The sequence below is a fragment of the Haloarcula regularis genome (genome assembly GCF_029338315.1).
Lineage (GTDB): Archaea > Halobacteriota > Halobacteria > Halobacteriales > Haloarculaceae > Haloarcula > Haloarcula regularis.
The window spans coordinates 1,566,021-2,469,588 of sequence record NZ_CP119794.1 but is presented as its reverse complement, the minus strand read 5'-3'; the positions used below and the strand labels follow the sequence as shown (position 1 = coordinate 2,469,588).

Sequence of the window (903,568 nt, the reverse complement as noted above, 5' to 3'; positions counted from 1 at the left end):
CGTGCGCTCCGCGAGGGGCCCCGCCAGGGAGAGGCTGCCGTCGCCGCCTGTCGGGACCGAACCCACGGCGGGCTACTCGACGACGACGGCGCCGCGCATCCCCAGCGCCTTGTGGGGGAGACAGGAGTACAGGTACGATCCCGACGACTCGAAGGTGTGCTCGAAGTGGACGCCCGGTTCCGGGAGGACGTCGCCGGATTCGATGTCCGCGTCCTCGAAGGCGACGTTGTGGCCGCCGCCGTTGCCGGTCCACTCCCAGCGGACGGTAGTACCGGTCTCGATCTTCAGCACCGGTGGGGTGAACGCGAAGTGGCCGCCGTTGCCCTCGGCACCGGTGGTCACGGTGGTCGTCTCGGCGTCGGTCCGGTCGGTGACGGTCCCGTCGAAGTTCCCGACGCTCGCCAGCCACTCGTCGACCGCCGGGTAGCCAGTCGTCGGCGGTTCGCGGACGACGACCGCCCCTCGCATCCCCTCGTCCCGGCGGGGTTCGGAGACGTAGGGGTAGACGCCGGTCTCGTCGAAGATGTAGTCGTAGCTGGTGCCAGACTGGGCGTTCGTCCGGCCGCTGTCGAAGGGCCCGTCGAGCGCGACGACGTTGTGCTGGCCGCCGTGGCCGGTCCACTCCCAGCGGACTCGCGTCATCGGGGTGACTTCCACGACGGCGGGGTAGAAGGCGTAGTCGTCGCCGAAGGGTTCGCCGACGGCGACCGTCGGCTGGTCCCCGGGGCCGTACCGCGCCCGGTCGCCGTCGTAGCCGGTGGCGTCGGCCAGCCAGGTCTCGAGGTCCGAGGGCGGTGTCGTCGTCGAGTCGGGGGTCGCCGAGTCGGTCTGGTCCGGACCATCGTCCGAGGCAGACGCCGTCCCGTCGGTCGAGAGACAACCGGCGGTGGCGCCGAGTCCGGCGAGGGCGGTGCAAGCGAGGAACTGTCTGCGGGTGGAGGGCGCTCGCATCGTCTCGAATGTCCGGTGCCAGGATAACAAAGGGTCCCGGTGATTTCCAGAATCTGGAAAGCAAGCGGGTGTTCTACGTCGTCCGGCCGCCGACTGTCGACAGCGCCCCGACCGGTGGTTTGAAACCGACCGCCGGCGAACTTCACCGACGCCCTGCCCACCACCCGAACGGAGGTCCCCCGCAGTGTCAGACGACGCGTCGATAGACCCACAAGCGGTGTTCGAAGCCCTCGCCGACCCGGACTGCCGGGCCATCCTCACGGCGCTTGACGAGCCCCGGCCAGCCAAAGCCGTCGCGGCGGCCTGTGACCTGCCACAGACGAGCACGTACCGGAAGCTCGAGCAGCTGAGCGAGGCCGCACTCGTCGACGAGCGGACGGCGATCCGGGCCGACGGCCACCACGAGACCACCTACGTTCGGGACTGTTCGGGGGTCTTTGTCGCCGTCGACGGCGACGACCCGTTCGCGGTCGACGTCGTCCGGGACGACGAGTCGCCGGACGAACGGCTGGCGCGACTCTGGTCGCGCATCAGCGAGGAACTATGACCACCACCATCACACCACTCGTCGTCGTACTCAAGACGGTAACGCTCCTGCTGGGCGGCCTGGTCACCTACTTCGCCGCCACCGCGGCGGCCAAGACGTCGACGCGGTCGTTGCGGTGGCTGGCCGTCGGATTCGGGACGGTCACCGCCGGGTCGCTGTCGGCGGGCATCGCAGACCAGCTGCTCGGTGTGGACACGGGAACGGCGCTGGTCGCCGAGAGCGCGCTCACGGCCGTCGGGTTCGCGATACTCACGTACTCGCTGTACGTGGCGAGCCGGTCGTCGGTTTCCGCCGGTCGATAGCGGTCTGGCCGGGTGCACGCGAACGAACAGTCCGTGGTCGCCGGCCGGAGCCGACGGCCGTCTCGGAACGCAGCCGTTACCTGCCTGACCCGCCAACCGACGGGCATGGTCGACCGCATCATGAAGGTCAACGCGTACACGACGTTCGACCTGCTCGACGGCCTGGTCGAGGGCCACGGCTTCGAGGAGGAGGCGCTCGCGGTGCTCAACGTCACCGCGCCACGGACGGACCCGGACCACGTCGAGCTCCAAGTGGAGATGGACAACACCGACATCGAACACGTCGAACCCCACGCCGACACGGTGACGCTCTCGGCGGCCCAGGCCCGCGAACTCGCGGCGGAACTCGAGACGTACGCCGGGAAGGTCGAGGCCGCACAGTCCGAGTGAAAGGCGACAGGTCACCGACCGAACCATTCATTGGCGTGGCCACACATACCACAGTCGATGGCCACCCACACGCCCGGGAATCCGGCGGCGCGGGAGCTGGGCTACTGTCCGTGCTGTGGGTACCGGACGCTGCCGGAAGGGGCGCCCGGGTCCTACGAGGTCTGTCCGGTCTGTCACTGGATGGACGACCCGATACAGTTCGGCGACGAGGACTACGTGAGCGACACCAACCACGTCTCGCTTGCGACGGCACGCGAGAACTTCGAGCAGTACGGCGGGTGTACCCCCGACGAGGCAGACAGCTGTGCCGACCCCGATGGACTGGACCGGGACCCCAACTGGCCCTACGACGTCTAGGCGAGCGAGATGTCCAGATACAGCATGACGATAGCGCCAAACAGGAGTCCCAGCGTCGCCACCCGCTCGTGGCCGTGGCGGTGGGTCTCCGGGACGATCTCGTCGGAGATGACAAAGAGCATCGCCCGCCGCAAAGCCCATCGCGTAGGGCAGCAGCGGGGCGACGAGCGTGACGGCGACGGCCCCGAGGACGGCCAGCGGGATCTCGACGACGCCGGCCCGGAGCCCCGCGACGACGGCGTAGAGCCGCCGGTCCAAGCCGGCGTTGATGGCGGCCACCGAGACGGCGAGTCCCTCGGGGACGTTCTGGATGCCGATAGCGAGCATCAAGGAGAGCGCGCCACCGAGCTGCGAGGGATCGCCGGCGGCCGCCCCGAACCCGACGCCGACGGCCAGCCCCTCCGGCATGTTGTGCAGCGTGATGGCGAGGATGAAGAGGACGACGCCGGCCAGTCGTTCGTCGGCGGCGGCGAGCGTCTCCGAGGGATTCGCCGCGTCGGGGCGCTTGCGACCCGAGAGCAGGTAGTGGGCGTGCGGGAGGAAGCGGTCGGCCTGGTCGAGAAAGAGCGCGCCCAGCGCCACGCCCAGAAGCGTCGGCACCGGGTTCCCGTCGGAGTACACCTCGATACCGGGCAGGATGAGGCTCGTGAACGCCGCCGCGAGCATCACGCCCGCGGCGAACCCGAGCGCTCCGTCGAGCGCGCGCTCGGAGGGGTCCCGCCAGACGAGCACCAGTGAGGCACCCAGGAGGTTCAGCGCGGCGATGAACACCCCCCCGACGAGTCCCAGGACCAGCGGGTCAGAGCCAGCGACAGCGGTGAACCCCTCGGCGAGTCCCGACTGCATCGTCGGAGTCTGCGGCGGCCCGCGGTTTGTAACTATCGCCCCGGCGTCGGAACGCTTTTTTCCGCAGTCCGCCGAGAGCAGCCCGATGGAGCGTCACGCCCGCGGTGTCGCCCTGGTGGCCGGCAGCCTCCTCGTCCTCGGACTGACGCTGGGCGCCGGGGCCGTGACGGCGCCGGACCGCAACGTCGCCGCCACCGGCGGCGCGGAGACCCTCGTCGGGTCACAGGGCGGCGGCTTCGGGTGGCACGAGCGGGGGAGCGTCTATCTCGTCAGGGACGGGCGGATAACCTGGCGCGAGGACAGCGCCGACAGCTACTTCGACGTGACGATGCTCCCCGACGGCACCGTCCTGGCGGGGTTCATGCAATGGGGCTACGACACCGGCTGTGAGCCCTACTGGCCGCCCTGTACCAAGACCGGGTTCCGCATCATCGACCCCGACGCCGCGGGCGGGCCGGCCGTCGTCGGCGAGTACGCCATCCCGGTCCGGACCGGAGAGAACAGCGAGATCCACGACGTCGAGCGCCTGGACTCCGGGGAGTACCTGCTCTCGGACATGGAACACGAGCGGGTCTTCACCGTCCGGGGCGTCGAGTCCGGCGACCCCGAGATAACCTGGCAGTGGAACGCCTCGTCGTTCTACGACGCGCCGCCGGACCCGACCCGCCGTGACTGGCTCCACATCAACGACGTCGACGCCGTCAACGAGACCCACTACCTCGTCTCGGTCCGCAACGCCAACCAGATACTGCTCGTCGAGCGCGGCGCGGGCGTCGTGGAGGTCGTCAACGCGGACCGGGGCGGGAACGACGGCGCCTGCCGGGACCGCGGCGAGCAACTGGCCGACTTCGACGGCGACGGCGACATCCGGTGTGGGAACCCCGAGATTCTCGACCACCAGCACAACCCCCAGTGGCTCGGCGACGGGGCGGTCCTCGTGGCCGACTCGGACAACCACCGCGTGGTCGAGCTCCACCGGACCGACGACGGACGCTGGGAACCGTCCTGGACGCTGACCCGGGCGGGCGGCATCGACCTCTACTGGCCTCGCGACGCCGATCGGCTGGACAACGGCAACACGCTGGTCACGGACACGCTGAACGAGCGCGTCTTCGAGGTGACGCCGGACGGCGCAGTCGTCTGGAGCACGGGGACGCCGGCCGACTCGCCGATTCCCTACGAGGCCGAGCGCCTGCCCGAGGGCGAGCGCGTCGGCGGTGTACAGTATCGGACCGCCGCCGCCGACATCGGCAACCTCACGAGCGCGTTCGACCCGGCCGTCGGGGGCGTGCCCGGTCTCTCGCTCGCGCTGGTCGGTCTCCGGGCCGTCGCCCCGTGGACGCCGTTCTGGTTCGGCGAGCTCCACCTGGCGCTGTCCGTACTGTCGCTGCTCGGCGCCGTCGCCGGGGCCGTCGTGTGGTACCGCGGCTAGAACGGCGACGGTGCCCCGACCAGGCGACGCATCTCCATCGCGGCGGCGAAGTCGGCCCGGGAGACGACCCGGGTCCCGTCGATACTGTCGACGAGCGCCGCGCTCGCCTTCGAGCCGTCGAGCGCGACCAGCGCGTCGAACGCGCTCATGTCGGCGGCGAATCGCGGGAGGTCCGTCTCCATCAGGTCGGCGACAGTGTCGGCCTCGCGCTCGGCCTTCGAGAGCGTCCGGAAGTCGTCGATGGTGACGACGCCGACGGCTTCGCCGTCCCGGACGACCGTGAACTCCGTCGAGCGGTGAGCGAACATCCGATCGACCAGGTCCTCGACGGTGGCGTCGGCCTCGACGGTCGCGGACGCGGGCCGGGCGACGTCGCTGACGGTGAGCCCCTCGAGCAGGTCCGAGAGCGCTACCGTCCGGGACTCGCCGGTGGCCGCGCCGTAGACGAACAGCGCGAGCAGGAGCAGCATCGGCGAGAACGAGAGGACGCCGACGACGGCAAAGAGGACGGCAAAGCCCGTCCCGATGCGGGCGGCCAGTCGGGTCGCGGCGGCGTAGGGGCGGTTGCGAGCGAGCAGCGCCCGGAGGACCCGCCCGCCGTCCATCGGAAACGCCGGGAGCATGTTGAACACCGCGAGAAAGAGGTTCGTGACCGCCAGCCAGCCGACGACGAACGTCGTCACCTGCGCGCTGGCGGGGAGCGCGAACAGCGCGGCGTAACAGGCCAGGCCCACCAGAATCGAGGTGACCGGGCCGGCGACGGCGATCCAGAGCTCGCGGTTCCACTCGCGGGGCATCGTCTTCAGACTCGCGAGGCCGCCAAGGATCCACAGCGTGATGGACTCGACCTCGAGGTCGTAGCGCATCGCCATCCACGAGTGGCCCAGCTCGTGGACGGCGACGCTGGCAAAGAGGCCGACTGCGGCCGCGCCGCCGATGAGCCACGGCGTCTGGCCGGCCATCAGGCGAGCCACGTCCAGGTCGACGCCGGCCAGCGAGCCGACGATGCCGGCGTACACTTCTATCTGTGCACCGCTCCCGATGATCCACGCGAGCACCGGTAGGAAGACGAGCAGCGAGACGTTCACCCGGATGGGGATGCCCCAGACCGTCGTGAGGTGGTAGTTTCGCACACCGCTCTCAACGCCCGGCGGGCAGTAAATGGTTCGGCCGATCCGCGGACCTCGCCTGCTGTTCGGCATCGCAACCGCCCTCTGCCCCCACAACACTTTCCGGGAGTCCGACACATGGGCCCCCATGGCCGACCGACTCAGCAGCCGGATGGGGTCCGGAACCGACGCGGTCAGGGAGTTCACGCGTCGGGCGTTCGTCACCGGCACCGCCGTGACGATGCCGCTCATCGTGACCCTCATCGTCCTGGGCTTTGTCGTCGACTTCGTCTCGAAACAGCTCGACCCCGTCGTCGGGTTCATCACGTCGACGGTCGGGTTCGCCTCGGCGTCCGAGCTGACCCTGAAAGCTCGCCGCCGTCCTCTCGCTGGTCCTGCTCGTCTTTGTCATCGGCGTCGCGACCGAGTACCGCTCCGACGCTTCCGACCTGGGGCTGGTCTTCGAGGCGCTCGTCGCCCGCATCCCCGGCATCGGGTCGCTGTACCGGAGCCTGGACGAGATGAGCGAACTGCTGCTCGACAGCGATACCGACAGCTTCCGGGAGGTGAAGCTGGTCGAGTTCCCCGTCGAGGGCTCGTACTCCATCGCCTTCCTCACCGCCGAGACGCCCGACGTCGTGACCGAGGCGGCGGCCGAAGACGACATGGTCACACTGTTTCTCCCCCTGGCCCCGAATCCGGTGATGGGCGGGTACGTGCTCCACGTCATCGAAGATCGCGTGCGCGACATCGACATCACCGTCGAGGAGGGCATCCAGTCCATCGTCTCCAGCGGCGTGGCCACTGGCACGGAGCGCCAGCGCGACCTCCCCGAGGACATGTCGGTCCGCATCGACCGACGGCTGGACGCCGCCGACATCGTCGCCCACGTCGAGGACATCGAGCAGTACGCGGCCGACGCCTCGGCCAAACTGGAGGAGACGGCCCGCGAGACCATGCCCTCGACGGACGCCATCACCGACAGCGACGACGAGCGGGCGCGCGAGGAGTGAGCCCGTCGAACAAAAAGAGTGAGGGTCCGAGCGGCCCCACCCCCGGTATGGTCGACTGGGACGTCTATCTGGTCACACAGGAGTCGCTGTCCGCCGGGCGCTCGACGCGGGCGGTCGTCGAGGCCGCCGTCGAGGGCGGCGTCGGCGTCGTCCAGTTGCGCGAGAAGGGGCGGCCGGCGCGCGAGCGCTACGAGCTGGGTCGGGACCTGCGCGAGCTGACCCGCGCGGCCGGTGTCACCTTCGTCGTCAACGACCGGGTCGACATCGCGCAGGCGGTCGACGCCGACGGCGTCCACCTCGGGGACTCGGACCTGCCGGTGCCGGTCGCTCGCGAGTGCTGGGCCCGGACGCGGTCATCGGTCGGTCCGTCGCGACGGTGGCGGACGCCGAGGCGGCCGCGGCCGCGGGCGCGGACTACCTCGGTGTCGGCGCGGTCTATCGGACCGGGTCGAAAGCCGACCTGGACGACGACGAGCACGGCGTCGGCCCGTCGCGGGTCGCGGCCATCGCCGACGCCGTCGACCTGCCGCTGGTGGGCATCGGCGGCATCACGCCCGCGAACGCGGCCGAGGTCGCCGCGGCGGGGGCCGACGGCGTCGCCGTCATCAGCGCCATCACCGCGGCCGACGACCCGGCGGCGGCGACGCGGGCCCTCCGGGAAGCCGTCGAGCGGGGCCACACGGGCGCCTAACCGGTCAGTTTCTCTCGCAGGCGCGCATCGTCGACGTGGTATTTGAACGCGGGCCGGCCGTCGACGAGAACGTAGGGCACTCGCTCGCCGTATTCATCCCGGAGGTCGGGGTCGGTGTCGACGTCAACCAGGTCGAGGTCCAGCCCGACCCCCTCGTCGGCGGCGACCCGGCGGATGGTGTCGACGGCGTCCGCACAGAGGTGACAGTCCTCGCGCGTGTAGACGGTGACCGAGACGTCGCTCATCGCCGTCGCTTGGGGCGCGGGGGACAAATGCACTACTGGTTTGGCGGAGCCCTTGAGTGGCCTCGCGCGCTAGCGGTGGCAATGACCGGCTGGACGGCCGACGAGATGCCGAGACTGGACGACGCGACGGTCGTGGTGACCGGCGCGAACAGCGGAATCGGGTTCGAGGGGACCGCGGCGTTCGCCCGGCAGGGCGCGACGGTCGTGATGGCCTGTCGCAGCGCCGAGCGCGGCGAGCGGGCGGCCTCGGAGATACGCGAGGAGGTGCCCGACGCCGGCCTCGCGGTCCGCGAGTGCGACCTCGCCGACCTCGCGAGCGTCGAGGCCTTCGCCGAGGGCGTCCGCGAGGAGTTCGACGCCGTCGACGTCCTCTGTAACAACGCCGGCGTGATGGCCATCCCCCGCCGAGAGACGTCGGACGGCTTCGAGATGCAGCTGGGCGTGAACCACTTCGGCCACTTCGCGCTGACCGGGCACCTGTGGCCGGCACTCCGGGCCGGTGCGGGCGAGGCGCGCGTCGTCACGCAGTCCAGTGGGGCCCACGAGGCGGGGACGATGAACTTCGAGGACCTCCACCGGGAGCGGTCATACGGGAAGTGGAGTGCCTACGGCCAGAGCAAGCTGGCGAACCTCCTCTTTACCTACGAGCTCGACCGCCGGCTCGCGGCGGCGGGCGTCGACGACGTGACCGCCGTCGCGTGTCACCCTGGCTACGCGGCCACGAACCTCCAGTATCGCGGCCCCCGCGAGATGGGGTCGCGGGTCAGGCTGGCCGCCATGAAAGTCGCCAACGCGGTGTTCGGCCAGTCGGCGGCGAAAGGGGCGCTCCCGATGCTGTTCGCGGCGACGGCCGACCGCGTGACCGGCGGGGAGTACGTCGGCCCCGACGGCTTCCTCGACATGCGCGGCCATCCCGAGTTTCAGCGCTCGAACGACGCGTCCTACGACCGCGAGACGGCGCGGCGACTCTGGGACGTCTCCGAGACCGAGACCGGGGTCAGCTTCGACCTGAGCGCGTAACGCCACTTTTTCCGGCCCCCAGGGCGAATCGGCGGCCGATGCAACCGGTCGAAATCGCAGTTCGACTGCTGGCAGGGGTCGCGCTCATCCTCGCGAACGGCTTTTTCGTCGCCATCGAGTTCGCGCTGACCCGTGCCCGGCAGTTCACCGAGAGCGAGTTCGTCGGCGACGGCAATCCGGCCCTCGAGCGGGCCTGGAACATGACCGACGACCTGGAGATCTATCTGACGAGCTCGTCAGGTCGGCATCACCGCCTCCTCCATCGCCGTCGGTATCGTCGCCGAACCCGCGCTCGCGGCGATATTCGAGCCCTACTTCGCCGGGTCCCGTCTCGCCGGCATCGGCGTCGGGGCGGCCATCGCGTTCATCATCATCAACCTGGTCCACCTGACCCACGGGGAGCAGACCCCGACCTACCTCGGCGTCGAGCGCGCGAAGTTCGTCTGTCGCCACGGCGCGACGCCGCTGTACTACTTCGCGATGCTCATCTCGCCGCTCATCACCGTGGGCGACAGCGTTGCGAAGTGGACCCTCTCCCTGTTCGGCGTCGAGATGTCCGGCGCGTGGCTCGAGACCGAGGAAGAGGTCATCGAGACGCGGGGCGACCTGCGCCGGAAACTCGGCTCGGTCCTGGAGGAGGGCGACCTCACCGAGGAGCGCCGCGAGGAGGTTCTGGCGGCGCTGCACGTCGGCGACCAGCAGGTCCGCGACGTGATGGTCCCCATCGAGGACGTCGTCGGCCTCTCGCCGGCCACCGACGAGGCGACCAACGCCCGGCGGGTCGCCGAGACGCCCCACACCCGCTACCCGCTCTTTGGCGACTCCGTCGATGAGTTCCTGGGCATCGTCTACGTCCCCGAGCTCGTCCGGGAGCAGAGCGAGGAGGACGCGGGCGGGACCCTGCTCGACGGCGTCGACCTCGAGTCGGTGGCGGCCCCGCCGATGACGATGACCGCGGACACGAGCGTCAGCGACGCCATCGACCGGTTCCAGGCCGAGAGCCAGGAACTGGCGCTCGTCATGGAGGACGGCGAGGTGCTGGGCCTGGTCACGGTCACCGACGCGCTAGAAGCCGTCGTCGGCGACATCCGGGACCCGATGGACGAACAGGCCGGCGTGGCCTAGCGCGGGCCGCGGGTTTAGCGTGGCGGCGTGTAGAAGTTCACCGTCTTCAGTGGCTCGTCACCGTCGTTCTCGATGCCGTGGCGCTCGCGGGCCTCGATCCGCAGCAGGTCACCGTCCTCGACGCGCTGGGTGTCGCCGTCGACGGTGACCAGTCCGGTCCCCCGAACGACGAAGAGCCACTGGTCGCTCTCGGCGTGGTAGTTGTCGGGGCCGCCGACGGTCCGGCCTGGGTCGACGGTCATCTCGGCGGCCTGTGCCTCGTCGGTCTCCATGACGACCTCGAAGTACCGGTCGAACTCGAGGTGGGCACGCTCCATGCCCACGTCTCGGCCGGCGCGGACGAGTCACTTTCGGCCACCGGGGGTCCGCGACGGCGCCGACGCCGTCACGCGGACGGCCGACGGTCGTCTGACGAGGATATATGCCCGCTGGGCTGTGAGTGGATAGCCGATGGACGAGACGTTCCTCGACCTCGAGACGGTCGACATCGAACTCGACGAGGCAGTGCTCGAAGCCCTGGACGAGAAGGCGTTCGCGGACCACCGCGACAACCGGCAGGCCGCCGTCCGCGACCTGCTCGACGAGTGGCTCAAGCGCCAGGACGACGACTGAGACGACGGGTCACGTCTTCTGTGGGCGTGGAGCGACCGCACTGGATTACTGCGAGGACGCACAGACCGTGCCGACGTCCACGCTCCCCTGTGGCCCGATGCCGACGTCGATGCGCATCGCCGCCGTCTCCGGTCGGCAGTTGACCTGGGCCCAGGACCGCAACGTGGGTGGGTCGTCGCTCGTCCAGACCAGCAGCCACACCGCAGACCCGGGCGCTGTCCCCTCGAGTGTCGTCCCGAGGCCGGTGTCGGGCGCCACCTCGAACCCCTGGCTCCCGGTGGCGTCGACGAACCGGACGTCGGTCACGTCGCCGAACCGGTCGGGCGAGCGCCCCGTCAGCGCGTCCTGTGACCGCGTGACGTTGGTCCCGTTGGCGAACGTGAGCACGACGTCGCCGGCCCCGTCGTCGGGGACGATCGAGACCTGGACGGCGTAGGGCCGGTCGTGGGCGTTCTGTATCGACACCTCGACCTGCTGGGTGGGCGGCGTCGGCTGGCCGCCGAAGCCGAGACAGCCGGCGGTCAGACAGAGGGCGGCGACGAGGAGGACGGGACGCATGGCCGCCGGTTTGCGCGGGGCGGACAAAAGACTGTGCGCGACCGCCACCGTTTTGCCCGACGACGCGGACCGCACGCTACGGTGACCGCGACCCTCCGCGACGACGGCTGGCTCCGGCAGAGCGGGCGGGCCGGCGCCCTGCTGTCGGTGCTGGGCGCCGTCGTCTGGCTCACCGGCCTCCCATTTCTCTTCCCGAGTCTCGGGCCGACGGCCTACCTCTTCGCGACCAGGCCCGCGGCCCCGGCGAGTGCGGCCCGGCGCGTCGTCGGTGGGCACGCGGTGGGCGTCGGCGCCGGCCTCCTCGCCGCCCACGCTGTCGCCGGCGGCGTGGCCGTCACGGCTTCGATGGCGCCCGGGGCGCCCGGGACGCTCAGACTGGCCGCGAGCGGCGTCGTCGCCGTCGTGCTGACGACGGCGGGGATGCGCGCGACCGACACCGGGCACGCCCCCGCGTGTGCGACGACGCTCATCGTGGGCCTCGGCATCCTGCCGTCGCTGCGCGAGGGCGTCATCATCCTGCTCGCGGTCGGGGTCCTGACCGTCGAGCAGTCGCTGCTCGTGTGGGTACTCGGCGACGGCGAGTGAGGGGTCAGTCGTCGTCGCTCGCGACGGCGCCCTCGCTGGCCCCGGCCGCGAGCTCGTCGCCGACGCCACGCTGGGTCGCGCGCACGTAGTCGGTGAAGTTCTCGAAGAGCCGCTTTGCCTCACAGGCCGCCCGGTAGTTCTCGGCGGTGATGTCCGCGAGGACGCGCTCGATGCGCTCGTCTGCCAGCTGGTCCTTGCTCGCGGCGATGTCGCGGGCCGTCTCGGGGTCGTACTCGGGGTGGAACTGCACGGCGAAGACGCCGCCTTTGCGAAAGCCGTGGACGCCGTAGTCGTTCTCGGCGAACTGGGTCGCCCCCGGCGGCAGCTCGGCGACGGTGTCGGAGTGGGTGGTGAAGACGGTGAACTCGTCGTCGACGCCGGCGAGCAGTTGGTTGTCGCCGTCGTGTTCGACGGTCCGGTAGCCGATCTCGTAGCCGTCCATCGGCTCGACGCGCCCGCCCAGCGCGTGGGCGAGCAGCTGGTGGCCGAAACACACGCCCAGGAACGGCAGCCCGCGGTCGACGGCGTCGCGGACCCACGACTCGAGGGCCGCGATCCACGGTTCGTCCCAGTAGACCGACGCGCGCGAGCCCGTCACCAGACACGCGTCGAACGCGAAGGTGTCGGGCAGTTCGCGCTCGGTGACGTCGAATTCCACGAGATCGGCGTCGAGCTCGCGCCGGAAGTTCCGGCGGTTGGCCGCGCCGTCGTGGGCCGCGTTCAGCAGGGCGATGCGGAGGGTCATCGTCTCACCCCTGTAGCCGGACGACCAAAAATCTGCACATCGGTGGCAGTACCTGCCGGTCCCGGGTACGGGACGAGCGCGCGACAGACAGTCAGGAAACGACAACCAGAAAGCCCCCTTTCAGTCCCACCCACTGCAACAGAGGAGACGGCCGACACGCGGCCGTCGGCCCGTCACTCCCTCTCCGTGTGCTCGTCCAGGAAGGAGACGAGCCGGTCGGTGACGACGGTGGCGTGTTCGACATAACAGCAGTGCCGTCCCTCGACGGCCTCGCTCGTCCCGCGGGGCAGGTCCGCACCCAGGCTCTCGGCAGCACTCGCCGGCACCACCGGGTCCGCGACGCCGTAGTACACCTCGGTCGGGAGGGTGACCTCGTACAGCGGGGGCGCGTCGAACCCGGCCATCGCGTCGGCCTGGGCCGCGAATGCGTCCCCGGGCGCGTCGAACCCGGCCATCGCGTCGGCCTGGGCCGCGAATGCGTCCCCGGTCGCGTCGTCCTCGCGTCGCCACGCGGTGATTCGGTCGAGCAGGTCGGGGTCGGCGGTCCGGAACGCCTCCGAGAATGCCCCCTCGAGCGAGGCCTCGGGGCCGGTCTCGAGGGCGAGGTCGGCGAGCGCGTCGGCGTCGATTGCGTCGCCGCTGGCGGCCGTACAGTACAGCGTCAGCGTCCGGGCGCGGTTGTAGCGGTGGGCATACTGGAGCGCCACCATCCCGCCAAGGCCGGCGCCCACCAGGTGGACCGAGCCGACGCCGTGGTCGGCGAGGACGGCCTCCAGGTCAGCCGCGAGCGTCCGGACGCTGTAGGGGCCCGGCGGGGCGTCCGACTCGCCGGTCCCGCGCAGGTCCCAGACGAGCGTCTCGAAGCCCAGCAGCGCGTCGTAGTGCCAGCCCCACAGCCAGGCCCCGTAGCCCACGTCGCCCACGAAGGCGACACAGGGACCGTCGCCCTCGGCTTCGTAGTGCAGTGTCACGCCCCGGTTGGTCGCAGTCGGCATCGCCGTCCCCTACTCGCGGGACGGGCCTTTCTCTTTCGATGGCTACGCCTTTGGGCCTGGCCGGCGAAGCGCCGCCAGGTTCGTGTCTGGCGCAGCATCCCTCATCGGCGCGGTGGCCATCGTCGCCGCCATCGGCGTCGGCGCCCAGCTGCTCGCCGACCGCCTCCAGGTCCCCAGCGTCGCCTTCCTGTTGCTCGGAGGCGTCCTCGTCGGCCCCCAGGTCCTCGGCCTGGTCAGCCCGGCGGTGTTCGGCGAGAGCGGGTTGCAGGCCATCGTCGGCCTCAGCGTCGGCATCATCGTCTTCGAGGGGGCGTTCCACCTCACCACCGAGCGGGTACGGGAGGCCTCGAGCGAGGCGCTCGGGCTGGTCACCGTCGGCGCCCTGGTCTCGCTCGTCGGGACCGCGCTGGCCGTCCGGCTCGTCTTCGGGACGACCTGGCCCGTGGCCGTCCTCGTCGGGGCCCTGCTCATCGCGACGGGGCCGACGGTCATCACGCCCATCATGAACGTCGTCCCGGTGCGCGAGCGGGTCGCGGCCGCCTTAGAGACCGAGGGCATCGTCAACGACGTCCACGCCGCGATTCTGGCGGTCGCGACCTTCGAGTTCGTCGTCGCCGAGGCCACCTCGCCGGTGGTGGTCGTCGAGGCGTTCGTCGCGCGCCTGGTCGTCGGCCTCCTGGTCGGGGTCGCCGTCGGCGGCGGTATCGCGCTCTTCCTCCGGCGGGTCTCCTTCTCGGAGGACAGCGCCCCGCAAAACGCCCGGCTGGTCGTCCTCGCCGGCGCGCTGGCCGCCTACGCACTCGGCAGCAGCCTGCTCTCGGAGGCCGGCATCGCCGCGGCCGCCGTCGCCGGCCTGGTGCTCGGCAACGCCGACATCCCCCACGAGGACGTCGTCTCGGAGTTCAAGGGCGGGGTGACGCTGTTCGTCCTCTCTTTCGTCTTCGTCGTGCTGGCGGCGCTGCTCTCGCTTTCCGACCTCCGTGCGCTCGGCCTGGGCGGTCTCGTCGTCGTCGTCGTCGTCGTCGCGCTCGTGCGCCCGCTGGGCGCGTTCCTCTCGACGCTCGGCGGCGCGATGACGGTCCGCGAGCGGATGTTCGTCGGCATGGTCGGGCCACGCGGCATTATCCCGGCGAGCGTGGCGACGCTGTTTGCCATCGAGTTGCGCCCGACGAACCCGACGGCCGCGACGACGCTGGTCGGGACCGTCTTCCTCGTCATCTTCGCGACGGTCGTCTTCCAGGGCGGCCTGGCAAGACACATTGCACAGGCGCTCGACATCCTCCCCATGCAGACGCTCATCGTCGGCGCCGGCCGCGTCGGGACCGAGCTCGCCGACCGGTTCGAGGCCCGCGGCGAGGAGGTCGTCCTGGTCGACAGCGACGCCGGGACGGTCGAGCGCATCCGCGAGGAGGGGCACCGGGTCGTCCACGGCGACGGCACCGAGGCGGCGGTGCTGGAACGTGCCGGCACCGACCGGACGAGCGTGGTCGTGGCCGCGACGGCCGACGACGACGTGAACCTGCTCGTCTCGCAACTCGCGACGACCCGCTTCGACGTCGACACCGTCGTCGCCCGAGCGAACCAGCCGGACAACGTCGCAGCGTTCGAGGACATCGGCGTCGAGACCATCTCGGCGGGCTTCGCCGTCGCCGACGCGATGGACGACGCCATCGAGCGGCCAGCGCTATCCCACTGGCTGGCCGACGCCGCACAGACCGGGGACGTCCTCGAGGTGGAACTCGCCAACGGCGCACTCGCCGGCCGCCCGCTATCAGCGGTGACCCACGACCTGCCGGAGGGCTGTCTGGTCGCGATGGTGAGCCGGGACGGGAGCGACCGGGTGCCGGACGGCGACTTCGTCCTCGAGAAGGGGGACCACCTGACGCTCGTCTGTGAGACCAACGAGGCGATGCGGGCCGCGCGGACGGTCTGTCAGGACTGAGTGGAGCGAGAGCCTCCCGGTGCACAGAAAATGGAGAAAGAACTACAAGTTCCTGAATTGATACGCTAACTATGGACGAACCGAGCGACTTCGACGATATCCTCGTCCCGACCGACGGCAGTAAACCTGCCCGCAACGCGGCTAAACAGGCAATCAAGTTCGCACAGCGCAACGGCGCGACGCTGCACGTGTTGTACGCGATGGACATGGGTGACGCCGACTACGTCGCCGTGCCGAGCGACATCGAAGAGACGCGGAAGCGACTGGAATCGAAGGGACAGGAGTTCGTCGCCGAGGTCGAAGCACTCGCCGCGGACGCCGACGTCCCGTGCGTCACGGCTGTCGTGGCCAACACGCCCATCGAGGCCATCAAGGAATACGTCGACGAACAGCACATCGACCTCGTTGTTATGGGCAAGCGGGGGCGCTCCGACCCCGACAAGCCACTCGTGGGCTCGATCACGAACAGGGTCGTCGGCTCGCTCGAGATTCCCGTGTTCACCACGTAATCGGTCCGCCGACGGCGCGTTAGACGTTCGCGACCGAGCGCAGGACCTCGGGCGCGTCCTCGAGCGCGTCGTCCAGCGCGTCGGCGTCGGGGCCGCCGCCCTGGGCGAAGTCGGGCGGGCCGCCACCGCCCCCGCCGACCCGGCGAGCGAGCTCGCCGACCACCTCGCCGGCGTCGACGTCGACGCCCTCGGGCACCGAGACGACGAACTGCGCGCCGTCCAGTCCCGACCCGAGCACCGCGATCTTGCCCTGTTCGGTGACGGCGTTGGCCTGGGCGCGCAGTTCGTCCATGTCGGCGTCGATGCGCTGGACGACCGCCGTCGCGTCGCCCACCTCGAACTCCTCGACGTCTCCGCCGCCGCTGGCGCGGGCCTCGGCGAGTTGCTCCTTGAGCGTCTCGATCTCCTTGCCGCGGGCCTTCCACTCGTCGAAGAAGCGTTCGGCCGTCTCCGGGACCTCCTGCGGGGCGACGTCGAGCACGTCGGCGGCCTCGTACAGCGCGTCCTCGGTCGACTGCGTGGCCTCGAGGGCCGCGTTGCCGGCCGCGAAGGTGATGCGGATGACGCCGTCCTGCACTCGCTCCGTGCCCAGCACTTTGATCGTCCCGATGTCGCCGGTCCGGGCGACGTGGGTCCCCCCACAGGCCTGGATGTCGTCGGCGACCTGGATGAGGCGGATCTGCTCGCCGGCGGGGATGCCGCCCTGATACAGGTCGAAGCCGTGTTTCTCCTCGGCCTCGTTGCGGTCGGGCCACTGCTGGCTGACCGAGACGTTGTCCTGGACGAGGTCGTTGGCCAGGCGCTCGATCTCCTTGACCTGCTCGCGGGTCACCGAGGCGTAGTGGCTGACGTCGATGCGCGAGGAGTCGACGCCCTTCTGGGCGCCGGCCTGGCGGACGTGCTCGCCCAGCACCTGCCGGGCGCTGTGGATGACGATGTGGGTCGCCGTGTGGTGTTGCATCAGGCTCTTGCGGCGCTGGGCGTCCAGTTGCCCGCGCACGAACTCGCCCTTGCCGGGATCGGCGTCGCAGGTGTGGACGATGACGCCGTCGTAGCGCTGGACGTCGGTCACCTCGCCGGTGACGTCGTCCGTCGAGAGCGTCCCGTGGTCCGGGGGCTGGCCACCGCCCTCGGGGTAGAACATCGTCTGGTCTAAGACGACGTCGAAGTCGCCGTCCTCGCGGTCGAACACCTCCAAGACGACGGCCTCGAACTCGGTGCGTTGCTGGTCGTCGTAGTAGAGGCGGTCGGTCTCGGGGAGTTCGACGATGCGATCGGCGTAGGGGACCCCCTGCTCCTCGCCGGGGAAGTCGCCGCCGCCGTGGCGCTCGGCGACCACCGAGTAGAAGTTGTCGGGGACGTCCACCGCGACGCCCTTCTCGGCGGCGATGTCCTCGACCATGTCGGGCTGGATGCCGTGCGAGTCGTACAGTTCGACCAGTTCCGCCAGCGGGATCGCCTCGCCTCTCTGGGCGTACTCGTCGGCCAGCTGGCGGACGCGGCGACCCCCGCGGTCGAGCGTCTCGCGGTACTTCTCGACCTCGGTGCGGACGATGTCGCGGACGGTGTCGCGGTTCTCGTAGCCCAGGCGGTCGGCCTGCATGTCGACGAGTTCGTCCAGCGGCGCGTCGACGCCGACGCCGTCGACCAGGCGCTTGGTGCGCCGCAGCACCATCCGCGCGAGGTAGCCGGTCCCGACGTTCGAGGGGACGATACCGTCGCCGAGCATGTACGCCAGCGTGCGACAGTGGTCGGCGATGGCGTAGATGTCCTCGAGCGGTTCCATCAGGGCGACGAGTTCGTCGGTGTCGATGCCGACCTCGGCGGCGATGGTGTCCCGTTCCTGCTCGATGTCCTCGGCCTCGTCGATGTCCATCCGGCCCGCGAGTTTCGCGGCCTGGTGGACGACGGCCGCCTCCTCGTCGGTGAGTTCGACGCCGGCGTTGTCCTTGAGGAAGGCGATCATGTCGGGATAGACGGCCTCGTAGACCGTCGGGGTGCCCTGGGACATCCAGGTCCACCGCTCCAGGCCGTAGCCGGTGTCGACGATGTAGGTGTCCATCTCCGAGTACCGGTTGCCGTCTTTCATCTCGTACTCGCCGTCGGGGTCCTGCTCTAAGGACATGAAGACGAGCGTCGCCAGTTCCGCGCCGCGGTAGATGACCTCGAAGGCGGGCCCGGCGTTGCCGCCGCCGACCCACGGGTCCTCGATGAGGGTCAGTTCGTCGACATCGGCGCCCAGGTCCTCGAACAGTTCGACGCAGTACTGCACCGTCTCGTCCTTCCAGTACACCTCGCCCTGGTAGGCGTACTGCTCGGGGTCCTCTAGGTCCTCGCGGGCGTTGAACGCGTGGTGGGCCATCATCTCGAATGCCATCGTGTGCCGGCCGGTCTTCCCGACGTTGTCGATGTCCTGCATCCGGATGCACGGCTGGGAGATACACAGCGGGTTCGCCGGCGGCGGCGTCGTCCCGGAGGTGACCAGGGGCTGAAAGTCGTAGATCGAGGCCTGTGTCAGCAGGACGTCGTCGCGCCAGCGGTTCGCCGCGACGGGGTAGGGGTCGATGCGGGTGTGGTCGTGCTCCTCGAAGAAAGAGAGGAACACCTCGCGCATCTCCGTGAGACTGTACGTCTCGTCGAACCCGGGGTTGTCGATGAATCCGTACTCCTCGCAGGGTGGTTCGCCGCAGGTGTCCCGCTCGACGCGCGCCCAAAACATATCCCCGCAGGAGGCACACTCCTGGCGGGTGAATCCGGCCTCGTCGAAGTAGTCGAGGCGGTAGGCTTCCTCGAGGTCGCTCATTGGCGTACTCTTGGCCCACGTTCGCCTAAAACTGTTCCGAAGGGGGCCTCGCGCCGCACTCGAGGGGGCCTCGATGGTCGGCAACACCCCGGAGCGACGGTGCGGGTCGGCGTGAACCGTCTCAGGTGCCCGCCACCAGCCGCGCCCGGACGCTGTCGCGGACCAGTCCGACGTAGGCCGCGACCGCGTCGGTGCGGTCGACGCCTCGCAGACTGACGGCCGGGTTCACGTCCAGGACCAGCAGTCGGTCGCCCGAGACGGCCAGGTCGACCTCGAAAACAGACAGCCCGAAGATGGACTGGACGCGGTCGACCAGCGCGTCGATCCGTGAGTCCGCCGTCGCCGCACGGTAGCGGTCGCTGGTGTCGACGGCCCACCGGTCGGCACCGAGCGTGTACACCTTCAGCACCCGGTCGTAGCGGACGTACCGCTCGACGAACTGCCGGCCCGCGAAGGCGACCGGCCCGTCGCGGACGACGCTGAACTCGTGGGCGTTGCCGACCCACTCCCAGCGGGGCTTGACGACGACGGGCGGGTCGAACGGCACCTCGGCGGCAGTCGCGTACGCGAACGCGGGGACGGGAACGTCGTGGGCCCGCAGGGCGGCGGCGCGCAGGGGCCGGTCGCTCGTCAACCACGCGCCGACCGGGGGATTCAGCGTCGGCGTCCCCGCGTCGGCCGCGCGAGCCAGGTCCCGGAGCGACGGGCGCCGACGCTTGGCCATGTGATAGAGGTCGTAGCCCCGCTCGACCAGGTCCGGGTGCTCGGTATCGGGGTCCAGCAGCTCGACGGCCGTCCACGGCTCGAGCTGGCGGAGCACCGCCTGTTTGACCGGATTGCCGCCGGTCGACCAGTACGAGAGGCCGACGACGGGTGGCATAGTTGTTTTTCTAGTAACACTTCCGGAGGGCTTGAATGTATCTGTCGCGTCCTGGCGTCCGGTCGAACGGCGTCGGGTCGTGTCTCCACGCCCGGCCGCTCGGAGCGCCCGGGACCGTGTGAGCAGTTCGCCCAGAAGATACATAGCCTCCACCACCCGGAACCTACGTAGATGACGGATGGATCGGTCGGGTTCGCCAGTCGCCGGGTGAACCCGGGGTTCCGCGACGAGGACGTGACGGAGTGGTTACAGACCGGCCAGGTACCGACCGAATCGGCCGAACGACCCGACCTCCGCGCGGTTCCGCGGGCGCGCGGGACCCCGACGACGCTCGCTCGGCTGGCACGCCCGCAGGCGAGTCGTCCGACCCGCCTCGCCGTCGTGTCGGACGTCCACCTCTCGACGACGAACGAGGGGTCCTGGAAGCTCTTCCACCGGTCCGAGACGCGCCTCCGCCAGGCGGTCGACGACGTCGGGACGCGGGGGGTCGACGGCGTCGTCGTCGCCGGGGACCTGACCGAGGACGGCCATCCCGAGGACGTCGCGCGCGCCGCCGAGCTCCTCTCCGACCTCTCCGTGCCCGTCCTGCCGGTCCCGGGCAACCACGACGCGCCGACGGACCCCGGCGCCGACGCGTCGTTCTCCGAAGGCGCTCTGGGAACCCTGCTGCCGGGCGGGTTCCCGTACCGCGGCCGGGTCGGGGGCGTCGACGTGCTCTGTCTCGACAGCACGCGGGCCGCGAGCGGCGAGAAGGCGACGCTCGCCGACGACCAGCTCGCGTGGCTGGCGGAGACGGTGTCGGCCTGTGACGACCCCATTGTGGTCTCACATCACAACCTCCCGGGCCTGCTGTCGGCGACGGGCGGGGACTCCTGGCGCTCGTCGTTCCCCCTGCGTAACGCCGACCGGTTCGGCAGCGTCCTCCGGGACAGCGCGGTGGGGCTCCACGTCTCGGGACACCTCCACATCCCGGCGCTGGCCGCGACGGGCGGCGTCCGGGAACTGATCGCGCCGGCGCTGTGCTCGTTCCCGGGCGGTTACCTGCTCGTGGACGTCGGCCCCGAGGGGACGACGGTCAGGTACGTCCCGGTGGTCGGCCTCCCGGGCCTGACGGAGGGCTGGGAGGCCGCCCGGGCGTACAAACCCCGGAGTCGGATGGTGGCACGGATGGCGCTCGGCCAGGTGACTGCCCTGCCGCTGGTCGACGAGCGCGGGACGGCGACGTAACAGGACAGCTGGGCGATGCGGGGGCCCACAACCAGCCGTTCGGTCGCAGAGGACCGCTCGCTATCCCGTCCCGGCCTACAGCAGGACCGACGACTCGCCCGAAAGAGTCTGTGGCACGACGATTCCCTTCTCGGTGGTCGCGCCGGAGGCCGTCGTGATGCGGATGGTCGCGGTCTCGCCCTCGGGGAGCGGTTGACCGAAGGCGTCGCTGTCCTCCAGCCCACTCACTTCCGCCGTGTCCCCGAGGTCGAGCGTTATCTTGAAGCGGTCCTCGGGGTCGTTCAGCACGGGTATGGAGCCGTCGTTGTCCTGTATCTTCGTAATCTTGTACCGGCCGTCCGGGTTCCCGGAGGCCCCGTCGGAGGCGAGCTGGTAGTACGACCCCGACGGCCCGACCCACTGGACGGTCGCCGTATTGAGGTCGACGTTCCCCGACCCGGGGCCGGCCTTGACGATGATGTGGACGACGCCGACCTCACTGGTATCCGTGAAGTGGTCGCCCGACGTGCTGACGACCTGGACTCTGTTCGTCGTCGAGTCGCTGGCCCCCTGGCCGGTCGCCTGCGCCGAACTCTGGAGGAACCCGGCGGTGTTGATGAGCACGCCGGCGGCGATGGCCGCGACGAGCACCATCGCGATGAACACGATGAGCGTCCCGATGCCGACCTGCCCGCGGTCGTCGCGCCCGCCGGAGAGGTGCTCGCGATACATTTCAGTTGTTGATATCTTGGTTGCACTTCGTATGTAAAACTCACCCCCCCGAGTATCACCGGTGAAAACGCTGGATTCCGTCGGTTTCTCACTCCTCGGGCGCGAGCGAGGCGAGCATCGCCTCGAGCTGGATGCGCTCGTTGGCGCCGCGCGTGATGCGGTAGTCCGTCTCGCCGACGCGTTCGAGCACTCGCACGGCCGCCCGGTCGTCGATGTCGAACTCCCAGATAGAACGGTGCAGCTGATCGATGATGTCGCCGCCGGCGATGCCCTCCTCGGTCAGCAGGCGGTCCAGCGTCGCCCGCGCCGCGGTGAAGTCGCCGTCCAGCGCCGACTGGACCATGTCGCGGATCTCCTCCGGTCGCGCGGTGGAGGTGATGGCGTACACCGCCTGTTCGTCGACCACGTCGCCGCTGACCGAAGCGGCCTGGAGGCCGTTGATGGCCTTGCGCATGTCGCCGCCGGCCGCGTAGACCAGGGCGTCCAGTCCGTCGTCGGTGAGTTCGATGCCCTCCGCGGCGGCGATGTGGCGGATCTCGCTCTCGACGGCCTCGTCCGACAGCGGCGAAAAGCGGAAGACCGCACAGCGGGACTGGATCGGGTCGATGATCTGACTGGAGTAGTTACACGAGAGGATGAAGCGGACGTTGTTCGAGAACTGCTCCATCGTGCGGCGGAGTGCAGATTGTGCATCTGACGTAAGAGCGTCTGCCTCGTCAAGGAATATGATCCGGTACTCGTGGCCGCCGAAGCTCGTGCGAGCGAAGTTCTTGATTCGGTCGCGGACCACGTCGATGCCGCGCTCGTCGGAGGCGTTCAGCTCGAGGAAGTGCTCGCGCCAGTCCTCGCCGTACAGCTCGCGGGCGATGGCGGTCGCGCAGGTCGTCTTGCCCGTGCCAGCAGGGCCCGAGAAGAGCATGTGGCTCAGGTCGTTGCGGTCGACGTAGCTCTTGAGTCGCCCGACGATGTTCTCGTGGCCCATCACGTCGTCGAGGGTCTGTGGGCGGTACTTCTCGATCCAGACTTCCTCCCGTCCCGCCCGCGACTCGCTGTCGGCCTCGCTCATATCCGGGTCGAGGCGTGGGCGATTCATAAACCCCCCGAGAGGCGACAGACTCAGGTGCGACGGTGGGCAAGCCCGGGTATGCACGTCACGGTCGAAGTGGCCGGCGAGGCCACCCACGAGGTCGAGGTCCCGGCGGACGCCACCTACGCCGACCTGCTGGCCCCGGTCGACCTCTCGCCCCACGAGGTGTCGGTGCTCGTCGAGGACCGCCCGGTGCCCACCGACCAGCCCGTCGAGACCGACCACGTCAGGGTGGTGCGGCTCATCAAGGGCGGCTGAGGGCTCGGATGCACGTCCGCGAGGCGACCGGCGACGAGCTGCCCGCCGTGATGAACGTCCTCGACGGCGCGATGCTCGCGGTCGACGTCGAGACGGTCCGGGCCGGTATCGCGACGGACGGGGCGCTGGTCGCTGTCGCCGACGACGACCGGATCCTCGGCGCGCTCGTGCTCGAGGGGGAGCGGATCGCGGCGGTCGCCGTCCGACGGCGCCGGCGAGGACAGGGCGTTGGGAGCGCGCTCGTCGAGGCCGCCGCGGCCCGGCGCGAGCGGCTCGTCGCCGAGTTCGACGCCGGCCTGCGCGAGTTCTACGCGGGGCTGGGGTTCGACATCGAGAGACTGGACGACCCCCGACGCGTGCGCGGCGTCCGCTAGTTCCGCCGGCCGGTGAGCGCCTCGACCTCGAGTTCGTACAGCCGCACGTCGACGTCGTCGAGGGGCTCGTCGAAGATGCGGATGGGCGCGTACCGCTCGTTTATCTCGACGGCCTCGTGGGCCGGGTCGTCGCGCGGGACCTCGTGTATCGGGCCGCGGGCGACGACGCTCCAGCCGGTGGTCTCCTCGGGGTCGTCGGTCGGTTCGGTCGCGTAGACCACGTACGTCGCCGTCGCCGTCGCGTCGAGGAAGGGGGCCTTCTCGCTGCTCGAGTCCACGCCGAGGCGGAAGTACAGCGACCCGTCCTCGTAGTGGTGGAAGACGGGGAAGGCGTAGGCCTCGTCGCCGTCGGCCAGCGAGAGGACGCCGTGTTGTCGCTCCGCGAGGCGCTCCTCGACCGTCGACGCATCCATCCCGGCGGTGTAGGCGAACTCGACGTCGGGGTCCATACCCGACCTACGGCCGCTCGGGGCTTAAACGAGGGGTTCGACCAGTTCGCGGCCGCCGGCGAGCAGTTCCTCGACGCGGTCGGTGCTCCCCGCTTCGGCGTAGACCCGGAGCTTCGGTTCGGTGCCCGAGGGGCGGACCAGCACCCAGGTCCCGTCCTCGAGGCGGAGCTTGAACCCGTCGATGGTGTTGACGCCGTCGACGGGTTCGCCGGCCACCGAGTCGGGGATCTGCTCCTCGAGCGCGGCGAGTACGGGGCCCTTGCGGTCGTCCGGACAGTCGACGCTGATGCGGCCCTGGTGGATCTCGCCGTGGTCGTCCAGCAGACGGTCGACGCGGGCGTCCAGCGACGCCTCGTTCTCCGCGGCGGCCGCCAGCAGGGAGAGGAGGACGCCGTCCTTGTTCCGAACGTGGTCGGTCAGGCCGAACCCGCCCGACTCTTCGCCGCCAAAGAGCGCGTCGTGCTCGGCCAGGGCCTGTGCGACCCACTTGAACCCGACCGCCGTCTCGTAGACGGCCTCGTCGTGGGCCTCGGCGACCCGGTCGACGATGCTGGAGGTCGAGACGGTCCGGACGACGGGGCCCGAACGGCTCTCCAGCAGGAAGTCGTACATCGCGGCGAGAAAGAGGTTCGGGTCCAGAAAGCCCCGGCCGGGCGTGACGACGCCGATGCGGTCGGCGTCGCCGTCGTTGACGAACCCGACGTCGGCCTCGCCGTCGGCGACCAGGTCGATGAGTGCCTCGACGTTCTCGGCCTCGGGCTCGGGCGCCCCGCCGCCGAACTCGGGGTCGAGGTCGTCCCGCAGCGTCACCGTCTCCGCGCCGGCCCGGCGCAGCAGTTCGTCGGTGACCCCGCGGCCGCTGCCGTGCATCGCGTCGTGGGCGACGGTCAGCCCCTCGAGGTCGGCGTCGGCGTACGCGAGCGCGTGGTCCATGTACGGCTCGATGAGGTCCGTCTCGGTGACCGCGCCGTGCTCGTCGTCGGGCAGCGACTCGGGGGCAGCGAGGTTCGCCTCGATGCGTTCGGTGACCTCGGGCAGCGTCGGCGCGCCGTCGCCGGTGAGGAACTTCACGCCGTTGTACTCGGGCGGGTTGTGACTCGCCGTTATCTGGAGCGCGGCGGCGTACCCCTCGGTGCGGGCCGTCCAGGCGACGACGGGCGTGGGCGTGTCCCGCTTGGGGAGCGTGACGTCGAAGCCGTTCGCCGTCAGGACGTCCGCGAGCGCCTCGGCGAACCCTCGAGAGGTATCGCGCGCGTCGTAGCCCACGAGGACCGGGTCCGTCTCGCCCTCGTCCCGAAGGTACGACGCGGCGGCCTGGCCGACCATCCGGACGCGGGGTTCGGTGAAGACGTCGAGCGTCGCGCGCCAGCCGTCGGTGCCGAACTCGATGGCAGCGGCGTCGTCTGCGTCTGTGTCGCGTGTCATGTACCGGTAGCAACACCCGGTGGGTGGAAAAAACCTCGCGCTTACGCCTCGACGAGGCGTTCCTTCTCGTCGCGGGAGAGCTGTTTTATCTCGTACTCCCGGGACATGGCCGCGGAGCGACTGTCGTAGGACTCGACGTGGACGAGTTCGACCGGCGTCCGGCCGCGCGTGTACTTCGCCCCCTCGCCGGCGTCGTGTTCGGCGACGCGGCGGTCGACGTCGGTGGTGTAGCCGGTGTAGAACGTGTCGTCACTGCACCGCAGGACGTAGACGTGGTGTGGGCTCCGCGTGGTGGTCATCGCGCTGTACGGGCGGCCCGGAGGGCCTCACACTTGGTGAGCGCGCTGTCTCGACACCTCAGCGATGCCAGCGTTCGCCGAGCAGTTGGGGCACGCCCTGATGGAGCCGGTCTCGTCGGCGAAGACGCGGGCGAACTGGTCCGAGACGTGTGCGCCGCAGTGGTTACATTCAGGCATCGTAGTCGTCGGCCGTTAGCGTGCCGACATCTGTACATAGCCCTGGGGGCAGGAGACCGGTGTACCCACTTGGTTAGTATCCCGTCACGTGGTCATCGGGCATCGTCGAGCCGTCGTGCGATGAGCCCCGCCTGCACCCCGGCGGTGAACCCGGCGTCGACGTTGACCACAGACAGGGCCGTACAGGACTGGAGCATGCCCGAGAGCGCCGCCTCGCCCTCGCCGGCGTGGCCGTACCCGGTCGACACCGGGAGGCCGACGACCGGCACGTCGACGAGGCCGGCGACGACCGTCGGGAGTGCTCCCTCGCGGCCCGCCGCCACGACGAGGACGTCCTGGTCGCGCAACCGGTCGACGGCGTCGATGGTGCGGGCGATGCTCGCCACGCCGACGTCGTCGATGCGGCTGACGCTGGCGCCCATCTCGTGGGCGACCATCGCCGCCTCGCCGGCCGGGACGGCGTCGGACGTGCCCGCGGTCACGATACCGACCGCCGCCGACAGGTCGGGGCGCTCGAAGTCGGGCGTGGTCGCCACCAGCCAGTTCGAGCGCTCGTTCCAGCGGACCGACGCGTCGGGGGCCGCCTCCGCCAACCGGTCGCGGACGGCCCCCACGTCGTCTTCGTCGACCCGGGTGGCGATGGCCCGGCCGGTCGTCTCGACGGCCGTCGCCGCCAGCGTCGCTATCTCGGCCGGGTCCTTCCCGTCGCCGAGTATCGCCTCCGGGACGCCCGACCGGTCCGTGCGTGCTGCGTCGAACCGGCCCGCACCGTTGGTCGCGTAGCCCGCGAGTTCCACTTCGGCCTCGGCCGGCGAGAGGTCGCCCGCCGCGACCGCTTCCAGTAGGTCGCGCATGTCCCCCTCTCCGGGCGGCGGCTACTCCTATCCGTCGGTCCGTCCCGAGCGCGCGCGAGCGGCAGCAGGCGCGCCGCAGACCCCCGTTTCCGGTCGAAACGGCGAATGTGACCGTACTATGCAGGACAGAATGCTTGATTTATAACCGGTCTTCGGGCAGAAACCGGCTCAGACTGCCGCAAATAGCGACGAGACGGGTCCTCTGGGGGAAAGTATATAAGTCATCCATACGGATGGGACTCCTGTATGGCAGACCTAATCGTCAAAGCCGCCGTGAAGGAAGCGCTCGATGACATGAACGTCTCCTCTGACTTCTACGATGCCCTCGACGCAGAGGTCGGGGAGCTGCTCGACGACGCGGCCCGTCGGGCCAGCGAGAACGACCGCAAGACAGTCCAGCCGCGCGACCTGTAGGACTGTCAGTACCCGTTTCTGATTTTTTCACGCACCGACCAGCCGCGGCGCCGCTCAGCGGTCGTGGACCGTGACGCCGTCGGCGGTCCCGACGTGGACCTCGTCCGCCAGGTCGACGAACAGGCCGTGTTCGACGACACCCGGGGTGTCGGCGAGCGTCCCCCCGAGGTCGGCCGGGGCGTCGATCGTCCCGAAGTCACAGTCCAGCACGAGGTTGCCGTTGTCGGTGACGACGGGGCCGTCCTTGCGCTCGGCCGCCCGCAGCGTCGGGTCGCCGCCGAGGCCGCGGACGACGTCGGCGACGGTCGTCCGGGCCGCCGGTAGTACCTCGACCGGGACCGGGTGAGAGAGGTCGTCGGCCAGTTTCGTCGGGTCCGCGACCACCAGGAAGCGGTCGGCGCTCGCGTCGACCACTTTCTCGCGGGCGTGGGCGGCGCCGCCGCCCTTGACCAGGTCGCCGCCGGCCACCTCGTCGGCGCCGTCGATGGCGAGGTCGACCGACGCCTCGTCTAAGTCCACCAGCGGAATGCCGCAGTCACGCGCCAGTTCACGCGCCTGGAACGAGGTGGGGACGCCGGCGACGTCGAGGCCGGCGTCGACCGCCCGCCCGATGGCCCGGATGGCGTGGGCCGCGGTGCTCCCGGTGCCCAGGCCGACGACCATCCCGTCCTCGACCGCCTCGGCCGCCGACTCGCCGGCCGCCCGCTTCGCCACCTCGGAGCCGCCCTGTTTCATGTCCGGGGGGTCGGGAGACGTGGACAAAACGTTTGTTCTCCGCCGTGCTCTCTGTCGGTATGGTCGCGTGTACGTACTGCGGGTGTCCCGTCGAGGACCACGACCCCCTTTTCCTCTCGACGACGCCCGGCGGGGAACCCACGGCACAGTACTGCAACTACGGCTGCCTGGCAGCCCACGTCGACGAGGCCGACCTGGCGACCGGGACGGCCTGTCAGTGGTCGCCGACCGAGTAGCCGCGCTGCCGGAGCCAGAGTCTTCTTTTCGCCCCCGCTCGACGGAGCGGATATGACACTGTTCGGGACGAGCGGTATCCGTGGGCCAGTCGGCGAGACTGTGACGGCGGACCTGGCGCTGTCGGTCGGTCGCGCGCTGGGCGTCGAGAGCGAGCGCGTCGTCGTCGGGCGGGACCCACGCGAGAGCGGCGAGTTCCTGCAGGCCGCGCTGGTCGCCGGCCTCCGCGAGAGCGGCACCGACGTCGTCGACCTGGGCCTGGCGGCGACGCCCACCGTCGCGCGTGCGGTCGGGTGGCGCGACGCCGACGCCGGCGTCTCCATCACCGCGAGTCACAACCCGCCCGAGGACAACGGCATCAAGCTGTGGCAACCGAGCGGACAGGCTTTCGACGCCCCGCTGCGCGAGGAGATCGAGGAGCGCATCGCCGAGGACGTGTTCGACCCCGCCGACTGGGACGGCACCGGCCACTACGAGACGTGGGACGCACGCGAGCGCCACGTCGAGGCGGTCCGTGAGGCGCTCGACCGCGACGCGCTCGACAGCCACGTCGTCGTCGACGTGGGCAACGGCGCCGGCGGCGTCACGCTGGACGTGCTGGAAGGGCTGGGCTGTACGGTCGAGACGCTGAACGCCCAGCCGGACGGCGCGTTCCCGGGCCGTCCCTCCGAGCCGAAGGCCGAGAACTGCCGGTCGCTCGCGACGCTGGTCGCCGAGTCCGACGCGGACCTCGGCGTCGCCCACGACGGCGACGCCGACCGGATGCGGGCGGTGGCTGGCGACGGCACCTATCTCTCGGGGGACGTCCTGCTGGCCATCTTCGCCCGGGCGGCCGCCGACCCCGGCGAGCGGGTCGCCGTCCCGGTCGACACCAGTCTCGCCGTCGCCGACTACCTCGCCGAGACGGACGTCGACGTCGAGTACACGCCGGTCGGGGACGTCTACGTCGCCGAGGCCGCGAGCGGCGAGGGCGTCGCCTTCGGCGGCGAACCCAGCGGGTCGTGGATCTGGCCGGACCGGACGCTGTGTCCCGACGGCCCGCTGGCGGCCGGCACCGTCGCCGCGCTGGACGCCGAGCGCTCGCTGGCCGACCGGGCGGCCGACGTGCCCGACTACCCCATCCGCCGGGACAGCGTCGAGGTGGCGGCGAAAGGCACCGTGATGGACGCCGTTCGCGAGACGGTCCTCTCGACCTACGACGACGTGACCACGCTCGACGGCGTCCGTGTCGACCTTGGCGACGCCTGGTTCCTGCTCCGGGCCAGCGGCACCCAGCCGCTCGTACGGGTCACCGCCGAGGCCCGCGAATCGGGTCGGGCCGACGACGTCTTCGAACGGGCCCGGGCGCTCGTCGCCGACGCCCGAGCGTGAGGCTGTCGGCGACGAGCGTCGACGCGTGACCGAACCCGGTCACGGTCTCAGAGAGACAGGGACACCGTTTCCCCCCGAAAATCGCCTATCCGCGGCGCGTCGACCGCGCCTCGCGAACGTCCGCTCCGTCTCGAATCTTGTCTTCACACTGCGGGCAGACCCGTGGCTTCTCGACACCGTTGGGTGTGAAGACACGAGCATAGGCAGCCGTTACAAAATTACCGCAGTTCTGGCATTCCGGCATACAGGCTGTTTTGATGGCCCATACCCTCTTAATAATTAGTGATTAGCCCGCGTTGACAGGTCGCTCATAGGGAGTGTCGTCGTACTCCATAGAGTCTCGCTCGGGGGAATCGAACACCTCGGCCGGTCGGACGGCTCGTTCGTACCGACCGGCTACGATGGACCCTATCAGAACTCGCTGGTGATGGTGCCGTCCTCGGCGAGTTCGACCACGCCGTCGAACAGGTCGCGGAACCGGTCGACCGTCTCGGCGTCGTGGACGCCCTGGGCCAGGTGGAACATCCCGACGGCGTCGTACGCGTCGAGCAGGTCGAGGATGTCACCGACCGCCGACAGGGCCCGGTCCTCGTCGGCGTAGTAGATGAGTTCGGTCACGGAATCGAAGGTGATGCGAAGTTTGCCCTCGTGGGCGTCGAGGAACGCCTCCGTCTCCTCGACGATGCCCTCGAGGTCGTCCGGGGCCGAGACGTACTTCACGCCGGCCGACTGCCGGCGGGTGTAGCCACGCTCGACCGAGAGCGTATCGAGGATGGTCGCCTTCGACTCGTCGACCTCGTAGTACTCGAGTTTCTGTTTGACCTCGCGGGCGGTCGTCCGCGTCGAGATGACCAACATCGCGTCGGTGTCGGTCGACAGGAAGTCGGTGTCCAGTCGGTCCGTCGCGCCGGTCGACGGGTGCAAGAGGAGAATCCCGGTCCCGCCCTCGACAGTGTCGGGGGTGTTGTCGATGGCCAGCGTATACTCCATATGTCCGGGAACGCGTGGCGACAGACATTAAGTATACGGGTCCGGTGGCTCAGAAGACGCTGTCGGCCGTCGCGGCGCCGACGACGCTGAAGATAGCACCCACGGAGACGGCCTTCACCGTCGTCAGCGCGACGTCGGCCCGCGTGGGGTCGGCCAGGACCCCACCCTCGACGAGGAAGGCGTTCGGGGCGGTAAACACCAGCGCCAGGAGCGCCACCGATCCGAACGAGACCACCATCAGCGAGATGAAGCGGATGGGGACCCCGCCGACCTCGGCCTCCGCCTCGACGTCGCGGTCCTCGTCGGCCTCGTAGAGGGCGCCGTAGCCGATGGCGAAGACGATGCCCGCGACGAGCGCGGCGTGGGCGGACTGCATGTTCGCCGCGAGCACCCACACCTCCTCGGTGACGACGAAGGGACCGGCCAGCAGGAACCCGCCCACGACCTGCTGGGCGGTGCTGGAGACGCGGTAGCGGCCTGGTCTCGACACGCCACCGGCTTGACGGCGCGCACGCATAACGCTCCCGGCCCGGCCGCCCGAGTCGAAGGGTGTTTGGCCGCGCCGGACCCAGCCCGTGTATGAGCGTCAGCGACGAGTTCGACGAGTGGGCCGCCCGCGGCAAGGACCGCGGGATGGAGGACCGCCACTGGCACACGGCCAAGCACGTCCTGGCCCGGATGCCCGTCGAGGCCGGCGACACCGTCCTCGACCTGGGCTGTGGCAGCGGCTACGCCGGGCGCGCACTCAAAGAGACCAAGGACGCCGCGCGGGCCTACGGCATCGACGCCGCGCCCGCGATGGCTGCAAACGCCCGATCGTACACCGACGACCCCGACGTGGGCTTCCTGGTGGGCGATTTCGAACGCCTCCCCTTTGCCGACGACAGCGTCGATCACTGCTTCTCGATGGAGGCCTTTTATTACGCGAGCGACCCCCACGCCGTCCTCCGCGAGGTGGCGCGGGTCCTGGGGCCCGGCGGCACGTTCCACTGCGCGGTCAACTACTTCGAGGAGAGCGTCCACACCCACCACTGGGACGAACTGGTCGAGGTGCCCATGACCCGCTGGAGCGGGGCCGAGTACCGCCAGGCCTTCCGCGAGGCGGGCCTCGCGGTGGCCGTCCAGGACAACGTGCCGGACCGCGAGATCGAGATCCCGCCGGCCGACGCCTTCCCCACCGAGGAGTGGGAGACGCGCGCGGCGATGGTCGAGCGCTACCGCGAGCACGGCACCCTCGTCACCGTCGGCGTGAACCGATAGGTCGGGCGGACGACGTCGCCCAAAGACGCGGCGCGTCTTTCGAACCACCCCGGGTGCAGCCAGCGCGAGACCGACGGTCTCGGGGGCAGTCGGGCGCTTCACACCCGATGACAGCCGCGGCGTTCCGGCTCTGGAGGGGATCCATTGCTACGGGAAACTCCGTCATCCTGTCGTCAGACCCGTTCGACGAGGGTCGCGACGCCCTGGCCGAAACCGATGCACATCGTACAGAGACCGTACCGGCCCCCGCAGTCCGCGAGCTGGGAGGGCAGTTTCCCCAGCAGGGCCGCGCCGGTCGCCCCCAGCGGGTGGCCGTGGGCGATGGCGCCGCCCCAGACGTTCGTCTTTCTCCAGGCCGCGCCCGTCTCCTCGAGCCAGGCGGCGACGACGGGCGCGAACGCCTCGTTGACCTCGAAGCGGTCGACAGCGGCGATATCGAGCCCCGTTCGCTCCAGCACTGTTCGGTCGCCGGGATAGGGCCGGTGAGCATCGTCGTCGGGTCGACGCCGACGACGGTGGCGTCGACAATGCGGGCGAGCGGGTCCCAGCCGTGCGCCTCGCACGCGGCTTCGGAGGCGACCAGCGTCGCTGCGGCGCCGTCGACGATTCCCGAGGCGTTCCCGGCGTGGACGACGCCGTCGCCCTCGTCGCGGAAGACCAGCGGCAGGTCACCCAGCGTCTCGACGTCGGTGTCCGGTCGGGGATGTCCGTCCTCGGAGACAGTGACCGGGTCGCCGTCCAGCGTCGTCTCGACGGGGACGACCTGGTCGGCGTGCTTGCCCGCGTCGGCGGCCTCGCCCCAGCGGCGCTGTGAGTCGACGGCGAGCTCGTCGAGTTCGGTCCGGGAAAAGCCCCACTGCTCGGCGATACGCTCGGCGCCCTCGCCCTGCGTGGTCAGCTCGTCGAAGTGCTCGAAGTAGGTGTCCGTGACGCCGCCGGGGTCGGCGTAGCTGTGAGTGTCGCCCGGCGTGTCGCTGCCCATCGGGACGCGGGTCATGTGCTCGACGCCGCCGGCGACCAGCAGGTCGGCCATTCCGCCCCGAATCTGCCCGGCGGCGAAGTTCACGGCCTGCTGGCCCGAGCCACACATCCGGTTGAGCTGGACGCCGGGCACCGTCTCGCCCCACCCGGCTACCATCGGGGCGATGCGGCCGATGTTCAGTCCCTGTTCGCCGACGGGGACCACACAGCCGTAGACGACGTCCTCGACGTCGGGCCCGTCGAAGCCGTTGCGCGCTTCCAGGGCACGGAGCGGTTCGGCCGCCAGGTCCTGGGGATGGGTATCGCGGAACGCGCCGTCGCGAGCGCCGAAGGGCGTGCGAACCGCGTCGACGATGTACGCCTCCTGCATGCCCGCGGGTACTCGGCGGCGACGCATCACTGTTGGGCAGGAGTCGAAAGTATTCTCACAGTGGACGCGAGACGCCCCACCGTGTCGCTGCTCACCATCTTCGCGACGGCCATCCTCCCCATCGTGGCGGTCTCTGCGGTGGGGTTCGCGCTGGGCCGGTACGAGGACGTGGAGGTGGACGCGCTGAACACGGTGACGGTGTACGTCCTCGCGCCCGCGCTTGTCGTCCACAGCCTGACGACGTCGACGGTGACCGGCGGGACCATCCTCCGGGTGGTGGTCGCCGTCGTGGCGTTCACGGCCGCGATGCTCGCCGTCGCCGAGGTCGTGGGCCGCTCGTTCGGCCAGTCCGAGCCGTTGCTGGGGGCGTTCGTCCTCGTCGCCATCTTCGCGAACACCGGCAACTACGGCATCCCGCTGGCGGACTTCGTCTTCGGCGCGCAGGGCCGGAGTCTCGCGGTGCTCGTGACGGCGCTCCAGGTGGTCTTGCTCTACACGCTCGGCATCTACATCGCCGCCCGGGGCGCCGACAGCGACCCCGTCTCGGACATGAAGCAGGTCTTCGGCGTGCCGCTGGTGTACGCGGTCGTGCTCTCGCTCGCGGTCCGCTGGCTCGGCGTCGCGCCGCCGGCCGACTCGACGCTCATGGAGACCCTGGAGATACTGGGCAACGCCTCGATTCCGATCATGCTGCTCATCCTCGGCATCCAGCTGTCGAACGTCGACATGGGCGGGACGCTCCGCCCCGTCGGCGTCGCGAGCGCCCTGAAGCTGGTGCTTGCCCCGGTCGTCGCCATCGCGGCCGTGCTCCTCCTCGGGTTCCAGGACCCCACCGTCGCCCGGGTGGTCGTCCTCCTGCTGGCGACGCCGACCGGCGTGACGCCCATCATCCTGGTCGGGGCGTTCAGCGGCGCGCAGGACGGGTTCGCCCCCGGCGAGTTCGTCAGCGCGACGGTGCTCGTGACCACCGTCCTGAGCGTGCTGACGGTGACGGTTCTCGTCGCCGTCCTGCAGTCCGGCGCCGTAATCTAGTCGAGCGACTGGACCAGGCGCCAGCAGTCCCGCCGGACCGCCGCGGCCGTCTCGTAGCGGGTGAGCTTGTCCGTCGCCGTCGCCTTCGCGACGACGTGGTCCACGGCATCGGGCAGGCGCGGGTTCACGGCCGTCGGGTTCGGCACTTCGTCGTGCAGGACGCTCTCACGGACCGTCTCGTAATCGCCGGTGACGGGCGGCCGGCCGGTCAGCAGGCGGAAACAGACCGTCCCGAGCGCGTAGACGTCCGAGGCGGCGTCGACGGCGCCGTACTCCCGCGAGAAGTACTCCGGCGCGGCGTAGCGAGGGTCCAAGTACGACGACGGTTCGAAGACGTCACGCACGGGGCCCATCAGGCCGACGTTGTCGAGCCTCGGCGCCGGGAGGCCGTCGAAGGAACGCTCGGGGTAGACCACCGATTTGGGGTCCAAGCCGCCGTGGACGACGCCGTTGCGGTGGCAGTGCGCGACGGCGCCCGCGAGGTGGGCCGCCTCGCGGAGGCCCCGTTCCGGACTCGGACGGCCGCGGTCGGCCAGCGACCCGTCGAGGAACGGGGTGGCGACCCACGGGCGCGGGTAGTCGCCCCAGTCGTGGACCGCCGCGACCCCGTCGTGGTCGACGACGGCGTCCCACTGGGCCAGCGACTCGGCGACGCGTGCCGCGAACTCGCGGCGGTCGTCGGCGTCGTCGGGCAGGTCGAACAGGCGCAGGGCGACCCCGAGCACGTCGCCCTCCAGCCTCGCCCGGGTCCGCAGGACCGAGCCGTACCGGACCGCCTGCTCGGGTTCGACGACCGAGAGGTCCTCGAACGCGCTCAGCATGTCGATGGCGCGGAAGGCCCGCGAGTTCTCGGCGCGCTCGATGCGGTCGCGGCGGTCGACGGCCGCCGGGTCCCCGCGGTGTTCGCGTTCGGCCGCCCGGTCGGCGTCGGCCTCGCGGCCGGGGTCTGTCGTGCCCTCGCGTTCGACGACCGCGGGGCCGGTGGGACGCGGGGCGTCCGTCTCGACGACGCGGCGGACCGCGCCGGCGACGTCGGTGCCGCCGTCGGCGCGTTCGGCGACGGCCCACCCGTCGGCCTCGGCGATGGCCGCTCTGATCGAGCGGTCGACGTCGCGCGCGTCCAGAGCGGCCCGGACCGCGTCGGTGTGATCGTCGGCCAGCGTCGCCAGCGTTCGGACCAGCGGTTCACGGTCGGTGGCCGCCGGCAGGCGCTCGAGCAGCCGGCCGGCCAGCGGGCCGACCAGGTCGGGGTCGGCGTCGGCGAGCAGCGCGAGCGCCCGGGCGGCCTGCCGGTCGCTGTCGCCGTCCAGGGCGTCGAGCAAGGGGGCACCGAACACCGAGAGGAGTCCCTCGTCGTCGGCGTCGGTCGCGTCGGTGCCGGCGTGCATGGCAGCAGCATGCACGCCGACCCCCAAGAACGTACGTCAGACGGCCGTCACACGATGGATTCGAAGGTCCCGCTGGCGTCAGTCGTCGGCCACCACGGCCTCGCCCGCCTCGCGCGGGTCGGCGTCGCGCCAGGTCCCTCGGAGGAACCACGCCGCGGCGATGGCGGCCGCCAGCACGTTCGAGACGCCGAAGGCCAGCCAGATTCCCTGCTCGGAAAGCGAGGCCGCAAAGAGGTCGACGACCGCCGGGCCGAACCACGCCGGCACGGCGACGGGCCGGGAGGCGACCCACGCCACGGGGAGGCGGATGACCCCGAGCATCAATACGGCCAGCGCCGCCGCGGTCAGGGTCTTGCCGGCGCCCCGGAAACCCCCGGAGTAGGCCCGGACGATGCCGATGAAGCCGAACGTCGGCGCGACCCACTGGAGGAAGTCGGCCCCGATGCGGACCACGTCGGGGTCGTCGCTGAACACGCTGACGACCGTCGGTGCGGCGAATATCGTCACGAGCCCCAGCGCGGTCAGGAGGGCGAACGACACCTTCGCGGCGAAGTGGTTGGCCGTCGCGGCCCGGTCGGGCCGGCCCGCGCCGAGGTTCTGGCCGGTCATCGTCTCGACGCCGCGGTCCATCGCGATGGCGGGCATGAAGACCAGCGAGAACACGCGGATGCCGACGCCAAAGGCCGCCACGACGGTCACCGAGAACGTCCCGACGATAAAGAGCATGGCGTTGACCGACAGCGCCCGGCCGGTCCCCTCGAGCGAGGCGGGCACACCCAGGCGGAGCAGCTTGGTCAGGTACTCGCCGTCGGGGACCATGTCTCGGGGCCGGATGCGGACGCCGCGGTCGCCCCGGAGCATGATAGTCATCCCGACGACCAGCGCCAGGCCCCGCGAGAAGACGGTCGCGATGGCCGCGCCGACGACGCCGAGTTCGGGGAACGGCCCCACGCCGAAGATGAGGAACGGGTCCAGCACGATGTTCAGGATCACCGTGCCGAGCATCACCAGCATCGGCGTCACCGTGTCGCCCGCCCCGCGCATCAGCGAGATGAACACGAAGAAGCCGAACATCGCCGTCAGACCCAGCGAGACGACCTGCAGGTAGCCGGTCGCCCCGGGGAGCACCTGGTCGGAGGCCCCCAGCAGCGCGAGGAAGTCCCCGACGAAGAAGTAGCCGGCGACGCCCAGCAGCACCGACGCGACGAGGGCGAACGTGACCGTCTGGGAGGCGGCGTACTCCGCCTGGCGGTGTTCGTCCGCGCCGGTGTGCTGGGCGACCAGAACGCTCCCGGCCACCGACAGGCCCATCCCCAGCGAGATGAGCAGGAAGATCATCGGGAAGGCAAAGGAGATGGCCGCCAGCGCCGTCGTCGAGTACTGGCCCAGCCAGAACGTATCGGCGAGGTTGTACGCGACCTGCAGGAGGTTCGTCACGACGATGGGCAGCGACAGGAAAAGCAGCGGCCGGCCGATGTCGCCGCTCGTGAGGTCCAGGTCCTCCTGGCCCCGGAAGAGGTCGCCCAGCGCCGCCAGCCGTTCCAGGAGACTCACAGGTCGGCCTCCAGCCCGTCGGCCAGGAGGTGCGTCTCGACGTACTCCGCGAGCATCCGCCTGGTACACTCGACCGGCCGTCCGGCCGTGACCCGTTCCGTCGCCGCCCCAGTCAGCATCGTGACGAGGAACTTCGCGGTGTCCTCGGGGTCGACCGCCGGGTCGACGACGCCCTCCTCGATGCCGGCCGCCAGCAGCGCCTCGAACTCACCGGCGAGGTAGTCGTCGAACCGGGTGAGTCGCTCGCGGAACCCGGGTTCGTAGGGTGCCTGGGCGCGGATCTCGAGGATGGCCGTCTCGAAGGCCTCGCGGTCGTCCTCGGGTTTGTCCAGCACCGTCTCGACCAGGGCGACCATGCGGTCGGCCGGGGACGCCCCCGCCGGGTCGCTCGTGCGCTCGACGAACCGGTCGTGGAGGTACTCGAGGAAGGCACACAGCAGGTCGTGCTTGCTGTCGTAGTGGTAGTGGAGGGCCGCCTTGCTCTTTGCGGACTCGTCGGCGATGTCCTGCATCGTCAGGTCGGCGTACCCGTGGGTACACAGCGCCCGGTAGGTGGCCTGCATGATGTCGGCTGCGGGGTCGCCGTCGCTCATTGCTAGAACTGACTGACTGGTCAGTCAAGAGGCTGGCGGTTCGCGACGGCGGCGGTGGCTGGAGACGACGAAAAGCGGGCTACTCCTCGATGTCGAGCTCGAACTGCTCGTTCTCGGCGGCGGCGTTGAGCACGACCGAGGTGTTCGACTCCTTGATCTCGGGGTCGGTCAGGAGCTTCTTGATCTGGGCGTTCATCCCGTCTGTGTCGGTGAACTTCCCGACGGCGATGATGTCGTAGTCGCCGGTGACCTCGTAGACCGAGATCATCTGCTTGTGTTCCTTGAGCCGGTCGGTGACCGAGGGCAGCGCCGACCCCTCGACTTTCAGCTGGATGATGGCGGTGACGTCGTAGCCCAGCGCGTCGTAGTCGAGCTTCGGCGTGTAGCCGTTGATGACTCGTCCTCGAGGTCCGAGAGGTGGTTCGACACCGTCGTTACCGAGACGTTCAGGTCCTCTCCGAGGCTTCGAAGGCTCGCCCGCCCGTCGCCGAGCAGGGCATTCACTAACTTCCGGTCGAGATTTTCGTACGTCATTACATCGAGACACGCCCCCCAGGGATTAGAATTTTACGAATGTCCAGATGCAGTCGGGAACGCCGGAATGTTTGCGCAAAACAGCAGGGTTTTAGTAGTGGCGGCGTTCCTATCCGGTGTCCCAACATGACAAGCGAACTCTCGGACGAGGCCCAGGACGTCCTCGACGAAATCGAGGAGAAGAACGTCGACTTCCTGCGGCTACAGTTCACGGACATCCTTGGAACAATCAAGAACGTCTCGATCACCGCCGACCAGGCAGAGAAGGCGTTCACCGAAGGCATCTACTTCGACGGGTCGTCAATCGACGGCTTCGTCCGGATTCAGGAGTCCGACATGCGCCTGGACCCGGACCCGTCGACGTTCTCTATCCTCCCGTGGCGCGAGAACGTCGAGGGCGGTTCCAGCGCTCGACTCATCTGTGACGTCATCGACACGTCGACCGGCGAGCCGTTCTCGGGCGACCCGCGTGGGGTCCTCAAGGACGCCATCGACCGCGCCGCCGACATGGGCTACGAGGTAAACGCCGCACCCGAGCCCGAGTTCTTCCTGTTCGAGGAGGACGAGGACGGCCGCGCCACCACCAAGACCAACGACGCCGGTGGCTACTTCGACCTCGCTCCGAAGGACCTCGCGAGCGACGTTCGCCGTGACATCATCTACGGGCTCGAGGACATGGGCTTCGACATCGAGGCCTCCCACCACGAGGTCGCCGAAGGGCAACACGAGATCAACTTCACCTACGACGACGCCCTGTCGACGGCCGACAACGTCGCCACCTTCCGGTCGGTCGTCCGCGCCATCGCGGCCGAACACGACCTGCACGCGACGTTCATGCCCAAGCCCATCCCGCGCATCAACGGCTCCGGCATGCATACCCACATCTCGCTTTTCACCGAGGACGGCGAGAACGCGTTCCACGACGACGACGACGAGTTCAACCTCAGCGAGACGGCAAAGAGCTTCGTCGCCGGTATCCTCGACCACGCGCCCGCCATCACGGCCGTCACCAACCCGACCGTGAACTCCTACAAGCGCCTGGTCCCGGGCTACGAGGCACCCGTCTACGTCGCCTGGTCCGACCGGAACCGCTCGGCGCTCATCCGCAAGCCGGCCGCACGCGTCCCGGCCGCCTCGCGTATCGAGGCCCGCTTCCCCGACCCGTCGTGTAACCCGTACCTCGCCTTCGCCGCGCTCATCCACGCCGGTCTGGACGGCGTCGAGCGCGACCTCGAGTGCGACGACCCGGTCCGCGAGAACATCTACGAGTTCGACGAGGCAAAGCGCGAGGAGTACGGCATCACCACGCTGCCCGAGAACCTCGGCGAAGCCGTCGACGAACTCGAGAACGACGAAGTCATCAGCGACGCACTCGGTGAGCACGTCTTCGAGAACTTCGTCGAGGCCAAACGCCAGGAACACAAGGAGTACCTCGTCGACGTCTCGCAGTGGGAAGCTCGACCAGTACCTCGAGAAGTTCTGAGCGGCGACCACCCGACATTTTTCGCGACGCGCGCACCGGCCAGCGGCAGCGCCGGTAGGTCACCGCGGCACGCAACGCCGGGTCCGACGCCGGCGGGTCGAACGGGGCGGCGACCACGCCCGGGGCCCCGAGCGGACGGCGGTGACGCCGCGTGTCAGTCCCGCCAGTCGCGGACCCGGTCGGCGACCCGACCGGGGACGCCCGCGGCGGAGAACGTGACCCCGACGACGACCATCACGACGTACAGGCCAAGCGTCGAGAGCCAGACCACCAGCATCGCCAGGACGGCCCACGCTCCCTGCAGGTAGTAGAACGCGCCCAGCGTCATCAGCGTCCCGTACAACAGGACGACGTAGGGGCCCCAGCCTCGGACGTGACCTCGGCGCATCCGTCGGCGGACGTACTGCTTCAGGTCCGCCTCGACGTCCTCGCGGTGGAGAGTGCGGTCGTCGACCTCCTCGCGGAACGACTCGAACTCCTCGCGAAGCGCCGCGAGCTCCTCCTCTGACAGGTCGTCGGGCGACCGCTCCAGCCCGGGCTCGCCGCCTGGGGACGGCGTGTCGCCGGCGCGTGCATCGGCGTCCTCGCTCATCGCTTTGCTGGACTCTCGAAGCGGTTCGTGTTGTAATTGCCGGTCCCGGACACCTGCGAGCACGGCGTTGAGTGCCGCGCCGACCAGCAGGATCTGCCCGCCGAAGTAGAACCACGTCACGAGCAGGAGGACGCCGCCGACGACCCCGTACAGCTGGAAAGCGTCTGCCTGGGCGGCGTAGACGCCGAAGGCGGTGCCAAGCACCGTCCAGCCCACGGCGGCCAGCAGCGCCCCGGGGGCCGCCTCCCGGACGGTCATCTCCTCGTCGGGGAAGACGTAGTACAGCGGGAAAAAGGCCACCGCGAGGACGGGCACCAGGAGGAGGCCGCCGAAGGCAAGCTGGAGGCCAAAGAGGGCCCCGAGCGACGCGACGGCGCCGAGTCCGGCGAGCGCCAGCCCGATCCCCAGCAGCGCCGCCAGCGCGTCGCGCAACTGGTCGACAAACGAGTGGCTCTGGACGCTCCCGTAGATGCGGGCGAAGGCCAGATCGAGCCCCCGGAACATCTTCAGCGCCCCCCACAGCAGCACTGCGAGTCCGACGACCGTCGCCCCGCCCGCCCCACGCCGCTCGTCAGTGCACTCTCGAGCAACCCCTGTGCTGCCGGCGTGAGCGCGGAAGCCACCGCGCCGACGACCCGCGCGGCGAACGCCTCGCCGCCCACCAGCGACCCGACGACGAGCCCCAGCAACAGCAGCGGAATCACCGAGACGAACATGTAGTACGCGATGCTGGCGGCGAGGAAGGATATCTGCTCGGTCCGGACGGTGTCGACGAGGTCACGAGAGACGGCGAGCGCCCGTGCGGTGTTCACGGCGGGATGTCGGACGGCTGTTATATATACGTCCGTGTCGCGGGACCAACGCCGGCCTCCCGAGACGGGGCGCGCCGCGCTCGGAGCCGTCGCGGTGGTCCTGCTCCCGCGGGCCCCGAGTCCGGACGTCCGATGAACGGGTCCGGGTGCGACCGTTCGAGAGCGTGTATTCGACTACCAAAACCCGTCAACAGACCATGTTCGAACACTTAATATTCTATTAGGAGACTATTTGACCAGTATTATACGTCACGATGCACGATTGTCTGGTATGTCAGTACAGGACGTCGAACACGTCACCAAGGCCTGTGCCTACATCACCAGGAACGGGTCGGAGTTGCTGGTGTTCGAGGGACCGGGCCACGACGGGTTGCAGATCCCGAAAGGCACCGTCGAACCGGGCGAGTCGCCCCGCGAGGCGGTGTTCAGGGAGATCGCCGAGGAGAGCGGGCTGGCGACAATCGAGGCGCCGCGACACCTCGTCACCGACGTCTGGACCAGACGGGAGTCCCCGCCCAAGCGGTACGTGCGCAACTTCTACCACGCGCCGGTCCACGAGTCCCGGGACACCTGGACCCACGTCGTCACCGGGACCGGCGCGGAGCGAGGCGCGACCTTCGAGTTCTCGTGGGTCGACCTCCCGGCGACCGGCCCCTTCGCACTCGACCTGGACGATTACCTGCACGCCCTGCCCGGCGTCGAGACGGGGCCGGTCGCGAACGTCGCGGCCGACTAACCGCTCGTCGTTCCGCGTCGCGACCGATTAGTCCCGCGTCGTCTCGCGCCGCGACCGACGAGTCCCTCCCCGTCCCACGTCGCGGCCGGTCACGCGGGACGATACGCCGCCAGACGTCCACATCCGGGGTCGCACACAGGGTTTATGCACGGTCCCGCCAACCTCGGGGATATGGAGACGGAAGCGGCCATCCGCGAGGGGTCGATACAGGTGACGGTGCTGTTGCTGGTCGCCGCCGGCATCCTGCTGGCGCTGGGCGTCGCCGGTGTCGGGGCGTCGCTCCTGCTGGTCGGCGGGCTGGTCGTTCTGGCCGTCGGGCTCTTCGTGGCCCGGCCCGCGGAGCCCCCGGTGGGGCGGGTCGCCGGCGTCAACGTCGGCCACCTGCTGCAGTCGCTGTGGCTCGCCGTCGTCGTCGCGGCCCTCCCGCTCGTGGTCGAGCCGTCGGCCACGCCGGCCGAGGTGCAGGCGCTGGGTGGCCTGCTCGGCCTCGCGGGGATGGCGAACTACTTCCTCCGGCCGCTGTACCTGTTCGCCTACGACCTCGTCGAGACGCTCCGCGGCGGGACGCGCAAACGGGCGAACGGGCGCTGAGTCACTCGGCGGTCGCGTCGCGGATCTCGACGACGTCGGCGTCGGTCTTGAACGTCGTCCCGCCGTAGTGGGTCCGGGAGGCGTCGAAGCCGGCGTCGCGCAGTTTCTCGATGAATGTGTCCATCGCCGCCGCGCCGCGGCCCCACCGCTTACAGAGGCGATGCTGGTCGTAGTGGGTCGGGGTGTCGAGTTCGGCCGCGAGCGTCGCGAGCAGGTCGGCGGCCTCGTCGGCGGTCCCCATGTCCTCGCTCAGGTGCTCGCTGACCGCCTCGGCGAACGCGGGCTCGCAGGTCCGGGCCAGCCAGATGGGACCCGCCGTCTGGAGGTGCTCGCCGCAGTTCGGACACTCGTCGGGTGCGTCGGCGATGAGGCCAAACTCGTGGTCGCGCCAGAGGCAGCGCTGGCAGTGATAGATGTAGCCCAGGTCGTCGATGCAGTCGTTGGCGACGCGCGCACCGTGGTCGAACTCGAGGTACGTGCGGGCGTAGTGTTTCGTCGCGTGGCTCAGGACGGGACGGGCAGCGATGTCGTAGCGCGCGGCGGTCCGGACCATCGCCGACAGGAGGACGCGCATCCCCATCTCGGCGTGGAACTCGGTGTTGCGCGGGACCGCGCCGTAGGAACGGACGCCGCTCTCGAAGTGCGCCCCACACAGCGGCGCGGTGTCGGTGGCGGTGACACAGAGCAGGCGTTTCGTGCCCTGGACGGCGGCGTCAGCGAAGGGGATGGGTGTTCCGAAGGGGTCGACATCGACCACGTCGAAGGCCTCTGAGTGCATGAGGACGTTGGCGTTCTCGCGCGTGACGGCGGCGGCGAGGTCGTTGCGCTCCAGGTTGCGCTCACAGAGCGCCGTCGCCGCGTCGTCGATGTCACAGAGCGTCGTCTCCCAGCCGTCGGCGGCCGCCCGGACGCCGCGGATGCCGCTCGCGGCAGTGGCGTCCAGATACGATTCGGCCCCGTCGTCTCGCTCCCGGTAGGCTCGAAGAGCCGCGACCGTCAGGTCCCGGTTCAGTTCCTGGACTGGGTTGAAGAAGACGTCGGCGCCCTTGCCCGCGTCGGGCTGTTCGGGCACCTCGACCGTGACCTGTCCCTCGCTGACGCGCATACCTGCATCTGCAGACACGCGGCGTTAAGTCGTTCGACCGGCGCCGGGCGAGTAGCCGGGCCGCTCGACGAACGTACTCACGTTCGGACCCGTGCTGTCACCGGGACCGTATCTTCAAGCGGCCTCGCGTCGTAGTAAGCACAGATCCGAGCCGAATTCATGTCAGACCGGACCCCACTTCGAGCGAAGTACGCGACGAGTCGCGAACTCATGGACGTCATCAGATACGCCGCCGAGACGCTGAGCGTCGAGTTCGACCGGTGGGACGAGCGCCACGTGACCGGCCCGAGCCTCTACGTGTTGATCGTCGCGGACATCGACTTCGGGAACTACACCGACCCGCTGGGGATGAACACGTGGCCGGTCGAGGAGTGCGAGGTCGTCCAGCGAGAGTCCGAGGCGTTCCTCGAGGTCGCACGCGACGTGGCGTTCAGCCGCGACGGGGCCATCGTCGTCGCCGGCGACGGGACGATACAGGAGCAGATGGTCCGGGTCCGGAACCTCAGTGACTCCGAGCGCGAGCGTGCCGGCGAAGTCAGCCCTGCCGACTGGATGGGGACCAAACACCTGAGCGCACTGGAGGCCTCGACCCGAAAGCAGGTGCTGTGGGCCATCACGCTGAGCGAGGAGAACGGGCGGGTCACGACGTTTCTGAACGGGCAGTATCAGGATTACGAACACGACAAACTCGGCGGGCGGTGGCGGATCGACTGATACCGGACGTCGATCGGCGAATTCCCGACCTGGCAGCCACAGTCCGGGCTACCGCTCGCCGGCGGTCCGGTCCCGTGGCAACCGGACCGTCGCCGTCGTCCCGTCGCTCGTGTCGAAAGAGAGCGTCCCTCCCAGGGCGGTGGTCGCCCAGCGGACCAGCCACAGGCCGATGCCGCTGCCGTGGTCCAGGTCGGTCTCGCGGCCACGGTCGAGTACCGCGAGTTCGTGGTCCGGCACCCCCGGCCCGTCGTCGCTGACAGTGAGGACGACGTCGTCGCTGTCGGCCGTCGCGGCGACAGCCACCGTCGGGTCGTCGACGTGTGCCAGGGCGTTCTCGACGAGGTTCTCGACCACCACCTCCAGCAGGTCCGGCTGGGTCGTCAGCGAGAGCGTCTCGGGCACCGACACCGTGACCTCGCCCACATACTCGTCGGTCAGTCCATCGACAGCGGCGGTGACCGACCGGCGGAGGTCGACCGACATCGGCGCCGCGTCGTCGGCCCCCACCTCCGAGAGGGTCCGTGCCTTCGTGCCTGACTCGACGAGGCGGTCCACGGCGGCCTCGATGGTCTCGGCGTGGGCGGCGTGGTCGCCGGTCAGGTCCTCGGCGAGCAACGCCGCCCGCGCCTGGATGACCACGCCCTCGTTGCGGACGTTGTGCCTGAGAAAGCGGTTGAGTACCTCCAGGCGTCGTTCGCGACGGATCTCGTCGGTGACGTCCTGGAAGACGACGGTGTAGCCCAGCTGGGTCCCGCCCTCGTCGCGCAGTTCCGTCTGCTGGATCTTGAACTCGCGTGGCGACCCGCCGTTCTCGACTGTCACCTGGTCCGGTTCGCCGTCGGCGCTGACGGCGTCACCGACGAGCAGGTCACCGAGCGGCCGGGTCAGCACCGCCTGCTTGTCCATCGCGAGCATCCCCTCGGCGGCGGGGTTGAGGTTGACCACCCGCCCGTCGACGTCGACGATGGCCACCGGCGTCGCGATGTCGTCGATGGCCGCCCGCTCGCCCGCCCGGCGGGTCGCCGGGTGGAACTCGAACATGTCGCTGCGGACGAACGCGTAGGTGTCCAGCGCGATGTGTGGCAGGAAAAACAGCGTCGTCAGGTTCGCCACCGGACCGACGCCGCCCGCCCACGCCAGCAGCGCGAAGCCCGGCGGGATCGGACTCAGGCCGACGGCGACGGCCTCGCGCCGGTAGAGCGGCCCGTAACTGACGACGGTGTCGAAGACGAGCAGCGTCCCGAAACTGACGAACAGCATCGCCACGAGGACGGCGACCTGTCCGAGCGGGAGGATCGTGTACTCGGCGGCCGCGCCACCGAGCGACTCAACGACGCGAAAGCCCTCCCAGACCAGGCCGTGCAGCGAATTCGTCACGATCAGCGCCGACGTCGCCAGCGGGAGCGCCATCCCGGCCCGGAAGCCCCACCCTTCGAGCAGGCCCGTCCGGCCCGTATAGCCCAGCGCGAACGCCAGGAAGAAAACGCCGATCCAGGTCAGACAGAGCCAGACGACCGTCTCCACGGCCAGGCGAATCGCCGGGTCGAACACCAGCGCGCCGATGCCGGCCGCGACACACCACACCGTGATGGTCGCGATGGTCGCGACGAACCAGTCCGCGCCGGGCTTGCCGCGGTGGTCGCGCAACTGGGCGAGCAGGTAGAGCGAACCCACCCCCGACCCGAACGAACCGAGTGCGAACCAGGGGACGCCGGCGGCCATGATGGTTCGTTAGCGCCCACTGTGTTTACGCTTCCGGCGCTGCGGACTCGTAGAATATCGGTACCCGAACCCGTCGAAACCCTCGGATGTCGACAGGGCTGGCGTGCTGAATAGTGCGGATGCGCAGCGACCCGGTCCCGTTCACTGGGCACATCGAGTTGCTTCATCTCCCGTTCGAGTGCCCACGACCGGTCAGGCTTCGATGCTATCTTTGCTGGCAGACAGCTCGCGTTTCCGCTCGTAACTGATGTCGTATCTGACCATGGACCCGGATCGTTCGGTGGAGAGGACGCCCTCCTCACAGAGCTTTTTCAACAAGGGTTCGAGCGTCGAGTACGTGATTCGAACCTCCCACTGCTGAGCCAGTGCCCGGCGAATGAATCGTTTGTTCACAGGTCCTTCAGCTGAGAGGTAATCGACGATGTCTGCTTCAATCTGGTACTGTGGCATCTACCTCCCACTGGCTTCCGCGGGATAATAAACGTACTCTGATACGAATTCGAGTAAATGGTTAGATGAGGACGTAGAGCGGCTGATAATCGGATTAAAGAATATTATGACTCCATAGACAATTAGTGAGATCCTGTCAATATATCCCACATACAGGCACCGAAACTCACCCTGTACTGTTCGCCTCCGAGATTGTGGATGTGACCAGCCCGGAACGCTCCCGGTCTCACGTCGTTTGAGGACCGACCGCCGGGCGCGAGTCAGAGGTGAGAGCGTGGGTTTCTGGCGCGTTGCCGACTATCTCGCTAGCCGACCCGCCGAATCAGGAGCCGACGCTGTTTTGTCGGGGGTGTCCGTAGCCGACGTGTGACCGGGGTCGACGAGTGGACGGCACTGCTCGCCGAGGCGGGGGAACTCACCCCCGAGGCAGTGTCACGTCTCGTCGATACCCACGGCGACCGGGGCCAGCGCGCCATCGAGGCCGTCGGCGAAGGACGGGTGAAAGGCTACCGTGACTTCACCGTCGTCGTCGGCCACGACGACGAGTACATCGTCGAGGACGGCGGCTGCCAGTGTGCCGACAGCGAGTACAACTTAGACGCCGACGACCCCGACCAGCTGTGCTGGCACGCCATCGCCGTCTACGTCGCCGAGGCCATCGACGCCGTCGACGAGCACGACATGTGGTACTCTGACGTCAGAGATTTCCTATAGTACCTTTTTGCTTCGGGGGGTGTCCTCGCTCGCTGCGCTCGCTGCGGGCACCCTCACTCGCAAAAATCTACGCTAAAGGCCGGAATCGCCGTCGGCGATTCCGGTGAAACGCCTCGCTACGCTGGGCGTATGCGACTCGCTCGGGCCTGCCCTTCTCTGCCGGCGCGCGACAGAGCGCGCGCCTGGCCACCGCATCGCCACCGCCACCGCATCGCTACGGCACTGCTACTGGTCGACGCAGTAGTCCACGAAGTTCCGGAGGATACGGAGGCCCGTCTCGCCCGACTTCTCGGGGTGGAACTGGGTGCCGAAGACGTTGCCAGCCTCGTTGGCGACGATGGAGGCGAAGTCGACGCCGTAGTCGGTGGTGGCGACGACCGCGTCCTCGTCGTCGGGGACGGCGTAGTACGAGTGGACGAAGTAGGCGTACTCCCCGTCGACGCCCTCGACGAGCGGGTGGTCGCGCTGGACGTCGAGTTCGTTCCAGCCCATGTGCGGGACCGTCTGGTCGCGCGAGAAGCGGACGTTCTTCCCGGGGACGAGATCGAGGCCCTCGGCATCGCCCTGGCCGGCGTGGTCGGCCTCCTCGCTCGTGGTCAGGAGCATCTGCATCCCGAGACAGATGCCGAAGAGCGGCGTGCCCGCCTCGGCCTGTTCGACCAGCGTCTCGCGGAACGGGCCGGCGTTCTCCATCCCCTCGGAGAAGGCCCCGACGCCGGGGAGGACGATGCCGTCGGCCCGCGCGAACTCCGCCGGATCCTCGGAGAGCGTCACCTCGGCACCGGCACGCTCCAGCCCGCGCGTGACGCTCCGGAGGTTCCCGAGTCCGTAGTCGACGACGACCACCTCCGCGGCCGTCTGTCTGGCGTTCATGCGAGGGGATACGAAAACGGAGGCTAAGTGGCTTCCCCTTCGGACAGATTTCGCGAGGAGTGGCGGTGCGGTTGGCCGGGAGTCGCCTCCGTGCGACGACCCGGGGAAGGGCAGGCCTGCAGTGAGCGTACCGCGCCGGAGGCGCGGTTTCACGGGAGCGAGCGAAGCGAGGTCCCGCCTTTTTCTCCAGGTTTTTGCAAGGAGCCCTCCCGCAGCGCCGCGAGGCGGCGCGAGGAAGGACGACGCAGCAAAGTGGTCTAGTAGTGGTCGAGCCGCCGCTGCCCGCTCTCGTCGTCGGTGAAGTCCGCCGCTTTCGCGAGCGCGGCGGCGAAGGTGTCCTTCTGACCGGGGTCGTACAGCGTCGCCGCCGGGTGGACACAGACGAGGACGCGTCGCGGCGACCCGGCGATGGCGACGTCGTGGACCGTGCCCGCCTCGCCGGTCACCGCCACGTCCCGGCCAAGCAAATGCTGGGCGGGGACCTTCCCCAGCGTGATGACGACCTCGGGGTCGACGCGGTCGATTTCGGTCTCCAGGTACTCGCGGCAGTTCGCGAGTTCCTGCGTTTTCGGGTCGCGGTTGTCCGGCGGGCGACAGCGCACGCAGTTGGTGATGCGCACGTCGCCGCGGTCCAGGCCCACGTCCCGCAGCGTCTCGTCGAGGACGTCGCCGCTGCGGCCGACGAACGGTTCGCCCTGTTCGTCCTCGTTCGCGCCGGGTGCCTCCCCGACGAACAGGAGGTCCGCGTCCGCGGGGCCGACGCCGTTGACGATCTGTGAGCGCGACTCGCAGAGTTCGTCACAGCGCGTACAGTCGACGACGTCGAGGCCGTCCATCTGGGTCATACCGGCCGTTGGCGGGCCGTGGTATCAAACGCGGCGGTCCCGGCGAACGCCAGTCACTCGGCGTCAACGAGTCCCCGCGCGGCCAGTCGCGCGACTCGAAGGGGCTCGGGCCGGCCGCCCTCGGGCGTGAACGCGCGGACGACGTCGGCGGCTTCGTCGTCGGGGAGGCCGACCGCCCGGACGTACACCGTCTCGTCGTTGACCGTGACGGGGTGGCGCTCGGGCTGGGCGCGGTAGGTCGAGAGACGGTCGGCGACGGTCTCGGGGTCGTCGAAGGCCTCCTCGATGGCCGACTCGAGGCCTGGCGAGTCTTCGAAGGTGACCGAGAGAACCGGCAGGTCGGTTTCCTCGTGGATGCGACGGAGGTCGAGGACGTTGAACCACGCCGGGGCGATGCCCGACAGCAGGAGGTAGCGGACGTCCTCGCGGTCCAGTCGGTCGACCATCGAACAGACGGCTGTGGTCGCGTCACTCCCGCCGACGGTGCAGGTGTCGAAGACGAACCCGTCGACGACGCGGCTGGCACGTACGACGACGCCCGCGAGGTGGCTGGTCGTGTCCCGGTAGGACTCCGCGATACCGAGCGCACGGACCCCCGCTTTCACGTGTTGCGGTCTTCTTTGATGTCCTTCAGGCGGTCGAGAAGTTCGTCGTTCGATGCGGTGAACTCGTACTCGACGTCACCCTCGTGGGTGTTCTCCGCGGCGTCGAGTCCGTCCTCGTCGTCGAAGTCGGTGTCGTACTCCTGGTTTTCCTGTTCCGACTCGTCGTAGCTCCCAAACCCCATGATACGTGTGAGTCTATGTCGTTGACGCCCAAAAAGGAATCGCCCGAATATCACGATTGATTCGGAGGGATTGCGCGCCGTCGCTCGGCGGCAAGCCCCTTCAGCGAGATTCCGGAGCGTCGACGTTGCGATTGCCGGCGTAGGCGTCGGCTCCCTCGGTCGGGGTCGCCCACCGGACGGCGTTGTCGAGCACCCGCTGGACGTCGTCGCGGTGGTAGATGGGATAGGTCTCGTGGCCGGGTCGGAAGTAGAAGATCCGCCCGCGGCCCCGCCGGAAGCAACACCCGCTGCGGAACACCTCGCCGCCCTCGAACCAGGAGGTAAAGACCAGCCGGTCAGGTTCGGGATGCCGAAGGGTTCGCCGTAGGTCTCGACCTCGTCGAAGACCAGCGCGTCGCTCAGGCCGTCGGCGATCGGGTGGCCGGGGTCGACGACCCACAGCCGCTCGCGCTCGTCGGCCTCGCGCCAGGTGAGGTCACAGGGCGTCCCCAGGAGCCGTTTGAACGGCTTCGAGGCGTGGGCCGAGTGGAGCACGATGAGGCCCATCCCGTCGTGGACGCGCTCGGCGACCCGCTCGACCACCTCGTCGTCGACCTCGTGGTGGGCGGCGTGGCCCCACCAGACCAGGACGTCGGTGTCCTCGAGGACGGCTTCGGTGAGCCCGTGCTCGGGTTCTTCGAGGGTGGCCGTCCGGGTGTCGTGACCCCGACCGGCCAGCGCGTCGGCGATAGTCGTGTGGATGCCGTCGGGGTACACCTCGGCGACGGCATCGTCTTCCTGCTCGTGGACGAACTCGTTCCAGACGGTGACGGAGACCATGGTCGAGGTGCGAGGGGGGTCAGCCTAAATCTGGCGCCGGGGGATACACTGAAACGGTCGCCCGCCCACGCACCCGACATGGAAGTCCACAACGTCACCGCCGACGCCGAGACGTTCACGTGCAACGCCTACCTCGCGCTTGGCGAACAGACCGTGCTCGTCGACGCGGGCGCGATGGAAGGCGTCGTCGACGTAATTGGCGAACACACCGACGCGCTCGACGCCGTCGTTTTGACCCACCAGCACGGCGACCACGTCCAGCAGCTCGACGCCGTCCTCGACGCCTTCGACGCCGACCTGTACGCCTACAGGCCGCACCCGCGCCGGACCCACGAACTCGCGGACGGCGATACGGTCACGGTCGGCGACGAGGACTGCGAGGTGGTCTACACGCCCGGCCACGCCGACGACCACGTCTCGCTGGTCTCCGAGCGGTCGCTGTTCTCGGGCGACGTGGTCGTCCACGACGACGGCGCGTTCGAAGGGGGGTCGTTCGGCCGCACCGACCGCCCCGGCCAGTCACGCGAGCGACTCATCGAGAGCATCCGCGAGCTGCTCGAGACGATGCCCGAGGGAGTCGAGCACATGTACGCCGGCCACGGCGGCGTCTTCCACGGCGACGTCCGCGCCATCGTCGAGCGGGCGCTCGAACGGGCCGAGCGACGCGAGCCGAAGTACCCCGACGAGTGACCGGCGCCGCCGCTGGTCGGTCGGCGAGACGGCAGAACCCGAACGGCGCGGTTACGCGTTGCGAACTTCCTTGGCCTTCGGGCGGAGCTTGCCGTAGCCGCACTTGCGGCACTGCTCGGCGCGCTGGGGGTTGCGGGCGTTACAGCGCATGCAGATCTGTTTGTTCAGGAGTCGGTCTGACGCAGCCTCGAAACTAGCCATGCCTGCGGGTTGCCCGTGCGTGCGTTTAAGTTTTGAGTTTCCGCTCGCCAAAGGTCCTGTTTCGTTACGAGATTGTGGGGTTGACAACCAGAAAGCCCCCGCCCGCTCCGGTCGAGGGGCTCGCTGCGGTCCTCGGCCGCAGGCCTGCGGTCCTTACGTCGCCCGTCTTCCCGGAGCGGGCGGCCCCTTTCAGTCCCGCCCGTGGCCGGGTGGTCAGCCGGCCGGGGCTTTCTGGCTATTCACAGTCATATTCGCGTAACCACGTACGACTCGCCGCACCCGCGGTGTTTTCAGGGTGCGAGTTCTCGGGGGAGACATGTACGACCGTGTGGCCGACCTGCCCCTGACCGTCGAGGCCTGTCGCGTCGACGTCCAGGAGCGGGCGACCTCCAGTGGCTTCGACCGGGCCTCGACCACCATCTCCCTCTCGGGTGCGGGCGAGACGGGCCGTGGTGAGGACGTCACCTACACGAACGAGGCCCACTTCGCGCTGGCGGGGCACGCCGACGACATCGACCTGGCCGGCGAGTACACCGTCGCGTCGTTCTCCGACCACCTCGACGAGGTAGCCCTGTGGCCCGACCCGCCCGAAGAGGACCGCTTTCGCCACTACCGGCGGTGGGGCTTCGAGAGCGCGGCCCTGGATCTGGCGCTGCAGCAGGCTGACACCTCCCTGGGGGCGGCGCTGGGCCGGACCTACGACCCCGTGACCTTCGTCGCCTCCACGCGCCTCTCGGACCCCGAGAGCGACGACCCGCCGTCCGCCGACCGCCTCGCGACGCTGCAGTCCATCCACGCGGACGTGGCGTTCAAGCTCGACCCGACGCCCGACTGGGACGACATCCTCATCGCGGAACTGGCCGAGTACGACGTCCGCGTCGTCGACATGAAGGGGCTCTACGAGGACGAGCGGGTGGCCAGCGACCCGGACCCGGTGTTCTACCGGCGGGTCGTCGACGGCTTCCCGTCGGCGCTCGTCGAGGACCCGAACCTGACGGCGGACATCCGCCCCATCTTCGAGGGCCACGAGGACCGGGTGACGTGGGACGTCCCGATAACGGGCGTCGAGAGCATCGAGGACCTGCCGTTCGAACCCGAGTGGCTGAACATGAAGCCCTCGCGCTGTGGGACCGTCGAGTCGGTGTTAGAGACCATCGCCTACTGTGAGCGCGAGGGGATCGACCTCTACGGCGGCGGCCAGTTCGAGCTCGACGTGGGCCGCGACCACATCCAGGCGCTGGCGTCGCTGTGCTATCCAGACTCGCCAAACGACGTCGCGCCCGGGGGCTACAACGATCCGGACCCCGCGCCGGACCTGCCGGGGAGTCCGCTCGCCCCACCGGCCGACCCGCGGGGCATCGGCGTCGGCTTCGGTGGCCCTGAGTAGTGAAGGCACATCTACAAGAACTCGCGAGTGGTAACAAACACCATGCGGTGTCAGAACTGCGGCGAGTTCATCGAAGACGCCTTCGAGGCGTACGCCCGGGAGGCCTGTCCGAACTGTGACGCGCCGCTCAACGAGAAAATCCCGATGCGCTGATCACTCCTCCGCGAGGTAGTCGTCCTGGACCGCGACGACGGCCGTCGAGTCCGCACAGTCCGCGTAGCGCCGCAGCGGTTCCTCGTTCAGCTCGAGGAAAGTGTGGCCCCAGGAGAACTTCGAGAGGATGTCCTCGGCCTGCCCGCGTTCCCCGAGGATACAGAGCGCGCCGGCGAAGGCCTCGACGGTGTTCAGCTGGAAGGGCGTCCCGTAGTTGACCGGGTTGGCCGCGACCAGGAAGGGCAGCGAGCGGTGGACCCCCTGGAGGTCGAAGGCCTCGCGCTCGGCGGTCTCCCAGGAGCAGTCCAGCGCGACCAGTCGGTCGTGTCGAGCGCCGTCGCCGGGGTCGGCGCGGTCGGCCGGCGACAGCGCCCGGTCCGCGAAGGGATTGAGGACGACACCCGGGGGCGTCGACCGCGTCGCGCGGTGCAACTGTGCCAGATCGAACCGGGCCAGTTTTCGGGCGCTGCACTTCTTCGGGTCGTCGTCGCCCTCGTAGCGGACGTGAAAGCTCCACACCCGGGCTAGCACACCGGCGGGCAAAAGCGCCTCGGCACGGTCCAGCGGGGGGACCTGACACCCACGCTTAAGTACCACGCCGGCAACAGTCCGGTGTGCTCGAAGAGGGGGCCAGGGCGCCGCGGTTCGAACTGCCAGCGCTGGTAGACGGGTCGTTCAGCCAGGTGGCACTCGAGGAGTACCTCGGCGAGGACGTGGTGGTCCTGGCGTTCATCCCCGGCGTCTTCAACCCGGCCTGTGACGACCAGTCCAGCGGCCTCGAGGAGCTTGACCTGTTCACCGTACAGAAGGACGTCACCGTCCTGGGCATCAGCCCCGACTCGGTCTACAGCCACCGGGCCTTCGCCGACGCCTACGACCTGACGATGCCGTTGCTCGCCGACACCGACCGGGAGGTGGCCCGCCAGTACGGCCTCGACGTCGTCGACGACCTGGGGCAACATCTCCTCGAGCGTGCCGTCGTCGTCGTCGACCACGACGGGGTCGTCGCGTACACGTGGTCGACGAGCGATCCGAGTCGCCGCCCGGACCTCGCGGGCGTGAAAGACGCCATCGGCGAGACGGGCGGCGACGACGTCGCCTTCGCCCGCTACCGGGTCGGCCACGCCCACTACACCGAGGGGCGGCGCGCGTTCACCGCCGCGATGGGGTCGTTCAACGAGTCCGAGTGGCTGCTCGCCCAGGGCGACTTCCAGCAGGCCCGCGACGAGTTCGCGGCCGCCGAGGACCACTTCGATACGGCGGCCCGGTTCGTCGACGACCCGGACCTCGGGACCCTCTACGACGGCGTCAGGACCAAGTCAGACGCGCTGTACCAGGCCGCTGACTGGCTCGCGCAGGCGGCAAACCAGTACTCCAGTGGCAACGGCATGGCCGGGCGGACGCTCCGCGAGGACGCGGAACGCCGCCTCGAGTCGGCCCGCGACTACCACGATCCCCCGGACCCCGACCAGTGGCCGCCGGACGGCACGGACCCAAAGCGGGGTCGACGGAAGACGTGCTCCCGGACGCCGAGGACGGCGCGCCGGCGACCCTGAACGTCGACATCGACGCCGAGGTCGATGGGGCGACGGCGTCCGCGGACGAACGCGGCGAGACGGACAGCGGCGCAGCCGACGAGGCGAACGACGAGGGGGCCGAGCGGCGGGCGGGCGCCCAGACGGACGCCGACACCATCGACGACGAGGAACTGGCGGCGATACACGCGGAAGTGGAAGCCAGCGAACCGACCGAGGACGGCGACGCGAACGACGACCGGTCGCGGGACCGGCCCGACACCGAGCGGGGCGATCCGTGACTCGGAGGCCGCGATGACGCCGGTCGACCGCGCCCGGGCGTACTACCGGGCGATAGACGCCGACGACTACGGGGCGCTCGCGGACCTGCTGACTCCCGAGTTCGTCCACGACCGCCCCGATCGGACCATCGAGAGCCGGGACCGGTTCGTCCGGTTCATGCGCGACGAGCGCCCACAGACCGACACGACCCACCCGCTCGACGGCGTCTACGTCCCGGCCGAGGACGGGACCGACGTCGTGGTCCGGGGCCGGCTCGTCGGTGCCGACGGCGAGACACTCGTGTGCTTCGTCGACGTCTTCGCGTTCGACGGCGACCGCATCGCCCGCATCGAGACCTACACCGCGTGACGACCAGCGCGGTAGGCACCGTCTGCCGAAGAGTAATATACCCCCGCGAGAGACTCGAGGGTACGATGCCACGCCGAGCGGGCACCGGTGCCCGAGGTGGCGGTTTCGACGCCGCACCGAAGGCCGACACTACCGATTTAGGCGGCATCTATTTATTCGGGACGGGGGCCTCGTTGGAGTGCATGACGAACCCGTCGACCACCCTCCGAGACGGCGAGACAGCGCGCGAGTCCGGACAGTACCGGTACCGGACCGGCGCGAAGGCGCTGGTGACGTCCGCGGCCAAAGTCCTGCTGGTCCGGGAACGCCACGCGGACGGCCAGCCGTTCTGGACGCTCCCCGGCGGCGGCGTCCACTCCCACGAGGCCCCGAGGACGGACTGGTCCGGGAACTCCGCGAGGAGTTACACTGCCGGGCCCACGTCGGGACCCCGCGCGCCCAGTTCTGTTACGTCCACGAGAGCCTGGCGTCGACGGTGTCGCTGTACACCGTCTTCGACTGCGCGCTGCTGTCGGACCCGACGCCCGCCCGAGGTGAGGGTATCGACGACGTCGGGTGGTTCGGGCCGGGGACGCTGCCGGCCACGACGCTCCCCCAGGTCAAACACATCTGTCGGCGGGTCGCCGACCTCCCGGCCCACCGGGCCGTCGCGGACGACTGAGGCTACTCCTTCTCGCCCGCGCCGACGGCGCTCTCGCCGACCGGTTCCTGGCCCTCGATACGCTCCTGCCCGTTCATGTACGGCCGGAGCGCCTCGGGGACGGTGACGGTGCCGTCCTCGTTCTGGTAGTACTCCAGAATCGCCACGAGCACCCGCGGGACCGCCAGCCCGGAGCCGTTGAGCGTGTGGAGGTATTTCGCGGACTCGTGGCGCTCGGGCCGGTAGCGCAGGCCGGCCCGCCGGGCCTGGAAGTCCTCGAAGTTCGAGACCGACGAGACCTCAAGCCAGCGGCCGCCCCGCTCCGGGCCCTCGGCCATGTCGTCGCCAGGTGCCCACACCTCGATGTCGTACTTCTTGGCCTGGGTGAAGCCCATGTCGCCGGTGCACATGTCCAGCACGCGGTAGGGCAGCTCCAGGCGGTCGAGCACCGCGGCGGCCTCCGCAAGCAGCGCCTCGAGGCGGTCGTAACTGTCCTCGGGGCGCACGAAGTTGACGAGTTCGACCTTGTGGAACTGGTGGACGCGGACGTAGCCCCGCGTCTCGGTGCCGTGTTCACCAGCCTCGCGCCGGAAGTTCGGCGAGAACGCCTGGTGTTTGATCGGCAGGTCGTCGTCCAGCATGATCTCGTCGCGGTACATGTTGGTGACCGGCACCTCCGCGGTCGGCAACAGCCACAGGTCGTCGTCGTCGTAGTCGTCGTCCTGGCGGGCGCCAACGCGGTAGGCGTCCTCGTCGAACTTGGGGAGTTGGCCGGTCCCCTCCATCGACGCGGAGTTGACGGGGATCGGCGGCAGGACGTCGGTGTAGCCCTGCTCGCGGTGGACGTCGAGCATGAACTGGACGAGCGCGTGTTCCAGCAGCGCGCCCTCGCCCTTGACGAACTGGTAGCCGCCACCAGTGACCTTCGCGCCGCGCTCGAAGTCCAGGATGTCCAGGTCCTCGCCGAGATCGTAGTGGGGAATCACCTCGTCGGGCAACTCGCGCAGGTCCTCGAAGCCCTCGCGGTAGCGTTCGACGTTGTCGCTCTCGTCCTCGCCGGTGGGGACCGACTCGTGTGGGATGTTCGGGAGCTCCAGTAAGGCCTGCTCCAGCTCGGCCTCCAGTTTGTCGGCCCGGTCCTCGAGGTCCTGGAGGTCGGCCTTGAGCTCCTGGGAGCGCTCGATGGCCTCCTGGGCGGCCGCCTCGTCGCCCGCCTGTTTGAGCTGGCCGATCTTCTTGGAGACCTCGTTGCGCTCCTGGCGCAACCCGTCGCCTCTGGTCTTCAGCTCGCGCCACTCCTCGTCGACCGCCAGAATCTCGTCGAGGTCGACGCCGGTCACGCCCTTGCGCTCGATGGCGTCCCGGACCGTCTCGGGGTGCTCCCGGACGAACTGTCTCGATAACATGGGCGTCGGTTCTCGATGGCGGAAATTAGGCGTGTCGGTCCTGGTGTGCGTGGTAGAGCGCGGTGTCGTCCAGCGTCGAGGGCGTCGCGGCGAACGGCCAGAGACACAGAAGTGTCGAGCCGAGCGGGTAGCACAACGGTTTTGCGCCCACCGGACCCGACCCGTAGTATGGCAATCGGCGACGTCTACGAGGCGACGGTCGGCGACTGTACCGACATCTACTACGTGGATACGGGGATGTACGACGTCCCCGAGTACGGGTCGGTGTACGTGCTTGACACCGAGCGGCCCGCGCTTGTCGACACCGGCATCGGGACGAACTACGAGCGCGTCCTCGAGACGATGGCCGAAGTGGGTATCGCGCCCGAAGAACTGGAAGTCATCGCCGTCACGCACGTCCACCTGGACCACGCGGGCGGTGCGGGCTTCCTCGCCGAGGCGTGCCCGAACGCGACGGTGTACGTCCACGAGATCGGCGCGCGCCACCTCGTCGACCCGAGCCTGCTCTGGGAGGGAACAAAGGGGGCGGTCGGCGACCAGTTCGAGTTCTACACCGAGCCAGAGCCGGTGCCCGAGGACCGCATCGTCGAGCTCACCGACGGCGACACCGTCTCCCTCGGCGACCGGGACCTCGAGGCGCGCCACGCGCCGGGGCACGCCCCGCACCAGGTCGTCTTCCACGACGCGGCTATCGACGCCGTGTTCACCGGCGACGCCGCCGGCATCTACACGCCCTCGTCCGACGAGCTCCACGTCACGAGCCCCCCAGTCAACTTCGACCTGGACCAGGCGCTCGCGGATATCGAGCTGATCCGGGACCTCGACCCCGAGACGCTGCTGTACGCCCACTTCGGGCCGGCACCGACCGCCGACCGGCTCGAGACGTACGCGGACGTCCTGACCGAGTGGGTCGCGGCTATCGAGGAGAAACGCGCGAAACTGGGCGACGACGACGCCGTCATCGACCATTTCGTCGACCCGGTCGAGACGCCGGCGGTCTGGGGCGAACGGAAGGCGAAGGCCGAGACGGCGATGAACGTCCGGGGCGTGCTGGTGGCGCTGGACCGCGAGGAGTAGCTATTTCTCGACGGGCAGCATCGCCACCCGCTCGCGGACGGCGTCGGCCAGCGTCCCCTCGGTCGCTGCGAGTTCGGTGTCGGTCACGTCGAAAAAGTCGCGAACGAGCGTCTCATCGTAGTCGCCGAGCGTCTCGGCCGGGGAGAGCATGGCGCGGAGGGCGGACGCAGCGGCCGTCTCGTCGGTCGCGTCGTCGCCCACCACGACCGCCACCACCGGGCACCTGCCTTCGCTGACGCCCATCCGGAGCGCGCGGTCGATCTGCCGGCGACCCGCCGCATAGAGCAGGATCTCCACGCCGAAGTCGTCGGCGATGGTATCGTCGCGCTCGCGGGCACGCTCGGCGAGCTCGACCGCCCGGTCGAGGTGGGCCCGGTCGACTACGTAACGGGCGTCGAACGCCTGCACCGTCACGTCGTGGCGGTCGCCGACGTCGGTCAGCGCAGCGACGAACTCGCCCACGTCGTCGATCTCGCCGACGCCCTCGACCACCTCCATCAGAAATCACCCAGGCTCGACTGGTCCTCGGCGGTCTCGTCGGCGTCGTCGGGGTCGTCGGCCCGCCCGGTGTCGACCACGGTCACGTCGGGGTCGGGTTCGACGTCCTCCATCGACGGGTCGCGGTGGCCGGCGTTCTCGAGGACGTTCTCGGCGGTCTGTCGCCGCCCACGGAGCGCCGCCAGCACGACCGGTTTCTCCGCGTCGCGGAGCGTCGCGCGGTCGTGGATGCCGGCCTCGAAGAGCCGGCGAGCGCGCTTTCGGCCGACCCCGCGGACGCCCGCCAGGTCGACCAGTTCCTCGCGGACGCCGTGCTCGACGCGGATGCGGGCCTCGCTGATGGCGCGGGCGGCGTCCAGGTCGACCTCGCTCGCGAGCGATTCGGCGGCCCCGAGGAGCCACTGGGCGGTCTCGACTTTCCCGCGGATGTCCCCCGGGCCGATCCCGTAGCGCTCGGTGATCGTCTCCTCGTCGACCTCGCTCGCCCAGTCCTCGAGCAGGCGAGCGGTCTTCAGCGCCGCGAGCCAGTCCTCGAAGCGCTCGTCCTCGAACTCCGAGGGCGTCGGCCCCAGCAGTTCGTCCTCGCGCTCGTACAGCTCCATCTCGTACTCCTCGCGGTCGCCCGACCGGAGGTAGAGTTCGTACATGTCCGGCGTACGCGAGACCAGATGGTAGAGGCCGAGCGCCGATATCTCGCCGGGGTCGGCGTCCGCCGACTCGGCCTGCTCCGCTGCGAGTTCGCTGGCGGTCGTGAACCCGCTCTCGGGGTCCGCCGGCTCGCTGCTCGTCGCCCCCGCCGATCGCTTCCAGTCGCGCAGGCCGTCGATGATCTCGGCGGCGCTCATCGGGTCGAGGTACAGCGAGGAGACGGTGTGGCCAAGCGACGTCGCATCCAGTTCGTCGGCTTCGATTTCGAGGAATCCGTTCCGTTCGAGATAGGTCAGCACGTCGTCGGTCACCCGTTCGAGGCGGCCGCTCTCGTCGGTCTGGCTGGCGTAGAGCGTCTCCTCGAGGAACTCAAGCAGGCCCTGGCGGGAGCGGGCGAACCCGGAGGCGACGGTCGCGAGGATGTGGGTCCGCAGGGCGGGTTCGGCGGCGAGTTTCGACCGGACGGGTTCGGGGTCGGCCCAGACGTAACGCTCGAACAGCTCGTCGAGTTCGTCGTGGCTGTTGGCGATGAGCACGGCCTCGCCGTAGGGGTCCAGGCCCGGTCGGCCGGCACGGCCCATCATCTGGTGGACTTCGAGCACCGACAGCGGTTGCATCCCGCCGGCGGTGCCGTCGTAGCGCCGCCAGTCACGGACGACGACGCGGCGTGAGGGCGTGTTGACGCCCGCGGCCAGCGTCGGCGTCGCACAGACCACCTTCACGAGGCGGTCGCGGAACGCCTTCTCGACCAGTTTGCGGTGCCCGCGGGCGAGGCCTGCGTGGTGGAAGGCTGCGCCCTGCGCGACTGCGTCGGCGAGGTCGTCGCTGGTCTCGGTGTCGCTCACGTCGCGGATCTCGTCAGCCACCTCGGCGAGTTGCGCCTGCTCCTCGGCCGAGAGGTGCGGGCTGACCGTACTGCCGAGGCGGCCCGCGGCGGCCTCGGCGTTGCGCCGGGAGTTGACGAACACGAGCGTCGACCCGCCGGCCTCGACCAGATCGCCGTCCTCGTCGTACTCGTCCTGTAGCGTGTCGCGGACGATAGCCGCGGTGGGCTTCTCGTTGTTCTGCACCGCGAGGCGTCGCTGGCTGCCGTCCTCCAGGTGGAGCGCCTGCCCGTAGTGGACACCCTTCTGGAGGTCGATGGGGCGCCAGTCCGAGTCGACTAGTTCGGCGTCGAGCCACTCGGCCAGTTCGCCGGCGTTGCCGATGGTCGCCGACAGCGCCACGGTCTGTAAGTCGGGGTTCAGCCGGCGGAGTTTCGCGAGGGTGACCTCGAGCGTCGGCCCGCGGTTGCCGTCGTCGACGAGGTGGACCTCGTCGCTGACGACGCAGGTGAGGTCCTCGATCCACGGCGCGTCGTTTCGCACGAGGGAATCGACCTTCTCGCTGGTGGCGACGACGATGTCCTTGTCGCCCAGCCACCCGCCGTCGGACTCGTAGTTGCCCGTCGAGACGCCCACGTCCAGCCCGTACTGCTCGAACTGCTCGAACTCGGCCTGCTTCTCGCTGGCCAGCGCCCGGAGCGGGACGATGTACAGCGCCGTCCCGCCGCGAGCGACCGACGAGAGCATCGCCAGTTCGGCGACCAGGGTCTTCCCGCTGGCCGTCGGGATGGCGGCGACGATGTTCTCGCCCTCGGTGACACCCGCCTCGACGGCCTCGGCCTGTGGTGGGTACAGCTCCTCGATCCCGTCCGCACGAAGGTGCTCGGGCAACCAGTCGGGCACACCCGGCAGGTCCGCGACGTCCATTACCACCCGCTAGGGCCGTCCTGCGATTTAAACTGTCGCACTCCGGAGTGGAAGTGATTAATCACGTGGCCTCAGATGTGAACAGCCGGAAAGTCCCCGCACTCACGACTCGGGGGGCTCGCTGCGCACCTCTCTCCGGGTTGCGGTGCTTACGTCGGCCGCCGTGTCGACGAACCCCGACGACGTAAGCACTGGAGCGAGCGAACGCAGTGAGCGAGAGAAGCGCGTCGTTCGAAAGGCCGGAGGTCTTTCGTGATCACGAAAATCGGAGATGTTCGGACGACAGCGAGTCGCGGGAGTCGGCACGGCGGGGGCGTTCTGATTCTCCAAGTCCACGACGGCAGAGCGTATCGCGGTCACAGAGCAGCTGAGGGGAACGCCTTTGGCCGTCACCGCCCAACGCCCGCCATGCGCATCGAGTACGACTGGGACACCTGCATCGGGATGTTCCAGTGTGTCGCCGAGTGGGACGCCTTCGAGAAGGACGAGGACGCCGGGAAGGCGGTGCTGACCGACAGCGAGGAGCGAGCGGAAGGCGTCTTCGTCCGCGAGGTGCCCGAGGGGGCCGAACTGGACGCGAAGTTCGCCGCGCGGGCCTGCCCGGTCGACGCCATCGCCGTCTACGACGACGACGGCGAGCAGGTCGTCTGAGCGGGGAGCGAAACCGACACCACGCTGGGGCCCACAGGGGGAGTCGATGGTCCGGCGTTCGCTGCGGCGGCTGGTTCGCGGGGTGCCAGCACTGCTGTCCAGCGCGGGCCTGGTCGACCGGCAGAAGGCCACCGAGGCGACGGACCTCGCGGCGCCGGTGATGGTCACCGGCGGCCTCCGCATCCTCCTGCGACTGGCGGACTTCCTGATGGTCGGGGTCGCGCTGGGCGACGCGGCCATCGCCGGCCTGGAACTCGGCTTTCAGTACTACTTCGTCGGCTTCGGCCTCTCGCTGGCGGTCTCCTCGGGCACCATCAGCGTCGTCTCCCGGCTCCAGGGGGCCGGCGAGGCCACCCGGGCCGACCTCGCGGTCAAGCAGTCGCTGTGGCTGGCGCTGGCCCTCTCGGCGCCGCTGACGGTCGTCTCCTGGCTGTACCCCGAACTCCTGGTCGGCGTGCTGACCGACGACGGAGCGACCGTCGAGTTCGGGGCGACCTACCTCGCCATCGTGATGCTGTCGATGGCCCCGCGGTTCTGGAGCATGGTCGCCGCCCGGGCGCTTGCGGGCAGCGCCGACACCCGCACGCCGATGTACGTCCGCCTGCTGAGCCTGCCGACCAACGTCGCGCTCAACGCCGTGCTCATCTTCGGGCTGGGCCCGTTCCCCAGGCTGGGCATCGCCGGCGCGGCGTGGGGGACCGCCATCGCGAACACGCTCGCGGCGGCCATCTTCTTCGCGCTGCTCGCCTCGGGGCGCTACGCCGTCCGCCTGCCGCTGGGCGGGCCGCAGTTCGACGCCGGCCTCCTGCGGGAGATCGTCCGCGTCGCGCTGCCGCTGACGGGGATGCGCCTGCTCCAGACGTTCGCGCGCTTCCCGTTCCTGTTCGTGCTGGGCGTGCTGGGGACGCCGACGCTCGCGGCCTACGCCATCGGCCGGCGGGTGATGTTGCTGGCGCTGATGCCCGCGTGGGGCTACGCGACGGCCGCCTCGACGCTGGTCGGGCAGCACCTCGGGTCGGGCGACCCCGAGGCGGCGACGGACTACGGCTGGCAGACGCTCCGGGTCGCGCTGGCGGTCCAGCTCGCCGTCGGCGCCGTGCTCGTCGTGCTGGCCCGCCCCATCGTCGGCCTGTTCGGCACCGCCTACCCCGAGCTCGCCGCGCAGTTCGTCCGCGTGTTCGGCCTGCTGGTGGCGGGCTTCTCGGTCTCGCGGACGATGCGCGGGAGCCTCCGGGGCGCCGGCGACACCCGCTGGCCGCTCTACGGGACGATTCTGGGGTCCTACGGCTACCGCCTCCCGGTCGCGGCGCTGGCGCTTCCGACGTCGTTCGTCGTGACCCTCCCGGTGGTCGGCGTCTCGGTGTCGCCCGGCCTCGGCCTGGGCCTGCCGGCCATCTTCGCGGCGCTCGTGGGCGATTTCTACCTGAAGGCCGCGGTCAACACCGGCCGCTTCTGGACGGGCAAGTGGCGCGACGTGGCCCACCGCGCCGGCGTCGGCGCGAGCGGCGACTGACGGGGGTGGCAAGCCGAGCGCCGTTTCTCAAGGTTTAATGCCCGGCCCTCGATACGCAATCACATGAGCAAGGCAACGAAGATCGTCCTCGGTACCGTCGGCGCGTCGGCCCTCCTTGCGGTTCTCATCGTCGCTGGCATGGCCCTGCTGTCGGCGTAGATGTTCACCGACCGCTCGCTGTCGGGCGAGGTGGCCGGCGTCCGCGAGGCCCACGCGTCCGACGCGCTCGTGTTCGACTGCGCACGGGACTTCGAGACGCTCGACCCGGCCGTCGCGGAGGACCTCCTCTTGTTGACCGACAGCGTCGACCCAACCACCTACGACCCGTCCTGGCTGCCGCCGGACGCCCCAGACGAGCTCCAGCGGTTCGCCGGCAGCGACTTCACTGTGGGGATGCCCGGCGACGGCGGTGTCGCCTGGACCCGCCAGACCGACCCGCCCTGTGTGTTCGTCAAGCCCCGGCTCGCGGGATCGCCCGAGGACTTCGTCGAGTTCCTGCTGGCGGAGGCGCTGGTCGAGGTCGGCCTGGACGTCCCCGAGCACTTCCTTGGCTTCTTCCGGGACGTGTACCCCGAATTCGCCGACGTCGCCCGGACGCGACTGGGGCCTGCGGACACCTACCAGCTGGCCGCCGCACTGTACGACGCGTACGTCGGCCTGCGGATCCGTCCCGTCTTCGCCGACTGGGACGGCGAGTTCCCGGGACTGTTCGGCGCCTGGGTCGACGCCGGCGAGCGCCTCGAACCGCGCCTGGGCGACCTGTCCGGGGAAGTGGCCCGCGGGCAGACGAGCTTCGCCTCGGCGGCCGAACTGGCCTGTAGCGCCGTCAAGCACGATCTGGACCTCCCGGCACCGTTCGCGGCGCTGGACACCGCGGCCTACCGCGACCACGGGGCCGACTACGCGCTCCAGTGGACCGAGACGACCTTCGAGAAACTAGCTTAGAGCCGGTCGAGCACGGCGTCGGCGTCGTAGTTGAGCGTCAGCTCCCGCGAGCGGCCCCGGCCGTCGACGTTGGTGTACTCGGCGTCGATGATGCCCAGCTGGTCGAGCTTGTTGATGATCTCGGAGTAGCGGGTGTAGCCCAGTCCCGTCTCGTCGTTGAACACGTCGTAGATGTCGCCGGCCCGCTTGCCGTCGTGGTCGGCGATGACCTCGACCAGGGACGCCTCCGAGTCCGAGAGCTCGCGGAGGCGCCGGGAGAGGTGGACGTACTTCGACTTGTCGTAGGCCGCCTCGACGTCCTCGCGTTCGACGGTGCGCGAGGCGCGCATCTCGGCGTTCATCCCCGCCCGGCGCAGGAGATCGATGCCGACCCGGAGGTCACCGCCCTGTTCCTCGGTGAGTTCGGCGACCCGGTCGAGCACCTGCGGGCCGACCGCCCCCTCGTGGAAGCCCCGGTCGACGCGCTCGTCGAGGATGTCGACGATCTCGGCCTGGCCGTACTTGTTGAAGTAGACCTCCTCGGGCCGAAAGACCGACTGGACTCTCGTATCGAGGGCCTCGATGACGTCTAAGTCAAGGTCCGAGGAGACACAGATGACGCCGATGCGCGCCCCGCTGTGGGCCTCGTGGGCGCGCAACAGCGAGTAGAGCGTGTCGCTGGCCTCGTTCTCGTAGAAGAGGTAGTTCACGTCGTCTAAGGCGACCACGAGCACCTGGTCGCGCTCGACCAGGCGGTCGGTGATCTGGGAGAACAGTTTCTTGAAGGAGATACCCGAGGAGGGGGGGTTCGTACTCGAATATCTCGGCGAACAGCCGGGAGAAGACGGCATAGCGGGTGGACTCGACCTGGCAGTTGACCCGGACTGCCTGCACGTCGGTCTGGGCGGTCAGTTCGTCAAAGAGGATCTGGGTCGCCGTCGTCTTCCCGGTGCCGGGCGGGCCGCGAGCGATGACGTTCAGGGGTCGCGAGCCACGGACCGCCGGCCGGAGCGCGTACTTCAGCGTCTCCATCTGGGTCTCCCGGTGTTTGAACGTCTCCGGGAGCCAGTCGATCTCGAAGACGGTCTCGTCCCGGAAGACGGACTCGTCCCAGCCGAGCATCCCCTCCTCGGGGTCGTCGCTCATCACGTGCACCGACCTTCGCTGCGTACTTAACCATTTGCCACCCCGACGGTGAAAGTGAAACTGGTTGTCGGCGGCGGTCGGGCCGGCGAGGGGTCGCCGTCGGGCGTCGGTAGATGCGTGAAGTGACATGGTTCGGTCAGAGAGCGCACGGAGCGACCCAGGCGTGCGGAATGGCCGGCGATTGCCGCCGTTAACTATCAACATAGTAATAGACACCGTCGAGGTCGAACGGCGTCCAGAACGCCACTGGCTGCCGTACAGTCGTGTATTGGGTAACGGCCGACATTATTGACAATATAGTAATTATTTCTCCCGTAATATTATGGGTTATCTTTATGGAAAATTATTTACTTCACTGTTATCTTGTATATTCTATCATGTCACAGGGTGGCGGGACCGTACAGATCGACGACGAACGGCGACAGCGCGTCGACGGGGCAGCGCTCGTCGACGACATCGGCATCGACCGGCAGGAGATCGAGTTCCGGAAGGACTTTACCGGGTTCGGCGCCGACGATGCCCGCCGCCTGGCGGCGATGGACGACCTGTTCGACGATATCGCGGACGACCTCGTCGAGCGGTTCTACGACAACATCCAGGCACACAGCGAGGCAACGGCGGTGCTGGGGCGGTCCACCAAGTCCGTCGAGATGCTCAAAGGGTCCCAGGAGCGGTATCTCAAGGCGCTCGGCCGGGGCGAGTACGGCCGGGAGTACTTCGAGCGCCGGGCCCGCATCGGCAAGATTCACGACGTGCTCGACCTGGGGCCGCGGTTCTATCTGGGCGCGTTCTCGATCTACTACGAGGGCATCATCCAGGGGATCTGTGACGAGGTGGCAGCGGAGACAGACGACGTCGACGAAGCAGTCGAGACGGTCGCAAAGCGTACCACGTCGGTGCTCAAGCTGCTCTTGCTGGACCAGCAGGTGGCGATGGACACCTACATCCACTCGTTCAGTGAGGACCTCGAACAGGAGCTGGACCGGCAGCGAGCGGTCGCCGAGGAGGTGGGCGAGGCGGTCGACGAGATCGACGAGACGACCGACGACGTCGCCGCAGCCTCCCAGGAGATCAGTGCCACGGCCAACGAACAGACCGAGGCCATGGACACCGTCGCCAGCGAGGTCGCGAACATGAGCGCGACGATCGAGGAGATCGCCTCGACCGCCGACGAGGTCGAGTCGACCAGCAGCCGGGCCGCGACGCTCGCCGACGACGGGACCGAGTCCGCGAAGGCGGCGCTGGACTCGATGGACGCCGTGTCCGATTCGGCGGCGGCCGTCAGTTCGGACGTGGACACGTTGCAGCACCGCGTCGACGAGATCGACGACATCGTCGAGATTATCAACGACATCGCCGAACAGACGAACATCCTGGCGTTGAACGCCTCCATCGAGGCCGCACGCGCAGGTGACGCCGGCGACGGCTTCGCCGTCGTCGCCGACGAAGTGAAGTCCCTGGCCGGCGAGTCCCAGGAGTACGCGACCGACATCGAGGCGCTGATCGACGACATCCAGACCGACACCGACGAGACGGTCGAGAGCCTGGACCGGATGGTCGAACAGGTGGACGCGTCGACCGACCAGGTAGAGCAGGCAATGGAGAATCTCATGGACGTCGCGGACGCGGTCAGGGAGACGTCGGAGGGCATCGCCGAAGTCGCGAACGCGATGGACGACCAGGCCGCGAGCACCGAGGAGGTCGCCAGTCAGGTCGACGAAGCCGTCGACCAGGCCGAGACGGTCGCCAGTCAGGTCGAGGACATCGCGGAAGCCAACGGGGAGGTCGCGAGGAACCTCTCGGATCTGCAGGCGTCCATGCAGCGACTGTCGAAAACCGACTGAGACCGGTGTGAAACGGGCATCAGGGAGCACGATTCAGATGGAACCCTCGATTCCGAGAGTCGACGACCGCCCCGGCGACCGGACAGCGACGGCACCGATTCGTGTCCTGCACGTGGACGACGACCCCCAGATACTGGACCTCACCGCCACTGTCTCCACCGCGAGGACGACGACTTCGAGGTGGTTGGCGAGACGAACGCACAGGAGGGGCTCGACCGCCTCGAACGCGATTCGGTCGACTGTGTCGTCAGCGACTACGACATGCCGGGGACGGACGGGCTCGAGTTCCTCGAGCTCGTCCGCGACGAGTACCCGGAGATGCCGTTCATCCTGTATACGGGCAAGGGCAGCGAGACGATCGCCAGCGAAGCCATCTCCGCGGGCGTGACCGACTACCTCCAGAAGGGTCGGGGGGTAGACCAGTACACCGTGCTGGCCAACCGCATCACCAACGCGGTCGAACGGCGCCGCTCCCTGGCGGCACTCCAGAAGAGCGAGGCACACCTCGCCCGCGCCCAGCAGATCGCTGGCCTGGGCAGCTGGACCTGGGACATCGAGACCGACGTGCTGTACTGGTCCGACCAGATATACCGAATCGCCGGCGTCGGACCGGACACGTGGGAGCCGACGTACGAGAGATTCCTCGAGCTGGTCCACCCCGACGACCGTGACGCCGTGACCGCTGCGGTCGACCGGACGCTCGCCGGCGACTCGCCGTACGACATCGAACACCGTATCGTCCGGCCGGACGGCGAGGTGCGGACGGTCCAGGAACGGGGCGAGCTGGTTCGAGAGGAGGACGGCGAGCCGGTCGCGATGAACGGGACCGTTCAGGACGTTACCGACCGGGTGGCAGACCAGCGTGACCTGAAGGCGTTCCGCGAGGCCGTCGAGCACGCCGGCCACTCCATCTACTGGACGGACCCCGACGGCCGCATCGAGTACGTCAATCCGGCGTTCGAGGAGTCGACGGGATACACGGCAGCCGAGGCCAGGGGGAAGAACCCGCGCATCCTGAAATCAGGCGCACACGACGAGACGTTCTACGCGGACCTGTGGGAGACCATCCTCGACGGGGAGACCTGGGAGGGGCGGGTCGTCAACGAGCGCAAGTCCGGCGAGCGATACGTTGTCGACCAGACCATTGCACCGGTCACCGACAGCTCCGGCGACATCAAGCGGTTCGTCGCCGTCAACACGGATGCGACGAACCTCGCGGCGCCCGACTAGTCGAACTTATCCAGCAGGGCCGCATAAACCCGTCCCGTCCGCGCCGCCGTCACCGTCGGCCAGCTTCTCGACGATGAGTTCCGGCGTCGAGCGGGCGAGCTTCCCTTTCACCGGCGAGCGGTTCACCCGCAGCTCCCCGTCCGCCAGGCCGATGGCCTCGATGCCGTCGATGCTCACGTCGATGGCGGCGGCCTCGCGGATGTCCCGGGCGAGGTGCGAGACGAAGACGGCGGTCGCCTGGCTGTCGCTGAGCGCCTCTAAGATGCCGGCCATGATCTTCGCGCTCGCGCCGGGTTCGGTGATGGACTCGAGTTCGTCGACCAGCACCATGACCCGGCGGTCGGCGCTCGCGGCGTCACTGCCGGCCCCGTTCGCGGGCGACTGGCCGTCGACCTCGCGCACCAGGTCGCCGAACTCCCGCAGGGTCGCCTCGAACGCGCCGGCGTCCAGCGTCCCCTGGGTCTTGGCGTGGTAGTGGAGTTCGCCGATGCGGCCGACGCGGGCGGACTCGGCCGGGACGGGCAGCCCCATGTGGGCCAGCGTCGTCACGAGCGCTACCAGGTCCAGCGTCGAGGTCTTCCCGCCGCTGTTGACCCCCGAGAGCACCGTCACGCCCGAGACGGCGTAGTCGACGGGGTCGACCTCGTCGAAGGGCACGTCCAGCAGGGGCGAGCGCCCGCCGCGGATGTCGAAGCCCGATTCCTCGGTCACCTCGGGCATCGTACACTCGAAGTCGGCGGTGAAGCGCGCGACGGCCAGTTCCACGTCGTGTTCCAGCGCGGCGTCGACCAGGGCGTCGGCGTCGTCGCGCATTTCGGCGAGGTCGTCCGCCACTCCTGTTTCCGGCGGGTCGCCCGGCGGTCCCGCGCGGCGGTCAGTTCCTCGCGCAGCCGGGTGACGACGCGCTCCTCGTGCTCGACGGGGTAGGCCGGCTCGTCCGGGAACGCCCGGCGGGCCATGTCCTCGGTGTCGATCAGTTGGAGGGCGTCGACGAGGTGGTCGCGGGCCTGCTCGATGGCGGCGGCGTACTCGTCGGCCAGTTCGCGCTGGAGCAGTGAGTCGACGCCCGCGCCCCGCTCGACCAGCGAGAGCAGGTCGGTGCCCTCGATGGTGACGTCGCGCTCCTCGATGGCCTCGCGCAGGTGATCGTTGGCGACGCTCTCGGCCGTCGAGACGGCGGCGTCCAGATCGTCGACGGCGGTGGCGAGGCGGTCGAGCTCGTCGTCGCCCCGGACGCTGCCGTCGGGGTCGAGTTGCTCGAGCGCCGATTCGAGGGCGTCGAGGTCACACGGGGCCTCGAGGTCGGCGACGCGGTGGACTTCGGCCGCCGCACGCACGCGGTCGCGGTTGCGGGCGAAGAAGGTCAGCACACGCTCGGGGACGACCGACTCCGGGTTCTCCAGTGCGTTCGGGTCGACGCGGACGTCCCCCTCGACGTCGACGCCGGCAAAGGACTCGTCCAGCGCGACGACCGTCGCGTACGAGCGGGCCAGTTCGGCCAGCTGGCGGGCGTCGTCGACCACCTCGACGCTCACCTCGGGAATCGCCTGCTGGGCCTCGGCGTAGCGCTCGGCGTCGCTCGTGGCCAGACAGCGGTCACGAACCCGGACGTCGCCCGGTTCGACGAGCGGTTCGACGTCCTCGAGGGCCGCGAGCACCTCGGGGTCGGGCTCGCGGGCCATCGCCCGCTCGCTGAACTGCCGTACTTCCTCGATGCGGCTGCGGACGCCGCTGGGATACAGCGTCTCCAGGCGACTCGCGGCGTAGTCGGTGACCGTGCGGTCCTGCACCAGTCCCAGCGCGTCCTGGAAAATCGTCCGGGCCCGCGGCGTCGCGGCGAACCCGCCGGGGTCGTCGTGGTCGGCCCGGATGGCCCCGCGAGCGATGCGCGCGGCCCGCCCCTCGCTGATGCCCGGGGCCCGGGCGAGGGTCGCGACGTCGCCCTCTCGCAGCGCTCGCTCGGGGTCGTCCAGTTCGCGGAGCGCCTCGGCCGTCTTCGCCCCCACGCCCGGCACCGATTCGAACTCCATCTGCCCGACCGTTCGCCGCCAGCGAGATAAAACCCGTCGCCTAGCAGGAAGAAGAGTCTGAGAGTGTACCGCTACAGCTTTCGAGAACTGGCAGCCAGAAAGCCCCCTCCCGTTCGACGGCTACGACTCGCTGCGCGCTTCGCTCACTTCGTTCGCTGTAGTGCTTGCTTCGTCTCGCTCGTCGAACGGTCGGCCCCTTTCAGTCCCACTCGTTGCGTGGTGGGCAGCCGACACAGGGCGGGACTGAAAGGGGGCGAGACGCTGGGCGACGGCGGGCGACGTAAGCACCGCAACCCGGAGAGAGAGGAGCGCAGCGAGCGCCCAGAGCCCAGCGTGTCGGGGCTTTCTGGCTGTTTGCCTCGGTGACAACTGCAGAGAACACGACGGACGCAGAACGCGAAGGCGTTTTCACGGTCCAGCGAGAACGCTGACCAATGACTGCTGTCTCGGAGAAACTCGCTGCTGCCCGGGAGGACCTCGCCGCGCGGGACGGCGTGCTGGTCGCGTTCTCCGGCGGCGTCGACTCGAGTGTCGTCGCTGCGATCGCCCACGACGCCCTCGGCGACGACGCCGTCGCCTGCACCGCGAAGTCCGAGACGCTTCCCGAAGCCGAACTCGAGGACGCCACCCGCGTCGCCGAGGAGATCGGCATCCGCCACGAAATCGTGGAGTTCTCCGAGCTCGACAGCCAGGAGTTCGTCGAGAACGACGACATGCGCTGTTACCACTGCCGGTCGCTGCGTCTCGGCGCGATGTACGACCGGGCGATGGAGCTGGGCATCGACGTCGTCTGTGACGGGACCAACGCCTCCGACGTCGGCGAGGGCCACCGCCCCGGCCTGCGAGCGGTGGAGGAACTGGACGCCTACTCGCCGCTGCTGGAACACGACGTCGAGAAATCCGAAGTTCGAGAGATCGCCCGCGAGTACGACCTCTCGGTGGCCGACAAGCCCTCGATGGCCTGTCTCTCCTCGCGCATCCCGACGGGGCTTGAGGTCACCGAGGAGCGCCTCTCGCGGGTCGAGAAGGCCGAGCGCCTCCTGCGGACCTGGGGCTTCGAGCAGTTCCGGGTGCGCGACCACGACGGCCTGGCCCGCATCGAGGTGGGCGAGAAAGAACTGGAGACGGCGCTGGACCCCGACTTCGTCCGCGCCGCGCGGGACCACATCGAGGACTGCGGGTTCGACCACGTGACGCTGGACCTGCATGGCTACCAGACCGGGAGCGTCAGCCCGGAAGGCGAGGACGAAGATGACGACGAACCAGTGGTCGCGGACGTCTTCGACACCGAGTACCCGAGCGCCGAGTGACGGCGGGTGGCGCCGGCGCTGGCCGGCTACCAGTCGACCGTGTCGCGCCAGTCGGTCTGTTCCTCGGCGACGAGCGTCGGGTCGTCGCCGTCGAGCCGAATCTCGGAGACGGCGCAGTTGTCGTGTGAGTGAGCAGTGAGCGCCGCCGCCCGGTCGCGCTCGGTCAGGTCGGCCAGGAGCACCTTGATGACGCCGCCGTGGGTGACGACCAGCGTCGTCTCGCCGGGGTCGGTCGCCGTCCGCACCGAGTCCCAGGCCGACCCGACGCGTTCACAGAAGTCCGCGACCGACTCGCCGTGGGCGGGGTCGGCCGAGAGCGACGAGACGCTGTCGTCAGGGTCGTGCTCGGGGTACCGTTCGAACAGTTCCTCGACCAGGAAGCCCTGGTAGACCCCGAACCCGCGCTCGCGCAGGGCGGCGTCGAAGGAAGGTGTGGGCAGGTCGCCGGCCGCCGCGTCGCGCAGGTTGGCCGTCGTCCGTCGGGTTCGCTCGCTGTCCGAGGCGAAAATCCGGTCGATGTCGTAGGTGGCGTCGACCCACGCACCCATCGCACTGGCCTCGCGCCGGCCGCGGTCGGTGAGGCCGGTGGCGGCCCACCCCTGGATGCGCCCCTCGCGGTTCCAGGGCGTCTCGCCGTGCCGGGTCAGCAACACCCGTCTCATGGTTCGCTTGCGGTTCGGGCCCGCCGGTGGGCGACGAACAGGCTCACCTCGAAGAGCGCGATGAGCACCGCGGCGACGGCGGTGGCGGCGGTGGGCTCGAGGCTCACCTGGTTCACCAGGCGGAACAGCGTCGGGTCGGGGCTGGCCAGGTAGCCGACGACGATACCCACCGCCCAGACGGGGAGGCGGGCGCGCCTGAAGGTCCGCCAGGCCCGGACGCTGCCGTAGTAGTTCTTGTTCAGGTACGCCAGCAGCTCGAAGGCGACGATGATGCCCCCGCCCAGCAGCATCGGCGTCGCGTTCCCCAGCCCGATCGACGCCAGCGTGTCGGTAACTGCGGGCGGCAGTTGCGTGTAGTAGCCGGTCGGCACCGGGGCGGGGCTGAGGACGTAGCCGACGAGGAGCGCGGCGAGCCAGACGAACGGCCGGCGGGCCGCGGCCTCCTGGGCCGTCGGGACGGGCGAGGCGTCGCCGGTCCAGCGCAGCAGGAGGAGCGTCCCCTCGAACAGCGCGATCATCGTCACCGCGACCATCAGCGGCGCCATCCCCGTCGGGTCGGGGCTGAAGACGAACGCGATGGCGGCGAAGGCACCCCAGAAGTATAGCCGGCGGTCCTGGAGCCACTGGCGGGTCGTCACGCCCATCATGATAGCCAGCATCACGAACAGCGGAATCTGGAAGATGAGCGCGAAGAAGCCCAGCATCAGGATGATGAGGTTGAAGGTGTCGCCCAGGCCGAACGCGAGGTCGGCGGCCCGGTCGGAGTAGGTGATGAAGTAGTCGAACATCGCCCGCAGCACGGCGAAGTACGCGAAGCCGACGCCGATGGCCGCGAGCACGAGGCTCGTCGGCACCGCGGCGAGGTAGTAACGGCGCTCGCGGGGATAGAGCCCCGGGCGCATGAACAGGTACGTCTGGTAGACGAAGACGGGGAGCGCGGCGATGAGGCCCACGAGCGAGGCGACCTTCAGGCGCGCGAGGATGAGCGCGAGCGGACTGTAGACGTGCGGACAGTCGGGGCCGGCCGCCGAGACGGTGTCCGTGCCGCCGACGGCGAACGAGCCACAGGCCTCCGCCGGGCCGTCGAGGAAGGAGAACCACAGGAACTGGATGAGCTCGTCCGAGGCCGGCAGGGCGATGATGGTGACCGCGGCCATCACGCCGACGACGGCGAACAGCCGGAGCGCCATCTCCTCGACGTGGTCGGCCAGTGGCATCTCCTCGTCGTCCGGCGCGCCCTGGTCGACGATGTCGTCGACGTCGTAGTCGGGCTCCGGCGGGGGAGACGGGGCACCGCCGGCGTCGCCGACGCCCGTCGGCTGTGGAATCCCCCAGTCGGTCGGGATATCGGCCGGAATCGCGGCGGTTATCTTGCCCGGGTCGCGCTCGAACAGCGGCGGCCGCTGCTCGACGGGCAACCCGTGGGGGCCCGAGACGGTCCGGAACTCCGTCGCGGCGTCGTCGGTGTCCGCCGCATCGGCGGCGTCATCATCCGGTTCGGAGCCGGCGTCCGTGGTCTCGTCGGCGGCGTCGGCATCTGCCTCGTCAGCCCCGGACCCGGCTCCATCGTCACCATCGGTGTCCGCCTCGTCGGCGGTCGAGACGTCCTCGTCCGAGAGTACCGGGTCCCGGGGACCGTACTCCTCGGGCCGGCGGACCGGCTCGGACAGGCCGTAGTCCTCGTCGTAGTCCCCGGGACGCTCGGACGACTGGTCGTCGCCCCCCGACGCTGGCTGGGGCGACGGCTCCTCGGCCCCGCCATCCGAGGGGGTCGCCGAACCATCACCCCCGTGGTCCTCGTGTGGTGGGCTCGCGTCGTCGTCCGCGTTCCCGTCGGGCATCTGTCCCGGGATTGGCGGTTCGTCGTTGTAAACTTTCTTTTCGCAGTCGTCCCGCGGGTGCCCGGAACGGGCACGGGACGGCGGTCCCATCGAGCGTCGGTCCGGCCGGCCGACGACCCCGCTCGCGGGCGTCTCGCGAACGCTGTCGGGCGGTCGTCGATGTCTACTGGATGAACAAATTGATAACGCCGAATAGACTACCTTCAGAGAACATGGCGAGCGCGCTCGACGAGGACACCGTCAGGACGGTCCAGAACGGCCGTGCGACGCTGGGCGATGCTCCGCAGCGCACAGACGCACCTCCAGAAGGTGTTTATCGTCTTCGTCGTCGGCATGATCGGGACCATCATGGCCCTGCAGTACGGCGTCTGGGACCGCCTCCGGGCCGACCTCCTGTACTCCCAGATGGACCTGACGACCCGGGAGGCGACCAGCATCGTCGCCGTCACGCCGTTCGACGTCATCCTGTTGCAGGTGAAGATCGGTGCCGTCATCGGCATCCTCATGTCGCTCCCGCTGCTGATCTACTTTGGCCGCGACGGCCTCCGCGAGCGGGGGTGGTGGCCCGCCGACAGGATACCGCTCTGGAAGGGGGTGACCTTCTCGGTCGTCAGTCTCGCCCTCTTCTTCGGCGGCGTCGCCTACGCCTACGAGCTGTTCTTCCCCCTGATGTTCGACTTCCTGGCCGGCGACGCGTTCAAGGCCGGGTTCACCCCCCAGTACTCCATCGTCAAGTGGTTCCAGTTCGTCTTCATGCTGGCCGTCTCCTTCGGCCTGGCGGCCCAGCTCCCGCTGGTGATGACCGTCCTCTCCTATACCGAGATCGTCCCCTACGAGACCTTCCGCGACAAGTGGCGCCTCTCGGTGCTGGGCATCTTCGCCTTCGGTGCCCTGTTCTCGCCGCCGGACCCGTTCACGCAGATCATGTGGGCGGCCCCGCTGTGTGGCCTCTACGCCATCAGCCTCGCGCTGGCGAAGCTGGCGATGCTCGTCCGCCGCTCCAGCGACCTGGTGAGCACGCGGAGCGTGGCGCGCCAGCACTGGAACACCGTGCTCGGTGGCGCCGTCGTCTCCGGCGGCGTGGTCTACTACCTGCTCGCGACTCCCGCCTTCCAGTACGTCCGGGCGGCCGAAGCGGTCGCCGCGCAGTACTCCTCGCGGCTCACGGGCAACGTCCAGCCCCCGCAGCTGCTCGGCCTCTCGGTCGAGGGGACTGCGGTCCTGCTTGCTGCGCTCGTCGGCCTGGTCGGGGCCGTCGTGGTCCTCTATTACCACGTCCTCGGTGCGCTGGCGGCCAACGCCGGCAGGGGGCCCGTCGGCGACCCGGCGGCCATCGACATCGACGAGCTGAACGCGTCCGCGGTGGAGGTCGCGCCCCCCGAGGTCTTCGAGGAGATGACCGAGGAGGAGGCGCTGGCCCACGCCGACAAAGCGCTCTCGGAGGACGACCGGGACAAGGCCCAGATGATACTCGACCGCTGGGACATGGCCCACGAGGACGACGACGCCGAGACTGGCGAGGGCGAGGGAACGACGGCCGACGAGGACAGCGACCCGCTCACCTCGACGACCGCCGGCGTGTTCAACGCCTTCACCGAGGACGAGACCACCGAGGACGACATCGGCGGCTACTACTACGACATCCGCTTCATCCTGGACTCGCTCGCATCCAAGGCGTTCTGGATCCTGGGCATCTTCGGCGCTGTCCTGGCCGGGGCCTTCCTCTTTCTCTACCAGGGCGGCATCGGCGAGATACAGCGAACCTTCGTCAGCCGGCTCCCCCCGGAGATGGCCCAGGAGGTCAACATCGTCACGCTCCACCCCGTCGAGCACCTCGTCTTCATCGTGAAGTTCTCGACCATCCTGGGGGCCGTCTCCGTGATCCCGCTCGTCCTCTATTTCGCCTGGCCGGCGATGCGCGAGCGGGGGGTGGTCGTCGGGAACCGCAACGTCCTGCTCGTCTGGGGCGGGACGGTCTTTGCCGCGCTCATCGGGGGGAGCCTCCTGGGCTTCCTCTACGTCGCCCCGATGACCATCTCGGCAATCGCCTACGACCAGCTGCAGGCCAACATGGTCATCTCCTACCGCGTGAGCGACTTCGGGTGGCTCGTCTTCTTCCTCACCATCGGCATCGGCCTGCTGGCGGAGATTCCGGTGACGATGTTCCTGTTCCACCGGGGCGGCATCATCCCCTTCGACTTGATGTACCGGCGGTGGCGCGAAGTGGTCATCGGCATCGTCACCATCTCCGCCATCGTCTCGCCCAACGGCATCTTCACGATGTTCATCGTGGGCGTCCCCACCGCGCTGGCGTACCTGCTCGGCCTGGGCATCCTGTGGGTGTACACGCTCGGGGGCCGGCGGACGCCCAAGCGTCGGAGCGAACCCGCCGACTGACGGCGCCCGTCGGCGGGACGCGGTCCGGGAGGGCCGACCCGCCGGCCAGCCACCGACCGCACAGCCCCCAAGAACCAGACACCAGACGGATACGACTGGATTCGAGGCCGAGAGCCGCGGGAACGCTGGACTATTATATTACCCGAAGAATACCTACGTGATATGCCAAAGATCAGCGTCGAGGTCCCCGCGGAACTGCTCGACGACCTCGACGACCACGTCGGGGCGGACGGGAAGTTCGTCAACCGGAGCGAGGCGATACGCGCGTCCATCAGGAAGACGCTCGACCACTCGACGACATCGACCAGCGACAGGGGCGACTCGACGATGAGCGGTGACTGGGAGGGCGGGTTCCGGGTCGGCCTCGTCGCGCTCTTTGTCACCTCGCTTGTCGTCGCCCAGGTGACCGCCTCGAAGCTGCTCGCCTTCGGCCTCCCCTTCTCCCTTCCCGTCGCGGGCGAGACGCTCGTGCTGCCGGGCGCGGCGCTGGCCTACGCGCTGACCTTCTTCGCCTCCGACTGCTACGCCGAACTCTACGGCCGTCGGGCGGCGACGGTGGTCGTCAACGTCGGCTTCCTGATGAACTTCGTCCTGCTGGCGCTGGTCTGGAGCACCATCCTCGCACCCGGCCTGCCGGCGGACGCCCAGCCGGTCGACCCCGCGGCGTTCCGGAACGTGCTGTCGGCCAGCACCGGCATCGTCGTCGCCAGCCTCGCGGCCTACCTCGTCAGCCAGAACTGGGACGTCTTCGTCTTTCACCGCATCCGCGAGTACACCGACGGCGACCACCTCTGGCTGCGCAACGTCGGCTCCACCGCGTCGAGCCAGCTGCTCGATACGGTCATCTTCATCGGCATCGGCTTCGTCGTCTTCCAGGGCGTCCCGCTGGGCGCGGCGCTGTCGCTCGTCGTCGGCCAGTACCTCCTGAAACTGCTCATCGCCCTGCTCGATACGCCGCTGGTCTACGCCGTCGTCCGACTCGCCCGCGGCAGGCAGGAAGAGCCCGCCGCACCAGCGGTCCAGTAACTCACTCGACGGGTTCTGCGAACGCGTACCGCGGTTTCACGTCGTCGACGCACACCTCGAGCGTCTCGCCCTCCGCGGCGTCGCTGACGAAGACGGTGAAGTTATCCACCTTCGCGATGCCGTCGCCCTCCGCGCCGACGTCCTCGATTGTCACCTCGACGACGTCGCCCTCGCGGACGGGCGCTGTCAGGCGGTTCTTCGCGACGAGGTACAGCTCCGAGGAGGAGTCCCGCGAGGCGTCGGGGCGGACCTCGCGGACGTACTCGAACTCCGGTTCGATGTCGGCGATGAGGTCCCCGAGGTCCTGGCCGTCGAAGACCTTCGCACAGAAGTCGCCCTCCGCGGCGAGCAGGTCGGTCGCGACCTCGAGGGCCTGGCGGACGAGGTGGACCGACCTGGCGTGGTCGAGGTCGTACTCGCCGGTCATGTTCGGCGCCATGTCCGACAGCACCACGTCGACGGGGCCGCCGAGCGTGTCGTCGGCCTCGGCGCCCAGTATCTCGCGAATCTCGGCCTTGGTGCTGTCCTCTGTCATGTCGCCACGGACGTAGTGGACCGCGGGCTCGGGGCCCTCGAGCGCCTCGATTCGCTGTCGGTCGACGCCCACGACGGTCCCCCGCTCGCCGACGCCTTCGGCGGCGACCTGGAGCCAGCCGCCCGGGGCGGCCCCCAGGTCGACGACGGTCCGCCCCTCGCCGAGCAGCCCGGCGGTCTCGTCGAGCTGCTTGAGCTTGTACGCCGACCGGGCGCGATACCCTTCCTGCTTGGCCCGGTTGTAGTAGTCGTCTTTCCCACTCATTTCCCCCGAATAGTCCGCCGACGTGGTTATGGGTGTTGTTTTGCCGGGCGCGACCAGTACCGCGTGTTCCTGGGCTCCGACGCGGTTCTCGATCGCGTCTCCACCAACGTCCGCGCGCGGCTCCCGGCTCGCTCGACCCCTCGCTCGTCGCTCGCTCTCTGCGCGGTTCTCGCTCGCGTCGCTCCCTCGAACCGCGCGTGCGCGCGATTTCAATGAGGGACTTTTTAACGGATGGGGCGTAGCCCGGCCCAAGATGTTCAACGCCATCGTGAGCGCGGACACGCTCCAGGCGGCTCTCGACTCGGTGAGCGTGCTGGTGGACGAGTGCAAGATCCACCTGGAAGAAGACGGGATGGAGATCCGGGCGGTCGACCCCGCCAACGTGGGCATGGTGGACCTGCGTCTCGAGGCGGCGGCCTTCGAGTCCTACGAGACCGACGGCGGCCTCATCGGCGTCAACCTCTCGCGGCTCGAGGACATCGCCAGCATGGCCGACGCCGGCCAGGTCGTCCACCTCGAACTCGACGAGAAGACGCGCAAGCTCCACATCGCCATCGACGGCCTGGAGTACACGCTGGCGCTCATCGACCCGGACTCCATCCGCCAGGAGCCGGACCTGCCGGACCTAGACCTGGCGGCCCACATCGTCATCGAGGGCCGCGACATCGACCGGGCGGTCAAGGCCGCCGACATGGTCTCGGACCACATCGCGCTGGGCGTCGACACCGCCGCAGAACTGTTCTACGTCGACGCCGAGGGCGACACCGACGACGTCCACCTCGAGCTCACGAAAGACGACCTCATCGACCTCACGCCGGGAGACGCCCACTCTCTGTTCTCGCTGGATTACCTCAAGAACATGAACAAGGCCATCCCGAAGGACGCGGAGGTCGAGATGGAGCTGGGCGAGGAATTCCCCGTCAAGATGCACTTCAACTTCGCCGAGGGCCAGGGCCGAGTCACCTACATGCTCGCCCCACGCATCCAGAGCGAGTAATCGGTCACCGATGGGAGAGACGCCACCAGCCGGGACGGGCGATCCAGACGTCTGTCGAATCGACGCCCGGCAGGTCGCCTACGAGACGGCCGGCGACCCGACCGGACGGCCCGTCCTCTTCTGTCACGGGACGCCGGGGTCGCGCCTGCTGGGTCGCCTGCTCGCAGCCCCTGCCGCGGCCCGCGGACTCCGTCTCGTCGCGCCCGACCGACCGGGAATCGGTGCCTCCGACCCGGCGGACGGCGGTATCGAGGCCTGGACGGACGATGTGGAGGCGCTGTTCTCACGGCTCGGCGTCGAGAGTGCCGGGGTCCTCGGGTTCTCCGGCGGCGCGCCGTACGCGCTCGCATGCCACCGACTGTCGGCCGTCGACCACGTGACGCTGGCCGGTGGCGTCGGGCCACCCGGCGTCGGCGACGTGGGGCGGGCACAACGCGTGCTGGGCCAACTCGCCGGGACCGTGCCCTGGGTGCTCGGCCCGCTACTCCGCCTGCAACGGCTGGTTCTCGACCGCCGCGACCCGGCGGCAGCCCTGGACGTCGTCGCGGAGCGTGCGCCCGACCACCCGACGCTTACCGACGCGGACGTCGCCAGGCTAGTCAAGGCGGACCTGCTGGCAGCCACGGCCCAGGGCCCGGCGACGCTGGTCGAGTCGCTGGCGACGCTCGGGCGGCCGTGGCCGTTCGACCTCGGCGACGTCGACGTGCCGGTCACCGTCGTTCAGGGCCGGCGCGACGGGAACGTCCCGCCGGAGACCGGGCCGGCGCTCGTCGAGCACCTCCCCGACGCCACGCACCGGCCTGTCGACGCGGACCACCTCGGGTCGCTGCTGGCGAGCGTCGAATACCTCCGTGCCAGTCCGACGCACGTCTGACGTAGCGTTTTGTGGGTCGGTGCCGAACCCGGTCTTATGGAGAACCTCGGGGACGCCTACGGTGGCCGTCGGTGGGAGGGACGCGACCTCCGGAGAGTCCTCGCCGGCGTCTGCCTCTCCGTCGTGGGCGCCCTGGCGGTCGTCCTCGCGATTCTCATCGCCACCACGCCGCTCGCCGACGTCTTCGGGGCGACGGACATCCGCGCCGCCGAGAAACTCGCCGGGACGGTCGGCGGCCTCGGGATCCCCGCGATGTTCCTCGGCGTCGTCGCCGTCCTGCCGTCGAGTCGCCGCGAGCAGGTCGGTGTCATCGCCGGGGCGGGCCTCTGTCTTGGCGGCATGGCCCTCTTTCAGGTAGCGTACCCCTACGACTGGACGACCGGCCCGCGGACGCTCGCCTTCGAGACGACGCTGCTGTACTTCCTGGGGGCCTGCGTGGCGTTCTGGTTCGTCTTCGCCGCCATGGCGAGCTTCCGCCGGCGCAACGACCCCCAGGGGACGGTCAGGATCGAACTCACCCACAAGGGCGAGTCCAAGACCGTCCAGGTCTCGCCGGAGGAGTACCGGCGCTACACGAACGCGGTCCGCAGCGACGGCGGCGAGACCGAGCGGGTCATCGAGGAACTGCAGTCACGCTTCGAGGACTAGTCGTCTGCCTGGGCCGGGCCCCTGGACTTGTTGTTCCCATCGCCAGCGTTCGCCGCACCGTCGCCCTCGGTTTCGGTCACGGTCGTCGTTCCGTCGTCGTCGGACTCGGACTCGTCGACCCCAGCGGGGACGCGGTCGACCCGACCTCCTCGACCTCGACGTCCTTCCCGGCGACCCCGCTCTCACTGATGACCGGCAGGAGGTTGTAGCCGTTGGGTCCCGTCTTGACGACGTTGATGTCGAAGACGAACGTGACGGGCTCTTCGGCCGTGACCTCGAAGGGCTTGGTTATCTGCAGCTTGTTGCTCGGCACCTTCACGGGGACCGTCTCGCCGTCGACGACGCCCTCGACGGCCGCGACGGACAGTTCGATCTTGGCGTATCGTCCGGTCTCGAGTTCGCCGTCCAGGACGCCGATGGCCTTCTCGCCGACCACCTCGGTCAGGTCCACGGTCGGACTGTCGAGTTCGAAGGTCTCGAAGCCCCCTTCGCCGTCGTCCTCGCTCTCGTTCGCGTCGTCAGACTCGGCGGCCGCGCCGTCGGACTCCTCCGTGTCGGTTTCCGTCTCGGTCGCCGTTTCGGCGTCTGTCTCTGGTGTCTCCGTGCTCGTCGACTCGCTGTCGGCGGCCTCGGCGTCCTCGTCTCCATCTCCGTTTCCATCCTCGTCGGACTTCGCTTTGAACACGCGGGCGCTGTCGAAGGTCACGTCCAGCGAGTCGAAATCGCCGATGTCGGCCGGCCGGTCGCTGATGAGCAGGCGGAACGCGCCCGTCGACGCGGCGGCCCCGCCGTCGGACTCGGTGCTCGCCGTGCCGTCGCCAGAGCCGTCGTCGCTCGCGGCCCCGTCACCGCTCGAACCGCCACAGCCGGCGACGAGCGTCGAGCCGATCACCGCCGCCGTACCGAGGAACTTGCGTCTGTCCATATGTGTATCATGAACGGTAAATTCCATATACGTACCAGTTCGTTTTCTGTTTTGCTGTCACTTGAACTGTCTAAACGCTGGACCTGAACGGTTTTACGGCTGAGGGACGACCACCATACAATGGCAAACTCGAACGCGAAGGGGGACCGCCGCGAGCGCGAACTGGTCAACGCGCTCGACGAGGCGGGCTTCGCGGTGATGCGCGCGCCGGCGAGCGGCAGCGCCACCGAACGGGAACTCCCGGACGTGCTGACCGGCGACGGCGAGAACTTCTACGCCATCGAGGCGAAGTCCAGCGCCGGCGACCCCATCTATCTCACCGGCGAGGAGGTCGAGGCGCTCCTCTTTTTCGCGCGGAACTTCGGCGCCAAACCGCGCATCGGGGTGCGCTTCGACCGGGAGGACTGGTTTTTCTTCCACCCCGGCGACCTCTACACCACCGACGGCGGCAACTACCGGGTCAAGAAAGAGACGGCGATAGCCGAGGGGACGGACTTCGCGGAGTTCGTCGGCCACTCCGAGAAGGTGACCCTAGACGAGGTGGGCGACGACGGCCCCGACCAGGCCGTGCTTGACGTCCTCTCGGCGTTCGAGCGGGACGACCTCTCGAAGGAGGAGGCGGCGAAGATGTTAGAGTAGGGAGAGCGAGGGGCGCGACCGAAGGGAGCGGCCCTCGAAAACGCGCAACGGGGAGCGCCAGCGACCCGTGAGCAGTAGCGGGACGCCGAGCGAAGCGAGGGGTCTCGCAAGGCGTGACCGTCGACGGTTACTCGACGAGCACCGCGTCGTCGGCCCGGCGGAGGCGGGAGTGGGGGAACGCGTAGCGCCGGGGTCGTCACGGCGCGCGGCGTCGGCCAGGTAGACGGCCTCGACGACGACGTCGTCGGTCGGATAGCCGTCGTTGGTCTCGAACTCGGCGACGGTCTTGTCTGCGGCCGCGACGACGTACTCGTCGGCGCGCTCGGCCGAGAGGCCGACGACGACCAGGCGGTTGCCGGTCTCCCGGTCGAGGACGACGTCGCCGGGCGTGAGTCGGCAGGCCCGACAGAGGTGCGGTTCGGCGGCGTCCGCCGGGACGAAGGTGACGGTACCACAGGCGTCACAGCGGGCCCGCTGCTTGCCCGGTGGCGCGACGCGGCGGGCCGTAATCTCGATGGCGACGCGACGCAGGTGCTTGCAGTGCTCGCCGCGAATCCGATGGTCCGGACAGGTACAGGTTCGCGCGGTCAGATCGACCAGGTAGGTGTGGCCACTGTCGGTGCTGACGGCGTAGGTGCCGTCCTCGCGTTGCCGGACGGCCATGCGTTCGACCCAGGCGCGGGCCGCACGGGCGTCCATGTCGCGGAGGTCCGGTGCGAGTGCAGTCGGCCCCCGGTCGTCGGTGGGTTCGATGAGTGTCATACGGGGCGGACACGGCTGTGTTCGTCGGTGTGTCCAGTTGAAACGTAGGTAGTCGAGGGACCTAAATCTCTCGGCGCTCCGCAGTCTGGAGGCTCGGAACTGGCGCTTCGACACCCTTTTTGCCGGGCCGGTGAAACCGCGCCGTATGGATATCGAGCGGGAGACTGTGTTGCAGATCGTGGTCGCGACGATCGGCGTGGCCGTCTTCGTCGCCGCCGCGGTCTACGTGGCCTCGACCTACACGGTCGACGGGACCCTCACGGCCCAGGGCGGCGTCGCTATCGTCGGCGCCATCGGCGTGTTTCTGCTTGTCATGCTGGCGGCCGGCCTGTGGCTCGAACGCCAGGACTTCTAGGCGTCCGCTTCCGCGTCGCCGTCGTCGTCTTGCTCCCGCCAGTCGACCAGTTCGTCCTCGTCGCTGTCGTCCAGTTTCTTCTCGTAGTAGGCCATCGGGTGCGAGATGGTCGCACAGAGGTCGTCCTTGTTGACACAGTCGCCATACGACTGCATCGTCGAACAGGCCGGCGTCGAGTACTCCGTCGGGCTCGTGTCCCCGCGGATGTGGTCGACCTGGTAGCGGGTCGCCTCCTCGCCGAACCCGGGGTTGACCTGGAAGAGGTCGACGATCTCGTCGGTGGTCATCCCGATGCCCGTGAGGAACGCCGCGATGGCAAAGCGCGAGTGGTGTTCGAGGTGGGCACCCTTCTGGACCTGATCCAGCAGGTGCTGCATACAGGGCGGGAACAGTTCGGGCACGACGGTGTCTATCTCGCGGGTCAGGTCGAGGTCCGCCAGCACCTCCCGGAGGTACTCGACCTCCGCGTCGAGCTCGGTGGCGATCGCGTCGGGCACGTCGAAGGGCAACCCATCCTCGACGCGGTGGCGGATGGCCTGCTTCAAGAGGACGTGGAGGTCCTCGGCGGGGACGCGGACCTGGCCGGCCGAAAGCGGCCGGTTGACCAAGCGCCAGCGGTCCCCGCGCTGGTCGGCCGCCAGGTCCAGGTACGTGCCGACGTCGACGCGGTAGCCCGACCCGGCCTCGTGGACCGCCCCCGCGAGGTCGAACTCGGCCAGCAGGTCCGCGAGCGAGACCCGCTCGGCCCTGGTGGACTTGAACTCCGTCGTCGCCCCGACCTCCGCACTGAAGCGCTCGCGGGCCGTCTCGGCCTCCGCCCGGGCGTACTTGCGGGTACAGACGTGCTCGTCGACGAGCGAGACCAGGACCCGCGCGACGGGATAGGAGAGCAGTTCGACCCGCGTACGCCGGTGGGGGTCACCTACCGTCCCGTCCGTGATGGCGTGTTCGACCCGCTCCACGGCCCGCTGGGTGACCGCCTCGTCGGTCGCGACGACCTCCCCCAGGTCGACGGCGGCGGCCTCGACGGCGTCGCGTGCGGCCTGGAGGAACGGGTAGCGTGCGTGGAGCGGCTGCATCGACTCGGTGTTGCGTGCGACGGTGAATAAATTGCCGTCCGCGGTCGTCAGTCGTCGTCCACGGCGAGCCCCGACAGCGGTCATCGGCCGGTGAAGTACGTCGCGGCCTGGGTCCCGGGTCCGAGTTCGGCGAACGATGCGTCGTCGCATCGACCGCATCCGACCGGCTGCTCGACGTCCGCGTACGCGGTTCCACAGCCCAGACACACGAAGAACCGGAGGCCGAGCATGCGTCGACTATGGGGCCACGACGCAAATCCGCATCGGACCGGACGACGGCCTCTACCGCTCGCGGTTCTCTGCGGTTACCGGACGCCGTTCCGGTAGGGGCCCCTCGCTTCGCTCGGCGTCCCGCTACTGCTCGCGGGTCGCTGCGGTCGCCGTTCCGGTTCGAGGTCTTCGCGCCGCTCAGACCGCGCTACTGCTCGCGGTTCCCTGCGCTCCCCGCTCGCAGTGGTGGCGGCCTCCTTCCAGTCGGCCGCCCTATGTCCCATGCTGCCAGGAATCCATATACTCGGCCTGCGTCTCCGTCAGCGAATCGAACGCAACCCCCTCCGCGTCCAGTTTGATCTCCGCGACCTCCTTGTCCAACCGATCAGGAACCTCGTGGACGCCGGCGTCGTACGCGTCGCCGTTCTCGACCAGTTCGCGCACACAGACGGCCTGGATGCCAAAGGACTGGTCCATCACCTCGACCGGGTGGCCCAGCGCAATGGGGGTCGCGAGGTTGACCAGCCGACCCTCCGCCAGCACGTTCAGGCGGCGGCCGTCGTCCAGCTCGTAGGCCTGGACGCCCTCGCGGGCCTCGTAGGTGTCGACGGCCAGGTCCGAGAGGGCGTCGAGGTCGACCTCCACGTCGAAGTGGCCGGCGTTGGCCAGCAGGACCCCGTCCTGCATGGCCTCGAAGTGCTCGCGGACGATGACGTCGCGGTTGCCCGTCGTCGTGATGAACACGTCGCCCTCGGCGGCGGCCTCGGCCATCGGCATGACGTCGTAGCCCTCCATGTGGGCCTCCAGGGCGCGCCGGGGTTCGACCTCGGTGACGACCACGTCGGCGTTCTGCCCGCTGGCCTTCTTCGCGACGCCCTTGCCACAGTGGCCGTAGCCGGCGACCACGACGGTCTTGCCGGCCCACGAGAGGTTCGTCGTCATGGCGATGCTCGCCAGCGAGGACTCGCCGGTCCCGTGGACGTTGTCGAACAGCCGCTTCATCGGCGTGTCGTTGACGGCGAAGACGGGGTACTCGAGCTGGCCGTCCTCGTCCATCGCGCGCAGGCGGTGGACGCCCGTGGTGGTCTCCTCGGCCCCGCCGACGATGGTGTCGATGAGCTCGGGGTAGTCCTCGTGAATCGCGGCGACCAGGTCCATCCCGTCGTCGACGGTGATGGTCGGCTCGTGGCCGATGACGGCCTCGATGGCGTCGTAGTACCCCTCGTCGTCGACACCGCGTTCGGCGTAGGAGGTGACACCGTCGACGGCGTCGAGCGCTGCGCTCACGTCGTCGTGGGTCGAGAGGGGGTTACAGCCGGTGATAGCGACCTCCGCTCCGCCGGCCGCCAGCAGTTCCGCGAGAACCGCCGTCTTGGCCTCGACGTGCATCGCCATCCCGATAATCTCGCCGGCGAAGGGCTGGTTCGCCTCGAAGTCCTCGCGCAGCGCGCCACAGATGGGCATGTGCTGGGCCGCCCAGTCCATCTTCCGGCGACCGGACTCGCGGGCAGACGTGACGTCTGCCAGTCGCTCCGAAATGGGTGAAGTCATACCGGGAGGGAGGGACAGAACGCCTAAAACGCTACCGAAGCGGTCTCAGCGGCCGTTGCCGTTGCCGTTCGCGTGGTCCGGCGGGCCGCTCTCGCCGTCGTCATCGTCGTCCTCGGTCGCCTCCTCGTCGTCTTCGGTTTCGGTCTCCTCGTCGTCGGTCTCGGTCTCCTCGTCGTCGGTCTCGGTCTCGTCTTCCTCGTCGTCGGCCTCGACGGTCTCTTCGTCTTCAGCGTCGGGTCCCTTGTCCTCGGGCGGACCCTGGGTCGGTGCCTTGTCGTTGCCGCGGTCCTCGGGCGGACCCTGCTCGCCCTGTGCGTTCGCCTTGTCCTCGGGCGGGCCCGCGTGGTCGGGCGCGTTGCCGGGGTTGTTCTGGGTCGCAAACGTCGCGACGTGGAACCCGATACCACCGTCGATGCCCGACTTCGCGAGCAGGTCCTGGACGAACCCGGAGACGCTCATCCCGAAGGACCGGTCCGTCTCGGTGGTCAGCGTCGCCGTCGTGGTCGCCCCCCCGCTGTCGGTGGTCGCGGTCACCTCGACATCGACGTCGAAATTGGGTTCGGGCAGGTCGACCGTGCCGTCCTCGCCGGTCGTGTAGTCACCCTCGCCGATGTAGATGTTGCCGTCGGTCGCTTCGACGGTGACATCTGCACCCTCGACGGGCTCGCCGTCGTCGGTGACAGTCACCGTCGCGCCGTCGTTCCCGGCCTGGGCGACGGAGACGGCGACGCCATCGTTACCGGCAGTCGTTGCGTCGTTGCCTGCCGTCGTGTCGTTTCCCGCGGCCGCCATCGCCGTGGCCGCGCCGGGCCCGAACGCGAACAGGAGCAATCCGACGGTCGACAGCAGTGCAAACAGTTTGGTATCCATCTCGTCTCTATCGTCGGTGGTACTGGGATTAAACCCCCAATCCCGTTCAGTCAGTTCACCAACAGTCCACGCCGAGAGAGACCGGTCCAGAACCGAAAAGAGCGTTCAACGGCCCTGAACGTTTATTTCTCACTCGGCCGCGCGCTCGACGAGGGCCGTCGCGTGCTCGCTGGCCCGTTCCCGGACGGCCGGTTCGTCGAAGACTTGAACCTCGCTATCACGCATGAGAACGGCACCGTCACACACCGTGTGGCGGACGTCCCCGCCGCGAGCGGCGTACGCGAGGTGCGAGACGAGGTCGTGAGCGGGCGTGAGATGCGGGGCCTGGAGGTCCAGAACCGCGAGGTCGGCGTTCCGGCCGGGTTCGAGTCGACCGCTGTCGAAGCCCAGCAGGTCAGCGCCGTTTGCCGTCGCCATCTCGACCACGGTGGCGGCGTCGACGGCGCTCGCGTCGTCGGCGGCGAGTTTCCCGATCATCGCGGCGTCGCGCATCTCGTCGAACAGGTCGAGGTCGTTGTTCGAGGCCGGGCCGTCGGTGCCGAGGCCGACGGTGACGCCGGCGTCGAGCAGGTCCTGGACCGGCGCCATCCCGCTGGCCAGCTTCATGTTCGATGCCGGGCAGTGGACGACGCCCGTGGCGGTGTCGGCGAGCAGGTCGATTTCGGTCTCGTCGACGTGGACGCAGTGGGCGAGGAAGGTATCGGGACCCAGCAGGCCGACGTCGTCAGCGTACTCGAGGGGGCGGACGCCGTGCTCGTCGACGAGGGGGTCGACCTCGTCGGTCGTCTCGTTGGCGTGGAGGTGGATGGCCATGCCCTCCTCGACCGCCTCGGGGACGTACTCGCGGAGGTAGTCCCCGCCGACGGTCGTGAGACTGTGGGGCTGGAAGGTGGTCCTGATGCGCCCGTCGGCCGCGCCGTCGAGGCGCCGCGCGGTCGCGAGACTCTCCTGCATGTCGGCGTGGGCCCCCGCGTCGTCCTTGGCGACCGTGACCGCCGTGAAACCCAGAACGGCACGCATCCCGGCCTGTTCGACGGCCTCGGCGATCTCGTCGACGTGGAAGTACATATCCGAGAGGGCCGTCGTCCCCGAGCGGATCATCTCGACCAGCCCCAGCGCCGCCCCGACGCGGACGTCCTCGGGGGTCAGTTCGGCCTCGACGGGCCAGATGTCCTCCTGGAGCCAGGCGTCGAGTGGCTTGTCGTCGGCGTAGCCCCGCAGGAGCGTCATCGCGACGTGGGTGTGAGCGTTGACCAGTCCCGGCACCACGAGGCCGCCGGTGGCGTCGAGCTCGTCGTCCCCCGCGAGTGTCCCGGGGTCGTCGATGGCGGCGATGTCGCCGCTGTCCTGGTCGAGCAGGAGGTCCGCGCGCTCGACGGACAGGTCCGGTCGGAGCACCTGTCCGCCGCTGACGAGGAGGTCTGTCATGTGCCGGGGTTGGTGGGCCGCTCTTAGTTCGGCCGGGTCCGCAGTCGGGAGTGCGACTGACGCGCACGTGTCATACTATCAGAAATATATTCGCGAGGAGTACGTAGGTGACGATGAACCCCCTCTCTATTGTTCTCGCGCTCGTCGTGGCGCTCGCGGGCTGTATCGGATTCTCCGCGCCCGCCGCCGAGACGCCAACCGTCGAGCCTCCGGCCCAGCCACCGACCGGGACCGACACACAGACGCCACGCCCGTCCGACACCGCGACGCCGGATGGGGCGAGGACGCCCGACGCGTTCGCGCTCGAGGTTGCCGTCGAGAGCGACGGCCCGTTCCACCTCACCGTCCACGCCGTCGCCCCGGAAAACACCGGTCTCCGCGTCTACTACGCGGACGACAGCAGCCGAACCTTCGCCGGGACGACGACGCCGGACGCGTTGCCGGCGGATACGCTCGACGGCGCGACCGGCGTCGAGCCGACGAGTCAGAGCGCGACGGTGTCGATCGGGAGCCCCGACGGGACCGGCGGCGTGGCCTTCTCGCACCCCGGCGGCACGTCGACGGTCCTCTATTCGGTGTCCGATGCCGACGGGGACCTGCTCGCGGCACGACTGGTCGAGTGCGACCCCGGGACGGTCAGCCGCCTGGACCTGGTCCTCGCCGACGGCCAGGTGGTGGCCTCGGGATACCAGTGTCTGCCCTGACGCGAGGGGAAAGACAGTTGCCCCGCGGGGTTCCACTCATCGTATGCGCATCGCCGTCCCCAACAAGGGCCGCTTGCACGACCCCGCCGAGAGCCTGCTCGAACGGGCCGGCCTCCACATCGTCGACGGGGCCGACCGACAGCTGTACGCCGACACCGTCGACCCGGACGTGACGGTGCTGTACGCCCGCGCCGCCGATATCCCGGAGTACGTCTCCGACGGGGCTGCCGACGTTGGCATCACCGGCCTCGACCAGGTCACCGAGGCCGACACCGGCAACCTCGAGGAACTCCTCGACCTCGAGTTCGGGAGCTGTCGCCTGGTGCTGGCCGCTCCGGAGGACGGTGACATCGAGACCGTCTACGATCTAGACGGGGGCACCGTCGCCACGGAGTTCCCGAACATCGCCCGGAACTACTTCGCCGAGCTCGACGTCGACGTCGACATCGCCGAAGTGTCGGGCGCGACGGAACTGACCCCGCACGTCGACATCGCCGACGGCATCATCGACATCACCTCGACCGGCACGACGCTGCGGATGAATCGCCTGGCCATCATCGACGAGGTGCTGCAGTCGTCGGTCCGCCTGTTCGCCCGCGAGGACGTCGCCGACGACGAGAAGGTCCAGCAGGTCCGGATGGCGCTGCACTCCGTGCTGTCGGCGGAGGGGAAACGGTACCTGATGATGAACGTCCCCGAGTCGTCGCTGGACGACGTAAAGGAGGTCCTGCCGGGGATGGGCGGCCCGACGGTGATGGACATCGCCGGCAAGGACGACGTGGCCGTCCACGCCGTGGTCGACGACAGCGACGTCTTCGAGACCATCAACGACCTCAAGCGGGTCGGCGCGAGCGACGTGCTGGTGACCGAGATCGAGCGCCTGGTGGAATAAGACCAGGTTGTTTTCGCGGTCCCTGGGACTGCACTGGAACGGGCGGCTGGTTTCGGACGAACGGGAGAAAACACGTGCCCGACAGCCGCCCAGGACAGTACCGTCGCCCTGCGTGAGGGCTTCGGGAGGGTCGACACTCACCCCTCGAGTCGCCACAGCAGCGCGGCGAACCCGACGCCGACGACCGGCAGGGCTGCGAGTGCGAGGAAGGTCCCCTGGACGTCGACGACGGTCAGGAGGTAGCCGGCGAGGGCGGCACCGGCGGCGCCGACGCCGAAGTTCGCTAGGTAGGTGTAGCCATAGGAGAGCCCGCGGTCGCCGGGCGGGCTGTACTCGGCGATAGTCGCCTGGTAGAGGGGCTGGACGGCAAAGAGGAGAAAGCCCAGCGCGACGCTCACCGCGAGGAGTGGCACGACCCCGGCTTGGGCGGCCGGGACGAACAGCGCCGAGACGACGGCGAGACCGCCAAAGAGCACGAGGAGGCCGACCTCGACCGGGATGCGGTCGGTGAGTTTCCCGCCGACGTACTGCCCGCCGATGCCGACGGTGAGCAGGCCGGCATAGAGGTAGGAAGCGAGATCGAACTTCTCGGCCAGCGGGCTCCCGGGCTCGAAGACCCGGACGTAGTCGGTGACCGGCGGGAGGAACCCGCCCAGGACGTCCGGCAAGAACGTGAGGATGCCCCGGTAGAACAGGCCGTTGCTCATCACGACCAGGAGGGCGACGGTGAAGCCGGCAGTGAACAGCGCCCGCGAGTTGGCCAGGAATCCGGCGAGGCCCGCCGGGGCGTCGTCGGGCGTGCCGCCGTCGGCGCTCACCGCGGCCGTCGCGTCGAACTCGACGGTCGTCGCGTACAGGACGGCCAGCCCCGCCGGGAGGACCAGCAGCGCCGTGACGAGTCGCCAGTCGAACGCGAGCAACAGGACGGCGGTCAGGAGCGGGCCCAGCGCGATGCCGGCGTTGCCGGCCATCCCGTGGTAGGCGAACCCGGAGCCGCGGTCCTGCACGCCCGTCGAGATGAGCGCGAGCCCCGACGGGTGGTAGACGCTGGCCGAGACCCCCCACAGGGCGAGCGCGAGCGCGATGGTCGGGATGCCCGGCGCGACGCTCAGCAGGAGGAAGGATCCGCCCATCCCGGCGAGACAGCCTGTGACGAGGCGGTTCGGTCCGAGGCGGTCTGCGAGGACGCCGCCGGGGAGCGCCCCGATGCCAAAGAGGGCGTAGCCGACGGCGACCACCGTCCCCAGGAGCGCCGTCGTCACGGGGAACTCGGTAAGCCAGACCACGACGAGGATGGGAATCGAGAGCTCGTAGGTGTGGACGAGCGCGTGGGCGACGCCGGTGAAGGTGACGATGGCGCGGTCGTTGCCGTTCATCTCAGATCAGCCCGAAGATGTTGTTGAGGGCAAAGCCCAGCACGGCGGCGAAGGCGAAGTGGAGCGCGACCAGCGGCGCCGTCGAACGCGTCGAGAGCCGGTAGACGGCGCTGACGGCGATGCCGTCGGCGACGATCGTGAGGACGACGACGACGAGGACGCCCAGGCTCGGCGAGACGACGCCGGCCTCGACCCCGAAGCGCTGCAGCAACAGGGAGACCACCGCGGGCAGGACGGCCGCCTTCGCGGCCAGCTGGCTGGGCACGTCGCCGATGAAGAACGTCGCCGCCAGGTGCAACGTCACCGCGTAGAACAGCCAGGTGATCAGCAGCGTCACGACGACGGCCAGCACCCCGCCACCGGTCAGACTCGGCGTCCCACCCTGGAGCATACCCGAGGTTCGGCGGGGGAGCGTTTGTGCGTTTTGTTCTGTCGACGGCGACCGACCGGGCACGGAGCAGTCGCTGGCCCGTCGCTGACGCCGGGGCGACCCGGGTCAGTCGAGCAGGCCCAGTTCCTCGAGGCGAGAGACGATCTTGTCGACGGCCTCCTTGGCGTCGTCGGGCTTCTTGCCGCCGGTGATGACGAGTTTTCCCGAGCCAAAGAGCAGCGCGACGACGTCGGGGTCGTCGAGGCGGTAGACCAGCCCGGGGAACTGCTCGGGCTCGTACTCGATGTTCTCCAGTCCCAGCCCGATCGCGATAGCGTTCAGGTTGAGGTTCCGACCGAGGTCCGCCGACGTGACGATGTTCTGGACGACGATCTCGGGGTCGTCGTCGACCTCGATGTTGAGGTCGCGCAGCTTGTCGAAGACGATGCGCAGACTCTGGTGGACGTCGTCGGTGGACTTCGCGCCGGTACAGACGATCTTGCCGGACCGGAAGATCAGCGCCGCGGATTTCGGGTCCTGTGTCCGATAGACGAGGCCGGGGAACTGTTCGGGGTCGTAGTCGGCACCCTCGAGGTCCATCGCCACGCTCTGAAGGTCGAGTTCCTGCCCGATTCCAGTCGAGGCGACGACGTTTTCGATGTTGATGGTCTCCTTGGGGTCAACCATATCTCGATTTAAATCACGTATTTAAGGTTTATAAAGGTTCATGGCGTGGACTGACACGTCGGCGGCCACACCAGTCATACCGCTGAGAGGAACCGTTTATATTCGCCCCCGACGGCACGGACCGGCACGCTGATAGCCGTCCGGACGGACAGTAGCGGCGTGTACGTGCTCGAACTCGGTGGGCAGGACGACGCGTTCGCACGGCGGGAGGCGGCGAGTGCGGCAAGCGCCGTCACACCGCTCGCGCCCGGCCTGGCGACGGCCCGCGGGGTCACCGACCGCGTCGCGTCGCTCGCCTACACGCATCGAGCCTGCGAGCTCGTGGGGACCGGCGACCCGGACGTCGAGAGCGCACAGACGGTGCTCGAGGCGGCGAGCGGCGACCGCTCGGGGACCGTCGCGGTGCGTGCCGTCGACGTCAGGGGGAGCACCGGCGTCGACACGCAGGCGGCCGAGCGGGCGCTGGGCGGGGTCCTCACCGACCGCGGGTTCGCCGTCGACCTGGAGACGCCCGACCACACACTCTACGCCTACTTCGCGGACCCCGCCGGTGACGAGGAGTCGGCCGCAGGCGAGGCCTGCTGTGCGCTGGGCTGGCTGGCCGTCGAGAGCCGCCGGGACTTCGGGAAGCGCCAGCCCACCGACCGGCCGTTCTTCCAGCCCGGGAGCATGGATCCGCTGGAGGCGCGTGCGCTGGTCAACCTCGCGGGCGCCCGGCCCGGCGCGACGGTGCTGGACCCGATGTGTGGCACCGGCGGCATCCTGCTCGAGGCGGGCCTCGTCGGCGCCCGGGTCGTCGGGAGCGACGCACAGGAAAAGATGGTGCGCGGGACCCGCGAGAACCTCCGCCACGGCCTCTTAGGTGTCGACGAGCCGGCCCGTTCGGGCCCGCGACCCGGGCGCTGGGACCTCCTCCGGGCCGACGCCGCGCGCCTGCCTCTCGTCGACGACGCCGTCGACGCCGTCGTCTTCGACGCGCCCTACGGCCGGCAGTCCCGCATCGAGGGCGATCTCGACCCCCTCGTTTCCGGTGCACTCGCCGAGGCGCGACGGGTCGCTGACCGCTGTGTCCTGGTCGCCGACCGCGAGTGGACGGCGGCCGCCGAGGCCGCCGGGTGGACGCTCACCCAGCTGTTCGAACGCCGCGTCCACCGGTCGCTGGTCCGTCACGTCCACCTGCTCGAGTGACCGTTCGTCCAGGTCCGGTGGACGTTCGTCCACGGTATGTGATATCGTAACAAGAGTTAAGAAGATTCGCGAACGAATATCGCCAAGGATGCCAACCTGGTCAGACCCAGCGCCATGTGACGACGACGAGCGACTCTTCGAGTGTCCCGACTGCGGGAAGCGCCTCTGTAGCGAACTCTCCGCAGTGACCTGCCAGAAGTGCGGGGCCGAGATGCAGAACCTGAGCGTCCCCCGCCCGGAATAGTCAGTCGGACAGCAGCGAGCGAATCCGTTCTGCGTCGCCGTCCATCCGGTCGAGCAGTGCCGCCACCCGTTCGGTCGTCGCCGCGTCGCCCGTGACGAGTACCATCCCCTCGTCGGGTTGCCCGTAGACGACGGCGCCGCCCGCGGGGACGGCGAGAATCGCCGGGAGCGCCGCCAGGTCCTCCTCGCCGTCGACGTGGACGAGCGTGGTCCCGTCGGTCTCGAGCGCGGTGACCAGCGCCGAGAGCAGGCCCCGCGTGAGCGTCGCCGGCGGGTTCTCGACGTCGACGCGGCGGTCGAACCCGGCGACAGCGGCCCGGACCGCCTCGTCTACCTCGGTGCGTTTGGTGCGCTCGTCGACGAAGGCGACGTCCGGGACCCGACCCGCCTCGAGCAGGTGGTAAGTGACGATGTCGCCGACGGCCACGAGCGGGTCGCCCGCGTCGGCCAGAAGCGTCTCAGCGTCGGTGTAGATCGAGCCGAACGGCTCTTTGAGTTCGCCTCGCAGGTCGTCCGGGAGTTCGAGGACGACGTCGGCCACGCTCAGCGGACCTTCAGCGCGTACTGGCCCGGTTCCGTGACCTCCATCTCGCGGGCGATCTCGGACTCGTCCGGGTGGGCGATGACGACATAGCCCGCCCAATCCTCGGTCAGCGACGTGCCGCCACAGGCCTCACACTGGCTCTCGACCTCGGCGCCCTGGACGCGGTGACAGTCGCGACAGACGAGTCGGTCCGCCATCAGGTATCACCGGCTTCCGCCGGGCTCTCGCGTTTCTCGCGGTCCTCCTGGAGCCAGCCGTGCTTGCCCAGCCCGACCTGCTTTGCCGTCAGGCCGATCTTGGAGTCCCGCGGGTTGCGCTCGTCGATGCTCTTGGTGACGATGCGGGCCCGGACGGCGTCGCCGACGCCCAGGGTCCGGTTGGACTCCCGCGAGGCCAGTTGCTGATTCTCCTCGTCGTACGCGAGGTACTCGTCGGATATCTGTGAGACGTGCAACAGCCCGTCGACGGGGCCGATGCCGACGAAGGCGCCGAAGTTGACGACCTCGACGACCTCGCCGTCGACGACCTCCTGCATCTGGGGGTCGAAGGTCAGGGCGTCGAACTCGGCCTCGTAGTAGACGCCGGGCTTGTTCGGCAGCACCGCTCCGTCGCCGATGTCGACGACGTCGATGACGGTGACGACGCTGCCGACGTCCTCGTCCATCCGTCCCTCGAGCTTGTCCTGCAGGAGCCGTTTGACCAGCTCCGGGCCGACGTCCGCCAGGTGTCGTGGCGGGACTTCTACCGTGTCGCGTAAGCGTACCCGTTTGTACATGTTATGGTTGAGTGATACTCAGTTTGTTCCGGCCCCTTAAACTAATTACTGGAACGCCCGCGTCGAGCAGGCGCCGTCTGAGGGGCTTGTCGTTCGTGACCGCGTGTGTCGCCGCGTCCCGCGTCGCCAGTTCCACCACCGCGTCGTCCGCGTAGTCCGCCTCGGTCTCGACCACGGAGACACGGTCGAGCAGGTCCCGACCGACCGACGCCGCCGTCGCCTCCATGCCGGCGCCGGCGGCCAGTGTCTCGAGTTCCGCGGCGACCGCATCGGGGACGACGTACTCGCCGTCGGCGGCGAGTCGGTCGAGTTCCTCGAAGATCCTGACGTCACATTCGACCGGCATCATCAGCGCGTTGGTGTCCAGCACTATCATCCCCGCAGCGTGCCGACGCCGATGAGCCGCCAGCGCGCGCCGACACGACGGTTGATGGCGATCTTCGCGCCCGCTTCGGCACAGACGGGGCGCTTCAGCGAGAGTTCACACTCGCCCTCGCGGGCGCTGGTGACCGCGCCGACCGTCGTTGCGGTACCGATGGTCAACATTAGCGGTTCGCCGGTCGAGATCTCCTCGACCTCGCCGCCGTCGTCGCCGACGATACGCTCGAGCAGGTCCACGTCCATCGTGAACTGCTCGTGGGTCGGCGGCAGCGTCCCCGGCGGGCCGGCGACCTGTCCCGCGAGTGCGTCGCCTTTCGTGATGGAGGGGTCCAGGCCGGTGCCCACGCCGAGCAGGCCGCCGGGCGTGACTTTGTCGACGAACTCGCCGCCAGACTGGAGCGACCGCACTGTCGTTGTGACCGGGCGCCACTCGGACTGGCCGCCCTCCTCGACCTCGCGGCCGGGGCGGAGTTCGATCTCGTCGTCGGCCTCCAGTTGCCCGCGGACGAGCGAGCCACCGAGGACGCCGCCCATGAGGTCCTCCCAGGTGGTGCCGGGCCGGTTGATGTCGAACGACCGAGCGACCATCATCCGGGCGTCGGCGTCCGGGTCGCGCTCTGGGGTGGGGATCTCGCGCTCGATAGCGTCGATGAGCAGGTCGATGTTGGCCTCCTGGCCGGCGCTGATGGGGACGATGGGGGCATCCTCGGCGACGGTGCCCGCGACGAACTCCTTGATCTGCTCGTAGTTCTGTTTCGCCCGCTCGGCGTCGACGAGGTCGACCTTGTTCTGGGCGATGACGATGTTGTCGATGCCGATGATGTCGAGCGCGCTGAGGTGCTCCTCGGTCTGGGCCTGCGGGACGGGTTCGGTCGCGGAGATGACCAGGACCGCACCGTCCATGATGGCCGCCCCGGAGAGCATCGTCGCCATCAGCGTCTCGTGTCCGGGGGCGTCGACGAACGACACCGTCCGGAGGTGCTCGGTGTCGACGTCGTGGTCCTCGCAGTGTTCCTCGACGGTGAACGCCTCCGGTTCCTCGGCCTCGGGACAGCGACGGAAGGTGGCGTCGGCGTAGCCGAGCCGGATAGAGATCCCGCGCTTCATCTCCTCGGAGTGCTGGTCGGTCCACTCGCCGGACAGGGCCTGGACGAGTGTCGTCTTGCCGTGGTCGACGTGGCCGACGAGTCCGATGTTCACCTCCGGTTGGTTGTTCGATGTCATTTCGGGAGTAATCTTGGTTGAGTTTCGCCACGTGCGCCTGATAAACCTACTGTTTGCGCCCGGAGAGCGGGGCTCTGGCCCGCGTCTGCGTGTGCCCGAACCTGTGCAGAAATCGACGGGCTCAGCCCCGCAGAAGGTTCATCACCTCGTCGGTGACGGCGCTCTCGACGGCGACCAGGAAGCGTTCGCCCGGCGTCAGCTCGGTTTCGGGGCCGCCGATGCGCTGGCCCTCGGCGTCGACGATGATGAGCGAGCCCCGTGGGAACCGGACCTCCGCGAGGGTCTTGCCGGCCGCGGGGGCGTCCGGTGCCACCTCGACCTCCAGGATCTCGACCTTGCCACCGACCTCCTCGATGCTGCGGACGCCGCCGCCGACCACTTCGTTGACCGCGACTCGCGCGGTGAGACTCGCCGTCGAGACGGTGCCGTCGACGTACTGCGGGTACAGTTCGTCGGGGTCGCCGTCGATGCGCATCACCGTGTGAAGGTCGGCCATGCGCTGGGCGGCCATGCAGATGGCGAAGTTCGTCGACTCGGAGTCGGTCAGCGCCGCGATGGCGTCACACCGGTCGGGCTGGGCCTGGCGCAACACGGCGGGTCGCGAGGCGTCGCCCTCGATGATGCTCGCGACGTACTCGGCGGCGACCCGCTCGCTCTGGTCGGGGTCGCGCTCGATGAGGACCACGTCGTGGCCCCGGTCGTCTAGCAGTTCCGCCGTCCGCAGTCCGACGTCGCCGCCGCCGGCGACGATGACGCGTAGTGATTCTGTCATGGGTTAGTCCTCCGTGGAGATGGTGACCTCGGGTTCGCTGATCTCGGGCTCGCCCGTCTCGGGTGGCTCGGGCATCCGGTCGCGCTCGCGCCGCGAGAGCGCGACGTAGACGACGGCGCCGAACGCGAGCCAACCGAGCGCCAGCAGCCACGTCGTCAGGTCGATGAACGCGCCCAGAAGCAGGTTCAACACGATGCCCAGGATGGGTGTCGCCGGGTAGTAGGGCACCTCGAAGGGCCGTCGCAGGTCGGGTTGCTGGCGGCGCAGGCGGATGACGCTCAGGTTGACGATGGTGAAGCCAAGCAGCGAGAACAGGCTGGCGAGGTTGCCGACGACGCGGATGGGTACGACGGCGACGGCGACGAGCATCACCACCGCCGAGACGACGATGGCCACGAACGGCGTCCCGAAGCGGTGGTGCAGCCGGCCCAGCCGACGGGGGAGCTGGGCCTCCCGACCCATCGCGAAGGCGACGCGGCTGGAACCGATGACGACGGCGTTGAGCGCGCTGATCGTCGAGAACACCGCACCGAAGGCGATGAGCGCCGCGCCGGTGCCGATGACCGGGAACGTCGGCATGAACCCCTCTGCGGCCTGGGCGATGGCAGTCTCGCCGGCCCCGGAGAGCCCCTCGGCGCCCAGCGTCCCCAGCGCGACGAAGACGACCAGCAGGTAGACGACGACCGTCGTCACGACCGAGAGGATGATGGCCCGCGGGATGTTGCGCTCGGGGTCCTCCACCTCCTCGGTTACCGTCGCGATGAGGTCGTAGCCCTGGAACGCGATGAACGTCAGTCCCATCGCCGGCAGGATGGTCAGGGGGTCCCCGCGCCGGAAGAACGGCTGGAACTCGCCGAGGTCGACGAACTGCAGGCCGAAGGCGACGAAGACGACGAGGATGAGTATCTTCACCAGCGTGATGACCGTCTCTGCGCTCCCGCTGGCGGCCGTCGAGACGGCGTTGAGCGTCACGAAGACGACGACCACCGTCGCCGCCCAGAAGAGGACGCCGCCGGGCAGGTCCACGCCGAAGATGTGGCCGAACTCGATGAAGTTCGACGAGAAGCCCAGCGCGTAGAGCGCTCCCGCTATCATGTAGGTGAACCACCGCGTCCACCCCATCACGAAGGCCACGGGCGCCGAGAACACCTCCCGGACGTACGCGTAGCCGCCGCCGTTGCGGGGAATCGCCGAGGCGAGTTCCGCGTAGGACAGCGCCGTGAACGTGGTGACGCCGCCGTTGAGCGCGAACACGGCGATGGCCGCTGGCCCGGCCGTCTCGACGGCCAGCCCCGTCAGCACGAAGATGCCCGCGCCGATCATCGCGCCGATGCCGACCATCGTCGCGTCGAGCAGGGTCAGGGTCGCGGCCGGCGACCGGTCGCCCGCGTGACTCACGAGCCGGCCTCCCGTCCCGGACGGCGGGCACTACCTGTCACGTGTGCACACCTGTCGAGGGCTTCTCGGACCATCGACATAAATTTCCCCCGGGCGCGCCGCTTTTGTCCCTGCCGCCCCTGGTCGTCCCCGTGCGAGAGTTCGGGTTCGAACTGGCGCTGTGTGCCCACTTAGAGCGTGCGGGCCACCTCGTGAGCCGCCAGCTGGGCGGGCACGTCCACGGCCGGCGCGTCCTCGACACCGTCGTCGTCGAACCCGGCCCCGGGTTCGCCGAGCGGGCGGCCATCACCCCCGAGCGCATCCCGACGGCGGCCATCGAGAGCGACGTGGGCCCCGGCCGGGCCCGCTACTGGAAGTCGGCCTTCGACTGCCACCCCGACCGGGCCGAGCGGGCCGTCGAACTCGCCGTCGAGCGTGGCTTCTTCGAGCGCGAGCGCCGCGGCGGCCGGACCTACGTCCGCCAGACGACGCGCTACCCGGACTGGGTCGGTTCCATCACGGCCGTCGAGAACAAGCCCGACCTCGACCGGCCGGGCGACCTGGAGGTACAGCTGCGGACCGACGTCTCGCTCGGCCTCGTCGACGAAGTCGTGCTGGCGACGGCCGACTACGTCACGGGCGCGCACCTCAACCGCATCCCCGAGGCGGTCGGCGTCTGGCGGTTCGACCCCGACAGTGGCGAGCACGAGGTCGTCCGCGAGGCGACGCCGCTATCGACCGACGACGGCGGCGTGGAACTGCTCGAAGAGCGCCCGCTCCGGACCGACATCAGGGTCGTCTCGGCGGCCGAGAAGGCCCGCGCCCGTCGCCGACTCGCCGAGCGCGCCTACGCGAAAGGGTGGCGGAGTTTCGACTACCCCGAGTGCGCGCAGTGTTCACCCGACGACGACGGCCTGCCCCACTGTGCCTGGAAGGGGCGGCCGGTGCGAGCGAGCGAGGAGTGTGGCCCGGACTGCGGGGGCTACGACCCCGGCGAGGGCCCAGCTGTCGACGGCGACGCCCTGCGCGCCGAGCGCACGCCCTGGGACCCCGACCCGGCGGGCCGGCGGCGCCGACAGAGCGGCCTGGACCGGTTTCGCTGAGTCAGCGGTCGCTGTCGGGCGGCCGGGCCGCCTCGTCGCGTGCCGGCGGGTCGTGCTCGCTGCGGGGTGGTCCGGCCGCTCCATCGCCCCCGCGCCGGGACGGCCCGTCGTCCCCCGAGTCCTCGACCAGGTCCGCGTGCGTGGTCCGGTCGCGGTAGGCAGCGGCCGACGCGAGCGCGACGACCACGCCGACGCCGGCGACGAGCGGCCAGTTGACCACGCCGGCGAAGAGCCACAGGCCGACGGCCGCGAGGGCGCTGCTGACCAGTGCCGCCCCCACCGTCTCGGCGACGCCGCGCGGGTCCATGTCCCCACTGGCCGCCCCGTCCTACAAAGTCCAGGTCGCCGGTCAGTTGCGAGAGTTCGATGGTGACCAGTCAACCGCCCTTCAGCCCCATCCGAAGCCGGATGGCCAGCCGTCGTGGGCGGGAATGAAAGGGGCCGTCCGCTCCGGTCGAGGGCTTTCTGACTCGACCCGAGTGGGGCTGAAGTGAACACGAGCGAGTCGACCACAACAAATTAATCCCCTACCGAGAACCGCTCGCCGTCGAGGGCGATGTCGTCGGCGAACGCGCGGTCGGCGGGGACGTAGTGGGCGGTGTGGACGATGCGGTAGTCGTCGGGGTCGATAGCCGCGGCGAAGTCCCGCGAGCCCCGCAGGGTCATGTGCTTGGTCCCGAAGGTCCGGGGGACGCCCGCGTCGTCGTGGTGGGCGCCGCCGGCGGGGTGGTACTCGCAGGCCTCGGGGTGGATGAGCCCCTCGACGAGTGCGAGGTCGGCGCCGGTCAGCGCCTCGCGGGACCGGTCGGGGATCTCGAAGCAGGTGTCCCCGGAGAGAGCGAGGACGGCGCCGGTCTCCGGTTCCGCGATGCGGAGGCCGTAACACAGGAGCGGCGGGTGCTCGACGGGGACGAGTGTCACCTCGAACCCGGCGGCGGTGAAGGACTCGTAGGGAGTCTGGGGGTAGACCGATATTTTGTCCAGGTAGTCGTAGCGACTCCGAACCCCCTCGGCGACACTCTCGCCGGTGACGGGGTCGGTCTCGTCGGCGGCGTAGACCGGCAGGTCGTCGAACAGACGGTAGGCGTTGCCCAGGCCGTCGAGGTGGTCGAAGTGGATGTGCGTGACGATGGCCGCGTCGGGGAGGGCGACGTCTTCGCGGAGGAACTGCTGGCGGAAGTCGGGGCTGACGTCGACGAGCAGCGACTCGCCGGTGGTCGCGTGCTCGACGTAGACCGAGAACCGCGACCGTTCGATGGCGTCTGGATCGAGGCCGCGCGCTCGCGCTTGCTCGCGCAGTTCCGGGTCGGGGTCGCGCGCCCGCTCGCAGGTGTCACAGTCACACGCGACCGTCGGCGTGCCCGTCGTATCGCCAGTGCCCAGTAGCGTGACCTCCATTGCCGTCCGCTCCGGGCGGGACGGGTGTAAGTCCCGCGCTTCCGCGTCACTCCTCGGAGACGATGTCGGCGGGGTCGAGACCCTGCATGCGGGCGGCCCTGGCGAGGATCTCGCTGGCGCGCTCGTCGGCGACGTCGTCGACGAGGCAGTCGATGAAGCCGGCGAGGAGCGATGGTTTGATGCGCAGGTCGACGAACTCGACCGTGCCGTCGGCGACGACGAGGTCGAGGTCCCACTCGCCCGCGTCGGGGTCGGTCATCCGCACGTCGACCCAGTCGTCGGCCGGGTCCTCCGGGGCAGTGAATACGTCTTCGTCCATACACCGGAGAAGTGACAGCGGGTAATAAGTACTCGCTACGTCGAGGGAGGGCACTTATCACCACCGGCCGAGAGCCACTCGATATGACTTTCGTCGTGCCGTTCGACGGGACAGCGGAGAGCGAGGCGGCGCTCGAGCGCGCCAGCGAGATCGGGGGCGCGATGGGCGAACCCGTCGTCGCCGTGACCGTCGTGCCCACCAGCGACGCCGCGTACGCCCGGGGGAAAGGGTGGCTCGAGGCCACCGAGGCGTTCGGCCTGGACACCATCGTCGAGCGGGTCTCGGCACAGGTCAGGGACATCGCACCCGACGCACGGTTCGAGTGCCTCGAGTCGAGCAGGGAGGCCACCAGCAACAGCATCGCCAAGCCGATACGGCGGTTCGCCAAGACCAGCGACGCCTCGATGGTGTTCATCGGCTCTGACAACACCGGCCGACTGACGACGACGCTGGGGAGCGTCGGCAACCGGATAAGTACGGACCGGGCCTACGACGTGGTCATCGTTCGCACCCACCCGCCCGGCCGCTGAGCGGGCCGGTCAGTGGTCGTGACCGTGGCTGTGGCCGCCGTCCGAGGCGGCGTCGGCCTCGTCGGAGAAGTCGCCGCCGGCGACCAGGGCGTCGTGGTCGCCGTCGATCATGTCCATGTTCTTGAGGTTGTCCCGCTCCTCGAAGTCGACGATGGCGTCCTCTAGGTCCTGCTGGGTGAGCGTCGTGCGCTCCTCGGTCAGCGCCTCGAGGACGGCCTCGCGCAGTACCAGGCGGAGGTCGCTGCCGGTCAGCCCCTCGGTCATGTCCGCGAGCTTCGTCGGTTCGAAGTCGAGGATGTCCATCTCGCGGGTGACGATTCGCAGGATGTCCGCGCGCATGTCCCGGTCGGGCTTTGGGAAGTTGACGATCTCGTCGAAGCGCCGCCAGGCCGCGGCGTCGAGCTGGTCGGGGTGGTTGGTCGCGCCGATGAGCAGCACCTCGTCCTGGATGAGCGAGATCTCGTCGATGCTCTTCAGCAGGGTGTTGACGGCGCGCTTGATGGCGGCGTGTTCGTCGGACGAGCGGGTCTTCGCGACGAAGTCGAACTCGTCCATGAAGAGGATACACGGCGAGAGCCGTTTGGCCACCTCGAAGACCTTCTCGACGTTCTTTGCGGTCTCGCCGAGGTACTGGCTCGTGATCATCGAGAGTTTGACCTCGACGAACGGGAGGTCGAGATCGTGGGCGAGCGCGCGGGCGACGCTCGTCTTGCCGGTGCCCGGCGGGCCGACAAAGAGGAGTTTGCCGATCTCGCGCAGGCCGATGCGGGCGAGGTAGTCGCGATGTTCGATGGCCTTGACGATCTTCTGTATCTCGCCTTCCTGGTCCCCCGTGAGGACGAGGTCGTTGAGCGTCATCTCGACTTCCTCGGGGCACGCACGTCCACGAGGTCCAGCATCGACTCGTCGTCCTCGTCGTCGGTGTCGAACGCCTCCTCGAGCATCGCGTCGATGAACGCGCGGTCGGCACGCGAGGGGCGGTTGTGGGCGCGGGCGGTCTCGTAGTCGACGCCCTCGATTTCATCCCCGTAGGCCGCGGCCAGCACGGGGTTCCGCTCGAGGCGGTCGGCGTCGACCCGGTCGAGGAACCACTGTTCGGCCATCTCGCGGTCGGTAAAGGAGATGCTCCCCGAGAAGTCGTCGCGGTCGGTGAACATCAGCCCAGAGATAGCGTCCCAGGGGCGTTCGACGCCGGTGGCCTCGCTCGCGGTCGTCGTGGTCGCCGAGAGGGGGCGCTCGATGGTCCCGTCGCTCCAGAACGCCGCCCGGTAGGCCGCCGGCAGGTCGTCGGGGTCGAGCTCCCGTCGCTCGGTGTAGAGTGTCGTCGTCAGGAGGAACTCGACGACGTCCAGTTCCGGATTGCTCATTCCCACAGACCTTGCAATCCGGGGGCAATAAGTGACTCGAAGAGACGCGACAGCGGGGCCCTCGTACTACGGACACCCGCGACCCGAGTGAAACTATATATGATTGATGTGTATATAATGGTCTATGGTATCGGATGGCGTCCTCACACGGTGGTATCGCAATCGCATCGGCACACCGACGACAGACGACGAGGTGTACGGGTACTGGCTGTTCGTGGTCGGGTTGGTCCTCGGGACGGTCGGGGTCGCGCTGTTCTACGCCGCCGCCCCACGCTCGGGACTGCGCGAAGTCGGCTACGTCCTCGGGGCGCTCGGATTCGCGTCGCTGTTCGTCGGGCCGACGCTCCGACTCCCGCTCTCACGACGCGCGCTGTTTGTCTCGTACGCTGGCGCAGTCGTCTGTTTGGTCGCGACGATATGGTTCACGACGATCTATCCGGCGGCGTGGAACGGACCGGAGGGCAACCCGGCGGTCACGCTGTACGTCGTCGGTCTGGCGCTGGCGGCCATCGGGGCGGTGCTGGCACCGCTGTTGACCGGGCGACAGGAAGAGTACGAGCGGGTCCACGAGGAAGCGGCCGCTGCGACCGAAGCGGCCGAGCAGTCGAACGAGCGGGCCCAACGGGCAAGCGAGCAGGCCGAGCAGTCGAACGAGCGTGCCGAGCAGGCGACCGAGCAGGCCGAGCGGACGGCCAGCGAGCGTGACGCGCTGGCCGAGGAACTGGCGGCGAGTGAATCCGAACGCGAATCGCTCTCGACGGCGCTCGACGCCACCGAGGCCGAGTTGGATGTCGCACAGGCGACTCTCGCCGCGGCGATGGACAGCAAGGGAACCTTCGAGATGTACGCCGACAAGGCCGGCAAGTATCGCTGGCGACTCCGCCACCGGAACGGCAACGTCATCGCCGACAGCGCGCAGGGGTACGCCTCGCGACAGAAAGCCATGCAAGGGCTCCGAAGCGTCCAGACGAACGCCGCCGGGGGCGCTGTCGTGTTCCTGGAGTCGGCCACCGAGGAGGACACAGCCGAGGACGTGCCCGAAGTCCCGGCCCCCGAGAGTCAGGGACGTTCGAACTGTTCGAGGACAACGCCGGCGAGTTCCGCTGGCGGCTCCGTCACGACAACGGAAACGTCATGGCCGACAGCGGAGAGGGATACGTCTCGAAGTCCAACGTCCGTCGGGCGCTGAAGAGCGTCCGGGCGCACGTGCCCGGAGCGGCCTACCTCAAGGTCGACCCCGTCGCCTTCGAGGTGTACGTGGACAGGGCCGGGCAGTACCGGTGGCGGCTCCTCCACAGGAACGGCGAGATTCTGGGCGACAGCGGCGAGGGGTACGCGACTCGGGCGAAAGCCCGACGGGCAGCTGAACTGGTCCGGTCCACCGCTCCGACCGCCGAAGTGGGCGAGGCGTTCGAGGTGTACGAGGACAACGCTGGCGAGTTCCGCTGGCGCCTGTTCGACGGCGAGGAGATTATCGCCGACAGCGGCGAGGGGTACACCGAACGCAACAAGGCGGTCCGCGCGGTCGAGCGCGTCCAGTCGTACGCGGCAGACGCCGACCTGCTGACGATCGGGAACGCCATCTTCGAGATATACGAGGACCGCGCCGAAGAGTGGCGCTGGCGACTCCGCCACCGCAACGGCGAGATTATCGCCGACAGCGGCGAGGGGTACCCCAAGCGAAGCAGAGCGGTCGCGGCCATCGAGCGGGTCAAGCGCCACGCGCCGGGTGCGGACCACCAGGAAGTGTAGGCCGGTCGCGCCCCGTTCGGCGAACGCTTATGCTTCGGAGCGACGAAGTCACAGTTATATGACAGTCGATTCCCTCGAGGCGGCCGGCATCACGGAGATGGACGACACGGACATCGAGGACTTCCTCTCGAGTCAGCGCTTCGGCGTGCTGGGCCTCCCGACGGGGGAGGCCCCGTACCTGGTGCCGATATCGTTCGGCTACGCGGACGGCGTGCTCTACTTCACCTTCATCGGCGGTCCGAAGAGCGAGAAGCGGGTCCTGATGACAGACGCCGAGCTGGCCACGTTCCTCGTCCTGGACGTCGCCTCGATGTTCAGCTGGGAGAGCGTGGCCCTGACCGGGCGGCCCGAACGCGTCCCGGAGTCCGAGTGGGAGGACCTGGCCGACGTCCTCGACGGAGTCTGGCGCCCGGAGGTGTTCGCGGCCGCCCTGGAGTCCGAGGAGATCGCCATCTTCCGGTTCGACGTCGAGGAGCGAAGCGGCATCAGGCACACGGGCCTCCCGGAGGGGTTCCGGAACGTCTGACCCGCGACAACGCCTCGCGCGCTGTCGGGAGTTTGTGAGGGTTTAACAGCGGCGGTGCCCTTGCAACAGGCATGCCAACACCCGTCATCGTCGGGGCGGTCCGGACACCGCAGGGGAAAGAGGACGGCGCGTTCGCCGACGTCCGCAGCGAGGACCTCTCGATACCGCTCGTGAACCAGTTGCTCACAGACACCGGCGTCGAACCGGCCGCGGTCGACGACCTGCTGTGGGGGTGTGCCCAGCAGCGTGGCGAACAGGGCAACAACCTGGCCCGTGTCGTCGCCCTGCTGTCCGAGCTGGGCGAGGACGTCCCCGGCGCGACCGTCAACCGCTGGTGTGCCTCCTCCGCGGAGGCGCTGATGCGGGCGGCCGACGCCGTCGCGGCCGGGCAGCGCGAGGTGCTCATCGCCGGCGGCGTCGAATCGATGTCCCGCGTGAAGATGGGTGAGAACACCCACAACGTCCACCCGGGTATCGCCGAGCACTACAACATCGGCGAGCTCAGCATGGGGATGACCGCCGAGAAGGTCGCCGACCAGAAGGGAGTCGACCGACAGCGCCAGGACGAGTACGCGCTGCGCAGTCACGAACGGGCGGCCGACGCGACGGACTCGGGCCGGTTCGCCGAGGAGATCGTCCCCATCGAGACCGACGCGGGCACCGTCGCCGAGGACGAGGGCATCCGCCGCGACACCACGCTCGAGAAACTCGCCTCGCTCCCGACCGTCTTCAAATCGGACGGGACGGTCACCCCCGGGAACGCCTCGCAGGTCTCCGACGGCGCGGCCGGACTGCTGGTCACGACCCGCGAGTTCGCCGAGGAACGCGACCTCGACGTCCTCGCGGAGGTCGGCGCCCACGAGGTCGTCGGCGTCGACCCGACGGTGATGGGCATCGGGCCGGTGCCCGCGGTGCGCAAACTGGGCGAGCGCGTCGGCCGCGACCCGTCGGAGTACGACCTGGTCGAACTGAACGAGGCCTTCGCCTCGCAGTGTCTCTACTGCAAGGACGAGCTAGGTTTCGACGACGAGGTCTTCAACGTCAACGGTGGCGCCATCGCCATCGGGCACCCGCTGGGGGCCTCCGGGGCCCGCCTGCCGGTGACGCTCGTCCACGAGATGAACCGCCGCGACGCCGAACTGGGCCTCGCCACCGAATGTGTCGGCTTCGGACAGGGCGCGGCTGTCGAGTTCCACCGGCCCTAGTATCCCGCGAGCGCAGCGAGCGGGATCACCGGCCCGAGCGAAGCGACGGGCCGGCCTTTTTCGCCCACGTTCGGTAGAGCGAAGCTCTACCGCAGCCCATCAGAAATCTCCGATTTCTGAGGACGTTTTTCGAGGAGTGGTCGCCGCAGGCGACCCGACGATGAAAAAGGTGGCAGGGCACGGCTATCGAGTTCCACGCATCCTGACCCGACGGGGGGACATCCTTCCAGGGCGGTTCGGGGGCCTTACTCGCCGCGTCGATACCAGAGCGACACCCGTCCGGCGGTGTCCGCCCCTGCCTGCCGGCGGCGCGGGCCCGGCAACGTCCGGCCCCGACTCCCATTACCCCGCTCATAACAATGACTACGGAGCGTCTATCGGTGAGTAATGAGCACCAACTGGCGCACCGCCGCCGGCGACGGGCCCGTCGCCGGCGGGGACCCCCTCCCCCAGGACGACTTCGCCGACGAGGTCCTCGTCGCCGAGGCCGAACCGACGGCGAACGGCCCGCCTCGGGTGCTCCTCTACCCGAAAGCGGCGCCGGCACACCGAGTGGCCGACCAGTGGGTGGCCGTCGACGCGGCCACGCTCGTCGACGTCGAGGCCGTAAGGTGACCCAGTTCCGGGTAACGGGGTGGTAACAATACAGCCGTTGAGCGACGGACCCTACATGGGCGCGGACCACTGGTACACGGTCGAGGGCGGACCGACGGCGGACCCGTCGGACGGCGTTTTGCCGGCAGTGGTCCGGACGCGCTCGGACGGGACCGACCGGTACATCTGTTACGACGACAGCCGCGGGGCGGCCGCGGACACGGCGTGGCTCTCGGTGGACGCCGACACGGCAGTCTCGCTGCTGGAGTGGCGCTGAGCCGTCGTATCCGTCCGCCACTTCGACCGCGCGGTGCCGGAGTGTCGAACTGGCCGAGGGGGAGTCGCTCTCAGTACGTGTCGACGTCGGTCCCGACCGAACAGACGTACTCGCCGGTCGCGACCTGCGGGAGGCGCCGCGAGCGCCAGAAGATGCCCGCCGAGTCGGCGGTAATTTCGGCTTTCGTCTCGCCGAAGACGTCGGTCACCTCGAACAGCGCCTGCCCGCGCGAGACCCGCTCGCCGAGGTCGACCTGGAAGTCCACGAGCCCGCCGACCGGCGAGCCGTACTGTTCGAAGCCGCTGGCGCGGGTCTGTGGCCGGGGCCGGCACTGCCCGTCGAGGAAGCCGTAGTAGCGCAGGACGTTGAACATCCCATCGACGCCGGCCCGGATGGAGTCCTCGTCCCAGCCGACGGCCCCGCCCAGTTCCGGGTCGATAGTGGGGACGCCGTCGTCCGGGGCCGTCCGGGCCAGCTGGCCGTCGGGGCCCTTCTGGTCTAAGATGTAGCCGCAACCGAACACGCGGGCGAGCTCGAGACACTCCTCGTGGAGGTGGTGGCGCGAGCCACAGCGGACCCGACACTCGTCTATCATCCGTGAGGTCGACCCCTGGTGGAGGTCGACGACCAGGTCGGCACTCACCGCCGCGTCGTAGGTGGCCGCGGCGATGCGTTCGCTCGAGGTGCCGTTTTCGTCGCCCGGGTAGGCCCGGTTCATCTTCGTGTCGTCGATGGGGTTGCGGTGCTCCGCGACCTGGAAGGCGTGGTAGTTGACGACGCCACAGACGAGAATCGTCCCCGAGACGTCGGCGGGGTCGAGTCGCGGGAGCAGTCGCCGGACGACGCCGACGCCGTTCAACTCGTCGCCGTCGCTCGCGGCCTGCACGTAGAGTCGCTTCCCGTCGGCGGCGCCGTTGACCACGGCGACCGGGAGACCTACGGGACTCCCGTCCCGCGTCTCCCCGACCGTCAGGCGCCCCGTGTCCACTTCGCCAGGCGCAGCACTGGCGGTGCCGAACGTTTCCATTGCGCCCACTTTCGTGACGGGCGTTTTTACTGGTTCGGATTTCGCTCATCCGGCCCGACGCGGACCGACGGCGTCATTTGGGTCGCGGCCGTACCGGCGCTCGTGTCAGACTCCGACGGACAGCGACAGAGCGGCAAGGCCGCCATGGTCGCGGCGCTGAACGTCCCCCGGAACGCGAAAGTCGGCTTCGCGGGCGCGCTGGTAGTGACCGCCGCGATATTCGGGCTCTTCGTCCTGCCGGGGACCCAGCGGCCGGCGTATCTCTACCTCGCGCTGGCGTTCGTCCTCGCGGCGTCGCTCGGGGGACTGTTGACGGTACTGTTGACCGTCGTCTCGGCGGTCAGACTCGCCCGGGCCGACGCCCCCTGACTACTGGCCGGCCAGGTCGGTCAGGCGCTCGGACCCCGAGCGGGTCCCCTTCGCGATGAGGACGTCTCCCGCCCGCAGCGGCGTCTCCGGCCCCGGCGAGACGACCCAGTCGGCGTCCTCGCGGCCGGTCCGGGCGCTCTCGCCGGCCCGCCGGATGGCGATGATGCGCATCCCCGTCGCCGTCTTCACTTCGGCGTCGCCGATGGTGGTGCCCGCGAGGGCGCTGTCGGCGGTGACCGTCGTCCGCACGATTATCTCGTCGGACTCCTGGACGGCCTCGGCGACGACCGGGTGGGTCGAGAGGCCCCGCATCACGCCCTCGCTTATCTCCTGGGCGGCGTCGGAGATGACCTCCGTCGACCGGGCCAGGTGGACCAGCCCCCGCAGCGAGACGGGGTCGTCGATGTCGGCGGCCGCCCGGAGCACCCACACCTCGAAGCGGGACTGCAGGGCGTCGACCTCCGCCTCCAGTTCCATGACCTCCTCGGCGACCTCCTGGCTGTCGAACAGCACCGCGCCGTAGGCCAGGTCGACGGCGAGCTCGCCCATGTCCTTCATGACGACGATGGAGTCGACGGCCCGCTCTAAGTCCTGTAGGCCCGCCGCCGGCGGGTCGGGCGGGTCGTAGTCGTCGCCGGTCGCCTCGCGGTAGATATCGGTCACGCCGCTTTCCGGCCCTCGAAAGAGCACCACGTCGTCGGCCTCGATGGCCGTCTCGCGGTCGGGGTTGAACAGCCACGTCCCCTGGCGCCGGATGGCGATGACGCGCACGCCCGTGTTCGTCTCTAAGTTCAGCGCACCCAGCGTCTCGCCGGCCAGCGGCGAGTCGGGGGCGACGGTCGCCCGGACCAGCGTCTCGACGGCCTCCGGCAGCGCCGCCCGCATGGACTCGGGCAGGCCGATGTCCTCTAAGACCACCTTCGCGATGTCGCCGGCGGCGTCGCTGATCTTCTCCGCGGCGCCGACCATCCCCAGCACCGGGGCCAGCGCCTCAGCGTCGTCGGTCGACCGACACGCCATCAGCATGCTCATCCGGGCGCGCATCTGGAGGACGTCCATCTTCGACTCCAGTTCCAGCACCTCGGCGGCCACGTCGTCGCTCCCGAGCAGCACCGCCGAGTACGAGAGGTCGATGAGCAGCTCCGCGGTGTCTTTCATCTCGGCCAGCACCGCCTTGACGCTGACCGGTTCGTACTCGACGGATACCGTCGGGTCCATGGCCGTCGGTTCGGCGCCGCCGAGGAAAAACGTTCCTCACCGCACGGGGTCGGGCCGGCTGTGACCCCGTCACGGACAGCCGGCGAAACCTTGACGTTCGGCAGTATCTGGCCACGAGAGGTGGACATTGTCGCAACAGCCCCCGACGCCACACGTGTGAGTGTGTGAGACGAAGGCGATGAAAGAAAATGTTTTTCCCGGCAGGTATGGTACCGTTCGGGTATGTCCGACGACCTCAAAAAAGGGCTCGAGGGAGTCCTCGTCGCCGAATCCGATCTGAGCATGATCGACGGCGACGTGGGCAAGCCGTCTACCGCGGGTACACCATCGAGGACCTCGCGAAGGGCGCCAGTTACGAAGAGGTGCTGTATCTGCTCTGGCACGGCCATCTCCCGGACGAGGCCGAACTGGCTGACTTCGAGGAGGCGATGGTGAGCGAGCGGGCCGTCGACGACGGACTGGTGGCGACGGTCCGCGAACTGGCCGAGTCCGGCGAGGAGCCGATGGCCGCGCTCCGGACGGCCGTCTCGATGCTCTCGGCGTACGACCCCGCACCCGAGGACGCCGAACCGACGGACGAGGCCGTCAACCTCGCGAAGGGGCGCCGCATCACGGCCAAGATCCCGACCATCCTCGCCGCCTTCGCCCGCATCAGGAACGACGAGGAGCCGGTCGAGCCCCGAGCGGACCTCGGTCACGCCGCGAACTTCCTCTACATGCTCAACGGCGAGGAACCCGACGACGTGCTGGCCGACGTCTTCGACCAGGCGCTCGTCCTCCACGCCGACCACGGCCTCAACGCCTCGACGTTCTCGGCGATGGTCACGGCCTCGACACTATCGGACGTCCACAGCTCCGTCACCTCAGCCATCGGCACACTGAAAGGCCCCCTCCACGGCGGCGCCAACCAGGACGTCATGGAGATGCTCAAAGAGGTCGACGACGCCGACCAGGACCCCCTCGAGTGGGTCCAGGCGGCGCTGGACGAGGGACGGCGCGTCTCCGGCTTCGGCCACCGCGTCTACAACGTCAAGGACCCGCGCGCGAAGATTCTCGGCGAGCGCTCGAAAGAGCTGGGCGAGGCCGCCGGGTCGCTGAAATGGTACGAGATGTCCACCACCATCGAGGACTACCTCATGGAGGAGAAGGGGCTGGCCCCCAACGTCGACTTCTACTCGGCCTCGACGTACTACCAGATGGGCATCCCCATCGACATCTACACCCCCATCTTCGCGATGTCCCGCGTCGGCGGCTGGGTCGCCCACGTGCTGGAGTACATCGAGGACAACCGCCTCATCCGCCCGCGTGCCCGTTATACCGGCCCCGACACGGACGAGACGACGTTCGTCCCGCTCGAGGAACGGTAAGCAGGAGTCGTCACCGGCCCGAGCGAAGCGACGGGCCGGGTTTTTCGCCCACGTTTTTCGAGGCGTGGTGTGCGAAGCGAAGCGAGCACACCCAACGACGAAAAAGGTGGAGGGCGAGCGGCTGATCCGCCCGCGTGCCCGTTATACCGGCCCCGACACGGACGAGACGACGTTCGTCCCGCTCGAGGAACGGTAGCCCGACGGTGTCGTACCCGCGGCACGTGACCGAACGCGAGTGCAACGAGCGTTCGGCTTTTTGGTCCAGATTTTTCGAGGCGGGTTCCCGCAGCGAGCCGACGGCTCGCGAGGAAACCCAACGACGAAAAAGGTGGAGGGCGAGCGGCTGATCCGCCCGCGTGCCCGTTATACCGGCCCCGACACGGACGAGACGACGTTCGTCCCGCTCGAGGAACGGTAGACGTCGAATCGGAGGGGTTCAGTCCCGCTACCCGAACAGGTCGGTAAAGCGGTCGACGCCCTCGTCGGTGCCCGCGATGACGAGTTGGTCCGTCGAGTCGATGTGGACGTCGGGCCCGAGGTCCGTCAGCACGTCGCCGTTGCGCTCGACGGCGATGACCGTACACCCCGTCCGCGAGCGGATGTCGGCCTCGCCCAGCGTCGTCTCGCCCAGTCGCTGCGGCGAGACGCGGACGATCTCGACCTGCTGGTCCATCGAGATGACGTCTTCCTCCTCTAAGATGGTCGAGGCGAGCATCCGTCCGCTGACCGTCGCCAGCGAGAGGACGTAGTCGGCGCCGGCGCGGTACATCTTCTTGACGTTGTTGGTCTCCTCGGCGCGGGCGATGACCTCCACGTCGGGGTCCAGGTCCCGGACGACGAGCGTCGCGAACTCCGTCTCGGTGTCCTGAGAGATAGCGAGGATGACCGTTCGGGCCTCGTCGATGCGGGCGGCCTGGAGCACCTCCGGTTCGGTGGCGTCGCCGACCACGTCGACGCCGGGCTTGTCCTCCCGGTCGAGGACGGTGTGGGGGACCCCGGTGGTGGTCAGCGCCGCGGTGACGGTCTGTCCTACCTCGCCGTAGCCGACGACGACGGTCTTGCCCCGCTTGAAGTCGTGGACCGACGACATCGTCATCTCCTTGAGCCGTTCGAGCTGTGACTCGGTCCCCGACGCCAGCAACACGGTGCTCCCGTCGAGTTCGGCGTCCGGCGAGGGTGGACTGACGAACTGCCCGCGGAACCAGGCGCCGATGACGTTGACGCCCGTTCGCTCGCGGATGCCGCTGTCCTCGAGCGTCGTCCCCACCAGGTCGCTCCCGCGGTGGATCGGGAGTTCGGCGATGTCGAAGTCCTCGCCCACCTCGATGGAGTCGCCCAGCGTCGTCGAGACGCCCGTCGTGACCTTGCTGGCGAGGCTCTCGCCGAGGATGCGACGGGGAGAGACGACGGCGTCGGCCCCCGCCAGGTCGTGGTACTTCGCGCGACTGGGCTCCTCGACGACGCTGACGGTCTGGACCGATTCGTCGACCTCGCGGGCCGTGAGGATGATGCTCGTGTTGACCTGGTCGGAGGCGTCGGCGACCAGCGAGCGCGCCGAGGAGAGGCAGGCCCCCCGGAGCCCATCGACCGACTGGGGGTCGGCGTGGATGACGTGGTACCCCTCGGCGTACAGCTCGTTCGCCCGGTCGCGGTCGGCCTCGACGATGACGTACGGGACGTCCCAGGTCTCGAGTTCGGTGACCAGCGTCTCCCCGCGGGGGGTAAATCGGCAGATGACGACGTGGTCCGACAGGTCCCTCGACACGCGTCGGCGCGGAGGTCGCCATCGCCTCCTCGAACAGCGGGAACAGCAACACCGGCAGCGCCAGGAAGATGAGCACGACGCCGGTGACGTCCATCACGATGACAAGCAGGCGCATCCCCGTGCTCTCCCAGGGCGAATCGGAGCCAAAGCCCGTGGTGGTGAACGTTTCGACGACGACCTGTAGCGAGTGGAGGAAGTCCCGGGGGTCCGACTCCCAGGCCGTCATCCCGTAGTCGTAGGCGACGGCGTAGGCGACGATGACGACCGCCAGCCCTGCGACGTAGTAGGCGGTCCGCCGCATCCAGGTGTCCATCTACCGGTACGTGGCCCAGTGGCGATAAAACAGTTCTGCCGCCGTCCCGCGATGTCGGTGCCCGTTCCCGCAGATCTAACACCTCCCGACGAGTAGGGCCGGGCATGCTCTCGTTCGAGGACGTGCTGGCGGCCCAGGACCGGGTGAGCCAGACGGCGCGCCACACACCGCTGGACTACTCGCACACCTTCTCTGCGATGACCGGCGCGGACGTCCACCTCAAGCTCGAGCTGTTCCAGCGCACGGGGTCGTTCAAGATCCGCGGGGCGACCAACCGCATCGCGACCCTCTCACCGGCGGAACGCGAGAACGGTGTCGTCACCGCCAGCGCGGGCAACCACGCCCAGGGGGTCGCCCTGGCCGCGACGCGCATCGGCGTCGACTCGAAGATCGTCATGCCCGAGCACGCGCCGGTCTCGAAGGTCAAGGCCACCCGCAGTTACGGCGGCGAGGTCGTTCTCGCGGGCCGGGACTACGACGCCGCGGCCGAGCGCGCCCACGAGATCGAGCGCGAGGAGGGCCGGACCTACATCCACGCCTTCGACGACGAGCAGGTCATGGCCGGCCAGGGGACCATCGGCCTCGAGATATACGACGACCTGCCCGAGATCGAGACGGTGGTCGTCCCCATCGGCGGCGGGGGCCTCATCAGCGGCGTCGCCACCGCGCTGAAGGGCAAGCGCGAGGACATCCGCGTCGTCGGCGTCCAGGCCGAGGGCGCCTCCAGCGTCGCCGAGTCGCTGCGCAAGGGGCGCCGGGTCCAGCGCAACGCCGTCGAGACCATCGCCGACGGCATCGCCACCCGGACCGTCGGCGAGAAGACCTTCGAGATCATCCAGGACCGCGTCGACGAGGTGGTGACCGTCACCGACCCCGAGATAGCGGTGGCGCTGACGACGCTGCTCGAGCGTTCGAAGACCCTCGCCGAGGGCGCCGGTGCCGTCGCGCTCGCCGCGGTCCTCGAGGAGACGTTCGACTACGACGACGGCGAGACCGTCGTCCCGGCGCTGTGTGGGGGCAACATCGACCTGAACATGCTGACCAACGTCGTCATGCGGGGCCTGGTCGAGACCGGGCGCTATCTCAAGCTGCGGACGGTCCTCAAGGACCGGCCCGGCGCGCTCGAGGAACTGGTCGAAATTATCTCGGCCCAGCGGGCCAACATCTACGCCATCGAGCACGACCGGACCAGTCGCGACGTGGCGATGAACGACGCCGAGGTGGAACTTGACCTCGAAACCCGGGGCCCCGAGCACGTCGAGACGCTGCTCTCGGCGCTTCGCGAGCACGGCTACGAGGTCGACGTGCTGGTCTGAGCCCGGCCCACTCGGGATTTATTAGCCAGGCGGTCCCCGCTCCGGTATGAGAGAGATCGTCAGTACCGACGAGGCGCCCGCCGCCGTCGGCGCGTACAGCCAGGCGACGACCACCGACGACCTCGTGTTCACCGCCGGCCAGATTCCGCTGACTCCCGACGGTGACCTGCTGGACGGGGCCGCCGTCGACGTCCAGACCGAACAGGCCCTGGAGAACGTCGCCGCCATCCTCGCCGAGGCGGACACCGACATGGACAGCGTCCTGAAGGTGACCGTGTTCCTGGCCGACATCGACGACTTCGACGCGATGAACGACACCTACGAGACGTTCTTCGACGACGAGCCGCCCGCCCGCTCGGCCGTCGCCGTCAAGGACCTCCCGAAGGGCGTCGCCGTCGAGATCGAGGCCGTGGCCGCCCGGTAGATGCGGCCGCGAACGAAATCCAGCCTGCTGTGGGGCGCCGTCGGCGGCCTCGCCTTCCTCGTCTTGCTCCAGGGCTACGAACTGCTCGCAGCGCGACCGCTCGCCCTCGGCGTGAAGTTCGGCGTCGCCGCACTGGTCGCGGCCGGCGCGACGGGCCTGACCTACCTGACGCAGGCCCGCCTGCCCGGAAACGAAAGTCCTTAACCACCCGCCGTCTGATGCTCGAGTGCGAGCCAGGATGGCCGAACGGTAAGGCGCACGCCTGGAAAGCGTGTTCCCTTTCGGGATTCTGGGTTCAAATCCCAGTCCTGGCGCTTCTCCCGCGAACAACGCCGACGAGCACCTTGTGTGCTCGTCACCCGCGAGCGGTGTGAACCACCGCAGTGGACTTTGAATCCCAGGAAATCGCAGCGCGAACGGAGTGAGCGATCGTCTTCCTCCGGTTCAAATTCCGGTCCCGACGGATCACCTTTTTTCTCGTCGGGTTGCCTCACGAGCCGTCGGCTCGCTGGGGGGACCCGCCTCGAAAACCGCGGTCGTGCCGATCGAAGCACGGCTCGGAAGACGAGCCCCGCGAGTCTTCCGGCGGCGAAAGCGACGAAATCGCCGCGCAGCGGCGATTCCGTGAAACCACTCGCTTCGCTTGCGGGAGAGACACGACAGCGAATATCCGTACTCAGACGACAGCAGATGGCATTTTTTGACTGTGTCGATGGATTACCGTCGGATCAATTGTCAAAAGCAAGAAGTATGAATCTGAAAGCTGGCGTGCACATGAACTGCAGCGGGTGAGACTCAGAAATGATGACAGTCAACACACTGAATAGTCTGTGTTCGTGTCGCTCTTATCATGGTCAGCGAGCAGCAGCTCGAGTCGTGGGCGACGGCCGCCGACGAGACCCCGGACGAGGTCGTAGACGAGGTGCCGGCAATCGCAGCCGAGACAGACCGGGCGGACGCGAGCGAGCGTAACCAGGCAATGCTCGCGCTCGCGCGCGTCGCACTCGCGCACCCGGACGCAGTCGCGGACGTCCGTCCGGCAGTGGTCGATCGCCTCTCGGACGCCCACGAAGTCGTCCGCCACAACGCGGCTCTGACGCTCGAACGCGTCGCGAGCGACCACCCCGACCGTCTGCTCGGAGCCCTCCACCCGATCGCGGGCCGACTCGGCGACACGGAGAGCGACGTCCGCAACAAGGCCGGTGACGTGTTGGAAGCCGTCGCCGAGACGCATCCGGAGGCGGTGGCGGACGCCGTCGAGACCGTATTGGCGGATCTGGCCGTTGACCTCGACGACGAGCCCGAGGCCCGGAACACCGCGACCGCGGGGTTCGTCGTCGCCGCGAAGGTGACACCGGGTGTCGTCGCCACCCACTGTGACGCCCTCGTCGGGCGGTTCGACGACGACCACGTCGGGCCTCGGTATCACGCGACGCTGGCGCTCAAGAGGGTCGCGACCCGTGATCCCGACGCTGTGAGCGAGCACGCGGCCGCGTTCGCGGGCCAGCTCGACGACGAGGACGAGGACGTCAGGGAACTGGCTGCCCACGCGCTCTCCGCTATCGCGGACGCGGACCCCGGGGCGGTTGCACCAGTGGCCGACGCGTTCGATCAGGCAGTCACGGACGACCACGACGAGACGCGGTACTACACCATCGATGCCCTGCGCGCGGTCGTCGCGGACCACCCAGATGCGGTCGCGTCTCACGCCGACGAACTCGTCGAGGCACTGGCGCTGGGGCCAGACTACGTCAGCGAAGTTGCCGCCGACACGCTGACCGACCTCGTCGGGGCCGACCGAGAGGCAGTCACGACAGCCCTGACGGACGCGGGTGTTGCCGTCGACGGAGACCCTGGAAGCACTGTCGCGTCGATCCGGCGGGGGGATACGACCGTCCCGGCCCACGAAGACGACGCTGATGGCGATAGCGCCCTGGAGGATGTCCTCGATGGCAGCCGGACGAGCATCGAATCGGTCATCGGCGCGGTCGGGGAAGTCATCGACGACGATCCGTCGGTCGGCGACGTGTCGGCGACGGCGGACTACGTCGCCGACGAGGCGGTCACCCTCGAAGACGGACGTGACGGCTGTGTCTACACCCGCGAGATCGGCATCAAGACCTGGAAGTGTCCTCACGAACGGAGAGAGGGGAGCGAGTTCTGTACGTTCCACGCACCCATAAGCGAAAAGGACGACGAGGTGGTCACGGAGGCGCTGCTGGAGACGCTGACGAGCGAGGGTCGTCGCAAGAAGGAACTCGTGGGAGCCAGATTCGGCGACGTGGACCTCTCGTTTGCCATTCTCGGGACGGGGGACAACTTCCCGATCGACCTGCGACACGCCCACGTCGAGGGGGACCTCTCGTGCCGGCGGTTGACCGTCAGCCAGCCCCTGAAGGCGGAGGGCCTGACCGTGACGGGGCGGACCGACTTCGAGATAGCGACCTTCGAGATGCTTGCCGACTTCGAGGACGCCGTCTTCGGGGCCGCGTCGTTCGGTGAAAGTACCTTCGAGGGGAACACCTACTTCGACGGCGGCCGCTTCGCGGGGGAGACGACGTTTTCCGGGGCGCGGTTCACCGAGAAGGCCGGGTTCGAGGGGACGACCGTGGAAGGAGCGGCGTCGTTCGGGAAGCTGACAGTCGAAGATACGCTCGACATGACCGACGCCACGTTCGAACAGGGCGTGAAACTGACCGGAACGAAGGCCCGCCGGCTCCACCTCCACGATGCGACGATCGGCGGGGACTGTAACGTCCGGTCGCTCACCACGACACAATCAGTCCGGGTCAGCGGCCTGGCGGTCAGCGGGGATTTCATCCTCGGGAAAGCGACCATCGAAAGTTCGATACAGGGCGACGAGATACGCATTGGCGGGGATTTCGACCTCACGAGTGCCCGCGTACGGGGGAACTTCCTGCTCGAAGAGCTACAGGTGGACGGCGATCTCACCGCCGTCGGGACCCAGGCGAGACGGGTCAGCGTGGACGGCGGGGTGGTCGGCGGCGACTGCGATCTCCAGGCGTTCCGTGCACAGGACATCTTTCGGCTCATGAACGTCGATATCGGAGGCGACTTCGACCTTCACAAGGCAACGTTCGAGAACGGCTTCCAGGCCGCGGGGACGAGTGTCGACGGCGACCTGAACGCATTTCGGCTGAGCGCCCCCGGGAACTTCCTCTTTGCCAACGGGGCGGTCGAGGGGGAGACGGAATTCAGCGAGTCCGTCTTCGAGCGGGGCGGTTCGTTCAGTGGGACGGCGTTCCGGGGCCCGGCCTCGTTTACCAGGACGACCTTCGCCCGGGTGATGTCCTTCGAGGAAGCCACGTTCCGGGCCCAGGCCACGTTCTCGACAGCCGAGTTCGAGGAGTCCGTTGATTTCACAGATACGACGTTCAGCCGGGGTGCAGACCTCAGGTGGGCGACCATCGAGCGAGGGGAGTTCACCCGGACGACGGCCGATGACGGCGTCATCGACCTCTCGGGAGCGAGGCTCGCGGGCGGGGTATCATGATCCCCGGAGGCGAGGGCGTCGTCTACGACTGTAGCGACACGACCATCGGCGATGTCACGTTGAGCGTCTTCAACGACACCGAGGCTGCAACGCTGTTCGAGCATTTCAGGTTCCTGAACACCACCTTCGACGGCTTCGATTTCGGCCCGTACAAGGAGGAGCTCTCGGCGGCCGGCTGGCAGATCCACACCGTTCTCGACGGCGCCGACATCGGAGCCGACAAGGCCGACTGGCTCGCGAACCTCGACCCCGCGGAACTCGACGACGAGCGCACGGGTTCGCTACTCGATGAGTTGCTCGACGGGTCGGGAGTCGGGGACGAGGTGATCGAACTCCTCGAGGAAGCGATCACCTACGACGATCCCGAGGAACTGCGCGACGAGTACGGGGACCTGTTTGACTTCGACGGTGGGACGCTCGACCCGGACCCCGGCGAACTCGAGAATACGTATCTCGGCGCCAAAAACGGCGCCGACCAGGTCGGCGACCGGAAAGCGGCGGCCGAGTTCTTTATCCAGGAGATGCACCACCGCCGGCACAAGAACGCGCGACTCGCCCTGACGGGTGAGGGACCGATAGAGCGGGTCACCGCGGCGGGCAAGTGGTTCGGCAACCGGCTTCTCCACTGGTCGTGTGGCTACGGCGAGCGACTCTGGCGCGTCGTCTACGTCTCGGTCGTCGCAATCGTCGTCTGGGGCCTGTTCTACGCGTTCCTCTCGCGAGGTGCCGCAGATCAGACGACCGGAATCACCACCACGGGCCTCGATGGTCCCGCGCAGTTGCTCACCCGGGAGGGACTCGTGATCCTGAGCAAGAACCTCTATTTCAGCGTCGTCACCTTCACGACGCTCGGGTACGGTGATATTCAGCCGGTCGGCCCCATCTCGCGGGCGCTCGCGAGCACCGAATCGTTCATCGGCGCGCTCCTCGTGGCGCTGGTCGTCTTCGTCATCGGCCGACGCGTCGCGTGGTGAACAGTCTCGTGGGTACGCCCCGCAACACTCGGCCGGCCCAAAATATAAAGTTATTAATATACCAGTTCCGCTCGCTACTCGCCGAGTGAGCACCACGCGAGATTCGCTCCCGTATGCAGCGCGGCCTCGACGAACTAACCAGATGTTTTCAGTACCGGCGTGTAAGATGCAGAGAGATATCGTCAGCACGATGTGAAATGCAAAAGCGTGAATATCGGAGTTTGTCGGAACCGACGACAGTCATCATACGTGTGACACACCGCGAGAGGTGGATACATTACAGGACAAGACTCCCGCGAACGAAACAATAAAAATGTATCAAAATAGATCTGTCATATGGCCTCGGAAGTGTTGTTGGAGAAGGATCCACGAGGGGCGGCAAATATAGCAGCAAACGCGACAAACCACGGCGAGATAAAAAAGAAGGAGAACAAAGTACGAAGTGGGAGACTTTGACGACGACACGTGGTATGCGACTTTCACTCGTGAACCGTTCGGATGTAAGATGAGGTACCCTTCGAAAGGTAGCAAAAAACAGGATAACGCCGTAGATAAGATGCGTGACGCTCTTTCTCCCTACGAAGTGTAATACCTCCTCGCCGACTTTCGGGTTCGTCTCCTCGAAGCCGTCGCGGTAGCAGGGCCAACCTAGCGAACCGGTATTTGTCAGTAACGGCGTGACCGATACAGAGAATCTTGTCACCACTCATATCGGAGGCGGAGATGGTATCTGGAACTCTCAGTAAGAATGGATGGACGATAGTCCGACGATGCGGACATCGGTCCAAATTGAACAAAATTAGACCGTAATCTATGTCTGTATGAAACGGAGTTGTGAAAGAAGAGTGGTATCGTAGTGTCCCAAGACCCCTTCGAAGAATTCAGTGTGCCAAATCTCATCGGCGGTCGTCAGGCCCTCTATGGGGGGATACTTGCCCACCTGGTTCTTGGAACGATCCATCTGTTGTTCCATGCTCACGAAACGGTGTTCCAGTCGCTATTCGAAGTATCAATCCTTATCGGTATACCAGCGGCGATGTTAGGGTTTCTACACCAGCGTAACGAGGATTTTACTAGCGACACGGATTATTGGCGCGGTGCAATCGGCGGATCTCTGGGAATGAGCGTAGCCTTCACACTCTATGGATTACATCTGCTTGACTCGCGGCTGTCGCCTGACGTCACCATGGAGGTCCTCACGGCTGCTGATGCCGCATTTATATTACTCATGGCCGCCAACACTGGTGGGGTCGCTGGGTTACTATTTGGCTGGCAGCAAGTGCGAGTTCGAAAACGGGCAGGACAAGTTGAGCGCGCGAAAGCGGCTGCCGAACTCTCGAATCGACACGAACAGCGGCTCCTGTTTCTCAATCGCATCCTTCGCCATCACGTGCTAAACGGGCTGACAGTCATTCTGGGAGCGGTCGAGGGGCTCAAGGATGGGAGTCCCCGGAACCGTCAACGGAGTATCGAGCTCATAGAAAATCGGAGCGAGCGAATGGCCGAGTACGTCGAGGATATCCGATCTGTGGTCACAACACTCGCCGGAGAGATACCAATTACGAACGTCAAATTGGCTGAAGTGCTGGAAGAGGAGGTCAGCGTTGCCAGGCGCATCTTTCCAGAAGCGGAATTTGATGTGAACGTCCCCGACGAGATGTACGTCAGAGGCAACGAGCTTACCGGCGTGGTTTTCGAAAACTTACTCGAAAACGCCGTCAAGCACAACGATTCCGACACGCCCAGGGTATGGAGCGACGTGACGGAAGATGAAGACGCGGTACGAGTGAGTATTGCGGATAACGGTCCCGGGATCTCGGATGAATACAAAACGGGATACTTCGAACGGGGGGAACACGGCCAGGATAGTCTCGGAGAGGGACTCGGCCTCTATTTGGCTGAAACGACCATGTCACTGAGCGACGGCGACATCTGGATTGAGGATAACGAGCCCCGGGGAACACGTGTGATATTGGAATTCCGGAAGGCTGATCGGGATATTGCTCACGGAGACGGCGCCAGTGGACAGAGAAAGACGGGTGCGGATTTGACGGAACCACCGACTGAGTGAGATTGGGGGATTTGCCCGGTGTGTACAACAACACCTGCGTCAACTACTCGACCCCTGTCAGGAACACCGTCCGAGATACAGAGCTCGGTTGCCACGGAGGCGTCCGGGTCCGGCCGGTCGGCTTTCACGACGGCGTAGCGCTCGTCCGTCCGAGACGGTGACGGCGGCCTCCACGAGGGAGTCGGCGACGTCCATGTGGGATGGATTCGCGCCCGGCCGAGAAACGTCCTCGGGTTCGAGCAGGGGGGCGGCTATAGCGTCTCGACGCACTCCCGGCAGTACCGGAACCCGCGCTCGTTGACCGTGCCGCAGTGGCCACAGCGCCACCCGCCCGACGGCACCGGGTCGCTGGGGTCGGCGTCTCCCGACCGCTGTTCACGCGCGTCGGGCACGCCCTCGCGCCAGCGCTCGCGTCCGTCGACGACGATACGGACCAGTACCGGGAGCGCCGCGGCGAGGGCCACCAGTGCCATGGCGGTGAGGACGACGACGTACACCTCCCCGAACGAGACCATGTGCACGTTACGTGCCGGGCGCGAGTAGTTCCTGTGGTCGCGTGGGCCGGCCCCACTCAGACGTGGCGGAAGAGCTCGAGCGTGTACCCGTCGGGGTCCTCGACGAACGCGGCTTCGGCGTCGGCGGCCTCGATCTCGGTCGGTTCGAGCACCGGCGCGGCGCCGGCCGAGAGCGCCCGCTCGTAGGCGGCCTCGACGTCGTCGACGGTGAACGCGACGTGGTCGACGTCGGCCCGCGACGGGGCGATGGGCGTCGTCCGGTCGGGGTCGTAGCGGAGCTGGATGTCGCCGTCGCCCTCGCCGCCGTCGGCCAGGTAGACGTTCTCGACGCCGTCCAGGGTGAACCGGTGGGTCTCCTCGAGGCCCAGCGCGCCGTAAAAATCCATCGCGCGGTCGAGGTCCGAGACACAGAGTGCGGTGTGTGCGAGGTCCATGCGGTGCGGTTCGAGGGCGGGTCGAAAGACAGTACCGGTCCGGCGAGCCAGGTAATCCGGCCCGTCGCCGCACCTTTGCCGCTCGAGTTACATGTCCGACGCAGGATGCGACGGGTCGAACCGACGACGCTCCTGCTCGAGTACACGCAGGACAAGGTCGCGGTCGTCGAACCGGATGGCACCTACACCTACGTCAACGGGGCCGTCGAGCACATACTGGGCTACGAACCGGAACGTCTGCTCGGCGAGAACGCCTTCGAGTATGTCCACCCAGACGACCGGGCGTCGGTCCACGAGCAGTTCGCGGCGCTGACCGGCGCCGACGTGGCCTTCGAGACGGACACGGCGACGTACCGCCATCGGGCGAGCGGGGCGACTGGGTGTGGCTCGAGAGTCGGATGGCGAACCTGGCGGATTCGGACCTCGGGGGCTACGTCGTCAGTTCGCGGGACATCACCGACCGCGTCGAGGCCGAGCGCGAGCGCCGTGAGACCCGCGACCGACTGGCGGAGCTCGCCGACGCGACAGACGACGTCCTGTGGGTGTTCGACAGCGACTGGTCGGAGCTATTGTTTTGTAATCCGGCCTACGAGAACCTCTTTGGCCGGCCCGTCGAGGAACTCGAGGGCGACCCGCGGAGCTTCCTCGAGGGCGTCTACCCGCCCGACCGCCCGGTGGCCCGCGAAGCGATGGAGCGGCTCTCGAACGGGGAACCGACCGACCAGGAGATACGCGTCAACCCGACGACCGGCTACAACCGCTGGGTCTGGGTCCAGGGCGAGCCGATACGGCAGGACGGGGAGGTCGTCCGCATCGCCGGGTTCACCCGCGACGTCACCCATCGGCGCCGCCGCGAGCGACAGCTGCTCGTCATCGACAACTTCCTGCGCCACAACATCCGCAACCAGCTGAACGTCGTCCTGGGCAACGTCGAGACGCTGGAGACAGACTCCGAGGCCGACGCCGCCGAGCGCACCGCGCTGATACGCCGGGCCGGCGAGACACTCCTCGAGACGGCCGAGAAACAGCGCGAGATCGTAGACATCCTGACCGAGCGGCCGCGGGCGGCGACGACGCACGTCGGCGACGTCGTCGAGGTGGCCGTCGCTTCCCTCCGGGACCGGTTCCCCGCGGCCGACATCCACGTAGACGTCGCCGACGCGACGGTCCGTGCCCCTTCAGAGCTCCAGTGTGCGGTAGCCGAACTCGTCGAGAACGCCATCTGCCACAGTCGCGGCGACGCCCCGAGGGTCGAGGTCACCGTCCGGACGCGTGGCGATCGAGTCGAGCTCGCCGTCTCGGACGACGGCCCACCGATACCGGCGCCGGACCGGCGCGTCCTGCTTGGCGACCACGAGATGACCCCGGTCGACCACAGCCGCGGCGTCGGGCTCTGGCTCGTCTACTGGGTGGTGGATATCGCGAACGGGCAGATCGACCACGAGCACGACGTGGACGGCAATACCGTCACCGTCACCTTACGGCGCGCCGAGTGAGCGAGGCGCGGGCAGGACATATTTAGTCCGACTGGTCGAGGGAGCTAGTATGGAGTACACGACGCTCGGCTCGACCGGCATCGAAGTCAGCAAGATCTGTCTCGGGTGCATGAGTTTCGGCAGCGGCCGCGAGTGGATGCTCGACGCCGAGGAGGGTCGCGAACTCGTCGAGCGGGCCATCGACCTCGGCATCAACTTCTTCGACACCGCCAACGTCTACTCGGCGGGCGAGAGCGAGGAGATACTCGGCGACGTGCTGGCCGACTACGACCGCGACCAGCAGGTCGTCGCGACGAAGGTCCGGTTCCCGGGGGCGACCGAGCACCGGAACGCGCGCGGGCTCTCCCGGAAGACCATCGAGCAGGAGCTGTCGAACTCGCTTTCCCGCCTGGAGATGGATACCGTCGACCTCTACCAGATCCACCGCTGGGACTACGACACGCCCATCGAGACGACGCTGCGGGCGCTGGACGACGCCGTCCGCCGCGGCCAGGTCCGCCACATCGGGGCCTCCTCGATGTGGGCCCACCAGTTCCAGGAGGCGCTGCACGTCAGCGACCGCGAGGGACTGGCCCGCTTCGAGACGATGCAGGACCTCTATCACCTGACCTACCGCGAGGAGGAACGCGAGATGTACCCGCTCTGTGAGAAAGAGAGCGTCGGCGTCCTCCCGTGGAGTCCGCTCGGTGCGGGCTACCTGACGCGCCCCCACGAGGAGTTCAAGACGACGAGCCGCGGGGTCCACGAGACCGAGAACGCGGAGGTCCCGTACCACGAGGGCCCGGGCAGCGAGGAGATAAACGAGCGGGTGCAGGAACTGGCGGCCGACTACGGCGTGACGATGGCCCAGATCGCGCTGGCCTGGCACTTCCAGAACGACAACGTCACCGCGCCCATCGTCGGGACCTCGAGCATCGAGCACCTCGAGGACGCGGTGGAGGCGCTGGAGGTCGACCTCTCGGCGTCGGACGTGGCGTATCTCGAGGCGCCCTACGAGCCGGTTGAAGTGTACGGGCACGAGTAGCGAGGGGCGCGAACGAACGCAGCGAGTGAGCGGCCCTCGTACGACGAGCGGGGAGCGACAGCGACCCGCGAGTAGCGAGACTCCGAGCACCGCGAGCAAATCTCGGAATGCGAGCCAGAAGCGAGCAGCCTACGCGTCCGCGCGGGCGTCGTCGAGCAGTGCCTGGACGTCGACCGGTTCGCCGCGCCGACTGCTCTCGATGGCCGCGAAGACGATGGCCATCGACTGGAGGTTGTCGTGGACGTTCGTCGCCATCGGTTCGCCGCCGTCGAGCCAGTCACAGAACTGCTCGACGAGCCAGGCGTTGCCCCAGGTCGCTCGGTCCGCGAGGGGGACCGGGAGGCCGTCGCCGTCGGCGTCCTCGGAGTCGCCATCGGCCGCCTCCGGGTCGCCGCCGTCCGAGGCCGTGGCCTCGGCTCCCTCGTCGGCCTCGTCGCTCGCGTCGTGGGGCCGGTAGGGGTAGCGGCGCACCTCGCGGCGGTCGAGCACGACCGTCTCGTCGCGACACTCGGCGCGGAACATCTCGTTGCCCCAGCCGTTGCGCTCGGTGGCGTTGGCGTAGCTGCCCTCGTAGATCGCGCGCGTGTCGTCGGCGAAGGTCAGCGTGACGAACCCGGTGCTGTGGCCGGCGTAGTCGGCCCACTCGGGCGTCCACGTCTCGGCGTAGACCCGCTCACAGGGGGCGTCCGCGAGCGAGGCGAGGATGTCGAGGTGGTGGACCGCGCCGTCGAGCAGGAGGAGGTCGTCCATCTCGTAGACGTACGGCGAGTAGTAGCCGCGCTTGCGGACGGCGCCGGCGAACCGGCCCGCGAGGTAGTCGATGGGGCCGGCCGAGCCGTCCCTGACCGCCCGACGGAAGGTGGTCTTGTCGCGGTCGAAGCGGTGGCTCATCGTGATGCCCATCTTCGCGTCGGCGTCGGCGACCTTCCGGGCGATGCGGACCGACGCCTCGAGGGTGTCGGCGATGGGTTTCTCCGAGAGGATGTCACAGCCGTGCTCGAGCGCGGTGTCGACGACGACCTCGTGGGCGCCCGGCGGGGTGACGACCGTGACGAAGTCGGCGTCGCGCTCGGTGAGGGCGGTATCGAGGTCGGTGTAACAGCGCGACGGCGGGAGACCGAGGTGCTCCTCGGCGCGTTCGAGTCGGTCGGGGTCGGTGTCGACGGCGGCGGCCACCTCGATGCGGCCGGCCTCGACGTTCGGCGGGAGGACGTCCTCGACCCAGTGGGTTCCCTGCCCACCCAGGCCGACGTGGACCAGTCGGTGTGTCATGGGGGCGTTACCGGACTCGCGGGTAAATATCGCACTATTCGGCGTCGGGGAACTCGACCGCCCGTTGCAGGCCGTCCTCGGCGACGAACACCTCGCCGTCGAACACCTCGGCGGCCTCGGCCCCAAGCTGGTCGGCCTGTCCGGCGTACCGCGTCGAAACGTGGGTCAGCGCCAGCGTCGAGACACCGGCCTGCCGGGCGACGTCGGCGGCCTCCGCGGCCGTCGAGTGGGCCGTCGCCTGCGCGCGGTCGGCCCGGTCCTGGGCGAAGGTGGCGTCGTGGATGAGGAGGTCGGCGTCCTCGCTGGCGTCGACGACGCTGTCGGTCGGGAGTGTATCGCCGGTGTAGACCAGCGTCCGCCCGGGGCGAGGTGGGCCGACGACCTCCTCGGGCTGGACGGTCCGGCCGTCGTGTTCGACCGGTTCGCCGCGGTGGAGCTTCGAGTACTTGGGCCCCGGCGAGATGCCCAGTTCCTCCTCGGCTTTCTCGCGGTCGAAGCGGCCCTTCCGGTCGGCCTCCTCGAGGACATAGCCCACGGAGGGACAGCGGTGGCGGGTCGCGATGGCCCGGACCTCGTAGTCATCGCGCGCGAGTGCCACGTCGCCGGCCGACACCTCGTTGATGCGGACCGGGTACGACGGCGACGCGCCGTTGGCCTCGATGAGTTGCCGGATGTTCCCGCGCGTGCCGGCGGGCGTGTGGATGGCTATCGGCGCGTCCCGTTCGTTGAAGTCCCACGTCTGCAGGAGGCCGGGAATCCCCAGGACGTGGTCGCCATGCAGGTGGGTGACAAACAGGTGCTCGACGGCGAACCCGGTCCCGTAGCGCATCATCTGGCGCTGGGTCCCCTCCCCGCAGTCGAACAGGAGGTAGTCGCCCTCCCGGTTGACGAAGACGCTGCTGGTGTTTCGCTGGGTCGTCGGAATCGCCCCACTCGTCCCGAGGAACGTCACGCGCATCTCGTCTGCCCGTCGGCCACCGACGGGTAAACGCGTGTCGGATGCCCGCGCCGGAACCAGCAAGTTCTGCGATACCCCCCGGTTGCACTGTTTATTGGGTACTGCTTCGCCCGTGAACGGCAGCCCCCTATTATAACAGACGGGGGTACCACAGGGCAGCGCGTCACGGCCGCTTCGGGGAGAGCCCGGACTTTCCGTTCATGGGGGGTTCCTTCCGTTCCGAACGGCCGGCCCGGTTTACTTTGGCCCAGTGTCCTCCCGGCCGCAGGCAACTGAGAGCAGATGCTACGGACCCAGACCGCCGGAAGCCCGGTTCATTCGGCGACAAATGATTGCTTTGTCCTGGATAGTGACAGATTTGTCTACAGTTTGGCCGTCCTTCTCGGCTGAACGGTAGGCCCGCTTTATGTCACGTTCGCTCTATCGAACGTTCGTACTGTCGGGTCTCCGACACCCGGGCAGTGACAACCACACAATGAATCGAAAGGTACTCGCGCTCTCCCTCGTCGTCGTCACCGTCGGCGCCATCGCCTTCCAGGTCGGTGGCGTCGCAGCCCAGCAAGACGGCAGTGGGAATCAACCGACAGCATCGGGACTCACAGTAACAGAACTGACGGCACCGGCGAGCGCCACACCGGGCGACAACGTGACGGTGCTCGCGACAGTGTCGAACCCCACCGACGAGCGACAGACCGAGTCGGTCGAATTCCGCTTTGCCGGGAGCGTCGTCGACCGGCAGCTCGTCTCGGTCGCCGCGGGCGAGACACAGACGGTCCGGCTCTCGGCCGCCACGGCGGGCATCGAGGCCGGCACCTACGTCCACGGTGTCTTCACGGAGACAGACGGTCAGATGGCAGAGATAACCCTCTCGCAGTCCTACACACTCGATGACCTGGATGCTCCGTCCTCGGTCACCCAGGGTGAGACCGTCGTCGTCAACGCCACCGTGTCGAACCCCAACGAGTTCCAGACCACACAGCCCGTCGAGTTCAGACTGGCCGGCGACCTCGTCGCCAGCGAGTCGGTGACGCTCAACGGCAGCGAGACGACCACCGTGACCTTCGAGGTCCCGACCGACGACGTCGACCCGGGAACCTACGTCCACAGCGTGTTCACACGCGACGACGGTGCGTTCTCGGAGCTCGAGATCACCGAGGGGATGACCGAGACGCCGACGGAGACTGAGACGCCGACCGAGACCGAGACACCGACGGAGACCGAGACGGAAACGGCAACCGAGACTGCGACTTCAACCGAGACCGAAACCGAGACCGAAATGGCAACAGAAACCGAGACCTGACTGCGGCGTCGGCCCCTGCCGACCCCTGTCATCCGTTCACATTTTTAACGGTGCCCGTCGTAGCCGCGTCCATGAAGTTCGTCATCGTCGGCTACGGCCGCGTCGGAACCCGGACCGCGAGAATCCTCAAGAGCGAAGGGCACGACGTCACCATCGTCGAGCGTGACCACGAGAAGGTCGACAGAGCCAGGGAGGCCGGGTTCGAGGCCATCCAGGGCGACGGCAACGACGAGTCCCTGCTGGTCGAGGCAGGCATCGAGACGGCCGACGCAATCGGCGGGCTCACGGGCGACCTGAACGTGAACTTCACCGCCTGTATGGTCGGCCGCGAGTACGGCTGTCGGACGGTCCTGCGTATCGACGCCGACTACCGCGAGGAGATCTACGAGAAGTACGCCGCGGACGTCGACGAGATAATCTACCCCGAGCGACTGGGGCCGCCGGCGCGAAGACGGCGCTGCTCGGCGGGGACTTCAACGTCCTCGCGGACCTGACCGAACAGCTCTCCGTCGCGAGCGTCACCGTCCCCGACGGGTCGCCGGTCATCGGCAAGCGCGTCGTCGAGGTCGACCTGCCCGGTGACGCTCACATCTACGCCCACGGCCGCAGTCACGAACCGATGAGCATCCCGCTCCCACAGACGGTCATCGAGGCCGGCGACAGCGTCGCCATCATGAGCACGCCCGACGAGCTCGAGGCCGTACGCGCGTCGCTGCGCGGCGAGGCGTCTGCCTGAGAGATACCGGAACCCAGAAAGGGGGGATGGGTTTCGGTGTCCGGGCGCGCCGTTCGGGAGGATGGGAAATCGAGGCCGTCAGAGCGCGCCCGTACTGAGGCGAGACCACGGCCGAATATAAACACCCGTCAGACGCACGACCGACGCGCGGCGGACAGTCACGGGGCGGCTTTTTCCCGGCGCGTGTCGTCTGTGGGGTATGACCTGGAGCGAGCTGTTCGAGCGCGCAGCGGAGTACGAGACGAGCGTCGAGGCCGTCCGCGAGGCGCTCGAGACCCACCGTGGCGATGCCTGAGGCGTCGCCCGCCCGCGTCGTCGCGGACGCGGACGTGCTGGCGGCAGACCTGCTGTGTGGCGACGAGTCCGGCAACGCCGCCCGGGCGGCGCTCGACCACGTCCGCCGGCACTCCTGGATGGAACTGGTCGCCAGCGACCCTGCTCGAGGACGCCCGGACAGTCGTCGAATCGCTCGCCGACGCGACGCTGGCCGCGGACTGGCGCGAGCGCATCGGGCGCGAGCGGGCGGCCGTCGAGCATCCGCCGGGCGACCACCCGGCGCTCGCCTCGGCCTACCGCGGCGGTGCTGCCCACCTGCTCACCTACGACGAGGGGCTCAGAAGTGCGAAGACGGGCGCCTCGCTGCAGTCACACATGTCCCTGAGCGTCCGGCCACCCGACGCCTTCGCCCGCCTGTTCGACCCCGAAGCCCTGTACGAGGCGGTCGAAGGGGGTACCTACCCCGGGCCGGACCGGGACCCGCGCGTCTAGTCCGAGACACCGGGCGCGACCGTCGCGTCCGTCGCGGGTCGCTCCTGGCCACGCGCGTCGACCTCGAACTGCGCGAGGAGGTCCTGCAGTTCGTCGGTCCGACGCGCCACCGACGACACCTCCTCGGAGACCTCGGTGATGGTCGCGGTCTGCTCTTGGGTGGCGGCCGCGACCGATTCGGCCTCCTTGCTGGTCTGTTCGCTCACGGTCGCCACCTCGTCGACCATCGCGACGACCTCCTGGGTCGTCTCTGCCTGCTCGCTGGTCGCGCCGGAGATCTCCTGGATGGCGTCGTTGACCTCGCCCAGGACGTCCACGATGTCCTCGAAGTCCCGCAGCGCCCTCGATTGTGTCCGTGCTCTCGGAGACGCGCTCGTTCATGTCCTCGACGTCGGTGACCGTCTGCGTGGCCTCGTCCTGGACGGCCTGGATGCGGTCGGAGATGTCGGCGGCGGCGTCGCGGGTCTCCTCGGCAAGGGCCTTTACCTCGTCTGCGACGACGGCGAAGCCGTCACCGGAGGCGTCGGCGCGGGCGGCCTCGATGGAGGCGTTCAGCGCGAGCATGTTGGTCTGCTCTGCGACCTCGGTGATGACGTCGACGATCTCGTCGATCTCGCCGACCTCGTCGACGAGTCCCTCGACCGCGCTGGCGATCTCGCCGATTCGGGCCTCCATCTCGTCGAGTTCGTCGATGGCGACGGCGGCCTCCTCCCGCCCACTCCGTCCCCGCTCGGCGGCCTGCTGGGCGGTCTGGGCCGCGTCGTCGGCGGTCGCGGCGATCTCCTCGACGGTCGCGGAGAGGGTGTTCATCTCCGAGGCGACGTCGTCGTGGCGGTCGGACTGCTGGCTCGCCCCCGCGGAGATGTCCTGTATCGACCGGGCGACCTCGTCGCTGGCGCGGTCGATCTCCTCGACGCTCTCGACGAAGCGGTCGGTCGTCTCGGAGACCTCCTCGGCGAAGGCAGTCACCTCGCCGACCGTCTCACCCAGCGTCGTCACGAGGTCGTTGTAGTTCTCGACGACCGCCTGAAACAGCTCGTCGTCGACGTCGCCGTCGAAGTCGTCGTCGAGCGTGGCGGTGAGGTCGCCCTCCTTCGCGCGCTCGGCCGCCTCCGCGAAGGCCGTCACGAGATCCCGCAGCGCCTGTGAGCGTGCCTCCAGGTCGTCGGTCATCGCCTGGAGTTCTGTCGTGTAGTCGTCGAGACTGGCGGCCATCCGCTCGAGCGACCGCCCGAAGTTCCCGGGGACGTCCTCGTCTAAGACGTCGGCGTCGAACTCCTGGCGGGAGAGGGCGTCGGCCTGCCGCGAGACCGTCTCGAGGTGGGACTGCATCGACGCGAACGAGGCCGTGAGACTCGCCACCTCGTCGTCCCGTTCGCTGTCGGGGACGTCGACGTCGATCTCGCCGGCGGCGATCTGGGCAGCGGCCTCGTCCAGCGCCACGATGGGGCGGACGAAGTCCTCGCGTGTGATAAAGACCGTGTTCACGAACGCCAGGGCTGCACCAGAGAGGAGGACGGCGGTGAGGACGAGCTGGAGCGTCCCCGACAGCGTGAACGTGACGGCCGCGAGTGCGATGGAGACGCCGAGCTGGATGCCGACGGCGGCCAGCACCTTGCGTTTGATAGAGCCCGAGACGCCGATAAGGTCCATCGAGGTCCGTATCAGCCCCTTGTACGTGTCGATGGGGTCGAGTGGCATATGGACGTATTACCACCGACTCCCCTTTCAATGACCCGGCCTCTTTGCAGAATATGATAACCAGTCCGGCCGTGAGGGCGCCGTGGCGGAGTCGACCCCGACCCGCTCACCGGTCGCTGTTGACCCAGTGGGCCACCCGCCGGACCAGCGGCCGGGGGCTCAGACGCCCCAGCAGGTCGACGGCCCGCATCGCCCTGCTCGGGACGACGACGGTCTCGCCGTCCATCAGGCCCTCGTAGGCGGCCGCGGCGACGGCTTCCGGGGTGTTCGAGGCACGGGACCCGACGCTGGAGTCGCCCATCCCGGCGCGGGACTGGAACTCCGTGTCGACGGGGCCGGGACAGACCAGCGTCACGTCGACCGGCGTCTCGCGCAGCTCCTCGGCGATGGCCTCGGTGAAGCTGTTGACGTAGGCCTTGCTGGCGTAGTAGCCCGCCATCTGCGGGCCGGGCTGGAAGCCCGCGACGGAGCCGACGTTCAGTACTTGCCCGCCGTCGGCGAAGTCCCCGAGGAACAGGCGGGTCAGTTCGACGGGGAGGACGACGTTCAGGTGGAGCTGGGTGCGCTCGGCGCCCAGATCGCTCTCGCGGAAGGGGCCGTAGGTCCCGACCCCGACGTTGTTGACCAGAACCTCGACGTCGAGCCCGCGGCCCCGGACGGTCTCGTAGAGATCCCTGGCGGCCCCGTTCCGGTCTAAGTCCATCGTGATGGGTGTCACGGCCACGCCGTGGTCGCGTTCGAGGTCGCTGGCGAGCGACTCCAGGCGGTCCTCGCGGCGGGCGACGGGGACGACGTCGTGGCCGTGGCTCGCGAACTCTCGGGCCAGCGCCGCGCCGATACCCGCCGACGCGCCGGTGACGAGTGCGGTCCCGCGCCCACTCATTCGCCGGTCTCGCGGCCGGCGTACCACTCGGCGAACTTCGCCAGCGCCCGGCCGCGGTGGGAGATGGCGTTTTTCTCCTCGGTGCTCATCTCGGCGAAGGTGGTCCCGTCGTGTTCGAAGATAGGGTCGAAGCCGAACCCACCGTCGCCACGCGGCGCGACGATCTCCCCGGGGACCCACCCCTCGAACAGCTTGACCGGCAGTCGCCCTCGCGGACCTGTTCGTCGGTCGTCGCCGTGTCGCGCTCGGCGGCCGCGAGGTCCTGCCCTCGCCGGTCGGTGGTATCGACCGGCTCCGGGGTCGCCTCGAACGGCCCGCCGTCGCAGTAAGCGATGACCGTCTTGAACGCCGCCGAGCGGTCGGCTTCGGGTTCGGTCATGCGCCAGACGCGCTCGACGCCGACGGTGTCCTCCACGTACGAAGAGTACGGGCCGGGGAAGCCGTCGAAGGCGTCGATGAACAGACCGGCGTCGTCGACGATGACCGGGCCGTCGGCCGCCCGGTAGGCCTCGCGGGCGCCCTGGGCGGCCACCGTCCCGAGGTCGTCGGCCTGGACCTCCGGGTAGTCGAAGTCGAACTGGCGCACCTCGTCGTCGAGGTACTCTGTCGCCTCCCGGACCTTCCCGAGATTGGTCGTCACGAAAGACAGCATACCGGCAACGGGTCGCCGGCGGTCAAAGAGCCGTCGAAACGCGCCGTAGCGATCGTTGTAACTGTGTCCCGTACGACCGCACGACGTCGTGCGGTCAGTACGGAACCGATCGCAACGGCCGCGATCAGTCGACGATGACTTCGACTGGTTCGTCCTCGGTCTCGGCGCTTTCCTCGGTGCGGCTGTTGCGTTCGAGATACAGCATCGCGCCCGCGACCACGAGGACGACCCACGACCGCCAGTTGGCCAGGTTCAGCGTGTAGCCGATGCCGAAGGGCTTCTCGACCAGCATCCCATCACCTGGTTGCCAGTACGAGGAGACCAGCCGCTTGAAGCTCGGTCGCTCGAAGTTGTACGGCACGCCGAAGATGGACCCGGACTGTGGTTTATCTGCCATGTTCCCTCTTACTCCCCGCGAGGGTAAATCAGTTGTCCACTCTGCAAGTCTGACAGGGTCAGGCCAGCCCCACCGAGCGGAGGATGGTAAAGAGCACGTCGCCGTAGGTCAGCGAGACGACCAGGCCGACCAACATCGGGACGAGGAACGGGATTCCGGGCGATACCCAGACCGTCTCGCGGGCGGCGAGCACCTCCAGGCCCTCACGCAGTTGCTCGGGGGTCGTCCCGTAGGCCGAGTGGTCGATGTCCGCGAGGAACCGCTCGGCGCCCCAGGGATCTGGCTTCCCGGCAGTGCCCCACGCCGGTCCGCCGCCGTCGGTGACCAGCGCCCCGTCACCGGGCGGGTTCGGGACCTCGGGCAGCGTCTCGGGGTTGCGGTACCGGTCCGGGTCCGCGACCACGTCCTCAAGCGTGAGGCCGCGCCACTGCAGGTACATCCGTAGGGCGTCCAGGTCGAGGCCCTGTCGCGTGAACCCGTCCGGCGCCGAGAGCAACCGTCCGTACTCGCCGGAGACGTCCGCGACGGCGACTGGCCGGCCGATGAACATGGCCAGCGAGAAGTGCCCCCGGGCGAGGTTCCCGACGGCCACCGCCAGCGGGTAGGCGACGCCGGCGAGCACCGTGTTCGAGAGCACCGTCAGCGAGAACACGCCGATGGGCGTCTGCTGGAGCGGCAGCGCGACGGAGGGGGTCGACAGCAGGTAGGTGGGATAGACGGGAAAGAGCACGGCGACGAGCATGAACGCCTTGGCGTCGGCCCCGCCGAACCCGCCGATGTACCAGAAGCCGTAGGAAAGCGGGGCGACGAACCCGAGGCTGATGGCCACGCGCAAGAAAAACAGGCGGCCGCCGGTCGGCGCGGTCCAGACGGCGTAGGCGTCCCACGCCAGCAAGACGACGGCGAGGGCGGCCAGGGGCAGCCACGTCCGGTTGGGGACCCGGCGCGTCTTCACGTCGCGGTAGGCCGCCCACGCGAAGACGGGGACGGCGAGCAGCCGCAACAGGTCCGGTATCGACCCGAGCACGACGACACCTCCCGCGGGGACCATCCTAATCCTTCCGGTGGCGCGACCGGGACGCCGTGGCGGTCGCTGTCCGGTACGTTCGCGTCAGACCGCAAAACTGCAGGTATCTTTTATATGACGCGGTTCTGCAGGTAGTCGAGGTGCTTCGCGTTGTAGACGATCTTGACCTCGTCGGCGTCGGGGCTGCCGATGCAGGTCAAGCGGACGTTCTTGTCTTCGACCTCCTCGTCGGAGAGGATCTGCTGCATGTCCATGTCGATGTCGCCCTCGAGGACGATGGCGGCACAGTTCGCACAGGCACCGGCGCGACACGAGAAGGGCCAGTCGTAGCCCTGTGCCTCGGCGGCCTCGAGGATGTACTCGCCCTCGTTGACCTCGATGGTTCCGTGGTCCTCCTCGTCGAGGCCGGCGTCTGCGGCCTGGTCGAAGAGGTCGTCGGCGTACAGGTCCCAGCCCTGGTCGTCCACTACTTCGTAGTTAAGGTACTCAACGGTTGGCATCACCTGCGAGGTTCGGACCCCGACTTGTTAGACTTTGCCCTTCAGGCCGGCTTCGCGGAGGGCGATTCGGGTCAGGCGACCGGCAGAAACCGGAAGACGAGGTAGGCGGCCACCGTCGCGATGGAGGGGACGACGTTCTGGAGGAAGATGACCCGTGCCGTGGTTCCGGGCTCGAAGAGGTCCGACGCCGAGGGGATGTCGTCACGGGACTCCTCGCCGATGGGTTCGGGGTGTTTCGGCGTCTCGGTCCGGTCGCCGACGGTCGGGGCGTCGTCGGCCGTCAGCGACCCGACGGAGGCGACCGGCACCTCGCCTTTGACCGTGTCGGTGAGCCGGGTCGTCCGTGTCGCACGGCCCCAGCCCAGGCCGACGATGCTCATCGTGGCGATGATGACGAAACTGGCGGGGATACCGAGCGCCGAGAGGAAGGTGACGATGGTCGAGGCGACGGCGGCGACGACGATGGCCGCCACCAGCGGGAGGTCCGTGAGGTCGTTGCCCACGGTGTCCATCGTCCGGCGGGCGATGGTGAACGCCCCCAGCCCGATGGCGCCACCGCCCAGCAGGATCGCCGGCGTCATGTCGAGCGACCCGTTGCCGACCAGCGGGGCGACGGCGTTGGCGACGTTCGACGCCCCGGCCGAGAAGCCCATGTAACAGCCGATGCCGATGACGACCATCGTCCCGACGAACTCCCGGGGTGTGGTGTTCTCGCCCAGCCGGACCGTGGGTATCGCCCCGAGCGGTCGACGTCGACCAGCGAGCCCTCGCTCTGGGAGATGGCGAACACCTCGACCAGCCGGGGATAGAAGTACCGACCGATGACGCCGCTGACCCAGAAGGCGATGATGGGCGAGACGAGCCACCAGGAGACGATCTCCAGCATCAGGCCGGCGTTGAGCGTCCCCCGGGCGAGCCCGAGGCCGGCGATGGCACCCACCGCGGTCATCGACGTCGAGGCCGGGACGCCGGCGACGTTCGAGAGGAAGAGCGCGAAGCCGATGAAAAAGAGGACGACGATGCTGATCAGCGGCGAGAAGGAGGTGGCGACGAGGTCGCTCCCGAGGCTCCGGACGACGGCCGGCCCGACAATGAGGCCGCCGGCGAGGGCGAAGACGGTCATCAGCGCCGCCGCCGACAGCTTCGAGAGGGTGTTGCTCCCGACGGCCGGGCCGAAGGCGACGCCGGTCGAGGAGCCACCGATGTTGAACCCGACGAAATAGCCACGATGATCCCGATAGCGAAGAGCACCTCGACCATGTCCGGGTCCAGACCGGCCGCCGGCTAAAGCGTACCGAACACGACCGCTCGTGACCCGGGCTGACACGAACCGGGGGCGGTCACTCCATCCCGAGGCTGCCGAGGTAGACCAGGCCGAGGCCGCCGACGAGTATCAGCACGCCGGAGACGAGGTCGTAGCCCGTCAGGACCCGGCTGCCGACCTCGCCCGCCGCAAAGAGGCTGAAGGCGGCCGCGCTGGGGAGCGGGCGGGCCGCCAGCGAGCGCCAGAACTGCCGCGCCGACAGGCGAAAGCCCTCGACGCCGCCGTCGAAGCGGGCCCGCAGCGAGTCGTCGTCGGGGTTCGGTGCCGGTTCGAGCCCGGCGAGATCGTCCCGGTCGACGGTGACGACACGCCCGGTGTGGACCCGCTCGCCATCGCCGTCGCCGACTTCCAGCAGCGTCACCGTCGCCTCCCTGGTTCCGACGACCCGGTAGACGCCGGCCTCGAGGGGGGCGGCAGCGTCCGTCCCGTGCGCGCGGAGGTGAGACCCTACCGCGGGGCCCTCGTCAGCTACCGCCGGCCCGTTCTCGCTCACTCCCACGGGTGCCACCCGGGTTTGTCGGGCCACAGCGGGTACCAGTACTCCTTCTCTTTCTCGATGGATATCTCGCCGTCGAGGTTGCTCTCCAGTTTGAACTCCGCCGTCGAGTCCCGCTCGTGGCTCTCGCGCCGGTCGGGCGCGAACGGGTAGTAGGCCCCGCGGCGGAACGAGTAGACCCAGTAGGCCGGCTGGCCGTCGTGTTCGCGCTCGAAGGAGAACAGCGCCGCGAGCAGTCGCGACCCGTAACGCCGTTCCACGAGCGTGTCGGCGGCGAAGTGGATGGCCGTCAGCAGGTCCTCGAAGTCCGGGTCCTCGAAGACGATCCACTGGTAGCCGTGGTCGTCCGTCTCGAAGGTCGCCTCCGTGCCCGTCTCGACCTTGCCGGCCTCGAGGATGGACTCGACTTCCTCCATCGCGTCCCGGAAGTCCGTGTTGTCCACGTCGGCGAAACAGAGGGCGGCTTCGCCGGTCGGTTCGTAGCCCAGCTCCGCCTCCATCGTGATGTAGGCGGTGCTCATCCCGAAGAGGTCGTCGGGGTCGGCGTCCCGGGTGGCGTCGGCCTCGGCTTTCATCCCGAGGGCGCTCTTGAGTCCGTCCAGCAGTCCCATACTACCGTTGTGGGGGTCGACCCTCAAGTGGTTTCGCTCCTAGCATGAGGGGATTACACGTCAGCAGTGGTCGGTATCGAGAACCAGAAAGCCCCCGGGCGCTCGACTACTGCGACTCGCTGCGCGAGCTCGCTTCGCTCGCGTGCTTACATCGTCTCGAACGTCGAGCGCCCGGCCCCTTTCAGTCCCGCCCGTTGAATGGTTGGGAGCCGACACGTGGTGGGACTGAAAGGGACGACACGCTGGACGAGGGCGGACGACGCAAGCACCGCAACGCAGTGAGGAGCGCAGCGAGACCCCCGAATCCAGCGTGTCGGGGCTTTCTGTACGTGGAAACAGCGAGATGAGCAGACTACCCGACAGTAACCAGATTCAGCCACACGGCAACCAGGGCGTTCGGTACTGAGGGTCTACTCAGTGAGCAGTTCCATTTGGCCACCTTCAACTAGCCCGTGACAACGCTTACAGAGCGTAATGAGGTTCCCCAACTCGTTCGCTTTCTCGTAACTGTCAAAGTCACCGAACCGAGTCTTATGATGGACTACGGGGACACAACCGTACTCTTGCTCATGTTCTTGTTTGCTCATGAGACAGGATTGACATCGGTAATTGTCACGTTCCCTGGCTCGCCTACGCTGTTTCCTCCAGTCTGGCCCGTAATAGCGATCATATCCGCCTCTATAACGAGGATGATTTTCGCCAGAGAGATGTTCTGAACGCCATTCGATCATACACTCCTGCGAGCAAAACCGACTCTCGTCTACCTTGGCTGGTCTCACCTGTCTTTTGTCCCCGCAGGTTTCGCATCTTATAGTTATCTTCCCTCCTTGCCATACTCGGGATTCTTCTCCCGTCTGCTGAGACATGAAAGTCCCCTTACAGTCGTAGTCGCAGAAGAATCGGCTCCGTTCCCTAACCTCAGATGGTGTCCGTTCGTTTGTTTGACCACAATAGGAACACTCTACTGACACTGATCCGTAACTTTTCCCAGCCTGCTCGGGTGTGTTATCTTTCCAGTGTTCCGAATGGCTAGTCGGGTCTAGTTCCGCAGATTGTAGAACACTATTCCAGCTACCGAACCGGTTTTTTAACGTCTTTGAGTTGTGTTTTCCGTGTTCATCGTACACCATCACAGGTGGAGAACGGCCTATTTTGTCGGCCACCCTTCGGAGATCATCAAGCAGCGTTTCATCTGAAATCTTTTCCTCGCCAGTCTCAAATCCAGCGGCCCTTTTTAATTCTTCAAACGATTCGAACCGTCTGTAGATCGGGGTGCTGCTGTAACTCCCATATTCGTTGTACTCGGCCAAAGTTGGCCGTGAGTCTAACTCGTCACTGACCTGCTGATAGTCTTCGATGAGAGCCTCTCGCGTGACTCGTTTCATGAGGTGATTCCCCGAGGTTGTGAGTATATTCCCGACAACCGGAAATTAGTTTTTCGAGGGGTTTCTTTAGAATAGTACTCTCACATCCCACTAACCAGTTCAGTCATCGGAACAGATATCCGCAGTTCGGCCTCTACGCTTCCCGAGATATTGATTTGGCTTAATATCCCTCTAACTCCCGCTCCAAGTCACGCAACCGCTCGATACGCTTCTCCGTCGACGGGTGCGTCGAGAACAGTCGCCCGAGCCACCCCGACTTGATGGGGATGATGAAGAAGGCGTTCATCTCCGCCTCCGAGCGGAGGTCCTCCTTGGGGACCTTGTCCATCCGGCCGTCGATCTTCATCAGGGCGTTGGCCAGCGCGGCCGGTTTGCCCGTGATGACCGCCCCGCCGCGGTCGGCGGCGTACTCGCGGTAGCGGCTGAGCGCCCGGATGAGCAGGAAGGAGATAATCCAGACGGCCAGCGAGACGAGGATTGCGACGAAGACGGGGACCTGTTGCTGGCCGCCGCGGTCCCGGCCCCCGGAGAACAGCCAGCCCCAGCGGACGATGAGGAAGGCGATGGTCGAGAGGAACGAGGCGATAGTCATCACCGCCACGTCGCGGTTCTTGATGTGGGCCAGCTCGTGGGCGATGACCCCCTCCAGTTCCTCCTGGTCGAGGGTGTTCATGATGCCCGTGGTCACACAGACCGCCGAGTTCTTCTTCGAGCGACCGGTCGCGAAGGCGTTGGGCACCCGCGAGTCGGCGACAGCCACCTTGGGTTTGGGCAGGTCGGCCTGCTGGGAGAGTCGGTCGATAGTGCGGTGGAGTTCCGGGTACTCTTTCTCGCTGACCTCCTTTGCCCCCATCGAGTAGAGCGCGATCTTGTCGCTGAAGAAGAACTGCACGAACAGGAACCCGCCCATCACGACGGCGATGAGCGCCAGGTTCTGGAAGTACAGCGTCAGCGCACCGAGGAAGACGATATACAGGGCGAACAGGAGGAACATCGTGAGCGCCATCCGCCCACGGAGCCCAGTCGGTTTGCCACTCCATGGACCGGGGTAGGTGACGGAGCCTCTAAAACCTCGTCATCGTGTGCCGGGAACGCACGATATCGCCGGCCGGGACACCGAGCATTTGTACGGCCGGGCCGAACGGGGCTCATGACCGAGACAGTCATCGTCACCGGCGGCCGCGGCCGCTCCGGGCGCTGGATCTGCGATCACCTGGCGAACGAGGGGTATCACGTCGTCTGTGTCGACCTCGACCACCCCGGCTGGGAGGTGCCCGTCCGCGAACGCATCGAGTTTAAAGCCGTCGACGTGACCGACGGCGCGGAGGTCCGGGACCTCGTCAGCGAGGTCAGCCCCGACGCCGTCGTTCACTGGGCGGCGATTCCGGCCCCCGAACGCCACGCCGGCACCCGAGTCTTCGACACGAACGTCTCGGCGACCTACAACGTCTTAGACGCCGCCGGGCGAGCGGGCGCCGACGTCGTCTGGGCGTCCTCCGAGAGCGCCTACGGCCTGGCCTTCGCCGAGGAGACGCCGCTGCCTGCCTACCTCCCGATGGATGTCGACCACCCGATGGCCCCCGAGGACCCCTACGGCACCTCGAAGGTGGCCGGCGAGGAGGTTGCGAAGATGGTCGTCCGCCGCGACGGCGTTTCGGTGGCCTCGATCCGCCCCTCCTGGATCCAGTATCCCGGGGCCTACACTTGTCGGGACGTCGCCGAGGGCGACATCGACGGCGGCGCGGGCAACTGCTGGTCGTACGTCGACGTGCGGGACGTCACGACCATGGTCTCGGCCGCGCTCGAGGCCGACATCGACGGGCACGAGGCGTTCCACGCCGCCGCGGCCGACAACTACGTCGGCCGGCCGACGGCCGACCTGGTCGAGGCGGTCTGGGGCGAACTGCCCGCGGAGTGTGAACTCGACGGCGACCAGTCGGCGCTCTCGACGGCGAACGCCCAGGGTCTGCTCAAGTGGGAGCCGGCCCACTCGTGGCGCGAGGCGGCCGACGAGTCGGTTCCCGAGCCGAGTCTGCTCGAGGCGTGACGCCGGCGGCGAGCAAACGCAATACGTAACCGGCTGAGCCCAGTACGACGGGACAATGAGCCGGTCTGGAGCCTTCTGCCCGCGGTGTGGCGACGAGATGTCGGGTGTGCCCGACGACCGACCGGACCTGCCGGGCGCGCGCCGGGACTCAGAGCGGGTGCTGTGTGACGCCTGTTACTTCGACGCGTTCGAGCTCGTCGACGCGCCCGAGGAGATCCAGGTCCAGGTCTGTGCCCACTGCGGGGCGGTCCACAAGGGGAACCGCTGGGTGGACGTCGGCGCCGACGACTACACGGACATCGCCGTCGAGCAGGTCAGCGAGGCGCTGGGCGTCCACGTCGACGCCCAGTCCATCGCCTGGCAGGTCGCCCCCGAGCACCTCGACGAGAACAACATCCGGATGCACGCCGAGTTCTCCGGCGTCGTCCGCGAGACACCGGTCACCGAGGAGGTGGTCGTACCGGTCAGCATCTCCCGGCAGACCTGCGAGCGCTGCGGGAAGATCGCCGGCGGCTCCTTCGCCAGCATCGTCCAGGTCCGGGCCGACGAGCGCGACCCGACCGACGAGGAGGTCGAGCGGGCCAAATCCATCGCCGAGGCGTACGTCGCCGAGCGCGAGGCCACCGGCGACCGCAACGCCTTCATCACAGAGAAAAAGGAGATTCCGGAGGGCCTGAACATGAAGATATCGACGACCCAGATGGGCCACGGCATCGCGAAACGCATCACGGCCCAGCTGGGTGGCTCGTACTCGGACTCGAAGCGCCTCATCACCGAGGACGAGGACGGCCAGCCGGTCTACCGGATGACCTACGCGGTCCGCCTGCCACGCTACCGACAGGGCGAGATAATCGATCCCGAGGACGGCGAGGGTCCCGTCCTGGTCCGCTCGGTCCAGGGGAACCTCAAGGGAGTCCGCCTAGCCACGGGCGACCACTTCGAGGCGAGCTTCGAGGACGAGGACGCCCCGACGCCGAGCGCCTGGGCTTCCGCGAGGACGGCCAGCGCACGACGCTCGTCGCCGTCGAGGACGAGAACGCCGTCCAGGTGCTGGACCCCGAGACCTTCGAGAGCGTGACGGTTCCGCGCCCGGACTACCTCGATACGGGCGCCGACGAGGTGCCGGTGCTGAAGAGCCGGGCGGGCCTGCACGTCCTGCCCGAGCACGGAGCCAGCGACGACGATGCCTGAGGAAGCGCCCGGAGACCGACGCCTCGCCGTCGTCGTGGGCAAGCCGCGCGCCCAGTCGGTCATCGACGCACTGGAAGCGGAGGGCGTCTACGACCCCGACCGGAGCGTCCGCTCGTGGGACACGGACAGCGTGGCCGTCCCGGTGACCGATCCCCCGACGACAGTCGAGGTCCGCGAAGTCGTCCAGCAGGTAGGCGAACCACGCCTCCGGACGCTCGAGGACCACCTCCGGGAGCGTGGCTGGAGCGACGACGAACTCGACCGGGCCCCCTCGTCGTGGGCCGTCGTCGGCAGCGTCGTCCTGGTCGACGTGGGCGACGCCCCACGGCCCGAGGAGGTCGGGCAGGCGCTGCTGGCGCTCCACGGCGAGGCCGACACCGTGCTCTCGCGGGGCGGCATCTCGGGGCCCACCGCGAACCAGACGTCGCAGTCCTCGCCGGCGAGGGCGACACCGAGACGGTCCACACTGAGCACGGCACGCAGTACGGCCTGGACCTCGCGGAGGTGATGTTCTCGCCGGGCAACAAGGCCGAGCGGGCGCGGATGGGGGAAATCGTCAATCAGGGCGAGCGCGTGCTGGACATGTTCGCCGGCATCGGCTACTTCACGCTGCCGATGGCCCGGGCGGGCGCGCAGGTCACGGCGGTCGAACGCAACCCGACGGCCTTTCGCTACCTGGTCGAGAACGTGCGTCGAAACGGCGTCGACGACCGCGTGCGCCCCTATCGGGCCGATTGCAGGGACGTCGTCCGCGCGGGCCTGAGCGGAGCGAGGGGGCGCGGAACGGAGGAGCGGGAAGCGACCGGCGGAGAGCGACCCGAGAGTCCAGGCCTGGGCGAGGCGGAGACGGTCGACCGTGTGATGATGGGCTACTACGAGGCCCACGAGTACCTCGACGCGGCCCTCGCTGCGCTGAAGCCCGGCGGCGTCGTCCACATGCACGAGGCCACGCCCGAGGCGCTGGTCTTCGACCGGCCCGTCGAGCGCCTCGAGGCGGCAGCGGCCGACGCCGACCGGTCGATGGAGGTGCTCGAGACGCACAAAGTGAAAGGGTACAGCGAGGGCGTCGCTCACGTCGTCGTGGACGCCAGAATCACCTGAGCGGCGACGAGCAGGCCGGTAGGCGCTCGTTACCGGGCCAGGGGCACTCGGTACCGGGCCTGAGGCGCTCGTTCCGCGGCGACGGCCGCTACCACGTCAGCCCCTCGTAGGTGATGCCATCCCGGCGCTCGACGATGCGGCGGCCGTCGACCACGACGGGGGCCGCCATCGCGTCGAACTCGTCGTCCAGGGCCGCGAACTCGTCCCAGTCGGTGACGACGACGGCGCCGGCGGCCCCCTCCAGCGCGGCGGCGGCCGAGTCGGCGTACTCGAGGTCGGGGTACTGCTCGCGCATGTTCTCGGTGGCGACGGGGTCGTAGGCGACGACGTCGGCACCCCTGGCCTGCAGGCCCTCGATGACCGGTACCGCGCGGGTGTTGCGGATGTCGTCGGTCCCGGGCTTGAACGCCAGGCCCAGCACCGCGACGCGCTCGCCGCTGACGTCGACGTGCTCGTCCAGCAGGGAGAGCAGGCGTTCTGGCTGGGCATCGTTGAGTTCGACGGCCGCCGAGAGCATCGTCGGGTCGTACCCGCGCTCGCGGGCCGCCGCGATGATGGCGTCGGTGTCCTTCGGGAAGCAACTCCCGCCCCATCCCACCCCGCTGCGGAGGAACTGCTCGCCGATGCGGTCGTCCAGGCCGATGGCCGCGGCCACCTCGTAGGCGTCGACGCCGAACTCCTTGCAGACGTTCCCGATGTCGTTGATGAGGCTCACCTTCGCCGCGAGGAAGGTGTTGTTGGCGTACTTTATCATCTCGGCCTCGGCGATGCCCGTCTCCACGACCGGCACGTCGCCGTCGGCGGCCTCCCGGAGCGGGGCGTACAGGTCGTGGAGGGTGGCGAGCGCGCGCTCGTCGTCGGTCCCGAAGACCAGCTTGTCGGGGTCGAGGAAGTCCGCGACGGCGGTCCCCTCGCGCTGGAACTCGGGGTTCGAGGCGACCAGGAAGTCACGGCCGTACTCGAGGCCGGCCTCGGCGATGCGGGCCGCGAGCACCTCCTCGGTCGTCGTGGGCACCACGGTCGATTTCGTCACCACGAGGTGCGGGCCGTCGCGGTCGGCGGCGGCCAGGGCCTCGCCGACGGCGGTCGCGCCGGCCTCCATGTACTGGAGGTCGATGCTCCCGTCTTCGTTGGAAGGGGTCGGCAGTGCCAGCATCGTCAGGTCCGTCTCGGGGACGACGCCGTAGTCGGTGGTCGCCCGGAGGCGCCCGCCACCGTGTTCGGCGACCAGTTCGTCCAGGCCGGGTTCGTGGATGGGGGACTCGCCGGCGTTGACGGCCGCGACGACGTCCTCGTCGACGTCGATGGTCGTGACGTGATGGCCGAGGTCGGCGAGACACGCTGCGACAGTGGTACCGACGTACCCGCTGCCGACGATGCTGACGTTCATCGGCCGTGGCTTTGCGAGCGCCGCCCTTGAGAATTCGGGTCCTACTCCCGGCGCCGGGTCGGGCAGTAACGAGTATCTAGCAGGGGCTTCCCGCACTGATAACGCCGCCGTCAGGTGCCCTGCTCGGACTGCCGTGCCGGGACGAGCGACTCGACAGTCCCCACGCTGCCTACCCGGGCGTAATGACTCCATTACAAGGCCCGCTGTCACCGTCCTCCCGGGCAGTAGCTGATGGCTCTCTCCAACAGGCAGGCACCATGAACACCGAACGCATCGTCTCACTGCTCGTCGTCGGCGTGGTCGTCCTCGCCATCGGGTTCTCGGCCTCGGCGCTCGAGTCGTCGATGACGACGGAACCGGAAGACGCCATCGACCTCGACAACGAGGGCTTCCCGCTGGGCGCCGAGCGGGGCGAGCAGATACAGTCTGCCACCCAGCGCCTCCACGACCAGTACACGGACCCGCCGGAGACCGGCGAGACGAGCCAGCAGCCGGAGATGGCCGCGAGCGACACCGGCGAGAACGCAGTCGTCCCGTCCGACGGCGAGGCGCCGGACTCGGGCAGGTCCGAGGGGACCGGTACCACCCCGACCGATCCCGGGATAGACGTCGTCTCGCTGCTCGTCGCCGCCCTGCTGTGGATCGCGAGCGCCGTCGTCGTCTACCGCTACCGGCGGCGGCTCGACCCGCTGCTCGCCGCACTGAGTGGCGCCTACGTCGATGTCGACGACGAGGGCGACCGCGGACCCGTCGCGATGCCCGACAACGACGTCGAGCGGGCCTGGGCCGAGCTGTTGAATCGGGCCGGCGTCGATCAGCCACAGCGGTACACCCCCCGCATCTGCGCCCGGTTCGCCATCGAGCACGGCTACGACACCGACTCCGTCGAGGGACTCCGCCGGCTCTTCGAGGACGTCCAGTACGGCGCCGTCTCGTCGCTCGAGGGTCACGAACAGCGCGCCAGGGAGATACTGGAGCGGCTCGACGGAGGGATTCGATGAGCGCGGCGGACCTCCGCAACCTCGTGTCGGTCGCCGGTCACGGGACCCGGGGCCTCCGGCGAGCGGGCTGGTACCTGCTCGTGGGGGTCGGCCTCGTCGTCTTCGTCGTGGTCGCCGCCGCCGCTGTCTCGGGCGCTGCCGGGGCACTCCCGGTCGACGGCCTGGTCGCCCTGGCGGGGAACGACTACTTCCTGCTCGGGACGTTCGGGACGCTCGCGCTGGGCATCGTCGTCGTGATGCTCGTCCGGCGGGCCGCCGGCCGGGTCAGCCAGGCCGCCCCCCCGGACCCGGAGACGATCCGGGACGCCAGCCGGCCCGGCGACGAACTCGACGCGTACCTCGGCTCGCTGGCGATCTCGAACCCCAGGGCGTCCAGCGACGCGTTCCAGGAGCGACTCCGCATCGCGGCGGAACAGGCCATGATTCGGACGGAGCAGATCCCCCGCGAGGCGGCCTGCGAACGGGTCGCGACGGGCGAGTGGACCGACGACCAGGTCGTCGCGGCCTTCCTCGGCGAGGAGCGCCACTCGACGCCGACGCTCCACCGGGAGGCCTCGCTCGCACTCCGCGGCGAACGCTGGGGGCAACACGAGGTCCGGACGGCCGCGAAGGCCGTGGTAGATCGGTTCGAGCAGGCGTCGGAGAGTGACCGACGGTGACGACGGTCCGCACCACCGGACGCTGGCGGGGCATCGTCGCCGTCGCCCTGCTCGCCGTCGCCGTCGGCATCCTGCTCGACCGGCCGACGGTGCTGCTCCTTGGCATCGTCGGCGCGGGCTTTGCGGCGTACCCCCGCCTCTCGGGCCCGCCGACCGTCGAGCTGGAACTCGAGCGGCGGCTGGACAACCGTCACCCCAGGCGTGGCGAGCACGTCACCGTGACGGCCCACCTCACCAACGTCGGCGAGCGGACGCTGGCGGACGTCCGCATCGTCGACGGCGTCCCGCCGATGCTCACGGTCTCGTCGGGGAATCCCCGCCACGCGGCGGTCCTGCGGCCCGGGCAGACCACCACGTTCACCTACACGCTCGACGCCGACCACGGGCACCACACGTTCGACCCGGCGACGGTCATCGTCCGCGACGTCACGGGCGCCCACGAGGTAGAGACCACCGTCTCCGCCGCGGGCGAACTCCACTGCACCGAGACGGTCCCGGAGGTCCCGCTGCGGCGACAGACCGACAACTTCGCCGGACAGCTGACCACCGACAGCGGCGGCAACGGCACCGAGTTCCACACGGTCCGGGAGTACAACCGCGGCGACTCCATCCGGCGCATCGACTCCAAGCGGTGGGCCAAGACCGGCGAGCTGACCACCATCGAGTTCCGCGAGGAGCGGCGCAGCTCGGTCCTGTTGCTCGTCGACGCGCGCGAACCGGCCTACCGGTCGGCGAGCGAGAGCGACCCGAACGCCGTCGCCCACAGCATCGCGGCCGCAGAGCAGCTGCTCGGCGCCCTCGAGGACGCCCAGAACCGGGTCGGACTGGCCGCGTTCGGCCGCGAGTTCTGCTGGGAGCGGCCGGGGAGCGGGACCGAGCACATGACCCGCGTGCGCCGCCTGCTCACGTCCCACCCGACGCTGTCGTCGACACCCTCGAAACCGGACGAGGACGGTGACCTCGAGGGGCAGCGCGAGCAGCTGTACGCCCGCCTCGACGCCTCGACGCAGGTCGTGGTCCTCTCGCCGCTGACCGACGAGTGGATCCTTCAGACGATCAGACGCCTGGAGGCGGGCGGCAACGCGACGACGGTCATCAGTCCGGACGTCACCGCGGACGGGACGCTCGGCCGGCGCCTCGCGCGCCTGGAGCGGACCAACCGCCTCCACGCGCTCCGCCAGGCCGACGTGCCGGTCGTCGACTGGGACCCCCAGGCGGCGCTCGGGACGGTCCTGCTGAACGAGGGACGCCGACGGAGGACCGCATGAGCACTGCCGTCTCCCACCGCCCGACGCCCCTCTCGAGTGCGCTCGCGCTCGTGCTGGCCGCGGGCGTCGCCCTCCTGCTGGCGGGGTCGCCCACCCAGCGCCTCGCCGTCATCGGGACGGCCGTCGGCGTCGCGGTGGTCGTCACGGCCGCCCGCCTCCCGGCGCCGGCGGCGATGCCCGAGAAAGTGACCGTCAGGAAGCGGGCCATCCCGACAGCCGGCATCGGCGCCAGCGAGGTGACTGCACTCGGCGCGGGCATCGTCGTCCTGTCGCTGCTGCACGGCTTCCTCACCCTCACCGGCGGCGTCGGGTGGGCCCGCCTGGGGCCCGGTGTGCTCGGCGTCGTCCTCCTCGGGCTGGGCCTGCGGCCGGTCCGCGACCACCTCGCCCGGCGGTTCGTCTCGGCGGGGCTGGCCGCACTCGTCGTCGGCGTCGTCCTGGTCGGCATCTTCGAGCGGGCCGACCCGGGCACGCTGCTCGTCGCGGCCACCGGCGCAATCATCGCCTGGGACGTCGCCGAACACGGCATCAGCCTCGGCGAGCAGCTGCGGACCGACGCCGACACCACCTCGGTCGAACTCCTCCACGCCGGGGCGAGCGCCGGCTTCGGCGCCCTGCTCGTGCTCGGGGCGACAGTGCTCTTCGAGAACGGTGCGACGGAACTGCCGCTCGTGGTGTTGCTGGGCCTGGTCGTCGCCGCCGTCGTCTCGATGGCGGCGCTCTACCGATGAGTGTGTCGGACTCCCGCTGGCCTCCCTCGCTCGTCTGACTGTTCGCTTCGTCGAGGCAGGGGCTTCCAAGTCGGTTCGCACGCGTACCGTGGCAGAAAAAGAGGGCGCTCTCAGTCGGACGGCTGGCTCGCGTAGTTGACCGTCGGCACGGGCACCGAGTCGAGGACGTCTGCGACGACGGCGCGCTTGTCGACGTTGTCGACCCGCGCATCGGGCGTCAGGACGAGGCGGTGGGCCATGACGGCTGGCGCGATGCGCGAGACGTGATCGGGCGTGACGTACGAGCGGCCACGGAGCGCCGCGTAGGCCCGGGCGGCCTCGAAGAGCCGCTGGGTGCCACGCGGGGAGACGCCCGTCTTGACGCGCGGATCCTCGCGGCTGGCCCGCGAGAGCGAGACGATGTACTCCCGGACCGCCTCGTCGACGTGGACCGACTCCGGGGCCGTCCGCAGCGCCGCGGGCGGGAGCGAGAGCCGCGAGCTGACCGCCGGCGTCCGGTCGGTCCGGGCCGCCCGGCGGTTGAGAATCTCCAGTTCGCCGCTGGCAGAGGGGTACCCGAAGCTCGTCTTGACGATGAACCGGTCGACCTGCGCCTCGGGGAGCGGGAAAGTCCCCTCCTGCTCGATGGGGTTCTGGGTGGCGATGACGAAGAAGGGCTCTGGCAGTTCGTGGGTCGTCCCGTCGATGCTGACCTGGCCCTCGGCCATCGCCTCCAGCAGCGCGGCCTGGGTCTTCGGCGAGGCGCGGTTTATCTCGTCGGCCAGGACGACGTTTCCGAATATCGGGCCGGGGCGGAACTCGAACTCATGGGCCTTCTCGTTGAAGACGTAGCTCCCGGTGACGTCGGCGGGGAGCAGGTCGGGGGTGAACTGGATGCGGGTAAAGGACAGCCCCAGCGCCCCGGCGAGCGAGCGGGCCGTCAGCGTCTTGCCCGTCCCCGGGACGTCCTCTAAGAGGACGTGCCCGCGGGCGAGAAAGCCGGTGAGGACGGTCTCGAGGATCTCGCGCTCGGCGATAACCGCGTCGCCGACGTCGTCGAGAACGGTGGTGCAGTGGTCGGCGACGTCGTCGATAGACGGTTCCGGTGACATGTGCCAGAGAAGTGTCGGGACGGGCTTTGTTATCGCCGACCTACCTCCGGACGGCGGGCGTGTCCGACGGTGTCGGGGCCCGTGGCAGCGGGGCCGGCGCGCCGAATCGGCCCGCAGGGGCCGTACGGGGGGCGTAACATCTAACAGGCCGTCCGGCCAAGGAGTCCCATGAACAGACAGCAGGTTCTGGCCATCTTCCTCACGCTGTTGATGGTCGGGTCGGGAATCGTCTACGGGCTCTCGTTTGTCATCTTCTAGTCCCAGACGTCCGAGAGGGGATGGGTGTCGCCGCCGGATCGGGACCGCGACCGGTCGCGCTGGCGGCGGGTGCGTGCGCTGACGCCGGCCAGCGCCCGGTCCGGCGAGAACTTCGGGAGGTCCGGGTCGGACAGGCGGCGCACCTGCGCCCCGAACCAGTCGGGCGTGTCGTGGTTCGCCCGGTCGAAGAGGTCCAGCAGCGACGAGTCCGCGAGGTAGGTCGCACCGTGGTCGTCGGGCGCGCGGACCACGCGGCCACAGGCCTGGATGACCGTCCGGAGTGCGGTGCGGTAGTACCAGCCCCACTGACCGTCCTCGAGGCGGCGGGCCACCCGTGAGTCCCGCGTGTTCGGGTACGGCGCCTTGCAGATGACCTGCCATCGACAGAGGTCGCCCTCCAGGTCCAGCGCCTCCTCCATCTTCACCGAGAGGAAGACGTCGGGGTTGTCGCTGCGCTTCCAGGCGGCCAGCGCGGCGTCCCGGCCCTCCCGGTCGTGGTCGCGGACCCGCGAGCCGACGCCGAACTCCTCGAGGAGGTCCCGTAACTGCTCTTTGATCGCGTAGGAGTGGCAGTGGACCAGGCCCTTCTCGTCGGGGTGGCGGGCCATGATGCGGACCAGCGTCCGGGCGATGGCCGGGAGCGTCTCCTCGCGGTGCTCGAAGGTCATCTTGCCCTGGGTGACGTCGTACAGCGGGCGGTTCTCGACGGGGAAGGTGTGTCCGACCTCGACCAGGGCGACGCTGTCCGGGTCGAGGCCGACGTTGGCACAGAACGCGTCCTTGTTCAGGATGGTCGCCGACAGCAGCGCAAAGCGGTTCCCCCGCTCCCAGACGGTGTGGTTCAGGTAGCGCTCGGGGTTCATCGGCTTTATCGTCACCGCCGACGCCGTCTGGTCGACGACCCAGGTCGTGGCGCTCTCGGCGTCGGTGTAGTCCTCGCGGAACCACTGGAGGTCGCCGCGCAGCTGGTTCAGCGAGTCGCGCTCGGCCACCTCCTCGCCGGTGAGTTCGGCGTTGCCCCGCAGTTCCTTCACCCGACGCTCTGCGAGGTGTTCGACCCGCTCGGTGAACTGTACCGCGTCGTCCAGCCCGTCGATGTCGGGCACCTCGAGGTCCGACCACATCGGGATCGTCTCGGGCGAGAGGTCGATGGTCGCGTACATCTCGGCCCACTCGCCCAGGCCGTGGGCCTCGTCGACGACCACGACATCGCGTTTCCCGAAGACGTCGCTCCCGGCGGTCTGCATGAAGTACGCCAGCGTCATCGCGGCGATGCGGCGGTTCGAGGCGATGGCGCGGTCCGAGAAATAGGGACACCGGTGTTTGACCTGGCAGTCGAACTCGCGTTCGCGGACGCAGGGCGCCTGGTTGACCGGGGTGTCGGTCTCGCCGGGGAGGATGCAGTCGTAGTTGTTCTTCCCGCGGATGACCGAGAGGTCGTCTAACAGGTCGTCGCTGGCCACGTCGTCGAGTTGCGAGACCTGCGGGGTCGTGTAGTAGGCGTCTATGACCTGTTCGGGGGCGGCCTCGCCGGCGGTCCGGGCACACCCCGCGATGGCCCTGGCCAGCAGGGACTTGCCGCTGCCGGTGGGCCCGCACCAGGACCACGTCGTTCCCGGCCTCGAACGCCGACCGGATGTCAGCGAGGGCCTGCTTCTGGTTCCCGCGGTAGGCGGGCGCCGGGAACTCGTCGTGGATCCGCGCCGGGTACACGCTCTGGAGTGACGGACGGCGGGGGGTAAACCTTTCCTGTCGGCCTGCCCCGGCGCCGACCGGCTGTGGCGGCCGCTGGCGCGACAAACGAGGGATAGAGCGCCCCAGTGACCAGCACAACGCATATATGCGGTGAATGGTTTACTCTCCGTAGAGGAACGTAGCACTATGTCACGATCAGCACTCGTCGGCAACGTCACGGCGATGCTCGAGGACGCCGGCTTCCTGGTGAGCGAGCGCTGTGCCATCCGGCCCAAGAGCTTCGACGTCGCGGCGCGGCGCGGCGAGGACGTGCTGCTCGTGAAGATTCTGGGGAACATCGACGCCTTCGACGCCTACACCGGCGCCGAGATGCGCCGCCTCGGAACCTACCTGAACGCGACGCCCATCGTTCTCGGTCTGCGGACCCGCGACGAGGAACTCAAGCCGGGCGTGGTGTACTTCCGCCACGGCGTCCCGGTGCTCTCGCCGGACACCGCGGTCGACCTGTTCGTCGAAGAGGTGCCCCCGCTCATCTACGCCGCGCCGGGGGGCCTGTACGTCAACATCGACTCCGAGGTGCTGGCCGACGCCCGGGAGGACCGCGAGTGGTCGCTGGGACGCCTCGCGAAGGAGTGGGCGTCTCCCGGCGGACCGTCTCGAAGTACGAGGACGGCATGGACGCCTCCGTCGAGGTGGCGGCCCAGCTCGAGGAGCTGTTCGACGCGCCGCTGACCGCGCCGGTGAACGTCCTCGAGGGCACCGAGGACATCCGCGACGACGAACCGACGCCGGAGGACCCCGACGTCGCGCCGGAGGACGAACCCATCGCGACGGTCTTTACCCGCATCGGCTTCACCGTCCACCCCACCGACCGCGCGCCGTTCAAGACGGTCAACGAGAACGCCCAGCGCCGCGAGCAGGTGCTGACCGGCCACTCCGCGCTCACCGAGACCGCCGAGAAGCGCGCCCGCATCATGTCCTCGGTCGGCGAGGTCACCCGGACGCGCTCGGTGTACGTCGTCGACGAGCTCACCCGCGAGTCCGTCGACGGCACGGCGCTCATCGCCGAGGAGGAGATGGAGGAGATCCAGGACGCCGACGACCTCCGGGACCTCATCATGGAACGCGGCGAGGAACCCGAAGAAGTGGCCTGACCGACCGTCGCCCGGGGCTTCTCGCAAGCGCTCTGACGACCGACACAGCGGCGTCGCGGGCCACAGATTCAAACCTCTCACGGCCGAAGCCCGAAAGTGTGAGCCCGTCGGTCGGTGTCGGTATCGCGGTTCTCGCTGCAGTCGCGCTGGCGGCACAGAGTCTCGCCGTCCGGCGGAGTACCGCCAGCCAGTCCGTGACTGACGTCGTCGCCGGCGTCTTCCTCGTCAATCTCGTCATCCTGGTCCCGCTGTCCGCGGCGACCTATGCCCCACCGCACGGTCTCACGGCACGGTCGCTCGGTGCCCTCGCGGTCGGCGGGCTGCTCGGATCGCTGCTGGCCCGTGGCGCGCTGTTCCTGGGCATCGAACGCCTCGGTGCGAGCCGGGCAGAAGCGCTGAAATCGACGTTCCCGCTGGTCGCGGTCGTCACGGCCGTCGTGACGCTGGGCGAGCGACTCACTCCGACGGTGGGAGTCGGGGTCGTGCTGCTCGTCGCTGGCGCGGCGGCCGTCTCGTGGGACGCGCGGGCCGGGCCGGTCACCGCGAGCGGACGCGAAGCGTGGACCCACGTCGGACTCCCGCTGGCGGCGGCGGTCTGTCTGGGCGTCGATCCGGTGTTCACCAAGGTCGGCCTGTCGGGCGAGACGCCCGCGTTGCTCGGCGTCACCGTCCGCGTGGTCGCCGCCGCCTGTTGCTTCGGGCTGTACCTCGGCTGGGGGTACGTGCGCCAGGCAGCGTCGTGGCCGTCGAGACCGAATCGCTGGACGGTCGTCGTCGGCATCGCCAACACGACGTACCTCGGCGCGTACCTGTGGGCGCTGAGCAGGGAACCCGTCAACGTCGTTGCCCCGATTCTGGGGGCGAGTCCCCTGCTGGTACTGCTCGGGTCAGCGGTATTCGCCCGGGACGACGAGCAACTGACCGGCCGCCTCGCCGTTGCGGTGACGGTACTGGTCGCCGGCGTCGCGCTCATCGTCACCGGGTGAAGCCGCGAGAGGCAGCCGTGACGGCCGCGAACCAGGCGACGGTGAGCAGCGCCGCAGACGATGCGGAGTGGCATCAGTCCCGGAAGAACGTGGGCGAAAACCCGCACGCGTCGCTCGCGTCCTGCTTACGCTGCGCCGCTGCCGTACGTCTCTTCCAGGTACTCCACGATATCGTCGGACTCGGGCATCCCCTCGATACCGTGGTCGGGGTCGACCAGGACGGGGACGCCCGTCTGGCCGGAGACCTCCTCGACTTCGGTGCGGTCGCCGTGCGACCGCGGGACCATGTGGGACTCGTACTCGAGGCCCAGCTCGTCGAGTTTCCGCTTTACTTTCGCGCAGTAGGGACACCCGGACAGTTCGTAGAGTTCGAGGTTCGGCATCGACGGCGTCTAGCCCTGCCAGCGGAAAGGGCGTCGGTGCTGTGTTCGGGGCGTGCAGCGCCGTCAGACCGCCGTCTGGAGGACGCCGCCGGTCCGGACGACGAAGTAGACGACGAAGGCCGCGGCCAGCACCCACTGGCCGACGAGGACGTCGTCGAACTCGCCCTGGGCGGTCTTGACGATGGGGTATGAGACGATGCCGGCGGCGATGCCGTAGGCAATGGAGTAGGTGAAGGGCATCACCATGATGGTGAGGCCGGCCGGGACGGCGTGGGCGAAGTCGTCCCACTGGATGTCGACGATGTTGCGCATCAGCAGGACGGCGACGACGACCAGCGCGATGTGGGAGGCATAGAGCGGAATCGCCGTCGCCAGCGGGACGATGGCCAGCGAGGCGAGGAAGAGGCCAGCGACCACCAGCGCGGTGAGGCCGGTCCGACCGCCCTCTTCGACGCCCGTCGCGGACTCGATGTACGTCGTCACCGTGGAGGTGCCGAGCATCCCGCCGACCGTGGTCCCGACGGCGTCGGCCATCAGGGGCTTGTCGATGTCCGGGAAGTCGCCGTCCTCGTCGAGGAAGCCACCGGCCTGGCCGACGCCGACCAGCGTGCCGGCGGTGTCGAAGAAGTCGACGAAGAAGAACGTGAAGACGATGAGGGCAAAGGAGAACGCCTCGACGTTGCCGAAGCCGGCGACGAACGCGCCGGCCAGCGGCGTGATGTCGTACTGCGCAGCGGCGAGGCGCGAGGCGTCGAAGCCGCCGTTACGGACGGCCTCGGTCGCCAGCACGCCGGGTTCGGCCATCCCGAGGAACGTCACGACGGCGCCAAGCACCGTCGTCAGCAGGATGCCAGCGATGATAGAGCCCCGGATGCCCGCGGCGTAGAGGACGAAGGTCAGGAACAGACCCAGCACCGAGAGGATGGCGACGGGGTCGCTGGCGATGCTGCCAAGGCCCACGAGCGTCGCCGGATCGTCGACGACGATGCCCATCGCGTCCAGCCCGATGATGGCCAGGAAGAGGCCGATACCGGTCCCGACGGCGAACTTCACCGGTTCGGGGAACAGCTGGATGATGTACTCGCGGGCGCCGACGGCGGTCAGCGCGATGAAGATGATCCCTTCGACGACGATGGCGGCCAGCGCCGTCTGCCACGGGACGCCCAGCACGCCGATGACCGTGATGGCGAAGAAGGCGTTCAGGCCCAGCCCGGGTGCGAGGCCAAAGGGCCGGTTGGCGTAGAAGGCCATCACCAGCATCGCCGCCACCGACGAGAGGATGGTGACGACGGCCAGCATCTGCAGGACCTCCGGCGGCGAGAAGCCGTCGATGGCGATGCCGCCGGGGGTGTTGTCGTCGGGGAACGCCGTCAGGATGACCGGGTTGAGAAAGACGATGTAACTCATCGTCAGGAACGTCGTCACCCCGGCCAGGACCTCGGTCCTGACGTCGGTGTCGTGCTCGGTCAAGTTGAACAACTGCTCCAGTGTACTCGCCATTTGTGCGAAACTCACAGTAACGGGGCATAAACGTGGCGAGACTGCTCGAAAATAGTCGTTTCAGCGACGGTTCGGAATCTCGCCGGTGCCGTCTGTCAGTTACACGTCGACGTCGACGTCGGCCGGGGCGTCCGCGAGCAGGTCGGAGGCGGTCACGAGCGCCTCGAGTTCCAGGCCGTGCTCGGCGAGGTTCTCGCGGGCGCCCTCCTCCCGGTCGACGACGACCAGGACCCGCTCGACGACGGCGCCGGCCTCGCGCAGGGCCTCGGCGGCGTCGACGGCACTCTGGCCGGTGGTGGCGATGTCCTCGATGATGACGACCTCCTCGCCCTCGCCCAGATCGCCCTCGATGCGGTTGCCGGTGCCGTACGCCTTGGCCTGCTTGCGCGCGATGACGTAGGGGAGGCCCGTCTCGACGCTCGTGACCGCGACGAGCGGGACCGCGCCCAGGGCGACGCCCGCGAGTTTCGTCCCGTCGAGTCGCTCGGCGAAGGCCGCGGCGATGAGTTCGAGACAGCGGGGGTTCGTCTCGAAGACGTACTTGTCGACGTAGTAGTTCGACGTGCCGCCGTGGGAGAGGTCGAACTCGCCGAACTTCACCGCGTCGGCGTCGCGAAGCGCCTCGATGAGTGCGTCGGTGGCCATACGCCACTCTCGTCGACCCCGCGGCTAATACCCATTGGAATCGGGCCGACGCCTACAGGACCGCTGACACGAGGCGTGAAACGTCGACATTTCTAAGCCAGTCGGGCACAGATGACCGTTCGAATGCACGTCTTCGGCTCGAGCGGCGTCCGGGGGGTCGCAGGGGCGGACCTGACACCCCGGTTCGTCCTGCAGATCGCACAGGCGGCCGGGAGCGCCTGGGCCGACGACCACGGCCGGGTCGCCGTCGGCCGGGACACCCGAACGACCGGCCAGACCTTCGCCGACGCCGCCACCAGCGGCCTGACGAGCCTCGGGCTCGACGTCGACCGGCTCGGGATCGTCCCGACGCCCGGACTGCAGGCCTACTGCGAGCGGACCGAGGTGCCGGGGCTGATGGTGACCGCCAGCCACAACCCGCCCGCCTACAACGGCGTGAAGGTCATCGGCGCCGACGGCGTGGGCCTCACGCGCGACGCGCTGAACCGCATCGAGACGACGCTCGCCGAGGAGGACGTGACACACGTGGGCTGGGCGGAGACGGGGACGGCCCGCCGGGTCGAGTCGGCCCGGCGGACCTACCGCGAGGCGGTCGTCGCGGCCGTCGACGCCGAGCGCATCGCCGCCGCCGACCTCACCGTCGTCGTCGACCCCGGCCACGGCGCGGGCTCGCTCGTCAGCCCGGACCTCTTTCGCGAGCTGGGCTGTACGGTCCACACAGTCCACGCACAGCCCGACGGCCACTTCCCGGGCCGGGACCCCGAACCCGTCGCGGAGCACCTCGGGGACCTGCGGACCTACGTCGAGTCGACGGATGCCGACCTGGGCATCGCCCACGACGGGGACGCCGACCGCGCGATGTTCGTCGACGAGCGGGGTCGCCACGTCCCCGGCGAGAGCTCGCTCGCGGCGCTCGCGGCGGCGGAACTCGAGGCCGGCGACACCGTCGTCTCGGCGGTCAACGCCTCACAGCGCCTCGTCGACGTCGTCGAGGACGCCGGCGCAGCCCTCTCGCTTTCCCCCATCGGGTCGACGAACATCGTCAGTCGAATCCGCGACCTGACGGCGGCCGGCGAGTCGGTCCCCATCGCCGGCGAGGGCAACGGCGGGCTCTTCTTCCCGCGCTACCGCGTCGCCCGGGACGGCGCGTACACGGCCGCGCGGTTCTGCGAGCTGGTCGCGGAGACCCCGCCAGCGAACTGGTCGATCCGTACAGCGACTACCACACCGTCAGACGCGCCCTGGAGTACGAGGCGGAGGCCGAGCGCGAGGCCATGCTCGACCGCATCGAGGCCCACGCCACCGACGCCGCCGCGGACCTGGACACGACCGACGGCTGGCGACTCGACTACGGCGACGCCTGGGTGCTGGCCCGTCCCTCGGGGACCGAGCCCATCGTCCGGGTGTACGCCGAGGCCCGGGACGTCGACCGGGCCCGGTCGCTGGCGGACGAACTCGTGGACGTGGCCCGGGCGTAGCGCCGACGCACAGGGTCGCAGTGGACGGTGGTACAGGGTCGCCGCCGGTCACAGCTCGCCGTACTCGTCGAGCGCCGCCTCGATGGCCTCGCGCTCCTCGCGAGCGGCCGCCAGGTCGCGCTCGACGGCCCCGCTCTCGAGGCGGTCCCGCTCGCCGTCGGTGAGCTGGTTCCGGGCGAGTGCGGTGTCCCGGAGCCGCGCGTAGTCGTCCCGGCGGGAGAGCGCCCGGACCTCACGTAGACGGGCCACGACCGGTTCGTCGGCGAACCGGACGACGACCGACTGATACGCTCGGGTGACCCAGGCCAGGTGGTCGGCGGGCGGCGGCGGCCAGTCGACGGTCACCGGCGCCGCGTCCAGGCGCTCGAGGTAGGTCTGGCGGGTCGCGACGGCGCGCTTGAGCGCGGCCGTGTCGTCGACGTAGTGGTCGAGCTTCGAGGTCGAGTAGTCGGCGTACTCCAGCAGTCTCGGGACTGGCTCCGCGCCGGCCTCGTGGGTCCGGACGTACTCGAGCAGGTCCTCGGGCGGGGACCGGAACGGGACCAGCGGGTAGGCGTCGGCCCGTGCCACCGTCTCGAGCACCTCCCGGGCCGACTGCTCGCTGCGGAACGTCCGGAACGCCTCGCGGACGGCCGCGTTGTATTCCTCGATGGGAGCACGCAACTCCTCGACGGGGGCGTCGAGGTCGGCCTCGCCCAGGCGCTGGAGGCGCTCGAGGTCCGCGACACGTGATTCGAGGTCGTCCAGGCGCCGCCGCGCCTCCCGGCGTGCCGTGCGGTAGGCCTCCCGGGCGGCCTCGAGGTCGTCCAGGCGCGCGACGAGGTCACCGACCGGTTCCAGGTCGCGGCGGGCCCGCTCGAAGTCGCTCTCGGTGAGCCGCCGCTGCTGGAGAGCCTCGTCGACGGCCTCGAAGGTCTCGCGCTCGGGGACGTCCTCGTCCAGGTCGTCGGTCAGCGTGGCGACGGCGCCCTGGAACTCGGTGAACGCCTGGAAGTTCCCGCTGCCCGTCGCCGTCTCCTCGTAGCGGTCCAGCAGGTCCCGGAACTGCCGGTAGGCGTCCCGGCAGGTCGCCAGGCGCTCCCGGCCGACGTCGTCGACGCGTTCGCGTGCCGTCTCGTACTCGCGAGCGGCGGTCTCCAGCTTTCGGACGGCGTCGGAGTCGGCCATCGGGTCAGTAGACGTCGTCGGGGTCGAACACTCGTTCGCCGACCGTCTCGCCGTCGACGGTCCGGTAGAAACACGACTCGTAGCCGGTGTGGCAGGCGCCGCCGGTCTGGTCGACGAGATAGAGGAGTGCGTCGCCGTCGCAGTCGACGCGGACCTCCTCGATTTCCTGGGTGTGGCCGCTGGTCCCGCCCTTCTTCCAGAGCTCGTCGCGGCTCCGCGAGTAGTAGTGGGCGTACCCCGTCTCGCGGGTCCGTTCGAGCGCCTCCTCGGTGACGTAGGCGAGCATGAGCACCTCGCCGGTCTCGGCGTCCTGGGCGACGGCGGGGAGGTACTCCTGCCCGTCGAACGCGAGGTCCACGTCGGTCATACTCGCCCGGAGGCCCGTCCGCAAGATAGGTCTTGTGACGGGTGGCTACTTATGCTGCCGGGCACGACGTCCAGTATGGCCCCAACGCACGTGCTGGTCCCGCTGGACGGCTCCCCCCTTGCCGACGACGCGCTCGTCCACGCGCTCGAGACCTTCGACTGCCGGGTGACGGTGCTGAACGTTGTCACGCCGCTCGACGGGGGGATGAGTGAGGGTGGGGTCCTCGACGCGGGCCCGGAGCGCGAGGCCGACGCCCGCCAGCGCGCCGAGCGACTCGTCGAGCGCGCCGAGCGCCGGGCGGCCGACGCCGACCGGGCCGTCGAGACGGCCGTCGAGACGGGCGACCCCGCCGAGACCATCCTCGCGTTCGTCGACTCGCACGACGTCGACCAGGTCGTGATGGGCGGCCACGGCGGCGAGCGCCACGAGATCGCGCGGCGGTTGCTCGGGACGGTGGCGACGAGCGTCGTGAGCGAAGCGCCGGTGACGGTCACCGTGGTCCGGTAGATGACCGACGAGGCGAGAGCGAAGGGGGCGGTCGTCGACGACGTGTTCTGGGACCCCCACGCCAGCCCCCGCAGCGTCTGGGCGCTGGTCGCGACGTACCCCGTGCTGGTTCTGGGGATCTACCGCCGGAGCGAAGCCCTGCTCGCGCTGACGGGCGTGTCGGTCGTCCTGAACCTGCTGCTGGCCACGCCCCCCGAGACAGACGCGCCCTGGGCGACGCGCGTCGTCCGCGGCGAGCAGGTGTGGCTCGACCGCGGGATAGGTTCCGAGCCGGGCACGCTGGGCGTGCTCGGGGTCGGCGCGGTGGCCCAGCTGTACACCTTCCGGGCGGCGCTCGACCAGCGACCGGTGCGGACGGCACTCGGGACCGTCGCGTCGATGGCGCTGATGCTGGTCTTCTTCGCGCGGATGGTCGGGCTCTACGACGCCCACGGGGACCCCAAGAATCCGATGTGAAGGCGACCGCTCAGGAGATACCGAGCACCGTCGAGAACGCCCGGTAGAGGGCGAAGCCGACGATGACCGACGTCACCAGGGTGACGAGCCAGAAGCCGATGGTCACGCCGATCTTGCGCCGCGAGACGCCCGCCGACCCGCCGGCGAGGCCGCCGCCGATGACGCCGGAGATGATGATGTTGTTGAACGAGATGGGGATGCCCAGCGCGATGGCCAGTTGGGCGATGATGAAGCCGGGGACGAGCGCCGCGATGGACCGGCGGACCCCCAGCTGAGCGTACTCGCGGGAGGTCGCCTGGAGCAGTCGCGGCGCGCCCATCCACGCGCCGCCGAGGATGCCGGTGGCGCCGATACCCAACAGGAGGAGCGCCGGCGCGCCCAGTTCGGCCCGGTAGAGGTTCTCCAGTGGCCCCGTGGCCAGGCCGACCTGGCTGCCGCCGCTGGAGAAGGCGACGACGCTGCCCAGCACGACGAGGAAGGTCTTGATGCCGCGGTCGACGGACTGCTGGGTGCGCCGACGGATGAAGGCGAAACTGACGGCCGCGAGTGCGAGCGTCGCCACGACGACGACGGGGTCGACGCCCCCGACGGCGGGCGCGGGCACGACCATCGCCACGGCGCCGGCCAGCGAGTTCTGCGTGGCGCCGGACGGCGCGGGAATCACGCTCAGTTCGACGTTGGCGACGATGCCGCCGACGACGGCCGCGAGCAGCGGCACGCCCACCGTCTCGGGGATGTCGTCGCGGCGCAGGATCGTCGCTGTGAGGTAGGCCAGGCCACCCGAGACGGGGGGCACCAGCACCCAGAACAGACCGATACGCCGGTAGGTGTCGAAGACCGGCGTGCCCCCCAGCGAGAGGCCGACGCCGATCATCGCGCCCGTCGTCGCGAACGCCGCCGGGACCGGGTAGCCGGTGTAGACGCCGAAGGCCATGAACAGCGTCGCGGTCAGCAGGCCGGCCGTCGCCGCCAGCGAGGTGATCGAGGCGTCGCCGATGAGGCCCGCACCGACGGTCTCGGAGATGCTGCCGCCCTGCGTGAGTGCGCCGGCCGCCGCGAGGATGCCGATGAGGAAGGCAGCCCGCATCGTCGAGATGGCGTTCGCGCCGATAGCAGGGGCGAAGGGCGGCGAGTTGCTGTTGGCGCCCAGCGCCCAGGCGGTCACGAGGCCGGTCACCGTCGCGAGGGCGACCAGCACCCAGAAGACGACATCGACCACTGCAGGTCAGCCCCCCCCCAGCGTGGTCCGGTCGCGGTCATTGCCCGCCGTTCACGCCCGGCAGGGATAAGGGTTCGCGCGACGTCCGGCTATCGCCCGGGTCGCACCGCTCAGTAGCCGAGCGAGTCGCGGACGAGGACCAGCGTCGTTCGTCTCTCCTCGGCTTCCTGTCGGTAGATGAGCTGTTTCGCGATGGCGCTCCCGGCGCCGTAGGCGTCCTGTGCCCGGGCGTCTTCGAGCGGGAAGGCCACGTCTTCTAGTCGGTCCAGCGCGGCCTCCAGGTCCTCGACGACCTTGTTCGCCCCGGCGACGAGCAGCAGGTTCTCGGCGGCGAAGGGGTAGGCCCCGATTCGGCTGCCGGAGGCGTCGGCGGCGACGAGTTCGCCGGTCGCGGCGATGGCGTTGACGCTGCCGAGGAAGTAGTCGCTGGCCTGTGCTTCACGGCGGGCGCGCTGGCGCTCGGCGTCGTCGTCGATGCCGTACACCTCGCTGTGGACGTTCTCCCACTCGTGGTCGCCGTCTGTGAGATACTCCACGAAGCCGATCTCCTCGAGCGTCGTCGAGTGACCGTCCATCACCGACGCGCCGGCGGGGATACGATCCTGTATCTCCGCGAGTGCCGCCGCGCCGTCGTCGACGACGACCACGTCGAAGCCGCTGGCTTCGAGGTTCTCGACGGCCGCGTCGAGTTCGTCGGCCGTCGGGAGGTCGTCGAGGGCCTCGTCGTAATCGACACTGTCGGCGTACCCATCCTTGTGTTGGGACATACAGCAACTGTGGTGGTCGTGCGTGAAAAGCGCTCGCGGACGGCGCTGTCACCGGGTGACACCGGTGTTACCGTCCGGTCGAGCCAGTGTCGCGTGGAGGCCACTGACTCGGTGAGCCGTCGGCGGTCGAACCGGCGAGCCGCCGACGCGAGCCGAACACTCATGTGTCACCCCGACCCACACCGAGGTATCGAATGTCCCGACGGTACGACCACGCGCAGGTCCAGGAGTACTGGCAACACGTCTGGGAGCGAGAGGGCGTCTACGACTGCCCCGACGACGCCGAGGACCCCACCTACGTCCTGGGGATGTTCCCCTACACCTCGGGGTCGCTGCACATGGGCCACATCCGCAACTACGCCATCACGGACGCCTACGCCCGCTATCGGCGGATGGCCGGCGACGACGTGCTTCACCCGATGGGGTGGGACGCCTTCGGCCTCCCCGCGGAGAACGCGGCCTACGAGCGCGACACCGACCCCGAGTCGTGGACCCGCAGTTGCATCGACCGGATGCGCGCGGACCTCCGGGAGATGGGCTTTGGCTACGACTGGTCCCGAGAGATAACCACCTGTGACCCCGAGTACTACCGCTGGAATCAGTGGCTGTTCACCCGCTTCTACGACGAGGGGCTCGTCGAGTACGGCGCGGCGACGGTCAACTGGTGTCCGGACTGCGAGACGGTGCTGGCCGACGCACAGGTCGAGACGGGGGATGACGACGGGGGGCTCGACCGCAAGCACGACCACTCGCACGCCCACGCACAGGGGGTCTGCTGGCGCTGTGGCACCGATGTCGAGCAGCGCGACCTGGATCAGTGGTTCTTCACCATCACCGACTACGCCGAGGAGCTGTACGACGGGCTCGACGATCTCGACGGGTGGCCCGAGGGTGTCAGGGACAGCCAGCGCAACTGGATCGGCAAGCAGGCGGGCGCGCGGGTCGCCTTCGACGTGGCCGGCGAGGGACTCGAGACGTCCGTCGACGCGTTCACGACGCGTCTCGATACGGTGTACGGCACGACCTACCTCGCGCTCTCGCCGGGCCACGACCTCGTCCGCGAGGTCGCCGAGCGTGACGACGCGGTGGCCGAGTACGTGGAGTCGGTCGCGAGCACCGACGACGCCGGCCTGAGCGGCATCGAGACAGCCCTCACCGCGACGCATCCGTTCACCGGCGAGGACCTGCCGGTGTACGTCGCGGCCTACGTGTTAGACGACGTGGGCACGGGCGCGGTCATGGGCGTGCCCGCGCACAACGAGCGCGACCACGCCTTCGCCACGGAACACGACCTCCCCGTCGAACAGGTGGTCGAACCCGTCGACGGCAGCGGGACGAACCTGCCCGAGACCGCGTTCACCGAGGACGGAATGTTGACCGCCAGCGGCGAGTACGACGGCCTGGCGAGCACCGCCGCCCGCGACCGGTTGCTGGACCACGACGCCGCCGAGTCGGCGACGACCTACCGCCTGCGGGACTGGCTCATCTCCCGCCAGCGCTACTGGGGCACCCCCATCCCCATCGTCCACTGTGAGGACTGCGGGCACGTCCCGGTCCCCGACGAGGACTTGCCCGTCGAGTTGCCCGAGTACGTCCAGACGACCGGGAACCCGCTGGACGCGGCCGAGGAGTGGCAGCAGACCGAGTGCCCCGACTGTGGCAAGCTGGCCGAGCGCGAGACGGACACGATGGACACCTTCGTCGACTCCTCGTGGTACTTCCTGCGGTACCTCTCGCCGCACTTCGACGAGGCTCCGTTCGACCAGGCGACCGCCGACGAGTGGCTCCCGGTCGACGTCTACGTCGGCGGCGAGGAACACGCCGTCCTCCACCTGCTCTACATCCGCTTTCACGCGGGCCCTGGCCGACATCGGCCTGCTGGAGCGACGCGAACCGGTCGATCGACTCATCAACCAGGGGACGGTCCTCCACGGCGGCGAGAAGATGTCCAAGTCCAAGGGCAACGACATCGCGCCACACGAGTACGGCGCGGAGACGACCCGGCTGTTCGTCCTCTCGGCGGCCCACCCCAACCAGGACTTCGAGTGGACCGTCAAGGACGTCTCGGCCGTCTACGACTTCCAGCAGACGCTGTACGACCTCGTAAGCGAGTTCACCGATGGCATCGACGCCCGCACCGAGAGCGAGCCCCACGACGCCTACCTCGAGCGAGAGATCGACCGCACCATCGCCGCCGTCACCGACGAGTACGAGCGGTTCCGGTTCCACCGCGTGGTCGGCGAACTCCAGCGGTTCGCCAGCCTCCTGCGCCGGTACGCGAGTTACGATACGCCGTACCGGTTCGCCTACAGCCGTGGACTCCGGACCGTCGCCGCACTGGTCGCGCCCATCGCGCCCTACCTGGGCGAGGAGCTGTGGCACCTGCTCGACGAGGAGGGGCTGGTGTCGACGGCGCGCTGGCCCGAGGCGCTACGCGACGTCTCGGAGTACCGCATCGAGCGCGAGCTCGTCCGCCGGACGCTGGGCGACGTCCGGGACATCACCGAGGTGGTCGACATCGACGACCCCGACGAGATCGAGGTCGTCGTGGCCCAGGACTGGAAGTACGAGGCCTACGAGATCGCCCGCGCGGCCGAAGGGAGTGGGGTCGCGGACCGAGCGAGCGGTGAAACCGCGAGCCGCGAGGCCGACCCGGACAGCGCCCTCGTCGGGGAGATCATGGCCGACGAGGACGTCGCGGCCCACGGCGACGCGGTCGCCGAGTACGCGGGCGAACTCGCCGCGAACGGGGCGGGCCTCGAACCGATCGTCGACGGCGAGCGCGAGCTCCAGGTCCTGGAACAGGCCGCCTGGCTGTTCACCGAGGAGTTCGGGGCCGAGGTGTCGGTGCGCCGGGCGAGCGAGGGCGACGACCTGGCGTCGAAGGCCCGGCCCAACAAGCCCGCCATCCACATCTCCTGAGCGCGGCCCCGGGTCTTACGAGAAGGGCAGCGGGAACGGAATCGACCCGTGGGAGTAGCCCTCGACGCTGCCGTCGGGTCGATAGCGGAAGACGACCAGGGGCTGGTAGCCCACGTCGGGGCGCTCGCCGAGGACGCGGCGCCACTCGTCGTCGGCGAAGGAGGTGGCGTCGACGACCAGCACGGCGCCGGGGTGGGCGGCCAGTTGGTCGCGGGTCTTGGCGTCGCCGGAGGCCTTGACCGCCGCGATGCCGGTGTTGACCTGGCGGCGCGAGGGCGGGCGCGGACGGGTCACCTCGACGAGGGTGTCCTCGACGCGGAAGTCGATGGCGTGGCCCGACCCGAGTTCGACCTCGGGTTCGAAGTCGTTGCCGGCGTCGGCGAGCAGCTTGGCGACGTTGAACTCACCCATGGTCGCCTGCATCCGCGAGAGGTCGAAGCCCTGGCTGGTCCCGAGCTTGCTCGCCATGGTGTAGCGGTAGTCGTCTAAGACCCCCGTCGCGAGGAGGTCGTCGTAAAAGCGCAGGCCAGCCTCGCGGGACGCGTCGGGGAAGCCGCCGGCGTGGTCGCGAAAGAAGGTCCGGGTCGACTCGCGGCCGTCCTTCGAGAGGAAGACGGGCAGGAAGAACTGGGCGACGTGCTCGTAGTCGGCGAGCCACGGGTCCTCGACCTCGAGTGGGCGAGCAGTTCGCGCTCGCCCCACTCGGCGATGGGGTCGGTCACCTCGTCGAAAGTGTACTTGTCGGTGCGCCACAGCGTCTCGGGCGTCTCGGTGTTGCCCATCCAGTAGGCCTCCTGGCCGTTCCAGACGAACAGCGCGAGGTCGCCGTTGTCCATCTCCAGGCGCCGGGCGGCCCACCCCTCGGGCGGGGCGAACCACGGGCCGTTCATCGTCGCGCCGAAACGGTTCTGCAGGGGTGAGAGAAGGTCGCGCCGGACGCGGTCCTCGCTCCAGCGCTGGGTCGAGTGTCGAAATCGTAAGGGACCAGCCACGCTGGTCTGTAGTCGGTCAGCGCTCTAATGCGTTCCGCACGACGTGTCAGCGGTGGACACGGTGGCCGGCACCAGGCGGGGCGGCGCGAGAGGCGCCGCTTCGACCCGGCGACCGCCGGACCACGCGGGTACGGACGACCGCTGCGGAAACAGCCGTTGCCGAAACGGTTGGAACGACCGTTACATTGATAGTCACTACCACGCTAGTTGGGGTGTGGTAACCTATGTCGATGGGAGCGTATGACGACGACGAACACGAACGCCGTGAGCGCAAGAACACCGAAGTCGACCTCTCGGAGGACGACGACCGGACAGCGTATCACGGGACCGTGACCTACGACGGCGACGAGTCCACCGAGGAACTGCTGGACCAGTTCAAGCAGATCAACTCGGAGCAGTAGCCGGTCTTCTCGCCCTGATCCGCAACAGCGCCACGGAGACGGCTGTCACGACCGTCACGGCGGTGACGTGGGCAAGCAGCGACGCGAGCAAGACCGGCTGGTCGAGCACGAACGGCACCAGGACCAGTTGCAGGACCCCGAAGCCCCAGGTCTCTACGTCGGCGCGCTGGAAGACCCGTGCCGTCTCGGGGTCGAACCGGTAGCGCGCGGAGCGCCACAGGCCGGTGACGGTGGCCCACCACCCGGTCCCGATGCGGTAGCTGACGTCCCACAGCACCAGCAGGAGGAGGTAGACGACGAGCACCGGCGGCTCCTCGCCGAACAGCGTGGTCACCAGCGGCGTGCTGCTGGTCTGGGGGTCGAAGACGAACAGGTGTGAGAGGATGGCGACGTAGGCCAGCACCGAGAGCACCACCTCCATGTTCGAGGAGAACAGCAGCGCCCGGTAGGGCTGTGGGACGTCGATGCGGCGGATGAGTGTGCTGATGCGCAGCATCTCGATGCTCCCGATGCTGGCGACGAAGACCACCGCCGTCGCCGCGATGGCGGCGTTCCAGGTGTCGTAGTACCACGACAGCGCGACGATGGCGGTCTCGAAGATGAGCAGCTGGATGGCGATGGCCGCCCACGTCGGCAACCGGATTCCTGGCAGCGCGCCGACGATGCTCTCGTACACCCAGGTCTCGCCGTACTCGGGGTGTGGCGAGTCGCCGCTCATCGGCCCGCCCCGCCGTCGGTGGCCGTCGGCCGCGGCGCGCGGTCGTCGCACCGCTCGGCGTTCGCGCGGTCGACCGCCGTCTCGAACGGCGTCAGGTCGACCGGGACCAGGTCGCGAATCGAGTCGTCGTCGGCGACCACTGGGGTGTCGAGGCCGGCGACCAGCGGCCGCGCGACGCTCGCGGGGACGTCGGTCAGGAACCCGACCCAGTACGAGGAGAGGCCGGGCGAGAGCATCGGCAGCGGGACGATGCGCAGGCCGCCCGACCCCGCCCGGGCGCCCGTCCGCCGGAGGACGTCCGCGTAGCTCATCACCTCGGGGCCGCCGATCTCGTAGGTCCCGCCGGCCGTCGCCGGCGTCTCGAGGACGCCGACGAGGTAGTCGACGACGTCGGCGATGGCGATGGGGTGACAGTCCGTCGCGACGGCCCGCGGGGTGACCAAAAGCGGGAACCGGGCGGCCAGCTCGCAGATCAGCTGGAAACTGGCGCTGCCGGCCCCGACGATGATGGCCGCCCGGAGCGTCGTCAGGTCGTAGGCCCCGGCCGCGAGGAGGTGCTCGACGGTGCGCCGCGAGCGCAGGTGCGTCGAGAGCGGGGCCTCGTCGCCGCCCAGGCCCCCCAGGTAGACGACGCGGTCGACGCCCGCCTCGCTGGCCGCCGCCCGGAAGTGCCGGGCCGCGCGCCGGTCGCGGGCATCGTAGTCGTCGCCGGCACCCATCGAGTGGACCAGGTAGTAGGCGGCGTCGACGCCCTCGAGCGCCGCGTCGAAACTGCCGGGTTCGAGCAGGTCACCCGTCGCTACCTCGACGCCCGGGGCGGGGTCGTACCCCGCCGGGTGGCGCACGAGGACGCGGACGTCGTGGTCCGCGGCGCGGAGCGCGGGGACGAGGTGGCTCCCGACGAACCCCGTCGCCCCGGTGACCAGCACGTGCATACCTGCGATGGATGGGGGCCAGGCGGTAAAAGACTCTGCCTCGCGAGTGTAGCCGGCGGACGGGCGCCGGTCACTCCCACCCGGGCGTCGGTGGCGCGCCGGCCGCGTCTTCGACGTCGCGGGCGACGGCCGGCGGCGGTGCACTGCTCCCGGCGGCGCCGGCGGCGGCGTCCCACGCGTCGATGGCGCGGCCGGCCCACGAGTCGGCCTCGAGGACCGCGTCCCGGGCCGCCTCGTAGCGGGCGTCGTTGACCCGCAGGGTGCCCGGGCTGGCGGCCGCCGCCACGCCGACGAACTCCGCGCGGTCGGCGGCGGTCGGCTCGCCGTCGCGGAACCGCGCGACGCGGTCTGCCACCCGCTCGGGCGCGGGATGGGCGAACACCTTGCTCCCGACGGCGGCCGGGCCAAAGAGCGGGTCGACGTCGGGCGCAGTGTCGTCGAGGAGCCGATTGCCGCCGTGGACGCGCTCGACGCGTTCACACTCCGTCTCGACGTCGAGGCGGAGGTTCTCGCCGGGGTACCGGGCGCAGGTCTCCGGATACAGGTCGGCGCCGTGGATGCGACACTGGAGGGTCGTCGGGTCCAGAAAGACACAGGCGTGTAGCCAGGTCGACTCGCCGTCGAACGGATCGACGGGTTTGGGCGGCTTTCGCAGGCCGACGAAGAAGACGGGACGGCCCCGGATGGCGGCCACGTCGACGCCGCCCAGGGAGACACTCCGGTCGTCGGTGGCCGTCCAGAGGCGGGGCCGGAGTGTGTCCCCGTAGCCCGCGGCGACGAACTCGCGCACCTCGTCGCGCGTCAGCGGGGCCAGGTTGTAGGTGTCGTCGAGCGGTTCGAACGGGCCGCGGCGCTCGTGGTCGATGTCGGCGTCGGTGAGCGAGCGCCAGTCGATGCAACAGCCGGCACAGCCCTCGCAGTCGACCTCCATGTCGTGCTAGTCGCTACCGTATGACAAAAAGGAAAGGCCTTAGCGGCGGTCGGCCCTAGTGAGCCCATGGCCACACAGCCCTGTGACGGGTGCGGGACGTCGGTGTCCATCGGCGGCGGCATCGCCAACCTCTGGTCGTTCACCAACGACCCCACCGAGGGCATCATCCTGGAGCTGGCCGACGGCACCGAGCATTTCCTCTGTTACGACTGCATCGACCGGCTGCCCGACGACCGCGAGGTGACCGCGGCCGACGTGGCCGACCTCGCGGGCGTCGAGTGAGATAGAAACCGGTTTGGGCCCCAGTCGGCTAGGCGCTCCCGTGACGCTGGTCGGCATCGACGACACGGACTCCCGTGAGCGCGGGATGTGTACCACCTACGCCGCCAGCCGACTGGCCGGCGCGATCCGCGACGCGGGCGGGTGCGTCGAGCGGGTGCTGCTCGTGCGCCTCAACCCCGCCGTCGAGCACAAGACCCGGGGGAACGCCGCCCTGGCGGTCCACACGGACCTGGCGGCCGACCGGGCGCGTCGCCTGGTCGAGGAGGTCCTCGAGATGGCCGAGACCGACGACCCGCACACGAACCCGGGCGCCGTCGTCGCCGACTGTGCGCCCGGGGCCATCCCCGACGCGGTGGCCGACTTCGCCGTCGACGCCGTCCGGACGATTCAGGACCCAGCCGCCGCGAAGACGCTCGCCGACGCGGTCGGGTTCGCCCGCATCGAGCGGGGCAACGGCCGCGGCCTGGTGGGCGCGCTCGCCGCCGCCGGGGCCTGGGAGGCCTTCGACGACTGGACCTACGAACACATCGCCTACCGCGAGCGCGAGCGCTGGGGGACCGAACGCGACGTCGACACCGAGAGCGTCTTCGCGGCGGCCGACGCACACTATCCGGCGGTCTGGGACACCGTCGACCGGGCGTCGGGCTACCCGGTTTGTGTCCCGCGGACGCCCTGTCCGGTCCTCTACGGCATCCGCGGCGACGACCCCGACGCCTGCCGACAGGTCGCGGAATCTATCGAGAGCGAACCCGTGGCCGAGTCGACGACGTTCGTCACCAACCAGGGCACCGACGTCCACCTGCAGGACGCCGCGCTGGGCGAGGTCGCCGACGCCCGGGCGTTCCGGGTCACCGGCGAGGTGGCGGCAGAGCCCGAGACGCGCGAGGGGGGCCACGTCTTCGTCGACCTCGCGGCCGACGGCACGCGCCTCGCCTGTGCGGCGTTCGAACCGACCAAGGGATTCCGCGACCGGGTCCGGGCCCTCCGGGTCGGCGACCGGATCACTGCCTGTGGCGAGGTCGGCGACGGGACGCTGAAACTCGAGAAGTTCGCGGTCCGCGAGCTGGTGACGACCGAACGGGTCACGCCCACGTGTCCCGAGTGCGGCCGGTCGATGTCCTCGGCCGGGCGCGACCAGGGCTACCGCTGCCGGGACTGTTCGACCCACGCCGACGGGAAAGCAGCGCGTACGCTGGCGCGAGACCTGGAGCGAGGGTGGTACGAGGTGCCGCCGGTGGCCCGCCGGCACATCGCCAAACCGCTCGCCCGGGGCGGGTTCGACGCGCCGACACACCCGGAGCGGTGAGCGGGGTCGGCGGGGCAGGCGGGCGCGGGGCCGAGTGCGAAAGATTTGTTACCACTTACCGCGATAACCGGCACATTACAGAGGGTGTCGAGGGGGAATCGGGGGCGGAGAGACGCCGGCGACGCGAGCGGCGGCGGGGGCGAGACGGCGCGCGTTCGGGCGTGCGTCGCCGCCTGTAGTCGAGCGCGCGCTCGTAGCAAGCAGTGATTACGACACGTACGAACCCACGGCCGCGATCGGGCAAGCGCACTGTTCGACGACCGAGTGGTGACCGCTCGGCGAGTTTACAGTATAAAAGGACAGAATTAACAACACCCGTTGGTAATAGAGGCCATGCCCAATCCTGACACGGGTGGCGCTGACATCGGCTCGGGCCCGTCGACCGACGGATCGAGCCGCCACCAGCCGCCGTCACAGCGAGCGTCCACCCCTGTCCCCACGAGCGCGGCCACCGAGTCGTCGTCGACGGCTCGACGGCCAGCGAGCAGTCCGTCTCGTCGCCCAGCGGTGACGCCACCATCACGTTCGAACTCGTCGACGGGCGCCCCTTCTACAGCGTCTCCTACCGGGGCTACACACCCGTCGCGCCCTCCACCCTCGGGTTCGAGTTCGCCCACCAGCCGGACTTGCTGGAGGACTTCGAGGTCGTCGGGTCCGACCGGACTACCGCGGACACCACCTGGGAGCCGGTGTGGGGCGAACACGAGTCCGTGCGCGACCACTACAACGAGCTCACCGTCTGCCTGGAGCACGCCTCCGGCCACCACCTCAACCTCACGTTCCGGGCCTACGACGACGGCGTGGCGTTTCGCTACACCATCCCGTCAGACGACGGGATGGACGAGTTCACGCTGACCGCCGAGCGCACCGGCTTCGAGTTCACCGACGACTTCAGCGCCTGGTGGATCCCGAACAACTGGAACAACTACGAGTACGTCTACCAGAACACGCCGCTGTCGGAGGCCGGCTACGACTACGGCAACCACGACAAGACCTCCGACGTCGACGGCATGAACACGCCGGTGACGATGCGCGTCGCCGAGGACTGCTACATGAGCATCCACGAGGCGGCACTTGCCGACTGGGCCGAGATGACGCTCGCGCGCTACCACGACCGGCCCACGCGGTTCGAGGCCGACCTGGTCCCGTACCCCGACTACGTCCGGCGGGTCGTCGGCGTGGCCCCCCACGCCTCGCCGTGGCGGACGTTCATCTTCGGGGAGCGACCCGGCGATCTCCTCGAATCCACGATGACGCTCAACCTCAACGAGCCGTGTGCCTACGAGGACACCGACTGGATCGAGCCCCAGAAGTACTGCGGGGTCTGGTGGGAGATCCACATCGGCAAGACCGAGTGGGATCCCGGCCCGGACGTCGGCGCGACCACCGAGAACGTAAAGGAGTACATCGACTTCGCCAGCGAGCACGGCATCGAGAACGTCTTCGCCGAGGGGTGGAACTCCGGGTGGGGCGACGGCGACAACAAGCCCGACGACGGCCCCTTCGGCTGGGAGGACATGCTCTTTACCGAGACCCACGACCGCTTCGACTTCGAGGAGGTCACCGACTACGCCGACCGGAAGGGCGTGTCCTTCATGGCCCACAACGAGACGGGGTCCAACGTCGCCGGCCTCGACCGCTTCTCCTACGAGCGCCAGCTCGAGGAGGCCTTCCATCTGTACGCCGAGAACGGCGTCCGGGCGGTCAAGACCGGCTACGTCAACGAGGACGGCGTCTACATGGACGATTCGGGCGTGCGGTACCACCACCACTCCCAGCCGGTCATCAACCACTACGACTACGTCGTCCGGACCGCCGCCGAGTACGGGCTGCTGATCAACAACCACGAGCCGGTCAAGCCGACGGGCAAGCGCCGGACCTACCCGAACTTCATGACCCGCGAGGGGGTCTCCGGCATGGAGTACCAGAACTTCCGGGGCGGCGGGAACCCGCCGAGCCACACGCCGAGCCTGGCGTTCACCCGGCTACTCGCCGGCCCCGTCGACTACAACACCGGCGTCTTCAACCTCACCTACCGGGAGTACGCCGGGACGCGGGTCAACAACACCCGGGCCCGCGAACTCGCGCAACTGGTCATCTTCCACAGCGGCCTCCAGATGGTGACCGACCGGCCCGTGAACTACGACTTCGACCGCGAGGCCTTCCAGTTCGTCAAAGACGTCCCGGTCGACTGGGACGAGACGCGGGTGCTGACCGGCGACATCGGCCAGCACGTCACTATCGCCCGCCGCACGGGCGAGGACTGGTGGCTCGGCACGGCCGTCGCCGACCCGGAGTGGGTCCCCATCGAACTGGACTTCCTCACTGGCACCTACGACGCCCACGTCTACCAGGACGGCTACAAGGCGACGACCTACGGCTACGAGTCGGCCGTCGACGTCCAGCACTTCGAGATAGAGGGCGGCGACACGCTGTGGGCGCCCCTTCCCCACGGCGGCGGCCAGGCGGTCCACCTGACGCCCGCGACGGGCGACCTGGATCCGATTCCCGGCCACTACGAGGTCTTCTCGTCGGCCCCCGAGGGCGACGTGGCCTACGACGCCGCGGAGTTCACCGTCGAGACGGCCGGCGAGGGCCTGTGGGGCGGCACCGACGACTACACCGCCGTCTACGAACCCGACGCCGTGGGCACCGGGGGGAGCGTCGAGGCCGCAGTCACGTCCCAGGCCGGCACCGACCCCACCGCCCGCTCGGGTATCGTCCTGCGCAACGACGTCACCGCGCCCGGTGAGTCGCTGGGCTACGTCGCGCTGGTCGTGACCCCAAACCTCGGGGTCCAGCTCCAGTGGGACGGTGACGACGACGGCCACGTCGACCGCGCGGTCGGGGCCTTCGGGTCGACGCCGGTCCGCCTGCGCCTCGAGCGCGAGGGGTCGACCTACGAGGGACTCGTCAGCACCGACGGCGGCACGACCTGGGAGTCGGTGGGGACCTGCACCGTCGCGTCGGCCGCCGAGTGCCAGGACGCCGCGCTCGTCCACAGCGCCAGCACGGCCGAGGGCGGGCGGGCGACGTTCGACGACTTCCGCATCGACGACCGCATCCCGATGACCCGTCCGATTCCCGACGGGCTGACGACGTTCGCCACCGGCGACGCGGAGTTCGGCCTCGACCAGAACGGCGAGACCCTACATATCAACGCCGCCGGCCGCGACGTCTGGACCGACGACGACGAGTACGGCGCCGTGGTCGACCCCGGGTGCCTCGAAGACGGCGACCGCGTCGTCGCCAGGGTGACCGGCCAGGAGGACAGCCACGACTGGGCGAAATCCGGGCTCGTGGTCCGCAACGACGCGACGGCCGCCGGCGAGTCGGGCGGGTACGTCGCGCTGGCGGTGACGCCGTTCAACGGCCTCCAGTTCGCCTGGGACGCCGACGGCGACGGCCACCTCGACAGCGAGGCCCGCGACCCCGAGACGTACGCCCCGCTGTGGCTCCGCATCGAGCGCGACGGCGAGACGTTCACCGGCGCCTACAGCAAGGACGGCGAGGACTGGACCACGGTCGGCAGCGCCGACCTGCCCGACGCCGCGCCGCGCCAGGACGCGGCGGTGTTCACCTGCTCGCACACCAACTCCAGGGGCATCGCCGAGTTCGACGAGTTCACCGTCGAGTAGCCCACGGCCGGCCCGTTGTCGGCAGTTCTCGTGGACTTATGCCCGAGCGGACCCACCTCCGGGCGATGAGCGTCACAGCGACCTTCAACGCGATTCCGTTCGTCGAGGAACTCGGGATGGAACTGACCGCCGCGGCGGACGGCCACGCGGAGGCCCGGCTCCCCCTGCGCGAGGAACACTCCTCGAACCCCGCCACCCGAATCGCCCACGGCGGGGTCACCTACTCGCTGGCCGACACCGTCGGCGGGGCGGCCGTCGTCTCCGTCTCGGGGACGATCTCGCCGACGGTGGACATGCGGATGGACTACCTCGCGCCGGCGACCGACGACCTCCGGGCCGAGGCCGACGTCGTCCGGAACGGTGGCAGCGTCGCCGTCGTCGACGTCGAGGTGTACGACGCCGACGGCCACCACGTGGCCAGCGCTCGCGGGACGTACAAGACAGACGGCGAGGGCGGCGAGTCGCCCTGGAGCCAGGGCGTCGACGAGGCCGAGATTGAGACGCTCCGGAGCGACTGACTCAGCCGCCGTCGACCAGCTGCATCCCCTCGCGGACCGACTCGCGGCGGCCAAGCAGCGTCACCATGTCCCCTTCCTTGACGACGTAGTCGGCCGTCGGCACCTCCGCCGTGGTGTGATCCTCGCCACTGACGAGGGCGATGAGACAGGCTTCGGGGAGCATCGGCCCGATCTCCCGGACCGACTTGCCGACGAGGTCGGGGTTCGTCACCGCCACTTCCTGGACGTCGCCGACGCGACCGACGTCGGTCATCCAGTGGGCGATGGCGGGCCGTTCGATCTGGTTGTCGATGGCCCACGCCGTCGCCATCGCCGAGGAGATGGTCCGAACGCCGAGATCCTCGAAGGCCTCGACGTTGTCGGGGTTGTTCGCGCGGGCGATGACCCGGTCGACGCCGAACTTCGAACTGGCCAGTTGCGAGACCAGCAGGTTCACGTCGTCGTCGCCGGTCGCGGCGATGACGGTCTTGGCGTTCTCGGCGCCGGCGGAGCGCAAGACGTCCGTGTCGGTACCGTCGCCGATCTCGACGGTGTAGCCCGCGTTTCGCCCTCGTTCGACGACCTGTTCGTCCTGCTCGATGATGACGACGTTCTCGCCCCGGTCTTCGAGGCGCTCGGCGAGCGCTCGGCCCACCTTGCCGCCGCCGACAATTATCAGGCGCATTGGTATCACGTCCAGTTTTTCCGCGATGTACCGCGCGAGACCGCCCTCGAACAGGGCGGTCGCGAAGATGACCAGAAAGACGGTGCCGAGCAGAATCTCGGCCTGCGAGGTAAGCGTCGCGGCCTCGGCGAGCAGTCGCGTGGCCTCATCGCCGCTGGCGTTCGCCGCTTCGGTCCGCAGCTCCGACGCCACGTTGTTCAGCTCGACGGCAAACAGCGTCGCGACCGACGCGGGGATGATGCCCCGCGGGCCGACGAAGCTGACGAAGAGTTTCTCGTTGGTGGTAAACTTGTCGCCGACCGTCGAGACGAACACCAACAGCGGCCGGATGACCAGCGCGACGGCGAAGACGACGACGAGGCCGGGGATGCCGACCCGCCTCAGCGCCGCCAGGTCCACTGGGCCGCCAACGCAATGAAGACAAAGGAGAGGACCAGCAGCGTGATATCGCCCTTGAAGGACTCGACGTCTTCCTCGTAGGGGTGGTCGGCGTTCCCCAGCGCGATTCCGGCCGTCGCGGCGGCGGCGACGCCGGCTTCCGTCGCGATGGTGTTGGCCGCAGCGTACGCGACGAGCGCCCCGGCGAGCACCAGCAAGCGGGCGTTGCGCGGGGCGTCACCCGGCGAGAGGTCGATGTACTGCAGCAAGTAATAGAGGAGGCCCGCGACGACGAGGCCGACGAGCAGGCCGGTGCCCAGGCGGAGCGCGAACGCCTGGAGCAGGCCCTCGCTCGTCGCGCCGGGGTTGACCGTCTCGAAGACGACGACGGCGATGATTGCCGCGGTGACGTCGTTGACGATGCCCTCCGTCTCTAAGGCCGTCGCGACCCGGTCGCGGACCGGCACCACGTTCAGGATTGGCGTGATGACCGTCGGGCCGGTTGCGACCAGCAGAGCGCCGATGAGGAAGGCGAGGTTCCAGTCGACGCCGAATGCGAGTTTGACGGCGCCGGCGGTGCCAACGAGCGCGATGGCCGCCCCCAGGGTCACCAGGCGGAACGTGGCCGTCGGCGCCTCGCGGATGCGCTCGAACCGGAGGTGGTAGGCCCCCTCGAAGACGATGATGGCCACCGCCAGGCCGACGATTGCCGACAGCGCCCCGCCGAACGTCTCGGAGTTGACGAGGCCGAGGCCGGGCTGGCCGATGAGGACCCCCACGAGGAGGTAGAAGATGATACTCGGCACCCTGAGCCTGGCGGCAAGCACCTGTGCGAGCACCCCCAACCCGATGATCCCCGCGACGAGGGGATGAGCAGTTGCGAGCTACCGGCCACGTGGTCCCTCCATCTGTGCGGGCCAACGACCCCGCCATTGATAAACGCGTCTACTGCGTCGGCCGGGATTCGAGCGACGGAGCCGGCAGCGCGCCCGACGCCGGCGACGGGCGAGAGAGTTTTGCCTCGCCGGCGCGGTACGTCCACACATGACGGGACACCAGCCAGGCCACGGTCCGGGCGGTGCGCCGTGACGGCGCTCACCGACCCCGTGACCGTCGGCGGCCTGTCGCTCCCGAACCGCCTGTACCGCGCGCCCGTCCTGGAGTGTGCGGGCAACGGTCCCGACGCCGTCGAGACGCTCGTCGACGAGCTCGTGCCGACGGCCGACTCGGGCGTCGGCCTCGTCTTCCAGGGCGCGAGCATCGTCACCGACCGGGGCGGGTGTGCCGCGCCGAACATGACCCGCGTGCACGACCCGGGGTTCGTCGCGCGCCTGGAGCGCCTGACCGACGCCGTCCACGACGCCGGCGGGACCATCTTCGTCCAGCTTGCCCACGGCGGCCTCCGGAGCATGAGCACCTGGCACGCCGAGTACCGCGAGCGCCACCCCGACCAGCGCCAGCTGGCCGTCTCCGACCCGCCCTGGCAGCTGCGGGCGCTGGACCGGGCGGGCATCGTCTCCTTGCGCCCCGAGGTGCTCTCGACGGACGCGGTGTGGGACCTGGCCGAGCAGTTCGGCCGCGTGGCGGGGTACGCCGCCGACGCCGGCTACGACGGCATCCACCTCTCGGCGGCGAACATGAGTCTGGTCCAGCAGTTCCTCTCGCCGTTCTACAACCGGCGCGACGACGAGTTCGCGGACGGCGTGCGGTTCCTCGAGGCGATTCACGACGCCGTCCGGGACCACGCCGGGGACGTGCCGCTGGTGACGAAGGTGCCCGCAGAGACCGTCGCGCCGGCGTTCGTCCGGCGGCACATCACCCGCCCCGAGGCCGTCGACGTCGCCGAGCGCCTGGCGGCTATCGGCTACGACGCGCTGGTCCCGGTCGAGGTCTCGACGTTCTGGGACATGAGCATCGTCCGCGGCGCGTTCCCCGACCGGGCGTGGGCGGCCAGCGACCTGCAAGACGACTACGCCGCCGCCTTCGGCGGGCCCGTCCGCGCCCGGGTGGTCGAGCTGTTGAACCGGTTGCAGGCCCGGCGCTTCGGACCGGACCCGGGGTGGAACGCCACGTTCTGTCGTGCGGTCCGCGAGCGCGTCGACGTCCCGGTGTTGCTCGAGGGCGGCGTCAGGACCCGGGCTGACTGCGACCGGTTCCTGGGCGTGGGCGAGGCCCCGCCCGCGGCGGACATGGTGGGGATGGCCCGGCCGTTCTACGCCGAACCGCGACTGGGGGCCCGACTGCTCGAGGGCCACGATGCCCTCTGTGCGAGCTGCAACAACTGCACCGTCCCGCAGGTGGCCGGCGAACCGGGGCGGTGCCGGACCCCCGCGGTCGTCCGGGCGAAGGCACGCCTCGAACGGAATGGTGCCTACGAGCGAGATAATTCCGACTGAGACATCGTCACACACCCCGACTCGCCGAAACGTTGTCCTACCGACACGTTAATTCACCATCAGGACGCGTGAGAGAAAGGCTGATTGCCCTCCGCCACCGAGCGTCGGAGAATGACAGGCGAGATACGGTCGGAGCGGGTCGCGGTACCCGTCGACGGGGACGAGGTCGACATCCACTACCGGACGGGCGGCGAGGGGGCGCCGCTGGTCTTCCTCCACGGCATCGGTCTCGACGCCGCCACGGTCTCCTGGCGCCACGCGCTCCCGGCGCTTGCCGGCGACCGGACCGTCTACGCGCCCGACCTGCCGGGCCACGGCGAGAGCGACAAGCCCGACCGCGCGTACACGACCGACTACTACCTCGAGACGGTCGCGGCGTTCCTGGAGGCCGTCGACGTCGCGGAACCCGCGCTGGCGGGCCTCTCGATGGGTGGTGCGCTCGCACTCGGTCACGCGCTCGACGGCGGGCCGGTCGAACGCCTCGTGCTCGTCGGCAGTTACGGCCTCGGGGCGGACGCCTACTGGCGCCAGGCGGCGACGGGCGTCCTCCAGACGCCGGTGCTGGGGAACATGCTCTGGCAGGGCGTGAGCGCCTCGAAACCGGCGATCCGGACGAGCCTCCGGGGCATGGGCGCGACCGAACCGCCACAGCAACTGGTCGAGGACGTCGACTCCGTCGTCGACTACCGGACGGTGCGGGCCATGCGGCGCTGGCAGCGCCACGAGTTCCAGCGAAACGGGTTCCGGACGGACTACTCGGACCGCCTGGCCGAGATTTCGGTCCCGACGCTGGTGGTCCACGGCCGGGCGGACCCGCTGTTGCCCGCGCGATGGTCGCGACGGGCAGGCGAGTCGCTGGACGAGGGTCGGGTAGAGATATTCGAGAACTGCGGGCACTGCCCCCCACGCGAGCGCCCCGAGCGGTTCAACCGGTCGGTCCGGTCGTTCTGCTAGTTCGGCAGGTCGTCGATGAGGACGACTGCTTCCCCGTCGATGACGACGGTCTCCTCCTTGAGGACACGTGTCGTCAGGCGGTACTGGTCGTCGCCGAGGTCCTCGACGATCTCGCACTCGGCCGTGAGTCGGTCGCCGATGCGGACCGGGTTGTGGAACTCCAGGTCCTGCGAGAGGTAGATGGTGAGGCCGGGCAGTCGCGCGAGTGCGGCACTGATGAGGCTGCCGACCAGCGTCCCGTGGGCGATGCGCCCGCGGAAGCGGGTCTCCGCGGCGAACTCCTCGTCTAAGTGTAGCGGGTTCGTGTCCCCGCTCGCGGCGGCGAACTGCTGGATATCGTTCTCCGAGATCGTCTTCGTGAACTCCGCGCGGTCGCCCACGCCGAGGTGGTCCGGGTGGTCCGCCGACAGCGAGACGTGCCACTCCGGCAGGTCCTCGTCCGGTTCGATTCGGTCGACGGGCGCTACCTCCTCCCCCTCGTGCTGGACACCGAACGCGGCGAAGGCGGCCCGGTTCGCAGCCACGACGCTGTTGAACATGTGCGAAGACGTCTCCGTCCAGGTGTCCAACAGCGGGTTCCGATGAGATTCAGAACTCATTGCCTCGTAAGTTAGGGGTCGGCCTATTAAACCTTGGTGATGGTTCATCGTTCTCGGCTGATAGAAGCCGTCTACCCTGCAGAAACGCCGGTTTACTCTGCCCCGTAGTGACAGAAAACCGCCGTTCACCCGGCCGAGCGACGGGAATCAAGGACACCCTACCCCAAACCATCCTATGGTAACGAATGGTATCAGATGGTATTCAGCGGAAGTTTTAAGTCGTTGAAGGGTGTAGTTGGTACCACGATGGCCGACGAGGACGACAGTCTGATGTGGCCCCCGATGTTCCGGGGGATGCAGCAGGCCAGCGAGCAAGCGATGGAACAGCAGCAAGAGCTGATGAAGCAGCTGTTCGCTGGCGGTGGGATGCCGAGCATGGACATGAACCAGCTCGGCGCGATGAGTCAGATGGCGACCTTCAAGACCCGCGTGCAAAGCGGCGGTCGCATCAGCATCCCCGACGCCGAGCGCGAGGCGCTCGACATCGAGGAAGGCGACATCGTCCAGGCGGTCGTCCTCCCGGTCAAGCGAACCTCACAGGAGTAATACACCAATGGTAGACTACACCACCCCCGTCACGACAGCCTTCGAGATGCAGCGCGCGACGATCACCCAGAGCCAGAAGGCCCTCGAGCAGAGCGTCGCGTTCCAGCAGAACGTCAACGAGGCAGTCATCGACAGCCTCGACACCCAGGAGTCGGCCCAGCGCCGCGGCGTCGAGCTCTCGAAGACCGCCTTCCACAGCTATCTCGACGCCATCGAGTCGACCGTGCCCGGCGTCGCCGGCACCGTCGAGGAGATGCGAAGCGCCGTCGACGAGCAGTACGACTTCCTGCTCGAGAACCACGCCGACTCTTCGACAACGTTGAGAGCGAGATGGTCGAGGGCGTCGACGCCTACGACGAGATGACCCAGGAGTACCTGGACGCCGTCGGCGAGCAGGTCGAGATGCTCGTCGACGCCCACGAGGAACTGGAGGCCCAGTCCGTCGAGGCCGCCGAGCAGTTCGGCGACCAGCTCGAGGAGGTCCAAGAGCAGGTCGAGGAGATCCAGGCCCAGGTCGAAGAGGTCCAGGCCCAGGCCGCCGACGCCGTCGAAGTCGACGTCGAGGCGTAACAACGAACCAGCCGTTTTTTGTGCGCGTACCCGCCAATTACAACAAATGAGTGATACAAACCAGATGCAGGACGAGTGGACCGAGATGGTCGAGGAGATGAACGACGCGGTCGTCGACTCGATGGAACAGAACATGAAGGCACAGGCCGCGTTCGTCGAGTCATGGGCCGACGCCGTCGAGGACAGCATGCCCCAGCAGGACGAGCTGAGCGAGGGGCTGCAGGGCTACAACCGGGCCTACGAGGAGTGGCTCGACGCCGCCGACCGGATGGTCGAGCGCTCGGCCGACGCGGCCCAGGGCCAGGACGTCGACCCCGCGGAGTTCCGGGATATCTGGCTCCAGTCGGCCAACGAGGCGTTCAAGCACGTGATGGGCACGTCCGCGTTCGCCGCGGCCAACGGCCAGCTGGTCGAGTCCATGATGGAGATGCAACAGCAGGCCGACGAGCTGAGCCAGGACACCATCGCCCAGCTTGGCTTCCCGACCCGCGACGACGTCGACGAGGTGGCCGAACGCCTCGTCGAGCTGGAACGGCGCCAGCACGCCGTCGAACAGAAGCTCGACCGCATCCTCGAGCACCTCGAGGAGTAGCACAATGTCGAGTGACCAAAACCCGTTCAACCCGTTTGCGGCCGCGCTGGACTGGCAGTCCAAGTCGCTGGACGCGATGCGCGAGGCCGTCGAGACCAGCGAGGTCGCCGACGAGCGCCTCGAGCTGATGGAGTCCGTCGAGGTCGGCCAGACGCCAAGCGAGGTCGTCTACGAGGAGAACAAGCTCGAACTCCTCCACTACGACGCCGAGGCAGCCGGCATCGACGTCGCCGAGGAAGACAAACAGGACGTGCCCATCCTCATCGTCTACGCGCTCATCAACCGGCCGTACATCCTCGATTTGCAGGAAGAGCGGTCGGTGGTGCGGCGCCTGCTCGAGGCGGGCCACGACGTCTACCTCATCGACTGGAACGAACCGTCGAGACTCGACCAGCACCTGACACTCGACGACTACGTCAACCGCTACATGGACAACTGCGTCGACGTCGTCCGCGAGCGCTCGGGCCAGGACGCCATCAACATCCTGGGCTACTGTATGGGCGGGACGATGTCGGCGATGTACGTCGCGCTCCACGCCGAGAAGGTCAACGCTCTTGGCCTGATGGCCGCCGGCCTCTGTTTCAACCAGACCGGCGGCGTCCTAGAGGAGTGGGGCTCCGACGAGTACTACTCCCCGAGCGACGTCACCGACACCTTCGGCAACGTCCCGGCGGAGATGCTCGACATCGGCTTCGCGCTGATGGACCCCGTCGACAACTACGTCTCGAAGTACATCCGCCTGGCCGAGAACCTAGAGAACGAGGACTTCGTCGAGAACTTCGGCCGGATGGAGAAGTGGCTCGGCGACGGCATCGACGTCGCCGGCGACACCTACGTCCAGTTCTTAGAGGACGTCTACCAGGACAACAAGCTCTACAAGAACGAGCTCGAACTGAACGGCAAACACGTCGACTTGGACAACATCACCATGCCGGTCCTCCAGCTGATGGGCGAGTACGACCATCTCATCCCGCCGGAGGCCTCGAAACCCTTCACCGACGTCATCCCGAGCGAGGACACGAAGACCATCGAGTTCTCGACGGGGCACATCGGGCTGTCGGTGTCCTCCTCGACCCACGCCGACCTCTGGCCCGAGGTCGCCCAGTGGTACAAAGACCGCAACGACGGCGACGAGGTCGACATCGAGGTCGAGTCCCCGAGCGAGGCGGCCGCCGAGGCCGTCGAAGAGGTCGCCGACGACGTCGAGGACGACGAGAGCGGCGAGGCGGACGCCGGCCCCTCGGTCCGGGACGTCCAGACCATCGACGGCATCGGCCCGACCTACGCCGACCGGCTCCGCGACGCCGGCGTCGAGACCGTCGCGGACCTCGCCGAGCGCGACGCCGCCGAGCTGGCCGAGATAACGAACGCCTCGCCCGCGCGGGCCGAGGAGTGGCTCGAGCAGGTCTGAATAGCGGCCTCCATCCTTTTCTCGCTCCCCGTCGAAGACCGGTCATGCGCGTCTCCGTCATCGGCGGGTCCGTCGTCACCGCGGCACAGTACCAGCAGGCACGCCGGGTCGGCACGCTCCTCGGCGAGCGCGGTCACGAGGTGGTCTGTGGGGGCCTCTCGGGCGTCATGGAGGCCGTCTGTGAAGGTGCCAGCGAGGCCGGCGGCCACACCATCGGCATCCTCCCCGGCGACGACCGCCACGGGGCCAACGAGTTCGTCGAGACCACGATCGCCACGGGGCTGGGCAACGCCCGGAACGTCCTCGTCGTGCTGAACGGCGACGCCGTCATCGCCGTCGACGGCAAGAGCGGCACGCTCTCCGAGCTGGGTCACGCGCTGGACTACGGCCGCCCGGTCGCCGGACTGGGCACCCACCACGTCGAGGGACTGGCCGGTATCGAACACGTCGAGACGCCCGCGGCGGCCGTCGACTACGTCGAGTCGGTCCAGTGAGTGCGTGGTGAAACTGAGCTCACAACCCGTCCGACGCCCCGGCCGGTCGTCGTTCGAGCGCCGTCACGGCGAGTGCCCCGTCCAGGTGCACACGGAGGGTCTCGTCGCCGGCGCGAACCGGGACCGCGACCGCCCAGGGGTCCTCGCTGAGGACGTCCAGCTGGTCGGGGTCGCGCACGCCGTCGAACGCCCAGACGGGCGTCGTCCGGGGGTCGACGCCCCGGTCGTGGAGCCAGCCGGCCACGGCCGGGTGGAAGCCGACGACCGCCGCGAGCGGGGGGTAGTTGTAGAAACTGCACCCCCGGCAGTCCACGTGGAGCGTGACCGGGTGGTCGTCGGTGTAGTGAGTCGGCAGCTCCGGACCGACGGCGGCGGTCAGCCCGGCCTCGACGACGCCGGCACAGACCGGGCAGACGCCCGCCAGCGCGAACCGCCAGAACAGCCGGGTCCGGCGGTCGAAGGCCTCGACGACCGCCTCGTCCGACCGCCCCTGGATGCCGCCGGGGTCGAACGGGAACGCGACGACGATGTCCTCACAGTCCAGACAGCCCACCCGGCCCAGGTGGTTCTGCCCGTCGTAGGTAAACGAGAGCGGGTCGCCACAGCCTGCACAGGGCGTCTCGAGGGTGACCGGGTCGACGGCGACCGTCCGATGGAGGACGCCGCTCCGGACCGCGTCGATGACCCGATGCCCGGGGTAGAGCAGCTCGTACTCGTCATCGGTTCGGCCGACGAACTTCCCGACGAGCTTTCGAGAGGTGGTAGTTGAACTTCCCGCTGTCTCGCTCGCCGACCCGCCGCTGTAAGGTCGAAAAGGAGAGCGCGTGGCGCTCGGCGTCCCAGAGCGCAAACAGGATGTCGACGCGGAGTTCGTGACTGAACAGCTCGAAGGCAGTCGAGACGGCGTCGGCGTCGGCCGGAGACGACTCGACGGGCGCGTCCTCGGACATGGGCACAGCTTCGGGGGATGCCTCAAAAAGGACTGTGCAGGGCTCGAAGGTGTCAGCGCCCGGACTGAAACGCAGTTCTCAGAATTTACAATAACGGCCGCCCTCTCACTCGTACGGACCAATGACCGAACGACCCACTGTCGTAGGGCTGGCAGGCAGCCTCCGCAACGAGAGCAGGACGCGAATCGCCGTCGACCACGCGCTCTCGGCCGCCGCCTCGGCCGGCGCGACCACCGAACACGTCGACCTCCGGGCCCTCGATCTGCCCGTGTACGACGCCGACGCCGACGAGGCCGGCGACGGTCCGGCCCTCGTCGCCACCATCCGCGATGCCGACGCCGTCGTCCTCGGCACGCCGATGTACCACGGGTCGTACTCCTCCGTGGTGAAGACGGCGCTGGACTACTGTAGCATCGAGGCCCTGTCGGGGACCACCGTCGGCCTCGTCGCCGTCTCCGGCGGCGGGTTCCCGACACCGGCCCTCGAACACCTCCGGGCGAGCTGCCTGGCGCTGGAGACCGAACCGGTCCCGAACCAGGTCGCCGTCCCCGACTCGTGGGACCGGATCGAGGACGGGACCGTGACCGACGACGACATCGCCGAGCGACTGACGACCCTCGGACGTGACGTCGTCCGCCACGCGACCAGCGAGGGGCACGCGGCGACGGCCGAGGCCGGCGTCTCCGCCGACGACTAGTCCCCGTCGAACCAGTCGACGAAACTGCCCTCGAGCAGCGTCTCGCGCTGGCGGCTGATGTAGGCCGCCTGCATCCCAGATGGCCTCCGCCAGCGGGACGTTCTCCTCGACCTGGCGCCGTACGAAGTCGTGTTTCCAGCGGGCGGGCGTGAGCCGCCTGTCGACCCGCTCGCGCAGCGGCGCGATGTACCCGTGGGCCTCCTCCGTCGAGAGGCCGCGCTGTTCGAGGCCGTCGCGGGCGTGTTCGAAGAGTTCACCGTACAGCTCGTCGGTGGCCGTCGTCGTCGCGCCGTCGGCGGTGATCCACTCCATGTCGGCCCGCAAGCCCTCGCGGGCGGCCGCGTAGAAGTTCTCTTTTGCCGTCTCCCAGTCCAGGGACTGGATGGGGTGTTCCAGCCGGGGGAGACTCTCCATCAGGCCGGCGAAGACAGCCATACAGCCGACGGCGTCGTCGACGGTCGGCTGGGCCGGCAGCGGCCGGAACTCGATGCGGGCGTTGGCCGCCGACCGGGTCGGCCCCTCGAACACCGGCCGGACCCACCGCCAGTACGAGCCGTGCTTGTGCCGGAAGTGGACGAAGTCGTCGTCGAAGCGCGTGCCGGCCTGCAGCGTCCGCGGGACGATGGTGTCGTCCTCGACGATGTCGTCGATCGCGTCCTCGACCGTCTCGAAGTCCGGCGGGAAACAGACCTTTGCCTGTTCGGGCGCGTCCGACCGGGGGTTCAGCACCGACTCGAAGACGCCGATGCGGTGCTCCATGTACGTGTCGGCGACGATGTCGGCGTCGGGCGCGTCGTCGTAGAGGTCCGGCGGGAAGAACGGGGCGTTGACTGCCATCGCCAGCAGCGGCGCGGCGACCCGGAGGGCGTATCTGAAATACTCCGGGAGGTCCGGCGCGTGGGGAATCTGGTAGTGGGGCTGCATGGAGGTGATGAGCGACTCGGGCATCACCGTCTCGGCCTGCAGGGAGACGTGGGGCGCCTCGAGCTCGAACGCCGACGGGTAACCCGCGTTGGCCATCGTGTGGTAGCGCACGGAGTCGGACATGTTCGTCCCGATGCAGACGCCGTCTTTCTCGACGCAGTCACAGAGGTAGTCCCGCGCCGTCTCGCCCTGGGGCGGCACCGTCCACATGCCGTCGGCGACCATCCGGATGCCGTCGCGCTGGAGGCGCCGCTGGGCCGGTTTCAGCGACGCCTTCAGCTCGTTCTCCTGGGCCCGCAGGCCGTGGGAGTTCAGCGGCTGGGGACTGGTCTGCATCTCGGCGTTGTGCAGGCCCAGTTCCTTCTCGAAGCCGATGAGCTCCAGCAGCTGGCGGGGGACCCGCCGCAAGGCGTTGGTCCGGTCGTCGACGGCGTACAGCTCGAGTTCGAGTCCCACGATGGCCTCCGAGTTGTCGAAGGTCCCCGACCGGACCTCGGCCTTGAGGTCCTCGGCCTCCTCCCGGGCCCGGTCGCGGAACTCGTCTCTGCTCACGTCCAGCGCTTTCGCGACGTCCGCCGCCAGTTCCGAGGCCGACATAGCCGTCGGTTTGCGGGCAGGGGAGTTAAACGTGGTCCAGCGGTGACAGGCCCCCGACCGGCTCGCCGTCTCCCCGCCGTCCCGCAACGAGAGCGCTCACAGCAACTCGCCCACGTCGCTCATCGTGTCTGCGAGCGGGTCCCGCTCGCGGGCCGTCGCCAGCGCCCCCTCGACGGCGTCGCGGGCCTCGGGCAGCGGGTCGTGGGTCTGGACGTAGGCCGCGAGCGCGAACTCCGCCTCGCTCGCCCCCGAGAGCGTCAGGGCCTCGCTCCGCGAGAGGTCGCCGGCCAGCCAGTCGGCCACCATCTCTCGCCCGCGCGGGCCCAGCGGCGCGACCTGTTCGCCGAGCAGGTGGAGCGTCTTCGCGGCGGTGACCGGCGGGACGCCGGCCGCGTGGCCGCTCTCCCCGACGCTCTTGCCCGCGGCGTAGGCCTCGACGACGGTGGCGGCCGCGGCCGGCGAACACGGCAGACTGTCGGCCACCGGGTCGAGTCGGGTCGCGAGCGACGCGTCCGTCTCGTCGACGGCGGCGACCCCGGTCTCGCGCTGTGACTCGGTCACCTCGAGCCCCGCCGCGATGTCGGCAAGCCCCATTGCTCTCACCTCGTCACGCCTGGAATTTAAGCGTGGTGCTGCGAGCGCGGCCGACGGCACTGGCCCGGCCGAGAACCGACCGATAACCGGTCGGTGATTTCGACCGAATCCGGCCCGAGACCCGTCTCTCCGTCGGGTTTTTAACCCCCGCTCGGGCCGTAGGTCGAGATACGATGAGCGCAACGACGCGACGTTGCCCGGAGTGTGAGTGTGCAGTCGAGCAGGACGGTCACGAGGCGGTCTGTGCCGAGTGTGGCCTGGTCGTCGGCGAGGACCCTATCGACCGCGGCCCGGAGTGGCGGTCCTTCGAGGACGACGACACCGAGCGTGCCCGGACGGGGGCGCCACTGACCCGGTCGCGCCACGACCGGGGCTCTCGACGGAGATCGGCCGGTCGACCAGGGTCAAGGGCCGCAAGCGTCGGCAGCTGGCGCGCCTCCGCCGCGAGCACAACCGCGCGCAGGTCCGGTCCAAGCGCGAACGCAACCAGGTCTACGCCTTCACCGAGATACGGCGTATCGTCGGGTCGCTCGACCTCTCCGACGCTATCCGTGACCGGGCCTGCGTGCTGTTCGAGTCGGCCCAGGAGGCGGACCTGCTGCGCGGGCGCTCGCTGGAGGGGTTCGCCGCGGCCGGCGTCTATGCCACGTGTCGAACCGAAGGACTCGCGCGGACCGTCGAGGAACTGTGTGCGGTCGCCCGCGCTGACGAGTCGGAACTCCGGGCGGCCTACGACGCGCTCAACCGGGAGCTGGGGCTCCCGACGGGCCCCATCGACCCCCGCGAGTACGTCCCGCGGTTCGCGACCGAACTCGAATTACCCACGACAGTCAGAAAGCGGGCGGAGGAGCTGGTCGACGAGGCGCGCGACCGCGGACTCGTCGCCGGACGGAACCCCGCCGGGGTGGCGGCGGCGTGTCTCTACACTGCGGCCGGCGAGCGCGACGTCGACCTGACCCAGGCCGAGGCGGCCGACGTGGCCGACGTGACGCCGGTGACGCTGCGGGGACCTACACCGGCCTGCAGGACTGAACGGCGGCCGCGAGCGACTCGAAGGCGTCGGCGGCAGGGGAATCGGGCGCCGTCCGACGGACCGGCTGACCGGCCCGCTGGGCGCTCGCGACGGCGTCGCTCTCGGGGACGGTGACGACGGGTGCCCCGAAGCGGTCGGCAACGGCCGTCGTCTTCGGGTCCGGCCCGGCCCGGTTGAGCACCACCCGACAGAGCCCGGTGTCGAGCTCGCGGACGAGTTCGCGGACACGCAGGGCGTCTGCCAGCGCCGCGGCGTCTGGCGTCGTCACGAGGACCGCGGCGTCGGCGACCGAGAGCGGGACGCCGACGTCGGCCCGCAGGCCGGCCGGCGAGTCGACGACGACCCAGCGAGCCGTCCGCTCGAGGGTCGCCAGGACGTCGCCGAGTGCAGTCACGTCGGCCGCCCGCGCCCCAGCGAGCGAACGGCCACAGGGGACCATCGCGACCGGGCCCGCTTCCGAGACGGCCTCGAGCGGCGCCGCCCGGCCGGCGAGCACGTCGTGGAGGTCCGGACCGCGACCGGCCGGGAGGTCGGCCATCGCGAGGTCGCCGTCGACGACGACGCCGTCGAGCGCCGCCGCGAGGTTGTAGGCGACCGTCGACTTCCCGACCCCGCCCTTGCCGCCGGTGACGGTCAGGATCATGCGAGCCGTTCGAGGGTGTCGGTCTGAACCGTCGCCGCGGCCCGTCGCTCTGCGAGCGCCTCGGCGCGCCGGGCGATAGCCCGGAGCGTCCGGACGTCCGTTTCGTGCCGCTCGGCGAGGGCGCGCACCTCGTCCAGCCCGCCCGCCTCACGCACGGCGGTGCTCGCCGCCGCCAGCGTCTCGGCCTCCGTCGACGTCCCGGACTCCGCCAGTGCCTCGGCCCTGCGGACCCGTCGTTCGGCCGCCTCGAAGAACTCGGCGACGGGGTCCGGGAGGTCCCGGACCGTGTCGTCGACGGCCGCGGGCTCGCGGCCCGTCTCGCCGCCGCTCTGGACCGCCGGCGAAAGCGCGTCGGCGGGCGGCGACGGGTCGCCGAGGTCCCGGCAGACAGCCTCGGGCGTCTGTTCCACGTCACTGGTCGGTTCGGCGTCGGGGACCGGTGTGGCTTCGACCAGCTCGACCGCCGGGTCCACCGGCGGCGCTGGCGAAGCGTAGCCGAAGGCGTGCCGACCCGGGCCGACGACGGCCTCGAACCCGGTGTCGGTCCAGCCACACACCGGAAGGCCCTCGCGACGTGGCGGCCAGACCGGCCCGTCCAGTCGGTTCGCGAGGGTGATCCTGGTCGGTACAGCGACATCCGTCAGCGCCGCGGTGACCAGCGTGACGCCCTCCCGGGCCGTACACTCGCTTGCAAACGTGACCATACGCCGGGTGGTCGCCCGTTCGGATTTAAATCTCAGCACCGGACCACGGGCGCCGAGAGCTGCCGCGCGGCGGCCGCCGGACTGGCGAACCGGTCGACCTCGAGGACGACCGGTGCCTCGGTCCGGGCGACCCGAAGTGTAGCGAGCGCCGCGTCGACCGGCGGTGCGTCGAACGGATCCTCGGGGGTGGGGCCGGGAAGTGTCGCGAGCGATGCGCGAAACCTGCCCTCGAGCGAATCTACCAGGTGCGCCCGCGCCTCGCGCCGGCGGTTCGCCAGCTCGTCGGCCAGGCGCCGGCGCCGCTCCAGTTGCTGGCGGTACCCGCGGGCGGCATCGCGCCGTCGTTCGCGGGTCTGCCGGGCCGCGGTCCGTTCGGTCTCGCGTTCGGACAGGCGCCGCGCGGCCGCCCGGAGGTCCTCGCGTGGCTCGCTGGCGTCGCCCGCAGGGAGTCGCTCGTGGGCCCGGACGCGTCCTCGGTGTGTCGCGACGGCCTCCTCGAGCTCCCTGACGGCCCCCTCCGGGACCCGGCCCGTGCGGGCCGGGAGGTCCGGTCGGTCGGGGTCGAGGTCGGCGAGCCGTGCCCGCAGGTCTGCGATCGCGTCGTCCTGGGGCGCCGTCACGCCGCGGGACCGGGCCGCCGCCGCCAGTGCCGTCCTGGTCCGCAGGCCCATCCCCGGTCGGACGTGGCCCGCATAGCGATACACCGCCGCCGTGGCGGTGGGGGAAACCGCCGGCGTCAGGGCCTCCCCACGCACCGAACGCGCGACGGCAGCGCCGTCGACGTCGCTGGCCCGGAGATCCACGACACGGCCCTCGTGACAGGCCCCGCCGACCCGGAGCCTCACAGCGGTTCCTCCCGCATCGACGCCGGCGCGGGCAGGTCACGCCCGGCCGCGAACCGCTCGTACGGCGTCGCCGGCTCCGTCCGCTGCTCGTACGCGCGTGCGGCCTCGGCCACCCGCGCCGGGACGTCCTCGGGCCCGAACGGTTCGAGCCGCTCGACCCGGACCGCCAGGTCGTGTTTCTCCCGGAGGCGCAGTACCTGGAACGCACCGAACTCTGTCCCCTCGAACAGCGCCGCCCGTCCGAGTTGCTGGGCCACACACGACTCGTGTCGCCGACAGACGTTTCGCAGGTCCCGACGGGCGGCCCGCGAGTACGTGACGACCAGCAGCATCGATCGGTTGCAGTCGTGGCTAGGACTAAAATTATACTATTTTCTTCTGAATAATATCGGGCGAGCGCCCGCCCAGCGGCTCACCCGACCCGGCTGACCGAGAACTCCCCGGGGTCGTCGACGAGGGTGCGGACCCGCTCGCAGGCGGCCGATTCGGAGGGTGCCAAGACGACCAGGCCGTCGGCAGCGCCGGTGCCGGACGCCCGGTAGGCCTCGAGGTCGCCCTCGAAGTCGGTGGCGTAGGTGCGGAGGATACCCCTGACGTCGCGTTCGAGGTCGGACAGCGAGCACTCACCGTCCTCGAAGGCCGCGAGCGCCTCCTCGACGTTCCGCAGGGCGGAGATGCGGTCCATTATGTCGTCCGGAGGTGGTCGGTGCGGGGCTCGTAGACCTCGCCTTTCTGCTTGAGCTTCTCGATCTCGTGTTCGGCCTTGGACTCATCGATGCCGACCTCCTCGGCGCGCTCGACGACGATGTCGATGGGCGCGCCCTCGTCGTACTCGTCCTCGATGTCGGCGATGATACCCTTCAGGTTCTGGATGCGGTCGCGCTGGCTCTTGGAGGTGCCCGTTTCGACGACGTCGGCATCGAACTCGCCGGTCTCGGGGTCGATGCCGATCTGTTTCATACAGTAGAGCGCGATGTCGACCGCGCGTTCGGCGTCGTCCTCCTCGACGGTGTCGGAGAGACGAATCCGGGCGGAGGCCTCGGCCAGCCTGACCAGCGCCTCGAGCTTCCGGGCGGTCACCGGCACCGGGGCGTCCTCGTCTTGCCCCTTCAGACGGAGGTCGACGTAGAAGTCCTCGATGCGCTCTTTCGCCTCCTCGGTCATCGTCGGGAAGCAGTTGCGCTTCGCGTAGGCGATGTACTTGCGAAGCAAGTCCGGCTCGATGGTCGGCGCGACCTCCTCGGTGACCGTCTCGACCTCCTCCTCGGTGAAGTTCGAGGTGGCGTTCTCGGTGCGGTGGGTGTGCAGTTCGCCGGCGTAGTTCGTCTGGATGATGTGCGAGGCGAGGTTCCGGTCGGACTCCTCGTCGGGCTGGTCGGTGACCGTGAAGATGAGGTCGAACCGGGAGATGAGCGCCGGCTCCAGGTCGATCTGCTCGCCGATGGGCTCGTACTGGTCGAACCGACCGTACTTGGGATTGGCCGCGCCCAGTAGCGAGCAGCGACTCTTGAGCGTGGCGTTGATGCCGGCCTTCGAGACGCTGATCTCCTGCTGTTCGAGCGCCTGGTGCATCGCCGAACGGTCCTCGGAGTTGTGGACGACCATCCCGTTCGCGACGAAGTTGTGCGTCCCCGCGACGGTGAGGTCGTAGACGCTCGGCGCCTGCCGGGATTCGAGTTCGTCGAGCCGCGAGCGGAGCTGGTCGCGGACCGCGTCGATCCGGTCACGAGCGGCCCGCCGTACCTCGTCGAACCGATCCGTCTCGACGACGCCGCGAAGCCAGCGGGAGACGGTCGACTGGTCGACACCGACGTCGGCGGCGAGCGCCGCCCCCGAGATGCCGTACTCGTCGAGTCGTGAGCGGAGTGTCGCCCAGTCGTCGAGAGACGGATCCTCGGCGAGTCGCTGTCGAGCGACGTCGACGGCGTCGTCGGGCGGACAGCTCAGCAGTTCGGCCAGTTCCTCGCGGAGGAGTCGGATCCGGTCGTCGTCGACAGTCGCCGGGACCGTCTCAACGCTGTCGACGCGCCGCCACTTCACGTCGCCGTGGACGCGGTCGCGGAGCCGTTCGAGGTCGGTCGACGCGATCCCGGAGAGGATTGCGTCGAGTCGTGACTCGACCGTCGAGCGGAGGGCCGCATCCTCACCCCACCCGCTCGAGATCTGCTGTTGGCTGTACGCGGTTCCCGCCGCCAGTTCGGCCTGCGAGACGTGATAGCGCTGCCGGAGCGATTCGAGCCGGTCCCAGTCGGCCCCTTCCAGGCGCTCGCGGTCCACAGTCGCCTCGTGGCGCCGGGTCTCGAACCGTTCGAGGACGGTCCGAGCACATCGGAGCGAAACGTTCGCGTCCTCGTTCTCGAAGTTGCAGTAGGTCGCGTCGGAGAGGCCACACTCGGACTGGTGAAGACGGAGTGACGCACGGCAGTCGGCCAGCACCGAGCCACACCCGGGAATCACGTCGAGGACGGTCCGGTCCCCGGCGACGGTCTCGAGCACGTCGTCGAGCGACCGCTGTTTCCGGTCGAGCGTGAACCCGACGTGGCGGTCGAACGCCGCCAGCGAGTCGGCGTCGGTAATCGTCAACGTGTACACGTCTCGTCTGTCGGACCGCTTGCGCGTCTGTAGTTGCGAGGACACGCCCAACTCCAGCAACAGTTGCTTCGTCCCCAGCATGAGTTCGTAACTCGAGGAGTGGAGTCGGACGTTGCGCTCGTCGACCGACCCCTCGCTGTCGGCGAGCGCCCGGACGAACGCCGCCTTGGCCGTCCGGGACGACGCCGTGACAGACCCGGGGAGCCGCTTGCCGTCGTACGTCTCCAGGTTCATCCCCGCGTCGAGGACGGTGTCGGCGTACTGCTTGCCGGGGAGGCGAACGGTCTCGACGCCGTCCGCTCGCTGCTCGCTGGGCGGGCGAACCGGTTCGGCGTCGAAGGCGCTCCGACAGGCGCCCTCGAAATCGGCAAGCAGTTCCGCCTCGGCGTTGGTAAAGCGGATACCGTAGACGCCTTCCTCGCGGTCGTAATAGACGTTGCCGTCGCCGGCGAGGTAGCCGAGGACGGACGCCATGGCCGGCGAGACGGCGTCGCCGTCGGGTGGTGTCGGTGAGTCGCCGTCGGGCAGGGCCGCGACGCCGCCGTCGGCGGCTGGCTCGTTGAGGTCCCTGGGCACGTACACCCAGTCGCCGTGTTCGAGGTCCGCCGCGTGGCGTTCGCGTCGCTCGCCGTCCGCTCGGACGAAGAACGGGTGGTCCGCCGTCGCCGTCAGTCGCTCGCCCGTCGTGAGCGTGACGCGGGTCAGTTCGTCTGGCGCGTCGTATTCGTGGATAGCGGTCACGGGACGGGTGACGAGCCGTCCGTCGTCGGTCATCGTCCACACGCGCAGGTCACCGAACTCGCGGATAGTGCGCCCGTTCGCGAGGTCCTCGACGGTACCCGTCGCTGCGGCGTCGTGTGCGAGGTCCCGAATCCGTGAGATGCCGTCGGCCCGGTGGACGAGCGTGTCGCCGGTGACACACCGCATCTTGTCGAGCTCGTCGACAGCAGCGATACCCTGGTCTGCCAGGACGAGTGCCCCAGCCTCCAGCGTCCACTGCTGGCCGTCGCCGAAGTCGTCGCGGACCGCCGCGGCGGTGAGCCCTGCGCTCGAGGATCCCTTGCCCGAGGTGTAGACGGAGCGTGGGGCGATTTGTCGGATGTAGGATAGCATCTGTGAGTTGTGCGAGACGATGCCGTTCGAGAGATAGCTGTGCGTTCCCTCGACCTCGAGGTCGTAGACCCACTCCTCATCGGATTTGACGGGCTCGATAGACTCGATCCGGTCCCAGGCAACATCAGCAGTTGCGATAGTTCGGAGTCGCTTGACGTCGGTCGTGACCGAAAGTCCGCGGTCGATCCTTCGAATCACCGCCTCCTTCGCATCCTCCACACACCCTCCGTCCGGTATCGCGTCGTTTCGTTCGTAGTAGCTGACTGCCGTCTGTTCGACTCCCATCGCTGTTGCGAGGTCGTCCTGAGAGAGGTTCAGCTGTGCCCGAATGTCCTCGATATCCGTCCATTCTCCACCTGTGATCCGATCTTTCGTCTCACGGAGCCATTCGAGTCGCTGTTCGAAGGTGGCGACGACCTCGAGCAAACTGTCACGACTGGGGTTCCTGTCTCCACGCTCGTAGTGCTGATACGTCGTTCGCGGGATACCGCACTCGAACTGCGACAGTGCAAGCGATTCTCGGATTCGTTTGAGATCAGTCGAGAGATTTGGAACGATAGCAGTGTTCGAATTCTGCGGCGTCTCGTAGAACGACGCGGAGGCGGTCGATTTGCGTTCTGTCACGAAGCCGACCTGGTCGACGAAGGTGACGAAGTCCGTGCCGCTGATTCGGAGCCGATAGCTGCCCCCCTGTCTGGATTCGAAATGACTGGTAATCCCGAATGTGAGGAGGAGTGTCTGAACCCCTTCGAGCAATTCGCGGCTCATCGAGCCGACCGCGATCTCGCGTTCTTTCTTCGATACCGTCCCCTCACTGTCGATATACGCCCGGAGGAACGCGCGTTTGTTCGCAGGTGTCGCACGGAACAAACACTCCGGCACTCGCTGTTCGGCAGAGGGTTCCAGCATCGCCGGTTCTATTTCCCGGAAGAAGTCAATCAATTCGACGGACGAGCAACAGGCGAGTTCGACGTCTTCGTTGGTATGGTGAGGTCGTCTCGTCGCACGCAGCCCCAGTGACTCGACACACTCAAGGACATCCTCAATTATCTCTTCGTCCGCGTTGGTGACCGTGACGTCTCCGCTTGATTCGGTCGCGTTAATGTGCCCTTCGGCGATAACATATCCCATCAACCGAGCGAGCGGCGGTGTCACTTGCTCGGGAGTAGTCAGTGAGTTCGCATTATGGCGGTCGACGGTCCGGTGATGGACCTCCAGTGTGTTGTCCCACTCACCACGTAGCTGGCCCGGAACAGCGAGAAAGTCACCTTCAGATAGTTGGTCGGCTCGCCTCGCCGAAAGCGACATCTCCGACTGCACGAACAGGGGATGGGACGGTGTGACAGTTACTTCTCGTCCGCTTTGCGTTCTGATTTCGTACAGCGTTTCCGGCGCTTCGCGCTTCCAGACTTTCGTTGCTGTGCCGGTAGTAATCGAGCCGTCGTCATCGACGGTCTGTACTTCGAAATCTGTCTGCTGATACACTCCGTCGTCAATGCTGGTAGGGGCATCCAGACGGGACTCTACAAGATCTCCGATCTGACGCTCTGTACCGTCCGCAAGCGCCACCTTGCTGTCAAATTTTTGGCACTTACCCGTGCCAGGGTCACCTATCAGTAGCATGTGCAGGTCACCGCGGATGCGCGAGCCGTCGGGGAGGCTCTTGGTCACGCCGGAGAACAGCTGGATCATCATCGCGAGCTTCTCTTTCTCGTAGCCGTAGATGGAGGGTGCGATGGCCCCGACCATCTTGTCGTAGAGGTCGGGTTCGTTCGAGAGCTCGACGATCTCCTTTTTGTCCTCCTCGGTGATCTCCATCTCCTCGAACTGCTCGTCCTCGATCTCGACGCTGACGCCGTCCATGTAGATGTCGAACATCGGGGACTTCTCGCGGTCGTTGCCCTGCTGGTCGAGCTTGAGGACGCCGGTCACGCGGACGTGATCGCCCGCGGTAACGTTTCCGGTGATATCGTCCTCGATGTTGACGTCGATGGACTGGGGCGTCTCGCCGCCACGGAGGCCCTCGGGAGACTCCTGGACGCGGATCTTCTGGGCGTCGATGAACTCCGACTGGTCGGTGTTGAGCCGGAAGGGGCCCTGGCGCTCGCACCCCTGGCACTCGTGGGGTTCCTGGAAGTCGCCGGCGGCCTGGGGGATGCGGGTGAGGGTGCCACAGCGCTGGCACTCGAAGGCGGCCGTGAGCACTTTCGGCCGAACGTCCGTCGCCTTGCGGACGATGCCCTGGACGCTGATGAGGTTGCCGTGGTGCTGGTGGCGGATCTCCCGGATGTCCTCGGACTCGGGAGGTTGCGGACGCGGACGTGGGCCTGCCCGAGCGAGACGTCGACCGGGAGGTCGTACAGGCGCAGGGCCTCCTCGGCGTACTCCTGGAGTTGCTGCGGTTTGGTGCGGTAGTCGTCGGCCAGGTCCGGGTCGAACCGGTAGAGGTCCTGCCAGTCGATGTACAGGGACTTCTGGTCGTTGGGGTACTTCTGTGCGAGCTCACCGATCTCGTTGCGGTAGTAATCGCGGTAGAACTCCTCGAAGCGGTCGATGAGTTCGGTGTTCTCGGCGGTCGCCATCTGAGTGGACAGTGGTTGTGCCCGATAGCCTAAGAAGGTTCGCAAGCCGGGGCGAAAGTGGATCTCGCTCCAGTCGAACTCGGGGACTGCGGCCTGATCGACCGTGAAACGATGGGGTGGGTTGCTCGTAGCGGTCCTCGGTCATTGGATCAGATTTCAGAGGTCGCAGTCGTAGACTGAGTGGTGGTGCTTTATTGACTCAGCTTTGCACGTTAGCGTCGGAGAAGTCCGTAATCGGCATCAACTGTTCCTGCTGGCGCCTACGTCATGCTCCTACTTCAACGTGCAAAGCTGAGAGAATTAACACACTTCGATGCCTTCTCCGATTCAACTGATGTGTGACTGCTCTCAGCTACGGCCTTGTAAAGTCTGCCCCCCCCTCATCAGCCTTTTTCGTACCGGTATCCAGCGGAGAGCCGGGATTGTTATCATAATGGGATTCATTGTCATAGATCTTAACAGTCATTGTTTCATCGGAGTAAATATGGTCGTTAGCTTGATCGCTATCGCCGCCACTAAAAGTGAAGCTAACGTAAGTGTCAGTCTCTGAGACGTATCCTTTGGCCTCACCTGCGTCGCCCTCAGCTCCGCCTTGATCTAAATCATCATCATCGTCCACCACAACATAAACGTCCCCACCATCATCACCAACACCATTATCATTGGATTTGATGCTCGATAGCGATACAGATACTTTTCCATCCGAGTTCATCCAGGGGCCGCCGTTGATATCCCCCGTTATCCCGCCAATCGTGGCACTGGAGGGCTCTTTGTCGGGGCCAAACCTACCGACTTCGTTGTTGTAGTTGCTCGTCTCGTAGGCACGCACCTCGTAGTCGGTGTTATACAAGGTTTGGGAGCTGGAGAGAAGCGTCTGTTCTCCCGATCCACTGATAGTCGTCGTCGTGTACAAGGTGCCGTCCGTAAATATCCTGGCCTCGGCGCTGCCGCCTTGGAGTTGTTCGATATCGCTACTGACATCGACAGTGAGTCCATTGCCATCGGGTTGAATATCGCCACCAGTGATTATACCCGAAATCGAGTGGATCAGTCCCTCGTCTGGCACCTCGTACTCACCGAGCGTGGCGGTCTGCCCGCTGCCGTCGTCGGCCTGCCAGACGACCCGCAGGGTCTCACCTCTATCGACCTTCACGGTGGCGGAGTCACCCGCACTTATTTCGCCTGTTCCCCAATCGGTACCGCCGAACGACGTCTGTTCGGTCGCGGCTCCCGCGAACCGGACCTGTGACCCACTGAGTGAGTCTCCGTTGCTGTGTGTGACGGTTACCTCGCCGCCACTCGATTCGTACTCGAACTCGAAATTCGCACTCGGTACAGTACTATCGACGCTCTCTCCGATGCCAAGCGCGAACACCGATACGACGGCCCCCAATATCACCACGATAGCCACCATCAGGACGACCGAGATAACCGACGAGACGGCGTCGTCGGCCCCTAGTATATTATCCACCGTCACGTACACAGCAGAACTATTTTATTTACTATTCAATCTATCGATGATAATCAGCGTTACGTGGGGTGCTATAGAGCGTTCAGATGGGAGATTCAGTTCAACACGTGGGCGCTTGTTTCAAATCAGTAGTATACCGTCGATACTGATCAATTCCCGAAGTGACGACAGTCACAGGAGAATTGCTGTACGGTAGCCTCAATATATGGCCGAGAGATATGACGGACGATTCTGACCGCCACCCAACCGAGCAACTGTACCGCGAGCGAAGCGAGCAGTTTCACGGAATCGCCGCAGAGCGGCGATTCCGCCTTTTTCCCCACGTTTTTGCGAGGAGCCTTCCCACAGCGCGCTCACCGAGCGCGCGAGGAAAGGCGACGAAGTAAAGTGGTAGTGGGACCGCCCGGATTCGAACCGGAGGCAGACGGTCGCTCACTCCGTTCGCGCTGCGACTGCCAGGGTTCGAATCCGCGGTCGTCCCAGGAGTACCGAGACGCGTCGCTCGGACACGGAGGTCCCCGCTGGGTCTCGGAAGAACGTGGGACCGCCCGGATTCGAACCGGGGTCACGGGCACCCAAGGCCCGGAGTATACCACTAACCCACGGTCCCGCATCTCAGTATCCCATGGTCACGGAGTAAAGGGTTTCGTTGCGGGGCCGCCCGTGTCACGTGGGCGCGAGGCCCCAGAAGAAGGCGATGCCGAGGGTCGTGACGACGGCGAAGAGAGCCTGGAGCGGCGCGCCGACCTTCAGATAGTCGGTGAAGCGGTAGCCGCCGGGACCGTAGACCAGCAGGTTCGTCTGGTAGCCGACGGGCGTCATGAACGCCGTCGAGGCGGCGAAGGTCACGGCGAGGACGAACGCGAAGGCGTTGGCACCGAGTTGCTGGGCGGCCTCGACGGCGACGGGGATCATCAACACCACGGAGGCGTTGTTCGAGATGACGTTGGTCAGCAGCGCGGTGACGACGTACATCAGACCCAGTGCGACGATAGCCGGGAGGCCGGGCGCCGCGAGGACGAACAGGTCCGCGAGCAGGTCCGCCCCGCCGGTCTCCTGGAGCGCGACGCCAAGCGGGATGACGCCCGCGAGCAGGAAGATGACGTCCCACTGGACGGCGTCGTACAGTTCCTGGGGTTCGAGACAGCGCGTGACGACCATCGCCACGGCACCGGCGAGCGCGGAGACGACAATGTGGATGGGCGTGAGGGCGGCGACGCCGACGACGGCGGCGACGATGCCGACGGCGACGGGGATCTTCTCGCGGCGGAAGTCGGGGCGTTCGACCTCCTGGGCGACGATGAAGTCGCGGTTGACGTTGAGACGGTCGATGCTCTCGGGCGTGGCCTGGACGAGCAGCGTGTCGCCGATGCGCAGGCGGACCCGGTCCATCCGGCGGCGGTACAGTTCCTCGCCGTGGCGCAGGGCCAGCACCGTCGCGTCGTAGCGCTGGCGGAAGTTCGAGGTGACCAGCGTCTGCCCGATGAGCGACGAGCCCGGCGCGACGACCACCTCGACGAGGTTCTGGCGCTCGCTCGCACTCTCTAACTCCTCGTCGTCGACCTGTACCTCGGGGATGAGGTCCAGGCCCTCGGCGTCAAGCAGTTCGACCAGGGTGTCCCGGTCGGTCCGGACAGCGAAGACGTCGCCGGCCTGGATTCCCTTGGGGCCGAGCGGTTCGAGGAACGTCCGCCCGCCACGGACCAGCTGGATGACGTCGACGTCGAACTCCGTCTCGGCCAGGGCCTCCTGGACCGTCTCGCCGACGAGCGGGGAGTCCTCGCGGACGACCACCTCGGTGAGGTACTCGCCCATCTCGAACTCGGCCGTGAGGTCGTCCTGGACGTCGATGCGGCCGGGCACCAGGTAGCGCCCGACGGTCAGCAGGTAGACGACGCCGACGACGGTGACGACGGCGCCCAGCTGGGTGAACTCGAACATCCCGAAGGGGTGGTCGAGCAGCTCCGCCGAGATCTGGGAGGCAAGGATGTTCGTCGAGGTGCCGATGAGGGTCAGCATCCCGCCGAACATCGAGGCATACGAGAGCGGCAAGAGGAGTTTCGACGGCGACACCTTGCCGTTGTGGGCGATGTCGGTCACCATCGGCAGGAGGATGGCGACCGCGGCGGTGTTGTTGATGAATCCGGAGATGGGCGCGACGAGGCCGACGGTCGCGCCCAGCTGCCGGGACTCGTTCTCGCCGGTCAGGGTCGCCAGGCGGTGCCCGAGCATCTGAACGATGCCGGTCCGCTGGACGCCGTCGGAGAGGATGAACATCGCGAGGACGGTTATCGTCGCCGTCGACGCGAACCCGGAGAGGCCGCGTGCGAGCGGCGAGACGCCGTCACCGGGCCGGTGAAGGACGTATATCGGGCCGGTCAACAGGCCGGCATCGGCGGCGACCGCGGTCACCGGTTCGACCAGCATCAGCGTGACCATGACGGCGATAGCGGTCACGTCGACCGGCAGCGCCTCCGTCGCGAACAGCGCCAGCGCGGCCAGAATGACGACGAACACGAACGCCATGCCCGGTGTGACGGGTCCAAGTACCACGTCGGGTACGAGCGATGCCAGTAGCAAAAGGATACGGGTACGGGAGCGGGACGGGGGCTACGCGACGTCGCCCCGGCCGATGTCCTCGAGCAGCGCCTCGTAGCTCCGCTCGAAGACCGCGGTCTGCCGGAGCGAGTTCTCGGCGACCGTGAACACGGGCACCGCCAGCGGGTCGGTGTCGGTGGCGACGACGACAGCCGCCCCGTGATCGGTCGCCTCGGTCCACTCGCCGTCGACCGTACGCACCAGCACCTCGCCGAAGTAACTCCCGAGCTCGGTGACGAGACTCGTGAACGCCCGGTCGTCGAAGTCCGCCTCGGCGCCGAACGTGGCGTCCCGGAACCGGCCGGCGTCCCACTCGCCGTCGACGAGCGCGTCGAGTCGGGACAGCGAGTCGGGGTCGAAGTCCAGGTCGTGCTCGCTCCAGAACGCGGCGAACTCCTGGGCCGTATCGGCGTACTCGGCCCGCAGGCCGTCGCCCGCGGTCGGGTCGGCGTCCGGCGCGTCCGCGGGCCCGGCCGGCTCCGCGGCCGGGGCGTCGCTCCCGAGGTCGATGCCGCCACCCGAGGGGGCGGAGGTGTCCGAAGCGTCGGGCGTCTCGACGGCCACGTCGTCCCCTGCCCCGGCGGCCTCGGACTCGGCCTCGGCCTCGGCGATGAAGGCGGTCGCCGGCTCGTCGGACTGCTGGTCCGTCTCCGGGTCGGGGGTGACGGGTTCCGTGTCAGCCTCGGCTGTGACATCGCCGGCCGTCTCTCCCGCCGCCGCTACCGTGGCATCGTCGGCCGCGACACCGTCGGCTGTCGTGTCGCCCCCGTCCGAACTACCGGCTGCTGTGTCGTCCGCCGCTGGGCTCGCGTCGGGTATCGACGCCCCGGCGGAGACGTCCGGGGCCGCACCGTCGCCACTGGTCGCGTCGTCCTCGGTGGCCGTCTGGGCGCCCGATTTCGGGGCGGCCGCCGGGTCACTCGCCCCCTCCTCGGGACCCGCCTCGGGTTCGGGTGCCGTGGACAGGCCGTCCGCGTTCGCGTCGGCCCCGAGCGCGAGCTCCGCCTCGAGACGCTCGACGATGGCCGCGAACACGGGGTCGCCGTCGAGCGAGCGGGCGGCGATGTCGAAGACGGCGACGGTCACCTCGTCGTCGGGGCCGGCGACGGTGACCCCCCAGCCCTCGTCGCGCGTCCAGGCACCGTCGTACGCGCGGACGAGCACCTCGCCGAGGTAGCTCCCGTACCGCAGGGCCGGGTCCGCGTACGTCGTCGGGGCCGCCGCGTCGTCGGCCGTCTCGGGGTCGGACAGCGACGCCACGTGGCTGTCGAGGTGGGCGAGCGACCCGCGCGAGAAGTCGAGACCGTCGGCGTCAGCGACCGACTCGGCCCGCGTACGGAAGTCCGTCGGGTCGAGCGTGGTGCTGTCCCGCAGCGACGACGCGTCGTCCCCGGCGTCGTCGGCCGACCCGCCGACGGCGTTCCTGATACTGTCGAACAGCCCCATGGAATCCGGAAGGAGACGGCCCTACAAGAAGGTACGGCCGTCCCGTCAGCGAAGCGGGAGGTTCAGTGCTCGTCGCGCAGCTCCATCCCGGCGACGATGTCGTAGGGGTCCAGCCCCTTGCGGATGCCGTCGAGCAGCTGGAACGCCTCGTCGGGCGCGAGGAAGTGCCGGGTGACCGCACGACCAAGCGGCGTCGGTTCGAGGCCGTCGATGAACTCGTACTCCAGCAGCTTGCCCAGCGCGTGTTTCGTCGGCACCTCGCCGACCATCCGGTCGTTGAGCGCCTTGGCCTTCTTGCCGGCGACGGTGACGTTCGCCAGCGTCTCCTCGACGGCCGCGCTCTCGTCGTACCGGGTTACCACCGGTTCCATCTCGCCTTTCAGGAGCTTGAACGCCACCTCGTCCTCGGTCATCTCCATGCTGTTGTGATAGGAGCAGTCGGGTTCGACCAGCAGGTAGACGGTCCCCTTGTCGTGGTAGTCGGGTCGGCCGGCGCGGCCGAGCATCTGCTCGAACTCCTGGACGGTGAGCCACTCGATGCCCATCGCCAGCGAGTCGAAGACGACCTGCGAGGCCGGGAAGTCAACGCCGGCGGCGAGCGCCGCGGTGGTGACGACCGCCGCGATGTCCTGGTCGGCGAAGCGTCTCTCTACCTGCTGGCGCTTGCGGTTGTCGAGCCCCGCGTGGTACGGTGCCGAGCTGTACTCCAGTTTCCGGGAGATCTGGTGACAGCGCCGCCGGGAGTTCGTGAAGATGATGGTCTGGCCGCGGTAGCCCTTGCTCGATTTCGTGTCGAAGGCCCGCTTGACGAGCTTATTCTCGGTGTCTATCTTCTCACGCCCGTCCGCGAACGTGACGTGGCGCTCGATGGGGATGGGGCGTTCCTCGAACTCCACGAGGTTCGCGCGCAGTTTCCGGGCGAGCTGGCCGGGGTTGCCGACCGTCGCCGAGAGGTATATCCACTGCGTGTCGTCGCTGGCCGGCGACCCGCCGGTTTCACAGTAATGTTTCAGCCGGGAGATGAGGCCGTCGAGGCGGTGACCGCGCTCGTCCTCGCCGAGCGTGTGGACCTCGTCGATGACCACCGTTCCGATAGTCCCGAGGTCCTTGCCGGTCCGGAGCGCGTGGTCGATACCTTCGTAGGTACCGACGATGACGTCCGCCCCCGGGTCGAAGCGGCCACCATCGTCGGAGATGCGACTGGCGCCCACGCGCAGGGAGACGTCGACCATGTCGCCGTAGCGGTCGCGGAAGGACTCGTACTTCTGGTTCGCCAGCGCGACGAGGGGGACGAGAAACAGCATCTTGCCCTTGTTGTTCAAGACGCGGTCCAGGCCGGCCATCTCGCCGACCAGCGTCTTGCCCGTCGCCGTCGCCGAGACGATGAGCTGGTCTGTCCCGTCGGTCGCGCCGTGTTCGACCGCGAGACTCTGGACCGGCAGGAGCGTGTCGAACCGCGACTCTAAATGCTGCTGGATGCCCGGATGCAGCGACAGCGAGTCCGTGGGCACGAGATCGATGTCGTCGACGGTCGCGGATATCTCGTCGAACTTCGTGAGGTCGGGGTCCAGGTTGCCCGACAGCAGGTTCGTGATGCGCTCTAGGTCCTGGACCTCGAGGAGCAACTCCTCCAGGCGGTCCCTGGCGTCGCTGGTTATCGCGCCGTTGAACGCCAGTTCCCGGTCCAGTTCCTCTTTCGCGCAGTCGGGACAGATCTGTTCGCCGTCGGCCTCGATGGCCGTCTCGCTCGTTATCGGGGCGTACCGGCCGGCGTCGGCACAGAACCGGCAGGTCCGGACGACCTTCGCCTCGAGCTGGTAGGCGTCGAGCATCTCCCTGGCGCGCTCACGCGCTCGGGGCGAGGTCTGTTCGGAGATGCGGATGCGGGCTGCACGGCGCGCGATGTCGACGAACTGGTCGGGCGACCGGAGGTCTTCGCTCGTGCCGTCCTTGATGCGGAGCCGCCGCGGGCGTGGCCCCGTGCCGGTCTCTTTGAGCTCTAAGACGCCCTGGAACAGGCGCCCCCCGTCGCGCTGGCCGACGACCCGGAACTCCTCGCCGCGCTCGTGGAGAAAGAGGGTATCGACCTGTGCAGCCTGCTGGGACACGCCCCAAGGTAGGACCGGCGACCTACTTCAGTCACTCGACACGCCACAGCGCGTTTAAGTCGCCTGGCCGACAACATCAGGTATGCGCCGGTTCCGCATCGGGAGCGCGTTCGGGATCCCCATCCAGCTCGACCTCACCTTCCTGCTGGTGTTACCCCTGTTCGCCTGGATCATCGGGACGCAAGTCGAGCAGACGACCGGGTTCCTGAACGAGGTGCTCGCCGCCGGGCTCGACCCGACGATGCTGGCGAGTGGCAACCTCGTGTGGGTGCTCGGTGTCACCGCCGCCGTCGGCCTGTTCGCCGGCGTCGTCCTCCACGAACTGGGCCACTCGCTGGTCGCGATCCGGTATGGCTACCCCATCGACTCCATCACGCTCTGGCTCTTTGGCGGCATCGCCCAGCTCACCAAGATGCCCGAAGACTGGAAGCAAGAGCTCGCCATCGCCATCGCGGGGCCCGTCGTCAGCGTCGTGCTGGGGGGCCTGTCTTACGTGGCGTTCGTCGTCATCCCGGGGACGCAGTCGGTCGTCCTCGAGGCCCTTCGGTTCGTCCTCGCGTACCTCGCGCTGATGAACGTCGCACTGGCCATCTTCAACATGCTCCCGGGCTTTCCGATGGACGGCGGCCGCGTCCTCCGGGCGCTGCTGGCCCGCCGGCGACCCTACGCCCAGGCGACCAAGATCGCCGCCGAGGTGGGCAAGGTCTTCGCCATCTTCCTGGGCCTCTTTGGCCTGTTTGTCGCCGGGAACATCTTCCTGGCCGGCCTGGCCTTCTTCATCTACATCGGGGCGGCCGGCGAGGCCCGACAGACGTCGATGCGGGCGGCCTTCGAGGGCGTCACCGTCCAGGACGTGATGACGCCCGCCGACCACGTCACCTCGGTCAGCCCCACGATGTCCATCCGCGAGCTCATCCGGACGATGTTCGAGGAGCGCCACACCGGCTACCCAGTCGAGAAGGACGGCGACGTCGTGGGCCTGGTCGCACTCGAGGACGCCCGCGCCGTCCGCGAGGTCGAACGCGACGCCTACACCGTCGGCGACGTGATGACCACCGAGATACTCACCGTCGCGCCCGACCTGCCCGTGATGGACGCGCTGACCGAACTCCAGTCAAACTCCGTCGGCCGCCTGCTCGTCACCGACGCCGACGGCGAGTTCCTGGGCCTGCTGACCCGCTCGGACATCATGACCGCGCTCTCTATCATCAAGTCCAGCAACGAGTACGGCTCGCTGAGCGGGTCCGAGTCACAGACGATACGGCCCGAACCCTGACCTGCTAGCCAACACTGGCCCGGACGGCCGGCCCCCGATCGATGCCAGCCCGCCAGCACAGCTCGGCCCGCGAGACGTAACCGAACTCCGCCCGCCGGTGACAGGCCGGACACAGCGTGACGACGTTCTCGAGGGTGTGTGCGTCCCGGACCGTCAGGACCGGCAGTTCGGCGAAGAGCCGCACGGGAACGACGTGATGGACGTCGGGATTCCGGCCGAGGTCGTCGGCGTCGGTGCCACAGAGGACACACGCGTGGTCGTCCCGTTCGAGCGCTCGCTCCCTGACCTCGCGCCAGCCCGGCCCGTAGTCGCCGACGTCCCCGCCGCGCCAGTTCGGGTGGCCCTCGCCCGTGAACGCGTCCGAGAGCCACTCGGCGTGGCACTCGCGGCTACAGAGGGTGACCTCGCCCGTCACCTGACTCGGATATCGCTCGACCCGAGCGTCACAGACGTCACACGAGAGTGTCAGGGTGCCGCCCTGCCACGAGTGATGGTCCGCCCCCGACTGTTCGGGTGGGTTGCGCCACGCTGCGGTTTCGACGCACTCCGGACAGTAGAGCCCCTCCTTCTCCGAAGGATAGTAGTCGAACGACGCCCCACAGATGTCGCAGTCGGTCTCCTGCTTGCCGCCCCGGAAGTTCGGGTTGTCCGAACCAGTCTGCGAGACGGCCGTCTCGCGGCAGTCATCCGAACAGTACCGCTTGGAATACTCACAGTAGAAGGCCGTACCGCATTCGTCGCACGTTCGGTTCGGGAGGCGCTCGTCGTGTGCCTTGCTGTGGTGTACCCCGAGTCCTCGCCGAGAATCGAACGGTGCTCCACAGGTCGGACATTCGTGGTCAGGCATATTCATCCAGTTGTTCCGGCGTGAAACTAAATCCGGTCCAACCGGAGTGAAAGTGGAACTGAAATCGGAGCCCGATGCTGGGCGAGAAGTGTCAGAAGAATTATAGTCCGGGTGCGGGAATTGAACCCACGTCTCAGCCACCACAAGGCTGAAGGATACCACTACCCCAACCCGGACGCGCCTGCTGAGGCAGTCTAAGATACCCCGCTGCCACAGAAATACGTTACGACTCCGGGGTGGCTTCGAGACGCTTTTACACGGTCGTCGCTTACGACCCGCCACGCGTGGCCATCACGGACAAGATATACGTCAAGAACCACCAGCAGCTCCGCTCGCAGCTGGAGACGAACTTCCCGAAGGGGGCGTTCAAGGGGGCGACGCTGGACGTCCTCTTCCAGGGCGAGGGCCTGGCGAAGCTCGACGAGGCCTCCCGCGAGCGGGTGCTGGACTTCGCGGAGGACTTCTTAGACTGTGATTGTGAGGCCAGTCCACACTGTGGCTGCCCCGAGCGGAAGTTCGTCACCTATCTGCTGGAACTGCGCGAGCAGGGACTGGGGCCGGACGCCATCGTCGACGTGATGAGCGACGACTACATGGTGTACGCGTATCCGGGCGACGTCCTCTCCTTCCTGGACGACTCGGTCCGGACGCTCGAGGCGATCGAGACGCTGGCGGACGTCGACGGGCGACACGAGGTCGCCGAGACCGTCCAGGAACGGCGAAACCGGCTGGTCTGAGGGGGCCGCTCGACGGAGCGTCGGTCGGCGCAAATCGGCTCACTCGGCGTCGATTCGCTCGACGGTATCGTGGCCGCACTCGGGACACTCGTCGTGGGCGGTGTAGAAGCGCGCCTCGCAGGCCGGACACCAGTGTGTCGCCTCCTCGCGCGAGGCGGACTCGGCCTCCTGTTTGAACTCCTCGACCTTCTTGCCGAGCCGGTTGAACAGACTCATTGTGCCCAATTAGCTCACGGAGCGGGATAAGCCTTCGAGCCGGCGGGAGAGCGGGAGAGAACGCGGGGAGAACGGTCCCGGGACGGCGCGAGCGGGCTCAGCGGTCGTCGAAACTGCCGATGCGGTAGGAGGCGTCTTCCTCTTCACCCTCGTCTAGGTCCTCGAGGTGGATGACCTCGTCCTGGTCCATCTCGTCGAGCTGCTGGCGGAGTTTCGTCACGTAGCGTTTGTGCTCTTCGAGCTGTTCCCGGAGGTGTTCGGCCTCGAGTTCGAGGCGTTCGTGTTCCCGGATGAAGCTCTTGGGGACCTCGACTTTCGGCGGGAAACTCTCCGTGCTGGACTCCTGTGCGGCGTCCTCGAGTTCGTGTTCGGGCGCGACTTTCACCTGGCCGTCGTGGGCCACGAGCGTGTCGACGTAGTCGCGAAACACCGCCGACAGCGAGATGTCGCGCTCCTCGGCGATCTCGCGGAGCGTCTCGAACTTGTCCTCGCTGACGCGAAAGGAGATCGTCTTGTTTGTTGCCCATGGTTAGCTCCTATTCGTCGCTCTTCGTATTTAATCGTTTGTCAGACGATGACACGTTCGTCGCGACGGTGAAAGAAACCGGACGGGAGCGAAGTCGTTTAACCCGGCGGGGCCCGTCGACCGGGTATGGACGCGACCGCACACCACTTCGGCCTGACCGTCTCGGACCTCGACCGCGCCGTCGAGTTCTACCGCGACGTGCTGGGCCTCGAGGTACTGACGCGCTTTACCGTCGGCGGCGATGCGTTCGCCACCGGCGTGGGTGTCGAGGACGCGAGCGCCGAGTTCGCACACCTCGACGCCGGCGGCGCGCGACTCGAGCTCGTCGAGTACGAACCCGAGGGGGACGCCCGCGAGCGGCCCGAACTCAACCAGCCCGGGGCGACGCACCCGGGGCTGTCGGTCGACGACCTCGACGCCGTCTTCGAGGCGCTCCCCGACGACGTCGAGACGGTCAGCGACCCGCAGACCACCGAGAGCGGGACGACGATCGTGTTCGTCCGCGACCCCGAAGGGAACCTCGTCGAGCTCCTCGAGACCTAGTCCGCGCTGGCCTCGGCCTGCTCGTCCTGCAGACTCTCTAAGGCGCCGACCGCGGCGCGGCGGTACGCGTCGACGTCGTCACCGTACTCCTCGCGGGCCATCGAGACGTACTCGTCGGCGGTGGCCTCCTCGGCCTCGGTGAACCGCTGGACGCGCTCGAGGGTCCGTTCGGCCGTCTCGACGACCCAGCGGTCGCGGGTCGCCTCGTCGACCTGCGAGATGGACTCGGGGCGAACCGAGACGTTCACGTCGCCCTCGTCGGTCTCGTAGGTCCGGGGCTTGCCGACGACGGCGACGTAGGCGGGCGGTTCGAGGTCCCGCAGCATCGACGCGGCGTCGGGCTGGTACTGCCCGGCGTACATGAAGAACGTGTCGCCGTTGGGGTCGACCACACGGCCCTGCCAGTACTCGCTGTCCTCGCCGACGTCCTCGGTCTCGGTCAGCGTGCCGACGACGAACACGCGGTTGGCCCGCTGCCCGGTCGGGAGCAGGACGTACACCGGCGCCCGGTCGTCGTCTGATTCCTTGAACGTGTAACTCGCGTCGTTGAACTCGCGTGCGAAGACGCGGCGGGCGACTTCGCGGGTGGGGGTACTCGACATCTTAGATCGACCTCGCTTTGATGAGTGCGCGTTCGGCATCGACCGGCCCGGTCAGTCGCTCCTGGTCGTCCGCCAGCACGTAGCGGCGGAACGTCGGGCCGGTGACCCGGTAGTAGCGCCCCAGAATCTTCTGGCGCATCTCGTCGGCGACGACGGTGGTGTCGAGCGCGTCCATCGCCATCTCCTTTCCCTCTTCGAGGGTGATGCCGGTGAGCTCCGTCGTGGCGTCCTCGTCGAAGATGACCTCGGAGACCTCCTCGCCGTCGTCTAAGACGCCCTTGATGCGGAGGTCGAACTCGCCTTCGACCTCGCCGTGTTCGCTACAGCGGCCGTTCTGGAGGACGCGGGTACAGTCCTCCTCGGGACAGCGCTTGATGAGGCCCGAGCCCGACTGGATGTCCACCAGCGCGCCCTCGACCTCGACGCTGTCGTCGCCGACCTCTATCTCTTCGTCGAGCTCCTCGATGACCGTCGTCCGGTTGAGCTTCACCGAGAACTGGCCCTGGTACTCGTCGGTGACGACGTTGCGCAGGGCGTAGGAGGTGCCCTCCTCGAGTTCGGGGAGGTCGGACTTCGACCACTTGGTGAACTTGATGGTGCCCGTCTCGTCGCCCAGCAGGCCGACCTGTGCGACGGCGTCGGCGCGCGGTTCCCACAGTTCGACGACGGTGACACGCATATCGACCCACTCCTCGGGGGCGTCGACGTCCGACACCTGGACCTGGTCGTTGCCACCGCCGCCACCGCCCAGCTGCTCGCGGTCCATGCCGGCCTCGTCTAAGTACGTGTTGACGACGCTCCGGCGGGCCTCGGTCAGCGGGACCTGGTAGTCGTCGACCAGCGTCTCGAGGCGCGAAACGACGTCCTCCACCTCGATGTCGAGCTGGTCCGAAAACTGCTCGTGTATCTCTACTGCGTCGGTACGCAAATCTGACTCTGTCATTGGCGTTCACTGTCTCCACCTTGGTTTTCGTCGGGAGACACTAGTCCGTTGGTCGGCTTCCCGTATAAACGCTCGTCTAGCACGGCGAAAGTGAAGCAGTCCGACGGCAGTCACACACGGGTCGTCGGGCCCCAGCGTGGCCCTCGCGCGAGAAGATTGATTTGCCGTCACCCGCTACGTCGGGACATGGGCGACGACGACCGGCTCGGGCGGTTCGTCCGGAACGGGCTCCGGTCCGCCGGCCGGCAGCTCTCCGACGCCAAACGCGCCTACAGCAACGGCAAGCGGGCGGCGCTGGCGGGGTTGCCCTCCGACGACGAGGGGCGGGCCCGCATCGTCTGCCGGCGCTACGCCGAACGGCGCGCCGCCGCGCTCGACGAGCAGCTGCGTCCGGTCTGTTACGACGCCGACCATCCCGACTGTCAGGGCTGTCTGGAGGACATCCGGGCCGGCACCGTCGAGACGTTCTGACCGACCCATACCTTTGAACCCCCCGGCGGGCAAGAGGTGGCCATGGACAGACCACTCGTCGCGCTGATTCTGGCCGGTGGCACGGGGACGCGACTCTACCCCGCGAGCCGGTCGGACCGCCCCAAGCAGTTCCAGTCGTTCGGCCGCGAGCGGTCGCTGCTGGCCGAGACGGTCGACCGCGCCGGGTTCGCCGACGAGACGTACGTGCTCACCCGCGAGGACTACGTCGACGGCGTGCGCGACCGCGCCCCCGGGGCAGCGGTGCTGACCGAACCAGAGCCCAAAGACACCGGCCCGGCGCTGGCCTACGCCGCCCACACGATCCGCGAACAGGTCGGCGAGTGCGTGCTCCTGTGCCTGCCCAGCGACCACCACATCGAGGGCGACTTCGAGGACGTCGCCCGGCGGGCCACCGGCGTTGCAGTGGAAACAGGGGGGCTCGTGACACTCGGTATCGAACCGGACAGACCGGCGACCGGTTACGGCTACATCAAGCCCGGGCGGACCGAAGACGGCTACCAGCACGTCGACGCGTTCCACGAGAAACCCGACCGGGAGACGGCGGCCGAGTACGTCGAGGCGGGCTTCTACTGGAACGCCGGCATGTTCGCGTGGACGCCCGAGGCCTTCCTCGCCGCGACCGAGGGGACCCCACTGGAGCCACTGGTCGACCGCCTCGACGAAAATCCGGCCGACGCCTTCGATGCGGTCGACCCCGTGAGCGTCGACTACGCCGTCCTCGAACGGGCCGAGAACGTCTCCGTCGTCCCCGCCGACGTCGAGTGGGACGATCTGGGGTCGTGGGACGCGCTGGAACGGGTGCTGGACCACGCCGAGGGCAACGCCGTCCTCGGCGACCACGTGAGCATCGACAGCGAGGGGAACGTGCTGGCCTCGGACGGCCACGTGAGCGTCGTCGGCGTCTCGGACCTCGTCGTCGCGTCGTTCGACGACCGGACGCTCGTCGTCCCGAAGGGGCAGGCCCAGCGGGTCCGCGAAGTGGTGAGCGAGCTGCGAGCGAGTGGAAAATTCTAACGGCAATCGAGAGATTCACCGAGTGAATGCTGCATCCGGAGCGCGTGGGCCGCGAAATTTCAACGAAAAAGTATTACTATTCTGCCAACGCACTTCGGTTATGACGACTGGCGAAACTCCCGTGAAACCTGATGACCGAAGACCTCGTCACTGTCGTCGAAACGACCGCCGTCGAGGCCGCGGCCGCACGGTTGGTCAGCGGGGACGTACAATCACTCGTCGTGGTCGACACCGCCGGTCGGCCGGTCGGGCTGTTTACGACGACGGACCTCGCGGAGATCGTTGCCACCAGACGGGCGCTCGGTGATGCGACAGTCGCCGACCACATGACGAGGAATCTTATCACCGTCGACGCCGACACCACGGTCCAGGAAGCCGCCGCCACGCTGATCGAGCACGAAATCCACCATCTGCCCGTGACCGACGGTGACGACGTGGTTGGGATGCTCTCCGCACTGGACCAGACGGCGTTCCTGTCCAGCAAAGCGAGCAGTGATGCGGCGTAGCGGCGATCGGTAGAGACCCCACCAGAGGATGAGCGACCCGGTGGACGTATACGTTCCATCCGGCCGGTGGCCACGGATGCTCGAACCCACGTCGACTCGGACATCCACGATACGTCGAGACAACCGACACACGGGTGGGTTCCTCGCAGGCCCACCGCCGTGGATAGTTTCGAGTGCTGTATCGGCGAGACCGACGTCGTGGGAGCCCTATCGACTGACTGTCATTCAGGCGAAACACACAGTAGGCTAGAACGAGTGGTGCGGGTATGGAAGGGGCTGCTCGCCGGTTCTGGCTGACCGTCGTCCCGCTGCTGGTCGGGTTCTCTGCGGGCGGACTGCTCGTGTTCGCGGCCCTCTTTCCGGACCAGCTGTTCCCGGTCGAGAGCGAGGCCTACGTCGCGACGGCGGCGGTCGCGCTAGTCTCGCTCGGGCTACTCGTCTGGCAGCTGGCGACCCCCAGCGGGAACGCCGGCCAGTCGCTGGATCGACCGGGCCGCTAGCTTTCGCATCGACCCGCCGTCGACGGGGAGGGCAGTGCCGGTGACGTAGGACGCGCGGGCCGACGAGAGGAAGGCGACGACGTCGCCGAGTTCTTCGGGCTGGCCGACCCGCCCCAGCGGTGCGTCGGACCACTCGGCGATGCCCGCCTCGTAGGAGTCGTACTCGCCGCGTTCGACGGCGGCCTCGACGAGTTCCTCGATGCGGGGCGTCTCGTGAGACCCCGGGAGGACGGCGTTGACCCGGACCGCCGGACCCCACTCGCGTGCCTGGGTCTTCATCAGGCCGATGACCGCCCGGCGCACCGCGTTCGAGAGGACCAGGTCGTCGATGACCTCCGCGACCGACCGGGAGGTGATGTTGACGACGGTCCCCGCCTCGGAGTCCCGGAGGTAGGGGTAGGCAAAGCGGGTGGTCCAGACGACACTCATCACCAGCAGGTCGAAAGCCGTGTACCACTCGCGTTCGGTCGTCTCGAGGAAGGGGCCGGGGCCGGGGCCCCCGGCGCTCGTGACGACGTGGTCGAGACCGCCCAGCGTCTCGACGGTCTCCTCGACGAACGCCTCGACCTCGTCGCGGTCGGTGATGTCGGCCTCGACGGCCAGGACGTCACCGTCGCCCGTCTCCCCGAGTCGCTCTCGCGCCGCCTCGACGTGTTCGGGCGTGGTCCCACAGACGGCGACGTGTGCGCCCTCGCGAGCGAAGGATTCGGCGCTCGCGAGGCCGAGGCCACTCGTCGCGGCGGTACACAGTACTACGTTCCCCTCGAGTTCGAGGTCCATACCAGTCGCCACGGCACTAGGGGTCAAAAAGTTCCGGTGCCAGTCTCGCGGTCGTGTTTACGATGCTTCGCAGCGCCAGAATGCCCCGGCTGTCTGTTCGTGGCTCTCGGATCGTAACTGAACACTGCCCGGTCTAGCTGCCCCAGAAGTTGTCCCGGCTGCCGAGCCGTCGACGGTCGTCGTCCTCGCCGTCCTCGGCGTCCTCGTCGGCCGCCGTCCGGTCGGCCTCGTCGTCGTCCACGTCCTCCTCGTCGAGTTCGAGCCGCTCGATCTCGTCCGCTCGCGCGTGGTTCGACCGCACCTTCGTCACCTTCACCTTCGCCTTCGCCGGCGGCAGACGCCGTCGACCATGATGATGAAGCCGTCCTCCGTACGGCCGACGCCGGCACCGCTCTCGTGGATGTCCTCGACGGTCACGACGACCTCCTCGCCGATTTTCACCGGTTGGCTCTTGAGTTCCGAGATGGGCTGGCTGTAGTGGTTACACCACTCCGCACCACCCCGGTCGCCGTAGTGCGTACAGCCCATCCCCTCGATTCGTTCGGTGAAGCTGGGGCATTCGTCTGCGAGCGGACAGTCGGGCATAGCCCAGCGTAGATTGGCGGACGGCAAAACGCTTGCGACCTGGCGGGCCCCCGACGGGCCCGTATCGCGCGAGCGTCGGGCCGACGAACGTTTTTGCCGGGTGGGCCGCAACCCCTGCGTACCGGAGTCGGGTAATGACGACGATACGTTCGGCTATCGTGGCACTGGGGCTCGCACTCGCCCTCTGCAGCGGCGCGACCGGGCCGGTCGCCGCCGCCGACGCCCCGTCGGAACCGACCGCGTCGGCCCCGTCTATCGACGTCCGTTACGAGATTCAGCGCCTGCCCGCGCGGCCCGGCCTCGTCCGCGTGACGGCGGTTGTCACCGTCCCCGACCCCGTCGCCAGCCTCACGGTCCAGTTGCCCACGAACGCGACGCGGGTCTCCCGGGACGGGTTCGAGCGAACGGACAGGGCCTGCAGTGGGACGGCGACGCCGAACGACCCAGGCTCTCGTATACGGTCCCCGTCGACCTCTCGACGCCGTTCGGTCAGCGGACGGCCGACACGCGGGAGTGGACGCTCGTCAGTCGAACGGAGGTCGCTCTGCGCGCCCGCTGGCAGTGGCGGGGCGAGCGCGAACCCGACTGGGACGAGCGCCTGACCGTCGACGGCCCCGGCGTGGGGAGCCCCTCCGTCGCCTACCTCGGCGCCTACGAGATGGTGACCCGGGAGACGGGCGTTGGGTCGATCCGGCTCGTCGTCCCCGAGACCGTGGTGCTACGGGCGCCGCCGGCGACCATCCTCGGGTCCATCGCGGGCGCTCAGCGCGAGACGCGCGTCGGCCCGACCCACAGCGTGGTGACCGTCTTCGCCGCCCCGGACTGGCTCGGGCCGGGCGGGTACACGCCCGCCAACGGCGAACCGGCGGTCATCGTCAACGCCAGAGAGCCCGTCAGACACCCGACGAACGTCTGGGTCCACGAGTACCGCCACACCCGCCAGCACTACCGGACGACCGAGGAGATGCGCTGGGTCACCGAGGGCAGCGCCGACTACTACGCCGCGACCATCACGCTGCGGCAGGGCCACGTCGGCTACGACCGGTTCCGGACGCGCATCACGACCGAGCGCTCGGAGCGGGCCGACCTCTCGCGCCCCGAAACGTGGGACGCACGGACCGCCCCGTACCACAAGGGCGCACGGGTCGTCGCCGCCCTCGACGCCCGCATCCAGCGCCGGACCGGATGGGAGCACTCGTTCGAGGACGTGCTCGAACTGCTAACGGCCCGGGAGGGCCCGGTTACCCTCGACTCGTTCGTCGAGGCCATCGCCACGGTCGCCGGCAGGGAGACCGCGGCGTTCGCCCGGCAGGCGGTCGTCGGCTCCGCACCACTGGTGCCCGACGAACCCCACGCCGTCACCCGCGAGGGGCGCAACGACCCGGACCGCGACGGCCTCGACAACGCCGCCGAGTGGCGCTACGGGAGCCACCCGTTCCGGGCCGACACCGACGGGGACGGCCTCGACGACGGCGTCGAGGTCAAGGCCGGGTCCGACCCGTTGGTCGACGAACCGTGGCCCGAGGCCGACGAACCAAGTTCGACCCTGCTTCGCCCGCGCCGGACGCCCGCACGCTACGAAGTCGACACTGTTCGGCGCGGGGTCGCCGCAGACACCGAACAGCAGCGTGACTTCGCCGTCAGCAGGCCCGTGGCCGTGACCGACGTCGACGCGGCCGACGCAACCGACGAGCAGGCACCCCCCACGGTTCTCTGGGTGACCGCGAGTGTGGTCGCGCTGACGCTCGGGCTCTGGTGGCGACGACGGAACGGGCGATGAACGCAGCCCCCGCGAGGGGATCGAGGCACGGCGGGACGATACCCGGAGAGAGCCGTGTTCGAGTTCTATAATCCGACTCCTATCGACCCACGACCACGGAGTCACCGCCGCGCGGACGGAGTGAGCGCGGTTCACCGGCACCGAGCGCAGCGAGGTGCCGGCTCTTTTTCGCCACCGAAAGACTCGCTCCGCTCGACGTTCGAGCCTTGCTTCACAGTGATCACCAAGCCCACGTTTTTCGAGTCGAACGGACGAGAGAGCGGTCACTACCGAACATTCCTTCCGGGATTGTACGATCCCTCTACGTCCGACTGTCGAGCATCCGCCGAGCGTAGCGAGCGGTTCACTTCACGCGAACGAAGTGAGCGTGAAGGTCGTTTTATACTAAATTTTGCGAGGAGTGGTTCGCGTCGCAGACGCGAACCCGACGAAGTAAAATTTAGACGGGCACGATGGGATTCGAACCCACGACCGTCGGATTAGAAGTCCGACGCTCTATCCGGACTGAGCTACGTGCCCTCACCAGTTCGTAGCGGGGGCGGTGACAAAAGGCGTGCGAAATCAGCCCTCGTACTCGACGTCCTCGTCGGTCGCCTCGGCGGTGGTGATGGCGATGGCGTCGGTCGTCTCGACAGCGGTCAGGCCGTCGACAGCACAGACGTCGTCGACGCGCTCGTGGGGGACCGACACCGCCAGATCGTCGAACTGGAGGTTGCGCTCGACGGTGGCGCCGCAGTCCTCGACGGCGCTGGCGACGGCCTCGGAGTCGGCGTCGTCGGCGGTCGTCAGCGCCAGCGCGACGGTCTCGCCGGGAATCGGGTCGGCGCGGATGCTCTCGACGGCGCGGGAGACGTACATCACTCGGAGGAGTGGCCGCCGGGGCCTTGACTGCGCTGGTCCGGCGGCTCGAAACGGGTCTCGGCGACGGCGAAGGCGAGGGTGCTCGCCAGGCCCAGCAGCGTCCCGCCGGTGAGGACGACGGCGAGGTACTGGAGGTCCTGCAGGCCAAGAAAGAAGGCGCTGACTCCGTGGAGGACGGCGGCGATGGCGAGCACGTAGAAGGGCGCGTTGAGGTACCGCCACCGGAACGTATCGTGGAGGTACTCGTCGGTGACCCGGCCCAGACTGGAGGTGACGCCGGCGGCGGCGAACCACTGGAGCGACCCGAAGACGAGCGCGGCGACGACCTCGACGGCAGAGCGGGGTTCGGGCTGGGCGTCGAGCGTCTGGACGCCGCTGACGCCGCCGATGACCAACAGCGCCGCGGCCACGACGTAGGTGATGATGGTTATGCGGCCGGCGTAGACCCCGGAGGTGATGCGCTCGGCCGTCCGGTCGACCAGTTCCTCCGCGCCCAGCCCACGGGCCAGGACGTACAGCCCGAGCAAGCCGGAGATGATACCGAGCGCCGACCCCGGAAGGCCCAGCGACTCGACGGCGATGGTCAGCGGGTAGATAAGGAGGAGGATGCCCAGCGGCACCAGGATGGTCCCGCGGGTCTCCGGGTCGTCGAGGACCTGCTTGATGGTGTAGTACATCGACTCCAGGTTCTGGGCCTGGCGGACGACGACCCGGCGGACGCCGTCGATGGGGACCCGCGAGCGGATGACCGGCACCACGGACTCGTCCTGGGCGCCGTCGGTGACGACCAGTGCCCGGACGTCCTCGCTGGTGACCAGCGACGCCAGCACCGTGTCGACCTCCTCGCCGACGGCGCGGTTGGCCGCCACGTCGCTCCCGTCGACGCCGGTGACCGCGGCGACCTCGACGGCCTCGTCCTCGACGCCGTCGTAGATGTGGATGCCCTCGAAGAGGACGTTGACGTCGGAGTCCTCGGGGTCGGCCTCGGCCAGCGCGACGGCTGCGTCTTCCACCGCGTCGCGCCCGATGACCGGCGTGTCCATACCGGTCTTCCGGCCGAGGTCGTCGTCGAGGTCGACACACAGCACCAGCAGCATTGTCGCCGGATACGCCACGAGCGTTTAACTGTCTTCGGGCGAGGGGGCGGGCGTCGCCTCGTCGGTCTCGCGGGTGCGCCGTTCGACGACGAGCAGGGCCGCCAGGCCGAAGATGATGAGTGCGTAGGCGCCGGCGGCGAGCAGGGCGGCTTGTTCGTCGGCGTACTCGCCGGTCCGGAAGATGATGGCCTTCCGGACCATGGCGATGACGCCGGTGTAGATGACCAGGCGGACGATACGGCGCGTCTGGCTCTCCCGGGTGTAGGCGACGACGGTCTGGTACACCTCGACGATGATAAAGAGCAGCAGGGCGGTGTCGATGAACCCGACGACCACCAGCGGATCGGTGATGGTGCCCGAGAGCGCGGTGCGGAATATCTGCAGGCCGAGGTCGAAGACGCCGATGGCAAAGAGCACGACCAGCACCAGCGCGGCCACCACCTCGACGGATCGCATGAGGTCCTCGCTGCGGGCCAGGACCCGCTCGTCGAGCGACTCGCCGGCCGAGACCGGGCCGCCCACGGGGCCAGAGTCGTCCTCGCCCATAACCAGAAGTATTTCTCCAGATACATCAACGCCGCCCCTACCTGATGTGGCCCGGGTCGGTCGGGGCCGGGTCCGTGACCGGCTCGTGGCGGCCGAGACGGAGGACGAGCGCGCCGACCGGGAGCAGGAGGACGGCCCCGACGACAAACGGGGACCAGAAGCCGACGGCGAAGTACAGCCACCCCATCACCGGCGGGCCGACGGTGCGGGCGAGGCTCCCGGCGCCCTGGGTGATGCCGAAGGCGCTGCCCTGGACGTCCGCACCGGCGCGCTGTGAGACCAGGGCCGTCAGCGTCACCGAGAGGACGCCGTTGCCAACCGGGAGAACGGTGAGAATCGCGAGCAGCCCCAGCAGGTCGGCGGTGAGAAACGGCGCGAGCGCGGAGAGGTCCGGAAAGAGAGCCCCCACGGTCTTCGAGAACGGGAGGAGGCCGACGCTGCCGACCAGCAACGCGGTGCCCGCGACAGAGAGCGCCACGGGGCCGTACCTGGCGGTCAGCCGCCCGATGAGGACGCCCTGCGTGAGTACCGCCAGGACGCCGATGTAGGTCAGCAACAGCGCGCTCTGGGCCGCCGTGTAGCCGTAGACGTCGGCGACGTACGGGATGAACATTATCTGCACACCCGAGAAGGCAAACGAGACCAGGAAGAAGGCGACGAGCAGTTCGCGCAGACCCGGCGCGGCGACGGCGGCCCGGAGCTGTGAGAGGGCCGACGGGCGGGCGGTGCGGGCCTCGTCCGTCGCCGCCGGGGCGCGCGACTCGGGGAGGAAGAACACCGCGACGACGACGCCACAGAGGCTGGCGAACGCCGCGGCGAAGCTCGGCAGGGAGAACTTCGTGATGGGGACGACGGCGGGGAGCGCGGCGGCGACGGCGGCGACGGTGGCGTCGAAAGAGAGGATCGCACCGATTCCAGGACCGAAAATGAAGCCCACGCCGAAGGCCGCGCCGATGTAGCCCAGCGCGGCCGCCCGGCGCTCCGGCGGAGTCACGTCCGCGACGTAGGCCTGGGCCGTCGAGAGGTTCCCGCCCATCGCGCCGGCGAGCATCCGGGAGGCAAAGAGCAACCACAGCGCGTCGGCCAGGCCGAAGATGGTCCAGGCCAGCACCGACCCCGAAAGCGAGAGGACGAGCACCGGCCGGCGGCCCGCCCGGTCCGAGAGCGACCCCAGGACGGGCGCGAACCCGAACTGCATCGCCGAGTACGACGCCGCCAGCAGACCGATGACGAACTCGGTGCCACCCGGAAACGAGCGCGTGTAGAAGGGGAGGATGGGGATGATGATGCCGAATCCCAGCAGGTCGAGGAAGACGACAGCCAGGACGATGGCGAGGCCCCGACGGCGGGCACCTTCGGGGAGCGTCCTCGCGGAGTCGGTCATGACCCGACGTCCGGCCGGACGGGGGATAAGCCCCGCGGGGCCGGCCCACGTCGACCCATCCCACACCGACCGTGATGCGCACGCTTGCCACTCGGGGAACTGGTAGGGTGTACACGATGATCTCCGAGGGCTGCGAACAGTGCGCCAAGGGCGGCAAGATGGTGCTGTTCGTCTACGGCTACTGTGACCAGCGGGACTGCTTCTACTGTCCCCTCGGGGAGAACCGCAAGAACGTCACCCAGATGTACGCCAACGAGCGCCCCGTCGAGGCCGACTCCGATGTCATCGAGGAGGCCAAGCGCATGAGCGCGCTGGGCACGTCCATCACGGGTGGCGAACCGCAGGAGGCCCTCGACCGGACCTGTCACTACCTGGAACTGCTGACCGAGGAGTTCGGCGAGGACCACCACACGCACCTCTATACGGGCATCACCGGCGGCCGCGAGAACATGCGCCGCCTCTCGGAGGCCGGCCTGGACGAGATCCGCTTCCACCCGCCCTTGGAGCTGTGGGGCGACCTCCACGGCACCGAGTGGGAGGAGATCCTCTACATCGCTCGCGAGGAGGGGCTGACGCCGGCCTTCGAGATTCCCGGCATCCGCGCCGAGGAGGAGTTTCTGGAGTTCTTAGACGAGGGCGCCGCGGACTTCTGTAACATCAACGAGTTCGAGATGTCCGACGGGAACTACCGCCGGATGCAGGAGGCGGGCTTCGAACTCAAAGAGGACCACATGAGCGCCGTCGAGGGGTCTCACGACATCCTCGAGACGATGGGCGACCACGAGAAGGTCTACTTCTGTACGAGCGTCTTCAAGGACGCCGCCCAGCACCGCTCGCGGCTCAAGCGGATGGCCCGCAACATCCGCCGGGAGTTCGACGACGTCACCGAGGACGGGACCCTCGTCTACGGGAAAGCCTGGGTCTCAGAGGCGCGACTCGAGGAACTCGGCGTCCCCGAGGAGTTCTACGCCGTCAAGTCCGACCACGTCGAACTGGCGTGGTGGCTCTTAGAGGAGATGGTCGAGGAGGGCGACGTGCCGAAAGGCGAGATCGTCGAGCAGTACCCGACCTACGACGGGACCGTGGTCGAACGGACGCCGCTCGCTGGGCCCGGCACTGGGTCGCGGGCGACCGCCGACGACTGAGTATACGGCGACGGAAGGGAGCCGTTTCACCGACCGCGAGTGCAACGAGCGGTCGGCTTTTTGGTCCAGATTTTTCGACGAGCGGTGTGCGAACGGAGTGAGCACACCCGAGGCAGAAGGTGGGATGCGGACCGTGGTCGATCGGACGCCGCTCGCTGGGCCCGGCACTGGGTCGCGGGCGACCGACGACGACTGATCAGACGGCGACCAGCGACACCGGAGTGGCGAGGGACAGCGAGGGACTGAGCCTCCGGTTCTCACAGGTCGAGAACAGTCAGGGCCGTTGAACGAGGTGGCCGTCGTATCTCCCGATATGAGCCGGACAGACACGACCGCCGAAACCGAGCAGGTGTGGATGGTCGAGCGGACCTTCTCCGCGGACTCGCCACACATCCTCGTCATCGTGTACGCCACGCTCGACGGGACGCGCTACCTCCAGAAAGAGCGCGCGTTCAACCGCTTTGGCGGCAACGCGCCCGAGGTCACCGCCGCCATCGAGGCGTCGCTCGAGGAACTGCGACCGGTCGAGACGGCCGACCGCCGGGAGCGCTACGGGACGGAGGCCGAGCGGATGCGGACCCGCCACGACCCTGACGACGCGGTGTGAGCGAACCGCCACGCGCTGGCACGTCGATGGGCCAGTCACAGCCGGGCCCAGTCGGTTTGGTCGACAATTTGATAGTACCGTGTGGAGTCTGTCCAGCTGGTCCCCATGAACTTCGACATCGACAGCGGCAAACTCCTCTACGCGCTGGGCGTCCTCTTTGCGGCCGCAGCGCTGCTGTATTTCGTCCGCGACGTGGTGTTCGGTCTCTCGATTACGGTGAAGGCCGTCCTGCTGTTGCTGACGTTCGTCGTCTTCTTCGTCGCCGGCGTGGCGGTCCAGCGCGACGTGCTGGACGTGGTCGCGTTCGCGCTGTCTGGCATCGCCTACGTCGTCTTCGTCGGCTACGTCGTCGTCCGCTACGACCCCGGAGAGACCGGCACCTTCCTCCTGCTCGCGGCCTCGGCCGCCGTCTTCCTGGGGCTCGGGTACGGCCTCCGGGTGCGTGAGCTGACGATGTCGCGCCGGACCGCCGCGGCCATCGTCACCGGTCTCGTGGTCCTGAGCGCGGTGCTCGTCGGCGTCGACGCCGTCGGCGGCGGCGTGACATACGACCTCGAGACGGAGTCGTCGGTCACCGTCGAGCCGCCGACGCGGGGCCCGGACCGGGGGTACACCCAGTCTGAGGTCACTATCGGCACGGTCACCGCCCGCAACGAGTTTGTCTTCACGAGAGCCTTCGACCTCCCCGAGTTGCGCGGCTGCCTGCTGGGCGTCCCCGACCCGCCAAGTCGGGAGCTCTGGGTCGGCTACGAACCCGCCGCCTTCGAGCAGAGGAGCGTCATCCGCGGCGAGACGACGCGCACCGTCGACGTCCGGGCGGACGTGCTGGTCGACGTCAACCAGACCGAGCCGGTGACCTACGCGGTCGAACGGGGCGAGGACTGCGACGGGGATCGGGCGTCGCCAACGCTCGTAGTGTGGGTCGAAGAGCGACGCCCGTGACTCACTTCGAGAGCTTGCCCAGACACTCCTGGCAGTAGGTCATGTCCGTGCGGTTGTGGGCCCCACAGCTCGCACACGACGTCATCCCGTCGGGAATCCGGGTGCCCGTAGCCGCGGCCGTCATCGCCGCGGCGTCGAGGCGCCACGACCCCGACTCGGCCTGCTCCATGTGCTTCGCCCGTCTGTGGGCCCGCTGGATGAGTTCGTCGTCGCGCATCGACTCGAGCCAGTTCCACAGTCCGAGAAACAGCAACGTCGGCGTGACGATGACGAAGAGTCCGGCCGCGACCCGGAGTGCCAGTTCCACCTGCCCGAGTGCCATACGGTACCAAAGTGGTCCAGTCGTGAGTATCCTTCGCTCGGTACAACCGTTGCCCGTCGGTCAGTACGCGTAGAGCGAGACGACGTACGGCAGCTTGTTGTACATCCAGATGGCCAGCGGGAGGCCCACGATGGTCAGCGAGAGGCCGTACGCGACGCCCAGCCAGACGCCGCTGGCCCACCAGCCCACCAGCAGGAACCACACCGCACGGACCGGGAGTGAGTGCTGTGCCCCGCTCCCGCCCGCTTCGACCAGCGGGTCACGACGCTTGAGCGAGAGGACCAGCGGGACCCTATTTATCATCTTGATACCCAGCGGGATGCCGACGATGGTGACGTTCAACAGCCACGCGACGGCGAGCCAGAGGCCGGTCGCCCACCAGCCGACGAAGACGAACCACACCGCGCGGACGAGGAGGGAGGGTTGGTCGCTCATGCCTGCCCTACTCGGCCGGTCGGCATCAGCTTTCTGTCCGTGGACGGAGGTCACATTCCCGGACGACCCCGCGGTTCGAACCCTCCCGTTGGTCGGCCTCGCATCGTCGAGACTCCTCCGGTCGCGCCCCTCGCTACGCTCGGGCTCTCGCTATTTCTCCCGGGTCGCTTCGCTCCCCGTTGCGCGTCTTCGAGGGCCGCTCACTTCGTTCGCGCCCCTCGCTACTCCTCCACGGCTCCCTTCGGTCACCGTTCCGGTTCGAGGCTTCTCACTCCGTTCGAAGCCTCGCTACTCCTCCGCGGCTCCCTTCGGTCACCGCTCCGGGACGAGGCCTCCCGTTGGTCGGCCTCGCTACTCTTCAAACACGAACGTCCCATCCTCCTGGACGCGTTCGCCGTCGACCTCGATGTACGAGTCCTCGCTCATGTCGACGATCATGTCGACGTGGACGGCCGACTCGTTCTGTTCGTTCTCGTCGCCGACGGTGTCCTCGTAGGCCCGGCCGACCGCCATGTGGACGGTGTCGCCCATCTTCTCGTCGAACAGCATGTTGTAGGTGAATCGGTCGATGTCGCGGTTCATCCCGATACCGAGCTCGCCCAGGAAGCGGGCGCCCTCGTCGGTGTTCAGCACCTCTGTCAGGAGGTCCTCGTTCTTCTCGGCGCTGTGGGCGACGACCTCGCCGTTCTCGAACCGCAGCGAGACGCCGGTTATCTCGCGGCCCTGGTGGTACAGCGGCTTGTCGAACAGCACCTCGCCGTCGACGCTCTCGGCGACGGGAGCGGTAAAGACCTCGCCGCCGGGGAGGTTGCGCTCGCCGTAGTCGTTCAGGGTGGGATTACCGGCGACGGACATCCGGATATCGGTGGTCTCGCCGGAGACGATGTGGACCTCGTCGGCCGGGTCGAGGATGTCGACCATCTGGGACTGGTGTTCCCTGACGGCGTCCCAGTCCTTGTTGACGGCGTCCCAGACGAAGTTCTCGTAGCCCTCGGTGGACATCTGGGCCAGCTGGGCGTTGGCCGCCGCGGGGTACTGAGTGAGACACCAGGGCTTCGAGAGCCGTTCGTCGAGCAGGGGGCGCTGGGCCTGCTGGTAGGCGGCGTTGGTCTCGGGATCGACGTCGCTGGTCTCGGTGACGTTGGCGCTCCCGCGGATCGCGATGTAGGCGTCCATCTCCTCGTAGAGCGCCATCACGTGGCTGGGCGTCTCGAACTCGTCGCGGTTGCGCAGGTACGCGCGAGTGTAGCGTTCGCCAAGGCGGTCCTGGACGACCAGGGGGTTCACGCCGCGGTCGGCGGCGAGCTCGTGCAGTGCGACGACCAGATCCTCCGAGACGGGGTGGGCGTCGATGACCAGATCGTCGCCCTCGCTCAGGTCCAGCGAGTGGTCGACGACGACTTCTGCGTGTTCACGGATGCGCGGGTCCATACGGGGATACACCGCCGACGGCCCCAAACAGCTTTCGTCCGCGGCTACTTTCTGCTGCCGTCCAGACCCTCTTTGAACCCGGTGACCGTGCGCCGGAGCATCAGGTACATGAAAAAGAAGAACCCGAGGACGGCGGCGAGGATGGCGTAGGTTATCAGTTCGGCCATACGCCCCATTGCCGACGGCGGGGCAAAGGAGTTTCGGCAGTTCCCCGGAGGCGGGCTGAATCGCCCGGAATCGAAAGGTAAAATCGACCTTTGAGCGATATGTGTAAGAGTCGTCGTAGTTTGGATAACACTCATATGGGCATAGAACATATGAAGAATCATGTCGTTACTGCCCTCCCGGGACCCGGCGATACCGGACGCCGAACCGCGGGTCATCGGGGTCGACAGCGAAGACGCTGACGACGTGTTGTCGGCCCTCTCGGCAGAGACTGCGCGGAAGCTGCTGTCGGAGCTCAACCGCGAACCCGCACCGCCGGGCGAGTGGCCGACCGCGTCGACACCTCGTTGCAGAACGCCCAGTACCACCTGAAGAAGCTCAAGAAGGCCGGCGCCGTCGAGATCGTCGACACGGCCTACTCAGAGAAGGGCAGGGAGATGGACGTCTACGCCCCGGCGAACCAGCCCCTGGTCATCTGTGCCGGCGACGAGCAAGAGACCTCCGGGCTGCGGGCCGCGCTGGCGAACTTCCTGGGCGGCCTCGCCATCGTCGGCCTGGCGAGCCTGCTCGTCCAGCAGGTGTTCGGGGCCGGCCTCTTCGGCGGGCCGACGGTCCACAGTGGGAGCGCGGACACGGCGAGCCGGGACCCGAGTTTCTACCTCGAGAACGGGACCATCGCCGACGGTGGGACCGAGACCGCACTCGGGGCGGTCGACGCCGCCACGCAGGGCAGCACGGCGGTCGCGGGCGGGCTCTCACCGGGGCTCGCGTTCTTCGCCGGCGGGGCCTTCGTCCTCGTCGCCCTCGTGGCCATCTGGTACGTCCGGTAGTCGTCTCGCGTGGGTTGTTTCTCACCGTTCAGACGTCGTGTGTGACTTCCGAGTACGTCGTTCCGTCCGGAGCGCGCAGTCGCGCTCGTAACAGTCCGTCCTCGGCCAGCAGTTCGGCGTGGGCGGGCCGGTAGCGCCGCGGGTCGGCGTACGACCCAGGGTTCACGAGCAGGCGGCCGTCCAGGGTCGAGAGCGTGGGGCGGTGGGAGTGGCCGACGACGACCACGTCGGCATCCTCCTGGCGGGCGAGCATCCCCAGGGCCGTCTCCGTGTGCTCGTGGCCGTGGGCGACGACCACAGTGCGGCCCGCCCACGAGCACGTCGCGACGTCCGTGAGTCGCTCGCAGACGCCGGTCGTGTCGTTGTTCCCGTAGACGGCGGTCAGCGACCCGGCCTCGGCCGCGACGGCGTCGAGGACGTGCTCGGTCGTGAAGTCCCCCGCGTGGACGACGGCCTCGGCGCTGCGCACGGCCGCGAGCGTCCTGTCTTCGAGTTGGTGCCCGTCAGTACCGTGGGTGTCGGAGACGACGGTGAGCACGGTTCGGGCTACGTGGCGGGGGTATAAATCCAGAACCACTTTGGGGCCCGCTCGTGACCCAGTGGTAATGGCAGGCAGTAAATCAGTCGTCCTGGCCGCCCTGTTCGCCAACGGCGCCATCGCGGTGCTGAAGTTCGTCGGGTTCCTGCTGACCGGGAGCGCCGCCATGCTCTCGGAGACCTACCACAGCATCTCCGACACCGGCAACCAGGTGTTTCTCCTCATCGGTATCCGCTACAGCGGGCGGGAGAGCACCCGCACGCACCCCTTCGGGTACGGGAAGGCGCAGTTCTTCTACAGCTTCCTCGTCTCCGTCTTCCTCTTTGGTATCGCCGGGTGGGAGAGCCTGAAACACGGCTGGAGCCAGTTGACCGCGGGGGGCCACGGCGGGGCCCACTCGGGGAGCATCGAGTTCCTCTTTATCAGTTACCAGCCGCCGGCGTGGCTGGACCCGCTCTGGGTCAACTACTCCGTACTGCTTGCGGCCTTTGCCTTCGAGACGTACGCGCTGGTGAAGGCCCGCGCGGAGATGCGCCGGCAGATGACCCGCAACGACTGGGGCAGTTACCGCGAGGCCTTCCGCAAGACCAGCGACGTGACGACGCTGACGGCCCTGACCGAGGACACCATCGCACTGGCCGGTATCACCATCGCGCTCGTCGGTCTCTTCCTCGAACAGCAGACCGGGAACGCCTTTTTCGACAACGTCTCGGCCCTGCTCATAGGGATCATGCTGATGGGCTTTGCGCTCGCGCTGGCCTGGGAGAACAAGCGCCTCCTGCTGGGCGAGAGCCTCCCGGCCGACGAGGGCGCGCGACTGCGCGAGGCCATCCTGGCCCACGGGAGCGTCGTCGAACTGGTCGACTTCCGGACGGTCTACTTCGGGCCGAACGAGGTCATCGTCTCGGCGGACGTCGTCTTCGACACCGACCTCGACACCGCGGCGCTCGACGACGCCATCACCGCCATCGAGACCGACCTGAAGGACCTGAACGGCGACGTCAGGAAGGTCTACATCGAACCGGAGACGTAGGGGTCGGCGTCGCGAAGCCACCACGGGACGGGGACCCGCTCTAGACCCGTCGTGATCGTCATCTCGACGGTGAGGTTGCTCCCGTCCGGACGGCGCGCCCGGTGGTCGACGTAGCGGACGACACCGGCCCGGTCGACGTACACTCGCGAGGAGAGAATCGCGTTCCGCGAGGGCGACAGCGCGCCGTCGGTCCGGTTCGTCCCGACGACAGCGAGCGTCCGCCCGTCGCGCTGGACCGTGCCGAGGCGTCGGTACTCCCCCCCGGTCAGCACCTGAGCGAGGAAGGCGCCGCCCGACAGGGTGCGGACGTAGGGGATCTGGCCCTCGCTGGGCCGGATCACGTAGTCCGTGTCCGGGTCGTCCCGGACGTTGGTGTACTCCCGGTTGCCGACGAGGACCGAATCGTCGACGAGCGGGCCGAACGTCTGTCTTACCCGGACGACGCCCCCATCGCGGTCCACCCACACGTCACGGGTGTTCTGCGGTCCCTCGCGAACGATCCGGCGGTGGTAACTGCGCTCTGCGAGTGCGGCGTCGTGGCGCGAGAGCAGGCGGTCCATGTCGACCGTCCCGTTCCGGAGCGGGACCGGGACGTCCGTCGCGGTGTCGGGGACCGGCGCCGGCGTCACCGTCTCCCCGGGTGCGTCACCGCCGACGACCAGGCCAGAACAGCCCGCCAGCAGCGCCACCGTGAGGACCGTCAGGGGCCGCCACATACCCCCGAGAGGGGCGGGGCGGGCAAGTACCTGGCGGGTGTTACCACGTAACCCACACAATTTTTATGATGTTGTTTCGAACAGGTGCCTATGACAGGCGACAATCACGACGTCCGCGCACCGGCACTCAGAGCCCTCCAGCGACGGGGACGGGAGGACCCGGAGGGGCTGTGGGCCGAGGTGGCGTCGGACCTCCACTGGTCCGAGCCGTGGGACACCGTCCTCGAGAGCGAGGGGCCGGGCGAGTTCGAGTGGTTCACCGGCGGGCGGACGAACGTGAGCTACAACGCCGTCGACAGGCACGTCGAAGCGGGCGACGGGAACCGGGCCGCGCTCGTCTTCGAGACCGGCGAGCGCGAGGGCAACGAGGTCTACACGTACAACGAACTGCTCCACGAGGTCGAGCGGGTCGCCGGGATGCTCCGGTCGTTCGGCATCGAACGGGGCGACACCGTGACCATCTACATGCCGATGTGTCCGGAGGCCGTCTTCGCCATGCTGGCCTGTGCCCGCATCGGGGCCGTCCACTCGGTGGTCTTCGGCGGGTTCGGCGCAGCGGCGCTGGCCGACCGCATCGAGCTGGCCGACGCCTCGCTGCTGCTGACGGCGGACGTCGGCTACCGGAACGGCGACGAGGTCGACCTGAAGGCCATCGTCGACCGCTCGCTCGACGAGTACGACGCCGCCGGCGACCGCATCGAGGACGTGGTGGTCCTCCAGCGGGGCGGCGACACGGCGCTGCACCAGCGCGACACCACCTGGACCGACGCGCTCGAGCGCGGGCGCGACGAGGACACGAGCCACGTCGAGACGGCGGCGACCGACCCCGCGTTCATCCTGCCGACCTCCGGGACCACGGGAAAGCCCAAGGGGACCGTCCACCAGCACGGCGGCTACCAGGTCCACGTCTACGCGATGGCCCAGTGGATGTTCGACCTCAAGCCCGCCGATACGTGGTTCGCTACCTCCGACATCGGCTGGATCGTCGGCCACTCATACATCGTCTACGCGCCGTTGCTCGTGGGGTGTACCACCGTCGTCTACGAGGGGGTCCCGACCTACCCCGACGCCGGTGTCTGGTGGGACCTCGTCGAGCGCCACGGCGTCACCGAGATATTCACCGCGCCGACGGCTATCCGCGCGCTGTCGGGCTTCGACGACGAGTTCCACGAGCGTGCCGACCTCTCCACGCTCGAGGCGGTCTTCTCGGCGGGCGAACCGCTCAACCCGCCGGCCTGGGAGTGGCTCCAGCGCGAGGTGCTGGACGACGAGGTGCCCGTCATCGACCACATGTGGCAGACCGAGACCGCGGGCCCCATCATCGGGAACCCCTACGGCATCGACCTCGTGCCGATCCGGCCCGGCGCCGCGGGCGTCGCGCTGCCGGGCGTCCAGGTGACGGTGACCGACTTCGACGGCGACCCGGTCGAGCCGGGGACCGAGGGGGCGCTGGTCGTCGAGGAGCCCTTCCCCGGCCTCACCCCGACGCTCTGGGAGGGGCACGACCGCTACCTCGACGAGTACTGGCGCGCCGTCGACGGGAAGTACTGGGTCGGCGACGCCGTCTCGATGGACGAGGACGGCTACTTCTGGTTCAGCGGCCGGGCCGACGAGGTCATCACCATCGCCGGCCACCGTATCGGGCCGACCGACCTCGAGGACGCACTGGTCAGCCACGACGCCGTCGTCGAGGCCGCGGTCGTCGGCAAACCCGACCCAGAGAAGACCGAGGTGGCGGCCGCCTTCGTCGTCACCCGCGAGTCGGTGACGCCCGACGACGCCCTCCGCGAGGAACTCGTCGGGAACGTTCGCGAGCAGGTCGGCGCGTTCGCCGTCGTCGGCGAGCTGAAGTTCGTCGACCAGCTTCCCAAGACCCGGTCGGGCAAGATCATGCGCCGGACCATCCGCGACATCATGCTCGACGAGGACCTGGGCGACCTCTCGACCATCGAGGACCCCGACGCCGTCGACACGGTCGAGCAGGCGACCGACGACATCGAGGTGGAGGCCCCCGACGAGTAGCGACCAGTTCCGTCCCCCGGCGAAGTCTTTTATCCCGAGAAGCGCCACTACCACCCAGTGGCGACGACCGACGACGGGTACCTCCGGTTTCCCCTACGACGAGCCGTACGACCACCAGCGCGAAGCGATGGGCACTATCTACGAGGCGCTGGGCGAGGGGCGGGACGTCCTCTTCGAGGGGGCCTGTGGCACCGGCAAGACGCTGGCGTCGCTGGTGCCGGCGCTGGAACACGCCCGCGAGACCGGCAAGACCGTCGTCATCACGACAAACGTCCACCAGCAGATGCGCCAGTTCGTCGCGGACGCCCGCGCCATCACCGAACAGGAGCGTCTGCGCGCGGTCGTCTTCCGTGGCAAGGGGTCGATGTGCCACATCGACGTCGACTACGAGGAGTGCCAGGCGCTCCGTGATACGACCCGCGACCTGGTGGACGTCGAGGGCGACATCGCCGACCTCGAACAGCGCGAGGGGGAACTCCTGGAGGAAGGGCAATCCGGGGACACGCAGGCGATGGAAGCACGGAGTGCGGTGGTCGACGAGCTCCGGAACCTGCAGGACGAACGCGACGAGATTCGCGAGGAGCGGTCGGTCTGCGACCACTACTACCGGAACCTCACCGTCGACACCGACGCCTTCTACGCGTGGCTCTACGACGACGTGCGCACCCCCGACGACGTCTACGAGTACGCCCACGAGCAGGGCATGTGTGGCTACGAACTGCTGAAAGAGGGGATGGACGGCGTCGACCTCGTGGTCTGTAACTACCACCACCTGCTGGACCCGACCATCCGCGAGCAGTTCTTCCGCTGGCTGGGCCGGGATCCCGAGGACGTGGTCGCCGTCTTCGACGAGGCTCACAACGTCGAATCCGCCGCGCGGGACCACGCCCGACGCACCCTCACCGAGAACACGCTGGCCCAGGCGCTCGAGGAACTCGAGGGGGTCGAGGACCCCCGGGTCGAGGCGGCGACGAACGTCCTCGAGACGTTCCGGGACGCCCTGGTCGAGACATACGAGGACTCCTTTGGCTTCGGTGATAGGGAAGCGGTCGACGACCACTGGGAGGACGTCACCATCGCCAACCCGGACCGCCGGGACGACCTGACGCTCGCATTTCTCCAGGGGTACTCCGGGCCCGGGTTCCACGCGGAACTCGACGACGCCGTCGACCTGGGCCGCGAACTCGACGAGCAGTACGTAGAGCAGTTCAAGGACGGTGAACTCGACACCCGCAAGGAGTGTCAGACCCTCCAGGCGGCCACCTTCCTCGCGGACTGGCTGGCCGAGTCGGACGACGCCGGCCAGTACCCCGTCGTGAGCGTCCGCAGGGACGAGTCCACCGACGAGGTGTACGGCCGGGCCGAACTCTACACCTGCATCCCCGAGCAGGTCACCCGGTCGCTGTTCGACGACCTGCACGCGGCGGTCCTGATGAGCGCCACCCTGCGGCCCTTCGACGTCACCGAGGACGTCGTCGGCCTCTCGGACCCGGTGACGATGGCCTACGGCGCGCAGTTCCCCGAGGAGCGCCGGCGCACCTACGCCGTCGACGGCCCCGCGCTGTTCGCCAGCCAGCGCGACGACCCCCAGACCCAGCGGACCATCGCCCGCACGCTCGAGGACGTCGTCCGTTTCACGCCGGGGAACACGCTCGTCTTCTGCCCCTCCTACAGCGAGGCCGAGCGCTACCACGACATGGTCGCCGTCAGCGGGACCCGGTACCTCGACGAGCCCGGGAAGCAAGCCCGCGACCTCCGGGCGGCGTTCACCAGGGGCGACGACGGCGTCCTCTTTACCTCGCTGTGGGGACGCTGGCCGAAGGGGTCAGTTACGACGGCGACGACGCCCGGACCGTCGTGGTCGTCGGCGTCCCGTACCCGCACCTCGACGACCGGATGGACGCCGTCCAGGACGCCTACGCGACGGCGTTCGGCGACGGCGAGGACGACGCCGGGTGGCGCTACGCCGTCGAGATACCCACGGTCCGGAAGACCCGCCAGGCGCTGGGCCGAGTCGTCCGCTCGCCCGAGGACTTCGGGGCGCGCATCCTGCTGGACAAGCGTTACACCGAGGCCGCCGAGATGGAGATGCACGATTACGCCGTGCGCGGCGCGTTCCCGCCCGAGGAGCGCCGGGAGATGGTCGACATCGATCCCGAGAAGCTGAAGTTCGCGATGCTGAACTTCTATCAGGACATGTCGGCGTACGACGGGGCGCCGCCGAAACCGTAGACACCTCGGCGAGGATTGGCCAGTCACGACGCGAAACCGGATAGTTTGAAACCCCGGCCACGGTACCATCCGGTAATGTTAGTCGCGTTCGACTTCGACGGGACGCTCTCGGACTCGGAGATGACGGTCCTGCTGGGCGACCAGAACGGCACCGCCGAGGATATGGCCGATATCACCGAACGGGCGATGAACGACGAGATCGAATACGCGGAGAGCCTGCGTCAGCGCTGTGCGCTCCTCGCCGACCTGCCCGACGAGAAGGCACAGGCGGCCTTCGACGCGGTGGAACTGCGCCCGGGCGCGGCCGACGTCATCCGGGCGCTGCGCGAGGCGGGCGTCTACGTCGCCATCCTCACCGGCGGGTTCGAGCGCGGCGTCGAGGCCGCACTCGAAGCGGAAGGCGTCGAGGTCGACGCCATCGTCGCCAACCGCCTGCCCGTCGCCGAAGGGAAGCTCACCGGCGAGGTCGAGGGACCGCTCATCGAGGGGACGAAAGACGACGCGCTCGAAGTCGCGACGGCCGTCACGGGCGAGGCCCGCACGGACACCGTCGCGGTCGGCGACGGCGCGAACGACCTGCCGATGCTGGAGGTCGCCGGCCTCGCCGTCGGGTTCGACCCGAAACCGGCCGTCGAACCGGCCTGTGACGTGACCGTCGAGACGATGGCGGAACTGCGGGACCTGCTGGAAGCGAAAGGAATCCTCTGACCGGCGCGGCCGCGACGGCTACTCGACCTCGCTACAGCCACAGGCGGGACAGTTCGTCAGCTGGCGGTCGAACGAGAGGTTACAGAACCGGCAGACGTAGGTCTCCCGGTCCAGTCGAACGGCGTTTCTGAGTGACGTGAGCACGGACATGGGTTGGTGGGACGGGTATCGGCAACAGTATATGATATTATCCAGTGGTTCTCCCTTATTCCTTGTGTTCGTTTCAGTATTCTCGATATAACGAACCATTCAGACCTAAATACCGCCTACTTCTGGAATATATCGCTAAACATTCCTGACTGACGTCGCGAGAGGCCACCGGCTCACCGGGGGCGTGGTCGAGAGAGTGTCGCGAGAAACCGCCAGGAGAGGGAGTCAGTTCGTGGCCCGGTCGATGGCCTGATCGAGGTCGGCGATGATGTCCTCGACGGCCTCGGTCCCGACCGAGAGGCGCACCAGGTCGTCGGTGACGCCGGCGGTGGCCTTCTCCTCGTCGGTGAGCTGCTGGTGGGTCGTCGACGCCGGGTGGATGATGAGCGTCTTCGCGTCGCCGACGTTCGCCAGCAGGGAGGCGATCTCGGTCGACTCGACGGTCGTCCGGGCGGCGTCGTAGCCGTCCTCAAGGCCGAAGGTGATCATCCCGCCGTAGCCGCCGTCGAGGTACTTCGAGGCCGTGTCGTGGGTCTCGTGGCTCTCGAGGCCGGGGTAGGTGACCCACGAGACCTCGGGGTGGTCGTCGAGGTGTTCCGCGACGGCCATCGCGTTCGCGCAGTGGCGGTCCATCCGCGAGGGCAGCGTCTCCAGGCCCTGCATCGTCTGCCAGGCGTCGAACGGCGACTGCTGGCACCCCAGGTCACGCAGCCCGCGGGCGATGGCGGCGTAGGTGAACGCGGCGTCGCCGAACCGCTCCCGGAAGTTGACCCCGTGGTAGGCCGGGTTGTCGCCGCCGATCTCGGGGTACTGCTCGGCGTACTCGTCCCACGGGAACGACCCGCCGTCGACGAGGATGCCGCCGACGGTGGTACCGTGGCCGTGGATCCACTTCGTCGTGGAGTTCCAGACGAGGTCCGCGCCGTGTTCGAGCGGGTTACAGAGGTACGGCGTGGCGAACGTGTTGTCGACGAAGAGGGGCGCGCCGTTGTCGTGAGCGATCTCGGCCAGGCGCTCGATGTCGGGGGTCACCAGCGCCGGGTTCCCGATGGTCTCGAAGTGGACGTAGGCAGTGTCCTCGTCGATGGCTTCCTCGTAGGCCTCGTAGTCCAGCGTGTCGACGAAGCGGGCCTCGACGCCGTTGCGCGGCGCAGTGTGAGTGTAGTAGGTGTACGTGCCGCCGTACAGCGAGGAGGCCGTGACGATGTTGTCGCCGACGTCGGCCAGCAGAAAGGTCGCGAGGTTCAGCGACGCCATCCCCGAGGCCGTCGCGACGGCACCGACCCCGCCCTCGAGTTTGGCGAGTCGTTCCTGCAGCATCGCGACGGTCGGGTTCATCAGCCGCGAGTAGATGTGCCCGGGCTTCTCCAGGGCGAACTGGGCGGCGGCGTCGTCGGCGTCCTCGAAGACGTACGAGGTGGTCTGGTGGATCGGCGGGGCCCGTGAGCGGGCGTCGGTGCCCGGCTCGTCCTGGCCGACGTGCAGCGCGTCTGTCTCGAATCCGCGGTCGTCGCTCATGGTGTGGTACCCATCTTCATCCCCTGGGGAATAAAGATTCACTACACCGGACAACGACGCCAGTGCCCCGGGACGACGGCAAATACGGACGGTAGTTGCGGTCCCGAGACGAGTCACGCATACGGCGAGCGAAGCGAGCCGTTTCACCGGCCGGAGCGGAGCGACGGCCGGCTTTTTTTGATCCAGATTTTTCAAGGAGCGGGTTGCGGGCCGTCGGCCCGCAACCGAATGACGTGGCGGCGGAGCCGCCACGCTGTCCCCGCAGCGAGCCTTCGGCTCGCGAGGAAACCCGACGCAGAAAAAGGTGGGTCAGTGGAATTTGCGGACCGTCATGTCCAGCGTGTCGAGGTCGAGAATGGGGCATAGCCGGCGTCGGGGTCGATGTTGACGGACTTCTGGAAGTCGGTCTGGGCCTGCCAGCACCCGGAGTTGAGCGCCAGCACGTTGTGGTACTCGCCCCAGCCCAGCTTGTGAACGTGGCCGGTGTGGAAGACGTCGGGGACGTCCTCGATGACGAGGTAGTCTTTCTTCTCGGGGGCCAGGCGCGTGTGGCCGCCGTACTGCGGGGCGACGTGGCGCTTCTTCAGGAGGTGGTACATCGCCTCGTGTGGGTCCTCGTAACTGGCCTCCTCGTCGGGGAGTTCGGCGATGACCTCGTCGAGCGAGACGCCGTGGTACATGAGCACCGAGACGCCCTCGACAGTGACGACGGAGGGGTTCGAGTGGATCGTCGCGTCGTGGGCGGTCATGATGTCCCGGAGTTCCTCGTCGAAGCCCGGCTGGGGTTCAGCCAGGCGGACGGCGTCGTGGTTCCCCGGAATCATGCGGATCTCCATGTCGCCGGGCACCTCCTTGAGGTACTCCGAGAACCGCTCGTACTGCTCGTAGATGTCGATGATGTCGAGTTCCTCGTCCTGGTCGGGGTAGATGCCGACGCCCTCGACCATATCGCCGGCGATGAGGAGGTACTCGACGCGCTCGGCTTCGGGGGTGTGGAGCCAGTCGGTAAAGCGGTGCCAGGCGTCGGCCATGAACTCCTGGCTGCCGACGTGGATATCCGAGATGAGCGCGGCCTGGACCGGCCGGTCGGCCGTCGAGGGCTCGTGGGTCCGGGGAACGTCGGGGAAGTACAGCGAGTCGACAAAGAGGATGCCGCCGTCGTCGGCCAGGGTCCCCTCGACGGCGATGACCTCGTCGAACAGCAGGTGCTGGACGAGGTCGGCGATGGGCCGGTCTTTCATCACGAGACAGGGGAAGGTCCCGGTGGTGTCCTCGAGTTCGACCAGCCAGTGGCCGCTGGCGGTCGAGCGGATGTCCGAGACCATCCCGATGAGCGCCGCCTCGCTGCCCCCGCCCATCGCCTCGATGGCGTCTGTCGGCCGGTGGTTGACCCGCCCGCGGAGCTTGCTCGCGAGTTTCTCGTAGCGGTCCCGGAAGACGGCGACGAAATCGGAATACTCGCCGGTCCCCGTCGAGTCGCCGGTCATGTCGTTGGCGACCTCGACGGCACGAAGCGAGCGGTCGACGTTCCGAGACCCCTCTGTTTCGTGTGGAACGCCCCCACCGTCGTCGGGCGGGTTCGGCGCCGCCGTTCCAGTCGAAACAGAGGGGTCTAGTTCGGTGGTGGAGTCGGCCCCAGTTCCGCTGGGGTCCGACTGGCCACGATGGGATTCACGGCGCCCTGCGTGGCTCTCGAGGACGCCGTCGACGTGGTCGGTCGTCAGTTTCAGCGCGTCTGCGGGCATCGTTTCCAGTGCACGATCGAGCGCGGCCGCGGAGTCCGGCGCGTCCGCGAGGCGCGTCACCGCTTCTCGCTCGGCGTTGTAGCCGCGGCTGGCGAGTTCCCTGACGATTCGTGCCGGCGTCTCCAGGGGCACACTCCCTACTCAGTGTGGGCGGGCAAAAGGATAGCGGACCCAACATTGATAGCCCGTTCCCGACTATCCGGACCAGTGATGGACGGCGACGGCGGACCTGCCGGGCGGGACGATCGGTCGGGGGGAGCGACCGGACACCTCGCCAGGGAGCTCGCGAGTGCCGTCGTCGCCGTCTGCCTGGTCGGCCTGTTCCTCTTTGCGGTCAGCGGGGTGTGGCCCCCACTGGTGGCCATCGAGAGTCCCAGCATGACCCCCAGCATCGAGACGGGCGACATGGTGTTCGTCATGGACGAGGAGCGCTTCCCCGGGCCGGACGCACGCCACGGCGTCGTGACGGCGGCGGCCGGCGATACCGCCGGGTACGTCGTGTTCGGCCGCCCGGGCGACGTCATCGTGTTCATGCCCGACGGCGACGCGTCGGCGACACCCATCATCCACCGTGCGATGCTGTGGGTCGACCGGGGCGAGAACTGGTACGACCGCGCCGACCCCGACGCCGTCGGGACGGCGACCGACTGCACGGAGCTGCGGAACTGTCCGGCCCCTCACGCCGGGTTCGTCACGCAGGGGGACTTCAACGCCGAGTACGACCAAGCCGGCACCACGAGCACCGTGGTCCGGCCGTCGTGGGTCATCGGCACCGGCGAGGTCCGCCTCCCCAACCTGGGCTGGGTCCGCCTGCGCTCGCTGGCAGTGGCCGGGGCGTGGGCGCCGGAAAACGACCCGGAGGCCGTCTCGACGCCGGCGGGGGCCGCCAACGGCACGACGGCGGCCCGGACAGCGGAAAGTTGATACCGCACCTCTGACAAATCGCGGTAGGAATGTCCGGGGACGAGCACCGCTCGGCCGTCGGTGAGGAGTCGTCGACGGACGAGGCCGACCGCCACGGCGCGATAGTGTACGTGACGGACGTCGTCAGCAGCGCCAGCGCCGTCCTCCTGGTGGGGGTGTTACTGTTCTCGGTCAGCGGGGTCTGGCCCCCGCTGGTGGCCATCGAGAGCCCCAGCATGGAACCCCACATCGACACGGGCGACCTGGTGTTTGTCATGGAGGAAGAACGCTTCCCCGGGCCGAACGCACGCCACGGCGTGACGACGGCGGCCGACACCAGCACCTACGTCCGGTTCCAGGGAACCGGCGACGTCATCGTCTACGCGCCCGACGGCAACCGGCGGGCGACGCCCATCATCCACCGCGCGATGCTGTGGGTCGACCGGGGCGAGAACTGGTACGACCGCGCCGACCCGAACGACGTCGGAAACGCCGAGAGCTGCTCGGAGCTATCGAACTGCCCTGCCCCCCACGCGGGGTTCATCACGAAAGGCGACAACAACGCCCGCTACGACCAGGTCGGGTCGGCCGTCATCAGCGCCCCGGTGAAACCCGAGTGGGTCGTCGGCACCGCGGAGCTGCGGGTGCCGGTGCTCGGCCAGATTCGTCTCCGCTGGAATCAGGCGGCCGCCCGCCCGACGAACGGGAGTCTGTCGAACGCGACGACCGCCGACTCCGGCACGGCTACGGCAGTGGCGGGAGGGGTCTGAAGAAGGGCGTCAGTTGTCGAAGCGTGCCTGGACGAACGGCTGGACGTCCTCGATGTCGCCGAGTCTGGAATCGGAGAGCAACACGGCCTCCGTCTCGTCTGTCGGGACCGACAGCGAGATCTCCTTGGTCCGGCCGTAGCGGCCCTTCGAGACGACGACGGCGTTGACGATGCCCAGCATGTCCAGTTCGGAGATGAGGTCGGTCACGCGGCGCTGGGTCAGCACGTCGGCGTCGATCTCCTCACAGAGGTTCTTGTAGATGTTGAACACCTCGCCGGTGTTGATGTTGCGGACGCCGTTTTTCTCCAGGAGGATGATGGCAAAGAGGACGATCTTCGACTGGGTGGGGAGGGTGCGGACGACCTCGACCACGCGGTCGAGTTCGATCTTCTCCTGGGCCTGGCGGACGTGGTCCTCCTCGACGTCGTCGGTCTGGTCGCGCTCGGCGAGTTCGCCCGCGGTCCGCAGGAGGTCAAGCGCCCGGCGGGCGTCGCCGTGTTCCTGGGCGGCGAAGGCCGCACACAGCGGGATGACGTCGTCCGAGAGCGCGTCGCCCTTGAACGCGACGTCGGCCCGGGCCTGGAGGATGTCGCGCAGCTGGTTGGCGTCGTAGGGCGGGAAGACGATCTCCTCCTCGCCGAGGCTGGACTTGACACGGGGTCTAAGAAGTCCGTGAACTTCAGGTCGTTCGAGATGCCCATGATAGAGACCCGCGAGTTCTCCAGTTCGGAGTTCATTCGAGAGAGGTTATAGAGCGTGTCGTCGCCGGACTTCTCGACGAGCTTGTCGATCTCGTCGAGCATGATGACGACCACGCGCTCGTGGTAGTCGACGGCGTCGAAACGAGGAGTAGACGCGGTCGGTGGGCCACCCGGTCATGGGGACCTCCTCGAACTCGTCGCGGTCCGCCTCGAGAGCGTCTATCTCCGCTTCGAGGGCGTCGAGTGACGCGAACGACGTCTCGGCCAGCACCGAGGCGTCGTCTCGCGCACGCGAACGGAGGTCGGAGAGGTCCGCGAGTCGGTCCTCGATGACCCCGAGGTTCTTGTTGATGAACTTGTTCGCCAGCTGGGCGAGCACCCGGTACTGGGTGTCGGTCACCTCGCAGTTGATGTACTCGACCTCACAGGGGACCTCGTACTTCTGGGAGGTGGTCTCGAGTTCCTCGCTGACGAACTTCGCACTGGCGGTCTTGCCGGTCCCGGTCTTCCCGTAGATGAGGATGTTCGACGGGGTGTCGCCCCGCAGCGCCGTCACGAGGATTGTCGCCATGTTGTTGATCTGCTCCTCGCGGTGGGGCAGTTTGTGCGGAGTGTACGACGGCCTGAGCACCTCCTTGTTCTCGAAGATTGGTTCGCCCTCGAGCAGGTCGTCGAACAGCCCCCGGGAGGCCTCGTCCGAGGCGTCCTCGTCGCCCGTGTCGAGATTGTCGAGCACGATGTCGTCGAGGTCCGGCGTGCCAGACCGGCCGGCGCCGGAGCGGTCGAGGAGGCTCGACGAGTCGTCGAGCGGGCCACTCTCGCCGGACGTCGGGCCGTCGTCGGTGTCGTGGTCGTTGGATTCGTCGGTCATGCTCTGTACGCAAACCCCTTCGTTTCGGGTGGAAACCGTCGGACGCACCGAGTGAGACGTCTCGATACGCCCGAAATTGCCGTGGATATCGACTTCGCCCCTCGCCGGTCCGTCCAGATGAACCACGTGAACCCGTGGGTGATTCGATATTAAATATTTCGGTCCGACGGGTCTCGAGTCTCACCGATATCACGGTCCAGACAGACCGCGACGGGGTGTAGCGACGGCGCAGCGACGGGATTCGTCCACCGACACGGCCGGACTCCCCGGTCAAACGGGAGCGGAGAGCCACTCGAGAGGAAGCAGGCGTGGGGGAAGGGTGCCCTGGCGGGGTGTTTCGGGCGTCGTCGACGGGAAGGTGAGGGGGGTGGCGTCGGCTGTGTGTCGAACACTGACCCCGGGCTGCCTCGAAGGACGGTCTCGTGGGCAGACGAGTGGGACATGACAGAACCGGGGACGCTGTGGAGGGATGATTCCGGGTGGACCCCCCCACCCCTCCGTTTCGGGTGGAGCGGCGAAGGGAGACGGGGTGGGGGGGACCGGCCACGGAGATTGCTGTCTAGACTAGGAAAGATTTATATCCTATAGTATTAAACCAAATCCGCACTAGATAATAGAAAGCGTTAGAGGAGTCTAGGTGGATTGGAACTAGGGTCTAGTGGCCTCTCCGTTGTGGATTCCACCGTTTTCGCTGCGCACTCCATCGTACCGTCCGTCCGATCCGGTCCGTTTCGGGTCGAATCACCCCTCCCGGTCACGGGCGTGGGTCCCGTTCCAGTCGAAACGAAGGGGTGGGGGGGCATCTGCCCCCACACCGTTTCGTGTCCGCCACCCGTCGCCTGGCGCACATCTGGACTCGGTTGGGACTTTCCGTCCCTCTCGCTCCCTCCCGTTCGGATGTGTCGCTGGTCTCGCGTCGTCGATGCCCGTCACCACCTCCTCTATCGCTCCTCGTGATGGACCGCCGTTTCGGCTGCGACTCACCCGGCCGACGCCCTCTCCTCTAATGTCATCTAGTTTTAATTTGTCTGACGTAGGCTTAAGTGAATTCGGCCGGCTTCTACGTGCAGAAGCCGCCATACCGGCCACGCCGCGCGGCGGGAGGATAGGATGGGAATACTCACAAACCTCAAAGATAGCATTTCACGGGCAGCATCGACGCTGTTCTCCGAGGAAGACCCCAAGCGAATCGGCATCTACGGGCCGCCGAACGCGGGGAAGACGACGCTCGCGAACCGCATCGCTCGCGACTGGACCGGCGACGCGGTCGGTCCCGAGAGTCACGTCCCACGAGACGCGCCGCGCACGTCGCAAGGAGAACGTCGAGATCGAACGAGACGGGAAGAAAGTCACCATCGACATCGTCGACACGCCCGGCGTGACGACGAAGGTCGACTACACCGAGTTCCTCGAACACGACATGGAGAAAGAGGACGCCGTGCGTCGCTCCCGCGAGGCCACCGAGGGGGTCGCCGAGGCGATGCACTGGCTCCGCGAGGACGTCGACGGGGTCATCTACGTTCTGGACTCGGCGACGGACCCGTTCACCCAGGTCAACACGATGCTCATCGGCATCATCGAGAGCCAGGACCTCCCGGTGCTCATCCTGGCGAACAAGATCGACCTGGAGGACTCGTCGGTCCAGCGCATCGCCAATGCCTACCCACAGCACGAGACCATCCCCCTGTCGGCCCTCGAGGGCGACAACATGGACGAGGTCTACGACAAGATCGCGGAGTACTTCGGGTGATATAATGGCAGAAGTCAAAGACCCAAGCGACGGCGTCCAGATCGACCTCATCAGCGGCGAACGCATGGACGGACTCACGTCCATGGAGAAGATACGGACCATCCTGGACGGCGTCCGCGACGGCAACATCGTCATCCTAGAGGAGGGACTCTCGCCCGACGAGGAGTCCCGGCTCATCGAGGTGACGATGACCGAGATCAGCCCCGACGAGTTCAACGGCATCGAGATCGAGACCTACCCCAAGTCCGAGACCGCCGACGCGAGCATCTTAGACCGCATCATGGGCAAGGAGTCCACGAAGAAGCTCACCGTCATCGGCCCGGCGAACCAGATCGAGACGCTCCACAAGGACGAAACCCTCATCAGCGCGCTCGTCTCCAGGAAATAATGCCACACCAGTGTACGAACTGCGCACGGGTGTTCGAGGACGGCTCGAAGGAGATGCTCTCGGGCTGTCCGGACTGTGGCGGGAACAAGTTCCAGTTCCAGCCCAGCGGTGCCGACGGCCCCTCGCCGCCGGACACCGACGCAGAACCACCCGACCCCCCGGGTCCGGACAGTTCCGTCGCCCGCACCGTCGGGAAGACGGCCGCGACCGTCCGGGACTTCGTCGGCGGGTCCGGTCCGGAGGGCGCGGGCGGCCCCACCCCGGCTGAAACGGGCGGGGCAGCAGACGGCGCGGTGCCCGACGACGGCGCCGCGGCGGCCGCCGAACCCGGGGAAGACGCCGCACAGGCGAGTGCGCGCGGGGACGTCGTCTCGCCGGACGAACTCCCCTCGGATACGGCCGCCGAGACCGACGAGGAACACCGCTTCCGCCCCGTCGGCGCGGACCCGGACCCGCCCGAGGACCCCGACGGGGACTCGGACAGACCGGACCTCCAGGAACTCCGCAAGGAGCTCAACGACCAGTTCGAGTCCATCAAGGTGCTCGAACCCGGCCAGTACGAGCTCAACCTGATGGAACTGTACGACCGCGAGGAGTACATCGTTGCGCTGCAGGAGGACGGCCGGTACTCCATCCAGGTCCCCGAGACCTACCGGGAGTGAGTCGAGGCTCACGGTCGGTCGTTCCACCCGAAAAATCGCCCCGGATTGGGCGTTCTCCCAACTACGCTATCTTGTCGTACTGCTCTGCGAGCTTCTCGGCCGCCTCGGCCATCAGCTCTTCCTCGTAGTCCTCGAGGTCCCACTCGACGATCTCCTCGACGCCGTCGCTGCCCAGTTTGACCGGGACGCCGAAGGCGGTGTCCTCGTGGCCGAACTCGCCCTGCAGTTTCACAGAGGCGGGCAGGACAGCGCCGGTGTCGCGGACGATGGCCTCGACCATGTGGGCGACGCCGCGGGCCGGGCCCCACTCGGTGGCGCCCTTGCGCTCGATGACGTCCATGGCCGACTCCTGCAGGTCGCCCAGGATCTCCTCGCGCTCGTCGGCCGTGAACTCGGGGTCCGTGCCGTCGACGCGGACCTTCGAGAAGACCGGGACCTGGGCGTCACCGTGTTCGCCCAGAATCGTGGCCTCTACGTTCTTGACGGGGGCGTCGAAGCGCTCGGCGAGCACGTAGCGGAACCGCGCGGAGTCGAGGCGGCCGCCGAAGCCGATGACGTGCTCGCGGGGCCGGTCGCCGGCCTCGTAGAGGTGCCGGTTCAGCAGGTCGACGGGGTTCGACGTCGTCAGCGAGACGTAGTCGTCGTTGTGCTCGTCGAGCGAGGCCTGGATGTCCTCCATGATGGGGGCGTTGTCCCCCGCCAGGTCGATGCGGGTCTGGCCGGGCTGGCGCGGGATGCCGGCCGTGATGACGACGACGTCCGAGCCGGCGGTGTCCGCGTAGCCGCCCTGTCGCACCGTCGTGTTGGAGTCGTAGGCGATGCCGTGGTTGGTGTCGGCCGCCTGGCCGACGGTGTCTTCTTCCTTGTCCGGAATGTCCACCAGCACGACTTCGTCGGCGATGTCCCGAATCGCGATGTTGTAGCCCGCAGCGGCACCGACGGTGCCGGCTGCACCGACTACGCTTACCTTTGTCATACCATTCGAATCCCGACGCGCACGAACGTTAAACGTGTCGAACCCCCGCCAACGGCGCGGGCTCACGGCGTCTCGGCGTCTGACGGACTGCTCGTCCCGTCCTGGCCCTCACCGGACGCCCAGTTCGCTACCGGGAGCCGTAAACGGTTTTCAGTCCCGTCACGTTCGGACACGTATGAGCGACTTCGACAAGGAAGCCGAACGCGAGAAACTCCGCGAGAAGTTCGAGGCCGAGGAGGATCGGCGCCAGGCCACCGAGCAGATGAGCGAACTGCTCTTGAAGGGCGCGACGATGACCAACGCCCACTGCAGCGACTGTGGCGACCCGGTCTTTCGCTACGACGGCCAGGAGTTCTGTCCAACCTGCCAGAAGCCGATAACACGTGAATCCGCCGAGGACGGGGCGGAGGACGGCGCGGCCGACGACGGGCACATCGAGGTCGCGAACCCGGGCGAGGAGGCCCGCGTCCAGTTTGGCGCCCAGGCGGAGGGAGACGGGACGCCAGCGTCCCCCGAGGCGGAATCGCCGTCGACCGAGTCCCAGACACCCGAGACCCCCGACCGCAGGACGCCACGGAGGAGGCCGCCCAGCACCCGGCAGACGGGTCCCGGACCGGTCCACGTGAAACGGTGGGTGACGAGCCCGACCAGCCGCCCACGGCGGCCCAGTCGACGCCCTCGACGGCCGCGACGGACGACACCACGCCGACGCCGCCCGCGGGCGGCCCGACGGCTGCGGACCCCTCCGTTTCATCTAGAACAGTTGACTCGAACGGCGACGTCGCGGCGGACGTCGCCGCGGCCGAGCAGCTGCTGGCCCGAACGTTGCGGCAGTGCGCCGAACGTGCGGCCGGTACCGACAACCCGCGGCGCGCCCGTGAGCACCTCGAGGCGGCCCGCGAGGCGGCCGAAGCGCTCGACGCCCTCGGCTACTAGTCGCGCTCGCCGTAGGCGCTCCCGACGACGTCCCGGACGCGCTCGGCGGTCACCTCGCCGACGCCGGTGACCTCGAGCAGGTCCTCCTTCCCGGCGGTCATCACTGCCTCGACGCTCCCGAAGTGCGCCAGCAGGCTCCGGGCCGTGACCGGCCCCACTTCGCCGATGGACGCGACGACGTACTCCTGCTGTTCGGGCAGGGTCCGGGACTGTTTCTCGCCGTGGACGCTCACTTCTCGCTCGGAGACGTCCTGTTCGCGCCCGGCGACGACGGCCAGCAGGTCTGCCGTCTCGGCCTCGTCGCTGGTCCGCAGCACCGAGGCGCCGAAGTCGACGGCCAGCGAGGCCAGCGCGCCCTGGATGGCCCGGTGGTGGACGTTCCGGGCGCCATAGAGGTCCTCGCCCTCGATGACGACCACCGGGCGGGCGTAGTGGCGCGCGGCGTCGCCGACCTGCTCGAACATCGAGCGGTCGCCGCCGGTCAGCGTATCCAGAAAGTCCGAGACGGTCTTGCGCTCGACGACCACGCGGTCCGAGAGGACGTAGTCCCCGACCGCGAGCGTCTCGAGGCGTGTCTGGATGCCGTCGCGCGTCGAGAGGTCCCGAGCGATGGTCGAGTCGAGTTCCCGCTGGTCGGCCACGATCTCGACGTCGTCGGTGTCGTTCTCGGGCTTTGCGACGGCGCCCTCCAGGTCCTCGGTATCGACGCCCTCGCTGTCGTCGTCACCGGGGTCGGGTGCGAACGCGTCCAGCCCCGCCTGGCCGTCCTCGCTCGTCGAATCAGGGTCCTGTTCGCCCCCCGTTTCGGGTGGACTGCTCGCCGCCTCCTCGCCCGATTCGTCGTCCGCACCGCTCTTCCCGTCGTACTCGTCCAAGGCGGTCTGGTCGAGGCGGGCCTCCAGTTCGCCGGCGACGCCCTTGAGCTCCTGGAGTTCGTTTTGCATCCGCTTCTGGTCGTTGCGGGCCTTCCAGAAGTACGCCTCGTCGCGGGTGTCCTCTGCCAGCAGGACGACGACGCGGCCCTCGGCCTGGCGGCCGGTCCGGCCCTTGCGCTGGATGGCCCGGATGGCCGTCGGCACGGGTTCGTAGAAGAGCACGAGGTCGACCTCGGGGACGTCCAGGCCCTCCTCGGCGACGGAGGTCGAGACCAGCACCTCGAACTCCCCGGCTCGGAAGCGGTCGAGCGTGTCCTGTTGCTCGGTCTGGGTCATGCCCTCGCTCCCGTCGGTGTCGCTCTGCCCGACGAACTTCTCGACGTCGAAGTGTCCGGAGAGGAACTCCACGAGCGTCTCAGCGGTGTCCCGGGACTCCGTGAAGACGATGATGCGCTCGCCGTTCTCGATGCCCAGCGTCTCGGCGAGCAACATCCGCGTCTGGCGGAACTTCGGGTGCAGATCGTCGTAGCCGTTCGCTTTGCGCATCGCCTCGCGAATCTTTGGCTCCGAGACGAGTCGCTGGTCGGCCTTCGACGCCCCCGACGAGCGGGCGGCCTCCTTCAGGCGCTCGAAGTACCGGACCAGCGACTCGACGCTCTGGGTCTCGACGTAGGTGACGGCGGTCCGCAGCTTGCGGATCTCGGCGAGCAGGCTCATCCCCTTGTAGCCCTCGCTCTGGTCGTTGTCCATCAGCTTCCGCAACTCGGCCTGCATCCCCTGTATCTCGCGCTCGGAGATGTCCGGCGAGGTCTTGCGGGTCACCCCCAGGTCGCGCAGCTTTCTCGAGTCGCTCCGCGACAACCTCGTTGATGGCGTCGCGGATCTCGAGGACGACCTCGGGCAACTGGATGCGCTTCCACTCGACGCTGGTGTCGTGGGTGTACTCGGCGACGTCGGCGTCGTCCTCGGTCATCACGGCCACCTCCGAGAGCCCGAGGTTCTCACACACCTCCAGGATCGCTTCCTCGTCGTCGCCGGGCGAGGCGCTCATCCCGGTCACCAGCGGGTCCTCGGCGTCGGCGTGGTAGCGCTCGGCGATGTAGTTGTAGGCGTAGTCGCCGGTCGCGCGGTGGCACTCGTCGAAGGTGCAGTGCGTGACCGGGGCGAGGGAGATCCGGTTGCCCACCAGGTCGTTCTCGACGACCTGCGGGGTCGCGATAACGACGCGGGCGTCCGCCCACAGTGCCGCGCGGTCGTCGGGACGGACCTCGCCGGTGAAGACGACGACGTCGTCGTCCTCGAGTTCGAGGGCCTCGCGGTAGAACTCGGCGTGTTGCTGGACCAGCGGCTTCGTCGGGGCCAGCAGGAGCGCCTTCCCGCCGACGGTCGCCAGTCGCTCGGCGGTGACCAGCAGCGAGACGGTGGTCTTGCCGAGTCCGGTCGGGAGACAGACGAGCGCGTGGTCCCGGCTCGCCGTCTCGGCCAGATCGACCTGGTACCGGCGGTTCTCGAGGAACTCCGGCGTCACCAGCGCGCGATCGACGTGCTCGCCACCGGACTCGGCGTCGGTGGTCGCCATTGCCCGGGCGTTGGCCCCGGTGGCGGTTAAGGGTTCAGGTAGCGCGGTGAAAGTGGACCGGTCCCGTCGCCGACTCAGAGCGGCACGACGACCACGCCGGCCCACATCGCGGCGGCGCCGAGCACCGGAATCGAGAGGTTGTCGTCGACGACGTAGCCGGCGATGCGGGGCTTGACGCCGTCGGCGAAGGTGGCCGCAGCACCGCCCAGAACCGCCGCGACCGGGCGCACGAACGGCGCCGCGAGCAGGGTGCAGACGCCGAACATCACCAGCAGGACCCAGGCCTGCTTGACGTTGCTCGCGTCCGCAGAGCCCAGCAGGCCGCTGATGGGGTCGCCCACGGTGAGCATCAGCATCGCGGGGACCGCGACGGCGGTGGTCATCCCGGCGACGCCGACCGCCCACGCGACGGCCGCCATCCCGACCATGTACAGCGCGTAGCCCGCCGGGTTGTCCTGTTCGTACTCGCGGGTCAGGCGGTCGTAGATGGCCCAGTCGAGGCCGACCGAGAGGCGAAAGAACTCGAGGCAGACGGCGACGCCCACGGCCAGCGCCATGACGGCCTTCACGACGGTCCAGGTGACGAGGCCGGGGGCCAGCAGGTGCGCGAGGGGGACCGCCGACCCCGAGGCGTGGACCAGTCGCCGGGCGACCTCGTCGGCCATCTTACAGGTCGTCGAAGGTCGTCTCGCCGGCGGTCAACTGCTCGAGCGTCTCGGCCAACCCGTCGATGGAGACGCGCTTCTGCGCGGTCGAGTCACGCTCCCGGAGCGTCACCGTGTCCTCCTCGAGGGACTCGTAGTCGACGGTCACGCAGTAGGGGGTGCCGACCTCGTCCTGGCGGCGGTAGCGCCGGCCGATGGCCCCCGAGTCGTCGTAGGTGACCGAGTGCCCGGCAGCCCGGAGCGCGCCGGCGATATCGTGGGCGTAGTCGTCCATCCCATCTCTGTCCATCAGCGGGAAGACGCCGACGGTCGTCGGGGCCTGTTCTGCCGGGAGATCGAGGTAGGTCCGCTCCTCGCCGTCGACCTCGTCGGTCGCGTAGGCGTGGGCCAGCACCGTGTAGACGATCCGGCCGACGCCGAAGGAGGGCTCGACCACGTGGGGCGTGACGTGCTCGCCGCTCTCGGTCACTTCCTCGACGGCGAAGTTCGTCTGCTCGACCGGCACTGTGTAGGACTCACCGCCCACCTCGACGGACACCTCGTCGCCGTCGAAGGCCTCGGGGTCCCGCGCGGCCAGGGCGTCGAGCGCGTCGGCCACCTCGCCGGCCACACCGCCGAACTCCGGCCCCAGGTAACTCATGTCGGGGTCGACCGTCGGCCGTTCGACCGTGACGGGGTCGTCGTACTGCTTGAAGACGGTGTAGTCCTCGCCGGAGTGTTCGGCGTGCTTGTCGAGGTCGTAGCTGCCCCGGTAGGCGAAGCCGGTGATCTCGATCCAGTCGCCGTCGATCTCGGCCTCGGCGTCCCAGCAGTCCGAGGCGTAGTGGGCCAGTTCGCCCGGCAGGTGCTGGCGAAACCGGAAGCGGTCCATGTCGACGCCGACGCGCTCGTACCAGTCTTTCGCGACGCCCAGGTAGTAGGCCACCCAGTCGCTGGCGACGACGTCCTGCGTGACGGCCTCGCCGACGGTCAAGTCGACCTGACCGCCGTCGTCGGCCTGCTGGGACTCGCCGGAGTACAGCGGGAGGACGACGTCTTCGACACGATCGAGGGGCGGTTCGTCCTCCTCGGGGTCGACGAAGTGCTCCAGTTCGGCCTGCGTGAACTCACGCACACGCACGAGGGACTTCCGCGGCGAGATCTCGTTGCGGTAGGCCTTGCCGATCTGGGCGACGCCGAAGGGCAACTGGTTGCGGGCGTACTCGGAAAGTTGCGGGAACTCGACGAAGATGCCCTGAGCCGTCTCCGGCCGAAGGTAGCCCGGCGAGGAGGTGCCCGGTCCGATGTTGGTCTCGAACATGAGGTTGAAGTTCTCGACGGGTTCGCCGGCCAGCGACGCACCACAGGAGGGGCAAGGGATGTCGTGGTCGGCGATGATCGCCATGACCTCCTCGTTGGGCAGGGACTCGGCCTCCTCGATGTCGGTGTTGTCCTCGACGACATGGTCGGCCCGGTGGGTCGCACCGCACTCGCCACACTCGACGATCATGTCGTCGAAGCCGTCCAGGTGGCCCGAGGCCTCGAAGACGGGTTCGGGCATCACGTCCGGGGCCGATATCTCCTGGTGGCCCTCCTTGACGACGAAGCGGTCGCGCCAGGCCTCCTCGACGTTCGACTTCAGGGCCGCGCCCTGCGGGCCGTAGGTCCAGAAGCCGGCGGCGCCGCCGTAGGCCCCGGCGGCAGGGAAGAAAAAGCCCCGTCGCTTGGCCAGCTCGGTGAGGCGCTCGCCCTCGCTCATAGGGCCCTCAGCAGGTCGATGTCGCGGACGATGCCGACCAGGTCCGACCCGGAGACCAGCGGAATCTGCTCGATCTCGTGCTCTATCATCACTGGGCCACTTCGGTGGCGGTCCGGCGCTTGTTGACGGTTATCAGGTCCTCGGTCATGAACTCGCTGACGGGTTCGACCGGGATCTCGACGTTGCGGGTGGGCATGTAGCGACCGCCGACGGCCTTGATACCTTCCCAGGCCCACTCGTCGTCCTGGCCGGCGATGGAGTCGCCGGTGTCGTCCTCGCCCTCGACGACCCGGGCCACTTCGATGATGTCCACCTCGGTCAGCATGCCCGCCGTGTCGCCGTCGTCGTCTAAGACGACGCCGTAGGGGACGCCGGCGTGGGCCAGCTCCCGCTCGGCGACCGTCAGCGGCGTCCCGGCGTAGATGCAGTTGATGTCGCGGCCCGCCAGGTCGCCGACCTCCGTCTCCCCGTCGACGTCGCCGTTGGCGATGGCGCGGATGACGTCGGTGACGGTGACGATGCCCTCGAGCTCGCCGTCGACGACGGGCAGTCTGCGTTCGCCCTTCTCGACCATCAGGCGGGCGGCCTCCTCGACGGTGGCTTCCGCGGTCGTGGTCTCGACTTCCTCGACGAGCAGTGCCAGCTGGTCTTCGTCTGGCCGGTCGATGAGGGCGTCCCGGGAGACGATGCCACGGAACTCCTCGCCGTCGTCGGTCTCTTTGATCACGGGGACGGACGAGAACGCCCGCTCCTGGAGGTACTCGAGAACGTCGTCACGGGTGCCGGGAATCTCGACGGTGACGACATCCGAGCGAGGCGTCATGACGTCTGCAACGTTCATACTGCCAAAGGGTCCGCCCCGCACCTACTAAGTCCTTAACATCCGCCGCGTTCGACCGCCAGCGGAGCCCTCGGCGTCCTCCCCCAGCCGCCTCGCGGCGTCGGTAACTCCCTCGACCCGCGAACGCCGGTCGAGCGTCCCCTACTGCCGTCCTGTCACTAGGGGAATCGTTCACGATAACAGCCACTTACCCGTGGTCATCCCGAATTACTCTTCCAGACGCCCGAATCGAGTGGTTACAGGAAACTAACAGTAGCCCCGTTTCACGGATGAGAATCGCAGTGACCGACCGATGCTAATTCTGACAGCACTGACGCGCCGTGCCTCGGTTCCGCTATACTTAAATACTGTTGTTACATATTATCATGCATGGAGCCGGATACGGTTGCCCCAGTGGAAGTTGCTGCGGACGGAGAGGTCATGGCTTCCGTCGAGGAAGGCACGACCGACACCCTCATCATCGCGGACATCTCGCAGGACGACGCCTATCTCACACTTCCACTCGGAGAGGCGGCCTCGCTCCCGGCCTGGCGGTAAGCGTCGGTTTCGACCCGGTCGTCGAGACGCTGTCGACGGTTCTCGACAGGTAACGACATCTTATCAGCCCGCTCGAGCGGTCATATCTCGTCGTGCCCGCGTCCCGAATACCGGTTGCCAGGTCCACCGACCGCCGGTTTCCCCGACGTTCGTCTCTCGCCTGTCTGCGGTTCGGGTCGCGTCCACACGCGACGAGAAAACAAGCGTTATGGCCCCCCAGGAAGTCCGACCCGGTATGAAGGTACTCGTCACGGACCCCATCGCGGACGCCGGACTCGAACGCCTCCGCGAAGCGGGCCACGAGGTCGAGACAGCCTACGACGTCGAGGGCGAGGCACTGTTCGACGCCGTTTCCGACGCCAATGCGCTCATCGTCCGCTCCGGCACGGACGTCTCGAGGGCGCTGTTCGAGGCCGCCCCCGAACTCGTCATCGTCGGCCGGGCCGGCATCGGCGTCGACAACATCGACATCGACGCCGCCACCGACCACGGTGTCGTCGTCGCGAACGCCCCCGAGGGCAACGTCCGCGCCGCCGCCGAACACTCTGTCGCGATGGCCTTCGCCACCGCGCGCTCCATCCCAGGCCCACGAGCGCCTGAAAGCGGGCGAGTGGGCCAAAGGCGAGTTCCTCGGTACCGAGCTCAACAACAAGACGCTGGGCGTCGTCGGCTTCGGCCGCGTCGGCCAGGAGGTGGCAAAGCGGCTGGGTCACCTCGGGATGGACATCGTGACCTTCGACCCCTATATCAGCGAGGAACGCGCCAGCCAGTTCGGCGCCGAGCTCGTCGACGAGCTCGACGAGTGTCTCGCGGCCGCCGACTTCGTCACCATCCACACGCCCCTGACCCCCGAGACCGAGAACATGATCGGCGAGGAGGAACTCGCCCAGCTCGAGGGCGGCTACGTCGTCAACTGCGCCCGCGGCGGCATCGTCGACGAACCGGCGCTGGCCGAGGCCGTCGAGGACGGCGTCCTGAAGGGTGCGGCGCTTGACGTCTTCGGCGAGGAACCGCTCGACCCCGACAGTCCGCTGCTGGACGTCGAGGACATCATCGTCACGCCCCATCTGGGCGCTTCGACGGAGGCCGCCCAGGAGAACGTCGCCACCTCCACGGCCGACCAGGTCGTCGCCGCGTTCAACGAGGAACCGGTCGCCAACGCCCTGAACGCCCCCTCTATCGACCGCGCGACGTTCGAACAGGTCCAGCCGTACCTCGACCTGGCCGATACCGCCGGCCGCATCGCGGTCCAGCTGTTCGACAAGCACATGTCCACCGTCGAGGTCGCCTACGCCGGCGACATCGCCGACCAGGACGTCGAGTACGTCACCGCCAGCGCGCTGAAGGGCGTCTTCGAACCCTCGGACATGCAGGTCAACGCGGTCAACGCCCCCCAGATAGCCAAGGAACGGGGCATCGACGTCACCGAGTCCAAGACCAGCTCCGCCGAGGACTACCAGAGCCTCATCACCGTCACCGTCTCCGACGGCGAGGACTCCGTCTCCGTCTGTGGGACCCGCTTTGGCGGCGAGGAGTCCCGCATCGTCCGCATCGACGGCCACCGCATCGAGGCGGTCCCCCACGGCCACATGCTGGTCGTCCGGAACAAGGACGAACCCGGGACCATCGGCTTCATCGGGACGGCGCTGGGCGAGTCCGACATCAACATCGCGGGGATGTTCAACGGCCGCCGGACCATCGGCGGCGAGGCGCTCTCGGTCTACAACTTAGACGAGAGACCGCCCGCGGAACTGCTCGAGACCCTGAACGCCGACGACCGCATCATCGAGACCACCTACGTCGCCCTCGGCGACGAGTAACCCCCTACCGTCGCTCTAAGAGTCGCTCGTACCGGTCGACGAGCGCCTGTCGCTGTTGTTCTCTACGTTCCAGTTCCGACTCGAGTTCGGCCACCTGGTGTTTCAGGACCGCTATCTCGAGCTGGTAGAGCGTGCTGGGCGAGAGGGTCGGCCCGCACTCGGGTACCTGGATGCTGGGCGCCGCCGGCGACTCGAACGTCGCCCCGTCGTCAGGGCGTGTGACCATATCGCAAGGACGACACAGAGGGTCAAAAGCACCCATCGGACGGTCGTCGCACGACCGTCACACGACGCCCCTATCTGGTACGCACGTGGCCTCGAGAGCACGGGGAACTGGTTCGCTCAACCGCACTCACATGAAGTCGGCGATGCCCGACTGCTTGTTGTGGTCGAACTAACCCATGACCTGTGTTGATTCTCCGGCACTACTATACTGCCTGGATATGAAAGGTGGAGTGGGTCAAGGCCATGACCACTCCAAGAGAAAAGTACGAACGGCGACTTGAAACGTTTACTGGCTACGTCGAGGACGGAGAGATCGACGAGGAGACAGCCGAAGCAATACGCGAGCTGGTCCGAGCATATGACGACCACAACGTGATGATTTCCTGCCCACCAGGAGAAAGCACGCGGACGCCTGGCACGCTAATGTCGTGGGTCTATCGACTCGCACAGTTCGCCCGCGACCGTGATTTGACCGAAGCCACGCTGTCCGACCTAAAAGCCGATATGCAGTCTATGCACGACGGCTCTCACCCACACGTCGGCGACGACGGAATCACCAAAGGAACGCTTCGCTCTTACCAGGCCGCGCTACGGAAGTTTTACCGCTACCACGATTTTGGGGTCGACCCTGACGAGATTCCGATTCACTCAAAATCGGCTTCGCCCGTCGACCCGAACGATATGCTCACGCGCGAGGAGATAAACGAGGCCCAAGAGGCCGCCACGAACGCACGCGACAGGGCACTCTTCGACCTTCTACTCTATACCGGCCAACGGCGCGAGGCGATACGCACGCTACGCCTGAAAGACGTCGACGTGCAAGAGGGCACGTATCGCCTCAATCCGAATGTGGACGGACTCAAGGGCGCTCAGGACCGCAACGGAAAGCGCCCGCTCCTGGGGGCGAAAGGAGCACTCCAAAACTGGTTGGACTACCACCCGGATACGGCCGACCCGGAAAACTACCTGATTACGGGCCGCCCGAGCTATTCCGCTGTGGACCCTTCGACGCCCGTCTCTGGCGAGACTATCCGCCGGGTAATGGCCGATATCAAGGAAGAGACGGATATCGAGAAACCGATGCACCCGCACGCACTCCGGCACAATTTCGTTACAATCGCGAAGCGGGACCACAACCTACCCGATGATACAATTAAGTATCTCATCGGGCACGACGAATCCAGTCAGGTTATGGAAACCACGTATTCGCATCTAAGCGGCGACGACCATGTGAAGCGGGCCGAGGAGGGTTGGGGGATACGTGAGCCCGACGACGAATCCCCGCTTTCACCCGACGTGTGCGGTGTCTGTGGCAACCCGCTCCAACCGAACGCGAAAGCGTGCTCCCGCTGTGGCACCATATACACACCCGACGCGCGCGGTGCGATGGACCAAATGGAGGAGAAGATCGGCGAAGAGAAAGAGCAGGCCGAGACTCTTGAAGAGTACAAAGACGCCGACGCTATCGCACAGGCACTCGAAGACGACCCCAAATTGGCGGCCGAGTTGATGGACAAACTGGGCAATCTCTCGGACGAATAGAACGCCAGAAATCCCTGGCGTTGCCGTTTTTTACGCGCTTAGGCCGTATCTCTTGACATGAGTTTCGACCCTTCGGGCATTCGGTCTTCCGACCGGGCCGACGTGACCAGTGGCGAGTCGGACGACGACGAACCAAACGCAATGGAGCAGTGGGCGGCGAGCAACGACGACGTAAGCATCAACGACGACGGCAGCGTGTCGGTCGGTGGCGGCGGTGGCGGTGGGTCGGACGACGACCGCGACGACGACCGCGGCCGCGGCCCGACCCCGGACGACGTGACGCCGGTCGACGTGCAGACGGGCGGCGGCGGCGGTGGTGGGTCGTTCGACCCGAGCGGGATTCGGGCCGAAGATCGGGCCGACGTGGCGAGTGGTGGCGACGGTGAGACGCCGCAGGATACCGACGTGTCGCCGGGCCTGACGCGTGGCACGGGCACGCTCGACGACGGCGGCAGCAGTGGCGGTGAGGCACGCAATACCGACGTGTCGCCGTCAGTCACGCCGGCCGAAAGCGGCGGCGGTGACCTGGCCGACCAGCTCGACCCGGTGGGCGAGGCGCTGGGTGTCGACACACAGAGCGCGGTCGAGCGGGGCCAGCAGGCCCGCGACGACGAGACGGGCGAGGCGTTCGGTGGGCAGGGGCAGGTGGAGCGCGGCCTGCGTGGCGCACTCGACTCCTACGAGCAGGCGGTCGTCGACCCGGCGGTGGACGTGGCCGGCGACGTTGCGGCGGCGAGTAACGACCCCGACCGGAACGGGCTACTGCTTCAAGGACTGTCCCGCGAGGAGCGCCGCGAGAAGCTCCGGTCCGAAGGGCCGACCGAGGCCGAGGCCGAGGGGACGGTCCGGGCAATCGGCAACCTGCCGCGGTTGGCACTCGCCCCGATCGAGGCCGGCGAGTTCGTCGCCGAAGGTGTCGACGCGGCCGCGAGTGGTGAGGGTGGCGAGTTCGTCGACCGGACGACTGGCGCGGCCGCACTTGCCGCAGCGGAGATCGGGCGGGCGGCCGACGAGTCGCCGGGCCGACTGCGCGGGCAGCTCGTCGGGAGTACACTCGGCACGGGTGGCGTGCTGCGTGGGGCACGGGCGGTCGGCCCCAAGACGACGCGGGTTACCGCGGCCACAATCCAGCCCGGCGAAGAGGTGGCGATTGCGGCGGCCCGCCGGGGCGTGCCGGGAACGCAACGACTGGCGGGCGCGGTGGGCGACGTCGACGTGCGCAATCGGGCCGGGGAGTTCGCCAGCGACGAGAGCGGGCAACTCGACCTGTCGGGCACGGGCCGGAGTGATAGCGGGTCGTCGACCGGGTCCGGGTCGGGTGGTGACACGCAGACGATCACGGCCGAGGACCTGGAAGTAGACACCGAACCCGTCCGACCGCCGGAACTGCGAAACGACATTGACGCCGGGACACGTGCCCGACAGCAGCGGCGACAGCGGGCCGAAGAGGGTGGCATGACCGACGCCGAGCGGTTCGACCCGGACCGTGGGTCGACGATGATGGAACGCCGCGCCCAGCGCCGCCGGCAGGAACGGCAGGACGACAGCCCGCAGGGACGACTCGACGAGGCCCAGCAGCCACAGGTGACGCCGGCCGAGGCCACCTTCGGCCGGTCGGGTGTCCTGCCGGCCCTTCGGACCGAGGCCGAGGCGGGCACGGCGACGGCCGCCCAGGAGCGCCAGGAGGAGGCACAGACGCCACAGGCCCGCGCCGGTCCGTTCGCCGGCCTGGGGGCCACGCAGTCGCCGTTCGGAGCGACCAACACTCGGGCCGACCCGTTCGCCGGTCTTCGCAGCGAGCCCGGGACGCGGGCCGATACGCGGGCCGAAACTCGCACCGAGACACGGCAGGAGACGCGACAAGAGACACGGCAGGAGACGCGGCAGGAGACGCGCCAGGAGACGCGGCAGGAGACGCGCCAGGAGATGCGTTTCGAGCCGCGCCAGGAGACGCGACAAGAGACGCGCACCGAACCGCGGGCCGAGTCGCGTTTCGAGCCGTTCGGTGGTCGGCGCGGCGGTGGTGGTGACGACGAGGGCGGCCTGTTCGGGTTCGGCCGCACGGTCGACGAGGTTACCACCGATTTCCGGAATCCTCTCACCGGAGACGTTCTACAGGGTGGTTTGGAAGGCTCAACCCCAGGGGTTGACGGCGGGAGTTCGGGGTCGCAGGTGCCCGGTCTGTCCGGTTTCCTCGGGGAAGACGAATAGCGACACTGTCCGCACGTGCGTGGGTGAGTTGTGGTCGTCGGCGGTGTGCTCGACCGCGGCCACGGCCGAGATCTTCAGCTGTTATTGAATCAATGACTGTGTGCGCACTGGGTGGGGTGGTGCTGGTTGAGATTGGATAATATGACGTGTTCCATAGTACGGTACAAGACAATATGTGTGGTTGCTTGCTTGCACCGGATAATCCGCGAGTATAGAACAGCAGCGAGAAGGTCTCAATCGTTCACAATCTGGTTCACACGCTGCCGAGAAATTCCGAAGGTGGCCGCAAGGTCCGATTCGGTCACGTCGTCGTCCTTGATTCGTTGCTTGAGCAGCGCGTTCCGCTGGTCGATGCTGATATCTGGCGTAGCATCTTCGCCGTCCTCCTCCTCGGGGTCGTCGCCGTAGTTCTGCGTTTTCGCCATCTGCTTGAGCCGTTCGAGCTCCTGGTAGTCCGGGTCGTCGTGCGGCACCTGATTCCACGCGAAATCCTCAACCGCTGGCGTCTTGACCTTGGGGTTACCGAGATTGTAGTCCTCGACGAACACCTTGTGGTACGTCCCGACCGGGCCGTTCGGGTGGTCCGGTCCTTTGCGGATGAGCAGCCACGCATCTATCAACGGGTAGATGCGCGGGTCGAGCATCGAGAAGATCTGTGCCGTGATGATGATTGTAAACTGCTTGTCGCGGTTGGCGAGAATCGAAGACACGGAGTCTATCGCTTCCTGTTTCATCGCCCGGCGAGCGTCCAGGCCGACAGTGCCCGGCGCTCCCTGGGCTTCGTCCCACACAATCGCACTGTGAGGCTCGATCTCGGGCACTCGCTCATACGCGATCTCCCCAGCATCGAGAGACGCCTTCTGGGTCGCATCAAACCCGTCCTCGGTCAGGTCCGTGCTCTGTGCCAAATCGGTAGTGAGTGTCGTCTTCCCGGTCCCCGAGACCCCTGTTTTGCTGCTGGCGGTGATGCATATCACGAAGTCGTTTGCGTTCCCCTTCTTGACCGCCTGCTTCCAGTGGTTGTGCAGTTTGGAGTTCTCCCAACCCATAATTACTCACTGTAGTTCGCGAAGTCGCGCCCGCTGTCAAGATCGAGCCCCAGGCCGCTGTCGTGCAAGAACTGGTCGGCCTCGGCGACCGCCGACTCCAGCCACTCCTTTTGGAGTGGGAGTTCCCGCCGCGGATACGCAATTGATTGACGAAAGGACGGCGTCCGTGGGTCCAGCGGCACTGCCCACTCCCTGACGATCTTGTCCGTCTCCATGATGGATTTGAGACCGTTGAGTTTGACCGCCTTCGGCTCCGGGGGCTCGAAACCAGCACCGACCAGTTGACTCGTTCGAGCGGCCGAGTCAGACTGGTAAAACCGACCCCACGGGATTTCCTTCTCCACGGTTCCGTCTGGCGTCTGCACGGTGGTCGTGGCGTCCTCAAACCGAGTGTCGTCGCGAGGAAACACGAGGTCGTCGACTATCGGCAGCTCCCGGTAGTAGTACTCGGCCTGTGGGATCTCGTCGGACCGAAGCAGCGGCTCAATGGCCCGAAGGTATTGTTTGACGGTCCCAGCCCACAGCTGGAGGCGTGAGGTGTGGGCTACTGCATCGGAGCCTGTGGCCAGTGCCTGCTCAACCGGAAACTCGACGAGCAGTTTGCTCTTGTGGTCTGCCACGCGGTCGCGGGCGTCCGCGATCCGCTCTTTCACCCGGCGCTCGACGAGGCCCTCGGCGTCCTGGACCTGTTTGTCCTGGCTCTCAGGGGTTTCTTCGTCGTCGAAAAAACGGTCTGAATCGCTCATTGCTCTCCTCCATAGACGTCGTCTTTCGACAGGCCGGGCGTCTCCTCGAACATTTCCTCAAGTCGTTCGCGGCGCTCTTCGGGCGGGTCCGGCGTCCACGGCTCCACATCGACCGGCGGTTGTTCCGGCAGGCCGACCGCGTCCACAGTGATTTTGTCCGCTGCAGCGCCGATCTCGCCGAGCGTATCAACGGCGAGCGGGTCTTCAATACGAAAGGAATCAGTTTGCAGACCCTCCTCCAAGGCCTCGCGAAGCCCGGTGTACTCGCCGAACTGCTGCTCGTGCCATATCTCTTGGTGGATACCCTCCACACTGTCAAGAGGTGCGATTCGAGCGACCCACTGGCGGGTCTGGACGTGGTAATTCACGTGAGCGGTGTGCTCGTCGACAGACAGCGTCTCAATCTCCTCGAGCGTCTTCTTCGCCTTGTGCCAGTCAGTCCGATACTGCTGCATGTGCTTCCACATTATCGTGTCAGTCATAGCAGGTAGTTCTCCGTATCTGGGTCGCGGAAACCGTTCATACGCCGCTTCTCGCCGTTCACGCACACAATTCCGGGTTTGAGTGTTGGGTCCTCGCCGGGTTGGTCTGAAGGCACCTCGACGAGTTGATGCGTGTACCAGTCCCCGGAGTTGTCGAGGTAGGTGTTCCCGCAGTGCGGGCACAGCGGCTCCTCCAGCTCGCCGTGCTCCTCGATCTCCTCGGTCTCGTGCTCGTTCGCCAAAACGATCTCGTGGTCCGGGATGAACCAGTCGGGTATGTCGTGCTTCATATTCGGTCCTCCGGACCGATTTGCTTCTGCTCGCCCGTCTCAAGCGCTCTCTCGTCGTGTTGGTTCTCGATGTGCTGGCCTATCTTCGCCACGTCCTCACCGCAAAATGGACACTTCACGCTCATGCCGTGCCCTCCTCGACCCGCGCGCGGGTGGGGGTGGCGTGTATCATTCCAACCCCCGCCGGAGAAGGTCTCGAATCGCCTGGGACCGGTTTTCAAAACCCTGCTCTTTTCGATGATTTTCAATTCCTTCTTCGACGGGCGGCGGGACATACGCTTCAACGCGCTCCATGTCTCTATTGTGGGCGTAAAGGCCCAAAAACCCGGAAGGCCAGGCAATAGTCTGGCAATATTCCAGCATAGAAATATTTGCCACCGGGGTTGGTCAAGAACACTTTTGAACGAACTGTCTGCCCGCGTTGCCCGGTATCCCGCCGGTATCCCGCGGTATCCCGGACTTAACTATTCTCGGTTTATATGCACCCACCCGACCTTTGGTGAAATAGGCAGGAAACAGACGCACCGCTTGTCGGTGTGAACGACTGGCCGGGTGGGAACCGGCCGCAGAACGCCTATGCAATTCGAGGTACGCGTTCTGAGGTCTTCAATCCCCTTGGCCAGGCCGGTGTCTGTTCTTGCTGCACGGGCTATGAGTACAAACACGCTTCGCAGGACACGTCGGCCAACCCTACCAAAGATTCACCGACGTGCCCTGAGCGGGATGGTCGCGAGACCACCCACGACGACGGTAGCACAGTTAACGACAATAACCCACCGAATCACCGGATTCCGACGCACGGCGTTGGGCGCTTCCTCTGGGAGTGTGACCCGCGGACGCCCGTTTCAGAACTTGGCGAATTATACACCCGTTGGAAGGACGAGAGCCAACAGGCCAATATCGGGGAGTGGTCGGAATGAGCGCGCCAAACGTCGACTGCCCGCAGTGCGGTGGCCGGCTCCTTGAGACCGGCGACCCCGAAACGTACCGGTGTCGAAACTGCAACCGCGAGCTGCGCCAGGTCGTGCTCGATAATCTCGGCGCGTTCGAGCGCGTGGCTGAATCTGGCGGCCCGGCTGCCGAGATCGCCCGCGCGGCCCTGGAGGGGTCGAAATGAGCGGACCGAGCACGGTCGACACTTCGACCACCTGCCAGCAGTGCGGGCGTTCGATCTCCGAGCGGTCGGCCGCACTGGTCGACGATAACGGCTGTCCGTTCTGCCGGGAGGGCGAGGGCGAATGAGCCCGGTCCCTTTCTATCGCGCACGTAACGGCTACGGCGGAGGGGTCAAATCGACACCTTTCGTTCCAAGGCTCAATCTAAGGGTTGGAATAGAGAACCGCCGGACGGCGGGGGGCGTTCCAACCCTTCCAACCCTACCAGGGGGGCTAGAGCAAAGGGGTCGAAAATCGACCCCCCCCTTTCCCAACGCGCCCGCGCGTTGGAAAGCGGCCGGGGTTGGAACGGTTGGAGCGGGTGGCTGCAATGACTGAACCGTCCGAGACCGTCGGGGCGGAAACGGAACCTCTGGCCGACGGCTACGTTTCCCTCGAATATGAGCCGATAGGCGGCGGTCAAATGCGGATAGCCGCCTACGCGAACGGGGACGTTCTCGAAAGCGGGAAGTATTCCACCAAAATCTTCGGGAGCGCGACCCTCCGCGGTCAATTCCTCAATAGCGTGGAAAAGTCCTTAGAGGGTCGAAACGGCGTCGACGCCGGAGAGGTTCGCCAGGAACTAAAGGAATGGTTCGCGGCCATGAACGAGCTCGACCGCGAAGAGCAGGCCGAGAAATTCCTGCCCGACGAGATCCGGCGGATAATCGACGGGACGCATTACCCCGTCGAAATTCACGGCGGGGAAACGACGACGTGGAAAGTCAAACTAACGTATGCGGGCCGAACGCGCGAATTAGAGTTTAGCGCGTCGGAAATGGTCGGGGGCGGCGCGGGCGCTCTTCAAGAGAAAATCGCTAACCAATTTTTCGAGCTAATCGAGATCGAGCCGGAGGATTGGGAAGCGATACGGGAACGCTGGCATGAAGATAGCGAAGTCGTGAACGTCGTCGAAGAGACCGCCAGCGACGCGATAGCCGACCGCGTTCTCTCGAAGCTTGGTAACACCTTGAAGCCTGTCGGGGACCGCGAAGATATGGGTAACGACGTGGCGGCGGCGTGGTTTGACGAAGAGAACGCGACCGTCTACGACGACGCCCCGCCGGACGAGCCGATAGTGTGGGTTCAAGATGATTTCCTCGTCGACCAGCTCGAAGCCGCCGGGAAGAACCTCGAATACAAAGGCCAGTTAATTCAGGACTTAATAGCCCGTGGCGACGTGTACGGGTCCCGCGCCCGCAAAAAGTGGGCATGGGATAGCCGGACCAAGATTTACCCGTTCGACCCCGACGCGCTCGGGGTTACGCCCGACGACGTAGGCGGGAGCGACGACCCGAACCATAGCGAGGTGAGCGCTTAATGACCGACGTTATCCAGGTTGACGGCGCACCCGGGACGGGTAAGACCCACACGCTCAAGCAGAAGCTACGCGCTGAGAAACGGGATGGACTCGGCCCTAACGGCTTCTGGTGGCTCACGTTCACGCGGGCGGGTCGCGACGACGTGAAACCCGAGCTGGCCGAAGTGTTCCGCGACGCCGACGACGTAAAAGATCGCGCGCGGACCATGCATAGCCTGGCGCTGAGCCTTCTAATCCGCGGGGATCTGTTAGAAATGGACCCCGACGCCGAAGGGCCAGGGCCAATCATCGTTCCGGGGAGTTCCGACGACGAATTAGACCCATACGCGGCGTTCTGTGACGCTCGGGGTATGCGCTACGACCCGGACGCCGCCGACCCGCGTAAACTGCTGGAGGGCGAAGAATCGACAGACTACCCGGGTAACAAGCTCTTCGCGATAAACGACTTTCTTCGGCAAACGTGCAAACCGGCGGAAAACTGGCGAACCGCGCCGCTCGATATTGGAATATCGGGCGATCGCGTAACCGCGCTACTCGAAGAATGGGACGAATACAAGCGCGAAGCGTTTGAGTATCGGCTATTCGAGCATGGCGATTACGTCGACTTCGCCTATCACGCCGGGGTCACGCCCGCCGTCGAAATTCTCCTAATCGACGAATTTCAGGACTTCGCGCCGCTCGAATATCGGCTATTCAAGTCGTGGCGCGATAAGGGGACGGTCGACCGCGTTTACCTGGCGGGGGACCCGAACCAGTCGATCTATTCGTTCCGTGGCGGAACGCCGCACTACTTCGAGAATACTGACGTCGACGACGTAATAGACCTGAAAGAGTCCTACCGGTGTCCCCGGGAGATCGCGGCGGTCGGGAACGCCGTTCTCTCGGCCCACACGGACACGGACCCGAGAGGCTTCGAGGGGCGCGAACCCGGGGGTAGCGTCGGCTGGCGCTCGATTACCGATAAGTGGGACCTTCGCGACGCCGTGATAGACTCGGCGGAACGCCATACGTCCCACGACACGCCGGTAATGCTCCTAACGCGAACGAACGGCCAGCTACGCCAGCTAACCCGGAACTTTCGCGACGTGGGGGTTCCGTTCGAGGTGTTAGGAATCTACGGCGGCGTGTGGCGCGGGGAGCTTCGGCAAATGCTGGCGTTCCTGAATAACCTGGCGTCGGGCGGGTCGGCGTTCGCTTACCCGAACCTTCGACACGTCTTAGGGGCGCTACCCGACGGGGACGACCGCGGAAAGAGACTCGGCCAGGGTATCGGCGGGATTATCGACGCTAACGCCGTGGTCCCGGCGTTCGAGGACTTCGACGGCGCGTTAGACATAGCCGACCACTTACAGATAGACGCATGGAAACGGGACGTTCTCAAGAACGCGATAGACGCCCCGGCGTCGCTCGAAGCCGAAGAGGTGAAAGTCGGGACGGTTCACACGTCGAAGGGACTCGAAGCCCCGAGCGTCTACCTGTTTACCACGTCGTCGAAGCGAACGGTTCGGCAGTATTCGAGAGACGCCGATGCCGCCGCCGAAGAGCATAGAGTCTACTACGTCGGCGCTACGCGGGCCAGCTCGGAACTAAACTTAGTGAGCGAATACTTCGACGGCCCGACCGCGCCCCCGATACAGAAGGTTCGACGACACGGGAAGGTGATAGCATGACAGTGAGCGACGAAGAGCGGGCCGAACGCTACTTACGCCGGAACCCGGACGCCGGGGTCCCCGAGTTAGCCGGGGCCCTCCGGATAGCGCCGGAGGAAGCCGCCGCTTTCCTGGAAGCCGACGCTCCCGATAGCGTCGCCGAGAACGACGCCAGCGACGACGTGAGCGCCGTCGACGACGACACGCTCGAAGTTACCCCGTCCGGCCACTACGACCGTGTGGGGAGCGTGTACGACACGCTCGGGGAGATCGACGGCTGGCATTGCCCCGGAAACCGTGACTTCTACGGCTGGTATAGAACGCGCCAGGGGCCGGGAGCGTGGGACGGCGAAGGCCGGGCGTGGGCGCTTGGGAAAGAGTTTACCGGGATTCGAGAGGACTTAGAGCGCGTCGTTTACGCGACCGTGAACTATGCTCCCGCAAAGTGGTTCATGGATAGCTGGCGGCCCTTCAACTACGAAGAGAACGGTCGGGAATGGAAAGACGGCGAAAAGCCGACGCCAGGATACGGGGACCTACGCGCTTACGCGCCGTTCGCAGATATTGACCTAACCGACGAAGCGAAGCGAAAGCGCCCCGACGGGGACGCCCCCCGGAAAACGGTCGAAGAGGCTCTTTCCCTGTATCTCGAAGCGTTCGGGGAGCTGGCCGGGAGCATGGAACACGTGTATGCGCTCGATAGCGTCGGCGGGGCCTACGCCTTCGTCGCGCCGACTGCGACCGCGCCGATCGCAGAAGCCTTCGACCGCGCTGACCGCTCGATTATCTTTGAGGACATGACCGACCGGCTGAACGAATGGCTCGAAGGCGTGAAAGACGACGTGAACGCCGCCGTCCCCGACGCCGCCGGGACGTTCGAGCCGGACCTACTCAATAACAAGAATCGGCTATACAAAGCGCCTATGTCGGTTCACTCTTCGTTAGACGGCGTGGTTACGCCGGTCGACCCGGAGAACGTGAGCTACGACTACACGCCGCTCGAAGCCGTCGACGCCGGCGACATAGCCGAAGCCGAAGCGTGGGGCGAAGCGTTCACGTCGGACCACACGGACGCCGTGAGCGCCGTCGTCGCGAACTTGTGGCCCGACTACTACGACGACGCCGACGGCTGGCGCGACGCCGTGAGCGCCCGTATAGACGACCTGGCGGAAGAGCGCGAAGAGAAGCGGGAGCGAAACCAGCGGACGATAACCGCCGACGACCTTCCCGACGACATAGAGGAAACCGACGAGATAGACGTAGTGAACGCCGCGATCGAGGCTATCGACGTTCGGGACGTGGCCCGGGACGTGGCCGACGAATACGACACGGCCCCGGGACGGGACCCCCCGCGCTTCAATCCCCCGTGGCGTTCGAGCGATAGCGGGACTTCATGCTACGCCGACGCCGAGAAATACGTTGATCTCAAAGAGGGGAAGAAAGGCGGCGGGGCGCTTAGCCTGGTAGCACGGGCGACAGGGATAATTACCAGCTCCCGCGACCGACTTCGAGGGGACGACTACTGGAAAGCGGTAAACGAACTTCGGCGGCTCGGGTACGATATACCGTATTTCACTGGTTCGAGCGGGATCCACCCCGACGCGCTTCAACTCTTCGACGACGCCGAAGATACCGACGACCAACGCCGAAAAGCGGTTCGGGCGCTACGCGCCAGCAAACGCAATTGACCCGCCCCCGTTTGCGTGTTTCCCCACAAGCGCGCAACAGTCTGCCTGTAACACCCCTCTATCGGAGTGAAAATCACGCCTGGCCGCTTCCATTTTTGCGCGTTCCTCACGAAAAGCGCGTATGCGGACTGTCAGGAACAAAGACGGTACCTGGAACGTGTGGATGAGTCGCGACGAGTACCGTGAACTACCGAGAGCAACAGACACCTTTCAACAGGAGATCGCGCTCCGCTTGATGGGAGACTGTGGGCTTAGGGTCGCTGAGGTGCTCGACGTGACTCCCGCTCACATTTCCCGGCGGTCGGACGGCCAACACTTCGAGCTGGAGGTAGTGGCCGGGAAGGATACGACAGGCGAATATCGTGGGGGTAAGCATCGGGAGACGTGGCTGCCACGGGAATTTGAGGCTCAAATCAACCGCTATCAGCAGGAGAAGGCCATAGCCGACCAAGCCCCCCTCGTCGACCGAGCCAAGCGAACCGTGCAAGATTGGGTCGACCGAGCGGCGGATCGCGCGGCCGAGAACACAGGTGACAGCGATTACCGGCGTGTGTCAAGCCACGATCTCCGGCGCTGTTGGGCGAACCACCTACTGGTTGAAGAGAACGTTTCACCGCGTATCGTTATGGCACTCGGGGGTTGGTCGAGCTACGACGCGATAGAGCCGTACCTGGCCGCTCCGACGGAAAGTAACATCAACCGGTCTATGTCTCAGATATCTTTATAGATTTTCGGCGCTGTTGAAACCCTCTATCGCTGATAGTTTGTTGAGGCTGTGCTGAATACAACGCGCGTATCTCGCAGAGAGCTGGTTCAGACCGAACTCCGTTCATTGTCGACCCCGGGCACAGGCAATGGATCTGGAACAGGAACCGCGTGCACAAATTTGATGCCGATTTATAATCAGACTTATATGATTAACGCACGTTTGTACTTCAGATATGGGTAACAACTCGAACGAGACGAGAAGCCGTACCGAGCAGAGCTCCTCCGAGTGGGGAATCACGAGGCGAACGATGCTCGCTTCCGGCGGAGCGGCCGTACTCGGTGGGCTCGCGGGGTGTTCCGCCGTCGACGGACTCATCGACCGCGGTGCCCAGCAGCTGGTCGGGACGACGGCCTCCGCCCCGGCGGCGTTCTACCCCGGGCAAGCGCCGTCGAACCAGGACCCTGACAGCGACGGTGACGGGCTGGCGTTCTCTCTCGCTGGCACTTCCGAGGTTCGGGCGGTGCCGGCCACGGTCCGGGCTGACTCCCGTGAGATCGACCTCGAAGGCTGGTCAACGAGCGGGCTACAGCAGGCGCAAGCAATATGCTGTAAGGCCATTGCGGGCAAACCACGATTCCCTGAAGAACCACGGACTCAGGGTGCCGGCAACGATACGGATACTGAGACCGCGGATGACGACGCTCTCAGGGAGTATTTCGAGAACGAGCCGACTATCGGAGAGCGGTTCGTCGTCTGTCTGCCCGACGCGAAGCTTCCGGGTGACCGTGGCTCGCTGGCCGAGCAACTCACACTGGATCGGGTGCTCGCATACTTCGCCCCCTCACGCGAACCGGACGGTGTCCGCGCACCGTTCCACGACCAGTACGGGAGCCAGGGAATCGAGTACGACGACGACGGCTGTATTCGGACCGCCGGCTCCGTGTCGCTCCACGAGGACATCGCCTGTCAGAACATCCTCTCGGCGGAACTGGACACCTACCGCACCGCAGGCCGGGGCATCGCCGGCCACGGAATGGAGGGGGGCGCTGTCGTCAGTGGTGCGCCGATATCGGCTGGCATCATCGGAACACGCGTCTTCCTCACGACCGACGGCACCGGCGAAATCATCCTCGGCGAGGACAGAGATATGGTGATGCCGGGGACAACGTCGAATACGACAACGGCGGATCGGGCTCGCAGACGCTGGTCTGTCCCGTGGCCGTGACGCCGGTGGATGCACCGACGGCGTTGCCCGGGCTGTTCTACGTCCGGCGGGTCATCCACGACGATCAAATCATCTTGGCCGGCGGGTGGATACTCGACGAGGGCGCACTCTTCGAGGAGTCGGTGACGCTCCTGTTCGACGAGGGTCCGACCGAGGTCGCGAGCGTCACCCCGGATGATATCGAGAGCGACGAATACGGGGACCGTATCGTCGAGCAGTTCGCCCGCGACCGGAGCCGATTGGGCTCGTTGGTCGGTAGCACTCTGGTAGAGAGCACCGAGATGAATAAAGCAGAACTGATCGAGGCGATGGCATCGCAAGCATTCCAGACCGACGAGGGGCGGAAAGGACTCAACGCCGTGAACGTGAAAGTCCTCGGTGAACAGGGGGACGACGACGATGACGACGACGGCAGCGATGACATCCGGCTCAGCGCGACGGCGCTGGACGCTCCGCTCGTCCATCTGGCCGGGGCCCAAGAACTATCGGAGGAAGAAAAGCTCGAAGCGGCGGGCAGTGGCGAGGAAGTCGATATCTTGGGCATGGGAGCCGAAAAGTTGTGAATTTCGGATGGCACGTTGGGAGTCAGCTCCATTCCAATACTATGCTGCATATACCCTCTGTATCTTGCACGGCGGTACTGACTGGATACTGGCAGATTGGCAGGGCCGTGCTGCATACAAAGCGCATATCGGCCATCGGTTCGGAACACAATTCCACCGACTCGAATCGGTCAGTATAGTTGGTTCACTCAGTATTTCCTCAATATATTGTATATGATAGTTATAAAATAGGGATGCCTGAGAATACCAATTCAAATTGGCAAATTAGATTTTATGGGTTGGTGCATTGTCTTGTAGCATGAAACGACAGGAGCTGATCCACATCCACGCGTTGTTATTTGAGGTGGGAGAGTATCTTGAAGGAGACGAATCGGTACCCGATGATGTCTTTGCCCACTACAAAACACAACCGACTCGCCCGCAGGACGTCCATCGAGGCAAAGACGCTCACGCAACCGCAGTCAAATACTTGTCAGGCCACTGTAGCCAGTTGGTTGACAAATCTCACCAGCAGACGCATACCAGCACTACCGATACATCCATCATATAGTATTATGTCGATGAATGAACACAGTGAGGACAGAAGCCATCTGGAGGTGGTAGAACTCGGAGATTACGATGGGGACACCATCTACGTGTTCTATCCCGAAGATGCAACTGCCGAGGATCTCAATACGATGTGGATTCGGTCTACGGAGAGTGGGACCACTTCGTTAAAAGATCAGCAGTGACTGGGCAATTATCGGCTTGCTCAGTCAGCACACAGACTGAGCAACTGATTCGATAGAAAATACCTGAAATAAACGTAGTCGCCGTGCTGACTACACCCTCTATATTCAGCACGCCACAACTGTCACGGACTTAGGATTTCAATAGAGCCAGATTTCCCAAAAATTTGGCGAGATAAACCATATTAATCACACCCCCCAACCGACCGAGATCGTAGTTGACCAATCTGTTAAGGAGCACGCTTTAGAGGCCCAGTGAAATCCCTTGTAGAGCAAACCCTGAAATTAGCAAGCTTAGGCCCATCCGTCTGAATCGGGCATCTGCATTTCTGAGCATGGTTTTTATCTTGGAAAACGGATTATCGAATGCGCCTTTAAGCTTGACTTCAGGTTCTCCTCGTTTGTTATGTAACACGTAGATTCTGCGCTCATCATTTTCATCTCTATAGGCTTTGAAGCCGTATACATGGTTCCAGAGTGAATCATTGGTCCCTTCTTGGAACGCATCTCTGAGTTCATAGAACCCCTCTGTAGACGGTTTTGGACCTGTGGGAACCTCCTCAAGTAGATCGCTTTCCGATATCGCTTCCCCAGAAACATCCTCGACAATATAAAGAGAATCGAGGAATACCCCATCAGTTCCCGGTTCGGCGAGAATGCTATCCCTTGCTGTCCAATCCGGTTCAAGATGGGCAACAGCACTTTGAACCATACCTGAAAAGAAGAGCCGATGGATCGCTGGTATATCTGGGATAGCGAGTATAGCAGCACCAATAACATCAAGAAAAAGACCTGCAGCTAAAATCGTATTCGGAAGGTCTGAATTAGAATAATGCCACGTAATCAGGGCTACAATCACAACAATAAGGACGATAAACCCTGAATATCGTGCTTTTGGCAGCTTTAGCGATCTCATGTATTCATAGGAGTAGCGGAGATTTGTCGGTAAAAATTGCTGTTTACATGAAATCCCCAATAGTCGTAGGCTTATTGTGGTCGTTCTCGAAGACCGACTCGATGGACCGTTCCAGGATCTTCAGGCGCTGTTTCGTGTAGTCCCGCGCCCCGAACTCCTCGGCGACGCGGATGGCCGTGTCGATGTACTTTGTGACCGACCCCTCGTGGACGGTGAGGTTGACCCGCCCGCCACACTCCCGGCAGTCGCCGCTCAGGGGCATGCGTCGGTAGGACTCCCCGCAGTCCAGACAGCGGGTCTCCTGGCGGGAGAAGGCCCGGAGGTTCCCGATGAGGTCCGGCAGGAAGTGGTACTCGATGATGCGCTCGGCGACGTCCGATTCGACGACCGAGCGCAGCTTCCGGGAGATGGCGAGCTGGGCGTCCATCTTGTCCTCCATCGACCCCAGCGTCTTGTACGCCGACAGCGCCGGCCCCGCGGCGATGTTGGTCGTGTCGTGGGTGTGCCGGAAGTCCGTGTACTCGCGGTCGGTGCCCAGCGTCTCCTCGGCGATGGTCATGACGTCCTCGATGTCGGCGGGGTCGGCCATCTCGCGGGTGGCCTCGTAGAACTCGCGGGGATAGGCGTCCATGATGTCCATGTTGTGGGCCTCGTCGTCGATCTCGCTGGGGTCGATGCGCGAGGACATCACGAGCGGGGCGTCCATCCGGCCACCACGCTTGTCGGGGAGGTAGGTCCGCGAGAAGTTCAGCAGGCCGTCCATCAGGAGCATGACGCAGTCCTCGTCGCCGTCACACTGCTTTTGCGAGGTGTCGTTCGCAATCAACGAGTGCGTGTCGGCGACAGTGAGACAGTACGTGTAGTCCGTGTCGGACTTGTCGTATCTCACCTCGACGACTTCGTCGACCAGATACTCCCCGCTTCCGCCGTCGAAGACACGTCGGCCAGTGGGCGTCGTATTTCGGACCTGCGACGCCAACCGTTCCTCCTTTCGCGTAAGATGCAAGTCGACAGTTTCAGCGAACTGCACGGCATCCTCCGAGGTGATTCTGATGATGAAAGACTCGGCTGATACTTTCCCGTCATCGACCTCGTAGAACTCCGGAAATTTCTCTACGAGTGGGACGGGTTCTTTCGTATCGACTCGTGCCGTGATACCAAGCCGTGTCAGTAACGCAAGCATGTCCTCCTTCAGTTCACGGCTGACGGTCGTCGCTGACACTTCCAAGGAATTCTTATTAACCATCCCATCCCCGCTGAAGTACCCACCGAGATATGCGGCGGCGATTTCGTCCGGCGAATCGAAAATACATTGCGGGATTCGCTTGTCTCTGGCAGCCGTGCCACAGTCGAGTACAGACTCGAAGAACAGCCGCGGCAACCGCCCTGAAACGGTAACCTTCACGTCGTTCTCGCGGTACGCGTCGAGACCGAACGCCGTCTCGAACGTCTCGATGAAGAACTCACGTGCTTCGGTTTCGACGCCAGAGATGGTCGTCTGATGGATCGTTCCCTTCGGTGTCGACTGCTCGCGAGCGAATCCCTCGGCTGTGTAGTATCCCAGAAGCGTCGCCAGGTCCTCATCCAGGTCTACAGTACGGTCGATGTCAACGACGTCCCGTTTCATCCCGAGTCTCACGTCGTCGGGGATGCGCTCGATGACCGCACGTTCCGAACCGAACACGTCAGCGAGCAGCGACACTGGAACGCTTTCACGATAGAGATAGTTGCTCAGTGCTTTCTTCGTCATCCCGAGGAACTCTGCCGTACTTTTTAGCGGATAGAATCGGCCATTCCAGTCGTCTTCGAGTGCTTCACGGAACAGGTCATACAGACTGTTTTTGTCGAGTCCCTTTACCATTAGAACGTCGTTCGGAACGGCTTCGGCAGTGATGAACTCCTCTAGAAGATCGAAACGGACAGCGTTCCCCTGGATGCTCACTTGTGTTGGTTTTACGAGCGAGTCCCCGGTCGTAATCTCGCTTGCACGCTTGGCAGTGATTTCACCCTGTTCGACGGCATGAACCTGATGGTCGGGGGTGAGAGTAACCGCTCGTCCACTTCGTGTTTCGAGGCTCACCAGATGGTCTGGTGACGGATGTTTCGAGATAGCCTCCACGGGTTTTTCGACGAGATGACCATCTTCGTCCAGTGATGGGACATAAATCTCGCCGTCGAGTTCTTGAACGACAGACCCGAAGTCGTCTTGATCAGCCGTTTCAGGGTCGAGTCGCTTCTCGACGAGACTCTCGATAGTCCCGTAGTGCCACTCGTCGGTTTCGTCCTCGTACCAGACTTTCGTCTCCGGATGGAAGCAGTTGCGACGTTTGGCCGCGTGAAAATAAGGGTGTGCGTAACCAACGGCCGCCGACGTGAAGCCGACGACGCGGCCCACCGTCGCCGCACTCGTGTGGGGGGGCCATCCCGAAGACGAGTTCGCCCACCAGGTCCTCGCGTTCGTCGAACTCGTAGTACCGCTCCAGCCCGTAGTACTGTTCCAGCAGGTCGTCGACGAACGCCGCGGTCTGGAGCATGTGCTCTGCCGCGCCGTCCGAGAGGACGACGTCCTGGACCTTCAGTTCGACCAGCTGGTCCTCGTGGGTGAGCGGCTCGCCGTGGATGTCGTACTCGTAGCCCAGCGACCGCAGTCGGTCGGCCTCGACGTCGAGTTCCGAGGGCCGCACCGCGGTCACCGGCAGGTCGGTCATGTCGTAGCGGACGGTGCCGTCCTTGAACGACGAGACGTCGTGTTTCGCGCGCAGGACGCCCTTCTCCATCGGCTCGGGGATCTTCTCCGCCGAGGAGAGCCCCTTGACAGCTTTCAGTTGCTCGAAGGCGGTCTCGCGCTCCCCGACCGATTCGAGGGCGTCGCGGTACGCCGCGTGGACGTCCAGTTCCTTTGTCTGGACCGGCGAGGCCAGCGTCTCACACCGGGGACACTCGGCGCGGCCGGACTCGTCGGGCTCGACCTCCCCCCCGCAGTCGCGACACTCGTAGACCGTCTCCGCCGCGCCCGAACAGTCCGGACAGCGCGCCATGTGGGTCTCGGTCCCACACTCCAGACACCGTCGCCGGGCGACCTGCACCTCGACGCGGCCCGGCGTGTCGCTCATCGAGTCGGCGTGTTTCGCCGCGGTCGCGACGTCCCGCTGGGCGCCGCCGGCCTCGCCGATGGGAAAGAGCGTGTGGACCGCCGGCGAGAGGTCCCGGCGCTCCGACTTCTCGGGCCTCCCCATCCGGTTGCCGATGCGGGTCGGGGCGCGCTCGCGGACCTCGAACGGTGCAATCTCGTTCACCGCTACGATGGCGTTCTCGCCGTCGTCGTACGTGCGAGCACGCTCGGAGATGTCACCGGGGGTCCACTCGCGCTCCAGCGCCCGCGAGAAGCCCAGCGTCCGGACCAGCGGCACCCAGTCCTCGACGACGAGCGTGTCCTCGTCCTGGGTGTGTTCGACCAGGAGGTGTTCCAGCGTCTCGCGGACGGGCTCGGACGTCGGGAGCACGAGCGCCCCGTCGGAGGCCGCGTCGCGCTCCATCGCCGCGCCGTCGGTCTGTGCGACCTGCGCCGCCTCGACGGCGTCGGCCAGCGCCGTCACCCGCTCGACGCCCACGTCGTGCCAGAGGTAGGTGTACTCCGGGTGCAACGGCGCGTCGTAGTCGGTCGCCCACGCCAGGGCTTCCTCGGCGGTGGGGTCGGCGAGGTCGACGGTGGGGTCGTCGCGCAGTGCCTGGACGTCGGCGCCGGCGGCCTCGAGGTCCTGCTCCCACCACTCGACGGTGTAGGAGGCCGGCGCGAGCGGGTGGTTGTTCTCGACGAACTCGCCGTAGTTCACGAGGTACTCGCCGAGGTCCAGGATCTTCGTGACGCCGTTGCGCACCGCCAGTGCCTCCTCGGCGTCGTCGATGCGCCGGACCTCGCCGTTCGCCAGGCGCACCGTCGGCCCCTCGATGGTGTCGACGGGGACGACGCCGGCGGCTTTCCCGGGCCGCTCGGTCTTGATCTGGGTCCCCGTCGCCAGGAAGTCGTCGACGAGGTGCATCGTCGCCGGGTGGACGCCCGCCGTCGCGAACCCGTGGTTCCTGGCCCGGCCGTAGCGCAAGCGGAAGCCGCCGGGTTTCGAGGGGTGGGAGAAGACGGGGCGGCCGGCGATGAGGTCCCGGAGGTACTTCTTGGCGGGCTCGACGCGGGGCGGGCCGCTCGGCTCCTCGGATTCCTCGCTCTCGTCGCCGCTAGCCTCGTTGCTTTCGCTCTCGGTTTCACCGCTCGCGTCTTCCGAGGCCTCCCCCTGGTCGGCCTCGCTCTCCCCGATGGTCCCGTCGATGAGGTCCTGGAGCCACGGCCAGTCCACTTCGTCTAAGTTCCGCGTGTAGCGCTGGATCTTCGGGGCCTTCAGGGCGATACCCTCCGCCAGCACGAGACACATCCCGCCGCGCGCCGAGTTCGAGTCCACGCGTTCGAGGTCGCGAAAGCCCGAGACCTCCTCGTCGCCGGTGGCCTCGCCGTCGAGCATGATGGGCATGTGCTCGGCGATGAACTTCGTCTCCTTCTCCTTCGGGGAGTACTGGAGGCCGGTGTCCTTGTCGTAGAGGTCGATCTCCTCGGCGTAGCGCCCGATCTCTTCCTCGCGAGCCTTGTACTGGTCGATGCCCAGCAGGGCGCGGGCGTAGTCGGCGACCAGCACCGACAGCGCCTGGGCGGTCCCGCCCGCGGAGCGGATCGGGCCGGCGTAGTAGACGTTGATGAACTCCGTCCCGTCGTCGTTCTCCAGCAGTTCGACGCGGTCGATGCCCTCGATGGGGGCCGCGACCACCCCCTCGGTCAGCAGCGCGACGGCCGTCCGGACTGCACCCTCGACTTTCCCCTCGCGGGTGTCGTAGTCGCCGACGGTTCCCTCGACGAAGTCGTCGACGAGTTCCAGGGCGGCCTCCTCGCGGGACATCTGCCCTTCGAGTTCGCGCACGCGCTCGGCGACGCCCTCGATGCCGAGGATGTTCTCGACACGGTCGGCCATGTCCCTGGCCGTGGGAATCTCGACCTCGGGTTTGGGGTCCCCACCTCGTTTCTTCGCGCGCTGGGCGACGGCCATCGCCTCGTCCAGTTGCGTCTCCAGCGTCTCGAAGTACTGTTCGTCGGCCTCTCGCATCTCAGCGCTCCCAGAGGTCCAGGTCCGTCGTCGCGTCGTGGGCGCGTTCGAGGTGGGTGTCGAACCCGCGGACGTACACCTCGCCGGCGAACACCGTCGCGCTGTTCAGGTGGCCCGCGATGGCCTCGCCGTCCGGTCGCGAGAGGACGGCGTGGGTGTGGGCGAAGCGCTCGCCGTCCAGCCACGAGACGTTGCCCATGCAGGCGGCCATCTCCAGGGGCTCGTCGAACGTGACCGGGTCGTACTCCTGTCGGTCCTGGTCGTAGAACCAGATCTCGGCGTCCTGCACCGCGCCGAGGCCGTAGAAGAAGGCCGCGTCCAGTTCCTCGTCGTCGGCGAGCCCCTCGATCTCCCCGCGCCAGTCCGCGCCGTGGTCCAGTCGGCAGACGAACTCCGCGGTGCTGTCGACTTCCCGATAATCCATACTCGATGGACACGGCAGGCGACGGCAAAAACGTTGTCACCCGGACGAGGGTTCAAATATGAGGACGGGCCCAGCGCCGCTGTGCGCTGACTGTCGCCCCGGGGCGTCCCGCGATAGCGTGACACGCCGCTCCGGGACCAGGAGTGTCACCTGCCTGCCACTACGCCGGGAGCGACACCCGCGAGACCGACTGGCCGCGCTCGGCATCGTGGAAGACCAGCTCCTCGACGGTCCACTCGATTGGCTCTCTCTCCGGGGCGACGAGCCGGTCGGCCGCCGCGCGCTCACCCCCTCGCGCGATGGTCACGTGGGGTGTGTAGTCGTCACCCTCGACGCCGTCGACGACGTCGAACTCCTCGCACAGCCGCTCGTGGAGCGACCGCAGGCCGGGACTCTCGACGGAGAGGTACACCACCGGGGACGGCCCGGTGACGGCCGTCTCGAACTGCTCGATGCCCGCCACCCGGATCTGGAAGGGAGCGGTCCCCCGGAGCGCGTCCCGCGCTCGCCCCTCGAGGCGGGCGTAGGACGTGTGGTCGCCCCCGCCGAGGCGCTTGACGACCAGCGTATGCTCACCGCGAGGCCGGGCGCGCGCTCGCGGGAGCTCGCGGGCCAGCGTACTCGCCTTCCTGGTGACGGCGGCGGGAATCGAGACGTTCAGACTGTACACGGTAGTGTGGAGTCGTGCGGACGGCAAAAGGGGCGCGGTCGGGCGTTACAGGCGGCCGGTCAGGTAGAGGATGATGAGGACGATGAGCACGATGCCGAGCAGTGGCTGGAGCGGTCCCAGCAACCACCCCAGCACACCCAGTACCTCGCCGACGACCTCGAGTCCGATCCAGACGATGATGAGGACGAGCAGTACCTTCAGCAGCGTCTCGACCTCGAGTTTCGCGCGGTCCATGGGTGAGCCCTGTCGATGGACGGAGATATCCCTTGTGGCCCGATCTCGGTGGGAAGGTATTTCAATCGAGCCTCGAAAGCCACGCGAAGATGTCACCGACAGGCCGTCTCCTGGCGCTCGCACTGGTCGCGACGCTGTTCCTCGTCCCGACTGCATCCGCCGGCGCCTTCGATGCGCTCGCCCAGCAGTCAGTCGATCCGGACGTGGTCGTGATGACCGCCGACGTCGAGGCGGAGGGGGATGCTCGGTGGACGGTCGCCTACCGCATCCGCCTCGACGACGACAACGACACCCGGGCCTTCGAGGACCTCCGGGCGGACATCGAGGCCAACGAGTCAGTCTACACCGACCGCTTCGGCGACCGGATGCGGCGGACGGCTGCGACGGCCGAGAACGCCACCGGCCGGCCGATGGCCGTCCGGAACGTCTCGGTCACTGCCCGGCAGGAGACGTTCGGCCAGACCTACGGGGTCGTCACGTACCGGTTCGCGTGGACGAGCTTCGCCGCGACCGGTGACGGCACCCTCGAGATCGGCGACGCGCTCGCCGGCCTCTTTCTGGACAGCGAGACGTCGTTGACGGTTCGCTGGCCAGCGACGTACCAGGCAGGGACCGTCACCCCGGAGCCCGACGACCGGACGAACACCTCGGTGACTTGGCGGGGCCAGCAACAGTTCGGGACCGACGAACCCCGCGTCGTCGCCATCGAGGGCGGCGCCTCCGAAAGCGGTGGCCTCGACCCGCTTGTCCTCGGCGTCGCGCTCGTGGGGCTGACCGTGCTGGCGGCCGCGGCGTTCCTCGCCCGTCGTCGTCTCGCCGACGGGGGTGGGGACGGCCCCGACGGCGGCGACACGCAGACGGCGACCGACGACGGGGACACGGACGCCGCTGCTCAGGCCGCGACGGCACCGCCGGACGACCTCCTCAGCAACGAGGAGCAGGTGCTGCGCCTGCTCGAACGGAACGGCGGCCGCATCAAGCAACAGGCGGTCGCCAGCGAACTCAACTGGACCGACGCCAAGACCAGCCAGGTCATCGGTGGCCTGCGAGACGACGGGCGGGTCGAGACGTTTCGCATCGGCCGGGAAAACGTCGTCACGCTGCCGGACGTGGACGTGACCGACGCCGAGTAACCCGCTCAGAACAGCGAGTCGGCCGTCGCCGCCCCGACGACGCCGAAGATTGCCCCGATACAGATGGCTTTCAGCGTCGTCGACGGCGCGGCATCGAACGTCTCAGGGGCGTTGAACACGAACGCGAGCACCGCCACCGAGAGATACGAAATGAGTATCAGCGAGACGAACCGCAGCGGGATCCCGAGGACGGCACGCTCCTGGTCGGGGTCCCGGTCGTCGTTCGCCCGATAGAGCGTCCCGTAGCCGATGCCCAGCACCATCAGCACGGTGATGCCCCACTGCACCCAGTTCATCGTCGTGGCGAGGCTCCACACCTCCTCAGTGACGACGAACGGGGCCGAGAGGATGAATCCACCCACGATCTGCTGGGCGACGTCGTCGAGGCCGAAGATGCGCCCGCCGGTGAACCGGGTGAGCGTCTCGATAGTCCGGGCGATGACCCGTCGTTCGACCGGCGAGTCGACGACGTCCTCGAGCTCCTCTAAGTCCTCCAGCAGCTCTTCGACCTCCCGCTGGTCCGGCTCGTCCTCGTCGTCGTCGCGCCAGTCGTCGGTCACGCCCGTCCGTAACAGACGGGCCGACAAAACTGTACCTCAGCTGTCGCCGGACTGAACGGATGCCGGTTGGCCGACCGGAAGTGGCCGCCATCCGGTGGTTTAATCCGACTTAATCCGGCGAAATCCGGTGTGACCGTCTGTCGGTTATACGGCGGTGTCGCGCCAAGTGTGGCGTACGATGAGACGAGTCATCCCCGCAGTGGTCGTCGCCGTGCTCGTCGCCGCGTCGCTGGTCGGCCTGCCGGCGGCCACGATGGCACAGGAGACGACCGCGACCGAACCGACGGCCGTCGCGCCCGGTGCACAGTTCGCCGGCGCCGTCGGCGTTCAGGGCGCGGAACTCGGCGGTGACGTCGAGGCCCGCGCCTACGGCATCAGCGTCGCCAGGGCGAACTCCGACGCCGCCCGCGCGGCCGTCGTCGCCAGGCAGGCCGGCGACGTCGGGACCCGCCTCGAGGGCCTCGAACAGCGCCGGGCCGCCCTCGACCAGGCCCGGGCCAACGGCACGATGCGCGAGGGCGAGTACCGCGCTCGGATGGCGCAGCTGCACGCCGAGACGCGCGCCACCGGCCGACTGGCCAACCAGACCGCCGCGACGGCCGACCACCTCCCCGCCGATACGCTCAGGGCCAACGGCGTCGACGTCGACGCCATCCACCAGCTCGCCCAGCGGGCCCACCGGATGACCGGGCCCGAAGTGGCCGAGATGGCCCGGGGGATAGCCGGCCCGCGCGCTGGCGACCCGCCTCGTCCGGACCGCCAGATGCCCGGCCCAATGGGCGGTGACGCCGGACCGCGAGACGACCGCGGACCGCACGCGGGCGACGACCGCGGTCCGCGTATGGATGGGGACACCGCGGACGCGACCATGCGCAATCAGACGACCGCGAACAGGACGGCGACCGCCGACCGCGACCGGTCCCGAAACCCCTGACAGCGTGTGACCGTCTCTCGTGCCACCGGGGCACAGACGCTCTCGAACACGGAAGTTATTTGTAGCCGACTCTCGGTACCACCAGGTACATGCACGAGACCTCTCCACTGTCGGCCGCCGACGCCAGCGAGAGGTCGCTCACCCTTCTGCGACTGCGACGACGGGCCCTCCGTTAGGCCCACTACTACCCACACTTCGTCTCACGGTTCGTTCGTCGCCGACCACTGCCGCCGACTGTCCGGCAGGGAAGCGAAATCGACAGTCACACCACGGAACCCACCCACGACCTACCAATGACAGACGGAAACGGCACCGTCGCGCTCGCCTTCTCCGGGGGGCTCGACACGACAGTCTGCGTATCGCTACTGAAAGAGGAATGGGGCTACGACGAGGTCATCGGCGTCACTGTCGACGTCGGCCAGCCCGACTACGAGTTCGAGGAGGCAGAGGAGACGGCAGAGGCGCTCGACGTCGAGCAGTACGTCGTCGACGCCCGCGAGGAGTTCGCCGACCTCTGTATGGACGCCGTGAAGGCCAACGCCGACTACCAGGGCTACCCGCTCGGGACGGCACTGGCCCGCCCAGTCATCGCGAAGGCCATCCTCTCGGTGGCCGAAGAGCAGGGCTGTACCGGCATCGCCCACGGCTGTACCGGCAAGGGCAACGACCAGCTGCGCTTCGAGGCCATCTGGCGCGACTCGGACCTCGAGGTGGTCGCCCCCGTGCGCGAACTCGGTCTCACCCGCGAGTGGGAAAACGAGTACGCCAAGGAGCAGGGCCTGCCCGTCGAGGGCGGCGACGGCGGCCGCTACTCTATCGATACGAACCTCTGGAGCCGCTCCATCGAGGGCTCGGAACTCGAGGACCCCTCGACCATCCCCGAGGACGACATCTACAAGTGGACCGACAACCCCTCCGGCAAGGAGGCGGAACTCGTCGACATCACCTTCGAGGAAGGCGTGGCCGTCGCGCTCGACGGCGACGAGTTGGGGACGGTCGACCTCATCGAGCAGCTCAACGAGCAGGCCGGCTCGTTCGGCGTCGGCCGCACCGACATGATGGAAGACAGGATGCTCGGCCTCAAGGTGCGCGAGAACTACGAGCACCCAGCCGCGACGGTGCTGCTGACGGCCCACGAGGCGCTGGAGGGGCTCGTCCTGACGCAGGAAGAACGCGCGTTCAAGGCCCAGGTCGACCAGCAGTGGTCTCAGAAGGCCTACCAAGGGCTCATCGACGCGCCGCTGGTCAGTGCGCTGGAGGCGTTCATCGACGACACGAACGAGCGTGTCACCGGCACCGTGACGATGAAACTCGAGGGCGGCCACTGCCGCCCGGTCTCCCGCAAATCGGAGTACGCCGTCTACAGCGAGTCGGCGGCCTCCTTCGACGAGGAGACCATCACCGGCGGCATCACCCAGCAGGACGCCACGGGCGTCGCGAAGTACCACGGCTTCCAGTCGCGCCTGGCCAACGACATCCTCGAGGACGTCAAGAAGAACGCCGCCGTCACCGACGGAAGCGGCGAGGCCGACCAGGAGTAAGCCATGAGCGACGGCGAGGACTACACCGACGGCGCGCCCTCGGACATCCCGAGTGAGTCGGCCGACGAGACCGTCGTCCGCCGCGACCGCTTCGCCGGCGGCCCGGCCCGCGCGTTCCTCTCGTCGCTTTCCGACGACGAGCGCATCTTCGACGCCGACCTCGCCGTCGACCGCGCCCACGTCGTGATGCTCGTCGAGCAGGACATCGTCGAGGCCGACGTCGCCGGCGAGATTCTGGCCGCCCTCGACGACATCGAAGACGCGGGCCACGAGGCCTTGCCGGACGGCGAAGACGTCCACGAGGCCATCGAGAGCGCCGTCATCGAGCGCGTCGGCCCCGAGGGCGGGAAGATGCACACCGCGCGCTCGCGCAACGACGAGGTGGCGGCCTGCATCCGCTATCGCCTGCGCGCGGATCTCCTCGACCTCGTCGAGACACTCGTCAGCGCCCGCGAGCAGTTGCTCGCGGTGGCCCGCGAGCACGACGAGACGGTGATGCCGGGCTACACGCATCTCCAGCCAGCGCAACCGACGACGGTGGCCCACTGGGTCCTGTCCTACGAGCAGGCTCTGCAGCGCGACACCGAACGGTTGCTCTCGGCCTACCGCCGCGTCAACCAGAACCCCCTCGGGTCGGCCGCGTTCGCGGGCACGCCCTTCGACGTCGACCGGGCACGCACCGCCGACCTGCTGGGCTTCGACACTGTGGCGGAGAACTCGATGGACGCCTCGGCGTCCCGCGACTTCCTCGTCGAGGTGACCAGCGCCGTCGCGACTCTGGCGACGACGCTGTCGGGGCTGGCCGAGGACCTCGTCGTGATGGCCAGCAAGGGCCACGTCGACCTGGACGACGACTACTCCTCGACGAGTTCCATCATGCCCCAGAAGAAGAACCCGGACACGCTGGAACTGGTTCGTGGGCGCACCGGCGACGCCACCGCGGGTCTCAACGGCCTGCTCACCAACCTCAAGGGTCAGCCCCGCGCGTACAACCGCGATCTGCAACGCGCCGGCCGGCACGCCTGGGACGCACTCGACAGCGTCACCGAGAGCGTCGAGGTGGCGGCGGGCGCCGTCGCGACGGCCGACTGGCCCGCGGAGACGCTCGAGGCCGCCGCCAGCGAAGGCTTTGCCACCGCGACGGGTGTCGCGGACCTGCTGGCGATGGCCGGTGTCCCCTTCCGGACGGCCCACGAGGTGGTCGCCGAGGCCGCCGCACAGCTGGGGCCGGACGAGGACGCGCCGGACTACGAGGCCCTGTCGGCGGTCGCCGAGGACGTGCTGGGGGACCAGCTGTCTGCGTACGTCGAGCGCGAGGCCGTCGAACAGGCGCTGGACCCGACAGAGAGCGTCGCGATGCGGGACTCCCGCGGGGGGCCTGCCCCCGAGGCCGTCGCCGCGCAGGTGTCAGTCGCCGAAGAGTCCCTCGCGACCGACCAGGAGGCACTCGCCGGACGGCGAAACGACGTCGAGACGGCCCACGAGCGCCGCCAGACGGAGGTGACTCGCCTTGCCTGAGCGACGACGACCCCCTCGAGGGGCTTAAATAAAATAATTCTGATATACGAATCAGTCACGTGCCGCAATCGACAGTGTTGCTCCGTTAGACGGCAGTACGTTTTACTATTGTTTTCTGATAAGTTCGAAGTCTTTAAGTGGGTCGCTACGTGAGAGTGAGGTACAATGGCAGACTGCATCGAGTGCGGGGCCGAAGTCTCCCTGCACGACGACCTGGAAGTCGGAGAGATCGTCGACTGCACCACCTGTGGGGCCGAACTCGAAGTCGTCGAGACGGACCCGGTCGAGCTCGACAGCGCCCCCGAGCTCGAAGAGGACTGGGGCGAGTGATGGCGGTGGCGGCACGGCGTGACGTGCCGGCCCACACCGAGGTGACAGCATGAAGGTCGGACTCCTCTACTCCCGTATCCGCAAGGACGAGAAGCTCCTGCTCTCGGAGCTGCGCGAGCGCGACCACGATGTCGTGAAAATCGACGTTCGCAAGCAGCAGTTCAACATCAGCGAGGCTCCCGAGGCGTTCGCGGACCTCGACATCGTCGTCGACCGCTGTCTGGCGACCTCCCGGAGCGTCTACGCGACGAAGTTCGCGAAAGCCTACGGCGTCCCGGTCGTCAACGGCCCCGACGTCGCGGAGACCTGCGCGGACAAGGTGAAAAACAGCCTCGCGCTCGTCGAGGCCGGCGTCCCCACGCCCGATACGGACGTGGCGTTCACGAAGGAGGCGGCACTGGAGTCCATCGAGGACTTCGGTTACCCCTGTGTGCTCAAGCCGGTCGTCGGCTCCTGGGGTCGCCTGATGGCCAAAATCGACTCGCGGGACGCCGCCGAAGCCATCTTAGAGCACAAGGCGACGCTGGGCCACTACGAGCACAAGATCTTCTACGTCCAGGAGTTCGTCGACAAGCCCGGCCGGGACATCCGCGTCCTGGCGACCGACGGCGAACCCGTCGCCGCGATGGTCCGCTCCTCGGACCACTGGCTCACCAACGCCGCGAAGGGCGCGGAGACGGACACCTTCGAACTGGACGACCGCGCGCTCGAACTGGTCGAGCAAGCCTCCGAGGCCGTGGGTGGTGGCCTGCTGGGCATCGACCTGATGGAGGTTGGGGTGTCGCGCAGCGACACCCAGGACGCGAGCGGCGACGAGCCGCGAGCGCAGGACTACACCGTCCACGAGGTCAACCACACCGTCGAGTTCAAGGCGCTCAACGAGGTGGCCGACGTCGACGTTCCGGCCGAAGTGGTCGACTGGCTCGAATCGAAGGTCGCAAGCGAGACGGACGCGGAGGTCAGCGCATGACCTACTCCGCGAGCGTCGTCGGCGGGTCCGGGTTCACCGGCGGCGAACTCCTCCGCCTGCTCGACGGCCACCCCGAGTTCGAACTCACACAGGCCACGAGCCGGTCGAAGGAGAACAAGACCATCGGCCACCAGCACCCGAACCTGCGCCACTCGGACCTGCGCTTCTCCTCGCCCGAGGACCTCGAGTCGGTGGACGTCCTGTTCGCCGCGACGCCCCACGGCGTCTCGATGGAACAGATCGACGCGTTCCAGGACGCGGCCGACACGGTCGTGGACCTTTCGGCGGACTTCCGCCTCTCGACCGAGGCGCAGTACGACGAGTGGTACGACGGGCACACGCGCCCGGAACTACTCGAGCAAAGCGAGTACGCCCTGCCGGAACTCAATCGCGAGAATCTCGAAGGGGCCGATCTCATCGCTTCGGGCGGTTGTAACGCCACGGCGACGATTCTCGGACTGCTCCCGCTCTTCGAACACGACGTCCTGTCGGGCGACGAGCAGGTCGTCGTCGACGTGAAGGTCGGCTCCAGCGAGGGCGGCGCCGGCGGCGGCGAGGCCTCCTCGCACCCCGAGCGCTCGGGCGTCGTCCGCCCGTACGCCCCGACGGGCCACCGCCACGAGGCCGAGATCCAGGAGTTCCTGGGCCTCGACGTCTCGTTTACCGTCCACGCGGTGGACATGGTCCGCGGCGCGAGCGCGACCTGTCACGTCTTCCCGGACGGGCCGGTCTCGAAGGGCGACCTCTGGGGCGCCTACAGAGGGCAGTACGAGGACGAACCGTTCGTCGAGTTGGTCGCGGGCGGCGGTGGCGTCTATCGCTACCCCGAGCCGAAAGCCGTCGCCGGGACGAACACGGCCGAGGTCGGCTTCGAACTCGACCCCGCGAACAAGCGCGTCGTCGTGTTCTCGGCTATCGACAACATGATGAAGGGGTCGGCCGGCCAGGCCGTCCACGCCGCGAACGTCGCGCTCGGCATCGAAGAGACGGCGGGCCTGGAGTTCCAGGGGCTCCACCCCGTCGGCGCACCGTAATCCCTGGAGTGATTTTCCATGACTGTCGTAATCAAAGTCGGTGGCGCTCGCGCGGTCGACCCCGCGGGAGCGCTTGCGGACGTCGCAACGCTGGTCGAAGCGGGCGAACAGGTCGTCGTGGTCCACGGCGGCTCCACGAAGGTCGACGAGACGCTCGAACGACTCGGCGTCGAACCGGAGTACGTCGAGACGCCGTCGGGCGTCGTCGGCCGGTTCACCGACGAGACGACGATGGAGGTCTTCGAGATGGCTTTTGGCCACCTCAACACGCAACTGGTCGCCGGCCTGCAGAGCCTGGACGTGGACGCCGTCGGCCTGAACGGCGTCGACGGCAAGTTGCTGTACGGTCCGCGGAAATCGGCCGTGCGAGTCGTCGAGGACGGCAAGAGGAAGATTCGCCGGGGCGACCACTCCGGCACCATCAAGCAGGTCAACGGCGACCTGCTCGAGTCGCTGCTCGACGACGGGTACACCCCGGTCGCTGCGCCACCGATGGCCGGCAAAGACGATGACGAGATAATTCCCGTGAACACCGACGCCGACCGCTCGGCCGCCGCTATCGCCGGCGAACTCGACGCGACGCTCGTCCTGCTGACCGACGTCGCCGGCGTCTATGCGGACCCCGACGACCCTGCGACGCTCATCGAGTCCGTCGAGACGGGCGACGACTGGGCCGCCCTCGAGGACGCCGCCGAGGGCTTCATGGGTCGGAAGATCATGGCCGCCGAGGAGGCACTCGACGGCGGGTCGCCCGAGGTCGTCGTGGCCGACGCCAACGCCGAGGAGCCGATTCTCTCGGCACTCGATGGCGATGGGACACACGTCTACGCAAGCGCAGTGCAGGAGGAAGAACAATGAGTGGATTCGTCTTCAACGAGAAACCCATCCAGATCGAACGCGGCGACGGCGCGTACGTCGCCGACGACAGCGGTACCGAGTACCTCGACATGGGCGCGTCCTACGCCTGCGTCCCGCTCGGACACGGCCATCCCGCGGTACAGGAGGCCGTAACCGAGCAGTTCGAGAAGCTCACCTACGTGCAGGCCTCGTATCCCAACGCCGAGCGGACGGCGCTGTACGAACTGCTGGCCGACACCGCACCGGACCCCATCGACAAGACGTGGCTCTGTAACTCCGGGACAGAGGCCAACGAAGCAGCACTAAAATTCGCCCGCTCGGCCACCGGGAATTCGAAGATAATCGCCACCATGCAGGGCTTCCACGGCCGGACGATGGGATCGCTCGCGACCACGTGGAAGACCAAGTACAAGAAGCCCTACGAGCCGCTCATCGGCGACGTGGAGTTCGTCCCGTACGACGACAGCGAGGCGCTGGCGGAGGCCGTCGACGAGGACACCGCGGCGTTCATCGTCGAACCCGTCCAGGGCGAGGGCGGCATCAACCCCGCCTCTGCGGGCTACCTGGAAGCGGCCCGCGAGATTACCGAAGACGCCGGCGCGGCGCTGATCTTCGACGAGGTCCAGACGGGGATGGGCCGCACGGGCGCGCTCTGGAACTCCCAGCGGGCCGACGTCACGCCCGACATGATCACCTCGGCGAAGGGCCTGGGCAACGGCTTCCCCGTCGGCGCGACGCTCTGTCGCGACTGGATCGCCGAGAACTACGGCTCCCATGCCTCGACGTTCTCCGGTGGCCCCGTGATTTCGGCTGCCGCGGGCGCGACTGTCTCGACCATCGTCGAGGAGTCCGTGCCCCAGAACGCCGCCGCGATGGGCGACTATCTCCAGACGGAACTCGAAGCGGTCGTCGGCGACGAGGTGCGGGACATCCGCGGCGAGGGCCTGATGGTCGGCGTCGAGATCGGCCGCGGGGCCAACACGGCGCTGAAGCAACTCGCTTTGAACCACCAGGTGCTTGCACTGCCGGCGGGCCGGACCGTCGTGCGCCTGCTCCCGCCGCTGACCATCGACGAGGACCACGTCGACGAGGTCGTCGACGCCATGGCGGAGGTGCTCGCATGAGCGAGGCCCAGACCCGCGAGGCCGACGGCGAGGCCCGCGAACTGCTGGAAGACGTCGTCCGCATCCCCTCGGTCTCGCGCAGCGAGGGCGACGCGGCGCGGTACCTCGCCGAGTTCTTCGAGGCCCACGACCGCGAGGTCTGGATCGACGAGGTCGGCAACGTCCGCGCGCCGGCCGACGACGGCGTCCTGCTGACCTCCCACATCGACACCGTGCCGGGCGACATCCCGGTCCGCGTCGCGGAAGGCGACGACGGCGGCGTGCTGTGGGGCCGTGGTTCCGTCGACGCGAAGGGGCCGCTGTGTGCGATGGCCGTCGCGGCCGTCCGCACGGGGGCGTCGTTCGTCGGCGTCGTCATGGAGGAAGTCGACTCGACGGGTGGCCGGCACCTCGTCGAGGACCGCGACAGCGCGCCGGACGCCGTCATCAACGGCGAACCCTCCGGCTGGGAGGGCATCACGCTGGGTTACCGGGGCCTGCTGGGCGGCACCTACGTCGCCACCAGCGAGTCGGGCCACTCCTCACGGCCGGAGAACAACGCCATCCAGGACGCCATCGACTGGTGGTCCGCCGTCGAGGCCGAGTTCGACCCCGACGAGTGGATGCCCGTCTTCGAACGGGTCACCTGCAAGCCCGTGGACATCGACGGCGGCATCTCCGCCGACGGCCTCTCCGTCGAGACGACGATGGAGGTCCAGCTGCGGGTGCCACCGGAGTACACCACCGACGAGATACGCGAGATCGCCGACGGCTACCTCGAGAACGGCACGGTCAACTGGAACGACCAGGTGGAACCCGTGATGCAGAGCCCCCGGACGCCGGTCGCGCGGGCCTTCCGGGCGACCATCCGCCAGCACGGCGGCGAGCCCCACATGCTTCGCAAGACCGGCACCAGCGACATGAACGTCTACGCGAAAGCGTGGGACTGTCCGATGGTCACCTACGGCCCGGGCGACTCCGACCTGGACCACGCGCCCGACGAACACATCGAACTCGCGGAGTACGACCGCTCGGTCAGCGTCCTGACCGACGTCACCGAACGCCTCCTGGAGGACTGAAGACGATGCACCTACTCGACGTCGACGACCTCACGACCGACGAACTGCACGCCGTGCTGGACCGCGCCGCCGACATGAAGGCCGGCACCGGGCCGGCGACGCGCAACGACCTGCTCGACCAGCAGACGCTGGGGATGATATTCGAGAAGCCCTCGACGCGGACCCGCGTCTCCTTCGAGACGGGGATGACCCAGCTTGGCGGCCACGCAATCTTCCTGGGCCCCGACGACATCCATCTGGGCCACGGCGAACCGGTCAAGGACACCGCCCGGGCGTTGGCCCGGTACGTCGATTTCATCATGGCCCGCGTCTACGACCACGCCGACGTCGAGGAACTGGCCGAGTACTCCGAGGTCCCGGTAATCAACGCCCTGACCGACGACGCCCACCCTTGTCAGACGCTGGCCGACCTGCTGACCATCCGCGAGGAGTTCGGCGACTTCGACGTGGACGTGGCGTGGGTCGGCGACGGGAACAACGTCTGCCAGTCGTTCGTGCTCGGCGCGGCGATGACCGGCCTCGATCTCACCGTGGCGACGCCCGAGGGCTACGAGGTGGACGAGGACGTGCTCGACCGCGCGGCTGACCTCGGCGACGTGCCCGAGACGACCCACGACCCCGCGGCCGCCGTGGCCGACGCCGACGTGGTCTACACCGACGTCTTCGTCAGCATGGGCCAGGAGGACCGCCGCGAGGAGAAGCTCGCGGAGTTCGACGGCTTCCAGGTGACGACGGACCTGCTTGGCGACCGCAAACTGATGCACTGCCTGCCCGCCCACCGCGGCGAGGAGGTCACCGACGAGGTCGTCGAGAGCGACAACGCCATCGTCTGGGACCAGGCGGAGAACCGGCTACACGCCCAGAAAGGGTTGCTGGTGTGGCTGGCAGAGCAATAGCGCGAGCCCGAGCAAAGTGAGGGGTCTCGAACCGGAACGGCGACCGCAGGGAGCCGTGGAGGGCGTAGCACCGGGAACGGAGTGAGCGGTTTTTCCCCACGTTGCGAGGAGTGGTCGTGAGCGAAGCGAACGACCCGACGAAGTAAACAGTGGTCTAGAAGTGCGCGAACTTGTCCCGGCGGTAGACGTCCAGTTCGTTGACCGTCGTCGGCGGCGTCTGGGCGAGCGCGAAGGCGACGGCGTCGGCCACCTCCTCGGGTTCGGTCACCTCGCCGGGTTCGAACCGTTCCTCGAAGGCCTCGCCGTCCTCGCTGCCGAACTCAGAGCGGACCTCCGTCGGGTTGACGACAGTGACGCCGATGTCCTCGTCGCCGACCTGGGCTGCCAGACTCATCGCGAACCCGCGGACCCACCACTTCGTGGCGGCGTAGACGGGGTTGGCCGGCCGGGGGTACTGGCCGGCGAAACTCCCGATGAACACCATGTTCCCGGTCGCCTCGCGCAGGTGCGGCAGGGCCTCGCGGGCGGTGTAGAACGCGCCGTCGACGTTGACGTCCATCATCGTCCGGTAGTCGTCGTCGCTCATCGTCTCGACCTCGTCCCCGCGGCCGAGGCCGGCGTTGGCGACGACGCCGTCCAGCGACCCGAGGGTCTCGACGGTCGACTCGACGGCCGCCGCCACCGCCGCCGGGTCGCTCACGTCCGCCGGGACGACGTGGGCTGTGACGTCGTGGGCGTCGGTCACTTCGTCGGCCAGGTCCTCGAGGCGCCCCTCGCGGCGGGCGAGCAACGCCACGTCGCCACCGTCGGCGGCGACGCGGTGGGCCGTCGCCGCGCCGATGCCCGAACTCGCGCCCGTGATCAGTACGGCCTGTCCTGCAAGCGGTGTCGCTCCCATACTCTCATCCCCGGCCGACCGGGCAATAGAACTTGCGCCGACTGCTTGCCCACCCCGTACAGCAGTGGGGTTACTTCGCCGTCTGTGCGCTCGCGCGGTCCCGGGCGGTCTCGCGGACCGGAATTCCACGTGCCTGGAGGGCGGTCTCGAACTTCGACACCGTGACGCCGCCGTGCGTCGCGGCCTGCTCGAGTGTGAGCGTCTGGCTCTGGTACAGCGTCAGCGCGGCCGTGAACGATTTGAGTGACATTTCCGACGGATGTACTCTCTCGACACAGACTATTAAGTTTTTCGCGGAGTTATGCTAGTATATTACGCTCCAATCCGAAATGTAGATGGATGTGTGGAATGTGTGGTGTATATTCGACGAAACGGGCATTCGGACACTCTGGTCGTGAGCCCTGTGATCACTCCGCACGCAGCGCATCCGCGATGGCCGCGAGCTGGGCCTTCCGGAAGGCCCCGTCGGCCTGCTCGGGGTCGTCGGTCTCGAGTTCGCCGACCTTCCAGAGGATGCCCGCCCGCATCTGAGGTTTCGACGGGAGGCGTGCCGTGTCGATCTCGTAGCCGACGGCCTCGCAGACGGCCGCCAGCGTCTCCTTGGTGAACCCGGAGGACACCTCGCGTTCGAAGCGCCCCACGGCCGTTCGAATCTCGTTTCGCAGTTCGTGGACGGTCTTCGTCATGGCCGGTGTGGCGGCGCGGTCCGTTGTGGGATTTGTGGTTCGGCGCTCGCGAGGCGGCAGGCACCTTCATCCGTCTCGCCGTCGTCTGTCAGCCATGGAGTACTTCGTCACGGGCGCGACTGGGTTCGTCGGCGGCCACGTCGCCCGGCAGTTGCTCGAGGAGGGACACGAGGTGGTTGCCCTCGCGCGGACGCCGTCGGCGGCGACCGACCTCGAGACCGCGGGCGCGCGGGTCGTCGAGGGCGACATCACCGACAGCGAGAGCATGCGCGACCCGATGACGGGCGTCGACGGCGTGTTCCACGTCGCCGGGTGGTACGACGTCGGCGCCGACGACCCGACAGTGGGCGAACGCGTCAACGTCTCCGGGACACGGAACGTGCTGGAACTGATGGCCGACCTCGACGTCCCGAAGGGCGTCTACACGAGCACGCTGGCGGTCAACTCCGACACGGGCGGCCGGCTGGTCGACGAGGACTACACCTACGTCGGACCGCACCTCACCGAGTACGACCGGACGAAGTGGGCGGCCCACTATGAGGTGGCCCGGCCGATGGTCGCGGACGGCCTCCCGCTGGTGACGGTCATGCCCGGCCTGGTCTACGGCCCCGGCGACACGAGCGTCTTCGGCGACGCGCTCCGGGACTTCCTTCGGGGCGAGTTCCCGGTCGTCCCGCGGGCGGTGGCCTACTGCCCCGGTCACGTCGAAGACATCGCCCGTGCGCACGTCCAGGCGATGGAGCACGGGACGCCCGGTGAGGACTACATCGTCGGCGGCGACCCGGTGACGCTCGTCGAACTGTTCGAGCTGGTGGCCGAACTCAGCGGCCGGGACCCACCCCGGACCGTCTCCCCGTGGCTGTTCCGGGTCCTCGCGCCGGTCGCCGGCCTGCTCGAACGCGTCGTGACCCTCCCGAAGGACTACCGCGCCGAGAGCTTGCGGGTCCTCGCCGGCGTCACCTACGTCGGCGACAACGCGAAGGCGACGGCCGAACTCGGCCTAGAGCACCGACCGCTCCGTGCGGGACTGCGTGGGACCGTCGAGCACGAACTGTCGCGGCTCGACACGTGAGGTTCCACCCGAAACGCTACCCTTTTCGATACGTTTGGCAATTTTTGACAGGGGATCGGCGACCTCAGTTCGGCGGATCGTCGCTGGTGCCGGGGACGCCCCGGCCCTGGTAGAACTCGCCGCCCCAGTTGCCGACCCAGATGTCCTGGTTGGCCAGGTAGAGTGCGTCGGCGGTGTAGAACCGGTCGTCGGTCACCGACCATTCGCCGGCTGCCGTGTCGTACGCGACTTCGCCGTTGTAGACGGCGGCCTGCCCGAACTCGCCGCCAGCCTTCGGCGGCAGCGGCGGTTCGTCGGGGTTGGACCCGCTCACCGACGGCGGACGCTGAGCGCGCTGGAGCCGCCCGCGGTTGAACGTCGCGTCGAAGAACTCGGCGAACAGCGGGCGCACCTCGGTGTTCCCGAGGACGGCGTCGGCCGCATTGAGCCCGCCGGTGATGTCGCCCGCGTCGCGGGCCGTGATGGTGTACGTCGAGTCGCCGCGTCCGGAGGCGAACGTGCCGGCGTCGGCGTCCCACAGTTCGTCGATCATGTAGCCGAGGACGTCGCCGGCGGTGTCCTCGTGGTCCACGCCGTCGAGCTGTGAGGCCCACAGCAGCCCCTGGGCGACGATTCCCTGGGTGGCGGCCTGGTTGGCGGCACCGTTCTCGACCATACCGTTGCCGGCGAGGTTCGACTCGACGACCTCGGCGAGGCCGTTCGCGTAGTCGGCGGCGGCCGACCGCGACTCGGCGCTGCCGGCCTGGGCCGTAGTACCCCACCGCACCGAGCAACAGCCCGACCGACCGAGTCGACTCCTGCCGGGCCACGTCCGCCGGGTCGAACAGGCCCATCGTCGTCTCGGCGACGCCGTCCGTGATCTCCTGGATGCCGACCGGCGGGTCGAAGACGGCGTCGGCGCCGGCCTCCCGCGGGAGCAGGGGGCGCGGGTTCTCGTACCCGAACCACCCGTTCTGGGCGAGGCTGGTCATGTCCGAGAGGAACCACAGCATCGCCGCGTGGTGGTGGGGCCGTCTCGTCCCGTCGACGATCTCGCCCGCGGCCGGCCGGTACTGAGAGAGGAACTCGAAGCTGTCGCCGTGGGTCAGCGCGCCGTTGCCCCGCGACCCACCGACCAGGATGGCCGCGTTGATGCCGACCTGTGCCAGCGTGCTCAGCAGTTGCGCGCGGAACTGTGGCTGTATCCCGTCGGGCAACAGGTCGAAGTGCGCCTGGAAGTTCTTCGCCCAGGTGACGCCCTTCAGGTGGGTCCACGCGAGCGAGGACGGGCTGACGATGCCGGAGGACTGCTCGGGGTCCCACGCCAGCGTCTCGGCGTTGGGCCGCCCGGACTCGCCGCCGAAGTCCGGCTGTCGCGTGAAGTGGGGGTCGCCCTCGGTGAACGCCGCGAACGTGAGGTTCGGGTTCCGGATGGGCGGCCCCTCGTCGCCGGCGGCCTCGAGCATCGCCGGGAGCCGCCGGTCCCTGAGCTGTGCCATCTGGTCGTTCAGGGGGAACGGGACCCCGTTGCCGCTCATCGCGATGTTCGTCGACATGTTGTACAGCGAGTACCAGTAGGCGTCGAAGGTCGCCGCCGCGAAGTCGTAGGTGGTTCCCTGGCTACTGGCCCCGCCCGACGGGTCGCCGGCGACCACCGCGCCGCGCATCCCCAGCGAGTCGTGGGGCGAGCAGAAGTACTTCGTCGTCCCGGCACTCTCGAACGTGTGCTCGAACGTCGTCCCCGACTCGCTGGCGGGGTCGCCGCTCCGGAACGAGTCGTCCTGAGCGACGACGTTGTGGGCGCCGCCGTCCCGTCCACTCCCAGGTGACGGTCGTCCCGGGGTCGACGTGGACCGCCGGCGGGTCGAAGGCGAACGCCCCGCCGTTGCCCGCTGCACCCACGGCGACCGTCACCGCGGATTGGCCTCGCCGGTCGACCGTCCCGTCGAAGTTGCTCGTGTCGGTGAACCAGCCGCCGTAGTCGACCTCGGCAGCCGTGGTGCTGTCTGTCGCCGCCGTCGCGCCGTCGCCTGTCGTGCTCGTGGAGGGAGTATCGCTGTCGGCGCTCCCGGGCGCCTGACAGCCCGCCAGGCCCGCGAGTGCGCCGAGCGTCCCCGCGAGTATCGTCCGTCTGTCGTACATCGTGGGTGCGGCTTCACCGCTCCGTCCAAAAGTGGTGCCCCGGCAGGGTGGTCGGCGTACACCCACCAGGAGCGGTTAAATACCGGGACGACTCGCGATACATACCGATACCGTGACGTTGTGTCTGTCCGACCAACGCACACAGCCGCGGCTGACAGGTCATGGTGAGTACTATTAGCCTGGCGGCGATAGGTACGGCCGATGGACCCGCTCGAAATCGACGCCGGCGAGGCCGACATCGAGGAGATCCTCGACGTGCTCGAGGGCGGCCGCCGGGTCGTCGTCACGACGGAGTTCCTCGGGAGTTCCCACGAGGTCACGCTCCGGTACGACGACGTCTGGTACTGCGATACGCCGACGCGACTCCACAAACACGAGAGTCGCGACGAGATGCGGACCTGCCTCGAGCGGCAGGGCTACGCGCAGGCCTGACTCCGAGCGCCCGGACCAGGTGAGCTCCGGGTAACGACCCCGTTTATGCGCCAGGCGGTGCTACTGTGTTCACATGGCAGTCACCCCCTCACCGAACCGGTTCCGCGAGCTCATGGCCGACGACGAACCCTCGCTCGACGAGGTGATGGCGTGTGTCTTCGGCGTCCAGTCACACGAGGTACGGACCTACCAGACGCTGCTCGCGAACCCGGGCAGCACCGTCGAGGAACTGGCAAACGAGCTCGACCGGGACCGGTCGAACGTCAACCGCTCGCTGTCGACGCTCCGCGAGAAGTCCCTCGCGACGCGCCGGCGCCGCCTGCTCGACGGCGGCGGCCACGTCTACCAGTACACCGCGACGCCCCTCGAGGAGGCCCGCGACCTGATGCACGAGACGCTCGACCAGTGGGCCGAGGCCGTCCACGAGCAGATCGACCGGTTCGACGCCGAGTAAGCGCTCTGTCTGAGTTGTTGCCGGTGTTTATTCACTAGCTCTCGATGCGGAGAGCCAGCCGCCCCTTTCAGTCCACCCGAAACCAGTTGGTCAGCCGGCTGGGTGGGACTGAAAGGGGCCGGGCGCTCGGCGTACGAGACGACGCAAGCACGCGAGCGAAGCGAGCGCGCGCAGCGAGTCGCAGGAGCCGAGCGTCCGGGGGCTTTCTGGCTGTTCGCACCCACAACTGCGTAACTACACACGACTCTGCCGCCAACCGCCCGACTTTTTGCCCCCCGCGCCGTGGGGCCGACAATGGCCGACCTGCAACTCACCGACGGGGTACCTCCGGAAGCCGACGACGGCGTCTGGCTCGCCTGTATCGAGTGTGGCGAGTCCTTCGCCCCCTTCGACGACGTCATCTACACCTGCGAGTCCTGTGACGGACTGCTCGAGGCGCGCTACGCCGACCTGCCGACCTTCGAGGACTTCGAAGGCGAGGGCGACGGCGTCTGGCGCTACAGGGCAGCCCTGCCCTTCGACGAAGGCGTCTCGCTGCCGGAGGGGAACACGCCGCTGCACCGCGTCCCGCGACTCGAAGAGGAGACCGGCGTGAGGAGTCTCCGGGTCAAACACGAGGGGATGAACCCACCGGGTCGTTCAAGGACCGCGGGATGACCGTCGGCGTCCGCGTCGCCAAGGAGGTCGGCGTCGACCGCCTCGCCTGTGCCTCGACCGGGAACACCTCGGCGGCGCTGGCGGCCTACGGCAGCCGCGGCGGCATGGAGACGCTCGTCCTCTTGCCCGCCGGGAAGGTCGCGGCCGGGAAGATCGCCCAGGCCGCGCTCCACCAGGCCCGCATCCTCGAGGTCGACGGCAACTTCGACCAGTGTCTCGACCGCGTGCAGGACCTCGCCCAGCGCGGCGAGGCCTACCTGCTCAACTCGCTGAACCCCTTCCGCCTGGAGGGCCAGAAGACCATCGGCCTCGAGATCATGGAGGAGCACTACGCGGACTACGGCGAGTATCCGGACCGAATCGTCCTCCCGGTCGGCAACGCCGGCAACACCGCGGCGCTGTACAAGTGCTTCCGCGAACTCGTCAAGTCCGGGGCCATCACCGAGGACCAGGTGCCGAAACTCACCGGCGCACAGGCCGAGGGGGCCGCGCCGATGGTCGAGGCCATCGAGGAGGGTCTCGAGGCGACCCGCCGCTGGGAGGACGTCGAGACCCGCGCGACGGCCATCCGCATCGGCAACCCGGTCAACGCGCCGAAGGCCCTGCCTGGCATCCGCGAGACCGGCGGCACCGCCGTCGCCGTCTCCGACGAGGAGATCACCGAGGCCCAGCGCGCGCTGGCCGGCGAGGGCGTCGGCGTCGAACCCGCGTCGGCGGCCTCCGTCGCCGCGCTCCGGAAACTCCGCGACCGCGGCGACGTCGAGGACGACGAGTCCGTCGTCTGTCTCACGACCGGCCACCTGCTGAAGGACCCGGACGCGGCCGCCGAAGCGGGCAACGACCCCGAACCCGTGCCAAACGACACCGACGCCATCCTCGAACTCATCGACGAGGGGTCGTCGGTCGGGGACAGGGTTCGCCGAGGGGCGTCGAAGGCCGCCAGCTCGCCGTCGATTCCGGCGCTCATCGCCGGCGGAATCGGCCTCGCGTACCTCTACCGTAAACTCCGAAAGAAGAAGTAGCGACGTCTGTGCCCCAATCTAGTCTCGCTTGAGTGGGTCGGGCGAGGGGTCGAGCCCTTCGAAAGTATCAGTGGCACCTCGCATCTGACAGCTGCCGTGAATTCCATTGCCACCAGCAATTCTTTTCGTCCACCCGGCCGAACTCTCGATAGCATGGTCGCGTTCCGTCGCAGTCGGATCGTAACACGCCGACGACCACCGTCTCGACAGGGAGTCACAGGTGACCGGCGTCTACGAGCGGGCGCTCGGCGAGGCCGCCGCCGACCTCCACCCGAAGGTCCGCGAGCGTTACGCCATCGGTCCCGGCGACGGCGTCACCGTCGGCCGCGGCGAGATGGACATCCTCCGTGGCACGCACGTCCTCCCGGCGCTGTACGCGATGACGAGTCGGGACATGCTCTTTCCCGAGGCGGGTCACGACGTCCCGTTCACGGTGACGACGGCCGGATACGACCTCGACGGCCACGAGGCGATGACGACCCGCCGGGAGTTCCACTTCGACGGTCGAACCCGCCGGTTCGACACCGTGACCGTGTGGGACGCGGCGGGCGACCGTCTGCTCGACTTCCTGGGGCAGGGCGGACCTGTCGCCACGGAACTGCATCCCCGCGTCGAGGACGGCGCGCTGGTCGTCGAAGCGGGTCGCCAGTGGCTCCACGTCGGCGACCGGTACGTCGAACTGCCGGGCCCGCTGATGGCCGACGTCGAAGTCCGGGACCGCTACGACGCGGCCGGCGAGCGCTACCACGTCCTCGCGACCGTCGAGAACCCGCTTGCCGGCCACGTCCTCAGTTACCGGGGCACGTTCACCCAGGAGCTGACCGGGCGGGAAGCGATCGGTGACCTGCGCCCGCTCCGGGGCCTCGAGGCGCTCCCGCCGCGGTGACGGGTGCGGGCAGCGTCCCGGAGCTGCCTCGAGACGCTTTGTTGCTCACGCCCCGCTACTGCACCGCCAGCGCCGCCTCGCAGTGCTTACACCGCTCGCTATCTACTGGGTTCGGGGCCCCGCACTGCCCACAGTTGCGCCGCTCGCGCCGACGCTCGTCCTCGAAGAGGCCGCTGAAATCCGCCAGGACCACCGTCGCGACGACGACGGCCGCAGCCGACACCCAGCCGACGGGACCGAGAAACAGCAGGCCGACGGCGGCGACGGCAGCGAGGGCGACGAGCGTCCAGACGACGACCCGCTCCGTGTCACTCATGGCTGCTGCGCCCGGGGCGAGGACGGGTCACTGTCGGACGCGCTCTGACTCCAGTCGGTAGCGGACCGTCGGCCGCCCGTCGAACTGCGGGCCGGACCCGGTGTCGTCGAAGCCGACGGCCTCGACGGCCGACTCGACGTCGTCGGACCCGTCCGGAACGAGCAGTTCGACGGCCATCCCCTCACCTTTGGCGAAGGCGATGGGCTCGTCGAGCAGGCGCTCACAGATGTCGGCCGGACCCGCGAGCTGTGTCACGTGGACGGTCCCCCGACCGGCGTCGAAGCTGATGAAGCCACGGACTGCAGGGTCCTCACCGTCCTCGTCGGCCACTGTCGCCACGCGCACGGTTCGGTCGTGGATGAGGTTGCGCATCACGTCGGGTGGGCTGTCGACGAGTTCGGCGAGACGCCCCGCGTCTGACTCGACGGCGTCACGAATCTCCATACCTGTCACTCGGGCTTCCATCTAAATAAACGGTGTGTCGGTCGCTACCGCTCCGGAAACCGCGGCAGATGAACACAGTTAACCGGAGCGACGGCCAACGCGCTGTCAATGACTCACACTCACACCGTGCGGGTGATAGGATGCGCGTAGTCGCGAAGTTCGGCGGGACGAGCCTCGGGAGCGGCGACCGGATCAACCGGGCCGCCGACTCCATCGCGAAGGCCGTCGAACAGGGCCACGAGGTGGCCGTCGTCGCCTCGGCGATGGGCAACACCACGGACGAACTGCTCGACGAGATCGAGTACGAGGCCGACGACGCCGACCGCGCCGAGATCGTCTCGATGGGGGAGCGCACGTCGGTCCGGATGCTCAAGGGGGCACTCTCGGCCCGCGGCATCGACGCCATCTTCCTCGAACCGGGCAGCGACGAGTGGCCCATCATCACCGACGAGTACGGCGAGGTCGACGTCGAGGAGACAAAGAAACGCGCCCACGCGCTGGCCGGCCAGCTGAAAGACGTCGTCCCCGTCATCACGGGCTTCCTGGCCCAGGACCACGAGGGCAACGTCACGACGCTGGGTCGCGGCGGCTCGGACACCTCCGCGGTCATGATGGGCAACTACATGGACGCCGACGAGGTCGTCATCGTCACCGACGTCGAGGGCGTCATGACCGGCGACCCCCGCGTCGTCGAGGGGCCCGCAACGTCGGCAAGATCACCGTCGACGAACTCCGGTCGCTGTCGTTCCGCGGGGCCGAGGTCGTCGCCCCGTCGGCACTTGCCTACAAGGACGCGGACCTCTCGGTGCGGGTCGCCCACTACCAGCACGGCGACCTGCTGACCGGCGGCACCTCCATCGAGGGCGAGTTCCAGAGCCTCATCGACCTCCAGGAGAACCCCGTCGCCTGTGTCACCGTCGCCGGCCGCGCCATCCGCAACAGCCCGGGCATCCTCGCGGAGCTCTCCTCTGCCATCGGCGACGCGGGCATCAACATCGAGGCCAACTCCTCGGGGATGGACTCGCTGACCTTCTACGTCGACGAGGACGACGCCCAGCAGGTCGAGGCGCTGCTCCACGACCGCATCGTCGACGACGAGACGCTCTCCTCGGTGACCGTCGAGGACGACATCGCCGTCATCCGCGTCACCGCCGGCGACCCGAGCAAGCCGAACCTGGCGTTCAGGGTCGTCGAACCGATCTCGGACGCCCACGTTCACATCTACGACGTCCTGACCTCGGCGACGTCCGTCTCCGTGTTCGTCCCGTGGGACGACCGCGAACAGGCACTGAGCCTGATTCAGGACGTCTTCTGACGCGCTCCGGTCTCGGAGACCTGGATCCAGCCGTCCTTCCGGACCGTCACCAGGAACTCCGCGTAGGTGAACTCGACGGTGCCGTCGGCCACCGGTCGGTCCTCGCTCGTCGACCGCCCGAACAGCGCGGTCTCGACGGTCGCCGCGTCCACGCACTCGTACAGCGGCGGCGAGTGCACGTCGGTCGGTTCGACGCCCCTCGCCGCCGCGACGGCGTAGACGATCTCGGTCGTGAGCTCGCGCTCGCCGTCGTAGCGACGCTGGGCCGCCTGCGTCAGGTCGTTCGTTCTGTCGCCGAGGTACTCCCCCTCCTTGCTGTTCCTATCTTGTCGACTCGTCATCTATCTCACTCCGTGCGTGAGTTTCCTGGGCGCCGTTGAGGCTCGCCCCGATGCCTTCCAGCGCTGCGAGCACTTGCTGGGTGTTCTCCGCGGCGGACAGCGTCTCGGTCGTCTCGTCGTACGCCACTACCCGCCGCTCGACAAGGTTCGGAACGTGGTTGTGGTACAGCGAGACGTACACCGCGGTGCGTTCGTCCGGTCGGACCTCGTGTTCGGGAACGTCGCCCTCCCAGGCGGCGATATTCGTCGCCAGGTCGGTCAGCGACCACTCCGTCCGCTCTAAGAGCGTATAACAGAGGTATCGCCGGCGAGGATGGCCGAGCGCGTCGTGGACGTGGTCCAACTTCAGGACCGCGTCCGCGATGGCCTCCGGGTTCGGTACGTGCGGTTTCGACCCGTCGTTCGGCTCGGCCTCCCCACTAGAATTGTTCCCCATACCACGCCTCTCGGTCGACATCCGACAAAACAGTATTGCTACTATCGGGTCTTCTGACACCTCTACGTCCCGATTAGGGGAATTTGCTACCTGACTAGTTCCCAGTCAGTCGTCGGGTACGCTCGGCACCACGCCGGACTTCTCACGGGGGGCGTCGACGGCCGGGCCGACGGCGACTCGCCTCGCTCCACGGTTGGCCTAGCGCCCCTGTGACAGTCGCGCCCCGATCTTCCGGGGGAGGCCCGCGTCCGTGACGGCTTCGGCGACCGCGTCGACGTCGTACTCGACCCGGCGGTCCTCGACGGTCGTCGAATCGAGGTCGAGCACGGCGTAGGCAGCCCGAGGGTCGCCGTCGCGAGGCTGGCCGACGCTCCCGGGGTTCATCACGACGCCCTCGTCGTACACCTCGTGGTGCTGGTGGTGGGTGTGGCCCATCACGAGGACGTCCTCCACACCTAGCAGGTCCGGGCCGAACTCGCTGGGGTAGGTGTAGTGGTCCGGGTCCCGTGGGTGGCCGTGGACGAGCTTCACCCGGTCTTCACAGACCAGACGTTCCTCCGGGAGGTCCGCGACCCACGCCAGTTGTGTCTCGTCGAGCTGCTCGCGGGCGTGCTTGACGCCGGCGGCGGCCATCGAGTTGAACGCGAAGGGCGTCTCGCTGGCCACCGCCCGGTCGTGGTTTCCCATCACCGTCGGCACCGGCGCGTCGGGCCAGGGCACGCCGTCGGGCAGCGCCCCGGTCTCGCCGCGCATCGCGTCGACGCAGTCGGCGTGCCAGGGGTTGTAGCCGACCACGTCGCCGGCACAGACCAGCCGGTCGACCGGCGGCATGTCTTCGAGGACGGCTTCGAGCGCCACGCGGTTCCCGTGGATGTCCGAGAGTACCCCAACCTTCATGCCCCGATGCTATCCGCTGGAGGACCTTGAGTGTCGGTGCTCGAGGGGACCTCACTCGCCGTTGTAGACGCTGACGTCGAAGTCGCCGGCCGTCCCGGCGACGCCGGCGGCACAGACGGCGTGTTCGAACTCGTGGTCGTAGACCTCGCGGGCCGCGCCGGCGGCATCCGTCGCGTCGAGGTCGAACGCGGTCGGGCTGTCCTCCTCGTAGGTGGCGACGAGCGTCGGTTCGGTGACTTCCTCGACGAGCAGGGCGTCCCGGCGGACGGTCCCGACGACCGCGCCCGGCCCGTCGACGGTCGTCGTCGGGTCGTCGGCGTCCAGGCCGACGATGCCGGCGATGCGCGGCGTGTCGTAGTCGTCCTTCTCGAAGTCCAGCGCCAGCAGCGGTTCGGCCAGCGCGTCGCGAGCGGGATAGCCCAGCGCGAGTTTCTCGGCGATGGGGTCGACGTGGGAGCCGTTGCCGACAACCGCGCCGCGCTCGGTCACGCGGACGCCGTTGTAGGAGATGTAAGGGTTGTCCGTCTCCGGGGCGTCCGGCGTGGGTTCGACGGTGACGGTGCCGTCGCGGGCGACCGCCTGGCGGTTCGGGAACGAGCGCGAGGAGACGCGGTAGGCGCCGACCTCGGGCGCGACGACGACGAAACGTCCGACGTACATACGCGACCCTGGCGGCCAGCGTGGCAAAGCGGTGTCGATGTTCGGCCGGCCGATGCGCCGCCTGCTGGCGTATGACACCCCCGATTCCATCGCGCAACGCTTACAAGGGACCACCGGGTAGAGACGGGTGCAGCAGTCCCATGGGGTAGTGGCCAATCCTGAAGCCTTCTGGGGCTTCGACGAAGGTTCGAATCCTTCTGGGACTATCTTCTCGCGAACGAACTCGTGGGCGAGAGATATCTCGACGAGGTTCGAACCCTGCCAGTCGCGCGCAGCGAATGGGCGGTTTGAGCGGAGCGAGAATCACCCATTCGAACGGCGAAACCGTGAGCGCAGCGAGCACGTCTGGCTCCGGTTCGAATCCGTTTCGGACCGCTCTCGCGTCGAACTCTCGCCACCGTCGACCTGGCCGACGTATACATCGAAGTCGAGTTCGCGACACGCGGCGCCATCGTCGTGCTCCGGGGGAACGGCCGTGGCACCGTCGAGATCCAGGACCTGGAGTCGGTTCCGAAGACGGGTGACGGCCGCCTACTGGTACCGCCCGCGTCCCTCGATGTCCGCCAGGCTCCGGAACACGTCGTCGGCGTGGTCGCTCGCCTCTCGGTAGGCGTCCTCGGCGGCCGCGACCAGCGCCGCGTCGTCGTCGGCCGTCCCCGCAAGCGATTGCGAGAGGACGTGCAGGTCCATCGCGTGGTCCTCGGCCTCCCGGGTGTAATAGCCCAGCCCGAAGTCGATGAGGAAGGTCCGCGGGCGGTCGACGGTTTCCGTCCGGGTCGCGACCCGCACGTTCCGCGTCGTCGGGTCGCCGTGGACGAACCCGGCGTCGTGGATGCGCGCGAGGTGCCGGCCAACGTCCCGGACCCGGTCGGCGGTCAGCGCCTCCCGCAGGTCGCAGTCGCCGACGCGCTGGAAGACGATGCGTGCCTGCTGGGGGTCGACGTCCTTGACCAGCGGCGTCGGGACGCCGTGGCGGCGTGCGTCGGCCGTAAGCCGGACCTCCTGGCGGGTGCGCTCGACGCGCAGTCGCTCGTCGAGTCGCGGATGCCGGTAGGTTCGCGGGACGCGGTCCTTGACGACGGTATTGCCCTCGAAGGAGACTGTCGCCTCGGCACCCTGGACGGCGGCGTCCGCTGGCGCACCGCGGTGGCCGGCCCCGACGGTCTCGTCGCCGCGCCAGGTCACCGCCACCTCGTCGGGTCGGAAGTCGGCGTCGATGCCCGAGTCCTCGACGGCCAGCGTGTCGCCGGCGGCGTACATCTTCGCGCCGAGCATCGCGATCATCCCGGCGTTGTCTCTGAGAAAGCGGTTCTCGGGGGCGTAGAACTCGGCGCCGCGCTGCTCGCACATCTCCCGCAGCATCCCCTGGAGGCGGGCGTTCTGGCCGACGCCGCCGCCCAGGACGAGTTCGTCGGCGTCGGTCAGCGAGAGGGCGCGCTCCGAGACCTCGGTCAGCATCGCGAAGATGGTCTCCTCGAGGCCGCGACAGACGTCCTCGACCGGCACACCGTCGGACGAACGAGGTGCGTCCGACGAGCCTCCGCTCGCATTGCTCGCGGAGACGCCGTCGTCGACGGCCTGCTTGGCGGCGCTCATGATGCCCGAGAAGGAGAAGTCCATCCCCTTGACGACGTAGGGCAGCGGGTGGTACTCCCCCTTTTTCGCGTGCTGTTCGACCTTCGGCCCGCCGGGGTGGGACCAGTCGAGATGGCGGGTGAACTTGTCGATGGCGTTGCCGACGCCGGTGTCCATCGTCTCGCCCAGCACGCGGTACCGGCCGTTGCGGTACCCCAGCAGGTGGGCGTTCGCGCCGGAGGCGTTCAGGCAGACCGGCGAGGCAAAGCCCGATTGGTGGCGGCCGACCTCGAGGTGGGCGACCATGTGGTTGACGCCCACGAGCGGGACGTCGAAGCGCTGGGCGACGGCGCGGGCGGCGGTTCCGACGATGCGCAGGCAGGGGCCGAGACCGGGACCGCGGGAGAAGGCGACTGCATCGAGGGGAGCGTCCGCGCCCGCACCGGCCGCCCCGGCCTGCTCGCGGGCGTGGTCGAGCGCCGTCTCGACGACCTGCGGGATGGCCTCGCCCATGTGCTCGGCGGCCTCGCGCGGGTGGATGCCGCCACTCTCGGGCTGGTAGGCGTCGGTCTCGATGAAGACGTGGTCGGCGTCGCTCGCGCTCGTCGGGTCCCTCGTCTCGAATATCGCAGCACTGGCTGCCCAGGCGGTGCCTTCGATACCCAGAACGCGCATGCGGGGGCCTTACTTCCAGTTGGTGTAGCCGCACTTCCCGCAGGTCTGTCGGTCCTCGTGTTCCGCTAGCACGGTGTCGCCACACCGGGGACATGTCTCCCGCGTCAGTTCGCCGTCCTCGTAGTACTCGTTGCGGGCCATCTTATGCCTCCTCGGCCTCTTCCTCGGCCTCGCCGTCGGCGACGATCTTGTTGCGCTCGAGCATGTGGTCTTGCTCGACGTCGCGGGCGTCTTCGGGGCTGTCGTAGACCTTCGCGTAGCCGATGGTCTTGCGCATGCCGAACTTCGTGTCCAGCTTGTGGACGACGACCTCCTCGGCGTCCTTGTTCAGCTTCGCCGCCAGCGAGTCGCGCACGGAGAGCCGCGAGGGCGTCGCTTCGTCGTGGACGACCTCGAAGCGGACGTCCGTCCGGTGCAACATCGGGTTCTCGTCTTCCTCGATGATGTCGATGTCCATAGTTCGTTGGCTCTACTTCCCCGCGAAACGGGTAAAAGGATTTCGAAGCCGCCGAATCCGACCGAACGGTGCCTCGCTACTCGCCCAGTTGCGCCAGCAGGTGCGCGAGGTGGATGCGCTCGTTGGCCGCGTCGACCAGCGCCATGTCGGTCTCCCCGGCCAGGCGGTGGACCTCGGCGAGGCGCGCCCCGGAGTAGCGCGACCGGGCGACCGAGAGCAGGTCCTCGAGGACGTCCGCGGCGCCGTACCCCTCGTCGACGAGCAGGTCGTCGAGCGTCGAACGGGCGTCGGAGAACCGGCCCGCTTCGGCGGCCTCGACCATCGCCTCGACCTGGTCGTCGGCCTCGATGGCGTTCAGCGTCTCGTAGGCGGCGTCCATCGTCAGTTCCCCGGCGTCCTCGTAGGTCGTCTGGGCCGAGAGGATGGCGGTCCGGAGGTCGCCCTCGGCGTAGCCGGCGACGTACTCCAGGCCGTCGTCGTCGAACTCGACCCCCTCGGCTGTGGCGACCTCCCGGAGCACAGCCACCGTCTCCTCGTGGGTCGGCGCGCGTACGACGACCGGGAAACAGCGCGAGCGGATAGGCGGGATGAGCGCCGAGGGCTGGCGCGTCGCGATGACGAACTGCGTCGCCTCGTAGTACTGCTCCATCACGCGACGCAGCGCCTGCTGGAAGTCCTCGCGGATGTCCTCGGCGTTGTCAAGCAGGATGGTCTTGTAGGTTCCCGAGACGGGCGCGTAGCTGGCCGACTCCTTCAGCACGTGATTGATGAGGTCGGCCTTCGAGGACTCGCGGCGGCGCTTGCTGTCGATAAAGGAGGCAAAGCGAGGGTCGCTGGCGACCTCCTTTTTCGTCATACCGAAGACGTCGGCGACGTTTATCTCGGTGAAGTCGGCGTCGGGGTTCGCGTGGACCTCCCGGGCGTAGGCGCGGACGGCGGCCGTCTTGCCCGCCCCCTTCGGCCCGTGGACCAGCAGGTTCATCGGCTCCTCGATGGCTCCCTGGAGGTGCTCGCGGGCCTGCTGCTGGGGATGTCCGCGAGCGTCGGGGCGTGGGTCTCGGTCCACAGCGGCGCGTCCATTGGTCGTCGACCGGTAGGGCACCACCCGACAAGTAAGCCGCGGTCCCGGCCCGGGTCACAGCAGGGTGCCCCGGCCACTGTCGGGAAGGCCGACCGCGGCCCTGGCCGCGTCGTCGCCCGTGACGCCGGGGCAGTCGACGGCGGCCAGCGGGAGCGAGAGGTCCACGCGCGCCCCGCCCAGGCGGCTCTCGCAGACCGTCACGTCGCCACCGTACTGCTCGAGTATCGACGCCGTCAGGAACAGGCCGAGGCCGTCGCCGTCGCTCTCGAGGCCCCGCTCGTTGGCTTCGAGCACCCGGTCGCGGGCGGCCTCCGGGATGCCGTCCCCGTCGTCGGCGACCCGCACCCGGGCCGTCGCGCCGGTCACCGTCGCGTCGACGACCACCGTCGGGCGGGCGCCGTCGTTGTGTTCGACGGCGTTCTCGAGGACGTTGTACAGCGCCCGCTCGAGCAGGTCGTCGGCCCGGACCGCACAGTCAGGGACCGACTCGACGGTGACCGACGCCTCGGGGTACGCACGCCGGACGGCCCCGGCCTGGGCGGTGACGACCGTCGAGAGGCCGACGGGCTCGAGGTCGGTCTCGCCGGTCATCGCCTCGGTGATGTCGGCGATCTTGTCGACCGTCTCGGCCATCTGGTCGCTCTTGTCGACGACGGTCCGAGCCCACTGTCGCTGGTCGGTGTCGCCCTCGGCTGCAAGCAGTTCGCCCCGACCCCGCACGACCGTCAGGCCGTTGCGCAGCTGGTGGCGCAGCGTCCGGTTCAGCAGGTCGTTGGCCTCCCGCTGGCGTTCGAGCAGCTCCCGCTTGACCTCCTCCTCCGTGGCTCGCTGCGTCGACTCGCGGGCACGGACGCTGTAGAGGCCCACCGCGAGGCCGAAGAGGCCGCCGGCGACGATCTCGGTCAGCAGCCTGACCCCGACCGGTACCGCCGGCTGGCCGGTGGCCCGCAGGACGACCGGCCACAGGCCGAGACAGCCCATGACGACCAGGCCGCCGGTGAACCAGCGGACCACCGTCTCGGTGTCCTCGACCGTCGCACGCTGGCGCAACCGGAGGCCCTGCCAGACGGCGACGCTGGCACACGCCGTCGGCAGCGCGATGTCCAGCAGCGCGTACCCGGGGTCTGGCACCTGCACCCAGACGACCACCGTCAGCACTCCGATCGCCATCAGGCTCACCGTCGGGACCCACCACTCCGTGACTCGGTCCCACCGGTGGTCACCCCCCCACCCAGCGTGACATCGTACTATAATTATCATTTCAGGTGACTAAATAGCTTGGTGCCGCCCGGAGTGATGTGAAGAGACGAACGCCGCACACAGGGACACACTGCGCGCCCTGGCGGTCAGTTCTCGAACAGTTCGCGGAACACCTTCTGCTGGGCCGCCCGGAGGTGCTGGTGGTAGGTCGGCCGGGAGATGTCCATCGCCGAGGCCAGCTCGTCGCCGTCGACCTCCCGTGGCCAGGCGAAAAAGCCCCCGAGGTAGGCCGTCCGCAGCGCCGTCTCCTGGCGGTCGGTGAACTGCTCGGCCAGCGCGGCCCGGAACTCCTGTTGGGTCCGGACTGGCCGCTCGTGTTCGTGGTAGCTCGCCAGGTCGACGCCGTCGTAGTTGTCCTCGACGATGCTGAAGACCTCGCGGGCGTCGGCCTGGTAGGGCAGTTCGACGGTGTAGCGGGCGACGCCGTTCTCGCCGCCGACGGCCCGGGGGACGGCGCCGTGGTCGACGAGCCTGGCCAGCAGCGACCCGGTGACCGTCACGTCAAAGAGGGTCTCGCCCTCGTGTTCGGCGACGCGCCGGACCTTCGCGACCGAGTCGTCGTCCTCGAGGGCCGCGAGCACCTCGTCGGAGTCGGCCCCGTCGACGTCAGGTACAGCCGGAGCGACCCGTCGTCGTTGATGACCGTCCCCTCGGAGGTGAGCGTCGCGCCGGTGCTCGCCGAGAGGCGACTCAGCAGCAGGCGCCGGTCGTCGACGGTGAACTCCAGTTCGACCACCTTGTTCGCCGAGAGTATCTTCCCGCTCTCGATGGCGTTGATGGCGTTGGCGACGGCCCGCCCCAGCGCCTCGAGGACGACCTGTTCGCGGTCGTCAAAGGCGTCGGCCTGGTCGGCACAGACGAACAGGACGCCGTACGTCGAGTCGGTGTACGATAGCGGGATGGCCATCACCGACTCGACGCCGGCGGCGTGGGCCTGTCGGACCCACTCGGTCTCACTGTCCTCGAGGGCGGTGTGTATCTCCGGGTCGTCCTCGGCCAGCGCCCGGGCGCCGACGGTGTCGTCCGCGAGGGTGACCGTCTCGACGTCGACGTCGACGTCGCCCGCCCACGCGGTAGCCTCCAGGCGCTCGTCGCGGACGTCGGGTCGGCCGACCCACGCGAAGACGTAGGGGTCGGTCGCGACCAGCTCGTCACAGACGCCCGACTCGACGGCCTCCCGGGTCGTCGCCTCGACCAGCACCTCCACGGTGTTCTCGATGAGGCCGTTTATCCGTTCGAGGATGGTGGCGATGCGCTCGCGCGTCTCACGGACCTCCTGTTCCCGTTTCGCGCGGTTGCAGGCCGCCGCGGCGTTGGTCACGAGCAGGCTCGCCACCTGCCGGTCGATGTCGTCGAAGGCGTCCAGGTCCGTCGAGAGGACGCTCAGGGTCCCGTGGACGCCGATGGGGAAGAACATCGCCGACCGGATGGGCTCGTCGCCGCCCATGTCGAGGCCGTCCGCGTCGCTGTAGAAGACCGGCTCGCCGGTCGCGAACACCTCGCCGGGGTACCCCTCGTCGAGGGCGTAGACCGGGCGCTCGCCCAGTCGCTCGTCGGTGGCCGCGGTGGTCGCGGCCGGCCGCAGGACCTGGGCCTCGGCGTCGTAGAGACGCACGACGTTCAGGTCCAGGCCCAGGGTCCGCTGGGCCGCCCCGGAGACGATGGCCGCCACCTCCTCCCGACTCGGGGCCTGCATCAGCGCCCGCGAGGTCTCCTGGAGGCCCGACAGCATCTCCTCGCGGCGCTTGCGCTCGGTGATGTCACGGATGACGCCGGCGGTCCCGCGGAACTCGTCGTCGTCCCCGTACAGCACCGTCATGTGGTCCTCGCAGGGGACCTTCTCGCCGTCCTTGCGGTGGATAGTCAACTCGAAGGTCGTCCCCACGTCGTCGCGCCCGTCGCCCGAGAGCAGCTCCCGGAGCTTGTCCTCGGCGAGTTCGACCGTCGTCCGGTCTTTGATGATGCGCGTGTGCTCGCCGAGCAGTTCCGCCTCGGTGTAGCCCGTCAGCTCGGTCATCGCTCCGTTGACGAAGACGAACTGTCCCTCGTCGTCGAGTGCGTAGACGCCGTCGTCGAGCGCACCGATGACCTCGGCGTGCCGGTCGAAGGTCCCGTCGTCGGCCGCCTCGTCCTCGACTGCGCGTTCGATGCGGTCGGCCAGGACGACGTACTGCTCGCTGGGGCCGCGCTGGACGTACTCGAGGTCCCGGTCGCGCAGCACCTGACGGACGATGGCCGCGTCGTCGTGCCCGAAGATGACGACCGGGAGGTCGGGCCGGGCCGACCGCAGGTCGGACACGAACGCCGGGAGGTCGACCTGCGTGCTCACCACGCAGTCGACGTCCTCGAGCCCCGCCGGAGGGGCGCTGTTCCCGGCCGTCCGCACGTCGAACCCCGCACCCACGCGCTCGAGCGCTGCCGCCGCCCGTGAGACCTGCGCCTCGTCGTCGCCACACACCAGCACGCGCGCTCCGCTGCCCATACCTAACTGGTTAGCAACGGCTACATATCAAGGTACGGGTCGGCCGTGTCCGGTTCGGCGGCTATCGATCGAAGAACCCGCTCGAGAACGCCGTCCTTCAGGTTCCGCCGGCTCTCTCAACAGTGGCCGCCCGCGAACACCTCGCCCATCTCGGGGTGACACCCGGAACAGAGCCACTCGGTGGTCCGATAGGTCATCGTATCGGTGGCCCGCCGGTGTTTCCAGACGTGTACTACGTCGCTCCCGCAGTGATCACACTCTGCCATACCTGGCGTGTGTATTGTTGACACACTGTCTTAAAACTATGGTTCTGTACAATATACTCGGAAATACCGTCTGTTCACACAACTACGACAGAAAAACATCCTCGTTCGTGTGGTTCTTCGACGGCGACACGCGCGCTGTGCCCGTGCCCGTGAGCGCGCCGCCGGTGTGTCCTACTGGTGGCTGTGGATGTTGGTACTGCTACACTCGGGACACTGCGTGGTCACGCCCAGCGGCGGGACCGCGACCCTGTCCCACGCGTCGCCGGCCGGTGCCTCGAACCCGCAGTTGAGACAGGTCAGCTGTGAGATCGCTTCTGTGTCGAACATCACCCGCTACTACTCCCTCCACCGGAAAAATTGTTTGTGTGTTTACACGCTTGCCCAGCCCGACCCGGCTTTGTGGGTCAGGGTCCGCCTGCGGCGACGCGTGGCTACGGGTCGATCAGCTCGAACTCGATTCGCTCCACGTCGGCACCTTTCGACACCCGGTTCGTGATGTGGACGGCGCCGACCTCGCCCAGCCGGTCGACGTGGGTGCCGCCACAGGGACACATGTCGTAGTCGTCGATCTCGACGACACGAAGCGGGTCGACGTGGTCGGGGATGAGGTCCAGCTGCGTCCGGCCCTCGGCCACCCCGCTTCGACGGCCGCCCGTACCCTGTTTTCCTTTGTGACTGGCAGGTCCCGTTCGATGACGGCGTTCGTCTCGCGCTCGATGAACGCCAGGTCCTCCTCGTCGAAGTCCGCCGGTTCGAAGTCGATGCGCGAGCGGTCCTCGTGGATCTGGTTGCCGGCCGTCGTCGCACCGTACTCCTCGAGCACCACCCGCGAGACGACGTGCTGGGCGGTGTGCATCCGCCGAAGCGTCTCCCGGCGGGCCACGTCGACGTGGCCCTCGACGGCGGTCTCCTCCACGGGCGGGTCACCCTCGAGCGACTCGACGTAGTGACGCACGTCGCCGTGGTCCTTCCGCACGTCCACGACGTCGGCGTGGCCCCCCTCCCAGCGAAGTTCGCCCCGGTCGGCCGGTTGTCCGCCGCCTTCCGGATAGAAGTACGTGCCGTCGAGCACGACGTATGCCTCCGTCGCCGCCGTGACTGTCGCGGTGAACTCCGTGACGTCGTCCTCGTCCGGGAGATACAGGAGGTCGGTCATGCGCGCTGGATACGCTCCCGATGCACTAAGTGATGTGGGAGAAACCTTCCTCGAGCGGTGGCACTTTGCGTCGAGAACCCGACGTTCGGCGCCGACTCGATGCCGTCTCGGAACCGCTCTGCACTACTCGCCCGTGGGTTGTGAGGCGCACCCGGCGACGACCGAGCGGGCGACTGCGACTCGCTGTCCGGCCGGACGTCCGCGGAAAGCAACACCCCCTTACGGTGACGACCGGAACGTGCGGTGTGAACGATTCGACGCGACAATGGGTGTTCGCCGCGCGGCCGACCGGTGAACCGGATCTGGGTAGCTTCGAACTCCGCGAAACGGACGTCCCGGAGCCACGTCACGGGGAACTCCTCGTCGAAGTACAGTACCTTTCGGTCGACCCGTACATGCGAGGGCGGATGTCGGACAGCGCATCGTACGCGGACCCGTGGGACGTCGGTGACGCGATCGAAGGGGCCGTCGTCGGGACGGTCGTCGAAAGCGACAGTGTGGCCTACGACGCGGGGGATCTCGTGACCGGCATCGGGAAGTGGGCGGACTACAGCCTCCTCGACGCCGATGACGTCGCGCCCGTCGACACCTCCATCGCGGCCCCACCGGCGTATCTCGGCGTGCTCGGGATGCCCGGACGGACGGCGTACTTCGGGCTCCTGGACGTCGGCGACCCCGACCCCGGGGAGACCGTCGTGGTGTCGGGGGCTGCCGGGGCTGTCGGTTCCACTGTCGGCCAGATCGCGAAGCTGAACGGCTGTCGCGTCGTCGGCTTCGCGGGCTCGGACGAGAAAGTCGCGTGGCTCACGGACGACCTCGGATTCGACGCCGGCATCAACTACACAACGGCAGACGACTACCGGGCGGCCCTCGACGACGTCGCGCCCCACGGTGTCGACGTCTACTTCGACAACGTCGGTGGGCCGATCACCGACGCGGTGTTCACGAAGTTGAATCTCGACGCACGTGTCGCCGTCTGCGGGCAGATCGCCCACTACAACGACGAAGGGGTCCCTACGGGCCCACGCAAGCTGCCACAGCTTATCGCACCGCGGGCGACGGTGCAGGGACTCCTCGTCAGCGACTTCGAAACACGGTTCGGCGAAGCGCGTGCCCAACTCGGTGCCTGGGTGACCTCGGGTGACCTCGCGCATCGCGAAACCATCGTGGACGGACTGGAGAACGCACCGGAGGCGTTCCTCGGGCTGTTCTCGGGCGACAACATCGGGAAACAGGTCGTCGACGTCGCCGAACCCTGATCCAGCCGTGCTTTCGAGCAGCTGTGCTGTCTGTGCGTTTTAATACTCGGTATGGCACACCACCGGAATCGCAAGATTGCGGCGGCATTGGGGACTGTGAGGTACCGGCCCGGCGCTAGGCGTCATCTTTCTTGTGTCCTGCCAAAGCCAGCCAACTGCCGCGAGAAGGCCTGAGGAATGCGCCGGCCGGGAATTGAACCGCCTGCAGAAATGCTCGCCCCGCTACGCGTTCCTGCCGTGCTTCAATCCCCTCGATTCCGCATCCGCTCCGCACGTCCGTTCGTCGCGGGATGCGCCGGCCGGGAATTGAACCCGGGCTATTGGCTTGGGAAGCTACCTGCCTACTTTCTCGGGATACATAAACGAAAGTAGGCTATTCCCGTTTCATCAGCGTGTTATGGCCGGTCTGTACCACATAAAACGTGACGATGGTACTTAAAACCCGGTGCGGTGGTGTGGACACAACCGAGCATAAGGCTACACCCGGTGAAATCACCCTCTTGCCGTCATGCGGTTCTGAGCGTTGGTAATAATTCAAACCATTGATATGCCTGATGGTTATTGCTGGTGGTTATGATTCTTTCAACGGGACGATGTTATTAAGCATCCTTCTCATCACTGTCTTGCTTGTAAGTGACTGGTCTTCTGAAAATGAATGCGTAGGTCATCGAACCTTCATGCTCAGAAAAGCTACCCACTTCCTTGGCTGGCTTTTCAACTGTCTCTACAAGCCTCCATCCTTCCTTCCCGAGTTCATTCAACATTTGATCTGGTGGCAAGTCAGGTCCATCCGACTGTGCGGTCATCGCATCAACGAATCCAGAAGGAGGTGAATCCGTCATGAGGTCATAGGTCAGGTATTCCCACTGTTGAATATCGTCATCAACTACGGCTTCAGAAGGTGACGTGGACACTGACGGCTGACCTTCAGTCTCATTTCCCTTACTGGGTTGCTCTTGGCTTTGGGGCTGGTTCTGTTCCTTCTGTTGCTTTCGTTCCTCCTGAATATCGTTCACTCGCTCACGAAACGACTTTTCGTCATCCTCACTGTCGTCATCGCCAAAGATTCCCATGGCGGAAAGTCATATCCTCGCCACAAGTAATTGATGACTGTTTAGCAATAACTGTCTGGTTTTTTATAGAATCGTCTTCGGCCGACCAGTGAAACAGAAGGGGTGTTCTGAGAACTGACCCACAAGACAACCAGAATTCTCGCTATCAATCTGTCAGGAATCGCTGTCTCCTTTATAAGGCAATGGTCATTACGTGTTAATTGAGGCGTGACGCTGAGAAGCTGACCGTCTCCCCTCATACGACCGGTTCAGTCGTTCTGTTCCGACTGCTTCGTAGTGAATAGTCATGGAGGGCCGGGTAAGGTCGGTTCAACCGGCACGAGGCCCTTTAGTCGCACCCTGTCGCAGAACGATGTCAACTAACAGAACAACCATCATGGTCTACGAAGACGAGAAGAACCGACTCGATAAGTACGCTGAGACTCGATTGGGGCACTCAGACGTTCCTTACCGGTCCATTGTCGTTTCACTGCTTGAGGAGGTCGAAGGCGATGAGTAAGGTCACCCTCAGCTTCGACGAGAAGTACGACCAACTGGTACGCCAGCGTGTCAAGATGCTTCGGCAACACCGTGCCCGTGAACTCCGGAACGTAGGTCGTGATGAACTTGCCGAGCGTGTGGCAGAGAGTGAGCCAGACCGGGCCGACTACGTCAAGGAACTCGTGAAGGCTGATCTTCAGGAGGCAGGACTGACGGATGAGTGACGACTACGCAGAGTATACGGTACGTGTCTCAACGGATGGCGTCAAATCGCCACATGACCGGCTGGTTCAGTTGGCACAGCACTCTCGACGTGCTCGACGGTACGATGGCGATCAAGTCGAAGCCGAGGGTGAGAAGGATGCCGTTGCTGATCTGTTGGCCTTCATCGTGCACGAAGAATCCAAGCAGTCAAGTGGTCGGTGACCGGGACCAGAGCGACATACTGAGACTCACAAACGATCCCACAGTGTGGACAAAACTGCTCTATTCCCAGTTACCGACCGGTAGACTTCCTCACTCGCCGGTAGGTGTGTGAGCGACCAGCCACCTCTTTTTTTGTCGCACATACATGACTCAACTCAACAGGGCTTCCTCTGGTGATTCGAAGTGAGCATCACCGGATTCAGACCGGACCCAGCCAGTGATCCAGCCAACGCTGGTCCAAGTGGTGACGCACTCCGTGGCAGGCTGGCAGAGAACCCGGAAATCGTTGGGCCGATGGAATTGCGAGGGGTTCCTGTCTCGGACGCTGAGAGTTGTTACGTCGGTATTCGTCGGTCTGAGGGGAACAACAACGAGTTCCGTTCAGGGACTAAACACGGGCGAGCTAAGGCCAAATTCAGCCGGCTAATGAACGCTGACCGGATGGCTCGGATGGTATTCGATTCACCAGCAGTCGGGATGCAGACACTCGTGTTCGACCCTGACGAGGCTCGGGATACTCTTGCACAGGAAGAAATTGGACCGGTCGAACAGGCACAGATCGTCACGAGAGGAGCTGTACGTGCGATAAGGCGGACTCGGGAGCGGTTGGCCGATACTGGGGAACAGTTCGTTTACTTCGGTGTGCGCGACATGGATACCGACGGTCTGAGCCACTGGCACATCTACTGGTGTGTCGATCAGACTCACGTCGATGGCGACTCACTCGATCTGCTCGCTGGCATCGAGTCGCACGTACGCCATGTGCCCGGAGCGACAGACGCGGATCACCCGGCTACAGAAGCCGTGAAGTGGGATCCGAACCCCACACAGACTGTCGAAGCGCACGGGGCCGATATGTCTCACGGGGGACCTGTACATCCGTCTGGCCGGTACGTGGCGAGTTCACTGCCACACCTCGGTTCGGTGGGCGAGATGGATTCACGTGCGGTGAGACACGGTGCTATCGAGTGGGCGACGACGTCGAAAGCACTTAAAGTGAGAAATCGAGACGATCTACCGGTCGAAATCAAGCGTCTCAGTGAGGGCGGATCGTCCCGATAGAACAGGTATTCTGTGCCCGTACACACACGCACGTTTACCGCCACGCCGGGCGCATGTCGTCGAGGGGTCAACCGACGTTGGCCCTTTGAGAGGTAGACCTGAGAAGAATCAGGGCTATTCGGAAACCCCAAAATAGGATGGAATCGGAAAAAGATCGTACTGCTCGACGACTCTGAGCTTCTTAGCATATCCGTCAAGACGAAGGGGACGGACATCGGCATTTTTCACCACAGGTGCGGGCGCGTACCCGATGATTCGGTAGGTGTTCGCGTTCAGTTCTTGAACAAGAACGTAGTAGTCCGCCTCGATGTTCCGGGTAGCGTCGACCATCAGGCCGGGATTGTTGGCCCTCGGGTCAACTGTTTTCACGTCGATGGTTTTGCTGTCGATCTGGAGATCATATCCGGGGTCGCCATGTTCGTATATCTCGTCATCGAGTTTTTCAGGCACGCCAAAGAATTTCGCCACGGCAAACTCGCCCATGATTCCCCTGATGTGATTCTCGATACTGCCCGGCCCACCTCGTGCTCGCATCGTCCCGAGTTCAGACAGAGGGATTCGTTTCGCGTCCGAGATCTCAACTGTTGGCTGAACCGACTTCGGCATCTCTGAGACCGGAACAAGTGGGTCAGATGTGCTCATGCAGGGGCCTTATTTTCATCCGCAGATTCGTCTGCCAGCTCCTCCTGCAGTTCGAGAACATAATCCCGGAGGGCGACGAGTTGTCCCTTACTCAGGTACGCCGGTGTCCCCTCCTTTGCTTCGAACCCGGCCTGCTCGCCAAGCCAGTTCACGAGTTCTTTGTTCGTCATGTCGTCCGATGAACGGATGGCACAGTCGCTACACTGATCAAGGGCGTCACCTGGATCGCTAAACCGACGATGTTCCTGTTCCCCAAAATCGATTCCGCATTCCGTTTTGCTGTCTTTCGAACTTACGTGGTGGTACTTGATTGGACTATCGTTTGGGATCAGGACGTACTCTCGTTCTTTTGTTTCCTCACCAGTCAGCGACACCTGTTTGCCAGTTTTCTCGTCTTCGTCAGATGTTTCGTCTGGTTCGGACTCAGCTTCATCCAACCAAAGTTCCACCGTCCTGTTACTTGAGTTCAGTCCAAGTTTTTCGCGGTGACCTTTGGGCATACCAACCCCCGCTCGATCCGTGTACGTATCGCGCTCGTACAGTATCCATCGACCATCGGCTTCAGCATAAACTTTGACCGGATCACCTGGTTTGGCCCCGACCGCTTTCAGGTCTTTTTTCTCCAGTCTGATGGATCCGTTCAATCCATCTCCGGCGGTGTTATCGTTTCTCAGTTCGAACTCTCTACAGTGGTGCATATAGGCCGGGTCTGGCTCATCGGCACCTTCTTCGATGTTGCCGTAGCTAATCATGGCTTCAATCACGGAGCCATCGGGCGAATCCTGTTGGACCGGGGTTGCCCGATACTTATCTTGACTCCTTTCACTCGTAGTGTGGGGTTGTCGTGAATTAAAACTACCGGCTCGCCGGAGTAAATCGATGTTCGAATTTGTCTTGTCACGGGAGTCACGCAGGGTAACTCGCAAGCGTGCTCACCACTCCGTGTTTGGGACATACTCGGCCGAGATTTAGAAGCCAGAGACTTTCGAGATCGTCGAAGCATTCTCGCTCTATCTCTCGTTTTCGGTACTATATTCTGTCTATCGTAGTGTTCACTCAACATAGGATTCGACAGCCACACGGTTCGAAACCAAGCGATTTTGCATGCGATTGCAGAGACGAGTCCATAGACAGCACACTGAATCGTTGCTGTTCCGTCGCTTGTTATCCTCCCTGATTCAGTGCCTCACGGGTCTTTTCCTCATCAGGCTGAATGTACCGCATCGTCGTCTCCACCTGTTTGTGTCGCATCTGTTTCCGTGCGTGTTCGGCAGAAGCGTTTGTCCCGACCACGTTAGCCGTACTCCGGCGGATTGAGTACCACGTTCGGTCCCGCTTGGCGATGCCTGCGTGTTCGCACAGATCTTCGAGAAGCCTGTTGAGTGAGCCGGAACCGTAGGGGTTCCCGTACTTAGTCAACCACAGTCTCTCGCTATCGTCGTACTTGGCGCGTGTTGCTCGTTCATCAACCCATTGTGAGAGGATCGTAGCAGTCCGCTGGCGAAGACTACACACCCATCGGTTTGTGTTCTTCTGACTGTGTTGCTCCGGAATGATGATCCGGGCATTGGCAGGGTCGAACCAACTTACCCGAAACTCGGCTACTTCACTCGGCCGAAGACCGGTGTCAAGTGTGGTGTGAATCAGACTTGCGTACTTCCGGGTAGGGACTGACCCGAAGTCGTCAGGAGTGATGTCGTTTTTCGGCTTTTCCAGTCGTTGCGAGAGGTATGCCTTCATCTCGTCCCGCTCGTCCGGGTCCAGCGTGTTGTAGTGCGGGACAGATCGGAAATCGAGTACTGCATCCCGTAGAAGATCTCGCTCCCGATCTGTGAAGTGGGGTTGATCTTTCTGGTCACTATTACCCCCACCATGTTCTCGCCATGCTTCATCCGGTTCCCATATGTCATCCCCGAACATTTCGGACCGCCATTTGAACAGTGTAATGATGGCATTCTGCTTGTTAGACCGGTCATTCTTTGTCGTATCTTGATCTCTTGAAACGTGCTTGACGTACTCATCTGCGTGGTCGTGTGTGACTTGCGTCGTATATCGTCCTTCAAGATCCCAGACAAACCGGTAAAATAGATCGATACGCGGTGCTCGTCCCTGAGCAGTAGATGACTTGTAGCCGATCTCCTTTTCAGGGTTCTTGCCTTTTTCGAGTAGCCACCGAACCAGTTGTATCGGTGTTGCTTGTAGTCTTCGCGTTGCATCCCGTTCAGTCGCTCACGGGTCGGCTTGGGAAGCAACTGAATCCCTTCCACCTTTTCCGGAGGGTCGTTCGGTGCGTCCATGCTGTTCGTGTCGTCGGTTTGAGTTTGACGAGTCATGGTTCACAGTAGTATCTAACTGTTAATAAATTGATAGTTCCGCATCATAACTCACAGTTAACCCTCTTTGTCGGGTGATTGGTGAACCAGTTTCCTGAATGACATTCAGGACTGGATTGGTACTGTCCAAGCTGTACTTTCGGTTCGGTGGTACCGGTGATTTTCCGGCTACCGTTAGCGTATTAGTTTTCATCGGTCTGTTGTCAGACCGACCGAAACCGCATGAAGAAACGGGTGTAGGATGCGCCGGCCGGGAATTGAACCCGGGCTATTGGCTTGGGAAGCCAATGTCCTACCACTGGACCACCGGCGCGCTCACTTCGTTCGCGCCCCGAGGCTCGCGATTCCTGCGGAATCGCTCACCACCGGCGCACGTGTCTCGGTTTGCATCCCAGAGTCCACGTCGGTCGCACTTCAACGTAGCGCTTCCGGGCGCCGTCGCCGGACTCGCCGCCGGTCGGGAGTGGACGTCCGTTCGAAAATGTCGCCACGATGAGTGGCTATTAGTCCACCCCGACCTACCAACGCGTATGGCAGACGCCGAAACGGTCGTCAGGGCGGACACGCCACTGGACCTGACCTTCTCCGAGGCAGAGCTCGAGGCACACCGCGAGCACGTCACCGCGTTCATCCGGGCCCAGCTCGAGGCAGCGGGCGTCGACCGCGCGGTCATCGGCCTCTCGGGCGGTATCGACAGCACGCTCACCTCCCACCTGGCCGTCGAGGCGCTGGGGGCGGACGCCGTCCACGGCCTCGTGATGCCCAGCGAGGTCAACCGCGCCGAGAACATGAGCGACGCCGAACGCGTCGCCGCCGACTTGCTCGGCATCGAGTACGACGTCGTCGAGATCAACCCGCTCGTCGACGCGTTCCTCGAGGCCTATCCGGACGCCGACGGCGACCAGCTGGCCGTGGGCAACCTCCGGGTGCGCTGTCGTGCGGTGCTCAACTATCTCGTCGCCAACCACGAGGACGCGCTGGTGCTGGGGACCGGTAACCGCAGCGAGGCGCTCGTGGGCTACTACACGAAGTACGGCGACGGCGCCGTCGACTGTCACCCCATCGCGACGCTGTACAAACAGCAGGTCCGCCAGCTCGCCCGGCACGTCGGCGTCCCCGCGGACCTCGCCGCGAAGACCGCCAGCGCCGAGATGTGGGCCGGCCAGACCGACGCCGACGAGATGGGGATGGACTACGACACGCTCGACTCGATCCTCGCGCTCCACGTCGACGGCGGCGTCCCGCAGGCCGCCACGGCCGACCACATCGGCGTCCCGGCGTCCCTCGTCGAGCAGGTCAGGGAGATGTACGAGTCCAGCGCGCACAAGCGCGCGATGCCGCCGGGGCCCGACCCGCTGTACTGAGTTATCGCGTTCGACTCGCAGTAGAAGCCTATCGAACCGGGTTCTCGGGGCCGCGGCCGAGGTACTCCGAGAGGAACGCGTGGACCGTCTCGGCGTCGTAGGCGTCCATGTACAGGCGGTGGCGCCAGGCGGTCAGGACGTAGTCGGCCTCCGGGTCCTCGCTGGGGGTGGGGACGACCACGACGCTGCGCCAGGTCCCGGTGTGTATCGAGGCGTACGTCTCCAGGCTCTCCCGGGACTCGTTGGTCAGCGCCGCGGGGTCGTAGTAGACGACGACCGCACCGTGTTCGAGCGTGTGGACCAGGTCGCCGAGCGGTTGCGCCTCGGTGTAAAAGCCCGCCCCGACCGTGCCGCTGTAGTGGGGACCGGAGAGGGGCGGCATCTGGTCGTACTGGACGTCGGTCCCGCGCTGGACGTGTTCAGTACCCTGGTTCGGGAACGACTCGACGCCCGCGAGCAGGTCGCTATCGCCCCGCTCGTCTAAGGACTGGCCCTCGATGCCGCCAACGGCCGGGCCGTCGCCGCTGGTGGTGAGATACACCGCCAGCACGGCTCCGATGACGACGACGGCGCCGATCGCGAGCAGGGCCAGGGGCGGCCCGCTCCCGTCGTCGCTCGTGTGCTGTGCCACCCGGCGCCGGTCTATCGACCCGAGTCCCCCCTCATGGTCGGCGGCCAGGTGGTCGAGGTAGTCGGCCTCGGCCTCGAAGGACGCCGAGCAGTAGTCGCAGTCGGGCATTTGGGTCCCGTAGGCGGCCAGGGGGTTTCAACGTGCGGGCCCGTGCGGGTCACGGCGCGCCGCCAGACACGAGCTCGACGAAGGTCTCGCGTTCGCGTCGCTCCTGGGTCGCCAGCGGGGCGTCCTCGCGGACCAATGCCTTCACCCGCCGGAGCGCGTCGTGGTCGACGTTCGCGACCTCGTCGGCCACCGTCCGCGGGTCGTCGGTCACCCGCGAAACCAGCCCCATCCGCAGGGCCGCCTCGGCGTCGACGGTGCGCCCGGACAGCGCCAGGTCCAGCGCCTCGCCCTGCCCGACGACGTTCGGGAGGCGCGCCGTCCCGCCCCAGGCCCCGAACAGGCCGAGTTTGACGCCCGTCTCGGCGAACGTCGCGTCGGGTGTCGCCACCCGCAGGTCACAGGCCAGCGCCAGCTCGACGCCGCCCCCGCGGGCCGCCCCGTCGATACCCGCGACGACCGCCCCGTCGTAGGTCGCCAGTGCGCGTGCCACCCGCTGGCCCAGCGCGGCGAACTCGCTCGCCGACTCGGCGTCCAGCGACCGGACGACGTCGAGGTCCGCCCCCGCACAGAACGCCGGGCCCGCCCCGGAAAGGTAGAGCACGGGTGCCGTGGCGTCCGCGACGGCCGACTCCAGGGCCGCCAGCCCCTCGCGTGTGAGCGCGTTGCGCCGCTCGGGCCGGTCGAGCCGTACTTCGCAGACGTCCCCGGCCGCCGTCGTCCGTATCATGCCTCCCCCTGTCCCTGCCGTTTCCAAAGGTCTTTGCCCTTCCCGCCGCTAGGAGGGGCCAATGCAGGAAGTCGCGGCGGTTCGCCGAGCAGCCCTGGCCGCGGTCGAGGACGTCGAGCCCGACCGGTTCCGCGACCGGATCACCGACCGCCTCTCCGATGCCCCGCTCACGCCCGGCGTGTTGACCCTCGTCAGCGCCCGGGCCGCCCGCGACGGGCCGACCGATCTCGACGACGGCATCACCGGCCGCGCCGCCGGCGTCCAGCTCATCTACGAGGGGCTCGACCTCACCCGCCACCTCGCACAGGACGACCCCTGGGCGGGCGGCGACCGCGACGCCGCCAACCTGGAGATCCTCATCGCCGACGTTCTCGTCTCGCGTGGCTTTTACCTGCTCGCCCGCACCGAGGCCGCCGAGGCCGCCGTCGACGTCGTCCGCTCGTTCGGCCACGACCAGACCGTCCGGGAGACCACCGGCGACGAGACCATAGACGAGAACCTCGAGGCCGACATCTGCGAACTGGCCGTCGTCGCCGGCGTCACCGCCGCCGGCGTCCACCCCTCGCCATCCCTGCGCGAGTACGCGGCCCGCCTGGCCGCCGACGGCCTCCCGGAGAACGCCTGGATCCTCGGCGAGGAGGTCGGCGACGCACTCGTCACCCGGGCGAACCGTGACTACCGCCCAGACGGCACCGAGGCCGCCGCCGACCACTGATACCGACCGCCATACCGGACCCGAATCGAAACGCCTAAAGACATTTGCCGGAAAGATTCAGGTGCGCCTGGGTAGCTTAGCGGTAAAGCGCGTCCTTGGTAAGGACGAGACCCCGGATTCAAATTCCGGCCTAGGCTTTCTCCGAGCGACTGACCCGGAGCGACAGCGACGGGTCCGTCGCGAGTGGACCGCCGGACGCGGAATTCGAATCCCTGTCAGTCGCGCGCAGCAACGCGAGCACGTCTGACTCTGGTTCAAATTCCGGCCGAGGCTCTTCTCGGAGACGACCTGCGAGCGGCGCGTCTCGTCGCGCCGCGTCCCGCGTCGACGTGTGTGGCTAACGCGGAATTTGAATCGAGAGAAGACCCAGCGCGGACGGAGTGAGCGACCGTCTTCGCGTAGTTCACACTCCGGCCGAGACTTACCCCGATCTCTCACTGCGAGGCGCATCGTCGCCGAGCGACGGCTGTGTTCGACGAGCGACCCATAGACCCGTAACGCCTCGGCCCGACGTTACACGACATGCACAGCAGCCGGGTCGCCCTCCTCGTCCTCGCCCTGTCACTGCTGGCCACCCCAGCCCTGGCCCACGTCCCCAGTTTCCCGTCGGACAACACCACGCCGGAGAGCGCCGTCGACGTCCCCGACGCGGCCAAATCGTGGTCGTTCTACGACCACCTCGACCCGGGCGAGGCGGCGTACTACCGGTTCTCGCTGTCGCCCGGCGAGCGGCTCCGCGTGAGCACGTTCACCCCAGACCGGGGGGCGTTCACCCCGTCGTTCGTCGTCTTGAGCCCGTCGCTGGACGGCACCGAGGGCGTCCCCTCGCAGGTGACGGTGCCCGACGGCATGGGCGCGCTGGTCGTCGCGGGTGACCGGCCCGCGACGCCGTCCTACGAACCGTTCTCGCCGTCGGCGAACTACCAGACGGCGAACCTGGACCGGCCGGTCGAGTCCGAGACGACCTACCTGGTCGCCGTCTACGAGCCAGCGAACCGGAGCGGGCAGGCCGGCGTCGCCGTCGGCTACCGCGAGGAGTTCTCGCCGGCGGAGTACGCGCGGGTGCCCGTCGACCTCGTCGGCGTCCGCCTCTGGGAAGGCCAGCATCCGGCGTTCGTCGCCGGGCCGTTCCTGGCGACGGTGCTCGCGGGCCTGGCGCTGGGGCAGCGTCGACTGCGTGGCCGGCGGCCCCGGTCGCTCCGCCGGGTCGGCGCCGGCGTCGGGGGACTCCTGTTGCTGGGGAGCGCCGCCGAGACGGTCGGCCAGATGGCGCTCGCGCTCTCGGCGACGGGCCCGACGGCCGGCGCCGTCGTCACCGCCGTCTTCGCCGTCGTTCCGCTGGTCGCCGGCGCGTGGGCGGTGCGGGTCGCCCTCGGCACGGGGCCGACGACGACGCTCGCGCGCGCTGGACTCACCGTCGCCGCCGTGCTGGGCGTCCTGACGTGGGCGGGCTACCTCGTCGGGCCGGCCCTCCTCCTGGCGGCGGCGGTGGCCCCGATGCGGGTCGCCGACCGCCTGCTCACTCGCTGACCGGCCGGCGCTCGAAGGCCGCCCGGACTGCCTCGCTGGGGTCGAGTTCGGCCAGCTCCGCCGCGACGTCGACGCCGGCCAGTTCCTCGGCGCCCGCGGGCGTCTTTTTCGCGATGGCGACGTGATAGAGGTACGACAGGCGGAGCAGCCACAGGGCGTGCTCGTAGTCGTCGGGGGACTCGATGATGTACGTCGTCCACCCCGACTCGGTCAGCAGGTGGTGGACGCCGGTCTGGCCCTCCTCGATGAGCTCGTCGCGCAGTTTCCGCAGGTAGGCGATGTCGAGCATCCCCCAGGCGTGGACGTGGCCGATCTCTCGGGGGCCGACGCGGAACTCCGTCCCGCCGAAGCGGTGCTCGCCGACGGTGACGCCCGGCCAGGTCCCCACGTCGTCGATGAGTCGGTCGACCGTCTCCGCTACTGCCTCGCGTTCGGAGGTCATACTCCCGAGATGCTGTCAACGAGTATAACTGTCCCGGCGGGCCGGCGGTCACTCCCGGTCGGGTTCGTCGGCCAGCGCGGCCTCCCGCAACCGTTCGCACTCCTCGGTCTCGACCGCGAGGTCGGGTACCGGCGTGGGTTTGCCGTCCTCGATGGCGACGAAGGTGGCGTAGGCGCTGGTCGTCGGCTCCGTCTCGCCGGTGTGGGGTGTTCGCGCTCGACCTGGATGCGGACCTTGACGCTCGTGCGCCCGGTCTCGTAGGCGTAGGCGTCGACCAGTGCGTTGTCGCCGATGGGGATGGGGCGCTCGAAGTCCACGCGGGACATCTGGGCGGTGACACACGACTCCCGGGCGGCCCGCATCGCGGCCATCGCGCCGATCTCGTCCATCCACTTCATCACGATGCCCCCGTGGGCGCTCTCGTAGTTGTTGGCGTGGCTGGGCTGGACGCGTTCGCGGTTGACGATGTGCGTGTGTGAGATGCTATGCATGGGTCACGGTTTGCCCGCCCGCGAGATAACCGTGGTGTCCGTACGTCGTGCCGCGAGGCGAGCATCTTTGTCCCGTCGGGCCGTACGGTCGGGCATGGCAACGCGAACCCTCACAGTCACGGGGATGGCCTGCGACGGGTGTGAGGCGGCCGTCGAAGGGGCGCTCGAGGGACTCGACGGCGTCGAATCGGCGACCGCCGACCAGAACGCCGACGAAGTGGTCGTCGAGACGAGCGGTGACCTCGACGAGGCCGCGCTGGCGGCGGCCATCGAGGACGCCGGCTACGAACTCGTCGCTTGAGTACGATCTCGTCGCCCGGCTACGCCACCGCGTCGTGGGCCCGCCGCACGGCCGAACGCAGCACCGCGCGGTCCGGGTGGAAGGCCAGATGCGAGCGACAGCCACAGTCCGAACAGCCAAAGTCGTCGAACGCGACCGGCGTCTCGAGGGCCTCGTCGACGCGCTCGGCCACCGCACACTCGACGTCGGCCGGCGTCGTCACCGCGGTCTCGAGGCGCGTCGCGGCCTCGCCCAGCAGGTAGTCGACGTGCCAGTGGCGAGTGTCGTTCTGGCCGGAGACCACCGCGCGGTGGCGTTCGACACGACTGAAACCGCCGGTGCCGAGCGCGCTCCCGGTGTATGCGTACCACCCGGCGGGGAACCGGTGGTCGCCGAGCGCGCCCACCTCGATGGTCGATTCGCGCGATCGTTCGAGCACGAGGGTGTAGGTGCCCCCGGCCATCAGCGGCCCCCCGTCGAACCCAGTCTCATCGAAGCCGCGCCCGTTTCCATGGCTGAGCACAGACCCCGGTACGGGGTAGGCGTTCTGGATCCCGCCCGGCCGGACGATTCTTGCGTCTGGCTCCCCTACTCCCGGTCGATGCGTCGCCGCCTGGCCGACAGCCCCACCGCGGTCACGCTGTCGGTGCTCGTCGCCGTCTTCGCCTGCCAGCAGGTGCTGGGCCTGTTTGTCCCCCAGCGGGCGCTGCTCGCCCTCTCCCTGCCGCTGCTGGTCCGGCCCTGGACGCTCGTGACGAGCGTCTACGCCCATACTGGCTTCTCGCATTTGCTGGCCAACGCGCTGCTGCTCGCGCTGGTCGGCCTGCTGGTCGAGCGCCAGACCACCAGCGGCCGGTACCACCTCTTTTTCCTCGGGACGGGGATGCTCGCCGGCGTCGCACAGGTCACGGCCGCCGCCGTCCTCGGGCCGGTGGTGCCCGGCCTGGCGGCGAACGTCAGCGTCCTCGGTGCCAGCGGCGCCATCTTCGCGTTCTTTGGCTACGTGCTCGCGTCGAACCGGGTCACCGACATGGTCGTCGCCGGACTGGAGCTCGCCCCGCGGACCCAGTTGGCACTGGCCGGGTTGCTGGCGGTGGCGATCACCCTCGGGACGGCGACGCCCGGCGTCGCCCTCGTCGCGCACTTCACCGGGCTGTTGCTGGGCGTGCTGTCCGGCCGGCGCCACCTGCTCCGGCCTGCATGATGTGTAAACAGGACAACCGGTATTCGCCCGCCGGACGCCGTCACGGTCCGGCGTATCTGCAGTCGAAGGGAGGGGGGCTCAGCGGACGAACCGCGCTTCGTCGAGCCGCCGGGTCACCTCGTCGGCGAGGGTCCGGAGGTTCACCGTGTCCTCTCGGTTGTACGAGACGAGCGTCTCGAGCGAGCCGTCGGCGCCCCGCTCGTGTTCGCGCCAGAGGCGCACGGCGTCCCGCCCGGAGATGTCCGGCCGGTCGCGCTCGATGCCGACGTCCTGTTCGACCTGTTTCAGGCCGCCAGAGAGTCCCAGCTGCTTGCAGGTGTACATCAGGTCCAGGTGGGGCCGCTGGAGGTCGACGTCGAAGTTCGCCTCGAGGAAGGGAACGTCGAAGCGCTTGCCGTTGAACGTCACCAGCAGGTCGGCGTCGGCGAAGGCCGCCCGGAGGTTGCCCGCAGTGAGGTCGTCGCCGGCCACGAGCGTCCGTGTGTCGCCGTCCTGGTGGAGGCTCACCGTCGTCACCTGGTCGCGGTGCTGGTCTAACCCCGTGGTCTCGATGTCGAAAAAGCAGGTCCGGTCGGGGAACGTCTGGTAGAGGCGCCAGCGCTCCCCGCTCGGGAAGGCGCTGTCGAAGAAGCCGACGTCCGCCGACGCGAGGCGGTCCCGCCCCTCGCCGATGAACGACTGGATGCGCTCGCCGCGCTTGCCGCCGACGACGCCCGGTTCGAAGTCGTCCCAGTGGGTGACGCCCTGCTCCCAGATGGACCGCTCGGTCTTCTCGCCGACGCCGTCCACTCCGATGAAGCTGTTCTCGACGCGCACGCTCTCCGGTACCAGCGGGCGCGTATGTAAACTCGTCGGTGGGCCGACTCCGCCGGCGCTACTTCCCGCACATGGGCAGGATCGACGCGTAGACCGACCGGTTCTCGAGGGGCACCACCAGCGTGCTGTCGCAGTGGGGACACGACGCGTGCGGGCGGTCGAAGGTCCGTTCACAGAGCGGGCAGACGTACCGCGTCCGGGGCGGGGTCGCTGTCGTCGACACACCTCGGCTTCGGTCGCCGCGGGCAACTCGTTCCTCGCTACGTGTATTCGCCTCGGGCGGCGCCGCCGCTATCTGTATACCACTGCCGGCACGCCCCGCCCGGTCGAAACGACGAAGCCGCCGGCCCGCCAACGGCGGGCATGACCGACTTCCTCGTCGCCACGTCGTCGGTCCACGTGACCGCGGCGGCGGCCGACTACCTGACAGCCCGTGCCGACCCGGCGACGGACGACGTCGTCGTCGTGGGCGTCCGTGACCCCGACGCCCCACAGCGTGACGCCGGCGACGCCGTCAACGTCGCCCGCTCGCGGCTCGCAGCGCTGGCGCCGACGACCGAGATCCGCGACGGCGATCCCGTGCCCGAGATACGCGCGGCTATCGAGGCCCACGACCCCGACGAGATTCTGCTCGGTGCCCACCGCGGGACCGCCGACAGCGAGGGCGTCGGGTCGACGGCGCGGGCGCTGCTCGTGGCGGCGGACCGGCCGGTCGTGGTCGTGCCGCTGCCGTCCCTCTAGAGCCACCCCCCGTCGGGGAACTCGAGGCCGAGCGAGACGTCCAGCGTCCCCTCGGCCAGGTCGGCCGCCGCCGGCGCGAGGTCGGTCTCCGGATCCAGCGACGTCGGTTGGAGCGGGTCACCTGTTGCGACCGGCAGGTCGTGGTCGGCGTCCGGGACCTCGACCGCGTCATCGGCGTCGGTCCGCGTCGCCACGACGGTATCGGCCGGGGCGCCCAGGTCCCGCAGGCGGCCCTGCTGTCGCGGGAACAGATCCGCGCCCCGACGCGTCGCCGGGACGATTAGCGCCCGCCGCGACGCCGCCGTGACGGCGGCGACGGCCTGGTTGGCCGCCACAGGCGGGACGTCCACCAGGACGTGGTCGGCCCGGTCCGTGAGGTCCGCGACCAGCGACTCGAAGCGCTGTGCGTGCTCCGGTGCCTTCGCGCGGGCCAGGCGCTCGAAGGACGCGTGTGCCGGCACGGCAAGCGTCTCCCCCGGCGTCTCGAACCCCAGGTCGTACAGCGCCTCCTCGACCGGCACCGCTCCGGTCGCGACCGCCGTCACATCGCCGTCGATGCGCCCCGAGACGTACGTCGAGAGCCCCTGTGTGGCGAACGCGGCGTCGACGACGGCAACCGTCCGGCCCGCCCGGGAGAGCGTCGCCGCCAGTTCGACCGCGACCGTCGTGGTGCCTGCACCGCCCGTCGCACCCACGAGTGCGAGTGTGGATACCCCCATGGGCGACGTGGGGACCGGCTTCCGACAAAAAGGTGCGGATTCTTTCGCGATAACCGACCCAGAATTTAGTGGCCCGCGATGGCGTCGGCGATGTCGTCGAGTGCCGCGTCGCTCAGGTCGGGTCGTTCGCTGACCAGCGCGTGGATGGGACGTCCGCCGTCATCCTCGAACCGCGGGACGATGTGGCCGTGGACGTGGGGACCTCCTGGCCCGCTGCCTCGCCGTTGTTGAACGCGACGGTGCTCGCGGATGCGTCGACGGCGTCCTCGACGGCCGGGGTCAGTTCGTGCACCGCAGCGAACACCGCGCTCCCGACGTCCGCGGGCAGGTCGTTCAACCGCTCGTGATGGGCCTTCGGGATGACGAGCGTGTGGCCCGGCGCCAGCGGGTTGGCATCGAGGAACGCCAGTACGTCGTCGTCCTCGTAGACGGTCCGGCTCGGGATGTCGCCAGCGACGATCTGGCAGAAGATGCAATCGTCCATGTGTGGGCGGTGGGGTGGCGCTCTCATCAAGGTTGGCCCCGGAACGTGAGGTGGTGCTTGGTTACGCGACCGCATCTGTATACAGCCAGAAAGCCCCCGCCGTCTCGACTCCCGGGACTCGCTGCGGTCCTCGTCGTTCGCGTCGCTCACTCCTGTGGTCCTTCCGTCGTCCGGGTTCGTCGAGACGGCGGCCTCTGCTCACGGGCACACAGTGCCCGTTCGCACGGCCCGAGGGACCGGAGGTCCCTCGCTGCCTTTCAGTCCCGCCCGTGGCGGCTGGTCGGTGGGCGACGGTCAGGCGGTTTCTGCCACCACGGCAGCGATTTCCTCGACGTATCCCTCGCGGGAAAATCCGAGCCGCGACAGCCAGACCTCCTGGTAACTGGGGTGCAAGAGCGGCACCACGGGGACGCCGAGCGCCTCGCTCCGCCGCGGCTCCAGCACGCCATCGAGGAACCCGTCCAGCGATTCGCCGTCGAGCGCGAGCACGGTTCGGGTGGCGTGTCTCCCGGTCGTGAGGACCGCTCGGGGTGCCACCGTCTCGACTTCCTCGACGAGATACGGCTGGCAGTTCGCCAGTTCCGCGTCGGTCGGGTCGCGGTTGCCCGGCGGATGGCACTTCACCGCGTTCGTTTAGTAGCACTCGTCGGGCCCGAACCCGGCGTCGTCGAGCACGCGGCGAATCTTTCGGCCCGACTGGCGGGAGGTGTAGGCCATCCCGGTCAGGTTGCCGCCGCGCCACCGGTCGGCCTCGGGGTCACCGGCGGCGGGCGCCTCCCCGACCACGACCACCTCGGCGTCGAGCGGGCCGTTCCCCCACGAGATACAGGTCCGGCTCTCCGAAAGTTCCGAACAACGCCGACAGTCGTCGGCGAGTGCGTTACGGTTGTCCCTCGCGGGAAGCTCCATCGAAGGGTCGCCTACTCGTCTGCCAGATGGCCGGGGTGCCACTCGCCGTCGAACTCGCGGTGGGTAAAGGGCAGCGCGTCCTCGCCGGCGTATGAGGCGACGAGCTGGCCGTCTCCCTCCAGGTAGTACTTGTAGGTCGTCAGCCCCTCCAGGCCGACCGGCCCGCGGGCGTGGATCTTGCCCGTCGAGATGCCGACCTCGGCACCGAGGCCGTAGCGGTAGCCGTCGGCGAAGCGCGTCGAGGCGTTGTGGAAGACGCTGGCGGCGTCGATGCCGGTCATGAACGCCTCGGCGTGGTCGGGATTCTCGGTGACGATGGACTCGGTGTGCTTCGAGCCGAAGGTGTTGGCGTGGTCGATGGCCTCGTAGACGTCCGAGACGACCTTGATCGAGAGTTCGAGGTCGCCGTACTCGGTCGCCCAGTCGTCGTCGGTCGCGGGGTCGACGTCGACCACCTCGCGGGTCGCCTCGTCGCCGCGGAGCGTGACGCCAGCGTCCTCGTAGCGCTCGACCATCTCGGGCAGGAACGCGTCGGCGACGGCCTCGTTCACCAGCAGCGTCTCGACGGCGTTACAGACCGCCGGGTACTGGACCTTCGCGTCGAAGGCGACGTCCGCGGCCATCTCGAGGTCGGCTTCGTCGTCGACGTAGACGTGACAGACCCCTTCGGTGTGACCCAGGACGGGGATCTGGGTGTTGTCCTGGATGTAGGAGACAAAGTCCGAGGAGCCCCGTGGCATCACGAGGTCCACCTTGTCGTCCATCTCGAGCAGCGCGTCGACCTCCTCGTGGGCCTCGATGAGCGTCGCCCAGCCGTCGGGGAGGTCTTCGGTGGCCTCGAGGATCGTCTCGTAGAGCACCCGATTCGATTCGCTGGCCTCGCTGCCGCCCTTGAGGATGACGGCGTTGCCCGACTTCAGGGCGAGTGCGGCGATCTGGACCAGCGCGTCGGGCCGGGACTCGAAGATGGTCCCGACGACGCCGATCGGGACCGCGACCTTGTACAGCTCGAGGTCCTCGTCGAGTTCGCGGGCCGCGAGGGTCTTCCCGAGGGGGTCGTCCTGCTCGGCGACGGACTCGACCATCCCGGCGATGGACTCGAGTTTGCCCTCGTCGAGTTTGAGCCGGTCGACCAGCGCCTGGGTGTACTCGCCCTCGGCGAGCAGCTCCTCGGCGGCCGCGACGTCCGCGTCGTTGGCCGCGAGGATGGCCTCGCTGTTCTCGCGGAGGGCGTCGGCGATGGCCGCGAGCGCCGCGTCGCGCTCGTCGGCGTCGACGTTGGCGAGCCGTAGGGCTGCGGACTGTGCGGCCTCGACCTGCTGTTCGGTCGTCTCAGTCATCTGTGTCACCGTTTATCGGGACGAATATTGTGCCCACCGATTCGGCGTCGGCGACCTTCCGGAGCACGTCGGGCTCGGTCGACTCGGCAATGACCGCGGGGATGCCGTGTTCGCTGACGTCCCGCGCTCCGGAGACTTTCGTCTGGATGCCCCCGAACCCGCCCGTCGAGCTCGACGAGACGATGTGCTCTATCTCGTCGTAGTTCTCGCCGACCACCTCGATGCGCTCGGCGTCGGGGTTCTCCTTGGGGTTGTCCGTGTAGACGCCGCCGACGTCGGTCAGGGTCACCAGCAGGTCCACCTCGACGCCGATGGCGATGGAGGCCGAGATCATGTCGTTGTCGCCGATGCGAAGTTCCTCGGTCGCGACGGCGTCGTTCTCGTTGATGATGGGGACGATGCCCCAGTCCAGCAGCGTCTCGATGGTGTTGCGGAAGTTGGTGAACCGCTCGGGGTTGTCGAGGTCGTGTTCGGTGATGAGTATCTGGGCGACCTTGCGGTCGTAGCGGGCGAAACTCTCGGTGTAGCGGTGCATCAGGTGGCTCTGGCCGACCGTCGAGAGCGCCTGTGACTCCTCCAGGGTCCCGCTTTCGTGGCCGACCCGGCCGATGCCGGCCCCGACGGCCCCCGAGGAGACCAGCAGCACCTCCTTGCCCCGGGAGAGCAGGTCCTCGATGTCGTCGACGAGTTTGTCGAGTTTCGCGTCGTCTAAGTTCGAGTCCTCGTCGGTCAGTGAGTTCGTCCCGGCCTTGACGATGACCCGCTGGGCGTCGGCAGCGAGTCGACGCGCGTTCGACACCGTCGCGGCGTCGACGGCGTCAGTCATCGTCGAAGGCGGCCGCCAGCTCCTTCGACCGCCGCTCGGCCGCGGCGACGGCGTCTTTCAGGGCCTGGTCGGCGCCGCTGTCCCAGAGTACCTCCATGCCCTCGATGGTCGTCCCGTTGGGCGAGCAGACCGCGTCGATGAGTTCGTCGGCGGTGCGGTCGTCCTGCACGACGGTCTCGGCGGCGCCCTTGAACGTCTGGGCCGACAGCAGCTGGGCCTCCTCGTGGTCCATGCCGCCCGCGATGGCCGCCTCGGTCATGGCCTTGATGAAGTAGAAGACGAAGGCGGGGCCACTCCCGTTGACGGCGGTCGCGATGTCCATCTGTGCCTCCTCGACCTCGGCGAACTCGCCGACGTCGTCGAGCAGCTCGCGGACCTCGTCGGTCACGTCGCCCGTCGCGGCGGTCGCCATGTCGCGGGTCTCCGCCGCCAGGTTCGGCATGATGCGGACGACGGTGGCGTCGGTTCGCGGCTCGACGAAGTCCGTGGGGACGCCGGCGGCGATGGTGACCAGCGTCTGGTCCGCCGAGAGGTCGAGTCCGTCCAGCACCGCCTCCACGATGTCGGGCTTGACCGCGACGAACACCACGTCGGCCTCGCTCGCCCGCGAGAGGTCGTCGGTCGTCTCCTCGCAGTAGTCCGCGACGGCGGCCAGCGCGTCCGGATCGAGGTCGACGGCGATGACGGAGTGGCCGCCCGCCTTGTCGAGTCCCCTGACCAGGGCGCTGCCCATGTTTCCACAGCCGATGACACACGTACGTACCATGTTCTTACTCACCTTCAGGAGATGCAAAGACTAACTGTGTTTTCATCTCGCGCTCGGCGGCGGCACAAGACCTTTTTTCCGAGACGCCGACACCGACGACTGTATGCCCACCTTCGAGTACCGCGTTCTCGACGTCGACACGGGGCTGTTCGGTTCCAGCACCGTTCCCGAGGAGCAGCTGAACGAGCTGGGCGCCGACGGCTGGGAGGTCGTCGCACCGATAACCGAGAAGAGCGGTCAGACGGCCGCGCTCGTGCTCAAGCGCGAGGCGTAACCGCGCGCGTGATCGGCGTCTCTCGCCCCCGCCTGTCGGACTGCTCCCCGTCGGGATACCCCGAGACTGTCGTCGCCGGCTCTCCCCCGACTACTCGTAGCCGTTCCACTCTCTGAGCGCCTCGACGACGGGCATCTCGAGCCATTCGCCCCCCTCCAGGGCGGGTCGTCGCTCTCGACGTGGCCGTCCTCGGCGTCGTAGTGGACGAGGCCGGCGGCGGCGAGCCGTGGGAGGTCGACGTGGTGGAGCCGTATCTCGACCGCCCGCCACTCCGCCTGCGTGACGGCGTCGACCGGTCGCTCGGCCTCGCTGGCGACGACGTGGCGGGCCAGCGCCGTCCGGTGGATGCCACCGTCGCGCTCGCTCACGACGGCGAGGACCAGTCGACGGCGGTAACTGCCGAGGATGTCCCAGGCGTCACCCGTGGTCGCCCTGGGCGGTGGATGTCGAACAGTCATCGAGTGCACTGAGACGGCCGACCGGCATCAACCAACTACCGGAACTATCCGGCACCGGCTCACTCGCGGAGGCTCGACGGCAGGGAGAAGTACTCGTCGAGGACCTTCCCCGTGGCGACCCGGAGGTGCTGGTGGAGCGTCGAGGAGGCGATGTCGAGCGAGTCGGCAAGCTCCTCGCCCGTGGTCCGCCGGCGCGGCCAGTCGAAGTACCCCGAGCGGTACGCGGCCTCCAGGACGGTCCGCTGTCGCTCGGTCAACCCGTCGCTCCCGTCGGTGACCGACCAGGTCCTCGGCGTGGCTCGTTCTACCTCCCGCTTCGTCAGCAGGGTCACGTCGTGGCCGGCCTGCTTGACCTGGTCGAGGTACGCGCGCACGTCGGTGTCGAGCATGACGTCGACGGTGAACCGCCCGGTGCCGTGTTCGAACGTCGCTCCCCGGATTCGCCCGCCGGCGTCGAGGAGGGCGTCGACGACCGGCGCGTCGGTGACCCGGACTTCGAAGAGCCGCCGGGGCTCATCCGCGAGCGCTCGCACCGCGTCGACGCACTCGGTGTCGGCCGCGACCCCCTCGAACGTGTCGGTGTCGAGGGACCCGACGTCGACGTACAGGAGGTACCGACCGTCCGCGGCCGGGACCACGCTCTTTAAGCTGACCGGCCCGTCGAGGTGGGCGCTCATCGCGACGAGGGGTTCCGTGGCCGAGCGGACCCCGATGTCGAGCTCGAGGAAGACGCTCGCGTGGAGGAGTCGCTTCGTCTCGACGGCGTCGATGGCGGCCCCGAGTATCTGGCCGAGCTCGACGAACACCTCCAGCTCGCGGTCGCTGAACGCCTCGTCGTCCGTCGCGCCCACGGTCAGGACGCCCGAGACGAGGCCGTCGTAGAGAATGGGGATGGCACCGATCGCGCTGATGTCGTGTCCAGTCGTCGCCGCGCGGAGGGCCGCCGAGTGGCGCTCCGGGTCGGAGAGTCCGGTGACGACGGCGGCCTCACCCTCCATCGCGGCGGTGACGATGGCGGACTCGACGGTCTCCTCGCCCGCCGCACACACCGTCTCGAACGCGTCGACGGACAGCCCGGCGATGTGCTCGATGTCGACCGTCCCGTCGACGGCCACGTTGCAGGTGGCGGCGACCGGGTAGCTGTCCGACTCGGCGAAGACTCCACAGACGGCCGCCTCGATGGTCTCGCGGTCCGTCGCCGCGGCGACCACCTGGTTCGTCTCGCGGATGAGCTCGTTGATGCGGTTCAGCCGCTCGAGCTCGTTGCGCTGGGCCTCCAGTTCGCGTTCGGCCGCCTTGCGCTCGGTGATATCCCGCAGCGCCGAGATGTGCTGACCCGGGCGGACGTTCGCCGTCGCGGCGAAGTCGGCCATGCGCGTCTCGCCGTCCGGCTGGACGACCGGGAACTCGCCCTCCAGAGTTCCCTGCTCTAAGAACGCCGCCCAGGCGGCCTCGACGTCGTAGCCCGGGGGTGCGAACTCGGCGACGTTGTGGCCGACCAGCTCGTCCTCGTCGCGGCCGAACAGCTCACAGGCCGCCTCGTTGACCTCGAGGTAGGTCCCGTCGTCGTCGGCCAGAATCAGGGCGTCGAGCGTCCCCTCGAAGACCGCCCGGAACAGCGTCTCGCTTTCCTCCAGTTCCTGCTGGTACTGTTTCTGCTCGCTGATGTCCTCGAACGCCACGACGATACGCTCTACCCGTCCGTCGTCGGCTTTCACCGGCGTCGCGCTGACCGACACCCAGGTCCGCTCGCCCGCGGCGGTCCTGAGCTGCATCTCGGTCCCCATCGTCTGCTCGCCGGTCCGGCGGGCGACGTTGAACGGAAACTCCTCGTCGGGGAACGGCTGCCCGTCCGGTCCCATGGCGTCCCACATCTGTTCTTCGAGTGGCGTGCCGACCAGTTCCTCCCGGTCGATGTCGAGGATCTCCTCGGCGCGCTCGTTGAGTCTGACGAACGTCCCGTCGGGCTTGTGGACGGCGATGCCCACCGGGGTTGACTGCAGGAGCTGTTCGGTCAGGTCCCGTTCGTCTCTGAGCGCCTCCGTCCGTGCTTTCTTCTCGGTGATGTCCTGGACGTACATCGACAGGCCGGTCTCGGAGGGGAACGCGCGGATCTCGTACCAGCCCTCGGTGCGGGGCCACTGCCACTCCAGCGAGACGGGCTCGTTTGTCTCGATTGCCGCCTCGAAGGCCCGCTGGAGCTCGGACCCGGCCGTCGAGGGGAACCGCTCCCAGATGACGTCACCGAGCAGCTCCGACTCGGGGGTCCCGAGCAGCGCCTCGGCGGCGTCGTTGACGTACGTGTAGCGCCACTCGGTGTCCAGCGCGATGACGCCGTCGGTGACCCGCGAGAGCACTCGGTCGAGCGGGACCGACATCGCGTCGGTGCGGCGACAGTGATAGACGGTCCCTCCGTCGCCGTCGGCGAGCGTCGTCGCGGTCACGGCGAGGTCGTACTGGGCGCCGTCGGCGGCGGTGACGGTCACCTCGTGGGGGCCGTCCCGCTGAGTCGATCCCGTCCCGTCGTCGACCATCCCGAGGACCCGCCGGACGATCTCGTCCTCCGCGACCGGTTCCCGGGCGTCGTCGAAGACACGCGTCGCCTCCGGCGAGGTCCAGACGACGTCCCCCCGGCTGTCTGTCACGAGTACGCACGCCGGCGCGTCCGCGCCGCTTCGCACGTCGTCGCTGACCGCCCTGTCGCTATCCACGGTCGGCCCGCCCCCGCCGTGCTATCTCGCCGCTGTTCGTCCCTGGCTGTTCGACCCACATAATATCAATCTAGTAAACATACTCTACTGCTCACACCTAATAACCGTTGCCGCTGTGGGGCCGACGGCCGAGTCACCGCGTGACTAACCGATTGTCCTTTATTGCCGGCGCGGATTACCCCGGGTATGGAACGGTTCGCCGCGGTCGACGACCAGTACGACCCCGAGGACGTCGAGAACGGCGTCTTCGAGTACTGGGACGACGTCGACGCCTACGAGCAGACGAAAGCCCACCGAGAGGACGGGGAGACGTACTTCTTCGTCGACGGGCCGCCCTACACCTCCGGGGCCGCCCACATGGGGACGACGTGGAACAAGACGCTGAAGGACCTCTACATCCGCTACCTGCGGATGCGGGGCTACGACGTGACCGACCGGCCGGGCTACGACATGCACGGCCTGCCAATCGAGACCAAGGTCGAGGAGCGCCTGGACTTCGAGAACAAGAAGGACATCGAGGCCTTCGGCGAGGAGAACTTCATCGACGAGTGCAAGGCCTTCGCCGAGGAGCAACTCGAGGGCCTCCAGAGCGACTTCCAGGACTTCGGGGTCTGGATGGACTGGGACGACCCCTACAAGACAGTGAATCCGGAGTACATGGAGGCCGCCTGGTGGGGCTTCCAGCGCGCTCACGAGCGCGGCCTGGTCGAGCAGGGGATGCGCTCGATCAATCAATGTCCCCGGTGTGAGACAGCCATCGCCAACAACGAGGTCGAACGCTCGGAGGTCGGCAAGCCGTCTATCTACGTCAAGTTCCCGCTGCGCGAGGCCGACCGGCGGGAGGCCTCGGACGGAGCGAGCGACGAAGCCGCGAGCAGCGAGGCGTACCTCGTCATCTGGACCACCACGCCGTGGACCATCCCCGCCAACACCTTCGTCGCCGTCGACGGCGACGTGACCTACCAGGGCGTCCGCGCCCAGAAGGACGGCGAGGAAGAGGTGCTGTACGTCGCCGAACCGCGCGTCGAGGAGGTTCTCAAGACGGGGCGGTACGAGGACTACGAGGTCGTCGACGAAGTGACCGGCGAGGAGATGACTGGATGGAAATACGACCACCCGCTGGCCGACGAAGTCCCGGACCACGCCAGCGGCGAGGGGGCGCTGCAGGTCTACACCGCCGACTACGTCGACGCCGAGGACCAGACCGGCCTCGTCCACTCCGCACCCGGCCACGGTGAGGAGGACTTCGAGCGCGGCCAGGAACTCGGCCTCGAGATCTTCTGTCCGGTCGGCAGCGACGGCGTCTACACCGAACAGGCTGGTGCCTACGAGGGCACGTTCGTCCGGGACGCCAACGACGACGTCATCGCCGACCTCGATTCGAAGGGGTACCTGCTGGCCAGCGAGTCGGGCTACACCGTCAACGAGGGCCACTGCTGGCGCTGTGACACGGGCATCGTCCGCATCGTCACCGACCAGTGGTTCATCACGGTCACCGACATCAAAGACGAACTGCTGGCGAACATCGAGGACAGCGAGTGGTATCCGCAGTGGGCCCGGGACAACCGCTTCCGTGACTTCGTCGAGGACGCCCCCGACTGGAACGTCTCGCGCCAGCGCTACTGGGGGATTCCGATCCCCATCTGGCTTCCAGAGGACTGGTCGGGCGACATGGACGACGCTATCGTCGTCGGCGACCGCGAGGAACTCGCCGAGCGCGTCGACCAGGACGTCGACCCCGAGAGCGTCGACCTCCACAAGGGCACGGTCGACGACCTAACCATCACCGAGGACGGCACGACCTACACGCGCGTCCCCGACGTCTTCGACGTCTGGCTCGACTCGTCGGTGGCGACGTGGGGCACGCTCGACTATCCCCAGGAGGCCGAGGCGTTCGAGGAACTGTGGCCCGCCGACCTCATCATGGAGGCCCACGACCAGACCCGCGGGTGGTTCTGGTCGCAACTGGGCATGAGCACCGCCGCGATGGGCGAGATTCCCTACAAGCAGGTGTTGATGCACGGCTACGCCAACATGCCCGACGGCCGGGGGATGTCAAAGTCCAAGGGCATCCTCGTCGACCCTCACGAGGTCATCGAGAAGCACGGCCGGGACCCGATGCGGCTGTTCCTGCTCTCGGTCAGCGCCCAGGGGCAGGACATGAACTTCTCCTGGGAGGAGACTCAGGAGATGCAGCGCCGGCTCAACATCCTCTGGAACGTCGCGCGCTTCTGCCGTACATGCGCGCCGACGACTTCGACCCCGAAGCGACCACGCTCGCGGACGTCCGCGACGACCTCGAACTCGCTGACGAGTGGGTCCTCTCCCGCCTCCAGAGCGTCGAACAGGCGATGACCGAGCACATGGACGACTTCGAGAACGACAAGGCTGCCGGCGAACTGCTGGAGTTCGTCGTCGAGGACGTCTCACGGTTCTACATCCAGGTCGTCCGCGAGCGGATGTGGGAAGAGGAGGACAGCGACTCGAAACTGGCCGCCTACGCCACGCTCTACCGCGTCCTCGAGGAGGTCGCCGCCCTGTTCGCACCGTTCACGCCGTTCGTCGCCGAGGAGGTCTACGGCGCGCTCACCGGGGCGTCGGGCCATCCGACGGTCCACATGTGCGACTGGCCCGAGGCCGACGCGGACCTGCGCGACCCGCAGCTGGAGGAGGAGATCGAGGTCGTCCGCGAGGTCGAGGAGGCGGGGTCCAACGCCCGCCAGCAGGCCGAGCGCAAACTGCGCTGGCCGGTCACCCGCGTCGTCGTCGACGTCGACAGCGAGGCCGTCGCCGACGCGGTTCGTGCCCAGGAAGGTATCATCGGCGAGCGCCTCAACGCCCGCGCGGTCGAGGTCGTCGGCCCCGACGAGACGTGGGGGGAACTCCACTACTCCGCCGAGGCCGACATGAGCGAACTCGGCCCGGCCTTCGGCGACGACGCCGGCCGCGTGATGCAGGCGTTCAACGAGGCCCGCATCGACGACCCGTCGATCGATGCCCTCGAAGGTTCTGTCGAGGCGACCCTTGGCGAGCCCGTCGAGTTGACCGACGAAATGGTGACCTTCCGCCGGGAGACCCCCGACGGCGTCACCGGCACCGAGTTCAGCGCGCTGGACGGCGGCGGCGTCGTCTACGTCGACACCGCGCTCACCGAGGACATCGAGAGCGAGGGCTACGCCCGCGAGGTCATCCGCCGCGTCCAGGAGATGCGCAAGGACCTCGACCTGGAGATCGAGGCGCGCATCGCCGTCGACCTCGACGTTTCGGACGACCGCGTGGCTGACCTCGTTCGCGCCCACGAGGACCTCATCATGGAGGAGGTTCGTGCCGACGAGTTCCGTACCATCGAGGATGGTCATCGTAAGACCTGGGAAGTCGAAGAAACCGAGATGGAGATTGCCATCAGCCCGGTGTCGACGGCCGAAGCGTCGGACTGAGCGCGGCGCGAGCAGTGGTTCGACCGGGCACGTCCGGGAACAATATGTGCTGTGACCGGCACGTTTTCTGTGACTACTGTTAGGTGGTCACAGAGCGTAGGGACACCTCAGCGCTCGCTCGCGCTGACTCGTTGTGCGGAGCGACACGTCGCAGAGAGCGTCCAGGAGGAGCCAATGGCATCAGCACCAACACTCACAGACAACAAGCGGATCGCGCGACAGATTCCCGAGGCCGTCGCGACGGCGGGCGACCTCGACCTCATCGACACCATCTGCGCCGTGGATCTCGCCGACCACAGTCCGCTCGGGGAGATAGAGAGTCGGGCGGAGTTCCGTGAACAGATGGAGTCCATCCGCGGGGCGTTCAGCGACTTCTCGGCGACCGTCGACGACGTCGTCGCCGAAGGGGACACCGTAGCGATGCGCGTGACGTTACGCGGGACCCACGACGGGCCGTTCATGGGCATCGAACCGACCGGGAACGAATTCGAGGTCTCGAACATGGTCTTTACCCGCATCGAGGACGGGAAGATCGCGGAGCGGTGGGTCCTGCCGGACATGCTCGGCATGTTGCAGCAGGTGGGCGCCGTCGACATGCCCGAGCGGTAACCGACCCGGAACAGCGGTTCCGACAGCGGGCCGACCGTGGGCCTCGCTGTCCCACCTCCGACGATTCGAAACACGTTATAGAGGGTCTCTCTTTGCCCGAGACAGTGACCACCTCCCGCGAACTCTACGCCCTGTATCTCACCCGGTTCGCCAACGCCTTCGGCTTCGTGACGCTGCTGACGCTCCTGCCGACGTACATCGACCTGCTGGACCCACAGGGGTTCGTCCTGGGGATGTTCGCCACCGGACTGACGCTGGCACAGACCGGGGCCGTCGTCCCCGTCTCGTATCTCGGTGACCGGTTCGACAAGCGACTGCTCTTGCTCGGCGGCCTCGGCCTCGCCACTGTCGTCTACGGGCTCTTCCCGCTCGTGGGCTCGAGCTGGGAGTTCGTCTTCGTCCGCGGCCTCCAGGGGGTCGCGTTCACCGTCGCCAGCCTGCTCAGCCTGGCGCTGGTGGGGCAACTCGCCCGCGAGACCGAACGGGGTACAACAATCGGCACGGCGAACGCCTGGCGGTTCGCGGCGGCCATCGGCGGGTCGCTCTCGGCGGGCCTGCTGTACGACCAGTTCGGCTTCGACGCCGTCTTCGGGCTGCTCGTGGTCATCACTGCCGGCGCCTTCCTCGCCGTCTGGCGGTGGGTCGGCCCCGACGAGACCACCACCGAGGGCTTTGCCTTCGCCGACCTGGCGATGAACCGCCGCATCCTCACCATCACGAGTTTCCGCGCCCAGTACGCCGTCGCGGTGACGCTCGTCCGGACCTGGGTCCCCATCTTCGCCGGCGTCGCCGCCGCCCGGGGCGGTCTGGGATTCAACGCCGCCGTCAACGGGGCGACGGCCGTCGCCGTCGTGCTGGCCGCCGAGAAGTTCACCAACATGCTCGCCCAGCCCTACATGGGCGGCCTCTCGGACCGCTTCGGCCGCGCGCGGTTCGTCTTCGCCGGCGGCCTCTGTTACGGCGTCGTCGCGCTCGTGGTCCCCTTTACGCCCGCAATCGGAACCGCGTTGAACCTCCCCGCGACGTTCCCCTTCTTCGGGACGCTCACGGCCGCCTTCCTGCCGCTGGTGGCGCTGAACGCCCTGCTCGGCGTCGCCGACTCCATCCGCGAGCCGGCCAGCATGGCGCTCTTTGCCGACGAGGGGACCGGCAACGGCGTCGCCTCCAGCTTCGGCGTTCGGTCGCTGGTCTGGCGGCCCGGGTCGGTGCTCGCGCCGCTGGCCGGCGGCTGGCTCACGACGAACGTCGGCATGGAGTGGGTGTTCTACCTCGGCGCGGCGGCGGCGTTCACCGGTGTCGCGGCCTTCCTGGGCATCCTGACCTACCAGCACGGGCGGACCGGGCTGGCCCAGTGGTGACTACAGTTCCTCGGCGACGACCGGCGCGGCGCTGACCGCGCTCGCGGCCCGCTCCAGCGTGTCGGTGCCGACGACGGCCTCGACGCCAGCCACCGAGAGTTTCGTCAGCGCGTTGCTCGTCAGCATCGGGTGGACGCAGGTGACGTAGACGCGCTGGGCGTCCCGCTCGTTCAGCACGGCCACCGATTCGCTCATCGTCGACCCGGTGGCGATGATGTCGTCGACCAGCACGACGTCCCGGCCCTCGACCGGCGCGTCGCTCGGCCGGATCTCGATGTCGCCGGTGTCGTAGTCACGGTCCTTCTCGAAGTAGTCCGTCTCCCCCTCGCCGTAGGCGTCCCGTACCGTCACGGCGAGATCGATCGCGCCCGAATCCGGCGAGAGGAACAGGGGGTCCTCGAGCGTCTCGGGCAGCGGGTCGGCCAGCACGCTCGCGGCGTCGACGTGGGTGGCCGGCACGTCGAAGAAGTCACAGACTGCGGGTTCGTGGGGGTTGACCGTGATCACGCGGTCGGTCCCCGACGAGATGGCCCGTGCCATCGCCCGCGAGGAGACCGGTTCGCCCGTCCGGAACGCCTCGTCCTGGCGGGCATAGCCCATGTACGGCAGGACGGTGACCACCTCGCTCGCACCGGCCTCCCGGACCGCGTCCTGCAACTGCAGTACCTGGACGTGCGCGTCGCTGTTGACCGTGGAGGCGACGACGACCGCACGCTCGCCCGCCACGGTCTCGGGCACCCGGACGACGTGCTCGCCGTCGGCGAACCGGTCGTACTCCACTCGTCCCAGCCGCTCGCCGGTGGCGTCGGCCAGCGCCGCCGCGAACGCCTGTGTCTCCGCGCCGGGGATAATCATGTGCGATGGGTCTCCGGCCGGGCTAAACCACTTTTCGATTCGAGCGTTCTCCGCTGCTGTAGCCTTCGGCACCACGCCAAGAGGAACGGCCTTTAGGATCGCGTGCCAATCTCTCCCATGGACCCCGACGCGATCTTCGAACGGGCCGAGCTGCTGCACCGACCCGGCGACCCACTCCCCGGCGGCGCGGAGGGGATGACGTGGGTCGCCGTCGACCCCGAGACGGACTGTCGCGGCGTCGGCGAGTTCGAGAAGGCGGCCCGCACGAACCTCGTCTACGCGGTGCAGGCGTACCACGACGACCCGGAGTCGACCGTCCCGTTCCTGAGCGCCGGGAAGGGCCAGACCCACGAGATGCAGTGGCACGGAACCGAGCGCACGTCGCTCGCCGAGCACCTCCAGGACCGGCTCCCGTTCTGACCGCTGCGACTCGCCCGTGACCGACGTACGCCCGAGTCACTCGAGCGCCTGTGCGTAGTCGACCTGCTTGGGCTGGAAGCCGGCGTCGCGGTAGAACCGACGTGCCGCCTCGTTGCCCCACTCACAGGAGACCTTGAGGTGGTCACAGCCTCGCTCTCGGGCCAGTTCCCGCACCCGTTCGACGACGGCCGTGCCGTGGCCCCGGTTCCGATCGCCCTCGTCGATAGCGAGGTTCACGATGCGGATGTATCGCGAGTACGCTCGCGAGGGGTGGCGTCCCTCACGGAGCGTCAGGAAGCCGACGGTCTCGCCGTCGTGGACGACGAGGTAGTCGGTGGTCTCCTCGTCGTCGAGGTGCGCGCGGAAGGCGTCGGCGACGTCGCCCGTCTCGACAGGGGCGAGTTCGTTCAGGTCGGAATACGCCGTCATCGACTCCGCCAGCGCGTACCAGCGCTCGGCGAGCGCGTCGAGGTCGTCCGCCGTGGCTTCGACGAGTTCCATGCCGATGTCTCCTCGGGCCTCGCTCTTGACGGTTTACCACGTGTGTCGTTCGGTATCGTCGATCTCCGGACACGCGCCCGCGCTACACGGTCAGGACAGGGGTCTGTCTGAGTGGGTACTTGGTCAGCGTACCCACCGCGAGCACGTCGGTGGCTGTGACCGGGGCCGGGCCGCGTCTTCAGGCCACCGCGACGCCGACGACCTCGGGCACACCGAGCGCCCGCTGTCGCCACCCACCGCGCCCGTCCGCGGTCGCCTCGGGGTTCGTCTCGACGAGGAAGGTCCCGTCCTCGGTGACGGCGTAGGTGTCCGTGCCGTGGACCACGTCGACCACGCGCTCGTCGACCGGGAGCGCACACCGTTCCCACGCGCCGTCGACCAGTTCGAACAGGCCGTCGTCGGCCGCGGCGTGGACGCGCTCGCCGTCGCTGGCGACCGCCCGGTGACCTCCCGTCCGGACCTCGGTCCACGCATCGCCGTCCCGTTCGTAGAGGCCCGCCGTCGTCGCCGCGTAGCCGGGGGCCACGTCGGTCACGTCCGCGAGGCCGAGGCGGTCGAGGCTGGGCAGGGCGTAGACGCCGCCGTCGGCCCCGAGCAGGCCGTCGTCGATGGCCCGGACGTCCGCGACGGTCCCGAGCGTCGTCCACTCGCCGTCGGCGTAGCGGGCCACCCTGTCCACCCCAGCGGCCAGCAGTCCCGACCCGTCGTACCCCACGGCCGTCGCGGGCTCGAAGTCGGTGGGCGCGAACCCGTCGTCGGCCAGGACGAGCACGTCCTCGTCGGTGGCGACGGCTATCTCGCCGCTGGCGCCCGCGACGTCGCGGGCCGCACACCGTTTCGCGAGACTGAACCGGCCGACCTGGCCGCCGGCTGTCTCGACGCGGGTCACGCCCAGGCCCGAGGCGACGTAGGCGTGGGTCTCCGGGCGCTTCTCGCCGTACATGCGCTTCTCGGAGAGGGCGATGTCGTCGTCGCTCATATCGCTTCCTTGTACGCCTCCAGGGCCTCGTCGATATCCTCCTCGGTGTGGGCGTCACAGACGAACTGGGACTCGAACTGGTTGGCGGTGAGGAACACGCCCCGGTCTTTCATCGCCGGCCAGAACAGGCGCTCCCAGCGCTCGGTCTCGGCCCGCTTGATGTCCGCGCCGGTCTTCGGACAGTGCTCGAAGCGGGGACAGGCCTCGCGTTGGGTACACCCGGCCTCGCAGTGCCCCTCGAAGGTGTCAGGGGCGTCGCGGGTGAACACGAGTTTGAACATCGAGTCGGTGCCGACGACGGTGTACTCGGGGGCGCGGTCCTCGACGAGGTCCTGTAAGCCCGAGCGGATGCGCTCGCCCAGCGCGTTGACGTGGTCGTAGACGTCGTTCTCGGCGGCGTACCGAAGCGTCTCCAGCCCGGCGGCCATCGTCACCGGATGACCGGAAAAGGTGCCAGACTGGAAGACCTCGCCCGCGGGCGTGAACTGCTCGACGATCTCGCTCTTGCCGCCGATGGCGCCCACCGGGAAGCCGCCGCCGACGATCTTCCCGAACGTCGTGATGTCCGGGTCGACGTCGAACTTGCCCTGGGCACACTGGAGGCCGCCGACGCGGAAGCCCGTGATGACCTCGTCGAAGATCAGCAGCGACCCGTAGTCGTCACAGAGCTCGCGCAGCGTGTCGTGGTAGCCCTCGATCGGGTGGACGATGCCGTAGTTCCCGAGGATGGGTTCGGTGAGGACGGCGGCGATGTCCTCGCCGTGGTCCTCGAACACCTCGCGGGCGGCCTGCGGGTCGTTGAACGGTACCGTCAGCGTGTGCTCGGCGAAGCTCTCGGGGATACCCGGACTCGAAGGGGCCGTGTGGTCGCCCTCGCCCTCGACCAGCGTCGACTCCTGGGCGCCGTGGTAGCCGCCCTGCATCACGACGATCTTGTCGCGGCCGGTGTACCCGCGGGCCAGGCGCACGGCCGAGACGGTCGCCTCGGTCCCGCTGTTGACGAACCGGACCATCTCGACGCTCGGGACGTGCCGGGTGACGAACTCCGCGAGTTCGACCTCCACCTCGGTGGGCGCGCCGTACATCGGCCCCTCGGCGGCCCGTTGCTGGACGGCCGACTGGACCCGCTCGGGCAGGTCGTGACCCAGGAGGAGCGGGCCATAGCCCATCACGAAGTCGATGTAGCGGTTCCCGTCGGCGTCGACGACGTGGCCGCCGTCGCCCGACTGGACGAAGAAGGGGTACGGGCGGACGGCCCGCACTGAGGAGTTGACCCCGCCCGGCATGACCGACAGCGCCCGGTCGTACAGCGTCCGCGACTGCTCGTGGTTCATACCACGGCGTTCGACCGGTCGGAGAAAGAATCTGTTGCTCGCCGCCGGCCGGTCGGTACCCGGACACGGTGCCGTGGTAGGTCCGATTGCTCTCGGTGACGACGACGCGTACAGAACACGTGGTGCTCGTCTCGGGCCCGCTCACGCGGTGCGGCGACCCGGTGTCAGCCGCCCGATTCCTCGACCGGGAACTGCTCGTACTCACGGACGGCGTTGAGCACGACCGACGTCGACGCCGACCGTATCTCGTCGTCGGTGAGCAGGTCCTTGATGGCGGCGTTCAACGACGCGGTGTCCTCGAACTTACCGATGGCCACGATGTCGTGGCTGCCGGTCACCTCGTACACTGCGATCATGTTCGGCGTGTCTCGAAGCCGTTCTGTCACCGGCCTGAGTCCCGTGCCCTCCACCGAGAGCTGGAACACGGCGGTGACCTCGTACCCGAGCGACCCGTAGTCGACCTGGGGCGTGTACCCTTCGATGACACCGGACTCGACCAGTTCGTCCATCCGTCGTGAGACGGTCGTCGCCGCGACGCCTGTCTCGGTGGCGACGTCGCGGGCGCTGGCCCGGCCGTCCCGGAGGAGTGCGTTGACGACCTGTCTGTCGATGTCGTCGACCATCGCCCGCGCTCAGACAGCCTCTGGGCCGCTCTTGCCGGTGCGGACCTGGTAGGCGTCATCGACGGGGAGGACGAAGATCTTGCCGTCGCCTTTCTCGCCCGTGTGGGCGCCCTCGGCGATGGCCTCGACGACGTCCTCCGCGGGGATGTCCGCGACGACGGTCTCGATCTTGACCTTCTGGTGGAGGTCGACGACGTACTCCTCGCCGCGCCACTGCCCTTTCTTTGCGGGCTGTGAGCCGCGGCCCGAGACGTTCGTGACCGTCAGCGAGGGGGCGCCGACTTCGGCCAGCGCCTGTTTGACGTCGCTGAGTTTGTCCGGGCGAACCATCGCAACCACCATCTTGATCTCGGTTTCGTCAGTCATCTTTGGACCCTCCGTCCGTCCGCACGGTCTCGTTTACCATACCACCGTCGGCGACGACGCTGTCGCCGGAGCCGAACTCGGGGTAGGTCTCGACGCCGTGTTCGCTGACGTCGAGGCCCTCCTGCTCGTGTTCGGGGGTGACGCGGGACTGGCCGACCGCCTTGAGGACGTACCAGACCAGCGCGGTTGCGCCGATGGTCCAGATGCTGATGGCGGCGACGCCGATGACCTGCGCGATGAACGCGTTGAGCACCGAGTCGACCACGCCGGGCGCGGCGACGAACGGGAACAGGAGCGTCCCCAGGACGCCGGCGCTCCCGTGGACCGGGAAGACCGCACAGACGTCGTCGATCTTCAGGCGCTTCTCGACGAACTCGAAGACCATCGGGAGCTGGGCTCCGGCGAGGCCGCCGACCACGAACGCACCCCACCACGCGGTGGTGTCCGGAATCGCGGTGATGCCGACCAGGCCGGCCAGCAGGCCGTTGGCGACGTAGAGCGTGTCGACCTTACCGGTCTTGGACCAGGCGACGAGCCCGGCGCCCATCGCACCGGCGGCCATCGCGATGGTCGTCGTCATGGCGACGCGACCGACCGTCGCGAAGGCACCGAGCTCGATGCCGCCGTCGGTGAAGACGAAGACGCTCGCGGCCGTGCCGACGTTGAAGCCGTACCAGCCAAAGGCGAGGATCAGCGTCCCCAGGACGGCGAAGGTCAGCGAGTGACCGGGGATGACGTTCGCGCTGCCGTCCTCGTTGTACCGGCCCATGCGCGGACCGAGGACGTACGCTGCGGTGAGGCCGGCGATGCCGCCCATCCCGTGGACGATCATACCCCCCGCGAAGTCGTGGAAGGCGGCGCCGCCGAAGCTGATGTAGCCGCCGGCCCAGGTGATGCCGGTCACGACCGGGTAGATGACCGCGGCGAGCAGGAACGTGTAGGCCACGTACGCGCGGAGTTTCGCGCGGCCGGCCACGGCCCCGGAGACGATGGTAGCCGCCGTCATCGCGAAGACGGCACCGAACAGCCAGCCGACCCAGTCGTTCGGGTTCTCGGCGACGAAGGCCGGCGAGAAGCCGCCCCCGCCGACGAGCGACGAGATGCCAGCCCCGATGACGAAGAACACCGACACCCCGACCGACCAGGTCAGGAGGTTCTTCGTGAGCTGGTTTGCGACGTTCTTCGAGCGCACCTGACCGGCCTCGAGCATCGCGAAGCCAGCGTGCATGAAGAAGATCAGGAACGTTACGACGAGTACCCACAGGAGGTTGACCCCCGTGACTATCGTTTCGAGCGTTTCCGGCGTTGCTTGGAGTGGTGATAGTACCATTGTTTGTTTCGGTTTCCGTTTTTATTGCGTTTGAATGTCCAACTTTATCGTCTCGAGTGCCAACTTCGTCAAGTCGTTCACGGAAAAATCTCTCCACCGTTCCCTACATAAAGATTTGCTTTAGAGACTCGCCGATTGGGGGGTGTTCGGTAGACGACTGTCCAAATTAGGGTATGATATTATGGATATAAGGTTGTTCTCCGTCAAGAAAGACCGCACCTGACCACCCGGATTTTGGACGAACGTCGACCGCGTATTCCCGCGCTGTGGGTCGCGAGGGCCGATTTCGCTCGCGCGCACCCCCGACCGGCAAGATTGTCGCTGCCGGCAGAATTATGGGGGCGGCTGTAATTCGATAAACTGATCGGAATGGGTCGAGAAATGAAAACTTCATGTAGTATATTCCCTATATCGAACCACTTGTTGGGCAAAATTGCCGAAAATACGGAAAAATGACGATACAAAACTCCGGGACGAAGCGGGCGCCGGACGGGTCCGCAACCGACGAGCGAACCGTCGCGAACGCACAGGGAGCGCTTGAGGTCGTCCAGGTCGCCGCGAACGACGTCGACGACCAGCTCGCGGCCATCGACGACCGGGCGAGCGCGCAGGCGTCGGACGCGCAGTGGGTCGTCGAGGAGATGTCGGCGCTCTCGGCGACCATCGAAGAGATCGCCGCCACGACCGCCGAGGTCAGCGAGCAGAGCGACCGGGCGGCTGCCGAGGCAAGCGAGGGACGTGCGGCCGCCCGTGGGGCCATCGAGACGATGGACGAGGTCCGCGAGGTCGGCGAGGCGGTTCTCTCCGAGGTCGACGCGCTGCGCGACCGAATCGACCGCATCGCAGCGGCGCTCGGGGGCATCGACCGCATCGCCGACCAGACGAACATGCTGGCGCTGAACGCCTCTATCGAGGCCGCACGCGCCGGCGGCGAGAGCGACGGGTTCGCGGTCGTCGCCGACGAGATAAAACAACTCGCCGAGGAGTCACAGGCCCAGGCCGACGACATCGACACCGCGCTGTCGGCTGTCCGGACGGCGACCGAAGACACCGTCGAGCAACTGGAGGCCGCCGTCGCCGCCATCGACGACGGGGCCGATCAGGTCGAGACCGCCATGACGAGTCTGGACAGCCTCGCCGACACCGTCGCCGAGACCGCCGACGGCGTCACGTCGGTCTCGGACGCGACCGACGAACAGGCGAGCACCAGCGAGGCCGTCGCGGAGCGCTGCGAGACGCTCGCCCAGCGGGCGACCGCAATCGAGGGGGATCTCTCGCGCATCCGCTCGGCCCGGACCGAACAGACCGCGATGTTCGGTGAGATAGACGACGTGCTCGCGGCGGCCGACGCCGACCGCCGCGACCGACTGGCCGACGCCGACCGCCGCGACCGACTGGCCGACGCCCCGACGCTCGGCACCGGTATCGACGGCCTCGATGACCTCTGTGGCGGCGGCCTCGTCGTCGGCGGCCAGGCCGTCGTCCGCTACACCGAGAGCGCCCCGGTCGACGCGTTCCTCGCACAGGTGTGTGCGAACGCGGTTGCGACCGGTCGGGCCGTCTCGCTGACGCCGACGCCGACCCTCGAGCGCGAGACGCTCGCGGCGGCCTTCGACGCGGCGGACGTCGGCCTCGACCGAGCGCTGGCGACGGACCGACTGTTCGTCCTCGACGCCTTCGACGCCTGGGACCACGGTCGGAACGTCTTCGACCTGGGACGGACCTCGCTGTCGGCGGCCAACGAGACGACCGCCGAGCGGCGTGACGCCCCCCTGCTGGTGGTCGGCAACGTCGCCGGCGAGGTCGCGACCGTCGGCGAACAGGCCGCCCGCGAGGCGCGCTACGAGAACGACGACGGCGTCTTCGAACCCGCCGACACCGTCCTGAACGTCGTCGCCGACGGCGAAGTCCCGGAGACGCTGGCGGTCTTTTACGCCGGCGCGGCCGACCAGGACCTCCTGCTCGGGACGAACGAAGAAGGGCCGTACGTGGCGGTTCGGGCGTCACCGTCGGGCCGGCCCGGTGTCGAGCGGCCGGTGACGGTCCGCCAGCGGCCGCCGTTCCTCCGCGTGGGTCCCCACTAATGTTCGGCCTCGACGAGGTCGGTCGCGTGACGTTCGCGACCGAGGCGTTCGCGTCGGAGCTCTCGCGCCGACCCGAATCGGTCCGGGGGGCCACACTCGAGTCGCTCCTCACGGCGGCGGACGCGCGGCGGGTCCAGACGGCCGCCGAGGCCGTCCGCGGGAGCGACGAGGGGGCCACGCGCCGGTGTCACGTCGCCGTCGTCGACGACGGCGAACACGTCCCCGCGACGGTCGAACTCACGGCATCCGGTGGCGACCGCGTGGTGGGCAGCGTCCACGTCTCCTCGCCCAACGAGCGGTTCCGCAACCTGTTCGACCTGATCCACGACGCCGTCGTCCGGTTCGAGATGATCGATACGGAGCCGGTCGTCCGGGCCGTCAACCCCGCCTTCGAGGAGACGTTCGGCTACGGCGCCACAGAGGTCGTCGGCGAGTCGCTCAACGACTTCATCGTCCCCGCGGGCCAGGCAAGCGAGGCGGCGGACTTAGACGAACGGACCGCCCGGGGCAAGGTCAACTACGCCACCGTCTCGCGCGAGACGGCCGACGGCCCCCGAGAGTTCATCTACCGGGGCCTGCCCTACGAGACCGACGACGGCCGGCGGTTCGGCTTCGCCATCTACACCGACGTCACCGAGAGCCGGCGGCGGAAACGCCAGTTGCACGTCCTCCACCGCGTGTTGCGCCACAACCTCCGGAACGAGCTCTCCGTGGTGTTCGGGATGGCCGAGCACGCACAGCGGACGGCCGCCGACCCGGACGTCGGCGCGGCCCTCGACAGGATCCTCGCGGCGGCGGACCGCCTCGCCTCCGTCAGCGAACAGGCCCGCGAGGTCGAGACCGCGCTGGACGGCGTCTCGAACCGGCCCGTCGACGCGGCGGCGCTTTCCCGGATGGTCGCCGACGACTACCGCGACGACGCGCCGGTCGAGACGGCCATCCCGGACACGGCGCCGGTCACGGGAAGTACGACCCTCTACACCGCGCTCGACAACCTCGTCGAGAACGCCGTCGAGCACACGCCGCCGGGGACGCCCGTTCGGATCGGCGTCGACGTCGCCGGCGAGGAGACGGTCATCCGCGTCGCGGACGCCGGCGACGGCATCCCGGCCATTGAGCGGGCCGCCGTCTTCGATGACGCCGACATCACCTCGCTGCAACACGGGAGCGGACTGGGCATCTGGCTGGCCCGCTGGGTCGCCGAGACGGCCGGCGGCGACATACGGTACGACCGCAGCGACGGCTGGACGACCGTCTCGCTGGGACTGCGCACCTCCGAGGCTGACGACGTGTTCGTCCCGGACGTCGAGCGGTCGGCCGCGGGCGCCCGGTCTGCCGAGCAGTGACCCCGCTCAGAGGCGGTCGGCGACGTCCTCGGCGAAGTAGGTGAGAATCAGGTCGGCGCCGGCCCGCTTTATCGAGAGCAGCGACTCGTAGGCCACCGCCTCCAAGTTCAGCCACCCCTTCTCGGCGGCGGCGTGCAACATCGCGTACTCCCCGGAGACGTTGTAGGCGGCGACGGGGTGGTCGTGGTCCTCGCGGACCTGCCGGACGACATCGAGGTACGGCAGCGCCGGCTTGACCATCAGCACGTCCGCGCCCTGCTCGACGTCCAAGTCGACCTCCCGGCGGGCCTCGCGTGCGTTCGCCGGATCCATCTGGTAGTGGCGACGGTCGCCGAAGGCCGGCGCGCCGTCCGCCGCGTCGCGGAAGGGCCCGTAGAACGCCGACTCGTACTTCGCGGCGTAGCTCATGATGGGGACGTCGGTGAAGCCGTCGCCGTCGAGCGACTCGCGGATGGCGCCGACCATCCCGTCCATCATGCCCGAGGGCGCGACCATGTCGGCGCCGGCGCGCGCGTGACTCGCGGCGGTCCGACCCAGCAGTTCGAGGGTCTCGTCGTTCCGGACGGTGAGCCGGGGGTCCGACTCGGCGTCGGCCTCGAGGACGCCGCAGTGGCCGTGGTCGGTGTACTCACAGAGACAGACGTCGGTGACGACGTAGGCGTCCGTCTCGGCGGTGATGCGCCGCGTGGCCTCCTGGACGACGCCGTCCTCGGCCCAGGCGCGACTGCCCTCCGGGTCCTTGGACTCGGGGACGCCAAAGAGGATGACCGCCTCGACGCCCGTCTCGCGGATCTCCTCGACGCGGGCGACGGCCTCCTCGACCGGCACCCGCTCGTGGCCCGGCATCGTCTCGATGGGCACCCGCTCGTCGGTCGTCGCGTCGACGAAGACCGGGGCGATGAGGTCCGACGCCGCCAGGTCGGTCTCGCGTACCAGCGGTCGCACGCCGTCGCGGCGCAGGCGGCGCGGTCGCCGTGACATGTCCATACGGGTGGTGTGGGTACTCGCCCCAATCAAGGCTCCGCTCTCCCAGCCCGATGCAGAAAACATATAGCCGCGTTGGACGGTTTGACGAACGAATGGCCACCGACGCCTCCGAGGCCACGGCCCGCGGCCCGATCCGGACCTTCGCCGAGGACTACGGCCTGCTCGTGGTCGCCGGCCTGTTCGCGGTGCTCGGGGTCGCCGGCGTCGGTCTGTACGTCTTCGGTGACACCGCGTACGCCCGGACGTTGCTGGACCGCTACGGGCTGGCCGCGCTCTTTTTCGTCTTCGTCCTCGAGGGCGCGATGCTGCTGTACTTCGCCCAGCGAGGCGCTCGTCCCGGCGGCCGTCGCCGTGCTCGCGCGGACGGCCGGCGGCTACGACCTACCCGTCGTCGCCGCCATCCTCGGCGTGGCCGTCGCCGGCGCGACCATCGGACAGACCTGCCTGTTCCTGCTGGCGAAACGCGGCGGGCGCGAGTGGTTGCTCGCGCGGCCCTGGTTCCGCGTCGACGAGGACCGTCTGGACCGCTTCGGACACATGTTCGACCGTTTCGGCGTGCTCGCCCTGCCGCTCTCGAACACGCTGCTGTTTACGCGCGGCATGTTGACAGTCCCGGCCGGCGTCGCCGGGATGTCGACCCGGCGGTTCGTCGCGCTGTCTGCGCTCGGGACCCTGTCGTTCGAGCTCCTGCTGGCCGGCGCGGCGATGGGCGTCCTGGAACTGCTCTGACTACTCACCGTCGACCGTCTCGATGCGCTCCCGGAGCCACCCTGCCGCCTCGGTCACGAGGTCGGCGTCCTCGCCCGTGACCTTCACTCGACCGGGCGTGTCCCCGTTCCGGGGGTACGAGCCGACGGCGACGCCGAAGCGCTCGCGTGCCTCCGTGATGGTCGCGACGACGGCGCCCTCGGGGGCCGGTGTGTGGATGGTCTCGGTCGTCCGGTCGCCGCCGAAGTCCCCGGCGACGGTCGCGAACATCGCCTTCAGCTCCTCGGGGATGCCCGGCATGACGTAGACGCCGTCGACGACACAGCCGGCGGCGAAACTCTCCTCGGTGAGCAGTGGCTCGCCGCCCTCGGGGATCGCGGCCCACGCGTCCAGGTCGAGGTCGAGCTCGTAGCGGTCGACCACGTCGGGATTCTCGTCGGCGAAGCGCTCGGCCTTGGCCACGAGGTGCGCCCGGACGTCCTCGGGGACGACGAGGTCGCGGTCGAACGCGGCCGCGACGCCGGCTTTCGTCACGTCGTCGGGCGTCCCGCCGATGCCACCGGTGACGACGACGGCGTCGAAGGCTCCGTGGAACCGGCGGACGGACTCGGCGATGACCGCCTCGTCGTCCGGGACGGTGAGGATCCGCGGGACGGTCACGCCGGCCGCCGAGAGGCGCCGGGCGAGCCACGTCGCGTTCGTGTTCTCGGTGTCGCCGGACAGCAGTTCGTCGCCGACGGTGAGCAGCGCGACTTCCATACCCCGGGGAGATGGGTCGGCGAGATAAGGGTTGCCCGACTCAGGCGTCGACGGCCTCGGCGAGCAGTTCGGTCAGCCCGACGATTTCGAGGTCGTCCTCGTAGCCGCCGGTCTTGCGGCCGTCCTCGTACATCGTCATGCACATCGGGCAGGCGACGACGAACCTCTCGACCGGGGCGTCGGTGTCCTCCAGCGCCTCGCGCAGGCGCTCCTCGCTCGGCTTCGTGTCCTCTTCGAAGTCCATCCAGAGGCCGCCACCGCCTCCGCCACAGCAGAAGGAGTCGGCGCGGTTGCGCGGCATCTCGTGGAGGTCGGCACCCGTCGCCCGGACGAGGTCACGCGGGGCGTCGAAGACGTCGTTGTACCGGCCGAGGTGACAGGGGTCGTGGTAGGTCACGGTGTAGTCGAGTTCGTCGCCTCGAAGACCCAGCGCGCCCGACGCGGCGAGGTCGGCGACGACCTGCGTGTAGTGGTAGACGTCCCCGCTGTCCCACTCGCAGGCCTCGAACTCGGGGTACTCGTTCGTGAAGGTGTTGTAGGAGTGGGGGTCGGTACAGACGATGGCCTCGAACTCGCAGTCCCCGACGGCGGCGGCGTTGTCCTCGACGAGCATCTCGTAGAGGCCCTCCTCGCCGACGCGGCGGACGTCGTTGCCGTCGGTCTGTTCGTCCTCGTAGAGGATGCCGTAGTCGACGCCGGCGGCCTCGAAGACGCGTGCGAGGGCACGGGCGACGCGCTGGTTGCGCTCGTCGTAACTCGGGTAGTCGCCGACGTACCAGAGGTACTCGACGGGCTCCTCGCGGGCGTCGGGTACCTCGAAGTCCAGGTTGTCGGTCCAGTCGGGGCGCTTGCGCCCGGGGTCGCCGAAGGTGTTGCCGTGCTGGAAGACGTTCATCATCGCGTCCTGGACGTGCTCGTCCATCTCGCCCGACTCGGTGAGCCGGCGGTTCATCTCGGTGAATTGCGTGACGTGCTCGATGTCGACCGGGCAGGCGTCCATGCAGGCCATGCAGGACATACAGGACTCCATCGTCCGGGCGTCGATGACTGAGGTCCCGCCGTCGGCGATGATGGGGACCGACTCGGCGCCGGCGTCGACGTCCTCGCGGTAGCGTTTCAGGTCGAGGATGACGTCCCGGGGGTCAAGCGGCCGGCCCGATGCCTTCGCGGGACAGACCGACGAACAGCGGCCACACTTCGTGCAGGCGTCGTGGTCGAGCAACTGCTTCCACGAGAAGTCGTCGATCTCGCTTGGACCGATGTCCTCGGGCGCGGCGTCCTCGGGGACGCCCGGGAGGCGGACGCCGGCCTGTTCGTCGCGGGTCACGAGGTTCGCGAAGGAGGAGAGCATGTGGAACGGCTTGGCGTAGGGGATCCAGGCGACGAACCACAGCGCGACGAGCGCGTGGCTCCACCAGACGGCGGGGTACGCCGCCGTGGCCATCTGTGGGGTGACGCCGACGGCCGCGAATGCTTCTGCGATCGACCAGCCGACGAAGCTCACCGTCTCGAAGCTGACGTCCCGGACCGCCGAGGTCCCCAGGATGCGCAGGCCCTCGGTGAGGTAGCCGCCGACGCCCAGCACGAACAGCGCGCCGAGAAAGAGACCGTCCTCGCGGGAGGTGTGGCGGCCGTGCAGCCGGTCCAGCTCCCGGCCGTAGCGGCGCCACAGCGCGACGCCGACGCCGACGACGAAAAGCAACCCCATCGCGTCCATCACGAACGAGTAGGAGAGGTAGAAGTCCCCGACGAAGAAGGACCCGCCGGTCAGCGGCCGGTAGAGGTCCATGTCGATGCCCAGTATCGTCGTGCCGACGAGAAGCGTCAGGAAGCCCCAGACGATGAACGCGTGCATCACGCCGGCGACGATGTCCCGGTCCAGCTGCTTGCGGTTCGACAGTGCGAGGCGGGCGGCCGCGAACGTCCGCCCCGGCAGATCGTCGAGGCGCTCGAACGGGTCCTCGCTCCCGCGCGTGTACCGGCGGACGCGCTCGTAAGTCCCGTAGAGGAACACCAGGAGGGCGACGGCCGCCAGGTAGTAGAAGACGGCCTTGCCGACGTCCCCGATGCGCCAGAACGTCGGCCGCGTGACCGTCTGGAGCACGACTGACATGTGTTATCACGTGAGAGGCTCGGGCTTAAACCTTGCCACGGTCCCGCGCCGTCCGGCGGGAATCTTGTCACTGTTGAGAGTTTACCCGACATTACGTCGGATAGCCGACAACTATATACGTACGGACCCGGTTCTGTCCGGTCCGATGGACGAGAAGACCGAATCACTCCGTGACCTCTTCATCGACGTCGCCGGCGAGGACTCGGTCACGGAATCACAGGACGCGGGTCGCGGGTCGCTGACCGACATCGACGAGGCGGCCGTCGACGAGCGGCTGGGGGACGTCGTCGCCCGGATGCGCGACCGCTACGAGTTCCACACAGACCTCGGCGACGAGTCGCTCGTGGCGCTCGTCAGAGCCGTCTACGAGGGCCGGGAGGACGACGACATCGCGGCCGACCTCGACGTCTCGGCCGCGGCGGTCCGCGAGGCCCGCCTCGACCTCCACCTCGTCCGCGAGACCGATACCGACGCCCCGTTCGACGTCGCGCAGTTCCGCCGCCGGGTCGGCGAGGGCGCCGACGACGCCGACCTGGCCGACGCCTTCGACACGGACGGGGCGACGGTTGCCCGCTACCGCCGCGTCGTCGAGGCACAGACGGCCGCGCGCCGGGTCAGCCACCGCTTCCAGAGCGAGTTCGAGGACGTGCTGACCGACGCCGGCCTCGCGACACAGCACACCGCGGCGGTCCGCGACGACGGCCTCGACGAGGCCACCGAGGACATCGACTCGCTCGATTCCGACGCGGACGTCTCGATGTGACTCCTGCCGGCGAACGTTTTTGAACCAGGACGGGCCCACCCGTTCCCATGCCGCCACACACCTTCCGGGACCTGGAGACGGCCGCCTACTGCCCGCGGAAGCTCTACTACCGACGGCGGGACGGGCCGCCGGACGTCCCCGACGAGGTGGGCCGGGTCAGGGACCTCGCGTTCGACTACGAGCGCCTGCTCGCCGACGACGCGGCGCTGCTTGCCGCCCCGCTCGAGGTGGGGCCCGACACCTTCCGCGAGCGGGTCCGGGCCGCGCGCGACCGCCTCGACCACTGGGACCGCCTCGTCGACCCGGCCGGCCGCGACGTCTGCCTCTCGGGGAAAGACGCTCGCGGCGTCGCACACAAGGTGCTCGCGCCACCTGAGGACGGCCCGCGGCCGTCGCTGGCGTTCGCCGGCGCGCCGCCCGACCAGGGGGTTTGGGAGCCCCAGAGCGTCCGCCTGGTCGCGGCCGCGAAGGCGCTCGCCTGGGAGCACGGCTGTACGGTCGAGCGGGCCTACGCCGAGTACCCGGCCTACGGGACGATACGGCGCGTCGACCTCTCGGCCCGCCGGACCGGCCGGTACCGCCGCGCCGTCCGGACCGCGGACAGCGTCGACGGGCCGCCGGGCCGGGTGGGGAACGACGCGAAGTGTACGCCTTGTGACTACCGTCAGGACTGCGGGGTGCGGACCCGGTCGCTGCGCTCGATACTGTGAGCTGGACGTGGGCCACCACGGTGTCTCGACGCGTCAGCACTCGTCCGTCTCGGTGACCCGGCCCTACTCCGCCTCGGCGAGCCACTGCTCGACGGCGTCGGCCCGTGCCCCCCGGCGATGGACGGTCCCGGCCTCGACGTCGACCACCGTCGACCCGGTCCCGCCGGTCTCGCCGCCGTCCAGGACGACCGCGACGCGGTCGCGGATAGCGTCCAGCTCGCCGACGTTCCGGGCGCTGGGCGACCCCGAGACGTTCGCGCTCGTCGCGGTCAGCGGCGCCACCGCCCGCAGGAGCGCGAGCGCCACCGGGTGGTCGGGGACGCGGACGCCCACCCTGTCGCGCCCGGCGGTCAGTGCGTCCGGGACCGACGCCCGGCGCTCGACGACGACGGTCACCGGGCCGGGCAGGAACTCGCCCATGAACCGCTGTTCGCGCTCGGTCGGGCGGGTGTAGGCCAGTGCCGTCTCTACGTCTGGCACCGCGAGCGAGACGGGGTCGTCCCGGTCCCGTCCCTTGGCCTCGAAGACCCGTTCGATGGCCGCGGGGTCGGTGGCGTCCGCGCCCAGGCCGTAGACCGTCTCGGTCGGGTAGACGACGAGCTCGCCCCGGCGAATCGCCGCGGCGGCCGCCGCGACGTCGGCTTCGCTCACAGCTGTGCTTCGACGGCGTCGTAGTCGGGGAAGTCCGGCCACTGCTCGCTGACCCACGCGTACTCGACGGTGCGGTCCCCGTCGAGGACGAACACCGCCGGGCGCGGCTCCGCGAGGCCGGTCATCCCGTCTAGGTCCATGTCGATGCCGTAGGCCTCGGCGACGCCGTTGGCCGGGTCCGAGTAGAGGCGGTACTGGCCCTCGATGTCGCGCTCCTCGAGGAGCGTCTTGTGCTCGTAGGGCGTCGAGATGGAGAGGCCGACGACGGTGGCGTCCCGGTGCCATCCGCGGTCCCGTATCTCGTTCCAGACGTACGTCGCCGGGAACGCGCCGTCCATCGCGTGAAAGACCAGCACGACGGGGCCGTCGCTGTCGGCACACAGCGTCGACAGGGAGACGTCCTCCCAGAACTCCTCGTTGACCAGCGGGCGCGTGAAGTCGGGGGCGCGGTCGCCCGCCTCGGGGTGGTCGGCCGTGTCCAGGTCGACGACGTCGAACTCTAAGTCCATCAGGTCTCCCTCCCGTAGGTGTTGTCCAGGTACGCGACGATGTTGGCGCTCTCGCTCATCGTGACGCCGGTCGACTCGTCGACGATGGCCGGGACCGTCCGCTTGCCCGTGAGGCGCTTGACCACGTCGCGCTCGGAGTGCATCGGTTCGATGAATCGCGACCGGTACTCGATGCCGTACTCCTCGAGGCGCCGGACGACGCGCTCACAGAACGGGCACGCCTGCAGCCGGTACAGCGTGATGTCTGGCTCGCTCATTCTTCGGATCTGGGTACGTGCGAGGTCCGTGTAAGGGCTTCGGCACCTGTCGGGCCATGACAAGCCTTAATCCGCGTGCATTACAACTCAGACCGTTGATGGCCCTGGACCCACCCACGGTGACGATGCTGTCCGGAGCGCTGCTCCAGTCCGTCGAGTTCGGCGGCGTACCCCTCTCCCGGAACCTGATTCTGGTCGCCGGCTCCGCCACCATCGTCGTCCTCATCATCCTCTCTGCGTTCTTCTCGTCGTCCGAGATAGCGATGTTCTCGCTGCCGGCCCACCGGGCCGAGGCGCTCGTCGAGGACGGCGTCCCCGGTGCGCAGACGCTCAAGGAGCTGAAGGCCGACCCCCACCGGCTCCTGGTGACCATCCTCGTCGGCAACAACCTGGTCAACATCGCGATGTCGTCCATCGCGACCGGTCTGCTGGCGCTCATCGGCCTCTCGCAGGGCGAGGCCGTCGCCGTTGCCACCTTCGGCATCACCGCCGTGGTGTTGCTGTTCGGCGAGAGCGCCCCGAAGAGCTACGCCGTCGAGAACACGGAGTCGTGGGCGCTGACCATCGGCAGGCCGCTGAAGCTGGCCGAGAAGGTCCTGCTCCCGCTCATCCTGCTGTTCGATTACCTCACGCGCATGGTCAACAAGGTGACCGGCGGCCGCTCTGCCATCGAGACCTCATACGTCACCCGCGAGGAGATTCAGGACATCATCGAGACGGGCGAGCGCGAGGGCGTCTTAGACGAGGAGGAACGCGAGATGCTCCAGCGCACCCTGCGGTTCAACGACACCATCGCCAAGGAGGTGATGACGCCGCGACTGGACATGACCGCCGTCTCGAAGGAAGACACCATCGAGGAGGCCCTCGAGACCTGCATCCACAGCGGGCACGCCCGCGTGCCGGTCTACGAGGGGAGCCTGGACAACGTCATCGGCGTGGTCCACATCCGCGACCTCGTGCGGGACCTCAACTACGGCGAGGCCATCCCCGAGGACATGGTGTTAGAGGACCTCATCGAACCGACCCTGCACGTCCCCGAGTCCAAGAACGTCGACGACCTGCTGACCGAGATGCGTGCCGAACGGCTCCACATGGTCATCGTCATCGACGAGTTCGGGACCACCGAGGGCCTGGTCACGATGGAGGACCTCACCGAGGAGATCGTCGGCGAGATCCTCGAGGGCGAGGAGGAAGAGCCCATCGACTACATCGGCGACGACACCGTGATGGTCAAAGGCGAGGTCAACATCGAGGAGGTCAACGAGGCCCTGGACCTGGAACTCCCGGAGGGCGAGGAGTTCGAGACCATCGCGGGCTTCATCTTCAACCGTGCCGGCCGCCTCGTCGAAGAGGGCGAGGTCATCACCTACGACGGCGTCGAGATCCGGGTCGAGCAGGTCGAGAACACCCGCATCATGAAGGCCCGTGTCGTCCGTCGCGACCCCGACGACGACGGCGAGGGCGGCGGCGACGAGGAACAGTCGAACCCCGAGGAAGTCTCGACCGACTGACGACCCGCGGACGCTCTTCTGGGCCGCTGCCACGACAGACGGGACCGACAGCGGCGACTCACAGCCCGCTCTCTCTGTGCCGCTTTGCGACCTAGCGCCCGTACGTGAGCCGCGTCGCGACGTCGTCGATGCGCCCTTTCAGCCCAGAGAGCCAGGCGCCGGGCGAGACGAGCCGGGCTTCCGCATCGTCGACCTCGATGCGACGGTCGCCGAACGGGTCCTCGCGCTCGCCGTCGTCCGTCGCGTCGACGACGGTGGTCATGCTGCACCGACCACAGGCTTCGGTGTCTTTGCCCATGCTACTACCTCCCAATTCGACGCTCAGCGGAATAAAAGTTCCTGCTGCCCGAACTGTCGTGGCCCTGGGCGGCGAGGCGCCGTCGGTCGCGGCCGGCATCGCTCCGTCCTGCCCCCCGCGCACACCGACGTTTTAGGTAGGCGGGCGTCCAGAGGGATGACATGGGTTACCATCACGTCGCCGTCGCGGACCTCGAGCCGACGTCCGACCGACCGAGCACGCAGCGCTCGGTCAGCGCCGCGGCGGGCCTCGAGAACCTGAGCGCACACGTCTACGAGGTCGACCCCGGCGAGCAGATACCGCTTGTCTACCACTACCACGACGCCCAGGAGGAGCTGTTCTACGTCGTCGAGGGGACGCTCAGCGTCGAGACGCCCGAGGGGACCTACAGCGTGGGCGCCGACGAGGCCTTCGCCGTCGAGCCCGAGAGCCCCCAGCGTGCGTTCGTCCCCGAGGACGCCGACGGGCCGGCCCGGGCGTTCGTCGTCGGAGCGCCGGCCGTCGACGACGCCCACGCCTACGACGGGGGGTGAGCGGATGGGTGAGTCGGAAGACGCCGGCCCCGCCGTCGACTCCCCCGAGGAGGGCGACGAGGGCGAGGCCGTCGACGCGGCCGGCGAGCCGGTCCCGGAGTGGGACGACGAGTATCTCGACCGGGTGGCCGATCAGCTGAAGTTCAGTTACGACCTCGAGCGCGACTACACCGCTGGGAACGAGCGCTTCGACCTCTACGGCCGGCTCCACATCGAGAGCCAGAAGCAGGTGCTCCACCAGTCGCTCAACTGGGCGAACTACCAGACCAACGAGCACCTCTTTGCCCGCCGCGCCCGGGGCGTCTCGGTGGCGGACCTGGAGGCCCTGGTCGACCTGGGCCACGACCTGGCCGACGAGTACATCGAGGCCGACGAGGAGCACCGCGAGACCGAGTTCACGTTCGTCCTCGTCGTCCCCTCGATACCCGCGGCGGTGCGCTCGTTCGTCTCCGGATTCCGGGACCGGACGCTACTGCGCTACGGCTACTACGGCAGTTACGAGGTGAACCTCGTCGTCGTCGCGCCCGACCGGGAAGCGAGCGTGGCCAGCAGCGAGGCCGACGTCGCCGCGGCGTTCGAGCTCTGGCGCGACGTCGAGGCGGAACAGACCGGCCTGCTGGGCCGGTTGCGCCGGCTCCTGGGCTGATGGACTGGCGCGTCCTCGCCCTCGCGGGCGCGCTGGTGCTCGCCGGCTGTGGCAGCGCGTCCGACCGCGTCGTCGCCAGCGGGTCGCCGGCGGCCGTCGAGGACGCGGCGCTGTCCGAGACCGGGTACGAACCCGTCTCGCGGACGAACCGGACGCTGAACACGACGGTGCGGGCGACCATCAGCGGCGACGTGGAGATGAACGCCCAGCGGTCGGTCACCGCGACGACGCCCATCGCGACCTACCGGCGGGCGACCGACGCGGGCCCGGCACTGTTCGTGGTCGCGACGGCCCCGGCGGTCAGGCCCATCGAGAACCAGCCCGTCGTCCGCAACCCGCTGGTCGCCGAGGGGACAGCCCACCTCGTGGGCTACGTCCAGTCGACCTACGCCGTCGAGTCGCTGACGCGGCAGTCGACGACGACGGTGACCGTGCTCGGCAACGAGACGACCGCGCGAACGAGCACGGGGCCGGCGACCCGTGACGGCACCGCTGTGTCCCTGCGGGTCGTGGTGGCGTCTGTCCGGCACGACGGGGAGTTCGTCACCGCCGTCGCCGTGGGGCCGCGGGCGACGGCAGACCGCGACCGGGTCCGGCGGCTCCTGGCCGGGGTGACACACTGAAAAAATCGGGATTCGGGCTCGCAGTCAGTCGTCGCTCGGTTCGCCGCCGTCCGCGGCAACGGCACCGGCCCGCCCGCGGACGTTCTGGATGTTGTCGTAGCCGATCTTGACCAGCGACAGCGCCAGGCCGACAAGCACCAGCGCCAGGACGATCTGGACGCCGACGGAGATGCGCGCCGCGAGGCCCGCCCCCTCGGCGAAGCCGCCCTGGATGAACTGCTGGTAGAGGTTCTGATACAGCGCGAGGTACAGCAGGGCGACGACGGTGATGGTCGTCATCAGCGCCATCGGGACGCCCGTGCTGATGAGCTGCTTGTCGTCGTCCCAGTTGGCCAGCCAGACCGTCGCGGTCAGCAGCGCCAGCGCGGCCAGCAGCTGGTTTGCACCACCGAAGAGCGGCCAGAGGCTCGCCCACGACCCGCTCGCGACGAGCGCGTACGCGATGAGACACTGGATGACGGCGTTGGAGTAGCGGTTGATGCCGACCGTCTGGACCTGGCGCATGTAGGCCGCGTTCGCGTCGGGCGTGCCGACGATCTCCTCGGCCATGTAGCGCCCGAGGCGGACGGCCGTGTCCGTCGAGGTCAGCAGGAAGCTCACAAGCACCAGCGCCATGAACGGCGCGCCGACGGCCGTCGGGATGCCGAAGCTGGTGAGCATGACCGAGCCACCGGAGGCGAAGTTCGGGAGCGCGCGCCCGATGCCCCCGCCGGCCGTGACGCCGGCGATGGCGACGGTCCCCAGCGCGACCGTCGCGAGCAGCCCTTCACCGAGCATGCCCCCGTAGCCGATGGTCCGGGCGTCGGACTCCTTGTTGAGCTGTTTGGCCGTGGTGCCCGAGGAGACCAGCGAGTGGAAGCCGCTGATGGTCCCACAGGCGATGGTCACGAACAGCAGCGGGAACAGCGGCAGGCCCGCGGTCCCCATGAAGCCGTAGTACGCGTCTAAGTTGATGACCAGCGGTTCGGCCGAGGTCCCGAGGACCGTGCCGACGATGACCGCCAGCAGCGCGCCCCCGACCCCCGCGTACAGCAGGAACGACGAGAGGAAGTCACGCGGCTGGAGCAGCGTCCACACCGGGAGCACCGACGCGATGGCCGCGTACAGCAGGATGACCGGTATCCAGCCGGCGGTGTTCGCCCCGAGCGTGCCCGCGGCCGGGATGATCGAGTGAGTCCCGACCCGAACAGCACGATGGTGCCGGCGGGGTAGGTGCCCGCCTCGGCGGCCGGGAACAGCGCGATCGGGAACTCGATGCCGACGAAGACCCCGGCGAACACCGCGAGGACGAACGCGGCCGTCCCCGGGATGAACGGGAGGTCGAGCTGGTAGAGGTACACCCCGAACAGCAGCGCGAGCGCGATGTAGACCATGCTGGCCGTCGCGGCCTGCGGGTACGCGTTGAAGACGATGGCGACCACCAGCGCGAACACCGCCACCACCAGGATGATGGTCAGGAACGCGAACCACAGGAGCATCTTCTTGCCGCGTTCGCCGACGTACTCGCCGATGATGTAGCCGATGGACTTCCCCTCGTGCCGGAGACTCCCCGACAGCGAGACGAAGTCGTGGACACTCCCCATCAGCGGGTTGCCGATGGCGATCCACAGGAGTGCGGGCAGCCACCCCCAGACGACGCCCGCGGTGATGGGGCCTACGATGGGTGCCCCGCCGGCGATGCTGGAGTAGTGGTGTCCCAGCAGGACCGGCTTCTTGGCCGGCACGTACTCCTGCCCGTCCTCGTATTTGTGTGCCGGTGTCTCGTTGCTATCGTCGAGCTCGACGAAGCGTGCCAGATACCGCGAGTAGCCGAGGTATCCGGCCGTGAATGTTATCAGTGTGGCCAACACGAGCCAGATTACTTGTACCATGGTATTTCTCCCCAATGTTGCGTGTGTGCAAAAGGTACTTAATCATTAGTGATGTTTCATCCCGTACCTGTCAACAATATATACTAATAATTGTAGGATAATGTACTATTTCCTACGTGTGCGTTTTTTCGACGCCGACGCTGATGTCCACCTCGTCTGCGACTGTCGATAGCAGGTCGCCTTTCACCTCGGAGACGCGCTGCTCGATGGTCGCGACGATCGGTTGGCTGAACTCCTCACGGATGCGCGCGAGTCGTTCTTGTTCGGTACGGTGACGTTCACGCAAGTACGTCGCACCGGTCCCCGACTCCTCCGGGTCCGGTTCCGGGGCGACTTTGTTGACCACCAGACCGCCGACCTCCAGGCCGGCCTCGGTCAGTTCGGTTATCGCGCGCTGTGACTCCTCTATCGAGAGCTCGTCGGGGTTCAACACGAGGTAGAAGGCCGCCTCCTCGCGGAGCGTCCGCCCGGCGAACTCGAACAGCTCCTTGCGCTCGGCCAGGCGCTTGATGATGGGGTCGTCCCTGAGTTTCGCGCGCGCCTCCTTGTCGCCGATGGCGGCCTTCTCGAAGAGGTCGACGCTCTCGCGGCGCTTCTCGGCCAGGCGGTCGATCCACGACTCCAGGAACTCCGGGAGCGCGAGCAGCCGCAGCGTCCCGCCGGTCGGCGAGGTGTCGAAGACGACGCGGTCGTAGTCCTCGCTCGACCGCATGACGTCGATGAACCGGTCGAACATCGCCGCCTCGTAGGCGCCCGGGGTCCGGTGGGCCAGCTCGATCTGGCGGTCGATCTCGTTGACGATGGCCGGACTCACCTGCTCGGTCATCTCGGAGCGGATCTCGCGCATGTGACGCTCGACCTCCTCGTCGGGGTCAAGCTCCATCGCCCACAGGTGGTCGTACCCCTCGACCGGCGCCGGGTCGTCGTCGAACTGCTGGTCGAAGACGTCCGAGGTGCTGTGTGCCGGGTCCGTCGAGACGATGAGCGTGTCGATGCCCTCGCGGGCGCACTTCAGCCCGTACGCACTCGAGACGGTCGTTTTGCCGACGCCACCCTTGCCACCGAAGAAGACGAACTTGTCCATGTCAGAAGTGATACTGCTGTCCCTTGCGTTCGACCAGCGATTCCCGGTCCCACATCCGTCGCTCCCAGGCGACGAACTCCTCGCCCAGGTACGGCAGGAGCTCGGCCGTGTAGTAGGAGACGGGGCTGGGGATGCCGAAGGCGTCCGCGAAACACGCGAACATGAACACGTCCGCCGTGTCCTCGGCCTCCTTCTCGATCTTCTCGACCGACGGGTGCTCTATCATCCCGTGGTAGAGCCCGTGGAGCCACTCCTCGACGACGTCGAGGTACGCGTCGATGCGGTCGGCGACGTTCATGGCGTCAGCACGCACACCCTGTCGACGTGTGAGACCGCTCGAAGCGCATCTCGTCGCCACACGACGGGCACGTCGGGGGCTCCTCGTCCCCGACGTCGAGGTCCCTGATTCGTTCCCCGCAGTCGTCACACCAGTAGGCCCCCTTCGACGTCTCGTCGGTGACGTCGCCGCGGTCGGCCGACTCAGTCGATGCTTCGAGTACCTCCCGCACGGTGCCGAGGATTCCCATGGCTGTGGGTCTGTTCCCGTTTCACATAAACGTTCGTGGACGTCTGCGCCACCGACACAGAACCGCCCCCGCGCCCTACCGCAGCTCCACCGCGAGGGTCTCGAGCAGGCGTTCGAGTTCGCCGCGTCGCTTCCACCCGGCGAGGCGGTCGGTCACTGACGGCAGCGGGAGGCCCAGACTCACCGAGGACCGCGCGGTCAGGCGCGCGCCGCCGTCGGCACGGTCGCGGGTGAGCGTCGTCTCCATCGCCTCGAAGGGGCCGGCGGCGCCGTCCTGCCTGTACCGGTAGCCGTCCTCGAGCGGTTCGAAGGTGAACGTCGCCCGGAGACCGCTCGCCCGCGCGCTCACCGTCGTCGTCCCGTCGTCGTGGTCCGTGACCTCGACCACGCTGAAGGTCCCCTCGCTCTCGATGATGGCCGCGGGCGAGAGCCCCCGATCGACGGCGACGACGGTGGCCGGGACGGTTCGCGTGACCTCGACGGTGCGCATGGCACTCACGTGGACCGCCCGGGAGAAAAAACCCAGTCAGATGAAGAACGGCAGCGCCAGCAACGCCAGGACGCCGGCGAGGATGCCCATCCCGTAGACGAGGCGCTTGAACCGCTGCTGGCTCGGCACCTCGCGGCGCAACTCGGGCCGCAGCGACCAGCAGTACCGGTAGAACGCGGCGATGCTCACGAGGGCAGCGACGACTGTCGCGCCGGCCAGGGCCACCGACAGCGATGCACCGAACGACAGCAAGTACGCCGGGAGGAAGACGTAGCTCACGAGGACGCCCGTCGTCGCGACGACGAGGAAGGGGATCGGGTCGACCGCTCGACCCTGACTGTTCCGCACTTTCATGGCGTCATGTACGTGTCGACGAGATAAAAATATCCTTCTGACACCACGTTCGAACTAAGTTCCTCCCGTCCGCCAGGGTACGTATGGCTTCCCAGGGAGACATCCGGGTGCTGCTGGTGCTTGACCTGTTGCTGTCGGCCGCGTTCGCGACCGTCGTCCTGTGGGGACTGTCGTTCGTGGACCTCGCGACGTTCACGCTGGAGTCCGTCGCCGTCGCGACGCTCGCGCTCGCGACGCTGACCTACCTGGTCGTCCTGCGCTAGAGCAGGGCGTCGACGGCCCGGAAGAGGCCAAGCTCAGGGCGAACGCGAGCACCAGCGACCCGATCCAGGCCAGCACCGTCTTGCCCATCTTCGCCCCGCTGACCTCGCCGTCGCCCGCAGCCGCGCCGGACCCGATGATTGCCGAGACGATGATCTCGTTGAACGAGACGGGGATGCCAAAGAAGACGGCGGTCTGTGCGACGACGAAACTCGGGATGAGCGCCGCGATGGACCGCCGTGGGCCGAGCGAGGAGTAGTCCTGTGCGAGCGTCTTTATCATCCGCGGCGCGCCGGTCCAGGACCCGACCAGGAGGCCGACCCCACCGAACAGCAGGACGCCGGTGATGGGCACGCCGGCCATCGGTCCCTCGCCCAGCACCGGGAGCAGAGGGCCAAGCGCGAGCCCGACCTGGCTCCCCCCCGGCCGAGAACGCGACCAGACCGCCCAGCACCAGCAGGAAGTGTCGCTGGCCGGCGGCGGGGTCGACGGCCACGTCCCGGTACAGCAACCCCGCCGCGACCGCCGCGACGGCGAGCGTTATCGCGACCATCGTCGGCGTCCCGGCCGCCCCGAGCGCCCGCGCCGCCGCCCGCGCGACCGACGCCTGCTCGTCACCGGGGGCCAGCAACACGAACTCGACGTTCGCGAGCACCGCGCCGACGAGGCCCGCCAGGCCGGGCACGAGCAGCCGCTCGGGGACCCGTTCGTGGCGTAGCGACCACGCCAGCGCGTAGGACATCCCGCTGCCGACGAACGGGACGGCCACCCACAGCGCCGCTATCTGTGTGTACTTCGCGACGGCGGGCTGGCCGCCCATCGCCAGGCCGACGCCGACGACGGCCCCCGTGACGGTAAAGGCCGTCGCGATGGGGTAACCGGTGAAGATGCCGACGGCGACCAGCACGGCCGCCGTGACCAGCGCCACGATGGAGGCCGCCGCCGAGAGGCCGCCGCCGTCGGGAAAGAGCACGAGCCCGCTCCCGACCGTCTCGGTGACGTTCGCGCCCTGCAACACCGCGCCGGCCAGCCCCAGGATGCCGACGAAAGCCCGCGCGCATCACGGAGATCGCGTTGGCGCCGACCGCTGGCGCGAACGGCGTCGACCCCGAGGACCCGGCACCGATGGCCCAGGCCATGAAGAGACTCGCCATCGACGCCACCACAAGCGTCACCAGCACACTCGTCGCTACCATCTGTCCGGGCGCTTTCCGCTCGGGCGCAATGAGGGTACCGCTCCGCGCCTGCTATCTCCAGTCGAAGCGAAGGGGGTTGTGGTCGAGTACCACGCCCCGCGGCGGGCCCGCCTCTGCCGGCCACCCCCTCAGTTCGTCTTGGCGTCGGTCTCGTCACCGGGTTCGGTCGCTTCCACGCCCTCCGCGGCTTCGACCGCGTCGGTGGCCTTCTCCGTGTCGACGTGCCAGCGGTCGACCGACTGCTCGAAGTCCGCCAGCGTGTTCGAGACGCGCATCTTCAGGTCGTCGTCGTTGACGTTGACCTCGAAGACGTACTCGGGCCGGTCGTCGCCGTTGATGCGCCGGAGGTTCGCACTGACCAGTCCGTTGTCGAAATAGTAGGGTGCGATCTGGGTCATCACGTTCTTGTAGACGGCGTCCTCGACCTTGCGAAGCGCCTTCCGGCCGGCCGAGTCGGCCGCGCGGGTGACGTAGTCGACGGACTCGCCCCACTTGTCCATCGCCTCGCTCGGTTCGTCTAAGTTCTCGTAGGACTCGCTCAGCTTCTCGCCGGCGGTCTGGAGGTCCTCGTCGGGGTCCTTGCCCGCCTGCTCGCCCTTGCCCTCGTTGACGCTTGCTTGCTCTGCGGTCTTCTCGTTGACGTCCTCGTCGAGCCGTTCGTGGCTCTTGGGCCGCCACTCGTCGAACTCGGCGAGGGCGTCGCTGTCGATGTCGGCGTCGACGTCCTCGTCGGCGAGCAGATTCTTCAGCGCCTGCGTGATGCGCTCGCCGTGCTCGACGACGTCGACCCAGCCGCCTTGCGTCTTGAACCCCGAGACGCTCTCTTCGATGTCAGCCATCGTAGAATCGTGAACCCGTGGGCAGTCGCCGCGTCGCTCCGTCGTGACCGTCCATCTTATCGCCCCCCTTTGGCTTGGGGTCGAATAACTGTTCCGCCCCGGACGGCCGGGTCGCATTTGCCTCTCGAGACACAACGCGGACGCGATGACTGCCACACTGGTCGTCGTCAGCGAGCACGGGTACTGAGGCGAGGAGTGCATCGAGCCGCCGACACCGCGCACGGAAGCGGGCGTCGACGTCACCGTCGCGACGCCGACCGGATCGTCGTCGGTGCTGGACGAGCGCTCGGTCGACCCCGCGAACGCCGATGTTGACCCGGCCGAGCGCGTCCGGACGGTCCACGCGACCGACGAGCGGCGCAACGACTCGATTCCTGTCGCCGAGACGGTGGCCGACGACGCCGTCGTCTGTCCCGGCTCCACGGCACCGGATGGGACGTCAACTCGGACAGCGACGCACCCCGCCTGCTCCGGGAGGCAGTCGCGGGCGAGGCCGCACGGACGCCGCTCGCGGAACTCGACGTCGAAGCTGCCCGTGTAGGGGCCCGCTGCCACCCGCGCCCGGTTCTGCCTGATTATTTCGGATTGTAAACTATTTGTGAGATAATCGGCAGATGGCGGCGTGATATAACTCATACGGATGTAGAACATACAGCAGGATTAATATGTCTCCGGCCTCAAGACCTACGCCGTATGACAGAAAAGTCGACTCGAAGACGGTTCCTTCAGACTGCAGGTGTGGCTGGCGTCGTTGCCCTCGCCGGCTGTGGCGGCGACGGCGGCGACGGTGGCAGCGACGGTGGCGACGGTGGCAGCGACGGTGGCGACGGTGGCAGCGACGGTGGCGACGGTGGCGACGGTGGCGACGGCGGCAGTGACGGCGGCGACACCGAGACGCGTCTCTCGTGGCACGCCGGCGGGACCGGCGGGACGTACTTCCCGCTCTCGAACGAGTTCAAGACGGTCGTCGAGGACAACACCGACTTCACGCTGAACGTCCAGTCGACGGGGGCGTCCGTCGAGAACGTCGGGAGTCTCGCGAGCGGCGACGCCGACTTCGCGCTCATCCAGAACGACGTCGCCTACTTCGCGAAGAACGGGACCGGTATCGAGGCGTTCCAGGGCAACGCCGTCGAGAACCTCATGGGCGTCGCGACGCTCTACCCCGAGACGATCACGGTCGTGACGCTCCAGGATACCGGCATCGAGACGCTGTCGGACCTCTCGGGCGCGACGATCAACACCGGCGACCTCGGCTCCGGGACGCAGGTAAACGCCAACCAGATCCTCGAGGCGGTCGGCATCACCGACTTCAACGAGCAGAACGCCTCGTTCTCGCAGGCGGCCGACCAGCTCCGCAACGGCGACATCGACGCCGCCTTCGTCGTCGGCGGGTGGCCCGTCGGCGCCATCGAGGACCTCGCGACGACCAACAACGTCAACATCGTCCCCATCGCGGGCGACAACCGCGAGGCGGTCAAGGAGGCCGCGTCCTGGTTCGCCGACGACACCATCCCGGCGGGTACCTACTCCGGCGTCGGCGAGGCCGTCGAGACCGTCGCCGTCCAGGCGATGATCGCGACCAACGCCGAACAGCCCGAATCCACCGTCGAGACGGTCACCGCGGCCATCTTCGACAACGTCGACGACCTGACCATCAAGACGGACTTCATCAGCAGGGAGTCGGCTCAGGACGGCATGTCCATCGAGCTGCACCCCGGCGCGGCCGCCTACTTCGACATGTAGGCACCGGCACCGACCGCATCGTTTTCAAAGGACCCGAACCCACTGGTCGTTATGCGTCGGCAAACCGCTGTCCTCGTCGTCCTCGCTGGCCTGCTCGTCGTGGGCGGTGCCGCCGCAGCGACGCCTGACAGGGTTCTCGTCGTCGCAGACACCGAGACCGGTGAGACGTACCTGACGACCCCCGTCTCGAACGGCACGACCGTCGCCCTCGAGTACACCCACTCCGTCGAGAAAACCCGCGTCTACGACGGCTACACCGTGCGGGGCGACGAACTCGAGATGACGCGCATGGAGTTCGAATCCTACGGCTGGGGCCTGCCCGCCCGCGAGAACGTCACGCGGGAGAACGGGACCTTCGTCTTCGACCCGCCGGGGCAGTTCGAACGCATCACCGTCTCGCCGGGCGAAATCGCCGGCCACCGGCTCCACGTCGACGACGAGACCTACGACCTGGTCGCCCTCTCGGACGGCAACGCCGTCGACATCTACGTGACCCGCCGCTCCCCGCTGGAGACCTCCACCTTCGGACTGAGTATCCATGGCTGACCAGCACCCACCGGACGACCCGACTGACGACCGAGTATCGGACGAGGAAGTAGACGAGATGCTCCAGGAGATAGAGCGGAAACGTTCGCTCCAGGGGTGGGCAGCCGTCGTCGTCGCCATCGTCGGGATCTCCTTTTCTATCTTCCAGATGTGGCTGGCCGCGAAGGGGTTCGTCCTCTCGATCGACCTCCCCGTCCTCGGCGAGATCGAGTTCGCCTCGCTCCAGTTGCTCCAGATCAACGCCGTCCACGTCGCCTTCGGCCTGGTGCTCGCCTTCATGCTCTATCCGCCGAGCACCGGCGACGGCCCCTTCGCGGCGCGCGCCGCGGCGCTCGCCGCGTCGCTGGAGGACCGGTTCGGTGCCGACCATCCGGTCACGCGGGCCGTCCGCCGCGTCGGCGCCGGCCTGCGGTGGCTGTTCGTCGACCCCGACTTCGACCGCATCACGCCGTTCGACGCGGTGTTGATGCTCGTCTCGGTGTTCGCGGCCGCCTACTTCATCACCGACTTCTCCGAGATCCAGCGCATGCGCGCGCTGGGCCTTGAGGCGGGACGCCCAATCCAGGAGACGCTGCTGTTCTCCTGGATGGACTCCATTGCGGGCGTGTTCGGTCCGATAACCGACGTCTCCTATGCGTTCCTGCTCGGGGTCATCGGCGTCCTGCTGGTGCTGGAGGCGACCCGCCGGGCTATCAGCCTCTACCTGATGTTCATCGTCGCGGCCTTCATCGTCTACGCCCGCTGGGGGTTCATGATTCCACAGAACGCCGCCTACATCGGCGTCCTCTCGATTCCGCCCCTGGAGTGGCCCAGCATCATCCAGAACCTCTGGTACAATACGGAAAACGGTGTGTTCGGCATCCCGGTCACCGTCTCCGTGCAGTTCATCTACATCTTCATCCTCTTTGGCGCCTTCCTCGAGATGTCCGGGGCGGGCCAGTGGTTCATCGACCTGGCCTACGCGGCGACTGGCACGCGCCGGGGCGGCCCGGCGAAGGCGAGCATCCTCGCCAGCGGCTTCATGGGCACGATCTCGGGCTCCTCCATCGCGAACACGGTGACCACTGGCGCGTTCACCATCCCGCTGATGAAGCGCTCGGGCTACCGGCCGGAGTTCGCCGGCGGGGTCGAAGCCTCGGCGTCGTCGGGCGGGCAGATTCTCCCGCCGGTGATGGGCGCGGCCGCCTTCCTCATCGTCCAGTACACGGCGACGCCGTTCCGCGAGGTCATCATCGCCGCGGCCATCCCCGCCGTCGTCTTCTTCTTCGGCGTCTGGGTGATGGTCCACTTCGAGGCCGTCAAGCAGAACATCGGCGGTTTGGACCCCGCGGAGCTCGTCGACGTCAGGACACACATGCGCTCGGGGTGGTTCTACCTGGTTCCCATCGGGCTGTTGCTCTACTACCTGCTCGTCGAACGCCTCTCGGTTGCCCGCTCTGCGTGGTTCACCCTCATCGCCATCGGTGCGCTCATCGCGCTGGTCGCGGCCTACAGCGACGAGACGCGCGGGCGACTCGCCGGCATCTTCGCCCTGCTGTTCGTCGGGAACTTCCTCGGGCAGCTGCTCGCGGGTGCGAACGTCATCGGGGCCATCGCGGGCACCGGCACCGGGCCCCAGCCGGTCGGCGCCGCCTTCTCGGCGACGGTCGGCGGTCTCGGTGGCATCGCCATCGTCTCCGGCGTCCTCACGCTCCTGAGCCACCCCTACGTCGACGCGCCGCTGCTGGAGTTCGACCGGGCCGTCGACGACGCTGCCGAGACCACCGCGTCCGCCATCGGCCGCTCGGAGTGGGCCACGAACGGCGTCTACAAGTTCGGCGTCTTCGTCGGGAAGTCGATGGAGGGCGGCGCCCGCACCGCCGTCCCGGTCGTCATCGCCGTCGCCGCTGCCGGCATCATCCCCGGCGTCATCAGCGTCTCTGGGCTGGGCCCGAACCTCGTGGCGCTCATCCGGACCATCGCCGGCGGGTCGCTGTTGCTCCTGTTGCTGGTCACCGCCGTCGCCTCCATCATCCTCGGGATGGGGATGCCGACGACGGTCACCTACATCATCCTCGTCTCGTTGCTGGCGCCCGCGCTGACCTCCTTCGGGGTGCCGCTGCTGGCGGCCCACCTCTTTATCCTCTATTTCGGGGTGATCGCAGACATCACCCCACCGGTGGCCGTCGCGGCGTACGCGGCCGCGGGGGTGGCAAAGTCCGACGCCTTCCAGACCGGCATCGAGGCGTTCTCGCTGTCGCTGAACAAGGCCATCGTGCCCTTCGCCTTTATCCTCTCGCCGGGCATCGTCCTCCTGCGCCGGCAACCGGGCGACCTCCCGGTCGGCGACCAGTTCCGCGTCGTCACGCTGGCCGACTTCGCCGACCCCGCCTTCGCCGTCTTCGACGTCCTCATCCCGGTGCTGGGTGTTCATCGGCGTCGTGGCGCTGGCCGCGACGGTCATCGGGTACGTCTCCGCGCCGGTCAGCCGGTTCGAACGGACCGCCTTCGCGCTCAGCTCGGTCCTGCTGATGGCGCCCGGCCTAGTCGTCTCGACGGTCTACGACATCACGGGCCTGCTGGGGCTGGGCGGCGGCGAGATGACCCTGGCGATGGACCTGGTCCTTCGGGGCCTGGGCCTGGTCCTGTTCGTGGCGCTGGTCACGAAGAACCGACAGGCGGGTCGCGCGCTTGCCGACCAGCCGTCCTCGCCCGAGTCGGCCTGAGAGAACGACTTAACACCGTGCCGGTCGACAGCCGGGCTATGTCACTCGAACAGCGCGGTGAGGCCTCGCTCGTCACCCACGCGCTCGCGAAAGACGAACTGTCCCGCATCCGCGACGTGGGGACCGAACAGGTCGAGTTCCGCAAGGGACTGGTCCGCCTGGGCCGCATCTGTGGCTACGAGATCATCGACGGCCGGATGGAGACCGAGTACGTCGAGATAGAGACGCCCCTGACCACGACCATGGGCGAACGGGTCCAGGGACTGGACGACGTGGTAATCGTCAACGTCCTGCGTGCGGCCACGCCGTTCGTTGAGGGCCTGTTGAAGGCGTTCCCGCGCGCCCGCCAGGGCGTCATCTCCGCCAGCCGCGACGAGTCGGCCGGGATGGACGACGACGGCCAGTTCCCCATCGCTGTCGACTACGTGAAGATGCCCGACATCACCACGGAAGATACGGTCATCGTCGCCGACCCGATGCTGGCGACGGGATCGACGATGTGTACGGTCTTAGCGGAGATCACCGAGAACGCGCCCACGCCCGAACACCTCATCGTCCTCTCGGCGGTGGCCGCGCCGCCGGGCATCGTCCGCCTCGCCGAGGCGTTCCCGGACGTCGACCTGCTGACCGTGGCCATCGACGACGAACTCGACGAGGACGGCTTCATCGTCCCCGGCCTGGGCGACGCGGGCGACCGAGCCTTCCGGACCGGCTGACCCGCGAGCCGACACCCTTTTGCGTGGGATGGGCCAACAGGTGGGCACTCGTCGACTCACCCCGCCTGTTCGTCAGGTGTCGAACCCCTCTCTTTCGGTTGGAAATTCGACAGCCTGCGTCCGGTTCACATCTCCACTCGAACTCGTGTCGGACGCTCGCATGACGGGTCAGGGACCGGTCCGTCGTCACACTTGTCAACAGTTGTCGAGGGGCGTCAGTCGACGTCGATGTCGGCCCGCCCGCTGGTCGCGCTCCGGATGCGGTCGCGCAGGGCCGCACCCTCGGCCGTCGGGACGCGCACGTCGAAGGTCACGTCGGCCTCGTAGGCGGCCTCGAACTCCACGCCGGCCGATTCGAGCAGTCCCCGGACGCTCCCCGAGTCGTCGTACTCGACGGTGACGGCGAACGTCTCGTGGGGTACCTCCTCGACGACGTCGGCGGCGTCGACGGCGTCCTTGACGGCTCTCGCGTACGCGCGGGCCAGTCCGCCCACCCCGAGGTTGGTCCCGCCGTAGTACCGGGTGACGACGGCGACGACGTTCTCTACCTCGCGCTGCTGGAGGACGTTCAGCGCGGGTTTGCCGGCGCTCCCCGAGGGTTCGGCGTCGTCGCTCGAATACTCGCGGAAGGGGTCGGCCCGGACACGGTAGGCGGGGACGTTGTGCGTCGCGTCGGCGTACTCCTCCCGGACAGACGCGACGAACGCTTCGGCCTCGTCGACGGTGGTCGCGGGCGCGACGTGGCCGATGAACTCGGAGCCCCGTACCTCGAAGCGCGCCTCGCCGCGGCCGGCGACGGTCCGGTACGTGTCTGTCACGCCCGCCGGTAGCGCCGGAGGGCCGATAGCCCTTGTCGTTCGGACGTTGCTCCGGTCCGGCCGGGTGAGCCGACAGACGGACCCACCGGTTGCTCGGTATGTTCGGCAGACTGCGACGACGCAATCGAGAACCGGGGACCGGCCGTGAGCGGTGCGCGTCGCGTCACTCGCGCATCGTCGTGGTATCGGTTGGCGGCGACTCCGGGGCCGGTGCCAGCGTCGGCTCCATCGCCGCCGACGCTTCGTTCGGATCGAGACGGAGCTCGAGGCGTTCGCTCGTGACCGCGTAGACGGTCATCGCCGTCCCTTTCGAGGAGTACCAGGTTCCGGCGTCGGTGACGAGACCCGCGTCCGAGAGGTTCGTGAGATGATAGTGGGCGTTCTGCAGGGAGGTATCGACGCGGGTCGCGACGTCGGATGCGGTCCCGGGCCGTTCGGCCACCGCTGCGAGGATGGCCCGGGCCTTCTCCGAGGTGAGCGTCTCGAGGACTGCTGCCGTCTCGTCGTCTCCGAAGGCGAACGTCGACACTGACTCCGGTGTGTGTTCGACAGCGGGCCGAAGCGGGAATGGTGTTGACATGATATCACGCCCGGTGGCGGTCACGTGCCGCCGGGTACGAGCCGATTGTTCTGTTTGTTCGGCTCATGCTGAACAAACAATCCAAACAATTTAATACTTACGGTCTATTGTATGAACCCGATGACCGAGCGCCAACCGTCTCCCTCGATGCCGTCGACCCGCCACCGATGACGAGCGACGAAACGGCGGTCGTCACGGAGGACGTGATCGAATCGATCGAACGGTCGGCCGAAGTCTACGGCCTCAGCCGGAGCGCCGGACGCGTCTACGGCGTGCTCTACTTCGCCGACGGCCCCCTTTCGATCCCCGAACTCGTCGAGGAGACCGGCTACGCGAAGTCCACCATCAGCACCGTCACCCGCAAGCTCACACGTATCGGGATGATCCACCGGCGGTCGTCCCAGGGCGGTGGTCGGCGCGTCCGCTTCGCGCCGGAGTCGGACCTCTGGTTCGTCGTCCAGGACGTCTTCAGACAGTACGTCGACCGGGAGATGGAGCTGACACAGCGGACCTTCGAGCGAGCGCTCGACGACCTCGAGGACCTCGACGGGGACCGCAGCGACCGGCGCCGCGAGCAGATCGCGGACCTCGCGGAGACCTACGAACAGTTCCAGACGCTGCTGACGATGGCGATGAACCACTCCCCGGAGGAACTGATTGCCGCGATCGAGCAGTCGGATCTGGACTAGCGGCCCGTCGCCGGACCTACCACGAGACCGTGTACGTACACTGCTCTCCGCCCGTCCGCCGGCACTCGTCGCCGCGCTCCTCGACGAAGACGAACGACTCGACGGGCGCGTTCCGCCGCGCGACCGCCCGTATCAGTCCCCGGTCGAACGGACAGGGATACGGGTTCTTGCACGTCATCCTGGCAGTTCGTTCGTCGACCGATTCGAAGCGGTAGTAGCCGATCTCGTCGCTCCCCCTGTGGTTCAGTTGATACGCCTCGTCGATCGCCGCCAGCCCCGCCTCGACGCTCGACACTCCCGACGGCCACTCGACGACGTCGGGGATCTGTTCACCCAGGCGATCCAGGATGTGTGGCTCCGTCTCCGCGGCGAGGGTCTCGAAGGTGTTCAGCCACGCCTGCTGGGGGTACCACCCCTCGGGCGACGGGTCCTCGACTCCGTTTTCGGCCAGCGCCTCGCGCGCCAGCTCCTGGTACTCAGCCGAGAACCGGGCCAGTGCGTCCTCGATCACGGTCTGTATCGTCTGCCCGTGTACCTCGACAGCCGGGTCGATCGCCTCGTAGTTGGCCATTGGCGGACGTACCCACTGGCTCGCTAAAAATCCCCGACCTCCTTCGAGCGTCGACGGCTCTACTCCCGCCCGCCCCACGCACGCTTGTCCAGCAGTCGAACGGCCATCCCGTCACGGACCCGGAGCTGACAGGCGAGGCGCGGGTAGCCAAACCGGCCGGCTAGGTCGTCGTGCCAGTGCTCGGGGCCGGTGGGTCGGCCAGCCGCATCCCACAGGTCGCACAGATGCCACGCCCGCCGCAGTTGACCCGGCGGGCGTACCGGCCGTGTGGCGACAGGCCCGCCTCCAGGAGCACGTCGCGCAGGACCGCCCCGGCGTCGGCGGTCAGTTCGTAGGTCTCGCCGTCGGGCGTCCGGACGGTGATGGTCGCCATCGTCAGGCCAGTTCGATGGTCCGCACGAACGGCAGCGCGCGGATCTCGTTGATGAGGTCGCCGGGCAACTGCTCGTCGGTGATGACGTACAGCACCGCCTCGTCGGTGAACTCCGGGTCCTCGGTGAGGACCTGCCGGATGCTGATGCCGTGGTCCGCGATGGCGCTGGTGACGGTGGCGACGATGCCGGCCTCCTCTGCCTCCCGAACGTGGACGGTGATAGCGGTCAGGTCGAGGACGGGGGCGAGGTCCAGCAGGCTGGGGACGGCGGAGATGTTGCCGAAGATGCGCCGCAGCTCGTCGTCGGCGAGGATGGCGTCGGTCGTGGCGTTGACGACGCGCCGGTCGACCCCGGCCTCGCGGGCGATGCCGGTGTTGGGGATCTCGATGCCCCCCGAGACCACCCGCCCCTCGTCGTTGACCGAGAACCCCCGCTCCAGCAGGAGGCGGATGACGTCCTGCTGGCCCGGCGAGTCCTCGAACTTCTGCATGATCTCGTCGAACATGCCCGGAGCCACGGGTGCCGGGCGTAATATTGCACCGCTTGTTCCGGCTCGCTGGCCGGTCCTGTTGGCCCGTCCGCCCGGGTGCTGGTCTCCCGGCCCCGTCCAGCCGTTCGTGGCGACGTTCGCACTCGCTGTTGTGGAAGACGAGCAACGCTCGGTACTGACAAGATACTTGCTTTTCGAGCGGCCATCACGAACATGGACCGCCGCCACTCCTCCTCGGGACGACCGGTGTACTGGCCAGCTGGGCCGGTTGTTCGACGCTCTTCTCTCAGTCAGCGGTCCTCGACCTCGCCGTGTTCAACCACACTGACAGCCAGTACACCGTCGATTTCGCCCTGTTTCGGACCGACGGGACGCAGTCCCGATCGGCGGCGAGGGAGTACAGCGAACAGCTCGCCGTCGGGCCACAGGCGACGGCACGACGGGAAGCCGTCGCCGAGGCCAGACCGTACGTCGTCCGGTACGACGTGTGGGAGAACAACAGTACACCGACAGACAAAGACCACGTCCACTTCGTCCCGACCGGCGATGGCGACGACAGCGTCGCCTTCGACATCCACGCCGAAGGGACGTTGGAACGAAGATAGCGGCGTCGCAGGTCCATCGAGCGGTCGCTCGGGCAGTGACTGACGGGAGTGCGGGACCGGTGTGCTCGCCCCTCGCGCCTCACTCCGCGGACCCGTTGGCGGCGACCGCCCGCGCGGTGTCGACCCAGTCGTGGTCCGGGAAGGGCGCGGGACGCACGTCGTAGGTGTACCGGTAGGTGTCCCCGTCGGCGTCGAGCGTGAGGTCGAACGCGTAGACGACCCCGTCGTCCAGTCCGAGGCGGAGCGTGCCGTTGCTCGGCGGCGGGACGTCGGCGGCGGTCGACCGGACGCCGGTGACGCGGTAGGTGATGACGGGGACGCCGTGGTGGGTCGTCGTGTTGGTGGCCGTCCACGTGTACCCGCGGAGGATGTCGGGGTGGCGGCCGATGTTCGTCGGAGCAATCTCTCCGTAGTGCGGGTCGTACCGGTAGTAGGCCTCGGTCGCCTCGTCGTAGACGAACTGCGGGTCCGAGTCGAACTGCTCGCGCTGGTGGGCCGGGATGCTGTCGGCCGGCTGGACGAACGCGTAGGTCGACCCGTTGATGTACACCCTGCCGTCGTGCCAGCGCTGGCCGACGATGGCCCCCGTGGTGGCGTCGATGTAGTACTCGCCCTCCACGAGTCGGCGCTCTTCGGGGGCGCTGTAGACGATTGCGTAGGTGTCCCAGTGGGCCCGCGGCGCGTTCGAGACGTTCGTCCCGTCAGCCTCCAGAGCCGAGAAATTGACGTGGTCCGGTCCGGCTCCCTCGGGATAGGACTGGTCGCCGTCGAGGGGACCCGCCGGCGAGGACCCGGGGACCGCAAGGACGGCGGCGGCCACGACTATCGCGAGAAGTCCGACGAAGACTGCGACGAGATAACGCCGTTCCATACCACGGCCGACGCCCGGCGGGCAGTAATAGGTGGGCGTGGCTCAAACTCGGGCTTGAGTCACGGTAGGGGACCCTCGTATCAGACAAGAGACAACACGTCCACTCTACCCGGCTGACAGGTCGGATCCGCGGACCGGCCGGCCCCGTGGCCGGCCGAACCTATTAGCCCGTCCCTGGTGACAGTCGCGGCTATGCCCCCCGCTCTGGCGAACGTCGGTGGAGTGGTCGGGACGGTCGGCCTCGCCGGCATCCTCGTGTTCGGCACCCGCCACGGCCGGGACTCCCCGGTCGCGGCGCTCCTCGGCCTCGGTGACGGGACCGTCCCCCTCGTCGCGAGCGTCCTCCTGCTGGCCGTCGGCGTCGTCCTCGTCGACCGCTTCTGGGACGGCGACGACTGACTACAGCTCGCCTTTCGTGCTCGCGACGTCCGACCGGCGCTCGTCGATGCGCGTAGCGTCGTCTAACGCCCGCGCTAGGCCCTTGAACAGCGCCTCGACCTCGTGGTGGGCGTTCTCGCCCTCGACGCCACAGTGCAGGGTGAGCCCGGCGTTCGTCGAAAGCGAGCGACAGAAGTGCTTCGCCATGTGGCTGGCCATCCCGCCGACCTCTGCCTGGGAGAATTCGCCGTCGAACGAGAAGTACGGCCGGCCCGAGACGTCGACGACGACGCTGGCGACGGCCTCGTCCAGCGGCACCTTGCGGTCGGCGAAGCGCCGGATGCCCCGCTTCTCGCCCAGCGCCTCGTCGAAGGCCTGGCCGATGGTGATGGCCACGTCCTCGACGGTGTGGTGGGCGTCTATCTCCAGGTCGCCGTCGCAGTCGACGGTGAGGTCGAACAGGCCGTGGGTCGCAAACGACGTCAACATATGGTCGAAGAAGCCCACGCCGGTGTCGACGGTGCTGTCGCCGTCCCCGTCGACGTCGAGCGTCACGTCGATGTCGGTCTCGGCCGTCTCGCGCGTCACGGCCGCCGTGCGGTCGGTCATACCCGACACGTCACGGCCCGCGTATTTGGGGATTGCGCCCGCTAGCTATCGCCTGGAATCGGGTTGTAAACCCGAAAGTCCCCACACCATGCGCTCCCGCGACTCGCTGCGCTCCTCGTCGTTCACGTCGCTCACTCCTGCGGTGCTCACGTCGTCGGGGTTCGCGCATGGCGCGGCCTCTGCTCACGGGCAGGCAGTGCCCGTTCGCACGGCCCGAGGGACCACCGGTCCCTCGCTGCCTTTCAGTCCCGCCCGCGGTCGGTGGTCACCGAGCGACGTGCTGGCGGGGACGTGTTCCGAGCGGTTCACGCCCCGCACCCGAACCGGTCCCGGCGTCTGCCAGCCGTCAGACACCCGTCCGCCCGGGGTCCTTGACCGAGTTTGCGGTCGTCTCTCACATGACGTCCCGGGCCGAAGCCATCGGCGGCGTCCTCTTGCTCGCGGGCTTTCTCTCCGCTACGGACACGGAGACAGGACTCCTGGTCGCCGGCGGCACCTACACCCTGTTCTGCCGTGACTCGTGGGCTCGTCCGGGCGCTCGTCGGAGAGATAGTCGGCCGCGTCAGCTCCCGCTCGCCCGACCGGCGAGCAGGTCGGTGGCGACGACGAGGACGAGCAGCAGTCCGGCCGGGACGACGAGTAGCTGCATGGCAAAGGCGACGCCGGCGTCGCCGATAACAAAGCCCATCACCGCCGGGGCGGCGGCGATGCCCATCGCGGAGGTGACGGCCGCCATCGCGTTGACCGGGGCGCTGTGTTCGGGGACGGCCTCGGTGCCGTAGGCCAGCAGCGTCGGATAGAGGCCCGACACCGTCAGCCCCACGGCGAAGAAGCCGACCAGGAGCCACAGCCCCTCGGCGAGAAGGTGTAGCCCAGCGCCGGAATCAGGACGGCGGCGAGGCCGACGCTCAGGCGGACGTACCCGAAGCGCTCGGAGAGCTGGCCCGAGACCAGGCGGCCGGGGACGTACGCGGCGAGCATGACGCTCAGCGACGCCGTCGAGAGCGGCCCGGTGAGCCGCCCCTCGGCGAAGGTCGTCAGCCAGGTGAACAGGCCGCCCTCGACGGCCGTCGAGAGGAAGACGGCCAGCGCCATCGCCACCACCTCCGGGCGGCGGCCGATGCGGCGCAGCTCCGCGACGTCCAGCGGGGCGTCCCCGCCGTTCTCCTCCGGCGCCGGAAGCCACCAGACGAGCGCCGCGACGGGGACGAAGGCCAGCGCCAGCGCGAAGTACGCCAGGCGCCAGTTCCCCAGCGAGACGGCCACGGCGACGAGCACCGGGCCCGCCGTCGCGCCGACGGCCCACATCATGTCGTAGTAGCCGAAGATGCGACCGCGGGCTTCGGGGTAGAGGTGGCTCAACAGCGGCCGGTCGGTGCCGCGGGCGACGCCGGTCAACATGCCACGGCCCAGGAGCGCGGCCAGGAAGAGCCCGAACGACGGGGCAAGTCCCATCAGGAGGACGCCCACGCCGGTGCCGACCACGCCCAGGAAGAGCAGTCTCCGGGTCCGGAACTGGCCGGCGACGGCCCCGACCAGGACCACCACGACCAGGAAGCCGAGAGTGCCCGCCGGCGCGACCAGTCCGAGTTGCCAGTCCGTGACGGGGAAGGTCCGGCGCAGTTCCGGGACCACGGCCCCGCGCATCTGGAGGCCCGCCCCCTCGAGGACGATGTACGCGAAGACGGCTGCGGTCCACCAGCGGCGGTTGCCTCGCTCGGCGCTCGTCCCCGTCCGAGCGGGCTCGCCGTCGGCGGTCGTCTCGGCCATACTCGAGCCTGCAGGTACTAGTGGAAAAATATTTTGTATATAGTTGTACAACCGTCTTCCATGACTGCCGAGGCGCTCCGGGACCACCTGACGACGTTCGGCCTCTCCGAGAAGGAGATCGCCGCCTACCTCGCCGTGTTGCGGGCGGGCGCGGCGACGACGAAGGAGGTCTCGCGGGCCGCGGACGTCTCGCAGGGGTACGTCTACGAGATAGCCGGGTCGCTGGCCGAGCGCGGCCTCGTGACCATCGACGAGACGGCCAGTCCGACCCGCCTGCGTGCCCGTCCGCCCGAGGAAGCCGTCGGGTCGCTCTCGGCCCGCCTCGAGGAGTGGGCGACCGCATCGAGACGCTGTACGACGAGACGACCGACCCGGAGACGGCCGTCGAGGTGCTCCACTCGCGCGCGACGGTCCGCAAGCGCGCTCGGAGCGCGCTCGCCGACGCCACTCACGAGGCGTTTCTCATCCTCCCGTTCCCGGAGTTCGAGCAGTTGCGCGACGCGCTGGCGGCCGCCCGCGAGCGCGGCGTGTTCGTCTACCTGCTTGCCGTCTCGCCGCTGGACGACGTCGCCGTCGACTGGGGCCGCTACGCCGACGTGGTCCGGACGTGGGACATGCCCGGGCCGGTCCACGTCATCACCGACGGGACCCGGGGGCTGATGGGGTCACACGGCGTCCTCTCGGGCCGACACGGCGCCGAGTACGCGCTCGGGTTCGCCCAGCGCGACATCGGCGAGGCGTTCTACGGCAACGCGGTGAGCAACTTCTGGCCGATGGCGACCACGCGGTACGTCGCCGACCCCGACCCGCTGCCGGCGTCGTACGACCACTTCCGGACCGCCGTGACCAACGCGGCGCTCCACCGGGCCGCGGGGCGGGACCTGCTGGCCGACGTCACCCTCCGTGACGTCGAGACCGGCACGGACACCACCTACGAGCGCGTCCCGGTCGTCGACGTCAGCCAGAACCTCGTCGGCGAGGCGACCAACGACTTCCCCATCGAGAACGGGATGACCTTCGCGACGCCCGACGGCCGGCTCGCGGCCGGCAGCGGCGACGGCGGCATCGTGCCGTTCTACGAGGGCTACGCCGCCGAGTCGGTGACGCTGTACGACGGGGCGTAGTCAGGCCGTCTCGACGCCGGTAATCTCGACCCGGAACCCCCCGTCGTCCCCGTCGCGCGCCTCGACCGACCACCCGTGGGCCGCGACGATCTCGCCGACCGTCGTGAGTCCGAACCCGGTCCCGTTTGCCTTCGTCGTGACCGCGCGCTCGAAGATGTCGGTCGCCTGGAGGTCCGTGAGGCCGACCCCGTCGTCCTCGACGTAGAAGCCGTCGGGGAGCGCCCCGACGCGGACCGTCACGGTCCCGTCCTCCTCGCCGGGCCCGTGTTCGACGGCGTTGCGAAAGAGGTTCTCGAGCAGCTGCCGGAGCCGCGAGTCGTCGGCCTGGAACCGACAGTCGCCGTCGACGCGGAGGCGCGCCGGGCCCGTGGCGACGGTCGCCCAGCACTCCTGGGCGACCGTCTCGAGGGCGGCCGCCGACGTCTCGCCGATGGGCTGGCCCTGTCTGGCCAGGGTCAACAGGCTCTCGACGAGCTCTTCCATGCGCTCGTGGGCGCGCTCGAGGGGATCGAGGTGGTCGCTCCGGCAGTCCTGGCGTGCGAGCTCGAGACGCCCCATCGCGACGTTCAGCGGGCCCCGAAGGTCGTGTGAGACCACGGCTGCGAACTCGTCGAGCCGTCGGTTCCGCTCCTCGAGGGCCTCGCGTGCGTGCGTCCGGTCGGTGATGTTCTGGGCGACGGCCATGCCGGCGGCGACCGTCCCGTCCGCGTCGCGGATCGGGAGGGTCTGGACGTGGTAGTGTCGGCCCTGGTAGCTGTCCTCGAAGGACCGTTTCTCGCCCGAAAGCGCCGCCCGGTAGGCGTCTTCGAGCACCGCGGCGTTCGCGGGGGGGGAAGACCTCCGAGGGTCGCTTCCCGGTCATCTCCTCGGCCGAGAGGCCCCCTCGCTCGAGCTCGTCCCCGCCGACGACGGTGAACCGGAGGTCCTCGTCGAAGAGGAACACGCCGCCGTTCGGGAAGTGCTCGACGAGCCCGTCGAACAGTTCGCGGCTCCGCCTGAGGGCGCGCTCGCGTCGCTTGCGCTCGGTCACGTCGCGGGCGAACCCCTGGACGACCACCGTCTCGCCGTCCTCCGTAATCGGCGTCGCGCTCACCGCCACGTCGAACGCCTCGCCGTTGCCGTCGAGGAGTCGCAGCTCCAGCTCGCGGACCGTCTCGCCGGCGACGACGCTGGCGAATCCCTCGACGGCGTCGGTGAGGCTCTCGGGGGTGACCAGCGTCTCGAACGATACCCCCAGGAGTTCGTCGCGGGACGTGCGCAGCAGCTCCGCGCTGACCGGCGAGACGTAGGTGAACCGGCCGGCGGTGTCCGTCCGAAAGATGCCGTCCGGGCTAGCTCGGCGACCTCGCGGAATTGCTCGTCGCGGTCCCGCATACGACGTTCGGCCACCTGGCGTTCGATGGCCGTCCCGAGGACGTTCGCGACGTTCTGGACGAACGTGACGTCGTGGGCGCTGAAGGGGCGCTCGGCGGTCCCACACGCCGTCAGCGCCCCCCAGTGACCGTCGGCGGGGCCGACGGCGACGCCGATGCCCCGCTCGACGCCGTCGGCGACCTGTCGTTGCGGTGCGTTCCCGGCCTCGCCCGCCCGGTCGCCGAGGACGACCGGCCCGGCCTGATCCAGCGCGTCCGCTGCGAGGGCGGTGGCGGCCGGTTCGCTCACGGGGTCGGCCTCCGTCTCGCCGCTGCTCGCGGTCGCGACGGCGACGAGTCGGCCGTCCGCCGACTTGCGCTCGACGACCCGCGCCGTCGCACACCCGAGTCGGTCCACGACGAGTGTCGCCGCCGTCTCGAACAGTTCTCCGGGGTCGGTGCACTCGAGTGCACGCCGACCGAGTTCGGCGACGGCCTCGTGCTGATGCCGCTGTCGCTCTAGGTCCCTGGCGGTCCGGTGGCGGGCAATGGCGTTCTCGATTCGGTTGGCCAGCACGGTGTACTGGTCCGTGCCGACCTGCTTCTGGACGTAGTCGGTGACGCCGGCGGCGATGGCCTCGCTGGCGACGGCCTCGGACCCGCGGCCGGTAAAGAGGATGAAAGGCAGGTCCGGAAACTCGGCCCGGACGGCCTCGAGGAACTCGATGCCGTTCGCGCCGGGCATGTCGTAATCGCTGACCACGCAGTCGACGCGCTCGCTCGCGAGTAGTTCGTGGCCCTCGCCGGCGCTGGTCGTCGACAGGACCGTACAGTCCAGGGTGGCCTGCAGAAGGGGTTCGGTCGTCTCGAGGAGTGCCGGGTCGTCGTCGACGTGCAGCACCGTCGGGTGTGGCATCATCGTGGCTCCGGGGTGGCTCGTGGTGCCGGTGCGATTACCGACTCGCGAGCGCCGACCGGCAGGCCACGACGCCGTCGGAGGTGATCCGGAGGTGGTAGTCGTCGTACGAGAACTGGACCTGGACCGCCTCGTCGGCGTCACGGTCGAAGGTCCCTGTGACGAGCCGTGAGAGGGCGTCCGAGTCGACGACGTCGTACAGCGGCGGAAACTCGAGCACCTCGCGGCCCGCCTGCTCGGCCAGTGCCTGGACGACCACGCTCCCGACGTCCGTCTCGGGCGTCCAGGAGTAGGTCCCCAGCACGCGCCACTCCTCGCCCGCGCCGTCGGTCGCGAGGGTGTCGCTCGTCGTCGTCACCTCGCGAATCGTGGCCGCGAGGGTCTCGAGCGACACGTCGGCCCCCTTCCGGAGGTACCGCGCGACGCGCTCGACCGGGAGCGCCGCTCGCTCGCTCCCCGAGTAGAGGATGGTCCGCAGGTCGGGATAGGTCTCCGCGGCGACTGTCACGAACGAGCGGCCGTCCTCGGTCAGGATGCCGTCGCTGACGAGGCAGTCGACGGGCGTCGACGCCAGCGCCTCGAGGCCCGCCGCCGCGGACCCGGCCGCGACCGGTGTGATGTCGGCTTCGGCCTCGAAGAAATCGGTGTACAGCTCCAGCTCCAGTGGTTCGTCGTCGACGAACAGCACCGTCGTTGGCCCTCCCTGTTGCATACACGTGGTTCGATAGTCGGTGAGATAACTCTATGTATACCTTCACGACACCCGTCATATTGACATCTCTTCGGGCCGCTATCGGGCGTTTTCGACGGCTTCGTTCGCGGCTTCGAGCGTGAACGCCCCCTCGTAGAGCGCGCTGCCGACGACCACGGCGGCGGCCCCGGTGTCAGCGAGCGCCAGGACGTCGTCGACGGTGGCCACGCCCCCGCTGGCAACCACCGGAATCTCGACGGCCTCGACGACCCGCCTGACCGGGTCGGTCCGGACGCCCTCGAGCTGGCCCTCTACGTCGACGTCGGTAAAGAGGATGCCCCCCGCGCCGAGATCAGCGTACCGCGCGGCGGCCTCGGCGGGGTCCAGACCGGTCCCCTCGGTCCACCCCGAGACGACGACTTCGCCGTCCTTCGCGTCGAGACTCACCAGGACGCTTCCGGGGTGGTCGGCGCTGATGTCGGCGACGATGTCGGGGTTCTCGACGGCGGCGGTCCCCAGGATGACGCGGTCGACGCCACGGTCGAGCAGCGAGACGGCGTCTTCGACGGTGCGGATGCCACCGCCCAGCTGCACGTCGACGTCGGCCCCGACGGCCTCGATGACGGCGTCTATCGCCGCGGCGTTCCGTCGCTCGCCCGCGAACGCGCCGTCGAGGTCGACCAGGTGGAGCGTCCGCGCGCCCGCCTCGACCCACCGGCGCGCCGCCTCGACGGGGTCGCCGTACGTCTTCCCGGTACCACGCTCGCCGCCGACCAGCTGGACGACCTGCCCGTCCTGCATGTCGACGGCGGGGACCACCTCGAACTCGGGGAACATGCGCCACCGTCGGGCCGGCCGCGTCGAAAGCGTGTCGGTCTCGCGTCCCGGCGCGCCCATCGCCCTTGAAAGTCAGGGTATTCCTCACACTGACCAGTCCGCCCTCGGCCACTTTCACTTTCACCCTCCTGTTAACGAGCCTTTATCACCCCGGACGCACAAGCCACGTCCATGTCCGCAAGCGAGGACCTCGAAGACCTGCCGGGCGTCGGTCCGGCGACGGCAGAGAAGCTCAAAGACAACGGATTCGACTCCTACCAGGGGATCGCAGTCGCCTCGCCCGGTGAACTGTCGAACACGGCCGACATCGGCGAGTCGTCGGCCGCCGACATCATCAACGCCGCCCGCGAGGCCGCCGACATCGGCGGCTTCGAGACGGGATCGACCGTGCTCGAACGGCGCGAACAGATCGGCAAGCTCTCCTGGGGCATCGACGAGGTGGACGACCTGCTCGGCGGCGGCGTCGAGACACAGTCCATCACGGAGGTGTACGGCGAGTTCGGGGCCGGCAAGTCCCAGGTGACCCACCAGCTGGCGGTCAACGTCCAGATTCCGGCCGAACACGGCGGCCTCGAGGGGAGCGCCATCTTCATCGACTCCGAGGACACGTTCCGGCCCGAACGCATCGAGCAGATGGTCCGCGGCCTCGACGACGAGGTCATGGAGGACACGATGGTCCTCCACGGCGTCGCCGAGGACGGCGAGGCCGACGCCACCGACGAGGCGCTGTTCGACGACCTCGTCCAGTCGATGCTCGACAAGATCCACGTCGCGAAGGCGTTCAACTCCAACCACCAGATCCTGTTGGCCGAGAAGGCCCAGGAGATCGCCAGCGGGACCCAGGACGACGAGTTCCCGGTGCGCCTGCTCGCGGTGGACTCGCTGACCGCTCACTTCCGCGCCGAGTACGTCGGCCGGGGCGAACTCGCCGACCGCCAGCAGAAGCTCAACAAGCACCTCCACGACCTGATGCGCGTGGGCGACCTGAACAACACCGCCGTCGTGGTCACGAACCAGGTGGCCTCGAACCCCGACTCCTTCTTCGGGGACCCGACCCAGCCCATCGGCGGCAACATCCTGGGCCACACCTCAACGTTCCGGATGTACCTCCGCAAGTCCAAGGGCAACAAGCGCATCGTCAAGCTCGTCGACGCGCCGAACCTCCCCGACGGCGAGGCGGTCATGCGCGTCGAGGAAGGCGGCCTGATGGACGAGTAGGGTCCCGCTCACCGACACGGGTCACTTTTGGTCCCTGACTCCTAACAGTGCCCAAGTGAGCGACCGACCGACCGACAGGATCCGCCTCGTGGAGGCGGCCTTCGACGAACTCCCGGACCAGGTCGCCGTGCTCGACACCGACGGAGTCATCCAGCTGACGAACCATACGTGGGACACGTTCGGCTTCGAGAACGGCATCGAGGAGGAGGTCGACATGGTCGGCCAGAACTACCTGACCGTCTGTCGCGAGTCGCTGGGCGACCGGTCCGAGACGGTCGCCGACGGCATCGAGTCGGTCATCGCCGGCGAGACCGACGAGTTCTCCCTGGAGTACCCGTGTCACACGCCCGAGGAGCAACGCTGGTTCTCCGTTCGCGTGACCCCGTTCGAACTGGCCGGCGAGTCGCTCGTGCTCGTCGTCCACACCGACGTCACCGAACGCCACCTGGCCGAACAGAGCGTCAGCGAGCGAAACGACCAGCTGGAACAGGTCGCCGGGATCCTCAGTCACGACCTCCGGAACCCGCTGTCGGTCGGCTTGGCCCACGCCGAGATGGCCGCGGACGGCGAGGCACCCGAGGAGGACCACGAGATCCGGATTCTCGAGTCCCTCCAGCGGATGAACGCCATCATCGACGACGCGCTCTTGCTCGCGCGGGGAACCGAGGTCACGGACATCGACGAGGTGGACCTCGCATCGACCGCCCGGGACGCCTGGGACCAGGTCTCGACCGCCGGCGCGTCGCTCTCGGTGGCCGGCACCGCCCCAGTCCGGGCGGACGCCAGCCTCCTGGCCCAGCTGTTCGAGAACCTCTTTCGCAATGCCGTCGAACACGGCGCGGCGGGCGACGGCGACCTGACGGTGACCGTCGAACCGCTCGAGGACGGATTCGTGGTCGCCGACGATGGACAGGGTATCCCCGAGGAGAAAGCTCGAGCGGGTGTTCGAACCCGGCTACTCGACCAACAGGGACGACGGCGGCACCGGCCTGGGCCTGCCCATCGTCGAGCGCATCGCCAGCGCACATGGGTGGACCGTCGAGGCGACGGCGGCACCGGACGGCGGCGCGATGTTCGTCGTCACCGGCGTGACTCCAGCCGAGTAGCGCACGCGCATCAGGCGCCACACCTGTCCCACGCCCATTCGCCGGGCGACTCCCGCCCGCCCCCTCCGTTTCGGGTCCACCCGCCCGCCGTCCGGCGTCTGTCGGTCGTCTGACGCACCGGAGTGAAAGTGGTCTGGGTGGTACCGAATCGCACGACGGGACGCTATCTCCTCACGAAACGGAGGGGTTCAGATCGAGAATCCCGGCACGGTGCGCCGAACGTCGCTCCACCGCGGCCCCCTCCTCTCGTCTCCAGATTCACTCACGTCCGGCCCGACCTGCCGGTTCGGCGTCGCCGTCCCGGCGCCACTGCCGGGTTGCCCTCGCCGTCTCCTCGCCCGTCTAGTCGCCGGCGGACTTCATGCCGGTCCCCTCGAGGTCCGCGCCGCCCACCGACGAGCGGAGGGCGTCCATGCCGTCGTCGCGGTCGACGCCGAAGTTGTCGGCATAGAGGTCCTGGACGCGCTCGTACTCGTCGTCGCTGAGCGGCGGCGTGTCCGCGGCGGCCGCCCACTCGTCGATGTCGTCGGTCGTCCGGAACGTCGGCGTCACGGAGGCCATCTCCTCGTGATACAGCAGCCACTGGATGGCGGCCTGGCCCAGCGTGCGCTCGCCGTCCCGTTCTAAGAAGCGGATGCTTTCGACTTTCTCCCACCCGGTCTCGTACCACTCGCTCGGGCGGTGCGCGCGGTGGTCGCCCTTGCCGAGTTCGGTGTCGGGGGTGACCTGTTCGTTCAGCAGGCCCGAGGAGTGGGGCACGCGCCCGATAAGGGACGTGTCGGCGTCCTGTTCGCGGATGGTTTCGAGGAAGTGCTGGCCGGGCGTCTGCTCGAAGAGGTTGAAGACGGTCTGGACGACGTCGAACTCCTCGGCGACGGCGGCGTCGCCTTCGGCGAGCCAGCCGATAGAGGGCCCGAGCGCCCAGCCGACGGCGTCGACCTTCCCCGCCTCCTGGAGTTCGTCGAGCGTGTCAAGGACGTCTTCGTCGACCTCGTCGACGTTGGCGTTGTGCAGCATCAGCAGGTCGACGTGGTCCATGTCGAGGCGGTCGAGTGAGCGGTCCAGTGCCGTCTCGATCCAGTCGGGCGTGACCCGCTTGGGGAGTTCGCCGTGGCCGGCCTGCGGGTTGTTGTAGAAGTCGTAGCCGACCTTCGTCGAGACGGTGACCTCGTCGCGGCGGTCGGAAAGGGCCTCGCCGATGATCGCCTCGCTGTCGCCGTGGCCGTAGACGTCGCCGGTGTCGAAGAAGGTCACGCCCTGTTCGAGCGCGTGTTCGACCATCTCGACGGCGTCCTCGCGCGTGCGGTCGCCCCACCAGTCGGTGCCGACGACCCAGGCCCCGAAGCCGACTTCCGAGACCTCGACGCCGGAGTCCCCGAGTGTGCGGTAGTTCATGTTCCCCAGTTACGGCGCTGCGCACTTAGCCATCTTGGTTCTTCGGCCGGTCGATAGAGCGCACGGCGTGGCGTAGCCTCGGCGTGGCCACGGACTCCAGAACTTCGACGGACCCGTACTCCCGGCGGACCCACCAGGCGAGCGCGCCCGACCCGACGACGAGCAGCGGGAGGGCGATGAGGCCGCCCTCCGGGCCGAACGAGCCGCCAGTCACCAGCGGGAGGCCCATCGTCTCGGTGCCGAGGAGGGCGGCCCCGGTCCGTAGGCCGCTGACGGGGAAATCGTACAGCCCGAGGGTGTAGTTCCAGGCGACGTGGAACCCCGTGGCGATGCCCAGGCGACCGGTGAGGACGTAACAGCCCCCCAGCAGGACGCCGTACAGGGTGATGTTGGTGACGCTGAGCAGCGACGCGCTGGGATTGGTCGCGTGCAGGACGCCAAAGAGGGCGCCCGTCAGCACCGTCGCGGCGACGGTCGAGCGCCACTTCCCCAACGGCCCCGAGAGGCCCTCGGCGGCGTTGGTCAGCAGGTACCCCCTGACGAGCACCTCCTCGGTGGTGGCCTGGACGAGGAAGAACACGGCCAGCAGGGCCAGGCGGGTCAGCGCGCCGGTCGTGCCGAATCCGATGGGACCGCCCGACCGGGTCACGAGCACGCCGGTCACCGTCACCAGGCCGGCCGCGAGTTCCACGAGGAGGACCACCGTCGGGAGGGCGAACCCGAGCGCCAGCCCGAAGGCGGCGTCGCGCCACCACTGGCGGTCCAGCTGCAGGCCGAAGTCTCCGAGGTGGCGCCGGTCGAGCAGGTAGCCCACGCCCAACCCGCTGCCCAGCGCGGCCACCCAGACCCAGGTCGTCCGGGCGGCGTTGCGCAGGACGGCACCGAGCCCGGTCCCGTCCCCCGCCGGGAGCACTGCGCCGACGAGGCCAGCGAAGACGATGGTCAGGAACCCGGCGACGAACAGCCAGATGGTCACACGCCAGGGCGAGCGCAGCCGCCGCTCGGCCGGGTTGACCATGTATCCACGGATCTCCATGATGAAGTCCGACCTGACCATAGCGGCCCCTCTCGCGGCGGCGTCTTAACAGACACGCCACGGCGACCCCGTGTCACCGCCTGTCGTGGCGTCGGTGTTACCGGGTATCGGCACGGTAACGGAAACCACTATCTGCCCTGGATTCCAGGTACGGGACATGACCAAACGCCACGTGTCGCTCCCACCGATGGCCGAGGAGGGACTGCAGACGTTCATCGACGAGGTGGACGAACGCCTGTCGGGACCCGAAGAGACCTGCGACGTGGTGACCGACGTGCTCGTGGATCTCCACGGCGACCGGGAGGCCTACGAGCGCTGGCAGGCCGGCGGCGACGTCTCGCCGGCCGAACGGGTCCGCCTGCAGGGCTACGACCCCTGCAACACGACCCTCGAGAGCGAGTACTACGCCGAGAAAGACGAGGAGCGGTTCAAACACTCCAAACACCTCCAGTGGCTCTGGCGACAGTTCGACGCCACGCCGATGGCCGACAACGTCGAGTTCGCCCTGCGCTTCCGGCAGATGCTCGCCGAGCACCTCTTTGCCGACTGCGGGGACAACTGCCGTTTCTTCAAGAACATCAGCTTCACCTACGGCCACAACATCGAGATCGGCGACAACGTCGTCGTCCACGACGACGTCCACTTAGACGACCGCGGGAAACTGACCATCGGGGATCGGGTCTCCATCTCCGACGACGCTCACGTCTACAGCCACGACCACGACGTCGTCGACCAGACCCAGGTGGACAACTACCATACCATCGTCGAGGACGACGTCCGCCTGACCTACGACTCGATGGTCCGAGCCGGCGTCCGCGTCGGCGAGAACGCCGTCCTCGCGGCCAAGTCGATCGCGGGCTCGGACATCCCCGCTCACCACATCGCCGCGGGCACGCCCGCGAAGTCCATCGCCGTCAAGGACGGCTGGGAGTCCGTCGCCGACCCCCTCGAGGGCGCCAACGTGGACCGCCGGGCCGAACGGGAGATTCCGTACGACCTGCCCGACGGCCTCAACCGGTTCGACGAGTTCCAGCGCGACCTCTCGCCGCCCGACCGGTAGTCCCGGGCAGGGAGCAACACGGAAGTACGCCCGGTCGCAACACCGTCCCATGCAGCCTCTCGGCTGGCTCCTCGTCTCCCTCGTCGGGTTCGGACTCCTGCAGGTCCTGCTCTATCGCCGCTTCAGTCGTCGCGAGCCGACGCCGGGCGGTGGCCGGGACGCCGGCGTGACGGGCAACCCGCCCGCGTCGGGCCCGCCGGTCGTCGAGTGCCGTCACTGCGGGTCGTCAAACGAGGCCCACCGGACCGTCCGGTTCTGCCGGACCTGCGTCGAACCGCTCGAGTAACTCCCAACCGTCACTTCCACACACATGCGCAGTCTGGCTATCAACGTCGGCGCCAACACCAACGAACCGGGCTTTCGGGGCCCCCTCTACCCCGACGGCTCGTTCGAGTACGTCCCCATCCCCGAGTCCAAGCCCACGAGCGACCCGGTCCCGACCTACGGCGACCTCGATCTGGCGACGGACATCGGCGACGTCGCCGACCGGCCCGTCCACTTCGACCCGGAGTTCCCCGAGGCCGGCGGGGAGCGCTACACGTACGGCGACGAACACGGGGTGAAGGCCGGCCCCATCGCGTCGCTCTCGACCGGCGACTACCTCGTCTTCTACGCGACGCTGTCGACGCCCGCCGATCCGCCGGACTGGGCGCCCCCCGACTGGGGCGCCTTCTGCATCGGCCACTTCCGCCTGGCCCGGCCGCCGGTGACCGGCGAGGCCTACGCCGACCTCCCGCCCGACGAGCGGACGGTCTTTGCCTCCAACGCCCACGTCAAGCGCGCCCCCTTCGACGCCCGCGTGCTCGTCCTCGGGGACCCCGACGACTCGCGGCTCTACGACGCGGCCGTCCCGCTGTCGACGCCCGCCGCCGGGACCGAGGCCAACTGGCTGGTCACCGACTGCTCGGCCGATTCGGGGGCCGGGCCCTGGTGGCGGCGCCCGCTACGGTTCGACGCGGCGGGGACCGAGCGCCTGCTGGGGGCCGTCGAGGCCGCTCCTGTAATCGATCAGTCAAAATGAGTTATCAGGGGTGAAAACCGAGTACGAAAGCATATGTCCAGACGCGCACATGCTGGTGGTATGCGTCTCTCGACCGGTGTTCCCGGATTCGATTCTCTCGTCGAGGGTGGTCTCCTCTCCGATCGGCTCTACGTCGTCAGCGGGCCGCCCGGCAGCGGGAAGACCACGTTCTGCTCGCAGTTCATCACGCAGGGCGCCAAGGAGGGCGAGTCCTGTCTCTACGTCACGATGCACGAGACCAAGGCGGAGCTGATGCAGGACATGGCGGGCTACGACTTCGGATTCGACCGGGCGATGCAGTCCGACGCCATCCAGTTTCTCAACCTCGTCACCGAGAGCGGCAAGCGGACCATCACGCAGTTCGGCACGGACGGTGGCCTGACGAACCGCCTGGTCGCGTTCATCGAGCACAACGACATCCAGCGGGTCGTCATCGACTCGACGATGTTGCTGCAACATTTCATGCAGGACGTCGACAGCGAGATCACCGGCTTCCTCTCGGCGCTGAAACAGACCGAGGCGACGACGCTGCTCATCTCCGAGATGACCGACCCCTCCTCGTACAGCGACGAACACTACCTGGCCCACGGGGTCATCTTCTTCCACAACTTCCTGGAGGCCGGGAGCATGACTCGCGGGGTCCAGGTCATCAAGATGCGCGGGACCGCCATCGACTGTGACATCCGCAAGATCGAGTTCACCGACCACGGCCTGAACGTCATCGACGAGAAGGTCCAGACGTGACCCCATGAGCCTCTACGAGCGCAAGTACGACACCGGGTGGGCCACGCTCGAGAAGGACGAGGCGACGGACCGGGCCTACGCCATCGGCGTCGCCGAACGCTTCGGCGAGTACAACCGCGAGGAACTGGAGGCCATCTACCGCGAGATGGACTCGGCCTACCAGCGCAGCATGGTCGAACTCGCCTACGACGAGGGGCGCAACGAGGCCAAGGCGGCCGCCAGCGACGGCGACGCCGACAAGGAGACCGTCTGGAACGAACTCGTCGAGGGCGAGACGACCTATGTCGACCCCGACGACGTCCCGACCGGCGGCCGCGACGGCCTCCCGACGGCGCTCGAACCGACCGAACTGCTCGACAGGCAGGACGTCGACAGCACCGAGGCGACCTCGCGACCGGACTTCCTGGACCGCTAGCGGCCACGTTGCTCACGGATTCGCGTCGAAAGAAGCGGGTTGTACTGCCGGGTGCCTCCGGCGCCGGTCGTCTAGAACGAGACCTGTTCGGGGCCGTCCTCGCCCATCGCGACGGGGTCGCGGTCGGAGTAGCCGACGCGGCCGATGGCCTTGTCGGACATCCCGGAACAGGCCGTCAGCATCGCGTCTTCGGCCGTCTCGAACGTCTCGGGGCCCGACCGGCCGAGCGCGTCGGCCAGCGTCTCGGTCCCGTTTGGCAACTCCAGGACCATGTCGCCGTTGGCCTCGATGAGCTCCTCGGTCGTCATCGGGTAGGTGTGTGCCTCGAACGCGGTCTGAACCTCTGTCAGTAGCCTCATGGCCGGAGAAAGTTAATTGTCGATAATAAACCTTCACTATTTATTATTATGAGTCGTACCATGTGTTTAAGGACCATGGTACGAAATCGCGCAGCCGCCGACAAATGTACTCGAGTTTGTATTTTTTAGGGCCTCCCTGACCGACCGCGGTCGGCGACGTCTGGTCCGCGACCCGAAGACTCTTGCCGTCCGGCGGTCCTGTCGGCGGTATGGTCGTCGCCGACTTGCACGTGCACACGACGCGCTCGGACGGGACGCTGACCCTGGAGACGCTCCCGGCCGCCGCCGCGGCGGGGGGGTGTCGACGTGGTCGCCGTCACCGACCACGACCGCATTCATCCGGACCTCGACAGCCCGGTGACGACCCACGACGGGCTGACCGTCGTCCACGGCGTCGAGCTGCGGGTCGACACCGGCGACCAGCGCCTGGACCTGCTCGGCTACGGGGTCGACCCGACCGACGCACTCGAGGCCGAGTGTGCCCGCATCCAGCGTGACCGGCGCGAGCGGGGCCGGCGCATCATCGACTGCGTCGAGGACCGCCTCGGTGTCACCCTCGACGTCGAACCCCGGGACGGCCTCGGCCGCCCGCACATCGCCCGCGCCATCGCCGACGCCACGGACTACACGTTCCAGGGCGCGTTCGACGACCTCATCGGCGACGACTGCCCCTGTTACGTCCAGCGCAAGGTCCCCTCGTTCGAACGGGGCCGGGACCTGCTCGCCGACGCCTGCGGCCTCGTCGCGCTTGCCCACCCCTTCCGGTACTCCGACCCCGAGGCCGCGCTAGCCCGCTGTCGCACGCTGGACGCCGTCGAGTACTGGTACCCCTACGGTCGCCCCATCGACGACGCCACACTCGATTCGGCCATCGAGGACTACGACCTGCTCCCGACCGGCGGGAGCGACGCCCACGGCGAGTCCGTCGGCGAGACTGGGCTCGACGAGCGGGCCTGGAAGCGAGTCCGCGCGGCCCTCGGTGTCTGACGCTCGGCAGCCGGAATCAGAGGGTTCAATGTCGGCCGGACGCTACCTGGAAGTATGCAGTGTCACTACTGCGATTGCGAAGCCGACGTCGCCGTCGAGAAGGACGGAGTGAAGGTCGGGGTCTGCACGGAGCACTTCCGCGAGCAGATGGCCGAACTCGAGGACGCCGACTGGATCGAGGAACTCGACGAGCAGCTCGACATCGACCGCCGAGAGTAGCTGCCCCGTCCCCGTCGTCTCCCCGCCCGCTCTGTGTTCGTCGCCTGACTCTCCCCGCCGAGCCGTGTGACCCCCACCCCACGTGCCCCGTCTCCCGGGGACGGCCGACGCCGAGGTGCTCCCTGTCGACGCCTTCAGAGGGTGACGGTCTCGCCAAGTTCCGGGCGCGTCGGCGTCGTAGCCGTCCTCGCGCAGGGCCGCCGCGAACGCGTCACAGCGGTCGCCGTGGGTGACCAGGACCCTGCTGTCCCGGGCGGGCTCGAGGAAGTCACGGAGCCCCTCGGGGTCGGCGTGAGCGGAGAACTCGTGAAACTCGACCTGGGCGCTCACCGATAGTATCCGCCCGTCGAACTCGGCGCTGCCGGTCTCCAGCAGTTCCCGGCCCGGTGTGCCCTCGACCTGATAGCCCGTCAGCGCAACCGTGTTCGTCGGGTGTCCGCGAATGGCGGGCACGTATATCATCGCCGGGCCGCCCGAGGCATCTCTCACAGTATACACCAACAGCAGAGACTCGGTTTCCGGACCTCTCGACAGTGCACTCTATTTCGGTTAGTTTTCACACCTGTCGAATTCGGCCGCAAGAAGGGTTGTAGGGCGAATATTCGAAAAGTGTGTGTAGAAGGCGTCGCCGTCCCTGCGGACCCCACCGAACCCGGGATTCGCCAAGAAACAGGCACGTGGGGACCCCTCACTGCTGATTCACGATTCACATACTGGGACTTCGACACGCTATCCCTTTGTTACTTCGTGGCCTCACAGTTCCACACACGGTTGCCGTCTTGCGGTTCTCTCGCTGGCCACCTATTCCTTCGCAGATTTCCCGTCTCACTCCCAGACGGGACTCTGTGAATCGGCCATATCCACCCGCTAGACACGCTCTCTGTGCACCCTCGTGCATCACTCGTCCATCCTTCGACGTCGAAACAGCCCGTTCACACACATCAGGCAATCCCCACACACCCTCTTCTTGCGGGCTCTCGGGACGTGTGTGACGAACCGAGACAGTGGTGAGAGTGTTGTATTCATCCCCTCAATTCGGCGGAGAGGTATTCCCGTTCCGTGACTGAATCTATTTAAACACTACGAGAGATGGACCTACCGCACAATGCCGAACTCGAAATACCATCACCTCGTTGCAGAGATGAAGGGCGGAATCGAGTGGCGTGATCTCAGCGACCGCGGGATGTCGCGCGATCCAAGTCGCGACATCGAAATAACCGACATCAACTGTCATGTCGTCGGTGGGAATTTTCCGTGGAACATCATTACCGTGGAGACGGACGCTGGCGTCACTGGCGTCGGGGAAGCGTATAATGGCCCTATCCGCGAGCACATCGAGTATCTCGAACCCGGCCTGGTCGGTGAGAACCCCTACGACGTTGAGCGCCTTACCGAACACATGACACAGCTTCTTTCGGGACTTGCCGGCGGTACTGGATTCTCGCAGGCGGCCGTCTCTGGCATCGAAACTGCGCTCTGGGACGCCGTCGGAAAGCTCGTCGACCTCCCCGTCTATCAACTCCTCGGCGGGAAATACCGCGACGAGATCCGCATCTACTGTGACAGTCACGCTGGCGCCCACCTCGATGAGGGGTCCCAGAAGTCTTTCGAAGCGTACGAACCCGAAGCGTATGCCGACGCAGCCGAGGCAGTCATCGACGAGGGCTTCGATGCACTCAAGTTCGATCTTGATGTCGCCGCTGGCGACGCGGATACCGCGACCCGCCACCTCTCGAACGCCGCCGTCCAGCACAAAGTCGACGTCGTTGAGGCAGTCCGCGAACGCATCGGGACCGACCCGCTACTCGCGTTCGACCTCCACTGGAACTTCAACGTGGAGACTGCTCTTCGCGTTGCGCGCGAGCTCGAAGAGTTCGACATCGCATGGCTCGAGGACCCCGTTCCGCCGGAGAACGCAGACTCCCACCGGCGCGTCACCGAGGCCACGTCGACGCCCATACTCGCGGGTGAGAACATCACGCGCGTCGAAGGCTTGCTGCCTTTCCTCACTGCGGATGCCCTCGACGTCGCCGCACCCGACATCCAGAAGTGTGGTGGGCTCTCGGAGTTCCGTCGTATGGCCGCCCTCGCCGACGCCTTCGACGTTCCGGTGGCGCCACACAACGTCGCCAGCCCAGTCGGTACAGTCGCGAGCGTGCACGCCTGCGCGACCGTGCCGAACGCGTTCGTCCTCGAGTGGCACGCTCGCGACGTTGACTGGTGGGACGACCTCTACATCGGCGACCCGCTCATCGAGGACGGTCGCATCGAGGTCCCCGAAGGCGCAGGCCTGGGCCTGGAACTCGACCTCGACGAACTCAACGAACGCCTTGCGCCTGGCCAGGACCCGATCGAACTCTAAACGGCCGGCCCGCTTACCGTGGTAGTGTTTATTTTAGCAGCACCCGGTTCAGAGACCCAGAAAGCCCCCGCGCGCTCAGCGTTGGTTCGCGGGCAGCGAGGCGGCTCTGCCGCCTCGACTTCGCGGCGCGTAGCGCCGCGCAAGGCCCGCTCACCAAGACGTGGGACCGCCGGTCCCTCGCTGCCTTTCCGTCCCACCCAGGCCGGCTATCCACCCGGCTACGGGCGGCTGACTGAACGACGGTGGACGACGTCGCCGAAAGACGCGAAGCGTCTTTCGTGATGATGAAAATCGCTGACGGCGATTTTCAGATCACAAGGACCGCAACGATCGGAGTGAGTGAGGACCGTGGTTCGAAAGACCGGCGGTCTTTCGTCATCACGAGAGAGCCTCGCTCTCTCGAACGACAGCGAGTCCCCCGAGTTCAGCCAGGGCGAGACCGAAGGTCTCGCGGGCAATCGGGCGCTTCGCGCCCGATGACAGCCGAGGCTTTCTGGCTGTTTGCGGTTATCCGCTCTTAACTAAACACCGCCCCGCTTGATGTACCGCTCAATCGTTTCCGTTGCGACTGTCCTGCCGTTCCGATGTCGTACGACTGTTCCCAGAATACACTATCTCAGGCTGAAATAGTGGACGCAGCTGTTGACTAGCTGTGCGTCGTGATCGTTTGTACGACCTGTATCAGCACCCCCAACACTGCACAGAGTAATATCGTCACGGCTGCCAACGTGGTAACGCCGAAGAAGACGGCACCGACAGGGGCAATCAACGGCCCTAGGGTCGACGTTTCCGGGATCTGGATGACACCGCTCCACAAAATCACCACCACTGAAGCCACGGCGCCTGCTCCAGCGCCGGTGTATAGGAGGTGCCGTGGCCATGTTCCGGACTGCACCGCGTATGTACAGCTAGCAGTCCACCACTTCCGAGACTGAGAAGTCCCAAAGCAAGCAGCATCGCGTAAGCGAGACCAGCTAGACTTGTCCCGTCGGGATCGGGTTGGGTGTGCATTCTACTTGCGACGAGAATCACCGGTAATGAACAGAGCGATGCTGCAACAGTACCAGCAGCTAACTGGCGCGAAGTCGGCACGCGCCGCATTACGATAGTCTGCTGAGCCGGCGATTAAATGATTTCTGAATAAAGAGACCACCGTTAAACCCACTCAACTGGCATTTTCGTCGTTGACCGGGACACCTGCACAAGCCACTTCCCACCCGTCGTTCCCGGTGAGGCTTCGCGCGCTGTATGCAGCACGGCTTCTGAAACCTATCTCCGCTTGAGGGTTTCAACAAGGCCCCTCGTCTCACCCCCTCACTCCGACTTGTGCCGCTCGACACACCGGACGCTCTGAGCGTCGTCCCGCTTGGAGTCGTACAGCGGGTCGGCGGGAAACAGTTCCTCGCTCTCGGGAACCGTGACCGTTGGCCACTCGGTGTCGTCGACGGTCGTCTCCAGTTGGTCGACCCGGTCGGCGCACACACCCCGATTTTGCATGGCCTGTAGCCGCTCGAACACGGGGTCGAGGTTCGAGAGGGGGTCGTTCCACTCGGCGAGTCAGTCCTCGAGGGTGTCTTGACCTCGGGCCCGGTCGCCCCGGGAAGCGTGGCCAGTGTGTCGGCCGCGGCGACGGCATCAGTATGGATTTGCTGAACGCGCACTCTCTACCGGCCAGTTCGTCGGCACAATAGATTGTGAGCCAGTCACGAACCGACAGCCGCTGTCCCGCTCCAGTGCGACTGAAGCCCAGCGCCCGCAGCTGTGCAACTCAAACCAGATTTTGAGCCTTCGCCAGGTCGATGGTAGTGCCTGCCGACGACACGCATATGGGCATGCCCTCCCCCTTCGACCATGCCGAGAAGCTGGTTGATTCGACGACGCGCTGGCGGCTTGAAAGCGAAGACCTCCACATCCGCAATCACGACCAAACCGCCGAATACGATATCCAATTACGCATTGAACAAGACGGCGAAGTGTACCACGATACCGAATACCACTTGATCCCAGACCAGGCTGGATGCACAGTGAACTTGCTTCAACCCGGTGAATACACCGTCATAGCCAGTATCGACGACACGGTGGCCAAAACTGCCGTCGTTGGAGTCTCTGACGACCCCGACCAGACGATATTTATCGAAATCAGCGACAACGAACTCCACCTCTCTGAGGGAGTGGAGTAGCTCTCAGACCGATCGATACCTACAGATCGGCACATCGCCTTCCCGTTCGATATTCTCACACGACCCTTCTGTTTCGGACTCGTGTACCTGTGTGATTGTTGATCAAGCGGAGAGTCCTGGGTACACCAGAGCGTAGACGAAAGAAACGAGGTGGTTTGCTGACTGTATCGGTCACACTGATCCTGACAGATGATAAGTAGCCAGAGGGGCTGTACAAGATACACAGCGCATCTCTCGCAGTTGCCGTGTGGAGCCGAGCTTGAACACAGGCTGAAATAAAGTGAGAGTAGGGGTTCTCTCGGGACAATGCCCGACCGGACCGTTCGGATGTACAACCCGACCCATCGCTTCGACACGCCAGCTGAGACATTTCCAGCCAGCGACCCAACTGTTCAGTGGTCGTATGATTTAGACGCACGCATACAAGAGATTGCTGTCTGGAACGGGCAAGTCTACGTTACGGGAGTCGATGGGAGCATCACAGCGTTCGACACAACCGGTGACCTGCAGTGGCAGTTCAAGACTGATGGGGCGATTCGGTCGTCGCCAGCGGTGGTGGATCGTACCGTCTACGTCGGGAGTCGTGATGGTCGCGTCTACGGTTTGGACACTGCCAGCGGGGTACAGCGCAACCGGTTCGATATCTATAGAGGGATCAGTGCATCACCAGCAGTGGTCGACGACACGATCTTTGTCGCCGGTACGGGGCACGGTTGCATCTACGCGCTGGACACCGCTAGCGAAGCTGAGCGCTGGCGCTTCGAAACCGATGGGGGAGCTGTTAATTCTTCACCAGCAGTGGTCGATGGGACCGTCTACATTGGAGATCCTGATGGATACATCTATGCCGTAGATGCCGCGCGCGGGACCGAAATTTGGCGCTTTGAGACGAATATGGCAGTAAACTCGTCACCGACCGTGGTGGATGGTATCCTTTATGTTGGGAGTGAAAATCCAATCGAAGGTGAGGGTCACATATACGCGGTGGACAGCTCAACAGGCACTGAACGGTGGTGCTTCGAAACTGGTGATCAAGTGTACTCGTCGCCGGCAGTGGTAAATGATACGGTCTATATCGGGAGTTGTGATACCTACGTATATGCCTTGGACAAGCAGAAAGGGACTGAACGCTGGCGTTTCGAGACTGGGGGTTCCGTGTGCTCGTCACCGGCAGTGGTGGACGAAACCGTTTTTGTGGGGAGTGGCTCCCCATTCGATAACGAGACTCACGTATACGCCATCGATGCCGCGACAGGGACTGAACAGTGGCGTTTCGAGACGAACGGGTCAGTCGTCTCATCACCAGTAGTGTTTGACAGAACCCTCTACATAGGGAGTGACGACGGGACCCTCTATGCGCTGGATGGCACGGGGATGGAACTCTCCAAGAGAACGGCGTAGACAGAGACCAACACACCGATTTTTCAGGCCAGTTCGAACTTCGGGGCCGACCTATCTTTCTTCGAGGAGAGAATCCGGCAACTCTTCGAAGAACCACGCACGACGCTCGTGCGGATATTTACGTAGCATCGTGTCGTAGCATGACGTTCACCGAGGCGGTATGACCGCCCACCTAATCGGGCAATATCGGGGACTCCGAGGCCCAGAATGTACGAGACACACTCTCGAACCGCTGTGATGTCTCGGTCAAGATAACTCCGCGTCCCCCTGCCGGGGATAGGAGTAAACGATCGTATCTGCATGAACTGTCCTCTCTTATTGACGCGTGGCTCCGCACAGCAAGAACTCCCCGAATTTGGACGGTGCTGATTCCTGTCTCTGGGTGGGAATTCCGCCAGTCGCTCAGTACGCAGTAGTGACCGACTCGCGCCCCGTATTTAGCACACCCACGTCAAACTATCACCGACTGAGATTTCACTCGCTCAGCGGTTGTTTCGTCTTTCAGGGACCGGCTCAGGTCTCTTCCCGATCAGAAGGTTATCACATCGCCAAGCTCGGGAGCCTGTGCATCGTAGCCATCAGCTCGTAATTCTTCAGCAAAGGCCCCACAGCGGTCCCCGTGGTTGAGTACAATCTCGCTCTCTCGGTAGTTACCCAGAAAGTCAAGCAAGCCATCTCTATCCGCATGGGCCGAGAAATCGTATGATTCGACCTTCGCGCTGACAGGCATCACTCGGCCGTCGAATTCTGCTCGACCCCGTTCGAGGAGTTCCCGGCCGGGCGTGCCTTCGACCTGATAGCCGGTCATCGCGATCTTGTTCGTCGGGTTCGTCCGGATCTTGGGAACGTACGAGACAACCGGTCCACCATTTAACATTCCCGACGTGGTGATTATCACGGAGTTTTGCGCAGCAATCCGGTGACGTTGCCCCGCTTTGCCATTGACAAACCGAGTGCCGGATGTGGCCCCACGCAACGCTTCGGCATCCCGCAAAAACTCGGGGTGGCGCTTGAACTGTTTGGTCACGCGCTGGCTAGACCATCCAGATAGCAGTCGACGTCGTGAGCCGCACAGACGAGCATCACCTCCTGGGTGCGTCCGATGGCGAAGGCGGGGACGACGACGGTCCCGCCCTGCCAGACCGTCTGGCGGATGCTCTCGACGAACTGCTGTTCGACCGACTCGCGGGCCTCGTGGGTCACGTCGGAGTACGTCGACTCGCAGATGACCGCGTCGGCCTCGGGCCGGGCCGTCGTCGCCTCGACGAGGCGCTGGCGGCCGGTGTGGAAGTCGCCCGTATAGAGCAGGCGGGTCTCGCCATCGTCGACGAGCACGTGGGCGCTCCCGGGGATGTGGCCGGCGTTGTACAGCGTCACCTCGTAGCCTGCCGCCTCGAAGGTCTCGCCGTAGCCGTGGGTCCGCGAGGCCTGTGTGAGCCGGCGCACGTCGGTCTCGGTGAACGGACAGCGCGGCGTCGAGCCGTGCAGTTTCAGCGTGTCCTCGGCGAGGGTCACCGCCAGGTCGCGCGTCGGCGGCGTCCAGTGGACCGGCGGCAGGTCGCCCGCGCCCATCAGCGCGGGGACGGCGCCGACGTGGTCGAGGTGGCCGTGGCTGACCACGACCGCCTCGGGGTCGACGTCGCCGACGGGGTACTGGGGTGGCGACTCGCTGGCCATCCCGTAGTCCAGCAGCAACCGGTCGTCGACGAGGACGGCGCTGCGCCCGATCTCGCCGGCCCCGCCGAGAAACTGGACGTCCATCACCCCACCGTACCGCCCGCGCGGGTTTCCCTCCGTCGGTTCGTCACCGGAACAGCGTCGTCGGCCGGCACACGGCGTCGTCGACCGACTGGCCGGGACCGATAGCGGGCAGGCGTAGCGTCGCCACCGTCCCGTCGTCGGGCCGGATCTGGAAGGACCCGCCGTAGCGGGTGACGATCCAGTTGACCAGCCAGAGGCCGAGCCCCCGGCCGTGTTCGAGCGGGGTCTCGCGGCCGGCCTCGACGACGGCGGCCTCGAGCGGCGAGATGCCGTCCCCGTCGTCTGCGACGGTCACCTCGACGGTCTGCCCGTCGTCACGGGCGACCAGGTCGACGGTCGTCCTCGCCGGCCCGTGTTCGAGCGCGTTGGTGACCAGTTCGGCGATGGCCCGCTCGAGCTCCCGGCCGGCACTGACCGCTCTCTCGGTCTCGACGGCGACCGATATCGTCGCCTCCGGATACTGCGCCCGGTGGTCGTCGGCCACCGACCGGAGCATCGTCCCCAGATCCAGCTCGACCGGCGTCCGTGGCTGTTTCGCGTACGTCTCGAGCTCGTGGGCCTGGCTGCTCAGGGACGACAGCCGCTGGATGGTCCGCCTGAGGGGTCCCTCGATGTCCGCGCCCGCCTCCTGGCGCGTGTCGACGAGGTCCGCACACCCCTGGATGACCGTCAGCTCGTTGCGGAGGTTGTGGCGCAAGACGCGGTTCAGCAGGTCGACCAGGCGCTCGGTACGCACCCGCTCGGTCACGTCCTGGTGGAATCCGATGAAGTGGCTCGTCTCGCCGTCGGCGTCCTCGATGGGTGTGATGGTCAGGCGGTTCCAGAACGGCGTCCCGTCCCGGCGGTAGTTCAGCAGTTCGGTCGTCACCGGTCGCTCCGCCTCGATGGCCGTCTCGACCGCGTCCACGTCGCTGGCGTCGGTCTCCGGGCCGAGGAGGCGCCGGTAGTTCTCGCCGCGTATCTCGTCGGCTTTGAAGCCGGTCACGCGCTCGAACGCGTCGTTCGCGTACACGACCACCGGTGGTCCCTCCCGGGCCTCGGCGATGGTTATGGGGACGGCCGCCGCGTCCATTGCGCGCGTCCGCGCCCGCAACGCCGCCTCCTGTTCTTTGCGCTCGGTCACGTCCCGGCCGACGCCCTGGACCGCGACGTCGGCTTCGTCGACGGGCACCGCGTTCACCTCGAGTATCGCCTGCTCGCCGCTCCGGCCCTCGAATGTCAGTTCCAGTCCGGTGACGGTCCCGCCCTCGATGACGGACTCGAACGCGGCCATCGCGTCGGATCGCGAGTCCGCCGTCAGGTAGTCGGCGAACGGCTCGCCGGTCAGCGCCGCCGGCGTGTACCCGAGCACCCGCTCGACGGCCGGGGAGACGTAGGTGAACTGGCCGTCCGCCGAGACGCGGAAGATGATGTCGAAGCTCGTCTCGGCGATGCGTTCGAGCCGTCGCTTCTCGGCGGCGAGTCGGTCCGTCCGCTCCTCGCGCCGGCGCCGGTGCTCGACCCGCTCTAGCCCGAAGCCCACGAGCCGGGCGACCAGTTCGACGAACAGTTCTTCGGCCTCGGTGAAGGGCTCCGCTCTGCGCTCGCGGTCGGCGAAACAGACGGACCCGTACGTCTCGCCTCCGACGGTGACCTTGCTCCCGATGTAGGTCTCCAACCCGAAGCGCTCGACGGCGGCGTCGGTCACTTCGGCCGACGCCCGCGCGTTCTGGATGCTCAATACGCTCTCCAGTTCGACGGTACGCTGGCAGTATGCCTCGCTCGTCGGACAGGTATCGCCGGGCCGGAGCTCCCCGTCGTCGTCGAGCGCGTACTCGATTATCTGTTCGTTTTCACCGACGTTCGTGACGAGCCCGACCGACAGGTCCAGGTTCTCCATGCCCGCCCGGAGGGCTGTCTCGACGGCCTCGTCGAACGACAGCCCCTCGTCTGCGAAGGCCTCGTAGACCCGTTCCCGGTACGGCTCGGATGTGTTGCCCTCTCTCATGTCCGGCGCTCGCTGGACTCGATTGCTGAATAGGGATTGGCCGCTGGGCATATGACTCTTTGGCGGCGTGTCAGTCCGCCGGCAGGCGGGGTCGAGGTGCCCTGCCGTGATGGTCCCCGCTCAGACGTACTGGCTGTGTCCGGCGCTGCCGGCCATCTCGGCCAGATCGGCGTGGACGTCGGCGATGCGCTCGCGGATCTCCCGGCCGGCGACCCGCGGGTCGAAGCGGTCCTTGTTGGGCGACCAGTCGACGTCGTTGAAGAAGGTATCGCGGTCGCCGTCGACGCCTTCGGGTGGGACGATGTCGGTCGGTTCCTCGTTGTAGAGGTCGAAGGCGGTGCGGGTGTACTCGTACTGGTAGCGGGTGTCCTTGTTCACCTTGCAGATGCCGTGCTGGAGCATCTGCTGGAGCTGGTCTTCCTGGACGCCCGAGGAGCCGTGTAGCACCAGCGGCGTGTCCAGGCCATGGTCGGACAGTGCCTCGCGGATGTCTCGTGCCAGGTCCGGGCGCAGTTCGAGGTCCTTGCCCTTCGCGACGCCGTGCTGGGTGCCCACGGAGATGGCCAGCAGGTCACAGCCCGTCCGGTCGACGAACTCGACGGCCTGCTCGGGGTCGGTGTAGAAGGCGTCCTCGGACTCGATCTCGTCCTCGACGCCCTTGATCTGGCCCAGTTCCGCCTCGACTAAGATGTCGCTGTCGGCGTCCTCGGTCATCTCGACGACCTCCTTGCTCGTCGCGACGTTCTCCTCGAAGGGCTCGTGGGAGGCGTCGATCATGATCGAGGAGGGGATGTCCAGGTCGATCTGTGTCTCGATCAGGTCCAGATCCGTCTGGTGGTCCATGTTCAGGAAGACTCCGATGTCGTAGTGCTCGGCGATGATGTCGATGTAGTTGCCCATCGCCTGCAGGCCCGCGATGGGGTCGCCGTTGCCGGCGAAGGTACAGGCCCCGTTGCTCAGCTGCAACAGGAGGTCGGACTCGACCCGGGAGGCCCCTTCCAGCAGGCCCATCATGATATTCGGTTCCGCGATGTTGCTCGCGACCAGGCCGAAGCCCTCCTCGAGCGCGACGTCGTACACGTCCGAGAGCTCAGAACCGCCCTTGAATGGCATCTGTTGTCACCGGGTCGGGATTTGACCGCCCCTGATATAAAGCCATTCTTGCACCGCCACGAGCGGCCCGAGCGCGCGTCGCGCACCGCTTCAGCGCCGCAGCCGTCCGTCTCGCTCGACCGGCGTCCCGACGTTGGGTTTCGGTACCACGCCGGTTGTGTATTGCTACCAAACGTCCACAAACAATTATTATACTCCAGCAGAAACATTACTCTGTATGGCGACACGCCAGCAGACTCCGACGACTACGTATCACACGTGTTCCTGTGGTGAGCAGTTCGAGACGACGGAGGCGCTTCTCGAACACGCTCGGGAGTCCCACCGACTCTCGGTATTCTAACGGCTGGCGTCGACACTGTCGGTCCCGGTCGACCGGGACCGACAGCCGGTTTTCAGTTGCCCGCGCCCGTCAGGAGTGTCGCTCGCGGTCCTGACGGACGCCGAACTCCGTGTACCCCCCGTGAGAGACCTCTAGCGCGCCGAGCCACCAGTTCCATCGCTCGGCCAGGCTGTACCCTTCGGGGGCGTCCTCGAGGTTCTCGACGACGTCCTCGACGGTCAACTCGGCGTCGAAGTCCGCGTCGAACCGGCCCGAGTCCGCGAGATCACGGGCCTGCCGGGCGACGACGGTGACCGCGTCCCCGCCGGCGTCGAACGTCGCTTCGAGCTCGCGCTCGAGTGCACTCCGGTCCACGTCTGTGTCTCGGCGGCCCCCGTCTTGAATGTGTCCCGGGTGCGAGTCACGGCGTTGGGGCCCAGACGCCGACGGCGTGGCCACTCGGGTGCTCGCACGGGCTGCGAAACAAACGAATCCCCCCGCTCGGCTGCCCTTCGCTGCGAGACGGTACCTACGGCCTCGCGCTGAACCGTTCACGGGTGACCGCCCGTTCGCAATTCGCGATCTTCCGGCCGGTCAGCCCTCGCGACGCTCGGCGGCTCAGTTACCCTTCTCGATGGGCGCGCCGACCAGGTTGCCCCACTCGGTCCAGGAGCCGTCGTAGTTGATGGCGTCCTCGTAGCCCAGCAGCTCGTGGAGCGCGAACCAGGCGACCGAGGAGCGCTCGCCGATGCGGCAGTAGGCGACGGTCGTCGACTCGCCGTCGATGCCCTCCTCGGCGTAGAGTTCCTGCAGTTCGTCGTAGCTCTTGAACGTGCCGTCGTCGTTGGTCACGGCCGCCCACGAGATGTTGCGGGCGCCGGGGATGTGGCCGCCGCGCTGGGCGGTCTCCTGGAGTCCGGGCGGTGCGAGGATCTCGCCGGAGAACTCCTCGGGCGAGCGGACGTCGACCAGCGGGACGCCGCGCTCGATGGCGTTCTCGACGTCCTCGCGGTACGCGCGGATGGACTCGCGTGGCCCGGCGGCGGTGTACTCCTGGGCGGGGAACGCCGGTACCTCGTCGGTCAGCTCGTAGTCGTTTTCGACCCAGTACTCGCGGCCGCCGTCGAGCAGCTTGACGTCGTCGTGGCCGTAGTACTTGAACTGCCAGTAGGTGTAGGCGGCGAACCAGTTGGAGTTGTCGCCGTACAGGACGACGGTGGAGTCCTCGGTGATGCCGGCCTCGCCCAGTAGTGCCTCGAAGTCCGCCTTCGTGAGGATGTCGCGGGTGGTCTGGTCCTGCAGATCTGTCTCCCAGTTCCAGCCGATGGCGCCGGGGGCGTGGCTCTCGTCGTACAGCTCCGTGTCGACGTCCACCTCGACCAGTCGGTGGGCGGGATCGTCGCTCTGGAACTCGTCCAGTCGCTCGCTGACCCAGTCGGCCGAGACGAGCACGTCGTTAGCGTAATCGGTCATAATGCACTCGAGTACTAGGCTCCCGGTCATATATTACTACGACTTTCGGCAGGTTCGGCCACTCGTACCCCCTGACGGCAGATGTTGCCTCAATCGGGCGACAGTTCCATGGGACGGCATGTCGCGGTGGTCGGAGGCGGGAGGTGGCCGACGTCCTCGCGATGCAGAACTACGGGCGAATGTTGCCACGGTCTTCGACCGACCGGGATGGGAGTTTTCAAGCGGGACGAGCGGGTACACGCGGACAATGACCGACATCGTCTCCGCCGAGTGGGTCGCGGACCGCCTCGGTGACCTCCGGGTCGTCGACGTCCGCGACGCCTGGGAGTACGACGGCCTCGGCCACCTGCCCGGTGCGGTGAACGTCCCGTTCGACGACTTTCGCGCGGCCGACGACGGGGGCACAGAGGGACTGTTGCCCACGACGGATGACTGGGCGGCCATCCTCTCTGCGGCCGGTATCGGCCGCGAGAGCGAGGTGCTGGCTTACGACGACCACCACGGCGTCTTCGCCGCCCGGTTCCTCGTCACCGCCGAGCTACTGGGCCACGACCCCGACCGCCTGCACCTGCTCGACGGCGACTTCTCCAGCTGGCAGCAGGCCCACGAGACCACGGGCGAGACCCCGGACGTCGACCCGACCGAGTACGCCGTCGAGCAACCCGAGACCACCCCGCTCGTCGGTGCCGACGACGTCGCCGCGGCCGTCGACGACCCCGACGCCGTGCTGGTCGACACCCGCGACGCCTCTGAGTACGACGCGGGTCACATCCCCGGGGCCGTCCTGCTCGACTGGCGGGACCTGGTCGCTGACGAGACCCGCGGCGTCCTGCCCCGCGAGGCGGCGCTCGCGGTGCTCGAATCTGTCGGCGTCGTCCCCGAGAAGCGCGTCGTCCTCTACTGCAACACCGCCCGGCGCATCAGCCACACCTACGTCGTCCTCCGGCACCTCGGCTTCGAGGACGTCGCCTTCTACGAGGGCAGCCTCACCGAGTGGGAGGCCCAGGACCGTCCGCTCGTCTCGGAGTGACCGGCCGACGGCGAGAGGCCGTCAGGCGCCCCGGTGCTGGTTCGCGACCTGCTCGTCGGTGAGGATGTCGAGCAGTTCCACCAGCAAGCCGATGATGACGGGGCCGGCGATGAACCCGACGGCGCCCAGCGAGAGCAGGCCACCGACGAACCCGACGAAGTAGAGGCTCGTGGGCATGCCCGTCGTGTACCGCGCCAGGCGCGGGCGGATGACCGCATCGGGCATGAACCCGATGACGACCAGGCCGAAGACGACAAGCAGGACGGCGCCGATCACGTCGCCGGCGATGGCCTGGGCGACGCCGATGGCCACGACGACGATGCTCGGGCCGACGATGGGCACGAACTGGAGGATGCCGGCGAGCACCGCCAGCGCGAACGCACCCGGCAGGCCCAGCACCGCAAAGAACACCCAGGCGACCATGAACGTGCCGAAGGCTGTGGCCGCCTGCAGGACGTAGATGGCGTACAGCGTCGAGCGCAACCGCTCGTGGAGTCGGTGCAAGACGTCGTGGTACGCGGGCGGGACCATCCGGAATATCTCCTCGCGCGGCGCCGTCGGCCGCCAGAGGATGGCATAGACGAGGATCGTAAAGAGGACCACCTTCAGCGCGAGCACCGGGGCTTCGGCGGCGAGCTCGACGGCGGCGTCCGTCAGTGCTCCCCTGGCACTGCCCAGCGCGGCCTCCACTTCCAGGACGTAGACCATCCCACCGACCTCCAGGGTCACGGTGTCGGGCAGCTGCCGGAAGAACGCAAAGAGGTCGCGCCGGCGGAGGTAGACCACTGCACCGAGCGGGACGGCGATGGCCGTCCCGGCGCCGAAGGCGACGGCCGTCGCCACCGCGGCCGCGAGTCGCTTCGAGAGGCCCAGATCGACGAGCCACCCCGATAGCGGATAGAGGACGTAGGCGACGGTGATGGCAAAGAAGATGGTCGCCAGCACGCTCGAGAGCATCGCCATCGCCAGCAGCAATGCGCCCGCGAGCAACGTCGCCAGCAGGACGGGCCGTCTGGAATCTCGCACAGGGGACGTTCAGCCGGGTGGGAGAAAAGCGTTCCCGGTCGTTCACCTGTCGTGGGGGGATGTACGGACCGCAGCCCGGCGGGCGGGGAGCGTGGTTCGAAAGATCCCCGGTGTTTCCTCATCACGAGAGCGCTTCGCTCTCTCGAACGACACCGGGTCCTCGAGTCGTGAACGCGGGGCTTTCTGGCTGTTCACGCTCGGAATCCTCTGATTACATCGTACCGCGGGACCGACCCCAGCGTTCTTGCCCCGGCCGGGTGACCTACTCCACATGCAGTGGGACAACGAACCCGAGACGTGGGCGGCGACCGACGACGAGGTCCGACTGACCGTTCCCGGTGACACCGACTGCTGGCGCGTCACGCGCCACGACTTCATCGCCGACGACGCCCCCTTCTACTACCGGGTGGTCGACGGCGACTTCACCGCGACGGTCCGGGTGGCCGGTGACTACGACGACCAGTACGACCAGGTGGGGCTGATGGTCCGCGAGAGCGAGACCCACTGGCTGAAGTGCGGCGTCGAGGTCCTCGACGGCGTCCAGCAGGCCAGCGCCGTCCTCACGCGTGACTACTCGGACTGGTCGGTCCTGCCGCTCGAGGAAGACCCCGGGTCGGTGTGGGTCCGCGTCGAGCGGATCGGCGCGACCCTCGAGGTGTCCTACTCGCTGGACGGCGACGACTACGCGATGATTCGCCAGGGCTACCTGAGCGACGCCGACACCCTGCAGGTCGGGCCGATGGCCGCGGCGCCACAGGGCGACGGCTTCGAGGCCGTCTTCGAGGAGTTCACCGTCGAACAGTAGGGACTCGTGGTTTGGAAACGAAGAGAGAAGTCGGGCCGCGAGCGGTGCGAGACGGCGGAAGGCAGGACGGGAAAGCATTCGGCGGCGAAGCCGCCGATTCAACCGCGGCGAGCGACCACCGCGCCGCTTCGCGGCGCGAGTGAGGTGCAAACAGTGGGCTCTCCTCGCAGGTCACTGCTCACGGGCCGTTCGGCTCGTTCGCTTTCGAGGCGCTCCGCGCCTCGCATTCCCCGCTCGGTATCGAGGTTCTTCGCGTTGGTCAGAACCTCGCTTACATCATGCCGCCCATGCCGCCGCCCATACCGCCCATGCCGCCACCCATGCCGCCGCCCATACCGCCGGGGCCGCCGGGTGCGCCGCCTTCGTCGTCGTCATCGTCGCCCTGGCCACCCTTGAGGTCGCCGGCAGCGATGACGTCGTCGATGCGGAGGATCATGACGGCCGCCTCGGTGGCGGACTCGATGGCCTGCGTCTTGACGCGCAGCGGTTCGACGACGCCGTCTTCCTCCATGTCGACGACTTCGCCGGTGTAGGCGTCGAGACCGGAGGTGACGGCACCGCCGTCGTGCTTGCTGCGCAGGTCGACCAGCGAGTCGATGGGGTCGTGACCCGCGTTCTCGGCGAGCGTGCGCGGGATGACGTCGATGGCGTCGGCGAACGCCTCGACGGCGAGCTGCTCGCGCCCACCGACGGAGTCGGCGTAGTCACGCAGGCCCAGCGCGAGCTGGGTCTCGGGGGCACCGCCGCCGGGCAGAACCTTGCCGTCCTCCAGCGTGGCGGCGACGACGCCGAGCGAGTCCTCGATGGCGCGCTCGACCTCGTCGACGACGTGTTCGGTGCCACCGCGGAGGATCATCGTGACGGCCTTGGCGTCCTCGACGTCCTCGACGAAGATGCGCTCGTCGCCCGCGATGTCCTTCTGGGCGACGGAACCGGCGAAGCCGAGGTCGTCGGCCTCGACGTCCTTGATGTTCGAGATGATGCGGGCGCCGGTCGAGCGCGAGAGGGCCTCGAGCTCGGACTTCTTGGCGCGGCGCACGGCCAGGATGCCCTCCTGGGCGAGGTAGTGCTGGGCCATGTCGTCGATGCCCTTCTGGCAGAAGACGACGTCGGCGCCGGCGTCGACGAGGTAGTCGACGTACTCTTTGAGCTGTTGCTCCTCCTGGTCGAGGAACTGCTGGAGCTGGTCGGGGTCGGTGACGTTGACCTCGGTGTCCAGCTCGGTCTCGGGGACCTCGATGGGCGTGTCCAGCAGGGCGATGTTGGCGTCCTCGACGGCGAAGGGCATGTTGTCGTGGACGCGCTCCTTGTCCACGATGACGCCCTCGACCAGCTCGGACTCGTCGGTGGCGCCACCGACGACGGTCTCGATCTGGATGTTGTCGGTGTCGACGGTGCCGTCCTCGTCGGCGACGGACTGGACCGCGCGGACGACGAGCTCGGAGAGAACGTCCTTGGAGGACTCGGCGCCCTTGCCGGTCATCGCAGTGCCGGCGACCTTCGTGAGGGTCTCGGTGTCCTCGGGGTCGACGTCGATGGCGTTCTCCTCGAGGATCTCCTTTGCCTTCTCGGCGGCCTGGCGGTACCCCTGGGCCAGGATGGTGGCGTGGATGTCCTGGTCCAGTAGTTCCTCGGCCTTCGAGAGCAGTTCACCGGCGATGACGACGGCCGTCGTCGTGCCGTCCCCGACCTCGTCCTCCTGGGTCTGGGCGACCTCGACGATCATGTTGGCCGCCGGGTGCTCGATGTCCATCTCGTCTAAGATGGTGACGCCGTCGTTCGTGACGACGACCGACCCGGAGTTGTCGACGAGCATCTTGTCCATGCCCTTCGGACCGAGTGTGGTCCGAACGGCCTCCGCCACGGCCGTCCCGGCCGTGATGTTCATGGACTGTGCGTCCTTGCCGGAGGTGCGCTGGGAGTCCTCCGAGAGTACGATCATGGGCTGATTACCCATCTGTTGAGCCATAGTCAGACGATGATTGAATGTGATTCTATATAACTGTTTTGGTGCCAGTCGGTGCATCGTCGGGCAGTCCCCCACTCGCCGAGGTGTGACAGTAGGTGTCGTGGTGGGTTTAAATGCACGTGCACGCAGCCTGCAAGCGGGTAAGCGTGCACTATCGGGCGGCTTTGTGTTCCGTCCGGCCGAACCCCCGCCGGGAGGACACCGATGGGCGTGCTCGAGAGCATCACCGACCTGTTCGGGACCGAGTCGGCCGAGAAGTACCGCTGTGACGACTGCGACGCGGTGTTCTTGGTCGAGGCCGGGTCCACGGACCCGACCTGTGGACAGTGTGGGTCGGCGGCGGTCGAGTTCGTCACCCGCGTCTGAGCGGGACGACGGCGGGCCCGCCGGTTTTCAGTACCCCATCCCGAACCGGCGTTCGCGCAACTCGGGGGTTATCTGGATGCGCTCGACCGGCTGGCCCGTCCGGTACCAGACGAATGCCGCGCGTGTAAACAGTTCCCGACAGTCGATGCGGACCTCGCGGGGGTTGCCCTCGGTGTGCTCGTGGATGTCCTCGATGGCCCCCCGGGTGAACAGGTCCGGGGCCTCGCCCTGGTAGGGTTCGTCCCGGAAGTACGCGAACGACCGGGCGATGTACTCCGCGATGTCGTCGGGACTGAACGGGTCGATGTGCTCGTAGTACCGCAGCCGGGAGTCCAGCGTCCCGCGGATCTCGGCGACCCGGCGCTTGCCCTCGGGGGTCCCGGTCAGGAACAGGCGGACACCGGCGTCCCCGGCGACCTGCAGCGGCGAGAGCAGGTCGACCTCGAGCACCTCAATCTCGTCGACGACGAGCAACAGCGTCTTGTCGTCCGTCCGGATACGGCGCATCACCTCGTGGACGGCCGCCTTGGTGTCGGCGGTGGCCCACGGGATGCCGTTGCGGACCTGCGAGTAGTTCGACGGGTCGACGGAGTAGCCCGCCGCGTACGCCGCCGTCAGCACCGTCCGGTAGAGCTGGCGGGCAGTGGTCTCGCGGGGGTTGTCCAGGTGCGTGACGATGAAGTCGTCGTGTTTCGAGAGGTCACGCAGGACGATCTCGCGGAACGCCGACTTCCCGGTCCCGTAGGGGCTCACCAGCCCGATGTGCTGGTCCTGGAGGAGCCAGGAGGTGACCTGGTTCAGCATCTCCGTGTCGTGGCGGACGTAGAGCGGCTCCGGCATGTGGTCGAGCCCCGCCTCCTCGGTGAACGGGAGGTCGGTGACGTCCGCGATGTCGCCCCCGAGCGCCTCGCCGAAGGCAAGCAGCCGCTCTTCGACCTCCTGCAACTGGTCGAGCAGGACGCCCTCGGTGGGGTCTTCGGAGCGCGCTTGCTCGGCGGCACGAACCTCCTCGAGTCGGTCCATCACCTCGTCGACGGTCTGGCCGGCCTCGCCGTCGGTCCCCGCTGGCCCGTCGGAATCGTTAGACACGGTTGTACTCCAGCGTAGTTGACCGCCTGCGGCGTTATATGTTACGCCGGTCAGATCCAGTCATCGAGGACGGCGACGGCGGTGGTCGAGAGCCACTCACCGTCGGCGTCGGTCCGCAGAATTCCCGTCTCGTCGCGTTCCTCGTAGGTCACTTCGCTCATCGTATCTCCACGTACCGGCTGCTCGGCCCAGTGCGGTGTACCTACTCAGTTAGGAACAGGCCGCTGCTCGCGTGGCAGGGCGCCGGCGAAAGCGGTGACGCCCGCTCACCCGGTGAACTGGTGGTACTCCAGTTCCTTGTGTTTCATCTCGTTGTGCTTGCGCTCTAGGAACGAGTAGACCGACCCGTGGGGCGCGCCGTCGAGCAGCATCTCGACGGCCTCCCGGACGGCGTCGACCTGTTCGGGCCCGCCGATGATCGAGAGCGTCGACCCGTAGATGACGACGGCCGCGCCGGACAGTCCTGCATCAGCTCCCGGGTGCGGCCGCCCTCGCCGATGAGTCGGCCCTTGTGGCGCCGGAGGTCGTTCTTGTTCCGGGAGGCCGCCTCGATGTCGATGACCTCGAACATCATCATGTCGTCTTCGAGCAGTGCCAGGGCGTCCTCCGGCGCGAAGCCGCGGCCGATGGCCTTCACGATGTCCGGGCCCTTCAGCCCCGTCACGGGGTCGCCGACGGACTCGACTTTCACCGACCCGTCCTCGGAGTCGATGTCGAGACGCACCTCCGCTCGCTCCTCTATCTCGCGCATCGTCTCACCGCCCTCGCCGATGAGCACGCCGATGCGGTCCTGCGGAATCTTCACGTGTTGCATACGTATACGTCCTCGTAGGGCGCTCAGCCTGTTTAAAACTTCGGCGTCGGGGTCGGACGAAGCTCGTCGAGCGAGTTCGGCAGGCGCTGGCTCTCGACCACGCTCAGGCCTCACACCGGTGGCCGGCCAGCTGGGTGGTACCCTGCCTGACCGTCCCCGTCTTCGTCGTCCGCAAGGTGACGTACTCGAGCTCGACGCGCTCGAGGTCGACGGCGTGGTGCCGGTTCCACCGGTTGCAGTGGTACTCGAGAAACAGGCGCCGCTCGTCGCCGTAGCCGGGTTCGAGCAGGTTGCTCACGTACTTGCGCCAGCGCTGGTTGGGGTACTGGGCCGCCAGGTCGTCTGCCAGGGCAGGTGGCCGTTCCTCGGTGACCGGCCCGCCGCGGGCGACGTCCACGGTGGTCCCGTTCTCGAGGTGGCCGGGCAGGCGGTACCACCCCGTCTCGCGCAGGGGGTCGGGCGCGAACATCGTCCAGTGCTGGGTCAGCGACGCCGTCTCGCCGTACGTCTCGAGCGGTTCCGGCACCGTGTCCTGCGGGCCCACGTCGGCCCGGTTCGTCAGCACCTGTACGTTGTAGAGGCCGACGAACAGCACCGAGACGACGATGACGACGGCGGCCAGTACGCGGAGCGTTCGGCGCACGCTGTCGAATCGCTCGGGCGGCGAGACGGTCGGATACAGCCCGCGGGCCCACGCCGTAGCGCCGGCCGACCGTAATCGCACCCGCGCACGCTCGACCCGGTCGGCCGGGAGCAGGCGGTCCCAGACCGCCGGCGGGAGAAAGAGGAGCACCGTCGTGACGACGACGAGCGGGAACAGGCCGAGGTGCATCGAGAGGGCCATCCCGACGTGCATCGAGATAAACGCCGCCGCGAGCGCGGCCCGCTTCCACCGGGTCAGCAGGACCAGGCCGGGCGAGAGGGTCCACAGGACGTACACCGCGTAGCCCAGCGCCGTCGTCATCAGCGGGACCGTACTCAACAGCTCCCCGAACGGCGTCGTGAAGTGGCCCAGCTGGAGAGCGTAGGTCAGGCCGTCGCCCGCTCGCCAGACGACGCCCATGTGCTTGAGCGCGACGTTGGTGCCGTACATGAACAGGACCTGGCCGAGCAGCGCGGCGGTCCCCAGCGAACTGACCGTCTCGGGCGGGGCCTCGCGGTGGAGGGCGTCGACGGAGAAGCGCGCCCCAAGGGGGACGAACAGCGACCAGAACAGCGACATTCGCAGGAGGGTGTCGCCGCCGTTGAGCACCAGTGGCAACCGGGCGTGCAGGGAGAGCCAGAGCATCCACGTCGCGAGCGTCGCCAACCGGGTCCGGTAGCCGACGAGGAAGACGACGGCCACGAGCGCCTGGAGGGCAAAGAGGACGGCGAGTGCCGGCCCGTCGCCCACGGCCAGGTGTACGGAGAGCGGGTCGTAGAGGCGAATCGCGGCCGGACGCGGGAACACCCCGCTGTCGCTGTAGTGTGCCCCCAGGTCGCGCGCTCGCAGGAGGACGTCGACGACGAGCAGCGTCCCGAAGAGGATGCGAAAGACGCCCAGTGCCCGCGCGTCGATGGCGACCCGCTCGCGGATGCCGGCCCGGACCCCCGACGGGAGGTGGCGTCGCCACGTGGCCATACATGGTGTCGACAGGACCCGGCCTTAGGGCTTTGGCCCTCCTCCTCAGTAGTGTTTACTTTAGCAGCAACCGGTTCAGAGAGCCAGAAAGCCCCGGCTGTCATCGGGCGCTTCGCGCCCGATTGCCCGCGAGACCTTCGGTCTCGCCCTGGCTGAACTCGGGGGTGGTTCGAAAGACGCGTCGCGTCTTTCGGCGACGTCGTCCGCCGTCGTTCAGTCAGCCGCCCCTTTCAGTCCCACCCGACGCTGGATGGTCAGCCGGCATGGGTGGGATGAAAGGCAGCGAGGGACCAGAGGTCCCTCGGGCCGTGCGAACGGGCACGCAGTGCCCGTGAGCAGAGGCCGCGCTCTCAGCGAACCCCGGCGACGTAAGCACCGCAGTGAGTAAAACGAACGAGGAGCGTAGCGAGCCGCGGGCCGCGTGGGACCTGCGGTCCCACGTCTTGGTGAGCGGGCCTTGCGCGGCGCTACGCGCCGCGAAGTCGAGGCGGCAGAGCCGCCTCGCTGCCCGCGAACCAACGCTGAGAGCGCGGGGGCTTTCTGGCTTTTTGCGGCTATCCTCTCTTAACCAAACACCGTCTACTCCTCGTCGCGGTCGGCGGGCGTCCCCTGTGGCACCGCGTCGTCGTCGCTGCCTGGCGCGGTGTCCTCGTCGTCCCGCGGGGTGGCGTACTCGCGCACGTACGCGAGGAGGTCGTCGGGCGTGGTGTCGACGCCCTGCCGGGCGAAGAAGTTGGCAACGTTCCGACAGTCCCGCTCTAAGAACTCCTCGGCGTTCGGGTGATAGACGGTGACGGCCTGTCCGAGGTCGATAATATAGAGTTGCCCCTCGTGGAAGACGACGTTGTACTCCGAGAGGTCGCCGTGGACCAGGCCGGCGTCGTAGAGCCGTCGCATGTACTCCTTGACGACCTCGTAGGCGGTCTCGGGGTTCTCGATGTGGACCTCGCTCAGGCGCTTGGCCCGCCCCTCCTCGGTGCCCAGATACTCCATCACGAGGACGTTGCGCTCGACGGCGATGGGTTCGGGCGTCCGGACGCCCGCGCGGCGGGCTCGCTTGAGGTTCGAGGACTCCTTGCGGACCCACGCGGTGACGACCTTCTTCTTGTCCGAGCCGATGCCCTCGAATCGGGGGTCGCCGTCGAGGTAGCCCCGCATGTCCTTGAAGTCGGAGGCGTTGATGCGGTAGACCTTCACCGCCACCTCGTGGTCGCCCGAGAGGGCGGTGTAGACGTTGGCCTCCTTGCCCGTCGAGATGGGGCCGCCGAAGGCGTCGATGTGGCCGTCCTGGACTAACTTGTAGAGCGCGCCGTAGGTAGCGTCGTCGAAGACGCTGGCCTCGACCTTGAACTGGTCCGCGTCCTTGATTCGCTTGCGGAACTCGCTGAACTCGCGGTCCCGCTTGCGGGCGATGCGGTCGGCCTCCGTGTCGGAGACGTCGAGTTCCTCCCACTCGTCGCCGGGGGCGTCGGCCTCCTCGGTGTCGAGCAGGCCGAAGTCCGCCTCGCTGTCGGTCACGGCTCGACCTCCGTCGGCGCGTGGGCGCGGGCCATCAGTGGAGTTACTCCTGGATGTGTCCCTCCTCGCGCAGCTGGTCTGCCTCCTGCTTCTCGTAGCGCCACGTGATGTCTGCCTTCTCGTCTTGCCAGTCCCACGGCTCGACGAGCACCACGTCGTCTTCCCGTATCCAGATGCGTTTCTGCATCTTGCCGGGAATCCGGGCCGTCCGTTCGACGCCGTCCATACAGCGTACCTTCACGCGGTTCGCGCCGAGCATGTCTGTCACGACAGCGAACACCTCGCTGTCGTCGGGCATCCGCAGGTCCTTTCGGCCGTCGTTGTCGCTCATACCAGGCAGTTCGACCCCGGGAGGTTTAGTTTCTGCGAGGTTCGCCCGGGCCGAGAGGCCAGCAGCGAGGGCAAGCGTTGCTCGCCCGTCGCGGCCCGATAGCGCCGGCCTCCGCCTACATCGAAGTGACAAAACCCAAGGTCCGACCGGCCCACTCCCTCAACAATGACGTACACGTTGCCGACCGACGCCGGAGACTGGGTCGCCGCCTGGCGCGAGCGAATCAACGACCGCGAGGCGTTCGCCGCGGCCGCCGAGGGGTTCGACGCCACCTTCTGCTTCGAGATATCCGACGACGACCGCTACGACGGGGAGCCGATAGCGTTCACCGTCGCCCTCGACGACGGGACGTGCACGGGTGCGCGAGTGGCCGCGGACGGTGCCGACTACGATTTCGCGCTCCGTGGCCCCTACGGCGCCTGGGCGGCGCTGCTCCGGGGGGAGCTCGACGTCTCCGAGGCCGTGATGGACGGCACCTTCGACGTGGAGGGCAACACGATGACCCTGCTGCGCCGCCAGGACGCCGTCGCCGAGATGATCACGGCGGCACAGAACGTCGACACCGAGTTCGCCCACTGAGCGGCGGGACCGCGGGGCTTTTGGTGCCACGCCGACCGTTGGGAGACATGCTCGACAAACTCGGCGCGGTCGGTCTCACCGGAGTCGTCGTCCTGCTGGGCGGCATCAGCCTCGTCGCCTGGCAGAACCTGATCCTCGCTGCGGGCCTCGCGCTGGTCGTCGGCGGCGTCGGCCTCATCGTCTACGGCCTCGTCACCAGCCTGCTGGGCGCGTTCGGCCTCGGCGGTCTGGGCGGTGGCGGCATGGGCGGTGGCGGTATGGGCGGCGGCGGCATGGGCGGCGGCGGCATGGGCGGCATGTGAACACAGGGTAGGCATGGACCCCGGCTCCTCGAAGCCGTCGGTCGCTGGAACCGAGTGGCACGACACGAACTCCGTCTCGCTCGCGGCATACCTCACCCGTCGTCCCGGTCGGCAGGGACGGTGTGGACTTCGACCGTCGCCGACCGGACGACGCGTTCGGTGACGCTGCCGACGTGCCGGAACCGGTCGAGGCCGGTCCGGCCGTGGGTCCCCATCACCACAAGGTCGGCGGCGTAGTCGTCGACGGCGTCGAGTATCTCCTCGTGGGGGACACCCCGGCGAAGGTGCTTCTCGACGGAGACCCCGTGTTCCGTACCGCGATCGCTCGCCGCCTCCAGGGCGGCCGCCGCCTCGCGCTCGGCCGCCTCGACGGGGGCGTCGAACTCGTCGGCCACGAACCGCTCGTCGACGACGTACAGCGCGTGGACCGGCGCGTCGAACCGGCCCGCGAGGGCGAACGCCACGTCTGCTGCCGCGTCGGCACCGTCGCTCCCGTCGGTCGGGAACAGTACCTGATCGTACATCGTGTGCCGTGTCACCACGTGACGACAAGTAAGCACCGGCGGATACCGGCATCCGACCGGCCCGTCGCGCGTCGGGGTCAGTTCTCGCCGCTGGCCGGGCGGTCGGCGCGATGTTCACTGATTATCTGGTCGACCATCTCGGTCTTGCGTTCCTTCTTGCGCTCCTCGGCGCGGCGCTCCCAGTCGGCGACGGCCGCCTCGACCTCCCGCTCGCGGGCGATGGCCAGCTCGTCGACCACCTGGACGGTGACCATCTCGGCGGGGGCGACGGGCACCTCGTTCTCGAAGAGCACCTCGTCGGCGGCGTCCGAGAGGTTCCCGTTGCGCAGGACGACGCGGGGGTCGACGTCGGCGAGGCGCCGGGCGGTCGATCGCCCCGCTCCCGAGGCGTCCCGGAGCAAGACGATGTCGTCCCGGGCGAGGCCGAAGCGCTCGTCGGCGTCCTCGATGGCGTCGCGGGTGAACTGCGCGACGACCTTCACCGGGACCAGCCCCTCCTGTTTTTCCGAGACGTCGGCGAAGTTCGAGTGGTCGAGCTTCCACAGCGACTTCAGGCGCTCCAGTTTGTCCTCTAAGGCCTCGCGTTTCTCCTGCTCGTCCTCGACCTGGCGTTCGAGGGCCTCGTTGCGCCGCTTGAGGCGGGTGACCTCGCGGTCCTTGCGCACCTCCCGGCGGCCCTCGCTGCGGGCCTTCTCCAGCTGACGGTCCTTCTCGTCGAGTTGCTCGTCCTTGCGCTTGACGGTCGCTTTGAGGTCCTCGACCTTCGACTCGAGGCGCCGGGTGCGGGCCTCCAGGCGCTTTATCTTCTTCTCCTCGGCGGTCAGTCGCGGGGCTCGTGTTCGGACTGTTCGGGTTCGGCCTCCTCGTCGCCCTCGAGGTCCCGCAGGACGCTCTCGACGGACTCCTCGCCGGCGACGACGCGGGCGACGACGCGGCCCACTTCGTGCTGGGGCGGGACCTTCTCGGCCACGCGGTCGAACTGGCTCTCGTGGGCGTCGAAGGCATAGAGTGCCGCGGCCATCGCGTCCCGCTCGTGGTCGTTGTCGTAGGCGTGCTCCCGGGTCCGGTGTTTCTTCTCGTCGACCGGCAGGTCCCGCTCGGGCTCCCACCCGGCGGCGCTGAACGACCGGCGGAGCTTCTCGACGGTCTCGGGCATCGGCGTCACGTCGGCGGCGACGACGACGGGCCGACCGTGTTCGATGATCCACTCGGTGACCTCGGCCGTGTCGTTGGTCCGCGAGGAGGCGACGTCGAGCACGCTGCCGTCAAGGCTGACGACGGCGACGGCCGTCGTCGTTCCGGGGTCGACGCCGACGACGACGTGGTCGCGGCGCTTCGCGAGCGGCCGGAACTCGATGCCGTCCCGTCGCATGCGCTCGATCTCGATGCGGACGTCGCCCGAGCGCTCGGTCGAGACGGGGATGTCCTGCGGGCGGGCCTCGACGTGGAAGACAGCGTTCGCGAAGCCGCCGTACTTCTCGGTCACGTCGCGTTCGTACGCCAGGCCCGCCCCGTCGAGCTCGGACTCGACCTCGCGGGCGCGCTTCTTCACGGAGCCGTGGATGCGTCGCGTGTAGCGGTCCTCGGACCACCCGCCCTTGCCGGTCGAGCGGCCCCGTGAGACCTTCACCTCGGTCGTGTCGGTGAACGCGGACACCTCCTGGCCGACGCTGGCGGCCGCGAGCCGGGCGGCGGCCTCTGCCTCCTCCATCGGGTCCTTGCCGTAGGGGACGCCGTGGCGTTTGGCCACCCGCGAGAGCGGTTCGGGCCGCTCGTCGCCAGTCACCTGCACCAGTTTCGTCCCGTCGGGGAGCGACCCGAGAAAGTGGATTAACTGGTCCTTGTCGGCGGCCAGTTCGTACATGTTGTCCGTCGCGACGATGGCCGGTTCGTCGCTCTCTATCTTCCGTCGCAGTTTCCGTCGCGAGACGACGTCCCGCTCGACGTGCTCGCCGTCGAACGTCACCAGCGCGTAGGAGGGGGCGTCCCCGCGGACGTCACCGCTCTGGATGTCGACCCCGAAGACGACGGCGTCGAGCGCTGCCGTGCGGTTCACGCACAGGCGTAGGTCGTACGCGCTAATAAATCCGTTTCCGCACGGCCCCGGCGTCGCTGCAACCAGCCTTTGAGCGTGCACCGGCCCTTTTTTGCCGGCGGTTCGATCACCGGATATGGCACCCTCACAGCTCACCGGCACCGTCGGGGATCGCCTCCGCTGGGCGCTCTCCGAGGCGGCCGTACTCGCGGGCATCCTCGCGTTCTGGCTGGCCGTCGCCGTGCTCCTGACTGTCGGCCTCTCGGTCCTGGCCACCGTGCTACGGGCGACCCGGATCGAGCAGCTGCGCCTGGTATACGAGCTGGTCACCCGAGTCGAGTTGCTCTGGCCGGCCGTCGTCGCGCTCACCGTTGCGACGGCCGCGCTGTACGTCCTCGCCCGGGTCGGGACGTTACTAATCGCCCGGTTCCGTCGCGGCGAGTCCTGACTCGTCGCTGCCCGTCGCCGCCGCACCCCGTCGGGGGTCTCGTTTATGTATTCCCCGTCCGACACGTCGAGTATGCCCTACCGTGCCAACTATGCGCGCTGTGCGTTCCAGCAACATCTCGGTCCGTCGGCGGACTCGCTGGACGTGCCGTGGGCCGAGTTCACCGGCGACGCGTCCGACGAACGGATCTTCGAGGTGCCGACGGCCGACCCGCGCGACGCCTACGTCGAGATGCAGGTGTTCGACGTCGGCGACTACGGCCACGACATCCTGGTCAACGGGGCCGCGCTCTCCGGGTTCGACATCGCGACGGGCGACCGGTGGCAGTACTGGATGGATACGCTCGCAGTCGATCACCTCAGAGAGGGCGAGAACACCCTCCAGTTCCGTCGGAACACCGACGGCGACGACGCGTTCGTCGTGGGCACTGTCATCGTCAACTGGCGCGAACCGGTCGAGTGAATATATAAAGACTCCCACGGTCTGTCGGGATAACGTGCTACGGCGTACCACACGAACGCCGGCTATCCGTCGCAGTACGGTGGTTCTCGGCGCTCGCTGACGCCGGTCGGCCGTCCGGTCGCCCGACCGTAACCCCCACATTTATATAGAACCACATGCAATCTCTCGACTGATTATGAGTCAGCGCCAGATGCAGGGCCAGCCGATGATCATCCTGGGCGAAGACGCCCAGCGGATGAAAGACAAGTCTGCACAGGAACACAACATCTCGGCCGCCCGTGCGGTCGCCGAGTCGGTCCGGTCGACGCTCGGACCGAAGGGCATGGACAAGATGCTCGTCTCCTCGCTTGGCGACGTAACCGTCACGAACGACGGCGTCACCATCCTCCGGGAGATGGACATCGACAACCCGACGGCCTCGATGATCGTCGAGGTCGCCGAGACACAGGAGGACGAGGCCGGTGACGGCACCACCTCCGCCGTCGCCATCGCCGGCGAGCTCCTGAAGAACGCCGAGGACCTCTTAGAGCAGGACATCCACCCGTCGGCCATCATCAGCGGGTTCGACATGGCCGCCGCCGAGGCCAAGTCCGCGCTCGCCGAGATCGCCACCGACGTCGACCGCGACGACGAGGAACTGCTGAAGAAGGTCGCCGAGACCTCCATGACCGGCAAGGGCGCCGAGCTCAACAAGGGCCTCCTTGCCCAGCTCATCGTCGACGCGGTCCAGGCCGTCACCGTCGAGGCCGAGGACGGCAGCGTCGTCGCCGACCTCGAGTACCTCGACATCGAGACCCAGACCGGCCGCTCGGCCGGCAACTCCGAACTCCTGGAGGGCGCCGTCATCGACAAGGACCCCGTCCACGAGGAGATGCCCACGGCGGTCGAGGACGCGAAGGTCCTCCTGATGGACACGGCCATCGAGCTCGACGACACCGAGGTCGACGCCCAGCTCTCCGTCGACAGCCCCGACCAGCTGCAGACCTTCCTCGACCAGGAGGAAAAGCAGCTGCGCGACATGGTCGAGAAAGTCGAGGCCACCGGCGCCAACGTCCTGCTCTGTCAGAAGAACATCGACGACATGGCCCAGCACTACCTCGCCCAGAAGGGCATCCTGGCCATCAAGCGCGCCAAGAAGTCCGACATCGAGTTCCTCAAGGAGGTGCTCGACGCCAGCGTCGTCTCCGACCTGGACACCGCAAGCGAGGCCGACCTCGGCCACGGCACGGTCACTCGCGACGAGAAGCAGGGCCTGTTCTACATCGAGGGCACCGGCGAGGACGCCCACGGCGTCACGCTCCTGCTCCGTGGCTCCACCGAGCACGTCGTCGACGAGCTCGAGCGCGGCGTCGAGGACGCGATGGACGTCGTCACCTCCACCGTCGCCAACGGGAAGGTCCTCGGTGGCGGGGGCGCCCCCGAGGTCGAGGTCGCCCGGCGCCTGCGTGACTACGCCGACTCCGTCGAGGGCCGCGAGCAGCTCGCCGTCGAGGCCTTCGCCGACGCGCTCGAGATCATCCCGCGCACCCTCGCCGAGAACGCCGGGATCGACAGCATCGACACGCTTGTCGACCTGCGTGCGGCCCACGAGAGCGGCGAGGTCAGCGCCGGTCTGAACGTCTTCTCCGGCGAGGTCGAGGACACGCTTGAGGCCGGCGTCGTCGAACCCGAACACGCCAAGCGCCAGGCCATCTCCTCGGCCGCCGAGGCCGCGAACCTGGTGCTCAAGATCGACGACATCATCGCCGCGGGCGACCTCTCGACCGAAGGCGACGAGGACGAGGGCGGCCCCGGCGGTATGGGCGGCGGCATGGGTGGCGGCATGGGCGGTATGGGCGGCGGCATGGGCGGCATGATGTAAGCGAGGTTCTGACCAACGCGAAGAACCTCGATACCGAGCGGGGAATGCGAGGCGCGGAGCGCCTCGAAAGCGAACGAGCCGAACGGCCCGTGAGCAGTGACCCGCGAGGTGAGCCCACTGTTTGCACCTCACTCGCGCCGCGAAGCGGCGCTCGTTCGGGCAAAAACGTGGGGAAAAAGGCGGAATCGCCGTGCTCACGGCTTCGCCGTTCGCATTCGAGGTCGCTTTGCGACCTCGCCCGCGGCGATTCCGAGAACCGCGGCCTCCGGCCGCGGATGCCAGCTCTCCCCGTCGACCAACGCACCGCTCGCTGACTACCACTCTCCCTCTCTCCGACGCGTTTCGTTCTCCGGTCGCCGAGACGCCTCTCGTCAGCGACGGCGCCGGCGTCAGTCGGTCACCGTGACGGTGCCGTCGCCCTCGACGGTGACGGCGTGACCGAGATAGTGGAACTGGAGGCGCTGCACGGTGGACTCGCCGGAAGCGCGAGCAAAGAGCGCATCGAGGGCGTCCGGGTTGATGGCGCTGTACAGCGACGCTTCCAGGTCGCGGGGGTCGACGCCCCTGTTGTCTGCAACTGCCCTGACTATCTGTTCGCTCATCGTCCGCGTTCGACCGGGCGCATCGGTGTTTTTCATTAGTGTCACTGGTTCCTGGCGTCGGCGGACGTCCGCTCTCGCGAGCCGGGGTGGCTCACGCGTTCGGCGCGGGGTACGTGCGCCCCGGCGCTCCACTGCCGCCGTCGATTGCCGTACTCGGTCTCGATTCGACCGTACGATACTCTTCCACCAGCGAGAGCAAAACGTTTCACCCGGAGTCTCACCACAGCCGGGCCCGCCCGGGGACTCTCACTCGCCGGTCCCGTTCGGTCCGACAGCGTCCGTCTCGACGGTCGTGACGCCCAGGTCGGTGTAGCGAAGCGACTCTGTCACGCGGAGCGTGCTGCCGTTGCGGACGACGGTGTACTGGAGGTCGTACGACTGGACGACACCCGACGACGTCACCGTGGCGGTGAAACTGACGTCGCCGACCCGGTCGGCGGCGTCGACCGGGAACTGGGACCGGTCGGCCGCGCCGTTCGCGTGGACCCGGTAGCGACGTGGCCCGCGCGCCTCGCCGTCGTCCACACGGACCGGAACGACGGCGGTCACGTTCGCGCCGAGCAAGAGCGCCCTGATGCGCGAGTGGTAGGTCGGCTCGAAGAACAGGGCTTCGCGGGGCGGGAGCGGCGGCGCGCCGATGCCGCGCCCGTCGGAGATGATTCTGCTGCTGTTGGTCCCGTCGCCCAGTATCCACTGGATGGCGCGGCGGTCCTCGGAGCGGGTTCGGATCACCTGGTCGGTGACTGCCGGGCCCGTGATGGTCCGGACCGCAGTGTAGGACTGGTACCCGGCGCTGATCTCGGCGCGGGTCGTCTGGTCGACCTGTCGCGTCCCGTCCGCGCCGTCGACCGTCCGGCGGTGCTCGACGGTGTAGGAGGTGTTCGAGAGGCCGGAGACGTGGGCCCGCACGAGGGTGTCCACGTCGCGTACCCCCGCCTCGGAGAGGCCGGGGGCGAGGACCGCGGGCGGCGATTCGGGCACCGGTGCCGGCGTCACCGTCTCCGACCTGCCCGGGTCGCTCCCGACGAACCCGGTGCACCCGGCCGTGACCAGGCAGAGCGCGAGTACGGCGGTACGGACGGCCGCGTCCATACGCGGGCCACGGCCCGACGCGATAAAACGCCACTGGCGAGTGGGGTATAAGTGGGCCGACGACCCACCGTCGGGTATGCAGACGCTGTTGCTCGGTCCCGACGCGGTCGAAACACACGCCGACCTGCCAGCGGTCGTCGACGCCGTCGAGGCCGCGTTCGCGGCCGACGCGCGCGGACACACCATCATGCCCGCCAAGTCCTACATCGACCTGCCACAGTACAACGGCGACTTCCGGTCGATGCCGGCCTACGTGAACGCCGACGGGTGGGACGCCGCGGCGGTCAAGTGGGTCAACGTCCACACGGACAACCCCAGCGACCACGACCTGCCGACGGTGCTCGGGACGCTCATCTACTCGGACCCCGAGACGGCGTTCCCGCTCGCGGTGATGGACGGGACCGTCCTCACTCGCTTGCGGACCGGCGCGGCCGCCGCCGTCGCCACCGACCACCTTGCGGTCCCGGACGCGACGTCGCTAGGCCTCGTGGGGGCGGGCGTTCAGTCCTACACCCAGCTGGAGGCCATCGCCGCCGTCAGGGACATCGAGACGGTGGTCGTCGCCGACCGGAGCGAGGAGAAACAGCGGGCGTTCGTCGACCACTTCGCCGACCGGTTCGACGTGCGCGCGGGCAGCATCGAGGACGCCGCGGGCTGTGACGTCCTCTCGACGATAACGCCCGTCGAGTCGCCCATCGTCGACCGCGAGTGGCTGGGCGCGCACACCCACGTCAACGCCATCGGCGCCGACGCCGCGGGGAAACACGAGCACGACGACCGGACGCTGCTGGACGCGAAACTCGTCATCGACGACTACGAGCAGTGCACCCACTCCGGCGAGATCAACGTCCCCTGGAGCGAGGGCACGCTCTTGGACGACGACATCTACGGCGAACTCGGCGCCATCGTCGCCGGCGACCTGGCGGGCCGGACCGACGGGGACGGCATCACCCTGTTCGACTCGACGGGGCTGGCCATTCAGGACGTCGCGGCCGCACACGTCGCCTACGAGAACGCCCGCGAGGCCGGGGACGGACTCGACTTCTCTCTCGTGGGCACCGACCTCGCCTAAGTCGGCGTCAGCGCCTCGACGACCTTCGAGATGACCCAGACGATGATGATGAAGGGTAGCAGTGGAACCAGCAGGACGAGCAACCCGAGGAATATCCCCCAGCCGATGATGTCCATGTCCTGGTCGGGGTGGGTTCTGGAGGGCGGTGTGACCGTCCGCAGCGGTTCGGGCAGTATCGAGTCGCTCGACTCGTCACTTTCAGCCATACCTGCCACTAGGCGCGCTGACCGCATAAGGCTACCCTCGCTGTCAGGAACGGCCGCACGCGTGGCGTCGCATCGCTCCGCGTCAGCACCCGTCGGTCACGTGAAGGGAAAGGTATAGCAATCTCGGTGTCCGAATCCAACCTACTATGACCACGACTGGCGAGGAACGCGAGCGTGGGTTCGACCACTCGGAGATCGAACCCGCCTGGCAGGCCGCCTGGGAGGAGGCCGACGTGTTCCGCATCGACGACGACGCCGAGGACCCCGAGTACGTGCTGGCGATGTTCCCGTACACCTCGGGGAGTCTCCACATGGGCCACGTCCGGAACTACACCATCACCGACGCCTTCGCCCGCTTCGAGCGGATGCGCGGCGAGTCGGTCCTCCACCCGATGGGCTGGGACTCCTTTGGCCTGCCCGCCGAGAACGCCGCCGAGGAGCGGGACACCAACCCCCGCGAGTGGACGATGCAGTGCATCGACTCGATGAAAGCCCAGTTTGCCGAGATGGGCTTTGGCTACGACTGGGAGCGCGAGGTCACTACCTGCGAACCCGAGTACTACCGCTGGAACCAGTGGCTCTTCACGCAGTTCCGCGAGGCCGGCCTGGTCGAGCGCCAGGCCTCCGAACTGAACTGGTGTCCCTCCTGCGAGACGGTGCTGGCCGACGAGCAAGTAGAGGGCGAAGAGGAACTGTGCTGGCGGTGTGACACGCCCATCGAGCACCGCGAGATGGACCAGTGGTTCCTCACCATCACCGACTACGCCGAGGAGCTGCTCGAGGCCCTGGACGACCTGGAGGGCTGGCCCAACAACGTCCGGGAGATGCAGCGCAACTGGATCGGCCGCCAGGAGGGCGCGAGCGTCGCCTTCGAGATTCCCGGCTACGGCGAGGTGGACATCTTCACGACCCGCCTGGACACCATCTACGGGGCCACCTTCTTCTCGCTGGCCCCCGGCCATCCCGTCGCCCAGGAAATCGCCGCTGACAACGACGAGGTCGCCGACTACATCGAAATGGCCGAAGCGGCCGACGAGGACGACCTGGACGTCACCTCCGGCGTCTTCACCGGCGAGTACGCCGTCAACCCCGCGACGGGCGAGGAGATCCCCGTCTACGTCGCCGACTACGTCCTGACCGACGTGGGTACGGGCGCGCTCTACGCCGTGCCGGCCCACGACGAACGCGACCACGAGTTCGCCGAGCACCACGACATCGACATCGTGCAGGTGGTCGAACCCACCGAGGAAGCCGACGTCGACCCCGAGGAGATCGACGTGCAGGAGGCGGCCTACCCCGACGACGGCGTCCTCGACCTCAGCGAGGTCGGGGGCTCGTCGGACGAGCACGGCGAGTCCGGCGGTGTGCTGGTCGACAGCGGCGAGTTCGACGGCCTGACCAGCGAGGAGGCCCGCGACCGCTTCGTCGATGAGTTCGACGGCGAACACCGCACCGAGTACAACCTGCGCGACTGGGGCATCTCCCGCCAGCGCTACTGGGGCACGCCCATCCCGATGGTCCACTGCGACGACTGTGGCTACGTCCCAGTCCCCGACGAGGACCTGCCCGTCGAACTGCCGGAGTTCATCCACACCACCGGCAACCCGCTGGACGCGGCCGAGGAGTGGAAGCACGTCGAGTGTCCGGACTGTGGCGACCCCGCCGAGCGCGAGACGGACACGATGGACACGTTCGTCGACTCCTCGTGGTACTTCCTGCGCTACACCTCGCCGGACCTCGAGGACGCCCCGTTCGACCACGACCGGGCCAGCGACTGGATGCCCGTCGACCAGTACGTCGGCGGCATCGAACACGCCGTGATGCACCTGCTCTATGCCCGCTTCTTCACGAAGGTGCTCGACGACATCGACCTGCTCGATGGCACCCGCGAACCGTTCACCAACCTCACGAACCAGGGGATGGTGCTGGGCGAGGACGGTCACAAGATGTCCAAGAGCCGCGGCAACGGCGTCTCTCCCCAGCGCATCGTCGACGAGTACGGGGCCGACACCGCCCGCCTGTTCATCATGGAGGCCGCCCAGCCCGAGAAGGAACTGGCCTGGAGCGCCGAGGAGGTCCAGGCGGCCCACAGCTTCCTCCAGAACGTCTACACGCTGGCCGAGGCGTTCGCCGAGGGCGACGTCGCCACCGACGAGTCTAGTGGTGACATCGCAGACTACGTGGCCCGCGAGATCGATGCGACGGCCGCACGGGCGACCGAGGAGTACGAGCAGTTCCGGTTCAACCACGCGATGCAGGCGCTGCGCGAGCTGGTCTCCTTGCTGCGGCGCTACGAGGACGCGACGACGCCCGACGCCACGACGCTCGAACGTGGGATCCGCGTCGCCGCGAAACTCCTCGCGCCAGTCGCCCCGCACGTCGCCGAGGAGGTGTGGGACGTGCTGGGCAACGACGGCCTGCTGGCGGCGGCCGACTGGCCCGACGGCGAGGTGCCCGCCGACTACGAAATCGGTCGCCGGTTGGTCGAGAACACCCGCGAGGACGTCCGGGACATCGTCGACACCGTCGGCATCGAGGACCCTCAGCGCATCACACTCGCCGTCGCCCCGCGGTGGAAGCACCGCGTGGTCGACCTCGCGAAAGAAGCGGACGGCAACGTCGTCGGGACCGTCATGCAGGACGAGGAGCTGCGCCAGCACGGCGAGGCGGCCGCCGACTTCGCGAAGGAGATCGCGGGTCGCGCCCAGTCGCTGGACGAGCACCTCGACCCGGCCGGCGAGCTGGCGGCGCTCCGGCGGGCCACCTGGCTCGTCGAGCGCGAGTTCGACGCCGAGGTGGTCGTCCAGTCGGCCGAGGAGGCCGACGACGACCTGGTGACGAAGGCGGCGCCCGGTCGTCCGGGCATCGACATCGAGGCCTGACTACGGCTCGCGCAGCTGGATCAGGCCGACCTCCTGGAGGTCACGTAGCACCTCCGCGGCGTGCCCCGCTGCCCGGACGCCCTCGTAGACGCCGACGACCTGTCCCCTGGCGATGACGAACGTCGTCCGCCGGGCGCGCCCGTCGACGAGATCGACGTCGAACGCCGCGGCGAGGTTGCCGTCGGGGTCGGCCAGCAGGTCGAACGAGAGGTCCTGTTCCTGGGCGAACTCGCAGTGGTCGTCGACGGTGTCCGTCGAGACGCCGTACACCTCGACGCCGGCCTCGGCGTAGCGCTCGTAGCGCTCGTTGAACTGGGTCGCCTCGGTCGTACAGCCCGGGGTGTCGTCCGCCGGATAGAAGTACAGCACGGTGGGCGTCCGGAAGTCCGGGCGGACAGACTCGCCCCACTGGTTGCGTGCGCGTATCGTCGGGACCGTCGTCCCGGGGTGAAGCACCATCGTCAGCTCACCGGGATGTCTGTCCCCCCGTCGTCGGTCCGGGTCGCCTTGGTCAGTCGGACCGTCAGCACGCCGTCCTCGTAGGTGGCGCTGGTCGCCGACTCGTCGACGGGTTCCGGGAGAACCACCGTCCGGCTGGCCGACTGTCTGCTGCGCTCGCGCTGGACGTAGGTGCCCTCTCGGCTCTCGTGGTCCTCGCTCGCCGTCGCGCTGACGGTGAGCTGCCGTTCGTCGGCGAGCTGGACCTCGATGTCGTCTTTCGAGAAGCCCGGGAGGTCGGCGTGGACGACGAACGCCTCGCCCTCGTCGACGACGTCCGTCGGGACGCCCGCCAGGCCGGTCCCGAACTGGTCGTTGAGGAGGTCGAACGCTCGCTCGAGCTCGCCGAGCGGGTCTCTGTCGCTCATGGTCGACCGTACGTCGCCCGTGGACTTAACTCTAGAACGAACTGTCAGGTTTCCCGGCCGGGCGACGCGCTCGACAGACCGCCCGCGGGCCGGTCAGTCCAGCACCGTCTGTGAGTCGTACGAGCCCAGGCGGCGGACCCACCCGTTCTCGGCCAGGGCCTCGATGTCCGCGAGGGCTGCCTGGGTGCGCTCCTCGTAGAGCCCCGCCGCGATGTCGATGTGAAAGAGGTAGTCGCCCAGGCGCTCCCCGCTCGGGCGCGACTCTAGGCGCGTGAGGTTGATGTCCCGGTCGGCGAAGGGCCGGAGCAGTTCCAGGAGGAGCCCGGGGTGGTCGTCGTTCGGGTAGACGATGAACGAGGTCTTGCCGCCGGCCTCCGAGCGCTCGCTGGCCGGCGCGACGGCCAGGAACCGGGTCGCGTTCGAGGACTTGTCCTGGATGTCCTCGGCCAGCAGTTCGAGGTCGGTCCCGTTCGTGGCGTTCGCGGGGTGGCCGATGGCCGCCACCGACGGGTCCTCGCGGGCGCGCTCGACGCCGCGGGCGGTGGAGGCGACGGCCTCGACGTCGACGTCCGGGTAGTGTTCCTCCAGCCAGCCTCGACACTGGGCCAGCGCCTGGGCGTGACTGGCGACGAGGTCGAACGCCTCGCTCTGGGCCAGCAGGGCGTGGCGGATGGGGGTGATGATCTCCTTGACCACGGCGACGTCGTAGGTCGCGAAGGCGTCCAGCGACTCGGTCACGGAGCCCTCGATGCTGTTCTCGACCGGGACGACGCCGTGGTCCGCCTCGCCCTCGGCGACGGCCTCGACGATGGCGGTCATCGACTCGGCGAACTCGATGCCCTCGTCGCCGAGCGCCTGTGCGGCCCGGTGGGAGTAGGTCCCGGCCGGGCCCAGCGTGATGGTCGTCATACCCGCCGGTAGACCACTCGACATGAAAAGAACCCCGGTCGCTCGCCGGCCGCTCAGGACAGCGTCGCCACGTCCGCGTCGCTGAGGTCGATCTCGGTCGCCGCGACGTTCTGCTCGAGGTGCTCGAGGTCCGCGGTGCCGGGAATCGGAAGCATCACGTCGGAGTGTTCCAGCAGCCACGCCAGCGCGATCTGGTGGCGCGTGGCGTCGTGGCGCTCGGCGATTGCGTCGATGCCCTCGACCTCGCCGACGCTTCCGGCCCCGAGGGGGAACCACGGGATGAAGCCGATGTCGTACTCCTCGCAGGCCTCCAGCACCGCCTCGCTGTCCCGGTCGGTGATGTTGTAGCGGTTCTGGACCGTCGCGATCTCGACGATGTCACGGGCCCGCTCCAGCTGGTCGACCGAGACGTTCGAGAGGCCGACGTGACGGACCAGCCCCTCGTCTTTCAGCTCCGCGAGCGTCCGGACCGAGTCCTCGAAGGGCGTGTCGGGGTCGGGCCGGTGGAACTGGTAGAGGTCGATGGGGTCCATCCGCAGGCGGTCGCGCGAGCACAGCTGGGCGTTGCGCAGGTAGTCCGGGTCGCCGTGGGAGCCAGTCCGTGTCGGTGTTGCGCAACAGCCCGCCCTTGGTGGCGATGACGAGGTCCTCGCGCTCCGTGTCGAGTGTCTCGCCGATGAGGCGCTCGGAGACGCCGGGACCGTAGGAGTCGGCGGTGTCGATGAAGTCGACGCCCAGTTCGACCGCCCGTTCCAGGACGGCGCGGGCGTTCGCGACGTCGTCCGGCTCGCCGATGATGCCGTCGCCGGTGATGCGCATCGCGCCGAAGCCGAGGCGCCTGACCGTGAGGTCGCCGCCGATGTCGAAGGTACCGCTCTGGTTCGAGACCATGTTCGTCAGATGACGGTCGCGTGACCTATAGGTGCGTGGGTCGGGTCACCGCGCCGTGACCGCAAGCAGCACCGAGAGGTAGCGCCCGACGAAGAAGAGGAGGACGCTGGCGACGAAGGCCGCGAGCGCGACAACCTGGACCGAGACGCCCGTTCCGGAGTCGACGAACGGGTTCCGGCCCGTCACCTCCAGGTAGGCGCCGACGGCTTCACCGCCGCCGAGGCCGACGGCGAAGATGGCGACAGAGAGGACGACGGCGAGCGCGCCGGTCCCGAGGCCGACGTACCTGGCGAAGTCCTCCACGTCGATGACGCTGTGGGCCTGGGACTCCGTCAGCGGCGAGAACCGGGCCCGGTAGAGGCCGGCGCCGACCAGCAGCGCGGCGCTCAACAGGAGCATCCCGCCCCCGAACACCGCGAGCAGGATGGCCTTCGGCGATGCGACGGCCGGGTCGGTCGCCGGGAGGAACGCCGCCACGCTCTCGGGGTAGAGGCCGTACATCGGGAGTGTGAGCGCGAGCAGCGCGAGGATGCCGCTCTGGGCGGTCAGCGTCCGTGGTACCGACTGCCTGAAGAAGGCGTAGCGCTCGTACCGGACGCGCTCGTACGTCGACCCGGAGAGCACCGTCCGGGCTATCCGGTCGTCCGGGATGTGGTCTTGGGGAGCCATCGTACCGACACCTGTAGCCTCCCGTTACCCAACATCGACTATAACTTTTCTGCTGGTGTCGAACCCTGCCACTCACCGGGTGTGGATTGGCTCGCCGCGTGCGGCCAGGGCCGCCTCGTGGACGGCTTCCGAGAGCGTCGGGTGCGTGTGGACGGTCCCGGCGACGTCCTCGAGTCGCGCCCCCATCTCGATGGCCAGGCCGACCTCAGCGACGAGTTCCGAGGCCTCGGGTCCGACGATCTGGGCGCCCAGGACGAACTCCGTGTCGGCGTCGGCGACGATGCGGACGAACCCGTCCTTCTCGTCGAGCGTGAGCGCGCGGCCGTTGGCTCGCATGGCCATCCGGCCGACGACCGGGTCGAACCCCTCGGCTTCGGCCTCGGCCTCGGTGAGGCCAACGGTGCCGATCTCGGGGTCGGTGAACACCGCCGCGGGGATGGCCTGGTGGTCGAGCGCGGCGGGGTCGCCGGCGGCCACCTCGGCGGCGACCTCGCCCTCGGCCATGCCCTTGTGGGCCAACATCGGTTCGCCGGCGACGTCGCCAACGGCGAAGACGCCCTCGACGTCGGTCCGGGCCTGTTCGTCGGTCCGGAGGAAGCCGTCGTCGTCGGGTTCCAGGCCGATGGCGTCCAGGTCGAGCGTGTCGGTGACCGGTTCGCGACCGACCGCGACCAGGCACCTCTCGGCGTCGTACTCGACGACCGCGTCGTCCTCGTCGGTCGTCTGGACGCGGATGCCGTCGTCGGTCGCCTCCCAGTCGCGGGCGGCCTCGCCAAAGCGGAAGTCGATGCCCAGCGACTCGGCGCGCTCCCGGACGACACGCGAGAGGTCGTCCTCGTAGCCCGGCAGCACGTCATCGAGCACTTCGACGACGGTCACGTCCGCCCCGAGCTTGGCGAACACCGTCGAGAGTTCCATGCCGATGTAGCCCGCGCCGACGACGACCAGGTCGTCGGGAACCGACTCTACGGCCAGTGCGTCCCGCGAGGCGAGGATGGGGTCGTCGGCGAACGAGAACCCGGGTATCTCGACCGGGCGACTGCCCGTCGCGACGACACACTGTTCGAAGGCGATCGACTCCGAGCCCTGGCCCTCGCCGCCGTGGGCGACCCGGACCGTCTCTTCGTCGACGAAGGAGGCGGTCCCAGAGACGATGTTCACGCCGGCGTTCTTGCACAGCGACTCGACGCCCCTCGTCAGGCGGGTCACGATGCCGTCCTTCCAGGCGGTCATGCCGGCCATGTCGACGGCCGGGTCCGCGAACACGCCCATGTTCTCGGCCTGTCTGGCGTCGTGGGCGACGTCGGCGGCCGAGACGAGCGCCTTCGAGGGGATACAGCCGTGGTTCAGACAGGCCCCGCCGATGTCGCTCTTCTCGACGAGCGTGGTGTCAAGTCCGCGCTGTGCGCCCCGTATGGCGGCGACGTACCCGCCCGGGCCGCCCCCGATTACGAGCAGTTCCGTCCCCGTCGTGACGTCTCCGACGACCATACCCCCTGTCCGACCGGGGGCGGTTTAACTCTTGTATCGCTTCACGGCTCGCGTCGTGAAACGAAAGCTCAATACCGTCGCGCCCGTCAGGTGAACTATCTGACCGCCACATGTCATCGGTGCTCGCCGACTTCACGGGGACGTTCGCCGCCGAGACGACTGACTGGGACGGGCCGGTCGAGGGCCGGATCCTGCTCGGCAAGGGCCAGCTCGTCCTGGCGGCCGGCGAGGACGACACCCTGCGCGTCCCGCTGGACTCGGTGTTCGACGTCTCGGTCGGCACCACCCCGAACTTCTTCGACCCGATGCCGGGCACACCGGTCACCGTCGCCTACCGGGAGCGTGACGAGCGGCTGGCCGTCGCCGTCGCCGCCGGCGAAGACGCCATCGAGAAGTTCGTGACGGTGCTGTACAAGGCGATGCTCAACGGGGCGGACGTGACGCTCAAGCACCCGGCGCAGGTCGGGGGACGGGTCACCGACGCCGGGTTCAAGGGCGGCCTGCTCACCTTACAGACCGGCGCCGTCGAGTTCGACACCGACGAGGGGCCGGTGACGATTCCGCTGGACTCGGTCATCGACTTCGACCGGGAGGAACGGGCCGTCGACGGACAGCGACGCCCGGTGCTGGTCGTCAGTCACATGGACGGCGGGACGGCGCTGACGACGCTCGCGGCCGTCGACTCCAACCGCAAGCTCTCGTTGCTCGGGCGGTACATCCGTCGGGTCTACCAGCGCGTCATCGACTCGCTCTCGCAGCTGTCTCTCTCGGAGGCCGAGACGGAGGCGCTGGCGACCATCTACTCGACCGGCGACATGGACGTCTCGCTCGCGAGCGTCCTCGACACCGAACCGACACAGGTCAAGCGCCTGCTGCACTCGCTCCACGAGAAGGGGCTCATCGAGTCCGAGGACGGCGGCCCCGTGCTCACCGCCCGGGGACAGATCGTCGTCACCCACTACCTCGAACGGGTGAACGCGTAGGCGCTACTCGAGCAGGAGCCGCGTCGGGTCCGCCAGGTAGGTCTTGAGCGTGTTGACGAACTGCGCGGCGTCCGCGCCGTCGACGACGCGGTGGTCGATCGCGAGCGAGAGCGGCAGCGTCGGCCGGGCGACCACCTCGCCGTCGACGGCGACCGGGCGCTCTTTCAGCGCGCCGATGCCGAGGATGGCCGTCTCCGGGACGTTGATCACGGGGTCGGCGTACTCGCCGCCGATGGCGCCGAAGTTGGTCACGGTGAACGTCCCGCCCTGCATCTCCTCGCGAGCGAGGTCACGCGAGCGAGCGCGTGCGACGAGGTCAGTTACCTCCCGTGCCAGCTCCAGGAGTCCCTTCTCGTCGACGCCCTCGACGACGGGCACCATGAGGCCGTGGTCCGTCGCCGTCGCCACGCCGACGTCGTAGTAGTCCTTGTACACGATCTCCTCGGCCTCGGTGTCGAGTTCGGTGTTGAGAACCGGGTGTTCGGTCAGCGCGGCGGCGACGCACTTCAGGACGAAGGGGGTGTAGGTCAGGCGGACGTCCCGCTCCTCGGCGAGCGGTTCGAGGCGCTCGCGGGCCTCGACCAGCCCGGACACCTCGACCCGGTCGTGGTGGGTCGCGTGGGGGACCTCCCGCCTGGAGCGGGCCATCTGCTCGCCGATGGTCCGCCGGATGCCGCGGTAGGGTTCGCGGCGCTCGGGCTTCTCGCCGGCCGGGGCCGGTTCCCCGGCGGCCTCTCCCCCGGCCGCCTGGGCCTCGGCGAAGGCTCGGACCGTCGGCTGGTCGACGTACGGGTCGCCGTCGCGGGTCTGGTCCGTCGGCACCCGGTCGATGTCGACGCCCAGCTCCCGGGCGAGTCGGCGGGTCGCCGGCGTGGCGAGTGTCCGGTCGCGGCGCTCGCCGCCACGCGGGGCACCCTCGTCGGGCGAGACCTGTCGAACCGCGGACTTCACCGCGGGCCCCTCGTCGTCTTCGTCCTCGTCGGCCGACACGCGTCGGACGGCGGACTTGACGGCCGGCTCTTCGTCCTGCTCCTCGCCGTCGGCGTCGTCGACGCGCGAGACCACCGACGTCGGCCCCCCGGCGTCGGCGGCCGCCTCCACGTCGGCCTCCGTGACCCTGCCGCCGGGACCGGTCCCCTCGACGTCGGCGATGTCGACCGCCTTCTCGCGGGCGAGGCGGCGGACGCTCGGGGCGGCGAAGACCCGGCCGCCGCGCTCGCCGTCGCCCGTCTTGCCCCCGGCCTCGGCCGTCTCCCCGGTCGCTTCGGCCTCCTCGCTCGTCGCCTCTGTCTCCCCGTCCTCGTCGATGGTGACGATGACGTCGCCGACGGCGACGACGTCGCCCGGGTCGGCGTGGAGCTCGCGGACGACGCCGTCGACCGGCGAGGGTACGTCGACGGCGGCCTTGTCCGTCTCGACCTCGGCCAGCAGGTCGTCCTCGCTCACGCGGTCGCCCGGCGCGACGTGCCACTCGAGCACCTCGCCCTCGGCGACGCCCTCGCCGAGGTCGGGGAGTTTGAACTCGAACATGGGGGACACTGCTCGCCGAACCGTGGTAAAGATACTCGTCGCCCGACCCGCCGAGACGGTTCGGGGCCCGCTCAGAACTCGACGGCCTCGCGGATGCCGTCCTCGATGCGGGCCGGTTCGGGGAGGTAGTAGTCCTCCAGGGCATACAGCGGGTAGGGAACGTCGAAGCCCGTGACCCGTGTGATGGGCGCTTCCTGATACAGCAGGACCTCCTCCTGAATGGTCGCGATGATCTCGCCCGCGAGCCCCCCCGTCCTGGGTGCCTCGTGGACGACGACGGCCCGCCCGGTCTTCTTGAACGACTCGACGATGGCGTCGGTGTCCATCGGCGAGAGCGTCCGCAGGTCCACGACTTCGACGTCGATGCCCTCCTCGGCCAGCGCCTCGGCGGCCTCCAGCGTCGGGCGGACCATCGCGCCCCAGGTGAACGCCGAGACGTCGCTGCCCTCGCGTTTCACGTCCGCCTCGCCGAGCTCGATTGTGTACGAGTCGTCGGGCACCTCCTCGCGGAACGCCCGATAGATGAGCTTCGGTTCGAGGAAGACGACGGGGTCGGGGTCGCGAATCGAGGCGGCGAGCAGGCCCTTCGTCTCGCGGGGCGTCGACGGCACGACGACCTTCAGGCCGGGTTCGTGGACGTAGAAGGCCTCCTTGGACTCGGAGTGGTGCTCCGGGGCGCGGATGCCGCCGCCGTAGGGAGCCCGCACCGTCAGCGGGCAGGTGTAGCGCCCTCGACTTCGGGTCCGCAGGCGGGCGGCGTGACTGACGAGCTGGTCGAACGCGGGGTACATGAACCCGGAGAACTGGATCTCGGGGACCGGCCGAAGGCCGTAGGCGGCCATCCCGATGGCGGTGCCGACGATGCCGCCCTCCGCGAGCGGGGTGTCGATGACGCGGTCCTCGCCGAACTCCTCGTAGAGGCCCTGGGTCGCCCGGAAGACGCCGCCGTTGCGGCCCACGTCCTCGCCCAGCACGAGCACGTCCTCGTCGCGCTCGAGCTCCCCGTACAGGCCGTCCCGGACCGCCTGGACCAGCGTGAGATTCTGGCTGTCGGCGCTCATTCCAGCACCTCCGCGTCGCCGTGCCGATCACGCAGGTCCCGGAGATAGTCGAGCTGGGCCTCGAGGCGCTGGGGCATCTCGGCGTAGACGTCCGCGAACATCTCCTCGGGGCTGGGTCGTTCGGTGGACTCGGCGGTGTCGATGGCCTCGGCCACCTCCGCCTTGACCGAGTCGTCGATACTGGCGACTCTCTCGTCGTCGAGCAGGCCCCGGTCCCGGAGGAACCGCTCCATCCGTGGGATGGGGTCCTTGCGTTTCCACTGTTCGACCTCCGCCTCGTCGCGGTAGACAGAGGGGTCGTCGGCGGTGGTGTGGGCGCCAAAGCGGTACTGGACGGCCTCGATCATCGTCGGGCGCAACTGCCCGTCGGGCGGGTCGCGGGCCTTCTCGACGGCCTCGCGAGTCACCTGATACACCGCGAGCGGGTCCATCCCGTCGACCTGGACGCCGTCGAAGCCGTAGGCGTTCGCTTTCTGGGCCAGCGTCTCGCTCGCCGTCTGGCGCTCGCGGGGCATCGAGATGGCCCACTGATTGTTGTTACAGAAGAAGACCGCCGGCACGTCGAAGACGCCGGCGAAGTTCAGCCCCTCGTGGAAGTCCCCCTCGCTGGTCGCGCCGTCCCCGAAGTACGTCAGCACGACGGTGTCGTCGCCGCGGAGCTTCGCGGCCCAGGCCGCGCCGGTGGCGTGGGGGATCTGGGTCCCGATGGGCACCGCCAGCGAGAAGACGTCGACCCCCTCCGGCGGTGCGTTCCCCCGTTCGTTGCCCATCCAGTACAGGAGGGTATCGGAGAGTTCCCAGCCCCGGACCGCCAGCGCGAGGTGCTCGCGGTAACTCGGGAACACCCAGTCGCCGTCGGCCAGCGCGAGTGCGCTGCCCACCTGCGAGGCCTCCTGGCCGGCCATCGGCGGGTAGGTCCCCATCCGGCCCTGCCGCTGGAGGCTCACCGCCCGCTGGTCGAAGTGCCGCCCCAGTTTCAGCTGCCGGTAGACGCTCACCAGGTCGTCGTCCGAGAGTTCCGGCACCGTCGCGCCGTCCCGGACCGTCCCCTCCTCGTCGAGAATCTGTACCTGGTCCGCGGGGTCGCGCTGGAGGACGCTCAGCGGAACCACCTGCCTGGGGGTGACATGTGGGACTAGTTCACGGGCGCCACGCTTAGGGCTTTCGCGGGCCGCGACGTCGCCGGACGGCGCTACTGCCCACGTGGGATCACTCGCTCGTGTTCAGTCGCCCCGGGCCAGTCGCCGCGCGTCCTCGACGCTCCGGCCGTCGGCGACGGCCTCGACGAACAGTTCGCCCGCCCTGTACGACGAGCGGACCATCGGGCCGGAGGCGCAGTAGGCGAAGTCGAACTCCGCCTCGGCGACCCGCCGCCAGGTGTCGAAGACGTCGGGGTGGACGTACTCGCTGACCTCGAGGTGCGTGCGCGAGGGCTGGAGGTACTGGCCGAAGGTCACCACGTCGACGCCGACCTGCCGGAGGTCCGAGAGGGTCTGGTACACCTCGTGGGCGTACTCGCCCAGCCCCAGCATCAGGCTGGTCTTGGCGTAGACGTCGGCGTCGGCCGCCTGCGACAGCACCGACAGCGACTGCTGGTAGCCCGCCCGGCGGTCCCGGACCGGCCACTGCAGGCGCTCGACCGTCTCGACGTTGTGGGCCAGCACGTCCGGGCCGGCGTCGACGATTCGCTGGACGAGCGGCGGGTCCCCCTGGAAGTCCGGAATCAGGCACTCGACCAGGATACCCGGGTCGCGGTCCTTGATCGCGCGGATGGTCTCGGCGAAGTGGCCCGCCCCCTGGTCGGGCAGGTCGTCACGGTCGACGCTCGTCAGGACGACGTAGTCCAGGCCGATGTCGGCGACGGCGTCGGCCACCCGCTCGGGTTCCTCGGGGTCCAGCGGGTCCATCCCGCCGGTCTCGACGTCACAGAAGTTACACCCGCGCGAACAGCGGTCGCCCATGAGCATGAACGTCGCCGTCCCGGGACCGGTGTCGGTCGCCTCCTCGCCCGGCGCTGCGTTCGCGCCCCCCGACCAGCACTCCCCGAGGTTCGGACAGTTGGCCTCCTCGCAGACGGTGTTCAAGTCGCGCTCGCGGAGACTTCGCTTGATGTCGGTGAACCGCTCGCCCGACGGCGGTCGCATCTTCAGCCAGTCGGGTTTCCGGGCGCGTCCCATCGGTCGCCGCTAGGGGCGACCGGGCAATAGACGTTGGGTTCGGTGCGTGGGGTATCGACGACCGCGAGAGAACGCCGCAGTTCGCGCACGATACGCCCCGTGCTCCGTTACTCGAGCTCGGTGAGCGACTCGGACTTGCACTCCGGGCACTGGAACCAGTAGGATCCAGAGTCGGCGTCCGAGTGGAACGTGTGACCGCAGTCGTCACACTCGTATTCGGTCTTCTCGTCGGTGAGCCCGACCGTCTCCTTGACAGTTTCGAGTACGGACATTGACTCCATTGGCACGCATACGTCGCCGAGTTGTTATAACCCCGCCGGGCGCTTCAGCCGTCGAAACTCCCGAAATCGGACGTCCCAGTTTGTACGGCGGGTGGCGAACGAAAACTGTCTGTTCCGCGGCCCGAACGCGGCGGTCCGGGAGACGCTCGCGGCTGTTTCACCTTGTGACGCCGCGCGAGCACGTCGCGGACAACCGACAGACAGTTTCGGTATTCGCCGGGCGAAGCAAGGCCGCTCCCGTACCGGATTCCGCCACCGGCGCCGCTCACTCGCCGCCGATGTCGCCCCAGGCGTCCTCGGACTGCTCGACCAGATCCCGGCGCAGCTGGAGGTCCACCTCGAAGCCGCCCCCGTCGAGCGCGAAACAGACCCGCTCCAGCGCCGTCTCGTATACCTTGTAGTGGTTCCCGTCCTCGTCGACGCGAGTGGACTCGGTCAGCAGGTCGTACTCCTGACAGGCGTCGATGCGCCGGTACAGCGTCGGCTCGGAGGCGTCGAGGCCGTCGGCGAGCTCGGGCACCGACATCGGCTCGACGTTCGCCACCGCGAGGATGCGACGGACCGCCTCGCTCCCGAGGACGTCGAAGACCGTCTCGGGGTCCCAGTCTCTGCTCACGTTCCGGGGTCACGGAGCCAGACGGAAAGGGCGGTGTCCACTCCTGCGGTCGAGAAAACGGAAAACCAGCACCGCGAACACCGCACGAAAGTGCCCGGCTCACTACACCGGGCCCGATAGCGTTGGGCGGCCCCGCACGAGACAGATACGGCTCGTCGGGGCCAGGGCCGACTCAGCGGGACGCGGCCGGCGCGGGGCGCCAGGCCTCGCTCCGTCCGAGGTACTCCTCGAACGTCGTGGTCTCGATGCCCCGCTGGGCGAGCGCGGGGACGTCGGTGTCGTAACCCACGTCGTTGAACCACTGGAACATGTCGGCCATCTCGTCGCCGGCCATCCCGCGGTAGTCCTCGATGTCGAGGTGGATCGGCTCGACGTCGAAGCCGAGGTGATCGCTGAAGGCCGCGGCGAACGTCTCGAGCGTCAGGTCGTCGCCGGCCAGGGTGACGACCTCGCCCGCGAAGCGGTCGGGGTGGGTCAGTGCCGTGACGACCGCCGCGCCGATGTCGTCGGCGTCGACGACGGCCAGCGAGACGCCGTCTTCGAGAGGCATCGCGAGGCGGCCGTCGACGATGTCGTCGTGCATCATGTACTCGAAGTTCTGCATGAAGAACACGGGTCGGACGATGGTCGCCGGGAGGCCGAGCTCGTCGATGCGCTGTTCGACGGCGTACTTCGACTCGAAGTGTTCGAGGCCGGTGTCGGCGTCGGCGCTGCCGACGGAACTGTAGACGAAGTGCTCGACGCCAGCGTCGGCCGCGGCCTCGGCGAGCGTGATGCCCTGTTCGGTCTCGACTTCGGTGCCGTCCTCGAAGAAGGTGGTCACGCAGTAGACGGCGTCCATCCCCTCACAGAGTTCGGCCATGCGGGTGGCGTCGGTCATGTCGCCCTCGACGGGTGTGACGCCGCGCCCGGCGAGTGCCTCGGCACCGGCGCTCGACGCGTCGCGGGTCAGGCCGTATATCTCCCAGTCCTGGCCGTCTGCCAGCAGGTGGTCGATGACTGCACCGCCCTGGGTCCCGGTCGCGCCGGTGACGAGAATTTTTCTCATAACGTATTGGTATACTACGAATAACCTAATAAATGGGTATGTAGCCGTGCTAGCAGCCGACGCGACCGGTTTCGCCGGTTCGCCGGAGCGGTCCGACCTGTCGACCGGCCGGGTGCCGGCTCTCGGTGATGGAAACGCCTTTGCCGCCGCGGCGCTCGCTGTCTGACGTGCCACCTCGAGCCGACAGCGAGCCGAGCGTCGCGGTCGCGGACGCCCTCCCCGACTTCGCCGACGCCTTCCCGTTCGAGCGGTTCAACGCCATGCAGTCCGAGGCGCTCCCCGCGCTCTTGGAGCGCGACGACAACGTCGTGGTCAGCGCGCCCACCGCGAGCGGCAAGACTGCCCTCGCGGAACTGGCCATCTGCAAGACCCTCGCGGCGGGCGGGACCGCCCTCTTTCTCGCCCCGCTGCGCGCGCTCACCAACGAGAAAGAGCGCGAGTGGGAACGCTTCGAGGACATGGGCTACTCGGTGTACGTCGTCACCGGCGAACGGGACCTGAATCCCCGGCGGGCCGAGCGGGCCGACATCCTCGTGATGACCCCCGAGAAGGCCGACTCGGCCACCCGGAAACACGACTCCCATCGCTACGCCTTCATCACGGACGTGGACTGCTGTGTCATCGACGAGGTCCACCTGCTTGACTCGGACCGGCGCGGCGCGGTGCTCGAGGTCACCGTCTCGCGCCTGCGGCGGCTCTGTGACCCCCGCGTGGTCGCCCTCTCGGCGACGATGCCCAACATCGACGACGTCGCCGACTGGCTGGACGCCCCCGCCGAAACCACCTTCGCCTTCGGCGACGACTACCGCCCGGTGCCGCTGAACGCCGACGTGAAGACCTACTCGCACGGCGAGAACGCCTTCGCCGACAAGTACCGGCGTCTCTACCGCGCGCTGGACCTGACCGAACCCCACATCCGCGAGGAAGGCCAGGCGCTCGTCTTCGTCTCCTCCCGGCAGGACACCGTCCAGGCTGCCAAGAAGGCCCGCGACGAACTGGCCGAACGCGACGTGCCCATCGGTGCACGCGGCGACTACGATTTCCACAACGACGCCGCCGACCTGGGGAACGACACGCTGCGCCAGTCCGTGCTCGACGGCGTGGGCTTTCATCATGCCGGCCTCGCCCGCGAGGACAAGAACCGCGTCGAGGACTGGTTCAAGGAAGGCAAGATCCAGCTGCTCTTTTCGACCTCGACGCTCGCCTGGGGCGTGAACCTCCCCGCCCGCTGTGTCGTCATCCGCGACACCAAGCTCCACGACCCGCTCGAGGGCGAGGTGGACATGAGCCCGCTCGACATCCTCCAGATGCTCGGCCGCGCCGGCCGGCCGGGCTACGACGACATGGGGTACGCCTGGGTCGTCTGTGACCGCTCGGACGCCGACAAGTACCGTCGGCTGCTGCGGGACGGCAAGGAGATCGAGTCCCGGCTGGCGGGCGAGCTCGACGCCCACCTCAACGCCGAGATCGCGCTCGGCACGATTCGCGACGTCGACGACGTGATGGCGTGGCTCCGGACGACGTTCTACTTCGCCCGCGCCCAGTCGGCCCCCGACGAGTACGCCGCCGGCAGCGACCTCCGCGAGCGGGTCAGCCACACCCTCTCGGAGCTGGTCGCCGACGGCTTCGTCGAACAGGACGGCCTGCACGTCGAACCGACCCGCCTGGGCCACCTGGCCTCGAAGTTCTACCTCCGCCTCGACACGGCTCGCCGGTTTGCCGACCTGGCCGAGCGCTGCGAGGCGCAGGCCGAACGCGGAGCCACGACCCCCATCGAGCCCGAGGACCTCCTCACCGCGGTCGCCGGCGCGACGGAGTTCGACAGCGTCAGCGCGCGCTCGGACGAACAGGACGCGGTCGCCGCGGTGCTGGGCGAGGCCGACGCGGACTTAGACGCCGGCCAGCGGAAGGTACTCGCCATCCTGAAAGCGGGGATGACCGGGACGACGCCGACGGAACTCAAGAGCGACGCCTGGGTCATCCGGCAGAACGCGCTGCGCCTGCTGGCGGCGCTCCGGGCGTTCCTCGACGACCTCGCGCCGGCCCGCGCTGCCAACCTCGCCTGCCGCGTCGAGGCCCGCGTCGAGCACGGCATCAGCGCCGACGCCGTGGGCCTGACCGCCATCGACGGGGTGGGGTCCGGCCGGGCCGGGAAAGCTCGCCGCCGAGGGCCTCCGGACGCCGGCCGACGTGGTCGAAGCGGGCGTCGACGGCCTCGTCCGCGCCGGCCTCTCGGAGGGCGTGGCCGAACAGGTCCTCTCGAACGCCCGCGAGTTACCCGTCGTCGATCTCGACTGGGGCGCCTTCCCGGCGGCCATCGCCGCGGGCGACAACGAGATGCGCGAGGTGACCGTCACGAACGCGGGTGGGGCCGCCCGCGCGGGCCTCCGGGTGACGGTCAACGGCCGCGAGATGACCGCGAAACCGTCCTACCTGGGCGAGGCTACGCTCCCGGTGGCCGTCTTCGGGGCCGACACCGACGAGCTGACCTACACAGTCGAGGTCACCTTCCCCGACCTCCCGCTCCCGCCGGTGACCGAACAGCGGACCGTCCGCGTCGACTAAGCCGGCCTTACCGGGGCGAGTGAACCGTTCATCCGGGGTCGCTCCCGTCCCGTGTCCCGCCTGAATATGCCTCCGAGCGGTGGCGAACGGCGCTGAACCCTCTGAACGGTCCCGGAGCGTCTGTCCCTTATACGAGCAGTCACCCACAACCGCCGGGCGAGGAGGTCCACCATGACAAACACCCCGCCCTTCGACACCCCCGCTGAATCGACGTCCGGGAGGGTCCGCTCGGTGGCCCGGGCCGTCCGTTACGGGCCGGTCGAGACCGCCGGGTTCTGGACCGGCGTGCTGGCCCCGCTCGCGTACCCGCTCTTGCTCGTCGGTCAAGTGACGACGCAGTCGCTCGGCCTCCTGTGTGCCGTCGTCGCGCTGAACGTCTGTGGCCTCCTCCTGGGCCGTGGCTACGCCGACCGCTCCTGAGACGGCGTCTCGTCGCCAAACAGGAGCGCCCGGAGTTCGGCCGCGCCGGCGACGACGTAGTCCGCAGCCGAGAGGTCCGTCTCGTCGCCGTCGCCGCGGAAGCCCACCGTCGTCATGCCCGCGGCGGCGGCCGCCTGCGCCCCCGCGGTCGAATCCTCGACGGCCCAGCACTCGGCCGGCGCGACGCCCAGTTCCGCCGCGCCGCGCTCGTAGATGCCGGGGTCGGGTTTGCCGGCCCCCGCCAGGTCGTCGGCGCTGACCACGGCGTCGAAGTGACACAGGAGGTCGAACCGCTCGTCGACGACCTCGATCCAGTCCCACGGCGAGGAGGTGGTCAGCGCCAGGGCGACTCCTGCTGCCTGGAGGTCGTCGAGCAGGTCGTGGCCCCCCTCGAGCAACGTGGCGTGGTCGCGGTATATCTCGCGCCCGGCCGCCTCGAACAGCGCCTCGTACTCATCGCGCGAGACGGCGAGTTCGTACTGCTCGGCCAGCTCCGGGTAGACCTCCTTGTAACTCCGCCCGGTGATGGCCGACAGCGGGATGTCGTCGTTCGGGGCCGCCGTCGGCAGGATGTGGCCCCGCTGCTTTTCGACCCAGTAGTCCTCGGACTGGACGAGGACGCCGTCCATGTCGAAACAGATCGCCTGCGGCGGGCTCATTACCCCCTCTCACACGCTCGACCGGTTTGGATGTTTGGGCCCCGGTGACCCGGTCGCGTTCGGCGACGCACGCCCGACCACGGCCCGACGCCTCCGAGGGTTTATATTCGAACCCGGGACCAGACCGGTCCATGCACGACGGAACGCGCGTGATGGCCGGCCAGTGTACGACCGTCTTCGAGGGCTCCCGCGAGCGGGAACAGCGGGGCGACGTCCTCGTCGTCGTCAAGCCCGACAACACCGTCCTCGTCCACGACGCCGCGGGCTACCAGCCGGTGGCGTGGCTCACCCGCGCCGAGAGCGTCGCTGTCGAGGACGGCGTGGTCACGGCCCGCGACGGCGGGGACCTCCTGCGGGTGGTCGCCCACGAGGAACACGGGAGCGCCCGGTTCCCGGCCTCCGACGCCGGCGTCCCGGTCGCGGACTGTCCGGTCTGTTCCGGGACACTCGTGCGGACCCGGGGCGAGGTCGCCTGCACCGCCTGCGAGGCGTCCTACGGTCTGCCGAGCGACGCCACCGTCACCGGCGGCCGCTGTGGCGACTGTGGGCTGCCGACGATGCGCGTCGAACGCGGCGCGGCCTTCGAGGTGTGTCTCGACCGGGACTGTGACTCGCTGGACGAGCGCGTGACCGAAGCCTTCGACTGCGAGTGGGGCTGTCCCGACTGCGAGGGCGACCTGCGTATCATCCGCCGGGGCGGCCTGCTGGCCGGCTGTGTGAACTACCCCGACTGCGATACGGCCTTCTCGGTGCCCTCCGGGGTGGTCGTCGACGACTGCCCCTGTGGCCTGCCGGTGTTCGAGACGGCCGGTGGGCGGCGCTGTCTCGACAGCACCTGTGACCGGACGGACTGACCCCGGGCGACGCCACGACGGCGACCCGCAGGGGCTTTGTCCCCCGCCCGACAGTCCCCGCTATGGACCTCACGCTCGACGGCGACGTGGTCCGGGCCGGCCCCCGCGCCCGCGAGCGGTTCTACGACTCGCGTGGCTACGGTCGCGTCCGGAACGGCGACCTCGACCTCGCGCCCGTCGAGGCCGCCCACCTGCTGTATCGTGGCGACGTAGAGCGCGTCGACGGGATGGACTTCCGGGCCTTCCTCGGGTCGACGGCCGTCTCCGAGGTGGCCTTCCTCGTCTACAAGGACCTGCGGGACCGCGGGTTCTACCTCTCGCCGGCCCGCGAGGGGTGGGTCGACCGCCCCGCCGGCGCGGACTTCGTGGTCTACCCCCGCGGGCAGGGGCCGTGGGACGACGCCGTCGCTTACCGCGTCCGCGTCGTTGGCGAGCGTGACAGCGTGCCCGCGGCGACCCTCGGCGACTGCGTGCTTGCAGTGGTCGACGAGGAGAGCGAGCTAACCTACCTGGAGACCGACCGCCCCGACGTCTCGGGGACCAGCGCCGCCGCCGTCCCCACGACCGAGGGCGAGTTGCTGGCCGAACGGGTGCTGTGCTGGGACCCGCCGGCGCAACTCTACGAGCAGGCGTTCTACGGCCAGCTGCTCGACGACGCCGTCCAGCTGTCGCTGGTCGAGGCGGCGTACCTCGCCCGCGAGGGGACGCTCGCCGTCGCGGGTGGCGCCGACGCCGTGGTCGCCCGGGGCCGTGACGTCGAGGGCGACCGGTTCGACCGCCGGCTCGCGGTCTACTCGACGCTTCGGGCGGCCGGCGTCGTGCCCAAGACCGGGTTCAAGTTCGGCGCGGACTTCCGGACCTACGCCGACGTCGAGGACGTCGACAACCTCGGCCACTCCGAACTGCTCGTGCGGGTGCTGCCAGGCGATCACGCCTTCGAGCCACGGGACCTCGCGCTGGACGTGCGACTGGCCCACGGCGTGCGGAAGCGAATGGTTTTTGCGCTGACCGGGGCCAATGAGGAGGTACGCTGGCTCGCCGTGAGCCGACTGACACCATGACCGACCACGACGCGCCCCACGACGACGCATCGCCCGACGAGGACCGCCGCCAGTCGGGGGACGCGTGGCGCGACGCTGGCCCCGCTCGGACGGATGGCGGCGAGCCGAGCGAGGCGAGGCGACCCTCGTCGGAACTGCGTTCCGACGGCGGGGCGGACGCCGCCGGCGCCGACGACGTGGCGCTGGACCCCTGGGGCTCCTCGACGGTCGCCGACTACCGCAAACTGTTCGACCAGTTCGGCATCGAGGCCTTCGACGACATCCTCCCGGGCGTGCCGACCCCCCACTACCTGATGCGCCGGAGCGTCATCTTCGGCCACCGCGACTACGGCCGGGTCGCCCGCGCGATGCGCGAGGGCGAGGACTTCGCCGCGCTCTCGGGGTTCATGCCCACCGGCGACCCCCACATCGGCCACAAGATGGTCTTCGACGAGATCATCTGGCACCAGGAGCAGGGCGGGGACGCCTACGGCCTCATCGCCGACCTGGAGGCCCACGCCGCCCGCGACCTCTCGTGGGCAGAGATCGACGAGCACACCCGGAGTTACGTCCTCTCACTGCTCGCGCTTGGCTTCGACCCCGAGGCGGGCGAACTCTACCGCCAGTCGACCAACCGCGAGGTCCAGGACCTCGCGTTCGAACTGGGCGTCGAGGCCAACTTCTCGGAGCTGCAGGCCATCTACGACTTCGACGGCGAGACGGACGTCTCGCACATGCAGTCGGTCGTCACGCAGATGGCCGACATCCTCTACCCCCAGCTCGACGAGCCCAAGCCGACGGTCATCCCCGTCGGCCCCGACCAGGACCCCCACATGCGCCTGGTCCGTGACCTCGCGGCGCGGATGCGCTACTTCGGCGTCACCGAGGCCTACGCCAGTTTCGAGGCGGACCCCGCCGAGCGCGGCCTGCTCCGGAAGGCGTACAACGCCCGAACGGACTACGCCGAGGACGCCGATCGGCCCCGCTGTGGGGAGGCCGCCGACTGGCTGCGCGAGCAGGACCTCGAACCCGACTCGGCCCGCCAGTCCGCCGTCGAGAAACTCGAGAACGCCGGGAAAGAACCCATCCGCCCGGACCCGGATCTTCGACCGCCGGGCGACCGACGCGGCCTTCGAGGCGCTGATCGAGGCCGTCGACGGCGAGAAGCGCGTCTACGACGAACACGTCGATGCCTTCGACCTGGACCAGGACGCGGCCGAGGAACTGGCCCGCGAGGTCGAACTCGACAACGGCGGCTACGGTTTCCTCCCGCCATCCTCGGTCTACCACCGCTTCATGACCGGGCTCACCGGCGGGAAGATGTCCTCCTCGGTGCCGGCCTCGCACATCTCCCTGCTCGACGACCCCGAGGACGGCTACGACAAGGTCAAGTCCGCTACCACGGGCGGCCGCGCGACTGCCGAGGAACAGCGCGAGAAGGGCGGGAAGGCCGACGAATGTCCGGTCTACGAACTGTACGCGTACCTGCTCTCGGGCGACGACGACGAGTTCGCCACGGAGGTCTACGAGGAGTGCGTCGGCGGCGAGCGCCTCTGTGGCGGCTGCAAGGAACAGGCCGCCGAACTGATGGCCGAGTTCCTCGAGGATCACCAGGAGAAACGCGACGAGTGGGAAGAGAAACTGGACGAACTCGACATCGAACTCGAGTCCGACCGACGACGCGACTAGCATCCGCTGGCTGTTACCTGCACGCTTCCTGCGTCGCTGTTACCGCGAACCGCCAGAGTAGCCCCGAGCGTTCGACTCCCGGACCTCGTTGCGCGCTTCACTCACTCCGTTCGCTCCAGTGCTTACGTCGGCCGGGTTCCTCGAACGCGTCGCCCCTTTCAGTCCACCCACGCTGCGTGACCAGCCGGCTACGGGTGGGCTGAAAGGGGCGAGCGGGTACACGAACCCCGACGACGCAAGCATCCCAGGAGTGAGCGGAGCGAACGACGAGGCGCACAGCGAGTCGCGGGAGTGGAGCCGCTCGGGGCTTTCTGGCGGGTTTCGATGTTATCTGCTGGCGTTGCGTACGCTACGGCACACCAATCGGTTGCTAGCCGGCGTCACAACGCTTTTACTGTCCCGTCACAACCGTTCGCACATGGCATCCGAATCCCGACATGCCGGTGTCGCGCGTCAGTCGTCACGCAGTCCGGGGTTCGGCTTCTTTTTCGCTGCCTGACGGGTGGTGGATTCGGGACCGACCGACCGGTCGGCGCCGACGAAACCAACCGGAGGGGACGAGGTTCCGACCACGCGGCGGGACCTCGGCTATCCGAGCGGGACCGGTGCCCGCGAGGACGAAGTGAGAACCGTTAACTGAGCGACCCGCAGTGATGTTCACAACGACCGACACGCGCTATGAAACGACCACAGGCACAGGTGGCCGTCCTCGAGGCCGCCGACGCACAGGAGGAGCGAGGTATCGACGAGGTGGCCGACGAGGCCGGCCTCAAACCCGAGGCGGCCACCCGCGCCGCGTTCGAACTGGAAGCCGACGGCCTGCTGACCGTCGCCGAAGAGACCATCGAGCACTACGACCTGACCGAGGAGGGCGAGACCTACGTCCGCGAGAGCCTGCCCGAACAGGACCTCTACGAAGCGGCGGTGGACGCCGGGGCCGACGAGGACGCCGTGTCGATGGGCCAGGTTATCGGGACGTCGGGCCTCGAGGGCGCGGCCGTCGATATCGCGCTCTCGAACTACGCCCGGAAGGGCTACGGACGCATCGACAGCGGTGAGATAACGGCTGACCCGGACGCCGACACCGGGGACGACCCCGAGATGCTCGCGCTCGAAGCTGTCGCCGACGGCCGCGTCGAGGACGCCGACGACGATGCGCTCTCGCAACTCGAACGCCGCGGTCTCGTCGAAGTCAGCGAGGAGACGGTCCGTTCCGTCGTGCTGACCGACGACGGCGTCACCCAGCTGATGGCCGGCATCGAGGTCGCTGAGACCGTCGACCAGGTCACGCCCGAACTGCTGACCAGCGGCGAGTGGGAAGCCGTCGAGTTCACCGAGTACAACGTCGCGGCCGACGCCGAACCCGCCTCGCACGGCAAGGAGCACATCCTCCGACAGACCGCGAATCGGGTCAAGGACACGCTCGTCGGGATGGGCTTCCAGGAGATGCAGGGCCCGCACGTCGACGCGCAGTTCTGGATCAACGACTGCCTGTTCATGCCCCAGGACCACCCCGCGCGGACCCACTGGGACCAGTTCGCTCTCGAACGGCCGGACGAAATCAAGGAGCTGCCCGAGGACCTCGTCGAACGGGTCCGGTCGGCCCACTTAGAGGGCGTCGGCCCCGACGGCGAGGGCTACCACTCGCCGTGGGCCGAGGACGTCGCCCGCGGCCTGGACCTGCGTGGCCACACCACGTCGCTGTCGATGCGCTACCTCTCGGGCCACGAGATCGGCGAGCTCGAACCGCCCGAGCGGTTCTTCTCCGTCGAGAAGGTGTACCGCAACGACACGCTGGACCCGACGCACTTACTGGAGTTCTTCCAGATAGAGGGGTGGGTCATGGCCGAGGACCTCTCCGTTCGCGACCTGATGGGCACGTTCACGGAGTTCTACGAGCAGTTCGGCATCACCGATCTGGAGTTCAAGCCCCACTACAACCCCTACACGGAGCCGAGTTTCGAGCTGTTCGGCACGCATCCGGAGACCGGCGAGATCGTGGAGGTCGGCAACTCCGGCATCTTCCGCGACGAGGTGTTAGAGCCGCTCGGCGTCGACTGCGACGTGATGGCGTGGGGCCTCTCGCTGGAGCGGTTGCTGATGCTCATGTACGGGTTCGAGGACATCCGCGACGTGCACGGGACGCTGTGTGACTTAGACCTCCTGCGTTCTGAGGAGGTGATGCACTGATGCCCGTCGTCGATGTCGACCCCGACGAACTGCGCTATCTGACGGGCCACGAGGAGAAAGACGACGACCAGCTGAAGTCGGATCTGTTCGACCTCGGGCTGGAGTTCGAGGGCTGGACCGAGTCTGAGGAGTTCCAACTGGAGTTCGCCCCCGACCGCCTGGACCGCCTCTCCGTGGAGGGGGTCGCCCGGTCGCTGCGCTACCACTACGGCGACGACCGTGGGGTGTACGTCCCGAACACGAACTCCGCCGAGTGGACCATCGAGGTCGAGGACCAGCCCGAGGAACGACCGTACGTCACCGGCGCCGTCGTCCGCGGCCTTGACATGGGCGAGGACGCCCTGGAGTCGCTCATCCAGCTGCAGGAGAAGCTGCACGCGACGATGGGCCGCAAGCGGGCGAAGGGCGCCATCGGCGTCCACGATCTGATGATGCTCAAGGGCGAGGCCGCCGTCGATGGTACGGGCAAGTCCATCACATACACCGGCGTCGACCCCGAGGGCGAGACGTTCGTTCCGCTAGACTCGGACGCCGAGATGACGCCGGCCGAGGTCATCGCCGATCACGACACCGGGAAGAAGTACGGCGACCTCGTGGCCGACTTCGACCGCGTGCCCGCCATCTACGACTCCATCGGCCTGTTCTCGTTCCCGCCGGTCATCAACGGCCAGCGGACCGAGGTCAGCGAGGGCTCCCGGGACCTCTTCATCGAGATGACCGGGACCGACCAGTGGACCATCGACCACATGTGCAACATCGTCTGCTACGCGCTGGCGGCGCGTGGCGGCCAGGTCGAACGCGTCGAGGTCGAGTACGCCGACGACGCCCCCGGCGAGCACGCCGGTCGGACCCTCGAACGGCCGGACCTCTCGGTGCGCTCGAAGACGGTGACGCTCGACCGAATCCAGTCTATCATCGGGGTCGACCTCGACCCCGAGCAGGTCGTCGACTACGCCGAACGCGCCGGCCTCGACGCCGAACAGGTCGAGACCGAGGACGGCGAGGTCGCCTTCGAGGTCGAGATTCCGCCCTACCGCGTCGACGTGCTCCACCCGCTGGACCTCGTCGACGACATCGGCCGGGCGCTGGGGTTCAACACGCTCGAACCGACCTACCCCGACGTCTCGACGGTCGGCGGCCGCCACGAGCGCTCGCGCCTGGAGGACGCCGCCCGCGACGCGTTGGTGGGCCTCGGCTTCGAGGACCTGCTGAACTTCCACATGACCAACGAGGCAGAGAACTTCGAGCGGATGGGGCTGTCGGTCCCCGAGACGGCCGACGACGCGGCCGACGTCGTCGGTGCGGCCGACCCCGTCACCATCCAGGAGCCGTACAGCGAGGACTACACCATCCTCCGGACGTGGGCGCTCCCCTCGCTCATGATGGTCTTAGAGAACAACACGCACCGGCGCTACCCGCAGGACCTCGCGGAGATCGGTCTCGCGGCCGAACTCGACGACTCGGAGAATACGGGGACTGCCGAGCACCGGACCGTCGCCGGGGTGCTGGCTCGCACCGACGCCTCTTACGAGGACGCGAAGGCCCGCCTGCAGGCGCTCGCCGAAGCCTTCGACACGGATCTGGAGACGCCGCCGACCAGCCACCCGTCGTTCATCGATGGCCGGGCGGCCGAGGTGGTGCTGGACGGCGAGTCCGTCGGCGTCGTCGGTGAGATTCATCCGCGCGTACTCGTCGAACACGACCTGGAACTGCCGGTGGCGGCGTTCGAGTTCCGCCTGGCCGCGCTGTCGTAGTCGGGCGCGACCGACGGGAGCGCCCGGTTTTTCGCCCACGTTTTCAAGGAGCGGTTGCGAGCGACGCGAGCAACCCGACGAAGAAAGGTGGTTGTGCAGGACCTGGAACTGTCGGTGGCGGCGTTCGAGTTCCGCCTGGTCGCGCTGTCGTAGCGAAACGAACGATTATCGCTCGCTCGGGTAGACGTACTCGACGCCCTCTGGACTGCTGTCGTCGTCCGCGTCCGTCTCGACGACGATAGTCGAGGAGAGCTTGTTGAACAGCCGGAGCCCCTCCTCCTCGTAGGCGAGCCAGCCGACCAGGATGTCCAGCGGGAGCAAGAACGCCTTCCCGAAGCTCTCGATGGTCGCGGTCGCGTAGTCGATCGGGTCGCCACGCTCGTCGGTCACGGCGATGTTCATGACCATCTTGCCGGCCGACTGGCCCTGGTAGCCTTCGAGTGCGGTCCAGTAGACGACCAGTACGAGGCCGTTCAGCCCCGCGAACGGCGTCGACAGCGAGAGGCTGCCCGTCAGGAGCGCGAAGACGCCGGTCGCCTCGCCGAGGCCAGCGAGGACGGCCCCAACCAGAATGACGTCGAGCAACCACGCGAGAAACCGGTCGTCCCACGATGCGATGTGTAGTTTGCGGGGGGCCTCGGGCATACCGGCCGTTCGCCCACCCGCGTCTTCAACGTTCCCGCTACAGGTCCGCGCCGATGGCGTCCTCGATGCTGTCGAAGCCGTCGTCCTCGAGCAGTTCGAGCAGCCCCTCGTTGATGTCGCGGGCGATGGACGGCCCGCGGTAGACGAGGCCGGTGTACAGCTGGACCAGCGACGCGCCGGCGCGAATCTTTCGGTAGGCCCCTTCGGCCGTCGAGACGCCGCCGACGCCGACGACGGGGACGTCGACGCGCTCGGCGACGAACCGGACCATGCTGGTCGCCTGTCCCTCGATGGGCTTGCCCGAGAGCCCGCCCTGTTCGACCCGGTTGGGCGAGCGCAGACTGGTCGGGCGGTCCATCGTGGTGTTGGTCGCGACGACGCCGTCCAGGTCGAGCTCGGTCACGAGCGCTATGGCGTCCTCGACGGCCGGGTCGGGGAGATCCGGGGAGAGCTTCACCAAGAGCGGCGACGCGCCGGCGTCCTGGAGTTCGGTGAAGATGGCCGCCATCGCGTCGCGGTTCTGGAGTTCCTCGAACCCCTGGGAGTTGGGACAGGAGACGTTGACGACGAAGAAGTCCCCGCCCTCGGCGACCCGCTCGTAGGTGTAGCGGTAGTCTTCGGGGGCCTCGTCGGTGCCGACGTGCTCGCTCTTGGCGACGTTGACGCCGACGGGAAACGGGGCGTCGGTGTCCGCGAGGCGCTGGCCGACGACGTCCGCGCCGTCGTTGTTCAGCCCCATCCGGTTGATGATGGCCTCGTCCTCGCGCAGACGGAACATGCGCGGGCGGGCGTTGCCGGACTGTGGCTCGGCCGTGACGCCGCCGACTTCGGCGAACCCGAACCCCAGCGACGAAAGCACCGTCGGGATCGTCGCGTTCTTGTCGAACCCGGCGGCGACGCCGACGGGGTTGTCGAACGACTGGCCGAAGGCGTCGACTGCGAGACGGTCGTCGCTGACCGTGTACCGCCGCGCCATCGCGGTCGCGACCGGCGTTCCCTCGACCGTCTCGAGCAGTCGGTGGACCGCGTCGTTGGCGGTCTCTGCCGGGAGCCGGAAGAGGAGTGGTCTGGCGATATCGTAGGGTCTCATGGGGGAATCGTCGTCAGGTCATTCGAGCGAGAACACCGGCGTCAGAAGTCGTGCTCGACCTCGTCGGGGTCGGCTTTCTGGATGATAATCTTGTTGTCACGTACCCGGACGAACACCTCGTCGCCGATCTCCATGCCGGCGACCGCGAGCTCGTCTTCGTGGATGTTGATGTGTACGTTGTGGTACTCGCCGTCTTCGTCTTTGGCGCCACTCGGGCTGAGCTTCTTTTTTCGCACCATCGAGCTATCCTACTCGGTGCTTCGCCGCAGGATACACTTAAGTCTACCGTGCCACGCCGCCCTACCGCCTCGAGGCGGCGCGCGCGAGCGAGCGCCCCCGTCAGAATCGCCCGCTTCAGGGGGGCGATTCCGTCCTGTCGGTTTCTGGTATATAACAGTACCGTAGCAGGACCGTCGAATCCGGGGGTATATTTATGTTCGGTCATGTGTTGAGTTGACATGGAGCGGTGAAAACCATGGCACGTGACAGTGATAAGCGCAACTTTGCGCTCCGTGAGGATGGCAACGAATCGAGCGTCTTCTCTGGGGGGACACCCCGACAGGCCGCACTGAAGGCGGCCCGCCGGCTCGAACCCGCAAGCAGTGAGGAGGCGGCAGAGCGCCAGGAGATCCGACTCCGCGAGAAGGGGACACACAAGGTCCACATCTACGAGGCGTGGGCCTGGGTGGAGGAAGCCCCCCCGACGACAAACCCGACTGGATGCCTGGCGACATCACGAAGGGGAACGTCTCGAAGAAGGGGGTCGAACACCTCGACGACATCTAGGCGCATCCGTTCTGGCCGAGTCTTTTCCGATAGCGTGCGTCCCCGGCAGTGACGATGACGTGGTCCCCGGCAGGCAGCGACGGGTACAGCCGTCCCCGGCACTGCGTCGTCTCGGGTGGTGGCGGCGTGTCTGCTCCCTCCGTCCGGTCTGCTCCCGGTGTTCGATTCTCTTCTCCTCGCACGCACTGCGCGCGCGACGCTTCCCGCTCTGCATCACACTTGCACCGAGCCCCGCCGAACGCTGAATACTCATGGGCCGGCAGCGGCCGGGTTCCCATCGCCGGGTCGCAGTGCTCGAGGGACTCGGTCCCGGCTGGCCACCAGCGACCGCGTGAGACTCTCTCCCCCGTGTAATCGCGTGCCGAAGCGCCTCCGGTTCGACGGGGTTAAGTGTGGCACTGCCATCGGACTCTAATGCGAACGTGGCGCGGGGCGACGCCCCCCGCCAGGCCGGACGGCATCCGTTGCCCTTAAGTATACCAGGGCGCTCGGATGCAAACGCGAAGGTGGTTCGCGTCGGGCGGTTCCGACGCGATCCCGTTCCGATGCCCTTAAGTGTAACAGGGTACTCGGAATGAACGCGAACGAGGCCTGGTCGGGGCCATCGAAACCCGTCCACGATCGGACCGCGGCGAGGTCGTCTCGTCGGCGTGACTCGAAGCCTTTAAGATGGCTTCGACGTAACGAACAGGTCCGGAGTACATGAGGATTCCACCCCTGCGGTCCGCCGTCAAGATGGGATCTGATGTTAGCCCTGATAGTTCGGTGACACTCGGTCGGCGAGTGTCCTCGAACACCCTTCGATAGCGACCACACTCCAGATGGAGTGTGACCCGCCTAACCCCCCGGCCTTGTGCCGGGATACATTCCGGTTGATCCTGCCGGAGGTCATTGCTATTGGAGTCCGATTTAGCCATGCTAGTCGCGCGGGTTAGACCCGCGGCGTATAGCTCAGTAACACGTGGCCAAACTACCCTATGGACAGGGACAACCTCGGGAAACTGAGGCTAATCCCTGATACAGCTCTCACGCTGGAGTGCCGAGAGCTGGAAACGCCCCGGCGCCATAGGATGTGGCTGCGGCCGATTAGGTAGATGGTGGGGTAACGGCCCACCATGCCGATAATCGGTACAGGTTGTGAGAGCAAGAGCCTGGAGACGGAATCTGAGACAAGATTCCGGGCCCTACGGGGCGCAGCAGGCGCGAAACCTTTACACTGCACGACAGTGCGATAAGGGGACTCCAAGTGCGAGGGCATATAGTCCTCGCTTTTCTGTACCGTAGGGAGGTACAGGAACAAGTGCTGGGCAAGACCGGTGCCAGCCGCCGCGGTAATACCGGCAGCACGAGTGATGACCGATATTATTGGGCCTAAAGCGTCCGTAGCCGGCCAGACAAGTCCGTTGGGAAATCGACGTGCTCAACACGTCGGCGTCCAGCGGAAACTGTCTGGCTTGGGGCCGGAAGACCTGAGGGGTACGTCCGGGGTAGGAGTGAAATCCTGTAATCCTGGACGGACCACCAATGGCGAAAGCACCTCAGGAAGACGGACCCGACGGTGAGGGACGAAAGCTAGGGTCTCGAACCGGATTAGATACCCGGGTAGTCCTAGCTGTAAACGATGCTCGCTCGGTGTGCCGCAGGCTACGAGCCTGCGCTGCGCCCTAGGGAAGCCGAGAAGCGAGCCGCCTGGGAAGTACGTCTGCAAGGATGAAACTTAAAGGAATTGGCGGGGGAGCACCACAACCGGAGGAGCCTGCGGTTTAATTGGACTCAACGCCGGACATCTCACCGGTCCCGACAGTAGTAATGACGGTCAGGTTGACGACTTTACCCGACGCTACTGAGAGGAGGTGCATGGCCGCCGTCAGCTCGTACCGTGAGGCGTCCTGTTAAGTCAGGCAACGAGCGAGACCCACATCCGTAGTTGCCAGCGATATCTAGCGATAGTCGGGTACACTACGGAGACTGCCGTTGTTAAAACGGAGGAAGGAATGGGCAACGGTAGGTCAGTATGCCCCGAATGGACCGGGCAACACGCGGGCTACAATGGTCATGACAGTGGGATGCGACGCCGAGAGGCGGAGCTAATCTCCAAACGTGATCGTAGTTCGGATTGCGGGCTGAAACTCGCCCGCATGAAGCTGGATTCGGTAGTAATCGCGTGTCAGAAGCGCGCGGTGAATACGTCCCTGCTCCTTGCACACACCGCCCGTCAAAGCACCCGAGTGGGGTCCGGATGAGGCCTGGATACCCAGGTCGAATCTGGGCTCCGCAAGGGGGCTTAAGTCGTAACAAGGTAGCCGTAGAGGAATCTGTGGCTGGATCACCTCCTACAGAACGGGACTGAGGTTCTACCTCAGCCCACCTTACACAGGGTTTTGAGGACTGTCGCCGACCGAGCACCTAAGAACTATCAGGGCTAACGAATGCGGATCTGCCGGGCCCATAGCTCAGCGGGAGAGCGCCGCCTTTGCAAGGCGGAGGCCCTGGGTTCGAATCCCAGTGGGTCCATACGACGTGCCAGCCCCGAACCGTGCCCCTTAAGTGTGGGACGGGATTCGGAACTGGTACGACGACTGATGCACCAATCCGGGTGAAACCGCGATTGGGAAGGGTCGACTCGCCCACCTCTCCCACCTTGGGGGCGAGAATGAAACCGTGTGTACGTGCGATCCAGGCGTCCACTGGACTCGTTCAGTGCAGTTTAGCGAGTCACAATTGACGTTGGCTACTATGCCAGCTGGTGGATAGCTCGGCTCGAGAGCTGATGAAGGACGTGCCAAGCTGCGATAAGCCATGGGGAGCCGCACGGAGGCGAAGAACCATGGATTTCCGAATGAGAATCTCCTCAGCAATTGCCTCGCGCAATGAGGAACCCCGGGAACTGAAACATCTTAGTACCGGCAGGAAAAGAAAGCGCAACGCGATGTCGTTAGTAACCGCGAGTGAACGCGATACAGCCCAAACCGAAGCCCTCACGGGCAATGTGGTGTCAGGGCCACCTCTCATCACTCGACCATCTCGACGAAGTCTCTTGGAACAGAGCACGAAACAGGGTGACAGTCCCGTAATCGAGGTCAGTACGGTGTGCGGTGGTTCCAGAGTAGCGGGGGTTGGATATCCCTCGCGAATGTCGCAGGCATCGACTGCGAAGGCTAAACACTCCTCGAGACCGATAGTGCACAAGTAGTGTGAACGAACGCTGCAAAGTACCCTCAGAAGGGAGGTGAAATAGAGCTTGAACTCAGTTGGCGATGGAGCGACGGGGCATACAAGGTCCGTAGACGAACGACCGAGACGCGAGTCTCCTGTAGGACTCTACGGAAGCCGATGTTCCGTCGTACGTTTTGAAAAACGAGCCAGGGAGTGTGTCTACATGGCAAGTCTAACCGGAGTATCCGGGGAGGCACAGGGAAACCGACATGGCCGCAGCCTCACGGCGAGGGCCGCCGTCTTCAAGGGCGGGGAGCCATATGGACACGACCCGAATCCGGACGATCTACGCGTGGACAAGGTGAAGCGTGCCGAAAGGCACGTGGAGGCCTGTTAGAGTTGGTGTCCTACAATACCCTCTCGTGATCTACGTGTAGGGGTGAAAGGCCCATCGAGTCCGGCAACAGCTGGTTCCAACCGAAACATGTCGAAGCATGACCTTCACCGAGGTAGTTCGTGGGGTAGAGCGACCGATTGGTGTGACCGCCTCCGAGAGGAGTCGGCACACCTGTCAAACTCCAAACCTACGAACGCCGCTGACGTGAGGATTCCGGTGTGCGGGGTAAGCCTGTGCACCGTGAGGGGAACAACCCAGAGAAAGGTTAAGGTCCCCAAGTGTGGATTAAGTGTAATCCTCTGAAGGTGGTCTCGAGCCCTAGACAGCCGGGAGGTGAGCTTAGAAGCAGCTACCCTCTAAGAAAAGCGTAACAGCTTACCGGCCGAGGTTTGAGGCGCCCAAAATGATCGGGACTCAAATCCACCACCGAGACCTTTCCGCACCCGTCACAGGGTGACCGAGTAGGTTGGCGCTCTATTTGGGTGGAAGCAGGGGTGAGAACTCCTGTGGACCGAATAGTGACGAAAATCCTGGCCATAGTAGCAGCGATAGTCGGGTGAGAACCCCGACGGCCTCATGAATAAGGGTTCCTCAGCACTGCTGATCAGCTGGGGGTTAGCCGGTCCTAAGTCATACCGCAACTCGACTATGACGAAATGGGAAACGGGTTAATATTCCCGTGCCGCTATGCATTCAAAGTTGACGCCCTGGGGTCGACCACGCTGGGCCTTCGCCCAGTCGAATCGTCAAACTCCGTGGAAGCCATAACGGCACGAAGCGGACGAACGGCGAGATAGGGAAACGTGGTTCAACCTGGGGCCCGTGAAAAGACGAGCATAGTGTCCGTACCGAGAACCGACACAGGTGTTCATGGCGGCGAAAGCCACGGCCTGTCGGGAGCAACCGACGTTAGGGAATTCGGCAAGTTAGTCCCGTAAGTTCGCGATAAGGGATGCCTGCTCAGGAGATGAGCAGGTCGCAGTGACTCGGAAGCTCGGACTGTCTAGTAACAACATAGGTGACCGCAAATGCGCAAGCACTCGTACGGTCACTGAATCCTGCCCAGTGCAGGTATCTGAACACCTCGTACAAGAGGACGAAGGACCTGTCAACGGCGGGGGTAACTATGACCCTCTTAAGGTAGCGTAGTACCTTGCCGCATCAGTAGCGGCTTGCATGAATGGATTAACCAGAGCTTCACTGTCCCAACGTTGGGCCCGGTGAACTGTACATTCCAGTGCGGAGTCTGGAGACACCCAGGGGGAAGCGAAGACCCTATGGAGCTTACTGCAGGCTGTCGCTGAGACGTGGTCGCCGATGTGCAGCATAGGTAGGAGGCATTACACAGGTACCTGCGCTAGCAGGCCACCGAGCCATCAGTGAAATACTACCCGTCGGTGACTGCGACTCTCACTCCGGGAGGAGGACACCGGTAGCCGGGCAGTTTGACTGGGGCGGTACGCGCTCGAAAAAGATATCGAGCGCGCCCTAAGGTCATCTCAGCCGGGACAGAGACCCGGCGAAGAGTGCAAGAGCAAAAGATGACTTGACAGTGATCTTCCTAACGAGGATCGCTGACGCGAAAGCGTGGTCTAGCGAACCAATTAGCCTGCTTGATGCGGGCAATTGATGACAGAAAAAGCCACCCCAGGGATAACAGAGTCGTCACTCGCAAGATATCGACCGAGTGGCTTGCTACCTCGATGTCGGTTCCCTCCATCCTGCCCGTGCAGAAGCGGGCAAGGGTGAGGTTGTTCGCCTATTAAAGGAGGTCGTGAGCTGGGTTTAGACCGTCGTGAGACAGGTCGGCTGCTATCTACTGGGTGTGTCATGGTGTCTGACGGGAACGATCGTATAGTACGAGAGGAACTACGATTGGTCGCCACTGGTGTACCGGTTGTTCGAGAGAGCACGTGCCGGGTAGCCACGCGACACGGGGTAAGAGCTGAACGCATCTAAGCTCGAAACCCACCTGGAAAAGAGACACCGCTGAAGGTCCGCGTAGAAGACGCGGTCGATAGACTCGGGGTGTGCGCGTCGAGGTAACGAGACGTTGAGCCCACGAGCACTAACAACCTGAAGCCATCAATCATACGCACTGTGACTCGTTGCATGAACGAGTCCAGGCGCAAACTGGATCGCACGTACCCACGGTGGTAGGACCGACCGAGACCTGGTCTGGTACTCTCGTGGTTCGATTCCACGACTCGGCGTTAAGGCGGCCATAGCGGCGGGGTTGCCTCCCGTACCCATCCCGAACACGGAAGATAAGCCCGCCAGCGTTCCGGTGAGTACTGGAGTGCGCGAGCCTCTGGGAAACTCGGTTCGCCGCCGACCATTCATACTTTATTGCCCTCGGAGAGAGCCATCTATGGCGCTCCCCGGGGCTTTTCGTATTTATAGAGGAGTCACAACTATCGAAACTACCGAGCGTCGTCCGCGTACCCGGGCTGACTAGGTGACGAGTAACCAAGGGGTTCGGGCACCATCGTATCGCATGACTCGCGAGATTAAACTGAACGAACTGGACGCGCTGGTCGAGACAGCGTCGTTTCCCCTCTCGAAAGCCGCGGCACGGGAACAGTTCGCCGACGTTCGGATTCGCTACGCCGATGGCGAGGAATCCATGGGTGAGCTCCTCGATCGCGTTCCCGACGAGGCGTTCGAGTCCGTCGAGGACGTGCGGACCTCCATCTTCAACGTCGTACCCGTCGCCGCGGTCGGTGAACCGGGTCAGTCCGAGGGCGAGGGCTAGTCGAATCCGCTAGCCTTAAGCGAGCGACTCGACTACTCTTGAATGCGCCAAGGTGGCAGAGTCCGGCCTAACGCAGCGGCCTGCAGAGCCGCCCATCGCCGGTTCAAATCCGGCCCTTGGCTCTCATACGTCCAAGACGACCTTGTCGTGGCACGTTTCCTCTCTGGTCTCAACTTCTCGGAGATCGGACAGTGTGATCACGTCGGCGGCTAACCCGTTTCGAAACCGATTTCTCGGAATATCTCGCCTGCACAAAGATTTATTCCGCAGGGGGCCGTATCTCTGGTATGGACGATCCACGTAGCGAACTAAAGGCAGATTCCGACGAGCGTCGGGATGCGCCGGAGTTCGACGACCTCGTCCCTCCGGAAGAACTCGTTTCTGGAGACCGCACCCGGGACGACTTCTTCGATGCCGTACTCGGACTGGACAGTCCCGCGACTGCGGGTGAGATCGCTGATCTCGCGGGACACGGGGTGGACGCTGCCCGTGAGTATGTAGCGTGGTTCGAACGCATGGGGATCGTCACGCAGGTCACCGACTCTCCCGCGACGTACGAACGGAACCAGGAGTACCTGAACTGGCGGCGTGTCCAGCAGCTCCGGAACCAGTACGACGACGACGAGCTCCTCGCCTTTCTTGAAGACGCAGTGGAGCGCGATGAGTCGTTTGCAGAGGAGTTCGATGTCGGATCTCCGGACGCAGTAGCGATCGTTGCACACGCAACTGACACCGATCGTTCTGTCGAGGCGGTGTGGCGGGAGGTATCAGCGTGGAAGACGACGCGCCGCCGAATTTCACTTCTCGAACGGGCATTGCAGACTGACACGGACGGCACTGCCGGACAGCGCCCCGTCGCATGAGCGGCGGAAGGGACGAGGTCAGCGGTGCACCGATCGATTTCGCCCGTCTGAACGTCGTCGCGGAGCGATTCGCTGCCGACGATCGCTTCACCGGGATCGAAATCCGACCAGAATTCGCACCGGATCGCATCGTCTGTCGCTACGATCCCAGATTCTATCCGCAGCGCGTGCAGAGTGCTCGCCTTGAGATCGTGTGGTTCGAGAGCGGGGACTTCTCGCTGCACTACCACGAAGAGCACGAGGATGGCGCGTTCGACTACCGGTGGGATCGGCATCCCTCGGATCACAACACTCGTGATCACGTCCACCCGGGTCCTGACGCGCCAACACCTGGCGACGACGCGTCACATCCGGTGGAATGGCGTGACGTGCTGTCGATGGTTCTCGGCGAGATCGAAGATCGACAGCGGGCCTTCTGGACTGAGTAAGGTCAACGTCGATCTTCGAGGGCGTCGAGCGCACGTCGGAACTGCTCCTCGTTGATTCGCGGTTCGGACATCGCCTGTGCTTCGAGTGCGCCGGCGTATCGTTCGAATTCGTCGTCGCTTGGGTCGGCAGCGAGCACGCAGTCGACGTATTCATCGAGCGCAGAGCGTAAGGTCTTCGCGTAGTGGTCGTATGCGGCGTCGATCCGGGTATGGTTGTCGTCGATCCCCTCGAACAGCGCACGGTAGACGGTCGCGGCCGCCCGGTAGCGCTCGCGTTCGCGGTACTGCTCGGCTACGTCAAAGAAGTGAGAAAAGTCGATGGCTTCCGTGACGACTGGATAGTCCGCGGTGTGCTGGTCGAACAGCGCCTCGATCTCGTCACGGTACGCTTCGACCGACTTGCCGCCGTCGCCAAACCGTGCGAGAAACTGCTCACGCAGGTCCGAGTTTTCGGCGATTGCATCGCGCACGAACGCGCGCAGGTCGTCGGGCGCGACATCTCGGATCACCCGTTCGACGCGTTCGCTCTCGTCTCGGGGCGGATCGGCGACGACGTCCAGCAGCACCGCGACGACGTGCTTGCACTCGCGCGCTCCTTCGTAAGGACACGTACACCGCGCATCGACGGTGTGTTCGCCTAGATCGACGGTCACGTCGTACAGACTCGTCCCTCGAACAGCGGCTGTAACCACGTCGCCAAACCGTTCGATTCGCTGTACGTGTCCTTCGTCGTGGTAGTCCTGTCCGCGCTCGAACACCGCGTCGGTACAGATGCCTCGGATTTTGGCCTTGTCGAGATCCATGCTCGTGGAACAATCGTCTACCCCGGCTCTCTCCGTTCGCGGCTCCATTCGTCGAGATCGAGTGCGACGTCGATCTCCCGCTGTAGCTGATCGCCAGTTCGCGGCCCGTAGAGCGCCGTGAAGCCTGCGTCTTCCAGGACTTCTTCGAACTCCCACCGGGACAGTCCGGCCGCTTCGGCAGCACGTCCGAGCGAAAGATCGCCGAGAACGTACCGGCCCACAGCGGTCGCAAGTTCGTCCGAGGGCTCACTACTGGAAGATGCCATCGTACGTAGGTATCGGGTCTACCGACTTAATAATCTATCATGGGATGGGGACGCTCGTGGGCTCAACGATTCGCAATCCCGCCAAAATATACAAAAACGGATACAACTGGGTATCCATGAAGTATAGAAGCAGACGTACAGACCACCGGAGAGCGCCGGGTTATGCCCCTGGCTACTCCTGCGTATCATCACCGAGCAGCCAGTGGTTTCTCCCGCCCTCTGGCCTTCTGTCACCTCTTCTTTCTTGAATACAGCCGTCGAAAATAGGTTGAATACGACACTTTTCGTTTGGGGGATGGAACCTACCGTTGGACGGTGTGGATCAACGCGAGAACCAGCACCGCTAGAGTGCTCCGCGGAATCCCTTGAGCTGGGTGATCCGTCGGCTCGTCGGATCCGGTGTCGTTGTCTCACTCGGTGGTCCGGTGGAAGCGGAATGCTTGACAGGACGACGGTGGCGAACGGGCAGATCCGAAAGCATGGCGTTGGCACACGGGACCGTGTTCGCGGTTAGATGACACCGCCAATTATGAGCAGACTGACGACGAACAGCAGGGCCGCGACGACGCCACCCCCAACGAGCAGCTTGTTCTCCATCGCCTTCTGGTGGGGCGGCATCGCCGCGTATTCTTCGCGGAACGTCTCCAGATTCGCTTCGTCGTAGAAATACTTCGTTTTGAGTGCGAAGCGTTCGGTGATCGCACACCCCGTACAGACTGGCTCACCCTCCAGCCGCTCAGTTTTTGGTGACTGGGACAGGCGATCGCCCCACAGTTGGGACAGAAAGTGTACGTCTCGTCGGTACCGCTGGTATCGCAGTGGACACACCGATGGATTCCATCCTCGAGCGCCACTCGTGATGGCCCCGCGGCGTAGTATTCATAGGAATATGTGTAGTCGTGCAACTCCGTCGTGTGACGGACGTCGGGCAGATACACCGGTTCGATCGACTGGACCGAGATGTCAGAGCGATTCGGCTCGCACGTCTTGGTGTAGGTGACGTTATTATCGCCAGTGTAGGTCACCGTCGTCGTGTGGAAGTCCTGCAAGCGGTCGACGGCCCACTCCTTGTACTCGGTCTGGGTCTGACCGAACCGTCGCTCGTCGACAGCGTCGAAGGGACGGTCGAAATCGTCGCTCTCGAGATCGACCGTTACGTGCCGGTTCTCGGCGACCAATGCTGCCACGTCGTCGCTTGCGATCTCTGGCTGGCCACGTTCTGCGTGGACGACACACCGGCTCCGATCGTCGATCCGGTGGATGACGCCGACAGAAGTTTCGAAGACAGCATCGGTATCGGCGGTGATCGAGACGACCGGCCGGAAGGTGACCTGTGAGTGAGGTACTGGGAGGTCGGCCGACTGGATGTTCTCGATGTCTAGAAACGCTACCCGAACGGGTGTGTCGATATCTGCTGCTGGGTCGTACGGTCGAAGCGTTTCGTCGCAGAGAATTTCGATGCGGCCATTGTAGAGATCCAGGCCGATTTCGTCGGCGATTTCGCGAAGGTCCTGGCCGTCGATTAGTTCGATTGGATACGGGTCGCCGTTCTGTTGCAGGCGCTCAGCGTATTCGTTGGCGGGACCGGTGAACCGACCGGTCGTGACGACCATCCCGCGCTTGGGGCCGTCGAATTCGAAGGTGGAAATCGCCGAGTGAAGTTTCTGGACGACCGGGCGGCCGACAGTGTCTGTGTGCTTGCACTCGACGACGATGGCTCGTCGAGTGCCGTCGACGACGTCCTCCATCAACACGTCCCGCCCCTCGTCGGCCGTTTTCTCGGCTTGCCGGACGTTCTCGTAGCCGAGGGTCCGGAAGACATCCTCCATCAGGTCCTCGAACTCAAACCCCGAGAGGTCGTCAAGGACTGCCATCGAAGATACCGGGTATGTCTGTTGGAACTCTCAAATACTTTGCCTCCTGCCGATGGCTCGGCCAAAATCGACTGAGATCTGAACATATTCGCAGTAAACGCAGGGGTGTCGTGGCTGTCGCCGGCTATGTGGCTGTGACAGTCTGGTTCCCGGCTTCGAAGGTCTCACGGTGGCTCCGGTCACCTCGGTTCGGCTCTCCGGGGCGATAACCGCAATTCCCCAATCCGTTGATTCCAACTCCCGATGTCTCCGTGTTGGTTCACGGTGACGACTACTCGCGATAGTCGTGAAACCAGTCGGGCAAGCGACTGGCGAGACAGAACCCGGAACGATCGGCGCTCATGCTTGTTGCGACACAGGCTGAAGTGCCACCATGGCCGGCGATAGCGAAGCGGGCGTCCGTCTCGGACTGGCGTGTGGCGACGCGCTCGGCCGACCGGTGGAGTTCAAATCTGCTAGCACGATCGACCGCGAGCATGGGACACTCACAGAGATGATCGGGCACGATCTCCCCGGCGTCGTCCACGACCAGGAGGAGATCGGTGAACTCGTGACCGGGGCGGTAGTTGTCCAGCAGCGCCGCCACGAGGAGCGTGTGGTACTTCAAGCTCGTGTACGGGTAGTCTATCCTCTCGTTGAAGCCGCTGGCCACGTCCGACGTGAGCCACGGATGCATCGCCTCGGGGTTCGACCCCGTCAGCAGGCCACTGACTGCCTCAGAGAGACGCGGGCGCGAGAGCGCCGAGGCGTCGCCGTCCGCGCCGTGCGGGACGGTCTGGTTCACCGGGACGCCGTGGAAGGTGTCCGGCGCGTAGTCGTGCGTCTCGCCGTTCAGCTCGTGGGCATCGTGGCGGTAGGCCGCGACCATCACGTCCTGACCGCCGTCGCCCAAGAAGTCGCTGAGTGAGGGGTTCTCGGCCGTCTACGGCCCCTCCTCGATGCGCTCTTCCAGCGCCTCCACGAACGCCGGGCGGTACTCTTCGGCCCACTGGTCGTCTTTCTCGTCCATTTTGTTCTAGTACTCGTTTCCCAGCTCGACGCCCCGTCTCTGACGGGGACCACTCTCACACCCTCCTCCAAAGTATCTCGAGGAAAAGCAGGTTATAATTCTCGAGAAAACTTCAGAATGGGTGCACATACATATAGAATTGATACTATACTACCCGAATGTACAATACATTTCTATTGGCTGCCGACCTGGGTGTTTTTTGTCCCAAACTCCATTCATCTGACGATATCTGGGGGTCGGATGTGCGCGACTGGTCGGTGACAAATCGATACGCGGTTCGAGACGGATAGCGATGGGGAACACGACCTCTCGACACCACCCAGCTCGGAGCGCCCGCAGCGAGCGACAGACGTGACGTCGAACCGAAGCCCCCGGGCAGCAGCCGTCGTGGCGGTGCGAATCGGCCCCGTTCAGTCGGCGGCGCCACCGCCGGCGCGAGCGGTGAGGGTGATACCGCCGAGCACGATTGCGCCGCCGATCACCGTCCAGAGCGTCGGGATCTCCGCAAGCAGGATGAGCGCGAGCAGGGCGCTCCCCAGTGGCTCGCCGAGCAGCGAGACGCTAACCACGCTCGAGTCGACGTGTGCCAGCGCCCAGTTCAGGACCGTGTGTCCGAACACGCCCGGCCCGGCGGCCATCGCGAGAAAGAGGAGCCATTCGCGGGGGGGATAGCCGGTGAGCGGGTGGCCCTGGCCGAGCAGGAAGACGAGGAGCGTCGCCGCCGCGACCAGATACACGACGGTCACGTAAGGGAGCAGGGGGAGCCGCTGGCGTAGTGACCGGCCCACGAGCACGTACAGGGCCATCATCACCGCGGCCAGCACCGCGAGGGAGTTCCCGAACAGCGGTCGCGGCCCCACGGCCGTTCCGCTGAGGAAGTCCCCCACCGACATCACGGCCATGCCCGCCACCGCGATCCCGATGCCGATCGCAGTCCGGCGGGTGATACGCTCGTCGAGCAGCACCCACGCGCCGAGCGCGACGAACAGGGGTTGGGCCTGGACGAGCGTGACCGACGCCGCGACGCTAGTCCAGTCGAGACTCTCGAACCAGGTCGCGAAGTGCACGGCGAGTGCGACCCCCGCCGCGCCGGCGACCAGCAGGTCGCGGCCGGAGAGCTTCGTCAGCGACCCTGCGTGGCGGGTCACCACCAGCGGCGCGAGCAGGACGGTCGTCAGGAGCACGCGGTAGAAGGCCACGACCGACGACGGCGCTGTCGACCACCTGACGAGGATTGCACTGGTGCTGACCGCGACGACCGCGACGGCGAGCGCGCCCATCGGCGTCACGTGGTCCTCGACCCGGTTCAGGATCGTATCCGCAGTTGCCATTACAGGTCATTGCGTCAATGGGCCTATCTAAGTATCGGTGGCGCGTCCGGAATGTTCAGCGGGCGCGCGCCGCCCCTCTCGATGGCGAGCGTCCGCCCGACGCGGCGGCCGCCTCCGGGAATCCCGTACAGCTCGAACTTGCGCGAGACGACCACCCGGGTTCGAGCGTTGGCGCAGGGCGTCGCTCCGGAGCCCTCAGTCGAGCCGTTCGGACGTCTCCGCGTATCGGGTGGCGAGTTCGGCGTAGTGCTCGGCCGCCACCCGCGTGTCCGGGTCGTCGAGGTCGGCTTTCGGCTCGGCCGGCGTGCCGACCGCGAGTGTCGCCGGCGGGACCTCGGTCCCCTCGGTCACGACGGACCCGGCGCCGACGATGGCCTCCTCGCCGACCCGTGCGTCGTCGAGCACGACCGCGTTCATCCCCACGAGCGCCCCCTCGTCGACCGTCGCCGCGTGGACGATGGCGGAGTGTCCGACCGTCGTCTCGGGCCCGAGGACGGCGTCTTCGTGGAGCACGGCGTTGTCCTGGACGTTCGCTCGCTCCCCGACCACGATCTGTCCGTGGTCACCACGGAGGGTGGTGTTCGGCCAGACGCTCGCTCCCGCCTCGATGACGACGTCCCCGATGACGACGGCCGCCTCGTCTACGTACGCCGAGTCCGCTATCGTCGGCGTCATCCCGTCGACTGCGCGTATCATACTGGACGGTGGTCCGGGGTTCTCTTGAAACCCTCCCTCTGCTGGCGCTCGGAGGCTCTCACCGGGGAGGAACGTTCGCTCGCGAGTGACCCGGCTCGGACCTGGAACCGGGCCCGTGGCTCGGCCGGTCAGGCTCACCGACAGTGACGCGAGGGCAGTCGGGGTGAACCGAACAATTTTGTACGTCCGTGCTGTGCGGGCGGTATGGCAGCACACCAGGAGCTCCCCGCAGTAGTCGAACGTGTAGCGAACCACACGCTGGAGCGGGATATGGAGTCCGAGACGTGGCAGAAAGCCGTCGCGCTGAACGGCCTCCTCGCCGTCGGCGGCTACGACGACGCGGTCCGTCGACTCGTCGACCGGTCTATCGCGACCCAGACATCGGCGGGGCAGTTCTCCTACGGGTCGCTCGATCCCAAGTCCTGGACGGACGAGGTCGAGTACCAGTCCCAGACCGACCCCGCCGCGCTGGGCTACCCCGTCCTGGAGTTCTACGACCGGACCGGCGACGAGGCGTACCTCGAGGCCGCCGAACGCCAGTACGAATACCTGGCCGAGGAGGCCCAGCGGACGGCCGACGGCGGCATCGGGCACCACCGCGGGAAGGTGGAACTGTGGGTCGACGCCGTCTACATGCTGTCCCCGTTCCTGGCGCGGTACGGCGCCGTCGCGGACGAACCGGCCGCCATCGACGACGCCGCCCGACAGATCATCGTCCAGACGAAACACCTCCGTGACCCCCACACGGGCCTGTACCGCCACGAGTGGCGCGAACAGCCCAACGTCTTCCCCGAGGACACGCTCTGGTCGCGCGGGAACGGCTGGGTCGCGGCCGGCATCCTCGACGCCCTCGAGTACGTCCCCGAGGACCACGACGACCGCGACGAACTCGTCGAGATATTCACCGACCTCTGTGCGGCGGTGCGCCCGCTCCAGGACGCCTCGGGCTACTGGCACAACATCCTCGACGACGACCAGTCGGCACTGGAGACCTCGGGGACGCTGATGTTCGCCTACGCGTTCCGCGAGGGCATCGACCGCGGCCTCCTCGACGAATCGGAGTACGACCAGGCGGCGACAGACGCTCTGGAGGTCACGAAAGGTGTCGTCGGTGACGACGGCGCCGTCAATCGCGTCGTCGGCCCGCCGGGCGGCCCCGGCGTCCCGTTCGCCGTGACCTCGTACGGACAGGGCTGGTTCCTGCTCGCCGCCAGCCAGTTCAGCTGATTACAGTCCGCCCATCCCGCCACCGGGCATTCCACCCGGGCCATCCATCTCGCCCCCGGGCATCTCGTCCGGAGTCTCCTCTCGTTTTGGCAGCGCGTCGTCGATCCGGAGGATAGCCACGGCGGCGTCCGTCGCGGCCCGGATCGAGTGGCGCTTCACCGCGGGCGGTTCGACGATGCCGGCGGCCAGCGCGTCGACGACCTCGCCGGTCTCGCCGTCGATCCCGGCCGTCGGGGTGCCCGTCGACTGCGCGGCGCGGACGTCCACGACGCCGTCGACGGGGTTGATGCCGGCGTTCTCGGCGAGCGTCCGGGGCACCACCTCGAGTGCGTGGGCGAACGCCTGGATGGCGAGCTGCTCGCGGGTCTCGTGCTGGGTCGCCCATTGGCGCAGTTCGAGGGCCGCCGCCGTCTCCGTCGCCCCGCCGCCGGGGAGGATCTTCGGTTCGTTGAGCGCGAGCGCCACGGCCGAGAGGGCGTCCTCGACGGCCCGTTCGACCTCGTCGACCACGTCCGTCGTCGACCCGTAGAGGACGAGCGTGGCGATCTCTCGGGTCTGTGGGCCCTTGATACTCGTCTTACGCTCGCCGCCGACGTCGACCTCCTCGACGACGTCGGCGTGGCCGAGGTCCTCGACCGTCATGTCCCGCGGGTCGGTGACGATCTCGGCGCCCGTCGCCTTCGCGACGGCTCTGACGTCCTCGTCGTCGGCGCGACGCACCACGTAGATGCCCTGCTTGGCCAGGTACGAGCGCGTGACCTGCTGGATGTCCTCGCCGCCGATGACGGCGTCGACGCCCAGGTCGTCGAGGTGTTGGGCGATGGCGATGGCCTCCGAGCGTTCGCCCTCGCGGAAGCCGTCGAACTCGTCGGTCGAGAGGAGGTTCACCTCGGCGTCGCCGCTGAGCTCGCGGGCCTCCACGGGCTTGTTGAGGACCGCGATGTCGGCGTCCTCGACGCGATACGGGGAGGACGCGTCGGCCCGTTCCTTCCCGATCTGGATGCTGTCGGCGAGGAAGGAGTCGACGACCTGCGCACCCGTGATCTTCTCGGTCCGCACGTCGTCGACGTCGATGCCGTCGTCGGTCGCGACCTGCTGGGCGGCCTCGACGACGAGCTCGGGGATGTTGGCGTCGGCCTTGACAGACTTGCCCGACATCGCCGTTCTCGCGATCTGTATCAGCCGCTCGGTGTCGGACGGGTCGATCTCGACCGCGTCGTCTTCCAGTTTCTCGACGGCGTGCTCCACGGCCGCGAGATAGCCGTTCACGATGGTCGTCGGGTGGACGTCCTGGTCCATGAGCGCCTCGGCCTCGGCGAGGAGTTCGGCGGCGACGGTCGCCGCCGTGGTCGTGCCGTCGTTCACCTCGTCTTCCTGGGAGACCGCGACGTCCGCGATGAGGTCGCCGACGGGGTGCTCGACCGTCTCGCGGAGGATGCTCGCCCCGTTGTTCGTGACGATCCCCATCCCGGACCGGTCCACGAGGAGTTTGTCCATCCCGCGCGGGCCCATCGTCGTCCGGACGAGGTCGCCCACGGCCCGACCGGCCGCGATGTTCGCCTGCCGGACGCTACGCTCGTCGGGCCCGAACTCGGAGATACTGTCTTCGGGGCCCGTGATACCCTCTCGTATGCTACCGTTCATCGTACGTGGGTTCGACGACAGAGATATGTAAACCCACCGCCTCCGCCGCCTACGTGTTTTGCTCGCGCTCTCTGAGGGCCTTCCGTTTGAGCTTCCCGCTGGTGGTCTGGGGGAACTCCGAGACGAACTCGATGTCCCGTGGGTACTCGTACTCCGCCAGTCGGTCGCGAACCCACGCCTCTAAGTCGGCCCGGAGCTCGTCGTCGCCGTCGACGTCGGCGGCCGTCTGGACGAAGGCCTTGATCCGTTCGTTGCGGGTGTCGTCGGGGACGCCGATGACGCCCACCTGCGCGACGGCCGGGTGTTGCAGCAGCGTCGTCTCCACCTCGCCCGGACCGACCCGGTACCCCGACGTGATGATGACGTCGTCCTTGCGCGATTTGAACCAGTAGTAGCCGTCCTCGTCGCGGTATCCCAGGTCGCCGGTGCGGTGCCATCGACCCGAGCGGGCCGCGTCGGTCCGTTCGGGCGCGTTCCAGTACTCGACGTACACCAGCGGGTCGCCCTCGTGGGCGATGGCGATCTCGCCCACCTCCCCGTCGGGGACTTCCTCGCCGGTCTCCGGGTCGAGGATCGTCGCCTCGTGGCCGGGGACGACCCGCCCGCTGCTCCCGGGCTTCGGGTCGAACCACCGGTGACACGTGCACACGAAGACGTTCGCCTCCGTCTGCCCGTAGATCTCGTTGACGGTGACCGACGGGAGGGCGTCGGCGAACCACTCGCGGAGTTCGGGCGTGAGCGCCTCGCCGCCGGCGACGACGACGTCCAGCGAGAGGTCGAACCGCTCCGGGTCCTCGGCGTCGCGCAGCATCCGGAGGGCGGTCGGCGGGACGAACGCGTTCGTCACGTCGTACTCCTCGAAGACGCGGTAGGTCCGCTCCGGGTCAAAAGAATCGGTCTTGTGACAGACGACGGGCTGCCCGAAGTGCCACGGCGGGAAGACGACGTTCCCGAGGGCACCGATCCAGGCCCAGTCGGCGGGCGTATAAAAGACCGCGTCCGAGACGTCGAGTTCGTTGGCGGCCAGAAACGAGGGACAGGTTCCGGCCCACAGGGCGTGCCGGTGGAGGACGCCCTTCGGCGGGCCCGTCGACCCGGAGGTGTACATGACGACTGCGGGTGTGTCGGGTGTCGTCTCGGCGACGTCGAAGCCGTCGCCTCCGGCCGCTTCGAGGTCCGCGAACGTCTCGGCGGCGGCCGTCTCCTCGCCGGGCCCGGGCGCGACGAACACGTGTTCGAGGTCCGGACACCTGTCGGCGACGTCGTGCACGGTGTCGGCGACGTCCACGTCGACGACCGCCACCGTCGCGCCGCTGTCCCCGAGCCGGTACTCCAGTGCGTCCGGGCCGAACAACACCGAGAGGGGTATCGAGATGGCCCCGAGTTTCCAGCAGGCGAGGTGGACGATGGGGTTTTCGGCCTGCTGGGAGAGCACGACGGCGACGCGGTCGCCACGTTCGACGCCGCGGTCGGCCAGGCCCTCGGCGACGCGGTCGGACCGGTCGTCGAGGTCCGCGAACGAGAACGATCGGCTCCCGTCCGGCGTCACCTCGACGAGCGCGGTACGGGACGTGTCCGCGTGCTTGCGGACCAGGTCGGTCGCTGCGTTGTAGTCCGCCGGCAGGTTCCAGTCGAAGCTGTCGACGGCCGCAGCATACGAGTCCTCGAGTGACATGTACCACGCCATTACCGGCTACACGTATACCCACCTGCAACAAATAGACTTCTATCAGAATCCGAATTAATGGCCCTCGACGGCAAGTGTCTCGAATCTCAGTACTCGATCGGCCAGCGCGTCCCGTCGGTCTCCGAGAGCCGGGCCGCCGTCTCGTCTGTCAGCCGGTACCGTCCCGCCGTCCGGGTGAGTTCGCCCGCCCGCGCCAGGTGGTCGAGGTGGGCGTCCGCCTCGCCCGGCCCGTGCAGGATGTGGATCCCCTCGAGGTCGCCGAACAGCTCGTCGCTCACCGTCCAGGCGTCGGCGGGGCCTCGCTTCGCCACTGCCTCGAGCACGCGCCGGGCACGTTCCTCGTGGTGGGCGACGATCTCGGCGGCGCGGGTCGCCGGCTCGTCTATCGGTGAGCGGTGACCGGGCCACGCCCGGTCGTAGTCCGCCTCGATGATCCGCCGGAGAGAGCGGAGGTACGTCGCCAGCGGTCGCTCGACGCGCACGTCGGCGCCGCCGACGTTCGGCGTGTACACCGGCAGGACGGCGTCCCCACAGAACACGTCCCGTCGGCCGTCCAGCCGACACTCGAAGACACAGAGGCCGGCGGCGTGGCCGGGTCGGTGGGCGACGGTGAGCTCGTGGCCGTTGAACGCGAACGTCTCGCCGTCTTCGAAGGTTTCGACCTCGGGGGCGTCGCTCTCGATCACGTGTGCGTCGAGCCACGCCCGGAGGGCCTGGCGCTTCTCGACGGGCATCCCCCAGTCGTCGAAGGCCGATTCCCGGAGCGCGCGGAGGTCGTCCCGGGCCTCGGCGCGCCCCTCGACGAGGGGCGCGTCCGCCGGGTGGACGTACACCTCGGCGCCGCTGGCCGCCTGGATCTGGCCGGCCAGGCCCGCGTGGTCGCCGTGCCAGTGCGTGAGAAAGATCCGGTCGACGTCCGCGAACGCGATGCCCAGGTCGCCGAGCGCGGCAACCAGCTGGCGCCGCGTCGCCTCGGTCCCGTCCCCGGTGTCGACGAGGACCGTCTCGGGGCCGTCGTCGAAGACGAACACGTTGTTGTTGCCCTCGAAGGCTGCGTTCGAGAGCGAGATTCGCTCCATCGAGACGGTGTAGCCGACGAGCCCTCTTGAATCTGTCCGGGCGGGCGCGCCGCCATGGCCCCGTCTGCCGTCGACGCGTCCGACCCGCCGCTAGGCCATCGTCGACTGGACGACCGCGACGACCTCGTCGTGGGCGGTACCGTTCGAGGCGACGAGCCCCTCACAGCCGGGGTCCCACGGGTCGCCGTGGACGTCGGTCACCGTCCCGCCGGCGCGTTCGACCAGGTACACGCCGGCGACGGTGTCCCAGGGGTTCGGCCGGGGCTGTGCCGAGGCCGCAGCGTCGAGCGAGCCCGCCGCGACCTTCGCGAGCGTCACCTGGGCACTGCCGAACCGCCGGAGGTCGCCGAAGGCCCGGATGAGCGCGGCCATGAGGTCGCCGAACTCGTCGTCCCGCTCCGGGCCGTACCGGAGGATGGGGGCGACGGTGAACGTCTCGACGTCGGTCTTCTCGCTCACCGCGACCGGGTCGCCGTTCCAGGTCGTGCCGTCCCCGTCGGCCCGGTACACGCCGTCTAAGGCGGGTGCGATCGAGACGGCGGCCGTCGTCTCGCCCCCGCGGACGGCCGCGACGCTCGTCGTCCACAGCGGTATCTCGTGGACGAAGTTGGTCGTCCCGTCGATGGGGTCGACCACCCAGGCGTCGCCGGCCTCGGGCATGGTCTTCAGCTCGTCGTCCTCCTCGCCGACGACCGTCGCCTCGGGGTCGTCGGCGCGGATGGTCTCGACGACCGCCCGCTGTGCGCGTCTGTCGGCCTCCGTGACGTAGTCCATCTTCCCCGACTTCGTGTCGATGGACAGCGACGTCTGGTAGCGTTCACCGGCGACGTCGGCGCCGGCCTCCGCGGCCGCGAGTGCCGTCTCTGCCCGGTTCATGTCTGAATTGCCATTACGGGACGTTCCCGGCCGGATATCTTAACGGTGGCGGCAGGGTGTAGCCCGGGACCGGTGCGGGCGTCGTGGCCGCTCTCACGCGCTCGCGAGGACGCCACCGTCCACCGGCAGCACGTGTCCCGTCACGTATCGCGACCTGTCCGACGCGAGGAAGACCGCCGGGTCCGCGACGTCTTCGGGGTCGCCGAGACGGCCCAGCGGGACCTGCTCGCGTCGGGTCTCGGTCCACTCCGGGTCGGACTCGCGGACCGCCTCGTTGACCGGCGTCTTGATGGTCCCCGGCACGATGGCGTTCACCCGGACGCCCCTGTCACCGTATTCGATGGCCAGTTGCCGGGTCAGACTCGAGACGCCGCCCTTCGACGCGGAGTAGGAACTCAGGCCCTCGATGCCGCGCTCGGCCGCCATCGACCCGACGTTGAGCAAGGTCCCCTCGCTCTCGACCAGGTGGGGGAGCGAGCGCCGGGCGACGCGGATTACACCGTGGAGGTTGACGTCTATCACCCGTTCGATGTCGTCGTCCGGGGTGCCCCCGAGGTCGTCGCGCGTGACGACGCCGGCGTTGTTCACGACGACGTCCAGGCCGCCGAACGCATCGGTGACCTCGTCGATGCAGTCGTTCACCGATTCGGTGTCGCTCACGTCCCCGACCGTGACGAGCGTCTCGCCGTCCAGGTCGGCCGCGACGGCCTCGAGCTGGTCCCGCGAGCGGGAGAGCAGCGCCACGTCCGCTCCGGCCTCGCTGAAGGCCGTTGCGATGGCCCGTCCGATTCCGCGACTCGCACCGGTGACCAGGGCTCGCTTGCCCTCGAGCGTCGAACTCATACAGCCCGACAGTCGACGCCCCAGCGCATAAAACGAGGGTGTGACGGCGACCGGTCCGCTGGCCCCACACTCGTGTCGAGGCGTTCCGGAACGGGACTGTGCCCGGTCCACCGCTCAGAGCAGCTGGTCGGCGATGACGTTCTTCTGGATCTCGCTCGTCCCCTCGTAGATCTTCGTGATGCGCGCGTCGCGGTAGTAGCGCTCGACGGGGAAGTCAGAGACGAAGCCAGCCCCGCCGTGGACCTGGATCGCGTCGTCGGTCACCTCGACGGCCCGCTCGCTGGCGAACAGCTTGGCCATGCTCGCCAGTCGCGTCGAGTCGTCCTCGCCGCGTTCCACGGCCGTCGCCGCGCGGTACACCATCCCGGGCGACCTCTACCTTCGTGGCCATCTCCGCGATCATGTGCTGGACGCCCTGGAACTCGGCGATAGGCTGGCCGAACTGCTCGCGTTCCCTGGCGTACTCGATGGCCGCGTCCAGTGCCGCCTGCATCGTCCCGACGGCCTGCGCGGCGACCGTGACCCGCCCATCCGCCAGCGACTCCATGAAGTAGTAGAAGCCCTGATTCTCCTCGCCGATGAGGTGGTCCTCGGGGACGCGGACGCCGTCGAAGAGCATCTCTCCGAGGTCTGCCGCGTGGATCCCGAGCTTGTCGTCGATGGGTTCGGCCCGGACGCCCGCCCGGTCGGTCGGGACGAGGAAGGCGCTGATGCCGCGGTGGCCGGCGTCGGGGTTCGTCTTCGCGAAGACCACGACGACGTCCGCGACGGTCCCGTTCGAGATCCACATCTTGTTCCCGTCTATCACCCACTCGTCGCCGTCCTTCCGGGCGCGCGTCTCGATACCCGAGACGTCCGAGCCGTGGGCGGCCTCGCTCACGGCGATCGCGTCGTGTGCCTGCCCGTCGACGATCTTCGAGAGCCACTCCTCACACATCCACTCGTCGCCGTACTCCGTCAGCAGGTAGACGTTCGTCGAGAACCCGTTGTTCCCGATTGCACAGCCGATGCCCGGGTCGGCACGCCAGAGCTCTTCGGTGACGATGGCCGCCGAGAGGGTGTCCATCCCCGCACCGCCGTACTCGAGGGGGGCGCCCGGTGCGACCAGGTCGAGCTGGGCCGCCTGCTCGATTATCTCGAACGGGTACTCGTGGGACTGGTCGTACGCCGCGGCGACCGGTTCGATCTCGTTCTCGCCGAACTCGCGCACCATCTGTCGGACCGCGCGGTGCTCGTCGCTGAGGCCGTACCCCGTGTGCTGAGAACTCATGTGAGACACCAACGAGGACAGCCAGTAAAAGCGTTTCTCGGGGCTCGCTCCCGTCGGACGGGTCACAGCGCTCTACCGACCCTGAGCGGGGGGCGAGTCGGATGCGGGCCGCTCCAGGGACCGGTTACCGGCCCTCGAACTCCGGATCTCGCTTCTCGTTGAACGCCCGGAGCCCCTCTGCGTTGTCCTCGGTGGTGTACAGGTACGCGGTGACGGCCTGCTCGTACTGCAACGCCGTGTCGAGGCTGGCGTCCATCCCCTCGTCGACCAGGCGGAGCGCCTCCTCGACGGCGAGGGGCGCCTTCGACATGGCGTCGTCGACGAGTTCGCGGGCGGCCCCCTCGACGTCGCCGCCGTCGACGACGCGGTTGACCAGTCCGAGCTCGCGTCCCTCCGCGGCCGTGATGGGGTTCCCGGTGACGATCATCTCCTTGGCCACGTTCGGGCCGACGACCCGGGGGAGGCGCTGGGTGCCGCCGCCGCCCGGGACGAACCCCAGGTTGACCTCCGGGAGCCCGAACTCCGCCTCGGCGTCCGCGACGACGAGGTCCGTCGCCAGGACCAGTTCGAACCCCCCGCCGAACGCGAGGCCGTCGACGACGGAGACGACGAGGGCGGGGTGGGCTTCGACGTAGTCGTTGACGCGGTTCTGCAGGCGGATGAACTCCATGAACTCGGTCTGGCTCCCGAGTTCGTCGAACATCTTGATGTCCGCGCCGGCGACGAAGGCCCGGTCGCCCGCGGTCCGGAGCAAGACGGCGCGTGCCTCGCCCTCGACCGCTTCGAAGGCGTCCTCCAGCTCACGGAGGACGTCGTCGTTCAGCGCGTTGAGCTTGTCCGGGCGGTCGATGGTGACGGTCGCGACGTCGCCGTCGATGTCGTGGGTTACGAGAGGCATGTGGGTGTGTGGATGGGGTTGTCAGTCGTCCCGGTGGGCGGTGATTCGCTCGATCTGCTCCTCGGAGTAGCCCCGTTCCCGGAGCACTTCCTCGGTGTGTTCGCCCGAACGGGGCGGGTGCCGCCGCATCTCCGCCGGCGTCTCGCTGAACTCCACCGGGAGCACGGGGAACTCCAGCTCGCCGAGGTCGGGGTGGTCGACGGTCTGGATCATGTCGTTGGCCTCGACCTGCGGATGTTCGAGGGCGTCCGGGAGGTCGTTGACCGGGCCACACCAGACGTCCTCCGCCCAGAGCATCTCGAGGAGGTCCTCGGTCGTCCGCTCGCGGGTGAACGCCTCGATGAGGCGCTTCAGCTCGTCGCGGCGCTCGTAGGCCTCCTCCCAGGAGTCGACGGCGGCGAGTTCCTCGAGGCCGAGCGCCTCGCCCACCTCGGCGGGCGGGGACAGCGAGATGGTGATGTAGCCGTCGGCGGTCTCGTACACCGCGTAGGGCGCCTGGTTGTAGACGTGACCGATGCCGGCCTCGCTGCGTTCGGGCTCCTCGCCCCCGTTCGCGTAGGTGGATATCTCCTGCATCATGAGCCCGAGCGCCGCGTTGAGGAGGCTGCCGTCGACCCGCTGGCCCCGGCCGGTCCGGTCGCGGTAGTGCAGCGCGGCGAGGATCGAGAAGGCGATGGACGCAGACGAAAAGAAGTCGACGACGGTCGCCCCGAGGGGCGTCGGCGGGTCGTCCCGGCGACCCGTGATGCTCGCCAGTCCGGAGACGCCCTGGATGATGATGTCCTGACCGGCGCGGTCGGAGAACGGGCCCTCGCGGCCCCAGCCCGACGCCGAGGCGTAGACGAGCTCGGGGTTGCGCTCGCGCAGCTCCTCGTAGCCGAAGCCGAGGCGCTCCATCACGCCGGGCCTGAAGTTCTCGATGACGACGTCGGCGTCGTCGATGAGGTCGTAGGCGACCGCCTTGTGCTCGTCGTCTTTGAGATCGAGTTCGACGCTCCGCTTGTTCCGGTTGAACGAGAGAAACACCGCGCTTTCCCCGCCGGGGTACTTGTTGGCCATCGACCAGTGGCGCTGCCACTCCCCGCCCGGACGTTCGACCTTGATGACCTCCGCGCCGAGGTCACCGAGCATCTGGGCGGCGACTGGCCCCTGTGCGAGCTGGGCGAAACTGACGACTGTGAGGTCTTCGAGCGCGTCTTCCATGGTCAGTTGACCGCGAGAAACGACTAAAAGCTTTCTCGTGGTCGACCGGCGCGCTCCCCGCCGGCGATTCGCGACGGGTCCTCACTCGTCGTCGAGCACGGAATCGGCGATGATGTTGCGCTGGATGCCGCTCGCCCCCTCGTAGATGCGCGTGGCCCGGGCGTCGCGGAAGTACCGCTCGACGTCGTACGCCGCGAGGTAGCCGTTGCCGCCGTGGAGCTGGATGGCGTCGTCGATGATATCCGAGGCCCGTTCGGTGGCGAACAGCTTGGCCTGACTCGCGAGGGCGGCCGCGTCGTCCTCGTCTTCTTTCACTGCGGTCGCGGCCCGGTAGAGGAGGCTCCGGGCGGCGCTGAGCGTCGTCTGCATGTCGGCGACCGTGTGACGGACGGCCTGGAAGTCGCCGATGGGCTGGTCGAACTGGTCGCGCTCGCGGACGTACGCCTTCGTCGCGTCGAGCGCCGCGCCGGCGGCGCCGACCGCCTGTGCGGCGACGGTGATGCGCCCGTAGCCGAGCGACTCCATGAAGTAGTAGAAGCCGTCGTTCTCCTCGCCGACGAGGTAGTCGGCTGGAACGTGGACGTCGTCGAGGACGACGTGGCCCAGCGGCGCCGAGTGCCCGCCGAGGCGGTCGTCGAGCGGCGTGGCCGAGTAGCCGTCCCGGTCGGTCGGAACCATGAACGCGCTGATGCCCCGGTGGCCGGCGTCGGGAGCCGTCTTCGCGAAGACGAGGAGCCGGTCGCCGATGGTCGAGTTGCCGATGAACTTCTTCTCGCCGTCGAGGACCCACTCGTCGCCGTCGCGCTCGGCGGTGGTCTCCATCGCTGCCACGTCGGACCCGTGGTCCGGTTCGGTGACGGCGATCCCGTCGATGATATCGCCGCTCGCGACACCGGAGAACCACTCCGCTCGCAGTTCCTCGTCGGCGTACTCGTCGACGACGTAGACGTTCGTCGAGAACCCGGAGAGCCCGAGCGCCCAGCCGAGGTTGGTGTCGGCTCGCCACGTCTCCTCGGTGACGATGGCGCTCTCGACCATGTCGTAGCCCGGGCCGCCGTACGTTTCGGGGATCATGTGGCCGACGTACCCCTCGGCGGCGGCGGTCGAGAGGAGTTCGTGCGGGAACGCTCCGGTGCGGTCGAACTCGTTGGCGACCGGTTCGATGTGCTCCTGGCCGAACTCCCGGACGTCCTGTCGGAGCTGGGACTGCTCCGTCGAAAGGCTGTATGTCACACTGAGACGTGGTGACGTGCGTACAATAGCCCTTTCGCCTGTGCTCGACTCGGCCCGTCGGTCGGACTGACCGATGTGTTGGTCGGCAGAAACCCGCCTCCGCAAGGGTTAACAGTCATGCCCGCAAAATCATCAACAATCGTCATGGCACAAAGTAGCGAGCCGTCCGTACAGGAAGCAGAGCAAGCGGGTGAGGCAATCGCTTCCGAAAGCGGGGGCCAACAGATCGTACTGAGCAACGTACGCAAGACGTTCGGGGGCGGCTCGATCGTGGCCGCCGAGGACATCAACTTAGACATCAGCCCCGACGAGTTCGTCGTCCTCCTCGGCCCGTCGGGCTGTGGGAAGACCACGACACTCCGCTGTATCTCCGGCCTCGAGACGCCCGACCAGGGGACGATCAAGATCGGTGACAAGGACGTCACGTCCACCAAGCCGAAAGACCGCAACCTGGCGTTCGTCTTCCAGTCCATCGCGCTCTTTCCCCACATGTCCGTCCGCGAGAACATCCGGTTCGGACTCGACATGAAGACGGACCTGAGCACGGACGAGAAGAACCGCCGCGTACAGGAGGCAGCGGAGACGCTCGGCATCGCCGAGATGCTCGACCGGAAGCCAGCCGCGCTCTCGGGCGGGCAACAACAGCGCGTCAGCATCGGCCGGGCGATGGTGATGGAGCCGGCCGCGTTCCTGCTCGACGAGCCGTTCTCGGCGCTCGACGCCAACCTGCGCGACCAGATGCAGACCGAAGTGAAGAAGCTCCAGCGCCAGATCGGCTGTGCGATGATCTTCGTCACCCACGACCAGGACGAGGCGATGACCATCGGCGACAAGATCATCGTGATGGACGACGGGCACATCCAGCAGATCGGCTCGCCCCACGAGATCTACAACGAACCGGAGAGCCAGTTCGTCGCCCAGTTCATCGGGTCGCCGTCGACGAACATCTTCGAGAGCACACTCGTCGACCACGGCGACGGCATCGCGCTCGAGAGCGACCTGTTCACGAAGGAGATCCCCGCAGATATCGCGGACGACCTGTCCACGTACGTCGGCCACGACGTGACGATCGGCATCCGGCCGGAGTACCTGCGTCTCAACGACGAGACTCTCTTCGAGGCCGACATCTCGGTCATCGAACCGCAGGGCGCTCGCGACGTCGTGCACCTCGAGACCAGCGGGCACGCGTACAGGACCACGGTCATGCAGGGCGAGATCGAGCCCAACCAGTCCGTCTCCGTCTCGTTTGACATGGACGACGTGTGGCTCTTCGACGAGGATGGCGAGCGGATCTTCTGAGCGCGGTTCCATGTCCGACGCACCATCGCAGCCGGCCCGCTACTTCGAGGAACTGGACGTGGGCGAGACGGCGTCCTACCCGGACGCGCGGACGATCACCGAAGCCGACATCGCGAACTTCGCCGGCCTCACGGGGGACTTCCACCCGCTCCACATGAGCAGCGAGTTCGCGCGCAAGCAGACGCAGTTCGACGGGCGGATCGCCCACGGGCAGATGATCGCGGACATCACCGAGAGCATCGCGATGGAGGAGAACATGCACTGTTTCTCCTACGGGCACGACGGCACCCGCTTCGTCAAGCCGGTGTACCCGGGCGATACGCTCTCGGCACGGCGTGAACTCGTCGAGACGGAACCGTACGACGACGACTACGGCCGCGCGATCTACGAGTACGAGACCACGAATCAGGACGGCGAGACGGTGTTCGTCGACCGGCACACGCTGCTCGTCAAACGCCGGCCCTAAGCCCGCTCGCGCCCGCGCGCGACGCCGACTTCTCCGCCCGTCGAAGCGGTCCGGGAACCGCGCTCTCGGTCGAATCTTCCGGCTGGCATCCCGAAGGTTGATTAGCGGTGCGAGAGTGGTTCACACATGACCGGCGAGAGAGTCTTCGACGACTACGAGATCGGCGAGTCGCACACGTCGATCGGACGGACAGTCACCCACTCGGACATCCGGATGTGGATCGGCGCCACCGACGCGACCCACCCGAACCACGTCAACAGCGAGTACACCGCGGACCACCCGGTGTTCGACGACATCGTCGCTCCGGGCGTCTACACCCTCAGTCTCGCTGACGCCTTCTGTGCGGAGACCATCTCCCGCCCCGCCACCTACGGGATGAACTACGGGCACGACAACGTCCGCTACCTGCAGCCGGTGTACGTGGGCGATACCGTCTCGGGCGAGGTGACCGTCGTCGACACCGAGAGCAAGGACGACACCTGGGGACTGCTGACCCTCGACGTGGACCTTACCAACCAGGACGGCGAGACCGTGCTCGTCGAGGACCACCACATGCTCATCGCCAAGTCCGCGTCCGCCGTCGAGGGCACCGACGAGACGACCGGCTGACAACCCGACAGTGAGCTGGTCTCTCCCCTCGCGGTTGTCCGCCGAGACGCCGACCGCCCTCATCGGTGCCGTCAGCGTCGGCCACTTCCTCTCGCACGCGTACTTCCTTACGTTCCCGCCGCTGTTCCCGCTCCTGTTCGCGCAGTTCGACGTCACCTACGCCGAACTCGGACTGCTGGTCTCGTCGCTGTTCGCGATGATGTTCGTCTTCCAGATCCCGTTCGGGTGGGTCGTGGACAAGGGATACGCAAAGCCCGTCCTCGTCGGCGGTCTGCTCCTCACCGCCGGGGGCATCCTCGGTGCGAGTACGGCCACGTCCTACCCGGTCTTGCTCGCGTTCGCGCTGATCTCGGGCGTCGGCCAGGCCACCTATCACCCCGCGAACTACACGCTCATCGACGTCGTGAGCACCGACGACCGCGCGGGCCGAAACTTCAGCATCCACACGTTCGCCGGGTACGCGGGCTCGGGGTTCGCGCCCGTCGTCGTCGGCGGACTCGGGCTCCGGTACGGCTGGCGGCCCGCGCTCGTCATGGCCGGGGTCGTCGGGATCGGCTACGCTATCCTCGTCCAGCTCGGCGTCGACACCGTCTACGCGAACGAACTGGCGTCCCGGACCGAACCGGCGGACGACGAGCGCGACGACGACGAGTCCGTCGTCCGGGAGCTCCTCCGTCCCTTCTTCCGGCTGACCATCCTCGCGATGTTCCTGTTCGTCGTCATCGTCGTCGCCGAGGCCGGCATCCAGTCCTTTACCATCGTCTTCCTCGTGGAGTCGCTGGGCCTCACCGAATCGACGGGGAACACGGCGCTGACGACGTTCTTCGTCCTCGCGGCCTTCGGCGTCCTGATCGGTGGGTATCTCGCCGACCGATTTGCCCCCGCGAACGTAATCTTCGGTTGCATCGGCGGTGCGGCGGCCGTTACGTTCCTGCTTACTCTCGAGATTTTGCCGGCCACGGTCCTGGCCTCGCTTGCCCTCTTCGGTGCCATCGGTCTCGGATACGGCCTGGCGATGCCGGCGAGGGACCGACTCGTCGCCGAGTACTCGCCGGCGGAGTCGGTCGGGAAGAGCTTCGGGCTCGTGTTCACCGGTGCCGCTGTCGGCGGGACCGTCGGTCCCGTCATGATCGGCGCCGCCATCGACGTCTCGCGGGTCGGCGTGTCGATGTTCCTCGTGGGAGCCTTCTTCCTCGTCGGCGCCGGGATCATCGGGCTGTTGAAGCTGGGGACCACCTCCGGGCAGCACGTCCCTCTCGCTCCGGCGGTTGTTCAACTGACCTGTCGTGACTCACGTGGCTGCCGGGGCGGTCGACCTGACAGGCACCCTCTGTATCCGTCACCGCCGACGCCCCGCGACGGGCGACCGACTCGATGTTGCTCCCGGACGGTCGTGTACTGGTCAGTACCAGTCGATGACGAACGTGGATGCCTGAAATCGGGAGACTACCGAGCAGTCGCGAGCGTGACATCGACGACAGCAGCGACTGCAGAAGCGAGAGCGCGGCCGGTGCTCAGTCGGGACGTTCGTTGGCGTAGGCGAGGCCGGCGATGAGTATCGTGAAGACGATAAAGAGGCCACCGACCTCGTAGGCGCCCTGGAGCAGGATGAAGCCGATGAGCGCGAACCAGGCGACGGCGAGTAGCACGGCCAGTATCTCGTATGTAATCTGAATGACTCTCGACCCTCTGGTGCCTGATAGTCGCTGTAGCATTGCTCGAACGAACACCGCCGACCATCATAAACCTTGCTTCGAAAACGACGGCGGTGTTTAGTTTCGCAATGCTCTCTTCGGAGAGCCAGAAAGCCCTGGCTGTTTGCGGCTCCCGTCGCTTGACTAAACACAGTTAAAACGACGCGGCGAATGATGCGTTCGCGGTCAGACCGCGAACGACTGGGTGAGGTGCCGGCGGGCGATCATGTACAGCACCGTCGGCGGGGTGCCGACGATGAGCGCCTGTGCCATGACCAGGCCCCAGTAGCGGCTCTCGCCGCCGACCGTCTGCAGGTACAGCGTCACGACGGCCGGACGCGGACCGGTCCCGGTGGTCAGCATGTTCGAGAACAGGAAGTCGTTCCAGCCGACCAGGAACGCCAGGAAGCCCGTCGCCATGACCGCAGGGAGCGACAGGGGCAGGATGACCTTGTAGAAGGCCTGCCACTGGCTACAGCCAAACACCTGGGCCGCCTCCTCTAAGTTCGCCGGGAGGTCCTCGAAGAAGTCCCGAAGGATCCAGATGGCAAAGGGCGTCACGAACACCTGGTAGGCGAGGATGACTCCGGGGATGGTGTTGAAGAGCCCGAGGCCGTACCACGTGTCGGTCAGCGGGATGATGAGCAGGATGTAGGGGAACAGCAGGGCGACCATGATGACACGGAAGCCCCACTCCTTGCCCGGGAACTCCTGTCGACCGAACACGTACGCGCCGGGGATACAGATGAGCAGCGCGAGCGCCGTCGTCCCCGTCGCGATGAGCGCCGAGTTGATCAGGTTGTCCTGGAAGCCGCTGAACGCGGTCACCCACGCGTCTAACGTCGGCTCCTGCGGGATGATGTGTGGGCCCGCGCCGAAGAACTCCGGCGGCGACCAGAACGAGACCGCCACGACGGAGATCATGGGCACGAGCACGAGCACCGTGAAGAACATGATGGTGGTGTACTTCAGCAGTGCGAACAGGGCGTCCTCACGGTCCTGATACCAGAGGGGGCCGCTAGCGGTGCTCATGCCGAGGTCCCCTCCTTGCGTGCCTTCTCGAACTCACGGATGAACAGGGCGACGAACCCGATGGTCACCGCCAGCAGGAACATCCCGACGGCAAAGCCCATACCGAACTGACCGTCGCTGTACGCGAAGCGGTACAGGAGCACGCCGAGGACCGACGTCTCGTACCCAGGTCCGCCCTGGGTCAGCTGGAACGCCTGTGAGACCTTCGCGAGGTTCCAGACCAGCCGGATGCTCAGCGCGACCAGGATGGCCGACTTGAGCTGTGGCAGGGTGATCCGCAGGAACGTCTGGACGCGGTTCGAGCCGTACACCTGTGCCGTCTCGTAGTACTCGTCCGGGATGGACTCCCGGGAGGCGAGGATGATGAGGAACATGAACGGCCAGAACGTCCACATGAGGACGCCCGAGACGACGGTGAGTGCGGGCAGCCCCTCCGAGGACCAGTAGACGGCCTCTTGGATGATTCCCCACTCCATCAGGTAGCTGAATATCGGCCCGTAGTTCGGGTCGAGCAGGTAGAGCCAGACGGTCCCCGTCACGACCGGCGGCATCGTGTACGGGATGATGAGGCCGGTGCTGATAGCTGCCTTGAACTTATCGAGGTTCGCGACGAGGCAGGCGGCAGCGACGGCCAACACGAGCTGGAAACGTCGCGATGCCGAACCCGAGCGTCGCCTGGAGCGACTGGTAGAACGGGTCCCAGTTGAGCAGGTAGACGTAGTTCCCCGCCCCGACCCACGTCGGGTTCGCCCCACCGGACGACCACTCGTGGAAACTCATCCACACGCCGCGGAAGAACGGGATCCACAGCAGGAAGACGAGATAGAGGAGTGTGGGCAGGAACAGCAGGTACGAGAACCAGTGCTCCCGGATGGCGCCGACGAACCGGTCGACCCGTGACACCTGACCGGTCTCTTGCCGTTGTGCGGTTACATTACTCATGGATAGACACCTTGGGACGGTGTTTTATCATAGTTATTCATCTTGATGTGGGTCCTAATAATATTGGCGATAGTGGGAACGAAGTGGTAGTAACCGGTGCGGTCGGGGCCGCTTACGAGATCGGCCAGCTGCCGACTTCACCGAGTTCGTCGATCGCAGACTGGATGTCCGCGTTGGACTCCTCCCGGGCCTGTGCCATCGCGTCTTCCGGCGACATCTCCTGGTTGATCGCACTCTGGATGTACGGTGCGATGGTCCGGAAGATGATCGCGTTGCTGAAGCGGTGGTAGGGCCACGTGGTCTCGGCGTTCTCCAGCATCGTGGCATTCGTCTCGAGGAAGCCGGTCTGCTCGGCGTGCGTGGCGTTGGCCTCGCCCCAGAGGTCCTGCCGGATGGGCATCCAGCCGACCATGTCCGGGTACCCGTTCTGGAAGTCCGACGACCCGAGCTTGTTCATGAGTGCCTTGCCGACGGCGAGCTTTCGCTCCCAGCGTTGGGCGTCGGCGTTGGACGGCTTCTTGTTCAGCCCGCTGTCGTGGAAGCCGACGTGGCCGGGGGCACCGCTGTCGCCGCCCGGGTACGGGACGATCTTCAGGTTCCCGTTCGCCATGAGGTCCGGGGCGCGCCGGAGGAAGGTCGGGTAGTTCAGCGTCTCGATGTTCCCCATCGCGACGTCGCCCGCGTACATCATGTTGGCGACCTCCTCGTCGGACGTCGACGCCGTGGCCGGGCCGGAGACCTCGTACTCGTGGACCATGTCCTGGTACCGCTGGACCCATTCCGCCCACGTGTCGGCGGGGTAGGCCTCAGAGCCGTCTTCACTGATGTAGCGGCTCCCCGACCCCAGTTCGGCGGACATCCACGGTGCCATGTTGTCGTTGTAGTCGGGCCAGGTGCCGTGTCCGTGGAACCCGTACCGGGCGCTGGAGTCTTCCTGGACTCCCACGGCCATCTCCATCAGCCCCTCCCAGTCGTCGACCGCGCTGCCGGTGTCCGGGATGTCGTCCATGCTGTACCCGGCCTCTTCGATCAGGTCCTTACGGACGTGGATCGGGTTGCGGACGCCGGTCGCGTGCGGGAAGTTGATGATGTCGCTTTCGCCGGGGATGTCCCAGAACCGGTACGCGTCCTGCTTGAGGTCCATCGCCCAATCCATCCCGTCGATGAGGGAGTCGTCGATGTCGGACTTGTAGTCGTCGAACGGCATCAGGTGGCCCGTCCTGATGATGCGCCCGAAGTAGAAGTCCTCGCAGTTGAACGCGACCGGGTAGTTCTCGTTCTGCCAGGCCTGGACCCACTTCTGGCCGCTCATCTGGCTGTACCCGGACTTGTTCAGCTGGACGCGGGCGCCGGTATCGCTCTGGAATTCCTGGATGAACGCGCTGACCCGTTCGGACGCCGTCTGGGACTGGACGTTCATCACGTCCCAGTAGTCGATGCTGACCCCGGAGAGGTCGTCGCCCTGGTCGCCGTTGGTGGAACCGCCGTCACCGTCGCCGCCGTCGCCGCCGTCGCCGCCGTCGCCGCCACTGCCGCCGTCGCCGCCACTGCCGCCGTCGCCGCCGTCGCCGCCACTGCCGCCGTCACCACTGCCGCCGTCGCCGCCACAGCCGGCCAGCAGCGTCCCGAGGCCGACTGTTGTCGCTTTCATGAACTTTCGCCGTCCACCGAACGACGAGCGTGAAAGCCCACTGGTCGAGCTCTTGTCCCGACCACTGGACGAATTCGAATCGCGGTTGTTATCAGATGACATACAAGGTGTACAACCAAGTACTGATAGTTATATCTTTTCCCGATCCAGTGATATATTGAGCCGAAGGTGCCGTCCTCAGCGACCGAACGGCCGAAATATTAACTCGGATGCGGATTCTGTCTTCGGTGTCCCACCGGTCTGATCCTCGGGAAGGGCCGATGGAGCAGGCCTGATCGCGTTCACGGGCGATGGTTCGTCCCCGACGCTCGAGGGCGGTCACTGGAACCGGGAGTTCCGATTCGGACTGCTCGACGGACGAGATCGTCGCCGTCTGGTTCACGTGCGACGCTACTCCTCGAACGCCTCGACGACGTCGTCGCCGACCAGCTCCTCGATGACGTCGGCGTCGTATCCCCGCTCTTCGAGCACGTCCCGCGTGTGCTCGCCGACGCGTGGCGGCGGGCGCTCGACGCTCGCGGGCGTCTCGGACATCTCCACGGGGAACCCCGTCGTCACGAACGACCCCACGTCGGGGTCGTCGATCTCGATGATCATGTCGTTGTGCCGGACCTGCGGGTCGTCGATCATCGCCGCCAGGTCGTTGACCGGTGCCGCCCAGATGTCCGCCTCGAGGAGCTGGTCGAGCAGGGCCTCGGTCTCGCGTTCGCGCGTGACGCGCTCGATGATTCCATGTATCTCGTCGCGTCGCTCGTAGGCCGCCGCGGCCGACCCGTCCGTCTCGAGTCCCTCGACCGCGAGCACCTCCGCGAAGTCGTCGAGGTCGCCCAGCGAGATGGCCACGTGTCCGTCGGCGGTCTCGTAGACGCCGTATGGGGCGTCGAACTGGGCGTGCGAGAGGCTCGCTTCAGGCCGCTCGAACTCCCGGTCTAAGTTCGTCGTGGCGGCCACCTCCTGGCACATCCCCGCGATCATCGAGTTCAGGAGACTGGCCTCTATCTTCTGGCCCTGGCCCGTCTGCTCCCGGTGGTAGAGCGCGATGACGACGTGGAGCGCGATGAACAGTGCCGACAGCTGGTCGGCGACGAACGTCCCGGCGGCCGTCGGCGGGTCGTCTCGCCGCCCGGTCGCGTCCATGAGGCCGCTCATCGCCTGTATCAACAGGTCCTGTCCGGGCCGGGTCTCGTACGGCCCGGACGACCCGTACCCCGACCCGGACGCGTAGACGACGTCGGGGTTGTATTCGCGGACGTCCTCGTAGCCAAAGCCCAGTTTCTCCATGACGCCCGGCCGGAAGTTCTCGACCACGACGTCGGCGTCGGCGACGATGTCACGGGCGACCGCCTTCCCCCGGTCGTCCTTGAGGTCGACCGCCACGCTTCGCTTGTTCCGGTTCATCGCGAGGTAGTAGGGGCTCTTTCCCTCGTACATCTCGCCGGCGACCCGCAGGTGGCGCTCGTACTCGCCGCCGAGGGGTTCGATCTTGATGACGTCCGCGCCCATGTCCGCGAGCGCCATCGTCCCCCACGGCCCCTGCATCATCTGACTGAAATCGGCGATAGTGATTCCCTCGAGTGCGTCGGACATACGACTCGGATTCTCTCGAACGACGTATAAATCCTCCTGCGGGCGTGACCCGGGGCCTACGCCGGGGCGAGCCCGACGCGTTCCATCGCCCGGCGAATCTCGGGGACCGCGTCGTCGGCGACCGGCTGTGCCGGCGGCCGCGGTGCCGCGTTCGGGAAGGTTCCTTGCAGCTCGAGGACCTTCTTCAACCGCGCGTTCGAGTCGGCACGCGGCTCGCCGAAGGCCATCCGGATGAACGGGTCCGCCCGTTCGTAGGCGTCGCGGGCGGCGTCTAAGTCGCCCGCCTGGACGGCCTCGAACAGGTCCACGATCAGCTCCGGGATGACCGCCGCCAGGATGAGCAGCGTGCCGTCGGCCCGGAGCGCGTACGAGGCCAGCAGGTGCTCGTCGTTGGCCACGAGCAACTGGACGTCTGTCTCGGCGTTCCCCAGCGCGTAGACGTCGTCCTGGAACCGGTCCATGTCCCAGCAGGCGTTTTTCACCGCGACGACCTCCTCTAAGCCCGCGAGTTCGACCAGCAGGTCCGAGTCGTACGTGCCGCCGGCCCACACGGGGTGCTGGAAGAGGACGAGCGGCACGTCGAGCGCCTGCCCGACCGTCTCGACGTACTCGCGTGCCGCGTCGGCCCGGTGGTTTATCGACGTGTGCGGCGGGAACAGCAGGAACGCGTCCGCACCGGCGTCCCGCAGTCGGCGGCCCTGTTCGACGGCCTCGCGGGTCGACCCGGCGACGAGGCCGGAGACGACGGGCGTCCCCGGACCGACGTTGGCGTCGACGACCTCGACGAGGCGGACGCGCTCGTCGTGTGACAGCGCGAACACCTCCGCGCCGTGGCCGTTGGTCACCATCGCGTTGAGGCCGTCGACCCGGTCGAGCGCGGCGACGTGCGCGCCGAGCGACTCCTCGTGGATCTCGCCGCGGTCGTCGAACGGTACCAGATGGGCGGGGTGGACACCGGTCAGGTCGAGTGACATACTAACAGAGGTCGCTCGACGGGCACTTCAGCGTTCGTGTTCCCGCAGTGAGAGGAACACACTGGCGGGAGACCGCCGCCGTGCCTGCCCGGTCGCCGCGGTCACACCTCGCTCCCGAAGCGGAGCTGCCAGAAGATGACGGTCCCGCTCAGGAGGAGACAGCCGATGAGGCCGATGAACGCGACCGTGTAGCTCAGTTTCCCCGCGACGTAGCCGATGTAGGCCGGCCCGAGACTCCCGAACCCGACGTACATCATCCGGCTCCCGCCGAAGTCACCGCCCATGCTCCCGTCGGGGAACACCTGCGAGATCATCGTCAGTGTGGTCGGCCAGAAGCCGGCGATCCCGGCCCCGAACAGGGCGGTACTGGCGACGGCGGCCAGGAACGACTCCGTGACCAGCAGCGAGACGAGTCCGGTCGCGCCGACGAGCGCCATCAGCACCGAGATACGGAGGTAGCCGTACCGGTCGCCCAGTCGCCCGCTCACTGGCCGCGCGGTCGCCCCGACGACGAAGAGGCCGGTGAAGATGACACTGGCGACCGTCGGCGAGAACCCCTTCTCGACCTGGAGATAGGTCGGGAGGAAACTGGCCATCCCCTGCCAGGTGAACGCGACCAGCCCGGCGGCCACCAGGATACGCCGCGTGCTCTGTTTGCCGAGGATCCGGGTGCCCGTCTCGCGGATGTTCAGGTTCACGCGCTCGACCACGTACTCCTCCCGGTTCCAGAAGTGTAGCAGGGACGCCACCAGGAGCACGGCTGCGAGAATCGGGAGGAAGGCGCCCCGCCAGATCCAGACAGCCAGGACGCCGACCGCGATCGCGGGTGCCACCGCCCCCCCGAGGTCCATCGACGCCGAGAGCACGCCGAACGCCGCGCCGCGCCGTTCGACGTACAGGTCCGTCGTCTGGACGTACGCCGCGACGGGATAGATCCCCGCGCTCGCGCCGATCGTCGCGGTAGCCAGCAAGAAGAGCGGGTAACTCGTCGCGGTCGAGAGCAGCGCGAGGCCGACGACGGCGACGAGGAGTCCGGTCAGGAGGACCGTCTTCCGCGAGAGTTCGTCCGCGCTCCGTCCGCTGAAGTACTGGAGGGTGGCCGTGAGCGCCCACATCAGCGACAGCGCGATGCCGGCAGCAAAGGGCGTGATGGCGAGGTCGTCGATGATAGAGGGGAGTAGCGGGGAGATGACGAGGCGTCCGGCCATGATGGACATCGTCCCGATGGACATCACGACCAGCATCCTGCCGGAGTAACCCATCAGGAGTTGCTCTTCGTCGGCCGCCGGGGTACTCACGTCTGTCACAGTATACCCGGTATCCTCTACACAAGCCCTTAGCCGTTCCGGCGTCCAGCGACGCGGACGTCGCCGACGTCCCAACCGATGGTCGGAGGACGGGCGTGCTAGTCCAGCTGGCAGGCGGCCTTGAGGAACCAGCCCTGTCCGTAGGAGGTGACGGTGAGGGGCGCCCCGGGGCCGCCCGGCGGGCCGGCGACGCGCCGCACGGCGCCGTCGTCGTCGACGACGCCGGTACAGACCGCCATCGCCCGGTCCGCGGCCTCGAGGTACGCCTCGTCGTCGAGCAGCCCCATCTCGTATCCCTTGTGGAAGGCGTAGGCGAACATGGTGGTCCCGGAGGTCTCGAGCGGCGTCTGATCGTCGTCGAGGACGTTGTGCCAGTAGCCGCTGGCGTCCTGCAGGGGGCGGATGGCCGCGGCCAGTCGCCGGAAGATGTCCGCCAGTTCCTCGCGGTCCTCGTGGTCGTCCGGGAGGGACTCAAGCGTGTCGAGGATGCCCGCAGCGGCCCAGCCGTTCCCGCGCGACCAGAAGGCGCTCTCCGGGAACGTGTTGGGCTGTTCGCGCCACTCGTGTCGAAAGAGGTCGGTGTGAGGGTCCTGCAGGTGCGTTGCCTGGATGCGAATCTGGTGGGTCGCCTCGTCGAACGCCGCCTCGTCGCCGGTCGCCTCGCCGTAGGCGGCGAGAAACGGGCAGATCTCGTATATTGTGTCGACCCAGAGCTCCAGGGCCCCCTTGTGCTGTGGAATGCCGCCGTCGGCGGTGCGTGGCGCGTCGCGGAGGAACTCGTACTGGCGCCTCGCGGAGTCGAGGTAGCGTTCCTCGCCGGTTCGGCGGTAGAACTCCAGGACGGAGACGCCGATGACGCTGGGGTCGACGAGGCCCTTGAAGTCCTCGAGGTCGGTCCAGCCCTGGTGGGCTTGACGTCGAGCGACCCGTAGGAGTACTGGCCCGCGCTCGTCTGGGTCTCGATAGAGCGGTCAGCCAGCGACTGTGCCTCGTCGACGAACCGCTGGTCTTCCGTCGCGAGGAGGCCGAGCATCGCGATGCCCTTCTCCCACTCCTCGCTCTCCATGTCTCTCGCGACGGTGTGTGCTGCCACTCGCTCGATGAGGTCCGAAGGTACGTCGGTCATGAGCACTCCTCCCTTCTGCGTGCCGTGACTAAAGCGTGCCGAGGGTCACAGTCGCTCTGGCCGTGCGGCGGTCGGGGACCCCACCTCCGCACTGAGCGACGAGTGGACCGGGGAGTGGACTACTCGGAGATGCCGTAGGTGTAGGGGCTCCAGTCGCGTGCGGGGAAGTCGTAGACGGGCTCGTCCTCGTCGGCGTCGTCGAGGCGTTCGAGGTCGCCGTCGTCCATCTCCCAGTCGAACAGTTCGAGGTTCGACCGGACGTGGTCGGGCGTCGAGGACTTCGGTAACACGACGATGTCCCGCTCGATCTCCCACTTCAGGACGATCTGGGGCGCGGACTTGTCGTACTTCTCGGCGAGATCCTGTACGACGGGGTGGTCGAAGACCTCGGTCCGACCCAGCGGGGCGGCGGCCTCGATCACGGTGTCGGTCTCGCGGCAGTAGTCGACGAGGTCCGGCCGCTGGAACAGCGGGTGGAACTCGATCTGGTTGACAGCGACGGGGACGTCGGAGACGTGCTGGGCACAGCTCAGCTGGTAGGCCGAGAAGTTCGAGACGCCGACGTTACGGACCCAGCCGCGGTCGTGCAGCGTCGCCATCGCCGACATGGTCTCGCGCAGGGAGATGGCCGGGTTGGGCCAGTGGATGAGATACAGGTCGAGATAGTCCGTGCCGAGCTTGTCCAGCGAGGCCTCGCAGGCCTCGATGACCGACTCGTATCCGAGGTGCTTGGGCAGGACCTTCGAGGTGAGAAAGACGTCCTCGCGGTCGTAATCCTCGAGGACGTCGCCGATCTCCGCCTCGTTCTTGTACCCCTCTGCCGTGTCGACGTGCCCGTACCCGGCGTCCAGCCCGGCGCGGACGGACCCCTTTACGGTGTCGCCGCCGATGTCCCAGGTCCCCACGCCGACCATGGGGAGCTCGTCGCCGCTCGGTAGTGTGACGGTTGGTGGCTGTGTCATGTGATACAATCGGACTTCTGAGGGGTTCGTGTTAACAGTTTTCCCTGGGAAGGCGGCGTTTCCCGCTCGACTGGCCGACGGGCGCTCACCGGTCAGCCATCAGCACATGCGAGTCACGCTCGTCTCCGGACGGCGTCAGTTGTACCGGTGGCCCCAGGGATCCGGATTCGTGCCCAACGCCTCCTTCAGTTCGGCCGTCGCCTCGTCTAAGTCGGCGAGGATGTCGTCCGAGAGATCGACGTCGACGGCCCTCGCGTTGTCCCTGACGTGTTCGGGGCTGCTCGCGCCGGCGATGGCGCAGGCGACGCCGTCCTGGTGGAGCGGCCAGGCCAGCGCGACCTGCACGATGTCGCGGTCGTACTCCTCACAGATTGACTCGACCCGCCGGACGGTGTCGAACACCAGGTCCTCGACGCCCGACTCGCCGTGTCTCGCCTCCGGTCGGTCGCTCGAGAAGTGCCGTGTTCGCATCCGCCCCTCCGGGTACTCGTCGATGGAGGAGTACTTCCCGGTGAGCAGCCCCATCCCGAGCGGGCTGTAGGCGACGATGTCCACGCCGGCGTCCCGGCAGGCGTCGGCGACTTCGTACTCGATGGCTCGCCACAGCAGGTTGAGGGGGAGCTGGTTCGCCACCACGTCGAGTTCGGAGACGGTCGTCTCGAGGTCGTTCACGCCCGTGTTGGAGACGGCCGGGTAGCGGATCTTCCCCTCGTCTTGCAGTTCGCGGAACGCGCGCGCCGTCTCCTCGAACGGCGTCTCCGGGTCCTGGTAGTGGACGTAGAAGACGTCGACGTAGTCGGTGCCGAGGCGGTCGAGGCTCGCCTCACAGGAGGCCTTCACGTCCTCGTAGGAGAGGTGGTTCTGGTAGACCTTCGTCGCGACGACGACGTCGTCCCTGTCGAGCGATTCGAGCGCCTCTCCGAGGACCTCTTCGGAGTAGCCGTCGCCGTAGACCTCCGCCGTGTCGAGGAAGGTGATCCCCTCGTCGACGGCCGTGTGGATGGTCTCGATCGCCTGGTCGCGGTCCGTCCTGTCCCAGTCCGACCCGCCGCTGATGTTCCAGAGGCCGAGCGCGATGCGACTCACTTCGAGGTCGCTCCGGCCGAGAGTGGTGTACTCCATACGACATCCGACTTGGCACGGTTCATTAAAACTATCGCGTGGGTCGGTCGCCCCTCGATGGCCAGCGACCGCTCGCGGCGAGGTACGCAGACGCACCCTCGACGGTCAGCGTCCGGGGTTCGGGGCGTCAGGACCGGCGCCTGCTGTCCGGTGCGAGGGCGTCGTCGTACACTCGCACGAACAGGGCTTCCAGTTCGTCGTGGGTCGGTTTCCGCGGGTTGTTGTCCGGCGACCCCGAGTCGAAGGCGTCCTGGGTCATCTCCGGCACCAGTTCGAGATACTCCTCGCGCGACGGCACCTCGCCGAAGTCGTCGAGGTAGTCCGTCAGCGAGATGTCCTCGCACAGTGCCTCGATGCCGTCGGCGGCCTTCCGCGCGGCGACCCGGTCGGGTTCGTGCGCGTCGGCGGCATCGAGAATCCGCGCCACCTCGGCGTACTTCGCGGGCTTCGTCATCTGTGAGAACTCGACGACGTACGGGAGGATGAGCCCGTTCGCGAGGCCGTGTGGGAGGTGCAGTTGCGCGCCGAGCGGGCGGGCCATCCCGTGGACCAGGGCGACCGAGGAGTTCCCGAACGCCTTGCCGGCCTTGAACTGGCCGATCATCATCTCGGTGCGAGCCTCGATGTCCTCGCCGTTCGCCCACGCCGGGACGAGCGAGTCCGTGATCCGACGCATCGCGTCGCGGGCGAACTCGTCGGTGACGCTGTAGGACTTGACCGACCCGAACGCCTCGATAGCGTGGGTCAGCGCGTCGATGCCGGTGAACGCGGTGTGGCTCTTCGGGAGCGAGACGGTGAGTTCCGGGTCCTCGATGGCCACGTCGGGGACGATGTTCTGGGAGACGATGATGAACTTCGTCGACGTGGACTCGTCGGTCAGCACGGCCGTCCGGGTGGTCTCGCTGCCCGTCCCCGCCGTCGTGTTGACGGCGATGAGCGGCGGGATCGGCTCTGGAACGCCCTCGTAGCCAGCCTCGTCGACACCGTACTGTCGGATGCCGCCGTCGTTCGTCGCGAGGATGCCGACCGACTTGCCCGTGTCGATGGATGACCCCCCCGCCGAGGGTGACGATGACGTCGCAGGACTCCTCCTCCCACACCTCGTAGGCCGCTGTGACGTTCTCGACCGTCGGGTCCGGGCGAACCCGTGAACGTGGCGGTTTCGACGCCCGCGTCCTCGAGAATCTCGACGACGCGCTCCCCGTGGATGTCGAAGATGACCTCACTGGCGACGACCAGTGCCTTCGTGCCATAGAGGTCCGCGTACGCTCCGGTTTCCTCAACCGCGCCGACGCCGAGGACCGTCTTTCCGGGCGAGACGACGACGCGAGTGCCATCGGCAGGACTCGAGTGTGACATACGAACACACAACGCGGAGGAGCGCTTAGTACTTGCGGACACCGCGGTGTGGCGACCGGTCAGGCGTCGGGCCAGCGCTCGATGTAGATCGTCTTGTCGGTGTAGAAGTGGATCATGTCCTCGCCCTGCGCGTGCAGGTCGCCGAAGAACGAGTCTTTCCGACCCCCGAAGTGGAAGAACGCCATCGGCGCCGCCGTCCCGACGTTGACACCCAGGTTGCCGGCCGTGGACTCGTGGCGGAAGCGACGCGCCTCGCCGCCGTCGTTGGTGAACAGGCTGGCGGCGTTGCCAAAGGGGCTCTGGTTGTGGGTCGCGATTGCCTCGTCGAAGTCGGACACCCGGACGAGCGCGAGGACCGGCCCGAAGATCTCCTCCCGGGCGATCGTCATGTCGGACGTGACGTCGCCGAAGACGGTCGGTTCGAGGAACGTCTCCTGACGCCCGTCACCGTCGGTCTCCCGCCCGTCGAGCAGGAGCGTCGCGCCCTCCTCGACGCCGGTCTGGATGTAGTTGACGACGCGGTCCTTGGCCGCCGGTGAGACGAGCGGGCCCATGTCGGTGTCGTCGTCCAGGCCGTTGCCCACGCGCATCGCGTCAGCGCGTTCGACGACGAGGTCCGCGAACTCGTCGTAGACGGCGTCTTCGACGACCGCGACCGGGTTCGCCAGGCACCGCTGGCCGGCGTTCGCGAAGGACGAGCCCACTGTCTTCTCGGCCGCGAACTCGAGGTCGGCATTCTCGCTGACGATGATGTGGTTCTTCGCCCCGCCCTGGGCCTGCACGCGCTTCCCGTTCGCGGCAGCCGTCTCGTAGACGTACTCGGCGACCGGGGTGCTGCCGACGAACGAGACGCCGGCGACGTCCGGGTGCTCGAGCAACGCGTTGACGGTGTCTTTCCCGCCGTTGACCAGGTTCACGACGCCGTCCGGGAAGCCCGCCTCGTCGACGAGTTCGAACATGCGCTGTGCAGTCAGCGGGTCCCGCTCGCTGGGCTTGAGCACGAACGAGTTGCCGGTCGCGACGGCGTAGGGCATGAACCACAGCGGGATCATCGCCGGGAAGTTGAACGGGGTGATGGCCGTGAACACGCCCAGCGGCTTGCGGACGGCGCTCTCGTCGATGTCGGGCGCTGCGTTGAGCAGGGTCCCGGACTGCATCATCGAGGGGATGCCACAGGCGACCTCGACGTTCTCGATGCCCCGGCGTATCTCTCCGAGCGCCTCCGCGCGCGTCTTTCCGTGTTCGCTCACCAGCAGCTCGGCGAGCTCGTCCTGGTTCTCCTCGAGGAGCTGTTTGAATCGAAAGAGCGGCTGGATCCGGTCCTCGACGGGGCGCTCGCTCCACGACTCGAACGCTTCGCGTGCGGTCCCGACGACCTCGTCGACGGTCGCCTCGTCGCTGAACGTGACCGTCGCCAGCGTCTCGCCCGTCGCGGGGTTCGTGACAGCCTGATCCGCCTCGCCCTCGACCTCGTGCCACTGGCCGCCGGCGTAATTACGTACCGTACCCTGGCCTGGGAGTTGTACCTGATCGACCATACTGGAAACCCGACTTCGAGCGATAAATATGTACTTGTTGGGCAAGCGCCACTGGACCGAACGGACCGGCACACCGCCGGCCTCCGCGACCGGGACGCGTTACTCCGGCGCCTGAACCAGGTTCTCGAGTTCCTCGGCAGCCGCGCCGGCGTCGAGTCGTTCGACGTTGCCGGCGACGATGTCGGCGAGGCGAGTCCAGTGTTTCGGGCTGTGCCCGGCGTTGTGGGGGGTGATGGTGACGTTCTCGAAGGACCAGAGCGGGTGGTCGGCCGGGAGCGGTTCGGGGTCGGTGACGTCGAGGCCGGCCCCCGCGATGGAGTTCGAACGGATCGCCGAGACGAGCGCGTCGGTGTCGACGATGGGGCCGCGGCCGACGTTGACCAGGTACGCGTGGGGTGGCAGCGTCTTGAACGCCTCCTCGTCGACGAGCCCTCTGGTCGTCTCGGTCAGCGGCGAGGCGATCAGGAGGTGGTCGGTCTCGGCGAGCGCCGCGTGGAACTCGTCGTCGTCGAAGCCGACGACCTCGTCGGTCGGCCCGCCCTTCTCGGGGGTGTAGCGGACGCCGATGGTGTCCACGCCGAACGCCTGGACGCGCTCGGCGATGGCCTCGCCGATGGCACCCAGGCCGACGATAGTGACCGTGCTCCCCATCAGCTCGTCCGACTGGAAGTGGCGCCACTCCCGCCGTTCCTGGCGGTGGCGTCCGACGTCGAGGTTGCGGGTGTGCTGGAGGACGTAGCCGATGACCTGTTCGGCGATGTTGGGTGCGTGGATGCCGGAGGCGTTGGTCACGGCGACCCCGTTCGCCGCCAGCGCGTCGAGCGGGAGATGCTCGTAGCCGGCCGCGACACCGGCGAACAGCTCGAGGTTCCCCGCGCGCTCGAGCAACTCGGTGTCGAACTCGACGGACGTGATGACTCGCGCCTCCGGGACCATGTCCCGTTCCTCTTTGGGCGTCCGAGCGACCTCGACAGTCGCGTCGGGCAGTCGCTCCCTGAGGTCCGCCGCGTAGTCGCTCACTGGCAGTCCGTGGGTCTCCTGACGGAGCACGAGGACGTCGATTGCGCTCATTCGTAACTCGTCCAACAGATGCCGGCATTATATCGGTTCCCCTTTCGGTAACGTGTGACGAGACCGGGCGACGAGATGCGCCAGGTCGCCGGTCGGCGGCGCTCTCCAGCTGCTAGTGTTTACTTTAGCAGCACTCGTTCCAGAGAGCCGGAAAGCCCCACCCAGGCCGGCTGACCATCCGGCTACGGGTGGGGCTGAAAGGGGCGGCTGGCTGAACGACGGCGGACGACGTCGCCGAAAGACGCGACGCGTCTTTCGAACCACCCCCGAGTTCAGCCAGGGCGAGACCGAAGGTCTCGCGGGCAATCGGGCGCTTCGCGCCCGATGACAGCCGCCCCTTTCTGGCTGTTCACGAGCTTAATCTCTTAACTAAACACCGCCATCCACCGATACCCCAAGTATAAGCCGATGGCTACGGTGGTGTCGGCTATGGATATCGGCGTTTGCCTGTTCAATGGGCTCCAGCACCCGGACGACGACCGCCCGCTGACGGCGGTGTACGACGACATGCTCGACCTCGTCACGACGGCGGACGAGGTCGGTCTCGAGAGCGCGTGGGTCTCGGCCCACCACTTCACGCCGGAGGGGTACATGTCGAGTCTCCTCCCGACGCTCGGTGCGTTCGCTGGGGCGACCGAGGACATCTCGCTCGGGACGTCGATGTTGCTCGCGCCGCTGCACGACTCCGTGCGGGTTGCCGAGGACGCCGCGACGCTGAGCCTCCTCTCGGACGGTCGGGTGACGCTCGGGTTGACCAACGGCTACCGGGACGAGGAGTTCGAGCAGTTCGGGGTCGACAAGCGCGACCGCGCCCTCAAGACCGAGGAGGCGATCCGCGTCGCCCGGAATGCCTGGAGCGACGGCCCGCTCGGGTTCGACCCCCGCTTTCACCCGGCCACTGCTGACGCGAACGTGACGCCCAAGCCCGTCGACCCGCCCCGAATCACCCTCGGCGGGACCGCGAAAGCGGCCGTCCGGCGCGCGGCGATGCTCGGCGACGGGTGGACGGCGCCCGAGACCCTCCCGTTCGGGGAGATCACGAAGCGCGTCCGCTACCAGCGGCGGCTCCGCGAGGCCGAGAAACTCGACGGCGAGTTCACCACGTACGTCCAGCGGTACTGCTTCGTCGACGACTCCGCCGAGGCGGCCTGGGACCGGTTCCGCGAGCCCCTCTTTTACATGCAGCGCAAGTACGACGAGTACTCCGCGAACGAACCCATCGAGGAGCTCTCGGCCGAACGGAAACAGCACATGGAGGAGCAGGCGATCGTGGGGACGCCGTCCGAGGTCGCCCGTGAGGTCGGTCGCTTCCAGGAGGAACTGGGTGACGACGTGCACGTGCTGTTGCGTCCGTACGTGCCGGGGCTCGAAGCCGACGAGGTCCGGGAGTGTATCGAGCGGCTCGGCGACGAGGTCCTGCCGGCGGTCCAGTAACGAGCGACGGGCTCGAACAGCCCCCGGCGCGTTCGGCGTCCCTCGGCCGGGAGCGCGTGGGTCGCCACGGACGCCTCGGCACACGCCGACGGTCACACAACTCGCAGTGGCACCAACACCAATCTTGATTACAGCACGCACGGAGTCAGAAGGTATGGAACCAGTCCCGTTCGACGACGCCGAGACCTACGAGCCGGATGCCGGGTGGCGCCGCGTGGCGATGGCCGGGAGCGAGTCGTTCTCCTTCGAGTGGTTCGAGAAGCCACCCGGGCACTCCTCGCCGATGCACGACCACGAGAACGAGCAGGTGTGTCTCTGCCTCGCCGGCGAGCTCACGGTGGTCACCGACGACGACGCCGTGACGCTCGACGCATACGACTCGGTGTGGCTCGACGCGAACGAGCCCCACCGCGTCGAGAACACGGGCGAGACCCGTGCGGTGGGCATCGACGCCTTCGCGCCGGGGCGCTCCTTTGACTTCTGGCTCGACCGGGAGGCGGAGTGATGCGCTACCTCGCACGCACCGCCGACGGTACCCCCATGCTCGGCGACGACCGGGGGTACGTCCCGCTCGAGGCGGCCGTTCCCGACGCCGAGTCGATCCGGGACGTCCTCCCGACGGCGCCGGACACGCTCCCCGACCCGGAGACGGCGCCCGCCCGGCGCGTTCCGGCGGCACACCTTTCCTTCGGGGCGCCGCTCGCCGACCCGGGGAAGCTGTTCGGCATCGGCCTCAACTACGCCGACCACGCCGCCGACCTCGACGAGGACGCCCCGTCGGAGCCCGCGAGTTTCTTCAAGCCGGCGACAGCCGCGACTGGCCCGGGCGGACCGATCAGACTGCCACCGGCCGACATCTCCGACCGCGTGACCGCGGAGGCCGAGTGGGTGTCGTCATCGGCCGGACCTGCCGGGACGTCGAGGCGGCGTCGGCCGACCAGGTGATCGCCGGGTACCTCCCGGTCATCGACGTGACCGCCGAGGACGTGCTCCGCCGGAACCCTCGCTTCCTCACCAGGGCGAAGAGCTTCGATACCTTCCTCGTCCTCGGCCCGCACATCGCGGTCCCGGACCGGGGGACGGACCTCTCTGACGTCGAGGTCCGGACCGTCGTGAACGACGAGCCCCGCGCCCGGAACGTCGTCGCGAACATGCACGTCCCGCCGCGCGAACTGGTCGCCTTCCACTCGCGCGTGATGACGCTCGAACCCGGTGACGTCATCAGCACCGGGACGCCCGGCGCACACGTCGTCCGTCCCGGCGACCGCGTCCGTGCCGAGGTCGACCGGTTCGGGTCGGTGGACGCGGCGGTCGTTCGCTGACGGGGGAGTGTCTTTCCGGTCGGTTTCTATCACTCGCCGACGGATAATGTGGACTTACTGTCCCCAGCTCGCGTGCGGAACGCAATTCCCTGGGACTGAGAACGGTCACCCTGTGTGGTCTCCCGCCCGGGACTCCCGTCTCCAGTCCCGCGACGAGGACGGGACGCGTGCCGTCCCACGGCGCAACACCCTACACTGTCGATTTGACAGCACGGGACGCTCTGGCGCGAACGGACTGAGCGAGTTCGCCGCTCGTCGCACCGCACGCGTCGATTCGGTCGGGAGACGTCACGCACACTCGCGGACATACGCCGGCCCGGGCTACAGACTGGTGGCCGAGACGACCGACTCCCGTATCGCAGTGCGCTTTATCAGGACGAAGCCGACGAAGATGGCGACGAACCCCGCGACGACCGGCAGGCCGATCACCCGGTCGAGGAGCAGGTAGCTGAGCCCCGTCGCTGCCACCGGTTCGAGGTAGCCGATGAGGTTGATCTCGGCGGCGCCGACGCGGTCGAGCAGCTCGAAGTAGATGAGAAACGCGACCGCGCCGGCGATCAGCCCCAGATACGCGAGCGACCCCGTGACGACCGGCGTCCAGGTGACCGCAGCGAGCGATTCGCCACGTGCGACCGCGGTCACGTGCAACAGCGGTGCACCGGTCAGCATCGCCCAGGCCTGCAGACTCTGTACCGGAATGGCGGTCCGGAACGGCCGGGTGAGCACGGCGCCGAGTGCCCAGAAGGTGGCAGCCACGAACACCAGGCCGACACCGACGACGTTCGCCGAGAGCAGGTTCGACGGGTCGGGCTGGCTGACCAGCCCGATGCCCACGAGGCCACACGCGAACCCGACCAGGCCGACGGCGGTGAGTCGATCCCCGAGGATGGCGCTGGCGAAGACGGCGGTCAGCACCGGGCTGGAACTGATGATGATGGCCGCGACGGCCCCGGAGATGTACGGTACGCCGAGGTACAGGAACGCGTGCGTCCCGGCGATCAGCAGGCTGCCGGCGATGCCGACGACGAGCCACTCGTCGTCGCCGTGGGGCCGCCAGTGGTCGGTCGAGACGAACGCGTAGCCGAGCATGACGGCGCCCGCGACGTAGAACCGGAAGGCCGCGAAGAGCAGCGGCGGGAAGTCCGTCAGTCCGACCTCGATGGCGACGAACGAGCCACCCCAGATGAGTCCCAGCAGGAGAAACAGCCCCGTCGTCGACGCTTTACTCATTGCTGGGACCAGTGACGGGGCGGCGATATACATTACGGAACCGGGGCGACGCGTGCACGCCGTCCCGTCAGTACGCTGATAAGGGTGGCGGGAATAGCCGGAGTATGGCCCCAGATTTCCAGCGGATCGGGCTCGGCACGTACTCAGACGAGAACCGGGAGCAGTGGGTGGAGAACGTGTCCCAGGCAATCGAGGCCGGCTACCGACACATCGACACCGCGGAAGTGTACGGGAACGAGACGTACGTCGGCGAGGGGATCCGACGCGCCGACGTCCCGCGCGAGGACATTTTTCTCGCCACGAAGACAGTCCACGAGGTGAAGCCGGGGCCGGAACGCGAGGACGTCATCGAGGGCGTCCGGGGGAGTCTCGACCGGCTCGGGACCGACTACCTCGACCTGCTGTACGTCCACTGGCCGGCCGACCTCTACGACCCGGAGACGACGCTGGGGGCGTTCAACGAGCTCTACGACGCCGGGACCATCCGCCACGCCGGCGTGTGTAACTTCGAACCAGACCACTGGAACGCGCCCGCGAGGTGCTCGACCCGCCGCTGTTCGCCAACCAGGTCGAGATGCATCCGCTGCTCCAGCAGGCGGACCTCCTCGCGGACGCCCAGGCACACGACCACTGGCTCGTCGCGTTCTGCCCGCTCGCACAGGGCGCGGTGTTCGACGTGCCCGAGGTTCGCGAGGTCGCCGACCGACACGGTGTCTCCCCGGCCCGGGTGAGTCTCGCGTGGCTCTTATCGAAGGACAACGTCGCGGTCATTCCGAAGGCGTCCAGTCTCGACCACCTCCGTGACAACCTCGCCGCGGCGAACCTCGACCTGGACGAGGCCGACCTCGCTCGCATCGACTCGATCGATCGCGAACGACGGATCATCGACCGGGAGTACGCCCCCTGGAACCGCTGACCCGACCGGTTCCCGTCACCCGGCGGGGTGCAAAGAAATAAGCCAACACCCACCGCAAGCCTGCTATGGTCAATTTACAAGACCAGCTGGCCGAGTACGGCCACAACGAGTTCAAGGCGTTCCGGGACGACGCGGTCGGACTGAAAGGGTTCGTCGGCATCCACGACACCACGCTCGGTCCAGCCACCGGGGGCTCGCGTCGCTACGCCTTCGCGTCGGAGGAGGAGGCCGTTCGCGACGTGCTGCGACTCTCGCGGTCGATGACCTACAAGTACGCCATCTCGGGGATCAACCTCGGCGGGGCGAAGGCGGTCATCTGGGTCGACGACCCGGACCACTGCACCGAGGAGCTCTACCGGAGCTACGGGCGCATTGTCGACTCCTTCGGCGGCCGGTGGATCACCGGGGCCGACGTGGGCACGGACGACCGCGAGCTCCGGTGGATCAACATGGAGACGGACTACGTCGTGGGCCTCCCCGAGCAGTTCGACCACCCCGAGGGGTTCCACGGCGGCGGCCTCGGCGTCGTTCGCGCGATGGAGGCCTGTTGCGACCTGGCATTCGAGGACCGCGACCTCTCGGACTGCCACGTCGCCGTCCAGGGCGTCGGCGAGATGGGGATGGCCCTCGTCCAGTATCTCGCAGAGCGCGGGACACAGCTCACGGTCGCCGACGTGAACGAGGCCGCGACCGACCGCGCCGAAGACGAGTTCGGCGCCACCACCGTCTCGACGGATGCGATATTCGACGTCGACTGCGACGTGCTCGCCCCCTGTGCGCTCGGGGGCGCCCTGAACGACGACACGATTCCGCGCCTGGAGTGTGACGTCGTCTGTGGCGCCGCGAACAACCAGCTCGAGGACGAGGACGAGCACGGGACCCTGCTCCACGAGGAGGGCATCCTCTACGCGCCGGACTACCTCGCCAACTCCGGCCGCACCATCGACGACACCGACCTGCTCCGGAAGGGTGGGTACAACCACACCAGGTCACGGGCGATGATCGACGAGATCTACGACCGGATGCTCGTCATCGGCGAGCGGGCCGACCGCGAGGAACGGCCAACCTACGCCATCGCCAACGAGATCGCACGCGAGCGAATCGAGAACGTCGATGCGGCCCGAAAGAAGGTCACGGAACGCCGCAAACCGCAGTGGTGACCTCGCTCAGGTTCCCTTGCTGCCCCAGCCGAACGCCAGCCAGCCGCCGTCTGCCGTCAGCACTTCGCCGGTCATGTAGTGGTCGCCCGCCGCGAGAAACAGCGCGCAGTTCGCCATCTCCTCGACCGACCCGTAGCGGTCCAGCGGCACGCGGTTGCGGATGTGCTGGTCCTCGTACCCGTAGTACGGCCAGTCGGAGCGGTCGGGCGCATCTTCGTCCGCCTCGTCGCTCTCCCTGGTCTGTTCGTCCATCGCGGTCTTGATGAACCCCGGCGCGAGGGCGTTGACGCCGATGTCGTGTTCGGCCAGCTCGACGGCCAGCGCCCGCGTCAGGTTGTGCACGCCCCCCTTCGTCGCGTTGTAGGGGGCTCGCCCCTGGACCCCAACCTCGCCGAAGATGCTCCCGACGTTGATGATCTGGCCGCCCGTCTCCTGCTCGATCATCTGGGTGCCCGCGGCCTGCGCGCCGAAGAACACGCCGGTGAGGTTGATGTCGACGACCTGCTGCCAGTCCTCGGGGTCCATCTCCATGGCCGAGTCGATGACCGTCGTCCCGGCGTTGTTGACCATCACGTCGACCGAGCCGAACTCATCGACGGCCGCCGCGATGAGGTCGCCCATCTCGTCGCGGTCGGTCACGTCCGCCTCGACCGCGATGGCGGTGCCGCCGTCGGCCTCGATCTCGTCGGCCGTCGACTTCGCACGGTCGTACGACCGCGAGTTCGTCACGACGTTCGCGCCGGCCGCCGCGTACCGCTTTGCGATCGCCGCGCCGATGCCGCTGCTCGATCCGGTGACTATCGCCGTCTCTCCCGTGAGGTCCTCTGGCATGCCCGATGGTTCCGGTCGGGCGTATATAATTCTATACGCTATCCTGGACACGCCGCCAGCAGTGATCCAGCACGGCTCCGTCCCGGAGACCGTTCCCGTCGTGGCTGCCGTCACGACTCACGTCGGACGGTTCCGAGCGCTCGTCCGTCACGGATCCGGCGAGGACCAGCTCGTCTACGACGACCTCCCACCCACAAACGTAATGGGGGCACGCGGCGGGCCCTACGTATGGTCGACTACGAGCACACGCCGGTGACTGTCGACGGGAAGCGCGCCGTCGTCGTCGGCGGGACGAGCGGCATCGGACGGGCGATCGCACTCGGGTTCGCGGCGGACGGTGCCGACGTCGTCGCGACGAGCCGGAGCGAGGAGAGCGTCGAGGCGACGGCCGCGGCACTCGAAGAACGCGGCGCCGACACGGCCCGCGTGACCTGCGACGTGACCGACCGCGATTCGCTCGACCGCGTCCGCGAGACGGCGGTCGAGGAACTCGGCGGTATCGACGTGGTCGTCGCTTCGCAGGGCGCCATCTCCCGGGAGACGGTCCTCGGCATCGACGACGACTCGTGGGAGTTCGTCACCGACGTGGCACTCGACGGCGTCCGGAAGGTCACACAGGCGATGGTCCCGGGAATGGACGACGGCGGGTCCGTCGTCAACATCTCCTCGCTGGCCGCCAGACTCGCGATGGCGAACCTGCCGGCCTACTCCGCCGCGAAGGGCGGCGTCGAGGCGTTCACGCGCGCGTCGGCGAAGGAACTCGCACCGGCGGTCAGGGTCAACGCCATCGCACCCGGCTTCGTCATCACGCCCCAGAACGCCGAGACGTACGCAGAGGGGACCGACAAGCGGGCCGAGATCGACGAACGAACCCCTCTCGGGCGAGTCGCCGACCGGGAGGAGATGGTCGGCGCGGCGATCTACCTCGGGAGCGACGCGTCCTCGTACGTGACCGGGGAGGTTCTCACGGTCGACGGCGGCTTCGGCGACAGCGCCTTCTGACCCACGGGGTGAGTGGCCGCATCGACGCGTCTGGCGGGGTCGTCACCTGTCGGTCCTGCCCCGACCCGTCCACCGTCCCGACGGGGCATTTATCAGCCTGCCCCGACTCTACCGAGCCATGTCCGACCAGAACCAGCCCGGCGTGTACCCGGTTCCCGAGGAGACGGTGCTCGAGGCGTGTCACGACCGCCCGCTCCCGGAGATGGGCACCATCAGACAGACGTGGGAGACGGATCCGATCCCCGACGACGAGGTGGCGGCAGTCGCGGCAACCACGCTGGACGACCTCGACCTCGACTCGGTCCCGGACGGCGGGTCGGTCGCCGTCGGCGTCGGCAGTCGCGGTATCAACAACCTGCCGGCGATCGTCCGCGGCGTCGTCGAGGAGCTCCAGGCGCGAGGGTACGAACCGTTCGTCTTCCCCGCGATGGGGAGCCACGGCGGCGCGACGGCCGACGGCCAGCGGGCCAAACTCGACGCGCTCGGCGTCAACGAGGAGACCGTCGGCTGTCCGGTCAGGGCGACGATGGAGGTCGTCGAGGTCGGGCGGACGCCGGAGCGGGACATCCCGGCGGTCGCCGACGCGAACGCCGCGGCGGCCGACGCGATCCTCCCGATCAACCGGGTCAAGGCCCACACGGACTTCCAGGGCGAGGTCGAGAGCGGGCTCTCGAAGATGCTCGTCATCGGGATGGGCAAGCAACGCGGCGCCAAGACCGCCCACGAGTGGTCGGTCGACTGGAGCCTCAGGGAGATGCTGCCCGAGATATCGACGCTCCTCCGGGAGGAACTCCCGGTCGTCGGGGGTGTCGCCATCGTCGAGGACCAGCACGACGACACGGCCATCGTCGAGGGGGTCCCGCCGTCGGGCTTCCTCGACCGCGAGGCGGAACTCTTAGAGACGTCCTACGAGCTTCATGCCCACCATCCCGTTCGACGAACTCGACGTCCTCGTCGTCGACCAGATGGGGAAGGACATCAGCGGGTCCGGCATGGACACGAACGTGATCGGGCGGCTCGTGTTCGGATTCGACGAACCGGAACCGGAACGGCCCGATATCAAGCGCATCTACGTCCGATCGCTCACCGACCCCTCCCACGGGAACGCGACCGGGCTCGGCTCCGCGGACCTGATCCACGCGGACCTCCTCGCGGAGATGGACATCTCGAAGTCGCTGATCAACTGTATCACGGCCAGCACGCTTCCGGGGACCCGCGTGCCGGCCCCGGTCGAGACGGACCGGGCCGGGCTCGTCGCCTCCCTCTCGACCGTCGGCGTCGTCGCCCGAGGACGCCAGGGTGGCCCGGGTCACCGATACGATGCGGCTCGAAGAGCTGTACGTCTCCGAGGCTCTCGTCGAAGCGGCCCGTGAGCGACCCGACCTGGAGGTCGTAAGGGAGCCCGAACCCGTCGAATTCGTCGACGGCTCGTTCGCCGCGCCCTCGCCGGTGCCCCGGGACCACTGAGCCGCCGACACTGAGTGCCGGTCTTCCGCGGAGCTGTCGCCGGTCCCACGGAACCTGCGACGGAGCGCCGGCCCTACCAGGAGGTGATCTCTACGTCGCGAAGGGGCCGGTCGAGCGGAATCGAGACGTCGCCGCCCGTGTAGTGTGAGATGTAGAACCCGACGATGATCTCCAGCGAGCGCTTTGCCTCCTCGCCCGTAGAGTGGTTCTCCGCCGTCCCATCGAGCAGCGCCTCGACGTGCTGTGCTGCGTTTGCAAAGGAGCGCGTGTAGTCGTCTTCCCAGGTCCAGGCGCCCTCGATACCCGGGAGTGACTCCTCGACGTAGCCGTCGCCGTCGTGGGTCCAGTAGCGCCACTCGCCGTCGTCGTTGTTCATGTACAGCTTCCCCCTCGACCCGATGAAGTTCAGCGTCATCGAGGACTCGTCGCGCGGGGGCGTGCAGTCGATGGTCGTGAACGTGCCGTCGTCCATGACGACGTAGCCGCCGCCGCCCGAGTCGTCGACAGTCTGTCCCGCCTCGAGCGTGTCCACCGCCTGGTTCTCGCCCGTGATGTACCCGCTCACGTCCTCGGCACGGGCGTCCAGCAGATAGACGAGCGTATCGAGGAGGTGCGTCGAGTTCCGGAGCAGTTCCATCCGGAACTGCGTCGACACGGAGTGGACGTCGCCCAGCAGGTCGCCGTCGCGCATGTGCTCCTCGAGGGTCTGCAGTTTGTCGGTGAACCGGAACGAGTGGTTGATGACGAGCTCCGTGCCGTGTTCGTCACACAGATCGATCATGTTCTCGGCGTCGGTCACCGAGGAGGCGATCGGTTTCTCACACCAGATCACGTCGGGGTCGGCCTCGGACCGGACCGTATCGACGACGTGGTCGTGATGGAGGAACGAGGGTGTACAGACGGAGACGACGTCGAGGTCCTCCGCGGAAAGCATCGCGTCGTGGCCGACGTACCGTCGTTCCGGAGGGATGTCCCACGCCTCGCCGAACGTGGCGAGTTTCTCCTCGTCGACGTCGGCGACGGCGACGAGTTCGATGTCGTCGGTGTTGTTGTACCCGCCCGCGTGACTCGAGTCGATCTTCTCTTTCCCGATGGCGTCGTCGTCGTGGAAGCCCAGCACGCCCATGCCCGCGATGCCGCCGGCGCCGATGATGCCTGCTCTGTAGGTCATGCGTGTTCGTGGGTGCTTGCCGATTCTGGACCGCTGGTGCCCGCGCGACCGCGGGGATGGCTCAACTGCGTGCAGTTCGTACCGTCGATCAGTGGGGTCACGGCCGAGAATTATTCGTGACCACGCTTAAATGTATCCGGTCGATCGGACGCGTTCGACGTATCCGGAGTCACTCCTTGCACCGATCTGCCGTCGCATCTCACCTGCGCCGGCCCCCTACGCGACGAACCGGACCGCCCAGAAGATGGCCATCCCGGCGACGATCGTCGCCAGCATGTTCTCGGTCACCCAGGCGACGACGAACGCGCCGACGCCGGCCAGGAGCTGCTCGCTCGCCAGACCGACGGTAGCGGGACCGTCCAGCGCGACGAAGCTCGGGGCGACAAGTGCCGCAAGCACCGCTGCCGGGACGTAGTCCAGTACCGGCTCGAGCCGCGCCAGCAGATCGCCGAGCTGCTCGAACAGGAAGATGAACGACGCGCGCAGTGCGAAGGTAGCCAGGCCGCCGACGACGACGACCATCCAGATGAGCCAGTCGGACGAGGGGGTCACTCGCCGCTCACCCCGTTCAGCACGGCCCCCAGGAGCACGCCGACGACGGCGGCGACAAAGAGGCCGAGGTTCACCGGGAGCCCCGCACCGACGACGGCGACCGCCCCCGCAACGACGGCGACCACCGCGTTCGTCCGCTCTTTCATCTCGGGAACCAGGATTGCGAGGAAGGTGAGCGGGATGATGAACTCGAGGCCCCACCGGTCCGGGACAGTCGCTCCGAGGACGACCCGCGACGGTGCCCGCCTGGAACGCGACCCAGATGGCGGTGCCGAGCCCGAGAAAGTACCACCGCAGCGAGACGGACCCGTCCGTTACTTCGGCCTCCGTAATCGCCAGCGCGTACACGTGGTCGGTGAGGAGATAGGAGAGCACCCCGCGCCAGCGGACCCCGAGGTCACTGAAGTACGGCGCCATCGAGGCGCTGTACATCACGACCCGGAGGTTGATGACGACGACGGTCAGGACGACCACCGCGGCCGGCGCGTGCTGACCGATGAGCTCGATGGCCGCCAGCTGGGAGGTGCCGGCGAACAGCACCACCGACATCGCGACCGCCTGCAGCGGGGTTATCCCCACGCTGACTGCGACGACGCCGAAGATCAGCGTAAACGGGAGTATCCCGGGTAACACCGGCGCCATCGTCCGCACCCCGGCGACGAAATCGTCTCGCGCGGTCATTACCTACGCAAAGTGGGACACTATCATAAAACGATTCGCATTCGGGGGACGGGACGCCGCCGCTGCTGCTACGACAAGGGTTAAGTGCGAACGAGGACTCCGCTTAGAAGATGCAATTTGTCAGATACAGTGCCGGCGGAGCCGGCCACTGGGGTGTGCTCGACGACGACGACGTCCACTCACTGGCCGACCACCCGGCCGGGTCGCCGTCGCTACAGGACATCACGAACGACAGCTACCGGGCACACGTCCGGACGCTCGTCGACGAGGGAGCACTGACCACGCTCCCGGTCGCCGACGTTCGCCTGCTCGCCCCCGTCTCCGAGCCGGGGAAGATCGTCTGCGTCGGGATGAACTACCGAGACCACGCCGAGGAACAGGACGAACCCATCCCGGACAAGCCGCTCCTCTTCGGGAAGGCCCCCACCGCCGTGACGAACCCGGGCGCGCCCATCCGCCGCCCGCCGGAGATCGAAGAGGTCGACTTCGAGGTCGAACTGGGCGTCGTCATCGGCCGGGAGGCCCACCGCGTCGACGCCGCTGACGCGGAGTCGTACGTCGCGGGCTACACCGTGGTCGACGACGTGAGCGGTCGGGACGCGCAGTTCGAGGACGGGCAGTTCCTCCGCGGGAAGAGCTTCGACACCTTCGCGCCGATGGGACCGGCGCTCACGAAGGGGGGGCGACTTCGACCCGAACGCCACCGACGTCGCCTGCCGGGTCAACGGCGAGACGATGCAGTCCTCGAACACGTCGGAGTTCATCTTCGACGCCTACGAGCTCGTCGAGTACATCAGCCACGCGATGACGCTCCGCCCCGGCGACGTCATCTCGACGGGCACCCCCGGTGGTGTCGGCATCTTCCGCGAGCCGCCGGAACTGCTCGAAGCGGGCGATACCGTCGAGGTCGAAATCGAGGGGATCGGCACGCTGTCGAACCCGGTCGTCGACGGCGAGTAGTCGTCCGGCGACGGCTGCGACCCGGTGCATTGCTGTTTCAGTTAGCCTGTCCGGCCCCGTCGCTTCTGTCAGGGGACTCGCCATCCAGCGGTGACCGGGGCGTGAACAGAACCGCAGCCCCCGTTCGGGAACCCGATGTGTCTCCCCGGCCGGGTCCATAGAGCTAATACGGACGGGGGCTGATATCCCTGTATGCGTGGGCTTGCCAAGACCAGCCGCGGTCACGCCTCGATGGAGCTGCTCGACCGACCGAAGCCGGACCCGGCCCCCGACGAGGCGCTCGTCGCGGTGGACTACGCCGGCATGTGCGGGAGCGACGCCGGCATCTACGAGTTCGAGTCGGCCTTCGAGCGGATGGAGCTCCCGACCGTCATCGGGCACGAGTACGCCGGACGCGTCGTCGAGGTCGGCGACGCCGTCACGAAATTCGCGGTCGGCGACCGCGTCGTCGAGCGCCCCATCCGTGCCTGTGGTGACTGCTACCAGTGCGATATCGGCGAGGAGAACGTCTGTCAGCGTGCGGCCATCACTGGCGTCGACCACGACGGGGCCTACGAGCCGTATCTCGCCGTCCCGGAGCGGGCGCTGCACCCGGTCCCCGACAACGTCGACCAGCGCCACGCCGCGACGGTCGAACCGACGAGCGTCGGCGCGCGCGCCGTCATCGAGAACTCGCGGGTCCGCGCCGGCGACCGTGTCATGGTCGAGGGACCGGGACCCATCGGCCTCCTCACGGCCCAGATCGCCCGCGCGCAGGGCGGCGACGTCGTCGTCACCGGCGTCGGCCAGGACGCGGACTATCGACTCCCGCTGGCCGAAGACCTCGGGTTCGAGACGATCAACGTCGCCGAAGACGACGCGGAAGAACGGCGGGACGAACTGACGGACGGCGTCGGGTACGATGTCGTCTTCGACACGACCGGTCACCCCTCCGGACTCACCGGGGCCGTCGATGCGGTGCGCAAGGGGGGGCCAGATCGTCCTCGTCGGGCAGACCGGCGAAACCACGATGCCGTACTCGCCGCTCGTGCGCGGGGAGGTCGACGTCCAGTGTTCGTACGCCTCGACGTATCAGGACTTCGAGCACGCCCTCCGGTTGATCGGGCGTGGCGAGGTCGACGCGGCGACGCTCGTCGACGACCGGTTCTCGCTGCTCGACGCCGACGAGGCGTTCGAGGCGTTCCTCGCCGGCGAAACGGTGAAACCGATGTTCGACGTCTCCGAACTCCGGGAGTAGCGGTCGACGGAACCGCGAGAACCCTTCGCCGCGGGAGTCGTGTCGCCGTCTCGCCCGGAGTCGGGATACACTGACGGCCCGGGCGCGGCCGAGTGCCTGCTCGGGAACGTCGAACGCGTCCGCCGTTGAACCGCGACGGACTCCAGTGACTCCCCCGCGAAGCGTCTGCATGGAACACCGATAGAACCAAGCATCGATAGGAATTGGTCTCGTATGTCATGTCACATCTCAGCGGCAAGACTGCCATCGTCACCGGGTCGAGCGCGGGCATCGGGAAGGGAATCGCCGAGCACTTCGCCTCCCAGGGGCGAACGTCGTCGTGAACTCCCGGTCGCAGGAGCGCGCGGAGGCGGCGGCGGCCGAGATAGCCGACGAGACGGACGGCGAGGCCATCCCCGTCGCCGCCGACGTCACCGACGAGGACGCCATGTCGGCGCTCGTCGAGACCACGGTCGAGCGGTTCGGCGCGCTGGACGTCATGGTGAACAACGCCGGCATCACGACTATCGGTCCCGCCGAGACGTTCGACGTCGACGAGTTCCGCCGGATCGTGGACGTCAACCTCACCGGGACCTTCGTCGGGTCGAAGGTCGCCGGCACACAGTTCATCGACCAGGGCGAGGGCGGGGCCATCCTCAATATCTCGTCGCTGATGAGCACGCGCGGGCTCCACCGGCGGGCTCCCTACTGCTCGTCGAAGGCCGGCGTCAACAACCTCACCCGGACGCTCGCCGTCGAGTGGGCCGAACACGACGTTCACGTCAACGCGCTCGCGCCCGGGTACATCTGGACGGAGATCACGGACCAGACACAGGGGTCGGCGGGCTACACCGACGACGACATCCGCGACCGGACGCCGCTGGGTCGCTTTGGCACCGTCGAAGAGATGGCCGAGTGTGCGGAGTTCCTCACGAGCACGCGGAACTTCGTCACCGGCGAGGTCCTCTACGCCGACGGCGGATGGAAGGCCTACGCGTGGGGTGCGGGCGACCAGTAAGCGGGGGATCACCTGATTTGGCTGGCCGTTCGGTGCCGGGTGCGGCGATGTTCGAGTGACGACCTCGACCAGCACTCGCTCGCCGTCGGGGAGATTGGCCGCTCGGAGATTCCGGACGCGGCCGACGCTGAACCCCAGTGTCGTCGAGGCTCTCGTGGTCGAGCGTGCGAGGCTGTTTGACCCGGCGGACGCTCCCGAGACTGGCAACTCTCCGGGTGGTGTCGCCGACGAGCCCTCCGACCACCTGTATTTGTGAATTGGTGACAATGGCCGTTCGGCCTGGGTGAACGCCGAGATACTGGCGTACTCACCTCCACGGAACACGATCATTACGAGGTCTCCGTCATCCCTGATCGACACCGTCACCGCGGCCGCGGCACTGGTCTCGGCGATATTTGCTTCGCGCCGAGCTCGTGCCCGCCAGCCTCACGGGTGGCCGCGGCGACATACAGCGTGGGGTAGACACGGCGAACAGCGGTTCCGGTCTCCTGAACGTGTCCTCTGCATTTGACCAACGAACGACATATATCGGCTCCGTTGTGCACCGTTCAGCGGATCATCCGGGGCTGCGTTCAGTTCTGTTGAATCCTGGGGGAAATAGACTGCACCGTCGTGTCGACGCCGTCAGCCTGCTGAAATCGCCCGACTGCTCCCTTCAGGGCCCCCGTGCGACGGTTGCACTGGGGTCCCCGTCGTCGAAGCCAGGCTGACCTTCTGTGTTTGACCATTGCTTCTGGTCCGCTGTGCGTACGTCCCTGCCGTCGGCCCGGGGATGTGCGGTCTCGGGACCTGCACCGTATCGCCGGTTCCTGTCTGGAACCCAAGGAGGTGCCGGGATGAGACGCGCCGCCGGTCCCACAGAGAAGCTTGCTGCCGTCCGTATCAGTGAGAGCCCGTCCGGACGCTTCTGGCGGAGTTGGACTCACCACACGTCGACTTCCTGCCATCCTGACACTCCGGCGTTCGCTCATAATTATTGGTTCTAGAGCGTTCACCAGGAGTGAACTCGATTTGTGGATCTTTCGGTGCCGGGCATCCCTCGCTCTGGAACCTCTGTATACTATCAGGCGTACACCTGTTATCTTGTGGCGTGTCTGACCGCTCACTCTTGATGGCTGTCGCTGAGAACATCTTCGGCTGGGTGGTCCTGTCGGTGGAACTTCGAACCTAACAGCCGCACACTGGTTATTCTATTCTCCGCTGCCCGGTTCGCATACGGTTCACACGGGTGCCGAGGTCAACGCACGTCAATCGAGATGGATTTCCGAGCTCTCCGTCGACCCCGCCGCATCTATCCCGTCCGAGGCTAGTCAGGTCACCACGACCGTAGACCGGCCGTCCTTACGGGCACGTTCCGGCCTCCCCTGTCCGAGCGCCCTGCTGAGAGACTGTCGTGTCGACCTGTGCAATCCGTCCTGGGCGTCCCGGGGTGGGAGGACCGAGGGCTCTTGCGTTCCCGCAGACAGTCCCGGGACTGACGCGTGCAAGTACTCGAATCCGGCCACGCTGTTTCCCCCGAGGACCCTCTCGGATCGGCAGGATGGGGGGATCCACGGGGTGTCTCGATTCTGTCGACAGGGGGTTCGCCAGAGGGGAACGGTCGCCCTTACACGGTCCCGGGGAACTCCGCGGTGTGGAGCGCTCGGTTAGCGTCGTCGGCCCTGTAGATTCCCTCCGGTCCGGAGCCGCACCGGTACAGCTCACATCCGGCCCGCTCTCGTCAGTTCCCGAGGAGGGAACGCTGTTGGCCCGTGCCGTCAGGGGTAGGCGGCGACACGGGCACATCATCTCGATGGTCCGTCAAACCTGATCGAGTGCAATCCGACCAACTCGTCGACTCCCCCACCAGCAACACCCGGTCCGTGGCTGTCCGCGTTCCACAACGAAGAGCCGGCATCTTTTTATCGGTGGGACGGAACTCTCTCGCATGGCTCAGCAACCGACACTCCCTACATCGGAGTACGAGCGACGAGTGAGCGCCGTTCGCGAGTCGATGGCAGCGAAGGGATACGACCTGTTCGTCGTGTACTCGGACGAGTACCGACTCGGCGACGGGTTCTACCTCTCGAACTTCAAGCCGATCAACGTCCTCGAAGAGGCACATCAGCTCGTCCTCATTCCGATCGACGACGATCCGGTGTTGCTCACGGGGACTCTCAACAGTTACGGGGCGAAGGAGCGATCGTGGATCGACGACGTCCGGTACTTCGAGACCCTCACGGAGACCCTGGAGGACGTCGTCAGCAGATCCGAGGGCGTCTCCAAGGTCGGCCTCGCTGGCGAAAAGCTCCTGCCGGTCCGGTACTACAACCAGATCGACGATGCCCTTTCGGGGCAGGAGCTCGTCCACGACGATGACCTGTTAGCCCGGCTGCGCCAGTACAAGAGCGACGCGGAGATCCGGATGCTGGAGCAGTCCGCCCACGTCGGCGATCAGAGCATCGTCGACGTGGTCGACGCGATGGAGGTCGGCGACAGCGAGGCGGATCTCGCCGCAGTGGGCGAGTACAGTGCCCGTCGACAATCCGCCGAGATCGGATCGGCCTACGTGATCTTCGCGGGTGACAACACCCGTCACCCGACCTGGCGCCCGTCGCCCGACCACTACGTCGAGGCGGGCGATTACGTCATCATCGACGCGTCACCGCAGTACCGGGGCTACGCCGCCGACGTCGCCATCACCGCGATCGCCGGCGAGGACGAACAGAAGGCCGAGACGTACGCGCGGGCGAACCAGCTGACGAACGACTTCATCGAGGAGGATATGTATCCCGGCGTCAGCGCCTCCGGCCTCTACGAACGAATGCTCGAACGGGCCGAAGAGGCGGGCTGGCGCGACGAGTTCGAGCCGTGGGCACAGGGCGTTCGCGCCATCGGCCACGGGGTGGGCGTCGACGTCGTCGAGTGGCCCAACCTCGGTCCGAACACCGACGTGGAACTCGAACCGGGAATGGTCGTCGCGATCAAGTTCGACCTCCACGGCATCCCCGGCGGCGGTCTCAGGGTCGAACGCATGGTACACATCCAGGAAGACGACGTCAGATGCCTGAACTTCACCGACCCCGACGCCATCCCGGCACATACCCGGCAGTACCTCTGACCGGCGTGTAGGCCACCCCGGACGGCCGTCATCATTTTGGCCGTGCGTTCACTGTACGTCAGCGCCGCGACTGTCGAACGGAGTCCCGACTCAGTGGAGCGACCGCTCTCACGCCGGTGGGGCGTCCCACTCCTCGGCGTTGTCCTGCGGGTCGTACCCGATACGGGCCCGCGCGTGTTCGAGGTCGAGCCAGCGTCGGTAGTTGTCGCTCACGCTGTTGAAGATGCCAAACGCCACGTCGTCGTCCGCGAGACAGCACTCCAGCTGGTGGACGAAGTCCCGGCGAGATTGCCACATCGCCTTCATCCGGGCGACCTGCCTGTCGTACTCGTCGCTGCCACGCTCCCAGCGTCCCTCGTCGACGCCCTGCTCGGCGTTGCCGTACGGGTGGTCGTACGCTGCGCTGTTCACCGTCCCGACACGCAGGGCGTAGAGTCGGTTCGGGTAGTCGTAGTTCTCGACGTAGTACCGACCAACGTCCTCCCCGAAGCTCTTGGTCGCGCCGTAGAACGAGTCGGGACGGACCGGGTCGGTGTGATCGACCACGAGGCCGTGGCCCGGATAGTAGATGTCGGGGGCGAATTCCTGCTCGTACATCCCCACGACGTGGTTCGACGAGAGGAAGACGAACGATTCGACCTCGTTCTCGCGCGCCGCTTCGAGCGCGTTGTACGTCCCCAGGATGTTCGGCTCGAACACGTCGCCCCAGTCGCCGGTCGGGTGCGGATACGCCGCCATGTGGATTATCGCATCCTGTCCCGTACTCGCATCGACCAGGGCGTCGGCGTCGGTGATGTCGCCGACGACGGTGTCGTACCCTCCGTACGGATGGTCGTCCGGCCGGTCGGTGCGGTTGAAGTACGTGAAGTCGTACTCCGCGCGGTCGTGCAGGTGGTCGATAAGTGCGGTTCCACACCGGCCGTAGCTGCCGGTCACGAGTACGTCCATATAGGCCTATGTGGGAAACTCGGCTATATAATACCGTGGGTAATCCCGTGCGCGTCTTGAGTTGCCGTCGGTTCCTCTACCGCGATCCTGGCCGTGCCGTCGGGGGTGCGACTCACCCTCCGTGTGCTGTCACAGCGGCCGTCGGTCAGTCGTCGGCGCGGTACGTCTCGACGGTGTCTTCGTCGACCGTGATACCCAGGCCTGGCTCCTGCGGGACGTCGAGAGAGCCACCGGTCGGGTCGAAGGGGGCTTCGAGAATCCCGTCCCGAAGCGGGTTGTCGCTGCGGTCGAACTCGACCAGCATCGGCTCGGGGACGTTGCGTGTGTTGGGATAGTCGGGAACGCTCGCGGCGAACTGCACGGCCGCCGCGAGGCCGACGCCGCTGTTCCAGATGTGGGGTCTGACGCCGACGTTCTCGGCCGACGCCAGCTTCGCGATGGTGCGTGCTTCCGACAGCCCGCCACAGCGGGCGAGGTTGGGCTGGACGACGTCGACGAGGCGGTCGTCGACGAGTCGTTTGAACTCGAAGCGGCCGAAGTGCGCCTCGCCAGCGGCGATTGGGACGTCCACGTGCTGTTTCACTTCACGGTACCCACTCAGGTTCTCCGGCGGGACCGGCTCTTCGATCCACGTGATATCGTACTCCTCGATGGCCTTCGCGGTCCGAATCGCCTGGTCGGGTCGGTAGTTGCCGTTGACGTCGACCATCAGGTGGCCGTCCTCGCCCAGAATACCGCGGGCGGTTCGCACACGCTCGACGTCCTCCTCCAGCGTGGTGCCGATCTTTATCTTCGCCGCGGTGAACCCCGCTTCGACGGCCTCGCGCATCGGCTCCTCGATGGGCCGGTCTTTCTCGGTGAAGTACATGGTCGAGGCGTACGGCGTGAGCGTGGTCCGCTCGGTCCCACCGAGCAGTGTGTGGACGGGTTTCCCGACCGTCTTTCCGATGATGTCCCAGCACGCGAGGTCGATTGCGCTGACCGCGCTCTGGACGAAGGCGCTCCCGCCGAAGTGGTACGGGTCGGCGTACGAGCGCTCGGCCAGTGACTCAACCGCGTAGGGGTCCATCCCCAGCACGTCGTCGCGGAACAGCTCCTCGATGGTCGCGCTCGCGATCGGGCCCGGGGCGAACGCTTCGCCCCAGCCGACGACGCCCGTGTCGGTCTCGAGTCGGAGCAGCGTCGTCGCCCGTTCGTGGCCGAACCCACGAGCGTCACCCAGTCCCTCGCCCGCTGGAAGTGAATACGACAACGGAATCGGCTCGATGCTTGCGATTTCCATACAGACCGATTCACGGCGTGGCCGAAATAGCTTGTGCCGGCTGAACGCCCCTCTCCGGGTCGATTCAGGGACTGTCTCGGTCGGCCTTCCGGCGGCTCATGTTCCGCTCCGTCGGCGGTTCACACAGACGATGGGTTTATGCTATCTCACCGTTACCGTCATAGCATGCAATCGTCTGCCGAGCAGGTACGAACACGTCTCCGTGGCGTCGCTGCCGGCCTGTTGACACCGTTCGACGACGAACTCGAGGTGATGCACGACGAGCTCGGTGAGAACGCTCGGTGTCTCTACGACCAGGGCATCCGGACGTTCCTCGCGACGGCGAACATCAGCGAGTACCACTCCCTCTCGAAGGCAGAACGGGTCGAGGTAACACGGACGAGCGTCGACGCGCTTCCAGATGCGGCCTGTGTCATCGCCGGCGTTGGCGGAAGTACGCCCGAGGCAACCGAGTTGATCGGCGCGTACGACGAGATCGGCGTCGACGCCCTGATGGTGATGCCACCGGCGCATACCTTCGTCCACGAACAGGGGCTCCTCGACTACTATCGAAAACTCGACGCCGCGAGCGAGCGCCCACTCGTCCCATACGTCAAAGGCTTCGACCCATCCGTCGACTTCCTCGGCGACCTCACGCGAATCGATGGGGTCGTCGGTATCAAGTACGCGCTGGAGGACTGCGTCAAACTCGGCTCGGCGGTCGCCGCCGGCACAGACGACGTGGTGTGGGTGAACGGACTCGCCGAACCGTACGCCGTCGCGTTCTGGGGTGAGGGTATCGAGGGCTTCTCTGCGGGGGTCAGCAACTTCCGTCCCGAAGTCGGCCTCGAACTGTTCGCCGCCCTCTCGGCGGGGGACTGGGAACGGGCCCGACGGCTCCGCAACATCTGCCTTCCGTATCAGCGGTTCCGCGACGAGACCGGCGCGAACAACGAACTCGCTGGCGCCATCAGCATCTCCGCAGTGAAGAAAGGACTCGAACTCGCCGGGTTGCACGGCGGCAACGTCCGGGAACCGATCTGTCCGCTCTCGGCGGAAGACGAGACGCGAGCGGAGGCGCTGTACGACCAGCTCGACGACGACATCGACCGACTCATCGGCTGATCGTCCCTCGCCAGCATCTGTGCACACGCTGCGAGAACCACCAGGAAGTGCGCGCTGACTGTGTGCTCCGGTCCCGCGGCTTCTGACTGGACCTACAACGGGTGGGCGTGTCGTGCGCTGTTGTCCGCGGTCTCTCGCTCAGTCGTCCTCGTAGTCGAACTCCGTCCACGCCCCGTCGATGAACGGATACTCGTCGACGACGTCCAGGTTCACCTCCAGGCCGAGTCCCGGGTCGTCAGAAACCGTGAGGATTCCTTCCTCGACCGATGGCTGGCCTTCGAGGAGGTCGAACGCGAGGTCGAACGGATACATCCCCGGGTCACCGTCGACGTGCGGCGTGAGGAGTGGGTCTCGCTCGAACACCGGGTACTCCAGCAGTTCGACCTCCGGTGCGGCCGCGACGAGGTGCGCGTTGGCTACCAGTCCGAGCCACGTTCCGAAGTTGTGCGGCACGAACGTTACGTCCCGGCCCTGGCAGAACTCGACGGCGGTCCAACACCCGGTGAACCCCTCGTGGTGTCTGACGTCGCCCTGCAAAAAGTCGACCGCCCCTGTCCGTCCGAGCGCCACCAGTCCCGCGGGGGACTCCTCGCTCTCCCCGCCGGCCATCGGTGCTCCGGCCTCGGCCAAGGCGACGTAGCCGTCGTGGTCGTCGGGCGCGACCGGTTCTTCGATCCAGTAGGCACCGTGCTCGTCCGCGTGCTCGACGAGTTCACGGACGACGGCATCGCCGTACCCATCGCGAAGCTTCCACCAGGTGTGCACGTCGAGCATGATCTCCATCTCGCCAGTGGCCTCGGTGAGCAACTCCACCGTCCGCCGGTCAGCGTCGGCGCCGATGCCGGGGCGGTACTTGTATCCGATAAAGCCCAGCTCCTCGAGCAGTTTGGCCTGTTCGACGTAGCCCGCCGGTTCCATGTACATCCCCGCGCTGGCGTACAGCGGGAGCTCTGTGGTCGCCTCGGTGTCGTACTCCTCGGCGAGCAGCTCGTAGACGGGGGCACCGAGTTCCTTCCCGCGGATGTCGTGGAGTGCCACGTCGATAGCCGAGACGGCCTCTTTCCGTAGATGTGGTGGCAGTCCAGCCTCGTCGATGCGTGCGTGGGCGTCGGGAATCTCGTCGATACGCTCGCCCTCCAGGGCGTCCGCGACGGGCCCCTCGATCACCTCCGCGAACGTCCCCTGCGAGTCCCCGTCGAAGTATTCTCGCATCGCCGAACTGCTCGCACCGGCCGTCGCGACGCCACGAACCCCGGTTTTCGTCTCGACGACGACCAGCACGACGTCTCGCTTGTGCAGCCGGCGAACCCCACCGTGGAACTGCCGTTCCTGTGTCCGGTCGATTCGTGACGACAACGCGTATCCAGCGACCGCTGCGATGTCCATACGAGTGCAAGCGCGTGCGATTCCTTAAAGTATACTGGGATTCCGAAACCGTGCCGGTCGTGGCCCGACGTAGACAGACATGTCCTTGCGGGACCGTCACGCCACTCTCCCGGGCGAGCGCTCGTCCATCGAACGCTCGGTGCAGTCGGTGAGCGGACCGAACGCGGGTCGCCGGTGGGAGGCTCCTGCCCTGAGGGGTTACGAGAACTTCGTGTTGAGTTCGATGACGTTGGCCGCGCGTTTGACGTGTTCTGCGAGCTCTGTGTGGAGCCGCTCGTCGGTGAACCGGCTCGTCGGCCCCGAGATGCTGATGGCGCCCAGGACCGTCTCGCCGTTTTTCACTGGCGCAGCGACGCACCGTAACCCCTCGATGTTCTCCTCGTCGTCGATGCCGTACCCGCGTTCGATCGTGGTCTCGAGTTCCTCGTAGAGCGCGTCGGGGCTGGTGATGGTGTGTGGGGTGTGCGGTTCGAAACGACAGGACTCGATGATCTGTTCCTGTCGCTCCGGCGGGAGGTGTGCGAGAATCGTCTTTCCCAGGGACGTCGAGTACATCGGTTGCTGGGTCCCGATTCGCGACTTCGTCTCGACCGATTGCGAGCCCCTCGCCTTGCAGAGGTAGTAGACCTCCCCGTACTCCTCGATCCCGAAGTGCGCGATCTCGCCGGTCTCGGTCGCCAGCTTGTCGACCTCCCGTTCGATCACGTCGTAGTTGCCCACCTGTTCGCGAACGCGTGTCGCCATGTCGATGATGCGGAGACTGAGCCGGTACCCGTCCCCCTCTCGAACGAGAACCCGTCGCTTCTCGAGCGTCCGGAGGTGACTGTGGACCGTACTCTTCGAGTGTCCGAGGTCGTTCGCGATCTCCGTGACCCCGATTCGGCCCCGTTCCTGTAGTAACTCGATGATGTTGAGTGCGATCTCGACCGAGCGAATCGTTCGCCCAGTGCGTTCGTCCCCTCCGCCGGTCGTGCGTGACATAGTGAGGCCAATGCGCTGCGCTTACAAATCGTTGTTCCCGTAGGGGGAACCTCCCGAGTACTCATGCCGACGCTCCTCGGGCCCGGGTGCTCCGGCGTCAGAATACACCCGAACTGGTCCACTCGGAGACCAAACGGCGCTTGTTCCTCCTTCAGACCGGCTACCGAGACTCCTCGTCCTACGTGGTCGTGGATCGTGATGGCAGCCTCCGGTCTCGATCCGAGGATTCCACCCGCTGGGGGTGGCCGACAACAGAGCGTCACGGGCTTGCGATCTCTGGTTCGGTTGCTCCGGACCGCCACTGTGTGCCGACGTGGTCGGGCCTCGAATTCGATAGAGTATCGATGTATGTCCAAAATCAAAACCTAAATAGAGCACTACTATCTCACTGTCTCGGTTAACAGGCACACTTTTATCAAAACAGTTCCAAAAATGTCTTAGATGGAGTATTATATGTGCACATTAGAGTTTATTATACTGTTTTGTCGGATTATATCACCATGCAGACGGGGAATGTTTCCTATATTGGCATTCTGTGACTGTTTTGCCTGTATTGTGGGTACAGCTCTCCCTTCCTCTGCGTACCCTCGTGAAGGGACTCCCCTCTCCAACCTGAACTCGTCTGTGCGGGGCCGTCGGCTGCTCGGGGCCATCGGGTCCACGGTGCTCGACCAGTAGGCACGACGCTGCTCCACAGTCAGGTGCGATGTGCCCACCGAGGCCCCCGCTACACCGTCCAGCCGAAAGTAATCATTAAACCGCGCGCCGACCGACCGTTCGAACATGCAACGACGAGCCGCCGCGGCATACTTCGTGTTCTTCCTCGTCGTCAGTGTCGCAGCCTACGCGTACATTGGCGTCGCGGAGAGTCAGCGGCCGGAGGTGAACCTCGACGAGACCGCCGAACTGACCAACGAGAGTACGTTCAGCGTCGACGGGACGACCTACACGGCATCGAACATCCACCTGGCGTCCGGCGGTGGTGGACACGGTGGCGGCGGGTCGATGGTCGCCGAACTGGCCTGGACGAACGAGTCCGCCAGATTCACCCAGACGGTAGAGCACAACACGACGACCACGTACCAGAACGAGACGTACCTGGCGCTGACTGACAACGAGACCAGCACGCTCACCCTGCGCCAGCAGTTCAACGTCTCCCAGCTGCTCCGCGAGGACCCGGCAGTCCGGAACTCGCTGGCGACCCAGAACGGGACCCAGTACGTCGTCTACCGCGAGAACGAGACGCTCCGCCCGCTCGAGCAGTGGCTCCCCGAGCCCGAGACCCTGGCGTTCTCGCCCGGCGACACGTACGAACTCACCACCGACAGCGGCACCCAACAGGCGACCGTCGCCGCCGTCTCCGGGAGCGGGGCGACCCTCGAGTGGACCGGCGCCGAGGAACAGACGCGCGAACTCAGCGAGGGCGGCAACGTCACGCTGAGCGGGCAGCAGTACTTCGCTCACTTCCCGGACCACAGCACGGTCCAGGTCGTCAGCATCGACGAGTATCCGGAGTACCAGACGGCACTCGAGCGCCAGGACTACTTCCACGAACGCAAGAACGGTCTCTGGGGCGTCTCTATCCTGAGCGGCATCGCCGCCGTGTTGCTCCTCGGGATGGCCTACATGCCGACCCGCGGCTGAGAACTCGCCGGTTCGACTGCCGCTGTACTCCCGATTTTCGACCCCGGCGGCGCGCTTACTCCCGACCCGTCCAGCTGACGTAGGCGAGGCCGAGTCCGACGACGGCCATCAGGACCGCCCCGACGACCTGGACCACTGCCGAGGCCACACTGGCGTGGGTGGCCCACGGCGCGCCCGCGATGGTCCCCAGAGCCGCCAGGACCAGGAAGGCCCCGACGCCGACGCCGAGCGGTTCGAGCGTGTCCGTGACGTACTCCGAGCGGAGGTTCATACCGACCCTGTACACCGACGCGGTGGTAAATGGTCCGGTCTCCAGTGGCGGCTTCGCTTCGCACGTCCGTTCGCGGTGTCACCGCTCAGGAGTTCGAGACGCTCCCGTCGGTCACGTCTCGTCTTTGTCGCAGAAGCGGGCCGGGAGGGAGTTGAACCGGAGGAAGACGGTCGGCCTCCCGCTGGTCGGCCGCTGCGACTTCCAGGGTTCAACGCCCTCCGTGGCGTTGTCACTGCTCACTGTCGTTCGCAGGACAACGGGCCGGGAGGGAGTTGAACCCCCGACCATCTGGTTAAAAGCCAGACGCTCTGCCTAACTGAGTACCGGCCCACGATACTCGCTGGGTGGACAGACGGCTAAGGCCTTACGATCCGTCGCCGAGCGTCGATTCGAGGGACTCGGTGATGACGGCACTCGGGTCGGTGGCGTCCAGGGCCGCCTCGCGGCGGAGTTTGCAGTAGGCGTCGCGGTCGATGCTGACGGTGAGCTCGCCCAGCGTGTACCCTTCCTCGGCGAGGGCGGCCTCGACCGACGCGCCGTCGTTGATCCTGCTTGCGACCGCGCGGATCTGGCGGACCGTCAGGTCGTGATCGAGGGCGGCCCACGCGAGCAGGAGGCGGGCCTCCCCGGAGACGCGGGCGATGTGTTTCGCGGCCGTCGGAGCGATCTCGCCTTTCGCGACGTGGACGCGGATCGAGCGCGGCAGGTCGTGGACCCGGGACCACTTGCGGATAAAGGAGACGGTGGCGTCGCCGCCGGCGCGGGCGGCGGCGTCCTTGTAGGACCCCTCGCCACGGACCAGCGCCGCACACGCCGCGGCGCCCCGGAGCATGTAGACGTTGTCGTCGGCACCGGCGGTGTTCTCGGAGAACCGGCGCACCGTCTCGGCCGCGAGCGCGAGGCTCTCGGGGTCGTCCGGGTCGAACTCGACGGCCTCCTTGGCCCGCTGGCCGGTGAGCGCCGGGTCGCCGCGGATGACCGGCTTCCCGACCGGGGACTTCCGGTCGGTCGACGGTGCGTGGTCGTCTGGCATCAGTAGGCCGTTGGCGGCGGACTCATAAAAGCATCCCGTCAGTCGTCGTCGGCGGGACGGTCACGCTCCTCGCTCAGGTGCTCCCAGATCTCGGTACAGCCACAGCCGTCCTCGACGTCCTCGAGGTGGTCGGTCGCGGGCGCTTCGGCTTCGGCGTCGGTCTCGGCGTCGGTTTCGTCGTGGGTCTGGTGTGCCTTCGTCATCGTTGCTCTCTCGGTCGGGCGCGGTCCGGCCCGTTCGTACCCCTTCATATCACTCCGTCCCCCTTAACGGCGCTCTCCCCTGCAACAACGACCAGCACTGCGGCTTACAGGCAACAGACTCCGCTATCTTGTGCACGCCGCTTTCCGTGGCAGCGGGTGACACGCACCGTCGGACGGGAGCGCGACGACCCGGACTCCGGTGAAACTTGCGACCGGCGACGGGCTAAGGTACGCCGGCGACCTAATGAGATGTAATGACGACCGACGTTCACCAGCTCGACGACGGCGCCTGGATCTCGGTGAACGACGCCCGCGAAGTGAACGTCTCGGACCTGTGGTTGCTGGCACGGAGCGACTTCTGTGGGTGTGAGACGACCGATTTCCTCGCCGAGGGGTTCGTCGAGGTCGGCGTCGACCACCCGGACATCCAGGCGCGTATCGCCGGCCAGTGTATCGCTTGCGGTGCCAGTGGCGTCACGGACTGGCTGACCGTCGGCCGCGTCGTAGACCCGGATGTGGGGGAGTTCTACGGTGTGGTCCCCGAGAGCGTCCATTTCCCGGCGAAGCGCACCCGCCTGGCCCGTCCCGAGGAGTAAGCAACATTTTCCGTTTTCCGGCAGTGGGGGAGACGGTTGACGGCAAAGTGTACCGTATAAGGCCGGCTCTCTAGAGGTTGGCGTACGACTAACGATGCCGAGCAAGGTAGAGAACTGGAAGGACGAAGTCTACGGAAACGAGATTCGCGACCACCTCATGGAGTTCGCCGAGCAGGGCTGGGAGGCCATCCCGGACGACGAGCAGGACGCCTGGTTCGAGCGGTTCAAGTGGTGGGGGCTGTACCACCAGCGTTCGGGCCAGGAGTCGTACTTCATGATGCGCATCGGGACGCCAAACGGCGTCATCGAACCGGGCCAGCTCGAGGTCATCGGCGAGGTCGCCAAAGAGTACGCGCAGGGGCCCGCCGAGAACCCCGAGTTCGGCGACGCCTACTGTGACTGGACCACGCGCCAGTCGATCCAGCTGCACTGGATCAAACTCGAGGATATCCCCGAGATCTTCGAGCGACTGGAGTCGGTCGGCCTCTCGACCCAGCAGGCCTGTGGCGACTCCTGGCGCAACATCGTCGGCTGTCCCGTCGCCGGCAAGGACAAGCACGAACACGTCGACGCCTGGCCGGTCGCCCAGGAGCTCAACGAGACGTTCAAGGGCAACGACGACTACGCGAACCTCCCCCGGAAGTGGAAGGTCGCCATCACCGGCTGTGACGAGGGCTGTGGCCAGGGCGACATCAACGATCTGGCCTTCGAGCCCGCCGAGAAGGGCGGCGAACTCGGCTTCAACGTCCGCGTCGGCGGCGGCCTCTCCCGGAAGGAACCGCGACTGGCTCGCTCGCTGGACGTCTGGGTGCCTCCGGAGCAGGCCGCCGACGTCGCCCACGGCATGTCCGCGCTCTTCCGCGAGTACGGCGACCGCGAGGACCGCTTCAACGCCCGCATCAAGTTCCTCGTCGACGAGTGGGGCACCGAGAAGATGCGCTCGGTCCTCCAGGAGGAGTTCGTCGACTTCGAGCTGCCCACCGCCGGCGAGGACATGCGCGACCAGTACACCTACAACACCGGGACGCAGGCCGGCCACAACGATCACGTCGGCGTCACCGAACAGCCCGACGGCAACTACTACGTCGGGTTGAACGTCCTGGTCGGCCGGATGGGTGCCGACGACACGCTGGAACTGGCCGAACTCGCCGACGAGTACGGCTCCGGCGAGGTCCGCCTGACTCAGCGCCAGAACGTCATCGTCACGGACATCGCCGAGGAAGACCTCGACGAGTTCCTCGCAGAGCCGCTGCTCGAGGACTACTCACCCGACCCCTCGCCGTTCATGCGCGGCTCGATCGCCTGTACGGGCACGGAGTTCTGTTCGCTCTCCATCGTGGAGACGAAGAACCGTCAGGTCCGCTACGCCCGCTGGCTGCGCGACAACGTCGACCTGCCTGCCGACCACGACGAGTTCCACATCCACCTCTCGGGCTGTACCGCCTCCTGCGCCCAGCCCCAGATCGCCGACGTCTCCCTGCGCGGGATGAAGACCCGCAAGGACGGCGAACCCGTCGAGGCGCTGGACATCGGCCTGGGCGGCGGCCTGGGCGACGATCCGCGCTTCGCCGACTGGGTGGCGATGCGCGTGCCCGCCGACGAGGTACCCGGTGCGATCAAGAACCTCGTCGAGAACTTCAAAGAGCTGCGGGAGGAGCGCGCTGTCCCGGAGGGACAGCGAGGGCGAGACGGCGAAGCCGTCGAGCGAGAGACCTTCCGGGACTTCGTCGAGGCCCGCGACGAGGAGACGCTCGCGGACCTGGTCGAACCCGAGGAGACGGACTACGAGGACCCGTACATGCACAACACGAAGATGACGTGGTACCCCTACGCCGAGGACGACGACATGGGGGCCTCGCCCGCGCCCACCGACGGCCAGGGCCAGCCGCTCGCCTCCGACGACTGAGCCTGCCGGACGCTCGCCGACGGGCGTCGCGGCGACTTTCGAGTGCGGTTGCCCGGCGCAACGGGAGCCGGACGGCTGACGCGCGTCTGACGCGATTTTATGTACAGTTGAACATAAGGTGTGACTGTCATGTCTTCACAGGTGGGGACCAAAGCGGGAGTCACGAGCAGAGACGAACGACGGGGCCGTCGACGAGGCGAGTCGCAGGGTCGTCGAATCGGTGGCGGACGCGGCGGGGACGGCCCCGACGGCGCTCCCGAGTCTGACCGACGTGATCGACCCGGACGCGCTCGACGCCCTCTTCGCGGGCGACCGGACGAACGGCCGGGTGACGTTCCGCTATGCCGGTTTCCGGGTGACCGTCGACGCCGACCGCCGGGTCTCCGTGGTCGAGCCCATCGAGTGACCCGACCGGGACGCGCCTGTCCTGTCGAGCCATCACAAGACACTCCGGTGTCGCGCTCCGACCGCCAGCTATGCGTCACGTGCCCTCCCCGAACGCCGACGCCCGGGCGCTCCGCCCGCTGCTCGCCGTCCTCCTGGGTTCCCTCCTCGTGGTCGCTCTGTTCTTCTTTGCCACTGGCGGGACCTCCCCGTCGGATCAGCCTGTGTCGGTCACTGTGACCGCCGCCCCCGTCGACAGCGTCCCGGCCGACGCGACGGTCCACCGCCACGACGACTTCGAGTTCGTCTCGCCGGTCCACCGGGCCGTGACGAAGGCCGACGCCGCCGGTTCCCCGGTCACGACGACCGCCACCGTCGAGGACCCCTCGGTGGTCCGGCTCCCCGACGACGCCGACCGGACCCGGTACTACGCCGCAGCGACCTGCAACTGACCCCCGCAGACGCGCTCTTTCGGGTCACCGTCGAGACGACGACGTGACCGAACGACTACCGTGGCCGCGCCGGCGTCTCGTCGCCGGCGACGGGGACAGGCAGGCCCACAACCAGCATCCGGCGGCGACGCCGCCGGTTCCCCGGTCGCGAGCGCAGCGAGCGACCGGCCTTTTTGATCCAGATTTTTGCGCGGGGGGTGAGCGCTCGCCGACGGCGAGCGCGATGCCCCCGTGGAAAAAGGTGGGTGGGCAAGCCTTATCGGCGCCAGTCGTCTACTCGCCACTGGCAGAGGGAGGCCGGCTCCCGTGCCGCGAGGCATGAGGAAAGTCCCCCCACCCGTCGAACAGGTGACCGGGCGCAAGTCCGGGGCGGGAGACCGTCGGCGATGGAACAGCAACGACACGTCGTCGCGGGACCGATGAGGTGCGCGAACCCCGACCGAGGCTTCCGTGGGCCGCTTTGCGCCCCACGCTGCCGAAGGAAGGGGGAGTTAACCCACCGAGGATCAACGTTGGCCGCCTGACGGCGCCCAACGCCCCCGACGGACCGATGGAACGGCGAATCCTCTCCGGTGCAAGGCCGCGTCGACAGGTAGTTCGACACCGCGCGAGAGCGCTCGGACGTGGCCGCTGAGCCGAATGCCGGCCCGAACAGAAGGGGGCTTACTCCCCTCAGCCGCGACGCGTCGAGTGCCGACGCCGCTGCCCCGCGAGCGTGACAGTCGCGCTAACGATGGTTACAAGCACGGTCCGCCCGCAGTGACGGGTATGGACACAGCGGCTCTCATCGACGACGTCACGGACGACAAACAGACCGAGCTCTCGCGGCTCGGCTCCTCGAAGACGCTCTACGCCGACACGCGCGGCGAGATGGACGAAGCCACTGTCTTCGCCGCCGCGGCCGCCCGCGAGGCCGCCGCCAGCGAGACGTTCGCGGCCTGGGCCGACGACGAGCCCGACGACACAGCGGCGGCCCTGTTTGCCGACGCGGCCGAGGCCGCCGAGAACCGCCTGGTGAGTCTCGACGCCGACCCCGCCGACTGGACGCCGGCGATGCACGACACGCTCGACGACATCGACGGGACCGTCGCCCGCCTGGGCGGCCTGCTCGCCTGGACGCTCGTCGACAAGAAGATCAAAGAACAGCTTACCGGCTTCTTCACCGGCCAGGCCGACCCCCAGACCGCGAGCACGTTCCGCAGCGCCGGGAGCGACGTCGTCGACCTGCGCGAGGAGACCAGCGACCTGCTCGATACCGTCTGTGAAGGCGAGGACGACTGGGAGCGCGCCCGCGACGCCGCGATCGCCGTCGTCGAGGCGGCCTACGATGAGTTCTTCGAGACGCTGGAGAACCTAGGGGTCAACCCCAAGCCGATCTGTTAAGCCCCTCGTTACTATCGCGCCGGCGCCCGTTAGCTCGGGCATGCCGAAACATCACTACCGGTGTCACATCTGTGGACGCGACTTCGACCGGTTCGAACCGTGGCGCAACCACGTCGAGACCCGCCACGCCGACGGCAACCAGAAGTGGTGGCTCGTCGTCGAGGACCCCAGTGACCTCCCGTTCGAGGCTCAGGAACCCTGACGCGGCGGGGACTCTCTCACTTGTTTCAGCTCTCGCTCAGTGGGCCGCAAGACTCTCCGCTGCGCTAGTTCGAGGTCCATTCGCGTCGCCCGGTGCTCCGCGGGTCGCGGTGCTCCCCGCGTCGCATGTCGAGGCCCACTCGCTTCGCTCGTGTGCCTCGCTAGCCTCCACGGCTCCCGCTGATCGCCGCTCCGGTTCGAGAGTCTTCGCTCCGCTCAGACGGCGGTGTTTAGTTAAGGGATTCAGATCGTGAACAGCCAGAAAGCCCCGTGCTATCGGCTCCCGCGACTCGCTGCGCTCCGGTAGGTGCTTGTGATCTGAAGATCGCCAGCGGCGATTTTCAGCATCTCGAAAGACGCGTCGCGTCTTTCGGTGACGTCGTCGGGGTTCGCCGATAGCACGGCCTCTGCTCACGGGCACTGCGTGCCCGTTCGCACGGCCCGAGGGACCGCCGGTCCCTCGCTGCCTTTCAGCCCCACCCGAAGCCGGATGGCCAGCCGGCATGGGTGGGGCTTTCTGGCTCTACAACCCGAATACCGCTTCACTAAACACTACCGCTCAGACTCTCGCTAGCCTCAAGTTCATCCAGCCCTACCCTCGGGTAATGACCGACGCCGGTAGCCCCCTCTCCATCGACCGCCCGGACGCAGACAGCGAGTTCCGGGTCGACGCCCCGTTCGACCCCGCTGGCGACCAGCCCGAGGCAATCGAGCAACTGGCCGCGGGGTATCGCGACGGGATGGACAAACAGACCCTGCTGGGCGTGACGGGGTCGGGCAAGACCAACACCGTCTCTTGGGTAGTTGAAGAATTACAGACACCGACGTTGGTTATTGCTCACAACAAAACCTTAGCGGCCCAACTCTATGAGGAATTTCGGAATCTATTCCCGGATAATGCAGTAGAATATTTTGTATCCTACTACGACTACTACCAGCCCGAGGCCTACGTCGAGCAGACGGACACCTTCATCGACAAGGACGCCTCGATCAACGACGAGATCGACCGCCTGCGCCACTCCGCGACGCGCTCGCTGCTGACGCGGGACGACGTCATCGTCGTCGCTTCCGTCTCGGCCATCTACGGCCTCGGTGACCCGCGAAACTACGTCGACATGTCCCTCTCGCTCGAGGTCGGACAGGAGATCGACCGTGACGACCTGCTGGGCCGACTCGTCGACCTCAACTACGAGCGCAACGACGTGGACTTCACGCAGGGCACCTTCCGCGTGCGGGGCGACACGCTCGAGATCTACCCCATGTACGGTCGCTACGCGCTGCGCGTGGAGTTCTGGGGCGACGAGATCGACCGGATGCTCAAGGTCGACCCCCTGGAGGGGACGGTCGTCCGGGAGGAACCCGCGGCGCTGGTCCACCCCGCGGAGCACTACTCCATCCCCGAACAGCGCCTCGAACGCGCTATCGACGAGATCGAGGAACTGCTCGAACAGCGCATCCGGTACTTCGAGCGCAAGGGGAACGCCGTCGCCGCCCAGCGCATCGAGGAGCGGACCCGCTTCGACATCGAGATGATGCAGGAGACGGGCTACTGCTCGGGCATCGAGAACTACTCGGTCCACCTCTCGGACCGCGAGACCGGCGAAGCGCCCTACACGCTGCTCGATTACTTCCCCGAGGACTTCCTCACCGTCGTCGACGAGTCCCACCAGACCCTGCCCCAGATCCGCGGGCAGTTCGCCGGCGACAAGTCCCGCAAGGAGAGCCTCGTCGAGAACGGCTTCCGCCTCCCGACGGCGTTCGACAACCGGCCGCTGACCTTCGAGGAGTTCGAAGAAAAGACCGACCGCACGTTGTACGTCTCTGCGACGCCGGGCGACTACGAGCGCGAGCACAGCGGCCAGATCGTCGAGCAGATCGTCCGACCGACCCACCTCGTGGACCCCACCGTCGAGGTCTCGTCGGCGACGGGGCAGGTCGACGACCTCATGGCTCGCATCGACGAGCGCATCGAGCGCGACGAGCGGACGCTGGTGACGACGCTCACCAAGCGGATGGCCGAAGACCTGACGGAGTACCTGGAGGAGGCGGGTATCGACGTCGCCTACATGCACGACGAGACCGACACGCTGGAGCGCCACGAACTCATCCGGTCGCTCCGCCTGGGCGAGATCGACGTGCTGGTGGGCATCAACCTCCTCCGCGAGGGCCTGGACATCCCCGAGGTGTCGCTCGTCGCGATTCTGGACGCCGACCAGCAGGGATTCCTCCGGTCGGAGACGACGCTCGTCCAGACGATGGGGCGGGCGGCCCGGAACGTCAACGGCGAGGTCGTCCTGTACGCCGACGAGCGCAGCGACGCGATGAACGCGGCCATCGAGGAGACCCAGCGCCGCCGGCGCATCCAGCAACAGTTCAACGAGGAACACGGGCACGAACCGACGACCATCGAGAAGGCCGTCGGCGAGACCAACCTCCCCGGGAGCAAGACCGACACCGGCGGCGTCGCCGGCGAGGGCGCGGCCGACGCGGACGAGGCCGCCCGGATGGTGGCTGACCTGGAGGAACGGATGCAGGAGGCTGCCAGCAACCTGGAGTTCGAACTCGCCGCGGACATCCGCGACCGCATCCGCGAACTCCGCGAGGAGTTCGATCTCGACGGCGGCGACGAGGACGGCGGCGTTCCCGCGCCCCGCTCGGAGTTCTGAGCGCGACGGCCACGGACCCCGTCCTTTATCAGTCGCCTTCGCGTCTCGCCGCTATGCCGATCACTGCCGGTGACACAGTCACCATCGAGTACGTCGGTCGCCACGACGACGGGACCGTCTTCGACACCTCCCGCGAGTCGGTCGCCGAGGAGGCGGGCCTTGAGACGGCCCGCGAGTTCAGTCCGCTCACGGTCGAGGTCGGGTCCGGCCAGGTCATCGAGGGCCTGGACGATGCCCTCGAAGGAATGGTTGAGGGCGACACCGATACCGTCACCATCCCGCCCGAAGCGGGGTACGGCGAGCGAAGCGAAGATCGGGTCGTCGAGTACGACGCCGACGATTTCGCCGCGATGGTCGAGGGCCACACGCCCCGGGAGGGCATGCAGATCCAGACCGAACAGGGCCTCCCGGGCACTGTCTCTCACGTCGACGACGAGGTCGTTCGTGTCGACTTCAACCACGACCTGGCCGGCGAGACGCTGACCTTCGAGGTCGAGATCCTCGCCGTCGAGTGACGGCCACGGGCCCGAAATTTATCTCCGCTCGCCGAGTTACTCCGGTATGACCGTCTACGAGACCGACGTCCCCGGCGTCGGCAAGAAGTTCGAGGTCGACTTAGACGGCGGGGAGCGCCTCGTCCTGGTGTTGCACCACGACGGCAAACGCGAGTTCTTCCACAAGTCCGACCCCGACGCGGACGCCGAGCGACTCTTCACGCTCTCGGGCCAGCGCGCCCGCGAGGTCGGTGCCATCATCCAGGGAGCGTACTTCCAGCCCGTGGAGCTGAGCGACGTCGACGTCCCGCTTGGCGACGCCATCATCGAGTGGGTCGACGTCGAGACGGGGTGTGGCCTGGACGGCCAGACGCTCGCCGACGCCAACCTGCGCAAGCGGACGGGAGCCTCCGTCATCGCCATCCAGCGCGGGGGCGAGACGATTCCCAACCCCGATCCCGACGACTCGTTCCACGCGGGCGATATCCTCGTCGCGCTGGGGACCCGCGAGGAACTCGACGCCCTGGAAGCGCTGGTCGAAGCGGACGGCGACTGATGGCCGAGCTGCTGCTGGAGGTCGGCATCGCGCTGACCGGTATCGCCGTCGCCGGGGCGGCCGCGACGCGTGGCACCCTCTCGGTCATCCCGGCTTACATCGTCGTCGGCATCGTCCTCGGCCCGAACGAACCGACGTCGGTGCTCGGCGTCCCGGTTGCCCTCGTGGGTGACAGAGAGTTCATCGACGTCCTGGCCGAACTGGGCGTGGTCTTCCTCCTCTTCTTCCTCGGCCTGGAGTTCAGCGTCAACCAGCTCCTCGAGGACCGCAAGCGCATCACCACCGTCGGAAGCCTCGACTTCGTCGTCAACTTCGGCGTCGGCGCGGCCATCGGCCTGGCGCTCGGGTGGACCGTCGTCGAGACGCTCTTCCTGGCCGGCATCGTCTATATCTCCTCGAGCGCCGTCGTCACCAAGTCGCTCATCGAGGAGGGCTGGATCGCCAACGACGAGTCCAGCCCAATCCTGGGGACGCTCGTCTTCGAGGACATCCTCATCGCGGTCTACCTGGCCCTGCTCGCGGCCATCACCGGTGGCGGCGGCCTCCGCGAGGGACTGGTCTCGGTCGGGACGGCGTTTCTCTTCCTGGGCGGCCTCGCGGCCGTCGCCTGGTACGGCGCGGGCTGGCTCGACCGGGTCTTCGACACCACGTCCGACGAGCTGTTTGTCCTGCGCATTGTCGGCCTCACGACGCTCGTGGCCGGTGCGGCGCTCGCACTCGGGGTCAGCGAGGCCGTCGCCGCGTTCTTCCTCGGGACGGGCCTGAGCCAGACCAGTCACGTCGAGCGCATCGAACACGTCGTCACGCCCGCGCGTGACATCTTCGCAGCGGTGTTCTTCTTCAGCATCGGGCTGACGACGGACGTGACCCTCGTGGCCGGCGTCGCCGGCATCGTCGCCGTCGCGGTCGTCTTCACGACGCTCGCGAAGTTCACCAGCGGCTCGCTCTCGGGACGGGTCTACGACCTCTCGACCCGGCGCTCGCTGCGGGTCGGTCTCGGTCTCGTCCCCCGGGGAGAGTTTTCGCTCGTCCTTGCGACGCTCGCCGCCAGCATCGGGACCGGCCGGCTCGGGACGGTCATCCCCGCGTTCACCGTCGGCTACGTACTCGTGATGAGCATCCTCGGCTCGGTGCTCATCCAGCGGGCCGATAGCATCACCGACACGCTGCTCGCCCGGACGGCGAGCACCGAGTGAGGCGGCCCGCGACTTTCCTCGCCCGAGTCGGCAGCACACCACCAGGTAGCCAGTTCTCACCCGCGCTCCCGACCAAGAGCATCCGGTGGCGCCGCCGAGAATCCGGTGACGGCCGGTCCAGACCGGCTGTGCCGGACTGCACTCGTCGACTGCTCGATGCGAGGCTGGACACATCCGACCACAATCAGTTGCCGTTCCGTTGCCTTTCTACTGTGGTCGGGGTCGGCTTCCGAATCTCGATTTGATATAGCGAAATAGAATATACTACGGTGGACTCCCCTCACACAGGTTCGCCGCCGAAACGGCCCGACAACTCCAGTATCGCCCAAAACGCTTCGGTGTCGCGTGCCCAAGCTCGGCCATGGACTCCGACGCGACCGTCACGGTCGACGGCGACCGCATCCACTACCTCGCTGCCGGCGACGGCCCCCCGGTCGTCCTCTTGCACGGCGGCATCATCGACGCGGCCGACGTCACCTGGCCGCCGGTCGTCGACAGACTCGCGTCCGACCACACCGTTGTCGTTCCGGACCTGCTCGGCTACGGCGAGAGCGACCTGCCGCCGGGGCCCTACTCGGTCCAGCGCCACGCGGACGTCGTCGCCGGCTTCCTGGCGGAACTTGACCTGGCTCCCGCGACGTTGGTCGGCCACTCGTTGGGCGGCGGGGTCGCCATCCAGGTTGCGCTCGACCGGCCGGACGCGGTGACCGGACTGGTCCCCGTCGACGCCTACGGGCTGGGTGCCACGCTTCCGAACGGCCGGCTCTCGTACCTGCTCGCTCGCGTGCAGGTCCTCAACGAGATCGCCGTCGCCCTCTTCCGGCGGAGCTGCGGCCTCACGCGGGCCAGCCTGGGCGGTATCGTCCACGACCTCGAGGCCTCCCCGCCGCTGCCGTCGACGCCGTCTTCGAAGAGGTGCAGCGACCGGCCGCGGGCGCGGCGTTCCGGCGGTTCCGGACCGCCGAGATCACCACCGAGGGCTACCGGACGACCTTCCGGGACCGATTCGACGCTGTCTCGGTGCCCGCCCACTTCGTCCACGGGGCCGAGGACCAGCTGTTCCCGGTCTCGTGGGCCGAGCGGGCCGCCGACCGGGTTCCCGACGCGACGCTGACCGTCTTAGACGACTGTGGCCACTGGGCGCCACGGGAACGGCCCGGGCGCGTCGCAGCACAGATTCGAACGGCTGTCGAGGGCTGAGGGTGCGGATTCGACGGAACAGAGCGGTTTTTACCGTTCAAGGGACCGTCCAGCAGTTCTGGGAATAAACCTCTAACCGCTATATCGAATGCCTCACTGCCGTCTGGACCCCGGCTCTCGGGGATGGAGCGAGACAGCATCGTTTTCCCCGGGACGGCCGAATCAGGGGGTATGCCCGCCGTTCCGCCCCACTGCCGACTTGACGTGTCACTTCCGGACGCCGCTGGCGACTACTTCGCCCCCGAGCACGCGTCGCTGACGGCGTACCTCGACCTGGTCCCGGCGTCGCTGGACCCGGACGCGGGCGATGCAGCCTTCGGACCGGTCTTCCCACTGCCGTGGTTCTACGTCGCCGACCTGACCGGGTGGCACGGGAGTGCGCTGGCCCGGCTGCTGGCCGCCGAGGTCGGCGGTCCGTGCTACCAGCTGTCGACGAGCGCCCGCGATTCGGTGCCGACGCTCTGGACGATACTCGAAGCGAGTGCCAGCGGACCGGTCGTCGTGTACGTCGAACTCCGGGGGGGAGACCGGTCCGGTCCCGCCGACGCTCAGAGAGGCCGTCGCCCGGGGCTACGAACGGCCCGCGACCGACGACCGGAGCGCCATCTCTGGCGACCCCGCCCACGCTGTCGTCGTCTTCACTGACACCAGCCCGTCGAAGCGCCTGGACGTGCCACTCCCGGATTCGACCACGCCGCTCGCCGGCGCCGTCCTCTCGTATGCCCCCCGTCGCGGCATGCTCCCGGAACTGCCCGACGGGACGACCTATCTCGACGATCCGCCCGCGATTCACGACCGGGAGGCGAAACTCGAGGCACTTCTCTCGGAGGCAATCGACGCGGGGTCGGCGGCGGCACGCGAGACGTTCGTCGCCGGGGCCGTCGAGACGCTCTCGATAACGCACTCGCTGGTCGGCAAACGCGACCTGCTGTTCGACGTCTCGCCCCGCGTCGCGCTAAAGTACGGCCCGATGCTCGACAGAACATCGCCCTCGAAGGCACTCGAACGGCTCCAGGCCGACGTTGTCCAGCAGGTGCCCCAGACGCCAGGGAGCGAGAACCTCCGGACGACGCTCCGTGACCTCTTTCCCGCGTGATCAGCGGCGAATCTGCATCGGAACGCCATCGCGCTCTGCGCGCTCGACGAGTCGGTCGATGCGCTCGTCCATCGGCGGATGTGTCGAGAGCAGCCGCGACAGCGCGTTGTCGTCCTCGCCGTGGACGTACAGTGGCGTCAACAGCCCCAGGTCCGGCGTCGATGCGCGCTCGATCTTCCGTAACGCCCGCGCGAGCGCGAGGGGGTTGCCCGTCACCGCCGCCGCCCGGTCGTCGGCCGCCCACTCCCGCCGGCGGGAGTACGCGAGGACGAGCAGCGTCAGGGCAACGGTCAGGAGCCCGACGACCCCGAGCGCGCTGTGCTGGACCCGCCCGAGCAGCGACTCGGTCCACCGGTCCGGCCGCCCCCGGACCAGTGCCAGCGCCCTGGCGATGCCACCGGCCAGAATCACGAGCGGGAGGACGAGCACGACGACGAGCCCGACGAGGTTCTGGAACAGGCTGTAGGCGAGCGTCTGGACCAGCGCATCCCGGTTCTCGAGGTGTGCCACTCGTGGGCGAACAGCGCCTCTAGTTCGTCTCCCGAGAGGAAACCGAACAGCCGGCTGTCGACGACGATCGCTCCCTGGGTCCCGCCGACCGCGAAGGCGTTTGGCACCGGCAGGCGGGCGACGAGCAGCCGCGGGGTCTGGACGTCCATGCGTTCGGTGAGCCACGCCAGGCGCTGGTAGACGCCCGGTGCGCGGGCGTACGGGAGTTCGACAGCGTCCAGCGACCGCTTGAGCTGTGTCGTCCCGGCCCAGTAACTCACCAGGCCGAAGAGGACGGCCCCGGACAGTATCGCAATCGCTGCCACCGCCGGCGAGGGGCGGCGCGCCCACAGCTCGACGAACAGGCGGTAGCCGACCCCCGCCGCCAGCACGTAGACACAGAGCGACGCGATCCCGACGACCGCCATCGCGAGTCGTCGTCCAGGGTGCATGGCCAGGGCTAGGTGGGGGCCGTTGAAATCGCTTCGGTGGCCCCCTCGTCGGGCTCGGGTGCCGAGTTTCCGGATGACGACTGGCGCTCTTTCCCGGAGCCGTTCTGTGTCCGCCTGCACCGGCCAGCGGCCGATTTCGTATAGCGGCCACTGATATACAGCGTCAGACGCCAACCGATACCTATCGACCAGAGAATACACTCTCAGTCGGCTCTGGGGGTCGAAATCGGACGAATTCCCCCAACCACCCCCCGGCGAGGGAATCCACTTCCCTGAAGCGCTCTCTCGGCCGGTCAGCGAAGCGACAGGGGTCGGCGATAGACCGCCTTGAGCACGCTCTGAGGGACTTGGCCGCAGTCCGACGGCCGCGCGACACGGCAGTTGGGACTCTCCGACCTGCTGGCGACTCAAATCCGACCCGGCGGCCTCTTCACTGGGTGGGTTCCGGGGACGGCGATGATGTTCCCCCGCAGCCAGGTCGCGTGTCTGGCTGAGTGTTACCGTCTGCCACGCGGGAGGTCAGTCGAGAAGCCCCTTCGACGTCGACGACGGGTCCCGGAGAGAGCTAGCACGTACGGCCACCCCCGCCGTTCTGGCCCAGGCGGGCGGCGGTGGTAGACTACCCACGGACTTTGCCAGGGGCACGATCAGCGCGGCCGCGCCACCGGCTGCCCGCCTGGCGGTGCTGGCCGGGCACTGACGACTACGACGACGGAGTTGTCTCGACGACGACCGCCAGCCGTCTGTCACTACGCCTGCGGTCAGCGCCCCGACTGAGTGTCGCCTCGCGAGCGGCGGTTCGGACGGCGCCGCGTTGCACCGGACAGAGGACGACTGAAACCCACGAAATGGGCGTTATTGGCGACTCACGCACAGCTCGACGGTTTCGAGCAATATATCGATAACCGCTATACAGAATCAGCCCAGCCGGGTCCGAATCGTCTCCGCCGTGGCCTCGCCGACGCCCTCGACGGCGGTCAGTTCGTCCACCGACGCGGCCCGGATGCCGTCGACGCTGCCAAAGCGCCGGAGCAGGCGGGTCCGCGTCTTCGGGCCGATGCCGGGCACGTCGTCGAGCGCCGTCGAGACGTCGTCCCGGAGCGTCTGGTGGTACTGGACGGCGAAGCGGTGGGCCTCGTCCCGGACGCGCTGGAGCAGGTGCAGGTGCGGGGCGTCGTCGGGCCAGTCGTAGACCCCGTCGGGCGTGACGACGCGTTCCTCGTCTTTCGCGAGCGCGATGGCCGGGACGTCCCATCCCGTCTCGGCCAGCGCGTCGCGGGCCGCGCCCAGCTGGCCGTCGCCGCCGTCGATGAGCAGCAGGTCCGGGTCGGGCCTGTCGTCCCTGCCTTCGAGGGCACGTCTCGCCCGCCACCGGACCAGGTCACGCATGTTCGCGTAGTCGTCGTTGCGTTCGGTGAGTTTCTTCCGCCGGTAGCCCGACGTCTCCGACCGGCCGTCGACGAACGTGACGTTCGACCCGACGACGCTCCTGCCCTGGGCGTGGCTCACGTCGAAGCCCTCGATGCGTTCGGGCCGGGCGATACCGAGCGCGTCGGCGAGTCGTCCCACACCGTCGTCGGTGCCCCCCCGCTGGCGGGCGTTCTTCAGGGCGAGGTCGACCAGCGTCGCCTCCCGGCCGGCGCCGGGGACCCGCAGTGCCACACCCTCGCCCGCCAGCCACCCCTCCAGTTCGGCGTCGGCGGGGGCTTCCGCACAGAGGATGGCGTCCGGCAACTCGCGTTCGGCGTAGTACTGCGGGATGAACGCCCGGTAGACGCCCGCGGCGCCCTCGTCGTCGGGGGCGTCGAGCGTGTGCCGGGACCGGTCGACGAGTTTGCCGCCCTCGGCGTGCAGGCGGGCGACGATGGCACGCTCGCCTTCGACGGCAACGCCGAGCACGTCGGTCGTCTCCGAGTGGGTCGTGTCGCTGACGGCGCTGTCCCCGCCGCTGTGGAACGCCTCGACGGCGTCGAGCTTGTCCCTGAGGTTGGCGGCCCGCTCGAACTCCCGGGCCGCGGCGGCGGCCTCCATCTCCCGGCGCAGGGGGTCCGCCAGAATGCCAGTCTCACCCTCGAAGAAGCGGGTCACCGATTCGACGTCCTGGGCGTACGCCTCGTCGCTGATCTCGCCGGTACAGGGGGCGGTACAGATACCCATCTCGTAGTCCAGACAGGGGCGTTCGCGCGTGCTGTACTTGTGGTCCGAACACCCCCGCAGGCCGTATGTCTCCCGGAGCGCCTTGATGACTGTCTCCACGCGGCCCTTGTCGGTGAACGGGCCGTACACCGTCGCTCCCTCCGCGGGGTCGCGGGTCACCTCGATTCGCGGGACGGGGTGGTCGGTGAGCTGCACCAGCGGGTAGGACTTGTCGTCTTTCAGGCGGACGTTGTAGGGCGGCCGGTGGCGCTTGATGAGGTTGGCCTCGAGCAGGAGCGCCTGGGTCTCCGTGTCGGTGACCGCGAAGTCGATGCGGTCGGCTCGCGCGACCATCTTCGCGATGCGGGTCCCCCGGGGGTCGCCGTAGGACCGGACGCGACTCCGCAGGTCGACGGCCTTCCCGACGTAGAGCACCCTGTCCGCGTCGGTCTCGAACTGGTAGACGCCCGGCTCGCGGGGAGTTCACCGGCTCGGTCGCGGACCGCCGCTGTGTCCATCACCCCGGGGTTGGCGCTCGGCGGAGTTGAACGTCACGGGAGCGGGCCGTCGGCGGGGGCGTCCCCGGGGCGGAGGGCCGCCCTGACTCGGTCGACGACGCCCTCGTCGGCGGGCGCCGACAGCGTGACGTCCTCGCCGCCGGCCACGCGCACGACGAGGACGCGCTCCCGGCTCCACGCGTACACGCCCAGCACGACCGCCGCGAGCGCCAGCGCCAGGCCGCCGAACAGCTGCATGAGGTCGTCGAGCTGGGCCAGTAGCGTCAGCATGGTCTGGAGCAGCCCCAGCATCTGGCCGATGCCGACGGCGCTGGCCGCCTGGCCGCCGTCGACAGCGACGCCCGCGACCATGCTGTCGAAGCTGACGAACTGCCCCGCCGCGACGAGGACGACGCCGGCGACGAGTGCCTTGATGCCCTGCTCTAGGAACGTCGGTTCGCCGCTGGTCGTCACGTCGACGCCTTCGACGTTCGGCCGGTCGACGGCGCGGTAGTTCGGCCCGTCGCGGTCGGGCGTGAACGCGAGCACGCGGTGACTCGTCACCACGAGGCCGCCCGTACCCACGCGGACCTCCGTCTCGACGGTTTCCCCGTCGTACAGGAGGTCCCCGGCCCGTTCGACCCAGTCCATACCCACCGTTGTGCGTACTCCGATTTGAATGTGCGCACTCCGCCGGTGGTCGTGTTTAGGTAAACGTATCGGGAGTGAGCGGCCAGCAAGCCCCCCGCGCTTTCGGTCCGGCCGTGCTGGCCGACCGCCCGGTTTCAGCCGACGCGTTCTGACACACTAGCATCCGTGCCACTGTACAGGCTCCCGAGTCTGCCCCACCGACCCAAACGGCTAACTTCACGACCGACGACAGCACGGACAATGCGCCCTGACCCTCGCTGTCCCCACTGTAACGAGAAGGTGAGTTCGACGGCCACCTGGTGTATGCACTGTGGCGCGGACTTCGAGGAACCGGTCGATGCGGGCGGGTCGGACCTGGCGTCGGTCCTGGAACGGGGCGACACGGACGACGTCCTGGTCGTCGTCGGCGACAGCGAGTACGGCCCGTCGGCCGCCGGCATCGTGCTCGGGGCCGTCGCCCTGTTTACGCTCCCGGTCGTCTCGCCGCCGGGGGTCACGCTGCTGTACCTCGTCGCCGTCGTCGCCGTCGGCTACCTGGCCGCCCAGCGCGAGACGTTCGCGGACGCCGTCGACCGGGGCGTCCAGCTGCTCGCGCTCGCGCCCTTCGCCCTCTGGGTGGTCGCCGCACTCGGCGGGCGGCCCGTGGGGTTTGGCGTCCTCGTCGGCCCGGTGGTCTACGCCGCCCTCCTGCTCTTTGCCGCCCGCAGAATTCGGGGTCTCCTCGAGACCTGACCGCGCCGGTATCAAAACTACCATGCCACCTGGCTACGAGGGGCCAGGTATCGAGGTGTCACCCGTGACCGAAACGCGAATATACCGACGACTATCCAGAGAAGACGCTGTATCTCCCCGGCCCCACCGAGGTCCGCGAGGACGTCATCGACGCGATGGCCCAGCCGATGTTCGGCCACCGGATGGACCGGATGACCGACCTCTACACCACCATCGTCGAGGACACGAAGGAGTTCCTCGATACGGACAACGACGTCATCGTCCTCACGGCGTCGGGGACCGAGTTCTGGGAGGCGACGACGCTCAACCTCGTCGACGAGAAGATGCTCGTCCCCACGAGCGGCGCGTTCAGCGAGCGCCAGGCCAACGTCGCCGAGCGCCTGGGCAAGGACGTCGACCGCATCGAGTACGAGTGGGGCGAGGCCGTCAAGCCCGAGGACATCCAGGCGGCGCTCGAGTCGGGCGACTACGACGCCGTCGGCGCGGTGATGAACGAGACCTCGACCGGCGTGCGCAACCCGATCGAGGAGATCGGCGACCTGCTGGGTGACTACCCGGACACCTACTTCGTCGTCGACGCCATCTCCTGTCTCGGCGGGGACTACATCGACGTGGAGGCCCACAACATCGACTGCATCTTCACCTCCACGCAGAAGGCCTTCGCCATGCCCCCGGGCCTGGCGGTCTGCACCGTCAGCGACGCCGCCTACGAGCGCGAACTGGACACGGACTCTGCGTCGTGGTACGGCGGCTTCCAGCGCTGTCTGGACTACTACGACCGGAAGGGCCAGACCCACTCGACGCCGGCCATCCCGCTGATGCTTGCCTACCGCAAACAGATGAAACACATGCTCGAGGAGGGCCACCAGGCCCGCGACCGGCGCCACCGCGAGATGGCCGAGTACACCCGCGAGTGGGCCCGCAAGCACTTCGGTCTCTTCCCGGAGGCGGGATACGAGTCCCAGACGGTCACCTGCGTCGAGAACACCCGCGACATCGACGTCGCCGAGACCACCGCCGCCGTCTCCGAGCAGTACGACATGGTCTTCTCCAGTGGCTACGGCGACCTGAGCGAGGAGTCGTTCCGCATCGGTCACATGGGCGAACACACCGTCGAGAGCATCCGGGCGCTCACGGACGCCATCGAAGACGTCGCCGGCCTGTAGGCCGCGCGGTCAGCGGCCCGGCCGTCGATTCCCGCACCGACTCTCCCGGACGGGGACCGGGGTTCGGCGATTACCTGGGTTCCGGGGCTGTGATCGCCACTCTGCCGATTCTGTCGGCTGTTTCACATGCTGATAATGATGGGGAGACTATATGACATCCCAGCCGATAGTGGTACGTAGGTGACGATGAAATGAGTAAAAGCAACGTCGGACTTGATGCAACCGAGACGGCCAGACCGGGCCAGATTACTCGGGGGCACTTCGACTGGTCGGTCGTCGACCCGAGTACGGCCGTCGCGGAACTCCTGGCCGACGCCGCCGGCTGTGAGCCCGCCGAAGTCGGGCCCCTTTACGACACCGTCGACTCCGACGCGCTGGATTCGCTGGTTCGACACGGCGAGTCCGCGTCGGACTGCACCGTAACCTTCCCACGACGGCTTCGAGGTCAGCGTCTCGGGCGACGGCGAGGTGCTGGTCTACGCTCCGGAGACCACGGCCTGATTCCGGGTCGCGGACGTGACGTAGCGGCTTAGTACCCGGCCCCCCGAGCACTGGCAATGGCAGCTGCCTCCGACTCCGACCTCGGGGACAACCCGTACGTCGAGGACCCGCCGACGTCGTTCGCGGCCGTCGAGACGCTCGACCCCGACCAGGCCCGCGAGCAGACCGAGCAGTTGCGCGAGGCCATCCGCTATCACGACCACCGCTACTACGTCGAGGACGACCCGGTCATCGCCGACCGCGCCTACGACGCGCTCTTTGCCCGCTTGCAGACCCTCGAAGGCGCGTTCAACCTCGCGACGCCCGACAGTCCCACCCAGCGTGTCGGCGGCGAACCGCTCGAGGAACTGGGCGAACTCGAACACGTCGCCCCGATGCGTTCTATCGACCAGGGCGGCGAGGCCGACGACGTCCGGGCCTTCGACGAGCGCGTCCGCCGCGGCCTGGCCGACTCCGACGGCGCCATCGAGTACTTCTGTGAGCCGAAGTTCGACGGCCTCTCGGTGGAAGTGGTCTACGAGGACGGCGTCTACCAGCGGGCCGCCACCCGCGGGGACGGCGCGGTGGGCGAGGACGTCACCGCCAACGTCCGGACCATCGCGAGCGTCCCCCAGCGTCTGCGCGGCGAGTACCCGGACGTTCTCGCGGTCCGGGGCGAGGTGTACATGCCCCGGGACGCCTTCACCGAGTACAACCGCGAGCGCGTCGAGGCCGGCGACGACCCCTTCGCCAACCCGCGCAACGCCGCCGCCGGCACCCTCCGGCAGCTGGACCCGAGCGTCACCGCCCAGCGCCCCCTCTCCGTGTTCTTCTTCGGGGTGCTCGACGCCTCGACCGAGTTCGAGAGCCACGAGGCGATACACGACCGCCTCCCCGAGTGGGGCCTGCGCGTGTGCGACCGGGCGCGCGTCGTCGACGGCGCCGAGGCGGCCATCGACTACCGCGACGAGCAACTCGCCGCCCGCGACGACCTCGATTACGAGATCGACGGCGTCGTCCTCAAGGTCAACGACACCGACGCCTGCGAGGCGCTGGGGACCACCAGCCGCGCGCCGCGGTGGGCCTTTGCCTACAAGTTCCCCGCTCGCAAGGAGGAGACGACGGTGCGGGACATCGTCGTCCAGGTTGGCCGCACCGGCCGGCTCACCCCCGTCGCGCTGATGGACCCCGTCGAGGTGGGTGGCGTGACGGTGACTCGCGCCTCGCTGCACAATCCCTCGCTCGTCGCGGAACTGGGCGTCGACGTCGGCGACCGGGTGCGCATCAAGCGCGCCGGCGACGTCATCCCGGACGTCGTCGAGGTCGTCGAGACGGACGGCGATGGGCACTTCGAGTTCCCGGACACCTGCCCGGTCTGTTCGAGTCCCGTCGAGCGCGACGGCCCGATGGCCTACTGCACGGGCGAACTGACCTGTCCCGCCCAGCGCGAACGGGCCATCGAACACTACGCCAGCCGCGACGCGCTGGACATCGAGGGCCTGGGCGAGAAGGCCGTCGCCCAGCTGCTCGAGGCCGGCCTGGTCGAGAGCCCCGCCGACCTCTACGACCTCGCCGTCGCGGACCTGGCCGACCTGGAGGGGTGGGGCGAGACGAGCGCACAGAACCTCGTCGAAGCGGTCGAGGGGACCCGCGAACCGCCGCTCGCGGACTTCCTCGTCGCGCTGGGCATCCCGGACGTCGGTGGCGTCACCGCGCGGAACCTCGCCCGCGAGTTCGGTACGTTCGAGGCAGTCATGGCGGCCGCCGAGGACGGCGACACCGACGCCTTCGAGGCCGTCCCCGACGTCGGCCCCGAGGTCGCGGCCTCCGTCGTCGAGTTCTTCGGCCACGAGGGCAACCGCGCGGTGGTCGACCAGCTGCTGGAAGCGGTCGACCCACAGCCGGCCGAGGAGACCGGCGACGACGCCCTGGCGGGACTGACCTTCGTGTTCACCGGATCGCTCGAGGACTACACCCGCAGCGAGGCCCAGGACATAGTCGAGCGCCACGGCGGGTCGGCCACCTCCAGCGTCTCGGGCAACACGGACTACCTCGTCGTCGGCGACAGTCCCGGCCAGCGCAAGCGCGACGACGCCGCGGAGCACGACGTCGAGCAACTCGACGAGGCGGCGTTCGTCGACCTCCTCGGGGAACACGGCGTCGACGTCTGAGGCCGCTCAGAGGTCGACGATGTTGAAGGTGTAGTACGCGAGCGCGGCCGCGACGCCGATCCAGGCGACCATGTACACGAAGACCGCGGGATCCGAGACGTAGAACGGAATCGAGCGGGCGCTCTCGCCACAGACGGTCGTGTTACCAAAGAGGCCGCGCTGGACGGTCGCGTTCCCGTTGAGGACGCCGGTACAGATCTCCTGCATCTGGGTGCTGTTCTGGCTGAACATCCCGAACCGCGAGGAGCGCATCGCGTTCGAGCCCTCGGCCAGCATCGAGTTCGTCAGCGTCTTGTAGGCCTGGTTGGGGTTGACGAGCTTGACCAACAGGACGACGTTCCAGCGCAGCGACCCGGTGACACCCAGGTAGTCCGCGAGCAGGTCGCCGATGCCGTTGGCCAGCGAGTTCCACCCGAAGGTGAAGTAGAAGTAGACGAAGAAACTCGCGATGGCAGACCGGAAACTCGTCGAGAACGCCCCGGAGATGCTAACGACGATGGCGACGAAGACGACCGTGAAGGCCATCGTGTAGAGGACGAACAGGCCAAACAGGTCGCCCTTGAAGGTCAGCTCCGAGGCAACGAAAAACAGCGCCGTCAGCGCCAGGGCAAACCCGAGGGTGACGCCGGCGACGACACAGCGGCCAACGACCTTCCCGACCAGGACGTCCCGGCGCGAGAACGGCAGCGACAGCAGGAGCTTCAGCGACCCGCTGGTGCGTTCTTTGGTGATGGCGGCGTAGCCCACGAACAGGGCGACGACGGGCACCAGCAGCGTCACCATATTCAGGTACACAGAGGAGATGAGAAACTGCATCCCGATGTCCTGGCCCTGTGGCCCGAAGTCGAAGAAGCCGAAGACGACGCTCGCAGGCGGCAGCATGAAGAAGACGGTGAAGAGTACCGAGAGCACGAGGAAGCCCCGCGAGCGGATCGCGTCCTTGAACTCCTTCGCGACTGGGTACCAGTCGAACTGGTCGCGCAGCGCCGCGTCGACGCCGCTCATGTCCGAGCGCATGTTGCGGTCGTCGCGCCCGCTCATCGGTCCCCTCCCGTGTAGGTGGCAAAGAGGTCTTCCAGCGAGGCCTCGGTCGTCTCGAAGTCCGCCACCTCGGCGCCCGCGTCCTCGATGGCGTTGAGGATGGTCATCTTCGCGTCGCTCTCGCAGTTGATGGCGAGGCTGTCGCCGTCGGCCGACACCGACGAGACCACGTCCAGGCCCGTGACGGCCTCGAGGGCCGCGTCGGTGGCGCTGTCGGCGAGCGTGACGTGCAGCGTCGTCCCGCCCTCGGTCCGGTCACGCAACTCGTCGACGGAGTCCTTGGCGATGAGGCGCCCGTCCTGGAGGATGCCGACGGTGTCACAGACGGCCTCGACCTGGCCGAGGATGTGCGAGGAGAAGAAGACGGTCGCCCCCCGCTCGCTCTCCTCGCGGACGAGCTCGCGCATCATCCGGGCGCCGTTGGGGTCCAGGCCGGTGGAGGGCTCGTCTAAGATGAGCAAATCGGGCTGGTCGACCAGCGCCATCGCCAGCACGAGGCGCTGGGTCATCCCCTTCGAGTAGCCGCCGGCGGGGCGGGCGGCGGCCTCGGCGTCGAGGCCGACCCGCTCGAGCAGGTCCATCGGGTCGTCGTCGGCGTCTTTCGCCTCGACGACGAACTGCAGGTGCTCGCGCCCGGTGAGGCGCTCGTAGACGTCGTATCCCTCCGGGAGGACGCCGGTGCGATCCCTGATGGCTTTCGACTCCTCGCGGGTGTCGACACCCAGGACGGACGCTGATCCGGCGGTAGGCCGGACGAAGTCCAGAAGGATGTTGATGGTGGTCGACTTCCCGGCCCCGTTGGGGCCGAGGAAGCCGAACACCTCCCCCTCCTCGACGGTGAGGTCGACCTCTTCGAGGGCGGTGACGTCGCCGAATCGCTTCGTGACGCCGTCCAGTTCGATAGCGGCCATACGGCCGGGTTGTGACGGCATCCGGTATAGTCTTTCGTGTCTCGGTTGACATCCGACCGCGGGAGGGCGCACCGCTCGCCGCTTCAGACCTCCTCGCCGGGGTCGTGTTGCTCGGCCATCCGCGACGCCTCGGTCGCGTACCGATCGCGCGTCTCGGCGTCCTCGACGGGTTCGAGTCGCCCGGGGTCGACGTCGACGGCCGCCGTGACGGCCTTCTGCATGAGCAGGTTCGTCGAGAGCTGCTTTTTCAGCTGGCGGTCGCCCTCGGGCGTCGCGTACACGAGTGTCACGACGCGCTCGTCGCCGTAGCTCGACCGCTCGACCAGCCAGCACCGGACCGTCTCGTCGGACTCGGTCATTGGCGCGTGTTGTGGGGCCGGCGGTTTGGCTCTGTTGAAACAGTCCGCTACGACGGGTCCTGTCTGTAACATTCCGCGGATAGACTCCGTGGCATCGTTCCATTCGGCGGACTCAGACCCGGTGTGGTCGGCCCTGTCTCTTTCGTCGTACGCCTCACGATGCCCGTAATACAAGCGAATTTGTACTACATCAATACCAATGGTAGATTTTATTAGGGTGGCTTCAGACAGCAGACACTGCAGCGAGAGAATCGACACTCGCGGCTACGGGGGAGCCACTCGAGGAGCGCCGATAGTCACAACGCTGTCCTCGATGTCCCCGGAGATCTCGGTGACGATTCTCGGCAGACGACATCTCGCAACTCATGAGCCAGCAACAGTCCACATCGACGCCAGACGTTCGGTCGGTCCTCGACCGAGCGCGCACCGGTCACGAAACCACGCTCTCGGAGGCGGACTACGACGACCTCGTCGAAGAAGCCGAGCGGAACTGCTACGACGGGGCCTCCACAGACGAGGTCTACCAGGCGATTCTGCAGGCCCTCACCGCCCGCATCGAACGTGACTCGACGCTGAAACGCATCGCTGCGGCGGTCTTCCGTCAGCGGTACTACCGCGAGATACTCGACGCGGACCCTACCGGATTTGAGCTCGACCGCGCCTATCGGGAGACCTTCGTCGAGAACCTCGAGCGTGCCGTGGACGTCGACCTGCTCGACGAGCGATTGCTCGAGCGGTTCGACCTGGAGGACCTGGCGGCGTATCTCGAACCCGAGCGCGACGAGCAGTTCGAGTACATGGCGATGGAGACGCTCTACCAGCGATACTTCCTGAAGACCGAGGAGAACGGGGAGCACCTCGAACTCCCGCAGGCCTTCTGGATGCGGGTCGCCATGGGGCTCGCAATCGAGGAGGACGACCCGCAGGCGCGGGCCAAGGAGTTCTACGACGTGCTCTCGAAGCTCGAGTTCACACCATCGTCGCCGACGCTCTTCCACAGCGGGTCGACACACCCGCAGCTCTCGTCGTGTTACCTGACCACCGTCGAGGACGACCTCGAGGACATCTTCGACGCCTACAAACACCACGCACAGCTCTCGAAGTGGAGCGGCGGCCTCGGCAACGACTGGACGAATCTCCGGTCTGCGGGGGCACTCATCGAGAGCACGGGCGTGGAGTCGACCGGGGTGGTCCCGTTCCTGCGCATCAGCAACGACGTGACCGCCGCGATAAACCGCTCGGGGAAACGGCGTGGCGCGGCCTGTGCGTATCTGGCCTGCTGGCACCTCGACTTCCCGGCGTTCATCGACCTGAAGCGCAACACCGGCGACGAACGCCGCCGGACGCCGGACATGAACACGGCCGCGTGGATTCCGGATCTGTTCATGAAGCGCGTGGAGAACGGCGACCACTGGACGCTGTTCAGTCCCGACGAGGTCCCGGACCTGCACGACCTCTCGGGCAGCGAGTTCGAAGCCCAATACCGCGAATACGAACGCAAGGCCGACGCGGGCGAACTGCGGCAGTACGAACGCGTCGAGGCCGAGGACCTCTGGCGGCAGATGCTCACCCGACTGTTCGAGACCGGGCACCCGTGGCTGACGTTCAAGGACCCCTGCAACGTCCGCTCGCCACAGGACCACGCCGGCACGGTCCACTCCTCGAACCTCTGTACGGAGATCACGCTCAACACGAGCGCCGACGAACACGCCGTCTGTAACCTCGGGAGCGTGAACTTCGCGACGCACGTCACGGACGGCGAGGGCGCGGAACGCGGTTCCGCGGAGACCGAGCGGTCGGACTCGACCGCGAGGCTCGACCGGGAGCACCTCGCCGAGACCATCGAGACGGCGATGCGCATGCTCGATAACGTCGTCGACCTGTGTTTCTACCCGACCGACGAGGCCGAGCACTCGAACATGCAACATCGACCGGTCGGGCTCGGAACGATGGGATTCCACGACGCGCTGATGCAATTAGAGGTCCCGATGGCCTCGGCAGAGGCGGTCGAGAAAGCGAACCGGTGGCAGGAGTTCGTCTCCTATCACGCCATTCGCAACTCCTCGAAACTCGCCGCCGAACGGGGGACCTATCCCTCCTACAACGGGTCGAAGTGGGACCGTGGACTGCTGCCACAGGATACCGTCGACCGCCTCGAGGAAGAACGGGGCCGCGAGATACCGACCGACCGGACGGAGACGCTCGACTGGTACGTCGTCCGAGAGCACGTCGCGGACCACGGGATGCGGAACTCGAACACGATGGCCATCGCGCCGACCGCCACCGTCTCGACCATCAACGGGACGACGCCGTCCATCGAGCCGCTGTACTCCAACCTCTACGTCAAATCGAACATGTCCGGCGACTTCACCGTCATCAACGACCAGCTCGTCGCGGACCTCCGGGAACGAGGCTGCTGGGACGACGAGATGGTGGACCGACTCAAGTATCACGACGGATCGGTCCAGGAGATCGAGGCCGTCCCGGACGACTTGCAGGAGCTATATCGTGGGGCGTTCGAGATCGACCCGCGCCACCAGCTCCGACTCACGGCACACCGACAGACGTGGATCGACCAGTCCGTCTCGCACAACGTGTTCTTCCCGTCGACCGACGGGTCGCTGCTCGACGACGTCTACAAGACGGCGTGGGACCTCGGGCTGAAGACCACCTACTACCTGCGGACGCTCGGTGCGTCACAGATAGAGAAGTCCACGCTGGACATGTCCGAGTACGGGAAGACCCAGCACCGCGACGAGTCCGCGGACGCCGGAGTGGCGTCGGACGGCGGACGACCGACCGACGACGGGGACCTCTGTACCGTGGAAGACCCAACCTGCGACGCCTGTCAATAACGCAGAATCACGCTCACATTCACCGATGCCAATACTCGATACCGACGCCGAACACGACCCGAACAAGATTCTCCCGATGGACTACGACTGGGCCCGCGAGTACTACGAGGCGGGGGTGAACAACAACTGGGTCCCGGAGGAGATTCCGATGCAGGACGACGTCTCGCAGTGGCACGGCGACGCGCTCTCGGACGCCGAGCGCCAGCTCGTCGAGTGGAACCTGGGCTTCTTCTCGACGGCCGAGTCGCTCACGGCGAACAACATCGTCCTCGCCGTCTACGACTACGTCACCGCCCGAGTGCCGTCAGTACCTGCTCCGGCAGGCCTACGAGGAGGCGATTCACACGGACACGTTCATCTACTGCTGTGACACGCTGGGCTTCGACCCGGAGTACCTCTACGGGATGTACGACCGCGTCCCCTCAATCGAGGAGAAAGACGAGTTCGTCGTCGACCTGACGCGGGTCATCGACAGGGACGATTTCACCGTCGAGTCGGCCGCCGACAAGCGCGAACTCGTCCGTGACCTCGTCGGCTTCTACGTCATCATGGAGGGGATCTTCTTCTACGCCGGCTTCGCGATGATGCTCGCGCTGAAACGCCAGAACAAGATGGTCGGCATCGGCCAGCAGTTCGAGTACATCATGCGCGACGAGTCGCTCCACCTCGGGTTCGGCGTCGACCTCATCAACCAGATCCGGGCCGAGAACCCCGACGTCTGGACCGACGATTTCGGTGCGGAGGTCGTCGACCTCATAACCGAGGCCGTCGAGCTCGAGAAGATCTACGCCTACGAGGCGTGCCCGGGCGATATTCTGGGGATGAGCGCCGCGCAGTTCGCCGAGTACGTCGAACACGTCGCCGACAGGCGACTCGACCAGCTGGACCTCCCGGTGCAGTACGGTACCGAGAATCCGTTCCCGTGGATGTCCGAACAGGTCGACCTCAACAAGGAGAAGAACTTCTTCGAGACGCAGGTGACCGAGTACCAGAGCGGGGGCAGTCTAGACTGGTAGGGCGGGGCCCGACCCCCCGAAAGCGACCCGTGTGTCTGCCAGCGCCACGCCCGACGGGGAGAGTTTTGCCGTAACTCGTGGTTATAGATGGCTGGAGATATATGCGTGTGGTACATGACCGACGACTACGGATTCGGGACGCGCTGTGTCCACGCCGGCCAGGAGGAGCCGGACCCGGTGACCGGCGCACGCGCGCCGCCCATCTACCAGACGTCCTCGTACGTCTTCGAGGACGCCGGGACTGCGGCCCAGCGGTACGCCCTGGAGGACGACGGCAACGTCTACTCCCGGTTCGACAACCCGACGGTGCGGATGCTCGAGAAACGGCTCGCGTCGCTCGAGAACGGCGTCGACGCCGTCGCCACCGGGTCCGGGATGGCCGCGCTCGATGCCGGCACGCTCGTGCTGGCCGAAGCGGGTGACAACGTCGTCTCCGCCTCCTCTATCTACGGCGGTACCCACGGCTATCTCACCCACACCGCCGGTCGCCGAGGGATCGAGGCGCGCTTCGTCGATACCTTGGACCCCGACGCCTACGCCGACGCCATCGACGAAGACACCGCCTACGTCCACTGCGAGACCATCGGGAACCCCTCGCTGGTGGTCCCGCCGCTCGAGGACATCGCCGAGGTGGCCCACGAGCACGGCGTCCCGCTCTTTGTCGACAACACGTTCGGGACGCCCGCGCTCTGTAATCCGCTCGACCACGGCGCGGACCTCGTCTGGGAGTCGACGACGAAGTGGATCCACGGCTCCGGGACGACGGTGGGCGGCGTCCTCGTCGACGGCGGGTCGTTCCCGTGGGGCGAGTACCCCGGGAAGTTCCCCGAACTGGCCGCGCCGAACCCGGCGTTCGACGGCACCGTCTTCGCCGACGCCTTCGGTGACCGCGCCTTCTCCGTCGCGGCCCGCCACCGCGGCCTGCGCACGCTGGGCGACGGCCAGAAGCCCTTCGACGCCTGGGCGACCCTCCAGGGCACCGAGACCCTCTCGCTGCGGATGGAACGGCACTGCTCGAACGCCATGACGGTCGCCGAGCACCTCCAGGCCCACCCCGAGGTCTCGTGGGTCACCTACCCCGGCCTCGAGAGCCACGAGACCCACGACCTCGCGACAAAATATCTCTCGGGCGGTGAGCGATCCGACGGATCGCGATCCTCGCCGGACCGACGGTCCGGCGGCGGCTTCGGCGGTATCGTCACCTTCGGCCTGGGTGAGTACGCGGCCAGCCAGCGCTTCTGTGAGACGACCGACCTCGCGCAGTTCCTCGCGAACATCGGCGACGCGAAGACGCTGGTCATCCACCCCGCGAGCACCACCCACGCCCGGCTCGACGCGGACGAACAGCGCGAGAGCGGCGTCCGTCCCGACCTCGTGCGGATGAGCGTCGGCATCGAGGACCCAGCGGACATCATTGCAGATATCAACGCGGCCATCGACCAGGTCACATGAACGTCGAACACGACATCGTCTCCGTCGGCGCCTTCGAGTTCGAGTGCGGCGAGACGATCCCCGACCTCGAACTGGCCTACGAGGCCTACGGCGAGTTCGAGGGGGACAACGCGGTGCTGGTCTGTCACGCCCTGACCGGCAGTGCCCACGTCGCCGGCCGCGACCGTGTCGACAGCGCCGACCAGGCTCGCGCCTGGTGGGACGACATCGTCGGGCCGGGCAAGGCCATCGACACCACGGAGTACTACGCGGTCTGTGTCAACGTCCCCGGGTCCTGTTACGGGTCGACCGGCCCCGGGAGCGTCGACCCGGAGACCGGCGAGCCCTACGGCACCGACTTCCCGCCGGTGACCGTCGGCGACTGGACCGAGGCTCAGCGCGCCCTGCTGGACGAGCTCGGCGTCCCCGCCCTGCACGCCGTCGTCGGCGGCAGCGTCGGCGGAATGAACGTCCTCGAGTGGGCCAAGCGCCACCCGGACCACGTCGAGCGCATCGCGCCCATCGCCGCCGCCGCGCGCCTGGACCCGCAGTGTCTCGCGCTCGATGCCATCGCCCGCCGGGCCATCACCACCGACCCCAACTGGAACCGGGGCCACTACTACGGCGACGACCAGGCCGAACCCAACGACGGCCTGGCGCTCGCCCGCCAGCTCGGCCACGTGATGTACCTCTCGAAGGCCTCGATGGAGCGCAAGTTCGGCCGCCGGGCCGCCGGCCGGGACGCCGTCCGGAGCTTCCCGACCGACCAGGCGGGCGCGTTCTTCCCCTACCGGGACGTCGAGTCCTACCTCGACTACAACGCCGAGAAGTTCACCGAGCGCTTCGACGCCAACAGTTACCTCTATCTCACACGCGCGATGGACAACTACGACCTGGCGGCCGGGTTCGAGTCCGACGCCGACGCGCTCGCGGCCTTCGACGGCGAGGCGCTGGTGATGTCGTTCACGGCGGACTGGCACTTCACCACCGAACAGGCCGAATCCGTCGCCGAGGCGCTTCGCGCCGCCGAATCAGACGTCGCCCACCACGTCGTCGACTCCGACCACGGCCACGACGCCTTCCTGGTCGAACCGGACAACGTGGGACCGCCGCTTTCCGACTTCCTCGCGGACGGCGTCTCCGGCAAGGCCGTCACCGACTCCGTCGTCGACGACAGCGAGGAGAGCGACTTCGCGCCCGTCCACAACAGCCTCTTTTCACGGTAGGCTTTATCACGTTTCAACGAGTCTATATGTGTATGAGTGACGCATCCTCCGAGGCCGAGCGCACGCGAGTCTCCTTCGGACAGACGGTGTACGACGACGAGGGCAAGGCGCTGGGCTCGATACGCGGGTTCGACGAGCACGGGTTCTACGTGACGACGCTCGACGGCATCGAGGCACTCTCCAGCGAGCACGTCTCGACGGGCATGGCCGGCGAGGCCGAGCTCATGTGGCGCTGCTGGGAGTGTGGCGAGATGGGCGACATCCAGGAGATCCCCGAGTCCTGCCCCGCCTGTGGCGCGTCGAAGGAGAACATCTACTACTGGCAGGAAGACTAGGACCGCCGCGCGAGGCGGTCTCTGACCGTCTCGGGGAGCGTCGACCGGACCGCGGCGATGTCGGCCGCCGGCAGCGAGAACTCCACCCGGCCGTCCAGGGACTCCACTATCGCCAGCCCCGACTCGTCGAGGACGGTCGCCCGTCGAAGTCCCACGTCGTAGAGGCGAAACACCGCGTCGAGCACCTCGGGGGTCGCCGGCGCCGTCCCGGCCGTATCGGCGGCCAGCGCCGTCACGTCGGGGTTCGCGGCCAGACGCTCGAGCGCGTGCCGGCGCTCGCCAGCGAGGTCCGCCCGGCGCCCCCGCTCGACGTGGACCGCGACCGTCGCCGGGTCCCGCGGCGTGGCGTCTAACACCGCCGCGACCACGTCCAGACCCGCCCCGTCGGCCGCGTCCGTCAGCCCGACGCCGAACTGCGCCTCGTCGGCGGGCCAGGACCAGCGCCCGTCGCTGTCCAGGCCCGCCTCTGTCCAGGTGTCGAGGACGCGGTCCGGGAGCTGGCCGGCGCCGCGCGTGTCGACGCCTGTGCCGTCCTGTTCGTCCATACCCTGCGTTCGCCGGGCCGGCGGAAGTGGCTGCTGGTTCCGCTCGCGGCGAGCCTTTATATGTCATCCCGCGCGAGCGGGGCGTATGGACGTCCTCGTCGTCGGCGCCGGCAGCCTGGGCAGCCTCCTGGGGGGGTTGCTCGCCCGCGAACACGACGTCACGCTCGTCGGCCGGGACCCCCACGTGGAGACGGTCCGCCGCGAGGGGCTGGCGGTCGTCGGGACCGAGCGGTTCACCGTCCACCCCGCAGCGCGGACGGACCTCCCCGATGCCGCCGACCTCGCGCTGGTGACGGTGAAGGCCTACGACACCGGCGCCGTGGCCGACGCGCTCGCCGACTGCATGCTCGAGGCCTGTCTCTCGCTCCAGAACGGGATGGGCAACGAGGCGAGACTGGCTGCCGCCGTCGACTGCTCGGTGCTCGCGGGCACGTGTACCTACGGCGCGCGCCTCGTCGACCCGGGCCGGGTCGCGTTCACGGGCCGGGGCGAGGTGGTGCTGGGCGACCGCGAGGGTGGCGCGTCCGCGGTCGCCGACGAGGTGGCCGCGGCCTTTCGCGAGGCTGGCGTCGCGACCAGCGTCGACGCGGACATGCCGGCCCGCCTGTGGGAGAAACTGGCGGTCAACGCCGCGATCAACGCCACCACAGCGCTTTCCCGCGTCGAGAACGGCGCCCTCGCGGAGTCACCCGGCGAGGCGCTGCTCGCTGCGGCCGCCCGCGAGACGGCCGGCGTCGCCCGCGAGCACGGAGTGGCCCTGCCCGACGACCGCGCGGTCTCGCTGGCTGCCGACGTCGCCCGCGAGACCGCTGCCAACCGATCCTCGATGTACCAGGACGTCGAGCGCGGGCGGCGGACGGAGGTCGACGCCATCAACGGGTACGTCGTGGACCATGCAGACGGCCCCGTCCCGGTCAACGAGACGCTCGCGGGACTCGTTCGGACGTGGGAGGCCGCCCGGGACCTGCGCTAGTTCCGCTTGATGACGTACAGCGCCGCCGCCCCGCCCACCACGAGTGCGAAGACGTAACTCGCCACGCGATAGAGGATGGCGATGGCCGTCGCACCTACGGGGTCGACCGGCGTCAGCGTCACCACGAGCAGCCCCAGCGCCGCCTCGACGGCGCCGGACCCGCCGGGCGAGGGGACCAGTCCCGCCAGCGTCGACGCCGGGACGATAAAGAGAACGAGCAGGAGTGGCATCGACTCGCCGACGGCCATGGCGGCGGCATAGAGCGGCAGCGCGAAGAACACCCAGCCGACGTACGAGAAGGTCAGGGCCTTCGCCAGCGCCCGGCGGTCGCGGGCGATGCGCTGGAACGCCGCCTCGGTCTCGTGGAGGCGCTCGCGCACCCCCTCGACGGTCAGGACCGGCGTCCGGCGGGCCAGCGGGGCCGTCGCGCGGACGATGCCCCGCCGCAGCTGGACGCGAAAGCGCCAGCCGATGGCCGCCACCAGCGGCACGCCGACCGAGAGGACGACCAGCCCGCCGGCCAGCGGCTCGATGGCCTCGGGGAGCGACGCCCGGTAGAGCAGCGCCGCGAACCCTACGCCCGCGAAGGTGACGAAGGGAAAGAGGTTCAGCAGGTCGGCGGTGACGACGCTCGCGAGGCTGTCCTGGTAACTGGCCTCCGTGTCACGCGAGAGCACGTAGGCGATGAACGGCTCGCCGCCGGCCTGGCCCAGCGGCGTGACGTAGTTGGCGAACGTCGCGGCGAAGTAGGTCACGACCAGTCGAGAGAACCGCTCCTCGATGCCGGCCACCTCGAGCACCAGCTGCCAGGCTTTCCCAGGCGGTCAGACACAGCGCCGTCGAGAGACACCCCAGCGCGAGCCAGCCGACGTCGGCCGTCGCCAGGCGCGCCCGGACGTTCGCGGCGCCGACGAAGTCGACGAGTACGGCGAGGACCACCGCCGCGACGGCAAAGCCCAGGACGATCTGGGCGACCGTCCGGCGGCTGACGAAATCCAGCGCGGGCGTGTCCGAGGTCACGCTAGTCGATGTAGCCCAGGTCCTGCAGGCGGTCTTTCGTGTCCTGGTCCATCTCGTCTAACACGTCGCCGTCGGCGCCGTCGGCCTCGTCGGGCCACGTCGCGTCGACCTCCTCGACGAACGCGAACAGCGCGTCTCGCAGGTGGGTCGGCTCGTCGTCGGTCCCCGCGAGGTTCTCGGTCTCTCCGGGGTCGGTGCCCACGGCGTAGGCCTCGTCGGGGATGCGCGTGCAGTGGATGTACTTCTCGTCGGGCGTGCGAGCGGCCCCCATCCGCGAGTAGAAACGTGACTGCTCGTCTAACTCGATGCCCGCCCGAGGCCTTGCCCTCCAGTTGACGCAACTCGACGACCGGCTGGTGGTACTCGACGAAGCCGACGTCGGTCCGGTCGGTTCCCCCGACGTCGTCGGCGAAGTCGCGGTAGTCCGCCGAGAGGAGCGATCGGGCGTCGTCGAGGGCTTTGCCCCGGCCGGTGGTCCCCGTCGCGTCGAGAATCGTGTGGTAGAGGTCGACCAGTTCGACGGTCGTCTCCTCGTCCCGTCCCGGCTTGACGTCGGGGTGTTTGACCATGAGCGGGACGTTCACGAGCGGGTCGTAGATGCCGAACTCGTGGCCGTAGAGGTCGTGTTCGCCGTGGAGTTCGCCGTGGTCCGCACACACGACGACGGTGGTGTCCTCCCACTGGCCGGTCTCCTTCAGGTGGGCGAACAGTCGGTGCAGCTGGTCGTCGATGTGGGCCAGTTCGGCGTCGTAGAGGCCACGGATGGCGTCCCATTCCTCGTCGCCGATGCCGCGGGCGCCGCAGTTGAACTCCTTGGAATTCTGGCAGACCCCGGTGGAGTCGACGCCGGGCGCGAACCGTTCGGCGTACTCCTCGGGCGGGTGGTAGGGGAGGTGGGCGTCCATCAGGTTGATGAATGCGAAGAAGTCGTCGCTCTCGTCGACGAAGTCGATGGTCCTGTCGATGACCTGTGGCGTCTTCGTGTCGCCGCCGCCCTCCTCCGCGAGGTGCTCGTGGAGCTTGTTGCCGACCTGGACGAGGCGGTCGGCGACCCCTCGGAGGGTGTCGCTGTCGTTCATCGTCTTCCAGAGGGTCGCCAGCGGCCCCGAGAGCAGCTCGCTGGGCATGATCTGGAAGAAGTTGTCGTGGTCGTCGAACCCGGCGGTGAGGTTCGTGTAACTGGTGATCCAGGCGTTCGAGGAGTAACAGGCGGTGTCGTAACCGGCCGCCGAGAGTGACTCGGCGAGCGTCGTCGCCCCCTCGAGGTAGGGGTCCTCCTGGGTCGCCCCGTGCTCGCTGGGGTAGAGGCCGGTGAACATCGAGGCGTGGACGGGCAGCGTCCACGGGGCCGGCGCGACGGCCTGCTCGAAGACGGCGGCCTCCTCGGCGAACTCGGCGAGGTGTGGCGTCGTGTCCCGGTCGGAGTCGTACACCGAGAGGTGGTCCTTCCGGACCGTGTCCAGCACGACGAACAGGACGTTCGACCCGTCCGTGTCGGTCATAGGTACCGCAACTTTTCCGGGAGAGTAAAACCCCCTGATTTCGCTCGCCGTCACTCGCGGCAGGGGGGAAGACGTATCACGATGCGCCGTGCGGAACGGGTATGTCGAGAGGCGTCTGCTACTTCCCCGAGCACAGAGCCAGCGAGCGCCGGGAGACCGACGTCAATCAGATGGCCGACGCCGGCCTCGAAGTCGAGCGCCACGAGAGTCCCCGACCAGTTCGAGTATCGCCTCCGATACGCCGGCGACGCGTACGACTTCCGGACGTGGGCCAGCTGGCTCGACCCGGCCGACGCCGACGCGGTGGGCGAGTACCGCACGGGCGAGGCCGCCGCGACGACCGTCTCGGCGGAAAGATAATAAAAATGGTAGTTACGCGATACTATATTCATTCATATATTTTTGCGCCCGAATCCGTTCCTACGAAAGAAATTCGACTTTCTGGCCGTGATCTATCGTAGTATCGGGACGTACTCGCAAACTGCCGGATTCGAAGGAGAGTGCCGATTTGCCCGAGTCCACGTGACAGATCACGTAGATAGGGTGTCAAAACCCACGAGTCAACGGATTCGGGAATCAGCGAACCGTAGCATTTGATAATTTATACTTATTTTTATATATGTATATGAAGATGATACTTCTGCCGCCATGACCTTCGAGGGCGCCTTCGGTGAACCGCGACCCAGCGTCGGTGCGCCCTGGACGCCACGCCGTGGCGGTCACCTGGGGAACGGGTACGGCCGCTCGTTCACGATGGAAGAACGGGTGGTCGAGACGTTCGACAGGAACCTGACGAGGCTAGTAATAACACATGTACTGCTGTTACTGGTCGCGATCCTCGCGCCGGTCGCTCACCGAACTGCCGCCGCTTGGCCGGGCGACCGGCGCGTTTCGGTCAGATTCGTGTCTATTTGCCGTCCGCAAGCAGGTCCGCGGGCGGGCGTTCGCATATCGTGAATCGCGGTCACTGTGAGAGCAGTCGGTTCTCGATCGACTTCGCGGCGCTGGTGACGAGGCCCGCGACGTCCTCCTCGAGGCGCTTGCCTGACATGTGGTAGATGTTCCCCGTGACGCTGACGGCGGCGATGGGTTCGCCGTCCGCACCGACCACCGGCGAGGCGACGCACTGGTGGCCGCTGATGTACTCCTCGCGGTCGAAGGCCACGCGCTGGTCGCGCACCGAGCGGAGTTCGCGCTCCAGTTCCTCCCGGTCGGTGATAGTCTTGTCCGTGTGCGCGGGGAGGCCGACGCTCTGGAGAACCCCGGCGCGCTTCTCCGCGGGGAGGAACGCGAGGATGGCCTTCCCGCCGGCCGTCGCGTGCAGGGGAGCGACGTCCCCCTCGGTGACGTCGCTGGCAGCGGTGCCCGCCGGTTCGACCCGGAGCGCGTAGACGCCGCTGTCGTTCTCGTGGGCGATGAAACTCGAGACGTGTCCCGTCGTCTCGGCCAGGTCGGTGACGACGTCCTGGGCCGGCTCCAGCGGCAACCGCTCGCGGGCCCGCACACCGAGGCTCAGGAACCGGTTGCTCAGGTAGTACGCGTGCCCTTCGCGGACGAGGTATCCGAGGTCGGTGAGCGTCTGGACGTGCTTGTGGACGGCGCTCTTCGAGAGGTCGACCTGCCGGGCCAGCTCGCTGACACCGACCCCGCGGTTGTCGCGGACGGCCTCGATTATCCGGAAGCTGGTTTCGGTGGTTTTCGCCCGGGGCCCGTTGTCGTTCATGATTCGAGAATACGATCCCACCAGGAAAAATCGTTCGTAAAGTGGAAACGACCGTCCGACTCCGACCGTGCACAATGGTTATATAATGAGTTCGCAAAGCTGTGCACGATGACCACCCGCACCGACCAGTATCGCGGACCGATGGCACGGGCCGTCCCGATTTCGTCCGAGACACGTAGCGCCGTCCAGTCGTCGTATCGCACGGAGGGCCGGTGCCGATGAGTTCGAACACGTCGGGCACGGAGGGAACCGGGCCGAACCGTATCGTCGACTACGAGCTGTTCGAGGTGCCGCCGCGCTGGGTCCTCCTGCGCATCGAGACCGCCGACGGGACGGTCGGCTGGGGCGAACCCGTCGTCGAGGGGCGGGCCCACACGGTCCGGGCCGCCGTCGAGGAACTGATGGAGAACTACCTGCTGGGCGAGAACCCCGAAGACATCGAAGATCACTGGCAGACGATGTACCGCGGGGGCTTCTACCGCGGCGGGCCGGTCCTGATGTCGGCCATCGCCGGCATCGACCAGGCGCTCTGGGACATCAAGGGCAAGCAACTGGGGGCGTCCGTCCACCAGCTGCTCGGCGGGGCCGCCCGCGAGCGCATCCGCGTCTACCAGTGGATCGGCGGCGATCGCCCCTCCGAGGTCGCAGAGCAGGCCGAGCAGAAGGTCGACGCCGGCTTCTCCGCGCTGAAGATGAACGCCACCGCCGAGATCGAGCGCGTCGACGACCCGGCGACGGTCGAGGCGGCCGTCAACCGCCTGCGCGAGGTCCGCGAGGCCGTCGGTGACGAGATAGACATCGGCGTCGACTTCCACGGCCGCGTCTCGAAACCGATGGCCAAACGGCTGGCGAAGGCGCTGGAACCCCACGAGCCGATGTTCATCGAGGAGCCGGTCCTGCCCGAGCACAACGACGCGCTCCCGGATATCGCCGCCCACACGACCATCCCCATCGCGACGGGCGAGCGCATGTTCTCGCGCTGGGACTACAAGGAGGTCTTCGAGGACGGCTCCGTCGACGTCATCCAGCCGGACCTCTCGCACGCCGGCGGCATCACCGAGGTCAAGAAGATCGCCGCGATGGCCGAGGCCTACGACGTGGCGCTGGCCCCACACTGTCCGCTGGGGCCGGTCGCGCTGGCGTCGTGCATCCAGGTCGACGCCTGCTCGCCCAACGCGCTCATCCAGGAACAGAGCCTGAACATCCACTACAACGAGACGACCGACGTCCTCGACTACCTCACCGACCCCTCGATGTTCGAGTACCGCGACGGCTACGTCACCGTCCCGGACGCCCCGGGCTTGGGCATCGACATCAACGAGGCGTACGTCCGCGAGCAGTCCGAGAAGACCGTCAACTGGCACAACCCGGTCTGGCGCCACGAGGACGGCAGCGTCGCCGAGTGGTAAGTCGGCCCGGTCGACCGGTTCCGACTGACTTTTGCTGATGGAGGGCCGACCCCCCGTGTAGATGGCTCCCACAGACCCGACCGAAAACGCTGTAGAGGCCCGCCACGAAGATCGCGTCGTCCTCGTCACCGGGTCGACGCGCGGCATCGGTGCCGGCGTCGCCCGGCGATTCGCCGCCGAAGGAGCGTCCGTCGTCGTCACCGGCCGCTCGCGAGGACCGGGCGAGAACGTGGTCGCGGACATCGAGGCCGACGGCGGCGAGGCGACCTTCGTCCAGGCGGACATGCGCGACCCCGCCGAGATACAGGCGCTCGTCGAACACACCGTCGACGAGTACGGCCGCGTGGACGTGCTGGTGAACAACGCCGGCGTCCAGACCGAGACCACCGCCGCCGAGGCAACCATCGACGACTGGGAGCTCGTCGTCGAGACGGACTTTCGCTCGTTCTGGCTCTGTGCGAAACACGCCGCCGAGCACATGCCGCCCGGCGGGACCATCCTCAACACGTCCTCGAACCACGCGTTCCTGACGATGCCGGGGCTGTTCCCGTACAACGCGGTCAAGGCGGGAATCAACGGCATCACGCGGGCGCTGGCGCTGGAACTTGGCCCCGACGACATCACCGTCAACACCATCAACCCGGGCTGGGTCGAGATCGAGCGCACCCGCGAAGAGTTCGACAGCCAGGCGGAGTACGAGTACACGAAGGAGATTCATCCGGTGGGTCGGCTGGGCCGCCCCGCCGACGTCGCCGGGATGGCCGCCTTCCTCGCGAGCGACGACGCCACGTTCGTCACCGGCGAGTCCATCCTCGTCGACGGCGGCCGCAGTCAGGTGATGCAGGACGAGCTATACCGGTCGTACCGCACCGAGCGCGAGTGAGCGCGGGCGTCTCCCCGACTGGTTACCGGCTGTCCAGCCGCCAGGAGTCGATGGGGACCTGGCCGCCGTCGACGCGCAGTTCGTGGCCGTTGACGTAGTCGCTGGCCGGCGACGCCAGGAAGAGGACGGCGTTGGCGACCTCCTCGGGCTCTGCGAACGCGCCCAGCGGGTTGTTGTCGATGATCTGCTGGGTGACGGCGTCGCTGAAGCCCTCGATCATCCGGGTGTTCGCCCACCCCGGCGCGACGGCGTTGACCCTGATGCCCTCGCGGCCGAGTTCGAGCGCGAGGCTCTTGGTCAGGCCCAGGAGGCTGAACTTCCCGACGTCGTAGGCGGGTGACATCCCGACGGCATTCTTCGTGTGGATGGAGGTGAAGTTGATTATCTTCCCGTAGCCCGACTCGACCATCTCGTCGACGACCTCGCGACAGGTGTTCAGCGACCCGTGGAGGTGGACATCGAGGTTCAACTCGAACGTGTCGTCGTATGACTCGTCGAGGAACGGGCCGGCGTCGCCGACGCCGGCGTTGTTGACGAGGATGTCCACCTGTCCGAGCTCGGCGGTCCCGTGCTCGACCATCGCGGCCACTTCGGTCGCGTCGCTGACGTCGGCACCGATGCCGACGGCGTCGACGCCGTGCTCGCGGGCGTCCGCCGCGGTCTCCTCGGCCAGCGGTTCGTCGAGGTCGTTGATCAGGACGTCCGCGCCGTTCTCGGCGAGCGTGAGTGCGGTCTCGCGGCCCATGCCTCTGCCTGCGCCCGTCACGAGCGCAGTCTTGTCGGTGAGGTCGACGTTCATCGAATCCAATGTCCGCCCCAGCAGAAAAATAAGTTCCCATTCGCGCAGGACCCGGTGACGACGCGAGGAGCAGGCCCGCCAAGAGAACGGTTCAGGGACAGTAGAGGACGAACCCGCCGTTCTCGGGCACCGTCACCGACAGCGGGTCGGTCGGCCCGACCGCGACGGGCTCGCGGCGCAGGTCGTCGTCGCCGGCATCACGAACCAGCGTCGCCTCCTGTGACGCCTGGAGGAAGGGCAGCGACGTCTCGACGGTGCGCTGCCCGCCCGCGGTGATACTGCCGACGAACCACACGTCGTCGCGCTGGCGGGCGATGGTCGCCTCCGACCCCGGGTGCCCCCGGAGGAACCGGGTCTCGTCCCACGCGGCCGGGACCTGCTCTAAGAACCACTCGGCGTCGGGGCGGGCGGCGTACTCGTCGATGGAGTCCGCGAAGTGCTGGAGGCCCGACTCGTAGACCACCGCGAGCGCGAGCTCGTGGCCCACCGTGGTGTGACGGGAGTCGGCCGAGAACGTCACCGGCGTGTAGTCCATCGACCCGACGGCGTTGCGGGTGTAGGGGAGCGTGACGTTGTGTTCGGGGTCAGCGTCGCCCACTTGAGGTGTTCGGCGCCCATCACCCCCTCGTAGGTCATGACGTGGGGCCAGCGCCGCTTCAGGCCCGACGGGACGACCGACCCGTGGAAGTTCACCAGCAGTTCCCGCTTGGCGGCGTCGGCCAGCAGGTCGTCGTAGAACTGGAGGCGGCCCTGTTCGTCGGAGTCCATGAAGTCGATCTTGATGCCGGCGACGCCCCAGTCGGCCCAGCGGTCGAGTTTCTCGCGGCGCTCGTCGGCGCCACGGAGGTCGGTCCAGTGGGCCCAGACGAACAAGTCGACGTCCCGCTTGGCGGCGTACGCGACCAGTTCCGGGAGCCAGTCGGGACTCCAGCCCTCGTCGACGAGGACGTACTCCCAGCCGCGCTCGGCGGCGTAGTCGATATAGTCGCGCTGGCGGTCCGGGTCGTACGGGCTCTCGCTCTCGGACCACCACGACCAGGCGACCCGGCCCGGTTCGACCCACGACGAGGCGGTGCGGGGGCCGTCGACCAGCGCCGGCACGAGGTCGGACTCGACGATGGTCCCCAGGTCGCCGACGACGGCGACCCGCCAGGGCGTCTGGAAGGAGCCCTTCGAGCGGATCGGCGTCCACGGGTGTTCGAACTCGACGGCGGCGTCCTGCTCGTGTGACCGGAGACTCGCGGCGTGGGTCGTCCCGTCGACCTCGGCCTCGGTGAGCAACACCCAGTCGTCCGCGTTGACCTCGAAGAGGCCCGGCGTGCAGAACCGCCCCGCGGCGGTGAACAGCGGGACGTGTCGCGAGGTGGTCTCGTGGTTCTCGACCCACGGGGTCAGCCACGCCGTCGTGTCCCGGGGGAGGCGAAAGGCCGTCCGATCCTCGAACAGGAGCACGGACCCCGTCTCCGGAAGCCGGTAGCGGTACGCGACCCCCTGATCGCTCGCCCTGACGGTGAGCACCACGGTCACGCCGTTGGTGAACTCGCAGGTGAACGTCGCCTCGGTCGCCTCGTGGTGGTGGTCGCGGCGCTTCCCGCAGGTGGTGCGGAACCGCTCGTCGACGACGCGGTCCTCGCGCTCGACGGCCTCGACGGTCGGCAGCGGCGCGTCCTCGACCGTCGAGTCGAACGTGGCGGTCAGTCCCAGCGGCGACGACGCGACGACGGTGCGCCCCTCGCGGCTGACTGTCAGTGTCTGGTCGGCCCCAGTCAGCGAGACGGTCGCCTGGACTTTTCTCTCCGGGCTCTGGACGGTTGGCATGTGTCGGCGTACCAGACACAGCACAATAAATGTAGGCCGGGAGCCGCTCGCGTCGCGTTTCTGATTCGAGAACGTGCGGACCGACCCCGCGAGTATCGGCGTCGTGATGCTCATCATCATGATGGTCTTCACCGTCGTGTACGCCAGTCTGGAGGCGCGAGACTGACAATGGCAACCGAAACGAAATCACAGACGGCGACCGACCGCTCGTTCGCCGACCGACTCGACGCGTGGCTCGCCGAAGACATGTCGCCAAAGCGCGCGCTGGCGGTCTACGCCGTCATCGGCGTCTACATGGCCTTCCTGTTGCTCCCGGTCGCGTACATGGTGCTTGCGACGTTCACGTCGCCGGACTTCCTGTACTCGCCGCGGCTGGTGCCCGGGCTGAGCGAACTGACGCTCGAGAACTACGTCTCGGTGCTCTCGACCGGGCTCTTCCAGCAGTACTTCATCAACTTGACCATCGTCGCCACCTCGACGACGGTCCTGACGCTGGTCGTCGGGACGCTGGCAGCGTACTCGCTGTCCCGGTTCGAGTACCCGGCCCGGGCCGGCCTGCTGTTCTCGTTCCTGGGGACCCAGATGCTCCCGCGGGTGCTCACCCTCATCCCCTTCTTCCTGCTGATGTTCTCGCTGAACCTCATCGACTCGCTTTTGGGCATCATCATCGCCCACTCGGTGCTCGGCATCCCGCTGGGGACCTGACTGCTGAAGGGGTACATCGACGACATCCCGGAGTCGCTCGACGAGGCCGCGAAGATGGACGGTTGCTCGCACATCGACATCCTCTGGCGCATCATCGTGCCGCTGTCGCTGCCGGGAATCACCGTCGCCGGCTTCTACACGTTCATCCTCTCGTGGAACGACTTCCTGTTCGTCTCCATCCTCTCACAGACCGCGGCGACCCGGACGCTCCCGTTTGGCCTGCAGCTGTTCCCGTCCCAGAACACGGTCGCCTGGGAGCTGCTGTTGACCGCCGCGACGGTCGCGATGATTCCGGTGGTCGTGTTCTTTGCCATCGTCCAGCGCTGGGTCGTCGGGGGTCTGGCCAGCGGTGGGATGAAGGGTGCGTAACCGCCGAATCGACTCTTTCCGCTTCGGTCGTCCGTTCCTGGAGACTCGTACGCTCTCGGTAGGCACAAGAATTGGTTTCTACTCGGATATCGGAGATTTTCGAGTCTTATACTGGATTACTCGATCCAGTCCGGTGGATATGGGGCCAGAAATAGAATATACAAGACTACTTCCCTGGATTCGACTCACACCTTTCTGGCGACGACCGCAACCACTTCCGTGCCGACCGTGCAGTCGGTCGGGGGAGCCGACGGCTCGCAGCAGTCGCTACACGGCGCGAAAGATGGGAGAAATCCGGACTCAGAACGGCGCTTCCGGGCCTTCGTCGTCGTCGCCGACGTCGCCACCGCGGGACTCGCCGGGGAACGACGGGCTCATGCCACCCGCGCCACCGGACATACCCTCGCCGCCGTCCATGCCGGTCCGCGCGACGACCTCGTTGATCTCGGGGATCTCCTTGGTCATGCGGGTCTTGATGGCCTGGATGGTCATCGGCGAGATGCCACAGCCCGAGCAGGCACCGCCGAGCTGGATGGTGACGCTGCCCTCCTCACGGTCCAGCTCCTGGATGGCCGCGCTGCCGCCGTGCATCTGGATTTGCGGGAAGTTCCGGCGCAGGAAGTTCGTGATGCGCTCTCGCAGATCGTCCCCGGCGTCTGTCTCCGTGCTCATAGTGGATAGACTTCTGTTCTGCGAGTGCTTAGACCTTTGGACTCACCCGCTGCCGGTGGGTCCCCCGGCGGCCGCTCCCACCCGACGACGGGGGGCGACAGGACTCCGCGGTCTCGTTCGACGCGGCTGTCTCGCGACGAGTAGGCAATCACCGGTGTACACGGACACTCTCAGATACTTCGACACTGCCTGGCTTTTCACTCGACCTGTCCGGGCGAACACACTTCGGCGGCAGACACAGAGTTGCGGAACTAACGATTGCTGGACTGAACCACGAAACAGCCTTCTGTGATTATAACTTTGTGTTTAGCCTACAAAGGCCCAATATCTCTCATATGGCTGTAAATATATGGACTATAATCGAGAATATGCTAATAATAATCTTGAATAGGTGGTTGCTAACTCAAAATGTTCTGTTGTTCGTCGATATAACTCCGAAGGGCCGCGGATTTTGTATCTGAATTGGGTGATGATGAATGTCTGGCGTCGCAGACGGAACCGGATTCTCGCCTGCTGCCGCTGGCACCCGACTGTTCGAGTAGCGGACCGGCAGACACTAACGGGGGTACGATTGTTATTACGTTCCCTCCGTTCGCGTGCTCGTCGACCACCGCCCTCGGATACGACGTCCTCGCGTTCGCGTTTAACTATCTTGAATGAATATGTGGTTATCGAAAATTCTTAGTGTCACGGTTCTTATTCTATAGGCAGGGGCAGCCAATGACAGACCAGCGAACCTCGACGAACACACTCCAGGGGGTCGAAAGGCGTTCACAGTCGTCACTGCGCTACAGGAACTCGACGGCGCGGGCGTGAGCGAACTCGCCGACTACCTCGAGATACCGCCGAGCACCGCACAGGTCCACCTGAACACGCTCCACCAGGCCGGATACGTGCTCAAGGACGACGGCACCTACCGGCTGAGCCTGAAGTTCCTGAAACACGGAAGTTACGCGCGGCGACAGCTGGGACTTTACCGCGCGGCCAAGCGCCACATCGACGAACTGGCCGAGGAGACCGGCGAAGCCGCCAACCTCGGCGTCGCCCAGCGCGGCAAGCGCGTCCTCGTCTACAAGTCCGAGTCGCCGGCCAAGGCGGTCTACGACAACGCGCCGACGGGCGAGCAGACCCACCTGCACTGGACGGCACTGGGGAAGGCGCTCCTGTCGGTCATGCCCGACGAGCGGGTCGACGCGATCGTCGACGAACACGGTCTCCCGCGAGCGAACGAACACACCATCACCGACCGCGAGGCGCTCCACGAGGAGCTCCACCGGACGCGCGAGCGCGGCTACTCGGTCGAGGACCAGGACCGACGCAAGGGTATCCTCGCCGTCGGCGTCCCCATCGTCGACGATGCGACAGGCAATGTCGTCGGTGCCGTCTGCGTCTCCGGGCCGCGGACCCGGCTCTGGGACGACGGTGTGGCCGACGACATCGTCGAGGCCGTCCAGAACGCCGCCAACGTCATCGAACTCCGGTACAACCACTACATCTCCGGTGGCCGGTGACGAGAACAACGATTTACTCATCTTGAATACTGTTTTACACTGATTCGGGGCACCCGAGCGATACGGCCGGGCTCGCACACAGCTTCCGCCGAGCGGTCCCGCCGAGTTCCGCTGTCATCGAGCTGCTACCCGGTGGTTCCGGTCGGCGTCAGGTCCCGGCCCGACACAGCGGTCTCGTCGTGAGGGGTCAGACTACGCCGACTTCCCCGAATTCGGCTCCGATCTATTCCAACACTGTTGGACAGACTGGGGCGACCAATTCGGCTGCACGCGCTGCTGAACCGCTGCTTGCCACACAGCGGCCCGTCGGCTCGTCCAGTTGCTCGGGTGCAAGGCTCGCTCCGCTGGGGTGCTGCCCCCGTTCTCAGACATTTACATGTAGTCATCCGGCACGCCGCGGAGGCGTGCGTGGTAGTCGGCACCACGGATGCGTTCAACATCGTCGGATCGGGCGCTCACCCGGGCCCGCTACCGGGCCGGACGGTGGCGGAACTGGGCTCGGGTGCCCGCTGTTCACTCACTCGACGACGAGGTTGTCCGGCCGCTCGCCCCGGAGACACGCCGCCACGCCACGTCCCGCCCGTCGCCGCAGCGTCTCCATCGACGACTCCGAGTACCACGCGACGTGGGGCGTGAGCACCACCTCGTCGATGTCGAACAGCGGCGAGGACTCCGGTGGCTCCTCCGGGAGCACGTCGAGTCCCGCGCCGGCCAGCTCGCCGGCGCGGAGCGCGTCGGCGAGCGCCTGGTCGTCGACGACCGGTCCCCGGGCGACGTTTACCAGGACGGCGTCGTCGTTCATCCGCTCGAAGGCCTCGGCGTCGAACAGGCCGCGCGTCTCCTCGGTCAGGGGCGCGTGGACGGAGACGCAGTCGGCCCGCTCGAGCAACGTCTCGAAGGAGACGGACTCGACGTCGTGGGCCCTGAATACCTCGTCCGACTGGTAGGGGTCGTACGCCACCGTCTCGACGGGCATCCCGTCGAGCATCGCGGCGAACGTCTGTGCGATATTGCCGAACGCGACGAACCCGACGGTGCTCCCTTCGAGTGCCGGTATCGGGCGGCCGTCCTTCCAGTCCCACTGGCCGCCTTTGACCCGGCCGTCGTACAGCGGCACCCGACGCCGACAGGCGAGCAGCAGCGTGAGCGCGTGCGTCGCGACCTCGCTCTCACAGTAGGACGGCACGTTCAGCACGGAGACGTCGTGTGCTGCCGCCGCCTCCAGGTCGATGTTGTCGACGCCGACGCCGTACCGGGCGACGACCTCCAGTTCGTCCAGTGACTCGAAGACCTCCGCCGGGAGCTCCGTCTCCTGGTTCAACAGCGCGTCGGCGCCGGTCGCGGACTCGATCACCGCCGCCGGCGTCCGCGCGTTCGCCAGTTCGACGGTCGCACCGACGTCGGCGAGCACCTCTCGCTCGATGGATGCGTCCGGGTAGGTAGAGTCAGTGATGACGACCTTGGGAGACATCTGTCCCGAAAGGTACTGTCGGGGATATTTAAACGTACCTGCTGTGTACCCCGCTCCCGCGTCGCTCGTCCTCCGGCTACCGGTCTGTGTGGGAAAATTATTTATATCCCTCCGTGCACGATTTCAATGGATATGCCAGACCGACAGAGTCTCGACATCAGCAGACGCCGTATTCTGAAAGCAACGGGCGCCGCGGGCCTCGCCGGCATCGCCGGCTGCTCGTCGAACGGTGGCGGCAGCGACGGTGGGTCGGACGGCGGTAGTGACGGCAGTAGCGACGGCGGCGGTGGTGACGGCAGCAGCGACGGCGGCGGCGACGGTGGCGACGGCGAGAGCGGGGGCAGCAGTACGACCGAGCAGTCCCAGCTCTCGATGGGCTTTTCGACGTACTTCCGGGGTGGGGCGTGGATCACGGCCTTCCTGGAGGCGACGGAGTTCTACGCGAAAGACCAGAACTTCGACTACAACGAGTTTGGCAACCAAGAGAGCGGCCAGAAACAGGTCAGCGACATCCGGCAGATGGCCAACCAAGGCTACGACGGCATCCTCGTCAACACATGGGACTCCGAGGCGGTCAACCCCGCCATCGACGAGGCGACCGAGCAGGGCGTGCCCGTCTTCACCGCGAACGTCGACGCGACGACGGAGAACGTGACGATGTACGTCGCGTTCAGCAACCGTGCGGCGGCGGAGACGGCCGCCGAGCAGACCATCGCCGAACTCGAGGAGGAGAAACCCGACCAGGACAGTTACCAGATCCTGGACGTCATGGGCGCTCCCGCCCAGCAGATCACCCAGCAGCGCGACGAGCCGTTCGTCGAGAAGATCTCGAATACGGACGGCTTCGAGATCGCCGACAAGGTGCCCGGCGAGTTCACCCGCGACGCGGCCCAGCAAGCGACGTCGGAGTGGATCAACGCCAACGGGGCGCCCGACGCCATCTACTCGGCCAACCTCTCGATGGGACTGGGCGTCCTGACGGCGCTGAAGAACGCCGGCCTGGCGGCAAAGCGCGGCGAGGACGACCACGTCGTCCTCGTGCAACTTGACGCGGGCCCGCAGGTCATCGAAGGAATCAACGACGGCTACATCGACGCGGCCATCGACCAGCCCAACTACTTCTACGGGCCCATCGCGCTCGCGTACATGCGCAAGTACGTCGAGGGCGACGGCGAAGACGAGATTCCGGAGGTCGGCACGACCATCACGGCCGACGACCTCACCATCGAGCCTGCACAGCACAAGGGCGTCGAGTTGTGGTCCGAACCCGTGTGGGCACCCGCCGAAATCGTCGAGAAGGACGGCCACGTCCAGTTCCAGACGAACTCCGTGACCGTCACCGAAGAGAACGCCGACGAACCGTACCTCTGGGGTAACATCTGGGGATAACGTCCCCCGAACGTTTATTAATGTGTGTTAAAAGAGAGATACCATGAGCGTCGTAAACCTGCTTCGTCCGGACACGGGGAGTGACGACGTCGTGCTCACTCTCCTGGACAACATGATCTGGCCGATCCTTGCGCTGACGCTGGTCGGCGTGATGATCCTCGTGCCACAGACGTTCCGCAACATGCGGTCCGTCGAACTCCTGTTACACGGGTCCGTCGGGCTCGGATTCCTCGTGCTGGCCGAGTCGATCTGTCTCATCTCGGGGCACTTCGATCTCTCGATCGGCTCTATCGCCGGCTTCTCGGCGATGCTGACGGCGCTCATGCTCTCGCCGAGCAAGTGGGCCGTCTTCTCGGAACCCGTCCTCGGGTTCGTCGTCATCCTGGCGGTCGGGACGGTAATCGGGTCGACGAACGGCGTCATGATCAGCAAGCTCGGCGTCAACCCGTTCCTGCAGACGCTGGCCTTCCTCATCATCTTCGAGGGGCTGAAGATATCGCTGAGTAGCCTCCCGGTGTCGGACCTCCCGGAGGGGTACACCGTGGTGGGGAGCACGCCCGAATACGCCATCGGCCTGCTACTGGTGACGTTCGCCGTCGCGGCGGTGTTGATGAGCCAGACGAACATCGGGCAGGCGATCTACGCGCTGGGCTCGGAGAAGGAGTCTGCGCGCGCGGTCGGTATCAACACCGACCGGATGATAATCGCGGTCTACGGGCTGAGTGGGCTGCTGTCGGCGATGGGCGGGCTGATGCTGACCGGGTTTACGACGACGGTTTCGCCGGAGACGGCAAGCGGGATGGTGTTCCCGGCGTTTGCCGCGGCGGTCATCGGGGGCATCAGCCTCTTTGGCGGCCGCGGGAAGGTCTCGGGTGCGCTCGGCGGGGTCCTCCTGCTGAGCGTCATTCAGTCGGCGCTGAACCTCAGCGGGGTGGGCATCGCCCAGATTCAGGCGGTCAACGGGGCCGTGCTCCTGGTCGCCATCCTGCTGTACAACACGCGCTCGACCATCCGGCAGCGGGTCCTCGCCGCGGAGGTGTCACAATGAGCCACGCCGAAGACGCGTCCGACAGCTCGGCGACGAGCCAGGCGCCCGACACGAAGGTCCGCTTCGAGGACATCATGAAGCAGTTCGGCCGTCTGGTGGCGCTGGAGTCGATCGACCTGACGGTCAGGGACGGGGAGATACTGGCGCTGGTGGGACAACGGGGCGGGGAAGTCGACGCTGATGAACATCCTGTGTGGGGTCCACGAACAGACCTCGGGAACGATGTACTACGACGGCGAGCCGGTGACGTTCTCGAACCCGAGCGAGGCGCGGGAGATGGGCATCGAGACGGTCTATCAGGACCTCGCGCTGATGAACGAGCTGGACATCGCGACGAACGTCTACATGGACCAGTTCCCGTCGCGTCTGAGCGTGGGGCCCGTCGAACTGATAGACTGGAACGAGACCTACAGTGAGACCGCGGAGATCCTGGACTACCTGAACCTGGACCTGGACCCGCACTCGGAAGTCTCGTTCCTCTCGGGCGGGGAGCGCCAGCTGGTCGCGATCGCGCGGGCGATCTCGTTCGATCCGGACGTGCTGATCCTGGACGAACCGACGTCGGCGCTTTCCGTGGCCGGGACGGACCTCGTCCACGAGACGATGCGGACGCTGCGCGAGGAGGGTCACACGCAGGTGGTGGTGAGCCACAGTTTCGAGTCGGTGCTGGATCTGGCCGACCGGATCGCGGTCCTCTACCAGGGCGAGATCGCGGAGGTCGTCCGGCCGTCGGAGGTCGACAAGGCGACGCTGACGAACCTCATCACCACCGGACACCGGTAGGGTCCGAACTCCCGTTCTCGCTGGCTGTACACGAATTCCCCCGCAGGGTCAGTGCCCTCACCAGGGCGCGTACTCGGGGTCGATGGTCCGCTGTTCGCTGTCGAGGGTAGCGATGGCCTCGTGATCGGCCTCGTCGAGTTCCAGGTCGAGCGACTCGTAGTTCTCGCGGATGTGTGGCTCCGTCCGGGCCATCGGAATCGGCGTCGCGCCCTGTTCGCGGACCCACGCGAGACTCACCTGCGGGACCGTCGCGTCGTGTTTCGCGGAGATGCGCTGCAGTTCGTCGTTGCCGATGACGCGGGCGCGGGCAAGCGGCGAGTACGCGACGACCTCGATGTCCTCGGCCTCGCAGTACGCCCGGAGGTCGGACTGCTGACAGAGGGGGTGGACCTCGATCTGATTGGCGAACACCGGCGCGTCGAGGACCGCCTGGGCCCGTTCCAGCTGCGGGCGGGTGAAGTTACTGACGCCGACGTGGCGTATCTTCCCCGCGTCGTAGAGCTCGTCGAAGGCCGCGAGCGTCGAGTCGGGGTCGTAGGCCCCGGCCGGCCAGTGGACGTACAGAAGGTCGACGACGTCCAGTCCCAGCCGGTCGCGGCTCGCCTCGAACGACTCGAGGACGTCGTCGTAGGCGAGGTTGTCGTTCCAGATTTTCGTCGCGACGAAGACGTCCTCGCGGTCGACCGCGCTCGCCGCGAGCGCGTCGCCGACGAACGCCTCCGTGTCGTAGACCTGGGCCGTATCGACGAACCGATAGCCGACGTCGAGCGCGGTGGTGACGCTGTCGATACATTCGTCTCGATAGGTATTCTGGAAGGTACCCAGCCCTATCGGCGGCATCGAGCGCATACGTTCGGTGTCTCGGCGGAGTGGGACTTAGATGTTACCCTCGGCCGAAATCGGCTCGCTCGGGGGTGTATCACGGCCCGGTGACTGGCGGACAGCGGGAACCGGACTGTTCGGAACGAAACTCGAATCTACAACTATGGTATTATAAAGAATAGATATGGTCACTGAATATGGGAGTAGAACTTCTGTGATCCGTATATAGTTGTACTATGCCTTTTCTGAGGTCAAATAGCCGCGATATTCTTGTACTATTCCGTGGAAGGGTTCTCACTGTCGGAAACGAGTCCTGTCGTGTGCCGTCCGAACCTGTTCTCTCTGGGCCGTCCTCTCGGACGGTCTCGCCGTGGACTCCCACAGGGTCGAAGCACGATTGGGTCGGGGAACTACCTCGTCACGGACGAAAGGATGTTTTAGTCTCGCCGCCGATTGCTTCGACGATGAGCGAATCGGACGGGCCCATGCAGGTAGACGACCCGAACTACCACAGCGAGAACCACACGGCCGCCCAGTCGTGTGGCTGGACGAAAAACGCCCTGCGCGGAGAGGGCAAGTGTTACAAGTACGCCTTCTATGGCATCGAGTCACACCGCTGCATCCAGATGACGCCGGTCGTCAAGTGCAACGAGCGGTGTGTCTTCTGCTGGCGGGACCACGCGGGCCACGCCTACGAGCTGGGCGACGTCGAGTGGGACGACCCAGCCGCCGTCGTGGACGCCTCGCTCGAACTCCAGAAGAAACTGCTCTCGGGATTCGGCGGCCACGACGAGGTGCCCCGCGAGCGCTTCGAGGAGGCGATGGAGCCGCGACACGTCGCCATCTCGCTGGACGGCGAACCCACCCTGTATCCCTACCTGCCGGAACTGATCGAGGAGTTCCACGCCCGCGACATCACCACCTTCCTCGTCTCGAACGGCACGAATCCGGAGATGCTCGACCGCTGTGACCCGACGCAGCTGTACGTCTCGGTCGACGCCCCGGATCGCAAGACGTTCGATTCGACCGTAAAGGCCGTCGAGGACGACGCCTGGGACAATCTCGTCGAGACGCTTGACGTGCTGGCGACGAAAGACGAGACGCGCACGGTCATCCGCACCACGCTCGTGAAGGGCCACAACATGCACCACCCGGCCTGGTACGCGGCGATGTGCGACCGGGCGGACGCCGACTTCGTCGAGCTGAAGGCCTACATGCACGTCGGCCACTCGCGGGGCCGCCTGGATCGCGACTCGATGCCCGAACACGACGAGGTCCGTGCGTTCACCGAGCAGGTGGGGACGTTCCTGCCCGACCACGACACGCTCAAGGAAGTCGAGCCCTCCCGCGTCGCGATGCTGGCCCGCGAGGCGGACACCTGGGTCCCGAAACTGGACAAGGAAAGCGAGTTCTGGGCGCGGGACCCGGTCGTCGAGTACTGAGCGGCGGTCGCCGCCGGGACCGACAACCCGACGCGAGTCCATCACTGTTCCACATCTGGAACGCATCTCACATTCGGTATCCTTTTCCGGAGACGGTGCCAACGTCGGGACATGGCCGAATCTACGGGGCACGCGGTGGGGCGCGACGAGCTCGCGACGCTGAAGCTGCTCGCGCTCGACGGCGCGCTCGACGAACGGACCAAGGTCTCCTGTGCGGACCTGGCGGGCCGGCTGGACGCGTCGAACCAGACGGCGTCACGGCGCCTCCAGCGACTTGAGGACGCCGGCCTGCTCGAGCGCGACATCGTCAGCGACGGGCAGAACGTCCGCATCACGGCTGCCGGCGAGGGGCGCCTCCAGTCCGAGTACGCCGACTACCGGCGCATCTTCGAGGCCGACGCGAGCGTGGACCTACGCGGCATCGTCACCTCCGGGATGGGCGAGGGCCGCCACTACATCACGCTGCCGGGCTACATGGAGCAGTTCATCGAGAAACTGGGTTACGAGCCGTTTGCGGGGACGCTCAACGTCGAACTGGCAGACGAGAGCGTCCGGAAACGCGCGCGACTTGGCGCGCTCGAACCGGTCACCATCGAGGGCTGGGAGGACGACGAGCGAACCTACGGCCCGGCGTACTGCTATGCGGCCTCAGTCGAGAGTGGCGACGGCGAGTACGAGCCGGCCCACGTCATCGCGCCCGAACGGACCCACCACGGCGAGGAGCAACTCGAGCTCATCGCACCCGAGAAACTCCGCGACGTGCTGGAGCTGGCCGACGGCGACGAGGTGATCGTCCATGTCGCAGAGTGAGGACGCCCCGACCGACGCCGACGCCGCGGCGGACGCCGTCGCCGCCTTCGCTCGCGGCGAGCCAGTGTTGATCCACGACGCCGCCGACCGCGAGGGCGAGACGGATATCGTCTACCCGGCCGGCGCCGTCACCCACGAGGACGTGGCGCGCATGCGCAACGACGCCGGCGGGCTGGTCTGTGTCGCGCTCTCCGATGCCGTCGGCGACGCGCTCGACCTCCCCTTCATGCAGTCGGTGCTCGAGCACCCCACGTCGGCCGACCACGACCTGGGCTACGACGAGCGGTCGTCGTTCTCCATCACGGTCAACCACCGCGACACCTACACCGGCATCACCGACGCGGACCGCGCGCTGACCATCCGCGAACTCGCCGCCGCGGCGACGGACCCGGACCCGGCGGCCTTCGCGGAGACGTTCCGCTCGCCGGGCCACGTCCACCTGCTCCGGGCGGCCCCGGGCCTGCTCGCCGACCGGAAGGGCCACACCGAACTCGGCGTGGCGCTCGCCGGCGCGGCCGACCGGCCGCCAGCGGCGGTGGTCTGTGAGATGCTCGACGACGAGACCGGCGAAGCGCTCCCCCCGACCGAAGCCCGAGCCTACGCCGAGCGCGAGGGGCTGGTCTACGTCGAGGGCGCGACGCTCGACGAGCGACTGGGGTGACAGTCACGCTCGGCGTCCGGGCAGTGCTTCGTTGCGCGAGTTTGCGTGGGAAGTGCCAGAAATTCCCGGTCGGCTGACCACAACGGGCGGGATTGAAAGGGGCCGTGCTCTCAGCGAACCCCGACGACGCAAGCACGCGAACGAAGTGAGCGCGCAGCGAGGCGCGGGAGCTGAGAGCACGGGGGATTTCTGGCTGTTCATCGCTGGTCTTTCGGTACCGGCACTGTCCAGCGTTCGCCAGCGGTGGCGAGCAATAATATGTGTGGGACCCGTACGCACACGTAATGGCAGCGACCTGTCCGACGTGTGGACTCCCGGAAGAACTCTGCATCTGCGAGGACGTCGCGCGGGAAGCCCAGGAGCTGTCGGTCCGTATCGACGAGCGCCGCTACGGGAAGGAGGTGACGATCATCGAGGGGTTCGACGCCGGTGACGTCGACCTCGCGGAACTGGCGTCGACGCTGAAGTCACGGCTCGCGTGTGGGGGGACGGTGCGGGACGACCACATCGAACTGCAGGGGAACCACGAGGAGCGGGTCGTTCCCCTCCTGCGGGACGAGGGGTTCACCGTCACGTGAGGGCCGGCGGTCCCGCGCTGTGACCGTGTGGCGAATCGACGACCCGCACGCGGACCGTCAACACTCTTAACCGAGGGATTCGATGGGGTAGCTATGACACACGACGAGCTATCGGCCGGCATCGCAGACAGGTATCACGCCGCCGGGGGGTGGTCGCTGTGAGCGACCGGCCGGAGATGTTCGAGGGGGCAGACAGAATCTGGATGGACGGCGAGTTCGTCGACTTCGAGGACGCCCAGATTCACGTCCTCACGCACGCGCTGCACTACGGCACCGGCGTCTTCGAGGGCGTGCGCTGTTACGACACCGAGCAGGGCCCCGCCATCTTCCGCTGGGAGGAACACCTCGACCGCCTCTACGAGTCGGCCAAGCCCTACGACCTCGAGATCGACTTCTCGAAGGCGGAACTGACCGACGCCACCGTCGAACTCATCCGCAGCGAGGGCTTCGAGTCCTGTTACATCCGCCCCATCGTCTACTACGGGTTCGACTCGCTGGGCGTTTCCCCGCGCAGCTGTCCGACCGAGACGGTCATCGCGGCGTGGCCGTGGGGAGCGTATCTCGGCGAGGAGGCCCTAGAGGAGGGCGTCGACGTCATGGTCTCCTCGTGGCGGAAACACGCCTCCAGCCAGATCCCGACCAACATCAAGACGACCGGGCTGTACGTCAACAGCATGCTCGCCGGCGAGGAGGCCCGCGCCAACGGCTACACGGAGGCCATCGTCCTCAACAAGGAGGGCAACGTCGCGGAGGGGCCCGGCGAGAACATCTTCCTCGTCCGCGACGGCGAGATCTACACGCCCGGGATGGCCGAGTCCATCCTCGGGGGCATCACCCGCCAGACCGCCATCACGCTGGCCGAGGAGCTGGGCTACACCGTCCACGACGAGGCGACCATCTCCCGGGGCGAACTCTACACGGCCGACGAGCTGTTCTTCACCGGCACCGCCGCCGAGGTCACGCCCATCCGGAGCGTCGACGACAACGAGATCGGCGCGGGGACGAAGGGCCCGGTCACCGACGACATCCAGACCGCCTTCTTCGACGTCATCGACGCGGGCGAGCGCGAGGAGTGGTTCACGTACGTCTGACCGTCTAATCGTCGTCGTCGACGACCGGGATCGGCCGGTTGCGCTCGGCCGTGTCGCCGAACCCGGCGCTCAGGATGCGCGTCAGCGCGTCCTCGACGCGTTCGTCGGTCTCCTCGTACTCGTGTGACTCGACCTCGATGACGAAGCCCGTCGTGATGTTCGGGGCCGTCGGCAGGAAGATGACGTCGCGGCCGTCCTCGGTCGTCTTGCCGGTCTTGAACGCCGTCATCCGCATCCCATCCCACACCTCTATTTTCACCGGGCTCTGGAGCTCTTCGGTGCCGCCGACGGCCGTCTCGATGGCCATCTTCGAGGCGTTGTAGACCACCCGCAGCCCCGGGATGTGGTTCATCGAGTCGTCCAGCAGTCCTTCGACGATGTCGCCGAAGGCCGTCCGCATCAGGTAGCCCGTCGAGAAGACGATGAGGACGAAGATGACTAGCGTCGTGACCACGCGGGCAAGTTCCACGGCCGTCGCGCTGGCCGGCAGGCCGAGCGCGAGCAGCAGTTCGGAGTCGATGGCGGGGATGACGGCGGCGGAGGCGAGGATGTTGTAGAGGTAGACGATGACGTACGTCGTGACGAGAAAGGGAAGCAGGACGATGAGTCCACTCGCGAAGTCACGCTTCCACGACGTGGAGGAGTCCATACCGGTACGTGTCGGTGACGCAATATCAGCCCTTCCCTTCCTGCCGGCGGTCGGTCACAGGCACCCGACGACGCAACCGGCGACGGGCTGGCGGGCCAGCAGCGCGGTCTCTCAGGGTACCATCACTCTCTCGGACGAAACGGCTCCATCTCCGGCGGCACTCGCCCGCAGTCACACGGATTATTACCCCGGGCCGTGACGCCGCGAACATGGACACACTCGGGGTCGTCGCGACGGCGCTGTGGGCGATGTTGCCCGCGTACGTGCCCAACAACGCCGCTGTGCTGGCCGGCGGGGGCAGACCGATAGACGGCGGGCGGACGATGGGCGACAGCCGACTGCTCGGCGACGGGAAGACCTGGCGGGGGACCGCCACCGGGACGCTTGCCGGCACCCTCGCGGCGCTGGTTCTCGACGCCCTCTCGCCGGCCGCGAGCGGACTCGTCGGGCACTCGCTCCCGGGATTTCCGCTCACCGCCGGGTTCGGCCTCGCCCTGGGGGCGATGCTCGGAGACATCGGGGCCTCGTTCATCAAGCGACGGAGCGGCCGCGAACGGGGCGCGGCGTTCCCCGGCCTCGACCAGCTCGACTTCGTCGTCGGCGCGCTTGCGTGTGCGTTCGTCGTCGCGCCGGCCTGGTTCGGCGCCACGTTCACCCTGCCGGTGCTGGTCGTCGTCGTCGTCGCGACGCCGATACTCCACGTCGCGACGAACGGCATCGCGTACCGCCTGGGCCTGAAGAACGAACCCTGGTGACCCTGGGCCGGCCGCGGGGCCGAAGTGGATGTGCTTTTACGCGCCGGCGAACGACCATCGGGTATGACTACACGCGGGGAGACACTACGGCTGGCGACGCGGGGTCGGACCTCGCGTTGCGACAGGCCGCGACGGTCCAGGAGGCGCTGGGCGGGCGGCGCCTCTCGGTCGAACTCGTGGAGGTCGAGACCACGGGCGACCAGATTCGCGACGAGCTCATCCACCGGCTCGGCAAGACCGGCGCGTTCGTCCGGAGCCTCGACGAACGGGTCCTCTCGGGCGACGTCGACGCCGCGGTCCACTCGATGAAGGACATGCCCACCGAAGGCACCGACGACCTCGTGGTGGCCGGCGTCCCGGAGCGTGCAGCCGCCGGCGACGTGCTCGTTACGCCCGAGGGCCGCTCGATCGAGGAACTGCCCGAAAATGCCGTCGTGGGCACGTCGAGTCTGCGGCGGCGGGCACAGTTGCTCGCCGAGCGCCCGGACCTGCAGGTCGAACCGCTTCGCGGGAACGTCGACACGCGCCTCGAGAAGCTGCTCGCGCCGTCGCTCCAGGCCGAACACCAGGATCGCCACGAGGCCAAACAGGAGCGCAAGGGCAACGCGGGAGACGAGGACTACGAACACCCCTACGACCGGACAGTCGAGGAGTGGTTCGACGACCTGCCGGAACTACACCGGCGGGCCATGGAACGGGACGTCGAGACGCCCTACGACGCCATCGTGCTGGCGCGGGCGGGCCTCGAGCGAGCGGGCCTGAGCCATCACGTCGAACTGACCGACCTCGACCCGGACACGTTCGTCCCCGCGCCAGGCCAGGGTGCCCTCGCGGTGACGGCCCTGGACGGCAACCTGGCAGAGCGAATCAAGGACCGACTCGACCACCCGCGGACGCGCGTCGAGACCACCGTCGAGCGGACCATCCTCGCGGAACTGGGCGGGGGCTGTGTGGCTCCGCTGGGCGTCTACGCCACGCTCCAGGGCGGCGTCGTCCACACGAACGTCCGGGTGCTCGCGCGCGACGGCGACGAGGAGATCCGCTCGAGCCGCGACCTGCCCGTCGAACGCCACGTCGCGGCCGCCCGGGACTACGCCGCCGAACTCGCAGACCAGGGGGCCGCCGACCTCATCGCGGCGGCCAAGCGCGACGCGGGCGGCGCGGACGACGACGCCGCCACCGCCACCGAGGAGGACGGCGACGCATGACCGGGGACGTCGGCAAAGTGTACCTCGTCGGCTCCGGCCCCGGCGACCCCGACCTGCTGACGGTGAAAGCCAGGGACCTCCTGGAGACGGCCGACGTGGTGCTACACGACAAACTCCCCGGCCCGGAGATCCTGGGGCTGATTCCCGAAGCGAAACGCGAGGACGTCGGCAAGCGCGCCGGCGGCGACTGGACGCCCCAGGAGTACACGAACGCTCGACTGGTGGAACTTGCCCAGGAAGGCAAGAATGTCGTCCGGCTGAAGGGCGGCGACCCGACGGTCTTCGGCCGCGGCGGCGAGGAGATGGTCCATCTCGCCGATCACGGGATTCCGTTCGAGGTCGTCCCGGGCATCACCAGCGCCATTGCCGGCCCGCAGGCCGCGGGTATCCCGGTGACCCACCGCGACCACACCTCGTCGGTCTCCTTCGTCACCGGCCACGAGGACCCCACCAAGGACGAGTCGATGGTCGACTGGGAAGCGCTGGCCGACACCGGTGGGACCATCGTCGTCCTGATGGGCGTCGGGAAGCTGCCCGACTACACCGCCGCCCTGCTCGAGGCCGGCATGGAACCGGAAACGCCCGTCGCACTGGTCGAGCGGGCGACCCGGCCCGACCAGCGCGTCGCCACCGGTACCCTCGAGACCATCGTCGAGGTGCGCGACGCCGAGGGCATCGAACCGCCCGCCATCACGGTCATCGGCGACGTGGCCGGCCAGCGCGAACAGGTCGTCGAGTTCCTGGAGGGGTACTGATGCGGGAGTCGCCCCGCCTGCGCGTCGCCGTCTTCCGGCCCGACGACGAACGCCTCGCCGACGCCGTCGAACTGCTGGAGTCGCTGGGTGCCGACCCCGTCCCCGACCCGATGCTGGCCGTCAAGCCGACCAGCGAGGCCCCCCGCGAGGACGCCGACTACGTCGTCCTGACGAGCAAGACGGGCGTCGAACTCGCGGCCGAGGCGGGGTGGGATCCCGGCGACGCGACCGTGTGTGCCATCGGAGCGGCCACCGCCGACGCCCTGCGTGCGGCCGGCTACGAGGCCGACGTCGTGCCCGAGGAGTACTCCTCGGCCGGCCTGGTCGACCGACTGGCCGACGAGGTAGCAGGCGCCCGCGTCGAGGTGGCGCGCTCTGACCACGGCTCGGCGGTCCTGACTGATGGCCTCGAGGCGGCCGGCGCCTACGTCCACGAGACGATACTCTACCGCCTGGTCCGGCCCGCCGGCGCCGGCGAGTCGACCGAACTGGCCGCCGACGGAGCCCTCGACGCGGCCCTCTTTACCTCCTCGCTCACCGTCCGGAACTTCCTGGCGGCCGCCGACGACCGGGGGCTCCGGGACGCCGTCCTCGACGGACTGGAGGCGGCGACGGTCGGCGCTATCGGGGAACCCACGAAGGAAACGGCCGAGGCGGCCGGAGTCGCTGTCGACGTCGTCCCGGAGACGGCCGACTTCGAGACGCTGGCCTGTGCCGTCGTCGAGGACGCGGCCCCGACCCACCACGAGTGAGCGTGTCCGACGAGCGGGCCTCTCTCTGGTCGGCGCTCCGACCGCTCTCGCTCGTGACCGGGTGGCAGGTCGTCGCGAGCACCTGTTTCTACGCCCTGTTTGCCGGGACGGCGCTGTTGCACGAGTCGCTGGGCGTCTCGCGGTTCCACCTCGGGCTGGTGGTGACCGCGGCCACGCTGGGCTACACTGTCGCCCTGTTTCCGGTGGGGGCCGCCGTCGACGGCGCGGGGGAACGCCCGGTGATGGTCGCCGGGCTGCTCGCGCTCGCGGGCAGCGTCGTCGCCGTGGGTCTCGCCGACGGTGTCGGCCTGCTGGCGCTCGGGGCCGTCGCACTCGGTGGTGCCTACGCGACGGCGATGCCGGCGACGAACCGCGCTATCGTCACCGGGGTCCCGGCGGCGCTGCGCGGGCGGGCGATGGGCATCAAACAGGTCGGCGTCACCGCCGGCAGCGGCCTCGCGGCGCTGCTGGTGGTGAGTTTCGCGCCCAGCGTCGGCGCCTGGAACCTCGGCTTCCTGCTCGCGGGCGGCCTGGCCGCCGTCGCCGCCGCCGTCTTCGCGCTCCTCTACCGGGGATCGCCCGCCGGGGCCTGGCGCCTCCCGGACCTCCGCGCACTCGGGCGAAACCGGACCTACGTCACGCTCACCGGGGGCGGGTTCTTCCTCGGTGCGGCGCTGTTCACGACCGTCGCCTACACGACGCTGTTCCTGACCGAGGCCGTCGAGGTCTCTGTCGCCGTCGCCGGCCTTGGCTTTGCCGCGATGCAGGCGACGGGCAGCGCCGGCCGGGTCGTGGCTGGGTGGCTCGCCGACCGCCGGGACGCCCCGGAGGCCCGGGCGACGGCGACGGTCCTCACCTGGCAGGCCGCGCTCGGCGTGGTGTTGCTCGCCGCGCTCGCGCTCCCCGGGCTCCCGCGCCCCGTCGTCCTCGTCGTCGTCGGCGGCGTCGGCGCGACGGTTCTGGGCTTTACCGGCCTCTACTACGCCTGCATGACGGCACTGGTCCCCCCAGAGGAAGTTGGGGCTGCGACGGCCGGCGGCCAGACGGCGCTCAACGCGGGGGCGCTGCTGGCGCCGCCGGCGTTCGGCTGGCTGGCCGACACCGCGTCCTACCGGACCGGGTGGCTGTTGCTCGCCGGAGTGGCCCTGGCCGGCACCGCGTCGCTGGCGCTCGTCGTCAGGCGGACGTAGGTCAGTCGGCGGGTTCGGCGGTCCGTTCCTCGTCGCCCGCCAGTTCCGCCCGGAGCGACTCGAGCTCGTACTCGACGGCCCGCTCGTTCGAGAGGCGGTCGAGCTCGGCGTCGATGGAGTCGCCCTCGTCGAGGACCGATTCCAGCGCGCCGCTCTCCTCGAGTTCTTCTAACGCGGCGGCGCGGGCCTCCATCTGTTCGGTCCGTTCGGTCGCGCGTTCGAGCGACCGCGAGACGTCCTCCATCGTGTCGCCGACGCCGGTGAAGGCCTCGGCGACCCGCGCCGACGCCTCGGCGGCCTCGTAGCGGGCCTTCATACTCTCTTTCCTGGTGCGGAACTGCTCTATCTGACTGCTGAGCTCGGCGCGCTTGCCGACAAGTCGGTCCTGTGTCGCCTGGAGCGAGTCGATCTGCTCGCTCAGCTCCGTGATCTGTGTCACGTTGGCCTGCTTCTTCTCGAGAGCGCGCCGTGCCAGGTCCTCGCGGCCCTGCTGGAGCGCCGAGCGAGCCTGTCCGTCGTGTCTCTCGACGTTCTCGCGGAGGCGCCGTCGGTGAATCTCGAGGCGTTTCTTCTGCGTGGTGACGTCGGCGATGCCCCGGGTCACCTTCTGGAGCTCGTCGCGCAACTGCTCGTAGGAGTAGTCCAGTTCGGCGCCCGGGTCCGACGCGCGGTTCAGCAGCGCGTTGAGTTTCGACCGGACGAAAAAGGAGAGGCGACCGAGGAGCCCCATCAGCGCACCTCCGCTCGCTGGGTCGGCTGAACGGCGATTCCGTGACCTGGCTGGAAGAACATGCTCTCGCGTACGCGTGACAAGGAAATAACACCATCGGCGCGTACAGGGGGCGGCCCCGGCCCTCTCCGGCCGTCGAACGGTGCTTGATCCGGGTTAATCCGGCTGAAGGGGCGTGGACTCGGCTTCACGGGTTGGTCCCTTCATGAGGCTGGGGATGGAACCGTCCGGTACCGATGACTGGACGACGACTCAGCACGGCCGGCCGCTCCGCGGCGGTCCTGGGGCTCCCGACGGGCACCGCCGCAGCCGGGCCCGCAGCGTCGATGTCAGCCGACGGTCACGCGACCGTCTGGACCCGGCGGACCCGCGGGCGGATGGTGGTGACCCGTGGACGGGAAACTACTGGCGTTCGTCGGCGTCCTGCTGGTGGTGCTGGCCGGTGTCGTCGGCGCCCTCGTGACCGGGGTCGGACCGCTGCCAAGTGGTGAAGCCCAGGCCGGCGCCGACGGCGACGCCGAGCCCTTCCCGACGGCCACGCCCGCGGCGGGATCGACGGGTGACGGCGGGGGCGGCGACGGGACGACGGCAACGGCGACGCCGACGCCGCCGTTCGACCTGGCCATCGACGCCATCGAGGACTGTGGCCAGACGTGCCGGGACGTCACCTCCACGCTGACCAACCAGCAGGACACGACGGCACGAAACGTCACGGTCTACACGCGCATCTTCGTCGGGAACGACACCGGCGGCGACGTGGCCTGGCAGGGGCGCGAGCGGGTCGGCTCCCTCGAAGCCGGCGGGACGGCCACCGCGACCAGGCGCGTCGAACTCTCCTACAGCGAGGCGCTGGCGGTCCAGCGAAACGGCGGCTGGATCACCGTCCAGACGACGGTGGCGACGGCCGACCGGACCGTCACCTTCAGCGACCGGCGACAGGTGGCCTGACCGCGAGTGAAGGTTTTTATCCCCGGACGGTCCTACCCCGGGCTATGAGCGCCCCCGTCCCCGACCTCGCCGACCGCGCCGACGCCTGCGCCCAGCGCCTGCGGTCGGCCGACCGCGTCCTGCTGGCCTCGCACATCGACGCCGACGGGCTGACCAGCGCGGGCGTCGCGACGACGGCGCTCGAACGGGCCGGGATTCCGGTCGAGACGGTCTTCAAGAAGCAACTCGACGCGGCGGAGATCGGGAGCATCGCCGCTTGCGAGCACGACACCGTCCTTTTCACCGACTTCGGGTCGGGCCAGCTCGACGTCATCTCGGAACACGTCGCGGCGGGCGACTTCGAGGCGCTCGTCGCGGATCACCACCAGCCGGCCGACCCCGAGGATTGCCACCCCGACGTCGTGAGCGACAGCGACGGGTACGCCGACTTCGCGTGGCACCTGAACCCGCTGCTCGAGGGTATCAACGGGGCGTCGGAGCTCTCTGGGGCGGGGGCGGCCTACGTCCTCGCGCGCGCACTGGAACCCGAGGGCGGCGACAACCGTGACCTCGCGGCCCTCGCGGTCGTCGGCGCGGTCGGCGACATGCAGGCCGTGGGCGGCGAGCTCGTCGGCGCGAACGCCGGCATCGTCGACGAGGGCGTGGCGGCCGCCATCCTCGAGGAGGGGACCGACCTCTCGCTGTACGGCAAGCAGACCCGCCCGCTCCCGAAACTGCTCGAGTACGCCACCGAGGTCCCCATCCCCGGCATCTCCGGCGACCAGGCCGGCGCGACGCGGTTCCTGCAGGACCTGGGCCTGGACCTGAAACGCGACGGCGAGTGGCGCACCTGGGCGGACCTCACCGACGACGAACGCCAGACCATCGCCAGCGCGCTCGTCAAGCGGGCCGTCCAGCGCGGGGTCCCCGCCGACAAGATCGACACGCTCGTCGGGACCACCTACACGCTGACGGCCGAACCCACCGGCACGGAACTCCGCGACGCCAGCGAGTTCTCGACGCTGCTGAACGCCACCGCCCGCTACGAGCGGGCCGACGTCGGCCTCGCTGTCTGTCTCGGCGACCGCGAGGGTCCCCTCGAACGGGCCCGGTCCCTGCTCGCGAACCACCGGCGGAACCTCTCGGAGGGACTCGATCTCGTGAAACGGCAGGGCGTCACGCAGGCCGGCTCGGTCCAGTGGTTCGACGCCGGCGACGAGATCCGCGAGACCATCGTCGGCATCGTCGCGGGGATGGCGCTGGGCACCGACGGCGTCGACGCCGACAAGCCAATCCTCGCGTTCGCCAGCACCGGTGAGGGCGAGACGAAGGTCTCCTCGCGCGCGACCGGTCCGCTCGTCGGCCGCGGCGTCGACCTCTCGGTCGTGATGCACGAGGCCTCGCAGGCAGTCGGCGGCGACGGCGGCGGCCACGACATCGCCGCCGGCGCGACCATCCCCGAGGGCGAGGAAGAGGCCTTCGTCGAGGCCGCCGACGCTATCATCGCTGCGCAACTGGGTGCCTAGGGCCCGCCGACCGCCGGCTGGAGTGTCCGTATACTGGCAACAAGAGTTATCCCGTCCGATACCGGACCTCCTGCAATGGACTCCCGGGACACGTTCGACCTGGCGCTGGTCGTCGTCGCCGGCCTCCTCGCGTACACGGAGACCTTCGGCTTCGTCGACCCGCGGGCGACCATCTGGGAGCTCGTCGCCATCCTCCTGAACCTGGACGTCCGGGTCTACCTGCTCGTGGGCGGCATCTTCGGGGCCGCCTTCGTCACCTACCTCGTCGTCTACCTCCCCCAGAAGGACGCCCGTGCAGTCAAGCCCTAGCCCGGAGTCGGGCCATCTTTATTCCCGGCCACCCTTGCCCCGGCCAATGACCGACTTCGATCCCGAGAAGTTCGAAGACAAGTACGCCAATTACTTCCCGGAACTGCAGAAGGCCTACAAGCAGGCCTTCGAGACGATGAACGACGCCTACGACTCCGAGCTCGTCCACGCCATCGACCAGCAGATCCTCAACGAGTCCGAGCCATTCTACGAGGACGGCGAGTTCCGCGTCGAACTGCCGGAGAACCCGACCGACCGGATCACGGCCATCATCGTCGACGACGAGAAGCTCGAGGCCGTCCTCGAGCGGTACGTCGAGGAGATCGAGGGCGAGCTCCGGTCCGTCTTCGGCCTCGAGGAGGCGTAGGCCGGTTCCCGTCGGGCGGGAATATGGGAAGGTTCCTTACCGTCGGCCCGTAATCCCGGGACATGGAGCAACGCAAGCCCCCGGCCACGGAGGAGGGGTGGTACGTGCTGCACGACTGCCGAAGTATCGACTGGGACGCCTGGCGGGAGGCCCCCTCGCGGGTCCGGGACCGCGCGCTCTCGGAGGGCATCGACTTCCTCTCGGCCTACGAGGCCGTCGAAGACGCCGACGAGGGTCAGACGGCCGTCTACACGGTGCTTGGCCACAAGGCCGACATCATGATCGTCCACCTGCGGCCGACGATGGCCGACCTGGACGCCGCCGAGCGCCACTTCGAGCAGACGGAGTTCGCCGCGTTCACCGACCGGAAGTTCTCCTACGTCTCGGTCACCGAGGCCTCTGGCTACACGGAGAAGTCCCGCGAGTACTTCGAGGGCGGGGTCGACGACGACTCCGGACTGGCTCAGTACATCCAGGCCCGCCTGCACCCCGACGTGCCCGACGACGAGTTCGTCTGTTTCTACCCGATGAGCAAGCGCCGCCAGCCCGACCAGAACTGGTACGACACCAGCTTCGAGGAGCGGGCGGCCCACATCAAGCGCCACGGCGACATCGGCCGTGGCTACGGGGGCGACGTGAACCAGATGATCTGTGGCTCCATCGGCTTCGACGACTGGGAGTGGGGTATCACGCTGTGGAGCGACGAGATGGAACACATCAAGGAGCTGCTGACCGAGATGCGATTCGACCCCTCGACCTCTCAGTTCGCCGAGTTCGGCCCGTTCTACGTCGGCCGGCGCTTCGAACCGGGGGACCTGCCGGCGGTCCTGGCCGGCCAGCGGACCCCGACGGACGCGGGGCAGGGTCGCCCCGAAGCGGTCAGTGAGCAGGCCCACGAGGCGGCGGCCGGTCACCCGGAGACCGCGACCGGCGACGCCCAGGCCGGCGGCGACACGGACACCCACGGTGGCGCCCACCCCGGCAGCGCGAGCGAGGGCGACCACCCCCACGGTGAGGGCCGCGACGCCGACGAAGGCGACGCCGACGCCGCCGAGGACACCGATCACGGCGGCGGCCGCCCCGACGTCTCGGGCGACTTCGAGCGCGTCGACGACGCCGTCCAGCGCGTGGGCCGACTCGGCCTCGAGGCGGGCGAGGACTACGACGCGGGCGACTTCGGGCTCGTGTACCACTCCGAGACGGACGCCGAGGAGCTCGTCGAAGACGTCGAGGACCTCGCTTCCAGCTTCGACCACTACGACCGCCACGTCGAGACCACCGTCCGCGCCCAGAGCGGCCAGACCTACGTCGTCAGCATCTGGACGGCCGAGGAGGCCGCCGAGACGGCGGCTGGCTTCCTGAGCGACCTCGACGGCGTCACCGAGCAGTTCGGCGGGCCGCTGGGCGAGGCCAGCGAGGACGACGCGGACCAGGAGCAGGCGGCCGCGGCCTCCTCGGCGTCGATCCGCGCACAGCTCGAGACCGAGGGCGTCTACGCCGGCCAGCCCCACGGCGAGGACGTCTACGCGCTGGTGGTCTACTCGTCGGCCGACCCCGAGACGCTGGACAGCGAGGTAGCCGACCTCCGGGCGGCCTTCGACCGCTACGACACGCACGTCCGGACGACCGTCTACGAGGACCCGGACTCGGATACCGTCGCTATCGCCTCGCTGTGGGACACCGAGGACGCTGCCCAGACCGCCAGCGGCTACCTCACCGACCTCCCCGAGGTCGAGGGGCGCCACGGCGAGGGCGACGGTTTCGGCACGATGGGGATGTTCTACACGGTCAAACCCGAGTACCGCGAGGACTTCGTCGAGAAGTTCGACACCGTCGGCGGCCTGCTCGCGGACATGGAGGGCCACCGAGAGACGGCGCTGCTTTCCAACCGCGCCGACGAGAACGACATGTTCATCGCCAGCCAGTGGGACTCGAAGGAGGACGCGATGGCCTTCTTCCGCTCGGACGCGTTCTCGGACACCGTCTCGTGGGGTCGCGACGTACTGGCAGACCGGCCGCGACACGTCTTCTTGGCCTGAGCGGGCGCGAGCGGTCGTCTCGCTGACGCCGCTCTCGGGATGGGCCGCCGGTCCCGGCACGCTTGCGGACGCACCGCGTCCGGTTTTCTCAGGTGATAACGGGCACCGAATAGTAATATCCGCGCCCCGACGAGCTTCGCTCGATGAACCCGGCCGTCCCCGTGAGTGTGCTCCTCGCCGTCCTGGTCGGGGTCGCCGCCCTCGCGAGCTACGGGTTCGCGTGGTACTCGTGGCAGCGGACGGGCCACCCGGTCTCGAACCGGTTCGCGGTGCTCATGGCCGCCGACGGGTCGTGGGCCCTCTTCGCCTTTCTGGAGCTGGTCAGCCCGACAGACGCCGTCGCGCTTCTGTGGAGCGCACCACTCGCGCTGGCCGCGTCGCTGGCTGCGGTCTTCTGGTTCCTCTTTGTCGTCGCGTACACCGGTGACAGTGCGTGGGTTCCCGACGTCGTGGCGCCGCTGTTGGTCGGGGAGGGCGTCCTCTACGGCGTCGTCTACGCGCTCAATCCCGGCGACCTGGCCTACGCCGCGGCCGGCGTCGCGCGGTTCGGCGTCCTCCGCGTCCCGTACATCGACTTGGGACCGCTCGTCCTCGCTCAGCTGCTCTTCATCTACGCGCTGTTGGTCCTGACCTTCGTCCTGCTCGGACGGTTCTTCGTCGTGACCCGGAACCTCTACCGCAAGCAGACGGGCATCATCTTCGCGGTGACGCTGCTGGTGGCGCTGGCGAACGTCGCGTTCTTCGTCGGCCTGACGCCCCACCCCAGACTGGACCTGACGCCGGTGTTCTTCGTCGTACAGGCCCTCGGCGTCGGCTTCGCGCTGTACCGCTACGACTTCCTCGAGGTCGCGCCGCTGGCGACCGACGTCCTCCTCGAGGAGATGGGCGATCCGGTCTTCGTCATCGACGTCGAGCGGACCCTGGTCGACTGGAACGAGGCCGCCAGCCGGTACGTGCCGGACGTCGCGAACCCCACGCTCGCGGCCGTCGCGAACGACGACTCGATGGTCTGGTCGGCCGCGATAGACGGTCTGGACGAGGTCATCGTCGCCGACGAGTCCGGGACGACGGTGACAGACTCCGAGGTCACGACGACCCGCCGCGACGGCGACGCGCTGCACTCCGTGACCTTCGACGTCAGGACGACCGACATCACCGACCGGTACGGCGTCGTCCGCGGGAGCGTGGTCGTGTTGCGCGACGTCACCGAGCGCCGGGAGCGCGAGCAGGTACTGGAGTCACAGAACGAACGCCTGGAGGAGTTTACCGGCATCGTCAGCCACGACCTCCGGAACCCGCTGCAGGTCATCGACGGGAAGCTGACGCTCGCCCGCGAGACCGGCGACCTCTCGCACCTCGAGGACGCCGCCGATGCCGTCGCACAGATGGAGCAGTTGATAGACGACCTCCTGCGGCTGGCCAGCCAGGGCGAGAGCATCGACGAGAAACGCCCCGTCAGTCTCGACGCGTGCAGTCGGGCCGCGTGGGACCGGCTCGACACCGCTGGGGCGACGCTGCGGGCCGAGTCGGAACTGTCGGTCCTCGCCGACCGGGACCGCCTCACGCAGGCCCTCGAGAACCTGTTTCGCAACGCCGTCGAACACGGCGGCCCCGAGGTCACCGTCACCGTCGGCGCCTCCCAGGATGGCTTCTACGTCGCCGACGACGGCCCGGGCATCCCCGCGGACGAACGGGCCGAGGTCTTCGAGTTCGGGCGGACGCACGCCGACGACGGGACCGGCATCGGCCTGGCCATCGTCGACCGTATCGTCGAGGCCCACAACTGGACCATCGCCGTCGGCGAGAGTACGCAGGGCGGCGCCCGTTTCGACGTCACGCCGGCTCGGACGGGGCTGTTACACGCAGACTAAGGGCGTTCCGTCGCGGCGCCGACGGACCTCACTCGTCGGCTTCGGTGCTCGACTTGTCCAGGTCCTTCTCGCCGAAGTAGATGTCGGCGCCGTCCTGTGCGACCTTCTCGGCCAGGACCGCACACTTGATTCGCATCGGCGAGATGTCGACGCCCAGCATGTCGACGACGTCGTCGCGGTCCAGCTCGGCCAGTTCCTCGACGGTCATCCCCTGGAGTTTCTGTGTGAGCATCGACGCCGACGCCTGGGAGATGGCACAGCCGTCCCCGCGGAAGGCCACCCGTTCGATGACCTCCTCCTCGTCGTCCAAGACGACGTCCATGGTGATCTCGTCGCCACACATCGGGTTCTCGCCCACGTGGGTAAAGGTCGCGTCCTCCAGTTCCCCGTAGTTGCGCGGGTTCTTGTAGTGGTCGAGAATCTGCTGTCTGTACATGTCTGAGCCGCCGATACCCATAATCGGACTAGCGTACGGTCGTGGCTCGGAAAAGCGTTCCGAGGGAGCGCTTCGCACGCGCTGGCCGCCGGCGACTGCCCGTGGCTCCGGTCAGGCGAACAGTTGCCTCGCGTCGTCGATCGCGGCGACGAGCTTGTCGACCTCCTCGCGCGTGTTGTAGACGTAGAAGGACGCGCGGGCGGAGGCAGCCACGCCGAGCTTGTCGTGGAGCGGCTGGGTGCAGTGGTCGCCGGCCCGGATGGCCACCGCCGAGTCGTTCAGGATCGAGGAGAGGTCGTGGGCGTGGACCGACTCTAAGTTGAACGCGACCAGGCCGCCGCGTTCGGTGCCCGCCGGCGGGCCGTAGGTCTCGACGTCGCCCGTGGCTTCGAGCTGTTCGAGGGCGTACTGGGCGAGGTCGTTCTCGTGGCGGCGGACCCTGTCCATCCCGATGTCGTCGAGGTAGTCACAGGCCTCGGCGAGCGCGATGCCCTGACAGATGGGGGGTGTGCCGGCCTCGAACTTCCAGGGGAGGTCGTTCCAGGTGGCGTCCTCGTAGGTGACCTTCTTGATCATCTCGCCGCCGTAGAGGTACGGCTCCATCTCCGCTAAGATGTGTTTCTTGCCGTAGAGGACGCCGATGCCGGTCGGTCCCATCATCTTGTGGCCGGAGAACGCGAGGAAGTCGGCGTCGATGGCCTCGACGTCGACGGGACGGGTGGGCACCGACTGGGCGCCGTCGACGAACATGTAGGCGCCGTGGTCGTGGGCGATGTCAGCCAGTTCGGAGACGGGATTGATGGTCCCGAGCGTGTTCGAGACGTGGACGGCGCTGACCATCTGCGTGTCGTCGGTGATACACTCGCGGGCGTGGTCCATGTCGAGCGTGCCGTCGTCCTCGATGCGGATGTACTTGCAGGTCGCGCCGGTGCGCTTTGCGATCTGTTGCCAGGTCACGAGCGAGGCGTGGTGTTCCATCTCGGTCAGTACCACCTCGTCCTCGGGGCCGAGCTCGTTGAGCCCCCAGGCGTAGGCGACGAGGTTCTCGCTCTCGGTGGTGTTCTTGGTGAAGACGATCTCCTCGCGACCGCCCGAGGCGCCGACGAACTCGGCGACCCGGTCGTGGGCCTCCTCGTAGGCGATGGAGGCCTCCTGGCTCAGCTGGTGGAGCCCGCGGTGGACGTTGGCGTTGGTGGTCCGGTAGTAGTCCGCGATGCACTCGACGACCGGCTCGGGGGTCTGACTCGTCGCCCCGTTGTCCAGGTAGACCAGTCGCTGGCCGTCGAACTCGCGCTGGAGGATGGGGAAGTCCTCGCGTATGCGCTCGACGTCGAGCAGCGTGGATTCGGAGTGTCCCATTGGTTCGACACTGGGGCTGGACGGGCAACTTTCCTTCGGTTCGCCTAAACCTCGAGGCTGTCGCGGGGCTACCGCACCGACTCGTCCCGACCGCCCGCGTCGGCGGCTTCCGGAGGCGCTAGCCCCAGCAGGCGATTGTCCCAGACCAGGTCCGCGACGACGTGGGCGTACAGCACCACCGCGGTGAACACCGCGAGCGGTTCGCTGACGATCCAGAGCCCGCCCACCAGCGCGCCGCCGATGACGTGGTGGCTCAGCAAGCGCTGGAGGGGCGTGAGGTCGCCAGGGTCAAAGATCTCGTCCTGTGCCAGGACGACGAGCCGGGGGTTCCGGAGACAGCGCCCCACCGCCGTCCACTCGCCGGTCGTGAGGCGGGCCACCACGAAGTGATCGAGGTCTATGGCGACGCCGACGACGACGGCGTAGGCCACCGCCACGGGCCAGGTAACCGGGAGCGGGAGCGCCACCGTCCCGAGGAGGGCGACGACGACCGTGACGAGCGCGTGGTCGCGCGAGTACATACCGTCACCTGGGAGCGGGGGCCCGATAAGTGTCGGCGGCCGTGACTCTGCTGGCCACGGGGCTCGCGGTGGCGGCTGTCTCCCGGCGGCGCGCGAACGGCTCTGACCCGGCTAGAGCCAGAGCAGCTGGGCGTGGCGGGTCCCGGCCACGTCCAGGACGTTCTCCTCGTCGACGAAGCCGTGCTCGACGGCGACGTCGACGGCCTGTTCGCCGACGATGTTGGCGACGCTACAGCGCGCGAGGCTGTCGACGACGGTCTGCTCGTCGACCTCGTCGCCGCCGTAGAAGGCCTCGTCGACGGTCAGCGTCACCGGGCCGTCCTCGAACGTCTCGCCCATGACGTCCGGGTCACAGACAGAGACCAGCAGCCCCTCGTTCGTCTCGCGTTCGTTGAGGATCATTCCAGCAGCTGCTCTTCGGCGTTCTGTCGCATCTCGTCGACCTCCTCGGCCAGCTCTTCGGCGCGGTCGTACTCGCCCAGTTCCTCGAGCGCGCGGGCCTTCTCCTCGAGTATCTCGGCGTTCCGGAAGCCAAGGCGGATGGCGTTGTCGAAGGCGTCGACGGCGTCTTCCGCGAGGCCGCGCTCGAGCAGGAAGAAGCCGCGGTTGTACCAGGCCTGGCCGAACCGTGGGTCGATCTCGACGGCGCGCTCGGCGTGTTCCAGCGCCTGCTCGGAGCGCCCTGACTCCCACAGGGCGTACGCGAGGTTCGTCTCGGCTGTCGCCGCGTGGTCCGACCGCTCCTCCATCGAGAGCGCCTCCTGGAACGCGCCGATAGCGGCGTCCCACTCTTCGAGTTCGGCGTGAGCGACGCCCTTGTTGGTCCAGGCCTCCTGTTCGAGGCGCTCCTCGTCGGTGTAGCGCGCGACGCGCTCGAAGGTCTCGGCGGCCTGTTCGTGGCGGTTGATCTGCATGTACTCCAGGCCGACCTCGAGCAGCTGGTCGGCGTCGACCTCGTCGGACGGGACGTTGTGGCGGTCGAGCAGGTCGGTGAGGACCCGCGAGTCGACCGGGTCGACCTTGTCGGTGTCGACCTCGAACTCCGGGGGCTCGAGGTCGAACCCCTCGTAGGGGTCGCCAAAGCCCTGGCCCTCGGAGAACGTGTGGTCTTCGGGGTCGTTGTCGGTCATAGCCATCGATTGTCGGCCAGCGGGGTTAAGGGCTACGTCACGGGCTCAGTGGTCAGCGGCGGACTCGTCGTCGGCCGCCCACTCGGGGACGAAGACGAAACTGGCGGCCAGATACCCGAGCGCGCCGACTGAGAGTGCGGCGCCGACCGGCGACATCGTCGACCCGGCCAGAGCGGTGATGACCAGCCCGAGCGCCGTCACGACGACGGCGGTGCAACGACGGACTGTACGGCGGAGGCGGGCAGCGTCGTCCATACCGGTGGCTGTGTCGCGACGGGAGTAAACCCTGGGGGTCACCACCCACGACGAAGTGGCCGGGCCGCGTACCCGGTCGCATGGGCAAGCGACTGTTCGTCAGCGTCGACCTCGACGGCCTCGAAGACGCCGTCGCGGCGGTTCAGGAGCGGTTCGCGGACGCCAGCGGGATCCGGCCGAGCGACCCGGCACAGGCCCACGTCACGGTGAAGTTCCTCGGCGACACCGACCCGAACCGGGTCGACGACCTGGTGACAGCACTGGAGGGCGCGGTCGCAGACAGCGACGTCGGCCCGTTCGAGGCTCACTTCGGCGGGCTAGGGGTCTTCCCCTCACTCGAGTACATCAGCGTCGTCTGGGTCGGCGTCCGCGAGGGCCACGGCGACGCCGAGTTGACGGCACTCCACGAGGCCGTCGAGGCGCGGACGGTGGCGATGGGGTTCGACCCGGAGGACCACGAGTTCACGCCCCACGCCACAGTCGCGCGAATGGACCACGCCGGCGGCAAAGAGCTGGTCCAGGACGTCGTTCGCGATGCGGACCCCGACGTCGGCCGGCTCGCCGTAGAGGAGCTGCGACTGACCGAGAGCGTCCTCACCGACGCGGGCCCGGCGTATCGGACGCTCGCGTCCGTCCCGCTCTAGCGCCGCGGACCCATCCCGACACGTGGCGGCGACCCGGGGAGCAGGCGCGTGACCTGCCACTCCGTCCTCTCTGCGTCCAGTGGCACCATGTCGACGCGCACCGTGTTCCCCGGGCCCCTGACCTGCAGTTTCTCGCGGACCACGTCGTCGGCGAAGTCCACGACGTGGTGGCGCTCCCCGGTCCGGTCGTCGATGAGCGTGAGTTTGACGTCCGGGTCTCCAGACGAGTCGATGATGTAAGTTTCGGTAGTTTCTGGCGCTTTTGCACTCGACATATACTGAAAATATTGGTTTCTATGCATAAACGTTGTCGTCTAGGCAGTGAAACACGACTGTACTGTATAAGGTGTATTAATCGACGCCCGGCCGGCCTTTAGGGTCGCCAAAATCTCTCGGGAATGTGACAATTCTTATGTCCCCCACCGGCCTAGGCCCGTTATGGTCGTCCTCGAGCACGTCGTGTTCGTCTTCCTGGCCGGACTGCTGACGGCGCTGGCGACGGGACTCGGGGCAGTGCCGTTCTTCCTGGTCGAGGAGTTCTCCGACCGGTGGAACGTCCTGCTGTGGGGGCTCGCGTCGGGAATCATGGTCGCCGCCTCGCTCTTTGGCCTCGTGCGCGAGGGACTGGCGTACGGCTCGCCGATACTCCTCGTCCCGGGGATGCTCGCCGGCGTCGTCCTGGTCGTCGTCGGCCACCGGGTCATCGACGGCGTCGACCACGGCCCGAAGAAGTACGAGCAGGCCGACTTCAAGAAGCTCCTGCTCATCCTGGGCGTGCTGACGGTCCACAGCTTCCCGGAGGGGGTTGCCGTCGGCGTCTCCTTTGCCGAGCTCGGCCTCGGGACGCCCTCGCCCGGGGCGGCCGTCGCCGTCGCCGGGACGACGGTTCCCCTCCTCGCGGTGTTCATGACCGTCGCCATCTCCATCCACAACGTCCCCGAGGGAACGGCCATCGCCATTCCCCTCCGATCGCTGGGCATAAGCGAGTGGCGCATGGTCTGGTGGGCCGTCTTCTCCTCGCTCCCCCAGCCGCTGGGCGCGGTCATCGCCTACTACTTCGTGACGCTGGCCAAGGAGTTCCTCCCCTTCGGTTTCGGGTTCGCAGCGGGCGCGATGGTGTATCTCGTGTTCACGGAGTTCGTCCCGGAGGCCCTGGAGTACGGCGCCGACCTCCCCAGCGGCGGGTGGCGCGAACTCACCGTCGGGGGGACGGTGGGCGTCCTCGCGATGGTCCCGCTCGCGTTCGTCTAGAAGGGCAGCCGGTCGCGGATGATCGTGAGATCGACGAAGGCCGTGAGCGCCTCGCCGAACTCGTCGACGCGCGTCTCCATCCGGTAGTTCGAGTGGTCGACCACGAAGTAGTACGGCCCCGTGGCTTCGAGCGGTTCGCGGGCCCCGCCGTCGTCCGTCGACGCCTCGTAGAGGTCGCCGCCGTCTTTCGGGAGCGCCGTCTGGCTGTACTCCGGATTGGCCGGCGGCGTCTCCGTCGGCTCCCGCCCCTGGATGTAGGCCTTGTACTGTTCGAACGCCGCCTCGTCGGTGAAAAAGTACACGTCGAACGGCTGCTGGGCCCGGACGATGTACCGGAGTGCGCCCCCCGGGTCCGAGACGTCGGGGATGCCCGTCTCCATCCAGGCCCTGCCGGGGTCGACGTGGACGTCCTGCTGGACGGACACCACCACCTCGCCCCCGGTCCCGAGACACCCCGTCCCGGCGGTCGCCAGCCCTGCCCACCGTCCGTAACACCGACCGACGGTTCATCGACTGTAACTCGGCCGGAATAATACTTAATTCCACGCTCGAAATTATAGTCGGTGATAACGCGCCGTGTGGCCGACGTGGATGGGTCAGGCCCCGACGCGGCCCCGAAAAGGAAGGAATTTAAGTCACGGTGCGAAAGGGACAGGATACCATGAGTAAGAAGTCGAAAGCCAAGAAGAAGCGACTGGCGAAGCTGGAGAACCAGAACAGTCGCGTCCCGGCCTGGGTCATGCTCAAGACGGACCGCGAGGTGCAGCGCAACCCCAAGCGACGCCACTGGCGGCGCAGCGACACTGACGAATAATGAGCGCGAGTGATTTCGAGGAGCGCGTCATCACGATCCCGCTCCGTGACGTCCGCGCCGAACCGAAGCACCAGCGCGCCGACAAGGCGATGCGCCTGATCCGCGCCCACCTCGCGAAGCACTTCTCGGTCGACGAGAGTGCGGTCCGCATTGACCCCTCCATCAACGAGGCGACGTGGGCCCGCGGCCGTGCGAACGTCCCGAGCAAGCTCCGCGTCCGGGCGGCCCGCTTCGAGGAAGACGGCGAGGCCACCGTCGAAGCCGAGACGGCAGAGTAACGTTGCTTCGCGCGGCTTTCTCCGGGTCGTCGTACGTCGGCGTCTTCGCCCGTGCGACCGACGACTGCGTGCTGGTCCGCCCCGACGTAGACGAATCGCTGCGCGAGGACGTAGCCGAGGAACTGGAGGTCCCCGTCGTTCCGACGACCATCGGCCAGTCCGGCACCGTCGGCGCGCTGGCGACGGGCAACGCGAACGGCCTGTTGGTCACGTCACGCGTACGCGAGACCGAGATCGAGCGCATCCGGGAGGTCGTGGACCTGCCCGTGACCGAACTGCCGGGTCGAATCAACGCGGCCGGGAACGTCGTCTGCTGTAACGACACCGGCGCCTACGTCCATCCGGATCTCTCCCGCGAGGCGGTCCAGGCCGTCCGCGACGGCCTCGACGTCGAGGTCGAACGGGGCGTCATCGGCGGCGTCAACACCGTCGGCACCGCGGCCGTCGCGACCAACAACGGCGTCCTCTGTCACCCGAAGGCGACCGACGGCGAACTCGACGCCTTAGAGGACGTGCTCGGTGTCCCCGCCGACATCGGGACCGTCAACTACGGCGGGCCGCTCGTGGGGTCGGGCCTGGTCGCCAACGACTACGGCTACGTCTGTGGCTCGGACACCTCCGGGCCGGAACTGGGCCGTATCGACGCGGCGCTGGGGTACATCTAGGCGCTCGCCCCGTCCATTCTCTTCGCTGACCCTCTCTCGCCGTCGCTGGACTCCCGAGCCCCGGGCGAGACGCTCACCGTGCTCAGGACGGGTGCTGGTGACTCAACCGCTCGCCGACGACGCCCGGGACGGGGGTCCCGCAGTCGGTGCACTTCCACGTCCGGGAGGTACCGCGCGACTCCTTGGTGAGGTCCTGTCTGAACCTGAGCGTCGCGCCACAGACACAGCGGTGGGTGGCCGGGCTCATAGTCGCTCTACGGTCGGCGGGTGCAAAACGTTCGCCCGCTCAGAGCGTCGCCAGGGTCACGGCGTTGGCCGCGACGACGAGCAGCGATACCCACGCGAACACCGACAGCACGATGGTCGCGTACCGGTCGGGCAGGGCGGCCCACAGGAGGACGACCACGACCAGCGCGCTGAACTTCAGCAGACCGATGCCCGGCGCTCCGTAGGTGGTGATGAAGGCCCGCGCGACGGCGTTGCCCTCCCTGAGCCCCAGGCCGAGGCCGACGATGGTGGTCACGATGTCGAACATCGAGGCGAGGATGACGACGGACCAGAGGACGGCGTGGGACAGCGAGAGGTGGCGCTCGACCATCCACGCCCACTTCGACCCCACCGCCTCGGGGAGTGTATCGGCTGACACGGCTCTTGCCCAGTCGACGGCCGGGGGGCTGATAAAACGATCCACCGGTGCGTGGTACCGGTACACACGCCGCGAAAGCCGCCGAAGGGGAAGATACTTCCCTCTCGTGCACCCACCGATGGGTATGAGCACGTACACAGTTCGCGGACGATTCCCGGCCCGCGACGGGCCCCAGGAGTTCGAGACGGAGGTAGACGCGCCCAACGAGAACGTCGCCGAGGAGCGTATCTTCAGCCTGCTCGGCTCCCAGCACAACCTCAAGCGTACCCAGATCGAGATCGACGAGGTGGCAGCATGATGGGCGGCGGTGGCGGCGGTGGCCAGATGCAGCAGGTCGCACAGGAGATCGAGCAGATGGAGCAGGAAGTCGAGGCCATCGACGAGGAGATCGAGAACCTCCGGCAGAAACAGACCGACATCGACGAGGCCATCGAGGCCATCGAGACCCTGGAGTCCGGGTCGACGGTCCAGGTCCCGGTCGGCGGCGACGCCTACATCCGCGCGACCATCGAGGACATCGACGAGGTCGTCGTCTCGCTTGGCGGTGGCTACTCCGCCGAGCGCGAACAGGACGGCGCCATCAGCACGCTCGAGACCAAGCAGGAGACGCTGGACGACCACATCAGCGACCTCCAGTCCGAGAAGGCCGAAGTCGAGACCGAGATGGAGAAGCTCGAACAGCAGGCCCAGCAGATGCAGCAACAGCAGATGCAGCAGATGATGCAACAGCAGGAAGAACAGCAGGGCGACGAGTAAGCAGGCGCCGATGTTCGACGGACTGAAAGACAAACTCAGCGGGTTCACCAGCGACGTCGAGGAAGACGTCGACGAGGAGGCGGCCGCCGAGGCCGACGAGCAGGCACCCGACGGTGAGGCCACGGACAGCGACGCCGAGGGAGTGACCGACGAGACCCCCGGCCCGGACGCGCCGGTCGAGGCCGACGCTGCCGCGCCCGACGCGGACACCGGGACGGACGTCGACGCTGACGAGTCGCCCTCCGAGGAGGCGGCGGACGCCCCCGAGGAGTCCGAGGACACGAGCGGCCGGAGTCTCACCCAGAAGGCCAAGATCATGGCCACGGGCAAGACCGTCATCGATGAGGCGGACCTCCAGAAGCACCTCGACGACCTGGAACTCGCCTTGCTGTCCAGCGACGTCGAGATGGGCGTCGCCCAGGAGATCCTCGAGGGCGTCAAGGAGAACCTCACCGGGCAGACCCGTCGGCGGCTCTCGAGTACGGGCAACCTCGTCAGGACGCGCTGCGCGAGGCGCTGTACGACGTCATCAGCGTCGGCCAGTTCGACTTCGACGAGCGGGTCGCCGCCGCCGACAAGCCCGTCGTCATCGTCTTCACCGGCGTCAACGGCGTCGGCAAGACGACCACCATCGCCAAGCTGGCGCAGTACTTCGAGGACCGCGGGCTCTCGACGGTGCTGGCCAACGGCGACACCTTCCGCGCCGGCGCGAACGAGCAACTCCAGAAGCACGCCGACAACCTCGAGAAGAAGCTCATCTCCCACGAGCAGGGCTCGGACCCGACGGCGGTCATCTACGACGCCGTCGAGTACGCGAAGGCCAACGACGTCGACGTCGTACTCGGGGATACGGCCGGTCGGCTCCACACCAACGACGGCCTGATGGACCAACTCGAGAAGATCGACCGCAACATCGACCCCGACATGACGCTGTTCGTCGACGAGGCCGTCGCCGGGCAAGACGCGGTCAACCGCGCCCGCGAGTTCAACGAGGCAGCCGCCATCGACGGGGCCGTCCTGACGAAGGCCGACGCCGACCCGCAGGGCGGCGCGGCCATCTCGGTGGCCCACGTCACCGGCAAGCCCATCCTCTTTCTGGGGACGGGCCAGGACTACGACGACCTGGAGGCCTTCGAGCCCGAGGAGATCGTCGACCGCCTGTTCGACTGACTCGCTTCTCGCCGCGGCTTTCCCCGCCGAGGAGCCGCGCTATTCGCGCGCAGCCTCGACGGCTTCGACGAACTCGGCGGCGCTCTCGCGCACGCCGTCCATATCGTCGTTCTCGATGGCCTCGTAGTCGACGAGCGCAGAGCCCGCCCCGACCGCGACGGCGCCGGCCTCGAAGTAGTCGGCCACGTTGTCCACCGAGACGCCGCCGGTCGGCATTATCGGGATGTCACCGAGCGGGCCCTGCAGCGCGCCGATGTGGCTCGGGCCGACGGTCTTCGCCGGGAACATCTTCAGGATGTCCGCGCCGGCCTCCATCGCCTGGGCGGCCTCCGTCGGCGTCATCACGCCCGGCACGCAGACGACGCCCGCGCGGTTGCAGACGTCGACGACGTCTTCGTTCAGGTTCGGCGCCAGCACGAACTCCGCGCCGGCCTCGATGACGTTGCGCGCGGCGGCGGCGTCCATGACGGTGCCCGCGCCGATGACCGCGTCGGTGTCCTCGAGTTCCCTGTCGACGGCCGCGATCATGTCCGAACACCGCTTGGCGTCGGCGGTGAGTTCGAGCGCGCGGACCCCGCCCTCGTGGATGGCCCGGGCCACGTCGACCATCTGGTCCTCGGGGATGCCACGGAGGACTGCCGTGACGCCGCTGTCTACGAGTGCCTGCTGGACGTCCTGTTTTCTCGTCATGACTGACGGTGCGAGCGGCGGGGAGAAAAAACGTGCTACTCTGTGCGTGTGTCGTCCGACCCCGCCGTCGGGTGGCCGTCGGGGTCGGGCGCGGACGACTCCGGGAGCAGGTCGTCGATGAGGGTCACGGCCGCCGCGAGCGCGACCACGCCGCCGGCGACGCCCGTCAGCGCGAACAGGAGGCCGTCCTGGTAGCCGGTGACCACGTTCCCGATGTTGGCGAGCGCGACGAGGCCGACGCCGAGCGCGAACGCGACGACGCAGAGCCAGCGGCGGACGGAGCGGAGGGCTGCGTCATCGGCTGTGTCGGAGGGCATGCCCGCCGGTTCCGGGCCGTCGCACATCAGTCCACTGCATCCAGTCGGGTGGGACGCGCCCGGCGGTCACTCCCCGGGGTCGTACGGGAGTGCGATGTCCGTCTTCGGGGCGCCGACGCCGAGCACTTTCACAGACTCGTCGGCGTCGTCGGGAGTGTAGGCCAGGTGCGGGCTCTCCGGCTCGGCCACGAACACCTCGCCAGCGGGGACAACGTACTCGCCGTCGGGCGTCTCGACGTGGAGGGTCCCCGAGAGCACGTAGAACAGCTCCTCGCGCCGTTCGTGGTAGTGGTAGGTCCTGGGCAGTTGCTCGCCGGGGGCCATCTCGTAGGTGGCCGCGTGCAGAACAGCAAGCTCGGCGGCGTCCGAGATGCCGCGGCGGTCACAGGGGTAGTCCACCGTCTCCGGGAGGTCGTCGGGGTCGAGGTGGTGGTAGGCCATACCGGACGTGGGGCCGCCCCATCGCAAACCTACCCCAGCAGCCACGCCAAAAGCGAGAGGGTCCCCAGCGAGACCAGCGTCGAGGCGAAGACGTTCATCGACGCGGCGGCCACGTCCCCGCCCAGTTCCGTCGCGTAGACGTACGTCGCGACCGCGGTGGGCGTCCCAAGCATCAGCACGCTCGCGGCCAGCGCCGTCGGCCCGAGCCCCAGCGCCGAGTAGACGACGTAGCCCAGAGCGGGCATCCAGACGATCTTCAGCGCGACGACGCTCCCTGCATCACGGAGCCGCGACTCGGGCAGGTCGGTGTCGAGCGTCCCGCCGATACAGACCAGCGCCAGCGGGAGCGCGAGGTCCGCGACAGTGGTGAGGGTGCCGTCGACGGCCGACGGGATGCCGACGCCGGAAAGCGAGGCGACGACGCCCGCGGCGAGCGACAGGAGGATGGGGTTCGTGGCGACGCTCCGGAGTTCGCCCGCGACCGACGCCGCCACGCCGTTGGTCCGGACCAGCGTGAGGACGGTGATCGGGGTCTGTGTGAGCACCCCGATACCGAGGACGACGCTGGCGACCGCCGTCGCCTCGCCACCCAGCGTCGCGGCGACGAGCGGCACGCCGAGGAATCCGAGATTGCCGTGGTACGACTGGATGATGGCGACGCTCCGTCGACCGTCGTCGTCTGTCCGCCGGTGGAGGAGCCACGCCGCGAGCACCGTCGCGCCGACGACGGCCCAGAAGCCGACGACGAGCGCCGGCGAGACCAGCTCGCCCAGCGACTGGTCGTACGTCGAAGAGACGATGAGCGCCGGCAGGGCGACGTAGAACGCGCCCGCCGTCAGCCAGTTGATGTGGCGCTCCTCGAGGACGCCGACGCGGCGCACGCCGACGCCGAGCGCCAGGAAGGCGAGCATGTAGAGGAACTGCCCGAGGACGCCCATACGCGAGCCAGACGGCAGACGGGTATGTCGCTTTCGGCATCCGCTGTCCGGCGACGACAAGCCTTTACCGCCCCCGCCGCGTACCGACTGGCAAATGGTACTCGACGATCTCGGCAGTTCGCTCCGCGGGACCCTCGACAACCTCCGGGGGAGTCCCGCATCTCAGAGGAGGACGTCGAGGACGTCGTCCGGGAGATCCAGCGCTCCCTGCTTCAGGCCGACGTCGACGTCTCGCTCGTCCAGGACCTCTCGAAGAGCATCAAGTCACGGGCCCTCGACGAGGACCCACCGGCCGGCACCTCGCCGCGAGACTGGGTCCTGCGCATCGTCTACGAGGAACTGGTCGACCTGGTCGGGGAGTCGACGGACCTGCCCCTGGAGGAACAGACCATCATGCTCGCCGGCCTCTACGGGTCGGGGAAGACCACGACGGCCGCGAAGATGGCGTGGTGGTTCTCGACGAAGGGCCTCCACCCGGCTATCATCCAGACCGACACGGACCGCCCCGGCGCCTACGACCAGGCCAAGCAGATGGCCGACAACGCCGAGGTCGACTTCTACGGCGACCCGGACGCCGACGACCCCGTGAAGATCGCCCGCGAGGGGCTGGAGGCGACGAAAGAGGCCGACGTCCGCATCGTCGACACCGCCGGTCGAGACGGGCTCAACGAGGAGCTCATCGAGCAGATCGAGCGCATCGAGAGCGAGGTGAACCCGGACCGGAACCTCCTGGTCTTGGACGCCGCGATGGGCCAGAGCGCAAAGAGCCAGGCCGCCGACTTCGAGGCGGCCATCGGCATCGACGGCGTGGTCATCACCAAGCTCGACGGGACGGCGAAAGGTGGGGGCGCGCTGGCCGCCGTCAACGAGACGGACTCGACTATTGCCTTCCTCGGCTCGGGGGAGACGGTCAAGGACATCGAGCGCTTCGAGCCCAGCGGATTCATCTCGCGCCTGCTCGGGATGGGCGATCTGAAGCAGTTGACCGAGCGCGTCGAGCGTGCGATGACCGAGACCCAGGAGGAAGACGAGGACTGGGACCCCGAGGACATGATGGACGGGCCCTTCACCCTCCACGACATGCGAAAGCAGATGCAGACGATGAACAAGATGGGGCCGCTCGATCAGGTGCTGGACATGATTCCCGGCCTGGGCGGTGGGCTGATGGACCAGCTGCCCGACGACGCGATGGACGTCACCCAGGAGCGGATGGTCGACTTCGAGGTCATCATGGACTCGATGACCGAGGAGGAACTCGAGAACCCCCGGGTGGTCGGCCAGTCCCGCACCGAGCGCATCGCCCGCGGGTCGGGCAAGCCCGAGGAACGCGTCCGTGAGCTACTCCAGCAGCACAAGCAGATGGAGCAGATGTTAAAGCAGTTCCAGGGCATGGGCGACGGCGACATGGAGCGGATGATGAAACAGATGCAGAAGGGCGGTGGCGGCGGCATGGGCGGTATGGGCGGCATGGGCGGCGGTGGCGGGCCGTTCGGCGACTGATCGCGGGCCCGGCAGGGGTTTCACCCGCTGGGAATCGGGTCGGCGTTTTTGCATTCGAATTGCTGAACGACCCCTACGTCGCCGTCGATGAGGGTCACTCCGAGGACGCCGTCGGCGACGTCCTGCGGGAGCTGGAGCGGTACACCGGGTACCACTTCGGCGACGAGGAGGAGTTCATGCAGGACTGCGGGTACGCGATGGACTGTGCGGACTGCTTCTACGACCACCGGGAGATGCACGCGGAGTTCGCCGAGACCGTCCGCGAGTTCCGCGAGAAACACGAGGCGGGCGAGCCGATCACCGTCGACGTCCTCGAGTTCGCCAGGGACTGGCTGGACTCTCACATCGCCGGAAGCGACGTCGCGGCGAGCACGACCAGAGGCGAGTGGTATCCGACCGGCGACTACGGCGCGTTCGACGCCGAGGGGCGCCTGCACCGCGCCGGCGGCGGCTGAGCCCGTCCACGTGGGGTGGCGCCACCGCGGCCGAGGGGGTCGAGCGTTCTCACCGCGTGAGACTGGCCCACAGTATTTTCATCCCGCTCCGTTTATCCCTCGGATATGTACGAAATCGTCGTCGGCATCGACCGTGACGAGACACGTGCGCGAGCACAGGCCACCGAACTCACGAGTCTGCCACTTGATACCGAGTCCGTCCAGGTCACACTGGTCCACGACTTCGAGCAGAACCGCGAGGGGGCGTTCGTCACGCAGATCGCGTCGGTCCGTCGGGCGAAGGAAATCCTCGAAGACGCCGGCATCGACGTCTCTCTCGAAGGCACCAGCGGGGACCCGGGGGCGGCCATCCGCCAGATCGCCGACGACCGGGACGCGGACCTGATCGTCCTCGCCGGCCGCAAGCGGTCGCCGGCCGGCAAGGCGCTGTTCGGGAGCGTCACGCAGGACGTCATCCTCGGGACCGACCGCTCGGTACTGGTCGTCAGCAGCGAGCGAGACGAGGACTGAGCGCGCCGGCCCTGACAGCGTCCGGTCGCGGTCCCGTAACTGCGGTGCTGGCACGCACGGCCCGCTGTCGGGCCTTCGGTCCCTTTTTGCGACTGCGCTCGGATGCTGTCGGTAATGACCGTCCGCGAGGTCGCCGCCGAGGCCTATCGGGAGTCCGCTCCGGTGCTGGTCCTCAGCGCGGTCGGTGGTCTCTTCGCGGGCGTCGTCCTCGGGGGGATGGACGCCGAACTCGAGCGAGTGGCCGGCCTGCTGGTGCTCGTGCCCGCGCTGCTGGCGACCCGCGGGAACGTCTACGGGTCGCTCGGCGGACGCCTCGGGTCGGCGCTCCACCAGGGGCTGGTCGACCCGACGCTCTCGCTCGAGGACGAGCGCGTCAACGCGGCCGTCGCGGCGTCGCTTGCAAACGGTGTGCTCGTCAGCATGCTGTCGGCGGTGCTCGCCGTGGGACTGCTCACCGCGCTGGGCCGGCCGTCGGCGCCGCTGGCGACGCTGGTCGCTATCGCCCTGCTCGCCGGCGTCGTCTCGGGGCTCGTCCTGACCGTTGCCGTCGTCTCCGTGGTCTTCGTCGGCTACCGGCGGGGCCTGAACCCCGACACGCTCGCGGGCCCGGTGGTGACGACGACGGGCGACGTGGTCGGCGTCGCGACGCTGCTGGTCGCGACCCGCATCGTCCTGGCGCTGGGGGGTGGCTGAGGTGGCGGTCTACGAGGCCCAGTGGTCGGTCCGGGGCATCATGCAGCGCATGCTCCCCGTGCTGGTGGTGCTGACGTCTATCGAACTCGGGAGCGGTATCGTCCTCGATACGTTCGAGTCGACGCTGCTGCAGTACCCCACGCTGCTCGTCCTCGTGCCCGTCACCATCGGGATGGCGGGCAACCTCGGGAGCATCCTGGCCGCGCGCCTCTCGACGGCGGTCCACCTCGGTATCGTCTCGTTTCACCCTACTGACGACCGGCTCGCGGGCAACGCCGTGGCGACGGTGGCGCTGGCGCTGACCGTCTTCCCGCTGGTCGGCGCGGGCGCGTGGGCACTCCAGGCGCTCGTGGGCGGGGTCCGCCTCCCGTTCCTGACCGTCGTCGTCGTCGCGACGGCGAGCGGCCTCGTGCTGGCGGCGCTCGCGGTCGTCGTCACGGCGGTGACGGCCTACGCCGCCTACCGGTTCGAGCTGGACCCCGACGACGTCGTCATCCCGGTCGTCACCAACGTCAGCGACGTGCTCGGCGTGCTGGTGCTCTTTGGCGTCGTCCGGGTGCTCGTCTAATATCGGGCGGGCATCGACGGACATTTGCCGGTCACCGCCCGAGTGCCGACCGTGCAGACCGTGGCTCCCGTCCTCGCTACGACACCGCTCGCCGACGTCCTCGTGACCGTCGCCGACCGGGTGCTTCGCATCGTGGTCTTTCTCTCGCTGGGGGTCTTCCTCGCGAACCTCGCGGTCGCTTTCGGCCTCGTCGAGCGCATCGCGGCGGTCTCGCGGTACCTCACCGACCCGGCGAACCTCCCCGACGAGGTGGGCACCGCCATCTTGACGACGACGGCCTCGACGACCGCAGGCTACGGCATGCTGGCGGACTTCCGGGAGTCGGGCGTCCTCGACGACCGCGCGACGCTGGTCGCGGTGACGATAAACACCTTCTTCGGCTTCGCCCAGCACATCGTGACCTTCTACGCCCCGGTCCTCATCCCCATCCTGGGCCTCGAGGTCGGCGTGCTCTACGTCGCGACCCGGGGGCTGGTCGCGCTGGCGATAACGCTGACCGGCATCGTCGCCGGCGCGGTCTTGCTCGACGGGTCGACACGCCGCGGGGCGGACCTTGACGCCAGCACCGACGGCGGGCAGGCCGACGACGCCAGCGCCCACCCCGCTGGCGGCGACGACCGGCCCGAGACACGCGAGGCCGCCGTCCGGGAGGCCTACGGCCAGACGCTGGACCGGGTCCGGGACATCCTCCCGCGACTGGTCGCCATCTACGTCGTGGTCTCGCTGCTGGTCGCCTACTCCGAGGAACTGCTCGCGCTGCTCGGCCCGGGCGGGGCGAGTGTCACCGCCACCGCCGACGCGCTCGCCGGGTCGCTCGGCCTGCCCGGCGCGGCCGCGCCCGTCGTCGCCGCCTACGCGCTGGATACGACCTCGGGCGCGGCCGTCATCGCGCCGCTCATCACCGACGGCACCTTCACCGCGCGGACCGCGGTGGCGACCATGCTGGTGGGCGGCATCGTCTCCTTTGCCGTCTCGACGTTCAAGCGCTCCATCCCGTTCCAGTACGGCATCTGGGGCCGGGAGTTCGGGACGAAGGTCATCGTCGTCAACACCGGCCTGAAGATCGTCTGGATCGCCGCGGCGCTCGTCGTCCTGCTCGGTCTGTGATCACCGCGTCTCGGGGATGGGGTCCGAGATGACGACGGCCTCGCCCTCGAGGACGGCCTCGCCGTCGGCGCCGTCGACGGCCGTCGTCAGACGGAACCGGTCGTCCTTGATGCGCTCGACGACCTCACAGTGGGCGGTGACCCGCTCCCCGATGTCGACGGGCGCGCGGTAGCTGAGCTCCTGGGAGATGTAGATGATGAGCCCCGGCAGGCGGGCCAGCGCGGCGCTGATGAGCCCCGAGACCAGCGTGCCGTGGACGATGCGGCGGCCAAAGCGGGTCCCCTCGGCGAACTCGGCGTCCAGGTGGAGGCGGTTGGTGTCGCCGCTGACCTCGGCGAACTGCTCGACGTCGTCCTCGGTGAGGGTCTTGCTGAAGCGCACGTGGTCGCCGACGTCGATGCCGTCCTCGACGCCGTAGCTCTCGAAGGTCCAGTCGTCGTCCTCGTAGAGGGTGTCTGGGCGCGTGAACCGCTTGCGCTGGTGGGGGAGGTCTGGCGCCGGCGTCGGGTGGGCCAGCTGGGGGATGTAGTTCGAGAGGTCCGTCGTCGTCACGATGCCGACCAGGACGCCGTCGTCGACGACGGGCAACTTCTTGATGCCGTGGGACCGCAACCGTTCGACGGCGGCCTCGATGCTCGCGTCCGGGCGTATCGTCACGAGCGTCTGTGACATCACGTCGCCGGCGGTCAGCGCCGTCGCGTCGCCCCCCTCGGCCGTGACGGCGACGACGTCGCTCTCGGTGACGATACCGACGGGCTCGCCGTCCGCCTCGACGACGAGCGAACCGATGCCCTCGTCGCGCAGCAGGCTCGCCGCCGCCGCGATGGTCGTGTCTCTCGTGGCGGTTCGTGCGGGCGCTGTCATCACGTCGCGGACTGGCAGTGGGACGAGCATCCTGCGTCGAACTACCGGTCCAAGTGACATAATCTCCCGTCAGGTTTGTGGTCCCGCCGCCCCTCCCTCCGCTGATGGACCGTCGCTCGCTCGTCGCCCTCGCCTTGCTGGTCGCCCTCGCCGGCTGTAGCGCCTTCTCTGTGGCCGACCCGGCGTCGTCGACGCCGACCGCCACCGGCTCGGCCGGTCCGCTTCCACAGGACACCGTCTCGGTGAGCGTCACCGCCGTCGTCGACGGCGACACGATCCGCGTCGCGTACCCCAACGGGACCGTCGACAGCGTGCGACTCGTCGGCGTCGACACGCCCGAGGTCCACGTCGAGAACGACCCCACGGAGTTCGAGGGCGTCCCCGACACCGAGGCGGGCCGGGCGTGTCTCCGTGAGGCGGGCACCGACGCCTCGAACTTCGCGAAAGACGCCCTGCTGGGCCGCGAGGTCGGTCTCGCGTTCGACCCCGAAACCGACCGGCGGGGCTACTACGACCGCCTGCTCGCGTACGTCGTCGTCGAGGACCGACTGTTCAACTACCGCCTGGTCGCCACCGGCCACGCCAGGGTCTACGACAGCGACTTCTCGCGGGCGGACCGCTTCTACGGTGCCGAGTCATCGGCCCGCGAGAACGGTCGCGGCCTCTGGCGCTGCACCGACCCTGGCTTGACGGGGACGCCGGTGGCAGACGGCGGGACGGTCACGGCCAGCGAGTCTGGACTCGCGATAGCGACGATCAACGCCGACGCCGCCGGCAACGACAACGAGAACCTGAACAGCGAGTACGTCGTCTTCGAGAACCGCGGCGAGTCGGCGCTTGACCTGACCGGGTGGACGGTCGCCGACGCGGCCGACCACGTCTACACGTTCGAGGCGCTGACGCTCGCCCCTGGCGACCGGATGACGCTGCACACCGGGGCCGGCACCGACACCGAGACGGACCGATACTGGGGGCGTAACGGCGCGGTCTGGAACAACGGAGGCGACACGGTCACGGTCCGCGACGCGAGCGGGCGCGTCGTCGCCCGGCGAACCTACGGGTGAGTGCCCGGCTCAGCGCTCGGTCCGCCCCGAGGAGAGACCGGTACGCCCGTGGTCGAGGACGGCCGCGACCCGCTCGCTGGCCATCGTGACGAGTGCCGCCACCAGGACGACGAAGAACACCGCGACGCCGACCGTGGTCACGGCTCGCGACCCGACCACCTCGCCGACGACCGCTGTCGCCAGCGCCAGCAACTGGACGCCCAGGAGTCGTGCCTGTACACACACCATAGTCGAGAGTTCGAAGTGCGAGATGATAAATACGACGCGGACTGTGTAGCGGTTGACACACGAACTGGCCGACGACGAACCGGCCCCGCATCACGGAATCAGGAACATCACTTCAATATTTACTACCAAAAAATCTCAATTTGGGACGAAATAGTTGATGTAGTTATATCTGTGGATTATGGCTACGTATAGGGGCAAAATAGTTTAGAAATTGCGCGTCAGTGAACTCTAATGGATGAATCCGGGACTGTATATCCTCTATTCCGAACGGACGCTCTCGTCACACCGGCTGCTCACTCGCTCCCCTCCGCGTTCGTGGTCATCTCTCTGAGCAACTGGAGTTCCTCTTCTTCGCTCACCATGTCCGACGTGAGGCAGGCGTGAACGACCTTGTGTGCCAGGTCCGGGTCGTCGAGGGCCGACTGTCCGGTGGTCGTCTGGCGGTCGAGACGGCGCTCGATTCGCTCGATCTTACTGGCGATCTCGTCCAGCTCCTCTGTCAGTTCCGTCACCCGGTCGGGGTCGAGGTCGTCGCCGGGGACCTCGCCGGAGTCGTCGAACAGCGACGTGACGAACTGCTTTCTGGTCTCCCACTCGAACCCGTCGATGGAGTTGACCCGCGTGTTTATCGTCGACTTACTCATCTCGAGGTGGTCGGCGATCTCGGCCTGGGTCGCCTCCGGCTGTCTGTAAATCGCCTTGAGCGTCTCCAGCTGTCTGTCGGTGAGCTTCTCGCGCGCCGCTGTCGGTACCGCATCGTCTAGTGAACCGTTGTCGTTCATTGACTGATTCCCGTCGTCGCTCTCCGCTAGGTGCTGGTCTGTCGAATCGGCCACGGAGGGTTCGTCCGGGTCCGCGTCCTGGCCCGGGTCGCCGTACTTCTCGAGTACCTGCTCGACGATCTCTACGTTCGCACCGCTGACGTTCTCTGCGATCGCCTCCATCGATGCGTCGGGTTGCTCTTCCGCGAGGTCGAGGATCCGCTTGTGGATTACGGCTCTCGGGGCAGAAATGGCTCGGTTGTCACCGTCACTCCCGTAGTCTTGGGTTGCATTCTCTGTGTTTTTTGTCCAGTGTTCCATGTTCTGACCTACTTCGAGTGAACCATTGTCACACACGTACTGTCTGTTTACTAACCGTTAGTTATAGCTGCCATATCCGAACCGACAGTGCTCGACTGTGTCCTAGCAGGAGATTATCCGCCGGGGCCCATCCGGGTCGCTCGCGCCCCGCCCAGTCCGTCGCGGCCTCCGGGGTTGCTCGCTGAGCGGGAACCGCCAGATCGTCATCCGCGTACGCGCCAATGTGGCCTCGCATGTGCACTTCCGACCCGGATCGACTGTTCGAACGTGTTTTGTTATGACCGGAAATCGCGTTTTTTCATAGCCCGAGAACGACGGTAACGTCTCGTTCTGTCGTTCTACTGTTTGGTCCTGTTCGGGGCACTGGCGCCGTTCTACCCTCGAAAACCCACGGACCCAGCATGCGGTCTCTCGAGTCTCGGTCGGAGAGATCGATGCCCATATCCGCATCGCCCCTCACGCTAACGCCTCCTTCGAAGCGACTCGATGGATGATCGAGCCGGAATAATGTCCACTTTACGACAGAAAATTCTGGCTTACTCCAGTACTCGACGCCTCTTACGTTCGGTCCGCGCCTCTCGAGCAACTGAACCGGACTGGTGACTGTGCAGGACCACGGCTCGCCCTCGGTTGAAGCCTGCCCGTTGGAGACACTGCCGTCTCTCGCGATGGATTCTGTAAGTCACTCACGGTCGAACCGGGCACTCCCTCGACCTGTTCGGTCCGTTCCCCACGAGCCAAAACAGCAGTTCGGAACTTGCCAAACAGCCTTTTGACGGTATCACTGCCCGTCGTTTCCGACCCCGCCGTCGCCGTTCAGGTAATGCTCGAGATGGACGTTGAGCGAGTGCAGGATGATGGCGTTGAAACACGAGAGGATGCCAACGAGTCCCAGGAATATTGCGACGAGGACGAGCCCTGACGGGAACGACGAAGTCTGGACGTAGTTGGTGATTGCCCAGAACCCGAACCCGAACCCCACAAGCGTGACGAGGAGTCCTGGGACCCCGAGGAGGACGATAGGGTTGTCGCGCTCGATGATACGGAGAACACTCTGGACCAGTCTGTAGCCGTGGCTGACCGGGTGATGGGTACTCCCGTTCTCGACGTCGTACTCGACCGAAATGTCGACCTCATCGATGTCGTAGTCGTGCTGAGCGGCGTGGAACAGGATATCGGTACTCGCATCCATCCCGTCGCTGATGTCACTATCGTTCGCAAGCGAGCGTATCGCGTCTCGGTCGTAGACGCGAAAGCCGCTCTGGGTGTCGCTCAACCGCGATTCGGACCGAACGTTGCCAAGCCCGAGATTCGTCAGCAGGTTTATCACCTTGATACCGAACCGACGATAGAGGGGGACGTTCCCGGCGGTGTCGCCTTCGAACCGGCTGCCGATAACGATGTTCGCATCGCTCTCCCGCAGGCGTTCGAGGGCCTTTGGGAGGTCTTCGACGTCGTGCTGGCCGTCGCCGTCGATGATGAGCAAGTACTCCACGTTCCGTCGGTTCGCCTCGTTAAACGCGGTCTTCAGCGCCTCACCGTAGCCTCTGTTGGTCTCATGTTCAACGACGGTGGCACCGGCAGCTGCTGCCTGTTCCGACGTGTCGTCGTCGCTCCCGTCGTCCACAACCAACACCTCGTCTGCGTAGGGGCTGGACTCGGTCACGACGTCCTCGATCGTCGCAGACTCGTTGTAGGCCGGAATCGCCACGAGCGTCTCGACGGCGGCCGCTGCCTCTGGGGATGCAGGGACGGCAGTGGTCGCGAACGCTCCGTCCTGGACGGCTGCCGTGCTCCGTTCGAAATCGATTCTGTCGTCTGCCGCCGGCGCGAAGATGATTCCGGGATACCCGTCAGCATTCGCGACGACCGCGAGTCGCCGTTTCGGCTCCGTGGGGCCGCCACCCCGCTTGATAGGGTCGACGACGGTCGCACCGAGCTGTTCGGCGAATTGCACCGACTCCACGTCCCTGTCTCCCTCGTATGTGACCAGCACGTCGTGCCCGTGCTGCATCGCTCGCAATATCGTCCGGGCGACCCGGTCGCCGTTGACCTGTGTTGCGACGAGACCGATCACCGGCTTGGGTTCGCGGCTCTGGTCGCTGGTCGAGGGGCTCTCTGACATTATCTCTTCCGTTGGCTCGCCTGTGAAGACGAGTACGGTACCTTCGTCGACACCCCTTGTAAATCCTCCAGAAGTTCAGAATCATCGACCGTGTTCGAACCGTGGATTCTCACGCCGCCGGTCCAGGCGACAGACAGCGGGATATCGCGGCTTCGGGCTCTGTGGCGTCGGACCAAATCACATCGTCTTACTGACTATCCCACACAACCGATGACCGGAACGAAACAGTGGGGTTCACTTGGGCCCACGCCTCAGGAGACTCTCGGGAACTCGCCGGTCAATGCTCCCGGTCCGGGCATGGGCTTCGGTTCCCTGCTCCGCTCTCGACCCCGTTCGAACGTGTGCGGTAGAGCGCCACGATAGTACCGGGTCCATCCGTGTCGTCGGCCTTTGGGACCACAGACTGCGCTTGCCGCGGTAGATACGCACGCCGAGAGAAGTTAGAAGGAAGACATTTCCCGACTATATACACAAGACCGCAAGACGCAGACCGATGCTCTCTGCCAGCCTTCAATAACATAATGTGTGTACTCTTGTTATTCTTTGGATGTCCTTAAGACTCAATAGGGTTGGATTATTTACCTTTTTACGATTCATCGTTGCTGGCTCACCGGCCGTGTATGGTTGAGTGACTCGGAGATTCGCACCCCTGAAAGAACCTCTCCCCTCGGGACTTTCGAATGTCTCAGTCGTAGGCACGGGAAAAGAGCTGACCCCCTCCAAGAGGATCCACGTCGGTCCGAGGACGGTGTATCCATATCCGAACTCGCTGTCAGGATGTCCGCGGCCGACATGTGCCCTCCGCGATTCGATATCCGTGACTCTCACCGACGGGTAGTCAAACGGTCTTTCGGCGTCACGTGGCGACCGCTCTTATCACGACACTCTCTATCGGTCGTGATTCGTCTCAGGCTGATAGCCACGGTACATTTTTGTGCATACATGTCAATGAATATCTGATGCCAGAGATTACCGTCATCGGTGCAGGAGTCGCTGGGTGTTCGATAAGTTATCTTCTAGAGCAGGAGGGTTTCGATGTAACAGTCGTCGAAAAGGAAGCGGTTGGGGATTACTACGTGAAATCGAGTTCGACACAGGATATCACTGTGACTCTGCCCCCCACCTGCTTTTTTTCGACGAAGAAGAGGAGGCGATTGTGGGCGAGTTGTTCTCGGAGTTTACCCACATCGAACCACACGAATTCTACGCCGCAAGCTATCCACGCGGTGACCTCTCGGACCCGCACCATTACCCTGTGAGCAAAGCAAACATCGACAAATGGGACGATGCCGATCAGATTCGTAGCGAGCTCGAGGAAGTTCCGGGCAAGCAAGATGCCGAATTCTTCGACGAATATATGATAAATCAGGTCGGTCAGACACTCTACGACCGATACCACAAACACTACACGAAGAAACACTGGGGCATCGACCCCGAACGAATCACTGGCGACTGGTTCGATTTCAAGATCAGTTTCCCAGAGGGTGAACAGGAGTTCTTCGGTGACGGTGCGTACTATCCCAGCGATAAGTACACCGATATCCTCAACGAGATGATCTCGGACTGTGAGATAATCTTCGAAGGTGTCTCCGGACTCGAGACTGAGGGTGAGAGAATCAATGCACTCCGAACAGAAGACGGTGACCGTCTCGAGAGTGACCTGTTTGTCAGTACAATCGACCCGAGTTTCCTCGTAGACACAGACGAATCACTCAAATATCGGAGCATGGTGATCCTCGGGACACATATCGAGGCCACAGAGCGCCTTTTCCCCGACCACATCGATTGGGGATATTTCCCCAACCACTACGATTTCACGCGGGTTACGGAGTACAGCTTCATGCCACAGGAGCTGCCAGCAGACGAACACATCCTTACGACGGAGTTTCCCTGCTTCATCGGCGACGAAATCTGGTCGAACGACGACGCGTGGTACGAGACGTATCTGATGGAGTTCCTCGACGAACAGGGCATTGAGGCGTCACTCCTTGACGCAGAGGTTCGGCGCGCACCGCGGGCCTATCCGCTGCCGGTCACAGAGGAAATCGAGCGGTTCGAACGAATAAACGACCAGTTGAGTGACTTCGAGAATATGTACAACCTCGGCCGTGTGAGTACCTACGAATACATCTGGATCAAGGATATCGTCCAGCAGGCGTACCAGACGTGCGACAAGATACTCGCCGACGTTCCCTCCGAAGTCGCTGATTGAGGGGCATGTTGGAACAAGTTTAGAACGTAGCGCTCCACCGAACTGTTCCTCTGTTTCTGACCTACATCCGCAAAACGAACGCTATCGAACAGCTTTCTGGCGCACTCACCAGACAACCTGCTTCGCCGTTGCAGCCCCAAACCATCCCGCGTTGAAGACTGGTCAAACCCGCTGAGGAACCTCGCCCGCTTGCTCGATACTGCTAACTATGAACTACTCTGGATACGTCAACTATACTTATGTGAATAGGACGGATAGAACGCATTCCAATCATGAGCTCGAAGTGGCCAAACAATGATGAAATATTCATCACTGGAATCGCTGGATTTCTTGGAAGCCATCTCGCAGATGCGTTCCTCGAGGAAGGATATCGTGTCGCCGGTAACGATACGTTCGTCGGTGGCTACGAGGAGAACATTCCCGAACAAGCGGAGTTCCACGAGGTCGACTGTAAAGACGTGGCTGCGATGAAAGAGGCGATGGAGGGGGCAGACATCGTATATCACACGGCTGCTCTCGCCTACGAGGGATTGAGTGTCTTCTCGCCAGCGCGGATCAATCAGAGTATCTATCAGGCAACCAGTGCAACACTGGCAGCAGCCGCCGACGTAGGCATTGATAGATTCGTCTTCTGTTCGAGTATGTCGCGCTACGGGGAAAACGAAACCCCGTTTACCGAAGACATGGAACCACAGCCCCAGGACCCATACGCCATCAGCAAGGTCGCAGCAGAAGAGATGGTGGAATTGATGGCCGAAATCCACAACTTCGAGTACGCTATCGCGGTCCCGCATAACATCATCGGACCGCGTCAGCGATACGACGACCCGTTCCGAAACGTCGCTGCCATCTTCATCAACCGGATGTTGCAGGGCAAACAGCCGATTATCTATGGCGACGGCGAACAGATGCGGTGTTTCACGTTCGTACAGGACAACGTTCGCCCGCTCCAGAAGCTGGCTTTCTACGATAACGTCGTAGGCGAGACGATCAATATCGGTCCAGACGATGAGTTCATCACTATCAACCATCTGGCCGAGACGATCGCTGACATCATCGATTTCGATCTGGAGCCAATCTATAAACCTGACCGGCCTCAGGAAGTCAAACTGGCCAACTGCTCCGCCGATAAAGCACGGGACATGCTCGACTACGAGGTTGAATACACACTCCAGGACGGTCTCCGAGAGATGATCAACTGGATCGACCAAAAAGGGCCGAAGGAGTTCGAATACCACCTCGAATGTGAGATCGTCAACGAGCAAACGCCGGAAACCTGGACCAACGAACTCATTTGAATCGGTTGGCTACCGAACTGTAGTACAGTCGACAAGAGGTTCCTCATTCCTGCGATTCAAGTAAGAGCTTCTATCGGTAGCTTCCTCCGCATCTACGCCCTCCGTAGAGTAATTTACGTATACTTACAGATTTCTCTCTGTAAAGACTGATATGGACCAGACAGTCGTTATCGGATTAGATGGTGGGAACTGGCCGCTCATCTCGAACTGGATCGAAGACGGTCACCTGCCAACCTTCGAACGATTACGGGACGAAGGTGCCTGGGGGATTTCTCGAAGCCATCTTCCGCCCGTCACCTGTCCGAACTGGAAATGCTATGCCGCGGGAAAAACCCCGGTAAACTCGGCGTGTACTGGTGGGAGCGAATCGATACGGACAACCAGATGATGGAGCTTCCGGATTCGACGGATTTCACCTCCCCGGAACTCTGGGACTACGTCAACGACAGCGGCGAGAACGTGGGTGTGATCAATCTCCCGATGTCGTATCCACCCCGCGAGGTCGACGGCTTCATGATCGCCGGCGGGCCCCGCTCGAGAGAGCGAAACTACACGAGTCCTTCGTCGCTGCAACAGGAAGTCGAGCGGCGGTTCGACTATCGCGTCCATCCCGAGAACGTTCTCACGTCAAACGAGGACGCCGGCGGGGAAGTGGAAATGATACACGACCTCTTGCGCACACGCCTTCAGACAGCATATACGCTCTTGGAGGAGCAAGACGTGACCTTTCTCCACCTGACGCTCTTTCACCTGAACGTCCTCCAGCACTACTTCTGGGACGGACCGGAGACGCAGAAAGCGTGGGAGATTATCGACGAGGAACTCGAACGGTTCGTCGAGGCTGATTGTAATCTCGTCTTGATGTCGGACCACGGGTGTACAGAAATCGACACCGTGTTTTACATCAACGAGTGGCTGGAGCGCAACGGCTATCTCCAGACTGAATCGAGTGTGGCGTCTCGATTGTTCGATATCGGTATCACGCAGGAGCGAATCGCCGAGATAGTCCGTGCGTTCAACCTCGAGCAATACATTCGACCGCTCGTTCCGCGGCCGATTATCGAACGGTTCCCAAGCGACGAGGGTGTCGTCCGCGAGGAAAAACTCTCGATGGTCGACTGGGAGAACACCACCGCTATCGGGAGCGGACAGGGTCTCGTCTATATCGTCGCCGATAGCGAGAGCGAACACCAGCGTATCTTCGACGCACTCCGCGACGATTTAACAGCAGCGACCGGTCAGAACGGCAAGCCCGTCGTCAAATCGGTCCACGCTCCGGACGAAATTTACCACGGCGAGTACCTGGACCGCGCCCCTGATCTGATGTTCGATCAGCGACCGGGTGTTCACACGAGCGAGGCGATGGGCCACGGCGAGGTGTTCTCGACACCGACGAACTGGCGTGGTGAGAACGTCCCCGATGGGATGGTGTTATTCCACGGCGAGGACGTGTCGCCGGGGAACCTGGATCCGATACGCATCTCCGATATCGGGCCGACGATCCTCCACTGGATGGGTCTCGCTGTCCCGACGGATATGGACGGCGACCCGAAAACGGCGGTGTTCGACAAGGCGACCGACCCGGCCGGACGGCCGGTTGAACACCGCCCCCCGCTCCACTCTCACGATGATGAGCGTGGCGGGCGCGACCTCGACGACGAGGTGGCCGACCGGCTCGAGGACATCGGGTATCTGGAGTGAACCCTGCCTCCTCAGAGGGTCTCGCGCAATGCCGTGTGGGCGTTACCGAGCGTATCGAAGTCGAAGCCCGCGTCCTGGAACGCGTCGAGCATGTCACGGAGCAGTGACAGCCCGTGGTCGTTTCGGCGGTATATCGCTCGGTACAAGGGCGACAGGTCGCTGACCGTCTCTGGGGTCACCAGGTCGTGGAGGTGGAAGTTGAAGACGATGTTCCGTCGGCTGTCGCGGGTCAGAATATAGGTTAGGGGCCGTCCGAACAATCGACAGTACGATAGCCCCGTGGGTATCGGGAGCCTCGACGAGGCAACGGTAAAGGGCAGTTCCAAGATATCGAACTGGCTCATGTACGTCGGCACCGTCGGTGCGTCTCGCTTGTCGAAGTGTCCCGGCCGCCAGGTCGGGAAGACGCTCGCGTCGAACCGATAGCCGTGGGTCGAGAGGTGACGATAGTCACTGGGCCGAACGTTCCCGTTTGGGAACCGGTACCCCACCGGGTCGCGACCGAAGAACTCCCGGTAGCGACGGGTACTGTGTCCAATCTCGTTTGCAATCGACGTTGCTTCGCGTGTGCTGTGGGTATGGGAGTGGGGGTGAAACTCCACGGTCGCCCCACAACTCCGGAGTCGCTCGCCGACCTCCGGCCGTTCGTCGAGAACCTCGGTCTGGACGAAACAGGTCAGCGGGATATCCGTTCCTTCGAGCAAACTGACGACCTCGTCGACGTGGTCGAGTGCCTCGTAGGTGTTCTTTGTGAGTGCAGTCCCGAAGTCGCACTCCAGATCGAGCGTCAGATACACCGTCCCCGTCGTGGGCCAGGATAGTTCGCGACTTTTTGTGGAAGGGTCGTCCCGTCGAGAGTTGTCTTCGAGGCTCATTATCGTTGTCCCACCATTGTCAACTGACTACCGGTACAGTCTGTCGGTCGGAGCCGAGCGATGGCATCGCTCTCAGTCCTCCCCTTCGGGCGTCTGAACCGACTGCGTGGGTGCGCGATCCTCCGAGACGGCCGGTTTCTCTATCACCAGGTCCTCGAGGACCAGCAGGTCCAGCCCCATCCCGAAGAAGTCCCTGACAGCTTCGTCCGGTCGGGTGACGATGGGTTCTCCGTGGTCGTTGAACGACGTGTTGAGGAGGACGGGGACGCCCGTGATGTTTTCGAACTCCTCGATGAGCCGGTAGTAGCGCGGATTCTGTTCCTCTCTGACGGTCTGTGGACGCGTCGTCTTGTCGGCTGGATGCAACACCGCTGTAATCTCCCCGCGCCTGTCGGGCACCGAGTCGAACGTTTTGATCATATACGGGGACGGCTCGCCGTTCTCGAGATACGTCTCTGTGGCATCCTCGAGCATTGACGGTGCGAACGGTCGCCACGCCTCGCGATGTTTCACGTAGTTGTTGACTCTGTCGAGCGACTCTCTCGTGCGCGGGTCGGCGAGGATGCTCCGGTTCCCGAGCGCTCGCGGCCCCATCTCCAGTCGGCCCTGGAACCACCCGACTAGGGACCCGTTGGCGATGGCGGCGGCGACGTACCGTTCGAGGTCATCGGGTTTCGATGTAGTGATCTTGTTCGTCGCGAGGCGGTGTTCTATCTCGTCGGTGTCGAAGGACGGGCCCCAGTAGACATTGTCCATCGCCGGGACATCGGTGGGCTCGAACTCGAGCATTGCTCCACCCAGCGCGCTGCCGGCGTCGTTCGAAACTGGCTGGATGAACAACTGGTCGACGCAGTCCAGTTCCATGACTTGCTTGTTCATCTTGCAGTTCAGGGCGACGCCACCGGCTAGACTGACGTTCTCTGAGCCGGTCCGAGTACAGTAGGTCTCGACCAGTTCGACGACGATTTCCTCGAGCAGTGACTGGGCGGTAAAGGCGAGGTCCTTCTCCCACTTCGAGAACGTGTCAGTCGAGGATTTCCGGGACCGGTCGAACAGCTCTTCGAGTCGCTGGGTCCCGAGTTCGAATCCACCGGCGGTGATCTCCGTAAGATCGTAGTCGGCGCCGGTCTGGATGTGCTGTCTGAGCGTCGATTCGATCTCCGGGTTCCGCTCGCCGTAGGGAGCGAGCCCCATCACTTTCCCTTCACCGTTGTTCGCGTGGAACCCGAGGAACTCCGTCAGCGAACCGAAGAAGAATCCCAGGCTATTCGGATACGAATACGTCCGGAGCCGTTCCAGTCCGGACCCGTCGGCCTTCCAGACCACTGTCGCGTCGGTTTCACCCCGACCGTCGAGCGTGACAACTAGCGCCTCGTCGAATCCGGACGGGTGGAACGCACTGGCGGCGTGACTTTCGTGGTGATTCCGGTATGTAATGGTTGGAGCGGTGTCGGTGATCTGAACGAGTTCACGCTCGACTGTCCGTTTCCCGAGGACGGCTGGTTTGAGCTCCATCTTGCTGCGCCAGCCGGTCTGTTTTGCCTTCGCCGGAATCGAGTCGTCACCCGTCCAGACGCGTTTCAGAACCGACGGGAGTAGCTTCGGGAACGCGTTGGGTTGCCACGGGACGACAACAGTCTCTACCTCCCCTAATTCGATGTCCGCCGCATCGAGACACGCTTCGATTGCCTGCCGTGGGAATGTCTTAATCGCGTGTTTCTTCCGAGTGAACCGTTCCTCTTCGACTCCGAGTACGACCTCTCCATCACTCATCAGCACGGCGGACGGATCGTGCGTACCCAGATTCGCAGCGCATGGATTAATAGACAGCACATACGATGACATGGACTGTGGTAAACCAGTCGTGGTGTGTTCTTTAATAGGCACCTATTATCATATGTAAGCTTGTCTTCACTCCGTAGTCGGACCGCAAGCTGCCCCCGTCGAAGACGAGCGAAGGAGCCACCTCCGGGAATCCGAATAGCTTAATCGTAAACTGATGTTTACTTTTATACGATGAACAGGAGCAATACCCCGGCGTTCACGCTGTGGATACGTGCCGCCGCTTGGGAGAGAGTCCACGTTTGACGGCTTCTCCCCGAGTTTCGGAATACCGGCGTTGAACTAACAGAGCCCGTCATAGAATCCATCTCATAGCTTCTCACAGCCCGGTTTGTTTCCTCGCTCATAGTTGGTGATTGCAACGACGATTCGAAGACAGAGCGCGAGGAACACTTCTGTTCGTGCGTGGACGCGGCCTCGGGAACGTTCGCGCCCGAGGCCGCAGTCATTGACCGCGTCGTTGGTTCGTTCGACTCCTGTCCGGTTGTTGTACGTCTCCTCCAAGACGGATTGTTTCAGCTGCACGTCCTCGCTGTGTTCCTTGATTCGGTCTTCGACCCTGTACTTGGTGTCTTTCGGGTCGTCAGTGTTTCGCGGATTGTACGGGGCGATTGGCACGATCCCTGCGGCCAGCAGGTAGTCGTGCCACTCGAGGATGTCGTAAGCGCTGTCTCCGAGCATCCAGATCGGTGTATCGACGGCGAGCGCGTCACGTGTGACGCGCATCGCCGTCTCTTGGTCTGCTTGTTTGGTTTGTGTGAACTCCGCTGCTATCGGGATCTTTACGCCAGTTGAGACGATCGTACAGCCAAAGCCGTAGTAGTACTCTTCGGCTGTTGGATCGTAGTTCCATGAGGCAGCGTTATTATGTTGGATCGCTTCGACATGGGCCGAACCGACAGAGTACGTGGAGTCGAACAGGCCGCCGTCCGCGGCCTGCTTGACGAGTCTGTCGAAGACATCGTCAATAACGTGTTCGGGGTCGGTGAGAAAGCGGTCAACGGTGTCTCTAGATGGCGGTTTGTCGAGTCTGCAGTAGTACCAGACGAGTCCGTGCTGGAAGCTCTCGCGTAACCGGGCGTGTGCCGTAGACATCTTCGTGGTAGCAATGCAGAAAGCCGCGAAAGAGATCTGGTGGCTGATGGACTCGTGTTCGCCCCCTCGAAGCGGGGGCGAACACGTCGTACTCCAGTAGAAACTCGAAGGAGAGAGGCTCGAACAGCGGTACTGTCTCGGTAGCCGCGACATTCAAGAAGTCGTCTACCGAAGTTACGTCTCGCAGGGCGTTGGAGCTGGTGGACACAGTTTCCAAACCCTGCGGCCTCCCACGGGAGGCTTTCTATGACACGCTCGGCAATCTTATTAGCAATAGAATTGGTCGGAACAAAGCGGATTCCCAACCGGCCTCCGAGGGGGCCTGTCCGCCCACGTAACGAGGCAGTATCCGAAAGACCAGCCGGTGAACATCGCATCCTTGAAGGATGTGGCAATGTGCTAATTCCTCAACGCGAGTACCACGATACCCCCGACCCCGCTGACGTCTGCCGGAGTCCCTATGGCAACAATAACAACAACAACAACAACAACAACGGGACGCCGCATACGGTCAAAGATAGAGGTGACGGATGGTTGACACCACCAGCAGTCCGCCATACCGATGCTGTGGGACTACCCGTGCCTGAAAGGTCCGGGAGTCCGGTGATTGGACTGCGAACCTAAAACTCCCACCGCTCGGGATTCCTCCGTTAGCGGAGGAAGATGTCGATTTTGAGACGCTCAATTGTAAGCGGTATGGAGGGATACCGGACGAATCTCGCCGGGAGCGTCCAGCTGACGCGTCTGTCTCGAGACGTTCGGTGCTCCGAGCGACGGTGGCCTCGGCTATCGGAGCAGTGACGCGCATCGGAACAGCCACAGCAGAAGGTAGGAACCTGTTGCAAGTACACTTCTGTGGCTGCCCGCGGGTGTGTATGCCTTCCTTGCTGAGGGTGACAGAGACGAGTCGTTCGAAGACAACGATCCGACGCGAAGTCGTCGAACGACGTCGGACCGAATACGGTCGTTCTAGCCTGAGAAGAGCGTGGGTGGTGTAAGTTCCGGAACGAGATCTACGAGACCGGATATTTCGTGACGACAGCGATGACGACGAGGACTGGAAGATAATCGGTGTCTGGCGGCGAGGGCAGACCCAATTCCCGGTAATCCAGCGTGTTTCGTCTGCAACCCGACTCCGTGTGCGCGCATTCGTTTAGTTTCAACCGGGCGCGGAATACGGAGGATCTCAACGGCGAACCACCGTTGTTCGGTACGTTCGCGGACCCTGTCGAGGCGATCGGTACCGAAGCAGTGTCGTGCGTGGGAGCTGTGGAACACCTGGACGGGAGCCGCCCCAGCGAGGTCCCATAGAAGCTATCGCGTCACTCGCCACCGCTGCGGGGTTCACCTGCGGATGTTTCCGGACCCGATGACAGACTTGGGGGCCCGGCTTGGCGCATACTGATCTACGGTAAGTACTATATACTGAAATCACACGGGCCGCACTAGACACGCCACGAGAATGAGTCGGGATGAAACCGGACTCCGGTACCAGTAGATGGCGTCTACGTACGCTACTTCCAGAGGTTGATACCGTTCATCATGGGACGAAACGAAGCACCGTCGTCTGAAAATCTCGAATTGCTTTCGAATCGACCGGTTCGGTGGGCGGTCGTCGGTCTCGTCATCGGGGCCCTCGCCGTCGTCATTCAGCCGTTCGCCACGCTGACACTCGGACCAGTGTCCGTTACACCGCTGCCGATGGCGTTCGGGTTGACCAGCGTCCTCGGTGGTCCGCTCGCTGTAGTCGCCTGTGCAGTTGGCTACATCGCGACCGAGGCGACAAACAGTATTGTCCCGGTCTGGAGCGCCGTCGGATACGCGAGCCTCGGCCTCCTTGTGTCGGTCTGCTGGACACAGCTCAACGACAATACGCGAGTCGTACCGGATGTACGCAGCCGTTCTGCAGCCGGTAAGTGGATAACCGCCTCGGCCGTCGCCGCGCTCGGGAGTTCAACGCTTCTCGCGTGGGGTTACGTGATTATGGGGCAGTTTTCGTTCTATCCGACGGCTCTGTTCACTGTACTTTCGTATACCGTCTCACTTCTCGTTGGCGGAGGTGCAGTGGTTGCTGGCCTCCCACGAATCGTCGGTGCTGACCGGTGGCAGTCACTCGCCCGACGGGAGTGTGAGAATGTGAGAGCACAGCCCGGTACCGGCTGGATCGGTCTAGTCACGGCGATTCTGTTCGGCTGGTTCATCTTGGCTAGCAGCATCAGTATCGGCTTTCAAATCGTCGAACTGGTTCCCCCGTTCCATATCCGGGCCCGCGACCTCGAACCGCTGTTGCTGTTTACCGAACGCGGCCCCTTCGATGACGGGGGTCAGGTCTTCCAGCTGGCGGTCGGTGCGACGGCGATTGCACTACTCGTCGCGGTAGTCCGACGATACAATGTCCTCGACTGGACGCGGAGTTGAACGCCACCCGATTCGTTTGGCAAAACAGATAACAATGTCCATAGAGAACACATACATATGCGGTTGACCAGGCGAGACGCCGTGCTTTCACTCCTCGTCGGTATCGGTACCGGTGTTGCCGGGTTCGCAGACATCGAGATAGGAGAGGAGGCCACGGACGAAGAGTCAGCGCGACTCACCGAACGACACGTGGATACCGCTGTCGCGACCGCCGAGACTGTCTACCCGAGTGGCGTCTCGGGCACCGCGGAGTTCGTGAGCTCCTACGTCGGCGGGCTACCCGACGACCGAAGCGCCGAGATGGCGCGGACCGCCGTTGGCCTTGACGAGTACGCTCGTCGCGAGCGCGGGCGGCCGTTTGCGACCCTCTCGTCTGACGCTCGCGATTCAGTGCTCAGGTCGATGGGCGTCGACCGAACCGGTTCGTCGTCCGACGGCTCGCTCTCGGAACGAGTTCGATTCTATCTCGTCAATCAGTTACTTTACGGTCTCTATACGTCGCCCACCGGGAGCAAACTGGTCGGCATCGAGAACCCGGTCGGCTATCCGGGCGGGTACGAGTCCTACCAGCGACCCCCGACCGACCGGGAGCGAGCGTACGTCGCTACAACGACCGAGGAGGGACCGACCCGTGAGTAACGACGTCGACCGCTCTCCGTCAGCGAATGCTGACGTCTGCGTGATCGGTTCCGGAGTCGCTGGCGCCCTCGTCGCGTATACGCTCGCCAGCCGTGGTCACGGGGTCGTCGTGCTGGAAGCGGGGAGACGGTTCGGCCCCTCGAATAGACTCCAGCAGATGGAGGAGTCACTTAGGCCGTCCAGTTCTTCACGGGACGTCTGGGAGATGGGCGGCGAGCGCGACCGGTTTTCCTCGTCGGGTGACGTCTTCTACGGGTTGAACAACACTCGCGTCAAAGCTGTTGGAGGGACCACGCTGAAGTGGCTGGGGATCTCGCCCCGATTCCACGAGAAGGATTTCGAGATGGAGACGCGGTACGGGCTCGCGTCGGACTGGCCGATCTCCTACGACGACTTGCGGCAGTACTACGTGATGGCCGAACGGGAGATGGGCGTCTCTGGGACCGACGACAACCCGTTTGCACCGCCGCGGGAGACGGAGTACCCGATGCCGGCGTTCCCTCCGAGCTACTCAGATTCCCTGTTCGCCGACGCCTGTGAAGAACTCGGGATCACGATGCATAGCGTCCCGCAGGCACGCAACTCCGAGGCGTACGACGGACGAAGCGAGTGCCTTTCGTTCAGCAGCTGTATCCCGGTCTGTCCCTCGCGCGCGAAATACAGCGCAGACGTCCATGTCGCGAAAGCAACGAGCGAAGGGGCCCGTGTCATCGACCGAGCACCGGTCCAGCGTCTGGAGCACGATCGCGAGGGACGGTCCGTCGAGGCGGCGGTCTACGCCACCCCGGACGGGATCCGCCACCGGCAGACCGCGGACACCTTCGTCCTCGCCGCGGGCGCAGTCGAGATTCCGCGACTGCTGTTGCTCTCGGACTCACCGACGTACCCCGACGGCCTCGCGAATTCGAGCGGTCTCGTCGGGGAGTACTTCATGGACCATCCGATCGTGTCGATAACGGCCCGGCTGGACGAGCCCACCAACCAGGAACCGATCGGATACCACACCAGCGAGACCCACCAGTTCTATGACCACGAGGAGCTCAGACCGGGGAGTGTCAAAATGGTTTTTAATAACGAGAATCCGCTGAATCCGGCGTCGATTGCGATGCGGGGCGGCGACGCCGGGACGCGTGAGGACCTGTCAGACGTGCTTACTGGCGATTCCTGGGGAGACCAAACGCTCGAACAGATGCGAGCGGACAGCCCGAACCGACGGATCAGTATGTTCGGTAATCCAGAGATGCTCCCCCGAACAGCGAACACGGTGACTCTCGACCGGTCGAAGACGGACGACCATGGGAATCCGGTGCCGGACGTTTCGTACAACCTCGGCGCACACGAGAAGGCGACGATGGAGTACATCCGTGAGATTCAACACGACGTCATGGCGGAACTCGACGCGGAGATACTCCACGAGAGTTCACTCTCCGACCCACGGATCGCGTCCCACAAGATGGGGACAACTCGGATGGGGACAGATCCTGAGACGAGCGTCGTTGATCCCAATCTGCAGACACACGACCTCGAGAATCTCTACATCACCTCCGGAAGCGTGTTCGTGACCGGTGGCGCGATGAACCCGACACTCACTATCGCTGCCCTGGCGTTGAAAACGGCCCACCATATCCACGAATCCCGGAAGTTCGCTAACTGATAGCGAACCACGCCAACGACTCGGCTGACAGTCTAGATAATTGGTCACTATTTATGTATGTCGAACAGGAAGTTGGTAATGAGATGTCAGATAATTCGGATACGGCACTGAGTCGACGGGGATTTCTCGCTGGGTCGGGAAGTGCGGGGCTGGCAGGACTCCTCGCAGGCTGTTCGGAGCTTCCCAATCAAATGGACGCTCAGAGCGGCGACTCCACGAACAAAGCCGAAAGCGAATTCACGCGAATCGGAGATAGTTGGCTCACGTTCGGCGCAGCGAACAACTGGGGGGTGCGCTACAATGATGTCCGTAACGAGTTCCAGGTCGTCCACATGCCGTTCGGTCAGAACTCGCGGAGCAACATCCGAATCGAGGCTGACGAGAACGGTGACAGAGGCGACGTCTACATCGACGACTCGCTGATTGTCAGAAACGAGTTTGAAACCTCGGCGGGGTCCACGACGGACCCGTCCTACACGTTCACGAACAACAACAACACGGGCCTCTATCAACCGGACAGTGGCGTTCTCGGCATCACCGCCGCAGGTCAGCGGACCGCGGTGTTCGATAACGGAACTACGCGTGTAAACGGTGACGTGACCGCGACTGACGGGCCAAAGACCAAACTGTGGGATGGTTCTGCCGGCCATTCGCCAAATCTCCCGGCGACGACGGTCACGGTGAGCGGTGATGGATCGACCACGTCGTTCTCGCTCGAACATCCACTCGACACCCGACCGAGCGTGGCGACTGTCACACCGTCCTCCGCTGATGCCGCTGGGACGTTCTGGGTTCAGACCAAGGGCCGTGACGCCGTCACGATCACATACGAATCGGCTCCACCGAACGGCCGGGCCAACCTTACATACGAACTCATCGTCTCAGAGTGACCTGGTGCCCGCGTCGCGGACGCATCGCGGTCGCTACGAGGATGGTAGCGATAAGCGGACGGCTCGTGTCAGCGGGAGACCTGGCACTCCGTCAGCGATCCAGAGCGAGACCGTCAATCTCGCGACGGGGAACCGCCAGTGGACGGGGCCACTGGAGCAACTCGACCGGTCTGACTCTGACAGAGGTGAGGACCTCCAGATGGGCGCCGAATCCGTTCACCACGTAGTTCGGCGCGTCGAACACCGACCACAGCAGATATGAGGCACCGTCTAGCCCTGGCTGAGTAGTTGGTTCCAGCTATCTTCGAGTAGGTGCAAACAGTAGCCGATCGAGAAAGCGAGTCCGACTTCGATCCGAGCTAGTGACCGCGCGAGCAGCAAGACGCCACAGCACAGCGGGAGACCGACGATGAGTGAATGGGCGCGCGCCCATTCACACTAACAGGACCGCAACCCAGTAAACCAGTGGTTTGTTGACGAGGTCGGGCAACTGTGTTCCCAGCGCGAGTACGAGCGCGCTGGAGTCGTTCATCGACCCGTTGCCGTTCAGGCGGGCAACCGGCCAGCAGAGGAGGTAGCCGAATCCGAGGTGTCCCCAGGACCACATAGTCAGGGCGTGGACATCGCTTCGGAAAACACGCTCATACCGTCTCTCCTCGAAGCTACCAACGGCTGGTGCGTGTGGAGTCTGACCCATCGGAGTGAGACGCCGTGTCCACCGTCCCGTCAGTCCGAGACCGAGTCGGACCGGTTCTGCTCGTTCGAGCCCTCCTGGTCCTCTAGTAAGTAGGTCGCGCTGGCAAGTGCCGCCTTCGTCGACTCGATCGAACTGGACTCGAGCGAGAACGCCGAGCGCTCGTACGCCTCTGTCAGCTCCCGAAGCGCGGCGACCCGTTCGTTCGCACGGCCACCGGCGTACGCCCTCAACAGTTCCCAGTGTGTCATCGAGGCGTCTCGGTTCAACCGATTGATGAGCGTCGTCCTGACGGCTTCGTATCCCATCAGCACGGCTTCGTCGGTCTCGCCCGCAGCGAGCCGGTTTCGGGCGACCGCGAGCAGGTCGATTGTCTCCGCAGGGGACTGGCCTGCTTCGGGCGTCCCCTCGGTTGCGGAACTATCTTCACTGGAGTCCTCTGAAAGACCGGTCTCGACCGGCTGACTGTTCAGCCACGGAAGCAACGCCTGAACTCTAGATGGCCACTCCAGTGTCCAGGGTCGGCCACCGAACAGCCGCCACACGAGGCCAACACCGAGTAGTCCAAGCACGAGAGCGCCGAAACGGACCAGCAACGTGAGACGTTCGCTCGCTCCATCAACCGGCGCGCCACCGGCCGCTGACGACTGTCCGAACACCACACTCAGCGGGTTCTGTACCAGCGATTCGATCAGGCTTCCCGGACTCTCGGACGTAGGTGCTAACGTGACCTGCGTGCGGTCCGGCTGGAGATTCCCGCCCTCTGCGAGATGCGCCGCCGTGACGACGACCGAGTCTCGCCCGCTCACCGTCGCCGGTAGGGAGAGGTTCGTTTCGAACTGGCCGTCTGGCCCGGTTCGAACCGCGGTCAGCACTCGTCCGTTCTGTGAGACCTCAACACGACGGTCCGCTACCGGACGTCTGTCGGCACGGACCGTCCCCCTGACCAACACGACTCTCGGGGCGACCCTCGTTCCGTTGAGCGTGACGGTCGTCGGAGTCGAAGCTACCCGGACTGTCGCTGTCGCGTCCTCGAACGCAAGCGCACGGGAGTCGAATGGTAATCCCGCCGTCACGCGAGAATCGCCTGGTGAGACAGCTGGGGGCAGCGGCGCAGTGAGCGAATAAAATCCGTCATCGCCCGTTCGGACCACTCCGAGCCGCTGTCCACCGAGCGAGACGACGACCGGCACGTCGCTCACACCCTGTTCCTCGACAGCGACTCGCCCCGAGGCACGGACGGTGTCGCCGAACACGACCACGGCGGGATCCGCAGACAGGCTCACGGTCGCTTCGGCCTCTTCGAGAGTGACACTCACTTTGTCGCTCGATCGGGCGTACAACGACGTGTTCGACGGCAGGTACGTCACAGAGAGCTGCTGGTCCCCAATCTGCTCGGCGACCGGCCTGAAACTAGTGGAGAACCGACCGTCGGGGTCGAGTTCCGTCGTAACGGTCTGGTTCCCGATCCGGAACCGCACGTCCTGCTGGGCCAGCGCCGACCCGTTCTCGTCAGTGAGCCGTCCCTCGATGACGAGCGGGGAGGCGAACGATCCGCTGTCGTCTGTCGCCGTCGCCGTGAGTCGCGTCCCGACGAGTTCTTCCTCGCGTACCGCCGCCGCACGCCGAGTCGTGTTGGTCTGGATGTCAGTCACCGCCTCCGACGCGACTGTCAGGTTCGAAGAGGTCGTTTCCGCAAAGGAATCATAATCGGCTGAGGCGCGCGTTCCGGTCTTGTTGATCCGGCGGCTCTGCTCTACCAGCTGGTGTGCGAGCGCTCGGACCCGCTGGTCGTTACCCGCCGCTTTGGCCTCCTCGTACTCCGCTTCCAGTTCGCGAAACTGTTTGACCTGCCTTGAAAGCTGCTGGACGTCTCGGCGTGTCTCTGTGAGCGTCTCGCTCGTGGCCTGGCCGTCTCGGCTCCCCGTGCCACCACGGATATCGACATATCTGTTCGCCCACTCGGGGTACTCCTCGTCGAGTCGGTCACACGCGTACGAACTGCCCGTTCTGGTCTGCTCCGTACAGTCGATGACGACCTCGGTCATGCGGCTTTCCAGCCACGCTTGAACCGCCCGCTTGTCGCCGGAACCCGTGACGTTCTGTGGGTTCTCATGGACGACCGTCGAGTTATTGGTTGGCGTGGACACCTGAGAGGACGTGCCGTGTTCTCCCGAGACACTCGAACTCTGGGCGGTCCCAGCGGCTGGAGTGACGCTGACGAGCAGCGCCGACACCAGTACCAGCCCTACGAATGCCGCACTGGCCGCTCTCGACGGTCCTCTGCTATGCACAATCCATCTATATCGGTTGACATATTTAATTCATTCCATCGTTCACGATAGCTGAAAGGAGAGGACGACGGGGCGAACCGGTAGAGAGCCAATATTTACATCCCCTCATCGAGTAGGAGATAGAGAATGCGATTAACCGGCCGTTCGTGGGCAGTGCTAGCGCTGTCCGGCGTCCTCGCGGGGTTCGGCGTGTTCCTCGGCCGACCGGAGCCCGTCGTCGGAGCCGCCGGTCTCGGACTCTGGCTCATCGGTCGCCAGTACCAGTTCGTTCGGGCAACGGCGAAGACGACACCGATGCTCGCGGTGCAGCAGACGACCTCTCGGAGCCGAGTGGTCAAGGGCGATCCTTTCGTCGTCGAACTGTCCATTGCGACCAACGAACCCGCTCCACTATCTGTCGAGGCTCAGTGTGACACGCCAGTGAGCGTCACTGGTCTCTCGGACCAGTCGACAGCGTGCCGGGTCGAACGAGGCGAACGCCAGGAGACGGCGGCTGTGACAGCCAGCGGGAAGACCGCCGGCACGGTCGTCTTCGAGTCTCCGAGGGTCACGATCTCGGACGCCGGGGAGCTGTTCGAACAGTCGCTTCGGATGGGCAACCCAGTGGAGATACACATCGAGGCCAAACCCCCACGAGACCTTCATATCGGGGCCGGAGGCGAGAAGCTCGCTGCAGGGTACGGCGAGCACGCGACTAGCCGGGTCGGAGACGGGTTGGAACCAGTCGAGCTTCTGGAGTACTCCCCAGGAGATGAACTCCGCCGGATTGACTGGAAGGCAACGGCTCGTCTAGGCTCCCTGCACGTCCGGAAATACGAGCGAAAGACCCCGCGAGAGCTCGCCGTCGTCGTCGACCATCGCGGTGCGATGAGTGCAGGGAATCCGGGTGATCGGAAAGCTGGATTACGCCGTCGACGTGGCGCTGCTCTTCCTGAACGACGCCCGAATCCACGAGGACCCTGCCTCGCTTTACACTGTCGGGGACGGTGGTACGAGCGGTGTCGAACCCGCTGCGAGTCGACCGGACCACTACGAACGGCTGCGCCGGCAGCTCACACGGCTAGAGCCGTCATCGACGAGCGACGACCGCGACCCGACGACGCATGCGGCCACGACATCGACGGCCACCGCCCGAAGGCTGGCCGATCAGCTGTCCGATGGGGCGTCTCAGTTCGAGCGGACGCTGCACCCGTACGTCTCAACGCGGGAGGCGTACGTCCGCCGGCTCGGCTCCCGGCCGCTCTTCTCGACGGTGAAGGCGAACCGTGACGACATCCGACAAGCCACCTGGACGATACTCATCACCGACGATACGGAGCGCGCGGAGGTACACGATACGGTGAAATTCGCAAAACAAACTGGGGGGCACGTCGGGGTGTTTCTAACGCCGTCGGTGCTCTTCGAGACGGACTTAGCCGACGAACCGGAGCGCAGCTACCGCCGGTACCGGGAGTTTGAGGAGTTCCGGCGGACCCTCAGTCGCATGGCCAACGTCACCGCGTTCGAGGTCGGTCCCGGTCGGCGGATCGAGTCGCTGTTGAGTGCGGGAAGGGAAGTCCGGTCCCGGAACGCAGGGGCGGGCGGCCGGGCGGACCCGGAACAGATAGAGGTGCAGTGATGCGCGACACGCTTCCCGCTCTCGATACCACGCGAGGGTCGAACCTCGACGTGACCACCGAACGGAGCGTGATCGCTTTCGCGGGGATCGTACTCGCAGCGGTGACCGCTGGTGTTCTCGGGGGCGTGGCGGGAATCGTCGCCGCGGTCTTGCTCGTCGGGGTCTGGGTCGCGTTGCCGGCGGAGTACGCGTTCGCTGCAGGGCACGTCGCACTTGTCGCCGCCAGTCCCGACCTGGCAGGGTTCGAACTACTCGTTGGCGTCCAGGCGGGACTCCTGTTGGTCCTGATCTCGGTGCTCAGAGCGGCGGAGATGGGCGTACTCGAACTCGTCGCGTGGACGCTGGTGTACGCGCTCACCGTCTCGACCCTGTGGAGCGTGCTCGTTCTGCGGCTCCTCCCGATATGGCAGGCCGTAACAGGTGTTGTCGTTCTCATAGCCATGAGCATGTACGTGATACATCGGCACCAACTCGGCAGACTGGACGCTCCGACGGGGGTATCGGAATGAGTAGCCTCGACGAGCAACGCGCGGAGACGATGACACGGGACGGAACCGAGACCACGGAGGCCGCGGAAACCGAGGAGTTGAGGAGGCTCAGAACGGAAAACGAGCGACTCAGATCCGAGTATGCGCGCGTGAAGCAAGTACAGCACAAACGGACTGCGCTCGGGCTGTTGGGAGTCGGACTGGTCTGTGTCGCGGCGGGACTCGTCTTCCCCGCAGAGCGGACCGTTCTGATCGCTCTCGGATCGACGGGCGTCTTCGGTGCGGTGTTGACCGTGTTCCTCTCGACGGAGCCGGTCGTCCCGACGACTGTCGGGTGGTCGCTGGCGAACGCCGTCGGCGCCAACGGGGCCTCGATCAAAGACGAACTCGGCCTCTCGGACGTCGCCGTGTACGTTCCAGTGGAGTGGGGTACTGCCAGTCACGAGGGGCCGGTCCGACTGTTCGTGCCACAGTGCACCGAATACGACCTGCCGAGCGACGACGCTCTCAAAACGACGTTCGTCTCCGCGACCGAGGACAGCAGCCGCGGAGTCTCGTTCGTGCCGACGTCAGCGAGACTGCTCCGGGAGTTCGACCGGTCTGCGGCGCCCGTCGAAACGACCGCCGCGCTGGCGGAACAGCTCTGTGATGCCCTCGTCGAGCAGTTCGAGCTCGCGGAATCGGCCGAAGCCGAGATCGACCACGAGACCAATCGCGTGAGTACCGCCCTCAACGGGTGTACCTACCCTGACGCCACCGCGTTCGACCACCCGGCCGCTTCGTTTCTCGGTGGTGGATTCGCGATGCAACTGGACCAGTCCGTGACCGTCGACGTCGAACGGGTCGACGACAAGGATGTCGACGTGCTGGTCACCTGCTGGTGGGATCAGTCGACGTTAAATCCGGAGTAACTACGCAAAGCGGCGACAGATTCAGCGTTAGTGGTCGTCGCTGTCCGCCGGGTTGCCCCCGTCGAAGGCGGTCGAGGTCGTCCGGGCAGCCTCCTCATGTGTGGGCGGACTCACGCTTTGGACCGCTGTCTCGACGACTGTCGCCGGGTCTAGATCGCTCAGTTCGGCGTCGGTACTGAGGACGAGTCGGTGGGCCAGCACGGACTGAGCGAGCCTTTTCGGGTCGTCGGGGATGACGTAGTCGCGACCGTGGATCGCGGCCCGGGCCTTCGAGGCACTGAGGAGGTGAATGCCTCCTCGGGGTGATGCGCCGTAGGTGGTGTCGGCGCTGTCGCGCGTGGCCTCGATGATGTCGAGGATATACTCTCGGACCGTCGGATCGGCGTAAACAGCTTTGGCCGTCTGTCGTGCCGAGGCGAGTTCCTCGGGCGAAACTACCTGTCGGGCATCTTCCGGACCGATGTCGGGTGATTCGTCGAACCGGGCCAACAGGTTACTCTCCAAGTCCCGGTCGAGAATATCGACCTCGAGTTTAAGATGGAACCGGTCTCGCTGAGCCTCCGGGAGCGCGAACGTCCCCTCCATCTCGAGTGGATTCATCGTCGCGATGACCATGAACGGATCGGGAAGTCCAACAGTGTCGCCTTCGATGGTAACCTGCTCTTCCTGCATCGCTTCCAACAGCGCGCTCTGGGTCTTCGGCGTCGCCCGGTTGATCTCGTCGACGAGCACGAAGTTCGAGAAGATCGGCCCCAGCTTCGTCTCGAACTCGTTCGTGGTCTCGCGATAGATCTTCGTCCCCGTGATGTCAGCGGGCATCAGGTCGGGGGTCATCTGAATCCGCTGGAAGTCCATCCCGAGGGTCTTCGCGAACAGCTCCGCGATTGTCGTCTTGGCGACACCGGGTACCCCTTCTAGAAGAACGTGGCCCCCGGTGAGCAGCGTGACGGTCAGCTCTTTAAGGACGTGTTCGTTCCCGATGAGAACGGCTGAGGCCTCGGAACTGACCGCGTCATACAGTGATTCTGGGTGTACCATCGTAGAGGGTATCTATCACGTTGGGTTATCTGCACATGTATTTATATATTCGGTCAATACCCCGAGCCGTGGGGTCTGTGTGCGCTCATGGGTGTCACTCGGCGTACCGACTGCCGACCAGAGCAACTCCGAGGACGCCGACGAGACCAAGCATGAGGCGTAGCATCGGTGAATCCTGAAGCGATATCTGGAACGCCGTGAGCGGTGGAATCTCCCCGGTGTGTGAGTAATCGAGCAGGACCGTCTGGTGATCGGCGAGGAGCGCCCCGACGAACTCCCGGTTGTCGTCTCGGTCGATCATCGCGTTGATGAACAGACTCGGGTCGGAGACGACCACGAGTCGGCCCTGACCGAGTCGCTCGGTCGTCACCACGGGATACCGACCCAGGTTTTCGCTCGAATCGAGTGTCTCGTTCCGGTTCGCATCCAGGTACGCATACGGCGACGTGCGGGCCAGAACCAGCGCGCCGTTGGGGCGGAGGGCCGTGGCGTGGTTCAGTGTGAGACGCGAGGCACCCCCGGTCAGCGGATGTGGCTGAACGCCTGTTGCCACTGGCAGCGCCGGCGACCGGTAGAACTCTTCACCGTCCCTGAGCGGACGCCCGTCGATGCGTGTCTGTGCCCCTATATCGGTGAGCAACTGGTTCGTCCCGGTCCCGAAGTCGTCTGCGACGATCAGCGTCCCACCAGCCCGGACGAACTGTTGGACCGTCTCGGCTTCGCCGGACCCATAGCTACGGGCAGGTGAGAGCACCAGCGCGACACTTGACGACGGATCAGTCTCTCTATATTCGCTCACGTTCGTGACGATTACAGGGTCTTCGGCGACCGTCGACGCCTCGTCACGCAGTGTCGACGTCCCGTCCCACGTCGGATTGTAGGCGCCGAAGGCGGTCGAAGAGGTGCTCAGGAGGACGATCAGAAGGACGGCTGTGACCGCCGTCAGCGAGATGAGTAACGCGCCCGGTGCGTCGAGGTCCGAGATCCAGGTCATACGTCAACCCAACATGCACGCGGAGCGACTCTCCCAAGCCGGTGATGGGTTTCTCTCGCCGGGCGACCATCTGTCATCGGTGAACTGTCCGTCGCGACCAGGACCCGAAGACGCGGCTGCCGGACACGCATGGCTTCCGGCGTAGCTCTCGGCGCTGGCATAGATAGTTCAACGAGGTGATTGTATTAGAAAGTACCGCTGACACGTCGAGCAGCGACATCTATAAGTTACAATTGGACGATATATGTGCATACGATGACGGATTCCCGGAGAGATAGCTGTTGCTACACGTTACGGCGTGCGAACGAGGACCGGTTCGGCCGTCGCCAGAGGTAGTCCCACAGATGGTTTCGCTTCTGGCTGTCGGCTTCTGGCTCACCGCTGTCCTGCTCGTTCACGTCTACTTCCTGTACCCGGGCGTTTTGTTCGTCCTCGGGGCAATCATCAACCGGTCCGAGCCGTACGAGCTACCCGAAGACCTGCCGACGGTTTCGCTGGTCATCGCGGCGTACAACGAGGAAGAGATCATCGCCGAGAAGATCGAGAACTCGCTGGAACTCGACTACCCCAGCGAGAAACTGGAGATAATCGTCTTCTCCGACGCGTCCTCCGACGACACGGACCGTATCGTCGAATCGTACGCCGATCAGGGCGTCCGGCTCGAACGTATCGAAGGTCGCGTCGGGAAGACCGAATGTCAGAACCGCGTGACCGAGCGCGTGAACGCTGATATCGTGGTATTTTCCGACGCCGACAGCATGTACGAACCACAGGCGATCAAGCGACTCGTCGGGAAGTTTGGGGACGACGTGGGCTGTGTGGTCGGGGAACTGTGCTACCGGGAGTACGGTGTCGAGGCCGAGTCGGCGTACCGAACGTTCGAGAAGCGCATCCGGCGCTGGGAACCGCGAGTCAGCTCCGGCGCCGGCGCGAACGGCTCGATCTACGCCGTCAGGCGCTCGTCGTACGTCCCGCTGCCACCGGATCACATCAGTGACTTCTCCGAACCACTCGCGATCGTCGAACAGGGCGAACGCGTCGAGTACATGGCGGATGCGCGCGCGTGGGAGAACACCGGTGACGACGTCGAATCGGAAGCGTCGCGACGCGTCCGTATCGGAACCCGTTCCTGGAACACCTTCTTCGATTATCTGAGTCTGTTGAACCCGCTTCGGTACCCGCTGTTCAGTTTCGAACTCCTCTCACACTGGCTTCTTCGCTGGCTCTCGCCGGTGCTGTTGGGCGTCGCAGCACTCACCAACGTGGCGCTGGTCGCGACCGGGTCCCATCCGATCTACACGGTGACGCTGCTCGGACAGCTCGGATTTTACGCGCTGGCTGCGGTGGGTGCGCTGATGAACCGGATGGACGTGCCGACGCCAACGGTGGCGTACGTCCCGTTTTATTTTCTGGTGTTGAACCAGAGCCTCGTTCTCGCGCTTTGGAACGTCATCCGGAAGCGGAACATCATCACCTGGGAGACCGATACCAGAACTGGCTCGGAGTGAGTCGACAGAGCGATTGCGCACGGTATGGTGTCTTATCGCGTCAGGTATCCGACGCGGAGACGTTCACCCAGAGGTGTGTCGACCGGTAGGCGGTGTCCATCCGTGGCTGCGTCGGCGGGTCGCCGCGGTACAACATGAACGTCAGTCGGAGTCGTTCCCCAGTGAGCGTCGGTTCCAACACCCGAACTTGGCGGCTGACCTCTCCCGGTGAGAGGGTAACGCTATACTGGTCGAGGCGCTCCGCTTTAGCGACGCTCGCTTGGCCCGAATCCGACTCGACGCGGTGCAGCGCCGTCACCACGGTGTACGTCGTTCGATCGCGCTCCTGATTGTCGACGCCGACGACGATGGTTCGACTCTGGGTCGCGACGAACTCCGTTGGATAGTCGTCGGCCACGAGCGTGCCGTCGGACGACCGCGATAACAGGTAGAACTCGGTGTACTCCGCGCCCGACTGCTGGTCGACCAGTGCGTACCCCACACTCGTCATCGCAAAGAGCAACACGACGACCAGCGCGACGTTCAAAACGGTATCAGTGCGCGTCTCGTGTGCGAGAAACTCGTCTCGGACAGCCGTGACCCACCTGTCGACTGGCGGGTCGTATCGGACATCGGGCGGCACCTCGGCACGTCGTCTCGCGGCGACACTGACACAGACCACAGTGAACAGCGAGATCGCAGTCAAAAGCGGCCACAGATGCAACCCCCACGGGGTGAGGTTGAGCGCAAAGCCGATCAGGGGGACAAGCGCGACGCTCGCACCGAGTGAGTACGCGAGACGCGCCAAATTCGAGAGGCCTCGCTGTGGCACTGTCTCAGGTACGCTGTCTTCGGACGTCCCCTCCGGAAACAGCGCTGCGACGAACGCATATCCCGGGGCGACGAGAAGAAACGGGAACGAGACGACCGCTCGGAGTGGCGTCACCCGGACGATGGGGACCGACACCGCGACCGCGGTGAGTACGACCGCACCGAGTACTAACGCGAGATCTATCGGAAGGGTGCGAATCCGATCCGGTAAATAAGGGCGTACTCGCTCCCGGAGCGACATGGTACGAATATTACGGCCCATTGATAAACATCTCGGTGAAGCGGAGAACCAACTCGACCCCGATCAGAACAGCGACTGTGTCACTTCGACGAACTCGTTGACGACGAAGTAGGTGAACAACACGAGCCCGAGGAAGATCGGCCACTTGAGCCGGCGACGCCACTGCGGCGTCAGGTTCACTGGGGCGGTCGCCACCGTCAGCAACATGAGCCCGACGAGCGACGCCACGACGAACAGCTCGATCGTAAGGGCGCCGATGATCGCGAGACAGAGGATGGTCCCGACCATCCAGGCGAGCTGTCTCGTGACGAACCGCTGCCGACGCGTCGTGGTCATGTCTCCCACGAGATGCTACGCCGTCTTAAAATGTTGGTCAGGTGAACAGAGCGGACGCTCGCGTTCGGTGGTATCCCGTCGTCGCGGCTCGCGGTGAGAGCGTTATATAGATTCACTCTGTAGCTCGACATCGATCTCATGTCGTTTCGTACACACGTCGTGTCTCCGCGGCGATCTCGTCCCACTGGTACTGCAGTATCTGCCGTCGATTCTTCGCTCCGAGAGTTGCCAAGTCGAGATCACTGGTACGGTATAGCGCGTCGGCGAGGGATTCGGTCGCGGGATCGTACAGCAGTTCCGACTGCTGGTCCAGCAACTCGGGGAGACAGCCCTCGGTCGGGCCGACGACCGGCCGACCGAACGTCATCCCGAGTATCGCACTGCCTGAGGTGAGGATGTCGCGGTACGGCAGCACCAACGCGTCGGCGGCGTTGAAATAGACCTGCAACTGATCGTCGGGGATGAATTCGAGGTCCGTGTGAATTCGCTTGTCCGGTTCGCTCGCGGTGGCGACGCGCCGGGCTTCGGCCTCGTCCGTCGGTTTCCCGGCAACAAGGAGGCGGAGTGAGTTGTCCTCGATACCGCGAAAGGTATCGACTAGCTCCGGGACCTGTTTATACGGGCGGATCTGCCCGAAATACAGGAACACAGTCGCGTCCTCCTCGATGTCGAGCCGGTCACGTGCTTCACTCTGTTCCATCGCGTTTTCGTAGCACCCGTCGTAGTGTCCGTGGGGAATCACGGTCGTTTTTCCGTCGGTGTCGAGTCCGTACCGGCGTTCCATCTGGTCTTGAGCGGCTGGGCAGTGAACGATGATCGCGTCGGTTAGACGTGCGAATACCCGCCGCACAGCGAGTTCGATCCCGGGGTGGGCGTTCTCGTGATCCGATAGGTTGTGCAGCGTCCAGACGATGTCGAGTCCGAGGAGCTTGGCCACGACCGTCGCCTGGAGGAACGCGATCGACTGTACAATGCTGCCGAGGAGGCTCTCGGTGACGACAAACGGTGCCACCCAGTGGACGTGAACGACGTCTGGCCGCGTGTCGACGATGGTTCGGGCCGTTGAGAGCGGATAGCCGCTAGCGAGGGTGACGTCAACTCCCTCGTCGGCGAGGCCCGCTGCCAGCTTTCCGCTGATACGGGTTCCCGGCCGTATTGTCGGGCAAGAAGAGGACACGCATACGCTGATTCTGCCAGTGGTGCCTTATTGTTATGCTATCGTAACGGCACTTCGGGTTCGTATGCTGGGGCTACTATGAGAGCACATCGCACGCGTTTCAGGAGTGCTGGATAGCCACCGCGCCGTTACTGTAGACCACACTGGCGTTCATCCTGGACCAGTTGTAGGTGGACGCGTGGACCGGCACGTCGACGAGTTCGTCGCCGTACCGCTGGGAGTTCAGGTCTGTCAACTCGACGCGGATTCCCTCGGTATTGAACGCGTTGGTCGAGATGATCGACAGGCCAGGGTTAAGAATTACCTCCCGTTCGGACTGGCTCATCCGGAGTTTGATGAACTGGTCACGCTCGTAGGGAGTCTGCCGGGCCCAGGCGTACTGGTGGAGGTACACCTCCATGTCGGACCGTGCGTAGACCGACTGTCGCTCACCGAGATACGAGAGCGTGAACTCCGTGGCCCCGAGTTCCTCTTCGGAGAGGTACTGCTGTGACCCCTTCTCTATCCCCGCCATGTCGGTCAGTCCGGGGTGGGTCATGCCGGAGGTCACGGTCGTGAAGACGAGTGCACCGATGACGACCACGGCAAGCCCGCGTCGCAGCGTCGAGCCGCCGGTCGGCCGAATCCCGTGTCGGAAGCCTGCGGCCGGGATGAGAAGCAAGAATGGGAGGACCATCAGCCGCCACCGATTGAACGGGATCAACCCTTCGAGTGGTACCCAGGCCGGGTTGGGGAAGTAGAGGATCGCAGCGGGGACGAACGCGAGCGCAACGAGGCGCCAGTGCATCTCCTGCAACCGCCGGGTACGAAACACGACGATGACGCCAAGTCCGGTCAGTGCGAGCAAAAACGAGTAGTGCAGACTGTCGATGAAAGGGGATCGACTGCCGGAAGAGCGCCGCGAGCGACTCGTATGCCTGAACGAGATAGATCCGTGATGGAATCCCGTCGGCCGCACTGGAGCTAAAGAACGTCCAGACGATGACTTCCCGGAACTTGTTGGTGACCAGCGTCCAGTAGACACCGAAGATCAGGCAAAACGAGGTGAACATGAACACGGTCGGCCGTTCGCTCGTCTGGCGGTTGCGCTGCCAAATCTGGTAGGCGAGATAGCCGATCGGAACCGATAGCATCGAGATGACCATGAGGACCGAGACGTGGTGCGTGACGATCCACGTCGCGACGACCGGAGTCGCGACCGCGACGTGTCGAGGCGACCACTCGCCACCGGTGAGGATGGCGAGGAACACGCAGAACAGGACGAAGCTCATCGACTGGTAGTGGGCTACGGAGCCGTAGTGGAGAAAGGAGATGTTGATGCTCACGAGCGCGGTGGCGATCAACGCGAGCGACCGGGACCGGCTCCAGTTGGTGAAAAAGAGGTAGACGGCGACGAGCGCGATCTGGAACAGGCCGATCATCAAGATGCCCATGAACACCCGCGGCTGTAGCTGCGTGAACAGCATTCCAGTACTCGAGAGGACGTGGAACGCCGAGAACAGGAAATACCGGGTCGCCGAGATCCCGGAGAGCCAGCCCTCGTTCATCAGAACGATCGCGGTCGTGGTGTGGTTGATGTTGTCCGGGACGCTCACGTAGTACGCGACGGTGAATACTTCGGCGACGATCACGAGTGCGGATGTGAGACAGACGAGTCCAAGGTTTACGACCCCGGACGTCCGGCCGTCGTCCTGGAAGAGGCCTCGCACGAGGACGGTGACCAGCGTCGCCGTGACGCCCAGATAGAATCCCAGGCCCGGCCCCAGAAGCGCGAGCAGACCCACGCTCGCCAGAAACAGTATCACCGGGACGCGCGCGTCGATCAGATTGTCCCTGACGGCCTCCGTGGATGACCGCCCGACGAACAGGAGCACGTCGAGGATGAGGACTCCAGTCACCAGATAGAGTGCGAGGCCGACGAATCTCGGACGGCCGATTTTGACGGCTAGCCAGAGCCCGACCGGCAAGACCAGGTGCCCGAACAGGAGGGCGAGCCACAGCCACTGGCGGCGGCTGGGCAAGCGACCCGACATGTGTCATTCAACCTAGCACAAACGCATATACCTTTCGTCCGTTTCCGGTTCAGGGGCTTGCCACCCAGTCGAGCGTGCGGAGTCAGGACTCCCAGGCGCTCCAGAAAGCGCGGTCCGAGTCAGTTATCTTACGGATCTGGACGATGTTCGACTCCGACGACCCTTTCTTGAGCGTCGGGAGGACGGTCTTCGGTTCGTAGTCCCAGTCCGCCTCCTGGAGGCCAGAGACGGTCAGCCGCCTGGGGCGGTCCCGCGTGTACGGGAACGCCGCCAGGATCAGCGCCTTCTCGTCGTTGGCCTCGTGTTCCCCCTTCTCAGACCAGTCAGTCGATCGGAGCGGATTGCCCCATTTCCAGTGTGCTTTCGTCAGCATGTACTCGTCCATAGGGCTCGGAATGCGGGTTTCGACCTCGGACTTCGTGATGGTGAATCCCCCCGAGTTGTGGTCGAGAACCACCGACAGCCGCGAGAGGACCACGTACGCGCTCCATCCGGAGTTCTGGATGTTGTAGCCGCTTTGCTCGTTGATGTCGTCCAGTTGCTCGTGCCAGTAGACCACGAGCGAGTCAGCGATCGACGGGTCGGTCAGATAGGCATCTGCGACCGTACAGATGTCGCCCCCGGCCGCGACGACGGCAGGCTCCGCTGGCGTCGCCTGCTGTGCGACCTCGACGATCCGATCCGTTCCGACGGACCCGATCGGTCTCGTGTCCTCGATCACACCGGATTTCGGCTTCTGGTGGTGGTCGAACACACCGAACTCCGGTTGGGGGAGCCCATCGAGGCCGCTCTCGACGGCTTTCCGGTACATCCGGCGGTGGTTCACGACGCTCTCCTGATAGTGGCGACCGTACTTCTCTTCGTTCTTCCAGACCTCACGCGGGAATCCGAGCAGGAACCCGCGGAGGTCGGCCGCCCCCGAATCCCCCATGGCGAGCGCGAGTTCGCCCATGTAGTTATCGGTGCTCTGGTCGTTGATAAACACGAACGGATGCGAACCATCTACCGCGAACGGATCGGGGAGGGCTTCCGGACCGGGATAGGCCTCGGCCGACGGCGGAGAGCGGTCACTCGATGAATCGGCCGTTCGGGTCTGGGAAGCCGACGGTGAGGACGTCGGGGTCGCTGTCGGGGTTGCTGTCGAGGTTGCTGTCGGGGTCCCCTCGTCGGAGATCGTCTTACACCCTGCGATCCCACCGAGAACGCCCGCAGCGAGGAGGGCCGTCGAGCGGAGGTAGCTCCGCCTCGATGATGAGTCTGGTCCGGGGTCGTCCATGTGTCATCCTATTGACTGAACCATCATCAATTGCGTGGATTGCCACAGTCGTCAGAGAAGATTACAACTAGATACTCACCGGTAACTTTCTTAGTGGTGACAACGAAAATGGAATTACAGCAGATACATGAGCGCTACTCAGTTTTCTACGTATCTCCGGAGACTCGTCGGTGAGGAACGAGTGGACAGGCTTCGGAGTGCGATCGGTCCGCTCTATCGGGCCGCGCAGTACAATCTCGTCCAACCGGCGCAAAACCGGCTCCGGTACCGGCGACGGCTCTCGGCAGCCCACTTACGACCTCGGTGACCGCGACGTCCTGTTTCTCGTCGTCGATTGCCTCAGAAACGACCACATCTCTCGGAGCGGCTACGACCGGCAGACGACACCGTTTCTCGATTCTGTCGGGACTTACTACCCGAACTGTGCTTCAGCTGCCTCGTGGACGTACTCTTCCGTGCCGTCGATCCTGACTGGCCTCTACCCACACACGCACGGAGCGGTTTTCGAGACGGAGTACCGCAACAAAGGCATGGACACGCCACCCGCGAACCTTCGCGAAGACGTCTTTACGCTCCCGGAGATTCTCGCCAAATCGGGATACGAGACGTACCTCTCGACGGCCATCGCGACGGCCGAACTACCTGTCCGCGGGCGGTTCAAGGAGGCGAACATCTATCACGACAGCCATTACAACGCGCCCGCGGAAAAGCTCCGTCGGCACCTGCTCGAATGGTGGGACTCGACTGATGGACCGCGGTTCGGCTACGTGCACTTCGGTGACCTCCACGCCGAGTTGCGCCGCCCCGACCAGGAGCCCTTCGGCGAGATTCCGGACGTCGACAACGTCGAGGGATGGGACTTCCTGGAGACGACGGAGCCACGCGAGGAGTTCGAAGCGTACCGCGAGGCCAAGCTCAAATTGTACGATTCCGTCCTCCGCTACGTCGACGACCAGATCCGGCTCCTGTTCGACGCGCTCGACGAACGCGGCGACCTCGAAGACGCGCTCGTCGTCGTCGTGGGTGACCACGGCGAGGAGTTCTGGGAGCGGGTGGAACTGGAGCGCCGTCACTTCGACGACCCGCGCAACACCTACGGGACCGGTCACGGGCACGCGCTCGTTCCGGAAGTCGTGTTCGTCCCGTTGCTCATCTCGGGAGAGAGCGTGACCGAAACCACCGACTGGGTGTCGACGACGGACATCGTCCCGACAGTGTTAGCAGAACTCGGACTCTCGGAGTCGGATCTCTCCGCCTTCGACGGCGTCCCCCACCAATATCCGGTTCCGGACCGAGCGGTCCTCTCGGAGGAAGTCGCGTATGGATACGATCAGCAGGCGGTGGTGCGAGGGTCGCATCTGCTCATCCACTCGCCGTACGAAGACCAGAGCGTCGTACTCGATCTCGAAGCCGACGAGCAGATCGACGATCCAGACGTCGAGACCACACTCAGGTCACATCTCTCGGACGAGAAACAGGCCGGAACAGCGAACACGCTCAACGCGACGACTCGTGACCAACTCGCCGACCTCGGCTACATATGACCACTGACCCTTCACCGACGAAATGATGTCGCCGCAACCACCACGAAGCCGACCGGACGGACGCATCGACCCAGTGACAGTGAACATAGCGATGGGACCGTTCCGGAGGGCTGAACGGTGAACATTGCACGGTCGAGTGCCAAACTCTCGGTGGCCCACGGCCTGACCGCCGTCATCACGTTCGGAGGGATCGCCGTGTTCGCAAACTGGCTCCCACCGAGCGAACTCGGGGTCTACTTCCTCTTCGAAGCGCTCGTCGGGGTGCTGACGATCCCGGCCGACTTCGGCATCCGGGGAGCCGTCGAGAAACGGATCAGCGAGGGGAACGAGCCGGGCAAGATGTTGACGAGCGCGTTATCGATGAAGACCGTCCCGCTCGCGATTATCGGCGGCCTCGTTCTCGCGCTCGGGGGGTACATCAACGGCTACGTCGGCGCAGACGTCGCGGTATTGCTCATCGTCGCGATGATTGGCCACGAGCTGTACCAGCTCGGCGTCCAAATCGTGAGTGCGGAACTGCGCGTCGGCGAAACGGCCGTCCTCCGGCTGTCTCACAAGGTTGTATGGTTTGCCGTCGGCTACGCGCTCTTGCAGTCCGGATACGGCGTCAAGGGACTGATTTACGGGCTGCTTGCCGGCTACATCGTGCCGTTCGTCTGGGCGAACTACAAGCGATCGACGCCTTTCCGTCGACCGTCGATGGAGCAGTTTCACTCGCTCACTGCCTACTCGAGGTATAATTTCGTCTCCGCGCTGAGCGGGTACGTCTACGGCTGGATGGACGTGTTGATCATCGGTTTCTTCCTCACCTCGGCGCACGTTGGCTCCTACGAAGTCGCCTGGCGCGTCACCGCCGTCGTCATCCTCGGGAGCAACGCCATCGCGAAGACCATCTTCCCACAGGTCAGTCGTTGGGACGCAAACCGGGCGATCGAGCGCATCGAGAAACTGATCCCGCGCGCGATCACACCCTCGCTCGTCCTCGCGATCCCGGCGTTCGTCGGGGCGATGCTGTTCTCCCGGGAGATCCTGACGTTTATTTTCGACGCCGAGTACGCGACGGCGTGGCTCGTCCTCATCGTGCTGATGGGCGAGAAAATTTTCCAGTCCGTGCACGTCATCACCGGGCGGTCGCTGAAAGCCATCGATCATCCTGAACTGGCCGCGAAAGCGGCCGTCGCAGCCATCGCAGTCAATCTGGTCCTCAACGTGGCCCTGATCACGCAGTTCGGACTCATCGGTGCCGCCGTCGCGACGGTGGTCTCCTTCGGACTGAACACCGTCCTTTGTATCCGCTATCTCTCACGGTACCTGACGGTCCGTGTCCCGTGGCGGGAGCTCGGGTGGATCGTCGTTGCATCCATCGGCATGGGTGTCGTTCTGGTGGGCGTGCGTTCGGTCGTCGCCATCGACAGCCTGGCCCGGTTGCTCGGCGTCATCTCCCTGGGGGCCGTCCTGTTCAGTGCGTTCGCGCTCGCTTCACCAACGCTCCGAACACAGGCGTTTCAGAGCATCCACTCCTCAAATCGGAGGGCTCCCCGAGTGAAGCGGTCCAGGAAGGTGACTAGTGGCTGGCAAATATTTAATTACAATCGGTGCGGAGATTGGGTCACCTGATGACTCCAGCGACCGCCACTACCACCGATGCGCCCGTCGAGACTGACTGGCCATCGGTGACGATCGTCGTGTTGACCTGGGAGAACTACGCAGATACGGCGGAGTGCCTCGAAACGCTTCGCGATGTCGACTATCCCACTTACGACGTCGTCGTCGTCGACAACGGTTCGACTGACGGGTCGCCCGAGCGACTCGCCTCGGAGTTCGAGTGGTGTGAGTTCATCTTCAACGACGAGAACCTCGGCTTCGCGCGGGGAAACAATCCGGGAATCGAGCGCGCGCTCGCGGAGGGGGCGGACTACGTCCTCCTGTTGAACAACGACACGGCCGTCCCCCCGGACTTTCTGAGGCCGCTCGTCGAGACCGCGGAGTCACACGACGACGTCGCAGCCGTCGGGGGGGTCCAGTACCGATACGATACCGGCGCGATACTCAACGCCGGCTCACGATTCTTCCCGTATCTCGGAGGCCGGGTCACCACGTATCAGGACGTCAGAGACCGTGACCCCTATGAGGTCAGTTACGTTCCGTCCTCGCTGCTGTTGATCGACCGGGAGTTTATCAGGGAGAACGATATCCTCTACGAGGGCTACTTCCTGGGGATGGAAGACGTCGACCTCGCTGTCCAAGCCCGCCAGTCCGAAAAGCGCGTTCTGATCGCGCCGGAATCGACGATTCGCCACAAGGAGGGGCTCACACGGGACCGTAGCCCGTTCATGGTCTACCACTGGATGCGTAATCGGCTCACCTTCGCCGCCAGCCGGCTCCCGCTCGTGAAGCGGGTCGTCTTTTACGTGATGTTCCTCGCAACGCTGGTTCAGTTTGCCACATTCTGGGCCTATCGCGGTCGCACAGACCTGCTCAACTCGATGTACATCGGTATCAGGGACTACTTCCTCGACGCCGAATTTCGGTCGTACGAATATTTTCAGTGAGCGCGACCGCGCCCGAGTCGACGATCAGGAATGTGTCCAATATCGCTGTTCTCGGCACTCTCTCGGGGTTGGGTGAACGAAGAGCAATCTTTATGATAATGGTATGACAATATGCGGGCAGATGTCACGAAACGTCGCTCTCATTATTTTAGACGCCGTCCGAAAAGACTATTTTGACGAGTACGCCCCGCGGCTCCAGCGCGCGGCGGACGTGAGTTTCGAGCAGTGTCGGGCCGGCAGTTCTTGCAGCGTCCCGAGCCACAGCGCGATTCTCACCGGACAGTTGCCACACGAGAGCGGCATCACGTACACCAGCGTCCGATACGACCACATCGACGAAGACGAGACGTTCCTGTCGTCGCTGCCGGACCACCGGAGCTTCGGTGTGAGCGCTAACCCGTGGGCGAGTTCCGAGTTCGGCTTCGGGCGCTTCTTCGACGACTTCGTGAACGTCTCCCGACAGCGACGGTTCCAAGACGGAATGGACCTCTCCCAGTTCGTCTATGACGAGTGCGACGAGACCGGAGTCAAGATGTATCTCGACTTTCTCAAGGCCGCGTTCCATCGGGACAACACCGTCCAGAGCCTCGCAAACGGCGCGTTCGCACAGTTGAATCGCTCGGTCTCGAAGCTCCCCGTTCCGAAGCCCTTTGACGACGGCGCTGCGACCGTCTCGCGAGAGATCGGGAAGCGCACAGGCGACGACGACCAGCCGTTTTTCTGTTTCACGAATTTCATGGACGCTCACTCTCCGATGCAACACATTATCGGGTACGATAGATCGCTCCACGACGTGCCGATGTCCTGGTCGTCGCTGGCGTTCGAACACCAGGACGAGATCACCTTCAACATCGACGGGGCCACCCAGCAGTACGACGAGTTCATCTCGAACTATCGCCAGCTCTACGCCGCATCTATCGACTATCTCGACCGTACGGTGACGGACCTCATCTCGGAGATCCAGGCTGAAACCAGGCGCGAGACGACGTTCATCATCACCGCCGACCACGGGGAGAACATCGGCTACGAGTCGGAAACCACTACTTCGGGCACAAGAGCAGCCTCTCGGAAGGGCTCTTACACGTGCCGCTGTATATTGTGAACCCGCCGGAGGGACTGTACGAGGCCGAAGAACTCGACTACGTTAGCCAGCTTGAGATGGGCGATCTCATCGAGTCGCTCGCCACAGGTCAGCGCAAGGACGTCTTTCGAGATGCCGTCCCGGCAGAGCTCATCAACGGCTACATGGACGAACTCCAGCCGTACGTCTCCGAGGAGGAGATTGACTACTACTCGCGGGCCCAGCGGTGCGTGATCAGCGACGACACGAAGGTGCTGTGGGACTCGCTGGGGGGCAGTGCCCGGTACCGACTGGACCGCGATCGACCGAACTGGCAGGAGCAGGAGAATTCCGATGTGTCGATCCCTGACTGGGCAACCCAGCACTTCTCGATCAGGCTCCAAGAGTTCTGTGAGAGCATCGATAAGGCGACCTCGTATGCCGACCGAGAGGACATCGACGACAACACGAAAGACCGCCTGGCGGAGCTGGGTTATCTCTGAGAGCTCGGCAATCAGTAGCGATTCACATACAACCGCTCCCGAAGAACACCGATAACGCAATGTCACAGGTCCCGGCGTACGACCAGCAGTACTACCTCGCTCCTGATCCCGACATCGATCCCGGAAGGATATCGCCACGTCGAGTCGAACGGTTGGCATCTCGTCGTCGACACCGAATTCACCGTCATCCCAGTCGTCTCCGAGGATGACGATGTCGGTTTGGTTTTCGGGACGATTCTCGACCCTTACGAGACGTTCCGTGACGGGTCGATAGTCCTCGACTCCGACGACGAGTCGGCACCACTCGAGGCGGCGTTCGAGACTGGTCTCCGTCCGCTGCTCGGTCGCTTCGTTGGCGTCCTCCACTGTGGCAGTGGCGCGCGGGTGTACACTGATCCGATCGGAGCCCTGCCGGTCGTGTTTGACCGCAACTGTCGGACCGTCGCGTCCTCGCCGCTCGCAATCCCTGGTGTCACTCACGAGGAACGGTTTCGACAAGACCTGTACGACTCGATCAAGTGGCCGCTCGTCTCGCGTGGTGACAACACCTGGATCCCCGGCACAGTGACGTACTACGACGGCGTCGAGCGGGTCCTTCCGAACCACTATCTCGATCTTCGGATGTGGGACTCACGCCGATTCTGGCCGTCTGAACCGGTGACTCGATCCCCGGAGGCGTTGGAAGCCCGGGTCGAATCCATTGTCGGCCACCTCCGTTCGGTCTTCGATTACATCGACGACACGTACGCGAACCCACAACTGTCGCTGACAGCGGGCAAAGACTCCCGGACGCTACTGGCCACGGCGAAACCCCTGGCGAAGGCCGGAAGGATCGGGATGTTCACGATCGGCGATAGCGATTGGGAAGTAGATCGACACATCGCACAACGGATTACTAGGGAGCTCGGTCTCAGATGGACGCCGCTCTCGGTCATCGAATCCTCGGCCAGGGAGGAACGGACGTGGTCCGAGCAGACCGGTTACACCGTCGGCTCGGCGGTCAAAGAGACTTACACGACGATGTGGCAACTCGACGCGGACGCCGAAATCGGTGGGCTCGGCGGCGAAATCGGGCGGAGCTACCTCTGGCAGGACGGGGACGACAGCGACACCGAGATCGGACCCCGAGATATCCTCACTCGGTACAACAAGCCGGACCATCCAGCACTGGCCGCGTCGCTGGAACCGTGGTTCGAGGGTGTTTCTCAGTTCGACACCTACACTACCCTCGATCTCGCACACCAGGAGCACCGTCTCGGGAACTGGGCCGGGCCACAGCATCTCGGCTTCCGCCCGACAGTCGATCACATCCGTCCGTACTGTTTCCGCCCGATTATCGAAACCACACACCGACTGGACCCAGACTGGCGTCACGCCGACCAGTTGCCCCACCGCATCATCGGTCAGTGCTGGCCAGAACTCGAACAGTTTCCGTACAACTCGTTTACCGACTGGAAACGCCACGCGGTGAAAGTGAAAAAAGCAGTCGGCATGCTTGAGTCCGCGGCTGCGAATCCGGACATTGCCGCCGCATACCTCTCACGAAAGTACAGAGGGCGCTGATTCGGGGTCGGCCGTCCGGACGAGACTGCTTTGCTCTCACGGTGCCCCGACGGGAATGAATCTGGACCGCGCCGAGTCCTCTGACGACCGGGTCAGTAGTCGGCGGGGTCTATCGCAGTGCCGTCCAGGTACGCCGTGCCGTCAAGTTGCATGGACAGGCTCAACAGTTCGCCGTCGAAGTCGTAGATTTCGGGATCCTTGCCACCCATCATGCCACCTTCGATGAGCAGTGTCCCGTCGGACTGTTCGGAGATCGTATCACCGGTGTTCGTGTTCTCAGTGTTCGTGACCGTGCCGTCGATACCGGCGGTGTACGTGTCCCAGCTCGCGCCGTCTGCAGCGGTGAACTTCAGCTCGTGGCTCGTCGTGGTCGAATCGGTCGAGTCAGTTGAGTCGGTCGAATCGGTCGAGTCCGTGGTCGAGACGATTTCACCGGACACTAGGTCAACGACCCCGCTCTCGAACTGGCCCAGAAGCGCGTCGAGATCCGATCGGTACCAGAGCTCGCCGGCTGTGGCGTCAGTAGGGTTCTCGCCGGAGTACGCCGGCGCATCGAGGACGTCGGGAAGGTGAACCGGCGCAACGGTCCACTCGCTCCCGTCCCCGAGGTACCGTGTCCCGGTGTCCGTCGCGAGGAATTTCGCGCCGGATTTCGGCGTGTACTCTCCGAGGTTCGCTTCCACGTCACGGATCTCGAGATTCGTGTCGATCCTCGCGAAGTTCTCGTTGAGCGGGATGTGCCAGTCTGTCGTGCCTGCTGCGGGTTCGGTGAGGTTGTGATTTTCAGTCATTGTCTCGGGTTCGTGTATTGGATGTCTGTTGTTCGGTCGGTTCAGGGTGTCTGCTCGGAGTCGAACGTCTGGATATTGTCGATGTACGCGTAGTTGTCGCCCGAGCCGTCCGGGGCGCCCCACCCACCGCCGTAGTAGAACAGGTTGCGGATCGCGTACACCCTGTCGTACGGGCTCGGGGCGGGGGAGAACTCGACGTCGCTGCTGTCTAAGTCGATTACCAGCTCGCCGTCGTACCACTGTTTGAGGACGTTGTTCGTTACGTCGACGAAGCGGTCGATCTGGTACCACTGGCCCTTTTTCAGTGCTCGCGACGGGTGGTACGTCCGACCGCTGTCGCCGATATTCGTCTTGCGGTCGTAGATATAGTACGACAGGAGCCAATCGTCTGCCGACGCACCGATCGCATCAGCCGACCAGATCGCCCCGTTGACCAGCCACGGGTCGCGGTTCTCGGAGGCGTCGTCTTCCCAGCGACCGTCGAAGCCGGGGAATCCCTTCCCCGCCTGCTCTCCGGCCCACGGATTGTCGATATCGTAGTTCGTATCCAGCTGGACCCAGTAGCGAAGGTGACACTGTTCGAGCCCATCAGAGGGATACTCCGACCGGTCGTCGAGGTAGTGGAACCCCTCAGTCCCGTAGAAGGTGTTGTCGGCGTCTGCGTCCTGATTGATACGCATCGCACCGCTCCCTTCTGTCGACGGGGACGAAACGGCCGTTACCTTCGCACGGTTGGTCTGGGTCTCGACGAAAAAGGAGTCGATCTCCGAATCCGTATCCAGCGAGTTCGCGACGAGCGCCGTTCCAGTCGACGTCGAGGTTGTCGACCCGTCACCAGCTGCGACGGTCTCGGTGCTGTCCCCGACCTGCGTCCGGAACTCGTCGATGTCCGATCGGTACCAGATCTCGCCGTTGCTCGCCGCGTCGGGGTCGCTCGTGTAGCTCGGAGCGACAACCGTCTGCGGGGCTTGTGTCGGTAGGGTGACCCACTGGCTCCCGTCACCGATGTATCGAACCCCGGTGTCAGTTGAGAAGAACTTCGCAGCGTCGGCGTGTACTGGTCGAGGTTTCCTTCGACGTCTCGCACCTCTGTGTCCGTATCGATTAGACGGAAATTTTCGTTCAGTGGAGCGTCCCAGCTCAGCGTCCCTTTCGACGGCGTATTCAGTTCGTGGTTTTCTGTCGTCATTATGTACGGGTACCTCTCATTGTCTCAGAACAGTGCGTCTGTCACGAGCCGGCAGACAGTTACCAAACGAGTGCCTGACGGAGACACATCCGTGAGCCAGGAGCCGGTCGGCATTACGCGACTACCGATGGTCCCCACCCAGTTGTCGGGCTTCGGACCTTCGATGGCCGAAGATCCCGTAATGAGCCTGTTCTGTGTACGCATTGTACGACAGGAGAAAGCGAATTTCTTATTAAAGAGGTTGTTGCACAGTGGCAGTTCATTAACGCCATCCGAACCTCATCTACTGGCAGTATACATACCATTCAAACCCGATTTACGAATGAGAACGTATGTTCAGCTACTAGAAATCTTTCCTTACTATATCCGCCTGAGACTGGAACGGACTTGGTCGGTCAACCGGAGCAGGTGGCTCCGGTACCCTTCTCGGTAGAACACTGCTACTAATGTATCTACGCGTACAGCTACTGTACACCTCGTAGATACTGAATGCTTCCGCCTGCCCATCTCGCGATCGGCTACCTCGCGTACTCTTCGTACACGCGTGTCCGAGGGAGAACACCCACCTCACTCGGGGCGCTCTTCGTCGTAGTTGGGGCCATGTTTCCCGATATAATCGATAAGCCCCTCCAGTGGTCGGGACTGTTGATCGACGGGCGGACGGCCGGCCATTCGCTGCTTATCGGCGGTCCTATCGTGTTTCTCGTTGGTCTCTGGCTCTATCGACGGACCGGCGACGGCGATGCACTTGTGGCGCTCTGTGCGAGCTGGCTGCTCCATCCGATCGCCGATGGGATCAACTATCCGTTTCAGGGGACAGTCGGAACGGATTTCGAGGAGCTGAGCTTCGTCGTCTGGCCGGTCGAGATTTCGGGCCCAGCGGTCGTTGAACTCCTCAGCTTCAATCAAACGGTCGCGACGTTAATGGCTCAGAAACCCGAGTGGGCGGCCACGAACCTGCCGAGCGGTCCCGACCTCCGGTCGGCGCTGTTGCTCTTCCAGCTCTGTGTGACAGGTGTCGCGGCCGTCGTCTGGATCTGGGATGGGGGCCCAGGTCTTTCTCTCGTCAGAACGGCCACCGTGGTACTCACCACTCCTCGAAATGATCCAGAGCTGTCGACGTGTCGCTGAAGAATGTGGGCTCACAACTGACGAGAATGGCCTGACTCGCAATGACCTCCAGTGACAGAAGTGGGTGACAGAAGCGAACACAGATTACAATGCGGCGAAGAATCTCGGGATGCGGTACGTCCGTCGGGACCACCAGTCGTCTCGGCGGCGTGGTTACAGTCGATTCGCCTTGGAGCCTGGAACGGTGACGCCGAGTGGCGGATTTACCGCCCATCCTGACGGGTCCGATGCCGAGTTCATCGACAAGCCTTACGCTCAACGAACGAACCTCTCTTGATGAGCGAACTAGAGTGAGGTCGTTGACCACCGGAGGAGACGTACAACCGCCGCAGTGGTTGAACGAACCAGCGGCACGGTCAAGGAACGTGGCCTCCGACACGTCCGTGCCCGAGCCCGCGTTCCCTCAAACGTCTAGTCACTCTTTAGTACTATTCTCACCGTGGAATAGCAACCGAAACTCGGAGTCACCTTGGATCTTTTCGAATGAGATTATCTTCGCCATCGCTGACTCCACCGAGAAACTTGATGCTATCCCACGCGCCCGTCAGCGGGAGTGACGGGCGCTCTCCTTCTGGAAACCAAGCATAGATCAGCGTCGAGAGTACCTATCGCGTCTGATCGACAGTTAAGATCGTGTATTCGCCGTCTAGGTTGTCGCGCTCTTTTGAAGCCTTCTTGAGTTCTCTCATCGGACTCGTAGTTCTCCGGCCGGGCTGTCTTCTAGGACAACCCGGCCGCTGACTTCAATCGCCGGATGTGCCGCTCACAGTACTCAACGTCGAATTATTCGGCCAGGTAGTGACGAGCCAGTGGAACAGACCACGCGGGCGCGTCGAGCCCAACCTTGCTCCATCTCTTCGAGCTATTTGTGACGCTCCTTTCGGCCTGCATCTGGCTTCCTGGCGGCTGTTCAGGCCTGCAAGCGGTCACGACGCTTGTTCGAAACGATTTTGATTACCCACCGAACCAACGGAACTGATCCGCGGTACCAGCCCAGCACAATCCGTTTTCTACGTTTGAATCGGTCGAACGACTCACTCAAACAGATCTCGGATGCACTGAACGAACCCACCGATATACCAAGCAGTGCCCTCCTCCCTGGAGGCACAACCTCCTCCAGAGTGGTCCAGCCATCACTCAGTGAACGCCTCCCCGAACGAGTGTTGCGAGTCCGTCCTCGAGCGAGACGGTCGGTTCGTAGCCGAGATGCTCGCGGGCCTTCGAGATATCGGCGCAACTCTCGGTGATGTCGCCCGGACGCGGGTCGGTGTAGGTCAGGTCCGAGGACGACCCGGTCACCTCGCGGACGGTCCGCGCCAGCGACTCGATGGAGACGCTCTCGCCGGTCCCGACGTTGAACGCCGTTCCGACCGCGTCGGTCACCGCCGCGAGCAGGTTCGCCCGGACGACGTCCCGGACGTGGACGAAGTCGCGGGTCTGGCTCCCGCCGCCGTCGACGGTGATGTCCTCGCCGGCCTGGGCCTGCCGCAGGAAGACGTCGATGACGCCGCTGTACTCGCTGGCGGTCTGCCGGGGGCCGTAGACGTTGAAGTAGCGCAGACTGACCGTCGGCAGGCCGTAGAGCTCGTTGTACAGCACCGTGTCGCGGTCGAGCGCGAGCTTCTCGACGCCATAGGGCGAGGTCGGCGCCTTCCGCGCCGACTCCGCGATGGGGACCTGTTCCGGGTGGCCGTAGATAGCGGTACTCGACGCCGAGACGACGCGGGCATCGACCGCCCGGGCGGCGTCGAGGACGACGGCCGACCCCACCACGTTCGTCCGGTGACTCGCCGCTGGCTCCTCGATAGACCGCTGGACGCTGGCGTTGCCCGCCTCGTGGAATATCACGTCGACGCCCTCGACGGCGTTTCGAACTGCCTCCCGGTTGCGGATGTCCGCCTCGATGAACGTCACGTCCTCGGGGAGTCGCTCCGTGGTCCCCACCGAGAGATTGTCGAGGACGCGCACCTCGGCCATGCCCACGAGCGCGTCGGCGATGTGGCTCCCGATGAACCCCGCGCCGCCGGTGACGAGCACCGTCGCCCCTGTCAACCCCGCCGGTACGTCTATGGGTCGGCCGTGACGCTCTCCGCTGTTCATTCAGCGATGGTACTCGGGAGACGATTAAATCGGTTACGGCGACCGTCCGTTCGACACGCGACGAACCCAGGTATCGCTCTCGGTGGCGTCGTCCCCTCGAGCGTGGACCGACCGTTTCGATCAGACGAAACTGCCGGGCTGGACTCTATCGACCGGTGGTCGGTTCACGCTGCTCCGCCGACAGTCCGCCGGAGATGCGTGCCCAGGAGAATCCAGGCGAGCCCGTAGAAGGCCATCGGCCCGCCCCAGGGGTCAGCCCCTTCTCCCATCACGTACGTGGTAAACGCGATCGTGAGGGGGACGCCGACCGGGAGGGCAAGGATGAGAAGCCAGGCCGCCGCCCGAGGACCGGCGTCGGCCCGGAGCATCGCGACGCCGAAGCCGAGCGCTCCGAGCATCGCCACGAGCAGTCCCAGCAGAAAGCCGACGAACGCGACGCCGGGGCCGTATTCGGCGATGGGAAGCGAGATTGCGGCGACGACAGTCCCGAGAGACATCGCCCAGAAACTCACCCTGGAAGGCCGGCCGAACCAGTCCTGCTGACGCTCGTGGTACGCCCACAGCCCGAACACGAGCAGGAAAAACCCGGCCACCGCGAACGGAGCGAGGAGTTCGAACTCCCGTTCGTTCAGCACGCTGAACAGCGCCAGGCCCGAGAGTGCCACGAGGGCTCCGCCGACTATCTCGCTGCCGATGCTCAGACGTTGCCACCGTCCGAGGTCAGTGCTCCCGGACCCGCCTGACTGCGTCCGTCCGATACCGTCCCCCACCACCGTCACGACACTCCCGGAGAGCATCCTGCGTGTTCCCTCGAAGTTACCATGGGCTGACACTACGGGGGTTGGGACATTAAATCCCGAGTGTGAGAGCAGTCCGACACCGTGCACTCCTCGTGATTTGGCCGAGACCGCTGCATACCGGGTCCACAGGCGGTGCGTTCGGGCCGGCTTCGGGCCGTTCATTCATATCGGATGGTTGACTCTATTCGTGCATGGGCAACGCAGCGACCACGCAGCGGACACTCCCTGGCCCGAGTGGGTGCCAGTCCTGGGAAGTCCGCTCGACTTCGGTCGGCACACGCTCGCGTTCCTCCAGTCCTGTCGTCGCGACGATCGCACGGCGCGGCCGGTTCGAGTCGCTCTCGAACCGCGAACTGCAACTCGAGCCCTCGGTGACGACGCGACCCGAGGACCCCATCGTCGTCCGGCCGGTCGCTCGATAGTCTCGACAGGAACGGAGTTCGACGGTGAGATGGCCTGATTAGACTGCGGGCCGGATCCTGAGGGGCCTCAAATGGATATAAGATCGACAAATCCGCAGATAGATAGAACATTTTATACCTATACTAGTTATATATGATGATAGCAAATCGAAAATGGCGATAAAATTCTCTTGAGGCGCGCAACTCGGGTCTGTTTCTTCTGATCGGGGGCCGAATTAGAGGCGGATAGGCTCAGACTGGTCGACTCGGCCCTACAAGCTACCCTTCACGAGGTACGAGTTCGGAATTTGGAAAGGGAAGCTGGCCTCCGGTGACTTGACCGTTCTCGACGACCGTGCCGACGCATCGACGGCGGAGACTGGCCCGGTTCGTCGACAACTGCCACTCTCGCCCTCGGCCAGCGGTCCGACGGTCCGAGTCCGATGCAGAGTCGTGCTGCCGAACCCGCCCGGCAGTATTTGGCCGTTCGGCGCTAAGGGCTGCCATGGACGTTCTCCGGGTCGTCCCGTCGCCGCGCGCCGTCGACTGGAGCCTTTTTGTCGCCGTCACGACGCTGCTCGCGACGGGCGTGGCGACCATCTGGGCCGGGACGCCGCGTGGCGCGTGGATCATCGATCTCCACGCCATCGCAGGGGTGGTACTCGTCGCGCTGGTGCCGATGAAGCTGTGGCGTGTCTCCCACCGTGTCTCGCCCTCGCGGCTCACCGGCCGGCGAGTCCTCTCCTTGCTGCTCGCGGCCGACGCGACCGCGGCCCTGGCCACCGGCGTCTGGTGGGTGTTCGGCGGCTCGCTCGACCTGGGGCCGTGGGGCTCTTTCACCTCCACGTCGGCCTCGGCCTGCTCGCGCCCGTCCTCCTGGTCGCACACCTGCGCTATCGCTACCACCGGCCCACGCGGGCCACCGTGGGCAGTCGTCGCGACGTCCTCCGCTACGCCGGCGTCGTCACCGCGGGCGCGCTCGTTTGGCGGTTCCAGCGACCGGTCAACGATCTGCTGGACACCGCGGGGGCCGCTCGGCGGTATACGGGGTCGCGCGAGGAGGGCAGCGGCGAGGGCAACCGCTTCCCGGTGACCAGCTGGGTCGCCGACGACCCGGACCCGGTCGACCCGGCCGACTGGTCGCTGTCGGTGGTGGGTCGCGTCTCGACGCCCGCCGAGTACGGTGTCGACGACCTCTCGGCGGACGCGACGCGGCAGGGGCTGCTCGACTGCACGAGCGGGTGGTACTCCGACCACGCGTGGCAGGGCATCCGCGTGGGTGACCTGCTGGATGCCGCCGACCCGGACGACCCGGCGGCGTGGGTCCAGTTCCGCTCGGTCACGGGCTACCGCTGGAGCCTCCCCATCGACGAGGCCCGCGATGCCGTCCTCGCGACGCACGTCGACGGCGAGCGTCTCTCGCACGGCCACGGCTTCCCGATGCGCCTGGTCGCGCCCGGGCGCCGGGGCTTCCAGTGGGTCAAGTGGGTCGAGGAGGTGCGGGTCACCAAGCACCGCGAGGTGGGCGAGTGGCTCGCCATCTTCGTCAGCGGCTTCTGACCTACACGAGCGCCCGGAGGGTCGCCCAGAGGTCGGGGCCCGCGTCGCCCGCCTCGCGCTCGTAGTGGACGGGGACGAACCCGGCGGCTCGCGCGCCCTCGACGTCGGCCTCGTAGTCGTCGCCGACCATGACGTACTCGTCGGCCGGCAAGTTGTCGCGCAGGCGGTCGAACGGCGCCGGGTCCGGCTTGTGCGCACCGGCCTCGTAGGAGGCGACGACGACGTCGAAGTGGTCGGTCAGGTCGTGGTGGTCGAGTTTGCCCAGCTGCCACTCGCGGACGCCGTTCGTGACGACCGCCAGCGGGTCGTCGGCACCGAGCGACGCCAGACTCTCGCGGGCGCCGTCGGGCACCGTCGTCGTCTCGTAGGTCCGCTCGCGGAGCGTCTCGACCATCGCCGCCGGGTCGGCGTCGGCCCCGGCAGCCTCGCGTGCCGTCTCCATCGCCCGGTGGAACGGGTCCGGTTCCATCGCCTCGAAGGCCGACAGGAACGATTCCTCGGCCGTCTGGACGAGCGCGTCGTCGGCTTCGATGCCGTGGGCCTCGAGCGTCGCTCGGGTCACGTCCTCGTAGGGATCGGTCCGGTGGACGAGCGTCCCGTCGAGGTCGAAACAGAGCGCGGTCCTCATGGCTCGGAGTCGACCGGCGTCCCGTCTTCGGTCGGCGGCGCGACGTAGTCGATGTAGGCCTCGGCGTCGGGCTCGCGCACCCGGACGCGGACGTGGATGTCGCCCAGCTCCGCGGGCTCGCCGACGGCGAAGTTGATGCGCCCCTCGAAGGCCGCCTGCTTCTTTACGTCGAACGCGAACGTGTCGCCCTCGAGTGCGTCGAAGAAGACCGAGCGGGCGGTGTCGAGAATCTCTAGGCGGTGGAGCAGCTCGGAGAACTGGTCCATCGAGTGGACCTCGGCGCGCAGTTCGCCGTGGCGGTGTTCGGGATCTGCTTCCGGGAACAGGTTGCAGATGGCGTCGGCCACCCGGTCGGTCACCTCGGTGTCGTTGACCGGTGCGGTGACCTGAACGTCGACGCTGTAGACGGCGCTCATTCCAGCGCCTCCGGCCCGTCCCGAAGGAGCGTCCGGACCGTCCGCTGGAAGGCCGCGAGCGTCTCGGTGTTCTCGATGGTCACGTCGGCCATCGCCATGGCCTCGCCCATCCCGAAGCCCAGTTCGCGTTCGTCACGGTCTTCGAGTGGCTCGCCACCGTCCTCGGCGCCGGCGTCCCGGTCACGCAGGTCCAGGCGCTCGGCCCGGACCTCGAAGGGTGCGTCGACTTCGACCAGCAGGAACGCCTCGCCGAAGGCTTCGCGGAACGCCTCGACCTCCACGTCCGAACGGATACCGTCGACGACGACGGTGTCGCTGTCCTTGCGGCGCTCCTCGATGATAGGCAACGACCGCTCGGCGATGGCCGCGGGGCCGTTCTCCTCGCGGAGCGCGGTCGCCACCCTGCCGTGGTCCGTCGCCGGGTCCAGCCCCCGGTCGCGACACTCCTGGCGGATGACGTCGCCCATCGTCACGACCGGCACCCCCATGTCGACGGCGACGTTCGCCGCCTCGCTCTTGCCGCTTCCGGGCAGTCCGACGATGCCGATGACTGTCATTGGCGAGCGTTGGCCAGCGCCGGGCAAAAGCCCTACCGTTCGCGGACGACGACGAACTCCGCGAGGTCACGCAGGTAGTCCATCGACTGGGACTCCGGGGCATCGATGGTCGCGAGCGCCTCCAGGGCCTTCTCCGACTCCTCGCGAGCGCGCCGGTCGGCCTCCTCGGCCGTGAGCTCGGTCACCTCGACGATCGAGGGCCGCTCCATCTCCGCGTCGTGCCCCGTGGGCTTGCCCAGCGTCTCCGCGTCGGCCGTCGCGTCGAGCACGTCGTCGCGCATCTGGAAGGCGACGCCGACCCGCTCAGCGTAGCGGCCGATGGTCTCGACGGTGTAGGCGTCGGCGTCGGCCGCGATGGCACCGAGCTCGGCCGCCGCGCGGAACAGGGCCCCGGTCTTGCGCCGCGCGAGTTCCATGTACTCGGCCTCGTTCGTGGGCTGGGCGATGAGCTCGGTCGCCTCGCCCTCGCCGAGTTCGACCATGGACTCGCTGACGGTCTGCATCGCCCGCTCGTCGGCCGAAAAGAGCGCGAACGCTTCCCCCAGCAGGCCGTCGGAGGCCACGATTGCCGGCCCGTGGCCGAACGCTGCCCACGCCGAAGGGGTCCCGCGGCGGAGTTCGGACTCGTCGATGATGTCGTCGATGACCAGCGACGCGTTGTGGACCAGTTCGATACCGACGGCAAAGTCGAGGGCGTCCTCGGGGTCACCGCCCAGCGCCTCACAGACCAGCACCGTCACCGTCGGTCGCACCCGCTTGCCCCCGGAGAGAGCCACGTGGCGGACCTGGTCGGCGAGTGCCGACGGCTCGACGGCGTCGAGGACGTCCTCCAGTCGCTCCTCGACGCGGTCACGACGCCGGTGGAGATACTCCATCACCCTGGGGTTAGGACCAGGCCGAAAAGTACCTGACGACCCACCTTTTTCTGTCGTTCGAGAGAGCGTCGCTCTCTCGTGATGACGAAAGACGCTACGCGTCTTTCGAACCACGTCGGGTTCGCGCTTCGCGCGAACCACTCTCTGCTCACGGGCGCTCAGCGCCCGTTCGCATGGTCAGCGGGACAGTTGGTCCCGCTCGACTTGAAAAACGTGGTCTTGCTGAGCGAAGCGAAGCAAGGCTCAGAAGACGAGCGAAGCGAGTCTTCTGGTGGCGAAAAACGGCGGAATCGCCGCGTCGCGGCGATTCCGAGAAACCGCGCCTCCGGCGCGGTATGCTCGTGTTACGGGCCTGCCCTTCCCCGGTTTGCGCGACGGAGCGCGCTCACGGCCACCCGCTCGGTGTCCGTGCTTGGGCGGATTTACCCCCCGAACTCCTCGATGAGCGCCGGCACCACGTCGAAGAGGTCGTCGACGATGCCGTAGTCGGCGATGTCGAAGATGGGCGCGTTGGGGTCTTTGTTGATGGCGACGATGGTGTCGGCGCCCTTCATCCCGGCGACGTGCTGGACAGCCCCGGAGATGCCGATGGCGAGGTAGACATCGGGCGTGACCACCTTCCCCGACTGGCCGACCTGGCGGTCCTTCTCGAGCCAGCCGTTGTCGATGAGCGGCCGAGAGGCCGACACCGTCGCGTCCAGCGCCTCGGCCAGGTCGAACGCGAGGTCGAGGTTCTCCTCCTCGCCGATGCCACGCCCCACCGAGACGAGCACGTCGGCGTCGGTGATGTCGACGTCGCCGCCGCCGACCTCCTCGAACCCGGTGACCGTCGATCGCACCGCCGATTCGTCGATGCTGACCTCGAAGGGTTCGACGGATGCACCGTCGACGCCCTCCGCGGCGGGCCACTCGCCGGGCCGGACCGTCAGCGCGGCCGCCTCGGCGTGGACGTCGATGGTGGTCTCGGTCTTGGACCCGTACAGCTCGCGGGTCGCCGTCAGTCCCTCCTCGGAGTCGATGGCGACGACGTCGGTCACCAGCGGCAGGTCCAGTCGGCTGGCGACGGCGGGGGCGTAGTCGAGGCCGTTGACAGTGTTGGGCATCACCAGCAGGCTCGGGTCGACGGCCTCGGCCAGCTGGGTCACCGCCTGGACGTAGACGTCGTGGTTGAACTCCTCGCCCTCGTCGACGGTGTAGACCGTGTCGACGCCCTCGCGGTCGAGTTTCTGGCCGAAGGTCTCCACGTCGCCGCCGACGACGGCGGTGTGGTGCTCGCTGTCCATCTCCTCGGCGAGCAACCGCCCGACGCTGAGCAGTTCGAGGCTCACCGGCCGGAGCTCGCCGCGGCGGTGCTCGGCGACGGTCAGTACCGTCATCAGTTCGCCACCCGCGTCACGGAGGACCTCGGCGAGGTCGGCGGCCGTCTCCTCGGCGCTCCCCTCGAAGACCGTCGCGTCGCTCTCGCTGGTGGGTTCGTACAGCGAGGTCTGTTCGAGCGGGCTCTCGACGTCGGCCGGCGACAGGCCCGTGTCTTCGAGGGACTTCACGGCCAGTTCCTTGCTCTGGGCCTGGCGAATCCCCCTGAGGCTGGCGTACCGCGGGTCGTTGATGCCGGTCTGGATGGTCAGGACGGCGGGCAACTGGACGTCGGCCAGTTCCTCGATGCCGCCCTCTAACTCGCGGTGGACGGCGGCGACGCCGGCCTCGCGGTCCAGGTCGAGGTCGTTGACGACGGCGGCCCACTCGAAGCCCAGTCGCTCGGCCAGCGTCACGCCGGTCGCGCCGAAGCCGTCGTCGGCCGACTGCACGCCCGTGAGCACGAGGTCCGGATCCTCCTCGTCGGCGACGGCCTCGACGACGCGGGCCTTCGTCGCCGGGTCCAGCAACCCGGCTTCCGCCAGCGTGTCGTCCCAGACCCGCACCGCGCGGTCGGCCCCCTTCGCCAGCGCCTGGCGGATCGTCTCCTCGGTCTCCTCCGGGCCCACCGTCACCGTCACGACCTCGACGTCTTCGTCGGCGGCCTCTTGAATCTGGACGGCCTCCTCGACGGCGTACTCGTCCCACTCGTTGAGATCGTGTGTCACGTACCGGTCGTCGATGCCGAGTCCGTCGATCTCGAACTCGTCGTCGACGACCGCGACCTGCTTGACTGTGACAAGAATTTTCATACCACGACCTGGTACCGGACGGCGAATAAACGTTTCCGAACCAGAACCCACCGGCGAGTCGTTTATATTGCGCGGCGTCCTCGTCCCCCTGCTTTATTCCGTCGCCTGTCGGGGACCCCGATATGGGCAGGCTCGACACCGTCGGCAGCGTGGTCGCGGGCGTCGTCGCCACGCTCGTCCTGGGCGCGGTGACGCTCGGGGCACTCCCGATCCTGGGGTTCGCGACGGTCCGGAGCGTGGGTACCGGGTCTCCCGACCTGGGTCTTCGCACTCCCGCTCGTGTTGGCCGTCGGCCTCGGCGGGGCCACCACCGGGTACTTCCTGAACGGAACCCGGGTCCGGAGCGGCCTGCTCGGCGGCCTGGCCGCGGGTCTGGGCGTGCTGGTTGTCGGCGTCCTCGTGGGACTGGTCGTCTTCGTCTTCGCGCTGCAACTGACCCCCGCCGGTGGCCAGCCGATCGACTACCAGGGGGGAATTCTCACGTTCTCGGCTCTCGGTGGTGGCCTGGGCTTTCTCTCGGGCGGCGTCGTGGGCACCGTCGGCGGCGTCGTCGGGCGTGCGTGTCGACGCTGGTTTTACTCTGATCCCCCCTACGAGAGAAGGGGCGCTTGACGAAATTATAAAATACCACTCACATTTCCCGATGGTTCGAGACGATGGCGTCCTCAGGTGGTGCCAGTCACCGTCCCGGGTGGGCTTTGCCAACGGATATCCCTGGCGTACGAATTATCAATCTCGCTTTTCGGCCTTCTGGGGGACGGAACCGACGTACCGCTTCTCGCTGGGGTTCGCGTGAATTTCAATCGAAGAGAATCGCTATCCACTTGTTGCAATCCTTGCACCTGATATTTTTGTCGTAGTTGGACGAGTGTGTTATCACCTTGCTCACTGTCGCGTCCTCGTCCGGTAAGCCAAACTCGTTCAGGGTCCCACAGTTCGGACACTGCTCTGCACCAGTCGCAGCCATATTTGTGTGCTTACTGGTTAGATATTAAATTTTGTGCATATTGTCGAAATCATATCCTGCTTCCTTGCTGGCTGTGAAAGACGACAGTCGTCCGCGTCAACGACCCTGACCGGCGGAGTGCCGGACCTCGCGATGCAGGTCCGGCCGGTTCCCGGTGCCACCGCTCGCCTGTACCGAGTGTCCTGCGGACACTCGCCGGCCTAATCGTCCGCTTCTACGAACCGGCCGCTTACGTGTCCGAACACGCCAGGCCGGTTCGGACTGGCCTAATCGTCCGCTTCGGCCTCCGGCTCCTCGCCGGCCACGAACTCCCCGAGGCCGTCGATGGGCCGGTCGGGGTTGAGGCTGTCCAGTTCCTCCGGCGCGCCCAGCTGGGCCTCCGTCTCCTCGGGGTCCCGCAGCTTCGTCCGGCCGCGGTGGACGGTGACCTCGTCGTTGAGGTGGAGCCGAATCGCCTCCAGCAGCGCGTCGGCCTCGAGCGGCTGGCCGAGTTGCTGGAGTTCCTCTTCGGTGGCGTCGTCGGGGACATTGAAGGCCCGCTGGGTGATGATGGGGCCCTGGTCTAGGTCCGTCGTCACGTAGTGGGCGGTCACGCCGGCGATGCGGACCCCTTCCTCGATGGCCTGCATGTAGGCGGAGGCACCGGGGAACGCCGGCAGCAGGCTCGGGTGGACGTTGATGATGCGGCTCTCGTAGCGGAAGACGACGTCCGGCGAGAGGATGCGCATGTAGCGGGCCAGCACGATGAGGTCGGCGTCGTACTCGGCGAGCAACTCGAGCAGTTCCGCCTCGTCGGGCGTCCCCTTCTCGTCGCCGATGTCGTGGAAGGGAACGTCGTACTTCGCGGCCAGGGGCTCGAGGTCGCTGTGGTTGCCGATGACCACCTCGATGTCGGCGCCCAGGTCGCCGTTGGCCCAGGACTCGAAGAGGGCTTCGAGGCAATGGGATTCCTTCGTGACGAGGACGGCGATGGACTGGGTCTCGCGGTCCGCCGGGAACCGCACCTGGATGTCGACGTCGAGCTCGTCCCCGAGCTCGGTCAGGTCCTCGCGGAGTTTCTCCTCCGTCGTGACCATCTCGGCGGTGTCGACGTGCATGGTCATCCGGAAGACGCCCTCCCGGACGGCCTGGTCTAGGTCCTCGATGTTGATGCCGCGTTCGAACAGGAGGGAGGTGACCTCGGCGATGAGCCCCGTGTCGTCGTCGCCGACGACGGTTATCTCGGTCAGGTTCCGGGTCACGCCCACCACCTCCGGCGCTCGATGTGTTTCATTGGCGCTCAGTTGGTCGTGCCCCAAGCAAAAGGCTTCGTTTTCGCCCAGGCGGCACCACAACTATTACCCACGGGCGCTTCCCCTGCGGTGTGAGCGAGCACCACCCGACCGTGGTCTGTGCCGACCCGGACGACGCGGAACGGGCGGCGACGGTCGAGGCGCTGACCGCCGCGGACCTGGACGTCGTCGGCGCGGCCACCGTCGCGGCCGTCGACGCGGCCGTCGACGAGTCAGTCGACTGCGTGGTCACGGCCTTTTCCTTCCCCGACGGAGACGCCTTCGACGTCGTTGACGCGGTCCGACTGGCACACAACGACTGCGTCTGTATCCTCTTTACCGACGAGTCGCCGTCCGACCTGCCCCGGGGCCGGCCGGACCAGGTCGTCGAGTACGTCCCGCGGTCGATTCCTGCTGCCCGCGAGCGACTCGCCGACGTCGTCGCGCTGGCGGCCGCCGAGTCGACCCACGCCGCGTTCCCCGTGCCGGACCGGGAGAAAGAGCGCCTCGCGGCCGTCCGCGGATACGACGTCGAGGCGCTCGCCGCCGAGGAGACGTTCGAGCGCCTCACGGCGCTGATGACGACGCATTTCGACATCGACGTCGCCTTCGTGGGACTCGTCGACGAACACGAGGAGCGGTTCGTCGCCTGCGAGGGTGCCAACTGGCGGACGCTGGCCCGCGAGGACTCCATCTGTACGCACACCATCCTCTCGGACGAACTGACCGTGGTCGAAGACACGCACGAGGACCCTCGCTTCGCCGCCAACGAGCGACTCGACGACCTCGACATCCGCTCGTACGCCGGGGCCCGGATAACCGACGGGGCGGGCAACGCCCTGGGCGCGGTCTGCTGTATCGACGACGAGCCCCGCTCGTATACGGCCGCCGAGCGGGCCGACCTCCGGCGATTCGCCGACGAAGTCGAAGAACAGTTGTCGCTGCGCCGTCGACTCGGTGCCGGGGTGACGTAAGATGGGCCAGCGCCACGACGGCCGGTATACGTTCGCGGGGACGCCGCTGAACCCCGTCGACCCGGGGACCAACATCCTGGTCGCCGGGCCGATTCTCGACGGCACCCGCGAGACGGCGCTGCGGTTGCTCGCGGCCGACTCGGCCGACGGCATCGTCGTCGTCGCCGCCGACACGAGTGCCGGCGAGATCCTGACGGGGTTCGACGCGCTGGACTGTGACGTCTCCGGCGGCCGGGTTCGGGTCGTCGACTGCAACAGGGCGGACGACGAGGGACTCGGCGAGTCCGTCACGGCGGTGTCCTCCCCCGCCGACCTCACGGGCATCGGCATCGAGTACTCCGGGCAGTACGAGGAGCTGTACGCGCGGGGCTACGATGCCGTCAGGACAGGCATCTACACGCTGACGCCGCTGCTGGTGTTCAGCGAGGACGTGCGCTCGGTCTTCCGGTTCGTGAACATCGTCACCAGCCGCATCCGGACCGCCGACGGCCTGGGCGTCTGTGTCATCGACCCAGAGGCCCACGACGACCAGGTCGTCGGCAGCATCGCCCAGTCGTTCGACGGCCGGGTCGACGTTCGCGGGGGCGACGACGGCCCCGAAATCCGGGTGAAGGGCCTGCCCGACCAGCCACGCGAGTGGACGCCGATGAGATAACACAAGCGTTTTCTCCGCCCCACGCCCGCTTGCGTGTAATGACCGTCTACACCGCAACGGTGACCGTCCGACTCAAACGGGGAGTCCTGGACCCCGAGGCCGAGACGACCCAGCACTCGCTCGAACGGCTGGGTTTCGAGCTCGAGGACCTCCGGTCTGCGGATCAGTTCGAGCTCGACATCGACGCCGCGTCGGCGGACGAGGCCGCCGACCGGGCCGCGGAGATGGCCGAACGCCTGCTCGCGAACCCGACCATCCACGACTACGACGTGGAGGTCGACCAGGCGGAATGACGATTGCAGTGATTCAGTTCGGCGGCTCGAACTGCGACCGCGACTCGGTCCGGGCCCTGGAGTCGCTCGGTTTCGAGGCCGAACTCGTGTGGCACGAGGACGGGCTACCAGGTTCCGTCGAGGGTATCATGCTCCCCGGCGGCTTCTCCTACGGCGACTACCTCCGGGCCGGCGCGATGGCCGCTCGCTCGCCAATCATGCAGGAGGTCAAAGACGCTGCCGACGAAGGCACACCGGTGCTCGGCGTCTGTAACGGCGCGCAGATCGGCTGTGAGTCGTCGCTGACTCCCGGCGTGTTCACCACCAACGAGAGCGCCCGGTTCCAGTGTGAACACGTCCACCTCCGCGTCGAGAACGCCGACACGCCCTGGACCAACCACTACGAGGAAGGCGACGTGGTCGAACTCCCCATCGCCCACGGCGAGGGCCGCTACGAGATCACCGACGAGCGCCTCGAGGAACTCGAAGCGAACGACCGCATCCTCTTTCGGTACTGCGACCCGGACGGCGCGGTCACGCCCGAGGCCAACCCCAACGGCTCGAAACACGCCGTCGCGGGCGTCACCGGCGCGGGCGACCACGTCGCTGTCATGATGCCCCACCCCGAACGCGCCTCGCTCGCGGACCTCGGCCGCACCGACGGCCAGGGCGTGCTCGAAGGGTTCGCGGAGTAACGACTCGTTCTGCCGTTCTCGCGTGCTACCGAGTGACCTGAGAGCAACGCTCACCGTCGTTACGTCTTGCTCGAACCCCGGGGCGTGGCGATGCCGTCGCTCACGGCGTCGAATCCAAAGGGAGATGGATGGGAACGGGGCCATCTGGAGCGTGTGACAGTCCCGGCGGCCCCTACGACAGCGTACACCCCCTGATTACAAAAGGGCCATCCTACCGGAGTGAAAGTGAAAGTGGTCCACGCGGCCGCCCGACGCCGCCGACATTTACTTCCCGGTCGTCAGCGTACTGTCACCTATGGGCACCGAACACGCGACCACACAGGAGACCGTCAGGGTCTGGCTGGTCGAACGGACCTACTCCGACGACGAACAGAACCTCATCATCCTCACCTACGCGACGCCGGACGGCCGGCGCGACTTCCGGAAGGAACGGGCGCTGACCTCCTACACCGGCGACCACCGGGAGACGCCCGTCTCGATGGCCGTCTCGCCGGACAACCTCGGGACCGTCGACGACGCCGAGACGCGCGAGCGCTACGCGGACGAGGCAGACCGGATGCAAGGGAAACACGACCCGGACGACGTGCTCTGACCCCGGCGGAACGGCCAGTCCTCAACGCGCCAGTGGCAGCGAGTACCCTTTCTCCCGCTCCAGCACCGCCTCCCACGTCGCCTCACACTCACAGGACACCTGCTCGAAGACCGTCTCGTCCTGTCGCAGGTCGAAGTCCTTGATCGCGCGCTGGACCCGGTCGTCGCACTCGCCGCAGTTGTGCGGCCCGCGGTCGCTCCCGTGGCCCACGGGGTCCGAGACGACGATGACGTCCGCGTCGGCGGTCGACTCCAGCACGTCGGCGACCGACCAGAGCCACGGCGGGCGGTAGCCGCCGTCGTGGTACAGTTCCTCGACCATCGTGTAGCGCTGGACGTTACAGGGGTTCATCGAGACGGTGTGACAGCCCTCGACGGCGGCGCACCTCCGCACGGAGCGTTTCATGTCCGCGACGGCCTCCGATTCGGTGAGGAAGGGCGGCTTCATCAGGAGGTAGGCCTTCACACCGGCACCGGCCTCTGTCGCCGCGGCGCAGGCGTCCTCGAAGTCCGCGAAGTCGAAGTACTTGTTCACCGAGTCGTGGCGCACGCGGTCGGTCGCGGTCTCCAAGCCCACGGCGACGTCCGTCTCGAGGCCCACGTCCACGAAGTCGCCGACGCGGTCGGCCTGGACGAAGTCCGGCAGCGACTCGACGACGATGCGCTCGCGGTCGGCGAACGTCTCGGCGATGGCCCGTCGGGTCTCGGCCGGCACCTCGCGCTCGTCGAGGAAGGACCCGGAGGTGTAGATCTTGATGAGGTCGGACGTCTCGTCCGCGTTCTCCGCCTCGTGGTCCAGGCAGTGCTGTATCTGGGCCATCAAATCCTCGTGGGCGACGCTGCCGCCCTCGACGGACTCGGCGACGTAGCCACACATCGTACACCCGCCGGCGCGGGCCCACCGGCAGCCGCCGGTGTTTAAGATGATGGTCAGGCTCTGGTACACCCCGTCGGGCGTGTTGTCCTCGTCGAGCCAGACCCTGGTCGGTTCGCGGGGGTCGTAGGTCGAGTCGTTGCGTGCTCGAACCTCACGCATCACCGCGTTGTGGGCGTCCATGCCCTTGCCCTGCTCGTAGACGTCGGGACTGGGCTTGCTCATTGGGCCAGGGTAACCGACGGGCGCGTAAAGCGGCTTCGTTAGCCGACGTCAGCCGGGGCGCTCGAAGGCGAGCAGTCGGCCGCCGGTGCCGGCGTACGCGACGTCGGCGAACCCGGCCACGTCGAGGACCCGCTCTGCGGGGCGGTAGACGGCCATCGGCTCCCCGGACTGCTCGTCGACGGCGAACAGGCTGGTGAACTCGGCCGTCTCGGGCGTGATGGCCTCGGCGACGACGAAGGAATCGGTCGCCCCCGTCGGCCACCCGTTGTTCGACGGCGTCGTCCAGCGGAAGCGGCGACCGCCCTCGGGGACGGAGAACGCGTCGACGGCGTCCGCACCGACGCCGGCACGCGCATAGAGCGTCTCCCCGTCGGGCGCGAGCAGGGGCCACTGGCCGTGACCGTCGACGGCCCACGCGACGGTCCCGTCGGCGTCGAACGCCACGGTCTCCTCGCCCAGCGCGTACAGACGGTCTCCGTCGGCGAGAAAGACCTCGACCGCTCGCCGCTTTTGCCAGCGCTCGGACCCGTCGGGACCGAAGGCGCGAAGCGTCGACCGGTCCCCGTCCTCGACTGCCACCACGACGCCGTCGCCGACCGGAACGACCGTCCGGGCCTCCCCGGTCGACTTCGACCACCGTTCGGTCCCGTCCATGTCGAGTGCCGTCACGCCCGACGCAGACGCCACGGCGAGCCCACCGGTCGCCGTGGTCGCCGCCTCGACGGCGGTGAACTCTCGGCTCCAGCGCACGTCGCCGCTCGTGGCGTCGATGCCGTAGACGACGGTCGTCAGTGGTTCCTCCGGGATGTCGTGTGTCGAATCGGGGACGAAAAACTCCAGGCCCCCGGCGACGACGGTGCCGTCGCGGACCCCGGCGACCGCCAGTTCACGGTCCCTGGCGAACGACCACTGTTCCCTCCCGCTGTCAGGGTCCAGCGCGTGGATGCGCGTCCAGGTGTCGTCCTCTTCTCGGGCCGGTGACGGCATACAGTGCTGCGTCGGCGACGGTGAGGCTCCGCGTGTCCCTGGCGTTCGTCTGCCGGAGGTGAGTACTGGTGACCGCCTCGCCGGGGAACTGCGTCTGCCAGGCGAGGTCCTGTCGGGCCCGGTCGACCTTCGCGACGGCCGACCGCCCCGCGTCGTCGCTCAGCGTCGCGTAGAGGTCGCTCCCGTCGGCAGTCAGCGCCAGCACGTCGCCGAACTCGACGTCGAACGACCAGGTCGGTCGCCACTCGTCGAGGCCGTCTGACCCGGCCGGCTCCGTGTCGGTGTCCTCGGTGGTCGTTCGCTCGGTCCGCGTCGACGTCGTTCGCTCCGGGTCCGCCGGCGACGCGGTCGGGGCGTCGGTCGCCGTCCCGTCGCGCTCGCCGAGTCCGTTACACCCGGCGACCCCGACGAGCGCGAGGCCGGCGGCGCGGAGGTACGCTCTCCGGGAGGCCATACGCTACCTCTCGGCGCCGACCCAAAGGTGGTTCCGGAGGCTCAGTCGCGCTTTGACCGACGCGACCAGTGCCACCCGGCGCCGGCGACGACGGCACCGACGCCGTTGGCCAGCACGTCCGCGCCGCTGGTCGACCGCGAGGCAAGGAGGCCCTGCAACGCCTCGATGCCCGCACCGTAGGCGATGGCGAATATCACGACCACGGCGACGGTGCCACGGGTTCCCGCGCGCCGGCCGCTGGCGAGCGCCACGGTGAACGTCCCGTACCCGGCGGCGTGGACCCACTTGTCCAGCGCCACGCCCAGTAGCGTCGGCACCTCGCCGCCGTTCTGTGGCAGCGGCACCAGCGACGTGACCAGCAAGCCGAGCGCGAGCGCGAGGGCGGGCAGCCACCGGCGCAACGCCGACCGTTCCATACCCCGGGTTCGCCGTCGCGGCGAATAAGCCACGCGGTGCTCGGAACGGGGACTGCCGAAGCGACCACGTTCCTCCGGTGAAAAAGATAACTCTCCCCACGACGAGTGGGAGCTACCGGTCAGCACATCTCTGCGCACGTCGCCGCGCGATGTGGTAAACCTGCGGACGGGGCGGATCCCGTCGCCACAACCGACTCCGACGTTTCGACTGACTCCCACGTCCCGATGGATTTATTCGCCCCACAGCGAAGAACCGATACATGAACGACGAGTCCGGGGCGGCGGTCCTCGAAGACCGCCCCGAACTGCAATCCGCCGCTGAAGCGGTCCTCGCCGTCGACGACGAGGCCGACGGCTGGGACTTCGACGACGTCCCCGTCGACTCGGGCCACTTCGGCGAACTCGTCTCGGCCGGTCTCGTCGAGAAGGCAAACGGCCAGTACCGCGTCGCCGACCCGCAGACCGTTCGCGCGATCCTGGACGGGGAGCCCGCCGCCGAGGCTGGTTCCGGGTCGCGAGGCCGCTCCGAATCGCTTTCCTCGCTCACAGACTTCGAACTGGAGTCGCGGGCGGTCGGCTTTCTGGCCGCCGCGCTGGCCGTCGTCGTCGTGGCCCGCGCCTACGTCGTCGGCTCGATATACCGCGGCGGCGACATCGTCCTCTCGGGGAACGACCCGTACTTCTACCGGTACCACGTCGAACAGGTCGCCGCCCAGGCCGGGAGCGCGGCCGACTTCGGCGCGCTCTCGGCGATGGCCGGCAGCCTCGTCAAGGGCGAACCACTGATGGTCGCGACCCTCTGGTGGGTCGCCAGTCTATTCGGCGGGAGCACCGAGGCCATCGGGCACGTACTCGCGTGGTACCCGGTCGTCTCGGCGCTCGTCACTGCCGTCTTGCTCTACGCGCTCGCGCTTCGCGTGACCAACGACAGACGCGTCGGCCTGGCCTCGGTCCTCTTTCTGGCCTTTATCCCCGGCCACGCGTTCCGCACGAGTCTGGGGTTCGCCGACCACCACGCCTTCGACTACCCGTGGCTCGGCCTGACGACGCTGGCGCTGGTCGTCCTGCTGACGGCTGACGTGGACAGGAACTCGCTACGCGCACCGGGCATCTGGCTCGCTGCCGGTGGGCTCGGACTCGGTCTGGCCGGACAGGTCCTCGCGTGGGAGGCAGGCCCGCTGCTGATTTTGCCCGTCGGTATCGCCCTGACGGGCAAGACGATTCTCGACGTCTCGGCCGACCGGTCGTCGCTCCGCACGAACGCGCCGGTCCTCGCAGGGACGACGCTGGGGGCTGTCCTCGCCTGGGGCGTCCACGCGGTTGCCGGCTGGCAGACAGCCCTCGTCGCCTCGACGCCAGCACTGCTGACCGTCGGAATACTGGCGGTCTCGTTGACTGCCGAGGCCGTTCGTCGAGCCGACGGCACCGCGAGACAACTGGCCGGAATCGACGTCGGGCTCGGTGTCGTCGGGTTCCTCGTCCTCCGCTTTGGCCTCCCGGCGCAGTGGGCGACCGTACGGGGCCGTCTCGATACGCTCTTTCGTTCGGACGCCATCGCCGAGACGTACGGGCTCTTCAACGCCGACTCCTTTGGCTTCCTGCTCCTCTTTGGCTTCACGCTCATCCTCTCGCTCCCGGCGATGGCCTGGGGCGTCCAGCAAGCACGTGAGGGGTCGCTCGGATGGCTCGTCGCCAGCAGTTACGCGTGGTTCTTCTTCGCGCTCGCGACCATCCAGGTCCGGTTCGTCGGCGAACTGGCGACGTTCGCCGCGCTGTTTACCGGCGTCGCGTTCGTGTGGGTGGCCTCCTGGATCGACCTCGCCCGGCCGCTTTCGACCGATGGCGGCCGAGATGTCGTCGACGTCGTCGTCCCGGAGACACGCACCCTCGGTGCGCTGGTCGTCCTCTTCCTGCTGTTTGGCGGCTTCGGAATGTTGCAGGTCCCGGTCAAGACGAGCCAGGTCGTCATCGAGGACGGTACCTACGAGGCGGCGAGTGCTATCGAGGCGAACGCCGCCGAGCGCGAACTCGAATACAATCAGAACTACGTCCTCAGTCGGTGGGGGCAAAGCCGCGTGTACAACTACTTCGTGAGCGGCGAATCCGAAAGTTACGGCTACGCCCGGAGCAACCACCCACAGTTTCTCAGTTCCCAGTCGCCAGCGGGCGTCTACGACCGCTATTCGGGCCGGGTCGGCTACGTCGTCACGACCGACGGGCCCGACCTGCCGGCCGAGACGATGTACGGCCGGATGCACGACGCCATGGGGAGTCGAAACGGCGACGTCGCTGGACTGGGACATCTCCAGCCAGTCTACGCCAGCGAGAGCGGGAGCCACAAGGCGTTCGCCCTGGTGCCGGGAGCCACCGTCCGTGGAACCGCGGCGGCGAACGCCACCGTGACGGTCACGACGGACGTCACCGTCTCGGGGACGTCGTTCGAGTACGAGCGCCAGGCGACGACGAACGCGACGGGCGCGTTCGCGGTGACCGTCGCGAACCCCGGACCGTACACCGTGACGGTAGCGGGCGGCGAAACCCGTCGGATCGACGTCTCCCAGGCGGCGGTCTACGACGGCCAGAACGTGACGGTCGGATAACCGTTCGCTACTGTTCCTCGACGTGGCGCATCTGGACGGCGATACCACGCGTCGAGTCGCGCATCTCCGGCCCGCTCATCTGGGCACGGCCGACGCCGAAGGCGGCGTCCCCGCGGACGACCACGTCGTCGCCGACGCGGATGTCGTCGCTGGCGTCGGTGATGCCAGGGGCAAGGACGGAGCCGTGGGGGACGAACGGTTCGATCTCCACCGTTTTCGTCGGCACGTCGCTCTCGACCCAACGGCGGGCGCCGGCGAGCGTCAGCGAGAGGACGCCGTACTGCTGGGCGAGCGCGGCGAGCTGCTCGCCGTCCTGGGTGTCCGCGCGCAGCTGGGGATAGCGACCCGTCGTCTGGATGTCGTCGAAGAGTGAGTCACCGGCACCCTCCCCGAACTGGTAGTCCGCGACGGCGCGGACGGTGTTTGCCTCGCGGGTCGACTTCCGGTAGGTGTCCCACCCCTCGAGTTCCGCGGCGAGGTTGCCCAGCGAGTCGGCCGTCGTCGGGTGGTCCGAGACGGTGTAGCTGAACTCGAGGCCCAGCGACTCCTCCACGCGCTCGCAGATGTCCCGGTACCCCTCCCCGGGGACGTGCGCGATGATCTCCGGGTAGTCGGCGTCTTCGAGGTACCGTTCGAGGACGGCGCTGACGAACTCGACCTCGTTGGCGCTCCACTCGCCGGTCACCACGGAGTCGTAGTGCTGTGCGGGGTAGGTGAGTTCGAGCTCCTGGGGGACGACGCCGATGGGGGAGGTCATCGACACCATGTGCGCGCGCCAGTGGACGGCGTCGTGGTACTGCTCGTGGCTCTGGGAGTCGCTGTAGGGCTTGCGCGCGGAACAGGGGACGAGCACGAGCGGGCGGTCGTCGAAGCGGGGGACGTAGCGCTCGGTGACGCGCTCGGCGAACCGTTGAATCTCGACGCGGCGGATGGCGTCCTCCGTTGCGGCTGAGAGCTGGGCGCGGCGGATGAGCGGAGTGCGCTGTTCGACGTAGCCGTACTGCTGGTCGAGCAGGCGGACCGTCGCCGTGAGCCAGTTGTCCTGGCGGGCCTGCCCCTCGACGTAGTCCCGGAGGCGGCCGTCGCGGATGCGCCGGCGGACCCGACGCAGTTCGGCGGCCAGCGCGTTGACGTTGTGGGCGACGCAGGCCTCGCGGTCGAACTCGTCGCGCGGGACCTGACAGGCCGGACACGCACAGGGCAGCTCCTCGAGGTCCTCGAGGAAGTACGCCTCGTCGGTGGTGAGATAGCGCCCCTCGGTGCCGCGGACGACCGCTCGGTCCGGGTCCACCAGGTCCACACCGGCATAGACCAGCGTCGCGACGTTGCGCGGGGTGGCGACGCCGGGCAGGTAGAGCGCCGTGTCGCTCGGCGTCGCCTCGCGGACGGCCGTGATGGCGTCGACGAAGGCCTCACCGTGGCCGACGTAGCCCGGGGCCCCCGAGAGGACGGTCACGTCGCCGGTGTGCTGTCCTGCGGTCCGGGGCGACACTACGGCCGCGCTGGGGAAGTCGACGTCGGGGTAGTCACCGGCGAAGGCGTCGGCCACCTCGTCGGGCGTGCCGGCCGGCAGCCCGCGGTAGGGAAGAACGGTCACCGCGCTGTCGTCGCCCTCGGGGTCGGACCCGTCCTGGGCCCAGAGACTCCCGCCGTCGCGAAGCAGGGTGTGGACGGCTCCCGGGGTGTCAGCCTCCACGTCGTCCACGATCGCCGGCGTCGTCACGGACTCGGCGAGGCGTAATTCGCCCAGTCGCGCGGCGGCGTCGCGCTCGTGGACCTCGAAGTAGTCGGTCATGGGGTAGCGTCGGCCGCGGGCGAGTAACTATCTTGCTCTTCGGCGGGCAGCCGATTCAGCCTCGGCCGATACGTCGTCGACTCTCCTTCGGTGTCCACTCTGACCGCCACCTTAATCCACGTTGCGCTGTGCGGGGACACCTGAACGCCGTACGAGCGCACATTCCGACCGCTGCCAGACCCATCCCTGTTTGACGGAGCTGGTTACTGTGCGGCGTCGGCGGGCTCGACGATAGCGATATCCAGCAACTGTCGGATCGGCGGTCTGTCGAAGTCCTCTGTGTCACAGGTGACGAACGTTGCGTCGTTCGCACGGGCGGTCGCAGCGTGGAGGAGGTCGGCCAGATCGAGGCTGACATCCTGTTTTGTCAGCGCGTGCTCGAGCAGCACCGCCTCGACTGCGACGTCCTCGTTCAGCGCCAACACCCGCTGTATGCGCTGGGTGAGCGCGTGGTGCTGCTGATTGACCGCAGACTGTGACGAATAGTACCGAAGGTACTCGAACAGCACGGTCGCTGGGACCGCCCAGGGGTCAGATGCATTGCGTTTCAGGTACGCAACGACGTTTGCATCCGGGTCCGGTCGGGCGAACTTCGCGACCACGCTGTTGTCGAGGCAGAGCATCGTCAACGTGTACTGTTCTCTTCGAGCGAGTCGGACAGCGCCTCGTGTGTGTTCTCCATGTGTTCCTCGACTCCTTCGCCCCCGAACCCAGCCATCGCTTCGACGTCGTCCGGCGTTCGCGTCACCGCTAGCCGGTCCAGTAACTCATCGAAGGTCTCGTCGTCTCGTTTCACCGCCTCGAGTTTCCGTTTCGTCTCTTCGGATATACGAATCGACGTGCTCATGCGAATACATTGTATGCAGATTGTGGTAGATGTTTCGCTCGCCCCCAACAGTGCTTCCTGGAGGCGGACGTCCGGAATCAGCCACACCCACGTATTTACTCGCCACAATGCCTGGACTTTTCGCCGTCGCAGCCGAAAGCGAACCCATGGCCGGGTCACGGACGCTGACGGCACTCGTCGGCCTCGGGGTCAGTCTCGCAGTCACGGTGGCGCTGTGGTGGTACTTCGACACCCTGCTGGTCTTCCTGCTCGTGCCGTTCGTCCCGTTCCTGTTCAGGGGGATGGGACGGGAGGAGACACCGCCGGTTCGCGAGTGTCCCCGCTGTGGGTTCCGGTCGACCGTCGAGGACCACGACTACTGCCCACGGGACGGGAGCCGGCTCGAACCGGCGGAGTCGCGGTGACGGTGGTGTGGAAAGCAATATCCCCGGCACGAGACTACTGCTCACATGGGTAACGAACGTACTCTGGTAGAAGACATCATGACCACGCCGCTGGAGACGATCTCGCCTGACGCGAAAGTCGTCGAGGCGGCGGCCGTGATGCGGGACATGGACATCAGCGCGCTGCTCGTGACGACCGCGCCGCCGTCGATCATCACGAGCACGGACGTCTTAGACGCCGTCGCCGAGGGGATGGACACCGACGACCTGCTGGTCTCGGACCTGATGACCGAACACGTCGAGACGGTCCCGCCGGACCTCCCGCTGGGCGAGACGGCGGCGATGATGACCAACTTCGGTATCAACCACCTCCCGGTCGTCGACGATGACTACATCGGGATGGTCTCCTCGTCGGACATCACGAAGCAGCTGCACTGAGTCCGACGGTCAGTCCGGCTTCTCTGCGACCAGCACGCCCACTTGCTCGGCGACCATCTCGACGGCTGTCAGGGCGTAGCCGGCGTCGGTGAAGGCGTCTGCGAGCACGCCGACGGTCGCCGGATCGTCGACCTCGGGGCTGTAGAACGGCTCGTCGGGGTCCGGGTGGCCGAAGAACATCACGTCCCCGAGCACGATCTTCCGGGGCCCCAGGCCGGCGATCACGTCGATGGCCTCGCGCTTCTCGGCGTCGCTCAGGTGATGCATCGCGAAGTTCGAGGTGACGACGTCGACGTTGATGCTGTCGGGCACCTGCGGGTCGCGAAAGCGCCCCTCGCCGAAGGCGACGTTCTCGACGCCCGCGTCGGCGGCTTTCTCGCGCGCTCTCTCGAGCATCCTCTCGCTGATGTCACGCCCGACGACCTCGCTAGCGGCGTCGGCGACGGCGAGTGCGATAGCGCCCGTCCCCGTGCCGAGGTCCAGCACCACGTCGTCGGCCCGGGGGTCGGCGTGTGCCACGACGAGGTCGGCACAGGCGCGGTACTCGGGTGCGTCTTGGCTCTCGTCGTAGTCGGCGGCGTGTTCGGAGAAGCGCTCTGCGTGTTCCTCGAGGGACTTCTTCATGGAACGCAGTACGACGGCGCGACACAAGTCGGTGCTGGCTCGCGTGTCGCCGCGGAAAAAGCTGGCGTCACTCGGTGTGTGGAGGGCCGGGGTCAGTGACGTGGGGGCGGCAGTAGGAGGGCTTACTTCTCGGGCGCATTCGCCGCGTGCTCGGGGTGACCGGTCTCGTTGGTCGCCGTCTCGGCACCGGTCGTCGCTTCCGCACCGCCGGGCGTCATGCCGCTGATGGCCTCACCGATTCCGTCTTTCGCCTCGCCCGCGGACGAGCCGATTTCGCCGAGGATGTTCCCGACGAAGTCCGGTACCTGGGCGGGCAGGTCGGCGGGCGGACCGGCCTGCATGGCCAGCCGGGCCGTGTCGTGTGCGAACTGTGCCATCGCAGGCAGGTCTGCTTCCAACATTGCACTCGGGTCGTGGCGAGACAGGGAAAAACAGGGGGTGACAGTGAAGCCGGTTTCAGCCGGGTTTCGAGCCGATTTAGCCCGACGCAAGCCGGATTACCCGTGGCCGACTCGGATTGTTCGCCTCCCGTCCGCTGGATGGTCGACGCCGATAGAACTGGTCCGACAGACGCGTCGCGCGCGGCGGGGACGTCAGCGGAGGGGCAGGATACCGTCCCGTGGCAGCCCCGTTCACAGGTCGTACTGCTCGCGGACCAGGTGGGCCAGGCCGCGTTCCTCGAGGCGGTCCATCGGCGCGAGCATGTTCAGCTGGACGACGCCAGGGAGGCGTCCGATCTCGACGCCGCCGGTGAAGGTACAGCGGGTGCGGACCTCGCCCTCGGACATGTCCAGCAGCGTCCCGGCCCGGTCGAAGGCGTTGTCGGTGGCGTCGTTGACCGTCGCGCCGGAGCCGACGATCTGGATGGGCCCCATGTCGGTCTCGACGTCGACCCCGTACTGCTCGCCCAGGGCCTCGCCGGCCGCGATATCGTCGTCGGTGTAGGGCTCGGCGATGTGCGGGAGGTCCTCACGGTTCGGGAGGAGGATTGGGCCGTCGATGTCGAGGCCCTCGATGACCTCGACGTCGAACTCCGCGCGGCCGCTGACGTCGGTGGTGTGCAGCGCCAGCTCTCCGTCGCCCTGGTTGGCGTGCATGTCGCCGACGTAGATGCCCCCGCCGTCGACCTTGACTGGACAGACGAGTATCGCGCCCTCGCGGACGGCGTTGATGTCCATGTGGCCGTCGGTGCGCTGGGCGAGGGCAGTTTCGTCTTCTAACCCCCACTCGTGGTCGGCACCGATGAGGAACTGCCCGAAGTCGCCGGCGTTGTGCGAGTCGGGCACTCGATGGGCGGCGTCGTCCCGATGTTGCCGATGAACGGGCGGAGATGGCCGAGCGTCCCCGGCATCTCGGAGGGCTCGTACAGCAGGATGGGGTGTTGTCGGCAGTTCTCGGGCAGGGCCATGTTCTCCCGGGCGTTCTCGGCGAGTTCGTGGGCGGCTTCTTTGTCGACGGTGAGGCCGACCTCGTTCTCGTGGTCGAAGACCGCCGTGATGCCGTACTCGAAGCCGAAGGCAGAGGCGTTGGCGCCACACTCGGCGCATCGGATGGCGTCCTCGCCGGTGCCCTCGACGACGCTCTCGGGCCAGGGTTCGCCACACTCGGGGCACTTGTGGTCGACGAACGGGTCGCTGCCGAAGGCTCCCTCCCGCTCTCTCATCGACCCGGTACTGGTCGCGACGCTCGTCACCTCGATGCTGTTGATGTGGATGGCGATGGCGTCGCCCACCGCCGCCCCGTCGACACGGATCGGCTTCGTGACCTCGTGACCGCCGCGGAAGTCCGGTGTGATCATCGGGCCCCAGCAGGCCGGGGGCGTGTGTGTCTTGACGGTCCCGCCGTCGGCCACCGTGCCGGCCCACTCCTGCTCAGGCCCGACCAGGCCCAGCGTGTACTCGTCGACCTCGAGTTCTTTCGTGACTTGTTGTGACATACCATGCTGGTCTTGTCATTCAATCCAAATAAATCTGGTCAGGACAGGCTACTGCGATTTCAGTATCGCGGTCTGGGGGCGGTCGTGGAGATGCGCACTCCGATCGCGAAGGGGACGACGGTACAGAGGCCGGATTGTCGAAGATGATCCAGACAGCCAGCAGGTGCTTTGGCGAGACGGATGCGAGTGACTGGACAACAATGACAACTCGAACACGGAGTGGTTCTCGTCGGTGACCGGGAACACGCCACCGAACTTCGCTACTGGGTGCTGCCAGTCGACGCTGAACTCAGTCACCACGTGAACGCCTCACCGGGGCGATAGACTGAATCGACGCCCATCTCGACGATACCAACCTGGAGTCTCAGCCTCTGGGATACACAGGAAGACGGATGACTACCTGCTGGCGAAATTGCTGACCGACGTCGATTTTCAGTTCCACTCGCTCCGTGGCCGGGTATCGGGACCTCGGTTTCCCTACTGGAAACGTGAGTGCAGAACCCTCACGCTGCCCATGGCTTCGCATCCACGAAAACCATGTTCGGGCTCTGTCGAATCCGTTGATACTTGACTGACATCGTGTGCTTGATAGGGCACATGAATTCGGCTCATCGATCTCCTTTGTTCGGGGCGCTCTGTGCTGAATCAGTCGGTCAGTAGACCTGCGTACTGTTCATTTGTGGAGGTTTGTGACCTCCATCACGGTCTGAAGAAGATCGGTCTCGAAGTCGCTATCCGCGACGACGAGTTCGTCACCGGTCGAGCGGGCTGTGGCCGCGATGAGCATATCGGCAGTTGCCAGCCGGTCTCCGTCGGTCATAATTTCGTCTTGGAGGCGTGCAGCCTCGACTGCAATGGGTTCGTTCAGGTCAAGCGTCTGTACATCCGAAAACTCTTGTCTGACGGCTAGTACGTCAGTCTCACCACTTCCAAGGCGGCCGTTGATGTACTCGAAGGCGCAGATTGTGGAGGTATACCATAGTCGCCCGTCATCGAGATACTTGACAACGCGCTCGTCCCCTTGCTGGTAGGCGATAATCGCAGAGGTGTCGAGAAACATTACCGTTCGCGGCCTTCTCGTACAATTTCCATTGCTTCTTCGGCTTCTTCATCAGATAGTGTCCCCGGAGACATTCCATCACCAGTTGATGCAACGATCCGAAGTAAGAACTCATCCCATGTCTCGTCCTCTCGCTTTACTTCGTCAAGCCTGTTTTTCGTGTCGGAGTCTATCGGAATGGACGTTCGGCTCATATGAATTCCTAGTGAATTTCTCACCTATCAGTGTTTGCACTGTACTGAGCAAACAGTGGAGTAGAGTCACGCCGCACCGGTGGCTCGCAGGTCGACTATTTCATCCGAGCGTTCAAAACAGGAACAGTCATCTTGTGGCTCACTGCATGACTTCGGCAAGTTCTGCCTTCGGCCACTCTACTGGTCGGCCTTCTAACCCTCTAGTGATTTCAACAGAGACGGGGCGCACACAGATCCGGGCTGTAGGTCGTCTTTCGGTTCTATGCCGGTGACAGATTATCGCTCGTATCGGATGTCGAGTACATCGATCAACCCAACAGCGATCGAGTATTTCAGCACTTTCGACAGCGACAGCCCCCCAACGTTCGAATGAATTGCCGGTGTCATCACCGGCCTAGAAGTCCACTCACACTACACAACCCTAAATCGATCTCTTCCCCACTGCCGCTCAGACAGTTGTTTTGGTATAGAAACCACAAAATCCGCTGCCTCCTCTTTCACGCGTAATTAAATATTGCACAATAGTGTTCGTGTGGGGTTAACAAACATCCTCAAAATTGTCTGAGAGTAATATTATCTGAGGTATTGGGGCATTCAGTACAATAATGTTTGAATATGAGAAATACCGGAAACCTTTTTACTCACGTTTTATGATTCTCAATCGCATGTCGGATGATACCACCTCGTTTGGCAGAAAAAGAAAACGGCGCACATATCTGAAAGATAGGGGGAGTCGTTGGCGTGTCGATGATGGGCTCTTTGGCAGGATGTGGCGGAGGCAGCGATGGCGGTTCCGGTGGCTCCGGCGGTTCCGGTGGCGGCGGTTCCGATGGCGGTGGTGGCTCTGATGGCGGCGGTGACGACACAACCGAACAGAGTGGCTACGACCGCGAGATCGACAAGGCGTTCATGTCCCCGGACAGCCTGAAGATCGACCTCTGGAAGGCCTTCCGAAACGGCATGAAGGAGGCAGCGAACGACTTCGGGATGACCGCAAGCGCACAGGACCACGGCGGTCAACTGAGCAAGCAGATCTCCCAGATCGAAGGAGCGATCACCAGTGGTGCCGATATGGTGGCGGCAACTGCTCCGAGCGACTCGGGTGTGAAATCGCTCGCCGAAACCGCCGTGGCCCAGGGGGTTCCCTTCTTCGAATACTGGTCGATGGGGAAGTGGCTGGTTCCGGAGTCTGTCGGGCCGGAGTTCGTCCAGTACCAGATCCCCGAAACCTACCACGCGGGCGCAATTCCCGCGAAGGTCCTCTTCGAAGAGATGGGCGGGTCGGGGAACGTCGTCGTGATCCTCGGTCCCAAGGGCCACATCGGATCGTACCGCTATGAAGGGTTCAAGCAGGCGGCCGAGGACTATCCCGACATCAACGTTCTGGCCCACCAGTACTCCGGTGGGTGGACACGGAAGAAGGGACGCCAGGTCATGTCGGCGTTCGTCTCGAACTATGGCGACGACATCGACGGCGTCTACTGTAACAACGGCACCCTCGGTCTCGGTGCGGCGTCGATCCTCTCGGAGAACGACATGGCGATTCCGTTCACCGGATTCGACGGCGCGCTCTCGAACATCGAGTATCTCAACAACAACGGTCCTGACTCCGGCGAACCGTACCAGGTGCAAGAGCAAGCCGCGCCGCCGTTCTGGCAGGGCGGTTGGGCTGTCGCCAAGGCGTGGGACTGGCTCCACGGGTGGCGGCCCAAGACGCCGGAGCGGATGCTGTGGGTTCGGACCCTCACAGTCCTTAACCCGGAGCTCGATCAGTCGAAGTTCAGTGACCTCGAGACGAGGTTCGCCACGCCGGACCGGTACATGGACGTGGCGTACAGCGACGGCCACTCGCCCTACGATTGGAAGAAGATGTCGGTCCACGAGAGCGGGGACGACTGGGACCCCCAACACGAACTCGTGCCGATTCGAAAGTCGGAATGGGAGCAGCTCAAATGGACCGAGGACAACAAGCCGAACAACCTCGATATCCCGGACGCGTACGACGACACGCAGCTGTTCGATCAGGTCGAGGAAGACTACAGGACGCGCAACGAGAACGGCATGAACCCGTACCTCTAACTGCCGTCATTTATCCGTTTCCAAATTAGTATGCACACCACATTATCGACAACCGAACGTAAATTACGACGGGCCTCACGATGAGCGTAGAGACCGATTCTACGGAAGATGAGGCCGTGGACAATTCCGATTCGACGGTCCGATTCAGGGTCGAGAACGTCCGCAAGGAGTTTACGAACGTCGTCGCACTCGACGACGTCAACTTCGAACTCCGGACCGGCGAAGTCGTCGGACTCGTCGGCGAAAACGGTGCGGGAAAGAGCACTCTCTTGAATATCCTCAGTGGCATCTACCAACAGGACCGGGGACGTATCTTCGTCGATGGCAACGAAGTAACGATCACGAACCCACGGGAGGCCTCGCACCACGGCATCGCCATCGTCCACCAGGAACACAACGTCATTCCCAATCTCTCGGGATACGAGAACTTGTTCTTAGAGCAGTTTCCGGACTACTCCACGGCAGGTGTCCTGGACGTAGACACGCTCAAACGTGAGGGTGAGAACGTCCTCGACACGCTCGGGATCGATCTCGACCTCGAGAAGCGTGTCGCGTCTTATTCGTTCAGCGACCGGCAGATGCTGAGCATCGCGAAAGCGTTCACCGAGACGGTCCACACCGATCACCCGATCATACTGCTCGACGAGCCGACTGCCGGGCTTGAAGAAGATGGACGCGACCTTCTATTCGACCGTATCGACGACCTGCGCGATCAGGCCTCGTTCGTCTTCGTTTCACACGAACTCGACGAGGTTCTGGAGATCAGCGACCGTATCTACGTGCTCCGCGATGGCGAAGTCGTCAACCATCTTCCCCGGGAGGATGCCACTGAGGACAAACTCCAGCAGAGTATGGTCGGCAGAGAAGTCTCGGAAGAGTACTATCAGGTCTCAGACCAGCGCAGCGTCGAGGACAACGACATCTGCTTCTCGGTGTCGGACCTGAGCAAGGAGGACCACTTCGATTCGGTCTCGTTCGACATCCGTGCCGGTGAGATATTCGGCATCTGTGGCGTCATGGGGAGCGGGAAGAGCGCCCTCGGCCGTGTTTTGAGCGGGGTCGACACGCCGGACGAAGGCGAGATCTCCATCGGCGGTGAATCGGTCGAACCGGGTTCGGTCCACAGGATGGTCGAAGAGGGGATCGGGTACGTCCCCAAGGAACGCCAATCCGAGGGGACACTCCTCTACCAGCCCTTGCGCGTGAACGTCTCGCTCCCGAGTCTCGGAACCGACCTCATCGCGGACAACCTCCCGGGGCTCGGGTCGGTGCCCTGGCTCATCGACTTCGACAAGGAAGACGAGATGGCCGAGGAGGTCGTCGACCGATTGAACGTCAAGACGCCCGGCATCGAGTCCCCACTCATCCAGCTTAGCGGTGGGAATCAGCAGAAAGTCGTTCTCGGGAAGAACCTCCAACGGGAGGTGTCTGTCCTCGTACTGGACAACGTGACGCGCGGTATCGACGTCGGTGCGAAGGAGGAGGTCTACCAGATCCTCAGGCAGCTCTCCAAGGACGGCGTCGCGATGATATTCATCGCCGACGAGCTCCCCGAGCTGATCGGGATGAGTAACCGGATCGGCGTGATGCACGAGGGCGAACTCGTCGACGTAGTCGATGCACCACGCGGCGACAAACCATCCGAATCAGAAATAATCAAGAAAATGATCTAACAATGTCAGGAGAAACACGTGGAAACCTCGTATTCGATTGGCTCAGTGAGTATCGGAACAACCGCTCGGTTACGGACATCCTCGTGGATCTGGGACCGTTCTTGATGCTGTTGATACTGATGGGTATCTTCACCGCCACCTCGAACGTGTTTCTGACCTACGAGAACCTGGTCGGGAACGTGATGATGAACAGCATCATCCTGTTGTTCGTGGCGCTTGCCGGAACCTTTCCCATCCTGCAACAGAGTATCGATCTGTCCGTGGCGTCTATCGTCTCGCTGAGCGGCGTCATTACGGCGATGCTGATCAACGACTTCAATCTCGGGTTACTCGCACTCCTCCTCGGGGTACTTGCGGGGACGGGTGTCGGCCTGCTGAACGGCGTGGTGTTCGCGAAAGCAAAGATACCCTCGTTCCTCGTGACCCTCGGTTCGTTGTCCGTCTTCAGCGGCACGGCCCTCCTGATGACTGGCGGGTACTCGATCCCCTTCAACTCACCCGGGATCAGACAGATCGCGATCGGAAACACGATTCCACAGGTCCCGAACCTCGTCGTCTGGGGTATCATCTTCTACATACTCGTTTCGCTCCTCGCATGGAAGACCACCTTCGGGCGCTACACGTACGCACTGGGGGAAAACGAGCGGGTCGCGGACTTCTCGGGGTCAACGTCGATCGGTACAAGATCGGTGCGTTCGTGGTCTCCGGGACCCTCTGTGGGCTGGCCGGCGTTCTCTTGACTGCACGGATCTCCTCGGCGACGCCGGGCATGGGGGAGGGGCTCCTCCTCCAAAGCATCGCAGCCATCGTGATGGGTGGCACCGCACTGACCGGTGGCGTGGGCGGGCCCCACCGAACCATCCTCGGTGTCCTCGTTATCGGTGTGCTGACCAACGGGATGAACCTGCTGAGTATCCAGTCGTTCGTCCAAGAGATCATCCTCGGATTCGTCGTCATCTTCGCTGTCGCGATGTCGATGGATCGAGACAAGATTGACATCGTCAAGTGACCGGGGACGAACGACTCGTGCCTTCCTTAGATTTAATTGGCCGACGGTATACTAGCAACCACAGTGTACGTTCTCGATATGTGTCATGAGCACGGACGAACGACCCGGAGACGAGGAGTCACGCATGAGTGACAGCGAATCCACTGTCTTGGAGGCGGTCCAGCTGTTCGCCGACGCGGACTGGGTCGATCTGACCCACTCCCTCGAGGAAGGCATCCCGTCGGTCCCGAGCCACGCTCGGTATGGCCATACGCTCTACCAGTCCTACAACCGGGGGGATCCAGCGTGTCACTACCGGATCTCGATGGGGGAACACACTGGGACGCACATCGATGCACCCCTTCACTTCATCCCCGACGGAGCGGCGCATTACGACATCGCGTCGGTCCCGATAGCTCGCCTCGTCGGGCGGGCTGTGACCATCGACGTGACTGACGTGGGTCCCGGCGAGACGGTCTCCCGCGAGCGAATCGAAGCGTGGGAAGCGGAGCACGTACCCATCGAGCCGGGCGATCGAGTCCTCTTCCAGTTCGGCTGGGATCGGTATTGGTCTGCAGACGACGATGCGAACGAATTCCTCACAGAGTGGCCGGGACTCTCTGCAGACGCTGCCGGCTACCTCACGGACAGCGATGTGGCGCTCGTCGGCTGCGACACAGCCGCCATCGACGCCGCTGGAGCCGAGGAGTTCCCCGCACATTACGAATTACTCGGTAACGAGACGTACATCGTCGAGAACCTCACTAACCTCGAGAAATTGCCGCCGGAATCCCTCCTGTTTACGTTCCCCCTCAAGATCGAGGAGGGGTCAGGATCGCCCATCCGAGCTGTCGCCCTCGTCGACTGAGTGGCCACTGCTCACTCCCGCTCGTGCAGGTCCCGGACGCGGACGTTCTCGGGCACCCGTTCGAGCGCCGTCTCCGGCCAGTCGTCGTGGACCAGCGTAAAGGAGACGTCGGGATGCCTGTCGACCAGTCGCGCGACGCCGTCGGCGGCCATCTCACACGCGGCCCCGTCTGCTCGCTCGGGCGTCTCGGCGTTCAGCGGATAGGTCTCGGAGAGTTCCCGAGGATACGGGCCGAAGGGCGGCAGGACGCCCCACGTCTCGTCGTAGCGGTCGTTCGACCCGCCCTCGGTCAGCAGGACCTCGTCGCCGTCGAGTTCGAACCGATCGAGGCGTTCGTGGTGCCGTAGTACCTCGGGCCGACGGGCGCTCTCGTGTGAGGTGTAGAACATCGCGTGCTTCGAGGCGGGGTCCGACCGCTCGAGCTGCTCGGCGTGGTCCAGCAGGGTGCGGTAGCCGTCGACCATCGACGGATGCCCGCGGGCCCGCGAGTCGACTAGCTCCATGAGATTCCCGCTCCGGATGGCCTGCTTCACCGTGCGAATCTCGCCGTATGTGACGTGGAGGTTGTGTCGCGCGAGCAGGTCCTCGCGGGCGTCCTCGTCGAGCGAGTCGAGTTCGGCCGGCGTGTAGTCGGTACAGACCGGGCAGTGACACGGGAAGTACTCGAGGTCGTCGAGTTGCTGGGTCCCGCGGACCGTCAGGTAGCGGTCGTCGCGAGCGTAGAGCGCGTACGCGGCGGAATCAAAGAGGTCACAGCCCAGCGCGGCGGCCATCGCGAACATCATCGGGTGACCCGCGCCGAACAGGTGGACCGGCCCCACCTCGCCGAGGCCGCGCTTGCACGCCGCCACCACGTCCGCGAGGTCGGCGTAGCGGTACTCGTTCATCAGCGGGACGACCGCGCCCAGGGGGAAGACGTCGAGCCCGGTCTCCACGGCGTGGCGGCCGGCCGCCTCCCGGAGGTCCGGATACGTCGAGCCCTGGACGGGCGCGCTGACGAGCATCTCGTCGGTGTCGACGGTCGCGGCCCGCTCCAGCCGGTCCTGGGTGGTCGACAGCTCCGCCTCGGCCTGTTGGCGGTCGACGTCCGGCGGCGTCGGGATGTCGACGGGCGTCCCGATGTCGCTCCCGATGTCGCGCTGGAACGCCAGGATCTCCTCGGTCGTGACGGTGATTTCGCCGTACTCGGCGAGCTGGAACGACCCCGAATCGGTCATGATGGCCCCCGAGAAATCCAGCAGGTCGTGCAGCCCCTGTTCCAGGGCGGGCTCGCGGAGTTCGTCGGACTTGTGCAGGATGTAGCTGTTCGTGATGAGTATCTCGGCCCCGAACTCGGACGCCAGTGCCGCCGGGTCGATGGTCTGGACGTGCGGGTTCACGACCGGGAGGATGGTCGGCGTCTCCACGGTGACGCCGGCGCGTGGGACCTCGAGTTTCCCTAACCGGCCCGCGGCGTCGTACTGGCGGACCTCGAAGTTCGTCATTGTCCGTCGTGGGCGGGGCGCGCGCCTAAGGGTTGTGTTCCGGGCTAGCGGTCAGACCGACATTCAGCCGTACAGAATCTCGCCGATGTCGCCTCCTCCCGGACGGCTGCTCACGGGGTTCTCTGAACGAGAACCGACAATCCACACAGACCACTCACCGCTCGAACAGCGCGTAGTAGAGGATCCCGACCGCAGAGCGCCCGTCGCGCAATTTACCGTCCCGGACGCCCTCGACGAGCGAGTCGAACTCCGTCGTCTCGACGCGGATGGACTCGTTGAAGTCCAGGTCTTGCTGGGCGGTCGGCTCGCAGTCGCGGGCGACGAAGTAGTGGAACTCCGAGTCCGCGAAGCCGTTGGCCGGTTCGGCACTGTAGAGGTATTCGACCGACCCCGCTTCGTAGCCGGTCTCCTCGGCGAGCTCGCGGCCGACGGCTGCCGCCGGTTCGTCGTCGTGAGACTCCACGCTGCCGGCCGGGAGGCCGTAGTTGACTCGTTTGACCGCCTGGCGCCACTCCTCGATTACGACGACGTCGCCGTCGGGCGTGAACGGGAGGACGACCACGCTGTCGCCCTCGCGGAAGAAGTCGAAGTCCGTCTCGGTCCCGTCGGGCAGGCGTACAGCCTCGTGGACGACGTCGAACCCCGGACAGGTGTAGGCCGTCTCGGCGTCGAGCGTCTCCCACGCGAGGTAGTCGGTCATGGGCGACCCTGCGGCCCTCGCGGACTTACCCGTGGCGATTCCGGCGACCCCGGGTCAGAGTTTATCGGCACTGCGAGCCTGCTCGGAGCGGCGATTCGCCTGTTCGAGCCGTCGCTCCGTCGCGTTCCCCAGCCCGTTCGGGAGGTCCCCGCGGGCTTCCGACAGCCGTTCCGCGACGCGCTGGAGGCGGTCGACGACCGTCCCGAGACTCTCGTCGGCCCGGCCGCGATCGCCGTTCTCGGCACGCTCGGCCGCGCGTCGGGCTGCCTCGGCGACGGCACCGAGCGCCTGCGCGAGGCCCCGGACGGCGTTCGACCGCCCGCCGCCGGTCTGTCCCTGCTCCCCGCCGGAGGACCCGCTATCGTCGTCGCCGTCGCTGTCGGCCACTGCGGCGATCCCGGCCCGGGTCTCGTCGCTGATGTCGGCCAGGAACCGCGCCAGCGACGCCTTGCCGGTGTTCGGCTCGTCGATGCGGACGCCATCGTCGGATTCGGGGTCGGGATTCACCCGGAACGCCCCGATCTCGTCGTCGCTGTCCCGGACCTCCGTCGTGTACGCGCCGCCGCGGTGGACGTAGACGGCGTCCGGGCCAGCGAGCGGTGCGTCGTACAGCCGGCCGGCGAAGTCGTCCTCGACGGCGAGGTCGGTGAGGTCGCTGTCGGCGCCCTCGCTGTCGACTTCGAGTTTCGTCGCCGACTCGCGGGCGACGAGCGGGATCTCGCCCTCGACGCCCGCGGCCGTCACCGGGCGCGCCGCGTTGCCGCCCCCGTCTTCGACGGCGATCGTCTCGCTGTGTGGCGCCTGTCCCGCGCCGTTGACCGTGAGCCGGTGCTCGCCGACCGGAATGCCCTGCAGCGCAGCGACGCCACCGAACGTCGGCGCGGCTTCGGGCTCGCTCTCGAGCAAGACGAGCGCCTCGACGTGCGAGGACTGGGTGGTCAGTCCCTCGCCGTCGGGCGCGTCATCGGTGACGACCGCTTCGGTGACGTTCGCGACAACCGTGTTGACCGACGACGGCGCGCCGATGGCGTCGTAGCGCTCGGCCAGCGCCGCCCGGTGGGCCGGCTCTGAGATATCCGCCGCGGGGTTCGAATAGCGGGGCTGGCCCCAGGGTGCGCCCGTGGTCGTGATGTGCCCGGCGATGGCGTCCTCGGCGAACTGCGGGACTGCGAACTCGAAGCTCAACTGCGGCCCCGTGAAGTCGGTGATGTGTTCGATCTCGCTGGTCGGCACCAGCGAGTACCCCACCTCGGCGTCGCCCTCCCGCTCTTCGTGGTCGAACACCAGCCCCGTCGCGCGCTCCGGCAGCGTCGTCGGGGGCGAGGAGAGCGCGTCGAACGATCGAATCGTCAGATCCTGACTGACGAGGTCCGACTGCTCGACCGACGGCAGGCGGTCGTCCTCGTAGATAGGTGCGCCGTCCAGTTCGGGCATCACGTACGGCAGCACCCGTCCCTCGTCCCGCGGGAGGCCGTAGGCCAGCGGAATCGACGCGATGTCCTCGAGCGTCTCGATGGGGCGGTTCGTGATGTCGGCGAAGGAATCCCCCGTCGGCAACCGCTGGAATCGGTCGGGAATGTCGTTCAGCGAGAGCGCACTCGAGTGCGAGCCCAGTTCCGAGAGGATGCGCGGGACGCTCTCGGGGTCGGGGTCCAGGAACTCGTTGTTCGGCACGTTCCGGGAGTGTGAGCTGGCGACGTAGAGCTGTGGCGCCCCGGAGTCGGTGTCGATGAAGACGTGCAACACCTCCCAGTCGTGCCAGTGGAAGTTCGTGGTGAACTGGTCGAACGCGGCGTACATCCAGAACTGGACCGCCGCGAGCGGCGACTCCTCGTACTGGACGACGTTGTAGAAGACCGTCGGGTTCGGCGGCTGCTCGCCCGTGAACTGCTCGTGGTAGCCGTCGAAGGCGTCGAACCCGGTGACGACGCTCTCGCCGTCCTGCTCGCTGGTGTACGGGCGCGGGTCCGTCGGGAACCACGGTTCGTGTTCGTCGAAGTACAGTCTGGGGGCGAACTGCGCGGCGAGCTCACGGGCCTGGTCGTCCTCCACCTCCGTCGCCTCGCTGTCGCTCTCGCCCTGGAGTGCGCTACACCCCGCGACCGAGGTCGCACCGGCGCTGGCGAGTGCCCCGAGGACCGTCCGCCGGGTCAGTGACTCGCGGCCCGTCATCGGTCTGTGACCGGCCAGCGATCGGGAGGCTGGCTCTCGACTGCGCTGTCTGCGTTGCTGCGGGGACCGACCATACGGGCCCCAACGATTGGCGCGGCAAAGTTCTTCTGGCAGGAGACGCCGACTGTGGCTACTTCTGCTGTGTCTCTGTCGTGAATCCGAACGCTGCCACCCATGTTCGGACCTCGACGAACTCGACGTGTCGCCGGACGAGATACCAGGGCGTGACGAGGATCGTCCCCAGAAAATTGGCATAGGCGTCCCCCAGCGAGAAGTACCGGTTCGGAATCAGCGACTGGCCGAACTCGATGCCGACACCGTAGAGGAACGCGAGACCGATGACGAGTGACGCGTCCCGTACTATCGGCAACTGCCAATCTACGATGGCATACAGGATCGCTCCGGCTAACACGCCGTACGCCAGGAAGTGACGCCACTTGTCGAGCGGAATGAGTTCGAACCGAAGCGTATCGATCGCCGTACTTGGCGGGGCGGCGAGAATCGACGTGTAGAAGATGAACCCCGCGATACCGACGACGAAACTCCAGCGGAGCCAGCGCGGTAACAGTGGTACTCGAATCGTCATGCTCGGTGGATGGCCGGTAGTTTACAGAACGGGTATGTATAGTCTGTGGCTCGAGCTCACGACTCCTGAACTCGGTTGCTCTCACTCTCAGTAGGAGGTGAACCCGTCGGTATCGAGGTAGTTGTGGGCGACCGTGATGGCGTGGTCGGCGTGGAGCGCTCGCGGGCCCAGCGAGACGCGTTCGTCGGCGTGGTCTGCGAGCAGGTCGGCCTCGCTCGACGCGAAGTCGTGGTGGTCAGAGAGGACGAATACCGGGTCCGTCGGTGGGTCGACGTCGACGACTGGGTCGCCGTCTTCGTGGAGCTGGACGACCGTCCCGCGGGCGGCGACGTCCTCGATGGTCCCTCTAAACCCACGGCGGGTGAGCGAGACGCCGGGCGACGTCTCGACCGGGATGTGGCCGATGGCCTCCTCGCGCTCTTCTACGGCCTTCCGGACGAGGGCGGCCGTCGAGCGCTCGTCGGGGTTGAGTCGCCGGAGGTCGCGCCCGTCGAAGGTGACGGTGTACTCGTCGCCCAGGACGAGGTGGGCACGGACGTCTTTCCGGATGTCGTGGCTCAGGAAGAACGCGCTGTTGACACAGCGACAGAGGACGTCCAGACGGCCGGCCGCTCCGGCGAGGTCGTCGAGCGAGAAGTCGGGGGTGGTCGGGGCGTCGTGACCGACGACGACGAACTGGCGCATACTCGCTGCAACAGGGTCGCGTACTTACGTGCGTCGACAGGCGTCGCTGAGGGCGCTGTGAGTCGGAAACTGGGCCGGCGCGATTCGGACTGTTCGCTGTTTTGGGGGTGCTGTGGGTGGCAATTCGTCGGAATTCTGGGTTGGGTGTTACTGGTCATCTGTGGGGGTGAACTCGAGTTGAGTGACGAGCTGGCGACGGCGATCTTCCATGCGCTCGCGTTGGCGGCGCCGTCGCTCCCCGGGCGATGCCTTGGCGTAGTGTTCTTCGGTGGTCTTGCGGGTCGCGTTGATGCGTTCGGCGACGTCGCGATCTACTGGGACGGCTACGAGCGCACGTTCGCGGTTGTCGGTCGCGACGGCGACCACGAGACGCTCGCGCTCGCCGACACGCCCCTCGGCACGCCCGGGCAGTACTGCACACACGTCGCTCGAGAGCGCGGCTGGGACGTGGGCGAGCACATCGGCGGGTCGCCCGTGGACGCTCGCGCGCGAGTCACTCCGCGGTCCGAAACGGACCGCCGAATTCGAACCGAGCTCGGACGGTGGCTTCGTGCGCCTCGAGTCTGTCTGGATGGGCTGTGCTTGGCGGGAGACCGGCCGGGAAGTGGTCGAAACGGGGCGTCAGGTCTAACCGGTCCGTCGCTTTTGTACGACGACAGCAGAGTCTCGAGTGGGCCATCGGCCACCCACGAGCTGCAATTCACTTCCATAATCTCCATCTATGGCCGGCGGCCGTCTTCCCACTCCACTCATACGTCGACCTCCGCCACACCGAACACTCCAGCGCTCGCAGCTGCCAGCCTTCTTGCCGACGACCTGCGCGTCGTAGTCTGGTGAGTCAAGAAAGATGACGGCTAGCACTCGTTCGCTCACCCGACTGTACAGTAGTCGACCGTGAGTTTCGCTCCACTGCCATCTCAGGGCCGTCGACCCACCCTGTGAAGGGGCTGGGGCGCTCGTGGGCGAAAATAGCAGGTACCTTTCGGTCTGGCTCGTTTCTGACGGACTCCCATTTGAGATGCACCATTATATTTTCCCAAAAACGCGAAACCGTGCCGATACCGGGCCGCTCTATCACTCGAATCTCGCGTCTCCGCGAACGAATCAGTCCGTCTGCAGTCTTGAAGGTGCGTACTTTCAGTGAAACGAGCAGTGTAGCGAAGGACTCAGAATACTGCCTGCAAAACGCTACAAATTGATTTTGTGTCTTAGGTGATTATTTAATCACGCCGCAACTACATCCGTCCAAGATCAATGAGTCCGCTCCAAACACTTTACCCGTTCATCTTGATTCTGTTGAATATCGTAACGGGATGGTTCCTCTACAACCCAGTTGGATCCAACCTCGCAGTAATATGCTTGTGTGCGGGTCTACTTGTCGGCTTGACTACGCTTGGCCGAACAGCTGGCCAGTGTGCAGCTAAATATTTGAGACGCACACCTACTACGTAGTATATTCGCTCAGCTACCACTGACACGAAGCGAATCCGCAGTAACGACTTCATAGACGAGCCACAATCCGGTCAGTACAGACCACTGAATGACTTACGACCGTAGCGCAGAAGCGCAACCACGAAGACGAGTAACAGCGGCATCAGTGGTGCTGCGACTTCAAACGACGCCAGAAGCAGCACCACTGCGGACATGACAGCGAACTCGAGCGCCACCAAGACGCTGACGACGTCAGCGGGAGGAGGCCTCGCTCGAATCTGGCACTGCCAACGGTTTCAATTCTCGGCGTAGATACTCTGCTGCTCGTATTCCTGTCGAGACAGAGTGTCGGCCCCCATACATAATGGTCGCAAAGAGAGACGTTCGATATGTCCCTGCTTCAGCACCGAGCGATCACTCCGCCGCCCTGCATTCGCTGTCGTCCTCCTGATCACGACGGCTTTGTTCGGTGAACTGCTGCTGACCACCGTGATATATAGACACATAAACCGAGTGGCTACTCCCCTACTCTCGGTCTGAAACCGAGCGTAACGACTTGTCCAAGAAGTGGCGATTCGGTCCACAGAGATGAGCCACGTCCCGGTCTGCTCGTTGCATCACTCGATACCTGTCAAGAACGGCGTGCGAGGTACAGGAGGGTGAATGCAGTACTCAAACTGATCTCGATTCACTGGGCATGTGACAGAACCGAGGAAAGTTGGGGGAGTACGTCGAACGTCCGAGGCTCTGTTGATCTTGGTCAGTTTCCCTGAATTGCATCGATGACGACTGTTCCTGCCACGATCGGGTCGATCGGCACCGAACTGCTATCGCTAATCGTGATCTCGTACTGATCAAACACGGCGAAACCGCTCTCGATGGTTCCAACAGCAGTGCCTTCTGCATCAGTTATCTCGAATGTATGTCCGATCCACTGGCCCACTGGCAGGATTTTTCGACCCATAGTGAAGAGTGCGCCACGTGAGCTGATCTCGGCGAGAACCGACTCGTCCTCAGCGTCGCGGATTCGCCAGGTGTCTTGGAAGAGCGAAAAGTCGTTGTCCAAACAACGAGCTCTTCCCCAGTTTGGCTATCTGTGAGCAGATAGTCGCCGGCGATATCCCACTTCCCGCTGGCTTCGACAGTAAATAACTCCGTTCCGTCAGTGTCGAGGAAGGGGAAGGTATCGTTCCCCTCGTACATCTGGTGAGTGCAGCGGAAGATCGTGTCACCAGTGATGTCCCTGGCTTCATACTCCGGTTGGAAGTTCTTGTCCGTACCCGTCTGTTCGACGGTATACCGACTGCCAGAGAGCTCAAGCGCAGTGATCGCGTATTGTTGCGGTTCTCCCATCATCCGAGGTGTTTTGCTGGTGACGTACTTAAATGAGGGACAACAGTTTCAATGTGTGCAATAGACCGGTATGGAGAACTGAATGCACTACTCCGGAAACTCTCTGGAGCGAGGGTGCGCTTCATATCGTGGTTCTCACCGACCACCAGATGTCTACTGATCCGTGACCGATTCGCGCTGTGTATTCAGCGCGCCCGATGGAACGTGATCGGAACTGGTACAGATCTCGCGGCCAGGCACTGTCTAGTTGAGCGAGTTTGAGAAGCGGGGGGCCGTAGCGAGACGTGCCTATACAACTCGCAGATCTCCTCAGAGAGACGCTAGATGAGGATAGCCAAGATGTTTGGAAGAACGAGCGCACGCCGACACCCGTTCGGTGGTCTGGGGTGCGTCTCCACGCGGCGGGGCTGTCGATCAGGGAGACGGTGTCGATCGCTCTTACGGTGCGGTCTGGAACTGGGTGCATACACTGTCTGAGGCCCAGAGAAATCCGCCGACTGCGGAGCCGTCGCGGTCGACGAGACATTAATAGAGATTGACGGCGAGAAAAAGTGGCTGTACGCGGCGGTCGACACAGAGTCAAAATTACTGCTCGAAGTCGACGTGTTCAGCCCCCCAGAACTGATCCCGCGGCGTTCACGAGAACGCAGTTCTCGTGCAGCCCATCAGAAATCGTAGATTTCTGAAGACGGCGTTCCTGCATCGGCTCACCGAGAAGCACGATGTCTCCGAGACAGACTTTCTCGTCGATGCTGAAGGGTATCTGACTGCCATCGCTCGCCACGATTTAACCGGTCGGCTCTACTATCGAATCCGGAACCACACCGAAAAATGGTGCCAGACTGTGACCATGCGAATCGACCGCTCTCACTCCGTCTGTTGGGGCTGTCAATCCAGCGCAAAACGGTGAGCACGACGCTTCAGACAGCACTACAACCACGAACGACCGAACCAAGCGCTCGATGGACAAACGCCAGCTGAGGAGGGTCAGAACAGACTGTGCCTGCGCCAGCATATACGACGTCAGTTGATACACATCGTCGTTATCCACTTTCCCGGTCTTCCATTTCGCATCGCCAACGATCCGCGTGTCACGGTCGACCAAAAGCAGATCGACAACGACCGCTCGAAAAACAGGAGAAGCGGGTCGAAGCGTTCGATTGCGGTTTGGAACTTGGGTCGATACCGTGTCGACGAACAGGTGCTACCACGGAAATTGTATCCTGATATGCTACCTCGCGTTCCTGGCAGTGAGCAAGAGCACAGGTGCGGAGACGTAGTCCTGTTCTGACCGATGGCCGCGCTCACCCACCTGTGCCGTTCACCACCGTGGCGTTTGATCCGTCGAGGCCGATACTGACGCTCTCAGCCTGTTCGGACGTATTCTGGACTTCGACTATCTCAGTGTTCGACTCATCAATCTGTATCTTGACCCACGAGTGGACGACAGTCTCCGCGTCGAGATCGACAGTCAGCATGACCGAACTCGCGTTCCCGTCGGAGCGCTGGAGTTTGATATCGACGTGACCATCGGCGGTTGCCTCCGTGACAGTCGCCTCCAGCGCCGTGGCATCCAAATGTGCCCGAACGTTGTAGCTCGTCTGTTTGTCGGCCACGACGAGGCGCTCGATCAGTTCTCGATCGGCCTGATCCAGTACGCCAATCTTGTCGGTGTAGTTCAGACTCACCTCGTCGATGTCCGGACGGACAGTCCGCACATCAACCGTCTCGTTGGTGAGGTTGACTGTTCCTCGAACCGACGGAAGACAATCGTCAGTGGGACGAACGTGGATGCCAGCGATGTCCAGCGGTTCGTCACGTGCCGTGGACTCGTAGTACTGATTTACCCGTACCTCGAGATGGCTGTACTCATTTAGACCTGCACGGTTGCTCGTTGCTTCGACGACGAGTTCGGCTAACCGCTGCCGTCCGATCTCGTCAATCGGCGCACTATCATGGTGTGAGACCAGTGTGACGGTCACGTCTCCGACCTGGTGGCTGGTACTGTTGCGGTCTGGACTGTTGAGGCGGAGGGCACCACTACACGTGCGCTGGGCTGGCCGTAAGGTGTATCTGCTGTCGCCAGTCTGCGTCGGCGTTTCGTTGAATTGCTGCTGATGGTCCGCGTCCAGCTTGGTGGCGTTCGTCTCGTTGCCGGGGTCGTCTGTCGGTCCGGGAGACAGACTGGCCCCTGCGATAACAGCGGCGCCACTGGCGACGAGCAATACAGTCGAGATGCCGAGGGCGTATATCGCGAGTCTGTAGTCACGTTGCATTTCTCTCACTCCAGTCGCGTCGATTACGTCGTATCATTGGCACTCTGACAACAGCCGGGCGGGGACCGACAGGGCGGCTACGGACACCGTGGAACCGGTCCCGTAGTCGATTCGGTCTGTCGTCGCCGACTGCTGTGCTCATAGTTTGGAAGAAAGTCCTTGTAAATCACCATTGGAAACGGCGATGAAACACGACTGAAACGCGTTTCACAGGTGTTTCACGCCCTGAAACCATCAGATTCATACTGCCGATGTTTCGAAAAGGAACCATGTCCCCAGTCCCCCCCTCCAGACTGGCACTGGTCCTCTCGCTGATCGTCCTGGGCAGTAGTCTCGCGGTCTTTGGCAGTGTCACTGGCATCGTCCCTAACGAAACCCACGAGTTCAACATTAAGGACGGTGCCCTCGTCGCCACGACCGGCGGCGGGCAACAGCACGTACTGGTCGAAGACATTCGGACGGTCTCCCGAATCGAGATCAACCACGTCGACGGTCATCACGTCGTCCGAACGAACGGTCGTGAACCGCCAGCAGTGGATATACGAACACGTATGCAGGTACAGCAAGTTATCACGGCTGCTGAGACCGTCGACGGCGACATTCCAACACCCGAGAGCGCAGTGTACACTGTTCGTCGGATTCCGGCACGGCTCTCAAGCGACCGTGCTGCAGTCATCGGGGCCACACCGAACGCATCGTTGCGGACTGAGATCGCCCCCAATGCATCCGCATTCACTGTCCAACAACATGATGACTCCATCGTCTTCGAGCGACGTGAATCGCAGTGGAGCGATGACCGCATACTCGTCGTTGTGACACCGAACGAGTCCGGAGCACAGTACAGTGCCGTGGTCGATCTCCGTACTGAGACCATTGAATCGCTCGTTCGACTCAACTGGGGTGGCCAATGAACAGGGACTGTTCGCTCCGCTGCAAGATCGATGGCCATGACTCCACATGGCATCCGCTTTCGGTCGCTGTCGGCCACACCGCTACCTCGAAGTGTACGAGGCGCTGGTCGTTTCCCATCCGGTTCGGAGAACACCAATGACACAGATACGCCCACTCTCGCGCTCTGAGCTACTGGCTACGGGAGTTCTCGTCATATCCACAGCGATTCTCGTCGCACAGTTCCTGATCGCGACACCGCCCGTTGTCGTGGTCGGAGACGAGCGAATGCGAGCTGGGACTCTCGGGTGGCAGTTCGGGCTCTCTAATGTGATCGTCATCGCTGTTGCAGCGTGTGCCGCCGGAACGAGCGTGACAGCGCTCTTCAACAATACTGATTCGACGTCGACGACCACGGCAGACACCGAGCGCCCGGGCCCATCTACGCAGCAGTCCACCCAAACCAGCAACGAGCTACTGCAGGCCCGTCGGCAGGAGTGGGAGACCATTTCAGAACAGCTTGCGAGCAATGAGGAACTGGTGTACAAAACAGTCCTTGACGCTGACGGCGTCCTGCCACAGAGTGAGATCGTTGACCGGACGGACCTTTCGAAAGCGACCGTCAGCCGTACGCTCGACAGCCTGGAGGCCAAAGACTTCGTTGAGCGCAAGCGGCGTGGAATGGGGAACACGGTATTGCTCACGTAGGCCGTCTGCCGCCGGTCACGTTTTATTGGATCATGGACGGTCCACACCATCGCCTCATTCATTTAGGCTGCTTCCAACAAGCGTCTTCCACAACGCCGGTACCCTCGAAAGGCAGACGTACGTGGACTGGCACGAGGCAGCTTCGGCGGGTGGGATAGCTTCGCCGCCATCGAACCGCACCTCAACGCGCCGACCGAGGACGTTATCGACGACGCGTTCGCCGAAGTCGGGCTGTAGCGCATCTGGTTCTTCGTGCTATCGACGAAAATCGGAAACGGGCATTGTTGAACTCCTCGTTCCCAGACAGTTTGTTGAGGTCGTGCTGAATACAGCGCGTGAATCGGTCACGGATGTTTTCCGAAACGATAGCATAGCGAATCGCTCAATGGCGCAAATTCACTTACTGACTGTCAACACAGATACTCTCTACGGAGCAGAGTTCGATGGCGCCGCCTAGATCAAGAAAACGTACAACAGGCTCAAAACTGTTAGTACGGCACCAATAGAGACAATCGTCTTTGAATCCGCATTCCCCTCGTCAACCGGGAGAATGATGCTGAACCCACCGAACGCGATTAATAATCCCCCTATTAAAACCAGAATTAGTCCAGCCGCTCCTGTGACGGTAAAACTCGTCGCGATCTGAATTGAGCTAATAATGACCGCAAGAAGAGTAGCAAAGAATCCGAGGAACTGAAGCGTCTGCGCCTGGAGATCGCGGAGCCTCGATTCGGAATCGTCCCTTACAGATTCCAGCCGTTCAATAGCTTGGTCAAGCTCATCGTCAAGCTCGGTCTGTGTCTCTCTGATCTCTTTTTGTTCATCTCGGAGTTCTTCTGCGTACTTTTCAAGGAAGACCCGGAACTCGTGTTTCCGATACTCACCGATTCGAAGTGCGTATTTATCCTGTGAGACATCCTCGTCATTAATCGCCTCTCGAATTTTATTGATACCATCATCGTACTGGCCCCGCATTGCCAGGATACGACCGTATGTAGCCTTAAATTTCGGATAGTTTGACTGGTCTATCGCACGTTGGATGTTCCGCTCTGCCTCATCGAGCAGATCGGTCCGACGGTCATCCAGCAGTTCTGCCTTATCCTCTTCTAATGGATAGAGTATGGCTGTCGCGAGACTGTTCGTTACCCCCGGATGAGCCGTGCCGACCCTCTGGACTGCCTCACGGGCGTAATCAATTGCTTTCTGATGGCTATCTGGTGTATTTCTCCGTTTTTCGTAGAGAGCCTGCAGGTGTGGAAACATTGGATGAGGTTCAAATGACTCATGTCTCCTGAGAAGATTATTGAGAATATCGTAATTCTCGTGATGCCGGTGGTAGGTAAAATAGGCAAAGAGCGCTGCAAACTTGATCTCATCCTGTGAGTGATCTGTTTCAGAAAGTTCGGTATCGATTACTTCCTCGACATCATCAATCCGCTCCGGTGCGCTCCGGACTAATTCTGTCAACTGCAACTCCCAGTTACGGTCAGTCTCTCTGGGAAGGCTAGCAAAGAACTCAATCAGGTCGCCAGTTCCCGAACCTCGACTGAGTGCATCGATTCGTTCGCGATTCTCCTCACTGAGAGACATACTTATTACCCATCAAATTCCACATGAACAACACCGATATCATCGGAGGGTTTGAGGCGAGGGTATGCCCGGCATTCAGGGTCTGCCTGTTCGAATGCCCGAAGCGTCTTGATTGCCCGGTCAAGTCCGTTATGCGAGATGTATTGAACCAGTCCCTCCCAGTCAACAAAGACATCATATGTGGGGACAAGCAGTTCAAAACCATCAGTGAAGGCAATTAGCTGTTCAACCTTCTCCTTTGGGATTTCGTCAGTTTGAGCATACTGTACTGCTTCGGGAGTTTGTCCAAGTGTCCAATAGCCGTCCTGCTCGTTCATCATCCGACGATGCTTGATCAGCATGTCATCGACACGCTCACGGACCTCATTGTAAGAGACCGGCTCTGTAGATTCAGCACGGATTGCTTCGATTCGATCAACGACTCGGTTGTCCAAATCCCGTGGTCCTTTACCGAGAACTGGGATCGTACCGTCCGCAGTCTCAAGGACGACGCTGCAATCACCAAGGATGAAATACTCCAGGGTCTCTCCCTGCCATCTAACGATGGCTCCAGCTCCCGATGGTTTCTCGTGTTTCTCAAGCTTCTCTGCTCCGGTAAGCTCCTCAAATCGTTCCGAAACTGCCACGATACTCGCCTCAACTATTTCAGTCAGGGATTTGCCATCTCTAATACGTTGTTGGATCTCTCTGGATAATGTCTCCACGTACCAGCGTCCATCTGATTCAGCATCCGTGTACGTGGCGTCGGTGAGTCCGGTTGCCCCATCAAGCACGATAGCAGCTCCGGTATCAGTCCAGACATGATCTTCGTTCGGAGGAGGACCTGAGACGGTTCGTTGTTCGATATTCATCATATTCCAATTTTCGCACCTCCCCTGAAATAGCTTGCTTGAACGCTGAATGGAAGCCAGAGCTGAATTTATACTATCGGGAGTGAGCAGCTTCGGCACGTTCTCAGGCTGACACTTCTGGATCTCAAATTATAACTATACTGAGTATTTGTTTTGCTTGAACATCGATGGGATGAAATAGACATTCCTCCCGAACGCACCCCCTGTATCTCCCACGACGGTACTGTCAGTCTCTTAGGGATTCAATAGCGTAGGCGACCAGGCGTGGAGACGTTGTACGCGCTCACTCCGAATTATCAACCAACACCCGCTCGGCAGCGACCCGCTGAATCGCCTCACATTCGTGCAGTTCGTGGATATCGTCGTCATAGATTCGGACCACGTAGGCCCGTTCGTCGAACCGTTCGGCAGTCAGATGCACGCCAGCTGGCGTGCCGTCGTCGTCGACCAGCCCGTCACGCTCGAGGTCACGCTTCGGAATCGTCACAACTCCGGAGCCATCGTGATTCTGTAATTTCTGTATCGTTCCCCACCGCGCCCATGGCGTGGATCTTACACGTTGCTACGGGGCACACAGTGTGTACACCTCGTCTTTCTCAGCGCTGACGATTTTACGACGTGGACGGAGCACCTCACGGGCTGTACCCCTACCCATGCCCGATACCAGGGCCGGCGGCGACGAACCGCCGGACAGCGGGGGCGACTCCTCGCGTCGGCCATGGCGCACCGACTGGCGAAACATCGAGGACGTGCATGACGAGCACCCGTGGAGGATGCCGTCGTTGCCCGATCGAACGCGGTGGCACTCCGCCGAGACGTGCACGCTGCAGTTGTCGCACTGCGGACTCATGGCCGACACCTCCCGTCGTCGAGCGGTGGGCAGCGCTGGAGCGGTTCCCCGATGAACTCACCGCAGTAGTCACAGATGCGCCGCTCAGATTCGACTGAACGACTCCTTTCGGGAACCCCCTAAACCGGCGGCTAACTGTCAGAGAACCCTGGAAAATGGGTTTATATGGTATGGGCCGGCGCGAATTCGAATCGCGGTTACGGCCACCCGAAGGCCGAAGGATACCAGGCTACCCCACCGGCCCGTGCGATAGCAACTAGTCCGACGAGTGCTGCGGGTTTAATCGTTGCGAAACGCGAGGCCGTTCTCGGGTCCGATCGATTCAGCCCCCTGGCTCTTCAGGACGCGTGCATCACTTCTCACACCGTCTCGAATCGCGTACGTTCGGACTCTTTCGAGCGGCTCTCTGGGCTGAGGTGGGGGTCGCGTCTCCACCTTCGAGACTCGTCGCGCACGAACAGTACGAACGACAAGGTGGTTCACTACCAAACACCTATATTTGCGAGCGGTTGGATTATCAACCACCGATGCCCTCCACGCTCGAGGCGCCAGTGAGCGTCCAGATGCGGTCCGAATCCCGACGCGATGCAGTGTACCGAACTCTCACGCTCCTTGCGCGTGACTGATGACGGGTCTTGCATCACCACCTGGGGTTGCGACCGTCCTCCTCGTTGGCAGCCCCGAGTGGCTCGCCGAACTCGCTGGACGAATCGAATCAAGCACGGATGCGACGGTCCGAACGGCCGAGACCGCGGAGGAGGCCATCGGGGCGACCGACACTGGCCATGTGGGCTGTGTCGTCACGGCGTATGCGCTCGACGGCGCGACCGGCGTTGACCTCGTCGACCGCATCCGTACCGACGAGTCGACGGTGCCGGTACTCCTCGCGACCGCGAACGGCGACGAAGCCATCGCGAGCGAGGCGATCGGGGCCGGCGTCACAGACTACCTCGTGGTCGACGACCCGGTCGACCAGGCGGTCGAGACGATCCTGGACCGCGTGGAAACCGCGCTCCGTTCGACGCGACAGGCGACGACCCAGCGCGACCGAGCCCGGCAGTTCGACGCCGTGTTCCACGATTCGCAGGCGGCGACGTGGGTGCTCGACCCGGACGGGACGCTCGTGCGGGCGAACGAGCGGGCCTTCGAGATGGTCGACGTCGACGTCGAAGCCGTTCTTGGTGAGTCGTTCTGGTCGCTGCCGTGGTGGTCCCACACCGAGGCGACGCGGAACGACATCCGCCAGCTCGTCACGGCCGCCCGCGACGGGACCTCAGGCAACGCGATCATCTCCGCCCCGTCGAGCAGCGAGTTCGAGCGCGTCATCGACCTCTCCGTACGTCCCGTGGAGAACGCACAGGGCGACCTCGTCTCCATCGTCATCAGGGGCGTCGACATCACCGAGCGGGTCTCGCTGGAGCGCGACCTCCGCCAGTCCGAGGAACTCCACCGGGTAACGCTCAACAACATGACCGACACAGTCCTCATCACCGACGAGGACGGCGAATACACCTACGTTTGCCCGAACGTCCACTTTATCTTCGGGTACACGGCCGACGAGATCCGCGAGAAGGAGACAATCGGCGATCTCCTCGGGGAGGACCTCTTCGACCGCGAGGAACTCGCCGAGACGGGGAGCCTGAAGAACATCGAATGCACGGCGACGGACAAGGCCGGCCGGGAACACACGCTCCTGGTCAACGTCAGAGAGGTCGACATCCAGGGCGGGAAGCTCCTCTACAGCTGCCGTGACATCACGAAGCGGAAACAGCGCGAGGAGGCCTTGGCGACGCTTCAGGAGCTGGCCCGGGGGTTCCTGTACGCGGGCACGCACGACGAGATCGCCCAGCACATCGTCGACGACGCGCCGAGCGTCCTCGACCTCGACGCGACGGCGGTCTACCTGTTCGACGCCGACGCCAACGAACTCCGGCCCGTCACCCGCTCACCGGCGATGCGGAACCTCCACGGGCCGCTCCCGCGGTTGCACGTCGACGGCGACACGCTCCCGGGCTACGGGTTCATCGAGGGGACCACGCTGTTCTTCGACGACGTCCACCAGGCCGACCGACTCGACAACCGCGCCACGGACCTCCGCAGTGCGGGCTACGTCCCGCTGGGCGACCACGGCGTCTTCGTCGCCGGGTCGGCCGACGTCGGCGCGTTCGACGACGTAACCCGGGAGCTCGCCGACCTGCTGGCGGCGACCGCCGAGGCCGCGCTCGACCGCGTCTCGCGCGAGTCACAGCTCCGGGAACAGGACCGACAGCTCCAGCAGCAAAACGAACAGCTCACGACGCTGAACCGCATCAACGAGACGATCCGTGCCATCGACAGGGCCATCGTCCAGGCGGACTCTCGCGACGAGATCGACCACGCGGTCAGCGACCTGCTGGCCAGCGACGAGCGGTTCAGCTTCGTCTGGGTCGGCAGCGTCGACTCGACGACGGAGACGCTCGAACCGCGTGCGTGGGCGGGCGACGAGCAGGGGTATCTCGAGAGCCAGGCGTTCGACGTCGACGCCGACGGCACCGAACCGGCCGGCCGGACCGCGGCGACCGGCGAAGTGACGATGGTGTCGAACGTCGCGACCGATCTCCGGGACGACGCGTGGCGCGCTGACGCCCTCACCCGCGATTTCATGTCGGTGCTGAGCATCCCGCTTGAGTACAACGACCTCACGCACGGCGTCCTGACGGTCTACGCCGACGTCCGCGACGCGTTCGACGAGACTGCCCGTGCCGTCCTGGCCGAACTGGGCGAGACCATCGCCTCCGCCCTCAGCGCCATCGAGCGCAAGAACGCGCTGCTCACGACGTCGGCGACACGCATCGCCTTCGACGTCGACGACGAGACGTTCGTCCTCTCACGGCTGGCGCGGGCGACCGGCACCACCCTCTCCTACCAGGGCGGCGTCCAGCAGACCACCGACGGGAGGTACGTGTTCGTCACCGTCGAGGAGGGTGACATAGACACTGTGGTAGCCGCTGCGACGGAGTTAGCCGACGTCGACGACGTCCGACGCATCAGCGACGGGGGCAACGGTGGCGTCCTCCGTCTGGGGCTCGCGCGGCCGTTCCTCGCACTGGAACTGGCCGATCACGGGGCCGTCGTCCGGGAGGCGACCGCCGACTCGACCTCGGCGACGCTCACCGTCGACGTCCCGGACAGCATCGACGTCAGGACCGTCACGCGGTTGCTGGACGAGGCCTTCGCCGAGATCGCCCTCAAGAGCAAGCAGACGCTCGACCAGGCAGCCGAACACGACGTCTACGAGCGCTTCCTCTCGGCGCTCACCGACCGCCACTCGAGGTCGTACAGACGGCCTACTACAGCGGGTTCTTCGAGTCGCCACGCGAGAGCACCGGAGAGGACGTCGCGGCGATACTCGACATCTCCCCGCCCGCCTTCTACCAGCACGTCCGGACGGTGCAGCGAAAGCTGTTCAGGACCCTCTTCGAGGAGCGGAACGTCTCGGTCCCCACGCGCCACGGGGTTCAATAGTAAACACCCCACCTCGAAGCGTACTTTGGCTCTCAACTACCGGGTATTCAGCTGTCCCGTTCTTCGGTCGACGTGAGTGCCGCGGCCGGCGACTGGCGCTCGTGAACGCACCATGAGAGATGTCACGCAAACCCCCGACGAGGAAACGCCGTACGAGTGTTTCGAGTGCGGTGCCGTCGTCGTCGCAGAGGACAACCCCGATCCTTGCCCGAGCTGCGGTGGCGAGATGCGGAATCGACAGACGCCACTCGAGTGACGATGACGGGCGCTCCCTCACCACCCCTGCACACTTCGGCCCAGCCATGACGGACGTCCAGACTCGCCTCGAGGCACGGCGACCCGTCAGGTACATCGAGGATCCGACGTCCGTGCCGGCGTTCCGGGCCGTCACGCACGTCTGGCACTTCCCCAGCGGGGACGTCCTCCTCGAACGCGAGGAGCGACGCGACTGTCTCCTCCCGGACGTCGACCGCGTCGACGTTCCAGCGAGTGCGGTGAACTGCGTCAACGATGCCGTGGCACTCGAGACGGACACCACTGTCCACGTCTCGGAGGAACCGGGCGGCCTGATAGTAAATGAGTTTGACAGAAAAATAGTGCTCTAGTGAAATAAATTCGAGAAATCACGCGATGTAAGCCCTTCACTCAGTCACAACTATACGATAATTTCGTATAAAATATCGGACTGAATGGATAGCTTTTGGTACGTCGATTTCACTGGTCGATACATGTCCGACGTCAATCCGTACCAGAGCCTGCGGACACAGATCGACGAGGCGGCCGAGTACCTGGACGTCTCCGACGGCCACGTCGAGCGGCTGAAAAATCCCGAGCGAATCCTGGAGACGAACCTTTCCGTCGAGATGGACGACGGCTCCATCGAGGTCTTTCGCGCGTACCGGTCGCAGTTCAACGGCGACCGCGGCCCGTACAAGGGCGGCATCCGCTATCACCCGGAGGTGAGCCGCGACGAGGTCAAGGCGCTCTCCGGGTGGATGGTCTACAAGACGGCCACGAGCGACATCCCTTGGCGGCGGGAAAGGCGGCATCGTCATCGACCCGAGCGAGTACTCCGAGAGCGAGATGGAGCGCATCACGCGCGCCTTCGCGAAGGAACTGACGCCCATGATCGGCGTCGACCGCGACGTGCCCGCGCCCGACGTCAACACGGGCCAGCGCGAGATGAACTGGATCAAGGACACCTACGAGACCATCGAGAACACGACCGAACCCGGCGTGATAACCGGGAAAGACCTCTCCAGTGGCGGCAGCGAGGGCCGCGTCGAAGCGACGGGCCGGTCGACGGTCGTCGCCGCGCGCGAGGCGTTCGATTACCTGGACAAGGACCTTGAAGGCGCGACCGTCGCCGTCCAGGGCTACGGCAACGCCGGGTGGATCGCGGCGAAGCTCATCTACGAGATGGGTGCCGACGTGGTCGCCGTCTCGGACTCCAGCGGTGCCATCTACAACGAGGAGTCGTTCGACCCCGTCGCGGTCAAGGAGTTCAAACGCGAGACTGGGAGCGTCGTCGGCTACCCCGACGCTGCGGCGGAACTCACCAACGACGAGCTGCTGACCCTGGACGTCGACCTGTTGATCCCGGCCGCCCTCGAAAACGCCATCGACGAATCGCTGGCCCGAGATCTCGGCCGACGTCGTCTCGGAGGCGGCGAACGGTCCCATCACGCCCGCGGCCGACGAGATTCTCAGCGACGACGACGTCCTCGTCGTCCCGGACATCCTCGCCAACGCCGGCGGCGTCGTCGTCTCGTACTTCGAGTGGGTGCAGAACCGCCAGCGCTTCTACTGGTCCGAAGAGCGCGTCAACGAGGAACTCGACGCGACCATCGTCGAGCAGTTCTGGAACCTCGTCGAGGCCTACGAGGATCGGTCCCTGCCGTCGCTCCGGACCGCCGCCTACGTCGTCGCGCTCGAACGGGTTCTCGACGCCAGCGACCAGACCGGGACCTGGCCCTAATCCCCCCGCTCGGTCGCTCGACACCTCGTTTGCCGTCCAACTCACCGCCGATTCTGCCGATAATTACCGCTCAAGCCACGTTCCCTGTGTCGTCGAACAGTCCATCGAACATCCCGGTCCGAGACGCCGACGGACAGAAGATATTTATCATATCGGAGTTACTCACGAACTGAGTAACTAATGACGATCCTCGTCACTGGGGGCGACGGCTACCTCGGCTGGCCGGCGGCCCTGCGGATCGCGGACCGGACCGACGACAGAGTAATTCTCGTGGACAACTTCGCCCGCCGCGAGTGGGTCGAAGAGGTCGGCGCGACCAGCGCCACGCCGGTCGCCAGCATCGACGAGCGCCTGGAGGCCGCCCGCGAGGTCCACGGCCTGTCGAACCTCTCCTTCGTCGAGGGCGACCTCGTCGAGAAGTCCTTCGTCGACGAGCTGCTCGCGGTCCACGAACCCGACGTCGTGGTCCACGCGGCCGCCCAGCCCTCCGCGCCGTACTCGCAGATCAACGGCGAGCGGGCCAACTACACCCAGCACAACAACCTGCAGGCGACGCGCAACCTACTGTGGGGCTTAGAAGAGCACGACCTCACCGACACGCACTTCGTCGAGACGACGACGACCGGCGTGTACGGCGCGCCCGAGTTCCCCATCCCCGAGGGCGGCGCGACGATGGAGAACCAGGGCGAGCGCGACGACGTGCCGTTCCCGGCGATGGCGGGTAGCTGGTACCATCTCACGAAATCGCACGACGCGGCCAACATGCGCCTCGCGCACAAGCAGTTCGACATCCCCGTCTCGGACGTCCGGACGGCCATCGTCTACGGGACCGAGACCGAGGAGACCCGCGCGGACGACGCGCTCAAGACCCGCTTCGACTTCGACTACTACTTCGGCACTGTCGGCCACCGCTTCGCCGCGCAGGCCGTCGCCGGCTACCCCGTGACTGTCTACGGCAAGGGCGAGCAGCGAAAGCCGTTCATTTCGCTCGAAGACGCCGTCGAGGGGCTGGCTCAGGTCGCGCTCGTCGATCCCGACGACCGGCCCGAGGGCCTGACCGTCTACAACCAGGTCACGCGTGCCATCAGCATCGTCGAAATCGCCGAGACCATCGCCGAGGTGGGCGACGAGTTCGACCTCGACGTGGCCGTCGAGCACTTCGAGAACCCCCGCGACGAGGACGAGACCCACAAGATGGAGATCGAGAACGACCGCTACGCCGCCCTCATCGGCGGCCAGTCCCAGACCTTCGAGGAGGGCGTGCGGGACATCTTCGGGACGCTGACCCGCTACGCCGACACCATCGAGGCCCACGAGGACCGCTTCCTCCCGGGCGTGCTCAGCGAGGACTGACCGATGGACGTGCTGGTCACCGGGGCGTGTGGGTACATCGGCAGCGCGCTGTTGCCCCTGTTGCGCGACGACGACCGCGTCGACCGCGTGGTCGTCCTCGACAGCCTCGACTCGGGGTCGCCACGCGCCCTGCTGGGCACCCTGGGCGAGGACCTGGACTTCCGCCGGGGCGACGTCCGCGAGTACGGCGACGTCGAGAGCGCGATGCGCGGCGTCGACCGCGTCGTCCACCTCGCGGCTATCACCGGCGCGGCGAGCACCCACGACCGCCGCGAGGAGACCTTCGCGGTGAACTACGACGGCACCGAGAACGTCCTGACCGCGGCGGGCAAACTCGGCGTCGACCACGTCGTCTTCGCCTCCTCGTGTAACGTCTACGGCCGCGCGACCAGCACCGACATCGACGAGACGGTCGACCCCGACCCCATCAACCCCTACGCGGAGTCGAAACTCGAGTCCGAGACGCTCCTCTCCGAGTACTGCGAGGAGTTCGACATGACCGGCACCTCCCTGCGGATGGCGACCAACTACGGCTACTCGCCGGGTGTCCGGTTCAACCTCGTGGTCAACTACTTCGTCTTCCGCGCGCTGACTGGCCGGCCGCTGACCGTCTACGGCGACGGCTCGAACTGGCGCCCGTTCGTCCATGTACGAGACGCGGCACGCGCGTACGCTGACGCCGTGTTACATCCCGAGACGTGGGACGAGTGGGTGTACAACGTCGGCTCCGAGGACGGCAACTACCGCGTCGCGGAGATTGCTGACATCGTGGCCGACGAGGTGGCACCCGTCGACGTGACCTATCTCGAAGACGAGCATCCGGGCCCGTCGTATCACGTCAACTTCGACCGCCTCGCGAGTACCGGCTTCGAGACCGAATGGACGCTCCGCGAGGGCGTCCGCGACCTTGCAGCGGAGTTCACCAATGCCTAACGGAGATATCGAGACGCCACACGTTGCAGTGACCGGTGCGGCCGGCTACATCGGCAGCCGCGTCGTCCACGACCTGCAGGAACAGTACCCCGAGTGGGAGCTGACCGCGCTGGACAACTTCTACCGCGGCCAGGTTCGGTCGATCGGTGACGTCGACGTCGAGCACGTCGACATCCGGAACCGCGACCGCCTGGAACGAACGCTCTCCGGCGCGGACATCGTCATGCACCTCGCTGCCGTCTCCGGCGTAGACGACTGCGACGAACAACGTGACCTCGCCTACGAGGTCAACGTCCAGGGGACCGAGAACGTCGCCTGGTTCTGCCGGAAGACCGGTGCCGGGCTGATATTCCCGTTCTCGATGGCGGTCCTCGGCGACCCCCAGGAGTTCCCGCTGACCGTCGACCACCCGCGCGATCCGATGAACTGGTACGGGCGGACCAAACTGCTCAACGAACGCGCCATCGAGGACTTCGCCGACGGTGCGTTCCCCGCCCACCAGTTCATGATCTCGAACCTCTACGGCGACCACGAGATCGACGGCGACCGCATCTCGAAAGGGACCGTGATCAACTTCTTCCTCTCCCGGGCGCTGGCCGGCGAGACGCTGACCGTCTACGAACCGGGCACGCAGTCGCGGAACTTCGTCCACGTGAAAGACGTGGCCAGAGCGTACGTCCGGAGTGGGGAACGCATGTTGGAGCAGCTCGAAGCCGGTTCCACCGGCACCGAGAAGTACGAGATCGCGAGCGACGAAGACCCCGGCGTCCACACGGTCGCTCACATGGTTCGAGACGCCGCAGCCGAGCGCAACTTGGACTGTGACGTCGAACTGGTCGAGAATCCGCGCGCGGGGGAGGAGACGCTCGTCGACTCGTTCGAGGTGGATACGACTCGAGCGCACGACCGACTCGGCTGGGAACCCGAACAGACTGTCACGTCGACGATCGAGGCGGTCCTCGACGACGAACTCAGTTGACGGAGGCCCGTCGTTAGTTCTCGAGCGCGCCGAGATGAAACGGCTATCGGCGGCCAGTCTCTCAGCCACGGTCTCGGCGATATTCTGCTCTTGCTCAGCATCCCGTGAACACCCCCACCCCGTCGGCCGCGCATAGCGGTCTGAGGCGATCAGGGTCGATGGTCGGGGTTCGGCGAGCGGAACTCTGATACACTCTTGCGATATCACGTTGAGACTTCGACAAGAGTTTTAGCACCCGGCGGACCAACAGGGGAGCATGAAGGCTGTCGTACTCGCCGCTGGAGAGGGAACGCGACTTCGCCCACTGACCGAAGACAAGCCGAAAGGGATGGTCGAAGTCGCCGGAAACCCATCCTCGCTCACTGTTTCGAACAGCTCATCGACCTCGGCGCGGACGAACTCCTGGTCGTGGTCGGCTACAAGAAACAGGCCATCATCAACCACTTCGAGGACGAGTTCGAGGGCGTCCCCATCACGTACACCCACCAGCGCGAGCAGAACGGGCTGGCACATGCGCTGATCACCTGCGAGGAGCACATCGACGACGACTTCATGCTGATGCTCGGGGACAACATCTTCCAGGCGAACCTCCAGGATGTCGTCAACCGCCAGCAGGAAGACCGGGCCGACGCCGCCTTCCTCGTCGAGGAGGTGCCCTGGGACGAGGCGAGCCGCTATGGCGTCTGTGACACCAACAAGTACGGCGAGATAACCGAGGTCATCGAGAAGCCCGAGGACCCGCCGTCGAATCTCGTGATGACCGGCTTCTACACGTTCACGCCGGCGATCTTCCACGCCTGTCATCTGGTGCAGCCGTCGAACCGCGGCGAGTACGAAATTTCGGACGCCATCGACCTCCTGCTCCACTCCGGCCGCACGATCGATGCGATTCGGATGAACGGCTGGCGCAACGACATCGGCTATCCGGAGGACCGCGACGAAGCCGAGGAGCGGTTGCAGGGCGAAATCAATCCCGAACTGGCAGCCGAGAATCTCGCCGCGAGCGAGTGAGCCGTGATAGAAGACTACCTTCTTCGATAAGTTCGGGCATGCCGTGCAAGGGCCCCGTCCTCGTCCGTGAGATCTGGCTCGGAACTCTTTTATCCGGTTGGTAACACAACTCCCACAATGAGGACCGGTTGGCGGTATCGACTCATCGCTATCCTGGGTGCAAGCGGGATTGTCGTAGCCGCCGTTGCAGTGGCGAATGCAGCAGTCGTCCAGTCCGTGCTGACCTCGCTCCCGATCGTTGCTCGACTGGAACCGACGACGCTGAGCCTTGTGGGCCTCCGAGACGAACTCGTCACCACACTGGTCATCGTCCTCGGTGCGCTGTGGCCACTGTTCAAGCCGCGTCCACGCCGGATTCTCGACGTCATCTCGCTGGCACAGAAGCGCGTCCTGGTGGCTGCGGCACTGTTGGCGACGATCGGGTACTTCGACTGGTCGACGCGGTTACCGCGGCCGACGCTCATCGGGGTGACGGTTCTCCTCACACTTGCACTGCCGCTGTGGTTCGTCTACATCCGACAGCGGCCACAGTCGTCTTCACGTGCAATACTGGTTGGCGACGATTCGGAAACGATGGAAAAGCTGTTCGAAGCAGCCGAGGTGCCGATACTCGGGTTCGTCGCCCCACCCAGTGTTCAGGTAACCGAGAGTAGACTCCCGGATGGTGGGGTGCTCGTGGACTCCACTGAACGACTCACGCGTCTCGGTGGACTCTCACGACTGTCCGAAATTCTGGTCGAGTACGACGTCGACACCGTCCTGCTTGGCTTCCAGCGACCCGACCGACAGGAGTTCTTCGGCGCTATCGCGACCTGTTACGAACACGGCGTTCAGGCGAAAGTCCACCGAGGGCACGCCGATAGCGTCCTCGTGACGAACGCCGCCGGCAGTGATATCGTCGAGACGGACCTCGAACCGTGGGACTGGCAGGATTACGTGGCGAAACGCATCTTTGACGTCGTTTTCGCTGCTGTCGGATTGATCGGCCTGTCACCGCTACTTCTCGTCATCGCAGTCAGCATCAAACTCGACTCCTCCGGCCCGGTTCTTTACAGCCAGCGCCGAACTGCGGAGTTCGGGGAGACCTTCGACGTCTACAAGTTCCGCAGCATGGTGGCTGACGCCGAGGCAGACACGGGTGTGAAACTGAGCGAAGAAGACGCCGGGGGAACCGACCCGCGGGTCACGGCTGTCGGCAGCGTCCTTCGCCGGACCCACCTCGACGAGATCCCCCAGCTCTGGTCGATACTCGTCGGCGACATGAGTGTGGTCGGCCCGCGGCCGGAGCGTCCGGAACTGGACACCGACATCGAGTCTGACGTCGACGAGTGGCGGAGTCGCTGGTTCGTCAAACCGGGCCTCACCGGGCTCGCACAGATCAACGACGTTACCGGCCACAATCCGGAGGAGAAACTTCGATACGACATCGAGTACATTCGCCGGCAGTCCGTCTGGTTCGACATGAAAATCGTCATCAGAGAGATCTACAGCGTCGGTCTCGACGTGCTTTCGATAGTCTCCCACGTCTGACGACGAATGAGCCATCGGAGGGAGGTTCGACAGACAATTGCTCGTACAGAATGGAAAGACCAATACATAGGCTGTGTAAGAAGTGACGTATGACCGATCCGGAGGAATCTGCAGGACTCATCGACGACGAGGGGAAACTCCTCGGACTCGTCAACGTCGTCGACCTCCTCGTCGTCTTGCTCGTTCTTGCGGTCGGCGTCGCGGGAGTGGCGCTGGTTCAATCGAGTGGCGGGAACTCTGGAGCGAGCGAATCGGAAACGACGCGATACGCGACCTTGTCGTACTCGGCGCCGCTCTCGAGCGACGCGGCACTCCTTGACACTGACGATACGGTAACGCCGCCAGGGGCGGACACGACGTTCACGGTCGTCGACGTGTACCGGAGTTTCACGACCGACGGCCAGACCCACGTCCTGACTCGGGTGGCGTACAACGGCACACCATCGGGAACTGACGGTCGACTGTACGGTGGCGATGATACGAGTCTCTCGACGGGTTCCTACCGCGTCTCTGCCCATGCCCTCGCGGTGAACCAAACAGCTACCGACATCCCGACCACGCGTGTGTCCGTCGTCCTCAGTGCGAACGTGACGGATGCGACGGCCCGTGCGCTCGAACCCGGGCAGGAGGCCACCATCGGTGACGAAACCGTCGCGACGATCGAAACGGTGACCGAACGCTCGCGAACAGAGCACCGACGTCAGTTACTGGTGGGCGTCGAACTCGTGGCCTGGGACGCGGAACCGGTGCCACAGTTCGCCGGCGGAGCGCTACGGGTGGACAACGACGTGACTATCGTGACGGAAACCACCACCCTTCACGGACAAGTCTACACGGTCGGAACGACGAATGTGTCGGTCGGCACGTAGGCCCCACATCATACGTAACCGATGAATTCCACGGAGATCTACGAAGCCTCGTCGGTCAAGCAACTCGCAGACCTGGCTCGCTCATTCCAGGAGGGCCTCGAGGCGAGTTATCACTACTCCAGCATCGGGCACGGTATCGACACACTCGGCCACTTCGTTCGCGAGTCGTATCTCTTCCGGTGGCTGACCGCGGAACCGGAACCCGACGTCATCGTCATCGACCTGCGCGAGACGGTGACTGTCGGCCCCTTTCTCGCGGTTCTCGAGAGACTCGTCCCTGTTGTGGGACGAGCCTGGGAATCTTCGCGAATCCAGACTCTCGTCGGTACCACGGCGCAGGATTTCAGGACCCAGCCAATCCGGTTCGTCAGTCTCGCGCTCGTCGTCGCACTCGCGGTGCGCACGCTCCTCGCTCTGGTAACAGCGACGGTGACGCCGCTCGAATTGAGTCTCCGTGTCGCTGTGCTCTTGCTCGCAGTCGTCGGTACCCAGGTACGGTATTCGTGGGCCGAACTGACCGAGACGCGAGCGTACGCCCTCGCAGTTGCGCTGCTGGCACCGCCTGAAATTCCTGCTGACGACGACGGGATGGAGTCAGAAATGAGCGAACGGCAGCCTCGAACACGGTAACACAGTCGTCGCTGACCGATGTCGGTGGGGCCGAATAAATCGAAAGCTGAACGCCCGTCTATTCGATCTCGATACTCCGCGCGGGCTCGACCTCACGCTTCGGGAGCGTAACGGTCAGGACCCCGTTGGACAACCTCGCGTGGACGTCCTCGGCCTGGACTTCCTCGGGCAGGCGGATCGACCGCTTGGTGGTCGCGTGGCGTCGCTCCTGACGGAGGAAGTCGCCGCTCTCTTCGTCCATCTCCTCGCTGTGTTCGGCCTCGATCCGGAGCGTGTGGTCGGTGACGTTGATGCTGATCTCGTCGCGCTCGAACCCTGGCAGGTCGACGGTGGCGACGAACTCCTCGTCGCGTTCGACGAGGTCGATGGCCATCGACTTGGTCTCGGGCATCCAGTTGGCGAGGGGACCTTCTGTCTCCCACGATTGCGATGCCTCGTCGAACTGGCGGCTCATGCGTTCGAACAGTCGTTCGAGTTCCTCGAAGGGGTTGCTGTGTGTACTCATGGTCTTGGCCTCCACCAGTGAGATTGGATATTTGACAGGAAAGTTCTATCGATTCCACTGACTGTCCCGGCTTGCCGGACCCTGATTTGTCACCCCTCGCCGCCGGCGTGCGCGAACGACTTATTATTCAACCGATTGATAGTACGGGTATGCGAGAGACGTACGTCGACCAGCTCATGTCCCGGCCGATAGAGACCGTCGAGTCGGGGACGCCGGTCACAGAGGCGGCAGCGCGGCTCATCGAACAGGACGTCGGCGCGGTCATCGTCGCCGACGCGGATCGCCTGGCGGGCATCCTCACGGCGACAGACTTCGTCCAGATGATTCGGGACGGTGCAGTGTCGCCGGACGCCACCGTCGGCGAGTTTATGCACACCGACGTGGTGACGACGACGAAGAGCCGGCCGGTCAGCGAGGTGGCCGCGAAGATGCTCGACCACGGTATCCACCACGTCCCGGTGGTCGAGGGCGACGAGGTCGTCGGCATCATCACGACGATGGACCTGACCGCGCACCTCTCGCGGTCGCTCAGCGCCTGAGAGGCGTTCGCGATGTCTTCGGGGCATCTTCCGAGTCACTCGATCGCTGGATGGGGCGATGCTCGCAGTGTCGCACTCCCGTCCTGGTGTTCGGTAAGGGCTATATCGCCCCCGAACGCGGCGAGCAGGTCGAGGTTCGTCCTGACGTGGTCGGTCACTCGCGGGAGACGGACGCGCCCGCCCGCCAGCGCGAGGAACACCATCACCTGGTCGGCCATGTGCTCGTCGACCGGGGCGCCGGTTTCGTGAAGGGCGACGAACCGCTCGACGGCTCCCTCCGCGACTGCCTCCGACGTGCGGCCCCGCTCACCGAGCGCGTCGACGCCCGTCATCGTATGCTCGTACACCCCACGAAGCAGGAGCGACGACCCCGGCGATCGCGTCTCGGGGTAGGCCACGCGCTGCACCTCGGTTGTGAACCCCGCTTCCTCGAGCTCGTCTTTCGCGTGGGCCGCCTGTCTGGCTGCGACGTTCCGGTCTTCGAGGACCGCAGCCGCCGTCGAGTAGACGTCGACGCGCTCCAGGGCTCCGCGCCGGTCGAGTTCGATGGGTGCGAGCGTCGAGGGAGTCGTCCGCAGGACCGCCCGACCACCGCCGGCAGGGTAAAACCCCGTCGCGAGCAGGTCGATGTCGGCCTCAAGCCCCCACCGGGACAGCAGCGGGAGTTTCACCCAGCGGTGGTAGCCGACCGTCGGTGACCACTTCACGTCGGTCCCGCCCGAGACGGTCAGGAGCAGCGGTTCGTCGGTGGTGACGGCGATTGGAAGGACCGTGTCGAACAGGAGCGTCACGCTGCCGGCGGTGCCGATGTCCGTCGCCACCGCCGACCGACGGTCGTCGCCGGGCCGGAAGGTCACCGTGTCCGAATCCAGGTCGGCCCCGTCGACCGCTGCCCCACACAGGTCGGCGACGACTTCCACGGCCGCGAGGTGCTGTGGCTTGAGGCCAGGGTCGGGCCGGGACCCGCGGACGTTCTCGATGCGAAACGGCGCGTCGGTGACGACCGAGAGACTCAGGGCTGTCCGGAGGAGTGGCCGCCGCCCTCGGAACCGTCTATCGTGCGCATCGTCCCCGACTGCTGGCTGGTCGGGTCGCCATTGAACGGCCAGTGACGTGACGAGTACGGCGGGTCACGGTTCCAGACCGACCACGAGCGACTCGTCCTCGCGCTCGAACGTCGTCCCGAACGGGTCCGAGAGGTCTTGGACGCGCTCGCGGCTCCAGTCGGCGGCCTCGGCGCTCGCCCGGTGGACGGCGAAGTCGTCGATCTCGGTCGGCAGCAAGCGAAGTTCCAGCGGGGTGCCGGCCTCACCGACGGCCAGCTCGAAGAGGAAACTCCGGTCGTTCCGGAGGCGCGGGTCGACGGCGTAATCGTCGACGAAATCGCCCGTGTCGTACAGTATGGGCCGCCCCTGGTACACCTCGATGCCCTGGAAGACGTGGGCGCTGTGGCCGTGGACGACGTCGACGCCCTGGTCGACAAGCCAGCGGGCGAAGTCCCGATGCGATTGTGGCGGCGTCTCGACCATGTTCGGCCCCCAGTGCAGGGACGCAACCAGGAGGTCCGGGTCGTGAGCCATCGCGCGGGCGAGCGTGTCCTCGACGGCAGTCTGTGTCTTCGCGTCTTCGATGTCGATATCGACGTATGCCGTCCCCGGCGATTCCGCGCCCGCGGCGTACTCCGGGGTGTTGTCGGTCAGCGAGCAGACCGCCACGTCGAGGTCGCCGACCGCCACGACGGCCGGCTCGAAGGCCGCCTCGCGGTTTTCGCCGGCTCCGGCGTGGGCGATCCCCCCCCCTCGTCGAGGTGCCCGAGCGTATCGAGCAGTGCCTCCTCCTCGTAGTCGAGGACGTGGTTGTTCGCCAGCGCGCAGGCGTCGACGCCGGCCGCCTCGAGGGCCGGCACCGCCCACTCGGGTTCGGCGCGGAAGTGAAACGCCCGCTCAGTGCGTCGCCACTGCCGGCCCCGCGCCGAGAGACAGCACTCGAGATTGACGACCAGGCCGTCGAGTCCCCGCAAGTGGTCCTCGAGGTCACCCCACACCGCAGGCGCGGGCCGGCGCTGCTGGTACTCGTCGACGAGGCGGCCGAGCATCACGTCCCCGGTCAGGCCGAGTCGATGCGCCATGCTATCCCAATTTATCCTCCACTGACAAAACCGTGCGGTCCCGATTCGAGAGGTAGTGAGTCTCGTCCGCTGCCCGGCGCCCACGCCGAGCTCCGGTGGCAGTCGCCCCGAGCGAACGCAGTATCTGTGCTGAGCGCGACATAGCGGGTATGCCCGATGGCCGACTCACCCTCTACATCGCGACCAGCGTCGACGGGTACATCGCGACACCGGACGGTGGCGTCGCGTGGCTCGATGACTTCCAGCCCGACGCCGACAGCGACGTGAGCCGGGGGTACGAGGCGTTCTACGAGACGGTCGACTGCCTCGTGTTGGGCGCGACCACCTACGAGCAGGTCCTGGACTTCGGTGACTGGCCTTACGACGACCGGCCGACCTCCGTCGTCACCAGCCGCGACCTGCCGCTGGCGACTGACGCCGTCGAACTGGTCGAGGGGGACCTCGCCGAACTCGCCGCCGACCTCACGCGCCGGTACGACCACGTCTGGCTGGTCGGCGGTGCACAGCTCGCCCAGACGTTCCTCAGGCTCGGGCAGATCGACCGACTCAGACTGACGCTGGCGCCGGTGCTCCTGGGCGACGGGATTCGACTCTTCGACGGCGGAGAAAAGACGCTACTCCAGCACCAGGAGACGACGACGTACGAGAATGGGATGGTCGAACTGACATACGACGTCGGGGTCTGAGGTACCACTCGGAACCTGAGGGAACGACGCGAGACCCGACTCGCCCCGACTACTCGACGGTCACGCTCTTCGCGAGGTTGCGCGGCTTGTCGATGTTCCGGCCCAGTCGAGCGGCGACGTGATAGGACACCAGCTGCAGGTGGATGTTCGCCAGGATGGCCGCCGCGCGCGGGTGAGTCTCGGGGAGTTCGAGCACGTGGTCGGCGTAGCGGTCCACGTCGCTCTGGCCGTCGGAGATGGCCACGACCGGCGCGTCGCGGGCCTCGACCTCCTTGACGTTGCCCACGGTCTTGCGGGCGCGCTCGTCGTCGCCGGTGACGATGGCGAAGACGGGCGTGTGCTGGGTCACGAGCGCGAGCGGGCCGTGTTTCAGCTCGCCGGCGGCGAAACCTTCGGCGTGCTTGTAGGTGATCTCCTTCATCTTTAGCGCCCCCTCGAGTGCGACGGGGTGCTGGTAGCCGCGGCCGATGAAGAAGTACGCGTTCGCGTCCTCGTAGAGTTCGGCCACCTCGGCGGCGGCCGACTCGTCGAGGACCTGCTGGACGTTGCTCGGCAGGTCTCGCAGGGCCGCGATGACCTCGCGAGCGTCGGGACAGCTGGTCATCCCGAGCGCTAGCAGGTTGAGCGCGGCCAGTTGCGAGGCGAAGGTCTTGGTCGCGGCGACGCCGATTTCGGGGCCGGCGCGGATGTAGAACGCGTGGTCGCACTCGCGGGCGGCCGTCGACCCGACGACGTTCGTGACGGCCATCGTCCGCGCCCCCCGGCGACGGGCCTCCCGGAGCGCCGAGAGGGTGTCGGCCGTCTCGCCGCTCTGGGTGACGCCGACGACGAGCGCGTCGCCGATGGGCGGGCGCCGTGGCGTACTCGCTGGCGAGGAACGCCTGGGCGGGGATGCCGCTCTCTCTGAACAGCTGCGCGCCGTGGAGCGCGGCGTGATACGAGGTGCCACAGGCGACGAACTGGATGCCCGTCGGCGAGAGGTCGCCCAGATCGCCGATGTCGACGCTGGCGGCCATCTCGTCGACGCGGCCGCGCAGACACTGGCGCAGGGCGCGCGGTTGCTCGTGAATCTCCTTGAGCATGAAGTGGTCGTAGCCGCTCTTGCCGGTCTCCTCGGCGTCCCACTCGACGGTGTTAACCTCTTTCTCGACGGGGTCCCCGTCGCTGTCGGTGACGACCCAGCCGTCGGTGTCGAGGCGGGCGAACTCGCCGTCGGCCAGGTAGACGACCTGATCGGTGAAATCGCGGAAGGCGGGGACGTCGCTCCCCAGGTAGGTCGCGTCCCCGTCCAGGCCGAGGACGAGCGGCGAGTCGTGGCGGGCGGTGAACACCGCTTCCGTCCCCGCGACGACGACGGCGACGGCGTAACTCCCCTCGAGCTGGGCGACGGCCTCGCGGACCGCGGCCTCGGGGTCGGCTCCGTCGTCGAGGGCGTCCTCGACGAGGTGGGGGATGACTTCGGTGTCGGTGTCGGAGGTGAACGTGTGGCCGGCCGCGACGAGGCGGTCACGGAGCGACTGGTAGTTCTCGATGATGCCGTTGTGGACGACCGCGACGTCGCCGCGGCAATCCTGGTGTGGGTGGGCGTTCTCGTCGGTCGGCGGCCCGTGCGTGCTCCAGCGGGTGTGGCCGACGCCGACGGTCCCCGACAGCGAGACGGCCTCCAGGGACTCGCGGAGGTCGTCGATCTTGCCGGCGGTCCGGCAGATGTCGACGGGGGCGTCCGCGCTCGTGATCGCGACGCCGGCGGAGTCGTAGCCCCGGTATTCGAGTTTCGAGAGGCCGTGGACGAGCGTATCCAGCGTCGCGTCCTCGCGGCCGACACAGCCGATGATGCCACACATCAGCGGACCACCTCCGCGTTCTCGCGGACGTTCCCACTCACGGTTACGCCGGCGTGCAGCGTGGCGTTCGGGCCGACGAGCGCGCCGGGGTCGAGACTCACGTTCCCGCGGGCGCTGACCCGGTCGGCGATGACGGCGCCGAGGCGCTGGTCCTCGAACACCTCGGTCCCGACCTGGACGTCGGCGGGGCCGCCGGGGACGACGGTGCTCGCGCCGAGGTCGACGCCCTGGCCGGTGACGGTGTCGATGAGCGTCGACCCCGGGTCGACGCGCGTGTCGGCATCGAGCACCGAGCGCTCGACGACGGCGTTCGCGCCGACGGTGACGTTGCTCCCCAGCGCGGTGTTGGGGCCGATTACAGCACCGGGGCCGACCTCGCAGTCGGGGCCGACGACGACGGGGCCCTGGAGCACCGCGCGCTCGTGGACGGTCGCGGAGTCGTCGACCCAGATGCGGTTCTCCCGTCGGCGCTCGACGAGGCGACCGCGGGCTAGCACCTCGCGGGCGACCGAGAGCAGGTCCCAGGGGTAGGTCGCGTCGACCCACATCCCGTCGACCTCCACGCCCCGGACGCGGTTCTGGTCGACCAGGCGCTCGATGGTGTCTGTCAGGCCCAGCTCGCCGTGCTCGCGCGGCGTCGCCTCGATGTCGTCGAAGATGGTCTCGGCGAAGGCGTAGACGCCGCCGTTGATCAGCCGGTAGTCGTCGCTCTGGGGTTTCTCGACGAACTCGGTGATGACGTTGCCACGGAGTTCGACGGCGCCGTACCGGTGGGTGTCCCGGCGCTCGACCACCGAGATGCTGGTCTCGCCGGTCTCGGCGAAGGAGTTCGCCACCGCCTCGACGGTCCCTGGGTCGATGAGCCGGTCGCCGTTCAGCACCAGCAGCGACCCGTTGACGACCTCGCGGGCCTGCAGGAGCGCGTGGCCGCTGCCCAGCTGTTTCTTCTGGACGACGTAGGTTATCGGTACGCCACGGTACGTCGAGCCGAAGTGGTCCTGGACCCGGTCGCGCTTGAAGCCGACGACGGCCACCAGCCGCTCGATGCCCGCCTCGACGAGCGCGTCGAAGACGTGTTCGAGAATCGGGCGGTTAGCCGCCGGCAACATCGGCTTGGGCCGATTGCGCGTCAGCGGGCGCAACCGGGTCCCTTCCCCAGCTGCGAGGACGACCGCGGTGTCGATCTGCATACTCCAACATGTGGGAGAAGGGGTTTCAATATGCCGGCCTTAACAGTGTTTCTGGCCGACATGTATGGTGATCGTTCGTATACCGTGTTACGATATCCCACCCTGACTGGACGTTCGTCCGGATCGCTTCAGTTTGCCCGAATCGCCGACGAGCACGCGCTGCAGGGGCTGGTTTTGCGGGGTAGGCGGTTACTTCTCCAGTCAGACGAACTGGACAGAGCGGGCTCGGTCTCTGCGGCGTTACGCCCAGACCGTTTGGTAGCCAGCGTCACCGATGACGCCATCGAACGTGACGATTGCATCTGCCTCGCGCGCCCTCTGTATGGCGACTATCTATGGACCATCGGGGCTGGAAAACTACGACTGCCAACCACCGACTCGAATGCACGGATGGATTTGGGAGTGAGTCGTCGAGAATCAACACTCGACCTGCCTGTAGACCGGACTACCGACATTGTGCTTTCAGAAAATGTTCCCTGGGCGTTCCGCGCCATGTTCAACTAATTCGGTGTCGAAGGAAACGAGGGTGGCGTCGACTGCGTCCGCTGCTGCAAGGATGAGTGCATCCATTGGATAGAGAAGAGTTTCGGACTGGAGTTGATTGGCCGAAATCATGTCGGATGCATCTGGAAATGTCACCGTTGCTCGTGAAGTAATCCGAGATTCGATTTGCGCTATCCGCTCCCGTTCGAACTGTTTCTTTTTGCTGAGCACGCTCCGTAACTCCATCAGATTCAGAACGGACACGTACGGCTCATCAGCGGTATTAAGCAACTCGACGGCTCTTTCGGAGCGTTTCGTGTCGTGTGTCACGGCCGCAACGAGAATATTCGTGTCGAGAAGAAGCCTCATATCCGCTCACGAACGTCACGCACTTCCTCAACGGAGTCAGTCTCTACGTCGACAGCCAATTCGGCGAGGGCATCACCCAGCGAGACGCTATCATCGTCTTCTGGGTCTTTGTTTAGAAAATTCCTGAAATCATCCGTAGTAAGGCTCATAGAACTAAATTAACCACCGATCTGGAAAAGTCTGCTGGTCAATCGTCTTTTGCACCCTTCGCTACTGCTCGCGGTTCCCGTTGCTCACCGCTCGCTTCGAGGCCCTTCGCTGCGCTCAGGCCCTCGCTACTGCTCACCCATCCGCTCGCCAGCGACCCGCCGCCCCTTCGTCGTCAGGTCCACTTCGGTCCGCTCGCGGACCACGCTGATGACGTCGAGTTCGATGAGGCGGTCGAATATCTCCTCGGTCTGTTCGACGTCGATGCCGACGAAGTTCGGGATGTCGAACGGCGAGACGCCCGAGTGCAGCGCCATGATGACGCGCTGTTCCGTCGCCGAGAGGTCGATGTCGGCCCGGTTCTTCTCGGCGCTCTCTTCGAGCATCGTCTGGAGCACCGTGGCGTGGAACTCCTCGCCGGCGAGGTGGGTCTCGACGCTGATACCCTCCTCGCTGTGTTCGACCTGGATGACGGTCCGCTCGGCGCCCTCGACGTCCTTGTCCTCGACGTCGAGGTCGCCGATGTCGGCCCGGTCGATGACGACGGCCTGGCCGTCGGCCATCGCGAGTTTCACGGCCTCGTCGGTGATCTTGAGGCGCCCCTTCGTCCACGGGGCGTTCTTGACGACGCCGCCTTTCACGGCGGGGTGCTGGACGAGGATGATCTCGCCGTCGAGACTGGCTCGGTAGAAGTCCGTCTCGAACTCCGCGTGGTCGGCCGCCGAGACGAGGATGACGTCCTCGTCGACGTGGAAGCCGACGTAGTCGGCGACGCCGGCGCTCTGCTGGTTGACGTCGAACCGGTCGACGATGCGGTCGATGTCCGACAGGGCGACCTGGCGCTTGCCGTCGGCGATCATCGCGATGCGCTCTGTGGTGAGGATGAGCCGGCAGTTCTGCCACTCGGCGTCCGTGAGGTGCTGGCCCTGCGAGACCGCCTGTAAGTACTGGCCCTGCGTGTCGGCGATCTTCTTTTCCGTGTCGCTCATCCCGTGACCGGCCTCTCGACTGGTCGTTGTCGGTAGTGGTGAATATAAGTTCCGCCAGGAGTGTCGGAACTGAGAACGGCGTGGACGATTTCATCGTCGGCATCTCGTTGTCGGTTACGAACGCCGCCACCGGTCGGCCTGTCCCGAGGCTGTCCTCCGGTCTGTCGGCTGACGATTCCTTGCCAGTCTGTTCTCGGCCAGTGCTACCGAAACCCTCCGATGGCCGCTTGGATATCCGAAACAACTACCGCGAAAAGCGATGCGAGCAGTCAGCGAGGTCTACAGATAATCAAGGCGAGTGCCTCGGGGCTTGACCCCGAGGTGGTTCACAGACGGTCGCGGTAGGTGTACGCGAGCGCTGCGATGACGGCCAGGATCACCACGATTCCCACGCCGATCAGCGGGATGCCGGGCCCCTGGCCCTGTCCTTGGCCGTCGCCTTGACCTGGGCCTTCGGTCTCTGTCTGCGTGTCCGTCGCAGGGCTGTCCGTCTCCGTCTCCGTCTCTCCGTCAGCCGGCGTCGACGTCTGTTCGGTCACCGCGAGCGTGCCGGCAGACGTGCCATTGACCGCGATGTCGTACTCGCCTGTGCTATCCAGCGTCAGCGAGAACGTCTCCGACGTCGTGGAGTCGGCATCGACCGAGACGGTGCGGCTCTCGACGACATCGCCATCGACGGTCAACTCGAGGGTGATGTCGCCCGACCGCTCGCCGTTGTTCTGGAGCTGGGCCGTGACGTCCGTCGCATCACCGCTCTGGACGGACGTGGCGCCCAGCGAGGCGTCGGTCACCGAGATGGCCGGCTCTGCCGTCCCGATGGCGAACCAGGAGAATCCGGGCGTATCGGCACGGTACTTCTCGCCACCGAGGTGCGTCGTTTCGATGGCGTCCCAGGAGTTCCCGTCGTACCGGTACATCACGACGTCCTCGGGAGCGGCACCCACCGCGTTACGGCGTTCTTCCGAGACCGTGAAGGTGAACTGGCCCGGCGTCGTGTCCGAGTTGCCGACGTTCTGCAGGTCGACGTTGACGTAACGGAAGGTGTTCCGGGTCCTGTCGACTTCCGGCGTCGTGTCGTCAGGCTTGTCTGCCTGACTAACGCGCAGTTTGACGTCCTGAGCATCCGTCTGGCTCGTGAACTGGACTTTGCTGACAGATGCTCCTTTCTCCGTCTTGGACTGGTCGATAACGTCCATCACGACGGATTGCTGGGCCGCAACGGAAGGCACAGTCACCGTGGCCGTGCCACCGGGGGTGGTTATCGTTGCGATTTTCTTCAACGTGCCAGTACTGCTGACAACCCCGCCGCCGCCACCGCCACCGCCGTCACCGCCACTGGACGTGACGCTCACAGTTCCTGCATTCAGATCCTCGATGTCGATCTGGTAGTCTCCAGCGCTAGTAAACGTGAGCTCGAATCTGACGGTCTTGGTTTCACCACTACTCAACGTCAGCGTCTTCGACGCTTGCTCAGTCCCATCGACATCGAGGTTGATGGTCTGTGAGCCAGTGGTCCCGCCGATGTTGGTGACATCGATTGCCGCCTCGACGGAATCACCCGTCTCGATACTGGTGGTATCCAGGCGTGCATTCTTGACGTCGAAGCTCGGGCCCTTTTTCGCACTGATCGCGAACTCGGAGAACTCAGTCGCCGTTGCGGCGAAGATGAACTTCGTCCTCGTCTCGCCGACGAGCGTGGTCTCGAGTTCCTCGTATCGGCTCTGGTCGCTGTCGTAGTGGTACAGCACGACGTCCTTCCGGCTCTGGTCTGCCGCCGCGAGTGCGGCTTTGCTCACGCCGAACGTCATCGTGGCGTTCTTGAACTGATCGGAGGTTTCGGTCGCGTCGATGTACCGGAAGACCTCGGCTTTTTCCGACCGCACGCCGCTGTTGAACGACGTCTCACTGTCGTCCAGCTTGGACTGGAAGTCTCCTGCCGAGGTGTCTCCAGACGTCACGAACTGGTACTTCCGGATACTCGCGTTCACGTCACGGCCACGCGTGACGTTCATCTCCGGCTGTGCACCGACCACTGCATCGGTGTAATCGAGCGTGACACTCCCGTAGCTGACCTTGACGACCGTCTTCTTGTTCGAGAGGAAGATCGTCCGGGCGTCCTCTCGGGGTCGTCGGTAATCAGATTCAGCGTGGCGAACTTTGCCCCAGTCGACCGCGGGGTGAACTCGACGGTAACCGTCTGCGACTCACCCGCCGAGAGCGTGTTCCCGGTTGGGTTGCTTTGGATCGAGTACGCGCCCTCGTCGGCGCCACGAATGGCGAGGCTTTCGATTGTCAGATCAGCCGTGCCGGAGATATCGTTCCGAATCGTGAACGTCCGGGTCACGGTCTCGTCGACTCCGACAGTCCCATACTGGAGCGAGTCGACACCCGTTTTCAGCACCGGCGTCACGGGCGTCCCAGTGACTGAGACGGTCTTGTCGCTCGCATTCGTGGTAATGCTCAGTTTGGCAGTCTGCCCATTGCGCTGTTTCGCATCACTAGTCTGATCCGTCGCCGGACTGTACGTCACGTCGACAGTCCGCGTCGCCTTCGCGGGCACGGTCAGCGAACTCTGTGCGAGGCTGAACTGGCCGGCATCAGTCCCGGACAGACTCAGGTCACTCACGCTGAGTGGGACGTTGCCGGTGTTCGTGACCGTGACACTCTTCGTCGCCGAGTCACCGAGTCGGGTATCACTGAACGTCAGCGAACCCTTGGAGACGTCGAGCGCCGGTTCGGTCCCGAGCGCGCTCAGCGACGACGTGACGGTATCACCACTTTCCGTCTTGATCTCGAGTAGTGCGGCATTGCTCCCGCGGAGCTGTGGTGTCGCCGTGACGGTGAACGACTGTGAGCTCCCGTCCGAGATGGAGGTCGAACTGTCGATTCCCGACACGCTGAAGGCCGTCGAATCAGTCCCGGTGATCGAGACACTACTGACGTCGAGCGTGTCGCCACCCTCGTTACTGAGCGTCAGTGACGTCGACTGCGACGATCCGGTCGGAACCTGTCCGAACTCAGTCGACGGCTGTCCGAGGGTTGCTTTGGATTCCGTTCCCGTTCCGTCGAGTGAATAGGTCAGCGTATCCGTGTCGGGTGAGTTGATGTTCCCGAACGTCAGTTCCGCATCACTGTAGGTCGTTGCCTGCTCAGGACTGAAGCTGATCAGGAACGTCTCGGACTCGTCAGCACTGAGGCGCGTCTCGTCGTCCTTTCCGACACTGTAGACGCTTGCATCGGCGCCGGTAATCGACGGGGCGCCGATGACCAGCTGTGCGCTCCCCGTGTTCGTGACAGTCACCGTTTTCTGGGAGGCGCTCCCGACCGGCGTATCACTGAACGAGAGCGTACTCCCGTCATCCGGACTCTCACTCACTGTTGGTTTGATACCGGTTGCCTCGAGCGAGGCCGATGGCGAACCACCGCTCTCGTTCGTGGCCAGGTCGAGCGATGCGCTCAGTCCATCAGTCGACGACGGCGTGGCAGCAACTGAGAGTTTCTTCGACTGGCCAGGGGCAAGCGTGAACGAGCCCGGATCGGTTGCGAGACTGAACTGTCCAGCGTCCGTCCCACTGATGCTCACGTCGGAGACCGACAGCGGCACACCACCAGCGTTCGTGACGCGGACGCTCTCCTGACTCGTCTGATCGTAGACGACGTCACCGAAGTCGACCGTCCCGGTCTCGAACTGTGCGTCCGGGCCAGTGCCGCTCCCTGAGAGTGGCACGTGCACAGTGCCGTCACTCGTGGCAACGTCCAGCGTTGCGGACTTACGACCGGTTGCACTCGGGTCGAATTCCACGGTGATCGTCTCGCTCTGACCACCATCGACGCTGGTTGGCTGACTGGTGACTTCGTAGGCACCTGAGCCCGGTCCGGACAGCGATACGTCCGAGATGCTCAGTGTCGTTCCACTCGGTCCCGTGTTCGAGACGGTGACCGTCCGCTCTGCGGTACCACCGTTCACGTTGACGAAGCCGAAGTCACGCTCCGTGGTGTCAATGTCGACGGCTTCGCCCTCTGCGGTCCCCTCGAGTACCGTGTTTGCCCCCACGGTCGTTCCACTGGAGTCCGCGGCGAGCGTTAGATCGGAAGTTGCAGTTCCAAGATTGTCTGGACTGAACGTCACCTGGAACGTCGCTGTCTGGCCGGGATCTATCGACGCTGGCACTCCTGCACGGAGTAGTCGGAACCGACACCGGCGACTCGGAAGTTCGTCAGCGTCGCACTCCCTTTGTTCTCGAGAGTCAGCGTCTTGGTCTGGGTGTCCGACTGCGCGATCGGGCCGAACGAGATCGGCGAGGCGTCAGTGACGACGAACGCCGGAGCGACGCCGGTTCCCGAAACGCCGACAGGTTCCGTCTGGTCGTCGTAATCGTTCGTGCTCAGGTCGAACGAGGACGAGGAAGACGTCTCACTCGTCGGTGCGTACACGACGTTGATTGTCTCGGACTCCCCTGGTTCGATCGTCAGCGATTCACCGGACTGCTGGACGCTGAACGGCGACGAGTCACTGAACGACCCAACATCGACTGTGAGGTCAGTTGCAGTACTGCCCGTCGCGTCGTTCGAGATCGTGAGTGGTTCGACGTCCGACGCACCTGCCGGCACTTCCTCGAAGTCGATATTCGCTGTCGAAAGCGAGATCTGGGCTTCTTTCCCCGTCACGCTGAGGTCACGGGTCACAGCCGACTGCGTGGCACTCGTATCGACACTCAGCGTTCCGGTCTGCGTGCCTGCTGAGGTCGGCTTTGCTTCGATATCGACCACCGTCGAGGCATCTGGAGCGAGACTGTCCGGGACGTTACTAACGACACTGAAGTCCCCACTTGCCGAGATCGAGTTGATCGACAGTGATTCCGTTCCGTCGTTCGAGACGACGACACTCCGCGTCGCCGTCTGCTGGACTGCGACGTCGCCGAACGTGACCGTGTCCCCGGAGGCAACCGAGAGACTGACTTTCGGACCAGTAGCCGTTCCAGCGACCCTGACACTTCGGGATGACCCGAACGGATTGTTAGTCGAGAGCGTCAACGAAGCCGAATCTGTCCCGATCTCGCTGGGCGCGTACTCGATAGTGATGTCGGCCGTCTCTCCCGGTGCGAGATCCGGGATTGAACCGCTCGTGATACTGAACGGCGACGCCAACCCGGACGCACTGGTTGTCAGATCCGCGTTTCCAGTGTTCTTTATCCTAATCGTTCCCGAGTCAGTCCCGTCTGGGTTGGCCGAGAGTTCGACGGGTGTAGTGCTCTGGACCGAGAGTTGTGAGGCCTCACCGGTGCCGGTCAGGCTGATATTGAGCGGCGACCGATCTGCGTCGGTGGACTGGATCGAAAGCCCTGCCGTCTGTTTGCCCCGTTCCGTCGGTGCAAATTCGACCTCGATGGTCCGCGTATCTCCCGGTTCGATCGAGCCACTGGCACTTTTCGTGATTTCGAACTGGTCTGAATCGGCACCGACGACCTCGATTGTCCCGAGCTTGAGCGAACTACTGCCGACGCTTTCGATGGTGACCGATTTCGTGACTGTGTTCGACCCATCCGTCGTTGCACTGGCCGCACCGAAGTCGAGTTTCTCGGTGCTCGGACTGATGCCGGCCTCGGGTTGGCTGAGCGTGATCGTCCCGGTCGTCGTACTCATCTGGGAGTCGTTGTTGTCGACCTTCGAGACGACGACGTACTGGTAGGTCCCAGCCGAGAAGTCGTCCAGCGTGTCGACGTTGAGACTGACCGACCGACTCTCGCCGTTCACGGCCGTTACCGAGGCGTCGATAGTCTCGTACTCCTCGTTACTTGCGCCACCATTTGTGATCGCATGCGTGTTGGGGTCGTTGGCCCCGACGTCGTCAGCGAAGAAATCGATCGCCGAGGCGGCACTCACCGGGCGGCTGATTTTGCCGTCAGAGAGACTCTGTTGATTCAGTGTCGTGCCGTCCTCGACGCGGGCCACGCCATTGAGGTCCTTGATCGAGTGTTCGAGCTGCATATCCTCACTTTCGGTGAACCCGGTTCCGAGCGCCGATTTGTCGACGACCGTATCGAAGCGAGCATTCTCGAACGTCGACTTTTTGTAGAGTGCGACGGCGTGGGTAATCTGGCCGTCCTTGCTGCTATCGAACGCATTCGTGGTGTCGACATCGAACGTTAGATTCGCACCCACGCGCGTGTCCGATGGTTTCGTTACCGTTGCGCTATCTTTCTGGACAGTGACCATGTCCACGCCGATGATCGTCACATCGCCGTCGACCGAAATATCGTCTGCCTCACGGCCGTCCTCTCCGACTTCGAGTCCGTTCTCGTCTTTTGCGTGTACGGCGGCCATTATGACGTAATGGCCCTCACTGAAGCTCGACTGCACGGTCTTCGCACCAGTGGAGTCGAGTGATTTGATGTTGTCGTCATCCGAGTCGAGGATCATCTCGAAGGATGCCTCGTCGTTAGCCGTCTGGACACTCGAGAACAGATCGAGAGCCTCGGACGACGTCGTCGGCACACCGTTCCCATCGTTGGTCTTGATTCGTGCGGCGACGAACTCCACCCGCTGTTGACCGTCCAGCGTTGAGCCACTATTTGCGTAACTCTCATCGAACGTGATCGAGACATCCGAGCCATCCTGATGAACGCCGAATGGATTCCGCTCGTTCCCGAAGTCACGAACTAACGATTTTGAATTTGTTCCATCATCGTCGGACGTAAATGAGTCACCATCAAGTTCCTCGCCATAGATCGTTGGCTTCGGCACTTGCGTGGCCGATCCCGTGTTATCGGCTCTGAGAGGGAACGCGGCTCGTTCCCACGCCATGATCTGTCCCCCATCGCTCACTTCGAACACATCGGTGTCCGAGATAGCGGATGGGTTAGTGCTATCTTGACTTGCGCCAAGCCCAACCCCTGAAAAAACCATACTGATAACAACGAGGGCCGTAACCGTGACTGTTAAGCCCTGCTTACCCACACTCATTCTTGGTTTTATTGTAAATTGGTTCCGTTAAGAAACTTTCCATCATATCAGAGATTTTGATAAATCTGTGGCTGATTCTCACTCCGGATTGGTGGCCTCTCGACGCTTACACCATCGGATATTCTCTCAATTAGGCTAACTGTTTGCAGTAGGATCGACTGGATTTCCTGAAGTGCCTCTCTAACAAATTATCGCTACTTCGTAATTGGCCTGTGATGAAACGACTGCTGGCGATTATCGCCATTTTCGAAGCGTTCTCATTGAGCTTCTTCATGCTCAATCTCTGGTACTTCGCGTTCATCAACGGCGAGTCAGTGTCGATTCAGATCAACGCGTTCGGGGAGATGTGGGGCGAGTACCTGTTGTGGCTGATATTGACACCGGTGCTCGTTCTTGGGTTGCACTATACGCTCGAGGAGTTCCGTTCTCACGAGAAAGACTACTAGCCCGTGTGCGGAAGAAGAACCTGGATCGGTCTATCCTGATGCGTGTGGTGTCTCTCGCTCGCATCAATCCACTCGATAATCTCGAATAGTCCGAGTCAGAATCGATGAGGTAGTGCTGGGCGAGTATTCCTGCGTCCTTCGTTACCGACCGCTCTTTCGAGAGCACTTGCGAACCTCTCGTGCGTAGCCCGGGGAAGCGAAGTGAACGTCTGGTGACCCCAACTCTCTCGAAAAGGGCCGCTAGTAGTACTGTGAATATTAGCAGACAAGGGTTGGGCGCTAAGCGCTGGGCGAGACAAAGTGTGTCCCCGGAAGGGAACGGCGAGAGGGGGTGTCGACGGCGAGGGCGCGCATACTGATTCAACATCTATCGTTTCTCACGGATAGTCAATAGTATCCAAGGATAGGAAAACCCACAGACGGTGCCAAGGTTGGAGGGTCGCTTTGAGCGAATTGTCCGCTACCTATCTATTTCCACGCACCGTGGGGTTCGGGTAAGAAATCCTCAACATCCTCGAGAGAGCCTACAGGTGCCGATGGCTGCATTCCAGGGCATCGCCACATTGCTATCTATCCGCTTTGCGCTCTCAGATACCCTCACACTAGTCGTGTTTTCTCACTCTCACCCACCCCTAGGCGGGGCGGATTTCCAAGGTTGGGTCGACAGTGCGTTGCTGCGGGCACCAATGGGGCCGTTCACTCGCTGTCTCAAGACAGTGCGTCAGAAATACGGGGTTGTACTGTCCGGATTCAGCACCTCATGGAGATCTCTCGAGAGTGACGCCTCTCTGTCGGAATGGAATCGTCTATACTCTCGGGCGGTCGAAGCGGTGATTCGGTTGCCCACTTCTTCACAGCCTACGGTATCAGATGGGCGAACTTCAGCCGCCTTGCTTGTGACGGCGAAGCGACCGTCGCAAGCAATACCGTCTGAGAAGGATTCGAATAAGGCCACAGCGCGCTCTCTCATCTCGGTGGAGGGCTGCTGGTGAGTGCTACGCACCGAGCAGATGTGGTGAATACACCCTGGGCCGATCAGATCCCAGTACGAGTGCCAAAACGCGATACTGAGATCAGCAGACTGCTCGATCGATTGCACCTCACATCGCGTGTTCGTCGACCATATCCCGGACCTGTTCGACGGTGTACATCGACGTACACCCCGGGGTGTCGATACGGAACTCACTGGCAGGCGTACTCTCGGAATAGGTCTTCTCGACTCGGGGCTCTCCCTCGAGTGGGTCGTTCAACGCTTGCAAGACGCGATGGGCCTCGGAATGGGACATCGTCACCCAGATCGCTTCGTCGGGATCACAGACGGCCATCTTATCGAAGTCTTCGGGCACGGCACGGCGCAGGTCGTGATTGATGCGCTCTGCTTCGAGCGTGACGACGACGCGACCCTCGGCATCGAGCCCGACGGCGTCGATCCGATGGCGGTCGTATTCGCTCGCGGCTTCTGCCAACTCGTCTTCGTTGGAGCCCATAGCACTCGCCGCAGAGACGACGGTCCGATCACGCTCGTCGAGTTCGAAATACGGGATGACGTCGACGACCGGGGAGTCGTCGTCATTCTGATAGTGTGTCTCGAGATATCGCCGGCCTACTTCGACGGCGAGGACGTGCTGGCTCGTCTCCTCGAGGTCGCCCTTGCCATGGCCGTAATCGACACCCTTGCGATAGTGCTCGCCGATGAGACTGCGACCCTCGGGCGTGACCGTATACAGGCGATGGGGGCGGTCGGTATCGTGGCTGAGGATGCCATCGTCGAGGAGGTCCTGAATCGCCTCGCTCTCGATGTCGAGATACTCCTGGAGGCGAAGCATGCTGTCGTGTAAGAGGTCGTATTCTGGTGGGGTGTAGCGCAGTTGCTGGGCGTTGTAGACCGCCTGGACGAACAAGAGCTGGGTATCGCTATAGCCAGTCTCCGTACGCTCCTCCGGCGTGAGTTTGAGGTTCACCTCACAGATGGGCACGTCGTCGGGGTCGACCTCCGAAAGGGCCGAGCAACATTCGATGGCCCGCTGCATTCCGTTGCTGTCTGGATCGTAGCGGCTCTCACATGCCGTACAGGCGAGGCCGTGAATCGAGGCGTCGTAGGTGACCGTCGGCGGCAATCGATTGGTGTAGGGCAATGCGCTGTCGACGCGGTTAGGCGTCTCTGCATCCTCCTTGTCAGTCTCCTCGACCGTACTCGGTTCGGTGAGTCGGAGCGCTGTCGTCTCCTCCATTCGTGCCTGCGTGCGCTCGAGCGCGCGTTCGAAGCCACGGCGTCGGGATACCGTCGTCGCCGCAGGATGGCCCTGTGGTGGTGCGAGCGATCGGGCCAGAAATGGCTGTGGTTCGTCCTCGTCGAACTTTGCCGGAAGCGAGACGAACCACTGGCCACGTCGGAGGGCGCGAAGCCGGTTGCCAACCGTTCGAACATCCATCTCCTCAGTTGCCAGCCGTCTTGCGAGTTGCTCATCGACGGCGACGTTCCCCGAAACGATGGTCGAGACGTTGTTCAGGACTTCGCGATACGCTCGCTCGCTGGTTTCTCGCAGTTGTGCGGGGAACTGCATCGCAAGCGTGAGCGAGCAATCGAAACTTCGGGACTGGGAGAGGAGGTCCGACAGCAGCGACGAGACCGCAATGCTCGCGACCTCCTCGATGTAGACGTTGACGAGCGGTCGGTCCGTGGCCCCATCTTCCCCTGTCTGTACAGCATCCGGGGCACTCTCATCAGCCGTTGCTTCGGCCGATTCATCGCCCTGCGTCGAGCGGGCGCGACGTTTGAGCGCCGACCAGAGGTTCGAGAGGAGCAACAGCGCAAGGGCACGTTGGGACTCACTTCGAAGCCGGCCCGTATCGAAGATGATGACGACGTCGTCGTCCAGATAGTCGACGAGGTCGAAGTGTGGGTCGTCGTTCGCATCGCTCAGGTCGGGGACGTGATTGAAGATTCGCGCTAACCGGGGATTGACGGGTACTTTCTCGATACGATTTGCCACCCCCTGCATGATCTCGTCGAAGGTTCGCGCTCGGTTGGCGACGACCCCGGCGAGCATCCGTTCGAGATCCGCATCGGAGACCGGTGGCGCGGTATTCCGGTCGTGCATCTCCTGGATCGCGCCATGCAAATCGCGATGGCTGAAGGCATCCGATCCACTGACCGGGTCGAACATGGCCTTCGTCATGTAGCGGATGATGTCCGGCGAGCGAACGGCCTGCTCGAAACGCTCGCGGCCCATGAGCTGGATGAGTATCTCGATGTAGTGATCGACCCGGTCTTCGACGGCCGACGTCCGCGAGATTCCACGGTCGAGTTCGTCGCGGATATCGAAACGAGAGGGCGGGTAGCAGCTCGGCACAATCGAAATAGCGGACGTTCTCGAGGCTGCCAAAGCGCTCGTAGTGCGCCTGCATGTACTCGATGGGCATTCCATCGCCTTTCGGGTCGATGAGGATGTCAGCGCCCGCTGTGGCCGCGTGATTGTCGAGGATGGCGTTGATGAGACTCGTCGATTTCCCCGACCCCGTCTTCCCGAACCAGGCAAGGTGTAGCGACTGCAACTCCGGTGGGAGTGATATCGGCTCGGTGGCTGGCGTCCGATCCTGTGTGAGCGGATAGCCGATCGGGAGCCCCTCTCGATACCGCATGAGCTGGCGTTCGGGCGGGTGCTCGATCGGCTGGCGGTCAGCCGGCGTCGCATCCACACACCGTCGCCCTGCGGCCGTGAGGCCTGCACCATCCAGTATGCAGAGACTCCCGAGTTCGGTGGCATCCGCGACCAGCACCGGTTGCTGGGTGGTTGACCACGGCACCCGATCTGTGACCCGTGTCTTCTCACGCTTGAACGTCGCCTCCTCGAGGTCGCGGCTGATCTCGTCGGCCGCTGTGCCAGTCACGACACGCCCGTCGATCTCGTAGGTCGTCTTCGAGACGTGTGTGAACGCCGTCGTCAGCTGCGTCGCGATTTGTTCGGGCATCTGTCCCGTTGCGTCTGGCGTTGATCGAACGTCGGCACCAACGACTGCTCTGGCGTTCACTTCGAAGGAGTAGCGCGCGTCTCGCTCGTCGAGTTCTGCCAGTCGGTGCTTTTCGTCCCGCGTGAGTATTACGTCTTCTTCGGCAGGTTGGCCAAAGAGCGCGTTCGTCAGCTCCCCACCGAGTGTATCCTCTCCTGCTTCGATGGCGAGTTGGCGTTCAGCCAGATCGGCCGACCAGTCGGCTTTTGGTCGGATGAGTACCTGCAGTGCGATCGGTAGCGGACTGTTCGCGATGGTCTCGACCACTCCAGCGAGCGGGACGCGATCCGACTGGGTGTCTTCGTAGAAGGACTCGAGCGGCGTGAGCCTCGTCTGCCAATCGCTGTGGCGTGTCGTCTGGCGTCCATACTCGACGGCCACAGTCGGTCTGTCTGCTGCTGGTGTGGTCACGCCCTGCAGGAGTGTCTGTCTTCGCTCGTGCACTCGCTCGAACGCATAGGAATCTGGAAAGAGCCCTCTGAGCGTGCGCTCTAGTGCATCCAGTCTCTCTATCTGGTCTATCGTGACGTAATAGGTCAGTCCCGATTCGTCGCCGACGAGAAGCCACTCGACTGTCGGTGGCTGCGTCTCGTCGAAGCGGCGTGCGAGCCAGCCATCGTTCGACGTCGGCGCAATCCGATGCAGTCGACGCATCTGTGACTCCACGACACTCGGATCGAGGTGCTCGTTGGCGGGCTGAATTCGAATGTATGGGTGTGTTTCCTCGGCTGGGACTGGTAGGGTAGTGTCTGTCGGTGGGGAACGGGCCATCGATTGTCGTTGCCCACTCGATGCCAGGTGCTCGGATAAGCGCTCCTATCCTGGCGAAATCTGGCACACGGAAGTACGGAGGTATTCTGGGGCTGAGGGTTGAGACGGTCTAGAGGAGCGTGATTCTGTCGCAACGATTGGTTCAGAGAACCAGAAAGCCCCGGCTGGCTCCGGTCGGGGGCCTCGCTGCGCTCCTCACTCTGTTGCGGTGCTTGTGATCTGAAATCGCCAACGGCGATTTTCAGCATCTCGAAAGACGCTCCGCGCCTTTCGGCGACGTCGTCCGCCTTCCCGGAGCCAGCCGCCCCTTTCAGTCCCACCCACAGTCGGTCGGCCAGCCGGTATGGACGAGACTCTCTGGCTGTTCACTCCCGGACTCTCTCACCGGCTCTGATGAATCAACTAGATCTCGGATCGATTGGATTGCGAGAAGTGGTGAATTATCCGGAAATATGTCGTTGTTTGGCCCCCACGAATGGTGAGTGTCTATTTCCTGGTTCTGGCTCCCAATGAGCCCGTCTCCCCAAGCAGTTACGTGTCTCGCCTCGGACCTCGAGTGCCCCGACGAGATCCGACAGCGGGCCCGAACGGTCGCGGAGCAAACTGAGGGGTGCGGCATGACAACGGGGGTCATCCGGCTGGATCCGCGGTTGCTTGTCTCTCCAGGGCAAAGAACAGGGAAATGAGTGGCACAACATGACGTCACTGAGTCGGGGAACGTCACGCCAACGACCGTCCGGACGCATCACAAGACGCTCGAGGAACTCGCTGTTCAGACCGGCCAGGTAGGAAGCGAGGGCGTCCCATTCTCCCAGCGAATCGCCTCTACCACCGCCGGGAACTGCTGTAGTCGGTCATCGAGGGCGGCGAGTGGATGCGCATCGAGAAATGTCGCGCTATGCCGATCGACCGGCGTGTCTTTGTAAGTGAGCTGGATGTGACAGGGTCCCAGATCCGGATGGTCGGCGTCCTGATGGAAGCCAAGCATCAGGTTTCGGGCCGGTTCGACCCAGTTGATACGGTAGTATTCGTGGTCAACGCCGGATGGATACCAGAAGCGAATCTCCAGTCGTGCGGTCTCCGTGTCGTAGGGGTTACTCAGAAACGCGGTCGGATCGACATCCGCGATGACGTATCGAGGTCGGCGTCGAGACGGGCGATAGCGTACGTCCTCACACCCTGGCTGGTTCGTCAATCGGTCGTGAACGTCGCGGAGGAGGGTCCGCTGTGTATAGCGGTCGCGACCAGCGAGAAAGATCATATTGTGAGAGAAGAGGATTAGCTCGTGGCGCGGTCAGTCACAGCAGTCAGTTGTTCGCGAGCGGCTTCGACGTCGGAGTAGAGTTCCAGCGCGTGCTTGATAAGGCGGCGATCTTCTTCGTTCTCGAGCCAGAACGCGATAGCATCGCGGCGGTCGCGGAGTTCGGCACTTGTGAGGTCACCGTCGGCGAGCGACTGTTCGAGCTCCTCCCATGTCTCGACGCCGTAGGTCGCCTGCCACTCCTCGATCTCCTCGGTGATCGCGGCCAATTCGTTGCGAAGCTCCTCGCGGGTGTTCTCCTCGATGAGCGTCCGAATCTCCTCGAAGAGCAGTCGGGTATAGTCCGGCTGGTAGCGCGTCGTCTCGCCGGCCTCGACGCGACGCAGCTGGCCCTGGTCGACAAGATCCTGGAGTTCCTCGTTGGTCGTACTCCAGGCGGCGTCGGCCTGTTCGCTGATCCAGTTGACGGAGCGCGGTTCGCGAAGCGTCTCGGCGACCGCTCGAATACGGTCGCGGGCGCTCATCGACTCAGTCCACGATTGGATCCCATCTCGCGGAGATTCGGACATGCGTGGCACCTCTTGTATCAGTGTTCGGACCCAATTCACATATATGTTTGCACCCTCTCGCATAATTGAGAGCACATCACGATCGATGGCGTCCGGACGTTGAAATGCGAAACCGACACAAGACCCGTGATGAACCGCCATACTGCGCTTGATTTTACATGGTGATGTCGCTGTTCCGGCATTGACGCCGAACACTGCCGGCTCGAAGTTCACGATATCTGTCGTCGGGTCTTCCAGTCACAGATGTGCAAGGAGGAAGCCCACGGCTTCAGCCGTGGGAGGAATCCGACAAGGCCCAACGCAATCCACGAGTGATCGCAGGCGAACTCCCCAACGATAGTCGTGGCATATATAAAAACGTAGACTAAAATGTGAAACACGGATGGGGGACGCACTTCGCACTGTCAAAATCAAACTTGACGTACCCGACGAGCGGTGCGACGACCTCCATCAGACCAAAGACCAGTTCCTCCACTGCGCGAACACCACCTCAGAGTGGGCGTGGAGGCACCCGAACGACTACTGCATAACCTCGAAACAGAAGGCCGAGACCGCCCTCTACGATCAACTCCGCAACGAAACGGAGTTGACCGCGAACCTCGTACAGAAGGGGATTCGACGCGCTATCGAGGCCACGAAAAGCGGTGTCGCCCGACTCAAGAAAGGCGACAACACCAGTCAACCGCACTTCGATGCGTGGAGCGTCATCTACGACAAACGCTCTGCGACGTTCTACCGCGACCGCGTATCGCTCTCAACGGTGAACGGTCGTGTTGAGTGCGACTACGTGGTCCCCGGCGACGTCGAGGGGACACCGATTGGTGAGTACCTGCTGAACGAGGACTACGAGTTCCGTATGTCTACGTTGCAGTACGACCGCTCGACGGAGTCGTTTTACCTCCACGCGCGGATGCGCCGAACTGAACGCGGACAAGAGCCGTCCACGACTACTTCTGAAGACGCCAAGCACAGAACAGTCCTTGGCGTTGACCTGAACGTGGACGGTTCGCTCGCCGTGACTTCGACGGGGCGTTCATTGGGAACGCCGACGAGATGAACCACCGACGCCGAGAGTTTGAGAGAACTCGCGGCTCGATGCAAGCAGCAGGCACGCGGTCGGCGCACTTGTCGATCAAGTCGATGAAAGACCGCGAACACCGCTGGATGCAAAACGAATTGCACCGCGCCTCAAACCAGGTTCTCGACGAGGCTCGCGACCACGACTGTACGCACATCGCGTTCGAGAATCTGACCGACATTCGCAAGCGGATGGGTGGTGCAAAGCGATTCCACACATGGGCGTTCCGACGCCTCTACCAGTACGTCGAATACAAAGCCGAGATGGTCGGTATCGAGGTTGAGCAGGTAAGTCCTTCGTACACGTCTCAGCGGTGTTCCTCGTGTGGATTCACGCACGAGAACAACAGGCAGTCGAAACACCAGTTCGTGTGTCAGAAGTGTGAGTACGAACTGAACGCGGACTACAACGCGAGCAAGAACATCGCTCGCAAACTCATCAAACGTCTCCGCTCGGGGCAGAAGTCTTCGGGTGGAGGCGCACCCTGTCAGTGTGCGCTCAAGTCAGGGACGCTGACCTTGAACGGCGATCACCATGCCTCCGTCAATTCGACGGTAGAAGGGGAGTCCACTGACAAGCCTACGACTTCAGTCGTGGGTAACTGACGGTCTGACGCACTGCGTAATGCTTTTGCACGTTACGCAATTATTTGCACAATATGCAAGAAGATGTTCGAGTGTGTCTCGATTTTCCACTTCCTGACGAGCGGATCTTCCGGTATCAAGCGATGCAAGACATTCTCCACCACCTCGTCAACAACCCGTTCGAGGCCTTTTCACAACAGGAGCTGGCGACGATGACGGGAGCAGACGTCTCCTCCATTTCCCGAGCGGTCGATCTACTCGAGAAATCTGGCCTCATAACCGTCGAAGACGGTGTCCCGTCGCAAATCCATATTGACCAGGATCACCTCGAAGGAACGGACCCCCTGTTCGCAATCCCACAGCAACAATTCAGAACGCCTGTCAACGAATTCCTTGAGGAACTCCGCGATCGGGTTGACACAGCAGATGCAGTGACTGCTATCGTCGGCGTCGTTCTCTTCGGCAGCGTCGCCCGTGGTGATGCCGACCGGAGTAGTGACATAGACCTCTTCGTCGTTGTCGATGGTGACGGCACGGACGGTCGCCGTCTGGGGACGAAAATCGCACGAGAGTTAGAAGAGCGACCGTTCGATGGTGATCGCTATCAGTTCGAAGTCTTGGTCGAAACACCCGATAGTGCAACGTCTCGCGGCGAACATCTGAAAGAGATCTTCGATGAGGGCATCGTCTTGCTTCAGAACGATCGGCTTCGCGAAATACGGGACGCCGCATACCAGACCGCTGACGGAGGGACGTGAGCGTGCCACTCGATTCTGATGATATTGAGCCACTGCTTTCAGATGCTGAAAGAGCATTCCGGCGTGGCGGGCAGGTGACAGAGGACGGATTGGATGTTTCCGATGCTGGACTCGTACAACTCCGGAAGGCGTGTCGGTCTCTCGCTGGTGGGCGCCTGCTTCTGAAAGACGGTTACTATACCCTCGCTATCGAGTCCGCATTCACCTCAATAGAGAAGACGTTCATGTTCTGGCTTATCACAGAGGGTCATCAGGACCCCGCGAATCCGCCACAGTCACACACGACAGCTATCAAACGCAGTGCGGCGGTCGGGTTCATCAGTGCCGAAACTGCCGACAGACTCGACGATCTCTGGACCGAAAATCGTGCGCAGACGTACTACCAGGATGGAAAAGCGACACGAGAACGTGCGGAAACGATGGTGAGACTCGCAAACAGAATCCATACGTTAGCCGTCAGTCTCGTCGGTGTACGACATGAATGTGTCTGTGACTCATCCCCTTAGGTGAGAAGGGTGGCCAATGTGCCGCGTGCAGACACGAATTGTGCGCGACTGGCATCATCGGTGGCTTACTCCGTTCGCTAAGACCGATACTGTGCATTGGAATAAGGACTTCCCGCTTTGAGAGGGCGGCTCCTGACTCTCTGACGGCTTGCTTCGAAAATCACCCCGGGTCTGTGAACTAGCTATTTCGGGAGTCTATCCCATCTGGACTCCCACTCGTATACGGATCGAGAATCCCCCTCGTCCGGTTACTCCCGCGATTCCTGTGCGCGCTTCGAATCCTTGTGATCAGGAAACTATCACGGACGAGTTCAATCATCTCATACGAGTACGCCACGCGTTTGTGGGGCGCCGTCGTGGTTCGTCGAGCGGTTGCCCTTTCGACTCACCAGCATGTGGTTGTGTGGGTGATTGTCTGGCCCGTCCCGCTCGCCCGGCCGACGCCCGCATCACTCACAGCGAACGCGTTCGCTGTTCGTTCCTCGCTCGCTCTTTCGAGACGCCAGTATCAAGTGCGGTTTCGGTCTTCGTGCTTCTCGCGGCACGCCGCTCGAAGACCCCGCGGCGCGTCGCGCCGCGCACTTCAGCCCGGAAACCGGCTTGAAACTGGCCGCTCGGGCGGACTGACCGGTCGCGCGGGGCTGGTTGTTTCTCGTCGAAGGCGCGCGCTGCCCGCGCCCTGCCGGGCGCGTGAAGGCGCGGACAGCGCGCGAGATGTTGTCGGACGGTGATGATAGTCACGACTGGGAAGTCGTGAAAGTGGAAGACGCTGGATGGGTGCCTTCAGGTTAACAGCAATGAGTATAGAGAATGCACTCCGATATGAAGATTCGCACGATGAACAGGCAGTCGAAGAAGCGGTCAGCGTTGAGGAGACGCCGGAGCTGCGGCGGTCGGTCGAACAGGAGATCCAGGGCAACGTCGATACGAATCATTATGAGGCGGCTGGACGGGGACTGACGCTCGAGGCAGAGGAGCGACTGGCGGCACGCGACTGGGAGATTTCGCGAACGCGAAACCGGTGGGACTACCGAGCAGACTCGGACCGAGAGGCACGGACGAGGGCCGACGTCGAGCGAACGAACGAGGCACGACGACGGCGGTTTGCAAAGCGAGCGGCGAGCGTAGATCCGTGGGCGGGCGCAGCGAAGGATGATCCGAGAAGCGACCTCTCTCGGGACGAACTGGCGACGGTGAATCGCCAGGCCAAGCGGATACACGATCGGGTCCGAACGGGAACGACGACGGCGGCACTCTCGAAGCGCCTCGCACGGCGGCTGGCAGATGGGGCGGATATCCTGGAGGCGTCGGTCTCGGTGACCGAAGCAGAGTGGAACGCGCCGGGGACAGTCGTCCCAATCGGGGCACTCGGGGACGTGAATCGAAGCGAGGTGTGTCTCGAAGGGCACGTTACGGTCCTCTGGGAACCAACGTCGCCAGCCATCTCTCAGGTTGGCCTCATCGAAGACGAGACAGGACGGACGAAGTTCACGTCCTGGGCGAAATCGGACATGAAGATGGTTCGAGAAGGTGAGTGGGTGCGGCTGCGAGGGGTCGAAAAGAGCTGGTACGAAGGCCGTGTTTCGGTTGCACTGACGGGCTGGAGCCGAATCGAGTTCCCCGAGCGCGAACGGTTGTAGGCCGAGCGGGCGGTCTTCTTTTTTTACGCTCCATTCCCTCCCCAGCCGTCGTCCTCGCTCCGCTCGGACGCCCCTCGCGCGTTCTCGTCGCGGTCGCGCCGATTCATCGCGCGCCAGTCCGCTCTGATTCTACGCAGGCTCTGTCGGGGTATCTCGAACATCTACAGGCGGAGCAGGCCGAGTGCCTCGGGGCTTGACCCCGAGGCGGTTCACAGATTTGCAAGGAGGAAGCCCACGGCTTCAGCCGTGGGAGGAATCCGACAAGGCCCAACGCAATCCACACAAGACTCAGGGCGCAAGTCAGTATGCCAGATCGCCGGTCAGAATGAATTGCCAGTGGCCAGTACAGGTCAAGCAATGTATGCGCTGGAGGGTTGGTAGGGGTGTAGGACGCAAAATAGACGGGAAATATGCTATACTTACGGGAATAGTTTTATTCTTTCCCGTACTCAAATTGCAGACGTCATGTCGAAGACGACAGACGAACGAGGACGGATCTACCTCCCGAAGGACGTCCGCGAACGGTTCGGTGACCGGTATCGTATCGTCGAACTCCCGAGCCACGTCGCACTCTTCCCGGTCGACGAGGATCCGCTAGAGGGCCTTCGAGCGGCCGTTGGCGATGCATTTGCAGAGACAGAGGGCGACGAGTTGAAAGCTGAAGCACGGGAGGCAGTCTCACGAGAGGTTCGAGAGGAAGCGAACGATCGGGCACAGGATGGCGAGGCGTAAGTTGTGTACGTCGAAACTGACTTTCTCACCGCACTGTTGAAGGACGACGACTGGCTCCAAGACGCCGCAATCCAGACCCTCGAAGAACACGATGACATACATACCTCGATACTCGCCTATGCCGAGGTGCTGGTGTTGTTCTACGACCGTGAGGCAGCCGAGTATGAAATCGATGCGCCGCGGGCGATTACCAACCTGCTCGAACTGGTTCCCATTGTGCCGGAAGCACACGAGGACGCGGTTCTGGCCGCCGCAGCGTTCCTCGACGAGTACGATCTCACCCCGTTCGATGCACTCCACGCTGGACTCATCACAACCGGTGAAGAGCGAGTCATTTCGACCGAACAGGACTACGACACCGTCGGTCTAGACCGCATATCGCTGGAACCTTCAGAGTGATGAGAACCGCGGCTGAACACATAGCCCAATTCAGTGGATACGATCCAACCGATTCGTAGCGGCTACGGTTCAGAGCGCCAGGAGGTCAGGTCCGTTCACTACCGTCCCACGAGCGTACTGGGACTCCGTCATTCGTTCGGTGAGAAATCTATGACGTAGGAAAGCACGAAACCATTCGTTGATCCCTCTCAGATTTCGGTGAGACCGAGACTGTACTCGAGTGCGGTATCGACCTCGTCTATCCGCTCTTGCGGAATCGAGCCGAGGTTCTCGGTGATGCGGTGCTCGATAGAGATAGTTCGAATTTGGCTACAGAGCGCGACTGAGTCTTCGCGAAGCGCACATTCCTCGGCTGGGACGAGCACTTCGAATGGGTAGCGCTGCTCACCGAACGAGGTGGTGAACGGAACAACGATCGTTGTCGGTGCGTTTGCATTTCCGACGTTGTTCTGTACGACGAGACACGGTCGCGTTCCCCGTTGTTCGGATCCCTGCGCTGGATCGAGTTCGACGATAACGACATCCCCTCGACGGACAGACGGAGCCATCACCACTCTGGTGCATCGCCGAGGTGTTCATTAGCCTCCGTCGAGACGTCCTCCAGTTCGTCAGCGAGCTCGCTGGTTCGCTGGGCACGTTGGCGGTACCCCTCAGCCAACTCCTCACGGGTGGTCGATCGTTCGATAATGATCTTGCCCGCCTCTTCGTGAATCACGACGTCGTCTCCTCCCTTGATTCCGAACCGTTCTCGCAGCTCTTTGGGGATCGTCACTTGGCCTCGCTCCCCGATCTTCCGGCGTTCGCCTTTACCCATACATATTCATGTCATATTCATATTCATAAGTCCTTCGGGCGGAAGACAGTCTGTCCGAGCCCTGACCGGTACAGATCGAACTGCGGAACCGCGCACGTCTCTTCTCAGCACGTTCAGGTTTACCGACACGGAACACTGAGCGATGAGTTGCTCCGTACAACCTCTATATCTCGCACGACGGTATGGCCAGTGAGTGATGGTTTCAACAGAGCCATATTTTCTTGCCCCTGACGGGTGCGAGGCACATTTCCCGCATGACCAATGGGACACAGAGCACTCATCGCATACGAACGGCCGGATCGCCTGTACAACTGCCACTACTCACGCACGAGAACAACAGGCGGTCGAAACACCAGTTCGTGTGTCAGAAGTGTGAGTACGAACTGAACGCGGACTACAACGCGAGCAAGAACATCGCTCGCAAACTCATCAAACGTCTCCGCTCGGGGCAGAAGTCTTCGGGTGGAGGCGCACCCTGTCAGTGTGCGCTCAAGTCAGGGACGCTGACCCTGAACGGCGATCACCATGCCTCCGTCAATTCGACGGTAGAAGGGGAGTCCACTGACAAGCCCACGACTGAAGTCGTGGGTAACTGACACGAGTAGTGTAGCACAGGGGTGAGCTTGAGCGACAGACTACACCAGCCGGCACGTCCCCACCGTGGTCAGTAGGTCTGCGGTGGCTGCTCGAGAATATCAAAAATTTCGCTGGCACGATATTCCCTATTGCGCCCTTTCCCGGTCACCTCTTCGAGGACTCCCTCGTCGACGAGATCGTTGATTACTCGCGACGCCGTCGGTTGCTTGACATCGAAGAGCCGTTGAACAGTCTTGCTCGTAATGTAGGGCTGTTCGAAGAGCTTCAATGCGAGTTGGTTCTTCGTGTACGACTTTCCCCCGTAATCGACGTCGTACTGACGCTTGAGGGCGGCTAGCGAGAGTGTTCGGTCGACGGACTCGTGGGCCTGCCGAGCGATGCCCTCGATAACGAACGATAGCCACGCTTCCCACTCGCCATCGTATCGAACGGCCTCCAACCGGTCGACGTACGTCGGCTTGTTTCGATTAAATATTCACTGAGGTAGAGATTCGGACGTTCGAGATAGCCAGCGTCGTACAACTGGAGCGTGATGAGGAGCCGGCCGAGACGACCGTTCCCGTCTCCGTACGGGTGGATAGTCTCAAATTGGTAATGAAAGAGCGCGATGTCTACGAGCGGGTGGTAGCTCCCGCCTGTTCTGTAATAAGTGAACAGCGCATCCATCAAGCCGTCGACCTGGTTTGGAACGGGTGGGAGGAAGTCACCGATATGGTTCGGTTTCGTCTTGTACGCGCCGAGAGTATCGGTATCGACGCGGTCGTCTGGAACGCCAGTAAGAAGCGTCTCGTGGAATTCGTGCAGTCGTTCGACAGTCAGGTCTTCGCCCTGGTTGAGTGCCTCGATACCATCCTCGATAGCGTCTTCGTAGTTGAGGACTTCCTGGGTGTCCTTCCTTTGGCCCGTCGTGGATTCGACGCTGGTCCCGTCTTCGCCGGCGTCAAACGAGCGTGTTTCGAGACTGTAGAGAGCGTCGTAGTCGACGTCAGCGCCTTCGATTTCAGCGGATTCCATGGCTTCCTTACGGAGGAGTGATGTGTAGAGTACCGGCGGGAAATCGAGTTCGAGACTCACTCCACTGAGCTTCCCGAGCCAGAACGTTGCGTCTGAGAGCATCTCGTAGAAGTCGTTCCCGAGATCAAGGTCTCGGGATGGCGGCAGCGGATCAGGCTTGTAGTACGACTTCCGGCCGTATGAGATGAGTTCGCCAGGAGCGTTAGAATCGAGTTCTGACTGTTGCATACATACTCAACCAGTAGAACCCCCAAATAAATCAATCTACTGGTGACGAATGAATAGATAGGGGGTAGAACTGAGCCAAATATGAATTTACGTACCGTATATGAATTTCAAGAGGTCATATGGTGGTAGGAGATACAACTCACTGGGGTAAGCGGATATTGGGTAACGTTGAGCCTCCATTTCAGAAACAGACCGACTCTTACTCGTAGATTTCCGTTGGTGTGGTCGTCAACCGCTGGCAACGTGCTTTTATCTCCCCAATATCGAAGGTATTGGTTCCTACAATGAAAAGACGATCACTGCGACCGCTATTGATATCGAAGAATGGGGGTACACCCTTCGATCACGGCAATACGATCGCTAACAAAGACACTCGTGTGAGACCTGACTCATATCCACGAGGTGTTGATGAAGTTCTCTTGCAAGTTGCATTGCCATGGCCTGTGCTTTCGTCGCGATACCAAGACGGTAGTAGGTCTTGGTACGGTTCTGATTCCACAACTCGGCGAGGCGTTCACCGAATTCCTCATTATAGAGTCCGACTTCGGAACCTCGCTGGTAAAGTCGTCGGTGGCTACTGATCACTTCGGAAGCAGACATCGCCCCATCATGGATCCGCCGAAATTGAATTGTCCGCTCAATCGCTACGAACGACGATTCGATGACGACCGTGTAGTAGCCTTCTTTGAGAAGGCGAGATGCTGCTGCAAGCAGCCGACATGCTCGCCGTAGCTGAACCAATTCAGCATCCTCAACGTCAAGTCCCTCTTCGATCTGTACCGGTGACTGCTCGAAGCTTCGGTCTGCTGCATCAAGCGCATTGACGACACGACTATTCTTCATTTGCGAAGACCTCCATACGAATCGCGGAAAGTTCGTCTGAGCCAACGAGTGTGATGCCGTCGCTGAACTGTTGTTGGAGTCGGCTCCCGATTCGAGCTGCACTGTCGGTAGATTCAACAAGCGCCTCGAACGAGTAACGGTTCCCATCAAATTTTGTCTCTTCGAGATCGCTTACTACCGATTGAACGAGACGCCGTGCTTGTGTTTTTTCTTCGTCAACGATAACGAGAATATCGATATCACTTGCACGGTCGGCTTCACCACGGGCGACACTTCCGAAAAGAATGATCCCTACCAAATTACCGAGCTCCGATTCAACACGTGTAACGAACGCTCGAATCGGTTTGTGGAATTCAGATTGCGGGATCGAAAGTATCGGATCTGGTTTTGTCAACCGATCACGGTTGATACTGACATACTGTTTTCGGCCCTCACGGTACGTCTGAATTGGCCCGAGTTCCTTGAGAAGTTTCACCGCTTTCGAAATCGTCGCTTGATTGGCGTCGATCATTTCAGAAAGTTGTGTCACCGTAAATTCCTCGTATGGTTCCTCAATCAATAGGCCAAGTACGTCTTGCATTGCCTGATATCGAAATACTCGCTCTGTCGGAAACGGATAATCTAACGCGATTGTCGCTGACGATTTCCTATTAGGCATATATTTCCTATTAGGAATACCTCCGCATAAGCCTGCTGCTGTCCTCGGACTCTCTCGATTGCTCGTCGTTCTGTCGCGTCCACACTCTCATCTCTCCTCAAAGCAACTGTCACATATCTCGAGGACTGATTGAACCGCTTTCGTCGATACTTCTTTAGTGCCCCGCGAGGGGCGCGGGGCACAATCTCGTGTCCCAAATCACACAATGTCGAAATCACGTCCAACGCCGAACCCACTGTCGAAGTTGGAGTTCACCAGCCGAGTCGCAAAGCGTGCCCAGTACGAAGCCTTCGAGTTCGACCTGCTCGGAGACCGGATTCGCGTTCGTAACGGCAGTCATGCCGACCCAGAAAACCACGAATATCTCGTACGTATCGAGGACGGAGTGCCAGTTTCGTGTACGTGTCCTGCCGACGAACATTTCCAGGGGGCCTGTAAACACCGCGTTGGCGTGGCGATTCGCCGGCCAATCGTCGACCTCGTCACTGACGTCCAACTCAGAGCAGATGGCGGCAAGTCTATTCGGCCATCGACGCAGGATGGGATATCGAACAGTGACCAAGCAGAGCGCAAGCTGGACGCTACGGTGGACGAACCAGACGACGAGTGTGAGTGCGATGGATTGCCGGACTCGGTGCCGTGTTGGCCCTGTTTCCGTGACGGGCGGAAAGACTTCGAGTAAGCAACCGCCTGAATAGCCCTCTTTCGATGTACCTATAAGAACCAGCAATGGGGGGTAGCTACTCAACCTCGGGTAGCTGTTCTAAGTTCGATTCGGCCCGCTCAGCATATCGATGCCCGATTTCACGGAAGATTTCGAGACTCTGCTGGTGGTACTCCCGGGCTTTGTCGTACTTACCCAGTTCCGCGGCGACCAGCCCAAGGTTATCAAGACTCTGGGCTTCGCACTGGCGGTCGCCGATATCTCGCGCGATTTCGAGACCCTGCTGGTGGTACTCCCGGGCGCTGTCATACTCGCCCAGCTCCTGAGAGACTTTCCCGAAGTTGATAAGACTCTCAGCCTCGCCTTGGCGATCGCCGATATCGCGAGCGATTTCGAGACCCTGCTGGTGGTATTCTCGGGCGTTCTCGTACTCGCCCAGTTCCGCGGCAACCAGCCCGAGGTAGTCCAGATTGTCGGCTTCAAGCTGACGGTCGCCGATATCGCGTGCGATTTCGAGACTCTGCTGGTGGTACTCTCTGGCCGCTTCGTACTCACCCAGATTCCACGCAGCCATCCCGAGATTGCTCAGGCTCAGAGCCTCGCCCAGGAGGTCGCCCATGTCCCGGAAGATTTCGAGACTCTGCTGGTGGTACTTTTGACCTTCTTCGTACTCGCCCAGGCTCTGGGCGACCAGCCCGAGGTTGCCGGTGCTTTTCGCCTCTCCCTGTTGGTCACCGATGGTGCGATATATTTCGATACTCTCCCGGAGGTACTTTCGGGCTTGCTCGTACTCACCCAAATTCCAGACGACTGCCCCAATGTTGCCGAGGCTCTTTGCCTCACCCTGTTGGTCACCGATGGTGCGATATATCTCGAGACTCTGCTGGTGGGACTCTCTGGCCGCTTCGTACTCACCTAACTTCCGGGCAACCTTCCCGACATCGTTGAGACTCTGGGCTTCACCCTGACGGTTCTCATTATCTCTCGCCTCCCCCAAGCGCTCCTCGAATTCTGCTTGTGCCTTCTGGTATGCACCGCGATTGAGATGGGCATGCCCGCGAGTGGCTCTGACCCATTGGCGAGTTGCATCAGAACAGGCCGCTGGCAGATCGTATCGGGCCGTAACGGTCGTCCCCACCAGCGGTGCCAGCACTGGCCACCGGTCGATCAACTCAAAGAACGACCGCACGTATTCGTCAGCTTTCGCGTCAGTGTCGCTCTCGATGGCTCTCACCACTGACGAGCCGGGGAACTCGCGTTCGATATCCTCACGATGGCTCGAGTCGTCAAACAGTGCGAAGAGCGCCTGTATGCACCGGGAAGCGTGAGGCTCGGACCGGTCTCGTCGCCGACTACTCGCTTGTTGCTGGTCGTGGTCCTGTGCAGCCGTCCGCAGGTACAGCGTCGACCAGAGTTCGTGTGTGGTTCGCACCTGCTCTTCCTTGTCTCGCGTCTGGAACAGGAACCAACCCTCCAGCGCCTCGCGAATCTCGTGAATCTCGTCGTGGGTTTCGATGTCATGCCCGTACTCGTAGCCGAGCGCGTGCACTAACTCCGGATAGATGCCGATGCCGCTGGCATTCAGCAGGTTCACCATCATACCGACGTCAGCTAGCAGGTCCTGGTCGAACCGTGAGAGGTCACGCAGAGCGCCATCACTTCTTGGCTGCATCAGTGTCTGGTAGCGTGAGCGAACGTGGGCCTCAAGGCCGGTTTTAGTGCCATCCCGCTTGACTGACGAGTCACCGAACGGCAGGTGAAACGAAAGGAGCAAGAACGCCCCGAATCCCTCGGCAGTTTCGGACTGAATTTCGTCGTGTAATTGACTGGCAGAGCGCTCGACGGTCGTGTCGGTCGCCGCCTCGAAGGCCTCAACGGTCCGGGCGACGTCCTCCTCGGAAACGACCGGTACATCGTACCGCGGGATGGCACTCGCGATTTCGCGATAGCGCAGGTCGCTACTCCGGTCAAGCGTCTGGGCGTCAGGTTCTCTCTCCAGTTCTGTTTCACGTGCGTCAAGCAGGAACGTCACGTCTGAGTCGGTCTCGTACTCCTCGATGAGACGAAGGATGGCATTCGCGTTGGTCCGAATCGCGTCTTCGACGACCACCAGCACGTGGCCGCTCGCCCGGTCGATGGTTTCTCGTAGCGCGTCCCGACTCGCGAAGGACTCACCTGCGTTATCGCTCTCCCGATACAGGACTGGCCCCGTATCCGTATTCTGGTACCACGTGACTGCGACTTGCTTACAGAGGGTGCTCTTGCCAGCGCCTGCACGGCCGACGACGAGACGATTTCGGCCCTCACGAAGCGATGCCAGCAATTCCTCGTCGGCGTACTGGGCGTCATGACCCTCCCTGCGGGCTGGAATCCCGGCGTGGACGTCGGCTAACGTGAACGTCGTCCGCCAAGAGGTCTCGGGTGTGGGCTCACCACGCGCGAAGAACGTCGGTGAGAGCTGTCGGAATCCCTCGTTTCTCGCGTCCTGGGTGAGCAGGAGTTCGATCTCTTCGCCGAGTTGTGCAAGCCGCACCTGAAGATCGCCTACTGCCTCTCGAATGTCGAGTTGCAACTCCTGCTGGAACACGTCGCCGAGGTCGGTGCCTGCAATGCGCCGCTCGAAATCAGCGACCGCCTCCGCGTACGCATCACCAACTGCTGAGATGAGTTGCTCTCGCAGTTTTGGTGTCTTCGAGAGGTCGACCCCCTGGACGGTGGCGATGGCCTCTGCGATTTGGACGGCAGCGTCCTCCTCGTTGCGAAAGAGGTGACCGACTTGATCGCGCTCACGCGATCGCCCATCAGTGGCGTCACCAGCCGTCAACTCGGCGACCTCGGTTAGGACGGTTCTCCAGTCGTCAGTCGCCCCCGCAAGCTCGTTGGTATCCCGCCGTATATCCTCGGCTTCGATAGCGTCTTCAAGGGACTCGGCGAACACGGTCGCGAGGTGTTTGAGATCGTCGTGGTACTTTGCGCCGGACGATGTCTTGGACGCTACCGGCCGCAACACTGGTGCCGGCGGCGATCCCCGTCGCGGTGAGGTTGAGACATAGCGACGTGACGGCAGGGTCCATTACACAATAGCATACCAATAGGTAACAATTTGAAACTATCGTCACGTACCGCCAGTGGGTTGCTCACTTCTGCGGTGCGAGCAGGAGTGCCCTCTATTATCTTGACCACAGCGTCTCTACGCGTTGTTCAATCGCTACGAGCACCGTCGAGTATACGTCGAGTGGATGGCTCGAGGATAGTTCGAGACCGATGACTTCGGTCGCAGATGGCGGCTCGTGGAAGTGCAACCGGGCATTGTGCGTGTTTGGATGTCGGTCCCAACGACACTCCCATGACTCTCCATTCTCGTGTTCTTCGACGTAGTGAATCGAGAACTCACCAGTCGTGAACCATCGGATGTCGAGCCGGGCCGCTGGTATCGATTCCGGGTATTGTCCAGCATCGAGGCGTCCATACCACAACCGGGGTTCGTAGGGATCCGGATCGAACCCCGTCTTGGCGACGAGTGAATCCGACGAAAAGTGTCGTTCCAGCAGGCGCAACGTCTGTCGATCCGATGGCCCTGTCGAGGGAGGCGCTGAATCTTCTGGCGGCTGACTCATTCAGGCTGGAATGAGATGCCCATCGTTCTGTGCGAGCTGGCGAGCAAGTTCGTACAGCCGAATATCTCGAATCAATGATACAGACCGCTAGCGCATACCTCCGTCTTCAGGCGGAGGTCGAGCGGTAGGCCCGGCACAACAACCACCGTCGGTTGCGGGGCTGGACTTCCCACCGAAACAGTTTTTCTGTGGCCCTGTGTAACTTGGAGTGCTACGGAATCGGTGAGATGCCGTCCCCGAACCACAAGGGGTGGCGAACCGGTGGTGGTTCGCACGGCGATGACACGGATTCCGATGGGGCCTCATTGACCGGACCACAGCCCTACGAGGGAGACAAACGAGAGTTCCCCCGGTGTGTCGCCGGTTCCCTCCGAGTGCGGGTTGGAACCTTGACCGCTGCACTAAGCGGAAATCCGATGGTCGGATTCCCGCGTCTTCAGGCGCGGGAGGAGGTCAAACCGGCGGCTATGTATTGCTCACCCGCGAATGGGTGCGTCTCATCGCTCAAATGAGGTAGGGTCGTCGAGGAGTATGTCCGTATGGATCAGAGGCGACGACGATACTTCCACGGTGAAGCATCACTCACCACTCATCTCAGCGTCGACATCTGGGAGTGCAGCGTCCCAGTCGGGGTTCCTATCGTAGTAATCGCCCTCGAATTGGTCAGCAACTGCCCGAAGGCCGACCTCACTGGCTGTTTGCGCGTCGTACGCCTCGATATTGATCGCCCAATACTCGCCTTTGTGACGGACGAGCCCGCGCTCTTCGAGGCGGCTCAGGGTCGTCCCAACACTTCCTCGGGGAATCTCGAGTTCGCCGGCGAGTTCGCTCGGCGTGAACCCGAGTTCGGGATGTTGTGCGAGGTATTCGAGGATCTGTCGCCCGTTTGTCCCCTCATCTGGAAGGTTACTAGGATGGTAGCTCTCGAAATCAACAGGCATTGTAATCTACTGTAACTCTATGCTAACGAGAGTAATCAATCTTCTGCCGGCAGGCGACGTTTCGACAGACATGATTGAGCAGTATATCGAGCGCACGGAACACGTTTAGCGGAGCGTACGGCCTTCCCCCTCGGGGTCAAGCCCCGAGGCACTCGGCCTGCTCAGCCTGTAGAACGGGTCCAAGCGAAAGCCTCGGGGATTGACTTCCTCCCCGCCGTGAACGGCGAGGATTCCTCCGTGGGTAATCCAGTCAGTCGGTTACCCCGGCTGTGAACTTGCGGGTTTGCTGATGCTGGGTTGGTCAACTGACCGCGACTGTTCCCCATACTCGGCGGGTGTCCAGTCGTGGTCATTCCACTGCCAGTACGCCCTCTTCTTGGGATGCGTCCCTGCCGCGTTCAGCAGACAGGGCAGCAGGCCGAGCCATCGGCCCAACTGCAGACTGCAAGATATTCCACGCCCCGGCAACATCCGCGTGCGCCTCTAACTCGCACGCCTCACATCGGAACGAATCACCGTTCCGAGTGACCGCATCACTCCCACAGGTCGGGCACTCACTACTCGAATTATACTCGCCAGTCTCCGTCACGGTGATGCCGACATCACCGAGTGTGAGTGTGATCCGCTCAACGAGTTGCCGATGCGACCAGAACCCATGCGTCTTCTCGTTCACATCGGTTGACCAGTGCGTCTCTAAGACGTTCGTGAGATCACCGACATACACGGTATCGACGTTTCGTGCGAGTAGCCACTCAGCGGCGTGCTTTACCGCTGCGTCCCGTGCATGGTCACGTTTCCAACTGCGTTCGTCGTACAAGCGTTGAATCCGTTTACTCGTGAACCGGTTGTCGGGCAGTTCGGACTGCAATTCAGCAAGCTGTTCGGACAATTGCTGGAACCGTTCAAACTCTGGACGGGCGTGGTACACGGCGGTGTCTCCGGTTTCTGTGACGACCGCGATGGTGTTGTTTGCGCCGACGTCGATAGCGGCTGACTGCGTCGTGTTCTCTGGGTCGAGTGTATGAGTGAATGCAGCCTGCCGCTGTTCGCGAAGGTTATCTGACTGAATGCGGACAGGGTGCTGGACACGAAGCTGGTCTGCATGTTCCTCGTAGATGAGTTCCAATCGACTGTCGTCGCCACGCCAATGCGGCTCACCACGAACGTTGAGTGTCACGCGTTCGTTGTGCTCGAAGTCGTACCGGTCTTCAAGCACGTCACCAACGCCGAATTCGAGTGTACTGCGCTGCTCATTCCAGTCGAACGTGTAGAGGTCGTTCCGGATGAGACCGTGCAATTCGTAGCCGTCCTCACGGTTGCCCCAATATCCGGGTGGTGACGGTCGCTCCGTCACAGTTTGGTTCGACTCGTCACGGTACAGTGAAAGCAGTTCGAAGTGACTGCGCCAGGCCTCACTGTTTCCGGGCAAGTTGCTGGCACGTTGCTTTGCCGAGGATTGGGGCGTACTCACCGTACAGGTCGGTGTACTCGGCGTCCCACACGTCACCATCTTCGTCGAAATATTGTTGACGACGGCGGTAGGTGATCTGGTTCCAGAGTGGGGCGTGTGCGGCCAGCCAGTCGAACAGGCACTCCCGATACCGGTCACTGACCGGGTCGGCAGTGTACGTATTCGTTCGTTGCGGCCGGTCGCTCACACGTGAAAATATTGCGTTTTATCCACTTAAACGCGGGGATTACGGATAAGTTACGTCTCGTGGTTTAGTGCATCTCCCGTCGGATTCATCCCCGCGCTAAAGCGCGAGGCTTTCTCCTCGCATTTCCGTAATTCTGTGGCGATTTACAAGCCAGACACAATCTCGTTCGGGGTAAACAGCGAAACATCGCCCCGTTCTTTGGCCATCTCGCGCAGCCCCTCCGAGAAGCCGGATCGACAGAAACAGCAATAGTGATATTCGGTGTCGGTCTCGTTCGGCGGCGACCAATCCACCTGGGACGCACTCCGTTCGAGGTCTGTGAGGTCTCCTTCGTGCATCTCTCGTGCCGTGTACTTACATTCGCCAGCAACGAGTGTGCCGTCACTCCCGAGGCCAACGACATCCAGTTCGTGATGCTGGTGCCACCAGTAGCCAACCCCATGATACGTTTTGGGGATCAGTGACGGGAGTGCATTCTGGCAGACGAGTTCGAACATCGGACCCATATAGTCTGTGAACGATGGCTCGACGAGTTGGTCGTAGGCATCGGGGCCGAGTTGTGCGATGTTCCCGCCTTGGCCATAGACATAGCGGAACCAGAACCGAAACAATGGCTCGGTCAGTCGATAGCGACTCTTCCGTGTTGCGTTCGGATTTGCCGTCACCGGGATACCGCGCTCGACAAGTCTGAGTCGGCGGAGCTTCGAGAGATACGACCCCAGGGCGTTTGACTCTACGCCGACGAAATCCGCGATCTCGTTTGCCGCGCGCTTTCCCATCGCAATCGCTCGTAAGATAGAATAGTACGTCTGTGGCTCCTGGATTCCAAATTCCGTACGAAGAAGAAACTCGGGTTCGTTGTGGAGGACGCCGTGTTCTGAGAGGATGCGTGTGTGGATATTCTCCGCAAGGGAGCCATCACCAACGAGTGCCTGCAGATAGTACGGCGTCCCACCGAAGACGCCCCAAAACTGGATTATCTCGTCGGCGTTCGTCGTCGGATAGAGCGTGCGTGCATCTTCCAGCGACAATGGTGGGAGGTCGATGCTTGCGGTTCGGCGACCATACAGCGGACTCCCACCACTGAGGACTTTTTCTTCCATGATGCTGATCGAAGACCCGACGAGTACGAGCGTCAGCCCCGTCTCTTCGAGATGCATGTCCCAGACACGCTGGACTTTTGACGGAATCGAGCTGTCTGATTCGACGAGGTATGGGAACTCGTCGAGGACAACAACAGCGTCCTCACGGCCAAGTGCTCGCAAGAGCGCTTCCCAGTCACGTTGCACGTCATCAAGTAATGGAAACGTCTCGCTCGCCGTGTCGACGAAATCGGAGAGTTGCACCGCCGCGGTTTCTTCTGTTGCCTGCCAGTAGACTGCGTCAGTTCTGTCTTTAATCGCCTCACGGACAAGTGCGCTTTTGCCGAGTCGTCGTCGGCCGTAGATGACGACCAATTCGGCAGTCTCGCTCTCGAAACGCGACCGCAACAGGTCGAGTTCATCGTGACGGTTCACGAAACTGGGCCGCGACATACCGATACGTGGGTTGCCATCGGGATAATACTACCGATTATCTAAATCTCAGTTTTACTAATCTAGATTTTACTAATTCGAATGTTGCTAACCGATCGACAGCAGACAGTGGACGACGCCGACAGCCCATTTTTTATTGCCCCCTGACGGGTGCGGGGCCGTCAAATACGTGCCTCGAAGAACAAATGAGCAGCTCAAAACCCTACGCAACTGGCTTCGACGAAGATCCTGAGACCAACGTGCGCGGTGAGTGTCCGGAGTGTTCGGGCAACATCCAGACTGATGGTGGCGAACGGGCGTGTATGAACTGTGGCCTCGTCATCGACGGCCACGGACTCGCCTACGGCACTCGACCACGCTGGTTCGACGACGGCCCGGATACCCGACAGACGGGAGCACCGCTGACGCCAGCTCGACACGACCGTGGACTCTCAAGTGAGATTGGCCGCGGTAGCGATGCCCGAGGGCGGTCGCTTTCGAAGCGTAAGCGACGACACATCCGTCGCCTCCGTCGTGAACACAACCGGGCCAGATTCCGGTCGACCGCAGAGCAGAACCTCGCCCATGCCTGTGGGGATATCGCTCGAATCGTTGGAGCGCTGGACATGACGCACGGTGTCCGTGAATTCGCCAGTACGGTGTTCCGACGAGCACAGTCACAGGATCTCATCAAGGGTCGGTCACTGGAGGGATTCAGTGCGGCGAGTGTGTTCGCGACCTGTCGATGCCGCGGGCTTCCCCGATCGGTGACTGAGATTGCAGCCGTTGCACGGTGTGACGAGCAGACGGTTCTGAACTCTTATCGCGTCCTCAACGTCGAACTCGAACTCGAGGCGGCCATCCAGACTCCGCAGCACCTCCTGCCTCGACTCTGCTCGGAACTCGAGGTTGAGGACGTCGTTCGTCGGCGAGCACGCGAACTCACCGAGGTGGCTGAGACGGAAGGTGTCGCAAACGGACGACAACCCTCGGGCGTGGCTGCAGCAGCGATCTATCTCGCTGCACAGGAGTTCAACAGCCCATTGACGCAAACCGAACTGGCTGAGGCTGCAGACACCACGCCAGTGACGCTTCGCGAACGCATGTACGATATTCAGGAGGTCAGTCCGTGAGGTCACCTCGTCATCGCCTGGCTTGGAGGGGTGCGTGATGCTGAAACGCTGGTTTCGCTCTCGATGGATGCAGGGATCCGTCGTGTACGAATGTCGGTACTGTGGGACGACACTTCCGTCGAAACAGAGTGACTGTCCGTACTGTGGCCCTACTCGGATCATTACCTACGACGTATTATAACTAACCTGGAGGCCGGCGTTTCTCAATTCACCGCGCTTCTGTGAAGTGGGTAAGTATCCTGCTCGGTTGCTCGTTGATTGTTCTCGGCTTGTATAGTGACTCGTGAGTTGTTTGCATGGGAAAATCCCCAATTCTGGGGAAAATTATTATGTATGCCCACTCTACCTAAGAGTATGTCAGAAGCAACCTTGGACGGTCGCGGTCGCCTGACGCTCCCCAAAGAAATCAGGGAGCGATACGGTGAACACTATCATATTGTCCAGCTTCACGATGGCATCAAGTTGATTCCAATTGAGGAGGAGCCGCTTGAGGCCCTCCGTTCTGAGTTCGCCGATGTCGAAAAGACGGCCGAAGAGCTCAGGCAGGACGCACGCAACGAAGCATTGGATGAGGCTGGACGCTAAATGTACGCGGAGACAGACTTCCTTCTGGCACTCACCAAAGACGAAGACTGGCTCGGTGACGCTGCAGAGACAGTGTACCGCAAGCATCAGGACGAACTATGGACGTCTCAGTTCACACTCATTGAACTACTTCTGGTGGCATATCGTGAGGGCCTGGATACTGAACGCGTCATCACAAATGCCGCTGCCCTCTTGGAAGTACGCGGTGACGTGGATACCGTTGTAGCCGCTGCGACTTACGTCGAAGATAATGGATTTACACCATTCGATGCGCTTCACCTCGTTGAATCCGGTGGTGATACCATCGTTTCAAGCGATGAGTGCTACGAAGCGTTTGCTCCACGTCTTGACCTGAAGACGGTCAACGAGGAATGAGTCTGTTTTGTCAGACACTCTCTGTTCAGTACTGACCCGCCCAAGCACCTCCTCACTGTAAGTTGCTGGTTCTTGAACGTTGAGGACGTTTGTACTAAGAATACATCTGACGCACGATCCCACTACGTCACTCTTCGGGGAGTTTTTCACCAGCAGCGACGGCCTGACCGTGATCGGTTATCTGATAGGCAGGGGCCGAGTCGTGGCGCGTTGCTAACTCGTGGTCGACGAATACGCGACAGCGTTGAGCAATCCACTGCCTGCTGAATTCCGTATTCAATTCCAGGTTCTTCGGCGTGTGCCAGCCATCGTAGCGGGCGAGCTCGTCCAAGATATGAGGGTCCGCTGGAACAGCCCACTCAATCGCTGGGTACATACCCGATATATAGATTCAACTCTGTTAATCGTTGTGCTCAGCCCCTAGTTAGACAAATTATCGAGGTAATATTCGTATAGATACTATAACATCCGTACGAATGCTAAGACTTAAACGTCCCTTTCTCACTCAATAGAGTAGTAGTCACTCATCGCGGTCATCGGGTCACGACCGCACAGAGAGCGATTGCTGTCTCAATACATGCATCCGGACAGTCGCAACTCCGCCGATTCAGAACTGCAACAACCGACGCGCTCGACGGCCTTTGCTCGCCGAGTGAGTGCGTACGCACTCTCCGTACTCGCCTTCTCGACGCTCGCGGTCGATCCTGTCGCCGCCCAGACTGTGGGGGTGGCATTCTGTGAGTCAGCGATGGCAACCACGGTGAAAAATCTCTTTACCGTCATCCAGTTCGGTGGGCCGCTCATCGGCGGCGTGCTCGCACTGGGGCAACCGTTGCCATCCCGACGATTCGCCGTGCCGATATGAAGAAAGAACTCAAGGAAATCCGCAATCAGGGCGTCATCTGGGGTGTCATCGTCGCCCCGCTCGCGACGACCATCCTGCAGTTCATCCTGAACAACGTGGTCGCAGGTGGCACGAGTTGCGGGTTCTAAAGCGACGGAACCGCGTCTCAGTCTTGGTTGCACTGGCGGTCTCGCTCATCGTCGCCCCAGCGATCGCCAGCGCCCATCCGCCGAGCGAACCGGACCATGGCGTGAACGACACCGCGTTCGTGCCGCTCTGGTCGAACGACACTGACGACACTGTATTGGACGGGGACGCATCTCCAGATGGTGCAGTGCGAACGCTCGCGTCGGGAACGGATATCCCGGTCAACGACCCACCAGCCGTCGTTGCGCAGTGGAACCGTGGCGAACACGGCGAGTTTCCACAGACCAGCAGCGAGACGTCGACCGCACCGAGCCACGCGACCCTCGAACAGGGCCGATTCATTCGCGATGCACACGTGACCCTCCTCAGTGTCCAGCCCTCGACGGTCGTCCATACGTCGGCGACCGAGCGAACGCACTACGTCGCGCCATCCGGGACGGTACTGGGAGTCGTCGACTACAGAATCCGCACTCTCAGCGGGAGTCACTCGGCGAATCGAACGGTTTCCCATTCCATCACACGAACTCGAGTGAACCAGACGCGATTGCTCGTCGATGGTGACGTGGTCACAGACCAGACTCACACGCGGACGCCGCGCCTCGCCTACAGCGAGTTGGTGGCGAACAGTGAGCCGACGACGCTCACGCTGGAAGCGACGATAGACACCGAAATCCGGACCACTCGCCGGACTTGCACCGAGTACAACGCGACCCAGCGCTCCTGTCTCGTGTGGGATCGCCAGACGCGCTATCGGAGTGAATCCATTACGGTCACTGATTCGCTTGACGTCCAGCCCTACCAGTTGGCGGTCTCGGGCTACGTCGGTCGATACCCAGATGGCGATCTTGGACTCGTGGTCTACACGAGCGACCCGTGGGGTGGATACGACCGAACGGCGTCCCAAGGACAGGTCAACGGCGTCTGGCGCTTTTACACCGCTCGGGATCCGTCGTGGGATACGCTGATACAGCGAACCAGTGATGGGACTGACCGCAGTCACTCGCCAGTTCACCCACTCCAGGTCCACGCGTTCCCGATCGAAGTCGGACCAACAGCCACCCCCAAACCGGGTGTGACCATCCTCGATACCTTCGGTGAGGACCTCACTCCACCCTCGCTCCCTCAAAACGTCTCACTCGACGTCGTCGAGGAGCCCTATACAGGGAGCTACGGATTGGCAACGCGCTGGGAATCCTCGGGACCGAATTCCCTGGCACACGAGGATGCCGTCACGGCCCAGGGACTGGTCTACGGTATCGAAACGACGCGCTCGCTCGAGAGTTTTGCCCGCGTCCCGATACACGAGAGCAACCTCACGCTCTCGATTCAGAACCGCTCCGATGAGACAGTCCGGCTCCGTCTCACCCTCCGGAACGACGACACAGGTGGGCCGATCGACACGCGAGGCCGCGATGGCTACCTCCTCGTTGATGGCGAGCGTCTCGAGACGAACGCGACCGGGATTGCCACGCTCACAATTCCTGCGGAGAGCACTGGTGTGAGTGCTCGGTACGTCCCCGGGCAGTGGTGGCTGGATATCCCGGGCTATACCGGAGATAGCGACAGCATCTACGTTCGCAGTCCCGTCCTGGACCTGCTCTCGACGCTCTTTGTCTTCGCTGTTCCTGTCTCGCTGTTCTTACTCGCCGTCTTGCTCATCGACCGCATCACTGGCTGGCATCTCTGGCCACCATGGAGAACCCTATGACGAACGAAGACACCGATTCACCCTCACAGCAGACCGACGCACAGTCCTCACGACGACGGTTCCTCCGAACTACCGCACTCGGTGGAATCCTCGGACTCGCTGGCTGTCTCTCGACAGACAGTGGCACTGAAGAAGACGCTCCCACGGCCACAATGGGCGCTATCGAGCAGGTCGAGTTTGCAGGCGAGCATCTCGTCCTCACCGCGACCGAGGCGTTTAGCGGAACCGAGCTCCACGTCGTCGACCCAACGGAGACGGTCTGGGCGAAGACGCGCACTGAACACACGACCGGGAAGGCACGGATTCAGTTGCTGGACGTCGACGGCTATGATGACGACAACCACTATACTCCCGGACAATTCCGTTTTGTCTTCGAGCCGCGAGCCGAGGAACCGCATACCGAACTGGTAGACTTAGCCCCGGATGTTTCCATTCTTGAGGTCCGGCAACGAGACAGCGGTGCCCCTGGTAGTGCCGGGCAGATAGCAGTCAAGATGACCAATCGAGGGACTGCTCCAACATGGATCTCCGATATCAAATACGAAGGAGCACCTCACTATTCAGCAAATGGTGATTTTAGCGATAGTGATTTTCCGTTTCTCAGTGATCTCGAAAAACCAACAGAAGCCATCATACCTCCCAACACTGTCCGAGAGTACGTTGCGCAAAACTTCCCACTGAGATTCACCGACCGAGCTCACGACCAGTGTTCTCAGATCCAATTCACTATGGGCATCTCTGTCAAAACTCCCATCGAACACTCACCTGAGAATCGGATTAATGTGAAAACAGGTGGCGAGCCAATCGTGTCCAGCTCACTGGACAGATACGTTTGTTCAGATGTTGATCTAGAGCTAATCGGAATGAGTGACCAGTGATGCAGGCACTTGGCGATGTAATCACTTCATCCCTCTCGGACTGGCTCACGTCGCTATTAGATGCGGTTGCGGCTGATTTTGAAAAGGCTACAGAAGCGATCATTGGTGAGATTGTTAGTACCCCTGCACCCGATCGGGTCTTCGGTCCACCAACCAACGGTGCCTGGCCCCAAATTTACGAGTACTACTGGGAACAGCTCATCCCGATCGTACTCTTTCTCTACGGCGTCTCTGTCGGACTCGTCATTTTCCTCGAGTCGACGAGTCACCTGTTCTCCAGTTACCATAGAACGAAACTCAAGAAACGTGCGTTCTCAGGCTTGCTTGGAATCCTCGCGTGGTGGTGGATCGCCGCGTTGTCTCTGCAATTGGTCGATGGCTTTGCAGCCTTCCTCGTCCCCGATCTCTCGGATATCTCGCTCTTCGAGTCGTTATCTTTCGGGGCGATGGGATTGCTCGGGCTTCTGGTCTCGTACACCGTCGACCTCGTCCTGTTCATCCTCATCGGCCTCATCTACTTCACGCGGCAGGTGATGCTCTATCTCTTCGTCTTGCTGATGCCGATACTCATCGTCTTCTGGATTCCTGGCGTCGGTCCGTTCTCGCTCGTCTCGCGGTTCATGACTCGACTGGCCGGGTTTTACGCGCCGTTTCTGTTCATGACGATTCCGGTGGCGCTGCTCTTTCGACTCGGACAGATCATGGGGAGTAGTTTCACCTTCGACGTCAACGGCATCGCGCTGTGGTTCGTTGCGCTCATCATCCCGTTCGTCGCCGTCGTCGCGCCGCTGTTGATGTTCTGGCAGGCTGGCGCGATCTTCGTCTTCGGCGAGCGGGCGAGTCATCACGCATCGGCTCAGCGAGCACAGCAACGGTTTGCGACGACAGCCAAAGGCGCACAGACTGCAGCCCACGGGACGCAGAACTTCAGCAGAGGTGTCCGCGGCGAAGCCGCACGCAAACGCGACGGTCAGACCGTTCTCGGCTCTGGCGATTCCCGAGCGCACGCAGGCGGCCGTCGAGTGCGAGAGACGACGGTTTCCCTTCGGGACCGGCTGACTGCTGACAGCAGCGACACTGGCGCGTCTCAGAGCGGCACGGAAGCCAGTGGTGAGCGTCAGGATAAGCCTGCTGACAGTGACACCCGCGATAGCGACTTCTCAGCGATGCGGGACCGAAGTCGCGATTCCACATCGGACAGCGACACGGACCGTTCGGACGACGACCGGCCGTGGTACATCAACTGAACCCGACCGACACGATTCACACACTCACACTCCACATGTCACATCGAGACCCCGCAAAACGCATCCCGAAATTCCTCGGGACCGAGGCAACGCTCTTTGGAACCTATACCCTCTCAGACGCCGCGATCGGACTCTTTCCCGGGGTCGTAGTCGTCTTGCTCTTGCAGGTCGTCCTTCCCGACTCGCTCACTGTCGGCGGGTACGCCCTGCAGACGTTGACCCTCCCACTTGCCGGTGGCGCAATCGTCGTCGGTGCGGTGTTCGTCTATCTCACGCCGTCCTATACGACGAGCATCGACTGGATTACGACATACATGGGCTCGCTCAGAGCGCCCGATGAATACGACGTCGAGGCAGCGAAAGAACAGACGCAACTCGAGCGCCTCCATCCCGAACACGACGCTATCGAACGGACCGACGGCGCGTTTGTCGGGATGGTACAGGTCGACCCACCGAACATGGCGCTCGCGACGAGCGAGGAGTGGCAGGAACGCGCGGATGCCTTCGCGGACGTTCTGAACACGACTGTCGAATTTCCCGTCCAGCTCTACTCCACGACACAGGATTTCCCCGTCGAGGAGTATCTCGCTCACTACGATGACCGCCTCGACGATCCAGACGTGAAAGCGAATCCTCGGTTGGCGGGACTCATCGAGGCCTACACTGCGTGGTACGAAGACGAGGTCGACACTCGGCAGATGACCATCCGTGATCATTACGTCATCGTGGCCGTCACGCCCAGAGAAGTCCAGTTCGACAGCGAGAGTCTCCTGCAACAACTGGCCGGTGTACCCATCCTTGGACTCTTTATCACCGCGTGGTTTGCACCTCGGCTCTCCGACGAACGGCAGGCGATGTTCGACGAGCTCGACAGTCGATTACGACGCGTCGAGGGTGGTATCCGTGAGATCGATGGCTGTGATGTGAGGCGACTCGACGCCCACGAGGCGCTCGGCGTCGTCGGAAACTTCTGGACGAACGAGGGGTATCGAACGGAGACACTCGACCAGCTTGCCCGTCGAAGTCCGATCGTCAGTGGGGGCCGTCGATGATCGGGCGGTTGTTGGCGTCGCTCGGTTCGGGAACTCAACAACGCGGTGAGGACGAGAGTATTGAGACTGAGGCTGATTCAGACGACACGACTGCTGGTACTCGGCCAGTCGACGACGTTGGGGTCTCGTACACTCCTTCAACAAATGCGCTCCCCAACCTCGAAGACGTTCACTCCTCACTGGTGATGCCTTCGGGTATCGAGACGACGCCGACGAGCATCCGCGTCGGCGAAACGTGGGCACGTTCGCGGTGGATTGCCGAGTATCCAGAGACGCCGATGGATGGCTTTCTCGAACGGCTTTACGCCTCCCCGGAGACGCGAAAGACAGACATCTCGATCCACGTCGACCCGCGGGATACAGAACGGACGCTCGATTCACTCGAGAACCACATCGAGGAACTGGAGGCCGACGTCGAGTATCTCCAGGAGAAGCGCCGGGCCGGTGCTCGTGGGCTGCAGAAAGATCTGGATGACTATCGAGACCTCTACGACACCCTTCGGAATAGCTCGATGCAGGCCTTCGACGTTGCGACGTATCTCACCAGCAGAGCCGACGACCCGGACCACCTTTCGGGACGTGGGGTTCGGAAGACCGCCCGACAACCACCGACCAACCTTACGCCAGTGACGCCGCGCTGGCAGCAACTCCAGACGCTCATCTCGACGAGCCCCGTTGGCGACAATCGGCTGGAACAACCGCTATCGACGCGAACCCCGATGCTCGCCGGTGCCGTTGGAGCGATGTTCCCCTTTGTTTCCGGTGCGTTCGCCGAACCCGGTATCGAGTATGGCACCTACGCGTTGAACGAGAGCCCGATGATTCTGGATCGGTTTGCTCGCGAGACGGGCTACTGTACGATGGTCATCGGGAAGCTCGGTGCTGGCAAATCGTTCTCGACGAAACTCCAGTTGGTCCGGCGGGCGATGTACGATCCTGATACCGTTATCATCATGCTCGACCCTCTTCGTGGGTTCGCCGGCGTTAACGAAGCACTCGGCGGTGAGCGAGTGACCGTCGGCGGGACGCGTGGGTTCAACCCTTTGGAGTTGAAGGCCACTCCCTCGGACGTGCTTGCATCTGTTCCCGACCTTGACCCGTGGGCCGAACAGATCTCGTGGGTGATGTCCTTCTTCGAGACGTTCTTCGGCCACGTCGCGAACAATCCACTCGCCGGACGAAAGCAAACACTTCGACGCGCTGTCCAGGAGGCCTATGAGTGTATGGGCATCACGCGCGACCCGAGTACGCATTCGAATCCGTCACCGACGGTTCGTAACGTCATCGACGTGCTAGAGGAGTTACTGGAGCAGCCGGCGTCCTTTGGGTACGCAACACCCGGGGAGCAATCGAGCGTACAAGACGATGCCCAATCGCTCTTGAAGGACCTGCGACCATCCTTCCGTGAGGGTGGCGACCTGGCGAATCTCGCCAGACCGACGGAGTTCGATCTCGATTCGAGTGTGGTTTATTTGGACCTACACCAGGAAGAGGGCGCACGCGGGCGAAGCGAGACGAGTCTCATGATGCAGGTGCTATTCAACGCTGTCTACGAACGAGCGAAGCAGACCGAGAAACGGGTTATCTTCGCCATCGACGAGGCACACTATCTGATGGCCGATGCGACGTCGCTAGATTTCTTGGAGACGGCTGTTCGACATTCGCGACACTACGACCTCTCGCTTCACTTCATCACACAGACCGGCGGGGAGTTTGCGCTAACCCCAGAAGCACGGACGATCGCCAGTCTCTGTTCGATGACGCTCATTCATCGCGTGAACGAAGAGGCCGAGAAGTTAGCCGAGTGGTTCGACCTGAGTGAGCGAGAGGTGAACTGGGTCCGGACGGCGAAAGCCGGGAACTCGGAAGATGGGTACTCTGAGGCATTGCTGGGTATCGACGAAGAAGGGTGGTTTCCATTGCGGGTTCGGGCGAGTGGCTTTGAAGCCAAAGCGATCGACGGAACGTCTGGGTGAGATCGAGTTTTCTGGAAGGACGGCTCTGGTCAACTACCCCATACTTCGCTCACCCTGACGGGTTTGCTCGTTTCTTGAGGAAGGAGGCTCCACGCTATCCCTTCCGTTGGACTCCTCTGCAAATAATCATTATAAGGAGCAAGGAGAATACCCGCGCCTTTAGGCGCGGGATGAATCCGACAACCCCTCCACAATCCACCGCCGATAGCAACCCGGATATTCCACCGTCCTCAAACCGAATCTTTACAAGAGACGCAAGTATAAGCGATTATACAGACGTTCAGAATGCTGGAAGTCCACCGCACCCATCGAGCGAAAATCCTCAACCACGGACAGGTAGAGGACTCACTCGACCGGCACGGATGGTCTGCCAGTAAACTCTGGAACGTCGCCAACTACCACTCCCGACAAGTGTGGGAGGACACGGGCGAGATTCCCGACCACGGAGACCTCAAAGACGAGTTGAAAGGTCACACCAAATACAAGGGACTACACAGTCAGTCCAGTCAGCGCGTTCTGGAGGAACTCGCTGAAGCCTTCAACTCGTGGTACGGCAAGAGGAAGTCCGACAGTCGAGCGAAACCACCCGGCTACCGCAAGAAAAACTACTACGACAACCACGGCAACCGCGTTCACGAAGAACACCCCGCAGTACGGTGACGTGGAAGCAGAACGGAATCAAACACGACACGAAGAACAACCGCGTCCGTCTGTCGAAAGGTGCGAACCACAAGGAACACCCAAAGGCGTGGGAATACATCCTCATCGAGTACGAAACTCATCCCGGCGTCACCGTCGAGAACCTTCAACAGGTCAGAGCCGTCTACGACAAAGCGAAAGAGCGGTGGGAACTCCACCTCGTCTGTAAGGACGAAATCGAGACTCCCGACGCACCCGGCAATGAAACGGCGGGTATCGACCTCGGTATCTGCAACTTCGCGGCAGTCGCGTATAGTACCGAGCAAGCCGACCTGTACCCCGGAAACCGCCTGATGCAGGATGGTTACTACTTTCCGAAAGAAATCGCCAAGTGCGATGACTCCGGTGGTGAACGGGCCACTCGGTTGCACAAGAAGTGGTCGGAACGCCGCACCCACTTCTTCCACAGCCTCGCTAAACACATCGTAGAGAGGTGTGTTGAGCAAGAGGTTGGGCGTATCAACGTCGGCAAACTCGCAGGTGTTCGAGAGGACGATAATGGCGACTCGAAGAATTGGGGTCGGCACGGAAACCTCGACCTGCACGGGTGGGCGTTCGACCGCTTCACCGGTATCCTCACGTACAAGGCGAAAGTCGAGGGCATCGAAGTCGTAGAAGTTTCAGAGCGCGACACGAGCAAGACGTGTTGCGTCTGCGGTAGGAAAGACGACAATCAGCGTGTTGAGCGTGGTCTGTACGTGTGCGAGGAACACGACGATGCGTTCAACGCTGACGTGAACGGGGCGGAGAACATCCGTCTCGACATCAACAACGAAAGTAACTCCGAGTCTTCGGCCAGTTTGGACGAAGATAGGAGTACCGGCTGGTTGGCACAGCCCGGAGTCTACCTGTATGACTTGTCCAGCGGATTCCAACCGCAGGCACAAGTGGTGGACTGCAAACCTTAATATCCCAACTGCGGTCGGGATTCCTCCGCCTTCAGGCGGAGGAGGATGTCAATCGGTCGGCGTTGAATATCCAGTCGTGGCTGCGTGCGTGGGATGTTCCTTGCTGTGGCTCTACTCAGATACGTCGAAGAATTGGCAATATACAGAACTTCGATATAGAATGAACTACCCCAATCTATATTGATGCACAGCGTGAATGATAACGTATGACCGAAGGCGAATCGAACTCCAGGGATCTAATGGAGCGTCAGACCACCGGTGAAGACCGCGTGCGGATGACCGCCCGGCAGCTGTCGGAGCCGCGGACGGCCAACTGGATCGCCTCCGAAGCAGGCTGGTCACACGAGCCGACCAAACGGGTCCTCGAACGGTTAGTCGACGATGGCATCCTCCATTGTGACGAAAGTGGTACTCACACGACGTACTACCCCGATTATCGTCGTCAGGCTATGCAAGAGGCGATGCGCCTCCGGGACAGCGGACACACTGTCGAGGAGCTCACGGACCGTCTCGCCGATATGAAGGGGCAGATCCGCAACTGGGAGGGCGAATTCGACGTCGAGTCGCCGAACCAACTTCGCGGGACCCTCACTGAAGAGGGTCTCAATGCCGACGAAGAGGACCGTCGCCGTGAGATCGCCCGTGAGTGGGAACATCTTCACCGGCGCATCGAAATCGTCGGCTTCGCCATCCGCGAATGGGACTTCCTCACTCCGACAACAGATCCCGCCGAGGCCAGTAGCTGACGGATGTCGGTCCCGCATCCCGGTGGTGACCCGAACGCAAACCTCTACGCCCAGCTGAAGCGAGACGTCCTCGACCGTGTGCCACAGATTACGACGGTCGAGTTCGTTCCTGATGACATCGAGGCCAAGCAGCTGCGGGCACGTTTTGATCCAGCCCGTCTCGATCCTCCGACAGGGCCTGAGTCGCCGGAACTGTCCATCAAGTGGTATCGACAGGATCCACATGATTGGATCCGTATCAATTACACCGACCCGAACACGGGATTTCACGCTGGCTGGCATCAGGACGAGGACCATCCCGATCTGGGACGAACGCATTTCCAGTACTCCGCCGTCAACGACCAGGACCGATGGGGTTTCACGTTTGAACACGAGACTCCGTCGCTGATCCTCTGGGAGATTGTCGAAACACTCCTCGAGGATGTCCGTCCGAATATACAGTCCGCGAACGAGGACTCATGACACACAGAGAACGCGCCAATCAATCACTTGCGAGTTCGTTCGAGCGGTATCTCCAGGACAAGGGCAGGGATCGCGGGGACGAGTGCAGAAACTATCGTCGGACGCTGCTCGCGAGCTCGAACGATTTACGGAGTGGGCCGCTGGCGAACGGGGCGACGACTGGACCAGCATCGTTCCCGAGAGTGTCGACCGTGAATCGATTTTTGGAGACCCCGAGGCACTCGACCTGCTCCGCCTGCAGACGTGCTGCACCAACACCGGCGCCACTTGCTCGGAAGCATCGAAGCGCTTGTATACAATGAATACGATGTAAACAGTATGGGAACGATCTCGACTCGCGTGCCCGACGAGTTGGAAGCCGAACTCGAGGCGTATCTCGAGACCGAGACACTCGACCGGAGCACGGCCGTTCGGAAGCTTCTCTCCGAGGGACTTGAGCAGTGGCGTCGCGAACAGGCACTCGAGCAACTCGCAGCAGGCACCGTTACGTTTAGTAAGGCGGCTGCGCTGGCAGGGATGTCGGTCTGGGACTTCGCACAGCTCGCCAAAGAACGTGATATCACGTGGGTTGGGGACACCCATCTCGACGCAGATCTCGAGGACCTGTGAATGTGGGTCTTCGACGCCACGCCACTCATTTACCTCGCAAAAGTCGATCAACTCGCGATCGTTGAGAACCTTGATGCCTCGTGTGTCATCCCTGAGCGCGTCTATATTGAGCTCGTCGAAACCGGTCTCGACCAGGGATATCCGGACGCCCGCCGCATTGAGCGGAGCGTCGACGCCAACCGGTTCGATATCGTTACGGTCGAGCCCACGTCCTTGCTGTCGCGCCTCCAGACCAATGATACACTCAGCGACGCCGATGTCGCTGTCCTCGCCTGCGCGGCGGCACATGATAGCGTGGCCGTGATGGATGAGACGTACGGCCGCGATGTCGCAGCGGCAGAGGGAATCACTACTCGAGGGACGGCATATTTTGTGCTAAAACTCGCCAGTGAGGGGCCGATCAGTGTTGACGACGCCCGAACCGTGATTGATGCGATGATCGACGAAGGCTGGTACTGCGCCCCAGATGTGTACGCGAAGATTGTCCAGAAACTCGAATCGCTGGCGGAGTGATGTTTGTATTGACGGCTCTTCAACGACACGCTGACTCGTCTGTCGTCACACCTGTTGTGACGCGCCGTGGATAGGGAAGACCGCTCAACTCGATCGGACAGGCGCTTGGACCAGCGACGATTGGTGGGCCGCCAGAAACAACGATTATAGAGATTAGGCGAGAAAATCCACGACTGCAGTCGTGGGATGAATCGCCGCACGGTTCGCAACCACTGAAACCGCAACAGTTGAGTGCCCACACGTCGTTTCTGTGGTTGTCGTTGCGACGGTCTCCCGTCGTGATTGACCGTCCGAAAACTGGCAGTTGACTTGGTGTTTGCCTCATCAAAACGTAAGCCTTCGGACGACCAGACCGACGTTAAACAACCAGATAACTCGGAGTCCTTCACGGGATACGAGTAACGGGGGGCGTGGCACTCCCATCGGCGTGTCGGGTCGTAAACGTAAGTTCCCAAACCAGCGCGTTGCAGTGCGGGCGTGGGAAGCCCACGAGTTTACTCGTAGGAGGATGTCACCTCGAGCACCGATTGCTTCGGGATCCAGCGATTGTAACGCAAGCACTGGCAGCATCAGAGCTGTAGCGACTGACTAGAGCATTGTTTCACTCGGTGCATGGTGTGTGGGTGGGTGTTACTCCAGTTGCTCGAGCTCTCCACGTCGTTCGCAGTGCATTATCCCACCGGCGAACCGCCGTAGTTTGGCCACGAGTTCGTCCTCAGTCTCGTAGGACTCGACGCGCAAATCCCACCTGACTGATGCCGACCGGATCATCGCACTCGTCACGTCGTCCTCGTGGACAAAAACCAACCGATCACCGTGTACATCGGCGATATTCTCCAGGATGCTGCCGGCTTCTTCCCCGACGCCGAAGTTGTGGCCGAGGAACGGCACGATGAACGCGGTCGCGTTGCTACATCGGGCGTATTCGATACTCTGGGTCATCGCATCGACGTCGTCAGTATCGATGTCGACGTCGAGCGCGAGAAACGCATTCACACCCGGATCTGTTCTGAGTGCTCCTTGGACGCGTCGCAAGAGTGCCTGCGCCGCGTTGATGTCATCCTTATTCCGAAAGAGCCGGCGTAAGGGGCCCGGGAGATTGTCAATCTCGATATCGCGGCGTTCCTCCTCGCTGAGGACGTAATTGAGGTTGAACGATTTGTACGGCCCCATCAAATAAAAGAGAAACGGTCGTATGTCACACGCCCGAGCCGGTCAGCGATCAGTTCACGTGTTATCTCGACGGCCATAGCCCTCCTATCCAGTGAGTATATATAAAAAGCGGTGTTTTTAAGAATTCTTGGCTTGACAACGACTAAGCGTTTCCAGCTCGTACCTTGACGTACGATGTCGACGGATCAAACGCGGACGGTTCGCGGCGATGCCCCGGACGACCCGGCAGACCTGCTGCCCGAGGAGAGTGTCCTCAGTCTCGACGAGTACCTCAATATGCACGCCGCTGTCGGCCACCGCACCCGCTACGAGATTCTCTATCGGCTCGTCCACAGCGGTGAAATGAGTCCGAAGGAACTTGAGGATGCACTCGATATCGACGACAGTACGCTCCACTATCACCTCAACAAACTCGTCGACGTTGGCCTCGTCGAGAAGCGCCAGCGCACGGAACGCGGACAGGACGGGCTATACACATATTACCGGGCGACCGTGTTTGGCGAAGTGACGCTCACCGACGGCGTCGACGAGCTAATCCGCGGTGAACAGGCGTTCGAAGCAATGTACGACAGTTCGAGCGGGTAATCAGGCTACGACCGCCGCGCATAGACGATTCGACCGGACTCCGCAGTTTGTCTCCGCGTCATTGAGAAGAACCAGTATGTTGACTGCCGTCTCCGAGCGAGCAAAGCAGACGGAGAAACGCGTCATCTTCGCGATCGACGAGGCACACTATCTGATGGCTGATACGACGTCGCTCGATTTCCTCGAGACGGCTGTTCGACATTCGCGACACTACGACCTCTCGCTTCACTTCATCACACAGACCGGCGGGGAGTTTGCCCTGACGCCGGGAGGCCCGGACGATCGCCAGTCTCTGTTCGATGACCCTGATTCATCGCGTGAACGAAGAGGCCGAGAAGTTAGCCGAGTGGTTCGACCTGAGCGAGCGAGAGGTGAACTGGGTCCGGACGGCAAAAGCTGGAAACACAGAAGATGGGCACTCTGAGGCGTTGTTGGGTATCGACGAAGAAGGGTGGTTCCCGCTCCGAGTTCGTGCGAGTGGGTTCGAGGCTGATGCGATTGGTGGCACGTCTGACTAAGCCAGCCACTTTGACAAGGGTGCACTTGAAGTGTGGTATCTCAACACTGTGCTCTGAAGATGGGCTGATTGGGATTGTTCTTGTGAGTTAGAATCGAATAGGCCACTATTCAGACATCTTATTAAACAATTCATATCTATACTTGCCCAATCTGAACCTACCTCACACCGTGTCTGGGTAGTGCATCTCGAACTTGGCTTGCTGGTAGACTGTTGGTCTATTGTGTACACATTTGTTACCGAATCTCTACCGATGCGCAGAACCATGGCTCTAACCGTCGATAACTGGACTTGACACCTCATGACAACAGTATTTCAAGAGTACACTTGTTATTCAATTTTCATATCGCTCGGTCACCATGTGAGAATAAGGTCCGAGCAAGGAGTCCCGTTTCGATACCCAAGAATTATTTCTGGTGGTGAATGTACCGATATATAATGTCCCAGCGAACCCAGACGCCCTCCACTTCTGCGTCTGCCACGCCGGTGGTCCAAGGCCGCGGCCTCACTCGCGACTACACTCGCGGCAGCAGTGGGTTCTTCAGCAGTTCTCAGGCACCGACAGTTCGCGCACTGGATTCCGTCTCGATGGCCATCGAGCGTGGTGAAGTCGTCGGAATTGCAGGTCCGAGTGGCAGTGGCAAGTCGACGCTCTTGCATCTTCTAGCTGGTCTCGATGTGCCCACTGCTGGCACCCTCGAACTCGACGGCACAGACATCGAGCCGCTTTCTGGCCGGCAACGAGCACGACTGCGACTCGAAACCGTCGGGATCGTCTTTCAGCGATTCCACCTGTTAGATGCGCTCTCGGCCCGTGCAAATGTCGCCCTCCCGCTCGTCGAACGTGGGGTCGGGAAACGCACACGCCGGGAGCGGGCCGAGTCATTGCTCGAGGCTGTCGGGCTCGAGGAGCGTGTCACGCACAAGCCTGGCCAACTCTCGGGTGGCGAGCAACAACGCGTCGCCATTGCACGAGCGCTGGTGACTGACCCGTCGCTGGTCGTCGCTGACGAACCGACAGGTGAACTGGACTCAGAATCCGGAGAGCGGGTGCTCGACCTGCTGGTCGACGTTGCTGACGAACAGGGCGTCGTGCTGGCGTCGCACGACCAGCAGGCACTGGACGTCTGTGACCGGGTCATCTCACTTCGCGACGGCCAGGTCGCACGGAGGCAGTGATGTGTGGCCGACGGCTACGCTCACTGATCGGCGTCGCGATGTATCGCGTTCTCGGTCGGTTTCGGATTGCCCCACAGCGCGTGCTCCTGAGTGTCCTCGGTGTCGGGCTTGCCGTGGGGCTGATGGTCGCCGTGACCGGCGTCTCCCTGGGGCTCGCGTCGCAATCCGTCGTCCAGAGCGAGGGTGTCGATTACTGGGTCGTCCCCGAGCAGGCGAACGTCGAGTCGATTGCGATCTCGACTGGCGGTGTGCAGTTGGGCGATGTGCATCGGACCAATGCGGAGATCGCGAGTGACGAGCGTGTGGAGTATGCTACCCCTGTCCTGCTGGAACTCGTGCCGCTTACCGACCAACAAACTGGTGAACGGACCTACGTACTCACCGTCGGCATCATACCACAGGCAGGCGCGGAAGTGCTTGGACTGCCGGCCGACGCCCTCACGCCGGGCGACCCACACTATGCCGACGGCCAATACGACGGCCCCTGGACAGGTGAAGCGGTGTTGAACGACGCTGCAGCGACACTCACCAATACCTCGACTGGCGAGCGACTGTCCCTGGCGCGCTCGAATACCAATCGGTCGTTCACTGTCGCGAACGTCTCTGCCGGTGGCGCTCAGACTGCCGGCGGAACCGTCCCGGTCATGCTCGTTCACTTGAGCGAACTTCAGTCACTCACCGGGAGTGCAAACGGCGATGCAGCCGATCAGTTGCTCGTCAGCACGAACGACCCGGCCGTTCGCCAGCAAATCGAAGGGCGCTATCCCCAGACGACGGTCGTGACGCGGAGCGGCCTTTCGGCACAGCAAGTCTCGACGTCGAATCTCCCGCTCGCCGTAGCCCTCGCGGCGTTCTTTTCAGCAGTGTTCGTCGGTGTGCTGTTCGTGACGACGCTCATGGGACTGGAGGTGAGTGCCGACCGACGCCAGCTCGGGACGCTCGCGGCGATCGGCGTCTCGAGTCGTTCGCGGTCAGTCCTGATCGCCGCCGAGACGGTGCTGATATCGATTGTGGGTGGTCTCGTCGGTATTCTCCTCGGTTTCCTCGCGATAGGCGGAGTCAATGAGCTGGCCCAGACGTACGCTGGCGTCGATACCATCGCCCTGTTCCAGCCCGAGTTAGCGGGCTATGCATTGATCGTGGCCCTGTGTATCGGCATCGTCGGTGCCGTGTATCCCGTCTGGTTGACCCGGCGAACCGGCATGCTGGAGGTGCTCTCCTGATGCTGTCACGCTTTCGTGCGATGGTCGGGATTGCGATTGCCCAGTTACGACACGAACGGCTCCGGACGGCGCTCGCGATACTCGGTGTCGCGATGGCGGTCCTCTCCATCGTCATGCTCACCAGTGTGGGGATCGGAGTCGTCGAAACCGGCCAACAGAAATTCGACCAGTCTGGCCGCGACCTCTGGGTGACTGGTGGTCCACTCGAGTTGCGTCCCGGTACCGTCGGCGGGTTCGAGAACACACTCATCGATTCCCACACTGTCGCTGCCGAGATTGCACAACGCGATGATGTCGCGACGGCTGTCCCCATGGCCTTCCAGACTGTGTACGTCGGCAAGAACACGACCGAGTTCGAGACCCTCATCGGTGCCGGGGCGCCAGCGCAGGGTCCCTCTGTTTCTATCTCCGAGGGACGGGGATTCCAGACCCGAGATCGTCACTACGCTGAGGGAACCTACGACGGACCGATGTCTCACGAGGTCGTCATCGACCAGCGTACAGCTCGACTACTGAACGTCTCGGTCAACGACACGCTCTACATCGGGGGGACACTGGCGACTGCCAGTCGAAACGAGTTCACCGTCGTCGGCATCTCACCGACGTATTCACGATTCGTCGGGGCGCCAACGGTAACGCTCCACCTCAGCGAGTTGCAGGAGGTCACGGGCACGACGGCCAGTGACCGAGGCACGTTCATCTCGATACGACTCCAGGACGGTGCCAACGCGACCGCGGTACAGAGCGACCTGCAGCAAGCCTATCCTGCGTATACTGTCCGGACGAATCAAGAGCAGTTGCGGGCAACGCTCGAAGACAAAGTCGTCGTCATCGCCAGTGGGGCGAGTCTAGTGTTGCTGGCAGTGGTTGCGGGGATTCTCCTGACGATGAATCTCCAGCTCTCGTTTGTCTACCAACGCCGACAGACGTTTGCAGCGCTGCAGGCACTCGGGCTGTCACAAACGTCGCTTTCGGCGCTCTTACTGCTGAAGACACTCCTGATTGGTGGAGTTGGTGGTGCACTTGGGGTGGGCCTGGCGATTCCAGGCACGATGGCCGTTAACGAGATTGTAGTCGCCGTAACCGGGTTCGAAAACGTCGTGTCGCTCTCTCAGCGGATTTTGATTGGTGGGTTTGTGATCGCACTCTGTGTAAGCGTCGTGAGTGCAGCTGCTGCGAGTCTCTATCTTACCCGCGCGAGCACGCTCGAAACACTCCAGTCGTGAATCGCATTTGGCCTGTCCATCCGGTGGTAGGCACTCGGAACTATTGGATTACTAATTGAAACTCCATCGTCGATGTCTCTCTTGGGTCCTGATTTTCACTGAATCGGTTGAATTCGGCGTACCCAGTCGTCAGAAGCTCGAATGCCCCCATCCTGCACGTTTCCGAAACTATATTACCATACCTACAAACAATATTGTAAATAAGAATTTCCAGGGTGTAGTGGGATATTAAGTGGTATGTGGGGAATACATAATATGTTAGAACGTCAGCATGGCTTGGCTGGGAGCATAGTGGTGGGTAGTGAATATCGTTGCCGGTCCGAGTACCCGGACACGGACTTCAGATCGATAGTCTATGAGTAAGGCTATCGATGAGTCAGTGGGTATCCAACCCACATTGGAGGGGGGGTAAGCAGGAAGATTCCTGGCTCCTCCCGGCAGATAGCGACATCAAACCAGTGGTGAGCGTGGTGATGCCCACGCTCAATGAAGAGGCGGGTATCGCAGAGTGTATCGAGCGAGTGGAGACGGCACTGTCAGCGCTCCAGGTTCCGGGGGAGGTTGTGGTCAGTGATAGTTCCACGGACCGGACGCCTGAAATTGCCGAATCGATGGGCGCCATCGTCGTGGAACCTGACAAAGGCGGCTACGGGTACGCGTACCAGTACGCGTTCGATCGCGTTCGCGGTGACTACGTCGTCATGGGCGACGCCGATACGACCTACGACTTCGAGGCGATCCCTCGCTTGCTTCAGCCGGTGCTCGATGATGAGGCCGACATCTGTATGGGGAGCCGTCTCGAAGGCGAGATTCGTGACGGCTCGATGCCGACGCTGCACCAGTACGTTGGCAATCCGCTACTGACGCGGTTCCTGAATGCCTTCTACGATGCTGGTGTCAGTGATGCTCACAGTGGCTTTCGCGTGTTTTCCAGGGAGGCGCTGGAGACACTCGATCTGGAAACGGACGGAATGGAGTTCGCCAGCGAGATGATCATGGACGCTGGTGCCAAGGGGCTCGATATCGAGGAGGTGCCGATCGTCTATCACGAGCGCGAAGGCGAGGAGACGCTCGACAGTTTCCAGGACGGCTGGCGCCACGTTCGGTTCATGCTCATCAACGCGCCGGGATATCTGTTCTCGGTCCCCGGGCTGGTCACGGCCGCCCTGGGTGGCGTACTGATGCTCGTCGCTGCTAGTGGGATATCTATTGGTGGGGTCAGTCTCGGGACCCACTCGATGATCGCCGGGAGTCTGCTCTCGATTGTCGGCTTCCAGGTGGTCTCCCTCGGTGTCTTTGCGACGGTTGCCAGTGACCCGATTCGACGGCCGTCCGATCCGGTTACTGACTGGCTGGTCGAAAAATTCCGGTTGGAGCGGAGTGCACTGGCCGGGGTGTTGATGTTCGGTGCCGGCGCAGGCTATGCGCTGTATCTCGCTAGCCGGTGGGTGTCGAGTGGCTTTACTCGGCTGCCGCTGTTCATGGCTGATATCATTGCGTTCACTGCGATTGTTCTTGGACTACAAGTCGTCTTCAGTGCGTTCTTCATGAGTACGATCGCGTCCGATCGACAGTAACTTTCTTGAGTTAATTACATGTAGGCAATCGACTAGTTGACCCTGGTCCTTGCCGTGAGCAGGCTAGGCGTGCCGCTTATAAAGGGCTCGGTGGTTTGGTTCTTTCCTCTGGCCCCAGACCCTCGATTTCGCACGTGTATAGGGTTCTGAGGGACTGTGGGCTTATAAAACAGGGTTGAATTGCCGGTACGGCAACTGTAGTTGATTAGATATAGGCTGCTTAGCAAACCAGGACAAGTTATTATTTTAGTGGAGACTATCTACTTGACTCTATGAACAAGGGCGCGGAGAATCGAATACTTCTCACTTCGGACTATTTACCGCCGAGTGATGGCGGCGTCGAACAGGTAGTGCAGAAATTAGCGCTTCACCTTGTTGACGAAGGGTTCGAAGTCGGGATCTTCACGTTAGACGACGGCACCCGAGATTTCGAACTGCAGGATGTCCCCGAAATATCATGCTACACCGCTTCGGCTCTTGATCTCACCGACATTATTGGGTTACAGAGTATGTTTTCGGTTTCCGCATTGCGTGAGTTCAGAGGGGTTCTTCGAGAGTTTCAGCCGGATATTGTACACGCCCACAACCGATTCTTCTATACTTCAGTACTCGCTGCGTTCTACTCAATCCGTGCAGATTACGAACTGGTGACTACGCTTCATCTCGGTGATATCGGAATGATCTCCGGCCTCGGTGGTGCCGCAGCGAAGACGTTCGAGCAGACGATAAGCCGGTTCGTGATTTCTCGGAGCGAACAGGTGATATGTGTCAGTGCTGCCGCCGAGCTGATTGCACAATCACTTGGGGCGAAGCGAACGGCGGTAGTTCGGAACGCAGTAGACGTTGACGAATTTTCACCGAATTCAACAAACGGGAAATCACTCTTGTATATCGGACGATTCGTCCATAACAATGGAATCCAAGATCTACTGACCGCACTCCCAGCGATCTTGGACACCCATCCGGATGCGGAAATTCATCTCGTAGGAAGTGGCCCCCTGGGAGAGGAAGTTCAGAAAACGATTCAATCCTCTGGTCTCTCTGATTCCGTGACGATTTACGATTACGTTGATGACATCTCTGAGATGTATGATCATGCAAGCGTGTTTTGTCGGCCGTCCTACTCCGAGGGACTACCCCTTACAATGCTTGAGGCAATGGCATCCGGTGTCCCGCCTGTCGTTACGGCAATCGCCGGCGTTCCGGAGGTTGTCACCGATTACGAAACAGGCGTTCTTCTGGAGCCGGGCAATCCAGACGAAGTAGCGCAGGCAGTTATCAAGCTGTTTGACGACGCCGAGTTACGAGCGAGACTTGCAACGAATGCCCGCGAATACATCACTGAAAACCTCACGTGGGAGCAGCGGACGGAAAGAGTGATACAAGTCTACAATCAGGTAGTTACTAATGACTAGAAAGTATGAAGTCGGTGTCGTCGGTTGTGGATCAATCGCTAAAGAACGTCATATACCCGCACTACAGACTAACCCTCGGGTCTCACTTTCTACAGTCTACGATCATCATTGGCCTAACGCGGAGAAAACTGCTGAAGACAACGACATCCAGAATATCTATGATGATTACGAATCATTTCTTGCTTCAGATTTAGATTTAATCACGATTAGTACACCTCCGTTCACCCACGCAGAATACACAGTGGAGGCTCTCGAAACAGGGACGAATGTCCTCTGTGAGAAACCAATGGCAGTCGAGTTGGAAGACGCAGAGAATATGATTTCCGCAGCTGAAAGGTCAAGTGCTGAACTGGGGATAGTTCATAATTTCCTCTACTCACGCTCGATCCGAAAAGCTCGCCAGCTCGTGCAACAAGGGAAATTCGGGGACGTTCGGTATGTGAAAGGGATTCAGTTCAGTAGTCCACGACGTGACCTTCCATCGTGGTACACCGATTTACCTGGCGGGCTGTTTTTTGATGAGTCACCGCACCTACTCTATCTCATCGAAGCGTTCATCGGCGATCTTGAAGTTGTGAATGCAACCGCACAGAAGAATGAAGGAGACGGGCAACCGCTGAACTCGGTAACTGCTACGTTTACAGGAACTGAAGGCCGACAAGGCCAGCTCTCAATGATATTCGATGCGCCTCTCTCCGAGTGGTTCTTCGTAATTTGCGGAACGAAACGTCTCGCTGTAGTAGACATATTCCGTGATATCATTGTTCATGTTGGACAAGAAAGGTCATTCACCATTGGAGGTTCTTCAAACCGCTCTCTCTGGTATCGGACAGTTCGGATATGGAGTAGTGAAATCGGGTGTCCATACCCTTCAGGGAGATCTGTTCTTTGGATTTGGGACGTTGCTCAACCAATACCTGAATTCGATAGAGTCCTCAGCTAATCCTCCCGTCACGCCAGAACAAGGATACGAGATCTTGGAAGGAAGTCATTCGGTATTGGGGAAGATTGATCCGTGAGATCCTTTGCTGTACTCCAAATTTATCATAGGAACCATTTATTGGACTACAATCGTATCCTGCTGATATAGATGAGTCAAGGCATAAAGCACGTCGTTCTATTAACTGCTGACGCCCTCCGTGCCGATCATCTCTCCTGCTATGGGTACCACCGCGACACGTCGCCCGTACTGGACGAACTCGCGGAGCAAAGTGTCCGATTTACGAACGCTTACAGTGCGAGTTCGCACACACGAGAGGCGGTTCCAGCTCTATTGACCGGGAAGTTCCCTGACGTCGCTATTAACTCGAAGTACCACCTCAACTCTGACACTATTGCGTCAACGCTCTCCGAAGAAGGGTTTGCGACGGCAGGGTTTCACTCGAACCCGTTTGTCTCTCGGGCGTACGGTTTCGACCGGGGGTTCGATGTCTTCGACGACGACCTCCATCTCGGCCAACACAAGCTAATCGCGCTCGCACAACGGGCACTCGACAAGATTCGAAATCGCCACTATGCACGCGCTGAGGAAATCAACAAGCGCTCGCTAGGGTGGATTGACTCCCTAGCTGGTGGGGAGCCGTTCTTCCTCTGGAACCACTATATGGACACGCACGGTCCGTACGAACCTCCTGGAGAGTATGCGACACTGTACGCTGACCAAGGCTTGGCGGGCCGGGACGCACAGTCATTGTACCAGCGTGCTATCGACGACCCTGAGTCAATTACTGAGGCAGAACAGCAGTTGTTGATTGATCTGTATGACGCCGAAATCCGGTACAACGACGAGTACATCGGTGCGTTCCTTGACGAACTTCGTGAGCGGGGATTATTGGAACAGTCACTGGTTATCATAACTGCCGACCACGGTGATGCATTTGGAGAACACGGCTACTACGAACACCCGCGTTATTTGCATAACGAAACCACTCATATACCGCTGATCGTGCGGCTTCCAGACGGCCATAGCAAATCTGTGGAGGCACCTGTGAGCACGATAGATATTGTGGCGACCATCGAGGGTACGGTCAGAGGAGACAATAGTGATGGTACATCGCTGTTAGACGCTTCGACAGACAGACGGGTTTTCTCGCAAGCTCGTGGACTGGGTGAACACAGTCGACTCCGACGGTATGCTGTTCGCACTCACGAGGACGTATGTTTCTGTGAACGAGATCGAGATAGTGGGACAATAGAGTTCGAGGAGTGCTCAGACAGGTCACTTCGCTCCGAGCTTAAAGCCCATGTGGAACAACGTGTTCGCGTTGAACATGGTGACGATGTCGGCGAGGATGAGAACGTTGGCGAAGAGATCGAGCGGCGGTTGAGTGCTCTTGGGTACAAGGAATAATTGATGCGTATTGCAATGATACAAGACGACTGGTGGCCTCGAACCGGGGGCGGCCCCGTTCACGTGAAGGAGCTATCGACTGCTCTCGCCGAGAACTTCGAACACCAGATCGATATCTACACTCGGGCGCTGGAGAAAGATGGGGAACAGTACAGTTCTTCCGAACAGTTTGCTGATGGGAACGTGACATTACACCGGCTTGCGCCCTGTACCGAGTACTGGAATCCCATCGGTCGAGCCACCTCTATGTTCACACCGCTACCGCGATTGTTCTTGAATGACTACGACATCATCCACGGCCATACGTTCCTGCCTGCGATACCGACCCGCTTAGGCAAGATAGCTACGGATGCCGCGACAGTGTTCACAGTTCACGGGACAGCGATTCCATCAGGTGTCGGTCGGGACACGTCCAAAGCTCGCTGGTATTAAGCGCCGAATAGAACGCCAGTTCGTTCTCGAATTCGATTACGATCACGTGATATCGGTCAATAACGAGCACGTCGGCCTGCTGTCCGATCACCACACCAATGTGAGCTGCATTCCCAATGGCGTAGACTTGGATCGGTTTTCGAATGATCTGGAACGCGGATCCGATATTCTCTTTCTCGGCCGCTTGGCACCCAAAAAGCGCGTCTCTGACCTGATTCGCGCATTCGAACGAGTTGAGTCGCAGTTTCCGGAGACCGATCTTATAGTCGTCGGAACCGGTCCACGTGAGGAAACTGGCCGAACTCGCGGCCGACCTAAGCGTGAGTGAGCGAGTGTCGTTCGAGGGGAGAGTCCCCGACGAAATAGTTACAAGACATTACGCGACGGCCGGGGTCTTCGTGCTACCGTCGGTCTGGGAAGGCCACCCACTCACGCTTCTGGAGGCCTGGGCCTCCGGTGCACCGGTGATAGCCACATCGGTAGAGGGGATCAAGGAGTTTGTTGACCACCGGGAGACTGGCTATCTCGTCCCGCCCGAGTCGCCGGACGAACTGGTCGAGGGCCTCCGACACGCACTAAACAGTCCCAAGGAAGCCCGCGAGTGGGGACGGAATGCGAGACGACTAGTTGAAGAAGAATACTCTTGGGAGGGTGTAGCGGAGCGCACCAATGACCTATACACTAACCTCATCTGAACCGCGCTTCAGAATAGGGATTGAAGTATAATATTGGAGGACACACGAAACGGTCTTCTGGAGTTCCGGCATTTTTAAAGTAGAGGGGCAATGAATTATTGAATAGTACAAGAGTCTGAGTCTTGCGATCATTATAATATGTTCAATATATTAGGGCACCGACCCGCACTTTCTGAGCATTCACGACTACTCTTAATTTTTGGCTTCGGAAATCTATGCGTGTTATCCATCCTCTCTCTCCAAAATCCTGTCACCGGATATGAATTTTCGATATATGAGTCATACCCTTTGATTTTTTGGACCCTAATAATATCCGAATATATTTTTGTGTTCTTATTTATTATATATGTCGACAGACATTTCGAGTTAAAATTTGCAACTTTGCAAGGTCTTCTTGTGAGTACCATTTTGTGCTTTATGCCCCTGATTCGTGGATACTACTTCTATGGGAGATACGATCCGGCAAACCATTTAGGTTATATTACAAATATACTTACTTTGGGGTCGATTACAGAGTACAACATTTATCCTGGTATCCATATTGTCACATCAATTGTAGCACTATTGACTGATGTACCTCCCAGAATTCTACTTAGCGTTATTCCACCAATTTACTTTCTTATTTATACTTTAGCGGCCGGCCTCATTATTCGGTACTCTTTTGATTTCAAAAGCTTAACTTATGCGACCCCACTGCTCATTATTCCAATTTTTCGTGATGCAACAATCAAATTAGCACCCAGTATTCAGGGGTTTATGTTTGCTATTTTCATATTTTATATATATTCGAAATTTTTTAATACTAATGATTTTCGTTATATTGTAATCCTTATCACATCTGTCTTTGCTATAGTATTCTACCACCCAATTGCGGGATTGGGAATTGGATTTATGATTTTCTTATACGTCACAGTGCATCAACGAGACAACCAGTTAACGAGTTTTGGTGCCCAAACTAGTTACTTGATTTTGCTACTGCTCGGCGTTATATTCCTTACGTGGTATTCTGCTTTCCCAATTATCGGTTCACACTTTGTTCGTGTACTGGCATCTCTCCTCCCTAGTTCCTTCATTAACTTTCCAACTCAAGGTACGTCAGTAGATCAATATAAGTCCTTTTTTGGTGTATTGCCAATAAATTATATTCTACAAAATGCAATACTAAGATATGGTCAAATTGCTATCCTTGGAGTCATTAGTGTTCTTTCCGTGATCGGTCTTATATTAAGAAAAAGATTGAATCCAGTCTATATCTTCTTTGTGATCATATTTATCCTCAGTTCCTTTGCAGCCGCAGTATCTATGATCACAGATATCATTATTGGATTCGGTCGCATTTCGAAATACGTAATTTTCTCCGGAACAATCCTATCGGTATGGAAGATAAGAGACCTAAATAGAAGAAATAAAACCCAGATTGCCCTTTGTGTGGTAACTTTAATATTAATTTTTTCACTCATTAATCTTTATTCTTCACCATTTACAAGTTCTCCGAACCAGCAGGTAGCAAAAAATGAACAAGCTATTGCTGAGTGGACATTAGAGTTCAGAAATCAAGATATGTTAATTAACGAACTTGGATTCACTCAAGAAAAGTTGTTAACTACTATGGGGGGGAGGATTGGTTCAAGTTTGCCCGATAGTGTGCGTCGAAAGAGCAGGGAGTGATTCCACCACCTCACTTTAATTATACTAAGCAGAATCATCTAAGTCAAAGCTATACCACATCCCAATATCTAATAATTACAAGATTAGGAAGGTACTATGATAGGAAGATGCATCCAAAATATGAATTCTACTGGGACTATACTCCTGAGGACTTCAACCGCCTCCAGTCAGATCCATCTGTTAGTAAAATATATACGAATGGAGAATCGACAAACTACCTAATCCGATAATATGCGTATTCTCATATCGGGTCATAATTATCACGGGTATCGGGAATCTATAGCTAAATCCTTCAGGAAACTTGGTCATTCTGTGAGTGTCTCTGAATGGCCGAATGTATGGGATACAACCCTGTTGCAGAAGTTCAAGCTTGGATTTTGGCGAAAGACGTCTCGAAAATCGTTTGAGCGAGCGAGACTTCAGGTCATTGATGACATTGTATCCAAATATAATCAACGTGTTGTCGGGGAAATTAAAAAATTCGATCCAGATATTACCCTGTTTTTAAAGGGTAGCATTATACAACCAGAAACCGCTCTGGAAGTCTCCGACCACTGTACGAATATCCTATGGTGTTATGATAAAGCCATATATTATCCAAATGTGGTCGAGGCTGGTGAGTATTACGACCGTGTCTTTGTTGTAGATCCAAGTGATATACCTGATCTCCGCAACTATGGAATAGAGGCTGAGCTGTTGCCGTTTGGCTTTGATTCTGACATATATTCGCCACATGATACAAAATTTAAGCGTGATATCTGTTTTGTAGGAAGGTTGTATGAGAACCGCCTCCGGATACTCAAATCAGTAATAGAGAATGAAGCCTTGAATGTTGAGATTTGGGGGCAGCAATACACCCGAAAAAATATACCCAAATATCTAATGTACAAAGCTTTTACAATAACATAGATCGATCACTGCACAATTATAATATAGACCACAATGATATAAATTCCATATATACATCTTCAAGAATAGGACTTAATATTCAACGGGGAACTTCGAAAAGAGCAGTTAATCCACGAACTTTCGAATTACTCGGATCAGAATGTTTCCAACTTGTGGATGAAAATGAACTATTAAGTGAGCTATTTGAGATAGGGGAAGAAATCGTAACATATTCTGATGAAACCGATCTTCGGGAAAAAATTCGCTACTACTTACAGAATGAGGCCGAACGTAAGGCAATCGCCCAGAAAGGGAGAGAAGCTGTGCATAAGTCGCACACATTCTTGGAGCGAGCAAAAACAATGCTCTCCAGGACCGATTTGAACTAGGGAACCCAGCACCTACCCTTCACAATTGATACTTCGAAGCCAGCATTATTACGATCGTTGCCACGACTACTTCTGTGAATAATTATAACTAAATGACGAAGACCACGATACTAAGCTCGACCTCACCCGCGAAATCGTCACCGAACTCAAAGAAGAAGTAGCTGGCTGCAAGTACTCCTACCTCTTCGGCTTGTGGTCCGTTCACGATTCAAACTTTCACGAGCAGATCGAATCCTACGGCAAAGATTGAATCAGCCCGCTCCGGTGGATTCGGCGAATGACATATGGTGGCAAAGAGATTCGCGTCAATGTGCTGGATGGTCACTCGCTGGCACGCAATTGTTGGTGTTAGGCAGTCTGGTGACTCTACCGCTAAGTTACTGAGACCCTCTTGATTTTTATCTATGGCCAGAGTGCACAGTAACACTGGTTTGACTGAGTGGGATGACCTAACCTAAGATTATCAATAATCCTATAAAGAAGAGTACCTTTCATTAATTACCTGGACGAGACCAAATCTAACTCAAAATCACTGATCGGAAATAATTTAAATTTCCACTCTTTAAGTGGATGTATGTCTAATTGCCTCGCTCACGTTTGTTTTATCTCGCCTGAATCTCTCCGCTTTTCAGATCCAGATGAAGAAATGGCTGGGGGGGCAGAGCGGCAAGAGGTTTTAATTGGCGAAGCCCTCAAAAACAGAGGATTTGAGGTGACGTTCTTATGTTCTGAGGCATATGGCAACTCTATAACAAAACGGAATGGTATTGAGTATTGGGCTAAATTACCAACCCATTATAATTCATACTTGGACGCAGTAAGTAACCTTCAGAAGATTTCTACAGTTCTTAAGGAAATTGACGCTGATATTTATTACCTTCGAGGAAAACCTATGCTCTGCCTTTCACTATGGTTTTTGTCAGAGATAAAAGACAAGGACATTATATTTAGCATATCCAATGACAACAATGTAATCCCGAAACTGCTTAAAAAGAACTACAATCTAATTCAATATTGGTTGTACCGCATCGCGATCCAACGCGTGGACACCGTGCTAGCACAGACTGTTAAACAACAAAAATAGTTATGGAAGAATACAATAAAGAGGCAATTCTAGTAAAGAATATCCATAACTCTCCAGACATATCTTCCGTTACAGAACATGAGGAAAGAGAATATATTCTTTGGGTTGGACGGGTCGAAAGAAGTCAAAAAAAACCACATAGGTTTTTAAATTTAGCCTCAAAATTACCTGAAAAAGAATTTATACTCATTGGTCCCAAGACAGAAAACGATCAATATTATTCCGAAATTATGGAATGGTCGAGTCAGCTTGAGAATGTTTCTTTCTTAGGGTATGTTCCTCCTCAAGAGATTATGGAATATTATAATCAGGCTCAAATGCTGGTAAACACATCTGATTTCGAAGGATTCCCCAATACATTTTTAGAAGCTTGGGGTTATTGCTGTCCAGTTATTTCCCTACACTATGAAGCTGACGGGATTATTGAACAAGAAGCAGTTGGAAAGGTATCTGGCTCAATTTCAGCAATGGTTAACGATGTACGGGAGATATCAGAACGACCCAAACTTCGAAATAAACTTGGCCGAAGGGCTAGAGAGTACGTGGAGGAACACCATTCTCAGGAGAGAATAATTAATGACATCGAAAGGATAATTCTGAACCATACTGGTAATTGATCATCTCACGTAGTGCAGGTGATAATACTGGTTAACTACATTCATACAAAGGAATATGAAATATTTTAAACCAAAATATATTTTTACTCGCGTAGAGTTCTTTTAGTGATGCTATATACGGAGATAGAGGAACGTGTTTCCGAAGAAGATATAGTATTAGATATCGGGACAAAAAGTGGTTCAAAGCTTAAAAATGTTGATGCAAATATAATTGGAATAGATATTGATCTAAAACCGTCTTTGGATATACAGTATCTGTTTGGCGATGGATGCCAACTCCCATTTAAAAACGACTGCTTTGATTACATCCTTTGTTATCAAGTCTTAGAACACGTGCACGACAAATCATTAATGCTTGATGAAATTCAGAGAGTTATTAAGCCCTCCGGTGTTGCTATGTTCAGTTTTCCTAATCGACTATTTCCAGGAAGACCACATAGTCCCCCTCGTTGGTATTCTTATCTTCCCCGAAAGTGGGGCGTACTGTTAGCCGATATTCTCCTCACCCGTCAGGTAGCAAACTATTATAAAAATAATGTTTACAACCTATCTCCGATCTCAGCAAGAAACATGCTGGAGAGCAGATTTCAGAGTGTAGATTACAATACGTTAAATGATAAGTTGAAATATAGAACTCGGTATCTGGATAAGTCGGATGATTATCCACATAGCCATTCGCCTACATCCGGAGGAATTTTCTTCACTAAATATTTGCTCCCCATAATTCAGCTTATGGCTGATAATCTACTTTTTACATGGGTTTTCGAACTCATCTTTCCAGAAGTCGAGTACATCTGCTCGGATGTGAAGAAGTAAATCTCATGTTTTCATATCGGACAAAGAACCGGTCTTGATGAATGATTAATTGTACGTGTTTACCCCCAGATCGATTCCGCCAACCTCTCGTAGGGAGGCCCGACTGGTATCGTAGATCGATGCACCAATCGAGTGAACACGCTTCTGAGGATGGTCTCAGAGTGGGAGACCATCCCGTCTCGCCTGTCTATGACCTCTTCAGAGCCTGCCAAGGAAGAGATTCTTGAGCGGCTAGTTGCGCTTGAGCGAGAGAACGAGAAGCTTCGATGGTACGAGAGACCACATATGCCACCGAGCAAGGAGCAGTCTGATGAGGATCAGTACCTCAAAGAATCCTCGTCTGAATGGTTCTGAGGGACGAGTTTTCTGATGAAACAGTACACGGACCGGTAGTTGGCGCCCACTCCAGGCCAGCGATGTTACGAAGGTGCCGTCGTCGGCGGCGAACTGCTGCCACTGCTTGAAGAGCCATTCCGGTCGGTATTACCGCTCGAAACGGTCGCCAGGTAAGCGGTTAACCGGGATCGACCGCCGATCCAAGAGCGCGTTCTAGGTTGCGCGTGTAACCATGCAGATTTTATATTCCTCGAATGGCCAACACCAGAGGCGACGCCCGCCTCGGCGGGGCGTCGCTACATACTCCCAGTGGAGATACCACCAGACGTTCTGGACAAGCAGGCTAATTACTACGAACAACACTCTTCGCGTCAAGTCTGTCGCCATCTTCGAAATCAGCGACGACTCTGACAACCGGTAGGTCGCTTGGATTCCGAACCGCTTGCTTTAATGACGGCGAGCCTGTTGCGGTGTGTCGATGAACGGCGCGTCGGCGGCGTAGCCGTGACGCGCCACACCGTGCTCGTGGTACCGGTCCTGTTTGTAGGTACAGTCGATCATGACCGGGAATTCGACGGTCCATTCCTGACCGTCGAATTCCGTCGTGAGATCTTGCTCGATCTCACAACTCCTTCCTTCGGACAGTGCCCGCTTGTCAGGAGTTCCCACTTGATGATCGACATGACGTTTGCGAGATTGTGCCCCTGCATCAGCGTGAGGCACTTTCCGTCGTGGAATTCGCTGTCGAGGAACAGCGCCTTGACCCCGAAGTCGAAGGCATCGACGAGGCCCAGAAACTCCGCGAGGACGCTGCTGGCGATGTCGCCGTCGGTGAGACGGCGCACGGCTAGCGTGGAGCGCTTGTTGCGAACGCGAGCGTATTGTGAGGTACTGAGGATGAGTCCTCCTCATTCGGCGGAGACGAGGACGACGAACAACCACATACTGACGGTGGTACGCCCGGTCGAAAATCCGGATACAACCCGGAGTGACGGTCTATACCTGATCCAGACCAAGAGATCGAGGTCATCTGTGACTGAATTCGTCACGAACTGGAAGAGGAGTTGCGTCGACAGTGGAAAAATCAAAGCGAACAGGGTTGGTGTGCCGGCGTCCCAGGCACCAAACGCGGGCTGACCCCGGTCAGCTCGCGGCCTATCCGTTGGGCGGTGAGCGACAGCTTTCGTCAGCTACCGTCAAGATCCGGTCTATCTCGTCTGTCCGGAGCGGTGAATTGGACTTGCCTCAATCTACTCCGCGGTAGAAGCCAAGACTGATCGTCAAATCATCCAGAAAGTGACTTTTTTGTGGCATTCAGTCAGCACTCTCTTGACTTTAGTTGCGGCTGCGGGATTTTCATGGGAGATCTATGCCATCATTTGTGAGAGCCATGGGTCGCTGCAAGATTCTTCCTGTCATTATATTCTTTCGGCCTTGTTGAAACCCTTCGTCTCTGACATTCGAGAGATGGACTCTACTTGCTGTTCACGACTGAAGCGATGGAAACTCCCCGCTATACAAAACCGCAAAACGCTAAGAGAGTTCAACAGAACCATTCTTCCACTATTCACTATTTTGCGGGGGATCTTTGGAGGACTGCTATCTCTTATCGATCTGCTGTTCGAGATATACCCTTATCCTTGATAGATTTAGTGAGGTGTTTTCTTCGATTTCTTTCAATAAGAGCAGATCCTTCTCTTCAAGATTCCTTGTAATGATGACCGACCCCACATGAAGAAGACCGAGTAATATAGTGATAAGCATTAGTAACGGGAGATCAAGGGTCCAGTGACGAAGTACCAGCGCAGACACGCTCCCAATAATTATTGTTGGAATTATAGGTGTGACAATGGTCATTGAAATAGGTACAATCCCGGTATCGCGGTAGATGACAACAATTTCAATTAAATTGTAAAAGATGAATCCGAACGATGTCGCAATTGCTGCCCCTTTGATTCCAATCAGAGGAATTAACATAATATTGAATCCGACATTTACCACCATCCCAAGTAAGGAGGCGTACATCTCTATTTCTGAGCGGTTGATAGCCTGAATAGTCGCACCATTTGGCCCGACGATTACACGCGTGAACATCCCTATAACCAAAATTGCAAAGGCAGTACTTGCAGGAGTGTAGCTTTTTCCAAAAAGAATCCGAATTATATCATTAGCAAATAGAACGCTCGTCAAAACGATAGGGAAAGTAACAGTAACAATCCATTTTGTCGATGTCAAATACAGATCTCTTAGATCAGAGTACCGATCTCCGGCATAGTATTCAGTTGCTATTGGTAAATAAAGGAATACAAACGAAGTCAGAAAGAAGAGCACTACCTCTTTCAGTGGTTGTACTGCCCGATATAGACCGACCTCACGAGAAGATAAAAAAACACCAATCATTAATATATCCAACTGAGACATCAACAATACGAATGAGGAACTGAACGCAAGCGGCCATGAGAATGTAAGAAACTTCCGTATCGACGCAGTAGAAGGTGGCTGTCGGATTAATTCTTCAATTGAGATTGATTGGCTCAAAAATAAAGAGAGCCTATGAAGATTAGGATTGGTATACTTACCCAGTATATTATCGTCCCCAAGAAAGGCTCTCCAGAAACAAGAAACATAAATAGAATAACCAATCCGACAATACGTGCGAAAATATCTTTTGATAACACGCGTGGCCCTGGCCGTTTGAACCCTCGAAGACCGCCAATCATTACATGCTGGATGGGAGCAATCAATAAGTAGATCAGAAGGATCGAAAGAAGAGACGCAAGTTGAGGGGTATCCATCAGTCGTTGAATCCTGAATCGGTTAAAATATATCACACTAGAACCGATGATCCCACCCGCAAAAGCGATTAACAGTCCGGTTTGTAAGAATTCCCGCTTAGTTTGATAGTCCTTGTTTGCAGCAATGAGACGTGCTACTCCCTGCGGAGCACCAAGTACCAAAATACCACCCAAAGATGCAACGATTGAAAAAGCAAGGGATACTTTTCCGAACAGATCTGGTGATAATGAGCGGACAATTAAAATTTGCCCAAACAGGGCGAGAAAGCGTCCGATAATTGTTCCAACGAACACCAGGCTCGCGCCTTTTGCGAGCCGAACAAGGCTCTCACCAACTTCACTCACAGAATAAGTTATTCTTTGGTTCTGGAATATAAATTGCGATACCTATTTACTGATCCGATTTAGATCTGAGAGACGAGTCGACTCAATCAACAGTATTTTAATCACATCACCTACACATTATATGCATATGATACCTGTCGCCAAGCCGGATATGGGAGACCAAGAATTTGCTCAGATCAAAGAAGCACTTGACACAGGGTGGATCGGGCTTGGACCCAAAGTCGATAAGTTTGAGTCGAAATTTTCCGGACAATTCGGTTATGGACATGTGATTGCGACAAACTCTGGGACTAGTGCTCTTGATCTCTCAATAAAAGCGTCTGACCTTTCAGGGAGTGAAATCTTAGTCCCACCGCTTACATGGGTGTCAACAGCTTTTGTCTGCTGGTATAACAACTATGAGATTGGTTGGGTAGATGTCGAGCCAGAAACTCTAAATATGTCACCGGATGCCCTGCAAAAACGAATTACAGACGATACTGCAGCTGTGATCCCGGTCCACTACGGGGGGCAACCGGCCGAAATCGAATCCATCGTCGAGATCGCTCACGATCATGACGCCGTTGTTATTGAGGATTGTGCCCACGCCGTCGGAACAACGTTCCAAGATAAATCGATCGGAACTATCGGAGATATTGGTTGTTTTAGTTTTCAAGCGACGAAACCTTTGACGACGGGGGAGGGTGGTGCTCTGGTGACGGACGACGATGATATCGCTTCACAGGCGAAGCTATGAGCAAGTTGGGTGTAGACCAATCAACACATGAACGGTCTGAGGATGAGGGATACAGTTGGTACTATGAAGTCAAAGATGTCGGATACAAGTACTTTATGCATGATATCTCAGCTGGCATGGGTCTTGCACAATTGGAACGATTACCCGAGATGCGTACCCGGCGAAACGAAATCGCTGACGCCTACTGGGACGGATTCGAAGAACTCGACTGGGTCATACCCCTCCGAGATAAGGACCATGTCACTCACGCACGGTACAACTACACAGTCCGTGTTGCCACTGAACAGCGAGATGACATCATCGAACATCTGGACGAACACGATGTCGGCGCAACAGTGCATTATATGCCGGTGTACAAACATCCGGTCTTTGAAGACCATGACCCGGACGTACCAGTAACTGAGACGGTCTGGGAACAGATCTTGACCCTACCGATGTCCTCAACCTTCACCGACGAAGAAGTTGCTACTGTCATTGACGCTGTAGCATCCTATGGTGACGACCAATCAATAAACGCCCCAGAACAAGTATCAGGGCAGCCCACGAATTAACAAGATGACTAAACCGAACATTCTGTTAGTCGTAATGGATTCTGTCTCAGCAGACCGTCTCTCCTGCTACGGATATCATCGGTCAACAACGCCAGAAATCGATGCGTTCGCTGAAAACTCGACAGTATATGAAAATGCTATAGCAAATAGTTCGTGGACCGTACCTACGCATGGTACACTCTTCACTGGCAGATGTCCGTCTGAGCACGGCGCCCATGCATGTCACAAACGATTCTCAGTACCAGACAGTTATGCGTTAGCCGGACGGCTCTCAGACAATGGTTATCGGACTGTTGGCCTATCTACAAACCCATGGATCTCAACCGATTTTGACTACGATACAGGCTTCGACGATTTCCAAGATGTCCGAGTGCCGCTACCCTTCGACACAAAGCGACCTCGTGAACTATACCAGCGAATTGATGATGAAGACTATGAAGGACTCCGCAAATATGTTGAAGCGGGGAAGTGGGCTTTTGAGGGGAATCCAATAAAGCGGACACTTAATACAATCTACGATCGACGGCAGCAGGACAATTATGCAAATGCTGATGTACTTAACGACCGCGTTGCCACCTGGCTGGAGCAAAATGGTGACCGGCCTTTCTTTATGTTTCTCAACTATATGGATGCTCATGAGCCTTACAATCCTCCCGAAGAATATCTTTCCAAGTTCAGAAAAGGTGATTGTTCAGCTGATATTGCGTGGCATCTCCGTTCTTTGAATGAGAAGTACAGTAGTAACGAAACCGAGTGTATCAATGACCGATACGATGCCTGTTTGAATTATCTTGACGAGCGTATCGGTGATCTCATAGAGTTACTCAAAAAGCGTGGTATGGCAGATGATACAGTCGTGATTCTAACTGCTGACCACGGAAAGTGTCTCGGGGAACACGATTATATGGGTGTAGGAACCTTCCTCTATGACGAACTCGTCCAAATTCCGCTTATTATTTCACATCCGGGGGAATCAGAACCGAAAACAGTCTCTGAATACGTATGTCAGATTGACATTCATAATATGATCCTTCGCTTGGCAGGAGTCGAACATACGCGGGGTCATCAAGATGGCGTGATTTCAGAGACACTCGGCCCACATCAGGATGTAACTGTTCATGACCAAACGCTACCAGAACAGGGGCTCCGTCGGATTGAAATGAAGATTACAACCTCATACGGGATCTTGCAACAGGAGAGATCACACAACCGACCTCTCTTTCCGAACAAGCATTAATAGCGTTAGAAGAAATTGAAGATAAATATGAGAAGAGACATAAACCAATCTATGACGAAAATGGTGAAGAAGAAATGAGTGCTGATGTTAAAAACCAGCTTGAACAGCTGGGATACCTCTAGAATTGAACCATGATTGAAGGAGTCGAAACCCGAGAATTAGAGGTCAATACTGACGAAAGGGGACACCTCGTTGAAATCTTCCGTGATGACTGGGATCTATATGATCCAGAGCCAGCGATGTCCTATTACTCACTCAGTTATCCAGGAATCGTTCGAGCGTGGCACAGACACACCCGTGGACAAGTGGATCACTTCATTTGTCCAAGCGGGCGAATCAAAGTCGGTATCTACGACGACCGGGACAGTTCGTCTACCCAAGGTGAAGTCAATAAATTCGTTATTGGGGAACACAATCAAACAGCGATTCGAATTCCAGGGGAGTGTTGGCACGGATTCAAAGTCGTAGGGAATGAGCAGGCGATTCTAATCAATTTCCCCACAAACCCCTATGACTATGATGATCCAGACGAAGAGCGGCTCCCCCCCCATACAGACGACATTCCTATGGACTGGGAGGAACAGCCACATTAAATATGAAAGGCGTTGTTCTCTCAGGAGGTACCGGTAGCCGCCTTCGACCGATCACTCACACAGGGCCAAAACAGTTGGTCCCTGTTGCGAATAAGCCCGTTCTTGAGTACGCAATCGAAGATCTCAAAGAAGCAGGTATCACCGAGATTGGTGTTGTTCTCGGTAATAAAGGCCGAGATGACCTCCAGAAACTCCTTGGTGACGGCTCTGAGTATGGTGTCGAGATCACGTACATTGTCCAAGGAAATCCACTTGGACTCGCGCACGCTGCCGGTTGTTCAAAAGACTTCGTCGGTGATGATGATTTCGTGATGTACCTCGGAGACAACATTCTCAAATCGGGCATAAACGACTTAATTAAAAGTTTTGAGGCCGGTAATTACGCTGCAGGCATCGCCCTTCAGAAAGTGAACAATCCGAAGGCATTCGGCATCGCAGATGTTGATGACGAGGGCAACGTCACGGAACTCATCGAGAAACCCGACGACCCGCCAACCAACCTTGCGCTTATCGGGATGTACGTCTTCTCATCTGAGGTCTTCGACGTCATCGACGATCTCGAACCGTCGTGGCGTGGCGAACTCGAAATAACGGATGCCATCCAGAATCTTCTCGAAGACGGCTACGAAATCGACTCTCACGTTGTCACAGGCTGGTGGAAAGACACTGGGAAACCAGAAGACATTCTGGAGGCGAATCGGCTTGTCCTCGAAGACAAGGTATTGAATACTGCTGGCGTCGTAGAAGACGGCGCAGAGACTGACGGCCCCATCGAGCTCGCTGAATCTGCAATTATTGAGGACGGTGCTGTCGTTCGGGGTCCAGTCTCCGTCGCAGAGAACACGACCATCAAGAGTGGGACGTACGTCGGCCCGTATACGTCAATTGGCGCGAACTCTACGCTGGAAGACATCCACATTGAGAATAGCGTTGTCATCGGCGACTCTGAAATTACCGCGAATGGCCGTATCGTCGATAGCTTACTCGGACGCAACGCTAACGTCGAAAGCGCGGACAATCTCCTTCCGGAGGGCCGCCGACTCATCGTCGGAGAGAACTCTCAACTCAAACTCTAAATATGCGCATCATCACCCACACCTGTCCAGCCTGTGGCACCGTTGTTGCAGCGAACGAACTCGAAAATAAGCGTGTGATGAAATGTCCGGGTCTCGGCTGTCAGGAAGTACTTCGCTTCGAGGATCTCCCTGAGGGCGCGCGCGCCCACTTCCTGGAGAATCGGAACCGCTACCAGATCTAACGTAATGCACCTCCGAGAGTTTCCACATCCCCGCGTAACGCCGGTTGTGGGGTCCAGTTCTGATTTTACTGTTTCGGCATCGAGAAAGCGTAGGGTCAGTCCTGTCGCATCTCGCTAGACGTTTTTCTCGATTTCTTACTAAGCAATTTCTCGCTGCGGCCGACACAATCGGAATCACTGCCCAGCGCACTCAGAGGGAAACACGCAAAGAATATGCAATATCGAAGAGACCGATAGTGTCATATTCGATCAGGTCTGCCAGTATTCGCTGGATCGGCGGGCGCAAGTCACCGTCACTCATTGATCCGTGAGCAACATAACCTCATTGTTGAACTGGGCATGCGACGTTAATTGTCGAGGAATCCGTTCGCACCACCGACAACCAGGACAGGCATATCATAGTGTTCCGACAGTAATGTAAATAGGTACTGCGAACACGGTCATAGTATGCAAATTCTCGTCACTGGTGGTGCTGGGTTCATTGGTTCGAACTTCGTCCATTACGTCCTCAACGAGCACGAGGACGACGAAGTCATCACGTTAGACGCGATGACGTACGCGGGCTCGAAGGACAACCTCGATGGCATTCTTGACGACCCACGCCACGAGTTCGTCGAAGGTGACATCCGTGACCGCGATCTCGTGACGGACCTCGTTTCCGACGTTGATGCAATCGTCAACTTCGCGGCGGAAACACACGTAGACCGGTCAATCGAAGGTGCAAAACCCTTCGTCACAACAAACGTTCAGGGCACCCAGAACCTCCTCGACGCTGCCAACGAGGCAAATATCAAGCGCTTCCTCCAGATCTCGACCGACGAGGTGTACGGCCAGATTCTCGACGGGAAGTTCTCCGAAAACGATCCACTCAATCCCCGGAACCCCTATTCGGCGACGAAGGCGGGTGCGGACCTCCTCGCACAGAGCTTCCAGACGACTCACGACCTTCCTGTCCTCATTACACGGACGTGCAACAACTTCGGTCCCCGTCAGCACCCCGAGAAACTCATCCCGAAATTCATCCAGAACGCTGCGGCCGGTGAGAACCTTCCCGTATACGGAGACGGATCGAACGTCCGCGAGTGGATCTACGTTGAGGATAACTGCCGAGCACTCGACGTGGTTCTCCGGAAGGGGAATGTTGGGGAGATCTATAACATCGGAAGTCACGCCGAAAAGACGAACCTCGAAGTCACCGAAGCGATTTTGGATGCTGTCGGGGCAGACGACGACCTGATCGAGTTCGTCGAGGATCGCGCCGGCCACGACCAGCGCTATGCACTCGAAACGGAGAAAATCGAAGCACTCGGCTGGGAACCGGAATACACGTTCGAAGAGGGCCTCGAACGAACCGTCGGGTACTACTTGGACTGACGATGCCTGCCGAAGAGAAACCGATCCCGCCGTCCGAGTGGCAGGCAATCGTAGAGAACGTGCCACTCGTCTCTGTTGACCTCGTCGTCGAACACAATGGCGGTATTCTCTTGGGCAAACGCGAAAACGAGCCCGCGGCCGTGTTTAGACGCTAGTAATATTGCCTAAGAACCGGGAATTCTAGGAACTGAAGCGAGCACAGTCGGATGTGCACTCCAAACTGGCCCGCTTCACCGAACGATGTGTCGCATTATCTCAAAAAGCTGTTGGGTACGACTCTCAGCCACCTATCAAGAAAGAGGAAGGAGGCTACGCAGATTGGGTGATTATCGCCATTCATGGTCTTCGAGAATACCTCGATCACACTTATCGTCAGTTGCTCGATGTGCTTCAAGAAATGCCGGATATTGTGGCTAAGCTTGGTCTTTCAGTTGATGAGCTGCCGCATTTCACCACGGTCTGTAGCCGGAAACAAGACCTCAAAATGAACGTCTGGCGGACCTTGCTAGCCCTCTCTGCAGATTTGTTTGATACTGGAGAGATACAGGCAATTGACTCGACAAGCATCGCACACCGATCTTCGAGTCATAATTACGCCAAACGGGTCAAAGGAACGTTTGAATCGGTGAAAACAACGATTCTTGTCGATTGCTCTACGAGAGCTATTCTTGATGTACACTGCTCAATGAATCTACCACACGACACACAAATTGCCTGGAAAGTACTGAAGCGAAATCTCAGTAACGTAAAAACAGTTGTCGCTGACAAAGGGTTTGATTGGGATGATCTCCGGCAAATGCTCCGAAACAACGGAATTAGACCGGTGATCAAGCATCGTGAATTCTACTCACTTGACGCCGCTCATAATGCTCGCATTGATGATAATACGTACCATCACCGTTCTATCGTGGAATCGATATTCGCCCTTCGGAAACGATTCGGCTCAACAATTAAGGCAAGAACGTGGTTTGGACAGTTCCGAGAGCTCGTCCTAAAGTGTGCGGTCAGAAACATAGAACAAACACTCACGGCCTGAATCAGCTGATATCGACCATCTAAACAACGCCCGAGCCCGCCAAAGGGGAATGGTTCGTGCCCGGTGGAACAGTACTGAAGAATGAAGCCCGGACTGAGGCTGTCCACCGCGTCGCCAAGGAAGAACTCGGAGAACCTATCGTCATTGATGGGTGCCTTGGCACCTACGAGCACTTCTACGATAGGTCCGAGATTCAGGGTGTGGACTCTAAACACTACGTGGCGACCGCGTATCGCTGCCATCTCGAACACGACGAGCCCGATCTCTCCGGCGACGACCAACACAGCGCGTTTGACATCTTCCGTCCACCGTTCAACGACCTTCATCCGTACGTTGAACGATATCTTGACGACCTCTAAGCCAGTACTTTGACTACCGAAGGCCTCGCTCACGAAGCACCTTCCCAAAATCTTCTAACAATCCCCAACAATCCGACTGAGCCTGACGTCTCGTGTCAAATATCCGTTCTTCCGCAGTTCCTCTGACTGAATATAATCGTAAACGGACGGCGTGAACTCTCCTTGGGGGGTCACCAATGGACTGCATTTCGAACCCCAACGAATTCGGTTCCGGATTTTAAACGACTGACCCATATCGATAATCCTGCACTAAATATCACCATGCATTCTTGCTTGAGTGGGTTCGTGACGTACATTCGCTAACTAACCCATTAAATATACAAATATATTTTAAACTCTAGACACAAATCAGACTTGGCGTAGAAATGCCCCCGGTGCTACTACACCGGAGACTACGCTGCCTCGCTATGACAGCAAACCAAAGTAACAGTGTTGACAGTGAAAACTCTGTCTTTCAGCCGTTCGAAGGTGGGGATGACACGTCGGTCTACGTCCACCAAATCGTCAAGATCATAGAACTCGCCAATGAAACCACAGGAACCACGACCCGCCGAGACATCATCGAAGAGGTCAGAATCTCGTTCACTGAACTAAACACCATCCTCAACTGGCTCAACAGCGAAGGGTACATTGAACGACGTGGGACAGCCCACTGAGGAAATCCACCTGACGAGCAAAGGAACACTACTCGTCGGAGGGCTGGATGACTGACGTCGAGTGTGGACACGCGATTCCGATGGAGCCGAAAGCGGTGTTCGACGCGATCTCGAACGGCCGTCGGCGACGAGTGATTCTCTCTGTCGATAGGGAAGACGCCCCGGTCACTACCAACGAACTCTCGGTCGAGATTGCGGCCCGAGAGAACCGCGTTGACCCGAGCATGGTAACGGGAGAGCAGCGTACTCGCGTGTACGTCGCGCTCGTCCAGAACCATCTCGGTACCCTCGACACCCTCGGTGCAGCTCGCTTCGACGACCGATCGAAACAAGTGTTCCCGACGGAGGCCACCGGCCCGCTCGCTCGGTTGATACGCCAGATCACCACCGACTGTTACACACCGACAGGGGCAGGTGACTGATGTTCAACACCTTGTTCCCTCCAACACCCTCGAATCCACGAGGTGAGCCGAAATGACTGATTCGAGTTCGGGCCGCGACAAGATCCCACCGGCGAAGCGGGAAACGATTGAAACACGACGGCTTCGAGTGTCAGACGTGTGGTGAGGCAGGCCCACGAGCAGGTGGGACGGCGACCCTCCACGTACACCACAAGGACCCAGAGCCGAAGGACCGAGACCGCCACGACCTGCGGAATCTCGTCACGCTGTGTGACGACTGTCACTGGTGGGTACATAACCGCCCGACCGGTGATGAACTGCCCATTGGCTTCTCGACCCCGGATCGACGTGTCCTTCTCCCTCACGACTACATCATCCTCGGGGTTCTGCACCGAAACGGCCCGCTGTCTACGACCCAGGTGCACGAACGGATCGGTCTGAGTCTTTCCGCACAGACGGTCCGCGAACGCCTGTGGATCTTGGCTGGACTCGACTACGAGGTCGAATCCCGAAGCACACCACTCGTTGGCAAGGACGCCGTCAGCGGTGATTGGGGACTACTCGATCAGGTCACACTGCCGGAACGCGGCCGGATTCCAAATGACATGCGCACCTTCATGCAGCGCATCCGCGACGAGTTTGTCCGGCAAGCCGTCGCTCGCGGGTGTGACCGACAGACGATCGCGGACGTCTTCGGTGTCGTCGAGCGCACCATCTGGTACCGACAACGCCGTGCGCAGGCGTATGAGTTTCCGCTCGGAGCGCTGTTCGATGGTGAGGTTCCGACTAAGAATCATCACGGAGGCTCAACGACGGAGGACCGACCTCTGAATACTGGCTCGAATCCCAGTGAGACGTCCAGTAACTCCAAGCATACACCACCCAACTCGGGCACATCGGATCTGGGTGAACCGGACGAAGTCTGGGGGACGACTACCGAGACCGCGAACGACGACTTCGAGACTTTGCTCGACAAGCTCGCTTGGCAGTCCCACTAAACAGAACGGTCTGGCCGTGATCACACCGGATTCAACAATTTCGGACATCCACCAGTCATCTTCCATCCAGAAACGTATCTCTCTGTCGTGGATACCATTCTCCTGGGTCGAACTGACCATCGAATACGATATTGGATGAGATGTAGCATATTCACTCGGCGGCACGACACACGACGAAGTGTGTGAAACAACGGGATGATCGTCTCGTGGCCGATTTGCACGCTGTAATCAACCATGTTCTACAGACGTCTGCTAGTGATACGCGAGTGTGAATTCGACGTGTCCACATCCATCGGCTACTGGGTACCGAAGCTGTACCGGCGTGAACTCATCGACCCTTACACAGAGGGGTACGTCCCGCGGGATTACTCCCTCTATTTCCACGAGATAGTCAAGAGCGACGGTCACACTCCCGTTACCTGCAGAAAAGCTCAGCAGGTCGTTCGAACCGAACTCAAAGTGGAACGAGTCCCGTTCGGTGTCCACCCACCCAGAGAATACGTCGGTCTCGCCGTCCACGCTGAACGCGATCTGATCGCCTGCGATCTCCGCAAGGTTGAGCGGGACAGATAGCTCGTGACCAGAGAGCGTTACTTCACCCACGTGTTCGATGTCGCTCTCATCGAAGGGTCGAGTTACCGTCTCCGGGTCGATGAGCTGGAACCTGTAGGTGAAGCCGTCCGCAGAGAGGACGACGGTCTGCGCCTCGGTGATCGTGATATCGATGACAGCGTCCCAACTGACCAGGTCGAGAAAGGTAGAGACCTTCGCCAAGTCGATGCCGGTCTCCATCGGCTCCGCTCGGTAGGCGTCGAACGCCGCACTCGACACCGCCACGTCAGCGATCGCGGCTCTTGCCTTGTCGGTCGCATGTATCTCGATCCCCTCCGGCTTGACTCGTAGCAACTCAGAGCCGTCGAACACCGTCTCTGGAGCGACGATCGCATCGAGGACCTCCCGAGAGACAGTGGCGTGTAGCAGGTGACTGTCGGTAGATTGGCTACTCATTCTCACCACCGTCACGACGGGCTACGCTGGCCGCCCGGACGTCGGACTCACTCATCGGTCGGTCGCCCCTGCACGCGTGTAGGTCGTGTTCACGATGGCTATCAGTACCTCGTAGAACGGGACGTCCAGACGCAGTCCGTACTCCGGCGACCGTGCGCGATTGATGAGCGTGTGGATGTTGTAGAAGAGCGTCCCCAGGTTCAGCAGGAACAGGCGGAGCGAGGGGTACGGCGTCCTGGTGACCGGGCTGTGGTCGTGTTTCAGCTGTCGGAAGAACGTCTCGACGTTCCAGCGGTTCTGGTAGCGCTCGTAGATGCTGTCGAGGTCGGTCAGGTCCGGTGAGAGGTCCGTGAGGAACGCCATGTGGGTGTTCCCGCCGTCCGTTCTGACCGCTTCCGGAATCGGATGCACGTACAGGTTTGGATTCGGAGTTACATCTGAAAACCCGACGCCACGCTTGAACGCCGATTCACCGACCGGCGTCGAGTCGAGCAGTGTCGCCGCCTCACCCTTGCGCTTGGCTCGAATCACCCAGTTCAGCCCGGCGACAGTGCGACACATTCGAACCGCGTCCCCGTCGTAGAACTCCCGGTCGATGTGAACGCGTCCGACACCCCCGACCTGTTCGGCCTTCCGGAGGAGATATCGTAGTTGCTCCGTCGTCTCACTCTTCTTCTCGACGAGGTCGATTCCGAACGCGAACCGGGCATCGCGCTCGGAAACACACAGGCCCGCGAACAGCCAGCCGATCCCGGACTCCCCCTGTTTCGGGTTCTCGATGAGCTTCAGCTCACCTTCACGCCCCTCGTGTTTCCCGTCCCACTTGACCCACGAGGTGTCGAGGGCGTAATCGTAGTCGCGTGCGAAGAACCCGAGATCTGACGCGAGGTCGATGAAGCGCTGATTCACGTCGGTGAACATCCACAGCGTCTCTGCCGGGGTAACACCGCCCAGGAGGGAGCTGACCTGCGCTGCGGAGGGGATGTCCTCGGTGTCGTAGTACCAGGCCGCCGTCGGCCGCGAGGACTTCAGCCCGTTGACCAACGTCGCCTGTGCGACCGCTGCCACGATCTCTCTGACTGTGTACTGCATGTTGGATGCCCGGTCGAACGAGATCGGCGCTAACAGCTTGTCCAACACGTGATCGATCCAGTTCTGAATCGCGGTTCGACGCGTCCCACCCGCAACTGCACGCTCATCGATGTGGGGTAGGTGGTCCAGCGCATGGGCTTCGACCACGTCTTGGGGTGTCACAGTGGTCCAGCGGAACACCGCATGCACCGCTCGCGTCGCCGCCGCACGGATGGGGTCGCGGTACCCATCCTCTTCAAGAGCAGCACTGGCACGCCAGAACGAAGACTGATCTGGAACCGTTTCGAAGCCCAGTAACCGAGCGGTGGCAGTTGCCTCCACCAAGTGTGTTCGAAGGGCAGGGTACGAATTCATCTTCCACGCGTCGTGGACGAGCAGTGCCTTGACGTACTTCTCCGGTTTGGGCAGCTCCGAAACGGAAACGCCCTCTTCTGTGAGCGCCCTGTCCGCAACGGCCAGGAGTGCCGAATCGAATGCCGTTGGCGAGGCCGAGGATCGACCGTTCCACAGAAACAGTGGCCCCCCAGTCGCTTCCTGACGCATACGATCCGCGAATTTGACCGTCAGATGTGCACGATGAGAGAGTTCCTCGACATCGTCTACCGGGTGTTCGATGTCGATGTCCCGTCCGCGCTCCTCGACCGGGCCGTACGACTCTTTTCTGGGGTTATGCTGGTAGGTGAAATCCACCTCAGTGTCGCCGTTGGGACCCCCGTACAGGTCGTCCACATATGCGTCGGAGTGGGTTCCGTGCCCTCCCTCGACTGTTCTATCCGTCATTGTCACGAACTCCCGCCCACTGACCCATAACAGATAGCCCCACCCCTTGCAAGGATTCGACCACGCACAGCACCAATCTAGGAGCCGATTTCTCCCGGACAAACCCGCTGTTGAGGGGCAAACGTATTTACCAGTCGGCATTCGTGCCCCGCTCGACATGCACCGGCACCTAACTTGAAACTGGAGACTCAGTCTCTCTACTGCTCAATAAGAGCCGATACGTTTCTGCGCGAACTGGCGGCCCTGCGGGTCTGCAAAGATCAGTCCAAACGGAGCAAAACTGCCTTCGGACCATGGGCGGCTGTGAGCACGTTGCGGAGACTGTCAGTACGAACGTCAGATTTCCCGTTCGGACATAGTGAGGACATTGCGTGCGTAGCCAGGGAAGTAGGTGCGTGCGTACACACTCACGTACACGGGTACGTACACAGTTACGTACGTGAGCACGGACTCACTTGTGTACGCGAGCATGTACGTACCCACGCACAGCTCACTGCACGCCCGATTTCTCGGCTTCGAACCCACTCTCGTCCTGTGTGGACCACGCCACAGCGACGCCCACAACTGGTTCCGAAGATTCCATTTCATTTCGACCGCCTTCGAGGTGGATTTCCGAAGCCACTTCGGGGCGGAAGCTTTCGCATACAGGTGGCTTTCTTCTACACGCACTGTCCAGCAATGGTGAGGACGGATAATCGATAAAGCGGTGATAGGGGCCCTCTATCCACAGATTGCTGTCGGCGTACTCCCAGCCCACCAACTCGTGTAGGGTCGTGACAAGTGGAGATGGAACTCGCTGAGGGCAGAGGTTTATAAGTAATCGGCGATTTTGCCGGTTCACCTCACAGATGAAAGACGAAGAACCAACGTCGAAACCGATCACCGAAGCGTTGACCCAGAAGCTTGGCAGGTCCGCACCAGCGGTCCGTGAACAGCTCAACGAGTTCCACGACTGGATGCTGGCAAGAGGGAAAGACCCAGAGAGACGAAAGGGCCTGTCGCCCTCGCTCTCGACGAACTACCACGCACGGATCGATCAACTATTCAGATTCGCCATCGACCGAATGGAACTGTCGAACCCGACGGAGCTCACGCACGAGCAGGCGGACCTGCTGGTGACGTGGCTTGACCGAGATGAGATACGAACACGGGGTGGTGAGCCGTATTCCGAGTCCAGCAAGCGCAAGTTTGCCGACGTGTTGCAGAAGTACTTCGCCTGGCGGTACGACCAAGGAGACATCGCCGAACCGTGGCGACCGCGGATCAACTTCACCGACGGCGAGCACGAACACGCGGATCGACTGAACTTCGAGGAACGGTGGCAGGTGCTGCGAGAGGCGACACAGTACGGGTCGCTCCCCGCGTACTACGACACGTCCGAGCGCGAACGCGAGCAAATCGACGGCCTGGTGGCCCAGCGACTCGGGAAGCCGAAGCAAGACGTCACCCGGAAAGACTGGGAGCGAGCGGACACAAGCGCGAAGGTCGGGTCCCTGGTGGCTGTCGGGCTCGAAACCGGCGTCATCCCGATCGAAGTCGGGCGCGCACGGGTCAGTTGGTACGATGCGAAGCGGAACGTCCTCAAGATCCCCAAAGAGGAGGCTGGGAAAGACCGACCGACGTCAGAACTCCCACTAACAGAGGCAACCGGGGAGCTGCTGACCAGTTGGCTCCAAGAGCGGCGACACTACGAGAAATACGACGGCTCCGACCGCATCTGGCTCAACCGCGACGGGAACCCGTACGACTCGAAGAATCTCTGTTACCTGATCAGGCGGCTCTGTGACGAGGCCGACATCGACCACGAGAATCGGAAGATCGTGTGGTACAGTCTCCGGCACAACTTGGGGCAGTCGATCGAAGAGACAGAGGACATCTCACAGGCGCGTGACCAACTCCGGCACAAAGAAATCGAGACCACGAAGCAGATCTACGGGGAGTCGTCCATCGAGAGTCGCCGACACACCCTCGAAAAGGTCAACGAGACAGCCCAGCGAACCGCCGAAGAACCCGGATTCAACCCGTACTCGGATGATCCAGCTGTCTCTCAGAAGCGAGAGAAATCCACGGGTTCGACGGGCGGGGTCCCGCCTAAACACGTGGACGTGTTCATCGACGACACGTCGGACGAACGGGTTGAGCTAGCGCGAAAAATACTGTCAGAGGAACTCTGACCTGCTTTTTACGGTCATGATACTCCCCCGGTCCGGAACCGGGTAATGAACAGTAGACCTGCGAACTGAGCAGACATGGGTAGATACTTTCCGCGAAACACCGTTGCTCTGGCGTATGAACATTGATTTGCAAAAGTGGCTAAAAATGTTCCAGAGAGAGTGGGAAGACAAGCCGATTGAGTATCTTGATGAGTCGGGGAATTGGCAAGAAGATTTTGATCCGTTGTTTGGATCAATCTCTGATGTGATTCAGTCACGAGACTATGAACTCTCAGTAGCCGAATTACAGCGGATCAGTCAGTGGAAACTCCAGAGTAGTCGGAATGATTCAAATATTAAAGAAAACACCGATGAAGCAGTTACCCAACAGTTCCAATCCGCAATAGCAGCCTCTACAGATAGAGGAGCCATTGATGCACTGACCGAACTTAGCGGAATCGGTGTTCCGATGGCGTCCACGATGCTGACCGTAGCTAAACCGTCACACTATGCGATTATTGATTATCGGGCGTTTAGAGGTCTTGCAGGAGCAAACCCCGAGATAGTCGAGTCACCACAGTATGCTGACTACGCCGAATTTTTAGACCACTTCAGAACATACCTGAAGAATCCAGAGGCATATGAGTTCTATATGGATCACGTCCGAGAAATCGCTGATTCTGAGGATATGTTAGCAAGACAGGTTGATATGGCCCTTTGGGCGTTCGATAAAGAGATGGCATAATTGCTCTACCCGATACGTGATTCGCCTGTACTTACCACGCGGCAGTGGCTGTGTCGCCAGCTTCTGGCTCGAACGGGGGGTGACTACGAGTGCGTCCAACCAGACGACCGGGCGCTTACTCTGGCCGTCTTCCGGAAGGAGATGATGCCTATGTGGGCGAGCCGACTGTGTTCCCCGTGGCCGTTGATGTCCCGGTTACTGACCCGTGCGGTCTCGTTGTTCGTGCCGTATCGCTATTCCATCCGGTCCAGCGCGTTCTGACGGTCCTCCACCGGCGTCTGGTCGTACTTCATCGTCGTCTGCGGGCTCTTGTGTCGGAGTTGTGTCTGCGCCGCCGCGAGGTCCTCTTCTCGGGTCATGTACGTCCCCGTAGAGTGTCTGATGGAGTACCAACTCATCTGTCGGTGCTCGTAATCGATCCCCGCCTCGTCACACAGCCGTCTGAGGATCTGCCGGAGCGACGACGACCCGTAGGGATTGCCGAACCTGGTCAGCCAGAGTTTGTCGGTGTCGTCGTACTTCGAGTCGGTCTCGCGCTGTTCCAGCCAACGGTTGAGCGTCTCGGCCGTTCGGTCCTGGAGGCCGACGATCCAGTGGCCGGTGTTCTTCGAGGAGTCTTCTTTCGGGATGCGGAGAACGGCGTTGTCGATGTCCACCCAGCTCGTCACGGCGCGTTCGACCTCGATCGGTCGGAGCGCCGCATCGAGACTCACGGAGACGAGACTCGGGATCTTCCAGCTGTTTGCCCGGTCCCAGTCGTCACGAGTGATCTCGGACTTTGGCTTCACGAAGCGCTGTGCGAGGTAGGCCTTCCACCGATCGCGCTCTGCTGCGCTGAGGCTGTTGTAGGACGGGACGCTTCCGTGTTCCATCGCCGCCTCTCTGATGATGCCGCGCTCCTCACGAGTCAGGTAGTCGCGCGGCTCGGTCGTCTGGTGCCCGGTGCTGAACGAGAGTTCGGGGTCCCACTCGTCAAGGCCCTGCTGGTGGTGTCGCCACTTGTAGAGCATCTGGAGCGCTTTCCGGCAGTTGTCCTTGTGAGCGTTGGTCAACTCCTGCAGAGCGAGATATCTGAGGTAGGCGTCGGCGTGCTCGTGCGTGACGTTCGTGGTGTAGCCGTTCTCCTGCTCCCACACCCACCGGTAGAATTGATCCATCCGATGGGACCTGCATTTGACGGTCGTGTGTGCGTACCCGTCGGCTTTCTTCGGGTCCTTGCCGAAGACGCGGAGCCATTCGAGGCACTGCTCGCGCTGGCTTCGGTAGTCGATCCGCTGGCGCTCGTTGAGGATATCAGCAGAGGGTTCAGGGACGACTGTTATCCCGTCGAGAGGGGTGGTTGCCGTTTCGGATTTCTTCATTGCCGGGCACCCCTCTGGAGACCTAGGTCCTTGTCCCATAGAGAACTGATACCCAACAAACCGCAAGACAGCGCGGGGATCGTGTTGTCTAAGGTACTTGCCCGATAACAACCGCTTATCGCAAGACGGCGTCGGGGTGATTCGGTTCGATGTAGGTGATTGCCCGTGGACATAGTTTTATTTCACTAGTGTACACAAACGAAAACTGCAGGACAGGGGCGGGAAGGGAATGCTCCGACAGGGATTCGAACCCTGGTCTTTGCCGTGAGCAGACAAACACATAGCTGAATTCAGTAGATTGTATATGTCGGCTCAATCCAACTGCACTCACAGGCAATAATCTGTGTTCTTTTTCAGTTCCTGCCCATGTATGGCCGAACACAGTTGAAAACGAGGTTACAGGCGTTGAGTCGGATCGAAAAGAGAACCTAAACGACCGAGGTGAGAGCCGCTATGTTAATGCGATAACTAGATTGAACGATACTCCCTTATGGGTAACCGATTCGAATTAGGTATTAAGATACCACTTGCTCCGACCACAGAATGTATCGCGCCGCCCAACATCCTATACAACTAACCGCTCTCATCCGTGCTCCCAATCGAACACTTCCTCGTCGCCGTCCTCCCCATCACCGCCTACGTAATCGTCCGAGACCGACAGCTCCCCCCACCGAAACTCGTCGGACTCACATTCGTCGGGAGCCAGTTCCCGGACCTCGTCGACAAACCACTGGCTCACGTCCTGCACGTCCTGCCCTCCGGACGCGTCTTCATGCATTCACTCCCCTTCGCACTCCCTATCGCTGCCGTGGCCATCGCCTACGGCTGGTGGACAGACCGACCACGACTGGGCACCGGCTTCGCGTTCGCATACCTGTCACACCTCGTCGCCGACAACTACCGGACACTCCGGCCCCCGGATCCACACATCTCTCCAGACTTGCTGTGGCCGTTTCGACAGCCGATCACACGACCACCGATCCCCTACTGGGCAGGCCCGGGGTCGATCAATCTTGCCCTCTGGACGGCGTTCTCGATAACTGTCCTCGCAATCTGTACGTACCTCCTCATCTGCGACGTCCAAACTCACTACCGTCAGTAAGCAAGCCACAGCGACGCCACATTCAATCGAAACACCGAACCACCGACACGACTTCTCGACCGGTTTCCTGCCAGCCACAGCCAGTCCAGCCGGCCTCGCTACGCGCATACTGCCCATCGGGCAGTGACTCGACGGAGACTTCTGTCGCGGACCTCGCATCGGGTCGAAGACAACATCAAACGCGCGTCCTGTAGCGACCATCCCTTCACCTCGCCACGACAAGCGCACGACCGACACGGCCGTGTTGCTGTTCCAACTCGTATCGTCCGGCCAGAACCAGGTACGTTCTTTTCGCTACCCAGCCATCCGGGCTGGCACTACACAGTCCACCATTACGGGCCGTTGGCCCCATTGTGTGGTTCTCCTGGCGCCACACGTCTCGGCGTCATCACACGAGCGAAAGGCCACCGCGAATGTGTGGACCCATGCGTGTGGTCGGTGGGACACGGAACATGTGGGGCGATCAGCCCCGGTGCCGTCTCGCACCGTCTCTATTCACGCGACATCTGAGTTGGACCCGCAACCGGCATCACGATTCCCAGTGCCTATCACCGAGACACGGCTATCGATCACCTGACGTCACATTGACCCAGAGGTGTAGCTCCCGATAGGCCGCCGATCGGTTTAGCGATTGACTCGGATCGCCGCGATACAGCAGATACTGTAATCGAAGCCGTTCCCCAGTCATCGAGGGTGCAACCGAATGCTGGCGATGCCACGTCTCGTTATGCTCCACTGTCGTCTGGAACCGACGCAACTCCGTCGCTTCCCGTATCCGTGTCTCGTTGTCGACGATATCCACCCGCTGGATCTCGGCGATCACCGTATAGTTCGTCCGTTCGTGTTCCTGATTGCCGATCCCGACCACCAATTCGCGACTCTCTCCAGGCTCGAATTCAGTCGGATAGTCGTCGGCGACCAGGTCCCCGGTTTCGTTCTCGGTCAGCAGATAGAACTCGGAGAACGACTCGCCCTGTTTGGGCACGGCAACGGCATAGCCGACACTGCTCACAGCCAGCAACACACTCAGAACCAGCACCACATTCAGAATTGCGTCAGTCTGTGATCCAGGATTAAACAACTCGTCGTACCCGCTCTGATACCAGTCTCGATAGGGGACCTGAAAGCGCTCTTCGACAGGGAGTTCCCACCGACGACGGGCAGCGATCCCTGTCAAGACGAGCGTCACGCCACTCACGGCCACCATGATTGGCGCCAGTCGGATCCCCCACGGCGTGAAATTCAACACGAGGCCGATGAGCGGCACCACGGCGATACTGAGTCCGAACGACAGCGCGACACGTTCGATTCCGTCAATGCCGCTATCGCGTGTCGTCTCGCCCTCCGCTGACTCCTCGTCATCGTCCACCGTCGGTGACTCGCCGGCTTCCGGAAAGAGCGCAGCAATGAGCGCATAGCCAGGAACGAACAACACCAGTGGCAGTCCGAGGATAATTCTCACAGGCGACTCCCGAACTACCGGAAGGAAGACAGCCCCGTTGGTCAACACCACCAGTACGACCACCGCTGCGAGGTCGGCAGGCAACCGGCGGACTGGACGCGGGATGCGCATCCAGAGGCTCCGTCGGCGTGACATCTACCCGGTTCAATGTGAGTTCCTGATAAAAATGTCGCGGTCGGTCGAAGCCTACCCGTCAGTCTCGGAGCTACCAAGCAGGTCAGCTGCCCCCTCGACGGCAGCGCTGGCTGCCTCGCTATCGATCTGTGCCGCGAACGTCGCTCGCTCGTATGCCTCCGCTACTGCAGTGAGTGCTGCGTGGTCGAGCTGTTCGACGTTCGCCCGACACGCCGAGAGGAACTCGTGGTGCGTGAGAGAGTCAGAAAGCTCGGCACGCTCTTCGAGTTGTCTCCGTATCGCTGCGTAGGCCGCGATCGTCGCCGCTTCCGCGTCGTTTGCCGAGAGCGCCGACCGTGCGTGGGCAAGCCACTGCTGTGACTGGCTCCGTTCCTCGCTCTCGGTGCCTACATGCTGCGTGGTCGACACATCCGCGGGTGACGCCCCAGAGCTCGTTTCTCGTCGCGTCCACTGCCACGCCGCGAGCAGTGCACAGACTCCGAGTCCGACTCCAGCGAGGATCTCTATCGTCGAAGTGCCCAGGAATCCATCAGCTGAGCCGTCACCAGAGCCGCCGAGTGCCTTCATCCGGACGCTCGTTTCCACGCGACTGTCTCCGAGATTGGTCCCACTGCCGTCGAACCGTGCCGTAACAGGGACCGCCGAGGTGTTCTCGACATCGGCCGGCTGGACGTCGTCGACGGTCACCTGATACCGCCCATCGTCACTCGTCTCAACTGATCGGACGGTGCCACCCACAGTGACGGTCACGGTCTGCGCACCGACCGCGATTCCCTCTGACGTCGCAAGACGACCGTTGACACGCACGGCAGCACCACGGTGTGTCGCAGTAACCGTCAGGGTAGTCTCTTTGCCGGTGATGGTGATGGGTGCCGTCGTCGACCCCTGTTTGATCGCTCTCCCGGCACGGGCATGTCTCACTCGAATGTCCTGTGAGCCTTCGGGGACCGTCGCTGTGACGCGTGAGGCAAGTGTGACGCGGCCGGAACCGCCTGTCGCACCTCTGACTGTGCTGGGACCCAGTGACGCCTCGACGGGAAGCGACGGCACGACCCGTCCATCGACTGTCGCGACGACTCGTGTCTCGACAGTGTCGCTGTACCCAGCCTGCGACGGACTCGTCGCGATTTCAAACGAGGGCGAGACTTGTGAGACGTCGACCGAGATATTCGTCGACGAACCCAGATAGGGCGATGTCCGCTGGGGGATCGTCCGGAGAGTCACGTTGGTCGCGTCGACAGGTAGTGAAACCGGTCGGTAGGTCACAGTAAAACGTCCATTAGAGTCGGTCGTCGTCTCGTACGCTCGATTGTAGACCACGACCTCCATGGACTGGTTCGCGACTGCACTTCCATTCTGCAGGGTCATTAGACCGGAGATGGCTATGGGATTATCGAATGCCACGGCGGACCCGTTCGTCTCGACGTCGACCCGTGTTTCGGCGAATGTCTCGGTCCGAACCGTTTCCTGCTGTGCAGTGATCTCCCGTGTCGTGTTCGACGTCGCTGCCTTCGCTTCTTGCGTACTAACACCAGTCCCGTTCGTAATCGTGGTATAGTCCCGACGCAGCGATTCGTTGAGCGTCGTCACTCGTTCAGAAAGCCTCTCGAGTTCGCGAGCATGCTCACGCGAACCCGAGATATCCCCACGCGCTTTGGCCTCCTGATACTCGTCGTACGTCTCCCGATAGGATTGGGTCGCATTCGCGTATTCCTGCTGTCGCTCGCGCGTCTCACGGAGTGTCTCGACGACTTGGTCGTCCTCGGTTCCAGCAGTCTCGCCGGCGACATCGACGTATTGCTCGAGTCGAGAGTTGTATTCATCACCGAGCACAGCACGAGCCTGGTCGTATTCACCCTGTGAGATTTCGACCGCACTGCCCTCCACGCGAGACGTGAGTCGTCGCTCGAGCCAGGCACTCACCTGTTCAGCGTCGCCTTGCTGCGAGACTTGCTCAGGATTTTCGTGTTGCTCCGTCGTCTCGTTGGACGGCGTGGTCTGTTGGGCGACCGGCCCCGACAGATGGTCACCAGACCCTGTCGCGACTCCCGGTGTCACGAATCCGACGAGGAGCGCCAGCACGACAGCCACCACTACCGCCGTGGTGCCGGCGTGCCCTGGCCCCGTTTGTTGCACACTCCTTCGGTATCGGTGCTGAATGAAAAATCCACGTATTGCCAACCGGTACGACAGTGCGACCGTTCGAGACACGGCCTACCGATAGTGTGAATCCGCCCTCGATGCTCTATGGTTGAACCATCGTTTTGACTTAGTCTTACTCAATACCCGAAGATATGAAAACTGAATAACAAGTGTACGCCTGAAATTCTATTGTCATGAATCGGGTAGATAAACCGGCATACTGCTGAACCCCCTCTCAACCGGTTCGAATGTTATTTTCTACCACTTATCGTTTGGTCACGACATTAATGTTGATGTGTGAGAGGGGACTCAAAATTACTTACTTATATTCAGCGAATTTATAATCAAACTCGAAAATACTGGATCACAAACCCACAGTAGATGATTCGACTCAAATATTCGAATATAGTTGTCTAATTATGAGATCTATTTACGCAAATGCAGTTTCAGAACTCTTCACTCATGATCAAATGGTGGTAAAAATAGTCGACTCTCACTCGTGGAGCCATTCGTACCACTCACCGAGATCGACGAGTTGGTTTTCAACTCCCTCGACGCCATACTGATTAAAAATCTCGTCAACGGTTCGAGCAAGTCCTTCTGGGTCTGTGTCTGGTAGGTTCTGTTCGTAGTAGAGAAAGATACCCGCATGGTCGTACTCGTGGTGCAGCGGCTCAAAATCCTTTGCGTTGTTGGTCACGAGGACGGCCCCAGACTCACCACACCACGACACCAGTTCCTTGTCACTCGTGTATTCTCCGAATTGATCTTTCGCCTGTGCAACCTCGTGTCCGCGCTCTCGAAGCAGTCGTTCGAACACTCGACCGACGTGTTCGTCAAGGAGGATCTGAGCGCCCGTCACTAGACGGTCTCTTTGGGTTTGAGTGACGTCTCTTGCATCCGTTCGAACGCTGCTTCGTTCTCCGCTTCGAGCTCACGCATCTCGTCGATGTGTGCATAGTAGTAGGACAGAGACTCGTACACCTCTGCAAGAGAGACATCCAGTTGATCCCCGACGTGAGCGGGAGACTGCCCTCTATCGATTACCCGTGCAGCCACATGGCGAACGCCGATACGCGTGCCGTCGATTCGAGGCTCGCCACCGAGCACATCGTCGTCACGGGCGATACTCATATGCTTCGATAGACACTCTCGTCGGTTATATTTTTCTGGCAGCCGATCTGTCACGCTCGATCCACAGGGACACTGACGGAATCGGTCTTGAACTCCCCACAACTTGAATCGCGTTCCACGCACTCCTGGCAGTAGTGGTGTCCTCGGGCTCGGCAGTGTATTTGAACGCTTCCTTGACCACTATCGGTTGGTTGGTCGTGTCTAGACTTGAACGTTTGGTTGAGCTGGGCGTACGGCTGTATCCCGCCCTACTGCGCTACTCGCTCGCTCCGCTCACTACGTTGCTCTTTGAGGAGGGGACTAATCCTGTAACACTTAACTACGCCTCCCCCGTTCGGAAACCCACATGGAGGTGACGCGCCGATACTGGGTGGTCGTCGCAGTCCTCGTCGCACTTTGCGCGTGGGCGTTCGTTCTCGAACGCCCCATCGTGCTCGTCGGGGCCGGGATCATCGGCGCGTGGCTCCTCACGCGACAGTATCGGTTCATCAGCTCGACGAACGAGACAGTCGATGCACTCTCGGTCGAGCAAGACCTCGATCGAACTCGACTGACGGCCGAGGAAACGACGGTGGGCAGACTCACCGCACGGACCACACACCCTGTCGACGTGCACGTCCAGATTCAGACGCAGCCGCCAATCGGCAGCGACGGGGGAAGCACATCGTCTTCGCTCGAACCCGGCGAGACACGCTCACAGGAGTCGTTCACACTGTCCTGGCCCATCGCCGGCCAGTTCGAGTTCGACGAACCCGTCGTAACCGCCACCGATTCACTGGGTCTGTTCCGAGTACGGACCACCCGTGGCACCACCCCGACGGTCACCGTCGAACCGCGTGCGCCGCGCGAGATCCACGTCGGCGAAGGTGGCGAACAACTCGCAGCCGGCTTCGGTGAACACTCGACAGGCAAGACCGGGAGTGGACTCACCCCGGCAGAGGTCCGGCGGTACGTCGCTGGTGACAGTGCTCACCAGATCGACTGGAAGGCCACGGCGCGGCTGAACGAACCCCACGTCCGCGAGTTCGAAGCCGAGACCGATCTCGAAACTGCTCTATTTGTCGATCATAGAGCAACGATGGCGACCGGCCGCGACGGGGAAACCAAACTCGATTACGCTCGCCAGCTCGCCCTCGCGCTCGTCGAGAACGCCATGGAACTCGGTGACCCGCTCGGGTGGTACAGTATCGGCGATGGCGGCATCGCTCACAGAGCCGAACCGAACGCAGACGAGAGCCATTACCGGACGATTGCCCAGCAGCTGCGAGCCCTCGAGCCAACGACCGGCCCCACCGACGCTCAGTCCGCTGAGCCGATGGACCCGGCCCACGCACGCCGGACGGCCAACCACCTCACTGACGACAGCCCGTTCAGTGCCAAACTACATCCCTTCTTCGCTGCGGGTGACCAGTACGTCCAGCGTATCGCCGAGCAACCACTGTTTGCCAGCCTCAGGACGGCGGCAGTCCAACTCGATGGCTCGATCCGGACCATCATCATCACCGACGACGAGCACCCCACAGAACTCCGTGAGGCGGTGAAAGTCGCCCGCCGTGGTAACGGCCAGGTGGTCGTCTTCCTCACCCCGAGCGTCCTCTACGACCTCGACACGCTGGGCGACCTGGACGACGCCTACCGACGGTACACGGCGTTCGAGGAGTTCCGCCGGGAACTGGCTGCCCTCGAACGCGTCAGTGCGTTCGAGGTGGGCCCCAGTGATCGACTTTCGGCCGTGCTCTCTGCTGGAAACCGGCGCCGGAGGGTCGAACAGTGACGTCGACGTCGGCGTCCGAGTCCGTCGATGACGCAGATTCGTCGACGACTCCGTTCGGGCTGGGCGCTGCCTTGCTCGAGGAGAGTCGATGGGACACGGAGCGAAGTCCATTCGGGGGTATCGCTCTCCTGACTGTGCTGGTGGCGTTCTGGCAACTCGGCGGTGCCCTCGGCATCATCGCCTGGATCGTCGTCGCACTCAGTTGGCTCGTCTTTCCACCGATCGTCCCCGTCGCGATCGGGCAGTTCGCACTCGTCGCCATGACGGCAGCAGATACCGGTCTCGTCGGGCTGCTTCCAGCCGAAGCCACGCTCGGTGCCCTCCTCGTCGCAGATGTGTGGTCTGACACCGGATCCACCGCTGCCGCAGTCGCGTTCACGGGTGTGGCTATCCTGAGTGGGGCGACCATACTCGTGTTCAACTCCCGTCTCGAGTTGCTCGAGACCATCGTCGGACTCCTGCTCCTGTTTGGGGCGGTCTCCTATCTCTGCTACCGGTTGTTGCTGGACCTCGACCTGCTGCTGGACGATACAGACAAGACAGCGGTTGCGTGACCGTTCGATCACAGTCGAGTACGAGAACGCTGACAGGAGTCGCTGTGATACAGACCGATAGCGCATATCTCCGTCTCTATACGGAGGTTGAGCGGTAGGCATAGTTGGTCAATCCACGAGTCCCGCGATAACTGAAGCTCCAAGGAACTGTCTGGTTAAGGGAGTGAGAAGTGCTCATGTGACTCGCAGACCTCCTCAGAGAGACGTTAGACCAGGACAGCCAAGACGAGTGGGAGAATGAGCGCATCCCGACACCCATCCGACGGTTTGTGGTACGTCTCCATACGGCGGGGCTGTCGATCAGAGAGATGGGTGCTATCTTAGATCTGCTGGGTGTCGTTCGTTCTCACGGTGCGGTTTGGTACTGGCTCATACTCTGTCCGAGGCTCAGCGCGACCCGCCGATGGCACAGCCGTCGCGGGTCCCGGTTGACGAGAAACAATTCGAAGTAGATGGCGAAAAGAAGTGGGTGTACGCCGCCGTCGATACTGAGTCAAAGTTGCCGCTTGAGATCGACTTGTCCAGTCGCCGTGAGACTGACCCCGCGGCGTTCACGAGAATGCAGTTCTCGTACAGCCCATCAGAAATCGCAGATTTCTGAGGACGGCGTTCCTGCATCGGCTCACCGAGAAACACGATGTTGCCGAGTCAGAGTTTCTCGTCGATGCTGCGGGCTATTTGACTGCCCTCGCTCGTCACGATTAAAGCGGCCGGCTCGAATTCCACATCCGGGACCTCATCAAAAAATAGTTCCAGACTGTGACCCTGCGAATCGACCGCTTTCACTCTGTCTGGAGGGGCAGCCAATCCAGCGCGAAACAGTGATTACGCCGCTTCAGACACCACTATAACCGCGAACGACCGAACCAAGCACTCGGCAGCCGAACGCCAGCTGAAATCATATAGAACTAGAAAGCGCTCAACCAGAAATACACTATAGCTTAAGACTGCGTAAGATCGAAATATACAGATTTAAATTGGGGAATAGGTATATACTGTAGGGAAATACCCATCAAAAATTTAATCGTGTATATGAATATTCCCTATCTGTAATTAAAATGGGCAAAAATTGAGGTTATATGTCCTTTCTGATTCAACTCTGGTCTAGAAACGTCTGTACCTTGTCGAAAAACTGCTTGGACGGCGACGAACGAGATGAACCGACCAGATCATCACGACCGATGACAGGATGGTGTCCACACGATGGGCTTCTCTAATACTAATGCCTGACGAGAGGCCCAGTACAATCGCTTCGTTGGAGCATCCGACAGCCGCGATGAATGTGACTCGACTTCACGGACGAGGTCGGCGGCGACTCGATGTCTGAAAGACCAGGAACTGTGGTGATTGGAGGAACGTGTTCCCAGAATGTCGGGGCTGCAGAACCTCCCTGACCATAACACGGGTACGTATGTTATTGTGCCGAGTGAGTAAACTCGAAGTCAGATGGATCAAGTCCAACTTCGTTGGTGAAATTACGGGTTCTGACGTTCCGATTCTTTCCCTGCAATCGCGCTCGGTTGAGTGTCCTTTTTTTGCATGACGGTCTCCCGTTCTGTATTTCCAATCTCTGTTGACGCCGGTGTCTAAGCCCAGACTGTGCTGCGGCACTCACTGTAGGCGATATGTAGAGGACACACATCCACAATATTCGCCGAAACTATTGGGAGGTGAAGAGAGTGGTTTTACTCCGATTGATCGCAGGGGCTCACCCTGTCATCCATCTCTAGAATCCGAACCGATCATATCGACCAATCGGAAATTCGACCGTCCAACTCAGACAGATTCAAACGAATAATGACTGCGTTTTCTGAATTCTAGAATATTAATTTAACCAGTAACATTCAGAAATATTCGAGTGTCCTGCAATACGTATTGCCGTCTAGATTGTTCATGAACGAAAATTGCATCCAGAGTGTGAGAGCGACTCCCACCCGAGAATATATTCCTGTATTCTATCAACTTATATTAAATCAAAACAATCTTAAATATGCATCATCGGCTAATTGCATTCAATTACAACACCCCGAGTATTCTGGTCGAAGACTAATCGACCGTGATTTTGAGATTCGTATTGCCCGATATTGCGTCCCACCAGCGTGACATCTGCGAGAAGGCTGTGCGGTGGGTCGCGCAGGTCAGGTGCTTTCGTGTTCACCGAGGTTATCGGGGGCACGCTCGGAGAAGACATGGGTTGCGGAGTTCGGGGAAACTATTTATATGTGGAGTGATACACCCAAAGTGAGTCTCGAATGACTGTAGGCAAGCTGCTAGACACACCGTCTGGTAATTCAGTAGTTGTCGCTCTCGACCATGGACTATCTCTGGGCGCTCCGGAGGGATTCGAGAATCCACCCGAAACCCTGGATAAAGTGATTTCCGGAGGTGCAGATGCCGTTCTTGTCGGTCCGCACTTTGCGCGCCGGTATCAAGATCGGCTATCCGACGCAGGAGTCGAAGTCGTACTCACTGCAGACGTGGTCACATGGTCCACGAGTCCGGGCAGAGAGCACGACGAAGATCTCTGGACACCGGCGTTCGATGCCGAATTGCTGAAAGACCTTGATCCGGCCGGTGTAAAGACAGTGCTCGTCTTCGGTCGGGACGACAATGATATTTTCCAGAAGAACATCAAGTATGTCGCCGAATTAGCCGAAGATCTCCGTGGTACTGGCATCCCGCTCGTTGTCGAACCAGTGATGTGGGGCCAGCGCATCCCTGATCAGCTCGAGACAGACCCAGCGTACGTGGCTGACGGGTTGCGAATGGGATGGGAGTTCGGGGCGGATATACTCAAAGCACCGTATACGGGTACGAGAGAGTCATTCGAGCCGATAGTCTCGAATTCACCAGTTCCAGTGATGATCCTTGGCGGGCCCGCGTCCGGTGAGACACGAGAAATGCTAAAATCGGTCGAGGATGCCATCGCGTCTGGCGCCCGTGGGCTAATGATTGGACGAACGGTTTGGAAATCAGAGGATCCCGCCAAGACAGTCGCTGCACTCACTCAGATCGTTCACGAGGGTGCGACTGTGGAAGAAGTCTGGGACTAAATACGGCCCGCAAAAGGCGGAGCAGTTTCACTGGTCCATCATAAACTTATTAGCGTATTCCCACGGTTGTTCTTGTATGACCCGTTTAGCAAGAACACCCCGTTGGCATGTGGACAGAGGTGAACAGCTATGATGGGGCCAGAGCAGCGACGTCGGAAAATAGTTGAACTCGTAAAGAACGCTGACGGACTGTCGGTGAGCAAGATTGCTACAGAACTCGATGTCTCAGAGACTACGGTCCGCAGAGACCTCGATGATCTCGACGATCGTGATCTGATTGAGCGGACACACGGTGGGGCAATTCCAGTTACGACCGTCGGTTCTGAACCGTCATTTGATGAAAGAGCAGTCCAAGGGATAGAAACGAAACGAGTCATCGGAACGAAAGCAGCGACCGAGATCAAAGAGGGACAGGTCGTCTTTTTCGACTCCGGGACGACGACGTTTCAAATCGCTAAGGAAGCCCCGAAAGATGGGTCGTTTATGGGTGTCACGAACTCCCCGCTACACTCGATCGAGCTCAACAAGAGGGAGGGAAACGTCGAGGTGACAGGTGGATCCCTTCGAACCAAGTCGATGGGGCTCGTCGGTTCAACAGCCGAAGACTACGTGCGCTCTTCGAATTTCGATATTGCGTTTATTGGGACGATGGGGATAGATGAACAGGGGATCTTTACAGTGCATGTTGAACCCGAGGCAAGTCTTAAGCGAACATTGATAGCGAATTCAGCAAACGATAGTCGTCGCCGACTCGGATAAATTTGGAGAGAAGAACTTCAGAGAATTCGCGACGTTCGACGATATCGATGGGGTCGTGACTGATGCGAGCGTTCCCGAGCAATTCACCGAGATATTTGAAGAGGTTGAGACGGAATTGATCGTGGCAGAAAGTGATTAAGAAGGGTGACGCTGGCAGCTGTACTGGGTGTTCACCACTCCTGCCCTGTCGTTACGATTGAAGAAAGAGCCACAGGAGCAGTTTTGTCTTGGTCAGAGCATCTCGCTATACGAGTCTACGAAGGCGTATATGTCGTCGTAGGTCGGAGGAACACCGTTCCTGACGAAACTACCGGCGACGGCATTACCTACAACCATTGCTGCAGGTAAAGAAAGCCCGGCGAGGTGTGCGATTATGAAACCGACGTTGAAATGATCACCCGCGCTTGTCGTCATCGACGGTGAGTCTGTCGTTGGTACTTTGATTGCGGTGGATCTGGTCTGAGAGATGCCGGCGCTTTCCGTTCGACCGTGCCCGACGTACTGGTCTATTCCGAGGATTTCGTGTGCCGATTTGGCGTCTGAGCGAAGTGTCCCACTGGCCTCTCCACCGTCCGCTCCGGCTATCTTTTCGGTCTCTGATTTGTTCGCGCTTACCGTGACCGGCACCTTTCGGTTGATTGCTTCGAGATGTGCGGCCCCCTGCTGTATCTGGTCGTCCGGGAGGTTCCGGATATCTCCTGGATCGAGGAATATCCGGTCCGGGGGCGAATCCTGAAGTGGCCATGTTTCCTCGACAAGCCGGTCGAGAAGCTCCGGAAGCGCCGAGGTCACGTTCCAATATCCAACTCCCAGCAGATCACGGCCGTCAAGCGCGTCGGCCACTCTTTCGACAGCCACACGCTCAGTCAGTTTCTCCCAGTCCAGCGACGCGGCTTCACTGGTCTCGCTTATCATTAGTTTCCCGTCGTCGAACTCGACAGCGTCGCAGAATCCGGGTTCCCCGATGGTGAGGAGTGTCGACTCAGAGAACTCCGTCGTGAACGGTTCTTGGACCGGCTGACCATAGGTCCCGATCATGAGGGTGTTCGCATCCAATTTATTAAACGCGCGGGAGAGATGACACGCGTGACCACCAGTACGCGTCCCCTCTTTTTCCCACTCGATTGTGAGCGAACTCCCCTTGGCGACGGAATCGCTCAATAGATCTTCTAAGTCCGAGAGGCGCTCCAGTCGTTCGTATTCCGTCGGACTTTGACGTGTCTCGACCATCGTTCGGACATTGTCAACGACGCCGTCGAACCCGAAGGCGAGCTTGCCGCCGGGGAATTCGGCGGGGAGTTCCTGCTGACACGCTTCTATCGCTGCTATTGTTTCGTCTGATGTCGCTCTTTCGGCCATACGACCGCAATTCGAGGGGCCATAATAAAGTCTGATTGTAGGTAACCGTGGCTGTTGGTGGACATTTCGTGGGGCCACGCGATCCTCGAGAGAATCTGTATCCTGTCCGATAGATGTCTCGCAGAGATATCGATTGACGCTATGCCGACTGGGCTTGTTCCGTGGGCATCGAACCCATCATCATTCCGAGTACGTCATCTTCGACCACGTCGTCAGTGTCGATTGTTCCGACCAGGTCGCCGTTATTCAGGACTGTAATCCGGTCCGTCAGGTCAAACACTTCATTGAGGTCGTGGCTAATCATCAACACCGAGATACCGTTGGCTCGTAGCGATCTGATCAACTCCTGAACCCGCTCGGTGGAGTCCGCAGACAGCGCCGAAGTCGGTTCGTCCATAATCAGGATATCAGGGTCAGTGACGAGCGCCCGAGCGATGGCGACAGCCTGTCGCTCACCACCAGAAAGTGACTCGACTTTGGTGGTCGGATCGAGATGGATATTGAGTCGCTCGCGTAGTATCTTCTCTGCTCTCTCCTGCATCTGGTCGTAATCGATGATAGAGACAGGGCCGGCCACTGATTTTCGCGGCATCCGACCGAGAAACATATTTTCCGCAACGGACATCTCATCAACGACTGCCAGATCCTGATAAACTGTCGCTATTCCGTGACGCCGCGCATCTTTCGGACCACCGATATCGACCGGCTCCCCGCGAATAAAGACCTCACCTTCGTTCGGGTCGTGGATTCCCACGAGTACCTTCACGAAGGTGGATTTCCCCGACCCATTATCTCCGAGCAATCCGAGAATTTCCCCTTCGCGAAGTGTGAGGTCGACGTCGTTCAGAGCTTGAATATTACCGAAGTTCTTCGTGATGTTACGAACTTCGACCAGTGGCTCGCTTTCACTAACCATGGTTACACGAGCCAATTGGAAGTATTTATAATTGACGACAATACTGCTTCTCAACTCCGACGCACTGATCAGATAAGGTCCGCCACCGACCGGTGTATCAGAGTAAAATTTATATATGAGGCTATATACATCACAAATCGTAGTCGACAAACAATCATGACTGTTAGCAGACGTAACCTAATAAAGACGTTAGGCGCGACGGGAAGTATCGCACTTGCTGGCTGTTCGAGTTCCAACGATGGCGACGACGGTGGTAGTGACGGTGGGGATGGTTCGGATTCCTCTGGAGATGGCGGGTCGACCCAAACGTCGACAAAGACGACGTCCGGTGGAGATGGGAGTTATCATATCGGATTTGCCATCATGGGTCTCGGAGGTGACCCGTGGATGGGTGCGTTCCGGAAGGGTGCAGAGTGGTACGCTGAAGATCAAGGCCTGGAACTGACCGTTACCGACGGTGAATTCGATTCGGCGAAGCAGATCAATGACGCCAAACGCCTCGTCCGTCAGGACGTTGATGCGATCCTGACCAGTCCGGTGCAATCAGACGCTGCGGTGACGATGGTCGAAGAGGCCAACGCCGAAAACATACCCGTCTTCACCGCTAACTCCACAGCGGCGACGTCCGAGGTTCCGATGTTCACTGCATTCGGTAACCAGGACGCGGCGAACTCCGCCGCAGGTGTCATGGCCAACAGACTCGAAGAACGATACGGGTCCCCCGAGGGACGAGTCGTCGAAGTTCTCCTCCCACAAGATACAGAGACGTTCGTCCAGCGCCACGAAGGCTTCGTCTCCGGGATGGAAGAGTACGACGATATCGAAATCATCGCTCAACTCGAGTACGACCAGACCCAGGAGGATGCTGCGAACAAGATCTCGACGCAGTTGCAGCGCGACGACGACTTCGATGCGCTGTATTGCCCGGACTTGCTGTCGGGGCTTGCTTCGATGTCGGCGTTCGAGAACGAGGGTGTCAAAGAACCAATCGGTAACGAGGGGCACATCACGACAGTCGGACTCGATGCCGGCCCGAACACACTCAATGCGATCCGGAACGACTACTTCGACGCTGCCATCGACCAGCCGAACCTGTTCTACGCCCATCACGATGAAGTACATTGTTGATTACCTCGATGCTGGTCAAGACAGTGGCGTCATACCGGAAGTCGGTCAGGAGATCACCGCCGACGACCAGACGTTCGCGACCGGGAATCAACACGACGGCATAGACCCGTGGGCGGACCCGCTGTGGGCGCCCGCACAGATTGAGGAACTCGAATTCGACGACGGGATGCAGACCTACTTCAAAACCAGCGGCGTCACTGTGACCAAAGAGAACGCAGATGCACCGTACCTCTGGGGTAATCTCGCGTAAGAGTGTTTGATAGATGTCTACTGACGTGACCTCGAATATATCGAACGCCTTGGACTTCGACCGTCACGAGGCGGTTCTCTTCGCGTTGGATAACATGATCTGGCCGATCCTGTTATCCACGGTGTTAATTTTCTCTATCATCGTTCCGGTGTTTAGCTCGCCTGGCAACATCCGTGCACTGCTGTTCGGTACCGCGGCGTTATCGGCAATTGTACTCGGCGAAACGCTGTGTCTCTTGAGTGGGCACTTCGACCTCTCCGTCGGTGCTACTGCTGGATTCGCCGCGATATTCAGCGCACTGTTCCTCACGGAATGGTTCCCTGGCACTTCAGGGGCGGCCGGTATACTGCTCATCCTCCTCGTTGGGATGACGATCGGCTTGATAAACGGGGTCTCTATTACCTACATCGGTGTGAATCCATTTCTGCAGACGCTGGCGATGCTGATGATACTCTCCGGGAGTGTCAAGTTACTATCATCGTCAGCGCTCACTGGCCTCCCAGAGACGTACTTGTTCGTCGGTGGCGGGCAAGTAAGTGGTATCCCCGTCGCCATCGTACTCATGGGTGTGATTTTCCTGGCGTTTGGTGTGTGGCTGAAATATTCAGCCACCGGCCGTGCGATATACGCCGTAGGCGGAAACAAAAAAGCCGCTACTGAGGCCGGCATCAACACGACGTTTATCATCATCCTCGTGTACGTCTTCTCGGGTATGCTGAGTGCGTTTGGTGGTCTACTGTACACGGGATTCCTCGGAGTCGCACCCCCGACTATCGGACAGAACGACGTCTTTCCGGCATTCGCTGCAGCGGTCATCGGCGGCGTGAGTCTGTTCGGCGGCCGTGGAAACGTCCTCGGCGCCGTCGGTGGTGTGATACTGCTCGCGTCGGTCGAGTCAGCACTCGTCCTCATGGGAATCGAAGCGACCGCTGTCGACGTCATCAATGGCTTCGTGCTCCTCGCGGCGATCATCATCTACACGATGGAAGAACGGATTCGACGGAAGGTGATAACAAAGTCGTAACGCTCCCGGATTCACATCGTCTTGGCTCCCCCTGGTATATCGGTTGCTTCTGACGCTCTTCCTGCGGTGACCGGAGTGCATGACTCTTTCTGTCGACGAGCCTCCGGCAGTACCTTTTTTTACGAGTCCCCTCTCAATTTCGACCACGGTGAAGCATGAAGAAACTAGTCAATGATCCATCGAACGTCGTCAACGAAATGCTAGACGGGTTCGTATCGGCCCACTCGGAAGATGTCGAACGACTCGAGGGCACAGACGTCGTCGTGAGGAACACCGCTCCGGTCGACGGGAAAGTCGGGGTTGTCACCGGTGGCGGAAGTGGGCACGAGCCGATGCATGCTGGCTTCGTTGGGGAGGGCATGTTGGACGGGGCCGCTGCCGGAAACATCTTCACCTCGCCGCCCGCGACAGACATGCGTGAGATGATTGCGACCGTCGACGGTGGTGAAGGTGTCCTTGCAATCATCAAAAATTACGAAGGCGATCGCATGAACTTCAAAACGGCAGCGTCGATGACCGACGTTGAGTTCGAGCAGGTCATCGTTGATGACGATGTTGCGATTGCAGATTCGAGCGATCGAACTGGGCGTCGTGGTGTGGCCGGAACCGTGTTCGTCCACAAGGTTGCCGGCGCCGCAGCAGCCCGTGGTGAGTCGTTGGCAGAAGTTGCACGTGTTGCGGAGAAAACAATCGATAATCTAGCGACGATGGGGTTGCGCTAACGTCGTGTATCACACCGGAGAAAGGGGAACCCACCGTGGAATTGGGCAATGATGAGATGGAACTGGGAATTGGTATCCATGGTGAACCAGGCATCAACCGCACAACGATAGAATCCGCCGACGAAATCACTGATAGTCTCGCAGACGCAGTAATCAGCGACCTCGAGTTAGGGGAAGAGCACGAAGTCGTCGCGATGGTCAATGGCCTTGGAGGAACACCCCAGAGCGAACTATACATCGTCGCGAACCGTCTCGACGAGATCCTCGATGCGCACTCTATCGGCGTCCACGATATGTGGGTCGGCGAGTACTGTACCTCGCTGGATATGGCGGGTTGTTCGATTACCTTACTCTCCATCGACGAAGAACTCCGTGAATTGCTCGAGTATCCGGTTTCGACTCCTGGGCTGACTATCAAATAACCACCAATGTCATCGCCAGAAGACACCGAACCGGTCGAACTGTTAGACACACTTCTCGAGCGTGTCGGCCAGCGGATCGAGGATGAACGCGATCATCTCACAGAACTCGACTCGAAGATCGGGGACGCAGACTTTGGGATGAATCTCCATCGAGGCTGTCAAAGTGCACTCGATGCTGTCGAAGCCCTCGAAGACCCTTCCCCGACGGAGTTCGTCTCGACTATCGGTGAGACGCTGCTCGAAGAGATGGCCGGCTCGTCGGGGATTATCTTCGGCCGGTCACTGATGGTGGCTAGTGAGGAACTAGACGAGGAGCTATCTGTGGACTCCGTCGCCGCATTCGCAGAGGCGTTCAGGGAAACTGTCGAAGACCTGGGTGAAGTGGACGTCGGCGCAAAAACAATGTACGATGTCGTCGTCCCAGTAACGCATGCACTGAGAGCAAGTACGAATACCGAAGAACACGGTCCGCTCCAATCGAGTGCCAGAGCAGTTGAAGCGGCCCGCAGAGGGGCGATGTTCACCACTGCTCTCAGAGCGAAGCGAGGCCGAGCGTCGTACACGGAGTGGCGCTCTGTCGGCAACCCCGATCCCGGCGCAGTCGGAACGTATATGATTCTTAGCGTGATTCATGAGGTTCTCGAAGACGAAGTAGGTGAACGGTGCTCGCCAGGATTCGACGACGAGTTCGATTCCTAACCTGATCGGCCCCTACGTGTGCTTCGGTGCTTCCAGCACCCCTCCGGAAGTCACGATTCCACAGTGGACACAACCCCCGTCGTTCGTTATTGACGAGTGAAGTGAGACGATTCTTCTGCAGATAGTCTGAAAATAGTCTCAACTTCGCCACCGAACCAGCCTGCAATGGCCTGTCCGAATCCGATTGATTCATCGGTCTTCCGAGTCTCCTGCCCAATTGCTGCCACTATAATCGGAACAGCCTCGACATCAAAGATGAGGCTGATACTTGTCAACGATGGTGTGGACATCTAGTAATATCACTCTCGCTATCTGGCTATATTATACAGGTGTGTGGTTATCTATCGGAAGTGTGGAGGTATTTGCGCCATATATTATTACATAGCGCCATGCAAACCTATATTAACTATAATTGACTCTATAAACGCTCTAATTGATATTCACGGAGCCGCTGTGACGTCTCAGAATTCATTGTCCGACGGCGGCTGGCTCGACAGGCGATCGAACCGCTCCTGCGCTGCGGCCTGGGGCTCTTCGTTCGCGTCGGGCTCGTAGTCTCACTCGACAGCCTCGCCCTCTACGATAAGCACCGATAGAAATGTGTCGGCGTGGCAGCCGGCCTCGGGCAGTTCCGATGCCCCAAGCACTGCTTCGCCGACCTCCTTGTCACCCTCACCAGAGTCTCGTCACTGGCCGAGCTCGTCGTTGTCGATAACCGCGGCGGTCCCACCGATGTAGCCGGCGTCGTTGTGTGAGACCACCAGGTAGTTGATGCGGTCGATCTCGTTGGCCCCGGGGTACTGCAGGATGTACTCGCCGTCGTCTCGATAGAGACCGGTGTCGATCAACATTGTCTCGCTGGTCGGCCCGACGACGAGCGTACTCAACGATTGCCCAGTTCGAAGCAGGAAAAAACTTCCGGATCTGCCAAAATGTCTCGGTGTTCATGGTGGCTAGTTCTGTGGGATATGAAGTCGTCTCAGAACGGAGTTAGAATTAGGAGTCTTGCTCCCGTTCCTGTTTTTCGACACACCATTCGAACAGCTCCTGACGCAGATCATCCTCTGTTTCTCCAAATAGACTTCCAAGTCTGTATCCGAGACTGTCCCAAGTGATGGTTTCTGGGGGCGGCCCCTCTGCATATTTTGATGATTCGTCGCTACCGTTGAGATCTTTGACGGCAGCCGTCCACCCCCGTTTAAACGCTCCTTGGCGATCACTACCGGGATTCTCCTGGCGAACATCTCCAAGCGGAGTGGTCGGATCATCGATCATGGCCACAAGTTCAACTCCTTGATCAAAAAACTCGGTCGTATTTGGAGATTTTCTTTCCCGACGATATCTCTCAGTCGTCACAGGGTGGCACTGCGTCCGGTGTGGCTTCATCTCGGAGGTGACGACGAAGGCGACAGTACTCGGACCGGATTGTATCCCGCTCGATCAGCATGAATCCGGCAACGACCACAAGGAACCCGACGGCGGTCCACAGTGACACTATCGCACCAAGGAGGAGCCAGCCGATGAGGGCGGCGAACACTGGAACGACGTACGCGACGAGGTTCGCTCGGACGGGCCCGACACGTTCGATCAATCCGAAATAGATTGCGTATGCGACTGCTGTCGATGGGATGGCGACTGCGACAAGGCTCACGATCGTTACTGGACTGATGCTGACGACGCTCTGTTGAGCTTCTCCGACAGCGAGACTCGCGACATGAAGCAACACTGCACCTGTGGCCATCCCCCAGGCGGTCAGCGGAACGCTGTCCATTCGCGGTTCGACGTGCCGGAGGACGACACTCCCAAGCGCGACTGCCGCAGCGGCAGCAAGGACCAGTAACTGTCCCATAGCACTTCCATCGGTGAAGGTCAATGGCGAGGGCTGGACGATGAGGACGACACCACCGAGCGCGACCCCGATACCAATTGCCCCGAGCCGCGACAGCCGCTCCCCGAGCAACCACCAGGCAAATACCGGTGCCAAGATCGGATTTAGCCCATACATGACGGACGCTGCTGCCGGCGTAGTCGTCTCCTGTCCCAGGAAGAGTAGGCCGTTGTTGAGCAGTACCAAGAACACTGCCGCAGCCGCAATTGCCAACATGTCCCCACGTGTTCGTGGGAGCCAGGCCGACCGTGGAAATTTCATCGCGACGTAGGCCAAAAGGACCACGGCTGCCAGGTCAAACCTGAGCCCTGCGAACAGCAGTGGCGGCAACTCACGAAGCCCGGTCTTGATAGCGACGAAAGATCCACCGAACAGCGATGCCAGGACGATGAACAGGGCTGCGTCACGATACCGAGGAGAGAGCGAACGCGTGAACGAGAGTCGTTCGCGTACCGCCGGCTGACTCAGTTGCACCACCGACCCAGGACATTGCTTCTCATTGTTCCCGCCTACGAGCTATACCGTGAAGAGGGCTGTGCGAGACACGGTGGCACTATTCCCAAGTGGAGTTCACTCTTGTTTCTCTCAGAGACGGAAACTGGTGAGTTAGTCGGTCCTGTGTCCAATGCCCTACCAGACAGTCTATCTTCGCTTTGACGTTTTCTGAGCCTGGTCCTTGTTATTATCAATGCATGGGCCTAAGTATGCGATATTCTATATTCAACAATCCAAATACTTTTCCACTTACTGTATTTGTGGAATCAAGAACGTAAAGGTAAACACAAAAAATAGGATTCAATTCTAAAAGTTCGATTTTGTATAGATGTTATGTGGATACATCTATAAAAAATAAACCGGGGGATGGAATTGTCTATTTCTGGATACGCTCTTGGGAAGTAGATTGTGGATTGCGAGAGCTGCGGCTGAAAGTCGAAGAGGGCAAGGGCACCGCGCCAGCGGTGCCCGATATGTTCCCAATAAGCCGGTTCGTATCGGAATCGGCTGCAGCGGACCTGCTGCAACAGGTTCGCTGGCGTGATGGTGTCGAGTGCCCCCGCTGCCGTTCTGACCTGACGGTCAGAAACGGCAGCTATCGGGTGTATCAACGGTATTTGTGTAAGAATTGCGGTCGGACGTTCAACGACAAGACAGACACGATCTTCGCTCACTCGAAGCTCTCGCTGAAAGAGTGGTACTTCACGATCTACGTGTTCTTACGGTTCAACACGAGTATTCGGCAGATTGAGGCGGAACTCGATCTTTCGTACAGAACGGTGAGACGGCGCGTCGAGCGCTTCGTCAGCGCGCTCGACGCGCCTTCGATCACGCTGTCAGGACCGGTCGAAATCGACGAAGTGTACGTGTCTGCGGGTCTCAAAGGGCGCGAGCGCGACCAGGAGTCGCGCTCGCGCGGCCTGTCCACGCGTGGACGAGGATCGTACGACGGCGACAAACCGCCGGTGTTCACGCTGGTCGATCGTGGCTCGGAGGAGCGCTACGTCGTGCCAGCGAAATCCGCCGACGAATCGACCATTCGACTCCTGCTTGCTGACCACGACGAGGAGTCGCTGACCGTCTATACGGACGGATTTCGGGCCTACGATCCACTTGAAGAAGACGACGCATTCACCCGCAAATACGTCGTCCACAGCGACGGAGAATACGCTGACGGCGACATTCACGTCAACACCTGCGAGAGCCACGCGTCGCTGACGCGACGGTGGCTCTCGCCCCACCGAGGAGTGTCAAAAGACAAGCTAACGCCGTATCTCAGAGCCTTTCAGCTCCGCTGCGAACTCTACAGAAAACCAGGTGACGAAGCGCTTAAACATGCTCTCGCCGCCGCCCTCTGAAGATCAACAACGTGCTTCACAAGAGCGTTCTGGATAATTCCAGCTGGCGTTCGGCCGTCGAGTGCTTGGTTGGGTCGTTCGTGGTTGTAGTGGTGTCTGAAGCGTCGTAGCCGCTGTTTCGCGCTGGATTGACTGCCTCTCCAGACAGAGTGAAAGCGGTCGATTCGTATGGTCACAGTCTGAACCACTTTTCCGTGTGGTTCCGGATTCGATAGTCAAGTTGACTGTCAAATCGTGAAGTGAGAGGGTAGTCGGATAGCCGCCAGCATCAACGAGAAACACCGTATCGTCGACATCATGTTTCTGAGTGTGTCGGTGTATGAACACCGTCCTCAGAAATCTACGATTTATATTGAACTGCACGAGAACTCAGTTCTCGTGAACGCCGCGGGATCGGTCCCACGGCGGCTGTATACGTCAACCTCGAGCAGCAGTTTCGAATCAACGTCGACGGCGGCGTACACCCATCTCTTTTCGCCGTCTACTTCGACTTGTTTCTCGTCGACCGCGACGGCTCCGCGGTCGGCGGGTCGCGCTGTGCTTCAGACAGTGTATGCACCCAGTTTCAGACCGCACCGTGGGAGCGGTCGACACCCAGCAGATCCAAGATAGCGACCGTCTCCCTGATTGACATCCCCGCTGTATGGAGACACACCACAAACCGCCGGATGGATGTCTGGATGCGCTCGTTCTCCCACTCGTCTTGGCTGTCCTGGTCTAACGTCTCTCTGAGAGGGCTGCGAGTCACATGAGCACTTCTCGCTACGGCCTCCTCGCTTTCCCAACTCGTTCAATAAGACAGTGCCCTAAAATATGATTCCCTCATCGCGAGTGACTGTATCAGACGGCCCAAAGGCCGCTTTTCCGTCATAGATTGTGATGGAATTGTCATGGGACTGGAGTGGGATTCCCGCGTCTCCAGCCGCGGGAGGTAGTCAACTGTCGGCGATGACACCCACCCGTGAGTGCAGTCGTGTGACGGCTCCTCAAACTACAGCAATTCGGTTCCGCCGCGGGTCGACTTCCATCTCCGAACCAAGCGGTAGCGGTACGATCGGCGTCGTGTGTCCCCAGTCGAGTCCGAAGACGAGCGGTGCCTCCGGGTTGTACCGAGCGACCTGCTGCCGTATCGCCGACCTGACCGACTCCCGATACTGGTCCTGTTCCGCCCGGGACGGCTGTCGGGTACGATTGCGTCCCGGGATCCGGCCGACGACGACGGCACTAAACTGGTCCAGCAGGCCACGTTCCCCGAGACACAGCATCGACGTCGCAACCTGCTCCGGGCTGGGCAAGTCTGCAGCGATCTCGAGCGCCAGTATCGCGCCCTCGAGGCGCGACGGTTCAGGTAGGTACTGCTCGCAAGCGAGATGCTGGTCGACGACCGCTCGACACCCGCCCCACACTGGGCCTGAGACGCGGTGGGTCCCACCAGCCCACTCCCATCCCGGGTTCGGTCGATACGACGGGGGCGTCGTCGGCAGCTGGTCGTCTCCCCACCAGTCGGTCGGTTCGTCGGTCCACACGTCGCTCGGAGCCACCTCGCCGAGCGACGCGTCGAACAACGCCGCACTGACAGAGCGCTCTGTATAGGCCGGCAGTTCCCCTCTCACCCCGAGTTCGTTCATGAGCTGGCCTCCGTTGTACGAGACGATACCTGCCTTCCAGAGAAACAGTCCGATGTTCGTGTTGTCGCTCATCCCGTAGAATCGCGTGGGATTGGTACGGAGCGTCTCCGGATCGAGGTACTTGAGCACCCGGAGCTGATCGTATCCGCCGATCGTCGAAATGACACCCGTGATAGACGGGTCCCGGAACGCGGCGTGGATGTCCGCGGCCCGGGCGCGTGGACGTTCCTCGAGGAATGCACTCGACTGCCGGGCGCTGGGAAAGACGACTGGTTCGAGGTCAAATACGTCACGTAACCGCGACAGTCCGAGCTCGAACACCTCGGGGAACTTGCTGGCGAGCCCGGCTGCGGGACTGACGACGGCTACCCTGTCACCGCGTTCCACTGGTGGTGGCACGATGAACGAATCAGATGGCACCGTACGTACGTTCACGGACGACGCCGTAAATATGCCTGTGGGCTTCTTGGAACCCTCAACCGGTGTCCGATTTCAACATTCCTGCTGCATACGGCGTTCGAGTCAGTCATGAATACTCTCCGCGGTTTCGATCATCCGAAGCAATAGATAAGAGCGTATAGCGAGACGCAGCACCCCTTCGAATCCCTGAGTACGCTCCGCAGTCGCTGTTGATCTCCTCGGGAAAACTCAGAGATCAAATTGTAATGGATATGATCGAATAAATCCTACTGTTCTTGGTATTTGGCCATTGGTATTGGTCTAATCTCATCAACGGTCTGTATCCTCGTATGCCATACGCAATCTCGACAAGCAACAACACACAAGAACCCAGTTGAAACGCGATACTGAGGAGTAGGTCTGGAACAGACGTGTCGTACTCGGTTGAGGGGGCTACTCCCGTTTCAGAGCGGTGACGTTCTCGAGAAACCGGTCGTCGTGCGCGTTCTGAGTGGGTAAAAGCCGCGTTGTAGCCTCCAGCGAATTGATGGCCGTATCATGAAAACCAGCAATCGACGTATGCCCTCCAGTCAGCGCCGGTCGTTCCTCGGAGCGATCAGCACCGCACTCGGTTTCGGCCTCGCGGGTTGTACAGGCCAACACTCAGTTGAGACAGGACCAGAATCAGACGCGGCGACCAGTACGAGTGACAAACTGGCACTTCCCTCTGCCGTATCTCAGGGGGACCTCCCTGATGGGGACGTTGTTCTCAAGCCGGATGGAAGAATCGTGTTGTTGAATTTCTTTACGACGTGGTGCCGCCCGTGTCAAGACGAGATGCCGGCCTTCCGTCGACTACGTGCGGAGTACGATACCAACACACTCCATCTCGTATCGATTACACCGGAAGTGGACGAGACGCTCATCAAGGAATTCTGGAGTGAGTACGAGGGAACGTGGCCTGTCGTTAAAGACCCGGGTCTCGTTGCCACCGACCGATGGAACGCGAACAGTTACCCGACGAATCTCGTGTTCGACGCGGATGGCTCGCCTGCGACTGGTGACAGCCCCGAAGTCAGCGCGCGCTCGTTCGAGGAGTTCAAATCGGTTATCGATCCGTTGGTGACGGAAGCGTAACGATGGTTGAACTCGGTCTCGCCGCGTTGTTCGGGCTCTCGTTCTCGGCCGGCGTCGCGACGTTCTTCGCCCCGTGTGCGTTTCCACTCCTTCCCGGCTATCTCTCGTACTTTCTGAGCGATACGGTTTCGCGTCCCCGTGGCGGGACCGTCACCGACGTCACGGATGCAGCCAGGGACTCGACACCCACAAGCCCGCTCGTCGAGTGGGTTCGCCGTCCGCTCGCCCGAGCGATGCTCGTGAGCGTCCTCGCCGGGGCCGGGATGGCCCTCGTGTATGTCGGCTTGGCCGGCTCAGCCGCGTTTCTCGGGGCACAAGCCTTCGCTGACATTGCAGTCCTCGAACTCGTCGTCGGCATCGTGTTCCTCCTTTCGGGAGGGCTCATGGCGACCGGGTGGAAGCCGACTCGATCGATCGCCCAGTTACCGGAACGGAGACGCTCTCTCGCCGGCTTCTTTCTCTTCGGCGTGCTGTACGCCGGAGCGGCAGCCGGCTGTACCGCGCCATTATTCATCGCAGTCGTGCTGCAGGGGATGTCGCTCAGCCCGGCTCTTGGCGTCGGGCTCGCCGTCGCCTATGCGTGCGGTATGAGTACGGTACTCGTCGGAGTAACGAGCGTCACAGCGATCGGTGGGTCGTCACTGACGACGGTGCTCAGTGCTCACACGCAGACGATCTACCGCGCTGCCGGCGCGTTGCTCGCGCTCTCCGGTATCACAGAGATATACTACTACTTCTATGGATTCCCGGAGGTGCTACCGCAATGAGCCAGCGCCACCTCGTTGTCACTCTCTGTCTGTCGATCGCGTTGATCACTGCCGGCTGTGCTGCGCCGACCACTCCCGATGGCTCCCCTCCCACGCTGACCGCGAACGACGCCGCGGACGCGAATGCACTGATTCAAGCGCACACTGAGACGCTCGGATCGAGCTCGTTCACGGTCCACTCGAGAACGACGACCCGAGACACGAACGAGACGTTTCGCCTCACCACCACGCAGTCGTGGCGCGTCGAACCCAGCCACCCTGTCCGCATGAACGTCACCCGGACGCAGACGGCTGTTGGCGACGCTCCGAACGGCTCCGCACAACGCCCGGACGGGATAACGGCGTGGCGTCACGGGAACGAGACGACCGTTCGCGTGGAGTTGGATACCGGCAGTCAGGTTCGCGCAGTTGACTTACTCAATTCTTCGGCACGACTCAACCGGGCCCTCCACCGACAACTTCTCTACAGGTTCAGCACCCACCGGAACGCGACAGTCGAGAACGTGACACGGAACGGAACGCACTACTACCGCGTCCAAGCCGAATTGAACGACACGCACGTGTCTTCGAACGCGTCGATGACGCTTCTCGTTCACCGGGCGGGGTACGTCCGAGAAATCAAAACTACCCGAACAGTCGCCTACCGATCAGGTCCGCGGGTGATCACGAGGACGGTGCGGTTCTCCCAGATCAACGACACCCACGTCGTGCGCCCGTCGTGGGCGTGAGGAGGGAGCCAGTCTGGCCCTCTCGACTGTACCCGAGCCACTGATTGCACCGCAGACGAGTCACTCACTCCCCGTGTGACTCAAGTACCTGTTGGAGTCTCTCGAGTGAGAGCTTTCGCACTGAGCTGGAGAGGACGATGTTGTGGCCGGTTAAGCCTCTGAACTGGCGTTCTCGGTACCTCGGTATCAGCTGTTGGTGGGAGAACGGAGCTTAACTGAACACGAATAGTCGCTGCTGACTACTCCTCTGTATCGGTCATGCCGGTACTGACAGACGCTGAGTGGTTTGAAAAGAGGCTGCTGCATACAGTGCGCAAATCGGTCACCAGTTGGGCTCATGCGTTACCCTATTCGAACCGGCCATCGCGGTTGTGGTTAGCATAACTCGTGTGCTAAGTGTGGATGAAGGGTCAGTCACCGATGCCCGGGTGCGATTCGAGATCCACCACAACTGCCGAAGAACCTTGAACGGTTGCTGATATAGTTACCGTAATGTCTTGATTTACACTTCAGGAACTGCAAACCGGTTTCAGAGTCCGACGGAGTTCTGCTGAGGTCCCATGACCCCATAGAACTATATTGCATGTATCTGAATACATCATAACATTTGGATTATTAAATGAGTGATTCATTTTACACCACGGTAACACTCTTGACAGTTGTCATGATTGCCTTCGCGACCGGACCAGCGATGGGGGCAATCACACTGACACCCGTTTCTGACGATCAGCGTGAGTCGGCGGAGTTGCGGCCATCTATTGGCGCAGGTGACGGAGTACTGCCAGCAGCGCAAGTCGAGTTCGAGACGAGAGGCTCGGGGGCAGTACAGAACGTTGTCGTTGTCGAGCGTGTCGACCGTGACGGCGACGGCTACGCCTCGGGATTCCGCCTCAAGATAGTTAGCGACACGCGTCCGAAGGATCCGAAAGAGAACAGCCAGGCTGGGCGCTCGACCGCCAAACTGTTCTCGGTCCTCATCGGCGGTCCGTTCAAGAAACTGCACGATTTCTTCACCAAGGACGCCTCCGACGAATTCTTCACCCGGACAGGTGGTGCGAGCGGCTACAACCGACGGGACCCGCGATATCTCGACGTACCGGCCTGTCGGACCGAAACAGTACCTTGGCCCAGGAGAGGAAGCCGACGAGACGCCACTGTACGTCGGAACCGCACGTGAGGGGGCGGCGTGGACACACGAGAGCCACGCTGTCGAGATGTCGGGGTTTCTCGGGCCAGAGCAAGAGCGAACGACCATCGAATCGATTACGCTCGAGGCCTGCTGGGACCCAGAAGCGAGAGGGTCGTTGACGGGCAAGGACTTTGATGCATGCCTGCAGCCGACTGACATCCCCGACCAGGGCTTCGCTGCTATCTTCGACGCACTTTACGGCACAGCGCCGTTCGTATTCGTCCCCGACGAACCGCTGAAGGTTGAATCCCCTGAGCAGGACCAGACCGAGACGATGACGGTCACGTCGAACGTCGACGGTGCCGTGGTCACGATCGACAGAGAGCGCGTCGGGACCACGCCATGGACCGGCGAGGTTCCGACCGACGTGGGTCGGGACGGCCCAGTCCGCGTTACTGTGGCCGATCGGGGCTACATCCCGGAGACGCGCCGGATGGCCGAGCCACGTGACATCGACACACGACTGACGAAAATCGAGCAGCCGATAACGGTCCGCACCGCGACGCCGGGCGCGACCGTCTTCGTCGATGGTGAAGTCGTCGGAGTGACGCCATGGAGCGGCGAGCGGTGGGTCGAGGGCTCCTACGACGTGTTTATCAGTGCCGACGGGAAGGCTCCGAGTCAGTTCACCGATGTCAGGGCCGGTGATACCATCTCGACCGAGCTGGTGAACGACAGTCTCATCACGAGCATCGCCGAGCCGTCGCTGGACGACACATCGCTCAACGGGTCCACTGACACCACAACGAGCGAGACGTCGGATGATCGTGATTCCGAGCCCGAGCTGCTGCTCACGAACACCGACATCACCGACACCGAGCTCGAAACGGAGCTGAGCCAGATACAGGATGTCCAGCTCGTCGACTCGCGATTCGAGGCGAGCGAGACCACTGTCAACGTTGGCGATCCGGTAACGCTGACGGCAGGACAGTCCTACAGTCTGTTCGGGAGTATCACAGCCTACGAATGGTCCTTCGGCGATGGTAGCACCACGGGTCGGCTCACAACCGCCAGTCGGACACATACGTACGCCAGTCCGGGGACGTACACCGTCGAGCTCACAGTCCGAGACGGGGATGGTAACACCGATACCGCGACGACGACAGTAACTGTAGAAGACACGCCGCCGAAAGCCGCGTTCGCTCCGAGCACGTTCGACTCACAGACGGGTGAGGCGGTGTCGTTCGATGCCCGTGGATCGACCGATGCCGAAGGCCCAATCGATTCGTATCGCTGGACGTTCGGTGATGGGGCGAGTGCGACCGGGGCGACACAGACCCACACGTACACGAGTGGCGGGAGCTACACTGTTCGGCTAACGGTCACCGACGATGGCGGGAACACTGCCGTTCGCGAAAAGAGTATCGACGTTACGGTTCCGAACGTGCGCCCGTCTGCTGATTTCACCTCATCGACCGACCGTGACGCCGGTACCGTGACGCTCGACGCGAGTGTGTCCAACGACGACGACGGGACTATCACCCAGTACGTCTGGTCCTTCGAAAACGGGACGGTGACGACGGGTGAGCGAGTCACCTATGACGCAGGGGAGACGGGTTCACGCGACGTCGAGCTGCTGGTCGTCGACGACGCTGGTGGCTCTGCGACGATAACCAAGACAGTCAGCAACACGAGCGAAGTACAGACCGAGACAGCGAACACGGCTGCCCCCGGCAATGCCGGCGAGACGTCCGCCGAAGTGACTACCACGGAGACTTCGACCACCGCTGAGGAGTCGGGCGACGGGATACTTGCTGCGTTGGGTGATCTTCTCCGGGAGATTGTCAAGGTATTCGGATAGGGCTCACTCTGAGAGAACCAGCAACGGATGGGCCACACGTCGTATGTAACTGGGTTTCGGACCGGTGGTGACGAAGTGGAAGTCACCCCCTTTGGTACAGCCACGCTCTGCAGTCAGCGGACTCGCAACGAACTATTCACGGCGGATGCTTTCATATTCTGGTGTGAGAACTACCTAAGATCATCTCGGCGAATACTGTACTCTGGGCACTCTTTCTTGCAGACCTGAGTTACCGTTCTCGCCACGAAAGGATGACTCCGATGAACAGAAACGCGGGTAGAATTGCGACGACTGGAGAAGCGACACTGCCGACGAGGAATACTGCCCCGACAACAGCCACAAGTGCGGTCGCAACGAACCGAAACGATCCGCGATACAGCAGGTAGATCGAGGGGAGTGTCACGAGAAACGCGACAGCAGTCACGACGAGAATCCCACCGCCAAGGAACAGGCGCACAATGGCACTCGCATTCTCCGGCGTGCCAGCCATCTCCGAACCGAGCAAGACGCCACCAACTGCCAACTGGGCAAGGAACCCCAGAAGAACCATCTGCCAGCTTCGGGGCATCACAGACCACGACCCATGACGTTCGTATCGGTTTCTCCCCGCTTGAGGCTGTTCGAGCCGTCTCTCGGCGGGAGTGATGGTCTGTTCATCGTCTATCAGACACCTCGCTCGGCAAGACGTGGAAGGACGACCTCCATCATTGCCCGGGCGTCGAGATACCAGTTCTTCCAGCTGATGATTGGGAACGGTCTGGGGGGTTCCTCTCCGTCCTCATCAGTAATCCCGCCCGCAGATTCGAGCGGTGCGCGCTGCATACCGATAGCCAATACGTGGTCGTCGGGCGTCGCACGTGCGACGTGAACTCCGACGGTCCACGATCCCTCTTGACCGCTGATGACGCCAGCGTACGTTTCGATCGTGGTCGTTTCGTCGAAGATCGTGGGCTCCGATGGGGTGACTGACTCGGGCGCGTTGGCTGCGATTTCATCGCCGAGAGCGAGATAGCCATCCTGGGAGAGGCGCTTTGGACCTTCGACCCACCGGACGTTGTCGGCATCGGAAATCCCCACGTCTCGGAGAAGTGTTCCGATGGTGTCGTCCGTCAACAACTCCTTCGTATCCATCGAGACGACTGGGTTCGCCTCAACGCCAGCGACAGACGCGGATGGCGTGGAGAGTACGGCTAGGTCGAATACGGCACCGCCGAGCGCGGCGGGGCGACCGTTTTCGAAGAGAACGCCATATCCGTCGGGGAACTCCCAGTTGAAAAGCGAATTGCCGACGCTTGCAACGGTCAAGGTTTTCGTATCAAACGTCTCTCCTGTCTCGACTGAGCGTCCGCCGACGGCGTCGAGACCTTTACCGAAGACGTCAGCGAACGACTGGCCCTCCGGCACGAATACGAGTGTCGGCGCAGTTGTCGGTTCCTCCTCGGCCGCAGAGCCAGACGCCCCCTTCTGTGACCGAGGGACCCAGGTGCGACCGGGGTACCATCCAGTCTCTGCGACCCACATACTCCCGGGGTACCACATACTTCCGGGATACCACATGCTCCCCGGATACAATTCTTCGTCAGTCAGCCACATACTTCCCGGATAGAAGGCTTGACCTGGGACTTCGAACGCGTTCACCTCTTCGGTCTCTCCGAGAGTGAGTGTCTCCCGTTCGAGCGCAGCGCCGCTGAATACCGAAATCGGCACGCCGCTATCGCGCGTTCGCAATCCTGCCGGCGCCAGTAGCGTAATCGCCGCCGGGTCGATCTCATCGTCCATTTCGAAAACAGCGAGAGGCAGATTCCCTGAGGTGAGCCTGGTTCCCGACGTGAGCGTTGCGCCCTCCTGGAGTCGCCCCTGGTTCAGTTCCTTGGTGTACTGCCCGACTGCCGTTCGTATGACGCCGTACTCAGACACACCTTTCGTCCTGCTGTACGACGAGAAGTGACTGGTGACAGCAATCTCTAGATCGCCGTTCGGCCCTGTTCGAGAAACACTTGTGGAATCCCGCAGTGTTTCACTCAACAACAGCCCTTCTTGCTCATCTGGTGGCAACGTGACGGCAGTCGCCTCGAACTGCTGGCTTGTCACGTCGGAACAACCTGCTATCGATGTGGCTCCCAGAACTGAAAGACCATAGAGAAAGTCGCGTCTACGGAACTCGTTTCGATTAGACATACGAAGCATTTGTTCGGCATTTGATTTAAAATAGGACACTATATATAGTTAAATCTACATCTTGTGTTATCGGAATTACACCGTATTTAACGGAACCGGCTGATCAAATTCTGTTGATGCAACGCAAGAGGACTGAATTAAACAAATCTCAATGGTGCATGCATCCTCTGTATCGGTCACACTGATCCTGACAGATGATAAGTCGCCAGAGGGGCTGTACAAGATACACAGCGCTTAGTCAGCACAACGATGTTTCCAGATCGAAGTTACTCAGTACGGGAGTTGGTTTTCTCAAAAATTCGGATTCGCTCGGAGTCGATCAGAACGGGATATCCCCATGATCGGATAGAAATTGTGGTCGGAGCATCCGAATCAGATACCAGTGTATTAAGCGCATCTGGATCGACAAAATCGAACAACGTTTCTTCACGCTCTTCAACATTTTCACCTAGTTTCAAAAATGCGGTTACGATTGCGAACTCGACTGGTGTAGTTTGGTCATAAGAGTGAGAAACCAGTAATTCACCCTTTATTACCAAATTATCGAACACAAATACTGTTATTTCCACAAGCAAATATGTTTATTGGTTTTAATTATAACCGCTAAAGTCAATTAGGTAAAGTTGTTTGCAGGCACTTTCACAATCAAATATAGGTGTTCTGTGAGGTACAATTCTGCCGAGAGTCAAGATACTGTGACTTCTCACACTACGCAGATTTACTGACCGGCTGAGTCATGGGAATCGGTGTGAACCCAACGATGGCTGGCTGCTGCATACACTCTCCGTATCTTGTGCGACTCTCTGGACATCTATCGGAACTGGTGAGCCACCTCGGGGTCAAGTGGTTCGAGACGCGGAGCGTCTCGTCATCACGGAACTCTCCGATTTCCGTACGACCCCGAAGCACTGGGCCTGCTCCGCCTGTAGAACTCTCGCGGAGTCGGCCTCAATATCGAAGTAAACACCCTCTCAGGGGAGTTGCCCGGTCAGTTAGGGATACGGCTCGTGCTGGCCCAGATTGTAGCGGTTGCCTTTCTCAACGGCCACGAAGTGGAATGAAGACGGTGCGCCAGAAGCCCGCCAGCCGGCGATTCTCGCCGAGTGACACTCGTTGAACCAGTGAGCTAGCAATATGTTTAATAGCGAATAGAATAGTAGGTAACCAATAGTAGTACCTGGGGGTTCCAAGGATGTTTGATGACGACTTGGATGGCAATGGGACGTTTCTCTATAGACTTGAACGGGAGTCGGAAGTCCTGAAGCTTGTTGCACATCTAAAGCTAAGCGAGAAGGTCTATGTCCGACGACGAGCAGCCGAAATGCTGGGGAATATTTCGGACATTCCCGACCCCGACGAGCGTCAGCAGGCCGTCAAGGCACTTATCAACGCAGTAAACGGACGAGGACGATAGTGTTCGCGCGGCCGCGATCGACGCATTATACCAGCGTGGCGAGGAAAGCTTCGACCACTTGGTGGCGGAGCTTGCCGGGATGGAACTCTCGGAGTCCAACGAGCGGACCACAACACGGTTGCTTACCGAGTGGCTGTCAGCTGAGTACCCCGAATTCCGGATAGTCGCCGCGACGGCACTCGGTGAACGTGACGCAACGGCGGCCATCCCAGAGCTGGTTTCAGCATTGACCGATCCGGACCCTCGTGTCCGAAGCCGGGCGGCTCGGGCGTGTGGCCGACTATCGGACCCGCGGGTTGTATCGCCACTTAGCGAACGGTTGTCTGATGACCAACAGATGGTGCGAGAAGCCGCCGCTAACGCGCTCGGGGCCATCGGTACCGATCGCGCGCTTGCGGAGCTAATTCCCGTGACACAGGCCGACGAGGAGGCGCTTCGACTCATTGCGGTTGATGAACTCGGGCAGTTCGGGTCAGTGAAACCCGTCATTGTGCTCATTGAGGCTCTCGATGACGATTCGTCGACGGTCCAACGGGCGGCGATGTTATCACTGTTAGAGTTGCTCACGACGGCCTCAATGGCGGAGGCCGAGCGGATTCGTGGGACCGTTGTGGAAGAACTGGCTCGGGTGGATGTGCAGGCAACGGTGCCAGCGCTCCTCGATATCGCCGCCGACGGGACGCGCCGGGCGTACCGCCAGACGGCAATCTGGCTGTTAAGCCGCATCACAGGCGAGCGCTACCGATCTGAAGTAATCACATGTCTGCTCTCCGTGCTGGATGAGTCCGATGAGGAGACCGCACGACTGGCCGAAGCGGCACTCACAGAGCTTCGAGGCCCTGAGTTGGAAAAGCGCCTGCGCGTGTATCTCAGCCGTGAACGGGGTTCCGAAGAAGCACGAGATCGCGCCAAAGCGGTACTTGATCGGATATGTGGCGACTCTTCGGGGGAGCTGGTGACAACAGGCGTCGACTACACGTATGTGGACAATCCGGCTGACTATACTGAGCAGCATAATTCGGAGTAACCGAGAGCGGAGTATCAGCGAGTCGTAAAGCGTGATCCATTTGCCTGAATTCGCAAGTCGAACAGTTCTTTGAGAACGTTGATTTCTGAGCTGGGATGTGAGTTCGGGTTCAGGTAGTAGTGGGTGAGCGCGTCCATGTTCGTTAACCTTGAATTCAAAACGTGGACAAATTTGAACGCGGTCTCGGTGTCAAACAGACTAAGCAATTCGCTGAGAATATCGAACCCAACAGTTACCCGAGAATTGCTCGTCTGCTGTTCGTCCAAGACGCGGGCGATCGTTTCACCAAGATCTGTTATACTCACTCCCTTATCCAGAATAGCAACATCAAGTGGGGCCGTGTCCAGGTCTACATCCGTGACATCGGCGAATGGCTGCGATTTGGTCGTGAGAATCGTCGTCCACGCGGGCCACGACTGGAGTCTGTTATCGAGTAGTCGAACGCGCTCGGCCGGGTCATTGGTGACAAACACCGCGATATCGGCTGGTGAGGTGAAATGGACACGGGCATTGTCAGCTCCCGCGCTTTCCAGTGCTGAGAGGACCAGCACGTTGCCGACTCGACCAATCTCATCAGCCACGTGGACGCCCGAATCAATGAGCGCGGAGACGTGTTTGAGCAGGTGCTCTTTGAACTTGTCTATGCTCTCGTCGGTATCGTAGCCTTGGCTAGTGTGGTCACAGTACGGACACTCCCAGCTGACGCCAAGTTCGTCCGACGTGACAGCACTCTTATAGTGGGAGAACAGGTGCGATTTCACAACGTCGGAAATTTCACTCTGGTTCGACGACCAGGCTGTGAATTCACACTCCCGGCACTCCCACTGATGAACCATTTGGGTGAGCGGAAATTCATGCCGAAATCAAGATAAATCTACTCATATGGCACTATCTAGTTGAGCGAGTTTGAGACGCGAGCAGGCCGTAGCGAGAGGTGTTCATGTCGCTCACAGACCCGCTCAGAGAACCGTTAGAGAAGGACAACGAAGACGTTTGGGAGAACGAGCGCACCCCGACACCCGTCCGACGGTTAGGGGTGTGTCTCCACGCGGCGGGGCTGTCGATCAGGGAGACGGTTGGTATATCCCGAACCGGCTCTGTTGAAATTCTCTGCGAGTTACAGGTTTGCCTCGTAGTCTGACCGGATGGAAGCCCTTCCGAAGTCGCGGTTACTCCGGTTCGTTGAGCAAGCGATGCACTTGGCTCGGCGAGCTGTCGCTCGCTACTCCTCGAAGTTCTCGAAACGACGGTATACACTTCATCAGCACATCGTCTTGCTCTGTCTCAAGGTGCGGAAGAATACGATGTACCGGACGCTTCTTGACGAACTTATCGAGATGCCTCGTATCCGAAGCGCCATCGACCTTGAGGAACTACCTACTCCTTCGCCGTTGTGTAAGGCGTTCAATCGCCTCGATATGGCGGTTTGGCGTGTCCTGCTCAACCTCTCGGTTGTACTCCTTCCGACCAACGGCGTCGTCGGGATTGATGCCTCCGGTTTCGACCGCAGTCACGCCTCGAAACACTATCCAAAGCGAGCGAAGTTGACGATCCAGCAGTTGAAAGTCACGCTTCTCGTGGACACGAGGTCGAACGCGATTCTCGACGTACATGTAACGACGACACGAAAACACGATTCGAAGATCCCGTCGTCGCTTATAGAGATTAGGCGAGAAAACCCACGACTGCAGTCGTGGGATGAATCGCCGCACGGTTCGCAACCACTGAAACCCCAACAGTTGAGTGCCCACACGTCGTTTCTGTGGTTGTCGTTGCGACGGTCTCCCGTCGTGATTGACCGTCCGAAAACTGGCAGTTGACTTGGTGTTTGCCTCATCAAAAAGTAAGCCTTCGGACGACCAGACCGACGTTAAACAACGATATAGCTCGGAGTCCTTCACGGGATACGAGTAACGGGGCGTGGCACTCCCATCGGCGTGTCGGGTCGTAAACGTAAGTTCCCAAACCAGCGCGTTGCAGTGCGGGCGTGGGAAGCCCACGAGTTTACTCGTAGGAGGATGTCACCAAGCGGAATACCAGGGAAGTAGCGGTTCTCCTCGGCGACAAGGGATACGATGACCAGAAGATTCGCGCATTAGCGCGTGAAACTGGTGTTCGTCCGCTCATCAAACACCGCGAGTTCTCGTCTCTTCACAACGCGCGGAATGCTCGGTTGGATGTCGCCCTCTATGGTCAGCGCAGTCAAAACGAGACGGTACACTCTCGTCTCAAACGCAAGTACGGTGCATTCGTCCGCTCACGGCACTGGTGGAAGCAGTTCCGTGAACTCGTTGTCGGATGTCTCACTCACAACATCGACAAGGCACTCTGAACGTTAGATGTAGGGGATTCATTTATCGGTGCAGACAACGTATCGTATATTATGCCTGAAGAAGTCCTGTTCAAATCGGAAAGCAAACAGAGTCGAAAAGAGATTGCATCGTACCTTCGGCAGGTCGCGGATAATCTTGACAGCGGAAATGCTATCAGTCTGAAAGCAGGCTCTGAGTCGGTAACGCTGAATCCACCTGCCCGACCAACCTTCGAGGTCAAAGCTGAACGCGAGGGCCCAGCTGGCAATATGACTGAACGAAGTATCGAGTTCGAACTCGAATGGGACGAGAACGACGGTGAGGAGGGCGGTGGAAGTGGGCAGTTAGAGATCGAGTAGTCACTCCGCACACCTACCTAACGGCTATTCCAGCAAGACAAATGTCGAACGCATAGGATTTCAACAGAGCCACCGAACCACGCTCTTGACGGAAAAACGCCAGCTGAGGAGACTTCTGCCCATCGCGACGGTTTCGCCGACCTCCGGGCACAGGGTGTCGTCCGTCATCGGCCATCTCCCAGCGAAACGCCAGCAAAAACCGTGGGTTTAATTAACTCACAGCAAAACGGATATAATGGGTCCTGGTCCCCGTCAGATCGATTGCCCACCGGTCCTCTTTGACCCAGAGTTGACCCTCGCGGGTCCGGGACCCGTTTCGGCACGGCCCTTCTGGGTTACAGCGGTAGCGAGGTGAAAGCCACCCCTTTAGGGGTGGGATGAAGCCGACGACTGGGAATCTATCCACGTTCGTAGCCACGGCTGGGGTTGGATGCTTGTATAACATCTTTAGGTGAGTGAATTCTATATACTGACGATGCCTCGTGGGTTCGACAGGAACGTACCAACGTCCACAAACTCCAGTACCACTTCATCTGGTGCCCGAAATACCGCAAATCGGTACTAACCGACGAGGTACGTGACCGTCTCGAAGAACTCATCGAGGAGAAAGCCGACGAGCTCGACCTCGAAATCTTGGAGTTGGCGATCCGCCCCGATCACGTACACCTGCTCATCACGGGTGACCCGACACTTGCCCAACAAGATAATGCAACAAGTCAAGGGCTACTCCTCCCGCCACCTCCGCGACGAGTTCGGCTTCGGCTTGCCGTCGCTGTGGACACGCTCGTACTTCGTCTCAAGTGCGGGCGACGTCTCCAGCGGGGTCATCGAGGAGTACATCGACGCCCAAGCAGGTGAGTAGTCATGCACCAGACCGTCTCAACCACGGTGCGGGTCAAACTCCACTCGCTGACCAGCAGGAAAGCCGACCTGCTCGCCCGCGAGTACGAGGCGTTCCAGACCGAGGTGCACGGTGGAGACGCTGACCTGTACTCTGCGACCGACCAACAGGCGTCGAAAGTCCAACGGCAGAAAGACCCGAATTCCGATACCGAACAACCCGTTGTGCTTCGCAACGACGTGTTCGACGTGGCCCACGACGAGGACACCGTTCTCTCGTCGTGGTGGGTGAAAGTCCCCGTCTACGACCCCGAGCGTGGACGGGGCAACTCCATCTGGTGTCCTGCCCACGTCCCACGAAAAGACGAACAACTCGTCCGCGAGGGCGACATTCGGGACAGCGAACTGGTGCGCCGTGACGGTGATTGGTACGTCCATCTCGTCGTGAAGCGGTCTGTGACCGTGGCCGACGAGTACGACGACGTGCTGGCTATCGACATGGGCGCACGGTGGGTCGCAACCTGTGCGTTCCTCTCTGACCGCAAGACCACCTTCTACGGAGAGGAAGTGCGCCGTATCCGCGAACACTACAAGCAACTCCGCAAGTCCATCGGGAACTCCAAACCACGACAGGGACAGCAGGTGGTCGAGCGTATCGGTAACGCGGAAGCACGGAAAGTGGACGACCGCCTCCACAAGATTGCTCGGAGAATAGTGGAGGACGCTCAGGAGCGGAACGCGGTCATCGTCGTGGGCGACCTCGGCGGGATTCGCAAGGACAACGACAAAGGCAGGTACGTCAACGACAAGACCCACAAGATGCCGTTCGCCCGCCTACTCAACTACATCGAATACAAGGCCCACGACGCAGGTATCGACGTGCAGTTGATCGATGAGTACGACACCTCGAAGACGTGCAACCGCTGTGCCTGCGAGGGTGTCCGAGCAACGCAGGGGCGCTTCGAGTGTCCCGACTGTGGGTTGGATGACAACGCGGACAAGAACGGTGCGCTGAACATCGGCAAACGAGCCTTAGGCAAGTTCTCGAAACCGCTGTCTGAGGCGGGGGCTGTACTGGCACAGCCCGAAACGCAGGTCATCGTCCACCGTGACGACGAACCTGCGAACCTCTCCGTGTCCGTGGGTTCAACCCCCAGTGAGGGAACCCCACGGCTTTAGCCGTGGGAGGATGTCAGGAACGAGGCTGAAATCGAACCTTGAGGCTGCTGTTCGGCGCGCCCCATCGACACTACTGCCGGAACCCGGATCAGCCGTCGACTTCTGGGAAGCAGTTGAATTCGACGGTGATGGAGTCGAGTTCCGTGCCGGTCTGGTCTATGGCGACGACCCGGTACTGACCGTGAAACGGGCGCTGACCGAGATACTGCTCGTACTGGAGTTGCCCGTCGCCGACGCCAGATTTTCTCACCATCCGACTCTCGTCGTCCGGAGACACGGGTATCACGTGTACTACTTCGCCAGACGCGTCGAACACTTTCAATCGGTCGACGTTCTGATTCTGCACCGCTTCGACGGCCAGGGGGATCGCCAGTCGGACGTCGTCGCCCTCAATTGCTGCCATCACGCCTCTGTCGAGGATGTCGCCATCGCCGTGGGAGAGCGCAGCGCTGTGACAGTCGACGGACTCCGAGCCACCCGATGCAGAACCGCGACAGCCAGCAAGTCCAGCCGCGGCTGTCACTCCGAGTCCGGCGAGTACCTGTCGTCTAGAGGGCGTGCAGCCATCTTCAGTGACAGCTGTGCGCTGCGCTGTCTCTCTGACCATTACTCACTACCGCGGAGGAACGCTTCGACTTCCGCTGCGATCCGTTTCGGGGCTTCACTCGGGCCGCTGTGACTGATACCGTCGAATTCGACGAGACGGCTTTCTGGAAGCGCGTCGTGAACACCGCGAGCGCTCTCGCGGAGGAATTGTGGGCCGTTTGTTCCGGTCATCACGAGTACGGGCGCTGTGACATCCAGCGCGTCCGGGAGCTGATACTGTTCGACAGCGCGATTCATCCGCACGACCTCCTCGGCGAGTTCCACGCAGTCGGGCCAGACCGGCCATTCTGCCAGCCACGCATCGAGATCATCGATACCATCGGGGTGGAGGACCTGTTCGATGTAGCGTTTCACGGCTTCCTCCCGGTCACCGTCCTCGATGAGCGTCGCCATTCGGTCGGCGAGATCGGCCTCTGTACGATACTCGTCGGGGAGCACCGCCGGTTCGTAGGCAAGAACCGCTTCGACCGCCGCGTCCGTTGCTGACTCGACTGCCGTCAGCGCACCGTAGGAGTGACCGAACAGGATCGGCTCACCCTCGACGGCGTCTACGAGCGTGCGAACGTACCGGGCTTCACGGTTCAGTACTTCATCGGCGCTCGTCTCCGTCGGATCGTCGAGACACGTACCGAACCCCGGTCGCTGCGGGATGACGGCAGCGTACTCCTCGAAATGCGGTAAGACGGGGTTCCAATACTGTCGGGGCGCCATCCCCCCATGGAGAAAGATCAGTGGCTGGCCATCGCCGTATCGTTCGTAGGCTATCTCGGTGCCGTTTGCGGACTGTGTCGTCCTCATGCGACTCGATGTTCGAAGACGACGGGGCTAAGCCGTTCTCTCAGTCGTTGGGCCGTTTATACGTGCCGGGAGGACGACCGAGGCCACTCTCGTCCCGGACAGACTAATTGGAACCGAGAGCGGTGAGTTGGGAGCAGCAGCGATCGATTCTCGACGAGTCGGTCCGACGAGGCCGACTGTTTCGACACCACCAATATGATCGGTAGAAACAACGACATATGGGGCTCGTCGCCGAGTTCGACATCGACTGTCAGGCGCTACCGCTCGCGGGCGTGGCAACCGACGTCCGCGACGCGACGTTGACGCTCGAAATGCAGTACAATCACGGGAACCGTCCGCTGTTCCTCGTTACCGTCCAGGACGGGTCTCGGTCGGCAATCGAGAGTGCCTTCACCGACGCATACGACGTCGGGGAGTGGGCACTCGTTGGGGAGGCCGGAGAGACGCGTCGATACCAGGTTATCCCAGCACTCAGTCTAGAGGAACAGCTCGGTGAGCATCTCGACGATCTTGCGGGTCTCGAAGCCCTCGCCACTGCCGACGCTATCATCGAACGGATCACCGTGGTCCCGAGTGGGTGGCGACAGACCGGCTGGTTCGCCGACCGGGACGCGTTCCGGCAGTTCTCTTCGTTCTGGCAGCGGAACGCTGACTTCAAGTTACACCGACTTACCCGAGATGGAGAGTCCGAACCACCGGGCGACGGACTGACAGACCGCCAGCACGAGGCACTCCGAATCGCCTACGAATTGGGTCATTTCGACATCCCGCGGCAAGCGTCCTTGGAAGATGTCGCTGCAGAACTGGACATCTCGCCGTCTTCCGTCTCTGAACGGCTGCGCCGGGCCCAGACCCAACTCATCGAGGAGACGGTCGCTACAACGTGGCCGCCGCTGCCGAACTGACAGGGCACCGCTCGCCGGTTTCCGGGGTCGGGCACTTAAACGCCCTCACGAATTCGAGTATTCCATACCGGGGACCATCTCGACGGGTTACTCGCCTATGACATTGCAACAGGCACGGCACCAATCTGAGACCGAAGCGGACTCCTCGGAGCGTCACACTGCTATCGGCGCGGAGGACGTCCACGTAACGTACGACGATGGAACAGCGGCCGTCCGAGGCGTCTCTCTCGATGTCAAAGAGGGCGAGTTCTTCGGCTTTCTGGGTCCGAACGGAGCCGGGAAGACGACCACGATAAAGACCCTCGTCACGCTGCTGTATCCGACACAGGGGGCAGTACGGATCAACGGCTACGATACGAAAGCGGATCCACAGGCTGTGCGCGAATCCATCGGCTACATGGCCCAGGAGACGAGCATCGACTTCGAGCTCACACCCCGTGAGAACCTGCGCGTCGCCTGTCGGATGTACGGCGTTCCGAGAGAAGAACGAGCGGACCGCATCGAGGAATTGCTCGACCTCGTGGACTTGCGAGACGTCGCGGACAAGCGGGCAGAAACGTTCTCGGGTGGAATGCAGAAGCGTCTCGACACCGCCACTGTCCTCGTCCACCGTCCGCCCGTCGTCTTCCTCGACGAGCCGACGACTGGTCTCGATCCCGAGGCCCGACTCCGGGTTTGGAACTACTTCGAGAAGATCAACGACCAGGGAACGACGGTGTTTCTCACGACCCAATATCTCGAAGAAGCAAACGAGCTGTGTGATCGCCTGGCCATCCTCCAAGAGGGACAGATCACCCACACTGGCACACCAGCTGCACTCAAGTCAGCTGTGGGGACGGAGACTCTCACACTAGCACTGGACGACCCGTCACAGGAAAATCGACGCCGTGCGAGGAATATCGTCCGGCAGCGCTCGGCTCTCGACACGACGGCTATCGAACGAACCGCCGACGGCCTGCGCATCGAAGCCGACAACGCTCGCTCGGCCACGAGCGACCTCTTCACCGAACTGTCCGCGGCAGGCATCACGATCACTGATTTCGACATTCAATCTCCGACGCTTGACGACGTCTTCCTCACGCTGGCTGGAGAGAAGGGTGAGGGGAAGGACAGCGCGGATAGTGAACCCACGAGTGTTCAGGAGGTGGTTCGATGAGTGGCGTAACCGACGAACGTGACTCCATCGACGGTGACGCGGCGCAGCGAGCGTCCGGAAACAGCCTCGCAACTGACGCACGGATCAGCTTCAGGCGGTGGCTCGTCAAGACGTCCCGCAACCCCTACGTGACGTTCACCTCACTGGTCCAGCCGGTCATCTTCTTCGTCCTTATGGCCGAAGTTCTCGGGGCGATCGCAGGTGGGGCCTTGGCCCAATCGCTATCGAGTGACGTGACGTACGTGACGTATCTCACCCCCGCGATAATCATTCAGTCAGCGCTTGCAGCCGCTGCCGTCTCCGGTATCGGACTGGTCGACGATATGGAGACCGGGATGTTCGATAAGACGCTACTCTCCCCGATGAATCGAAGCGCGATGTTTCTCGGGAAAGCGCTGTCGGAGGTGGTCCGAATCACTGCACAAACAGGTATCATCGTCGGCCTCGGATACCTCCTGTTGGTTCTCAAGCCCGGCGCAACTGCAGCGCAGTATCTGCAGACCGGGCTGCCCGGTATCCTCGGTATCTTCGTCGTGACCGTCATCTTCGGCGGTGTCTTCATGGCGTACTCGAATATCGTCGCACTCCTCACCCGCGACCGAGAGGCTACGGTGATGATTGCGAACCTCCTGACGTTCCCCCTTCTGTTCATTTCGAGTGCGTTCCTTCCACTGGATGTACTCCCAGGCTGGATTCAAACCGTAGCGGTAGTCAACCCCATCACCTACGGCGTCGATGGCATCCGAGCGCTCATGCTCGGACAGGACGTGATGACTGTCTTTGAGGTAACTGCATTCGGTGGCCTCTGGAACACAGTCGTTCCTGCTATTGCTGTTCTTGTGGGGTTCAACATCCTTCTGGGCGGCGCTGCTGTCGCTCTCCTCAAACGGGCCTCCAGGGCCGAAGTTCAATAGCGGCTATTTCCCGCGCTTTTCCAGTCGTTGTCGATGCGTCTCGATCCCGGCTTGACTGGGTTGGGTCCATAGCTGCTTCGTCACCGAGACGGTGGTCACTCCCGCGCCGACTGCACTGTCACACCGAAACCGGCCCGCATCTGACATCCTCTCCGCGCTGAAAGCTGAGTTCCTCGCGCCCTACTCTGTTTATAAATGGCCGGATGACTGAGAGACAGACATACTCCACTCGTAGCAGAACTACCAGGAGCACCAATGCAGACCGTCTCTTCCGCTGATGGGACACGTATCGCGTTCGAACGACACGGAGCGGGACCGCCGCTCGTTTTGCTTCACGGAGGCTCCTCACCACAGTACTGGAAACCGATCGTTCCTCACTTCGCCGACGATCACACCGTGATTATACCCCATCGACGCGGAGTCGGGGAAAGCGGCGATTCCGAGGCGTATCGTCTTGATCGGGGCGTCGAGGACGTTCGCGCGGTGATCGATGCGGTCGATGGAACCCCGGTTCTGTTCGGGCACTCGTTCGGCGGTCTGTTGGCGATTGAAACCGCCCGAACTGCGCCTGTCGAGAAACTCATCGCGTATGAACCGGCAGTTCTCGTCGGTGAGTACAGGCACCAGGCCGACCTCGCGTCACAGATGCAGGCGCGGATCGACGACGGTGAACGCCGACAGGCCATGAAATTCTACATCCGCGAGGTCATGCACGGTGGCGATATCGACGACCTCGACGGCTGGCTCGCAGAGTGGCCGCCCTGGCCCGACATCGTCGCGCTGACGGAAAACATCGCGCGGATCAACCGCGCTATCGAACAGTACCGCCTCCCCGACTCGCTATCCATCGACGCACCGACACTCCTACTGACCGGAACAGAGGGACCTCCCCACCTCCGAGACGGCATCCGTGCAGTCGACAAAGCCCTCCCGAGCAGCCAGTTCGTCGAACTCGAGGGTATCGGCCACGGCGGGCCGACAGAAGCACCTGACCGTGTCACCTCCGAGGTTCGCGCCTTCATCGACGGGAGCAAGGCACCTGCCCCCGAGGGTGGCGACTAACACCGAGGTAGCCTCCCTCAGCAGCAACGTCTCGAACGTTCGCTCGGCGCGGGATTCCGTAGTACCCGCGTTCCCGTGCACCATAACGCACCTCTTCTTGCCGGTCGGTCAACGCTGTGACTTGCGACTCCCAGTACGCATCGGCTTCTCCGAGACGGTTGATCGACACAGAGAGCTGTTCGGGCCCGACCGGCGGGCGTCGTCGACCGAGCGCACAAGGGGTCGGCGATGCCGGTTCACTCGGGTTTCACCGCCCTCGGACGACTGGACACTATGCGCGAGAGTGAGGTCCGAGTCTGTGACGTCTTCGGCGTTCCGCCAGCCGTGCTCCGAGAGCGAGACGGGCTGATGTCTCGCCTCACGGACGCATGCGAAGATGCCGGCCTCACGATCCTCGATGAAGTTCACCACGATTTCGAATCCGGCGGTGAGGGGTTCACGTCGGTGCTGTTGCTCGTCGAGTCACACCTGGCGGTGCACACGTGGCCGGAAGAAGAGTACGTCGCGCTCACGTTGGATACGTCCTGGCAGCGTGATCTGACTGCCGAGCTCGTAGACGAGATGCTCGCTGAGATACCACACGACTCTGTCACCGTCGAGACCGTCACTCGACAACCGAAACGGTGACGCGACAGTCTTCGAGCCGACCATTTAATACCGAGGCCGCCGGTGACTCAGAGCGTCGCATGGGCGAATCATGTCGGTTCAGGCTCGACGAGGAGTCTGTCGACGAACTGCTCTCGGCCGACCTGGTAGGGTGGCAATGCCCGCACGAGTCGGACGATGACTCCCCGTACTGCCCCTTTCACCGCCCGGCCGGGGAGGTGGCGCCCGAGCGAATCCGTGATGCGTTTCTCGCGGCCCTCGACGAAACCGGCAAGCAATCGAAACAGTTCGCCGGGGCCCGACTTGCCGCTGTCGACCTCGAGTACGTCCTGGTGGATGCACCGGACATGTATCCGATCGACCTCCGATACGCCTCCGTCGCTGGTCGCCTTGATCTTTCGAACGCCACCCTCGACCAACCGTTGCTGCTGGACGGTGCGTCGCTCGAAACCGTCGACGCCGAGGGGACGACCTTCCGCAAGATGGTGTCACTCGTCGATGCCGACGTCGAATCGCGGTTCATCGCCGAGGATGCGACGTTCGAACAGGACCTCACCGCATCCGGCACCCGGTTTCGCGGTGACGTTCGCTTCGACGCGGCTCGTATCGAAGGCTCGCTCGTCCTCGCCGACGCGACCTTCGAGGTCACTGCGGACTTCTATGGCTGTCGCTGTCTGGGCGTTGCCGAGTTCCCCTACACTTCCTTCGACGGATGGGCCGACTTCGGTCAAACCGTGTTCCGTCGGGAGGCCATCTTCGAAGCGGCGACGTTCGACGACTCACAATTCGCTGACGCCACCTTCGATAAACGAGGGATCTTTGACGGGGCCACGTTCGAGCAGTCAAATTTCACCGGGATCGTCGCAGACGAGCTCTCGTTTGCAGGGGCCCACTTTCGCGAGAGTGCCCAGTTTGCCGAGTGCCAACTCGGGGCCGATGCCACGTTCACCGACTGTACGTTCGAGGGGACGGTCTCGTTCGAAGGGGGAGTCTTCGACGCCGATGCCGCGTTTTTCGGGGCCGAATTCGAAGCCGATGCGATCTTCACCGACTGTGCGTGTGCTGGCCACGCGACCTTCGAACAGGTGCTCTTTACGACGCTGGATTTCAGCGGCAGCAGATTCGGCTCGCTCTCGATCGGCCACGGCATCACGACGCTCGCAGGCGTCTCGCTCACCCGGACGGAGTACGACGACAGCACTGTCGTGCTCGAAGATGCCACGGTCCAGGCGGGCACGCTCTCGCAGGCCCAGGAAACAGAGATTCTGTACGACCTCCAGGGCGCGACTCTCGGTGAGGTCGAATTTCGCGCCGTCGAGGAGATGGATGACCTGCTCGAGTATTTCTTCGTGTACGATACGAAGTTCGAGGGGTTCGACTTCTCGGAGTATCGGGGACACCTCGCACCCGAGTGGATACTGCACAGCGTCGGCGAGGGCTACGAGGAACCCGATCTGGACCCCGCTGGGCTCGAAGTGACGTATCTCAAGGCCCGGAACGGCGCCAACGCGGTCGGTGACACACACTCTGCGGCCGAGTTTTTCATCAAGGAGATGCGATACCGACGGCGTCGCTATCTGGCGCAACTCCTCGAGTCGTCGCCCGGTGCGTCGCTCCGAGTCCGGCTGGTGCTCGCGTGGCGCGTGGCGACGAACTTCCTGTACGACGCCACCTCCGGATTCGGCGAACGGCCGTTCCGCGTCGTCGCGTCGTCGCTGTGTACCGTCGTCGGATTTGCACTCCTCTATCTCCTGACGTTCGAACTCGCCGGGCACGCGGACCCGTACCCTTCCTCGATCCCGTTTGTCGGCTATCTCGTGTTCAGTTTCGAGGGGTTCGTCCGCTTTGTCGTCGGTGGCGGGACGACGGTGAACAATACGTTCCTCCGACTGCTCGCCGAATTCGAAGGGTTCGTCGGCGGCTTCATCGGCCTGTTCGTGTTCATCCTGACCCGGGCCGTCGACCACTGACGCTGGGACCGCTCCCACCCTATGCGTCGAATAGCGACACCTGTTCGGGGACCGGTCGCTTTCGAAGGACGAACACCCCGTACTGCAGGTGCTCGTGGTTCCGATTGAACAGGTCCATCAACTCGACCAGGCGGGTTCGAATCGCCGCCTCGACGTCGGTGTCGTACGCGTTCCGCTCGACCATTCGATCGACGTACTCGTCGATGTCCGCCCTGGTGACCTGCTCGACCGGCTCTGTCATCACGTCGTAGCGTTCGAAGCCGGCCTCGTCGTACCGGGTGAGCCAATCGTCCAGCGTCCACGGTTCGATTTCAGTCCCGAGCCGCTCGGCGAGTTCCGTGAGCAGTGACGCCGGGGGGCTCGAGTCGTAGTAGAAATTCAGCTCCGCGACGAATCCCCAGTCCCGGACTACTCGCCGATACTCCCGGAGGGCCGCGAGCGGATCCGACACGAACGGCGTCGAGCCACCACAGACGACTCTGTCGAAACGCCCCGTCGCGAACGGGAGGTCGGTGGCATCGCCTCGCATGAACGAGACCGGGATACCCTCTCTGGCGTGGCCACGCCCCAGACGCGCAGTCGCCCGCTGGACCATCGTCTCGCTTACGTCCACCCCGACGACGGAACACTCGGCGACACGGGACAGCTCGAACGAGACGAACCCCGTGTTGCAGCCGACGTCCAACACGAGGTCCTGCGCCCGAACGTTCGCCCGGTGGATCAACTCCCGAACGGCTGTCTTTCCCCCTGGTGGCCGGTTCGTCTCGTCGAGGAACGCCATGAAATCCACGTAGGACAGCTCTCTGATATCTGCCGGGCCGAGTGATTCAGACACGGTGTCCCACCCCCGACGCCTGGATTCTGTGCTCGAACCGCATGCGCGACTGCCGCGTTGCCCGGGGACGCCAGCTGCTCCGGTCATGGGTGGGGAAAGCGGTGGGTCCGCGGGAAATGCGTGACAGCGATGATCGTCGGCATCCGTAACAGCCCCTGCAGGAGTCGCTCCCAGCCGATACCGAAGCCCGAGGTGCGAACGTAGGATTCCGCGGTTCGGGCACGGAGGTACGGTTCGTAGTCGTCTTCGGGGAGGTTGAAGGCGGCAGCTTTCTCCTCGACCGCGGCGACGTCGGCGATCCGTTCTCCGCTGCCGACGGTCTCGACGTAGCCTGGCCAGATGAAGTCCGCGTTCTTCGCGATCCGTCGACCGTCGCCACTTTCTGCCTCTGCATGATAGAACGGGACCTCGAAGAGCGGGAACTCCTCGAGACAGACGATCTTCCCGCCCAAGAGCTCGGTCAGCCTGACCTCTTCCCACGTGTCGATGTGTTCGGCAGTAAACTCCTCGTATCGCTCGTCACCCGTGTCTTCACGGAGTAACTCCAGCGCACGCTCGAGCGTAATCGACCTGACGGGGTCCCGTCGAAGCGCTTCGAGCCCGTCGATAGCCGTAGCCGGGAGAAACTCCGCCAGTGCCGACCGCGCATCGGTGAGCAGTGCTTCGAGTATCGCGGTCAGCAGCTCGGTGACAATCTCCTTGTTTCGCTGCTGGTCGATCTGGCCCTCGTATTCGATGTGGTGAAACTCCGAGAGGTGTGTCTCGTCTGCCCGTTCCTTGCGAAAGGAGTTGTAGATAGAGAACACCTGAGACACGTCGGACTGCAAGAGCGCCAGTTCGAGGTAGATCTGTGACGACTCCGAGAGGTAGAGCTGTTCGTCCGCGTCGAACCACTCGAGCGTGATCGGACTCGTGTCGTCGGTGTAGTCTGTGGTCTCGCTGCCGTACACCGCCCCCGGCGAGGAAATGAGACGCGTCGTCAGCGGAAGCAGTGTAAACTCCGAGCCCAGCGACCGGAAATATTCGACGGTCGCCCCGTGGATGACGTCGTTGATGTGCGATAGATGACCCCAGTAGGATTCGGTCAGGAATTGCGAGGGCCGCTCCGAGGCCCGGTCCAGTGCGTCGGTGCCGTCGACGTGCTCTGACTCGTCGTACACTCGATTACCGGCGTACCGCAGTGTCCCATCATCACACGCCTCGAAAGCCATTACACCAATCCTCGGCCGTCCCAAAAATAAATGTGTTCCGACGAGTCGACTGCACCGACGGCCCGGTGGCGGCTGTGGTAGCGACCCCAGTCGAGACCCACCGGCTTCTGGTGGCGTCGCGTTCGGTGCTGTCCCCATCACTTAGGTACCCCGGGGTGAAATGACGAATCGATTCAGTCAGGATGATTGTCGGGGTGACCCTTGGCAGGGCGCGCTGTGCCGGCGTTTGTCTCGATACCGGTGGTCTGCAGGCGAGCGCTGTCCTCGCCGGGTCTCCGGACACGCAGACGTCGCTCACTGAACTCCTTCGCACGCTCATGCAGCGGGCGGGCGAGCGGACTGTCGAGCGGGTGATTCTCTCGACGGCTGCACCGGCGATGGCAGCCGCAAACGGGTCGCTTCCCAGTTGTAGCAACGTCATCGCTCCGGGGCACGGGTTCGACGGACACGAGGTGGATTTCGGTGACGAGACGATCCGTGCAGCCGGCAACGTCGACGCCCGTGGTCGGGTCACCGAAGACGCAGCCCTGGACACCGAGCCAACCGGCGATGTCGTCGCGGTGACTGGCAAGTTCGCACCCCGCAATCCCGAGGTCGAACGCCAGATAGCCGCGATGCTCGACTATCCTGCGGACCGTGTCGCACTCAGCCAGGAGACGGACTGGCGGCTCGGATTTACGAAACGTATCGCCACGACTGTCGGGAACGCGCAGGTTCGCCCACGTTTGACGAGCACTGTCGAGGAAGCTCGCAACGCGCTCGAGGCCGTCGGTGTCGACGCACCGCTGTACCTGCTCAAGGGGAACGGGACGGTCGGCGACGCGACAAGTGTCCTGGAAACACCGGCGCACGTCCTCGGCTGTGTCGACGCCGCGGGCGCACTCGGCCTGCTCGCACTGTCCGGAACGGCAGGACTCGACGACGCGTCTGACGGGCCTTCCGGGGGCGCTGACACGGCCTCGGCAGCGGGTGTTGCGCTCTTTCTCGGCCGGGAGCGGACCGTCGTCACACCGTTCCGGGACGGGTTCATCGGCACGACTGTGGGGTACGCCGACCACGTCCCGACCCGCTATCGCGGCGTCGATTCGAGCGTGCTCCCGTTCGGTACCCATTCGGTACTGTCGGCATCCGGTGCGGTCACAGACGCCACCGCGACGCCAGGCGCGCTCGGTGGCCGGGAGGCAACTGTCGCCGACGCCATCGCTGTCGGCGCACAGTCTTCACGGCAGCCACCCGGGAGTGAGTCCAGTGCGGGTGACACGGCGGCCAGTCGGCGTGTGCTGACGGAACTGGGTGACCCGACCACCGCCGCAAACGCGGTGCTCGACGAGATAACGACCCGGGTGCTCCGCCTCTCAGAGCAGGTCGGGACTGGCGACATCGTGGTTGGCGGGGAGTCTCCACGAGAGTTCGGGACGATTCTTCGAGCCCGGAGTGACAGGCCGATTCAGGTACCGACACACGCATCCCTCGCGGATGCGATCGGGTGTGCGCTCGCGACGGTCACCGTTCGGGTGTCGGTTCACATCGATACCGACCAGGGGAGACTCTGTCTGAACTCCGAGGGCGTCGACGAGATTGAGGTGGTCGACATCGAGCGCGGCCTCTCCGAACGGAACCTGCGGCAGTTCGCGACGGAAAAGACACGACAGATTGCAAATCGCATCGGCGCGGTTGACGAACCGCCGGTCGAGATCACGCACAACCGCCGGGTTGCGATCATCCGTGACTCACAGGACGTCGGACAGCTCGTCGATATCCATGCTCACGTTCCACCGCGGGTTAATACTTCACTCCTCACCACCCTTCGATAAGATCGCTCCATGGCTCTCGCACTCGTCTACGACGACGCGTACCTCGAATACGAAATCACGCCGACCCATCCCGAGCGGTCGGAACGGCTCGTCTACACCCTCGCGCGACTCGAGGAGGAAGGGCTCTTCGACCACCCGGCGATCGACGTCCGGTCGCCGTCACGCGCCACCACGGACGACCTCCTCCGGGTTCACGAGAAATCGTATCTCTCGCGGCTGCGTCGTCTCTCTCGGCGCGGCCGGGGCGCGCTGAGTGGCGATACACGGGTGACTCGAGAGACGTGGGAGACAGCCCGACTCGCTGCCGGTGGCCTCTGTCGAGCCGGGGACCTGGTGGCAAACGACGAGTACGACGCCGCGTACGCGATGGTCCGGCCGCCGGGCCATCATGCCGGCCGGGATACCGGACACGGATTCTGCTATGTCAACAACACTGCGGTTCTCGTCCGGCACCTCCAGCAGGCGCACGGAGACGACCGAGTCGTGATCTGGGATATCGACGCTCACCACTGCGATGGGACCCAGGACATCTTCTACGACGACCCGGACACGCTCGTCATCTCGGCGCACCAGGACCCGGAGACACAGTTCCCGAACACCGGGTCTATCGACGAAACGGGCGACGGCGCCGGCGTCGATACCCAGATAAACATCCCGCTTCCGCCCGGCGCCGGCGACGACGCGTACGAGCGCGTCGTGAACGACGTGTTCGTCCCTGCAACGCGGACGTTCGACCCGGATTTCCTCGTCGTCGAAGCCGGGCACGACGCCCACTTCTCCGATTTCACGAGCGACTTACAGATGACGGCCGCTGGCTATCGGACGCTGATCCGTCACGCGCGCGAGACCGCTTTGGACGTCTGTGACGGGCGTATCGTCGCAGGTCTCTCGGGCGGATACAGTATCGAGGACGGCCTCCCGTTCACGACGCTGGCGCTCATCGCCGAACTGGCCGACCTAGAGGCCGGGACCCTCATCGAACCCGGGGAGCCACCCGAACCGACGACGACGCTGCCCGAGATCGAGGGGATTCTCGAACGCGTTCGCTCGGCCCACGACAGGCGGTGGTGGCCGTGACCGGCGCTCGATGCGTGGATTCGTCCGGTGGGAGTTCGGCCTGCGGCTGACGCCCCGGCGGCACGGACTTCCCTGTGGCGGGAACGGCGGTGCGTGCGCCCCCGTCGGACTTGCGTCGTGTCAACTACCTCGCCCTACTCGTGCTGACGCGCTCGTTGCGGACGGGGCTTGTCCATGAACTCGGCCTCGAACCCGTCCGGGTGGGCGGTGAATCCGTCGCTCGGCGTCACTGTTCCAGACTTCAGGGCAAGCTGACTGTCGCCCGTCCGCCGAGACGACTGTTGGCCTCGACGGACGTACCGCATCCCGATGTTCTTTGCCGCGTTGTAGTCCGCGTTCGCTTCCGCCTCGCACTTCACGCACCGGAAGTCGTTTCGAGTCGGGCGATTCTCGTCTGCCGTGAACCACACTCGGCGCACCGCTGAGACGTGTACGCCGAACCGACTTGCTTCACCGAGATACCCTCTGCCTCGGCTTTGTACGCTACTTGCTCGTAGAGCGTTCTGAACGCCTTGTGCCCCCACGACGCACCCGTTCGGTCGCGGATGTCCGTCAAGTCCTCGAACGCAATTATGTCACAGTCGTATCGGAGTGCCTCGTCTACGATAGCATTGGACGCTTGGTGGAGTCCGTCACGGACGTAGCGACGTTCACGGCCACTCGACCGTTCGAGCGTCCGGTGGGCACTTCTCGTCCCGGTCTGTTGGAGTCCGGCCCGTACCTGCTCGAACTCGTGGAGGTCGTGGGTCAACTCTCGTCCGCTGAAAAAGTAGGCGGTGCTGGTGACGGCGAGGTTTTCGATACCGAGGTCGACCCCGAGGACCGTTCCGTCCTCGGCGGTGTTCCGCTCGGCATCGGTCTTGTGTCGGCGGAAGCCGATGTGCAAAGTAGTCGCCGTCGCGGGCGGTGAGGGTGCTTTCCGTGACACTCCACACGTCCGAGTCGAGGTACTTGTGTTGGTAGCCATCGTCGGCGTCGGGCAGCGCAAGGTCACATCGGACGCGACTCTCCGTAGTAGAGAGGGACACCGTGTCGTCGTCGAACAGCGTCATGGTCCGCGTCTCGTATTTCACGGTCGGTGCGGTGAAGGTGGGCTTGCTCACCGTCTTGCCTTTTGACCGACGTTCGAGACAACCGGTGATGGTTTGGGCGGCTTGGTGGGTGGCGAGAATCGCGTGCTGACTACCGCAGTAGTTGAGACTGCCTGTCTCAATGCATATGGCCGACGCAGTTAGATATCCCACTCAAACACCAATTCGCACGTTCCTCCCTCAAATATCAGGGCTGGGACAGGCATAACCGTCCTGCACCCCTCACACTAGAGAGTTACCCATGGATATCTCTGAGATACTCTCACCGAAGTTCACCGAGTTCGACATCGGAACCCCTCTCTCGAAAGTCGCCGGGGCGTTCGAGAATCCGGAGCTCGATGCCGTCATCGTAACGGACGGCGACGAATACCGCGGTGTCGTCAGTCGTCGACAGCTGGCTTCCTCGTCTAACCAGCCGTCTGCGAAGGTCGGCTCACAGGTACACCACGTCCCGACGGTCGACCGCACAGAGGACGTCCGCGAGGTCGCGCGGCTCATGATCGGCAGCGACGCCAAAACGCTCCCCGTACTCGACGCCGACGACCGGGTCATCGGGGTGGTGACCGGCGATGCGGTCCTCGAGGCCGTCCGTCCGTTCCTTGACGCGGCGACCGTCGACGACGCCTACACGGCGGAGTTGGTCAGTGCGACGCCCGAGACCACGATCGGGAAAGCGCTCAATATGCTCCGAGAAGCCGGGATCGCCCATCTTCCGGTCGTCGACGAGGACGACCTCGCGGGCATGCTGAGCCTGTACGACGTCATCGAGTTCACGACGCGGGGCGGCAGCAAGAGCCAGGGTGGGTCGTCGGGCGGCTTCGGTGGCCGCGGTGGTGGCGGACAGAACCGCGGTGGGTTCGGCGCGCGCGAGGGCGACGCCGACCGGATGCTCGACCTCCCGGTCCGGAACCTGATGTCCGACGCGGTCGCGACGGTCGAGCGGAGCGCGCCGCTTGACGACGTCGTCGAGACGATGTTCGAACAGGAGATCTCCTCGCTCGTTGTCACGGCCGACGACACCGGCGAGCCGATTGGTATCATCACGAAGACGGACGTCATCGAGGCGCTCACCTGGGAGCGCGATGATCGGAACGCCGTGCAGGTGTTTGGGCTCGACCTGCTGGAGAGGATGGACTACGACGATGTCTCCGCATTAATCGAGAGCATGGCCTCGAAATACGGTGAGATGAGCGTGATCAAGGCCAGCATCGAACTGCAGGAGCACAAGGAACAAAGCCGAGGCGTGCCGCTGGTGCTGGCACGGATTCGACTGGTCACCGACCGCGGCTACTTTACGGCCGATGGCGAGGGGTATGGTGCCGCTCACGCGCTTCGACTCGCCGCGAACGCGGTCGAACGCCAACTCCTCAAGGGGAAGACCTACGGCCAGTCGAAGAAGCATCCCGACACTGACGAGCAGGCACAGCTCTACGGCTGGTGGCTCGGGGGGTAAATAGTGCCAAAGGGGGGTGAACACGCTGATACGACTACACCTCGAATGAACAATGTCTGCCGACGCACCGCCATGGAACGCAGTCATTCATCGACTTCATGCAGACGTACCTCCAGGATCATCCTAAACGCTGCAAAGAGTGTGGAAACGTCGCCCGCGCCCGGTCGGAATGGCGGATAGAAACGTGATGAGGATGGTCTCCACTTCGTACATACCTGCCCACGGTGTGGCGCGGAGAACGACGTGTTTCTCAACCTTGCCCCAGAACACGAGCGATCTCGAGGGTAGGAAGGGCAATGTGCAGCCTCTCACTTACTATTGGTTCAAACACTCCGGATTCCGCTACGTCACGTCGGTTTCCGGGATTCATGCGACGCGAGAGGGGGTAACCGTATGCAAGAATTCACGATCGATGTCCAACAGCAGATAGCTGCATCGGAGACACCAGGTGCGGAGTTCCAGGCACTACCGTGGACACGACAACGAGTCGTATTCTTCCAGCTACCCGAGTCGGTCCAGCGAGACGTACTCGATGACATGGATCGTCAGGAGGTACGGCGATTCGTCCGCCGACTTGATCCCGACGATGCGACCGACGTGGTTGGATTACTCGACGGTAACACCCAGGGAGCCGTGCTCGGTCAGCTCGAAACCGACCGAAGGGAGCGGATCGAGTTCCTCTTGAAGTTCCGTCCGGACAGCGCCGCCGGTATGATGGATCTCGGCTACGTCACCGTCGACAAGGACCAGGGATTCGAGGAGGTGGCACGGCTCGTCCGACGTCACGAGGCCCGAACGGGACGCTTCCCGACTGTCTTCGTCACCGATGGTGACGAGGTGTTAGGGGAGTTACCTGGCCATACCTTAGCCCTGGCTGGTCACGGGCGGCGGTCATCACCGAGTATCTTCGACCCACTCCCACGGTTCGATACGAACAGCTCGACTCGGAGGTCATCGAGGTGTTCAGGGCCAACCCACGGAGTGAAATCGTCGTTCTCGACGAAGACGGCAGCATTCTCGGAGTCATCTATGCGGACGACCTCTTACAGGCCATCGAGGAAGAAGCCGGCCAGACGCTCTATGAGTTCACTGGTGTCGACGAGCAGGAGAGCGTTCTCGATGGCGCCTTTGAGAAGGTTCGCCGGCGGTACAAGTGGCTCATCATCAACCTCGGGACCGCCTTTCTCGCTGCGGCGACTGTCGGGTTATTCGAAGACACGATCGCGGCGTTGACGCTACTGGCAATCTACATGCCGGTCGTCGCCGGGATGGGTGGGAACGCCGGCACGCAGTCGATGGCCGTGACGGTCCGCGGCATCGAACTAGAGCAGATCTCACTTCGAACAGGGAGGCGCGCCATCGGCAACGAGGTGCTTGCGGGGGGTGCAAACGGCGTGATTACCGGTGTTATCGTGGCCGTCATCGCCACCCTGTTCAACCAGAGTCCGCTGTTGGGACTGGTCATCGGCATCGCGATGGTGCTGAACCTCGTCATCGCCGGGTTCTTCGGCGCCCTCGTCCCGCTCATTTTGGACCGGCTTGGCTACGATCCGGCAACCTCTGTGACCATCTTCATCACGACCGCAACTGACGTCCTCGGATTCTTCATATTTCTCGGACTGGCTCAGGTTGTTCTTCTCTGAACTGACTATTAGTGATACTAGTTCGTATCGGTGGTCTAGCACCTATGCAAATGGGAATCGGCACACGAACTCTCCCTGAGACGATGGCACTCTGGTACTCGGTGGAGACCGCACACGACGAAAAAGAGCTCGGCAGGGCGCAAACAGAGTAGACAAACGCGTCAAAATTTCCACACACCAACGAACTGCCAGAATAGAATGCTGTGGCCTTGTTGAAACCCTCTGGTGATGACAGCTCAGCCCGTTTTGCCGAGATACTTCGCCCTTCCTCTTGAAGACGACGCTCACTAAACCAGCGGTCGAGGATTACGGCCAGTCGTCCGGCAACTCGTCCTGATGGTCGTGCAGCAATTTAAGAAGCGGCCTGATCTCCTCGAACCGAGAGCCGCGGGTGATAGTACCTGTATCCCGATCCCAATTGATGAATCCTGCGTCGGCCAGTTTTGGGAGGTGGATATGGTAGAGTTGCTGGTGTAGCAGGTCAAGCGCGTCGCTATCCTCCTCGTGCCCATCCGCAATCGACTCCGAGGTGATGTCGTCCTCGTCCTGCGGATTGTGTTGTGCAACGGCCATGAGAATGCGGCGGCGGTACTCGTGGCTGAGGATCTCGAACAGTTCACTCAGTGAACCCCCATTCCTCTCGCTTTTTTTGCTGACATTTGCTGATAGCTCTTGTTGCGAAACGCGTCACTTAGTGATGCGTTTCGCGCAGCCGATGCACGAAGATAAATGGACGACTGCAAACGGGTAATCCCGTTTCAAGCAGCCCCCACCGTTGGGGCTAAACGCACAGTGTGTGCTGGGTTCCGTACCATGGCTTGGTTCCCGAGAGCGAAAGGGTTTGTGAGTATCCAGCATGGCATTCGGGTTGATGTAGAGTCGTTTCAGTAAAGCTACCACCCTCTTCCCCATCCCGTAATTGTCGGCATCACACCGGTTCAATAGTGGGCTCAACGACGACGAGCGCCCGCTCGATAGTATGCACGACGCACTTGATCGAAGGAGGCGTGACTTCGGGAGTGAGTCTCTCAACCTCCGCTACTCACTCGTTGTGTTTCTCAGCGAGGGTTTCAACAATGCCGTCAAAGCGAGTACGGGCGATCATCCGAAAGTGGATCTGACCGGGGCTTACCCCTGGGTCTGACGGATGAACTCGTCGAGGGCTTCTTCGATGAGCGTCGCAACCCGTTCACTATATCGCCAGAGCGCAGCGTTGAGTCGCTCTTCGGTCTCGTCGTCGAGGTCGTCGGCCCCTCTAAGGACGGAGTCTTTGGTTATCTGTGGGTGGTACACACAAACGACGCCGAGTGAGGTATCCGAACTCGATGTCTCGGCCGTGTGGATCCCGTACTGATCGGTTCCCCAGACACCATCGCCGCCCTCTCGCTCCAGTTCGGAGTCGAGCGCGTCGAGCAGACGGAGCTCCGCTTCGGTGAGGATTGGTTGGTCGCCTTCGAACAGTTCAGTGTACGCCTCCATTCGGGCATTTCTCGTCCACTGGTCCAACTGGGACCGCGCACGGAGTACGAGCTGGCGTTCGTCTGGGAACTCTGCCATAATTCTAGGAGGACGGCCAGGTCAATCAACGTTCGTATGATGGTCCGAGCGAAAAGTACGATACCGACCACCCCGTGGTGGGCACACATCCGACCGTTCGATCAGCTACGGCGGGATCGGTGCCCGACGACCCGTGACACGGGCTCTCGGACGGGGCGTGACTGGAGTGACGGCCTCTCAGTCGTCGTGCGGAACGCTACTGTTCACCAGCCGCCCCCCACACTGCGGACATCTAATTTTGTCTTCGGGGTCTTCGATACCGCCTCCACAGTCGCGACAGACGTACAGCGTCGGTTCGAAAACTGAACCGTCATTTGTTACCATATCTCATAGGAGGGCCGGGCGGTGATAACATTGGGGGAGAACCCCATCCGAGGCGATACAGCCACGGTTCTGGATGATTTCCGCCGAATCGGAGGGCGGTGTCCGTGAGGTGACTACCCCGGAACGTTATGCACACGGCCCGCCTACGGTTCCTCATGGCGACAATTGTCTACCGAGGCGAGGATGACACCGTCTCGGAGGATGTCGACGATGAGCAACTGAACTACCGGGAGGACCACTGGCAGATTCATCACGGCGACGATGAGTTCACGTATATCCCGAGAGAACGCGTCTATTCGGTGCAGATGAACGATCCGCACTTGATTACCGAAAAGTAGACACAGGAAGAACGCAGTCGTATGACTAGGTTCGATGGTTTAGCCGATATCACGAGTTTGCGTACTCCACAGGGTTAACCGTCTGCAGGAGGTATTGGTAGTATGATTGACCAGTTTGTCGGTGATGTGATGACACCGTCAGTTCGAACGATGCCGCCAGAGACGACGGCCTGTGAGGTTGCGACGTTGTTCGCGGATCACGGTGTCGGGTCCGCAGTCGTGGTCGACCCCGAGACGGGCGAGTACCTCGGGATCGTAACCGAAACCGATGTCATGCAGCAGGTTGCAGCGGGGGCGGATATCACCTCCGTTCGTGCGGCTGGGTTTCTGAGTACGCCACTTGTCACGATCGCCAGCACGGAAGATATCCACACCGCTGCCACCCTGATGAAAGACCACTCGATCCGGCGGCTCCCAGTCACCGAGGATGGAGAGATCGTCGGCATCCTCACGACGACTGATCTCACCCACTATCTGCCTCGCCTCAGAAACGCAATCCTTCGTGGACGAGGCGACCTGGCCGCTCAGTGAGCGTCCTGACTCGAGTGATTCGTGAGACCCCTGTCCTGCGGACAATTTACGTCTCAGGCCCGACCCACGTGGTGAGGTGCACGTGAGATTGTATCGACACTCGTTGTCGTGGGATTGCTCGTAGCTGCCTTCGTCAGATTCAACATTGGTGGGTCGTCGACCGGTGTCGCGTTCGGACCAGCTGTCGGGAGTCGCCTCGTCAGAAAGGCCACTGCCGCAGCCCTGTTCACGCTCTTCACGTTTCTGGGTGCGTGGACGGTCGGTCGGAACGTCATCGACACCATGAGTGACGGCATCATCCCCGCGGTGCAGTTCTCGCCGACGGTGACTGTCGGTGTCCTCTTTTTCACCGGTCTGGCACTCTTGCTCTCGAATCTCGACGGGGTTCCCGTCTCGACGTCGATGACTGCCGTGGGTGCAATCGTCGGGCTCGGTCTGGCAACGGACTCGCTCAACGAGGCGTTGATGGTCACGATCGTCTCCGCGTGGATTGTTGCGCCACTTATCGGATTCGTGACTGGTGCCATCGTCGGCCGAGATCTGTACCCAGTTAGAGGCCCATATGTCGTTCACACGCTTCGAGCGGCACCTCGTCCAGCTCGATCGATCGGGCTCCTCTCGACGCTTCCGGTGGTCGTCCTCGGCTATCACGTCCTCTCCGAGCAGACGCCGCCGGGACAGGCGCAGCTGCAGTTCGAGGAGCCGGCACAGGCGAAGCTCGACGATCTCGCCGCGGCGTTCCGCGAAGCAGGGGGTGACGCCGAGACACGGTTGGTGTTCACCCACGACGAAGAACAAACACTGGATCGGGTGGCCGACGAGACCGGATGCGACGCGATTCTCATCCCGAGTCCGGCAACGCGCATCGAGCGGGTTCTCGTTCCGCTCCGGGGGGAGGTGGACGTCGCACGAATCGCGACGTTCGTCGCAGCGATGATCGGGACACGCGACATCGAGGTGACGCTCTACCACGTCACGGACTCGGAGGATGCGACTGCCGTCGGGCACTCGATGTTGGACGAAGCGGCCGAGCACCTGATCGAAGGAGGCCTCGACGCTACTGCGATCACGGAAGACGTGGTCGTCTCCGAGACGCCGATCCAGTCAATCGTGACAGCTGGGGCAGATCACGATGCCGTGGTCATGGGGGGAAAGCGCTCCATCGCTTCGCACGTTCTTCTTCGGGGAGGCCGCTGAACAGGTTGCCGTTCACTCTCTCGGTCCGGTCGTCGTTGTCCGTCGCGAACGGAACCACACCTAGGCGGGGACGATCCACGGGGTCGGCGAACGCCTCGGGGCTCGATTTCGAGCGATTCGCTCGATCATAACATTTCTACGCGCTGTATTTCGGGATTGAGTCAGAACACCCGCGTCACACACGGACACCCCAGAAGAACGCGATTCCGAGGACGGTGACGACCGACAGGAGCGCCTGTAACGGCGCACCAACGCGGATGAAGTCCGAGAACGTGTAGCCACCGGGCCCATAGACGAAGAGGTTCGTCTGGTAGCCGACCGGCGTCATGAACGCCGTCGAGGCGGCGAACGTCACGGCGAGGACGAACGCGAACGCGTTCGCACCGATCGACTGGGCCGCGCTGGCCGCGACGGGAATCATCAACACGACGCTCGCGTTGTTGCTGATGACGCTCGTCAACAGACCAGTCGCGACGTAGAACACCCAGAGGACACCGATTGCTGGCAAGAACACCGCGGTCGAAGCGACGGCATCGCCCAGCAGTGCTGCCGCCCCCGTCTGCTGGAGCGCAATACCGAGGGGAATGACGCCGGCGAGCAGGAAGATCACGTTCCACTCGACGGACGAGTAGAGTTCGGTCGGTTTCAGGACGCCGGTGAAGACCATCGCCACGACCCCTGCTAACGCAGAGACGACGATCGGCAGGATGTTCAGTGCGGGGAGTGCGACGACGCCGGCGATGATTCCGACCGCGAAGGGAATCTTGTCGCTCCGATAGGTCACCTCGTCGAACTCGTGGGCGACGATGAAGTCATCGTTCTCGACGAGGCGGGTGAGACTGTCGGGCGGTGCCTGCACGAGGAGCGTGTCTCCGACCCGGATACGGATGTCTTCGAACCGGTCGCGGACAACGTCACCGCGGGTTCTGAAGGCGAGGACGTTCGCGTCGTAGCGCTGTCGGAAGGTCGAACTCGCGAGGGTCTCGCCGACGAGGAACGACCCCGACGGGATGACGACTTCGACGAGGACGGGTTCTTCGTCCTCCGGATGTAGGTCCGTTTCAGTCCGGGGGCCACCTGCCAAAGTGAGTCCTTCTGCATCCATGATCCGTTCGAGCGTCTCCCGGTTCGTCCTGAGCCGGAGCGTGTCGTTCTCGTGAATTTCCTTGCGCGCGAGCGGTTCTGAAAAGCGCTCACCGTATCGGAGCAGCTGTAACACGTCGATGTCGAGGTCGTCGTCTCCCAGCGCTTCCTCGACCGTCTGCCCGACCAGCGACGAGTTCGCCGGCACGACGACGTCCGCGAGGTACTCCTGGAGGGCGTACTCCTCGACGAGGTCCTCGTCAGCGGGGATCCGTTCGGGGAGCAGTCGAACGCCGACCGTCATCAGATAGAGGGAACCGACCGCGAACACGACGAGACCGAGTTTGGTGAACTCGAACATCCCGAACGCGTGCAGACCCAGCTCGGGAGATTCCGCTCCGAGTTGGGCTGCGATATCGCTCGCGAGGATGTTCGTCGACGTCCCGATGAGCGTCAACGTGCCGCCGAGCATCGAGGCGAACGACAGCGGCATCAACAATTTCGACGGTGAGGTCTTCCCGTTGTGTGCGAGGTCGTTTATCACCGGGACCAAGATAGCGACGACCGGCGTGTTGTTGACGAGTCCCGAGACGGGGCCGGTGATGCCGATCGTCGCTGCGAGTTGCTTGTGTCGGTTGGCCCCCGCGAACGCGGCCATCTTCCGGCCGAGCAGCTGGACGATGCCGGTTCGGTTGATTCCGGTACTCAGGATGAGCATCGCCAGGACGGTGATCGTCGCCGGGTTCGCAAAGCCCGAGATTCCCTCCCGTGGAGATATCTGCGTCCACGGCTCCAGCACCATCAACAGAACCATGATCAGGATAGCGGTGACGTCGATCGGAAACCGTTCGGTCGCAAAGAGAACGAGCGCGAGGAGAATGAGCGCAAAGACAACGAGCATCTCCGCCGTCAACGGCGTCGACCCTATCTGAAGTGGTAGCGAAAGTGAAAATAACGACATACTGTCTAGAGGCAGCTACGCGGGAAAAGGTCTGGTATCTCCACGTGTCTCCCGATTGTGGATCCAGTTGCAATCCTGTCGGATGGCTCTGCTCGGCGACGCTGTAACTGTTGTCCGCGAGGCAGAACCCTTCTTTGTCTCGCTCTTCTCTCTACTTGATAGTGGTTGACGCTAGTAGAACGTACGCTGACTACGATTCGTTCGCTCGCAGGTGGCACTCAGAGACGCTTGATGCCCGCGGTGTGTCTTTAGAGGCGGCACGAGAGCGGGGTCTCATCAACGAGCAAGATACGCATCGACTGTGGCAATTGTTGGGCCTCCTGAACGAAGATGACGTGTTCATCCAGCTTCCGGCGTGGCTCGCCGACGAGAAAACGGGCGATGTGCGGGAAAATCCGGCCACCACGTTTGTCGGATACATCTCACGGGAAACCGAAGATGCGGTTCTCTTCAAGGACTCCGCACCGGGTCGTCGACTCATGCAGGTCGCACACAAGATACATTCGCTCGAACACGGAATAGAGACCACTGCAGTCGATAGCGACCGTCGAAAGCGGTTGAACGACAAACTACAGGAAGAGCACCAGAGATTCGAGATGCGGGACGACGTTCCCTATCTCTCTGACGAGTGGCTTCCGAAGTCACAGCTCATCACCATTATTCAACGCTCGCCGTGACGGGTTCGTTCACGGGTCTCCTATCGCCTTGGGGCCGTTTCGTTGCTGTCCCGAGCTGGACTCGGACGCTACTCGTCGTCCGTCTCCTGTATCGCCTCTGCCTCCTGAATCACGAGCCGTTCGATTCGCGTGTCATCGACCGTCTCGACCTGAAGGACGTACCCGTCCTCTTCGATTTGGTCGCCCACTTCCGGAACTCTGCCGAGACGACTGAAGACCAATCCACCGATCGTCTCCACGTCGTCGCTCTCGAATCGAGAGTCGAGCTGGTCGTTCACGTCCTGGATGGGGACCCCTCCGTCGACGACGTACGTTCCGTCGCTTCTCTGCTCGATCGACGGCTCCTGAGCACCCGTGTCAAATTCGTCCTGGATATCGCCCACGATCTCTTCGAGGATGTCCTCGATGGTCACGATGCCCTCGAAGACGCCCCACTCGTCGACGACGACGGCCATCTGGCCTTCCCCACGCGTCTGGAACTCGGCGAGGATCGTGTCGATCCGACGTGTTTCCGGGACTGTGAGGACCGCTCGTGCGAGCTCACGCGCTGTGACCGTGCTGTCCTGCTCCATCTCGACTTCGCTCGCTCGCAGGATGTCCTTGGCGTGGACGAATCCAAGCGGTTGGTTCCCGTCCTCGTCGAGTACGAGATAGCGCGTGTACGCCCCGGTTGCGGCAACCGACCGGAGTTCCGAGAGTGGCATCGAGGCAGTCACGGTTTCGACGTCTGGACGCGGAACCATGACCTCGCGGGCGACCGTGTCCCCGAGTTCGAAGACGCTCTCGATCATCTCGACTTCGTCGAGGTCGATGTGTCCCGTCTCCTCCGAGCGGGTGAGGATCATCCGAATCTCAGATTCGGTGTGGGTTTCCTCGCTCTCGGACGCCGGGGAGACGCCAGCGAGGCGGGTGAAGTAGTTGGCCGTCCCGTTGAAGACGATGATGCCGGGCACGAACACGTAGTAGAAGAACTTCATGAGCGGGGCTAAAAGGAGCGCGACACGCGTGGCCTCCTGAATAGCGAACGTCTTCGGCGCGAGTTCGCCGAACACCACGTGGAGGAACGTGATGAAGCCGAATCCGAGGGCGAACGCCACGAGATGGATCGTCCCCGACGGAAGAAACTGGCCGAGAGCCGGTTCGATGAGTGCTGCCACGGCCGGCTCACCGATCCAGCCGAGACCGAGTGACGAGAGCGTGATGCCGAGTTGACTGACCGCCAGATAGCCATCCAGATTCTTGATGATGTCCTGCACGAGTGCGGCCCCCGGTTTCCCGCGTTCGACGAGTGCGTTCACCTGCGTGGGACGGACTTTGACGAACGCGAACTCCGCAGCGACGAAGACCCCGTTCATGATGACGAGAAAGAAGGCGAGGAGCAGTCCGCCGAGAGAAATCAGATCAACCATAGTCTATTTCGGACGCGAGGGCACTTGTAGGGATGGATACCGCACTGGTCTTCTGCGATCAGCGTTTCCACGAATCGCAGGCGACTGCGATGCGGATATCGTATGAACGATGACTCCCCGCTCGTTCGCTATTGCCCGCTCGTGGGTGGGTGCGATTTACGGTTCCGTTGCAATCTGTTGGCTCGGGACCGTTCCTCCTGAAACGGCCGTTCGGTAGGTGTGCGTATCGGTCACGCTTGGCATGTGACGGCGCTCGCTACCACGGATGCCCGTGCTCGTGGCTCTAGATGCCGAGCCACTCGTCGACCCTGACCTGATAGCCGTTCGCCCGACAGAACTTGGCCGCTTGTCTGCGCACAGCTCGGGACGACGGAAGCTTCTCTTTCTCGTGGATTTGGTCGACGATCCAGTCGCTGATAGCTGTGATTCCTTCGTCGTCGTCGTCGGCGTCGATCGATTCGAGTTCCTGGAACGTCATCTCGTAGGCTTTGCGCTGTGTCCAGCTGAACTCCGTATTTCGAAGCGTCTCACTCGATTCGACGACTCGTTTCATCGCCGCCGCAACTGTCGGCCGCTGTACTTGCACTCGCACGGCAGCCGGCGAGTCGAACGTCTCCTCGTCCGTCTCCGGGACGAGATCCCCGACCGTGTAGCTCCCCTTGACCGATTCAATCGTGCGGTCGCCAAGTGTTGCGACGATCTCGGTCCCCGTCGCTGGGAAGTTCATTGCTTCGAGTTCCCCCTCGAAATCGCCGAGTTCCGCCGCCTCGACCGGTGGCTCTGTTTCGTCTCCCCGCTCCAGTTCAGTGGCGACCTCACGCTCTTGCTGTCGCCTCTCAGCGTCTCGCGCTTGCTTGTCTCGACCGCCTTTATTATCTGCCATTTCATACCATAGGCTCTCCAGTCGGATAGTCCTGTGGTGCAGGGTAGGTGCGCCTGGAGTTCACGCTGGGTGCGGCCGAACCATTCGCTACGCAGGCGTCCTATTTCCTCGATAAGTTCGAGGGCCTGACGCGAGACGATGTCTTGATGGGTATCGACAGCGTCACCTCGAAGTCCGGCGACATGACCGTGATCACGGCGAGTGTCGAACTGCACGAACACACGGAGTCGTCACGGGGTGTTCCGACGGTGCTGGCCCGCATCCGTCTCGTCATCGACCGAGGCTACTTCACGGCAGACGGTGAGGGCTACGGCGCGACACACGCCCTCCGTCTGGCGGCCAACGCTATCGAGCGACAGCTCCTCAAGAGCAAGGCCTACGGCCAGTCGAAGAAGCATCCGAATCCAGACGGCCGGGAGCAACCGTACGGCTGGTGGCTCGGCGCCTGACAGGAACGTAGACACACAGGTATTTGTGTCACGGAACAGTAGTATGTGCAGTTCCAGTTCTGTATCTGTCTCGACGACGTGGACAGCCGCGTCACTCCTTTCGAGTGCAGTCTGGACGGTGACTACTGATGAAATTGATTGTGAAGCCGCTCGACAGGCAGAGTGCAGGCAAGGGTATCGCAGCGATAGACCGCGAGGCGATGTCGGAACTCGGCATCGACAGCGGTGAGTTCGTCCGCATCGACGGCGACGGCGGCACTGCAGTCGTCCGTGTCCGGCCGGGACAGACCGGCGAGCGACAGCGCGGGATCCTCGGTATCGACGGGCAGACGCGGAAGGCGATCGGCGCACGCCTCGACCGGCTCGTCTCGGTCAGAGCCGCAGACGTGGAACCAGCGGCGACGCTGTCGGTTGCGCTCCCCGAGGGTCTCCAGATTCGAGGGAATCTCTCCTCGTATCTCCGCGAGAAGCTCGCCAACCGGGCTGTGCAGGCGGGCCAGACCATCCCGCTCTCGCTCGGACTCGGCGCGGCGATGGGGCGCTCGAACCGCCGGATTCCGATACGCGTCGTCGGTACCGACCCCGAGGGAACAGTCGTCGTCACGGGGTCGACCGACGTCGAGGTCGTCGACCGATCTACCGAGGCCGTCGACGCGGCGGGCGACGTCGAGAGTTCGGCTGCCGAGCTACCGGGCGTCACGTACGAAGACGTCGGTGGGCTGGACGACGAGCTCGACCAGGTGCGGGAGATGATCGAGTTGCCGATGACACACCCCGAACTGTTCCAGGCGCTCGGTATCGAACCGCCCCAGGGCGTCTTGCTTCACGGCCCTCCGGGGACTGGGAAGACGCTGATAGCGAAGGCGGTCGCCAACGAGATAGACGCCAACTTCTCGACTATCAGCGGGCCGGAGATAATGTCGAAATACCACGGCGAGAGCGAGGAGCGACTCCGTGAGGTGTTCGACGAGGCCGCCGAGAACGAGCCCGCGATTATCTTCATCGACGAGATCGACTCCATCGCTCCGAAGCGCGACGACACCCAGGGCGAGGTCGAGCGCCGGGTCGTCGCCCAACTGCTCTCGCTGATGGACGGCCTCGAGGAGCGCGGCCAGGTGACGGTCATCGGGACGACGAACCGCGTCGACTCCATCGACAACGCCCTCCGGCGCGGCGGGCGATTCGACCGCGAAATCGAGATCGGCGCGCCCGACACACAGGGCCGGAAGGAAGTGCTCCAGATTCACACCCGCGAGATGCCCATCGCCGAAGACGTCGATCTCGATACGTACGCCGATAACACGCACGGCTTCGTCGGCGCGGACCTCGAAAGCCTGGTCCGCGAGTCGGCGATGAACGCACTCCGGCGCGTCCGCCCGGACTTAGACCTCGAAGGCGACGAGATAAGCGCCGAGACGCTCGAGACGCTCGACGTCACTGAAGGTGATTTCCGTTCGGCGCTTCGGGAGATTGACCCGAGCGCGCTCCGAGAGGTGTTCGTCGAGAAGCCCGACGTGACGTGGGACGATGTCGGTGGCCTCGCCGAGACCAAAGAGCGACTGCGTGAAGCCATCGAATGGCCGCTCGCCTACCCCGATGCCTACAAACAAGTCGACCTCCAGTCGACGAAGGGGATTCTGCTGCACGGACCGCCCGGCACCGGTAAGACCCTGCTCGCCAAGGCAGTGGCGAACGAGGCACAGTCGAACTTCATCTCGGTGAAAGGCCCCGAGCTGTTCGATAAGTACGTCGGTGAGAGTGAGAAAGGTGTCCGAGAAATATTCGAGAAAGCGCGCTCGAACGCGCCCACCGTGATATTCTTCGACGAAATCGATGCCATCGCCAGCAAGCGCGGAAGCGGTGGCGGGGACAATCAGGTCGGCGAACGTGTCGTCTCGCAGTTGCTGACCGAACTCGATGGGTTAGAGGAACTCGAAGACGTGGTCGTGGTCGCCGCCACGAACCGGCCAGACCTCATCGACGATGCGCTGACGCGAGCGGGCCGCATCGAGCGCAAGATCGCGGTCGGGGTGCCCGACGAGGCGACTCGTCGCGAGATTCTGGCGATTCACACCCGCAAGCGGCCGCTGGCAGACGACGTGGACCTGGACCAGCTAGCCGCCGACATGGACGGCCTCGTGGGAGCGGATGTGGCCGCGCTGTGTCGCGGCGCGGCTACCGCCGCCGTTCGCGAACACGTTCGCTCCCAGTCCGGTGGCGAACCGACGGCCGTCGAGGATATTGTCCTCACCCAGGCGCATTTCGACGCGGCACTCACAGAGCTGACAGACGAGTCATAGGCTGGGACAGCCGCAGTCTCCTCATGGCGTGGGCCGATGTTTCGCTGTACGCTCTTCGGAAGCAGATTGTTGGTCGGGTAGCGCTGTGAAAGCGTAGCGGGCACAGGTGATGCGTCCGCGTCACCCGAACGCAACGTTCCCATTCGAATTGCTGATTTTAGAGGTGAGCGTCGGCAAGGCCTCAAGTACCCGCGTTGTCGGTCTTCGTCAGTTATCGCATACGACAGCTCTCGAGAATCTGAACGGCATCTCTGTAATCCACAGTCACTCGCGAGCACCCGCCCGTTGACTCAGAGATGGTGAAGGCCGTGGAACCCCTGCGGTTCGACACCGTTTCTAGTGAGCGGTCGTTTGGTCGGTGGGCGGAGGAGTCTCGGTACTGAGAGCCTACTTTTCAAGAACCCAAGCCATATCGGCGTGCGGACACTCCACCTTAGGGAGGTTCTCAACTGATGGATCTGCTCGATTCGTTCGGGGCGTTAGTTAGTAGTATCATTGCGTCGATTGTCCTACTGATATTCGCAATTGCCAGCTTCTTTGTGACCGTGTTCATTGTGCAGGTCGGAGCGGGGCTGGCTGGGTACGCACCAAGTGGCGATTTCGTTGCCCTTTCAGCGGCAGTGCTGGCTACCGGCGCGATCGTCGCCGGTGCCACTCCTATGACGAGTCTGGGTGGCGTTACCGAATAACGCCTTACCAGTACTGCGCGACAGGTCACCTGTCTTCATCGAGTAGCAGGGCCTGAAACGGGTGAATTCCCCGTGGAATCTGTACTTCGCTGAGGGCTTCAACGGAGTTAGATTCCTAACAGTCACCTGCGAAACACGACATCACCCGTTCTTTATCAAAGTAGCCCGTCTCTGAACGTCTCATGCGAGGAACTCCGTGTTATATTCTACCTCTTCAAGTCCTGCTCCAGTCCAGCCCTTCGTTCGACGAGACTCTGACGATCATCGCCGGAGCAGTTGTCATCGGAGGAGTGATTTGGTATCTCGGAACGTATCTTCAGTCCTACGTTCGAACCGAGAGGGCCGAAATCGTGCGAGCAGGACTGCTTCTCGTACTGGCTACCGTCGTCGCTTTCGTCCTGTTGAACAAGTGGAATGCAACGACTGACGCGCTGGAGATCGCGGGCTTCGTCCAGTTCGGTGTCGATACTGGTGTTCGCGTACTGCTCTCAGTCGTGCTCTTCATCGCCGCGTACACTGCCACACGACTTCTCAAAGGATTGCTTCTGGGCGGCGTCCGCTCTACAAATCGAGTGACGACGGCGCACCAGCGTCGTGTCAGCTTCTACGTCAGCCAGATCGTACTCTACACCCTCGCGGTATTTGGAACGTTCTCACTCTGGGGGTTTCAACTGAGCAACCTCCTGTTGGGTGCTGGCGTCCTCGGGATTATTCTCGGCTTGGCGTTCCAAAGCACGCTCGCGTCGATTCTCGCGGGGTTCGTCCTGATGCTCTCACGGCCGTTCGACGTCGGCCACTGGGTCAGAATCGGGGAGCACGAAGGCTTTATAACCGAAATCACGGTCAATCATGTCCGGCTCCGTAATCTCGACGGTGAGCACGTCGTCCTCCCGAATGAGGCCGTCGGAAATCGAACGATCATCAATCGAAGTGTGGACGGAAAACTACGACAGCGTGTCGAAATCGGGATCGATTACGACGTGGACCCGGCACATGCGGGGGCTATCGCGCTGGAGGCGATTGCGGATCTCGACGAGATTATGACCCAACCTGCCCCTCAGGTCTTTCCGATCCGATTCGACGATTCAGCAGTCGTGCTCGACCTCCGGTTCTGGATAGAAAACCCAACACCACAGCGAAAGTGGCTCGCGGTTCAAGCGGTCATCCAAAGCGTCAAATCTGCGTTCAACCGAGAAGGCATCAAGATTCCCTTCCCGCAGCGGGAACTCACCAAGCGAGGAGAGGGTGGCTCAGTTCGCATCCGGGATACTGAGCCAGCTGAAACCAGGAGAGACCAATCGGAGTGAGTCCAGAGCAGGGTCGAACGCAGACAGTGAACACTTGGTGGAACCAGCGGACGAGAGGGGCTCTCCTTGTCCCGACAGCGAGACACGCGCACACGCCGGTTCACAGACGTAACCGGACCGATTCCCAAGGGAAAGTCCGCTACCTCAGTCCGCGAAGTCGTCGTCGTATTGTTCGTAGATGATGGTCAGCCGCCCCGGCGTGGGCCGCTTCGCTGCGTCTCGAAGCGTACGGAACTCTTCCAGGAGGTCGTCGGCGTCGTCCGCCCCTTCTTGGATGCTCTGTGATTCTTCTCGAATCGTATCGTACACCTGCTCCAGCATGCGCCGAGCGGCGTACGAATCTGTCTTCGAGTCTATCTCGAAGGAAGCCTCGTAGTGGGACATACCCGTTTAGTTGGCGGTGTTTAGTTAAGGGTGAAAAGTGAGGCGGACGGATTTTGTGGTGCCTATGTCAAAAATCAGCCGCCTCAGCGGATGTAGAGACTGGATTGATTTGGGTTTTGTGGAGCGCGAGCGGACACCCGAGTCAGCGATGGCGCTGGGTATTCAATCGCACGTTGCGGGACTCTCGCTGTCGAATACCGTCGAATTACTCGAAGCGATGGGTGTCCAACGTAGTCGAAAAGCCGTCCACGATTGGGTGCAGAAAGCCGATCTACAGCCCGAATCCGGCAAATCACCGAATCAGATCGTGCTCGACGAAACGGTGATTCGAATCAACGACCAGCAATTCTGGCTGTACGCCGCCGATCCAGCAACGAACGAGCTGCTTCACGTTCAGCTCTTTTCGACGACTACGACCGCCCTCACAGACATTTTCCTGCGCGAACTCCGGGAAAAACACGATGTCGAAACTGCCGTCTTTCTCGTCGATGGCGCTCAAACCTCCAAACTGCACTTTCCCGAGCTGGACTTCGATTTCAGATGTGTCGTCACGGAAATCGGAATGCCGTCGAACGAATGTTTCGAGAACTTCGTCGCCGACTCTCGTCGTTTTCGAACTGCTTCAGCCACGCCGAACCGGAAACCGCCGAAACATGGTTGTAGACCTTCGCTCGCTGGCACAATGCTCCAAACCAAACACTACCCATGGGTTGGCGTTTGTAGCCAATACGAACGCGCTCCTCCCCTCCCTACTCGCTCCCTTCGATCGCTCCTTGAGGAAGGGGACTCCGCCTACTAACAGTTGAACCACGGCTGCGTCGCTTGGAGGCGACCGAGCCGCACCCCTCCGGGTGTTGAAACGCGAGCTGGATCACGGTGGAATCGACGGGTTGCTGACGCCGAAGTAGCCGTACCGGTTGCAGCCACGTTCGTGCTTGAACGGCGTGGTGTCCGATCCGGATCCATGCTCGCCTCCGTCTACGCACGCGTGCGCCTACGACAAACACGATATCCGTTTCCGGACTCTCTCCGAGATGGAAACGACAGAAAGCGACACAGTAATCCGGCTACGGTCAGCAGACACGCACACGAACCTGACTGGTGTCGCGTAATGAGTACGAATAGACAGGTTGCGGCTGACGAGGGGGGCAACGAGGGCGCTTCACCGACCCGCGACGAGCTGGCGACGCAGCTCGAACTCCTCGCAGAGGAGAATCGACAACTCCGCGAGTCGTACACACAGGCGAAACGGACGACGTATCGCCAGACGGCGCTCGGCCTCGCAGTCGTCGGCCTCGGCGCTGTCGCTGGCGCCCTCCTCGTCCCACGTGCAAGCACGATTCTGTTCGCCCTCGGCGGTATCGGGCTGTTCGGCGGCGTCCTGACGTACTTTCTCACGCCGGAGCAATTCGTCTCGGCGGACGTCGGCCGTGACGTCTACGCGACGCTCGCTGGCAACGAAGCGGCGCTGGTCGGCGAACTCGGATTGTCCGACGAGCGTCGCTACGTGCCACTCGAGACCGGGGACAGCAGCGTCCGACTGTTCGTCCCCCAGCACGAGAGCGCTGCGGTACCCGACGACGAGGCGCTCACGCAGACGATCGTCGTGCCCGACGACGGAGAGCGACGTGGACTCGCACTCGACCCGAGCGGAACGCGGCTGTTTCGTGCCTTCGAAGAGGCACTGACCGGTCCGGTGAGCGCTGCACCCGGCGAGCTCGGCGACCAGTTGACCGAGGCCCTCGTCGAGCAGTTCGAACTCGCGCGATCGGCGTCGGCGGAGAGCGACCCCGACGAGGGGCGGTTGACCGTCGCCATCGGCGGGTCCGTCTATGGCCCGCTCGATACGTTCGACCACCCGATCGCGTCGTTTCTGGCCGTCGGACTTGCACGAGGACTGGACCGGCCGATCTCGCTGAGCGTCACGGAGCAGTCCGACGGCGATGTCGAGGCGCTCGTCACCTGCCGATGGGACGAGACAGACGAAGCCGGTGAGTAGCCGATCGAACCGCGACACTCGGTCTCTCTGCGTGCCCCTCTCTCACCGAACCGTCGGGTCACCGATCGTCTCGGCAAATGCCACGTTCTCGCGGACGTCCGTAATCTCGACCGTCGCCTCGTCGCCTGGCTGGGTCTCCGGCACGATGACGATGAACCCGCGTTCGACCTTGGCGATGCCGTCGCCCTGGTCACCGAGCGTGTCGATGGTGACCTTGCGGGTCTCGCCTTCACTTACTGGTGGCCCGCCGAACTCTCCCGGCTCCCGCGACTGCTGGTCGCGCTCGTGCGTCGCGGCAGTCGACTCAGTGTCACCCTGCTCTGTCGCCTCCACCTGGTCCAGCAGCGCAACGCGGTAGTGCTCCCGGGTCGACAGCGACCCGTTCTCGACGAGTGCGGGTGGGATCGGAATCACGTACCGGTCGCCGTCCCGTTCCAGTGACGCTTCGAACAGCAGACGCAGCGATGTGGGAATCTCTGACATGACTACACACCCGGGCTCCTGAATATTAATACGTGGGATGACAGACGATCTCCCTGTCGAATCCGGCTGGGTTGTGCAGTCACTCCGGTGCTTCGGCCATCTCGTCGGCAGGGTCGGTCTCGGTCACCCTGCCTTCGGGTGGCGTGACCGACGAGCTGATGTCGTCGATGACCTCGCTGGGCGTGACGTCACTCAACTCGGCGTCGGTCGTCAGCACGAACCGATGGCGAAGTACTGGCTCGACCATCGACTTCACGTCGTCGCTGATGACGTAGTCACGGCCGCGAATCGCCGCCCGGGCCTTCGCCGTCTGGAGCAGGGCCAGCGACCCGCGAGGCGACGCGCCGTGGGCGACGTCGGGATGGTCACGCGAGGCACCGACCAGTTCGAGGATGTAGTCGCGAACGACGTCTTCGACGCGGACGTCGGCAACCGCGTCGCGCGCTGCACGGACGTCTGCAGGCGAGACGACGGCGTCGATGTCTCCGGCTCCCATCGTCGGCGAGCCGTTGAACCGCGCGAGTAGCTCCCGCTCCATCTCTACGTCCGGGAGCGAGACGGTCAGTTTCTGCTGGAAGCGGTCGCGCTGGGCCTCGGGCAGCTCGAACGTCCCTTCCATCTCGATCGGGTTTTGCGTGGCGATCACGAGGAACGGGTCCGGGAGTTCGAGTGTCTCCCCGTCGATGGAGACGTGTGCTTCGGCCATCGCTTCCAGCAGTGCTGACTGGGTCTTGGGCGTCGCCCGATTGATCTCGTCGGCCACGACGACGTTCGCGAACACCGGACCTTTGCGCAGTTCGAACTCCCCGGTCTGCTCGCGATAGACGCTCGTTCCCGTGATGTCGGCCGGGAGGATGTCGGGCGTCATCTGCACTCGCTTGTAGCTGAGCCCGCTCGCCCGTGCGAACGTATTCGCCAGTGTAGTCTTTGCCACGCCCGGCACCCCTTCGAGGAGCACGTGGCCCCGCGTGAGAAGCGAAACGGTGAGCTGTTCGACAAGGTCATCCATGCCGACCAGGACAGTCGACACCTCGGCGGCGATATCGTCTGCCAGCGTCGCGGGCTCAGTCATCGCCCTGACCTTGCTGACGGTGTTGTATCAAACTGTCTGTCACGCGCCCGACACGCTCTTCGTCCCAGTCGGGGTGTTGCTTCCGGATGCTGTTCGCGATCTCGTCACTCGAGAGCCCCGGAGGCTCGACTGACTCTGCTCGCCAGCGTTCGAGCGGCCGCAACGTCGCACGGCCCGACAGGAGCACGACCACCGCCAGCACGGAGAGTGTCCCGATGGCGAACGTCGGGACGGACACGTCCTGCAGCCACAACCGAACCGCGACGAGTGGCGGCAGTGCAGCGGTATGGGAGACGTCCAGCAGGACCGTCTCGGGCGGGCCGACGAGTGCCTGGAGGAAGGCCGCGTTGTCGCTCCGTTCGAGCATGGCATTGAGGAAGATGCTGGGGTCGCTGATGACGACGACCGTCCCCTGGCCCACTTGCTCGACGGTCACGATCGGCCGCGATGTGAGCGTCTCCGTGTCGTCGAGGGTCTCGTCTCCGTTCGTATCGAGATAACTGAACGACGACGAATTCACCAGCACCGTCGCATCACCCGGGCGCACGACGCTTCCGTGGTTCAGCATGAGGCTGTCGACGTCGGTCGTATAGGAGTGGTTCCGCCCGGGCGTGGCCTTCGGGAAGGCCGGACTCGGCCCGGCGCGCTGTTCGTCTCGCAACGGCGTCCCGTCGACGCGTGCCGTCGCGCCGACGTCCCCGAGCAGTGGATTGCTGTGTGGGCCGTAGTCCTCGGCGACGACCAGCGTCCCGCCGGCCTGGACGAACGACGCGATGGGTGCTGTCTCGTTGTCACCGTACGATTCCGTGGGTGACAGCACGAACGCGACCGTCCGGTTGGGCGTGGCCTGCTCGTATGCAGAGACGTTCTGTGCGAGGACGGTCGCAGTATCGGCCGACGCTGCGGTAGTGCGGATCTCTGACGTGCCGTCCCACGCCGAGTTGTATGCGCCCAACGACGCTGCCGAGGTCCCGGCAGCGACGGCCAGCGTCACCACCAGTGTCCCCAGGAGCGCGACGAGCACCAGCCGTGGATACGAGTACCCCAGCACCCCCATCAGATAACCCCCGGTGGCAGTATCTCGAGAATCCGGCGGACGACGATGTATCCAAACACCGCGAGTCCGATGCCGACGAGCCAGACGAGTCGGCGTCGCCACGCCGGCGTCACCGTGAACGGTGCGGTCAGTTCGACGACGACGAGAAAGCCGATGAGCGAGACCACGAAGAACAGCTCCAGCGAGAGCGATCCCAGCACCGACAGGACCAGCAGTGCCCTAGCCACCACGCCAGGTTCCCCACCACGAACTGTTGTCGCCGCCGCGTTGGCATTACCGATGCCTCGAAATGTAGCGGTTTGTAGTTGTCGCCTCAAGCAGAAGGCTCATGGTCGCTTCTTTCGGTAACGTAACTAATGTGGCCATGGGGACACGCGGCGGTCGGGTATCTGCTCTATTCGTGTCTGTCGCGGGTGCGGTATCGCCAGCCGCCCATCGCGATCGCGACACTCGCGCTCGCCGTCGGAACGCAGTTTCCGGACATAATCGACAAACCGCTCGCGTGGGAACTGGGCCTGCTCGCCTCGGGACGCGGCGGTGCCCACTCCCTGCTCGTTGCCGCCCCTGTCTTGGGCGTGCTCTGGTGGGCCCAGGATAGCCCGACCGGTCGGCTCGCCTGGGGTGGGTTCGCCGTCGGCTATCTCTCCCACCTGGCCGCGGACGGCGTCCATGCCGCGCTCCAGGCGAACTTTAAGGATCTGGGCTATCTGCTGTGGCCGGTGACAGCACTTCCGGACTATTCGGAGTCGCCGAGCATCCTCGCCCACTTTGCCACACTGGATCTCACGCCGCGGATCTACGCGGAACTCGGCCTGTTTGCCCTCGCGACGCTCCTGTGGCTGGTCGATGGATATCCCGGCGTGCGGTTGCTGGCCAGGTGGGCGAAAGAGCACGTTGGGACGGCGACGTCAGTGATGAGCAAACAGCAGTAAAATCCCAAGTTATGAGTGGCCCTCTCGTGAGTATCCTCGTATGACTGGTCTCCCCCGTCGCGGCCTGTTTCTCTTTCTCGCCCTCGGAGCAGTGCTTTTCGCGTCAGTCGCACTCGGTGTTCCGGGCTATTCGATTTCGGACTCCTCCGCCATCGAGACGCCGACACAGACGGTGACGTTCGAAGGCCAGACCTACACCATCGACTCGGTCAGTCGCATCCGAACAGACGGGTCGGTTACCGTGTCGACGACGGTCCCCTCCGGCGCCGCCTACGACCTCAACCTCCGCGGGCCGGACAACCAGATTATCGTCAACGAGCGCAAGACCGGGAACGGCTCGCACACGTTCTCGTATTTCGGGTCCGGTGAGGCTGGCACGTACGCGGCCTCGATCCAGGACGGTGGCAACACGGTCGCCGTCCATCCGATCGTCATCGCCGGCTACGACATGTCGGTCACAGAACCGGAGACAGTCACTGCCGGCGAGACGGTGACGCTCGAGGCGACGGTCTCGGAACTCGCTGTCGACAAGCACTCGACCCTCGATCGGGTCGAAGTCATCGTCGGGAACGACGACGTCGAGGTCGAAGAGACGATGACCAAGGAGAGTGGCGACACGTACACCGCGACGGTCGACACTGACAGTCTCGACACAGGAACGTACAACGTCTACGCTGTCGTCCGCGGCGACGAAACCGTGCGACAGCGCGACGAGGTGCTCGGCGTCAGTGACACTGTCGACCTGACCGTCGAGGAAGCGTCGACGGCGACCGAGTCCTCGGGCGGGACCGGCGGCGGAACCGGAGGTGGTGGTGGGCCGGCCGGTGGCGCGACTGCGACGTCGACGCCGACGGAAACGGCGACGGAGACGTCGACGGCAACGGAGACCGAGACGGCAGTCCAGACCGGGACCAACCGAACTACCGACACGGAGACGGCAACGACTGATACTGTCACCGAGCAACAGTCGAGCACACAACCGACCACCACGTCTTCGAGTACGCAGACGGAGGCGACAACGTCAGCGGACGGCGTCCTCGACCCGTCGTCGCCGTCGCCGGAACCCTCGACTGGCGGCTCCGGCCCTGGGTTCACGACTCTGATGACCGTTCTGGCCGTCGCTGGCTCGATATTCCTGGCGCGCCGGCGACAGTGACCGCACGTCACGGCCGGTCGCGACGTATCGAACCGCTCTCATATCACGATGGGCGCGGGGCTCCCGTCGCTACTCGGGTGTGATCTTCCCTCAAGCGACAGGAGGCGAATGCCACGGATTCGACCCGGAACGGTTCCCGCAGGCTACTCCTGTGGTTCGTGTCCGGCCGGACCGCCGGCTTCGAGATATTCGGAGAGCCACCCGAGATCCGTCTCGTCTGCCGCAGGGCCGCCCTCCATGGCCTCGATGAGTTCTCCGGAGGCCATCGCCGTCATGTAGAGGTCACAGACCAGTTGCTTCAGTACGTCCGGGTCGTCGGGCAGGTCCTCCGGGTGGAGTTCCGCCGGGAGTTCGTCGCGCATGTCTCTTGAGACGGACGGACGGACGAAAAAGGTGCCGTCGACCGGGTGGATGCCGTCGTCCGTGCGTGGCGTTCGAGGGGTTCTCCCGACCCGGTCGCCCGAACTCAGTAGCCGTAGTAGATCGCGAGCGCCTTCAGGATGGCATAGATGACGGCGATCGGCAGGCCGACGTACAGCCCGATCGCACGCAGGAGGCCCCAGGGAACGAGGCCGCCGCTCTGTCCCACGGTGACGGTGCCCGCCGTCGTGGGCCCGACGCGCAGCGTCACGTTTCCGGTCTGGTTCACTCGATACTGGAACTCGACCTGTCGAGTCTCGTTCTCGCCGACCGTCGTCGTCCGGGTCTGGACCGACGCGCCGTTCGCGAACAGCGGGAGGGTGACGGACTGACTGCCGTTTCCGGTATTCGCGACCGTCGCGACGACGGCGACCGTCCCGCCGACACTCGCGCTCGTCCGATTGAGCGAGGCGGTGCGTACTACGACCGTCCCGTTCTCGCTCGTCCCGACGGACTGCCCGCCCGATTGCGTCGGCCTGACGGTCGTCCCCGTCGCCGGAGTTGCCGTCCCGCCGGCCGCCTCGGTCCGAGTCTCCGCCTCGGACTCCGAGGACGGCGTGTCCGTCGAGGTCGGAGTGTCGGTCTCGGCATCTGTCGGGGCGTCGGTCTCGGTTTCTGTCGGGGCGTCGGTCTCGGTTTCTGTTGGAGTGTCTGTCTCGGTTTCTGTCGGCGTCGCTGTTTCCGTCTCGGTCTCCGTTGGTGTCGCCGTCTTCGCCGGCGCCGGGGTCGATGTGGGACCGCCGAACGTCCCGGCGGGGAACGTGAGATCCAATTGCTCGACCTCACCCTCCGGGTTCGGGTCCGACTCCGTCGCTTGCGCCCCGTCAGCGTCGCCGACGTGGAAGGTGACCGCCGAATCGATGTCGCTGCTCACGCGGAGCTTGTCCCCGGTGGGCTCGGAACTCCCGTATTGGCCCGCCTGCTCGACCGTGATCGAGTCTTGCACCTCGCCGTTCGCGACAGCGACGATGGTCGTTCCAGCGGGTGCTTCGGTCCCGGTACTGGACTCGGCAGCCCCGTAGTAGGAGTTGGGTGGGGCTGTCTGGGCGAGTGACTGGCCGATGCCCGCCCCGGTGGCGCCGACCACGAGTACGAGGACGACGAGTCCGACGCTGAATGTGGCGTCCCGGCTCATCGCTCTCTGTAGAGCCCCCCGCTCCCTCCTGTTTCGTTCCTCGCTCGAGTCAACGACATCGTGCTCGTACCCAACCTACTTCGAGTTTGCATGGCAAGATAGCAAGTTATCCCCACAGGGGCCGGGGCGTCCCGGCTGTTCTCTGTGACAGACGACTGGGCTCCTGTCGAGTCGAACAGTCGAGCCGATCAGCTCCCTTCGCTGGCGTCGTAGCCCTCGTCGTCGACCGTCCGGATCTCCTCGCCGGAGCCGACGTAGACGAAGTAGGCTTCGAACCCATCGACTGTCTCTGTGCCATCAGTCACCTTGGTGAACGCGGACGTATCCCCTTTAGATCTGTCTGTCAGTTCGACGTTCTCGTCGCGGACGTAGACCTGGACGTCGCTGTCGCTGGTGCCGACCGAAATACCGCTTCCGAGGTCAGTCCCGATTTTCGTTTCGTCTTTGTCGTTCAGGTCCGCTGCGTCCTTCTCGTTCAGGTCCGGCGTCGCGCCGACGAGATTGTACCCCTCGTGGAGTTTCTCCGAGCGCAGTTCGCCGTTTTCCTCGAAGACGTAGCCCATGCGAGCGTCCGAGGACTCACCGTAGACGTAGTATCCCGATCCGGCCTGCTTCTCGTCAGGCGTGACCCACTTCGTGCTCTCCGAGTCACCGGTCGGGTCGTACGTGGTTTTGCTTGTGATGGCGTCGGTGACGCCCTCGAACCGGACCTTTTCGGCATCCATCGGCGTCCCGACGAGCTGGTACCCCTCGTCTAATCCCTGGGCCTCGTGGACGAGTTCGACGTCGGTCGACGGTTGCGAGTTGGCTTCGACGATCGAGACCGTCGCTTCCCCGGTCGCCGTGTCGTCGGGAATCTTCGTGGGGTCGATGGTTGCGTCGATCTCGCCCTCGTCGACTTTGACCTCTTTCGAGTACCCAGCGATCTCCAGCGTGGCGTACTCGGGGTTCCCGTCACTAGCGATAGGGTTACCATCTGCGTCTTCGACGCCCCTCGCAATCACGCTGACTTCATCCGTGTCCTCGACGATACCGACGAAGTCGTGATCAATCTCTAGCGTCTCGACGGAGTCGATCTCCTTCTCCAGCGTCACGCTATCACTGTCCGACGCCGTGTTTCCGAACTCGTCGGTCGCCTCGACTTCCAGCGACACCGACCCGTCGCTTGCGGGCGGGTTCTGGACGGTGAACGTATTGTAGTACGTGTCGCCGTCCTGTTTCGAGAGGCTGAGCGTCTCCGGTCCACCGAGCGCGGAGGCGTCCACCTCGACGGATTCCACGCCGGCTGGCGAATCGGTGACCGTCGCTGCTGAAACCTTGACCGTATCACCGGCCGATACCGTGTCGTCGGCCCCCTTCTCGGTCACCGTCACGTCACCGTCGGTCAGGGTCGGCGCGGTCGTGTCGACGGTGTACTCCACCTGCAGCGTGTCCGCGTCTTCGGTGTCGTCCGGTACCGGTGGGCCATCAGACACCGACCTGGTGTGTTCGGCCTGGTCAGTCGCTTTGACGGTCACCGTATACGACCCGTCGTCGATGTTCGCCGTATCGTAACTCCAATCCGTTGTCCCGGACACGCCCAGGAACGTCTCCGTGCCGTCCCACCCCGAACCGGTGTAGTACTGCCCGTCGCTCCGCTCGATCGATATCTTGACCGAGTCTAATCCAGCGTCGTCGGACGCGGTCCCCTTTATCGTCGGAGTGTCTTCCAGGTCGTCGCCACCGTTCGGGGACGTGATATCCACTGTCGGGTACTCGTTGTCGACCTCGAAGGTCGTTGCTGCCTCCGACGACTTGAATCCGGACCCCGCGTCGGCCGAAATCGTTGCCTGACCATCGTCCAGGCCGTCACCACCGAAGTCCAGATTGGACAGGTCGATAGTTTCTGTAAAGGTCCCACTCAGGCCCGTCCTCGTGACCGTCGCGAAGTCGTTGTCGTCGGGATCCTGAATCAGAAACGTAACGGCACTATCCGAATCCAGATCCCCCGTGACCTCGATGCTTCCATCCGGTTGGACGGGGTCGTCGGTCACTTCCAATGTACCTGTGTTGACGGCCGCGCTGACGCTCGCAGAGAAGGTTACGGTCGCTGCAAAGACCGCTGTCATCAGCACGAGCGCCATCACCACTGCCCCAAGCCGTGTCCGCTGTGTCGTAGTAGTCATTTGTTTACAATCTTTGTATCAGGTGCCCACACCCGGTTGTCCACGGTCGATATGCTACTGATGAACACTCGAAAACAACAAGAGATAAAACTTGTGTTGAAATTATCAGTTCTACAATTGCGGGCTCCCCTGTGTGGGGCGACTGCGCCACAGTCTTCCGAAATACCTCGGGCGACCGCCGGCGCCGACTTCCAAGGATCGCTGACAGTTCACGCTCCTCGAGTGAATGAGGCCGGGGGAACACGTGGGCGGCCGGCCTTTCGGTGGTCCGACAGTCACGCCGTGCGTGAGTACGGCATGTTCCGCGCGGTCAAAAGAGATTAGCAGGAATCCTTTTGGCAACTCGTCCACAGGAGTAAACGATGACACCCGGCGACGGCACCGGTCGCGACGTCTCTCTCTCGGAACGGTCGGCCATCGACCCGCCCGAGTGGTTCGTCGAGCAGGCCAACGTCTGTGACGCCGACGTCTACGACGCCTTCGACGCCGAGTGGCCCGACTGCTGGGACCGGGCCGGCGCCCTCTTAGACTGGGAGACCCTACGACGAGGTGTTCCGGGGCGGTGAGACACCGCCCTTCGAGTGGTTCCCCGGCGGCCGGCTCAACGCCGCGTACAACTGCATCGACCGGCACCTCCCCGAGCGCAAGAACCAGCTGGCGCTGGTCTGGGAGGGTCACGTCGGCGAGTCGCGCACGTACACGTACCTCGAACTCTACCGCGAGGTCAACGCCGTCGCCGCGGCGCTGCGCGACCAGGGGGTCGGGCCCGACGACGTCGTCACCGTCTACCTCCCGATGGTGCCGGAACTCCCCGTCGTGATGCTCGCCTGTGCGCGACTCGGGGTTCCGCACAACGTCGTCTTCGCGGGCTTTTCGGCCGACGCGCTGGCCGAGCGAATCGAACGTACCGGCTCTGCCCATCTCGTCACCTGCGACGGGTACTACCGACGGGGCAGCGCCGTCGCACAGAAGAACAAGGCCGACAACGCCCGCATCGCCGTCGACCAGGACGTCTCGATGGTCGTGCTCGACCACCTGGGCGGCGAGGTCCACCTCGGCCCGGACGACTACGACTACCACGACCTGCTGGCGGCCCACCGCGGCGCCGAGGTCGACCCGGTCCCGCGGGCCGCCGACGACCCGCTCTTTCGTATCTACACCTCCGGGACGACCGGCGAACCGAAGGCCGTCGACCACACGACCGGGGGCTACCTCGCCCACGTCGCCTGGACGAGCCAGTCGGTGCTCGACATCAAGCCCGAGGACACCTACTGGTGTTCGGCCGACATCGGCTGGATCACCGGCCACTCCTACATCGTCTACGGGCCGCTCGCGCTCGGAACGACGACGGTGCTGTACAACGGCACGCCGGACCACCCCGAGAAAGACCGCCTGTGGGAGCTCGTCGAACGGTACGCCGTCGACGTGTTCTACACGGCGCCGACCGCTGTGCGGGCGTTCATGAAGTGGGGTGCCGAGTACCCCGCGAAACACGATCTCTCGAGTCTGCGCCTGCTGGGTACCGTCGGCGAACCCATCGACGAGCGGGCCTGGCGGTGGTACCGCGAGCACATCGGTGGCGGGGAGTGCCCGGTGGTCGACACCTGGTGGCAGACCGAGACGGGGGCCATCCTGGTCTCGACGCTGCCCGGCGTCGACCAGATGAAGCCCGGGTCGGCCGGGCGCGCCCTGCCGGGCATCGAGACGGCCGTCGTCGACCCCGCCGGCGAAGCGGTCGACCGGAACGAGGCGGGGGAACTCGTCGTCACGCGCCCCTGGCCGGGGATGCCCACGTCGCTGCTTTCCGGCGAGGCGTGGGGCGAGTCCCCGACCCGCGCCGACGAGTGGCGCTACTACCCCGAGGACGGCGCGACGATGGACGAGGACGGCTACGTGACTTTCCTCGGGCGCGTCGACGACGCCATCAACGTCGCCGGCCGGCGCTTCAGCACGATGGAACTGGAGTCGACCATCGCCGGCGTCGCGGGCGTCGCGGAGGCGGCCGTCGTCGGCGCCGACCACGCGACCACCGGGACGGCCATCTACGCCTACGTCTCGCCCGAGCGCGGCCAGGACGAAGGGGCCCTGCACGACCGTATCGAGACAGCCGTCGCCGACGCCATCGGCGGCGTCGCGACCCCGGAGGAGATCGTCTTCACGCCGGACCTTCCCAAGACCCGTTCGGGCAAGGTGATGCGACGCCTCCTGACGGCCGTCGCCAACGGCGACGACCTGGGCGACACCAGCGCGCTCCGCAACCCGGAGATACTGGGCGAGTTGCAGTCGGCCACGAACGGCGAGTGATTTTTCGCCGATCTCAAACAAAACGAAATCACTTCGAACGGCTCTGGATCCGAATCCATCTCGTATTGCACTCGAAATATGCCTTCGAAGGCACAGATTGCGGTAGATTTATTTCGCATCTTGATGAACTTCCGAAACAACATGACATCGACGAGGGACGTCCTCGGCGAGCGCGGCTACGAGCACCTCCGGCGTGCCGCCGAGACCCACCGCGAGGACCTGGTCCTGCGACTCGGCGCGGAGGTCGGCCTGCGACCGGCCGAGATGACGCGCGTGCGTCTCGAGGACGTCGCCAGTCACGGGGACCACTTCTTCCTCGCGGTCCGGGCCGAGGACGGCGTCACCCGCGAGGCGTACCTGCCGGCCGGGGTGGAACACGACCTGCGCAAGTACGCCAGTGCGACCGACAGCGCCGCCGCCGACTCACTCTTTTCGGTGTCGGCCCGCCGCCTCCAGATGCTCGTCGGCGAGGTCGCCGACCGCGTTCCGGAGGTCGGCGACGTCTCCTCGCGGGACCTCCGCTGGCGGTTCGCCGCCGGCCTGCTCGACGACGGCGTCCCCCCGCAGGTCGTCTGTGCGCTCGGGGGCTGGGACCGGCTGGCCCGCCTCGAACCGCTGTTGGACGACCCGGACCGCGACGCGACCGTCGCGGCGATGGCCGACGACGCCGACGTCGGGGACTCGGCGCTACTCCACCGGACGGTCGGGGTCGCGGCCGACGTGGGCGAGGCGGTGCGCCGTGCGGCGACGGGCACGGAGGTCGAACAGACGGTGTGTGACCGGATCGCCGACACCGAGGGCTTTCGCTTCGCCTGGACGGCCGAGCGGACCGGCGACGGCCTCACGCAGAGCTGCGGGGCGGGCCTGGGCTCCGAGCGCATCCAGGCCCAGCTGGTCGAATACGGTGCGGACCTCCGGCGGGCACTGGACGACGGGGAGGCCCAGACCGACGAGGGGGCCGACGGTTCGCTCACGTTCGTCCCCATCGTCGGCGACGCGGCCGCGACGGGCGTTCTCGCCGTCGGCACCGAGGCCCCCGTCGACGACGCGGAACGGCAGTCGCTGACCGCGCTGGGGGCACAGGTCGGCCACGCGGTGACGGCCATCGAGCGCAAGCGGTTGCTGCTTGCCGACGTCGTCACCGAACTGGCGTTCGACTGTGACGACCCGACCGCCTTCACCGTCGGCCTCTCGGGCGAACTCGACTGCTCGGTCGACCTCTCGGGGGTCGTCCCTGTCAGCGGCCAGTCGCTGCTGTACTACCTCGTCGTCGACGGCGCGCCAGCGGCCGACGTGCTCTCGTATGCCGTCGACGACCCGACGGTCACCGACTCGCGCCTCATCGAGAACTACGGCGACGGCGCCCTGGTCGAGGTGGTCGTCAGCGCGGCGCCGGCGCTGACGCTCGTCGAGAGCGGCGCTCGCATCCGCGATCTCTCGGCCGAGGGCGGATCGGCCGCCATCCTGGTGGACCTGCCGGGCGAGGCCGACGTCCGACCCGTGGTCGACGCCGTCGTCGACGCCTACCCGGAGACGACGCTCACCGCCAAGCGCGAGGCCGAACGCCCCGTCGAGACGGACGTCGGCTTCCGGGAGCGCTTCGCCGACCGACTGACCGACCGCCAGGAGACGGTGCTCCGGGCGGCCTACCACAGCGGCTACTTCGAGTGGCCCCGTGGCACCACCGCCGAGGAACTGGCCGACTCGCTGGACGTCGCCTCGCCGACGCTGCACAACCACCTCAGGAAGGCCCAGCAGGCGCTGCTGACGGAGTTTTTCACCGAGACGCCGGGCCGCCAGCCCCCCTCGCTCGCGGAGTGACGTCGCCTCGCGTTACTGTCACCCGGTGAGATAGTTAGACACCCCGTTTATATGGTCGCTGTTAATTGTGAGTGATAGACCATGTCAGATGACGATGTCCAACTCGAGGCGCGACTCGAAGAACAGGAAGTCTTCGAGCCGCCGGAGTCGTTCGTCGAACAGGCGAACGTCTCCGACGAGTCGATCTACGAGGAGTTCGAGGAGAACTGGCCCGACGCCTGGGAGCGCGCGGCCGACCTGCTTGACTGGGACGAGGAGTGGGACCAGGTGCTCGACGACAGCGACGCGCCGTTCTACGAGTGGTTCGTCGACGGCAAGCTGAACGCCTCGGCGAACTGCCTGGACCGCCATCTCGGCGACCGCGGCGACGAGGCCGCAATCGAGTGGATCGGCGAGCTCGGCGAGGAGCGCACATACACCTACAGCGACCTCCACCGCGAGGTCAACGAGTTCGCGGCCGCGCTGCGGGACCTGGGCGTCGAGGAGGACGACGTGGTCACGATGTACATGCCGATGATCCCCGAGTTGCCCATCGCCATGCTGGCGTGTGCCCGCATCGGCGCGCCACACTCGGTGGTCTTCGCGGGCTTCTCGGCGGACGCGCTGGCGACGCGGATGGAGTCGGCCGACTCGGAGTTCCTGGTCACCTGTGACGGCTACTACCGTCGCGGCGACCCCTTAGAGCACAAGGAGAAGGCCGACGAGGGTCTCGACGACGTCGGCCACGACGTCGAGACCGTCGTCGTCGACCGCCTCGACGACGACTACGACCACCCGATGAAAGACGGCGAGCACGACTACGACGAGCTCGTCGCCGAGTACGAGGGCAGCGAGGTCGAGCCAGTCACCCGCGACGCCGAGGACATGCTCTTTCTCATGTACACCTCGGGGACGACGGGCCAGCCCAAGGGCGTGAAACACACCACGGGCGGCTACCTCTCGTATGCGGCCTGGACCAGCCAGTCGGTGCTCGACATCAAGCCCGACGATACGTACTGGTGTTCGGCCGACATCGGCTGGATCACCGGCCACTCCTACATCGTCTACGGCCCGCTCGCGCTCGGGACGACGACCGTGATGTACGAGGGGACGCCCGACTACCCCGAGAAAGACCGCCTCTGGCAGATCGTCGAGGACTACGACGTCACCCAGCTGTACACCGCACCCACCGCCATCCGGGCGTTCATGAAGTGGGGCAAGGAGTTCCCCGAGGCCCACGACCTCTCGAGCCTGCGCCTGCTGGGCACCGTCGGCGAGCCCATCAACCCGCGGGCCTGGAAGTGGTACTACAAGCACATCGGCAACGAGGAATGCCCGGTGGTCGACACCTGGTGGCAGACCGAGACGGGCGGCATGATGCTGACGACGCTGCCGGGCATCTGTGACATGAAACCCGGTTCTGCCGGGCCGCCCCTGCCGGGCATCAGCGCCGACATCGTCGACGTCAGCGGCGACCCCGTCGAGGCCGGCCGCGCGGGCTACCTCGTCGTCAACAAGCCGTGGCCCGGGATGCTCCGCACCCTCTATAAGAACGACGAGCGGTTCATCGACGAGTACTGGGACGAGTACTCCAACCCCGAGCGCGACGAGTGGGTCTACTTCCCCGAGGACGGCGCGAAGATCGACGACGACGGCTACATCACCGTGCTGGGCCGCGTCGACGACGTGCTGAACGTCTCGGGCCACCGCCTCGGGACGATGGAGATAGAGAGCGCCATCGTCGGCGTCGAGGGCGTCGCCGAAGCGGCCGTCGTCGGAGGGAACCACGAGATCAAGGGCGAGGCGGTCTACGCCTACGTCATCACCGAGGACGGCTACGACGAGAGCGAGGACCTGCGCGAGCGCATCATCGAGGGCGTCGAGGACGCCATCGGGCCCATCGCGCGCCCGGAGCAGGTCATCTTCACGCCCGAGCTCCCCAAGACCCGCTCGGGCAAGATCATGCGCCGGCTGTTAGAGGACATCGCCAACGGCGAGGAACTGGGCAACACCAGCACGCTGCGCAACCCCGAGGTCGTCGAGGACATCGAGTCGAAGGTCCGGGGCGACTGAACGCCCGACCCGCGACTTCGGCGACGGATTGCGACACAGACACGACACCACACGAAACCACACGACACGACCGACACATGACAGATAATAACTCGCACGCTGAGTCCGGAGACGAATCGCTCGCTCCGGACGGTGGCATGACACAGGCCGCACAGCAGCACCGACAGACCGACTACCTCGACAGGGAGGTGAACATCCTGAAGCCCAGCACCGCGTTCATGCGCGACCACCTGCGGGTGGTCTGGACCGGGTTCATCGTCTGGGCGCTCATCGTCTTCGGCCCGGTGACGGCGACGCTCATCGCCCCCGGCGTCATGACGTCAACGACGATTCCCGGGCTGGGCTTCCCGCTGCACTACTTCCTTGTCGCCTTCGGCGCGCCGACCGGGGCGCTCGTGCTCGCGGCGGTCTACGCCCGCCAGCGGGACAAGCTCGACCAGAAGTACGGCATCGACCACAGCCGGCCCGGCGCGAATGCCGACGACGAGACCGCCAGTGAGACCGCCGCGGCCGACGGAGGGGTCACAGAATGACGGTTCCGCTGCAAGCCGAGGCGCTCGACATCTCGTTTAAGCTCCTGCCCGCCATCATCGTCTTCCTGATGATGGCTTCGTTCCTCGTCATCGGCTACCTGTTCAAGGTGGCCGACACCGAGGGCATGTGGGTCGCGGGCCGTGGCATCGGGAACATCGAGAACGGCATGGCCATCGGGGCCAACTGGATGTCGGCCGCCTCCTATCTCGGACTGGCCGGGCTGGTCGCGCTCGCGGGCTTCTACGGCCTGGCGTTCATCGTCGGCTGGACGACCGGCTACTTCGTCCTGCTCATCTTCCTGGCGGCACAGATGCGCCGCTTCGGGAAGTACACCGCGCCCGACTTCGTCGGCGACCGGTTCAACTCGCCGACCGCACGGGCGCTTGCGGCCTTTACCACGCTGCTCATCGCGTACGTCTACTCGGTCGGGCAGGCCCGCGGCATGGGACTTGTCGGCCAGTACGTCTTCGGCCTGGACATCATTCCGATGATCGTCGTGATGATGACTATCACCGTCGGCTACCTCGCACTGTCGGGGATGCTGGGCGCGACCAAGAACATGGCCGTCCAGTATGTCATCCTCATCGTCGCGTTCCTGGCGGGCGTCTACGTCGTCGGCTTCACCCAGGGCTACTCGACGGTGCTCCCCCAGATCGAGTACGGCGCGCTGTTCAGCGAACTCGCCCGTCAGTTCTCCGAGCCGTTCATCGGTGGTAACACCTACTACCTGTGGATCGCGACGGCGTTCTCGCTCATCTTCGGCACCTGCGGCCTCCCGCACGTCCTGGTGCGGTTCTACACGGTCGAGTCTGAGCGGACTGCCCGCTGGTCGACCGTCTGGGGGCTCTTCTTCATCATGCTGCTGTACTGGGCCGCACCCGCGATGGCGGCCTTCGGCGTCGACCTGTTCGCGCAGGTCAACGACATCTCGGCAGAGGCCGTCTTCACGGGTGAGCAGGCGATGACCGGCGCGGAGGGTGACGTCATCGTCGTCCTGGCCGCACAGTTCGCCAACCTGCCGTCGTGGTTCGTCGGCCTCGTCGCCGCCGGTGCGATGGCGGCCGCGATTGCGACGACCGCGGGGCTGTTCATCACGGCCTCGTCGGCCGTCGCCCACGACATCTACTCCGAACTCGTCAACCCCGACGCGACCCAGCGCCAGCAGGTCCTCATCGGCCGTGCGACCATCATCGGCATCGGTGCACTGGTCACCGTGACCGCGTTCAACCCGCCGGCGCTCATCGGCGAACTGGTCGCGTACGCGTTCTCGCTGGCCGGGACTGTCCTGTTCCCGATGTTCTTCCTCGGTCTCTGGTGGGAGAACACCAACCGCCAGGGCGCGCTGGCCGGCATGTCGGTCGGCCTGCTCCTCTGGATCGGTTCCATCGTCAACAGCGTGCTGCCCAGCTACATCGGCGCCCTCGGTGCGGCGGCCGGTGAGGGCGGCGCGCTCGTCCCGATCTACGCACAGTACGTCCCGCCAATCGGTGCGGCGCTGATCGGCACGCCGCTCGTGTTCCTGGTGACCATCGTCGTCTCGATGCTGACGCCCGAACCCGACTTGGAGACGAAGCGCCTGGTCCGCCAGTGTCACAGCCCCGAGCCGATGGGCCAGCAACAGACCGCGGAAGACATCGTGAGCGACGCCGGCGGCAGCGGCGGCGCCCCCTCTGACGACTGACAATGTACGACAACATCCTCATCCCCACGGACGGTAGCAACGTCGCGGAAGCCGCGGTCGACCACGCGATCGACCTCGCCCGCAAGTACGACGCCACGCTCCACGCGCTGTACGTCGTCGACATCGACGCGGTCAACCTCGGTCTCGGGACCGAACAGGTCGACCGCATCCGGCAGGGCCACTTCGGCGACATGGAGGAACTGGAAGAGAAAGCCAACGCCGCCACCGGCGTCGTCACCGACGCGGCCGCCGAGCACGGCCTCGAGGTGGTCGAGGAGGTCCGTGTGGGACGGCCCCACTCGGTCATCGCCGACTACGCCGACGCCAACGACATCGACGTCGTCGTCATGGGCAGCCACGGCCGCTCGGGCGTCAAGCGCGCGCTGCTCGGGAGCGTCACCGAGCGCGTCCTGCGGTCGACCCACCGGCCGGTACTGGTCGTCGACGAGCACGGTGAGGACTGAGCCGATGGCCACCCGCCACTGCGGAGGCACCCGATGAGCCGCCTCGAAGCCATCGGCCGGCACATCCAGGAGCACCGCTCCGGGATGGTTGTCGACATGGTCTTTGCCATCGCGTGGGTGACGGTCGTCACCGTCGTCCTCGACGTGCTCATGGGTGCCCCGCAGTGGCTCTACTACCTCACGCTGCTGGGCGGCATCGTCGCCTACTACGGGTTCTTCTGGACGCTCGAGGCCGTCTCGTCCGACGACGAGACCTGACCCACACCGCACCGCTTCGCCGTGGTTAACAAGGCTAGGCGGGTTCCCTACAAGCTCAGCGGCACATGCTCCCGGTATGACTTCCGCTGACACCATCTATCGGAGTGACAGTGGGCGCTACTACAGCACCCTCGAGCTCTGGCGGCGCCTGGAGTCCGGCGAGTGGACGCCCATCAACTGGGACGAGGACTCCGAGAAGGAGTGGGTCGAGACCGCGGACGGACAGATGCTGGAACTGACGCCGGTCGACCACTCGTCGCTCCCGGCCGACCTCAGCCTCGTCGAGACGGACTACGGCGTCGCGGTCGAGGGCGAAGAGGCCCTCTGACCGGTCCCCACTTCTCGTCGGTCCGACCGCCCGGTAGTGACTCGTGTGGTCGCTGCTGCTGGTCTGGGTTCTGGTTTACTCCGCTCACCGCGTCACGTCGAGGGTCTTCGCTACGCTCGGGGCCTCGCTCTTGCTCACGGCTCCCGCCGATCGCCGTTCCGGTTCGAGACCTCTCAATACCTGTTCCGCGGCTCACTTCGTTCACCGCGTCACGTCGAGGGTCTTCGCTACGCTCAGACCCTCGCTACTCCCCACTCATCGCTTCACTCGCCATGTTCCGCCCCTGAGCGTTCAGCGTCACCTCGGTCCGGGTCCTGACCTTGTCGACGGCGCCGACGTCCAGCAGTTTCTGGTATATCTCCTCGACCTCGTCGGGGCCGATGCCCACGAAGTCGGCCATCTCGAACGGCGAGACGCCGGAGTACAGCCCCATCAGCACCTGGCTCTCGAGGTCGGTGAGTTCGTAGTCGTCCTCGTGTCGCTCGACGACCCGCGAGAAGAGCGTCTCGAGCGCGTTCGTGTGGTGGGGCATGCCCGAGAGGTGCGTCTCGACGCTGCGGCCCTCCTCGTCGGTGTGTTCCACCTCGATGACAGCCCGCGTCTCGCCCATGACGACGCTCTCGTCGGTCTCGATGGTCCCGACGTCCTCCACCTCGAAGGTCGTCGACCCCCCGCCGGGGAACTGCAGGCGGGCCACGTCGTCCTCGAGCCGGAACCGGGCCTTGCTCCATTCGGCCTCGTCCTGCACGACGCCGCCGACGACGGCGGGGTCCCGCGCGAGAATGACCTGCCCCTGGACCGTCGCGCGGCAGTATTCGGTCTCGAAGTCGTCGACCGAGCTGGCGTCGACGACCAGGACG

General features: G+C 65.2%; 800 protein-coding genes, 10 tRNA genes, 3 rRNA genes, 1 other RNA gene and 140 pseudogenes (1 of these 954 running past the window's edge). 481 read left to right on the top strand and 473 right to left on the bottom strand.

Annotated elements, in window-relative coordinates; translation table 11 throughout:
* Positions 1 to 72: 72 nt before the first annotated feature.
* Positions 73 to 951 (bottom strand): halocyanin domain-containing protein, encoded by an 879-nt coding sequence (locus tag P1N55_RS13290; RefSeq protein ID WP_276276024.1) that lies wholly within the window; start codon positions 949 to 951, stop codon positions 73 to 75.
* A gap of 184 nt (positions 952 to 1,135) precedes the next feature.
* On the opposite strand from P1N55_RS13290, the gene P1N55_RS13285 reads away from it, so the two are divergent.
* The 4 genes from P1N55_RS13285 to P1N55_RS13270 all read left to right on the top strand — a co-directional run bounded on the left by P1N55_RS13285 (position 1,136) and on the right by P1N55_RS13270 (position 2,547).
* Positions 1,136 to 1,498: a winged helix-turn-helix domain-containing protein gene (locus P1N55_RS13285; RefSeq protein ID WP_276276023.1), complete on the top strand. Its 363-nt coding sequence runs from the start codon at positions 1,136 to 1,138 to the stop codon at positions 1,496 to 1,498.
* Positions 1,495 to 1,800 carry a DUF7521 family protein gene (locus tag P1N55_RS13280; protein ID WP_276276022.1) on the top strand — a complete coding sequence of 102 codons (306 nt, stop codon included), beginning with the start codon at positions 1,495 to 1,497 and terminating at the stop codon, positions 1,798 to 1,800. Before P1N55_RS13285 ends, P1N55_RS13280 begins: the two co-directional genes overlap by 4 nt.
* A 105-nt stretch (positions 1,801 to 1,905) precedes the next feature.
* Positions 1,906 to 2,190 carry a DUF6360 family protein gene (locus P1N55_RS13275; RefSeq protein ID WP_276276021.1) on the top strand — a complete coding sequence of 95 codons (285 nt, stop codon included), beginning with the start codon at positions 1,906 to 1,908 and terminating at the stop codon, positions 2,188 to 2,190.
* A 57-nt stretch (positions 2,191 to 2,247) separates the two neighbouring features.
* The gene (locus P1N55_RS13270) at positions 2,248 to 2,547 is read left to right on the top strand and encodes a CPCC family cysteine-rich protein (protein WP_276276020.1); all 300 of its coding nucleotides are present in this window, start codon (positions 2,248 to 2,250) and stop codon (positions 2,545 to 2,547) included.
* Here P1N55_RS13270 and P1N55_RS13265 read toward each other — a convergent pair.
* Positions 2,544 to 3,393: pseudogene (locus tag P1N55_RS13265) on the bottom strand (ZIP family metal transporter). The gene P1N55_RS13270 and the pseudogene P1N55_RS13265 overlap by 4 nt on opposite strands.
* A gap of 85 nt (positions 3,394 to 3,478) precedes the next feature.
* Here P1N55_RS13265 and P1N55_RS13260 point away from each other — a divergent pair.
* Positions 3,479 to 4,825: an aryl-sulfate sulfotransferase gene (locus P1N55_RS13260; protein WP_276276019.1), complete on the top strand. Its 1,347-nt coding sequence runs from the start codon at positions 3,479 to 3,481 to the stop codon at positions 4,823 to 4,825.
* On the opposite strand, the gene P1N55_RS13255 is transcribed toward P1N55_RS13260, so the two are convergent.
* Complete coding sequence (locus P1N55_RS13255; protein WP_276276018.1) at positions 4,822 to 5,958, bottom strand: site-2 protease family protein; 1,137 nt, start codon at positions 5,956 to 5,958, stop codon at positions 4,822 to 4,824. The genes P1N55_RS13260 and P1N55_RS13255 overlap by 4 nt on opposite strands.
* Before the next feature lie 365 nt (positions 5,959 to 6,323).
* Here P1N55_RS13255 and P1N55_RS13250 point away from each other — a divergent pair, with 365 nt between their 5' ends.
* Both P1N55_RS13250 and thiE read left to right on the top strand, forming a co-directional pair.
* Positions 6,324 to 6,947 (top strand): DUF502 domain-containing protein, encoded by a 624-nt coding sequence (locus P1N55_RS13250; RefSeq protein WP_346430037.1) that lies wholly within the window; start codon positions 6,324 to 6,326, stop codon positions 6,945 to 6,947.
* Positions 6,948 to 6,994: 47 nt separating this feature from the next.
* Positions 6,995 to 7,638: pseudogene (thiE, locus tag P1N55_RS13245) on the top strand (thiamine phosphate synthase).
* On the opposite strand, the gene P1N55_RS13240 reads toward thiE, so the two are convergent.
* Positions 7,635 to 7,883: a glutaredoxin family protein gene (locus tag P1N55_RS13240; RefSeq protein ID WP_276276017.1), complete on the bottom strand. Its 249-nt coding sequence runs from the start codon at positions 7,881 to 7,883 to the stop codon at positions 7,635 to 7,637. The pseudogene thiE and the gene P1N55_RS13240 overlap by 4 nt on opposite strands.
* A gap of 81 nt (positions 7,884 to 7,964) precedes the next feature.
* Here P1N55_RS13240 and P1N55_RS13235 point away from each other — a divergent pair, with 81 nt between their 5' ends.
* Together P1N55_RS13235 and P1N55_RS13230 are read left to right on the top strand one after the other, a co-directional pair.
* Complete coding sequence (locus P1N55_RS13235) at positions 7,965 to 8,903, top strand: oxidoreductase (protein WP_276276016.1); 939 nt, start codon at positions 7,965 to 7,967, stop codon at positions 8,901 to 8,903.
* Positions 8,904 to 8,941: 38 nt separating this feature from the next.
* Positions 8,942 to 10,028: pseudogene (locus P1N55_RS13230) on the top strand (CNNM domain-containing protein).
* A gap of 14 nt (positions 10,029 to 10,042) precedes the next feature.
* On the opposite strand, the gene P1N55_RS13225 reads toward P1N55_RS13230, so the two are convergent.
* Positions 10,043 to 10,345 carry a cupin domain-containing protein gene (locus P1N55_RS13225; RefSeq protein WP_276276015.1) on the bottom strand — a complete coding sequence of 101 codons (303 nt, stop codon included), beginning with the start codon at positions 10,343 to 10,345 and terminating at the stop codon, positions 10,043 to 10,045.
* Between the two features lie 133 nt (positions 10,346 to 10,478).
* Between P1N55_RS13225 and P1N55_RS13220 the strand changes: the two genes are divergently transcribed.
* Positions 10,479 to 10,640 carry a ribbon-helix-helix protein, CopG family gene (locus P1N55_RS13220; protein ID WP_276276014.1) on the top strand — a complete coding sequence of 54 codons (162 nt, stop codon included), beginning with the start codon at positions 10,479 to 10,481 and terminating at the stop codon, positions 10,638 to 10,640.
* Between the two features lie 45 nt (positions 10,641 to 10,685).
* On the opposite strand, the gene P1N55_RS13215 is transcribed toward P1N55_RS13220, so the two are convergent.
* Positions 10,686 to 11,198: a hypothetical protein gene (locus P1N55_RS13215; protein WP_276276013.1), complete on the bottom strand. Its 513-nt coding sequence runs from the start codon at positions 11,196 to 11,198 to the stop codon at positions 10,686 to 10,688.
* Between the two features lie 81 nt (positions 11,199 to 11,279).
* Here P1N55_RS13215 and P1N55_RS13210 point away from each other — a divergent pair, with 81 nt between their 5' ends.
* Entirely contained in the window at positions 11,280 to 11,783 is a 504-nt protein-coding gene (locus P1N55_RS13210; protein ID WP_276276012.1) for an HPP family protein, read from the top strand.
* A gap of 4 nt (positions 11,784 to 11,787) precedes the next feature.
* Here P1N55_RS13210 and P1N55_RS13205 read toward each other — a convergent pair whose 3' ends face one another.
* Both P1N55_RS13205 and P1N55_RS13200 read right to left on the bottom strand, forming a co-directional pair.
* Entirely contained in the window at positions 11,788 to 12,528 is a 741-nt protein-coding gene (locus P1N55_RS13205; protein ID WP_276276011.1) for a type 1 glutamine amidotransferase, read from the bottom strand.
* Between the two features lie 173 nt (positions 12,529 to 12,701).
* On the bottom strand, positions 12,702 to 13,523 hold the full coding sequence (locus P1N55_RS13200; RefSeq protein WP_276276010.1) for an alpha/beta fold hydrolase: 822 nt from the start codon (positions 13,521 to 13,523) through the stop codon (positions 12,702 to 12,704).
* An 82-nt stretch (positions 13,524 to 13,605) separates the two neighbouring features.
* Here P1N55_RS13200 and P1N55_RS13195 point away from each other — a divergent pair, with 82 nt between their 5' ends.
* The gene (locus tag P1N55_RS13195) at positions 13,606 to 15,465 is read left to right on the top strand and encodes a cation:proton antiporter domain-containing protein (RefSeq protein ID WP_276276009.1); all 1,860 of its coding nucleotides are present in this window, start codon (positions 13,606 to 13,608) and stop codon (positions 15,463 to 15,465) included.
* A 71-nt stretch (positions 15,466 to 15,536) separates the two neighbouring features.
* On the top strand, positions 15,537 to 15,974 hold the full coding sequence (locus tag P1N55_RS13190) for a universal stress protein (RefSeq protein WP_276276008.1): 438 nt from the start codon (positions 15,537 to 15,539) through the stop codon (positions 15,972 to 15,974).
* A 19-nt stretch (positions 15,975 to 15,993) separates the two neighbouring features.
* Here P1N55_RS13190 and alaS read toward each other — a convergent pair whose 3' ends face one another.
* Together alaS and P1N55_RS13180 are read right to left on the bottom strand one after the other, a co-directional pair.
* On the bottom strand, positions 15,994 to 18,777 hold the full coding sequence (gene alaS, locus P1N55_RS13185) for an alanine--tRNA ligase (RefSeq protein WP_276276007.1): 2,784 nt from the start codon (positions 18,775 to 18,777) through the stop codon (positions 15,994 to 15,996).
* A 121-nt stretch (positions 18,778 to 18,898) separates the two neighbouring features.
* Complete coding sequence (locus P1N55_RS13180) at positions 18,899 to 19,657, bottom strand: ATP-grasp domain-containing protein (protein WP_276276006.1); 759 nt, start codon at positions 19,655 to 19,657, stop codon at positions 18,899 to 18,901.
* 171 nt (positions 19,658 to 19,828) lie between these two features.
* Between P1N55_RS13180 and P1N55_RS13175 the strand changes: the two genes are divergently transcribed.
* Positions 19,829 to 20,884 carry a metallophosphoesterase family protein gene (locus P1N55_RS13175; RefSeq protein ID WP_276276005.1) on the top strand — a complete coding sequence of 352 codons (1,056 nt, stop codon included), beginning with the start codon at positions 19,829 to 19,831 and terminating at the stop codon, positions 20,882 to 20,884.
* 75 nt (positions 20,885 to 20,959) lie between these two features.
* Here P1N55_RS13175 and P1N55_RS13170 read toward each other — a convergent pair whose 3' ends face one another.
* Together P1N55_RS13170 and P1N55_RS13165 are read right to left on the bottom strand one after the other, a co-directional pair.
* Positions 20,960 to 21,595 carry an archaellin/type IV pilin N-terminal domain-containing protein gene (locus tag P1N55_RS13170; RefSeq protein ID WP_276276004.1) on the bottom strand — a complete coding sequence of 212 codons (636 nt, stop codon included), beginning with the start codon at positions 21,593 to 21,595 and terminating at the stop codon, positions 20,960 to 20,962.
* An 88-nt stretch (positions 21,596 to 21,683) separates the two neighbouring features.
* Positions 21,684 to 22,661, bottom strand: a complete 978-nt coding sequence (locus tag P1N55_RS13165) for a replication factor C small subunit (protein WP_276276003.1) — start codon at positions 22,659 to 22,661, stop codon at positions 21,684 to 21,686.
* 78 nt (positions 22,662 to 22,739) lie between these two features.
* Between P1N55_RS13165 and samp2 the strand changes: the two genes are divergently transcribed.
* Both samp2 and P1N55_RS13155 read left to right on the top strand, forming a co-directional pair.
* Positions 22,740 to 22,940, top strand: a complete 201-nt coding sequence (samp2, locus tag P1N55_RS13160) for a ubiquitin-like small modifier protein SAMP2 (RefSeq protein WP_276276002.1) — start codon at positions 22,740 to 22,742, stop codon at positions 22,938 to 22,940.
* Positions 22,941 to 22,948: 8 nt separating this feature from the next.
* On the top strand, positions 22,949 to 23,314 hold the full coding sequence (locus P1N55_RS13155; protein ID WP_276276001.1) for a GNAT family N-acetyltransferase: 366 nt from the start codon (positions 22,949 to 22,951) through the stop codon (positions 23,312 to 23,314).
* On the opposite strand, the gene P1N55_RS13150 is transcribed toward P1N55_RS13155, so the two are convergent.
* From P1N55_RS13150 to larB, 5 genes are all read right to left on the bottom strand, one after another.
* Positions 23,311 to 23,763, bottom strand: coding sequence for a pyridoxamine 5'-phosphate oxidase family protein (locus P1N55_RS13150; protein ID WP_276276000.1), 453 nt, complete (start codon positions 23,761 to 23,763; stop codon positions 23,311 to 23,313). The genes P1N55_RS13155 and P1N55_RS13150 overlap by 4 nt on opposite strands.
* Positions 23,764 to 23,787: 24 nt before the next feature.
* Complete coding sequence (locus tag P1N55_RS13145; RefSeq protein ID WP_276275999.1) at positions 23,788 to 25,188, bottom strand: phosphohexomutase domain-containing protein; 1,401 nt, start codon at positions 25,186 to 25,188, stop codon at positions 23,788 to 23,790.
* 41 nt (positions 25,189 to 25,229) lie between these two features.
* Positions 25,230 to 25,487 carry a GIY-YIG nuclease family protein gene (locus P1N55_RS13140; protein WP_276275998.1) on the bottom strand — a complete coding sequence of 86 codons (258 nt, stop codon included), beginning with the start codon at positions 25,485 to 25,487 and terminating at the stop codon, positions 25,230 to 25,232.
* 27 nt (positions 25,488 to 25,514) lie between these two features.
* Positions 25,515 to 25,664, bottom strand: coding sequence for a DUF7563 family protein (locus P1N55_RS13135; protein WP_276275997.1), 150 nt, complete (start codon positions 25,662 to 25,664; stop codon positions 25,515 to 25,517).
* Positions 25,665 to 25,756: 92 nt separating this feature from the next.
* A complete protein-coding gene (gene larB / locus P1N55_RS13130) occupies positions 25,757 to 26,518 on the bottom strand; it encodes a nickel pincer cofactor biosynthesis protein LarB (RefSeq protein ID WP_276275996.1) in 762 nt (253 codons plus the stop codon).
* A gap of 246 nt (positions 26,519 to 26,764) precedes the next feature.
* Here larB and P1N55_RS13125 point away from each other — a divergent pair, with 246 nt between their 5' ends.
* Positions 26,765 to 26,932, top strand: coding sequence for a DUF1931 domain-containing protein (locus P1N55_RS13125; protein WP_276275995.1), 168 nt, complete (start codon positions 26,765 to 26,767; stop codon positions 26,930 to 26,932).
* A gap of 54 nt (positions 26,933 to 26,986) precedes the next feature.
* Here the strand turns inward: P1N55_RS13125 and rpiA are convergent, their stop codons facing one another.
* Entirely contained in the window at positions 26,987 to 27,667 is a 681-nt protein-coding gene (rpiA, locus tag P1N55_RS13120; RefSeq protein WP_276275994.1) for a ribose-5-phosphate isomerase RpiA, read from the bottom strand.
* Positions 27,668 to 27,726: 59 nt separating this feature from the next.
* Between rpiA and P1N55_RS13115 the strand changes: the two genes are divergently transcribed.
* Positions 27,727 to 27,903 carry a hypothetical protein gene (locus tag P1N55_RS13115; protein ID WP_276275993.1) on the top strand — a complete coding sequence of 59 codons (177 nt, stop codon included), beginning with the start codon at positions 27,727 to 27,729 and terminating at the stop codon, positions 27,901 to 27,903.
* A gap of 52 nt (positions 27,904 to 27,955) precedes the next feature.
* Positions 27,956 to 29,272 (top strand): phosphoglucosamine mutase, encoded by a 1,317-nt coding sequence (glmM, locus tag P1N55_RS13110; protein WP_276275992.1) that lies wholly within the window; start codon positions 27,956 to 27,958, stop codon positions 29,270 to 29,272.
* An 85-nt stretch (positions 29,273 to 29,357) separates the two neighbouring features.
* Here glmM (P1N55_RS13110) and P1N55_RS20160 read toward each other — a convergent pair whose 3' ends face one another.
* From P1N55_RS20160 to P1N55_RS13100, 3 genes are all read right to left on the bottom strand, one after another.
* Positions 29,358 to 29,516 (bottom strand): DUF7563 family protein, encoded by a 159-nt coding sequence (locus P1N55_RS20160; RefSeq protein WP_419181080.1) that lies wholly within the window; start codon positions 29,514 to 29,516, stop codon positions 29,358 to 29,360.
* A gap of 167 nt (positions 29,517 to 29,683) precedes the next feature.
* Positions 29,684 to 30,262 (bottom strand): DUF7090 family protein, encoded by a 579-nt coding sequence (locus P1N55_RS13105; protein ID WP_276275991.1) that lies wholly within the window; start codon positions 30,260 to 30,262, stop codon positions 29,684 to 29,686.
* A gap of 49 nt (positions 30,263 to 30,311) precedes the next feature.
* Positions 30,312 to 30,779, bottom strand: coding sequence for a DUF2391 domain-containing protein (locus P1N55_RS13100; protein ID WP_276275990.1), 468 nt, complete (start codon positions 30,777 to 30,779; stop codon positions 30,312 to 30,314).
* Positions 30,780 to 30,841: 62 nt separating this feature from the next.
* Between P1N55_RS13100 and P1N55_RS13095 the strand changes: the two genes are divergently transcribed.
* Positions 30,842 to 31,522 (top strand): class I SAM-dependent methyltransferase, encoded by a 681-nt coding sequence (locus P1N55_RS13095; protein ID WP_276275989.1) that lies wholly within the window; start codon positions 30,842 to 30,844, stop codon positions 31,520 to 31,522.
* A gap of 173 nt (positions 31,523 to 31,695) precedes the next feature.
* Here the strand turns inward: P1N55_RS13095 and P1N55_RS13085 are convergent.
* Positions 31,696 to 32,873 (bottom strand): annotated as a pseudogene (locus P1N55_RS13085) (thiolase family protein).
* An 81-nt stretch (positions 32,874 to 32,954) separates the two neighbouring features.
* On the opposite strand from P1N55_RS13085, the gene P1N55_RS13080 reads away from it, so the two are divergent.
* The gene (locus tag P1N55_RS13080) at positions 32,955 to 33,905 is read left to right on the top strand and encodes an AEC family transporter (protein ID WP_276278730.1); all 951 of its coding nucleotides are present in this window, start codon (positions 32,955 to 32,957) and stop codon (positions 33,903 to 33,905) included.
* On the opposite strand, the gene P1N55_RS13075 is transcribed toward P1N55_RS13080, so the two are convergent.
* From P1N55_RS13075 to lrp (P1N55_RS13060), 4 genes and pseudogenes are all read right to left on the bottom strand, one after another.
* A complete protein-coding gene (locus tag P1N55_RS13075) occupies positions 33,902 to 35,293 on the bottom strand; it encodes a protein kinase domain-containing protein (protein ID WP_276275988.1) in 1,392 nt (463 codons plus the stop codon). The two genes, P1N55_RS13080 and P1N55_RS13075, sit on opposite strands and share 4 nt — an antisense overlap.
* A 78-nt stretch (positions 35,294 to 35,371) precedes the next feature.
* Positions 35,372 to 36,847 carry an MATE family efflux transporter gene (locus tag P1N55_RS13070; protein WP_276275987.1) on the bottom strand — a complete coding sequence of 492 codons (1,476 nt, stop codon included), beginning with the start codon at positions 36,845 to 36,847 and terminating at the stop codon, positions 35,372 to 35,374.
* Entirely contained in the window at positions 36,844 to 37,440 is a 597-nt protein-coding gene (locus P1N55_RS13065; RefSeq protein WP_276275986.1) for a TetR/AcrR family transcriptional regulator, read from the bottom strand. Before P1N55_RS13065 ends, P1N55_RS13070 begins: the two co-directional genes overlap by 4 nt.
* Before the next feature lie 79 nt (positions 37,441 to 37,519).
* Positions 37,520 to 37,974, bottom strand: a pseudogene (gene lrp, locus P1N55_RS13060) (HTH-type transcriptional regulator Lrp).
* A gap of 126 nt (positions 37,975 to 38,100) precedes the next feature.
* Here lrp (P1N55_RS13060) and glnA point away from each other — a divergent pair.
* Positions 38,101 to 39,457: pseudogene (gene glnA / locus P1N55_RS13055) on the top strand (type I glutamate--ammonia ligase).
* 154 nt (positions 39,458 to 39,611) lie between these two features.
* Here the strand turns inward: glnA and P1N55_RS13050 are convergent.
* Positions 39,612 to 40,861 (bottom strand): annotated as a pseudogene (locus P1N55_RS13050) (YihY/virulence factor BrkB family protein).
* Positions 40,862 to 41,132: 271 nt separating this feature from the next.
* Between P1N55_RS13050 and P1N55_RS13040 the strand changes: the two are divergent.
* Positions 41,133 to 41,597, top strand: coding sequence for an NUDIX hydrolase (locus P1N55_RS13040; RefSeq protein ID WP_276275983.1), 465 nt, complete (start codon positions 41,133 to 41,135; stop codon positions 41,595 to 41,597).
* Positions 41,598 to 41,768: 171 nt separating this feature from the next.
* Positions 41,769 to 42,188 (top strand): hypothetical protein, encoded by a 420-nt coding sequence (locus tag P1N55_RS13035; RefSeq protein WP_276275982.1) that lies wholly within the window; start codon positions 41,769 to 41,771, stop codon positions 42,186 to 42,188.
* 1 nt (position 42,189) lies between these two features.
* Here the strand turns inward: P1N55_RS13035 and P1N55_RS13030 are convergent, their stop codons facing one another.
* Positions 42,190 to 43,293 (bottom strand): tRNA (guanine(26)-N(2))-dimethyltransferase, encoded by a 1,104-nt coding sequence (locus tag P1N55_RS13030; RefSeq protein WP_276275981.1) that lies wholly within the window; start codon positions 43,291 to 43,293, stop codon positions 42,190 to 42,192.
* Positions 43,294 to 43,452: 159 nt separating this feature from the next.
* On the opposite strand from P1N55_RS13030, the gene P1N55_RS13025 reads away from it, so the two are divergent.
* On the top strand, positions 43,453 to 44,007 hold the full coding sequence (locus P1N55_RS13025) for a diadenylate cyclase (protein ID WP_276275980.1): 555 nt from the start codon (positions 43,453 to 43,455) through the stop codon (positions 44,005 to 44,007).
* A 48-nt stretch (positions 44,008 to 44,055) separates the two neighbouring features.
* Here P1N55_RS13025 and P1N55_RS13020 read toward each other — a convergent pair whose 3' ends face one another.
* Positions 44,056 to 45,729: a histidine kinase N-terminal 7TM domain-containing protein gene (locus P1N55_RS13020; protein ID WP_276275979.1), complete on the bottom strand. Its 1,674-nt coding sequence runs from the start codon at positions 45,727 to 45,729 to the stop codon at positions 44,056 to 44,058.
* Between the two features lie 192 nt (positions 45,730 to 45,921).
* Positions 45,922 to 46,179: a BlaI/MecI/CopY family transcriptional regulator gene (locus P1N55_RS13015; RefSeq protein WP_276275978.1), complete on the bottom strand. Its 258-nt coding sequence runs from the start codon at positions 46,177 to 46,179 to the stop codon at positions 45,922 to 45,924.
* A gap of 366 nt (positions 46,180 to 46,545) precedes the next feature.
* Between P1N55_RS13015 and P1N55_RS13010 the strand changes: the two genes are divergently transcribed.
* A complete protein-coding gene (locus P1N55_RS13010; protein ID WP_276275977.1) occupies positions 46,546 to 46,893 on the top strand; it encodes a hypothetical protein in 348 nt (115 codons plus the stop codon).
* Between the two features lie 225 nt (positions 46,894 to 47,118).
* Here P1N55_RS13010 and hisH read toward each other — a convergent pair whose 3' ends face one another.
* From hisH to P1N55_RS12985, 5 genes and pseudogenes are all read right to left on the bottom strand, one after another.
* The gene (gene hisH / locus P1N55_RS13005; RefSeq protein ID WP_276275976.1) at positions 47,119 to 47,766 is read right to left on the bottom strand and encodes an imidazole glycerol phosphate synthase subunit HisH; all 648 of its coding nucleotides are present in this window, start codon (positions 47,764 to 47,766) and stop codon (positions 47,119 to 47,121) included.
* Between the two features lie 257 nt (positions 47,767 to 48,023).
* Positions 48,024 to 48,611 carry a uracil-DNA glycosylase gene (locus P1N55_RS13000; protein WP_276275975.1) on the bottom strand — a complete coding sequence of 196 codons (588 nt, stop codon included), beginning with the start codon at positions 48,609 to 48,611 and terminating at the stop codon, positions 48,024 to 48,026.
* Between the two features lie 53 nt (positions 48,612 to 48,664).
* Positions 48,665 to 49,216: an endonuclease dU gene (locus P1N55_RS12995; RefSeq protein WP_276275974.1), complete on the bottom strand. Its 552-nt coding sequence runs from the start codon at positions 49,214 to 49,216 to the stop codon at positions 48,665 to 48,667.
* A complete protein-coding gene (locus tag P1N55_RS12990) occupies positions 49,213 to 49,398 on the bottom strand; it encodes a DUF5786 family protein (RefSeq protein WP_276275973.1) in 186 nt (61 codons plus the stop codon). The genes P1N55_RS12995 and P1N55_RS12990 overlap by 4 nt, the downstream gene beginning before the upstream one ends.
* 100 nt (positions 49,399 to 49,498) lie before the next feature.
* Positions 49,499 to 50,217, bottom strand: a pseudogene (locus tag P1N55_RS12985) (ThuA domain-containing protein).
* Positions 50,218 to 50,295: 78 nt separating this feature from the next.
* On the opposite strand from P1N55_RS12985, the gene P1N55_RS12980 reads away from it, so the two are divergent.
* The gene (locus P1N55_RS12980; protein ID WP_276275972.1) at positions 50,296 to 50,907 is read left to right on the top strand and encodes an MBL fold metallo-hydrolase; all 612 of its coding nucleotides are present in this window, start codon (positions 50,296 to 50,298) and stop codon (positions 50,905 to 50,907) included.
* A 51-nt stretch (positions 50,908 to 50,958) separates the two neighbouring features.
* On the opposite strand, the gene P1N55_RS12975 is transcribed toward P1N55_RS12980, so the two are convergent.
* Positions 50,959 to 51,108, bottom strand: coding sequence for a 50S ribosomal protein L40e (locus P1N55_RS12975; RefSeq protein ID WP_276275971.1), 150 nt, complete (start codon positions 51,106 to 51,108; stop codon positions 50,959 to 50,961).
* A gap of 316 nt (positions 51,109 to 51,424) precedes the next feature.
* Here P1N55_RS12975 and P1N55_RS12970 point away from each other — a divergent pair, with 316 nt between their 5' ends.
* Complete coding sequence (locus tag P1N55_RS12970) at positions 51,425 to 52,495, top strand: enolase-like domain-containing protein (RefSeq protein WP_276275970.1); 1,071 nt, start codon at positions 51,425 to 51,427, stop codon at positions 52,493 to 52,495.
* A gap of 153 nt (positions 52,496 to 52,648) precedes the next feature.
* On the opposite strand, the gene P1N55_RS12965 is transcribed toward P1N55_RS12970, so the two are convergent.
* Complete coding sequence (locus P1N55_RS12965; protein ID WP_276275969.1) at positions 52,649 to 53,167, bottom strand: DUF367 family protein; 519 nt, start codon at positions 53,165 to 53,167, stop codon at positions 52,649 to 52,651.
* A gap of 95 nt (positions 53,168 to 53,262) precedes the next feature.
* On the opposite strand from P1N55_RS12965, the gene P1N55_RS12960 reads away from it, so the two are divergent.
* The 4 genes from P1N55_RS12960 to P1N55_RS12945 all read left to right on the top strand — a co-directional run bounded on the left by P1N55_RS12960 (position 53,263) and on the right by P1N55_RS12945 (position 55,474).
* Positions 53,263 to 54,204: a redoxin domain-containing protein gene (locus P1N55_RS12960; protein ID WP_276275968.1), complete on the top strand. Its 942-nt coding sequence runs from the start codon at positions 53,263 to 53,265 to the stop codon at positions 54,202 to 54,204.
* Positions 54,165 to 54,464, top strand: a complete 300-nt coding sequence (locus P1N55_RS12955; RefSeq protein ID WP_276275967.1) for a hypothetical protein — start codon at positions 54,165 to 54,167, stop codon at positions 54,462 to 54,464. Before P1N55_RS12960 ends, P1N55_RS12955 begins: the two co-directional genes overlap by 40 nt.
* Before the next feature lie 13 nt (positions 54,465 to 54,477).
* Complete coding sequence (locus P1N55_RS12950) at positions 54,478 to 54,813, top strand: nuclear transport factor 2 family protein (RefSeq protein WP_276275966.1); 336 nt, start codon at positions 54,478 to 54,480, stop codon at positions 54,811 to 54,813.
* A gap of 178 nt (positions 54,814 to 54,991) precedes the next feature.
* Positions 54,992 to 55,474 carry an NUDIX hydrolase gene (locus P1N55_RS12945; RefSeq protein WP_276275965.1) on the top strand — a complete coding sequence of 161 codons (483 nt, stop codon included), beginning with the start codon at positions 54,992 to 54,994 and terminating at the stop codon, positions 55,472 to 55,474.
* Between the two features lie 2 nt (positions 55,475 to 55,476).
* Here the strand turns inward: P1N55_RS12945 and serS are convergent, their stop codons facing one another.
* Complete coding sequence (serS, locus tag P1N55_RS12940; RefSeq protein ID WP_276275964.1) at positions 55,477 to 56,859, bottom strand: serine--tRNA ligase; 1,383 nt, start codon at positions 56,857 to 56,859, stop codon at positions 55,477 to 55,479.
* 168 nt (positions 56,860 to 57,027) lie between these two features.
* On the opposite strand from serS, the gene P1N55_RS12935 reads away from it, so the two are divergent.
* Positions 57,028 to 57,936 (top strand): MBL fold metallo-hydrolase, encoded by a 909-nt coding sequence (locus P1N55_RS12935; protein WP_276275963.1) that lies wholly within the window; start codon positions 57,028 to 57,030, stop codon positions 57,934 to 57,936.
* Here P1N55_RS12935 and cgi121 read toward each other — a convergent pair whose 3' ends face one another.
* Complete coding sequence (gene cgi121 / locus P1N55_RS12930) at positions 57,937 to 58,434, bottom strand: KEOPS complex subunit Cgi121 (RefSeq protein ID WP_276275962.1); 498 nt, start codon at positions 58,432 to 58,434, stop codon at positions 57,937 to 57,939.
* Positions 58,434 to 60,833, bottom strand: a complete 2,400-nt coding sequence (locus P1N55_RS12925; RefSeq protein ID WP_276275961.1) for an ATP-dependent DNA helicase — start codon at positions 60,831 to 60,833, stop codon at positions 58,434 to 58,436. The genes cgi121 and P1N55_RS12925 overlap by 1 nt, the downstream gene beginning before the upstream one ends.
* A 408-nt stretch (positions 60,834 to 61,241) precedes the next feature.
* On the opposite strand from P1N55_RS12925, the gene P1N55_RS12920 reads away from it, so the two are divergent.
* The 4 genes from P1N55_RS12920 to P1N55_RS12910 all read left to right on the top strand — a co-directional run bounded on the left by P1N55_RS12920 (position 61,242) and on the right by P1N55_RS12910 (position 63,942).
* Positions 61,242 to 61,484: a ferredoxin gene (locus tag P1N55_RS12920; RefSeq protein WP_276275960.1), complete on the top strand. Its 243-nt coding sequence runs from the start codon at positions 61,242 to 61,244 to the stop codon at positions 61,482 to 61,484.
* Between the two features lie 46 nt (positions 61,485 to 61,530).
* On the top strand, positions 61,531 to 62,997 hold the full coding sequence (locus P1N55_RS12915) for an MATE family efflux transporter (protein ID WP_276275959.1): 1,467 nt from the start codon (positions 61,531 to 61,533) through the stop codon (positions 62,995 to 62,997).
* A gap of 63 nt (positions 62,998 to 63,060) precedes the next feature.
* Positions 63,061 to 63,156, top strand: a complete 96-nt coding sequence (locus P1N55_RS20155; RefSeq protein ID WP_455429080.1) for a hypothetical protein — start codon at positions 63,061 to 63,063, stop codon at positions 63,154 to 63,156.
* Entirely contained in the window at positions 63,157 to 63,942 is a 786-nt protein-coding gene (locus tag P1N55_RS12910) for a DUF7089 family protein (protein ID WP_276275958.1), read from the top strand. It begins immediately after the preceding gene.
* On the opposite strand, the pseudogene P1N55_RS12905 reads toward P1N55_RS12910, so the two are convergent.
* Positions 63,939 to 65,067 (bottom strand): annotated as a pseudogene (locus P1N55_RS12905) (ORC1-type DNA replication protein). The gene P1N55_RS12910 and the pseudogene P1N55_RS12905 overlap by 4 nt on opposite strands.
* Before the next feature lie 377 nt (positions 65,068 to 65,444).
* Here P1N55_RS12905 and P1N55_RS12900 point away from each other — a divergent pair.
* Complete coding sequence (locus P1N55_RS12900) at positions 65,445 to 66,911, top strand: globin-coupled sensor protein (RefSeq protein ID WP_276275957.1); 1,467 nt, start codon at positions 65,445 to 65,447, stop codon at positions 66,909 to 66,911.
* A 180-nt stretch (positions 66,912 to 67,091) separates the two neighbouring features.
* The gene (locus P1N55_RS12895) at positions 67,092 to 68,141 is read left to right on the top strand and encodes a PAS domain-containing response regulator (RefSeq protein WP_276275956.1); all 1,050 of its coding nucleotides are present in this window, start codon (positions 67,092 to 67,094) and stop codon (positions 68,139 to 68,141) included.
* On the opposite strand, the pseudogene P1N55_RS12890 reads toward P1N55_RS12895, so the two are convergent.
* Positions 68,138 to 70,171 (bottom strand): annotated as a pseudogene (locus tag P1N55_RS12890) (helix-hairpin-helix domain-containing protein). The gene P1N55_RS12895 and the pseudogene P1N55_RS12890 sit on opposite strands and share 4 nt — an antisense overlap.
* Before the next feature lie 434 nt (positions 70,172 to 70,605).
* Between P1N55_RS12890 and larE the strand changes: the two are divergent.
* Positions 70,606 to 71,481, top strand: coding sequence for an ATP-dependent sacrificial sulfur transferase LarE (gene larE / locus P1N55_RS12885; protein ID WP_276275955.1), 876 nt, complete (start codon positions 70,606 to 70,608; stop codon positions 71,479 to 71,481).
* Positions 71,482 to 71,507: 26 nt separating this feature from the next.
* Here the strand turns inward: larE and P1N55_RS12880 are convergent, their stop codons facing one another.
* Both P1N55_RS12880 and tatC read right to left on the bottom strand, forming a co-directional pair.
* The gene (locus P1N55_RS12880; protein WP_276275954.1) at positions 71,508 to 72,143 is read right to left on the bottom strand and encodes a histidine phosphatase family protein; all 636 of its coding nucleotides are present in this window, start codon (positions 72,141 to 72,143) and stop codon (positions 71,508 to 71,510) included.
* Positions 72,140 to 73,984, bottom strand: a complete 1,845-nt coding sequence (gene tatC / locus P1N55_RS12875) for a twin-arginine translocase subunit TatC (protein WP_276275953.1) — start codon at positions 73,982 to 73,984, stop codon at positions 72,140 to 72,142. Before tatC ends, P1N55_RS12880 begins: the two co-directional genes overlap by 4 nt.
* A gap of 212 nt (positions 73,985 to 74,196) precedes the next feature.
* On the opposite strand from tatC, the pseudogene P1N55_RS12870 reads away from it, so the two are divergent.
* Positions 74,197 to 76,381, top strand: a pseudogene (locus P1N55_RS12870) (twin-arginine translocase subunit TatC).
* A gap of 327 nt (positions 76,382 to 76,708) precedes the next feature.
* Positions 76,709 to 77,407: a queuosine precursor transporter gene (locus P1N55_RS12860; protein ID WP_276275952.1), complete on the top strand. Its 699-nt coding sequence runs from the start codon at positions 76,709 to 76,711 to the stop codon at positions 77,405 to 77,407.
* Position 77,408: 1 nt separating this feature from the next.
* On the opposite strand, the gene P1N55_RS12855 is transcribed toward P1N55_RS12860, so the two are convergent.
* Entirely contained in the window at positions 77,409 to 78,206 is a 798-nt protein-coding gene (locus tag P1N55_RS12855) for an RlmE family RNA methyltransferase (RefSeq protein ID WP_276275951.1), read from the bottom strand.
* Positions 78,207 to 78,459: 253 nt separating this feature from the next.
* Here P1N55_RS12855 and P1N55_RS12850 point away from each other — a divergent pair, with 253 nt between their 5' ends.
* Genes P1N55_RS12850 through P1N55_RS12840 form a run of 3 tightly spaced genes read left to right on the top strand, consistent with a single transcriptional unit; the run spans position 78,460 to position 80,725 of the window.
* Positions 78,460 to 79,203: a DNA polymerase sliding clamp gene (locus tag P1N55_RS12850; RefSeq protein ID WP_276275950.1), complete on the top strand. Its 744-nt coding sequence runs from the start codon at positions 78,460 to 78,462 to the stop codon at positions 79,201 to 79,203.
* A gap of 10 nt (positions 79,204 to 79,213) precedes the next feature.
* On the top strand, positions 79,214 to 80,077 hold the full coding sequence (locus P1N55_RS12845) for an alpha/beta fold hydrolase (RefSeq protein WP_276275949.1): 864 nt from the start codon (positions 79,214 to 79,216) through the stop codon (positions 80,075 to 80,077).
* Positions 80,078 to 80,113: 36 nt separating this feature from the next.
* Positions 80,114 to 80,725, top strand: a complete 612-nt coding sequence (locus P1N55_RS12840) for a DUF7139 domain-containing protein (RefSeq protein ID WP_276275948.1) — start codon at positions 80,114 to 80,116, stop codon at positions 80,723 to 80,725.
* Between the two features lie 76 nt (positions 80,726 to 80,801).
* On the opposite strand, the gene P1N55_RS12835 is transcribed toward P1N55_RS12840, so the two are convergent.
* A complete protein-coding gene (locus tag P1N55_RS12835; protein ID WP_276275947.1) occupies positions 80,802 to 81,650 on the bottom strand; it encodes a DUF4382 domain-containing protein in 849 nt (282 codons plus the stop codon).
* Positions 81,651 to 81,770: 120 nt separating this feature from the next.
* On the opposite strand from P1N55_RS12835, the gene hjc reads away from it, so the two are divergent.
* A complete protein-coding gene (hjc, locus tag P1N55_RS12830; RefSeq protein ID WP_276275946.1) occupies positions 81,771 to 82,289 on the top strand; it encodes a Holliday junction resolvase Hjc in 519 nt (172 codons plus the stop codon).
* A 127-nt stretch (positions 82,290 to 82,416) separates the two neighbouring features.
* Here the strand turns inward: hjc and P1N55_RS12825 are convergent.
* A pseudogene (locus tag P1N55_RS12825) lies at positions 82,417 to 83,051 on the bottom strand (SWIM zinc finger family protein).
* Positions 83,052 to 83,196: 145 nt separating this feature from the next.
* Between P1N55_RS12825 and P1N55_RS12820 the strand changes: the two are divergent.
* Entirely contained in the window at positions 83,197 to 83,406 is a 210-nt protein-coding gene (locus P1N55_RS12820; protein ID WP_276275945.1) for a DUF7472 family protein, read from the top strand.
* On the opposite strand, the gene priL is transcribed toward P1N55_RS12820, so the two are convergent.
* From priL to P1N55_RS12795, 5 genes are all read right to left on the bottom strand, one after another.
* Positions 83,403 to 84,485 (bottom strand): DNA primase regulatory subunit PriL, encoded by a 1,083-nt coding sequence (priL, locus tag P1N55_RS12815; RefSeq protein WP_276278729.1) that lies wholly within the window; start codon positions 84,483 to 84,485, stop codon positions 83,403 to 83,405. The two genes, P1N55_RS12820 and priL, sit on opposite strands and share 4 nt — an antisense overlap.
* An 80-nt stretch (positions 84,486 to 84,565) precedes the next feature.
* A complete protein-coding gene (locus tag P1N55_RS12810; RefSeq protein WP_276275944.1) occupies positions 84,566 to 84,715 on the bottom strand; it encodes a hypothetical protein in 150 nt (49 codons plus the stop codon).
* Between the two features lie 253 nt (positions 84,716 to 84,968).
* The gene (locus P1N55_RS12805; protein ID WP_276275943.1) at positions 84,969 to 86,246 is read right to left on the bottom strand and encodes an adenosylhomocysteinase; all 1,278 of its coding nucleotides are present in this window, start codon (positions 86,244 to 86,246) and stop codon (positions 84,969 to 84,971) included.
* A gap of 45 nt (positions 86,247 to 86,291) precedes the next feature.
* The gene (locus tag P1N55_RS12800; RefSeq protein ID WP_276275942.1) at positions 86,292 to 87,116 is read right to left on the bottom strand and encodes a hypothetical protein; all 825 of its coding nucleotides are present in this window, start codon (positions 87,114 to 87,116) and stop codon (positions 86,292 to 86,294) included.
* 129 nt (positions 87,117 to 87,245) lie between these two features.
* Complete coding sequence (locus P1N55_RS12795; RefSeq protein ID WP_276275941.1) at positions 87,246 to 88,544, bottom strand: amidohydrolase; 1,299 nt, start codon at positions 88,542 to 88,544, stop codon at positions 87,246 to 87,248.
* 107 nt (positions 88,545 to 88,651) lie between these two features.
* On the opposite strand from P1N55_RS12795, the gene P1N55_RS12790 reads away from it, so the two are divergent.
* On the top strand, positions 88,652 to 89,248 hold the full coding sequence (locus P1N55_RS12790) for a hypothetical protein (protein ID WP_276275940.1): 597 nt from the start codon (positions 88,652 to 88,654) through the stop codon (positions 89,246 to 89,248).
* A gap of 43 nt (positions 89,249 to 89,291) precedes the next feature.
* Positions 89,292 to 90,140, top strand: a complete 849-nt coding sequence (hisG, locus tag P1N55_RS12785) for an ATP phosphoribosyltransferase (protein WP_276275939.1) — start codon at positions 89,292 to 89,294, stop codon at positions 90,138 to 90,140.
* A 137-nt stretch (positions 90,141 to 90,277) separates the two neighbouring features.
* On the opposite strand, the gene P1N55_RS12780 is transcribed toward hisG, so the two are convergent.
* From P1N55_RS12780 to P1N55_RS12770, 3 genes are all read right to left on the bottom strand, one after another.
* Positions 90,278 to 91,516, bottom strand: a complete 1,239-nt coding sequence (locus P1N55_RS12780) for an MFS transporter (RefSeq protein ID WP_276275938.1) — start codon at positions 91,514 to 91,516, stop codon at positions 90,278 to 90,280.
* Position 91,517: 1 nt separating this feature from the next.
* Entirely contained in the window at positions 91,518 to 91,907 is a 390-nt protein-coding gene (locus P1N55_RS12775) for a DUF7473 family protein (RefSeq protein WP_276275937.1), read from the bottom strand.
* A 105-nt stretch (positions 91,908 to 92,012) separates the two neighbouring features.
* Entirely contained in the window at positions 92,013 to 92,573 is a 561-nt protein-coding gene (locus tag P1N55_RS12770) for a TATA-box-binding protein (RefSeq protein WP_276275936.1), read from the bottom strand.
* A 159-nt stretch (positions 92,574 to 92,732) separates the two neighbouring features.
* On the opposite strand from P1N55_RS12770, the gene P1N55_RS12765 reads away from it, so the two are divergent.
* Entirely contained in the window at positions 92,733 to 93,761 is a 1,029-nt protein-coding gene (locus tag P1N55_RS12765; protein ID WP_276275935.1) for a methyltransferase domain-containing protein, read from the top strand.
* An 88-nt stretch (positions 93,762 to 93,849) separates the two neighbouring features.
* On the top strand, positions 93,850 to 94,005 hold the full coding sequence (locus P1N55_RS12760) for a rubrerythrin-like domain-containing protein (protein WP_276275934.1): 156 nt from the start codon (positions 93,850 to 93,852) through the stop codon (positions 94,003 to 94,005).
* On the opposite strand, the gene P1N55_RS12755 is transcribed toward P1N55_RS12760, so the two are convergent.
* The 7 genes from P1N55_RS12755 to P1N55_RS12725 form a co-directional block, all read right to left on the bottom strand.
* Positions 94,006 to 94,545, bottom strand: coding sequence for a GTP-dependent dephospho-CoA kinase family protein (locus P1N55_RS12755; RefSeq protein WP_276275933.1), 540 nt, complete (start codon positions 94,543 to 94,545; stop codon positions 94,006 to 94,008). It abuts the gene before it with no gap.
* Between the two features lie 2 nt (positions 94,546 to 94,547).
* Entirely contained in the window at positions 94,548 to 94,745 is a 198-nt protein-coding gene (spt4, locus tag P1N55_RS12750; RefSeq protein ID WP_276275932.1) for a transcription elongation factor subunit Spt4, read from the bottom strand.
* On the bottom strand, positions 94,745 to 95,323 hold the full coding sequence (locus tag P1N55_RS12745; protein ID WP_276275931.1) for a DNA-directed RNA polymerase: 579 nt from the start codon (positions 95,321 to 95,323) through the stop codon (positions 94,745 to 94,747). The genes spt4 and P1N55_RS12745 overlap by 1 nt, the downstream gene beginning before the upstream one ends.
* Position 95,324: 1 nt before the next feature.
* A complete protein-coding gene (locus P1N55_RS12740; RefSeq protein WP_276275930.1) occupies positions 95,325 to 95,699 on the bottom strand; it encodes a DUF188 domain-containing protein in 375 nt (124 codons plus the stop codon).
* Complete coding sequence (locus P1N55_RS12735; RefSeq protein WP_276275929.1) at positions 95,696 to 96,928, bottom strand: translation initiation factor IF-2 subunit gamma; 1,233 nt, start codon at positions 96,926 to 96,928, stop codon at positions 95,696 to 95,698. The genes P1N55_RS12740 and P1N55_RS12735 overlap by 4 nt, the downstream gene beginning before the upstream one ends.
* Before the next feature lie 121 nt (positions 96,929 to 97,049).
* On the bottom strand, positions 97,050 to 97,700 hold the full coding sequence (locus tag P1N55_RS12730) for a potassium channel family protein (RefSeq protein WP_276275928.1): 651 nt from the start codon (positions 97,698 to 97,700) through the stop codon (positions 97,050 to 97,052).
* Between the two features lie 3 nt (positions 97,701 to 97,703).
* Complete coding sequence (locus P1N55_RS12725; RefSeq protein ID WP_276275927.1) at positions 97,704 to 99,098, bottom strand: APC family permease; 1,395 nt, start codon at positions 99,096 to 99,098, stop codon at positions 97,704 to 97,706.
* A 131-nt stretch (positions 99,099 to 99,229) separates the two neighbouring features.
* On the opposite strand from P1N55_RS12725, the gene P1N55_RS12720 reads away from it, so the two are divergent.
* Positions 99,230 to 100,180: a DUF5787 family protein gene (locus tag P1N55_RS12720; RefSeq protein WP_276275926.1), complete on the top strand. Its 951-nt coding sequence runs from the start codon at positions 99,230 to 99,232 to the stop codon at positions 100,178 to 100,180.
* A gap of 1 nt (position 100,181) precedes the next feature.
* Here P1N55_RS12720 and P1N55_RS12715 read toward each other — a convergent pair whose 3' ends face one another.
* From P1N55_RS12715 to P1N55_RS12705, 3 genes are all read right to left on the bottom strand, one after another.
* Positions 100,182 to 100,487, bottom strand: coding sequence for a hypothetical protein (locus tag P1N55_RS12715; protein ID WP_276275925.1), 306 nt, complete (start codon positions 100,485 to 100,487; stop codon positions 100,182 to 100,184).
* A gap of 212 nt (positions 100,488 to 100,699) precedes the next feature.
* Complete coding sequence (locus P1N55_RS12710) at positions 100,700 to 101,578, bottom strand: MBL fold metallo-hydrolase (protein ID WP_276275924.1); 879 nt, start codon at positions 101,576 to 101,578, stop codon at positions 100,700 to 100,702.
* Between the two features lie 46 nt (positions 101,579 to 101,624).
* Complete coding sequence (locus tag P1N55_RS12705) at positions 101,625 to 101,897, bottom strand: hypothetical protein (RefSeq protein ID WP_276275923.1); 273 nt, start codon at positions 101,895 to 101,897, stop codon at positions 101,625 to 101,627.
* 83 nt (positions 101,898 to 101,980) lie between these two features.
* Here P1N55_RS12705 and P1N55_RS12700 point away from each other — a divergent pair, with 83 nt between their 5' ends.
* Positions 101,981 to 102,427, top strand: coding sequence for a universal stress protein (locus P1N55_RS12700; RefSeq protein WP_276275922.1), 447 nt, complete (start codon positions 101,981 to 101,983; stop codon positions 102,425 to 102,427).
* Positions 102,428 to 102,436: 9 nt separating this feature from the next.
* Here P1N55_RS12700 and P1N55_RS12695 read toward each other — a convergent pair.
* Positions 102,437 to 103,794, bottom strand: a pseudogene (locus tag P1N55_RS12695) (ATP-binding protein).
* 124 nt (positions 103,795 to 103,918) lie between these two features.
* Here P1N55_RS12695 and P1N55_RS12690 point away from each other — a divergent pair.
* The 5 genes and pseudogenes from P1N55_RS12690 (at position 103,919) to P1N55_RS12670 (ending at position 108,148) form a co-directional block, all read left to right on the top strand.
* Positions 103,919 to 105,546, top strand: a pseudogene (locus P1N55_RS12690) (DUF1508 domain-containing protein).
* Between the two features lie 58 nt (positions 105,547 to 105,604).
* Entirely contained in the window at positions 105,605 to 106,072 is a 468-nt protein-coding gene (locus tag P1N55_RS12685) for a pyridoxamine 5'-phosphate oxidase family protein (protein WP_276275921.1), read from the top strand.
* A gap of 71 nt (positions 106,073 to 106,143) precedes the next feature.
* Positions 106,144 to 107,277, top strand: a complete 1,134-nt coding sequence (locus P1N55_RS12680) for a thiolase family protein (RefSeq protein WP_276275920.1) — start codon at positions 106,144 to 106,146, stop codon at positions 107,275 to 107,277.
* A 387-nt stretch (positions 107,278 to 107,664) separates the two neighbouring features.
* Positions 107,665 to 107,892, top strand: coding sequence for a hypothetical protein (locus P1N55_RS12675; RefSeq protein ID WP_276275919.1), 228 nt, complete (start codon positions 107,665 to 107,667; stop codon positions 107,890 to 107,892).
* Positions 107,893 to 107,929: 37 nt separating this feature from the next.
* Positions 107,930 to 108,148 (top strand): hypothetical protein, encoded by a 219-nt coding sequence (locus P1N55_RS12670; RefSeq protein ID WP_276275918.1) that lies wholly within the window; start codon positions 107,930 to 107,932, stop codon positions 108,146 to 108,148.
* Between the two features lie 70 nt (positions 108,149 to 108,218).
* Here P1N55_RS12670 and P1N55_RS12665 read toward each other — a convergent pair whose 3' ends face one another.
* Positions 108,219 to 109,175 (bottom strand): succinylglutamate desuccinylase/aspartoacylase family protein, encoded by a 957-nt coding sequence (locus P1N55_RS12665; RefSeq protein ID WP_276275917.1) that lies wholly within the window; start codon positions 109,173 to 109,175, stop codon positions 108,219 to 108,221.
* A gap of 102 nt (positions 109,176 to 109,277) precedes the next feature.
* On the opposite strand from P1N55_RS12665, the gene P1N55_RS12660 reads away from it, so the two are divergent.
* Positions 109,278 to 109,544: a DUF7536 family protein gene (locus P1N55_RS12660; RefSeq protein WP_276275916.1), complete on the top strand. Its 267-nt coding sequence runs from the start codon at positions 109,278 to 109,280 to the stop codon at positions 109,542 to 109,544.
* Here the strand turns inward: P1N55_RS12660 and P1N55_RS12655 are convergent, their stop codons facing one another.
* A complete protein-coding gene (locus P1N55_RS12655; RefSeq protein WP_276275915.1) occupies positions 109,545 to 110,762 on the bottom strand; it encodes a potassium channel family protein in 1,218 nt (405 codons plus the stop codon).
* A 222-nt stretch (positions 110,763 to 110,984) separates the two neighbouring features.
* On the opposite strand from P1N55_RS12655, the pseudogene citZ reads away from it, so the two are divergent.
* Positions 110,985 to 112,129, top strand: a pseudogene (gene citZ / locus P1N55_RS12650) (citrate synthase).
* Positions 112,130 to 112,574: 445 nt separating this feature from the next.
* On the opposite strand, the pseudogene P1N55_RS12645 reads toward citZ, so the two are convergent.
* Positions 112,575 to 114,207: pseudogene (locus P1N55_RS12645) on the bottom strand (potassium channel family protein).
* Positions 114,208 to 114,311: 104 nt separating this feature from the next.
* On the opposite strand from P1N55_RS12645, the gene ilvA reads away from it, so the two are divergent.
* The 7 genes from ilvA to P1N55_RS12610 all read left to right on the top strand — a co-directional run bounded on the left by ilvA (position 114,312) and on the right by P1N55_RS12610 (position 122,506).
* Positions 114,312 to 115,523, top strand: a complete 1,212-nt coding sequence (gene ilvA / locus P1N55_RS12640; RefSeq protein WP_276275914.1) for a threonine ammonia-lyase — start codon at positions 114,312 to 114,314, stop codon at positions 115,521 to 115,523.
* Between the two features lie 46 nt (positions 115,524 to 115,569).
* Positions 115,570 to 115,947 (top strand): Rid family detoxifying hydrolase, encoded by a 378-nt coding sequence (locus P1N55_RS12635; protein ID WP_276275913.1) that lies wholly within the window; start codon positions 115,570 to 115,572, stop codon positions 115,945 to 115,947.
* Positions 115,948 to 116,151, top strand: a complete 204-nt coding sequence (locus P1N55_RS12630; protein ID WP_276275912.1) for a hypothetical protein — start codon at positions 115,948 to 115,950, stop codon at positions 116,149 to 116,151.
* Positions 116,152 to 116,179: 28 nt separating this feature from the next.
* Positions 116,180 to 116,261 (top strand) — tRNA-Ser (locus P1N55_RS12625).
* 536 nt (positions 116,262 to 116,797) lie between these two features.
* Positions 116,798 to 119,461: a pentapeptide repeat-containing protein gene (locus P1N55_RS12620; RefSeq protein WP_276275911.1), complete on the top strand. Its 2,664-nt coding sequence runs from the start codon at positions 116,798 to 116,800 to the stop codon at positions 119,459 to 119,461.
* Positions 119,458 to 120,435: a potassium channel family protein gene (locus P1N55_RS12615; protein ID WP_276275910.1), complete on the top strand. Its 978-nt coding sequence runs from the start codon at positions 119,458 to 119,460 to the stop codon at positions 120,433 to 120,435. The genes P1N55_RS12620 and P1N55_RS12615 overlap by 4 nt, the downstream gene beginning before the upstream one ends.
* An 886-nt stretch (positions 120,436 to 121,321) precedes the next feature.
* Entirely contained in the window at positions 121,322 to 122,506 is a 1,185-nt protein-coding gene (locus tag P1N55_RS12610; protein ID WP_276275909.1) for a sensor histidine kinase, read from the top strand.
* A 251-nt stretch (positions 122,507 to 122,757) separates the two neighbouring features.
* Here the strand turns inward: P1N55_RS12610 and P1N55_RS12605 are convergent, their stop codons facing one another.
* The gene (locus P1N55_RS12605) at positions 122,758 to 123,021 is read right to left on the bottom strand and encodes a DUF7577 domain-containing protein (protein WP_276275908.1); all 264 of its coding nucleotides are present in this window, start codon (positions 123,019 to 123,021) and stop codon (positions 122,758 to 122,760) included.
* 56 nt (positions 123,022 to 123,077) lie between these two features.
* Entirely contained in the window at positions 123,078 to 123,455 is a 378-nt protein-coding gene (locus P1N55_RS12600) for a VOC family protein (protein WP_276275907.1), read from the bottom strand.
* A gap of 105 nt (positions 123,456 to 123,560) precedes the next feature.
* Between P1N55_RS12600 and P1N55_RS19790 the strand changes: the two are divergent.
* The 3 genes and pseudogenes from P1N55_RS19790 to P1N55_RS12585 form a co-directional block, all read left to right on the top strand.
* Positions 123,561 to 123,737: pseudogene (locus tag P1N55_RS19790) on the top strand (PAS domain-containing protein); the annotation flags it as partial.
* Between the two features lie 116 nt (positions 123,738 to 123,853).
* Positions 123,854 to 124,951: a sensor histidine kinase gene (locus tag P1N55_RS12590; protein WP_276275905.1), complete on the top strand. Its 1,098-nt coding sequence runs from the start codon at positions 123,854 to 123,856 to the stop codon at positions 124,949 to 124,951.
* Between the two features lie 49 nt (positions 124,952 to 125,000).
* Positions 125,001 to 125,975, top strand: a complete 975-nt coding sequence (locus tag P1N55_RS12585) for an aldo/keto reductase (protein ID WP_276275904.1) — start codon at positions 125,001 to 125,003, stop codon at positions 125,973 to 125,975.
* Between the two features lie 129 nt (positions 125,976 to 126,104).
* Here the strand turns inward: P1N55_RS12585 and P1N55_RS12580 are convergent, their stop codons facing one another.
* Positions 126,105 to 127,247, bottom strand: a complete 1,143-nt coding sequence (locus tag P1N55_RS12580; protein ID WP_276275903.1) for a Gfo/Idh/MocA family oxidoreductase — start codon at positions 127,245 to 127,247, stop codon at positions 126,105 to 126,107.
* A 34-nt stretch (positions 127,248 to 127,281) separates the two neighbouring features.
* Complete coding sequence (gene rnz, locus P1N55_RS12575) at positions 127,282 to 128,205, bottom strand: ribonuclease Z (protein WP_276275902.1); 924 nt, start codon at positions 128,203 to 128,205, stop codon at positions 127,282 to 127,284.
* Positions 128,206 to 128,680: 475 nt separating this feature from the next.
* On the opposite strand from rnz, the gene P1N55_RS12570 reads away from it, so the two are divergent.
* The 3 genes and pseudogenes from P1N55_RS12570 to P1N55_RS12560 all read left to right on the top strand — a co-directional run bounded on the left by P1N55_RS12570 (position 128,681) and on the right by P1N55_RS12560 (position 131,009).
* On the top strand, positions 128,681 to 129,505 hold the full coding sequence (locus P1N55_RS12570; protein ID WP_276275901.1) for a CARDB domain-containing protein: 825 nt from the start codon (positions 128,681 to 128,683) through the stop codon (positions 129,503 to 129,505).
* Between the two features lie 71 nt (positions 129,506 to 129,576).
* Positions 129,577 to 130,241 (top strand): annotated as a pseudogene (locus P1N55_RS12565) (potassium channel family protein).
* Positions 130,242 to 130,528: 287 nt separating this feature from the next.
* Positions 130,529 to 131,009 (top strand): annotated as a pseudogene (locus tag P1N55_RS12560) (DUF7384 family protein).
* Here P1N55_RS12560 and P1N55_RS12555 read toward each other — a convergent pair.
* The 11 genes and pseudogenes from P1N55_RS12555 to htpX all read right to left on the bottom strand — a co-directional run bounded on the left by P1N55_RS12555 (position 131,006) and on the right by htpX (position 141,025).
* Positions 131,006 to 132,710: pseudogene (locus P1N55_RS12555) on the bottom strand (methyl-accepting chemotaxis protein). The pseudogenes P1N55_RS12560 and P1N55_RS12555 sit on opposite strands and share 4 nt — an antisense overlap.
* A 106-nt stretch (positions 132,711 to 132,816) precedes the next feature.
* Positions 132,817 to 133,593 carry an SDR family NAD(P)-dependent oxidoreductase gene (locus P1N55_RS12550; RefSeq protein WP_276275900.1) on the bottom strand — a complete coding sequence of 259 codons (777 nt, stop codon included), beginning with the start codon at positions 133,591 to 133,593 and terminating at the stop codon, positions 132,817 to 132,819.
* Positions 133,590 to 134,245: pseudogene (locus P1N55_RS12545) on the bottom strand (non-canonical purine NTP pyrophosphatase). The gene P1N55_RS12550 and the pseudogene P1N55_RS12545 overlap by 4 nt, the downstream one beginning before the upstream one ends.
* A 124-nt stretch (positions 134,246 to 134,369) precedes the next feature.
* Positions 134,370 to 134,642 (bottom strand): DUF5808 domain-containing protein, encoded by a 273-nt coding sequence (locus tag P1N55_RS12540; RefSeq protein ID WP_276275899.1) that lies wholly within the window; start codon positions 134,640 to 134,642, stop codon positions 134,370 to 134,372.
* Positions 134,643 to 134,700: 58 nt separating this feature from the next.
* Positions 134,701 to 135,669, bottom strand: a complete 969-nt coding sequence (locus P1N55_RS12535) for an A24 family peptidase (RefSeq protein ID WP_276278727.1) — start codon at positions 135,667 to 135,669, stop codon at positions 134,701 to 134,703.
* Between the two features lie 110 nt (positions 135,670 to 135,779).
* Entirely contained in the window at positions 135,780 to 136,169 is a 390-nt protein-coding gene (gene fer / locus P1N55_RS12530; protein ID WP_276275898.1) for a ferredoxin Fer, read from the bottom strand.
* Between the two features lie 71 nt (positions 136,170 to 136,240).
* Positions 136,241 to 137,429, bottom strand: a pseudogene (locus P1N55_RS12525) (anion permease).
* 80 nt (positions 137,430 to 137,509) lie between these two features.
* Positions 137,510 to 138,001, bottom strand: coding sequence for a hypothetical protein (locus tag P1N55_RS12520; RefSeq protein WP_276275897.1), 492 nt, complete (start codon positions 137,999 to 138,001; stop codon positions 137,510 to 137,512).
* Complete coding sequence (pspAB, locus tag P1N55_RS12515; protein WP_276275896.1) at positions 137,983 to 138,600, bottom strand: PspA-associated protein PspAB; 618 nt, start codon at positions 138,598 to 138,600, stop codon at positions 137,983 to 137,985. Before pspAB ends, P1N55_RS12520 begins: the two co-directional genes overlap by 19 nt.
* Before the next feature lie 410 nt (positions 138,601 to 139,010).
* On the bottom strand, positions 139,011 to 139,985 hold the full coding sequence (locus P1N55_RS19990) for a homing endonuclease associated repeat-containing protein (protein WP_379689881.1): 975 nt from the start codon (positions 139,983 to 139,985) through the stop codon (positions 139,011 to 139,013).
* 160 nt (positions 139,986 to 140,145) lie between these two features.
* Positions 140,146 to 141,025: pseudogene (htpX, locus tag P1N55_RS12510) on the bottom strand (zinc metalloprotease HtpX).
* A 110-nt stretch (positions 141,026 to 141,135) separates the two neighbouring features.
* On the opposite strand from htpX, the gene P1N55_RS12505 reads away from it, so the two are divergent.
* The 3 genes and pseudogenes from P1N55_RS12505 to P1N55_RS12495 all read left to right on the top strand — a co-directional run bounded on the left by P1N55_RS12505 (position 141,136) and on the right by P1N55_RS12495 (position 144,324).
* Positions 141,136 to 142,032 (top strand): NAD-dependent epimerase/dehydratase family protein, encoded by an 897-nt coding sequence (locus P1N55_RS12505; RefSeq protein WP_276275895.1) that lies wholly within the window; start codon positions 141,136 to 141,138, stop codon positions 142,030 to 142,032.
* A gap of 55 nt (positions 142,033 to 142,087) precedes the next feature.
* Positions 142,088 to 143,223: pseudogene (locus P1N55_RS12500) on the top strand (60S ribosomal export protein NMD3).
* Positions 143,216 to 144,324 (top strand): annotated as a pseudogene (locus P1N55_RS12495) (class I SAM-dependent methyltransferase). Before P1N55_RS12500 ends, P1N55_RS12495 begins: the two co-directional pseudogenes overlap by 8 nt.
* Before the next feature lie 88 nt (positions 144,325 to 144,412).
* On the opposite strand, the gene aglM reads toward P1N55_RS12495, so the two are convergent.
* A complete protein-coding gene (aglM, locus tag P1N55_RS12490) occupies positions 144,413 to 145,714 on the bottom strand; it encodes a UDP-glucose 6-dehydrogenase AglM (RefSeq protein ID WP_276275894.1) in 1,302 nt (433 codons plus the stop codon).
* A gap of 257 nt (positions 145,715 to 145,971) precedes the next feature.
* Between aglM and P1N55_RS12485 the strand changes: the two genes are divergently transcribed.
* From P1N55_RS12485 to P1N55_RS12470, 4 genes are read left to right on the top strand one after another with little or no spacing between them, the layout of a single operon-like run.
* Positions 145,972 to 146,715 carry a DUF4129 domain-containing protein gene (locus P1N55_RS12485; protein ID WP_276275893.1) on the top strand — a complete coding sequence of 248 codons (744 nt, stop codon included), beginning with the start codon at positions 145,972 to 145,974 and terminating at the stop codon, positions 146,713 to 146,715.
* Positions 146,712 to 147,374 carry a DUF7269 family protein gene (locus P1N55_RS12480; protein ID WP_276275892.1) on the top strand — a complete coding sequence of 221 codons (663 nt, stop codon included), beginning with the start codon at positions 146,712 to 146,714 and terminating at the stop codon, positions 147,372 to 147,374. The genes P1N55_RS12485 and P1N55_RS12480 overlap by 4 nt, the downstream gene beginning before the upstream one ends.
* A complete protein-coding gene (locus tag P1N55_RS12475) occupies positions 147,371 to 148,642 on the top strand; it encodes a DUF58 domain-containing protein (RefSeq protein WP_276275891.1) in 1,272 nt (423 codons plus the stop codon). Before P1N55_RS12480 ends, P1N55_RS12475 begins: the two co-directional genes overlap by 4 nt.
* Entirely contained in the window at positions 148,639 to 149,373 is a 735-nt protein-coding gene (locus P1N55_RS12470; protein ID WP_276275890.1) for a DUF7519 family protein, read from the top strand. Before P1N55_RS12475 ends, P1N55_RS12470 begins: the two co-directional genes overlap by 4 nt.
* Positions 149,374 to 149,483: 110 nt before the next feature.
* Here the strand turns inward: P1N55_RS12470 and P1N55_RS12465 are convergent, their stop codons facing one another.
* On the bottom strand, positions 149,484 to 150,464 hold the full coding sequence (locus P1N55_RS12465) for an AAA family ATPase (RefSeq protein WP_276275889.1): 981 nt from the start codon (positions 150,462 to 150,464) through the stop codon (positions 149,484 to 149,486).
* Positions 150,465 to 150,718: 254 nt separating this feature from the next.
* Positions 150,719 to 152,435 (bottom strand): annotated as a pseudogene (locus P1N55_RS12460) (helicase C-terminal domain-containing protein).
* 168 nt (positions 152,436 to 152,603) lie between these two features.
* Between P1N55_RS12460 and P1N55_RS12455 the strand changes: the two are divergent.
* Together P1N55_RS12455 and P1N55_RS12450 are read left to right on the top strand one after the other, a co-directional pair.
* A pseudogene (locus P1N55_RS12455) lies at positions 152,604 to 153,571 on the top strand (transcriptional regulator).
* 98 nt (positions 153,572 to 153,669) lie between these two features.
* A complete protein-coding gene (locus P1N55_RS12450) occupies positions 153,670 to 154,557 on the top strand; it encodes a DMT family transporter (RefSeq protein ID WP_276275888.1) in 888 nt (295 codons plus the stop codon).
* Positions 154,558 to 154,682: 125 nt separating this feature from the next.
* On the opposite strand, the gene P1N55_RS12445 is transcribed toward P1N55_RS12450, so the two are convergent.
* The 3 genes from P1N55_RS12445 to pyrE form a co-directional block, all read right to left on the bottom strand.
* Entirely contained in the window at positions 154,683 to 154,940 is a 258-nt protein-coding gene (locus tag P1N55_RS12445; protein WP_276275887.1) for a glutaredoxin family protein, read from the bottom strand.
* Positions 154,941 to 155,003: 63 nt separating this feature from the next.
* Positions 155,004 to 156,440 carry an NCS2 family permease gene (locus tag P1N55_RS12440; protein ID WP_276275886.1) on the bottom strand — a complete coding sequence of 479 codons (1,437 nt, stop codon included), beginning with the start codon at positions 156,438 to 156,440 and terminating at the stop codon, positions 155,004 to 155,006.
* Between the two features lie 99 nt (positions 156,441 to 156,539).
* Positions 156,540 to 157,085 carry an orotate phosphoribosyltransferase gene (gene pyrE / locus P1N55_RS12435; RefSeq protein ID WP_276275885.1) on the bottom strand — a complete coding sequence of 182 codons (546 nt, stop codon included), beginning with the start codon at positions 157,083 to 157,085 and terminating at the stop codon, positions 156,540 to 156,542.
* 123 nt (positions 157,086 to 157,208) lie between these two features.
* Between pyrE and glmM (P1N55_RS12430) the strand changes: the two are divergent.
* Positions 157,209 to 158,563: pseudogene (glmM, locus tag P1N55_RS12430) on the top strand (phosphoglucosamine mutase).
* Positions 158,564 to 158,611: 48 nt separating this feature from the next.
* Here the strand turns inward: glmM (P1N55_RS12430) and P1N55_RS12425 are convergent.
* Both P1N55_RS12425 and hisI read right to left on the bottom strand, forming a co-directional pair.
* Positions 158,612 to 159,730: a DUF7118 family protein gene (locus P1N55_RS12425; RefSeq protein WP_276275884.1), complete on the bottom strand. Its 1,119-nt coding sequence runs from the start codon at positions 159,728 to 159,730 to the stop codon at positions 158,612 to 158,614.
* Between the two features lie 4 nt (positions 159,731 to 159,734).
* Complete coding sequence (gene hisI, locus P1N55_RS12420; protein ID WP_276275883.1) at positions 159,735 to 160,097, bottom strand: phosphoribosyl-AMP cyclohydrolase; 363 nt, start codon at positions 160,095 to 160,097, stop codon at positions 159,735 to 159,737.
* Between the two features lie 75 nt (positions 160,098 to 160,172).
* Between hisI and P1N55_RS12415 the strand changes: the two genes are divergently transcribed.
* Positions 160,173 to 160,604: a universal stress protein gene (locus P1N55_RS12415; protein ID WP_276275882.1), complete on the top strand. Its 432-nt coding sequence runs from the start codon at positions 160,173 to 160,175 to the stop codon at positions 160,602 to 160,604.
* Complete coding sequence (locus tag P1N55_RS12410; RefSeq protein ID WP_276275881.1) at positions 160,605 to 161,060, top strand: DUF6653 family protein; 456 nt, start codon at positions 160,605 to 160,607, stop codon at positions 161,058 to 161,060.
* A gap of 10 nt (positions 161,061 to 161,070) precedes the next feature.
* Here P1N55_RS12410 and P1N55_RS12405 read toward each other — a convergent pair whose 3' ends face one another.
* Complete coding sequence (locus P1N55_RS12405) at positions 161,071 to 162,279, bottom strand: inorganic phosphate transporter (RefSeq protein WP_276275880.1); 1,209 nt, start codon at positions 162,277 to 162,279, stop codon at positions 161,071 to 161,073.
* Positions 162,280 to 162,389: 110 nt separating this feature from the next.
* Entirely contained in the window at positions 162,390 to 163,046 is a 657-nt protein-coding gene (locus P1N55_RS12400; protein WP_276275879.1) for a lactate utilization protein, read from the bottom strand.
* Positions 163,047 to 163,240: 194 nt separating this feature from the next.
* Between P1N55_RS12400 and leuS (P1N55_RS12395) the strand changes: the two are divergent.
* Positions 163,241 to 165,968: pseudogene (gene leuS / locus P1N55_RS12395) on the top strand (leucine--tRNA ligase).
* 15 nt (positions 165,969 to 165,983) lie between these two features.
* Here leuS (P1N55_RS12395) and P1N55_RS12390 read toward each other — a convergent pair.
* Positions 165,984 to 166,960: pseudogene (locus tag P1N55_RS12390) on the bottom strand (DUF5784 family protein).
* A 224-nt stretch (positions 166,961 to 167,184) separates the two neighbouring features.
* Here P1N55_RS12390 and P1N55_RS12385 point away from each other — a divergent pair.
* The gene (locus tag P1N55_RS12385) at positions 167,185 to 167,361 is read left to right on the top strand and encodes a DUF5786 family protein (protein ID WP_276275878.1); all 177 of its coding nucleotides are present in this window, start codon (positions 167,185 to 167,187) and stop codon (positions 167,359 to 167,361) included.
* Here the strand turns inward: P1N55_RS12385 and P1N55_RS12380 are convergent.
* The 3 genes from P1N55_RS12380 to P1N55_RS12370 all read right to left on the bottom strand — a co-directional run bounded on the left by P1N55_RS12380 (position 167,345) and on the right by P1N55_RS12370 (position 169,945).
* Complete coding sequence (locus tag P1N55_RS12380; protein ID WP_276275877.1) at positions 167,345 to 168,079, bottom strand: DUF7530 family protein; 735 nt, start codon at positions 168,077 to 168,079, stop codon at positions 167,345 to 167,347. The genes P1N55_RS12385 and P1N55_RS12380 overlap by 17 nt on opposite strands.
* Positions 168,076 to 169,014 (bottom strand): NAD(P)H-binding protein, encoded by a 939-nt coding sequence (locus P1N55_RS12375; protein WP_276275876.1) that lies wholly within the window; start codon positions 169,012 to 169,014, stop codon positions 168,076 to 168,078. Before P1N55_RS12375 ends, P1N55_RS12380 begins: the two co-directional genes overlap by 4 nt.
* Positions 169,015 to 169,084: 70 nt before the next feature.
* The gene (locus P1N55_RS12370; RefSeq protein WP_276275875.1) at positions 169,085 to 169,945 is read right to left on the bottom strand and encodes a YkgJ family cysteine cluster protein; all 861 of its coding nucleotides are present in this window, start codon (positions 169,943 to 169,945) and stop codon (positions 169,085 to 169,087) included.
* Between the two features lie 66 nt (positions 169,946 to 170,011).
* Here P1N55_RS12370 and P1N55_RS12365 point away from each other — a divergent pair, with 66 nt between their 5' ends.
* From P1N55_RS12365 to P1N55_RS12350, 4 genes are all read left to right on the top strand, one after another.
* Complete coding sequence (locus P1N55_RS12365; protein WP_276275874.1) at positions 170,012 to 170,227, top strand: DUF7561 family protein; 216 nt, start codon at positions 170,012 to 170,014, stop codon at positions 170,225 to 170,227.
* A gap of 40 nt (positions 170,228 to 170,267) precedes the next feature.
* The gene (locus tag P1N55_RS12360; RefSeq protein ID WP_276275873.1) at positions 170,268 to 171,533 is read left to right on the top strand and encodes a tRNA(Ile)(2)-agmatinylcytidine synthase; all 1,266 of its coding nucleotides are present in this window, start codon (positions 170,268 to 170,270) and stop codon (positions 171,531 to 171,533) included.
* Between the two features lie 389 nt (positions 171,534 to 171,922).
* A complete protein-coding gene (locus tag P1N55_RS12355; protein ID WP_276278726.1) occupies positions 171,923 to 175,171 on the top strand; it encodes a glycoside hydrolase family 97 catalytic domain-containing protein in 3,249 nt (1,082 codons plus the stop codon).
* A 65-nt stretch (positions 175,172 to 175,236) separates the two neighbouring features.
* Complete coding sequence (locus tag P1N55_RS12350) at positions 175,237 to 175,689, top strand: PaaI family thioesterase (RefSeq protein ID WP_276275872.1); 453 nt, start codon at positions 175,237 to 175,239, stop codon at positions 175,687 to 175,689.
* Between the two features lies 1 nt (position 175,690).
* On the opposite strand, the pseudogene P1N55_RS12345 reads toward P1N55_RS12350, so the two are convergent.
* Positions 175,691 to 177,626 (bottom strand): annotated as a pseudogene (locus P1N55_RS12345) (cation:proton antiporter domain-containing protein).
* Positions 177,627 to 177,816: 190 nt separating this feature from the next.
* On the opposite strand from P1N55_RS12345, the gene P1N55_RS12340 reads away from it, so the two are divergent.
* Together P1N55_RS12340 and P1N55_RS12335 are read left to right on the top strand one after the other, a co-directional pair.
* A complete protein-coding gene (locus P1N55_RS12340; protein WP_276275871.1) occupies positions 177,817 to 179,127 on the top strand; it encodes an oxidoreductase in 1,311 nt (436 codons plus the stop codon).
* Between the two features lie 111 nt (positions 179,128 to 179,238).
* On the top strand, positions 179,239 to 180,081 hold the full coding sequence (locus tag P1N55_RS12335) for an alpha/beta fold hydrolase (protein ID WP_276275870.1): 843 nt from the start codon (positions 179,239 to 179,241) through the stop codon (positions 180,079 to 180,081).
* Here the strand turns inward: P1N55_RS12335 and P1N55_RS12330 are convergent.
* Positions 180,078 to 180,620 (bottom strand): MaoC family dehydratase, encoded by a 543-nt coding sequence (locus P1N55_RS12330; protein WP_276278725.1) that lies wholly within the window; start codon positions 180,618 to 180,620, stop codon positions 180,078 to 180,080. The two genes, P1N55_RS12335 and P1N55_RS12330, sit on opposite strands and share 4 nt — an antisense overlap.
* Positions 180,621 to 180,926: 306 nt before the next feature.
* Between P1N55_RS12330 and P1N55_RS12325 the strand changes: the two genes are divergently transcribed.
* The 5 genes and pseudogenes from P1N55_RS12325 to P1N55_RS12300 all read left to right on the top strand — a co-directional run bounded on the left by P1N55_RS12325 (position 180,927) and on the right by P1N55_RS12300 (position 184,293).
* Positions 180,927 to 181,226, top strand: coding sequence for an AbrB/MazE/SpoVT family DNA-binding domain-containing protein (locus P1N55_RS12325; protein ID WP_276275869.1), 300 nt, complete (start codon positions 180,927 to 180,929; stop codon positions 181,224 to 181,226).
* 7 nt (positions 181,227 to 181,233) lie between these two features.
* Positions 181,234 to 181,796: pseudogene (locus tag P1N55_RS19785) on the top strand (hypothetical protein).
* Between the two features lie 46 nt (positions 181,797 to 181,842).
* On the top strand, positions 181,843 to 182,388 hold the full coding sequence (locus P1N55_RS12310) for a poly(R)-hydroxyalkanoic acid synthase subunit PhaE (RefSeq protein WP_276275866.1): 546 nt from the start codon (positions 181,843 to 181,845) through the stop codon (positions 182,386 to 182,388).
* A 4-nt stretch (positions 182,389 to 182,392) separates the two neighbouring features.
* On the top strand, positions 182,393 to 183,799 hold the full coding sequence (gene phaC, locus P1N55_RS12305; protein ID WP_276275865.1) for a class III poly(R)-hydroxyalkanoic acid synthase subunit PhaC: 1,407 nt from the start codon (positions 182,393 to 182,395) through the stop codon (positions 183,797 to 183,799).
* 44 nt (positions 183,800 to 183,843) lie between these two features.
* Positions 183,844 to 184,293 (top strand): TIGR00725 family protein, encoded by a 450-nt coding sequence (locus P1N55_RS12300; protein ID WP_276275864.1) that lies wholly within the window; start codon positions 183,844 to 183,846, stop codon positions 184,291 to 184,293.
* A 19-nt stretch (positions 184,294 to 184,312) separates the two neighbouring features.
* Here the strand turns inward: P1N55_RS12300 and P1N55_RS12295 are convergent, their stop codons facing one another.
* Positions 184,313 to 184,975, bottom strand: coding sequence for a DUF7351 domain-containing protein (locus P1N55_RS12295; protein ID WP_455429091.1), 663 nt, complete (start codon positions 184,973 to 184,975; stop codon positions 184,313 to 184,315).
* A 34-nt stretch (positions 184,976 to 185,009) separates the two neighbouring features.
* Positions 185,010 to 185,243 (bottom strand): DUF7347 domain-containing protein, encoded by a 234-nt coding sequence (locus P1N55_RS20150; protein WP_455429079.1) that lies wholly within the window; start codon positions 185,241 to 185,243, stop codon positions 185,010 to 185,012.
* A 121-nt stretch (positions 185,244 to 185,364) separates the two neighbouring features.
* On the opposite strand from P1N55_RS20150, the gene P1N55_RS12290 reads away from it, so the two are divergent.
* Positions 185,365 to 185,940, top strand: a complete 576-nt coding sequence (locus P1N55_RS12290) for an NADPH-dependent FMN reductase (protein WP_276275862.1) — start codon at positions 185,365 to 185,367, stop codon at positions 185,938 to 185,940.
* On the opposite strand, the pseudogene P1N55_RS12285 reads toward P1N55_RS12290, so the two are convergent.
* Positions 185,937 to 187,461 (bottom strand): annotated as a pseudogene (locus P1N55_RS12285) (hypothetical protein). The gene P1N55_RS12290 and the pseudogene P1N55_RS12285 sit on opposite strands and share 4 nt — an antisense overlap.
* Positions 187,462 to 187,557: 96 nt before the next feature.
* Positions 187,558 to 188,055, bottom strand: a complete 498-nt coding sequence (locus P1N55_RS12280) for a DUF7858 family protein (RefSeq protein WP_276275861.1) — start codon at positions 188,053 to 188,055, stop codon at positions 187,558 to 187,560.
* Between the two features lie 173 nt (positions 188,056 to 188,228).
* Between P1N55_RS12280 and P1N55_RS12275 the strand changes: the two are divergent.
* Positions 188,229 to 189,087: pseudogene (locus P1N55_RS12275) on the top strand (transcription initiation factor IIB).
* Here the strand turns inward: P1N55_RS12275 and P1N55_RS12270 are convergent.
* From P1N55_RS12270 to P1N55_RS12215, 11 genes and pseudogenes are all read right to left on the bottom strand, one after another.
* Positions 189,066 to 189,731, bottom strand: a complete 666-nt coding sequence (locus P1N55_RS12270) for a MinD/ParA family ATP-binding protein (RefSeq protein WP_276275860.1) — start codon at positions 189,729 to 189,731, stop codon at positions 189,066 to 189,068. The pseudogene P1N55_RS12275 and the gene P1N55_RS12270 overlap by 22 nt on opposite strands.
* On the bottom strand, positions 189,728 to 190,435 hold the full coding sequence (locus P1N55_RS12265; protein WP_276275859.1) for a DUF7857 domain-containing protein: 708 nt from the start codon (positions 190,433 to 190,435) through the stop codon (positions 189,728 to 189,730). The genes P1N55_RS12270 and P1N55_RS12265 overlap by 4 nt, the downstream gene beginning before the upstream one ends.
* Positions 190,436 to 190,467: 32 nt before the next feature.
* Positions 190,468 to 191,280, bottom strand: a complete 813-nt coding sequence (locus P1N55_RS12260) for a DUF7856 family protein (protein WP_276275858.1) — start codon at positions 191,278 to 191,280, stop codon at positions 190,468 to 190,470.
* A complete protein-coding gene (locus P1N55_RS12255) occupies positions 191,277 to 191,612 on the bottom strand; it encodes a DUF7855 family protein (protein WP_276275857.1) in 336 nt (111 codons plus the stop codon). Before P1N55_RS12255 ends, P1N55_RS12260 begins: the two co-directional genes overlap by 4 nt.
* An 80-nt stretch (positions 191,613 to 191,692) precedes the next feature.
* The gene (locus P1N55_RS12250; RefSeq protein WP_276275856.1) at positions 191,693 to 191,965 is read right to left on the bottom strand and encodes a DUF7854 family protein; all 273 of its coding nucleotides are present in this window, start codon (positions 191,963 to 191,965) and stop codon (positions 191,693 to 191,695) included.
* Positions 191,965 to 197,567 (bottom strand): annotated as a pseudogene (locus tag P1N55_RS12245) (LAGLIDADG family homing endonuclease). Before P1N55_RS12245 ends, P1N55_RS12250 begins: the two are co-directional and overlap by 1 nt.
* A 352-nt stretch (positions 197,568 to 197,919) precedes the next feature.
* Complete coding sequence (locus tag P1N55_RS12235) at positions 197,920 to 199,050, bottom strand: type IV pilin N-terminal domain-containing protein (protein WP_276275855.1); 1,131 nt, start codon at positions 199,048 to 199,050, stop codon at positions 197,920 to 197,922.
* A 527-nt stretch (positions 199,051 to 199,577) separates the two neighbouring features.
* Positions 199,578 to 199,648: transfer RNA gene (locus P1N55_RS12230), tRNA-Pro, on the bottom strand.
* Positions 199,649 to 199,704: 56 nt separating this feature from the next.
* On the bottom strand, positions 199,705 to 201,564 hold the full coding sequence (locus P1N55_RS12225; RefSeq protein WP_276278723.1) for an SLC13 family permease: 1,860 nt from the start codon (positions 201,562 to 201,564) through the stop codon (positions 199,705 to 199,707).
* A gap of 84 nt (positions 201,565 to 201,648) precedes the next feature.
* Positions 201,649 to 203,082 carry a hypothetical protein gene (locus tag P1N55_RS12220; protein WP_276275854.1) on the bottom strand — a complete coding sequence of 478 codons (1,434 nt, stop codon included), beginning with the start codon at positions 203,080 to 203,082 and terminating at the stop codon, positions 201,649 to 201,651.
* A 62-nt stretch (positions 203,083 to 203,144) separates the two neighbouring features.
* Positions 203,145 to 205,190 carry a DEAD/DEAH box helicase gene (locus P1N55_RS12215; protein ID WP_276275853.1) on the bottom strand — a complete coding sequence of 682 codons (2,046 nt, stop codon included), beginning with the start codon at positions 205,188 to 205,190 and terminating at the stop codon, positions 203,145 to 203,147.
* An 82-nt stretch (positions 205,191 to 205,272) separates the two neighbouring features.
* On the opposite strand from P1N55_RS12215, the gene P1N55_RS12210 reads away from it, so the two are divergent.
* Positions 205,273 to 206,466, top strand: coding sequence for a site-2 protease family protein (locus tag P1N55_RS12210; protein WP_276275852.1), 1,194 nt, complete (start codon positions 205,273 to 205,275; stop codon positions 206,464 to 206,466).
* A 4-nt stretch (positions 206,467 to 206,470) separates the two neighbouring features.
* Here P1N55_RS12210 and P1N55_RS12205 read toward each other — a convergent pair whose 3' ends face one another.
* Together P1N55_RS12205 and P1N55_RS12200 are read right to left on the bottom strand one after the other, a co-directional pair.
* A complete protein-coding gene (locus P1N55_RS12205) occupies positions 206,471 to 207,313 on the bottom strand; it encodes an HNH endonuclease (RefSeq protein WP_276275851.1) in 843 nt (280 codons plus the stop codon).
* A gap of 105 nt (positions 207,314 to 207,418) precedes the next feature.
* Positions 207,419 to 207,489, bottom strand: a tRNA-His gene (locus tag P1N55_RS12200).
* A 108-nt stretch (positions 207,490 to 207,597) separates the two neighbouring features.
* On the opposite strand from P1N55_RS12200, the gene P1N55_RS12195 reads away from it, so the two are divergent.
* Complete coding sequence (locus tag P1N55_RS12195) at positions 207,598 to 208,050, top strand: DUF5814 domain-containing protein (protein ID WP_276275850.1); 453 nt, start codon at positions 207,598 to 207,600, stop codon at positions 208,048 to 208,050.
* Between the two features lie 39 nt (positions 208,051 to 208,089).
* On the opposite strand, the gene P1N55_RS12190 is transcribed toward P1N55_RS12195, so the two are convergent.
* On the bottom strand, positions 208,090 to 208,266 hold the full coding sequence (locus P1N55_RS12190; RefSeq protein ID WP_276275849.1) for a hypothetical protein: 177 nt from the start codon (positions 208,264 to 208,266) through the stop codon (positions 208,090 to 208,092).
* 97 nt (positions 208,267 to 208,363) lie between these two features.
* Entirely contained in the window at positions 208,364 to 208,774 is a 411-nt protein-coding gene (locus tag P1N55_RS12185; RefSeq protein WP_276278722.1) for a CopG family transcriptional regulator, read from the bottom strand.
* Between the two features lie 144 nt (positions 208,775 to 208,918).
* On the opposite strand from P1N55_RS12185, the gene P1N55_RS12180 reads away from it, so the two are divergent.
* Complete coding sequence (locus tag P1N55_RS12180) at positions 208,919 to 209,335, top strand: VOC family protein (protein ID WP_276275848.1); 417 nt, start codon at positions 208,919 to 208,921, stop codon at positions 209,333 to 209,335.
* On the opposite strand, the gene P1N55_RS12175 is transcribed toward P1N55_RS12180, so the two are convergent.
* Both P1N55_RS12175 and P1N55_RS12170 read right to left on the bottom strand, forming a co-directional pair.
* On the bottom strand, positions 209,332 to 209,937 hold the full coding sequence (locus tag P1N55_RS12175) for an RPA family protein (protein WP_276275847.1): 606 nt from the start codon (positions 209,935 to 209,937) through the stop codon (positions 209,332 to 209,334). The two genes, P1N55_RS12180 and P1N55_RS12175, sit on opposite strands and share 4 nt — an antisense overlap.
* Before the next feature lies 1 nt (position 209,938).
* Positions 209,939 to 210,880: a replication factor A gene (locus tag P1N55_RS12170; RefSeq protein WP_276275846.1), complete on the bottom strand. Its 942-nt coding sequence runs from the start codon at positions 210,878 to 210,880 to the stop codon at positions 209,939 to 209,941.
* A gap of 186 nt (positions 210,881 to 211,066) precedes the next feature.
* Between P1N55_RS12170 and P1N55_RS12165 the strand changes: the two genes are divergently transcribed.
* From P1N55_RS12165 to P1N55_RS12150, 4 genes are all read left to right on the top strand, one after another.
* Complete coding sequence (locus P1N55_RS12165) at positions 211,067 to 211,351, top strand: DUF7091 family protein (RefSeq protein ID WP_276275845.1); 285 nt, start codon at positions 211,067 to 211,069, stop codon at positions 211,349 to 211,351.
* A 42-nt stretch (positions 211,352 to 211,393) separates the two neighbouring features.
* Complete coding sequence (locus tag P1N55_RS12160; protein ID WP_276275844.1) at positions 211,394 to 212,386, top strand: mannose-1-phosphate guanylyltransferase; 993 nt, start codon at positions 211,394 to 211,396, stop codon at positions 212,384 to 212,386.
* 131 nt (positions 212,387 to 212,517) lie between these two features.
* Positions 212,518 to 212,892 carry a CBS domain-containing protein gene (locus P1N55_RS12155; protein ID WP_276275843.1) on the top strand — a complete coding sequence of 125 codons (375 nt, stop codon included), beginning with the start codon at positions 212,518 to 212,520 and terminating at the stop codon, positions 212,890 to 212,892.
* A gap of 266 nt (positions 212,893 to 213,158) precedes the next feature.
* Positions 213,159 to 213,392 (top strand): hypothetical protein, encoded by a 234-nt coding sequence (locus tag P1N55_RS12150; RefSeq protein WP_276275842.1) that lies wholly within the window; start codon positions 213,159 to 213,161, stop codon positions 213,390 to 213,392.
* A gap of 3 nt (positions 213,393 to 213,395) precedes the next feature.
* On the opposite strand, the pseudogene P1N55_RS12145 reads toward P1N55_RS12150, so the two are convergent.
* Positions 213,396 to 214,172 (bottom strand): annotated as a pseudogene (locus P1N55_RS12145) (SDR family oxidoreductase); the annotation flags it as partial.
* A gap of 133 nt (positions 214,173 to 214,305) precedes the next feature.
* Positions 214,306 to 214,757: pseudogene (locus tag P1N55_RS12140) on the bottom strand (TRAM domain-containing protein).
* Positions 214,758 to 214,891: 134 nt separating this feature from the next.
* On the opposite strand from P1N55_RS12140, the gene P1N55_RS12135 reads away from it, so the two are divergent.
* Together P1N55_RS12135 and P1N55_RS12130 are read left to right on the top strand one after the other, a co-directional pair.
* Positions 214,892 to 215,359 (top strand): hypothetical protein, encoded by a 468-nt coding sequence (locus P1N55_RS12135; RefSeq protein ID WP_276275840.1) that lies wholly within the window; start codon positions 214,892 to 214,894, stop codon positions 215,357 to 215,359.
* A 17-nt stretch (positions 215,360 to 215,376) separates the two neighbouring features.
* Positions 215,377 to 216,537, top strand: coding sequence for a M61 metallopeptidase family protein (locus P1N55_RS12130; RefSeq protein WP_276275839.1), 1,161 nt, complete (start codon positions 215,377 to 215,379; stop codon positions 216,535 to 216,537).
* A gap of 444 nt (positions 216,538 to 216,981) precedes the next feature.
* Here the strand turns inward: P1N55_RS12130 and P1N55_RS12125 are convergent.
* The 5 genes from P1N55_RS12125 to P1N55_RS12105 all read right to left on the bottom strand — a co-directional run bounded on the left by P1N55_RS12125 (position 216,982) and on the right by P1N55_RS12105 (position 220,425).
* A tRNA-Arg gene (locus P1N55_RS12125) sits at positions 216,982 to 217,056 on the bottom strand.
* Between the two features lie 42 nt (positions 217,057 to 217,098).
* Complete coding sequence (locus P1N55_RS12120) at positions 217,099 to 217,395, bottom strand: hypothetical protein (protein ID WP_276275838.1); 297 nt, start codon at positions 217,393 to 217,395, stop codon at positions 217,099 to 217,101.
* Positions 217,395 to 218,495, bottom strand: a complete 1,101-nt coding sequence (locus tag P1N55_RS12115) for a DUF373 family protein (RefSeq protein ID WP_276275837.1) — start codon at positions 218,493 to 218,495, stop codon at positions 217,395 to 217,397. Before P1N55_RS12115 ends, P1N55_RS12120 begins: the two co-directional genes overlap by 1 nt.
* A gap of 24 nt (positions 218,496 to 218,519) precedes the next feature.
* On the bottom strand, positions 218,520 to 219,041 hold the full coding sequence (locus P1N55_RS12110) for a phosphate-starvation-inducible PsiE family protein (protein ID WP_276275836.1): 522 nt from the start codon (positions 219,039 to 219,041) through the stop codon (positions 218,520 to 218,522).
* 37 nt (positions 219,042 to 219,078) lie between these two features.
* Complete coding sequence (locus P1N55_RS12105; protein WP_276275835.1) at positions 219,079 to 220,425, bottom strand: MFS transporter; 1,347 nt, start codon at positions 220,423 to 220,425, stop codon at positions 219,079 to 219,081.
* A 116-nt stretch (positions 220,426 to 220,541) separates the two neighbouring features.
* Between P1N55_RS12105 and P1N55_RS12100 the strand changes: the two genes are divergently transcribed.
* The 3 genes from P1N55_RS12100 to P1N55_RS12090 all read left to right on the top strand — a co-directional run bounded on the left by P1N55_RS12100 (position 220,542) and on the right by P1N55_RS12090 (position 223,119).
* Positions 220,542 to 221,570 carry a radical SAM protein gene (locus tag P1N55_RS12100; RefSeq protein WP_276275834.1) on the top strand — a complete coding sequence of 343 codons (1,029 nt, stop codon included), beginning with the start codon at positions 220,542 to 220,544 and terminating at the stop codon, positions 221,568 to 221,570.
* Positions 221,571 to 221,883: 313 nt separating this feature from the next.
* On the top strand, positions 221,884 to 222,177 hold the full coding sequence (locus tag P1N55_RS12095) for a hypothetical protein (protein WP_276275833.1): 294 nt from the start codon (positions 221,884 to 221,886) through the stop codon (positions 222,175 to 222,177).
* Positions 222,178 to 222,282: 105 nt separating this feature from the next.
* The gene (locus P1N55_RS12090; RefSeq protein ID WP_276278721.1) at positions 222,283 to 223,119 is read left to right on the top strand and encodes a DUF1109 domain-containing protein; all 837 of its coding nucleotides are present in this window, start codon (positions 222,283 to 222,285) and stop codon (positions 223,117 to 223,119) included.
* Position 223,120: 1 nt separating this feature from the next.
* On the opposite strand, the gene P1N55_RS12085 is transcribed toward P1N55_RS12090, so the two are convergent.
* The 4 genes from P1N55_RS12085 to P1N55_RS12070 all read right to left on the bottom strand — a co-directional run bounded on the left by P1N55_RS12085 (position 223,121) and on the right by P1N55_RS12070 (position 225,474).
* Positions 223,121 to 223,441 (bottom strand): zinc ribbon domain-containing protein, encoded by a 321-nt coding sequence (locus P1N55_RS12085; protein WP_276275832.1) that lies wholly within the window; start codon positions 223,439 to 223,441, stop codon positions 223,121 to 223,123.
* Between the two features lie 60 nt (positions 223,442 to 223,501).
* Positions 223,502 to 223,876: a YccF domain-containing protein gene (locus tag P1N55_RS12080; protein ID WP_276275831.1), complete on the bottom strand. Its 375-nt coding sequence runs from the start codon at positions 223,874 to 223,876 to the stop codon at positions 223,502 to 223,504.
* Between the two features lie 351 nt (positions 223,877 to 224,227).
* On the bottom strand, positions 224,228 to 225,307 hold the full coding sequence (locus tag P1N55_RS12075; RefSeq protein ID WP_276275830.1) for an aminopeptidase: 1,080 nt from the start codon (positions 225,305 to 225,307) through the stop codon (positions 224,228 to 224,230).
* Between the two features lie 44 nt (positions 225,308 to 225,351).
* Complete coding sequence (locus P1N55_RS12070) at positions 225,352 to 225,474, bottom strand: DUF7859 family protein (RefSeq protein WP_276275829.1); 123 nt, start codon at positions 225,472 to 225,474, stop codon at positions 225,352 to 225,354.
* 160 nt (positions 225,475 to 225,634) lie between these two features.
* Between P1N55_RS12070 and P1N55_RS12060 the strand changes: the two are divergent.
* A pseudogene (locus P1N55_RS12060) lies at positions 225,635 to 226,302 on the top strand (ArsR/SmtB family transcription factor).
* Between the two features lie 28 nt (positions 226,303 to 226,330).
* Here the strand turns inward: P1N55_RS12060 and P1N55_RS12055 are convergent.
* Positions 226,331 to 226,840, bottom strand: a complete 510-nt coding sequence (locus P1N55_RS12055) for a metallophosphoesterase (RefSeq protein WP_276275826.1) — start codon at positions 226,838 to 226,840, stop codon at positions 226,331 to 226,333.
* Positions 226,841 to 226,907: 67 nt separating this feature from the next.
* On the opposite strand from P1N55_RS12055, the gene P1N55_RS12050 reads away from it, so the two are divergent.
* A complete protein-coding gene (locus tag P1N55_RS12050) occupies positions 226,908 to 227,873 on the top strand; it encodes a cation diffusion facilitator family transporter (RefSeq protein ID WP_276275825.1) in 966 nt (321 codons plus the stop codon).
* Here the strand turns inward: P1N55_RS12050 and P1N55_RS12045 are convergent.
* Positions 227,852 to 228,589: a hypothetical protein gene (locus P1N55_RS12045; protein WP_276275824.1), complete on the bottom strand. Its 738-nt coding sequence runs from the start codon at positions 228,587 to 228,589 to the stop codon at positions 227,852 to 227,854. The genes P1N55_RS12050 and P1N55_RS12045 overlap by 22 nt on opposite strands.
* A gap of 90 nt (positions 228,590 to 228,679) precedes the next feature.
* On the opposite strand from P1N55_RS12045, the gene acs (P1N55_RS12040) reads away from it, so the two are divergent.
* From acs (P1N55_RS12040) to serB, 3 genes and pseudogenes are all read left to right on the top strand, one after another.
* Complete coding sequence (gene acs / locus P1N55_RS12040; RefSeq protein WP_276275823.1) at positions 228,680 to 230,611, top strand: acetate--CoA ligase; 1,932 nt, start codon at positions 228,680 to 228,682, stop codon at positions 230,609 to 230,611.
* A 57-nt stretch (positions 230,612 to 230,668) separates the two neighbouring features.
* A pseudogene (locus P1N55_RS12035) lies at positions 230,669 to 232,843 on the top strand (ATP-dependent DNA helicase).
* A 75-nt stretch (positions 232,844 to 232,918) separates the two neighbouring features.
* Entirely contained in the window at positions 232,919 to 233,551 is a 633-nt protein-coding gene (gene serB / locus P1N55_RS12030; RefSeq protein ID WP_276275822.1) for a phosphoserine phosphatase SerB, read from the top strand.
* 18 nt (positions 233,552 to 233,569) lie between these two features.
* Here the strand turns inward: serB and P1N55_RS12025 are convergent, their stop codons facing one another.
* The 3 genes from P1N55_RS12025 to P1N55_RS12015 all read right to left on the bottom strand — a co-directional run bounded on the left by P1N55_RS12025 (position 233,570) and on the right by P1N55_RS12015 (position 237,096).
* Positions 233,570 to 233,701: a hypothetical protein gene (locus P1N55_RS12025; protein ID WP_276275821.1), complete on the bottom strand. Its 132-nt coding sequence runs from the start codon at positions 233,699 to 233,701 to the stop codon at positions 233,570 to 233,572.
* Positions 233,702 to 233,926: 225 nt separating this feature from the next.
* Positions 233,927 to 235,219, bottom strand: a complete 1,293-nt coding sequence (locus P1N55_RS12020) for an O-acetylhomoserine aminocarboxypropyltransferase/cysteine synthase family protein (protein WP_276275820.1) — start codon at positions 235,217 to 235,219, stop codon at positions 233,927 to 233,929.
* Positions 235,220 to 235,548: 329 nt separating this feature from the next.
* Positions 235,549 to 237,096, bottom strand: a complete 1,548-nt coding sequence (locus P1N55_RS12015) for a DNA-directed DNA polymerase II small subunit (RefSeq protein WP_407067183.1) — start codon at positions 237,094 to 237,096, stop codon at positions 235,549 to 235,551.
* A 78-nt stretch (positions 237,097 to 237,174) separates the two neighbouring features.
* On the opposite strand from P1N55_RS12015, the gene P1N55_RS12010 reads away from it, so the two are divergent.
* Positions 237,175 to 237,888 (top strand): S26 family signal peptidase, encoded by a 714-nt coding sequence (locus tag P1N55_RS12010; RefSeq protein ID WP_276275819.1) that lies wholly within the window; start codon positions 237,175 to 237,177, stop codon positions 237,886 to 237,888.
* A gap of 101 nt (positions 237,889 to 237,989) precedes the next feature.
* On the top strand, positions 237,990 to 238,637 hold the full coding sequence (locus tag P1N55_RS12005; RefSeq protein ID WP_276278720.1) for a S26 family signal peptidase: 648 nt from the start codon (positions 237,990 to 237,992) through the stop codon (positions 238,635 to 238,637).
* A gap of 9 nt (positions 238,638 to 238,646) precedes the next feature.
* Here P1N55_RS12005 and P1N55_RS12000 read toward each other — a convergent pair.
* Positions 238,647 to 240,209 (bottom strand): annotated as a pseudogene (locus P1N55_RS12000) (Cdc6/Cdc18 family protein).
* Between the two features lie 1,110 nt (positions 240,210 to 241,319).
* Between P1N55_RS12000 and P1N55_RS11995 the strand changes: the two are divergent.
* From P1N55_RS11995 to P1N55_RS11985, 3 genes and pseudogenes are all read left to right on the top strand, one after another.
* Positions 241,320 to 241,959, top strand: a pseudogene (locus P1N55_RS11995) (GTP-binding protein).
* A gap of 4 nt (positions 241,960 to 241,963) precedes the next feature.
* Complete coding sequence (locus P1N55_RS11990; protein ID WP_276275818.1) at positions 241,964 to 242,347, top strand: DUF2073 domain-containing protein; 384 nt, start codon at positions 241,964 to 241,966, stop codon at positions 242,345 to 242,347.
* A complete protein-coding gene (locus tag P1N55_RS11985; RefSeq protein ID WP_276275817.1) occupies positions 242,347 to 243,009 on the top strand; it encodes a Zn-ribbon domain-containing protein in 663 nt (220 codons plus the stop codon). The genes P1N55_RS11990 and P1N55_RS11985 overlap by 1 nt, the downstream gene beginning before the upstream one ends.
* Positions 243,010 to 243,070: 61 nt before the next feature.
* On the opposite strand, the gene mdh is transcribed toward P1N55_RS11985, so the two are convergent.
* Positions 243,071 to 243,985, bottom strand: coding sequence for a malate dehydrogenase (mdh, locus tag P1N55_RS11980; RefSeq protein ID WP_276275816.1), 915 nt, complete (start codon positions 243,983 to 243,985; stop codon positions 243,071 to 243,073).
* Positions 243,986 to 244,160: 175 nt separating this feature from the next.
* On the opposite strand from mdh, the pseudogene P1N55_RS20145 reads away from it, so the two are divergent.
* Positions 244,161 to 244,921 (top strand): annotated as a pseudogene (locus P1N55_RS20145) (Sjogren's syndrome/scleroderma autoantigen 1 family protein).
* Here the strand turns inward: P1N55_RS20145 and P1N55_RS11970 are convergent.
* The 5 genes and pseudogenes from P1N55_RS11970 to P1N55_RS11955 form a co-directional block, all read right to left on the bottom strand.
* Complete coding sequence (locus tag P1N55_RS11970) at positions 244,918 to 246,618, bottom strand: ERCC4 domain-containing protein (protein WP_407067182.1); 1,701 nt, start codon at positions 246,616 to 246,618, stop codon at positions 244,918 to 244,920. The pseudogene P1N55_RS20145 and the gene P1N55_RS11970 sit on opposite strands and share 4 nt — an antisense overlap.
* Before the next feature lie 265 nt (positions 246,619 to 246,883).
* Positions 246,884 to 247,375: pseudogene (locus P1N55_RS19985) on the bottom strand (DEAD/DEAH box helicase); the annotation flags it as partial.
* Positions 247,376 to 247,449: 74 nt separating this feature from the next.
* Positions 247,450 to 248,040: a dolichol kinase gene (locus tag P1N55_RS11965; RefSeq protein WP_276275815.1), complete on the bottom strand. Its 591-nt coding sequence runs from the start codon at positions 248,038 to 248,040 to the stop codon at positions 247,450 to 247,452.
* A gap of 1 nt (position 248,041) precedes the next feature.
* Positions 248,042 to 249,778 (bottom strand): glycine--tRNA ligase, encoded by a 1,737-nt coding sequence (gene glyS, locus P1N55_RS11960; protein ID WP_276275814.1) that lies wholly within the window; start codon positions 249,776 to 249,778, stop codon positions 248,042 to 248,044.
* Positions 249,775 to 250,619: pseudogene (locus P1N55_RS11955) on the bottom strand (CBS domain-containing protein). Before P1N55_RS11955 ends, glyS begins: the two are co-directional and overlap by 4 nt.
* A gap of 369 nt (positions 250,620 to 250,988) precedes the next feature.
* Here P1N55_RS11955 and P1N55_RS20140 point away from each other — a divergent pair.
* The 3 genes and pseudogenes from P1N55_RS20140 to serA all read left to right on the top strand — a co-directional run bounded on the left by P1N55_RS20140 (position 250,989) and on the right by serA (position 252,976).
* The gene (locus P1N55_RS20140) at positions 250,989 to 251,156 is read left to right on the top strand and encodes a DUF7556 family protein (protein ID WP_455429078.1); all 168 of its coding nucleotides are present in this window, start codon (positions 250,989 to 250,991) and stop codon (positions 251,154 to 251,156) included.
* 208 nt (positions 251,157 to 251,364) lie between these two features.
* A pseudogene (locus P1N55_RS20135) lies at positions 251,365 to 251,841 on the top strand (hypothetical protein); the annotation flags it as partial.
* A complete protein-coding gene (gene serA, locus P1N55_RS11950) occupies positions 251,753 to 252,976 on the top strand; it encodes a phosphoglycerate dehydrogenase (protein WP_407067197.1) in 1,224 nt (407 codons plus the stop codon). The pseudogene P1N55_RS20135 and the gene serA, both read left to right, overlap by 89 nt.
* A gap of 4 nt (positions 252,977 to 252,980) precedes the next feature.
* Here the strand turns inward: serA and P1N55_RS11945 are convergent, their stop codons facing one another.
* A complete protein-coding gene (locus P1N55_RS11945; RefSeq protein ID WP_276275813.1) occupies positions 252,981 to 253,202 on the bottom strand; it encodes a hypothetical protein in 222 nt (73 codons plus the stop codon).
* Between the two features lie 224 nt (positions 253,203 to 253,426).
* Between P1N55_RS11945 and P1N55_RS11940 the strand changes: the two genes are divergently transcribed.
* Both P1N55_RS11940 and P1N55_RS11935 read left to right on the top strand, forming a co-directional pair.
* Positions 253,427 to 254,743: a site-specific integrase gene (locus P1N55_RS11940; protein WP_276275812.1), complete on the top strand. Its 1,317-nt coding sequence runs from the start codon at positions 253,427 to 253,429 to the stop codon at positions 254,741 to 254,743.
* A 57-nt stretch (positions 254,744 to 254,800) separates the two neighbouring features.
* Positions 254,801 to 256,954: a hypothetical protein gene (locus tag P1N55_RS11935; RefSeq protein ID WP_276275811.1), complete on the top strand. Its 2,154-nt coding sequence runs from the start codon at positions 254,801 to 254,803 to the stop codon at positions 256,952 to 256,954.
* A gap of 233 nt (positions 256,955 to 257,187) precedes the next feature.
* Here the strand turns inward: P1N55_RS11935 and P1N55_RS11930 are convergent, their stop codons facing one another.
* From P1N55_RS11930 to P1N55_RS19975, 6 genes are read right to left on the bottom strand one after another with little or no spacing between them, the layout of a single operon-like run.
* Positions 257,188 to 258,003 carry a hypothetical protein gene (locus tag P1N55_RS11930; protein ID WP_276275810.1) on the bottom strand — a complete coding sequence of 272 codons (816 nt, stop codon included), beginning with the start codon at positions 258,001 to 258,003 and terminating at the stop codon, positions 257,188 to 257,190.
* Positions 258,004 to 258,005: 2 nt separating this feature from the next.
* Positions 258,006 to 258,749, bottom strand: a complete 744-nt coding sequence (locus P1N55_RS11925; RefSeq protein ID WP_276275809.1) for a hypothetical protein — start codon at positions 258,747 to 258,749, stop codon at positions 258,006 to 258,008.
* Entirely contained in the window at positions 258,746 to 259,231 is a 486-nt protein-coding gene (locus P1N55_RS11920) for a hypothetical protein (protein ID WP_276275808.1), read from the bottom strand. Before P1N55_RS11920 ends, P1N55_RS11925 begins: the two co-directional genes overlap by 4 nt.
* A complete protein-coding gene (locus P1N55_RS11915) occupies positions 259,228 to 259,521 on the bottom strand; it encodes a hypothetical protein (RefSeq protein WP_276275807.1) in 294 nt (97 codons plus the stop codon). The genes P1N55_RS11920 and P1N55_RS11915 overlap by 4 nt, the downstream gene beginning before the upstream one ends.
* Entirely contained in the window at positions 259,518 to 259,646 is a 129-nt protein-coding gene (locus P1N55_RS11910; protein ID WP_276275806.1) for a hypothetical protein, read from the bottom strand. Before P1N55_RS11910 ends, P1N55_RS11915 begins: the two co-directional genes overlap by 4 nt.
* Positions 259,647 to 259,689: 43 nt before the next feature.
* The gene (locus P1N55_RS19975) at positions 259,690 to 259,815 is read right to left on the bottom strand and encodes a ribbon-helix-helix protein, CopG family (protein ID WP_379689835.1); all 126 of its coding nucleotides are present in this window, start codon (positions 259,813 to 259,815) and stop codon (positions 259,690 to 259,692) included.
* A gap of 622 nt (positions 259,816 to 260,437) precedes the next feature.
* Here P1N55_RS19975 and P1N55_RS11905 point away from each other — a divergent pair.
* From P1N55_RS11905 to P1N55_RS19775, 9 genes are all read left to right on the top strand, one after another.
* Complete coding sequence (locus P1N55_RS11905; RefSeq protein WP_276275805.1) at positions 260,438 to 260,638, top strand: single stranded DNA-binding domain-containing protein; 201 nt, start codon at positions 260,438 to 260,440, stop codon at positions 260,636 to 260,638.
* Positions 260,635 to 260,763 (top strand): hypothetical protein, encoded by a 129-nt coding sequence (locus tag P1N55_RS11900; RefSeq protein WP_276275804.1) that lies wholly within the window; start codon positions 260,635 to 260,637, stop codon positions 260,761 to 260,763. Before P1N55_RS11905 ends, P1N55_RS11900 begins: the two co-directional genes overlap by 4 nt.
* Positions 260,764 to 261,006: 243 nt before the next feature.
* Complete coding sequence (locus P1N55_RS11895; protein ID WP_276275803.1) at positions 261,007 to 261,996, top strand: hypothetical protein; 990 nt, start codon at positions 261,007 to 261,009, stop codon at positions 261,994 to 261,996.
* Complete coding sequence (locus P1N55_RS11890) at positions 261,996 to 263,666, top strand: 3'-5' exonuclease (protein ID WP_276275802.1); 1,671 nt, start codon at positions 261,996 to 261,998, stop codon at positions 263,664 to 263,666. Before P1N55_RS11895 ends, P1N55_RS11890 begins: the two co-directional genes overlap by 1 nt.
* Before the next feature lie 2 nt (positions 263,667 to 263,668).
* Complete coding sequence (locus tag P1N55_RS11885; protein ID WP_276275801.1) at positions 263,669 to 265,333, top strand: hypothetical protein; 1,665 nt, start codon at positions 263,669 to 263,671, stop codon at positions 265,331 to 265,333.
* Positions 265,334 to 265,454: 121 nt separating this feature from the next.
* A complete protein-coding gene (locus tag P1N55_RS11880; RefSeq protein ID WP_276275800.1) occupies positions 265,455 to 266,060 on the top strand; it encodes a site-specific integrase in 606 nt (201 codons plus the stop codon).
* A 214-nt stretch (positions 266,061 to 266,274) separates the two neighbouring features.
* Entirely contained in the window at positions 266,275 to 267,267 is a 993-nt protein-coding gene (locus P1N55_RS11875) for a hypothetical protein (RefSeq protein ID WP_276275799.1), read from the top strand.
* Positions 267,258 to 267,830, top strand: coding sequence for a hypothetical protein (locus P1N55_RS11870; RefSeq protein ID WP_276275798.1), 573 nt, complete (start codon positions 267,258 to 267,260; stop codon positions 267,828 to 267,830). The genes P1N55_RS11875 and P1N55_RS11870 overlap by 10 nt, the downstream gene beginning before the upstream one ends.
* 298 nt (positions 267,831 to 268,128) lie before the next feature.
* Positions 268,129 to 268,380 (top strand): UPF0058 family protein, encoded by a 252-nt coding sequence (locus P1N55_RS19775; protein WP_346429975.1) that lies wholly within the window; start codon positions 268,129 to 268,131, stop codon positions 268,378 to 268,380.
* A gap of 422 nt (positions 268,381 to 268,802) precedes the next feature.
* On the opposite strand, the gene P1N55_RS11865 is transcribed toward P1N55_RS19775, so the two are convergent.
* The 5 genes and pseudogenes from P1N55_RS11865 to P1N55_RS11845 all read right to left on the bottom strand — a co-directional run bounded on the left by P1N55_RS11865 (position 268,803) and on the right by P1N55_RS11845 (position 275,946).
* Positions 268,803 to 269,474 carry a hypothetical protein gene (locus P1N55_RS11865; RefSeq protein WP_276275797.1) on the bottom strand — a complete coding sequence of 224 codons (672 nt, stop codon included), beginning with the start codon at positions 269,472 to 269,474 and terminating at the stop codon, positions 268,803 to 268,805.
* Positions 269,475 to 269,517: 43 nt separating this feature from the next.
* A pseudogene (locus tag P1N55_RS11860) lies at positions 269,518 to 274,618 on the bottom strand (DNA polymerase II large subunit).
* A 1-nt stretch (position 274,619) separates the two neighbouring features.
* Positions 274,620 to 275,042: a PPC domain-containing DNA-binding protein gene (locus P1N55_RS11855; protein ID WP_276275796.1), complete on the bottom strand. Its 423-nt coding sequence runs from the start codon at positions 275,040 to 275,042 to the stop codon at positions 274,620 to 274,622.
* 160 nt (positions 275,043 to 275,202) lie between these two features.
* Positions 275,203 to 275,712, bottom strand: coding sequence for a 2'-5' RNA ligase family protein (locus P1N55_RS11850; RefSeq protein WP_276275795.1), 510 nt, complete (start codon positions 275,710 to 275,712; stop codon positions 275,203 to 275,205).
* 45 nt (positions 275,713 to 275,757) lie between these two features.
* Entirely contained in the window at positions 275,758 to 275,946 is a 189-nt protein-coding gene (locus tag P1N55_RS11845; RefSeq protein ID WP_276275794.1) for a DUF7554 family protein, read from the bottom strand.
* 89 nt (positions 275,947 to 276,035) lie between these two features.
* On the opposite strand from P1N55_RS11845, the gene P1N55_RS11840 reads away from it, so the two are divergent.
* Complete coding sequence (locus P1N55_RS11840; RefSeq protein ID WP_276275793.1) at positions 276,036 to 277,079, top strand: helix-turn-helix transcriptional regulator; 1,044 nt, start codon at positions 276,036 to 276,038, stop codon at positions 277,077 to 277,079.
* A gap of 5 nt (positions 277,080 to 277,084) precedes the next feature.
* Here P1N55_RS11840 and P1N55_RS11835 read toward each other — a convergent pair whose 3' ends face one another.
* Positions 277,085 to 277,507: a DUF2391 family protein gene (locus tag P1N55_RS11835; protein WP_346430034.1), complete on the bottom strand. Its 423-nt coding sequence runs from the start codon at positions 277,505 to 277,507 to the stop codon at positions 277,085 to 277,087.
* 310 nt (positions 277,508 to 277,817) lie between these two features.
* On the opposite strand from P1N55_RS11835, the gene P1N55_RS11830 reads away from it, so the two are divergent.
* The 10 genes from P1N55_RS11830 (at position 277,818) to argF (ending at position 287,902) form a co-directional block, all read left to right on the top strand.
* Entirely contained in the window at positions 277,818 to 278,573 is a 756-nt protein-coding gene (locus P1N55_RS11830; protein ID WP_276275792.1) for a hypothetical protein, read from the top strand.
* Between the two features lie 293 nt (positions 278,574 to 278,866).
* On the top strand, positions 278,867 to 280,114 hold the full coding sequence (locus P1N55_RS11825) for an argininosuccinate synthase (protein ID WP_276275791.1): 1,248 nt from the start codon (positions 278,867 to 278,869) through the stop codon (positions 280,112 to 280,114).
* 3 nt (positions 280,115 to 280,117) lie between these two features.
* Positions 280,118 to 281,632, top strand: coding sequence for an argininosuccinate lyase (gene argH, locus P1N55_RS11820; protein WP_276275790.1), 1,515 nt, complete (start codon positions 280,118 to 280,120; stop codon positions 281,630 to 281,632).
* A gap of 165 nt (positions 281,633 to 281,797) precedes the next feature.
* Entirely contained in the window at positions 281,798 to 281,962 is a 165-nt protein-coding gene (gene lysW / locus P1N55_RS11815) for a lysine biosynthesis protein LysW (protein ID WP_276275789.1), read from the top strand.
* 49 nt (positions 281,963 to 282,011) lie between these two features.
* On the top strand, positions 282,012 to 282,932 hold the full coding sequence (gene lysX, locus P1N55_RS11810) for a lysine biosynthesis protein LysX (protein ID WP_276275788.1): 921 nt from the start codon (positions 282,012 to 282,014) through the stop codon (positions 282,930 to 282,932).
* The gene (gene argC / locus P1N55_RS11805) at positions 282,929 to 283,966 is read left to right on the top strand and encodes an N-acetyl-gamma-glutamyl-phosphate reductase (RefSeq protein WP_276275787.1); all 1,038 of its coding nucleotides are present in this window, start codon (positions 282,929 to 282,931) and stop codon (positions 283,964 to 283,966) included. Before lysX ends, argC begins: the two co-directional genes overlap by 4 nt.
* 18 nt (positions 283,967 to 283,984) lie before the next feature.
* Positions 283,985 to 284,824 (top strand): acetylglutamate/acetylaminoadipate kinase, encoded by an 840-nt coding sequence (locus tag P1N55_RS11800; RefSeq protein ID WP_276275786.1) that lies wholly within the window; start codon positions 283,985 to 283,987, stop codon positions 284,822 to 284,824.
* Positions 284,821 to 285,948, top strand: a complete 1,128-nt coding sequence (locus tag P1N55_RS11795) for an aspartate aminotransferase family protein (RefSeq protein ID WP_276275785.1) — start codon at positions 284,821 to 284,823, stop codon at positions 285,946 to 285,948. The genes P1N55_RS11800 and P1N55_RS11795 overlap by 4 nt, the downstream gene beginning before the upstream one ends.
* Positions 285,945 to 287,006 carry a [LysW]-lysine hydrolase gene (locus tag P1N55_RS11790; protein WP_276275784.1) on the top strand — a complete coding sequence of 354 codons (1,062 nt, stop codon included), beginning with the start codon at positions 285,945 to 285,947 and terminating at the stop codon, positions 287,004 to 287,006. Before P1N55_RS11795 ends, P1N55_RS11790 begins: the two co-directional genes overlap by 4 nt.
* Positions 287,007 to 287,011: 5 nt before the next feature.
* Complete coding sequence (gene argF, locus P1N55_RS11785) at positions 287,012 to 287,902, top strand: ornithine carbamoyltransferase (protein WP_276275783.1); 891 nt, start codon at positions 287,012 to 287,014, stop codon at positions 287,900 to 287,902.
* A gap of 154 nt (positions 287,903 to 288,056) precedes the next feature.
* Here argF and P1N55_RS11780 read toward each other — a convergent pair whose 3' ends face one another.
* The 3 genes from P1N55_RS11780 to P1N55_RS11770 form a co-directional block, all read right to left on the bottom strand.
* Complete coding sequence (locus P1N55_RS11780) at positions 288,057 to 288,800, bottom strand: SDR family oxidoreductase (protein ID WP_276275782.1); 744 nt, start codon at positions 288,798 to 288,800, stop codon at positions 288,057 to 288,059.
* Positions 288,801 to 288,870: 70 nt separating this feature from the next.
* On the bottom strand, positions 288,871 to 289,083 hold the full coding sequence (locus P1N55_RS11775) for a DUF7317 family protein (RefSeq protein WP_379689922.1): 213 nt from the start codon (positions 289,081 to 289,083) through the stop codon (positions 288,871 to 288,873).
* A 124-nt stretch (positions 289,084 to 289,207) separates the two neighbouring features.
* Positions 289,208 to 289,486, bottom strand: coding sequence for a hypothetical protein (locus tag P1N55_RS11770; protein ID WP_276275780.1), 279 nt, complete (start codon positions 289,484 to 289,486; stop codon positions 289,208 to 289,210).
* A 94-nt stretch (positions 289,487 to 289,580) separates the two neighbouring features.
* Here P1N55_RS11770 and P1N55_RS11765 point away from each other — a divergent pair, with 94 nt between their 5' ends.
* Complete coding sequence (locus P1N55_RS11765) at positions 289,581 to 290,558, top strand: NAD-dependent epimerase/dehydratase family protein (RefSeq protein ID WP_276275779.1); 978 nt, start codon at positions 289,581 to 289,583, stop codon at positions 290,556 to 290,558.
* Between the two features lie 64 nt (positions 290,559 to 290,622).
* On the opposite strand, the gene P1N55_RS11760 is transcribed toward P1N55_RS11765, so the two are convergent.
* Positions 290,623 to 291,324: a hypothetical protein gene (locus P1N55_RS11760; RefSeq protein WP_276275778.1), complete on the bottom strand. Its 702-nt coding sequence runs from the start codon at positions 291,322 to 291,324 to the stop codon at positions 290,623 to 290,625.
* A 101-nt stretch (positions 291,325 to 291,425) separates the two neighbouring features.
* On the opposite strand from P1N55_RS11760, the gene P1N55_RS11755 reads away from it, so the two are divergent.
* Positions 291,426 to 291,614 carry a hypothetical protein gene (locus tag P1N55_RS11755; protein ID WP_276275777.1) on the top strand — a complete coding sequence of 63 codons (189 nt, stop codon included), beginning with the start codon at positions 291,426 to 291,428 and terminating at the stop codon, positions 291,612 to 291,614.
* A gap of 75 nt (positions 291,615 to 291,689) precedes the next feature.
* Positions 291,690 to 292,115 (top strand): hypothetical protein, encoded by a 426-nt coding sequence (locus P1N55_RS11750; protein WP_276275776.1) that lies wholly within the window; start codon positions 291,690 to 291,692, stop codon positions 292,113 to 292,115.
* A 131-nt stretch (positions 292,116 to 292,246) separates the two neighbouring features.
* On the opposite strand, the pseudogene P1N55_RS11745 reads toward P1N55_RS11750, so the two are convergent.
* A pseudogene (locus tag P1N55_RS11745) lies at positions 292,247 to 292,435 on the bottom strand (hypothetical protein); the annotation flags it as partial.
* Between the two features lie 445 nt (positions 292,436 to 292,880).
* On the opposite strand from P1N55_RS11745, the gene P1N55_RS11740 reads away from it, so the two are divergent.
* From P1N55_RS11740 to P1N55_RS11725, 4 genes and pseudogenes are all read left to right on the top strand, one after another.
* Positions 292,881 to 293,111, top strand: coding sequence for a hypothetical protein (locus P1N55_RS11740; RefSeq protein ID WP_276275775.1), 231 nt, complete (start codon positions 292,881 to 292,883; stop codon positions 293,109 to 293,111).
* A gap of 73 nt (positions 293,112 to 293,184) precedes the next feature.
* Positions 293,185 to 293,565 (top strand): helix-turn-helix domain-containing protein, encoded by a 381-nt coding sequence (locus tag P1N55_RS11735; RefSeq protein WP_276275774.1) that lies wholly within the window; start codon positions 293,185 to 293,187, stop codon positions 293,563 to 293,565.
* A 294-nt stretch (positions 293,566 to 293,859) separates the two neighbouring features.
* A pseudogene (gene thrC / locus P1N55_RS11730) lies at positions 293,860 to 295,244 on the top strand (threonine synthase).
* A 220-nt stretch (positions 295,245 to 295,464) separates the two neighbouring features.
* The gene (locus P1N55_RS11725) at positions 295,465 to 296,130 is read left to right on the top strand and encodes a DUF4166 domain-containing protein (protein WP_276275773.1); all 666 of its coding nucleotides are present in this window, start codon (positions 295,465 to 295,467) and stop codon (positions 296,128 to 296,130) included.
* 55 nt (positions 296,131 to 296,185) lie between these two features.
* Here P1N55_RS11725 and P1N55_RS11720 read toward each other — a convergent pair whose 3' ends face one another.
* Both P1N55_RS11720 and P1N55_RS11715 read right to left on the bottom strand, forming a co-directional pair.
* On the bottom strand, positions 296,186 to 296,446 hold the full coding sequence (locus tag P1N55_RS11720) for a hypothetical protein (protein WP_276275772.1): 261 nt from the start codon (positions 296,444 to 296,446) through the stop codon (positions 296,186 to 296,188).
* Between the two features lie 27 nt (positions 296,447 to 296,473).
* On the bottom strand, positions 296,474 to 296,890 hold the full coding sequence (locus P1N55_RS11715) for a hypothetical protein (protein WP_276275771.1): 417 nt from the start codon (positions 296,888 to 296,890) through the stop codon (positions 296,474 to 296,476).
* Between the two features lie 140 nt (positions 296,891 to 297,030).
* Between P1N55_RS11715 and P1N55_RS11710 the strand changes: the two are divergent.
* Positions 297,031 to 298,205, top strand: a pseudogene (locus P1N55_RS11710) (aspartate kinase).
* Here the strand turns inward: P1N55_RS11710 and P1N55_RS11705 are convergent.
* The 13 genes and pseudogenes from P1N55_RS11705 to P1N55_RS11640 all read right to left on the bottom strand — a co-directional run bounded on the left by P1N55_RS11705 (position 298,190) and on the right by P1N55_RS11640 (position 309,491).
* Positions 298,190 to 298,546 carry a HalOD1 output domain-containing protein gene (locus P1N55_RS11705; RefSeq protein ID WP_276275770.1) on the bottom strand — a complete coding sequence of 119 codons (357 nt, stop codon included), beginning with the start codon at positions 298,544 to 298,546 and terminating at the stop codon, positions 298,190 to 298,192. The pseudogene P1N55_RS11710 and the gene P1N55_RS11705 sit on opposite strands and share 16 nt — an antisense overlap.
* Positions 298,527 to 298,982: a DUF7344 domain-containing protein gene (locus tag P1N55_RS11700; protein WP_276275769.1), complete on the bottom strand. Its 456-nt coding sequence runs from the start codon at positions 298,980 to 298,982 to the stop codon at positions 298,527 to 298,529. The genes P1N55_RS11705 and P1N55_RS11700 overlap by 20 nt, the downstream gene beginning before the upstream one ends.
* A 198-nt stretch (positions 298,983 to 299,180) precedes the next feature.
* Positions 299,181 to 299,879, bottom strand: coding sequence for a metallophosphoesterase family protein (locus P1N55_RS11695; RefSeq protein WP_276275768.1), 699 nt, complete (start codon positions 299,877 to 299,879; stop codon positions 299,181 to 299,183).
* Positions 299,880 to 299,930: 51 nt separating this feature from the next.
* Positions 299,931 to 300,539 carry an IMP cyclohydrolase gene (locus P1N55_RS11690; RefSeq protein WP_276275767.1) on the bottom strand — a complete coding sequence of 203 codons (609 nt, stop codon included), beginning with the start codon at positions 300,537 to 300,539 and terminating at the stop codon, positions 299,931 to 299,933.
* A gap of 531 nt (positions 300,540 to 301,070) precedes the next feature.
* Positions 301,071 to 302,789 carry a bifunctional N(6)-L-threonylcarbamoyladenine synthase/serine/threonine protein kinase gene (locus tag P1N55_RS11685; protein WP_276275766.1) on the bottom strand — a complete coding sequence of 573 codons (1,719 nt, stop codon included), beginning with the start codon at positions 302,787 to 302,789 and terminating at the stop codon, positions 301,071 to 301,073.
* A 9-nt stretch (positions 302,790 to 302,798) separates the two neighbouring features.
* Positions 302,799 to 302,930: a 30S ribosomal protein S27ae gene (locus P1N55_RS11680; RefSeq protein ID WP_276275765.1), complete on the bottom strand. Its 132-nt coding sequence runs from the start codon at positions 302,928 to 302,930 to the stop codon at positions 302,799 to 302,801.
* A gap of 1 nt (position 302,931) precedes the next feature.
* Positions 302,932 to 303,246 (bottom strand): 30S ribosomal protein S24e, encoded by a 315-nt coding sequence (locus tag P1N55_RS11675; RefSeq protein WP_276275764.1) that lies wholly within the window; start codon positions 303,244 to 303,246, stop codon positions 302,932 to 302,934.
* Positions 303,247 to 303,322: 76 nt separating this feature from the next.
* Positions 303,323 to 304,326: pseudogene (locus tag P1N55_RS11670) on the bottom strand (AAA family ATPase).
* A 55-nt stretch (positions 304,327 to 304,381) separates the two neighbouring features.
* On the bottom strand, positions 304,382 to 305,497 hold the full coding sequence (locus tag P1N55_RS11665; protein WP_276275763.1) for a sensor histidine kinase: 1,116 nt from the start codon (positions 305,495 to 305,497) through the stop codon (positions 304,382 to 304,384).
* Positions 305,498 to 305,673: 176 nt separating this feature from the next.
* Positions 305,674 to 308,043, bottom strand: a pseudogene (locus tag P1N55_RS11655) (bacterio-opsin activator domain-containing protein).
* Between the two features lie 142 nt (positions 308,044 to 308,185).
* On the bottom strand, positions 308,186 to 308,335 hold the full coding sequence (locus P1N55_RS11650) for a hypothetical protein (RefSeq protein WP_276275762.1): 150 nt from the start codon (positions 308,333 to 308,335) through the stop codon (positions 308,186 to 308,188).
* A 171-nt stretch (positions 308,336 to 308,506) separates the two neighbouring features.
* Positions 308,507 to 308,662 carry a hypothetical protein gene (locus tag P1N55_RS11645; protein ID WP_276275761.1) on the bottom strand — a complete coding sequence of 52 codons (156 nt, stop codon included), beginning with the start codon at positions 308,660 to 308,662 and terminating at the stop codon, positions 308,507 to 308,509.
* A 104-nt stretch (positions 308,663 to 308,766) separates the two neighbouring features.
* Positions 308,767 to 309,491: pseudogene (locus tag P1N55_RS11640) on the bottom strand (alanyl-tRNA editing protein).
* Positions 309,492 to 309,736: 245 nt separating this feature from the next.
* Between P1N55_RS11640 and P1N55_RS11635 the strand changes: the two are divergent.
* Positions 309,737 to 310,750, top strand: a complete 1,014-nt coding sequence (locus P1N55_RS11635; protein ID WP_276275760.1) for an NADP-dependent oxidoreductase — start codon at positions 309,737 to 309,739, stop codon at positions 310,748 to 310,750.
* 599 nt (positions 310,751 to 311,349) lie between these two features.
* On the opposite strand, the gene P1N55_RS11630 is transcribed toward P1N55_RS11635, so the two are convergent.
* Complete coding sequence (locus P1N55_RS11630; RefSeq protein ID WP_276275759.1) at positions 311,350 to 311,823, bottom strand: hypothetical protein; 474 nt, start codon at positions 311,821 to 311,823, stop codon at positions 311,350 to 311,352.
* 491 nt (positions 311,824 to 312,314) lie between these two features.
* Between P1N55_RS11630 and P1N55_RS11625 the strand changes: the two genes are divergently transcribed.
* Positions 312,315 to 312,527: a hypothetical protein gene (locus P1N55_RS11625; RefSeq protein ID WP_276275758.1), complete on the top strand. Its 213-nt coding sequence runs from the start codon at positions 312,315 to 312,317 to the stop codon at positions 312,525 to 312,527.
* 1,378 nt (positions 312,528 to 313,905) lie between these two features.
* On the opposite strand, the gene P1N55_RS11620 is transcribed toward P1N55_RS11625, so the two are convergent.
* The 5 genes from P1N55_RS11620 to P1N55_RS11600 form a co-directional block, all read right to left on the bottom strand.
* Positions 313,906 to 314,433, bottom strand: a complete 528-nt coding sequence (locus P1N55_RS11620; protein WP_276275757.1) for a hypothetical protein — start codon at positions 314,431 to 314,433, stop codon at positions 313,906 to 313,908.
* The gene (locus tag P1N55_RS11615) at positions 314,430 to 315,185 is read right to left on the bottom strand and encodes a hypothetical protein (RefSeq protein ID WP_276275756.1); all 756 of its coding nucleotides are present in this window, start codon (positions 315,183 to 315,185) and stop codon (positions 314,430 to 314,432) included. Before P1N55_RS11615 ends, P1N55_RS11620 begins: the two co-directional genes overlap by 4 nt.
* A gap of 412 nt (positions 315,186 to 315,597) precedes the next feature.
* Entirely contained in the window at positions 315,598 to 316,173 is a 576-nt protein-coding gene (locus tag P1N55_RS11610; RefSeq protein WP_276275755.1) for a tyrosine-type recombinase/integrase, read from the bottom strand.
* Positions 316,170 to 316,730 carry a hypothetical protein gene (locus P1N55_RS11605; protein ID WP_276275754.1) on the bottom strand — a complete coding sequence of 187 codons (561 nt, stop codon included), beginning with the start codon at positions 316,728 to 316,730 and terminating at the stop codon, positions 316,170 to 316,172. The genes P1N55_RS11610 and P1N55_RS11605 overlap by 4 nt, the downstream gene beginning before the upstream one ends.
* Before the next feature lie 278 nt (positions 316,731 to 317,008).
* Positions 317,009 to 317,079, bottom strand: a tRNA-Gly gene (locus P1N55_RS11600).
* Positions 317,080 to 317,296: 217 nt separating this feature from the next.
* Here P1N55_RS11600 and P1N55_RS11595 point away from each other — a divergent pair.
* A complete protein-coding gene (locus tag P1N55_RS11595; RefSeq protein ID WP_276275753.1) occupies positions 317,297 to 318,130 on the top strand; it encodes an NAD+ synthase in 834 nt (277 codons plus the stop codon).
* A gap of 28 nt (positions 318,131 to 318,158) precedes the next feature.
* Here the strand turns inward: P1N55_RS11595 and P1N55_RS11590 are convergent, their stop codons facing one another.
* Together P1N55_RS11590 and P1N55_RS11585 are read right to left on the bottom strand one after the other, a co-directional pair.
* Positions 318,159 to 318,869: a DUF3105 domain-containing protein gene (locus P1N55_RS11590; protein ID WP_276275752.1), complete on the bottom strand. Its 711-nt coding sequence runs from the start codon at positions 318,867 to 318,869 to the stop codon at positions 318,159 to 318,161.
* A 49-nt stretch (positions 318,870 to 318,918) separates the two neighbouring features.
* Positions 318,919 to 319,596: an enoyl-CoA hydratase/isomerase family protein gene (locus tag P1N55_RS11585; RefSeq protein WP_276275751.1), complete on the bottom strand. Its 678-nt coding sequence runs from the start codon at positions 319,594 to 319,596 to the stop codon at positions 318,919 to 318,921.
* Between the two features lie 61 nt (positions 319,597 to 319,657).
* Here P1N55_RS11585 and P1N55_RS11580 point away from each other — a divergent pair, with 61 nt between their 5' ends.
* From P1N55_RS11580 to P1N55_RS11570, 3 genes are all read left to right on the top strand, one after another.
* The gene (locus P1N55_RS11580; RefSeq protein ID WP_276275750.1) at positions 319,658 to 320,311 is read left to right on the top strand and encodes a DUF7114 family protein; all 654 of its coding nucleotides are present in this window, start codon (positions 319,658 to 319,660) and stop codon (positions 320,309 to 320,311) included.
* Positions 320,312 to 320,376: 65 nt separating this feature from the next.
* Positions 320,377 to 320,448 (top strand) — tRNA-Thr (locus P1N55_RS11575).
* Positions 320,449 to 320,833: 385 nt separating this feature from the next.
* Complete coding sequence (locus P1N55_RS11570; RefSeq protein ID WP_276275749.1) at positions 320,834 to 321,841, top strand: hypothetical protein; 1,008 nt, start codon at positions 320,834 to 320,836, stop codon at positions 321,839 to 321,841.
* Here P1N55_RS11570 and P1N55_RS11565 read toward each other — a convergent pair.
* Both P1N55_RS11565 and P1N55_RS11560 read right to left on the bottom strand, forming a co-directional pair.
* Entirely contained in the window at positions 321,831 to 322,283 is a 453-nt protein-coding gene (locus P1N55_RS11565) for a luciferase domain-containing protein (protein ID WP_276275748.1), read from the bottom strand. The two genes, P1N55_RS11570 and P1N55_RS11565, sit on opposite strands and share 11 nt — an antisense overlap.
* A gap of 48 nt (positions 322,284 to 322,331) precedes the next feature.
* Positions 322,332 to 322,774, bottom strand: a pseudogene (locus P1N55_RS11560) (acyl-CoA thioesterase).
* A gap of 94 nt (positions 322,775 to 322,868) precedes the next feature.
* Between P1N55_RS11560 and P1N55_RS11555 the strand changes: the two are divergent.
* Entirely contained in the window at positions 322,869 to 323,075 is a 207-nt protein-coding gene (locus P1N55_RS11555) for a heavy-metal-associated domain-containing protein (RefSeq protein ID WP_276275747.1), read from the top strand.
* A gap of 19 nt (positions 323,076 to 323,094) precedes the next feature.
* On the opposite strand, the gene P1N55_RS11550 is transcribed toward P1N55_RS11555, so the two are convergent.
* Complete coding sequence (locus tag P1N55_RS11550) at positions 323,095 to 323,517, bottom strand: GIY-YIG nuclease family protein (protein ID WP_276275746.1); 423 nt, start codon at positions 323,515 to 323,517, stop codon at positions 323,095 to 323,097.
* A 138-nt stretch (positions 323,518 to 323,655) separates the two neighbouring features.
* Here P1N55_RS11550 and P1N55_RS11545 point away from each other — a divergent pair, with 138 nt between their 5' ends.
* Positions 323,656 to 324,258, top strand: coding sequence for a rhomboid family intramembrane serine protease (locus tag P1N55_RS11545; protein WP_276275745.1), 603 nt, complete (start codon positions 323,656 to 323,658; stop codon positions 324,256 to 324,258).
* 78 nt (positions 324,259 to 324,336) lie between these two features.
* Here the strand turns inward: P1N55_RS11545 and P1N55_RS11540 are convergent, their stop codons facing one another.
* The gene (locus tag P1N55_RS11540; RefSeq protein ID WP_276275744.1) at positions 324,337 to 325,074 is read right to left on the bottom strand and encodes a ribonuclease H-like domain-containing protein; all 738 of its coding nucleotides are present in this window, start codon (positions 325,072 to 325,074) and stop codon (positions 324,337 to 324,339) included.
* A 58-nt stretch (positions 325,075 to 325,132) separates the two neighbouring features.
* Entirely contained in the window at positions 325,133 to 325,297 is a 165-nt protein-coding gene (locus P1N55_RS11535) for a hypothetical protein (RefSeq protein WP_276275743.1), read from the bottom strand.
* 140 nt (positions 325,298 to 325,437) lie between these two features.
* On the opposite strand from P1N55_RS11535, the gene P1N55_RS11530 reads away from it, so the two are divergent.
* On the top strand, positions 325,438 to 325,815 hold the full coding sequence (locus P1N55_RS11530) for a universal stress protein (RefSeq protein WP_276275742.1): 378 nt from the start codon (positions 325,438 to 325,440) through the stop codon (positions 325,813 to 325,815).
* On the opposite strand, the gene P1N55_RS11525 is transcribed toward P1N55_RS11530, so the two are convergent.
* The 6 genes and pseudogenes from P1N55_RS11525 to proC all read right to left on the bottom strand — a co-directional run bounded on the left by P1N55_RS11525 (position 325,812) and on the right by proC (position 330,859).
* Positions 325,812 to 326,534, bottom strand: a complete 723-nt coding sequence (locus P1N55_RS11525) for a ParA family protein (RefSeq protein ID WP_276275741.1) — start codon at positions 326,532 to 326,534, stop codon at positions 325,812 to 325,814. The genes P1N55_RS11530 and P1N55_RS11525 overlap by 4 nt on opposite strands.
* 65 nt (positions 326,535 to 326,599) lie before the next feature.
* Positions 326,600 to 327,018: pseudogene (locus P1N55_RS11520) on the bottom strand (HIT family protein).
* A 294-nt stretch (positions 327,019 to 327,312) separates the two neighbouring features.
* Positions 327,313 to 327,927: pseudogene (locus P1N55_RS11515) on the bottom strand (uracil-DNA glycosylase).
* An 11-nt stretch (positions 327,928 to 327,938) separates the two neighbouring features.
* On the bottom strand, positions 327,939 to 329,267 hold the full coding sequence (locus P1N55_RS11510; RefSeq protein WP_276275740.1) for a glutamate-5-semialdehyde dehydrogenase: 1,329 nt from the start codon (positions 329,265 to 329,267) through the stop codon (positions 327,939 to 327,941).
* The gene (gene proB / locus P1N55_RS11505) at positions 329,260 to 330,093 is read right to left on the bottom strand and encodes a glutamate 5-kinase (protein ID WP_276275739.1); all 834 of its coding nucleotides are present in this window, start codon (positions 330,091 to 330,093) and stop codon (positions 329,260 to 329,262) included. The genes P1N55_RS11510 and proB overlap by 8 nt, the downstream gene beginning before the upstream one ends.
* Positions 330,086 to 330,859, bottom strand: coding sequence for a pyrroline-5-carboxylate reductase (proC, locus tag P1N55_RS11500; RefSeq protein ID WP_276275738.1), 774 nt, complete (start codon positions 330,857 to 330,859; stop codon positions 330,086 to 330,088). The genes proB and proC overlap by 8 nt, the downstream gene beginning before the upstream one ends.
* Before the next feature lie 103 nt (positions 330,860 to 330,962).
* Between proC and P1N55_RS11495 the strand changes: the two genes are divergently transcribed.
* Positions 330,963 to 331,133 carry a DUF4177 domain-containing protein gene (locus P1N55_RS11495; protein WP_276275737.1) on the top strand — a complete coding sequence of 57 codons (171 nt, stop codon included), beginning with the start codon at positions 330,963 to 330,965 and terminating at the stop codon, positions 331,131 to 331,133.
* On the opposite strand, the gene P1N55_RS11490 is transcribed toward P1N55_RS11495, so the two are convergent.
* The gene (locus P1N55_RS11490) at positions 331,097 to 331,591 is read right to left on the bottom strand and encodes a DUF7344 domain-containing protein (RefSeq protein WP_276275736.1); all 495 of its coding nucleotides are present in this window, start codon (positions 331,589 to 331,591) and stop codon (positions 331,097 to 331,099) included. The two genes, P1N55_RS11495 and P1N55_RS11490, sit on opposite strands and share 37 nt — an antisense overlap.
* Before the next feature lie 59 nt (positions 331,592 to 331,650).
* Complete coding sequence (locus P1N55_RS11485) at positions 331,651 to 334,302, bottom strand: PAS domain S-box protein (protein WP_276275735.1); 2,652 nt, start codon at positions 334,300 to 334,302, stop codon at positions 331,651 to 331,653.
* 186 nt (positions 334,303 to 334,488) lie between these two features.
* On the opposite strand from P1N55_RS11485, the pseudogene ileS reads away from it, so the two are divergent.
* From ileS to P1N55_RS11470, 3 genes and pseudogenes are all read left to right on the top strand, one after another.
* A pseudogene (gene ileS, locus P1N55_RS11480) lies at positions 334,489 to 337,739 on the top strand (isoleucine--tRNA ligase).
* 174 nt (positions 337,740 to 337,913) lie between these two features.
* Positions 337,914 to 338,348: an ester cyclase gene (locus tag P1N55_RS11475; protein WP_276275734.1), complete on the top strand. Its 435-nt coding sequence runs from the start codon at positions 337,914 to 337,916 to the stop codon at positions 338,346 to 338,348.
* 104 nt (positions 338,349 to 338,452) lie between these two features.
* Positions 338,453 to 339,706: an MFS transporter gene (locus tag P1N55_RS11470; protein ID WP_276275733.1), complete on the top strand. Its 1,254-nt coding sequence runs from the start codon at positions 338,453 to 338,455 to the stop codon at positions 339,704 to 339,706.
* Here P1N55_RS11470 and prs read toward each other — a convergent pair whose 3' ends face one another.
* On the bottom strand, positions 339,707 to 340,561 hold the full coding sequence (gene prs, locus P1N55_RS11465; protein ID WP_276275732.1) for a ribose-phosphate diphosphokinase: 855 nt from the start codon (positions 340,559 to 340,561) through the stop codon (positions 339,707 to 339,709).
* A 117-nt stretch (positions 340,562 to 340,678) separates the two neighbouring features.
* On the opposite strand from prs, the gene P1N55_RS11460 reads away from it, so the two are divergent.
* Positions 340,679 to 340,981, top strand: a complete 303-nt coding sequence (locus P1N55_RS11460) for a hypothetical protein (RefSeq protein WP_276275731.1) — start codon at positions 340,679 to 340,681, stop codon at positions 340,979 to 340,981.
* Positions 340,982 to 341,017: 36 nt separating this feature from the next.
* Here the strand turns inward: P1N55_RS11460 and P1N55_RS11455 are convergent, their stop codons facing one another.
* The 6 genes from P1N55_RS11455 to P1N55_RS11430 form a co-directional block, all read right to left on the bottom strand.
* Positions 341,018 to 341,482, bottom strand: a complete 465-nt coding sequence (locus P1N55_RS11455; RefSeq protein WP_276275730.1) for a GNAT family N-acetyltransferase — start codon at positions 341,480 to 341,482, stop codon at positions 341,018 to 341,020.
* A 178-nt stretch (positions 341,483 to 341,660) separates the two neighbouring features.
* A complete protein-coding gene (locus P1N55_RS11450; protein ID WP_276275729.1) occupies positions 341,661 to 342,461 on the bottom strand; it encodes an HVO_0234 family beta-propeller protein in 801 nt (266 codons plus the stop codon).
* A complete protein-coding gene (gene hemL, locus P1N55_RS11445) occupies positions 342,458 to 343,795 on the bottom strand; it encodes a glutamate-1-semialdehyde 2,1-aminomutase (protein ID WP_276275728.1) in 1,338 nt (445 codons plus the stop codon). Before hemL ends, P1N55_RS11450 begins: the two co-directional genes overlap by 4 nt.
* Before the next feature lie 164 nt (positions 343,796 to 343,959).
* A complete protein-coding gene (gene lrp, locus P1N55_RS11440; protein ID WP_276275727.1) occupies positions 343,960 to 344,418 on the bottom strand; it encodes an HTH-type transcriptional regulator Lrp in 459 nt (152 codons plus the stop codon).
* 9 nt (positions 344,419 to 344,427) lie between these two features.
* On the bottom strand, positions 344,428 to 344,784 hold the full coding sequence (locus tag P1N55_RS11435; protein ID WP_276275726.1) for a P-II family nitrogen regulator: 357 nt from the start codon (positions 344,782 to 344,784) through the stop codon (positions 344,428 to 344,430).
* Positions 344,777 to 346,012 carry an ammonium transporter gene (locus P1N55_RS11430; protein ID WP_346430033.1) on the bottom strand — a complete coding sequence of 412 codons (1,236 nt, stop codon included), beginning with the start codon at positions 346,010 to 346,012 and terminating at the stop codon, positions 344,777 to 344,779. Before P1N55_RS11430 ends, P1N55_RS11435 begins: the two co-directional genes overlap by 8 nt.
* A 554-nt stretch (positions 346,013 to 346,566) precedes the next feature.
* On the opposite strand from P1N55_RS11430, the gene P1N55_RS11425 reads away from it, so the two are divergent.
* Positions 346,567 to 348,198, top strand: a complete 1,632-nt coding sequence (locus P1N55_RS11425; RefSeq protein ID WP_276275724.1) for a methyl-accepting chemotaxis protein — start codon at positions 346,567 to 346,569, stop codon at positions 348,196 to 348,198.
* The gene (locus tag P1N55_RS11420) at positions 348,198 to 349,544 is read left to right on the top strand and encodes a PAS domain-containing sensor histidine kinase (protein WP_276275723.1); all 1,347 of its coding nucleotides are present in this window, start codon (positions 348,198 to 348,200) and stop codon (positions 349,542 to 349,544) included. The genes P1N55_RS11425 and P1N55_RS11420 overlap by 1 nt, the downstream gene beginning before the upstream one ends.
* 6 nt (positions 349,545 to 349,550) lie before the next feature.
* Here P1N55_RS11420 and hemB read toward each other — a convergent pair whose 3' ends face one another.
* Positions 349,551 to 350,531, bottom strand: a complete 981-nt coding sequence (gene hemB / locus P1N55_RS11415; RefSeq protein ID WP_276275722.1) for a porphobilinogen synthase — start codon at positions 350,529 to 350,531, stop codon at positions 349,551 to 349,553.
* A gap of 92 nt (positions 350,532 to 350,623) precedes the next feature.
* Here hemB and P1N55_RS11410 point away from each other — a divergent pair.
* Positions 350,624 to 351,260, top strand: a pseudogene (locus P1N55_RS11410) (DedA family protein).
* Here P1N55_RS11410 and P1N55_RS11405 read toward each other — a convergent pair.
* The gene (locus P1N55_RS11405; RefSeq protein ID WP_276275721.1) at positions 351,261 to 351,998 is read right to left on the bottom strand and encodes a competence/damage-inducible protein A; all 738 of its coding nucleotides are present in this window, start codon (positions 351,996 to 351,998) and stop codon (positions 351,261 to 351,263) included.
* Between the two features lie 40 nt (positions 351,999 to 352,038).
* Complete coding sequence (locus P1N55_RS11400) at positions 352,039 to 354,111, bottom strand: (Fe-S)-binding protein (protein ID WP_276275720.1); 2,073 nt, start codon at positions 354,109 to 354,111, stop codon at positions 352,039 to 352,041.
* A gap of 145 nt (positions 354,112 to 354,256) precedes the next feature.
* Between P1N55_RS11400 and P1N55_RS11395 the strand changes: the two genes are divergently transcribed.
* The gene (locus P1N55_RS11395) at positions 354,257 to 354,874 is read left to right on the top strand and encodes a conditioned medium-induced protein 4 (protein WP_276275719.1); all 618 of its coding nucleotides are present in this window, start codon (positions 354,257 to 354,259) and stop codon (positions 354,872 to 354,874) included.
* Between the two features lie 47 nt (positions 354,875 to 354,921).
* Positions 354,922 to 355,584: a CRISPR-associated protein Cas4 gene (locus P1N55_RS11390; protein WP_276275718.1), complete on the top strand. Its 663-nt coding sequence runs from the start codon at positions 354,922 to 354,924 to the stop codon at positions 355,582 to 355,584.
* Positions 355,585 to 355,647: 63 nt separating this feature from the next.
* Here the strand turns inward: P1N55_RS11390 and P1N55_RS11385 are convergent, their stop codons facing one another.
* Genes P1N55_RS11385 through P1N55_RS11375 form a run of 3 tightly spaced genes read right to left on the bottom strand, consistent with a single transcriptional unit; the run spans position 355,648 to position 357,001 of the window.
* Entirely contained in the window at positions 355,648 to 356,235 is a 588-nt protein-coding gene (locus P1N55_RS11385; RefSeq protein ID WP_276275717.1) for an L-threonylcarbamoyladenylate synthase, read from the bottom strand.
* Positions 356,232 to 356,744 (bottom strand): redoxin domain-containing protein, encoded by a 513-nt coding sequence (locus P1N55_RS11380; protein ID WP_276275716.1) that lies wholly within the window; start codon positions 356,742 to 356,744, stop codon positions 356,232 to 356,234. Before P1N55_RS11380 ends, P1N55_RS11385 begins: the two co-directional genes overlap by 4 nt.
* A complete protein-coding gene (locus P1N55_RS11375; RefSeq protein WP_276275715.1) occupies positions 356,744 to 357,001 on the bottom strand; it encodes a glutaredoxin family protein in 258 nt (85 codons plus the stop codon). Before P1N55_RS11375 ends, P1N55_RS11380 begins: the two co-directional genes overlap by 1 nt.
* Positions 357,002 to 357,099: 98 nt before the next feature.
* On the opposite strand from P1N55_RS11375, the gene P1N55_RS11370 reads away from it, so the two are divergent.
* Entirely contained in the window at positions 357,100 to 358,512 is a 1,413-nt protein-coding gene (locus P1N55_RS11370) for a hemolysin family protein (protein ID WP_276275714.1), read from the top strand.
* A 91-nt stretch (positions 358,513 to 358,603) separates the two neighbouring features.
* Here the strand turns inward: P1N55_RS11370 and P1N55_RS11365 are convergent, their stop codons facing one another.
* A complete protein-coding gene (locus P1N55_RS11365; RefSeq protein ID WP_276275713.1) occupies positions 358,604 to 358,810 on the bottom strand; it encodes a hypothetical protein in 207 nt (68 codons plus the stop codon).
* Positions 358,811 to 358,971: 161 nt separating this feature from the next.
* Between P1N55_RS11365 and P1N55_RS11360 the strand changes: the two genes are divergently transcribed.
* The 3 genes from P1N55_RS11360 to P1N55_RS11350 are packed head-to-tail and all read left to right on the top strand — an operon-like array spanning position 358,972 to position 360,612.
* Entirely contained in the window at positions 358,972 to 359,343 is a 372-nt protein-coding gene (locus P1N55_RS11360; RefSeq protein WP_276275712.1) for a cupin domain-containing protein, read from the top strand.
* A gap of 4 nt (positions 359,344 to 359,347) precedes the next feature.
* A complete protein-coding gene (locus P1N55_RS11355) occupies positions 359,348 to 359,989 on the top strand; it encodes a hypothetical protein (protein ID WP_276275711.1) in 642 nt (213 codons plus the stop codon).
* Positions 359,989 to 360,612: a DUF6517 family protein gene (locus tag P1N55_RS11350; RefSeq protein ID WP_276275710.1), complete on the top strand. Its 624-nt coding sequence runs from the start codon at positions 359,989 to 359,991 to the stop codon at positions 360,610 to 360,612. The genes P1N55_RS11355 and P1N55_RS11350 overlap by 1 nt, the downstream gene beginning before the upstream one ends.
* A 24-nt stretch (positions 360,613 to 360,636) precedes the next feature.
* Here P1N55_RS11350 and P1N55_RS11345 read toward each other — a convergent pair.
* The 6 genes and pseudogenes from P1N55_RS11345 to P1N55_RS11320 form a co-directional block, all read right to left on the bottom strand.
* Positions 360,637 to 362,483 (bottom strand): annotated as a pseudogene (locus P1N55_RS11345) (carbon starvation CstA family protein).
* 112 nt (positions 362,484 to 362,595) lie between these two features.
* Positions 362,596 to 363,567: an ArsA family ATPase gene (locus tag P1N55_RS11340; protein WP_276275709.1), complete on the bottom strand. Its 972-nt coding sequence runs from the start codon at positions 363,565 to 363,567 to the stop codon at positions 362,596 to 362,598.
* Position 363,568: 1 nt separating this feature from the next.
* Positions 363,569 to 363,865, bottom strand: coding sequence for a hypothetical protein (locus P1N55_RS11335; RefSeq protein WP_276278716.1), 297 nt, complete (start codon positions 363,863 to 363,865; stop codon positions 363,569 to 363,571).
* A 4-nt stretch (positions 363,866 to 363,869) separates the two neighbouring features.
* Entirely contained in the window at positions 363,870 to 364,094 is a 225-nt protein-coding gene (locus P1N55_RS11330) for a hypothetical protein (protein WP_276275708.1), read from the bottom strand.
* A gap of 75 nt (positions 364,095 to 364,169) precedes the next feature.
* A complete protein-coding gene (locus P1N55_RS11325) occupies positions 364,170 to 364,583 on the bottom strand; it encodes an SRPBCC family protein (protein ID WP_276275707.1) in 414 nt (137 codons plus the stop codon).
* A 36-nt stretch (positions 364,584 to 364,619) separates the two neighbouring features.
* Positions 364,620 to 364,937 (bottom strand): hypothetical protein, encoded by a 318-nt coding sequence (locus tag P1N55_RS11320; RefSeq protein WP_276275706.1) that lies wholly within the window; start codon positions 364,935 to 364,937, stop codon positions 364,620 to 364,622.
* 83 nt (positions 364,938 to 365,020) lie between these two features.
* Between P1N55_RS11320 and P1N55_RS11315 the strand changes: the two genes are divergently transcribed.
* Complete coding sequence (locus P1N55_RS11315; protein ID WP_276275705.1) at positions 365,021 to 365,200, top strand: hypothetical protein; 180 nt, start codon at positions 365,021 to 365,023, stop codon at positions 365,198 to 365,200.
* Here P1N55_RS11315 and P1N55_RS11310 read toward each other — a convergent pair.
* A pseudogene (locus tag P1N55_RS11310) lies at positions 365,197 to 366,394 on the bottom strand (anion permease). The gene P1N55_RS11315 and the pseudogene P1N55_RS11310 overlap by 4 nt on opposite strands.
* Positions 366,395 to 366,522: 128 nt before the next feature.
* Positions 366,523 to 367,233: a DUF5828 family protein gene (locus P1N55_RS11305; protein WP_276275704.1), complete on the bottom strand. Its 711-nt coding sequence runs from the start codon at positions 367,231 to 367,233 to the stop codon at positions 366,523 to 366,525.
* Positions 367,234 to 367,432: 199 nt separating this feature from the next.
* Between P1N55_RS11305 and P1N55_RS11300 the strand changes: the two are divergent.
* The 5 genes and pseudogenes from P1N55_RS11300 to upp form a co-directional block, all read left to right on the top strand.
* Positions 367,433 to 367,725 (top strand): annotated as a pseudogene (locus tag P1N55_RS11300) (type 1 glutamine amidotransferase domain-containing protein); the annotation flags it as partial.
* A gap of 201 nt (positions 367,726 to 367,926) precedes the next feature.
* Positions 367,927 to 368,979 carry a TAXI family TRAP transporter solute-binding subunit gene (locus P1N55_RS11295; RefSeq protein WP_276275702.1) on the top strand — a complete coding sequence of 351 codons (1,053 nt, stop codon included), beginning with the start codon at positions 367,927 to 367,929 and terminating at the stop codon, positions 368,977 to 368,979.
* A 51-nt stretch (positions 368,980 to 369,030) separates the two neighbouring features.
* Entirely contained in the window at positions 369,031 to 369,525 is a 495-nt protein-coding gene (locus P1N55_RS11290; protein WP_276275701.1) for a DUF1850 domain-containing protein, read from the top strand.
* Positions 369,518 to 372,230: pseudogene (locus tag P1N55_RS11285) on the top strand (TRAP transporter permease). Before P1N55_RS11290 ends, P1N55_RS11285 begins: the two are co-directional and overlap by 8 nt.
* 38 nt (positions 372,231 to 372,268) lie before the next feature.
* Positions 372,269 to 372,946, top strand: a complete 678-nt coding sequence (upp, locus tag P1N55_RS11280; RefSeq protein ID WP_276275700.1) for a uracil phosphoribosyltransferase — start codon at positions 372,269 to 372,271, stop codon at positions 372,944 to 372,946.
* Between the two features lie 215 nt (positions 372,947 to 373,161).
* Here the strand turns inward: upp and P1N55_RS11275 are convergent, their stop codons facing one another.
* A complete protein-coding gene (locus P1N55_RS11275; protein ID WP_276275699.1) occupies positions 373,162 to 373,764 on the bottom strand; it encodes an IMPACT family protein in 603 nt (200 codons plus the stop codon).
* Positions 373,765 to 373,927: 163 nt separating this feature from the next.
* The gene (locus P1N55_RS11270) at positions 373,928 to 374,344 is read right to left on the bottom strand and encodes an ArsR/SmtB family transcription factor (protein ID WP_276275698.1); all 417 of its coding nucleotides are present in this window, start codon (positions 374,342 to 374,344) and stop codon (positions 373,928 to 373,930) included.
* 167 nt (positions 374,345 to 374,511) lie between these two features.
* Here P1N55_RS11270 and P1N55_RS11265 point away from each other — a divergent pair, with 167 nt between their 5' ends.
* On the top strand, positions 374,512 to 375,033 hold the full coding sequence (locus P1N55_RS11265) for a GbsR/MarR family transcriptional regulator (RefSeq protein ID WP_276275697.1): 522 nt from the start codon (positions 374,512 to 374,514) through the stop codon (positions 375,031 to 375,033).
* A 16-nt stretch (positions 375,034 to 375,049) separates the two neighbouring features.
* Here the strand turns inward: P1N55_RS11265 and P1N55_RS11260 are convergent, their stop codons facing one another.
* From P1N55_RS11260 to P1N55_RS11250, 3 genes and pseudogenes are all read right to left on the bottom strand, one after another.
* Positions 375,050 to 375,604 carry a hypothetical protein gene (locus P1N55_RS11260; protein WP_276275696.1) on the bottom strand — a complete coding sequence of 185 codons (555 nt, stop codon included), beginning with the start codon at positions 375,602 to 375,604 and terminating at the stop codon, positions 375,050 to 375,052.
* Between the two features lie 59 nt (positions 375,605 to 375,663).
* Positions 375,664 to 375,977: pseudogene (locus P1N55_RS11255) on the bottom strand (2Fe-2S iron-sulfur cluster-binding protein).
* Positions 375,978 to 375,979: 2 nt separating this feature from the next.
* Positions 375,980 to 376,483 (bottom strand): amino acid-binding protein, encoded by a 504-nt coding sequence (locus tag P1N55_RS11250; protein ID WP_276275695.1) that lies wholly within the window; start codon positions 376,481 to 376,483, stop codon positions 375,980 to 375,982.
* Positions 376,484 to 376,779: 296 nt separating this feature from the next.
* Here P1N55_RS11250 and P1N55_RS11245 point away from each other — a divergent pair, with 296 nt between their 5' ends.
* Positions 376,780 to 377,073, top strand: coding sequence for a hypothetical protein (locus tag P1N55_RS11245; RefSeq protein WP_276275694.1), 294 nt, complete (start codon positions 376,780 to 376,782; stop codon positions 377,071 to 377,073).
* 79 nt (positions 377,074 to 377,152) lie between these two features.
* Here the strand turns inward: P1N55_RS11245 and P1N55_RS11240 are convergent, their stop codons facing one another.
* Positions 377,153 to 377,944, bottom strand: coding sequence for a hypothetical protein (locus P1N55_RS11240; protein WP_276275693.1), 792 nt, complete (start codon positions 377,942 to 377,944; stop codon positions 377,153 to 377,155).
* A gap of 192 nt (positions 377,945 to 378,136) precedes the next feature.
* Between P1N55_RS11240 and P1N55_RS11235 the strand changes: the two genes are divergently transcribed.
* Complete coding sequence (locus P1N55_RS11235) at positions 378,137 to 378,343, top strand: hypothetical protein (RefSeq protein ID WP_276275692.1); 207 nt, start codon at positions 378,137 to 378,139, stop codon at positions 378,341 to 378,343.
* Here P1N55_RS11235 and hisB read toward each other — a convergent pair whose 3' ends face one another.
* The 3 genes from hisB to P1N55_RS11220 form a co-directional block, all read right to left on the bottom strand.
* A complete protein-coding gene (gene hisB / locus P1N55_RS11230; protein ID WP_276275691.1) occupies positions 378,344 to 378,931 on the bottom strand; it encodes an imidazoleglycerol-phosphate dehydratase HisB in 588 nt (195 codons plus the stop codon).
* 562 nt (positions 378,932 to 379,493) lie between these two features.
* On the bottom strand, positions 379,494 to 379,754 hold the full coding sequence (locus tag P1N55_RS11225; protein ID WP_276275690.1) for a hypothetical protein: 261 nt from the start codon (positions 379,752 to 379,754) through the stop codon (positions 379,494 to 379,496).
* Positions 379,745 to 380,701: an MFS transporter gene (locus tag P1N55_RS11220; RefSeq protein ID WP_276275689.1), complete on the bottom strand. Its 957-nt coding sequence runs from the start codon at positions 380,699 to 380,701 to the stop codon at positions 379,745 to 379,747. Before P1N55_RS11220 ends, P1N55_RS11225 begins: the two co-directional genes overlap by 10 nt.
* Before the next feature lie 60 nt (positions 380,702 to 380,761).
* Here P1N55_RS11220 and P1N55_RS19970 point away from each other — a divergent pair.
* Positions 380,762 to 380,983: pseudogene (locus tag P1N55_RS19970) on the top strand (helix-turn-helix domain-containing protein); the annotation flags it as partial.
* Between the two features lie 47 nt (positions 380,984 to 381,030).
* The gene (locus P1N55_RS11215; protein WP_276275688.1) at positions 381,031 to 381,825 is read left to right on the top strand and encodes a TrmB family transcriptional regulator sugar-binding domain-containing protein; all 795 of its coding nucleotides are present in this window, start codon (positions 381,031 to 381,033) and stop codon (positions 381,823 to 381,825) included.
* On the opposite strand, the gene P1N55_RS11210 is transcribed toward P1N55_RS11215, so the two are convergent.
* The 6 genes and pseudogenes from P1N55_RS11210 to hisA all read right to left on the bottom strand — a co-directional run bounded on the left by P1N55_RS11210 (position 381,826) and on the right by hisA (position 385,621).
* Positions 381,826 to 382,638: a sensor histidine kinase gene (locus P1N55_RS11210; RefSeq protein WP_276275687.1), complete on the bottom strand. Its 813-nt coding sequence runs from the start codon at positions 382,636 to 382,638 to the stop codon at positions 381,826 to 381,828.
* Between the two features lie 244 nt (positions 382,639 to 382,882).
* Positions 382,883 to 383,305: pseudogene (locus P1N55_RS19965) on the bottom strand (PAS domain-containing protein); the annotation flags it as partial.
* A pseudogene (locus tag P1N55_RS20130) lies at positions 383,233 to 383,625 on the bottom strand (GAF domain-containing protein); the annotation flags it as partial. The pseudogenes P1N55_RS20130 and P1N55_RS19965, both read right to left, overlap by 73 nt.
* A gap of 54 nt (positions 383,626 to 383,679) precedes the next feature.
* Positions 383,680 to 384,096 (bottom strand): annotated as a pseudogene (locus P1N55_RS20125) (response regulator); the annotation flags it as partial.
* 34 nt (positions 384,097 to 384,130) lie between these two features.
* On the bottom strand, positions 384,131 to 384,805 hold the full coding sequence (locus P1N55_RS11195; RefSeq protein WP_276275686.1) for a HalOD1 output domain-containing protein: 675 nt from the start codon (positions 384,803 to 384,805) through the stop codon (positions 384,131 to 384,133).
* 78 nt (positions 384,806 to 384,883) lie between these two features.
* Positions 384,884 to 385,621, bottom strand: coding sequence for a 1-(5-phosphoribosyl)-5-[(5-phosphoribosylamino)methylideneamino]imidazole-4-carboxamide isomerase (hisA, locus tag P1N55_RS11190; protein ID WP_276275685.1), 738 nt, complete (start codon positions 385,619 to 385,621; stop codon positions 384,884 to 384,886).
* Between the two features lie 171 nt (positions 385,622 to 385,792).
* On the opposite strand from hisA, the gene radA reads away from it, so the two are divergent.
* Positions 385,793 to 386,839 (top strand): DNA repair and recombination protein RadA, encoded by a 1,047-nt coding sequence (radA, locus tag P1N55_RS11185; protein ID WP_276275684.1) that lies wholly within the window; start codon positions 385,793 to 385,795, stop codon positions 386,837 to 386,839.
* A 55-nt stretch (positions 386,840 to 386,894) separates the two neighbouring features.
* Entirely contained in the window at positions 386,895 to 388,058 is a 1,164-nt protein-coding gene (locus tag P1N55_RS11180) for a histidine kinase dimerization/phospho-acceptor domain-containing protein (RefSeq protein ID WP_276275683.1), read from the top strand.
* Positions 388,059 to 388,287: 229 nt separating this feature from the next.
* On the opposite strand, the gene P1N55_RS11175 is transcribed toward P1N55_RS11180, so the two are convergent.
* Together P1N55_RS11175 and P1N55_RS11170 are read right to left on the bottom strand one after the other, a co-directional pair.
* Positions 388,288 to 389,340: an aldo/keto reductase gene (locus tag P1N55_RS11175; RefSeq protein WP_276275682.1), complete on the bottom strand. Its 1,053-nt coding sequence runs from the start codon at positions 389,338 to 389,340 to the stop codon at positions 388,288 to 388,290.
* Positions 389,341 to 389,365: 25 nt separating this feature from the next.
* Positions 389,366 to 390,397: a CPBP family intramembrane glutamic endopeptidase gene (locus P1N55_RS11170; protein WP_276275681.1), complete on the bottom strand. Its 1,032-nt coding sequence runs from the start codon at positions 390,395 to 390,397 to the stop codon at positions 389,366 to 389,368.
* Positions 390,398 to 390,533: 136 nt separating this feature from the next.
* Between P1N55_RS11170 and P1N55_RS11165 the strand changes: the two genes are divergently transcribed.
* From P1N55_RS11165 to P1N55_RS11145, 5 genes are read left to right on the top strand one after another with little or no spacing between them, the layout of a single operon-like run.
* Positions 390,534 to 391,436, top strand: coding sequence for an acyltransferase (locus P1N55_RS11165; RefSeq protein WP_276275680.1), 903 nt, complete (start codon positions 390,534 to 390,536; stop codon positions 391,434 to 391,436).
* Between the two features lie 49 nt (positions 391,437 to 391,485).
* A complete protein-coding gene (locus tag P1N55_RS11160; protein ID WP_276275679.1) occupies positions 391,486 to 391,722 on the top strand; it encodes a DUF7577 domain-containing protein in 237 nt (78 codons plus the stop codon).
* Positions 391,723 to 391,746: 24 nt separating this feature from the next.
* Positions 391,747 to 392,457, top strand: coding sequence for an Nmad3 family putative nucleotide modification protein (locus P1N55_RS11155; RefSeq protein ID WP_276275678.1), 711 nt, complete (start codon positions 391,747 to 391,749; stop codon positions 392,455 to 392,457).
* 60 nt (positions 392,458 to 392,517) lie between these two features.
* A complete protein-coding gene (locus tag P1N55_RS11150; RefSeq protein WP_276275677.1) occupies positions 392,518 to 393,201 on the top strand; it encodes an RAD55 family ATPase in 684 nt (227 codons plus the stop codon).
* A gap of 4 nt (positions 393,202 to 393,205) precedes the next feature.
* Positions 393,206 to 393,616, top strand: coding sequence for a hypothetical protein (locus P1N55_RS11145; RefSeq protein WP_276275676.1), 411 nt, complete (start codon positions 393,206 to 393,208; stop codon positions 393,614 to 393,616).
* A gap of 71 nt (positions 393,617 to 393,687) precedes the next feature.
* Here the strand turns inward: P1N55_RS11145 and P1N55_RS11140 are convergent, their stop codons facing one another.
* A complete protein-coding gene (locus P1N55_RS11140) occupies positions 393,688 to 393,975 on the bottom strand; it encodes a DUF5789 family protein (RefSeq protein WP_276275675.1) in 288 nt (95 codons plus the stop codon).
* Between the two features lie 209 nt (positions 393,976 to 394,184).
* Here P1N55_RS11140 and P1N55_RS11135 point away from each other — a divergent pair.
* Both P1N55_RS11135 and P1N55_RS19765 read left to right on the top strand, forming a co-directional pair.
* Positions 394,185 to 394,962 (top strand): annotated as a pseudogene (locus tag P1N55_RS11135) (PHP domain-containing protein).
* Between the two features lie 54 nt (positions 394,963 to 395,016).
* Positions 395,017 to 395,181: a DUF6757 family protein gene (locus tag P1N55_RS19765; RefSeq protein ID WP_346430031.1), complete on the top strand. Its 165-nt coding sequence runs from the start codon at positions 395,017 to 395,019 to the stop codon at positions 395,179 to 395,181.
* Positions 395,182 to 395,343: 162 nt separating this feature from the next.
* Here P1N55_RS19765 and P1N55_RS11130 read toward each other — a convergent pair.
* Positions 395,344 to 395,658: pseudogene (locus tag P1N55_RS11130) on the bottom strand (MBL fold metallo-hydrolase RNA specificity domain-containing protein); the annotation flags it as partial.
* A gap of 628 nt (positions 395,659 to 396,286) precedes the next feature.
* Between P1N55_RS11130 and P1N55_RS11125 the strand changes: the two are divergent.
* A complete protein-coding gene (locus P1N55_RS11125) occupies positions 396,287 to 397,543 on the top strand; it encodes a mandelate racemase/muconate lactonizing enzyme family protein (protein ID WP_276275674.1) in 1,257 nt (418 codons plus the stop codon).
* Positions 397,544 to 398,857: 1,314 nt separating this feature from the next.
* On the opposite strand, the gene P1N55_RS11120 is transcribed toward P1N55_RS11125, so the two are convergent.
* Positions 398,858 to 399,040, bottom strand: a complete 183-nt coding sequence (locus tag P1N55_RS11120) for a hypothetical protein (protein WP_276275673.1) — start codon at positions 399,038 to 399,040, stop codon at positions 398,858 to 398,860.
* A 308-nt stretch (positions 399,041 to 399,348) separates the two neighbouring features.
* Between P1N55_RS11120 and P1N55_RS11115 the strand changes: the two genes are divergently transcribed.
* Complete coding sequence (locus P1N55_RS11115; RefSeq protein WP_276275672.1) at positions 399,349 to 399,723, top strand: hypothetical protein; 375 nt, start codon at positions 399,349 to 399,351, stop codon at positions 399,721 to 399,723.
* A 306-nt stretch (positions 399,724 to 400,029) separates the two neighbouring features.
* Positions 400,030 to 401,124 carry an outer membrane protein assembly factor BamB family protein gene (locus tag P1N55_RS11110; RefSeq protein WP_276275671.1) on the top strand — a complete coding sequence of 365 codons (1,095 nt, stop codon included), beginning with the start codon at positions 400,030 to 400,032 and terminating at the stop codon, positions 401,122 to 401,124.
* A gap of 529 nt (positions 401,125 to 401,653) precedes the next feature.
* Here P1N55_RS11110 and P1N55_RS11105 read toward each other — a convergent pair.
* The 5 genes and pseudogenes from P1N55_RS11105 to P1N55_RS11085 all read right to left on the bottom strand — a co-directional run bounded on the left by P1N55_RS11105 (position 401,654) and on the right by P1N55_RS11085 (position 407,777).
* Positions 401,654 to 402,885: pseudogene (locus P1N55_RS11105) on the bottom strand (MBL fold metallo-hydrolase).
* A 43-nt stretch (positions 402,886 to 402,928) separates the two neighbouring features.
* Positions 402,929 to 404,872, bottom strand: coding sequence for a PAS domain S-box protein (locus P1N55_RS11100; protein WP_276275670.1), 1,944 nt, complete (start codon positions 404,870 to 404,872; stop codon positions 402,929 to 402,931).
* 120 nt (positions 404,873 to 404,992) lie between these two features.
* Complete coding sequence (fba, locus tag P1N55_RS11095; RefSeq protein ID WP_276275669.1) at positions 404,993 to 405,985, bottom strand: class II fructose-bisphosphate aldolase; 993 nt, start codon at positions 405,983 to 405,985, stop codon at positions 404,993 to 404,995.
* A gap of 409 nt (positions 405,986 to 406,394) precedes the next feature.
* On the bottom strand, positions 406,395 to 406,679 hold the full coding sequence (locus tag P1N55_RS11090; RefSeq protein WP_276275668.1) for a hypothetical protein: 285 nt from the start codon (positions 406,677 to 406,679) through the stop codon (positions 406,395 to 406,397).
* Positions 406,680 to 406,922: 243 nt separating this feature from the next.
* Positions 406,923 to 407,777, bottom strand: coding sequence for a sulfurtransferase (locus P1N55_RS11085; RefSeq protein WP_276275667.1), 855 nt, complete (start codon positions 407,775 to 407,777; stop codon positions 406,923 to 406,925).
* A gap of 247 nt (positions 407,778 to 408,024) precedes the next feature.
* Here P1N55_RS11085 and P1N55_RS11080 point away from each other — a divergent pair, with 247 nt between their 5' ends.
* Positions 408,025 to 408,807, top strand: coding sequence for a sulfurtransferase (locus tag P1N55_RS11080; protein WP_276275666.1), 783 nt, complete (start codon positions 408,025 to 408,027; stop codon positions 408,805 to 408,807).
* A 21-nt stretch (positions 408,808 to 408,828) separates the two neighbouring features.
* Here the strand turns inward: P1N55_RS11080 and P1N55_RS11075 are convergent, their stop codons facing one another.
* Entirely contained in the window at positions 408,829 to 409,833 is a 1,005-nt protein-coding gene (locus tag P1N55_RS11075) for an AI-2E family transporter (RefSeq protein ID WP_379689760.1), read from the bottom strand.
* 271 nt (positions 409,834 to 410,104) lie between these two features.
* Between P1N55_RS11075 and P1N55_RS11070 the strand changes: the two genes are divergently transcribed.
* A complete protein-coding gene (locus P1N55_RS11070; protein WP_276275665.1) occupies positions 410,105 to 410,638 on the top strand; it encodes a DUF1349 domain-containing protein in 534 nt (177 codons plus the stop codon).
* Between the two features lie 271 nt (positions 410,639 to 410,909).
* Here the strand turns inward: P1N55_RS11070 and thsA (P1N55_RS11065) are convergent, their stop codons facing one another.
* Positions 410,910 to 412,595, bottom strand: coding sequence for a thermosome subunit alpha (gene thsA, locus P1N55_RS11065; RefSeq protein WP_276275664.1), 1,686 nt, complete (start codon positions 412,593 to 412,595; stop codon positions 410,910 to 410,912).
* A 216-nt stretch (positions 412,596 to 412,811) separates the two neighbouring features.
* Between thsA (P1N55_RS11065) and P1N55_RS11060 the strand changes: the two genes are divergently transcribed.
* Positions 412,812 to 412,973, top strand: a complete 162-nt coding sequence (locus P1N55_RS11060; protein ID WP_276275663.1) for a hypothetical protein — start codon at positions 412,812 to 412,814, stop codon at positions 412,971 to 412,973.
* 27 nt (positions 412,974 to 413,000) lie between these two features.
* Here P1N55_RS11060 and P1N55_RS11055 read toward each other — a convergent pair whose 3' ends face one another.
* From P1N55_RS11055 to eif1A, 5 genes and pseudogenes are all read right to left on the bottom strand, one after another.
* Positions 413,001 to 413,996, bottom strand: coding sequence for an ATP-binding protein (locus P1N55_RS11055; protein WP_346430030.1), 996 nt, complete (start codon positions 413,994 to 413,996; stop codon positions 413,001 to 413,003).
* 332 nt (positions 413,997 to 414,328) lie between these two features.
* Positions 414,329 to 414,876 (bottom strand): annotated as a pseudogene (locus tag P1N55_RS11050) (KH domain-containing protein).
* Between the two features lie 103 nt (positions 414,877 to 414,979).
* Positions 414,980 to 416,497: an HTTM domain-containing protein gene (locus P1N55_RS11045; protein WP_276275661.1), complete on the bottom strand. Its 1,518-nt coding sequence runs from the start codon at positions 416,495 to 416,497 to the stop codon at positions 414,980 to 414,982.
* Between the two features lie 579 nt (positions 416,498 to 417,076).
* On the bottom strand, positions 417,077 to 418,015 hold the full coding sequence (rio1, locus tag P1N55_RS11040) for a serine/threonine-protein kinase Rio1 (RefSeq protein WP_276275660.1): 939 nt from the start codon (positions 418,013 to 418,015) through the stop codon (positions 417,077 to 417,079).
* Between the two features lie 43 nt (positions 418,016 to 418,058).
* Positions 418,059 to 418,346: a translation initiation factor eIF-1A gene (eif1A, locus tag P1N55_RS11035; protein WP_276275659.1), complete on the bottom strand. Its 288-nt coding sequence runs from the start codon at positions 418,344 to 418,346 to the stop codon at positions 418,059 to 418,061.
* A gap of 165 nt (positions 418,347 to 418,511) precedes the next feature.
* Between eif1A and P1N55_RS11030 the strand changes: the two genes are divergently transcribed.
* Positions 418,512 to 418,925 (top strand): SCP2 sterol-binding domain-containing protein, encoded by a 414-nt coding sequence (locus P1N55_RS11030; protein WP_276275658.1) that lies wholly within the window; start codon positions 418,512 to 418,514, stop codon positions 418,923 to 418,925.
* Positions 418,926 to 418,972: 47 nt separating this feature from the next.
* Positions 418,973 to 419,227, top strand: a complete 255-nt coding sequence (locus P1N55_RS11025) for a DUF7470 family protein (protein ID WP_276275657.1) — start codon at positions 418,973 to 418,975, stop codon at positions 419,225 to 419,227.
* A 92-nt stretch (positions 419,228 to 419,319) separates the two neighbouring features.
* Here P1N55_RS11025 and P1N55_RS11020 read toward each other — a convergent pair whose 3' ends face one another.
* Positions 419,320 to 419,751: a universal stress protein gene (locus tag P1N55_RS11020; protein WP_276275656.1), complete on the bottom strand. Its 432-nt coding sequence runs from the start codon at positions 419,749 to 419,751 to the stop codon at positions 419,320 to 419,322.
* Between the two features lie 77 nt (positions 419,752 to 419,828).
* Positions 419,829 to 421,807: pseudogene (locus P1N55_RS11015) on the bottom strand (DUF460 domain-containing protein).
* A gap of 115 nt (positions 421,808 to 421,922) precedes the next feature.
* Between P1N55_RS11015 and P1N55_RS11010 the strand changes: the two are divergent.
* The 3 genes from P1N55_RS11010 (at position 421,923) to thsB (ending at position 424,557) form a co-directional block, all read left to right on the top strand.
* Positions 421,923 to 422,234: a hypothetical protein gene (locus tag P1N55_RS11010; RefSeq protein WP_276275655.1), complete on the top strand. Its 312-nt coding sequence runs from the start codon at positions 421,923 to 421,925 to the stop codon at positions 422,232 to 422,234.
* A gap of 72 nt (positions 422,235 to 422,306) precedes the next feature.
* Positions 422,307 to 422,696: a DUF7383 domain-containing protein gene (locus P1N55_RS11005; protein ID WP_276275654.1), complete on the top strand. Its 390-nt coding sequence runs from the start codon at positions 422,307 to 422,309 to the stop codon at positions 422,694 to 422,696.
* A 175-nt stretch (positions 422,697 to 422,871) separates the two neighbouring features.
* Positions 422,872 to 424,557, top strand: coding sequence for a thermosome subunit beta (thsB, locus tag P1N55_RS11000; RefSeq protein WP_346429974.1), 1,686 nt, complete (start codon positions 422,872 to 422,874; stop codon positions 424,555 to 424,557).
* Between the two features lie 389 nt (positions 424,558 to 424,946).
* Here the strand turns inward: thsB and P1N55_RS10995 are convergent, their stop codons facing one another.
* Complete coding sequence (locus P1N55_RS10995) at positions 424,947 to 425,159, bottom strand: HalOD1 output domain-containing protein (RefSeq protein WP_276275653.1); 213 nt, start codon at positions 425,157 to 425,159, stop codon at positions 424,947 to 424,949.
* Between the two features lie 246 nt (positions 425,160 to 425,405).
* On the bottom strand, positions 425,406 to 426,251 hold the full coding sequence (locus P1N55_RS10990; RefSeq protein WP_276275652.1) for a hypothetical protein: 846 nt from the start codon (positions 426,249 to 426,251) through the stop codon (positions 425,406 to 425,408).
* Between the two features lie 76 nt (positions 426,252 to 426,327).
* On the opposite strand from P1N55_RS10990, the gene P1N55_RS10985 reads away from it, so the two are divergent.
* Entirely contained in the window at positions 426,328 to 427,323 is a 996-nt protein-coding gene (locus tag P1N55_RS10985; protein ID WP_276275651.1) for an ornithine cyclodeaminase family protein, read from the top strand.
* On the opposite strand, the gene P1N55_RS10980 is transcribed toward P1N55_RS10985, so the two are convergent.
* On the bottom strand, positions 427,320 to 427,529 hold the full coding sequence (locus P1N55_RS10980) for a DUF7535 family protein (protein WP_276275650.1): 210 nt from the start codon (positions 427,527 to 427,529) through the stop codon (positions 427,320 to 427,322). The genes P1N55_RS10985 and P1N55_RS10980 overlap by 4 nt on opposite strands.
* A gap of 146 nt (positions 427,530 to 427,675) precedes the next feature.
* Between P1N55_RS10980 and leuS (P1N55_RS10975) the strand changes: the two genes are divergently transcribed.
* Complete coding sequence (gene leuS, locus P1N55_RS10975) at positions 427,676 to 430,411, top strand: leucine--tRNA ligase (protein ID WP_276275649.1); 2,736 nt, start codon at positions 427,676 to 427,678, stop codon at positions 430,409 to 430,411.
* Here the strand turns inward: leuS (P1N55_RS10975) and P1N55_RS10970 are convergent, their stop codons facing one another.
* The 6 genes and pseudogenes from P1N55_RS10970 to lpdA all read right to left on the bottom strand — a co-directional run bounded on the left by P1N55_RS10970 (position 430,412) and on the right by lpdA (position 435,237).
* The gene (locus P1N55_RS10970) at positions 430,412 to 430,870 is read right to left on the bottom strand and encodes a peroxiredoxin (protein ID WP_276275648.1); all 459 of its coding nucleotides are present in this window, start codon (positions 430,868 to 430,870) and stop codon (positions 430,412 to 430,414) included. It abuts the gene before it with no gap.
* A 2-nt stretch (positions 430,871 to 430,872) separates the two neighbouring features.
* Complete coding sequence (locus P1N55_RS10965; RefSeq protein WP_276275647.1) at positions 430,873 to 431,277, bottom strand: Hsp20/alpha crystallin family protein; 405 nt, start codon at positions 431,275 to 431,277, stop codon at positions 430,873 to 430,875.
* Positions 431,278 to 431,370: 93 nt separating this feature from the next.
* On the bottom strand, positions 431,371 to 432,186 hold the full coding sequence (pheA, locus tag P1N55_RS10960; protein WP_276275646.1) for a prephenate dehydratase: 816 nt from the start codon (positions 432,184 to 432,186) through the stop codon (positions 431,371 to 431,373).
* Positions 432,187 to 432,239: 53 nt separating this feature from the next.
* Positions 432,240 to 433,077, bottom strand: a pseudogene (locus P1N55_RS10955) (aldo/keto reductase).
* A gap of 45 nt (positions 433,078 to 433,122) precedes the next feature.
* Positions 433,123 to 433,746, bottom strand: a complete 624-nt coding sequence (locus tag P1N55_RS10950; protein ID WP_276275645.1) for a hypothetical protein — start codon at positions 433,744 to 433,746, stop codon at positions 433,123 to 433,125.
* 72 nt (positions 433,747 to 433,818) lie between these two features.
* Entirely contained in the window at positions 433,819 to 435,237 is a 1,419-nt protein-coding gene (gene lpdA / locus P1N55_RS10945; RefSeq protein WP_276275644.1) for a dihydrolipoyl dehydrogenase, read from the bottom strand.
* Between the two features lie 110 nt (positions 435,238 to 435,347).
* Here lpdA and P1N55_RS10940 point away from each other — a divergent pair, with 110 nt between their 5' ends.
* A complete protein-coding gene (locus P1N55_RS10940) occupies positions 435,348 to 436,220 on the top strand; it encodes a CheF family chemotaxis protein (protein WP_276275643.1) in 873 nt (290 codons plus the stop codon).
* Between the two features lie 3 nt (positions 436,221 to 436,223).
* On the opposite strand, the gene P1N55_RS10935 is transcribed toward P1N55_RS10940, so the two are convergent.
* The 7 genes from P1N55_RS10935 to P1N55_RS10905 form a co-directional block, all read right to left on the bottom strand.
* Positions 436,224 to 437,750, bottom strand: coding sequence for a 2-oxo acid dehydrogenase subunit E2 (locus tag P1N55_RS10935; RefSeq protein ID WP_276275642.1), 1,527 nt, complete (start codon positions 437,748 to 437,750; stop codon positions 436,224 to 436,226).
* A 71-nt stretch (positions 437,751 to 437,821) separates the two neighbouring features.
* Positions 437,822 to 438,811, bottom strand: a complete 990-nt coding sequence (locus tag P1N55_RS10930; RefSeq protein ID WP_276275641.1) for an alpha-ketoacid dehydrogenase subunit beta — start codon at positions 438,809 to 438,811, stop codon at positions 437,822 to 437,824.
* The gene (gene pdhA / locus P1N55_RS10925; protein ID WP_276278712.1) at positions 438,808 to 439,914 is read right to left on the bottom strand and encodes a pyruvate dehydrogenase (acetyl-transferring) E1 component subunit alpha; all 1,107 of its coding nucleotides are present in this window, start codon (positions 439,912 to 439,914) and stop codon (positions 438,808 to 438,810) included. The genes P1N55_RS10930 and pdhA overlap by 4 nt, the downstream gene beginning before the upstream one ends.
* A 120-nt stretch (positions 439,915 to 440,034) precedes the next feature.
* Positions 440,035 to 440,988 carry a lipoyl synthase gene (gene lipA, locus P1N55_RS10920; RefSeq protein WP_276275640.1) on the bottom strand — a complete coding sequence of 318 codons (954 nt, stop codon included), beginning with the start codon at positions 440,986 to 440,988 and terminating at the stop codon, positions 440,035 to 440,037.
* A gap of 107 nt (positions 440,989 to 441,095) precedes the next feature.
* Complete coding sequence (locus P1N55_RS10915; RefSeq protein ID WP_276275639.1) at positions 441,096 to 441,269, bottom strand: FmdB family zinc ribbon protein; 174 nt, start codon at positions 441,267 to 441,269, stop codon at positions 441,096 to 441,098.
* A 265-nt stretch (positions 441,270 to 441,534) separates the two neighbouring features.
* Positions 441,535 to 441,885, bottom strand: coding sequence for an ArsR/SmtB family transcription factor (locus tag P1N55_RS10910; protein ID WP_276275638.1), 351 nt, complete (start codon positions 441,883 to 441,885; stop codon positions 441,535 to 441,537).
* A 172-nt stretch (positions 441,886 to 442,057) separates the two neighbouring features.
* Positions 442,058 to 442,933, bottom strand: a complete 876-nt coding sequence (locus P1N55_RS10905; protein WP_276275637.1) for an NmrA/HSCARG family protein — start codon at positions 442,931 to 442,933, stop codon at positions 442,058 to 442,060.
* A gap of 167 nt (positions 442,934 to 443,100) precedes the next feature.
* On the opposite strand from P1N55_RS10905, the pseudogene P1N55_RS10900 reads away from it, so the two are divergent.
* Together P1N55_RS10900 and P1N55_RS10895 are read left to right on the top strand one after the other, a co-directional pair.
* A pseudogene (locus P1N55_RS10900) lies at positions 443,101 to 445,498 on the top strand (DEAD/DEAH box helicase).
* 171 nt (positions 445,499 to 445,669) lie between these two features.
* Complete coding sequence (locus tag P1N55_RS10895) at positions 445,670 to 445,918, top strand: hypothetical protein (RefSeq protein WP_276275636.1); 249 nt, start codon at positions 445,670 to 445,672, stop codon at positions 445,916 to 445,918.
* On the opposite strand, the gene P1N55_RS10890 is transcribed toward P1N55_RS10895, so the two are convergent.
* A complete protein-coding gene (locus P1N55_RS10890; RefSeq protein WP_276275635.1) occupies positions 445,900 to 446,577 on the bottom strand; it encodes an HAD family hydrolase in 678 nt (225 codons plus the stop codon). The genes P1N55_RS10895 and P1N55_RS10890 overlap by 19 nt on opposite strands.
* Before the next feature lie 131 nt (positions 446,578 to 446,708).
* Between P1N55_RS10890 and P1N55_RS10885 the strand changes: the two genes are divergently transcribed.
* The 5 genes and pseudogenes from P1N55_RS10885 (at position 446,709) to pheT (ending at position 454,104) form a co-directional block, all read left to right on the top strand.
* Positions 446,709 to 447,431, top strand: coding sequence for a PDDEXK family nuclease (locus P1N55_RS10885; RefSeq protein WP_276275634.1), 723 nt, complete (start codon positions 446,709 to 446,711; stop codon positions 447,429 to 447,431).
* Positions 447,432 to 447,493: 62 nt separating this feature from the next.
* Positions 447,494 to 448,492 (top strand): tRNA-intron lyase, encoded by a 999-nt coding sequence (gene endA, locus P1N55_RS10880; protein WP_276275633.1) that lies wholly within the window; start codon positions 447,494 to 447,496, stop codon positions 448,490 to 448,492.
* Positions 448,489 to 450,160, top strand: a pseudogene (locus P1N55_RS10875) (tryptophan--tRNA ligase). The gene endA and the pseudogene P1N55_RS10875 overlap by 4 nt, the downstream one beginning before the upstream one ends.
* 678 nt (positions 450,161 to 450,838) lie before the next feature.
* Positions 450,839 to 452,350 carry a phenylalanine--tRNA ligase subunit alpha gene (gene pheS, locus P1N55_RS10870; RefSeq protein ID WP_276275632.1) on the top strand — a complete coding sequence of 504 codons (1,512 nt, stop codon included), beginning with the start codon at positions 450,839 to 450,841 and terminating at the stop codon, positions 452,348 to 452,350.
* Entirely contained in the window at positions 452,350 to 454,104 is a 1,755-nt protein-coding gene (gene pheT, locus P1N55_RS10865; protein ID WP_276275631.1) for a phenylalanine--tRNA ligase subunit beta, read from the top strand. Before pheS ends, pheT begins: the two co-directional genes overlap by 1 nt.
* Positions 454,105 to 454,269: 165 nt before the next feature.
* On the opposite strand, the gene P1N55_RS10860 is transcribed toward pheT, so the two are convergent.
* Genes P1N55_RS10860 through P1N55_RS10850 form a run of 3 tightly spaced genes read right to left on the bottom strand, consistent with a single transcriptional unit; the run spans position 454,270 to position 456,078 of the window.
* Positions 454,270 to 454,749 (bottom strand): RDD family protein, encoded by a 480-nt coding sequence (locus P1N55_RS10860; RefSeq protein WP_276275630.1) that lies wholly within the window; start codon positions 454,747 to 454,749, stop codon positions 454,270 to 454,272.
* Between the two features lie 37 nt (positions 454,750 to 454,786).
* Entirely contained in the window at positions 454,787 to 455,839 is a 1,053-nt protein-coding gene (locus P1N55_RS10855) for a quinone-dependent dihydroorotate dehydrogenase (RefSeq protein ID WP_276275629.1), read from the bottom strand.
* Between the two features lie 41 nt (positions 455,840 to 455,880).
* Positions 455,881 to 456,078 carry a hypothetical protein gene (locus tag P1N55_RS10850; RefSeq protein WP_135303304.1) on the bottom strand — a complete coding sequence of 66 codons (198 nt, stop codon included), beginning with the start codon at positions 456,076 to 456,078 and terminating at the stop codon, positions 455,881 to 455,883.
* A 236-nt stretch (positions 456,079 to 456,314) separates the two neighbouring features.
* Here P1N55_RS10850 and P1N55_RS10845 point away from each other — a divergent pair.
* The 9 genes and pseudogenes from P1N55_RS10845 (at position 456,315) to P1N55_RS10805 (ending at position 464,224) form a co-directional block, all read left to right on the top strand.
* Positions 456,315 to 456,625: pseudogene (locus tag P1N55_RS10845) on the top strand (non-histone chromosomal MC1 family protein).
* Positions 456,626 to 457,490: 865 nt separating this feature from the next.
* Positions 457,491 to 458,960 (top strand): 16S ribosomal RNA (locus P1N55_RS10840).
* 107 nt (positions 458,961 to 459,067) lie between these two features.
* Positions 459,068 to 459,139, top strand: a tRNA-Ala gene (locus tag P1N55_RS10835).
* Between the two features lie 207 nt (positions 459,140 to 459,346).
* Positions 459,347 to 462,270 (top strand): 23S ribosomal RNA (locus tag P1N55_RS10830).
* A 122-nt stretch (positions 462,271 to 462,392) separates the two neighbouring features.
* A 5S ribosomal RNA gene (rrf, locus tag P1N55_RS10825) occupies positions 462,393 to 462,515 on the top strand.
* Together the 16S, 23S and 5S rRNA genes with 1 tRNA gene alongside form the textbook arrangement of a ribosomal RNA operon.
* A gap of 160 nt (positions 462,516 to 462,675) precedes the next feature.
* On the top strand, positions 462,676 to 462,933 hold the full coding sequence (locus tag P1N55_RS10820) for a DUF5789 family protein (protein ID WP_276275628.1): 258 nt from the start codon (positions 462,676 to 462,678) through the stop codon (positions 462,931 to 462,933).
* Positions 462,934 to 462,979: 46 nt separating this feature from the next.
* Positions 462,980 to 463,055: transfer RNA gene (locus tag P1N55_RS10815), tRNA-Cys, on the top strand.
* Positions 463,056 to 463,220: 165 nt separating this feature from the next.
* Positions 463,221 to 463,796 carry a DUF7342 family protein gene (locus P1N55_RS10810; protein WP_276275627.1) on the top strand — a complete coding sequence of 192 codons (576 nt, stop codon included), beginning with the start codon at positions 463,221 to 463,223 and terminating at the stop codon, positions 463,794 to 463,796.
* Positions 463,793 to 464,224: a hypothetical protein gene (locus tag P1N55_RS10805; protein ID WP_276275626.1), complete on the top strand. Its 432-nt coding sequence runs from the start codon at positions 463,793 to 463,795 to the stop codon at positions 464,222 to 464,224. The genes P1N55_RS10810 and P1N55_RS10805 overlap by 4 nt, the downstream gene beginning before the upstream one ends.
* Before the next feature lie 2 nt (positions 464,225 to 464,226).
* Here the strand turns inward: P1N55_RS10805 and P1N55_RS10800 are convergent, their stop codons facing one another.
* The 3 genes and pseudogenes from P1N55_RS10800 to P1N55_RS10790 all read right to left on the bottom strand — a co-directional run bounded on the left by P1N55_RS10800 (position 464,227) and on the right by P1N55_RS10790 (position 467,167).
* Positions 464,227 to 465,027 carry an SWIM zinc finger family protein gene (locus P1N55_RS10800; RefSeq protein ID WP_276275625.1) on the bottom strand — a complete coding sequence of 267 codons (801 nt, stop codon included), beginning with the start codon at positions 465,025 to 465,027 and terminating at the stop codon, positions 464,227 to 464,229.
* Positions 465,028 to 465,044: 17 nt separating this feature from the next.
* Entirely contained in the window at positions 465,045 to 465,293 is a 249-nt protein-coding gene (locus P1N55_RS10795; RefSeq protein WP_276275624.1) for a UPF0175 family protein, read from the bottom strand.
* A 510-nt stretch (positions 465,294 to 465,803) separates the two neighbouring features.
* Positions 465,804 to 467,167 (bottom strand): annotated as a pseudogene (locus P1N55_RS10790) (restriction endonuclease).
* Between the two features lie 373 nt (positions 467,168 to 467,540).
* Between P1N55_RS10790 and P1N55_RS19760 the strand changes: the two are divergent.
* Positions 467,541 to 467,624, top strand: a pseudogene (locus tag P1N55_RS19760) (hypothetical protein); the annotation flags it as partial.
* Positions 467,625 to 467,666: 42 nt separating this feature from the next.
* On the opposite strand, the pseudogene P1N55_RS19755 reads toward P1N55_RS19760, so the two are convergent.
* From P1N55_RS19755 to P1N55_RS10775, 3 genes and pseudogenes are all read right to left on the bottom strand, one after another.
* A pseudogene (locus tag P1N55_RS19755) lies at positions 467,667 to 468,035 on the bottom strand (hypothetical protein); the annotation flags it as partial.
* Positions 468,036 to 468,586: 551 nt separating this feature from the next.
* Positions 468,587 to 469,507: a DMT family transporter gene (locus P1N55_RS10780; RefSeq protein ID WP_276275622.1), complete on the bottom strand. Its 921-nt coding sequence runs from the start codon at positions 469,505 to 469,507 to the stop codon at positions 468,587 to 468,589.
* 195 nt (positions 469,508 to 469,702) lie between these two features.
* Positions 469,703 to 470,203, bottom strand: coding sequence for a gamma carbonic anhydrase family protein (locus P1N55_RS10775; RefSeq protein ID WP_276275621.1), 501 nt, complete (start codon positions 470,201 to 470,203; stop codon positions 469,703 to 469,705).
* Between the two features lie 204 nt (positions 470,204 to 470,407).
* On the opposite strand from P1N55_RS10775, the gene P1N55_RS10770 reads away from it, so the two are divergent.
* The gene (locus P1N55_RS10770) at positions 470,408 to 471,430 is read left to right on the top strand and encodes a glycoside hydrolase family 88 protein (protein WP_276275620.1); all 1,023 of its coding nucleotides are present in this window, start codon (positions 470,408 to 470,410) and stop codon (positions 471,428 to 471,430) included.
* Here the strand turns inward: P1N55_RS10770 and thsA (P1N55_RS10765) are convergent, their stop codons facing one another.
* The 9 genes and pseudogenes from thsA (P1N55_RS10765) to P1N55_RS10725 form a co-directional block, all read right to left on the bottom strand.
* The gene (gene thsA, locus P1N55_RS10765) at positions 471,431 to 473,074 is read right to left on the bottom strand and encodes a thermosome subunit alpha (RefSeq protein WP_276275619.1); all 1,644 of its coding nucleotides are present in this window, start codon (positions 473,072 to 473,074) and stop codon (positions 471,431 to 471,433) included.
* A 49-nt stretch (positions 473,075 to 473,123) separates the two neighbouring features.
* On the bottom strand, positions 473,124 to 474,761 hold the full coding sequence (locus tag P1N55_RS10760) for an acyl-CoA synthetase (RefSeq protein ID WP_276275618.1): 1,638 nt from the start codon (positions 474,759 to 474,761) through the stop codon (positions 473,124 to 473,126).
* 86 nt (positions 474,762 to 474,847) lie between these two features.
* Positions 474,848 to 475,840 carry an MBL fold metallo-hydrolase gene (locus tag P1N55_RS10755; RefSeq protein ID WP_276275617.1) on the bottom strand — a complete coding sequence of 331 codons (993 nt, stop codon included), beginning with the start codon at positions 475,838 to 475,840 and terminating at the stop codon, positions 474,848 to 474,850.
* Positions 475,841 to 475,930: 90 nt separating this feature from the next.
* Positions 475,931 to 476,716, bottom strand: a complete 786-nt coding sequence (locus P1N55_RS10750) for an inositol monophosphatase family protein (RefSeq protein ID WP_276275616.1) — start codon at positions 476,714 to 476,716, stop codon at positions 475,931 to 475,933.
* 93 nt (positions 476,717 to 476,809) lie between these two features.
* A complete protein-coding gene (locus P1N55_RS10745) occupies positions 476,810 to 477,559 on the bottom strand; it encodes an SDR family NAD(P)-dependent oxidoreductase (RefSeq protein ID WP_276275615.1) in 750 nt (249 codons plus the stop codon).
* 114 nt (positions 477,560 to 477,673) lie between these two features.
* Positions 477,674 to 478,829 (bottom strand): annotated as a pseudogene (locus tag P1N55_RS10740) (acyl-CoA dehydrogenase family protein).
* Between the two features lie 124 nt (positions 478,830 to 478,953).
* Positions 478,954 to 479,727: an enoyl-CoA hydratase/isomerase family protein gene (locus P1N55_RS10735; protein WP_276275614.1), complete on the bottom strand. Its 774-nt coding sequence runs from the start codon at positions 479,725 to 479,727 to the stop codon at positions 478,954 to 478,956.
* 21 nt (positions 479,728 to 479,748) lie between these two features.
* Positions 479,749 to 480,930 (bottom strand): CaiB/BaiF CoA transferase family protein, encoded by a 1,182-nt coding sequence (locus P1N55_RS10730; protein WP_276275613.1) that lies wholly within the window; start codon positions 480,928 to 480,930, stop codon positions 479,749 to 479,751.
* Between the two features lie 81 nt (positions 480,931 to 481,011).
* Complete coding sequence (locus P1N55_RS10725; protein WP_276275612.1) at positions 481,012 to 482,163, bottom strand: acyl-CoA dehydrogenase family protein; 1,152 nt, start codon at positions 482,161 to 482,163, stop codon at positions 481,012 to 481,014.
* 144 nt (positions 482,164 to 482,307) lie between these two features.
* Between P1N55_RS10725 and P1N55_RS10720 the strand changes: the two genes are divergently transcribed.
* The 4 genes from P1N55_RS10720 to P1N55_RS10705 all read left to right on the top strand — a co-directional run bounded on the left by P1N55_RS10720 (position 482,308) and on the right by P1N55_RS10705 (position 486,092).
* Complete coding sequence (locus P1N55_RS10720; RefSeq protein WP_276275611.1) at positions 482,308 to 483,462, top strand: ABC transporter ATP-binding protein; 1,155 nt, start codon at positions 482,308 to 482,310, stop codon at positions 483,460 to 483,462.
* A 10-nt stretch (positions 483,463 to 483,472) separates the two neighbouring features.
* Positions 483,473 to 483,928 carry a MaoC family dehydratase gene (locus P1N55_RS10715; protein WP_276275610.1) on the top strand — a complete coding sequence of 152 codons (456 nt, stop codon included), beginning with the start codon at positions 483,473 to 483,475 and terminating at the stop codon, positions 483,926 to 483,928.
* Positions 483,929 to 484,054: 126 nt separating this feature from the next.
* Positions 484,055 to 484,537 carry a MaoC family dehydratase gene (locus P1N55_RS10710; RefSeq protein WP_276275609.1) on the top strand — a complete coding sequence of 161 codons (483 nt, stop codon included), beginning with the start codon at positions 484,055 to 484,057 and terminating at the stop codon, positions 484,535 to 484,537.
* Between the two features lie 10 nt (positions 484,538 to 484,547).
* Positions 484,548 to 486,092: an MFS transporter gene (locus P1N55_RS10705; RefSeq protein WP_276275608.1), complete on the top strand. Its 1,545-nt coding sequence runs from the start codon at positions 484,548 to 484,550 to the stop codon at positions 486,090 to 486,092.
* Here P1N55_RS10705 and P1N55_RS10700 read toward each other — a convergent pair.
* From P1N55_RS10700 to P1N55_RS10645, 12 genes are all read right to left on the bottom strand, one after another.
* Positions 486,052 to 486,252: a hypothetical protein gene (locus P1N55_RS10700; RefSeq protein WP_276275607.1), complete on the bottom strand. Its 201-nt coding sequence runs from the start codon at positions 486,250 to 486,252 to the stop codon at positions 486,052 to 486,054. The two genes, P1N55_RS10705 and P1N55_RS10700, sit on opposite strands and share 41 nt — an antisense overlap.
* A 165-nt stretch (positions 486,253 to 486,417) precedes the next feature.
* Positions 486,418 to 487,263, bottom strand: a complete 846-nt coding sequence (locus tag P1N55_RS10695) for a carbohydrate ABC transporter permease (protein ID WP_276275606.1) — start codon at positions 487,261 to 487,263, stop codon at positions 486,418 to 486,420.
* Positions 487,260 to 487,898 (bottom strand): carbohydrate ABC transporter permease, encoded by a 639-nt coding sequence (locus P1N55_RS10690; protein ID WP_276275605.1) that lies wholly within the window; start codon positions 487,896 to 487,898, stop codon positions 487,260 to 487,262. Before P1N55_RS10690 ends, P1N55_RS10695 begins: the two co-directional genes overlap by 4 nt.
* Positions 487,858 to 488,205: a hypothetical protein gene (locus P1N55_RS10685; RefSeq protein WP_276275604.1), complete on the bottom strand. Its 348-nt coding sequence runs from the start codon at positions 488,203 to 488,205 to the stop codon at positions 487,858 to 487,860. Before P1N55_RS10685 ends, P1N55_RS10690 begins: the two co-directional genes overlap by 41 nt.
* A gap of 112 nt (positions 488,206 to 488,317) precedes the next feature.
* Positions 488,318 to 489,856: an extracellular solute-binding protein gene (locus P1N55_RS10680; RefSeq protein ID WP_276275603.1), complete on the bottom strand. Its 1,539-nt coding sequence runs from the start codon at positions 489,854 to 489,856 to the stop codon at positions 488,318 to 488,320.
* Between the two features lie 390 nt (positions 489,857 to 490,246).
* Positions 490,247 to 491,443 (bottom strand): CaiB/BaiF CoA transferase family protein, encoded by a 1,197-nt coding sequence (locus P1N55_RS10675; protein ID WP_276275602.1) that lies wholly within the window; start codon positions 491,441 to 491,443, stop codon positions 490,247 to 490,249.
* 56 nt (positions 491,444 to 491,499) lie between these two features.
* The gene (locus P1N55_RS10670) at positions 491,500 to 492,417 is read right to left on the bottom strand and encodes a dihydrodipicolinate synthase family protein (protein ID WP_276275601.1); all 918 of its coding nucleotides are present in this window, start codon (positions 492,415 to 492,417) and stop codon (positions 491,500 to 491,502) included.
* A 101-nt stretch (positions 492,418 to 492,518) separates the two neighbouring features.
* A complete protein-coding gene (locus P1N55_RS10665) occupies positions 492,519 to 493,724 on the bottom strand; it encodes an MFS transporter (RefSeq protein WP_276275600.1) in 1,206 nt (401 codons plus the stop codon).
* A 98-nt stretch (positions 493,725 to 493,822) separates the two neighbouring features.
* On the bottom strand, positions 493,823 to 494,563 hold the full coding sequence (locus tag P1N55_RS10660) for a glycoside hydrolase family 88 protein (protein ID WP_276278711.1): 741 nt from the start codon (positions 494,561 to 494,563) through the stop codon (positions 493,823 to 493,825).
* A 406-nt stretch (positions 494,564 to 494,969) separates the two neighbouring features.
* The gene (locus P1N55_RS10655) at positions 494,970 to 495,812 is read right to left on the bottom strand and encodes an aldo/keto reductase (RefSeq protein ID WP_276275599.1); all 843 of its coding nucleotides are present in this window, start codon (positions 495,810 to 495,812) and stop codon (positions 494,970 to 494,972) included.
* A gap of 135 nt (positions 495,813 to 495,947) precedes the next feature.
* Complete coding sequence (locus tag P1N55_RS10650; protein WP_276275598.1) at positions 495,948 to 496,934, bottom strand: aldo/keto reductase; 987 nt, start codon at positions 496,932 to 496,934, stop codon at positions 495,948 to 495,950.
* Between the two features lie 127 nt (positions 496,935 to 497,061).
* Complete coding sequence (locus P1N55_RS10645) at positions 497,062 to 497,931, bottom strand: iron-containing alcohol dehydrogenase (RefSeq protein ID WP_276278710.1); 870 nt, start codon at positions 497,929 to 497,931, stop codon at positions 497,062 to 497,064.
* 116 nt (positions 497,932 to 498,047) lie between these two features.
* Here P1N55_RS10645 and P1N55_RS10640 point away from each other — a divergent pair, with 116 nt between their 5' ends.
* Positions 498,048 to 498,290 (top strand): hypothetical protein, encoded by a 243-nt coding sequence (locus P1N55_RS10640; protein WP_276275597.1) that lies wholly within the window; start codon positions 498,048 to 498,050, stop codon positions 498,288 to 498,290.
* A gap of 62 nt (positions 498,291 to 498,352) precedes the next feature.
* On the opposite strand, the gene P1N55_RS10635 is transcribed toward P1N55_RS10640, so the two are convergent.
* Together P1N55_RS10635 and P1N55_RS10630 are read right to left on the bottom strand one after the other, a co-directional pair.
* Entirely contained in the window at positions 498,353 to 499,831 is a 1,479-nt protein-coding gene (locus P1N55_RS10635) for a CoA-acylating methylmalonate-semialdehyde dehydrogenase (RefSeq protein ID WP_276275596.1), read from the bottom strand.
* Between the two features lie 99 nt (positions 499,832 to 499,930).
* A complete protein-coding gene (locus P1N55_RS10630) occupies positions 499,931 to 500,902 on the bottom strand; it encodes a D-2-hydroxyacid dehydrogenase (RefSeq protein ID WP_276275595.1) in 972 nt (323 codons plus the stop codon).
* A gap of 429 nt (positions 500,903 to 501,331) precedes the next feature.
* Here P1N55_RS10630 and P1N55_RS10625 point away from each other — a divergent pair, with 429 nt between their 5' ends.
* The 3 genes and pseudogenes from P1N55_RS10625 to P1N55_RS19750 all read left to right on the top strand — a co-directional run bounded on the left by P1N55_RS10625 (position 501,332) and on the right by P1N55_RS19750 (position 503,658).
* Positions 501,332 to 502,336, top strand: coding sequence for an LLM class flavin-dependent oxidoreductase (locus tag P1N55_RS10625; RefSeq protein ID WP_276275594.1), 1,005 nt, complete (start codon positions 501,332 to 501,334; stop codon positions 502,334 to 502,336).
* 154 nt (positions 502,337 to 502,490) lie between these two features.
* Positions 502,491 to 502,841: a cupin domain-containing protein gene (locus tag P1N55_RS10620; RefSeq protein WP_276275593.1), complete on the top strand. Its 351-nt coding sequence runs from the start codon at positions 502,491 to 502,493 to the stop codon at positions 502,839 to 502,841.
* Positions 502,841 to 503,658 (top strand): annotated as a pseudogene (locus P1N55_RS19750) (fumarylacetoacetate hydrolase family protein). Before P1N55_RS10620 ends, P1N55_RS19750 begins: the two are co-directional and overlap by 1 nt.
* Before the next feature lie 321 nt (positions 503,659 to 503,979).
* Here P1N55_RS19750 and P1N55_RS10605 read toward each other — a convergent pair.
* A complete protein-coding gene (locus tag P1N55_RS10605) occupies positions 503,980 to 504,888 on the bottom strand; it encodes a DMT family transporter (protein ID WP_276275590.1) in 909 nt (302 codons plus the stop codon).
* A gap of 104 nt (positions 504,889 to 504,992) precedes the next feature.
* Here P1N55_RS10605 and P1N55_RS10600 point away from each other — a divergent pair.
* Positions 504,993 to 505,804: pseudogene (locus P1N55_RS10600) on the top strand (aldo/keto reductase).
* A 65-nt stretch (positions 505,805 to 505,869) separates the two neighbouring features.
* Positions 505,870 to 506,964 (top strand): Leu/Phe/Val dehydrogenase, encoded by a 1,095-nt coding sequence (locus tag P1N55_RS10595; protein WP_276275589.1) that lies wholly within the window; start codon positions 505,870 to 505,872, stop codon positions 506,962 to 506,964.
* Between the two features lie 6 nt (positions 506,965 to 506,970).
* On the opposite strand, the gene P1N55_RS10590 is transcribed toward P1N55_RS10595, so the two are convergent.
* A complete protein-coding gene (locus P1N55_RS10590; RefSeq protein WP_276275588.1) occupies positions 506,971 to 507,795 on the bottom strand; it encodes an SDR family NAD(P)-dependent oxidoreductase in 825 nt (274 codons plus the stop codon).
* A 228-nt stretch (positions 507,796 to 508,023) separates the two neighbouring features.
* On the opposite strand from P1N55_RS10590, the gene P1N55_RS10585 reads away from it, so the two are divergent.
* Positions 508,024 to 508,797 (top strand): SDR family NAD(P)-dependent oxidoreductase, encoded by a 774-nt coding sequence (locus tag P1N55_RS10585; RefSeq protein ID WP_276275587.1) that lies wholly within the window; start codon positions 508,024 to 508,026, stop codon positions 508,795 to 508,797.
* A 118-nt stretch (positions 508,798 to 508,915) separates the two neighbouring features.
* A pseudogene (locus tag P1N55_RS10580) lies at positions 508,916 to 510,264 on the top strand (nickel pincer cofactor-dependent isomerase, group 22).
* Positions 510,265 to 510,337: 73 nt separating this feature from the next.
* Here the strand turns inward: P1N55_RS10580 and P1N55_RS10575 are convergent.
* The 3 genes and pseudogenes from P1N55_RS10575 to P1N55_RS10570 all read right to left on the bottom strand — a co-directional run bounded on the left by P1N55_RS10575 (position 510,338) and on the right by P1N55_RS10570 (position 512,668).
* Entirely contained in the window at positions 510,338 to 511,435 is a 1,098-nt protein-coding gene (locus P1N55_RS10575; protein WP_276275586.1) for a Gfo/Idh/MocA family protein, read from the bottom strand.
* Positions 511,436 to 511,651: 216 nt separating this feature from the next.
* Positions 511,652 to 511,957 (bottom strand): AzlD domain-containing protein, encoded by a 306-nt coding sequence (locus P1N55_RS19745; protein WP_346430029.1) that lies wholly within the window; start codon positions 511,955 to 511,957, stop codon positions 511,652 to 511,654.
* 26 nt (positions 511,958 to 511,983) lie between these two features.
* Positions 511,984 to 512,668 (bottom strand): annotated as a pseudogene (locus P1N55_RS10570) (AzlC family ABC transporter permease).
* A gap of 110 nt (positions 512,669 to 512,778) precedes the next feature.
* On the opposite strand from P1N55_RS10570, the pseudogene P1N55_RS19740 reads away from it, so the two are divergent.
* The 4 genes and pseudogenes from P1N55_RS19740 (at position 512,779) to P1N55_RS10545 (ending at position 518,962) form a co-directional block, all read left to right on the top strand.
* Positions 512,779 to 513,628 (top strand): annotated as a pseudogene (locus tag P1N55_RS19740) (fumarylacetoacetate hydrolase family protein).
* A 192-nt stretch (positions 513,629 to 513,820) separates the two neighbouring features.
* Positions 513,821 to 514,865 (top strand): annotated as a pseudogene (locus P1N55_RS10555) (zinc-dependent alcohol dehydrogenase).
* 218 nt (positions 514,866 to 515,083) lie between these two features.
* Positions 515,084 to 515,862: pseudogene (locus tag P1N55_RS10550) on the top strand (SDR family NAD(P)-dependent oxidoreductase).
* 1,927 nt (positions 515,863 to 517,789) lie between these two features.
* The gene (locus P1N55_RS10545) at positions 517,790 to 518,962 is read left to right on the top strand and encodes a M24 family metallopeptidase (RefSeq protein ID WP_276275581.1); all 1,173 of its coding nucleotides are present in this window, start codon (positions 517,790 to 517,792) and stop codon (positions 518,960 to 518,962) included.
* Positions 518,963 to 519,070: 108 nt separating this feature from the next.
* On the opposite strand, the gene P1N55_RS10540 is transcribed toward P1N55_RS10545, so the two are convergent.
* Positions 519,071 to 519,910: an NAD-dependent epimerase/dehydratase family protein gene (locus P1N55_RS10540; protein WP_276275580.1), complete on the bottom strand. Its 840-nt coding sequence runs from the start codon at positions 519,908 to 519,910 to the stop codon at positions 519,071 to 519,073.
* A 145-nt stretch (positions 519,911 to 520,055) separates the two neighbouring features.
* On the bottom strand, positions 520,056 to 521,192 hold the full coding sequence (locus P1N55_RS10535; RefSeq protein ID WP_276275579.1) for a mandelate racemase/muconate lactonizing enzyme family protein: 1,137 nt from the start codon (positions 521,190 to 521,192) through the stop codon (positions 520,056 to 520,058).
* A 165-nt stretch (positions 521,193 to 521,357) separates the two neighbouring features.
* Between P1N55_RS10535 and P1N55_RS10530 the strand changes: the two genes are divergently transcribed.
* Positions 521,358 to 522,296 (top strand): dihydrodipicolinate synthase family protein, encoded by a 939-nt coding sequence (locus P1N55_RS10530; RefSeq protein WP_276275578.1) that lies wholly within the window; start codon positions 521,358 to 521,360, stop codon positions 522,294 to 522,296.
* Between the two features lie 138 nt (positions 522,297 to 522,434).
* Here P1N55_RS10530 and P1N55_RS10525 read toward each other — a convergent pair whose 3' ends face one another.
* Positions 522,435 to 523,682, bottom strand: coding sequence for a mandelate racemase/muconate lactonizing enzyme family protein (locus P1N55_RS10525; protein WP_276275577.1), 1,248 nt, complete (start codon positions 523,680 to 523,682; stop codon positions 522,435 to 522,437).
* Positions 523,683 to 523,880: 198 nt separating this feature from the next.
* Positions 523,881 to 524,663 carry an IclR family transcriptional regulator gene (locus P1N55_RS10520; protein WP_276275576.1) on the bottom strand — a complete coding sequence of 261 codons (783 nt, stop codon included), beginning with the start codon at positions 524,661 to 524,663 and terminating at the stop codon, positions 523,881 to 523,883.
* Between the two features lie 783 nt (positions 524,664 to 525,446).
* Between P1N55_RS10520 and P1N55_RS10515 the strand changes: the two genes are divergently transcribed.
* Complete coding sequence (locus tag P1N55_RS10515; protein ID WP_276275575.1) at positions 525,447 to 526,307, top strand: hypothetical protein; 861 nt, start codon at positions 525,447 to 525,449, stop codon at positions 526,305 to 526,307.
* A gap of 55 nt (positions 526,308 to 526,362) precedes the next feature.
* Here P1N55_RS10515 and P1N55_RS10510 read toward each other — a convergent pair whose 3' ends face one another.
* From P1N55_RS10510 to P1N55_RS10490, 5 genes are all read right to left on the bottom strand, one after another.
* Complete coding sequence (locus P1N55_RS10510; RefSeq protein ID WP_276275574.1) at positions 526,363 to 526,578, bottom strand: hypothetical protein; 216 nt, start codon at positions 526,576 to 526,578, stop codon at positions 526,363 to 526,365.
* 111 nt (positions 526,579 to 526,689) lie between these two features.
* On the bottom strand, positions 526,690 to 526,818 hold the full coding sequence (locus P1N55_RS10505; RefSeq protein WP_276275573.1) for a hypothetical protein: 129 nt from the start codon (positions 526,816 to 526,818) through the stop codon (positions 526,690 to 526,692).
* A gap of 17 nt (positions 526,819 to 526,835) precedes the next feature.
* Positions 526,836 to 526,908, bottom strand: a tRNA-Lys gene (locus P1N55_RS10500).
* A gap of 34 nt (positions 526,909 to 526,942) precedes the next feature.
* Positions 526,943 to 527,611, bottom strand: a complete 669-nt coding sequence (locus tag P1N55_RS10495) for a DUF7119 family protein (RefSeq protein ID WP_276275572.1) — start codon at positions 527,609 to 527,611, stop codon at positions 526,943 to 526,945.
* A 38-nt stretch (positions 527,612 to 527,649) separates the two neighbouring features.
* Positions 527,650 to 527,814 carry a hypothetical protein gene (locus tag P1N55_RS10490; RefSeq protein WP_276275571.1) on the bottom strand — a complete coding sequence of 55 codons (165 nt, stop codon included), beginning with the start codon at positions 527,812 to 527,814 and terminating at the stop codon, positions 527,650 to 527,652.
* A 254-nt stretch (positions 527,815 to 528,068) separates the two neighbouring features.
* On the opposite strand from P1N55_RS10490, the gene P1N55_RS10485 reads away from it, so the two are divergent.
* From P1N55_RS10485 to P1N55_RS10420, 15 genes and pseudogenes are all read left to right on the top strand, one after another.
* Positions 528,069 to 528,410, top strand: a complete 342-nt coding sequence (locus tag P1N55_RS10485) for a hypothetical protein (protein ID WP_276275570.1) — start codon at positions 528,069 to 528,071, stop codon at positions 528,408 to 528,410.
* Positions 528,411 to 528,504: 94 nt separating this feature from the next.
* Positions 528,505 to 530,316 (top strand): nitrite/sulfite reductase, encoded by a 1,812-nt coding sequence (locus P1N55_RS10480; protein WP_276275569.1) that lies wholly within the window; start codon positions 528,505 to 528,507, stop codon positions 530,314 to 530,316.
* Positions 530,317 to 530,440: 124 nt separating this feature from the next.
* Positions 530,441 to 530,722, top strand: a complete 282-nt coding sequence (locus P1N55_RS10475; protein WP_276278709.1) for a HalOD1 output domain-containing protein — start codon at positions 530,441 to 530,443, stop codon at positions 530,720 to 530,722.
* Between the two features lie 70 nt (positions 530,723 to 530,792).
* On the top strand, positions 530,793 to 531,152 hold the full coding sequence (locus P1N55_RS10470) for a hypothetical protein (RefSeq protein WP_276275568.1): 360 nt from the start codon (positions 530,793 to 530,795) through the stop codon (positions 531,150 to 531,152).
* Between the two features lie 285 nt (positions 531,153 to 531,437).
* Positions 531,438 to 531,830: RNase P RNA component (gene rnpB, locus P1N55_RS10465), an RNA gene on the top strand.
* A gap of 90 nt (positions 531,831 to 531,920) precedes the next feature.
* The gene (locus tag P1N55_RS10460) at positions 531,921 to 532,535 is read left to right on the top strand and encodes a rubrerythrin family protein (RefSeq protein WP_276275567.1); all 615 of its coding nucleotides are present in this window, start codon (positions 531,921 to 531,923) and stop codon (positions 532,533 to 532,535) included.
* Positions 532,536 to 532,575: 40 nt separating this feature from the next.
* A complete protein-coding gene (locus tag P1N55_RS10455) occupies positions 532,576 to 532,737 on the top strand; it encodes a hypothetical protein (protein ID WP_276275566.1) in 162 nt (53 codons plus the stop codon).
* Positions 532,738 to 533,341: 604 nt separating this feature from the next.
* Positions 533,342 to 535,402: an excinuclease ABC subunit UvrB gene (gene uvrB, locus P1N55_RS10450; RefSeq protein WP_276275565.1), complete on the top strand. Its 2,061-nt coding sequence runs from the start codon at positions 533,342 to 533,344 to the stop codon at positions 535,400 to 535,402.
* Positions 535,403 to 535,455: 53 nt separating this feature from the next.
* Positions 535,456 to 535,917 (top strand): FKBP-type peptidyl-prolyl cis-trans isomerase, encoded by a 462-nt coding sequence (locus P1N55_RS10445; RefSeq protein ID WP_276275564.1) that lies wholly within the window; start codon positions 535,456 to 535,458, stop codon positions 535,915 to 535,917.
* A 46-nt stretch (positions 535,918 to 535,963) separates the two neighbouring features.
* On the top strand, positions 535,964 to 536,452 hold the full coding sequence (locus P1N55_RS10440) for a cation:proton antiporter regulatory subunit (RefSeq protein WP_276275563.1): 489 nt from the start codon (positions 535,964 to 535,966) through the stop codon (positions 536,450 to 536,452).
* Positions 536,452 to 537,648, top strand: a complete 1,197-nt coding sequence (locus P1N55_RS10435; RefSeq protein WP_276275562.1) for a cation:proton antiporter — start codon at positions 536,452 to 536,454, stop codon at positions 537,646 to 537,648. Before P1N55_RS10440 ends, P1N55_RS10435 begins: the two co-directional genes overlap by 1 nt.
* Positions 537,649 to 538,009: 361 nt before the next feature.
* A pseudogene (locus P1N55_RS19955) lies at positions 538,010 to 538,411 on the top strand (alpha/beta fold hydrolase); the annotation flags it as partial.
* 152 nt (positions 538,412 to 538,563) lie between these two features.
* Complete coding sequence (locus P1N55_RS19950) at positions 538,564 to 538,848, top strand: alpha/beta fold hydrolase (RefSeq protein ID WP_407067181.1); 285 nt, start codon at positions 538,564 to 538,566, stop codon at positions 538,846 to 538,848.
* 171 nt (positions 538,849 to 539,019) lie between these two features.
* Positions 539,020 to 539,493: a hypothetical protein gene (locus P1N55_RS10425; protein WP_276275560.1), complete on the top strand. Its 474-nt coding sequence runs from the start codon at positions 539,020 to 539,022 to the stop codon at positions 539,491 to 539,493.
* Between the two features lie 25 nt (positions 539,494 to 539,518).
* Positions 539,519 to 539,944 carry a hypothetical protein gene (locus P1N55_RS10420; RefSeq protein WP_276275559.1) on the top strand — a complete coding sequence of 142 codons (426 nt, stop codon included), beginning with the start codon at positions 539,519 to 539,521 and terminating at the stop codon, positions 539,942 to 539,944.
* Here P1N55_RS10420 and P1N55_RS10415 read toward each other — a convergent pair.
* The 3 genes and pseudogenes from P1N55_RS10415 to P1N55_RS10405 all read right to left on the bottom strand — a co-directional run bounded on the left by P1N55_RS10415 (position 539,945) and on the right by P1N55_RS10405 (position 544,169).
* A pseudogene (locus P1N55_RS10415) lies at positions 539,945 to 540,861 on the bottom strand (M48 family metallopeptidase).
* Between the two features lie 942 nt (positions 540,862 to 541,803).
* Positions 541,804 to 543,539, bottom strand: a pseudogene (locus P1N55_RS10410) (excinuclease ABC subunit C).
* A 33-nt stretch (positions 543,540 to 543,572) separates the two neighbouring features.
* Complete coding sequence (locus P1N55_RS10405) at positions 543,573 to 544,169, bottom strand: hypothetical protein (RefSeq protein ID WP_276275558.1); 597 nt, start codon at positions 544,167 to 544,169, stop codon at positions 543,573 to 543,575.
* A gap of 240 nt (positions 544,170 to 544,409) precedes the next feature.
* Between P1N55_RS10405 and P1N55_RS10400 the strand changes: the two genes are divergently transcribed.
* The 4 genes from P1N55_RS10400 (at position 544,410) to ligA (ending at position 548,718) form a co-directional block, all read left to right on the top strand.
* Complete coding sequence (locus P1N55_RS10400; RefSeq protein ID WP_276275557.1) at positions 544,410 to 544,901, top strand: zinc ribbon domain-containing protein; 492 nt, start codon at positions 544,410 to 544,412, stop codon at positions 544,899 to 544,901.
* 107 nt (positions 544,902 to 545,008) lie between these two features.
* The gene (locus P1N55_RS10395) at positions 545,009 to 546,067 is read left to right on the top strand and encodes a pyridoxal-phosphate-dependent aminotransferase family protein (RefSeq protein WP_276278708.1); all 1,059 of its coding nucleotides are present in this window, start codon (positions 545,009 to 545,011) and stop codon (positions 546,065 to 546,067) included.
* Positions 546,068 to 546,258: 191 nt separating this feature from the next.
* Positions 546,259 to 546,600, top strand: coding sequence for a HalOD1 output domain-containing protein (locus tag P1N55_RS10390; RefSeq protein WP_276275556.1), 342 nt, complete (start codon positions 546,259 to 546,261; stop codon positions 546,598 to 546,600).
* Positions 546,601 to 546,624: 24 nt separating this feature from the next.
* Positions 546,625 to 548,718 carry an NAD-dependent DNA ligase LigA gene (gene ligA, locus P1N55_RS10385; RefSeq protein WP_276275555.1) on the top strand — a complete coding sequence of 698 codons (2,094 nt, stop codon included), beginning with the start codon at positions 546,625 to 546,627 and terminating at the stop codon, positions 548,716 to 548,718.
* Positions 548,719 to 548,724: 6 nt separating this feature from the next.
* Here ligA and P1N55_RS10380 read toward each other — a convergent pair whose 3' ends face one another.
* The 3 genes from P1N55_RS10380 to P1N55_RS10370 form a co-directional block, all read right to left on the bottom strand.
* The gene (locus P1N55_RS10380) at positions 548,725 to 549,759 is read right to left on the bottom strand and encodes an ABC transporter permease subunit (RefSeq protein ID WP_276275554.1); all 1,035 of its coding nucleotides are present in this window, start codon (positions 549,757 to 549,759) and stop codon (positions 548,725 to 548,727) included.
* Complete coding sequence (locus tag P1N55_RS10375) at positions 549,756 to 550,670, bottom strand: ABC transporter ATP-binding protein (protein ID WP_276275553.1); 915 nt, start codon at positions 550,668 to 550,670, stop codon at positions 549,756 to 549,758. The genes P1N55_RS10380 and P1N55_RS10375 overlap by 4 nt, the downstream gene beginning before the upstream one ends.
* A gap of 83 nt (positions 550,671 to 550,753) precedes the next feature.
* Positions 550,754 to 551,029: a hypothetical protein gene (locus P1N55_RS10370; protein WP_276275552.1), complete on the bottom strand. Its 276-nt coding sequence runs from the start codon at positions 551,027 to 551,029 to the stop codon at positions 550,754 to 550,756.
* Between the two features lie 365 nt (positions 551,030 to 551,394).
* Here P1N55_RS10370 and P1N55_RS10365 point away from each other — a divergent pair, with 365 nt between their 5' ends.
* The 5 genes and pseudogenes from P1N55_RS10365 to P1N55_RS10345 all read left to right on the top strand — a co-directional run bounded on the left by P1N55_RS10365 (position 551,395) and on the right by P1N55_RS10345 (position 557,892).
* Positions 551,395 to 553,884 carry a ribonucleoside-diphosphate reductase subunit alpha gene (locus P1N55_RS10365; RefSeq protein WP_276275551.1) on the top strand — a complete coding sequence of 830 codons (2,490 nt, stop codon included), beginning with the start codon at positions 551,395 to 551,397 and terminating at the stop codon, positions 553,882 to 553,884.
* Positions 553,885 to 553,909: 25 nt separating this feature from the next.
* Positions 553,910 to 554,900: pseudogene (locus P1N55_RS10360) on the top strand (ribonucleotide-diphosphate reductase subunit beta).
* Between the two features lie 114 nt (positions 554,901 to 555,014).
* Positions 555,015 to 556,352, top strand: a complete 1,338-nt coding sequence (locus tag P1N55_RS10355; protein ID WP_276275550.1) for an O-acetylhomoserine aminocarboxypropyltransferase/cysteine synthase family protein — start codon at positions 555,015 to 555,017, stop codon at positions 556,350 to 556,352.
* On the top strand, positions 556,349 to 557,557 hold the full coding sequence (gene metX, locus P1N55_RS10350) for a homoserine O-acetyltransferase MetX (RefSeq protein WP_276275549.1): 1,209 nt from the start codon (positions 556,349 to 556,351) through the stop codon (positions 557,555 to 557,557). Before P1N55_RS10355 ends, metX begins: the two co-directional genes overlap by 4 nt.
* Before the next feature lie 32 nt (positions 557,558 to 557,589).
* Positions 557,590 to 557,892 (top strand): DUF7130 family rubredoxin-like protein, encoded by a 303-nt coding sequence (locus P1N55_RS10345; RefSeq protein ID WP_276275548.1) that lies wholly within the window; start codon positions 557,590 to 557,592, stop codon positions 557,890 to 557,892.
* Here P1N55_RS10345 and P1N55_RS10340 read toward each other — a convergent pair.
* Positions 557,889 to 558,437 carry a hypothetical protein gene (locus P1N55_RS10340; protein WP_276275547.1) on the bottom strand — a complete coding sequence of 183 codons (549 nt, stop codon included), beginning with the start codon at positions 558,435 to 558,437 and terminating at the stop codon, positions 557,889 to 557,891. The genes P1N55_RS10345 and P1N55_RS10340 overlap by 4 nt on opposite strands.
* Before the next feature lie 85 nt (positions 558,438 to 558,522).
* On the opposite strand from P1N55_RS10340, the gene P1N55_RS10335 reads away from it, so the two are divergent.
* Entirely contained in the window at positions 558,523 to 559,410 is an 888-nt protein-coding gene (locus P1N55_RS10335; RefSeq protein ID WP_276275546.1) for a ketopantoate reductase family protein, read from the top strand.
* On the opposite strand, the gene P1N55_RS10330 is transcribed toward P1N55_RS10335, so the two are convergent.
* Positions 559,407 to 560,210, bottom strand: coding sequence for a lysylphosphatidylglycerol synthase transmembrane domain-containing protein (locus P1N55_RS10330; protein ID WP_276275545.1), 804 nt, complete (start codon positions 560,208 to 560,210; stop codon positions 559,407 to 559,409). The genes P1N55_RS10335 and P1N55_RS10330 overlap by 4 nt on opposite strands.
* A 221-nt stretch (positions 560,211 to 560,431) precedes the next feature.
* Positions 560,432 to 561,932 (bottom strand): annotated as a pseudogene (locus P1N55_RS10325) (sulfatase).
* Positions 561,933 to 562,013: 81 nt separating this feature from the next.
* On the opposite strand from P1N55_RS10325, the gene P1N55_RS10320 reads away from it, so the two are divergent.
* Positions 562,014 to 562,292, top strand: coding sequence for a type 1 glutamine amidotransferase family protein (locus P1N55_RS10320; protein ID WP_276275544.1), 279 nt, complete (start codon positions 562,014 to 562,016; stop codon positions 562,290 to 562,292).
* Positions 562,293 to 562,896: 604 nt separating this feature from the next.
* Here the strand turns inward: P1N55_RS10320 and P1N55_RS10315 are convergent.
* Positions 562,897 to 563,655, bottom strand: coding sequence for an IclR family transcriptional regulator (locus P1N55_RS10315; protein WP_276275543.1), 759 nt, complete (start codon positions 563,653 to 563,655; stop codon positions 562,897 to 562,899).
* Between the two features lie 218 nt (positions 563,656 to 563,873).
* On the opposite strand from P1N55_RS10315, the gene dgoD reads away from it, so the two are divergent.
* On the top strand, positions 563,874 to 565,064 hold the full coding sequence (gene dgoD, locus P1N55_RS10310; protein WP_276275542.1) for a galactonate dehydratase: 1,191 nt from the start codon (positions 563,874 to 563,876) through the stop codon (positions 565,062 to 565,064).
* Positions 565,065 to 565,125: 61 nt separating this feature from the next.
* Complete coding sequence (locus tag P1N55_RS10305; protein ID WP_276275541.1) at positions 565,126 to 565,947, top strand: SDR family NAD(P)-dependent oxidoreductase; 822 nt, start codon at positions 565,126 to 565,128, stop codon at positions 565,945 to 565,947.
* Between the two features lie 22 nt (positions 565,948 to 565,969).
* Here the strand turns inward: P1N55_RS10305 and P1N55_RS10300 are convergent, their stop codons facing one another.
* The 3 genes and pseudogenes from P1N55_RS10300 to P1N55_RS10290 all read right to left on the bottom strand — a co-directional run.
* Positions 565,970 to 566,746: an SDR family NAD(P)-dependent oxidoreductase gene (locus P1N55_RS10300; protein ID WP_276275540.1), complete on the bottom strand. Its 777-nt coding sequence runs from the start codon at positions 566,744 to 566,746 to the stop codon at positions 565,970 to 565,972.
* 91 nt (positions 566,747 to 566,837) lie between these two features.
* Positions 566,838 to 567,170, bottom strand: coding sequence for a glycoside hydrolase family 97 C-terminal domain-containing protein (locus P1N55_RS10295; RefSeq protein ID WP_407067196.1), 333 nt, complete (start codon positions 567,168 to 567,170; stop codon positions 566,838 to 566,840).
* Positions 567,171 to 567,176: 6 nt separating this feature from the next.
* Positions 567,177 to 568,564 (bottom strand): annotated as a pseudogene (locus P1N55_RS10290) (glycoside hydrolase family 97 catalytic domain-containing protein); the annotation flags it as partial.
* A gap of 168 nt (positions 568,565 to 568,732) precedes the next feature.
* On the opposite strand from P1N55_RS10290, the gene P1N55_RS10285 reads away from it, so the two are divergent.
* Both P1N55_RS10285 and P1N55_RS10280 read left to right on the top strand, forming a co-directional pair.
* Positions 568,733 to 569,269, top strand: coding sequence for a carbohydrate ABC transporter permease (locus P1N55_RS10285; RefSeq protein ID WP_276275539.1), 537 nt, complete (start codon positions 568,733 to 568,735; stop codon positions 569,267 to 569,269).
* A complete protein-coding gene (locus P1N55_RS10280) occupies positions 569,270 to 569,638 on the top strand; it encodes a carbohydrate ABC transporter permease (protein WP_346430028.1) in 369 nt (122 codons plus the stop codon).
* Positions 569,639 to 569,938: 300 nt separating this feature from the next.
* Here the strand turns inward: P1N55_RS10280 and P1N55_RS10275 are convergent, their stop codons facing one another.
* Positions 569,939 to 570,310: a NifU family protein gene (locus P1N55_RS10275; protein WP_276275538.1), complete on the bottom strand. Its 372-nt coding sequence runs from the start codon at positions 570,308 to 570,310 to the stop codon at positions 569,939 to 569,941.
* 812 nt (positions 570,311 to 571,122) lie between these two features.
* Between P1N55_RS10275 and P1N55_RS10265 the strand changes: the two genes are divergently transcribed.
* Positions 571,123 to 571,821 carry an IclR family transcriptional regulator gene (locus tag P1N55_RS10265; protein ID WP_407067180.1) on the top strand — a complete coding sequence of 233 codons (699 nt, stop codon included), beginning with the start codon at positions 571,123 to 571,125 and terminating at the stop codon, positions 571,819 to 571,821.
* 517 nt (positions 571,822 to 572,338) lie between these two features.
* On the opposite strand, the gene P1N55_RS10260 is transcribed toward P1N55_RS10265, so the two are convergent.
* The gene (locus tag P1N55_RS10260; protein ID WP_276275537.1) at positions 572,339 to 573,292 is read right to left on the bottom strand and encodes a C-terminal binding protein; all 954 of its coding nucleotides are present in this window, start codon (positions 573,290 to 573,292) and stop codon (positions 572,339 to 572,341) included.
* 132 nt (positions 573,293 to 573,424) lie between these two features.
* Here P1N55_RS10260 and P1N55_RS10255 point away from each other — a divergent pair, with 132 nt between their 5' ends.
* From P1N55_RS10255 to P1N55_RS10245, 3 genes are all read left to right on the top strand, one after another.
* A complete protein-coding gene (locus tag P1N55_RS10255; protein WP_276275536.1) occupies positions 573,425 to 574,681 on the top strand; it encodes a sugar ABC transporter substrate-binding protein in 1,257 nt (418 codons plus the stop codon).
* A gap of 43 nt (positions 574,682 to 574,724) precedes the next feature.
* Positions 574,725 to 575,729 carry an ABC transporter permease gene (locus tag P1N55_RS10250; protein ID WP_276275535.1) on the top strand — a complete coding sequence of 335 codons (1,005 nt, stop codon included), beginning with the start codon at positions 574,725 to 574,727 and terminating at the stop codon, positions 575,727 to 575,729.
* Positions 575,730 to 575,909: 180 nt separating this feature from the next.
* Positions 575,910 to 576,512 (top strand): ATP-binding cassette domain-containing protein, encoded by a 603-nt coding sequence (locus P1N55_RS10245; RefSeq protein WP_346429973.1) that lies wholly within the window; start codon positions 575,910 to 575,912, stop codon positions 576,510 to 576,512.
* Positions 576,513 to 576,569: 57 nt separating this feature from the next.
* On the opposite strand, the gene P1N55_RS10240 is transcribed toward P1N55_RS10245, so the two are convergent.
* Complete coding sequence (locus P1N55_RS10240) at positions 576,570 to 577,361, bottom strand: aldo/keto reductase (protein WP_346429972.1); 792 nt, start codon at positions 577,359 to 577,361, stop codon at positions 576,570 to 576,572.
* A 437-nt stretch (positions 577,362 to 577,798) separates the two neighbouring features.
* On the opposite strand from P1N55_RS10240, the gene twy1 reads away from it, so the two are divergent.
* The 5 genes from twy1 (at position 577,799) to P1N55_RS10215 (ending at position 581,916) form a co-directional block, all read left to right on the top strand.
* Positions 577,799 to 578,776, top strand: a complete 978-nt coding sequence (twy1, locus tag P1N55_RS10235) for a 4-demethylwyosine synthase TYW1 (protein ID WP_276275534.1) — start codon at positions 577,799 to 577,801, stop codon at positions 578,774 to 578,776.
* 111 nt (positions 578,777 to 578,887) lie between these two features.
* Positions 578,888 to 579,586, top strand: a complete 699-nt coding sequence (locus tag P1N55_RS10230) for a DUF120 domain-containing protein (protein ID WP_276275533.1) — start codon at positions 578,888 to 578,890, stop codon at positions 579,584 to 579,586.
* Positions 579,573 to 580,247 carry a 3,4-dihydroxy-2-butanone-4-phosphate synthase gene (gene ribB / locus P1N55_RS10225; protein WP_276275532.1) on the top strand — a complete coding sequence of 225 codons (675 nt, stop codon included), beginning with the start codon at positions 579,573 to 579,575 and terminating at the stop codon, positions 580,245 to 580,247. The genes P1N55_RS10230 and ribB overlap by 14 nt, the downstream gene beginning before the upstream one ends.
* 284 nt (positions 580,248 to 580,531) lie before the next feature.
* Positions 580,532 to 580,825, top strand: coding sequence for a translation initiation factor (yciH, locus tag P1N55_RS10220; RefSeq protein ID WP_276275531.1), 294 nt, complete (start codon positions 580,532 to 580,534; stop codon positions 580,823 to 580,825).
* A gap of 158 nt (positions 580,826 to 580,983) precedes the next feature.
* Positions 580,984 to 581,916 (top strand): branched-chain amino acid transaminase, encoded by a 933-nt coding sequence (locus tag P1N55_RS10215; protein WP_276275530.1) that lies wholly within the window; start codon positions 580,984 to 580,986, stop codon positions 581,914 to 581,916.
* Between the two features lie 4 nt (positions 581,917 to 581,920).
* Here P1N55_RS10215 and P1N55_RS10210 read toward each other — a convergent pair whose 3' ends face one another.
* Entirely contained in the window at positions 581,921 to 582,565 is a 645-nt protein-coding gene (locus P1N55_RS10210) for a DUF502 domain-containing protein (protein WP_276275529.1), read from the bottom strand.
* 209 nt (positions 582,566 to 582,774) lie between these two features.
* On the opposite strand from P1N55_RS10210, the gene P1N55_RS10205 reads away from it, so the two are divergent.
* The 5 genes and pseudogenes from P1N55_RS10205 (at position 582,775) to P1N55_RS10185 (ending at position 587,225) form a co-directional block, all read left to right on the top strand.
* Positions 582,775 to 583,320, top strand: coding sequence for a CDP-2,3-bis-(O-geranylgeranyl)-sn-glycerol synthase (locus tag P1N55_RS10205; protein ID WP_276275528.1), 546 nt, complete (start codon positions 582,775 to 582,777; stop codon positions 583,318 to 583,320).
* A gap of 63 nt (positions 583,321 to 583,383) precedes the next feature.
* A pseudogene (gene hemC, locus P1N55_RS10200) lies at positions 583,384 to 584,528 on the top strand (hydroxymethylbilane synthase).
* The gene (gene cobA / locus P1N55_RS10195) at positions 584,525 to 585,283 is read left to right on the top strand and encodes a uroporphyrinogen-III C-methyltransferase (protein ID WP_276275527.1); all 759 of its coding nucleotides are present in this window, start codon (positions 584,525 to 584,527) and stop codon (positions 585,281 to 585,283) included. The pseudogene hemC and the gene cobA overlap by 4 nt, the downstream one beginning before the upstream one ends.
* On the top strand, positions 585,283 to 586,035 hold the full coding sequence (locus P1N55_RS10190; RefSeq protein ID WP_276275526.1) for a uroporphyrinogen-III synthase: 753 nt from the start codon (positions 585,283 to 585,285) through the stop codon (positions 586,033 to 586,035). Before cobA ends, P1N55_RS10190 begins: the two co-directional genes overlap by 1 nt.
* Positions 586,032 to 587,225, top strand: a complete 1,194-nt coding sequence (locus P1N55_RS10185) for an MFS transporter (RefSeq protein WP_276275525.1) — start codon at positions 586,032 to 586,034, stop codon at positions 587,223 to 587,225. Before P1N55_RS10190 ends, P1N55_RS10185 begins: the two co-directional genes overlap by 4 nt.
* 1 nt (position 587,226) lies before the next feature.
* Here the strand turns inward: P1N55_RS10185 and P1N55_RS10180 are convergent, their stop codons facing one another.
* Complete coding sequence (locus P1N55_RS10180) at positions 587,227 to 587,955, bottom strand: PspA/IM30 family protein (RefSeq protein ID WP_276275524.1); 729 nt, start codon at positions 587,953 to 587,955, stop codon at positions 587,227 to 587,229.
* Between the two features lie 390 nt (positions 587,956 to 588,345).
* On the opposite strand from P1N55_RS10180, the gene P1N55_RS10175 reads away from it, so the two are divergent.
* The 6 genes from P1N55_RS10175 (at position 588,346) to P1N55_RS10150 (ending at position 594,994) form a co-directional block, all read left to right on the top strand.
* Positions 588,346 to 588,903 carry a hypothetical protein gene (locus P1N55_RS10175; RefSeq protein WP_276275523.1) on the top strand — a complete coding sequence of 186 codons (558 nt, stop codon included), beginning with the start codon at positions 588,346 to 588,348 and terminating at the stop codon, positions 588,901 to 588,903.
* Between the two features lie 44 nt (positions 588,904 to 588,947).
* Positions 588,948 to 590,408, top strand: a complete 1,461-nt coding sequence (locus P1N55_RS10170) for a single-stranded-DNA-specific exonuclease RecJ (protein WP_276275522.1) — start codon at positions 588,948 to 588,950, stop codon at positions 590,406 to 590,408.
* Between the two features lie 75 nt (positions 590,409 to 590,483).
* Positions 590,484 to 590,717, top strand: a complete 234-nt coding sequence (locus P1N55_RS10165; RefSeq protein ID WP_276275521.1) for a hypothetical protein — start codon at positions 590,484 to 590,486, stop codon at positions 590,715 to 590,717.
* 46 nt (positions 590,718 to 590,763) lie between these two features.
* Entirely contained in the window at positions 590,764 to 591,084 is a 321-nt protein-coding gene (locus P1N55_RS10160; protein WP_276275520.1) for a DUF5783 family protein, read from the top strand.
* 62 nt (positions 591,085 to 591,146) lie between these two features.
* The gene (locus P1N55_RS10155) at positions 591,147 to 593,123 is read left to right on the top strand and encodes a heme-binding protein (RefSeq protein WP_276275519.1); all 1,977 of its coding nucleotides are present in this window, start codon (positions 591,147 to 591,149) and stop codon (positions 593,121 to 593,123) included.
* Positions 593,124 to 593,266: 143 nt separating this feature from the next.
* Positions 593,267 to 594,994, top strand: coding sequence for a sensor histidine kinase (locus P1N55_RS10150; RefSeq protein WP_276275518.1), 1,728 nt, complete (start codon positions 593,267 to 593,269; stop codon positions 594,992 to 594,994).
* A 28-nt stretch (positions 594,995 to 595,022) separates the two neighbouring features.
* Here the strand turns inward: P1N55_RS10150 and sufU are convergent, their stop codons facing one another.
* The 6 genes from sufU to P1N55_RS10120 form a co-directional block, all read right to left on the bottom strand.
* Positions 595,023 to 595,451, bottom strand: coding sequence for a Fe-S cluster assembly sulfur transfer protein SufU (sufU, locus tag P1N55_RS10145; protein WP_276275517.1), 429 nt, complete (start codon positions 595,449 to 595,451; stop codon positions 595,023 to 595,025).
* Positions 595,452 to 595,541: 90 nt separating this feature from the next.
* Positions 595,542 to 596,789, bottom strand: a complete 1,248-nt coding sequence (locus P1N55_RS10140; protein WP_276275516.1) for an aminotransferase class V-fold PLP-dependent enzyme — start codon at positions 596,787 to 596,789, stop codon at positions 595,542 to 595,544.
* A 68-nt stretch (positions 596,790 to 596,857) separates the two neighbouring features.
* Positions 596,858 to 597,310, bottom strand: coding sequence for a hypothetical protein (locus P1N55_RS10135; RefSeq protein ID WP_276275515.1), 453 nt, complete (start codon positions 597,308 to 597,310; stop codon positions 596,858 to 596,860).
* 111 nt (positions 597,311 to 597,421) lie between these two features.
* A complete protein-coding gene (locus tag P1N55_RS10130) occupies positions 597,422 to 597,712 on the bottom strand; it encodes a DUF424 domain-containing protein (protein WP_276275514.1) in 291 nt (96 codons plus the stop codon).
* Positions 597,709 to 598,440, bottom strand: a complete 732-nt coding sequence (locus P1N55_RS10125) for a tetratricopeptide repeat protein (RefSeq protein ID WP_276275513.1) — start codon at positions 598,438 to 598,440, stop codon at positions 597,709 to 597,711. The genes P1N55_RS10130 and P1N55_RS10125 overlap by 4 nt, the downstream gene beginning before the upstream one ends.
* 45 nt (positions 598,441 to 598,485) lie before the next feature.
* Positions 598,486 to 598,695, bottom strand: coding sequence for a hypothetical protein (locus P1N55_RS10120; RefSeq protein WP_276275512.1), 210 nt, complete (start codon positions 598,693 to 598,695; stop codon positions 598,486 to 598,488).
* Between the two features lie 80 nt (positions 598,696 to 598,775).
* On the opposite strand from P1N55_RS10120, the gene thpR reads away from it, so the two are divergent.
* Positions 598,776 to 599,339 (top strand): RNA 2',3'-cyclic phosphodiesterase, encoded by a 564-nt coding sequence (gene thpR, locus P1N55_RS10115; protein ID WP_276275511.1) that lies wholly within the window; start codon positions 598,776 to 598,778, stop codon positions 599,337 to 599,339.
* Here the strand turns inward: thpR and P1N55_RS10110 are convergent.
* Complete coding sequence (locus P1N55_RS10110) at positions 599,336 to 599,614, bottom strand: hypothetical protein (protein ID WP_276275510.1); 279 nt, start codon at positions 599,612 to 599,614, stop codon at positions 599,336 to 599,338. The two genes, thpR and P1N55_RS10110, sit on opposite strands and share 4 nt — an antisense overlap.
* A gap of 163 nt (positions 599,615 to 599,777) precedes the next feature.
* On the opposite strand from P1N55_RS10110, the gene P1N55_RS10105 reads away from it, so the two are divergent.
* The gene (locus P1N55_RS10105; RefSeq protein WP_276275509.1) at positions 599,778 to 600,590 is read left to right on the top strand and encodes a ZIP family metal transporter; all 813 of its coding nucleotides are present in this window, start codon (positions 599,778 to 599,780) and stop codon (positions 600,588 to 600,590) included.
* On the opposite strand, the gene P1N55_RS10100 is transcribed toward P1N55_RS10105, so the two are convergent.
* Positions 600,587 to 601,015 carry a hypothetical protein gene (locus P1N55_RS10100; RefSeq protein WP_276275508.1) on the bottom strand — a complete coding sequence of 143 codons (429 nt, stop codon included), beginning with the start codon at positions 601,013 to 601,015 and terminating at the stop codon, positions 600,587 to 600,589. The two genes, P1N55_RS10105 and P1N55_RS10100, sit on opposite strands and share 4 nt — an antisense overlap.
* 236 nt (positions 601,016 to 601,251) lie before the next feature.
* On the opposite strand from P1N55_RS10100, the gene P1N55_RS10095 reads away from it, so the two are divergent.
* Genes P1N55_RS10095 through P1N55_RS10085 form a run of 3 tightly spaced genes read left to right on the top strand, consistent with a single transcriptional unit; the run spans position 601,252 to position 602,347 of the window.
* A complete protein-coding gene (locus tag P1N55_RS10095) occupies positions 601,252 to 601,404 on the top strand; it encodes a 50S ribosomal protein L39e (protein WP_276275507.1) in 153 nt (50 codons plus the stop codon).
* A complete protein-coding gene (locus tag P1N55_RS10090; protein ID WP_276275506.1) occupies positions 601,404 to 601,682 on the top strand; it encodes a 50S ribosomal protein L31e in 279 nt (92 codons plus the stop codon). The genes P1N55_RS10095 and P1N55_RS10090 overlap by 1 nt, the downstream gene beginning before the upstream one ends.
* A 2-nt stretch (positions 601,683 to 601,684) precedes the next feature.
* Positions 601,685 to 602,347, top strand: coding sequence for a translation initiation factor IF-6 (locus tag P1N55_RS10085; RefSeq protein WP_276275505.1), 663 nt, complete (start codon positions 601,685 to 601,687; stop codon positions 602,345 to 602,347).
* 82 nt (positions 602,348 to 602,429) lie between these two features.
* Here the strand turns inward: P1N55_RS10085 and P1N55_RS10080 are convergent, their stop codons facing one another.
* The gene (locus P1N55_RS10080; protein WP_276275504.1) at positions 602,430 to 602,594 is read right to left on the bottom strand and encodes a hypothetical protein; all 165 of its coding nucleotides are present in this window, start codon (positions 602,592 to 602,594) and stop codon (positions 602,430 to 602,432) included.
* 39 nt (positions 602,595 to 602,633) lie between these two features.
* A complete protein-coding gene (locus P1N55_RS10075) occupies positions 602,634 to 602,993 on the bottom strand; it encodes a DUF5658 family protein (protein WP_276275503.1) in 360 nt (119 codons plus the stop codon).
* A gap of 124 nt (positions 602,994 to 603,117) precedes the next feature.
* On the opposite strand from P1N55_RS10075, the gene rpl18a reads away from it, so the two are divergent.
* The 3 genes and pseudogenes from rpl18a (at position 603,118) to ftsY (ending at position 604,919) form a co-directional block, all read left to right on the top strand.
* Positions 603,118 to 603,291 (top strand): 50S ribosomal protein L18Ae, encoded by a 174-nt coding sequence (gene rpl18a, locus P1N55_RS10070; RefSeq protein ID WP_276275502.1) that lies wholly within the window; start codon positions 603,118 to 603,120, stop codon positions 603,289 to 603,291.
* On the top strand, positions 603,288 to 603,749 hold the full coding sequence (gene pfdA, locus P1N55_RS10065; protein ID WP_276275501.1) for a prefoldin subunit alpha: 462 nt from the start codon (positions 603,288 to 603,290) through the stop codon (positions 603,747 to 603,749). The genes rpl18a and pfdA overlap by 4 nt, the downstream gene beginning before the upstream one ends.
* Positions 603,750 to 603,759: 10 nt before the next feature.
* Positions 603,760 to 604,919: pseudogene (gene ftsY, locus P1N55_RS10060) on the top strand (signal recognition particle-docking protein FtsY).
* Positions 604,920 to 604,958: 39 nt separating this feature from the next.
* Here the strand turns inward: ftsY and P1N55_RS10055 are convergent.
* The 4 genes from P1N55_RS10055 to P1N55_RS10040 form a co-directional block, all read right to left on the bottom strand.
* Entirely contained in the window at positions 604,959 to 605,609 is a 651-nt protein-coding gene (locus P1N55_RS10055) for a bifunctional 4-hydroxy-2-oxoglutarate aldolase/2-dehydro-3-deoxy-phosphogluconate aldolase (protein WP_276275500.1), read from the bottom strand.
* 35 nt (positions 605,610 to 605,644) lie between these two features.
* Positions 605,645 to 605,926 (bottom strand): hypothetical protein, encoded by a 282-nt coding sequence (locus P1N55_RS10050; protein WP_276275499.1) that lies wholly within the window; start codon positions 605,924 to 605,926, stop codon positions 605,645 to 605,647.
* A 66-nt stretch (positions 605,927 to 605,992) separates the two neighbouring features.
* Complete coding sequence (locus tag P1N55_RS10045) at positions 605,993 to 606,367, bottom strand: cupin domain-containing protein (protein ID WP_276275498.1); 375 nt, start codon at positions 606,365 to 606,367, stop codon at positions 605,993 to 605,995.
* Between the two features lie 29 nt (positions 606,368 to 606,396).
* Positions 606,397 to 607,305, bottom strand: coding sequence for an AEC family transporter (locus P1N55_RS10040; RefSeq protein ID WP_276275497.1), 909 nt, complete (start codon positions 607,303 to 607,305; stop codon positions 606,397 to 606,399).
* Between the two features lie 94 nt (positions 607,306 to 607,399).
* Between P1N55_RS10040 and P1N55_RS10035 the strand changes: the two are divergent.
* The 6 genes and pseudogenes from P1N55_RS10035 to P1N55_RS10010 all read left to right on the top strand — a co-directional run bounded on the left by P1N55_RS10035 (position 607,400) and on the right by P1N55_RS10010 (position 612,138).
* A pseudogene (locus P1N55_RS10035) lies at positions 607,400 to 608,805 on the top strand (signal recognition particle protein Srp54).
* Between the two features lie 53 nt (positions 608,806 to 608,858).
* A pseudogene (locus tag P1N55_RS10030) lies at positions 608,859 to 609,164 on the top strand (hemerythrin domain-containing protein); the annotation flags it as partial.
* Between the two features lie 201 nt (positions 609,165 to 609,365).
* Positions 609,366 to 609,770, top strand: a complete 405-nt coding sequence (locus tag P1N55_RS10025; protein ID WP_276275495.1) for a universal stress protein — start codon at positions 609,366 to 609,368, stop codon at positions 609,768 to 609,770.
* A 114-nt stretch (positions 609,771 to 609,884) separates the two neighbouring features.
* The gene (locus P1N55_RS10020) at positions 609,885 to 610,463 is read left to right on the top strand and encodes a magnesium transporter (RefSeq protein ID WP_276275494.1); all 579 of its coding nucleotides are present in this window, start codon (positions 609,885 to 609,887) and stop codon (positions 610,461 to 610,463) included.
* A 40-nt stretch (positions 610,464 to 610,503) separates the two neighbouring features.
* Entirely contained in the window at positions 610,504 to 611,031 is a 528-nt protein-coding gene (locus P1N55_RS10015) for a magnesium transporter (protein WP_379690094.1), read from the top strand.
* A 51-nt stretch (positions 611,032 to 611,082) separates the two neighbouring features.
* Positions 611,083 to 612,138, top strand: coding sequence for a nucleoside recognition protein (locus tag P1N55_RS10010; RefSeq protein ID WP_276275492.1), 1,056 nt, complete (start codon positions 611,083 to 611,085; stop codon positions 612,136 to 612,138).
* Here P1N55_RS10010 and P1N55_RS10005 read toward each other — a convergent pair whose 3' ends face one another.
* Positions 612,139 to 613,032 (bottom strand): CBS domain-containing protein, encoded by an 894-nt coding sequence (locus tag P1N55_RS10005; RefSeq protein WP_276275491.1) that lies wholly within the window; start codon positions 613,030 to 613,032, stop codon positions 612,139 to 612,141.
* Between the two features lie 74 nt (positions 613,033 to 613,106).
* Here P1N55_RS10005 and P1N55_RS10000 point away from each other — a divergent pair, with 74 nt between their 5' ends.
* Entirely contained in the window at positions 613,107 to 614,066 is a 960-nt protein-coding gene (locus tag P1N55_RS10000; RefSeq protein ID WP_276275490.1) for a lamin tail domain-containing protein, read from the top strand.
* 9 nt (positions 614,067 to 614,075) lie between these two features.
* Here P1N55_RS10000 and P1N55_RS09995 read toward each other — a convergent pair whose 3' ends face one another.
* From P1N55_RS09995 to P1N55_RS09985, 3 genes are all read right to left on the bottom strand, one after another.
* Positions 614,076 to 614,294: a hypothetical protein gene (locus P1N55_RS09995; RefSeq protein WP_276275489.1), complete on the bottom strand. Its 219-nt coding sequence runs from the start codon at positions 614,292 to 614,294 to the stop codon at positions 614,076 to 614,078.
* Positions 614,295 to 614,587: 293 nt separating this feature from the next.
* A complete protein-coding gene (locus P1N55_RS09990) occupies positions 614,588 to 615,238 on the bottom strand; it encodes a MarR family transcriptional regulator (RefSeq protein WP_276275488.1) in 651 nt (216 codons plus the stop codon).
* A 919-nt stretch (positions 615,239 to 616,157) separates the two neighbouring features.
* The gene (locus P1N55_RS09985) at positions 616,158 to 617,501 is read right to left on the bottom strand and encodes a glycosyltransferase family 2 protein (protein WP_276275487.1); all 1,344 of its coding nucleotides are present in this window, start codon (positions 617,499 to 617,501) and stop codon (positions 616,158 to 616,160) included.
* A 959-nt stretch (positions 617,502 to 618,460) separates the two neighbouring features.
* Here P1N55_RS09985 and P1N55_RS19735 point away from each other — a divergent pair.
* The 4 genes and pseudogenes from P1N55_RS19735 to P1N55_RS09970 all read left to right on the top strand — a co-directional run bounded on the left by P1N55_RS19735 (position 618,461) and on the right by P1N55_RS09970 (position 622,712).
* Positions 618,461 to 618,760 carry an FAD-dependent oxidoreductase gene (locus P1N55_RS19735; protein WP_346429971.1) on the top strand — a complete coding sequence of 100 codons (300 nt, stop codon included), beginning with the start codon at positions 618,461 to 618,463 and terminating at the stop codon, positions 618,758 to 618,760.
* Positions 618,658 to 619,713: a UDP-galactopyranose mutase gene (locus P1N55_RS09980; protein ID WP_276275486.1), complete on the top strand. Its 1,056-nt coding sequence runs from the start codon at positions 618,658 to 618,660 to the stop codon at positions 619,711 to 619,713. The genes P1N55_RS19735 and P1N55_RS09980 overlap by 103 nt, the downstream gene beginning before the upstream one ends.
* Positions 619,714 to 619,985: 272 nt before the next feature.
* Positions 619,986 to 621,011 carry an NAD-dependent epimerase/dehydratase family protein gene (locus tag P1N55_RS09975; protein ID WP_276275485.1) on the top strand — a complete coding sequence of 342 codons (1,026 nt, stop codon included), beginning with the start codon at positions 619,986 to 619,988 and terminating at the stop codon, positions 621,009 to 621,011.
* A 151-nt stretch (positions 621,012 to 621,162) separates the two neighbouring features.
* Positions 621,163 to 622,712, top strand: a pseudogene (locus tag P1N55_RS09970) (alkaline phosphatase family protein).
* 11 nt (positions 622,713 to 622,723) lie between these two features.
* Here P1N55_RS09970 and P1N55_RS09965 read toward each other — a convergent pair.
* From P1N55_RS09965 to P1N55_RS09955, 3 genes and pseudogenes are all read right to left on the bottom strand, one after another.
* The gene (locus tag P1N55_RS09965) at positions 622,724 to 623,587 is read right to left on the bottom strand and encodes a polysaccharide deacetylase family protein (RefSeq protein WP_276275483.1); all 864 of its coding nucleotides are present in this window, start codon (positions 623,585 to 623,587) and stop codon (positions 622,724 to 622,726) included.
* 72 nt (positions 623,588 to 623,659) lie between these two features.
* Positions 623,660 to 625,432, bottom strand: a complete 1,773-nt coding sequence (locus tag P1N55_RS09960; RefSeq protein WP_276275482.1) for a carbamoyltransferase family protein — start codon at positions 625,430 to 625,432, stop codon at positions 623,660 to 623,662.
* A gap of 306 nt (positions 625,433 to 625,738) precedes the next feature.
* Positions 625,739 to 626,732 (bottom strand): annotated as a pseudogene (locus P1N55_RS09955) (transposase).
* A 1,334-nt stretch (positions 626,733 to 628,066) separates the two neighbouring features.
* On the opposite strand from P1N55_RS09955, the gene P1N55_RS09950 reads away from it, so the two are divergent.
* From P1N55_RS09950 to P1N55_RS09935, 4 genes are all read left to right on the top strand, one after another.
* Positions 628,067 to 628,942 carry a hypothetical protein gene (locus P1N55_RS09950; RefSeq protein ID WP_276275481.1) on the top strand — a complete coding sequence of 292 codons (876 nt, stop codon included), beginning with the start codon at positions 628,067 to 628,069 and terminating at the stop codon, positions 628,940 to 628,942.
* 57 nt (positions 628,943 to 628,999) lie between these two features.
* Positions 629,000 to 629,581 (top strand): gluconate 2-dehydrogenase subunit 3 family protein, encoded by a 582-nt coding sequence (locus P1N55_RS09945; protein WP_276275480.1) that lies wholly within the window; start codon positions 629,000 to 629,002, stop codon positions 629,579 to 629,581.
* Positions 629,574 to 631,235 carry a GMC family oxidoreductase gene (locus tag P1N55_RS09940; protein ID WP_276275479.1) on the top strand — a complete coding sequence of 554 codons (1,662 nt, stop codon included), beginning with the start codon at positions 629,574 to 629,576 and terminating at the stop codon, positions 631,233 to 631,235. The genes P1N55_RS09945 and P1N55_RS09940 overlap by 8 nt, the downstream gene beginning before the upstream one ends.
* A gap of 83 nt (positions 631,236 to 631,318) precedes the next feature.
* The gene (locus tag P1N55_RS09935; RefSeq protein WP_276275478.1) at positions 631,319 to 632,125 is read left to right on the top strand and encodes a twin-arginine translocation signal domain-containing protein; all 807 of its coding nucleotides are present in this window, start codon (positions 631,319 to 631,321) and stop codon (positions 632,123 to 632,125) included.
* 433 nt (positions 632,126 to 632,558) lie between these two features.
* On the opposite strand, the gene P1N55_RS09930 is transcribed toward P1N55_RS09935, so the two are convergent.
* The gene (locus P1N55_RS09930) at positions 632,559 to 632,732 is read right to left on the bottom strand and encodes a hypothetical protein (RefSeq protein WP_276275477.1); all 174 of its coding nucleotides are present in this window, start codon (positions 632,730 to 632,732) and stop codon (positions 632,559 to 632,561) included.
* Between the two features lie 119 nt (positions 632,733 to 632,851).
* Positions 632,852 to 634,867 (bottom strand): hypothetical protein, encoded by a 2,016-nt coding sequence (locus P1N55_RS09925; protein ID WP_276275476.1) that lies wholly within the window; start codon positions 634,865 to 634,867, stop codon positions 632,852 to 632,854.
* 372 nt (positions 634,868 to 635,239) lie between these two features.
* On the opposite strand from P1N55_RS09925, the pseudogene P1N55_RS19945 reads away from it, so the two are divergent.
* The 4 genes and pseudogenes from P1N55_RS19945 to P1N55_RS09910 all read left to right on the top strand — a co-directional run.
* Positions 635,240 to 635,950 (top strand): annotated as a pseudogene (locus P1N55_RS19945) (DUF58 domain-containing protein); the annotation flags it as partial.
* A gap of 34 nt (positions 635,951 to 635,984) precedes the next feature.
* Complete coding sequence (locus P1N55_RS09920; protein WP_276275475.1) at positions 635,985 to 636,731, top strand: DUF58 domain-containing protein; 747 nt, start codon at positions 635,985 to 635,987, stop codon at positions 636,729 to 636,731.
* Positions 636,731 to 637,240, top strand: coding sequence for a hypothetical protein (locus P1N55_RS09915; protein WP_276275474.1), 510 nt, complete (start codon positions 636,731 to 636,733; stop codon positions 637,238 to 637,240). Before P1N55_RS09920 ends, P1N55_RS09915 begins: the two co-directional genes overlap by 1 nt.
* Positions 637,237 to 638,130 carry a hypothetical protein gene (locus tag P1N55_RS09910; protein WP_276275473.1) on the top strand — a complete coding sequence of 298 codons (894 nt, stop codon included), beginning with the start codon at positions 637,237 to 637,239 and terminating at the stop codon, positions 638,128 to 638,130. The genes P1N55_RS09915 and P1N55_RS09910 overlap by 4 nt, the downstream gene beginning before the upstream one ends.
* A 27-nt stretch (positions 638,131 to 638,157) precedes the next feature.
* On the opposite strand, the gene P1N55_RS09905 is transcribed toward P1N55_RS09910, so the two are convergent.
* Positions 638,158 to 639,168, bottom strand: coding sequence for an AAA family ATPase (locus P1N55_RS09905; RefSeq protein ID WP_276275472.1), 1,011 nt, complete (start codon positions 639,166 to 639,168; stop codon positions 638,158 to 638,160).
* A gap of 94 nt (positions 639,169 to 639,262) precedes the next feature.
* The gene (locus tag P1N55_RS09900; RefSeq protein ID WP_276275471.1) at positions 639,263 to 640,162 is read right to left on the bottom strand and encodes a DUF4350 domain-containing protein; all 900 of its coding nucleotides are present in this window, start codon (positions 640,160 to 640,162) and stop codon (positions 639,263 to 639,265) included.
* A 344-nt stretch (positions 640,163 to 640,506) separates the two neighbouring features.
* On the opposite strand from P1N55_RS09900, the gene P1N55_RS09895 reads away from it, so the two are divergent.
* On the top strand, positions 640,507 to 641,670 hold the full coding sequence (locus P1N55_RS09895; RefSeq protein ID WP_276275470.1) for a glycosyltransferase: 1,164 nt from the start codon (positions 640,507 to 640,509) through the stop codon (positions 641,668 to 641,670).
* A gap of 40 nt (positions 641,671 to 641,710) precedes the next feature.
* On the opposite strand, the gene P1N55_RS09890 is transcribed toward P1N55_RS09895, so the two are convergent.
* The 6 genes from P1N55_RS09890 to P1N55_RS09865 all read right to left on the bottom strand — a co-directional run bounded on the left by P1N55_RS09890 (position 641,711) and on the right by P1N55_RS09865 (position 647,219).
* Positions 641,711 to 642,721 (bottom strand): DUF1616 domain-containing protein, encoded by a 1,011-nt coding sequence (locus tag P1N55_RS09890; protein ID WP_276275469.1) that lies wholly within the window; start codon positions 642,719 to 642,721, stop codon positions 641,711 to 641,713.
* Between the two features lie 63 nt (positions 642,722 to 642,784).
* Positions 642,785 to 643,057 carry a hypothetical protein gene (locus P1N55_RS09885; RefSeq protein ID WP_276275468.1) on the bottom strand — a complete coding sequence of 91 codons (273 nt, stop codon included), beginning with the start codon at positions 643,055 to 643,057 and terminating at the stop codon, positions 642,785 to 642,787.
* A 136-nt stretch (positions 643,058 to 643,193) separates the two neighbouring features.
* A complete protein-coding gene (locus P1N55_RS09880) occupies positions 643,194 to 644,234 on the bottom strand; it encodes a glycosyltransferase family 4 protein (protein WP_276275467.1) in 1,041 nt (346 codons plus the stop codon).
* Between the two features lie 100 nt (positions 644,235 to 644,334).
* Entirely contained in the window at positions 644,335 to 644,748 is a 414-nt protein-coding gene (locus P1N55_RS09875) for a hypothetical protein (protein WP_276275466.1), read from the bottom strand.
* Positions 644,663 to 646,255, bottom strand: coding sequence for a hypothetical protein (locus P1N55_RS09870; protein WP_276275465.1), 1,593 nt, complete (start codon positions 646,253 to 646,255; stop codon positions 644,663 to 644,665). Before P1N55_RS09870 ends, P1N55_RS09875 begins: the two co-directional genes overlap by 86 nt.
* A gap of 94 nt (positions 646,256 to 646,349) precedes the next feature.
* The gene (locus tag P1N55_RS09865) at positions 646,350 to 647,219 is read right to left on the bottom strand and encodes a hypothetical protein (protein WP_276275464.1); all 870 of its coding nucleotides are present in this window, start codon (positions 647,217 to 647,219) and stop codon (positions 646,350 to 646,352) included.
* Positions 647,220 to 647,713: 494 nt separating this feature from the next.
* Between P1N55_RS09865 and P1N55_RS09860 the strand changes: the two genes are divergently transcribed.
* From P1N55_RS09860 to P1N55_RS09835, 6 genes are all read left to right on the top strand, one after another.
* The gene (locus P1N55_RS09860; protein WP_346429970.1) at positions 647,714 to 649,087 is read left to right on the top strand and encodes a sulfatase-like hydrolase/transferase; all 1,374 of its coding nucleotides are present in this window, start codon (positions 647,714 to 647,716) and stop codon (positions 649,085 to 649,087) included.
* A gap of 117 nt (positions 649,088 to 649,204) precedes the next feature.
* A complete protein-coding gene (locus P1N55_RS09855; protein WP_276275462.1) occupies positions 649,205 to 650,704 on the top strand; it encodes a flippase in 1,500 nt (499 codons plus the stop codon).
* On the top strand, positions 650,704 to 651,639 hold the full coding sequence (locus P1N55_RS09850) for a glycosyltransferase family 2 protein (protein WP_276275461.1): 936 nt from the start codon (positions 650,704 to 650,706) through the stop codon (positions 651,637 to 651,639). The genes P1N55_RS09855 and P1N55_RS09850 overlap by 1 nt, the downstream gene beginning before the upstream one ends.
* Before the next feature lie 121 nt (positions 651,640 to 651,760).
* Positions 651,761 to 652,741 carry a sulfatase-like hydrolase/transferase gene (locus P1N55_RS09845; RefSeq protein WP_276275460.1) on the top strand — a complete coding sequence of 327 codons (981 nt, stop codon included), beginning with the start codon at positions 651,761 to 651,763 and terminating at the stop codon, positions 652,739 to 652,741.
* On the top strand, positions 652,723 to 653,202 hold the full coding sequence (locus tag P1N55_RS09840) for a hypothetical protein (protein ID WP_276275459.1): 480 nt from the start codon (positions 652,723 to 652,725) through the stop codon (positions 653,200 to 653,202). The genes P1N55_RS09845 and P1N55_RS09840 overlap by 19 nt, the downstream gene beginning before the upstream one ends.
* Before the next feature lie 564 nt (positions 653,203 to 653,766).
* Complete coding sequence (locus P1N55_RS09835) at positions 653,767 to 654,765, top strand: hypothetical protein (protein ID WP_276275458.1); 999 nt, start codon at positions 653,767 to 653,769, stop codon at positions 654,763 to 654,765.
* Positions 654,766 to 654,857: 92 nt separating this feature from the next.
* On the opposite strand, the gene P1N55_RS19940 is transcribed toward P1N55_RS09835, so the two are convergent.
* The gene (locus P1N55_RS19940; protein WP_379690072.1) at positions 654,858 to 655,556 is read right to left on the bottom strand and encodes a hypothetical protein; all 699 of its coding nucleotides are present in this window, start codon (positions 655,554 to 655,556) and stop codon (positions 654,858 to 654,860) included.
* Between the two features lie 41 nt (positions 655,557 to 655,597).
* Positions 655,598 to 656,236 (bottom strand): hypothetical protein, encoded by a 639-nt coding sequence (locus P1N55_RS09825; protein ID WP_276275457.1) that lies wholly within the window; start codon positions 656,234 to 656,236, stop codon positions 655,598 to 655,600.
* A gap of 998 nt (positions 656,237 to 657,234) precedes the next feature.
* Here P1N55_RS09825 and P1N55_RS09820 point away from each other — a divergent pair.
* Both P1N55_RS09820 and P1N55_RS19730 read left to right on the top strand, forming a co-directional pair.
* Entirely contained in the window at positions 657,235 to 657,876 is a 642-nt protein-coding gene (locus P1N55_RS09820; RefSeq protein WP_276275456.1) for a metal-dependent hydrolase, read from the top strand.
* Position 657,877: 1 nt separating this feature from the next.
* Positions 657,878 to 658,153 (top strand): annotated as a pseudogene (locus P1N55_RS19730) (hypothetical protein); the annotation flags it as partial.
* Positions 658,154 to 658,376: 223 nt separating this feature from the next.
* Here P1N55_RS19730 and P1N55_RS09815 read toward each other — a convergent pair.
* The 3 genes and pseudogenes from P1N55_RS09815 to P1N55_RS09805 form a co-directional block, all read right to left on the bottom strand.
* A pseudogene (locus tag P1N55_RS09815) lies at positions 658,377 to 658,722 on the bottom strand (winged helix-turn-helix domain-containing protein); the annotation flags it as partial.
* Positions 658,723 to 659,013: 291 nt separating this feature from the next.
* The gene (locus P1N55_RS09810; protein WP_276275455.1) at positions 659,014 to 659,976 is read right to left on the bottom strand and encodes an NAD-dependent epimerase/dehydratase family protein; all 963 of its coding nucleotides are present in this window, start codon (positions 659,974 to 659,976) and stop codon (positions 659,014 to 659,016) included.
* 164 nt (positions 659,977 to 660,140) lie between these two features.
* The gene (locus tag P1N55_RS09805; RefSeq protein WP_276275454.1) at positions 660,141 to 660,773 is read right to left on the bottom strand and encodes a hypothetical protein; all 633 of its coding nucleotides are present in this window, start codon (positions 660,771 to 660,773) and stop codon (positions 660,141 to 660,143) included.
* A 194-nt stretch (positions 660,774 to 660,967) separates the two neighbouring features.
* Between P1N55_RS09805 and P1N55_RS09800 the strand changes: the two genes are divergently transcribed.
* Both P1N55_RS09800 and P1N55_RS09795 read left to right on the top strand, forming a co-directional pair.
* Positions 660,968 to 661,198 carry a hypothetical protein gene (locus P1N55_RS09800; RefSeq protein WP_276275453.1) on the top strand — a complete coding sequence of 77 codons (231 nt, stop codon included), beginning with the start codon at positions 660,968 to 660,970 and terminating at the stop codon, positions 661,196 to 661,198.
* 484 nt (positions 661,199 to 661,682) lie between these two features.
* Positions 661,683 to 662,737: pseudogene (locus P1N55_RS09795) on the top strand (molybdopterin-dependent oxidoreductase).
* A gap of 1 nt (position 662,738) precedes the next feature.
* On the opposite strand, the gene P1N55_RS09790 reads toward P1N55_RS09795, so the two are convergent.
* The 6 genes and pseudogenes from P1N55_RS09790 to P1N55_RS09765 all read right to left on the bottom strand — a co-directional run.
* A complete protein-coding gene (locus P1N55_RS09790) occupies positions 662,739 to 663,365 on the bottom strand; it encodes an HAD family hydrolase (RefSeq protein WP_276275452.1) in 627 nt (208 codons plus the stop codon).
* Entirely contained in the window at positions 663,362 to 663,781 is a 420-nt protein-coding gene (locus tag P1N55_RS09785; RefSeq protein WP_276275451.1) for an RNA-binding domain-containing protein, read from the bottom strand. The genes P1N55_RS09790 and P1N55_RS09785 overlap by 4 nt, the downstream gene beginning before the upstream one ends.
* A complete protein-coding gene (locus P1N55_RS09780; protein WP_276275450.1) occupies positions 663,778 to 664,338 on the bottom strand; it encodes an AAA family ATPase in 561 nt (186 codons plus the stop codon). The genes P1N55_RS09785 and P1N55_RS09780 overlap by 4 nt, the downstream gene beginning before the upstream one ends.
* A gap of 32 nt (positions 664,339 to 664,370) precedes the next feature.
* Complete coding sequence (locus P1N55_RS09775; RefSeq protein WP_276275449.1) at positions 664,371 to 665,213, bottom strand: polyprenyl synthetase family protein; 843 nt, start codon at positions 665,211 to 665,213, stop codon at positions 664,371 to 664,373.
* A 422-nt stretch (positions 665,214 to 665,635) separates the two neighbouring features.
* Positions 665,636 to 666,589 carry an electron transfer flavoprotein subunit alpha/FixB family protein gene (locus P1N55_RS09770; protein ID WP_276278703.1) on the bottom strand — a complete coding sequence of 318 codons (954 nt, stop codon included), beginning with the start codon at positions 666,587 to 666,589 and terminating at the stop codon, positions 665,636 to 665,638.
* A 9-nt stretch (positions 666,590 to 666,598) separates the two neighbouring features.
* Positions 666,599 to 667,381: pseudogene (locus tag P1N55_RS09765) on the bottom strand (electron transfer flavoprotein subunit beta/FixA family protein); the annotation flags it as partial.
* Positions 667,382 to 667,660: 279 nt separating this feature from the next.
* Between P1N55_RS09765 and P1N55_RS09760 the strand changes: the two are divergent.
* On the top strand, positions 667,661 to 667,993 hold the full coding sequence (locus P1N55_RS09760; RefSeq protein WP_276275448.1) for a hypothetical protein: 333 nt from the start codon (positions 667,661 to 667,663) through the stop codon (positions 667,991 to 667,993).
* A gap of 187 nt (positions 667,994 to 668,180) precedes the next feature.
* Here P1N55_RS09760 and P1N55_RS09755 read toward each other — a convergent pair whose 3' ends face one another.
* Positions 668,181 to 668,348: a hypothetical protein gene (locus P1N55_RS09755; RefSeq protein ID WP_276275447.1), complete on the bottom strand. Its 168-nt coding sequence runs from the start codon at positions 668,346 to 668,348 to the stop codon at positions 668,181 to 668,183.
* Positions 668,349 to 668,614: 266 nt separating this feature from the next.
* Positions 668,615 to 669,589 carry a formyltetrahydrofolate deformylase gene (locus tag P1N55_RS09750; RefSeq protein WP_379690078.1) on the bottom strand — a complete coding sequence of 325 codons (975 nt, stop codon included), beginning with the start codon at positions 669,587 to 669,589 and terminating at the stop codon, positions 668,615 to 668,617.
* Positions 669,590 to 669,711: 122 nt separating this feature from the next.
* On the opposite strand from P1N55_RS09750, the gene P1N55_RS09745 reads away from it, so the two are divergent.
* The 5 genes from P1N55_RS09745 to P1N55_RS09725 all read left to right on the top strand — a co-directional run bounded on the left by P1N55_RS09745 (position 669,712) and on the right by P1N55_RS09725 (position 672,807).
* A complete protein-coding gene (locus tag P1N55_RS09745) occupies positions 669,712 to 670,593 on the top strand; it encodes a GAF domain-containing protein (RefSeq protein ID WP_276275445.1) in 882 nt (293 codons plus the stop codon).
* A 1-nt stretch (position 670,594) separates the two neighbouring features.
* Entirely contained in the window at positions 670,595 to 671,248 is a 654-nt protein-coding gene (locus tag P1N55_RS09740) for a DUF7504 family protein (protein WP_276275444.1), read from the top strand.
* Between the two features lie 38 nt (positions 671,249 to 671,286).
* Positions 671,287 to 671,541: a phosphoribosylformylglycinamidine synthase subunit PurS gene (gene purS / locus P1N55_RS09735; RefSeq protein ID WP_276275443.1), complete on the top strand. Its 255-nt coding sequence runs from the start codon at positions 671,287 to 671,289 to the stop codon at positions 671,539 to 671,541.
* The gene (gene purQ / locus P1N55_RS09730) at positions 671,538 to 672,215 is read left to right on the top strand and encodes a phosphoribosylformylglycinamidine synthase I (protein WP_276275442.1); all 678 of its coding nucleotides are present in this window, start codon (positions 671,538 to 671,540) and stop codon (positions 672,213 to 672,215) included. Before purS ends, purQ begins: the two co-directional genes overlap by 4 nt.
* Before the next feature lie 295 nt (positions 672,216 to 672,510).
* A complete protein-coding gene (locus tag P1N55_RS09725; protein WP_276275441.1) occupies positions 672,511 to 672,807 on the top strand; it encodes a hypothetical protein in 297 nt (98 codons plus the stop codon).
* A gap of 21 nt (positions 672,808 to 672,828) precedes the next feature.
* Here P1N55_RS09725 and P1N55_RS09720 read toward each other — a convergent pair whose 3' ends face one another.
* The 4 genes from P1N55_RS09720 to P1N55_RS09705 are packed head-to-tail and all read right to left on the bottom strand — an operon-like array spanning position 672,829 to position 675,762.
* Positions 672,829 to 673,905 (bottom strand): archaeosine biosynthesis radical SAM protein RaSEA, encoded by a 1,077-nt coding sequence (locus P1N55_RS09720; RefSeq protein ID WP_276275440.1) that lies wholly within the window; start codon positions 673,903 to 673,905, stop codon positions 672,829 to 672,831.
* 48 nt (positions 673,906 to 673,953) lie between these two features.
* A complete protein-coding gene (locus P1N55_RS09715; RefSeq protein WP_276275439.1) occupies positions 673,954 to 674,892 on the bottom strand; it encodes an outer membrane protein assembly factor BamB family protein in 939 nt (312 codons plus the stop codon).
* Positions 674,831 to 675,346 carry a hypothetical protein gene (locus tag P1N55_RS09710; protein WP_276275438.1) on the bottom strand — a complete coding sequence of 172 codons (516 nt, stop codon included), beginning with the start codon at positions 675,344 to 675,346 and terminating at the stop codon, positions 674,831 to 674,833. The genes P1N55_RS09715 and P1N55_RS09710 overlap by 62 nt, the downstream gene beginning before the upstream one ends.
* A 41-nt stretch (positions 675,347 to 675,387) precedes the next feature.
* Entirely contained in the window at positions 675,388 to 675,762 is a 375-nt protein-coding gene (locus P1N55_RS09705) for a VanZ family protein (RefSeq protein ID WP_276275437.1), read from the bottom strand.
* A gap of 260 nt (positions 675,763 to 676,022) precedes the next feature.
* Between P1N55_RS09705 and P1N55_RS09700 the strand changes: the two genes are divergently transcribed.
* Entirely contained in the window at positions 676,023 to 678,362 is a 2,340-nt protein-coding gene (locus P1N55_RS09700; RefSeq protein ID WP_276275436.1) for an STT3 domain-containing protein, read from the top strand.
* 7 nt (positions 678,363 to 678,369) lie between these two features.
* On the opposite strand, the gene arcS is transcribed toward P1N55_RS09700, so the two are convergent.
* From arcS to P1N55_RS09685, 3 genes are all read right to left on the bottom strand, one after another.
* Positions 678,370 to 680,157: an archaeosine synthase subunit alpha gene (gene arcS, locus P1N55_RS09695; protein ID WP_276275435.1), complete on the bottom strand. Its 1,788-nt coding sequence runs from the start codon at positions 680,155 to 680,157 to the stop codon at positions 678,370 to 678,372.
* A 203-nt stretch (positions 680,158 to 680,360) separates the two neighbouring features.
* Positions 680,361 to 680,780: a type II toxin-antitoxin system VapC family toxin gene (locus P1N55_RS09690; protein ID WP_276275434.1), complete on the bottom strand. Its 420-nt coding sequence runs from the start codon at positions 680,778 to 680,780 to the stop codon at positions 680,361 to 680,363.
* Between the two features lie 2 nt (positions 680,781 to 680,782).
* Positions 680,783 to 681,004, bottom strand: coding sequence for a DUF7557 family protein (locus tag P1N55_RS09685; protein ID WP_276275433.1), 222 nt, complete (start codon positions 681,002 to 681,004; stop codon positions 680,783 to 680,785).
* A gap of 146 nt (positions 681,005 to 681,150) precedes the next feature.
* Between P1N55_RS09685 and P1N55_RS09680 the strand changes: the two genes are divergently transcribed.
* Together P1N55_RS09680 and P1N55_RS09675 are read left to right on the top strand one after the other, a co-directional pair.
* Positions 681,151 to 681,408, top strand: a complete 258-nt coding sequence (locus P1N55_RS09680; RefSeq protein ID WP_276275432.1) for a hypothetical protein — start codon at positions 681,151 to 681,153, stop codon at positions 681,406 to 681,408.
* A 45-nt stretch (positions 681,409 to 681,453) separates the two neighbouring features.
* Positions 681,454 to 681,825 (top strand): CBS domain-containing protein, encoded by a 372-nt coding sequence (locus tag P1N55_RS09675; protein WP_276275431.1) that lies wholly within the window; start codon positions 681,454 to 681,456, stop codon positions 681,823 to 681,825.
* Positions 681,826 to 681,834: 9 nt separating this feature from the next.
* On the opposite strand, the gene P1N55_RS09670 is transcribed toward P1N55_RS09675, so the two are convergent.
* The 5 genes and pseudogenes from P1N55_RS09670 to P1N55_RS09650 form a co-directional block, all read right to left on the bottom strand.
* Positions 681,835 to 682,449: a class I SAM-dependent methyltransferase gene (locus tag P1N55_RS09670; RefSeq protein ID WP_276275430.1), complete on the bottom strand. Its 615-nt coding sequence runs from the start codon at positions 682,447 to 682,449 to the stop codon at positions 681,835 to 681,837.
* A 122-nt stretch (positions 682,450 to 682,571) separates the two neighbouring features.
* Positions 682,572 to 682,850: a hypothetical protein gene (locus P1N55_RS09665; protein ID WP_276275429.1), complete on the bottom strand. Its 279-nt coding sequence runs from the start codon at positions 682,848 to 682,850 to the stop codon at positions 682,572 to 682,574.
* 231 nt (positions 682,851 to 683,081) lie between these two features.
* Positions 683,082 to 684,385, bottom strand: a pseudogene (locus P1N55_RS09660) (acetamidase/formamidase family protein).
* Positions 684,386 to 685,058: 673 nt separating this feature from the next.
* Positions 685,059 to 685,445, bottom strand: coding sequence for a PIN domain-containing protein (locus P1N55_RS09655; RefSeq protein WP_276275428.1), 387 nt, complete (start codon positions 685,443 to 685,445; stop codon positions 685,059 to 685,061).
* Entirely contained in the window at positions 685,445 to 685,639 is a 195-nt protein-coding gene (locus P1N55_RS09650) for a DUF7557 family protein (protein WP_276275427.1), read from the bottom strand. The genes P1N55_RS09655 and P1N55_RS09650 overlap by 1 nt, the downstream gene beginning before the upstream one ends.
* A gap of 747 nt (positions 685,640 to 686,386) precedes the next feature.
* Here P1N55_RS09650 and P1N55_RS09645 point away from each other — a divergent pair.
* The 4 genes and pseudogenes from P1N55_RS09645 (at position 686,387) to P1N55_RS09625 (ending at position 691,247) form a co-directional block, all read left to right on the top strand.
* The gene (locus P1N55_RS09645; protein WP_276275426.1) at positions 686,387 to 687,718 is read left to right on the top strand and encodes a sugar ABC transporter substrate-binding protein; all 1,332 of its coding nucleotides are present in this window, start codon (positions 686,387 to 686,389) and stop codon (positions 687,716 to 687,718) included.
* Between the two features lie 80 nt (positions 687,719 to 687,798).
* Entirely contained in the window at positions 687,799 to 689,391 is a 1,593-nt protein-coding gene (locus P1N55_RS09640) for a sugar ABC transporter ATP-binding protein (protein ID WP_276275425.1), read from the top strand.
* 2 nt (positions 689,392 to 689,393) lie between these two features.
* Positions 689,394 to 690,400, top strand: a pseudogene (locus P1N55_RS09635) (ABC transporter permease).
* A 124-nt stretch (positions 690,401 to 690,524) separates the two neighbouring features.
* On the top strand, positions 690,525 to 691,247 hold the full coding sequence (locus tag P1N55_RS09625; RefSeq protein ID WP_276275422.1) for a cyclase family protein: 723 nt from the start codon (positions 690,525 to 690,527) through the stop codon (positions 691,245 to 691,247).
* 11 nt (positions 691,248 to 691,258) lie between these two features.
* Here P1N55_RS09625 and tgtA read toward each other — a convergent pair whose 3' ends face one another.
* The 8 genes and pseudogenes from tgtA to P1N55_RS09585 all read right to left on the bottom strand — a co-directional run bounded on the left by tgtA (position 691,259) and on the right by P1N55_RS09585 (position 699,657).
* Positions 691,259 to 692,731 (bottom strand): tRNA guanosine(15) transglycosylase TgtA, encoded by a 1,473-nt coding sequence (gene tgtA / locus P1N55_RS09620; RefSeq protein ID WP_276275421.1) that lies wholly within the window; start codon positions 692,729 to 692,731, stop codon positions 691,259 to 691,261.
* Positions 692,732 to 692,885: 154 nt separating this feature from the next.
* Positions 692,886 to 693,431, bottom strand: coding sequence for an NUDIX hydrolase (locus tag P1N55_RS09615; RefSeq protein WP_276275420.1), 546 nt, complete (start codon positions 693,429 to 693,431; stop codon positions 692,886 to 692,888).
* A gap of 54 nt (positions 693,432 to 693,485) precedes the next feature.
* The gene (locus P1N55_RS09610) at positions 693,486 to 695,603 is read right to left on the bottom strand and encodes a hypothetical protein (RefSeq protein ID WP_276275419.1); all 2,118 of its coding nucleotides are present in this window, start codon (positions 695,601 to 695,603) and stop codon (positions 693,486 to 693,488) included.
* A 130-nt stretch (positions 695,604 to 695,733) separates the two neighbouring features.
* Positions 695,734 to 696,189 (bottom strand): VanZ family protein, encoded by a 456-nt coding sequence (locus P1N55_RS09605; protein ID WP_276275418.1) that lies wholly within the window; start codon positions 696,187 to 696,189, stop codon positions 695,734 to 695,736.
* 87 nt (positions 696,190 to 696,276) lie between these two features.
* Positions 696,277 to 696,873: a tRNA (pseudouridine(54)-N(1))-methyltransferase TrmY gene (trmY, locus tag P1N55_RS09600; RefSeq protein ID WP_276275417.1), complete on the bottom strand. Its 597-nt coding sequence runs from the start codon at positions 696,871 to 696,873 to the stop codon at positions 696,277 to 696,279.
* 147 nt (positions 696,874 to 697,020) lie between these two features.
* Positions 697,021 to 697,332 carry a hypothetical protein gene (locus tag P1N55_RS09595; RefSeq protein WP_276275416.1) on the bottom strand — a complete coding sequence of 104 codons (312 nt, stop codon included), beginning with the start codon at positions 697,330 to 697,332 and terminating at the stop codon, positions 697,021 to 697,023.
* Between the two features lie 1,064 nt (positions 697,333 to 698,396).
* On the bottom strand, positions 698,397 to 698,540 hold the full coding sequence (locus tag P1N55_RS09590) for a hypothetical protein (RefSeq protein WP_276275415.1): 144 nt from the start codon (positions 698,538 to 698,540) through the stop codon (positions 698,397 to 698,399).
* A gap of 524 nt (positions 698,541 to 699,064) precedes the next feature.
* A pseudogene (locus P1N55_RS09585) lies at positions 699,065 to 699,657 on the bottom strand (hypothetical protein).
* Positions 699,658 to 699,947: 290 nt separating this feature from the next.
* Between P1N55_RS09585 and P1N55_RS09580 the strand changes: the two are divergent.
* Positions 699,948 to 700,651 (top strand): annotated as a pseudogene (locus P1N55_RS09580) (hypothetical protein); the annotation flags it as partial.
* Positions 700,652 to 700,961: 310 nt separating this feature from the next.
* Here P1N55_RS09580 and P1N55_RS09575 read toward each other — a convergent pair.
* Positions 700,962 to 701,933, bottom strand: coding sequence for a hypothetical protein (locus tag P1N55_RS09575; RefSeq protein WP_276275414.1), 972 nt, complete (start codon positions 701,931 to 701,933; stop codon positions 700,962 to 700,964).
* A gap of 269 nt (positions 701,934 to 702,202) precedes the next feature.
* On the opposite strand from P1N55_RS09575, the gene P1N55_RS09570 reads away from it, so the two are divergent.
* The 3 genes and pseudogenes from P1N55_RS09570 to P1N55_RS09560 form a co-directional block, all read left to right on the top strand.
* Positions 702,203 to 702,844 carry a hypothetical protein gene (locus tag P1N55_RS09570; protein WP_276275413.1) on the top strand — a complete coding sequence of 214 codons (642 nt, stop codon included), beginning with the start codon at positions 702,203 to 702,205 and terminating at the stop codon, positions 702,842 to 702,844.
* A 136-nt stretch (positions 702,845 to 702,980) separates the two neighbouring features.
* On the top strand, positions 702,981 to 703,529 hold the full coding sequence (locus tag P1N55_RS09565) for a helix-turn-helix transcriptional regulator (RefSeq protein WP_276275412.1): 549 nt from the start codon (positions 702,981 to 702,983) through the stop codon (positions 703,527 to 703,529).
* A 144-nt stretch (positions 703,530 to 703,673) separates the two neighbouring features.
* Positions 703,674 to 703,766: pseudogene (locus tag P1N55_RS09560) on the top strand (site-specific integrase); the annotation flags it as partial.
* A 216-nt stretch (positions 703,767 to 703,982) separates the two neighbouring features.
* Here the strand turns inward: P1N55_RS09560 and P1N55_RS09555 are convergent.
* From P1N55_RS09555 to P1N55_RS09540, 4 genes are all read right to left on the bottom strand, one after another.
* The gene (locus P1N55_RS09555) at positions 703,983 to 705,119 is read right to left on the bottom strand and encodes a hypothetical protein (protein ID WP_276275411.1); all 1,137 of its coding nucleotides are present in this window, start codon (positions 705,117 to 705,119) and stop codon (positions 703,983 to 703,985) included.
* Positions 705,120 to 705,124: 5 nt separating this feature from the next.
* Complete coding sequence (locus tag P1N55_RS09550; RefSeq protein WP_276275410.1) at positions 705,125 to 705,973, bottom strand: protein phosphatase 2C domain-containing protein; 849 nt, start codon at positions 705,971 to 705,973, stop codon at positions 705,125 to 705,127.
* Between the two features lie 280 nt (positions 705,974 to 706,253).
* On the bottom strand, positions 706,254 to 706,457 hold the full coding sequence (locus tag P1N55_RS09545; RefSeq protein WP_276275409.1) for a hypothetical protein: 204 nt from the start codon (positions 706,455 to 706,457) through the stop codon (positions 706,254 to 706,256).
* 534 nt (positions 706,458 to 706,991) lie between these two features.
* Positions 706,992 to 707,064: transfer RNA gene (locus P1N55_RS09540), tRNA-Pro, on the bottom strand.
* A 381-nt stretch (positions 707,065 to 707,445) separates the two neighbouring features.
* Here P1N55_RS09540 and P1N55_RS09535 point away from each other — a divergent pair.
* From P1N55_RS09535 to P1N55_RS09485, 11 genes and pseudogenes are all read left to right on the top strand, one after another.
* Positions 707,446 to 710,324: pseudogene (locus P1N55_RS09535) on the top strand (bacterio-opsin activator domain-containing protein).
* 112 nt (positions 710,325 to 710,436) lie between these two features.
* Positions 710,437 to 710,580 (top strand): rubrerythrin-like domain-containing protein, encoded by a 144-nt coding sequence (locus P1N55_RS09530; RefSeq protein WP_276275408.1) that lies wholly within the window; start codon positions 710,437 to 710,439, stop codon positions 710,578 to 710,580.
* Between the two features lie 46 nt (positions 710,581 to 710,626).
* Positions 710,627 to 710,929 carry a hypothetical protein gene (locus P1N55_RS09525; RefSeq protein WP_276275407.1) on the top strand — a complete coding sequence of 101 codons (303 nt, stop codon included), beginning with the start codon at positions 710,627 to 710,629 and terminating at the stop codon, positions 710,927 to 710,929.
* Between the two features lie 123 nt (positions 710,930 to 711,052).
* Positions 711,053 to 712,302: pseudogene (locus P1N55_RS09520) on the top strand (Glu/Leu/Phe/Val family dehydrogenase).
* 180 nt (positions 712,303 to 712,482) lie between these two features.
* Positions 712,483 to 713,655 carry an NAD-dependent epimerase/dehydratase family protein gene (locus P1N55_RS09515; RefSeq protein ID WP_276275406.1) on the top strand — a complete coding sequence of 391 codons (1,173 nt, stop codon included), beginning with the start codon at positions 712,483 to 712,485 and terminating at the stop codon, positions 713,653 to 713,655.
* A gap of 3 nt (positions 713,656 to 713,658) precedes the next feature.
* Positions 713,659 to 714,588, top strand: a complete 930-nt coding sequence (locus tag P1N55_RS09510; protein ID WP_276275405.1) for an NAD-dependent epimerase/dehydratase family protein — start codon at positions 713,659 to 713,661, stop codon at positions 714,586 to 714,588.
* Positions 714,581 to 715,567 carry an NAD-dependent epimerase/dehydratase family protein gene (locus tag P1N55_RS09505; protein WP_276275404.1) on the top strand — a complete coding sequence of 329 codons (987 nt, stop codon included), beginning with the start codon at positions 714,581 to 714,583 and terminating at the stop codon, positions 715,565 to 715,567. Before P1N55_RS09510 ends, P1N55_RS09505 begins: the two co-directional genes overlap by 8 nt.
* 256 nt (positions 715,568 to 715,823) lie before the next feature.
* Positions 715,824 to 716,578 (top strand): annotated as a pseudogene (gene aglF / locus P1N55_RS09500) (UTP--glucose-1-phosphate uridylyltransferase AglF).
* A 117-nt stretch (positions 716,579 to 716,695) separates the two neighbouring features.
* On the top strand, positions 716,696 to 718,108 hold the full coding sequence (locus tag P1N55_RS09495) for a sugar transferase (RefSeq protein ID WP_276275403.1): 1,413 nt from the start codon (positions 716,696 to 716,698) through the stop codon (positions 718,106 to 718,108).
* A gap of 89 nt (positions 718,109 to 718,197) precedes the next feature.
* Positions 718,198 to 718,977, top strand: coding sequence for a DUF4330 family protein (locus tag P1N55_RS09490; protein WP_276278651.1), 780 nt, complete (start codon positions 718,198 to 718,200; stop codon positions 718,975 to 718,977).
* A 21-nt stretch (positions 718,978 to 718,998) separates the two neighbouring features.
* Positions 718,999 to 719,607, top strand: coding sequence for a hypothetical protein (locus P1N55_RS09485; RefSeq protein ID WP_276278650.1), 609 nt, complete (start codon positions 718,999 to 719,001; stop codon positions 719,605 to 719,607).
* 58 nt (positions 719,608 to 719,665) lie between these two features.
* On the opposite strand, the gene P1N55_RS09480 is transcribed toward P1N55_RS09485, so the two are convergent.
* Positions 719,666 to 720,112 carry an Hsp20/alpha crystallin family protein gene (locus P1N55_RS09480; RefSeq protein ID WP_276278649.1) on the bottom strand — a complete coding sequence of 149 codons (447 nt, stop codon included), beginning with the start codon at positions 720,110 to 720,112 and terminating at the stop codon, positions 719,666 to 719,668.
* Between the two features lie 149 nt (positions 720,113 to 720,261).
* Here P1N55_RS09480 and P1N55_RS09475 point away from each other — a divergent pair, with 149 nt between their 5' ends.
* Positions 720,262 to 720,651 (top strand): CBS domain-containing protein, encoded by a 390-nt coding sequence (locus P1N55_RS09475; RefSeq protein ID WP_276278648.1) that lies wholly within the window; start codon positions 720,262 to 720,264, stop codon positions 720,649 to 720,651.
* 35 nt (positions 720,652 to 720,686) lie between these two features.
* On the opposite strand, the gene rtcA is transcribed toward P1N55_RS09475, so the two are convergent.
* On the bottom strand, positions 720,687 to 721,631 hold the full coding sequence (gene rtcA / locus P1N55_RS09470) for an RNA 3'-terminal phosphate cyclase (protein ID WP_276278702.1): 945 nt from the start codon (positions 721,629 to 721,631) through the stop codon (positions 720,687 to 720,689).
* Between rtcA and P1N55_RS09465 the strand changes: the two genes are divergently transcribed.
* Positions 721,581 to 721,763 (top strand): hypothetical protein, encoded by a 183-nt coding sequence (locus tag P1N55_RS09465; RefSeq protein WP_276278647.1) that lies wholly within the window; start codon positions 721,581 to 721,583, stop codon positions 721,761 to 721,763. The genes rtcA and P1N55_RS09465 overlap by 51 nt on opposite strands.
* 18 nt (positions 721,764 to 721,781) lie before the next feature.
* Here the strand turns inward: P1N55_RS09465 and P1N55_RS19725 are convergent.
* Positions 721,782 to 722,779 (bottom strand): annotated as a pseudogene (locus tag P1N55_RS19725) (CapA family protein).
* A gap of 149 nt (positions 722,780 to 722,928) precedes the next feature.
* Here P1N55_RS19725 and P1N55_RS09450 point away from each other — a divergent pair.
* Complete coding sequence (locus P1N55_RS09450; protein WP_276278644.1) at positions 722,929 to 723,465, top strand: dihydrofolate reductase family protein; 537 nt, start codon at positions 722,929 to 722,931, stop codon at positions 723,463 to 723,465.
* A 49-nt stretch (positions 723,466 to 723,514) separates the two neighbouring features.
* Here P1N55_RS09450 and glmS read toward each other — a convergent pair.
* The 8 genes and pseudogenes from glmS to P1N55_RS09410 all read right to left on the bottom strand — a co-directional run bounded on the left by glmS (position 723,515) and on the right by P1N55_RS09410 (position 735,321).
* Positions 723,515 to 725,309: pseudogene (gene glmS, locus P1N55_RS09445) on the bottom strand (glutamine--fructose-6-phosphate transaminase (isomerizing)).
* Positions 725,309 to 726,499, bottom strand: a complete 1,191-nt coding sequence (gene glmU, locus P1N55_RS09440) for a bifunctional sugar-1-phosphate nucleotidylyltransferase/acetyltransferase (protein WP_276278643.1) — start codon at positions 726,497 to 726,499, stop codon at positions 725,309 to 725,311. Before glmU ends, glmS begins: the two are co-directional and overlap by 1 nt.
* A 462-nt stretch (positions 726,500 to 726,961) precedes the next feature.
* The gene (locus P1N55_RS09435) at positions 726,962 to 727,351 is read right to left on the bottom strand and encodes a type II toxin-antitoxin system VapC family toxin (protein ID WP_276278642.1); all 390 of its coding nucleotides are present in this window, start codon (positions 727,349 to 727,351) and stop codon (positions 726,962 to 726,964) included.
* Positions 727,348 to 727,500, bottom strand: coding sequence for a hypothetical protein (locus P1N55_RS09430; protein WP_276278641.1), 153 nt, complete (start codon positions 727,498 to 727,500; stop codon positions 727,348 to 727,350). The genes P1N55_RS09435 and P1N55_RS09430 overlap by 4 nt, the downstream gene beginning before the upstream one ends.
* Positions 727,501 to 727,626: 126 nt before the next feature.
* Positions 727,627 to 728,487: a CheF family chemotaxis protein gene (locus tag P1N55_RS09425; protein WP_276278640.1), complete on the bottom strand. Its 861-nt coding sequence runs from the start codon at positions 728,485 to 728,487 to the stop codon at positions 727,627 to 727,629.
* Positions 728,488 to 728,813: 326 nt separating this feature from the next.
* Positions 728,814 to 730,499: a PGF-pre-PGF domain-containing protein gene (locus tag P1N55_RS09420; protein WP_276278639.1), complete on the bottom strand. Its 1,686-nt coding sequence runs from the start codon at positions 730,497 to 730,499 to the stop codon at positions 728,814 to 728,816.
* Entirely contained in the window at positions 730,496 to 732,541 is a 2,046-nt protein-coding gene (locus tag P1N55_RS09415; RefSeq protein ID WP_276278638.1) for a choice-of-anchor D domain-containing protein, read from the bottom strand. Before P1N55_RS09415 ends, P1N55_RS09420 begins: the two co-directional genes overlap by 4 nt.
* 101 nt (positions 732,542 to 732,642) lie before the next feature.
* Positions 732,643 to 735,321 carry a choice-of-anchor D domain-containing protein gene (locus P1N55_RS09410; protein WP_276278637.1) on the bottom strand — a complete coding sequence of 893 codons (2,679 nt, stop codon included), beginning with the start codon at positions 735,319 to 735,321 and terminating at the stop codon, positions 732,643 to 732,645.
* 344 nt (positions 735,322 to 735,665) lie between these two features.
* On the opposite strand from P1N55_RS09410, the gene P1N55_RS09405 reads away from it, so the two are divergent.
* Positions 735,666 to 735,896, top strand: a complete 231-nt coding sequence (locus tag P1N55_RS09405; RefSeq protein WP_276278636.1) for a hypothetical protein — start codon at positions 735,666 to 735,668, stop codon at positions 735,894 to 735,896.
* 1,100 nt (positions 735,897 to 736,996) lie between these two features.
* Here the strand turns inward: P1N55_RS09405 and P1N55_RS09400 are convergent.
* The 3 genes from P1N55_RS09400 to P1N55_RS09390 form a co-directional block, all read right to left on the bottom strand.
* Positions 736,997 to 739,249 (bottom strand): hypothetical protein, encoded by a 2,253-nt coding sequence (locus P1N55_RS09400; RefSeq protein ID WP_276278635.1) that lies wholly within the window; start codon positions 739,247 to 739,249, stop codon positions 736,997 to 736,999.
* 2,201 nt (positions 739,250 to 741,450) lie between these two features.
* Positions 741,451 to 741,939, bottom strand: a complete 489-nt coding sequence (locus P1N55_RS19715; RefSeq protein ID WP_346430018.1) for a hypothetical protein — start codon at positions 741,937 to 741,939, stop codon at positions 741,451 to 741,453.
* A 17-nt stretch (positions 741,940 to 741,956) separates the two neighbouring features.
* Positions 741,957 to 742,508, bottom strand: coding sequence for a DUF7342 family protein (locus tag P1N55_RS09390; RefSeq protein ID WP_276278633.1), 552 nt, complete (start codon positions 742,506 to 742,508; stop codon positions 741,957 to 741,959).
* Positions 742,509 to 742,890: 382 nt separating this feature from the next.
* On the opposite strand from P1N55_RS09390, the pseudogene P1N55_RS09385 reads away from it, so the two are divergent.
* The 5 genes and pseudogenes from P1N55_RS09385 (at position 742,891) to P1N55_RS09365 (ending at position 748,205) form a co-directional block, all read left to right on the top strand.
* Positions 742,891 to 744,191 (top strand): annotated as a pseudogene (locus tag P1N55_RS09385) (RNA-guided endonuclease InsQ/TnpB family protein).
* A 53-nt stretch (positions 744,192 to 744,244) separates the two neighbouring features.
* A complete protein-coding gene (locus P1N55_RS09380) occupies positions 744,245 to 744,928 on the top strand; it encodes a nucleotidyltransferase domain-containing protein (RefSeq protein WP_276278632.1) in 684 nt (227 codons plus the stop codon).
* Between the two features lie 1,303 nt (positions 744,929 to 746,231).
* Positions 746,232 to 747,074, top strand: coding sequence for a DNA-binding protein (locus tag P1N55_RS09375; RefSeq protein WP_276278631.1), 843 nt, complete (start codon positions 746,232 to 746,234; stop codon positions 747,072 to 747,074).
* A gap of 465 nt (positions 747,075 to 747,539) precedes the next feature.
* A complete protein-coding gene (locus P1N55_RS09370) occupies positions 747,540 to 747,806 on the top strand; it encodes an AbrB/MazE/SpoVT family DNA-binding domain-containing protein (protein ID WP_276278630.1) in 267 nt (88 codons plus the stop codon).
* A 3-nt stretch (positions 747,807 to 747,809) separates the two neighbouring features.
* Entirely contained in the window at positions 747,810 to 748,205 is a 396-nt protein-coding gene (locus P1N55_RS09365; RefSeq protein WP_276278629.1) for a PIN domain-containing protein, read from the top strand.
* A 188-nt stretch (positions 748,206 to 748,393) separates the two neighbouring features.
* On the opposite strand, the gene P1N55_RS09360 is transcribed toward P1N55_RS09365, so the two are convergent.
* Positions 748,394 to 748,753 (bottom strand): type II toxin-antitoxin system PemK/MazF family toxin, encoded by a 360-nt coding sequence (locus P1N55_RS09360; protein WP_276278628.1) that lies wholly within the window; start codon positions 748,751 to 748,753, stop codon positions 748,394 to 748,396.
* Positions 748,753 to 749,019 (bottom strand): AbrB/MazE/SpoVT family DNA-binding domain-containing protein, encoded by a 267-nt coding sequence (locus P1N55_RS09355; RefSeq protein WP_276278627.1) that lies wholly within the window; start codon positions 749,017 to 749,019, stop codon positions 748,753 to 748,755. Before P1N55_RS09355 ends, P1N55_RS09360 begins: the two co-directional genes overlap by 1 nt.
* Positions 749,020 to 749,342: 323 nt before the next feature.
* Here P1N55_RS09355 and P1N55_RS09350 point away from each other — a divergent pair.
* Positions 749,343 to 749,615, top strand: a pseudogene (locus P1N55_RS09350) (zinc ribbon domain-containing protein); the annotation flags it as partial.
* A 68-nt stretch (positions 749,616 to 749,683) separates the two neighbouring features.
* Here the strand turns inward: P1N55_RS09350 and P1N55_RS09340 are convergent.
* The 4 genes and pseudogenes from P1N55_RS09340 to P1N55_RS09325 form a co-directional block, all read right to left on the bottom strand.
* A pseudogene (locus P1N55_RS09340) lies at positions 749,684 to 750,858 on the bottom strand (Fic family protein).
* Positions 750,859 to 751,218: 360 nt separating this feature from the next.
* Positions 751,219 to 751,701: a hypothetical protein gene (locus tag P1N55_RS09335; RefSeq protein WP_276278623.1), complete on the bottom strand. Its 483-nt coding sequence runs from the start codon at positions 751,699 to 751,701 to the stop codon at positions 751,219 to 751,221.
* Positions 751,691 to 752,281, bottom strand: a complete 591-nt coding sequence (locus P1N55_RS09330) for a nucleotidyltransferase domain-containing protein (protein ID WP_276278622.1) — start codon at positions 752,279 to 752,281, stop codon at positions 751,691 to 751,693. Before P1N55_RS09330 ends, P1N55_RS09335 begins: the two co-directional genes overlap by 11 nt.
* A gap of 292 nt (positions 752,282 to 752,573) precedes the next feature.
* On the bottom strand, positions 752,574 to 752,855 hold the full coding sequence (locus tag P1N55_RS09325) for a hypothetical protein (protein ID WP_276278773.1): 282 nt from the start codon (positions 752,853 to 752,855) through the stop codon (positions 752,574 to 752,576).
* Between P1N55_RS09325 and P1N55_RS09320 the strand changes: the two genes are divergently transcribed.
* Positions 752,745 to 753,041 (top strand): SWIM zinc finger family protein, encoded by a 297-nt coding sequence (locus P1N55_RS09320; protein WP_276278701.1) that lies wholly within the window; start codon positions 752,745 to 752,747, stop codon positions 753,039 to 753,041. The two genes, P1N55_RS09325 and P1N55_RS09320, sit on opposite strands and share 111 nt — an antisense overlap.
* A 58-nt stretch (positions 753,042 to 753,099) precedes the next feature.
* Here P1N55_RS09320 and P1N55_RS09315 read toward each other — a convergent pair whose 3' ends face one another.
* The 5 genes and pseudogenes from P1N55_RS09315 to P1N55_RS09295 all read right to left on the bottom strand — a co-directional run bounded on the left by P1N55_RS09315 (position 753,100) and on the right by P1N55_RS09295 (position 760,774).
* Positions 753,100 to 755,961: a tetratricopeptide repeat protein gene (locus P1N55_RS09315; RefSeq protein WP_276278621.1), complete on the bottom strand. Its 2,862-nt coding sequence runs from the start codon at positions 755,959 to 755,961 to the stop codon at positions 753,100 to 753,102.
* A 232-nt stretch (positions 755,962 to 756,193) separates the two neighbouring features.
* On the bottom strand, positions 756,194 to 756,640 hold the full coding sequence (locus tag P1N55_RS19710; protein ID WP_346430017.1) for a hypothetical protein: 447 nt from the start codon (positions 756,638 to 756,640) through the stop codon (positions 756,194 to 756,196).
* A 578-nt stretch (positions 756,641 to 757,218) separates the two neighbouring features.
* A complete protein-coding gene (locus P1N55_RS09310) occupies positions 757,219 to 757,581 on the bottom strand; it encodes a MarR family transcriptional regulator (protein ID WP_276278620.1) in 363 nt (120 codons plus the stop codon).
* A gap of 258 nt (positions 757,582 to 757,839) precedes the next feature.
* Positions 757,840 to 759,239, bottom strand: a pseudogene (locus tag P1N55_RS09305) (RNA-guided endonuclease TnpB family protein).
* A 143-nt stretch (positions 759,240 to 759,382) separates the two neighbouring features.
* A complete protein-coding gene (locus tag P1N55_RS09295; protein WP_276278617.1) occupies positions 759,383 to 760,774 on the bottom strand; it encodes an ATP-binding protein in 1,392 nt (463 codons plus the stop codon).
* 185 nt (positions 760,775 to 760,959) lie between these two features.
* Here P1N55_RS09295 and P1N55_RS09290 point away from each other — a divergent pair, with 185 nt between their 5' ends.
* The 3 genes from P1N55_RS09290 (at position 760,960) to P1N55_RS09280 (ending at position 762,846) form a co-directional block, all read left to right on the top strand.
* The gene (locus P1N55_RS09290; RefSeq protein ID WP_276278616.1) at positions 760,960 to 761,886 is read left to right on the top strand and encodes a transcription initiation factor IIB; all 927 of its coding nucleotides are present in this window, start codon (positions 760,960 to 760,962) and stop codon (positions 761,884 to 761,886) included.
* Between the two features lie 354 nt (positions 761,887 to 762,240).
* Positions 762,241 to 762,471 carry an AbrB/MazE/SpoVT family DNA-binding domain-containing protein gene (locus P1N55_RS09285; protein ID WP_276278615.1) on the top strand — a complete coding sequence of 77 codons (231 nt, stop codon included), beginning with the start codon at positions 762,241 to 762,243 and terminating at the stop codon, positions 762,469 to 762,471.
* Positions 762,472 to 762,846, top strand: a complete 375-nt coding sequence (locus P1N55_RS09280; RefSeq protein ID WP_276278614.1) for a PIN domain-containing protein — start codon at positions 762,472 to 762,474, stop codon at positions 762,844 to 762,846.
* A gap of 127 nt (positions 762,847 to 762,973) precedes the next feature.
* On the opposite strand, the gene P1N55_RS09275 is transcribed toward P1N55_RS09280, so the two are convergent.
* Complete coding sequence (locus P1N55_RS09275; RefSeq protein WP_276278613.1) at positions 762,974 to 763,222, bottom strand: hypothetical protein; 249 nt, start codon at positions 763,220 to 763,222, stop codon at positions 762,974 to 762,976.
* Between the two features lie 276 nt (positions 763,223 to 763,498).
* Between P1N55_RS09275 and P1N55_RS09270 the strand changes: the two genes are divergently transcribed.
* The 13 genes and pseudogenes from P1N55_RS09270 to P1N55_RS09210 all read left to right on the top strand — a co-directional run bounded on the left by P1N55_RS09270 (position 763,499) and on the right by P1N55_RS09210 (position 774,635).
* The gene (locus P1N55_RS09270; protein ID WP_276278612.1) at positions 763,499 to 763,711 is read left to right on the top strand and encodes a hypothetical protein; all 213 of its coding nucleotides are present in this window, start codon (positions 763,499 to 763,501) and stop codon (positions 763,709 to 763,711) included.
* Positions 763,708 to 763,839 carry a hypothetical protein gene (locus P1N55_RS09265; RefSeq protein WP_276278611.1) on the top strand — a complete coding sequence of 44 codons (132 nt, stop codon included), beginning with the start codon at positions 763,708 to 763,710 and terminating at the stop codon, positions 763,837 to 763,839. The genes P1N55_RS09270 and P1N55_RS09265 overlap by 4 nt, the downstream gene beginning before the upstream one ends.
* A 527-nt stretch (positions 763,840 to 764,366) precedes the next feature.
* Positions 764,367 to 765,545, top strand: a complete 1,179-nt coding sequence (locus P1N55_RS09260) for a hypothetical protein (RefSeq protein ID WP_276278610.1) — start codon at positions 764,367 to 764,369, stop codon at positions 765,543 to 765,545.
* The gene (locus P1N55_RS09255; RefSeq protein ID WP_276278609.1) at positions 765,542 to 766,423 is read left to right on the top strand and encodes a hypothetical protein; all 882 of its coding nucleotides are present in this window, start codon (positions 765,542 to 765,544) and stop codon (positions 766,421 to 766,423) included. Before P1N55_RS09260 ends, P1N55_RS09255 begins: the two co-directional genes overlap by 4 nt.
* Positions 766,423 to 767,670, top strand: coding sequence for a hypothetical protein (locus tag P1N55_RS09250; protein WP_276278700.1), 1,248 nt, complete (start codon positions 766,423 to 766,425; stop codon positions 767,668 to 767,670). The genes P1N55_RS09255 and P1N55_RS09250 overlap by 1 nt, the downstream gene beginning before the upstream one ends.
* Positions 767,655 to 768,722 carry a hypothetical protein gene (locus P1N55_RS09245; RefSeq protein WP_276278608.1) on the top strand — a complete coding sequence of 356 codons (1,068 nt, stop codon included), beginning with the start codon at positions 767,655 to 767,657 and terminating at the stop codon, positions 768,720 to 768,722. Before P1N55_RS09250 ends, P1N55_RS09245 begins: the two co-directional genes overlap by 16 nt.
* The gene (locus tag P1N55_RS09240) at positions 768,719 to 770,698 is read left to right on the top strand and encodes a VirB4 family type IV secretion system protein (RefSeq protein ID WP_276278607.1); all 1,980 of its coding nucleotides are present in this window, start codon (positions 768,719 to 768,721) and stop codon (positions 770,696 to 770,698) included. Before P1N55_RS09245 ends, P1N55_RS09240 begins: the two co-directional genes overlap by 4 nt.
* A gap of 285 nt (positions 770,699 to 770,983) precedes the next feature.
* Positions 770,984 to 772,305: pseudogene (locus tag P1N55_RS09235) on the top strand (RNA-guided endonuclease InsQ/TnpB family protein).
* 206 nt (positions 772,306 to 772,511) lie between these two features.
* On the top strand, positions 772,512 to 773,051 hold the full coding sequence (locus tag P1N55_RS09230) for a DUF7342 family protein (protein WP_276278606.1): 540 nt from the start codon (positions 772,512 to 772,514) through the stop codon (positions 773,049 to 773,051).
* A 3-nt stretch (positions 773,052 to 773,054) separates the two neighbouring features.
* The gene (locus P1N55_RS09225; protein WP_276278605.1) at positions 773,055 to 773,513 is read left to right on the top strand and encodes a hypothetical protein; all 459 of its coding nucleotides are present in this window, start codon (positions 773,055 to 773,057) and stop codon (positions 773,511 to 773,513) included.
* Positions 773,510 to 773,724: pseudogene (locus tag P1N55_RS09220) on the top strand (site-specific integrase); the annotation flags it as partial. The gene P1N55_RS09225 and the pseudogene P1N55_RS09220, both read left to right, overlap by 4 nt.
* 107 nt (positions 773,725 to 773,831) lie before the next feature.
* Positions 773,832 to 774,122, top strand: a complete 291-nt coding sequence (locus P1N55_RS09215; protein ID WP_276278604.1) for a UPF0175 family protein — start codon at positions 773,832 to 773,834, stop codon at positions 774,120 to 774,122.
* Positions 774,123 to 774,635 carry a DUF3368 domain-containing protein gene (locus tag P1N55_RS09210; RefSeq protein ID WP_276278603.1) on the top strand — a complete coding sequence of 171 codons (513 nt, stop codon included), beginning with the start codon at positions 774,123 to 774,125 and terminating at the stop codon, positions 774,633 to 774,635. It abuts the gene before it with no gap.
* Positions 774,636 to 775,265: 630 nt separating this feature from the next.
* Here P1N55_RS09210 and P1N55_RS09205 read toward each other — a convergent pair.
* Positions 775,266 to 775,885 (bottom strand): annotated as a pseudogene (locus tag P1N55_RS09205) (DUF7509 family protein).
* A gap of 97 nt (positions 775,886 to 775,982) precedes the next feature.
* Between P1N55_RS09205 and P1N55_RS09200 the strand changes: the two are divergent.
* From P1N55_RS09200 to P1N55_RS09110, 18 genes and pseudogenes are all read left to right on the top strand, one after another.
* The gene (locus tag P1N55_RS09200) at positions 775,983 to 776,393 is read left to right on the top strand and encodes an ArsR/SmtB family transcription factor (protein ID WP_276278601.1); all 411 of its coding nucleotides are present in this window, start codon (positions 775,983 to 775,985) and stop codon (positions 776,391 to 776,393) included.
* A gap of 85 nt (positions 776,394 to 776,478) precedes the next feature.
* Positions 776,479 to 776,911: pseudogene (locus tag P1N55_RS09195) on the top strand (VirB4 family type IV secretion system protein); the annotation flags it as partial.
* 437 nt (positions 776,912 to 777,348) lie between these two features.
* Positions 777,349 to 778,089, top strand: coding sequence for an ABC transporter ATP-binding protein (locus P1N55_RS09190; RefSeq protein ID WP_276278600.1), 741 nt, complete (start codon positions 777,349 to 777,351; stop codon positions 778,087 to 778,089).
* Between the two features lie 80 nt (positions 778,090 to 778,169).
* Positions 778,170 to 779,312, top strand: coding sequence for an ABC transporter permease (locus P1N55_RS09185; RefSeq protein ID WP_276278599.1), 1,143 nt, complete (start codon positions 778,170 to 778,172; stop codon positions 779,310 to 779,312).
* Positions 779,313 to 779,332: 20 nt separating this feature from the next.
* The gene (locus P1N55_RS09180) at positions 779,333 to 780,538 is read left to right on the top strand and encodes an ABC transporter permease (protein WP_276278598.1); all 1,206 of its coding nucleotides are present in this window, start codon (positions 779,333 to 779,335) and stop codon (positions 780,536 to 780,538) included.
* 371 nt (positions 780,539 to 780,909) lie between these two features.
* Positions 780,910 to 782,115 carry a glycosyltransferase family 2 protein gene (locus P1N55_RS09175; RefSeq protein WP_276278597.1) on the top strand — a complete coding sequence of 402 codons (1,206 nt, stop codon included), beginning with the start codon at positions 780,910 to 780,912 and terminating at the stop codon, positions 782,113 to 782,115.
* A gap of 272 nt (positions 782,116 to 782,387) precedes the next feature.
* Positions 782,388 to 783,530 carry a glycosyltransferase family 4 protein gene (locus tag P1N55_RS09170; protein ID WP_276278596.1) on the top strand — a complete coding sequence of 381 codons (1,143 nt, stop codon included), beginning with the start codon at positions 782,388 to 782,390 and terminating at the stop codon, positions 783,528 to 783,530.
* Positions 783,523 to 784,473, top strand: a complete 951-nt coding sequence (locus tag P1N55_RS09165) for a Gfo/Idh/MocA family protein (protein WP_276278595.1) — start codon at positions 783,523 to 783,525, stop codon at positions 784,471 to 784,473. The genes P1N55_RS09170 and P1N55_RS09165 overlap by 8 nt, the downstream gene beginning before the upstream one ends.
* Before the next feature lie 147 nt (positions 784,474 to 784,620).
* Positions 784,621 to 785,880: a sulfatase gene (locus P1N55_RS09160; RefSeq protein ID WP_276278594.1), complete on the top strand. Its 1,260-nt coding sequence runs from the start codon at positions 784,621 to 784,623 to the stop codon at positions 785,878 to 785,880.
* 3 nt (positions 785,881 to 785,883) lie between these two features.
* The gene (locus P1N55_RS09155; protein ID WP_346430016.1) at positions 785,884 to 786,312 is read left to right on the top strand and encodes a glycosyltransferase; all 429 of its coding nucleotides are present in this window, start codon (positions 785,884 to 785,886) and stop codon (positions 786,310 to 786,312) included.
* A pseudogene (locus P1N55_RS19935) lies at positions 786,230 to 787,007 on the top strand (glycosyltransferase family 4 protein). The gene P1N55_RS09155 and the pseudogene P1N55_RS19935 overlap by 83 nt, the downstream one beginning before the upstream one ends.
* Positions 787,008 to 787,424: 417 nt before the next feature.
* On the top strand, positions 787,425 to 788,675 hold the full coding sequence (locus tag P1N55_RS09140) for a hypothetical protein (RefSeq protein ID WP_276278590.1): 1,251 nt from the start codon (positions 787,425 to 787,427) through the stop codon (positions 788,673 to 788,675).
* A gap of 312 nt (positions 788,676 to 788,987) precedes the next feature.
* Positions 788,988 to 789,584 carry a DUF3880 domain-containing protein gene (locus P1N55_RS09135; protein WP_276278589.1) on the top strand — a complete coding sequence of 199 codons (597 nt, stop codon included), beginning with the start codon at positions 788,988 to 788,990 and terminating at the stop codon, positions 789,582 to 789,584.
* Positions 789,515 to 789,952, top strand: a complete 438-nt coding sequence (locus P1N55_RS19930) for a glycosyltransferase family protein (RefSeq protein ID WP_407067194.1) — start codon at positions 789,515 to 789,517, stop codon at positions 789,950 to 789,952. The genes P1N55_RS09135 and P1N55_RS19930 overlap by 70 nt, the downstream gene beginning before the upstream one ends.
* A gap of 574 nt (positions 789,953 to 790,526) precedes the next feature.
* A complete protein-coding gene (locus P1N55_RS09125) occupies positions 790,527 to 791,036 on the top strand; it encodes a glycosyltransferase family 4 protein (protein ID WP_276278588.1) in 510 nt (169 codons plus the stop codon).
* A 2-nt stretch (positions 791,037 to 791,038) separates the two neighbouring features.
* The gene (locus tag P1N55_RS09120; protein ID WP_276278587.1) at positions 791,039 to 791,653 is read left to right on the top strand and encodes a glycosyltransferase family 4 protein; all 615 of its coding nucleotides are present in this window, start codon (positions 791,039 to 791,041) and stop codon (positions 791,651 to 791,653) included.
* Between the two features lie 108 nt (positions 791,654 to 791,761).
* Complete coding sequence (locus P1N55_RS09115) at positions 791,762 to 792,469, top strand: class I SAM-dependent methyltransferase (RefSeq protein ID WP_276278586.1); 708 nt, start codon at positions 791,762 to 791,764, stop codon at positions 792,467 to 792,469.
* A 150-nt stretch (positions 792,470 to 792,619) separates the two neighbouring features.
* Positions 792,620 to 792,814: pseudogene (locus P1N55_RS09110) on the top strand (IS66 family transposase); the annotation flags it as partial.
* Between the two features lie 138 nt (positions 792,815 to 792,952).
* On the opposite strand, the pseudogene P1N55_RS09105 reads toward P1N55_RS09110, so the two are convergent.
* The 3 genes and pseudogenes from P1N55_RS09105 to P1N55_RS09095 all read right to left on the bottom strand — a co-directional run.
* Positions 792,953 to 793,686, bottom strand: a pseudogene (locus P1N55_RS09105) (ISH3 family transposase); the annotation flags it as partial.
* A 718-nt stretch (positions 793,687 to 794,404) separates the two neighbouring features.
* Positions 794,405 to 795,343 carry an oligosaccharide flippase family protein gene (locus P1N55_RS09100; RefSeq protein WP_276278585.1) on the bottom strand — a complete coding sequence of 313 codons (939 nt, stop codon included), beginning with the start codon at positions 795,341 to 795,343 and terminating at the stop codon, positions 794,405 to 794,407.
* On the bottom strand, positions 795,340 to 795,945 hold the full coding sequence (locus P1N55_RS09095; RefSeq protein ID WP_276278584.1) for an oligosaccharide flippase family protein: 606 nt from the start codon (positions 795,943 to 795,945) through the stop codon (positions 795,340 to 795,342). Before P1N55_RS09095 ends, P1N55_RS09100 begins: the two co-directional genes overlap by 4 nt.
* A gap of 127 nt (positions 795,946 to 796,072) precedes the next feature.
* Between P1N55_RS09095 and P1N55_RS09090 the strand changes: the two genes are divergently transcribed.
* From P1N55_RS09090 to P1N55_RS09035, 13 genes and pseudogenes are all read left to right on the top strand, one after another.
* Positions 796,073 to 796,681, top strand: a complete 609-nt coding sequence (locus tag P1N55_RS09090) for a DegT/DnrJ/EryC1/StrS family aminotransferase (RefSeq protein WP_276278583.1) — start codon at positions 796,073 to 796,075, stop codon at positions 796,679 to 796,681.
* Positions 796,678 to 797,232, top strand: coding sequence for a DegT/DnrJ/EryC1/StrS family aminotransferase (locus P1N55_RS09085; protein ID WP_276278582.1), 555 nt, complete (start codon positions 796,678 to 796,680; stop codon positions 797,230 to 797,232). The genes P1N55_RS09090 and P1N55_RS09085 overlap by 4 nt, the downstream gene beginning before the upstream one ends.
* Before the next feature lie 4 nt (positions 797,233 to 797,236).
* The gene (locus P1N55_RS09080; protein ID WP_276278581.1) at positions 797,237 to 798,469 is read left to right on the top strand and encodes a sulfatase; all 1,233 of its coding nucleotides are present in this window, start codon (positions 797,237 to 797,239) and stop codon (positions 798,467 to 798,469) included.
* 131 nt (positions 798,470 to 798,600) lie between these two features.
* The gene (locus tag P1N55_RS09075; RefSeq protein ID WP_276278580.1) at positions 798,601 to 799,062 is read left to right on the top strand and encodes a cupin domain-containing protein; all 462 of its coding nucleotides are present in this window, start codon (positions 798,601 to 798,603) and stop codon (positions 799,060 to 799,062) included.
* 2 nt (positions 799,063 to 799,064) lie between these two features.
* The gene (locus tag P1N55_RS09070) at positions 799,065 to 800,138 is read left to right on the top strand and encodes a glucose-1-phosphate thymidylyltransferase (RefSeq protein ID WP_276278579.1); all 1,074 of its coding nucleotides are present in this window, start codon (positions 799,065 to 799,067) and stop codon (positions 800,136 to 800,138) included.
* A 2-nt stretch (positions 800,139 to 800,140) separates the two neighbouring features.
* Positions 800,141 to 800,320, top strand: coding sequence for a hypothetical protein (locus P1N55_RS19705; protein ID WP_346430015.1), 180 nt, complete (start codon positions 800,141 to 800,143; stop codon positions 800,318 to 800,320).
* Positions 800,321 to 800,767: 447 nt separating this feature from the next.
* The gene (gene rfbB / locus P1N55_RS09065) at positions 800,768 to 801,694 is read left to right on the top strand and encodes a dTDP-glucose 4,6-dehydratase (protein WP_276278578.1); all 927 of its coding nucleotides are present in this window, start codon (positions 800,768 to 800,770) and stop codon (positions 801,692 to 801,694) included.
* Between the two features lie 2 nt (positions 801,695 to 801,696).
* Positions 801,697 to 801,831, top strand: a pseudogene (locus P1N55_RS09060) (NUDIX hydrolase); the annotation flags it as partial.
* Between the two features lie 71 nt (positions 801,832 to 801,902).
* Positions 801,903 to 802,730 (top strand): IS5 family transposase, encoded by an 828-nt coding sequence (locus P1N55_RS09055; RefSeq protein ID WP_276278576.1) that lies wholly within the window; start codon positions 801,903 to 801,905, stop codon positions 802,728 to 802,730.
* 32 nt (positions 802,731 to 802,762) lie between these two features.
* A pseudogene (locus P1N55_RS09050) lies at positions 802,763 to 803,089 on the top strand (NUDIX domain-containing protein); the annotation flags it as partial.
* A 407-nt stretch (positions 803,090 to 803,496) separates the two neighbouring features.
* On the top strand, positions 803,497 to 803,745 hold the full coding sequence (locus P1N55_RS09045) for a hypothetical protein (protein WP_276278575.1): 249 nt from the start codon (positions 803,497 to 803,499) through the stop codon (positions 803,743 to 803,745).
* Between the two features lie 47 nt (positions 803,746 to 803,792).
* Entirely contained in the window at positions 803,793 to 804,167 is a 375-nt protein-coding gene (locus P1N55_RS09040) for a DUF7344 domain-containing protein (protein WP_276278574.1), read from the top strand.
* A 107-nt stretch (positions 804,168 to 804,274) separates the two neighbouring features.
* On the top strand, positions 804,275 to 805,144 hold the full coding sequence (locus P1N55_RS09035) for an HNH endonuclease signature motif containing protein (protein ID WP_276278573.1): 870 nt from the start codon (positions 804,275 to 804,277) through the stop codon (positions 805,142 to 805,144).
* A 252-nt stretch (positions 805,145 to 805,396) separates the two neighbouring features.
* Here P1N55_RS09035 and P1N55_RS09030 read toward each other — a convergent pair whose 3' ends face one another.
* Together P1N55_RS09030 and P1N55_RS09025 are read right to left on the bottom strand one after the other, a co-directional pair.
* Complete coding sequence (locus P1N55_RS09030) at positions 805,397 to 806,152, bottom strand: beta clamp domain-containing protein (protein WP_276278572.1); 756 nt, start codon at positions 806,150 to 806,152, stop codon at positions 805,397 to 805,399.
* A gap of 51 nt (positions 806,153 to 806,203) precedes the next feature.
* Complete coding sequence (locus tag P1N55_RS09025) at positions 806,204 to 808,024, bottom strand: transposase (RefSeq protein ID WP_276278571.1); 1,821 nt, start codon at positions 808,022 to 808,024, stop codon at positions 806,204 to 806,206.
* An 848-nt stretch (positions 808,025 to 808,872) separates the two neighbouring features.
* Here P1N55_RS09025 and P1N55_RS09020 point away from each other — a divergent pair.
* Entirely contained in the window at positions 808,873 to 810,198 is a 1,326-nt protein-coding gene (locus tag P1N55_RS09020; protein ID WP_276278570.1) for a tyrosine-type recombinase/integrase, read from the top strand.
* A 115-nt stretch (positions 810,199 to 810,313) separates the two neighbouring features.
* Positions 810,314 to 810,922 (top strand): hypothetical protein, encoded by a 609-nt coding sequence (locus tag P1N55_RS09015; protein ID WP_276278569.1) that lies wholly within the window; start codon positions 810,314 to 810,316, stop codon positions 810,920 to 810,922.
* Between the two features lie 233 nt (positions 810,923 to 811,155).
* Here the strand turns inward: P1N55_RS09015 and P1N55_RS09010 are convergent, their stop codons facing one another.
* Entirely contained in the window at positions 811,156 to 812,283 is a 1,128-nt protein-coding gene (locus P1N55_RS09010; RefSeq protein WP_276278568.1) for a tyrosine-type recombinase/integrase, read from the bottom strand.
* A 589-nt stretch (positions 812,284 to 812,872) separates the two neighbouring features.
* Between P1N55_RS09010 and P1N55_RS09005 the strand changes: the two genes are divergently transcribed.
* Positions 812,873 to 813,385, top strand: a complete 513-nt coding sequence (locus tag P1N55_RS09005; RefSeq protein ID WP_276278567.1) for a metal-dependent hydrolase — start codon at positions 812,873 to 812,875, stop codon at positions 813,383 to 813,385.
* 562 nt (positions 813,386 to 813,947) lie between these two features.
* Here the strand turns inward: P1N55_RS09005 and P1N55_RS09000 are convergent.
* The 4 genes from P1N55_RS09000 to P1N55_RS08985 all read right to left on the bottom strand — a co-directional run bounded on the left by P1N55_RS09000 (position 813,948) and on the right by P1N55_RS08985 (position 818,258).
* On the bottom strand, positions 813,948 to 814,982 hold the full coding sequence (locus tag P1N55_RS09000; protein WP_276278566.1) for a DUF1616 domain-containing protein: 1,035 nt from the start codon (positions 814,980 to 814,982) through the stop codon (positions 813,948 to 813,950).
* A gap of 51 nt (positions 814,983 to 815,033) precedes the next feature.
* Positions 815,034 to 817,118: a hypothetical protein gene (locus tag P1N55_RS08995; protein WP_276278565.1), complete on the bottom strand. Its 2,085-nt coding sequence runs from the start codon at positions 817,116 to 817,118 to the stop codon at positions 815,034 to 815,036.
* A 499-nt stretch (positions 817,119 to 817,617) separates the two neighbouring features.
* The gene (locus tag P1N55_RS08990) at positions 817,618 to 817,986 is read right to left on the bottom strand and encodes a DUF5615 family PIN-like protein (protein ID WP_276278564.1); all 369 of its coding nucleotides are present in this window, start codon (positions 817,984 to 817,986) and stop codon (positions 817,618 to 817,620) included.
* Positions 817,986 to 818,258: a DUF433 domain-containing protein gene (locus tag P1N55_RS08985; RefSeq protein ID WP_276278563.1), complete on the bottom strand. Its 273-nt coding sequence runs from the start codon at positions 818,256 to 818,258 to the stop codon at positions 817,986 to 817,988. The genes P1N55_RS08990 and P1N55_RS08985 overlap by 1 nt, the downstream gene beginning before the upstream one ends.
* Positions 818,259 to 818,604: 346 nt before the next feature.
* Between P1N55_RS08985 and P1N55_RS08980 the strand changes: the two genes are divergently transcribed.
* The 5 genes and pseudogenes from P1N55_RS08980 to P1N55_RS08960 all read left to right on the top strand — a co-directional run bounded on the left by P1N55_RS08980 (position 818,605) and on the right by P1N55_RS08960 (position 824,398).
* Entirely contained in the window at positions 818,605 to 820,032 is a 1,428-nt protein-coding gene (locus P1N55_RS08980) for a DUF58 domain-containing protein (protein WP_276278562.1), read from the top strand.
* Entirely contained in the window at positions 820,029 to 820,586 is a 558-nt protein-coding gene (locus tag P1N55_RS08975; protein WP_276278561.1) for a hypothetical protein, read from the top strand. Before P1N55_RS08980 ends, P1N55_RS08975 begins: the two co-directional genes overlap by 4 nt.
* 182 nt (positions 820,587 to 820,768) lie before the next feature.
* Positions 820,769 to 821,492, top strand: a pseudogene (locus P1N55_RS08970) (integrase core domain-containing protein); the annotation flags it as partial.
* A gap of 1,346 nt (positions 821,493 to 822,838) precedes the next feature.
* The gene (locus P1N55_RS08965; protein WP_276278560.1) at positions 822,839 to 823,639 is read left to right on the top strand and encodes a class I fructose-bisphosphate aldolase; all 801 of its coding nucleotides are present in this window, start codon (positions 822,839 to 822,841) and stop codon (positions 823,637 to 823,639) included.
* Positions 823,640 to 823,768: 129 nt separating this feature from the next.
* A complete protein-coding gene (locus tag P1N55_RS08960; RefSeq protein WP_276278559.1) occupies positions 823,769 to 824,398 on the top strand; it encodes a DeoR/GlpR family DNA-binding transcription regulator in 630 nt (209 codons plus the stop codon).
* A 231-nt stretch (positions 824,399 to 824,629) separates the two neighbouring features.
* Here P1N55_RS08960 and P1N55_RS08955 read toward each other — a convergent pair whose 3' ends face one another.
* Positions 824,630 to 825,757: a hypothetical protein gene (locus tag P1N55_RS08955; RefSeq protein WP_276278558.1), complete on the bottom strand. Its 1,128-nt coding sequence runs from the start codon at positions 825,755 to 825,757 to the stop codon at positions 824,630 to 824,632.
* A gap of 139 nt (positions 825,758 to 825,896) precedes the next feature.
* Positions 825,897 to 826,673, bottom strand: a complete 777-nt coding sequence (locus P1N55_RS08950) for an ATP-binding cassette domain-containing protein (protein WP_276278557.1) — start codon at positions 826,671 to 826,673, stop codon at positions 825,897 to 825,899.
* A gap of 156 nt (positions 826,674 to 826,829) precedes the next feature.
* Between P1N55_RS08950 and P1N55_RS08945 the strand changes: the two genes are divergently transcribed.
* From P1N55_RS08945 to dhaL, 5 genes and pseudogenes are all read left to right on the top strand, one after another.
* On the top strand, positions 826,830 to 827,801 hold the full coding sequence (locus tag P1N55_RS08945; RefSeq protein ID WP_276278556.1) for a sugar ABC transporter substrate-binding protein: 972 nt from the start codon (positions 826,830 to 826,832) through the stop codon (positions 827,799 to 827,801).
* A complete protein-coding gene (locus P1N55_RS08940; protein WP_276278555.1) occupies positions 827,785 to 828,051 on the top strand; it encodes a hypothetical protein in 267 nt (88 codons plus the stop codon). The genes P1N55_RS08945 and P1N55_RS08940 overlap by 17 nt, the downstream gene beginning before the upstream one ends.
* 13 nt (positions 828,052 to 828,064) lie before the next feature.
* Positions 828,065 to 829,075, top strand: a complete 1,011-nt coding sequence (locus P1N55_RS08935) for an ABC transporter permease (protein ID WP_276278554.1) — start codon at positions 828,065 to 828,067, stop codon at positions 829,073 to 829,075.
* Between the two features lie 155 nt (positions 829,076 to 829,230).
* A pseudogene (dhaK, locus tag P1N55_RS19700) lies at positions 829,231 to 830,219 on the top strand (dihydroxyacetone kinase subunit DhaK).
* Positions 830,220 to 830,225: 6 nt separating this feature from the next.
* Positions 830,226 to 830,918: a dihydroxyacetone kinase subunit DhaL gene (gene dhaL / locus P1N55_RS08920; RefSeq protein ID WP_276278551.1), complete on the top strand. Its 693-nt coding sequence runs from the start codon at positions 830,226 to 830,228 to the stop codon at positions 830,916 to 830,918.
* Positions 830,919 to 831,604: 686 nt separating this feature from the next.
* Here the strand turns inward: dhaL and P1N55_RS08915 are convergent.
* The 3 genes from P1N55_RS08915 to P1N55_RS08905 form a co-directional block, all read right to left on the bottom strand.
* Positions 831,605 to 831,805 carry a ComEC/Rec2 family competence protein gene (locus P1N55_RS08915; RefSeq protein ID WP_379688838.1) on the bottom strand — a complete coding sequence of 67 codons (201 nt, stop codon included), beginning with the start codon at positions 831,803 to 831,805 and terminating at the stop codon, positions 831,605 to 831,607.
* Between the two features lie 109 nt (positions 831,806 to 831,914).
* Positions 831,915 to 832,193: a hypothetical protein gene (locus P1N55_RS08910; protein WP_276278550.1), complete on the bottom strand. Its 279-nt coding sequence runs from the start codon at positions 832,191 to 832,193 to the stop codon at positions 831,915 to 831,917.
* A gap of 70 nt (positions 832,194 to 832,263) precedes the next feature.
* Positions 832,264 to 833,280 (bottom strand): DMT family transporter, encoded by a 1,017-nt coding sequence (locus P1N55_RS08905; RefSeq protein WP_276278549.1) that lies wholly within the window; start codon positions 833,278 to 833,280, stop codon positions 832,264 to 832,266.
* Between the two features lie 494 nt (positions 833,281 to 833,774).
* On the opposite strand from P1N55_RS08905, the gene P1N55_RS08900 reads away from it, so the two are divergent.
* Positions 833,775 to 834,659, top strand: coding sequence for an IS1595 family transposase (locus P1N55_RS08900; protein ID WP_276278699.1), 885 nt, complete (start codon positions 833,775 to 833,777; stop codon positions 834,657 to 834,659).
* Between the two features lie 26 nt (positions 834,660 to 834,685).
* Here P1N55_RS08900 and P1N55_RS08895 read toward each other — a convergent pair.
* Positions 834,686 to 835,407: pseudogene (locus P1N55_RS08895) on the bottom strand (hypothetical protein); the annotation flags it as partial.
* A 238-nt stretch (positions 835,408 to 835,645) separates the two neighbouring features.
* Positions 835,646 to 836,707: a S66 family peptidase gene (locus P1N55_RS08890; protein ID WP_276278548.1), complete on the bottom strand. Its 1,062-nt coding sequence runs from the start codon at positions 836,705 to 836,707 to the stop codon at positions 835,646 to 835,648.
* Between the two features lie 558 nt (positions 836,708 to 837,265).
* Between P1N55_RS08890 and P1N55_RS08885 the strand changes: the two genes are divergently transcribed.
* The 5 genes from P1N55_RS08885 (at position 837,266) to P1N55_RS08865 (ending at position 842,308) form a co-directional block, all read left to right on the top strand.
* Positions 837,266 to 837,823 (top strand): TlpA family protein disulfide reductase, encoded by a 558-nt coding sequence (locus tag P1N55_RS08885; RefSeq protein WP_276278547.1) that lies wholly within the window; start codon positions 837,266 to 837,268, stop codon positions 837,821 to 837,823.
* 2 nt (positions 837,824 to 837,825) lie between these two features.
* Entirely contained in the window at positions 837,826 to 838,590 is a 765-nt protein-coding gene (locus P1N55_RS08880) for a cytochrome c biogenesis CcdA family protein (RefSeq protein ID WP_276278546.1), read from the top strand.
* Positions 838,587 to 839,318: a hypothetical protein gene (locus P1N55_RS08875; RefSeq protein WP_276278545.1), complete on the top strand. Its 732-nt coding sequence runs from the start codon at positions 838,587 to 838,589 to the stop codon at positions 839,316 to 839,318. The genes P1N55_RS08880 and P1N55_RS08875 overlap by 4 nt, the downstream gene beginning before the upstream one ends.
* Positions 839,319 to 839,982: 664 nt before the next feature.
* Positions 839,983 to 840,495 (top strand): hypothetical protein, encoded by a 513-nt coding sequence (locus P1N55_RS08870; RefSeq protein WP_276278544.1) that lies wholly within the window; start codon positions 839,983 to 839,985, stop codon positions 840,493 to 840,495.
* A gap of 37 nt (positions 840,496 to 840,532) precedes the next feature.
* The gene (locus P1N55_RS08865) at positions 840,533 to 842,308 is read left to right on the top strand and encodes a PKD domain-containing protein (protein WP_276278543.1); all 1,776 of its coding nucleotides are present in this window, start codon (positions 840,533 to 840,535) and stop codon (positions 842,306 to 842,308) included.
* A gap of 229 nt (positions 842,309 to 842,537) precedes the next feature.
* Here the strand turns inward: P1N55_RS08865 and P1N55_RS08860 are convergent, their stop codons facing one another.
* The 3 genes from P1N55_RS08860 to P1N55_RS19925 form a co-directional block, all read right to left on the bottom strand.
* Complete coding sequence (locus P1N55_RS08860; RefSeq protein WP_276278542.1) at positions 842,538 to 842,876, bottom strand: hypothetical protein; 339 nt, start codon at positions 842,874 to 842,876, stop codon at positions 842,538 to 842,540.
* Between the two features lie 95 nt (positions 842,877 to 842,971).
* On the bottom strand, positions 842,972 to 844,225 hold the full coding sequence (locus P1N55_RS08855) for a DUF6517 family protein (protein ID WP_346430014.1): 1,254 nt from the start codon (positions 844,223 to 844,225) through the stop codon (positions 842,972 to 842,974).
* Between the two features lie 527 nt (positions 844,226 to 844,752).
* A complete protein-coding gene (locus P1N55_RS19925; protein WP_379689979.1) occupies positions 844,753 to 845,037 on the bottom strand; it encodes a HalOD1 output domain-containing protein in 285 nt (94 codons plus the stop codon).
* 641 nt (positions 845,038 to 845,678) lie between these two features.
* Between P1N55_RS19925 and P1N55_RS08850 the strand changes: the two genes are divergently transcribed.
* Both P1N55_RS08850 and P1N55_RS08845 read left to right on the top strand, forming a co-directional pair.
* Complete coding sequence (locus P1N55_RS08850) at positions 845,679 to 845,900, top strand: hypothetical protein (protein WP_276278540.1); 222 nt, start codon at positions 845,679 to 845,681, stop codon at positions 845,898 to 845,900.
* Positions 845,901 to 845,979: 79 nt separating this feature from the next.
* A complete protein-coding gene (locus P1N55_RS08845; RefSeq protein ID WP_276278539.1) occupies positions 845,980 to 846,927 on the top strand; it encodes a HEAT repeat domain-containing protein in 948 nt (315 codons plus the stop codon).
* 14 nt (positions 846,928 to 846,941) lie between these two features.
* On the opposite strand, the gene P1N55_RS08840 is transcribed toward P1N55_RS08845, so the two are convergent.
* Positions 846,942 to 847,763, bottom strand: coding sequence for a DUF7504 family protein (locus P1N55_RS08840; protein WP_276278538.1), 822 nt, complete (start codon positions 847,761 to 847,763; stop codon positions 846,942 to 846,944).
* A gap of 104 nt (positions 847,764 to 847,867) precedes the next feature.
* On the opposite strand from P1N55_RS08840, the pseudogene P1N55_RS08835 reads away from it, so the two are divergent.
* From P1N55_RS08835 to P1N55_RS08810, 6 genes and pseudogenes are all read left to right on the top strand, one after another.
* Positions 847,868 to 848,011, top strand: a pseudogene (locus P1N55_RS08835) (IS6 family transposase); the annotation flags it as partial.
* Positions 848,012 to 848,072: 61 nt separating this feature from the next.
* Positions 848,073 to 848,591: pseudogene (locus P1N55_RS08830) on the top strand (IS5/IS1182 family transposase); the annotation flags it as partial.
* Positions 848,592 to 848,953: 362 nt separating this feature from the next.
* A pseudogene (locus P1N55_RS08825) lies at positions 848,954 to 849,259 on the top strand (transposase); the annotation flags it as partial.
* 51 nt (positions 849,260 to 849,310) lie between these two features.
* Positions 849,311 to 849,598 (top strand): amphi-Trp domain-containing protein, encoded by a 288-nt coding sequence (locus P1N55_RS08820; RefSeq protein ID WP_276278537.1) that lies wholly within the window; start codon positions 849,311 to 849,313, stop codon positions 849,596 to 849,598.
* Between the two features lie 475 nt (positions 849,599 to 850,073).
* Positions 850,074 to 850,460, top strand: a pseudogene (tnpA, locus tag P1N55_RS08815) (IS200/IS605 family transposase).
* A gap of 2 nt (positions 850,461 to 850,462) precedes the next feature.
* On the top strand, positions 850,463 to 851,617 hold the full coding sequence (locus tag P1N55_RS08810; RefSeq protein WP_276278536.1) for an RNA-guided endonuclease InsQ/TnpB family protein: 1,155 nt from the start codon (positions 850,463 to 850,465) through the stop codon (positions 851,615 to 851,617).
* Between the two features lie 88 nt (positions 851,618 to 851,705).
* Here P1N55_RS08810 and P1N55_RS08805 read toward each other — a convergent pair whose 3' ends face one another.
* Entirely contained in the window at positions 851,706 to 852,224 is a 519-nt protein-coding gene (locus P1N55_RS08805) for a hypothetical protein (RefSeq protein ID WP_276278535.1), read from the bottom strand.
* Complete coding sequence (locus P1N55_RS08800) at positions 852,224 to 853,021, bottom strand: alpha/beta fold hydrolase (protein WP_276278534.1); 798 nt, start codon at positions 853,019 to 853,021, stop codon at positions 852,224 to 852,226. The genes P1N55_RS08805 and P1N55_RS08800 overlap by 1 nt, the downstream gene beginning before the upstream one ends.
* A gap of 218 nt (positions 853,022 to 853,239) precedes the next feature.
* Here P1N55_RS08800 and P1N55_RS08795 point away from each other — a divergent pair, with 218 nt between their 5' ends.
* The 4 genes from P1N55_RS08795 to P1N55_RS08780 all read left to right on the top strand — a co-directional run bounded on the left by P1N55_RS08795 (position 853,240) and on the right by P1N55_RS08780 (position 857,058).
* Positions 853,240 to 853,926 carry a helix-turn-helix domain-containing protein gene (locus tag P1N55_RS08795; protein ID WP_276278533.1) on the top strand — a complete coding sequence of 229 codons (687 nt, stop codon included), beginning with the start codon at positions 853,240 to 853,242 and terminating at the stop codon, positions 853,924 to 853,926.
* A 97-nt stretch (positions 853,927 to 854,023) separates the two neighbouring features.
* Complete coding sequence (locus P1N55_RS08790) at positions 854,024 to 855,082, top strand: ATP-binding cassette domain-containing protein (protein WP_276278698.1); 1,059 nt, start codon at positions 854,024 to 854,026, stop codon at positions 855,080 to 855,082.
* Positions 855,079 to 855,996: an ABC transporter permease gene (locus P1N55_RS08785; RefSeq protein WP_276278532.1), complete on the top strand. Its 918-nt coding sequence runs from the start codon at positions 855,079 to 855,081 to the stop codon at positions 855,994 to 855,996. Before P1N55_RS08790 ends, P1N55_RS08785 begins: the two co-directional genes overlap by 4 nt.
* 255 nt (positions 855,997 to 856,251) lie before the next feature.
* On the top strand, positions 856,252 to 857,058 hold the full coding sequence (locus tag P1N55_RS08780) for an alpha/beta fold hydrolase (RefSeq protein WP_276278531.1): 807 nt from the start codon (positions 856,252 to 856,254) through the stop codon (positions 857,056 to 857,058).
* On the opposite strand, the gene P1N55_RS08775 is transcribed toward P1N55_RS08780, so the two are convergent.
* Positions 857,015 to 857,227 carry a helix-turn-helix domain-containing protein gene (locus P1N55_RS08775; RefSeq protein ID WP_276278530.1) on the bottom strand — a complete coding sequence of 71 codons (213 nt, stop codon included), beginning with the start codon at positions 857,225 to 857,227 and terminating at the stop codon, positions 857,015 to 857,017. The genes P1N55_RS08780 and P1N55_RS08775 overlap by 44 nt on opposite strands.
* Before the next feature lie 104 nt (positions 857,228 to 857,331).
* Between P1N55_RS08775 and P1N55_RS08770 the strand changes: the two genes are divergently transcribed.
* Both P1N55_RS08770 and P1N55_RS08765 read left to right on the top strand, forming a co-directional pair.
* Positions 857,332 to 857,685: an S-adenosylmethionine decarboxylase family protein gene (locus tag P1N55_RS08770; protein ID WP_276278529.1), complete on the top strand. Its 354-nt coding sequence runs from the start codon at positions 857,332 to 857,334 to the stop codon at positions 857,683 to 857,685.
* Positions 857,686 to 857,744: 59 nt separating this feature from the next.
* Positions 857,745 to 859,634, top strand: a complete 1,890-nt coding sequence (locus P1N55_RS08765) for a pentapeptide repeat-containing protein (protein WP_276278528.1) — start codon at positions 857,745 to 857,747, stop codon at positions 859,632 to 859,634.
* Positions 859,635 to 859,653: 19 nt separating this feature from the next.
* Here P1N55_RS08765 and P1N55_RS08760 read toward each other — a convergent pair whose 3' ends face one another.
* Both P1N55_RS08760 and P1N55_RS08755 read right to left on the bottom strand, forming a co-directional pair.
* Positions 859,654 to 860,469 carry a class I SAM-dependent methyltransferase gene (locus P1N55_RS08760; RefSeq protein WP_276278527.1) on the bottom strand — a complete coding sequence of 272 codons (816 nt, stop codon included), beginning with the start codon at positions 860,467 to 860,469 and terminating at the stop codon, positions 859,654 to 859,656.
* A gap of 83 nt (positions 860,470 to 860,552) precedes the next feature.
* Positions 860,553 to 861,680 (bottom strand): amino acid--tRNA ligase-related protein, encoded by a 1,128-nt coding sequence (locus P1N55_RS08755; protein WP_276278526.1) that lies wholly within the window; start codon positions 861,678 to 861,680, stop codon positions 860,553 to 860,555.
* 317 nt (positions 861,681 to 861,997) lie between these two features.
* Here P1N55_RS08755 and P1N55_RS08750 point away from each other — a divergent pair, with 317 nt between their 5' ends.
* Positions 861,998 to 863,494, top strand: coding sequence for a hydantoinase/oxoprolinase family protein (locus tag P1N55_RS08750; protein ID WP_276278525.1), 1,497 nt, complete (start codon positions 861,998 to 862,000; stop codon positions 863,492 to 863,494).
* Positions 863,495 to 863,503: 9 nt separating this feature from the next.
* Positions 863,504 to 864,571 (top strand): histone deacetylase family protein, encoded by a 1,068-nt coding sequence (locus P1N55_RS08745; protein WP_276278524.1) that lies wholly within the window; start codon positions 863,504 to 863,506, stop codon positions 864,569 to 864,571.
* 134 nt (positions 864,572 to 864,705) lie between these two features.
* On the opposite strand, the pseudogene P1N55_RS19695 reads toward P1N55_RS08745, so the two are convergent.
* Positions 864,706 to 865,758: pseudogene (locus P1N55_RS19695) on the bottom strand (RNA-guided endonuclease InsQ/TnpB family protein); the annotation flags it as partial.
* A 145-nt stretch (positions 865,759 to 865,903) separates the two neighbouring features.
* Here P1N55_RS19695 and P1N55_RS08730 point away from each other — a divergent pair.
* Together P1N55_RS08730 and P1N55_RS19690 are read left to right on the top strand one after the other, a co-directional pair.
* The gene (locus P1N55_RS08730; protein WP_276278521.1) at positions 865,904 to 867,115 is read left to right on the top strand and encodes a CBS domain-containing protein; all 1,212 of its coding nucleotides are present in this window, start codon (positions 865,904 to 865,906) and stop codon (positions 867,113 to 867,115) included.
* Positions 867,116 to 867,508: 393 nt separating this feature from the next.
* Positions 867,509 to 868,758 (top strand): annotated as a pseudogene (locus tag P1N55_RS19690) (magnesium transporter).
* Between the two features lie 306 nt (positions 868,759 to 869,064).
* On the opposite strand, the gene P1N55_RS08710 reads toward P1N55_RS19690, so the two are convergent.
* From P1N55_RS08710 to P1N55_RS20120, 3 genes are all read right to left on the bottom strand, one after another.
* On the bottom strand, positions 869,065 to 869,364 hold the full coding sequence (locus P1N55_RS08710) for a DUF7344 domain-containing protein (protein WP_455429090.1): 300 nt from the start codon (positions 869,362 to 869,364) through the stop codon (positions 869,065 to 869,067).
* Positions 869,365 to 869,886: 522 nt separating this feature from the next.
* The gene (locus P1N55_RS08705) at positions 869,887 to 870,315 is read right to left on the bottom strand and encodes a DUF7539 family protein (protein WP_276278518.1); all 429 of its coding nucleotides are present in this window, start codon (positions 870,313 to 870,315) and stop codon (positions 869,887 to 869,889) included.
* Positions 870,316 to 870,492: 177 nt separating this feature from the next.
* The gene (locus P1N55_RS20120; RefSeq protein ID WP_455429084.1) at positions 870,493 to 870,639 is read right to left on the bottom strand and encodes a DUF7129 domain-containing putative zinc-binding protein; all 147 of its coding nucleotides are present in this window, start codon (positions 870,637 to 870,639) and stop codon (positions 870,493 to 870,495) included.
* Positions 870,640 to 870,794: 155 nt separating this feature from the next.
* Here P1N55_RS20120 and P1N55_RS08700 point away from each other — a divergent pair, with 155 nt between their 5' ends.
* The 4 genes and pseudogenes from P1N55_RS08700 to P1N55_RS19680 all read left to right on the top strand — a co-directional run bounded on the left by P1N55_RS08700 (position 870,795) and on the right by P1N55_RS19680 (position 872,705).
* Positions 870,795 to 870,977: a hypothetical protein gene (locus tag P1N55_RS08700; RefSeq protein WP_276278517.1), complete on the top strand. Its 183-nt coding sequence runs from the start codon at positions 870,795 to 870,797 to the stop codon at positions 870,975 to 870,977.
* Positions 870,978 to 871,079: 102 nt separating this feature from the next.
* Entirely contained in the window at positions 871,080 to 871,508 is a 429-nt protein-coding gene (locus tag P1N55_RS08695) for a CBS domain-containing protein (protein ID WP_276278516.1), read from the top strand.
* Positions 871,509 to 871,595: 87 nt separating this feature from the next.
* Positions 871,596 to 872,154: pseudogene (locus tag P1N55_RS19685) on the top strand (anion permease); the annotation flags it as partial.
* Positions 872,139 to 872,705, top strand: a complete 567-nt coding sequence (locus P1N55_RS19680; RefSeq protein ID WP_346430013.1) for a universal stress protein — start codon at positions 872,139 to 872,141, stop codon at positions 872,703 to 872,705. The pseudogene P1N55_RS19685 and the gene P1N55_RS19680, both read left to right, overlap by 16 nt.
* 175 nt (positions 872,706 to 872,880) lie before the next feature.
* On the opposite strand, the gene P1N55_RS08685 is transcribed toward P1N55_RS19680, so the two are convergent.
* On the bottom strand, positions 872,881 to 874,689 hold the full coding sequence (locus P1N55_RS08685) for an SLC13 family permease (protein WP_346430012.1): 1,809 nt from the start codon (positions 874,687 to 874,689) through the stop codon (positions 872,881 to 872,883).
* Positions 874,690 to 874,910: 221 nt separating this feature from the next.
* On the opposite strand from P1N55_RS08685, the gene P1N55_RS08680 reads away from it, so the two are divergent.
* Positions 874,911 to 875,426, top strand: coding sequence for a hypothetical protein (locus tag P1N55_RS08680; RefSeq protein WP_276278513.1), 516 nt, complete (start codon positions 874,911 to 874,913; stop codon positions 875,424 to 875,426).
* A gap of 68 nt (positions 875,427 to 875,494) precedes the next feature.
* Here the strand turns inward: P1N55_RS08680 and P1N55_RS08675 are convergent, their stop codons facing one another.
* Positions 875,495 to 876,835 carry a hemolysin family protein gene (locus P1N55_RS08675; RefSeq protein WP_276278512.1) on the bottom strand — a complete coding sequence of 447 codons (1,341 nt, stop codon included), beginning with the start codon at positions 876,833 to 876,835 and terminating at the stop codon, positions 875,495 to 875,497.
* Between the two features lie 283 nt (positions 876,836 to 877,118).
* The gene (locus tag P1N55_RS08670; RefSeq protein WP_276278511.1) at positions 877,119 to 877,718 is read right to left on the bottom strand and encodes a DUF5789 family protein; all 600 of its coding nucleotides are present in this window, start codon (positions 877,716 to 877,718) and stop codon (positions 877,119 to 877,121) included.
* 107 nt (positions 877,719 to 877,825) lie between these two features.
* Between P1N55_RS08670 and P1N55_RS08665 the strand changes: the two are divergent.
* From P1N55_RS08665 to P1N55_RS08650, 4 genes and pseudogenes are all read left to right on the top strand, one after another.
* Positions 877,826 to 878,167: pseudogene (locus P1N55_RS08665) on the top strand (CBS domain-containing protein); the annotation flags it as partial.
* Between the two features lie 128 nt (positions 878,168 to 878,295).
* Entirely contained in the window at positions 878,296 to 880,467 is a 2,172-nt protein-coding gene (locus P1N55_RS08660) for a CDC48 family AAA ATPase (RefSeq protein WP_276278509.1), read from the top strand.
* A gap of 452 nt (positions 880,468 to 880,919) precedes the next feature.
* Positions 880,920 to 881,156: a hypothetical protein gene (locus tag P1N55_RS08655; protein ID WP_276278508.1), complete on the top strand. Its 237-nt coding sequence runs from the start codon at positions 880,920 to 880,922 to the stop codon at positions 881,154 to 881,156.
* Between the two features lie 182 nt (positions 881,157 to 881,338).
* Positions 881,339 to 882,463 carry a mechanosensitive ion channel family protein gene (locus P1N55_RS08650; RefSeq protein ID WP_276278507.1) on the top strand — a complete coding sequence of 375 codons (1,125 nt, stop codon included), beginning with the start codon at positions 881,339 to 881,341 and terminating at the stop codon, positions 882,461 to 882,463.
* Between the two features lie 144 nt (positions 882,464 to 882,607).
* Here the strand turns inward: P1N55_RS08650 and P1N55_RS08645 are convergent, their stop codons facing one another.
* Positions 882,608 to 882,847: a hypothetical protein gene (locus P1N55_RS08645; RefSeq protein ID WP_276278506.1), complete on the bottom strand. Its 240-nt coding sequence runs from the start codon at positions 882,845 to 882,847 to the stop codon at positions 882,608 to 882,610.
* 64 nt (positions 882,848 to 882,911) lie between these two features.
* Between P1N55_RS08645 and P1N55_RS08640 the strand changes: the two are divergent.
* Together P1N55_RS08640 and P1N55_RS08635 are read left to right on the top strand one after the other, a co-directional pair.
* Positions 882,912 to 883,510: pseudogene (locus P1N55_RS08640) on the top strand (IS6 family transposase).
* A gap of 448 nt (positions 883,511 to 883,958) precedes the next feature.
* On the top strand, positions 883,959 to 884,846 hold the full coding sequence (locus P1N55_RS08635) for a hypothetical protein (protein ID WP_276278505.1): 888 nt from the start codon (positions 883,959 to 883,961) through the stop codon (positions 884,844 to 884,846).
* Between the two features lie 42 nt (positions 884,847 to 884,888).
* Here the strand turns inward: P1N55_RS08635 and P1N55_RS08630 are convergent, their stop codons facing one another.
* From P1N55_RS08630 to P1N55_RS08615, 4 genes and pseudogenes are all read right to left on the bottom strand, one after another.
* Entirely contained in the window at positions 884,889 to 885,329 is a 441-nt protein-coding gene (locus P1N55_RS08630) for a TRAM domain-containing protein (RefSeq protein WP_276278504.1), read from the bottom strand.
* Between the two features lie 79 nt (positions 885,330 to 885,408).
* Positions 885,409 to 886,401, bottom strand: a complete 993-nt coding sequence (locus P1N55_RS08625; RefSeq protein ID WP_276278503.1) for an AAA family ATPase — start codon at positions 886,399 to 886,401, stop codon at positions 885,409 to 885,411.
* Positions 886,394 to 887,458 (bottom strand): DUF4350 domain-containing protein, encoded by a 1,065-nt coding sequence (locus tag P1N55_RS08620; protein WP_276278502.1) that lies wholly within the window; start codon positions 887,456 to 887,458, stop codon positions 886,394 to 886,396. The genes P1N55_RS08625 and P1N55_RS08620 overlap by 8 nt, the downstream gene beginning before the upstream one ends.
* Positions 887,458 to 887,732, bottom strand: a pseudogene (locus tag P1N55_RS08615) (hypothetical protein). Before P1N55_RS08615 ends, P1N55_RS08620 begins: the two are co-directional and overlap by 1 nt.
* A gap of 82 nt (positions 887,733 to 887,814) precedes the next feature.
* Between P1N55_RS08615 and P1N55_RS08610 the strand changes: the two are divergent.
* Complete coding sequence (locus P1N55_RS08610; protein ID WP_276278500.1) at positions 887,815 to 888,390, top strand: metal-dependent hydrolase; 576 nt, start codon at positions 887,815 to 887,817, stop codon at positions 888,388 to 888,390.
* Positions 888,391 to 888,430: 40 nt separating this feature from the next.
* Positions 888,431 to 889,546, top strand: a complete 1,116-nt coding sequence (locus tag P1N55_RS08605; protein ID WP_276278499.1) for a hypothetical protein — start codon at positions 888,431 to 888,433, stop codon at positions 889,544 to 889,546.
* Between the two features lie 143 nt (positions 889,547 to 889,689).
* On the opposite strand, the gene P1N55_RS08600 is transcribed toward P1N55_RS08605, so the two are convergent.
* From P1N55_RS08600 to P1N55_RS08590, 3 genes are all read right to left on the bottom strand, one after another.
* Positions 889,690 to 889,908: a hypothetical protein gene (locus P1N55_RS08600; RefSeq protein WP_276278498.1), complete on the bottom strand. Its 219-nt coding sequence runs from the start codon at positions 889,906 to 889,908 to the stop codon at positions 889,690 to 889,692.
* Between the two features lie 104 nt (positions 889,909 to 890,012).
* Entirely contained in the window at positions 890,013 to 891,101 is a 1,089-nt protein-coding gene (locus tag P1N55_RS08595) for a hypothetical protein (protein ID WP_276278497.1), read from the bottom strand.
* A gap of 188 nt (positions 891,102 to 891,289) precedes the next feature.
* On the bottom strand, positions 891,290 to 893,266 hold the full coding sequence (locus P1N55_RS08590; RefSeq protein ID WP_276278496.1) for an Ig-like domain-containing protein: 1,977 nt from the start codon (positions 893,264 to 893,266) through the stop codon (positions 891,290 to 891,292).
* A gap of 362 nt (positions 893,267 to 893,628) precedes the next feature.
* Between P1N55_RS08590 and acs (P1N55_RS08585) the strand changes: the two are divergent.
* The 8 genes and pseudogenes from acs (P1N55_RS08585) to P1N55_RS08550 all read left to right on the top strand — a co-directional run bounded on the left by acs (P1N55_RS08585) (position 893,629) and on the right by P1N55_RS08550 (position 902,708).
* Positions 893,629 to 895,570 (top strand): annotated as a pseudogene (gene acs / locus P1N55_RS08585) (acetate--CoA ligase).
* A gap of 141 nt (positions 895,571 to 895,711) precedes the next feature.
* On the top strand, positions 895,712 to 897,391 hold the full coding sequence (locus tag P1N55_RS08580; protein WP_276278495.1) for a bacterio-opsin activator domain-containing protein: 1,680 nt from the start codon (positions 895,712 to 895,714) through the stop codon (positions 897,389 to 897,391).
* Between the two features lie 81 nt (positions 897,392 to 897,472).
* A complete protein-coding gene (gene acs, locus P1N55_RS08575; protein ID WP_276278494.1) occupies positions 897,473 to 899,443 on the top strand; it encodes an acetate--CoA ligase in 1,971 nt (656 codons plus the stop codon).
* Positions 899,444 to 899,520: 77 nt separating this feature from the next.
* Positions 899,521 to 899,976 carry a DUF4212 domain-containing protein gene (locus P1N55_RS08570; protein ID WP_346430011.1) on the top strand — a complete coding sequence of 152 codons (456 nt, stop codon included), beginning with the start codon at positions 899,521 to 899,523 and terminating at the stop codon, positions 899,974 to 899,976.
* Complete coding sequence (locus P1N55_RS08565; protein ID WP_276278492.1) at positions 899,973 to 901,658, top strand: VC_2705 family sodium/solute symporter; 1,686 nt, start codon at positions 899,973 to 899,975, stop codon at positions 901,656 to 901,658. The genes P1N55_RS08570 and P1N55_RS08565 overlap by 4 nt, the downstream gene beginning before the upstream one ends.
* Positions 901,659 to 901,660: 2 nt before the next feature.
* Positions 901,661 to 902,122, top strand: a complete 462-nt coding sequence (locus tag P1N55_RS08560; protein WP_276278491.1) for a universal stress protein — start codon at positions 901,661 to 901,663, stop codon at positions 902,120 to 902,122.
* A 33-nt stretch (positions 902,123 to 902,155) separates the two neighbouring features.
* Positions 902,156 to 902,380 (top strand): hypothetical protein, encoded by a 225-nt coding sequence (locus tag P1N55_RS08555; RefSeq protein ID WP_276278490.1) that lies wholly within the window; start codon positions 902,156 to 902,158, stop codon positions 902,378 to 902,380.
* Between the two features lie 76 nt (positions 902,381 to 902,456).
* The gene (locus P1N55_RS08550) at positions 902,457 to 902,708 is read left to right on the top strand and encodes a hypothetical protein (RefSeq protein ID WP_276278489.1); all 252 of its coding nucleotides are present in this window, start codon (positions 902,457 to 902,459) and stop codon (positions 902,706 to 902,708) included.
* A gap of 244 nt (positions 902,709 to 902,952) precedes the next feature.
* On the opposite strand, the gene P1N55_RS08545 is transcribed toward P1N55_RS08550, so the two are convergent.
* Positions 902,953 to 903,568, bottom strand: the 3' portion of a protein-coding gene (locus P1N55_RS08545; RefSeq protein WP_276278488.1) for a CheF family chemotaxis protein. The gene runs 251 nt beyond the window's last position; the window shows 616 of its 867 coding nt (coding positions 252-867); its start codon lies off the right edge, out of view; it ends in the stop codon at positions 902,953 to 902,955.

Excerpts from the sequence above, each read along its gene's own strand:
- P1N55_RS13290 (WP_276276024.1), bottom strand. The coding sequence starts at position 951 with ATGCGAGCGCCCTCCACCCGCAGACAGTTCCTCGCTTGCACCGCCCTC.
- P1N55_RS13280 (WP_276276022.1), top strand. The coding sequence starts at position 1,495 with ATGACCACCACCATCACACCACTCGTCGTCGTACTCAAGACGGTAACG.
- P1N55_RS13275 (WP_276276021.1), top strand. The coding sequence starts at position 1,906 with ATGGTCGACCGCATCATGAAGGTCAACGCGTACACGACGTTCGACCTG.
- P1N55_RS13270 (WP_276276020.1), top strand. The coding sequence starts at position 2,248 with ATGGCCACCCACACGCCCGGGAATCCGGCGGCGCGGGAGCTGGGCTAC.
- P1N55_RS13260 (WP_276276019.1), top strand. The coding sequence starts at position 3,479 with ATGGAGCGTCACGCCCGCGGTGTCGCCCTGGTGGCCGGCAGCCTCCTC.
- P1N55_RS13240 (WP_276276017.1), bottom strand. The coding sequence starts at position 7,883 with ATGAGCGACGTCTCGGTCACCGTCTACACGCGCGAGGACTGTCACCTC.
- P1N55_RS13235 (WP_276276016.1), top strand. The coding sequence starts at position 7,965 with ATGACCGGCTGGACGGCCGACGAGATGCCGAGACTGGACGACGCGACG.
- P1N55_RS13225 (WP_276276015.1), bottom strand. The coding sequence starts at position 10,345 with ATGGAGCGTGCCCACCTCGAGTTCGACCGGTACTTCGAGGTCGTCATG.
- P1N55_RS13220 (WP_276276014.1), top strand. The coding sequence starts at position 10,479 with ATGGACGAGACGTTCCTCGACCTCGAGACGGTCGACATCGAACTCGAC.
- P1N55_RS13215 (WP_276276013.1), bottom strand. The coding sequence starts at position 11,198 with ATGCGTCCCGTCCTCCTCGTCGCCGCCCTCTGTCTGACCGCCGGCTGT.
- P1N55_RS13205 (WP_276276011.1), bottom strand. The coding sequence starts at position 12,528 with ATGACCCTCCGCATCGCCCTGCTGAACGCGGCCCACGACGGCGCGGCC.
- P1N55_RS13200 (WP_276276010.1), bottom strand. The coding sequence starts at position 13,523 with ATGCCGACTGCGACCAACCGGGGCGTGACACTGCACTACGAAGCCGAG.
- P1N55_RS13190 (WP_276276008.1), top strand. The coding sequence starts at position 15,537 with ATGGACGAACCGAGCGACTTCGACGATATCCTCGTCCCGACCGACGGC.
- alaS (WP_276276007.1), bottom strand. The coding sequence starts at position 18,777 with ATGAGCGACCTCGAGGAAGCCTACCGCCTCGACTACTTCGACGAGGCC.
- P1N55_RS13180 (WP_276276006.1), bottom strand. The coding sequence starts at position 19,657 with ATGCCACCCGTCGTCGGCCTCTCGTACTGGTCGACCGGCGGCAATCCG.
- P1N55_RS13175 (WP_276276005.1), top strand. The coding sequence starts at position 19,829 with ATGACGGATGGATCGGTCGGGTTCGCCAGTCGCCGGGTGAACCCGGGG.
- P1N55_RS13170 (WP_276276004.1), bottom strand. The coding sequence starts at position 21,595 with ATGTATCGCGAGCACCTCTCCGGCGGGCGCGACGACCGCGGGCAGGTC.
- P1N55_RS13165 (WP_276276003.1), bottom strand. The coding sequence starts at position 22,661 with ATGAGCGAGGCCGACAGCGAGTCGCGGGCGGGACGGGAGGAAGTCTGG.
- samp2 (WP_276276002.1), top strand. The coding sequence starts at position 22,740 with ATGCACGTCACGGTCGAAGTGGCCGGCGAGGCCACCCACGAGGTCGAG.
- P1N55_RS13155 (WP_276276001.1), top strand. The coding sequence starts at position 22,949 with ATGCACGTCCGCGAGGCGACCGGCGACGAGCTGCCCGCCGTGATGAAC.
- P1N55_RS13150 (WP_276276000.1), bottom strand. The coding sequence starts at position 23,763 with ATGGACCCCGACGTCGAGTTCGCCTACACCGCCGGGATGGATGCGTCG.
- P1N55_RS13145 (WP_276275999.1), bottom strand. The coding sequence starts at position 25,188 with ATGACACGCGACACAGACGCAGACGACGCCGCTGCCATCGAGTTCGGC.
- P1N55_RS13140 (WP_276275998.1), bottom strand. The coding sequence starts at position 25,487 with ATGACCACCACGCGGAGCCCACACCACGTCTACGTCCTGCGGTGCAGT.
- P1N55_RS13135 (WP_276275997.1), bottom strand. The coding sequence starts at position 25,664 with ATGCCTGAATGTAACCACTGCGGCGCACACGTCTCGGACCAGTTCGCC.
- larB (WP_276275996.1), bottom strand. The coding sequence starts at position 26,518 with ATGCGCGACCTACTGGAAGCGGTCGCGGCGGGCGACCTCTCGCCGGCC.
- P1N55_RS13125 (WP_276275995.1), top strand. The coding sequence starts at position 26,765 with ATGGCAGACCTAATCGTCAAAGCCGCCGTGAAGGAAGCGCTCGATGAC.
- rpiA (WP_276275994.1), bottom strand. The coding sequence starts at position 27,667 with ATGAAACAGGGCGGCTCCGAGGTGGCGAAGCGGGCGGCCGGCGAGTCG.
- P1N55_RS13115 (WP_276275993.1), top strand. The coding sequence starts at position 27,727 with ATGGTCGCGTGTACGTACTGCGGGTGTCCCGTCGAGGACCACGACCCC.
- glmM (WP_276275992.1), top strand. The coding sequence starts at position 27,956 with ATGACACTGTTCGGGACGAGCGGTATCCGTGGGCCAGTCGGCGAGACT.
- P1N55_RS20160 (WP_419181080.1), bottom strand. The coding sequence starts at position 29,516 with ATGCCGGAATGCCAGAACTGCGGTAATTTTGTAACGGCTGCCTATGCT.
- P1N55_RS13105 (WP_276275991.1), bottom strand. The coding sequence starts at position 30,262 with ATGGAGTATACGCTGGCCATCGACAACACCCCCGACACTGTCGAGGGC.
- P1N55_RS13100 (WP_276275990.1), bottom strand. The coding sequence starts at position 30,779 with ATGCGTGCGCGCCGTCAAGCCGGTGGCGTGTCGAGACCAGGCCGCTAC.
- P1N55_RS13095 (WP_276275989.1), top strand. The coding sequence starts at position 30,842 with ATGAGCGTCAGCGACGAGTTCGACGAGTGGGCCGCCCGCGGCAAGGAC.
- P1N55_RS13075 (WP_276275988.1), bottom strand. The coding sequence starts at position 35,293 with ATGCACGCCGGCACCGACGCGACCGACGCCGACGACGAGGGACTCCTC.
- P1N55_RS13065 (WP_276275986.1), bottom strand. The coding sequence starts at position 37,440 with ATGAGCGACGGCGACCCCGCAGCCGACATCATGCAGGCCACCTACCGG.
- P1N55_RS13040 (WP_276275983.1), top strand. The coding sequence starts at position 41,133 with ATGTCAGTACAGGACGTCGAACACGTCACCAAGGCCTGTGCCTACATC.
- P1N55_RS13035 (WP_276275982.1), top strand. The coding sequence starts at position 41,769 with ATGGAGACGGAAGCGGCCATCCGCGAGGGGTCGATACAGGTGACGGTG.
- P1N55_RS13030 (WP_276275981.1), bottom strand. The coding sequence starts at position 43,293 with ATGCGCGTCAGCGAGGGACAGGTCACGGTCGAGGTGCCCGAACAGCCC.
- P1N55_RS13025 (WP_276275980.1), top strand. The coding sequence starts at position 43,453 with ATGTCAGACCGGACCCCACTTCGAGCGAAGTACGCGACGAGTCGCGAA.
- P1N55_RS13020 (WP_276275979.1), bottom strand. The coding sequence starts at position 45,729 with ATGGCCGCCGGCGTCCCCTGGTTCGCACTCGGTTCGTTCGGGTCGGGG.
- P1N55_RS13015 (WP_276275978.1), bottom strand. The coding sequence starts at position 46,179 with ATGCCACAGTACCAGATTGAAGCAGACATCGTCGATTACCTCTCAGCT.
- hisH (WP_276275976.1), bottom strand. The coding sequence starts at position 47,766 with ATGAACGCCAGACAGACGGCCGCGGAGGTGGTCGTCGTCGACTACGGA.
- P1N55_RS13000 (WP_276275975.1), bottom strand. The coding sequence starts at position 48,611 with ATGACCCAGATGGACGGCCTCGACGTCGTCGACTGTACGCGCTGTGAC.
- P1N55_RS12990 (WP_276275973.1), bottom strand. The coding sequence starts at position 49,398 with ATGGGGTTTGGGAGCTACGACGAGTCGGAACAGGAAAACCAGGAGTAC.
- P1N55_RS12980 (WP_276275972.1), top strand. The coding sequence starts at position 50,296 with ATGGAAGTCCACAACGTCACCGCCGACGCCGAGACGTTCACGTGCAAC.
- P1N55_RS12975 (WP_276275971.1), bottom strand. The coding sequence starts at position 51,108 with ATGGCTAGTTTCGAGGCTGCGTCAGACCGACTCCTGAACAAACAGATC.
- P1N55_RS12970 (WP_276275970.1), top strand. The coding sequence starts at position 51,425 with ATGTACGACCGTGTGGCCGACCTGCCCCTGACCGTCGAGGCCTGTCGC.
- P1N55_RS12950 (WP_276275966.1), top strand. The coding sequence starts at position 54,478 with ATGACGCCGGTCGACCGCGCCCGGGCGTACTACCGGGCGATAGACGCC.
- serS (WP_276275964.1), bottom strand. The coding sequence starts at position 56,859 with ATGTTATCGAGACAGTTCGTCCGGGAGCACCCCGAGACGGTCCGGGAC.
- P1N55_RS12935 (WP_276275963.1), top strand. The coding sequence starts at position 57,028 with ATGGCAATCGGCGACGTCTACGAGGCGACGGTCGGCGACTGTACCGAC.
- cgi121 (WP_276275962.1), bottom strand. The coding sequence starts at position 58,434 with ATGGAGGTGGTCGAGGGCGTCGGCGAGATCGACGACGTGGGCGAGTTC.
- P1N55_RS12925 (WP_276275961.1), bottom strand. The coding sequence starts at position 60,833 with ATGGACGTCGCGGACCTGCCGGGTGTGCCCGACTGGTTGCCCGAGCAC.
- P1N55_RS12920 (WP_276275960.1), top strand. The coding sequence starts at position 61,242 with ATGCGCATCGAGTACGACTGGGACACCTGCATCGGGATGTTCCAGTGT.
- P1N55_RS12915 (WP_276275959.1), top strand. The coding sequence starts at position 61,531 with ATGGTCCGGCGTTCGCTGCGGCGGCTGGTTCGCGGGGTGCCAGCACTG.
- P1N55_RS20155 (WP_455429080.1), top strand. The coding sequence starts at position 63,061 with ATGAGCAAGGCAACGAAGATCGTCCTCGGTACCGTCGGCGCGTCGGCC.
- P1N55_RS12910 (WP_276275958.1), top strand. The coding sequence starts at position 63,157 with ATGTTCACCGACCGCTCGCTGTCGGGCGAGGTGGCCGGCGTCCGCGAG.
- P1N55_RS12900 (WP_276275957.1), top strand. The coding sequence starts at position 65,445 with ATGTCACAGGGTGGCGGGACCGTACAGATCGACGACGAACGGCGACAG.
- larE (WP_276275955.1), top strand. The coding sequence starts at position 70,606 with ATGACTGCTGTCTCGGAGAAACTCGCTGCTGCCCGGGAGGACCTCGCC.
- P1N55_RS12880 (WP_276275954.1), bottom strand. The coding sequence starts at position 72,143 with ATGAGACGGGTGTTGCTGACCCGGCACGGCGAGACGCCCTGGAACCGC.
- tatC (WP_276275953.1), bottom strand. The coding sequence starts at position 73,984 with ATGCCCGACGGGAACGCGGACGACGACGCGAGCCCACCACACGAGGAC.
- P1N55_RS12860 (WP_276275952.1), top strand. The coding sequence starts at position 76,709 with ATGAGCGGTGACTGGGAGGGCGGGTTCCGGGTCGGCCTCGTCGCGCTC.
- P1N55_RS12855 (WP_276275951.1), bottom strand. The coding sequence starts at position 78,206 with ATGAGTGGGAAAGACGACTACTACAACCGGGCCAAGCAGGAAGGGTAT.
- P1N55_RS12850 (WP_276275950.1), top strand. The coding sequence starts at position 78,460 with ATGTTCAACGCCATCGTGAGCGCGGACACGCTCCAGGCGGCTCTCGAC.
- P1N55_RS12845 (WP_276275949.1), top strand. The coding sequence starts at position 79,214 with ATGGGAGAGACGCCACCAGCCGGGACGGGCGATCCAGACGTCTGTCGA.
- P1N55_RS12840 (WP_276275948.1), top strand. The coding sequence starts at position 80,114 with ATGGAGAACCTCGGGGACGCCTACGGTGGCCGTCGGTGGGAGGGACGC.
- P1N55_RS12835 (WP_276275947.1), bottom strand. The coding sequence starts at position 81,650 with ATGGACAGACGCAAGTTCCTCGGTACGGCGGCGGTGATCGGCTCGACG.
- hjc (WP_276275946.1), top strand. The coding sequence starts at position 81,771 with ATGGCAAACTCGAACGCGAAGGGGGACCGCCGCGAGCGCGAACTGGTC.
- P1N55_RS12820 (WP_276275945.1), top strand. The coding sequence starts at position 83,197 with ATGGATATCGAGCGGGAGACTGTGTTGCAGATCGTGGTCGCGACGATC.
- priL (WP_276278729.1), bottom strand. The coding sequence starts at position 84,485 with ATGCAGCCGCTCCACGCACGCTACCCGTTCCTCCAGGCCGCACGCGAC.
- P1N55_RS12810 (WP_276275944.1), bottom strand. The coding sequence starts at position 84,715 with ATGCTCGGCCTCCGGTTCTTCGTGTGTCTGGGCTGTGGAACCGCGTAC.
- P1N55_RS12805 (WP_276275943.1), bottom strand. The coding sequence starts at position 86,246 with ATGACTTCACCCATTTCGGAGCGACTGGCAGACGTCACGTCTGCCCGC.
- P1N55_RS12800 (WP_276275942.1), bottom strand. The coding sequence starts at position 87,116 with ATGGATACCAAACTGTTTGCACTGCTGTCGACCGTCGGATTGCTCCTG.
- P1N55_RS12795 (WP_276275941.1), bottom strand. The coding sequence starts at position 88,544 with ATGACAGACCTCCTCGTCAGCGGCGGACAGGTGCTCCGACCGGACCTG.
- hisG (WP_276275939.1), top strand. The coding sequence starts at position 89,292 with ATGCGCATCGCCGTCCCCAACAAGGGCCGCTTGCACGACCCCGCCGAG.
- P1N55_RS12780 (WP_276275938.1), bottom strand. The coding sequence starts at position 91,516 with ATGAACGGCAACGACCGCGCCATCGTCACCTTCACCGGCGTCGCCCAC.
- P1N55_RS12775 (WP_276275937.1), bottom strand. The coding sequence starts at position 91,907 with ATGCTCCAGGGTGGGACGCCGAGTCTGACCGGTGGCGGGGTGCTGGCC.
- P1N55_RS12770 (WP_276275936.1), bottom strand. The coding sequence starts at position 92,573 with ATGGTTGACCCCAAGGAGACCATCAACATCGAAAACGTCGTCGCCTCG.
- P1N55_RS12760 (WP_276275934.1), top strand. The coding sequence starts at position 93,850 with ATGCCAACCTGGTCAGACCCAGCGCCATGTGACGACGACGAGCGACTC.
- spt4 (WP_276275932.1), bottom strand. The coding sequence starts at position 94,745 with ATGGCGGACCGACTCGTCTGTCGCGACTGTCACCGCGTCCAGGGCGCC.
- P1N55_RS12745 (WP_276275931.1), bottom strand. The coding sequence starts at position 95,323 with ATGTACAAACGGGTACGCTTACGCGACACGGTAGAAGTCCCGCCACGA.
- P1N55_RS12740 (WP_276275930.1), bottom strand. The coding sequence starts at position 95,699 with ATGATAGTGCTGGACACCAACGCGCTGATGATGCCGGTCGAATGTGAC.
- P1N55_RS12735 (WP_276275929.1), bottom strand. The coding sequence starts at position 96,928 with ATGACATCGAACAACCAACCGGAGGTGAACATCGGACTCGTCGGCCAC.
- P1N55_RS12730 (WP_276275928.1), bottom strand. The coding sequence starts at position 97,700 with ATGACAGAATCACTACGCGTCATCGTCGCCGGCGGCGGCGACGTCGGA.
- P1N55_RS12715 (WP_276275925.1), bottom strand. The coding sequence starts at position 100,487 with ATGGACCCGCGCGGCGTCGCCGAGACGGTGGGGGCGGCACTGGTCAGC.
- P1N55_RS12710 (WP_276275924.1), bottom strand. The coding sequence starts at position 101,578 with ATGGAGGTCACGCTACTGGGCACTGGCGATACGACGGGCACGCCGACG.
- P1N55_RS12705 (WP_276275923.1), bottom strand. The coding sequence starts at position 101,897 with ATGGACGAAGACGTATTCACTGCCCCGGAGGACCCGGCCGACGACTGG.
- P1N55_RS12700 (WP_276275922.1), top strand. The coding sequence starts at position 101,981 with ATGACTTTCGTCGTGCCGTTCGACGGGACAGCGGAGAGCGAGGCGGCG.
- P1N55_RS12685 (WP_276275921.1), top strand. The coding sequence starts at position 105,605 with ATGACAGTCGATTCCCTCGAGGCGGCCGGCATCACGGAGATGGACGAC.
- P1N55_RS12680 (WP_276275920.1), top strand. The coding sequence starts at position 106,144 with ATGCCAACACCCGTCATCGTCGGGGCGGTCCGGACACCGCAGGGGAAA.
- P1N55_RS12675 (WP_276275919.1), top strand. The coding sequence starts at position 107,665 with ATGAGCACCAACTGGCGCACCGCCGCCGGCGACGGGCCCGTCGCCGGC.
- P1N55_RS12665 (WP_276275917.1), bottom strand. The coding sequence starts at position 109,175 with ATGGAAACGTTCGGCACCGCCAGTGCTGCGCCTGGCGAAGTGGACACG.
- P1N55_RS12655 (WP_276275915.1), bottom strand. The coding sequence starts at position 110,762 with ATGGACCCGACGGTATCCGTCGAGTACGAACCGGTCAGCGTCAAGGCG.
- ilvA (WP_276275914.1), top strand. The coding sequence starts at position 114,312 with ATGCTCTCGTTCGAGGACGTGCTGGCGGCCCAGGACCGGGTGAGCCAG.
- P1N55_RS12635 (WP_276275913.1), top strand. The coding sequence starts at position 115,570 with ATGAGAGAGATCGTCAGTACCGACGAGGCGCCCGCCGCCGTCGGCGCG.
- P1N55_RS12630 (WP_276275912.1), top strand. The coding sequence starts at position 115,948 with ATGCGGCCGCGAACGAAATCCAGCCTGCTGTGGGGCGCCGTCGGCGGC.
- P1N55_RS12620 (WP_276275911.1), top strand. The coding sequence starts at position 116,798 with ATGGTCAGCGAGCAGCAGCTCGAGTCGTGGGCGACGGCCGCCGACGAG.
- P1N55_RS12615 (WP_276275910.1), top strand. The coding sequence starts at position 119,458 with ATGATCCCCGGAGGCGAGGGCGTCGTCTACGACTGTAGCGACACGACC.
- P1N55_RS12605 (WP_276275908.1), bottom strand. The coding sequence starts at position 123,021 with ATGGTCTCGTTCGGGGAGGTGTACGTCGTCGTCCTCACCGCCATGGCA.
- P1N55_RS12600 (WP_276275907.1), bottom strand. The coding sequence starts at position 123,455 with ATGGACCTCGCACACACCGCACTCTGTGTCTCGGACCTCGACCGCGCG.
- P1N55_RS12590 (WP_276275905.1), top strand. The coding sequence starts at position 123,854 with ATGGCGAACCTGGCGGATTCGGACCTCGGGGGCTACGTCGTCAGTTCG.
- P1N55_RS12585 (WP_276275904.1), top strand. The coding sequence starts at position 125,001 with ATGGAGTACACGACGCTCGGCTCGACCGGCATCGAAGTCAGCAAGATC.
- P1N55_RS12580 (WP_276275903.1), bottom strand. The coding sequence starts at position 127,247 with ATGACACACCGACTGGTCCACGTCGGCCTGGGTGGGCAGGGAACCCAC.
- rnz (WP_276275902.1), bottom strand. The coding sequence starts at position 128,205 with ATGCGCGTGACGTTCCTCGGGACGAGTGGGGCGATTCCGACGACCCAG.
- P1N55_RS12570 (WP_276275901.1), top strand. The coding sequence starts at position 128,681 with ATGAATCGAAAGGTACTCGCGCTCTCCCTCGTCGTCGTCACCGTCGGC.
- P1N55_RS12550 (WP_276275900.1), bottom strand. The coding sequence starts at position 133,593 with ATGAGTGGGCGCGGGACCGCACTCGTCACCGGCGCGTCGGCGGGTATC.
- P1N55_RS12540 (WP_276275899.1), bottom strand. The coding sequence starts at position 134,642 with ATGGCAGATAAACCACAGTCCGGGTCCATCTTCGGCGTGCCGTACAAC.
- fer (WP_276275898.1), bottom strand. The coding sequence starts at position 136,169 with ATGCCAACCGTTGAGTACCTTAACTACGAAGTAGTGGACGACCAGGGC.
- pspAB (WP_276275896.1), bottom strand. The coding sequence starts at position 138,600 with ATGGGACTGCTGGACGGACTCAAGAGCGCCCTCGGGATGAAAGCCGAG.
- P1N55_RS19990 (WP_379689881.1), bottom strand. The coding sequence starts at position 139,985 with ATGAAACGAGTCACGCGAGAGGCTCTCATCGAAGACTATCAGCAGGTC.
- P1N55_RS12505 (WP_276275895.1), top strand. The coding sequence starts at position 141,136 with ATGACCGAGACAGTCATCGTCACCGGCGGCCGCGGCCGCTCCGGGCGC.
- aglM (WP_276275894.1), bottom strand. The coding sequence starts at position 145,714 with ATGAACGTCAGCATCGTCGGCAGCGGGTACGTCGGTACCACTGTCGCA.
- P1N55_RS12485 (WP_276275893.1), top strand. The coding sequence starts at position 145,972 with ATGAACACCGAACGCATCGTCTCACTGCTCGTCGTCGGCGTGGTCGTC.
- P1N55_RS12480 (WP_276275892.1), top strand. The coding sequence starts at position 146,712 with ATGAGCGCGGCGGACCTCCGCAACCTCGTGTCGGTCGCCGGTCACGGG.
- P1N55_RS12470 (WP_276275890.1), top strand. The coding sequence starts at position 148,639 with ATGAGCACTGCCGTCTCCCACCGCCCGACGCCCCTCTCGAGTGCGCTC.
- P1N55_RS12465 (WP_276275889.1), bottom strand. The coding sequence starts at position 150,464 with ATGTCACCGGAACCGTCTATCGACGACGTCGCCGACCACTGCACCACC.
- P1N55_RS12445 (WP_276275887.1), bottom strand. The coding sequence starts at position 154,940 with ATGCCGAACCTCGAACTCTACGAACTGTCCGGGTGTCCCTACTGCGCG.
- P1N55_RS12440 (WP_276275886.1), bottom strand. The coding sequence starts at position 156,440 with ATGGCGAGTACACTGGAGCAGTTGTTCAACTTGACCGAGCACGACACC.
- pyrE (WP_276275885.1), bottom strand. The coding sequence starts at position 157,085 with ATGGCCACCGACGCACTCATCGAGGCGCTTCGCGACGCCGACGCGGTG.
- P1N55_RS12425 (WP_276275884.1), bottom strand. The coding sequence starts at position 159,730 with ATGGCCGACTCCGACGCCGTCCGAAAGCTGGAGACCGCCGCTCGCGAG.
- hisI (WP_276275883.1), bottom strand. The coding sequence starts at position 160,097 with ATGACCGACGTGGACCTCGCGTTCGACGGGCAGGAGTACCTCCCCGCC.
- P1N55_RS12415 (WP_276275882.1), top strand. The coding sequence starts at position 160,173 with ATGGCCCCAACGCACGTGCTGGTCCCGCTGGACGGCTCCCCCCTTGCC.
- P1N55_RS12410 (WP_276275881.1), top strand. The coding sequence starts at position 160,605 with ATGACCGACGAGGCGAGAGCGAAGGGGGCGGTCGTCGACGACGTGTTC.
- P1N55_RS12400 (WP_276275879.1), bottom strand. The coding sequence starts at position 163,046 with ATGTCCCAACACAAGGATGGGTACGCCGACAGTGTCGATTACGACGAG.
- P1N55_RS12385 (WP_276275878.1), top strand. The coding sequence starts at position 167,185 with ATGTCGATGGGAGCGTATGACGACGACGAACACGAACGCCGTGAGCGC.
- P1N55_RS12380 (WP_276275877.1), bottom strand. The coding sequence starts at position 168,079 with ATGAGCGGCGACTCGCCACACCCCGAGTACGGCGAGACCTGGGTGTAC.
- P1N55_RS12375 (WP_276275876.1), bottom strand. The coding sequence starts at position 169,014 with ATGCACGTGCTGGTCACCGGGGCGACGGGGTTCGTCGGGAGCCACCTC.
- P1N55_RS12370 (WP_276275875.1), bottom strand. The coding sequence starts at position 169,945 with ATGGAGGTCGACTGCGAGGGCTGTGCCGGCTGTTGCATCGACTGGCGC.
- P1N55_RS12365 (WP_276275874.1), top strand. The coding sequence starts at position 170,012 with ATGGCCACACAGCCCTGTGACGGGTGCGGGACGTCGGTGTCCATCGGC.
- P1N55_RS12350 (WP_276275872.1), top strand. The coding sequence starts at position 175,237 with ATGAGCGTCACAGCGACCTTCAACGCGATTCCGTTCGTCGAGGAACTC.
- P1N55_RS12335 (WP_276275870.1), top strand. The coding sequence starts at position 179,239 with ATGACAGGCGAGATACGGTCGGAGCGGGTCGCGGTACCCGTCGACGGG.
- P1N55_RS12330 (WP_276278725.1), bottom strand. The coding sequence starts at position 180,620 with ATGTTCAACAGCGTCGTGGCTGCGAACCGGGCCGCCTTCGCCGCGTTC.
- P1N55_RS12325 (WP_276275869.1), top strand. The coding sequence starts at position 180,927 with ATGGCCGACGAGGACGACAGTCTGATGTGGCCCCCGATGTTCCGGGGG.
- P1N55_RS12310 (WP_276275866.1), top strand. The coding sequence starts at position 181,843 with ATGAGTGATACAAACCAGATGCAGGACGAGTGGACCGAGATGGTCGAG.
- phaC (WP_276275865.1), top strand. The coding sequence starts at position 182,393 with ATGTCGAGTGACCAAAACCCGTTCAACCCGTTTGCGGCCGCGCTGGAC.
- P1N55_RS12300 (WP_276275864.1), top strand. The coding sequence starts at position 183,844 with ATGCGCGTCTCCGTCATCGGCGGGTCCGTCGTCACCGCGGCACAGTAC.
- P1N55_RS20150 (WP_455429079.1), bottom strand. The coding sequence starts at position 185,243 with ATGTCCGAGGACGCGCCCGTCGAGTCGTCTCCGGCCGACGCCGACGCC.
- P1N55_RS12290 (WP_276275862.1), top strand. The coding sequence starts at position 185,365 with ATGACCGAACGACCCACTGTCGTAGGGCTGGCAGGCAGCCTCCGCAAC.
- P1N55_RS12280 (WP_276275861.1), bottom strand. The coding sequence starts at position 188,055 with ATGGGGCTTGCCGACATCGCGGCGGGGCTCGAGGTGACCGAGTCACAG.
- P1N55_RS12270 (WP_276275860.1), bottom strand. The coding sequence starts at position 189,731 with ATGATCCTGACCGTCACCGGCGGCAAGGGCGGGGTCGGGAAGTCGACG.
- P1N55_RS12265 (WP_276275859.1), bottom strand. The coding sequence starts at position 190,435 with ATGGTCACGTTTGCAAGCGAGTGTACGGCCCGGGAGGGCGTCACGCTG.
- P1N55_RS12255 (WP_276275857.1), bottom strand. The coding sequence starts at position 191,612 with ATGCTGCTGGTCGTCACGTACTCGCGGGCCGCCCGTCGGGACCTGCGA.
- P1N55_RS12250 (WP_276275856.1), bottom strand. The coding sequence starts at position 191,965 with ATGGACCGCATCTCCGCCCTGCGGAACGTCGAGGAGGCGCTCGCGGCC.
- P1N55_RS12225 (WP_276278723.1), bottom strand. The coding sequence starts at position 201,564 with ATGGCGTTCGTGTTCGTCGTCATTCTGGCCGCGCTGGCGCTGTTCGCG.
- P1N55_RS12220 (WP_276275854.1), bottom strand. The coding sequence starts at position 203,082 with ATGGGGCTGTTCGACAGTATCAGGAACGCCGTCGGCGGGTCGGCCGAC.
- P1N55_RS12210 (WP_276275852.1), top strand. The coding sequence starts at position 205,273 with ATGCGCCGGTTCCGCATCGGGAGCGCGTTCGGGATCCCCATCCAGCTC.
- P1N55_RS12205 (WP_276275851.1), bottom strand. The coding sequence starts at position 207,313 with ATGCCTGACCACGAATGTCCGACCTGTGGAGCACCGTTCGATTCTCGG.
- P1N55_RS12190 (WP_276275849.1), bottom strand. The coding sequence starts at position 208,266 with ATGAGTCTGTTCAACCGGCTCGGCAAGAAGGTCGAGGAGTTCAAACAG.
- P1N55_RS12180 (WP_276275848.1), top strand. The coding sequence starts at position 208,919 with ATGGACGCGACCGCACACCACTTCGGCCTGACCGTCTCGGACCTCGAC.
- P1N55_RS12175 (WP_276275847.1), bottom strand. The coding sequence starts at position 209,937 with ATGTCGAGTACCCCCACCCGCGAAGTCGCCCGCCGCGTCTTCGCACGC.
- P1N55_RS12170 (WP_276275846.1), bottom strand. The coding sequence starts at position 210,880 with ATGACAGAGTCAGATTTGCGTACCGACGCAGTAGAGATACACGAGCAG.
- P1N55_RS12165 (WP_276275845.1), top strand. The coding sequence starts at position 211,067 with ATGGGCGACGACGACCGGCTCGGGCGGTTCGTCCGGAACGGGCTCCGG.
- P1N55_RS12160 (WP_276275844.1), top strand. The coding sequence starts at position 211,394 with ATGGACAGACCACTCGTCGCGCTGATTCTGGCCGGTGGCACGGGGACG.
- P1N55_RS12155 (WP_276275843.1), top strand. The coding sequence starts at position 212,518 with ATGACCGAAGACCTCGTCACTGTCGTCGAAACGACCGCCGTCGAGGCC.
- P1N55_RS12150 (WP_276275842.1), top strand. The coding sequence starts at position 213,159 with ATGGAAGGGGCTGCTCGCCGGTTCTGGCTGACCGTCGTCCCGCTGCTG.
- P1N55_RS12135 (WP_276275840.1), top strand. The coding sequence starts at position 214,892 with ATGACGACGATACGTTCGGCTATCGTGGCACTGGGGCTCGCACTCGCC.
- P1N55_RS12120 (WP_276275838.1), bottom strand. The coding sequence starts at position 217,395 with ATGTACGTCTCCCGCGCCGTCGAGAGCATCCGCGCCGACCCGATTCCC.
- P1N55_RS12115 (WP_276275837.1), bottom strand. The coding sequence starts at position 218,495 with ATGCTGCTGGTGCTGTGTGTCGACCTCGACGACGACCTCGGCCGGAAG.
- P1N55_RS12110 (WP_276275836.1), bottom strand. The coding sequence starts at position 219,041 with ATGGGCGAGGACGACTCTGGCCCCGTGGGCGGCCCGGTCTCGGCCGGC.
- P1N55_RS12105 (WP_276275835.1), bottom strand. The coding sequence starts at position 220,425 with ATGACCGACTCCGCGAGGACGCTCCCCGAAGGTGCCCGCCGTCGGGGC.
- P1N55_RS12100 (WP_276275834.1), top strand. The coding sequence starts at position 220,542 with ATGATCTCCGAGGGCTGCGAACAGTGCGCCAAGGGCGGCAAGATGGTG.
- P1N55_RS12095 (WP_276275833.1), top strand. The coding sequence starts at position 221,884 with ATGAGCCGGACAGACACGACCGCCGAAACCGAGCAGGTGTGGATGGTC.
- P1N55_RS12090 (WP_276278721.1), top strand. The coding sequence starts at position 222,283 with ATGAACTTCGACATCGACAGCGGCAAACTCCTCTACGCGCTGGGCGTC.
- P1N55_RS12085 (WP_276275832.1), bottom strand. The coding sequence starts at position 223,441 with ATGGCACTCGGGCAGGTGGAACTGGCACTCCGGGTCGCGGCCGGACTC.
- P1N55_RS12080 (WP_276275831.1), bottom strand. The coding sequence starts at position 223,876 with ATGAGCGACCAACCCTCCCTCCTCGTCCGCGCGGTGTGGTTCGTCTTC.
- P1N55_RS12075 (WP_276275830.1), bottom strand. The coding sequence starts at position 225,307 with ATGGACCCGCGCATCCGTGAACACGCAGAAGTCGTCGTCGACCACTCG.
- P1N55_RS12070 (WP_276275829.1), bottom strand. The coding sequence starts at position 225,474 with ATGGCCGAACTGATAACCTACGCCATCCTCGCCGCCGTCCTCGGGTTC.
- P1N55_RS12050 (WP_276275825.1), top strand. The coding sequence starts at position 226,908 with ATGGCAGGCAGTAAATCAGTCGTCCTGGCCGCCCTGTTCGCCAACGGC.
- P1N55_RS12045 (WP_276275824.1), bottom strand. The coding sequence starts at position 228,589 with ATGTGGCGGCCCCTGACGGTCCTCACGGTGGCGCTGCTGGCGGGCTGT.
- acs (WP_276275823.1), top strand. The coding sequence starts at position 228,680 with ATGACAGGCGACAATCACGACGTCCGCGCACCGGCACTCAGAGCCCTC.
- serB (WP_276275822.1), top strand. The coding sequence starts at position 232,919 with ATGTTAGTCGCGTTCGACTTCGACGGGACGCTCTCGGACTCGGAGATG.
- P1N55_RS12025 (WP_276275821.1), bottom strand. The coding sequence starts at position 233,701 with ATGTCCGTGCTCACGTCACTCAGAAACGCCGTTCGACTGGACCGGGAG.
- P1N55_RS12020 (WP_276275820.1), bottom strand. The coding sequence starts at position 235,219 with ATGAGCGACGACCGCGGATTCGAGACAGACGCGCTGCACGTCGGCCAG.
- P1N55_RS12010 (WP_276275819.1), top strand. The coding sequence starts at position 237,175 with ATGGACGGCGACGGCGGACCTGCCGGGCGGGACGATCGGTCGGGGGGA.
- P1N55_RS11990 (WP_276275818.1), top strand. The coding sequence starts at position 241,964 with ATGGCAGAAGTCAAAGACCCAAGCGACGGCGTCCAGATCGACCTCATC.
- P1N55_RS11985 (WP_276275817.1), top strand. The coding sequence starts at position 242,347 with ATGCCACACCAGTGTACGAACTGCGCACGGGTGTTCGAGGACGGCTCG.
- mdh (WP_276275816.1), bottom strand. The coding sequence starts at position 243,985 with ATGACAAAGGTAAGCGTAGTCGGTGCAGCCGGCACCGTCGGTGCCGCT.
- P1N55_RS11965 (WP_276275815.1), bottom strand. The coding sequence starts at position 248,040 with ATGGCCGACGAGGTCGCCCGGCGACTGGTCCACGCCTCGGGGTCGGCG.
- glyS (WP_276275814.1), bottom strand. The coding sequence starts at position 249,778 with ATGAGCGAGGGCGAGCGCCTCACCGAGCTGGCCAAGCGACGGGGCTTT.
- P1N55_RS20140 (WP_455429078.1), top strand. The coding sequence starts at position 250,989 with ATGGAGCCGGATACGGTTGCCCCAGTGGAAGTTGCTGCGGACGGAGAG.
- P1N55_RS11945 (WP_276275813.1), bottom strand. The coding sequence starts at position 253,202 with ATGGTCACACGCCCTGACGACGGGGCGACGTTCGAGTCGCCGGCGGCG.
- P1N55_RS11935 (WP_276275811.1), top strand. The coding sequence starts at position 254,801 with ATGAGTTTCGACCCTTCGGGCATTCGGTCTTCCGACCGGGCCGACGTG.
- P1N55_RS11930 (WP_276275810.1), bottom strand. The coding sequence starts at position 258,003 with ATGGGTTGGGAGAACTCCAAACTGCACAACCACTGGAAGCAGGCGGTC.
- P1N55_RS11925 (WP_276275809.1), bottom strand. The coding sequence starts at position 258,749 with ATGAGCGATTCAGACCGTTTTTTCGACGACGAAGAAACCCCTGAGAGC.
- P1N55_RS11920 (WP_276275808.1), bottom strand. The coding sequence starts at position 259,231 with ATGACTGACACGATAATGTGGAAGCACATGCAGCAGTATCGGACTGAC.
- P1N55_RS11915 (WP_276275807.1), bottom strand. The coding sequence starts at position 259,521 with ATGAAGCACGACATACCCGACTGGTTCATCCCGGACCACGAGATCGTT.
- P1N55_RS11910 (WP_276275806.1), bottom strand. The coding sequence starts at position 259,646 with ATGAGCGTGAAGTGTCCATTTTGCGGTGAGGACGTGGCGAAGATAGGC.
- P1N55_RS19975 (WP_379689835.1), bottom strand. The coding sequence starts at position 259,815 with ATGGAGCGCGTTGAAGCGTATGTCCCGCCGCCCGTCGAAGAAGGAATT.
- P1N55_RS11905 (WP_276275805.1), top strand. The coding sequence starts at position 260,438 with ATGAGCGCGCCAAACGTCGACTGCCCGCAGTGCGGTGGCCGGCTCCTT.
- P1N55_RS11900 (WP_276275804.1), top strand. The coding sequence starts at position 260,635 with ATGAGCGGACCGAGCACGGTCGACACTTCGACCACCTGCCAGCAGTGC.
- P1N55_RS11895 (WP_276275803.1), top strand. The coding sequence starts at position 261,007 with ATGACTGAACCGTCCGAGACCGTCGGGGCGGAAACGGAACCTCTGGCC.
- P1N55_RS11890 (WP_276275802.1), top strand. The coding sequence starts at position 261,996 with ATGACCGACGTTATCCAGGTTGACGGCGCACCCGGGACGGGTAAGACC.
- P1N55_RS11880 (WP_276275800.1), top strand. The coding sequence starts at position 265,455 with ATGCGGACTGTCAGGAACAAAGACGGTACCTGGAACGTGTGGATGAGT.
- P1N55_RS11875 (WP_276275799.1), top strand. The coding sequence starts at position 266,275 with ATGGGTAACAACTCGAACGAGACGAGAAGCCGTACCGAGCAGAGCTCC.
- P1N55_RS19775 (WP_346429975.1), top strand. The coding sequence starts at position 268,129 with ATGAAACGACAGGAGCTGATCCACATCCACGCGTTGTTATTTGAGGTG.
- P1N55_RS11865 (WP_276275797.1), bottom strand. The coding sequence starts at position 269,474 with ATGAGATCGCTAAAGCTGCCAAAAGCACGATATTCAGGGTTTATCGTC.
- P1N55_RS11855 (WP_276275796.1), bottom strand. The coding sequence starts at position 275,042 with ATGGATTATCGGGAAGTCGACAGCACCGCGGAGTTCGTCTGCCGACTG.
- P1N55_RS11845 (WP_276275794.1), bottom strand. The coding sequence starts at position 275,946 with ATGGACCGCGCGAAACTCGAGGTCGAGACGCTGCTGAAGGTACTGCTC.
- P1N55_RS11840 (WP_276275793.1), top strand. The coding sequence starts at position 276,036 with ATGTCACCGACAGGCCGTCTCCTGGCGCTCGCACTGGTCGCGACGCTG.
- P1N55_RS11830 (WP_276275792.1), top strand. The coding sequence starts at position 277,818 with ATGAGACGAGTCATCCCCGCAGTGGTCGTCGCCGTGCTCGTCGCCGCG.
- P1N55_RS11825 (WP_276275791.1), top strand. The coding sequence starts at position 278,867 with ATGACAGACGGAAACGGCACCGTCGCGCTCGCCTTCTCCGGGGGGCTC.
- argH (WP_276275790.1), top strand. The coding sequence starts at position 280,118 with ATGAGCGACGGCGAGGACTACACCGACGGCGCGCCCTCGGACATCCCG.
- lysW (WP_276275789.1), top strand. The coding sequence starts at position 281,798 with ATGGCAGACTGCATCGAGTGCGGGGCCGAAGTCTCCCTGCACGACGAC.
- lysX (WP_276275788.1), top strand. The coding sequence starts at position 282,012 with ATGAAGGTCGGACTCCTCTACTCCCGTATCCGCAAGGACGAGAAGCTC.
- argC (WP_276275787.1), top strand. The coding sequence starts at position 282,929 with ATGACCTACTCCGCGAGCGTCGTCGGCGGGTCCGGGTTCACCGGCGGC.
- P1N55_RS11800 (WP_276275786.1), top strand. The coding sequence starts at position 283,985 with ATGACTGTCGTAATCAAAGTCGGTGGCGCTCGCGCGGTCGACCCCGCG.
- P1N55_RS11795 (WP_276275785.1), top strand. The coding sequence starts at position 284,821 with ATGAGTGGATTCGTCTTCAACGAGAAACCCATCCAGATCGAACGCGGC.
- P1N55_RS11790 (WP_276275784.1), top strand. The coding sequence starts at position 285,945 with ATGAGCGAGGCCCAGACCCGCGAGGCCGACGGCGAGGCCCGCGAACTG.
- argF (WP_276275783.1), top strand. The coding sequence starts at position 287,012 with ATGCACCTACTCGACGTCGACGACCTCACGACCGACGAACTGCACGCC.
- P1N55_RS11780 (WP_276275782.1), bottom strand. The coding sequence starts at position 288,800 with ATGGGAGCGACACCGCTTGCAGGACAGGCCGTACTGATCACGGGCGCG.
- P1N55_RS11770 (WP_276275780.1), bottom strand. The coding sequence starts at position 289,486 with ATGACGAAGACCGTCCACGAACTGCGAAACGAGATTCGAACGGCCGTG.
- P1N55_RS11765 (WP_276275779.1), top strand. The coding sequence starts at position 289,581 with ATGGAGTACTTCGTCACGGGCGCGACTGGGTTCGTCGGCGGCCACGTC.
- P1N55_RS11755 (WP_276275777.1), top strand. The coding sequence starts at position 291,426 with ATGCCGACCGGCGGGTCGAAGACGGCGTCGGCGCCGGCCTCCCGCGGG.
- P1N55_RS11750 (WP_276275776.1), top strand. The coding sequence starts at position 291,690 with ATGCCGACCTGTGCCAGCGTGCTCAGCAGTTGCGCGCGGAACTGTGGC.
- P1N55_RS11740 (WP_276275775.1), top strand. The coding sequence starts at position 292,881 with ATGGACCCGCTCGAAATCGACGCCGGCGAGGCCGACATCGAGGAGATC.
- P1N55_RS11735 (WP_276275774.1), top strand. The coding sequence starts at position 293,185 with ATGGCAGTCACCCCCTCACCGAACCGGTTCCGCGAGCTCATGGCCGAC.
- P1N55_RS11720 (WP_276275772.1), bottom strand. The coding sequence starts at position 296,446 with ATGAGTGACACGGAGCGGGTCGTCGTCTGGACGCTCGTCGCCCTCGCT.
- P1N55_RS11715 (WP_276275771.1), bottom strand. The coding sequence starts at position 296,890 with ATGGAGATTCGTGACGCCGTCGAGTCAGACGCGGGGCGTCTCGCCGAA.
- P1N55_RS11705 (WP_276275770.1), bottom strand. The coding sequence starts at position 298,546 with ATGACGAGTCGACAAGATAGGAACAGCAAGGAGGGGGAGTACCTCGGC.
- P1N55_RS11700 (WP_276275769.1), bottom strand. The coding sequence starts at position 298,982 with ATGGGGAACAATTCTAGTGGGGAGGCCGAGCCGAACGACGGGTCGAAA.
- P1N55_RS11695 (WP_276275768.1), bottom strand. The coding sequence starts at position 299,879 with ATGAAGGTTGGGGTACTCTCGGACATCCACGGGAACCGCGTGGCGCTC.
- P1N55_RS11690 (WP_276275767.1), bottom strand. The coding sequence starts at position 300,539 with ATGTACGTCGGACGTTTCGTCGTCGTCGCGCCCGAGGTCGGCGCCTAC.
- P1N55_RS11685 (WP_276275766.1), bottom strand. The coding sequence starts at position 302,789 with ATGCGCGTTCTGGGTATCGAAGGCACCGCCTGGGCAGCCAGTGCTGCG.
- P1N55_RS11680 (WP_276275765.1), bottom strand. The coding sequence starts at position 302,930 with ATGGCCCGCAACGAGTACTACGAGGACGGCGAACTGACGCGGGAGACA.
- P1N55_RS11675 (WP_276275764.1), bottom strand. The coding sequence starts at position 303,246 with ATGGACATCGACATCATCGAGGAAGACGAGAACCCGATGTTGCACCGG.
- P1N55_RS11665 (WP_276275763.1), bottom strand. The coding sequence starts at position 305,497 with ATGGCGATCGGAGTGCTGACGGTGGTCGTCTGGGTGCAGGTGCCAGAC.
- P1N55_RS11650 (WP_276275762.1), bottom strand. The coding sequence starts at position 308,335 with ATGGCAGAGTGTGATCACTGCGGGAGCGACGTAGTACACGTCTGGAAA.
- P1N55_RS11645 (WP_276275761.1), bottom strand. The coding sequence starts at position 308,662 with ATGTTCGACACAGAAGCGATCTCACAGCTGACCTGTCTCAACTGCGGG.
- P1N55_RS11630 (WP_276275759.1), bottom strand. The coding sequence starts at position 311,823 with ATGGGAATCTTTGGCGATGACGACAGTGAGGATGACGAAAAGTCGTTT.
- P1N55_RS11625 (WP_276275758.1), top strand. The coding sequence starts at position 312,315 with ATGAGTAAGGTCACCCTCAGCTTCGACGAGAAGTACGACCAACTGGTA.
- P1N55_RS11620 (WP_276275757.1), bottom strand. The coding sequence starts at position 314,433 with ATGAGCACATCTGACCCACTTGTTCCGGTCTCAGAGATGCCGAAGTCG.
- P1N55_RS11615 (WP_276275756.1), bottom strand. The coding sequence starts at position 315,185 with ATGATTAGCTACGGCAACATCGAAGAAGGTGCCGATGAGCCAGACCCG.
- P1N55_RS11610 (WP_276275755.1), bottom strand. The coding sequence starts at position 316,173 with ATGAAGGCATACCTCTCGCAACGACTGGAAAAGCCGAAAAACGACATC.
- P1N55_RS11605 (WP_276275754.1), bottom strand. The coding sequence starts at position 316,730 with ATGGACGCACCGAACGACCCTCCGGAAAAGGTGGAAGGGATTCAGTTG.
- P1N55_RS11595 (WP_276275753.1), top strand. The coding sequence starts at position 317,297 with ATGGCAGACGCCGAAACGGTCGTCAGGGCGGACACGCCACTGGACCTG.
- P1N55_RS11590 (WP_276275752.1), bottom strand. The coding sequence starts at position 318,869 with ATGCCCGACTGCGACTACTGCTCGGCGTCCTTCGAGGCCGAGGCCGAC.
- P1N55_RS11585 (WP_276275751.1), bottom strand. The coding sequence starts at position 319,596 with ATGATACGGACGACGGCGGCCGGGGACGTCTGCGAAGTACGGCTCGAC.
- P1N55_RS11580 (WP_276275750.1), top strand. The coding sequence starts at position 319,658 with ATGCAGGAAGTCGCGGCGGTTCGCCGAGCAGCCCTGGCCGCGGTCGAG.
- P1N55_RS11570 (WP_276275749.1), top strand. The coding sequence starts at position 320,834 with ATGCACAGCAGCCGGGTCGCCCTCCTCGTCCTCGCCCTGTCACTGCTG.
- P1N55_RS11565 (WP_276275748.1), bottom strand. The coding sequence starts at position 322,283 with ATGACCTCCGAACGCGAGGCAGTAGCGGAGACGGTCGACCGACTCATC.
- P1N55_RS11555 (WP_276275747.1), top strand. The coding sequence starts at position 322,869 with ATGGCAACGCGAACCCTCACAGTCACGGGGATGGCCTGCGACGGGTGT.
- P1N55_RS11550 (WP_276275746.1), bottom strand. The coding sequence starts at position 323,517 with ATGGCCGGGGGCACCTACACCCTCGTGCTCGAACGATCGCGCGAATCG.
- P1N55_RS11545 (WP_276275745.1), top strand. The coding sequence starts at position 323,656 with ATGCGTCGCCGCCTGGCCGACAGCCCCACCGCGGTCACGCTGTCGGTG.
- P1N55_RS11530 (WP_276275742.1), top strand. The coding sequence starts at position 325,438 with ATGACCGACTTCCTCGTCGCCACGTCGTCGGTCCACGTGACCGCGGCG.
- P1N55_RS11525 (WP_276275741.1), bottom strand. The coding sequence starts at position 326,534 with ATGGGGGTATCCACACTCGCACTCGTGGGTGCGACGGGCGGTGCAGGC.
- P1N55_RS11510 (WP_276275740.1), bottom strand. The coding sequence starts at position 329,267 with ATGACTGAGACGACCGAACAGCAGGTCGAGGCCGCACAGTCCGCAGCC.
- proB (WP_276275739.1), bottom strand. The coding sequence starts at position 330,093 with ATGACTGACGCCGTCGACGCCGCGACGGTGTCGAACGCGCGTCGACTC.
- proC (WP_276275738.1), bottom strand. The coding sequence starts at position 330,859 with ATGGTACGTACGTGTGTCATCGGCTGTGGAAACATGGGCAGCGCCCTG.
- P1N55_RS11495 (WP_276275737.1), top strand. The coding sequence starts at position 330,963 with ATGCCCACCTTCGAGTACCGCGTTCTCGACGTCGACACGGGGCTGTTC.
- P1N55_RS11490 (WP_276275736.1), bottom strand. The coding sequence starts at position 331,591 with ATGACTGTTCGACATCCACCGCCCAGGGCGACCACGGGTGACGCCTGG.
- P1N55_RS11475 (WP_276275734.1), top strand. The coding sequence starts at position 337,914 with ATGGCATCAGCACCAACACTCACAGACAACAAGCGGATCGCGCGACAG.
- prs (WP_276275732.1), bottom strand. The coding sequence starts at position 340,561 with ATGATTATCCCCGGCGCGGAGACACAGGCGTTCGCGGCGGCGCTGGCC.
- P1N55_RS11460 (WP_276275731.1), top strand. The coding sequence starts at position 340,679 with ATGGACCCCGACGCGATCTTCGAACGGGCCGAGCTGCTGCACCGACCC.
- P1N55_RS11455 (WP_276275730.1), bottom strand. The coding sequence starts at position 341,482 with ATGGAACTCGTCGAAGCCACGGCGGACGACCTCGACGCGCTCGCCGAG.
- P1N55_RS11450 (WP_276275729.1), bottom strand. The coding sequence starts at position 342,461 with ATGAGCGACGACGACATCGCCCTCTCCGAGAAGCGCATGTACGGCGAG.
- hemL (WP_276275728.1), bottom strand. The coding sequence starts at position 343,795 with ATGAACCACGAGCAGTCGCGGACGCTGTACGACCGGGCGCTGTCGGTC.
- lrp (WP_276275727.1), bottom strand. The coding sequence starts at position 344,418 with ATGGTCGACGACATCGACAGACAGGTCGTCAACGCACTCCTCCGGGAC.
- P1N55_RS11435 (WP_276275726.1), bottom strand. The coding sequence starts at position 344,784 with ATGACTGACGAAACCGAGATCAAGATGGTGGTTGCGATGGTTCGCCCG.
- P1N55_RS11430 (WP_346430033.1), bottom strand. The coding sequence starts at position 346,012 with ATGCACGCTGGCTTCGCGATGCTCGAGGCCGGTCAGGTGCGCTCGAAG.
- P1N55_RS11425 (WP_276275724.1), top strand. The coding sequence starts at position 346,567 with ATGACGATACAAAACTCCGGGACGAAGCGGGCGCCGGACGGGTCCGCA.
- P1N55_RS11420 (WP_276275723.1), top strand. The coding sequence starts at position 348,198 with ATGTTCGGCCTCGACGAGGTCGGTCGCGTGACGTTCGCGACCGAGGCG.
- hemB (WP_276275722.1), bottom strand. The coding sequence starts at position 350,531 with ATGGACATGTCACGGCGACCGCGCCGCCTGCGCCGCGACGGCGTGCGA.
- P1N55_RS11405 (WP_276275721.1), bottom strand. The coding sequence starts at position 351,998 with ATGGAAGTCGCGCTGCTCACCGTCGGCGACGAACTGCTGTCCGGCGAC.
- P1N55_RS11400 (WP_276275720.1), bottom strand. The coding sequence starts at position 354,111 with ATGTCAGTCGTGCTCCAGACGGTCACGCGGCCGACGTTCTGGCGCATC.
- P1N55_RS11395 (WP_276275719.1), top strand. The coding sequence starts at position 354,257 with ATGGACGAGAAGACCGAATCACTCCGTGACCTCTTCATCGACGTCGCC.
- P1N55_RS11390 (WP_276275718.1), top strand. The coding sequence starts at position 354,922 with ATGCCGCCACACACCTTCCGGGACCTGGAGACGGCCGCCTACTGCCCG.
- P1N55_RS11380 (WP_276275716.1), bottom strand. The coding sequence starts at position 356,744 with ATGGACTTAGAGTTCGACGTCGTCGACCTGGACACGGCCGACCACCCC.
- P1N55_RS11375 (WP_276275715.1), bottom strand. The coding sequence starts at position 357,001 with ATGAGCGAGCCAGACATCACGCTGTACCGGCTGCAGGCGTGCCCGTTC.
- P1N55_RS11370 (WP_276275714.1), top strand. The coding sequence starts at position 357,100 with ATGGCCCTGGACCCACCCACGGTGACGATGCTGTCCGGAGCGCTGCTC.
- P1N55_RS11365 (WP_276275713.1), bottom strand. The coding sequence starts at position 358,810 with ATGGGCAAAGACACCGAAGCCTGTGGTCGGTGCAGCATGACCACCGTC.
- P1N55_RS11360 (WP_276275712.1), top strand. The coding sequence starts at position 358,972 with ATGGGTTACCATCACGTCGCCGTCGCGGACCTCGAGCCGACGTCCGAC.
- P1N55_RS11355 (WP_276275711.1), top strand. The coding sequence starts at position 359,348 with ATGGGTGAGTCGGAAGACGCCGGCCCCGCCGTCGACTCCCCCGAGGAG.
- P1N55_RS11350 (WP_276275710.1), top strand. The coding sequence starts at position 359,989 with ATGGACTGGCGCGTCCTCGCCCTCGCGGGCGCGCTGGTGCTCGCCGGC.
- P1N55_RS11340 (WP_276275709.1), bottom strand. The coding sequence starts at position 363,567 with ATGGACAAGTTCGTCTTCTTCGGTGGCAAGGGTGGCGTCGGCAAAACG.
- P1N55_RS11335 (WP_276278716.1), bottom strand. The coding sequence starts at position 363,865 with ATGAACGTCGCCGACCGCATCGACGCGTACCTCGACGTCGTCGAGGAG.
- P1N55_RS11330 (WP_276275708.1), bottom strand. The coding sequence starts at position 364,094 with ATGGGAATCCTCGGCACCGTGCGGGAGGTACTCGAAGCATCGACTGAG.
- P1N55_RS11325 (WP_276275707.1), bottom strand. The coding sequence starts at position 364,583 with ATGCGCACCGTCGAGGTCACGCGAACCGTCCCGGCCACCGTCGTCGCC.
- P1N55_RS11320 (WP_276275706.1), bottom strand. The coding sequence starts at position 364,937 with ATGAAAGTGCGGAACAGTCAGGGTCGAGCGGTCGACCCGATCCCCTTC.
- P1N55_RS11315 (WP_276275705.1), top strand. The coding sequence starts at position 365,021 with ATGGCTTCCCAGGGAGACATCCGGGTGCTGCTGGTGCTTGACCTGTTG.
- P1N55_RS11305 (WP_276275704.1), bottom strand. The coding sequence starts at position 367,233 with ATGGCTGACATCGAAGAGAGCGTCTCGGGGTTCAAGACGCAAGGCGGC.
- P1N55_RS11295 (WP_276275702.1), top strand. The coding sequence starts at position 367,927 with ATGACAGAAAAGTCGACTCGAAGACGGTTCCTTCAGACTGCAGGTGTG.
- P1N55_RS11290 (WP_276275701.1), top strand. The coding sequence starts at position 369,031 with ATGCGTCGGCAAACCGCTGTCCTCGTCGTCCTCGCTGGCCTGCTCGTC.
- upp (WP_276275700.1), top strand. The coding sequence starts at position 372,269 with ATGTCACTCGAACAGCGCGGTGAGGCCTCGCTCGTCACCCACGCGCTC.
- P1N55_RS11270 (WP_276275698.1), bottom strand. The coding sequence starts at position 374,344 with ATGTCAACACCATTCCCGCTTCGGCCCGCTGTCGAACACACACCGGAG.
- P1N55_RS11265 (WP_276275697.1), top strand. The coding sequence starts at position 374,512 with ATGACGAGCGACGAAACGGCGGTCGTCACGGAGGACGTGATCGAATCG.
- P1N55_RS11260 (WP_276275696.1), bottom strand. The coding sequence starts at position 375,604 with ATGGCCAACTACGAGGCGATCGACCCGGCTGTCGAGGTACACGGGCAG.
- P1N55_RS11250 (WP_276275695.1), bottom strand. The coding sequence starts at position 376,483 with ATGTTCGACGAGATCATGCAGAAGTTCGAGGACTCGCCGGGCCAGCAG.
- P1N55_RS11240 (WP_276275693.1), bottom strand. The coding sequence starts at position 377,944 with ATGGAACGGCGTTATCTCGTCGCAGTCTTCGTCGGACTTCTCGCGATA.
- P1N55_RS11235 (WP_276275692.1), top strand. The coding sequence starts at position 378,137 with ATGCCCCCCGCTCTGGCGAACGTCGGTGGAGTGGTCGGGACGGTCGGC.
- hisB (WP_276275691.1), bottom strand. The coding sequence starts at position 378,931 with ATGACCGACCGCACGGCGGCCGTGACGCGCGAGACGGCCGAGACCGAC.
- P1N55_RS11220 (WP_276275689.1), bottom strand. The coding sequence starts at position 380,701 with ATGGCCGAGACGACCGCCGACGGCGAGCCCGCTCGGACGGGGACGAGC.
- P1N55_RS11195 (WP_276275686.1), bottom strand. The coding sequence starts at position 384,805 with ATGCAACAGGGAGGGCCAACGACGGTGCTGTTCGTCGACGACGAACCA.
- hisA (WP_276275685.1), bottom strand. The coding sequence starts at position 385,621 with ATGTTCCCCGAGTTCGAGGTGGTCCCCGCCGTCGACATGCAGGACGGG.
- radA (WP_276275684.1), top strand. The coding sequence starts at position 385,793 with ATGTCCGCAAGCGAGGACCTCGAAGACCTGCCGGGCGTCGGTCCGGCG.
- P1N55_RS11175 (WP_276275682.1), bottom strand. The coding sequence starts at position 389,340 with ATGAACTACCGCACACTCGGGGACTCCGGCGTCGAGGTCTCGGAAGTC.
- P1N55_RS11170 (WP_276275681.1), bottom strand. The coding sequence starts at position 390,397 with ATGGTCAGGTCGGACTTCATCATGGAGATCCGTGGATACATGGTCAAC.
- P1N55_RS11165 (WP_276275680.1), top strand. The coding sequence starts at position 390,534 with ATGACCAAACGCCACGTGTCGCTCCCACCGATGGCCGAGGAGGGACTG.
- P1N55_RS11160 (WP_276275679.1), top strand. The coding sequence starts at position 391,486 with ATGCAGCCTCTCGGCTGGCTCCTCGTCTCCCTCGTCGGGTTCGGACTC.
- P1N55_RS11155 (WP_276275678.1), top strand. The coding sequence starts at position 391,747 with ATGCGCAGTCTGGCTATCAACGTCGGCGCCAACACCAACGAACCGGGC.
- P1N55_RS11150 (WP_276275677.1), top strand. The coding sequence starts at position 392,518 with ATGCGTCTCTCGACCGGTGTTCCCGGATTCGATTCTCTCGTCGAGGGT.
- P1N55_RS11145 (WP_276275676.1), top strand. The coding sequence starts at position 393,206 with ATGAGCCTCTACGAGCGCAAGTACGACACCGGGTGGGCCACGCTCGAG.
- P1N55_RS11140 (WP_276275675.1), bottom strand. The coding sequence starts at position 393,975 with ATGAGGCTACTGACAGAGGTTCAGACCGCGTTCGAGGCACACACCTAC.
- P1N55_RS19765 (WP_346430031.1), top strand. The coding sequence starts at position 395,017 with ATGCAGTGTCACTACTGCGATTGCGAAGCCGACGTCGCCGTCGAGAAG.
- P1N55_RS11125 (WP_276275674.1), top strand. The coding sequence starts at position 396,287 with ATGCCGAACTCGAAATACCATCACCTCGTTGCAGAGATGAAGGGCGGA.
- P1N55_RS11120 (WP_276275673.1), bottom strand. The coding sequence starts at position 399,040 with ATGCAAAATCGGGGTGTGTGCGCCGACCGGGTCGACCAACTGGAGACG.
- P1N55_RS11110 (WP_276275671.1), top strand. The coding sequence starts at position 400,030 with ATGCCCGACCGGACCGTTCGGATGTACAACCCGACCCATCGCTTCGAC.
- P1N55_RS11100 (WP_276275670.1), bottom strand. The coding sequence starts at position 404,872 with ATGAGAGAGGGCAACACATCCGAGCCGTACCGGGAACGGGTCTACGAG.
- fba (WP_276275669.1), bottom strand. The coding sequence starts at position 405,985 with ATGCCATTCAAGGGCGGTTCTGAGCTCTCGGACGTGTACGACGTCGCG.
- P1N55_RS11085 (WP_276275667.1), bottom strand. The coding sequence starts at position 407,777 with ATGACCGATTACGCTAACGACGTGCTCGTCTCGGCCGACTGGGTCAGC.
- P1N55_RS11080 (WP_276275666.1), top strand. The coding sequence starts at position 408,025 with ATGACCGACATCGTCTCCGCCGAGTGGGTCGCGGACCGCCTCGGTGAC.
- P1N55_RS11070 (WP_276275665.1), top strand. The coding sequence starts at position 410,105 with ATGCAGTGGGACAACGAACCCGAGACGTGGGCGGCGACCGACGACGAG.
- thsA (WP_276275664.1), bottom strand. The coding sequence starts at position 412,595 with ATGGGTAATCAGCCCATGATCGTACTCTCGGAGGACTCCCAGCGCACC.
- P1N55_RS11060 (WP_276275663.1), top strand. The coding sequence starts at position 412,812 with ATGGGCGTGCTCGAGAGCATCACCGACCTGTTCGGGACCGAGTCGGCC.
- P1N55_RS11055 (WP_346430030.1), bottom strand. The coding sequence starts at position 413,996 with ATGGACCGACTCGAGGAGGTTCGTGCCGCCGAGCAAGCGCGCTCCGAA.
- P1N55_RS11045 (WP_276275661.1), bottom strand. The coding sequence starts at position 416,497 with ATGGCCACGTGGCGACGCCACCTCCCGTCGGGGGTCCGGGCCGGCATC.
- eif1A (WP_276275659.1), bottom strand. The coding sequence starts at position 418,346 with ATGAGCGACAACGACGGCCGAAAGGACCTGCGGATGCCCGACGACAGC.
- P1N55_RS11030 (WP_276275658.1), top strand. The coding sequence starts at position 418,512 with ATGACGTACACGTTGCCGACCGACGCCGGAGACTGGGTCGCCGCCTGG.
- P1N55_RS11025 (WP_276275657.1), top strand. The coding sequence starts at position 418,973 with ATGCTCGACAAACTCGGCGCGGTCGGTCTCACCGGAGTCGTCGTCCTG.
- P1N55_RS11020 (WP_276275656.1), bottom strand. The coding sequence starts at position 419,751 with ATGTACGATCAGGTACTGTTCCCGACCGACGGGAGCGACGGTGCCGAC.
- P1N55_RS11010 (WP_276275655.1), top strand. The coding sequence starts at position 421,923 with ATGGCACCCTCACAGCTCACCGGCACCGTCGGGGATCGCCTCCGCTGG.
- P1N55_RS11005 (WP_276275654.1), top strand. The coding sequence starts at position 422,307 with ATGCCCTACCGTGCCAACTATGCGCGCTGTGCGTTCCAGCAACATCTC.
- thsB (WP_346429974.1), top strand. The coding sequence starts at position 422,872 with ATGAGTCAGCGCCAGATGCAGGGCCAGCCGATGATCATCCTGGGCGAA.
- P1N55_RS10995 (WP_276275653.1), bottom strand. The coding sequence starts at position 425,159 with ATGAGCGAACAGATAGTCAGGGCAGTTGCAGACAACAGGGGCGTCGAC.
- P1N55_RS10990 (WP_276275652.1), bottom strand. The coding sequence starts at position 426,251 with ATGGACGCGGCCGTCCGTACCGCCGTACTCGCGCTCTGCCTGGTCACG.
- P1N55_RS10985 (WP_276275651.1), top strand. The coding sequence starts at position 426,328 with ATGCAGACGCTGTTGCTCGGTCCCGACGCGGTCGAAACACACGCCGAC.
- P1N55_RS10980 (WP_276275650.1), bottom strand. The coding sequence starts at position 427,529 with ATGGCTGAAAGTGACGAGTCGAGCGACTCGATACTGCCCGAACCGCTG.
- leuS (WP_276275649.1), top strand. The coding sequence starts at position 427,676 with ATGACCACGACTGGCGAGGAACGCGAGCGTGGGTTCGACCACTCGGAG.
- P1N55_RS10970 (WP_276275648.1), bottom strand. The coding sequence starts at position 430,870 with ATGGTGCTTCACCCCGGGACGACGGTCCCGACGATACGCGCACGCAAC.
- P1N55_RS10965 (WP_276275647.1), bottom strand. The coding sequence starts at position 431,277 with ATGAGCGACAGAGACCCGCTCGGCGAGCTCGAGCGAGCGTTCGACCTC.
- pheA (WP_276275646.1), bottom strand. The coding sequence starts at position 432,186 with ATGACGACCATCACGCTGGGCCCGGCCGGGACCTACTCCCACCGGGCC.
- P1N55_RS10950 (WP_276275645.1), bottom strand. The coding sequence starts at position 433,746 with ATGGCTCCCCAAGACCACATCCCGGACGACCGGATAGCCCGGACGGTG.
- lpdA (WP_276275644.1), bottom strand. The coding sequence starts at position 435,237 with ATGGTCGTCGGAGACGTCACGACGGGGACGGAACTGCTCGTAATCGGG.
- P1N55_RS10940 (WP_276275643.1), top strand. The coding sequence starts at position 435,348 with ATGTCATCGGTGCTCGCCGACTTCACGGGGACGTTCGCCGCCGAGACG.
- P1N55_RS10935 (WP_276275642.1), bottom strand. The coding sequence starts at position 437,750 with ATGTTCGAGTTCAAACTCCCCGACCTCGGCGAGGGCGTCGCCGAGGGC.
- P1N55_RS10930 (WP_276275641.1), bottom strand. The coding sequence starts at position 438,811 with ATGAGCGCCGACAGCCAGAATCTCACGCTGGTCCAGGCGGTCCGGGAC.
- lipA (WP_276275640.1), bottom strand. The coding sequence starts at position 440,988 with ATGGGACGCGCCCGGAAACCCGACTGGCTGAAGATGCGACCGCCGTCG.
- P1N55_RS10915 (WP_276275639.1), bottom strand. The coding sequence starts at position 441,269 with ATGGAGTCAATGTCCGTACTCGAAACTGTCAAGGAGACGGTCGGGCTC.
- P1N55_RS10905 (WP_276275637.1), bottom strand. The coding sequence starts at position 442,933 with ATGAGAAAAATTCTCGTCACCGGCGCGACCGGGACCCAGGGCGGTGCA.
- P1N55_RS10895 (WP_276275636.1), top strand. The coding sequence starts at position 445,670 with ATGACAAACACCCCGCCCTTCGACACCCCCGCTGAATCGACGTCCGGG.
- P1N55_RS10890 (WP_276275635.1), bottom strand. The coding sequence starts at position 446,577 with ATGAGCCCGCCGCAGGCGATCTGTTTCGACATGGACGGCGTCCTCGTC.
- P1N55_RS10885 (WP_276275634.1), top strand. The coding sequence starts at position 446,709 with ATGCACGACGGAACGCGCGTGATGGCCGGCCAGTGTACGACCGTCTTC.
- endA (WP_276275633.1), top strand. The coding sequence starts at position 447,494 with ATGGACCTCACGCTCGACGGCGACGTGGTCCGGGCCGGCCCCCGCGCC.
- pheS (WP_276275632.1), top strand. The coding sequence starts at position 450,839 with ATGAAACGACCACAGGCACAGGTGGCCGTCCTCGAGGCCGCCGACGCA.
- pheT (WP_276275631.1), top strand. The coding sequence starts at position 452,350 with ATGCCCGTCGTCGATGTCGACCCCGACGAACTGCGCTATCTGACGGGC.
- P1N55_RS10860 (WP_276275630.1), bottom strand. The coding sequence starts at position 454,749 with ATGCCCGAGGCCCCCCGCAAACTACACATCGCATCGTGGGACGACCGG.
- P1N55_RS10855 (WP_276275629.1), bottom strand. The coding sequence starts at position 455,839 with ATGAGACCCTACGATATCGCCAGACCACTCCTCTTCCGGCTCCCGGCA.
- P1N55_RS10850 (WP_135303304.1), bottom strand. The coding sequence starts at position 456,078 with ATGGTGCGAAAAAAGAAGCTCAGCCCGAGTGGCGCCAAAGACGAAGAC.
- P1N55_RS10820 (WP_276275628.1), top strand. The coding sequence starts at position 462,676 with ATGACTCGCGAGATTAAACTGAACGAACTGGACGCGCTGGTCGAGACA.
- P1N55_RS10810 (WP_276275627.1), top strand. The coding sequence starts at position 463,221 with ATGGACGATCCACGTAGCGAACTAAAGGCAGATTCCGACGAGCGTCGG.
- P1N55_RS10805 (WP_276275626.1), top strand. The coding sequence starts at position 463,793 with ATGAGCGGCGGAAGGGACGAGGTCAGCGGTGCACCGATCGATTTCGCC.
- P1N55_RS10800 (WP_276275625.1), bottom strand. The coding sequence starts at position 465,027 with ATGGATCTCGACAAGGCCAAAATCCGAGGCATCTGTACCGACGCGGTG.
- P1N55_RS10795 (WP_276275624.1), bottom strand. The coding sequence starts at position 465,293 with ATGGCATCTTCCAGTAGTGAGCCCTCGGACGAACTTGCGACCGCTGTG.
- P1N55_RS10780 (WP_276275622.1), bottom strand. The coding sequence starts at position 469,507 with ATGGCAACTGCGGATACGATCCTGAACCGGGTCGAGGACCACGTGACG.
- P1N55_RS10775 (WP_276275621.1), bottom strand. The coding sequence starts at position 470,203 with ATGATACGCGCAGTCGACGGGATGACGCCGACGATAGCGGACTCGGCG.
- P1N55_RS10770 (WP_276275620.1), top strand. The coding sequence starts at position 470,408 with ATGGCAGCACACCAGGAGCTCCCCGCAGTAGTCGAACGTGTAGCGAAC.
- thsA (WP_276275619.1), bottom strand. The coding sequence starts at position 473,074 with ATGAACGGTAGCATACGAGAGGGTATCACGGGCCCCGAAGACAGTATC.
- P1N55_RS10760 (WP_276275618.1), bottom strand. The coding sequence starts at position 474,761 with ATGGCGTGGTACATGTCACTCGAGGACTCGTATGCTGCGGCCGTCGAC.
- P1N55_RS10755 (WP_276275617.1), bottom strand. The coding sequence starts at position 475,840 with ATGGAGCGAATCTCGCTCTCGAACGCAGCCTTCGAGGGCAACAACAAC.
- P1N55_RS10750 (WP_276275616.1), bottom strand. The coding sequence starts at position 476,716 with ATGAACCGGGCAGAGACGGCACTCGCGGCCGCGGAGGCCGGCGCCGAC.
- P1N55_RS10745 (WP_276275615.1), bottom strand. The coding sequence starts at position 477,559 with ATGAGTTCGACGCTCGAGGGCAAGCGAGCCCTGGTCACCGGTGCGAGT.
- P1N55_RS10735 (WP_276275614.1), bottom strand. The coding sequence starts at position 479,727 with ATGCCTCTCGTAACCCACGACATCGACGGCGACGTCGCGACCGTCACC.
- P1N55_RS10730 (WP_276275613.1), bottom strand. The coding sequence starts at position 480,930 with ATGGAAGACGCGCTCGAAGACCTCACAGTCGTCAGTTTCGCCCAGCTC.
- P1N55_RS10720 (WP_276275611.1), top strand. The coding sequence starts at position 482,308 with ATGGCACAAAGTAGCGAGCCGTCCGTACAGGAAGCAGAGCAAGCGGGT.
- P1N55_RS10715 (WP_276275610.1), top strand. The coding sequence starts at position 483,473 with ATGTCCGACGCACCATCGCAGCCGGCCCGCTACTTCGAGGAACTGGAC.
- P1N55_RS10710 (WP_276275609.1), top strand. The coding sequence starts at position 484,055 with ATGACCGGCGAGAGAGTCTTCGACGACTACGAGATCGGCGAGTCGCAC.
- P1N55_RS10700 (WP_276275607.1), bottom strand. The coding sequence starts at position 486,252 with ATGCTACAGCGACTATCAGGCACCAGAGGGTCGAGAGTCATTCAGATT.
- P1N55_RS10695 (WP_276275606.1), bottom strand. The coding sequence starts at position 487,263 with ATGAGCACCGCTAGCGGCCCCCTCTGGTATCAGGACCGTGAGGACGCC.
- P1N55_RS10685 (WP_276275604.1), bottom strand. The coding sequence starts at position 488,205 with ATGAGTAATGTAACCGCACAACGGCAAGAGACCGGTCAGGTGTCACGG.
- P1N55_RS10680 (WP_276275603.1), bottom strand. The coding sequence starts at position 489,856 with ATGAAAGCGACAACAGTCGGCCTCGGGACGCTGCTGGCCGGCTGTGGC.
- P1N55_RS10675 (WP_276275602.1), bottom strand. The coding sequence starts at position 491,443 with ATGTCCGACGCACTCGAGGGAATCACTATCGCCGATTTCAGTCAGATG.
- P1N55_RS10670 (WP_276275601.1), bottom strand. The coding sequence starts at position 492,417 with ATGTCACTCGACCTGACCGGTGTCCACCCCGCCCATCTGGTACCGTTC.
- P1N55_RS10655 (WP_276275599.1), bottom strand. The coding sequence starts at position 495,812 with ATGACACAGCCACCAACCGTCACACTACCGAGCGGCGACGAGCTCCCC.
- P1N55_RS10650 (WP_276275598.1), bottom strand. The coding sequence starts at position 496,934 with ATGGAGTACACCACTCTCGGCCGGAGCGACCTCGAAGTGAGTCGCATC.
- P1N55_RS10635 (WP_276275596.1), bottom strand. The coding sequence starts at position 499,831 with ATGGTCGATCAGGTACAACTCCCAGGCCAGGGTACGGTACGTAATTAC.
- P1N55_RS10630 (WP_276275595.1), bottom strand. The coding sequence starts at position 500,902 with ATGAGCGCAATCGACGTCCTCGTGCTCCGTCAGGAGACCCACGGACTG.
- P1N55_RS10625 (WP_276275594.1), top strand. The coding sequence starts at position 501,332 with ATGGATATCGGCGTTTGCCTGTTCAATGGGCTCCAGCACCCGGACGAC.
- P1N55_RS10620 (WP_276275593.1), top strand. The coding sequence starts at position 502,491 with ATGGAACCAGTCCCGTTCGACGACGCCGAGACCTACGAGCCGGATGCC.
- P1N55_RS10605 (WP_276275590.1), bottom strand. The coding sequence starts at position 504,888 with ATGAGTAAAGCGTCGACGACGGGGCTGTTTCTCCTGCTGGGACTCATC.
- P1N55_RS10595 (WP_276275589.1), top strand. The coding sequence starts at position 505,870 with ATGGTCAATTTACAAGACCAGCTGGCCGAGTACGGCCACAACGAGTTC.
- P1N55_RS10590 (WP_276275588.1), bottom strand. The coding sequence starts at position 507,795 with ATGCCAGAGGACCTCACGGGAGAGACGGCGATAGTCACCGGATCGAGC.
- P1N55_RS10585 (WP_276275587.1), top strand. The coding sequence starts at position 508,024 with ATGGTCGACTACGAGCACACGCCGGTGACTGTCGACGGGAAGCGCGCC.
- P1N55_RS10575 (WP_276275586.1), bottom strand. The coding sequence starts at position 511,435 with ATGACCTACAGAGCAGGCATCATCGGCGCCGGCGGCATCGCGGGCATG.
- P1N55_RS19745 (WP_346430029.1), bottom strand. The coding sequence starts at position 511,957 with ATGGTCGTCGTCGTCGGCGGCCTGGCTACCTTCGCACTGCGCGCGTCG.
- P1N55_RS10545 (WP_276275581.1), top strand. The coding sequence starts at position 517,790 with ATGGCTCAGCAACCGACACTCCCTACATCGGAGTACGAGCGACGAGTG.
- P1N55_RS10540 (WP_276275580.1), bottom strand. The coding sequence starts at position 519,910 with ATGGACGTACTCGTGACCGGCAGCTACGGCCGGTGTGGAACCGCACTT.
- P1N55_RS10535 (WP_276275579.1), bottom strand. The coding sequence starts at position 521,192 with ATGGAAATCGCAAGCATCGAGCCGATTCCGTTGTCGTATTCACTTCCA.
- P1N55_RS10530 (WP_276275578.1), top strand. The coding sequence starts at position 521,358 with ATGCAATCGTCTGCCGAGCAGGTACGAACACGTCTCCGTGGCGTCGCT.
- P1N55_RS10525 (WP_276275577.1), bottom strand. The coding sequence starts at position 523,682 with ATGGACATCGCAGCGGTCGCTGGATACGCGTTGTCGTCACGAATCGAC.
- P1N55_RS10520 (WP_276275576.1), bottom strand. The coding sequence starts at position 524,663 with ATGTCACGCACGACCGGCGGAGGGGACGAACGCACTGGGCGAACGATT.
- P1N55_RS10515 (WP_276275575.1), top strand. The coding sequence starts at position 525,447 with ATGCAACGACGAGCCGCCGCGGCATACTTCGTGTTCTTCCTCGTCGTC.
- P1N55_RS10510 (WP_276275574.1), bottom strand. The coding sequence starts at position 526,578 with ATGAACCTCCGCTCGGAGTACGTCACGGACACGCTCGAACCGCTCGGC.
- P1N55_RS10495 (WP_276275572.1), bottom strand. The coding sequence starts at position 527,611 with ATGCCAGACGACCACGCACCGTCGACCGACCGGAAGTCCCCGGTCGGG.
- P1N55_RS10490 (WP_276275571.1), bottom strand. The coding sequence starts at position 527,814 with ATGACGAAGGCACACCAGACCCACGACGAAACCGACGCCGAGACCGAC.
- P1N55_RS10485 (WP_276275570.1), top strand. The coding sequence starts at position 528,069 with ATGACGACCGACGTTCACCAGCTCGACGACGGCGCCTGGATCTCGGTG.
- P1N55_RS10480 (WP_276275569.1), top strand. The coding sequence starts at position 528,505 with ATGCCGAGCAAGGTAGAGAACTGGAAGGACGAAGTCTACGGAAACGAG.
- P1N55_RS10470 (WP_276275568.1), top strand. The coding sequence starts at position 530,793 with ATGCGTCACGTGCCCTCCCCGAACGCCGACGCCCGGGCGCTCCGCCCG.
- P1N55_RS10460 (WP_276275567.1), top strand. The coding sequence starts at position 531,921 with ATGGACACAGCGGCTCTCATCGACGACGTCACGGACGACAAACAGACC.
- P1N55_RS10455 (WP_276275566.1), top strand. The coding sequence starts at position 532,576 with ATGCCGAAACATCACTACCGGTGTCACATCTGTGGACGCGACTTCGAC.
- uvrB (WP_276275565.1), top strand. The coding sequence starts at position 533,342 with ATGACCGACGCCGGTAGCCCCCTCTCCATCGACCGCCCGGACGCAGAC.
- P1N55_RS10445 (WP_276275564.1), top strand. The coding sequence starts at position 535,456 with ATGCCGATCACTGCCGGTGACACAGTCACCATCGAGTACGTCGGTCGC.
- P1N55_RS10440 (WP_276275563.1), top strand. The coding sequence starts at position 535,964 with ATGACCGTCTACGAGACCGACGTCCCCGGCGTCGGCAAGAAGTTCGAG.
- P1N55_RS10435 (WP_276275562.1), top strand. The coding sequence starts at position 536,452 with ATGGCCGAGCTGCTGCTGGAGGTCGGCATCGCGCTGACCGGTATCGCC.
- P1N55_RS10425 (WP_276275560.1), top strand. The coding sequence starts at position 539,020 with ATGCCCGCCGTTCCGCCCCACTGCCGACTTGACGTGTCACTTCCGGAC.
- P1N55_RS10405 (WP_276275558.1), bottom strand. The coding sequence starts at position 544,169 with ATGGACTGGGTCGAACGGGCCGGGGACCTCCTGTACGACGGGGAAACC.
- P1N55_RS10400 (WP_276275557.1), top strand. The coding sequence starts at position 544,410 with ATGCGCCCTGACCCTCGCTGTCCCCACTGTAACGAGAAGGTGAGTTCG.
- P1N55_RS10390 (WP_276275556.1), top strand. The coding sequence starts at position 546,259 with ATGAGTAAAAGCAACGTCGGACTTGATGCAACCGAGACGGCCAGACCG.
- ligA (WP_276275555.1), top strand. The coding sequence starts at position 546,625 with ATGGCAGCTGCCTCCGACTCCGACCTCGGGGACAACCCGTACGTCGAG.
- P1N55_RS10380 (WP_276275554.1), bottom strand. The coding sequence starts at position 549,759 with ATGAGCGGGCGCGACGACCGCAACATGCGCTCGGACATGAGCGGCGTC.
- P1N55_RS10375 (WP_276275553.1), bottom strand. The coding sequence starts at position 550,670 with ATGGCCGCTATCGAACTGGACGGCGTCACGAAGCGATTCGGCGACGTC.
- P1N55_RS10370 (WP_276275552.1), bottom strand. The coding sequence starts at position 551,029 with ATGACCGAGTCCGACGAGACGGTCCGGTGCTGGCTGGTCGAGCGGTCG.
- P1N55_RS10365 (WP_276275551.1), top strand. The coding sequence starts at position 551,395 with ATGAGCCAGCAACAGTCCACATCGACGCCAGACGTTCGGTCGGTCCTC.
- P1N55_RS10355 (WP_276275550.1), top strand. The coding sequence starts at position 555,015 with ATGACCGACGACTACGGATTCGGGACGCGCTGTGTCCACGCCGGCCAG.
- metX (WP_276275549.1), top strand. The coding sequence starts at position 556,349 with ATGAACGTCGAACACGACATCGTCTCCGTCGGCGCCTTCGAGTTCGAG.
- P1N55_RS10345 (WP_276275548.1), top strand. The coding sequence starts at position 557,590 with ATGAGTGACGCATCCTCCGAGGCCGAGCGCACGCGAGTCTCCTTCGGA.
- P1N55_RS10340 (WP_276275547.1), bottom strand. The coding sequence starts at position 558,437 with ATGGACGAACAGGACGGCACAGGCGTCGACACGCGCGGCGCCGGCCAG.
- P1N55_RS10335 (WP_276275546.1), top strand. The coding sequence starts at position 558,523 with ATGGACGTCCTCGTCGTCGGCGCCGGCAGCCTGGGCAGCCTCCTGGGG.
- P1N55_RS10320 (WP_276275544.1), top strand. The coding sequence starts at position 562,014 with ATGCGCCGTGCGGAACGGGTATGTCGAGAGGCGTCTGCTACTTCCCCG.
- P1N55_RS10315 (WP_276275543.1), bottom strand. The coding sequence starts at position 563,655 with ATGAACGACAACGGGCCCCGGGCGAAAACCACCGAAACCAGCTTCCGG.
- dgoD (WP_276275542.1), top strand. The coding sequence starts at position 563,874 with ATGAGTTCGAACACGTCGGGCACGGAGGGAACCGGGCCGAACCGTATC.
- P1N55_RS10305 (WP_276275541.1), top strand. The coding sequence starts at position 565,126 with ATGGCTCCCACAGACCCGACCGAAAACGCTGTAGAGGCCCGCCACGAA.
- P1N55_RS10300 (WP_276275540.1), bottom strand. The coding sequence starts at position 566,746 with ATGAACGTCGACCTCACCGACAAGACTGCGCTCGTGACGGGCGCAGGC.
- P1N55_RS10285 (WP_276275539.1), top strand. The coding sequence starts at position 568,733 with ATGGCAACCGAAACGAAATCACAGACGGCGACCGACCGCTCGTTCGCC.
- P1N55_RS10275 (WP_276275538.1), bottom strand. The coding sequence starts at position 570,310 with ATGAGCACGGAGACAGACGCCGGGGACGATCTGCGAGAGCGCATCACG.
- P1N55_RS10260 (WP_276275537.1), bottom strand. The coding sequence starts at position 573,292 with ATGTCTCCCAAGGTCGTCATCACTGACTCTACCTACCCGGACGCATCC.
- P1N55_RS10255 (WP_276275536.1), top strand. The coding sequence starts at position 573,425 with ATGCCAGACCGACAGAGTCTCGACATCAGCAGACGCCGTATTCTGAAA.
- P1N55_RS10250 (WP_276275535.1), top strand. The coding sequence starts at position 574,725 with ATGAGCGTCGTAAACCTGCTTCGTCCGGACACGGGGAGTGACGACGTC.
- P1N55_RS10245 (WP_346429973.1), top strand. The coding sequence starts at position 575,910 with ATGAACATCCTGTGTGGGGTCCACGAACAGACCTCGGGAACGATGTAC.
- P1N55_RS10240 (WP_346429972.1), bottom strand. The coding sequence starts at position 577,361 with ATGCGCTCGATGCCGCCGATAGGGCTGGGTACCTTCCAGAATACCTAT.
- twy1 (WP_276275534.1), top strand. The coding sequence starts at position 577,799 with ATGAGCGAATCGGACGGGCCCATGCAGGTAGACGACCCGAACTACCAC.
- P1N55_RS10230 (WP_276275533.1), top strand. The coding sequence starts at position 578,888 with ATGGCCGAATCTACGGGGCACGCGGTGGGGCGCGACGAGCTCGCGACG.
- ribB (WP_276275532.1), top strand. The coding sequence starts at position 579,573 with ATGTCGCAGAGTGAGGACGCCCCGACCGACGCCGACGCCGCGGCGGAC.
- yciH (WP_276275531.1), top strand. The coding sequence starts at position 580,532 with ATGGCAGCGACCTGTCCGACGTGTGGACTCCCGGAAGAACTCTGCATC.
- P1N55_RS10210 (WP_276275529.1), bottom strand. The coding sequence starts at position 582,565 with ATGGACTCCTCCACGTCGTGGAAGCGTGACTTCGCGAGTGGACTCATC.
- P1N55_RS10205 (WP_276275528.1), top strand. The coding sequence starts at position 582,775 with ATGGACACACTCGGGGTCGTCGCGACGGCGCTGTGGGCGATGTTGCCC.
- cobA (WP_276275527.1), top strand. The coding sequence starts at position 584,525 with ATGACCGGGGACGTCGGCAAAGTGTACCTCGTCGGCTCCGGCCCCGGC.
- P1N55_RS10190 (WP_276275526.1), top strand. The coding sequence starts at position 585,283 with ATGCGGGAGTCGCCCCGCCTGCGCGTCGCCGTCTTCCGGCCCGACGAC.
- P1N55_RS10180 (WP_276275524.1), bottom strand. The coding sequence starts at position 587,955 with ATGGGGCTCCTCGGTCGCCTCTCCTTTTTCGTCCGGTCGAAACTCAAC.
- P1N55_RS10170 (WP_276275522.1), top strand. The coding sequence starts at position 588,948 with ATGAGCGCCCCCGTCCCCGACCTCGCCGACCGCGCCGACGCCTGCGCC.
- P1N55_RS10165 (WP_276275521.1), top strand. The coding sequence starts at position 590,484 with ATGGACTCCCGGGACACGTTCGACCTGGCGCTGGTCGTCGTCGCCGGC.
- P1N55_RS10160 (WP_276275520.1), top strand. The coding sequence starts at position 590,764 with ATGACCGACTTCGATCCCGAGAAGTTCGAAGACAAGTACGCCAATTAC.
- P1N55_RS10155 (WP_276275519.1), top strand. The coding sequence starts at position 591,147 with ATGGAGCAACGCAAGCCCCCGGCCACGGAGGAGGGGTGGTACGTGCTG.
- P1N55_RS10150 (WP_276275518.1), top strand. The coding sequence starts at position 593,267 with ATGAACCCGGCCGTCCCCGTGAGTGTGCTCCTCGCCGTCCTGGTCGGG.
- sufU (WP_276275517.1), bottom strand. The coding sequence starts at position 595,451 with ATGGGTATCGGCGGCTCAGACATGTACAGACAGCAGATTCTCGACCAC.
- P1N55_RS10140 (WP_276275516.1), bottom strand. The coding sequence starts at position 596,789 with ATGGGACACTCCGAATCCACGCTGCTCGACGTCGAGCGCATACGCGAG.
- P1N55_RS10135 (WP_276275515.1), bottom strand. The coding sequence starts at position 597,310 with ATGTACTCGCGCGACCACGCGCTCGTCACGGTCGTCGTCGCCCTCCTC.
- P1N55_RS10130 (WP_276275514.1), bottom strand. The coding sequence starts at position 597,712 with ATGATCCTCAACGAACGCGAGACGAACGAGGGGCTGCTGGTCTCTGTC.
- P1N55_RS10125 (WP_276275513.1), bottom strand. The coding sequence starts at position 598,440 with ATGACCGACAACGACCCCGAAGACCACACGTTCTCCGAGGGCCAGGGC.
- P1N55_RS10120 (WP_276275512.1), bottom strand. The coding sequence starts at position 598,695 with ATGGACGACGCTGCCCGCCTCCGCCGTACAGTCCGTCGTTGCACCGCC.
- thpR (WP_276275511.1), top strand. The coding sequence starts at position 598,776 with ATGGGCAAGCGACTGTTCGTCAGCGTCGACCTCGACGGCCTCGAAGAC.
- P1N55_RS10110 (WP_276275510.1), bottom strand. The coding sequence starts at position 599,614 with ATGTCGAGTGCAAAAGCGCCAGAAACTACCGAAACTTACATCATCGAC.
- P1N55_RS10105 (WP_276275509.1), top strand. The coding sequence starts at position 599,778 with ATGGTCGTCCTCGAGCACGTCGTGTTCGTCTTCCTGGCCGGACTGCTG.
- P1N55_RS10095 (WP_276275507.1), top strand. The coding sequence starts at position 601,252 with ATGAGTAAGAAGTCGAAAGCCAAGAAGAAGCGACTGGCGAAGCTGGAG.
- P1N55_RS10090 (WP_276275506.1), top strand. The coding sequence starts at position 601,404 with ATGAGCGCGAGTGATTTCGAGGAGCGCGTCATCACGATCCCGCTCCGT.
- P1N55_RS10080 (WP_276275504.1), bottom strand. The coding sequence starts at position 602,594 with ATGAGCCCGGCCACCCACCGCTGTGTCTGTGGCGCGACGCTCAGGTTC.
- rpl18a (WP_276275502.1), top strand. The coding sequence starts at position 603,118 with ATGAGCACGTACACAGTTCGCGGACGATTCCCGGCCCGCGACGGGCCC.
- pfdA (WP_276275501.1), top strand. The coding sequence starts at position 603,288 with ATGATGGGCGGCGGTGGCGGCGGTGGCCAGATGCAGCAGGTCGCACAG.
- P1N55_RS10055 (WP_276275500.1), bottom strand. The coding sequence starts at position 605,609 with ATGACGAGAAAACAGGACGTCCAGCAGGCACTCGTAGACAGCGGCGTC.
- P1N55_RS10050 (WP_276275499.1), bottom strand. The coding sequence starts at position 605,926 with ATGCCCTCCGACACAGCCGATGACGCAGCCCTCCGCTCCGTCCGCCGC.
- P1N55_RS10045 (WP_276275498.1), bottom strand. The coding sequence starts at position 606,367 with ATGGCCTACCACCACCTCGACCCCGACGACCTCCCGGAGACGGTGGAC.
- P1N55_RS10040 (WP_276275497.1), bottom strand. The coding sequence starts at position 607,305 with ATGGGCGTCCTCGGGCAGTTCCTCTACATGCTCGCCTTCCTGGCGCTC.
- P1N55_RS10025 (WP_276275495.1), top strand. The coding sequence starts at position 609,366 with ATGTACGAAATCGTCGTCGGCATCGACCGTGACGAGACACGTGCGCGA.
- P1N55_RS10020 (WP_276275494.1), top strand. The coding sequence starts at position 609,885 with ATGACCGTCCGCGAGGTCGCCGCCGAGGCCTATCGGGAGTCCGCTCCG.
- P1N55_RS10015 (WP_379690094.1), top strand. The coding sequence starts at position 610,504 with ATGCAGCGCATGCTCCCCGTGCTGGTGGTGCTGACGTCTATCGAACTC.
- P1N55_RS10005 (WP_276275491.1), bottom strand. The coding sequence starts at position 613,032 with ATGCTCGTCCCACTGCCAGTCCGCGACGTGATGACAGCGCCCGCACGA.
- P1N55_RS10000 (WP_276275490.1), top strand. The coding sequence starts at position 613,107 with ATGGACCGTCGCTCGCTCGTCGCCCTCGCCTTGCTGGTCGCCCTCGCC.
- P1N55_RS09995 (WP_276275489.1), bottom strand. The coding sequence starts at position 614,294 with ATGGTGTGTGTACAGGCACGACTCCTGGGCGTCCAGTTGCTGGCGCTG.
- P1N55_RS09990 (WP_276275488.1), bottom strand. The coding sequence starts at position 615,238 with ATGGAGGCGATCGCAGAGAACGTCAGCGGTGCGAACGTAGAGATCGTC.
- P1N55_RS09985 (WP_276275487.1), bottom strand. The coding sequence starts at position 617,501 with ATGTCAGAGAGCCCCTCGACCAGCGACCAGAGCCGCGAACCCAAGCCG.
- P1N55_RS19735 (WP_346429971.1), top strand. The coding sequence starts at position 618,461 with ATGCCAGAGATTACCGTCATCGGTGCAGGAGTCGCTGGGTGTTCGATA.
- P1N55_RS09975 (WP_276275485.1), top strand. The coding sequence starts at position 619,986 with ATGAGCTCGAAGTGGCCAAACAATGATGAAATATTCATCACTGGAATC.
- P1N55_RS09965 (WP_276275483.1), bottom strand. The coding sequence starts at position 623,587 with ATGAGCCTCGAAGACAACTCTCGACGGGACGACCCTTCCACAAAAAGT.
- P1N55_RS09960 (WP_276275482.1), bottom strand. The coding sequence starts at position 625,432 with ATGTCATCGTATGTGCTGTCTATTAATCCATGCGCTGCGAATCTGGGT.
- P1N55_RS09950 (WP_276275481.1), top strand. The coding sequence starts at position 628,067 with ATGGGACGAAACGAAGCACCGTCGTCTGAAAATCTCGAATTGCTTTCG.
- P1N55_RS09945 (WP_276275480.1), top strand. The coding sequence starts at position 629,000 with ATGCGGTTGACCAGGCGAGACGCCGTGCTTTCACTCCTCGTCGGTATC.
- P1N55_RS09935 (WP_276275478.1), top strand. The coding sequence starts at position 631,319 with ATGTCAGATAATTCGGATACGGCACTGAGTCGACGGGGATTTCTCGCT.
- P1N55_RS09930 (WP_276275477.1), bottom strand. The coding sequence starts at position 632,732 with ATGTGGTCCTGGGGACACCTCGGATTCGGCTACCTCCTCTGCTGGCCG.
- P1N55_RS09925 (WP_276275476.1), bottom strand. The coding sequence starts at position 634,867 with ATGACCGAGGTCGTCATCGACTGTACGGAGCAGACCAGAACGGGCAGT.
- P1N55_RS09915 (WP_276275474.1), top strand. The coding sequence starts at position 636,731 with ATGCGCGACACGCTTCCCGCTCTCGATACCACGCGAGGGTCGAACCTC.
- P1N55_RS09910 (WP_276275473.1), top strand. The coding sequence starts at position 637,237 with ATGAGTAGCCTCGACGAGCAACGCGCGGAGACGATGACACGGGACGGA.
- P1N55_RS09905 (WP_276275472.1), bottom strand. The coding sequence starts at position 639,168 with ATGGTACACCCAGAATCACTGTATGACGCGGTCAGTTCCGAGGCCTCA.
- P1N55_RS09900 (WP_276275471.1), bottom strand. The coding sequence starts at position 640,162 with ATGACCTGGATCTCGGACCTCGACGCACCGGGCGCGTTACTCATCTCG.
- P1N55_RS09895 (WP_276275470.1), top strand. The coding sequence starts at position 640,507 with ATGGTTTCGCTTCTGGCTGTCGGCTTCTGGCTCACCGCTGTCCTGCTC.
- P1N55_RS09890 (WP_276275469.1), bottom strand. The coding sequence starts at position 642,721 with ATGTCGCTCCGGGAGCGAGTACGCCCTTATTTACCGGATCGGATTCGC.
- P1N55_RS09885 (WP_276275468.1), bottom strand. The coding sequence starts at position 643,057 with ATGACCACGACGCGTCGGCAGCGGTTCGTCACGAGACAGCTCGCCTGG.
- P1N55_RS09875 (WP_276275466.1), bottom strand. The coding sequence starts at position 644,748 with ATGGCGGGGATAGAGAAGGGGTCACAGCAGTACCTCTCCGAAGAGGAA.
- P1N55_RS09865 (WP_276275464.1), bottom strand. The coding sequence starts at position 647,219 with ATGGGCGAACTCGCGCTCGCCATGGGGGATTCGGGGGCGGCCGACCTC.
- P1N55_RS09850 (WP_276275461.1), top strand. The coding sequence starts at position 650,704 with ATGACTCCAGCGACCGCCACTACCACCGATGCGCCCGTCGAGACTGAC.
- P1N55_RS09845 (WP_276275460.1), top strand. The coding sequence starts at position 651,761 with ATGTCACGAAACGTCGCTCTCATTATTTTAGACGCCGTCCGAAAAGAC.
- P1N55_RS19940 (WP_379690072.1), bottom strand. The coding sequence starts at position 655,556 with ATGACTGAAAATCACAACCTCACCGAACCCGCAGCAGGCACGACAGAC.
- P1N55_RS09825 (WP_276275457.1), bottom strand. The coding sequence starts at position 656,236 with ATGCGTATCAATCAGGACGCAGACGCCGACAACACCTTCTACGGGACT.
- P1N55_RS09820 (WP_276275456.1), top strand. The coding sequence starts at position 657,235 with ATGCTTCCGCCTGCCCATCTCGCGATCGGCTACCTCGCGTACTCTTCG.
- P1N55_RS09810 (WP_276275455.1), bottom strand. The coding sequence starts at position 659,976 with ATGAACAGCGGAGAGCGTCACGGCCGACCCATAGACGTACCGGCGGGG.
- P1N55_RS09805 (WP_276275454.1), bottom strand. The coding sequence starts at position 660,773 with ATGCTCTCCGGGAGTGTCGTGACGGTGGTGGGGGACGGTATCGGACGG.
- P1N55_RS09800 (WP_276275453.1), top strand. The coding sequence starts at position 660,968 with ATGGGCAACGCAGCGACCACGCAGCGGACACTCCCTGGCCCGAGTGGG.
- P1N55_RS09790 (WP_276275452.1), bottom strand. The coding sequence starts at position 663,365 with ATGAGGACCGCGCTCTGTTTCGACCTCGACGGGACGCTCGTCCACCGG.
- P1N55_RS09785 (WP_276275451.1), bottom strand. The coding sequence starts at position 663,781 with ATGAGCGCCGTCTACAGCGTCGACGTTCAGGTCACCGCACCGGTCAAC.
- P1N55_RS09780 (WP_276275450.1), bottom strand. The coding sequence starts at position 664,338 with ATGACAGTCATCGGCATCGTCGGACTGCCCGGAAGCGGCAAGAGCGAG.
- P1N55_RS09775 (WP_276275449.1), bottom strand. The coding sequence starts at position 665,213 with ATGGAGTATCTCCACCGGCGTCGTGACCGCGTCGAGGAGCGACTGGAG.
- P1N55_RS09770 (WP_276278703.1), bottom strand. The coding sequence starts at position 666,589 with ATGACGGTACTGACCGTCGCCGAGCACCGCCGCGGCGAGCTCCGGCCG.
- P1N55_RS09755 (WP_276275447.1), bottom strand. The coding sequence starts at position 668,348 with ATGGCTGCGACTGGTGCAGAGCAGTGTCCGAACTGTGGGACCCTGAAC.
- P1N55_RS09740 (WP_276275444.1), top strand. The coding sequence starts at position 670,595 with ATGGGCCAGCGCCACGACGGCCGGTATACGTTCGCGGGGACGCCGCTG.
- purS (WP_276275443.1), top strand. The coding sequence starts at position 671,287 with ATGACCGTCTACACCGCAACGGTGACCGTCCGACTCAAACGGGGAGTC.
- purQ (WP_276275442.1), top strand. The coding sequence starts at position 671,538 with ATGACGATTGCAGTGATTCAGTTCGGCGGCTCGAACTGCGACCGCGAC.
- P1N55_RS09725 (WP_276275441.1), top strand. The coding sequence starts at position 672,511 with ATGGGCACCGAACACGCGACCACACAGGAGACCGTCAGGGTCTGGCTG.
- P1N55_RS09720 (WP_276275440.1), bottom strand. The coding sequence starts at position 673,905 with ATGAGCAAGCCCAGTCCCGACGTCTACGAGCAGGGCAAGGGCATGGAC.
- P1N55_RS09715 (WP_276275439.1), bottom strand. The coding sequence starts at position 674,892 with ATGCCGTCACCGGCCCGAGAAGAGGACGACACCTGGACGCGCATCCAC.
- P1N55_RS09710 (WP_276275438.1), bottom strand. The coding sequence starts at position 675,346 with ATGGCCTCCCGGAGAGCGTACCTCCGCGCCGCCGGCCTCGCGCTCGTC.
- P1N55_RS09705 (WP_276275437.1), bottom strand. The coding sequence starts at position 675,762 with ATGGAACGGTCGGCGTTGCGCCGGTGGCTGCCCGCCCTCGCGCTCGCG.
- P1N55_RS09700 (WP_276275436.1), top strand. The coding sequence starts at position 676,023 with ATGAACGACGAGTCCGGGGCGGCGGTCCTCGAAGACCGCCCCGAACTG.
- arcS (WP_276275435.1), bottom strand. The coding sequence starts at position 680,157 with ATGACCGACTACTTCGAGGTCCACGAGCGCGACGCCGCCGCGCGACTG.
- P1N55_RS09690 (WP_276275434.1), bottom strand. The coding sequence starts at position 680,780 with ATGCTCTGCCTCGACAACAGCGTGGTCGCGAAGTTCGCCCGACCGGAC.
- P1N55_RS09685 (WP_276275433.1), bottom strand. The coding sequence starts at position 681,004 with ATGAGCACGTCGATTCGTATATCCGAAGAGACGAAACGGAAACTCGAG.
- P1N55_RS09680 (WP_276275432.1), top strand. The coding sequence starts at position 681,151 with ATGGCCGGGTCACGGACGCTGACGGCACTCGTCGGCCTCGGGGTCAGT.
- P1N55_RS09675 (WP_276275431.1), top strand. The coding sequence starts at position 681,454 with ATGGGTAACGAACGTACTCTGGTAGAAGACATCATGACCACGCCGCTG.
- P1N55_RS09670 (WP_276275430.1), bottom strand. The coding sequence starts at position 682,449 with ATGAAGAAGTCCCTCGAGGAACACGCAGAGCGCTTCTCCGAACACGCC.
- P1N55_RS09665 (WP_276275429.1), bottom strand. The coding sequence starts at position 682,850 with ATGTTGGAAGCAGACCTGCCTGCGATGGCACAGTTCGCACACGACACG.
- P1N55_RS09655 (WP_276275428.1), bottom strand. The coding sequence starts at position 685,445 with ATGTTTCTCGACACCTCTGCGATTATCGCCTACCAGCAAGGGGACGAG.
- P1N55_RS09650 (WP_276275427.1), bottom strand. The coding sequence starts at position 685,639 with ATGAGCCGAACGTCCATTCCGATAGACTCCGACACGAAAAACAGGCTT.
- P1N55_RS09645 (WP_276275426.1), top strand. The coding sequence starts at position 686,387 with ATGATGGGCTCTTTGGCAGGATGTGGCGGAGGCAGCGATGGCGGTTCC.
- P1N55_RS09640 (WP_276275425.1), top strand. The coding sequence starts at position 687,799 with ATGAGCGTAGAGACCGATTCTACGGAAGATGAGGCCGTGGACAATTCC.
- P1N55_RS09625 (WP_276275422.1), top strand. The coding sequence starts at position 690,525 with ATGAGTGACAGCGAATCCACTGTCTTGGAGGCGGTCCAGCTGTTCGCC.
- tgtA (WP_276275421.1), bottom strand. The coding sequence starts at position 692,731 with ATGACGAACTTCGAGGTCCGCCAGTACGACGCCGCGGGCCGGTTAGGG.
- P1N55_RS09615 (WP_276275420.1), bottom strand. The coding sequence starts at position 693,431 with ATGACCGACTACCTCGCGTGGGAGACGCTCGACGCCGAGACGGCCTAC.
- P1N55_RS09610 (WP_276275419.1), bottom strand. The coding sequence starts at position 695,603 with ATGACGGGCCGCGAGTCACTGACCCGGCGGACGGTCCTCGGGGCACTC.
- P1N55_RS09605 (WP_276275418.1), bottom strand. The coding sequence starts at position 696,189 with ATGACGATTCGAGTACCACTGTTACCGCGCTGGCTCCGCTGGAGTTTC.
- trmY (WP_276275417.1), bottom strand. The coding sequence starts at position 696,873 with ATGCGCCAGTTCGTCGTCGTCGGTCACGACGCCCCGACCACCCCCGAC.
- P1N55_RS09575 (WP_276275414.1), bottom strand. The coding sequence starts at position 701,933 with ATGCAACGTGACTACAGACTCGCGATATACGCCCTCGGCATCTCGACT.
- P1N55_RS09570 (WP_276275413.1), top strand. The coding sequence starts at position 702,203 with ATGTCCCCAGTCCCCCCCTCCAGACTGGCACTGGTCCTCTCGCTGATC.
- P1N55_RS09565 (WP_276275412.1), top strand. The coding sequence starts at position 702,981 with ATGACACAGATACGCCCACTCTCGCGCTCTGAGCTACTGGCTACGGGA.
- P1N55_RS09555 (WP_276275411.1), bottom strand. The coding sequence starts at position 705,119 with ATGTCTCTCAGTGAGGAGAATCGCGAACGAATCGATGCACTCAGTCGA.
- P1N55_RS09550 (WP_276275410.1), bottom strand. The coding sequence starts at position 705,973 with ATGATGAATATCGAACAACGAACCGTCTCAGGTCCTCCTCCGAACGAA.
- P1N55_RS09530 (WP_276275408.1), top strand. The coding sequence starts at position 710,437 with ATGAGAGATGTCACGCAAACCCCCGACGAGGAAACGCCGTACGAGTGT.
- P1N55_RS09525 (WP_276275407.1), top strand. The coding sequence starts at position 710,627 with ATGACGGACGTCCAGACTCGCCTCGAGGCACGGCGACCCGTCAGGTAC.
- P1N55_RS09515 (WP_276275406.1), top strand. The coding sequence starts at position 712,483 with ATGACGATCCTCGTCACTGGGGGCGACGGCTACCTCGGCTGGCCGGCG.
- P1N55_RS09510 (WP_276275405.1), top strand. The coding sequence starts at position 713,659 with ATGGACGTGCTGGTCACCGGGGCGTGTGGGTACATCGGCAGCGCGCTG.
- P1N55_RS09505 (WP_276275404.1), top strand. The coding sequence starts at position 714,581 with ATGCCTAACGGAGATATCGAGACGCCACACGTTGCAGTGACCGGTGCG.
- P1N55_RS09495 (WP_276275403.1), top strand. The coding sequence starts at position 716,696 with ATGAGGACCGGTTGGCGGTATCGACTCATCGCTATCCTGGGTGCAAGC.
- P1N55_RS09490 (WP_276278651.1), top strand. The coding sequence starts at position 718,198 with ATGACCGATCCGGAGGAATCTGCAGGACTCATCGACGACGAGGGGAAA.
- P1N55_RS09485 (WP_276278650.1), top strand. The coding sequence starts at position 718,999 with ATGAATTCCACGGAGATCTACGAAGCCTCGTCGGTCAAGCAACTCGCA.
- P1N55_RS09480 (WP_276278649.1), bottom strand. The coding sequence starts at position 720,112 with ATGAGTACACACAGCAACCCCTTCGAGGAACTCGAACGACTGTTCGAA.
- P1N55_RS09475 (WP_276278648.1), top strand. The coding sequence starts at position 720,262 with ATGCGAGAGACGTACGTCGACCAGCTCATGTCCCGGCCGATAGAGACC.
- P1N55_RS09450 (WP_276278644.1), top strand. The coding sequence starts at position 722,929 with ATGCCCGATGGCCGACTCACCCTCTACATCGCGACCAGCGTCGACGGG.
- glmU (WP_276278643.1), bottom strand. The coding sequence starts at position 726,499 with ATGCAGATCGACACCGCGGTCGTCCTCGCAGCTGGGGAAGGGACCCGG.
- P1N55_RS09435 (WP_276278642.1), bottom strand. The coding sequence starts at position 727,351 with ATGAGGCTTCTTCTCGACACGAATATTCTCGTTGCGGCCGTGACACAC.
- P1N55_RS09430 (WP_276278641.1), bottom strand. The coding sequence starts at position 727,500 with ATGAGCCTTACTACGGATGATTTCAGGAATTTTCTAAACAAAGACCCA.
- P1N55_RS09425 (WP_276278640.1), bottom strand. The coding sequence starts at position 728,487 with ATGAGCGACACGGAAAAGAAGATCGCCGACACGCAGGGCCAGTACTTA.
- P1N55_RS09420 (WP_276278639.1), bottom strand. The coding sequence starts at position 730,499 with ATGAACGTCACGCGTGGCCGTGACGTGAACGCGAGTATCCGGAAGTAC.
- P1N55_RS09405 (WP_276278636.1), top strand. The coding sequence starts at position 735,666 with ATGAAACGACTGCTGGCGATTATCGCCATTTTCGAAGCGTTCTCATTG.
- P1N55_RS19715 (WP_346430018.1), bottom strand. The coding sequence starts at position 741,939 with ATGATCTTTCTCGCTGGTCGCGACCGCTATACACAGCGGACCCTCCTC.
- P1N55_RS09390 (WP_276278633.1), bottom strand. The coding sequence starts at position 742,508 with ATGTCCGAATCTCCGCGAGATGGGATCCAATCGTGGACTGAGTCGATG.
- P1N55_RS09380 (WP_276278632.1), top strand. The coding sequence starts at position 744,245 with ATGCAAGAAGATGTTCGAGTGTGTCTCGATTTTCCACTTCCTGACGAG.
- P1N55_RS09375 (WP_276278631.1), top strand. The coding sequence starts at position 746,232 with ATGAGTATAGAGAATGCACTCCGATATGAAGATTCGCACGATGAACAG.
- P1N55_RS09370 (WP_276278630.1), top strand. The coding sequence starts at position 747,540 with ATGTCGAAGACGACAGACGAACGAGGACGGATCTACCTCCCGAAGGAC.
- P1N55_RS09360 (WP_276278628.1), bottom strand. The coding sequence starts at position 748,753 with ATGGCTCCGTCTGTCCGTCGAGGGGATGTCGTTATCGTCGAACTCGAT.
- P1N55_RS09355 (WP_276278627.1), bottom strand. The coding sequence starts at position 749,019 with ATGGGTAAAGGCGAACGCCGGAAGATCGGGGAGCGAGGCCAAGTGACG.
- P1N55_RS09335 (WP_276278623.1), bottom strand. The coding sequence starts at position 751,701 with ATGAAGAATAGTCGTGTCGTCAATGCGCTTGATGCAGCAGACCGAAGC.
- P1N55_RS09330 (WP_276278622.1), bottom strand. The coding sequence starts at position 752,281 with ATGCAAGACGTACTTGGCCTATTGATTGAGGAACCATACGAGGAATTT.
- P1N55_RS19710 (WP_346430017.1), bottom strand. The coding sequence starts at position 756,640 with ATGAGTCAGCCGCCAGAAGATTCAGCGCCTCCCTCGACAGGGCCATCG.
- P1N55_RS09310 (WP_276278620.1), bottom strand. The coding sequence starts at position 757,581 with ATGCCTGTTGATTTCGAGAGCTACCATCCTAGTAACCTTCCAGATGAG.
- P1N55_RS09295 (WP_276278617.1), bottom strand. The coding sequence starts at position 760,774 with ATGTCGCGGCCCAGTTTCGTGAACCGTCACGATGAACTCGACCTGTTG.
- P1N55_RS09290 (WP_276278616.1), top strand. The coding sequence starts at position 760,960 with ATGAGCAGCTCAAAACCCTACGCAACTGGCTTCGACGAAGATCCTGAG.
- P1N55_RS09285 (WP_276278615.1), top strand. The coding sequence starts at position 762,241 with ATGTCAGAAGCAACCTTGGACGGTCGCGGTCGCCTGACGCTCCCCAAA.
- P1N55_RS09280 (WP_276278614.1), top strand. The coding sequence starts at position 762,472 with ATGTACGCGGAGACAGACTTCCTTCTGGCACTCACCAAAGACGAAGAC.
- P1N55_RS09275 (WP_276278613.1), bottom strand. The coding sequence starts at position 763,222 with ATGTACCCAGCGATTGAGTGGGCTGTTCCAGCGGACCCTCATATCTTG.
- P1N55_RS09265 (WP_276278611.1), top strand. The coding sequence starts at position 763,708 with ATGAAGAAAGAACTCAAGGAAATCCGCAATCAGGGCGTCATCTGGGGT.
- P1N55_RS09255 (WP_276278609.1), top strand. The coding sequence starts at position 765,542 with ATGACGAACGAAGACACCGATTCACCCTCACAGCAGACCGACGCACAG.
- P1N55_RS09250 (WP_276278700.1), top strand. The coding sequence starts at position 766,423 with ATGCAGGCACTTGGCGATGTAATCACTTCATCCCTCTCGGACTGGCTC.
- P1N55_RS09240 (WP_276278607.1), top strand. The coding sequence starts at position 768,719 with ATGATCGGGCGGTTGTTGGCGTCGCTCGGTTCGGGAACTCAACAACGC.
- P1N55_RS09230 (WP_276278606.1), top strand. The coding sequence starts at position 772,512 with ATGACCGAAGGCGAATCGAACTCCAGGGATCTAATGGAGCGTCAGACC.
- P1N55_RS09225 (WP_276278605.1), top strand. The coding sequence starts at position 773,055 with ATGTCGGTCCCGCATCCCGGTGGTGACCCGAACGCAAACCTCTACGCC.
- P1N55_RS09215 (WP_276278604.1), top strand. The coding sequence starts at position 773,832 with ATGGGAACGATCTCGACTCGCGTGCCCGACGAGTTGGAAGCCGAACTC.
- P1N55_RS09210 (WP_276278603.1), top strand. The coding sequence starts at position 774,123 with ATGTGGGTCTTCGACGCCACGCCACTCATTTACCTCGCAAAAGTCGAT.
- P1N55_RS09200 (WP_276278601.1), top strand. The coding sequence starts at position 775,983 with ATGTCGACGGATCAAACGCGGACGGTTCGCGGCGATGCCCCGGACGAC.
- P1N55_RS09190 (WP_276278600.1), top strand. The coding sequence starts at position 777,349 with ATGTCCCAGCGAACCCAGACGCCCTCCACTTCTGCGTCTGCCACGCCG.
- P1N55_RS09180 (WP_276278598.1), top strand. The coding sequence starts at position 779,333 with ATGGTCGGGATTGCGATTGCCCAGTTACGACACGAACGGCTCCGGACG.
- P1N55_RS09175 (WP_276278597.1), top strand. The coding sequence starts at position 780,910 with ATGAGTCAGTGGGTATCCAACCCACATTGGAGGGGGGGTAAGCAGGAA.
- P1N55_RS09170 (WP_276278596.1), top strand. The coding sequence starts at position 782,388 with ATGAACAAGGGCGCGGAGAATCGAATACTTCTCACTTCGGACTATTTA.
- P1N55_RS09165 (WP_276278595.1), top strand. The coding sequence starts at position 783,523 with ATGACTAGAAAGTATGAAGTCGGTGTCGTCGGTTGTGGATCAATCGCT.
- P1N55_RS09160 (WP_276278594.1), top strand. The coding sequence starts at position 784,621 with ATGAGTCAAGGCATAAAGCACGTCGTTCTATTAACTGCTGACGCCCTC.
- P1N55_RS09155 (WP_346430016.1), top strand. The coding sequence starts at position 785,884 with ATGCGTATTGCAATGATACAAGACGACTGGTGGCCTCGAACCGGGGGC.
- P1N55_RS09140 (WP_276278590.1), top strand. The coding sequence starts at position 787,425 with ATGCCCCTGATTCGTGGATACTACTTCTATGGGAGATACGATCCGGCA.
- P1N55_RS09125 (WP_276278588.1), top strand. The coding sequence starts at position 790,527 with ATGTCTAATTGCCTCGCTCACGTTTGTTTTATCTCGCCTGAATCTCTC.
- P1N55_RS09120 (WP_276278587.1), top strand. The coding sequence starts at position 791,039 with ATGGAAGAATACAATAAAGAGGCAATTCTAGTAAAGAATATCCATAAC.
- P1N55_RS09115 (WP_276278586.1), top strand. The coding sequence starts at position 791,762 with ATGCTATATACGGAGATAGAGGAACGTGTTTCCGAAGAAGATATAGTA.
- P1N55_RS09090 (WP_276278583.1), top strand. The coding sequence starts at position 796,073 with ATGATACCTGTCGCCAAGCCGGATATGGGAGACCAAGAATTTGCTCAG.
- P1N55_RS09085 (WP_276278582.1), top strand. The coding sequence starts at position 796,678 with ATGAGCAAGTTGGGTGTAGACCAATCAACACATGAACGGTCTGAGGAT.
- P1N55_RS09080 (WP_276278581.1), top strand. The coding sequence starts at position 797,237 with ATGACTAAACCGAACATTCTGTTAGTCGTAATGGATTCTGTCTCAGCA.
- P1N55_RS09075 (WP_276278580.1), top strand. The coding sequence starts at position 798,601 with ATGATTGAAGGAGTCGAAACCCGAGAATTAGAGGTCAATACTGACGAA.
- P1N55_RS09070 (WP_276278579.1), top strand. The coding sequence starts at position 799,065 with ATGAAAGGCGTTGTTCTCTCAGGAGGTACCGGTAGCCGCCTTCGACCG.
- P1N55_RS19705 (WP_346430015.1), top strand. The coding sequence starts at position 800,141 with ATGCGCATCATCACCCACACCTGTCCAGCCTGTGGCACCGTTGTTGCA.
- rfbB (WP_276278578.1), top strand. The coding sequence starts at position 800,768 with ATGCAAATTCTCGTCACTGGTGGTGCTGGGTTCATTGGTTCGAACTTC.
- P1N55_RS09045 (WP_276278575.1), top strand. The coding sequence starts at position 803,497 with ATGACAGCAAACCAAAGTAACAGTGTTGACAGTGAAAACTCTGTCTTT.
- P1N55_RS09040 (WP_276278574.1), top strand. The coding sequence starts at position 803,793 with ATGACTGACGTCGAGTGTGGACACGCGATTCCGATGGAGCCGAAAGCG.
- P1N55_RS09030 (WP_276278572.1), bottom strand. The coding sequence starts at position 806,152 with ATGAGTAGCCAATCTACCGACAGTCACCTGCTACACGCCACTGTCTCT.
- P1N55_RS09025 (WP_276278571.1), bottom strand. The coding sequence starts at position 808,024 with ATGACGGATAGAACAGTCGAGGGAGGGCACGGAACCCACTCCGACGCA.
- P1N55_RS09020 (WP_276278570.1), top strand. The coding sequence starts at position 808,873 with ATGAAAGACGAAGAACCAACGTCGAAACCGATCACCGAAGCGTTGACC.
- P1N55_RS09015 (WP_276278569.1), top strand. The coding sequence starts at position 810,314 with ATGAACATTGATTTGCAAAAGTGGCTAAAAATGTTCCAGAGAGAGTGG.
- P1N55_RS09010 (WP_276278568.1), bottom strand. The coding sequence starts at position 812,283 with ATGAAGAAATCCGAAACGGCAACCACCCCTCTCGACGGGATAACAGTC.
- P1N55_RS09000 (WP_276278566.1), bottom strand. The coding sequence starts at position 814,982 with ATGTCACGCCGACGGAGCCTCTGGATGCGCATCCCGCGTCCAGTCCGC.
- P1N55_RS08985 (WP_276278563.1), bottom strand. The coding sequence starts at position 818,258 with ATGAGTATCGCCCGTGACGACGATGTGCTCGGTGGCGAGCCTCGAATC.
- P1N55_RS08980 (WP_276278562.1), top strand. The coding sequence starts at position 818,605 with ATGGAGGTGACGCGCCGATACTGGGTGGTCGTCGCAGTCCTCGTCGCA.
- P1N55_RS08965 (WP_276278560.1), top strand. The coding sequence starts at position 822,839 with ATGACTGTAGGCAAGCTGCTAGACACACCGTCTGGTAATTCAGTAGTT.
- P1N55_RS08960 (WP_276278559.1), top strand. The coding sequence starts at position 823,769 with ATGATGGGGCCAGAGCAGCGACGTCGGAAAATAGTTGAACTCGTAAAG.
- P1N55_RS08955 (WP_276278558.1), bottom strand. The coding sequence starts at position 825,757 with ATGGCCGAAAGAGCGACATCAGACGAAACAATAGCAGCGATAGAAGCG.
- P1N55_RS08950 (WP_276278557.1), bottom strand. The coding sequence starts at position 826,673 with ATGGTTAGTGAAAGCGAGCCACTGGTCGAAGTTCGTAACATCACGAAG.
- P1N55_RS08945 (WP_276278556.1), top strand. The coding sequence starts at position 826,830 with ATGACTGTTAGCAGACGTAACCTAATAAAGACGTTAGGCGCGACGGGA.
- P1N55_RS08940 (WP_276278555.1), top strand. The coding sequence starts at position 827,785 with ATGAAGTACATTGTTGATTACCTCGATGCTGGTCAAGACAGTGGCGTC.
- P1N55_RS08935 (WP_276278554.1), top strand. The coding sequence starts at position 828,065 with ATGTCTACTGACGTGACCTCGAATATATCGAACGCCTTGGACTTCGAC.
- dhaL (WP_276278551.1), top strand. The coding sequence starts at position 830,226 with ATGTCATCGCCAGAAGACACCGAACCGGTCGAACTGTTAGACACACTT.
- P1N55_RS08910 (WP_276278550.1), bottom strand. The coding sequence starts at position 832,193 with ATGATCGATGATCCGACCACTCCGCTTGGAGATGTTCGCCAGGAGAAT.
- P1N55_RS08900 (WP_276278699.1), top strand. The coding sequence starts at position 833,775 with ATGTTCCCAATAAGCCGGTTCGTATCGGAATCGGCTGCAGCGGACCTG.
- P1N55_RS08885 (WP_276278547.1), top strand. The coding sequence starts at position 837,266 with ATGCCCTCCAGTCAGCGCCGGTCGTTCCTCGGAGCGATCAGCACCGCA.
- P1N55_RS08880 (WP_276278546.1), top strand. The coding sequence starts at position 837,826 with ATGGTTGAACTCGGTCTCGCCGCGTTGTTCGGGCTCTCGTTCTCGGCC.
- P1N55_RS08875 (WP_276278545.1), top strand. The coding sequence starts at position 838,587 with ATGAGCCAGCGCCACCTCGTTGTCACTCTCTGTCTGTCGATCGCGTTG.
- P1N55_RS08870 (WP_276278544.1), top strand. The coding sequence starts at position 839,983 with ATGATTGCCTTCGCGACCGGACCAGCGATGGGGGCAATCACACTGACA.
- P1N55_RS08865 (WP_276278543.1), top strand. The coding sequence starts at position 840,533 with ATGTCGGGGTTTCTCGGGCCAGAGCAAGAGCGAACGACCATCGAATCG.
- P1N55_RS08860 (WP_276278542.1), bottom strand. The coding sequence starts at position 842,876 with ATGCCCCGAAGCTGGCAGATGGTTCTTCTGGGGTTCCTTGCCCAGTTG.
- P1N55_RS08850 (WP_276278540.1), top strand. The coding sequence starts at position 845,679 with ATGTTTGATGACGACTTGGATGGCAATGGGACGTTTCTCTATAGACTT.
- P1N55_RS08845 (WP_276278539.1), top strand. The coding sequence starts at position 845,980 with ATGGAACTCTCGGAGTCCAACGAGCGGACCACAACACGGTTGCTTACC.
- P1N55_RS08840 (WP_276278538.1), bottom strand. The coding sequence starts at position 847,763 with ATGGTTCATCAGTGGGAGTGCCGGGAGTGTGAATTCACAGCCTGGTCG.
- P1N55_RS08820 (WP_276278537.1), top strand. The coding sequence starts at position 849,311 with ATGCCTGAAGAAGTCCTGTTCAAATCGGAAAGCAAACAGAGTCGAAAA.
- P1N55_RS08810 (WP_276278536.1), top strand. The coding sequence starts at position 850,463 with ATGCACCAGACCGTCTCAACCACGGTGCGGGTCAAACTCCACTCGCTG.
- P1N55_RS08805 (WP_276278535.1), bottom strand. The coding sequence starts at position 852,224 with ATGGTCAGAGAGACAGCGCAGCGCACAGCTGTCACTGAAGATGGCTGC.
- P1N55_RS08800 (WP_276278534.1), bottom strand. The coding sequence starts at position 853,021 with ATGAGGACGACACAGTCCGCAAACGGCACCGAGATAGCCTACGAACGA.
- P1N55_RS08795 (WP_276278533.1), top strand. The coding sequence starts at position 853,240 with ATGGGGCTCGTCGCCGAGTTCGACATCGACTGTCAGGCGCTACCGCTC.
- P1N55_RS08790 (WP_276278698.1), top strand. The coding sequence starts at position 854,024 with ATGACATTGCAACAGGCACGGCACCAATCTGAGACCGAAGCGGACTCC.
- P1N55_RS08785 (WP_276278532.1), top strand. The coding sequence starts at position 855,079 with ATGAGTGGCGTAACCGACGAACGTGACTCCATCGACGGTGACGCGGCG.
- P1N55_RS08780 (WP_276278531.1), top strand. The coding sequence starts at position 856,252 with ATGCAGACCGTCTCTTCCGCTGATGGGACACGTATCGCGTTCGAACGA.
- P1N55_RS08770 (WP_276278529.1), top strand. The coding sequence starts at position 857,332 with ATGCGCGAGAGTGAGGTCCGAGTCTGTGACGTCTTCGGCGTTCCGCCA.
- P1N55_RS08765 (WP_276278528.1), top strand. The coding sequence starts at position 857,745 with ATGGGCGAATCATGTCGGTTCAGGCTCGACGAGGAGTCTGTCGACGAA.
- P1N55_RS08755 (WP_276278526.1), bottom strand. The coding sequence starts at position 861,680 with ATGGCTTTCGAGGCGTGTGATGATGGGACACTGCGGTACGCCGGTAAT.
- P1N55_RS08750 (WP_276278525.1), top strand. The coding sequence starts at position 861,998 with ATGCAGCGGGCGGGCGAGCGGACTGTCGAGCGGGTGATTCTCTCGACG.
- P1N55_RS08745 (WP_276278524.1), top strand. The coding sequence starts at position 863,504 with ATGGCTCTCGCACTCGTCTACGACGACGCGTACCTCGAATACGAAATC.
- P1N55_RS08730 (WP_276278521.1), top strand. The coding sequence starts at position 865,904 with ATGGATATCTCTGAGATACTCTCACCGAAGTTCACCGAGTTCGACATC.
- P1N55_RS08705 (WP_276278518.1), bottom strand. The coding sequence starts at position 870,315 with ATGGCAGAGTTCCCAGACGAACGCCAGCTCGTACTCCGTGCGCGGTCC.
- P1N55_RS20120 (WP_455429084.1), bottom strand. The coding sequence starts at position 870,639 with ATGGTAACAAATGACGGTTCAGTTTTCGAACCGACGCTGTACGTCTGT.
- P1N55_RS08700 (WP_276278517.1), top strand. The coding sequence starts at position 870,795 with ATGGCGACAATTGTCTACCGAGGCGAGGATGACACCGTCTCGGAGGAT.
- P1N55_RS08695 (WP_276278516.1), top strand. The coding sequence starts at position 871,080 with ATGATTGACCAGTTTGTCGGTGATGTGATGACACCGTCAGTTCGAACG.
- P1N55_RS08685 (WP_346430012.1), bottom strand. The coding sequence starts at position 874,689 with ATGCTCGTTGTCTTTGCGCTCATTCTCCTCGCGCTCGTTCTCTTTGCG.
- P1N55_RS08675 (WP_276278512.1), bottom strand. The coding sequence starts at position 876,835 with ATGGTTGATCTGATTTCTCTCGGCGGACTGCTCCTCGCCTTCTTTCTC.
- P1N55_RS08670 (WP_276278511.1), bottom strand. The coding sequence starts at position 877,718 with ATGGCAGATAATAAAGGCGGTCGAGACAAGCAAGCGCGAGACGCTGAG.
- P1N55_RS08660 (WP_276278509.1), top strand. The coding sequence starts at position 878,296 with ATGAAATTGATTGTGAAGCCGCTCGACAGGCAGAGTGCAGGCAAGGGT.
- P1N55_RS08655 (WP_276278508.1), top strand. The coding sequence starts at position 880,920 with ATGGATCTGCTCGATTCGTTCGGGGCGTTAGTTAGTAGTATCATTGCG.
- P1N55_RS08650 (WP_276278507.1), top strand. The coding sequence starts at position 881,339 with ATGCGAGGAACTCCGTGTTATATTCTACCTCTTCAAGTCCTGCTCCAG.
- P1N55_RS08645 (WP_276278506.1), bottom strand. The coding sequence starts at position 882,847 with ATGTCCCACTACGAGGCTTCCTTCGAGATAGACTCGAAGACAGATTCG.
- P1N55_RS08635 (WP_276278505.1), top strand. The coding sequence starts at position 883,959 with ATGAGTACGAATAGACAGGTTGCGGCTGACGAGGGGGGCAACGAGGGC.
- P1N55_RS08630 (WP_276278504.1), bottom strand. The coding sequence starts at position 885,329 with ATGTCAGAGATTCCCACATCGCTGCGTCTGCTGTTCGAAGCGTCACTG.
- P1N55_RS08625 (WP_276278503.1), bottom strand. The coding sequence starts at position 886,401 with ATGACTGAGCCCGCGACGCTGGCAGACGATATCGCCGCCGAGGTGTCG.
- P1N55_RS08620 (WP_276278502.1), bottom strand. The coding sequence starts at position 887,458 with ATGGGGGTGCTGGGGTACTCGTATCCACGGCTGGTGCTCGTCGCGCTC.
- P1N55_RS08610 (WP_276278500.1), top strand. The coding sequence starts at position 887,815 with ATGTGGCCATGGGGACACGCGGCGGTCGGGTATCTGCTCTATTCGTGT.
- P1N55_RS08605 (WP_276278499.1), top strand. The coding sequence starts at position 888,431 with ATGACTGGTCTCCCCCGTCGCGGCCTGTTTCTCTTTCTCGCCCTCGGA.
- P1N55_RS08600 (WP_276278498.1), bottom strand. The coding sequence starts at position 889,908 with ATGCGCGACGAACTCCCGGCGGAACTCCACCCGGAGGACCTGCCCGAC.
- P1N55_RS08595 (WP_276278497.1), bottom strand. The coding sequence starts at position 891,101 with ATGAGCCGGGACGCCACATTCAGCGTCGGACTCGTCGTCCTCGTACTC.
- P1N55_RS08590 (WP_276278496.1), bottom strand. The coding sequence starts at position 893,266 with ATGACTACTACGACACAGCGGACACGGCTTGGGGCAGTGGTGATGGCG.
- P1N55_RS08580 (WP_276278495.1), top strand. The coding sequence starts at position 895,712 with ATGACATCGACGAGGGACGTCCTCGGCGAGCGCGGCTACGAGCACCTC.
- acs (WP_276278494.1), top strand. The coding sequence starts at position 897,473 with ATGTCAGATGACGATGTCCAACTCGAGGCGCGACTCGAAGAACAGGAA.
- P1N55_RS08570 (WP_346430011.1), top strand. The coding sequence starts at position 899,521 with ATGACAGATAATAACTCGCACGCTGAGTCCGGAGACGAATCGCTCGCT.
- P1N55_RS08565 (WP_276278492.1), top strand. The coding sequence starts at position 899,973 with ATGACGGTTCCGCTGCAAGCCGAGGCGCTCGACATCTCGTTTAAGCTC.
- P1N55_RS08560 (WP_276278491.1), top strand. The coding sequence starts at position 901,661 with ATGTACGACAACATCCTCATCCCCACGGACGGTAGCAACGTCGCGGAA.
- P1N55_RS08555 (WP_276278490.1), top strand. The coding sequence starts at position 902,156 with ATGAGCCGCCTCGAAGCCATCGGCCGGCACATCCAGGAGCACCGCTCC.
- P1N55_RS08550 (WP_276278489.1), top strand. The coding sequence starts at position 902,457 with ATGACTTCCGCTGACACCATCTATCGGAGTGACAGTGGGCGCTACTAC.